This window comes from Jatrophihabitans sp. GAS493, from assembly GCF_900230215.1.
Lineage (GTDB): Bacteria > Actinomycetota > Actinomycetes > Mycobacteriales > Jatrophihabitantaceae > MT45.
Window position 1 is genome coordinate 1,550,363 of the sequence record NZ_LT907982.1, and the last position, 917,927, is coordinate 2,468,289.

891 protein-coding genes, 13 tRNA genes, 6 pseudogenes and 1 riboswitch (1 of these 911 cut by a window edge) are annotated in these 917,927 nt (G+C 66.6%); of the genes and pseudogenes, 517 read left to right on the top strand and 393 right to left on the bottom strand.

Going from position 1 to position 917,927, the window contains the following annotated elements:
* Positions 1-39: 39 nt before the first annotated feature.
* Positions 40-1,716 (bottom strand): acyl-CoA dehydrogenase family protein, encoded by a 1,677-nt coding sequence (locus CPH63_RS07045; RefSeq protein WP_096302249.1) that lies wholly within the window; start codon positions 1,714-1,716, stop codon positions 40-42.
* A gap of 48 nt (positions 1,717-1,764) precedes the next feature.
* On the opposite strand from CPH63_RS07045, the gene trpS reads away from it, so the two are divergent.
* From trpS to CPH63_RS07060, 3 genes are read left to right on the top strand one after another with little or no spacing between them, the layout of a single operon-like run.
* On the top strand, positions 1,765-2,784 hold the full coding sequence (trpS, locus tag CPH63_RS07050) for a tryptophan--tRNA ligase (protein ID WP_096302251.1): 1,020 nt from the start codon (positions 1,765-1,767) through the stop codon (positions 2,782-2,784).
* Positions 2,781-3,320 carry a 2'-5' RNA ligase family protein gene (locus tag CPH63_RS07055; RefSeq protein WP_096302252.1) on the top strand — a complete coding sequence of 180 codons (540 nt, stop codon included), beginning with the start codon at positions 2,781-2,783 and terminating at the stop codon, positions 3,318-3,320. The genes trpS and CPH63_RS07055 overlap by 4 nt, the downstream gene beginning before the upstream one ends.
* 3 nt (positions 3,321-3,323) lie before the next feature.
* Positions 3,324-4,328 (top strand): YihY/virulence factor BrkB family protein, encoded by a 1,005-nt coding sequence (locus CPH63_RS07060; protein ID WP_096302253.1) that lies wholly within the window; start codon positions 3,324-3,326, stop codon positions 4,326-4,328.
* Positions 4,329-4,349: 21 nt separating this feature from the next.
* Here CPH63_RS07060 and CPH63_RS07065 read toward each other — a convergent pair whose 3' ends face one another.
* Positions 4,350-5,666 carry a D-alanyl-D-alanine carboxypeptidase family protein gene (locus tag CPH63_RS07065; RefSeq protein WP_096302254.1) on the bottom strand — a complete coding sequence of 439 codons (1,317 nt, stop codon included), beginning with the start codon at positions 5,664-5,666 and terminating at the stop codon, positions 4,350-4,352.
* A 93-nt stretch (positions 5,667-5,759) separates the two neighbouring features.
* Between CPH63_RS07065 and CPH63_RS07070 the strand changes: the two genes are divergently transcribed.
* A complete protein-coding gene (locus tag CPH63_RS07070) occupies positions 5,760-5,993 on the top strand; it encodes an SCO4848 family membrane protein (protein WP_096302255.1) in 234 nt (77 codons plus the stop codon).
* A gap of 32 nt (positions 5,994-6,025) precedes the next feature.
* On the opposite strand, the gene CPH63_RS07075 is transcribed toward CPH63_RS07070, so the two are convergent.
* Positions 6,026-7,441: an ATP-binding protein gene (locus tag CPH63_RS07075; RefSeq protein WP_197704609.1), complete on the bottom strand. Its 1,416-nt coding sequence runs from the start codon at positions 7,439-7,441 to the stop codon at positions 6,026-6,028.
* A gap of 169 nt (positions 7,442-7,610) precedes the next feature.
* Between CPH63_RS07075 and CPH63_RS07080 the strand changes: the two genes are divergently transcribed.
* Positions 7,611-9,305, top strand: coding sequence for a SulP family inorganic anion transporter (locus tag CPH63_RS07080; protein WP_096302256.1), 1,695 nt, complete (start codon positions 7,611-7,613; stop codon positions 9,303-9,305).
* 42 nt (positions 9,306-9,347) lie between these two features.
* Here CPH63_RS07080 and CPH63_RS07085 read toward each other — a convergent pair whose 3' ends face one another.
* The 8 genes from CPH63_RS07085 to CPH63_RS07120 form a co-directional block, all read right to left on the bottom strand.
* Positions 9,348-10,118, bottom strand: coding sequence for a succinate dehydrogenase iron-sulfur subunit (locus CPH63_RS07085; RefSeq protein ID WP_096302257.1), 771 nt, complete (start codon positions 10,116-10,118; stop codon positions 9,348-9,350).
* A 52-nt stretch (positions 10,119-10,170) separates the two neighbouring features.
* Positions 10,171-11,916 (bottom strand): succinate dehydrogenase flavoprotein subunit, encoded by a 1,746-nt coding sequence (sdhA, locus tag CPH63_RS07090; protein WP_096302258.1) that lies wholly within the window; start codon positions 11,914-11,916, stop codon positions 10,171-10,173.
* Between the two features lie 72 nt (positions 11,917-11,988).
* Positions 11,989-12,447 (bottom strand): succinate dehydrogenase hydrophobic membrane anchor subunit, encoded by a 459-nt coding sequence (locus tag CPH63_RS07095; RefSeq protein WP_096302259.1) that lies wholly within the window; start codon positions 12,445-12,447, stop codon positions 11,989-11,991.
* Positions 12,448-12,795 carry a succinate dehydrogenase, cytochrome b556 subunit gene (sdhC, locus tag CPH63_RS07100; protein WP_371364882.1) on the bottom strand — a complete coding sequence of 116 codons (348 nt, stop codon included), beginning with the start codon at positions 12,793-12,795 and terminating at the stop codon, positions 12,448-12,450.
* 488 nt (positions 12,796-13,283) lie between these two features.
* Positions 13,284-14,189: an ABC transporter permease gene (locus CPH63_RS07105; RefSeq protein ID WP_096302260.1), complete on the bottom strand. Its 906-nt coding sequence runs from the start codon at positions 14,187-14,189 to the stop codon at positions 13,284-13,286.
* Positions 14,186-15,052 carry an ABC transporter permease gene (locus tag CPH63_RS07110; RefSeq protein ID WP_096302261.1) on the bottom strand — a complete coding sequence of 289 codons (867 nt, stop codon included), beginning with the start codon at positions 15,050-15,052 and terminating at the stop codon, positions 14,186-14,188. The genes CPH63_RS07105 and CPH63_RS07110 overlap by 4 nt, the downstream gene beginning before the upstream one ends.
* Positions 15,053-15,057: 5 nt before the next feature.
* The gene (locus tag CPH63_RS07115; protein ID WP_096302262.1) at positions 15,058-15,948 is read right to left on the bottom strand and encodes an ABC transporter ATP-binding protein; all 891 of its coding nucleotides are present in this window, start codon (positions 15,946-15,948) and stop codon (positions 15,058-15,060) included.
* 153 nt (positions 15,949-16,101) lie between these two features.
* On the bottom strand, positions 16,102-17,271 hold the full coding sequence (locus CPH63_RS07120) for an ABC transporter substrate-binding protein (RefSeq protein WP_096302263.1): 1,170 nt from the start codon (positions 17,269-17,271) through the stop codon (positions 16,102-16,104).
* Positions 17,272-17,516: 245 nt separating this feature from the next.
* Here CPH63_RS07120 and CPH63_RS07125 point away from each other — a divergent pair, with 245 nt between their 5' ends.
* The gene (locus tag CPH63_RS07125; protein WP_197704610.1) at positions 17,517-18,287 is read left to right on the top strand and encodes a nucleoside phosphorylase; all 771 of its coding nucleotides are present in this window, start codon (positions 17,517-17,519) and stop codon (positions 18,285-18,287) included.
* 25 nt (positions 18,288-18,312) lie between these two features.
* Entirely contained in the window at positions 18,313-19,275 is a 963-nt protein-coding gene (gene add, locus CPH63_RS07130; protein ID WP_096302264.1) for an adenosine deaminase, read from the top strand.
* Between the two features lie 152 nt (positions 19,276-19,427).
* Here the strand turns inward: add and CPH63_RS23630 are convergent, their stop codons facing one another.
* The 4 genes and pseudogenes from CPH63_RS23630 to CPH63_RS07145 form a co-directional block, all read right to left on the bottom strand.
* Positions 19,428-20,012 (bottom strand): isochorismatase family protein, encoded by a 585-nt coding sequence (locus CPH63_RS23630; RefSeq protein ID WP_172892290.1) that lies wholly within the window; start codon positions 20,010-20,012, stop codon positions 19,428-19,430.
* Between the two features lie 54 nt (positions 20,013-20,066).
* Positions 20,067-21,332: pseudogene (locus CPH63_RS07135) on the bottom strand (MFS transporter); the annotation flags it as partial.
* On the bottom strand, positions 21,332-21,778 hold the full coding sequence (locus tag CPH63_RS07140) for a MarR family winged helix-turn-helix transcriptional regulator (RefSeq protein ID WP_096302266.1): 447 nt from the start codon (positions 21,776-21,778) through the stop codon (positions 21,332-21,334). The gene CPH63_RS07140 and the pseudogene CPH63_RS07135, both read right to left, overlap by 1 nt.
* Positions 21,779-21,828: 50 nt before the next feature.
* Positions 21,829-22,776 carry a phytanoyl-CoA dioxygenase family protein gene (locus tag CPH63_RS07145; RefSeq protein ID WP_096302267.1) on the bottom strand — a complete coding sequence of 316 codons (948 nt, stop codon included), beginning with the start codon at positions 22,774-22,776 and terminating at the stop codon, positions 21,829-21,831.
* 214 nt (positions 22,777-22,990) lie between these two features.
* Between CPH63_RS07145 and CPH63_RS07150 the strand changes: the two genes are divergently transcribed.
* From CPH63_RS07150 to CPH63_RS07180, 7 genes are all read left to right on the top strand, one after another.
* Positions 22,991-24,055: a BMP family protein gene (locus tag CPH63_RS07150; RefSeq protein WP_241895835.1), complete on the top strand. Its 1,065-nt coding sequence runs from the start codon at positions 22,991-22,993 to the stop codon at positions 24,053-24,055.
* Between the two features lie 163 nt (positions 24,056-24,218).
* On the top strand, positions 24,219-25,733 hold the full coding sequence (locus tag CPH63_RS07155; protein ID WP_157749350.1) for an ABC transporter ATP-binding protein: 1,515 nt from the start codon (positions 24,219-24,221) through the stop codon (positions 25,731-25,733).
* A complete protein-coding gene (locus CPH63_RS07160; protein ID WP_096302270.1) occupies positions 25,730-26,863 on the top strand; it encodes an ABC transporter permease in 1,134 nt (377 codons plus the stop codon). The genes CPH63_RS07155 and CPH63_RS07160 overlap by 4 nt, the downstream gene beginning before the upstream one ends.
* Positions 26,860-28,128, top strand: a complete 1,269-nt coding sequence (locus tag CPH63_RS07165; RefSeq protein WP_096302271.1) for an ABC transporter permease — start codon at positions 26,860-26,862, stop codon at positions 28,126-28,128. The genes CPH63_RS07160 and CPH63_RS07165 overlap by 4 nt, the downstream gene beginning before the upstream one ends.
* A gap of 19 nt (positions 28,129-28,147) precedes the next feature.
* The gene (locus CPH63_RS07170) at positions 28,148-29,350 is read left to right on the top strand and encodes a cytochrome P450 (RefSeq protein WP_096302272.1); all 1,203 of its coding nucleotides are present in this window, start codon (positions 28,148-28,150) and stop codon (positions 29,348-29,350) included.
* A gap of 26 nt (positions 29,351-29,376) precedes the next feature.
* On the top strand, positions 29,377-29,769 hold the full coding sequence (locus CPH63_RS07175; RefSeq protein ID WP_096302273.1) for a cytidine deaminase: 393 nt from the start codon (positions 29,377-29,379) through the stop codon (positions 29,767-29,769).
* Between the two features lie 4 nt (positions 29,770-29,773).
* The gene (locus tag CPH63_RS07180) at positions 29,774-31,060 is read left to right on the top strand and encodes a thymidine phosphorylase (RefSeq protein ID WP_096302274.1); all 1,287 of its coding nucleotides are present in this window, start codon (positions 29,774-29,776) and stop codon (positions 31,058-31,060) included.
* On the opposite strand, the gene CPH63_RS07185 is transcribed toward CPH63_RS07180, so the two are convergent.
* Positions 31,044-31,343, bottom strand: a complete 300-nt coding sequence (locus CPH63_RS07185) for a hypothetical protein (protein ID WP_157749351.1) — start codon at positions 31,341-31,343, stop codon at positions 31,044-31,046. The two genes, CPH63_RS07180 and CPH63_RS07185, sit on opposite strands and share 17 nt — an antisense overlap.
* A 107-nt stretch (positions 31,344-31,450) precedes the next feature.
* Between CPH63_RS07185 and CPH63_RS07190 the strand changes: the two genes are divergently transcribed.
* Complete coding sequence (locus tag CPH63_RS07190; protein WP_096302276.1) at positions 31,451-32,632, top strand: adenosine deaminase; 1,182 nt, start codon at positions 31,451-31,453, stop codon at positions 32,630-32,632.
* A gap of 3 nt (positions 32,633-32,635) precedes the next feature.
* Here CPH63_RS07190 and CPH63_RS07195 read toward each other — a convergent pair whose 3' ends face one another.
* From CPH63_RS07195 to CPH63_RS07205, 3 genes are all read right to left on the bottom strand, one after another.
* Complete coding sequence (locus CPH63_RS07195) at positions 32,636-33,166, bottom strand: DUF1269 domain-containing protein (protein WP_096302277.1); 531 nt, start codon at positions 33,164-33,166, stop codon at positions 32,636-32,638.
* 89 nt (positions 33,167-33,255) lie between these two features.
* Positions 33,256-35,301, bottom strand: coding sequence for an MDR family MFS transporter (locus CPH63_RS07200; protein WP_096302278.1), 2,046 nt, complete (start codon positions 35,299-35,301; stop codon positions 33,256-33,258).
* Between the two features lie 218 nt (positions 35,302-35,519).
* Positions 35,520-36,116, bottom strand: a complete 597-nt coding sequence (locus CPH63_RS07205; protein WP_157749352.1) for a hypothetical protein — start codon at positions 36,114-36,116, stop codon at positions 35,520-35,522.
* 160 nt (positions 36,117-36,276) lie between these two features.
* Between CPH63_RS07205 and CPH63_RS07210 the strand changes: the two genes are divergently transcribed.
* Positions 36,277-36,984 (top strand): DUF5995 family protein, encoded by a 708-nt coding sequence (locus tag CPH63_RS07210; protein ID WP_096302280.1) that lies wholly within the window; start codon positions 36,277-36,279, stop codon positions 36,982-36,984.
* A 7-nt stretch (positions 36,985-36,991) separates the two neighbouring features.
* Here CPH63_RS07210 and CPH63_RS07215 read toward each other — a convergent pair whose 3' ends face one another.
* From CPH63_RS07215 to CPH63_RS07225, 3 genes are read right to left on the bottom strand one after another with little or no spacing between them, the layout of a single operon-like run.
* On the bottom strand, positions 36,992-37,984 hold the full coding sequence (locus CPH63_RS07215; RefSeq protein WP_096302281.1) for an endonuclease/exonuclease/phosphatase family protein: 993 nt from the start codon (positions 37,982-37,984) through the stop codon (positions 36,992-36,994).
* Positions 37,985-39,217, bottom strand: coding sequence for a glycoside hydrolase family 3 N-terminal domain-containing protein (locus tag CPH63_RS07220; protein ID WP_096302282.1), 1,233 nt, complete (start codon positions 39,215-39,217; stop codon positions 37,985-37,987). It abuts the gene before it with no gap.
* Positions 39,218-39,242: 25 nt separating this feature from the next.
* Positions 39,243-40,271 carry a hypothetical protein gene (locus CPH63_RS07225; protein ID WP_096302283.1) on the bottom strand — a complete coding sequence of 343 codons (1,029 nt, stop codon included), beginning with the start codon at positions 40,269-40,271 and terminating at the stop codon, positions 39,243-39,245.
* A gap of 42 nt (positions 40,272-40,313) precedes the next feature.
* On the opposite strand from CPH63_RS07225, the gene upp reads away from it, so the two are divergent.
* From upp to CPH63_RS07240, 3 genes are all read left to right on the top strand, one after another.
* Positions 40,314-40,937, top strand: coding sequence for a uracil phosphoribosyltransferase (gene upp / locus CPH63_RS07230; RefSeq protein ID WP_096302284.1), 624 nt, complete (start codon positions 40,314-40,316; stop codon positions 40,935-40,937).
* A gap of 137 nt (positions 40,938-41,074) precedes the next feature.
* Positions 41,075-41,806, top strand: a complete 732-nt coding sequence (aqpZ, locus tag CPH63_RS07235) for an aquaporin Z (RefSeq protein WP_096302285.1) — start codon at positions 41,075-41,077, stop codon at positions 41,804-41,806.
* 201 nt (positions 41,807-42,007) lie between these two features.
* A complete protein-coding gene (locus CPH63_RS07240; RefSeq protein ID WP_172892292.1) occupies positions 42,008-43,660 on the top strand; it encodes a glycerol-3-phosphate dehydrogenase/oxidase in 1,653 nt (550 codons plus the stop codon).
* A 9-nt stretch (positions 43,661-43,669) separates the two neighbouring features.
* On the opposite strand, the gene CPH63_RS07245 is transcribed toward CPH63_RS07240, so the two are convergent.
* Positions 43,670-44,146 (bottom strand): MaoC family dehydratase, encoded by a 477-nt coding sequence (locus tag CPH63_RS07245; protein ID WP_096302287.1) that lies wholly within the window; start codon positions 44,144-44,146, stop codon positions 43,670-43,672.
* Between the two features lie 98 nt (positions 44,147-44,244).
* Positions 44,245-45,252, bottom strand: a complete 1,008-nt coding sequence (locus CPH63_RS07250; RefSeq protein ID WP_206745656.1) for a beta-ketoacyl-ACP synthase 3 — start codon at positions 45,250-45,252, stop codon at positions 44,245-44,247.
* Between the two features lie 198 nt (positions 45,253-45,450).
* On the opposite strand from CPH63_RS07250, the gene icmF reads away from it, so the two are divergent.
* From icmF to CPH63_RS07265, 3 genes are all read left to right on the top strand, one after another.
* Positions 45,451-48,648 carry a fused isobutyryl-CoA mutase/GTPase IcmF gene (icmF, locus tag CPH63_RS07255; protein ID WP_096302288.1) on the top strand — a complete coding sequence of 1,066 codons (3,198 nt, stop codon included), beginning with the start codon at positions 45,451-45,453 and terminating at the stop codon, positions 48,646-48,648.
* Between the two features lie 318 nt (positions 48,649-48,966).
* A complete protein-coding gene (locus CPH63_RS07260) occupies positions 48,967-50,352 on the top strand; it encodes an HNH endonuclease signature motif containing protein (RefSeq protein ID WP_157749353.1) in 1,386 nt (461 codons plus the stop codon).
* Positions 50,353-50,408: 56 nt separating this feature from the next.
* Positions 50,409-50,912 (top strand): MarR family winged helix-turn-helix transcriptional regulator, encoded by a 504-nt coding sequence (locus tag CPH63_RS07265; protein WP_206745658.1) that lies wholly within the window; start codon positions 50,409-50,411, stop codon positions 50,910-50,912.
* Here the strand turns inward: CPH63_RS07265 and CPH63_RS07270 are convergent.
* From CPH63_RS07270 to CPH63_RS07285, 4 genes are read right to left on the bottom strand one after another with little or no spacing between them, the layout of a single operon-like run.
* Entirely contained in the window at positions 50,887-51,639 is a 753-nt protein-coding gene (locus tag CPH63_RS07270) for a helical backbone metal receptor (RefSeq protein WP_096302290.1), read from the bottom strand. The two genes, CPH63_RS07265 and CPH63_RS07270, sit on opposite strands and share 26 nt — an antisense overlap.
* A 26-nt stretch (positions 51,640-51,665) precedes the next feature.
* Positions 51,666-53,303 (bottom strand): phospho-sugar mutase, encoded by a 1,638-nt coding sequence (locus tag CPH63_RS07275; protein ID WP_096302291.1) that lies wholly within the window; start codon positions 53,301-53,303, stop codon positions 51,666-51,668.
* A complete protein-coding gene (locus CPH63_RS07280) occupies positions 53,296-54,102 on the bottom strand; it encodes an NAD(P)-dependent oxidoreductase (RefSeq protein WP_197704611.1) in 807 nt (268 codons plus the stop codon). The genes CPH63_RS07275 and CPH63_RS07280 overlap by 8 nt, the downstream gene beginning before the upstream one ends.
* Positions 54,099-54,896, bottom strand: coding sequence for a purine-nucleoside phosphorylase (locus CPH63_RS07285; RefSeq protein WP_241895836.1), 798 nt, complete (start codon positions 54,894-54,896; stop codon positions 54,099-54,101). The genes CPH63_RS07280 and CPH63_RS07285 overlap by 4 nt, the downstream gene beginning before the upstream one ends.
* A 70-nt stretch (positions 54,897-54,966) precedes the next feature.
* On the opposite strand from CPH63_RS07285, the gene CPH63_RS07290 reads away from it, so the two are divergent.
* The 7 genes from CPH63_RS07290 to CPH63_RS07320 all read left to right on the top strand — a co-directional run bounded on the left by CPH63_RS07290 (position 54,967) and on the right by CPH63_RS07320 (position 65,177).
* Complete coding sequence (locus tag CPH63_RS07290) at positions 54,967-56,868, top strand: methylmalonyl-CoA mutase family protein (protein WP_096302293.1); 1,902 nt, start codon at positions 54,967-54,969, stop codon at positions 56,866-56,868.
* Positions 56,865-59,042, top strand: a complete 2,178-nt coding sequence (scpA, locus tag CPH63_RS07295; protein ID WP_096302294.1) for a methylmalonyl-CoA mutase — start codon at positions 56,865-56,867, stop codon at positions 59,040-59,042. The genes CPH63_RS07290 and scpA overlap by 4 nt, the downstream gene beginning before the upstream one ends.
* Before the next feature lie 7 nt (positions 59,043-59,049).
* Positions 59,050-60,015 carry a methylmalonyl Co-A mutase-associated GTPase MeaB gene (gene meaB / locus CPH63_RS07300; RefSeq protein WP_096302295.1) on the top strand — a complete coding sequence of 322 codons (966 nt, stop codon included), beginning with the start codon at positions 59,050-59,052 and terminating at the stop codon, positions 60,013-60,015.
* A gap of 281 nt (positions 60,016-60,296) precedes the next feature.
* Positions 60,297-61,295 (top strand): hypothetical protein, encoded by a 999-nt coding sequence (locus CPH63_RS07305; protein WP_096302296.1) that lies wholly within the window; start codon positions 60,297-60,299, stop codon positions 61,293-61,295.
* Positions 61,296-61,371: 76 nt separating this feature from the next.
* Complete coding sequence (locus CPH63_RS07310; protein WP_096302297.1) at positions 61,372-62,784, top strand: DUF2252 domain-containing protein; 1,413 nt, start codon at positions 61,372-61,374, stop codon at positions 62,782-62,784.
* Positions 62,785-62,847: 63 nt separating this feature from the next.
* Complete coding sequence (locus CPH63_RS07315) at positions 62,848-63,984, top strand: glutamate--cysteine ligase (protein ID WP_096305003.1); 1,137 nt, start codon at positions 62,848-62,850, stop codon at positions 63,982-63,984.
* Positions 63,981-65,177, top strand: a complete 1,197-nt coding sequence (locus CPH63_RS07320; protein ID WP_096302298.1) for an amidohydrolase — start codon at positions 63,981-63,983, stop codon at positions 65,175-65,177. Before CPH63_RS07315 ends, CPH63_RS07320 begins: the two co-directional genes overlap by 4 nt.
* On the opposite strand, the gene CPH63_RS07325 is transcribed toward CPH63_RS07320, so the two are convergent.
* Complete coding sequence (locus CPH63_RS07325; RefSeq protein WP_157749354.1) at positions 65,174-65,671, bottom strand: hypothetical protein; 498 nt, start codon at positions 65,669-65,671, stop codon at positions 65,174-65,176. The genes CPH63_RS07320 and CPH63_RS07325 overlap by 4 nt on opposite strands.
* Positions 65,672-65,915: 244 nt before the next feature.
* Between CPH63_RS07325 and CPH63_RS07330 the strand changes: the two genes are divergently transcribed.
* From CPH63_RS07330 to CPH63_RS07340, 3 genes are all read left to right on the top strand, one after another.
* Positions 65,916-66,587, top strand: coding sequence for a GntR family transcriptional regulator (locus CPH63_RS07330; RefSeq protein ID WP_157749355.1), 672 nt, complete (start codon positions 65,916-65,918; stop codon positions 66,585-66,587).
* Positions 66,588-66,616: 29 nt separating this feature from the next.
* On the top strand, positions 66,617-68,020 hold the full coding sequence (locus CPH63_RS07335; RefSeq protein ID WP_096302301.1) for an NAD(P)H-quinone dehydrogenase: 1,404 nt from the start codon (positions 66,617-66,619) through the stop codon (positions 68,018-68,020).
* An 82-nt stretch (positions 68,021-68,102) separates the two neighbouring features.
* Positions 68,103-68,456, top strand: coding sequence for a hypothetical protein (locus CPH63_RS07340; RefSeq protein WP_096302302.1), 354 nt, complete (start codon positions 68,103-68,105; stop codon positions 68,454-68,456).
* Positions 68,457-68,523: 67 nt separating this feature from the next.
* Here the strand turns inward: CPH63_RS07340 and CPH63_RS07345 are convergent, their stop codons facing one another.
* The 4 genes from CPH63_RS07345 to CPH63_RS07360 form a co-directional block, all read right to left on the bottom strand.
* On the bottom strand, positions 68,524-68,844 hold the full coding sequence (locus CPH63_RS07345) for an Lsr2 family protein (RefSeq protein WP_096302303.1): 321 nt from the start codon (positions 68,842-68,844) through the stop codon (positions 68,524-68,526).
* Between the two features lie 100 nt (positions 68,845-68,944).
* Positions 68,945-70,693, bottom strand: a complete 1,749-nt coding sequence (locus CPH63_RS07350) for a biotin carboxylase N-terminal domain-containing protein (protein ID WP_096302304.1) — start codon at positions 70,691-70,693, stop codon at positions 68,945-68,947.
* A 252-nt stretch (positions 70,694-70,945) separates the two neighbouring features.
* Positions 70,946-71,605, bottom strand: a complete 660-nt coding sequence (locus CPH63_RS07355) for a nucleoside triphosphate pyrophosphatase (protein WP_096302305.1) — start codon at positions 71,603-71,605, stop codon at positions 70,946-70,948.
* Between the two features lie 8 nt (positions 71,606-71,613).
* Entirely contained in the window at positions 71,614-72,759 is a 1,146-nt protein-coding gene (locus CPH63_RS07360; protein WP_096302306.1) for an acyl-CoA dehydrogenase family protein, read from the bottom strand.
* A 261-nt stretch (positions 72,760-73,020) separates the two neighbouring features.
* Here CPH63_RS07360 and CPH63_RS07365 point away from each other — a divergent pair, with 261 nt between their 5' ends.
* Positions 73,021-73,872: an S-methyl-5'-thioadenosine phosphorylase gene (locus CPH63_RS07365; protein ID WP_197704612.1), complete on the top strand. Its 852-nt coding sequence runs from the start codon at positions 73,021-73,023 to the stop codon at positions 73,870-73,872.
* Positions 73,872-74,894 (top strand): NAD(P)-dependent oxidoreductase, encoded by a 1,023-nt coding sequence (locus tag CPH63_RS07370; RefSeq protein WP_096302307.1) that lies wholly within the window; start codon positions 73,872-73,874, stop codon positions 74,892-74,894. Before CPH63_RS07365 ends, CPH63_RS07370 begins: the two co-directional genes overlap by 1 nt.
* A gap of 8 nt (positions 74,895-74,902) precedes the next feature.
* Here the strand turns inward: CPH63_RS07370 and CPH63_RS07375 are convergent, their stop codons facing one another.
* From CPH63_RS07375 to CPH63_RS07385, 3 genes are all read right to left on the bottom strand, one after another.
* Positions 74,903-75,235 (bottom strand): YnfA family protein, encoded by a 333-nt coding sequence (locus CPH63_RS07375; protein ID WP_096302308.1) that lies wholly within the window; start codon positions 75,233-75,235, stop codon positions 74,903-74,905.
* 69 nt (positions 75,236-75,304) lie between these two features.
* On the bottom strand, positions 75,305-76,453 hold the full coding sequence (locus tag CPH63_RS07380) for a cell wall metabolism sensor histidine kinase WalK (protein ID WP_197704613.1): 1,149 nt from the start codon (positions 76,451-76,453) through the stop codon (positions 75,305-75,307).
* Between the two features lie 43 nt (positions 76,454-76,496).
* Positions 76,497-77,219 (bottom strand): response regulator transcription factor, encoded by a 723-nt coding sequence (locus CPH63_RS07385; protein WP_096302310.1) that lies wholly within the window; start codon positions 77,217-77,219, stop codon positions 76,497-76,499.
* A gap of 125 nt (positions 77,220-77,344) precedes the next feature.
* Here CPH63_RS07385 and CPH63_RS07390 point away from each other — a divergent pair, with 125 nt between their 5' ends.
* Genes CPH63_RS07390 through CPH63_RS07400 form a run of 3 tightly spaced genes read left to right on the top strand, consistent with a single transcriptional unit; the run spans position 77,345 to position 79,355 of the window.
* A complete protein-coding gene (locus CPH63_RS07390) occupies positions 77,345-78,031 on the top strand; it encodes a glycosyltransferase family 2 protein (RefSeq protein WP_096302311.1) in 687 nt (228 codons plus the stop codon).
* Between the two features lie 38 nt (positions 78,032-78,069).
* Entirely contained in the window at positions 78,070-78,684 is a 615-nt protein-coding gene (locus CPH63_RS07395; protein ID WP_206745659.1) for a DUF2064 domain-containing protein, read from the top strand.
* Positions 78,684-79,355: a bifunctional 2-polyprenyl-6-hydroxyphenol methylase/3-demethylubiquinol 3-O-methyltransferase UbiG gene (locus CPH63_RS07400; RefSeq protein ID WP_096302313.1), complete on the top strand. Its 672-nt coding sequence runs from the start codon at positions 78,684-78,686 to the stop codon at positions 79,353-79,355. Before CPH63_RS07395 ends, CPH63_RS07400 begins: the two co-directional genes overlap by 1 nt.
* On the opposite strand, the gene CPH63_RS07405 is transcribed toward CPH63_RS07400, so the two are convergent.
* The gene (locus CPH63_RS07405; RefSeq protein WP_096302314.1) at positions 79,265-79,801 is read right to left on the bottom strand and encodes a hypothetical protein; all 537 of its coding nucleotides are present in this window, start codon (positions 79,799-79,801) and stop codon (positions 79,265-79,267) included. The two genes, CPH63_RS07400 and CPH63_RS07405, sit on opposite strands and share 91 nt — an antisense overlap.
* The gene (locus CPH63_RS07410; RefSeq protein WP_096302315.1) at positions 79,798-81,003 is read right to left on the bottom strand and encodes a molybdopterin-dependent oxidoreductase; all 1,206 of its coding nucleotides are present in this window, start codon (positions 81,001-81,003) and stop codon (positions 79,798-79,800) included. Before CPH63_RS07410 ends, CPH63_RS07405 begins: the two co-directional genes overlap by 4 nt.
* Positions 81,004-81,125: 122 nt before the next feature.
* Here CPH63_RS07410 and CPH63_RS07415 point away from each other — a divergent pair, with 122 nt between their 5' ends.
* Positions 81,126-82,556: a glycosyltransferase 87 family protein gene (locus tag CPH63_RS07415; protein ID WP_096302316.1), complete on the top strand. Its 1,431-nt coding sequence runs from the start codon at positions 81,126-81,128 to the stop codon at positions 82,554-82,556.
* Here CPH63_RS07415 and CPH63_RS07420 read toward each other — a convergent pair.
* The gene (locus tag CPH63_RS07420) at positions 82,440-83,465 is read right to left on the bottom strand and encodes a DMT family transporter (RefSeq protein WP_096302317.1); all 1,026 of its coding nucleotides are present in this window, start codon (positions 83,463-83,465) and stop codon (positions 82,440-82,442) included. The two genes, CPH63_RS07415 and CPH63_RS07420, sit on opposite strands and share 117 nt — an antisense overlap.
* 112 nt (positions 83,466-83,577) lie before the next feature.
* Between CPH63_RS07420 and CPH63_RS07425 the strand changes: the two genes are divergently transcribed.
* The gene (locus tag CPH63_RS07425) at positions 83,578-84,117 is read left to right on the top strand and encodes a CGNR zinc finger domain-containing protein (protein WP_096302318.1); all 540 of its coding nucleotides are present in this window, start codon (positions 83,578-83,580) and stop codon (positions 84,115-84,117) included.
* Positions 84,118-84,120: 3 nt separating this feature from the next.
* Here CPH63_RS07425 and CPH63_RS07430 read toward each other — a convergent pair whose 3' ends face one another.
* Positions 84,121-84,576: a MarR family winged helix-turn-helix transcriptional regulator gene (locus CPH63_RS07430; protein ID WP_096302319.1), complete on the bottom strand. Its 456-nt coding sequence runs from the start codon at positions 84,574-84,576 to the stop codon at positions 84,121-84,123.
* A gap of 53 nt (positions 84,577-84,629) precedes the next feature.
* Here CPH63_RS07430 and CPH63_RS07435 point away from each other — a divergent pair, with 53 nt between their 5' ends.
* Positions 84,630-85,085: a DUF5313 family protein gene (locus CPH63_RS07435; RefSeq protein ID WP_157749356.1), complete on the top strand. Its 456-nt coding sequence runs from the start codon at positions 84,630-84,632 to the stop codon at positions 85,083-85,085.
* A 37-nt stretch (positions 85,086-85,122) separates the two neighbouring features.
* Here the strand turns inward: CPH63_RS07435 and CPH63_RS07440 are convergent, their stop codons facing one another.
* The 3 genes from CPH63_RS07440 to CPH63_RS07450 all read right to left on the bottom strand — a co-directional run bounded on the left by CPH63_RS07440 (position 85,123) and on the right by CPH63_RS07450 (position 87,684).
* Positions 85,123-85,392 (bottom strand): acyl-CoA carboxylase subunit epsilon, encoded by a 270-nt coding sequence (locus CPH63_RS07440; protein ID WP_206745660.1) that lies wholly within the window; start codon positions 85,390-85,392, stop codon positions 85,123-85,125.
* Positions 85,393-85,408: 16 nt separating this feature from the next.
* Positions 85,409-87,001 carry an acyl-CoA carboxylase subunit beta gene (locus CPH63_RS07445; protein WP_096302321.1) on the bottom strand — a complete coding sequence of 531 codons (1,593 nt, stop codon included), beginning with the start codon at positions 86,999-87,001 and terminating at the stop codon, positions 85,409-85,411.
* A gap of 101 nt (positions 87,002-87,102) precedes the next feature.
* Complete coding sequence (locus CPH63_RS07450; protein ID WP_096302322.1) at positions 87,103-87,684, bottom strand: DUF3060 domain-containing protein; 582 nt, start codon at positions 87,682-87,684, stop codon at positions 87,103-87,105.
* Between the two features lie 83 nt (positions 87,685-87,767).
* Here CPH63_RS07450 and CPH63_RS07455 point away from each other — a divergent pair, with 83 nt between their 5' ends.
* On the top strand, positions 87,768-89,324 hold the full coding sequence (locus CPH63_RS07455; RefSeq protein WP_096302323.1) for an NAD(P)/FAD-dependent oxidoreductase: 1,557 nt from the start codon (positions 87,768-87,770) through the stop codon (positions 89,322-89,324).
* Here CPH63_RS07455 and CPH63_RS07460 read toward each other — a convergent pair.
* Entirely contained in the window at positions 89,307-91,631 is a 2,325-nt protein-coding gene (locus CPH63_RS07460; RefSeq protein WP_197704614.1) for a DEAD/DEAH box helicase, read from the bottom strand. The genes CPH63_RS07455 and CPH63_RS07460 overlap by 18 nt on opposite strands.
* A gap of 58 nt (positions 91,632-91,689) precedes the next feature.
* On the opposite strand from CPH63_RS07460, the gene CPH63_RS07465 reads away from it, so the two are divergent.
* The 3 genes from CPH63_RS07465 to CPH63_RS07475 all read left to right on the top strand — a co-directional run bounded on the left by CPH63_RS07465 (position 91,690) and on the right by CPH63_RS07475 (position 95,373).
* Positions 91,690-92,037 carry an STAS domain-containing protein gene (locus CPH63_RS07465; protein WP_197704615.1) on the top strand — a complete coding sequence of 116 codons (348 nt, stop codon included), beginning with the start codon at positions 91,690-91,692 and terminating at the stop codon, positions 92,035-92,037.
* Positions 92,038-92,252: 215 nt separating this feature from the next.
* On the top strand, positions 92,253-94,703 hold the full coding sequence (locus CPH63_RS07470; protein ID WP_096302324.1) for a sodium-translocating pyrophosphatase: 2,451 nt from the start codon (positions 92,253-92,255) through the stop codon (positions 94,701-94,703).
* Positions 94,704-94,797: 94 nt separating this feature from the next.
* A complete protein-coding gene (locus CPH63_RS07475; protein ID WP_096302325.1) occupies positions 94,798-95,373 on the top strand; it encodes a hypothetical protein in 576 nt (191 codons plus the stop codon).
* A 73-nt stretch (positions 95,374-95,446) separates the two neighbouring features.
* Here CPH63_RS07475 and CPH63_RS07480 read toward each other — a convergent pair whose 3' ends face one another.
* Positions 95,447-96,991 (bottom strand): MFS transporter, encoded by a 1,545-nt coding sequence (locus CPH63_RS07480; protein WP_096302326.1) that lies wholly within the window; start codon positions 96,989-96,991, stop codon positions 95,447-95,449.
* Between the two features lie 156 nt (positions 96,992-97,147).
* On the opposite strand from CPH63_RS07480, the gene CPH63_RS07485 reads away from it, so the two are divergent.
* Complete coding sequence (locus tag CPH63_RS07485) at positions 97,148-97,900, top strand: TetR/AcrR family transcriptional regulator (RefSeq protein WP_096302327.1); 753 nt, start codon at positions 97,148-97,150, stop codon at positions 97,898-97,900.
* Positions 97,901-98,080: 180 nt separating this feature from the next.
* The gene (gene topA, locus CPH63_RS07490) at positions 98,081-100,954 is read left to right on the top strand and encodes a type I DNA topoisomerase (protein WP_096302328.1); all 2,874 of its coding nucleotides are present in this window, start codon (positions 98,081-98,083) and stop codon (positions 100,952-100,954) included.
* 97 nt (positions 100,955-101,051) lie between these two features.
* Here the strand turns inward: topA and CPH63_RS07495 are convergent, their stop codons facing one another.
* Positions 101,052-101,819 carry a trans-aconitate 2-methyltransferase gene (locus CPH63_RS07495; protein ID WP_096302329.1) on the bottom strand — a complete coding sequence of 256 codons (768 nt, stop codon included), beginning with the start codon at positions 101,817-101,819 and terminating at the stop codon, positions 101,052-101,054.
* A gap of 63 nt (positions 101,820-101,882) precedes the next feature.
* Between CPH63_RS07495 and CPH63_RS07500 the strand changes: the two genes are divergently transcribed.
* From CPH63_RS07500 to CPH63_RS07510, 3 genes are all read left to right on the top strand, one after another.
* Positions 101,883-102,371 (top strand): MarR family winged helix-turn-helix transcriptional regulator, encoded by a 489-nt coding sequence (locus CPH63_RS07500; protein ID WP_096302330.1) that lies wholly within the window; start codon positions 101,883-101,885, stop codon positions 102,369-102,371.
* Between the two features lie 97 nt (positions 102,372-102,468).
* Entirely contained in the window at positions 102,469-104,568 is a 2,100-nt protein-coding gene (tmk, locus tag CPH63_RS07505; RefSeq protein WP_096302331.1) for a dTMP kinase, read from the top strand.
* Positions 104,565-105,770, top strand: a complete 1,206-nt coding sequence (locus CPH63_RS07510) for a DNA polymerase III subunit delta' (RefSeq protein ID WP_096302332.1) — start codon at positions 104,565-104,567, stop codon at positions 105,768-105,770. Before tmk ends, CPH63_RS07510 begins: the two co-directional genes overlap by 4 nt.
* 207 nt (positions 105,771-105,977) lie before the next feature.
* Here CPH63_RS07510 and CPH63_RS22135 read toward each other — a convergent pair whose 3' ends face one another.
* Together CPH63_RS22135 and CPH63_RS07515 are read right to left on the bottom strand one after the other, a co-directional pair.
* Positions 105,978-106,145 (bottom strand): hypothetical protein, encoded by a 168-nt coding sequence (locus CPH63_RS22135; protein ID WP_157749358.1) that lies wholly within the window; start codon positions 106,143-106,145, stop codon positions 105,978-105,980.
* A 184-nt stretch (positions 106,146-106,329) separates the two neighbouring features.
* Positions 106,330-106,704 (bottom strand): VOC family protein, encoded by a 375-nt coding sequence (locus CPH63_RS07515; protein ID WP_096302333.1) that lies wholly within the window; start codon positions 106,702-106,704, stop codon positions 106,330-106,332.
* A gap of 58 nt (positions 106,705-106,762) precedes the next feature.
* Between CPH63_RS07515 and CPH63_RS07520 the strand changes: the two genes are divergently transcribed.
* The 3 genes from CPH63_RS07520 (at position 106,763) to CPH63_RS07530 (ending at position 107,949) form a co-directional block, all read left to right on the top strand.
* Positions 106,763-107,578 carry a stage 0 sporulation family protein gene (locus CPH63_RS07520; RefSeq protein WP_371364886.1) on the top strand — a complete coding sequence of 272 codons (816 nt, stop codon included), beginning with the start codon at positions 106,763-106,765 and terminating at the stop codon, positions 107,576-107,578.
* A gap of 5 nt (positions 107,579-107,583) precedes the next feature.
* The gene (locus CPH63_RS07525) at positions 107,584-107,796 is read left to right on the top strand and encodes a hypothetical protein (RefSeq protein ID WP_096302335.1); all 213 of its coding nucleotides are present in this window, start codon (positions 107,584-107,586) and stop codon (positions 107,794-107,796) included.
* 77 nt (positions 107,797-107,873) lie between these two features.
* A tRNA-Thr gene (locus tag CPH63_RS07530) sits at positions 107,874-107,949 on the top strand.
* A gap of 113 nt (positions 107,950-108,062) precedes the next feature.
* Here the strand turns inward: CPH63_RS07530 and CPH63_RS07535 are convergent.
* Positions 108,063-108,551: a hypothetical protein gene (locus CPH63_RS07535; RefSeq protein WP_096302336.1), complete on the bottom strand. Its 489-nt coding sequence runs from the start codon at positions 108,549-108,551 to the stop codon at positions 108,063-108,065.
* 52 nt (positions 108,552-108,603) lie between these two features.
* Here CPH63_RS07535 and CPH63_RS23635 point away from each other — a divergent pair, with 52 nt between their 5' ends.
* Positions 108,604-108,894, top strand: a complete 291-nt coding sequence (locus CPH63_RS23635) for a transposase (RefSeq protein WP_096302337.1) — start codon at positions 108,604-108,606, stop codon at positions 108,892-108,894.
* Here CPH63_RS23635 and CPH63_RS23380 read toward each other — a convergent pair.
* Both CPH63_RS23380 and CPH63_RS23385 read right to left on the bottom strand, forming a co-directional pair.
* The gene (locus CPH63_RS23380) at positions 108,876-109,199 is read right to left on the bottom strand and encodes an IS30 family transposase (protein ID WP_197704616.1); all 324 of its coding nucleotides are present in this window, start codon (positions 109,197-109,199) and stop codon (positions 108,876-108,878) included. The two genes, CPH63_RS23635 and CPH63_RS23380, sit on opposite strands and share 19 nt — an antisense overlap.
* Positions 109,200-109,215: 16 nt before the next feature.
* Complete coding sequence (locus CPH63_RS23385) at positions 109,216-109,896, bottom strand: IS30 family transposase (RefSeq protein WP_197704617.1); 681 nt, start codon at positions 109,894-109,896, stop codon at positions 109,216-109,218.
* A 316-nt stretch (positions 109,897-110,212) separates the two neighbouring features.
* Between CPH63_RS23385 and CPH63_RS07555 the strand changes: the two are divergent.
* Positions 110,213-110,835, top strand: a pseudogene (locus tag CPH63_RS07555) (IS256 family transposase).
* Between the two features lie 146 nt (positions 110,836-110,981).
* Here the strand turns inward: CPH63_RS07555 and CPH63_RS22145 are convergent.
* Complete coding sequence (locus CPH63_RS22145; RefSeq protein WP_157749362.1) at positions 110,982-111,503, bottom strand: hypothetical protein; 522 nt, start codon at positions 111,501-111,503, stop codon at positions 110,982-110,984.
* Between the two features lie 67 nt (positions 111,504-111,570).
* Complete coding sequence (locus tag CPH63_RS07560; RefSeq protein ID WP_157749363.1) at positions 111,571-112,239, bottom strand: hypothetical protein; 669 nt, start codon at positions 112,237-112,239, stop codon at positions 111,571-111,573.
* A 226-nt stretch (positions 112,240-112,465) separates the two neighbouring features.
* Here CPH63_RS07560 and CPH63_RS22150 point away from each other — a divergent pair, with 226 nt between their 5' ends.
* Positions 112,466-112,831 (top strand): hypothetical protein, encoded by a 366-nt coding sequence (locus CPH63_RS22150; protein WP_157749364.1) that lies wholly within the window; start codon positions 112,466-112,468, stop codon positions 112,829-112,831.
* A gap of 822 nt (positions 112,832-113,653) precedes the next feature.
* Here the strand turns inward: CPH63_RS22150 and CPH63_RS07565 are convergent.
* On the bottom strand, positions 113,654-115,054 hold the full coding sequence (locus CPH63_RS07565; RefSeq protein WP_096302341.1) for a DUF1254 domain-containing protein: 1,401 nt from the start codon (positions 115,052-115,054) through the stop codon (positions 113,654-113,656).
* Positions 115,055-116,396: 1,342 nt separating this feature from the next.
* On the opposite strand from CPH63_RS07565, the gene CPH63_RS07575 reads away from it, so the two are divergent.
* The 11 genes and pseudogenes from CPH63_RS07575 (at position 116,397) to CPH63_RS07620 (ending at position 127,155) form a co-directional block, all read left to right on the top strand.
* Positions 116,397-117,710: an ABC transporter substrate-binding protein gene (locus CPH63_RS07575; protein WP_096302343.1), complete on the top strand. Its 1,314-nt coding sequence runs from the start codon at positions 116,397-116,399 to the stop codon at positions 117,708-117,710.
* A gap of 9 nt (positions 117,711-117,719) precedes the next feature.
* Positions 117,720-118,751 (top strand): carbohydrate ABC transporter permease, encoded by a 1,032-nt coding sequence (locus tag CPH63_RS07580; protein ID WP_096302344.1) that lies wholly within the window; start codon positions 117,720-117,722, stop codon positions 118,749-118,751.
* The gene (locus CPH63_RS07585) at positions 118,748-119,620 is read left to right on the top strand and encodes a carbohydrate ABC transporter permease (RefSeq protein WP_096302345.1); all 873 of its coding nucleotides are present in this window, start codon (positions 118,748-118,750) and stop codon (positions 119,618-119,620) included. Before CPH63_RS07580 ends, CPH63_RS07585 begins: the two co-directional genes overlap by 4 nt.
* Before the next feature lie 83 nt (positions 119,621-119,703).
* On the top strand, positions 119,704-122,106 hold the full coding sequence (locus CPH63_RS07590) for a glycoside hydrolase family 3 N-terminal domain-containing protein (protein ID WP_371364889.1): 2,403 nt from the start codon (positions 119,704-119,706) through the stop codon (positions 122,104-122,106).
* 88 nt (positions 122,107-122,194) lie between these two features.
* Positions 122,195-123,205 carry a LacI family DNA-binding transcriptional regulator gene (locus tag CPH63_RS07595; protein WP_096302346.1) on the top strand — a complete coding sequence of 337 codons (1,011 nt, stop codon included), beginning with the start codon at positions 122,195-122,197 and terminating at the stop codon, positions 123,203-123,205.
* Positions 123,206-123,472: 267 nt separating this feature from the next.
* Entirely contained in the window at positions 123,473-123,868 is a 396-nt protein-coding gene (locus CPH63_RS23640) for a transposase (RefSeq protein WP_371364892.1), read from the top strand.
* Positions 123,771-123,983: pseudogene (locus tag CPH63_RS23645) on the top strand (transposase); the annotation flags it as partial. The gene CPH63_RS23640 and the pseudogene CPH63_RS23645, both read left to right, overlap by 98 nt.
* A gap of 94 nt (positions 123,984-124,077) precedes the next feature.
* Positions 124,078-124,185 (top strand): annotated as a pseudogene (locus CPH63_RS23650) (hypothetical protein); the annotation flags it as partial.
* Between the two features lie 115 nt (positions 124,186-124,300).
* Positions 124,301-124,477 carry a hypothetical protein gene (locus tag CPH63_RS23655; protein ID WP_371364895.1) on the top strand — a complete coding sequence of 59 codons (177 nt, stop codon included), beginning with the start codon at positions 124,301-124,303 and terminating at the stop codon, positions 124,475-124,477.
* Between the two features lie 287 nt (positions 124,478-124,764).
* The gene (locus tag CPH63_RS07615) at positions 124,765-125,580 is read left to right on the top strand and encodes a G1 family glutamic endopeptidase (protein ID WP_371364898.1); all 816 of its coding nucleotides are present in this window, start codon (positions 124,765-124,767) and stop codon (positions 125,578-125,580) included.
* Positions 125,581-126,096: 516 nt separating this feature from the next.
* Positions 126,097-127,155, top strand: a complete 1,059-nt coding sequence (locus CPH63_RS07620) for a TIGR03619 family F420-dependent LLM class oxidoreductase (protein WP_157749366.1) — start codon at positions 126,097-126,099, stop codon at positions 127,153-127,155.
* Between the two features lie 253 nt (positions 127,156-127,408).
* Here the strand turns inward: CPH63_RS07620 and CPH63_RS07625 are convergent, their stop codons facing one another.
* Together CPH63_RS07625 and CPH63_RS07630 are read right to left on the bottom strand one after the other, a co-directional pair.
* Positions 127,409-128,170, bottom strand: a complete 762-nt coding sequence (locus CPH63_RS07625; protein WP_096302351.1) for a crotonase/enoyl-CoA hydratase family protein — start codon at positions 128,168-128,170, stop codon at positions 127,409-127,411.
* A 134-nt stretch (positions 128,171-128,304) separates the two neighbouring features.
* The gene (locus CPH63_RS07630; RefSeq protein WP_157749367.1) at positions 128,305-129,054 is read right to left on the bottom strand and encodes a PaaI family thioesterase; all 750 of its coding nucleotides are present in this window, start codon (positions 129,052-129,054) and stop codon (positions 128,305-128,307) included.
* 87 nt (positions 129,055-129,141) lie between these two features.
* On the opposite strand from CPH63_RS07630, the gene CPH63_RS07635 reads away from it, so the two are divergent.
* The 4 genes from CPH63_RS07635 to CPH63_RS07650 all read left to right on the top strand — a co-directional run bounded on the left by CPH63_RS07635 (position 129,142) and on the right by CPH63_RS07650 (position 133,891).
* Entirely contained in the window at positions 129,142-130,119 is a 978-nt protein-coding gene (locus tag CPH63_RS07635; protein ID WP_096302353.1) for a nitronate monooxygenase family protein, read from the top strand.
* Positions 130,120-130,130: 11 nt separating this feature from the next.
* On the top strand, positions 130,131-131,276 hold the full coding sequence (locus CPH63_RS07640; RefSeq protein WP_096302354.1) for an acyl-CoA dehydrogenase family protein: 1,146 nt from the start codon (positions 130,131-130,133) through the stop codon (positions 131,274-131,276).
* Positions 131,273-132,211: an acyl-CoA dehydrogenase family protein gene (locus CPH63_RS07645; protein ID WP_096302355.1), complete on the top strand. Its 939-nt coding sequence runs from the start codon at positions 131,273-131,275 to the stop codon at positions 132,209-132,211. The genes CPH63_RS07640 and CPH63_RS07645 overlap by 4 nt, the downstream gene beginning before the upstream one ends.
* A gap of 102 nt (positions 132,212-132,313) precedes the next feature.
* Positions 132,314-133,891, top strand: coding sequence for an AMP-binding protein (locus tag CPH63_RS07650; protein ID WP_172892176.1), 1,578 nt, complete (start codon positions 132,314-132,316; stop codon positions 133,889-133,891).
* 23 nt (positions 133,892-133,914) lie between these two features.
* Here CPH63_RS07650 and CPH63_RS07655 read toward each other — a convergent pair whose 3' ends face one another.
* Together CPH63_RS07655 and CPH63_RS07660 are read right to left on the bottom strand one after the other, a co-directional pair.
* Complete coding sequence (locus CPH63_RS07655; protein ID WP_197704619.1) at positions 133,915-135,492, bottom strand: AMP-binding protein; 1,578 nt, start codon at positions 135,490-135,492, stop codon at positions 133,915-133,917.
* A gap of 68 nt (positions 135,493-135,560) precedes the next feature.
* A complete protein-coding gene (locus tag CPH63_RS07660; protein ID WP_096302358.1) occupies positions 135,561-136,310 on the bottom strand; it encodes an enoyl-CoA hydratase-related protein in 750 nt (249 codons plus the stop codon).
* Positions 136,311-136,610: 300 nt separating this feature from the next.
* On the opposite strand from CPH63_RS07660, the gene CPH63_RS07665 reads away from it, so the two are divergent.
* The 3 genes from CPH63_RS07665 to CPH63_RS07675 all read left to right on the top strand — a co-directional run bounded on the left by CPH63_RS07665 (position 136,611) and on the right by CPH63_RS07675 (position 144,811).
* Positions 136,611-139,949, top strand: a complete 3,339-nt coding sequence (locus CPH63_RS07665; RefSeq protein WP_371364402.1) for a carboxyl transferase domain-containing protein — start codon at positions 136,611-136,613, stop codon at positions 139,947-139,949.
* 81 nt (positions 139,950-140,030) lie between these two features.
* Entirely contained in the window at positions 140,031-141,635 is a 1,605-nt protein-coding gene (locus tag CPH63_RS07670; protein ID WP_096305011.1) for an AMP-binding protein, read from the top strand.
* Positions 141,632-144,811, top strand: coding sequence for a carboxyl transferase domain-containing protein (locus CPH63_RS07675; protein ID WP_206745662.1), 3,180 nt, complete (start codon positions 141,632-141,634; stop codon positions 144,809-144,811). Before CPH63_RS07670 ends, CPH63_RS07675 begins: the two co-directional genes overlap by 4 nt.
* A gap of 34 nt (positions 144,812-144,845) precedes the next feature.
* Here the strand turns inward: CPH63_RS07675 and CPH63_RS07680 are convergent, their stop codons facing one another.
* The gene (locus CPH63_RS07680) at positions 144,846-145,334 is read right to left on the bottom strand and encodes a pyridoxamine 5'-phosphate oxidase family protein (RefSeq protein WP_172892178.1); all 489 of its coding nucleotides are present in this window, start codon (positions 145,332-145,334) and stop codon (positions 144,846-144,848) included.
* 100 nt (positions 145,335-145,434) lie between these two features.
* On the opposite strand from CPH63_RS07680, the gene CPH63_RS07685 reads away from it, so the two are divergent.
* Genes CPH63_RS07685 through CPH63_RS07700 form a run of 4 tightly spaced genes read left to right on the top strand, consistent with a single transcriptional unit; the run spans position 145,435 to position 150,095 of the window.
* Entirely contained in the window at positions 145,435-147,027 is a 1,593-nt protein-coding gene (locus CPH63_RS07685) for an AMP-binding protein (RefSeq protein WP_096302360.1), read from the top strand.
* Positions 147,024-147,914 carry an enoyl-CoA hydratase/isomerase family protein gene (locus CPH63_RS07690; RefSeq protein ID WP_096302361.1) on the top strand — a complete coding sequence of 297 codons (891 nt, stop codon included), beginning with the start codon at positions 147,024-147,026 and terminating at the stop codon, positions 147,912-147,914. Before CPH63_RS07685 ends, CPH63_RS07690 begins: the two co-directional genes overlap by 4 nt.
* On the top strand, positions 147,911-148,996 hold the full coding sequence (locus CPH63_RS07695) for an acyl-CoA dehydrogenase (RefSeq protein ID WP_096302362.1): 1,086 nt from the start codon (positions 147,911-147,913) through the stop codon (positions 148,994-148,996). Before CPH63_RS07690 ends, CPH63_RS07695 begins: the two co-directional genes overlap by 4 nt.
* Positions 148,986-150,095, top strand: coding sequence for an acyl-CoA dehydrogenase family protein (locus CPH63_RS07700; protein ID WP_096302363.1), 1,110 nt, complete (start codon positions 148,986-148,988; stop codon positions 150,093-150,095). Before CPH63_RS07695 ends, CPH63_RS07700 begins: the two co-directional genes overlap by 11 nt.
* Before the next feature lie 20 nt (positions 150,096-150,115).
* Here CPH63_RS07700 and CPH63_RS07705 read toward each other — a convergent pair whose 3' ends face one another.
* Positions 150,116-150,700: a TetR/AcrR family transcriptional regulator gene (locus CPH63_RS07705; protein ID WP_096302364.1), complete on the bottom strand. Its 585-nt coding sequence runs from the start codon at positions 150,698-150,700 to the stop codon at positions 150,116-150,118.
* Positions 150,701-150,787: 87 nt separating this feature from the next.
* Between CPH63_RS07705 and CPH63_RS07710 the strand changes: the two genes are divergently transcribed.
* From CPH63_RS07710 to CPH63_RS07725, 4 genes are all read left to right on the top strand, one after another.
* Positions 150,788-151,561, top strand: coding sequence for an enoyl-CoA hydratase/isomerase family protein (locus CPH63_RS07710; protein WP_096302365.1), 774 nt, complete (start codon positions 150,788-150,790; stop codon positions 151,559-151,561).
* 72 nt (positions 151,562-151,633) lie between these two features.
* Complete coding sequence (locus CPH63_RS07715; protein WP_096302366.1) at positions 151,634-152,803, top strand: acyl-CoA dehydrogenase family protein; 1,170 nt, start codon at positions 151,634-151,636, stop codon at positions 152,801-152,803.
* Positions 152,800-153,909: an acyl-CoA dehydrogenase family protein gene (locus CPH63_RS07720; RefSeq protein ID WP_096302367.1), complete on the top strand. Its 1,110-nt coding sequence runs from the start codon at positions 152,800-152,802 to the stop codon at positions 153,907-153,909. Before CPH63_RS07715 ends, CPH63_RS07720 begins: the two co-directional genes overlap by 4 nt.
* Entirely contained in the window at positions 153,906-154,697 is a 792-nt protein-coding gene (locus tag CPH63_RS07725) for an SDR family NAD(P)-dependent oxidoreductase (protein WP_157749368.1), read from the top strand. Before CPH63_RS07720 ends, CPH63_RS07725 begins: the two co-directional genes overlap by 4 nt.
* Positions 154,698-154,714: 17 nt before the next feature.
* On the opposite strand, the gene CPH63_RS07730 is transcribed toward CPH63_RS07725, so the two are convergent.
* Positions 154,715-155,383 (bottom strand): PaaI family thioesterase, encoded by a 669-nt coding sequence (locus CPH63_RS07730; RefSeq protein WP_157749369.1) that lies wholly within the window; start codon positions 155,381-155,383, stop codon positions 154,715-154,717.
* 90 nt (positions 155,384-155,473) lie between these two features.
* Between CPH63_RS07730 and CPH63_RS07735 the strand changes: the two genes are divergently transcribed.
* The 4 genes from CPH63_RS07735 (at position 155,474) to CPH63_RS07750 (ending at position 160,147) form a co-directional block, all read left to right on the top strand.
* On the top strand, positions 155,474-156,493 hold the full coding sequence (locus tag CPH63_RS07735) for an acyl-CoA dehydrogenase family protein (RefSeq protein ID WP_172892179.1): 1,020 nt from the start codon (positions 155,474-155,476) through the stop codon (positions 156,491-156,493).
* The gene (locus CPH63_RS07740) at positions 156,493-157,650 is read left to right on the top strand and encodes an acyl-CoA dehydrogenase family protein (protein WP_096302371.1); all 1,158 of its coding nucleotides are present in this window, start codon (positions 156,493-156,495) and stop codon (positions 157,648-157,650) included. Before CPH63_RS07735 ends, CPH63_RS07740 begins: the two co-directional genes overlap by 1 nt.
* A gap of 92 nt (positions 157,651-157,742) precedes the next feature.
* The gene (locus tag CPH63_RS07745; protein ID WP_157749370.1) at positions 157,743-159,386 is read left to right on the top strand and encodes an AMP-binding protein; all 1,644 of its coding nucleotides are present in this window, start codon (positions 157,743-157,745) and stop codon (positions 159,384-159,386) included.
* The gene (locus tag CPH63_RS07750; protein WP_096302373.1) at positions 159,383-160,147 is read left to right on the top strand and encodes an enoyl-CoA hydratase; all 765 of its coding nucleotides are present in this window, start codon (positions 159,383-159,385) and stop codon (positions 160,145-160,147) included. Before CPH63_RS07745 ends, CPH63_RS07750 begins: the two co-directional genes overlap by 4 nt.
* 7 nt (positions 160,148-160,154) lie before the next feature.
* Here CPH63_RS07750 and CPH63_RS07755 read toward each other — a convergent pair whose 3' ends face one another.
* A complete protein-coding gene (locus tag CPH63_RS07755) occupies positions 160,155-161,039 on the bottom strand; it encodes an SDR family NAD(P)-dependent oxidoreductase (protein WP_096302374.1) in 885 nt (294 codons plus the stop codon).
* 85 nt (positions 161,040-161,124) lie between these two features.
* On the opposite strand from CPH63_RS07755, the gene CPH63_RS07760 reads away from it, so the two are divergent.
* Both CPH63_RS07760 and CPH63_RS07765 read left to right on the top strand, forming a co-directional pair.
* Positions 161,125-162,348 carry an acetyl-CoA C-acyltransferase gene (locus CPH63_RS07760; protein WP_096302375.1) on the top strand — a complete coding sequence of 408 codons (1,224 nt, stop codon included), beginning with the start codon at positions 161,125-161,127 and terminating at the stop codon, positions 162,346-162,348.
* Positions 162,349-162,356: 8 nt separating this feature from the next.
* On the top strand, positions 162,357-164,060 hold the full coding sequence (locus CPH63_RS07765) for a class I adenylate-forming enzyme family protein (RefSeq protein ID WP_096302376.1): 1,704 nt from the start codon (positions 162,357-162,359) through the stop codon (positions 164,058-164,060).
* A 10-nt stretch (positions 164,061-164,070) separates the two neighbouring features.
* Here CPH63_RS07765 and CPH63_RS07770 read toward each other — a convergent pair whose 3' ends face one another.
* Entirely contained in the window at positions 164,071-165,111 is a 1,041-nt protein-coding gene (locus tag CPH63_RS07770; protein ID WP_157749371.1) for a phosphotransferase family protein, read from the bottom strand.
* On the bottom strand, positions 165,108-165,971 hold the full coding sequence (locus CPH63_RS07775) for a MaoC/PaaZ C-terminal domain-containing protein (protein WP_096302378.1): 864 nt from the start codon (positions 165,969-165,971) through the stop codon (positions 165,108-165,110). Before CPH63_RS07775 ends, CPH63_RS07770 begins: the two co-directional genes overlap by 4 nt.
* A 192-nt stretch (positions 165,972-166,163) precedes the next feature.
* Between CPH63_RS07775 and CPH63_RS07780 the strand changes: the two genes are divergently transcribed.
* Complete coding sequence (locus CPH63_RS07780; RefSeq protein WP_206745663.1) at positions 166,164-167,165, top strand: LLM class F420-dependent oxidoreductase; 1,002 nt, start codon at positions 166,164-166,166, stop codon at positions 167,163-167,165.
* Here CPH63_RS07780 and CPH63_RS07785 read toward each other — a convergent pair.
* Positions 167,145-167,852 (bottom strand): enoyl-CoA hydratase-related protein, encoded by a 708-nt coding sequence (locus CPH63_RS07785; protein ID WP_096302380.1) that lies wholly within the window; start codon positions 167,850-167,852, stop codon positions 167,145-167,147. The two genes, CPH63_RS07780 and CPH63_RS07785, sit on opposite strands and share 21 nt — an antisense overlap.
* A 108-nt stretch (positions 167,853-167,960) precedes the next feature.
* Here CPH63_RS07785 and CPH63_RS07790 point away from each other — a divergent pair, with 108 nt between their 5' ends.
* The 3 genes from CPH63_RS07790 (at position 167,961) to CPH63_RS07800 (ending at position 173,167) form a co-directional block, all read left to right on the top strand.
* Entirely contained in the window at positions 167,961-169,538 is a 1,578-nt protein-coding gene (locus tag CPH63_RS07790; RefSeq protein WP_096302381.1) for a class I adenylate-forming enzyme family protein, read from the top strand.
* Positions 169,539-169,609: 71 nt separating this feature from the next.
* Positions 169,610-170,350: an ABC transporter ATP-binding protein gene (locus CPH63_RS07795; protein WP_096302382.1), complete on the top strand. Its 741-nt coding sequence runs from the start codon at positions 169,610-169,612 to the stop codon at positions 170,348-170,350.
* Between the two features lie 9 nt (positions 170,351-170,359).
* Positions 170,360-173,167 (top strand): ATP-binding cassette domain-containing protein, encoded by a 2,808-nt coding sequence (locus CPH63_RS07800; RefSeq protein ID WP_096302383.1) that lies wholly within the window; start codon positions 170,360-170,362, stop codon positions 173,165-173,167.
* Positions 173,168-173,219: 52 nt separating this feature from the next.
* Here the strand turns inward: CPH63_RS07800 and CPH63_RS07805 are convergent, their stop codons facing one another.
* Complete coding sequence (locus tag CPH63_RS07805) at positions 173,220-174,215, bottom strand: MBL fold metallo-hydrolase (RefSeq protein WP_206745664.1); 996 nt, start codon at positions 174,213-174,215, stop codon at positions 173,220-173,222.
* Positions 174,216-174,397: 182 nt separating this feature from the next.
* Here CPH63_RS07805 and CPH63_RS07810 point away from each other — a divergent pair, with 182 nt between their 5' ends.
* Positions 174,398-175,540, top strand: a complete 1,143-nt coding sequence (locus CPH63_RS07810; RefSeq protein WP_096302385.1) for a thiolase family protein — start codon at positions 174,398-174,400, stop codon at positions 175,538-175,540.
* A gap of 13 nt (positions 175,541-175,553) precedes the next feature.
* Positions 175,554-176,336 (top strand): SDR family NAD(P)-dependent oxidoreductase, encoded by a 783-nt coding sequence (locus CPH63_RS07815; RefSeq protein ID WP_096302386.1) that lies wholly within the window; start codon positions 175,554-175,556, stop codon positions 176,334-176,336.
* A gap of 104 nt (positions 176,337-176,440) precedes the next feature.
* Here the strand turns inward: CPH63_RS07815 and CPH63_RS07820 are convergent, their stop codons facing one another.
* The 4 genes from CPH63_RS07820 to CPH63_RS07835 all read right to left on the bottom strand — a co-directional run bounded on the left by CPH63_RS07820 (position 176,441) and on the right by CPH63_RS07835 (position 183,525).
* The gene (locus CPH63_RS07820) at positions 176,441-177,463 is read right to left on the bottom strand and encodes a hypothetical protein (RefSeq protein WP_096302387.1); all 1,023 of its coding nucleotides are present in this window, start codon (positions 177,461-177,463) and stop codon (positions 176,441-176,443) included.
* A gap of 1 nt (position 177,464) precedes the next feature.
* The gene (locus CPH63_RS07825) at positions 177,465-179,615 is read right to left on the bottom strand and encodes a hydantoinase/oxoprolinase family protein (protein WP_172892180.1); all 2,151 of its coding nucleotides are present in this window, start codon (positions 179,613-179,615) and stop codon (positions 177,465-177,467) included.
* Positions 179,612-181,966: a hydantoinase B/oxoprolinase family protein gene (locus CPH63_RS07830; protein ID WP_172892181.1), complete on the bottom strand. Its 2,355-nt coding sequence runs from the start codon at positions 181,964-181,966 to the stop codon at positions 179,612-179,614. The genes CPH63_RS07825 and CPH63_RS07830 overlap by 4 nt, the downstream gene beginning before the upstream one ends.
* A gap of 119 nt (positions 181,967-182,085) precedes the next feature.
* Positions 182,086-183,525, bottom strand: coding sequence for an aldehyde dehydrogenase (locus CPH63_RS07835; protein ID WP_096305013.1), 1,440 nt, complete (start codon positions 183,523-183,525; stop codon positions 182,086-182,088).
* A gap of 231 nt (positions 183,526-183,756) precedes the next feature.
* On the opposite strand from CPH63_RS07835, the gene CPH63_RS07840 reads away from it, so the two are divergent.
* From CPH63_RS07840 to CPH63_RS07865, 6 genes are read left to right on the top strand one after another with little or no spacing between them, the layout of a single operon-like run.
* Complete coding sequence (locus tag CPH63_RS07840) at positions 183,757-184,818, top strand: phosphotransferase family protein (protein WP_157749372.1); 1,062 nt, start codon at positions 183,757-183,759, stop codon at positions 184,816-184,818.
* Positions 184,815-185,876, top strand: coding sequence for a TIGR03857 family LLM class F420-dependent oxidoreductase (locus tag CPH63_RS07845; protein ID WP_096302391.1), 1,062 nt, complete (start codon positions 184,815-184,817; stop codon positions 185,874-185,876). The genes CPH63_RS07840 and CPH63_RS07845 overlap by 4 nt, the downstream gene beginning before the upstream one ends.
* Before the next feature lie 18 nt (positions 185,877-185,894).
* Complete coding sequence (locus CPH63_RS07850) at positions 185,895-187,445, top strand: acyl-CoA synthetase (protein WP_096302392.1); 1,551 nt, start codon at positions 185,895-185,897, stop codon at positions 187,443-187,445.
* On the top strand, positions 187,442-188,572 hold the full coding sequence (locus tag CPH63_RS07855; protein ID WP_096302393.1) for a hypothetical protein: 1,131 nt from the start codon (positions 187,442-187,444) through the stop codon (positions 188,570-188,572). Before CPH63_RS07850 ends, CPH63_RS07855 begins: the two co-directional genes overlap by 4 nt.
* A 13-nt stretch (positions 188,573-188,585) precedes the next feature.
* Positions 188,586-189,923: a cytochrome P450 gene (locus CPH63_RS07860; protein ID WP_096302394.1), complete on the top strand. Its 1,338-nt coding sequence runs from the start codon at positions 188,586-188,588 to the stop codon at positions 189,921-189,923.
* 7 nt (positions 189,924-189,930) lie between these two features.
* Positions 189,931-190,221 carry a ferredoxin gene (locus CPH63_RS07865; protein WP_096302395.1) on the top strand — a complete coding sequence of 97 codons (291 nt, stop codon included), beginning with the start codon at positions 189,931-189,933 and terminating at the stop codon, positions 190,219-190,221.
* On the opposite strand, the gene CPH63_RS07870 is transcribed toward CPH63_RS07865, so the two are convergent.
* A complete protein-coding gene (locus tag CPH63_RS07870; RefSeq protein ID WP_096302396.1) occupies positions 190,218-191,255 on the bottom strand; it encodes an NAD(P)-dependent alcohol dehydrogenase in 1,038 nt (345 codons plus the stop codon). The two genes, CPH63_RS07865 and CPH63_RS07870, sit on opposite strands and share 4 nt — an antisense overlap.
* Before the next feature lies 1 nt (position 191,256).
* Positions 191,257-192,033 (bottom strand): SDR family oxidoreductase, encoded by a 777-nt coding sequence (locus tag CPH63_RS07875; protein ID WP_371364901.1) that lies wholly within the window; start codon positions 192,031-192,033, stop codon positions 191,257-191,259.
* A 279-nt stretch (positions 192,034-192,312) separates the two neighbouring features.
* Between CPH63_RS07875 and CPH63_RS07880 the strand changes: the two genes are divergently transcribed.
* Positions 192,313-193,176, top strand: coding sequence for an LLM class F420-dependent oxidoreductase (locus CPH63_RS07880; RefSeq protein ID WP_096302398.1), 864 nt, complete (start codon positions 192,313-192,315; stop codon positions 193,174-193,176).
* A gap of 29 nt (positions 193,177-193,205) precedes the next feature.
* Here CPH63_RS07880 and CPH63_RS07885 read toward each other — a convergent pair whose 3' ends face one another.
* Entirely contained in the window at positions 193,206-194,009 is an 804-nt protein-coding gene (locus CPH63_RS07885) for a tyrosine-protein phosphatase (RefSeq protein WP_096302399.1), read from the bottom strand.
* Positions 194,010-194,079: 70 nt separating this feature from the next.
* Positions 194,080-195,108 carry a phosphotransferase family protein gene (locus CPH63_RS07890; RefSeq protein WP_096302400.1) on the bottom strand — a complete coding sequence of 343 codons (1,029 nt, stop codon included), beginning with the start codon at positions 195,106-195,108 and terminating at the stop codon, positions 194,080-194,082.
* Between the two features lie 220 nt (positions 195,109-195,328).
* Between CPH63_RS07890 and CPH63_RS07895 the strand changes: the two genes are divergently transcribed.
* The 6 genes from CPH63_RS07895 (at position 195,329) to CPH63_RS07920 (ending at position 201,627) form a co-directional block, all read left to right on the top strand.
* Complete coding sequence (locus CPH63_RS07895; RefSeq protein WP_096302401.1) at positions 195,329-196,447, top strand: CaiB/BaiF CoA-transferase family protein; 1,119 nt, start codon at positions 195,329-195,331, stop codon at positions 196,445-196,447.
* Complete coding sequence (locus CPH63_RS07900; protein WP_096302402.1) at positions 196,444-196,680, top strand: ferredoxin; 237 nt, start codon at positions 196,444-196,446, stop codon at positions 196,678-196,680. The genes CPH63_RS07895 and CPH63_RS07900 overlap by 4 nt, the downstream gene beginning before the upstream one ends.
* Before the next feature lie 84 nt (positions 196,681-196,764).
* A complete protein-coding gene (locus CPH63_RS07905; RefSeq protein ID WP_096302403.1) occupies positions 196,765-197,604 on the top strand; it encodes a glucose 1-dehydrogenase in 840 nt (279 codons plus the stop codon).
* Between the two features lie 12 nt (positions 197,605-197,616).
* Positions 197,617-199,245, top strand: a complete 1,629-nt coding sequence (locus CPH63_RS07910; protein ID WP_096302404.1) for an AMP-binding protein — start codon at positions 197,617-197,619, stop codon at positions 199,243-199,245.
* Entirely contained in the window at positions 199,242-200,375 is a 1,134-nt protein-coding gene (locus tag CPH63_RS07915; RefSeq protein ID WP_096302405.1) for an NDMA-dependent alcohol dehydrogenase, read from the top strand. Before CPH63_RS07910 ends, CPH63_RS07915 begins: the two co-directional genes overlap by 4 nt.
* Positions 200,376-200,391: 16 nt before the next feature.
* Complete coding sequence (locus tag CPH63_RS07920; protein WP_096302406.1) at positions 200,392-201,627, top strand: cytochrome P450; 1,236 nt, start codon at positions 200,392-200,394, stop codon at positions 201,625-201,627.
* 83 nt (positions 201,628-201,710) lie between these two features.
* Here the strand turns inward: CPH63_RS07920 and CPH63_RS07925 are convergent, their stop codons facing one another.
* Positions 201,711-202,799, bottom strand: a complete 1,089-nt coding sequence (locus CPH63_RS07925; RefSeq protein ID WP_096302407.1) for a hypothetical protein — start codon at positions 202,797-202,799, stop codon at positions 201,711-201,713.
* Positions 202,800-203,206: 407 nt separating this feature from the next.
* On the opposite strand from CPH63_RS07925, the gene CPH63_RS07930 reads away from it, so the two are divergent.
* Positions 203,207-204,277 (top strand): ABC transporter substrate-binding protein, encoded by a 1,071-nt coding sequence (locus CPH63_RS07930; protein ID WP_157749373.1) that lies wholly within the window; start codon positions 203,207-203,209, stop codon positions 204,275-204,277.
* A 362-nt stretch (positions 204,278-204,639) separates the two neighbouring features.
* On the opposite strand, the gene CPH63_RS07935 is transcribed toward CPH63_RS07930, so the two are convergent.
* A complete protein-coding gene (locus CPH63_RS07935) occupies positions 204,640-205,605 on the bottom strand; it encodes a hypothetical protein (protein WP_157749374.1) in 966 nt (321 codons plus the stop codon).
* A 116-nt stretch (positions 205,606-205,721) separates the two neighbouring features.
* Here CPH63_RS07935 and CPH63_RS07940 point away from each other — a divergent pair, with 116 nt between their 5' ends.
* Together CPH63_RS07940 and CPH63_RS07945 are read left to right on the top strand one after the other, a co-directional pair.
* Positions 205,722-206,801, top strand: coding sequence for an aromatic ring-hydroxylating dioxygenase subunit alpha (locus CPH63_RS07940; protein WP_157749375.1), 1,080 nt, complete (start codon positions 205,722-205,724; stop codon positions 206,799-206,801).
* 871 nt (positions 206,802-207,672) lie between these two features.
* Positions 207,673-208,392 (top strand): hypothetical protein, encoded by a 720-nt coding sequence (locus CPH63_RS07945; RefSeq protein WP_096302411.1) that lies wholly within the window; start codon positions 207,673-207,675, stop codon positions 208,390-208,392.
* Positions 208,393-209,739: 1,347 nt separating this feature from the next.
* On the opposite strand, the gene CPH63_RS22160 is transcribed toward CPH63_RS07945, so the two are convergent.
* On the bottom strand, positions 209,740-210,147 hold the full coding sequence (locus CPH63_RS22160) for a hypothetical protein (RefSeq protein ID WP_157749376.1): 408 nt from the start codon (positions 210,145-210,147) through the stop codon (positions 209,740-209,742).
* A 202-nt stretch (positions 210,148-210,349) separates the two neighbouring features.
* Entirely contained in the window at positions 210,350-211,003 is a 654-nt protein-coding gene (mftR, locus tag CPH63_RS07955) for a mycofactocin system transcriptional regulator (RefSeq protein ID WP_096302413.1), read from the bottom strand.
* An 86-nt stretch (positions 211,004-211,089) separates the two neighbouring features.
* Here mftR and mftA point away from each other — a divergent pair, with 86 nt between their 5' ends.
* The 9 genes from mftA (at position 211,090) to CPH63_RS08000 (ending at position 219,919) form a co-directional block, all read left to right on the top strand.
* Positions 211,090-211,233 carry a mycofactocin precursor MftA gene (gene mftA, locus CPH63_RS22765; RefSeq protein ID WP_197704621.1) on the top strand — a complete coding sequence of 48 codons (144 nt, stop codon included), beginning with the start codon at positions 211,090-211,092 and terminating at the stop codon, positions 211,231-211,233.
* A complete protein-coding gene (gene mftB / locus CPH63_RS07965) occupies positions 211,223-211,543 on the top strand; it encodes a mycofactocin biosynthesis chaperone MftB (protein WP_241895842.1) in 321 nt (106 codons plus the stop codon). Before mftA ends, mftB begins: the two co-directional genes overlap by 11 nt.
* The gene (mftC, locus tag CPH63_RS07970) at positions 211,540-212,784 is read left to right on the top strand and encodes a mycofactocin radical SAM maturase (RefSeq protein WP_096302415.1); all 1,245 of its coding nucleotides are present in this window, start codon (positions 211,540-211,542) and stop codon (positions 212,782-212,784) included. The genes mftB and mftC overlap by 4 nt, the downstream gene beginning before the upstream one ends.
* Positions 212,780-213,484: a mycofactocin biosynthesis peptidyl-dipeptidase MftE gene (gene mftE / locus CPH63_RS07975; RefSeq protein ID WP_096305015.1), complete on the top strand. Its 705-nt coding sequence runs from the start codon at positions 212,780-212,782 to the stop codon at positions 213,482-213,484. Before mftC ends, mftE begins: the two co-directional genes overlap by 5 nt.
* A 2-nt stretch (positions 213,485-213,486) precedes the next feature.
* The gene (locus CPH63_RS07980) at positions 213,487-214,290 is read left to right on the top strand and encodes a mycofactocin-coupled SDR family oxidoreductase (RefSeq protein WP_096305016.1); all 804 of its coding nucleotides are present in this window, start codon (positions 213,487-213,489) and stop codon (positions 214,288-214,290) included.
* Positions 214,287-215,762: a mycofactocin biosynthesis glycosyltransferase MftF gene (mftF, locus tag CPH63_RS07985; protein WP_096302416.1), complete on the top strand. Its 1,476-nt coding sequence runs from the start codon at positions 214,287-214,289 to the stop codon at positions 215,760-215,762. The genes CPH63_RS07980 and mftF overlap by 4 nt, the downstream gene beginning before the upstream one ends.
* Positions 215,762-216,943: a pre-mycofactocin synthase MftD gene (mftD, locus tag CPH63_RS07990; RefSeq protein ID WP_197704623.1), complete on the top strand. Its 1,182-nt coding sequence runs from the start codon at positions 215,762-215,764 to the stop codon at positions 216,941-216,943. The genes mftF and mftD overlap by 1 nt, the downstream gene beginning before the upstream one ends.
* 124 nt (positions 216,944-217,067) lie before the next feature.
* Positions 217,068-217,724: a TetR/AcrR family transcriptional regulator gene (locus CPH63_RS07995; RefSeq protein WP_206745665.1), complete on the top strand. Its 657-nt coding sequence runs from the start codon at positions 217,068-217,070 to the stop codon at positions 217,722-217,724.
* 8 nt (positions 217,725-217,732) lie between these two features.
* Positions 217,733-219,919, top strand: a complete 2,187-nt coding sequence (locus CPH63_RS08000; RefSeq protein WP_096302419.1) for an MMPL family transporter — start codon at positions 217,733-217,735, stop codon at positions 219,917-219,919.
* Positions 219,920-220,035: 116 nt separating this feature from the next.
* Here the strand turns inward: CPH63_RS08000 and CPH63_RS08005 are convergent, their stop codons facing one another.
* Positions 220,036-220,719: a TetR/AcrR family transcriptional regulator gene (locus tag CPH63_RS08005; protein WP_172892182.1), complete on the bottom strand. Its 684-nt coding sequence runs from the start codon at positions 220,717-220,719 to the stop codon at positions 220,036-220,038.
* 82 nt (positions 220,720-220,801) lie between these two features.
* Between CPH63_RS08005 and CPH63_RS08010 the strand changes: the two genes are divergently transcribed.
* On the top strand, positions 220,802-221,764 hold the full coding sequence (locus CPH63_RS08010) for a zinc-binding dehydrogenase (protein ID WP_096305018.1): 963 nt from the start codon (positions 220,802-220,804) through the stop codon (positions 221,762-221,764).
* Between the two features lie 103 nt (positions 221,765-221,867).
* Here the strand turns inward: CPH63_RS08010 and CPH63_RS08015 are convergent.
* From CPH63_RS08015 to CPH63_RS23155, 5 genes and pseudogenes are all read right to left on the bottom strand, one after another.
* Positions 221,868-222,104: pseudogene (locus tag CPH63_RS08015) on the bottom strand (CsbD family protein).
* Positions 222,105-222,204: 100 nt separating this feature from the next.
* On the bottom strand, positions 222,205-223,791 hold the full coding sequence (locus CPH63_RS08020) for an FMN-binding glutamate synthase family protein (protein ID WP_096302420.1): 1,587 nt from the start codon (positions 223,789-223,791) through the stop codon (positions 222,205-222,207).
* 106 nt (positions 223,792-223,897) lie between these two features.
* Positions 223,898-224,173 (bottom strand): cupredoxin domain-containing protein, encoded by a 276-nt coding sequence (locus tag CPH63_RS08025; RefSeq protein ID WP_197704625.1) that lies wholly within the window; start codon positions 224,171-224,173, stop codon positions 223,898-223,900.
* Positions 224,174-224,355: 182 nt separating this feature from the next.
* On the bottom strand, positions 224,356-224,994 hold the full coding sequence (locus CPH63_RS08030) for a hypothetical protein (protein ID WP_157749377.1): 639 nt from the start codon (positions 224,992-224,994) through the stop codon (positions 224,356-224,358).
* 37 nt (positions 224,995-225,031) lie between these two features.
* Entirely contained in the window at positions 225,032-225,457 is a 426-nt protein-coding gene (locus CPH63_RS23155) for a class F sortase (RefSeq protein WP_241895845.1), read from the bottom strand.
* 25 nt (positions 225,458-225,482) lie between these two features.
* Here CPH63_RS23155 and CPH63_RS23160 point away from each other — a divergent pair, with 25 nt between their 5' ends.
* Positions 225,483-225,650, top strand: coding sequence for a hypothetical protein (locus tag CPH63_RS23160; protein WP_241895846.1), 168 nt, complete (start codon positions 225,483-225,485; stop codon positions 225,648-225,650).
* Between the two features lie 125 nt (positions 225,651-225,775).
* On the opposite strand, the gene CPH63_RS08040 is transcribed toward CPH63_RS23160, so the two are convergent.
* A complete protein-coding gene (locus CPH63_RS08040; RefSeq protein ID WP_096302424.1) occupies positions 225,776-226,552 on the bottom strand; it encodes a hypothetical protein in 777 nt (258 codons plus the stop codon).
* Between the two features lie 101 nt (positions 226,553-226,653).
* A complete protein-coding gene (locus tag CPH63_RS08045) occupies positions 226,654-227,067 on the bottom strand; it encodes a hypothetical protein (RefSeq protein ID WP_096302425.1) in 414 nt (137 codons plus the stop codon).
* A 156-nt stretch (positions 227,068-227,223) separates the two neighbouring features.
* Here CPH63_RS08045 and CPH63_RS08050 point away from each other — a divergent pair, with 156 nt between their 5' ends.
* The 4 genes from CPH63_RS08050 (at position 227,224) to CPH63_RS08065 (ending at position 229,828) form a co-directional block, all read left to right on the top strand.
* Positions 227,224-227,904, top strand: a complete 681-nt coding sequence (locus CPH63_RS08050) for a DUF1345 domain-containing protein (protein WP_096302426.1) — start codon at positions 227,224-227,226, stop codon at positions 227,902-227,904.
* A 105-nt stretch (positions 227,905-228,009) separates the two neighbouring features.
* A complete protein-coding gene (locus CPH63_RS08055) occupies positions 228,010-229,164 on the top strand; it encodes an inorganic phosphate transporter (RefSeq protein ID WP_096302427.1) in 1,155 nt (384 codons plus the stop codon).
* Between the two features lie 11 nt (positions 229,165-229,175).
* Positions 229,176-229,427, top strand: a complete 252-nt coding sequence (locus CPH63_RS08060; RefSeq protein ID WP_096305019.1) for a hypothetical protein — start codon at positions 229,176-229,178, stop codon at positions 229,425-229,427.
* 29 nt (positions 229,428-229,456) lie between these two features.
* Positions 229,457-229,828, top strand: coding sequence for a DUF3349 domain-containing protein (locus CPH63_RS08065; RefSeq protein ID WP_096302428.1), 372 nt, complete (start codon positions 229,457-229,459; stop codon positions 229,826-229,828).
* Positions 229,829-229,870: 42 nt separating this feature from the next.
* On the opposite strand, the gene CPH63_RS08070 is transcribed toward CPH63_RS08065, so the two are convergent.
* Entirely contained in the window at positions 229,871-230,281 is a 411-nt protein-coding gene (locus CPH63_RS08070; RefSeq protein WP_096302429.1) for a nuclear transport factor 2 family protein, read from the bottom strand.
* 320 nt (positions 230,282-230,601) lie between these two features.
* Between CPH63_RS08070 and CPH63_RS08075 the strand changes: the two genes are divergently transcribed.
* From CPH63_RS08075 to CPH63_RS08090, 4 genes are all read left to right on the top strand, one after another.
* Positions 230,602-231,138, top strand: coding sequence for a DUF6328 family protein (locus CPH63_RS08075; RefSeq protein ID WP_241895847.1), 537 nt, complete (start codon positions 230,602-230,604; stop codon positions 231,136-231,138).
* A gap of 121 nt (positions 231,139-231,259) precedes the next feature.
* Positions 231,260-232,180 carry an alpha/beta fold hydrolase gene (locus CPH63_RS08080; RefSeq protein WP_096302430.1) on the top strand — a complete coding sequence of 307 codons (921 nt, stop codon included), beginning with the start codon at positions 231,260-231,262 and terminating at the stop codon, positions 232,178-232,180.
* 84 nt (positions 232,181-232,264) lie between these two features.
* Positions 232,265-233,446, top strand: coding sequence for a zinc-dependent alcohol dehydrogenase (locus CPH63_RS08085; RefSeq protein ID WP_096302431.1), 1,182 nt, complete (start codon positions 232,265-232,267; stop codon positions 233,444-233,446).
* 19 nt (positions 233,447-233,465) lie between these two features.
* Positions 233,466-234,473: a YihY/virulence factor BrkB family protein gene (locus CPH63_RS08090; protein ID WP_197704626.1), complete on the top strand. Its 1,008-nt coding sequence runs from the start codon at positions 233,466-233,468 to the stop codon at positions 234,471-234,473.
* Here CPH63_RS08090 and CPH63_RS08095 read toward each other — a convergent pair.
* The 3 genes from CPH63_RS08095 to bglX all read right to left on the bottom strand — a co-directional run bounded on the left by CPH63_RS08095 (position 234,457) and on the right by bglX (position 239,056).
* Positions 234,457-234,930, bottom strand: coding sequence for an SRPBCC family protein (locus CPH63_RS08095; protein ID WP_157749378.1), 474 nt, complete (start codon positions 234,928-234,930; stop codon positions 234,457-234,459). The genes CPH63_RS08090 and CPH63_RS08095 overlap by 17 nt on opposite strands.
* Positions 234,931-235,082: 152 nt before the next feature.
* Positions 235,083-236,663, bottom strand: a complete 1,581-nt coding sequence (locus tag CPH63_RS08100; RefSeq protein WP_096302434.1) for a PP2C family protein-serine/threonine phosphatase — start codon at positions 236,661-236,663, stop codon at positions 235,083-235,085.
* A gap of 89 nt (positions 236,664-236,752) precedes the next feature.
* Entirely contained in the window at positions 236,753-239,056 is a 2,304-nt protein-coding gene (gene bglX, locus CPH63_RS08105) for a beta-glucosidase BglX (RefSeq protein WP_197704627.1), read from the bottom strand.
* Positions 239,057-239,236: 180 nt separating this feature from the next.
* Here bglX and CPH63_RS08110 point away from each other — a divergent pair, with 180 nt between their 5' ends.
* From CPH63_RS08110 to CPH63_RS08125, 4 genes are all read left to right on the top strand, one after another.
* Entirely contained in the window at positions 239,237-239,713 is a 477-nt protein-coding gene (locus CPH63_RS08110) for an SRPBCC family protein (protein ID WP_157749379.1), read from the top strand.
* A 142-nt stretch (positions 239,714-239,855) separates the two neighbouring features.
* On the top strand, positions 239,856-240,404 hold the full coding sequence (locus tag CPH63_RS08115; protein WP_197704628.1) for a hypothetical protein: 549 nt from the start codon (positions 239,856-239,858) through the stop codon (positions 240,402-240,404).
* 52 nt (positions 240,405-240,456) lie between these two features.
* A complete protein-coding gene (locus tag CPH63_RS08120) occupies positions 240,457-240,723 on the top strand; it encodes a hypothetical protein (protein ID WP_096302436.1) in 267 nt (88 codons plus the stop codon).
* Positions 240,724-240,829: 106 nt separating this feature from the next.
* Positions 240,830-241,294 carry a hypothetical protein gene (locus tag CPH63_RS08125; protein WP_157749380.1) on the top strand — a complete coding sequence of 155 codons (465 nt, stop codon included), beginning with the start codon at positions 240,830-240,832 and terminating at the stop codon, positions 241,292-241,294.
* On the opposite strand, the gene CPH63_RS23660 is transcribed toward CPH63_RS08125, so the two are convergent.
* A complete protein-coding gene (locus tag CPH63_RS23660) occupies positions 241,228-241,710 on the bottom strand; it encodes an ArsR/SmtB family transcription factor (protein ID WP_371364470.1) in 483 nt (160 codons plus the stop codon). The genes CPH63_RS08125 and CPH63_RS23660 overlap by 67 nt on opposite strands.
* A complete protein-coding gene (locus tag CPH63_RS22775; protein ID WP_197704630.1) occupies positions 241,598-242,293 on the bottom strand; it encodes a hypothetical protein in 696 nt (231 codons plus the stop codon). Before CPH63_RS22775 ends, CPH63_RS23660 begins: the two co-directional genes overlap by 113 nt.
* An 80-nt stretch (positions 242,294-242,373) precedes the next feature.
* Between CPH63_RS22775 and CPH63_RS08135 the strand changes: the two genes are divergently transcribed.
* On the top strand, positions 242,374-243,642 hold the full coding sequence (locus CPH63_RS08135) for an MFS transporter (protein ID WP_197704631.1): 1,269 nt from the start codon (positions 242,374-242,376) through the stop codon (positions 243,640-243,642).
* Between the two features lie 24 nt (positions 243,643-243,666).
* Here the strand turns inward: CPH63_RS08135 and CPH63_RS08140 are convergent, their stop codons facing one another.
* Positions 243,667-244,086, bottom strand: a complete 420-nt coding sequence (locus CPH63_RS08140) for a DUF6069 family protein (protein ID WP_096302439.1) — start codon at positions 244,084-244,086, stop codon at positions 243,667-243,669.
* A 267-nt stretch (positions 244,087-244,353) separates the two neighbouring features.
* Between CPH63_RS08140 and CPH63_RS08145 the strand changes: the two genes are divergently transcribed.
* Positions 244,354-245,607, top strand: coding sequence for an EAL and HDOD domain-containing protein (locus CPH63_RS08145; protein ID WP_096302440.1), 1,254 nt, complete (start codon positions 244,354-244,356; stop codon positions 245,605-245,607).
* A 261-nt stretch (positions 245,608-245,868) separates the two neighbouring features.
* The gene (locus CPH63_RS08150; RefSeq protein ID WP_157749381.1) at positions 245,869-246,453 is read left to right on the top strand and encodes a winged helix-turn-helix domain-containing protein; all 585 of its coding nucleotides are present in this window, start codon (positions 245,869-245,871) and stop codon (positions 246,451-246,453) included.
* A 3-nt stretch (positions 246,454-246,456) separates the two neighbouring features.
* Here CPH63_RS08150 and CPH63_RS08155 read toward each other — a convergent pair whose 3' ends face one another.
* Entirely contained in the window at positions 246,457-247,590 is a 1,134-nt protein-coding gene (locus CPH63_RS08155; RefSeq protein ID WP_096302442.1) for a homoserine O-acetyltransferase, read from the bottom strand.
* 24 nt (positions 247,591-247,614) lie between these two features.
* Entirely contained in the window at positions 247,615-248,934 is a 1,320-nt protein-coding gene (locus CPH63_RS08160; RefSeq protein WP_096302443.1) for a bifunctional o-acetylhomoserine/o-acetylserine sulfhydrylase, read from the bottom strand.
* A gap of 402 nt (positions 248,935-249,336) precedes the next feature.
* On the opposite strand from CPH63_RS08160, the gene CPH63_RS08165 reads away from it, so the two are divergent.
* Positions 249,337-250,467 carry an LLM class flavin-dependent oxidoreductase gene (locus tag CPH63_RS08165; RefSeq protein WP_172892183.1) on the top strand — a complete coding sequence of 377 codons (1,131 nt, stop codon included), beginning with the start codon at positions 249,337-249,339 and terminating at the stop codon, positions 250,465-250,467.
* A gap of 11 nt (positions 250,468-250,478) precedes the next feature.
* Positions 250,479-251,780 (top strand): NtaA/DmoA family FMN-dependent monooxygenase, encoded by a 1,302-nt coding sequence (locus CPH63_RS08170; RefSeq protein WP_096302445.1) that lies wholly within the window; start codon positions 250,479-250,481, stop codon positions 251,778-251,780.
* 104 nt (positions 251,781-251,884) lie between these two features.
* Here CPH63_RS08170 and CPH63_RS08175 read toward each other — a convergent pair whose 3' ends face one another.
* Complete coding sequence (locus CPH63_RS08175; protein ID WP_096302446.1) at positions 251,885-252,643, bottom strand: SDR family NAD(P)-dependent oxidoreductase; 759 nt, start codon at positions 252,641-252,643, stop codon at positions 251,885-251,887.
* A 55-nt stretch (positions 252,644-252,698) separates the two neighbouring features.
* On the opposite strand from CPH63_RS08175, the gene CPH63_RS08180 reads away from it, so the two are divergent.
* Positions 252,699-253,301 (top strand): TetR/AcrR family transcriptional regulator, encoded by a 603-nt coding sequence (locus CPH63_RS08180; RefSeq protein ID WP_096302447.1) that lies wholly within the window; start codon positions 252,699-252,701, stop codon positions 253,299-253,301.
* Positions 253,302-253,628: 327 nt separating this feature from the next.
* On the opposite strand, the gene CPH63_RS22170 is transcribed toward CPH63_RS08180, so the two are convergent.
* Positions 253,629-253,910 (bottom strand): hypothetical protein, encoded by a 282-nt coding sequence (locus CPH63_RS22170; RefSeq protein ID WP_157749382.1) that lies wholly within the window; start codon positions 253,908-253,910, stop codon positions 253,629-253,631.
* Between the two features lie 160 nt (positions 253,911-254,070).
* Between CPH63_RS22170 and CPH63_RS08190 the strand changes: the two genes are divergently transcribed.
* Positions 254,071-254,655 (top strand): hypothetical protein, encoded by a 585-nt coding sequence (locus CPH63_RS08190; protein ID WP_096305022.1) that lies wholly within the window; start codon positions 254,071-254,073, stop codon positions 254,653-254,655.
* A 3-nt stretch (positions 254,656-254,658) separates the two neighbouring features.
* Here the strand turns inward: CPH63_RS08190 and CPH63_RS08195 are convergent, their stop codons facing one another.
* Positions 254,659-255,384 carry a hypothetical protein gene (locus CPH63_RS08195; protein ID WP_096302449.1) on the bottom strand — a complete coding sequence of 242 codons (726 nt, stop codon included), beginning with the start codon at positions 255,382-255,384 and terminating at the stop codon, positions 254,659-254,661.
* Between the two features lie 189 nt (positions 255,385-255,573).
* Between CPH63_RS08195 and glsA the strand changes: the two genes are divergently transcribed.
* Positions 255,574-256,818, top strand: coding sequence for a glutaminase A (gene glsA, locus CPH63_RS08200; RefSeq protein WP_197704632.1), 1,245 nt, complete (start codon positions 255,574-255,576; stop codon positions 256,816-256,818).
* On the opposite strand, the gene CPH63_RS08205 is transcribed toward glsA, so the two are convergent.
* Complete coding sequence (locus CPH63_RS08205) at positions 256,808-258,697, bottom strand: glycoside hydrolase family 15 protein (RefSeq protein ID WP_096302451.1); 1,890 nt, start codon at positions 258,695-258,697, stop codon at positions 256,808-256,810. The genes glsA and CPH63_RS08205 overlap by 11 nt on opposite strands.
* Positions 258,698-258,990: 293 nt before the next feature.
* Here CPH63_RS08205 and CPH63_RS08210 point away from each other — a divergent pair, with 293 nt between their 5' ends.
* Positions 258,991-259,380, top strand: coding sequence for a hypothetical protein (locus CPH63_RS08210; protein ID WP_096302452.1), 390 nt, complete (start codon positions 258,991-258,993; stop codon positions 259,378-259,380).
* A 195-nt stretch (positions 259,381-259,575) separates the two neighbouring features.
* Here CPH63_RS08210 and CPH63_RS08215 read toward each other — a convergent pair whose 3' ends face one another.
* The 3 genes from CPH63_RS08215 to CPH63_RS08225 all read right to left on the bottom strand — a co-directional run bounded on the left by CPH63_RS08215 (position 259,576) and on the right by CPH63_RS08225 (position 263,331).
* Positions 259,576-260,964 carry an MFS transporter gene (locus CPH63_RS08215; protein WP_096302453.1) on the bottom strand — a complete coding sequence of 463 codons (1,389 nt, stop codon included), beginning with the start codon at positions 260,962-260,964 and terminating at the stop codon, positions 259,576-259,578.
* 133 nt (positions 260,965-261,097) lie between these two features.
* Positions 261,098-262,549, bottom strand: a complete 1,452-nt coding sequence (locus CPH63_RS08220) for a cell wall metabolism sensor histidine kinase WalK (RefSeq protein WP_197704633.1) — start codon at positions 262,547-262,549, stop codon at positions 261,098-261,100.
* Between the two features lie 14 nt (positions 262,550-262,563).
* On the bottom strand, positions 262,564-263,331 hold the full coding sequence (locus CPH63_RS08225) for a response regulator transcription factor (protein ID WP_096302455.1): 768 nt from the start codon (positions 263,329-263,331) through the stop codon (positions 262,564-262,566).
* A 250-nt stretch (positions 263,332-263,581) separates the two neighbouring features.
* Here CPH63_RS08225 and CPH63_RS08230 point away from each other — a divergent pair, with 250 nt between their 5' ends.
* Both CPH63_RS08230 and CPH63_RS08235 read left to right on the top strand, forming a co-directional pair.
* On the top strand, positions 263,582-264,811 hold the full coding sequence (locus tag CPH63_RS08230; RefSeq protein ID WP_096302456.1) for an acetoin utilization protein AcuC: 1,230 nt from the start codon (positions 263,582-263,584) through the stop codon (positions 264,809-264,811).
* A 28-nt stretch (positions 264,812-264,839) separates the two neighbouring features.
* Positions 264,840-265,493, top strand: coding sequence for a GNAT family N-acetyltransferase (locus CPH63_RS08235; RefSeq protein ID WP_096305023.1), 654 nt, complete (start codon positions 264,840-264,842; stop codon positions 265,491-265,493).
* On the opposite strand, the gene CPH63_RS08240 is transcribed toward CPH63_RS08235, so the two are convergent.
* The 5 genes from CPH63_RS08240 to CPH63_RS08260 form a co-directional block, all read right to left on the bottom strand.
* Positions 265,409-266,164, bottom strand: a complete 756-nt coding sequence (locus CPH63_RS08240) for an SDR family NAD(P)-dependent oxidoreductase (protein WP_096305024.1) — start codon at positions 266,162-266,164, stop codon at positions 265,409-265,411. The genes CPH63_RS08235 and CPH63_RS08240 overlap by 85 nt on opposite strands.
* Before the next feature lie 68 nt (positions 266,165-266,232).
* Positions 266,233-267,246 (bottom strand): zinc-binding dehydrogenase, encoded by a 1,014-nt coding sequence (locus CPH63_RS08245; RefSeq protein ID WP_096302457.1) that lies wholly within the window; start codon positions 267,244-267,246, stop codon positions 266,233-266,235.
* 38 nt (positions 267,247-267,284) lie between these two features.
* Complete coding sequence (locus CPH63_RS08250) at positions 267,285-268,142, bottom strand: fumarylacetoacetate hydrolase family protein (RefSeq protein WP_096302458.1); 858 nt, start codon at positions 268,140-268,142, stop codon at positions 267,285-267,287.
* Positions 268,143-268,186: 44 nt separating this feature from the next.
* Positions 268,187-269,104, bottom strand: coding sequence for an SMP-30/gluconolactonase/LRE family protein (locus CPH63_RS08255; protein WP_096302459.1), 918 nt, complete (start codon positions 269,102-269,104; stop codon positions 268,187-268,189).
* Complete coding sequence (locus CPH63_RS08260) at positions 269,104-269,904, bottom strand: IclR family transcriptional regulator (protein ID WP_096302460.1); 801 nt, start codon at positions 269,902-269,904, stop codon at positions 269,104-269,106. The genes CPH63_RS08255 and CPH63_RS08260 overlap by 1 nt, the downstream gene beginning before the upstream one ends.
* 51 nt (positions 269,905-269,955) lie before the next feature.
* On the opposite strand from CPH63_RS08260, the gene CPH63_RS08265 reads away from it, so the two are divergent.
* From CPH63_RS08265 to CPH63_RS08275, 3 genes are read left to right on the top strand one after another with little or no spacing between them, the layout of a single operon-like run.
* Positions 269,956-271,680, top strand: coding sequence for an IlvD/Edd family dehydratase (locus CPH63_RS08265; protein WP_096302461.1), 1,725 nt, complete (start codon positions 269,956-269,958; stop codon positions 271,678-271,680).
* A 20-nt stretch (positions 271,681-271,700) separates the two neighbouring features.
* Positions 271,701-272,204: a heme-degrading domain-containing protein gene (locus tag CPH63_RS08270; RefSeq protein ID WP_096302462.1), complete on the top strand. Its 504-nt coding sequence runs from the start codon at positions 271,701-271,703 to the stop codon at positions 272,202-272,204.
* 3 nt (positions 272,205-272,207) lie between these two features.
* The gene (locus tag CPH63_RS08275; protein WP_096302463.1) at positions 272,208-273,248 is read left to right on the top strand and encodes a mannonate dehydratase; all 1,041 of its coding nucleotides are present in this window, start codon (positions 272,208-272,210) and stop codon (positions 273,246-273,248) included.
* On the opposite strand, the gene CPH63_RS08280 is transcribed toward CPH63_RS08275, so the two are convergent.
* On the bottom strand, positions 273,242-274,000 hold the full coding sequence (locus tag CPH63_RS08280; RefSeq protein WP_096302464.1) for an SDR family NAD(P)-dependent oxidoreductase: 759 nt from the start codon (positions 273,998-274,000) through the stop codon (positions 273,242-273,244). The two genes, CPH63_RS08275 and CPH63_RS08280, sit on opposite strands and share 7 nt — an antisense overlap.
* A gap of 332 nt (positions 274,001-274,332) precedes the next feature.
* Here CPH63_RS08280 and CPH63_RS08285 point away from each other — a divergent pair, with 332 nt between their 5' ends.
* Positions 274,333-276,231, top strand: a complete 1,899-nt coding sequence (locus tag CPH63_RS08285; RefSeq protein WP_096302465.1) for a hypothetical protein — start codon at positions 274,333-274,335, stop codon at positions 276,229-276,231.
* Between the two features lie 134 nt (positions 276,232-276,365).
* Here CPH63_RS08285 and CPH63_RS08290 read toward each other — a convergent pair whose 3' ends face one another.
* A complete protein-coding gene (locus CPH63_RS08290) occupies positions 276,366-277,256 on the bottom strand; it encodes a type II CAAX prenyl endopeptidase Rce1 family protein (RefSeq protein ID WP_096302466.1) in 891 nt (296 codons plus the stop codon).
* Positions 277,257-277,434: 178 nt separating this feature from the next.
* Here CPH63_RS08290 and CPH63_RS08295 point away from each other — a divergent pair, with 178 nt between their 5' ends.
* Both CPH63_RS08295 and CPH63_RS08300 read left to right on the top strand, forming a co-directional pair.
* The gene (locus CPH63_RS08295) at positions 277,435-277,992 is read left to right on the top strand and encodes a TetR/AcrR family transcriptional regulator (protein ID WP_172892184.1); all 558 of its coding nucleotides are present in this window, start codon (positions 277,435-277,437) and stop codon (positions 277,990-277,992) included.
* A gap of 204 nt (positions 277,993-278,196) precedes the next feature.
* Positions 278,197-279,798, top strand: coding sequence for a GMC oxidoreductase (locus CPH63_RS08300; protein WP_096302468.1), 1,602 nt, complete (start codon positions 278,197-278,199; stop codon positions 279,796-279,798).
* 119 nt (positions 279,799-279,917) lie between these two features.
* Here CPH63_RS08300 and CPH63_RS08305 read toward each other — a convergent pair whose 3' ends face one another.
* On the bottom strand, positions 279,918-281,177 hold the full coding sequence (locus CPH63_RS08305) for a hypothetical protein (protein WP_096302469.1): 1,260 nt from the start codon (positions 281,175-281,177) through the stop codon (positions 279,918-279,920).
* Between the two features lie 129 nt (positions 281,178-281,306).
* On the bottom strand, positions 281,307-283,139 hold the full coding sequence (gene ilvD / locus CPH63_RS08310; protein WP_096302470.1) for a dihydroxy-acid dehydratase: 1,833 nt from the start codon (positions 283,137-283,139) through the stop codon (positions 281,307-281,309).
* Between the two features lie 86 nt (positions 283,140-283,225).
* Here ilvD and CPH63_RS08315 point away from each other — a divergent pair, with 86 nt between their 5' ends.
* The 7 genes from CPH63_RS08315 to pntB all read left to right on the top strand — a co-directional run bounded on the left by CPH63_RS08315 (position 283,226) and on the right by pntB (position 290,469).
* Positions 283,226-284,047 carry a helix-turn-helix transcriptional regulator gene (locus tag CPH63_RS08315; protein ID WP_096302471.1) on the top strand — a complete coding sequence of 274 codons (822 nt, stop codon included), beginning with the start codon at positions 283,226-283,228 and terminating at the stop codon, positions 284,045-284,047.
* 63 nt (positions 284,048-284,110) lie between these two features.
* Positions 284,111-284,341, top strand: coding sequence for a hypothetical protein (locus CPH63_RS08320; RefSeq protein ID WP_197704634.1), 231 nt, complete (start codon positions 284,111-284,113; stop codon positions 284,339-284,341).
* Positions 284,338-284,733 (top strand): type II toxin-antitoxin system VapC family toxin, encoded by a 396-nt coding sequence (locus tag CPH63_RS08325; RefSeq protein ID WP_096302473.1) that lies wholly within the window; start codon positions 284,338-284,340, stop codon positions 284,731-284,733. The genes CPH63_RS08320 and CPH63_RS08325 overlap by 4 nt, the downstream gene beginning before the upstream one ends.
* 218 nt (positions 284,734-284,951) lie before the next feature.
* A complete protein-coding gene (locus tag CPH63_RS08330; protein ID WP_096302474.1) occupies positions 284,952-285,854 on the top strand; it encodes a MoxR family ATPase in 903 nt (300 codons plus the stop codon).
* A complete protein-coding gene (locus CPH63_RS08335) occupies positions 285,851-287,380 on the top strand; it encodes a VWA domain-containing protein (RefSeq protein WP_096302475.1) in 1,530 nt (509 codons plus the stop codon). Before CPH63_RS08330 ends, CPH63_RS08335 begins: the two co-directional genes overlap by 4 nt.
* Before the next feature lie 135 nt (positions 287,381-287,515).
* Entirely contained in the window at positions 287,516-289,057 is a 1,542-nt protein-coding gene (locus CPH63_RS08340; RefSeq protein WP_096302476.1) for a Re/Si-specific NAD(P)(+) transhydrogenase subunit alpha, read from the top strand.
* 5 nt (positions 289,058-289,062) lie between these two features.
* Positions 289,063-290,469 (top strand): Re/Si-specific NAD(P)(+) transhydrogenase subunit beta, encoded by a 1,407-nt coding sequence (gene pntB, locus CPH63_RS08345; RefSeq protein WP_096302477.1) that lies wholly within the window; start codon positions 289,063-289,065, stop codon positions 290,467-290,469.
* Positions 290,470-290,474: 5 nt separating this feature from the next.
* Here the strand turns inward: pntB and CPH63_RS08350 are convergent, their stop codons facing one another.
* On the bottom strand, positions 290,475-291,509 hold the full coding sequence (locus tag CPH63_RS08350) for a PP2C family protein-serine/threonine phosphatase (protein WP_157749383.1): 1,035 nt from the start codon (positions 291,507-291,509) through the stop codon (positions 290,475-290,477).
* 240 nt (positions 291,510-291,749) lie between these two features.
* On the opposite strand from CPH63_RS08350, the gene CPH63_RS08355 reads away from it, so the two are divergent.
* On the top strand, positions 291,750-293,489 hold the full coding sequence (locus tag CPH63_RS08355; RefSeq protein WP_096302479.1) for a GAF domain-containing SpoIIE family protein phosphatase: 1,740 nt from the start codon (positions 291,750-291,752) through the stop codon (positions 293,487-293,489).
* A 53-nt stretch (positions 293,490-293,542) separates the two neighbouring features.
* Here the strand turns inward: CPH63_RS08355 and CPH63_RS08360 are convergent, their stop codons facing one another.
* On the bottom strand, positions 293,543-294,109 hold the full coding sequence (locus CPH63_RS08360) for a TetR/AcrR family transcriptional regulator (RefSeq protein WP_096302480.1): 567 nt from the start codon (positions 294,107-294,109) through the stop codon (positions 293,543-293,545).
* Between the two features lie 177 nt (positions 294,110-294,286).
* On the opposite strand from CPH63_RS08360, the gene CPH63_RS08365 reads away from it, so the two are divergent.
* Positions 294,287-294,730 carry a tautomerase family protein gene (locus tag CPH63_RS08365; protein ID WP_096302481.1) on the top strand — a complete coding sequence of 148 codons (444 nt, stop codon included), beginning with the start codon at positions 294,287-294,289 and terminating at the stop codon, positions 294,728-294,730.
* Positions 294,731-294,941: 211 nt separating this feature from the next.
* Here CPH63_RS08365 and CPH63_RS08370 read toward each other — a convergent pair whose 3' ends face one another.
* Positions 294,942-295,499 carry a GNAT family N-acetyltransferase gene (locus CPH63_RS08370; RefSeq protein ID WP_096305025.1) on the bottom strand — a complete coding sequence of 186 codons (558 nt, stop codon included), beginning with the start codon at positions 295,497-295,499 and terminating at the stop codon, positions 294,942-294,944.
* Positions 295,500-295,624: 125 nt separating this feature from the next.
* Here CPH63_RS08370 and CPH63_RS08380 point away from each other — a divergent pair, with 125 nt between their 5' ends.
* From CPH63_RS08380 to CPH63_RS08390, 3 genes are all read left to right on the top strand, one after another.
* Entirely contained in the window at positions 295,625-297,565 is a 1,941-nt protein-coding gene (locus CPH63_RS08380; RefSeq protein ID WP_197704635.1) for a metallophosphoesterase, read from the top strand.
* A gap of 398 nt (positions 297,566-297,963) precedes the next feature.
* Positions 297,964-299,442 carry an HNH endonuclease signature motif containing protein gene (locus CPH63_RS08385; protein ID WP_096302484.1) on the top strand — a complete coding sequence of 493 codons (1,479 nt, stop codon included), beginning with the start codon at positions 297,964-297,966 and terminating at the stop codon, positions 299,440-299,442.
* Between the two features lie 99 nt (positions 299,443-299,541).
* Positions 299,542-300,705 carry an RtcB family protein gene (locus CPH63_RS08390; RefSeq protein WP_096302485.1) on the top strand — a complete coding sequence of 388 codons (1,164 nt, stop codon included), beginning with the start codon at positions 299,542-299,544 and terminating at the stop codon, positions 300,703-300,705.
* A 137-nt stretch (positions 300,706-300,842) separates the two neighbouring features.
* Here the strand turns inward: CPH63_RS08390 and CPH63_RS08395 are convergent, their stop codons facing one another.
* Complete coding sequence (locus CPH63_RS08395; RefSeq protein WP_096302486.1) at positions 300,843-301,265, bottom strand: VOC family protein; 423 nt, start codon at positions 301,263-301,265, stop codon at positions 300,843-300,845.
* Positions 301,266-301,392: 127 nt separating this feature from the next.
* On the opposite strand from CPH63_RS08395, the gene CPH63_RS08400 reads away from it, so the two are divergent.
* From CPH63_RS08400 to CPH63_RS08415, 4 genes are all read left to right on the top strand, one after another.
* Positions 301,393-302,424, top strand: a complete 1,032-nt coding sequence (locus tag CPH63_RS08400; RefSeq protein ID WP_096302487.1) for a cation diffusion facilitator family transporter — start codon at positions 301,393-301,395, stop codon at positions 302,422-302,424.
* A gap of 139 nt (positions 302,425-302,563) precedes the next feature.
* The gene (locus CPH63_RS08405) at positions 302,564-304,885 is read left to right on the top strand and encodes an Ig-like domain-containing protein (RefSeq protein ID WP_157749384.1); all 2,322 of its coding nucleotides are present in this window, start codon (positions 302,564-302,566) and stop codon (positions 304,883-304,885) included.
* 132 nt (positions 304,886-305,017) lie between these two features.
* Positions 305,018-305,737 (top strand): hypothetical protein, encoded by a 720-nt coding sequence (locus tag CPH63_RS08410; protein WP_172892185.1) that lies wholly within the window; start codon positions 305,018-305,020, stop codon positions 305,735-305,737.
* A gap of 31 nt (positions 305,738-305,768) precedes the next feature.
* Positions 305,769-305,933, top strand: a complete 165-nt coding sequence (locus tag CPH63_RS08415) for a hypothetical protein (RefSeq protein ID WP_157749386.1) — start codon at positions 305,769-305,771, stop codon at positions 305,931-305,933.
* Between the two features lie 37 nt (positions 305,934-305,970).
* Here the strand turns inward: CPH63_RS08415 and CPH63_RS08420 are convergent, their stop codons facing one another.
* Positions 305,971-306,480, bottom strand: a complete 510-nt coding sequence (locus CPH63_RS08420) for a hypothetical protein (protein ID WP_096302491.1) — start codon at positions 306,478-306,480, stop codon at positions 305,971-305,973.
* Between the two features lie 242 nt (positions 306,481-306,722).
* Here CPH63_RS08420 and CPH63_RS08425 point away from each other — a divergent pair, with 242 nt between their 5' ends.
* Positions 306,723-307,100: a hypothetical protein gene (locus CPH63_RS08425; RefSeq protein ID WP_157749387.1), complete on the top strand. Its 378-nt coding sequence runs from the start codon at positions 306,723-306,725 to the stop codon at positions 307,098-307,100.
* Between the two features lie 105 nt (positions 307,101-307,205).
* The gene (locus tag CPH63_RS08430) at positions 307,206-307,697 is read left to right on the top strand and encodes a PaaI family thioesterase (RefSeq protein ID WP_096302493.1); all 492 of its coding nucleotides are present in this window, start codon (positions 307,206-307,208) and stop codon (positions 307,695-307,697) included.
* A gap of 58 nt (positions 307,698-307,755) precedes the next feature.
* Here the strand turns inward: CPH63_RS08430 and CPH63_RS08435 are convergent, their stop codons facing one another.
* Both CPH63_RS08435 and CPH63_RS08440 read right to left on the bottom strand, forming a co-directional pair.
* The gene (locus tag CPH63_RS08435; protein ID WP_172892186.1) at positions 307,756-308,907 is read right to left on the bottom strand and encodes a lytic transglycosylase domain-containing protein; all 1,152 of its coding nucleotides are present in this window, start codon (positions 308,905-308,907) and stop codon (positions 307,756-307,758) included.
* 155 nt (positions 308,908-309,062) lie between these two features.
* Positions 309,063-310,670: a metallophosphoesterase family protein gene (locus CPH63_RS08440; protein ID WP_096305026.1), complete on the bottom strand. Its 1,608-nt coding sequence runs from the start codon at positions 310,668-310,670 to the stop codon at positions 309,063-309,065.
* 258 nt (positions 310,671-310,928) lie between these two features.
* Here CPH63_RS08440 and CPH63_RS08445 point away from each other — a divergent pair, with 258 nt between their 5' ends.
* From CPH63_RS08445 to CPH63_RS22780, 12 genes are all read left to right on the top strand, one after another.
* The gene (locus CPH63_RS08445; RefSeq protein WP_157749388.1) at positions 310,929-311,399 is read left to right on the top strand and encodes a hypothetical protein; all 471 of its coding nucleotides are present in this window, start codon (positions 310,929-310,931) and stop codon (positions 311,397-311,399) included.
* Between the two features lie 258 nt (positions 311,400-311,657).
* Positions 311,658-312,452: a phosphate ABC transporter ATP-binding protein gene (locus tag CPH63_RS08450; protein ID WP_197704710.1), complete on the top strand. Its 795-nt coding sequence runs from the start codon at positions 311,658-311,660 to the stop codon at positions 312,450-312,452.
* Between the two features lie 2 nt (positions 312,453-312,454).
* Positions 312,455-313,510, top strand: a complete 1,056-nt coding sequence (gene pstC / locus CPH63_RS08455) for a phosphate ABC transporter permease subunit PstC (RefSeq protein ID WP_096302496.1) — start codon at positions 312,455-312,457, stop codon at positions 313,508-313,510.
* A complete protein-coding gene (gene pstA, locus CPH63_RS08460; protein WP_096302497.1) occupies positions 313,503-314,657 on the top strand; it encodes a phosphate ABC transporter permease PstA in 1,155 nt (384 codons plus the stop codon). The genes pstC and pstA overlap by 8 nt, the downstream gene beginning before the upstream one ends.
* A gap of 55 nt (positions 314,658-314,712) precedes the next feature.
* Positions 314,713-316,410: a substrate-binding domain-containing protein gene (locus tag CPH63_RS08465; protein WP_096302498.1), complete on the top strand. Its 1,698-nt coding sequence runs from the start codon at positions 314,713-314,715 to the stop codon at positions 316,408-316,410.
* Positions 316,411-316,463: 53 nt separating this feature from the next.
* Positions 316,464-319,328 carry a hypothetical protein gene (locus CPH63_RS08470; protein WP_157749389.1) on the top strand — a complete coding sequence of 955 codons (2,865 nt, stop codon included), beginning with the start codon at positions 316,464-316,466 and terminating at the stop codon, positions 319,326-319,328.
* Positions 319,325-320,305 (top strand): sortase, encoded by a 981-nt coding sequence (locus CPH63_RS08475; protein ID WP_096302500.1) that lies wholly within the window; start codon positions 319,325-319,327, stop codon positions 320,303-320,305. The genes CPH63_RS08470 and CPH63_RS08475 overlap by 4 nt, the downstream gene beginning before the upstream one ends.
* Positions 320,306-320,512: 207 nt before the next feature.
* Positions 320,513-321,703: a PstS family phosphate ABC transporter substrate-binding protein gene (locus CPH63_RS08480; RefSeq protein WP_096302501.1), complete on the top strand. Its 1,191-nt coding sequence runs from the start codon at positions 320,513-320,515 to the stop codon at positions 321,701-321,703.
* Positions 321,704-322,098: 395 nt separating this feature from the next.
* On the top strand, positions 322,099-323,808 hold the full coding sequence (locus CPH63_RS23490; RefSeq protein ID WP_096302502.1) for an Ig-like domain repeat protein: 1,710 nt from the start codon (positions 322,099-322,101) through the stop codon (positions 323,806-323,808).
* Between the two features lie 141 nt (positions 323,809-323,949).
* Positions 323,950-326,067: a hypothetical protein gene (locus CPH63_RS08490; RefSeq protein ID WP_157749390.1), complete on the top strand. Its 2,118-nt coding sequence runs from the start codon at positions 323,950-323,952 to the stop codon at positions 326,065-326,067.
* Between the two features lie 182 nt (positions 326,068-326,249).
* Complete coding sequence (locus tag CPH63_RS08495; protein WP_197704636.1) at positions 326,250-327,890, top strand: IPT/TIG domain-containing protein; 1,641 nt, start codon at positions 326,250-326,252, stop codon at positions 327,888-327,890.
* Positions 327,891-328,251: 361 nt separating this feature from the next.
* A complete protein-coding gene (locus tag CPH63_RS22780) occupies positions 328,252-329,712 on the top strand; it encodes a hypothetical protein (RefSeq protein WP_157749391.1) in 1,461 nt (486 codons plus the stop codon).
* 32 nt (positions 329,713-329,744) lie between these two features.
* Here CPH63_RS22780 and CPH63_RS08510 read toward each other — a convergent pair whose 3' ends face one another.
* From CPH63_RS08510 to CPH63_RS08520, 3 genes are read right to left on the bottom strand one after another with little or no spacing between them, the layout of a single operon-like run.
* Complete coding sequence (locus CPH63_RS08510) at positions 329,745-330,953, bottom strand: low temperature requirement protein A (RefSeq protein WP_096302505.1); 1,209 nt, start codon at positions 330,951-330,953, stop codon at positions 329,745-329,747.
* A gap of 30 nt (positions 330,954-330,983) precedes the next feature.
* Positions 330,984-331,445, bottom strand: coding sequence for a GNAT family N-acetyltransferase (locus CPH63_RS08515; protein WP_096302506.1), 462 nt, complete (start codon positions 331,443-331,445; stop codon positions 330,984-330,986).
* Positions 331,446-331,493: 48 nt separating this feature from the next.
* Entirely contained in the window at positions 331,494-332,114 is a 621-nt protein-coding gene (locus CPH63_RS08520; RefSeq protein ID WP_096302507.1) for an L-threonylcarbamoyladenylate synthase, read from the bottom strand.
* A gap of 85 nt (positions 332,115-332,199) precedes the next feature.
* On the opposite strand from CPH63_RS08520, the gene CPH63_RS08525 reads away from it, so the two are divergent.
* Complete coding sequence (locus tag CPH63_RS08525; RefSeq protein ID WP_096302508.1) at positions 332,200-333,540, top strand: geranylgeranyl reductase family protein; 1,341 nt, start codon at positions 332,200-332,202, stop codon at positions 333,538-333,540.
* Positions 333,541-333,546: 6 nt separating this feature from the next.
* On the opposite strand, the gene CPH63_RS08530 is transcribed toward CPH63_RS08525, so the two are convergent.
* The 6 genes from CPH63_RS08530 to CPH63_RS08555 all read right to left on the bottom strand — a co-directional run bounded on the left by CPH63_RS08530 (position 333,547) and on the right by CPH63_RS08555 (position 337,059).
* Complete coding sequence (locus CPH63_RS08530) at positions 333,547-333,981, bottom strand: TA system VapC family ribonuclease toxin (protein WP_096302509.1); 435 nt, start codon at positions 333,979-333,981, stop codon at positions 333,547-333,549.
* A complete protein-coding gene (locus CPH63_RS08535; protein ID WP_096302510.1) occupies positions 333,982-334,221 on the bottom strand; it encodes a ribbon-helix-helix domain-containing protein in 240 nt (79 codons plus the stop codon).
* Between the two features lie 74 nt (positions 334,222-334,295).
* The gene (locus CPH63_RS08540; protein WP_096302511.1) at positions 334,296-334,949 is read right to left on the bottom strand and encodes a 1,4-alpha-glucan branching protein; all 654 of its coding nucleotides are present in this window, start codon (positions 334,947-334,949) and stop codon (positions 334,296-334,298) included.
* Between the two features lie 49 nt (positions 334,950-334,998).
* Positions 334,999-335,505 carry a DinB family protein gene (locus CPH63_RS08545; RefSeq protein ID WP_096302512.1) on the bottom strand — a complete coding sequence of 169 codons (507 nt, stop codon included), beginning with the start codon at positions 335,503-335,505 and terminating at the stop codon, positions 334,999-335,001.
* A 38-nt stretch (positions 335,506-335,543) separates the two neighbouring features.
* Positions 335,544-336,353 (bottom strand): anti-sigma factor, encoded by an 810-nt coding sequence (locus CPH63_RS08550; RefSeq protein ID WP_096302513.1) that lies wholly within the window; start codon positions 336,351-336,353, stop codon positions 335,544-335,546.
* The gene (locus CPH63_RS08555; protein ID WP_197704637.1) at positions 336,337-337,059 is read right to left on the bottom strand and encodes a sigma-70 family RNA polymerase sigma factor; all 723 of its coding nucleotides are present in this window, start codon (positions 337,057-337,059) and stop codon (positions 336,337-336,339) included. Before CPH63_RS08555 ends, CPH63_RS08550 begins: the two co-directional genes overlap by 17 nt.
* 253 nt (positions 337,060-337,312) lie before the next feature.
* Between CPH63_RS08555 and CPH63_RS08560 the strand changes: the two genes are divergently transcribed.
* Together CPH63_RS08560 and CPH63_RS08565 are read left to right on the top strand one after the other, a co-directional pair.
* Positions 337,313-337,939 (top strand): hypothetical protein, encoded by a 627-nt coding sequence (locus CPH63_RS08560; RefSeq protein WP_157749392.1) that lies wholly within the window; start codon positions 337,313-337,315, stop codon positions 337,937-337,939.
* 34 nt (positions 337,940-337,973) lie between these two features.
* Complete coding sequence (locus CPH63_RS08565; RefSeq protein ID WP_157749393.1) at positions 337,974-338,570, top strand: lipocalin family protein; 597 nt, start codon at positions 337,974-337,976, stop codon at positions 338,568-338,570.
* Positions 338,571-338,648: 78 nt separating this feature from the next.
* On the opposite strand, the gene CPH63_RS08570 is transcribed toward CPH63_RS08565, so the two are convergent.
* Positions 338,649-338,990 carry a putative quinol monooxygenase gene (locus tag CPH63_RS08570; RefSeq protein ID WP_096302516.1) on the bottom strand — a complete coding sequence of 114 codons (342 nt, stop codon included), beginning with the start codon at positions 338,988-338,990 and terminating at the stop codon, positions 338,649-338,651.
* A gap of 134 nt (positions 338,991-339,124) precedes the next feature.
* On the opposite strand from CPH63_RS08570, the gene CPH63_RS08575 reads away from it, so the two are divergent.
* From CPH63_RS08575 to CPH63_RS08650, 16 genes are all read left to right on the top strand, one after another.
* Complete coding sequence (locus CPH63_RS08575) at positions 339,125-339,487, top strand: NADH-quinone oxidoreductase subunit A (RefSeq protein WP_096302517.1); 363 nt, start codon at positions 339,125-339,127, stop codon at positions 339,485-339,487.
* Between the two features lie 58 nt (positions 339,488-339,545).
* Positions 339,546-340,085, top strand: coding sequence for an NADH-quinone oxidoreductase subunit B family protein (locus CPH63_RS08580; RefSeq protein WP_096302518.1), 540 nt, complete (start codon positions 339,546-339,548; stop codon positions 340,083-340,085).
* Positions 340,082-340,816 carry an NADH-quinone oxidoreductase subunit C gene (locus tag CPH63_RS08585; protein WP_096302519.1) on the top strand — a complete coding sequence of 245 codons (735 nt, stop codon included), beginning with the start codon at positions 340,082-340,084 and terminating at the stop codon, positions 340,814-340,816. The genes CPH63_RS08580 and CPH63_RS08585 overlap by 4 nt, the downstream gene beginning before the upstream one ends.
* Complete coding sequence (locus CPH63_RS08590; protein WP_096302520.1) at positions 340,813-342,129, top strand: NADH-quinone oxidoreductase subunit D; 1,317 nt, start codon at positions 340,813-340,815, stop codon at positions 342,127-342,129. Before CPH63_RS08585 ends, CPH63_RS08590 begins: the two co-directional genes overlap by 4 nt.
* Positions 342,126-343,283: an NADH-quinone oxidoreductase subunit NuoE gene (nuoE, locus tag CPH63_RS08595; RefSeq protein WP_241895849.1), complete on the top strand. Its 1,158-nt coding sequence runs from the start codon at positions 342,126-342,128 to the stop codon at positions 343,281-343,283. The genes CPH63_RS08590 and nuoE overlap by 4 nt, the downstream gene beginning before the upstream one ends.
* A 2-nt stretch (positions 343,284-343,285) precedes the next feature.
* Positions 343,286-344,590: an NADH-quinone oxidoreductase subunit NuoF gene (nuoF, locus tag CPH63_RS08600; protein WP_096302521.1), complete on the top strand. Its 1,305-nt coding sequence runs from the start codon at positions 343,286-343,288 to the stop codon at positions 344,588-344,590.
* A gap of 162 nt (positions 344,591-344,752) precedes the next feature.
* Complete coding sequence (locus CPH63_RS08605; protein ID WP_096302522.1) at positions 344,753-347,188, top strand: NADH-quinone oxidoreductase subunit G; 2,436 nt, start codon at positions 344,753-344,755, stop codon at positions 347,186-347,188.
* Entirely contained in the window at positions 347,185-348,552 is a 1,368-nt protein-coding gene (gene nuoH / locus CPH63_RS08610; RefSeq protein ID WP_096302523.1) for an NADH-quinone oxidoreductase subunit NuoH, read from the top strand. Before CPH63_RS08605 ends, nuoH begins: the two co-directional genes overlap by 4 nt.
* A complete protein-coding gene (nuoI, locus tag CPH63_RS08615; protein ID WP_096302524.1) occupies positions 348,545-349,186 on the top strand; it encodes an NADH-quinone oxidoreductase subunit NuoI in 642 nt (213 codons plus the stop codon). Before nuoH ends, nuoI begins: the two co-directional genes overlap by 8 nt.
* A gap of 35 nt (positions 349,187-349,221) precedes the next feature.
* Positions 349,222-349,998 (top strand): NADH-quinone oxidoreductase subunit J, encoded by a 777-nt coding sequence (locus tag CPH63_RS08620; RefSeq protein WP_197704638.1) that lies wholly within the window; start codon positions 349,222-349,224, stop codon positions 349,996-349,998.
* A gap of 331 nt (positions 349,999-350,329) precedes the next feature.
* Positions 350,330-350,629: an NADH-quinone oxidoreductase subunit NuoK gene (gene nuoK, locus CPH63_RS08625; RefSeq protein ID WP_096302526.1), complete on the top strand. Its 300-nt coding sequence runs from the start codon at positions 350,330-350,332 to the stop codon at positions 350,627-350,629.
* Positions 350,630-350,649: 20 nt separating this feature from the next.
* Positions 350,650-352,563, top strand: a complete 1,914-nt coding sequence (gene nuoL, locus CPH63_RS08630) for an NADH-quinone oxidoreductase subunit L (protein WP_241895850.1) — start codon at positions 350,650-350,652, stop codon at positions 352,561-352,563.
* Positions 352,563-354,110 (top strand): NADH-quinone oxidoreductase subunit M, encoded by a 1,548-nt coding sequence (locus tag CPH63_RS08635; RefSeq protein WP_096302527.1) that lies wholly within the window; start codon positions 352,563-352,565, stop codon positions 354,108-354,110. The genes nuoL and CPH63_RS08635 overlap by 1 nt, the downstream gene beginning before the upstream one ends.
* Positions 354,107-355,669, top strand: a complete 1,563-nt coding sequence (gene nuoN / locus CPH63_RS08640; protein WP_197704639.1) for an NADH-quinone oxidoreductase subunit NuoN — start codon at positions 354,107-354,109, stop codon at positions 355,667-355,669. The genes CPH63_RS08635 and nuoN overlap by 4 nt, the downstream gene beginning before the upstream one ends.
* Positions 355,666-356,676 carry a polyprenyl synthetase family protein gene (locus CPH63_RS08645; RefSeq protein WP_241895851.1) on the top strand — a complete coding sequence of 337 codons (1,011 nt, stop codon included), beginning with the start codon at positions 355,666-355,668 and terminating at the stop codon, positions 356,674-356,676. The genes nuoN and CPH63_RS08645 overlap by 4 nt, the downstream gene beginning before the upstream one ends.
* A gap of 41 nt (positions 356,677-356,717) precedes the next feature.
* A complete protein-coding gene (locus CPH63_RS08650) occupies positions 356,718-357,404 on the top strand; it encodes a TetR/AcrR family transcriptional regulator (RefSeq protein WP_096302529.1) in 687 nt (228 codons plus the stop codon).
* On the opposite strand, the gene rarD is transcribed toward CPH63_RS08650, so the two are convergent.
* The 4 genes from rarD to CPH63_RS08670 are packed head-to-tail and all read right to left on the bottom strand — an operon-like array spanning position 357,364 to position 361,754.
* Positions 357,364-358,353 carry an EamA family transporter RarD gene (gene rarD / locus CPH63_RS08655; RefSeq protein ID WP_197704640.1) on the bottom strand — a complete coding sequence of 330 codons (990 nt, stop codon included), beginning with the start codon at positions 358,351-358,353 and terminating at the stop codon, positions 357,364-357,366. The two genes, CPH63_RS08650 and rarD, sit on opposite strands and share 41 nt — an antisense overlap.
* Complete coding sequence (locus CPH63_RS08660; RefSeq protein WP_197704641.1) at positions 358,350-358,868, bottom strand: GNAT family N-acetyltransferase; 519 nt, start codon at positions 358,866-358,868, stop codon at positions 358,350-358,352. Before CPH63_RS08660 ends, rarD begins: the two co-directional genes overlap by 4 nt.
* A complete protein-coding gene (locus tag CPH63_RS08665) occupies positions 358,853-359,899 on the bottom strand; it encodes a 2-oxoacid:ferredoxin oxidoreductase subunit beta (RefSeq protein ID WP_096302530.1) in 1,047 nt (348 codons plus the stop codon). Before CPH63_RS08665 ends, CPH63_RS08660 begins: the two co-directional genes overlap by 16 nt.
* Entirely contained in the window at positions 359,892-361,754 is a 1,863-nt protein-coding gene (locus tag CPH63_RS08670; protein WP_096302531.1) for a 2-oxoacid:acceptor oxidoreductase subunit alpha, read from the bottom strand. Before CPH63_RS08670 ends, CPH63_RS08665 begins: the two co-directional genes overlap by 8 nt.
* A gap of 468 nt (positions 361,755-362,222) precedes the next feature.
* On the opposite strand from CPH63_RS08670, the gene CPH63_RS08675 reads away from it, so the two are divergent.
* Positions 362,223-362,624: a hypothetical protein gene (locus CPH63_RS08675; protein WP_157749394.1), complete on the top strand. Its 402-nt coding sequence runs from the start codon at positions 362,223-362,225 to the stop codon at positions 362,622-362,624.
* 316 nt (positions 362,625-362,940) lie between these two features.
* Positions 362,941-363,477, top strand: a complete 537-nt coding sequence (locus CPH63_RS08680) for a cysteine dioxygenase family protein (protein WP_096302533.1) — start codon at positions 362,941-362,943, stop codon at positions 363,475-363,477.
* 27 nt (positions 363,478-363,504) lie between these two features.
* Here the strand turns inward: CPH63_RS08680 and CPH63_RS08685 are convergent, their stop codons facing one another.
* A complete protein-coding gene (locus CPH63_RS08685) occupies positions 363,505-364,038 on the bottom strand; it encodes a carbonic anhydrase (protein WP_206745667.1) in 534 nt (177 codons plus the stop codon).
* 126 nt (positions 364,039-364,164) lie between these two features.
* On the opposite strand from CPH63_RS08685, the gene htpX reads away from it, so the two are divergent.
* From htpX to CPH63_RS08705, 4 genes are all read left to right on the top strand, one after another.
* The gene (htpX, locus tag CPH63_RS08690; RefSeq protein WP_096302534.1) at positions 364,165-365,031 is read left to right on the top strand and encodes a zinc metalloprotease HtpX; all 867 of its coding nucleotides are present in this window, start codon (positions 364,165-364,167) and stop codon (positions 365,029-365,031) included.
* Between the two features lie 65 nt (positions 365,032-365,096).
* Positions 365,097-365,435: a PadR family transcriptional regulator gene (locus tag CPH63_RS08695; RefSeq protein WP_096302535.1), complete on the top strand. Its 339-nt coding sequence runs from the start codon at positions 365,097-365,099 to the stop codon at positions 365,433-365,435.
* Positions 365,432-366,520, top strand: a complete 1,089-nt coding sequence (locus tag CPH63_RS08700) for a hypothetical protein (RefSeq protein ID WP_096302536.1) — start codon at positions 365,432-365,434, stop codon at positions 366,518-366,520. Before CPH63_RS08695 ends, CPH63_RS08700 begins: the two co-directional genes overlap by 4 nt.
* 31 nt (positions 366,521-366,551) lie before the next feature.
* Positions 366,552-367,772, top strand: a complete 1,221-nt coding sequence (locus CPH63_RS08705; RefSeq protein ID WP_096302537.1) for a hypothetical protein — start codon at positions 366,552-366,554, stop codon at positions 367,770-367,772.
* Here CPH63_RS08705 and rfbA read toward each other — a convergent pair.
* Both rfbA and CPH63_RS08715 read right to left on the bottom strand, forming a co-directional pair.
* Positions 367,741-368,616, bottom strand: a complete 876-nt coding sequence (rfbA, locus tag CPH63_RS08710) for a glucose-1-phosphate thymidylyltransferase RfbA (protein ID WP_096302538.1) — start codon at positions 368,614-368,616, stop codon at positions 367,741-367,743. The two genes, CPH63_RS08705 and rfbA, sit on opposite strands and share 32 nt — an antisense overlap.
* Before the next feature lie 38 nt (positions 368,617-368,654).
* Complete coding sequence (locus CPH63_RS08715; protein ID WP_096302539.1) at positions 368,655-369,146, bottom strand: YajQ family cyclic di-GMP-binding protein; 492 nt, start codon at positions 369,144-369,146, stop codon at positions 368,655-368,657.
* Between the two features lie 114 nt (positions 369,147-369,260).
* Here CPH63_RS08715 and CPH63_RS08720 point away from each other — a divergent pair.
* Positions 369,261-369,342: transfer RNA gene (locus tag CPH63_RS08720), tRNA-Tyr, on the top strand.
* Positions 369,343-369,778: 436 nt separating this feature from the next.
* Positions 369,779-369,851, top strand: a tRNA-Thr gene (locus tag CPH63_RS08725).
* Between the two features lie 22 nt (positions 369,852-369,873).
* Here the strand turns inward: CPH63_RS08725 and CPH63_RS23390 are convergent.
* Positions 369,874-369,996, bottom strand: a complete 123-nt coding sequence (locus CPH63_RS23390; protein WP_256385823.1) for a hypothetical protein — start codon at positions 369,994-369,996, stop codon at positions 369,874-369,876.
* Here CPH63_RS23390 and CPH63_RS08730 point away from each other — a divergent pair.
* The 7 genes from CPH63_RS08730 (at position 369,961) to CPH63_RS08760 (ending at position 372,930) form a co-directional block, all read left to right on the top strand.
* Positions 369,961-370,033: transfer RNA gene (locus CPH63_RS08730), tRNA-Met, on the top strand. The two genes, CPH63_RS23390 and CPH63_RS08730, sit on opposite strands and share 36 nt — an antisense overlap.
* A gap of 98 nt (positions 370,034-370,131) precedes the next feature.
* Entirely contained in the window at positions 370,132-370,296 is a 165-nt protein-coding gene (gene rpmG / locus CPH63_RS08735; protein WP_091360257.1) for a 50S ribosomal protein L33, read from the top strand.
* A gap of 139 nt (positions 370,297-370,435) precedes the next feature.
* On the top strand, positions 370,436-371,206 hold the full coding sequence (locus CPH63_RS08740) for a TetR/AcrR family transcriptional regulator (RefSeq protein WP_157749395.1): 771 nt from the start codon (positions 370,436-370,438) through the stop codon (positions 371,204-371,206).
* Positions 371,203-371,553 (top strand): DUF4873 domain-containing protein, encoded by a 351-nt coding sequence (locus CPH63_RS08745; RefSeq protein WP_096302541.1) that lies wholly within the window; start codon positions 371,203-371,205, stop codon positions 371,551-371,553. Before CPH63_RS08740 ends, CPH63_RS08745 begins: the two co-directional genes overlap by 4 nt.
* Positions 371,554-371,579: 26 nt before the next feature.
* Positions 371,580-372,026 (top strand): MaoC family dehydratase N-terminal domain-containing protein, encoded by a 447-nt coding sequence (locus CPH63_RS08750; RefSeq protein ID WP_096302542.1) that lies wholly within the window; start codon positions 371,580-371,582, stop codon positions 372,024-372,026.
* Complete coding sequence (locus CPH63_RS08755; RefSeq protein ID WP_096302543.1) at positions 372,023-372,439, top strand: MaoC family dehydratase; 417 nt, start codon at positions 372,023-372,025, stop codon at positions 372,437-372,439. The genes CPH63_RS08750 and CPH63_RS08755 overlap by 4 nt, the downstream gene beginning before the upstream one ends.
* Positions 372,436-372,930: a DUF2505 domain-containing protein gene (locus CPH63_RS08760; RefSeq protein WP_096302544.1), complete on the top strand. Its 495-nt coding sequence runs from the start codon at positions 372,436-372,438 to the stop codon at positions 372,928-372,930. The genes CPH63_RS08755 and CPH63_RS08760 overlap by 4 nt, the downstream gene beginning before the upstream one ends.
* A gap of 30 nt (positions 372,931-372,960) precedes the next feature.
* Here the strand turns inward: CPH63_RS08760 and CPH63_RS08765 are convergent, their stop codons facing one another.
* Positions 372,961-374,175 (bottom strand): pyridoxal phosphate-dependent aminotransferase, encoded by a 1,215-nt coding sequence (locus tag CPH63_RS08765; protein WP_096302545.1) that lies wholly within the window; start codon positions 374,173-374,175, stop codon positions 372,961-372,963.
* Between the two features lie 260 nt (positions 374,176-374,435).
* On the opposite strand from CPH63_RS08765, the gene CPH63_RS08770 reads away from it, so the two are divergent.
* The 27 genes from CPH63_RS08770 to CPH63_RS08900 all read left to right on the top strand — a co-directional run bounded on the left by CPH63_RS08770 (position 374,436) and on the right by CPH63_RS08900 (position 408,336).
* Positions 374,436-374,511, top strand: a tRNA-Trp gene (locus CPH63_RS08770).
* Positions 374,512-374,638: 127 nt separating this feature from the next.
* Positions 374,639-374,872: a preprotein translocase subunit SecE gene (gene secE, locus CPH63_RS08775; RefSeq protein ID WP_241895852.1), complete on the top strand. Its 234-nt coding sequence runs from the start codon at positions 374,639-374,641 to the stop codon at positions 374,870-374,872.
* A 178-nt stretch (positions 374,873-375,050) separates the two neighbouring features.
* Positions 375,051-375,896: a transcription termination/antitermination protein NusG gene (gene nusG, locus CPH63_RS23395; protein WP_371364907.1), complete on the top strand. Its 846-nt coding sequence runs from the start codon at positions 375,051-375,053 to the stop codon at positions 375,894-375,896.
* Positions 375,897-375,933: 37 nt separating this feature from the next.
* Positions 375,934-376,365 (top strand): 50S ribosomal protein L11, encoded by a 432-nt coding sequence (rplK, locus tag CPH63_RS08785; protein ID WP_096302547.1) that lies wholly within the window; start codon positions 375,934-375,936, stop codon positions 376,363-376,365.
* Positions 376,366-376,471: 106 nt separating this feature from the next.
* Positions 376,472-377,188, top strand: a complete 717-nt coding sequence (gene rplA / locus CPH63_RS08790; protein WP_096302548.1) for a 50S ribosomal protein L1 — start codon at positions 376,472-376,474, stop codon at positions 377,186-377,188.
* Between the two features lie 525 nt (positions 377,189-377,713).
* Positions 377,714-379,336, top strand: a complete 1,623-nt coding sequence (locus CPH63_RS08795; protein ID WP_096302549.1) for a S8/S53 family peptidase — start codon at positions 377,714-377,716, stop codon at positions 379,334-379,336.
* Positions 379,333-379,923 (top strand): RNA polymerase sigma factor, encoded by a 591-nt coding sequence (locus CPH63_RS08800; protein WP_096302550.1) that lies wholly within the window; start codon positions 379,333-379,335, stop codon positions 379,921-379,923. Before CPH63_RS08795 ends, CPH63_RS08800 begins: the two co-directional genes overlap by 4 nt.
* Positions 379,920-380,426, top strand: a complete 507-nt coding sequence (locus tag CPH63_RS08805) for a carboxypeptidase-like regulatory domain-containing protein (protein WP_096302551.1) — start codon at positions 379,920-379,922, stop codon at positions 380,424-380,426. The genes CPH63_RS08800 and CPH63_RS08805 overlap by 4 nt, the downstream gene beginning before the upstream one ends.
* A gap of 4 nt (positions 380,427-380,430) precedes the next feature.
* Positions 380,431-383,022 carry a CHAT domain-containing protein gene (locus CPH63_RS08810; protein WP_157749396.1) on the top strand — a complete coding sequence of 864 codons (2,592 nt, stop codon included), beginning with the start codon at positions 380,431-380,433 and terminating at the stop codon, positions 383,020-383,022.
* 264 nt (positions 383,023-383,286) lie between these two features.
* Positions 383,287-383,934 carry a 50S ribosomal protein L10 gene (gene rplJ / locus CPH63_RS08815; RefSeq protein WP_096302553.1) on the top strand — a complete coding sequence of 216 codons (648 nt, stop codon included), beginning with the start codon at positions 383,287-383,289 and terminating at the stop codon, positions 383,932-383,934.
* A gap of 91 nt (positions 383,935-384,025) precedes the next feature.
* The gene (gene rplL, locus CPH63_RS08820; protein ID WP_096302554.1) at positions 384,026-384,409 is read left to right on the top strand and encodes a 50S ribosomal protein L7/L12; all 384 of its coding nucleotides are present in this window, start codon (positions 384,026-384,028) and stop codon (positions 384,407-384,409) included.
* A gap of 394 nt (positions 384,410-384,803) precedes the next feature.
* The gene (locus tag CPH63_RS08825; RefSeq protein WP_096302555.1) at positions 384,804-385,877 is read left to right on the top strand and encodes an ABC transporter ATP-binding protein; all 1,074 of its coding nucleotides are present in this window, start codon (positions 384,804-384,806) and stop codon (positions 385,875-385,877) included.
* On the top strand, positions 385,877-386,656 hold the full coding sequence (locus CPH63_RS08830) for an ABC transporter permease (protein ID WP_091360213.1): 780 nt from the start codon (positions 385,877-385,879) through the stop codon (positions 386,654-386,656). The genes CPH63_RS08825 and CPH63_RS08830 overlap by 1 nt, the downstream gene beginning before the upstream one ends.
* Positions 386,656-387,498: an ABC transporter permease gene (locus CPH63_RS08835; RefSeq protein ID WP_241895853.1), complete on the top strand. Its 843-nt coding sequence runs from the start codon at positions 386,656-386,658 to the stop codon at positions 387,496-387,498. The genes CPH63_RS08830 and CPH63_RS08835 overlap by 1 nt, the downstream gene beginning before the upstream one ends.
* 5 nt (positions 387,499-387,503) lie before the next feature.
* Entirely contained in the window at positions 387,504-388,760 is a 1,257-nt protein-coding gene (locus tag CPH63_RS08840; RefSeq protein ID WP_157749397.1) for an MCE family protein, read from the top strand.
* Positions 388,757-389,782 carry an MCE family protein gene (locus CPH63_RS08845; RefSeq protein WP_096302557.1) on the top strand — a complete coding sequence of 342 codons (1,026 nt, stop codon included), beginning with the start codon at positions 388,757-388,759 and terminating at the stop codon, positions 389,780-389,782. Before CPH63_RS08840 ends, CPH63_RS08845 begins: the two co-directional genes overlap by 4 nt.
* On the top strand, positions 389,779-390,804 hold the full coding sequence (locus CPH63_RS08850) for an MCE family protein (protein ID WP_197704642.1): 1,026 nt from the start codon (positions 389,779-389,781) through the stop codon (positions 390,802-390,804). Before CPH63_RS08845 ends, CPH63_RS08850 begins: the two co-directional genes overlap by 4 nt.
* Complete coding sequence (locus CPH63_RS08855) at positions 390,804-391,961, top strand: MCE family protein (protein ID WP_096302559.1); 1,158 nt, start codon at positions 390,804-390,806, stop codon at positions 391,959-391,961. Before CPH63_RS08850 ends, CPH63_RS08855 begins: the two co-directional genes overlap by 1 nt.
* Entirely contained in the window at positions 391,961-393,040 is a 1,080-nt protein-coding gene (locus CPH63_RS08860) for an MCE family protein (protein ID WP_157749398.1), read from the top strand. Before CPH63_RS08855 ends, CPH63_RS08860 begins: the two co-directional genes overlap by 1 nt.
* Positions 393,041-393,043: 3 nt before the next feature.
* Entirely contained in the window at positions 393,044-394,300 is a 1,257-nt protein-coding gene (locus CPH63_RS08865; protein WP_096302561.1) for an MCE family protein, read from the top strand.
* Positions 394,301-394,445: 145 nt separating this feature from the next.
* On the top strand, positions 394,446-394,952 hold the full coding sequence (locus CPH63_RS08870; RefSeq protein WP_157749399.1) for a hypothetical protein: 507 nt from the start codon (positions 394,446-394,448) through the stop codon (positions 394,950-394,952).
* Entirely contained in the window at positions 394,949-395,893 is a 945-nt protein-coding gene (locus CPH63_RS08875; RefSeq protein ID WP_096302563.1) for a hypothetical protein, read from the top strand. Before CPH63_RS08870 ends, CPH63_RS08875 begins: the two co-directional genes overlap by 4 nt.
* Positions 395,894-398,388: 2,495 nt before the next feature.
* Positions 398,389-401,820 carry a DNA-directed RNA polymerase subunit beta gene (gene rpoB, locus CPH63_RS08880; RefSeq protein ID WP_241895854.1) on the top strand — a complete coding sequence of 1,144 codons (3,432 nt, stop codon included), beginning with the start codon at positions 398,389-398,391 and terminating at the stop codon, positions 401,818-401,820.
* Between the two features lie 103 nt (positions 401,821-401,923).
* Positions 401,924-405,826 carry a DNA-directed RNA polymerase subunit beta' gene (locus CPH63_RS08885; RefSeq protein ID WP_096302565.1) on the top strand — a complete coding sequence of 1,301 codons (3,903 nt, stop codon included), beginning with the start codon at positions 401,924-401,926 and terminating at the stop codon, positions 405,824-405,826.
* A 149-nt stretch (positions 405,827-405,975) separates the two neighbouring features.
* On the top strand, positions 405,976-407,202 hold the full coding sequence (locus CPH63_RS08890) for a hypothetical protein (RefSeq protein WP_096302566.1): 1,227 nt from the start codon (positions 405,976-405,978) through the stop codon (positions 407,200-407,202).
* Between the two features lie 8 nt (positions 407,203-407,210).
* Positions 407,211-407,729: a hypothetical protein gene (locus CPH63_RS08895; protein WP_096302567.1), complete on the top strand. Its 519-nt coding sequence runs from the start codon at positions 407,211-407,213 to the stop codon at positions 407,727-407,729.
* Positions 407,719-408,336: a hypothetical protein gene (locus tag CPH63_RS08900; protein WP_096302568.1), complete on the top strand. Its 618-nt coding sequence runs from the start codon at positions 407,719-407,721 to the stop codon at positions 408,334-408,336. Before CPH63_RS08895 ends, CPH63_RS08900 begins: the two co-directional genes overlap by 11 nt.
* A gap of 30 nt (positions 408,337-408,366) precedes the next feature.
* Here CPH63_RS08900 and CPH63_RS08905 read toward each other — a convergent pair whose 3' ends face one another.
* On the bottom strand, positions 408,367-409,050 hold the full coding sequence (locus CPH63_RS08905) for a hypothetical protein (protein WP_096302569.1): 684 nt from the start codon (positions 409,048-409,050) through the stop codon (positions 408,367-408,369).
* Entirely contained in the window at positions 409,047-410,708 is a 1,662-nt protein-coding gene (locus CPH63_RS08910) for a type VII secretion protein EccE (protein WP_096302570.1), read from the bottom strand. Before CPH63_RS08910 ends, CPH63_RS08905 begins: the two co-directional genes overlap by 4 nt.
* Between CPH63_RS08910 and eccB the strand changes: the two genes are divergently transcribed.
* From eccB to CPH63_RS08925, 3 genes are all read left to right on the top strand, one after another.
* A complete protein-coding gene (gene eccB / locus CPH63_RS08915; protein WP_157749400.1) occupies positions 410,689-412,146 on the top strand; it encodes a type VII secretion protein EccB in 1,458 nt (485 codons plus the stop codon). The two genes, CPH63_RS08910 and eccB, sit on opposite strands and share 20 nt — an antisense overlap.
* 26 nt (positions 412,147-412,172) lie before the next feature.
* The gene (locus CPH63_RS08920; RefSeq protein WP_096302571.1) at positions 412,173-412,703 is read left to right on the top strand and encodes a hypothetical protein; all 531 of its coding nucleotides are present in this window, start codon (positions 412,173-412,175) and stop codon (positions 412,701-412,703) included.
* 205 nt (positions 412,704-412,908) lie between these two features.
* Positions 412,909-413,958: a type IV toxin-antitoxin system AbiEi family antitoxin domain-containing protein gene (locus CPH63_RS08925; protein ID WP_096302572.1), complete on the top strand. Its 1,050-nt coding sequence runs from the start codon at positions 412,909-412,911 to the stop codon at positions 413,956-413,958.
* 68 nt (positions 413,959-414,026) lie between these two features.
* Here CPH63_RS08925 and CPH63_RS08930 read toward each other — a convergent pair whose 3' ends face one another.
* Genes CPH63_RS08930 through CPH63_RS08945 form a run of 4 tightly spaced genes read right to left on the bottom strand, consistent with a single transcriptional unit; the run spans position 414,027 to position 425,160 of the window.
* Entirely contained in the window at positions 414,027-416,396 is a 2,370-nt protein-coding gene (locus tag CPH63_RS08930; protein WP_157749401.1) for a transglutaminase-like domain-containing protein, read from the bottom strand.
* 44 nt (positions 416,397-416,440) lie between these two features.
* Positions 416,441-417,850 (bottom strand): DUF58 domain-containing protein, encoded by a 1,410-nt coding sequence (locus CPH63_RS08935; RefSeq protein ID WP_096302574.1) that lies wholly within the window; start codon positions 417,848-417,850, stop codon positions 416,441-416,443.
* Between the two features lie 12 nt (positions 417,851-417,862).
* Positions 417,863-418,873, bottom strand: coding sequence for an AAA family ATPase (locus CPH63_RS08940; protein WP_371364911.1), 1,011 nt, complete (start codon positions 418,871-418,873; stop codon positions 417,863-417,865).
* A 5-nt stretch (positions 418,874-418,878) separates the two neighbouring features.
* Complete coding sequence (locus CPH63_RS08945) at positions 418,879-425,160, bottom strand: Ig-like domain-containing protein (protein WP_157749402.1); 6,282 nt, start codon at positions 425,158-425,160, stop codon at positions 418,879-418,881.
* Positions 425,161-425,368: 208 nt separating this feature from the next.
* On the opposite strand from CPH63_RS08945, the gene CPH63_RS08950 reads away from it, so the two are divergent.
* From CPH63_RS08950 to CPH63_RS08960, 3 genes are read left to right on the top strand one after another with little or no spacing between them, the layout of a single operon-like run.
* Positions 425,369-425,773: a YbaB/EbfC family nucleoid-associated protein gene (locus tag CPH63_RS08950; protein WP_096302576.1), complete on the top strand. Its 405-nt coding sequence runs from the start codon at positions 425,369-425,371 to the stop codon at positions 425,771-425,773.
* The gene (locus tag CPH63_RS08955; RefSeq protein ID WP_096302577.1) at positions 425,773-426,102 is read left to right on the top strand and encodes a hypothetical protein; all 330 of its coding nucleotides are present in this window, start codon (positions 425,773-425,775) and stop codon (positions 426,100-426,102) included. The genes CPH63_RS08950 and CPH63_RS08955 overlap by 1 nt, the downstream gene beginning before the upstream one ends.
* Positions 426,099-427,583, top strand: a complete 1,485-nt coding sequence (locus tag CPH63_RS08960; protein WP_096302578.1) for a hypothetical protein — start codon at positions 426,099-426,101, stop codon at positions 427,581-427,583. Before CPH63_RS08955 ends, CPH63_RS08960 begins: the two co-directional genes overlap by 4 nt.
* Before the next feature lie 33 nt (positions 427,584-427,616).
* On the opposite strand, the gene CPH63_RS08965 is transcribed toward CPH63_RS08960, so the two are convergent.
* From CPH63_RS08965 to eccCa, 13 genes are all read right to left on the bottom strand, one after another.
* The gene (locus CPH63_RS08965) at positions 427,617-429,092 is read right to left on the bottom strand and encodes a S8 family serine peptidase (RefSeq protein ID WP_172892187.1); all 1,476 of its coding nucleotides are present in this window, start codon (positions 429,090-429,092) and stop codon (positions 427,617-427,619) included.
* On the bottom strand, positions 429,089-429,616 hold the full coding sequence (locus CPH63_RS22575; RefSeq protein ID WP_172892188.1) for a hypothetical protein: 528 nt from the start codon (positions 429,614-429,616) through the stop codon (positions 429,089-429,091). The genes CPH63_RS08965 and CPH63_RS22575 overlap by 4 nt, the downstream gene beginning before the upstream one ends.
* Before the next feature lie 32 nt (positions 429,617-429,648).
* Positions 429,649-431,124 carry a hypothetical protein gene (locus CPH63_RS08970; protein ID WP_096302580.1) on the bottom strand — a complete coding sequence of 492 codons (1,476 nt, stop codon included), beginning with the start codon at positions 431,122-431,124 and terminating at the stop codon, positions 429,649-429,651.
* A 61-nt stretch (positions 431,125-431,185) separates the two neighbouring features.
* Positions 431,186-431,953 (bottom strand): ESX secretion-associated protein EspG, encoded by a 768-nt coding sequence (locus CPH63_RS08975; RefSeq protein WP_096302583.1) that lies wholly within the window; start codon positions 431,951-431,953, stop codon positions 431,186-431,188.
* Positions 431,950-432,765, bottom strand: coding sequence for a WXG100 family type VII secretion target (locus tag CPH63_RS08980; protein ID WP_157749403.1), 816 nt, complete (start codon positions 432,763-432,765; stop codon positions 431,950-431,952). The genes CPH63_RS08975 and CPH63_RS08980 overlap by 4 nt, the downstream gene beginning before the upstream one ends.
* Positions 432,762-433,094, bottom strand: a complete 333-nt coding sequence (locus CPH63_RS08985; protein WP_096302587.1) for a type VII secretion target — start codon at positions 433,092-433,094, stop codon at positions 432,762-432,764. The genes CPH63_RS08980 and CPH63_RS08985 overlap by 4 nt, the downstream gene beginning before the upstream one ends.
* Positions 433,094-433,654, bottom strand: a complete 561-nt coding sequence (locus CPH63_RS08990; protein WP_157749404.1) for a YbaB/EbfC family nucleoid-associated protein — start codon at positions 433,652-433,654, stop codon at positions 433,094-433,096. The genes CPH63_RS08985 and CPH63_RS08990 overlap by 1 nt, the downstream gene beginning before the upstream one ends.
* A 58-nt stretch (positions 433,655-433,712) precedes the next feature.
* Positions 433,713-434,027: a hypothetical protein gene (locus tag CPH63_RS08995; RefSeq protein WP_096302590.1), complete on the bottom strand. Its 315-nt coding sequence runs from the start codon at positions 434,025-434,027 to the stop codon at positions 433,713-433,715.
* Complete coding sequence (locus tag CPH63_RS22180; protein WP_157749405.1) at positions 434,024-436,396, bottom strand: WXG100 family type VII secretion target; 2,373 nt, start codon at positions 436,394-436,396, stop codon at positions 434,024-434,026. The genes CPH63_RS08995 and CPH63_RS22180 overlap by 4 nt, the downstream gene beginning before the upstream one ends.
* Before the next feature lies 1 nt (position 436,397).
* Positions 436,398-436,724: a hypothetical protein gene (locus CPH63_RS09010; protein ID WP_096302591.1), complete on the bottom strand. Its 327-nt coding sequence runs from the start codon at positions 436,722-436,724 to the stop codon at positions 436,398-436,400.
* Between the two features lie 193 nt (positions 436,725-436,917).
* Positions 436,918-437,205, bottom strand: a complete 288-nt coding sequence (locus CPH63_RS09015; protein WP_096302592.1) for a WXG100 family type VII secretion target — start codon at positions 437,203-437,205, stop codon at positions 436,918-436,920.
* Positions 437,206-437,246: 41 nt separating this feature from the next.
* A complete protein-coding gene (locus CPH63_RS09020) occupies positions 437,247-437,561 on the bottom strand; it encodes a WXG100 family type VII secretion target (protein ID WP_096302593.1) in 315 nt (104 codons plus the stop codon).
* A gap of 141 nt (positions 437,562-437,702) precedes the next feature.
* The gene (gene eccCa, locus CPH63_RS09025) at positions 437,703-441,683 is read right to left on the bottom strand and encodes a type VII secretion protein EccCa (protein WP_096302594.1); all 3,981 of its coding nucleotides are present in this window, start codon (positions 441,681-441,683) and stop codon (positions 437,703-437,705) included.
* 143 nt (positions 441,684-441,826) lie between these two features.
* Between eccCa and eccD the strand changes: the two genes are divergently transcribed.
* From eccD to map, 31 genes and pseudogenes are all read left to right on the top strand, one after another.
* Entirely contained in the window at positions 441,827-443,188 is a 1,362-nt protein-coding gene (eccD, locus tag CPH63_RS09030) for a type VII secretion integral membrane protein EccD (protein WP_157749406.1), read from the top strand.
* Positions 443,185-444,657 carry a type VII secretion-associated serine protease mycosin gene (gene mycP / locus CPH63_RS09035; protein ID WP_096302597.1) on the top strand — a complete coding sequence of 491 codons (1,473 nt, stop codon included), beginning with the start codon at positions 443,185-443,187 and terminating at the stop codon, positions 444,655-444,657. Before eccD ends, mycP begins: the two co-directional genes overlap by 4 nt.
* Before the next feature lie 44 nt (positions 444,658-444,701).
* Positions 444,702-445,730, top strand: a complete 1,029-nt coding sequence (locus CPH63_RS09040) for a polyprenyl synthetase family protein (RefSeq protein ID WP_206745669.1) — start codon at positions 444,702-444,704, stop codon at positions 445,728-445,730.
* A gap of 461 nt (positions 445,731-446,191) precedes the next feature.
* Entirely contained in the window at positions 446,192-446,566 is a 375-nt protein-coding gene (gene rpsL / locus CPH63_RS09045; protein WP_096302598.1) for a 30S ribosomal protein S12, read from the top strand.
* On the top strand, positions 446,566-447,036 hold the full coding sequence (gene rpsG / locus CPH63_RS09050) for a 30S ribosomal protein S7 (RefSeq protein ID WP_096302599.1): 471 nt from the start codon (positions 446,566-446,568) through the stop codon (positions 447,034-447,036). Before rpsL ends, rpsG begins: the two co-directional genes overlap by 1 nt.
* 86 nt (positions 447,037-447,122) lie before the next feature.
* Positions 447,123-449,219 (top strand): elongation factor G, encoded by a 2,097-nt coding sequence (gene fusA / locus CPH63_RS09055; RefSeq protein ID WP_096302600.1) that lies wholly within the window; start codon positions 447,123-447,125, stop codon positions 449,217-449,219.
* Between the two features lie 80 nt (positions 449,220-449,299).
* Positions 449,300-450,496 (top strand): elongation factor Tu, encoded by a 1,197-nt coding sequence (gene tuf / locus CPH63_RS09060; protein ID WP_096302602.1) that lies wholly within the window; start codon positions 449,300-449,302, stop codon positions 450,494-450,496.
* Between the two features lie 226 nt (positions 450,497-450,722).
* Positions 450,723-451,028 (top strand): 30S ribosomal protein S10, encoded by a 306-nt coding sequence (gene rpsJ, locus CPH63_RS09065; RefSeq protein ID WP_091360102.1) that lies wholly within the window; start codon positions 450,723-450,725, stop codon positions 451,026-451,028.
* Positions 451,029-451,063: 35 nt separating this feature from the next.
* Entirely contained in the window at positions 451,064-451,708 is a 645-nt protein-coding gene (gene rplC, locus CPH63_RS09070; RefSeq protein WP_096302603.1) for a 50S ribosomal protein L3, read from the top strand.
* A 2-nt stretch (positions 451,709-451,710) separates the two neighbouring features.
* Positions 451,711-452,370 (top strand): annotated as a pseudogene (gene rplD / locus CPH63_RS09075) (50S ribosomal protein L4); the annotation flags it as partial.
* A 224-nt stretch (positions 452,371-452,594) separates the two neighbouring features.
* Positions 452,595-452,888, top strand: coding sequence for a 50S ribosomal protein L23 (gene rplW / locus CPH63_RS09080; protein ID WP_091360096.1), 294 nt, complete (start codon positions 452,595-452,597; stop codon positions 452,886-452,888).
* A gap of 19 nt (positions 452,889-452,907) precedes the next feature.
* Positions 452,908-453,744, top strand: coding sequence for a 50S ribosomal protein L2 (gene rplB, locus CPH63_RS09085; protein WP_091360094.1), 837 nt, complete (start codon positions 452,908-452,910; stop codon positions 453,742-453,744).
* Between the two features lie 12 nt (positions 453,745-453,756).
* Positions 453,757-454,038: a 30S ribosomal protein S19 gene (gene rpsS, locus CPH63_RS09090; protein WP_091360092.1), complete on the top strand. Its 282-nt coding sequence runs from the start codon at positions 453,757-453,759 to the stop codon at positions 454,036-454,038.
* A gap of 53 nt (positions 454,039-454,091) precedes the next feature.
* Positions 454,092-454,493: a 50S ribosomal protein L22 gene (rplV, locus tag CPH63_RS09095; RefSeq protein WP_096302606.1), complete on the top strand. Its 402-nt coding sequence runs from the start codon at positions 454,092-454,094 to the stop codon at positions 454,491-454,493.
* Positions 454,493-455,446, top strand: a complete 954-nt coding sequence (gene rpsC / locus CPH63_RS09100; RefSeq protein ID WP_096302607.1) for a 30S ribosomal protein S3 — start codon at positions 454,493-454,495, stop codon at positions 455,444-455,446. The genes rplV and rpsC overlap by 1 nt, the downstream gene beginning before the upstream one ends.
* A 3-nt stretch (positions 455,447-455,449) precedes the next feature.
* The gene (gene rplP, locus CPH63_RS09105) at positions 455,450-455,869 is read left to right on the top strand and encodes a 50S ribosomal protein L16 (RefSeq protein ID WP_091360085.1); all 420 of its coding nucleotides are present in this window, start codon (positions 455,450-455,452) and stop codon (positions 455,867-455,869) included.
* Positions 455,869-456,102 carry a 50S ribosomal protein L29 gene (gene rpmC, locus CPH63_RS09110; RefSeq protein WP_091360082.1) on the top strand — a complete coding sequence of 78 codons (234 nt, stop codon included), beginning with the start codon at positions 455,869-455,871 and terminating at the stop codon, positions 456,100-456,102. Before rplP ends, rpmC begins: the two co-directional genes overlap by 1 nt.
* Before the next feature lie 35 nt (positions 456,103-456,137).
* Positions 456,138-456,422 (top strand): 30S ribosomal protein S17, encoded by a 285-nt coding sequence (rpsQ, locus tag CPH63_RS09115; protein WP_096302608.1) that lies wholly within the window; start codon positions 456,138-456,140, stop codon positions 456,420-456,422.
* Positions 456,423-456,525: 103 nt separating this feature from the next.
* The gene (rplN, locus tag CPH63_RS09120) at positions 456,526-456,894 is read left to right on the top strand and encodes a 50S ribosomal protein L14 (RefSeq protein ID WP_091360077.1); all 369 of its coding nucleotides are present in this window, start codon (positions 456,526-456,528) and stop codon (positions 456,892-456,894) included.
* A 2-nt stretch (positions 456,895-456,896) separates the two neighbouring features.
* On the top strand, positions 456,897-457,214 hold the full coding sequence (gene rplX / locus CPH63_RS09125) for a 50S ribosomal protein L24 (RefSeq protein WP_096302609.1): 318 nt from the start codon (positions 456,897-456,899) through the stop codon (positions 457,212-457,214).
* Positions 457,211-457,783: a 50S ribosomal protein L5 gene (gene rplE / locus CPH63_RS09130; RefSeq protein ID WP_096302611.1), complete on the top strand. Its 573-nt coding sequence runs from the start codon at positions 457,211-457,213 to the stop codon at positions 457,781-457,783. The genes rplX and rplE overlap by 4 nt, the downstream gene beginning before the upstream one ends.
* Positions 457,784-457,788: 5 nt before the next feature.
* On the top strand, positions 457,789-457,974 hold the full coding sequence (locus CPH63_RS09135; protein WP_091360070.1) for a type Z 30S ribosomal protein S14: 186 nt from the start codon (positions 457,789-457,791) through the stop codon (positions 457,972-457,974).
* A gap of 183 nt (positions 457,975-458,157) precedes the next feature.
* The gene (gene rpsH / locus CPH63_RS09140) at positions 458,158-458,565 is read left to right on the top strand and encodes a 30S ribosomal protein S8 (protein ID WP_091360067.1); all 408 of its coding nucleotides are present in this window, start codon (positions 458,158-458,160) and stop codon (positions 458,563-458,565) included.
* Between the two features lie 13 nt (positions 458,566-458,578).
* Entirely contained in the window at positions 458,579-459,118 is a 540-nt protein-coding gene (gene rplF, locus CPH63_RS09145; protein WP_096302613.1) for a 50S ribosomal protein L6, read from the top strand.
* 3 nt (positions 459,119-459,121) lie between these two features.
* Complete coding sequence (gene rplR, locus CPH63_RS09150; RefSeq protein WP_096302614.1) at positions 459,122-459,511, top strand: 50S ribosomal protein L18; 390 nt, start codon at positions 459,122-459,124, stop codon at positions 459,509-459,511.
* 52 nt (positions 459,512-459,563) lie between these two features.
* Positions 459,564-460,226, top strand: a complete 663-nt coding sequence (gene rpsE, locus CPH63_RS09155) for a 30S ribosomal protein S5 (RefSeq protein WP_096302616.1) — start codon at positions 459,564-459,566, stop codon at positions 460,224-460,226.
* A gap of 11 nt (positions 460,227-460,237) precedes the next feature.
* Positions 460,238-460,420, top strand: coding sequence for a 50S ribosomal protein L30 (gene rpmD, locus CPH63_RS09160; RefSeq protein ID WP_096302618.1), 183 nt, complete (start codon positions 460,238-460,240; stop codon positions 460,418-460,420).
* A complete protein-coding gene (rplO, locus tag CPH63_RS09165) occupies positions 460,420-460,872 on the top strand; it encodes a 50S ribosomal protein L15 (protein ID WP_096302619.1) in 453 nt (150 codons plus the stop codon). The genes rpmD and rplO overlap by 1 nt, the downstream gene beginning before the upstream one ends.
* 212 nt (positions 460,873-461,084) lie before the next feature.
* Positions 461,085-462,392, top strand: coding sequence for a preprotein translocase subunit SecY (gene secY, locus CPH63_RS09170; RefSeq protein WP_096302620.1), 1,308 nt, complete (start codon positions 461,085-461,087; stop codon positions 462,390-462,392).
* Positions 462,392-463,045: an adenylate kinase gene (locus tag CPH63_RS09175; protein WP_096302621.1), complete on the top strand. Its 654-nt coding sequence runs from the start codon at positions 462,392-462,394 to the stop codon at positions 463,043-463,045. The genes secY and CPH63_RS09175 overlap by 1 nt, the downstream gene beginning before the upstream one ends.
* 10 nt (positions 463,046-463,055) lie before the next feature.
* Positions 463,056-463,949 carry a type I methionyl aminopeptidase gene (gene map / locus CPH63_RS09180; RefSeq protein WP_096302623.1) on the top strand — a complete coding sequence of 298 codons (894 nt, stop codon included), beginning with the start codon at positions 463,056-463,058 and terminating at the stop codon, positions 463,947-463,949.
* On the opposite strand, the gene CPH63_RS09185 is transcribed toward map, so the two are convergent.
* Positions 463,911-464,522, bottom strand: coding sequence for a DapH/DapD/GlmU-related protein (locus tag CPH63_RS09185; RefSeq protein WP_197704643.1), 612 nt, complete (start codon positions 464,520-464,522; stop codon positions 463,911-463,913). The two genes, map and CPH63_RS09185, sit on opposite strands and share 39 nt — an antisense overlap.
* A gap of 381 nt (positions 464,523-464,903) precedes the next feature.
* Here CPH63_RS09185 and infA point away from each other — a divergent pair, with 381 nt between their 5' ends.
* The 8 genes from infA (at position 464,904) to truA (ending at position 469,742) form a co-directional block, all read left to right on the top strand.
* The gene (infA, locus tag CPH63_RS09190; protein ID WP_091360043.1) at positions 464,904-465,125 is read left to right on the top strand and encodes a translation initiation factor IF-1; all 222 of its coding nucleotides are present in this window, start codon (positions 464,904-464,906) and stop codon (positions 465,123-465,125) included.
* 28 nt (positions 465,126-465,153) lie between these two features.
* Entirely contained in the window at positions 465,154-465,267 is a 114-nt protein-coding gene (rpmJ, locus tag CPH63_RS09195) for a 50S ribosomal protein L36 (protein ID WP_096302627.1), read from the top strand.
* A gap of 173 nt (positions 465,268-465,440) precedes the next feature.
* Positions 465,441-465,821, top strand: a complete 381-nt coding sequence (rpsM, locus tag CPH63_RS09200) for a 30S ribosomal protein S13 (RefSeq protein ID WP_096302629.1) — start codon at positions 465,441-465,443, stop codon at positions 465,819-465,821.
* Positions 465,821-466,225, top strand: a complete 405-nt coding sequence (gene rpsK, locus CPH63_RS09205) for a 30S ribosomal protein S11 (RefSeq protein WP_091360040.1) — start codon at positions 465,821-465,823, stop codon at positions 466,223-466,225. Before rpsM ends, rpsK begins: the two co-directional genes overlap by 1 nt.
* A gap of 29 nt (positions 466,226-466,254) precedes the next feature.
* On the top strand, positions 466,255-466,863 hold the full coding sequence (rpsD, locus tag CPH63_RS09210; RefSeq protein WP_096302630.1) for a 30S ribosomal protein S4: 609 nt from the start codon (positions 466,255-466,257) through the stop codon (positions 466,861-466,863).
* 120 nt (positions 466,864-466,983) lie between these two features.
* On the top strand, positions 466,984-468,024 hold the full coding sequence (locus CPH63_RS09215; RefSeq protein WP_096302632.1) for a DNA-directed RNA polymerase subunit alpha: 1,041 nt from the start codon (positions 466,984-466,986) through the stop codon (positions 468,022-468,024).
* A gap of 59 nt (positions 468,025-468,083) precedes the next feature.
* Positions 468,084-468,773, top strand: coding sequence for a 50S ribosomal protein L17 (rplQ, locus tag CPH63_RS23495; RefSeq protein ID WP_096302634.1), 690 nt, complete (start codon positions 468,084-468,086; stop codon positions 468,771-468,773).
* 51 nt (positions 468,774-468,824) lie between these two features.
* Entirely contained in the window at positions 468,825-469,742 is a 918-nt protein-coding gene (gene truA / locus CPH63_RS09225; protein ID WP_096302636.1) for a tRNA pseudouridine(38-40) synthase TruA, read from the top strand.
* Positions 469,743-469,762: 20 nt separating this feature from the next.
* Here truA and CPH63_RS09230 read toward each other — a convergent pair whose 3' ends face one another.
* The 5 genes from CPH63_RS09230 to CPH63_RS09250 all read right to left on the bottom strand — a co-directional run bounded on the left by CPH63_RS09230 (position 469,763) and on the right by CPH63_RS09250 (position 475,447).
* Positions 469,763-470,659, bottom strand: a complete 897-nt coding sequence (locus CPH63_RS09230) for a triacylglycerol lipase (RefSeq protein WP_241895857.1) — start codon at positions 470,657-470,659, stop codon at positions 469,763-469,765.
* 160 nt (positions 470,660-470,819) lie between these two features.
* Positions 470,820-471,407, bottom strand: a complete 588-nt coding sequence (locus tag CPH63_RS09235) for an alpha/beta hydrolase (protein ID WP_096302640.1) — start codon at positions 471,405-471,407, stop codon at positions 470,820-470,822.
* Between the two features lie 42 nt (positions 471,408-471,449).
* Positions 471,450-472,226, bottom strand: coding sequence for a hypothetical protein (locus CPH63_RS09240; RefSeq protein WP_157749407.1), 777 nt, complete (start codon positions 472,224-472,226; stop codon positions 471,450-471,452).
* A 111-nt stretch (positions 472,227-472,337) separates the two neighbouring features.
* A complete protein-coding gene (locus CPH63_RS09245) occupies positions 472,338-473,207 on the bottom strand; it encodes a siderophore-interacting protein (protein WP_096302644.1) in 870 nt (289 codons plus the stop codon).
* 50 nt (positions 473,208-473,257) lie between these two features.
* On the bottom strand, positions 473,258-475,447 hold the full coding sequence (locus CPH63_RS09250) for a bifunctional diguanylate cyclase/phosphodiesterase (RefSeq protein WP_096302645.1): 2,190 nt from the start codon (positions 475,445-475,447) through the stop codon (positions 473,258-473,260).
* A 259-nt stretch (positions 475,448-475,706) separates the two neighbouring features.
* Between CPH63_RS09250 and CPH63_RS09255 the strand changes: the two genes are divergently transcribed.
* The 3 genes from CPH63_RS09255 (at position 475,707) to CPH63_RS09265 (ending at position 480,344) form a co-directional block, all read left to right on the top strand.
* Positions 475,707-477,242, top strand: coding sequence for a hypothetical protein (locus CPH63_RS09255; RefSeq protein WP_096302646.1), 1,536 nt, complete (start codon positions 475,707-475,709; stop codon positions 477,240-477,242).
* A gap of 59 nt (positions 477,243-477,301) precedes the next feature.
* Positions 477,302-477,520 (top strand): hypothetical protein, encoded by a 219-nt coding sequence (locus CPH63_RS09260; RefSeq protein WP_096302648.1) that lies wholly within the window; start codon positions 477,302-477,304, stop codon positions 477,518-477,520.
* A gap of 199 nt (positions 477,521-477,719) precedes the next feature.
* Positions 477,720-480,344, top strand: a complete 2,625-nt coding sequence (locus CPH63_RS09265) for a LuxR C-terminal-related transcriptional regulator (RefSeq protein WP_157749408.1) — start codon at positions 477,720-477,722, stop codon at positions 480,342-480,344.
* Positions 480,345-480,407: 63 nt separating this feature from the next.
* On the opposite strand, the gene CPH63_RS09270 is transcribed toward CPH63_RS09265, so the two are convergent.
* The 4 genes from CPH63_RS09270 to CPH63_RS09285 all read right to left on the bottom strand — a co-directional run bounded on the left by CPH63_RS09270 (position 480,408) and on the right by CPH63_RS09285 (position 482,830).
* Entirely contained in the window at positions 480,408-481,043 is a 636-nt protein-coding gene (locus CPH63_RS09270) for a potassium channel family protein (RefSeq protein WP_157749409.1), read from the bottom strand.
* 107 nt (positions 481,044-481,150) lie between these two features.
* Positions 481,151-481,561 carry an SHOCT domain-containing protein gene (locus CPH63_RS09275; RefSeq protein WP_096302652.1) on the bottom strand — a complete coding sequence of 137 codons (411 nt, stop codon included), beginning with the start codon at positions 481,559-481,561 and terminating at the stop codon, positions 481,151-481,153.
* Between the two features lie 88 nt (positions 481,562-481,649).
* Positions 481,650-482,321 (bottom strand): GAP family protein, encoded by a 672-nt coding sequence (locus CPH63_RS09280; protein WP_096302654.1) that lies wholly within the window; start codon positions 482,319-482,321, stop codon positions 481,650-481,652.
* Positions 482,322-482,410: 89 nt separating this feature from the next.
* Positions 482,411-482,830 carry an SHOCT domain-containing protein gene (locus tag CPH63_RS09285; RefSeq protein ID WP_096302656.1) on the bottom strand — a complete coding sequence of 140 codons (420 nt, stop codon included), beginning with the start codon at positions 482,828-482,830 and terminating at the stop codon, positions 482,411-482,413.
* A 143-nt stretch (positions 482,831-482,973) separates the two neighbouring features.
* Here CPH63_RS09285 and CPH63_RS09290 point away from each other — a divergent pair, with 143 nt between their 5' ends.
* From CPH63_RS09290 to CPH63_RS09300, 3 genes are all read left to right on the top strand, one after another.
* Positions 482,974-484,707, top strand: a complete 1,734-nt coding sequence (locus CPH63_RS09290) for a SulP family inorganic anion transporter (protein ID WP_096302657.1) — start codon at positions 482,974-482,976, stop codon at positions 484,705-484,707.
* A gap of 1 nt (position 484,708) precedes the next feature.
* Complete coding sequence (locus CPH63_RS09295; RefSeq protein ID WP_157749410.1) at positions 484,709-485,428, top strand: DedA family protein; 720 nt, start codon at positions 484,709-484,711, stop codon at positions 485,426-485,428.
* A 97-nt stretch (positions 485,429-485,525) separates the two neighbouring features.
* Positions 485,526-486,227 (top strand): class I SAM-dependent methyltransferase, encoded by a 702-nt coding sequence (locus CPH63_RS09300; RefSeq protein ID WP_096302661.1) that lies wholly within the window; start codon positions 485,526-485,528, stop codon positions 486,225-486,227.
* 9 nt (positions 486,228-486,236) lie between these two features.
* Here CPH63_RS09300 and CPH63_RS09305 read toward each other — a convergent pair whose 3' ends face one another.
* On the bottom strand, positions 486,237-487,214 hold the full coding sequence (locus tag CPH63_RS09305) for a formylglycine-generating enzyme family protein (RefSeq protein WP_172892299.1): 978 nt from the start codon (positions 487,212-487,214) through the stop codon (positions 486,237-486,239).
* 157 nt (positions 487,215-487,371) lie between these two features.
* Between CPH63_RS09305 and CPH63_RS22185 the strand changes: the two genes are divergently transcribed.
* Positions 487,372-487,572 carry a hypothetical protein gene (locus tag CPH63_RS22185; RefSeq protein WP_157749411.1) on the top strand — a complete coding sequence of 67 codons (201 nt, stop codon included), beginning with the start codon at positions 487,372-487,374 and terminating at the stop codon, positions 487,570-487,572.
* A gap of 22 nt (positions 487,573-487,594) precedes the next feature.
* On the opposite strand, the gene CPH63_RS09310 is transcribed toward CPH63_RS22185, so the two are convergent.
* Complete coding sequence (locus tag CPH63_RS09310; RefSeq protein WP_096302663.1) at positions 487,595-489,922, bottom strand: arylsulfatase; 2,328 nt, start codon at positions 489,920-489,922, stop codon at positions 487,595-487,597.
* A gap of 151 nt (positions 489,923-490,073) precedes the next feature.
* Between CPH63_RS09310 and CPH63_RS09315 the strand changes: the two genes are divergently transcribed.
* On the top strand, positions 490,074-491,102 hold the full coding sequence (locus CPH63_RS09315; RefSeq protein ID WP_157749412.1) for an FUSC family protein: 1,029 nt from the start codon (positions 490,074-490,076) through the stop codon (positions 491,100-491,102).
* Here CPH63_RS09315 and CPH63_RS09320 read toward each other — a convergent pair.
* On the bottom strand, positions 491,086-491,760 hold the full coding sequence (locus tag CPH63_RS09320) for a GAP family protein (protein ID WP_096302666.1): 675 nt from the start codon (positions 491,758-491,760) through the stop codon (positions 491,086-491,088). The genes CPH63_RS09315 and CPH63_RS09320 overlap by 17 nt on opposite strands.
* A gap of 164 nt (positions 491,761-491,924) precedes the next feature.
* On the opposite strand from CPH63_RS09320, the gene CPH63_RS09325 reads away from it, so the two are divergent.
* From CPH63_RS09325 to CPH63_RS09345, 5 genes are all read left to right on the top strand, one after another.
* Complete coding sequence (locus CPH63_RS09325) at positions 491,925-493,607, top strand: SulP family inorganic anion transporter (RefSeq protein ID WP_096302667.1); 1,683 nt, start codon at positions 491,925-491,927, stop codon at positions 493,605-493,607.
* A gap of 133 nt (positions 493,608-493,740) precedes the next feature.
* Complete coding sequence (locus tag CPH63_RS09330; protein WP_096302669.1) at positions 493,741-494,859, top strand: YhjD/YihY/BrkB family envelope integrity protein; 1,119 nt, start codon at positions 493,741-493,743, stop codon at positions 494,857-494,859.
* Between the two features lie 279 nt (positions 494,860-495,138).
* Positions 495,139-497,913 carry an EAL domain-containing protein gene (locus tag CPH63_RS09335; protein ID WP_096302671.1) on the top strand — a complete coding sequence of 925 codons (2,775 nt, stop codon included), beginning with the start codon at positions 495,139-495,141 and terminating at the stop codon, positions 497,911-497,913.
* A 136-nt stretch (positions 497,914-498,049) separates the two neighbouring features.
* Positions 498,050-499,984 (top strand): bifunctional diguanylate cyclase/phosphodiesterase, encoded by a 1,935-nt coding sequence (locus tag CPH63_RS09340; RefSeq protein WP_096302672.1) that lies wholly within the window; start codon positions 498,050-498,052, stop codon positions 499,982-499,984.
* Entirely contained in the window at positions 499,981-500,604 is a 624-nt protein-coding gene (locus tag CPH63_RS09345; RefSeq protein WP_096302673.1) for a hypothetical protein, read from the top strand. Before CPH63_RS09340 ends, CPH63_RS09345 begins: the two co-directional genes overlap by 4 nt.
* Positions 500,605-501,218: 614 nt before the next feature.
* Here CPH63_RS09345 and CPH63_RS09350 read toward each other — a convergent pair.
* Both CPH63_RS09350 and CPH63_RS09355 read right to left on the bottom strand, forming a co-directional pair.
* Positions 501,219-501,566 carry a hypothetical protein gene (locus tag CPH63_RS09350; protein ID WP_096302675.1) on the bottom strand — a complete coding sequence of 116 codons (348 nt, stop codon included), beginning with the start codon at positions 501,564-501,566 and terminating at the stop codon, positions 501,219-501,221.
* 253 nt (positions 501,567-501,819) lie between these two features.
* A tRNA-Arg gene (locus CPH63_RS09355) sits at positions 501,820-501,892 on the bottom strand.
* A 181-nt stretch (positions 501,893-502,073) separates the two neighbouring features.
* Here CPH63_RS09355 and CPH63_RS09360 point away from each other — a divergent pair.
* The 4 genes from CPH63_RS09360 to CPH63_RS09375 all read left to right on the top strand — a co-directional run bounded on the left by CPH63_RS09360 (position 502,074) and on the right by CPH63_RS09375 (position 507,169).
* On the top strand, positions 502,074-503,003 hold the full coding sequence (locus CPH63_RS09360; RefSeq protein WP_096302676.1) for a family 2A encapsulin nanocompartment shell protein: 930 nt from the start codon (positions 502,074-502,076) through the stop codon (positions 503,001-503,003).
* Positions 502,975-505,053 (top strand): family 2A encapsulin nanocompartment cargo protein cysteine desulfurase, encoded by a 2,079-nt coding sequence (locus CPH63_RS09365; protein ID WP_096302677.1) that lies wholly within the window; start codon positions 502,975-502,977, stop codon positions 505,051-505,053. The genes CPH63_RS09360 and CPH63_RS09365 overlap by 29 nt, the downstream gene beginning before the upstream one ends.
* 71 nt (positions 505,054-505,124) lie before the next feature.
* Positions 505,125-505,670, top strand: coding sequence for a GNAT family N-acetyltransferase (locus CPH63_RS09370; protein ID WP_096302678.1), 546 nt, complete (start codon positions 505,125-505,127; stop codon positions 505,668-505,670).
* Positions 505,671-505,834: 164 nt separating this feature from the next.
* Complete coding sequence (locus CPH63_RS09375) at positions 505,835-507,169, top strand: HNH endonuclease signature motif containing protein (protein WP_096302679.1); 1,335 nt, start codon at positions 505,835-505,837, stop codon at positions 507,167-507,169.
* 15 nt (positions 507,170-507,184) lie between these two features.
* Here CPH63_RS09375 and CPH63_RS09380 read toward each other — a convergent pair whose 3' ends face one another.
* Positions 507,185-508,234, bottom strand: coding sequence for a UDP-N-acetylmuramate dehydrogenase (locus tag CPH63_RS09380; protein WP_197704644.1), 1,050 nt, complete (start codon positions 508,232-508,234; stop codon positions 507,185-507,187).
* 123 nt (positions 508,235-508,357) lie between these two features.
* Between CPH63_RS09380 and CPH63_RS09385 the strand changes: the two genes are divergently transcribed.
* The 3 genes from CPH63_RS09385 to CPH63_RS09395 all read left to right on the top strand — a co-directional run bounded on the left by CPH63_RS09385 (position 508,358) and on the right by CPH63_RS09395 (position 510,405).
* Complete coding sequence (locus CPH63_RS09385; RefSeq protein WP_096302682.1) at positions 508,358-508,993, top strand: hemerythrin domain-containing protein; 636 nt, start codon at positions 508,358-508,360, stop codon at positions 508,991-508,993.
* A gap of 77 nt (positions 508,994-509,070) precedes the next feature.
* A complete protein-coding gene (locus CPH63_RS09390) occupies positions 509,071-509,583 on the top strand; it encodes a hypothetical protein (protein WP_157749413.1) in 513 nt (170 codons plus the stop codon).
* 48 nt (positions 509,584-509,631) lie between these two features.
* Entirely contained in the window at positions 509,632-510,405 is a 774-nt protein-coding gene (locus CPH63_RS09395; RefSeq protein WP_157749414.1) for a hypothetical protein, read from the top strand.
* Positions 510,406-510,439: 34 nt separating this feature from the next.
* On the opposite strand, the gene CPH63_RS09400 is transcribed toward CPH63_RS09395, so the two are convergent.
* From CPH63_RS09400 to CPH63_RS09410, 3 genes are all read right to left on the bottom strand, one after another.
* Positions 510,440-511,435 (bottom strand): hypothetical protein, encoded by a 996-nt coding sequence (locus tag CPH63_RS09400; RefSeq protein ID WP_096302686.1) that lies wholly within the window; start codon positions 511,433-511,435, stop codon positions 510,440-510,442.
* Positions 511,436-511,529: 94 nt separating this feature from the next.
* On the bottom strand, positions 511,530-512,990 hold the full coding sequence (locus CPH63_RS09405; RefSeq protein WP_241895859.1) for an SDR family oxidoreductase: 1,461 nt from the start codon (positions 512,988-512,990) through the stop codon (positions 511,530-511,532).
* Between the two features lie 58 nt (positions 512,991-513,048).
* Entirely contained in the window at positions 513,049-513,954 is a 906-nt protein-coding gene (locus CPH63_RS09410; RefSeq protein ID WP_096305043.1) for an oxygenase MpaB family protein, read from the bottom strand.
* A gap of 83 nt (positions 513,955-514,037) precedes the next feature.
* Here CPH63_RS09410 and moaC point away from each other — a divergent pair, with 83 nt between their 5' ends.
* Genes moaC through CPH63_RS09425 form a run of 3 tightly spaced genes read left to right on the top strand, consistent with a single transcriptional unit; the run spans position 514,038 to position 515,469 of the window.
* Positions 514,038-514,502: a cyclic pyranopterin monophosphate synthase MoaC gene (moaC, locus tag CPH63_RS09415; protein ID WP_096302687.1), complete on the top strand. Its 465-nt coding sequence runs from the start codon at positions 514,038-514,040 to the stop codon at positions 514,500-514,502.
* On the top strand, positions 514,490-515,011 hold the full coding sequence (locus CPH63_RS09420) for a molybdenum cofactor biosynthesis protein B (protein WP_371364601.1): 522 nt from the start codon (positions 514,490-514,492) through the stop codon (positions 515,009-515,011). Before moaC ends, CPH63_RS09420 begins: the two co-directional genes overlap by 13 nt.
* Positions 515,008-515,469, top strand: coding sequence for a molybdenum cofactor biosynthesis protein MoaE (locus tag CPH63_RS09425; protein ID WP_096302688.1), 462 nt, complete (start codon positions 515,008-515,010; stop codon positions 515,467-515,469). Before CPH63_RS09420 ends, CPH63_RS09425 begins: the two co-directional genes overlap by 4 nt.
* Before the next feature lie 61 nt (positions 515,470-515,530).
* On the opposite strand, the gene CPH63_RS23665 is transcribed toward CPH63_RS09425, so the two are convergent.
* Together CPH63_RS23665 and CPH63_RS09435 are read right to left on the bottom strand one after the other, a co-directional pair.
* Positions 515,531-515,770 carry a MoaD/ThiS family protein gene (locus CPH63_RS23665; RefSeq protein ID WP_096302689.1) on the bottom strand — a complete coding sequence of 80 codons (240 nt, stop codon included), beginning with the start codon at positions 515,768-515,770 and terminating at the stop codon, positions 515,531-515,533.
* Complete coding sequence (locus CPH63_RS09435) at positions 515,767-516,108, bottom strand: hypothetical protein (protein WP_096302691.1); 342 nt, start codon at positions 516,106-516,108, stop codon at positions 515,767-515,769. The genes CPH63_RS23665 and CPH63_RS09435 overlap by 4 nt, the downstream gene beginning before the upstream one ends.
* A 125-nt stretch (positions 516,109-516,233) precedes the next feature.
* Here CPH63_RS09435 and CPH63_RS09440 point away from each other — a divergent pair, with 125 nt between their 5' ends.
* The gene (locus CPH63_RS09440) at positions 516,234-516,443 is read left to right on the top strand and encodes a hypothetical protein (protein ID WP_096302693.1); all 210 of its coding nucleotides are present in this window, start codon (positions 516,234-516,236) and stop codon (positions 516,441-516,443) included.
* Positions 516,444-516,545: 102 nt separating this feature from the next.
* Here the strand turns inward: CPH63_RS09440 and mscL are convergent, their stop codons facing one another.
* The 4 genes from mscL to CPH63_RS09460 form a co-directional block, all read right to left on the bottom strand.
* Positions 516,546-516,950 carry a large conductance mechanosensitive channel protein MscL gene (gene mscL, locus CPH63_RS09445; RefSeq protein ID WP_206745671.1) on the bottom strand — a complete coding sequence of 135 codons (405 nt, stop codon included), beginning with the start codon at positions 516,948-516,950 and terminating at the stop codon, positions 516,546-516,548.
* 48 nt (positions 516,951-516,998) lie between these two features.
* The gene (locus CPH63_RS09450; RefSeq protein ID WP_096302694.1) at positions 516,999-517,817 is read right to left on the bottom strand and encodes an SAF domain-containing protein; all 819 of its coding nucleotides are present in this window, start codon (positions 517,815-517,817) and stop codon (positions 516,999-517,001) included.
* Between the two features lie 169 nt (positions 517,818-517,986).
* Entirely contained in the window at positions 517,987-518,379 is a 393-nt protein-coding gene (locus tag CPH63_RS09455; RefSeq protein WP_096302696.1) for an FmdB family zinc ribbon protein, read from the bottom strand.
* A 138-nt stretch (positions 518,380-518,517) separates the two neighbouring features.
* Entirely contained in the window at positions 518,518-519,063 is a 546-nt protein-coding gene (locus CPH63_RS09460) for a 5-formyltetrahydrofolate cyclo-ligase (RefSeq protein WP_157749415.1), read from the bottom strand.
* A gap of 32 nt (positions 519,064-519,095) precedes the next feature.
* Between CPH63_RS09460 and CPH63_RS09465 the strand changes: the two genes are divergently transcribed.
* From CPH63_RS09465 to CPH63_RS09485, 5 genes are all read left to right on the top strand, one after another.
* On the top strand, positions 519,096-520,010 hold the full coding sequence (locus CPH63_RS09465; RefSeq protein WP_096302699.1) for a UTP--glucose-1-phosphate uridylyltransferase: 915 nt from the start codon (positions 519,096-519,098) through the stop codon (positions 520,008-520,010).
* A complete protein-coding gene (gene glp / locus CPH63_RS09470; protein WP_096302701.1) occupies positions 520,007-521,248 on the top strand; it encodes a gephyrin-like molybdotransferase Glp in 1,242 nt (413 codons plus the stop codon). The genes CPH63_RS09465 and glp overlap by 4 nt, the downstream gene beginning before the upstream one ends.
* A gap of 65 nt (positions 521,249-521,313) precedes the next feature.
* Positions 521,314-521,886 carry a GNAT family N-acetyltransferase gene (locus CPH63_RS09475; protein WP_241895860.1) on the top strand — a complete coding sequence of 191 codons (573 nt, stop codon included), beginning with the start codon at positions 521,314-521,316 and terminating at the stop codon, positions 521,884-521,886.
* 191 nt (positions 521,887-522,077) lie between these two features.
* Positions 522,078-522,887, top strand: coding sequence for a hypothetical protein (locus CPH63_RS09480; RefSeq protein ID WP_096302705.1), 810 nt, complete (start codon positions 522,078-522,080; stop codon positions 522,885-522,887).
* A 192-nt stretch (positions 522,888-523,079) separates the two neighbouring features.
* Positions 523,080-523,156 (top strand) — tRNA-Ala (locus CPH63_RS09485).
* Between the two features lie 57 nt (positions 523,157-523,213).
* Here the strand turns inward: CPH63_RS09485 and CPH63_RS22190 are convergent.
* Both CPH63_RS22190 and CPH63_RS22195 read right to left on the bottom strand, forming a co-directional pair.
* On the bottom strand, positions 523,214-523,780 hold the full coding sequence (locus tag CPH63_RS22190; RefSeq protein ID WP_157749416.1) for a hypothetical protein: 567 nt from the start codon (positions 523,778-523,780) through the stop codon (positions 523,214-523,216).
* 248 nt (positions 523,781-524,028) lie between these two features.
* Positions 524,029-524,208: a hypothetical protein gene (locus CPH63_RS22195; RefSeq protein ID WP_157749417.1), complete on the bottom strand. Its 180-nt coding sequence runs from the start codon at positions 524,206-524,208 to the stop codon at positions 524,029-524,031.
* 550 nt (positions 524,209-524,758) lie between these two features.
* Between CPH63_RS22195 and CPH63_RS09500 the strand changes: the two genes are divergently transcribed.
* Positions 524,759-525,034, top strand: coding sequence for a hypothetical protein (locus CPH63_RS09500; protein ID WP_096302710.1), 276 nt, complete (start codon positions 524,759-524,761; stop codon positions 525,032-525,034).
* Positions 525,035-525,184: 150 nt separating this feature from the next.
* On the opposite strand, the gene CPH63_RS09505 is transcribed toward CPH63_RS09500, so the two are convergent.
* The 3 genes from CPH63_RS09505 to CPH63_RS22580 all read right to left on the bottom strand — a co-directional run bounded on the left by CPH63_RS09505 (position 525,185) and on the right by CPH63_RS22580 (position 526,339).
* Positions 525,185-525,649 carry a hypothetical protein gene (locus tag CPH63_RS09505; RefSeq protein WP_096302712.1) on the bottom strand — a complete coding sequence of 155 codons (465 nt, stop codon included), beginning with the start codon at positions 525,647-525,649 and terminating at the stop codon, positions 525,185-525,187.
* Positions 525,650-525,768: 119 nt separating this feature from the next.
* Complete coding sequence (locus tag CPH63_RS09510; RefSeq protein WP_157749418.1) at positions 525,769-526,119, bottom strand: STAS domain-containing protein; 351 nt, start codon at positions 526,117-526,119, stop codon at positions 525,769-525,771.
* Between the two features lie 64 nt (positions 526,120-526,183).
* Positions 526,184-526,339, bottom strand: a complete 156-nt coding sequence (locus CPH63_RS22580; protein WP_096302716.1) for a DUF6131 family protein — start codon at positions 526,337-526,339, stop codon at positions 526,184-526,186.
* Between the two features lie 113 nt (positions 526,340-526,452).
* Here CPH63_RS22580 and CPH63_RS09520 point away from each other — a divergent pair, with 113 nt between their 5' ends.
* Entirely contained in the window at positions 526,453-527,121 is a 669-nt protein-coding gene (locus CPH63_RS09520; protein WP_096302718.1) for a response regulator transcription factor, read from the top strand.
* A gap of 62 nt (positions 527,122-527,183) precedes the next feature.
* Here CPH63_RS09520 and CPH63_RS09525 read toward each other — a convergent pair whose 3' ends face one another.
* Together CPH63_RS09525 and CPH63_RS09530 are read right to left on the bottom strand one after the other, a co-directional pair.
* Positions 527,184-527,804 carry a hypothetical protein gene (locus CPH63_RS09525; protein ID WP_096302719.1) on the bottom strand — a complete coding sequence of 207 codons (621 nt, stop codon included), beginning with the start codon at positions 527,802-527,804 and terminating at the stop codon, positions 527,184-527,186.
* Positions 527,801-529,159 carry an MFS transporter gene (locus CPH63_RS09530; RefSeq protein ID WP_096302721.1) on the bottom strand — a complete coding sequence of 453 codons (1,359 nt, stop codon included), beginning with the start codon at positions 529,157-529,159 and terminating at the stop codon, positions 527,801-527,803. The genes CPH63_RS09525 and CPH63_RS09530 overlap by 4 nt, the downstream gene beginning before the upstream one ends.
* A 284-nt stretch (positions 529,160-529,443) precedes the next feature.
* Here CPH63_RS09530 and CPH63_RS23400 point away from each other — a divergent pair, with 284 nt between their 5' ends.
* Positions 529,444-529,566 carry a hypothetical protein gene (locus CPH63_RS23400; protein WP_256385825.1) on the top strand — a complete coding sequence of 41 codons (123 nt, stop codon included), beginning with the start codon at positions 529,444-529,446 and terminating at the stop codon, positions 529,564-529,566.
* Positions 529,566-529,826: a helix-turn-helix transcriptional regulator gene (locus CPH63_RS09535; protein WP_096302722.1), complete on the top strand. Its 261-nt coding sequence runs from the start codon at positions 529,566-529,568 to the stop codon at positions 529,824-529,826. Before CPH63_RS23400 ends, CPH63_RS09535 begins: the two co-directional genes overlap by 1 nt.
* 303 nt (positions 529,827-530,129) lie before the next feature.
* Here CPH63_RS09535 and CPH63_RS09545 read toward each other — a convergent pair whose 3' ends face one another.
* Positions 530,130-531,590: an MFS transporter gene (locus tag CPH63_RS09545; RefSeq protein ID WP_096302726.1), complete on the bottom strand. Its 1,461-nt coding sequence runs from the start codon at positions 531,588-531,590 to the stop codon at positions 530,130-530,132.
* Positions 531,591-531,828: 238 nt separating this feature from the next.
* Here CPH63_RS09545 and CPH63_RS09550 point away from each other — a divergent pair, with 238 nt between their 5' ends.
* On the top strand, positions 531,829-532,092 hold the full coding sequence (locus CPH63_RS09550; RefSeq protein ID WP_157749419.1) for a hypothetical protein: 264 nt from the start codon (positions 531,829-531,831) through the stop codon (positions 532,090-532,092).
* 246 nt (positions 532,093-532,338) lie between these two features.
* On the opposite strand, the gene CPH63_RS09555 is transcribed toward CPH63_RS09550, so the two are convergent.
* Positions 532,339-533,526, bottom strand: coding sequence for a glycosyltransferase (locus tag CPH63_RS09555; protein WP_096305046.1), 1,188 nt, complete (start codon positions 533,524-533,526; stop codon positions 532,339-532,341).
* Between the two features lie 80 nt (positions 533,527-533,606).
* Here CPH63_RS09555 and CPH63_RS09560 point away from each other — a divergent pair, with 80 nt between their 5' ends.
* Together CPH63_RS09560 and CPH63_RS09565 are read left to right on the top strand one after the other, a co-directional pair.
* Positions 533,607-533,804 carry a ribbon-helix-helix protein, CopG family gene (locus CPH63_RS09560; RefSeq protein WP_096305047.1) on the top strand — a complete coding sequence of 66 codons (198 nt, stop codon included), beginning with the start codon at positions 533,607-533,609 and terminating at the stop codon, positions 533,802-533,804.
* On the top strand, positions 533,801-534,214 hold the full coding sequence (locus tag CPH63_RS09565; RefSeq protein WP_096302730.1) for a type II toxin-antitoxin system death-on-curing family toxin: 414 nt from the start codon (positions 533,801-533,803) through the stop codon (positions 534,212-534,214). Before CPH63_RS09560 ends, CPH63_RS09565 begins: the two co-directional genes overlap by 4 nt.
* Before the next feature lie 562 nt (positions 534,215-534,776).
* On the opposite strand, the gene CPH63_RS09570 is transcribed toward CPH63_RS09565, so the two are convergent.
* Positions 534,777-535,373 carry an MBL fold metallo-hydrolase gene (locus CPH63_RS09570; RefSeq protein ID WP_157749420.1) on the bottom strand — a complete coding sequence of 199 codons (597 nt, stop codon included), beginning with the start codon at positions 535,371-535,373 and terminating at the stop codon, positions 534,777-534,779.
* Between the two features lie 574 nt (positions 535,374-535,947).
* Between CPH63_RS09570 and CPH63_RS09575 the strand changes: the two genes are divergently transcribed.
* Both CPH63_RS09575 and CPH63_RS09585 read left to right on the top strand, forming a co-directional pair.
* Complete coding sequence (locus CPH63_RS09575) at positions 535,948-537,807, top strand: hypothetical protein (protein ID WP_157749421.1); 1,860 nt, start codon at positions 535,948-535,950, stop codon at positions 537,805-537,807.
* Positions 537,808-538,298: 491 nt separating this feature from the next.
* A complete protein-coding gene (locus tag CPH63_RS09585; RefSeq protein ID WP_096302738.1) occupies positions 538,299-539,414 on the top strand; it encodes a flotillin family protein in 1,116 nt (371 codons plus the stop codon).
* 114 nt (positions 539,415-539,528) lie between these two features.
* On the opposite strand, the gene CPH63_RS09590 is transcribed toward CPH63_RS09585, so the two are convergent.
* Together CPH63_RS09590 and CPH63_RS09595 are read right to left on the bottom strand one after the other, a co-directional pair.
* Positions 539,529-539,915, bottom strand: coding sequence for a YciI family protein (locus tag CPH63_RS09590; RefSeq protein WP_096305048.1), 387 nt, complete (start codon positions 539,913-539,915; stop codon positions 539,529-539,531).
* 158 nt (positions 539,916-540,073) lie between these two features.
* Positions 540,074-540,358 (bottom strand): ASCH domain-containing protein, encoded by a 285-nt coding sequence (locus tag CPH63_RS09595; RefSeq protein WP_157749422.1) that lies wholly within the window; start codon positions 540,356-540,358, stop codon positions 540,074-540,076.
* A 325-nt stretch (positions 540,359-540,683) separates the two neighbouring features.
* Here CPH63_RS09595 and CPH63_RS09600 point away from each other — a divergent pair, with 325 nt between their 5' ends.
* A complete protein-coding gene (locus CPH63_RS09600; RefSeq protein ID WP_096302742.1) occupies positions 540,684-541,199 on the top strand; it encodes a DUF1990 family protein in 516 nt (171 codons plus the stop codon).
* Between the two features lie 107 nt (positions 541,200-541,306).
* Here CPH63_RS09600 and CPH63_RS09605 read toward each other — a convergent pair whose 3' ends face one another.
* Complete coding sequence (locus CPH63_RS09605; RefSeq protein ID WP_096302744.1) at positions 541,307-541,738, bottom strand: DUF3592 domain-containing protein; 432 nt, start codon at positions 541,736-541,738, stop codon at positions 541,307-541,309.
* Positions 541,739-541,764: 26 nt separating this feature from the next.
* Here CPH63_RS09605 and CPH63_RS22200 point away from each other — a divergent pair, with 26 nt between their 5' ends.
* The 6 genes from CPH63_RS22200 (at position 541,765) to CPH63_RS09630 (ending at position 545,382) form a co-directional block, all read left to right on the top strand.
* Positions 541,765-541,938 carry a hypothetical protein gene (locus CPH63_RS22200; protein ID WP_157749423.1) on the top strand — a complete coding sequence of 58 codons (174 nt, stop codon included), beginning with the start codon at positions 541,765-541,767 and terminating at the stop codon, positions 541,936-541,938.
* A 444-nt stretch (positions 541,939-542,382) separates the two neighbouring features.
* Positions 542,383-543,270, top strand: a complete 888-nt coding sequence (locus tag CPH63_RS09610; protein WP_197704647.1) for a tyrosine-type recombinase/integrase — start codon at positions 542,383-542,385, stop codon at positions 543,268-543,270.
* An 81-nt stretch (positions 543,271-543,351) separates the two neighbouring features.
* The gene (locus CPH63_RS09615; protein ID WP_197704648.1) at positions 543,352-543,870 is read left to right on the top strand and encodes a helix-turn-helix transcriptional regulator; all 519 of its coding nucleotides are present in this window, start codon (positions 543,352-543,354) and stop codon (positions 543,868-543,870) included.
* The gene (locus CPH63_RS09620; RefSeq protein WP_096302746.1) at positions 543,870-544,439 is read left to right on the top strand and encodes a DUF6036 family nucleotidyltransferase; all 570 of its coding nucleotides are present in this window, start codon (positions 543,870-543,872) and stop codon (positions 544,437-544,439) included. The genes CPH63_RS09615 and CPH63_RS09620 overlap by 1 nt, the downstream gene beginning before the upstream one ends.
* Before the next feature lie 310 nt (positions 544,440-544,749).
* Positions 544,750-544,971, top strand: a complete 222-nt coding sequence (locus CPH63_RS09625) for an AbrB/MazE/SpoVT family DNA-binding domain-containing protein (RefSeq protein ID WP_096302748.1) — start codon at positions 544,750-544,752, stop codon at positions 544,969-544,971.
* 3 nt (positions 544,972-544,974) lie between these two features.
* Positions 544,975-545,382, top strand: a complete 408-nt coding sequence (locus CPH63_RS09630; RefSeq protein WP_096302750.1) for a type II toxin-antitoxin system VapC family toxin — start codon at positions 544,975-544,977, stop codon at positions 545,380-545,382.
* Between the two features lie 191 nt (positions 545,383-545,573).
* Here CPH63_RS09630 and CPH63_RS09635 read toward each other — a convergent pair whose 3' ends face one another.
* Genes CPH63_RS09635 through CPH63_RS09650 form a run of 4 tightly spaced genes read right to left on the bottom strand, consistent with a single transcriptional unit; the run spans position 545,574 to position 547,920 of the window.
* Entirely contained in the window at positions 545,574-546,035 is a 462-nt protein-coding gene (locus tag CPH63_RS09635; protein WP_096302752.1) for a nitroreductase/quinone reductase family protein, read from the bottom strand.
* Between the two features lie 42 nt (positions 546,036-546,077).
* Complete coding sequence (locus tag CPH63_RS09640) at positions 546,078-546,413, bottom strand: VOC family protein (protein WP_096302754.1); 336 nt, start codon at positions 546,411-546,413, stop codon at positions 546,078-546,080.
* 26 nt (positions 546,414-546,439) lie between these two features.
* Entirely contained in the window at positions 546,440-547,183 is a 744-nt protein-coding gene (locus CPH63_RS09645; RefSeq protein ID WP_096302756.1) for an SDR family NAD(P)-dependent oxidoreductase, read from the bottom strand.
* A gap of 2 nt (positions 547,184-547,185) precedes the next feature.
* Positions 547,186-547,920 (bottom strand): SDR family NAD(P)-dependent oxidoreductase, encoded by a 735-nt coding sequence (locus CPH63_RS09650; RefSeq protein ID WP_096302758.1) that lies wholly within the window; start codon positions 547,918-547,920, stop codon positions 547,186-547,188.
* 197 nt (positions 547,921-548,117) lie between these two features.
* On the opposite strand from CPH63_RS09650, the gene CPH63_RS09655 reads away from it, so the two are divergent.
* Together CPH63_RS09655 and CPH63_RS09660 are read left to right on the top strand one after the other, a co-directional pair.
* Positions 548,118-548,726: a TetR/AcrR family transcriptional regulator gene (locus tag CPH63_RS09655; RefSeq protein WP_172892190.1), complete on the top strand. Its 609-nt coding sequence runs from the start codon at positions 548,118-548,120 to the stop codon at positions 548,724-548,726.
* Between the two features lie 449 nt (positions 548,727-549,175).
* Complete coding sequence (locus CPH63_RS09660; protein WP_206745673.1) at positions 549,176-549,604, top strand: hypothetical protein; 429 nt, start codon at positions 549,176-549,178, stop codon at positions 549,602-549,604.
* Positions 549,605-549,978: 374 nt separating this feature from the next.
* On the opposite strand, the gene CPH63_RS22205 is transcribed toward CPH63_RS09660, so the two are convergent.
* From CPH63_RS22205 to CPH63_RS09670, 3 genes are all read right to left on the bottom strand, one after another.
* The gene (locus CPH63_RS22205) at positions 549,979-550,311 is read right to left on the bottom strand and encodes a hypothetical protein (protein ID WP_157749424.1); all 333 of its coding nucleotides are present in this window, start codon (positions 550,309-550,311) and stop codon (positions 549,979-549,981) included.
* Between the two features lie 333 nt (positions 550,312-550,644).
* On the bottom strand, positions 550,645-551,688 hold the full coding sequence (locus CPH63_RS09665; protein ID WP_157749425.1) for a DUF4238 domain-containing protein: 1,044 nt from the start codon (positions 551,686-551,688) through the stop codon (positions 550,645-550,647).
* 400 nt (positions 551,689-552,088) lie between these two features.
* Positions 552,089-553,123 (bottom strand): hypothetical protein, encoded by a 1,035-nt coding sequence (locus CPH63_RS09670; protein ID WP_096302762.1) that lies wholly within the window; start codon positions 553,121-553,123, stop codon positions 552,089-552,091.
* Between the two features lie 190 nt (positions 553,124-553,313).
* On the opposite strand from CPH63_RS09670, the gene CPH63_RS09675 reads away from it, so the two are divergent.
* Positions 553,314-553,850 carry a dihydrofolate reductase family protein gene (locus CPH63_RS09675; protein WP_096305052.1) on the top strand — a complete coding sequence of 179 codons (537 nt, stop codon included), beginning with the start codon at positions 553,314-553,316 and terminating at the stop codon, positions 553,848-553,850.
* Positions 553,851-553,856: 6 nt separating this feature from the next.
* Here CPH63_RS09675 and CPH63_RS09680 read toward each other — a convergent pair whose 3' ends face one another.
* Positions 553,857-554,252, bottom strand: coding sequence for a hypothetical protein (locus tag CPH63_RS09680; protein WP_096302764.1), 396 nt, complete (start codon positions 554,250-554,252; stop codon positions 553,857-553,859).
* Positions 554,253-554,335: 83 nt separating this feature from the next.
* Here CPH63_RS09680 and CPH63_RS09685 point away from each other — a divergent pair, with 83 nt between their 5' ends.
* From CPH63_RS09685 to CPH63_RS09695, 3 genes are all read left to right on the top strand, one after another.
* Complete coding sequence (locus tag CPH63_RS09685; protein ID WP_096302766.1) at positions 554,336-554,767, top strand: MarR family winged helix-turn-helix transcriptional regulator; 432 nt, start codon at positions 554,336-554,338, stop codon at positions 554,765-554,767.
* Between the two features lie 61 nt (positions 554,768-554,828).
* The gene (locus CPH63_RS09690) at positions 554,829-555,986 is read left to right on the top strand and encodes a CdaR family transcriptional regulator (protein ID WP_096302768.1); all 1,158 of its coding nucleotides are present in this window, start codon (positions 554,829-554,831) and stop codon (positions 555,984-555,986) included.
* Positions 555,987-556,173: 187 nt separating this feature from the next.
* Positions 556,174-556,839, top strand: a complete 666-nt coding sequence (locus tag CPH63_RS09695) for a cutinase family protein (protein ID WP_096302770.1) — start codon at positions 556,174-556,176, stop codon at positions 556,837-556,839.
* A 53-nt stretch (positions 556,840-556,892) separates the two neighbouring features.
* Here the strand turns inward: CPH63_RS09695 and CPH63_RS09700 are convergent, their stop codons facing one another.
* Positions 556,893-557,429, bottom strand: coding sequence for a cupin domain-containing protein (locus CPH63_RS09700; protein ID WP_096302772.1), 537 nt, complete (start codon positions 557,427-557,429; stop codon positions 556,893-556,895).
* On the bottom strand, positions 557,429-558,376 hold the full coding sequence (locus CPH63_RS09705) for a LysR family transcriptional regulator (RefSeq protein ID WP_096302774.1): 948 nt from the start codon (positions 558,374-558,376) through the stop codon (positions 557,429-557,431). Before CPH63_RS09705 ends, CPH63_RS09700 begins: the two co-directional genes overlap by 1 nt.
* Before the next feature lie 390 nt (positions 558,377-558,766).
* Between CPH63_RS09705 and CPH63_RS09715 the strand changes: the two genes are divergently transcribed.
* The 10 genes from CPH63_RS09715 to CPH63_RS09760 all read left to right on the top strand — a co-directional run bounded on the left by CPH63_RS09715 (position 558,767) and on the right by CPH63_RS09760 (position 570,537).
* A complete protein-coding gene (locus tag CPH63_RS09715; protein ID WP_096302778.1) occupies positions 558,767-560,140 on the top strand; it encodes an LLM class flavin-dependent oxidoreductase in 1,374 nt (457 codons plus the stop codon).
* Between the two features lie 63 nt (positions 560,141-560,203).
* A complete protein-coding gene (locus CPH63_RS09720; RefSeq protein ID WP_096302780.1) occupies positions 560,204-561,748 on the top strand; it encodes an ABC transporter substrate-binding protein in 1,545 nt (514 codons plus the stop codon).
* Positions 561,749-561,784: 36 nt separating this feature from the next.
* Positions 561,785-562,819, top strand: a complete 1,035-nt coding sequence (locus CPH63_RS09725) for an ABC transporter permease (RefSeq protein ID WP_096302782.1) — start codon at positions 561,785-561,787, stop codon at positions 562,817-562,819.
* A 1-nt stretch (position 562,820) separates the two neighbouring features.
* Entirely contained in the window at positions 562,821-563,723 is a 903-nt protein-coding gene (locus CPH63_RS09730) for an ABC transporter permease (protein ID WP_096302783.1), read from the top strand.
* On the top strand, positions 563,723-564,613 hold the full coding sequence (locus tag CPH63_RS09735) for an ABC transporter ATP-binding protein (RefSeq protein ID WP_096302784.1): 891 nt from the start codon (positions 563,723-563,725) through the stop codon (positions 564,611-564,613). Before CPH63_RS09730 ends, CPH63_RS09735 begins: the two co-directional genes overlap by 1 nt.
* Positions 564,610-565,434 (top strand): ABC transporter ATP-binding protein, encoded by an 825-nt coding sequence (locus CPH63_RS09740; RefSeq protein WP_096302785.1) that lies wholly within the window; start codon positions 564,610-564,612, stop codon positions 565,432-565,434. The genes CPH63_RS09735 and CPH63_RS09740 overlap by 4 nt, the downstream gene beginning before the upstream one ends.
* Before the next feature lie 38 nt (positions 565,435-565,472).
* Positions 565,473-566,813 (top strand): LLM class flavin-dependent oxidoreductase, encoded by a 1,341-nt coding sequence (locus tag CPH63_RS09745; RefSeq protein WP_096302786.1) that lies wholly within the window; start codon positions 565,473-565,475, stop codon positions 566,811-566,813.
* Positions 566,814-566,822: 9 nt separating this feature from the next.
* Positions 566,823-568,568, top strand: a complete 1,746-nt coding sequence (locus CPH63_RS09750) for an FAD-dependent monooxygenase (RefSeq protein ID WP_096302787.1) — start codon at positions 566,823-566,825, stop codon at positions 568,566-568,568.
* A gap of 23 nt (positions 568,569-568,591) precedes the next feature.
* Positions 568,592-569,650: an LLM class flavin-dependent oxidoreductase gene (locus CPH63_RS09755; RefSeq protein ID WP_096305053.1), complete on the top strand. Its 1,059-nt coding sequence runs from the start codon at positions 568,592-568,594 to the stop codon at positions 569,648-569,650.
* Between the two features lie 2 nt (positions 569,651-569,652).
* Complete coding sequence (locus CPH63_RS09760) at positions 569,653-570,537, top strand: serine aminopeptidase domain-containing protein (RefSeq protein WP_096302788.1); 885 nt, start codon at positions 569,653-569,655, stop codon at positions 570,535-570,537.
* Between the two features lie 33 nt (positions 570,538-570,570).
* On the opposite strand, the gene CPH63_RS09765 is transcribed toward CPH63_RS09760, so the two are convergent.
* The 4 genes from CPH63_RS09765 to CPH63_RS09780 all read right to left on the bottom strand — a co-directional run bounded on the left by CPH63_RS09765 (position 570,571) and on the right by CPH63_RS09780 (position 574,845).
* Positions 570,571-571,974: an HNH endonuclease signature motif containing protein gene (locus CPH63_RS09765; RefSeq protein WP_096302789.1), complete on the bottom strand. Its 1,404-nt coding sequence runs from the start codon at positions 571,972-571,974 to the stop codon at positions 570,571-570,573.
* Positions 571,975-572,097: 123 nt separating this feature from the next.
* A complete protein-coding gene (locus CPH63_RS09770) occupies positions 572,098-572,964 on the bottom strand; it encodes a PhzF family phenazine biosynthesis protein (protein WP_096302790.1) in 867 nt (288 codons plus the stop codon).
* A 6-nt stretch (positions 572,965-572,970) separates the two neighbouring features.
* Entirely contained in the window at positions 572,971-573,207 is a 237-nt protein-coding gene (locus CPH63_RS09775; protein ID WP_096302791.1) for a DUF1059 domain-containing protein, read from the bottom strand.
* Between the two features lie 129 nt (positions 573,208-573,336).
* Entirely contained in the window at positions 573,337-574,845 is a 1,509-nt protein-coding gene (locus CPH63_RS09780; protein ID WP_096302792.1) for an MFS transporter, read from the bottom strand.
* A 51-nt stretch (positions 574,846-574,896) separates the two neighbouring features.
* On the opposite strand from CPH63_RS09780, the gene CPH63_RS09785 reads away from it, so the two are divergent.
* Positions 574,897-575,508 carry a TetR/AcrR family transcriptional regulator gene (locus tag CPH63_RS09785; RefSeq protein ID WP_096302793.1) on the top strand — a complete coding sequence of 204 codons (612 nt, stop codon included), beginning with the start codon at positions 574,897-574,899 and terminating at the stop codon, positions 575,506-575,508.
* A gap of 170 nt (positions 575,509-575,678) precedes the next feature.
* Entirely contained in the window at positions 575,679-575,876 is a 198-nt protein-coding gene (locus CPH63_RS09790) for a hypothetical protein (protein WP_096302794.1), read from the top strand.
* Here the strand turns inward: CPH63_RS09790 and CPH63_RS09795 are convergent.
* On the bottom strand, positions 575,857-576,285 hold the full coding sequence (locus tag CPH63_RS09795) for a DUF1398 family protein (protein WP_096302795.1): 429 nt from the start codon (positions 576,283-576,285) through the stop codon (positions 575,857-575,859). The two genes, CPH63_RS09790 and CPH63_RS09795, sit on opposite strands and share 20 nt — an antisense overlap.
* Positions 576,286-576,339: 54 nt before the next feature.
* Here CPH63_RS09795 and CPH63_RS09800 point away from each other — a divergent pair, with 54 nt between their 5' ends.
* Positions 576,340-576,807, top strand: coding sequence for a MarR family winged helix-turn-helix transcriptional regulator (locus CPH63_RS09800; protein ID WP_096302796.1), 468 nt, complete (start codon positions 576,340-576,342; stop codon positions 576,805-576,807).
* Between the two features lie 19 nt (positions 576,808-576,826).
* Positions 576,827-577,681 (top strand): DAPG hydrolase family protein, encoded by an 855-nt coding sequence (locus CPH63_RS09805; protein WP_096302797.1) that lies wholly within the window; start codon positions 576,827-576,829, stop codon positions 577,679-577,681.
* A 40-nt stretch (positions 577,682-577,721) separates the two neighbouring features.
* Here CPH63_RS09805 and CPH63_RS09810 read toward each other — a convergent pair whose 3' ends face one another.
* Positions 577,722-579,851 (bottom strand): bifunctional diguanylate cyclase/phosphodiesterase, encoded by a 2,130-nt coding sequence (locus CPH63_RS09810; RefSeq protein WP_172892191.1) that lies wholly within the window; start codon positions 579,849-579,851, stop codon positions 577,722-577,724.
* A gap of 281 nt (positions 579,852-580,132) precedes the next feature.
* On the opposite strand from CPH63_RS09810, the gene CPH63_RS22210 reads away from it, so the two are divergent.
* Positions 580,133-581,821 (top strand): bifunctional diguanylate cyclase/phosphodiesterase, encoded by a 1,689-nt coding sequence (locus tag CPH63_RS22210; protein ID WP_172892192.1) that lies wholly within the window; start codon positions 580,133-580,135, stop codon positions 581,819-581,821.
* A 57-nt stretch (positions 581,822-581,878) separates the two neighbouring features.
* Here the strand turns inward: CPH63_RS22210 and CPH63_RS09825 are convergent, their stop codons facing one another.
* From CPH63_RS09825 to CPH63_RS09855, 7 genes are read right to left on the bottom strand one after another with little or no spacing between them, the layout of a single operon-like run.
* Positions 581,879-583,207, bottom strand: coding sequence for an amidase (locus CPH63_RS09825; protein WP_096302800.1), 1,329 nt, complete (start codon positions 583,205-583,207; stop codon positions 581,879-581,881).
* Positions 583,200-584,273: a sugar phosphate isomerase/epimerase gene (locus CPH63_RS09830; protein ID WP_096302801.1), complete on the bottom strand. Its 1,074-nt coding sequence runs from the start codon at positions 584,271-584,273 to the stop codon at positions 583,200-583,202. The genes CPH63_RS09825 and CPH63_RS09830 overlap by 8 nt, the downstream gene beginning before the upstream one ends.
* Positions 584,274-584,298: 25 nt before the next feature.
* Positions 584,299-585,144, bottom strand: a complete 846-nt coding sequence (locus CPH63_RS09835; protein ID WP_096302802.1) for an ABC transporter ATP-binding protein — start codon at positions 585,142-585,144, stop codon at positions 584,299-584,301.
* Positions 585,141-586,223 carry an ABC transporter ATP-binding protein gene (locus CPH63_RS09840; protein ID WP_197704651.1) on the bottom strand — a complete coding sequence of 361 codons (1,083 nt, stop codon included), beginning with the start codon at positions 586,221-586,223 and terminating at the stop codon, positions 585,141-585,143. Before CPH63_RS09840 ends, CPH63_RS09835 begins: the two co-directional genes overlap by 4 nt.
* A complete protein-coding gene (locus tag CPH63_RS09845; RefSeq protein WP_096302803.1) occupies positions 586,223-587,086 on the bottom strand; it encodes an ABC transporter permease in 864 nt (287 codons plus the stop codon). Before CPH63_RS09845 ends, CPH63_RS09840 begins: the two co-directional genes overlap by 1 nt.
* Positions 587,083-588,114 carry an ABC transporter permease gene (locus tag CPH63_RS09850; protein WP_096302804.1) on the bottom strand — a complete coding sequence of 344 codons (1,032 nt, stop codon included), beginning with the start codon at positions 588,112-588,114 and terminating at the stop codon, positions 587,083-587,085. The genes CPH63_RS09845 and CPH63_RS09850 overlap by 4 nt, the downstream gene beginning before the upstream one ends.
* Before the next feature lie 10 nt (positions 588,115-588,124).
* Positions 588,125-589,696: an ABC transporter substrate-binding protein gene (locus CPH63_RS09855; protein WP_157749427.1), complete on the bottom strand. Its 1,572-nt coding sequence runs from the start codon at positions 589,694-589,696 to the stop codon at positions 588,125-588,127.
* A gap of 224 nt (positions 589,697-589,920) precedes the next feature.
* Between CPH63_RS09855 and CPH63_RS09860 the strand changes: the two genes are divergently transcribed.
* Together CPH63_RS09860 and CPH63_RS09865 are read left to right on the top strand one after the other, a co-directional pair.
* On the top strand, positions 589,921-590,604 hold the full coding sequence (locus CPH63_RS09860) for a GntR family transcriptional regulator (protein ID WP_096302806.1): 684 nt from the start codon (positions 589,921-589,923) through the stop codon (positions 590,602-590,604).
* Between the two features lie 101 nt (positions 590,605-590,705).
* A complete protein-coding gene (locus CPH63_RS09865) occupies positions 590,706-591,146 on the top strand; it encodes a nucleoside deaminase (protein ID WP_157749428.1) in 441 nt (146 codons plus the stop codon).
* Positions 591,147-591,174: 28 nt separating this feature from the next.
* Here CPH63_RS09865 and CPH63_RS09870 read toward each other — a convergent pair whose 3' ends face one another.
* Both CPH63_RS09870 and CPH63_RS09875 read right to left on the bottom strand, forming a co-directional pair.
* Entirely contained in the window at positions 591,175-591,936 is a 762-nt protein-coding gene (locus tag CPH63_RS09870; RefSeq protein ID WP_096302808.1) for an SDR family NAD(P)-dependent oxidoreductase, read from the bottom strand.
* A complete protein-coding gene (locus tag CPH63_RS09875) occupies positions 591,933-592,751 on the bottom strand; it encodes an alpha/beta fold hydrolase (protein ID WP_197704652.1) in 819 nt (272 codons plus the stop codon). The genes CPH63_RS09870 and CPH63_RS09875 overlap by 4 nt, the downstream gene beginning before the upstream one ends.
* 152 nt (positions 592,752-592,903) lie before the next feature.
* Here CPH63_RS09875 and CPH63_RS09880 point away from each other — a divergent pair, with 152 nt between their 5' ends.
* Positions 592,904-594,307, top strand: coding sequence for a DUF4082 domain-containing protein (locus CPH63_RS09880; RefSeq protein WP_096302810.1), 1,404 nt, complete (start codon positions 592,904-592,906; stop codon positions 594,305-594,307).
* Between the two features lie 166 nt (positions 594,308-594,473).
* Positions 594,474-595,331, top strand: coding sequence for a hypothetical protein (locus CPH63_RS09885; RefSeq protein ID WP_096302811.1), 858 nt, complete (start codon positions 594,474-594,476; stop codon positions 595,329-595,331).
* A 32-nt stretch (positions 595,332-595,363) separates the two neighbouring features.
* Here the strand turns inward: CPH63_RS09885 and CPH63_RS09890 are convergent, their stop codons facing one another.
* The 11 genes from CPH63_RS09890 to CPH63_RS09945 all read right to left on the bottom strand — a co-directional run bounded on the left by CPH63_RS09890 (position 595,364) and on the right by CPH63_RS09945 (position 608,776).
* Positions 595,364-596,026, bottom strand: a complete 663-nt coding sequence (locus CPH63_RS09890) for a TetR/AcrR family transcriptional regulator (RefSeq protein WP_096302812.1) — start codon at positions 596,024-596,026, stop codon at positions 595,364-595,366.
* Entirely contained in the window at positions 596,023-596,775 is a 753-nt protein-coding gene (locus CPH63_RS09895; protein WP_096302813.1) for an enoyl-CoA hydratase family protein, read from the bottom strand. Before CPH63_RS09895 ends, CPH63_RS09890 begins: the two co-directional genes overlap by 4 nt.
* A 57-nt stretch (positions 596,776-596,832) precedes the next feature.
* Positions 596,833-597,990, bottom strand: a complete 1,158-nt coding sequence (locus CPH63_RS09900) for an acyl-CoA dehydrogenase family protein (RefSeq protein WP_096302814.1) — start codon at positions 597,988-597,990, stop codon at positions 596,833-596,835.
* Entirely contained in the window at positions 597,987-600,071 is a 2,085-nt protein-coding gene (locus CPH63_RS09905; protein ID WP_096302815.1) for a biotin carboxylase N-terminal domain-containing protein, read from the bottom strand. Before CPH63_RS09905 ends, CPH63_RS09900 begins: the two co-directional genes overlap by 4 nt.
* Positions 600,068-601,666, bottom strand: a complete 1,599-nt coding sequence (locus CPH63_RS09910; protein WP_172892193.1) for an acyl-CoA carboxylase subunit beta — start codon at positions 601,664-601,666, stop codon at positions 600,068-600,070. Before CPH63_RS09910 ends, CPH63_RS09905 begins: the two co-directional genes overlap by 4 nt.
* A 190-nt stretch (positions 601,667-601,856) precedes the next feature.
* Positions 601,857-603,032 carry an acyl-CoA dehydrogenase family protein gene (locus CPH63_RS09920; protein WP_197704653.1) on the bottom strand — a complete coding sequence of 392 codons (1,176 nt, stop codon included), beginning with the start codon at positions 603,030-603,032 and terminating at the stop codon, positions 601,857-601,859.
* On the bottom strand, positions 603,029-604,729 hold the full coding sequence (locus tag CPH63_RS09925) for an acyclic terpene utilization AtuA family protein (protein WP_096302817.1): 1,701 nt from the start codon (positions 604,727-604,729) through the stop codon (positions 603,029-603,031). Before CPH63_RS09925 ends, CPH63_RS09920 begins: the two co-directional genes overlap by 4 nt.
* Entirely contained in the window at positions 604,726-605,535 is an 810-nt protein-coding gene (locus CPH63_RS09930) for a TIGR03084 family metal-binding protein (RefSeq protein ID WP_096302818.1), read from the bottom strand. Before CPH63_RS09930 ends, CPH63_RS09925 begins: the two co-directional genes overlap by 4 nt.
* An 84-nt stretch (positions 605,536-605,619) precedes the next feature.
* Positions 605,620-606,522, bottom strand: coding sequence for a TIM barrel protein (locus tag CPH63_RS09935; RefSeq protein WP_096302819.1), 903 nt, complete (start codon positions 606,520-606,522; stop codon positions 605,620-605,622).
* The gene (locus CPH63_RS09940; RefSeq protein WP_096302820.1) at positions 606,519-607,550 is read right to left on the bottom strand and encodes a Gfo/Idh/MocA family oxidoreductase; all 1,032 of its coding nucleotides are present in this window, start codon (positions 607,548-607,550) and stop codon (positions 606,519-606,521) included. The genes CPH63_RS09935 and CPH63_RS09940 overlap by 4 nt, the downstream gene beginning before the upstream one ends.
* Before the next feature lie 38 nt (positions 607,551-607,588).
* Positions 607,589-608,776, bottom strand: a complete 1,188-nt coding sequence (locus CPH63_RS09945) for a phytanoyl-CoA dioxygenase family protein (RefSeq protein ID WP_096302821.1) — start codon at positions 608,774-608,776, stop codon at positions 607,589-607,591.
* 111 nt (positions 608,777-608,887) lie between these two features.
* On the opposite strand from CPH63_RS09945, the gene CPH63_RS09950 reads away from it, so the two are divergent.
* On the top strand, positions 608,888-609,922 hold the full coding sequence (locus tag CPH63_RS09950; RefSeq protein WP_096302822.1) for a LacI family DNA-binding transcriptional regulator: 1,035 nt from the start codon (positions 608,888-608,890) through the stop codon (positions 609,920-609,922).
* Positions 609,923-609,949: 27 nt separating this feature from the next.
* Here the strand turns inward: CPH63_RS09950 and CPH63_RS09955 are convergent, their stop codons facing one another.
* Positions 609,950-611,254 (bottom strand): HNH endonuclease signature motif containing protein, encoded by a 1,305-nt coding sequence (locus CPH63_RS09955; RefSeq protein WP_157749429.1) that lies wholly within the window; start codon positions 611,252-611,254, stop codon positions 609,950-609,952.
* Positions 611,255-611,519: 265 nt separating this feature from the next.
* Positions 611,520-611,921, bottom strand: a complete 402-nt coding sequence (locus CPH63_RS09960; protein WP_096302824.1) for a MauE/DoxX family redox-associated membrane protein — start codon at positions 611,919-611,921, stop codon at positions 611,520-611,522.
* A gap of 308 nt (positions 611,922-612,229) precedes the next feature.
* On the opposite strand from CPH63_RS09960, the gene ctaD reads away from it, so the two are divergent.
* Positions 612,230-614,038 (top strand): cytochrome c oxidase subunit I, encoded by a 1,809-nt coding sequence (ctaD, locus tag CPH63_RS09965; RefSeq protein ID WP_096305057.1) that lies wholly within the window; start codon positions 612,230-612,232, stop codon positions 614,036-614,038.
* A gap of 176 nt (positions 614,039-614,214) precedes the next feature.
* Positions 614,215-615,408: a phosphoserine phosphatase SerB gene (gene serB / locus CPH63_RS09970; RefSeq protein ID WP_096302825.1), complete on the top strand. Its 1,194-nt coding sequence runs from the start codon at positions 614,215-614,217 to the stop codon at positions 615,406-615,408.
* 44 nt (positions 615,409-615,452) lie between these two features.
* On the opposite strand, the gene CPH63_RS09975 is transcribed toward serB, so the two are convergent.
* Positions 615,453-616,022 carry an isochorismatase family protein gene (locus CPH63_RS09975; protein ID WP_096302826.1) on the bottom strand — a complete coding sequence of 190 codons (570 nt, stop codon included), beginning with the start codon at positions 616,020-616,022 and terminating at the stop codon, positions 615,453-615,455.
* 3 nt (positions 616,023-616,025) lie between these two features.
* Positions 616,026-617,327: a nicotinate phosphoribosyltransferase gene (locus CPH63_RS09980; RefSeq protein ID WP_096302827.1), complete on the bottom strand. Its 1,302-nt coding sequence runs from the start codon at positions 617,325-617,327 to the stop codon at positions 616,026-616,028.
* Between the two features lie 35 nt (positions 617,328-617,362).
* On the opposite strand from CPH63_RS09980, the gene clpS reads away from it, so the two are divergent.
* The 8 genes from clpS (at position 617,363) to CPH63_RS10020 (ending at position 622,448) form a co-directional block, all read left to right on the top strand.
* Positions 617,363-617,686: an ATP-dependent Clp protease adapter ClpS gene (gene clpS / locus CPH63_RS09985; RefSeq protein ID WP_241895863.1), complete on the top strand. Its 324-nt coding sequence runs from the start codon at positions 617,363-617,365 to the stop codon at positions 617,684-617,686.
* Positions 617,683-618,147, top strand: coding sequence for a DUF2017 family protein (locus CPH63_RS09990; protein WP_157749430.1), 465 nt, complete (start codon positions 617,683-617,685; stop codon positions 618,145-618,147). Before clpS ends, CPH63_RS09990 begins: the two co-directional genes overlap by 4 nt.
* Before the next feature lie 41 nt (positions 618,148-618,188).
* A complete protein-coding gene (locus CPH63_RS09995) occupies positions 618,189-618,611 on the top strand; it encodes a Mov34/MPN/PAD-1 family protein (RefSeq protein WP_096302829.1) in 423 nt (140 codons plus the stop codon).
* 152 nt (positions 618,612-618,763) lie between these two features.
* Positions 618,764-619,039 (top strand): MoaD family protein, encoded by a 276-nt coding sequence (locus CPH63_RS10000; RefSeq protein ID WP_096302830.1) that lies wholly within the window; start codon positions 618,764-618,766, stop codon positions 619,037-619,039.
* Between the two features lie 22 nt (positions 619,040-619,061).
* Positions 619,062-620,024, top strand: coding sequence for a PLP-dependent cysteine synthase family protein (locus CPH63_RS10005; RefSeq protein WP_096302831.1), 963 nt, complete (start codon positions 619,062-619,064; stop codon positions 620,022-620,024).
* A gap of 129 nt (positions 620,025-620,153) precedes the next feature.
* The gene (locus CPH63_RS10010; RefSeq protein ID WP_096302832.1) at positions 620,154-620,837 is read left to right on the top strand and encodes a rhomboid family intramembrane serine protease; all 684 of its coding nucleotides are present in this window, start codon (positions 620,154-620,156) and stop codon (positions 620,835-620,837) included.
* Positions 620,834-621,679: a glutamate racemase gene (gene murI, locus CPH63_RS10015; protein ID WP_096302833.1), complete on the top strand. Its 846-nt coding sequence runs from the start codon at positions 620,834-620,836 to the stop codon at positions 621,677-621,679. Before CPH63_RS10010 ends, murI begins: the two co-directional genes overlap by 4 nt.
* A gap of 28 nt (positions 621,680-621,707) precedes the next feature.
* On the top strand, positions 621,708-622,448 hold the full coding sequence (locus tag CPH63_RS10020; protein WP_096302834.1) for an MBL fold metallo-hydrolase: 741 nt from the start codon (positions 621,708-621,710) through the stop codon (positions 622,446-622,448).
* A gap of 10 nt (positions 622,449-622,458) precedes the next feature.
* Here CPH63_RS10020 and CPH63_RS10025 read toward each other — a convergent pair whose 3' ends face one another.
* Positions 622,459-622,860 (bottom strand): secondary thiamine-phosphate synthase enzyme YjbQ, encoded by a 402-nt coding sequence (locus CPH63_RS10025; RefSeq protein ID WP_096305059.1) that lies wholly within the window; start codon positions 622,858-622,860, stop codon positions 622,459-622,461.
* Between the two features lie 75 nt (positions 622,861-622,935).
* Here CPH63_RS10025 and CPH63_RS10030 point away from each other — a divergent pair, with 75 nt between their 5' ends.
* On the top strand, positions 622,936-626,178 hold the full coding sequence (locus CPH63_RS10030; protein WP_172892194.1) for a BTAD domain-containing putative transcriptional regulator: 3,243 nt from the start codon (positions 622,936-622,938) through the stop codon (positions 626,176-626,178).
* 21 nt (positions 626,179-626,199) lie between these two features.
* On the opposite strand, the gene CPH63_RS10035 is transcribed toward CPH63_RS10030, so the two are convergent.
* Both CPH63_RS10035 and CPH63_RS10040 read right to left on the bottom strand, forming a co-directional pair.
* Positions 626,200-627,066, bottom strand: coding sequence for an ABC transporter permease (locus tag CPH63_RS10035; RefSeq protein ID WP_096302836.1), 867 nt, complete (start codon positions 627,064-627,066; stop codon positions 626,200-626,202).
* Positions 627,063-628,103, bottom strand: coding sequence for an ATP-binding cassette domain-containing protein (locus CPH63_RS10040; RefSeq protein WP_096302837.1), 1,041 nt, complete (start codon positions 628,101-628,103; stop codon positions 627,063-627,065). The genes CPH63_RS10035 and CPH63_RS10040 overlap by 4 nt, the downstream gene beginning before the upstream one ends.
* A 211-nt stretch (positions 628,104-628,314) precedes the next feature.
* Here CPH63_RS10040 and rph point away from each other — a divergent pair, with 211 nt between their 5' ends.
* From rph to CPH63_RS10060, 4 genes are read left to right on the top strand one after another with little or no spacing between them, the layout of a single operon-like run.
* Positions 628,315-629,046 (top strand): ribonuclease PH, encoded by a 732-nt coding sequence (gene rph / locus CPH63_RS10045; RefSeq protein WP_096302838.1) that lies wholly within the window; start codon positions 628,315-628,317, stop codon positions 629,044-629,046.
* Positions 629,043-629,681 carry a non-canonical purine NTP pyrophosphatase gene (locus CPH63_RS10050; RefSeq protein WP_096302839.1) on the top strand — a complete coding sequence of 213 codons (639 nt, stop codon included), beginning with the start codon at positions 629,043-629,045 and terminating at the stop codon, positions 629,679-629,681. The genes rph and CPH63_RS10050 overlap by 4 nt, the downstream gene beginning before the upstream one ends.
* A 50-nt stretch (positions 629,682-629,731) precedes the next feature.
* On the top strand, positions 629,732-630,364 hold the full coding sequence (locus CPH63_RS10055) for a GNAT family N-acetyltransferase (protein ID WP_157749432.1): 633 nt from the start codon (positions 629,732-629,734) through the stop codon (positions 630,362-630,364).
* On the top strand, positions 630,361-630,957 hold the full coding sequence (locus tag CPH63_RS10060; protein ID WP_096302841.1) for a GNAT family N-acetyltransferase: 597 nt from the start codon (positions 630,361-630,363) through the stop codon (positions 630,955-630,957). Before CPH63_RS10055 ends, CPH63_RS10060 begins: the two co-directional genes overlap by 4 nt.
* Before the next feature lie 36 nt (positions 630,958-630,993).
* On the opposite strand, the gene CPH63_RS10065 is transcribed toward CPH63_RS10060, so the two are convergent.
* Both CPH63_RS10065 and CPH63_RS10070 read right to left on the bottom strand, forming a co-directional pair.
* Positions 630,994-632,880, bottom strand: a complete 1,887-nt coding sequence (locus CPH63_RS10065; protein WP_096302842.1) for a bifunctional diguanylate cyclase/phosphodiesterase — start codon at positions 632,878-632,880, stop codon at positions 630,994-630,996.
* Positions 632,881-633,054: 174 nt separating this feature from the next.
* Positions 633,055-634,668, bottom strand: a complete 1,614-nt coding sequence (locus CPH63_RS10070; RefSeq protein ID WP_096302843.1) for an amino acid permease — start codon at positions 634,666-634,668, stop codon at positions 633,055-633,057.
* Positions 634,669-634,974: 306 nt separating this feature from the next.
* Here CPH63_RS10070 and CPH63_RS10075 point away from each other — a divergent pair, with 306 nt between their 5' ends.
* Complete coding sequence (locus tag CPH63_RS10075) at positions 634,975-636,555, top strand: Rieske 2Fe-2S domain-containing protein (RefSeq protein WP_096302844.1); 1,581 nt, start codon at positions 634,975-634,977, stop codon at positions 636,553-636,555.
* An 18-nt stretch (positions 636,556-636,573) separates the two neighbouring features.
* On the opposite strand, the gene CPH63_RS10080 is transcribed toward CPH63_RS10075, so the two are convergent.
* Complete coding sequence (locus CPH63_RS10080; protein ID WP_197704654.1) at positions 636,574-637,209, bottom strand: LysE family translocator; 636 nt, start codon at positions 637,207-637,209, stop codon at positions 636,574-636,576.
* Between the two features lie 91 nt (positions 637,210-637,300).
* Between CPH63_RS10080 and CPH63_RS10085 the strand changes: the two genes are divergently transcribed.
* On the top strand, positions 637,301-637,423 hold the full coding sequence (locus CPH63_RS10085; protein WP_096302845.1) for a ribosomal protein bL36: 123 nt from the start codon (positions 637,301-637,303) through the stop codon (positions 637,421-637,423).
* Positions 637,424-637,473: 50 nt separating this feature from the next.
* On the opposite strand, the gene CPH63_RS10090 is transcribed toward CPH63_RS10085, so the two are convergent.
* Together CPH63_RS10090 and bcp are read right to left on the bottom strand one after the other, a co-directional pair.
* Positions 637,474-637,547 (bottom strand) — tRNA-Leu (locus tag CPH63_RS10090).
* Between the two features lie 47 nt (positions 637,548-637,594).
* Positions 637,595-638,059, bottom strand: coding sequence for a thioredoxin-dependent thiol peroxidase (gene bcp, locus CPH63_RS10095; RefSeq protein ID WP_096302846.1), 465 nt, complete (start codon positions 638,057-638,059; stop codon positions 637,595-637,597).
* A gap of 73 nt (positions 638,060-638,132) precedes the next feature.
* On the opposite strand from bcp, the gene CPH63_RS10100 reads away from it, so the two are divergent.
* Positions 638,133-638,375, top strand: a complete 243-nt coding sequence (locus CPH63_RS10100; protein ID WP_096302847.1) for a DUF3618 domain-containing protein — start codon at positions 638,133-638,135, stop codon at positions 638,373-638,375.
* Entirely contained in the window at positions 638,372-639,223 is an 852-nt protein-coding gene (gene purU / locus CPH63_RS10105; RefSeq protein ID WP_096302848.1) for a formyltetrahydrofolate deformylase, read from the top strand. Before CPH63_RS10100 ends, purU begins: the two co-directional genes overlap by 4 nt.
* A gap of 32 nt (positions 639,224-639,255) precedes the next feature.
* Here the strand turns inward: purU and CPH63_RS10110 are convergent, their stop codons facing one another.
* Genes CPH63_RS10110 through CPH63_RS10120 form a run of 3 tightly spaced genes read right to left on the bottom strand, consistent with a single transcriptional unit; the run spans position 639,256 to position 641,455 of the window.
* Positions 639,256-640,080 carry a biotin-dependent carboxyltransferase family protein gene (locus CPH63_RS10110; RefSeq protein WP_096302849.1) on the bottom strand — a complete coding sequence of 275 codons (825 nt, stop codon included), beginning with the start codon at positions 640,078-640,080 and terminating at the stop codon, positions 639,256-639,258.
* Entirely contained in the window at positions 640,077-640,700 is a 624-nt protein-coding gene (locus CPH63_RS10115; protein ID WP_096302850.1) for an allophanate hydrolase subunit 1, read from the bottom strand. Before CPH63_RS10115 ends, CPH63_RS10110 begins: the two co-directional genes overlap by 4 nt.
* Complete coding sequence (locus CPH63_RS10120) at positions 640,697-641,455, bottom strand: LamB/YcsF family protein (protein WP_096302851.1); 759 nt, start codon at positions 641,453-641,455, stop codon at positions 640,697-640,699. The genes CPH63_RS10115 and CPH63_RS10120 overlap by 4 nt, the downstream gene beginning before the upstream one ends.
* A gap of 50 nt (positions 641,456-641,505) precedes the next feature.
* On the opposite strand from CPH63_RS10120, the gene CPH63_RS10125 reads away from it, so the two are divergent.
* From CPH63_RS10125 to CPH63_RS10145, 5 genes are all read left to right on the top strand, one after another.
* The gene (locus tag CPH63_RS10125) at positions 641,506-642,222 is read left to right on the top strand and encodes a gamma-glutamyl-gamma-aminobutyrate hydrolase family protein (protein ID WP_096302852.1); all 717 of its coding nucleotides are present in this window, start codon (positions 641,506-641,508) and stop codon (positions 642,220-642,222) included.
* Complete coding sequence (locus CPH63_RS10130) at positions 642,219-642,941, top strand: FadR/GntR family transcriptional regulator (protein WP_096302853.1); 723 nt, start codon at positions 642,219-642,221, stop codon at positions 642,939-642,941. The genes CPH63_RS10125 and CPH63_RS10130 overlap by 4 nt, the downstream gene beginning before the upstream one ends.
* 93 nt (positions 642,942-643,034) lie before the next feature.
* Positions 643,035-644,393: a glutamine synthetase family protein gene (locus tag CPH63_RS10135; protein WP_241895864.1), complete on the top strand. Its 1,359-nt coding sequence runs from the start codon at positions 643,035-643,037 to the stop codon at positions 644,391-644,393.
* Positions 644,394-644,405: 12 nt separating this feature from the next.
* Complete coding sequence (locus CPH63_RS10140; protein WP_096302854.1) at positions 644,406-645,764, top strand: aldehyde dehydrogenase family protein; 1,359 nt, start codon at positions 644,406-644,408, stop codon at positions 645,762-645,764.
* Positions 645,765-645,830: 66 nt separating this feature from the next.
* Positions 645,831-646,598 (top strand): 3-oxoacyl-ACP reductase, encoded by a 768-nt coding sequence (locus tag CPH63_RS10145; protein ID WP_096302855.1) that lies wholly within the window; start codon positions 645,831-645,833, stop codon positions 646,596-646,598.
* 92 nt (positions 646,599-646,690) lie between these two features.
* On the opposite strand, the gene CPH63_RS10150 is transcribed toward CPH63_RS10145, so the two are convergent.
* The gene (locus tag CPH63_RS10150) at positions 646,691-647,143 is read right to left on the bottom strand and encodes a hypothetical protein (RefSeq protein ID WP_096302856.1); all 453 of its coding nucleotides are present in this window, start codon (positions 647,141-647,143) and stop codon (positions 646,691-646,693) included.
* A gap of 10 nt (positions 647,144-647,153) precedes the next feature.
* Positions 647,154-647,810 (bottom strand): LysE family translocator, encoded by a 657-nt coding sequence (locus tag CPH63_RS10155; protein ID WP_096302857.1) that lies wholly within the window; start codon positions 647,808-647,810, stop codon positions 647,154-647,156.
* 156 nt (positions 647,811-647,966) lie between these two features.
* Between CPH63_RS10155 and CPH63_RS10160 the strand changes: the two genes are divergently transcribed.
* From CPH63_RS10160 to efeB, 5 genes are all read left to right on the top strand, one after another.
* The gene (locus tag CPH63_RS10160; RefSeq protein WP_096302858.1) at positions 647,967-648,401 is read left to right on the top strand and encodes a DUF4440 domain-containing protein; all 435 of its coding nucleotides are present in this window, start codon (positions 647,967-647,969) and stop codon (positions 648,399-648,401) included.
* 23 nt (positions 648,402-648,424) lie between these two features.
* A complete protein-coding gene (locus tag CPH63_RS10165; protein WP_096302859.1) occupies positions 648,425-648,946 on the top strand; it encodes a GNAT family N-acetyltransferase in 522 nt (173 codons plus the stop codon).
* A 137-nt stretch (positions 648,947-649,083) separates the two neighbouring features.
* Entirely contained in the window at positions 649,084-650,679 is a 1,596-nt protein-coding gene (efeU, locus tag CPH63_RS10170; RefSeq protein WP_096302860.1) for an iron uptake transporter permease EfeU, read from the top strand.
* A gap of 49 nt (positions 650,680-650,728) precedes the next feature.
* Positions 650,729-651,889, top strand: coding sequence for an iron uptake system protein EfeO (gene efeO / locus CPH63_RS10175; RefSeq protein WP_096302861.1), 1,161 nt, complete (start codon positions 650,729-650,731; stop codon positions 651,887-651,889).
* A gap of 46 nt (positions 651,890-651,935) precedes the next feature.
* Positions 651,936-653,222, top strand: a complete 1,287-nt coding sequence (gene efeB, locus CPH63_RS10180; protein WP_096302862.1) for an iron uptake transporter deferrochelatase/peroxidase subunit — start codon at positions 651,936-651,938, stop codon at positions 653,220-653,222.
* A 17-nt stretch (positions 653,223-653,239) separates the two neighbouring features.
* On the opposite strand, the gene CPH63_RS10185 is transcribed toward efeB, so the two are convergent.
* Positions 653,240-653,566, bottom strand: a complete 327-nt coding sequence (locus tag CPH63_RS10185) for an antibiotic biosynthesis monooxygenase (protein WP_096305062.1) — start codon at positions 653,564-653,566, stop codon at positions 653,240-653,242.
* A gap of 128 nt (positions 653,567-653,694) precedes the next feature.
* On the opposite strand from CPH63_RS10185, the gene CPH63_RS10190 reads away from it, so the two are divergent.
* A complete protein-coding gene (locus tag CPH63_RS10190; RefSeq protein WP_096302863.1) occupies positions 653,695-654,915 on the top strand; it encodes an acetyl-CoA C-acetyltransferase in 1,221 nt (406 codons plus the stop codon).
* A 345-nt stretch (positions 654,916-655,260) separates the two neighbouring features.
* Here CPH63_RS10190 and CPH63_RS22215 read toward each other — a convergent pair whose 3' ends face one another.
* Positions 655,261-655,398: a hypothetical protein gene (locus tag CPH63_RS22215; RefSeq protein WP_157749434.1), complete on the bottom strand. Its 138-nt coding sequence runs from the start codon at positions 655,396-655,398 to the stop codon at positions 655,261-655,263.
* A gap of 145 nt (positions 655,399-655,543) precedes the next feature.
* Here CPH63_RS22215 and CPH63_RS22220 point away from each other — a divergent pair, with 145 nt between their 5' ends.
* The 3 genes from CPH63_RS22220 to CPH63_RS10205 all read left to right on the top strand — a co-directional run bounded on the left by CPH63_RS22220 (position 655,544) and on the right by CPH63_RS10205 (position 657,173).
* Positions 655,544-656,044 (top strand): CAP domain-containing protein, encoded by a 501-nt coding sequence (locus CPH63_RS22220; RefSeq protein WP_206745674.1) that lies wholly within the window; start codon positions 655,544-655,546, stop codon positions 656,042-656,044.
* Between the two features lie 403 nt (positions 656,045-656,447).
* Complete coding sequence (locus tag CPH63_RS10200; RefSeq protein ID WP_157749436.1) at positions 656,448-656,669, top strand: ribosomal protein L7/L12; 222 nt, start codon at positions 656,448-656,450, stop codon at positions 656,667-656,669.
* Positions 656,670-656,867: 198 nt separating this feature from the next.
* Entirely contained in the window at positions 656,868-657,173 is a 306-nt protein-coding gene (locus CPH63_RS10205) for a hypothetical protein (protein ID WP_096302866.1), read from the top strand.
* Between the two features lie 29 nt (positions 657,174-657,202).
* Here the strand turns inward: CPH63_RS10205 and CPH63_RS10210 are convergent, their stop codons facing one another.
* Together CPH63_RS10210 and CPH63_RS10215 are read right to left on the bottom strand one after the other, a co-directional pair.
* Positions 657,203-657,718, bottom strand: a complete 516-nt coding sequence (locus CPH63_RS10210) for a hypothetical protein (RefSeq protein ID WP_096302867.1) — start codon at positions 657,716-657,718, stop codon at positions 657,203-657,205.
* A gap of 43 nt (positions 657,719-657,761) precedes the next feature.
* Positions 657,762-658,283: a hypothetical protein gene (locus CPH63_RS10215; RefSeq protein WP_096302868.1), complete on the bottom strand. Its 522-nt coding sequence runs from the start codon at positions 658,281-658,283 to the stop codon at positions 657,762-657,764.
* Between the two features lie 348 nt (positions 658,284-658,631).
* Here CPH63_RS10215 and CPH63_RS10220 point away from each other — a divergent pair, with 348 nt between their 5' ends.
* The 6 genes from CPH63_RS10220 (at position 658,632) to CPH63_RS10240 (ending at position 664,499) form a co-directional block, all read left to right on the top strand.
* The gene (locus tag CPH63_RS10220) at positions 658,632-658,898 is read left to right on the top strand and encodes a hypothetical protein (protein WP_096302869.1); all 267 of its coding nucleotides are present in this window, start codon (positions 658,632-658,634) and stop codon (positions 658,896-658,898) included.
* Positions 658,895-659,779, top strand: a complete 885-nt coding sequence (locus tag CPH63_RS23670) for a helix-turn-helix domain-containing protein (RefSeq protein WP_157749437.1) — start codon at positions 658,895-658,897, stop codon at positions 659,777-659,779. The genes CPH63_RS10220 and CPH63_RS23670 overlap by 4 nt, the downstream gene beginning before the upstream one ends.
* 212 nt (positions 659,780-659,991) lie before the next feature.
* Complete coding sequence (locus CPH63_RS10225) at positions 659,992-661,128, top strand: hypothetical protein (RefSeq protein WP_096302870.1); 1,137 nt, start codon at positions 659,992-659,994, stop codon at positions 661,126-661,128.
* 340 nt (positions 661,129-661,468) lie between these two features.
* Positions 661,469-662,887, top strand: a complete 1,419-nt coding sequence (locus tag CPH63_RS10230) for a site-specific integrase (RefSeq protein ID WP_096302871.1) — start codon at positions 661,469-661,471, stop codon at positions 662,885-662,887.
* Between the two features lie 275 nt (positions 662,888-663,162).
* Positions 663,163-663,969: a tyrosine-type recombinase/integrase gene (locus CPH63_RS10235; protein WP_197704655.1), complete on the top strand. Its 807-nt coding sequence runs from the start codon at positions 663,163-663,165 to the stop codon at positions 663,967-663,969.
* Positions 663,970-664,010: 41 nt separating this feature from the next.
* Positions 664,011-664,499, top strand: a complete 489-nt coding sequence (locus CPH63_RS10240; RefSeq protein ID WP_096302872.1) for a hypothetical protein — start codon at positions 664,011-664,013, stop codon at positions 664,497-664,499.
* Positions 664,500-664,564: 65 nt separating this feature from the next.
* Here CPH63_RS10240 and CPH63_RS10245 read toward each other — a convergent pair whose 3' ends face one another.
* From CPH63_RS10245 to CPH63_RS10375, 26 genes are all read right to left on the bottom strand, one after another.
* Positions 664,565-665,548, bottom strand: coding sequence for a hypothetical protein (locus tag CPH63_RS10245; RefSeq protein ID WP_157749438.1), 984 nt, complete (start codon positions 665,546-665,548; stop codon positions 664,565-664,567).
* Positions 665,549-665,556: 8 nt separating this feature from the next.
* On the bottom strand, positions 665,557-666,243 hold the full coding sequence (locus CPH63_RS10255) for a family 16 glycosylhydrolase (protein WP_096302875.1): 687 nt from the start codon (positions 666,241-666,243) through the stop codon (positions 665,557-665,559).
* Positions 666,243-666,467 (bottom strand): hypothetical protein, encoded by a 225-nt coding sequence (locus tag CPH63_RS10260; RefSeq protein ID WP_096302876.1) that lies wholly within the window; start codon positions 666,465-666,467, stop codon positions 666,243-666,245. The genes CPH63_RS10255 and CPH63_RS10260 overlap by 1 nt, the downstream gene beginning before the upstream one ends.
* Before the next feature lies 1 nt (position 666,468).
* Positions 666,469-668,508 (bottom strand): hypothetical protein, encoded by a 2,040-nt coding sequence (locus CPH63_RS10265; protein WP_096302877.1) that lies wholly within the window; start codon positions 668,506-668,508, stop codon positions 666,469-666,471.
* Between the two features lie 39 nt (positions 668,509-668,547).
* Positions 668,548-669,402: a phage tail tube protein gene (locus CPH63_RS10270; RefSeq protein ID WP_096302878.1), complete on the bottom strand. Its 855-nt coding sequence runs from the start codon at positions 669,400-669,402 to the stop codon at positions 668,548-668,550.
* Between the two features lie 62 nt (positions 669,403-669,464).
* A complete protein-coding gene (locus CPH63_RS10275) occupies positions 669,465-669,860 on the bottom strand; it encodes a hypothetical protein (RefSeq protein WP_096302879.1) in 396 nt (131 codons plus the stop codon).
* Entirely contained in the window at positions 669,857-670,942 is a 1,086-nt protein-coding gene (locus CPH63_RS10280) for a glycoside hydrolase domain-containing protein (RefSeq protein WP_096302880.1), read from the bottom strand. Before CPH63_RS10280 ends, CPH63_RS10275 begins: the two co-directional genes overlap by 4 nt.
* The gene (locus CPH63_RS10285; protein ID WP_157749439.1) at positions 670,942-671,178 is read right to left on the bottom strand and encodes a hypothetical protein; all 237 of its coding nucleotides are present in this window, start codon (positions 671,176-671,178) and stop codon (positions 670,942-670,944) included. Before CPH63_RS10285 ends, CPH63_RS10280 begins: the two co-directional genes overlap by 1 nt.
* A 1-nt stretch (position 671,179) precedes the next feature.
* Positions 671,180-671,641 carry a hypothetical protein gene (locus CPH63_RS10290; RefSeq protein WP_157749440.1) on the bottom strand — a complete coding sequence of 154 codons (462 nt, stop codon included), beginning with the start codon at positions 671,639-671,641 and terminating at the stop codon, positions 671,180-671,182.
* A 39-nt stretch (positions 671,642-671,680) separates the two neighbouring features.
* On the bottom strand, positions 671,681-672,226 hold the full coding sequence (locus CPH63_RS10295) for a hypothetical protein (protein WP_096302883.1): 546 nt from the start codon (positions 672,224-672,226) through the stop codon (positions 671,681-671,683).
* A 1-nt stretch (position 672,227) separates the two neighbouring features.
* On the bottom strand, positions 672,228-673,214 hold the full coding sequence (locus CPH63_RS10300) for a hypothetical protein (protein WP_096302884.1): 987 nt from the start codon (positions 673,212-673,214) through the stop codon (positions 672,228-672,230).
* Positions 673,211-674,350, bottom strand: a complete 1,140-nt coding sequence (locus tag CPH63_RS10305; protein ID WP_096302885.1) for a DUF5047 domain-containing protein — start codon at positions 674,348-674,350, stop codon at positions 673,211-673,213. Before CPH63_RS10305 ends, CPH63_RS10300 begins: the two co-directional genes overlap by 4 nt.
* 3 nt (positions 674,351-674,353) lie before the next feature.
* On the bottom strand, positions 674,354-675,178 hold the full coding sequence (locus tag CPH63_RS10310) for a hypothetical protein (RefSeq protein WP_096302886.1): 825 nt from the start codon (positions 675,176-675,178) through the stop codon (positions 674,354-674,356).
* Positions 675,175-678,156 (bottom strand): hypothetical protein, encoded by a 2,982-nt coding sequence (locus CPH63_RS10315; RefSeq protein WP_096302887.1) that lies wholly within the window; start codon positions 678,154-678,156, stop codon positions 675,175-675,177. The genes CPH63_RS10310 and CPH63_RS10315 overlap by 4 nt, the downstream gene beginning before the upstream one ends.
* A 184-nt stretch (positions 678,157-678,340) precedes the next feature.
* Positions 678,341-678,826: a hypothetical protein gene (locus CPH63_RS10320; RefSeq protein ID WP_096302888.1), complete on the bottom strand. Its 486-nt coding sequence runs from the start codon at positions 678,824-678,826 to the stop codon at positions 678,341-678,343.
* A gap of 24 nt (positions 678,827-678,850) precedes the next feature.
* Positions 678,851-679,558, bottom strand: a complete 708-nt coding sequence (locus CPH63_RS10325; protein WP_096302889.1) for a phage tail tube protein — start codon at positions 679,556-679,558, stop codon at positions 678,851-678,853.
* A 77-nt stretch (positions 679,559-679,635) separates the two neighbouring features.
* Positions 679,636-680,076, bottom strand: a complete 441-nt coding sequence (locus tag CPH63_RS10330) for a minor capsid protein (RefSeq protein ID WP_096302890.1) — start codon at positions 680,074-680,076, stop codon at positions 679,636-679,638.
* The gene (locus CPH63_RS10335; RefSeq protein ID WP_096302891.1) at positions 680,073-680,411 is read right to left on the bottom strand and encodes an HK97 gp10 family phage protein; all 339 of its coding nucleotides are present in this window, start codon (positions 680,409-680,411) and stop codon (positions 680,073-680,075) included. The genes CPH63_RS10330 and CPH63_RS10335 overlap by 4 nt, the downstream gene beginning before the upstream one ends.
* A complete protein-coding gene (locus tag CPH63_RS10340) occupies positions 680,408-680,722 on the bottom strand; it encodes a hypothetical protein (protein ID WP_096302892.1) in 315 nt (104 codons plus the stop codon). Before CPH63_RS10340 ends, CPH63_RS10335 begins: the two co-directional genes overlap by 4 nt.
* Positions 680,719-681,156 carry a hypothetical protein gene (locus CPH63_RS10345; protein ID WP_096302893.1) on the bottom strand — a complete coding sequence of 146 codons (438 nt, stop codon included), beginning with the start codon at positions 681,154-681,156 and terminating at the stop codon, positions 680,719-680,721. The genes CPH63_RS10340 and CPH63_RS10345 overlap by 4 nt, the downstream gene beginning before the upstream one ends.
* A gap of 95 nt (positions 681,157-681,251) precedes the next feature.
* Positions 681,252-682,454, bottom strand: a complete 1,203-nt coding sequence (locus CPH63_RS10350) for a DUF5309 family protein (protein WP_096302894.1) — start codon at positions 682,452-682,454, stop codon at positions 681,252-681,254.
* Positions 682,455-682,497: 43 nt separating this feature from the next.
* On the bottom strand, positions 682,498-683,193 hold the full coding sequence (locus tag CPH63_RS10355) for a hypothetical protein (protein ID WP_157749441.1): 696 nt from the start codon (positions 683,191-683,193) through the stop codon (positions 682,498-682,500).
* Positions 683,194-683,269: 76 nt separating this feature from the next.
* A complete protein-coding gene (locus CPH63_RS10360; protein ID WP_096302896.1) occupies positions 683,270-684,361 on the bottom strand; it encodes a phage minor capsid protein in 1,092 nt (363 codons plus the stop codon).
* The gene (locus CPH63_RS10365; RefSeq protein ID WP_096302897.1) at positions 684,312-685,931 is read right to left on the bottom strand and encodes a phage portal protein; all 1,620 of its coding nucleotides are present in this window, start codon (positions 685,929-685,931) and stop codon (positions 684,312-684,314) included. Before CPH63_RS10365 ends, CPH63_RS10360 begins: the two co-directional genes overlap by 50 nt.
* Complete coding sequence (locus CPH63_RS10370; RefSeq protein WP_096302898.1) at positions 685,931-687,208, bottom strand: PBSX family phage terminase large subunit; 1,278 nt, start codon at positions 687,206-687,208, stop codon at positions 685,931-685,933. Before CPH63_RS10370 ends, CPH63_RS10365 begins: the two co-directional genes overlap by 1 nt.
* The gene (locus CPH63_RS10375; protein WP_096302899.1) at positions 687,205-687,693 is read right to left on the bottom strand and encodes a helix-turn-helix domain-containing protein; all 489 of its coding nucleotides are present in this window, start codon (positions 687,691-687,693) and stop codon (positions 687,205-687,207) included. The genes CPH63_RS10370 and CPH63_RS10375 overlap by 4 nt, the downstream gene beginning before the upstream one ends.
* Before the next feature lie 130 nt (positions 687,694-687,823).
* Between CPH63_RS10375 and CPH63_RS22230 the strand changes: the two genes are divergently transcribed.
* Complete coding sequence (locus tag CPH63_RS22230) at positions 687,824-687,991, top strand: hypothetical protein (RefSeq protein ID WP_157749442.1); 168 nt, start codon at positions 687,824-687,826, stop codon at positions 687,989-687,991.
* 347 nt (positions 687,992-688,338) lie between these two features.
* A complete protein-coding gene (locus CPH63_RS10380) occupies positions 688,339-688,605 on the top strand; it encodes a hypothetical protein (RefSeq protein WP_157749443.1) in 267 nt (88 codons plus the stop codon).
* Here the strand turns inward: CPH63_RS10380 and CPH63_RS10385 are convergent.
* The 26 genes from CPH63_RS10385 to CPH63_RS10500 all read right to left on the bottom strand — a co-directional run bounded on the left by CPH63_RS10385 (position 688,602) and on the right by CPH63_RS10500 (position 705,102).
* The gene (locus CPH63_RS10385) at positions 688,602-688,802 is read right to left on the bottom strand and encodes a hypothetical protein (RefSeq protein WP_096302901.1); all 201 of its coding nucleotides are present in this window, start codon (positions 688,800-688,802) and stop codon (positions 688,602-688,604) included. The genes CPH63_RS10380 and CPH63_RS10385 overlap by 4 nt on opposite strands.
* A gap of 9 nt (positions 688,803-688,811) precedes the next feature.
* Positions 688,812-689,021 carry an AlpA family transcriptional regulator gene (locus tag CPH63_RS10390; RefSeq protein WP_157749444.1) on the bottom strand — a complete coding sequence of 70 codons (210 nt, stop codon included), beginning with the start codon at positions 689,019-689,021 and terminating at the stop codon, positions 688,812-688,814.
* Between the two features lie 5 nt (positions 689,022-689,026).
* On the bottom strand, positions 689,027-689,998 hold the full coding sequence (locus CPH63_RS10395) for a hypothetical protein (protein ID WP_096302903.1): 972 nt from the start codon (positions 689,996-689,998) through the stop codon (positions 689,027-689,029).
* Positions 689,995-690,210, bottom strand: coding sequence for a hypothetical protein (locus CPH63_RS10400; protein WP_096302904.1), 216 nt, complete (start codon positions 690,208-690,210; stop codon positions 689,995-689,997). The genes CPH63_RS10395 and CPH63_RS10400 overlap by 4 nt, the downstream gene beginning before the upstream one ends.
* Positions 690,211-690,595: 385 nt before the next feature.
* Positions 690,596-690,775 carry a hypothetical protein gene (locus CPH63_RS10405; RefSeq protein ID WP_096302905.1) on the bottom strand — a complete coding sequence of 60 codons (180 nt, stop codon included), beginning with the start codon at positions 690,773-690,775 and terminating at the stop codon, positions 690,596-690,598.
* Positions 690,772-696,198: a DNA polymerase gene (locus CPH63_RS10410; RefSeq protein ID WP_157749445.1), complete on the bottom strand. Its 5,427-nt coding sequence runs from the start codon at positions 696,196-696,198 to the stop codon at positions 690,772-690,774. Before CPH63_RS10410 ends, CPH63_RS10405 begins: the two co-directional genes overlap by 4 nt.
* Positions 696,195-696,485, bottom strand: coding sequence for an endonuclease (locus tag CPH63_RS10415; protein ID WP_096302907.1), 291 nt, complete (start codon positions 696,483-696,485; stop codon positions 696,195-696,197). The genes CPH63_RS10410 and CPH63_RS10415 overlap by 4 nt, the downstream gene beginning before the upstream one ends.
* Positions 696,485-696,706: a hypothetical protein gene (locus tag CPH63_RS10420; RefSeq protein WP_096302908.1), complete on the bottom strand. Its 222-nt coding sequence runs from the start codon at positions 696,704-696,706 to the stop codon at positions 696,485-696,487. Before CPH63_RS10420 ends, CPH63_RS10415 begins: the two co-directional genes overlap by 1 nt.
* The gene (locus tag CPH63_RS10425; RefSeq protein WP_157749446.1) at positions 696,703-696,900 is read right to left on the bottom strand and encodes a hypothetical protein; all 198 of its coding nucleotides are present in this window, start codon (positions 696,898-696,900) and stop codon (positions 696,703-696,705) included. The genes CPH63_RS10420 and CPH63_RS10425 overlap by 4 nt, the downstream gene beginning before the upstream one ends.
* Positions 696,897-697,088 carry a hypothetical protein gene (locus CPH63_RS10430; RefSeq protein WP_096302910.1) on the bottom strand — a complete coding sequence of 64 codons (192 nt, stop codon included), beginning with the start codon at positions 697,086-697,088 and terminating at the stop codon, positions 696,897-696,899. Before CPH63_RS10430 ends, CPH63_RS10425 begins: the two co-directional genes overlap by 4 nt.
* Positions 697,088-697,552: a hypothetical protein gene (locus CPH63_RS10435; protein ID WP_096302911.1), complete on the bottom strand. Its 465-nt coding sequence runs from the start codon at positions 697,550-697,552 to the stop codon at positions 697,088-697,090. The genes CPH63_RS10430 and CPH63_RS10435 overlap by 1 nt, the downstream gene beginning before the upstream one ends.
* Complete coding sequence (locus CPH63_RS10440; RefSeq protein WP_096302912.1) at positions 697,549-697,764, bottom strand: hypothetical protein; 216 nt, start codon at positions 697,762-697,764, stop codon at positions 697,549-697,551. The genes CPH63_RS10435 and CPH63_RS10440 overlap by 4 nt, the downstream gene beginning before the upstream one ends.
* Before the next feature lie 2 nt (positions 697,765-697,766).
* Positions 697,767-699,554: a DEAD/DEAH box helicase gene (locus CPH63_RS10445; protein WP_096302913.1), complete on the bottom strand. Its 1,788-nt coding sequence runs from the start codon at positions 699,552-699,554 to the stop codon at positions 697,767-697,769.
* Complete coding sequence (locus CPH63_RS10450; RefSeq protein ID WP_096302914.1) at positions 699,551-699,952, bottom strand: hypothetical protein; 402 nt, start codon at positions 699,950-699,952, stop codon at positions 699,551-699,553. The genes CPH63_RS10445 and CPH63_RS10450 overlap by 4 nt, the downstream gene beginning before the upstream one ends.
* Before the next feature lie 67 nt (positions 699,953-700,019).
* Positions 700,020-700,829 carry a hypothetical protein gene (locus tag CPH63_RS10455; protein WP_096302915.1) on the bottom strand — a complete coding sequence of 270 codons (810 nt, stop codon included), beginning with the start codon at positions 700,827-700,829 and terminating at the stop codon, positions 700,020-700,022.
* A gap of 54 nt (positions 700,830-700,883) precedes the next feature.
* On the bottom strand, positions 700,884-701,378 hold the full coding sequence (locus CPH63_RS23675) for an HNH endonuclease signature motif containing protein (protein WP_096302916.1): 495 nt from the start codon (positions 701,376-701,378) through the stop codon (positions 700,884-700,886).
* Positions 701,371-702,186 (bottom strand): hypothetical protein, encoded by an 816-nt coding sequence (locus CPH63_RS10465; RefSeq protein WP_096302917.1) that lies wholly within the window; start codon positions 702,184-702,186, stop codon positions 701,371-701,373. Before CPH63_RS10465 ends, CPH63_RS23675 begins: the two co-directional genes overlap by 8 nt.
* Positions 702,183-702,326 (bottom strand): hypothetical protein, encoded by a 144-nt coding sequence (locus tag CPH63_RS22235; protein ID WP_157749447.1) that lies wholly within the window; start codon positions 702,324-702,326, stop codon positions 702,183-702,185. Before CPH63_RS22235 ends, CPH63_RS10465 begins: the two co-directional genes overlap by 4 nt.
* Complete coding sequence (locus CPH63_RS10470; RefSeq protein ID WP_096302918.1) at positions 702,323-702,994, bottom strand: hypothetical protein; 672 nt, start codon at positions 702,992-702,994, stop codon at positions 702,323-702,325. The genes CPH63_RS22235 and CPH63_RS10470 overlap by 4 nt, the downstream gene beginning before the upstream one ends.
* Positions 702,991-703,116 carry a hypothetical protein gene (locus CPH63_RS23405; RefSeq protein WP_256385826.1) on the bottom strand — a complete coding sequence of 42 codons (126 nt, stop codon included), beginning with the start codon at positions 703,114-703,116 and terminating at the stop codon, positions 702,991-702,993. Before CPH63_RS23405 ends, CPH63_RS10470 begins: the two co-directional genes overlap by 4 nt.
* Positions 703,113-703,502, bottom strand: coding sequence for a LuxR C-terminal-related transcriptional regulator (locus tag CPH63_RS10475; RefSeq protein ID WP_096302919.1), 390 nt, complete (start codon positions 703,500-703,502; stop codon positions 703,113-703,115). Before CPH63_RS10475 ends, CPH63_RS23405 begins: the two co-directional genes overlap by 4 nt.
* On the bottom strand, positions 703,499-703,882 hold the full coding sequence (locus CPH63_RS10480; protein WP_096302920.1) for a hypothetical protein: 384 nt from the start codon (positions 703,880-703,882) through the stop codon (positions 703,499-703,501). The genes CPH63_RS10475 and CPH63_RS10480 overlap by 4 nt, the downstream gene beginning before the upstream one ends.
* Positions 703,879-704,235 (bottom strand): hypothetical protein, encoded by a 357-nt coding sequence (locus CPH63_RS10485; protein WP_096302921.1) that lies wholly within the window; start codon positions 704,233-704,235, stop codon positions 703,879-703,881. The genes CPH63_RS10480 and CPH63_RS10485 overlap by 4 nt, the downstream gene beginning before the upstream one ends.
* Positions 704,232-704,453 carry a hypothetical protein gene (locus CPH63_RS10490; protein WP_096302922.1) on the bottom strand — a complete coding sequence of 74 codons (222 nt, stop codon included), beginning with the start codon at positions 704,451-704,453 and terminating at the stop codon, positions 704,232-704,234. The genes CPH63_RS10485 and CPH63_RS10490 overlap by 4 nt, the downstream gene beginning before the upstream one ends.
* Entirely contained in the window at positions 704,450-704,761 is a 312-nt protein-coding gene (locus CPH63_RS10495) for a hypothetical protein (protein ID WP_096302923.1), read from the bottom strand. The genes CPH63_RS10490 and CPH63_RS10495 overlap by 4 nt, the downstream gene beginning before the upstream one ends.
* A 116-nt stretch (positions 704,762-704,877) precedes the next feature.
* A complete protein-coding gene (locus tag CPH63_RS10500) occupies positions 704,878-705,102 on the bottom strand; it encodes a helix-turn-helix domain-containing protein (protein WP_096302924.1) in 225 nt (74 codons plus the stop codon).
* A 133-nt stretch (positions 705,103-705,235) separates the two neighbouring features.
* Between CPH63_RS10500 and CPH63_RS10505 the strand changes: the two genes are divergently transcribed.
* The gene (locus CPH63_RS10505; protein WP_157749448.1) at positions 705,236-705,556 is read left to right on the top strand and encodes a helix-turn-helix domain-containing protein; all 321 of its coding nucleotides are present in this window, start codon (positions 705,236-705,238) and stop codon (positions 705,554-705,556) included.
* Here the strand turns inward: CPH63_RS10505 and CPH63_RS10510 are convergent.
* Positions 705,522-705,594, bottom strand: a tRNA-Lys gene (locus CPH63_RS10510). The two genes, CPH63_RS10505 and CPH63_RS10510, sit on opposite strands and share 35 nt — an antisense overlap.
* Before the next feature lie 148 nt (positions 705,595-705,742).
* Here CPH63_RS10510 and CPH63_RS10515 point away from each other — a divergent pair.
* The 7 genes from CPH63_RS10515 to CPH63_RS10545 all read left to right on the top strand — a co-directional run bounded on the left by CPH63_RS10515 (position 705,743) and on the right by CPH63_RS10545 (position 711,793).
* Positions 705,743-707,188, top strand: coding sequence for an NAD-dependent malic enzyme (locus CPH63_RS10515; protein ID WP_096302926.1), 1,446 nt, complete (start codon positions 705,743-705,745; stop codon positions 707,186-707,188).
* A 104-nt stretch (positions 707,189-707,292) separates the two neighbouring features.
* Positions 707,293-707,601: a WXG100 family type VII secretion target gene (locus tag CPH63_RS10520; RefSeq protein ID WP_096302927.1), complete on the top strand. Its 309-nt coding sequence runs from the start codon at positions 707,293-707,295 to the stop codon at positions 707,599-707,601.
* Positions 707,598-707,882 carry a WXG100 family type VII secretion target gene (locus CPH63_RS10525; protein ID WP_096305064.1) on the top strand — a complete coding sequence of 95 codons (285 nt, stop codon included), beginning with the start codon at positions 707,598-707,600 and terminating at the stop codon, positions 707,880-707,882. The genes CPH63_RS10520 and CPH63_RS10525 overlap by 4 nt, the downstream gene beginning before the upstream one ends.
* A complete protein-coding gene (locus tag CPH63_RS10530; RefSeq protein WP_157749449.1) occupies positions 707,879-709,273 on the top strand; it encodes a polymorphic toxin type 24 domain-containing protein in 1,395 nt (464 codons plus the stop codon). Before CPH63_RS10525 ends, CPH63_RS10530 begins: the two co-directional genes overlap by 4 nt.
* The gene (locus CPH63_RS10535; protein ID WP_096302929.1) at positions 709,270-709,692 is read left to right on the top strand and encodes a HEAT repeat domain-containing protein; all 423 of its coding nucleotides are present in this window, start codon (positions 709,270-709,272) and stop codon (positions 709,690-709,692) included. The genes CPH63_RS10530 and CPH63_RS10535 overlap by 4 nt, the downstream gene beginning before the upstream one ends.
* Positions 709,693-709,930: 238 nt before the next feature.
* Positions 709,931-710,356, top strand: a complete 426-nt coding sequence (locus CPH63_RS10540) for a hypothetical protein (protein ID WP_157749450.1) — start codon at positions 709,931-709,933, stop codon at positions 710,354-710,356.
* A gap of 183 nt (positions 710,357-710,539) precedes the next feature.
* A complete protein-coding gene (locus CPH63_RS10545) occupies positions 710,540-711,793 on the top strand; it encodes a mannosyltransferase family protein (RefSeq protein ID WP_157749451.1) in 1,254 nt (417 codons plus the stop codon).
* 161 nt (positions 711,794-711,954) lie between these two features.
* On the opposite strand, the gene CPH63_RS10550 is transcribed toward CPH63_RS10545, so the two are convergent.
* The 3 genes from CPH63_RS10550 to CPH63_RS10560 all read right to left on the bottom strand — a co-directional run bounded on the left by CPH63_RS10550 (position 711,955) and on the right by CPH63_RS10560 (position 714,012).
* A tRNA-His gene (locus CPH63_RS10550) sits at positions 711,955-712,030 on the bottom strand.
* A 31-nt stretch (positions 712,031-712,061) separates the two neighbouring features.
* Entirely contained in the window at positions 712,062-712,679 is a 618-nt protein-coding gene (orn, locus tag CPH63_RS10555; protein ID WP_096302932.1) for an oligoribonuclease, read from the bottom strand.
* A gap of 16 nt (positions 712,680-712,695) precedes the next feature.
* Positions 712,696-714,012 (bottom strand): cytochrome P450, encoded by a 1,317-nt coding sequence (locus CPH63_RS10560; protein WP_096302933.1) that lies wholly within the window; start codon positions 714,010-714,012, stop codon positions 712,696-712,698.
* 128 nt (positions 714,013-714,140) lie between these two features.
* On the opposite strand from CPH63_RS10560, the gene CPH63_RS10565 reads away from it, so the two are divergent.
* Positions 714,141-714,743, top strand: a complete 603-nt coding sequence (locus tag CPH63_RS10565) for a TetR/AcrR family transcriptional regulator (RefSeq protein WP_096305065.1) — start codon at positions 714,141-714,143, stop codon at positions 714,741-714,743.
* Between the two features lie 51 nt (positions 714,744-714,794).
* Here CPH63_RS10565 and CPH63_RS10570 read toward each other — a convergent pair whose 3' ends face one another.
* Entirely contained in the window at positions 714,795-715,415 is a 621-nt protein-coding gene (locus tag CPH63_RS10570; RefSeq protein ID WP_096302934.1) for a TetR family transcriptional regulator, read from the bottom strand.
* Between the two features lie 301 nt (positions 715,416-715,716).
* Here CPH63_RS10570 and CPH63_RS10575 point away from each other — a divergent pair, with 301 nt between their 5' ends.
* The 4 genes from CPH63_RS10575 (at position 715,717) to CPH63_RS10590 (ending at position 718,806) form a co-directional block, all read left to right on the top strand.
* A complete protein-coding gene (locus tag CPH63_RS10575; RefSeq protein WP_241895866.1) occupies positions 715,717-716,841 on the top strand; it encodes a ferredoxin reductase in 1,125 nt (374 codons plus the stop codon).
* A gap of 10 nt (positions 716,842-716,851) precedes the next feature.
* Entirely contained in the window at positions 716,852-717,970 is a 1,119-nt protein-coding gene (locus CPH63_RS10580; RefSeq protein WP_096302935.1) for an acyl-CoA desaturase, read from the top strand.
* A complete protein-coding gene (locus tag CPH63_RS10585) occupies positions 717,971-718,162 on the top strand; it encodes a hypothetical protein (RefSeq protein WP_096302936.1) in 192 nt (63 codons plus the stop codon).
* A 353-nt stretch (positions 718,163-718,515) separates the two neighbouring features.
* On the top strand, positions 718,516-718,806 hold the full coding sequence (locus CPH63_RS10590) for a hypothetical protein (RefSeq protein WP_096302937.1): 291 nt from the start codon (positions 718,516-718,518) through the stop codon (positions 718,804-718,806).
* A 34-nt stretch (positions 718,807-718,840) separates the two neighbouring features.
* On the opposite strand, the gene CPH63_RS10595 is transcribed toward CPH63_RS10590, so the two are convergent.
* Positions 718,841-719,368: a VOC family protein gene (locus tag CPH63_RS10595; protein WP_096305067.1), complete on the bottom strand. Its 528-nt coding sequence runs from the start codon at positions 719,366-719,368 to the stop codon at positions 718,841-718,843.
* Between the two features lie 140 nt (positions 719,369-719,508).
* Here CPH63_RS10595 and CPH63_RS10600 point away from each other — a divergent pair, with 140 nt between their 5' ends.
* Both CPH63_RS10600 and CPH63_RS10605 read left to right on the top strand, forming a co-directional pair.
* The gene (locus tag CPH63_RS10600) at positions 719,509-720,246 is read left to right on the top strand and encodes a beta-phosphoglucomutase family hydrolase (protein ID WP_096302938.1); all 738 of its coding nucleotides are present in this window, start codon (positions 719,509-719,511) and stop codon (positions 720,244-720,246) included.
* On the top strand, positions 720,243-722,615 hold the full coding sequence (locus CPH63_RS10605) for a glycoside hydrolase family 65 protein (protein ID WP_096302939.1): 2,373 nt from the start codon (positions 720,243-720,245) through the stop codon (positions 722,613-722,615). The genes CPH63_RS10600 and CPH63_RS10605 overlap by 4 nt, the downstream gene beginning before the upstream one ends.
* 43 nt (positions 722,616-722,658) lie before the next feature.
* Here CPH63_RS10605 and CPH63_RS10610 read toward each other — a convergent pair whose 3' ends face one another.
* A complete protein-coding gene (locus CPH63_RS10610) occupies positions 722,659-724,059 on the bottom strand; it encodes a cell wall metabolism sensor histidine kinase WalK (protein WP_096302940.1) in 1,401 nt (466 codons plus the stop codon).
* The gene (locus tag CPH63_RS10615) at positions 724,059-724,757 is read right to left on the bottom strand and encodes a response regulator transcription factor (protein ID WP_096302941.1); all 699 of its coding nucleotides are present in this window, start codon (positions 724,755-724,757) and stop codon (positions 724,059-724,061) included. Before CPH63_RS10615 ends, CPH63_RS10610 begins: the two co-directional genes overlap by 1 nt.
* 157 nt (positions 724,758-724,914) lie before the next feature.
* Here CPH63_RS10615 and CPH63_RS10620 point away from each other — a divergent pair, with 157 nt between their 5' ends.
* Together CPH63_RS10620 and CPH63_RS10625 are read left to right on the top strand one after the other, a co-directional pair.
* Positions 724,915-725,808 carry an undecaprenyl-diphosphate phosphatase gene (locus tag CPH63_RS10620; protein ID WP_096302942.1) on the top strand — a complete coding sequence of 298 codons (894 nt, stop codon included), beginning with the start codon at positions 724,915-724,917 and terminating at the stop codon, positions 725,806-725,808.
* Positions 725,805-726,428, top strand: a complete 624-nt coding sequence (locus CPH63_RS10625) for a DedA family protein (protein WP_096302943.1) — start codon at positions 725,805-725,807, stop codon at positions 726,426-726,428. The genes CPH63_RS10620 and CPH63_RS10625 overlap by 4 nt, the downstream gene beginning before the upstream one ends.
* A gap of 53 nt (positions 726,429-726,481) precedes the next feature.
* On the opposite strand, the gene CPH63_RS10630 is transcribed toward CPH63_RS10625, so the two are convergent.
* From CPH63_RS10630 to CPH63_RS10650, 5 genes are read right to left on the bottom strand one after another with little or no spacing between them, the layout of a single operon-like run.
* Positions 726,482-728,719 (bottom strand): FtsX-like permease family protein, encoded by a 2,238-nt coding sequence (locus CPH63_RS10630; protein WP_096302944.1) that lies wholly within the window; start codon positions 728,717-728,719, stop codon positions 726,482-726,484.
* On the bottom strand, positions 728,716-729,402 hold the full coding sequence (locus tag CPH63_RS10635) for an ABC transporter ATP-binding protein (protein WP_096302945.1): 687 nt from the start codon (positions 729,400-729,402) through the stop codon (positions 728,716-728,718). Before CPH63_RS10635 ends, CPH63_RS10630 begins: the two co-directional genes overlap by 4 nt.
* Positions 729,399-729,923, bottom strand: coding sequence for a PadR family transcriptional regulator (locus tag CPH63_RS10640; RefSeq protein WP_096302946.1), 525 nt, complete (start codon positions 729,921-729,923; stop codon positions 729,399-729,401). The genes CPH63_RS10635 and CPH63_RS10640 overlap by 4 nt, the downstream gene beginning before the upstream one ends.
* A gap of 47 nt (positions 729,924-729,970) precedes the next feature.
* Positions 729,971-730,561 (bottom strand): TetR/AcrR family transcriptional regulator, encoded by a 591-nt coding sequence (locus CPH63_RS10645; RefSeq protein WP_096305068.1) that lies wholly within the window; start codon positions 730,559-730,561, stop codon positions 729,971-729,973.
* A gap of 11 nt (positions 730,562-730,572) precedes the next feature.
* Complete coding sequence (locus tag CPH63_RS10650) at positions 730,573-731,364, bottom strand: enoyl-CoA hydratase/isomerase family protein (protein ID WP_096302947.1); 792 nt, start codon at positions 731,362-731,364, stop codon at positions 730,573-730,575.
* Positions 731,365-731,422: 58 nt separating this feature from the next.
* Here CPH63_RS10650 and paaA point away from each other — a divergent pair, with 58 nt between their 5' ends.
* From paaA to CPH63_RS10690, 8 genes are all read left to right on the top strand, one after another.
* Positions 731,423-732,409 (top strand): 1,2-phenylacetyl-CoA epoxidase subunit PaaA, encoded by a 987-nt coding sequence (gene paaA / locus CPH63_RS10655; RefSeq protein WP_096302948.1) that lies wholly within the window; start codon positions 731,423-731,425, stop codon positions 732,407-732,409.
* Positions 732,406-732,699 carry a 1,2-phenylacetyl-CoA epoxidase subunit PaaB gene (gene paaB, locus CPH63_RS10660; protein WP_096302949.1) on the top strand — a complete coding sequence of 98 codons (294 nt, stop codon included), beginning with the start codon at positions 732,406-732,408 and terminating at the stop codon, positions 732,697-732,699. The genes paaA and paaB overlap by 4 nt, the downstream gene beginning before the upstream one ends.
* A gap of 13 nt (positions 732,700-732,712) precedes the next feature.
* On the top strand, positions 732,713-733,597 hold the full coding sequence (gene paaC, locus CPH63_RS10665; protein ID WP_096302950.1) for a 1,2-phenylacetyl-CoA epoxidase subunit PaaC: 885 nt from the start codon (positions 732,713-732,715) through the stop codon (positions 733,595-733,597).
* Positions 733,591-734,118, top strand: a complete 528-nt coding sequence (gene paaD / locus CPH63_RS10670) for a 1,2-phenylacetyl-CoA epoxidase subunit PaaD (RefSeq protein ID WP_096302951.1) — start codon at positions 733,591-733,593, stop codon at positions 734,116-734,118. Before paaC ends, paaD begins: the two co-directional genes overlap by 7 nt.
* A gap of 2 nt (positions 734,119-734,120) precedes the next feature.
* Positions 734,121-735,170 (top strand): 2Fe-2S iron-sulfur cluster-binding protein, encoded by a 1,050-nt coding sequence (locus CPH63_RS10675; RefSeq protein WP_096302952.1) that lies wholly within the window; start codon positions 734,121-734,123, stop codon positions 735,168-735,170.
* Between the two features lie 141 nt (positions 735,171-735,311).
* Entirely contained in the window at positions 735,312-737,615 is a 2,304-nt protein-coding gene (locus CPH63_RS10680) for an MMPL family transporter (RefSeq protein WP_096302953.1), read from the top strand.
* Between the two features lie 2 nt (positions 737,616-737,617).
* A complete protein-coding gene (locus CPH63_RS10685) occupies positions 737,618-738,652 on the top strand; it encodes a sensor histidine kinase (RefSeq protein ID WP_096302954.1) in 1,035 nt (344 codons plus the stop codon).
* A complete protein-coding gene (locus CPH63_RS10690; protein WP_096302955.1) occupies positions 738,643-739,296 on the top strand; it encodes a response regulator transcription factor in 654 nt (217 codons plus the stop codon). Before CPH63_RS10685 ends, CPH63_RS10690 begins: the two co-directional genes overlap by 10 nt.
* Here the strand turns inward: CPH63_RS10690 and CPH63_RS10695 are convergent.
* A complete protein-coding gene (locus CPH63_RS10695) occupies positions 739,271-739,834 on the bottom strand; it encodes an Lrp/AsnC family transcriptional regulator (RefSeq protein ID WP_096302956.1) in 564 nt (187 codons plus the stop codon). The two genes, CPH63_RS10690 and CPH63_RS10695, sit on opposite strands and share 26 nt — an antisense overlap.
* Before the next feature lie 158 nt (positions 739,835-739,992).
* Here CPH63_RS10695 and hppD point away from each other — a divergent pair, with 158 nt between their 5' ends.
* From hppD to CPH63_RS10720, 5 genes are read left to right on the top strand one after another with little or no spacing between them, the layout of a single operon-like run.
* The gene (gene hppD, locus CPH63_RS10700) at positions 739,993-741,219 is read left to right on the top strand and encodes a 4-hydroxyphenylpyruvate dioxygenase (RefSeq protein WP_096302957.1); all 1,227 of its coding nucleotides are present in this window, start codon (positions 739,993-739,995) and stop codon (positions 741,217-741,219) included.
* Positions 741,220-741,266: 47 nt separating this feature from the next.
* Positions 741,267-742,469: a homogentisate 1,2-dioxygenase gene (locus CPH63_RS10705; RefSeq protein ID WP_096302958.1), complete on the top strand. Its 1,203-nt coding sequence runs from the start codon at positions 741,267-741,269 to the stop codon at positions 742,467-742,469.
* Positions 742,466-743,647: a fumarylacetoacetate hydrolase family protein gene (locus tag CPH63_RS10710; RefSeq protein ID WP_096302959.1), complete on the top strand. Its 1,182-nt coding sequence runs from the start codon at positions 742,466-742,468 to the stop codon at positions 743,645-743,647. Before CPH63_RS10705 ends, CPH63_RS10710 begins: the two co-directional genes overlap by 4 nt.
* 11 nt (positions 743,648-743,658) lie before the next feature.
* Positions 743,659-744,903: a lanthionine synthetase LanC family protein gene (locus CPH63_RS10715; protein ID WP_157749452.1), complete on the top strand. Its 1,245-nt coding sequence runs from the start codon at positions 743,659-743,661 to the stop codon at positions 744,901-744,903.
* Between the two features lie 34 nt (positions 744,904-744,937).
* Positions 744,938-745,495 carry a dihydrofolate reductase family protein gene (locus tag CPH63_RS10720; protein ID WP_096302961.1) on the top strand — a complete coding sequence of 186 codons (558 nt, stop codon included), beginning with the start codon at positions 744,938-744,940 and terminating at the stop codon, positions 745,493-745,495.
* On the opposite strand, the gene CPH63_RS10725 is transcribed toward CPH63_RS10720, so the two are convergent.
* Positions 745,483-745,701 (bottom strand): hypothetical protein, encoded by a 219-nt coding sequence (locus CPH63_RS10725; protein WP_157749453.1) that lies wholly within the window; start codon positions 745,699-745,701, stop codon positions 745,483-745,485. The two genes, CPH63_RS10720 and CPH63_RS10725, sit on opposite strands and share 13 nt — an antisense overlap.
* A gap of 109 nt (positions 745,702-745,810) precedes the next feature.
* On the opposite strand from CPH63_RS10725, the gene CPH63_RS10730 reads away from it, so the two are divergent.
* Positions 745,811-746,182: a VOC family protein gene (locus CPH63_RS10730; RefSeq protein ID WP_096302963.1), complete on the top strand. Its 372-nt coding sequence runs from the start codon at positions 745,811-745,813 to the stop codon at positions 746,180-746,182.
* 32 nt (positions 746,183-746,214) lie between these two features.
* Here the strand turns inward: CPH63_RS10730 and CPH63_RS10735 are convergent, their stop codons facing one another.
* The gene (locus tag CPH63_RS10735; RefSeq protein WP_096302964.1) at positions 746,215-746,415 is read right to left on the bottom strand and encodes a hypothetical protein; all 201 of its coding nucleotides are present in this window, start codon (positions 746,413-746,415) and stop codon (positions 746,215-746,217) included.
* Positions 746,416-746,466: 51 nt separating this feature from the next.
* Entirely contained in the window at positions 746,467-747,306 is an 840-nt protein-coding gene (locus CPH63_RS10740; RefSeq protein ID WP_157749454.1) for a hypothetical protein, read from the bottom strand.
* A gap of 371 nt (positions 747,307-747,677) precedes the next feature.
* Here CPH63_RS10740 and CPH63_RS10745 point away from each other — a divergent pair, with 371 nt between their 5' ends.
* On the top strand, positions 747,678-749,021 hold the full coding sequence (locus CPH63_RS10745; RefSeq protein ID WP_096302966.1) for a chloride channel protein: 1,344 nt from the start codon (positions 747,678-747,680) through the stop codon (positions 749,019-749,021).
* On the opposite strand, the gene CPH63_RS10750 is transcribed toward CPH63_RS10745, so the two are convergent.
* Positions 749,006-749,689, bottom strand: a complete 684-nt coding sequence (locus CPH63_RS10750) for a hypothetical protein (RefSeq protein ID WP_197704656.1) — start codon at positions 749,687-749,689, stop codon at positions 749,006-749,008. The two genes, CPH63_RS10745 and CPH63_RS10750, sit on opposite strands and share 16 nt — an antisense overlap.
* 98 nt (positions 749,690-749,787) lie before the next feature.
* Between CPH63_RS10750 and CPH63_RS10755 the strand changes: the two genes are divergently transcribed.
* A complete protein-coding gene (locus CPH63_RS10755) occupies positions 749,788-751,188 on the top strand; it encodes a glutamate decarboxylase (protein ID WP_096302967.1) in 1,401 nt (466 codons plus the stop codon).
* Positions 751,189-751,232: 44 nt separating this feature from the next.
* On the opposite strand, the gene CPH63_RS10760 is transcribed toward CPH63_RS10755, so the two are convergent.
* Positions 751,233-751,305: transfer RNA gene (locus CPH63_RS10760), tRNA-Arg, on the bottom strand.
* 75 nt (positions 751,306-751,380) lie between these two features.
* Positions 751,381-751,518 (bottom strand): hypothetical protein, encoded by a 138-nt coding sequence (locus CPH63_RS22240; RefSeq protein ID WP_157749455.1) that lies wholly within the window; start codon positions 751,516-751,518, stop codon positions 751,381-751,383.
* 93 nt (positions 751,519-751,611) lie between these two features.
* Here CPH63_RS22240 and CPH63_RS10765 point away from each other — a divergent pair, with 93 nt between their 5' ends.
* From CPH63_RS10765 to CPH63_RS10785, 5 genes are all read left to right on the top strand, one after another.
* Entirely contained in the window at positions 751,612-752,577 is a 966-nt protein-coding gene (locus CPH63_RS10765) for a helix-turn-helix domain-containing protein (RefSeq protein WP_096302968.1), read from the top strand.
* 40 nt (positions 752,578-752,617) lie between these two features.
* Entirely contained in the window at positions 752,618-753,913 is a 1,296-nt protein-coding gene (locus CPH63_RS10770; protein WP_096302969.1) for a multidrug effflux MFS transporter, read from the top strand.
* 201 nt (positions 753,914-754,114) lie between these two features.
* Positions 754,115-754,621, top strand: coding sequence for a single-stranded DNA-binding protein (ssb, locus tag CPH63_RS10775; protein ID WP_157749456.1), 507 nt, complete (start codon positions 754,115-754,117; stop codon positions 754,619-754,621).
* Positions 754,622-754,768: 147 nt separating this feature from the next.
* Entirely contained in the window at positions 754,769-756,451 is a 1,683-nt protein-coding gene (gene ettA, locus CPH63_RS10780) for an energy-dependent translational throttle protein EttA (protein WP_096302971.1), read from the top strand.
* Positions 756,452-757,201 (top strand): hypothetical protein, encoded by a 750-nt coding sequence (locus CPH63_RS10785; protein WP_096302972.1) that lies wholly within the window; start codon positions 756,452-756,454, stop codon positions 757,199-757,201.
* Here CPH63_RS10785 and CPH63_RS10790 read toward each other — a convergent pair.
* The 3 genes from CPH63_RS10790 to CPH63_RS10800 all read right to left on the bottom strand — a co-directional run bounded on the left by CPH63_RS10790 (position 757,198) and on the right by CPH63_RS10800 (position 760,346).
* Positions 757,198-758,796, bottom strand: coding sequence for a glycoside hydrolase family 13 protein (locus CPH63_RS10790; RefSeq protein ID WP_096305070.1), 1,599 nt, complete (start codon positions 758,794-758,796; stop codon positions 757,198-757,200). The two genes, CPH63_RS10785 and CPH63_RS10790, sit on opposite strands and share 4 nt — an antisense overlap.
* A gap of 124 nt (positions 758,797-758,920) precedes the next feature.
* Entirely contained in the window at positions 758,921-759,304 is a 384-nt protein-coding gene (locus CPH63_RS10795) for a globin (protein ID WP_172892195.1), read from the bottom strand.
* A 19-nt stretch (positions 759,305-759,323) separates the two neighbouring features.
* Complete coding sequence (locus tag CPH63_RS10800; protein WP_096302973.1) at positions 759,324-760,346, bottom strand: mechanosensitive ion channel family protein; 1,023 nt, start codon at positions 760,344-760,346, stop codon at positions 759,324-759,326.
* A gap of 49 nt (positions 760,347-760,395) precedes the next feature.
* Between CPH63_RS10800 and CPH63_RS10805 the strand changes: the two genes are divergently transcribed.
* Positions 760,396-760,911, top strand: coding sequence for an HNH endonuclease (locus CPH63_RS10805; RefSeq protein ID WP_096302974.1), 516 nt, complete (start codon positions 760,396-760,398; stop codon positions 760,909-760,911).
* A 5-nt stretch (positions 760,912-760,916) separates the two neighbouring features.
* Here CPH63_RS10805 and bfr read toward each other — a convergent pair whose 3' ends face one another.
* The 3 genes from bfr to CPH63_RS10820 form a co-directional block, all read right to left on the bottom strand.
* Entirely contained in the window at positions 760,917-761,396 is a 480-nt protein-coding gene (gene bfr / locus CPH63_RS10810; RefSeq protein ID WP_096302975.1) for a bacterioferritin, read from the bottom strand.
* Positions 761,397-761,512: 116 nt separating this feature from the next.
* Positions 761,513-761,761 (bottom strand): (2Fe-2S)-binding protein, encoded by a 249-nt coding sequence (locus CPH63_RS10815; protein ID WP_197704657.1) that lies wholly within the window; start codon positions 761,759-761,761, stop codon positions 761,513-761,515.
* Positions 761,762-761,895: 134 nt separating this feature from the next.
* Positions 761,896-763,005, bottom strand: a complete 1,110-nt coding sequence (locus CPH63_RS10820; RefSeq protein WP_197704658.1) for a lipase family protein — start codon at positions 763,003-763,005, stop codon at positions 761,896-761,898.
* Positions 763,006-763,551: 546 nt separating this feature from the next.
* Here CPH63_RS10820 and CPH63_RS10825 point away from each other — a divergent pair.
* On the top strand, positions 763,552-763,821 hold the full coding sequence (locus tag CPH63_RS10825) for a hypothetical protein (RefSeq protein WP_096302977.1): 270 nt from the start codon (positions 763,552-763,554) through the stop codon (positions 763,819-763,821).
* Entirely contained in the window at positions 763,811-764,224 is a 414-nt protein-coding gene (locus CPH63_RS10830; RefSeq protein ID WP_197704659.1) for a DUF5130 family protein, read from the top strand. The genes CPH63_RS10825 and CPH63_RS10830 overlap by 11 nt, the downstream gene beginning before the upstream one ends.
* Before the next feature lie 70 nt (positions 764,225-764,294).
* Here the strand turns inward: CPH63_RS10830 and pepN are convergent, their stop codons facing one another.
* A complete protein-coding gene (gene pepN, locus CPH63_RS10835; protein ID WP_096302979.1) occupies positions 764,295-766,874 on the bottom strand; it encodes an aminopeptidase N in 2,580 nt (859 codons plus the stop codon).
* A gap of 167 nt (positions 766,875-767,041) precedes the next feature.
* Here pepN and CPH63_RS10840 point away from each other — a divergent pair, with 167 nt between their 5' ends.
* The 3 genes from CPH63_RS10840 (at position 767,042) to CPH63_RS10850 (ending at position 768,969) form a co-directional block, all read left to right on the top strand.
* Complete coding sequence (locus tag CPH63_RS10840) at positions 767,042-767,494, top strand: peroxiredoxin (protein ID WP_096302980.1); 453 nt, start codon at positions 767,042-767,044, stop codon at positions 767,492-767,494.
* Between the two features lie 48 nt (positions 767,495-767,542).
* Entirely contained in the window at positions 767,543-768,160 is a 618-nt protein-coding gene (locus CPH63_RS10845) for a DsbA family protein (RefSeq protein WP_096302981.1), read from the top strand.
* Positions 768,161-768,249: 89 nt separating this feature from the next.
* A complete protein-coding gene (locus CPH63_RS10850; RefSeq protein WP_096302982.1) occupies positions 768,250-768,969 on the top strand; it encodes a TetR/AcrR family transcriptional regulator in 720 nt (239 codons plus the stop codon).
* Here the strand turns inward: CPH63_RS10850 and CPH63_RS10855 are convergent.
* Positions 768,938-769,945: a cytochrome c oxidase assembly protein gene (locus CPH63_RS10855; protein ID WP_096302983.1), complete on the bottom strand. Its 1,008-nt coding sequence runs from the start codon at positions 769,943-769,945 to the stop codon at positions 768,938-768,940. The two genes, CPH63_RS10850 and CPH63_RS10855, sit on opposite strands and share 32 nt — an antisense overlap.
* An 86-nt stretch (positions 769,946-770,031) precedes the next feature.
* Between CPH63_RS10855 and CPH63_RS10860 the strand changes: the two genes are divergently transcribed.
* On the top strand, positions 770,032-770,490 hold the full coding sequence (locus CPH63_RS10860) for a ribose-5-phosphate isomerase (protein WP_096305073.1): 459 nt from the start codon (positions 770,032-770,034) through the stop codon (positions 770,488-770,490).
* 26 nt (positions 770,491-770,516) lie between these two features.
* Here the strand turns inward: CPH63_RS10860 and CPH63_RS10865 are convergent, their stop codons facing one another.
* Complete coding sequence (locus tag CPH63_RS10865) at positions 770,517-770,723, bottom strand: hypothetical protein (RefSeq protein WP_096302984.1); 207 nt, start codon at positions 770,721-770,723, stop codon at positions 770,517-770,519.
* A 138-nt stretch (positions 770,724-770,861) separates the two neighbouring features.
* On the opposite strand from CPH63_RS10865, the gene CPH63_RS10870 reads away from it, so the two are divergent.
* The 4 genes from CPH63_RS10870 to CPH63_RS10885 all read left to right on the top strand — a co-directional run bounded on the left by CPH63_RS10870 (position 770,862) and on the right by CPH63_RS10885 (position 777,046).
* Complete coding sequence (locus CPH63_RS10870; RefSeq protein ID WP_096302985.1) at positions 770,862-772,595, top strand: ABC transporter ATP-binding protein; 1,734 nt, start codon at positions 770,862-770,864, stop codon at positions 772,593-772,595.
* A gap of 125 nt (positions 772,596-772,720) precedes the next feature.
* Positions 772,721-774,646: an ABC transporter ATP-binding protein gene (locus tag CPH63_RS10875; protein ID WP_096305074.1), complete on the top strand. Its 1,926-nt coding sequence runs from the start codon at positions 772,721-772,723 to the stop codon at positions 774,644-774,646.
* 120 nt (positions 774,647-774,766) lie between these two features.
* Positions 774,767-776,392, top strand: coding sequence for an amidohydrolase family protein (locus CPH63_RS10880; protein ID WP_206745678.1), 1,626 nt, complete (start codon positions 774,767-774,769; stop codon positions 776,390-776,392).
* A 9-nt stretch (positions 776,393-776,401) separates the two neighbouring features.
* On the top strand, positions 776,402-777,046 hold the full coding sequence (locus tag CPH63_RS10885) for a GNAT family N-acetyltransferase (RefSeq protein WP_096302986.1): 645 nt from the start codon (positions 776,402-776,404) through the stop codon (positions 777,044-777,046).
* 47 nt (positions 777,047-777,093) lie between these two features.
* On the opposite strand, the gene CPH63_RS10890 is transcribed toward CPH63_RS10885, so the two are convergent.
* Positions 777,094-777,573 carry a cupin domain-containing protein gene (locus tag CPH63_RS10890; protein WP_096302987.1) on the bottom strand — a complete coding sequence of 160 codons (480 nt, stop codon included), beginning with the start codon at positions 777,571-777,573 and terminating at the stop codon, positions 777,094-777,096.
* Positions 777,574-777,747: 174 nt separating this feature from the next.
* Between CPH63_RS10890 and CPH63_RS22245 the strand changes: the two genes are divergently transcribed.
* From CPH63_RS22245 to CPH63_RS23500, 3 genes are all read left to right on the top strand, one after another.
* Positions 777,748-777,918, top strand: coding sequence for a hypothetical protein (locus tag CPH63_RS22245; protein ID WP_157749457.1), 171 nt, complete (start codon positions 777,748-777,750; stop codon positions 777,916-777,918).
* 200 nt (positions 777,919-778,118) lie between these two features.
* Positions 778,119-778,301, top strand: a complete 183-nt coding sequence (locus tag CPH63_RS10895) for a hypothetical protein (protein ID WP_096302988.1) — start codon at positions 778,119-778,121, stop codon at positions 778,299-778,301.
* A gap of 95 nt (positions 778,302-778,396) precedes the next feature.
* Entirely contained in the window at positions 778,397-781,330 is a 2,934-nt protein-coding gene (locus CPH63_RS23500; RefSeq protein ID WP_172892196.1) for a helix-turn-helix transcriptional regulator, read from the top strand.
* 2,058 nt (positions 781,331-783,388) lie between these two features.
* On the opposite strand, the gene CPH63_RS10905 is transcribed toward CPH63_RS23500, so the two are convergent.
* Positions 783,389-784,183: a hypothetical protein gene (locus tag CPH63_RS10905; RefSeq protein WP_157749458.1), complete on the bottom strand. Its 795-nt coding sequence runs from the start codon at positions 784,181-784,183 to the stop codon at positions 783,389-783,391.
* Between the two features lie 845 nt (positions 784,184-785,028).
* On the opposite strand from CPH63_RS10905, the gene CPH63_RS23410 reads away from it, so the two are divergent.
* The 16 genes from CPH63_RS23410 (at position 785,029) to CPH63_RS10975 (ending at position 796,205) form a co-directional block, all read left to right on the top strand.
* Positions 785,029-785,154, top strand: coding sequence for a hypothetical protein (locus CPH63_RS23410; RefSeq protein WP_256385827.1), 126 nt, complete (start codon positions 785,029-785,031; stop codon positions 785,152-785,154).
* Between the two features lie 423 nt (positions 785,155-785,577).
* Entirely contained in the window at positions 785,578-786,108 is a 531-nt protein-coding gene (locus CPH63_RS10910; protein WP_096302991.1) for a hypothetical protein, read from the top strand.
* Between the two features lie 513 nt (positions 786,109-786,621).
* Complete coding sequence (locus tag CPH63_RS10915; protein WP_157749459.1) at positions 786,622-786,903, top strand: hypothetical protein; 282 nt, start codon at positions 786,622-786,624, stop codon at positions 786,901-786,903.
* 4 nt (positions 786,904-786,907) lie between these two features.
* Positions 786,908-787,282 carry a hypothetical protein gene (locus CPH63_RS10920; RefSeq protein ID WP_096302993.1) on the top strand — a complete coding sequence of 125 codons (375 nt, stop codon included), beginning with the start codon at positions 786,908-786,910 and terminating at the stop codon, positions 787,280-787,282.
* Positions 787,283-787,327: 45 nt separating this feature from the next.
* Positions 787,328-788,770 carry a ParB/RepB/Spo0J family partition protein gene (locus tag CPH63_RS10925; protein WP_096302994.1) on the top strand — a complete coding sequence of 481 codons (1,443 nt, stop codon included), beginning with the start codon at positions 787,328-787,330 and terminating at the stop codon, positions 788,768-788,770.
* Positions 788,771-788,846: 76 nt separating this feature from the next.
* A complete protein-coding gene (locus CPH63_RS10930; RefSeq protein ID WP_096302995.1) occupies positions 788,847-789,206 on the top strand; it encodes a hypothetical protein in 360 nt (119 codons plus the stop codon).
* Between the two features lie 443 nt (positions 789,207-789,649).
* Positions 789,650-790,531 carry an ArdC-like ssDNA-binding domain-containing protein gene (locus tag CPH63_RS10935; RefSeq protein ID WP_096302996.1) on the top strand — a complete coding sequence of 294 codons (882 nt, stop codon included), beginning with the start codon at positions 789,650-789,652 and terminating at the stop codon, positions 790,529-790,531.
* A gap of 144 nt (positions 790,532-790,675) precedes the next feature.
* Positions 790,676-791,491 carry a ParA family protein gene (locus CPH63_RS10940; protein WP_096302997.1) on the top strand — a complete coding sequence of 272 codons (816 nt, stop codon included), beginning with the start codon at positions 790,676-790,678 and terminating at the stop codon, positions 791,489-791,491.
* Complete coding sequence (locus tag CPH63_RS10945) at positions 791,488-791,937, top strand: hypothetical protein (protein ID WP_096302998.1); 450 nt, start codon at positions 791,488-791,490, stop codon at positions 791,935-791,937. The genes CPH63_RS10940 and CPH63_RS10945 overlap by 4 nt, the downstream gene beginning before the upstream one ends.
* 8 nt (positions 791,938-791,945) lie before the next feature.
* The gene (locus tag CPH63_RS10950) at positions 791,946-792,443 is read left to right on the top strand and encodes a hypothetical protein (RefSeq protein ID WP_096302999.1); all 498 of its coding nucleotides are present in this window, start codon (positions 791,946-791,948) and stop codon (positions 792,441-792,443) included.
* An 11-nt stretch (positions 792,444-792,454) separates the two neighbouring features.
* On the top strand, positions 792,455-792,634 hold the full coding sequence (locus CPH63_RS10955) for a hypothetical protein (RefSeq protein WP_096303000.1): 180 nt from the start codon (positions 792,455-792,457) through the stop codon (positions 792,632-792,634).
* 336 nt (positions 792,635-792,970) lie between these two features.
* Positions 792,971-793,135, top strand: coding sequence for a hypothetical protein (locus CPH63_RS22250; RefSeq protein WP_157749460.1), 165 nt, complete (start codon positions 792,971-792,973; stop codon positions 793,133-793,135).
* A gap of 576 nt (positions 793,136-793,711) precedes the next feature.
* Positions 793,712-794,095 (top strand): single-stranded DNA-binding protein, encoded by a 384-nt coding sequence (locus CPH63_RS10960; RefSeq protein ID WP_096303001.1) that lies wholly within the window; start codon positions 793,712-793,714, stop codon positions 794,093-794,095.
* A 107-nt stretch (positions 794,096-794,202) separates the two neighbouring features.
* Positions 794,203-794,412, top strand: a complete 210-nt coding sequence (locus CPH63_RS10965) for a hypothetical protein (RefSeq protein ID WP_096303002.1) — start codon at positions 794,203-794,205, stop codon at positions 794,410-794,412.
* A 219-nt stretch (positions 794,413-794,631) separates the two neighbouring features.
* Positions 794,632-795,294 carry an A24 family peptidase gene (locus CPH63_RS10970; protein WP_157749461.1) on the top strand — a complete coding sequence of 221 codons (663 nt, stop codon included), beginning with the start codon at positions 794,632-794,634 and terminating at the stop codon, positions 795,292-795,294.
* 203 nt (positions 795,295-795,497) lie between these two features.
* Positions 795,498-796,205: a hypothetical protein gene (locus tag CPH63_RS10975; RefSeq protein ID WP_096303004.1), complete on the top strand. Its 708-nt coding sequence runs from the start codon at positions 795,498-795,500 to the stop codon at positions 796,203-796,205.
* A 218-nt stretch (positions 796,206-796,423) separates the two neighbouring features.
* On the opposite strand, the gene CPH63_RS10985 is transcribed toward CPH63_RS10975, so the two are convergent.
* A complete protein-coding gene (locus CPH63_RS10985; RefSeq protein WP_096303006.1) occupies positions 796,424-796,771 on the bottom strand; it encodes a hypothetical protein in 348 nt (115 codons plus the stop codon).
* A gap of 375 nt (positions 796,772-797,146) precedes the next feature.
* Between CPH63_RS10985 and CPH63_RS10990 the strand changes: the two genes are divergently transcribed.
* Positions 797,147-797,383 carry a hypothetical protein gene (locus CPH63_RS10990; RefSeq protein WP_096303007.1) on the top strand — a complete coding sequence of 79 codons (237 nt, stop codon included), beginning with the start codon at positions 797,147-797,149 and terminating at the stop codon, positions 797,381-797,383.
* A 118-nt stretch (positions 797,384-797,501) separates the two neighbouring features.
* Positions 797,502-797,990 carry a hypothetical protein gene (locus tag CPH63_RS10995; RefSeq protein WP_096303008.1) on the top strand — a complete coding sequence of 163 codons (489 nt, stop codon included), beginning with the start codon at positions 797,502-797,504 and terminating at the stop codon, positions 797,988-797,990.
* 65 nt (positions 797,991-798,055) lie between these two features.
* Here the strand turns inward: CPH63_RS10995 and CPH63_RS11000 are convergent, their stop codons facing one another.
* Both CPH63_RS11000 and CPH63_RS11005 read right to left on the bottom strand, forming a co-directional pair.
* On the bottom strand, positions 798,056-798,844 hold the full coding sequence (locus tag CPH63_RS11000; RefSeq protein WP_157749462.1) for an alpha/beta hydrolase: 789 nt from the start codon (positions 798,842-798,844) through the stop codon (positions 798,056-798,058).
* A 70-nt stretch (positions 798,845-798,914) separates the two neighbouring features.
* Complete coding sequence (locus CPH63_RS11005) at positions 798,915-799,667, bottom strand: hypothetical protein (protein ID WP_096303010.1); 753 nt, start codon at positions 799,665-799,667, stop codon at positions 798,915-798,917.
* Between the two features lie 102 nt (positions 799,668-799,769).
* On the opposite strand from CPH63_RS11005, the gene CPH63_RS11010 reads away from it, so the two are divergent.
* The 5 genes from CPH63_RS11010 (at position 799,770) to CPH63_RS11025 (ending at position 804,065) form a co-directional block, all read left to right on the top strand.
* Complete coding sequence (locus CPH63_RS11010; protein WP_096303011.1) at positions 799,770-800,243, top strand: hypothetical protein; 474 nt, start codon at positions 799,770-799,772, stop codon at positions 800,241-800,243.
* A gap of 88 nt (positions 800,244-800,331) precedes the next feature.
* A complete protein-coding gene (locus CPH63_RS11015; RefSeq protein WP_096303012.1) occupies positions 800,332-800,868 on the top strand; it encodes a GNAT family N-acetyltransferase in 537 nt (178 codons plus the stop codon).
* 726 nt (positions 800,869-801,594) lie between these two features.
* A complete protein-coding gene (locus tag CPH63_RS23680) occupies positions 801,595-802,221 on the top strand; it encodes an MBL fold metallo-hydrolase (RefSeq protein ID WP_371364921.1) in 627 nt (208 codons plus the stop codon).
* Between the two features lie 76 nt (positions 802,222-802,297).
* Positions 802,298-803,188, top strand: a complete 891-nt coding sequence (locus tag CPH63_RS23685; RefSeq protein ID WP_371364924.1) for an alkyl sulfatase dimerization domain-containing protein — start codon at positions 802,298-802,300, stop codon at positions 803,186-803,188.
* Positions 803,189-803,204: 16 nt separating this feature from the next.
* Positions 803,205-804,065, top strand: coding sequence for a bile acid:sodium symporter family protein (locus tag CPH63_RS11025; RefSeq protein WP_096303013.1), 861 nt, complete (start codon positions 803,205-803,207; stop codon positions 804,063-804,065).
* A 244-nt stretch (positions 804,066-804,309) separates the two neighbouring features.
* On the opposite strand, the gene CPH63_RS11030 is transcribed toward CPH63_RS11025, so the two are convergent.
* Positions 804,310-805,293, bottom strand: coding sequence for a DUF389 domain-containing protein (locus tag CPH63_RS11030; RefSeq protein ID WP_197704660.1), 984 nt, complete (start codon positions 805,291-805,293; stop codon positions 804,310-804,312).
* A 443-nt stretch (positions 805,294-805,736) separates the two neighbouring features.
* Here CPH63_RS11030 and CPH63_RS11035 point away from each other — a divergent pair, with 443 nt between their 5' ends.
* From CPH63_RS11035 to CPH63_RS11060, 7 genes are all read left to right on the top strand, one after another.
* Positions 805,737-811,316, top strand: coding sequence for an RHS repeat-associated core domain-containing protein (locus CPH63_RS11035; protein ID WP_157749464.1), 5,580 nt, complete (start codon positions 805,737-805,739; stop codon positions 811,314-811,316).
* Positions 811,317-811,433: 117 nt separating this feature from the next.
* Positions 811,434-812,177, top strand: a complete 744-nt coding sequence (locus tag CPH63_RS11040) for a lipopolysaccharide assembly protein LapB (RefSeq protein WP_157749465.1) — start codon at positions 811,434-811,436, stop codon at positions 812,175-812,177.
* A gap of 537 nt (positions 812,178-812,714) precedes the next feature.
* On the top strand, positions 812,715-813,341 hold the full coding sequence (locus CPH63_RS11045; protein WP_096303017.1) for a hypothetical protein: 627 nt from the start codon (positions 812,715-812,717) through the stop codon (positions 813,339-813,341).
* Positions 813,338-813,604, top strand: a complete 267-nt coding sequence (locus CPH63_RS11050) for a hypothetical protein (RefSeq protein WP_096303018.1) — start codon at positions 813,338-813,340, stop codon at positions 813,602-813,604. The genes CPH63_RS11045 and CPH63_RS11050 overlap by 4 nt, the downstream gene beginning before the upstream one ends.
* A 2-nt stretch (positions 813,605-813,606) precedes the next feature.
* Positions 813,607-814,173, top strand: coding sequence for a recombinase family protein (locus CPH63_RS11055; protein WP_096303019.1), 567 nt, complete (start codon positions 813,607-813,609; stop codon positions 814,171-814,173).
* Positions 814,174-814,186: 13 nt separating this feature from the next.
* Positions 814,187-814,411: an antitoxin VbhA family protein gene (locus CPH63_RS22255; RefSeq protein ID WP_172892197.1), complete on the top strand. Its 225-nt coding sequence runs from the start codon at positions 814,187-814,189 to the stop codon at positions 814,409-814,411.
* Positions 814,404-815,252 carry a Fic family protein gene (locus tag CPH63_RS11060; protein WP_157749467.1) on the top strand — a complete coding sequence of 283 codons (849 nt, stop codon included), beginning with the start codon at positions 814,404-814,406 and terminating at the stop codon, positions 815,250-815,252. Before CPH63_RS22255 ends, CPH63_RS11060 begins: the two co-directional genes overlap by 8 nt.
* A gap of 139 nt (positions 815,253-815,391) precedes the next feature.
* Here CPH63_RS11060 and CPH63_RS11065 read toward each other — a convergent pair whose 3' ends face one another.
* Positions 815,392-815,670 carry a hypothetical protein gene (locus CPH63_RS11065; RefSeq protein WP_096303021.1) on the bottom strand — a complete coding sequence of 93 codons (279 nt, stop codon included), beginning with the start codon at positions 815,668-815,670 and terminating at the stop codon, positions 815,392-815,394.
* On the bottom strand, positions 815,667-815,981 hold the full coding sequence (locus CPH63_RS11070) for a hypothetical protein (RefSeq protein ID WP_157749469.1): 315 nt from the start codon (positions 815,979-815,981) through the stop codon (positions 815,667-815,669). Before CPH63_RS11070 ends, CPH63_RS11065 begins: the two co-directional genes overlap by 4 nt.
* A gap of 406 nt (positions 815,982-816,387) precedes the next feature.
* Here CPH63_RS11070 and CPH63_RS11075 point away from each other — a divergent pair, with 406 nt between their 5' ends.
* The 4 genes from CPH63_RS11075 to CPH63_RS11090 all read left to right on the top strand — a co-directional run bounded on the left by CPH63_RS11075 (position 816,388) and on the right by CPH63_RS11090 (position 820,705).
* Positions 816,388-816,798 carry a MobC family plasmid mobilization relaxosome protein gene (locus tag CPH63_RS11075; RefSeq protein WP_096303023.1) on the top strand — a complete coding sequence of 137 codons (411 nt, stop codon included), beginning with the start codon at positions 816,388-816,390 and terminating at the stop codon, positions 816,796-816,798.
* Entirely contained in the window at positions 816,795-818,378 is a 1,584-nt protein-coding gene (locus CPH63_RS11080; protein WP_096303024.1) for a relaxase/mobilization nuclease domain-containing protein, read from the top strand. The genes CPH63_RS11075 and CPH63_RS11080 overlap by 4 nt, the downstream gene beginning before the upstream one ends.
* A gap of 351 nt (positions 818,379-818,729) precedes the next feature.
* Complete coding sequence (locus tag CPH63_RS11085; RefSeq protein WP_096303025.1) at positions 818,730-819,569, top strand: hypothetical protein; 840 nt, start codon at positions 818,730-818,732, stop codon at positions 819,567-819,569.
* A complete protein-coding gene (locus tag CPH63_RS11090) occupies positions 819,566-820,705 on the top strand; it encodes an XRE family transcriptional regulator (RefSeq protein ID WP_096303026.1) in 1,140 nt (379 codons plus the stop codon). The genes CPH63_RS11085 and CPH63_RS11090 overlap by 4 nt, the downstream gene beginning before the upstream one ends.
* Before the next feature lie 286 nt (positions 820,706-820,991).
* On the opposite strand, the gene CPH63_RS11095 is transcribed toward CPH63_RS11090, so the two are convergent.
* The 32 genes from CPH63_RS11095 to CPH63_RS11255 all read right to left on the bottom strand — a co-directional run bounded on the left by CPH63_RS11095 (position 820,992) and on the right by CPH63_RS11255 (position 855,968).
* Positions 820,992-821,732 (bottom strand): hypothetical protein, encoded by a 741-nt coding sequence (locus tag CPH63_RS11095; RefSeq protein ID WP_096303027.1) that lies wholly within the window; start codon positions 821,730-821,732, stop codon positions 820,992-820,994.
* Between the two features lies 1 nt (position 821,733).
* Positions 821,734-822,741, bottom strand: a complete 1,008-nt coding sequence (locus CPH63_RS11100; protein ID WP_096303028.1) for a hypothetical protein — start codon at positions 822,739-822,741, stop codon at positions 821,734-821,736.
* Between the two features lie 49 nt (positions 822,742-822,790).
* A complete protein-coding gene (locus CPH63_RS11105) occupies positions 822,791-824,242 on the bottom strand; it encodes a hypothetical protein (protein WP_197704661.1) in 1,452 nt (483 codons plus the stop codon).
* Entirely contained in the window at positions 824,235-824,567 is a 333-nt protein-coding gene (locus tag CPH63_RS11110; RefSeq protein WP_096303029.1) for a helix-turn-helix transcriptional regulator, read from the bottom strand. The genes CPH63_RS11105 and CPH63_RS11110 overlap by 8 nt, the downstream gene beginning before the upstream one ends.
* Entirely contained in the window at positions 824,567-825,670 is a 1,104-nt protein-coding gene (locus tag CPH63_RS11115) for a tyrosine-type recombinase/integrase (protein WP_096303030.1), read from the bottom strand. Before CPH63_RS11115 ends, CPH63_RS11110 begins: the two co-directional genes overlap by 1 nt.
* A 538-nt stretch (positions 825,671-826,208) precedes the next feature.
* Entirely contained in the window at positions 826,209-827,369 is a 1,161-nt protein-coding gene (locus CPH63_RS11120) for a DUF6461 domain-containing protein (RefSeq protein ID WP_371364773.1), read from the bottom strand.
* Positions 827,320-830,268 (bottom strand): hypothetical protein, encoded by a 2,949-nt coding sequence (locus CPH63_RS11125; protein ID WP_096303032.1) that lies wholly within the window; start codon positions 830,266-830,268, stop codon positions 827,320-827,322. Before CPH63_RS11125 ends, CPH63_RS11120 begins: the two co-directional genes overlap by 50 nt.
* Before the next feature lie 991 nt (positions 830,269-831,259).
* Entirely contained in the window at positions 831,260-831,712 is a 453-nt protein-coding gene (locus tag CPH63_RS11130; protein WP_096303033.1) for a DUF4913 domain-containing protein, read from the bottom strand.
* Positions 831,709-832,530 (bottom strand): hypothetical protein, encoded by an 822-nt coding sequence (locus CPH63_RS11135; RefSeq protein ID WP_096303034.1) that lies wholly within the window; start codon positions 832,528-832,530, stop codon positions 831,709-831,711. Before CPH63_RS11135 ends, CPH63_RS11130 begins: the two co-directional genes overlap by 4 nt.
* A complete protein-coding gene (locus CPH63_RS11140) occupies positions 832,527-834,401 on the bottom strand; it encodes a type IV secretory system conjugative DNA transfer family protein (RefSeq protein ID WP_096303035.1) in 1,875 nt (624 codons plus the stop codon). Before CPH63_RS11140 ends, CPH63_RS11135 begins: the two co-directional genes overlap by 4 nt.
* Positions 834,398-835,870 (bottom strand): ATP-binding protein, encoded by a 1,473-nt coding sequence (locus CPH63_RS11145; protein ID WP_157749471.1) that lies wholly within the window; start codon positions 835,868-835,870, stop codon positions 834,398-834,400. Before CPH63_RS11145 ends, CPH63_RS11140 begins: the two co-directional genes overlap by 4 nt.
* The gene (locus CPH63_RS11150) at positions 835,867-836,376 is read right to left on the bottom strand and encodes a hypothetical protein (protein WP_096303037.1); all 510 of its coding nucleotides are present in this window, start codon (positions 836,374-836,376) and stop codon (positions 835,867-835,869) included. The genes CPH63_RS11145 and CPH63_RS11150 overlap by 4 nt, the downstream gene beginning before the upstream one ends.
* 142 nt (positions 836,377-836,518) lie before the next feature.
* Positions 836,519-838,012 (bottom strand): SCO6880 family protein, encoded by a 1,494-nt coding sequence (locus CPH63_RS11155; RefSeq protein WP_096303038.1) that lies wholly within the window; start codon positions 838,010-838,012, stop codon positions 836,519-836,521.
* A gap of 2 nt (positions 838,013-838,014) precedes the next feature.
* Complete coding sequence (locus CPH63_RS22265; protein WP_157749472.1) at positions 838,015-839,208, bottom strand: hypothetical protein; 1,194 nt, start codon at positions 839,206-839,208, stop codon at positions 838,015-838,017.
* A gap of 1 nt (position 839,209) precedes the next feature.
* On the bottom strand, positions 839,210-839,995 hold the full coding sequence (locus CPH63_RS11170) for a hypothetical protein (protein WP_096303041.1): 786 nt from the start codon (positions 839,993-839,995) through the stop codon (positions 839,210-839,212).
* Positions 839,995-840,360: a hypothetical protein gene (locus tag CPH63_RS11175; protein WP_096303042.1), complete on the bottom strand. Its 366-nt coding sequence runs from the start codon at positions 840,358-840,360 to the stop codon at positions 839,995-839,997. Before CPH63_RS11175 ends, CPH63_RS11170 begins: the two co-directional genes overlap by 1 nt.
* 128 nt (positions 840,361-840,488) lie before the next feature.
* Entirely contained in the window at positions 840,489-841,586 is a 1,098-nt protein-coding gene (locus tag CPH63_RS11180) for a C40 family peptidase (protein WP_096303043.1), read from the bottom strand.
* 5 nt (positions 841,587-841,591) lie between these two features.
* Entirely contained in the window at positions 841,592-842,140 is a 549-nt protein-coding gene (locus tag CPH63_RS11185; RefSeq protein WP_096303044.1) for a hypothetical protein, read from the bottom strand.
* Positions 842,137-842,760, bottom strand: coding sequence for a DUF6668 family protein (locus CPH63_RS22270; protein WP_157749473.1), 624 nt, complete (start codon positions 842,758-842,760; stop codon positions 842,137-842,139). Before CPH63_RS22270 ends, CPH63_RS11185 begins: the two co-directional genes overlap by 4 nt.
* Entirely contained in the window at positions 842,757-843,059 is a 303-nt protein-coding gene (locus CPH63_RS11195; protein WP_157749474.1) for a hypothetical protein, read from the bottom strand. The genes CPH63_RS22270 and CPH63_RS11195 overlap by 4 nt, the downstream gene beginning before the upstream one ends.
* Positions 843,060-843,184: 125 nt before the next feature.
* Positions 843,185-843,970 (bottom strand): hypothetical protein, encoded by a 786-nt coding sequence (locus CPH63_RS11200; RefSeq protein ID WP_096303047.1) that lies wholly within the window; start codon positions 843,968-843,970, stop codon positions 843,185-843,187.
* Positions 843,971-844,237: 267 nt separating this feature from the next.
* Positions 844,238-847,486 (bottom strand): LysM domain-containing protein, encoded by a 3,249-nt coding sequence (locus tag CPH63_RS11205; protein WP_157749475.1) that lies wholly within the window; start codon positions 847,484-847,486, stop codon positions 844,238-844,240.
* Positions 847,486-847,962, bottom strand: a complete 477-nt coding sequence (locus tag CPH63_RS11210; RefSeq protein ID WP_371364783.1) for a pilus assembly protein TadG-related protein — start codon at positions 847,960-847,962, stop codon at positions 847,486-847,488. Before CPH63_RS11210 ends, CPH63_RS11205 begins: the two co-directional genes overlap by 1 nt.
* A 2-nt stretch (positions 847,963-847,964) precedes the next feature.
* Positions 847,965-848,408 carry a TadE/TadG family type IV pilus assembly protein gene (locus tag CPH63_RS11215; RefSeq protein ID WP_096303050.1) on the bottom strand — a complete coding sequence of 148 codons (444 nt, stop codon included), beginning with the start codon at positions 848,406-848,408 and terminating at the stop codon, positions 847,965-847,967.
* A complete protein-coding gene (locus CPH63_RS11220) occupies positions 848,405-848,836 on the bottom strand; it encodes a TadE/TadG family type IV pilus assembly protein (RefSeq protein WP_096303051.1) in 432 nt (143 codons plus the stop codon). Before CPH63_RS11220 ends, CPH63_RS11215 begins: the two co-directional genes overlap by 4 nt.
* 16 nt (positions 848,837-848,852) lie before the next feature.
* Complete coding sequence (locus CPH63_RS11225; RefSeq protein WP_157749477.1) at positions 848,853-849,059, bottom strand: hypothetical protein; 207 nt, start codon at positions 849,057-849,059, stop codon at positions 848,853-848,855.
* Positions 849,060-849,129: 70 nt separating this feature from the next.
* On the bottom strand, positions 849,130-850,029 hold the full coding sequence (locus tag CPH63_RS11230) for a type II secretion system protein (protein ID WP_096303053.1): 900 nt from the start codon (positions 850,027-850,029) through the stop codon (positions 849,130-849,132).
* Positions 850,026-851,003, bottom strand: a complete 978-nt coding sequence (locus tag CPH63_RS11235; protein WP_096303054.1) for a type II secretion system F family protein — start codon at positions 851,001-851,003, stop codon at positions 850,026-850,028. Before CPH63_RS11235 ends, CPH63_RS11230 begins: the two co-directional genes overlap by 4 nt.
* On the bottom strand, positions 851,003-852,334 hold the full coding sequence (locus CPH63_RS11240; protein ID WP_157749478.1) for a CpaF family protein: 1,332 nt from the start codon (positions 852,332-852,334) through the stop codon (positions 851,003-851,005). Before CPH63_RS11240 ends, CPH63_RS11235 begins: the two co-directional genes overlap by 1 nt.
* Positions 852,331-853,173: a hypothetical protein gene (locus tag CPH63_RS11245; protein ID WP_157749479.1), complete on the bottom strand. Its 843-nt coding sequence runs from the start codon at positions 853,171-853,173 to the stop codon at positions 852,331-852,333. Before CPH63_RS11245 ends, CPH63_RS11240 begins: the two co-directional genes overlap by 4 nt.
* A 4-nt stretch (positions 853,174-853,177) precedes the next feature.
* On the bottom strand, positions 853,178-853,870 hold the full coding sequence (locus CPH63_RS11250; RefSeq protein ID WP_096303057.1) for an SAF domain-containing protein: 693 nt from the start codon (positions 853,868-853,870) through the stop codon (positions 853,178-853,180).
* Positions 853,871-855,554: 1,684 nt separating this feature from the next.
* Positions 855,555-855,968, bottom strand: a complete 414-nt coding sequence (locus CPH63_RS11255; protein WP_172892199.1) for a helix-turn-helix transcriptional regulator — start codon at positions 855,966-855,968, stop codon at positions 855,555-855,557.
* Positions 855,969-856,179: 211 nt separating this feature from the next.
* On the opposite strand from CPH63_RS11255, the gene CPH63_RS23690 reads away from it, so the two are divergent.
* Entirely contained in the window at positions 856,180-856,383 is a 204-nt protein-coding gene (locus tag CPH63_RS23690) for a helix-turn-helix domain-containing protein (RefSeq protein ID WP_096303059.1), read from the top strand.
* Between the two features lie 14 nt (positions 856,384-856,397).
* Complete coding sequence (locus tag CPH63_RS23695; protein WP_096305076.1) at positions 856,398-857,651, top strand: site-specific integrase; 1,254 nt, start codon at positions 856,398-856,400, stop codon at positions 857,649-857,651.
* Here the strand turns inward: CPH63_RS23695 and CPH63_RS11270 are convergent.
* Positions 857,603-857,676 (bottom strand) — tRNA-Gly (locus CPH63_RS11270). The genes CPH63_RS23695 and CPH63_RS11270 overlap by 49 nt on opposite strands.
* Before the next feature lie 185 nt (positions 857,677-857,861).
* On the opposite strand from CPH63_RS11270, the gene CPH63_RS11275 reads away from it, so the two are divergent.
* The 5 genes from CPH63_RS11275 (at position 857,862) to clpX (ending at position 862,389) form a co-directional block, all read left to right on the top strand.
* A tRNA-Pro gene (locus tag CPH63_RS11275) sits at positions 857,862-857,935 on the top strand.
* A gap of 117 nt (positions 857,936-858,052) precedes the next feature.
* Positions 858,053-859,411 (top strand): trigger factor, encoded by a 1,359-nt coding sequence (gene tig / locus CPH63_RS11280; protein WP_096303060.1) that lies wholly within the window; start codon positions 858,053-858,055, stop codon positions 859,409-859,411.
* A 243-nt stretch (positions 859,412-859,654) separates the two neighbouring features.
* Positions 859,655-860,263: an ATP-dependent Clp protease proteolytic subunit gene (locus CPH63_RS11285; protein ID WP_096305077.1), complete on the top strand. Its 609-nt coding sequence runs from the start codon at positions 859,655-859,657 to the stop codon at positions 860,261-860,263.
* A 1-nt stretch (position 860,264) separates the two neighbouring features.
* Positions 860,265-860,933 (top strand): ATP-dependent Clp protease proteolytic subunit, encoded by a 669-nt coding sequence (locus CPH63_RS11290; protein WP_371364791.1) that lies wholly within the window; start codon positions 860,265-860,267, stop codon positions 860,931-860,933.
* Positions 860,934-861,105: 172 nt separating this feature from the next.
* A complete protein-coding gene (gene clpX, locus CPH63_RS11295; protein ID WP_096303061.1) occupies positions 861,106-862,389 on the top strand; it encodes an ATP-dependent Clp protease ATP-binding subunit ClpX in 1,284 nt (427 codons plus the stop codon).
* Positions 862,390-862,413: 24 nt separating this feature from the next.
* On the opposite strand, the gene CPH63_RS11300 is transcribed toward clpX, so the two are convergent.
* Positions 862,414-863,247, bottom strand: a complete 834-nt coding sequence (locus tag CPH63_RS11300) for a GNAT family N-acetyltransferase (protein ID WP_157749480.1) — start codon at positions 863,245-863,247, stop codon at positions 862,414-862,416.
* Between the two features lie 68 nt (positions 863,248-863,315).
* On the opposite strand from CPH63_RS11300, the gene CPH63_RS11305 reads away from it, so the two are divergent.
* Positions 863,316-865,907, top strand: a complete 2,592-nt coding sequence (locus tag CPH63_RS11305; protein WP_197704662.1) for a valine--tRNA ligase — start codon at positions 863,316-863,318, stop codon at positions 865,905-865,907.
* A 14-nt stretch (positions 865,908-865,921) separates the two neighbouring features.
* Here the strand turns inward: CPH63_RS11305 and CPH63_RS11310 are convergent, their stop codons facing one another.
* The 3 genes from CPH63_RS11310 to xylA are packed head-to-tail and all read right to left on the bottom strand — an operon-like array spanning position 865,922 to position 869,797.
* On the bottom strand, positions 865,922-867,145 hold the full coding sequence (locus CPH63_RS11310; protein WP_197704663.1) for an ROK family transcriptional regulator: 1,224 nt from the start codon (positions 867,143-867,145) through the stop codon (positions 865,922-865,924).
* Between the two features lie 10 nt (positions 867,146-867,155).
* Positions 867,156-868,592 carry a xylulokinase gene (gene xylB / locus CPH63_RS11315; protein WP_096303063.1) on the bottom strand — a complete coding sequence of 479 codons (1,437 nt, stop codon included), beginning with the start codon at positions 868,590-868,592 and terminating at the stop codon, positions 867,156-867,158.
* Between the two features lie 2 nt (positions 868,593-868,594).
* The gene (gene xylA / locus CPH63_RS11320; RefSeq protein ID WP_096303064.1) at positions 868,595-869,797 is read right to left on the bottom strand and encodes a xylose isomerase; all 1,203 of its coding nucleotides are present in this window, start codon (positions 869,795-869,797) and stop codon (positions 868,595-868,597) included.
* A 263-nt stretch (positions 869,798-870,060) separates the two neighbouring features.
* Between xylA and CPH63_RS11325 the strand changes: the two genes are divergently transcribed.
* The 4 genes from CPH63_RS11325 (at position 870,061) to CPH63_RS11340 (ending at position 874,818) form a co-directional block, all read left to right on the top strand.
* Positions 870,061-871,170 carry a sugar ABC transporter substrate-binding protein gene (locus CPH63_RS11325; RefSeq protein ID WP_096303065.1) on the top strand — a complete coding sequence of 370 codons (1,110 nt, stop codon included), beginning with the start codon at positions 870,061-870,063 and terminating at the stop codon, positions 871,168-871,170.
* A gap of 187 nt (positions 871,171-871,357) precedes the next feature.
* Positions 871,358-872,137 carry an ATP-binding cassette domain-containing protein gene (locus CPH63_RS11330; protein ID WP_096303066.1) on the top strand — a complete coding sequence of 260 codons (780 nt, stop codon included), beginning with the start codon at positions 871,358-871,360 and terminating at the stop codon, positions 872,135-872,137.
* A gap of 19 nt (positions 872,138-872,156) precedes the next feature.
* Entirely contained in the window at positions 872,157-873,611 is a 1,455-nt protein-coding gene (locus CPH63_RS11335) for a sugar ABC transporter permease (RefSeq protein WP_096303067.1), read from the top strand.
* A 10-nt stretch (positions 873,612-873,621) separates the two neighbouring features.
* A complete protein-coding gene (locus CPH63_RS11340) occupies positions 873,622-874,818 on the top strand; it encodes an ROK family transcriptional regulator (protein WP_096303068.1) in 1,197 nt (398 codons plus the stop codon).
* Positions 874,819-874,822: 4 nt separating this feature from the next.
* Here CPH63_RS11340 and CPH63_RS11345 read toward each other — a convergent pair whose 3' ends face one another.
* Positions 874,823-875,890 carry an NADH:flavin oxidoreductase/NADH oxidase gene (locus tag CPH63_RS11345; protein WP_096303069.1) on the bottom strand — a complete coding sequence of 356 codons (1,068 nt, stop codon included), beginning with the start codon at positions 875,888-875,890 and terminating at the stop codon, positions 874,823-874,825.
* 57 nt (positions 875,891-875,947) lie between these two features.
* Here CPH63_RS11345 and CPH63_RS11350 point away from each other — a divergent pair, with 57 nt between their 5' ends.
* From CPH63_RS11350 to CPH63_RS11390, 9 genes are all read left to right on the top strand, one after another.
* Positions 875,948-877,315 (top strand): folylpolyglutamate synthase/dihydrofolate synthase family protein, encoded by a 1,368-nt coding sequence (locus CPH63_RS11350; RefSeq protein ID WP_206745681.1) that lies wholly within the window; start codon positions 875,948-875,950, stop codon positions 877,313-877,315.
* Complete coding sequence (locus CPH63_RS11355; RefSeq protein WP_096303070.1) at positions 877,312-877,752, top strand: DUF4233 domain-containing protein; 441 nt, start codon at positions 877,312-877,314, stop codon at positions 877,750-877,752. Before CPH63_RS11350 ends, CPH63_RS11355 begins: the two co-directional genes overlap by 4 nt.
* 60 nt (positions 877,753-877,812) lie before the next feature.
* Positions 877,813-878,238, top strand: a complete 426-nt coding sequence (ndk, locus tag CPH63_RS11360) for a nucleoside-diphosphate kinase (RefSeq protein WP_096303071.1) — start codon at positions 877,813-877,815, stop codon at positions 878,236-878,238.
* A gap of 202 nt (positions 878,239-878,440) precedes the next feature.
* Complete coding sequence (locus CPH63_RS11365; RefSeq protein ID WP_371364801.1) at positions 878,441-879,511, top strand: rod shape-determining protein; 1,071 nt, start codon at positions 878,441-878,443, stop codon at positions 879,509-879,511.
* A gap of 4 nt (positions 879,512-879,515) precedes the next feature.
* Complete coding sequence (gene mreC, locus CPH63_RS11370) at positions 879,516-880,361, top strand: rod shape-determining protein MreC (RefSeq protein WP_096303072.1); 846 nt, start codon at positions 879,516-879,518, stop codon at positions 880,359-880,361.
* The gene (gene mreD / locus CPH63_RS11375; protein WP_096303073.1) at positions 880,358-880,927 is read left to right on the top strand and encodes a rod shape-determining protein MreD; all 570 of its coding nucleotides are present in this window, start codon (positions 880,358-880,360) and stop codon (positions 880,925-880,927) included. The genes mreC and mreD overlap by 4 nt, the downstream gene beginning before the upstream one ends.
* Complete coding sequence (locus CPH63_RS11380) at positions 880,924-883,080, top strand: penicillin-binding transpeptidase domain-containing protein (protein ID WP_157749481.1); 2,157 nt, start codon at positions 880,924-880,926, stop codon at positions 883,078-883,080. The genes mreD and CPH63_RS11380 overlap by 4 nt, the downstream gene beginning before the upstream one ends.
* Positions 883,080-884,276 carry an FtsW/RodA/SpoVE family cell cycle protein gene (locus CPH63_RS11385; RefSeq protein WP_197704664.1) on the top strand — a complete coding sequence of 399 codons (1,197 nt, stop codon included), beginning with the start codon at positions 883,080-883,082 and terminating at the stop codon, positions 884,274-884,276. The genes CPH63_RS11380 and CPH63_RS11385 overlap by 1 nt, the downstream gene beginning before the upstream one ends.
* A gap of 54 nt (positions 884,277-884,330) precedes the next feature.
* Complete coding sequence (locus CPH63_RS11390; protein ID WP_096303075.1) at positions 884,331-886,256, top strand: TIGR03960 family B12-binding radical SAM protein; 1,926 nt, start codon at positions 884,331-884,333, stop codon at positions 886,254-886,256.
* Position 886,257: 1 nt separating this feature from the next.
* Here CPH63_RS11390 and CPH63_RS11395 read toward each other — a convergent pair whose 3' ends face one another.
* Positions 886,258-886,764, bottom strand: a complete 507-nt coding sequence (locus tag CPH63_RS11395; RefSeq protein WP_096303076.1) for a GtrA family protein — start codon at positions 886,762-886,764, stop codon at positions 886,258-886,260.
* A 152-nt stretch (positions 886,765-886,916) separates the two neighbouring features.
* Between CPH63_RS11395 and CPH63_RS11400 the strand changes: the two genes are divergently transcribed.
* The 4 genes from CPH63_RS11400 to CPH63_RS11415 all read left to right on the top strand — a co-directional run bounded on the left by CPH63_RS11400 (position 886,917) and on the right by CPH63_RS11415 (position 892,253).
* The gene (locus tag CPH63_RS11400; RefSeq protein WP_096303077.1) at positions 886,917-888,089 is read left to right on the top strand and encodes a 5-(carboxyamino)imidazole ribonucleotide synthase; all 1,173 of its coding nucleotides are present in this window, start codon (positions 886,917-886,919) and stop codon (positions 888,087-888,089) included.
* Positions 888,086-888,589 (top strand): 5-(carboxyamino)imidazole ribonucleotide mutase, encoded by a 504-nt coding sequence (purE, locus tag CPH63_RS11405; protein ID WP_371364807.1) that lies wholly within the window; start codon positions 888,086-888,088, stop codon positions 888,587-888,589. Before CPH63_RS11400 ends, purE begins: the two co-directional genes overlap by 4 nt.
* Before the next feature lie 71 nt (positions 888,590-888,660).
* Positions 888,661-891,288 carry an alpha/beta fold hydrolase gene (locus CPH63_RS11410; protein WP_197704718.1) on the top strand — a complete coding sequence of 876 codons (2,628 nt, stop codon included), beginning with the start codon at positions 888,661-888,663 and terminating at the stop codon, positions 891,286-891,288.
* Between the two features lie 101 nt (positions 891,289-891,389).
* A complete protein-coding gene (locus tag CPH63_RS11415; RefSeq protein ID WP_096305086.1) occupies positions 891,390-892,253 on the top strand; it encodes an ABC transporter permease subunit in 864 nt (287 codons plus the stop codon).
* 12 nt (positions 892,254-892,265) lie between these two features.
* On the opposite strand, the gene CPH63_RS11420 is transcribed toward CPH63_RS11415, so the two are convergent.
* Positions 892,266-892,724 carry a DUF4440 domain-containing protein gene (locus CPH63_RS11420; RefSeq protein ID WP_096303078.1) on the bottom strand — a complete coding sequence of 153 codons (459 nt, stop codon included), beginning with the start codon at positions 892,722-892,724 and terminating at the stop codon, positions 892,266-892,268.
* Positions 892,725-892,869: 145 nt separating this feature from the next.
* Complete coding sequence (locus CPH63_RS11425; RefSeq protein WP_096303079.1) at positions 892,870-894,192, bottom strand: UDP-glucose/GDP-mannose dehydrogenase family protein; 1,323 nt, start codon at positions 894,190-894,192, stop codon at positions 892,870-892,872.
* A gap of 252 nt (positions 894,193-894,444) precedes the next feature.
* Here CPH63_RS11425 and pgi point away from each other — a divergent pair, with 252 nt between their 5' ends.
* Positions 894,445-896,091, top strand: coding sequence for a glucose-6-phosphate isomerase (gene pgi / locus CPH63_RS11430; RefSeq protein WP_096303080.1), 1,647 nt, complete (start codon positions 894,445-894,447; stop codon positions 896,089-896,091).
* An 80-nt stretch (positions 896,092-896,171) separates the two neighbouring features.
* Complete coding sequence (gene gnd, locus CPH63_RS11435) at positions 896,172-897,188, top strand: phosphogluconate dehydrogenase (NAD(+)-dependent, decarboxylating) (protein WP_096303081.1); 1,017 nt, start codon at positions 896,172-896,174, stop codon at positions 897,186-897,188.
* Between the two features lie 69 nt (positions 897,189-897,257).
* Here gnd and CPH63_RS11440 read toward each other — a convergent pair whose 3' ends face one another.
* Positions 897,258-898,748 carry a glycine hydroxymethyltransferase gene (locus tag CPH63_RS11440; protein ID WP_096303082.1) on the bottom strand — a complete coding sequence of 497 codons (1,491 nt, stop codon included), beginning with the start codon at positions 898,746-898,748 and terminating at the stop codon, positions 897,258-897,260.
* 92 nt (positions 898,749-898,840) lie between these two features.
* Positions 898,841-898,927: riboswitch (ZMP/ZTP riboswitch) on the bottom strand.
* A 165-nt stretch (positions 898,928-899,092) separates the two neighbouring features.
* Between CPH63_RS11440 and CPH63_RS11445 the strand changes: the two genes are divergently transcribed.
* A complete protein-coding gene (locus CPH63_RS11445; protein ID WP_096303083.1) occupies positions 899,093-901,222 on the top strand; it encodes a glycosyltransferase family 39 protein in 2,130 nt (709 codons plus the stop codon).
* On the opposite strand, the gene CPH63_RS11450 is transcribed toward CPH63_RS11445, so the two are convergent.
* The 3 genes from CPH63_RS11450 to CPH63_RS11460 form a co-directional block, all read right to left on the bottom strand.
* Positions 901,215-901,958 carry a TIGR03089 family protein gene (locus CPH63_RS11450; RefSeq protein ID WP_096303084.1) on the bottom strand — a complete coding sequence of 248 codons (744 nt, stop codon included), beginning with the start codon at positions 901,956-901,958 and terminating at the stop codon, positions 901,215-901,217. The genes CPH63_RS11445 and CPH63_RS11450 overlap by 8 nt on opposite strands.
* Positions 901,958-903,634, bottom strand: coding sequence for an LCP family protein (locus CPH63_RS11455; protein WP_096303085.1), 1,677 nt, complete (start codon positions 903,632-903,634; stop codon positions 901,958-901,960). Before CPH63_RS11455 ends, CPH63_RS11450 begins: the two co-directional genes overlap by 1 nt.
* Before the next feature lie 134 nt (positions 903,635-903,768).
* A complete protein-coding gene (locus tag CPH63_RS11460; RefSeq protein ID WP_096303086.1) occupies positions 903,769-905,328 on the bottom strand; it encodes an LCP family protein in 1,560 nt (519 codons plus the stop codon).
* Between the two features lie 79 nt (positions 905,329-905,407).
* Between CPH63_RS11460 and rfbB the strand changes: the two genes are divergently transcribed.
* Together rfbB and rfbD are read left to right on the top strand one after the other, a co-directional pair.
* Entirely contained in the window at positions 905,408-906,391 is a 984-nt protein-coding gene (rfbB, locus tag CPH63_RS11465; RefSeq protein ID WP_096303087.1) for a dTDP-glucose 4,6-dehydratase, read from the top strand.
* A gap of 3 nt (positions 906,392-906,394) precedes the next feature.
* Complete coding sequence (gene rfbD, locus CPH63_RS11470) at positions 906,395-907,294, top strand: dTDP-4-dehydrorhamnose reductase (protein ID WP_096303088.1); 900 nt, start codon at positions 906,395-906,397, stop codon at positions 907,292-907,294.
* A gap of 15 nt (positions 907,295-907,309) precedes the next feature.
* On the opposite strand, the gene CPH63_RS11475 is transcribed toward rfbD, so the two are convergent.
* From CPH63_RS11475 to CPH63_RS11485, 3 genes are all read right to left on the bottom strand, one after another.
* Entirely contained in the window at positions 907,310-908,170 is an 861-nt protein-coding gene (locus CPH63_RS11475; protein ID WP_096303089.1) for a class I SAM-dependent methyltransferase, read from the bottom strand.
* Positions 908,171-908,179: 9 nt separating this feature from the next.
* Positions 908,180-908,797: a hypothetical protein gene (locus CPH63_RS11480; protein ID WP_096303090.1), complete on the bottom strand. Its 618-nt coding sequence runs from the start codon at positions 908,795-908,797 to the stop codon at positions 908,180-908,182.
* Between the two features lie 87 nt (positions 908,798-908,884).
* A complete protein-coding gene (locus CPH63_RS11485; protein ID WP_157749484.1) occupies positions 908,885-909,493 on the bottom strand; it encodes a bifunctional 2-polyprenyl-6-hydroxyphenol methylase/3-demethylubiquinol 3-O-methyltransferase UbiG in 609 nt (202 codons plus the stop codon).
* A gap of 53 nt (positions 909,494-909,546) precedes the next feature.
* Between CPH63_RS11485 and CPH63_RS11490 the strand changes: the two genes are divergently transcribed.
* Positions 909,547-909,957, top strand: a complete 411-nt coding sequence (locus tag CPH63_RS11490; protein ID WP_096303091.1) for a PPOX class F420-dependent oxidoreductase — start codon at positions 909,547-909,549, stop codon at positions 909,955-909,957.
* A 5-nt stretch (positions 909,958-909,962) separates the two neighbouring features.
* On the opposite strand, the gene CPH63_RS11495 is transcribed toward CPH63_RS11490, so the two are convergent.
* The 5 genes from CPH63_RS11495 to CPH63_RS11515 form a co-directional block, all read right to left on the bottom strand.
* Positions 909,963-910,730 carry an HNH endonuclease gene (locus CPH63_RS11495; RefSeq protein ID WP_172892200.1) on the bottom strand — a complete coding sequence of 256 codons (768 nt, stop codon included), beginning with the start codon at positions 910,728-910,730 and terminating at the stop codon, positions 909,963-909,965.
* Between the two features lie 31 nt (positions 910,731-910,761).
* Positions 910,762-911,295 carry a DUF222 domain-containing protein gene (locus CPH63_RS11500; protein WP_157749486.1) on the bottom strand — a complete coding sequence of 178 codons (534 nt, stop codon included), beginning with the start codon at positions 911,293-911,295 and terminating at the stop codon, positions 910,762-910,764.
* A gap of 136 nt (positions 911,296-911,431) precedes the next feature.
* Entirely contained in the window at positions 911,432-912,124 is a 693-nt protein-coding gene (locus tag CPH63_RS11505; protein ID WP_096305088.1) for a glycosyltransferase family 2 protein, read from the bottom strand.
* Between the two features lie 9 nt (positions 912,125-912,133).
* A complete protein-coding gene (locus tag CPH63_RS11510; protein ID WP_096303094.1) occupies positions 912,134-913,900 on the bottom strand; it encodes a hypothetical protein in 1,767 nt (588 codons plus the stop codon).
* Complete coding sequence (locus CPH63_RS11515; protein ID WP_096303095.1) at positions 913,897-914,904, bottom strand: UDP-glucuronic acid decarboxylase family protein; 1,008 nt, start codon at positions 914,902-914,904, stop codon at positions 913,897-913,899. The genes CPH63_RS11510 and CPH63_RS11515 overlap by 4 nt, the downstream gene beginning before the upstream one ends.
* A gap of 179 nt (positions 914,905-915,083) precedes the next feature.
* Between CPH63_RS11515 and CPH63_RS11520 the strand changes: the two genes are divergently transcribed.
* From CPH63_RS11520 to CPH63_RS11530, 3 genes are all read left to right on the top strand, one after another.
* A complete protein-coding gene (locus CPH63_RS11520; protein WP_096303096.1) occupies positions 915,084-916,016 on the top strand; it encodes a glycosyltransferase family 2 protein in 933 nt (310 codons plus the stop codon).
* A gap of 148 nt (positions 916,017-916,164) precedes the next feature.
* Positions 916,165-916,986, top strand: coding sequence for a class I SAM-dependent methyltransferase (locus CPH63_RS11525; protein ID WP_197704312.1), 822 nt, complete (start codon positions 916,165-916,167; stop codon positions 916,984-916,986).
* Between the two features lie 293 nt (positions 916,987-917,279).
* A protein-coding gene (locus tag CPH63_RS11530) for a glycosyltransferase family 4 protein (protein ID WP_157749487.1) crosses the window boundary here: on the top strand, positions 917,280-917,927 show its 5' portion. The gene runs 273 nt beyond the window's last position; the window shows 648 of its 921 coding nt (coding positions 1-648); its start codon is at positions 917,280-917,282; its stop codon lies off the right edge, out of view.

A 917,927-nucleotide genomic window follows, 5' to 3' on the forward strand; every position in this document is an offset into this window, starting at 1 on the left:
GGATAGTCCCTGCAGGTGTGCCAAAAGCGAACGCGGGGGTTAGGGGAGGCGGCCGGGGGTGCGGTCGATGATGACGTCCAGGTCGACCCCGGTCGGCAATGTGCCGAAGGCCAGCCCGTGATTGCCGGCCAGCCGGGACCCGATGAAGGCGTCGGCCACCGCGGCCGGGGCGTGGCGCAGCAGCAGCGAACCCTGCAGCACGAGGGCCAGCTGCTCGACCAGCCGGCGGGCGCGGTACTCCACCTCGGCCGGATCTTCCAGTGAGCGCAGCGCCGAGGCCCAGGCCGCGTCCAGCCGGGAGTCGGCCCCGGACGCCCCGCCGATCTCGGCGGCCAGCGCGTCGAGCGACTGCGGCGAGCTGGCCAGCGCCCGCAGCACGTCGAGGGCGTTGACGTTCCCCGACCCCTCCCAGATGCCGTTCAGCGGCGCCTCCCGGTAGAGGCGGGGCATCCCGGACTCCTCCGCATACCCGTTACCACCCAGGCACTCCAGCGCCTCGGCCACCATCGCCGGCTGCCGCTTGCAGACCCAGTACTTCCCCAGCGCGACCGCGATCCGGGCAAAGGCCTGCTCGTTGACGTCGCCGCGTAGCGAACGGTCCACCGCGCCGGCCAGGCGCAGCGTCAGCGTGGTCGCCGCCTCCGACTCCAGGGCCAGGTCGGCCAGCACGTTGCGCATCAGCGGCTTGTCGATCAGCGCCGAGCCGAAGGCCCAGCGATACCGGGTGTGGTGCACCGCCTGCATGAGCGCGGTGCGCATCCCGGCCGCCGAGCCGAGCGCGCTGTCCAGACGGGTCATCGTCACCATCTCGATGATGGTGCGCACCCCCCGCCCCTCCTCGCCGACCAGCCAGGCGACGGTGCCGTCGAACTCCGGCTCACTGCTGGCGTTGCTGCGGTTGCCGAGCTTCTCCTTCAGCCGCTGGATGCGGAAGACGTTGCGCTCCCCGCCCGGCAGCACCCGCGGCACCAGGAAGCAGCTGAGGCCACCCGGCGCCTGGGCCAGCACCAGGAAGAGGTCGTTCATCGGGGCACTGGTGAACCACTTGTGCCCGCGCAGTGTCCAGGTCCCGTCGGCCTGGGCGGTGGCCACCGTGGAGTTGCTGCGGACGTCCGAACCGCCCTGCTTCTCGGTCATCCCCATCCCGGCCAGCAGGCCCGGCTTGCGCAGCGGATCCGACAGGCCGGGGGAGTAGCTGCGGCTGGTCAGACCGGGCTCGTAGAGCGCCGACAGCTCCGGGGCCGCCCGTAGCGCCGGGACAACGGCGTAGGTCATCGAGATCGGACAGGTGTGCCCCTGCTCCACCGCGCTCCAGACCGAGATCCCGGCCGCCCGGGCGACATGCGCGCCCGGACGTGGGTCGCTCCAGGCGGCACCGGCCAGGCCGGCGCTCACCGCGACATCCATCAGGCGGTGGTAGGAGGGATGGAACTCGACCTCGTCGATGCGGTGGCCGTAGCGGTCATGGGTCTGCAGCACCGGTGGGTGATCATTCGCCTCGAAACCCCAGCGTTGCGCCTCTTCGGAGCCGGCCAGCCGTCCGATGCGGTGCAGTTCCTCGGCGTGCCAGCCGGCGCCCTCGCGCTTCAGCGCCCCGAGAACGACCGGGTCCTGCGCGACATCGTGGCCGACCAGCGGCGGGACCTGGTTGGTCACCTCATGAGTGGCTGAGTCGGTAGCAGGTGACGTGGTTTCACGTGAGAAAACGGTGCTCATGGAAAGTCAGTGAATCATGCTTTGGTGATGCTGGCAGAATGTTGATACATGTCCCACCCCGCGTCTGTTCCACGCGTCTTCTCCGGCGCGCAGCCCACTTCGACCTCCTTCCACCTGGGCAACTATCTCGGTGCGTTCCGCCAGTGGGTGCCGCTGCAGGACAGCCATGATGCGATCTACTGCGTGGTCGATCTGCACGCCATCACCCTGGAGCCGCCGGAGCCGGCGGTGCTGCGCGAGCGCACCCGGATCGCCGCCGCGCAGATGCTGGCCTCAGGCATCGACCCCGACCGATCCACCCTCTTCGTCCAGAGCCATGTGGCCGCCCATACCCAGCTCTCCTGGGTGTTGGAGTGCGTCGCCGGCTACGGCGAGGCGAGTCGGATGACCCAGTTCAAGGACAAGTCGAGCCGCGGGTTACCGGTCTCGGTGGGCCTGCTGACGTACCCGATGCTGATGGCGGCCGACATCCTGCTCTACCAGGCCGACGAGGTGCCCGTCGGTGAGGACCAGCGCCAGCACATCGAGCTCACCCGCGACCTCGCGCAGCGCTTCAACGCCCGCTACGGCGAGACGTTCACCGTGCCGAAGGGTTTCATCCCCAAGCAGTCAGCCAAGATCCTGGATCTGCAGGACCCGACGGCCAAGATGAGCAAGTCACTGGGCGACGCCGGGACGCTGAACCTCCTCGACGACCCGGCCGTGCTCACCAAGAAGATCAAGCGGGCGGTCACCGACACCGACTCCGACATCCGCTACGACCCGGAGCAGAAGCCGGGCGTCTCGAACCTGCTGGCGATCCTCGCCTCGGTGACCGATCAGGACGTGCTCAAGGTGGCCGACGAGTACTCCGGCCAGGGGTACGGCCAGCTGAAGGTGGCAGTGGCCGACGCGGTCGTCGCCTTCTGTGCGCCGCTGGCCGAGCGCAGTGGCAAGCTGCTGGCCGACCCGGCCGAGCTCGACCGCATCCTGGCCAAGGGCGCCGACCGCGCCCGGGAGGTGGCCGATCCGACGCTGACCGACGCCTACGCCAAGGTCGGCTTCCTGCCGCCGGCTGCCCGGGCATGAGCGCCACCCTCGGGGTCGTCATCGACATCCCGGAGCCACACTCGACGGTACTGACCGGCTGGCGGCGAAGTGTCGGCGATCCGCAGGCCGACATGATCTGGCCGCACGTCACGCTGCTGCCCCCGACGGCCATCGCCAAGGTCGACCTGGACGAGATCGAGTCGCACCTGGCCAAGGCGGCCGAGGCCTGCGGTCCGTTCCCGATGCACCTGGCCGGCACCGGCACCTTCCGCCCGCTCTCCCCGGTCGTCTTCATCCAGGTCGCCCGCGGACTGGCCGAATGCGAGCTGCTGGAGAAGGCGATCCGCAGCGGCCCGCTGGCCCGTGACCTGGAGTTTCCGTACCACCCACACGTCACGGTGGCCCACGACGTCGACGAGGACGCCCTGGACACCGCATACAGCGGCCTGTCGGATTACATCGCCCGCTTCGTCGTCGATCGCTTCACCCTCTTCGAGCGGGGGCCGGGCGGCGGCTGGACGCAGCGGCGCCATTACCAACTGGGTACGGCCGGGCCGGAATCGGGTACGAACTAGCGCATGACGGTCCCGGCGGCAAAGCAACGCTGGGCCGCGCTGCGAACGCGCTACCACTGGCTCGACCATGTTCTCGTCGCCTACCAGCAGTACACCGACACCAAGGGCAACTACTACGCCGCCGGAATCACCTACTTCAGCTTCCTGGCCATCTTCCCGTTGATGTTCCTGGCCGTGTCGGTGAGCGGCTTCGTCCTCGGCAACAACAGCGACCTGCACGATGAGCTCTTCGACAACATCACCAAGAACGTCCCGGGCGGGTTCGGCGACACCCTGAAGACCGCCATCGACGCGGCCATCGACCAGCGGGCGGCCGTCGGGTTGATCGGTCTGGTCGGTGTGCTGCTCAGCGGCCTGGGGTGGATCGCCAATCTGCGACAGGCCTCGAACTCGGTCTGCGGGGTCGACCCGATCAAGCGGAACTTCGTGATGGCGAAGCTCATCGACGGCGTCGTGATGATCGGTTTCGGGATCGGGATCACGCTGTCGCTGGTGCTCAGTGTGGGCGGCACCGCCTTCGCGCACCAGGTCGCCGAGGCACTGAACGTCGACCACATCTGGGGCGCGGCGGCGGGGTTCTCCGTGCTGGGGCTGCTGCTGGCCGTCCTCGGCGACATGATCGTGCTCCTGTGGGTATTCGCCCGCTTCCCGAACGCCCGGATCCCGCGCTGGGTGCTGCTGCGGGGTGCCCTGCTGGCCGCGCTCGGGCTGGAGGTGCTGAAGTTCATCGGGACGGCCTACATCGCTCGGATCGCCACCAGCCCGCTCTACGGGGTGCTGGGGAGCATCATCGGTGTCCTGGTCTGGATAAATCTGGTGGCACGGTACCTGCTCTTCACCACGACCTGGACTGCAACGGCCAGCGGAGTGGTGCTCGACCCGGCGGCGGCCGATGCCGCGGCGGCCGCGGAACTGGCTCGGATCGAGGCCGAACAGGCCGTGGAGCCTGAACTCTCCCCGACGCAGGAGTTGGAGCTGGAGCTACGTAGTAGGTGGCGACGACGGTAAGCGGCGGTAAGGGGGCCGCTGCTAGCCGTGTTTGCGATGCAGGCCGAACCGGCGGATCGCGACGACGGAGCCCGCGATGATCAGCAGACCGGCAACGATTATCGGTACGTCCTCGTGCCATTGACGACGGGTGGTGGCAGCGGCGAGTAGTTCGCGTTCCTGAGTCGTGCGGGCCGCGATCGACGCGGCCGCGCTCTGGGTGGCCCGGATGTCGTCCGGCGTCTGGACGGCTGCGTCCAGGTGCCCGACCGGTGCGACGGTGGCCGGCAGCGCGTAGCCCCAGTTGAAGAGCTTCGCCGCCTGCTGCCACTGATCCAGCGGCCAGCGCTCCGCCCGCAGGAAGACCACGCCGAGCCGCCGGCCGTTGCGCTCGGTGGCCGCGACGTAGGTGTGCGAGGCGGCGTCGGTGTACCCGATCTTCGATACCAGCGCCCCGGGGACCGCGTCCATGAAGGGGTTGCCCTGATTGGTGATCTGGAAGGGGGAGGTGGCCAGCGGGCCGACCTTCTCGGCCGGCATCTCGGCGGTGCGAGCCTGGTCGTAGGCCACGAAGCGCGGCATGTTGACCGCGGCTCGCAGGATCAGCGACATGTCGTACGCGCTGGTCAATTGCTGCCAACCGTCCAGGCCGGATGGCGTCTGCACGAACGTGTCGTAGGCACCGAGACTCATCGCGGTCTTGTTCATCAGGTCGACCGTGTGCGCCACCCCGCCGGCCGCTTCGGCCAGTGCCGCCGCGGTGTCGTTGCCGGAGACGAGCAGCAGTCCCTTGAAGAGTTGGTCGATGGTGTACTTCCCGCCGGCCACGATCCCCACCGCCGAGCCTTCGGCGTTGGCTGCCGACTGGCTCACCGTGACGGTTCGGGTGCCGGGCAGCAGGGGCAGCAGCGTGACGCTGGTGAGCGTCTTGAGAATGCTCGCCGGCTGGTAGCGACCGTGCGGGTCCCGGGCGGCCAGCACCGCACCGGTGTCGAGGTCGACCAGCGTCCAGGCCGCCGCGGTGATGCCGGCGGGGAGCGCGGGAGCTCCGGTCGGCTTCACCAGACCGCGGCTGTGCAACGCCGACCCGCCGACGAGTTCGCCGTTCGGGCCGATGCCGCCAGCCGGCGGGTGTGGGTCGGGGCTATCGGGTGAACGACCGCTGGCACTCGGGGTCGGGGCAGGCGGCGGCACGACGTGGCTGGAGCTGGATGGGGATGCCGAGGAGGAGGGCGCCGAGGAGGTCGGCGCGGCCGGTGCTCCGGAGTCGTTCAGGGGTGCGGCGTAGGCGATCCCGCAGTTCAGGAGCACCAGCGTCCCCGCCGTAGCGAGCGCCGCTCGCCGGGCAAGGTTGCGCATTCGATCAGCTTATGGGGAGTTAACGCCGCAGCCGGTGAAGGCGAGTCGGCGTGTACGGAAAATGCCGCCACTAACCTTGGCTAACCTTGATCCATGCAACTCACACGCCGGGTCTCCTGGCTTCTGCTGGCCTTCGGCGTCTGGTCCTGGATCATCTGGCCGACCTTCCTCAAGAACATCTGGAAGGATCCGCGCTCCTGGAACGACGGGATGACTGCCTTCTTCACCGTGCACCTGCTGCTCACCGTGGCGTCGCTGGCCTTCGGCACCGCGATCGGGATCCTCGGCCTGCGTGGAGTTCGAGCGGCTTCGGCGGCAGTGCGCTAACCGGCGGCAGTGCGCTAACCGGCGGCAGTGCGCTAAACCACCGGGACCGAGACGTCCCGGCCGCCCTCCTGGGTTAGCCGAGCCCCCATCCGCACCAGCGCCGGGGCCGGCACGAAGCCGCCGGCGACGAGTGCCTCCCCCTGTACGAAGTTGCGCGACATCTGTAGCAGCTGCGGGGGCACGAACCCGAAGATCTCGCCCAGCTCGGCCAGATCGGCCGTCGAGTTCATTCTCATCAACGCCAGGTTGTCGCACTGCGAGATCACCTGCGGGTGCAGCTTGGACGGGCGCTGGGTCGAGAGGAGAAGCCAGAGGCCGTACTTGCGGCCCTCGGCGGCGATCTGGATCAGCCGCTCGGTGATGGCCGCCTGCACCGAGTTGGACGGCTGGGCCGGGCAGAGGTTGTGCGCCTCGTCGATCACGATCAGCGTCGGGGTGCGACTCTCCCGGTTGGCCCAGAGGCGCTCGACCAGCGCCAGACTCACCGCATGGGGCTCGAGCGGATGCTCAAAGCCGCCGAGGTCCATCACCGTGACCCGGGCCCCGGTGGCCACCACCTCCGATGCCGACGCGTTCTCGGCGGCGAACACCTCCCAGCTCGTCAAACCCAGGTTCTCGATCCGCTGCGCCAGCGCCCGATCGTCGGCGCCCCCGGCCCGCAGCCGCTCGATCATCTCGCCCAGGCTCTGCGCGGTGAGGTTGGCCATCATGTGAATGAAGAGGTTGTACTCACCGCGATCGACCAGCGGATCGAGCTGGAGCACCGCGGCCTGGGCCTGGCGCGGCAGCGTCATGAAGCGCATCCGCAGTGGCTGCCCGCCGCCGGCGTTCGAGCGAAGCACCCGCACCTCGGCCTCGCCCAGCCGTTGGGCGTCGGCGGCGGTGGTCTCGGGCCGGGTGTCACCCAGACGCACGAAGTCGGCGTTCGGGTCGAGAATGACCATCCGCAGATTGGTGTCGAGCAGCAGCTGTTCGAGGATCACGCCCAGCGCGTAGGTCTTGCCGGAGCCGCTCTGACCGCAGAGAAAGGTGTGCCGATTGAATCCGGCCGCCCGTAGCCGGGCCGCGACGTCGAGAGCCCCGTTGCGCCAGGTTCCGATCGTCATCCCGGCGCCGCTGTCGCGCTGCAGGGCCTCGATCACGGCGGCGTCGGCCGGGACAACGGTGGCCGCGGCGAAGGGGCGCCGCCCGGAGCGCCGGGGCACGCCGTCGGCGTCGAGCAGGCCGATGACCGAGCCTGCGCTGATCACCGCGGTGCCGGTGGATTCAGGAGCCTGCTCGAGGACCTGGCCCAGGAAACTCGCCGAATCCGGTGTCTGGAGCAGTATCAGGTCGCCGAGCAGCAGCGCGTCGTCGCCTCCGCGATAGGTGAAGGTACGCCCGTCGGTGGAGACGGCGACAGGGGATGTAGTGAGTGGATCGGCGGGTGCGTCAGCGTTGGCAGTCACGAACCCAGTCTGGCGCGCAGGGCGGGTACCCGAGTCATCCGACGGAGATGAAACCCGATATCACCCGACCCAGCTGAAACCCGAGATCACCCGCGCGGGATGAATACAAGGATCGATGACCGCGGTCAAGCTGAGCGCTAGCCATGCTTCGCTAATGAGGGAATGATCGATGCCGCGCTGGAAATCTGATTTGATCCCGGTCTCGCTGCGCTCGTATCAGCGAAGGTGGCTGCGCGCCGACGTGCTGGCCGGCGTCACGCTGGCCGCGGTCGCCATCCCGGAGACGATGGGCTACACCTCGATCGCGCAGATGCCGATCGTGACCGGCCTCTACACGATCATCTTCCCGACGGTGCTCTTCGCGCTGCTGGGTTCGTCGAAGCTGCTCGTGGTGGGCGCTGACTCCGCAACCGCGGCGATCCTGGCCGCCGGCCTGGCGGGGGTGTCGATCTCCGGGCTGACCCCGGACTCGCCGAAGTGGGTGGCCTTCGCCGGCCTGACGGCGCTGGTCTGCGGTGGTCTGCTGGCTATCGCTCGGTTGCTGCGCCTCGGCTTCCTCGGTGACTTCCTCTCGGCCTCGGTACTGATCGGCTTCCTCACCGGCGTCGGCATACAGGTCCTCTCCGGCCAGATCCCGGACATGTTGGGAATCTCGGGCGGAACCGGGAACTGGTTCAAAAAGCAGTGGCATTGGATCACCTCGCTGTCGCAGATCAGCTGGACCACCTTCGCCTTCGCCGCCGGGGCCATCCTCATCATTCTGGGGTTCGGCCGCTTCGCCCCGAAGATCCCCGGTGCGATCGTCGCCGTGGTGCTGTCGATCGTGCTCTCGGCGACCCTCGACGCATCGGCGCACGGAGTGGCGATCGTGGGGGCGGTGAAGGGGGGATTTCCGCCGGTCGGTCTTCCCTCCGGGATCACCTGGAGCGACGTGCCGAAGGTGATCGCGGTGGCCTTCTCCTGCGCGGTGCTGATCATTGCTCAGAGCGCGGCGACCTCGCGTAGCTTCGCGATGAAGCACGGCGACCCGGTCGACATCAACCGTGACCTGATCGGACTCAGTGGCAGCAACATCGCGGCCGGACTCACCGGCACGTTCGTGGTCAACGGCAGCCCGACCAAGACCCAGATCCTGGACGGGCAGCGCGGCCGCACCCAGCTGGCGAACCTCACGATGTCGGTGGTGACCCTGCTGGTGGTGTTGTTCTTCACGGGGGTGTTGAAGGACATGCCCGAGGCGGTGCTGGGTGCGATCGTCTTCCTGGTCGGCGTCGACCTCATCGACGTCTCCGGGCTGCGGCGGATCTACCGGCGTCGGGTCGTCGAGTTCGCCATTGCCGCCGTCACCGGCTTCGTGGTCTTCGCGATCGGCGTCGAGCAGGGCATCATCCTGGCCATCGTGTTGTCGATCCTGGAGATCGTCCGTCGCCAGTACAACCCGACCTACTTCGTCGTCGGAGTGAACAAGGAGGGCGAGCCGACCTACCAGCCGGCGATCGCGGGGGCCCAGAGCGAGCCGGGTCTCATCGTCTTTCGCTACGACGCCGACCTCTTCTACGCCAACGTCAACCGCTTCGTCGACGACGTGGAGAGGCTCATTTCAACTGCGCCGGATCCGGTGCGCTGCCTGATCCTCGATGCGGCCGCCCTGTCGGATGTCGACTACTCCGCGGGGATCAGTCTGGCCAATCTGCTGGAGTACCTGGGTGTGCACCACATTGAATTCAAGATCGCCCGGGTCGACTCAGAGTTGCATCGGACGCTGGTCAGCTACGACCTGATGGAACTCATCGGTGAGCAGAACGTCTACGGCAACCTCGTCGATGCGGTCGCCGCCTTCCGGAGCGAAGCGCGACCGGTCTGAGCGGTCAGCACCTCAGACCAACCCGACTTCGGGGGGCGACCCTCAGACGCGGCGGAAGAGCAGAGCGCGCTTGACTTCCTGGATCGCCTTGGTGATCTCGATGCCGCGCGGGCAGGCCTCGGTGCAGTTGAAGGTGGTGCGGCAGCGCCAGACACCCTCACGGTCGTTGAGGATCTCCAGCCGCTCCTCGGTGCCCTGGTCGCGGCTGTCGAAGATGAACCGGTGCGCGTTGACGATGGCCGCCGGGCCGAAGTACGAGCCGTCGGTCCAATACACCGGGCAGGAGGTGGTGCAGGCGGCGCAGAGGATGCACTTGGTGGTGTCGTCGAAGCGGTCCCGGTCGGCCTGGGACTGGATGTGCTCCTTGGTCGGCTGGTTGCCGTAGGTGATGAGGAACGGCTTGATCGAGCGGTAGGCCTCGAAGAACGGCTCCATGTCGACGACGAGATCCTTCTCCACCGGAAGGCCCTTGATCGGCTCGATGGTGATCTCATCGGGCATATCCCGGACCAGCACCTTGCAGGCCAGCCGGTTGACGCCGTTGATCCGCATGGCGTCCGAGCCGCAGACCCCGTGCGCGCAGGAGCGGCGGAAGGTGAGCGTCCCGTCCTGCTCCCACTTGATGGTGTGCAGCAGGTTCAGCACCCGGTCGGAGTTGAAGCCATTGACGACGAAGGACTGCCAGTGCGGTTCGGCGTCGACCTCCGGGTTGAAGCGCCGGATCTTCACCGTGATGGTGCGCGGCGTCGGGGCGCCGGCCACGTGGGGCGTCGGTAGCGCCTTGCCGGGGGCTTCGTCAGTAACTGCAGTCATCTGTTGTTCTCTCCAACGTGGTTGCGATGGGCCGGTGTCGCGGTGGAACGGGCTAGTACTTGCGCTCCATCGGCATGTACCGGGTCTGCACGACCGGCTTGTAATCAAGGGCGATGCTGCCGTCGGGCTGGCGGTAGGCCATCGTGTGCCGCATGAAGTTCACGTCGTCGCGGTTCGGGTAGTCCTCGCGGAAGTGCGCCCCGCGCGACTCGTTGCGGGCCTTGGCCGAGACGACCATGATCTCGGCGATCTCGAGCAGGAAGCCGAGTTCGATGGCCTCCAGCAGGTCGGAGTTGAAGCGCTTGCCCTTGTCTCCGATCGAGACGTTGACGTACCGCTCGCGCAGCGCCGCGATGTCGGATTCAGCCTGCTTCAGTGACTCCTCGGTGCGGTACACCTGCGCATTGAGGTCCATGGTGGCCTGCAGTTCGGTGCGGATCGTGGAGACCCGCTCGCTGCCGGTCGAGTTCATCAGGGTGCTGATGAGGCCCTCGACGAAAGCCGATGGCGTCTCGGGCAGTTCGAGGTGCTGGCTGGCCACGGCGTGCTCGGCGGCCGCGATGCCGGCCCGGCGGCCGAAGACGTTGATGTCCAGCAGCGAGTTGGTGCCCAGCCGGTTCGAGCCGTGCACCGAGACACAGGCCACCTCGCCGGCGGCGTAGAGGCCGGGGACGATATCGGTGTTGTTGCGCAGCACCTCGGCCCGGATGTTGGTCGGCACGCCGCCCATCGCGTAGTGCGCGCTGGGGTAGACCGGCACCGGCTCGGTGTAGGGCTCAACACCGAGGTAAGTACGGGCGAACTCGGTGATGTCCGGCAGCTTCGCGTCGATGTGCGCGGGCTCCAGGTGGGTGAGGTCGAGGTAGACGTAGTCGCGGTTCGGGCCGGCACCGCGACCCTCGCGCACCTCGCTGGCCATCGACCGGGCGACGATGTCGCGCGGTGCCAGGTCCTTGATCGTCGGGGCGTAGCGCTCCATGAAGCGCTCACCTTCGGAGTTGCGCAGGATGGCGCCCTCGCCGCGGGCCGCCTCGCTGAGCAGGATGCCCAGCCCGGCCAGACCCGTCGGGTGGAACTGGTAGAACTCCATGTCCTCCAGCGGCAGGTTCTTGCGGTACACCACGCCCATGCCGTCACCGGTGAGGGTGTGTGCGTTCGTCGTGGTCTTGAAGACCTTGCCGACGCCGCCGGTCGCGAAGACCACCGACTTCGCCTTGAAGACGTGGATCTCGCCGCTGGCCAGCTCGTAGGCCACGACGCCGGCCGCCTGCGGGTTGCCCTCGGCGTCGTCGACCAGCAGCAGGTCGAGGACGTAGAACTCGTTGTAGAACTCGACGCCCTGCTTCACGCAGTTCTGGTAGAGCGTCTGCAGGATCATGTGCCCGGTGCGGTCGGCGGCGTAGCAGGAGCGGCGCACCGCGGACTCACCGTGGTTGCGGGTGTGGCCGCCGAATCGGCGCTGGTCGATGCGCCCCTCCGGCGTGCGGTTGAACGGCAGCCCCATCTTCTCCAGGTCGAGGACAGCGTCGATGGCCTCCTTGCACATCACCTCGGCCGCGTCCTGGTCGACGAGGTAGTCGCCGCCTTTGACGGTGTCGAAGGTGTGCCACTCCCAGTTGTCTTCCTCGACATTGGCCAGCGCTGCGCACATGCCGCCCTGAGCGGCACCGGTGTGCGAGCGGGTGGGGTAGAGCTTGGTGAGCACGGCCGTACGCACGCGGCTGGAAGATTCCAGGGCGGCGCGCATACCTGCGCCACCCGCGCCGACGATGACTACGTCGTATGAATGCTCTTGCACTATTTCAACCCTCTCAGGGGAGTTAAGCGGTGACTCGCTTCGGTGAAGCTGGTGTTCAGTTCGGGTGACGAATCAGTGGTTCGGGTCAAACGTGAAGATGACGAGTGTGCCGAGGGTGATGACCAGCGTCGAGGCGGTGTACAGCAGTACCTTGAGCCAGAAGCGGGTCTGATCGCGGCGGGTGTAGTCGTTGATGATGGTGCGCAGGCCATTGCTGCCGTGGATCATCGCCAACCAGAGCATCACCAGGTCCCAGGTCTGCCAGAACGGGGAGGCCCACCGTCCGGCGACGAAGCCGAAGTTGATGCGCTGCACGCCGCCGTCGAGGATGTTCATGATGAACAGGTGCCCGAGCACCAGCACGACCAGGATGATGCCGGAGACGCGCATGAACAACCACGCGTAGAGCTCCATGTTCGTCTTGCCACGGCCACGGCGGGCCGGCGACGAGCGGGGTGCCTCGATGACCGGTGGGATCGGGGAGTACATGGAGAGCGAGTCGCCGGGCACGCGGGCGAGTGAGTCAGTCATCTACTTGCTCCCGGTCAGCGTCTCGACGGTGTGCTTGAGCATGAAGAACGCCCCCGGCACCATGACCACGACCCAGACCCCGACGATGATCCAGAGCATCTGACGCTGCAGGCGCGGGCCCTTGCTCCAGAAGTCGACGGCGATGATGCGCAGGCCGTTGAGCGCGTGGTACAGGACCGCGCCGACCAGCCCGACCTCCATCAGGTTGACGAATGGGTTCTTGTAGGTCTCGATCACCTTGTCGTAGGAGTCCGGTGAGACCCGCACCAGCGCCGTGTCCAGCACGTGGGCGAAGAGGAAGAAGAAGGTGAGGACGCCGGTGATGCGGTGGGCGACCCAGGACCACATACCCTCGCGACCCCGGTAGAGGGTGCCGACGACCTTGGTCTTGGTGACTGGTTTGCCGTTTGCCTGGTTGGCCGGGAGCTTGACGGCCGGTGCTACCGGACCGTCTGCGACGCTCGACACTGTCTGGGTTCCTCCGTAGCTCACACCGGTGCGCGGAATCCGGCTCATCATGCACATAGAACTTCAGGCCGCGAACCACGTCCTCGGCCTGCAGAAACGCTGGCGTCGGGCCCGAAGGATCACCGTGAGCGACATTGGGGAACTCGCTTAGGCGAAACGGAACCAACAGCTGATGTTAACCCTGCCGCTATCTGCTCGTCAGCGCCTAGGCGATGTGACGATCAGGACACCTGTGAACCCTTGGCCTACCGGCGGGAAACCCGCGCTACCGGCGCTCTGTCCCGCGCAGCGTCGATCCGCCGGCTCTGAACCGACGGTTTCCGGGACGGAGCGCCGAGGGTCTCCGGGGCAGCGTGAGGTCAGCTGGGTCAGCGTTTGCCGGCGTTGGGGCCCCACTTGGCCAGCACGGCGGTCTCCACGATGGTGGCGATCGAGTACAGCACGATCGAGGCCACCACCGAGAGCATCACGATCGTCCAGACGCCGGTGTAGTTGGCCACGCCCTTATAACCGCTGAGCAGCCCGCCAAGGCCGACGAACCCCGACAACCACTCGGCCAGCATCGCCCCGACCACCGCGCCGGGGACCGAGATCCGCACGGCGGCGAAGAAGTTCGGCAGCGCCGACGGGACGCGGACCTTGAGCAGGGCGGTCCGCTCCGAGCCGCCGTTGACCCGGATCACATCCAGGGCCTCGGCCGAGGTGGAGCGCAGTCCCAGCACGATATTCACCAGTGCCGGGAAGAGGACGACGATCGCGCCGATCGTCGCGATGGCTCCCGTGCCGCGCCCGACGATGAGGAGCACCACCGGCGCCATCGCGACCAGCGGTACCGAGCGCAGCAGCATCGCGATCGGCATGAAGGCGAACTCGAAGGGCTTGTAGAGGACGAAGAGGGACGCGATCAGCAGCGCCAGGATGATGCCGACCGTGAAGCCGATGCCGGCGTCGAAGAGCGTCTTCCAGAGCGCGGTGAGCGCTTGGGAGCGGGCCATCTCGGGGGTCATCGTGGTCGGCCGGACGCCGGGTGCCGGATGGTCGGTGAAGAGGTAGTTGTAGACGTCGACCGGAGATTTGCCCACGAACTTCGAGACGTTGAAGACGTTCAGGACACTGATCCACAGGATGGTGAGCACCACCAGGGAGAGCACCACGGTGGTGACGGCGCTGCCGACGCGGCGCAGCATCAGGCCGGCGAACGAGGTCGAGCTCTCCTCGGTGGGCGTCCCCGGCGTGACGACGGTCGTCGGGTCGGGGGTGATCACGGCGGTCACTTGGCCCCCCCGACGTTCTCTGCCGTGGTCCACGGGGTGACGACGCGGGCCAGCAGGCCGACGATCAGATAGCCGATGCCGGCGACCGCGCCGCAGCAGAGCGCGAGCCACCACAGGCGGGCCGCATCGCCGCGGGTCTGCGCCGCGATGAGGGCCTGGCCGACCGAGTTGTCACCGCCTCCGCCCAGGAACTCGGCCAGGATGGCGCCGAGGAAGGCGGCCGGGGCGGCGATCTTGAGTGCGGCGAAGACATTCGGCAGGGCCGCGATGACCTGCACCTTTCGCAGTTGGGCCATCCGGGAGCCCCCGTAGGCGGTGACCAGGTCGAGGCTGGCCTGCGGAGCGGCGCGCAGGCCGATGAGGCAGCCGACCACGGTGGTGAAGAACGGGGCCAGTGACGCGAGGACGATCGGTGCCGCCTGCGGGTGGGCCTGGCCGCCGATAATGACCACGATCGGGCCGATGGCGACCGGCGGCAGGCAGTAGGTGACGATGGCCAGCTGGTTGACCAGCTCCTCGATCGGCGGGATGAGCAGTACCGCAACCGCCATGACGATGGCGGCGAAGTCACCGATCAGGAACCCGTAGAAGGCGGCCTGGATCGTCGGGGTGAAGTTGTGGATCAGCGCCGTCCAGTCGTCGCTGTTGAAGAAGTGCGCGAAGACCGCTGACGGGGTCGGGATGGCATGGCTGTCGGTGTAGAGCGTCTGGGAGGCGATCCACCAGATGACGAGGATGATGGCCACACCGATTACGCCACCCACCCAGGCCGGCATGCCGGAGAGTGAGACGGTGAGGCGGCGATGGCGAGGCTGCAGACCGAGTGGTATCGCCGAGGATGGATCCGGATCGAGCATCGTCATGTCGATCAGCCCTCGCTGGAGGGATCGGTGGCGACGCCGCCCCGTCCGAAGAGGATCTCCGACAGTTGATCGTGGTAGGCGTGGAACTCCGGGGTACGCATCAGGTCAGGGGTGCGCGGACGCGGCAGGTCGATGGTGACCACCTCGGCGATTCGCCCCGGGCGCGGGCTCATGACGGCGACGACGTCGGAGAGGAAGACCGCCTCGGCGATCCCGTGCGTCACCATCAGTGTGGTGGCCGGCTTCTCGGTCCAGATGCGCAGCAGCTCGACGTTGAGCCGCTGCCGGGTCATGTCGTCGAGGGCGCCGAACGGCTCGTCCAGCAGCATCACCGTCGGCTGCACGACCAGGCACCGGGCGATGGCCACTCGCTGGCGCATGCCGCCGGAGAGCTGGGCCGGTTTGGCGTTCTCGAAGCCACTGAGGCCGACCAGCTTGATCAGGTCCTCGATGAGCCCGGGGGCCGGTTTGATGCCGGCCACCTCCAGGGGCAGCCGGATGTTCTTGGTGACGGTTCGCCAAGGGAGTAGCGCGTTCTCCTGGAAGGCGATGCCCAGCTCATGATTGCGCTGGATTTCATTGGTGGATTGGCCGTTGATGAGGGCCGACCCCGAGGTGGGCTTCTCCAGTCCGGCCAGGATTCGCAGGATCGTCGACTTCCCGCAGCCCGACGGCCCGAGCAGGGAGAGGAAGGAGTCCTTGCGGGTGCCGAGGCTGGCGTTGTCCAGCGCGGTGACCGTCTTGCGGCCCAGGCTGAAGGTCTTGGTGAGTCCCTGGATGTTGATGCCGGTGGCTGAGTTCGGTTCCGTCTCCGGCGACTGGGTGCCGATCGGAACCTCGCTGCGCGGCGGCGGGCTGGTGGTCTGCGGGCTGGTGCTCTGCGCGAGTTCACTCATCGGCCGGGGCCTTCCTCGTTGCGTGCATCGTTGCGGCTTGAACCTGTCACGTCATTGACTGGCGTATCACCTGTGGTGAGGCGCCGGACGCGGGCCGGTACCGCGCCAGCCGTTGAGCTGCCGTGCGATACCGACCCGCGGGACGTCAGTGGACTAGCCCTTCTTCAGATCCGGGTTCTCCTTGTAGACCTCGTCGAGCAGGGTGAGGTCGAAGAGGTCACTGCCCTTGATGGTGATGCCGATGACGCCCAGGGCCTTGATGATGTTGGCCTGCAGGTCGTCGGTGAGGGTGAAGATCCCGTTCGCCTTGGTGTCGGCCGTCGAGATCAGCTTCACCTGCTCGGTCGCCTCCAGGGTCTGTTCGTCGACCTTGAGCCCCTTGTCCTTGCCGTAGGTGTTGACGGCGAGTTCGGCCGAGGCGGCCGGGCCACCGTCGGCGATGGCGTCGTTCCAACCCTGGATCTCGGCCTTCAGGAACGCCTTCAGCATGTCGCGCTTGTTCTTCAACGTGTCATCGGTGACGGTGAACGTCTCGGCCGTGAGGGGCAGGCCGTTGTCGGCGAAGGAGAGGGTGACCGGGGTGAAGCCCTCGCCCTTGACCAGGATCGGCTCGTTGGTCAGGTAGGCGATGTAGCCGTCGATCTTCTTCGCGGTCAGGTCGGTCGGCTCGTAGCCGGTGGCCACCTGCTTGAGGTCCTTCGGGTCGATGTTGTTGGCCTTCAGGAACCCGGCGAAGATCGTCTGGTTCGTTCCGGTCTGCACACCGATCGTCTTCCCCTTCAGGTCGGCCGGCGTACGGATCGGCTTCCCCTCCTCCAGGGAGAGGACACAGAACGGGTTCTTCTGGTAGGTGCTGCCGATGATCTTCAACGGGGCGCCCTGCTCGGTGATGACCCGGGCCGTGGCGTCCGGGGCCGAGAGGCCGACGGTGACGGTGCCGGCGGCGACGAGCGCGTCGGCGCTGTCGACCGGACCGGTCACCAGGGTCACCTTGTTGAAGCCGGCCTTGGTGTAGTACCCCTTCGAGTCGGCCATGAACTCACCGGAGAACTCGATGTTCTTGATCCAGGAGAGCTGCAGCGAGATGTCTCCGTAGCTGGCCGTCGCCCCAGACGTCGTTGCCCCGCTGGCACTGCTGGAGCTGTCGCTCGAGCAGGCGGCGATCGCGCTGACGCCGGCCAGTCCCGCCGCGCCGAGCCCGGCGTAGGTGAGGAAGGATCGCCGGCTAACCGCCTTCGCTCGCTCCAACGCGGCCGGAGCGGCGGCGCTCGCGCCGAAGGGTGAGCTGGTGGTGTCGGTTGCGCTGCGACGGTCGGTCTTCATGTAGGCAACTCCATGAGGCTGTGAGGAAGGGTGACGCGGTGACGGCTGGGCTGTCGCCACGTCGTTCGGAGTGAACGTCACGAAAATAGGTCGCGGGCTTGCCTGCACTGTTGCCCTCTTGTAACACGCAAGTTAAGACAGGGTGGCGAATGCTGCACACGGTAACTGGTCGAACACTCAGCTTCCGTAACGGCACCGAGCTTCCGTAACGGCACCGAAACCTACCGCTCGTAGCGTCGCCGCCCGTGAGCCAGCTAATCGATAAGAGTCAGGTCGGGCAGAACGAGCGGCAGTACCACATCGCGGTCGCTCCCGGCGAGGTCAGCTCGGTGGCGCTGCTACCGGGTGATCCGTTCCGGGTGCCGTTCGTCGCGGAGTTCCTCACCGACGTCAAGGAGGTGGCGCATAACCGCGAACACCGCACGATGACCGGCAAATACAAGGGGAAGCTCATCACCGCGACCTCGACCGGGATGGGCTGCCCCTCCACCGCGATCGCCGTGGAGGAGCTGGCGCGGGTGGGCGTCACCTCATTCATCCGGGTCGGAAGTTCAGCCGGCCTGCAGCCCGGCGTCGAGCCCGGTGACCTGCTGGTGAGTGAGGGATCGCTGCGCAACGACGGCACCACGGCCGCCTATGCCCACCCTGGGTTCCCGGCCGTCCCGGATCTGGCCATCGCGCTGGAGCTTAAGCGAATAGCCAATGAACTGCAGGTCGGCCGTGGCGGTTTCGCGGTGCACTCCGGGATCAATGCCTCCGACGACGCCTTCTACGCCGAGACGCCGGAGTGGATCTCGCAGTTGAACCAACTCGGCATACTCAATGTCGAGATGGAGAGCTCCGCGCTCTACGTGGTGGCGCGCCTACGGGGGCTGCGGGCCGGGATGATCTGCGCCTGCTCCAGCAACCTGGTCGAGGGTGCCAGTCTCTATGACAAGAAGAACGAGAAGTTGAAGGCGGGTTGGATGAACAGCATCGAGGTGGCGCTGGAGACAGCGGTCGCGTTGGACCTGTGATGGGTGGCTTTGAGGGAATCGGCCGATGAACGTCAACCTGCACTCGCACCTCGAGGGGCGGATTCGCCCGGCGACGGCGGCTGAGCTCTCGGAGGGCTCGGTCGCCGACTGGGCGCAGGCGCTACGCCTTGACGGACCGGCCGACCTCACCGTGTATCTGGAGAAGGTCGCGGCGAGCTACCCGTTCTTCGACACCGGTGAGCACATCTTCCGCATCGCCAAAGAGGCCGTCCTGGATGCGGCCACCGACGGGCAGGCCTACTTGGAGCTGCGCTTCGGGCCGGCCACCCATGTGCGCCCGGGATTTGCGATGGCTGACGTGGTCGCCGCCGCCTGCGCGGGGGTGCGGGAGGGGAGCCGGATGAGCGGAATGCCGGCTGGTCTGGTGGTCGCCGTGCTGCGCAGTCCGCGCCACCGCGAGTCGTTACTGGACGTGGCTCGGGCCGCGGCGGCGCACGCCGGAGCCGGGGTCGTCGGCTTCGACCTGGCCGGCGACGAGCTGCGCTTTCCGGATCTCGAGCCCTATGTCGAGGCGTTTGCGCTGGCTCGTTCGGCCGGACTGGGCCTCACCTGCCATGCGGCCGAGGCGGCGCCGGCCCGCTACGCCCGGCAGGCGGTCGAGCTGCTCGGCGCAACCCGGATCGGGCACGGTGCTCATGTGGCCGGCGATCGCGAGGTGCTGGCCTGGATCCGTGATCAGGGTGTGGTGATCGAGTGCTGCCCGACCTCGAACTGGTACACCGGAGCGATCGCCGAGGTGAGCGAGCACCCGGCACGGATCTTCCGGGAGCGGGGGTTGGCGATCGTGCTAGGCGACGACAACCCGATGCAGACCGGATCGACGCTGCGCGACGAGCGGGAGGTTTTACAGCGCAGCCTCGGCTTCGACAGCACAGATCTGCAATTGCTCGACGAGACGAGCATCGGCGCGGCGTTTCTGGAGAACTCGGTGCGGGCCGGACTCCGAGCAATGTTGCTGAGCGGCTAGCGCGTACCCACCCGGCTCGCTCTGCGCGCGGATTTGCCGGTTTTCGTGGGAGAATCGGCAATTTCGCACGCAAAGCAGCGGCGACGCCTGCCGCGATGGCGTCACGAGCGACAGCGACACAAGCGGCAGCGACGCGTGCCGCGAGTTCGGCGTTAGCCGGGGCTGAACGGCTCCACCATCTCCAGCTGCTCGATCTTCTCCAGCAGCTCGGCCGTACTACCGGTCTCGCCCAACCGCGGGAAGATCCGCTCGACACTGTTGCTGTGCGCATCCGGGTTCATGTCGGTCATGGCGTCCACGGCGAGGGTGACGTGATACCCGTGCTCGTGGGCCTGGCGGGCCGTCGACTCCACGCCGGCGCTGGTCGAAACGCCAACGATGACGACCTGGGTGACGCCCTTCCCGCGCAGGTAGGCGTTCAGGTCGGTGTTGGTGAAGGCGCCCCAGGTGCGCTTGGTGACGAGGTGATCATCCGGCTGCTGGTTCAGCTCGGCGACGAGCTCGGCCCAGTCCGCCGGGCGCTGCGTCGTCCGTGGGGGCGTCTGGGTGCGTCCGGGCGCTCCGCCATCCGCGTTGACGAGCACGACCGGGAGCCGGCGGGCACGGAACTGCTCGATCAGCGCGGTGGCGTTCCTCAGCACACCGTCCATCGGATGGACGGTGGGCAGACCCACGATCCCCTTCTGCAGGTCGATCACGATCAGGGCCGTGTGGTCGTCCAACGTTGTCACGCTCATGAGAGGGCCTCCTTTATTGATTGGTGATTCTGCTGATCCCGCGGCTAGCAGATCAGGCTCGTGAAGCTGAACCCGTAGCCGCCAGCCGTCGAGGTGCAGCCGTAGTTGCTGGTATTTGACCAGGTAGTGGGCCCCGACGATCGCCGCCGCGAAACCGCCGGCCGCGCCGATGCTGACGCCCCAACGCGGACCGTAGACGTCGGTGACCCAGCCGACGATCGGGGCACCGATCGGGGTTGCCCCGAGGGTGACGGCGAGCAGGATCGCGATGACCCGTCCCCGCATGGCCGGTTCGGTGGCCAGTTGGACGGTGCTGATGGCGGTTGTGGTGAGGGTCTGGGAGGCGACGCCGACCACGATCAATGCCAGTGAAAAGAATAGGAAAGTGGGGGCGACCGCCGCCACCGCGAGCCCGACGCCGAAGAGCGCCGAGCCCAGGAAGAGCAGGGCGATCCGCGGTCGGGCGCGACGGGCGGCAAGCAGTGCCCCGGCCACCGACCCGATCGCCATCGTCGAGGTCACCAGCCCGTAGGCACCGGCGCCGGCGTGGAACACGCCGACCGTCATGGTCGATAGAAACAAAGGGAAATTGAGCCCGAAGGTGCCGATCAGGAAGAGCATCAACAGGATCGCCTTGAGGTCCGGGCGCCCGTTGACGTAGCGGAATCCGTCGACGAAGCTGCCGGGGGTCCATCGTTGCCGGGCCGATCGGTGCAGCTCGTTGCGCCGCAGCATCGCCAGGCTGGTCAAGACCGCCGCGAAGGTGACGGCATTGATCAGGAAGACCCACCCCGAGCCGACGGCCGCGATCAGCAGCCCGGCGATCGACGGGCCGATCAGCCGGGCGACATTGAAGGAGGTGGAGTTCAGCCCGACCGCGTTGGAGAGGTTGGGGGCATCGACGAGTTCGGCCACGAAGGTCTGCCGGGCCGGCGCGTCGAAGGCGGTTGCCACGCCCAGTAGAAGGGCGAAGACATAGACCTGCCAGAGCTGGACGGCGCCGCTGACGGTCAGTAGGCCGAGGCCGAGGGCGAGCAGTCCCATCGCGGCTTGGGTGCCCATCACGAGTCGACGGCGGTCGAGGTGATCGGCGGCCAGCCCGGTGAGCGGCAGGAGCAGCAACTGGGGGGCGAACTGCAGGGCCAGCACGATGCCGACCGAGGTCGCGCTGTGCTGGGTCAGCTGGGTGAGGACCAGCCAGTCCTGCGCGGTTCGCTGCATCCAGGTGCCGACGTTGGAGACGATGGCCCCGATCGCCCACAGCCGATAGTTGTAGATCCGCAGCGAGCGGAACGTTCCGTCGTTCAGCGAATCCGGCATCAGAGATTCTGGGCGAGGCGTTCCAGCAGCGGGGCCGCGGCCATCAGCTGGGTGAGCTCAGTTGGGGTGAATCCGTTGGAGAGCGCCTGGGCCAGCTGTTCGACGCGCGCGCTGCGGCGGGTGCGGAGTACCTCCAGCCCGGCGTCGGTCGGGGTCAGCAGTACGCGCCGGCCATCGTCGGGGTCGGCGCTGCGCTGGACCAGACCGCGGGCCTCCAATGCGGCCAGCGTCGCCCCCATCGACTGCGGGCTGATCTGCTCGGTGCGGGCCAGCGCGGCTGAGGTCGTCGGCCCGCCGCGGTCCAGCCGGGTGAGCGCGGAGGTCTCGGGGAGGGTTAGCTCACCGTCGATCGGCGCCTGGCGCAGCCGGCGACGCAGCAGACTAACGCTGACCAGGAGCGCCCCGGCGACCCGCGAGACGTCAGGCTCATTCGGAAAGCTCGGCATTCCATCAGCTTAGACTTATAAGCTGACCTTAGCAAAGAAGCCGTGAGGCGTCAGCGAGCGGCGTTCTTGATGAACTCGTCGGGCAGCGGAGACTGCCGGTCGCCGGCGTAGTAGGCGCCGCGGACGTGGCGGCGGGTGGTGTCGTCGTCGGTGGCCCGGGCCGCGGAGTGCCAGAGGTAGCAGTCGTGCAGGATCACGTCGCCGACCTCGGCGATGACCGGCACCTCGCCCGGGATCGCCTCGAAGGCCAGCGGCATCTCGAAGGGCGGTGGCGTTGCCGTGTAGCCGCCGGCCGGCTGGGCGGTCGGCGGCACGGCCACATTGTTGATGTTGCGGTATGGAGCCGGAGTGGCCCAGTTGTGGCTGCCCGGAACGACCCGCAGGAACCCGTTGGCCGGGCTCGTCGCGTCGAGATGGATGGTGAAGGCGGTGGAGGGCCAGAGGGTCTGGCTCGGCCCGGCCTGCCAGTCCGAGTGCCAGCCGATCCGGCTGTAGCCCGACTCGCGTCCCGGGCGGGCGTCCTGATAGACGACGCCGAACTGCTGGTCGTCGCGCAGCCAGGCGCTGACGCCGAGCACCCGGTGCAGCGCGGCCACCAGGCTCGGGCTGGTGATCGCCGCGCGCACGGCCGGCGACAGCTCATTGATGAACTCGACGTAGTTGGCGAAGGGTTCGGCCTTGGCTGGATCCTCGAGATAGGCGTCTTTCCGTAACGCCGCGGGGAGAAACCCCTCTCTCCGGAACCTCTCTCTCCGGAACCCCTCGTCTAGGAACACGGTGGAGCCGTACCGCTGCGGTAAGTCACCGGCGACGACCTGGCGCTGGGCTGTAGCGCACTCGGCCTGCATCCGCTCAAGTAGCTCCGGGCGGTAGACGTCGCGCAGGATGACGAAGCCGTTCTCCCGGTAACAGAGCTCCAGCGCGTCCAGGGTGGCGTCGCTGAAGATGCCGGCAGAGGCGGTAAATACGGCGGTTTCGGTGGCTGGGCGGATCAGCATGCCGCCGATGCTAGCCAGCCAATTTGACGATGTTGTTTCGGCTGACGGGCACCCGAACGTTCAGCAACGATCCGGTGACGAAGCGGCCGGCAGTTTCCGTGCGCCACCATGATCGGTCTAGCCTCAATACCTATCCTGCGCACAGTCCAGACCGAACCTCATGTGTTTATGAGGGCTGGCTGTGTCGCGTCAGAACAACGAGAGGAGAGCGGTCTTGCGCTCAACGCGTAGCGTCTCAAAGGGAGCACTCAAGCTAGGGGCTTTCGCCCTGGTGGCGGCTCTGACGATAAGCGCATGCAGCAGTAGCAAGTCGAGCAGTTCCAGCAGTGGCACCTCGGCGGCCAAGAAGTCGATCAAGGTCGGCATGGCGTACGACGTCGGCGGCCGGGGTGACAAGTCCTTCAACGACCTCGCGGCAGCGGGCCTGGACAAGGCCAAGACGGACCTCGACGTGCAGACCAAGGAGCTCTCGGCCACCAACGGCGAGAACGACCAGGCCAAGGAAGACCGCCTGACCCTGCTCGCCACCTCGGGCTACAACCCGATCATCGCCGTCGGATTCGCCTACGCGACCGCCGTCGGCAAGGTGATCGCCAAGTACCCGAACATCCACTTCGCCCTCATCGACGACGACAGCGTCAAGGGTCCGAACCTGACCAGCCTCCTCTTCACCGAGGAGCAGAGTTCCTTCCTCGTCGGTGTCGCCGCGGCGCTGGCCACCAAGACCAAGACGGTCGGCTTCATCGGTGGAGTCCAGGAGCCGCTGATCCAGAAGTTCCAGGCGGGCTACCAGGCCGGCGTCAAGGCCGTCGACCCGAGCATCAAGGTGCTCGTCGCCTACCTCACCCAGCCGCCGGACTTCAGCGGCTTCGGTGACGCGGCCAAGGGCAAGACCACGGCCGAAGGCCAGTACGACGGTGGCGCGGATGTCGTTTACCACGCAGCGGGTGGATCCGGTGCCGGTGTCTTCCAGGCTGCGGCTGAGAAGCAGAAGCTGGCCATCGGCGTCGACTCCGACCAGTACCAGAGTGCTCCGGCCGACGAGCAGAAGCTCATCCTGACCTCGGCGCTCAAGGGTGTCGACACGGCCGTGTACGACTTCATCGAGAACGACGCGAACGGCAAGTTCACCGCCGGATCGCAGCGTTTCAGCCTGAAGGACAACGGGGTCGGCTACTCGACCTCGAACCCGATCATCGACCCGTACAAGGCGCAGATCGACGCGTACAAGGCGAAGATCATCAGCGGCGAGATCACGGTTCCGACAACTGTGAGCTAGTCACGCGGCGGTGATAGTGGGCCCGGCCTGCGCGGTATAACGTGCAGGCTGGGCCCACTGTTTTTTTGGACTTCTTGATCCCGCAGTCAGGTTAGGAGCGTGCGCCATCGTTTCCCCCGCAGAGCTTGATGTCGACGGGCGTTCGGACGCTGAACCCCCCGCAGTGCAACTGCGGGGCATCACCAAACGCTTCCCCGGCGTGGTGGCCAACCACGACATCGACATCGTCGTGCAGCGCTCTCACGTGCATGCGATCGTCGGTGAGAACGGCGCCGGCAAGTCGACGCTGATGAAGACGCTCTACGGCATGCACAAGCCGGACGAGGGGACGATCGCCATCGACGGCCGCGAGGTCAGCTTCTCCTCGCCCTCGGACGCGATCGCAGCCGGAATCGGCATGGTGCACCAGCACTTCCTGCTGGCCGACAACCTGACCGTGCTGGAGAACATCGTGCTCGGCAGCGAGCCGACTAAGGCCGGCATGATCGACTTCAAGACCGCCCGCCAGCGCATCCAGGCGATCTCCGACGCGTACTCCCTCGGCCTGAACCCGCAGGATCTGGTCGAGGACCTCGGGGTCGGAGATCGGCAGCGGGTGGAGATCTGCAAGGTGCTCTACCGGGGGGCGAAGATCCTCATCCTCGACGAGCCGACCGCCGTCCTGGTGCCGCAGGAGGTCGACGAACTCTTCGCCAACCTGCGCGAGCTCAAGAGCGAGGGGCTGACGGTGCTATTCATCTCGCACAAGCTCGACGAGGTCCGTGCGGTGGCCGACGAGATCACCGTGATCCGCCGCGGGACCACGGTAAAGACGGTCGATCCGGCGTCGACCACGTCCCGGCAGTTGGCCGAGTTGATGGTGGGCAGTGAGTTGCCGACGCCTGGGCTGCGCGAGGGGACGGTCACCGACGTGGTCGCCCTGCAGGTGCGTGGGCTGACGGTCTTCTCCGACGAGGGGCGCGAGCTGGTCTCGAATGTGAACCTGACCATCCATCGCGGTGAGATCGTCGGGCTGGCCGGCGTCGAGGGGAACGGGCAGGCCGAACTGGTCGAGGCGATCATCGGCATTCGGCCCGGCGAGGGGAGCGTTGAGCTCGCCGGCGAGGACATCTCGCACTGGCCGACCCGGCGGCGACGGGTGGCCGGCATCGGCTACATCCCCGAAGACCGGCACCGGCAGGGCCTGTTGCTGGAGGCGCCGCTGTGGGAGAACCGGATCCTGGGCCACCAGTCAGAACGTCCGAACGCCCGCGGCCCGTTCATCGACCGCGGCGGGGCTCGCCGCGACACCCAGCGAATCGTGGAGCAGTTCGATGTCCGCACCCCCGGAATCGACGTCCCGGCCGCATCGCTGTCAGGTGGCAATCAACAGAAGCTCATCGTCGGCCGAGAGATGAGCGGGGAGCCGAAGTTGCTCATCGCCGCCCACCCGACCCGGGGCGTCGACGTCGGGGCGCAGGCCGCCATCTGGGACCACCTGCGGGCGGCCCGGGCGGCCGGGCTGGCCGTGCTGCTCATCTCGGCCGACCTGGACGAACTCATCGGAATGTCCGACACCCTGCAGGTGATCCTGCGCGGGCGACTGGTGGCCGAGGTCGACCCGGGCACCGTCACCGCCGAGGATCTCGGCGCGGCGATGACCGGAGCCGATAGAGAATCCAACGGAGGAGAAGAGTGAAGGAGAAGCTTCGTTCACTGGGGCTGACGCTCACCGCGGTGGCGGTCGCGATCCTCATCGCCGCAGCGGTCACCTCCCTCGTCCTGCTCGTCACCGGTCACAGTCCGGTCGATGCGATCAAGGCGATGTGGGACTACGGAAACCTGCCTGACAGCAAGGTCAGCATCCTCGACAACGCCACCATCTATTACCTGTCGGCCGTCGCGGTGGCCATCGGTTTCCGGATGAATCTCTTCAATATCGGTGTCGACGGTCAGTATCGGATGGCCGCCATGCTGGCCGCCGCCTTCGGTGGGGCCGTGGTGCTGCCCAAGGGAATCCACCAGATCGCGATCATCATCGTCGCGATGCTCGTCGGTGCGGCCTGGGCCGGCATCGTCGCGATCCTCAAGGTGACCCGCGGAGTCAGCGAGGTGATCTCGAGCATCATGCTCAACGGAATCGCCACCGGCCTCATCGCCTACCTGATCCGGCCCTCCATCCTGGGTAAGCAGGTGTCGGCCAACAACATCACCACCACCCCGATCCCGGCCTCCGGCCACGTGGGTGCGCTCTCGCTGGTGCCGGGGGCCGACACCAAGGTCTACGGGCTGATCGTGCTGGCTGTGGTCGTCGGGGTGGCCTTCCAGGTGACCGTCTCCCGCACCCGCTTCGGCTTCGATCTGCGGGCCACCGGCCGGTCGTCCTCGGCGGCGCAGGCCAGCGGCGTCAACGTCAAGCGGATGATCGTCATCTCGATGCTGCTCTCCGGTGCCGTGGCCGGGCTCATCGGAATGCCGGTGCTGCTGGGGGATTCCTTCGCCTACTCCTCCATCACCTTCCAGTCCGGACTCGGCTTCACCGGTATCGCGGTGGCCCTGCTCGGGCGCAACAACCCGATCGGCATCGCCTTCGCCGCACTGCTCTGGGCCTTCCTGGACCAATCCTCGCTGGCGCTGGACATCATCAGCATTCCTAAGGAGATCGTGCAGATCACCCAGGGCGTGGTTGTCCTCTCCGTCGTCATCGCCTTCGAGCTGGTGCGGCGCATCGCGCTGGCCAACCAGCAGCGAGCCGTCGGCCGGGCGCTGGCGCCGCCGAGCAGTCCCGCCCCGCCCAGTGCGCCGACCCCTGAGGCGGTGACGGTATGAGCGCGCTGGCTGAGGCTCCGCAGAGCACCCCGGGCCAGACCGCCCGGCGTCGTCGCCGCCGCCGGCTGAGCACCTCGCAGCGGCTGCTGCTGGCCGGTGGGATCTTCGTCGTCTTCGTCTTCGTCCGTTCGGCCAGCGGGATAACCGACCTCACCTCGGCCGGAGTCATGGCCGCGACGATCAGTCTCGGCATCCCGATCGCGCTGGCCGGCCTCGGTGGTCTCTGGTCGGAGCGATCCGGCGTGGTGAACATCGGGCTGGAAGGCATGATGATTCTCGGCACGTTCTTCGCGGCGGCCTTCGCCTACTTCGGGCACAGTCCGTGGCTCGGCATCGTGGGTGGCATCGTCGGTGGTCTGCTCGGCGGCATCATCCACGCCGTCGCGACCGTCAGCTTCGGGGTCGACCAGATCGTCTCGGGTGTTGCCATCAATATCCTCGCCCTCGGCGTTTCGCGTTACCTGGCCGGGGTCTTCTTCACCGGCCAGCCGGGTGGCGGCCCGACCCAGTCACCGCAGACGCCGAAGTTCACCACGGTCAGGGTCCCCGGGCTCGACGACGAGCTCGGCAAGATCGAAGCTCATCATTGGTTCCTGATCAGCGACATCGCCGGGCTGCTGCGCGGCCTGCTCACCTCGCTGAACCCGTTCACAATCCTGATGATGCTGCTCTTCCCGCTCACCTGGCTCATCCTGTGGCGAACCGCCTTCGGGCTGCGGCTGCGCTCCTGCGGTGAGAACCCGTCGGAGTCGGAGTCCCAGGGAGTTCCTGTGTACTTGATGAAGTACATCGCAGTGATGATCTCGGGCATCCTGGCCGGCTTGGCCGGCGCCTACCTGGTGAACTTCACCGCCGTCTTTCGCGAGGGGCAGACCGGCGGGCGTGGGTACATCGGTCTGGCCGCGATGATCTTCGGCAACTGGCGCCCCGGAGGCCTGGTGGTCGGTGCCTCGATCTTCGGCTATACCGACGCGCTGCAGTCCCGCTCGGGTGCGGTGGCGGTGCATGCGCTCCTGCTCTTCGTGGCGATCCTGCTCGTCGCCGGTGGCATCTATCTGGTCGTGCAGGCTCGACGGACGACTGGAATCATCTGCATTGTGCTGGGTGTTCTGGTCTACCTCTGGTATCACTTCACCGACACCCTGCCGATCGAACTGACCACCTACACGCCGCAGATCGTCACTCTGCTCGTCCTGGCGCTGGCCTCGCAGCGGCTACGAATGCCCGCGGCCGATGGCTTGCCATGGCGTCGGGGTCAGGCTTGATGAGCTCCGACCGACGGCCATGACGACCAGCACCGACCTCGATTTCACCAGCGTCGATGTCATCGCCGATCCGTACCCCTACTTCGCCGAGGCTCGGAGCGTGGCCCCGGTCCAGTGGCACGAGACGCTCGGGATGTGGGTCACCTTCGACCACGCCGCGGCCAGCGCGGTGCTGCGGGCGCGGACGCTCGGACGGATCTGGTCGCCGCGCTGGCCGGAGGTGCCGATGCCCGACTTCGAGCTCATCCACCGCAATTCATTGCTGGAGAACGAGCCGCCCACTCACACCCGGCTGCGCCGACTCGTCGCCGGAGCCTTCGGACGCGGACACGTCGAGCGACTGCGTCCGCGCATCGACGAGCTGGCCGCCGCCCTCGCCGATGAGGTCGCCGAAGCCGGCGCCGACGGCACCCCGGTGGACCTCATCAGCCGCTACGCCGAGCCGCTGCCGGTGCAGGTGATCGCTGAACTGCTCGGCCTGCCACGGGCCGACTGGGGATTGCTCAGGCCCTGGTCGAACGCGATCGTCAAGATGTACGAGTACGACGTCAGTGTCGAACAGCGCGCCGCGGCCGAGCAGGCATCGGCTGACTTTGTCGGCTACCTGCGGGGCCTGGTGGTCACGCGCCGCCGCGATCCGGGCCCTGACCTCATCTCCTCGCTGATCGCCGAGACCGATGGTGACGGGGCGAGGCTGACCGAGGATGAGCTGATCACCACCTGCACGCTGCTGCTGAACGCCGGTCACGAGGCCACCGTCAACGTGGTCGGCAACGGCGTCACCGCCCTACTGAACCGCCCGGCCACACTACGGCAGGTACGCGCGAACGCCGAGCTGGTCGACTCCTGCGTCGAGGAGATGATCCGCTTCGACTCCCCGCTGCAACTCTTCGAGCGGACGGCGACGGCCGACACCACGATCGGTGAGGTGACGGTGGCGGCCGGGGAGAAGATCGCGGCCCTGCTCGGCGCGGCCAACCGCGACCCAGCGGTCTTCGACGCGCCGGATGAGTTCCAGGCCGGTCGGGAGCGCAACCCCCATCTGGGCTTCGGCGCCGGCATCCACTTCTGCGTCGGCGCCCCACTGGCCCGCCTGGAGCTCCACTCGTCGCTGCAGACGCTGCTGCAGCGATTCCCGGCACTGGCACTGGCGCAGCAGCCACGACAGCGGAGCGAGTTCGTCCTCCGTGGAGTGCAGTCGCTACCGGTTACGCTTCACTGACAGCCCGACAACTACAGGAGATTCTGATGCCCGACAACATCGATTGGCCCCAGTTGCGTCGTGCTGCCCTGGAGGCGATGGGCAACGCCTACGCCCCGTACTCGCAGTTCCCGGTCGGTGCCGCCGCCTTCGTCGACGACGGCCGGATCGTGGTCGGCTGCAACGTCGAGAACGCCTCCTACGGTGTCGGTCTCTGCGCCGAGTGCGGGCTCATCTCCTCGCTGCACGCCACCGGCGGCGGCAGCCTGGTCGCCTTCGCCTGCGTGGATCTGCACGGCGAGGTGCTCATGCCCTGTGGGCGTTGCCGGCAGCTGCTGTGGGAGCACGGCGGCCCAGACATGCTCGTTGACACGGCGCAGGGGGCCCGTCCGATGACCGACCTGCTGCCGCTCGCCTTCGGCCCCGCCGATCTGGGTTGAACCGGTGACCTCAGAACCCTTTGACGCGGTCAGCGTCATCCGCACCAAGCGCGACCGCAGGCGCATTCCCGACCCCGAGATCGACTGGGTGATCGACGCGTACACCCGTGGTGTGGTGGCCGATGAGCAGATGTCCGCGCTGGCGATGGCGATCCTGCTCAATGGCATGGAGCGCGACGAACTGGCCCGCTGGACAGCGGCGATGATCAACTCCGGTCAGCGGCTGGACCTCTCCGCGGTGGCCAGACCGACCACGGACAAGCACTCCACCGGCGGCGTCGGCGACAAGATCACGCTGCCGCTGGCTCCGCTGGTCGCCGCCTGCGGGGCGGCCGTCCCGCAGCTGTCCGGACGCGGCCTCGGGCACACCGGGGGCACCCTGGACAAGCTGGAGGCTATCCCCGGATGGCGAGCCCAGCTGAGCAACGACGAGTTCCTGGCCCAGCTCAACAGCGTCGGTGCGGTGATCTGCGCCGCCGGTGACGAACTGGCCCCCGCCGACCGTAAGCTCTACGCCCTGCGTGACGTCACCGCGACGGTCGAGGCGATCCCGCTCATCGCCAGTTCGATCATGAGCAAGAAGATCGCCGAAGGGGCGCAGTCGCTGGTGCTCGACGTGAAGGTCGGCAGCGGCGCGTTCATGAAGACGATCGAGGACGCCACCGAACTGGCCCAGACGATGGTCGAACTCGGAACCGCCCACGGAACCAAGACGGTCGCGCTGCTCACGGAGATGTCGACACCGCTCGGGCTCACCGCCGGCAACGGGTTGGAGGTGACCGAGTCGATCGAGGTGCTGGCCGGTGGCGGCCCGGCCGACGTCGTCGAGCTGACCGTCGCCCTGGCCCGGGAGATGCTGGCCGGCGTGGGGCTGGACTCCGTGGATCCGGCCGAGGTGCTGGCCGGCGGGCGGGCCATGGACGTCTGGCGAGGCATGATTCGGGCCCAGGGCGGCGACCCGGAGGCCGCCCTTCCGGTGGCCCGGCACAAGCATGTGGTCACCGCGGCCGCCAGCGGCACCCTGACCCGACTGGACGCCTACGCAGTCGGGGTCGCCGCCTGGCGGCTCGGGGCGGGACGGGCCCGAAAAGAGGATCCCGTCTCGGCCGGGGCCGGCGTCGTGCTGCTGGTCAAGCCCGGCGCCACGGTGTCGGCCGGGCAGCCACTACTTGAGCTGCACAGCGACGATGAGGCCCGTTTCGGCCGGGCCGAGGAGGCCCTCGCCGGCGCCATCGACATCGGTGCCGCTGCAGTCGGCGCCGCCCCGCTGATCATCAAACGGGTGGAGTAACTCCCGATTGGGGAGTCAACTGCCCGGATTCCGGGCCGAATACTCCCCACGACGGGGTGAATCGGCGGGCCGACGGGAACGCCGCGCCGACGACCAGGCTGAGGACAGCGCCTAGAAGCAGCGCCGGAACCGCGATCTCGACGGCGGCGAAGACGGCGGTACGCGGGTAGACGAAGAGCCCGACGACGAACCCGACGACGGCTCCGATCAGGCCCACCCCGATAGCGGTGACCACAACGAAGCGCCCCAACAACGGCAGGGGCTCACGTTCGGTCCTCTTCACCTCAGCAGTATCCACCCGGCGGGCGATGTTGTGTCAGATCCCCGCGATGCCGCGGTCGATGCTCCCCAATCCGGGCCTGATCGGGTGCCGCGCGATAGCGTGACGGCATGACTGAGATCGCTGACCGCTCCGAACTGGCTGACCTGACCGGTGACCCCGAGAAGCTGGCCGACATTGTTCGCCGGGCCCCAAAGGTGCTGCTGCACGACCACCTCGACGGCGGCCTGCGTCCGCGCACCATCATCGAACTCGCCGCCGAGGACGGCTACGGCGAACTACCGACCGACGACGCCGACCGGCTGGGCGAGTGGTTCCGCGACGCCGCCGACTCGGGCTCGCTGGAGCGCTATCTGGAGACCTTCGCGCATACCGTCGGCGTGATGCAGACCCGACACGGGCTGATCCGGGTCGCCCGCGAGGCGGCCGAGGACCTGGCCGACGACGGAGTCGTCTACGCCGAGATCCGCTGGGCCCCCGAGCAGCACACCGAGGCCGGCCTCGCCCTGACCGAGGTGGTCGAGGCGGTGCTTGAAGGGTTCCGTCAGGGCGAGGCCAATGCGGCGGCCCGCGGCCATCGCATCCGGGTCGGCGCACTGGTCACCGCGATGCGTCACGCCGCCCGCTCGCGGGAGATCGCCGAGCTGGCGGTGTTGTACCGCGACCGCGGGGTGGTCGGCTTCGACATCGCCGGGGCCGAGGCGGGCTACCCGCCCACCCGGCACCTGGACGCCTTCGAATACCTGCGCCGGGAGAACGCGCACTTCACCATCCACGCGGGCGAGGCCTTCGGGCTCCCATCGATCTGGGAGGCCATCCAGTGGTGCGGCACCGACCGGCTCGGCCACGGAGTGCGGATCGTCGACGACATCCAGACGCCCTCCCGCAACCCCGCCGACGCCGACGACCCGCAGGCGTCGGCGCCGGATCGGCCGGTACTCGGCCTACTGGCGCAGTACGTACGGGACAAGCGCATCCCGTTGGAGATGTGCCCGTCCTCGAACGTGCAGACCGGGGCCGCCGCGTCGATCGCCGAGCACCCGATCGGGCTGCTGCGCGAGCTGAATTTCCGGGTGACCGTGAACACCGACAACCGGCTGATGAGCGCCACCTCGATGTCGCGGGAGATGCTGCAACTGGTCGAGGCCTTCGGCTACGGACTGGACGATCTGCAGTGGTTCACCGTCAACGCGATGAAGTCGGCCTTCGTCTCCTTCGACGAGCGGCTGGCCATCATCAACGACGTCATCAAGCCCGGCTACGCCGCGCTCAAACAAGAGCTCAGCCAATAGCGTTCAGCTGCCGGTCGCAGCGTCGATCTCCTTCTCCAGTTCCTTCTCGTCGGCCCGCAGTTGCTTCTTGGTGATCTTGCCGGCGTGCTTGATCGCGGCGTCCACGTGCGCTTCGACGTCGGTGGCTGCGGCGACGACCAGCCCGCTCTGACCCTCGTCCAGCAGTTCGCCGAGGTCCTTGAGGTCCGAGCGGCTCATACCGGCCACCACGTGTCCGGCCAGCGCGCCCAGGCCCGCACCGGAGGCACCGCCGACGAGCAGTCCGGCGCCCAGCGCGACGGCCGGGAAGATCGCCACCAGCGCGCCGCCGACCAGGCCGATCCCGAGGCCACCCCAGCCGCCCTGGCGGGTCGGCTGCTCGTGCTTCTTGACGATCTTCACCTTGCCGTCCTCGCCCCGAGTCACCACCGCCGCGTCGTAGGTGTCGATGATGCCGGACTTCGTATAGACCTCGTGTACCGCGTCGTAGTCGGCGACAGCGGCGTCCTCGGTGTCGTAGGTGGCGGCGAAGAGGACAAAGGTATCCAGAGCCATGAGGGGTTTCTCCTAGTCAGTTCGTGGTCAACTTCCCCTCCATACAAGCGCCTCGCCGCGCCGGGACGTCATCCGGGAAGCATGAAAAGCTAGTGACTTGCCTCCAACTCCAGCGGCCGGGTCGAGGCGGGCAGGATCGGGTCGTCGTCGACCATCCGCCGGGCCAGCGCGCCGAGCGCGGTCTTCAGCTGCTCGTCGTCGCCGGCGCCCCAATCGTTGAGCTCGCTGGCCAGCCACTGCCGCATCGCGGCCAGCAACTTCTCGAGCTCGACCTGCCCGGACTCGGTGACGCTCAAATCGTCGAAGCCACCGCTGAGGTAGCCCGCAGTCTCGGCATTCTGGAAGGCCGGCTCCAGGACCGGTGCGGGAACCCGGATCCGATCGGCGATGGACTCCAGCCCGGTGTCGGCGCCCAACCGCTCGCGGACGTGCACCTGCCCGACGCACCAGGCGTTGGCGATATCCAGGTCGGTGCCAGAGGTCCGGTGCAGAGCGGGCAGCTTCCGCTTCCCCTGACTGCGCAGCAGTCGCGCGATCGCGACCTGGAGCTGGTGGTCGTTGTCGGAGGACTCCGGCATCCCGAAGCCACTGCCGACGTCGGCGGCGCCGGCCTTGGCCGAATCGCGCAGCGGCACCTCCTTCAGGAATAGCGCCAGCACGAACGCGGCCAGCGCCACCGGGACGGCCCAGAGGAAGACCACATGAATGGCGTGGGCGTAGGCGTCCACGATCGGCGCGACCTGTGCGCTGGGGTGGGCATGCAACTGCTCGGGCGTCGAGACCGTCCTCGGATCGATCCTCGCTTCGGTATAGGCCTTCGGCAGCGACGTCTTCAGCACGTTGGCGTAGACCGTGCCGAAGATCGCGGCGCCGAAGGAACTGCCCAGTGTCCGGAAGAAGGTGACGGCTGAGGTGGCGACCCCGAGATCACGGTAATGTGCCGTGTTCTGCACGATGATCGTCAGCACCTGCATGCAGAGGCCGATGCCGGCGCCCAGCACCAGCATGTACAGCGACATCTCCAGCCAGCCGGTGCTCGCGTTCATCGTCGACAGCAGATACAGACCGACCCCCATCACCAGGGTGCCGCTGATCGGGAAGATCCGATACCGGCCGGTCTTGCCGACGAGGGTGCCCGAGATCAGCGACGTCACCAGCAGACCGACCACCAGCGGCAGCGTCCGTACCCCGGACCCGGTGGCCGAGACCCCCTGCACGTACTGCAGATAGGTCGGGAGGAAGGTCATCGCTCCGAGCATCGCGAAGCCGACGATGAAGGCCAGGATGACGCTCACCGTGAAGACCTCGCCGCGGAACAATCGCAGCGGCATGATCGGATCGGCCGCCCGCGACTCGACCAAGACGAATACGGCCAACGAGATCGCCGACGCCACGAAGAGGCCGATGATCATTGGTGATCCCCACGGGTACTGGGTGCCACCGAAGCTCAGGGCCAGGACCAGTCCGGAGGTACCGAGGGAGACGAAGACGATGCCGAGGTAGTCGATGTTGGGTCGGCCGGCGGCCCGCACATTGGGCAGGGTCGCACTGGCCAGGATGATGACCAGGATGCCGATCGGCAGGTTGATGTAGAAGACCCAGCGCCAGCTCAGGTGATCGGTGAAGAAGCCGCCGAGCAGTGGGCCGAGCACCGTCGCGACACCGAAGACGGCGCCGAGGGCACCCTGGTACTTGCCCCGCTCACGCAGCGGAATCACGTCGGCGATGAGCGCGGTCGCCGTCACCGCCAGGCCACCGGCGCCGATCCCCTGCACCGCCCGCCAGGCGATGAGCCAACCCATGTCACCGGCAAAGCCGCAGGCGGCGGAGGCGATGACGAAGATGGCGGCGGAGAGCTGGAAGATGAGCTTGCGTCCGAAGAGGTCGCCGAACTTTCCGGCCAGCACCGTGGCGATCGTGTCGGCGAGCAGGTAGGACGAGACGACCCAGGAGATGTGCTCGGCGCCGCCGAGGTCACCGGTGATCGTCGGCAACGCGGTCGAGACGATGGTCTGGTCTAGCGCCGACATAAGCATCCCCAGCAGCACGGTGCCGAAGATGATGTTCATCTGCCGTCGGCTGACCACCGGCTGGGGTGGCGCTGGTGATGGTTCAGTGCTGACCGCAACCGACATGCCCGCTCCTCTGCTGGACCATCCCAATATTCAGCGCTCGCCTTCAAGCTAGCGACAGCGGCGACGTTTTGTACAGAAGTCGGGATCGAGCAAGGCGTTGCGAAGACATTGGGTGGTGCGTCCCCGCTGGCCAAATCACGAGTCGAAGGCCAGCGGTGACACACCCAGCGTCTGAACTGGTCGGCTACAGGCGTTGCCGGTTCAATTGCAGTGCCCCACTAGGAGCAGATCGCGCTGCCATTGCCGGCGAACTGTGGGTTCGCCGACATCACAGTGCCGTCATCGAATCGCATCGACACGTGGGCGTTGGCGAGGTACACGGCTCCTGTCTGGGTGTGGCACGGGTTGACGGGGGGGGTCTCCGCGAAGAGCGTTCCACTCTGGACATTGAGGCTGCTCTGGGTCAGCACGCCGTTGTTTGTGCCGAGGTTCAGTGGGTCAACCTGCAGGTGTATGTTGGCGCTGTTGGTGGCTGCTGGTGTCATATAGACGAAAGCGCGCAAGTTGCCCGTGGTGTGGTAACCGTAGTCAAAGCCCCAGTACACCCTCACCGACTGCGGCTGGGAGTCGTAATCCGACTTGTAGTGGATGACGTAGGTGCAGTAGTAGCTGTCCGTGGTGCCCGGTGGCGTCCCGCCGTACCCGCCGCCAATAGTCGGGTAGTCCTGCAGAAAACTGCCGGTGTAGAGCGGGGAGTAAGCAACTGTTACGCCGGCGTCGGCCGGGCAGACTCCCGGCGTGGCGGCTTCGGCTGCTGTCGGTAGGGCGAGTAACCCGACCAACAACACCGTTGCGGCTAGTACAACTTTCAGCATTCGTTTGCGTCCCATTCTGGCGCGCCTCCCTTGATGGTGAAAACCTACTGGTCAGTAAGTCGTCTCTACTACAGCACAGGGGAACGTCCTGGGGAATAGCTCAGCAGTGGGTGCACATTGTTGGCTGGGTCACGGCCGACAGAGCACGTAGGGTCACCCCATGGTCCCTGCGCTTCCCGCGCCCGCGCCGTCGGCCGCCAGCATCAGCGATGTGATCGCCCGACTGCAGGCGATTGACGCGGCGCTGCCGGCCGCCGACGGAGTCGCCTGCTTCAACCGGATGTATCTGGGCGTCACGCAGGGCGTCGGCCAGCAGGTCGCCCAGGCTTTCTATGCCGATCCGGCCTTCGTCGAGCACTTGGACGTCGTCTTCGCCAACCTCTACTTCGAAGCGATCGACGCGATGGGGCAGCCCCGCGACAAGTGGCCGGTGGCTTGGCGCCCCCTCCTGGAGTCCCGCTCGACGCCCGGCATCGAGCCGATCCAGTACGCACTGGCCGGAATGAACGCACATATCAACCACGACCTGGCGCTGGCCGTCGTGCAGGCCTGCGGCGAACTGGGCACCGCCCCCGGTGACGGCAGCCACCACGCCGACTACCAGAAGGTGGACCAGTTGCTGGATGCCTCAGAGCAGGCGGTGCGCCAATCCTTCGAGCCGAAGGACGTCGCGGCCGCGGATCGACACGTCCAGGCCGTCCTCAACCTGGTCTGCAACTGGAACATCAACGCCGCCCGCGAGGGGGCCTGGAACACCGCGCTCGGCCTCTGGGAGGTGCGCAACTTCAAGATCGCCTCGCACCTGCTCACCGATGCGCTGGCCCACACCGTGGCCATGGCCAGTCGTGGACTGCTGCTTGCCGTCTGAGCGGTGGCTACCCGTCGAGGCGGAGATTGACCAGCAGGCCACGGTGATCGGAGCCTGGTAGGTCGACGGTCCGCACCGACGTCGGGTCGGCGCCGTGCAGCAGCACATGGTCGAGGGTGAGCAGCGGCGGGAAGAACCGGTCGGTCGGATAGGTGGTGCGCCAGCCGTCGCCGGTTCGCTCGGCCGCGTCGGAGTAGCTCGGCTCCATGAGCTGGCGGAATTGCCGGTTGGTCCAGGTCGCGTTGAAGTCCCCGGCGACGATCACGGTGCGGTGGCTGCGCGCCTGCTCAGCGATCAGCCCGTGCAGCCGGCGGGTCTCGGCGGCCCAGACCTTCGCGTCGTAGGGCCACGGCGGCAGCAGATGGACTGCCCAGATCATCACGTCATCGGCCCCCGGCGGCGTGATCCGGGCCGAGAGAAGTTCGAAGGAGAAGTCGTCATGGCGGGTCTGCTCGGTCAGCGGGTAGCGGCTCCAGATGCCGGTGCCGCCGCCGCCCGGAAAGGGCACGGCCAGCCGGTAGGGGAGCAGCGCCTCCAGCCCGGCTGCGGTGAGGGCGCTCAGCGCCGCCGGCGTCAGCTCCTCGACGGTGAGCACATCGACGCCGTTGCTGCGCACGAGCGCGGTGATGGCCGCTGGATCCGCAGCGCCGATCTTGAGATTCGCCTGTAGAACAACGAGCTTCGGGGCCTTCGGCTTCGTCGCTACCGAGGACCCCACCAGCAGCGGCAGCTGCCAGCCGATCGAGGCGAGGACGACGAGACCCGCCACCCCGACCCCGATCCAGTTGCGCTGCAGCGCCAGCAGGGCACCACCGATCACCCCGGCCAGGCCGAGATAGCCGGCGAATGCCGCCAAAACGATGAGCGGCTGCCAAGTCAGGCTCACCGCGGGCAGCAGCACTCCGAGCAGCCCGATGGCCACTCCGAGCCAGCCGGCTACCAGGCCGGCGATCGTCCACCAGCCGGTTGCCCGCCCATCCGCCGGAGGCGTCTCGCTCACCTAGATGAGCCCGTAGCGCTGCTTCGCCCGCAGCACTCGCAGGGCCGCCGCGTCGACCTGAGCCTTGAAGGCCGGGCTGTGGGCGGCCTGCGCCAGGACGGCGGCGGTCATCTCGGTAGCGATCCCCGGGTCGACACTCAGCACCATGTCGCCGCCGGCCGCGATGAACCGCACGGCTCGCTGCCCGGCCGGCACCGCGGCGACCTGCTCAGCCGCGCCGAGGTCGTCACTGATGACAACTCCCGTGAAACCAAGCTGATTGCGCAGCAGGCCGGAGATTATGGTGCGCGAGAAGGCGGCCGGGTTGGCTGGATCGATGCGACTGTAGATGGCCGTCGACATCATCACGAAGGCGGTCCCGGCGGCGATGCCGGCCTTGAACGGAGCCAGGTAGGGGTCGCTGCTGGTGGTGACCGAGTCGGTCACGCCGGCGGTGGTGTCGGTGTTGCCGGTGACTCGCCCGAGCCCGGGGAAGTGCTTGATGCTGGTGGCGACGACGGCCGACTGGTAGCCCTTGATCACGGCCGCCCCGTGGGCGGCGACGGTGGCCGGGGTGAACCCGAACTGCCGATCCAGCTGCCCGATCGGTGGGTTGTTCTCCGCCGCCGCCGCACTGGGGACGGTGTCCAGCACCGGGGCCAGATTGAAGTTGACGCCGGCCGCCTTCAGCGGATGGCCCCAGTCGGTGGCGTCGTTCATCAGGGTGGCCGGGGCGATCTGCCCCTGCTCCAGACCACTGGGCATGGTGACGAAGCCGGGGCCGGTGAGGCGCTGCACCTCACCGCCCTCCTGGTCGGTGGAGACGAAGAGGCGCACCGGTCCCGCGGCCTGCTGCAGGTGGTTCACGACGGCCAGTGTCTGCGCGACGCTCAGCGTGCTGGTCCCGTCCAGGATCACCGAACCGACGTGGTTGGTCGCGATCGCGTCCAGCGTCTGCGCATCGGCGTGGGTCGACGCGGTGCCGATCATGAACAGCTGCCCGACCCGCTGTGCCTCGGACATGCCGGCCAAGACGTGCGCCGCCGTCGAGACCGCCGCGGGCGTCGGGGCGACCGTCGGCAGCGGGGTGGCCGATGTGGTCGGGGTGGCCGACGAGGCCGCCGCTGTGGTAGCCAGCGCCGTGGTAGCCGCGGCGGTGGTGGCCGGTGCGGGCTTGGCGCCCCCGGAACCGCAGCCGACGGCGGCACCGGCGAGCAGCACGGAGGTCCCGAGCGCGACCAGTGCCCGCCTCATCGCCCGTGCCGCCGGTCGAGCGCCGTCAGTCCTGCGACTGCAGGCAGGCCTGCACCAGCGCCACAATGCGCTGCCAGTTCTCGTCCTCGATCGGCTCCTCGGCGTCGCTGGTGTCGATCTCGCAGTAGTCGGCCAGCTCGAGCAGCAGCTGCTCACCACGCGGCGAGGGGTTGGTCAGGTCGAAGGTGGCGCTCTCCTGCGGCAGGAAGAGCTGGGCGTCCTCGGCCGGATCGGTGTCGGCGAGATCCTCCCAACGCTCCAGGTGCTCTAGGCCGTGCTCGGTGGCCCGGCGGGTGTAGCGGCCGAGGTCGATCGGGCCGGAGCAGACGGCGATGTCGTCGCCGTTGACCAGGAAGACCACCTCGTCGCCGGGGAGCTCACCGCGGATCGTCAGGTAACTCGCTTCGCCGATGACGATCTCGATCGGCTCGGCCCCGACCCGCTCCCAGAACGTCTCGGACTCCAGGTTGCTGTTCTCCTCGGAGAAGTCGCCGACCCACTTCAACCAGGAGTCGACGCGCTTGATCGCCCGCTCCCAGCTGTCGGTGATCGTCTTGCCGAGCGCGGTCCATTCCTTCTTCCCGTCGCGCCCCTGATAGCTCACCTCTTCGCTGACCAGGTACTCGTACTCCGGCGTGTTGTCGACCAGAGCGCGCAGGCTGCCGTCGTCGCAGCAGTCGGCGATCCGGCTGACCATGTCGACGACGTTGGCCAGCGCCGAGACGCTCACCGGGTCGGGTTCGGCCGCCGCCCACTCGTAGACTGCATCCAGGTCGTAGGCGTCGTCGCCACCGGGGCGCAGCTGGTCGGGAGTGAGCTGCTGGACTCGACCCCAGGCCGGGTGGTCGGAGAGGTCGTTCTCCTCGCCGCCGGCGATGAAGTCCGCCAGCTCGCGGGCGTTCGGATATAGCAGGATTTTCTGCCCGTCGCCGAGGAAACCCTGCCACTCCTCCTCGTCCTCGTCCTCCCAGGGCGGTGCCCAGAGGGTGAGCCCGGTCTTGCCGTTGATCGTGAGAGTGATGGGGATGATCGATGCATCCAGCGCACTTGCCATGGCCCGAACTTACCGTGCACCCGTGAGAACTAGAGTGCGAGGATGCAGACTCTCGTCGTTGAGCACCCGATCGTCGCCACCCGGCTGGCCGTCATGCGCGATGAACGCAGCAGCAACTCGGAGTTTCGCAACGCCCTGCGGGAGCTTTCCACCCTGCTCGTCTACGAGGCAACTCGTGATCTGGCGATCACCGAGGTCGAGATCCAGACCCCGGTCGCCGCCACCTCGGGCGCCGCCCTGGCTACCCCGCCGCTGCTGGTTCCGGTGCTACGGGCCGGCCTCGGAATGGCCGAGGCGGCCTTCAACCTGCTGCCGGAGTCACAGATGGGGTTCGTCGGCCTCGCCCGCAATGAGCAGACGCATGACCCCGAGGCGTACATGGCCTCGCTGCCGGAGTCGCTGGCCGGGCGGCCGGTGATCGTGCTGGACCCGATGGTCGCCACCGGCGGCTCGCTGCTGCACTGCATCAACCTGCTCGTCTCCCGTGGTGCGGCCGACATCACGATCGTGGCCGCGCTGGCCGCCCCCGAAGGGGTGCAGCGCCTGGCCGACAGCGGCCTGCCGATCCGGCTCGTGGTGGCCAGCATCGACGAGCGTCTCAACGACGACGCCTACATCGTCCCTGGCCTCGGCGACGCCGGAGACCGGCAGTTCGGCCCCCGCTGAAGCCGGCCTGAGGGGCGAGACGCTCCGTTAGTTGGCAGGCACAGTTAGCGATTCATTCACATAATTTGTGCACCCGGTCAGGCAGACTGAACACGGCGAAACACGCCGAATGGACTGTCCTGGAGGACGTCGAAGTCATGAACAGAGAGATCAAGAGTTATCTTGCCGAGTTCATCGGCACCGCGATTCTCGTCATCGGCGGCGTCGGTACCGCCGTCATCTCCGGCAGCGTGGTGGGCAATCTCGGGGTGGCCTTCGCCTTCGGGCTGACCCTGCTGTTCCTCGTCTATGCCATCGGCCCGATCTCCGGCTGCCACGTCAACCCAGCCGTGACCATCGGCCTGCTGGTGACCGGCAAGATCAACGTCCGGGACTCAATCGCATACATCATCGCCCAGGTCGCCGGCGGTATCGTCGGGGCGCTCGTCGTCCTCGGGATCGCCGAGGGGCGTCCGGGCTACGTCCGCAGCATCAAGGGGCTCGGCCAGAATGGCTACGGCGTCCACAGCCCGGCCGGTTACAACCTGGGCTCCGGCTTCCTCGTCGAGGTCGTGATGACCTTTCTGCTGGTCTTCGTCGTGCTGGCCGCGACCGACCGCATCGGCACCTCGGCGCTGGCCGGCCTGGCCATCGGACTCACCCTGACCGTGATCCATCTGGTGAGCATCCCGGTCACCAACACCTCGGTGAACCCGGCCCGCAGTATCGGACCGGCCCTCTTTGCCGGCAACGGAGCCATCGGGCAGCTCTGGCTGTTCATCGTCGCGCCGATCATCGGCGGCGTCCTGGGCGCCGGCGTCTACCGCGGCATCTGGGGCCCCGGGGTGGCAATCGATGAACCGGTTCTGGACGTCCCGAAGGAGCGATGAACGCGTTCATCTGCATCTTCTGACCACGCCGCCGGCCCACGAGTGTGCGCCTCGTGGGCCGGTGTCGGTCACCACTTCTGCTGGACGTCGGTACCGGGGAGTCAAGCGGCGTGAGAGGCTTGAAGTAGCCCATCGCTAAGGAGAATCTTCGTGGTTTCCGCAGCCCTCTCGCCGCAGGCCCGCTCCAATGCCCTTGTCGCGATGAGCGCCACCGAACTCGACGTGCTGGTGATCGGCGGCGGCGTGGTCGGGTGCGGGGCGGCGCTGGACGCGGTGACCCGCGGGTTGACGACGGCGGTGGTGGAGCAACGAGATTGGGCCAGCGGTACCTCGAGTCGCTCCAGCAAGCTGATCCACGGCGGCCTGCGGTACCTGGAGATGCTCGACTTCGGCCTGGTGCGCGAAGCGCTGCGGGAACGCGGTCTGCTGCTGCAGCGGATCGCGCCCCATCTGGTTCGCCCGGTGCCCTTCCTGTACCCGCTGGCCCATCGGGTCTGGGAGCGTCCCTACGTCGGCGCCGGCGTGCTGCTCTACGACGCGATGAGCACCGCCGGTGGAACGTCTCGGGGTCTGCCCCACCACCGGCACCTGAGCAAGCGGCGCGCACTACGCGAAGCGCCCTGCCTGCGCTCGGACGCACTGGTCGGTGCCGTGCAGTACTACGACGCTCAAGTTGACGACGCCCGGCACACCATGATGCTGGCTCGCACCGCCGCCTCCTTCGGAGCCTTCGTCGCCAATAGAACACGGGTGATCGGGTTGCTGCGCGAGGGTGAACGGGTCACCGGGGCCCGGGTCGTCGACACCGAGACCGGCACCGAACTGGAGGTTCGGGCCCGTCAGGTGATCAACGCGACTGGTGTCTGGACCGACGAGACGCAGGCGCTGGCCGACAGCCGCGGACAGTTCCACGTGCGGGCCTCCAAGGGCATTCACCTGGTGGTGCCGCGGGATCGGCTGCAGTCCTCGACCGGCCTCATCCTGCGCACCGAGAAGAGCGTTCTCTTCGTCATTCCCTGGGGACGGCACTGGATCATCGGCACGACCGACACGGACTGGTCGCTGGACAAGTCGCATCCGGCGGCCACCGCCCGCGACATCGACTACCTGCTGGAGCACGTCAACTCGGTGCTGAATTCGCCGCTGTCACGCGAGGACGTCGAGGGCGTCTACGCCGGGCTGCGGCCGCTGCTGTCGGGGGAGTCGGACTCCACCTCCAAGCTCTCGCGCGAACACGTGGTGGGGCACCCGGTGCCGGGGTTGGTCGTGGTGGCCGGCGGCAAGTACACCACCTACCGGGTGATGGCGGCCGACGCGGTGGACGAGGCGGCTCGAGGCATGGACCGCCAGGTCGCCGACTCGGTCACGGCGGCGACCCCGCTCGTAGGGGCTGACGGCTTCGCCGCCCTGACCAATCAGCGTCGCGCCCTGGCCAAATCCTCGGGGCTGCACGTGGCCCGAATCGATCACCTGCTGAACCGCTACGGTTCGCTGATCTTTGAGCTTCTCGCGTTGATCGCTGATGATTCGTCGCTGGCCGAGCCGCTGCCCGGGGCTGATGACTATCTGCGGGCCGAGGTCGTCTACGCGGTTACCCACGAAGGGGCGCGGCACCTGGAGGACGTGCTGTCCCGACGCACCCGGATCTCCATCGAGGCCTGGGATCGGGGATTGCGTTCGGCGCAGACGGCCGCCGATCTGATGGCCGGGCCGCTGGGCTGGTCGGCCCAGCAGACGGCCAGCGAGGTGGCTCACTACCAAGCACGGGTGCAGGCTGAGCGCGATTCCCAGGAGCAGCCGGATGACAAGGCAGCCGAGGCCGCTCGGCTCGAGGTCCCGGACATCGTGGCCTGAGCCACGCCGTTACTTGACGGAGGACTCTGCGCGCGGGCCGTAGAAGCGCACCAGGAACTCCGCCACGCAGACCGGCTTCTCGCTGGCGTCGGATTCGACCGTGGTGGTGAACATGACCTGCGCGCCACCGGGGATCTCGTCGATCTTCGACAGCACCACCCGGGCCCGGATCGAACTGCCGACCGGAGTCGGGGCCGGGAAGCGCACCCGGTCCAGCCCATAGTTCAGGCCGTGGGTGATCCCCTCCACCGTGAAGATCGAGGCGTGCAGCGTCGGGATCATCGACAGCGTGTAGAAGCCGTGGGCGATGGTGCCGCCGAAGGGGCTCGCCTTGGCCTGGTCGACGTCGACGTGAATCCACTGGTGGTCATCGGTGACGTCGGCGAAGGTGTTGATGTCGGCCTGCTCGACCTTGCGCCAGTCGCTTACTCCGAGTTCCTGCCCGGCCCGGGAGAAGGCGTCGTCGACCCCATTGATGATCAGCACTGATCCAACCTTTCGTTCGGCTTGCCTAGGTCATTTCGTGGTCTTTTCGCGGTACGGGGCCGGCCGTCACGGCAGCGGCCCCGGCCATCGAGCCGAGCCTAGGGCATGCGTACAACCTGCCCGGCGTAGGCCAGACCGGCCCCGAATCCGATCAGCAGTGCGAGCTGCCCGCTGCGCACCCGACCGTCGGCGACCAGCCGGGTCAGCGCGATCGGAATCGAAGCCGCCGAGGTGTTGCCGGAGTTGACTATGTCATCGGCGATCACCACATCGCGGAATCCGAGTTTGGTGGCTATTGCATCGACGATGCGCAGATTGGCCTGATGTGGGACGAAGATGTCGATCTCGGAGGGTTCGACGCCGGCCCGCTGGCAGGCCTGCAGGGCAACCCGGTGGATGTTCTCCACGGCCCAGCGAAAGACCTGCCGCCCCTGCATGCGCATGTAGCTGCGAGACTCGTCGGCCGGTTCGTCGAAGGCGATCAGCTCCCGCTGGGTCCCGTCGCTGCCCCAGACAACCGGCCCGATCTCGGTCTGGGCACCGGTCACCGGCCCGATGACGGCGGCCCCGGCTCCGTCACCGAAGATGATTCCGGTGCCCAGGTCGGCCGGGTCGATGAGGTCGCTCATCTGCTCGGCGCCGACGATCAGGACGTAGCGGGCCGATCCGGCCCGGATCATCCCCTCAGCCGCGCTGAGTGCGTAGCAGAACCCACTGCAGGCGGCGTTGAGGTCGTAGGTCGCGGCGGACGGAGCCAGCATTGCGCTGATCTGCGGGGCCAGCGGCTCCTCGCCGCCGCGGACGCTGCAGGTGGCGGCGATGACGAAGTCGATCTCGTCGGCCGCCAGCCCGGCGGCCGCCAGCGCATCGGCCGCCGCCGCGACGGCGAGGTCGAGGAGTCGTTCGTCACCGTCGATGCGGCGCAGCTGCTTGATCCCGGTACGGGTCTCGACCCAGTCGGCATCCCGCTCGAAGGGTGCCCCGAGTTCGGTCGCCGAGACGGCCCGCCGCGGTTGAGCGGCACCGAACCCCAGCAATCTGGCGCCGAACTCAGGCATCGGGTATCGGGTCGAGTTGGCCAGGCGCGCCGGCTGAAGTGTCGTCACCTATCCACTATGACGGGCTACTACCCAGTACGACGCCGTATGGACTGTGAATCGGGTCGCCACCAGGAAAATAAGGCCATCGGTGCCGCTGAAAACTAGGACGTCAAACTATCTAGCCACTGGCACGCTCAGCTGGTAATAGTAGGACGTCCTAGTAGTTTGACGAGCGCCCGGTTGCGGGCTGACAGGTGGGTTGTCGTGACCGGCATTCACGTACCGAAGCACCCGGTGCGGGTGCTCACCGCCGCTGCGCTCTTCGACGGTCATGACGCGGCGATCAACATCATGCGGCGGATCCTGCAGACGCAGGGGGCCGAGGTGATCCACCTCGGACACAATCGCTCGGTCGACGAGGTGGTTACCGCGGCGATCCAGGAGGACGTCCAGGCGATCGCCATCAGCTCGTATCAGGGCGGGCACGTCGAGTACTTCGAGTACTTGGTAAAACTGCTGGCCGAGCGAGGCGCCGGTCAGATCGCCGTCTACGGCGGCGGCGGTGGCACCATCGTGGCCGAGGAGATCGCCCGTCTGCATGCGTCGGGCGTCCGGCGCATCTTCTCCCCGCAGGACGGGCAGCAGCTGGGTCTGGCGGCGATGGTCAACACCATCATCGCCGACAACGACCACCCGCTTGCGCCGCCGCCCGGCGATCTGATCGCGCGCCTCGTCGCCGGCGAGACGGGTGCCCTGGCGCGCAGCATCTCGCTGCTGGAGGCCGGGCAGCTCGGGCGCGAAGACGTTCCTTCCCCGGGCGAGAGCCACTCGGTCGTCCTCGGCATCACCGGCACCGGCGGTTCGGGGAAGTCCTCGCTCACCGACGAGTTGATTCGCCGCGTCCGGATGGACCAGCGGGACGCGATTCGTATCGCGGTGCTGGCCGTCGACCCGACCCGCCGCCGCGGCGGGGGAGCGCTGCTCGGTGACCGCATCCGGATGAACAGCCTCGGTGAGGACCAGGTCTACTTCCGCTCGTTGGCCACCCGCGCCAGTGGCAGTGAAGTGCCGGCCTGCCTTCCGGAGGCGATCGCCGCCTGCCGGGCCGCCGGCTACGGGTTGATCATCGTCGAGACGCCGGGCATCGGTCAGGGTGATGACGCGATCGTCTCCCTCGTTGACGCCTCGCTCTACGTGATGACCGCGGAGTTCGGTGCCGCGTCGCAGCTGGAGAAGATCGGCATGCTCGACTACGCCGATGTCGTCGCCATCAACAAGTTCGAACGGCGCGGCTCGGAGGATGCGCGCCGCGATGTGGCCCGGCAGTTGGTTCGCAACCGGGAAGCCTTCGGCCAGTCGTGGGAGCAGATGCCGGTCTTCGGCACGAGTGCGGCCAGCTTCAACGACGACGGTGTGACGGCTCTGTACCAGCAGTTGCGTGAATTGCTGGCCGAGAAGGGGTTGCCGGTCGTTGACGGCACGCTGGCGCCGGTGGCGGTGAAGAGCTCGTCCGGGCTGACGACCCCGGTGCCGGCCGAACGGGTGCGCTACCTGGCTGAGATCGCCGCGACCGTGCGGTCATATCACGACGACACAGCCGAGCAGTCCGAGCGAGTCCGGGAACTCCAGGCGCTGGAGACCGTCCGGAAGCTGATTCCCGCCAGCTCGGACTTGGAGACGGCGGTGGAGCGCGCGCAGTCGCAGGTCTCGGGGACCACCCGCAAGACGCTGGTCGAATGGGAGCAGCGGGTCATCGACTACTCCGGCGACGAATTGCTGCTGGGTGGTCGCGCCGTTGCGCTCACCCGCACGACGCTCTCGGGATCGCGAGTCCGCCGGGTATCGCTGCCCAAGTTTGCCGACCGAGGTGAGCTGCTGCGATTCCTGCGCGATGAGAACCTGCCCGGATACTTCCCCTACACGGCCGGGGTCTTCCCGCTCAAGCGGGACGGCGAGGACCCGGCCCGGATGTTCGCCGGCGAGGGCGATGCCTTCCGCACCAACCGCCGCTTCCACCTGCTGTCGGAGGGGCAGCCCGCGACGCGGCTGTCGACCGCCTTCGACTCGGTGACCCTCTACGGGCGCGATCCGCAGGAACGTCCTGATATCTACGGCAAGGTTGGTACATCGGGGGTCTCGATCGCGACCCTGGAGGACATGAAGGTTCTCTACGGCGGCTTCGATCTGCTGTCGCCCTCCACCTCGGTCTCGATGACCATCAATGGTCCGGCGCCGACGCTGCTCGCCTTCTTCCTCAACACCGCGATTGACCAGCAACTTGAGGCGTTCCGGGCCGCGCAGGGACGCGAGCCGTCGCCGGATGAGGCGGCCGAGGTGCGCGCGAACGCCCTGAGAAACGTGCGGGGAACTGTGCAGGCCGACATCCTGAAAGAGGATCAGGGACAGAACACCTGCATCTTCTCCACCGACTTCTCGCTGCGAATGATGGGCGATATCGCCGAGTGGTTCGTGCAGAACGAGGTACGCAACTTCTACTCCGTGTCGATCTCCGGGTATCACATCGCCGAGGCCGGGGCTAACCCGATCAGCCAGTTGGCCTTCACACTGGCGAATGGGTTTACCTACGTCGAGTCGTATCTGGCCCGGGGCATGAAGATCGACGACTTCGCGCCGAATCTCTCCTTCTTCTTCTCCAACGGGATGGACGCCGAGTACACCGTGTTGGGGCGGGTGGCCCGGCGCATCTGGGCCGTCGCGATGCGCGACCGCTACGGGGCGAATGACCGCTCGCAGAAGTTGAAGTATCACGTGCAGACCTCTGGTCGCTCGCTGCATGCGCAGGAGATGGCCTTCAACGACATCCGCACCACGCTGCAGGCGCTGAATGCCCTCTATGACAACGCCAATAGCCTCCACACGAACGCCTATGACGAGGCGGTGACGACGCCCTCGGCGGAGTCGGTACGCCGGGCCCTGGCGATTCAGCTGGTGATCACGAAGGAGTGGGGCCTGTCGGCGAATGAGAACCCGCTGCAGGGCTCCTTCGTTGTCGAGGAGCTGACCCAGTTGGTCGAGGAGGCGGTGCTCGCCGAGTTCGATCGCCTCACTGACCGCGGCGGTGTGCTGGGCGCGATGGAGAGCGGCTACCAGCGCGGACGCATTCAGGACGAGTCGATGCTCTATGAACAGCGCAAGCACGACGGCAGCCTGCCGCTGGTCGGGGTCAACACCTTCCTCGCCCCGGTCTCAGAGGCCGAGCCGCAGACCCTGGAACTGGCTCGCGGGACGGAGACGGAGAAGCAGTCGCAGCTCTCGCGACTGGCCGACTTCAAGGCCACCCACTCCGCCGAGGCGCCGGCGGCGCTGCAGCGGCTGCAGGAGGCGGCGGTGAAGGGCGAGAATGTCTTTGCGGTACTGATGGATGCAGCTCGCGTCTGCAGTCTCAACGAGATCACCGACGCCTTCTTCGAGGTCGGCGGCCAGTATCGCAGGAACGTGTAGCTGCTCTTTGTTCGCCCGATGGGCGTCGCCGATACCACCGTTGTGATGATCGCTCGAGTTTCTCGTTGCTTTTAGGCAGATCGTCCATTGATTTGATGAATCGAACAGATGTACGGTTGACAGATGGAAGACGACTCTCTCGACCCTTCGGGCCCGCAGCCCGGCTCTGGCTCGGGTCGTTGGCCAGACGCCATAGACTTGGGTGAGCCGTTCTGCGCCGAAAGCGTCGCGGATCTGCTGGACGATTCGATCACTGATCTCTCTGCAAACACAGCGTCTCTCTCGGCGAACACAGCGTCTCATCTCCCTCTGACAGTCTTGGATGTTCTTGCCTTCCCGAATGAGTTCGCCCAGCACTTCGCCCAATCCGATCCGGATCCAGCGGATCTGCCGTTACTCAGCTTGCTCGAGTCGCGAGCGCTGACGGCGGCCGGCCGGGTTGATCTGCTGATCGCGCTGCGACGCCATACCGCGGCCTTGAACGCCGCGACGACGGTCGGGTTGGCGGTGATGGTGGAGCGCGTCACCGACGACGGGTTGAGCCTGGAGATGGGTCATGCCTGCGCCAACGCCGAGATCTCAACAGCGTTGATGATCTCCCCGCGGGTGGCGGCGTTCGAACTGTCACACGCCGCACAGTTGGTCACCAGGCTCCCGGCCGCGATGGGCCTCCTCAAACGCGGTGTGATCACCGATGCTCATGCCACGGTGCTGGCCCGGGAGACGGTCGGTGTCGATGACCAGGCTGTCGTCGATCGGGTCGAGGCGAGCGTGTTGGGTCGGGCGCCAGATCAGACCCCACAGCTCTTCGCGAAATCTGTGAAACGCGCGGTGATCAAGCACAATCACGTGACGGTGGAGAAGCAGCACAAGGATGCCGTTGCTAAACGTACGGTCGAGCACACACCCCGACCGGATGGGATGGGTGAGATCTGGGCCCTCTTGCCGGCGGAGGACGCAGCCGCGGTGATGACCACGGTCCGGGCGTTGACCGCGCGGAAGCGCGCTGGCGATCCGCGGACCGCGGACCAACGCCGCGCCGATGCGTTTACCCAAGTTTTCATCGACAGTCTGAACACCCCGGGAAGGCTGGCGACGCAGCACGGGCTGCGCCCTACCGTTCAGGTAACCGTCGCGATGACCACACTGATGGGCGCCAACGAACTCCCCGGTGACCTCGAGGGTCATGGACCGATCCCGGCGTCGGTGGCGCGGCGGATCGCCGCCGACCCAACCGGCACCTGGCGGCGGTTGATCACTGACCCCGCCACCGGAGAACTCCTCGAATACGGCCGCACTCGCTATACCCCGCCGCGGGATTTAGCCGATTTCGTCATCGCGAGGGATCAGCTCTGCTCCTTCCCGACCTGCAGCGTCTCCGCGAGACAGTCGGACCTCGACCACCGCGTCAGGTTCCCCGACGGGCCTACGAACAAGCACAATATGGACCCCAAGTGCCGATGCCACCATCGCCTCAAACACGAAACCGGATGGAAGGCGACAGCGACCCGGGATGAGACCGGCAATCGCTACGAGTGGCGATCTCCGACGGGTCATACCTACCGGAATGTCACCCCGCAGCTCCACGACCCCGACGCCAATCACTGGCAACCCGACGATGTAGGCGGCCCCGAGCGCGACGACGGCGACCGGTCGGCATCTGGCAACCCGAGTCCCGCCGACGATGATCCGCCACCCTTCTAAGCCCGTTCGGTCGCGCCGAACGGACTGCCCGAGCTGCGGTAGCTAGGATCACTTCCGTGACCGAGGATGTTCCGCCCATCGATCCGATCTATGAGGCCCGGCGGCAGTGGGCCGCGCACGGTTGGGATGACGCCGCGGACGGTATGGCCATCGTCACCGGAATCACCCGGGTGCATCAGATCTTCATGGGTCGTGTCGACGCGGTGTTGCGGCCGATGGGGCTCACCTTCGCCCGCTACGAGTTGCTCGTCCTGCTCTCCTTCAGCCGCAAGGGTGCGATGACGATGAAGCGGATCGGTTCACTGCTGCAGGTCCATCCGACCAGCGTCACCAGCGTGGTGGATCGGTTGGAGAGCCAGGGTTTCGTGCAGCGCCGCGCCGATACCGACGATGGTCGATCGGTTCGCGTCCACCTGCTCAAGCCCGGCCGTCGCATCGCGGCCGAAGCGACCGAGGTGCTCAACGCCGAGGTCTTCGAAAAGCTTGGTCTGAAATCCCGAGACCTGCAGTCACTCGCCCGAATCCTCACCGGAATCAGGAGTTCGGCAGGAGATTTCTGAGTTCGTCGCGCGCCGTGGCCAGCGACGGGCCGTACCAGGTCAGCAGCCGCCCGGGAACCAGGGCGGTCTCGACCTGGGGGAAGCACTCGGGGCCGTCGACGGCCGAGAAGGCATAGGGTTCATCGGGAAGAACCACCAGCCGGGGTCCGGCCGCCAGAATCTCCTCCACCGACACGTGCGGGTAGCGCGAGGAGCTCGCGCCGAAGACGTTCTCCAGGCCCAGGCGCTCGGCCAGATCCCCGGTGAACGTCGAATGCCCGACCACCATCCACGGTTCTCGCCACACGGCGATGGCCGTGGGCCGGCGTCGCTCCGGCACCGGCGCGCCCCAGGCGGCGTCGGCATCGGTGAGCCACTGCGGCGCCGACCAGCCCAGCGCCTCGGTGAAGAGGCGGCGCAGTGAGATCAGCGCCTGGGCCACCGTCTCGATCTCGGTAACCCAGACCGGCACGCCCGCCGATCGCAGCCGGTTGACGTCGATGAGGCGGTTCTCCTCCTTGTTGGCCAGCACAATCTCCGGCCGCAGGGCGATGATCGCGGCGGTATCCGGATTCTTGGTGCCGCGAATGCGCGTGCTGCTCAGGTCGGCGGGGTGCGTGCACCACTCGGTGACCGCGACCAGCGCCGACGGGTCGACACTGGCCACCGACTCGGTGAGCGACGGCACCAGCGAGACGATCCGGCTCACGTGGTTGGGCAGCTCCACCCTGGTGCCGAGGTCGTCCACCGCACTCCGAAGACCCGAGTGGGACGTCACTCCAGACCCAGCGCAGCGCTCATCTCGCCGCGGAGCCGGGTCAGCAGGCCCCGTGCCGTCGCGGCGGACTCCTCGGCCGACGCGGCGGTAACCACAACTTCGAGGTAGGCCTTCAGCTTCGGCTCCGTGCCGGACGGGCGAACCACTACCCGTCCCGACGCCCATCGCAGCCGCACGCCGTCGGTCGCCGGCAGCAACTCCTCGACGCTGACCGCCGACCCGAGCAGCGAGGTCGGCGGGTGCGCCCGCAGCCGGGCCATCGCGTCGGTGATCATCGACAGGTCCTCGACCCGGTAGGAGAGCTGGTCAGTGGCGAAGAGCCCGTATTTCTCGGCCAATTCGTCCAGGCGCCCGGCCAACGACGAGCCGGCGGCGGCCAGCGAGGCGGCCAACTCGGCCACCAGCAATCCGGCGCTCACACCGTCCTTGTCCCGCACCAGCCCGGGAGCGACTGCGTACCCCAATGCCTCTTCGTAGGCGAAGGCCAGATCCGGTGCGGCGCGGGAGAGCCACTTGAACCCGGTCAGCGTCTCGGCATAGCCCACGCCGGCATCGGCGGCCAGCACCGACAGCAGGGAAGAGGAGACGATCGTGGTGGCATACGTTCCGACAACTCCCTTGCGGATAAGGGCATCGGCCAGCAGTACCCCGACCTCGTCGCCGCGCAGCATCCGCCAGCCATCGGCGAATACCGCGGCCACCCCGCAGCGGTCGGCATCCGGGTCATTGGCGATCACGACATCGGCACCGGTTGACTTAGCCGTAGCCAGGGCCAGATCCAACGCGCCCGGCTCCTCGGGGTTGGGGAAGGCGACCGTCGGGAAGTCCGGGTCAGGTCGGGTCTGCTCCTCGACCTCGATGACGTCGCCGAAACCGGCGGCGGCCAGCACCCGCGTCATCACCTCGGTGCCCACCCCGTGCATCGCGGTATGCACGATCCGCACGTCCCGCGGTCCGTCGGCGATGAGCCCGACCACTGCGGCGACGTAGCGGTCGACCACGTCTGACTCGACCACGCGGTACGTCTGGCTCAGCGGCAGCGCTCGGACGGAGCCGACGCCCCGGATCGCCGCCTCGATCTCGGCGTCCACCGGCGGCACGATCTGTGCCCCGTCGCCGACATACACCTTGTAGCCATTGTCCTGCGGCGGGTTGTGCGAGGCGGTCACCATGATCCCGACGGCGGCCCCGAAGTGCAGCACGCTGAAGGCCAGCACCGGGGTGGGCAGCGGCCGCGGAAGCACGAGAACTTCGTAGCCGGCGGCGGCGAGAATTCCCGCAGAATCATGGGCGAAGTCATACGAACCGTGGCGCGCGTCGTAGCCGATCACGACGGTTGCGCCAGCTGAACCGTGCCCGGCCAGCCAGCTGGCGATGCCGGCCGCGGTGCGGCGCACCACCGCCCGGTTCATGCCGTTCGGGCCGGACCGGATCGGGCCCCGCAGTCCGGCCGTGCCGAAGGCGAGTGGCCCACTGAAGCGATCGGCCAGCTCTGCCCAGTCGCCCGCGTCGATCAGCCCCTGCAGCGACGCGGCGGCCGCCGGATCGATCTCGTCGGCGATCCAGGCTGAGACGGTAGCGGCGAGCGCCGCGGTGTCGACACCCGCACGCCCGGCGCCGGTCTGATCAGCCACGGGCCCGCACTTCGTCGATGCCGAAGCCGGTAGTGGTGAAGCCGCCGCCCACCAGGTCGTCGGAGGCGAACGCCGGGCTCTCGGTGAGCTGTGAGGCGAAGGCCTCGGCGTCGTCCACCGGCCGATAACCTATGGCGAATCCCTCCTCCAGAGACCACCAGCGCCGGGTGTTGGCCGAGACCCCCCAGACGACCGAGTAATCGACCTCGGTGCGTAGCGCCGCGTCGACCAGGCGGGTGAAGTCGTCGGGGGAGAGCCAGGTAGAGAGTGCGCGGTGATCGGGCGGCGTCCAGTCACAGGTGCCGATCCGCAGGCAGCTCACGGTCATGCCGTAGCGCTCGACGTAGTAGCGACCGAGAGCCTCGCCGAAGATCTTGCTCACCCCGTAGAGGGTGTCCGGACGGCCGGCGCCGGCCACGGCGAGCGCAGCTGCCGGGGACGCGTCGCCGCGCGGAGTGAAGCCGACGGCGTGGTTGCTGGAGGCGTAGACGACCCGGGAGACACCGGCTCGCCGGGCCGCCTCGAAGAGCTGATAGACGCCCTCGAAGTTGGCTGAACGGATGCGTTCCCAGACGGCCTCGGTCGGCTGGCCGCCCAGGTGCACGATCGCCTCCACCGCGCCGTCGGCCAGCGCCGCGTCCAGAGCCGTCGGGTCGGCCACGTCGGCGATGATCGTCTCCGAATCGTCGGGCGAGTGCGGCACCAGATCCAGCAGGCGCAGGTCCCAGCCGCTCGCCCCGAGGCGCTGGCGCAGCATGGTGCCCAACCGCCCGGACGAGCCGGTGAGCAGAACGGTCACAGCTTCTCGATGAACTCGGCCAGCAGCCCGCCCATCCGGGTCGCCGCGGCCAGCCCGGCCGCCAGCACCTCCTGATGGTCCAGCGGCTCTCCGGTGATCCCGGCGGCGAGGTTGGTCACCAGCGAGAGCCCGAGCACCGAGCACCCCTCAGCGTGCGCCGCGATCGCCTCCAGGACGGTCGACATGCCGACCAGATCCGCGCCCAGGATGCCGGCCATCCGCACCTCGGCCGGGGTCTCGTACTGCGGACCGTGGAACATCGCGTAGACGCCTGAAGTGAGCGAGGGATCGATCGAGAGCATCAGCTCGCGCAACCGCTTCGAGTAGACGTCGGTGAGGTCGACGAAGCGTGGACCGAGCAGCGGGGTCTGCCAGGTGAGATTGAGGTGATCGCTGATAAGCACCGGATCGCCGACGGCCATCCCCGGTCGCAGCCCGCCGCAGGCGTTGGTCAGCACAACCGTCTTGCATCCGGCGGCCGCCGCCACCCGCACCCCGTGCACCACCGGCGCGACGCCGCGCCCCTCGTAGAGGTGCGTGCGTCCGAGGAAGGCCAGTACCCGCTTGCCGGCGACGTTCAGGGAACGGATCCGTCCGGCATGCCCGGCCACCGCGGGCGGCAGGAAGCCGGGCAGGTCGGTCACCGGAAACTCGTGAGTAGCTACGCCCAGGGCCTCGACGGCCGGTACCCACCCCGAGCCGAGCACGATCGCCACGTCGTGCTGGTCGACGCCGGTGAGGCGGGCGAGCTGGTCAGCGGCGGCGCGCGCGTCGGGCGCGGGATCTGTTGTCACAGAGCATGAGCCTACGAGATATCGGCCACTACCGGCTGAAATGGCTGCGGATTGACCTAATATCTCGCTCATGACGGCGCCGTCGGAACACCTCGACCATCATGACCATCTTGACCATCTTGATCTGGCCGCCGATTTTCCACCCGCATCGCGCGACCAGTGGCGTGACCTGGTCGCTGGGGTATTGAGAAAATCTGGCACCCCCGAAGCTGAGCTCGACGCTGCTCTCGGCGGCCCCGAGCAGGTGCTGGCCTCGCGCACCTACGACGGCATCAGCATCGCGCCGCTCTACACCCGCGAGGATGCCCCGGCCGTCGGCACCGGCCTGCCCGGTCAGTCGCCGTTCGTCCGTGGCGCCACCGACGACGACAACGTCCTCGGCTGGGACGTCCGGCAGCGGCACGCCACCCACGACCCGCAGCGGACGAATCGGGCCATCCTCACCGACCTCGAGAACGGCGTGACCTCGGTCTGGCTGAGCATCGGCGACGGTGCGATCGCCGTCGCCGATCTCCCGATCGTGCTCAACGACGTCTACCTCGATCTGGCCCCGATCGCGCTGGACGCCGGCCCGGAGACGGAGCCGGCAGCCCAGGCCCTGCTAAGCCTCTTCGCTCAGCGCCAGGTACCGGCGGAGGACGTGCTCGGCACGCTCGGCGCCGACCCGATCGGATACGCCGCCCGCTCCGGCACTGCGGCCGACCTCGACCTGGTCGCCCGGGTCACCGCACTGGCGGCCGCCTACCCGCAGCTGCGTAGCGCCACCGTCGACGCGAGCGTCTATCACGACTCCGGAGCCAGCGACTCCGACGAGATCGCGATCGCGGCCTCGGTCGGGGTGAGCTACCTGCGGGTCCTCACCGCCGCCGGGCTCAGCGTCGACGATGCCCTGGACCGGCTGGAATTCCGCTACGCCGTCACCGACGACCAGTTCAACTCGATCGCCAAGCTGCGCGCGGCCCGCCGGATCTGGGACCGCGTCGGCGAGCTCAGCGGGGCGACGCCGTCGCACCGCGGCCAGCTGCAGCACGCCGTGACCTCGGCCGCGATGCTGACCCAGCGCGACCCGGCGGTGAACATGCTGCGGGCCACCATCGGCTGCTTCGCGGCCGCCGTCGGTGGCGCCCGTTCGATCACGGTGGCTCCCTACGACGCCGCAATCGGGCTCCCGGATGACCTGGCCCGTCGCATCGCCCGCAACACCCAGTCGGTGCTGCACGACGAGTCGAGCCTCGGACGGGTTACCGATCCGGCCGGCGGCTCCTGGTACGTCGAATCGCTCACCGACGCGCTGGCCGAGACGGCCTGGCAGAAGTTCACCGCCCTTGAACGGGATGGTGGGGCGGCCAATCTGGCCGCCGTCGATGCGCTGATCGCTCCGACCCGGGCCGAGCGGGCGCTCAACATCGCCCACCGCCGGGACCCGATCACCGGGGTCAGCGAGTTCCCGGCCCTGCAGGAGGAGCTGCTGGCCCGCGAACCAGCCGCTCCGGCGCCGGCCGGGGGGCTGCCCGTGCTGCGTTACGCTGCCGAATTCGAGGCCCTGCGTGACCGGGCCGATGCTGCGTTGGCTGCCTCCGGGGTACGTCCGAAGGTCTTCCTGGCCGCACTCGGGCCGGTGGCCGCGCACAGCGGACGCGCCGGCTTCGCCGGCAACCTCTTCGCCGCCGGCGGCCTGGAGTCCGTGGTGGGGACGGGGGAGGTCGACGACCTGGTCGCGGCATTCCGCGACAGCGGCGCCACCGTGGCCTGCCTCTGCTCCTCCGACCGGCTCTACGCCGACGGGGCCGCCCCGGTGGCCAGCGCGCTCAAGGCGGCCGGCGCGACCCGCCTGTGGCTCGCCGGCCAGCCCGGAGAGCGGGCCGAGAGTGATGCCGCCGCCGGGGTCGATGGGTACCTCTTCGCCGGCTGCAACGCGCTGGACGTGCTGACGACTAGCCTCGAACTGACCCTGCACGAGGGAGCGTCATGACATCGATTCCTGACTTCGGCGACGCCGCCCTGGGCACGCCTGCGCCGAGCGCCGGACACATTCCCACCCACCGCCCGGTCTGGCACACCCCCGAAGGCATCGACGTGCCGTCGCTCTACACCGCGACCGACCTGGAAGACGTCGATTTCTTAGGGACGTTCCCGGGGGTCAAGCCCTTCCTGCGCGGCCCCTACCCGACCATGTACGTCAACCAGCCGTGGACGATCCGTCAGTACGCCGGTTTCTCGACGGCCAGTGAATCCAACGCCTTCTACCGGCGCAACCTCGCCGCCGGGCAGAAGGGCCTCTCGGTCGCCTTCGACCTGCCGACCCATCGCGGCTACGACAGCGACAACCCGCGCGTGATCGGCGACGTCGGGATGGCCGGTGTCGCGATCGACTCCATCTACGACATGCGCGAACTCTTCAGCGGAATCCCGCTGGACAAGATGAGCGTCTCGATGACGATGAACGGCGCGGTGCTTCCGGTGCTGGCCCTCTTCGTGGTGGCGGCCGAGGAGCAGGGCGTCGCCCCCGAGCAGCTCACAGGCACCATTCAGAACGACATCCTCAAAGAGTTCATGGTGCGCAACACCTATATTTATCCGCCTACTCCGTCGATGCGGATCATCTCCGACATCTTCAGTTACACCTCGGAGCGGATGCCGAAGTTCAACTCCATCTCCATCTCCGGCTACCACATCCAGGAGGCCGGAGCTACGGCCGATCTGGAGCTGGCCTACACGCTGGCCGACGGCGTGGAGTACCTGCAGGCCGGCCAGGGGGCGGGCCTGGACATCGACAAGTTCGCACCGCGCCTGTCGTTCTTCTGGGCCATCGGGATGAACTTCTTCATGGAGGTCGCCAAGATGCGGGCCGGGCGACTGCTCTGGGCCAAGCTGGTCAAGGAGTTCGAGCCGAAGAGCGACAAGTCTCTGTCGCTGCGCACGCACTGCCAGACCTCCGGCTGGTCGCTCACCGCGCAGGACGTCTACAACAACGTGATCCGCACCTGTATCGAGGCGATGGCCGCGACCCAGGGGCACACCCAGTCACTGCACACCAACGCCCTCGACGAGGCGCTGGCCCTGCCGACCGACTACTCAGCGCGAATCGCCCGCAATACCCAGCTGTTGCTGCAGCAGGAGTCGGGCACCACCCGGGTCATCGACCCGTGGGGCGGCAGCGCCTACGTCGAGAAGCTGACCTACGACCTGGCCCGCAAGGCCTGGGGGCACATCCAGGAGGTCCGGGCCGCCGGTGGCATGGCGCAGGCCATCGACGCCGGGCTGCCGAAGCTGCGCATCGAGGAGGCGGCGGCCCGCACCCAGGCCCGCATCGACTCCGGGCGGCAGCCGGTCATCGGCGTGAACAAGTACCGCCCCGAGAACGAAGAGATGATGGACGTTCTCAAGATCGACAACGCGTCGGTGCGCCAGCAGCAGGTGGAGAAGCTGCGCCGGCTGCGCGAGGAGCGCGACAACGACGAGACCCTCGCCGCCCTCGACCGCCTCACCAACGCCGCCGGTGCGGCGCTGGAGGGGACGCGCCCGGCCGGATTGGAGCAGAATCTGCTGCATCTGGCGATCGACGCCGCGCGGGCCAAGGCGACCGTCGGTGAGATCAGTGACGCGCTGGAGAAGGTCTATGGTCGGCATGCGGGCCAGATCCGCACGATCTCCGGGGTTTACCGGGAGGAGGCAGGGAACGTGAGTGTCATCTCCGAGGCCCGGGCGGCCACCGACGAGTTCGAGGCCGAGCACGGCCGCCGTCCCCGCATCCTGGTCGCCAAGATGGGTCAGGACGGCCACGACCGCGGCCAGAAGGTGATCGCCACCGCCTTCGCCGACCTCGGCTTCGACGTGGACGTGGGCCCGCTCTTCCAGACCCCGGCTGAGGTGGCCCGGCAGGCCATCGAAGCCGACGTGCACGTGGTGGGCGTGAACTCGCTGGCCGCCGGGCACCTCACCCTGGTTCCGGCGCTTCGCGACGAGCTCGCCGCGTTGGGTCGCCCGGATGTACTCATCGTGGTCGGCGGTGTCATCCCGCCGCAGGACTTCGACGAGCTGCGGGCCGCCGGGGCTGCCGCGATCTTCCCGCCCGGCACCGTCATCGCACCGGCCGCCCTGGAACTGCTGGACATCCTGGCGAAGCAGCTCTCCTCCGCGGGCTGAGCGGGAGATGGATCTCTCCACTCGGGTCGAACAGATAATCAAAGGTGATCGGGCCGCCATCGGCCGGGCCATCACCCTGGTCGAGTCGCGCCGGGCCGATCACCGCGAGGCGGCTCAGGAGCTGCTGGCGGCGCTGCTCCCGCACACCGGCAACGCGCAGCGGGTGGGCATCACCGGGGTGCCGGGCGTCGGCAAGTCGACCTTCATCGACGCCCTGGGCAGCAACCTGACGGCCGCCGGGCACCGGGTCGCCGTGCTCGCCGTCGACCCGTCCTCCAGCCGTACCGGCGGCAGCATCCTCGGTGACAAGACCCGGATGAGCCGGCTGGCCACCGACGAGAACGCCTTCGTCCGGCCGTCTCCCAGTTCCGGGACGCTCGGTGGGGTTGCCGCCGCCACCCGCGAGTCGATGATCGTGATGGAGGCCGCCGGCTACGACGTGGTGCTGGTCGAGACCGTCGGCGTCGGCCAGTCGGAGTTCGTGGTGGCCGACATGGTGGACACCTTCCTCTTCCTCACCCTGGCCCGCACCGGGGATTCACTGCAGGGGATGAAGCGCGGCATCCTGGAGATCGCCGACGTCATCGCGGTGAACAAGGCCGACGGTCCGGCTGAGCAGGAGAGCCAGCGGGCCGCGCGGGAACTGTCGGCCGCACTGCGGTTGCTGCGCGGTGAGGATGGCGACTGGCAGACGCCGGTGCTCACCTGCAGCGGCCTCAACAACCTGGACCTGGACAAGGTCTGGCAGAAGATCAGCAGGCACCGGGTCCACCTGGTCGACAGCGGCGAACTGGAGCGCAAACGCCGCCGGCAGTTGGTGGACTGGACCCGCGGTATGGTCCGCGACCGGCTGCTGGCCCGGCTGGCCGCGGAGGGAGTGCGGCAGGTGGTGAGCGCGCAGGAGGAGGCGGTCCTGGAAGGCAGCGTCACGCCCGTTCAGGCCGCCGATGAGATTCTGCGCGCTCTGGAATAGCGCCTGAACAGCGCCGGAACAGCGACTGCACGTGGGAATCACCTAAGAACGGCGCAAGTTGTCTGTGACAGACCTTCCCGTTGTCATACCCCGGCTCTAGGCTCGGGACTTCGGCGGAGCGTTCCGCCGAATGGGAGGCCCGGCTCGTCGGGCTGCGGGAGGGACACATCGTGGGACAAGTACGTGCAAAATCGGCCAGCCGAGCGTTCGGCCCGAGTCGAGCCATCGTGGCCGGATTGCTATTCGGCCTGACATTGACGGTGCTAAGTGCAACTCTGGACGTGACTGCGGCGAACGCCGCTGAGCCCGCCGGTGCCGTCACGGTTGCTCCGGTGGGCACGGCCACCAAGCCGCTGGCCCAGCGCAGCGTTCACTCGGGGCTGGCCCGCTCTCGTGTTTCGGTAGCCGTACCGAGCCATCTGGTCGAAGTGGCAGTCGCCTGGGTCTCAGCCGATGGCCGGGCTGGCGGCCAGAGCGCAACGGTGACCGGCGGTGGACTCACCTGGCGGCTGGCCGGCCGGGCCAACGCCTCAGCCGGTGATGCCGAGGCGTGGTACGCCACGACGGTCGGTGTGCCATTCACCGTCACGGCGGTCGCCGCGCAGCCCGGGCTGGGAATCCAGCTTGCGGTGAGCACCTACACCGGCGCCAGCGGTATCGGTGCCGTCACCTCGGTCAGCGGCGAGAGCGGCGCACCGTCGGCCGGTCTGACACCGCAGGCGAACGGGTCGATCGTCGCCGCCGTCGGGATGGATTGGGACTGGGCGATTCTGCGGACCCCAGCTCCGGGGAACACCATCGACCGCCAGGACACTGACTCAGACCAGGACACCTACTGGGAGCAGCACCTAGACGCCCGATCGCAGAGCGGCACCGCGGTCACCATCGCAGACACGGCCCCGACGGCGGACGAATGGAATCTGGTTGCCATCGAGGTGCTCTCGGCCAATCCTCCGCCGACCTGCAAGACGGCAGCGGACACCGTCGAAGGCAAGAAGGCCGCCGTGTTCCTCACACTCAATGTCAGCTGGTGCTACACGCCGGCTGGCGTTGTCTCCAGCAATGCCACCTACAGCTACACGCCGGCTCGGAACGCCAGCTATTACTACGCTCAGCTGAACAAGAACGTCTACGCCACCGGCGAGGTCGGGTTCGGGTCCAGTGTGAGCTACTCCTACTTCAATCTGGATCTGGGGACCACCGACGGGGAGATCCTGGTCCTGAACGCGCTCATCGATACGCGCGGGCAATTATCCTTCAACCAGAACACCGGCGGCTAGCGCGCTCAGCTGTCTCGGACGCGCTATCACCCGTCTCGGATGATGAGAAGGCGGGTTACCGGGTGCAGGGTGAGTTGTGGCCACCATAATCTCTGACGTCCCGCACCTCACGCCCAAGGAGCACCAGCAGTTGGGCAAGGACGCTCGCAAGGCGCTGCCTCGAGAGGAGATCGGCGTCTGGGCGCCGACCGCGTCACGGGTGAATCCGACGCAGATGCTCCTTGACCAGGCTGTGACCCGGGTACCCGAGCTCATTCCGATTCGGCACGCCCGAATGCTGGTCTCGCCGTTCACGTTCTTCCGCGGCGCCGCCGGCATCATGGCGGCCGACCTTGGCAACCGGGTAAACACCGGCCTCATCGCGCAGTTGGCCGGTGACGCCCACCTCTCCAACTTCGGCGGCTTCGCCACCGCCGAACGTGAGCTGATCTTCGACCTCAACGACTTCGACGAGACGCTGCCCGGGCCGTTCGAGTGGGATCTCAAGCGTCTGGCGGCGAGCCTGGCGGTGGCCGGACGGGAGATCGGGCTGAGCGAACAGCAGCGCCGCCGGGTCACCACCGGCTCGGTCGCGGCCTACCGCAATGCGATGCGCGACTTCGCTCAGATGCGCCACACCGAGGTCTGGAATCAGCGACTGGATGCCGATGACGTGCTGCGGCGGCTGGCCAGCGACGGCGGCGCCAAGCGCGTGACCAACTTCAGCCGCGTGATGGCGAAGGCCCGCAGTCGGGACAACCTGCGGGCGCAGGCCAAGCTCGCCACCCAGGTCGACGGACGGGCGCAGCTGATCAGCGCCCCGCCGCTGATGGTCCGCATCGACGAGCTGGCCAGTGCCGAGGTGCTGCTGGAGACGCATGACCGGGTGGCCGAGATGCTCGTGCAGTACCGGCGCAGCCTGGCCGTGGAGCGAGGCCGCCTGGTCGGGCTGTACCGCTACGTGGACGCCGCGCGCAAGGTCGTCGGCGTGGGTAGCGTCGGGACCCGCTGCTGGGTGGTGCTGCTGGAGGGTCGCGACGAGCACGACCCGCTACTGCTGCAGGTGAAGCAGGCGGAGGCTTCGGTACTCGAGGGGCACCTGCCGCCGAGTGAATATCGCGAGCACGGTCGCCGAGTGGTCGAGGGGCAGCGGCTGATGCAGGCCGCCGGTGACCCGCTGCTCGGCTGGTTCCGCACCGCCGGCTTCGACGGGGTCGAGCGGGACTTCTACGTCCGGCAGCTGTGGGACTGGAAGATCTCGCCCGATATCGCGTCGATGGACGCTCCCGGGCTTGGCATCTATGCGCAGATGTGTGGCTGGACGCTGGCCCGGGCCCACGCCCGATCCGGTGATCGGGGGGCGATCGCCGGCTATCTGGGCAAGAGCGAGGTCGTCGACCAGGCGCTGGCCGACTTCGCCGAGGTCTACGCCGATCAGAACGAAGAGGACTACCAGCAGGTACTGCTGGCCGCCGAGAACGGGCTGATCCCGATCGCGCTGGAGTTCTGAGAAGCGCGAGAACTCCTTCGCCGACTCGGCCGGATGAGACCGGTCGGGGGATACGCTCGGCTGATGCGCATCGATTTCAATCCGTCGTCGCACACCAGTCTCGGTGTCGAGTGGGAGCTTGAGCTGGTCGATCGCGATTCCCGCGAGCTAGTCAGCGCCTCCGACGACATCCTGGCGACGCTCTCTCCCGACGGTGACGGTGAGCATCCCAAGGCCAAGCACGAATTGCTGCAGTCCTGCGTCGAGGTGATCACCGGCATCTGCGAGACGGTCGCGCAGGCGCGGGCCGATCTGGCCGAGACGGTGGCCGATGTGGCGGCGGTGGCGGAGAAGCAGAACGTCGGGTTGATCTGCTCCGGCACGCACCCGACCAGCGACTGGGCCGACCAGCAGGTTACCGACACCGATCGCTATATCGGGCTGATGACCCGCAACCAGATCGTCGCCCGGCAGATGCAGATCTTCGGCGTGCACGTGCACTGCGGGGTGCGGTCGGAGCGCAAGGCGCTACCCATCGTCAATGCACTGATGACGTATGTGCCGCATTTTCTTGCCCTTTCTGCCTCGAGTCCCTATTGGGTGGGCGTCGACACCGGTCTGGCCTCCTATCGCAGCAAGATCTTCGAATCGCTGCCGACGGCCGGACTGCCCTATCAACTCGCAGGCTGGGGCGACTTCGAGGGGTACGTGGAGGCGCTCATCTCCAGCGGCGCCATCGAGACGATGCGGGAGGTGTGGTGGGACATCCGCCCGCACGCCGGCTTCGGCACCGTCGAGCTGCGCATCTGCGACGGGCTGCCTTCGCTGGACGAGATCGCCTGTGTGGCCGCCCTGGCCCAGTGTCTGGTCGAGCGCTTCGACAAGCAACTCGATGAGGGTTACACGCTGCCGGCGCCACTACCCTGGCTGGCCCGGGAGAACAAGTGGCGAGCCGCCCGCTACGGGCTGGATGCCGAGATAATCGTGGACAATTCCGGTGTCGTGATGCCGGTCGTACAGGCGCTGACCAACCTCGTGGAGGACCTGCTCCCCACCGCCCAGCGGCTGGACTGCGCCGACGAGCTGACTTCGATCGTCGCCCTCATGCAGCGCGGGGCGAGCTACCAGCGGCAGCGGGACGCGGCGAAGGCCAGCGGTGGTGACCTGACAGCGGTGGTCGACCTTTTGCTGGCTGAGATGAGCGGAGGGCTTGACCTGTGAGTTCGGAGAATGCCCCGGTTGAGACTGACGAGACGGCTCCCACTGACCTGATAGCGCTTCGCCGCGATCTGCATCGCCATCCTGAGCTGGGCTTCGCCGAGGTGCGGACCACCGGCGTCATCGTGGACTGGCTGCAGGCGCTCGGGCTCAGCCCGAAGGTGCTGCCGGGCGGCACCGGCGTGCTCTGTGAGATCGGATCGGTGGGGCCGCTCATCGGGTTGCGGGCGGACATCGACGCGCTGCCGCTGCCGGATCTGAAGGAGGTCGACTACCGCTCCGAGAACGACGGAGTCGCCCACGCCTGCGGGCACGACGCGCACACTACGATCCTGCTCGGTGCGGCCGTCGAGCTGGCGCGGCTGCAGCGCCAGGGTGTTCTCCCCGGCCGGATCCGGCTCATCTTCCAGCCGGCCGAGGAGACGGTGCCCGGTGGAGCGTTGGCCGTCAAGGATGCCGACGCCCTCACCGATGTCCAGCAGATCTATGCGCTGCACTGCGACCCCCGGCTGGACGCCGGACGCATCGGCGTACGGGTCGGGGCGATCACCGCGGCCTGCGACCGGTTGGATGTGACCCTCTCCGGCGCCGGCGGCCACACCAGCCGCCCGCAGCTCACCGCCGACATCGTCTATGCGCTGGGGCGGCTGATCACCGATCTCCCGGGCTTGCTGGGGCGACGCGTCGATCCCCGGGCTGCCCTCTCGCTGGTCTGGGGCTCGGTTCGCGCCGGCAGCGCGGCCAATGCGATCCCGCCGATCGGCAGCGCATCGGCGACGGTGCGGATGCTGGGGCGGGTCGAGTGGGAGCAGGCCGAGACGCTGGTCTGTCAGCTGATCGACGAGATCGTGGCCCCCACCGGTGCCACCGTCGCGACCGTCTACGAGCGGGGCGTCCCGCCGGTGGTGAACGATGCCGGCTGTGTCGCCGTGCAGCGCCGGGCCATCGTCGACGCGCTCGGACCGTTCGCCCTGGCCACCACCGAGCAGAGCATGGGCGGTGAGGACTTCGCCTGGTATCTGGACAACGTGCCCGGTGCGCTGGCCCGTCTTGGCGTGCGTTCGCCGGGCGCGTCGCAGACGGTGGACCTGCACCGCTCTAACTTCGACATCGACGAGTCGGCGCTGGAGATCGGCGTGAAGTACACGGTGGCCCTGGCCGTCACTGCGCTGGGAGATCTGGCGTCGGAGGGTTAGTCCTCGCGCCGGCGGTCGGTCTCGCCGAAGGCCCGGGTCACCGACTTGAGCATCGACAGGCAGACCACCATCAGGGTGATCAGCAGTGGTGTCATGAGCAGGATCCGTCCGGCCGAGAGGCCGGCGGCGGCGAAGACGGCGAGTCCGGAGATTGCCAGGGTGGCTAGGGCCAGCGCCCAGGTCAGCCGGAGCAGCGAGCGGGCGGTTCCGGTGCCGGCGCGTTGCTGCTGACGCTCTCGGCGCTGCAGAGCGGAGCGGATGCCGTCCAGTTCGCGCAACCCGCCCGCGGCGGCGACGGGTTGCCGGCCGGCGAGCAGCAGCAGCCGGATGTGGTCGATGCGGTCGCGTTCGACGACGCTCAGCAGCGGGTGTGTCTCGAGCGAATCGGCCAGCCGGAGCGCGTCGCCGCGCTGGCCGCCATCGCCGCCAGCCGGCCTCTCGGCGGGACTACCCGCTGGGGTCAGGCCCGGGTTGACCGTCGGGTTCTGAGTCATGTCGGTACCTCCATCCACGTTGCGAACTGTCTTGCCAACTGGCGTTCACTGGAGCGGTTAAACGTGGTGGTCGCGGCGCTGCGGCCGAAAGCGGTGGCGCATCCTCAGTATGGCAGTTAACAACAGCCATATGTCAATAGTCGTTGGTCAACTGTTGTAGGACAAAGTAACAATCGCGTGTCCATTCGTCGTGTTGTTTGTGTCGCCGGTACCTGGCGCCTCAAATTGGTGCAACCATGGGCGGGTGACGCTGTCTCAGCTGCAGAATATCGCCCCGGTCGACCGGATTTCGGTGGTCGAGGAGGTCACCACGCGGCTGCTTCACATCATCCTGGACGGCCGGCTGAAGGCTGGCGACGCGGTCTCCGAGGACGAGGTTAAGAACGCGCTGCAGGTGTCCCGGGTCACGGCGCGCAGCGCGATCGCCGAATTGACCGCTCGCGGCATCCTCGACAAGGACGCCAATCGCCCGGCCCGGGTCAAGACGATCAACCACCACGAGGTGCGCAATCTCTATCGGGCCCGGATGCCGGTTGAGCTGGAGGCGGTGCGCTTCTTCACCCATCGCGGCGGTGCGCTGGACCCCGGCATGGAGGCCTCCATCGACGCGCTGGCCGAGGCCGAGCACTCCCTCGGCCACCTCAGGATCCAGTACAACCTCGACTTCCACCGGTTGCTGGTGGCCGGCACCGGGAATCCCTGGCTGCTGCGCTGCTACACCTCGATCGAGGGTGGCCTGCAGCTCGCCCTCGCCCAATCGGTGGACCACCCGACCTGCCTGGAGACGGCCGAGGTGCACCGGGCCCTTCTCAAGGAGCTGACGGTCGGCAACTGGACGCACGCACGCGACGCGATGATCGAACATCTCAAGGAGTCCAAGCGCGGTGTGGCCGACTCGATGAACCGCAGCGGGTGACGGGCTAAACAGCTGAGAGAATAGACCGCGTGACTCGTATTGCGATTCTTGGTGGCGGTCCGGCAGGTTATGAATCCGCACTCGTGGCGGCCCAGCTCGGGGCCCAGGTCACCGTGGTGGACTCCGATGGCATCGGCGGCGCCTGCGTGCTCACCGACTGCGTTCCGAGCAAGACCCTGATCGCCACCAGCGACCGGGTCACCGCCATCCGCGACGCCCCCGAGCTCGGTGTCGGCCTCGGTGGCGGCGAGGTCAGGATAGACCTGGCGATGGTCAACGAGCGGGTGAAGCGGCTGGCCACCCAGCAGTCCGACGACATCTTCGCCCGGCTGCTACGCGAGGGCGTCACCGTGCTGGCCGGCACCGGACGCTTCGCCGCGACCCAGACGGGCCGGGTGCATCAGATTGAGGCTCTGGACAGCGCCGGTCGAGTCACCGCCACCGTCGAGGCCGACGTCGTCCTCATCGCCTCCGGGAGCACCCCGCGGGTGCTGGCCGGCGCTGAGCCCGACGGTGAGCGCATCCTCTCCTGGCGGGACGTCTACGAGCTCACGCAGATGCCCGAGCACCTCATCGTCATCGGCTCCGGTGTCACCGGCGCCGAATTCGCCAGCGGATACAGCGAACTCGGCGTGCCGGTCACCCTGGTCTCCAGTCGCGACCGGGTGCTGCCGAGCGAGGACCCCGACGCCGCCGACGTCATCGAGCGGGTCTTCACCAGCCGGGGTGGCCGACTGGAGAAGCAGGCCCGGGCGAAGGCGGTCCGGCGTACCCCCGACGGGGTGGTCGTAGAACTGGTCGACGGACGCACGGTGAGCGGCTCGCATGCGCTGATGTGCGTGGGTTCGGTCCCCAACACCGCCGGTCTGGGGTTGGAGCACGTCGGGGTCGAGGTGGACACGTCCGGGTACCTGAGCGTCGATCGGGTTTCCCGCACCAATGTGGCCTCGATCTACGCCGCCGGCGACTGCACCGGCGTGCTGCCGCTGGCCTCGGTGGCCGGGATGCAGGGTCGGATCGCCATGTGGCACGCGTTGGGGGAGGCGGTCACGCCGCTTCGGCTGCGCACCGTGGCGGCCAACGTCTTCACCCATCCCGAGATCGCGTCGGTGGGCATCCCGTACCGGATGATCTCCTCCGGCGAGGTCCCGGCGCGCACCGTAACGCTGCCATTGGCCACCAATGCGCGGGCCAAGATGCTTGGACTTCCCGACGGATTCATCAAGGTCTATTGCCGTCAGGCCACCGGCGTGGTGATCGGCGGCATCGTCGTCGCGCCGTCGGCATCGGAGTTGATCTTCCCGCTGACGCTCGCCGTTCAGCGTGGATTGCGAGTAAGCGATATCGCCGGAACAATCGGTGTCTACCCGTCGTTGTCAGGTTCGTTGGCCGAGGCGTCGCGTCGATTGATGCATCACGACGATCTCGACTAGTCGTTCTCGGCCATCCGTTCTCGACTAACGGTAAACACACAAGAACTAAAAGATACCGGTACCAGCAGTTAGGGGTTTCGTCATGCAGCACCTATCGCCCGAGGCACTCGAACGCGCTCGCCGCACCATTCTCGTCTCCGACGTTTTTGCCGAGCTGGCGGACGAGATAGTGGCCGCGGTATACGAGGTTCCGGACGCCCATGTGCTGGTCGTGGTTGTCGATGGCAACCATAAGTTCGCGGGAATGCACCACGTGAAGACTGAGGAATTGGCGGTAAAGGTGCCACCGCTGGAGGGCGACGGTGGCTGGACAATGGTCTTCTCCACCGGGGCGACGCCGCTGTCGGTGCGGCAGCGTACCGACAAGATGGCCGACCTGGCTCAGCAGCGAATCAATGCCATTGAACGCATAAACGCCCGCCGATCCGGAGGCTGACCTCCGTACCGACGGGCGTTGTGAAGCGGCTGTCGACGATCCTGACGAGCAGACCTGACGAACCGACTTAACGAGACTTGTAGGCCTCGACGACGTTGGCCGGAACGCGGCCCCGGTCCGAGACCGAGAAGCCATTCTCGCGAGCCCAGGCGCGGACGGCCGACAGATCCTCAGATGTGGATCGGCGACCGGCTTTGCGGCCGCGAGTGCCGGCACCGGCTTTGCGACCGGCCGATACATACGGACGTATCGACTTCTCGAAGGCGGTTGCGTTCTTCTTGCTCAAATCAATTTCATATGACTGACCGCCCCAACCGAACGTGATTGTGCTGGCCGCATCGGACCCATCCAAATCATCGGTTAGACGAACGATGGTGGTTTTCGCCATGGTTGTGTTCCTCTCAAATTCCGACTCCCTGTAAACACCATAGCTCAGGATTTCTAGCCGGGATGCTTTTAGGGTGTATAACGCGCTGAGAGGTACTTACTTACTCCTTGATTTCACAGATCGCGGAGCCGGAGGTAACCACCGAACCCACCTGGGCGTTAAGCGACGAGATGGTTCCGGCCTTGTGCGCGTTAATCGGCTGCTCCATCTTCATGGCTTCCAGAACGACGATCAGATCACCGGCGGCGACCACATCACCATCGGATACCGCGACTTTCACGATGGTTCCCTGCATCGGCGCGGTGAGGGAGTCACCCGACGCCGCGGCGCCGGCCTTCTTGCCGCCTGAGCGCTTGGGGGCCGCCTTCTTGCTCGGTGCCGCCGCGCCGCCGCCGAAGCCCGACGGGAGGGAGACCTCCAGGCGCTTGCCGCCGACCTCGACCACGACCGTCTCGCGGGGTTCGGCCTCGGCCGCCGCGTCGGCCCCACCGGTGAACGGTGGGATCTGGTTGTCGAACTCGGTCTCGATCCAGCGGGTGAAGACGGTGAAGGGGTCGGCGGTGAAGGCCGGGTCGCGGACGACGGCGCGGTGGAAGGGCAGCGCAGTGGCCATCCCCTCGACCACGAACTCGTCGAGGGCGCGGCGAGCGCGGGCCAGCGCCTCGTCCCGCGTCTCGCCGGTGACGATGAGCTTGGCCAGCAGCGAGTCGAAGGCGCCGCCGATCACCGAGTTGGGCTCGATGCCGGAGTCGACGCGAACCCCCGGGCCGGCGGGCTCGACGTAGGTGGTGACGGTGCCCGGGGCGGGCAGGAAGTTGCGTCCCGGGTCCTCACCGTTGATGCGGAACTCGAAGGAGTGGCCGCGCGGAGTCGGGTCCTCGGTGAAGCGGAGCACCTCGTTCTCGGCGATCCGGAACTGCTCGCGGACGAGGTCGATGCCGCTGGTCTCCTCGCTCACCGGGTGCTCCACCTGCAGGCGGGTGTTCACCTCGAGGAAGCTGATCACCCCGTCACTACCGACCAGGTACTCAACGGTGCCGGCCCCGGAGTACTGGGCCTCCAGGCAGATGGCCTTGGCGCTGCTGTGGATGCGACCGCGCTGCTCGTCGCTGAGGAATGGCGCCGGGGCCTCCTCGACCAGCTTCTGGTTGCGGCGCTGCAGCGAGCAGTCTCGGGTTCCGACGACGACGACGTTGCCGTGGTTGTCGGCCAGCACCTGGGCCTCGACGTGGCGGGAGCGGTCCAGGTAGCGCTCGACGAAGCACTCGCCCCGGCCGAAGGCGGAGACGGCCTCCCGGACGGCGCTGGCGTAGAGCTCGGGGATCTCCTCGATGGTGCGGGCGATCTTCAGACCGCGGCCACCACCGCCGAAGGCGGCCTTGATGGCGACCGGCAGGCCGAACTCCTGGGCGAAGGCGACGACCTCGTCCGGGCCGGAGACCGGGTCCTTGGTGCCGGGGACGAGTGGTGCGCCGGCCCGCAGCGCGATGTGCCGCGCGGTGACCTTGTCGCCCAGGTCGCGGATCGCCTGCGGCGAGGGGCCGATCCAGGTGAGTCCGGCGTCGAGGACGGCCTGGGCGAAGTCGGCGTTCTCGGAGAGGAAGCCGTAGCCGGGGTGCACCGCGTCGGCACCGGACTGCTTGGCGACGTCGATCAGCTTGTCGATCACCAGGTAGGACTCACCGGGGGTGTTACCGCCGAGTGCGAATGCCTCATCGGCCATGCGGACGTGCAGGCTGTCCCGGTCGGGCTCGGCGTAGACGGCAACCGACTGGTAACCGGCGTCGCGAGTGGCGCGAATGACACGGACCGCGATCTCGCCGCGATTGGCAATGAGAACTTTCTGCACTGTAGGAGCCTCCGAGGCGTACAAGCTGAGCTGCGAGTTCTGAGCTGCTCGGGTCCGAGCTGCCGTTTGGGGCGGTAGCGCGTCGAGCGGTTGAGCGTTCTGGTGGAGCTTCGTCGAACGGTAAAGCTTCGTGGCAAAGCCACAGGATACGTGGCTATTCAACCCTGGATCGAGCTGCATCGAAGAAGTTGAGAGAATGCCGACACAGCCTGGACTTGGTCAGCCGGGAATCAACTGCAAATCAACCGCGAATCAGCCGGGTCGAGGCAGGTCGGCGATGCCGAAGCCGATCTCGGCCAGCATCCGGCGCAATACTGGCAGCGACAACCCGACGACGTTGTGGTGATCGCCGGAGATCCGCTCGATGAACCAGCCACCCCGGCCGTCGATGGTGAAGGCGCCGGCCACCTCCAGCGGCTCGCCGGTCGCGACGTAGTCGGCGATCTCGGCGTCGGTGACGTCGGCGAAGTGGACCTCGGTCGAGCCGACCTCGACCCGGCGCGCGGTGACCTCGCCGTCGTCAACCCGCAGTAACGCGTGGCCGGTGTGCAGCTTGGCGCTGCGCCCACGCAGTTGACGCCAGCGGTTGGTGGCGGTCGCGGCGTCGCCGGGCTTGCCGAGCGGCTGACCGTCCAGTTCCAGCAAGGAGTCGCAGCCCAGCACAAGCGCATTGGCCAGCACCAGCGCATCGGTCAGCACCAGCGCGTCGGCGGGTGTCGTCGCGGTCGGGCGGTGAAGTTCGGCGGCGACGGCGCGAGCCTTCACCTCGGCCAGCGCGGCCACCAGCTTCGGCACCGAGGTGGCCCGAATGGACTCCTCGTCCACCCCGCTGACGACCACCTCCGGCTCCACGCCGGCCGCGCGCAGGGTCGCCAGTCGAGCCGGCGACCCTGACGCGAGGATGAATCTCAACGTCCGGCTCAGATACCCAGAGACCGGCTGATGACCTCTTTCATGATCTCGCTCGAGCCGCCGTAGATCCGGGTTACCCGCGCGTCGGCGTAAGCCCGGGCGATCGGGTACTCCAGCATGTAGCCGTAGCCGCCGTGCAGCTGCAGGCACTTGTCGATGGTGCGACCCTGCAGTTCGGTGCAGTAGAACTTCGCCTTCGAGGCGTCGACCGCGTCGAGGTCGCCGGCGTTCAGGGCCACTACCGACTGGTCGACGAAGGCCTGGGCGACATCCAGTTCGGTGGCGATCTCGGCCAGCACGAACTTGCTGTTCTGGAAGCTGCCGATCGACTTTCCGAAGGCCTTCCGCTCATTGACGTAGGCCAGCGTGTTGTTGAAGGCGGCCCGGGCCTCGGCCAGCGCGGAGACGGCGATCGAGAGGCGCTCCTGCGGCAGCTTCTTCACCAACTGCAGGAAGCCCTTCCCCTCCTCGCCGAGCAGGTTGGCCACCGGAACCCGGACGTCGGTGAAGGAGAGTTCCGCGGTGTCCTGGGAGTGCAGGCCGATCTTGTTCAGGTTGCGGCCGCGCTCGAAGCCCTCCTGACCGCGCTCGACGATGAGCAGGCTGAGTCCGGTGTGCCGGTCGGGTGAGGTGCGTACGACGGTAATGACGAGGTCGGCGTTGATGCCGTTGGTGATGAACGTCTTCGCGCCGTTGACGATGTAGTGGTCGCCGTCGCGTACCGCCGACGTGCGGATGCCGGCGAGGTCGGAGCCCGCGCCGGGCTCGGTCATGCCGACGGCGGTGATCAGGTCGCCGGAGACGATGCCCGGCAGCCAGCGCTCGCGCTGCTCCTCGTTGGCGTAGGTGAGGAAGTAGGGCAGGCAGGTGTCGTTGTGCAGGGTGATGCCGAGCCCGGTGCCGGTGACTCCGGCGTTGGCCACCTCTTCGGCCAGGATCTGGTTGAAGCGGAAGTCGTTGCTGCCACCGCCGCCGTACTGCTCGTCGACAGCCATGCCGAGGAAGCCGTTCTTGCCGGCCGCCGTGAAGACCTCACGGGGGCTGATCTCGGCCTCTTCCCACGCCAGGTAGTGCGGGACGACCTCCTTCTGCAGGAAGGTGCGGACGGAGTCCCCGAACGCCAGGTGGTCTTCGTCGTAGTGGTTGCGCTTCATTGCGGGTCTCCTGCGGCGGATCGTGGTGGCACCGCCCAGCGTCTACCGGGGCGGCATTTGGTCCAGGGTAAGTGCTGCACGCTAAGCCGGTACCCACGCATTGACGACCATCACACCCGTACTGGCAACGTATCGGAGCAAACGGGTACAGGTCGAGCAATTCGCGGGACTTGCAGTATCGCGTACTTGGCGTCCGGACCGGTTTGGCCGACCGGCCGCCCGTAGCGCCGGCCTCGACCGGCTGCGCGCTAGCGTGTCTGCGTGACCAACTCTCCCGCTGCTGCCGCCGATCTGGCCGATGTCGGAGTGATCGGTGGCTCTGGCTTCTACTCGCTGCTGGCCGATGCGCACAGCGTCGCCGTCTCAACGCCGTTCGGCGAGCCGAGCGCCGAACTCACGATCGGTACCTTCGCCGGGCGGCGGGTCGCCTTTCTCCCGCGCCACGGCGTCGATCATCGCTTCGCCCCGCACCTCGTTCCGTACCGGGCCAATCTCTGGGCACTTCGCTCGGTCGGTGTTCGTCAGGTCGTGAGCCTCTCGGCCGTCGGATCATTGAAGGCTGAGCTCGGCACCGGGACGCTGGTGGTCCCCGATCAGCTGGCCGATCGGACCTACGGCCGGCCGGCGACCTTCGTGCGTGACGGCGCCGGAGTGGCGCACATCTCGTTGGCTGATCCGTACTGTGCCCGAGGCCGGGCGGCGGCGTTGAACCCTGGTGCCGCCGATGGTGGAGCTGGGGCTGGGGCGGCGAGGGTCGTCGACGGTGGCGTGCTGGTGGTGATCAACGGCCCGCGCTTCTCGACCCGGGCCGAGTCGCTGGAGTACCAGTCCCACGGCTGGTCGATCATCGGAATGACCGGGATGCCGGAGGCGATCCTGGCTCGCGAGCTCGCCCTCTGCTACACCACGCTGGCGCTGGTCACCGACCTCGATGCCGGCGTGGAGGCCGGCGCCGGAGTCACCCACGGCGAGGTGCTGGCCGCCTTCGCCCGCAACCTGCCTTCGCTGCGTGACCTGCTCGCCACCACCCTGACGAATCTCCCTATTTCACAAGGAGATTGTGCCTGCGGCGCGGTCTACGCCGACGTGCCGGCGCCCTATGAGCTGCCCTGATGCGAGTGCTCGTCACCGGTGGAGCCGGTTTCATCGGGCGACATCTGGTTCGTGAGCTGCTGACCCGCGGGCACGAGGTGCTGGTCTTCGATTCGCTGCGCCCGGACGTCCACCACGGAGTGCGTCCGCAGCTCGAAACGCGGCTGCTGGTCGGCGATGTGCGGGACCCGGCGGCGGTGGAGGGGGCGCTGGCCGGAGTTGACGGGGTTTGCCACCTGGCGGCCAAGGTCGGTCTCGGGGTCGACGTGCAGGATCTGCCCGACTACGCCGACTCCAACGATCACGGCACCGCGGTGCTGCTGGCCGCGATGGCCCGCACCGGGGTGAGCCGGCTGGTGTTGGCCAGCTCGATGGTCGTCTACGGCGAGGGGTTCGGCCGCTGCCTGACGCACGGTCTCGTCTCGCCGGCGCCCCGACTGGAGGCGGCGCTGGAGCGTGGGCAATTCGAACCGCCCTGCCCGATCTGTGGCCGGCCGCTGGCCCCGGCACTGGTTGCCGAGGACGCGCCGCTGGACCCGCGCAACGCCTACGCCGCCACCAAGCTGGCTCAGGAGCACCTCGCCTCATCGTGGGCCCGCTCGACCGGCGCCACCGTGGCCGCCATGCGGTATCACAACGTCTACGGTCCGGGCATGCCGCGCGACACCCCCTACGCCGGAGTGGCCGCGATCTTCCTGTCGACGCTGCGCCGCGGGGAGGCACCGCAGGTCTACGAGGACGGTGGGCAGCGACGAGACTTCGTGCACGTCCGTGACGTGGCCGCCGCCACCGCTCAGGCGTTGGATGCCGAGGTCACCGGCGTGCGGGCCTTCAACGTCGGATCCGGCGTGGTGCGCACCGTCGGTGAGATGGCTCGGGCGCTGGCCGTGAGCACCGGCGGCCCGGAGCCGATCGTCACCGGCGCCTACCGGCTGGGCGACGTTCGTCATATAACTGCGGACTCTTCCCGGCTACGGGCCGAGTTCGGCCTCGGCGCCGGGGTCGACTTCAACGACGGCATGCGAGAACTCGCCCAGCAGTAGCCGGCCGCTCAGTGCCGGGGGATGTACATGATCACGCCGACCCCGATCAGGCAGATCCCCGCGCCGATAAGGTCGTAGCGATCGGGCCGGTAGCCGTCGACCACGGTGCCCCAGGCCAGCGATCCGGCGACGAAGACCCCGCCGTAGGCGGCCAGAATGCGTCCGAAGTGCGGGTCGGGCTGCAGCGTCGCGACGAAGCCATAAGCACCGAGCGCCACCACTCCGGCACCGGCCCAGAGCAGGCCACGATGCTCCCGCACGCCCTGCCAGATGAGCCAGGCCCCGCCGATCTCAGCAATTGCGGCCAGCAGGAAGAGCAGCAACGAGCGAGCGATGGTCACCGCCCAACGGTAGCTGCAGCCGGCGGTGGGAGCGGGCGGTGGGAGCGGGCGGTGGGAGCGGCGGTGCGGTCAGGCCGCGGTGGGGAGGCGAACGGTGAAGCGGCAGCCACCGTCGACGTTGCAGACCTCGATTGTGCCCCGATGCGCTTCGACGATCCCGCGGGTGATGGCCAAGCCGAATCCGGCACTCACGTCCTGCTCGTGCTGCGGGGTACGGGCCGCCTCGCCACGGAAGCCGATCTCGAAGACGCGCTCGAGGTCTTCGCGGGGAATGCCCCCGCACTCATCACGCACGATCACCTCGGCCAGCGGCGGGTTCGTGCTCACCTTCACCGTCACCTCGATGGCACCGTCGGTGCGAGTGTGCCGAATGGCGTTGGCGACCAGGTTCGTCATGGCCCGATTCAGTTCATGGCCGTCGCCGCTCACCGTCGCCGCTCCGCTGCTCTGCCCGCTCAGCCGAACCGACCGAGCGCGGGCCAGCGGGGCCAGTGCGGCCAGGCAGTCGGAGACGACGTCGTCGAGTGCGACCGTCTCGGTGCTGAGGGCGAAGGACCCGGCCTGGATGCGGGAGAGGTCGAAGAGGTCGTTCACCATGTTGGTCAGCCGCTCGACCTCGACCCGAATCTGCTTGTAATACAGGTCGGGTGAGTCGGCGACACCATCCTCCAGCGCTTCGGACATGGCCCGCAGTCCGGCCAGCGGCGTCCGCAGATCATGGCTGAGAAACGCCACCAACTCACGACGAGACGTCTCGACGGCCCGCTCCCGCTCGCGGGACTCGGTGAGTCGGCGACCGGTCTCCTCGAGCTGCCCGCGCAGGGTCTCCAGCTCGGCGCTGAGCCGGCGACCGTCGGTGCTCGGAACGCGTCCCTCCTCGATGTCGTGTACCGCGTCGTGCAGCACCTCACGGTCCTTCACCAGCCGGCGGATGCTCATCCAGGCCGTGAGCGAGGCGACGATGCCCGCGGCCAGTGCGACCGTCACCGTGAGGGCCAACTCGTTCGTGGAGATGAACATGGCCCGGAAGCTGCCGACCATGGCCGCAACCGATGCGGTGGTGCCGACGAAGACGACGCTGGCCAGTACGTAGGCCAGCGAGCGACGCCGCAACGGGACCGTGATCAGCCACGCGGCCACTCCGCCGGCGACGGCCCACTCCGCCGCGACCAGGATGTCGTGCGGGCTCGGTGTCATCGCCACTGCAAGACCAGCCACGTCAGACCCCGCCGCTGCTGTGCCAGCCGATGAGCGCGGCGGTTCACGGGAGCTCCAACCGGTAACCGATGCCCCAGACGGTCTGGATCAGGGTCGGATGCATCGGGTCCGTCTCGACCTTCTCCCGCAGCCGCCGCACATGCACCGTCACGGTCGAGTGATCACCGAAGGTCCAGCCCCAGACATCCCGCATCAGTTCCTCGCGGTTGAAGGCCCGCCCCGGGTTTCGCAGCAGAAAGACGAGCAGATCCAGTTCACGGACGGTGAGGGTGAGTTCGGTGTCGCCGCGGGTGACCCGGCGGCTGAGCGGATTCACCGTCAGATCCCCGGCCCGCAGCAGCTCCTCCACCGCAGCGCGCGGCGTTTCGACAGCATCGCCGGAGGGAATCGACGCGAGCGGCGGCTGGATGCGACGCAGCACCGACTCGACCCGCAGCACCAGTTCGCGCGGGGAGAAGGGTTTGGTCAGGTAGTCGTCGGCCCCCATCTCCAGACCGGCGATGCGGTCCTCAGCGTCGGCCAGTGCGGTGAGCATGATGATCGGCAGGTCCGGGTGATTCTCCCGCAGGATGGCGCACACTTTCAGCCCGTCGACGCTCGGGAGCATCACGTCGAGGATGAGCAGGTCCGGGGTGGCGTCGGCCAGTGCGTCCAGCGCGAGCTGACCGTCGCCGAGGACGGACGAGGTATGTCCGGCGCGGCGCAGATAGCTCACCACGACCTCGGCCACGGTGGTGTCATCGTCGACTACCAGGATGTTGGCCATATGGAAGGAGTCTAGGTCGCCCGACGGGTCGAGCGGTGCTCTCCGCCCTGGCTGACCGAAGCGTTACGTAGTTCGTAATCCTCTGCGCCGGGTGCCGGTCGCCGCGCGCCCTTAACGTGAAATGCATGAGCATCGACAACCCCGCTCCGGGCGCGGATGGAGTTCATATCGATCTGGTGCTGCCCTGTCTCAACGAGGCACGGGCCCTGCCCTGGGTGCTCGATCGGGTCCCCGAGGGGGTTCGAGCGATCGTCGTGGACAACGGCTCAACCGACGGATCGCCGGAGATCGCCCGCCGGCTGGGAGCGGCGGTCGTGCACTGCGAAACCCGCGGCTATGGGGCGGCCTGCCATGTCGGTCTGCAGGCGGCGACGGCCGAGTTCGTCGCCTTCTGCGACTGTGACGCCTCGATCGACCCGTTCGAGGTGATCCGGTTTGCCCGACCGGTGCAGCACGGGTGGGCCGAGATGTCGGTGGCCCGGCGCCGCCCGACATCGCTCGGTGCCTGGCCGCTGCACGCTCGTCTGGCCAACAAGGAGGTGGCCCGGCGCTTTCGGCGAGCCAGCGGCGTGCCGCTGTCGGACGTCGGCCCACTGCGGTTGGCGCGCCGTGAGGCACTGCTGGAGCTGCCGATCCGGGACCGGCGCAGCGGCTACCCGTTGGAGACCGTGTTGCGGGCCGTGCAGGCGGGCTGGCGGCTGGAGCAGATCGACGTCGACTACCGGCCGAGGTCGGGGCGCTCCAAGGTCACCGGCACCGCCCGGGGCACGCTGCAGGCGATTCGGGACATGAGCGGGGTTCTCAGCTCGTGAACCCGGATCAGCGGGCAGCGAAGTATCGATCTTTACTGGTGATTGCTAAGGAGCCGGTGGCCGGGCGGGTTAAGACCCGGCTCGCGGCCGGCGTCGGATTCGCCTCGGCGGCGGCACTGGCGCAGGCCGCCCTTCAGGACACCTTCGTCGCGGGTGAACTGGTCGTCGGGGTGCGACACGTCATCGCCCTGGACGGGCGGCCGGGGAGCTGGGTGCCGGCGCAGTGGGGCGTCGTCGGGCAGTGTGGCGGTGGCTTGGACCGACGGCTGAGCGATGCCTTCGCCCGCGTCGCGACCGCTGGCCCCGCACTACTGGTCGGCATGGATACCCCGCAGATTACCGCGGATCTGCTGACCGAATTCGATCCATCCCGCTACGACGCCTGCCTCGGCCCGGCTGTCGACGGTGGCTACTGGGCGATCGGATTCGCCCGGCCGGAACTGGCCGCGGGGGTCATCCACGGCGTGCCGATGTCGACCCCGCATACCGGTTCGGCTCAGCTTCGACGGATGGTGGAGGCCGGAATGAGTGTGCAGTTGCTACCAGTGCTCACCGACGTGGACACCCTCGCCGACGCCACCGAAGTAGCCCGAGCCGCGCCCGGGACCCGCTTCGCCCAATCACTGAGCCAGCTCCGCCCTGCGGTGGCCTGATGCGCGCCGACGCACTGCGCCCGTACGAAGCGTCGCTGCTGGCCCCCGCCCCCAGCTCGCTCGCGCTCGTCTGCGAGGACGAGACGCTGCTGCACCTGGACGTGGCCCGCTGGATGGCGCCGGTGGATGAGACCGATACCCCGGTGCTGGACCGCTGTGTCGGCCCGGTACTCGATGTCGGGTGCGGTCCGGGGCGATTCGTTCGTGCGCTCGGCGAGCGCGGAATCGCCGCCCTGGGCGTGGACATCTCCGACGCGGCCGTAGAGCTCACCCGTCGGCTCGGCGTGCCCGCGTTGGGTCGCAGCATCTTCGACCAGGTGCCCGGCGAGGGGCGCTGGGCCACCGTGCTGCTGATGGACGGCAACCTGGGAATCGGTGGCGACGTGCCCCGACTGCTGAGTCGCACGGCCCAGGTCATGCGGTACAGCGGCCGGGTGATCGTCGAATCGAGTGCTGACGGCGACGTCGATGAGGTGCTCTCAGTGCGCTTCAGTGCTGAGGGGAGTGCCGTCGGCCCGTCCTTCGAATGGGCGCGGATGGGGATCGATGCATTGCAGCGCCGGGCCGTCGCCGCCGGGTACTACGTCGAAGAGGTGTTCACCGTCGGTGGCCGGTCATTCGCCTGCCTGCGGCGGTCGGCCCGGGCGTCGCGGATCACGGTGGCCAGGTAGCCGAGCAGGGTCACCGCCCCCACAATGCTCAACAAAATATAGAGGTTGGCCGTGTAGTTCTGCTGCAGCCAGGCTTTCGCTGCCGGCTGCGTACCCTCGCGGTAGATCTCCGGCCATGCGATAAGAGCCAGTGATCCACCGACGACCAGGGCGAATTGAACGAAGCGCCGGGCCCGCGGGCGCACCGTCCGGCTCAGTCCGAAGCCGATGAGCGAGACCAGTGGGACAAAGATCCCGTCATGGATCACCGCCGCCGCGATGAGCCACTTGGCGAGGCCGGCCGGATTGGTCTGCTGCGAGTTGGCCAGGATGCGGATGCCGCCGTAGGCGATCAACGCGACGCCGGCTCCGCCCAGCAGCAGGCGCGCCTTCGACGGGCGGCTCTTCGACGGGCGGCTCTTCGACGGGCCGGGCACCGGCCGGTCGCCGTTCGGTTCGGCGATCATCCGAGCACCACCACATTCGCCAGCCATTTCGTGTTGAGCACACCGGCTCGGTTCGGGGCGATGAGGCGTACCGGATAGCCGTGATCGTGCACGATTCGCTCGCCGTTCAGATGGGTCGCCAGCAGTGCCTGCTTCAGCTGCGGTCCGAATACCGTGGAGGTCCGGTACGAGCCGCCCTGCTGCAGCGACTCGACGCGCACGTGCGAATCGGCACTGCCGCCAGCCCGCTCCACCAGGCTCAGCAGGGTGGGGCCACTCCAATGCGCGGCAACGCTCCACCCCTCCACGCAGGCCAGCGGGAAGTGTTTGCCGCTGCGCTCCAGCGTCTCCAACTCGGCCAGGGTGAGCTCGAACGGCTTTGGCCCGAGGACGTGCAGCCGGTAATCCGGGTCGCCGAGCAGCGCCGTCACCTTGGCCTCGGCGGCGGTGGTGTTGATCGGTACCCGCTGCGGCCCCCGGCTCGGCTGCCGGTCGGCCAGCAGCCCGATTGGCTCCAGCGGGCTCACCGTCCGGCCGACGGTCACCAGGGTCACGGCGGCGGCGCTTACCCCGGTCGTGATGAGCAGTCCGCGCCGGGTGATGCCAGCGCCGGCTTCGGGGGGGTTCTCACCCGGCCCCGGCTCCGCCGCCGGCGGATAGACCGACGCGAGCGGGGTGGCGAGCCCGCGTTTGATCGTCTCCAGCTTCACCGCAATGTGCAGCATGATCGAGCCGGCGACCACGAAGGCCAATAAAAAGTGGACGATCACGAAGTGCCAGGGCCACGGGTACCAGCCTAGGATGTTGATGAAGCCGGTGAAGAGTTCGAGGATCGCGCTGCCGACGAGCAGGCCGACACTGAGGCGCTCGATTCCCTCCAGCGGATTGCGCGCCGGTGGCCAGCTGAACAGGCGCGGGTAGACCGTCCAGAGCTTCACCAGCAGCAGGGGGATGGCGGCGATTCCGGTGGTGACGTGGAGGCCCTGGGTGAGCCGGTAGCCCCAGGCCGGTGCGCCGGGAATCGGCAGCCAGTTCCAGGGGCCGTATTGGTAGTGGCTGAGCAGACCGGTGATGAAGCAGATCGTGAAGGCGATGCCGAGGACCCGCCCGACCCGGGCCGTCACCGCCTCGTGGTGCAGTGAACTGCTGAACTTCGGCCAGATCGGGGGTGGTTCGCGCAGCAGGGTGCGCACCTTCACGCGCACCCGCTCCCTCCGGCTCATGTCCCTAAGTTCGCATAGATTCGGGCGATCGGTTCACGACAAACCCTTACGAGGTTGGGAACGTCGCGGTGACGAGCCCGGTCGAGCCGTTTCGGTCGCGCCGGTCGTGTCAATGTGGAGCGGTGACCTCGACTCTCCCGGGCAGCGCGACGACGCACGAGCGGCGTGTCTCCTACCGTCTCCTGCTCGTCTTGGCGCTGCTCGGCGAGGCCGCGATGATCGCGGCCATCAGCAATCCGTGGCATCCGGCGAAGGCCTCGGGGGTGCTGAGCTACGAAGCGGCCGCAGCGGGATTCTTCCTGATCGGATTGCTGGCTTTCACCCGCTCCCGGCTGAGCAGCCGCGTCGCCGTCTGGCTCATCTTCGCGGTGGCGATCGGGTTGAACCTGCTGGCCCTGCTGTCGGGCCCCACCTCCAGCGACGACGACTTCCGCTACGCCTGGGATGCCAAAGTGCAGCTCTCAGGGACCGATCCGTATCGCTACGTCCCGGCGGATCCCATTCTTCTCCCAGAGCGAGATGCCTTTACTTTTCCGACTGATCGTCCCTGCAGGCACCGTCCGGTGGCCGCCGATGGATGCACCCAGATCAATCGCCCGGACGTGCACACCATCTATCCACCGGTGGCCCAGGCCTCCTTCGTCGGGATGCGGCTGCTCTCCTTCGGTGGACGCGGAGGTCACCTCCCGCTGCAGCTCACCGAGGCGCTGGCCAGCCTCGGTGTGACGCTGCTGCTGGTGCGCAACGCCCGGCGCCGGGGCCGCCCGCTCTGGAGCGCCGCGGTCTGGGCCTGGTGCCCGATCGCGGTGCTGGAACTGGCCAACGACGCCCACATCGAGGGGATCGCGGTGCTGCTGAGCATCGCCGGCGTGCTGGCCAGTGCACGGGGACGAGACCGGGCCGCCGCCCTCTGGGTGGGGGCAGCCATTGCGACCAAGCTCTATCCGGCGCTACTGCTGCCGGCCCTCATGCGCCGCCGGCCCGGGCTGGTGGCCGGCACAGCGGTCGGCTTCGTGGCGCTGAGCTATGTCCCGCACGTCCTGGCCGTCGGTCGCGAGGTGATCGGCTACCTGCCGGGCTACCTGCAGGAGGGGGACTACCTCGACGGCGGGCGGTTCCTGCTCCTGAACGTGGTCTTCCCCGAGGCAGTCTCGCCGTATGTCGCCGTACTGCTGCTGGCGGCGATCGCGGTGGCGGTCTGGCGGCGGGGCGATCCGCAGCGCCCGGAGCTGGGGTCACTGCTGATGGTGGGCGCATTCTTCCTGATCGCGACGCCGGACCTGAGTTGGTATTCGCTGCTGCTGCTGGCCCTCTGCGCGCTCGCGGTACGGCCGGAGTGGCTCGGCGTCGTGGCGGCGCCGACGCTCATCTACCTTGGCGTGAAACTGCACTGGGACCCGACGGTCGTCGGGGTATGGGCCTACGCCGCCGGCGGGCTACTCGTCGCCGCGGTCGCGCTCGGCCGGCACCGCAGCGACCGTCACGGTCGCGGTTACGAGGTCCCGCTGCTGGGGCAGCGCGTCGCCCGGTTCTGGCAGGTCGACGCTCGGTGAGCGGAGCTCGTCGATACGCACGAGTGTCACGCCGGCCAGCATCAGAGCGCCCCCGACGAACTGGATCGGAGCCGGCACCTGGCCGAGCAGGATCCAGGCGAAGATGACCGCGAAGAGCACCTCGGTGAGCCCGGCGAAGGAGGAGACCTTGGCCCCGAGGAGACGGGCGGCGCCGATTCCGGAGACGTAGGCGAAGGCGCCGGCCAGCAGGGATAGGCAGAGTACCGGGACGATCCAGCTGACCTGATGGGAGAAGAGCGTCACGTCGACCAGCGGGGCCCGTACCGGCAGCACGCCGGTCAGATCGAGGGCGAGCAGCCCGAGGGCGCCGACGCACATGCCCGACCAGGCCAGCACGAGGGGCGGAAGGGCGGAGCCGTCGTGGGAGGAGACGACGAAGTAGACGGCGAGCCCGACCGCGGCGGCCAGACCCCAGAGCACGCCCACCGGATCGAGGTGATGCGAGCTGGCCAGGTTGAGGACCAGCACCAGACCGGCGATCGCGGTGACGCCGCCGATGACGGTGAGGCGCTGCGGGCGGTGGCCGTGAGCGATCCAGAGCCAGCCGACGACCAGGATCGTGCCGAGGTACTCCAGAAGCAGCGCGACACCGACCGACAGGTGCTGCAGCGCGTTGAAGTAGAAGAGCTGGCAGCCGGCCACCGCGATGAAGCCGAAGGCGGCGATGGTGCGCCGCGCCCCCCAGAGCAGCCCCCACTGGCCGTGGAGTTGGCGCAGGGCGAAGGGCGTCAGCACCAGGGCGGCGATGATGATTCGGGCCGTCACGGCGGCTCCAGGCGTCCAGCCGGCGCCGATCAGGGCGGAGCCGAAGGAGCCTGAGGTGCCGAAGGTTGCCGCGGATAGTGCCGCCAGCGTCAGTCCGGTGCTGCGACCGAGCAGCTGGGGCATGGTGAAGACCTCGTCACGTCTGGATGGCCACGCAAGCGCGCAGGCCGGTAATTAGCAAAATGGAATACACTCGTTACACCTAGAACTTAGCCCGGCGCCTGAAAGGAGTCAAATGCTTTTTGCCCATGACACAGAGCATGCCCTCGCCGGCGCCGCGGCCCTGGTGAACACCGATCAGCCCGACGGTGATCTGCTGGCCGATGTGGCGGCGCTGGATAGCTTCGTCCAGGAGTGGGGCTGGACCGGCCAGCTGCGTCACGACCAGGCCGAGCTGGATGCCGTGCGCCGGCTACGTCCGCGGCTGCGCCAGCTCTGGTTTCTGGACGAGCCGGCGGCCGCGGAGCTGGTGAATACCTTGCTGCGCCAGACGAACGCGCTGCCGCAACTGGTGCGCCACGATGCCTGGGACTACCACCTGCATGCGACACCGCCCGACGCGCCGTTGGCGGATCGGATGGCGGTGGAGGCGGCGATGGCGATGATCGATGTCATCCGGCAGAAGGAGCTGCCGCGGCTGCAACTCTGTGCGGCGGCCGACTGTGGCGACGTGCTGGTCGACCTCTCCAAGAACCGGTCGCGGCGCTTCTGCAGCACCTCCTGCTCCAATCGCACCAATGTCGCCGCGTTCCGGGCCCGCAAGGCCAATGAGTAACGCTCAGCCGGCGGACTTCACCGCGGCGATGACCCGGGTCAGCGATGCGTGCAGCTGCTCGAGTTCGGGTAGCTCGATCTGCAGCCTCGCCATCACCGCGGCCGGGATCAGCAGCGCCTGTTCGCGCAGGCGTCGACCAGAGTCGGTGAGGGTGATCTCGAGGTTGCGTTCGTCGGTGGCGCTGCGCTCGCGTCGCAGGTAGCCGGAGGCCTCCAGGCGCTTCACCAGCGGCGAGAGCGTCCCCGGGTCGAGCGCGAGGAGCTGGCTAAGGTCCTTAACCGAGAGTGGTTGCTGCTGCCAGAGGGCGAGCATCACCAGGTACTGCGGGTGGGTCAGCCCCATCGGTTCCAGCAGCGGCCGATAGACCGACACCACGCCGCGGGAGGCGACGGAGAGCGCGAAGCAGACCTGTCGCTCCAGGGCCAATGGGTCGATCGTCTCGTCGAGCTCAGTCTTCACATCAGAAGCGTACCAATAGTTTGTACACCAATGATTGGTGTAACGTGGTCAACATGGACGAGAAGCGGGCTCCGGTCGCGGAGCCAAGTGTGGTACCCCAGCGTTCGCGCCCCAACGCGGTCGAGTGGCTGCGCTACGCCTGGGGCGGCGGGTTGCCCCCGTCGCTGCGTGACTGGGTGCTCAAGGATCTCACCGGCCGGACCTGGCTGCTGCGGCAGTCAGCGCGCTCGATCGTGCTGCTGGCGCCGTTCGCGGCCGCCATTCTGATCTTCGTTCCGGGCGCGTTCTGGATCCGCGGGGTCGCCGTGATCGGCGGGACGTTCATGGGCCTGCTCTTCGGCTTCGCCTACGTCGTCGAGACCAGTGAGACCCGACTCCTCAGGGCCGGCTACCCGGCCGGGCTCGGTGAGCGCATTCGTCGCCGGCGCGCAGCTGAGGCACACTCGGCCGGAGTGGCCCGGCGGCGGGAGAAGCGCGCCCGCAAATCTCCTGCATATCGCGGGCTATAGCGCGCAGGATGCAGGAGGTTCGGCAAGTCGGCGCTGACTAACGGGCGTTCCGCCATGCGCCGGCGCCGGCCCGCAGCGGTGGACGGGTCAGTTGAGCCGGGTCGGCCCAGCCGCCGGCGCGACTCTGCTTCGGCTCCGCCGGTTCAGCTGAACCGCGCGCGGAGAAGAGCGCCGTCACCACGGCGAGCTCCTCCGGGGTGGGCTCACCCTTGACGATGCGTAGCACCGGACGGGCCGAGGCAACCTCCGCCTCGGGCGTCGATGACTCCGCCACCTCGTCGGCATCAGGTGCGCGATGCTTGCTCACAGAATCCCCATCCTGCTCATAGTGGGATGTTTCCGTGCTTCTTCGGCGGCAGGCTCTCGCGCTTGTTGCTCAGCATGCGCAGCGACTTGATGATGTACGCGCGGGTGTGCGACGGCGGGATCACCGAGTCGATGTAGCCCCGCTCGGCGGCGACGTAGGGGTTGACCAGGGTGTCCTCGTAGTCGGTGACGACCTGGGCCCGTAGCGCCTCCGGGTCCTCGGCCGCGGCGATCTCCTTGCGGTACAGGATGTTCACCGCACCCTGGGCCCCCATGACCGCGATCTGCGCCGTCGGCCAGGCGACGTTGATGTCCGCCCCCAGGTGCTTGGACCCCATGACGTCGTAGGCCCCACCGAACGCCTTGCGGGTGATGACGGTGATCTTCGGGACGGTGGCCTCGCAGTAGGCGTAGATGAGCTTCGCGCCGCGGCGGATGATGCCGGTGTGCTCCTGGCTGACGCCGGGCAGGAAGCCGGGGACGTCGACGAGGGTGATAACTGGGATGTTGAAGGCGTCGCAGGTGCGTACGAAGCGGGCCGCCTTCTCCGACGCGTCGATGTCCAGGCAGCCGGCGAAGTGCATCGGCTGGTTGGCCACGACGCCGACCGGCGAGCCCTCGATGCGGCCGAAGCCGACGATGATGTTCGGCGCGAAGAGCGCGTGCACCTCGAGGAACTCCTCGTCGTCCACGATGTGGGTGATGAGCTCGTGCATGTCATACGGCTGGTTGGCCGAGTCCGGAATGAACGTGTCCAGGAACGCGTCCTCGTCGGTCACCGTGTCGGTGACGTCGGTGTCGTAGGTCGGCAGCGGGTCGAGGTTGTTGCTCGGCAGGTAGGAGAGCAGGCCCTTGACGTAGTTGATCGCGTCGTCCTCGTCGGTGCCGAGGTAGTGGGCGTTGCCGCTGGTCGTGTTGTGGGTGCGGGCGCCGCCGAGCTCCTCCAGCGTGACGTCCTCGCCGGTGACCGTCTTGACGACGTCCGGGCCGGTGATGAACATCTGCGAGGTCTTGTCGACCATGACGATGAAGTCGGTGAGCGCGGGGGAATAGACGTGCCCGCCGGCCGCCGCGCCCATGATCAGGGAGATCTGCGGGACCACGCCCGAGGCTCGCACGTTGCGCATGAAGATCTCGCCGTAGAGCCCGAGCGATGCCACACCCTCCTGGATGCGCGCGCCGCCACCTTCATTGATGCCGACCACCGGGCAGCCGGTCTTGAGGGCCAGGTCGAGGACCTTCACGATCTTCTCGCCGTAGACCTCACCGAGCGCGCCGCCGAAGACGGTGACGTCCTGGCTGAAGACGCAGACCGGGCGGCCGTCCACGGTGCCGTAGCCGGTCACCACGCCGTCGCCGAAGGGGCGGTTCTTCTCCATGCCGAAGACCGTCGAGCGGTGCCGGGCGAACTCGTCCATCTCGATGAAGGAGCCCTCGTCGAGCAGCGCGTCGATGCGCTCGCGAGCCGTCTTCTTCCCCTTCGCGTGCTGCCGCTCGACCGCGCGGGCCGATCCGGCGTGCACAGCCTCGTCGTAGCGACGGTCGAGGTCGGCCAGCTTTCCGGCGGTGGTGTGCGGATCGGGCGCTTCGGGAAGAGCTTCTGCAGTCACGAGAGCAGAGCTTAGTGCCCCGGTCAGCGCGGCGAGCAGAGAACGTGACGGACTCCGCAGCCGCCCGGCCGGCTACTGCCCAGTCACCCCGTCAGCCGGCACTAGACCTTGGTGACGTGCGTTCCGGCCCCGTAGTTATGCACCGTCGGAGTTCCCCGCTGGTACAGCACCGTGACGTGTTTGCCCGATATGTACGCCAAGTTGAACTGGTCCACGTTGAGAATCACCGAGTCGGCGGTGATCACGACCGCCGCGCAGTGCCCGCTGATCGTCACGTGCGCGTGGGGCGCCGTGATCTGTACCGAAGTACCGGCGCTGCAGCTCCCGGAGACGGTCGTGTTCGGCTGGGTGACCGCCATGACGTAGCCGGTGAGGGTCGGCGCCGGCGGTACCGCGACCGGCGTCGGCATCCTCCAGATGTGCGTCGGCGCGGCCGGAGTGGGTGGCGGCGTCGGTGTCGGGCTCCCGCCGGGGACTGCAGGGTGGGGCGCCGTCGGGTGGGTCTGGGCCGTGGACGCCCGGGCCAGCCCGATGTCGTAGTGGGCGTAGGAACTCAGCGCCGCCAGCGCGAGCACCGCGCCCCCGGCGATGCGGGCCAGCAACCGTGGGTGCAGCGACCGAGGGTGCAGCGACCGCTGCCGGGCAGCGGCACTGCGGCGGTGGCTCTGGCGGGAGGTCATCATCTGGAGACCAATTTTCACATGCCGCGGTGGGTGGCGCGAGAGGAGCGCCATCACCGCCCCGGCCCCGAACTAGGGTGAGGCGCATGGATGTGGTGGTCGCCGGTGGAGGGCACAACGGTCTGGTCGCGGCGATCCTGGCCGCTCAGGCCGGGCGGTCGGTGCTGCTGCTGGAGCGCTCCGACCACGTCGGGGGCGCCGCCGTCTCCGCTCAGGTCTTCGCCGGCCGGCCGGCCCGACTCAGCAAGTACTCCTACCTGGTCAGCCTCTTCCCGGACGAGCTGCAGCGACGCCTCGGCGTGCGGGTCGAACTGCGCTCGCGGGCCGTCTCCTCCTATACCCCGCTGCAGCGTGACGGACGGGCCACCGGCCTGCTGGTCGAGCGCGAGCCGAGCTCGGCCACCGAGGCCTCCTTCCGAGCGCTCACCGGGTCGGAGGCCGAATGGCGGGCCTGGCAGCAGCTCTACTCCGAACTCGCGGTCCTGGCCCGGGTGCTCGCCCCGGGTCTCACCGGCGAGCTGCACAGCCGCTCGCAGGCCCGGGACGCCGTGCTCGCCGCCGGCGGGTCGCGAATCTGGGAGGAGGTCGTCCAGGCGCCGGTCGCCGAGCTGATCACCAGCCGCTTCGCCGACGACTCGGTGCGCGGCATCGTCGCCACCGACGCCCTCATCGGCACCTTCACCTCGCTGGCCGACGAGAGCCTGCTGGCCAACCGCTGCTTCCTCTACCACCTGATCGGGCGCGGCACCGGTGAGTGGCTGGTGCCGGTGGGTGGGATGGGTGCGCTCTCCGACGCGCTGCTGACGCGGGCGCTCGAACTGGGGGTGGAGGTGCGCACCGGGGTCGAGGTGCGGTCCGTCGACGAGGATGCGGTCGGAGTGACGCTGCAGGCCGAGCTCAGCGGTGGCGGGGAGCTTGAGGTGAGGGCGACGAACCTGCTGGCCGCGGTGGCCCCGGTCACCATCGACCGCTGGCGCGGGCGAGTCAGCGCCGCCGCTCCGGAGGGGGCGCAGCTGAAGATCAACATGCTCCTCGATCGATTGCCCCGGCTGAAGTCCGGCATCGACCCCAACGTCGCCTTCGCCGGGACCACCCACTTCGAGGAGGACTACAGCCAGCTGGAGGAGGCCTACCGGGTGGCCGGCGCCGGCGAAGTGCCGGCGCTGCTCCCGGCCGAGATCTACTGCCACTCCCTCACCGACCCGTCGATCCTGCAGGGGTACCCGGGCCACACGCTCACCCTCTTCGGCCTGCATGCGCCGGCTCGCCTCTTCGCCGAGGACCCGGAGCTGGCCAAGCAGCGGGTGACGCAGGCCGCCCTGGCCTCGCTGCAGCGCCACCTCGCCGAGCCGCTGGAGGATTGTCTGGCCCGCGACGAGAACGGCTGGCTCTGCCTCGATGTCGCCACGCCGGTTGACGTCGAGCAGAGCGTCGGGATGCCGGGTGGGCATATTTTCCACGGCGATCTGCAGTGGCCCTGGCTCGATGACGACGCCGACCGGTCAACGCCGGCGCAGCGCTACGGCGTCGCGGTGGCCGACAGCGAGCGCATCCTCATCGCGGGCAGCGGATCGCGAAGGGGTGGCGCCGTCTCCGGTCTGGGTGGGGCGGCCGCCGTCGACGCGCTACTGGCCACCCGCTGAGCTGAGCGCGCCCAACTGCTCCAAGACCACCCCCAGTAACGAGATTGCCCCGGCTTTATCAAGGGGTTCGTTGCCGTTGCCGCACTTCGGCGACTGCACACAGGACGGGCAGCCGTCGCGGCACTCGCAGGCGCTCACCGCGGCGTGGGTGGCGGCCAGCCAGTCCGGCAGCAGCGCGTAGCCCCGTTCGGCGAAGCCGGCCCCGCCCGCGTGACCGTCGTAGACGAAGATCGTCGCCTCACCGGTGTCGGGGTGCAGCGCGGTGGAGACGCCGCCGATATCCCAGCGGTCGCAGGTTGCGAAGAGCGGGAGCAGCCCGATGGCGGCGTGCTCAGCGGCGTGCGCGGCACCGGCCAGATCCAGTGATTCCCCTAAGGTTCGCAGGGCGTTCGCCTCGATCGTGTACCAGACGGCCCGGGTTCGCAGCTGTCGTGGCGGCAGGTCGAGAGGGGTCTCGTCGATGAGTTCGGAGCTGTCCAGCCGGCGGCGTTGGAAGCTCACAACCTGATTGGTGACGTCCACCGTGCCGAAGAAGGTCCCGACCGCACCGGCCCGGGAAGACTGCTCAACCGAGACGATCGCGATGTCGGTGGTGTCGCGGGCGTTGGTCGAGTAGTACGGGTTGTCGGCGTGGACCAGCGCCGCGCTGTGCGCGAGGTCCAGCTCCTCGACCAGATAGGAGCGGCCCAGGTGCAGATAGACCGCACCCGGGTGCACCGAGGAGTGGGCGGCCCCGGCGTCGACGGTTCCCAGCAGCGCTCCGGTACTCGACTCGACGATGCTGACCGGATCCCCGCCCGATCCACGGATGTCGGCCGATGGACGCTCACGCGAGGTCCAGAACCACCCGGCCGGACGGGCCCGCAGCTGCCCGGCCGCCACCAGGTCGGCCAGCACCGCCCGGGCCACCTCGCCCCCGAAGAGTGGCAGGTCGGCCTCGGTGATCGGCTGCTCGGCCGCCGCGCAACACAGCTGTGGACCCAGCACGTAGGGGTTGGCCGGGTCGCAGACGCTCGACTCGATGGGACGCCCGAAGACGGCCGACGGATGGTGGACGAGGTAGGTGTCCAGCGGGTCGTCGCGGGCCACGAAGACCACCAGCGCGTCCCGGCCCGAGCGACCGGCTCGCCCGGCCTGCTGCCAGAACGAGGCCAGCGTGCCCGGGAAACCCGCGATGAGTACGGCGTCCAGGCCGCTGATGTCCAGCCCCAGTTCGAGGGCGTTGGTGGCGGCCACGCCGAGGAGTTCGCCGGCGGTGAGCGCCGCCTCGATGCTGCGCCGCTCCTCGCGCAGGTAGCCGCCGCGGTAGCCGCTGACCCGCTCGGCCAGTTCGCCTGCGCCCGCCTCGGTGAGCGCCCGCTGCGCGCCGAGCGCGGTGAGCTCAGCCCCCCGGCGGGAGCGGACGAAGGCGAGCGTGCGCGCTCCGGAGATCACCAGGCTGGCCAGTAGATCCGACGTCTGGGCACCGGCGCTCCGCCGCAACGGCGCGCCGTTCTCGCCGACCAGCCCGGTGAGCGGCGGCTCCCAGAGCGCGACCAGCCGCTGGCCGTGCGGCGCGGTGTCGCGGGCCACGCAGGTCACCGGCAGCCCGACCAGCCGGCCGGCCGAAGTCGCCGGGTCACGCGAGGTGGCCGAGGCGAGGATGAAGACAGGGGCGGCGCCGTAGCGCTGGCAGAGTCGCCGAAGCCGCCGGATGATGAGGCAGACGTGGGACCCGAAGACGCCCCGATAGCTATGGCACTCGTCGATCACCACGTAGCGCAGCCGGCGCAGGTAGGAGGCCCACCGGTCATGCTGGGCCAGGATGCCGCGGTGCAGCATGTCCGGGTTGGTGAGGATCCAGTTGGCGTGCGAGCGCACCCAGTCCCGCTCGCCCATTGGCGTGTCACCGTCATAGGTGGCGGCCCGCACCCCGCTGATGCCGAGTTCGTGCAGCGAGCGCAGTTGATCCCCGGCCAGCGCCTTGGTCGGGGACAGGTACAGCACCCGGGCGCGGTCGTCGCCCAGCAGCGCGGTGAGCGCCGGCAGCTGATAGGCCAGTGACTTCCCGGACGCCGTGGTGGTGGCGATGACGACATGCTCGCCCCGGTGCGCCGCCTCGGCCGCCTCGACCTGATGCAGCCAGGGCTCGGCGATGCCGTCGGCGATGAAGCGCTCGCGCAGCTCGTCCGGGACCCAACCCGGCCAGCCGACCGTCTCGGCCGCCCGGGCCGGGACCGTCTCGACGTGCGTGAGCGAGTCCTTGGTGGCGGGGCTGACCAAGCGCCGTAGCAGCTCCGGGGCAGTCAGCGTGGGCACGATGGCCACGCTAGCCGTGGGCTGTGACCATATCTGCCGATCGCGGCGTCTGTGGCACGATTGCCTGGTGGAGATCTCGCTGAACACCGCAGTGACCGAGGTTGCGTCCGTGCTGGACGTCCGTGGCGACGTGGACTTCTATTCGGCTCCGGCGCTACGGGAGCGTCTCACCGATCTGCTCGAGGAGGGGGAGCGGCCGGTGATCGTCGACCTCTCCGCCGTCGGCTTCATCGACTCGACCGGACTCGGTGCCCTGGTCGCGGCGTTGAACCTGGCCAACGAGCGGGCCCGCACCCTCTCCATCGTCGCCAACCAGGATCGGGTCACCAAGCTCTTCCGGATCACCGGCTTGGACGGCGTCTTCGCGATCTCCGACAGCGTCGAAGGGGCCCTGGCCGGCGTCGGCGAGGCCTGAAATCCGCTCCGTTTCGGAGTGATGTGTGCCACATAGTGACGCCGGTTAACAACAATTCGGTGACCTGGACCACTTAACGTCGATCTCTCCCGCTAAACTCCGCCGAATCACCAGGCGCACAGTCGTACGGGGATCGAAGACCAGCAAAACCCGCCCTGCAGCTTCTGCGCGCAACGTCGATTTCGGCACAACGCTGTGCCCGCGAAGGAGTCCGCATGGCCATACGAGACCTGACAGCCGTGACCGTAACCCGGGTTGACCCCGGGATATCGAATGGCGACAAGCTCTGGGTAGTCGCGATCGGCGTCATCGCCCTCGCCGCCCTTGCATTCGCCTACTTCCTGTCACGGGAGGTGCTCGCGGCCGATACCGGCACGCCGAAGATGGTGGAGATCGCCAAGGCGGTGCAGGAGGGTGCGGCCGCCTACCTGAACCGTCAGTTCAAGACGCTGGCCGTCTTCGCCGGGATCGTCTTCGTGGTGCTGCTGGTCCTGCCGGTGAACCACGGCGGTTTCAGCGTCCAGTTCGGACGGGCCCTCTTCTTCCTCGTCGGGGCGGTCTTCTCCGCGGCGGTGGGGTACATCGGCATGACGCTGGCCACCCGGGCCAACGTCCGGGTGGCGGCCGCAGCACGCGGTGGCGGCCGCGAGCGGGGCTTCCACGTAGCCTTCCGCACCGGCGGCATCGTCGGCATGCTCACCGTCGGCCTCGGCCTCTTCGGGGCCAGCGTCGTGCTCTTCTGCTACAACAGCAACGCCCCCACCGTGCTGGAGGGCTTCGGCTTCGGTGGCGCGCTGCTGGCGATGTTCATGCGCGTCGGTGGCGGCATCTTCACGAAGGCGGCCGACGTCGGGGCCGACCTGGTCGGCAAGGTCGAGGCCGGCATTCCGGAGGACGACCCGCGGAACGCGGCCACCATCGCCGACAACGTGGGCGACAACGTCGGTGACTGCGCCGGCATGGCGGCCGACCTCTTCGAGTCCTACGCCGTGACCCTCGTCGCCGCGCTCATTCTCGGACAGTCGGCCTTCGGCTCCAAGGGTCTGCTGCTGCCGCTGCTCATCGGCGCGGTCGGCATCATCAGTTCGGTCGTCGGCATCCTCACCACCAAGCTGCGGGCGGCCGACCGCACCGGTCTGGTGCCGATCAACCGTGGCTTCTTCATCACCGCGGCCGTCTCGCTGATCCTGGTCGCGATCGTCGCCTTCGCCTACCTGCCGTCCAGCTTCGAGGAGCTGAACGGATCCGACCCGGGCACCGGCAACCCGCGGGTCATCGCCTTCGTCGCCGTCCTCATCGGCATCGTGCTCGCGGTGATCATCCAGCAGCTCACCGGGTACTTCACCGACACCATCCGCCGCCCGGTCACCGACGTCGCGAAGGCTTCGCTGACCGGTCCCGCGACCGTGATTCTCTCGGGAATCTCGCTCGGTCTGGAGTCGGCCGTCTACTCGGCGCTGGTCATCGGTGCCGCCGTCTACGGGGCGTTCCTGCTCGGCGGCGGGGCGACCTTCGTCGCGCTCTATGCGGTGGCGCTGGCCGGCTGCGGCCTGCTCACCACGGCCGGTGTCATCGTCGCGATGGACACCTTCGGCCCGGTGAGTGACAACGCACAGGGGATCGCGGAGATGAGCGGTGACATCGACGAGCAGGGTGCTCGCGTGCTCACCGATCTCGACGCGGTCGGAAACACCACCAAGGCGATCACCAAGGGAATCGCGATCGCCACCGCCGTGCTCGCCGCGACGGCGCTCTTCGGCTCCTTCAACAAGGCCTTCACCGACGCCCTGAGCCAGGCGCGGGGCGTCACGGTGACGCTGTTCAACAACGTCACCGTGGTGCAGGTTCCCGGTGGGAAGCTGACGTCGCTCTCGTTCAACCTGGACCTCTCACAGCCGAACAACCTGGTCGGTGTGATCATCGGTGCCGCTGTTGTCTTCTTCTTCAGCGGTCTGGCCATTCGGGCCGTCGAGCGGGCGGCCGGGCGGGTCGTCTACGAGGTCCGCGAGCAGTTCCGTACCAAGCCCGGAATCATGGACTTCACCGAGAAGCCCGACTATGGACGCGTCGTCGACATCTGCACCAAGGACTCCCTGCGGGAGCTGGCGACGCCCGGGGTGCTGGCCATCCTGGCCCCGATCGGCGTGGGCTTCCTGCTCGGCATCGGCCCGCTGGCCGGCTACCTCGCCGGGGCCATCGGAGCCGGTGTGCTGATGGCGATCTACCTGGCCAACTCGGGTGGGGCCTGGGACAACGCCAAGAAGATGGTGGAGGACGGGGCCTACGGCGGAAAGGGCACCGACGCCCATGCGGCCACCGTAATCGGCGACACCGTCGGTGATCCGTTCAAGGACACCGCCGGCCCGGCGATCAACCCGCTGATCAAGGTGATGAACCTGGTGGCGGTGCTGGTGGCGCCGGCTGTCGTGAAGCTAACGGTCGGCACGCACGCCTCGATCCCGCTGCGCATTCTGATCGGGCTCGTCGCCTTCGCGATCATCGCGGTGGCCGTCATCGTGGCCAAGCGCCGAGTCGTCTCGATGGGACCGAGCGCCGACAGCTCGGCCTCCTCCGGTGCCGGCTCCAACGATTCAGGCACCCCGGCCGGAACGCACCTCCCAAGCCGCGGCGCCGACGACGACACACCGGCCGCCAGCCACCCGTAGCCGGGCCTGCGCGTCCTGACGCTCCAGCCGCGGCGCCGGTGAGAATCTCATCGGCGTCCCGGCGGGAGCGTCCGCCCAGCACTACGCTGTTGCAATGCAGTTTTCGCTCTTCGGGGCCGCCACCGCCGACCCGATCCTCGCCGATTTCGACGGCGTGCTCATCGGTGGCGGGCACTGGGTTCGCCACGGTGACACCGCCCGCCTCTCGGTCGTTGTCGCCGACCGCTGGCGGGCCGATGAACTGCACCACGCCTTTCACGAGAGAGGCGTTGGGGAGGGCAGCGATCCGATCGTGCGGGCCGAGGAGGGCTTCGCCGTCCGATCGGCATTCACCGCTGACCTGCGGGCCCAAGCCGACCGCTGGACGGTCGGGGCGAACGAGGCACCACCACCCGGATTTCAGCTGGACGTCGGTGGCCTGCGTCTGTGGGCGGTGACGGCCGGCCGGGCTGATGAGGTCGGCTACCTGCTCGGCACCGACGCGCCCGATGACGTCATCCACACCATCTCGGGTGCCCAGCTGTCACGTCTGGGTCTGGCCGCGGTCTCGCTGACCGCCCGCTCCGGCGGGCCGGGCTGGCGAGTTACATCGGCCAAGCGTCTGCGCCGACTGGCCGAACTGCTGGGCGAGGCGCCGGTCGGCTCGGACCGGGACTGGCCGACGTTCTAGTGCGGTAATGCCGATTTGGGGAGTTTCATGCCCGGATTCCGGGCATGAAACTCCCCAAGCTGGGTGAGGCTGGTTAGAACGCTTCCGCTAGGTCGGCCGACTCGACGGCGCGCAGTTCGTCGTCGAGATCGGTCTCGGCCAGGGCGGGCTGCTCCCGCCGCACGGTGACCGCGATGAGCACCACCGTCACGGCCAGGAAGATCGTCGCGGCGAGGAAGCCTCGCTGAGCCCCGACGACGAAGGCGTGCTGAGCGCGAGCCGCCGCGTCCATGCTGAGCGGGGCGTCGGCCGCCGCCCGGCGACTGGCCGAACCGAAGACGGTGACCAGCACCGCCAGTCCGACCGACCCGCCGAGCTGCTGCATCACGTTGACCATGCCCGAGGCAGCACCGGCGTCCTCCTGCTGCACGCCCCGCAGGGCCATCGCGGTCAGCGGCACGAACGCCGTGCCGTTGCCGAGTCCGAAGAGGACGAGCGGGCCGAGCAGAGCCCAGTAGCTACTGGTGGCCGACAGCTGGGTCAGCCAGGCCAGCCCGGTGGTCGAGATGATCAGGCCGCCTAGCATGAGCGTCTTCGCGTCGAAGCGGTCGGTGAGAACCCGGGCGCTGATGTTCGACGAAGTGAAGACGGCGATGGTCAGCGGCAGGAACGCCACCCCGGAGGCGAAGGCACCGTAGCCGAGCACGGTCTGCAGGAACTGCGAGAGGAAGAAGAACATCCCCATCATTCCGGCCACCATCAGCAGTCGGGCCACATACGAAACCGAGCGATTGCGATCGGCGAAGAGGCGCAGCGGCGTGATCGGCGACTTGGCCCGGCTCTCGATCACGACGAACGCGGCCAGCAGCAGCACTCCGGCCACGAAGGCGAGGATGGTTCCGGGGTCCGACCAGCCGTCGCTGGCGGCCCGCACGAGGCCGTAGACGATCGAGGTCATGCCCAGCGTCGAGGTGAAGGCCCCGGCGAGATCGAAGTGGCCCTTGCGGCGCGGCGTCTCGACCATGACGCGCCAAGCGAGCGCCAGCACGACGAGGCCGATCGGCACGTTCACAAAGAGAACCCAGCGCCAGGAGGCCCATTCGGTGAGCAGCCCGCCGGCGATGAGGCCGACGGCCGCGCCGCCGATCGATACGGCGGTGTAGAGACCGACCGCGCGGGTGCGCTCGCGACCGTCCGGGTAGGTGACCATGAGCAGGGCCAGGGCCGCCGGTGAGGCGAAGGCCGCGCCCACACCCTGAGCGGCACGGGCGATGAGCAGCATCTCGGCGTTGCCGGCGAAGCCGCCGACCAGCGAGGCCAGCGTGAACAACGCCAGACCGCCGATGAAGGTGCGGCGGCGCCCGAGAATGTCACCGGCGCGGGCACCGAGCAGCAGTAGTCCGCCGAAGCTCAGCGTGTAGGCGTTGATGACCCAGGAGAGCCCGGTCGGCGTGAAGCCGAGTGAGCTCTTGATCTCGGGCAGCGCGATGTTGACGATCGTCGCGTCCAGCACGACCATCAGCTGGCAGGTGAGGATGACGGCGAGCAGCAGGCCGGGGTGGCCGGGACGAATTGCGCCCAGACGGCCGAGGCGGCTGGCTCGGCTGTTCGCGTTGGGTGGATTGGTGGTGACAGACATTGTGTGTCTCCTTGCGGTAACATCGACACGGAAGCGGATGGACCCTCCGGTACATTCGACGATACGGAGGCTGCCTCCGTTTCGCAAATCTTTTTTGTGCTGCCCGGCGCGTCGGGCAGAATCGGGACCCAGGATGGGCACGCAGGAGGTGTCGGAATGAGCGCAACGGTGCGCACAGCTGATGCGCCTGACGCTGCCGGTGTCTCCGAGTCCGTGTCCCAGCCCGAGTCCGCCAAGTCCGAGTCCCTGGCTTCCCTCCCGCCGTGCGCTCAGGGCCAGAAGCCCATGCGGGCCGACGCCAAGCGCAACTACGACCAGCTGCTGATCGCCGCGTCGGCCGCTTTCCAGGCCTCCGGTGTGGATACCTCGCTGGAGGAGATCGCCCGCCAGGCCGGTGTCGGAATCGGCACCCTGTACCGCCACTTCCCGACCCGCAACGCCCTCATCGAGTCGGTCTACCGGCGCGAGGTCGAGCTGATGTGCGCCCGGGCCGACGAGTTACTGCGCAGCGAACCGGCCGAGCGGGCTCTGTCCGAGTGGATGGGTGGTTTCGTCCGGCATGTGGCGAAGAAGCGAGGCATGGCCACCGCGCTCAAGGCGGCGGCCGCGGAGGCGGCCGAGGCCTCCGGCGGCAGCACTGCTCCGGGTGACTCCGAGCTCTTCACCTACTCCCGGGGGCTGATGTACGGTGCGGCCAACCGGCTGCTGGCCGCGGCCGTGGCCGACGGCGCGATCCGGGCCGACGTGGACTCCCAGGATCTGGTGCGGGCCATGAGCGGCATCTGCCTGGCCAATGACCAGCCCGACTGGCAGGACCAGGCGGCGCGTCTGGTGAACCTGCTGATGGACGGTCTGCGCTTCGGTGCAACCGGCGTCCCAGCGACTGCGACTGACACCGCTAGCCCGTAAAATTCAGGCAAATAGCACCGCCGTACCGGGGTGAGTCACAGCCGCTCCCAGGAGGCCTGTGACACGGTGGATGCACGGTCGTCCACGCAACGTCGCTAAAGTCATGTACCGTCCGGCCTGAAAAGGCATCTCATTTGTCAATACTCGAAGTCAACTTTTCTGTAGACGCAGGGAGTACATGTGGCTAGCGGCACCTCGGCAGCGGGCAAGGCGGGCACCAAACTGGTGATCGTCGAGTCGCCGGCCAAGGCCAAGACGATCGGCGGTTACCTCGGCTCGGGGTATGTCGTCGAGGCGTCGATCGGCCACATCCGCGACCTGCCGCGCAACGCCGCCGACGTCCCGGCCAAGTACAAGGGCGAGGCCTGGGCCCGTCTCGGCGTCGACACCGACAACAACTTCGAGCCGCTGTACGTGATCAGCAACGACCGCAAGCAGCAGGTCAGCAAGCTCAAGTCACTGGTCAAGGACGCCTCCGAGGTTTACCTGGCCACAGATGAGGACCGCGAGGGTGAGGCGATCGCCTGGCATCTGGTGCAGACACTCGCCCCCAAGGTTCCGGTGCGCCGGATGGTCTTCCACGAGATCACCCCGCAGGCCATCGCCGCGGCCATCGAGTCGCCGCGGGACATCGACGTCAACCTGGTCGACGCCCAGGAGACCCGACGCATCCTCGACCGTCTCTATGGCTATGAGGTTTCGCCAGTTCTCTGGAAGAAGGTTCTGCCGAAGCTCTCGGCCGGCCGTGTGCAGTCGGTGGCCACCCGGATCGTCGTTGAGCGCGAGCGGGCCCGGATGCGCTTCCGTACGGCCGAGTATTGGGACATCGAGGGCACCTTCGCCGCTGTCGAGCGCAAGGCCGACGACCCGGAGACCTTCACCGCGAAGCTGGTCAGTTACAACGACGTCCGGGTCGCCACCGGCCGCGACTTCGACCCGGAGACCGGGATCGCCGAGTCGACGGTCGAGCACCTGGACGAGACGGCGGCGCGCGGCCTGGCCGCCCGGCTGGAGGGGCGCCCGTTCGAGGTGCTCCGGGTCGAGGAGAAGCCCTACCGCCGCAAGCCCTACGCACCGTTCATGACGTCGACGCTGCAGCAGGAGGCCGGTCGCAAACTGCGCTGGTCCTCGGCCGTGGTGATGCGGGTGGCCCAGCGGCTGTACGAGAACGGCCACATCACCTATATGCGTACCGACTCGACGAACCTGTCGGAGACTGCGGTCACCGCGGCCCGGGCCCAGGCCCGTGAGCTCTACGGCGATGCGTACGTGCCGGCCGAGCCGCGCCGCTACAGCCGGAAGGTGAAGAACGCGCAGGAGGCTCACGAGGCGATCCGGCCGGCCGGCGACAGCTTCCGCACCCCCGGTCAGCTCGCCTCGCAGCTCTCCTCGGACGAGTTCCGGTTGTACGAGCTGATCTGGCAGCGCACCCTTGCCTCGCAGATGGAGGACGCGGTCGGCACCACCGTCTCGGTGCGGCTGGGCGCCTCCTCGATCACCGACGAGCGGGCCGAGTTCGCGACCTCGGGGCGCACCATCACCTTCCCCGGATTCCTACGGGCCTACGTCGAGGAGACCGACGACTCGGCCGAGGCCGACGACGCCCAGAAGCGGCTGCCGCGCCTGGCTCGGGGCGAGGCCATCGACGCCCGCCACTTCGAGCCGGAGGGGCACACCACCTCGCCGCCGGCCCGCTACACCGAGCCGTCGCTGACCAAGGCCCTGGAGGAGCTCGGCATCGGCCGACCCTCCACCTACGCATCGATCATGCAGACCATCCAGGACCGTGGCTACGTCTGGAAGAAGGGTGCGGCCCTGGTGCCGTCCTGGATCGCCTTCGCGGTGACCGGGCTGCTCGAGTCGTACTTCAGTCGCCTCGTCGACTATGACTTCACCGCCAGCGTCGAGACCGACCTGGACTCGATCGCCGATGGCGAGGCTTCGCGGATCGATTGGCTAAGGGGTTTCTACTTCGGCGACGGATCGAGCGCTCCAAACGGCGCCGGGCCGGATACCTCGCCGGACGCCGGTTCAGGGCGGATTTCGGCTCAGGGCGGGTTGAAGCAACTCATCTCCGATCGTCTGGAGCAGATCGACGCCCGCGGGGTGAACTCCATCCCGCTGGCCGGCACCGACGTAGTGGTGCGGGTCGGACGCTACGGGCCCTACCTGCAGAAGGGTGCGGCCGAAGACGGTGTGCGGGCCTCGGTACCGGAGGACCTGGCCCCGGACGAGCTGACCCCCGAGAAGGTCGAGGAGCTCCTCTCTGCGCCGTCGGGTGACCGGGTGCTCGGGGTGGATCTGGACTCCGGCCTGGAGATCACCGCCAAGAACGGCCGTTACGGCCCGTACGTCACGGACGGCGAGAAGTCGGCGTCGCTCTTCAAGACGATGTCGGTGACTGAGCTGACGCTGGCCGAGGCACAGAAACTGCTGACGCTGCCCCGGGTCCTCGGCGTGCTCGACGGCGAGGAGGTGACCGCGCAGAACGGCCGCTACGGCCCGTACATCAAGCGTGGCACCGACTCTCGCTCTCTGGAGACCGAGGAGCAGCTCTTCACGATCACCCTGGACGAGTCGGCGGCGATCTTCGCCCAGCCGAAGCTGCGCGGTCGGGCCGCGGCCAAGCCGCCGCTGAAGGAGGTCGGCAACGACCCGGTGTCGGGGAAGCCGATGGTGGTCCGCGAGGGTCGCTTCGGGCCCTACGTCACCGACGGTGAGACCAACGCTTCGCTCCGCCGGGGCGACACGCCCGAGGAGCTGACGGTGGACCGGGCGGCGGAGCTGCTGGCCGACCGCCGCTCGCGCGGTCCAGCACCGAAGAAGACGGCCAAGAAGGCCGCAAAGAAGGCTCCGGTGAAGAAGGCCACCGCGACGAAGTCGGCCGCGGCCAAGACGACTGCCGCCAAGAAGGCTCCCGCCAAGAAGACCGCCGCCAAGAAGGCCGCCGCCAAGAAAGCACCGGCCAAGAAGGTCGCGCCTAAGAAGGTGACGGCCACCGTCGTGCCGACCGATCTGACGACGTCAGCGCTCGAGCCCGTCTCGGTCGAGTAGAGCGCCTCAGCGGGTTAGCCGCCGAAACATCCTGCGCGTTGGGCGCCGGGCTGCACGATATGCAGGACCTTTGCGGCGCGGCGGCTCGTCCAGTCGGCTAGGGCTTGTAGCCAACGCAGAAGGTGCGGGTGAACGGGAAGGTCGTCCGACCGTCGGAGTCGCTGGGGTAGGCCGCGCGGAGTTCGGCGGCGTACTCCTGCTCGAACTCGGCCGCGTCGCTGGCGGAGAGGGCCTGTAGCACCGGGCGCAGTCCGGTGCCGCGCACCCACTTCAGTACCGGGTCCGCCCCCTCGAGCAGGTGCAGATAGGTCGTCTGCCAGACGTCGGTGCGAAGGCCGGCCCGGCGCAGCAGTGCGCCATATTCGCCGGGTCGGGCCACCGTGTCGTGATGACGCAACACGCCACCGAGCTGGTCACGCCAGCGCGGTGACTTGGCCCGGGAACGCATCAGCTGATGGGAGGGTGCGCCGAAGTTGTCGGGCACCTGGAAGGCGAGCCAGCCACCGGTCGGCAGCGCCTCGGCCCAGCGGGCGATTACGGCCGGATGATCGGGCACCCACTGCAGCGTGGCGTTGCTGATCAGCACGTCGCAGTCGGTCGGTGGCTGGAATTCGGTGGCGTCACCGAGTCGGGCATCAACTCCCGGGACGGCGGAGGCCTGCGCCACCATCTGCGGTGAGGAGTCGATGCCCTCGATGATCGCGTCTGGCCAGCGGGCAGCCAGTAGGGCGGTGAGATTGCCCGGTCCACAGCCGACATCGACCACCCGACGCGGCTTCTGGGCCCGGACGCGCCCGAGGAGATCCAGAAATGGACGCCCCCGCTCGTCGGCAAACTCAAGGTATTGCTGTGGATTCCAGTCCATGAAAATTCCTCTCGACGTCAAGAGACTATATCTTGACGTCGAGAGAGCGCTACACTTCCAACCATGGGTGACGAGGTCGACGAGATAGTCGATGCGTGGCGCCACGAGCGCCCCGAGCTTGATTTGAGCCCGCTGCAGATTCTCTCGCGAGTCAGCCGCCTGGCCGATGTTCTCGACGAACGCCGCACGGCCGCGTTTGTCGAGCATGGCCTGCAGACGCACGAGTTCGACGTGCTCTCCGCGCTGCGCCGCAGCGGCGGTGAGTTCGAGATGACCGCCGGTGAGCTCTGCGTCGCCACGCACGTCACGTCCGGCACCATGACCAGCCGGCTGGACCGGCTGGTGGCCCGGAAATTGGTGATCCGACGCCCCGACCCGGGCGACGGGAGGCTGGTGCAGGTTCGCCTGACGACGCTCGGCCGTAAACGGGTGGATGCCGCGTTCGAAGCGCTGCTGGAGTCGGAGAAGGGCCTCATCGAGGACATCACCGAGGAGCGCCGCGAAGAGTTGGCCGGCGCGCTGCGCGACCTGCTCGCCGCCACCGATCGGTGAGCTCTGCGGCTGCGCGTGCGGGCAGCTAGTCAGACCCACAGATAAGCTAAGGGCTTACCGGCAAGATACGGAGCAGGCGATCAGCAAGGACAAAGAGATGAGCGCGACCGCAGACGCGGCCGCCAGTCCCGTCTCAGCCGCCGCCGGAATCCGCGGGGTGCTGCGGGTGACGCCGTTCCGGCGGCTCTGGTACTCAACGTTTCTCTCCAGCCTCGGTGATTGGCTCGGCCTGCTGGCCACCACCGCGCTGGCCGCGTCGCTGGCCACCGGCTACTCGCAGCAGTCCTTCGCCCTCGGCGGGGTGCTGCTGGTGCGACTGCTTCCGGCGATGGTGCTCGGTCCGGTCGCCGGTGTCTTCGCCGACCGGTTCAACCGCCGCTACACCATGGTCATCTCCGACCTCATCCGCTTCGCTCTCTTTCTGACGATTCCGCTGGCCCATCTGGTGGTGAGTGCCGACCGCACCCTCTGGTGGCTCTACGTCGTCACCTTCTTCATCGAGTGCGTGAGCCTCTTCTGGCTTCCGGCCAAGGACGCGTCGGTGCCCAACCTGGTACGCCGCGACCAGATCGAAGCGGCCAATCAACTCGGCCTGATCACCACGTACGGCATCACGCCGGTGCTGGGCGCGCTGCTCTTCGCCGCGCTGGCCCGCATCACCGACGCGCTGGCCAAACACCTCTCCTTCTTCAAGGCGAACCCGACCAATCTGGCGCTCTACTTCAATGCGGCCACCTTCCTCGTCGGTGCGCTGGTCGTGTATTTCATCAAGGAAATAAGTGGAAGTCGCGGCCGCGGTGCTCCGGGTACCCAACCGACGCTTCGCTCGCTGGCTCGGGAGGCCGGCCAATTCCTCCGTACTTCCCGGCTACTTCGCGGTCTGATCATCGGAATCTCCGGGGCCTTCGCCGCCGGGGGAGCAGTGATCGGCGCCGGGCGTTTCTTCGTCAGCAGCCTCGGTGGCGGGGACGCGGCCTACGGCGTGCTCTTCGGTGCGGTCTTCGTCGGCCTCGGACTGGGCATGGCATTTGGCCCACGTTTTGCTCGGGAAGTCTCGCGTCGGCGCCTCTTCGGTCTCTCCATCGTGGCCTCCGGCTCCTGCTTGGCCTTGACCGCGGTGATGCCGCTGATCTGGCTCGCGGTGATCTTCGTCGTGCTCCTCGGCTTCGGAGCCGGGAACGGTTACCTGGCCGCGGTGACGCTGCTGGGCACTGAGATCGACGATCAGATCCGCGGTCGGGTCTTCGCCATTCTGCAGACGCTGATTCGGGTCGTGCTCATCCTCAGTCTGGCCGTCGTCCCCTTCCTGGTCGGGGCGATCGGCACCACCGACATCACCATCGGTGCACTGGACATCACGGTCGACGGAACCAGAATCGTGCTCTTCGCGGCCGGTCTGCTGGCGATGGGTACCGGCGTGCTGGCCTATCGGTACATGGACGACAAGCACCATGTTTCGATCTGGGTCGACTTGGTCACCTCGCTGCGGGGTGATTCGACGGCCCGCCGCCGGCTGCACTCCGGTGGTGTCTTCGTGGCGTTCGAGGGTGGCGAGGGTTCGGGGAAGTCAACCCAGATCGGGCTGCTGGCCGCCTCCCTGACCGAAGTTGGTCTGCCGGTGCGGATCACCCGCGAGCCCGGGGCGACGGCGCTCGGGGAGCAGATCCGGGCGCTGGTGCTGCATCGCGAGGAGTCGATCTCGCCCCGCGCCGAGGCGCTTCTCTTCGCCGCCGACCGGGCCCATCATGTGACGACGGTGATCCGCCCGTCGCTGGATGCCGGATGCGTTGTGCTTACCGATCGCTACGTCGACTCATCGCTGGCCTACCAGGGCGCCGGGCGCGACCTGACGATGGACGAGGTGCGGCGGATCTCGCGCTGGGCCACCGACAACCTCCGCCCCGACCTCACCATCCTGCTCGACATCGACGTCGAGATCGGCCTGGCCCGGGCCACCCGGTCGGCTCAGGCCGACAAGCTGGAGGCGGAGTCGGTGGCCTTCCATCAGCGTGTGCGGCAGGCCTTCCGGACACTGGCCGAGTCCTCGCCAGACCGCTATCTGGTGCTGGATGCGTCGCTTCCGCCGGAGGAGCTGGCCCGGCAGATCCTGGTGCAGGTGCAGCGACTGCTGCCGGCGCGCCCGCACTCGGTCGGGTCATCGCCCACCGCCACCGGAGAGGGCACGGTGATGGCATGACGGTCTGGCGTTCTCTGGTCGGGCAGAGCGAGTCGGTGCAGGTGCTTCAGCGGGCGGGCGCCGCCGGACGGGAGATCGCCGAGGGGCGCGCGGTGGCGGCCGGGTCCATGACGCACGCCTGGCTCTTCACCGGCCCACCCGGCTCCGGCCGTTCGGTGGCGGCCCGCGCCTTCGCCGCCGCGCTGGAGTGCGATCGGAGTGACGAGCTGGGCTGCGGGGTCTGTCCGGCCTGCCACATGGTGCTGGCCGGCACCCACCCCGACGTGCACGCCGTGGTGCCGGACGGGCTGTCGATCTCGGTCGCCGAGATGCGGGCCGTCGTGCAGAACGCGGCCCGGATGCCCGCTTTCGGGCGCTGGCAGGTCGTCGTGATCGAGGATGCCGACCGTCTCACCGAGGCGGCTTCCAATGCCTTGCTGAAGGCGGTGGAGGAGCCGGCCGATCGGACCGTCTTCCTGCTCTGCGCCCCGTCGACCCACCCCGATGACGTCTCGGTGACCATCCGCTCCCGATGCCGCACCGTCGCGCTGCGCACCCCTTCGGCTGAGTCGGTGGCCGAGGTTCTGGTCGCCGATGGGGCCGATCCCGCGCAGGCGGCGTGGGCCGCGCAGGCCTCCCAGGGGCACGTCGGCCGGGCTCGGCGGTTGATCCGTGACGAGCAGGCCCGCGGCCGCCGCTCGGCGGTGCTGGCCATTCCCGCTTCGTTGACATCGCTGCAGGCCTGCCTGAACGCGGCCGACCACCTGATCGGTGCGGCCGAGGCCGAATCGGCCGCCTACTCGGCCTCCCGCAACGAAGAGGAGACCGAGGCGCTGAAGGTGGCGCTGGGTGCCGGTGGCACCGGCAAGGGTGCGGTCGCGGCGACGCGGGGCTCGGCCGGCGCGGTTAAGGAGCTGGAGAAGCGGCAGAAGTCGCGGGCCACCCGCAGTCAGCGTGACTCACTGGACCGTGCGCTCACCGATTTGGCGGCCTTCTACCGCGACGTGCTGCTGGTCCAGGGACGGGCCGATCGGGGTCCGGCCGCGGTGGCGTCGGCGCACCCCGATTTTGACGATGAGGTGCGGGCGGTGGCGCTGCGGGTGACGCCGGCCGGTGCCCTGACCCGTCTGGATGCGGTGCTGGCCTGCCGGGAGGCGCTGGAGTTGAACGTCAAACCGCGGTTCGCCGTCGAGGCGATGACGGCAGCACTGCGGCTGCCCTGAGGCTGCCCGCTGCCCGCGCGAGCGGACGCCGGGTCGAGCGAGAACCGGCTCCCGTTCGACCCGGATCGTCCTAGCTTTCAGAGGGTGTTGTCGTAGAGCAGGCCCTGCTGCAGGGTCGAGGCGAGCGAGGAGAGTGAGACCCCTCTGCTGCTGAGCAGGTCGGAGAGGCTGGTGCCGCTCTTGAGCTGGTCGGTGAGCGTTGTCGGGTCAGTCTTGAGCCCTCTTGCCGGACTTGAGTTCAGTGGTGAGGTCGGACTTGGACATACCGAAGAGGTTGGCTGCGACGTCGAGCGGGCTCTTCGGGCGGGAGCTGGTGTTGGCGGTCAGTAGTGAGGTGGAGGAGAGGGCGGTGGTACTTGCGTTGATGGAGGTCATTCGCGCGCTTTCTCGTCACGTCCCGAATTGGCTCGGGGACACCGAATCTCGGCTCGACTGATACGTCGGCCGCCCCATCGCGATTTATGAGCTACCCGGCATCACGCTTACCGTGGCGCTAACCAACGCCTACCCCCGTCCCACATGACCCAGCGAACCCACTCAGCTGATGCGGGGGAACCACTCAGCCGCGGGGTGGCATCTGCTGCAGCGCCCAGGTGTTGCCGTCCGGATCGGCGAAGTGAACGAAGTGGCCCCACGCCTGGACGTCGACTTCGCTGGCGTCGACACCGTTGGCGAGGAGTTGGGCCCGGGCCGCCTGGGCGTCGGCGATGACGACCTGCACTCCGCGCTGGGAGCCGACCTCCATGTCGATGCCGAGACCGGTGCCGAAGGCCACCGAGCAGGCTGAGCCGGGTGGTGTCAGCTGCACGAAACGCAGCTCGGGGCTCACCTGGACGTCATGGTCGGCGTGAAAGCCGACCTGATCGACGTAGAAGGCCTTCGCACGGTCGACGTCGCTGACCGGCAGGAAGATGAGTTCGATTTTCCAGTCCATGCCTGCAACCTAAACCCGAGGTCTGACACTTACCGCTAGTCTCGATTTCGTGGGCATGATGTGTGCGGTGACGTTCGAGCCGAAGGGGCGTCTTTACTACGCCGACCCGGGGTCGCTCCGGCCGGCCGTGGGTGATCACGTGCTCTACCCGACTGAGCTTGGTCCCGAGGTCGCGCGGGTAACCTGGGCCGCCGAATACGTCTCCGAGGATGTCGGCGGGCTGCCGGCGCTGCTCGGGATGGCGACGGCCGCGCAGTTGGATGACGCCGTCCGCAGCCGGAAGAAGAAGGCGTATGCGCGGGTCGCGTCGCGGAAGCTGATTCGCGAGCACCAGCTGCCGATGAAGATCAGCGGTGTCGATTACTCCGCAGCTGAGAACCAGACGACGATCTACTTCACCGCGCCGCACCGTGTCGATTTCCGTGGGCTGGTGCGGGACCTGGCGGCGACGCTCTCCGGGCGGGTCGAGCTGCGACAGCTGTCGGCCCGGGACGAGGCGAAGCTCAGTGGCGGAATCGGCTCCTGCGGGCGGGAACTGTGCTGTTCGACGTTCCTGGTCGATTTCGAGCCGGTGTCGGTGCGCATGGCCAAGGATCAGGACCTGCCGCTGAACCCGATGCGAATCTCCGGCGCCTGCGGCAAGCTGATGTGCTGCCTGAAGTACGAACACCCGCTGTATCAAGACTTCGCCGAGCAGGCCCCCAAGCTCGGTGAGCAGGTGGAGACGCCAGACGGCGCCGGCACGGTGGTCGGGCACAACGTACCGAGCGAGACCGTGGTGATCCGGATGGCGGCCGACGGGAAGCGTTCACCCTGCGCGCTGGCATCGGTCTGCTCGTCGCGGAAGGCCTACGACTCCCGCGACAACAGCTGACTCCGGTGTCGTCGCATGCCGTTGGGCGTTCCGTCCTCTCGCTGCTGCTGGGGGTCGCCATGATCGTGGTGGGGGTGGTGCTCTGCCTCGACTACCGCGAGATGGCCAGCCGCTACGCCGGAGTCGCGATGCCGCTCTGGCTGGTGCGGGGGATCGGTGTGCTCTTCGCGGTGGTCGGCGTCGTCGTCTTCCTGGAAGCGCTGCTGGCCCTCTTCTAGGCGACGGTGGGGCCTGGTTTCACATTGTCCCGATGTGATGGATAGACTGCTCCGGTTGCGTTGGTACGCCAGCGCACGCCGCCTTAGCTCAGTCGGTAGAGCACCTCACTCGTAATGAGGTTGTCCGGAGTTCGATTCTCCGAGGCGGCTCCATCTCCAGGTCCCAGATTTAGGGGCCTCCGTCGCCAATACCCCGTGTGCCGTACTCCCGTTTCGCAGTCCGTGTCCCCATGGTGTCCCCGGAGTTCCGCCGACGGACCGGGACGCTATGGAGCCGTGGGATCCGCGATGATGTCGCTGACTGCGGCCGCCCACTCGGCGAAGGTCATGGAGTCGGTTGCGTCCGTTCGGCAGAGACATACGCCTGCGTCCGGGCCGCCAGTGCTCCAGCGTGCCGGATCAGCCACGAGCGCCCGCGCGTCGGAGCGCTGGAGTACCCAGTAATCCTTGTTGAGGGTTGCCCGGGATTGCCAATCGGCGTCGTAGGTGTACCGATGGATCTCCGCGGGCTTACGGATGGTGTGCGATCGCGCTACTGCGATGCAATGAAGCCATCCGGCGTCGAACCATCGCAATAGAACCGCGCTGCAGCTTTCGATGCTCCACGGCCCCTCAACGAACGTTTGGTCTCCACCGAGGTATTCAGTTACGGGCGAGCCAATCTCCCAGAACGGGGCTTCCTCGTAGACGAGTGTGAGCATCTGACCGACCAGACCGGTTGGGGTCAGTGAGCGTTGTTGTTCAGGTTCGGCCACGAAGCGAACCTACCCGGCCCAAGTGCGGAGATCTACCGATCGGAGCAGCGTCATGCTCCCTCAGCCGTTGGCCCTTCTGTGCCATCGTCTGCATACGCATTCCGTGTCCCGGTGGTGTCCCGGGAGATTCTGGGTTTACCACACCCGGTCGTTGTATGCGAAGAGGATGACGACTGGTGACATCGCCAACCACCTAGCCGATATCTACGGAACTGACGTCTCTCGGGAGTTGGTGTCGAAGGTGACCGACGCCGTGATCGGCGAGATGCAGGAGTGGCAGTCACGCCCATTTGACCGCGGGCGGATTCCAGTGATCGTTGCGAATCAGCTGGCGATGAGATGACTACGCCATCGTGCCATTAGCTGGTGTGGAGTGCGGTCTTGGAGGCATTCTCTCGGGCGGTCGTTGAGTTCGTCGGCGACCTCGCGCAGACGCTCATCGCTGATGATGCTTAGGTCGCTGCCTTTCGGGAAGTACTGACGGAGCAGCCCGTTGGTGTTTTCGTTCGTTCCGCGTTGCCAGGGTGAGTGGGCGTCGGCGAAGTAGATCTTCGTTCCGGTGGCAAGTTCGATCCGTTCGTGGTGGAACAGTTCGTTGCCTTGGTCCCAGGTCAAGGTGCGGCGCAGTCCGTGCGGGAGGTTGTGCAACGCAGCGATAAGAGCGTCACCGACGCGGGGGGGCGGTCCACGGGCCACGGATCGGGACCAGGATGGTGTGTCGAGTCTTCCGCTCGACGAGAGTTGCTATGGCGGAGTGGCGTCCGCATCCGAGGATAAGGTCGCCCTCCCAGTGGCCGATCTGTGTCCGGGTCTCGACAATCGGCGGCCGATGATGGATGGACTTCATGTTCGTCAACTGCTTCAGAGCACCGTCGCGGGTGCGTCCTCGTCCGCGTTTGTGTCGGTAAATACGGCCGGTCCGTAGTGTCTGTCGGTCGATGACTACGACCAAGCCGCGATAGACGGCTTCGTAGATGGTCTCCACGCTCAGATGCCATGACCTGCGGCGCGGCCAGCGGCGCCGCAGCCACCGACTGATCTGGCGCGGTGACCAGTGCCGCCGAAGTTTCACCGCGATCACGGCCCTCAACTGTTCGTCGACTGCAACTCGCCGCGGTTTTGGCCGCTGCCGACGCAGGTATGCCTGGTTGTGAGCAAACCAGGGTTGGTAGCGGCCATCGGCCTTACTGTTACGTGCGATTTCCCGATAGACAGTCTGGTAGCTCTTGCCGATCCGGGCCGCGATGAACTTGACTTTCTCGCCAGCGGCGAGGCCGTCGGCGATCTCGATACGGTCGTCTTGAGTCAGGTAACGGCCGCTGATAGGCCGCTCAAGGAAGTTCACGCTCCCAGCGTCGATGAACCACAGCGACCCACAGCTCGGCGACACTCCGACCGCAAGCGATGCCTGCACCCCGGTGGCCCCGAGCCGGGTCAGGTCGAAGAACCTACGCTTCGACTCAGCCGACGCCTTGTTCCACGCCCAGTGCGGCATGACGAATCCTTCCCTCAGGATTCGCAACGACCGTTAGAAACCGCCGCGTGTATCCGGTGGTGTTGATCGACGCGATCGTGTTGAAAGTGCGCGACGGCCAGGTCGCGAACCGCCCGGTCTCGTGGCGATGGGTATCACCGTCGACGGGCAACGTGACGTGCTCGGGATGTGGGTCGGGCCCTCAGGTGGGGAGGGCGCGAAGCAGTGGATGAACATGCTGACGGAGCTGCGTAATCGTGGGATCCTCGACCTGTGCATCGTGTGCTGCGACGGGTTGAAGGGTCTGCCCGACGCGATCACCGCGACCTGGCCCCTCGCGGTCGTGCAGACGTGTGTGGTGCATTTGGTACGCAACAGCCTGGCTACGCGTCGAAGGCCGACTGGGGCAAGATCACCGCCGAACTGAGGACGATTTACACCGCAACGACGGTGACCGCGGCCGAGGAACGCTTCGCCGAGTTCACCCAGAAATGGCAGCCCAAGTACCCGGCGATGATCGGGATGTGGCAACGGTCGTGGACGGAGTTCACACCGTTCCTCGACTTCCCCGTCGAGATCCGGAAACTGATCTACACGACCAACGGCATAGAGTCCTTGAACGCTCGTTTTCGGCAGGCGACCCGACGGCGTGGGCACTTCCCCAACGAGCAAGCCGCACTGAAGATCCTGTACCTGACCGTCAAAGAACGCCGCCCGAACCGGGCCAATCCGACCGGCCAGATCAACGGCTGGAAATCCATCCTGAACACCCTGGCAATGACCTACGGCGACCGCCTAGGAATCAACTAGCCATGACCCCTTACACAGAAAATCTGACAGACCCCCGAGTGGGAGCCGCCAAACGCGAGCAGTCGGGCTAGGAGTTCGCCTGGATCGGATTGACCCAGAAACAGTTAGGCAGTCCACTGCAAGTTCTTTCAGCTCGACAAACACTTCTATGCCCTTGCGAGGGGTGTTGGCGTCGGAGGCACACCACCGTTGTGGGCGCAGGACGGAACCTGACACGGCGACGTGCCCGCACCGGTGATGGGTGTCGGTGTCGGCACCGGAGGCACACCACCGTTGTGGGCGCAGGACGGAACCTGACACGGCGACGTGCCCGCACCGGTGATGGGTGTCGGTGTCGGCACCGGAGGCACACCACCGTTGTGGGCGCAGGACGGAACCTGACACGGCGACGTGCCCGCACCGGTGATGGGTGTCGGTGTCGGCACCGGAGGCACACCACCGTTGTGGGCGCAGGACGGAACCTGACACGGCGACGTGCCCGCACCGGTGATGGGTGTCGGTGTCGGTGTCGGCGTCGGAGGCACACCACCGTTGTGGGCGCAGGACGGAACCTGACACGGCGACGTGCCCGCACCGCCGACCACCGACGTGCCTTGCTTCGCGACCGGGCGGGCCACCGTCCCATCGCCGTTAGGGGCGGGACAACTCACGAGGGCGGCGGCTGTCACAGCCACCACGATGAGACCGATATATCGGCCGAGTGCAGTTCGACTTCGTTTGCTAGCGGAGAACATGTCAGGTACCTTCAGTTCCGCAGGTCTTAAAAGTATCCGTAAATGCGTCCGTTGTCGCACCGCCGGACACACCAGAATACCAAGTTCCTGCGTCGTTGTACATATCGATTCCGAGGTGCGCCGCCAAACTGCGGATTGGCGAAAGCGCCCCGCCGTTGATGGAAACTTCGGAGTTCGTCCACGCGTCGCTACCATAGTTTCGAAGCGTTGACAGACTACCCGAAACGGTCGCACGCTCCTCGATCATTTCACCAGACAACCCGCTGTAGAAGGTGCTCGTGTAGTAAATGCTGCCGCCGACGTAGAATTCGGCGTACGGGCCGAGGTTAGCAATTGCACCGGTGTCCAAGTCATGCCACTGAAACGTGACGACCGGCCCGCCTGTGGCGGATCCCGTTGCATCTACGTTCGTCGCAATGTTAAACAGGTCTCCGACTCCGTTACTAGGGTCTCCCGAGATCGTGACCGGCACTGTGCCTGTGTCAATTCCGCCATTCAGGGCCTCGTAGAACGGATAGGTACCAATTGTGTGGCCCGTAAAGCATCCATTCTGCAGCAACTTGGTGTCGCCGCCGGCACCACCAATTCCGACCCAATTGGTGTACCTGTCCGGTTGTATCACGCATTGGGCGCCCTTAACATAAGATGTTCGACCGTAGGCCTCAGTCACGCCAGATTGCTGATCTATCATTTCCGCAGTCGATATACTGGACGTGTACCTACAACTCACTGCGAAGCGGGAACGGTGGCACATGCTAGATCGATCGTCCGATCGCCGACCGGGCCGGCGCCGAGCTCGATATGCGTTCGTTGCTGCCGCAGCGATAGGCGCCGGGCTGATCTCGGGGTGTGCGTCCGCGGCGGATCGCCCCGCTTCTTCGGTCGAATCAACCGCAGTGTCCGGACAGCCAATCGATCCAAACTCCTCGAAAATCCTCGGGTTGGTATCGCAGGCCGGCACGCTTAACAGCGATCCGAACCCGACGGATATCACTTGGGTGTACGCCTCCCGAGGTGCCATCGCCAAGACGATGGACTTTGGGATTCCAGACGACGAAGCGCAGCATCAACAGGTCCTAATCGTTGCCCACGGGAACTTTACGAGTACAACAGCACGTGTGCCAGCAGGCGCTACGGCACCAACCGGCAACGTTATGGAGCTGGTGTACGACACGACCACCTGGGAGAGCACCGATTTCGGTCTGGCCACGTCTGCGCCCGACCTGACCCCGCTTGGACAGATTTACAAGTCCAACGGCTAGGGCGGCGAACTTTCACCCATGCTGGCTCGGTCGTGTGGAGCGTGCAGACCTTGACGTCCTACTCGCTGAGTTGCGAGTTCACGGTCCCAGGTCCACGAGCGCAAGTACAGCAGCAAGTACAGCAGTCCAGGACGAGATCATCGAGGGCATCCTCTGGCCGTCGCAACCAACGAACTGGCCGCGAAGCCCCCTGCACCCTAGCCTCCATCCGCTGACAGCCCACAAGCTCGGGGGAGCGGCCGTGTGGGAGTGCCCGTCCGACCGGACCACCGTAGCTAGAATCGGCACGCTGACCGCCGACGGCCTCGACCAACGATCCGAGCAGATTTTTGCGCGTACGTTGCTGTCCGGGAAGGTGGGTTGGGTGCCCGGCGCGATGGGCTGTGACGGCATCCCTCTGTGCATGACGCGACGAGCTGAAGGCGGACTGGGTCCGTGGGGTGAACCGGTTGCGGGCGATGCTGGGCGCGATCTTCCCCACCTTGGAGCGGGCTTTGCCCTACACCAGTCGTGGCCGCTGATTCTGTTGACCGGCTTCCAAACCCGCAGTGCCCTCCGCGACGCCGGACCGGAGATCGTGCGCGCTCACCTGGTCGAGAACGGTACGCACTCTCCGTCGGTCCCGGGGATCGTCACCAAGGCGATGCGGGCAGCGGCCGAGCAGACGATCAGTGTTCCCGGCTCGGTGATCTGCCCCGTCTCGACCGGAGGTTCAAGCTACTCGAGAAGCAGCTCTTTGCCGAAGTCTCGCCGTTGCACACTCATTGAGAGTTCCGGAATCGACCGGTTACTTGGCCACCTCGGTCCTTGCTGGCTGGGGTGTCATCGGCTGGTGATGTCGCCGAGTTTCCAGGTGCGGTCGAAGTAGGTTTCGAGTGGTCCGTAGAGGCGGAAGTAGCTGAACCAGTGTCGACCGGGAATGGTTTGCACCCAGTTGGTGTCGCCGGTGTCCGGCGGGTTCGGGCCGAGGTAGAGGTCGATCGATCCGTCGTCGTTGTAGTGCAGGTCTTCATCCCGTGAGCCGCGGTCGCCGCGTTGTTGGGAGTTGTCGATCAGGCAGCGGGTCCAGACGTCATAGACGGTGAACGACCAGAACAGCTTGGCTGGCGGGTTGGCTGGGATGTGGATCGTGTAGTCCTTCGCGCCGTCGAGCCACTTACCGTCCGCGTCCGTGTAGCCGCCGAGGTAGGCCTGTCCTTGGCCCGGTGTCTGACTCTTCATCGCGGCGGAGAAGCTGACCGCTTCGTAGAACCACGACGCCCGTTCGAGGAGTTGGTCGTGATCGGGGCCACGCTGATCGGAGCTGTCCAGGTCGATGGCCAGGAACCATTGGCGATCAGGCCACCAACGGGCGTCGGGGAAGCGCTTGGCGAAGGTATTGGCCTGGGCCATCAGTTCCCCCGCCTCTGCACCCTGGGTCAAGATCGAGGTGAGGCGCTCGTCGGGGGTGAACGGTTTGCCTTTCTCAATGCCGAGTTGTTTGAGCATAGCCAGGTAGAAGCGGTCGCGTTCGTCGACGATTTCGCGCTGGTAGATGTCGTGCAACCGGACCCAGTAGTCCAGGCCGCGCGGTTGATCACCAGTCCACCGCCGGCCTTCGGGCGAGACGATCCGGGTCGGCGGCGTGTCCCGCTCGGAGTACGGGTAGACCTTCACGCCCCGCACGAGCGCATCCGAACGTTGCGGGTCCGGGTCAAGAGTGCGGAAGCCGAACATGATGTTCATCCCCGTCGCATGCTGGACGTAGTAGTCATCGCCGACGTCAGGCGCCTGTTGGCCCGGTGGGACCACGACGTGCTTGCCACCCTGCCCGTGGTCCGGACCCATCTCTCCCAGGACCGCGCATTCTCGCTGCCAGAAGTCGGAGATGCCGCCCGCCGTCGGTCCGGGCGGTAGCTCAATCACGAGTGGCCCCGTCTCGGCGAGGTCGAAGAAGTTCAGGACATAGGGCGTCGTCGCGTTCGCAGTAATGAGGCCCAGCCGATCTCGGTAGCTGAGATAGCGAACGAGATCCGAACTGGTCGCACCGAACACCTCGTAATGCTGGATTTTCCATTGCGCGTACGACACCAGTGGCAGCGCCCACAAGTAGGCCTGACAGGCCATCTGATAGTCGAGCTCATCGAAGATCAACCCGACGTCGGCAACCCGCGGCAGCTCCGCATCACGTCCCACTGCGCCGAGCCGACCTGGCAATCCCGACTTCGCGTCCCCAACAGACATGCGACCACCAATCCTCGATTGACCCCGCGACGCGTCAGAGCGCGGTCCCTCTCTTCAAACTAAAGGATGGTCCATCGAGGATGACCCCCGCTCGTCGGCGTGTCCGGTAAACAGGCCTCGAACCGTATTTGATCGCTCTGAGCGGCGATCCGGCATCGAGGTGCGAACAGGCGCCACCACCGAGCCGCAGCAAGCACCAGCAGTACCGTCGACTGGTGGCGGCTGGACTCGGTTGGTGTCGAACTACGGCAGCAAGGCTCAGGCGATGTTCGAATCGGTGAGCGGGGGGAGCCCGAGGCCACAAAGAATGTCACCAGATGCCCCGGAACTGCGCAACACGGCGAAGAAGGCGGTGACGGCGAAAGCCGGCGAACATAGCACCTGTGGGCCCTGATCGACACGGCCTGGTACTTGCAATCACAGAAGTTGCGACTCGTAATGAGGTTGTCCGGAGTTCGATTCTCCGAGGCGGCTCCAGGCTTCGGCCTCGTTCAACGAAGCCGCCTCGGCCGGGCTGTACGAGGACGGGATTGTCGCACTGGTGATGAGTTCGATGCGGGATCTCTCTGAGCAACGCAACTGGGCAAGATCCGTGGTGGCGAGCCGGCCCGGCGACGCGGTAAGGCAGGCGCGGGCGTGAACGTCATCGAGACGACGGGTCTGGCCGCCGCTACGATTGAGCGCCGCGATCCTCGCCTTCGTCCTGCTCGTCATGGCCGTAGCACGCCAGCTGTCCGGCTCCTGATGGTCCACTCAACTACCGGAAGCCCTCCGTACGAACCTGTCGATCTGAGCGGACTCGCGCAGCGTCCGTGACCCGCGAGCGTATCCCGAACGATGAATTGAGCACTTCCGCTGGCGGTGGCGGCCATCGTGGTTGGGTCTGTGTTGTGGGGGCGCGCGTTCCGCCCAGCGGGCGTGGAGGGGCAGGATGACGCGGCCGTCTGTTCGGTGAGGACTGAGTGGGTCGTCGCCGATGCTGATCGTAGGCCGAACGATGATCGACTCTCGGCCTGGCGGCGCTGTTTTGCTCGGTATGGATGACGCCGTCATCTCACGTCGATTGCCACGCTCCCCATGGTCGAGAGTGCCCTTCGATGAACCGATTGCCGCCCGCCGAACCCGACTAGCGCAAGCTGCGCCGCGCGCCGTCCCGCCGGCTACTTACAGAGCCGATCGAGTGCATTGGCCTCAACAAGTGTGCCCTCAGGTCATGTTCGATCGGCATAGCGAAAGATTTCGAAATCGTTATCGATAACGATTGACATCGTCATTCTGAGGTGCCAGGCTCGCTCCTGGCAGTTGCCTCCCAGGTCCGCCCGACGAGACAGAGGAGTTACACATGATCAGAAAGACACGGGTTGCGGCATTCGTCGCGCTCGGTGCGAGCGTTGCGCTCCTTACGACCGCGTGCACCAGTAGCAGCGGGGGGAGCGGGAGCGACAGCAGCAGCGGCGCGTCGGCGACGCTCACGCTGTGGACGAACGCGACGACGGGTCCAGGCTCGCAGTTCTTCACCGAGACGGTGAAGTCATTCGAGAGCGCACATCCGAACGTCACGATCAAGATTCAGATCGTTCAAAACGAAGACCTCGACGGCAAGTTGCAGACCGCCCTACAGGGGGGTAAGAGCACAGCACCGGACATCTTCCTCCAGCGTGGTGGTGGCAAGCTTTCGGCGATGGTGCAGGCCAACCAGGTGCTCGACATCTCCGATTCGATTTCGCCGGATACCAAGGAGGCGGTTAGTCAAGGCGCGTTCGCCGCTGAGCAGGTCGATGGGAAAACCTACGCAATGCCGGTATCCGTTCTTCCGGGCGGCTTCTGGTACAGCAAGGACGTCTTCGACCACGCAGGCGTAACCACTCCGCCCACAACGTTGGACTCGCTGAACCAAGCGGTCACCAAGCTGAAGGCCTCTGGCGTCGCCCCGATCGCCCTCGGCGGCAAGGACGCCTGGCCCGCGGCTCACTGGTACTACTGGTTCGCCCTGCGCGAGTGCAGCCAGAGCGTCCTGAACTCGACCGCCAAGAGTTTGAAGTTCGAGGATCCGTGCTGGACGAAAGCCGGCAACGACCTGCAGGCCTTCGCCGCGACGAAGCCCTACAACGATGGGTTCCTCAACACCTCGGCTCAACAGGGTGCTGGAAGCTCGGCCGGCCTGATCGCCAACCACAAGGCCGGCGCCGAAGTTATGGGTGCCTGGGATCCGGGCGTCATCGGCTCCTTGACGCCGGACCAGAAGGCTCTTCCGGACCTCGGGTTCTTCCCGTTCGTTCAGGTGCCGGGCGGCCAGGGCGATCCGAAGGCGATCATGGGTGGCGTTGACGCCTACTCCTGCTCCGCGTGGGCGCCGAAGCAGGCATGCACCGACTTCCTGAACTACCTGGATACCCCGACGGTCCAGGAGGGTTACTACAAGGCCTTCCAGGCGCCGCCGGTGAACAAGACGGCGCAGTCGGTCGTGACTGAGCCTTACCTGCAGGCCGTCATCCAGGCGTTCAACAGTGCACCGTATGTGTCGCTGTGGCTCGACACGCTCTACGGCCAGAACGTCGGCAACGCCCTGAATACCGCCGTCGTCAACCTGCTGGCGGGTAAGGGCTCGGCCGAGGACATCATCAAGTCGGTCGACAAGGCCTCGGCGAAGGGGTAGTTCCAGGCCATGAGCGACACGCACGTCGAGAACTCTTCGACCCTGAAAGATTCGCTCGACGGCGTTGAGGCTGTCGGCGGCGGCCGGGCAACCGTGCCGTCGCCGGCGGTTCGTCGGCGCGGCCGCCGGAGGAGGACCAGCTGGCGAGCACGCTTCGAGATCGCGCTTCTCGCCGGTCCGGCGATCCTCATCTTTGTCGGGTTCGTCATTCTCCCCGTCGGACTTGCCGCCTACTACGGCTTCTATCGGTGGAAAGGCTACGGCCCGCCGACGGACTGGGTTGGTCTCCATAACTACTATGTGATCTTCACCGACAGCGACTTCCAGGCGGCGCTGAGGCACAACATCTACATTGTCCTACTTTCATTGCTCATTCAGGGCCCCCTGGCGATTCTGCTGGCGTTGTTGCTGAACCGGGATATTCGCGGCCGGAACCTGATCAGGGTGTTGATCTTCGTGCCCTGGGTGATTTCGGAGGTCATCGCCGGCACCGGGTGGAGCTTGATCCTCGCCACGAACGGCGCGTTCAACGACCTGCTCCGCAACGTCGGGCTTGGGCGCTTCACCGCCGACTGGTTGTCCGATCCACATTGGGCGTTGTGGTCACTGATGGCGATCCTCACCTGGAAGTACTTGGGATTCGCGGTGCTGCTCTTCATGGCTGGGATGCAGAACATCCCGGAGGAGGTCTACGAAGCCGCCTCGATCGACGGCGCCAGTTACTGGCAGTTGCACCGCAGGATCACGCTGCCGCTGCTCGCCCCGACGATCCGGATATGGGCTTTCCTGTCGATCATCGGGTCGCTGCAGCTGTTCGATCTGGTGTACATCATCTGGGGTCAGTACGTCGCGGGCACCGCCGGCGTCTCCACCATGGCGACCTACATGGTGCAGAACGGACGCAACGCGGGCAACTACGGCTACGGCAACGCGGTCGCGGTTGTCCTCTTTCTGATCTCGCTATTCATCGCGCTGGTCTACCAGCGATTCGTCCTCAGGCGCGACACCGAAGGTGCCATCACGATCGGAGACAAGCGGTGAGCACACAAACCCTTGCCAGGACCGGACGTTCCCGGCGCAAGCCGACCAGGACCCGGCACTGGGACAGCCCGGTCGTGTACTTCGTCGCTCTCGTCGCCGTTGCGCTCACTGTCGCCCCGGTTGCGTACCTCATTCTCGGTGGATTCCGGACGAACTCGCAGATCACCGTCAGCCCGGCGGGGTTGCCGAACCCGTGGAAGATCGAAAACTACATCGATGTCCTGAAGAGTCAGACGTTCTGGCGCGAGGCGGGGAACTCGACCGTCGTCGCGCTGGCGACGACGCTCGGCGTCGTCATCCTCGGCGTGATGGCGAGCTTCACCCTCGCGCGGTACACATTCCGGGGACGGGGCGCGATGTACGCGCTGTTCGCGGCCGGGTTGATGTTTCCGATCACGGTGGCGATCACCCCGCTTTACCTGGTGCTCAAGGACATCCACTTGCTGAACACCCTCGGCGGCGTGATCTTGCCCCAGATCGCCTTCGGCCTGCCGACGACGATCATCATCCTGGTGCCGTTCCTCAGAGCGATTCCGCTGGAGATCGAGGAGGCAGCGACCGTCGACGGGTGCAGCAAGCTGGGGTTCTTCGTCCGCATCGTCCTACCGCTGTCACTGCCAGGTGTGCTCACCACCGCGATCCTCGCCTTCATCGCCAGCTGGAACTCGTACCTTCTGCCACTCTTCATCCTCAACAGCCAGGACACGTTCACGCTTCCGCTCGGTGTTCAGGCCTTCAGCTCGCAGTACTCCACGGACACAGCCAAGGTTCTGGCGTTCACATCGATGTCGATGATCCCGGCGCTGATCTTCTTCGCGTTGTTCCAGCGGCGCATCGTCAGTGGGCTGCAGGGTGCGGTCAAGGGCTGACGCCGTCGCCGTCGTGTCGTCGTCTCACCTACGCACTGCAGTCCCCGTTTTAGGAAAGGAATTCCGTGGTTGAAGTTCGCGCCATGCCCGAGGCATCCGAACAGGTCCGTGCACTGCTGACCCGCATGACGCTCGAGGAGAAGCTCGCCCAACTCACCGGATACTGGTTGGACCAGGGCGGGAACGTCGTAGCGCCCATGCAGGACGAGATGGCAGTGCGGCACGAGTCCGAGAGCCTTGCCGACATCACCCGCCACGGAATGGGTCACTACACCCGCGTGTACGGCACCCGTCCGGTGGAACCAGTTGAACGCGCAGCCTGGCTGTGGAACGAGCAACGGCGACTCAAGCGCGAGACCCGACTCGGGATTCCCGCGCTCGTGCACGAGGAGTGCCTGACCGGGCTTGCGGCGTGGAAGGCGGCCACGTTCCCGACGCCGCTGGCCTGGGGGGCGTCCTTCGACCCAGACTTGCTCTTCGAGGTGGGCCAGGTGATCGGTCGGTCGATGCGCGAACTCGGCATCCACCAGGGCCTGGCGCCAGTCCTCGACGTCGTCCGCGACCCTCGCTGGGGCCGTGTCGACGAGTGCATCGGCGAGGACCCGTACCTGGTCGGGACCATCGGCACCTCATACACTCGCGGCCTGCAAGCGGCCGGGGTGCACGCGACACTCAAACACTTTCTCGGATACTCCGGATCGAAAGCTGGCCGGAATCACGCGCCCGTAGCGGTCGGACCGCGCGAACTGGCAGATATCTTCCTGCCGCCGTTCGAGATGGCCATCCTTGACGGTGGCGCCCGGTCGGTCATGAACTCCTACAGCGACGTCGACGGACTGCCGGTCGCCGCGAACGTGGACTACCTCACCGGCGTGCTTCGGGAGAAGCTGGGCTTTGACGGAGTGGTCGTCGGCGACTATTTCTCGGTCGCATTCCTCGAGGTGTTGCACGCAGTGGCCAGAGACCGCGGCGAAGCTGGCGCCATCGCCCTCGAGGCGGGCATCGATATCGAACTGCCGACCGGCGACGCCTACCTGAGCCCGCTCGCCGAACGGATCCGCGCCGGCGAGTTCGACGAACGATACGTAGACCGTTCGGTGCTGCGAGCGTTGACCCAGAAGGAGGCACTCGGCCTGCTCGACCCCGAGGTCTTCGAGGATTCGCCACCGCAGAACATCGACCTCGACTCGCCGCGGCACCGGGAGCTGGCGCACCGCCTGGCGGCCGAATCGGTGATCCTGCTGTCCAACGACGGCCTGCTGCCCATCTCCGGATGGCCGCGGCCGCCACGCCGAATTGCCGTCATCGGCCCGAATGCGGACCGGGTCGAGTCGTTGCAGGGCTGCTACTCGTTCCAGAACCACGTGCTTACGCAGTTCCCTGACTACGCACCGGGGTTCGCGATCCCGACCGTTCTCCAAGCGCTGGCGCCAGCCTTGGCCTCCGTCGGGTTGGGCACTTCCGAGATTGCGTTCGCCATGGGCTGCACGGTCGACGATCCGGACAGCTCTGGAATCGAGTCGGCGGCTGAGGCGGCCCGCGGCGCCGAACTCGCCATAGTGGTGGTCGGTGACCAGGCGGGTCTGTTCGGCCGGGGGACGGTCGGCGAGGGCAACGATGCGGAGTCACTTGAATTGCCTGGGGTACAGCGACAACTAGTCGAGTCGGTCGTCGCGACGGGGACGCCGGTCGTGCTCGTGCTGGTGACCGGGCGCCCGTACGCGATCGGGTGGGCGCTGGATGGAGACCACCCCAAACCGGCCGCAGTCCTGCAGGCCTACTTCCCGGGCGAGGGTGGCGGTCTGGCTATCGCCGACATCCTCACCGGCCGGATCAATCCCTCCGGACGCCTGCCCGTGTCGATGCCCCGCTCGTCCGGAGCGCAGCCGTACTCGTACCTGCACCCGATCCTGGGCGGCCCGTCCGATGTCACGGCGGCCGACTCGACTCCGTTACGCCCGTTCGGATTCGGACTGTCCTACACCAGCTACCACTACTCGGATCTGGTCGTCGACGACGAGGTCTCGGCCGGTGGGGAGTTCAGCGCGACGGTCACCGTGACGAACAGCGGCGATGTGGCCGGTACGGACGTTGTCCAGCTTTACGGACAGGACATCTACGCGACCATCACCCGCCCGGTTGCGCAACTGCTCGGCTACGCCCGCGTCGAACTCGCTGCCGGCGAGTCCAAGCAGGTGCAGTTCTCTGTACCCACGACTCGGTTCGCGTTCACCGATCGGCGCCTGGTCAAGATCATCGAGCCGGGTGATGCCGAAGTGTGGGTCGGATCGCACGCCCTGGCCTCGTACGCCGGCGCTGACGTCGCTGCGAGCACCGGTGGCTCGATCGTCAATCACAAAGTCACGCAACGTTCGCGGACTCCCGGGACGGCGACGCCGCGGCTCACGATCGCGATCACCGGCGACACCTACAAGGTCACCCCGGCCGACCCGCGTTGGGTAAATGTCAAAGTCACCCCGCCGTAGGTGGCGGCGTGGCGCCGGACGCCGACACCGATGATAGGGGTCTCAAACGTTGTCGATAACGATCTCTAGCCGATAGTGTCACCCAGTGATGTCCAAGAGCTCTCGTGTCACCATTCACGACGTGGCACGGGAAGCAGGAGTCTCCCTATCGACAGTGTCGAAAGTGATCAACAACCGATACGGCGTCGCGGCCGCGACCTCTGCACGCGTGCAGAAGGTTATCGCCGAACTCGGGTACGAGGCCAGTCTGGTTGCGCAGAGTCTGCGCAACCACGAGACCAAGGTCATCGGGATCCTCGTCGCCGATCTGGAACCGTTCAGCACGGAACTTTTGAAGGGTGCTGCCGAAGGTGTCCGAGGCACCGGTTACGAGCTGGTCATCTACTCAGCGGGTGGTCGCACTGAAGCGCGCGACGGTTGGGAGCGGCGGTATCTCTCACGACTGTCGGGCACCCTAATCGACGGCGCGGTGTTGGTCACCCCAACGATCGTCAGCGCTCAGTACGGCGCGCCGTTCGTTGCGGTCGACCCGCACACCGGCACGTCAGAGATACCCACCGTCGACGCCGACAACCTCCGCGGAGCGCAGACCGCTGTGCATCATCTGATCGAGCTCGGACACCGTCGCATCGCCATGCTCACCGGCCGCCCCGACCTGATGTCGGCGCAGTTGCGCGAACAGGGCTTCCGCACCGGTATGGCGCAGGCGGGCGTGCCCGTCGACGAGAGCCTCCTGCTGGTCGGCGACTACCGGGCAGACATCTCCGCGGAGGCAGCGAAAGCTCTGTTGACGATGGACGAACCTCCGACCGCGATCTTCGCCGCCAATGACATCTCCGCGATTGCAACGCTTGAAGTCGCGGTCGATCTCGGCCTTGAAGTACCGCGGGACCTGTCGATCGTCGGATTTGACAACGTCCCTGAATCCGTCCTGTGCACGCCGTCGCTGACCACCGTCGAGCAGCCGATCAGGGAGATGGGGCTGCGTGCCGTCGAGCTACTCCTGCAGCTACTACGAGCCGAATCGATACCAGCAACCCACCTCACTCTCGACACACGTCTCGTTGTGCGGCAGTCCACGTCCGCTCCACGGCGCTAGAAACCTGATTCCGACCTGCTCATTCCGGCCCGTCCCGCCGCAGTGCTGTCATCTCAGCCTAGAACGTCCGTTCGCCGCGGCGGTGCCCATCAACTGAAGCCAGCGTGTTACCCATCAAGCGGGTACTCCGACAGTGTCTGGTGTCCCTGGGTCTGTCAGGAATTTTGTGTAGGCGTCACGGCCTGACGTCCACGGATTCGGGTCGTGAGATGGGGACGATTACGCATGGCAAGTAACGAGCTTGTGCCGGCAACGGTCGGTGAGTTGATGGCCGCGACGGTCGGCGACGATGAGCGATTGGCGGCGTTGGCGGAGAGGTTGGTGTCGGCCGCTAGGACGTTCACCCCGGCGGTGAGCCCGAAGCATCAACGCCGTCTGGCCGGCTTCGATGAAGCGGTGCTGTCGTTATATGCGAAGGGGATGACGACCGGGGACATCGCTAACCACCTCGCCGATATTTACGGCACCGACGTCTCTCGGGAGTTGGTGTCGAAGGTGGCCGACGCGGTTATCTCAGAGATGCAGGAGTGGCAAATCGCGACCGCTCGATGCGGTGTATCCGGTGGTGCTGATCGATGCGATCCTGTTGAAAGTCCGCGACGGCCAAGTCGCCAACCGCCCGGTATATGTGGCGATGGGCATCACTCTGGACGGGCAACGTGACGTGCTCGGTATGTGGGTCGGCCCATCCGGTGGCGAAGATGCGAAGCAGTGGATGAACCTGCTGTCGGAGCTTCGTAATCGTGGGATCCTCGACGTGTGCATCGTGTGCTGCGACGGGTTGAAGGGCCTGCCCGACGCGATCACCGCGACCTGGCCGCATGCGGTCGTGCAAGACATGCGTGTGCACTTGGTCCGCAACAGCCTGCGGTATGCCGCGAAGGCCGACTGGGCCAAGATCACCGGCGAATTTGAAGACGATCTACACCGCAGCGACCGTTACCGCCGCCGAAGAACGCTTCGCCGAGTTCGCTGAACGCTGGCAGACCAAGTACCCGGCGATGATCGGGATGTGGCAACGGTCGTGGACGGAGTTCACCCCGCTTCCTCGACTTCCCCGTCGAGATCCGGAAACTGCTCTACACCACCAACGGCATCGAATCGCTGGACGCGAGGTTCCGGCAGGCGACCCGCCGACGTGGGCACTTCCGCAACGAGGAAGCCGCACTGAAGGTCCTGTACCTCACCGTCAAGGAACGCCGACCCCAACCGGGGCCAACCCCACCGGCCAGACCAACGGCTGGAAATCCATCCTGCACACCCTGGCAATGACCTACGGCGACCGCCTCGGAACCAACTAGCCATGACGCCTTGCACAGAAAATCTGACAGACCAGGTCGCGGCGGTGGCGGGGTCCCGCGCATCGCCACCGCAGCCGAGGTCGTAGGTCTGCCAGGTGGACCCGCGTATCCGCAATCCCTATAAGGGGATCCGGCAGTGCCTTGCGGTGGGATGCGTTCACTAGACGGTTTGAACGCGGCGCGGGCTCTGCGCCGTGAGGGTGAGGACAGATAGATCGCCGGTGACATGGGGCCGCACTATTGAGACAGGACATCGAGATGACGAGGAAACGATCCCATGCCGGGGTGTTGCGGTCGGCCAGACGGGCGGCGGCAGCGGGTTTGGCTGTTGTTGTCGGAGCAGTTGGCTTCGGTACGGGTATCGCCCACGCCGACCCATCATCGTTCAGCCCCGGCGGGTGGAGTGGCTACGTGGCTTGGGGAGGGCCGTACACATCGGCGGCGGCGGATTTCATCGTGCCGGTCGGGGTCTGTTCGCCCGGGCAGAGTGGGGGGATGGCAAATGCCTACTGGGTAGGCATCCAAGGCGACAACGGCGGAGGCGGCGCCGCTGCGATTGTCCAGACCGGCTTTGGCCTTGGCTGCAACGACGGTCAGCCCGAGTATTACGCCCTGCATGCCGACTCAGTAGGCAATTGGATCTTCAGTCCCGAGCCAGTGCGGCCCGGCGACCTCATTCATGCCTCCGTGTCGTGTGATACCAGCGACATCTGCTGGGAGGACCTCGTCAACGAAACCCAGAACTGGTGGAATAACACGACCGTGCAGGTGCCCGGGGGATTCTCCACGTACGTCGCCGCGGTCGCTGCCGAATCGTATAACGGGGGCATCAATGACTTCCCCGTACAGGTGAGCAACGCGAGGATCAACGGCGTGCCGATCGCTTGGTCCGCACCTCAAGCCAATGAAGAGACGCCAAGCCTCTACGGCGGGACCGCTGGCATAGATCCCAGCCCGCTCGACTCGACCGGGATGGGTTTCTACTTCTACTGGAATGGTGTGCCTGGTCTGAGCCCAGGCGTGAGCCCAACCCAGTACCTGGAGCCCCGGAACAACGGGCTGCCTCCGGCTTGACGTGGTCGTCGTTGGACGGCGTCAAGCCGACTCGCGGTCCGTTGAGGTCAACGGGGTGCGTCAGCCGTGGCCACCTGGTTGTCGGTAAGGGTGCTTCGTAAGTTCGACATCAGTGGCTGACAGGTGCGTATAGACCCACAACCCACCGAAGCCCGCGGCGCAGCGGCAGGTACAGCAGGTACAGCCCCCCGTATCTGCTGGGATACGGCGTTCCTTCGGCTAGTTCGGGACGTGTGCTTGGGTGCGCGATGAGCCGCGGCGTTGAGTTTGGCGGTTCTCGGTCGAGCTGAGGCGGTGCGTTGCGTTGGTCGAGGAATACACCGGAATCGGAAGCGTAGACATCGTTGGGTTTGAAGCGATCCACGCCTGCACAGGCAGCCACTTGTTGGGGTTGACAGGTGGTGTGAGTGACGCGATAGTATGCCAACCAACCGGTTGGGTTCCCGTGCGGGCTTGGTGAGAGGGTGTCATGCGTCGTACGTGCCTTGCCGTTGCGGTCGCGATTGGGGTGTGGTTATGACGGCGGTTTCGGCGTGGGCCGGTTCGAAATCAGGGGATGGGTCTGGTTCGTCGTCGTCGGATGCTGAGCAGATTGTCGGGGCCTCTCGCCGCCCATCCAAACCGCAGCTTTCAATTGGGCTGAGGAACTTCGCTTCCACCGCCCCCGCCGATTGGCGGCATATCCTTGATCAAGCGCGCGCGGCGGATCTGGCCGGAGTCGATCGGATCTTTGTCCCTGACCACCTGGCCTTCGGCAGCGATCTCACGGGATATAGCAAGCCTGGTCAAGGTGGCGTTGTCGGAGGAGTCCAACCCACAGAGGCCGACGGTGAATGGCTTGATTCGCTTACGATCCTCGGCGCCATCGCGGCTGTGACGGACCGAGTACGTCTTGCGACGAACATATTGGTTGCGCCCTTGCGCGGTGCCGTCGTTCTGGCGAAGGTCGCTTCGACAATTGACGTGATCTCCCACGGTCGTTTCGATCTTGGCGTCGGGATCGGCTGGCAGAAGGCCGAGTATCGCGCGGTCGGCGTGGAGTTCTCGGAACGTGGACGCGTCTTGGACGAGACTCTCGCGGCTTGCCGCGATCTGTGGACTTCCCGCGAAGCCTCCTACATCGCCAAGGACTTCTCGCTGGACGGCATTCATATGATGCCGAAACCCGTTCGCCCCGATGGGGTTCCAGTGTGGATTGGTGGGCGGCCAATTCCTGCCACGGCACGGCGGCTCGTTCGATATGGGACCGGCTGGATTCCGTGGGGAGTGACGAGTGAGTCATTCGGCGAGGCAGCGCAAGAAATGCGGCGGCTAGTAGAAGACGAGGGCGGCGACTTCGGCACACTGCAGATCGCTCTCGGGCTGCCCACTGTCGTGTCAGCGTCCACCGGTGGTCTGGATCTCCCGGCAATGTTCGAACCGGTCCCTGACCTCGTGCAGCTCGGCGTCTCCGATTTCCGGACCATGGTGCGAATACCTCACGACGCAGAAGCGGCACGATCGTCGTTCGAGGATCTTCTCGCCGAATTCGAGCGGGCACTCCCGAGCGGAGAGAAAGCAGACGAAGCGCTGTAGCGCGCTCCACCGTCTGGAGCGATCGCGTGTCCTGATTGGGCACACGGCCCGGGTAACCGAACGATAGACGATTGTTGGTAGTAGACGCGTCCACGTGGCGGACCTCGCCCCTTGATCGGGGGCCCGTCGTCACCCGAAACCAGATCGGAAACGGGCACCTGCAGTTACCCGACGTGTCTAGGGCACGACCGGCGCCGCGCTCGATCGCGAGCGCGACAGCCGCCAGGCCCGGCCGATGCCGTGGCGCTGCTCTCTAGCGGCCCTGCCAGGACGGCCGGCGCTTCTCTGCGAAGGCCAGTGCTCCTTCGGAAGCGTCCGCGCTACTGAAGATCGGTGCGTAGATTCTCTTCGACTCTTCCCAGCCCTCGTCCATGCTCCAGTCACTCGCCCGCCGCACGATCTCGCGGGACGCGGCAACGGCCAGTGGACCATTGGCGGTAATTCTCTTCGCCAGAGCGAGCGCGCCGTCGAGGGCCCCGCCGGCGGGCGTGACGGAGTTGATAAGCCCGATGCGCAGGGCGTCGGCGGCGGAGATCGGATCACCGGTGAGAGCGAGCTCCATGGCCACCGCCTGGGGAATGCGTCGGGGCAGGCGGAGCAGGCCGCCACCGGCAGCGACGAGACCGCGTTTGACCTCGGGAATGCCGAAGATCGAATCTTCGGCGGCGACGATCAGGTCACAGGCGAGCGCGATCTCGCAGCCACCCGCTAGAGCCGGGCCCTCGACCGCGGCGATGAGCGGCTTCTGGGTGGGGGTTTGCGTGAAACCGAGCATGCCGCGTGTCTCATCCGCGACCTTTTCGCCGGCTAAGAAGGCCTTAAGGTCCATCCCGGCGCTGAAGAAGCCACCGGCGCCGGTGATGATGCCGACGACGAGGTCACTCCGGGCATCGAGTTCATCGATCGCCGCGGTTGCAGCGTCGGAGACGGCACGGTTGACCGCGTTCCGAGACTCGGGACGGTTGATCGTGATGATCGCAATACCGTCGCGATGCTCAACGAGGACATCGCCCATCCGCTCTCCCCTAGTTAACGGCCCTCCACTCGTCATCGATTGACGAACCACCGGCCAGCGAAACGTGAAACGTATAACCAACCGTACAGTTGGCTAGAAACGCAGTCAAGGCGAGTGGCGGCTAACGCTTCCCGCTAGCGCGGCCGTGGTGGACGCTTCGGCCAGAGGTTGCCGGCCTCGATTGCCTTGGGCAGCACGAGCAGGCATTCGCTCTCGGTCGTCACGTTCCCCTCAGGGTCATACACGGTGGCCTTTAGCCGGCGCTTGGCGCCGTCAATGCTCTCCAGCCAGGCTCTCATTCCGACGGTGCCCAGGGGAGTGGGTCGCCGGTAATTCACCACAAGATTCACCGTCATCGCCGGCATTCCCGCAGCCGCAGCCGCTTCGGTGAAGAGCTGGTCGAGAAGCAACGCAAGAACACCGCCATGCACCAATCCCGGGGGACCCTCATACAAGGGACCGAGTTCGAGCTCGGCGTAGGCGTCCTTCTCGCCCCAGAACATTGCGTTTTCACCCAATGCGGCGGCGAACGGGTTGCGCAGTCCCAGGACGGGGTTGCCATGTTCGCGGGCGCCGCCGTCATGACCGAGTTCGAGGCCGAAGCTCGCCGCGCGGGCCCGGACGAGCAGGCGGGCGGTGATGCTTTCGATCTGGGCGGTGACCACACGCACCAGGTCGGGATCGACCTCGGTGCGCAACTGAGCCTCATTCAGCCCGCGGACCGCCTGCGTCAGTGCGCCATAGACCTCGTCCTGCTCCCGCAGGGCATCCGGGGTCAACGTGGTCGGCCGGTACACGGGCACGAGGCCGTCGTTGACCCCGTTCGAGGGCTCGGCGTTCGCGCCGCTCCGGACGTCGAGTTTCTGCGTCATCGGCTCACTCATCGGTGCATCGTAACCGACCAAGCGGTTGAGTAATCGCGTCCTGTTCAGTAATGTCCCGCACATGCCCACGGTTGTTGGAACCCGCGAATGATCCAAACCTCGTTTACGCAGCTTTTCGGCATCGACCATCCGATCACGTGTGGCGGGATGACCGGGGCCGGCACGGCCGAACTCATCTCCGCGGTCGCCAATGCCGGAGCGCTAGGGTTTCTTGCCGCCCTCACGCAACCGTCGCCCGAGGCATTGGTGAAGGAGATCGAGCGAACCCGCGATCTCACCGACCGGCCGTTCGGGGTAAACCTCACGATATTGCCGATGATCGGCAACGTGAACTACGACGAGTATCGGGCTGCGATCGTCGAATCAGGTATCAAGGTCGTCGAGACCGCAGGGGCTAACCCAGAACCACACATGGCGGACTTCAAGGCCGCTGGGATCAAGGTGATCCACAAGGCGACCAGTGTGCGCCATGCCGTGACCGCCGAACGTGTCGGCGTCGATGTGATCAGCATCGACGGCTTCGAGTGCGCCGGTCATCCCGGCGAGGACGATGTTCCCGGCCTCGTCCTCATCCCGGCCGCCACCCAGGCTCTGACGATCCCGGTCATCGCCTCAGGCGGGATAGCCGACGGCCGCGGTCTGGCTGCGGCGCTGGCTTTGGGCGCGGTGGGAGTGAACATGGGCACCCGGTTCCTCGCTACCACCGAGTCGCCGGTGCACGTCAACGTAAAGCAGCAGATCGTACGCAATACCGAGCGCGACACACTGCTTGTGTTTCGCGAGTTCCACAACACTGCCCGTGTGGTGCGCAACGCCATCTCGGAGCAGATCGTAGAGCGGAGCCGGCGGCCAGGTGCCAGCTTCGCCGACGTCGCCGAACTGGCCTCCGGCGAACGCGGCCGCACTGCGGTACTCGCGGGTGGGGACATGGATGGCGGAGTCTGGTGGGCCAGCCAAGCCCAGGGACTCATCCATGACATCGACACCTGCGCCACGGTCGTGGAGACAATCATCGCCGACGCGCAGGCGAGCATCACCCGCCTTCACGATCTGATCAAGCTCTAGGAGGGGCGACCATGGACTACGACCTGGGCGAATCGGCCGCCGCGCTGCGTGCGCGGTTGCGTCACATACTCGCCGACCTGCTGCCGGAAGGATGGGCCGGTCCATTCAAGAGCGATCCTGCCGTGCAGAAAGTGACCCGAAACGTCTGCGAACGTCTGGGTGCTGAGCGGCTTCTCACGATCAGCTGGCCGCAGGAGTATGGCGGTGCTGCCGCCAGCGAATGGGAACAGGCCGTGTTGCGCGAAGAGATGTGGGCGCATTTCGAGCCCCGAGGTGCGCAGTACATGGGGTTGAGCTGGGTGGGACCGACAATCATGCACTTCGGCACCCCGGAGCAGAAAGCGCAGCATCTTCCGCCGATCGCCAGTGGGCAGGTGATCTGGGCCCAGGGCTTCAGTGAACCGGAGTCCGGAAGTGATCTCGGTTCGCTGTCTCTGGCGGCGACGCCCGACGGTGACGGGTGGTGCCTGAACGGCCAGAAGATATGGACGTCGTATGCGAACATCGCGGACTGGTACTTCGTCGCGGCCCGCACCAGCCGAGCTGAAGGCGTCAAGACGGACGGCATTTCGATCTTCATCATCCCCATGTCGCGTACGGGCGTCACCGTGCGGCCGATCGATTCGATGATGGGAGAGCAACACCTCAACGAGGTCTTCTTCGATGACGTTCGGGTCGAGCGTGCCGAACTGCTCGGCAAACTCAATCGAGGCTGGGACGTCATCAAGTACGTGCTCGGACACGAGCGTATCGGCATCCCGCGCTACGCTCGCGACGAGCGCGTGTTGTCTGCGCTAGCTGAGGTAGACGACGTGAGCCAAGGTGCCTGCGGGGTGGCGTTCGCCCGTGCCTTGGTGCACGCGCGGACAGCGCGGTTACTGAACTATCGTGCGGTATCCGAGCGGGAGCGCGGGACACTGACCGACCTGCACGCGTCGACCGCGCGCATCGCGTCGATCCTGCTCGATCAGGAAGTCGCAGAACTCGCCCTCGACACGGTCGGGGCCGCCGCGCTGGCCCCCGATCCACGAGCTGGTGTGCTCGGCCTGATCGAAGACGTATTCCGGTACTCGCGTTCTGCGACGATCGCATCTGGAACCATCGAGGTGCAGCGCATGATCGTCGCCCGGGCCCGCATGGCGCAGGTGAGCTCGTGAACCGGGAATGGCCCGCGGCAGCGCGTGAGCTCGAGCTCGGGCTTCGCGACGCCCTCGACGATCTCGGGGCTGTGAATCTTGCTCGGGCAGCCGAAGCCGACCCGACCATCCGAGAAAAGCAGCTCAAACCGGCACTAGAAGCTCAGGGCGTTCTCGAGCTAGACCCCTTTGGCGACGAAGACGAAGCCGCCGCGGCGGTCCTGGCAGCTCGCGCCCTCGGTGCGGTGATGGCGCCCTGGCCCATCGCTGCCACCCTCGCAGCACAGCGGCTTGATGCCGACGCCCTCTATGTGGTCGATGGGGCGGTCAGGCATTTGGAGCATGCCAACCTGGCCACCTCGGCTATTGCGGTGGGATTTGACGGAGCGGGCGCGAGAATCTGCGTGTCAGGGGACAATGCGTCGGCACGACTCGATCCGTTCGGAACTCCCGTCACGCTCGGCGATCCCGCTCAGGTCGACGCGTCGGCGGTGAAGATGCGTCTCGTGCTCGACGCCTTCTACGCCAGCGGGGCCATGAATACTGCGACGAGTCTCGCGGCGCGGTACGCGCTCGATCGACGGCAGTTCGGCAAGTCGATCGGCCAGTTCGGAGAGATTCGCTGGCGCCTGGCCGACATGACGGTGGCCAATGACGGTCTCGGCGAACTCGCGGCGTTCACCTGGTACTTGCTTCGGTCCGGCACCGCGACGACAGCCGACGTGCTGGCGCTGCGCGTGGGCATGCTCGAGACGATCGATACCGTGCTGAAGAACGGTCATCAGATATTTGGCGCAATCGGCCTCTGCGAGGAACACGACCTCGTTGTGATCGACCGACACATCACCTCGCTGCGGGTCCGCCCCGCTGGCGCCACCCGTACGGCCGAACTGTTGCTCGAAGCGATCAACAAGGTGGGCTTTGACGCCATCTACCCGGTGCCGGCTCGCCGCTGACATGCGTCGCGCAATGAGAACCGGCGAACGCAGACGCCTGTCGATACCGGTGGCCAGGTCCGCGACGCGAACCAGCCAATCGATCGGATGGAGACGCGAGTAATGGTTGATACGGTCATCGCCACTCTCGCCGAGCGCGTGCGGCAGGACGCCGATGTCGACATGGTGTCGTGTGGTCAGGATTGGCGCAGTGTCGGCGACGTCTACCGGCGGGCCAGGCGTATCGCCGCGGGTCTGTTCGAGCTCGGCGTCCGCCCAGGGGAGCGTGTTGCCTCAATGATGAGCAACCGTGACGAGGCCGTCGACCTCTTCTTTGCCTGCAACTTCCTCGGCGCGATCTACGTTCCGCTCAACGTCTTTCTCAAGGGTGAGTTCCTGCGCTACCAGCTGGCCGATGCCGAGCCGCGGGTTGTCATCGCCGATCGAGCCGGACTGCCACTCATTCGGCAAGCAACGGCCGGCGAGCAGTTTCGCAACTGCCTCGTGGTGGCGCTCGATGATGGCGACGTCGGCCGGATCCACTTCGCCGAGCTCGACGTCGATGGCGAGCAGCACTGGCCCGACCCGACGTTGGACGACATCTCATGTCTTCTCTACACGTCCGGAACCACCGGCATGCCGAAAGGGTGCATCATCGGTAACGGCTACCTGGTGAACATGTGCCGGGCCCACCAGCACTTTGGCTGGTTCACCCGCGACGACACGTCTCTGTGTCCCCTGCCGCTGTACCACGGGTTCGCGCTCAGCGCCCTGATGGATGCCCTCGTCGGTGGCTGCCGGGTCGCTTTTGATCCCGAGTTCAGCGCGTCAGGTTTGCTCGACCGCGCCCGCGAGCTCGGAGCGACGCAGCTGTTCGGCGTCGGTGCGATGGCGACCGCGCTACTGGCAACGCCGACGCGGCCTGACGATCACCACCACCAGATCGATAGGGCGATCTTCATTCCACTGTCGCCGCAGATCAGAACCCAACTCGAGCGGCGCTTCGGTGTGCGCGCGATCTGTGAGGGATATGGTCAGACGGAGGTTGTGCCGGCGACAATGGGCGTCGGCGGTGACGTGACCGACACCGGACGAGCCAGTGCCGGGCGTGCCGTGCCGTGGCTTGATGTTCAGGTCCTCGACGAGGTCGGGCACGTATTGCCCGCGGGCCAGACAGGTGAGATCGTCGTCCGCCCCCGCGAACCCTATTCGATGTTCTCCGGATATTGGCGCAAGGAAGTCGAGACGCTCGCAGCCTGGCAAGACCTGTGGCACCACACGGGCGACCTCGGTTTCTTCGATGATGATTCGCGGTTGTTCTTCGTTGACCGAAAGAAGGATGCGCTGCGACGGCGCGGTGAAAACGTCTCCTCGGTCGAGCTGGAGCAGGCCATTCTGAGGCATCCGGCGGTGGTCGCTGCGGCTGCACACGCCGTGCCTGCGGGCAGCAACGAGGACGATATCAAGGTATGCCTTGTGCTCGAGGCCGACGCCGTGATTGCGCCGGCAGATCTGTTCAGGTTCTTCAGCTCAAACTTGCCTTACTACGCAGTCCCACGGTTCGTCGAGATCGTGGACGAACTACCCACCAACGCGGTGGGCCGCGTGCTGAAGCACAAACTGCGTGACCGGTGGGACTCGCCGGCAACGGTGGACCTGAAGAAGCTGGGTCTCGTTGTCGGAAGGGATGCGCGCCGATGAAGTTCACCTAGGTCAGGGCCACCCTAGGGATGCGGTGCTGAACTCAAACGTTCACGTTTGATCACGAGTCCGGTCTTATCGCGGTCCCACGTCTGTCTGGTTACTCCTTCGGCCCGCAACCGATACTTCTCGACCTTGTTCGTTGGCGTGACCGGTAGTTCGTCGACTACCCGCACGTAGCGTGGAATCATGAAGTGCGCGAGCCTCGGCTGTAAGAATCTGATCAGATCGGCCGGGTCGATGGTCGCTCCCGCAGTCGAGGTGACTACCGCCAGCACGTCATCCTCCCCGAACTCGCTGGGAACCGGGACTACGGCGGCATCACGCACATTCGGATGAGCGAGAATCTCTTTCTCCACCTCGAACGATGAGATGTTTTCGCCTCGGCGCCTGATCGCATCCTTGAGCCGGTCGACGAAGAAATAGTTGCCCTCGGCATCGCGACGCATCGCATCCCCGGTGTGGAACCAACCGTTGCGCCAGGCTCGTGCGGAAGCTTCCGGGCTGCCGAGGTACGCCGTGGACAGGGCCCAAGGCACCGCACAGCGAAGTATGACCTCGCCGGCCACACCGTCTGGAAGTTCGATGTCGTTGGAGTCGACGATTCGGGCGTCGAACTCGGGCCGCAGTCGGCCTGCGGTGCCCCTGATACGTGGGTTGACCTCGCTCACCAGCGGGGTCGAGATCTCAGTCATGTTGTAGCAGGTGATGACATCGACGCCGAAACGCCGCGTGAACTCTTCGGAGTCATTGCTCAGGGGCACCATCAATACCTGTTCCAAGGTGTGGTCCCGATCTGCCGGACCGGGTGGCTCCTTCAGCAGAAATGTCGTCATCGCACCGAGCAAGGTGCCCGACGTAATACCGAAGCGACGCACATCGCGCCAGAACGTCTGGGTGCTGAATGCCTCGAGCATCACTATCGAACCGCGGTTGAGTAGTGCGTTGTAGACAATGCCGGTGCCACTCATGTGAAACATCGGGCCGACGAGCATCAATCGATGCCCCGGTCGAGAGGGTATTCCCAGCACGCTCAGATAGTTCAACAGATAGCTAGCGATCGCGCCCTTCGACGGCCCGGTCGTACCCGAGGTGTAAATGATCGCCAGCGGATCCCAGGGCTCGATTGGACGCTCCGGGTCTTTCAACGCCAGCGGGTCACCGGAGTGGAGGACCGCGTCCGACAGCACGGTGACGCCCGAGGGCGTGTGCGTCTGAGGGCCGACAACGATCAGCGTCGTCAGCTTGTCGCGTTCGATCGAATCCAGTCGGTCAACGAGGCGGCTGTCTGCGATGAGCACCCGTGCACCCGAGTTGTTGACGACGTGTTCCAATACGCCTGCCTTGTAACCGGTATTGAACGGCGTGTAGACCGCACCCAGATAGGTGATCGAAAGGTAGGCCAGTAGCGCTGCCGGTCCGTTTGGCAGCCAAACCCCGACGATGTCGCCCTGCCCGACGCCGAGTGACTGCAGCGCGCTCGCCCACGCCCGGGTGCGCTGCAGCGTCTCTGCCCTCGACCACTGTTCGCCGGTCTGCTCCATAATCGCGAAGATCTCATTCGGAGCCTCGGCGGCTCGCTGCTCTAGTAGCCTCCGCACGACACACTCGTCCCGACCTGGTACGTCAACCATGCATTCCTCCGGTGATCATCACGAATGGCGCCGCGTCAGGCGTTGCGCCATGTCGGCGGCCGCCGTTCGAAGAAGGCGCCAATGCCCTCGGCGACGTCCTCGGTAGCGAGCAGGCGCTCGTGAGCGGCGTCCGATCGGGCCCAATCGTCGGCCTCGTCAGCGTTGAGCGTCGCGTTGACGATGGCGAGGGACTCGCGGACCGCGACCGGTGCGTTTTCGCAGACGCGCTCCGCGAGGGCAATCGCGCCTTCGAGTGCTTTCCCAGGTTCGACGAGCATATTGACGAAGCCCAGACGCTCGGCTCGCTCCGCCGTGAGGTTGTCCGTGGTGAGCAGCAATTCCCGGGCCACGTTGGCGGGCAACGCCTTGGCGACTCGGAACGCGCCCCCGAAGTCTGGCATGAGGCCGCGCCGCGCTTCCGGCAGGCCAAACGAGGCGTTGGTCGCAGCGACCACCAAGTCGCAGCACAACACCAACTCCATGCCACCACCGAGCGCAAGACCCTCGACCGCAGCGATGAGCGGTGTGCGCCGCGACCGGGTGATGATCCCAGCGATGCCGCCCCGCTCAGTTGGGGAGCCGGGACCGACAGAGAGATCCGCGCCGGCACAGAACACCTGAGTGCCACCGGTGAGCACGCCGCACCACAACTCCGGCTCGTCGTCGAGCTCATTGAGCGCAAGATCGATGCCGGCGGTGATGGAGCTATCGATGGCGTTGCGTTTCGCCTCCCTGCGTAGGGTGATGACCAAAACCCGGCCCCGGCGTTCGGTGGTTACCGTCATCGCCAGGCTGCCGTCGGTTCGCCCCAGACCTCGACGTCCGAGAGCAGGGGGTGATGACCCTTCGCTCCGGTTGGCCGTCGAATGATGGCCATTCGGCCAAAGCGAACGTTCACGTGAGCATTCTCCGAGGTCATCTGCGATATCGACAGCATGCGGTTGAAGCCAACCAGTTAGCTGGGAACGGTAGCACCGGCATCAGGCGAAGTACAGAGGCGCATGTAAGACAGTTGACACTTCGGCCGTTCGGCGACGAGGATGTCAACCGGACAGTTGGCTATGACGAGGAGGCGCAAATACCGAATGGTGGACCCGTCCACGGCACCCTCGTCAGGTGATCCGCGGCCAGTAACCCTGCGTCGGGTGCTGATCGCGAACCGGGGTGAGATTGCCATCCGGATTGCCCGGGCTTGTGGCGACCTTGGGGTGGTGGCGGTCGCCGTGTACTCACACGACGACGCAGATGCTCTTCATGTTCGGCGGGCCGACGAGGCTATGGCTCTGCCTGGGCGTGGGCCACAGGCCTATCTGGACATCGATGCGCTGATCGCAGTCGCTGGACAGATGGACTGCGATGCCGTCCACCCTGGTTACGGATTTCTGAGCGAAAGTGCGCAGTTCGCTCGGGCCTGTCGAGCGGCGGGTCTAGTCTTCATCGGCCCCGATGCATCGGCGCTGGAGCTATTCGGAGACAAGGCCCGTGCCCGCATGCTGGCGGGGGAGCAGAAGATCCCGGTCGCGGCCGGCAGCCCGGCTGACATCACCTTCGAGGATGCCGGGTTGTTCATCCAGTCTCTGCCCGCCGGCCGCAGCGCGATGTTGAAGGCAGTATCCGGCGGCGGTGGGCGCGGTATCCGTCTGATCTCGAACCTCGGCGAGCTAGCCGAGCAGTGGCCGCGCTGCCGATCGGAGGCCTTGGCCGCGTTTGGCAGCGAAGCGCTCTATATCGAGGAGTTTCTACCCTCCGCGCGCCACGTCGAAGTCCAGGTTCTGGCCGATGCGACGGGCGCGGTGAGCCACCTGTGGGACCGCGACTGCAGTATTCAGCGCCGCCACCAGAAACTGGTCGAGATCGCGCCCAGTCCGTGGCTGGGCTCCGAGTTGCGCAATGAGTTGCTGGAGGCGGCGCTCGCCCTCGCAAGGGCGTCGTCGTACTGCAACATAGGTACCTTCGAGTTTCTCATCGAACTGGGCGAAGACGGCGTGGAGACCGGCCGCTGGGTGTTCTTGGAGGCCAACCCGAGGTTGCAGGTGGAACACACCGTCACCGAGGAGGTTTGTGGCGTCGATCTGGTCCAGACGCAACTGCGGTTGGCGGCCGGTTCGACGCTGGCCCAGTTGGGGTTGACGGATCCGAACCGGCACCGACCCGAGGGCTATGCCATCGAGCTCCGGATCAACGCGGAGACGATCCAGCCCAGTGGTCGGAGCATTGCCGCAGCCGGCCGACTGCGCGCATTCGATCCGCCTTCGGGGCAAGGCATCCGACTCGAGACCCTCGGATTTCAGGGCTACGACGTCAGCCTGGCATTCGACTCTCTGCTGGCGAAGCTGATCGTGCACAGCGCCGGCGGCGGGTTCGACCAGGCGTTGAATCGGGCCTACCGGGCGCTGTGCGAGTTTCGGATCGACGGGGTGTCAACCACCGTGCCGTTGCTTCAGAATCTGCTCAAGCATCCGGCGTTGTCGGTCGGAAGGATCGACACTCGGTTTGTCGAGCGGGAGGTCGCGGCGCTGACAGCCCCAGGTGAGCATCACGCACGCTACCCGGACGTAGCGACCGGAGTCACTGACGAGCTACCCGATATCGCACAATCGGCGCCGCCGGGGACCGTGGCGATCACCAGCGATTACCCGGGAGTGCTCGTCCAGCTTGATCTCACTGAGGGCCAGTCGATTCGTCGCGGCCAATCGCTAGCAGTCGTCGAGGCAATGAAGATGGAGCAGACGCTGACAGCCGATCAGGACGGCGTAGTCGTGTCAGTCGCGGTTGCGATCGGGGACTCGATTCGCAGTGGTCAGGCCCTGGCGTATCTCGACCCGAGTTTCATCGCCGAGGTCGCAATGGACGCCGCGACGACCGAGGTGGCCGGTGCAATGGCTACCGCGCTGGAGCACCTGGCCGTGCGACGGCTCGAGCTCGACGACGTCAGTCGACCGGAGGCAGTCGCAAAAGCCGAGCGGCGTGGGACACATACGGCCCGGGAACGCGTTGAGATGTTCTGCGACCCAGGATCATTCATCGAGTTCGGAGGCCTGGTTCGCGCCGAGGGTATGGGTGACCGGGCACCGGCCGACGGGGTCATCACCGGTACCGCTGCGGTGGACGGTCGGCCCGTGGTTCTGATTGTGCAGGACTTCTCTGTGTTCGGTGGAAGCGTCGGCCATCTCGGTGGTGCCAAGATGAGCCGGGCGATCGATCTCGCTCTGCTGTATGGGCACCCCCTGGTCATGTTGCTGGACGGCGGAGGACACCGGATCCAGGACGGCCAGCGCTCGCGGGCTTACGCACAGGCTGGTAACACGTTCAATCAGATCGCCCGGCTGTCCGGCTTCGCACCGATTGTGGCGGGCCTGCTTGGCCCTGGGTTCGCCGCTAACACCAACTTCAGTGGGATGGCCGACTTCGTCGTCATGCGTCGTAAACACGCGACGATGGGAATCGCCGGACCCGCGCTGGTCGCGGCGGCGACTGGAGAGGTGATCAGCTCCGAGGAACTCGGCGGGGTCGACCGCCAGGTCGATCGCCAGGGTCTGGCCGACCTTGCGGTGGACACTGAAGAGGAGGTGTTTGCCGCCATCCGATCGTTTCTTTCCTACCTGCCGGATAATGCCGGCCTGCCGACACCAAGCCGGCGACCGCTCGATTCCGATGACGACCAGCAGCGCGCCGAAGTTCTGCCCGGGCTGGTTCCGGTCAATACCCGTCACGCCTATGACGTCCGTCCGGTGATCGAGGCAATCGCCGACCTGGACAGCGTCTTCGAAATCAAACCCAAGTACGCACAGAACCTGGTTACTGCCTTCGTACGCATCGGCGGCGAATCGGTTGGCTTACTCGCCAATCAGGCCCTATATGCCGGTGGGCAGCTGGACGCCGCCGCCTGCGAGAAAGCCGCGCATTTTATTGCCCTCTGTGATGCTTTCGGGGTGCCGCTCGTCCTTCTGATGGACGTCCCGGGATTCTTGGTCGGGCCGGAAGCCGAGCGGACCACGCTCGGGCGACGGAGCGCTCGCATGCTATTCGAGCTGGGCCACGCGACCGTCCCCCGCATCTCCGTCGTGCTGCGTAAAGGGTATGGCTTGGGCTACATCGCGATGGCTGGTGGCAACAGTTTCGAAGCCGACGCGTGCCTGGCGTGGCCCACAGCCGAGATTTGCGCGATGTCGGTCGAAGGTTCTGTTGATGTCGCTTACCGCCGCGATTATGAAAGCGCCCCGTACCCGCGCGCCCGTAGGGCGGAGATCATTGCCTCGATCCGCGAGCAGGTCGGTCCTCTGCAGGCCGCGGAGGGGTTCGGCATCGATGATCTGATCGACCCCCGCGAAACCCGATCGCGGATCAAGGACATTCTGCGTCGGGCTCCACGGCGGCGAACGAGTCGGCAACCGCCCAAGTACCGATCGATATCGCCGATCTGATCCAGCTCGAATCACCGGGCGAGGCCGGAGGTTTTTCGATTCCGGATGCCAGGCGTGACCACGACTCTCTTGGAGGAACGAATGACTGGGCTACCCGAGATTTCCGAACGCACGCTACAGGCAGCCTGGGCCCGTGCCCTCGAGGACCGCCCAGAGGCAATCGCCCACGTCGACGGCTCGGATGAGTGGACGTTTGCCCAGAGCTACGCCCGGATCGGCCGTTTGGCCGGTGGCATCGAGAGCCTTGGGGTCGGTCATCAGCACCCTGTCGCCCTGCTTCTGGATAATTCTGTCGACTTCGTTCACCTCTGGATGGCGCTTGGCCTTGGCGGGCAAATCGAGGTCCCGATCAGCACGGCCTACAAGTATCAGTTCCTCACGCACGTGCTCAACGACTCCGGCGCGCAGACCCTGGTGATCGAAGACGCTTACGTGGGCCGGCTTCTGCAGGTTGCGGCAGATCTGAAGTACCTGCAGACGGTCGTCATCCACGGCGATCCGAGCGCCGCCGACCTGCTTCGCGGATCGTACCGAGTCCTGCACTTCAGTGAGCTCGAAGAACATGGAGTTCGCGATCCGGTGCCCGGCAACCCAGCTGCCCTACTGGCCTACATGTACACGTCTGGCACGACCGGCGCGTCGAAGGGTGTCATGTGTTCACACGCGCATGCATACACCTACGCCTCGCGCGAGGACGACACGGATCCGCGACCGCGCCCTGGCGATCGTGTCCTGCTGACCCTTCCGATGTTCCATATCGGCGGCCAATGGTCGTGGGTCTATCAAGCGTTGATCCAGCAGGCCACTTGTGTGATCGAGACTGGCTTCTCGGTCTCGAAGTTCTGGGCGATCGTGAGAGAACAGAAAATCACGGTCACGGGCCTGCTCGGAAGCATGGCCGAACTGCTGTGGCAACGTCCAGCGGCGGCCGACGACGCCGACAACCCGCTTGAGATCGCCGTGATGGCTCCGATGCCGAGCGACCGCGCGGGGTTCTGCAAGAGGTTCCAAGTGCAAGCCTCCACCGCGTATGGCATGAGCGAGATCGGGAGGGTCATGGATGGGCCGGTCGGCAGCGTGGTCGGCACCGAGGCTGGATTCCGGCGGGATTGCTACGAGCTGCGGCTCGTCGATGAACGGGGAACGGACATGCCGATCGGACAGAGCGGAGAGCTATGGGTCCGTCCGGTTGAGCCGCTGACAGTCATGTCGGGCTACCTCAACCGACCCGAGAGCAACGCCGAAATGATGGTCGACGGCTGGTTGCACACCGGCGATGTACTTCGCTGTGACGAGACCGGACGGTACTACTTCGTCGATCGAGTCAAGGATGCCCTGCGTCGCCGTGGCGAAAATGTGTCCAGCTTTGAGGTCGAGAGCGTCATCAACCAACACCCGGCTGTCTTGGAGAGCGCGGTCGTGGCCGTTCGCTCGCAGCTCACCGAGGACGAGATACGCGCCATCATCGTGCTGCGCGAGGGGTATGAGTTCGACCCGGAGCAACTTACGGGATTCCTCATCGAGCGCCTGCCCTACTTCATGGTTCCCCGCTACCTCGAGACGGCATCGTCGCTGCCACGGACCCCTACTCAGAAGGTACGGAAGTTCGAGTTGCGCACTAGTGAGCTCGGTCCCGACGTCTGGGACCGGGAGGCGGCCGGCATCCGGTTGCGGAGCAGAAGTTGAGCGGCGGTCCCATTCGGCGGCTGCTGATCGCCAACCGCGGCGAGATCGCGGTTCGGATCATCGGCACGGCCGCAGCACTTGGCATCGAGACGGTCGCGATCTATTCGACCGACGACGCCGCTAGTGCGCACGTCGCTCGTGCGGACGCTGCGGTCGCTCTCAATCGGGTTGGGCCGGGTGCTTACCTCGACGTCGCCGCCGTCGTTACGGCAGCGAAAGAGACCGGTTGTGATGCCGTGCATCCGGGCTACGGATTCCTGGCTGAGCGGGCGGAGTTTGCGGCCGCGTGCGCGGCCGAGAGAAGTCGCTTCGTCGGTCCGTCGCCCGCCGCGCTTGAGCTGTTCGGGGACAAGGTGCTGGCGCGCGAACGGGCCAACTTGTTGAGCGTCCCAGTGCTACCGGCGACGTCGGGTGAGCTTCGCCTGTCCGACGCGCTCGCGTTCCGTGCCGGTCTCGGAACCGACGCGGAGGTGATGGTGAAGGCGATCGCCGGTGGCGGGGGGCGCGGAATGCGCCGGGTCAGCGCGGCCGACGATCTGGAGCAGGCATTGCGCGAAGCTGAGGCGGAGGCGCAAGCAGGCTTCGGCGACGGCCGGCTGTACCTCGAGCAGGCGTTGACGAGCGCACGGCATATCGAGGTCCAAGTCGCCGGGGACGAGCGCGGGCAGGTCTCAGTGTTGGGTGATCGGGATTGCAGCCTGCAGCGACGGCGGCAGAAGCTCATCGAGATCGCGCCGGCTCCGGCGCTCGCCAACGAGTTGCGGCGCCGACTGCATGAGAGCGCCCGCGCTTTGATCTCTTCGGGTGAGTATGCCGGCCTGGCCACCGTGGAGTTCTTGGTTGACGGATCGGCCTTTTATTTCCTCGAGGTCAACCCCCGGATCCAAGTCGAGCACACAGTGACCGAGGAGGTCACCGGTCTGGATCTCGTCGAGCTGTCACTGCGCATCGCGGCTGGCGAGGGTCTGGATGCCTGCGCATTGGACCTACCGTCGCGCCAACGCGGCGTATCGATCCAAGCTCGGGTGAATGCGGAGACGATGACGGTTGACGGCGCGGTACGGCCGTCGGTAGGAATTCTGCGTGCCTTCCGACCACCGACCGGGCGCGGCGTTCGGGTCGACACCCACGGCTACGTCGGCTGGGAGGTTGGCCCGCGTTTCGATTCGCTGTTGGCCAAGGTGATCGTCCGCGACGCGAGCCCCGAGCGGGCGGCGCGCCTGCTGATCCAGGCGTTGGCTGAATTCGAAGTCGTCGGAGTGGACACCAATCTGCACCTTCTCCGGCAACTGGCAACGAATCTGGACCTGCTCACCGGAGGGGCCGATACGAGATTTGTCGACACTCATCTGCTGAGTCTGCTGCCGGATCCGATCGTGACCGAGGTCAGTGTCGATGACTACGGACCGGCCGAGGCAATCGCTGCGCCAGTCGCCGGCGTCGTGGTCAGCGTGGCTGCGACACCGGGATCGAGTATCTCGGCTGGAACTCCGCTCATAGTGCTCGAGGCCATGAAAATGGAGCACGTCGTCTACGCCGAGCACCCAGGCACGGTCGACGAGGTCTCGGTGACCCAGGGGGCCGTCGTAGACGCCGGTGACGTCCTCATGCGGGTCACGGTTGCGTCGACGGCAGGTTCGGAGGCCGCCGACGATCCCTCGCCGAGCGAGGAGACGGCAACGATTCGCCAAGATCTGGCCGAAGTACGTCGACGGCATGCGCTCACCCAGGACGACGCCCGCCCGGAGGCGATTGGACGGCGACACGCCGCCGGGCGACGTACTGCTCGCGAAAATATCCGGGATCTGTGCGATCCGGGCAGTTTCGTCGAGTATGGGGCTCTAGCGGTGGCCGCGCAGCGGCATCGGCGCACGCTCGACGAGCTAATCCGGCGAACACCGGCCGACGGCCTGATCACTGGAATCGCAAAAGTCGGAGGTCGGTCCACCGTCGTCATGTCTTACGACTACACAGTCATGGCCGGCACGCAGGGCAAGCAGAATCACCGTAAGACTGAACGCATGCTGCAGATCGCTGCCGAGCGTCGGCTGCCAGTCGTGATCTTCGCCGAGGGCGGCGGCGGCCGGCCTGGTGACAACGACGGCGACAACACGGCGTCCTTGGACTCGCCGTCGTTCCGCAAAGCCGCAGAACTGGCCGGAAAGGTGCCCATGGTGGCGGTCGTCTCCGGCTTCTGCTTCGCCGGCAACGCCGCGTTGGCCGGAGTCTGCGATGTGATCATCGCGACCGAGGCGAGCAGCCTTGGCATGGGGGGACCGGCAATGATCGAGGGTGCCGGACTCGGACGGGTCGATCCAGCCGATGTCGGGCCGATGCCGGTGCAATATCGCAACGGAGTCGTCGATGTCCTGGTCGCCGATGATCCGGCCGCGGTTGCGATGGCGCGGCGCTACCTCAGCTACTTTGCCGCGTCGGAGGCGGATGCGTCGTTCGATGATCAACGGTCGCTCCGTTCGATCGTGCCTGAACGCCGAGTGCGGGTCTACGACGTGCGCCGAGTAATTCACGGTCTGGCTGACGCCGGAAGCGTGATGGAGTTGCGCGCCGGCTATGGCCAATCGGTGATCACCGCGCTCGTGCGGTTAGGCGGCCACACTGCGGCCGTGATCGCCAACAATCCCATGCAGCTTGGCGGGGCGATCGACGCAGACGGGGCCGACAAGGCAGTCCGCTTCTGGCAGCTATGCGAAAGCCACCGGGTGCCCGTCCTATCGCTTTGCGATACGCCCGGGTTCATGGTCGGACCGGCCGCCGAGCAGTCCGCGGCGGTACGACGCTTCGGCGCGATGTTCGCTACGGGCGCCCGGTTGACCGTTCCGCTCTGCCTTGTCGTCCTGCGCAAGAGCTACGGCCTGGGCGCGATGGCGATGGCCGGCGGTGACTTCAAGAAGCCGCTGATCTCGTTGGCGTGGCCGACGGGTGAGATGGGGGGGATGGGTTTGGAAGGTGCCGTGCGCCTTGGCTTTCGAGCCGAACTTGACGCCATCAGGGACCCGGCCGTCCGAGAACAGCGATATCAGGAACTCGTGGCCGAGCACTACGAACTAGGCAAGGCGTTGACCGTGGCCACCGCATTCAGTCTCGACGACGTGATCGATCCGGCCGAAACTCGCGATCTACTGATCAGCATCTTCGCGACGGGCGGCGCCGGGTGAACAGTGCGTCGCCGCCGCGATGACCTTCGTGCCGCTAAACGGCGCCGGGCGCGCGGAGTTGCGCAATCTTGCGGAAGTCCCAGCTGGCGATCTTGCGTGGGCGAATCCTCAACCAGGCATGCGCACCGTCGTACTGCATATCGTCGGTTCCGCTGTATTTGCGCGAGAAGCTAGCCTCGGCCGCCGTCAGTCGAGGATCCGGGCGTCCTTCGCGGGGTGCCTCACCGATCTGCTCAGCGGTACCGATGATCTCTACACCGCGCAGTTCCAGGTAGTCGGTTCCGGCGTCGATGACAGCACTCACGCGAGGATCGCGTTGTACATCGGCCCAACGTTGCGAGCGGGTCAGCGAGTAGAGCCACAGGAACTCGGTGTCCCAGGTGAACCACAGCGGCGCGGCGTGCGGACCGTCAAGTCCGATTGTGGCCACCCGGCATGTGCGCTCAAGGGTGAGAAACTCGTCGCGTTCCAAGGGCGACATCGCCAGCGAGCGGTTGCGGCGCTGACTGCGAATCTCGGTCATATGGGCTCCTGAAGAGGGCTCGGGTCTCACCCGAAGGGTTTGCGAAAGGGTTTCGTTCAGCTAGTCTACCCAACTATACGGTTGGGAAAGGAGTAAAGCCATGCTGCAGGGCAATACGGTCGATGCGGTTCTTCGCGAGCGACTGGCCGCCGACCCGGACTCCCCGTTCGTATCGTTCGGGTCCGATTGGTTCTCGCTCCGGGACCTCGATGAGCGCAGCGATCGACTCGCCACCGGACTGGCTCGCTTGGGTGTGCGCCGCGGCGACCACGTCGCGTCAATCCTCCCGAACCGGGTCGAGACGATCGACCTGCTCTTCGCCGTCGCCAAGCTCGGAGCCGTCCAGGTTCCGCTGAACTACTGGATCAAGGGCGACTTCCTCGAGTACCAGCTTGTCGACTCCGGCGCCAAGTTCCTGATCGCGGACGGGCCTGGGTATGAGGCCGCAGCCGGTCTGCTGAATCTCACGGACGTGCAGCAGGTGGTGCACGTCGGACGGGCCGTGCCGAACACGGTGCCGTACGCCGATCTGCTGACCGAGCGAGGGACTTTCACCAGCGAGGCCCGGCCCTCCGACCTGCTGGCGATCATGTACACCTCGGGCACGACTGCAGCGGCCAAAGGCTGCATGCTGAGCACCGGCTACTACGTGACGGTCGGTCGGGCGTACGGCGCGCGCAACTGGGTCGTGCCCGGTGATCGCATGTATACCGCGCACCCGCTGTTCCATTCGAGCGGGCAGATGGTGTCGTTCATGAGTGTGCTCGTCAACGATGCCTCGATCTGCTTCGCGCCCGAGTTCCACGCCTCCACCTACATCGCGGACGCCGTCGCGGCGGAGGCGACGATGCTCGAGGGTGTGGGCGTTATGGGCAACATGATCCTGGCCCAGCCGCCTCAGCCGGTCGACGGGGCACATCCCTTCCGGCTCGCGGTCTGGGTACCGATGTCGGTCGAGAACCAGGCGGAGTTTGAACGCCGCTTCAACACCCCGGTGATCTCGGAGGGTTACGGGCAGACCGAGTGCGTCCCGATAACAAACAGCGATCCCTACGGCGTGCGCGATCGTACGACGTCAGGGCAGGTGTCGCCGATGCTGGATGTCAGCGTCGTCGATGAACACGATGAGCCGGTGCCTCACGGTGTGGCGGGGGAACTCGTGGTACGTCCGCGGGTGCCGCAGGCGATGTTCAGCGGCTACTGGAAGAAGCCCGACGTCACCGCTGACGCCTGGCGAAATCTGTGGCACCACACGGGCGACTTCGGGTTCGTCGACGCCCAGGGCGTCATCACTTTTGTCGACCGCAAGAAGGACATGGTCCGCAGACGCGGTGAGAACGTCTCGGCGCTCGCACTGGAACAGGTGATCCGACAGCATCCGGCGATCGACGACGTCGCTGTGTGTGGAGTACCGGCCGCGGTCGGAGACGACGACATCAAGGCCACGCTCGTTCTGGCGGGCGGCGCGACGTTGACCGCGCCGGAGTTCTTCGCGTTCGTCCGTGACGAGCTTCCCTACTTCGCCATACCCCGCTATGTCGACATCCGTGGTGCCCTGCCCGTCAACGCGCTCGGACGAGTAATGAAGCACGTGCTGCGCGACGAAGGTGTCACCACCGCCACCTGGGATTTGGAGAGTGAGGGACTTGTGCTAACCCGTCAGGAACGACACGCTGCGCAGACGACAACGTGACCGATTACGTGATCGGTGAGCCCATCGCCGTCGGGTCGGAGCAGTCCCGTGACGTCGTTGTCGAGCGGCACGGCGCTGCATTGCTGATCCGGCTCAGCCGCACCGCACGATTCAACGCGATCGGCGGGACGATGCTGCGCGACCTCATCGATGCCTTCGAACAGGCCGCACAGGACGACGACGTGCGCGTCGTGGTGACGACGGGCGCAGGCGGGTCCTTCTGCGTCGGCGCTGACGTCGCGGACTTCCCCCGGGTGGCGCATCTGCCGGCCCGCGAGCTACTGGTCAGCGACCTCATCGGCGGCGAGAAGGGCCTGCCGGCCCTGTCGGCCGGGCAGGTGGACCGCGAGGAGTTGGGAAATGCCGGCCGGGTTGCGCTGCGGTTGTGGTCCCTGGAGAAGCCCACCATCGCCGCGGTGAACGGCCCCGCCGTCGGTGGCGGCTTCGCGCTGGCACTGCTGCACGATCTGCGTCTGTGTTCCTCCTCGGCCCAGTTCGGGACGGGGTTCCTCACTGCTGGCCTGGCGCCTGAGATGGGGACGAGCGTGTTGCTGCCAAACCTCGTCGGGGGCGCGGCGGCGACCGAACTCCTCTACACCGGCCGGATGTTGGATGCCGCGGCGGCGCAGCGGATGGGCATCGTTTCGGAGGTGATCGGCGACGACGAGCTTCTCGATCGAGCACTGGAGCTTGCCACGCGGATAGCCACGTACCCGGCGCTGGCCGCCCAACTCACGAAGCGGCTGCTCCGGCGGGCGATGGGAGACACCCTCGAGGCGCAGCTTCGGGCCGAGTACTCGGCGCAGGTCTCGCTCTTCGACGACCCTGGCACCCGGTCCGCTCTGGACCGGCTCACCCAACGTGTGAAGGGCGGTAAGCGCGGATGAGTCACTCAGCTCCGGCGAGGATCCAGCCTGAGAGCGGCGAGATCCTGGGTCGCTGGCAGGATCTGATGCCATCGCAGGAGCGGGCTGAATTGTCCGCCTCAGCGAGCCGTCACTTCGGCGAGCGGTTCGGTCCGGATGTGCTGAGGGCCGCGTTCGACGTCGCGGCGTCGGACGGCTCCGGTTGGGGCAGCGTCGTTTCCCATGGATACGCCGCGATCGGAATGCCGGAGGAATTCGGCGGTATCGGTTCGTTGGTCGACCTGGTGGCGGTGCTAGAGGAATCCGGGCGGGCACTGCTGTCGGTGCCGCTACTGGCGACCACGTTGGCCTGGCAGACGCGGGTCGCCTTTGGTTCCCGCGTCGACGTCGAGTCGGGGAAAGCTGAGGCGCTGGGCGTCGTCGATGTCTCGGGCACCACGATCGCGGCCCTCGACGGAAACGTGGCCGACCGGGTCGTCGTCGTCCGGCCGTGCGGTACCGGAGCCGAGCTGCATCAGATCGACCCGTCCCAGTCCCCACCGCACACCGTGTACGACCAGACCGATCCGGGCCGCCCCCTCGCCGTCTTCGCAGCCGGGGGGACGGTGATAGCGACCAGCGACCGTAGCGTGGATCAGGTCCTCGCACCGGCCCGAGTGCTGCTGGCGGCCGATCTCATCGGCGTGGCTGTGGGCGCTCTCGACCGGTCGATCAGTCACGCGTTGGTACGCCAACAGTTCGCTCGCCCGATCGGTGAGTTTCAGGCGATCAAGCACAGACTCGCCGACGTGTACGTCGGCATCGAGCGTGCGCGATCGCTGACCCGGGCCGCGGCCGTCGCAATCGGTGCAGCGGAGACGGCCACCGAGGTGGACGACGGCACGGTCTTGTCGTTGCTCGCCAAGGCGGCGGCCGGAGAGGTGGCCCTGGATGCGACAGCGGCATTCGTCCAGGTCCTCGGCGCGATGGGATTGACCTTCGAGGCCGACGCGCACCTGTTCTTCCGGAGGGCGCAGCAGAGCGTCCCGTTCCTCGGTTCCCCGGCGGTCGGGTATGCGCGGGCAGCCACACTGACGGCCGCCGGGAGCAAGCATGAGTACTGACCTGATCGACGAGTTCGTGGCATTCCTCGAGAGTTTTCTGCCGTCGGACTACGAGCTGCGGTATCGCGATTACCGCAAGGATGAGGCGCTGCGCTCGGAGTATCAAGTGGCGGCGTTCGAGGCCGGATGGCTCATGCCGGAGTGGGAGCCCGAGTTGGGCGGTCATGGCCTGGCCCGCTCCGACGCCCTGGCCATCCGCATCGAGGGTGCCCGGCGCCATGCTCCGCGCATCCTCAACATTCAGGGGGCAGGGGTGGTCGCGCCGGCGCTGAGGCAGTTCGGCAGCGACGAGCAGAAGCAACGTCTGCTTCGGCCGCTGTTGCGCGGCGAGGAGTGGTGGGCGCTTGGAATGTCCGAGCCCGGCTCAGGTTCCGACCTTGCCTCGCTGCGCACGAGCGCGCTACTGGACGGCGACCACTTCGTCGTCAACGGTCAGAAGATCTGGACGACCCAGGCTCACGAGTCGCGCTGGTGCACCCTGTATGTGCGTACCGATCCCAGTGCGTCCGTCCACGCCGGCATTTCGTGTTTGATCCTCGACCTGACGTCGCCCGGCGTGGAGATCCGGCCGATCCGCCGGGCGGCTGATTCGGTGGACGCGTTCTGCGAGGTGTTCCTCGACGAGGTGCGCATTCCCGAACAGAACCTGCTCGGCCCCTTGAACGGCGGCTGGGGGGTTGCCACGCAGAGCCTGGAACATGAGCGGGACATGATCTGGATCTACAACTGGATCGACGTCGAACGCGCGCTGGAACCTGTGCTGCCCGGTGCGGTCGCCGATTCGCATCTCGCGGTTCGGGCGGGTCGATTGCTGGCCGACTCAGCGGCGATCCGGTTCACGGGGCTGCGAACGGTCCTCGGGCGTATGCAGGAGCGTCCGACGCCGGAATTCTTCATCCTCAAGTTGCTGGGCTCGGAGACCGTACAACGTGCGACCCAGCTGGCTCTGGACGTGCGCGGACTCGATGCGTTCGCGGATCCCGACCTGTTCGACGACCGGGTCGAATCATTGGGGGCGACGATCTACGGCGGGACCTCGGAGATTCAGCGGAACCTCATCGCCGAGCGGGTGCTCGGCCTGCCCCGACAACGGCGTTGACCGGCGCGGCCGAGCGGGGATCAGCGGCTCAGGACGCCGTGGAGCACGAACTCGGTGATCTCGCGGACCAGAGCCTTACGGGACTGCCGGTTCGCCCCGCGGTACCAGACCGGAACGTAGGAGAGGATGCCGATGATCGAGTACATCACCACGGTGGGGTCCTGCTCGCGGAACTCGCCCGACCGGACCCCCGCGCGAAGCACCTGACGCTCAAAACGTTCGAAGCGATCGATCCGCCCCTGCAACGACTCCACCTGCTCCTTTTCCAGATTGCTCCGGATCCAGGGAAGCTCCTGGAAGAAGACGACGAGGTCATCGGCCTTGGTCGACACCATGTCGACCTGCAGCTCGACCAGGGCACGGATGCGCTCGGTGGGCGTGGCATCGGCCGGAATCCGGTCGAGCAATTCCATGGTCGCGTCGAGCTGGTCGGAGAGGAGCTCGTAGAGAATCGCGCTCTTGGACGGGTAGTAGTGGTACAGCGTGCCCTTGTTGAGCCCGACCTCGTCTGCGATCAAGTCCATGGTCGCCGAGTCGTAGCCATGAATGCGGATCAAGCGGGCGGCGGTGGCGCGGACTTCGTCGCGGCGAGACGGCCTCGGCATGCTCGTCCTTTCCTCAGAGTTGAGCGTAGCCTACCCGCTATTGGGGATCACCATGCAAGTCACACTGAAGAAATGTAGGGGAAATCTATGGGCGAGTCGCCTTTGGTTGCAACGCGCGAGGGATCGATTCTGCTGGTTCGGCTGAATAGGCCGGAGCAGTTGAACGCACTTGACTGGGACCTGTGTGCCCAGCTTCACCGACTCTGGATCGAGACGGCCGCCGATCGCGAAGTTCGGGTCGTCGTGCTGACCGGTGCCGGGCGTGGATTCTGCGCTGGCGCCGACGTCGGCGATCTCGCTGGTGAGCGGCGTGCGCGTGGCGCCGGTGTGGATGACGAGCTCGCATTTCTGCCCGGCGATCACCTGTCCGTCCCGGTGATCGTCGCCGTGAACGGAGTCTGCGCCGGCGGTGGCCTGCACTTCGTCGCCGACGCGGACATCGCGATCGCCGCTGACCAGGCGTCCTTTCTCGATCCACACGTCTCCGTCGGGCAGGTCAGCGCGCTCGAGCCGGTGTCGCTCGCGCTGCGCGTCCCGCTGCCGCAGATCGCACGACTTGCGCTGCTGGGGCGGTCCGAGCGGTGGAGCGCCGAGCACGCTCTCGCTGTGGGGCTGGTCACGGAGGTAGTGCCCCCGGAGCGCCTGGTCGAGCGGGCCATGGAGCTGGCAAACGTGATTGCCGCGAACTCGCCGGCCGCGGTGGCGGCCACGCGGCACGCGCTGCGTTCGGTGCAGCGTCGACTACTGCATGACGAGCTGGAACAGGGATGGATCGCGGTACAGCAGCACTGGACGCACCCGGACTGCGTCGAGGGACCAACCGCATTCGCTGAGCGACGCCCACCGGCGTGGCAGCTGTGAGATGAGCTCCCAGCCAAAACTTAACCGAACAACCGGTTGACTACGACGGGTCCGGGCTCTAGCGTCAGGCACATGATTGCAGCGCTTGGTGCAGAGCAGATGGAGTTCCTGGCCGACCTCCGCCGGTATCTCGACTCTCTTGACCCTGAACTAATATCGGCCACCAGAGCCGAGAACATTGACGACCCGATGCAGCCCCGCGAGAATGGGCGGCGCTTTCTGAAGCAGATCGCCAGTGACGGCTGGCTGGGGATCTCGTGGCCGGTGGAGTACGGCGGCCAGGGGCGCACGGCCATCGAACAGTGGCTGTTCGCCGAGGAACTCTACGATCGTCGCCTGCCCAACGGCCTACTTACCCTCAACTCCATCGGCCCGACGCTGATGCTGCTCGGCAGTGCCGACCAGAAGGCCGAGTTCCTCCCTCGCATCCGTGCTGCCGAGCTCGAGTTCGCGATCGGCTACACCGAACCCGACGCCGGTAGCGACCTGGCGGCGCTACGAACCCGCGCGGTCAGGGACGGCGACGAGTACGTCATAAACGGGCAGAAGATCTTCACCACTGGCGCCTCAGTGGCGACGCACCTGTGGCTGGCGGCGCGCACCGGTACCCAGGAGTCGCGGCACAAAGGCGTCAGTGTGTTCATCGTTGCGATGGACACGCCGGGGATCTCCATTACGCCGATCATCACCCAGGGCGGGGAGCGGACAAATACGGTCTTCCTCGACGACGTGCGTGTGCCGATCAGCGGGCGTGTAGGTGAGGAGAACGCCGGCTGGGGAGCGATCGTCTCGGCACTGAACTTCGAGCGCATGTTCTATCACAACGAACCGCGCTGGGAGCTGCGACAGCTCATCGGGTGGGCCACGGACGAAGGCCTTCTCGAGGGTGACTCGCCGGAGTCGCTCGAATTGCAATCGGTTGCCGGCGAGTTGGCCGTCGACGTGGAGATCTGCCGGCTGTTCGCGCTGCGCGGCGCGAAGATTCTCGCTTCCGGACGAGTCCCGTACGCCGAGGCGTCGGTCAACAAGATCTGGTGGGGAGAACTTCGCCAGCGCATCTGCAATACCGGCCTGGATCTGATCGGCGAGGCAGGCACGATCGCCGACTCCTCGGAGTACGCCCCGGCTCACGGACATCTCGAACATGGGCTGCGCTCGTCGCCGGTGTGGCGATTCGGAGGCGGCACGAACGAGATTCAACTAGACATCATTGCGACTCAAGGATTGGGCATGCCTCGATGAGCGACACCGACCTGACCGAGAACGAGTCCCTGCTCGCGCAGTCGGCCCGTGACTGCTTCTCCGACTTCGTCGACAACACCTACCTCAACGAGCAGCAACAGTCGGAGGATGGCTTCGAAGTCGGCCGTTGGAAGCAGATGGTTGATCTCGGTTGGACCGGGATCAACCTTGCCGAGGGAGTGGGCGGCGCCGGCGGCACGCTGGCCGAGGCTGGCGTCGTGGCTCGTGAGTATGGATACGCCGCGTTCGCCTCGCCACTGTTGCCGACGATGCGTGCCGCGACGGCGTTGGGCACGCTGAACGACGGGCGCTTCGACGAGGTATTGACACGTATCGCCGACGGTTCGGCTGCGTCGATCATCGCCCCGCCGGACCGCACCCTGCGTGCTGAGGCGCTCTCCGGCGGGGGTTACCGGCTCTCCGGAACGCCGACGCTGGTCGAGTGGTTTCACGCGAGTACCGACGTCGTCCTGTGTGTGCCATTGGCGGACTCCGACCGCTGGCTGATGGCCACACTCAACCGCGACCAGCTCGACACCTATGGCGAGGCAGTACCGAGCATCGACAACGAGCGCATAGCCCGTCTCGATCTCGACGGTTTCGAGTTGTCAGCATCAGCACTGACGCGAGAAGAGAGCGCCGAAGCCTGTGGGTATGCATTGGCCCGCGCGAACCTGCTGCGCGCCAGCGCGATGGTCGGGGGGGCCCAGGCTGTGGTGGACAGGAGCGCGCAGTATGCCCTGGTGCGAGAGCAGTTCGGTCAGAAGATCGGTAGTTTCCAGGCGATCCGCCATCATTTGGCCCGGATGGTAATCGCCACCGACGCGGCCCGCCTGGTGACGGATGACGCGCTCACCCGTGCGACGGTCGACGCTGCGGAGACGGCGATCGCTGAAGTGGCGCTCTTCGTCGCGGGACGCTCCTACGTCGAGGTGGTCCTCACCGGCGCCGAGGTGCATGCCGGTGTGGGGACCACGGTGGAGCACATCATGCACCACCACTACACCCGTGCCAAGGCGATGCAGCTACGCGCCGGCAAGCGGGCAAACCGGCTTCGCGAGATCCACGCGGCGCTGACCGTGCGCCACGAGGGAAGCATCTGGTGACGCTCAACGCCGGACGTGTCGCCGTCGTCACCGGCGGTGGCCGCGGGCTCGGGCGAGCAGCCGCGCTGCGGCTAGCCGGTGAGGGCGCTGACGTCGCTGTGTTGGCTCGCTCCGCTGACGAAATAGACAAGGTTGCCTACGAGGTCGAGGCATGTGGTGTGCGCAGTCTGGCTGTAACGGTCGACGTAGCCTCGGCGGACGACGTCGAGGAGGCCTGCAGCCGGATCGAGAAGGAGTTGGGTGGTGTAGACATCCTGGTCAACAACGCCGGCAACATGCTCTACAAGCCACTCGTGCCGCTGCCCGGTCTCGAGACATTCGCGCCCGGGTTTGACCTTCCAACAACCGACGCGGAGTTCGAAGCAGTCCTCGACGTGCATCTATTCGGCGCGGTGCGGATGCTGCGGGCGTTCGGTCCGGGGATGCTCGAGCGCCGGCACGGGCGAGTCGTAAACGTCGTCTCGAACGTCGTTCGGCGTACGGTGCCATTCTGTCTGAGCTACGACACCGCCAAGGGCGCCCTGGTTCAGCTGACGAGGTCGTTGGCGCGCGAATGGGGGCCGTACGGCGTTACCGTCAATGCCATCGCGGCCGGGCACTTCCACACCTCGATGAGCGCCGCACAGTTCGAGAACGACTCAATATATAAGAAGATGGTGAAGCGCATACCCGTGAAGCGGGGCGGCGACCTCGAGGAGTTCGCTGCGCTGGTGGCGTACCTGAGTGGCGAAGAAACCGGGTTCGTCACGGGTGAGACGATTGGCATCGACGGCGGCGAGACGCTCTAGCGCGGTGTTGCGTCCTTTCACTGCTGGTCGGGGCGCAACGCGAGGTAGAGGGCGGTGGCCTCCGCGCACAGCCGCTCGCCGTCGCGCAGTTCACCGCGCAGCCAGCGCTTTCGTCCGTCGATCTCGTCGGCGTGTAGGTGCAGCCTCACCGGCTGGTTGATCGGGGTGATGCTGCGAAAGTCGATGGTCAGCGAGGCGGTTCGTGACCGGGTGGTGTCGTCGAGGTCGGCCAGCATGCCGAACCCGTCGTCGAAGGCGAGGGCAACGGCGCCACCATGGGCTGCGCTGTTGTTGCCGGAGTGGAACGGGCCGAACACAGTCTCAAACAGAATCTCAGTGCGACTCCAGGAGATCAACCGCAACGGTGGGCTGAGTGTTTGGCCGCGACCGGGGACGTTGAGCAACTTTCCCCAGAGTTGATCGTCGTTGGCGACCGCATGCGCCCCGAGCGCATCCAGAGCCTGCGAAATGTGCTCACGCACGGTCTCGACCACCGCAGACGGTGGGGCGGTCGACGCGACGGCGTGCTGCAGTCGGCGCAGATCGCCGACCAGGTCGGGCCACGCCGGCGCTGAGCGCTCGAGCGCCTGTTCGCACCACGCACGCCAGTAATCACCAAACGGGAACGGCTTGGAGGGGTCCGCCACCTCGGTCTGCTTCATCTCGCTCCGCACCCTCTCAGTCATGAAAGTTGTTTCCGATACGCACTTGCGCAGGACGTACTCAACCATATAGTTGAGTAAATGTCGCTGCCCGGTGACCACGGACGGAGTGCAATGGATCTCGCATTGAGCGCGGATCAGGTCGAGATCGCCGAGACGTTCTCGGACCTGTTCGCCAAAGAGTCGACGACGGAACGTACCCGCCTCGCCGAGGAAGCTGGCTTCGATCTCGCGCTGTGGAAGACGGTGGCCGGCGTCGGACTACTGGGTATCGCGGTCCCGGAAGACCGCGGCGGAAGTGGACAGGGGTTTCTCGAGTTCGGGCTGGTGGCTGAGGCCGCCGGACGGCAGCTCGCTTGTATCCCGCTGGTCGAGTCGGCGGTCGCGCTCCACGAGCTCGCCGGTGCTGCCGAAGTGGCGCACCTTCTGGAGCGGGCGCTGACGGGCTCGCCGATCGTGGTGGTCGCGCCACGCCCGGCCGAGGATGGCGTTGCCCGTATGGTGCCGGGCGGCGCGGTCGCGGACGCTGTCCTCGCACTCGATGATGACGAACTCGTCCTGGTCGAGAGCGCTCCGGGCGTCGCGATCAATGAACTCGGCTTCGTCGCCGCTGCTGACCGCCCCGTGCGCGGCGACGAAGCCGTCCGACACGTCCTGGCCAGCGGTAGCCAGGCCAGTGCCCGCTGGTCGAGCGTGCTGGGGCGTTGGCGGCTCGGTGCCGCATCGGCTGCTGCGGGACTGGCGCATCAGGCGCTGGAGAGTGCCGCGGGCTACGCCAAGCACCGCCGTCAGTTCGGTGTGCCGATCGGCTCATTCCAAGCCATCTCGCACTCGCTGGCCGAGGTCGCCATGGCCGCCGACGGGGCGCTCCTGCTGGCCCGGGAGGCGGCCTGGCGACATGACATGGGCCTCGACTCATGGCGGCTGCAGGCGGCGACCGCCTACGCCTTTGCCACCGAGACCGCGGTGACGGCCGCGGCAGCCTGCCTGCACGTGCACGGCGGCTACGGCTTCACCCTGGAGTACAACGCCCAGCTGTACCTGCGGCGGGCCAAAGCAATGATGCTGCTCGGCGGTGACCCGGAACAGGTCTGGGAAGAGGTCGGCATCGCGACAGTTGGGGGAGGATTCTGATGGATTTCGCGCTGGACGTGCGGACCGAGCAGTTGCGCGCCGAGGTGCGGCAAATGATCCGCGAACACCTCACGCCCGCCGTGGCCGAACGAGTCGCCGCCACCGGCGGCAGCCGACACGACCCGCAATTCCATGCCGAAATGGCCCGTCGTGGTTGGATCACCCCGAACTGGCCTGAGCGTGAAGGCGGATTGGGCTGGGACCGAGGCGACTTGGACGTGATGCATGAGGAGTTCGTGGTCGCCGGAGCGCCGGTCATGGGCGTCGCACTGACCCGGATCGTGGCCGAGACGCTGCGCCGGGTCGGTACTGAGGAGCAGAAGCAGCGGATCCTGGGGCCGGTGCGAGCCGGAGAGTTGGTCATGTGTCTCGGTTATACCGAGCCGGAGGCCGGTTCTGACCTGGCGTCGGTGCGCACCGCCGCGACCAAGGTCGAGGGAGGCTGGGTGATCACCGGGCAGAAGATCTTCACGACCCTTGCCGACCAGGCTGACTACGTATGGCTGCTTGCCCGCACCGACCCGCAGGCCCCAAGACATGCCGGGATGACGATCTTCCTAGTCCCGACGAACGCCCCGGGCTTCTCGTTGGCACCGGTGCACACACTGAGCGGCGAACGGACGAACATTACGTACTACTCGGAGGTCTTCGTCGACGACACGGCGCTCGTCGGCCAGCCGGGAGATGGGTGGCGGATCGTCAGTCTTGCGCTGGCCTTTGAACGCGGTGGTGAGTTCACCGGGCTGCTCCGCCGACTCGTCGAGTCGACCACTGAATGGCTGCGTGAAGCCGGCCCGGTCGTGACGGCCAGGGCTGCCCGGCGGTTGGGACGCGCGATCGCCGAGGCCGAGGTGTCGCGTCTGCTCGGTGCTCAGGCCTCAGCGGCGCGCAGTGCCGGAGACGGCGGATACGTCCAAGGAGCCATGGCGAAGGTGTACGCGACGCAATCCCTGCAGCGCACCACCAGTTCGCTACTCGATGCCACTGGGGAAGCCGGGATGCTGAACCCGGGCTCGGCCGCCGCGCCGGGCGCGGGGGATATCCAACTGCTGTACCGCGAGTCGCAGATCGCCACGATCTACGGCGGGTCCAACGAGGTGCTCAAGACCGTGATTGCGCAAGGCCGACTGGGTCTGCCGCGCGCGACGCGCGCCTGACGATGACGGCGTTTACCAACTGATCGGTTGACTTCGTTTCGCGCGCGTCTTAGTCTCCGGTTGCGAACAATCGCACGCGCGTGGAGGTCTTGGTGGTCGCAGAAAACGAGTACGACTGGAACCTGGCGGACGTTTGGGAGGCAGTCGCCGGCGTCCTGCCGGACGCGCCGGCACAGATACACGGTGCCCGCGCGTTCACGTGGTCGCAGTTCGAGCAACGCGCCAATGGCCTGGCCAGCTCACTGCTTGACGGTGGGGCGAGCCGGAACGACCGACTCGCGATCTTCCTGCGTAACAGTCCGGAATATCTTGAAGCCTCGCATGCCGCGTTGAAGATCGGCATACCGGCGGTCAACACGAACTACCGCTATGGCAGTGACGAACTGCGCTATCTCTGGGACGACGCCGATGTCACCACCGTCGTGTTTCATGGTTCATTCACCGACCAGGTCGCTGCGGTGCGTGACAAGACGCCGAAGATACGCACTTGGATCCACGTGGACGACGGCACTGAGGCCTGTCCGGCCTGGGCCGTCCCCTACGAGCAGACCCTGGTGGCCACCAGCGACGTGGTGCGTTCGTCGTGGGGCAGGCATGGCAGTGACTTGTTCCTGCTCTACACGGGCGGGACGACCGGTCTACCCAAGGGCGTCATGTGGCGCAGCCTGGACTTTCTCGAGCAGACGAACGCTGTCTCCAAGATCAACTACTCCCTGGAACGGGGCCCAGCGGGTATCGCAGACGTGCTTGCCGCGCCGGGCCGGGTCCACGTCTCGGCCAGCCCGTACATGCACGGAACCGGCCTGTTCGGTGCGTTCATAACGATGCACGAGGGCGGCACGTGCATCTCGCTCACCAGCCCCGGCTTCGACGCGATCGAATTGCTCGACGTGATCGACCGTTACCGGGTGTCGGCGTTGTCCATGACGGGCGAGGTCTTTGCTCGGCGGATTCTCGACGCGCTGGACGCTGAGCCGGGGCGCTGGGATGTCTCGTCGATGCGTGAGGTGTTGAACTCCGGCGCCATGCTCAGTGAGGCCTCCAAGCGTGACCTTCTCGACAACTGGCCGGAGGTGACCCTGCTAGACGGGTTCTCCTCCTCGGAAAGCTTCGGTCTGGGCTGGTCGGTGGCAACCAAGGGGAACATTCCCGCGACCGGTCGATTCACCCCCGGCGCGACCGTGTCGGTGCTCGATGACGAGGGCAAGCCGGTCCGGCCCGGATCAGACGCGCCCGGTCGGCTGGCCATCGCCGGTCGGGTGCCGCTCGGGTACTACAAGGACACGGCCAAGTCCGAAGGCACCTTCGTCGACATCGACGGTGTCTTGTATGCGCTGCCCGGCGACAGAGCGACGGTGAACCTCGACGGCACGATCCAGTTGGTCGGGCGCGACTCACTGTGCATCAACTCCGGTGGTGAGAAGATATTCACCGAGGAGGTCGAGTCGGTAATCCTCGACCATGAACTCGTGACTGACGTGCTGGTGGTCGGTCTACCCGACCCGGTATGGGGTCAGCTGGTCACCGCCGTGGTGAGCACCCGAGCCGGCAGCACGCTGACGCAAGACGAGGTGGTGGCCCACGTGAAGACGCGCCTGGCTGGATTCAAGGCACCGAAGCACCTCGTGCTGGTGCCCACAGTGCCGCGCGCTCCGAACGGCAAACCCGATTACGACGCGGCCCGCGCGCTCGTGCAGGCGAGTCGCGCCGCTGTCGCAGGGATGGCGGGGCAGTGAGCGTCACACTCGCCCGCGCCGATGGCATCGCACGCATCACCATCGACAACCCCGGCCGTCGCAATGCGCTGACCCCCGCCGATTTCGCGACACTCCGTGACCTGCTCGGCGAGGTCGCGGATACCCCCGGCGACCGCGTGCTGATCGTCGCCGGTGCCGGCGGAACGTTCTGCGCCGGAGCGGATCTGTCGGATGGCCCTCCCGAGTCCTCGGTGATCGCGGCGATGCGCCCCATCCATGAGACGGCCCGCGCGCTACACCGGCTGCCCCAGCCGGTGATCGCGGCGGTCGAGGGGCATGCCGTCGGAGCCGGGATGAGCCTCGCCCTCGGCTGCGACATCGTCCTGGCCTCGACCTCGGCGAAGTTCAGCCAGATCTTCGTCAAGCGCGGTCTGTCACCCGACTTCGGCAGTTCCTGGTTGCTGCCGCGGCTGGTAGGAGTTCACATGGCCAAACGACTGGCGCTGCTCGGTGACATCATCGATGCCCAAGAGGCGTTGCGATTGGGCATCGTCGCTGAAGTAAGTGAACCCGATGACTTCCAGCAGACCGTGGACCGATGGGCCGGTCGGCTGGCGGAGGGCCCGCCGATGGCGATGGCATTCACCAAGCAGTTGATCGATCAGTCGTTCTCGACGAGCTTCGACGACGCCCTCGATGCGGAGGCGGCGGTCGCCGCCGTGAACAGTGTGTCCGAGGACGCCACCGAGGCGTTCAAGGCCTTCGCCGAAAAGCGCACGCCGACCTTCAAGGGACGCTGACGGGCGTTCAACTATTCGGTAGCGCTACCGCGTCGTTCGGGATCGTCCAGTTGCTGGTGTCGAGGACCTCGCCGATGTGGGCAGCGATATCCTCCGGGGTGGCGTCCGGGTTGGTGTAACCGGCGGTCTCTCCGATGAAGTCGCGGGCAAACCGTCCAGCGGTGGCGAAGATGATCTCGCCGCTGAGGCTGCATGATTCGTGCACCAGGTAGGCCACAGCCGGCGCGACCTTGTCAGGCGACATGGCCGCGTGCAGGTTGTCAGGAAGCATCGCGGCGGTCATGGCGGTGGCCGCCCCCGGGGAGAGGATGTTGACCCCGATCCCGTACTTGGCGCCTTCGATGGCCAAGGTGCGTCCCAGGCCCACCATGGCCGCCTTCGCGGACGCGTAGTTGGCCTGTCCGGGGTTGCCGAAGAGGCCGGCGACCGAGGTTGTCACGAGCACCCGGCCATACTGCTGCTCACGTAGATGGCCCCAGGCGGCCCGGGTCAGCTGCAGAGCTCCGTGCAGGTGAACGGCGAAAACATCATTGATCTCTTCGTCCGACATCTTTCCGAATGACCTGTCGCGCAGGATGCCCGCGTTGTTGATCACGATGTCGACCCGGCCATAGGCGTCCAAGGCGGTCTGGACGAGCGCCGCCCCGGCGCCGGGATCGGCGATCGAGGCGTTGTGTGCGACCGCGTCGCCGCCGGCGGCCACGATGTCGGCGACCGTCCGTGCCGCCGGCGTGGTGCTCTGGCCGTCGTCGAGGTCTATCTTGACATCGATGTCGTTGACGACGACCTTGGCGCCCCTCGACGCGAGCAGGCTCGAGTAGGCGCGGCCGAGGCCACCTCCTCCGCCGGTGATGATGGCGACGCGGCCGTCGAAACGAAGTTGCTCGGTCAAGGTTCTACCTCCGGATTCGGTGCCGCGTGGACAGCGGCGATGCAACTATAGCCAACCGTGCAGTTGGTTTGCTAGCGTTTGAACTGTGAAAGATGCAGTCATCATCGACGCCGTCCGTACGCCCCGAGGTAAGGGAAAGCCCGGAGGTGCGCTGAGCGCGATCCACCCGCAGGAGCTGCTGGGTGGAGTATTCCAGGAACTCGGGAAGCGGTCCGGCGTGGATCCCGCCGAAGTCGATGACGTTTTCACCGGCTGCGCGAACGCGATCGGCGATCACGGCGACAACATCGGACGATTGGCCGTGCTCGCCGCGGGCTGGCCGGCTGAGGTGTCGGGGCTGACGCTCAACCGGATGTGCGGTTCCGGCCAGCAGGCGGTGAACCTGGCTGCAGCCCTCATCGAGGCCAGACAGGCAGAGATCGTCGTGGCGTCCGGGGTCGAGATGATGTCGCGCTACCCGGCGGCCGACCGCGCGACCCTGGACGGCGGCAACGAGTTGCTTCGACAGCGGCACCCGATCGTGCCGCAGGGAATCTCCGCCGACCTCATTGCGAGCCTCGAGGGCTTCTCCCGCGAGGACGTCGATGCCTACGCGGTCGAATCGCAGCGCCGCGCCGCTGTCGCGATCGGCGAGGGACGCTTCGATCGGTCGATGGTGCCGGTCGTCGGCCCGGACGGCGCCGTGGTACTCGACCACGAGGAACTGCCGCGGGCGAGCGGGTTGGCCGATCTGGCCAGGCTGAAGGCGTCGTTCACGACACTGGGTACCGTCACCCTTGACGGCTACGATGCTCCGTTCGATGAGATGGCCCGGCGGGTTTACCCGCGGGTAACCGAGGTCGACCACGTACACCATGCCGGCAACTCCTCTGGCCTCGCGGACGGAGCCTCGGCGATCCTGCTCAGCAGCGCGGGCTCGGCCCGGGCGCACGGTTGGAGGCCGCGGGCGCGCGTCGTCGCCACCGCGGTTGCCGGCGCGGAGCCGGTGATCATGCTGACTGCCCCCGGACCCGCCGCCCGCAAGGTGTTGACCCGGGCTGGCATGACCGTCGGCGACATCGATCTCTTCGAGGTGAACGAGGCCTTCGCGTCGGTCGTGCTGAAGTTCCTGGGGGATCTGAACGTCGAACAGGAGAAAGTCAACGTCAACGGCGGCGCGATCGCCCTCGGCCACCCCATTGGTGCGAGCGGCCCGCTGCTGCTCGCAACTGTGCTCGACGAGCTTGAGCGCCGCGACCTGTCGACCGGCCTGGTTACCATGTGCACCGGCGGCGGTATGGCCACCGCCACGATCATCGAGCGAGTGTGAACCGGCCCATGTCCGACGTAACCCGACCCCTTACCGTCGCCGAGGCGGCCGCGGTGCTTACCTCGCCCGGAGCGCGCTACGAACTCGAAGACGTGGTCGTGGATGGCCGCTCGCTGCGGCGGTACAAGAACGCGCCCAGGCATATGCGGGACATCTTCGTCGCGACGGGGGTGTATGCCGACCGTGATGCCATCGTCTACCAGGACGAGCGCCTGACCTACGGTCAGCTCTACGTGTGCGTCGGCGAGCTCGCTTGGGCGATGCGGGAGCGGTTCGGGATCTCCCGTGGCGACCGGGTCGCGCTACTGATGCGCAACTTGCCCGAGTACATCGTGGCATTCTGGGCCGCCCAGGTGCTCGGCGCGATCGCCGTTCCGCTGAACGCCTGGTGGTCGGAGTCGGAGCTGCGCACCGGCCTGGACAACGCCGAACCGCAGCTGCTGATCGTCGACGGCGAGCGATTCGAGCGCCTCGGCGAGGCGCTCGAGGACCTGGGCGTGCCCCAGGTGATAGTGACGCGCCACGAGGGCGAGCTGCCGGCGGGCGTGCTCGACTGGGAGCAGGCCCTCGCCGCCGGCGCGGGTTACGACGGCCTGCCCCCCGCACCCGAGCTGTCCTCGGACGATCCGGCGACCATCATCTACACCTCCGGCACAACGGGACATCCGAAGGGCGCCGTCGCGACGTCGCGCAACCATCTCGCGTTGATCATGACAGCTGGCTACCAGTCCGAATTGGCGGCTCTGACTGCGTCGCGGCCGCCCGCAGCGCGGCCCACGGCACAGCCCACTCTGCTCAACACGTTGCCGATGTTCCACATCGGCGGGATCTCCTCGCTTTACTGTTCCGCGGCGGGCGGAGTGAAGCAGGTCTTGATGTACAAGTGGGACTCGGAGGACGCGCTGCGGCTGTTCGCCGACGAGGAGGTTACCAACATCTCGGCGGTCCCTACGGTGCTGCGCCGGCTGCTTGAAGCGGCCGCCGCCAGTGGCCAGCGGTTGGAGACGCTAAGTGGTGCCGGCGTCGGCGGCGGGCCTGGTGCGGGTGAACTCGCCGATGCCCTGGCCGCGGCAATCGGCCCCGATTCACTCATCAATCACGGGTACGGCCTGACCGAGACGACGTCGTCGGTGACTCAGCACATCGGCTCGTCTTACTTCGCCCGGCCGGCCAGCGCGGGCCCAGCGGTGCCGGGCGCCGAGGTCCGCATCGTCAACGAGAATCGGGAAGCCGGGCTCGGCGAGCCGGGTGAGATCTGGGTACGCGGCCCGCAGGTGATCTCTGAATACTGGCGCAACCCCGAGGCGACGGCCGAGTCCATGGTCCACGGCTGGTTCCGTACCGGCGACGTCGGCGCGCTCGACGCGGATCACTACCTCACCATCCTGGACCGGGAGAAGGATGTGGTCATCCGGGGCGGCGAAAACGTGTACTCCGTCGAGGTGGAGACCGTGATCGCCTCTCACCCGGACGTCGCCGACGTGGCCGTGGTTGGCCTGCCGGATCCCGATCTGGGCGAGATCGTCGCCGCCGTGGTCGTGCCACGGGACGGCCTGACCCTCAACGAAGCCGAATTGCGGGCCAAGGTCGCCAGCAGCGTGGCGACGTTCAAGGTCCCGACTGTGTGGTGGATCCGACCGGAACCGTTGCCCCGCAATGCGACGGCCAAGGTGCTCAAGCATGAGCTGCGCCGTACTTTCCCCAGGGTGTGACGGATTCCCGTCAGTTACCGGCGAGCAGGTCGCCCGCGATCCCGAGCCAGGTCCCGGCCGCGATCCCGAACTTGGTGATATCTGTGTCATCGTTCATCACGCCTGACTGGTAGCGCTTGGCCGCGCGCAACCCCGTGCCGGCCAACCGCCAGCAGGCGAAGGCATGGTAGTAGCCCACCTGGTCCAGATCGGTATCGGTGAGCGACACGTACCGGTCGAGGGCCGCTCCCAGCGAGATTGAGCCGGCCGACCCAGTCGGCATGCGGGCACCCAGGACGGCTTCGGCCGGGGGGTTCCAGAAGGCCGCCAACAGCCCCAGATCGGCCAGCGGGTCGCCGAGGGTGACGAGCTCCCAGTCGAGGAGTGCCCGCACCTCTCCGTCATCGCCGACGATTGCGTTGCCGAGCCGGTAGTCACCGTGCACGATCCGCGGTGCGGTGTCCTCGGGCTGTCGCCTGCGCAGAGTCTCTCCGAGCGAGTTCATCAGCTCGACCTGCTTCTCGGTTTCGGGGATACGCGCCTCGTTGGCCACCGATAGCCAGCGCCGCATTTGCCGACTCAGGTAGTTCGCGCGCGGCCCGAGGTCACCCAGTCCGACCTCGTCCGGGTCGACCCGGTGCAGTGTGGCGAGGGTGTCGACGATGTTCATCGTCGCCGAGTTCAGCGCATCGGGTGACAGCAGGGTTCGAGCCTTCTGCTCGTCGTCGATGACGTACCCCTCGACAAAATCGGTGATGTGGCACGGGAGGCCCAGCGGGCTGTCAGCCGTTCCGGTGTAGCGCACCCGCGGAACGGGTACCGGCGTAGCCGCCAGGGCCGCCATTGCGCGGGCTTCGCGACCGGTGTCGTGTGCGCCGCCAGAGTGGTTGCCGGACGGCGGGTGCCGCAGCACCCACACATGACCGGCGATGTCGGTGACGCGGTAGGTCAGCATGCTGTAGCCGCCGGCGATTCGTGAGAACGTGAACGGTCCGACGGCGTCGGGAAGGATGTCGGCCAGCCAGGCCGTGATCCCCGCGGGCACGGCCTCATCGAGAGTCAGGGAGGTCATCGCCCCGCCACTATGACTTCGGCATTCAGAACCGAGGCGTCGTCGCGTTGCGGCACACTGCTGATCAGCGTGATCTTGTTGCCCTCCCGCCATGCCTTCGTGCGGATCGTCTCGCCGGGCAGCACGATGCCGGTGAAGATGCCCTCATATACCCGGACACCGTCGGCGTTGCCGTCGAGGAGGTGTGTGACCGCCGCTTTCAGCACGATGCCGTACGTGGCCAGGCCGTGCAGAATGGGTCGCTCAAAGCCAACCCTCCTGGCGAACTCAGGATCGCTGTGCAGTGGATTTCGGTCCCCCAGCAGGCGGTACAGCAGTGCCTGCTGGGGGAGGGTCTCCGTGTCGAACACCGCATCGGGGGAACGTTCGGGGGCGGTGATACTCAGTGTGGTCCCGCGATCTCCGCCGAAGCCGCCTTCACCTCTGGCGAAGATCCGCATCGTCGAGGTCCACAGGTGGCCGCCGTCGCCGTCGGTGACATCGGTCGCCAGCTCGATCACGGCAGCTGAGCCCTTGTCCTGGATCGCCGCGATGTGCGTCGAGGCGACGCCCTCGGCCGAGGTCGGTAGTGGGGCGTTGATCTCGATGCGCTGGCTTCCGTGCAGGATCTTCGACAGGTTTATGTCGATCCCCGGCCAGTCCAGGCCCGGAGGCTGCGTCTCGCGCAGCGAAGGCGCGACGACGGCGAACGTCGGAAGGACCTGCAGGTGCGGTTCCGTCGCATAGCTCAGCTGTCGGGCATCCGTCGGCGGGTTGCCGTAGCCGATCGCCAGCTGGTACAGCAGGACGTCGTCGGGCCGCCAGTGCACATCGAGCTGGCGAGGAATCGAGGGCAGCGCCCGGGTGAGATCGATCGGCACGTGATACCTGCTTCGGGAGTCGAGCTGTGGAGGTGCGAACCGCAGCCGGCCCAGACCTCATACGTAGCAATGCTGTCGACGAGACCGTACCCGACTACTCGGTTGGTATCGTGTCAAGGCGGCCGGTGTCCGTCAAGTAGTCGTGATGAATCGGACGGACCGGGACAACCAGATGATGGGATGGAGGCATCGATGGCTCAACTGGTTCGGCGCCTGGGTATGACGCTGCCGTTCGGCGACGACCGACTCGACGTGCTGCCGGCGGTGCTGGCCAAGCTCGCAGCCGCTGGATACTCCGACGCCTGGACGAGCGAATTGGCCGCAACCGACGCCTTCGCGCCACTATTGGTCTCCGCCCTGTCGCAGCCCCAATTGCAGCTGGGCACCTCTATCGCCGGGGTCTTCTCGCGTAGCCCTGCATTGCTGGCCATGAACGCTCTCGCCGTTGCCGAACTGAGCCCGCATCCCGTCCACGTCGGCGTCGGGGCATCGAGTAAGACGATGGTAGAGGGCTGGCACGGCGCGCAGTTCGTCAAACCATTCGAGAGGGTCCGCGACACTGTGCGATTCCTGCGTTTGGCCTTCACCGGCGAACGGGTCAGCTACCGAGGCGATACGTTCTCGATCGACGGATTCCGCCTAGACCGTGCTCCCGAACGGCGCCCACGCGTGCTGGTGGCGGCGTTGCGCGAGCGAATGCTCAGGCTGGCCGGACAGGAGGCCGACGGCGTCATCCTCAACTGGCTCAGCCCAGCCGACGTCGCGCGGGTTGTGCCGTACGTGCTCGATCACAATCCGGGCGGCGACGTCGTGGCCCGGCTGTTCGTCGTCGCCGGCGATGACGTCGCGTTCGCCCGCGACGCGGCCCGGCGGCACGTCACGGCGTACCTGAACACCGGCGTATACGCGGCGTATCAGCAGTGGCTCGGCCGCGGACCGGCGCTGGAGGCGATGTGGCAGGCATGGCGGGCCGGTGACCGCGCGGCCGCGCTCGCCGCCGTTCCCGAATCGGTGGTCGACGAGTTGTTCATCACCGGCGACGCGGATGCGGTGTGGAGCCGTACCCGTGAGTACGTCGCGGCCGGCGTCACCGTGCCGGTGCTGTCGATCGGCGGTCCGCGGGACGTCGCCTGGGAGCTCGCGATCCAGCTCGGTCAGCGGTTCGCGGCCGAGTCAGCCGCGGTCCCGCAATGAGGCGATGAGGCCGGCGGCCAGCGCCTGTTCGCGCCGGTCGGCGGCGTCGCCGAACTGATCGCGGGTCAGGTCGAAGAGCGCCCGCACCTCGCCCGACGGGGCGGCGCTGGTGGCGGCGATAGCTGAGGCCAGCTCGATCGCCCGTGGCAGTAGTTGCTCGTGCGGCAGCAGTTCGTTGAGCAGCCCGATGCGCAGTGCCGTCGGCGCGTCGACGACGGTGCCGGCAAGCGAGATCTGCCGGGCCCAGGCCTGGCCGACCGCCTCCGGAAGCCGAGTACTCATGCCCCAAGCCGGTGTGAAACCGAGCCGGGCGTGGGTGTCGGCGAAGCTCGCACGCTCGCTGCCAATCCGGAAGTCGCAGGCCAAGCAGAGTTCGAGGCCGCCGGTGATCGCAGCCCCGTTCACCGCCCCGATCAGCGGTACCGGAGTGTGCCGGAAGGTGTGAATCGCCTCGGCGGGGAAGTCGTCGCCCGCTGCGATGCCGGCCAAGTCGACACCCGCGCAGAACGCCGGGTCGGCACCGGTCAGGACGATGGCCCGTGTCTCGCCGGCGGCGGCTGCGTCCTTGATCGCATCGCTGAGATCCAGCAGGAGGGCCCGCGAGATCGCGTTCTTCTTCGCGGGCCGGTTCAGCGTCAGTACGACTACGCCGGGCGCAGGGCGCTCCGACAGGACCAGATCGCTCATCGCCGGGTGCTCCTTGGTTGACGGATTCGCAGACCGGAGCGAGTATAACCAACCGACCAGTTAGTAATTGGAGCGGCGCTGACTCAGGCCTGACGATGAAGGACCATCATGGACGAGAGCTCGTTGTTGACCGAATCGGTCGGGCAGATCCTGCTCCGGCAGGCGAAAACCCGTGGTGACGCCACTGCGCTGGCCTGGATGGACCGTGGCCCGGGCGGCGGTGACGGTGACGGCGGCGGTGACGGCATCCTGCGGCGCATGACCTATGGCCGACTGGCGGCCGCGGTGAACGCCGTCGCGCATCAGCTCGACCATCTGCCTCGCGGGGAGCGGGTGGTGGTCTGGGGCGCGAATTCGGTCGAGTGGGTCCTGGTCGAGTACGCCTGCGCCGCGCGCGGGCTTGTGCTGGTGGCGTACAACACCGCCTGGACCGACGCGGAGGCCAGCTCGGCAACCGAGCTGGTCGAACCAGCCCTCGTCTTCGCAGGCTCCGGGGGGCGCGCAGCGCCATTGCTGGAGCGGGCCGAGAGGCTGCCGGGAGCTCCACCGGTCCGCGCTCTGGCCGACTTGAGTCCACTGGTCGACGGCTCGGTCGCAGCGGCCTCGGACGCGTTTCTCGATGTGGCGCCGGGTGAGCCCTTCCTGATCCAGTTCACCTCGGGGACGACTGGCCGGGCCAAGGGCGCCGTCCTGACCCATCGGGCGGCCGTCAACAGTGCTTTCCTGCGGCTGCGGCCGACGACGTCGAGCGCGGATGTGACGCTGAACAGCGTGCCGTTCCACCACGTTGGCGGATCGGTGTTCGTGCTGCTCGGCGCGTTGACGACCGGCAGCGCCCTCGTGGTTACCGACTCGTTCAACGCCGAGGAGTCGGTGCGTCTGCTCACCGCTGCTCAGGTCACGCAGCTCGGTGGGGTGCCGACCATGGTCGAGCGCGTCCTGGACCGCCCGGACGCGGCGGCGGCCGTCAGCGGGCTGCGGATGGTTGCGCTGGGCGGCACCGACATCAGCCCGGCCCTCGTCCGCCGCATACGCGACGAGGTCGGGGCGGTGGTCATGGTTACCTACGGCCAGTCCGAGTGCCCGTTGATCTCGAACACCGCGGCCACCGACGCGCCCGAGCGGGTGGCTACGACCGCCGGACAGTCCGCCGAAGAGACCGAGATCTGCATCGTCGATGCCCGCACCGGAGAGGAGGTGCCGGTCGGCGAAACCGGGGAGATTCTAGTGCGCTCGCCCATGGTCATGGAGGGCTACTTCCGCATGCCTGAGCAGACTGCGCAGACGCTGCGCGCCGATGGTCTGTTGCGTACGGGCGATCTCGGATCGTTCGACGCCGACGGCTATCTGACCATCCGGGGCCGGCTGCGGGAGGTGATCATCCGCGGCGGCGAGAACATCTACCCGGCCGAGGTTGAGGCCGCGCTCGGGGAGCACCCCGATGTCCTCGCCTGTGCGGTGGTCGGGCTCGACGATCCGCACTTGGGCGAGCAGGTGGCCGCGAGCGTCGTCACCGTCGGCGACCGGGATCCCGCTGAGCTCGAAGCGTTCCTGGCCGATCGAGTGGCGCACTTCAAGATCCCCAGAACCTGGCGATTCGTGGCCGAACTGCCGGTGACGGCGTCTGGGAAAGTCCGTCGGACCGCCGTCCGAGATTCGATGCAATCGAGCATTAAACCCGTGTGACGCTTGACATAGTCGACCTGAATGTGAGTGGCTGTACCCAACCAACTGGTCAGGTAAAGGATGAACGACCTATGACTGCGCTATCTGACGTCAGCCGCACCGGCGGCCTCGGCGAACATCGTGCCGACGAGGTGCTCGCTGCACGTGACCTATGCATCGGCTACGGCGATCTCACGGTCGCCCGCGACCTCAATCTGCAGGTGAATCGGGGCGAGCTGGTAGCACTGATGGGGGCCAACGGGGCCGGAAAGACAACGCTCGTCCAGACGCTGGTCGGCTTGTTGAAGCCCGTCTCGGGCCACGTCGCCATGTACGGCGAGCAGACCAGCCAACCGCTGCACAAGCGCAGTCGCCAAGGCCTGTCGTTCGTCGCTGACGACCGCTCGATCATCCCGGGGCTCACGGCCCGCGACAACCTGCGCATCGCGGCGGTGTCAGATACCCAGGCCGCGGCGGACTTCCCCGTCCTGGCGCCGTTGCTCAAGCGCCGAGCAGGCCTGCTCTCCGGCGGTGAACAGCAACTGTTGACCGTCTACCGGGCTCTGTCGCGCGGCGCCCAGATCGTCGTGATCGACGAGCTGTCCCAGGGTTTGGCCCCTCAAGTCGTCGACCGGATCTGCGGGATGCTGCGCCAGGCCACCGAAAACGGCACGGCGGTAGTTGTCGTCGAGCAGACCCTGCGTCGCGCGCTCGCGATCTCCGATCGCTTCGCCGTACTGCACGGTGGGTCGATCGCTCTGACCGGTCAGTCGGCCGAGTACCGCAACCACCAATCCGACATCGAGCACCTGTACCTGCGAACGGCCCAGTGAAAGGCTGACATGAACTTCTTCCTTTATCTGATCCTCGGGCTCGGTGCCGGTGCGGTCTACGGGCTGCTGGCACAGGGGATCATCGTCATCTACCGCACGTCCCGGGTGCTCAACTTTGCCCAGGGCGCGATCGCGATGGCCAGTGCGTACACCTTCGTGAACCTCTCCATCACCCACGGCTGGCCGTCATGGGTGGCCCTGATCGTCACGACGTTGCTTGCGGCCGTGCTCGGTGTGTTGGTCCAGCTGCTGGTGATGGGCCCGATGCATCAGGCCTCGCCGCTGGCTCGGGTCTCGGCCACGCTCGGTCTGCTGATCACGCTGGAGTCGGCGATCTCGCTGCACTACGGGACGGAGGGCACGATCGTTCGGAGCTTCCTGCCCAATGGGGCGGTCCACCTCTGGCATGATGCCAGTGTCGGCGCGGACCGGCTCATTCTGGTCGGCATCGGCGCCGTCGTGACCGCGATCCTCTGGCTGGTCTACCACCTCACCCAGTTGGGCCGTTTGACCACGGGTGTATCGCAGAACCCGGTCGCGGTAGCCAGCCTCGGTCACTCACCGGCGCGGTTGGCCATGGTGAACTGGGCGATCGGCTGCGGCCTCGCCGGATTCTGTGGTTGCCTGGTCGTACCGTTGACCGGCCTGCAGATCTCCACCCTGACGATGCTCGTCGTCCCTGCCCTGGCGGCAGCCATCGCCGGCAACTTCGTGTCGTTCCCCGGTACTTTTGCGGCGGGTCTGGCCATCGGTGCCGCCGAGTCGATTGTGCAGAACTACGTGCACACGCCGGGCTGGCCGGAGGCTGTGCCCTTCATCGCGATCGTCGTGCTCTGTGTCGTACGCGGAGGCAGCCTGCCGACCCGTGACACGATGTTGGAGCGGCTGCCCAAGGTCGGCAGCGCCCGATTCGGGCGCACCGGCATAGTGACCGTGTGCGTCCTTGCCTTCGTGTTCGTCAACGTCGGTCCGCAGTCCTGGATCGCTCCGGTGGAGACTACGGCGCTGATCGCGCTGATCGGACTCTCGATCGTGGTGGTGATGGGCTTTGCGGGTCAACTCAACCTCGCCCCGTACGCGCTCGCCGGGATCTCCTGCCTGCTGGCCGCTCACGTCGCCGAATCGTGGGGTTGGTCCCTGGTGCCATGCCTGCTCGTCGGCGCTGTGGCGGCGGTGCCGGTCGGACTGCTCGTCGCCATGCCCGCCCTACGCACCCGCGGCGCCAATCTCGCCGCGGCCACCCTGGGCCTCGGCGTGGTCGTTCAGGACCTGATCTTCAGCAACTCCGACTACACCGGTGGCTTCACCGGAATGACCACCGGAACGCCGAACTTGTTCGGATGGTCGCTGGACTCGGATCTGCACCCGGCCCGCTATGCCAGCCTGGTGATCGTCGTACTGCTGGTGGCGGGCATCGCCGTCGTCAACATCCGACGCAGCTCCTCAGGGCGCCGGCTTCTGGCCGTACGCGGGAACGAGCGAGCCGCCGCGTCGCTTGGCATAAGTGTGTGGGGTGCCAAGCTCTACGCGTTCTCGGTCTCGGCCTTTCTCGCCGGCGCCTACGGTGTGCTGAGCCAGTTCCAGACCGGCACCGTCACGTTCCTGACGTTCTCTCCGCTGGCGTCGCTGCTGCTGGTGGGCTCCGTTGTCCTCGGCGCGGTCGGCTATGCCAGCGGCGCCTTTGTCGCGGGGATCATCGCCACCGGCGGGATCCTCTCGAACTGGCTCGGTTTCACCCAAATCGACAAGTACCTGCCGCTGATCAGCGGGCTGGCACTCATGCTGACCCTCGTGCTGAACCCGAGCGGACTCGTGCCGGGGACAATCGACAGTGTCCGGATGCTGCTTCGCAAGCTGATCAAAACGGCACCCGCCGAGGTGGGCGAGGCCGCGCACACACCTGAGTCGGTGGAGGTGCCGGAACCGACCGACGCCACTGCTCCGGCGGTCGGCGCAGACGCTGTCGCGGGCCGCCGCACCAGTATCACCAGGCTCCGCCAGACCGATCGGGTAGAGCCCCTGCCGCTGGAGGTAACCGGCTTATCCGTGTCCTTCGGCCGGGTGCAGGCGGTTCGGGACGTGGCGCTGACTGTCCAGCCGGGCGAGGTGCTCGGTCTCATCGGCCCGAATGGCGCCGGCAAGACCACGGCAATCGATGCCATCACCGGGTTCGTGAACGCCAGTGGCTCGATCAAGCTCGGCGGGGTGGAACTGGCCGGCTACTCAGCTTATAAGCGAGCGGCCCGTGGCCTGTCGCGATCCTTCCAAGCGATCGAACTCTTCGACGACCTCAGCCTGGCCGAGAACCTCTCGGTCGGCGCCGAGGGCGCCGCGGGTATCAGCTACCTGCGCGACATCCTCGCGCCCCGCGGTAGCAAGCTATCGCCCACCACTGAGGCTGCGGTCGAGATGTTCGGCCTCGCGCCCTATCTCAACCAGCTGCCGGGCGACCTGCCCTTCGCCGTCCGGCGTCTGGCCGGCATCGCGCGCTGTGTCGCGAAGTCGCCGTCTGTGGTGCTGCTGGACGAGCCGGCCGCGGGGCTCGGCCAGCACGAGCTGGGCGAGCTGGATGACCTGATCCGGCGTCTGGCCAAGGACATGGGCATGGGCGTCGTTCTCGTGGAGCATCACCTCGAGCTGGTGATGTCGGTATGTGATCGCATTCAGGTGCTGACCCTCGGGTCGACGCTGGCCGTAGGCACGCCCGCGGAGGTCTCCGCGAACGCGGAGGTGCGGGTTGCCTACATGGGCGAAGCCACCGAGGCCACCGACGCGCTCGATGCCGATCTGGCAGAGGCACTCTCCGGAACAGAGTGACTGATACCGGCCTTCCCGGACTCCGCTGGCCAGCAGAGTCCGGGAAGGCCGCTTAAATCAGGACCGGCTCATCGTCGCGCACTGCGAACCAGCTGTCGATATCCGTCCCGGTATTGCGCAGGTATCCGCGGCGCTCCAGGTACAGCAGATGCGCATGCGCCTCGCCCATCGCGAACCGCCGCTGTACGCCGCGCATCTGCTCCCATGGCCGGCTCCAGTGCAGCAGTCCGGACACCTCGGCGGTGCTCAGTCCCGGGGTGTCGTGCAACGCCCGCAGCACCTCGGCTAGTCGTTCTTGGTGATGGGTGATGACGTCGTGAACCCGTTGCCGCAGGCCGCGGAACCGGTACTCGTGCGCAGGAAGTACCTCATCGGCTCGCAGTGTCAGCAGCTTCTCCAGCGAGGCCAGGTAGTCGCTGAGACCCTCGGTCGGCAGGAAGGGACTCGTGCTGATATTGGGGGTGATCCGGGGCAGCAAGTGGTCTCCGGTCAGGAGAACCTCGGTCCCGGAGTCGTAGAAGCAGGTGTGGCCGGGCGTGTGCCCCGGGGTCCAGACCGAGATCAGGCTGGTTCCAGGACCGAGCGGCCGGTCGCCGTCGGAGAGCAGGCGGTCGGGCGCGATTTTCATGTCCTCGAAAGTGTCGGCGTCGCCGACCAGCAATTCGAAATCGCCGGTGACGCCGCCGCGCCGACGAAACCACTCCGCCTCCTCGCGGCAGTACTCCTCGGGCGTGCCCACACGTGCCTGCATTTCGAGGTCGGCCGGGTGTAGGGCGACCCAGGCGTCGCTGTGTTGCCTGATGCGGCGCACCAGGCCGTAGTGGTCTCCGTGAGCGTGAGTCACCAGGATCGCCTTGACGTCCCCGATCGACCAGCCGACCGAGCCGAGTCCGCTGACGAGCCCCTCCCAGGATGCTTCGCTTGACCAGCCGGTGTCGACCAGGGCAATACCGCCCGCGTACTGCATGGCGTAGCTGAGGACGTAGCGCAGCGGGTTGTCGGGGAAGACGGTGGGGACCGACCAGAGGCCAGGGCGCACCAGCTCCACCGGCGGCAGTACTCGGTCGGCCCAGGCCTGTTTCTGCAGTGTCCCGGTGACTTCGATGGCAATTGCCCTTCTCGTTGACCTGCGGCTGGGTGGCTGCTACGTTCGGATCTTAGATCAACCAACCGGTTGGTTATAACCCACGGTCGTCTGCCCTGTCAAAGACGACGAACATGAGGTGAAATATGCGGGATGCGGTCATCGTCGGCGCGGTTCGGACGCCGATCGGCAGGCGGAACGGTGCGTATGCCAACGTACATCCGATCGACCTGTCGGCCTACGTGCTTCAGGGTCTGGTGAATAAGACTGGGATCGACCCGGCCGTCATCGACGACGTCATCTGGGGCTGCGTGCAGCAGGTGGGCGGTCAGTCGCTGAATCCGGCTCGGCTGGCGGCGCTGGCTGCCGGCTTCCCCGAGACCGTGCCCGGCACCTCCGTGGACCGGCAGTGCGGCTCGTCGCAGCAATCGGTGCACTTCGCCGCGGCAGCGGTTGTCTCCGGCCAGTGCGACGTCGTGGTCGCCGGTGGCGTCGAGAGCATGACGATGGTCCCCATGGGCGCGTCGATGGCCGACCCGGCCTATGGCGCGCCGTACGGTCCGCTGTTCAGCCAGCGCTACCCCGATGAGCCAAACCAGGGCGTCGGCGCCGAGATGGTAGCGGAAAAGTGGGGTTTTTCGCGCAGTCAGCTCGACGAATACGCTGTACAGTCCCACGAGCGCACGGCCGCTGCGATCGACGCCGGCGCCTTTACCGAGCAGTATGTCGAGATCCCCGGTACCGGCCTGACCGTCGACCAGGGATTGCGTCGCGGGACATCCCTTGACGTCCTCGCCGGTCTAAAACCCGCATTCAAATCTGACGGTGTCATCCACGCCGGCAATTCCTCGCAGATCTCCGACGGCTCCGGCGCGCTCCTGATCACAACCAGCGAGAAGGCGGCCGAACTCGGGCTGAAGCCACTGGTCCGCCTGCACACGTTCGCGGTCGCCGGCAGTGATCCGGTCATCATGCTCACCGGCCCGATTCCGGCGACGGCCAAGGCGCTGGCCCGTTCCGGCCTGTCGATCAACGAGATCGGTGCATTCGAGATCAACGAGGCCTTCGCACCGGTCCCGCTGGCGTGGCAGGTCGAGACCGGCGCCGACCCGAAGAACCTCAACCCGCTGGGCGGTGCCATCGCGGTCGGTCACCCCTTGGGTGGTTCAGGGGCAATCCTGATGACCCGACTGGTACACAACATGGTCGACAACGGCATCCAGTACGGCCTGCAGAGCATGTGCGAGGGTGGCGGCATGGCCAACGCAACCATCCTCGAACTGCTATGAACAGGACGACACCATGAATCTCGAGGGAACGAGCGCCGTCGTCACCGGCGGCGCGTCCGGGCTGGGCGAGGCCACGGTCCGCCGACTGGCCAAGGCGGGCGTGACAGTCGTCATCGCCGATCTGCAGTCCGAACGCGGAACGGCGCTGGCCGATGAGGTCGGCGGCATCTTCTGCCGCGTCGACGTCACCGACACCGACGACATCATCGCCGCTGTCGAGGCCGCCGCCGCCGCCGCGCCGCTTCGTTCCGCCGTGAATTGCGCTGGCATAGGTATCCCGGCCCGCACCATCGGCCGCGATGGCAGGTACGAGTCCGCGCACGACCTGGACAGCTACAGACGGGTCCTGGACATCGACCTGGTCGGCACGTTCGACATGATCCGCATCGCGGCAACCGCGATGAGCCGTCTCGAACCACTGGACTCCGGAGTACGCGGGGCAATCGTCAACACCGCCTCGGTAGCTGCCGAGGACGGCCAGATCGGCCAGGCCGCCTACTCCAGCGCCAAGGCCGGAATCGTTGGCATGACGCTGCCGATCGCGCGTGACCTCGGTGCTGTGGGAATCCGGATCAACACGATCCTGCCGGGCTATTTCCTTACTCCGGCTTACGGAACCGGGCCGAAGTCGGAGGAGATCATTGCCAAGTTCACCGAGGACATCGTCTTCCCCCGTCGCTTCGGGCGCACGGAGGAGTTCGCCTCGCTGGCCTACGAGCTGCTCACCAACGACTACCTCAACGGCGAATCGATCCGGCTCGACGCGGCGGCCCGAATGCCACCGAAGACGATCTGACGTCCGGCTCGGCCGGTCGCTAGTTCGGCCGCGAACGTCGAAGGCCGGCAACCACTAGGTTGCCGGCCTTCACCATTGGTGGCCACAGGCCAACCGTCAGCCGGTCACCGGCCGCTCTGCATCCCGATCGGTAGGCCGTCGACGAGCTGGTCGAGCACTTCGACGATGCCCAGGCCGTGCCGGCCGTCGTTGGTCTCGAAGTCGTACGCGGCGTAGCCGATCCGGGTGACCTGGGTGCTGCCGTCCTCGAGCTCCTTAAGGTGGCGCAGCGGGACGAATCGCTCCGGCTTGCGGGCGACAGCGGTGAGTGCCAGCTCGCCGCCGGGACCGTCGACGTCGCTGATCACCGAACGAATATAACCATCATCGGTCCAGTCGATGGTCAGGCCACGCAGGATCGCCTCGTACACCTGGTCGTCCTTCGTGATGGCGGCTCGCCGGGTCAGGCTGCCGTCACGGCGGCCCACCTCCAGCGTCATGATCTGCGTACCGTCGTCGAGGATCGCGGTGATCCAGCGGTGGAAGAGGGGCCCGGTCCAGTCGCGCGGTCCCCACGAGTGATCGCGGAGCCCACCGCCCTGCACCTCGAACACCTGATCTCCGATCAGGATCCGGCCGTCGAGCCGACCGAACTGCTCGTAATGACCGAGGGCGAGCGTCTCCTCCAGGAAGTTGCCGGGGTCGTCGCCGTTCGTCCCGAACGAGGCGCCGTCGGCGACGTTGGCCAGGTCGATCCGGACCTTCTGCACGGGTGCGTCGGCCAGTGCCTGACGCGGGCTGCTCAGCACCCGCGGGTCGGTGAACACCGACATGGTGCCGTCGAAGGTGAGCTGTTGCCGGCGGTGCGGCTCCAGCACCTCGATGCTGATCGAGCCGACGGCGAGCTGCTCCGACCCGAACGTCCGCGTGCGTTCGAAGGACAGCAGTGTGTCGCCTGACGGCAGGAACACCAGCCCAGTAGCCTGGCCGGACGGTTGGTTGGGTTGCACGGCGACGCGCAGCCAACCGACCACACCGGAGTCCAACGACGCGAAGTTGTAGTACGTACTCTCGTTGTACTGCGGATCGCTGTCCGGGACGTGCCGGCACTCATGCTCCGGCTTGATCGTTTCGATGAACATGGACATGTCAGGCCTCGATCACAATGCTGTTCCAGGCGTCGACGATCGCACTCTGGCCTTGCCGAAGCACCAGGGTCGTGTCCACGAACTCCACGATCGCCGGTCCGGTGACCCTCGCGCCGCTGGTGATGTTCTGTCCTGAGTACACCGGTGTGGCGATAGGCGTGCTCCCCAGCTCGTACCACAGCACGTCGCGGTGCGAGCTCGGCTGGAGGTCGTAGGCCTCGCCGGCGCCGGCGGCGGTGAGTTCGAACGAGGTGATCTGCGCCCGCGCGCTGACCCGCAGAGACGTGATGACAAATCCGGCAGCGGCGTAGCCGCTCCCCTCACCGAAGAGCCGCTCGTACTCCTGCTCGAAACTGGCCGTCAAGGAAGCAACCTCTGCCGGCCCGTACGTCCCCCCGGGCGCGGGCACCCGCAGCTCGTTGACCTGTAGCGAGTAGCGCATCTCGACGAAGCGGTCCAGAGTCACTCCCGCCTCGCGCATTGCCGGCGGGACGGCGGCCCAGACCTGTTCCTCGAGCTGCTTCCATGCCCCGTTGAGCAACTGGGCGTCGAACGGTGATGCGAAGCTGACCGGTGCATCCTGGACGAGCATCGCGTCGGCGGCACCGACACCGAACGCCGACCAGCCGGCCGCCAGGTCGCCCAGCGGCATGACCACGGTACGGATGCCAAGCTGGCGCGCCACCGCCGGGCAGTGCACCGCGCCGGCGCCCCCGTAGGCGTACATGACACACGAACGCGGGTCGTATCCCTGGTGCACGCTCGACAGACGGATCGCGTCGGCCATCTGGTCGTCGACGATGCGAGCCGCCGCGGCGGCGGTCTGGGCTGCGGTAAATCCGAGCGGCCGGCCGGCCCGCTCCAGCGCGTCGTGCGCAGCCTTGCCGCCCAGCGCCAAGTCTCCGCCGAGGAAGTATTCGGGGTTGAGGTAGCCGAGAACCAGGTCGGCGTCGGTCACTGTCGCTTCCGTGCCACCGCGCAGATACGCCGCCGGTCCCGGCACCGCACCGGCACTTCGTGGGCCCACCCGCAGGCTGCGGGTCTGCTCGTCGTAGGCCACGATGCTGCCACCACCGGCGCCGACCGAGCGGACGTCGAGAGTGGGCACGAAGTATTCGAATTGGCCGTATCGCGTCGTGGAGCGCGTCACTGGCAGGCCGCCGCGGATGATTCCGACGTCGAACGTCGTACCACCCATGTCTCCGGTGAGGACGTTGACTGACGCCAGGTCCGTCTCGCCGGCCGAGGCCCGGGCTAGCTTTCCGGCGCCGATCAGGCCGGCGACCGGCCCGGACCCGATGGTGAGCAGCGGCAGCGTGCGGGCGCGGGCGGCTTCGATGAGGCCCCCGGTGCAGCTCATGATCGACAGTGCGCCTCCATAGCCGAGGCCCGCGAGCTGCTCACCGAGTTGGCCGAGGTACGCACTGGTCACTGGTCCGATCATTGCGTTGATGAGCGTGGCGATTGCTCGCTGGTACTCGCCTTGCCGGGGCACGACCTCCGAGCTCACCGAGACGAACGCGTCCGGCGCCTCCTCGCGAACGATGTTGGCCAGCATCCGCTCGTGGATGTCGTTCGCCGTCGACCACAGCAGGGTGATGGCGAAAGCCTCCACGCCGTCGGCGGCCAGTCGCCGGACGGTGGCGCGGGCGGCCTGCTCGTCGAGGCCGACGATGATGCGGCCGTCCGTCGCGATGCGCTCGGTGATCTCCGCGACCAGCGACTTGGGAACCAGTGGCTCCGGTTTGGTCTGTCCGGCCAGATGCGCGATCTCGCGCGGGTCCAGGCCCGCAAGCCGGTTGCCGGCCTGCATGAAGAACACGGTGTCGCGATGCCCGGCGGTGGTCAACAGCGCGACTTTCGCGGTGCGCTTTTCGACCAGGGCGTTGGTGCCGACAGTGCAGCCGTGGACGATCGAGCCGGCCCGGGCGATCAAGTCGGCCGCGGTGAGGTCCAGGCGACGCGCGGCCGCGGCGATTGAGTCGATGAAGCCGCGGTGGAAATCCGGAGGCGTGGAGGACGCCTTGCCGATCGTGATGCGCCCCCGACTGTCGGTGACTACGCAGTCGGTGAAGGTCCCACCGATGTCGACGCCGATGACATATTCGCCACCCTGCTCTTTAACATTCCCAACGTTCTCGTTCGCGGTCACAGGAACCGTACCTCCCCAAGCACCGGCTCGCTCGCGCGCGCTATTTCGGTTGTCAGCAGTGTGTGGCATCCAGGACAGTAGTACCGCCGGAAGACCATATCCTCGTCCAGGAACACCCGCGGATCGCTGACGCCGGGCAGTACATCGACCCCGGTCTGGCAGATCTGCAGGCCGAACTTGTAGTTTGCGCGGTAATCACTGAGCACCGTGTCGCAGCGGGCGCAGGCGAGCACGCGGTGGGCGCCCTCGTCGCGCGCCACGACGTACTCCTGTACCGCCCGCGGATCCTCTCCCGTGGCGGCCGAAGACAGCGGCTCGGCCGGTACACCGAAGAACTCCGGCACCGCCGGCCAGCCCCGCCGCTCGTCGAGCAGGTGAATGCGCCGAGCCGCGGTCGCGGCCGCGTCCAACTCGCCATCGGCCGCCACTACTACGCCGTAGAGCAGGTGCGCGGCTTCGCTCGAGACATATCCACGCTGGACGTCGCTGACCACTCGCTCAGGTTCGCGATCGAGCGGGTCGCCGTAGCCGCCGCCGCCGGATACCACGAGTAGCAGCACATCGTCGGAGGCCAGCGCGGTGCCGTTGGACTTCGGACGAAGCCGCAGCGTCTCGGCAACCGACAGCTCGTCGACCGTACGCGGCGCCTGGCCGCCCGCGAGCAGTTCGGGCAGGTTCGTCGACTTCAACACCTTGTAGTGTGCGGTCGGTGACGGGTGGCCGCCGGAGACGCCCATCGCCTGGTTCGTCGTGACGCCCTGGCCGCCCGCGTTGGTGATGATCTCCACGTAGCCGGCGCGGTAGGTCATGAGGGCGACCTCCATTCCCACCCCGCCGCGCCAGCGCCCGGCGCCTCCGGTGTCCTCGGCCTCCTTGCGATAAAGGATCAGCAGCGGGTCGCGGGCTTCGGTGTCCTCTACGTTCGGCATCCGGATCAACGGGTCGTACGACGCGCCGGCTGTTTCGATCCCATCGGCATACGACCGTGACCCGCCACCGAAACCACATGCGGCCGTTACCGCGGTACCGAAGAAGTTGCCGCGGTCATCCAGCCCGGCCAATACGGTGAGCGGGCAATCCGGACCGGCGACGGCGATGTCGGCTTTGAGTTCCGGATCGGTCGCCAGCAGTCGCGCGAACATGTTTTGCAGGCGTTCGTAGCTGCTGCTGATGTTCAGCACGCCGCCGCTGACCGCGGCCGGGTAGTCGCAACAGCTCAACAGGCCGGGAATCGGGCGGAAATCGATCTGCCGCTGAGCCCCGCCGATGGAGAAGGTGTGCTCGTAGAGGATCGTCTGTGCAGTGACGCCGAGGACGATTCCGGCGAAGTTCATGTAGGTGAAGCCGTTTGGCCCATCGCTTTGGGCCTCGGTACCGATGTTGTCGATAGTCAGCCTGGAGCCGCGCTTGGTGATGTTGAACTGGACCCGGTGGGTGGTCCGGTCGCCGGGCAGCTTCTCGTCGAAGTACAGGACATCGCTCAGCGTGCAGTCAGGCAGACGCTCGAGCTTCTCGGCAAAGGCCGCCTGGGCGTTGTCCAGGATTCGGCGCATCGCCGACTTGACGACCGGTGCGCCGAACTCGGCGCAGGTCTCTTGAAGCCGCCGCGCGGCGAACCGGCAACCGGCCAGCTGGGCCCGCAGGTCGAGTGCCACCATGTCCGGCAGTCGGGAGTGCCGGCGGTACATCTGTTCCAGATCCGTGCGCATCACGCCGCGCTCGACAAGCTTGAACGGCGTGAACAGCACCGGGTCGCTGTGCACGTCCGGAGCATTCTGCGGCCAACCACCGGGGACGATACCGCCGAGGTCGTACTGTTGAGCCGCGTTGGACACCCAGGCGAACAGCTCGCCGTCGACGAAGACCGGCATCGTGATGCAGACGTCCATCTGGTGCGACGCCCCGATCCACGGGTCGTTGCCGACGAAGATGTCGCCCTCGTGGATTCCGGGCGACTCACTGAACCGCTCCATGATGTAGCGCGCAACCAGCGGCGAACCGGTGTTGAGGTACTGGATGAAGGGCGCGCTCATCACGATCTCGGCGTCTTCGGTGAGCACCGACATGTTGAAGTCAAGAGCCTGGAAGATCGGCGAGCCGGACATCCGCGACAGCGTGTCACCGTGCGCGATGTTGATCGTCCACAGCCGGTTGCGCAGCACCTCGAAGGTCACGGGGTCGAGATCGACGTCCGTGTTGGTGCTGAGCTTCAGCGCCGGCGATACGCGGCTGAGCCAGTCGTCGGCGGGGCGGTAGCTGTGCTGGATGCCGTCCCAGACGATGTCTTCATAGCCTGGGTAGGCTTCGTCGGTGCCCCCGTAAGCATTACCGCTGGAAATATCGACAGACACAGTGCCTCCAAGTGCGGCGTCTCGCAAAGAAGGGCGCCGTTTATGTCAACTGATTGGTTGGTATCGTCTCACATGTCGGGGCCATGTCAACAGTGTGAACCCGGCGGCGGGTGGCGCGGTTAGCTGTAGTACACGGACTGCAACTGCTGGAAGCCCGCCAGTCCCTCCGGGCCCAACTCTCGGCCGATGCCGCTCTGCTTGACGCCGCCGAACGGCGCGAACCAGTCGATGTTGTAGTAGTTTACGCCGACCGATCCGGTCCGGATCCGATTGGCTACGGCGCGGGCGCGTTCGGGGTCCGCACTCCATACGCTGCCGCCCAGGCCGTACTCCGAGTCGTTGGCGATCCGGATCGCGTCGTCGTCGCCGTCGTAGGCGATCACTGACAGCACCGGGCCGAAGATCTCTTCACGGGCGATCGTGGCGTCGTTCGACACGTCGGCGAACACGGTCGGCTCGACGTACCAGCCCTTGTCGAGTCCTGCGGGGCGCCCGCCGCCAACGATCAGCCGAGCCTCGGTTCTGCCCGCGGCGATGTAGCCTTCGACGCGTTCCCGCTGGCGCTGGCTCACCAGCGGGCCAAGCGCGGTTGCTGGATCGAACGGGTCGCCCACCGGCATCGCGGACGCCAGCGCAGCGAATGCGCCCACGACCTCGTCGTAGCGGTTGCGCGGTGCGAGGATCCGCGTGCCGAGGATGCAGGTCTGGCCGCTATTGACCAATGTGCACGCGAACAGCTTCTCCATCTCGGTGGACAGGTCGGCGTCATCAAGGACGATCACCGCGGACTTGCCGCCGAGTTCCAGGGTCACCGGGCGGAGCATTCGGCCGCACGTCTCGCCGATGGTGCGCCCGGCTCGGGTGGAGCCTGTGAAGGCCACCTTGTCGACGTCGGGGTGCTCGACGATGCGCCGGCCGGTGTCGGGTCCTCCGGTCACCAGGTTCACCACGCCCGGCGGTAGTCCTGCCTCCGCCGCGGCCTCGGCCATGAGGTAGGCGTCGAGGATCGTCTCCGGCGCCGGCTTCAGCACCACGGTATTGCCGGCCGCTAGCGCCGGTGCGAGCTTGAAGAACGTGAGGGTCTGCGGAAAGTTCCACGGGATGATGGCGCCGATGACGCCGATCGGGACGCGGCGCACCACTGTCTTGCCGCCGGTGTAGGAGACGCGTTCCTCTTCGACGGGGGCCGAGCGTGCGAGCCCAGCGTAGTAGCGCAGCAGTCCCGCCGGTGCGACGGCTTCCGACAGGGATGCGATCATCGTCGGCATCCCCATCTGCAGCGTGACGGCTCGCGCGGTCTGATCCTTGCGCTTGTCGATCGCGTCGGCGAAGCGCTCCAGTGCGTCGGCCCGGCGGGACGGCTCCCAGGTGGACCACCCGCTGGGGTCGTCGAACGCGCGGCGCGCCGCTGCGACCGCGGCATCCACATCGTCGGCTGATCCGTCTGCGGCGGTGGCGACGACCTCCTCGGTCGAGGCCGAGATGACCTGGAAACGACCAGTTCCCTTGGCCGGTGCCCATGCTCCATCGATGAACATGCTGTCTTCGTGCTGAGTCATCGCCATCTCCTCTGACCGGACCGGTGCCCTTTATGGTGAGCCGTCGCCGACTCGCGATCCTACGTAGCCGGAGCGACATTCGTCAACCAACTGGTTGGTTAAGTAGTCCGATCGAGTGACCGGCTTCGGCGGTGGCGGCGATCCTGGGTCACGTTCTTGACCTGCGGGCTTTTGCGCTGCATGCTGCCGTTACCAACTATTCGGTTGGCTGACGATCGCAAGGAGTGCGAGATGCGGAAATCAGGGTTGACCCCCTCCTGGTTGACCGACGTGTTGCGCGGTGCCGGTCACCGCAACGTTCTCGTCACCGACGTGAGTGTGACCGCAGTCGGCACCGGTCAGATGGCCGACAGCTACCGCGTTATCCCCGTCTACGCGGGTGAGCCGGTCGACGTCCCCGACAGTGTGGTCGTGAAGCTGACGTCTGAGGACCAGGCGAGCATCGACACCAGCCGCGAGCAGGGGAACTACCTGCGTGAGGTCCGCTTCTATCAACAACTCGCGCCGACCATCGCAACCCGTGTGCCCGGCTGCCTGTACGCCGACGTGTCCCAGTCCGGCGATGACTTCGTACTCGTGATGGAGGACGTCGGACCGGCTGAACAGGGCGATCAGATCTCCGGCTGCTCGCTGGAACGGTGCGAGGTCGTCGTCGATGAGGCCGCGAGGTTGCACGGTCCACGTTGGGGGGACCCGGCGTTGGCCCAACTGCCCTGGCTGAACATCAACGATCAGATGTACCCACTCGCGACGACACTGCTGACGGCGGCGTTTCCGGTATTCTGCAAGCAGTACGACGGCATCCTCGACTCAGCGGTGGTCGACGTCGGAACGCGGTTGATCGAGCAGCTGCCCAGTTTCTTCGAGCTTCAGCGGGCCATGCCCTGGACACTCCAGCACGGCGACTATCGGCCCGACAACGTGCTGTTCGACATTCACGGCGGTGCGGAGCCGGCCGCGATCGTCGACTGGCAAACGATCGTGTTGGGCCCGGGCGTACTGGACGTCGCCTACTTCGTCGGAGGAGCTCTTACCCCGCCCGACCGGCGCAAGCATGAGGGCGAGCTTTTCGACCGTTATCACCAGCGACTCCTCGAGCAGGGTGTCGACTACCCCAAAGCGCGACTCTGGGACGACTACCGCGCGGCTACGTTCTGGGGCTACCTGGTCGGCATGGGAGCGTCGGTCGCGGTGAAGCGAACCGAGCGCGGCGACGCGATGTTCATGTCGATGATCGATCGGGCGACTCAACAGATTCTGGACCTCGACGCCCTCCGGACGCTGACGCGATGACGGACGCGATTTCACAACTCGGGTTCTATACCCTCGCCGGCCACACGGAGACGCCCCGCGATCTGATCGACGAAGTGCGCACGGCCGAACAGATCGGTCTCGGTGCGGTATTCATCTCCGAGCGTTGGAACACGAAGGAGGCCGGCACGATCTCAGGGGCCGTCGGGGCGGTGTCGGAGCGGATAGCCATCGCGACGGCGGCGACCAACCACACCACCCGACACCCGGTGATCACCGCCTCGTACGCGACGACGATGCATCGACTCACCGGTGGCCGCTTCACGCTGGGCATCGGCCGCGGCATCAAGCCGGTCTTCCAGGCGTACGGTCTGCCGGCGATCACCATCGCCGGTATGGAGGACTTCGCCGGACTGATGCGCCGCATGTGGCACGGCGAGACGGTGCTGGACCACGACGGGCCGGCCGGCAAGTACCCGGTCCTGCGGTTGATCGGATCCTCTATCGACGCGGACATCCCACTCGGCCTCACTGCCTGGGGTCCGGCCACCTGCGCGCTCGGCGGCCGTGCCTTCGACCAGGTGGTCCTGCACACCTTCTTCGCCGATGCGACTGTCGCCCGCTGTGTGCGTGCCGTGCGCGCCGCCGCGGAGCAGGCCGGCCGAGACCCCGATGCCGTCAAAGTCTGGTCCGTTCTGGCCACGATTCCGCCCGGCACCGATGGCGATGCTCGGCTGATGAAGGTGGTTGCCCGCCTGGCGACCTACCTGCAGATCCCCGGTTACTCCGATGGCCTCGTTGCCGCAAACGAGTGGGACCCCGCGATACTCGAACAGTTCCGCGCGAGCGAGGTTGTCCAAGGCTTCGCCGGTAACCCGATCGATCAGCATGCGACGTCCGACCAACTCGAACAGATCGCGCTTCTGATACCGGCAGAGTGGTCCGAGGCTGCGGCCGAGGGGAGTGCCGCGCAGTGCGCAGCGGCCGCCCAGCACCAGCTTGACCTCGGCGTGGATGGTGTGATTCTGCACGGGTCGACGCCCACCGAACTCGCGCCGATCGTCGAGGCCTACCGCTCGGCCAACCGGCAACCGGCGTAGGAACAGGGAGCACGCGGGATGTATCCCGGAACCTTCGCCAAGACGACCCCCGACCACCCGGCGATCATCATGGCGACGTCCGGTCAGACGATTACCTACGCCGAGCTCGACCGGCGCTCGATGCGGCTCGCGCAGCTTCTCTACGACCGGGGTCTGCGTCGCGGCGACCGGGTAGCCGTCCTGGCCGAGAACCATCCCCGCTATTTCGAGGTGTTCTGGGCCGCGGTGCGCAGCGGGCTATACCTCGTCGCCGTGAATCGCCATCTGGCCCTTGAGGAGGCCAACTACATCGTCCGCAACTCGGGTGCGTCGGCGTTCGTCTCGACGGCGGCACTGGCCGAGACCGCAAGTCGCATGCTGCTCGAGCTCGACGCCTGCCCGACGCGGCTGATGATCGATGGTGTCGTCGCCGGCTTCGAGCCGTACGAGCAGGCCATCGCGGCGTACCCGGCGCAGCCGCTGATCGAGCAGTGGCGTGGCGACTTCCTCCTTTACTCCTCGGGCACAACCGGACGGCCCAAGGGTGTGATGCGGGCGCTGCCGGAGACCCGGGTCGACACGACGCCCGGCATCGTTTCGCCGATGGAAAAGCACGTACTCGGCATGGACGCGAGCACCATCTACCTCAGCCCGGCACCGCTCTATCACGCAGCTCCGCTCGGTTGGTGCAGTGGCGTCCATGAACTCGGCGGCACGGCGATCGTGATGGAGCACTTCGACGCCGAGCAGTACCTGGCGACCGTGGAGAAGTACCGCGTCACCCACTCGCAGGTGGTACCGACGATGTTCGTGCGGATGCTCAAGCTGGCAGAGAGCGCTCGCCGTCGCTACGACTTGTCGAGCCTTCAGCAGGTCATCCATGCGGCCGCCCCGTGCCCGCCCGAGCTGAAGCGGCAGATGATCGACTGGCTCGGCCCGATCGTGTCCGAGTACTACTCCTCGACGGAGGGCAACGGGTTCACGTTCATCACCGCGCAGGAGTGGCTGGCTCACCCGGGGTCGGTGGGCCGACCGCTGCTGGGCGAGCCGCACATCTGCGACGACCTCGGCGTGGAGTTGCCGCCTGGACAATTGGGCACCCTGTACTTCAACCGCCCCGACCTGACGTTCGAGTACTTCGGCGACGTCGACAAGACGGCGTCCACCCGACACCCGGTCAACCCGGAGTGGACCACCCTTGGCGACATCGGCTACCTCGACGAGGAAGGTTATCTGTACCTCACCGACCGCAAGGCGTTCATGATCATCTCCGGTGGGGTGAACATCTACCCGGCCGAGATCGAATCGTGCTTGATCACCCACCCCGCGGTCGCTGACGTCGCGGTGTTCGGCCTGCCCAATCCCGAGATGGGCGAGTCCGTCCACGCGGCGGTGCAGCTCGAACCCGGATACGAGCCGTCAGAAGATCTGAGTACGGCGCTGCGCGCATTCGCGCACGAGAACCTCGCCGGCTACAAGGTGCCTCGAACACTCGACTTCCGCGACGAGCTGCCGCGGCTCCCCACCGGCAAGCTGGCCAAGGGACGGCTGCGCGACGAGTATCTGACCGCGAACATCGGGGCCGTATGAGCATCCGCAAGCCGTCCTCCGAGCACTCGCCACTGAGCGGGCTCGACGAACTGCCGATTCATCAGATCGGCCAGCCAATCCGGGTCGTCGCTACCAGCGACGCCCGCGCGTACGAGCGCTACTGGTTCTCCGCGCAGGACGTCGACGGCGATTTCCTTCTCATGACCGGCATGGGCTTCTATCCGAACCTGGGCACGGTCGATGGTTTCGCCGCGATCTCCTACGAGAATCGCCATACCTCGGTTCGAGCGCACCGGTCGCTGGCCGAGGATCGCAGCCTCATCGCGGTTGGCCCGATCAAGTTCGAGGTCGTGGAGCCGTTTCGCCAGTGGCACCTGAGCGTCGGGCCGAACGAGCAGGACCTCGAGTTCGACCTCGTCTGGCGTGATCGCAAGCGCGCCCGCTTCCAGCGATACTGGCCCGACGCCGGCGCAGGCCGGATCCAGCCGGAGACCACCGGTTACGAATCATTCGGCACGATAGAGGGAGAAATTCGGGTCGGCGGCCGTTGCTTCGTGCTCGACCCCAGCCGCACGACCGGCAGCCGGGACCACCACTGGGGAGTCCGCAACGGGGTCGGCGGCCCGGCCCTGCTTGACTGCGATCCGCGCGCGTCCCATGTCGGGCAATGGGTCGAGTTCGCCGACTGGGCGATCTGGGGCGGCCGGGTGCTGTACAACCTCGACAGTGGTTCGCCGCTCGCTACCCAGATCATCGGCCAGGACTATGCCCTCCGGTTCGATCCCGAGACCAAGCAGCTGACCGGGGCGAAGATCGTCAACCGGCTCCTGACTGGCGAGACGAAGACGATCCGCTACGAGCTGATCGGCAACCGTACCGTCTATCTCCGCACCGGCATGTACATGGGCCCGGACGGCAAGGGCGAGCCCGAGAACAACTACTTCCACGGAACGTACGTGGGTGAAGACGTTGTAGGCGGCGCCAGCTACGACACCTCCGATCCAGCGACCCGGATCCGAATCGCCGGTTTCGACGACCATCTGATGCGAGCAACCTGCGACGGTGAAACCACGACGGGATTGATCGAGTGCCTGAACCCGGTGCCGTACGAGTACTGCGAGGCCGGTGTGCCCGGCTACACCTTCTGGACCGACGAACCTAGCTGACCCGGAGACCCTCATGACCGCCATCCAGCCCTTCAAGCCGTTTCGTACCCAGCACGCATTCACCACGGAGGAGGACATTTCCTCGCCGTCATTCTGGGCGCAGACGTTCGACGAGCGAGACGAGACGTTTGCCCGGCTGCGGGGCGACGCACCGGTCAGCTGGCACCCGCCGTTCGTGGACCCGCTGGTGCCACCGGAGGTGCACGGCGAAGTGGGGTTCTGGGCGGTGACCAGGGCCGCCGACATCAAACACGTCAGCATGAACAACGAGCAGTTCAGTTCCCAGACCCTCGTCGAGGCGGCCACCAAGCCGGGCAGCAACGAACCCTCCCTCACCTACTATCACCCGGTCCCGCTCAAGCCGCAGCATCCGGACCTCGACCAGCCGCCTACGTTCCTGGAGATGGATCCGCCCCAGCACACCCAGTACCGGCAGGCGATCAGCAGGGCGTTCACCCCGCGCTACATACGCCTAATGGAGGAGAAGATCCACAAGCGGGCCGCCGAAATCGTCGGCCGGGTCGCCGGCGCGGGCGACTTCGACTTCGTCGCCGAGGTGTCCGGCAGGCTGCCCATGCTCACGATCGCCGACATGCTCGGCGTTCCGGACAGTCTCAGCGAGGACTTTGCACGGGCCGCGAACAACTTCATCGGAGCGAGTGATCCGGACATCCTCCCGCCCGGGGCCGATCCGCTGGCGTTTACTTTCGAGCAGATCACCATCGTGCGCGAGATCGGGATCGACCTGGTGCACTCACGTCGCAAGCACCCCGCCGAGGACGTGCTCAGCTCGCTGGCCACCTACACCGTAGACGGCCAGCCGCTGTCCGACGACGAGATCTCGGCGATGCTGCTGCTGCTCGCGGTGGCGGGGAACGACACGACCAAGCAGACGACCTCCCACACCGCGCTGGCCCTGGATCGCAACCCAGAGCAGCGAGCGTGGCTGGCGGCCGACTTCGATGCCCGCATCGGCCGCTCGCTCGATGAGTTCCTGCGCTACGCCAGCCCGGTGTTGGAGTTCGGGCGGATGGCCACCGAGGACGTCGTCCTGGGCGGGCAGCAGGTCAGCCGCGGCGACAAGGTCGTCATGTTCTACTGCTCCGGTAACCGCGACGAGTCCCTCTTCGCCGACCCGGGGCGCTTCGACCTGCAGCGTGAACAGCATCCGAACGTGGCCTTCGGCGGTGGTGGCGTCCACTACTGTCTTGGCAGCAACCTGGCCAAGATGCAGTTACGGGCGATCTTCGCTGAGCTTCTGACGAAGCTGCCCGGCCTCGGCATCGGTGATCCGGAGTACCTGGCCAGCGAGTTCATTCACGGAATCCGGAAGCTGCCGGCCAGTGCATAGGCCGGACATGCCCGCGGACGTGCCCGCGGACGTGCCCGCGGACGTGCCCGCGGACGTGCCCGCGGACGTGCCCGCGGACGTTGCTGCTGAGTCGACGCCACGGGTCTTCGTCGACCGGAACCGCTGCTCGGGCAACGGGGTATGCGGGCTCAGCGCACCCGAGTACTTCGAGATCAGTGACGACGGCGCAATGTCGCTTCTGCGCGAGGAGATAGACCCCGCTGACCGAAGCAGGCTCGATCAGGCGGTGCTCCACTGTCCGGCGGGCGCGCTCAGTCTGCGCGAGGAACGGCGCTAGGGTACGAGTACCGCGCGGCCGCGCACCTTGCCCGCCTCCAAGTCGTCGAACGCCCGAATACCGTCCGCAAGCGCGTATTGGGTCGTCTCGACCGTTACCCGGCCCGTCTGGGCCAGTTCGAGTACCTGCCGCTGATCGGTGCGCGTCCCACCGTACGAGCGCCGCACATCGACCCCCCATGGCAGCGGCGTCGACTCCGAATCGGCGGCGTAGCTGAAGCCGCCACCACCGAGCCCGACGAAGCGCAGCACTCCGTCGGGGGCGATCACCTGACACGCGAGATCGACGGTCGCCTGGACGCCGCTGAAGTCGAAGACGGCATCCGCGCCGTAGCCCGAGGTCAGGTCCAGAATCGCGCGGCTCGCCTGCTCATCGCTGATCACGACCTCATCGGCGCCGTGTTCGCGGGCGAGGTCGAGCTTGCCCCGGTCCGTGTCCACGGCGATGATGCGAACGCCGGTGGTGGCGCGCAGGATCTGCAATCCCATGTGCCCGAGGCCGCCGACTCCAATCACGACGGCGGTCGCACCCTCGGTCAACCGGTACCGAGCTCCGTTGACCGCGTGCATGGGCGTGAGTCCGGCGTCGGCCAGCGGCGCGGCGGCGATCGGATCGAGATTGCCGAGCGGCTCGAGGAAGCGGGCCGGCACCTTGATGTATTCAGCCATCCCGCCGTCTGGTCCGAGCCCCGGACATGGAGGCAGTCCGACCCGCCCGGCGATCGCCTGGCAGACGTTGTCGCGACCCTCCAGACACGGACGACACGAACCGCAGGCCCAGACCAGGTACACCAGTACCGGATCGCCTTCGTGCACGGTGGTGACGCCTGCGCCGAGCGTGGCCACTCGGCCGGATGTTTCGTGTCCCAGAATCATTCCAGGCAGCGGCCACGCGGGTAGGTGCCGCACGTGCAGGTCGGATTGACACAGTCCGGCACCGGCCACCTTCACCAGCGCCTCTCCCGGACCCGGCTCGGGAACCGGTACATCGTTGATCTCCAGCTGGCCGGGACCCATCAGACGTAGTGCGCGCATCTCAACCCCACAGAGCCTCACTGGCCCCGATGGGAACCGGAGATCCGGCGGACCAGCCGCCATCGATGACGAACTCGGAACCGGTGCAGTAGGCGGCGTCCTCGGATGCGACGAACAGCACCATCTTGGTGACCTCCTCGGACTCGGCCATCCGGACGATCGCCAGCTTGTTGCGGAGCCCGGCCATCTCCGGCGTCAGGCCGGTGAGAGCAGGTGTTGCCACATAGCCTGGATGAATGGAATTGACCCGGATGTTGTCGCAGCCGAGTTCCATGGCGGCCACTCGGGTCAGGCCTCGGAGCGCGAACTTGCTGGTCGTGTACGAGCCTGACAACGGTGTTCCCGCGAGCCCGGCGTAGGACGAGATGTTGATGATGGCGCCGCCCCCGTTGCGGCGGATCGACGGCACCGCGGCCCTGATCCCGTAGAAGGTTCCGTCGATGATCACCGACAGCACGCCGCGCCAGTCTTCGGTCGAGGTATCGGCGAGAAGCGATGCGGTACCGAACCCGGCGTTGTTTATCAGGACAGCGATCGGACCGTATTTGGCTTCTGTTGCCGTGACCGCCGCTGCCCACTGGTCGGGATCGCTCACATCCAGATGTAGGTAGTGACAGCGCGGACCGAGCTCTGCGGCCACCGTGTGGCCTTCATCGTCGAGCACGTCGCCGATGACGACGTTGGCCCCTTCGGCGATGAAGCCGCGCGCATGGCTTGCACCCATTCCGCGCGATCCTCCAGTGATGAGAATGGTCTGCCCATCAAATCGACCTGTCACGGGACTCCTCGTAAACGTCGGCCGCGCGGGCGGCATGGACCTACAACATCGATGATTGACCGAACTGCAAGATCGCCGAACGTGCGAATGCTACGCGCAGCGATCGAGGTTTGTCGACCATCTAGTTGGGTACGGTTGGCGGGTCTTGCGCAGACCAATCGTGCATCGGCGTTCGTCTCTCCTCTTCACAGTCAACCCCTCGGTTGGGTACGCTCGCTCGAAGAGGCACGGCCGGGCCCCGGACGGAACCCGGCCTCCCGAAGTCAACGGAGGATTTCCTTGAAGCTTGCCGGTACGGGCGTATGGAGCTTTCCGCTTCGCTACGGCGATCCGGCGGAGGCCGCGGAGGCGACGACTGAGCTGGAGGAACTCGGGTTCAGTGCGGTGTGGATTCCCGACGTCGGTGGGCCGCTATTCGATGCGCTCGACAGCATGTTGCGGGCCACCGATCGCATTGTCATCGCGAGCGGAATCCTGAATCTCTGGATGCATACCCCGCAAGAGACCGCCGAACAGTTCTCGATCCTGACCTCGAAGTACGGCGATCGCTTCCTCATGGGCATCGGGGTGAGTCATGCGCCGGCGATCGACGCGATCGTTGAACCGGGGCTCTACCGCAACCCGCTGGGTGCGATGGTGACGTTCCTGGACGGCCTCGATGCGGCCGATACGCCAGTTCCGCGGGAGTCCCGGCTGCTCGCTGCGCTCGGGCCGAAGATGCTCGGACTCGCCGCCAGCCGAGCCGGCGGTGCACACCCCTACCTGGTGAGTCCGGAGCACACCGCGCTGGCCCGGGAGGCTCTTGGCCCCGGCGCGCTGCTGGCGCCGGAGCAGACGGTCATCTTCTGCAAGGACCGGCAAGGGGCACGCGACATCGGCGCCCACTGGCTCGGCCAGTACCTGCAGATGCCGAACTACGCGAACAGCGTGCAGCGGCTGGGATTCACTCGAGAGGATGTCGACACCGTCTCGGATCGACTCTTCGACTCCCTCATCGCGTGGGGCGATGAAGACGACATTGTGGCTCGGATTTCCGAGCACACTGACGCCGGTGCGGATCACGTATGTGCGCAAGTTCTGACGGCTGATCTCACCGCACTGCCGCGGGTCGAGTGGCGCCGGTTGGCCGCTGCGGTGGCATAGGCCGTGCTGCCGCCGGTAGAGGAGATTCGCTAGTAGCGGGTTAGCAGACGTCGCCTAAGGGCACTCGCGTCCGCGTCGGTCCAGCCCTGGGATCGTAGCCACTCCGAGACGCCGCCGTGGATCTCATCGGCCCGCTCCAAGAAGCCGCGCATCGTCTCCGGACGGGGGCGCTGTTGCTCGATCAGGTCGTCGTCAATGGTGATTGCCGCCCTGCCCGCGTAGGTCGGCTTCGCCGCGAGTCGGGTGATGATGAGCTCGATCCGCTCCGCGGTCAGGGCGTAGTCCGCAACGACGGCATCCCGGTCGACCCCGACCTCGGTGAGCGCCATGGCGACGACGACACCGGTGCGGTCCTTACCGGCGGCGCAGTGCACCAGAGTCGCACCGTCGGTTCGGGCGATCAGCCGTAGCGCCTGCAGTATGGAGTCCGGCCGCTCGTCAAGGTACTTGAAGTACACGCTGCCCGCACTGCGATCGGCCTCCCTATCACCGGTGGGGGTGCGGCCCTGCCAGGGGAGAACCGCCGGCTCGTCGTCGCCCGCGGTGATCTCCGGTTCGTCGAAGAGGGAGAGGTGATGGACGGTGACCAGTGGTTCCTCGCGTAGCGGTCCGTGACCCTCGCCGTTCACCTCGAAGCTGGTGCGCAGATCGACGATGGTGCGCACGCCGACCTCGTCGACGAGCCGGCGCACGTCCGGATTGCTCAGCTCCTGGACACTGTCCGAGCGCAGCAGCGCCCGTGGCCGCACCACTTGGCCGTCAGTGGCCGGCAGTGAGCCCAGGTCGCGGACGTTCACCGCCCCGTCCAGTTCGATCCATCGAATTGCCGTCATGACCTGAAACTATAGGACAAATGTGAATCCCAGATTAATGCCAACTGTCTAGTTGGCAACTGGCAACGGTTCAGGATGCGCGGTCGATGGTGTCGCGCAGACGCTGTGCACGTTCCACGATCATTGGAATCACCAGCGGCCAGAACGACAGTCGCTCATCAGAGATCTCGCCGGCCTCATGGGCGACGACCCCGCGAAGCACGATGGAGCCGATCTTCGCCGCCTCGGCTACTTCATACCACTGCACGTCGTCCGCGGCGCGGCCGGTGATCCGCTGCCAGATGTCGATCGCTTCGGCGCGCGGGGGGAAACCGGGCAGAGAGTAGAAGTCGAAGCCGGGCAGTCCCATCTCATTCAGGCTCGGGTCCGCGGGCAGCCAATACAGCATGTAGGCCAGATCGGCCAGCGGATCGCCGTTGTAGCACATTTCCCAGTCAAGCAGTGCGCTGAGCTTGCCGTCTCTCCACATGACATTCGCAATCTTGCTGTCACCGTGGACCAAGGTGGCCGGTCCGCTGGCCTTCAGGCCGCGAGCGAAGATCTCGTCCAGCAGTTCGATGAGAATCCGGCCGTACTTGGCTGACGCGGTGCCTTTTGCGGTGTCCGCGACGGTGAGGTCATACCAACGGCGGTATGCCTCGGTAGCCGACAGCGGGCTGCCGAGCGTGGCCGCCGGAGGCGCCTTCGAGACATTCGAGAATGCACTTATCCACTGCTCGCCGACCGAGTGCCGAAGTTCAGGCGTGCCATCGGTCAGCCACGCGGGCGCCTCCAGTTCGAAGGACGCTCCGGGAAGGAGTTCCAGCAGGTAGAACGGTCGTCCGATGTAGGACGGGTCCTCCGACCAGCCGAACACTTTCGGGACCGGCAGTCCTGGCAGCGCTGCCCCCACCGCGGCCAGCACGTCGTGCTGCGCGTGCATGTCGTACGGCGGCAACAGTCCGGTACCGGACGGCGGCATGCGAACGACCACGTCCGTGCCGCGCAGTAGGTAAGTCTCGTTCGAGAATCCGGCGGAGACCGTGACCACCTCGGTGACCGATCCGGGACGGCCCAGAAACCGTTCGATACCTGTGATCAGGTTGTTGTCAAGCGACATAGCCCATACCTCTCAGAAGACTGCGACCGTCACAGACGCCCCGTTCCCAACCAACCGAGCGTCTGGAATCACGATGAGAATGCACCACATTTCCAGTGGGGTCAACGTATCGCCTCCGACGCCCGTGAGCGGGCAGCATTTCGGGGGCCAGCCACTTCGATGAGGTCGCCTCGGCGCTCCGGCGTTGCCAACCGGCTGTTTGGTCATTAATGTGCGCGTCATGGGACCTCTAAGTGGCATACGTATTGTCGAACTCGCCGGTATCGGGCCCGGCCCACACGCAGCGATGATCCTGGCCGACCTCGGCGCGGACGTGGTGCGGATCGACCGGCCGTCCGGTGGCCTCAAGCTCGGGTCCGAGATCGTCGACCCGATGTTGCGCGGCCGGCGTCGGGTAACCGCGGATCTGAAGACACCCGAGGGGCGCGAGACAGTGCTGAGCCTGGTCGAGCGCGCGGACGTGCTCATCGAGGGTTACCGGCCCGGCGTGACGGAGCGGCTCGGTGTCGGACCGGAGGACTGCGCCGCCCGCAACCCGCGCCTGGTGTACGCGCGGATGACCGGCTGGGGTCAGGATGGTCCGCTGGCCAACGCGGTAGGCCATGACATCAACTACATCTCACTCACCGGGGCGCTGCACGCGATCGGGCGCCCCGGCGAGAAGCCGGTCGTACCCCTGAACCTGATCGGCGACTTTGGTGGCGGCTCGATGTTGCTGGTCATCGGGGTGCTGGCCGGTGTCCTGGAGGCGCGGCTGTCAGGGCAGGGGCAGGTCGTCGACGCTGCGATGATCGATGGCGCCTCGATCCTCACGCAGATGGTGTGGGCGCTGCTGCCGACCGGCGATTGGGTCGATGAGCCCGGCAGTAACCTCCTCGACGGGGCCGCGCCGTTCTATGACACCTATACCTGCTCCGACGGACGACACATCGCGGTCGGCGCTATCGAGCCGCAGTTCTATAGCGCGCTGCTGGACGGACTTGGACTGGATGCGGCCGAACTGGCACCACAGATGGAGCGAGAACACTGGCCCGCGACCAAGGCAAGGTTCGCCGAGATCTTCGCGACCAAGACCCGCGACGAATGGTCCGCCCAGTTCGCGGACGTGGACGCGTGCGTGACGCCGGTTCTCGGCTTCACCGAGGTTGCGGCGAATGAGCAGGTCGCGGCTCGCAAGATCCTGGTGGAGCAGGACGGCCTGTTGCAGGTCGCTCCGGCACCACGGTTCTCTCGCACTGTGCCCCGGATGCCGGAGATCGATGACACGATCTTTGATGTCCGCGACGTCCTGGACGGCTGGTCCACCGCGCCGCATATGGCAGCGGCGGTGACGTCATGAGCGGCCAGTCGGCCGGTACCGAATTGCGGCTGGATGGGATCTGCGAGGGCAATGAACTCTGCGTTCACGCCGCGCCGGATCTGGTCGTCTTCGATGAGGACGCGGGACGCATCGAAGTGCTCGTCGCGCACCCGGACGCCGAGCAGTTGCCCCGCGCGCAGCGCGCCGTCGATTCCTGCCCGTTGCGTGCGCTGAGCTTGTCGGCGCCCCTAGCTCAGGGGTCGACTCCGTAACTCATTGACCGGGTCGTCCGGCCGCGAGTACTGTGCGAAGTCCAACCAACCGGTTGGGTAAAACGATATTTTTTGGAGTGGTAGATGACAGAGTCGGCAGCGATTCCGCAGCGGTTTGACGGTCGGGCGGCGTTGGTCACCGGCGGCGGCTCCGGAATCGGGTTCGGCTGCGCCCAGCGGTTGCTCGCGGAGGGTGCCCACGTAACGATCGCCGGTCGCAACGAGGTCAAGCTCAAGGCAGCCGTCGACGCCCTCGGCGAGCGAGCGCAGTACGTCGTTGCCGACATCTCTGACGAGGACGCGGTTCTGCGTGCCGTGGAGATCGCCGGGCAGCCGCTCGGCGCGCTGCACCATGCGGTCGCCAATGCTGGCTTCGGCACCGGCGCCCCGGTTCTGGTCCACCCATTGGACTCCTGGAAGTCCGTTCTGGACACCAATCTCAACGGCACCATGTTGACGCTCAAACACGCCGGGCGTGCGATCGCCGAGTCGGGCGGCGGGTCGATCGTGGCGATGTCGTCGATCGCCGGGATCCTGACCCACCGCTTCATGGCGGCCTACAACGTCTCCAAGGCTGGCATCGAGATGCTGGTGCGAACCGCTGCTGACGAACTCGGCGTGCTCAACGTGCGGGTCAACGCGCTACGCCCGGGCCTGGTTCCCACCGACGCCTCGGTCGACCTGACCGACAGCCCAGACGTTCGGCAGGACTACCTGAACAAGATGCCGATCCCGCGGATCGGTACGACTGCGGACATCGGCGCAGCCGCGGCCTTCCTGCTCTCCGATGAGGCCTCCTGGATCACGGGTGTCGCCCTTAGCGTCGATGGCGGGCACCACCTGCGTGGTGGCCCGAATATCGACTCGATCATCGAGAGCGCGACGAGCCACGACTTCGTGGCCACCGTCGGATTGCGGATGTAGGGAAGCGCGAACGTGGCAAACTTCAATTTCGCGCGGCTGATCGAGGCGGTCGCCGATCAGGCGCCTGACCGGATCGCCGTCTCGGCCTCCGATGGTACGAGTTACAGCTACGGCGAACTCGACGTCCGCGGCAATCGATTCGGACACACGCTGATGAGTCTGGGCGCCGGCTACGGCGATCGGGTGGCCATCCTGGCGCACAACCGGGCCGAGTGGCTCGACGTCATGATCGGCTGCTTCAAGCTCGGTGCTCTGATCGTCAACGTCAACTATCGCTATACCGCCGGTGAGATAGCCCATGTACTGCGCGACAGTGGTGCGGCGGTGGTCGTCGCGGAGGCTGAGTTCGCCGGTGTGCTGCACGATGCGCTACAGCAGGCGGGTACAAGTCCGCGCATTCTCTTCCTGGATCAGGATGCCCCGGAGGAGTCGGCCTACTCGGCCCGGGTGGCGTCGGCTGATGCCGGACGGGACTTTCCCCCGCACGAGGGTGTCGATGAGTACCTGCTGTACACCGGGGGCACGACCGGGTTGCCAAAGGGCGTCGTGTGGACGCAGGAGGATCTGGTCAACGGCGCTGTCGCCTACGGCTGGGCCGTCGGCGGGACCGGGTTCACCGACCCATCCGCGATCGCGCAGCGGCTCACCGAAGAGGTGCCGGTGGTGATGGCGGTGGCACCGCTGATGCATGGCAACGGCCAGTGGGCGATGCTGCGCGCCTGGACGCTGGCCGGCACCGCAGCTATCTGGGCCGGTCGCCGATTCGAGGCGGACAAGTTGCTGGATTCGCTGGAGCGGATGCAGGTCAACATCGTGTCCTTGGTGGGTGACTCGATGGCCAAGCCCCTGTTGGCCGAGATCGAACGCGACCCGAACCGGTGGGATCTCTCCGCGCTGAGTGCGATCGGCTCCGGCGGCGCCGTGATGTCGCCGCAGACGAAGGCCGCGATCCGGCGAATGCTTCCGCACGTGACCGTCATCGACGGCTACGGGGGCTCCGAGTTCGGCACCGCCGGCACGTTGACCGGTGAGGACGACGCGACATTCCCCAGATTTGACGCCGCGGCCGACCGCGTTCAAGTGGTGCGCGACGATCTGTCTCCGGTGACGGCCGGCGAACAGGGTCTGGTCGCGGTCGGCGGCGCGGTCGCCAGCCGATACTGGAACGACCCGGTCAAGTCAGCGCAGGTGTTCCGCGTCGACGGCACCGGCAAGCGCTGGGCGACACCCGGCGATTCGGCGATCCGCAATAGTGACGGCACTTTCTCCCTGTTGGGCCGCGGATCTCTCGCGATCAACACCGGCGGCGAGAAGGTCTACCCGGACGAGGTCGAAACCGCGCTAAAGACCTACCCGGCCATCCGCGACGCGCTCGTGGTCGGCGTGCCCGATCCGCTGTACGGGCAGCGGATCGCCGCTGTCGTCAGCCGTAACGAGAGCGCGGAGGGCGTGTACGGTGCCGACCTCTCAGTGGCGCAGCTGCAGGACCACCTGCGCTCGCGGCTGGCCGGCTTCAAGATCCCGCGCCTGGTCGCAGTGGTCAGCGAGATCCGACGTTCGCCGGCCGGCAAGGCCGACTACCTCTGGGCCCGCCAACAGGTGACCCAGGACGCAATCACGACGAGTGGGAGTACGAAATGAAGACACGCGCTGCGATCCTTGCCGGAGTGGGCGAGAAGTGGATAGTCGACGAAGTGGAGCTCGGGACCCCCGGGGCGAACGACGTGATCGTGGAGATCAAGGCCGCCGGGCTCTGCCACTCCGAGGAACACATGGCCAGTGGCGACATGGTGTTCACGCAGGACATCCTCGACGCCATGGGGATGCCCGAGCAGTTCCCGTTGATCGGCGGCCACGAAGGTTCCGGCGTGGTGGTCGAGGTCGGCGCGGACGTCCGAAAGGTCAAGGTCGGCGATCACGTCTCGACGAGTTTCATCCCGTCCTGTGGGATCTGTCGGGCCTGCGTGGGCGGTCGTCAGTATCTGTGTGACCAGGGCTTTGACCTGATGACCACACAGGCTGAGCCCAAGCACTTCTGGCAAGGCAAGCCGGCGAACACCTACTCCAACCTCGGTACCTTCGCCGAGCACGCCCTCGTGCACGAGAACTCGCTGGTGAAGATCGAGGACCACTTCCCGTTCGACATCGCGGCGCTGGTCTCCTGCGGTGTGCCGACGGGCTGGGGCTCCGCGGTTGACCGGGCCGGCACTCAGCCGGGCGACGTCGTGGCCGTCATCGGCATCGGTGGCATCGGGATCAACGCTGTGCAGGGCGCGAAATCTGTCGGCGCACAGGTAATCATGGCGATCGACCCAGTCGAGTTCAAGAGGCAGAAGGCCATGGAGTTCGGTGCCACCCACACCGCGGCCACGGTCGAGGAGGCGATGCCGCTTATCCAGGAGCTTTCCCGCGGACGGCTCTGCGACCGGGTCATCGTCACTCCGAGCGTGCTGTACGGCGATATTCTCGCGGCCGCCATGTCGATCACCGGCAAGGGCTCCACCTGTGTCGCGACCGCAGTCGCGCCCTATGCACAGGCGGAGGTGCCGCTGTCGCTGGTCGACCTCACACTGTGGAACAAGGAGCTCAAGGGCTCGCTCTACGGTTCGACCAACCCGCGCGCGCAGATCCCCAAGCTGCTGTCGCTCTACGAGTCGGGGCAGCTCAAGTTGGACGAGCTCATCACGCACCGGTACCCGCTCGACGACATCAATTCCGGCTACGACGATCTGCGCGAGGGCCTGATCCTCCGCGGCGTCATCACCTTCTAAGAATCGGAAGTCAGCCATGACAGCTACAGCCACCGAAACGCGAGTCCCGATCGACCTATGGAGTTCCAGCTCCTTCGCTCACGGTCATCCGGTTGAGCAGTACCACTGGTTGCAGGAGAACGCACCGGTGTACTGGCACGAGGAACCGGACGGCGGTCGTGGGTTCTGGGCGGTCACCTCGGCCCAGTTGCTCAAAGACGCCAGCGTTCGCCCCAAGACGTTCTCCAGCGCGTCCGGCATGACTATGTACGACCTGCCGCCCGAGGTGCTGGAGGGCTTGAGGAACTTCCTGATGTTCATGGATCCGCCGCGCCACACCGGTCTTCGCAAGCTCGTCAACTCCGAGTTCACCCCGCGCGGAGCCCAGCGATGGGCTGAGCCGATCGACAAGGTGGCCGACTCGATCATCGACAGTGTCTGCGAGAAGGGCGAATGCGAGCTGATGTCCGAGGTCGCGGCACTGCTGCCCACCTCGGTGGTCACTACTCTGCTCGGGGTCGATCGCGAGCAGGGCATCAAGCTCTACGAGCTGGTCGAGATCATGCACTCGGCGCAGGACACCGTAACCGAGGAGCAGCGCACTGTGGCCCGGGAGGAGATGGTCGCCTTCGGCATGGCGCTACATGCCGCCAAGCTCGCGACGCCGGACGACTCGATGGCCAGTAACCTCGTGCACGCCGAGCTCGAGGGCCAGGAGCTCAGCGCACTCGACTTTGCCTTGTTCATCCTGCTTCTAGTCAACGCCGGCGAGGACACGGTGCGCAACCTGACCGGCGGAGCCGTGATCACCCTGCTGGAGCACCCCGAAGTCCTCGCGCGGCTGCGCGATGACACCGAGGCGCTCATGCCTAAGGCTGTCGAGGAGTTCATCCGCTATCAGAGCCCGGTGACCTACCAGCGCCGGACCGCGACGGAGGACACGCACCTCGGCGACGCCGAGATCAAGCGAGGTGACAAGGTCCTGCTGTATTACGGCGCGGCCAATCGCGACCCGGCGCTGATCTCTGACCCGGACGCGTTCATCATCGACCGTGACCCGAACCCGCACATGGGATTCGGTGGCGGCGGCCCGCACTTCTGCCTCGGCGCGCACATAGCTCGCCTGCAGATCAGGGCGATCATGTCACGCATCGTCACCCGCCTGCCGGACCTGCAGCTCGCGGGCGAGCCGACCTGGTTGGCTTCGAACTTCATCTCGGGTCCGACCTACGTGCCGTTGCGGTTCACGCCGACGCCCAAACGTGGTCTCTAGCCACAACGACGAAAATCCGCTCGGGGAGTGCCTGCCAGGCACTCCCCGAGCGGATTCTTCGTTTGCCAGCCACGCTGGCATGGCTACTCGCGCTCGTACTTGCCGGCCTCTACGGACGCTGAGAACTTGAACGGCGTGGTCCAGCCATAGGGCTGGTAGTCGAGAGCGATGAGCTCCCATACGCCGTATCCGACCTCGTCGCCGATGCGGAACTCGCACAACGCGTCGTGAAGATAGCCATAGGTTCGTGCGTCCTCGGCGTATTCGGCGTTCGACCAGCGTTCCCAACCGTTCTCCGGACGCCCGAGCGCGGAAGCATACGGATGCGCCAGGTCGACCGGCTTGGGCGCGAAGTAGTTGACGATCGGACCGATCGGCTTGAAGTCCATTGTGAGCTTTTCGCCGGATTCGGTCTCCAGCACCACCGATCCGCTACGTGGTACCCGCTCGCCGGGGACCAATTCGAAGTCGTGGGAGAGGATGCGCAGGCTCGGCCCCGTACTGTCGGCGTCGGCGAAACCTCCATTGGAGTACAGGGTTTTCCCGTCCGGGCTCTCAAAGTGGTAGAGGCTCAGCGTCCGGCTCGGGAAGTGGACGCAAGACCAGATCCAGAACTCCAATGCCTCCCGGATACCCCAAGTGCGATCGCGCACGCCGTACCAGTCGTCAACTTCGTACTTCTTACCGTCGATCTTGAACCAGCCCCGGTGGGTGCCGGACTGGTGCAGGTGCGCGAAGTCCAGGGAAACATCGCCGTTGTCGTCCTGTACGAAGACCTTCTCGAACTCGAATGGCTGGTGGCGTGCGGTCCAAAGTAGGTCGATCTCGATGCCCGAGGGGTTCGGAGCCAGCGTGATGCGCCATTGCTTCATCGGTTCGACGATCTCGAAGGCGAATTCGCCGACATCCATCCGGGTTCGCTCGCCGGCAATCGGTCGAACGCCGCGCCAGTCGGTCTGGCCGCCGTCGGGGCCGGTGGTGTGCGCTATGACGTAGACGCTTGCGAGGTCGGTATTGGGCGTCGTGCCCATTCCGCACACAAGAAGCGCCTCTCCATCTGCGCTGTGGACATTGAAGTAGTTGCGTTCCTGCCATTTTGTCGAGCCACCCCCCGGGACGGCGATGCTATCGCTGCTCTGGTGGATGAAGTAGTCGTCGAGTGGAACCAGCACGTGGCTCGTCTCCTCACTGTGGATGCACGGTGGTGAAGGGGCATATGGGATTTCCCAACTGGGTGGTTGGTAACGCTACTGACGGTCAGGGGTTGAGTCAAGTGAAAAGGCGGGATTCCTGCCCTCCTGACGGTCGGGTGAGACACGACGGTGTAACGGGATCGGTGAAGTGCTTGACAAGGCGACCAGGTCTCGCGATAGTTCGTACCCAACCAGTTAGTTGGGAGGCGTGCGTCACAGCGACGCCGCCGTGAGAGAGGAATCCAATGATCCGCAGACAGTTCAAATTGGCTACGTTGGCTGTGGGTGGCGTCGCGCTCGCCGCCTCGCTGGCAGCGTGCAGTTCCTCGGGGGCTTCGAGCGCAGGTTCGGGAAGCAGTGGGGCGACTGCGACGCCGGTGAAGATTATGGTCACGGGGACCCTGTCGAGCCCGAACCTGTCCTACCCTCAGCAGCAGTCGGGCGCTGAGGCGGCGGCCAAGGCGATCAACGCCAACGGAGGCATCGACGGCCATCCGATTCAAATCGTCGTGTGCAATGACGGGCTGGACCCCAACAAGGCCATCGCCTGTGCACAGAAGGCCAAGGATGAGGGCGTCGTCGCGCTCGACGGCGGGATCGAGGAGTTCAGCGCCCAGATGTGGCCGAAACTCGAGGCTTCAAACATCCCTTGGGTGGCGCCGGTCGTTATCGCCGCTGACCAGGGCACCAACAAGATGTCCTTCCCGCTCTCGGGCGGAATCACTGCGGCGTTCATGCAGACAGGCCGTCTGGCCGTCGAGAAGGGCGGCAAGAACGTCGTCATTTTCGAGCACGAGAACTCGCAGGCCAAGTTCACCGGCGACATCATTGCGCAGGGCGTGAAGTTGGCGGGGGGGACGGTCGTCAAGACCGTCATCTCGAAGCTCGGTAGCACCGACACGTCGGCCGCCGCAGCGCAGGCAATTGCGGCGCACCCGGACGCGATCGGCTGTGCTTGCAACCAGGGTGACGCGGCCCGGCTCCTGCAGAGCGTTGTCCAGGCCGGCTTCAAGGGCCCGTTTGCCGGGTCGATCTCCAGCTTCACCAACTCGGATCTGTCGTCGTTGGGCTCGGCCGCGAACCAGATCGTCGCCGGTGCGGACATGCTTGGCCCGGATGCGCCAGCTGCGGCCCAGTGGGTCTCGGAGATGAACGCCAATGATTCCAAGGCTGAGCAGGACAACATCTCCGGTGGCGCCTGGCTGGCTGTGCATGTCGTCGCGGATCTGCTCAAGGGGCAGTCCGACCTGTCGTCCAAGAATCTGACGAGCATCCTCAACACCTCGCCGTCGATCAACATCTACGGCATGGCCGGTGACAGCGTTACCTTCACCAAGCCCGGCCCGATTCCCGCGACGCCGCGCGTCGTGAACATGAACGCCATGTCCTATGGCGTCAAGGACGGGAAGTTCGCCGCGACTGCGACGACGTTCACCAACCCGCTGACCGGCCAGTAGCCTCAACAGCCCGGCACGGCCGGATCGGCGTCTTCACTGCCGATCCGGCCATGCTGCGTGTGACGACCGTTGGTGCGGGGATGAGTATCGCTCGACGTGGGCGGTCCAGGACCGTACCGATGCCGGGCATCGGTACGGTCCGAATAGTGACGAGTCGGCCGAGATCAACGGCTTAAGCGGGAGAACGCGGAGCCGCGGGAAGCGCGCCGAAATGCGTGGGGCCGGGACGATCTGCGCAGTCCGGGGTTGAGTCGAAGCGTGATTGTCGATGGCATTGTGGCGTCGCGCTCGGACTGGTTCGGGGATCGGCCGACGCACGAATGGCGGAGCCCAGCCGGGTTAGGTTGCAGGGACCCGCTGGCTCAGTACGGATCCGGCAGTCCGGCGTCCCGTACTGCGACGGGCTCGCGAGTGGACACCTGAGTGACCTGCTCGAGTATTCCGAACCCGGTCACCCCGGATCGCACGAAGTCGAACGGGGTGAAGGCGCGCCGCACCCAACCGTCGCCGTCTTCGCTGGGCCGTACCAGGGCGAGGTGCTGATCCGGGCTGCGCAACCCGCCGAGCACGGTGACGTCTGTCCGTCCGCGCAGCTGGCAGATCATGCGTTGCGGAGCACTGCGCTCAGCTCCTGCGGTACGTAGGGCCGACACCGCCAACAAGGCAATATCGGTCTGCGCCTGCAGTGCCGCTGCCCCGGTGTGTCCGCCGGCTCCGTTGGATCCAGCGGAGCCATCGGCTGTGTCGGGACAGGCTACGAGCATTGCCGACCCGTCCTGAAACGCGGCTTGCAGCCGGACACCGGCCTGGTTGGTTGAAGCGCCGAAGTCCCCGGGTTCTATCCATGCCTGCCCGCTGATCGCATAGACGACACTGCCAGGCGCGAACGATCCGGTGACGCGGTAGTTCCGGGAACCCTGCAACACGTTCTCTGAGGAATCGCCCATTCGTGGGACGGGCTGGGAGTTGGGCTCCAGTGTCAGGTCCGCCGTGAGCGGAACACGGAATTGCACCTCTGCGTCGCCATCACGCCGATGCTCCGCGCAGGAAAGGTCCTCCGCGGTGTGGGCCATCAGCTTGATGTGCTGGGTGGCTCCTTCGACGGACCAGCTGATATCGGGGCGGTGTCTTGCAGGCGCGATATCCGCGTCGTACCACAAGGTCACCCCGTCCGCGATGAACACCACGATCCGCGCGAGCGACGCGCGGGGGCCCCCTGAAAATGTCAGGGCGATGATCGCTCCGGACTGGTCATCCATCAGGACCAGATCAAGCGCGCCGCTCCCGGGCTCTATGTCTGTCGAGCTACTGATTTCAGCGGCACTCAATGCGACTCCTCGGTAAATTTAACGGGTGTGGGCGTGCGGCATGTTGACGCGCGCCCCGATCTAGCTCATGATAGCCAACTATACAGTTGGTAAAAAGCTAGAGTATGGAGATTGAGATGAAAGATTGGCCCTACGAGGTCTTCCCGACCGGGTGGTACCAGATCGGGTTCTCGGCCGAGCTTGCGCCTGGAGACGTGCGCGCGGTCAAATACTTCGATCAAGACCTGGTGCTGTTCCGGACTGAGGATGGCGAGGTCTCGCTGCTTGATGCGTACTGCCAGCATCTGGGGGCCCATCTCGGCCACGGCGGGAAGGTCAAGGGTGACTGCATCGAGTGCCCGTTCCACGCATGGCAGTGGAAGGCCGATGGCTCGCTCCACGACATTCCCTATGCACCGAAAGCCAAGCGCAAAGTTGGCCTAGAGCGGCTGCACACCCGTGAGGTGCAGGGCCTGCTCCTCGCCTGGTACGACGGCTACGGCCGCGCACCGTTCTGGGAGTGGCCCGGTATCCCGGAGTTCGGGGACCAGGTCAACAACTACCCGATCTACCCCTACGGTGCCGACCACGTCGGCATCCGCAAGATCGTTGTACAGTCGCCGATCGAGAACACCCCGGACTACTTCCACTTCCCCGTGGTCCACGGAGCCGGGCAGCCCGGCCGCCCGCTGCTCTGGGCGGAAGACGAGCACTACTTGCGTACCCGGATGGGCTACTGGTTCGGCTATGGCAAGGAGGCGACCTGGCTGACGCCCAACGGCCCAGTAGATGGTGAGACCGAGACCGAAGCCTGGGGCTTGGGCCTTTCGCTGGCTCGGTTCCACATCGATGACTTCATTACCAATCAGCTCACCGCAACCACCCCGGTGGATCAGGAACATTCCCAGATCTTCTGCACCATGACCGTGTCGCGTGAGCCCGGTGCGAGTCTCGACGACCCGCCAACCGGGCGAGCCGAGAACATGCTCCGTTTCCAGGACGCGCAGATCCGACGGGACTTCGCGATCTGGGAGAACCAGCGCTATATCGAGCACCCCCCGTTCGCGGGCGGCGAGGAGCTCTACTATTCGCGATTCCGCAGATGGTCCAAGCAGTTCTACTTCGACCGGCCATACAGTGCCGGCGAGACCATCGAGGGTGACCTGCGTAAAGCTGACGAATGGGTGACGCCGACGTACGACCACAATCCAGTGTAATTAGTGGAGGAACTCGCCCCACGAGATTGGTGCGGGTTGCAGCAGATCGGCGTTGGTGAGGCGGTGAACGGCGTGGCGGCGCCGGAACCGGCAATTACTCCCTCTGGGTGATTTCAGCGGGCCGCTACCGACACCGACACGGGTTGGCGGCGCTCCTGGCTACCCTGAGGGGAAGAGGTTGACGACGGTGCCATCGCCGCCATGGCGCTCGATTTCTGCAGACAGCGGACAGGGTAATCGAATTGTGGCGGCAGTGGTGGGGCACCGCTAAGACTGTGAAGGTTCCGGCAGCAGTCGAACTCATCTTTCGGATGATCTTCCCGTTGGCGTTGCATGCGCTCAACAGTGTCACCGTTGCGATGGATCTCTCGGATCGAACGCCCTGGGTCGCCACAGATTTATCCGGATCACGTTCGAACATGCTCTCACTGCACACTGGGACTTGCTCACCCACGATGGCGAGCAGCAGGTGCGTCTTGAACTTCAAAGCGAAGCGCACAGGCGTACGGCAGTGTTCCACAGAGGCCTCGGCTCGCTCCAGGATTACGCCGCGATGGTCGGTGACAAGCGCACGACGAGCAGTTCGAGCGTCTTAACGCCTGCGCTCGGTTTACCGACTGTCCTCAGCTGTCTTTCGCCGTCTACCGCAATTTAAACGGAGCCGCGCACCCCTCCTGCGGGACGGTCATGGCTCATCTCCCCGGTTCCTTGACCGCACTTGGTGAGGGAGGTGGCCCGTTCGAGGCGGGCCAGAGTGGGCTTTCACAGTCGAAGCGGAGACTTCGGCGTGTGACTGGTAACGATCGGGTGCGACACTGCGATGGTGTCAGAACGTGTTTTGCTTCAGGGCTCACCGGTTCCGCGGATTGTGATGGCGGCCTACTTCGGCGCGATCGGCATCATCGGCGGCATCGCCGGCGCGCTCCACTCCGACAATGCCTTGAAGTGGATCGCCAGCATCGCGCTACTGATAGCGGGCGTTGCGGCCTCGATCAGGATCTTGGCCGCGGGATTCATCGTCTCCGATTCGGGTGTGCGGGTACGTGCAGTGTGGCGCACATGGACTGTGCCCTGGGCCGAGGTCTATCACATCTCGATTGAGCCGATGTCGTCCCATTCGTTGACCGGTCCGATTGGCAGCCTCCAACTCACCACTACTGCTGGCCAGCGCTTGCGCAGCCAAGCGATCACCGCGCCGAAGCCGACCTCGCCACAACTTGTCGCGGCGTTGGCGAGCCTTGAAGACGCGCGGCAGAGCTGGGAGATAGCTCACCCCGGTGCGGTCGCGCCAACTCTTGTGCATGGTCGCTCGCCACGCGTGCAGTTCACGGTGTTGTGGTATCCGGGAACAGCCGAACCTCCATCGGATGAACTGTGGGTGGCGATCTCGATGCGGGTTCTGCCGGGCGAGGCTACCCTCCACCTAGCAGTCGGCTATACCGAACGCCTCCAGCAAGGCAGCCTCCGCGACGCCACCGCGAACCCCAATGCCGGTGACGTGACGTTTCACGTTCACACCGACAGCGGAGTCGACGGGCGCGTGCGCACGACACGCGCCGACGCACGCCTGATCGCACACGAACTTGACTGACCCTGGCAGCCTTCGATGGATATTCGTTGAACCGTACTGGGCAAGGAGAGGTGCGCGAGAAGCGACCGCGAGTGATCGACGATGCCCCCGAGATGTCCCCGCACCGCTCAGAACAGGTCGGACTGCCCACTCTCAACCAATACCCATTCGCAATGAAACACTGGGGAGGGCGGCGAACCGGGCCGCCGGATGGGACTCGTAATAGGGTTGTCTGGAGTCCCATTCTCCGAGGCGGCTCCACAGAGGCCCCGTATTTGGTGGCCTAGAAGCACCTGGCATCTATTCGCCCGGCTCGCACTATTCGGGGAGTGTCACAAGCTGTCACACTTGCCCGGTCGCTGGGTCGTGCGCACCACCACTGGCGCGCGCGGCTCACGAGCGAACGGAGGGAGCGAGCGGGGCACCACTCGCTCCAGCAGATACGGAATGGGCAGCTCATGAATGAAATTCCAACAAGGGACCATCCTGGCGATTCCTGGCGTGAGTTTTTCCGCCGGGGGGCGCTCAATCGGGTGGCACTTTCGTTAGGTCTATTGGTCGTTGTCGAAATTTCAGTGCTGACACCCACGGCTCGCGCGCAATCTGATCTAGCGGGCGCTGGGCTATCGGCCTACTTGGTTCCTGTAGTCATTGGTGAAGGCTTCTACGTTCTACGCAACTCCGAGCGATTCAGACTACTAGCAAACGTGCTCATTTCGATTGTGGCCATTCAGCAGGGGGCCGCATCGGCGTACGAGGTCTTACGGAATGGGATGAATTCGACGGACGTGCACTCCTCGGTACAGGCTGCAATTATCATTTTTACCGCACTGACCATGGACCTTGCCCAGATTCTGCTTCACCGGGTTAGGCGCACGTAGGTACGACGCCAGACCAAGCTAGCCCTGACGTGGCGCTTCACAGTTGACGGCGTAGTCGGGTTTCGAGCGGCTGGTCACGGAAGTGGTCGGGCGAGGGTCTCGACCGTCTCGTCTAAATCGCTTCGAAGGGTGGGATGCCAGGTGACTGATATGTCCCGCCTCATGGAGGATCAGTCGATCGCCAAAGGTCACGGCCACCCGGCGACCGTTGATGCGGCGCCGGTGCCACCAATCTGCGGATAGTCGTGCGCGACGAATGCTGCAAGCAGATTCGGCTGGGCATAGACGCAGTGAAGTCCCTCGACGCGGACCTTCTGGCCGGACCCCGTGAATTGATCAGCATCGCCGGGAAACCTGGTGGTGTCGCATCTTTTCAATCGCCCGCTTCGCGATCTCAACGTTCCCGCCAACCGTCTCACCTTGGAATGACGATCATCGTGGGACAGGCGATGGTGTTGGGATCATTGCCGGGGTGCGGTGCTCCGGACTATTTGGTCACACGAAGACGCCGGAACTCACCGCCGTGCAATTCCACGGCGGTGAGCGCAACCGCCGAAACGGCGATCAGGATCCGGGTAACTACAACGCCTCCCGGCGAAAGCGCTGCCCAGACTAAGCCAACCGCCCGACTGCCGACCGGAACGGAAACTACGGTTATCAGCACCATCAGCACTCGACCAACCAAGGTGCCCCAGGTGGTGCTACACAACACCTGATGCGCGATCGCAGCTGAACAGACGGTCGCGAACGTAAGTATCGCCAAGAAGAGGGCGAGCCATCCAGGCGCGGAGAAGCTCCAGACCACAACGTCACGATTCAGCACCGCGAAGAAGACGAACGGGATGCACCCCAGCACGCACGCGGCCGTCGTCCGTGCAATCCTCAAGCCCAGCATGACGGCAGCGTCTCACGAGGTTGGACGCGGTGCACGACGAACACTGCGAGGAAGCCGACATCGGATATCCATATCCGAGTCCTGCCTCGCCACTGTCCGACGGGAGTATCGCGAATCAGCACAGCGATCCCACTCTCGATTGCGCTCGGCGCTACCTACGACCGTAGCGACGACGAAGTTCGTGCCGACGGCGGTGGGCAGCTCAGGTCTGCGGGGCCGGTGGGCGGGCGAAGCCGTCGGCGAGGGCTTGCAGGGCCTCGTCGAGGTAGAGCGTCAGGTCGTTGTCGGCTCGGGTGACCCAGAGATCGTAGGCCGCCCGGCAGGCGGCGAGGGTGGTGCGTCCGATGGCCAGCGGGTAGAGCGAGTCGGCCGGCAGCCCGGTGCGCGCGGCGGCGTAGTCGCTGACGGCTCGCTCCCAGGCGTCGTAGTGCGGGGCGGCGCTGGCCTGGAGGGCGGGTATGGAACCGATCAGGTTCATTCGGGCTCGCAGTTCGGGGACGTCTTCGGCCCGGTACTGGTTGACGCCGACCACAACCTGGCGGATTCCGTCCATCACCGACACCTCCCCGCCGAGCGCGGCGAAGGCGGCGCGCAGGGACTCGACCTCGGTGTCGAAATCGCTCCAAAGCACCGCGCTCTTGGAGTCGAAGTAGCGGAAGAAGGTGCGACGGTTGACGTGGGCGGCGTCGGCGATGTCGTCGACGGTGGTGTTGTCGAAGCCGCGTTCAGTGAACAGTTGCAGGGCGATGAGTTCCAGTTCGCGGCGACTGGTGGCCGGTGGGCGACCGCGTCGGGCCGCGCGATCGCCCGGCGGTCGGTCGCTGGATTCGCCGCTCGGAACCCTTGTATTCGTCACGCGGTGACGATAACGTATCCGCTATTCCGTCATCGAGTGACGAATACTGAGTTCGCACCGATCCGATGTTGAGAAGGAGAACCGAGATGAACGCCACCCCCGCTGCCACCGTCACCCCCGTTGTCGAACAGGCCGAGTCCGCCACCCCGATCGAGCCGGCGCCGGAGGTGTTGGTCGAGGAGCTGTTGGTGGAGGAGGTCTCGATCGACGGCATGTGCGGTGTCTACTAGCACCCTGCGTCCTGAGCGCGCTGATGCCGTTCAGAACGCCTTTGACTTCGACGGTGCCTGGCAATTGAACGAGCAGGTCTCGATCCGCCCGGAGCGGTTCGGGGCGCTGCTGTACCACTTTGGCACCCGGCGCCTGTCGTTCCTGAAGGACGTGACGCTGGTGGAGATCACCCGATCGCTGGTTTCGCAGCCGAGCGCGCGAGCGGCTTGCCTGGCCGCCGGCGTCGCGCCGGGTGACCTGGGCCAGTACGAGCGTGCCCTGGCCACCCTGGCCGCGTCCTCGACCATCTCCGAAAGAAGCCCATCATGACCACTGTTGCCCCGAAGCCGGTAGGTTCGCTGGTCGATCAGTTCCAGTTCGGGCTCGATGCCCCGATCTGTCTGACCTGGGAACTGACGTACGCCTGCAATCTGTCGTGCGTGCACTGCCTCTCCAGTTCGGGACGGCGGGACCCGCGTGAGTTGTCGACGGCGGAGTGCAAGGCAGTGATCGACGAGCTGCAACGGATGCAGGTCTTCTATGTGAACATCGGCGGCGGCGAACCGACCGTCCGCGCCGACTTCTGGGAGCTGGTGGACTATGCCACCGCGCACCAGGTTGGGGTGAAGTTCTCGACCAACGGTGTGAAGATCACTCCGGACGTCGCCCGACGGTTGGCGGCCAGTGACTACGTCGACGTGCAGATCTCCCTCGACGGCGCGACGGCTGAGGTCAACGACGCCGTCCGCGGCGATGGTTCGTACGCCACCGCCCTGAAAGCTATGGAGAATCTCCAGGCCGCCGGGTTCACCGGGTTCAAGATCTCGGTCGTCGTGACCCGGCAGAACGCCGGACAGTTGGACGAGTTCAAGGCGATCGCCGACCGCTTCGATGCCCAGCTTCGGTTGACCCGATTGCGTCCCTCCGGCCGTGGCGCCGACGTGTGGGACGAGCTGCATCCGACCGCCCAGCAGCAGCGGCAGCTGTATGACTGGTTGCTGGCCAACGGGGAGCAGGTGCTGACCGGGGACTCCTTCTTCCACCTGGCCGGTTTCGGTGAGTCGCTGCCCGGGCTGAACCTCTGTGGGGCCGGACGGGTGGTCTGCCTCATCGATCCGGTCGGTGACGTCTATGCATGCCCGTTCGCCATTCATGACAACTTTCTGGCCGGCAACGTCCGTAGCCCCGGTGGTTTTCAGCAGGTCTGGCAGCACTCGGATCTCTTCGCCGAGTTGCGTAGTCCGCAGACCGGCGGGGCCTGCACCAGTTGTTCGGCGTTCGACGCCTGCCGCGGTGGCTGCATGGCGGCGAAGTTCTTCACCGGTCTGCCGTTGGACGGTCCGGACCCCGAGTGTGTCAAGGGAAACGCCGACTCCGCGCTGCTCAGCGTCGGTGCCGGGTCAACGCCGAAGCCATCGCTGGACCACTCACACCGCACCCGTCCGGCGGCAAAGCTGGTGCCGTTGACGATCGGTCCGCGACCAGTGCAGCGCCTCGCTCCGGAGAAGGCCTGCGACGAGAACCCGCTCGCCGGCCTGGTCCTTTCCGAAGTTCGTGCGCGGCGTGATTGACCGAAATCAACTCGCCGATCTGACCTCGCCTGAAGCAGGAGGACGGGCTCGGGAAGGAGTGGTGCTAGTCGTGCCGGTGGGCTCGACCGAGCAGCACGGACCGCATCTTCCGCTCTCCACCGATACCGATATCGCGGTTGCGCTCTGTGCCCACCTGGCCCGTGCCCGCACCGACGTCGTGGTCGCGCCCCCGGTGCCGTATGGGTCGAGTGGGGAACATGCCGGTTTTCCCGGGTCGTTGTCCATCGGTCAGGCGGCACTCGAGTTCCTGATCACTGAAGTCTGCCGGTCAGCGTTCGACACGTTCGACCATGTTCTGCTGGTCAATGGGCACGGCGGCAACGTGGAGCCACTAACACGGGCGGTGACGACGCTGCGCAACGAGTCCCGAGACGTCTGCCTCTTCCTGCCCCGCTGGGAAGGCGATCCGCACGCCGGGCATGAGGAGACTTCGATGCAGTTGGCGTTGCGCCCGGAACGCGTGCAGATGCAGCATGCCGTGCCCGGTGACACCCGCCCGCTGTCGGTGACCCTGCCACTGATGCGGCGCGGCGGGGTGCGGGCGGCCAGCCGAAACGGCATCCTTGGCGACCCGACCCACAGCACGGCCCAAGCCGGGGCTCGGCTGCTGGCGCAGCTGGGCGCCGACCTGTTTCGTGCCGTTGATGAGTGGCGACGGTCGATGGTGGCAATCCGATGACGATGCAAGGTCGGACCGCGATCGTGACCGGGGCGGCGAGAGGCATTGGCGCGGCGACGGTGCTGCTGCTGGCCGCCGAAGGCTGGTCGGTGCTGGCCGTCGACCGGGCCACGGACGACCCGGCACTGCCCTATCCGCTGGGTACTTCGGTCGACCTCGAGGGTGTCGTCGCCGACGCGACACGGCTGTCGGCCGGGCGTGGGCGAATCGGGCTGCTGCTGGCCGATGTTCGCGATCTGGCTGCGTTGGAACGCGCCGTGGTCGACGTGGAGACGCGCTGGGGCGGACTGGACGCGGCTATCGGCTGCGCCGCGGTGATCGCCGGGGGAGTGCCGTTTTGGGAGGTGCCGGTCGCGCAGGAGCAGGCGATACTGGATATCGACCTCGGCGGAGTGCTAAACCTGGCCCGCGCCGCGATCCCGGCGCTGCTTCGGCGCCCGGAGCCGAGGCAGGGCCGGTTCATCGCCGTCGCCTCCACCGCGGCGACACGAGGGCTGCCGATGCTCGCTGCCTACTGTGCCGCGAAGGCCGGAGTCGCCGGTCTCATCCGGGCGTTGGGTGCCGAGCTGGGTGGCACCGGCGTAACGGCGAATGCGGTCAGCCCGGGCTCGACGAACACCGATCTCCTGGTGGAGAGTGCGCGACTCTACGACCTGCCCTCATCCGATGCCTTCGCGGCGCAGCAGCCGATGGGTCGGCTGCTCGAGCCTTCCGAGATTGCTGCCACTATCTCCTTCCTGGCCGGACCGGGCAGCAGCGCCATGACCGGTGCCGTGATTCCGGTCGACGGTGGACTGGCGCTATGACGGCGAAGGCCGATGCGGCCGTCGGGCTACCGATTGGCTTCGGCGTGGAGATCGACGCCGACACCAAACAGGTCGACGAGGTCACTCTGTTTGGAGGTTCACCGGCGCGGCTCATGCGCCTATCGGCGGCGGGCGGGGTGGCCTGGCGGGAGCTCACCGCCGGGCCGATCGTCACGTCGGCCGCCGCCGTGCTGAGCCGGAGCCTGTCGGACGCGGGAGTGATCCACCCGGTACCGCCGCCGATGGCGACGCGGCCCGACATCACGGCGGTGATTCCGGTCCGCGACCGGGTGACGATGCTTGGCCGCTGTCTGGATGCGATCGAGCCGGGACTGCGGGTCGTCGTCGTCGATGACGGCTCGCGCGATCCTTCGGCAATCGCTGCCGTCTGCCGCCGTCGCGGTGTCGAGCTGATTCGACGGCCGCAGAGCGGCGGCGCCGGCGCAGCCCGCAATTCGGGTCTGGTCGGTCTCGACACCGACTTCGTCGCGTTCCTGGACAGCGACTGCATCCCTACCCCGGGTTGGTTGACCGCACTGGCGGCGCACCTCGTGGATCCGATGGTCGGCGCGGTCGCCCCCCGCATCGTCGCGACCCCGACAACGGCCGCTCGCTCCGCGGTGGCGAGGTACACGGCGGTCGCGGGCAGTCTGGATCTGGGGGAGCGTCCGGCCCGGGTGCAGCCAGGAACCCGGGTGGCCTACGTGCCGACCGCGGCCCTGCTGGTCCGGACCACCGCGCTACAGGACGTCCTCACCGACGGGCAGGTCTTCGATCCGGCGCTGCGCTACGGCGAGGACGTGGATCTGATCTGGCGGTTGCACAAGGCGGGGTGGCGGATCCGCTACGACCCGACAGTGCTGGTCGAGCACCACGAACCGCAGACCTGGACCCAGCTCCTGAGTCGCCGCTACCGCTACGGCACCTCGGCCGGCCCGCTGGCCGTGCGGCATCCGAGCGCCATGGTGCCGCTGGTGCTCCAACCCTGGCCAGCGCTGGCCGTCGGTGCCGCGCTGACCGGCCGGCGGCGGACCGCTCTCCTCGGCGCTGCCGGCGCGGTGGTGTCACTGGCGATCAACCTGAAAAAGGCGGGACTTCCGCCGGCATCGGCCGTCCAGCCAACCGGCATCGCAGTGCAGCAGACCTGGCTCGGGATCGGCCGCTACCTCACCCAGTTCGCCGCGCCGACCCTGCTGGCCTCGCTCGTCGCCCCATCGCGGGGCGGCCGTGCGAGGTGGCGACGGCTGGCATTGGTCTCGCTTCTGGTGGGCGGACCACTGACCCGATGGTGGACGACCCGGCCGGAGGTCGACCCGTTCCGCTTCGTCGCCGCGAGCATCGCCGACGACGTCTGCTACGGCGCCGGTGTCTACGCCGGTTGCCGAGACGCCCACACCCTGATCCCGCTGCGCCCGCGAATCTCGTGGCGCCCCTACCGGTTTCCCGCACGTTCTAAGAGAGGTTCTGACTGATGACCAACGAATGGTTCGAGACGGTCGCCGAGGCGCAGCGTCGCGCGCAGAAGCGCCTGCCGAAGTCGGTGTACGGCGCGCTGATCGCCGGGTCGGAGAAGGGGATCACCCTGGCCGACAACCTCGCGGCCTTCGGCGAACTGGGATTCGCGCCGCATGTGGCCGGACTCAGCGCCCAGCGCGACCTGAGTACCTCGGTGATGGGTCAGTCGATCTCGATGCCGGTGCTCATCTCACCCACCGGAGTCCAGGCCGTCCACCCGGATGGTGAGGTCGCGGTGGCCCGGGCCGCCGCGGCCCGCGGGACCGCGATGGGGCTGAGCTCCTTTGCCAGCAAGCCGGTCGAGGAGGTTGTGGCCGCCAACCCGCAGACCTTCTTCCAGCTCTACTGGGCCGGAACCCGCGACCAGATGCTGCAGCGGATGCAGCGGGCCAAGGACGCCGGCGCCGTCGGCCTGATCGTCACACTGGATTGGTCTTTCTCCCACGGCCGGGACTGGGGCAGCCCGGCCATCCCGGAGAAGATCGATCTCAAGGCGATGATCAAGTACGCGCCGGAGGCGCTCACCCACCCGAAGTGGTTCGCCGCCTTCGCCCGGACGAAGAAGATCCCCGATCTCACCGTCCCGAACATGGGCCTCCCCGGGGCGCCCGGGCCGACGTTCTTCGGCGTCTACGGCGAGTGGATGCAGACCCCGCCGCCGAGCTGGGAGGACGTCGCGTGGCTGCGGGAGCAGTGGGGCGGCCCGTTCATGCTCAAGGGCATCGGTCGCATCGACGACGCGTACAAGGCGGTCGAGGCCGGGGTCACCGCGATCTCCGTCTCCAACCACGGCGGCAACAACCTCGACTCCACCCCGGCCAGCATCCGCCTTCTGCCCGGCATCGCCGCCGCGGTCGGTGATCAGATCGAAGTCGTGCTGGACGGTGGAGTCCGTCGCGGCAGCGACGTCATCAAGGCCGTCGCCCTCGGTGCCCGGGCGGTGATGATCGGCCGGGCCTACCTCTGGGGGCTGGCCGCCAACGGTCAGGCCGGTGTCGAGAACGTCCTGGACATCCTGCGCAGCGGCATCGACTCGGCCCTGCTCGGTCTCGGCCACTCCTCGATCAAGGAACTAAGCCCGGACGACCTCGTCATCCCCACCGGATTCACTCGCACCGCCGGAGAACTCCGCCCCTAACGCACCGAATCAGGCACGGGACGGCCGATATCGACTGGTCGCCTCGAAGGTGTTCCGCATTGAGGGCTGTGCGTTCAGAAAATATGCAGAATCTGCAATATTGCAGAGGTGGTAGCATTTTGAGGTGGTCAACTCTTCCGTCGTAGGGGCATCTCTGCGCGAGCGTTCAAAGGCGAAGCGTCGCGAGATGATCCGGCGAACCGGAATCCGGCTATTCGCCGAGCGGGGATACGAGGCGACGACCATCGCTGAGATCGCTGAGGCCGTCGAGCTGTCGCCGCGAACCATCTCGCTCTACTTCCCAACCAAGGCCGATATCGCGCTGTCGGTTTCAGATGATTTGGCCGCCCGTCTCATCGCGACGTTTCGAGACCACCCCGACGCGGACTTCGTAACCGCGATCGATCTGTGGTTGGCGGGTATGGAGCGCGACATTGACCCCGAGCTGATCACGCTGAACGCCGCTCTGTTCGAGGCAAACCCCGCCCTGCAGTCACTGAGCAGTCGGCATCTTGCGGCCGCAGCCCAACATGGCCACGGGCTGCTGTTAAGACAGCTTGGGCTGCCCGCCAACCATCCGATGGTTGCCTACGCAGGAGGTGCCATCGGCGGAGCGATCATGGAGTACAGCAACAACCTCGTCGCCCTACGAACGAACCCCGACCTTCATCAATCGTTCATTGGCTATCTGCGAGCAATCATCGACGCGGCGCGCCCGAAGTGCGTTCCACCGATGTCGCCTCTACGGCGGCGGCCCAGCCCCACCGACAGCACAATCTGAGGAGCAATGTGACCAGCCTGCTTTACAAACTCGGTGCGTGGAGTGCCCGCCGTCGGCTGTTGATGATCGGCGGCTGGGTGATGCTCTTGGCGGTCCTGGGAGTTCTGGCCGGTACGGTCGCCGGGTCGACGGACAGTTCCTTCTCAATTCCGGGGACTCAGTCGCAGAAGGCGCTTGACCTCCTTTCTCAGAAATTCCCTGGAACTGGTGGCGCGAGCGCGCGGATTGTGGTGGCTGCACCCGAGGGCCACACTTTGAACGAACCCGCCTACACGGCTGCGGCGAAGGAGTCGCTCGCCCTAGCCGCGAAGGTTCCCGACGTCATCGCAGTGACGCCATACGAAAACGCGACTGTTAGCAAGGACAAGCGCATCGCATTTGTCGATGTTGCCTATGGCGTCCCGGTAGACCAGATCAGCCAGGAATCGAAGGACGCCTTGCAAGCGGCCGCCCAGCCGGCCAAGGACGCCGGCCTGCAGATCGAGTACTCCGGCGGAGTGATCGCCACGGCGACCAAAGCGGGAAACACCGAGCTATACGGTGTGATCATCGCCTTCTTCGTGCTGACGATCACTTTCGGGTCACTCGTCGCCGCCGGGATGCCGCTGCTCATGGCGTTGGTCGGTGTCGGCGTCGGGCTGCTCGGAATCTCCGCGCTCTCGGGCGTCATATCCCTCAACTCGACTGCTCCGACGCTCGCCCTGATGCTCGGGTTGGCAGTAGGTATCGACTACACGCTGTTCATTCTCTCGCGGCATCGACAGCATTTGCGTGATGGCATGGACGTTGGGGAGTCGATTCCGCTGGCTGTCGCAACCGCTGGCGGGGCCGTCGTCTTCGCCGGCTTGACGGTGGTCATCGCCCTCTGTGCGCTGACCGTCGTCGGAGTCCCGTTTCTGACTGTCATGGGCCTGGCCGCGGCCGGAACCGTTGCCGTGACCGTGCTCCTGTCGCTGACGCTGCTTCCGGCTGTGCTCTCGTTGCTTGGCCCGCGGATCAACAAGGGCTCGATTGGATTCCTCGCCCGACGTCATGAGCGCAACGCGACAAAGCCGAATGGCGGTGAGCGATGGTCGAAGCTCGTCACTGCGAAGCCGTGGCTGACGCTCGTCGTCGGTGTGGTCGGGATCGGGATCATCGCTCTCCCCGTGCTGGATCTGAATCTTGGCCTGCCCGACGACAGCAGCAAGCCGGCGTCAACCACCGAGCGTCGGGCCTACGATCTGCTGACCGAAGGCTTCGGAGCCGGGTTCAACGGTCCGCTCACGCTGGTGATCTACGCCCCCGGCCGAACCGATGTCGCCACACTCGCCGCGCAAGCAGCGACGGATTTACAGAAGGCACCGGATGTGGCATCTGTAGGCACCCCGATTCCGAACAAGGCCGGCGATGTGGCGATCCTTTCGGTGACTCCGGCGTCGAGCCCGTCGTCTGATGCCACCAAAGCGCTCGTCGGTGACATCCGCACGGCAGCCGATCAGGCGGAGAAAGAGTCAGGCGTAAGCGCCTATGTCACCGGTACGACGGCCGTCAATATCGACGTCTCGAACAAGCTCAGCTCGGCCCTTCCGGTGTTCATCATCGTTATCGTCGGCTTGGCGTTGATCCTGCTCATGCTCGTCTTCCGGTCGATTCTCGTACCGATCAAGGCGGTGGTCGGATTCCTGCTGTCGATCGCGGCATCGTTTGGCAGCATCGTCTGGATCTTCCAGCAGGGCCACTTCGGCAGTCTCTTCGACGTACAGTCGCAGGCGCCGATCGTGAGCTTCCTGCCCATCCTGGTTGTTGGCATTCTCTTCGGACTGGCGATGGACTATGAGGTCTTCCTCGTCTCGCGAATCCACGAGGACTACACCCATCATCGAGACCCGAGTCAAGCCATTCGCAGGGGCATGTCCAATAGCGCCCGCGTGGTTACCGCAGCCGCGTTGATCATGACGGGCGTGTTTGGTGGCTTCATCTTCGGTGACGACACTGTCATTAAGTCCCTCGGATTCGCCTTGGCGTTCGGTGTGCTGATCGACGCCTTCGTCGTGCGTATGACGCTCGTTCCAGCGGTGCTCAAACTGCTCGGGCACTCCGCGTGGGCGTTGCCTCGTTGGCTCGATCGCATCCTGCCCGATCTGGATCTCGAAGGCTCCAAACTCACCCACCGCCAGCCGGCGGTTCCAACAGACGCCGAAGCTCAGGTCTAGGCGCCCGTATCCGCCCGGCTGGCTGGCGGGGCTATGTGTGCTCAGTCGTGCCTGCGTAGCTGACTGCTTGAGGCCCAGCGGCCAATAGGGGCGGGTACGTTCTTGCTGATCTGTGCTTAATTCAGGTAGCGCGCGGGCCTCTCGTTCGGCCCGCGCTCGGTGCTTGCTCTCCTTCGCGCAAAGACGTCATCCCTAACGCTGGCTGGTCGCGGTAGAGCGGTGTTCGTGTCAGAGGCGCGGAATGCGTCTATGGCGAGGGCTGCGAAGCGGCGGGCCGCCGCGGCCCGTCGAGGAAGTGGCGTCGCCGAGAGTCCCCGGCCGGCGAGTAGGACGAGTACGAGGTCGTCGATGACGAAGTCGCTGCGCAGGTCTCCGGCCTTTTGAGCACGTCCGGCCAGTCGTCTGAGGAGCCCGAGCAGGTGGATGCGGTGTGCGGTGAAGGCGTCGACGCCGGGGTTCGCGGACATGAACGCGTCGACGAAGCCTTGGTTACGCACGTTCAGTGCGGTGATTCGCTCGATGATCGAACAGAACCCTCGCCATGGGTCGGGATCCGCGCAGCCGTCTTCCACGATTGACTGACAGGTGCGGAGTTCCCCGGCGAGTGCTTCTTCGACCAGGGATTGCTTGGTCGGGAATCGTCGGTATAGCGTCGCCGGCCCGACCTCGGCGCGGCGGGCAACGGCCCGCATCGTGACGTCGATCCCCTCTGCGGAGAACAGTTCTCGGGCCGCCGCGAGGATCCGGTCGCGATTGTCCTGTGCGTCGGTGCGCAGTATGTGGGGCAAGAGGTCGGTCATGGTTCTCACTTCGCGGAAGTGGACGGTGGCGTCCTTTACCGTCTTCACGGTAGCGGTCCTGACGGTAAAGGTGGAGGCAGTTGTGCGCGCAGTAACGATTCAGCGATTCGGCGATCCGAGTGGCATGGTGGTCATCGACACCTCCGCTGCGGCTGCGGGGCCCGGGCAGGTGGTTATTGACGTCGAGGCGATCGGGGTCGGCGGGGTCGATGCCGTCATTCGACGTGGGACTCTGAGCGGTTACGGCTTCAGCGAAGGCCTCATCCCCGGAAGCGAGGTTGCGGGGACGGTGACTGCGGTCGGTGCGGACGTCGACGAGTCATGGGTGGGCCGACGTGTGTGGGCCTTTACGGGGACGAGCGGTGGCTACGCCGATCGGGCCGTAGCCAAGGTTGGTGACGTGGTCGTACTACCTGGTGAGCTGACCTCGATTGACGCAGTGACGCTCGGCAGCGCGGCGCCGGTCGCGCACTTCGCATTGGCCCATGCCCACCACGCGCCTGGCGAATCGGTGCTCGTGCGTGGCGCGGCGGGCAGTATCGGCATCGCGACCGTCGAGCTCGCGGCGCGCGCCGGCGCGAGCACGATCGCCGTTACGACGTCGTCGCCCGAGCGTGGGAACCGGCTACGGGGATTCGGGGCGACGCATGTGCTGGACCGTGACGGCGGGGGTGACTCGGCCGGACCCTTGTTCTATGACGTCATCATCGACATCGTCGGCGGAGCTGGGCTGCCGGCGTTCATCGACAGCCTCGCGCCGAATGGGCGGATGGTCGTCGTCGGCGTCGTCGCCGGCTTGCCGCCGGCGGACTTCGGGATGCGCTTGCTGGCCGGGTTCCAACAGTCACGGTCAATCGCAACGTTCAGCCTTGACACCATCGCCGTGCCGACCCGGGACGCCGCCCGGGCCGAGCTCTTCGCCGCAGCAACACGAGGCGAGTTGCATGCTGTCGTCCATGACATCCTGCCGCTGGAACAGGCGGCCGAGGCCCACCGTCAGATGGACGCCGGCACAGTGTTTGGACGTATCGTCCTCGTCCCTTAGGGGCTTGAAGGCTCGACGGCCTGAGAGCTCGAAGGCTGACGTGGATGTGGAGAACCGCCCCACTTCCGCGAGGCGGTTCTCCACGTCCTGCGCCAAGGTTCACTCAGTTTTGGTGGGACCGTTCGTTGGCTTCGGCGGCCGCGGCTTCGGCGCGGGCCTTCTCGGCCTGAGCTTCGTGTCCGGCGACCTCGCGCTCGGCTGCAGCCTTCTCCTGCTGCGCCTGGCCCTCGTGCTTAAGTGACTCATTGCCGACGACGGCGCCGACACCTTCCTTCAACTTTCCCTTGGCGTCTTAGACGACGCCGCTGATGCCCGCTTCGGGCCCAGATTCACCTGGCATGATTCCTCCACTCTGTCTCGAAAGGGCTGGCCTGCCCCCTCGAAGAAGCGATACCCAGAACGACGCCGACCTACACCGCCAGTGACAGGTTCGACTCGGGTCAAGTGCGCAGGAATGTGTCTGCGCTCGCCGCGGCCCAGTCTGGTGCCCAGTCCTCAGACGGTTGCTCCAGTAGCTGCTTGGGAGCGAGCCAGTCATACAGTTGCGCGTAGCTGTCGGTGCGGACGTGGTCGATCCGGCGCATCAGCATGGCCGGGTGCAGCTCCTGCGGACCGGAGAGTCCGAGCGAGGCGATCATCTGCTGGGCCTGGGCGACGGTCGCTTGCTGGTAGCGCACCACCCGCTCGGTCTTATCGGCGACATCCAACGCGCGCGCCCGTCGGGGATCCTGGGTCGCGACTCCGACCGGGCACTCGTTGGTGTGGCACTTCTGGGCCTGAATGCATCCGACCGCCATCATCATCGCGCGTGCCGCGTTCGTGTAGTCGGCGCCTTGCATCAGCCGCTTGACGATGTCGGTGCCGGTGGCGACCTTGCCGCTGGCGCCGAGCTTGATCCGATCCCGCAGTCCGGTTCCGACCAGCGCGTTGTGCATCATGATCAGGCCATCGGTGAGCGGCGTACCGACGTGGTCCTCGTATTCGAGCGGAGCGGCGCCGGTGCCACCTTCGGAACCGTCGATGACGATGAAGTCAGGGGTGATCTGCTCGGCGAGCATCGCCTTGCAGATGGCCAACAATTCGTGTCGGTAACCTACGCAGAGTTTGAAGCCCACTGGCTTGCCGTCGGCCAGCTCGCGCATGCGGGCAACGAACTGAACCAACTCCCGCGGTGTGGCGAAGACCCTGTGCGCGGCCGGGCTCACGCACTTCTCGCCCTGCGGCACCCCACGGGCCTGCGCAATCTCCTTCGTCACCTTCGCTGCCGGCAGCACACCGCCGATGCCCGGCTTCGCGCCCTGGCTCAGCTTCAATGACACACATTTGACCTGATCGTGGGCCGCCTTGTCGCGAAACATTTCCGGGTCGAAGTCGCCGCTTTTGGTGCGAGCACCGAAGTAGCCGCTGCCCAACTCCCAGATCTGGTCGCCGCCATTCTCCAGGTGGTACTTCGTCAGCCCACCCTCGCCGGTGTCGTGGGCGAAGCCTCCGCGCGCGGCGCCGGCGTTCAGGGCGCGCAGCGCGTTCGCCGACAACGCTCCGAAGCTCATTGCGGAAACGTTGAGAAGTGCCATCTCATACGGTCTTCGGCACTCAGGCCCGCCGATGTGCACCCGCGGCTGCTCCTTCGGCGGTTCCTTGGGCGCGGAGGAGTGCAGCACCCATTCGTAGCCGACCTCATTGACCTCACGTTCGGTACCGAATGCCTGCTCGCCGTGAATGCCCTTCGCGCGTTCGTAGATGACGGTGCGGGTGTCCCGGTCATACGGCCGTCCGTCGTAATTGCGTTCGATGAAGTACTGCTGGAGCTCTGGACGAGCCTTCTCCAGCAGGTAGCGCAGATGTCCGACGACGGGATAGTTGCGCAGCACCGAATGCCGGCGCTGGGTCACGTCGTAGACGGCGACCGCGGCTGCCGCGATGAGGAGGACGGCTAAGGTCCAGCACCAGGCTGACCAGGCCAGAGCGGCCAGCACCGAGGCAATGGCGAGTAGCAGAAGTACCGCTGCCACCCCCACGGTTAGCATTCCTGGTCTCCGCAAGCGCCGATTCTGTGATGAGAGTGGTTCACGCTGGTGGGTCTACCCATTTGAGCCGGATTTCAGTCGCCTCGGCGGCGCGGCGGCTGCACGATCAGCCTACGGTGAGAGTGCCATGCATGTTGGCGTGGAAGTTGCAGTGAAATTTGTAGGTGCCGGCCTTGGCCGGGGCGGTCAGGGTGGCCGTCGAGGAGGCCGGCACATTGACGTCGAAGGCGTTACCGCTGTCAGCGGTGACGGTGTGCGCTTCACTGTCCTCGTTGTGGATCATCACTTTCTGACCCGGCGTGATCGGCCCGACCACGGTGAAGCCGAAGTTCTTGATCGTGATCATTGCGGTGTTAGCGGGCATGGCGGTGTTCGCCGGCATGGACGACGACCCAGCCGAGACCGAGGCCGACGTTGCCACGCTACTCGCGGGCGCCGCGTTCGAATGCGTCGCGCTCGAGCTGCACGCGGTTAAGATGCCGGCCAGAACTAGGGTCGAAGCGATGGTTGACGTACGTTTCATTGTCGTTCCTCTGGGTGTCGGCGATCGATGGGTTCGAGCGGTCAGGATGAGTCGCCGGTCCAGCAGCCGAGTACGTCGGAGGCAACTTCGTAGGCGAAGTCGGTGCGCTTCTCGTCTTGCGATCCGAATTGAGCCGGGAGTCTCGTCGCGTCTATCTGGAGGGTGTCGTTGTCCTTGACGAGGGCCAATCTGCCGTTGGGAGTCGCGAATGCAGTTGTGGTGAGCCCGGCGACGTTGTGCGCATCGGCTAGGTGGGTTCGCAGCGTGGCGGCGAAGGTTTGGGCCGCGGCATCGTCGGCCGCTTCGGTGACTGAGAGGACGAGCATCCCCATCGGCAGCTGATACGTGCAGGTGTAGACGTGCTCGGCCCACGTCGCAGACGGTGCCGGGATCGACTTCAGCGCCAGAACCTGGGCTATGTCGTTGCGGATCTCCGTCGAACAGATCTCTCGCGCGGCCTCGGACGGACCGACCGCAGCAGCAGACGGTAGCGGTGTGGGCACCCCCATGGTGGAGCCATCCGGCATCACCATGCCGGGGGTCATCGCCATTCCGCTCGTTGATCGGCCCGCGCCGGCCGACGCCAGCGTCTGGACCGGGTCGGCGTGTGAGGACGCGCAGCCGGCCAGCAGTATCGCGCCACCGAGTAGCAACGCACTTGCGCGCAGGCGAGGTGTCATGTCAGAACTCCAGGTTGAGCGTCGATGGCGACGCGGGTCATGATCGTGCGGCCGCGGGATGCGACGAGATCAGCGAGGCATACACGACGATGTTGTCCTCGTAACTCTTGGCCTTCGGATCGAACCGGCCGCCGCAGGTGATCAGCCGTAGGCCGGCGTGATCAAGATTTCCGTAGACCTCATAGGTCGGGAAGTGCGCCTTCGGATACTCCACGACCCGTTCGATCGCGAAGACCGCGACGGTGTTGTCGGCCCGGGTGATCGACACCTGTTCGCGTTGGCGCAGGTTACCGAGCTTGAAGAACACGCCTGGTCCGTACTTGGCCGAGTCGACGTGGCCGAGCAGGATCGCCGGTCCTACCTGGCCCGGCGTCGGCGAGTACTTGTACCAGCCGGCATGGGAGTCACGCCCCAGTGGTGGCACCTGCACCGAGCCGTCGGAGGCGAGCCCCAGCTGTTGCACGGTCGTCGACACTCCGATCGCCGGGATGTCGAGTCGAACGGGATCCGATCGAGTCATCACTGGACCACTGGTCACGGTGGTCGGAGTCGACCCGGTACGTGCAGCGTTGCTGGGGGTCGGTGAAGTCGGCGGCCCGGTCGACGGGATGACGGCAACGGGACTGGCCGCGGAGACCGGCGGGCTGGGTGCGTGATTCTGCGCCCGCCAGCCGACGAACAGCGCGACGAGAGCTGCTATGAGCAGCGCCCCGCCCGTCGCACTCAAGATTCTCGCGCGTCGGACCGGGCTGCCGCTGCTCATAGCTGTGACTACCTTCGATCAGCTCTGGCGAGCTACGCGACGGCGTAGAGCGAAAGCGGTACCGGCTGAGGCCAGCAGGCCACCGCCAATGAAGAGAACGCCCTGATCCTCTATGCCTGATGTGCTCCCGCCACCAGTCTGCGGGGCACCCCCGGGCATGCTCGACATCTGTGACGCGGTCAGCACGCCGCACAGCGCCGGCGAGGTCGCCGCCAGCGGCAGCGACGGAACCAGGTCGCTCTTCTCGGCCTGGGCTGTCGGGCTCAGCGTCGCCGGATCAAGTCCGTGGACGACGATGACTGCGGTCCCGGCCTTGATCGAGGACAACGTGGCGCTGTCGAGAGTGAAACTGCGACTGTAGGTGAAGCTACCGCCGCTCGGCGCGACGGTCAGCGTCGTGCCCGCCTTCGGACTGGTGTCGCCCGAGGTCGAGAGCGTGGTGCCGATCGCGCCGTAGGCCGGGCCGCCTTCAGTGGTGCTGATGACGCCGTCCTTGTTGGTGTCAGCCGCCGTGGTCGGGCACTGGCCCTTCGCGCCGATGTGGATGTGCTGCACGTGCGGGTAGGCCGCACTGCTGAACGTGGCCGCCAAACCAGTTACATGTTCGGTAATCGTCGCTGTGCTGCCGTCGAGCATCAGCATGAAGTCGCCCGAACCCGTGGCGTGGTTCAACGCTTTCAGATTCGCCTGATAGCTGGTCGAGGTGGCAGCTGACGCCGATCCTGGTAAGGCAAAGGCGAGCGCGGCAACCCCGAGAGCGGCAGCTGGCACCGCCCAACGCAATGAGTTCTTCATATGATCTCCTTCTCCGCTCGGCCAGGACGATCCCGGCCAACTACCACGTCATGAGTTCGACGAGTAGCGCCCGATCGGTTTCTTTTTCTAGCGATTCGTTCTCACCCGGCGCGGCGACGGTTGCGCAACGCACCGGCGAGCAAGCCGATGGCAGCCGCCAACGCGACGGCTTCACCGACCGCGCTCCATGACTTCTCCGTGAACCACAACGGCTCGTACATGTTCGGTAGTGGGCCCAGCTGACCGACATCGACGTAGCGGTAGAGCAGCAGCAGCGCCAAGCCGCCGCCGGCAACCGCGATCGCCAACAGAGCCGTCCAGACGTTGGCCCGCACGATGACCGCCAGAGCCGCGAGAACAGCGAGCAGACCCTCGATCCGAAACAGGGTCTCCTGACTCACCGTCGACGTCCGGTTGAACTGGTACTGGCCAGCCAGGTCGAAGTGGGTATACGCGTCAACCACCAACCCGACAACGACAAGACTGGTCAGGATCCACCGCGCGGTCGCATTCACAACCGCTATTCGGTCCGAGCCGCCTCTTCGGTTCACGGCGAGGATCTCTGACTCGCGGTCGGTGAGTCCTTCTCCTCGTCCCGACCGATCCAAACTCGGCTACCGCGACGGCAGACCGCAGCGGCCGCCAACCGGTCGTGATGTTTGACTGAGCACATGCGATCCGCTCAGCGTCCTGGTGCCCGACCCGTCGGCGGGTGGAAGTCAGCCTCCACCCGGCTGCGCCTCGCGGTGATGTTCGTCTTCGGTGTGCTGGCCGCGGTGGGTACTGGCCTGCTCGGCGCGTGGCCGTACTCCCCGCTGGTTGGGTGGGATACGGCCGCGGTCATCTTCTCTGCCTGGGTATGGGCGTTGATAGTGTCGATGACCGCTTCAGAGACGAATACCCATGCGACGCGGGAAGACCCGGGTCGCGCCCAGGCCGACCTGATAGTCATCGTCGCGGCGGTGGCGAGTCTGGTGGCCGTGGGTTTCGTTCTGGTGCAGGCGAGTTCGGCGAGCGGTGCCAGCCAGGACCTGCTGGCCGGCTTGGGCGTAGTGAGCGTCGTGGTGTCCTGGCTGGCGGTGCATTCGTTGTACGCCCTGCGCTACGCGAGTCTGTATTACTCGGGGAATCCGGGCGGCATTGACTTCAATCAGACCATTCCCCCGAGATATCTGGACTTCGCGTACTTGGCCTTCACGATCGGCATGACGTTTCAGGTCTCCGACACCGATCTGCAGACGCCCACCATCCGGGCGACCGCACTTCGGCAGGGTCTGCTGGCATACCTGTTCGGGGCCATCGTGCTGGGCACGACCATCAATCTCATCGCCGGGCTGGCCAGCGGCGGCTAACCGCCCGACTGCGCTGCGTGAACGTCAGGTGGCATGAGTCTGTCCATCGGGTGAATTGATCTCGGAAGCGGCATCGGCACGGCCTGAGCTGGGTATCGCCTGGTCATGGCGAATGATTTCCTTCTGATCATCGTGGTGATCACAGCGTTGGCGTTCGATTTCACCAACGGGTTCCACGACACCGCGAACGCGATGGCGACCTCGATCGCGACCGGTGCGCTCCGACCTAAGGTGGCGGTCGCAGTCTCGGGCGCGCTGAATCTGGTTGGCGCATTTCTCTCCTTGAGTGTGGCGGCGACCATCGCCAGTGGCCTGGTCAATACGCATCTGGTGACCCTGACGGTGGTCTTCGGCGGCTTGGTCGGCGGGATCACGTGGAACCTGGCCACCTGGTTTCTGGGGATTCCGTCGAGCTCGTCACATTCACTGATCGGAGGGGTCGTCGGCGCGACGATCGCGGCGGCCGGCGGCAGCGCGGTGAAGTGGCAAGGCTTGGTTTCAAAGGTGATCATCCCGGCCGGTCTATCACCGATCATCGCCGGGTTGATCGCGACCACCGGCACCTACTTGATCTACCGGATCAGTCGCGGCGTGCCACCGAAGGCCCGGTCGCACGGCTTCCGCCTCGGTCAGATCGGATCCGCGTCGATGGTGTCGCTGGCTCATGGAACCAATGACGCGCAGAAGACGATGGGGATCATCACGCTGGCCTTGATCGTCAACGGCAACCTTCCTTCAGACGCCCAGGCCCCCTTCTGGGTTGTCCTGTCTTGCGCCTTGGCGATCAGCCTGGGGACCTATATCGGTGGATGGCGGGTCATCCGCACGATGGGGAAAGGCCTGGTGGAGATCGACTCACCACAGGGGATGGCGGCGGAGTCGGCTTCGGCGGTGACGATCCTGCTCTCCAGCAGCTTCGGCTATTCGTTGTCGACCACCCATGTGGCGACCGGCTCAATTCTTGGCACCGGACTCGGGCGGCGGGGGGCCCAGGTCAGATGGGGAGTGGCCGGTCGGATGGCGATGGCCTGGCTGGTAACGCTGCCGGCTTCGGGTCTGGTCGGCGCGGCGTCCTACTTCGTCGCCGACCGCCTTGGCACCCCGGCCGGAGTGCTGGTGATGTCGGCGGTGTTGGTGGCCTTCGCCGCTGTGTTGTACGCGCGGTCGCGCCGAACGTCGGTGCATCCGGGCAACGTCAACGACGAGTGGGCGGGCTCAGGCGGTTCGGCCCGACCTGTTCCCGTTGCGGCCACGAGCTAGGAGGAATCATCATGAATCAGTGGATAAACCTGCACGCGCTGTGGCAGATTCTCATCCTCGGGATGATCTGCGGCGCCGGGCTGCCGGCCCTCTTCGCGCTCGGGTTGCGGGCGCTGAGCGCGACTGGGGGACATGCGGACGATTCGCGAACCGACCGCATAGTCGGCGGCAGCGCCGTCGGCATCGCAACGGCCGTGGTGTGTTTCGCGGTCGTCATCGTCGCGATCGGGTGGGGCCTGTACCTCATTGTGTCCAGTAGTTGACCGACCAGACCGATAGGAGGAGACCAGGCATGGCTGTGCCGACGTTCGTGGAGTCGATCGTGATGTTTCTTCGCGCCGGATACCCGGACGGGGTTCCCGAGCACGACTACATTCCACTCTTTGCGTTGCTGGCCCGACAACTCACGAATGACGAGGTGAGCGAGGTCGCCGGTGTCCTCTCCGATGACCTGCTGCGTACTGGGCAGCCAACCTCCGTCGGCGCGATCGGCCGGGCAATCGCTGACCTGACCCGGGAGAAGCCGCTGGAGGCCGACATCGCAAGGGTGAGTGCCCACCTCGCCGCGGGTGGATGGCCGCTGGCGCCCGCGCACAGCCCTCATACCGGCCTCGACTCCGGTGCCTCAACCGACGGAACCGACGGAACGGGCGGAACGAGCTGAACGGGCTGAATGGGCTGAATGGGCTGAACGGACGCCCACGGGCTAAGGCAGGTCGCTGATGCGGGGGCCTGCGTGTCCGGCTAGGCATCGCCACTTGCCGGACTCTCGAACCCATGTCTGAGTCACCGGCATCCGGTAGACCTCATCGGCCGGCGGAGCAGCCGCTTCCTGGGCGACGACGTCGCGGACGATGCACCGCAGGACGGCCGTGTCGGCGACTACCTGTACCGATGGATGCTCCAGTTCCTGGCGGTGCCAGCGCAGATCCCCGCCGATATTTGCCGCCAGGTACTCGTCCCGGTTGAACCGGTCGCCGCGGTGCGAGGTCCAGACGAAGCGTTCGTGCGTTAGCCGGCGGAGAGCGGTCGCGTCGCCGGCCACCAGCGCGTCGGCCCGCGCCCGGGCCGCCGAGACAACATCCGTCTCAGCGCTTGGTAGGCCCGGTGCCGACATGGACACCACCCTGCCAGGAAGCTGGCAACGTGAGAAGCCGACCGCGCAACCGAGCAAACCCACGGCGTGTCGAGGGTTGCCTAAATTAGTTGCCCAAGAAACAATCGCTCTGCAGTGTCCTGGGGCATTGTCATAGGGCCACCTGCCCGTCACTTCATTCTCGTCCTACGGGGGAGGCAGCTGCCGGCGATCGGGGGATCGTCGCGGCTAGCAGTGATGGCCAGGGGCACTGGTTGCGGCGGCGCGGTTCCGACCTTCACCGGTCGGGGCCGCGTTCTGCTCTGGCCCGCGGTGTCGTTGATCGGTGAGATGCTGGGCTTGTGTCAGATGAAGACAACGCAGCCGACAATCCAGCAGGCCCTGGGGTCGGCGCAGCCGACGCGGCATGGAACGAACAGGCGCGGGGCGAGACGCCGCTGGAGCGTCTGGATCGAAACTGGACTGATCTGTTGCAAGAACTACGGGTCGTGCAGACCGGCGTCCAGTTCTTGACCGGATTCCTGCTGACCCTGCCCTTCCAAGCGCGTTTCGCGTCCCTCACCACCGCCCAGCAGAATCTCTACCTCGCGACGGTCGCGGTGTCGGTCGCCGCCACCGGCTTTCTCATCGCCCCGGTGAGCCTGCACCGGGTGCTGTTTCGCCGCCACGAGAGACGAGTGACGGTCGCGGTAGCGCATCGGCTGGCTCTGATCGGCGTCACCCTGCTCGGGCTGGCGATCGTCGGTGTCGTGTGGCTCATCTTCGATGTCGTGCGGGGGAGGGCCTATGGTCTCGCCTTCGGCGCCGGGACGGCCGTAGTGCTGCTTCTGCTCTGGGTCGCGCTGCCCTGGTCACTACGGACCCGCGCCGAGCGCTGACCGACCGAACGCTCTCGAAGTTCGTCGCCCGCCGGCCAATGGATGCATCGTTTGCATCTGAGCGCTAACGGGTACGAGAAGAGACGTCCGCAGTGCTTCTGGGAGGTCCGGTGCCGCCGAAATGACTGATGGGTCCGTCGGTGGCTCCGTCGGTGGCTTGTTCGGTGGCTTCTTCGATGGGTTCGACGTGCGCTGGGTTGACGTCGCCGACGGGGTTCGGTTGCGGGTCCGGGTTGGCGGTCAGGGGCCGGCAGTCGTTCTGCTCCATGGTCATCCCCGCACGCACACCACCTGGCACCGGGTGGCCGGTAAGCTGGTCGCCGCCGGGTTCAGCGTTGTCTGTCCGGATCTGCGCGGCTACGGTCGCTCGTCGGCGCCCCCTCCCCAGGAGGATCATGCCCAGGCGTCGAAGCGGGCGATGGCGGCGGATGTCGTTCGTTTGATGGACATTCTGGGGCATGAACGCTTCGCCGTCGTCGGCCATGACCGCGGCAGCTACGTCGCGCAGCGAACTGCGATGGACTACCCGCAGCGGGCCACGCATCTCGCCGCTCTCGACTCCGTACCGCTCGGTGAGGCGTTGGCCCGGGCCGACGCCCGCTTCGCCTCGCTGTGGTGGCACTGGTTCTTCTTCGCTCAACCCGAGAAGCCGGAGCGAGCGATCGGCGCTGACCCCGAATCGTGGTACGGCTGCGGCCCGGCCAAGCAGGCGCTGATGGGGCCGGAGAACTACGCGGACTTTCTGGCCGCGATTCACACTCCGGCCGTCGTGCGGGCGATGCTCGAGGACTACCGCGCCGGCCTCGGCGTTGATCGAGCGGCCGATGACGACGACCGAGCCGCCGGGCGACGCGTCCAGTGTCCGACGCTGGTCCTCTGGTCGACCCGCGATGACATGGAGCTGCTCTACGGCGACGTGCTGGAGGTTTGGCGACCCTGGACCACCGAACTCTTCGGCGCGCCGGTGGAGAGCGGTCATCACATGGCGGAGGAGGCACCGGACGCACTGGCCGCGCTCATCGTCACGCACCTGCGGCGATGAGACGCCTGCGGCGAGTTTCGGCGACGGTTACGCAATGCCGCCGATGGGCACCCTGAGCTCACCCCCCGATCGAAGGAGCTCCACATGAAGGCTGTGACTTGGCAGGGTAAGCGTGATGTCCGCGTGGAAGAGGTAGCTGATCCGACGATCCAGGAACCGACTGATGCGATCATCCGGATCACGAGCACCAATATCTGTGGCTCGGACCTGCATCTGTATGAGACGCTCGGCGCGTTCATGGATGCCGGTGACGTGATGGGTCACGAGCCGATGGGCGTCGTCGAGGAGGTCGGCTCGCAGGTGGGTGACCTGTCGATCGGTGATCGAGTGGTGATTCCGTTTCAGATTTCGTGTGGTCACTGCTTCATGTGCGATCAGACGCTGTACACGCAGTGCGAGACGACGCAGGTGCGTGATCAGGGGATGGGGGCCGCGCTGTTCGGGTTCTCCAAGTTATACGGCCAGATACCGGGCGGGCAGGCGGAGTTTCTGCGCGTTCCGCAGGCCCAGTTCACGCACATCAAGGTCCCGGAGGGCCCGGCCGATGAGCGGTTCGTCTACCTCTCGGACGTGCTGCCGACGGCATTCCAGTCGGTTCGTTACGCCGACATTCCGGACGGGGGCTCGGTGACGGTTTTCGGCTTGGGTCCGATTGGTGACATGGCGACCCGGATCGCACAGCAGGAAGGCAAGCGGGTACTAGCGGTTGACCTGGTCCCGGAGCGGCTCGAGCGGGCCCGAGCTCGTGGCATTGAGGTCTTCGACGTCACCGAACACGGGAAGGATCTGGGTGATGCCGTCCGCGAGGTGACTGACGGGCGGGGCACCGACTCGGTGATCGACGCGGTCGGTATGGAGGCCCACGGCTCGCCGGTTGCCCGGGCCATGCTGCAGGCGACGTCGATGCTTCCCGATGCGATCGCCGCGCCGCTGGCGAAGGTGGCCGGGGTGGATCAGCTCACTGCGTTGCACTCGGCGATTGATGTCGTGCGCCGCGGCGGCACGGTGTCGCTGATCGGCGTCTACGCCGGCAACGCCGACCCGATGCCGATAGCCACCATGTTCGACAAGCAGATTCAGTTCCGGATGGGCCAGGCCAACGTCAAGAAGTGGGTTCCGGACATCCTGCCGCTGCTCACCGATGACGACCCACTCGGCGTGGAGGAGTTCGCGACCCACCGCCTCCCACTGGCCGACGCCGCCCATGCCTACGAGATCTTCCAGAAGAAGCAGGACGGCGCCATCAAGATCGTCCTGCAGCCATAGCCGACTCGAGAAAGCTGATATGGCCACCACTCACCGCGCCGTCGAAGAACCGCGCACGCCGACCGACATCCCCCGGGCCGGCTGGCGCGCGATCCTGAAACGCTCGCTTCAACAATTCACCCACGACGACATCACCGATCGAGCCGCCGCGCTCACCTACTACGGCGTGCTCGCGCTCTTCCCCGCCGTGCTGGTCCTGGTCTCGCTGCTGGGACTGGTTGGCAGCAGCACGACCGACAAGGTCCTCGCCAACGTCGACCAGTTGGCTCCGGGCGAGGTGCGGTCGTTCGTCAACGGCGTCGTCGAACAGACGCAGGGCCGGGCCGCAAGTGCCGGTGTAGCCGCCATCATCGGGATTCTGCTCGCCATCTGGTCAGCCTCCAGCTACGTGGCTGCGTTCATGCGGGCCATCAACACCATCTATGGAGTCGACGAAGGTCGTCCCATTTGGAAGACCACACCGGTGCGTCTCGGCGTCACCCTCGCGATCATGTTCCTGCTGGTGGCCAGTGCCCTCATTGTCGTGCTCACCGGGCCGATCGCGACCCAGGTCGGGCACAGTCTCGGGATCGGCGACACGGCCGTGCTGCTCTGGGACGTGCTGAAGTGGCCGGTGCTGCTGCTGTTCGTCAGCGGGATGTTCTCACTTCTGTACTGGGCCTGCCCCAATGTCAAGCAGCCCGGCGTCCGATGGATCACGCCCGGCGGCGTCCTTGCCGTTGTCATCTGGCTCATCGCATCGGCCGGATTCGCGGTGTACGTCTCGCTCGCCGGTTCCTACAACAAGACCTACGGGTCGCTGGCCACCGTCATCATCTTTCTGGTCTGGCTCTGGATCACGAACATTGCCATCCTCCTCGGCGCCGAGTTCAACGCCGAGACCGAACACCAACGCGCGATTCAGGACGGTCTGCCCGAAGACGTCGAGCCATTCGTTGCCGTTCGCGACACTCGCAAGCTGGATGCCGACGAGCTGCAGCGGGTTGCTGAGGCGGAGCGGGTGCAGTCGCTCACTGACCGGTCGTGAGGTGGCGGTGCTCGACCCGATCCTTCAGCCTGCGCAGCGACTCGACGTTGCGAGCGCGAAGTCCCCAGCGAAATCCAGGGTTGTCCAACCACTTGCCCGGGCCGCCGGTCGGCGCCTCACCTAGCGTGACCCGGGTCCGGTCGGGACTCTCGGCCTCGACGACGATATCGACCGTGGCCTCGCCCAGGGGCCAGCCACGGGCGCGCAGCACCAGCCGCATGTTCGGGACGCACTCGAGGGACTCGGTGTCGTCGGTGAGCACGACCGGCCACGATCCGATCTTGTGGTGAATCTTGTTTCCTCGCGCGGGCCAACCGGGGTCGACGTCGCGAATGTGAGTTGCTCCGACGACCCAACCGGCGTAGGCCCAACCGTCGCTGAGTTCAGCGAAGACTCGCTCTGCGGTTGCATTGACCGTCACGCTCACTTCGGTCATACCAGGCCCGGTTCTGCTCATCTCTGCCTTCCTAGGCGACGGTCGGGCAGTTCGCCGGCTGGCGGCGAGCCGATTTCCGCGGTCGGCCCGGTTGTACCCGGCGGATGCGCGATCGAAACCCGCCCGCGCCGACCGGTCAACTTCGACGGCGGCAACTAGCAACTTGCCGAGCGTCACGACCTCCGAGGCTCCCACCCCTGGGCGACGACGGCGGTCGGGGGCGCCATCGGGGCGGGCTGCTGGAGTTCGGGACTGCGATACGCGCTGACGACCGTGATGTCGTCGCGGTGCCGGTGGCTCCCGGTATGTGACTCCAACAGCGCCAGCACGACGTCGACGACCTGCGGGGCTGACGTCGTTCCACGAACTGCCTGCACCAACGCGGCCTCACTGAGCGTGACGTCGTGCTGGTCGGGGGATTCGATGAGGCCGTCGCTATAAGCGAGCAGCGAATCTCCCGGGCCGAAAGCGATGGTGCGTCGGGTAGTGCCGGAGGTGACCGGGTTGATCAGCGGCCCGGTCGGGTCGAGTTGATGAACCTGGCCGTCTGCCGTGAGCAGCAGCGGTGGGGGGTGCCCCGCGTTGGCCCAGTGCAGCTGATTGGCGGTGGGGTCGAACTCGATGATGACGGCAGTGGCGAACATGGCCGGCTGCGCGGTGAAGACGTCGCGGGCCGGGCGGTCGAGGAGTTCGGCCGAGTTCTGCCCGGTGCGGACACCCGCGCGCAGCACCGCCTTGAGAGCGACGGCCAGGAGGGCCGCGGCGGGGCCGTGACCGGACACGTCGGCGAGCAGCAGGGTGACGCGCCCGTCGGGATGGCGAATGGTGTCCCACCAGTCGCCGGCGATCTCGCCCTCAGCGGGCACCATCTCTCCGGCGATCTGAAGCCCCCGCTCGCTGGTCGGCACCGGGGAGGGTTGCAGAGCCTGGCGCAGTTCCACCACCACCGGCGCTTGCTGGACCAGCCCTTCGGTGGCCCGTTGGGCGTTGTCAATCTGCGCGACGAGGTGGGCGCGCATGGCCTCCGCGTCACGTCCCAGTTCACGGATCTCGGTCGGGCCGCTGGCCGTGATCACGCTGTGCACGGCACCATCGCTGACCAGGTGGAGCCGGGCCCCCAGCGCGGCCAGTGGGGTGATGATGCCGCGAAAAGCGCCGACACTGAGCACCAGGACGGCGAGTACCGCCAACGCCCCGGCCGCGAAGAGGGTCATGGCCAGGGCCGCCGTCGCGTTGGCCTCGGTGCGCTGCTCGCTGCTGCGGGCCGCGTCCACGCTCGCCTGCAGATGTTCAAGCCGCATTCGCAGCGCGTCGAAGGCCGCCTTTCCGGCGCCGGCGGCGACCAGGCGATCTGCTCGTGCGTCATCGCCGTCGCGGCGGGCGTCCAACTCGGGTGCGCTGGCCGCCGCCCAGTCCCCGCCGGCCGCCCGGACCGCATCGAGTTCCGCGATGGCTGAGCCGACCAGTAGCTTGGCCAGCTTGGCCGTATCGGTGCGGGCCGCGGCCAAACCGTCGGTGTAGGGCTGCAGGAACGTCGGGTCGCCGGTGATGAGGTAGCCCCGCTCGCCGGTCTCTTGGTTGACGTAATCGCCGAGCAATTGCCGGCTCACCAGCGCCGCCGGGTCCCAGACTGTCTGCAACCGCTGCTGCGAGCGATGCACAGCGACGGCCTGAACCGCGACCAGGACGCCCGCGAGGGCGAAGAGGGCCACAACGGCGGTCAGCACCGACACGACCAGCCGTTTCACAGACATCAGGTGACTTTATTCGACTCAGCCCGCGCGTGCCGCGTTCAAACGGTGCGGCCACCCGGCCTGCCTCAATTCGTGGTCGCCCGACCGGCTCAGGTGACGGTGAAGGTGGCGGTGAGCGTGGCCTCGGAGCTGCTGCCGACGTACACCTCGATCTGACCCGGCTCGACCAGGAAGCGGGCGTTGTTGTCATAGAAGCCGACGTCATCGGTGCCGAGCGTGAACTTGACCGTCTTGGTCTGCCCAGGGGCGAGGGTGACCCGGCTGAAGCCCCGCAGCCGGCGCACCGGCTGGGCCAGACTCGCCACCGGGTCGTGAATGTAGAGCTGCACGACCTCGTCACCGCTTCTCGAACCGGTGTTACGGACATCAGCCGAGACGGTGATCTTGCCGCCGCGGCGACTGAGCCGCCCTGAACTCAACCGCAGATTGTTGATCGCGAAGGTGGTGTAGCTGAGGCCGAACCCGAACGGATACAGCGGACCGCTGGGGAGGTCGAGGTACTTCGACGTGTACTTGTTGTTCGGGTCGGCCGGACGGCCGGTGTTCAGGTGGTTGTAGTAGATCGGCACCTGCCCGACGGCCCGCGGAAAGGAGACCGGCAGCTTGGCGCCCGGATTCACCTTTCCGTACAGCACATCGGCCACCGCATTGCCGCCCTCGACGCCGGGGGCCCACGCCTCCACTATCGCCGTCGCGGTGTCATGTGTGGACTGCAGCGTCAGCGGACGGCCGTTGAAGAGCACCACGACGACCGGCTTCTTCGTAGCCACGATCGCCGCCAGCAGGTCCGCCTGGACGCCGGGGAGGTCGATGTTGCTACGCGCAGACGCCTCGCCACTCATCGCCGCGCTCTCGCCGAGGGCCAGCACCACCACGTCGGCGCCCCGGGCGGTCGCCACCGCCGCGGCGAACTGGGAGGTGTCGGAGGACTCGATATCGCAGCCGGGCGCGTAGCTGACGTTCGAGGCGTTGGCGCTGATGCCGTCGAAGACGGTCACCGGTGCTGTGGTGCCGGCTCCGGTTCCCAGGCCCGACCAGGTGCCGTTGAGGTCGAAGGTGGCTTTGGCCAGCGGGCCGATCAGCGCGACCCGTGCGCTCTTCTTCAGTGGCAGCAGGGAGTTGTCGTTCTTGAGCAGGACGATGCTCCGGCCGGCGGTGCTGCGCGCCTGCGCACGGGCCGCGGGGGAGACCGCGGTCACCTCGCCGGTCTCGTCGACGTAGGGGTTGTCGAATAGGCCGAGTGCGAACTTCACCCGCAGAATCCGGCGCACCGCGTCGTCGATCTGCTGCTCGGTGATGCGGTGCTGAGCGAGCAGCTGTACCGCGTTGTCGAAGTAATCGGTCGAGACCATCTCCATGTCGACGCCGGCGGTGATGCCGGCGGCCGCAGCGTCGGCTCCGTTACCGGCGACGCCGTGATTGATGAGCTCGTGAATTCCGGTGTAGTCACTCACCACGAAGCCGTCAAAGTGGTAACTGCCTTTCAAAACCTGGCGAATCGTGTAGGAGTTGGCGTGCGCGGGCACTCCGGCCACCGCGTTGAAGGAGGCCATCAGGGTGGCCACGCCGGCCTGCACCGCGGCCTTGAACGGCGGCAGATAGTGGTTGTGCAGCTCGGAGATCGAGACGTCGACGGTGTTGTAGTCGCGGCCGCCCTCCGTACCGCCGTAGGCGACGAAATGCTTCGCGCAGGCGGCCAGTTTGTCGCCGGCCGAGTAGTCGCTGCCCTGGTAGGCCTGCACCTTCGCCACCGCCATCTGGCTGGCCAGGTACGGATCCTCTCCATCTCCTTCGGCGATGCGACCCCATCGCGGCTCATGGGTCACATCCATCATCGGCGCGTAGGTCCAGGTGATCCCACTCCGGCGCGCCTCGGCGGCTGAGACAGTGGCATCGGTGGTCGCCACTGCGGGGTCGAAGCTCGACGCCTGGCCGAGCGGGATCGGGAAGTTGGTGGTGTAACCGTGGATCACGTCGAGCCCGAAGATCAGCGGAATGCCGAGGCGCGTCTGCTCCACTGCTTGATGCTGCAGGGAGTTCAGCGTCGCCGCGCCGACGACGGAGAAGACGCCGCCGCACGGCGTCGTGCTCAACGCCTGCCGGGCGAGATCGGGAGTGTTCACCAGCTGTAACTGCCCGAGTTTCTCGGCCAATGTCATCCGGCGAAGCAGGCTGCTTATCTTCCGTTCGTCCGCGCCCGGTCTTGGCTTGGGCAGCGGTGGGGACCCGTTCGCGGATGGTTCGGCGACGATCGGCTCGGCGGCCGCAGGGGCGGCGCCCAGGAGCCCGGTCGAGAGAGCGGTGCCCATGACAGCGAGTCCGCCCATGCCCGCCAGCGCCGCGCGCCGGGAGATCTCGAGCTGCCTGGATTCGGTGATCTGTTCAGTCATCATTGACTCCAACTGTGCACTTGTGTTGCCAGGTTTCCCGCAAACCGACTCTGTCACTCTCCAGGTCAAGTCCTCGTGATGCGGCGAATCCCGATCGTGGCGTGGCAAGACGCGCCCCCGGTCACGTTCGGTGCTATGGGCTGCGCTGTTCAGATGGCTCGTGTTTTGGGGAGGTTGGACTACGTGAACACGTTCTCTGCGACGAATGAATCCACCGCGGTGGTCCCGGCCGAACGGGAGGCCATCTGGGGTCTCCTGACCGATCCGGCGGCGCTTACCCGGCTGACTCCGCTACTGAGCCGCATCGATGCCGACGGCGACCACTGGACTTGGCACCTGCAGAGAATCGCCGCCTTGGGGGTGAACATCAGCCCGACCTTCACCGAGCGGATGTCCTTCGAGCCGCTCAGTCAGATCGTCTACGCCCACGACCCGCCGGCAGGGGTCCGTGAGCGCACCGGCGTTGCGGGGCGATACGACCTTCACGCGGTGGAGGGCGGCACTTCGCTCGCCATTCGCATAACGATCAGTATCGAACTTCCCTTGCCGAAGGCCGCCGGACCCGCGGTCACCCGGGTGATCTCCTCGACGATGCAGCGCACCGGAGAGAAGTTCGCGGCGAACCTGCTGCGCGAACTCGCCGGCAACCGGGCGCGTTAGCCGGGACGGCGGGCAGCGAATGGGCGATGCCGGTAGCGCACGCAGCTACGGTGTTTGCCGTTCGGTGAGGCTGGGTAACACGTTCCTGGCGCCGCGCGCCCCACCGTGGGGTGCCTCCGGGCCAGATGTCGAGGTGCACACCGTGAAATCGTTGTTGATCGTAGTTCTGGTGATTGTCGTTCTCTTCGTGCTGATAGCTGCGCTCGTGCTGCCCCGCCAGCGCCGACGCTCGGCCGAACGTAGCCGGCTGGAGACGGAACGCAAGCAGGCTGAGGCACGTGAACATCTCTCCAACGCTCGTGAGAGCGCCACCCGGGCCGACATGGAGCGCGCTACGGCGCAGGAGCAGGTGGCGCGAGCCGAGCGCGAGCGCGCGGAGGCGGAGTTGCAGGCCCGCGAGCGGGAACGTGAAGCGCGGGAACGCCTCGCGGTCGCCGACGAGCACACCGCCGAGTCGGAGAAGCTGCGTGCCCGGGCCGTTGAGCTCGACCCGACACTGAGCGATGACGGACAGCCGCAGGAGACGTACAACGGGGTAAACAACGGGGTAAACAACGCAGCGACCGACGGGGTGACTCAGTCGGGTCAGCCGCAGGAGACCTACAACGCTGCGCCGGCGGCCGACGCTGCGCCAACGACCCAGCCGACCTACGACGCTGAGGCGCGCCCCGAGGCAACGCACCGCGCATAGTCGTCGCGTGTCGTGAAGCTGCCCGACCGGGCATCGGAGATTAGGGAGAAATATGAACGCGGCCAAGCGAAATTCCTTGCAGAAGTCCGACTTCGTGTACCCACCTGGCTCACCGATCGGCGGCAGCCAGGGGAAGTACCCGATTGACACCAAGAAGCGCGCGCGGGCGGCGCTGCGGTACTCGGCCCGGTCGGATACTGCTGGAACGTATCGGACGGTGTCGCGTCGGGTGGCCAAGCGCTATCCCAGCTTGGCTACCAAAGGCGCGACTAAATCCGCCGCCAAAGCCGCCGCCAAAGCCGCCACCAAAGCCGCCTGAATGTGAACCAGATCCGGCCGGACTACGTATGAAGGGGTAGGGCTCCACGTCGGTGGCTGGGCCGGCAACCGACTTGACCACGAGTCCGGGTGGAGGTGCTGGTCCGGTGAACGGTCAACGCAGTCATACGACGCAGTTGTTCCTGATCGGCATAGCCGTCGTCGGCTTAGCCATCGACGCCTATGTCCATCTGGACCTCGCTTCGGCTTTCGAGCACGTGAAGACGAGCACGCTGAGTCAGGCGGATCTGTTCCGAGTTGAGGCGGTGGCGGCGATCGTCGCCGCAGTCGCGCTGCTGCTACGCCCGCGGCGCTACACGGCAGCATTCGCCGCCCTGGTTGCCGCCGCCGGAACGGTCGCGGTGGTCCTGTACCGGTACGTCGACGTCGGTGCGATCGGGCCGATTCCCAACATGTATGACCCCTACTGGCAGCCGACCGGCAAGTGGGTGAGCGCGCTCGCCGAAGCCGTGGCGGCCATCGCGGCGGTGGCACTCTTCGTGATCTATGACCGGCGGGCGCGCGGTGCCCGGACGCGCCCGGTCGAAGCCGCGGAACCGTCCCGACGCTGATTTTCGCGCGCGGCGCCGCCGGCGCTAAGTCTTGTCTCGGGGCCACCGGCGGGCAATCCGGCCCTTCCGGCAACGAGTTGATCGCCAAGGGCTGAGCGTAGATAGAGCATCGAGCGTCCGTGGCGGGCGGAGATGAGCAGCCCGGCATCCCGTAGCGGCCGCAGATGTTGGTTCACGGCCGACGGGCTGACACCTAGCCGCAGCGCCAGTTCGGTCGAGGAGGCCGGCGATGCCAGTAGGTTCAGCAGGCCGGCCCGCACCCCGCCGAGCACCGCCTCCAATGCTGCTGGTGCCGTAGTCCGCTCACTCTCCCAGAGCGTCCCGATGCCGCGCGCCGCGTACATCAGCAGCGGTGGCTCCTGGGGCGTGATCGGAGTCGATGCGTACCTGACGAAGAGCGATGGAAGAAGGGTCATGCCGTCGCCGGCGGTAGACCGTCGAAAGCTGATGCGGCTCACCTGCGGGCTGAAATTGCACCACGTTCTCGATCAGCCTCACCCGGGGGCTGACGTCGCCGAGCATCTCCGCCATTCCAAGACGGGCGATCATGCGGCCGCGATAGACGATATCGGCCTCGAGTACAGCTCTCATGCGCGGCCACCACGGTTCGAAGCAGGTCGCCCAGTACTCTGCTAGAGCTGCGCTGATCCGACGAAGTACCTTGCCCGTCGGTCCGCTCAGCACGGGTGGCAGCCCGGTGGGGTGGATCGCCGCCAGGTGTTCGCGGACGACAGCTGTCGGGGTATCGCGGATCCGCGCCAGTTCGCCGGCGAAGGCGGTGAGCGGTGAGACCGGCCTAGGGCTGAGAAAGTCAGGGGTCCAGAGATCGGCGTTGGTGAGCGCTTCGAGCATCTCCCCGTCCAAGGTGGCGCGTGCCGGGCCGGTGGCCCGGAGCCAAGGCAGGTGCAGCGGGTAGCGACCGGGGTCGCGCCAGGTCCGCAGGGAGAGCGTCAATTCGTTCAACGGCGACACCGCGAAACGGATCTCGCCGAGATCCATTCCTGTGAGCTCGTACTCGATCATGAAGCACTACGCTACATCTATGGCCCGGCGGCCGGCGTCCTGGAATAACTGGTCAGGTGATCCGCCGCCTGCTCCCCGCCGAACCGGTCGAGCGTGCTCTATCGCTCGCGACCGTCACCTCATCCCTGTCGAAGGGCGTGTTCTTCACTGTCAGCGCGCTCTATTTCACCCGGGTAGTCGGGCTGCCGGCCACCACGGTCGGTATCGGGCTGACGATCGCCGGCGCCTGCGGGGTGGCAACCTCCTTTGTCGGTGGTCGATTGAGTGACGTGCTGGGAGCCGACCGGGTGCAGGCCGCCGCGTTGGCGGCCCAGGGCGTCGCGCTCTTCGCCTACCTGCTCGCCGGCGGCCCAGTCTCGTTCACGCTTATCGCCTGCTGTGCGGTGGGGTTCTCCGGCCTGCAGGGCACGTCGCGTGCGGTACTGCTGGCCCGGTGGTTCGTCGGACCGCAGCGGGTCGCCGTGCGGGCGCGAATGCGAGTACTGACCAACGTCTCGATCGGCGTCGGCACCTGCGCCGCCGGCCTCGCCCTGGTCGCCGGCACCGCCGACAGCTACCGGTTGTCGATGGCGATCGTCGGGGCGTTGACGATCTCGGCCGCCCTGCCGCTGCTCCGGCTGCGCCGGGACGTGCCGCTGCTGGGGAGGACGCTGCAACCCGACCCAGTCGGGCCGGATGATGACAACGAGGTCTCCCGCACTCACCGGAGGTCGCCCTTCACCGACCGGACCTATCTGATCTCCGTCGGGTTCAACTCCGTCATCGCGATGCAGTTCGGTGTGCAGACGGTCGGAGTGCCACTCTGGGTCGCGACCCGTACCAGCGCGCCCACCGCGATGATCTCCGTCCTGCTGCTGGTCAACACCGTCTTCGTAGCCCTCTTCCAGGTTCGGGCATCGAGGGGCACCCATGACGTCGCCATCGCCGGCCGCACGGTGCGTCGAGCCGGTTTCACACTGGCCGTCTCCTGCCTGCTCTACGCCGCCTCGGCCTCGGGCGGCACCGTCGTTGCGATCGTCATCCTGCTGCTCGCGGCGCTGGCCGGTGCCCTGGCCGAGGTCTGGGCCGAGGCGGGAGGCTGGGGTCTGGCGTTCGAACTGGCCGATCCGGGCAACGTGGGCGCGTACCAGGGCCTGTCGCAGACCGGTTACTCCCTGGCCGCGATGCTCGCGCCGGCGGTCGTCGCGGCGACGGCGATCCGGCACGGAACGGCCGGGTGGGCCATCCTCGGCGCCACCTTTGTGCTCGCCGGCTGCGTGGTGGCGACCGTCGCCGGGTACGCCGCTGCGCGTCGCCCGGAACCAGAGCTCGCTCTCACCGGGTGAACGGCCGCGGTAGGACAGCTGCAGCTAGCGAAGCCGGGCCGCCACCCGCGGGATCACGATGGCTGCAGCCACGATGTGGGTGCTTAGCAGGGTCACCCGGGTGGCCGCGTCGATATGCGGCGTCAGCAGGTCGGGCAGGAATGACAACCCGGTTAGCACTAGCGTGAGGCGCACGAACGCGGTGGCCGGTCGGCCTACCCTCCGGCGCAGAAGTGCGGCCAGCGCGACTCCGATCATGGAGAAGATGAAGGTGAGTTGTGCGAATGCCAGGAGCGGGATCACCTCCCCGTCGACCTCGAGCGAAGCGCCGAGAGCGTGAGCTAGGGCGGCAACGACGATGGTGGCGGCCGCGGCCACGACGGCGTAGCTGACACCGGGCCACCACAGCGACGCGCGAGTGGATGAGCTGGCGTTGGCGTTCTCGGCAGTGATGGTGTTCGGCATGGGAACCTCCTGTGATGGCGGACGGCCCTTTCGCCGCCTGCTCATCAATAAGTCGAACGGCCCCAGCCGGATTCGACAGCCCCGTACAGCCCTGTGCAGTTTCGCCAGACGTGCTAGAGCCAGAGTTCTAGAACCGGGGGGACTAAGCATTGGCCGGCGCTGGGCGATAGGAGAAGGACACATCACACCCCGGAGACCGCGCGACTGGCGTCGACGACCGGCGCGGAGGGACACTGAGCAGCATGTCGGGGAGCACGGACGGCACGCATGGGTGACGTCATCGTCGGGCGTCAGCCCGTCTTCGACCGCGACCTGGACGTGATCGGCTACGAGCTGCTCTTCCGGTCCGTTCCGGAGGCGATGGCCGCCACCACTTCGCTGGACGGCGAGGCGATGACCGCGGCGGTCCTGTTCAGCGCGGTGAACATCGGCATCGAGCGCCTGGCCGGTGACAAGCTGATGTTCTGCAACGCCGATCGCAGTGTGCTCATCGGCGACGTGATGATCAACCTCCCCCCCGATCAGACGATCATCGAGGTGCTGGAGACCGTCCACCCGGACGAGGAGGTGCTGGCGGGTTGCCGCACCCTCATCGCCCGCGGCTATCGGCTCGCTCTCGACGACTTCCTCTGGTTCGAGGGCGCCGAACTGCTCCTCGAGCTCGCTTCCGTCGTCAAGATTGACGTCCAGGCGCTGCCGTGGTCGGACCTCCCCGAACTCGTCACCCGGCTGCGGCAGTACGACGTGCAACTTCTCGCCGAGAAGGTCGAGACCGACGAGGAGGTGGCGACCTGTCGCGAGCTGGGTTTCGACCTCTTTCAGGGCTTCGCGCTGGCCCGTCCCCGAACCGTCTCCGGCCGCACACTGGACTCCTCCGAGTTGGGCCGGGTGCGACTGGCCGCCACCCTGCTGGGTGACACGCTCGACACCCGGATGGTCGAGGAGATCATCCGTTCTGAACCCGGCCTCGCCCTACAACTGATGAAGCTGGCCTCGGTCGGACGCAGCGGACAGACTGGCCGCGAGGTCCGTAGCATTCGCGAGGCCCTCGTGCTGCTGGGTGATGAGCGGATCCGCAGCTGGCTGACGATCCTGGTGCTGCGCTCCTCCTCCCGCTCCACCGACGATCTGGTCGCGGTGCTGGCCCGTGCCCGTACCTGCGAACTGACGGCGGTCCACTTCGGGCCGGCCATCGCCTCGTTTGCCTTCACCGCCGGCATGCTGTCGGCCCTGCACTCAATGCTGCACATCGAGACCGGGGAGCTGCGGGAGATGCTTACCCTCGATCCGGAACTTGAAGAGGCCGCGTTCGGTGCCGATACGCCGATGGGACGGTTGGTGCGCTGCGTCGCCGCCCACCAGGACGGTGAAGCGATAGCGGTTGACGCGAACGAGTTGACCGAGGCTGGAGTGACCATGCCGGAGCTCCGGTTGGCCGCTGCAATGGGGCTGGCTTGGGCGGTGCAGACGACGAACTCAATCGAGCCGGCCGGCGTCACGCAGGCCACCGAGGAGCAGTAACTCGCGGAGGCTGACCCCGCCGAGTGACGTGATCGCCCTGCGAATCGACTGTGACATTGCCTATTGAACCGATAGAGATACTTGACTCCTAAGGTCGCGATCGGTGAGGCTTGGTGTCGTGAAGTCGGCTTCGCTTGTCTCGCGTCACCACCTGGACCTGATGCGCACCTGCAGCTCGGCCTGTCGGGCATGACCGCAGTTTCCCCTGCTCGTCAGTGCAAATCCACCGGTCAAACGCCGTCACCATCCAGGAGTGAACCTATGAGTACCGCCACCGAACTCGTCACCGATCTCGCCGATCACCGCACCCGGCGCAACGAGTTGCGCCCGGCCCATCCGCCAGCTACCACCGATGCCGATTCGAGCGTAGTCACCGTACTGGTCATTGCCGTTCCCGGCGCGGTCGACCAGCGTTGGTTGCGTGAGGTCGTCGAGCCCCATCTGCTCTCGCATCGCCAACTTCCGGCCGCCGAGTTGTCGGCCGACCAGCTACTGGCCCAGGTTGCTCCAACGCTGGTGCCGCCGCCGGCAGCGCAGATCGTCCCCAGAGCGGCCGGGGCGCTCAGTGTCGGCCCGCTCAGCATGGACCTCGACGAGCTGCGGGTCAGCGTCTCGGGACGCCGTATCGAGCTCACCTATCAGGAGTTCATGCTGCTGAAGACGTTCATGCTCAACCCGAGTCGGGTCTTCAGTCGGCAGCAGTTGCTGGAGCTGGCCTGGGACCACTACGACTGGGGGCCCATGCGCACCGTCGACGTCCACGTGCGCCGGGTGCGCGTGAAGCTGGGGCCGGACGCGCCGCGGATCGTCACCGTCCGTGGCTTCGGCTACCGATTCGAGCCGTAGCGGCTATCGCCCGGGCTGGGCCATCGCCTCACTGATGACGGCGCCTACCGCTTCGGTCTCGATGAGGAATCCATCGTGTCCATATGGGCTTTCGATGCGATGCAGCGCGGCACCGGCGATCCCGTCGGCGAGCTCGTCCTGCTGGGTGGGCAGGTAGAGGCGATCAGAGGAGATCGATACGACGGTGGTGGCGGCGGAGATCCGGCCGAGGGCTGAGGCGACCGTCCCGCGATCGCGGCCGACGTCATGGGTGTTCATGGCCCTAGTCAGATTCACATAACTACCCGGGTCGAATCGACGGCCCAGCTTGCCGGCGTGATAATCGAGGTAGGACTCGACGGCGTAGCGTCCGGTGCCGAGAGGGTCCTCCGAGGGCTGGGCGGAGCGTCCAAAGCGGACTCCGAGCTCGAGCTCCGAGCGGTAACTGATGTGCGCGATCCGTCGCGCGATCCCCATACCGACCAGTGGAGGCCGGCCGGAGCGGCCCGTCAGGGTGGGCGGGCTGTCGGCGTAGTAGTCACCGCCCTGCCACTGCGGGTCCGCTTCGATCGCATGGACCTGGGTCGAGCAGAGCGCGATCTGCTCAGCCGTAGCCGCCGCTGCGCAGGCTACTAGGATCAGCCGCTCGACCCGCTCCGGCACCGAGACACCCCACTCCACCGCGCGCATCCCGCCCATTGAGCCGCCGAGGACCGCACGCCAGCGCGCGATACCGAGCTGGTCGGCCAGGGCGATCTCGGCGGCCACCTGATCGCGTACGGTCAGGCGCGGGAACCGAGAGCCGAACGCGGTGCCGTCGGCAGCGAGTGAACTCGGCCCCGTGGTTCCCTGACACCCGCCGAGTACGTTCGTGGCCAGTACGAACCAGTGACGGGTATCGAGCGGACGCCCCGGGCCGATGAGACCATCCCACCAACCCGGGGTCGGGTGGCCCGGCTGCGCCGGGCCGGTTACGTGCGAGTCGCCGGTCAGTGCGTGTTCGACGAGTACCGCGTTGTCTCCGGTGAATTCGCCCCAACTCTCGTAGGCGACTTCGGCATCCGGGAGCTTCTCCCCGGACTCGAGATCCAGCGGTCCCGTCGACACGAACTGCCGGCGGCCGATCGGGTCGCCGGCACGCCAATATGAGGTGGGCACGGCTAGGCGTTCACGGTCGATGGGTCACAGTTTGGCCGCCGCGAAGCCCTGCTCGAGGTCGGCCAGGATGTCGTCGATTCCCTCGATGCCCACGGCCAGGCGCACCAGGCCAGGCGTGACGCCGGAGGCGAGCTGCTCCTCAGGAGTGAGTTGTGAGTGCGTCGTGGAGGCCGGGTGGATCACCAGGCTGCGCACATCGCCGATGTTCGCGACATGGCTGTGCAGCGTCAGTGCTTCGACGAACTTCACGCCGGCGTCCAGCCCACCGGCGATCTCGAAGGCGAGCACCGCGCCCGCACCCTTCGGCGCGTACTTCTGGGCCAGTTCGTAGTAGGGCGATGATGGCAGGCTGGCGTACAGTACCTTCTCCACCTGACCGTGCCCCTCCAGGTACTGAGCGACCGCGAGGGCGTTGGCGATGTGCCGCTCCACCCGCAGGCTCAGCGTCTCCAGGCCCTGGATGAACTGGAACGCGTTGAACGGGGAGACGGCGGGACCGAGGTCGCGTAGTAGCTGGACTCGAGCCTTGAGGATGAAAGCCAGGTTCGCACCGAGCGGGGATCCGACGCCGAGCGCCTCGGCGTAGACCAGGCCGTGGTAACTCGGGTCGGGCGTGTTGTAGTTCGGGAAGCGCTCCGGGTCCTGGGCGAAGTCGAAGCGGCCGCCGTCGACGATGACACCGCCGATCGAGGTGCCGTGGCCGCCGATGTACTTCGTCGCCGAGTGGACGACGATGTCAGCACCGTGCTCGAACGGGCGGATCAGGTATGGGGTGGCGATGGTGTTGTCGACTATGAGCGGGACACCGATCTCGTGGGCCAGATCGGCGACGGCCCGGATGTCGAGCAGGTCGGACTTGGGGTTGGGGATCGTCTCGCCGAAGAAGAGCTTGGTGTTCGGGCGGACGGCGGCTCGCCAGCTGTCCAGCGAAGCCGGGTCGTCGACGAAGCTGACCTGGATGCCCAGCTTGGGCAGCGTGTAGTGGAAGAGGTTGTAGGTCCCGCCGTACAGGGAGGACGAGGAGACGATGTGGTCGCCGGCCTCGGCGATGTTGAGGATGGCCAGCGTCTCGGCGGCCTGGCCCGAGGCCACCAGCAGCGCCCCGACACCGCCCTCGAGGGCGGCGATGCGCTCCTCGACCACGGCCTGCGTGGGGTTCTGGATGCGCGTGTAGATGTTGCCGAATTCGCTGAGGGCGAAGAGGTTGCGGGCGTGATCGGATGAGTCGAAGACGTAGGAGGTGGTCTGGTAGATCGGGACGGCACGCGCGTTCGTGTTGCTGTCCGGTGCGGCACCGGCGTGTACCTGCTTGGTCTCAAACGACCAGTTGGCGGGATCGGTCATGAGTGTCTCCTGACGGGAAGTACGGATGGGTTCGACGCCACGGCACAGCTAGGCCGAGCGGATAACGCAGCTCTCCAACACAGAGGGACAAGAGGCTGAGCTGATACGGCCGGACGCGAGTAACAGCCGGCGGCGCATGAGGGTGACACGCTCAGCGACGACAACTGCGGCGACAGCCCATGCGGCCATGGAGGACGAGGAATCCGCTCTGGGCGCAGTACGTACTTGTCACCGGTTGCACCGGTTCAGCGTAGGTCGGCCGATCGGCAATGTCCACTAAAACGATATGGCTACAGCAGGTGCTCAGGCGAACTCGCAGAGGTTGGATGGATTGCCCTCCCTGGGTCGGAATACTCTTGTCTACTAGTTCGCTAGAACTACTATGACCCTGAGGAATCTATTGTGACGAAGCCAGTCTTTCATTGGTTTTTGCCGACCGGCGGCGATGGGCGCCAGATTGGGGGGTCGGTTCACGGACTGGGAATCGGAGCTACCCAGGTCGACCGTCAGCCTCGAACGGCCGGTGAGCGGCCGGCCGCCCTGGAGTACCTGAGTCAGGTGGCCCGAGCCGCCGACCAGCTCGGCTACGAAGGCGTGCTCACCCCGACCGGGGCGCACTGCGAGGACGCCTGGGTGGTCACGGCCGCGCTGATCGCGCAGACGACCCGGCTGAAGTTCCTGGTCGCCTTCCGGCCGGGCCTGATCGAACCGGCGCTGGCCGCTCATATGGCGGCGACCTTTCAGCGGCTCTCCGCGGGGCGCCTGCTCCTCAACGTGGTGGCCGGGAGCAGCGACGCCGAGCAGCGAAGCTTCGGAGATCCGCTCTCCCATGACGCCCGCTACGACCGGGCCGAGGAGTTCCTCGCTGTCGTACGGCAGTCGTGGGCCGGCCTCCCCTTCGATCATCATGGGCAGCACTACGACCTGGAGAGTTCGCTGCTGCGCGAGCCGCCTGATCCCCAGCCGTTGGTCTATCTCGGAGGCTCCTCCGAACCTGCGCTGGAGCTCGCCGGCCGTCAGGCCGACACCTACCTCACCTGGGGCGAACCGCCGGTGATGGTCGCGGAGAAGGTGCAGAGGGTTCGGGATCAGGCCGCCCGGCACGGGCGAACGCTGCGATTCGGCCTGCGGATTCACGTCATCAGCCGTGACACGGCGGCCCAGGCATGGCGTGCCGCCGACGACCTGATCGCCGGCCTCAGCGACGAGGCCATCGCCGAAGGCCAGCGTCGGCTGCGAACTCTGGAGTCGGTCGGGCAGGGGCGCATGCTGCAGTTACACGGCGGGTCAAGGGATCGTCTGGTCGTGGCGCGGAACCTGTGGGCGGGGATCGGCCTGGTGCGTGGGGGAGCCGGCACCGCGCTCGTCGGCAGCCATGACGAGGTTGCCGAGCGGATCGCCGAATATCAGGACGCCGGTATAGACGAGTTCATCCTCTCCGGCTACCCCCATCTCGAGGAGGCCTACAGCTTTGCTGAAGGTGTAGTTCCGCTGTTCGCATCCGGTCCGGCCACCGTTGGCCCCCAGCTCTGAGGAGTAGATCCGTGACAACCGCACCACCCAGAACTCTGAAGACGGTGACCGGCGCGGGGGGCTACCCAGGCCCCTACGAGCTGGCCGTCGACCCGCAGCGCTCGACGCTGGAGACCGCGGTCACCGTCGCTCGACTGGCCGAAGCGGCCCGGATCGACGCGCTCTTCACCGCCGATCTGCTCACCTTCGATGCCCAGGGCAGCATCGGCGCCCAGGAACCGCTGGTTTTTGTGGCCGCGCTGAGCCAGGTGACCTCTCGGATCGGCCTCATCGCCACCGTCTCGACGACATTTCATCATCCGTTCAACCTGGCCCGGCTCTTCGGCACCCTGGACCACGTCAGCAATGGGCGGGCGGCCTGGAACCTCGTGACGTCGGCGATCGGGGAGGAGAACTTCGGCGCCGCGGAGCTGCCGTCCCCGGAGGAGCGCTACGCGCGGGCCGCTGAGTCGCTCGACGTTGTGAACGCGCTCTGGGACAGCTGGCTGCCAGGCGCATTGCGCGCCGGCCCAGACGGTCGGGCGGTATTGGATCGTAGCCGCGTTCGGCCTATCAATCATTCGGGAAAATACTTCGATGTGGCCGGCCCGCTGAACATCCCACCACTTCCCCAGGGGCGACCGGTACAGATTCAGGCTGGACAGTCCGAGGCCGGCCGGGCGCTCGGGGCTCGCTATGCCGAGATCGTCTTCACGTCGCTGCCGACCATCGACGTCGCCCGCGACTTCACCACCCGAATCAGGGCCGAAGCGGCGGCGCATCGCCGCGCCCCGGGACTGCCGTTGATCTTCAGCTCCTTCCATGCCACCTTCGGCGCGACCGAAGCTGAGGCGCAGCGAATCGCCCGCGAGAAGCAGGACTCCATCGACTTCGAACGCGGACGCCTTCAGGTCAGCGACATGCTCGGCGGTGGGGTCGACCTGAGCGACCTTCCGCTGGATCGCAGTATTCCGGCGAGTCTGCTGCCCGACGTCCGCTCGGTGAACCGCCGACGCGGACGGGTCGATATTTTCAGTGGATATGCACGGGCCGGCTACACGCTGCGGCAACTCATCATCGCCGCCCAGGACACCGGCCACTGGGCCATCACTGGCACGCCCGAGCAGTTGGCCGACGCCATCGAGGAGCGGTTCCGACTCGGCGTGCTGGACGTCATCTCGCTCAACGGCCTGGCCGACCCCACGCAGCACGACTTCATCGTCAATGGTCTGCTGCACGAACTGCGCAAGCGCGGCATCGTCGGGACGGACTACGTCGGCGACACGCTACGGGAGAACCTTGGCCTGACGCTGCCCGATCGCTTCGACGACTGACTCGTTGCAGCACCGAAATCGATGCGCGAAACGTCCTGCATATTGAGCGCTATGGCGCGCGATATGCAGGACCTTTGCGTTGCGGCGCTCTTGGCAAGCCGGGGTCAGATGGTGGCGAAGCCGCCGTCGACGACCAGTGTGGCGCCGTGCATATTCGGCGCCGCGTCCGATGCCAGGAAGACCACGGCGGACGCGATCTCATCCGGAGTGCTCATGCGCCCGGATGGGGTTCGGGCCAGTAGCGGAGCCAGGTGCTCGGCGACGGCCGTATTGCGTTCGGTGGCGGTTGGGCCGGGGGCGATAGTGTTGACCCGGACTCCGCGGGCGGCGTACTCCGCGGCCCAGCTCTTGGTGAGGGAGTGAACGGCGGTCTTAGTCGCCCCGTAGAGGGCGGAGTTGGCCATTCCGATCAGCCCATTGATTGAGCCGACGTTTACTACGGCGCCGTAGCCCCGGGCGGCCATCGCTGGAGCGAGTATGCCGGTGAGCAGGAACGGTGCCGTCACGTTCACGGCCAGAGCCCGGGTGATCAGCTCGGCCGGTACCTCAGCGGTTGGGGTTGGGGCGATCAGCTGCGCGGCATTATTCACAAGAATGTCCACTCTGGCGTCGCTGGTCGCCGTCTGGGCTCGCTCGGCCAGGTGCCGGATGGCCACCTCCCCGTCAGCCAGATCCGCCTGCACGAACGTGCCGTGACCGCCGGAGTCGGTGATGCTCTGCACGACCGCGCGGCCACGTGCGGGGTCGCGGCCACTGACCACTACGAAGGCTCCGGCGGCGGCTAGTGCCTGCGCGATGGCGGCGCCGATTCCCCCGGTCGATCCGGTGACGAGTGCGTTGCGATGCAGAAGTGAATGCGTCATGGAACCAGTGTGGCGAGCTAGGATTGGACCAGCAAGTCCAGAAAATGGAGGTGCGATGACGACGACGCTGACGCCCAAGGGCGTCGCCACCAGAGCGCGAATTGTGGCCGGAGCCGCAGCTGAGATTCGCGAACGGGGGCTGGACGCTACCACCCTGGATGATATCCGAGCCCGTACGAACACCAGCAAAAGTCAGCTGTTTCACTACTTTCCGGGCGGCCGGGAGCAGTTACTGTTGGCGGTCGCGGACCACGAGGCAGCCCGGGTACTGGACGACCAGCGGCCTCATCTGGCCAGGTTGACGAGTTGGGCGAGCTGGTATGCCTGGCGCGACGCGGTGGTCGCTCGCTATCGTGCCCAGGGCACCAGTTGTCCGCTCTCCGTTCTCATGACCGAGTTAGGCCGCTCCACCCCGGCGGCTCGAAGGGTCACGACCCAACTCATCCGGCAGTGGGAGGCCGAGATCCTGGCCGGCATCCTCGCCTTGCAGGAAGACGGCGAGGTGGCGGCAACGCTGGATGGACCGCAGGCCGCCCGGGCGCTGATCGCGGGGATTCAGGGCGGCGTCTCGATCATGCTGTCCACTGGTGAGCTCACCCATCTCGAGGCGGCCCTTGACCTGGGCATCGAGCAGCTACGGGGACGTTCTGAGCGTTGACGCCGAAGCGACCAAGTCGAGGTGGTCAATCGATCACGGACATAGCGCACCGGCAGACGCAGCGTTTTCGTAGCAACAGCGAGCGTGATCTGGTGCCTCTGCTCGTCGAGCGTTCCTGGACGACCTTCAGCGAGGCACTCTGATCTCACCGGGAAGAGACGTGACCCCTGAACGCGTGCGGTGTCGACTGGTGCAGTGAGGCATGACTGGAATCTCGACCCCGCTGCGTCCCCTCAGGTGGGTGGCTCTGCTCGCCCTGATCACTGCCGGCTGCTCGTCGCCAGTGCCGATGAGCCGTGCACCGATGATGGGGACCACTGGCTATGCCTATTCGCGACTGACGTGCACGGCACCGACGTCGCTACCCGGAGCGGTCATGCAGGTGATGCTTGCGGATATGGCGATGACGCGGGTGATGGGCGGTACGGCGACCCGGGAAACGCACATGACGCTGGCCGCCTCGCCGATCTCGGCGCCACCCAGTGTGCCGAGGGCGCCGGGACGGGGATCGGCTCCGGCACCGTCTCCTGGGTCACCGTGACGCTGCCGCCCGGCCGCTACGAATTGATCTGCAACCTGCCCAACCGCTATGCCGACGGGATGCGGCAAGCAGTGACGGTTCGCTGAGCGGTGTCGTCGGTGCCCACCGACGTCGGGACATATCCGGGTGGTAGCGGGACCTTCGACCCATCCGCCGGCCCGATCCGCTGACGACCATTGGGTGCACACCGGTCTATCGACCGACCCCCGCGAACCGCAGGAGATGGCAATGCAGCGAAAAGCACTGGACAAGATCGTCAGCTGGATCGGGCTAGCGCTGACCGCCGTGCTGATCGTGGCCGGATGCCTGCTGACCTGGGCCCATTTCTTCGTCGCCGACCAGGTGCGGACCCAGCTCTCCCAGCAGCAGATCTACTTCCCGGCCGCCGGCAGCCCGGCGATCGCGGACCCCGAGTTCGCAGCGATGAAACAGTACGCCGGCCGGCAACTCACTACCGGGGCCCAGGCTCAGGTCTACGCCGACCACTTCATCGCCAATCACCTCAAGGCGATCGGCGGCGGGAAGACCTACTCGCAGCTGAGTGCTGAGGCGCAGGCCAACCCGACGGATGCCAAGCTGGCGGCCACGGTGGACACGATGTTTCGCGGAGAGACGCTTCGGGGTCTGCTGCTCAATGCCTATGCGTTCGCGACGATGGGCGTGATCGCCGGTATAGCGGCCATCGCCGCCTTCCTGGCCGCTGCCGTGATGCTGATTCTCGGAGTGCTGGGACTGGTCCACAGCCGTCGCACCCCGCCCACCGAGAAGATCTTCACGGCGGCGGTCGAACCCGCGCCAGCGCTGGCCGGCTGACCGCTAGCGCGCCTCCGCGGCGATACCGGGCAGATCGGCCACCAAACCCTGGATGTGCTTCTGCCAGACGCTGCGCAGGTCCGCGATCAGCGGTGAATCCTCCGGGATCCGAAGCTCGTCGATGTGAAACGAGCCCGGCCGGTAGATGCCCAGATCGTAGGGCGGCCCGACGGAGAGGTTCGCCGTGGCGGTGCTGATCATCGATCCGATGGCGATCTTCGACGCCGTGTCGAGGTCCACGTGCGAACGAACCGCAAGCTCAAGCATGAACTTTCCATACTTGAGTTCGCCGATCTGAAGGAAGGGACGCTCGTCGGAGGCGCTCGTGTAGTTGCCCTCCGGATATACGAGCAGGATGTCGGGCTCTCCTCCGGCGATCTGACCGCCCAGGATGAAGGTGGCGGTTGCATCGATGCCGGAGGAGAAGGCTCCCTGGTGCTCGCGCAGGACCTGCTGGCTGAGTCGCCCCACGTAGAGCGCCGCTTCGAACATGTGTGAGACGGTGGCCAGACTCTCGGCGCCGCCGTTGAGGTCGCGGTGGATGTAGTCCAGCACCTGCTGGGTCGTCGCGAGATTTCCCGCCGATTCGAGGGCAAAGGCGCGATCAGGGCCGGCGTCGATGACATGGAGCTTTCGGTAGCTTCCGATATTGTCCACGCCGGCATTCGTGCGGGTATCGGCGAGGAACACCAGACCGTCGTCGAGTCGCAGGGCCAAGCAGTACGTCACAGCAGCTCCCAGTGTTGGGTTTTAAGGGGTCGACAGGCAGTAGAGTTCGGGCCCCGAGCAGATGGTAACCGGCTGCGGTAAATGTCTGCGGTAGACGCCAGGATGAACTCTCGGCAAACACTGCGGCGGCGCTGAGAGACGTCCGTCGCCTCGCGGTGTCCAATGACCGTAGACAATGGGAGGTCCGACGTGCCGATTGACCCGGCCGGTGGTGCTGGAAATCCGGTGACCGACGCGCTGGAGGAGGTACTGCGGCGAGCGGCGGAGGTGCAGTCGGGTGCGGTCGCCGACTACATTCCCGAACTTGCGCTGATCGATCCAGAACTGCTCGCGATCTCGGCCACCAGCGTCCTCGGGCATCAATACAGTGCGGGTTCCTCCGAGGCCGAGTTCACGATCCAGTCGATCTCAAAACCGTTTGTGTACGCCCTCGCCCTCGCCGATCTCGGAGTCGAGGAGGTCCACAGCCACGTGGGGTTCGAGCCCAGCGGCGAGCCGTTCAACGCGATCAGTCTCGACCCTGCCGGCCGCCCGGCGAATCCGTTGATCAATGCCGGCGCCATCGTCACCTCTGCCCTCATCGACGCCCCGACGCCACAGGCTCGCTTCGAGCGGATCCGGTCCGTCCTCTCCGCCTTCGCCGGACGCGAACTGCAGCTAGACGAACGGGTCTACGCGTCGGAGTCCGAAACCGGCCACCGCAATCGCGCCCTGGGACACCTCACGCTGGCCGCCGGTGCGCTGCCGCGTGGGGTGGCCGATGCCACCGAGGTCTACTTCCAACAGTGTGCGCTGCTGGTGACGGCGGCCGACCTGGCCATGATGGGAGCAACCCTCGCCAATGCCGGTGTCAATCCAGTGACGAACGTCGAGGTGGTCACCTCCGAGGTGGCCCGCCAGACCCTCTCCCTGATGACCAGTTGCGGGATGTACGACCGGGCCGGCGAGTGGGCGTTCCGGGTGGGGATGCCGGCCAAGTCCGGGGTCGGTGGCGGCATCGTCGCCGTGAAACCTGGACAGTTCGGCGTCGGCGTCTTCAGCCCGCGGTTGGATGAGGCGGGCAACAGCGCGCGCGGGACACGAGCGCTGACCCTGCTCTCGCAGGAGTTCGAACTGAATCTGCTGGAGCATCACCACGCGCCGGCCTCGCCGATCCAGGAACTGGCCGTCACCGCGTCCGGCGGTATGACCGTCTCGCTCCGCGGGGAGATCGACTTCATCGCGGTCGAGCAGCTGGTGCATGACGTCCGGGAGGCGGCCGGTGGCGACCCGGCCGACGCCTCCTCGATCACCATCGACCTCACCGCCGTAACCCGCGTCGGCCTGGCGGCGGCTCGCCTGCTGACCGCGGCGGCCGCCGGACGCTCGGCCTGGGGATCGACCGTTCAGGTCGTTGATCCGTCGCACTTACTGGCGGTCGCACTTACTGGCTGAGGAAGAACGACGCACGGGCGGTGCCGGCGCCGGATGAACGGGGGCGACCGGCGGCCCGGTCGAGTTGGGCGTCCAGCGTCAGGCCGGCATCGATGAGCGCGAGATGGGTGAAGGCCTGCGGGAAGTTGCCGATCTGCTCGCCGGTCGGCGCGATCTCCTCGGAGAAGAGGCCGAGGGGGTTGGCGTAGGTGAGCATCTTCTCGAAGGTGAGCCGGGCGTCATCCAGACGGCCGGAGCGGGCCAGGGCCTCGACGTAGGCAAAGCTGCAGAGCGAGAAGGTGCCCTCAGAGCCGCGGAGCCCGTCCGGTGAGGCCTCCGGGTCGTAGCGGTAGACGAGGCTGTCGGAGACCAGTTCCTCGTCGATCGCGCGCAGCGTCGACAGCCACATCGGGTCCTGCGGCGCGATGAAGCCGACGCGGGCCATCCGAAGTAGCGACGCATCGAGCACCGGCTCGCCGTATTGCTGCACGAACGCTTGACGTTGCGGGTCCCAGCCATGCGTCATGATCTGTTCGTAGATGGCGTCGCGGGCAGTGACCCAGCGCTCGGTCGATGCCGGTCGGCCGTGGTCGGCGGCGAGCCGGATCGCCCGGTCGAAGGCGACCCAGGCCATCAACCGACCGTAGGTGAATCGCTTCCGGCCGCCGCGGGTCTCCCAGATACCCTCCTCGGGCTGGTCCCAGTTGTCGGCCAGCCAATCGACCAGATTGCAGATCGCGACCCAGCCGAGGTGCCCGATCTGCAGTCCGGCCCGGTCCAGCTGATAGACGCTGTCCAGCGCCTCACCGTAGATGTCCAGCTGTAGCTGACTGGCCGCGCCGTTGCCGATCCGGACCGGGGCCGAGCCGCGGTAGCCCTCCCAGTGTTCAAGCGTCTCCTCGCTCAGGTCCGACGAGCCGTCGACGCGGTACATGATGTCCAGTGGCCCGTCGCCGGTGCCGGCCCGCTCCTCGACCCGCCGGCGCAGCCAGAGCCCGAAGCGGGCCGCCTCGTCGATGAAGCCCATGCCGAGCAGGGCCTGGACGGAGAATGACGCGTCGCGAACCCACGTGTAGCGGTAATCCCAGTTGCGCTCGCCGCCGATCTGCTCGGGTAGCGCCGCCGTTGGCGCGGCGACCAGCCCCCCAGTCGGGGCGTAGGTCATCAACTTCAGCGTGATGGCGGAACGGAGCATCTGCTCGCGCCACCGGCCCCGGTAGGTCGACTGTCCGGACCAGTCGCGCCAGAACTGGACCGTGTCGTGGAAATACTCCTCGATCTCGGCCGTCGAGATTGCCCGCGGGGGAGTCGACGTGTTCGTCTCCAGCAGCAACCCCCGGACCTCGCCGGCCCGCAGCGTCAGCGAGAACGCGAGGTCGGAGGCGTCAACGGTCGGCTGCGGCTGCACCCGGGCGTCGCCTGGTTCGCGCACCGCGCTGAGCGTGATGCTGTTGGCCCCGGCCCGAAAGACTGCGCCGTCGTCATTGGTGGTGACGATGTGGCTCTGCCGCCCGTAGTCGAAGCGGGGGGCTATCTCGATCTCGAACGTCATCGTGCCCCGCACGCACCTGAGCATCCGCACGATACGGCGCTGCTCGTTGGCCTCCTCGCCCGTGATGAGCATGAAGTCGACCAGTTCGCCAACGCCGGCATCAGTCAGGAAACGGGTGATCAGCACGGCCGTCTCGGGCAGGTACAGCTGCTTGGTGTCGAACGCGCCACCGACCGGCCGGGTGCGCAGGTGGCCACCGCGTTCGGAATCCAACAGCGCCCCGAAGAGACTGGGTGAGTCGAAGCGGGGGCCGCAGAACCAGTCGATGGTGCCATCGCGGGCGACCAGAGCCGCCGTCTGCAGATCGCCGATCAGGCCGTGACCGGCGATTGGGGGGTAGTCAGTCATCCGAGATCATCCAGTTCTGTTGAGTGCCGCGTGGAGTCGTCGTTGGAGTCACGTCGCTGCCATAACTGCAGGCTAAACCGCGGACCGAAATATCGCGACTGTGATCGTCGCGTCGGGCTCAGCTGATTGGCGGAAACGACAACGCAATCAAATTCCGGCGATTCTATGGTGAGATATCGGCCAAGCGCGTAGCGTGAGCTATGCGTGTCATACGCGGGAGTCCGGTCCGGCCAAGGCCAGACCTTCCTGCGGTTTATGCATATCGGTTTCGGGCGTGTGAAAAGGGGAAATTCATGAACGAAAAGGGCTCCGGCTGGCGAGTCTTTGCCTGCATCATGTTGGGAATTGGCGGCATCATGCGATTCTTCGACGCGATATGGGCGTTCGCCGCACACAATGACCAGACGACGAGTCTGGAGGATGCCCTCTTCGGTCACAGTTTGACGACCTACGGATGGATCTACCTCCTCATCGCCTTCCTGATGATTGTGGCATCTATCGGTGTCGTAGTGGGATCGCAGATCGGTCGTTGGATCGGCATCGTGGCTGGAGCCGTGCTTGCCATCACTGCGGTTTGGTGGATGCCGTACTACCCGGTCTGGTCGCTGACCTATATCGGCATCGGTGTCCTGGTGATTTATGGCCTCGTCGTATATGGCAAGAGTGATGAGGCACTGCTGTAGTCCAACTCCAGCTGCGCATCCCTATCGGTGCGCAATTCTCCGTCGCTCAGCGCTGTGATCTCTGCTTCGCCAAGGACTTCTGCCGGTACCAGTACAGGCAGAAGTCCTTGGCTATTTCATGCCCTTTACGCGCGGGCCCGGACGCTTCTTCGTCTGTGATCTCAGGTTGGCAAGTATGCTCCTTCGAGCGTGTCCTCAGGCCGGTGCCGCCGCCTTTGCTAGCGCGACTTTGGGCAGCATTGTGGCGGCGGCCAGTCCGATGACTCCGGCGGCGGCCAGCGCGACCATCGCCGCCGCATAGCCGCCGTGGCTGAGGTCGGAGACCAGGATGGTGCCGGCTATCGCGGTGCCGAACGAGGACCCGAGATTGGAGATGCAGCGCGAGAGTCCGGAGATCTCACCCTGGAGATCCTCGGCAAAGCTCCCCTGCACCACGTTCACGGATGGGGTGAGCATCGCGCCCAGACCGAATCCGATCAGCAGCAACCCCGGGGCGAACCCCCATGGACCGGTCGAGCCGCTCACCATCACGATGAGGACCGCGATTCCGGCGATCGTCACCACGAAGCCGAGCAGGATGAGCGTCCGTTGGGCCAGCCGCTTGGCAAACCATTCAGCGCCGAGCGAGGACGCGAGAAGACCCAACGTCGCGGCGGTGAAGATGACGCCGGTCTGGATGGCGTCGTAGCCGCGTACCACCTGCAGGTAGGTGGCGACGGTGAAGGACGTGCCGAGCAGGATGAGCCACTGCGCGTTCTGGGTGACGAGCGCGAGATTGGAGGTGCGGTTGGCGAAGAGTGCGGTAGACAGCAGCGGCTCCTGGCCGGCCCGCTCCTTGCTGCGGATCCACCAGAAGAACGAGGCCAGCACCGCGGCGCCGGCCACCATCAGCCCCAGCATCAACAGTCCGTTGTTGTCGGCGGCCAGAATCCCCATGACGAACAGCACCAGACCGAGCCCGGACAGGACCGCGCCAGTCACGTCGAACGGACGTGTCGGATCGGCTGGCACCGGGTCTTCGATCCCACGGCTGAGCACGATGATTGCGACGATGACGAGGGCCTGGAAGATGAAGGCGCCCCGCCAGCTGATCGCCGAAGTGATGAGACCACCGATGAGCGGGCCGGCGGCGGCGCCGACGCCACCGAGCGCACTGATCACGCCGAAGGCGCGCGCCCTGGAGGTGACTTCAGTGAAGAAGAGCGTCGTCAGGATGTAGACCGGAGGGATCAGCAGCGCGGTGCCGATCCCCTCCAAGATCGAGTTGCCCAGGATGAGCACGCCGAGACCGGGTGCGAGTGCACTGAGCACCGCACCGACCCCGTAAACCACCAGACCTACCGTGAAGCAGCGGGTACGCCCGTAACGGTCGGTGAGCTTGCCGCCCGGGATCATCAGTGCGGCCATCACCAGCAGGAAGAGCGTGATCGCCGTCTGGATGCCCTGCACCGTGGTGTCCAGATCCCGGCTCATGTCGTTGATCATCACGTTCATGTTCGAGCCGGCGAAGCTGCAGATGAATTGAGCCAGCGCCAGGGGTAACAGAATCCGGCGCGCCGGACTCGCGTTCGGCTGCCCGGTCATCTCAAATCCAGCAAGGGTGCGACCGCCTCTGAGTCAGGCCGGCGGGATCTCCGCACTGGTCGCCCACGCGGGTGCGGGGCACGGCTTGCCGGCTGCTAGCTCGGATACTCCCGGTCGGCGGTGGCACTCGGCATCATCCGTATGGGATGACGGCCCCCCGCAAGGCGATCGTGAGGGCGAAGAGCGTCGCCCCCGGCCGGCTCGTCACGGTCACCGTGGCGTCATGGGCGCGGGCAATCGCCGCGACGATCGCCAGGCCCAACCCGCCCTCGCCGCCCCGGTGCGCGCGTGAGGTGTCGCCCCGGGCGAAACGCTCGAAGATGTGGGGCAGGAACTCCGGCGCGATGCCCGGCCCGTCGTCGCAGACGGTGGCGATTGCGCACCCGTCCTCCTGGGTCAGCCGCACCGTGATCCTGGTTCCGGCCGGCGTGTGCTCCACGGCGTTGGCGATCAGGTTGACCACCAGTTGACGTAGCGAGGATTCGTCGCCGGTGACGACCGTCTCCTCCTCCGGGAGGTCCAGATTCCACTCGTGGTCGGGGCTCAGTGCTCGACCGTCGATCACCGCATCGAGCAGGATGCGGGTGAGGTCGACGGACGCGTGGCGTAGCGGCCGACCGGAGTCGAGGCGAGCCAGCAGCAGCAGATCCTGCACCAGATCGCCCATCCGGGCCGACTCGGCGCGGATTCTGCTCAGCGCCTCCGCGGCGCTATCGGAGAGCGTGGACTCCGTCATCTCGATGTACTCGGCGTGGCTGCCGATGACGGCGACCGGGGTGCGCAGTTCGTGACTGGCGTCGGCGACGAAGTGCCGCAGCAGGTCTTCGCTGGCCTGCCGCTCGGCGAAGGCACCTTGGAGGTGCTGCAGCATCCGGTTGACGGCGTCGGTGAGCTGTCCGATCTCGGTGCCGGGCGCCTCGTTCACCAGTGGCTCGGGTAGCTGCACCTCGCCCCGCCCCAGCGGCAGATCGGTGACCCGTCGAGCGGTGCGGGAGATGCGCTCCATCGGTCGCAGGGTGAGGCGGATGGAGAACGCAGCGACGATGCCGGTCAGCAGCAGCGCGACGGCAAAGACGATGACCTCGATCAGCATGAACCGCGCGATCGTCTCCTCGACCGGGTGCTTCGGAAGGCCGGCCACCTGCAGGTCGCCATCCTGCCCGGCGGTGACGACGACCCGGTACTCGCCTAGATCAGGTAGGTGGACGTCACGCGCCCCGCCGACGGGCAGGGTGGCGATCACCGCCTGGTCGCGGGCCGAGACCGACTGGGTGCTGGAGTCGTCGGCGATGATCCCGGCCGCCGTGACCTGGCCGTTGAGAATGCGGGCGCCGAGTGTCCCGACCGGCTGGCCGACCACCGAGGAGAAGCCGCCGTTGTCGGCGTCATGATCGTTTGAGTGCTCGAGCGACACCGAGTAACGGTTGCCGGCCGCCACCAGCTGCTGATCGAGCTTCCCCACCAGATACGTGTGCAGCGCGATCGACGTGGCGAAGATGAGTGCGAGCGAGCTCGCCAGCAGCAGGCCGAGCACCACCAGCAGCAGCTGGCGACGCAGGCTGAGTCCGCGAAACCAGCCTCGCAATCGGGTCATCATGTTCACGTCGCCGGGCCGGCGTCGCTCGCCGAGGCAGCGATGTCATTGCTGGCGGGTTTCAGGACGTAGCCGATGCCCCGGACCGTGTGGATCATCGGGGCCCGGCCGGAATCGATCTTGCGTCGCAGGTAGCTGATGTAAAGCTCAACGACGTGACCGCCTCCGCCGAAGTCGTAGCTCCACACCCGGTCGAGGATCTGAGCCTTCGAGAGCACTACCCGGGGATTTCGCATCAACAGCCGAAGCAGCTCGAACTCGGTGGCGGTGAGATCGATGAGGGTGTCGTGGCGGCGGACCTCACGGGCCTCCTCGTCCATCGTCAGGTCGCCGACGCGCAGGCCGTCCATGCCGTCGGCACGGGTCAGCCCGGCCCGGCGAACCAGGCCGCGCAGCCGCGCCGACACCTCCTGAAAGCTGAACGGCTTGGTTACGTAGTCGTCGCCGCCGGCGGTGATTCCGGCGATCCGGTCCTCCAGCGAGTCCTTGGCGGTCAGAAACAGCACACTCACCGACGGGTTCTCCTCCCGGAGTCGCTTCAGCACGTCGAGGCCACTGATGTCGGGCAGCGTCACGTCGAGGACAACCACGTCGGGCCTGAACTCCCGCGCCAGCCGGATGGCCGTCGTCCCGTCGGCGGCCTTCTCGGCCTGCCAGCCGTCGAAGGTCAGCATTCGCACCAGCACATCGGCCAGGTTGGGTTCGTCCTCTACGACCAGGGCCCGCAGGGCCGCCCCGTGGAGTCCCTGCAGTGGGGGCGATTTGAGCGTCACGCAGCCAGCATGACCGACCGCTCGCGCTCCACGCCGGTTTTCTACCTCTGAATTTCCTCTCAACTTCGACTACATCACCTCTGGAGCTGCTCTGGATATCGGCCGCATGTCTGGAGCTCTGTGCCGAAGACAGCCCTAAAGGCTCCCGCCGACGGTCCTTTCGGCCCTGTGCCATGGAAGGGCCGCCAGCTGATAATGGGGGCGAATCTTCGGACATTCCCAGGAAGAAGAGGGGCAGGAGGAGTTCGACATGGCAGAGGGGAGAGTGACGAACGAGCGGCGCGATCGGATCCGACCGCGCGGATGTCGGGCCAGCGTCGTCTGGGATGACGGTTACCTCGACTACGACTTCGGCGACCATCCGTTGAACCCGGTCCGTCTGGAGTTCACGATCGCCCTGGCCCGTGAACTCGGGGTGCTCGACCAGCTCGAGATGATCGGGCCGACGACCGCGACCGACAGTGAGCTGCTGACCGTGCACAGCGCGGCTTACCTTCAGGCCGTCCGTGATGCCAGCGATAACCCGCAGTATCGCGGCTATGGTCTCGGCACCGACGATGACCCGATATTTTCGGGGATGTTCGCTGCGTCGGCGCTGATCGCCGGCGGCTCGCGGCGCGCCGCGCTGGAGGTGTGGAGCGGCCGGGTGCAGCATTCGGTGAATATCGCCGGCGGCCTGCACCACGCGATGCGCTCCAACGCCGCAGGCTTCTGCGTCTTCAACGACGTGGTGCTGGCGATCCGAACGCTGCTCGCCGCCGGCGCGCAGCGGGTGGCCTACGTTGACGTCGACGTTCATCACGGCGACGGGGTTCAGGTCGCGTTCTACGACGATCCGCGCGTGCTGACGATCAGCCTCCACCAGGATCCGCGGACGCTGTTTCCCGGGACGGGCTTTCCCGGTGAAACGGGAACCGGGGCCGCGGACGGTACGGCGATCAACGTCGCGCTGCCGCCGGGGACCGCAGACCGCGGATGGCTACGGGCCTTCGACGCGATCGTCCCGGCTGCGGTTCGCGCGTTCGGTCCGGACGTCCTGGTGACCCAGTGCGGCTGCGACACTCATCACGAGGACCCGCTGGCCAACCTCAAGCTCTCCGTCGACGGGCAGCGTGAGGCCATCGCCCGCCTGCACGCGCTGGCCCATCAGTCAGCAGAGGGTCGCTGGGTCGCGCTCGGTGGCGGGGGCTACGGACTGGTTCGCTGCGTGCCCCGGACCTGGACGAATCTGATCGCCGAGGCGGCTGGCGCGCCGATCGATCCGGCCACTCCCATACCGGCCGCGTGGCAGGATTTCCTGCGCCGCCGCGGCGTCAGTTCCGAACTCCCCGCGCACCTCGGCGAAGCGCCGGCGCCGAGCGAGGAGCCGGTCGGGGAGTGGCAGCCGGGAGGCGAGTCGCGACTGGATCGCTCGATCGCCGCGACCAGGCTGGCCACCTTCCCGCTCCTCGGGCTCGATCCGCACGATCCGCGGGATTGAGCTGAGGGCGGCGGGCGCGGTGGCCACGATGACGTATCCATCCCATTGGGAAGCCGATGTGCTCACCGCGGACGGGGCCCGGGTGCACCTGCGCCCGATCACCGCCGCCGATGCCGATCGGCTGACCCGTTTTCACGCGACGCTATCGCTGCGGACCCGTTACCGGCGGTACTTCAACGCGATGCCGTATCTCTCCGAGCAGGCTCTCTTCAGATTCACCAACGTCGACTACCACTATCGGGTCGCGCTCATCGTGCTGGTCGATGATGAGATCGTCGCCGTCGGTCGCTATGAGGGCGCGGCGGGGTCGGCCGAGGCGGAGGTGGCGTTCGTTGTCGCCGACGCCTATCAGGGCCACGGCCTCGGATCGGTCCTGCTGGACCATCTCGCGGCGGCGGCGCTGGAGTGCGGAATCACCCGTTTCACCGCCACCGTTCTGGCCGATAATCACGGAATGCTCCGGGTCTTCACCGACGCCGGATATCAGGTCAGCAGCCGTTTCCGGGGCGGGGAGGTCGATCTCTGGTTCGAGATCGCCGACACTCAGCGGATCGTGGCGGTCCGGGCCGATAGAGCGGCCCGATCGGCTGGGCGCAGTCAGCTCACGCGCAGGCCGGACATGCCCCCGTCGACGGCGAGAATTGAGCCGGTGGTCGAGCCGGACAACGGGCTGGCCAGGTAGGCGATGGCGAAGGCGACCTCGTCCGCGGTGACCAGACGCCCCATCGGCTGGCGGGCGCGTAGCGCCGCCGCGGCGGCGGCCGCATCCTGCGCCTGCTCCAGGAGTCGTCCGACCCACGGGGTGTCGGCTGTGCCGGGGGCGACCGCGTTGACCCGGACTCCCTGCTTCACATGGTCGGCCGCCATGGCCAGCGTCAGCGACTGCACCGCTCCCTTGCTGGCCGAGTAGAGGGCCCGCTGCCCAACCCCGACGTTGGCCACCACCGAAGCGGTGTTGACGATCGACGCGTGGGCTGACTGCACGAGAAGTGGCAGTGCCGTCCGGGTGATCCGGGCGATGCCGACGACGTTCACGTTCAGTACCCGCAGCCACTCGTCGTCGTCGTTCGCGGCGACGTCCCCGGTGGCCCCGATACCGGCGTTGTTGATGAGGACGTCGAGCCGGCCGAGGTGTTCGGCGGCCAGGGCGACCGCCGCGGCCGACGATCCGGCGTTGGCCACGTCGCAGGGCACCTGGAAGATCGCTGCGGTCGAGTCGAATGCCGCCGTCGGGTAGGAGCGATCGAGCGAGGCCACTCGTGCGCCACGGTCACGCAGCAGTGCCGCGGTGGCCGCGCCGATGCCGCTGGCGCCGCCGGTGACGATTGCGGTCAGGCCGTCGAAGTCGTTCATCTCAACTGCACTCCATTCGTGGGTACTGCCCATGCCGGCGGGTCGGGCCGGCCTGATTCAGTTGCCGGTTACAAGCGGGGATCGATGTGAAGCTTGGGGCCATCGCCGGCCGAGTCCGGACGCCATCCGGAGAGGACGTCGCCGACCCGCTCCAGCCCGACGGTGGCGGCGATCAGCGGTCGTGGATCCACATCCGCGTTCGCGTAACGCTCGATGGTCTGGGCCAGACCCTGCGAAGCGGCCAGGATGCCGACCGCGGTGACATCCTTCAACGCCAGCGTCCGCGTGTCGATGAGACTCGGTGTGCCGGAGAGCCCGACGTAGACGATCCGCTTTCCGGGCTCCACCAGCTCTAGGGCGAGCGCCGGCAGCGCGGTTGCGTTGGAGGCGTCGACCACAGCGTCCCAAGGGGCTTCCGGTAGTTCGTGCTGGCCCCATACACCGGTAAAACCGAGCGATCGGCTGAACAGCTGGGCCTGCTCTGACCGACCCATGAGATGGACCTCCGCGCCGTCGGCCCGGGCGAAGGCGGCGACCAGCAGGCCGATCGTCCCGTTGCCGAGCACGAGGAGTCGATCACCTCGGCCGAGTCCGGCGCCCCACACCGAACGCAGCGCGTTGCCGCCCGGTTCGACCAATGCCCCAGCCGCGTCGTCGACGCTCTCCGGCAGGGCCAGCAGGGCACGGGCCGGCACCGCAAGCTGCTCGGCCAGCGCACCGGGGAAGCCGCCCCGGATACCGATCTCGAATCGCTCGGCACAGACGTTGTGCCGCCCAACTTGGCAGCGTGCGCAGTGCCCGCAGCCGATCATCGTGTCGCCGGTGACGCGTCGCCCGAGCCAGGACTCCTCGACGCCATCACCGACCGCGCTGACCACGCCACACCACTCATGCCCCAGACGCATCGGATACTGCGCGTGCCCCTGCTGCAGGTAGGCCATCTCGCCGGTCCAGAATTCGACGTCGGTGCCACAGACACCGACCCGGTGCACATCGACGACCACTTCACCGGCCCCGGCGACCGGGTCGTCGACCTGCGCGACGCCGCCCTCCCGCGGGCCGGTGACGACGAACGCTCTCATCCGCCGTCTCTCATCCGACGTCTCTCATCTGAATGCTCTCATCGGGGGGCTACGACTGACTGCCGCTGGGTTCCGAGGGCGTCCATGCTCAGTTCCATCACGTCCCCGGTCTGCAGCCAGACCGGTGGGTTCATCCCGAGCCCCACGCCCGGAGGGGTGCCGGTGTTGATGAGGTCGCCCGGTTCCAACACCATGAACTGGCTCAGATAGTGGACGATGAAGGTCGGGCTGAAGATCATCTGCTCGGTCGTGCCGGTCTGGCGGCGCTGCCCGTTGATGTCGAGGGTCATCCCGAGGTCGAGCACGTCGGCGATCTCATCCGGGGTGGCCAGCCATGGCCCGGCCGGGTTGAACGTCTCGCAGGACTTCCCCTTCGTCCACTGGCCACCCCGCTCGATCTGGAAGGCTCGCTCACTCACGTCGTTGACCAGCACGTAACCGGCGATCGCGTCGGCCGCCTCGGCTTCGTCGGCGAGGTAGCCGGCCCGTCTGCCGATGACGATGCCCAGTTCGATCTCCCAGTCCGGCTTGGTCGAGCCGCGCGGGATGCGGACGTCGTCATTCGGGCCGACCAGGGTGTTCGGTGACTTGGTGAAGAGGATCGGCTCGTCAGGAATTGCCTGCCCGGTCTCCAGGGCGTGATCGCGATAGTTGAGGCCGATACAGAGGATCTGGTGCGGTCGGGCAATCGGAGCGCCGATGCGCTCGCCGGCGAAACGAGTCACCTGACCGGCCGCCGTGCGCGCCGCGACGGCCGCGCGGAGATCGGCCATCCCGGCGGCGAAGAACGCCTCGTTGAAGTCACCAACGAGGTCGGAGACGTCGACATACTGCTCGTCGTTCAGCCGGACGATCGGCTTCTCGGCGCCGGGCTGGCCGATTCGCATTAAATACATGGGGGATTCTCCGTGACTCGTGGGCGGGTTGTGAGGATTCGACGTTACTGGCCGGACCACTCGTGCACCGGCAATCCGGTGACACCGGGGCGTGCGCTGAAGATCCGACCGGAGTCGGGGTGGCGGTTCAGCTTGTCCTCGCTGAGTTGGTCGGACGCGGTGGTGATGAGCAGGGTGTCGAGCTCCGCCCCGACGAAGGCGACGCTTGAGGTGTTGGGCGCGTCGACCGCGATGGTGGCGATGTGATCGCCGGCGGCGGTGAACCCGCGGACCTCTCCGGCCCCCCAGATAGCGATCCACAGGTTCCCTTCGGTGTCCAGGCACAGGCCGTCGGGGAGACCGTCATCGAACTGTAGAAAGGGCGCCCGGGGGCCGAACTCGCCGGTGGCCGCGTCGAATCCTCGCTTCCAGACCACCCCGGTGAGACTGTCGGCGCTGTAGAGCCACCCGTCGTCGGGCGTGAAGGCGAGGCCGTTGGCCAGCGCGAGATCGTCGTCGAGGTGGGTCAGGGTGCCGTCGGCTTCGACCACGACCAGCGACTCGTCCCGGGGACGGTCATCGCTGCCGACCGTGCCGACCGTGCCGACCGTGCCGACCGTGCCGACCGTGCCGACCAGGAAGCGCCCGGTCGGGTCGCAGCCGCCGTCGTTGAGACGACTCTGCTTGCCCATCGGGATGATCTCGGTCGAGGCGGTGACGGCCCCGTCGGTCGAGATCGTGTGCAGCCGGCGGTGGCCGGCGACCAGTAGCCGGCCGTCGGCGGCTGAGACCACCGCCCCGACCGTCTCGTCGACGGCGATCCGGTGCTCTTCGGTGAGAACGCCGCGGTCGAAGCGGCCGATGTGCACGGTGCCGGCGTTGATGTCGACCCAGAGCACGCGCTGACGCGCCGCGTCCCAGTACGGCCCCTCAGCCAGGCCGAAGACTTCGCAAGAGACGGGGGTCGAGGCGATATCGATCATCAGGCGCTTGTCTGGTCGCGCGCACCCCGGCGCCCGACGATGGCGAGGATCGCTTCGAGGTCGCCCTCCAACTTGGCCAGCGGGGTCCGGTAGGTGAGGGCGCTGATGCTGATCGCTCCACTCGGTACGGTCGGCGAGCTGAGGAAGAGCGGCACGGCCAGGCAGTTCACTCCGGGCTCGTTCTCCTGATCGTCGGTGCTGTAGCCGCGGGCGCGGATCAACTCGAAGTCGGCCTGCAGTTCGGCGGTGGTGACCTTGGCCCGTGGGGTGCTGGCCGGCAGCGGTGCGGCGGCGACCCACTGGGCCACCGCTGACTCGTCGACCAGCAGGTAGGAGAGCAGCAGCTTGCCGACCGCCGTGCAGTGGGCGGGGTTTCGGCCGCCGATGATCGAGGTCAGCTTCACCGCGCCCGCGTTCGGCTCCACCTTGGAGCGATAGACCACCGATCGCCCGTCCAGCACGGCATAGTGCGCGGTCTCGCCGTAGCGCTCGGCCAACTCCTCCAGGGTCGGTTGGACCCGCAGATGATCCGGCCGTGCCTCGTGATTGGCGAAGGCCAGGCGGATGAACTCGTCGCCCAGCTGGTAGTTCCCGCGTCCGTTCTGGGCCGCGAACCCGGCGCGACGCAGCGACCCGAGGGCGCGGTGCACGGTGGGTTTGGAGGAGTCGAGAGCGCGGGCGAGCTGGTCGAGCCCGACGCCGGCCGGGTGCCGGGCGAGCTCGGTCAGCACGGCGAGCACGCGATCGGAGCCGACCAGGGATGGTTCCCCTGACTGGCCTTTCGCCGTAGGCTCGGACATAGTTCCAGAATATAGACCACCGTTCCGATAAGTGGAAAGCGGTTCCCACCAGTGACTGACGAACGCGAGCAGCGAAGCTCGCAGTGGTACGCCGGTACCGATCGCAACGCCTACATCCACCGGGCGTGGATGCGCCGCGGCCTCCCCGCGCACGCCTTCGACGGCCGGCCGCACATCGCGATCGCCAACACCGCGTCCGACCTGACGCCCTGCAACTCCCACTTCGACGAGGTGGCCGAGAGCGTGAAGCAGGGCGTCTACGAGGCGGGTGGGATCCCGCTGAACCTCCCGGTCGTCTCGTTGGGGGAGACGCTGGTCCGTCCGACGGCGATGCTGTGGCGGAACATGGCGGCGATGGCGACGGAGGAGATGCTGCGGGCGAATCCGATCGACGGTGTGGTGCTCCTCGGTGGCTGTGACAAGACGATCCCGGCGCTGCTGATGGCCGCAGCGTCGGTCGATCTGCCCGCGGTGGTCATCCCGGGCGGGCCGATGCTCACGGGCACCTTCCGCGGGCAACCACTGGGCTGCGGGACCGACGTCTGGCGGCTGTCGGAGGAGGTGCGCGCCGGAACCCTCTCGCCGGAGCAGTTCAGCAAGTCCGAGTCCTCGATGATCCGCAGCCGCGGCCACTGCAACACGATGGGCACCGCCTCCACGATGGGGCTGCTGGCCGAGGCTCTGGGGATGGTGCTGCCGGGGCTGGCCGGGACGCCGGCGGCCGACAGCCGGCTGCTGGAAGGCGCACACGAGACGGGGCGGCTGGCCGTCGAGATGGTCGCCGCCGGGCGCACCCCGTCCAGTGTGCTGTCGCGCGGTTCGTTTCTGAACGCCATCGTGGCACTGGCCGCCATCGGTGGTTCGACCAACGCGGTGGTGCACCTGCTGGCGATCGCGGGGCGGCTGGGGATCGAGCTGAGTCAGGACGACTTCGACCGCACCGGCGCCGACGTTCCGCTGCTGGTCGATCTGCAGCCGGCCGGACGCTTTCTGATGGAGGACTTCTTCCGCGCCGGTGGGCTGCACGCGGTACTGCGAGAGGTACAGGATCTCCTCGATCCCGCTGCCCTGAGCGTCACTGGCCAGCCCCTGGTCGACTACCTCGGGGCGGCCCAGATCTGGGACGCCGAGGTGATCCGCCCCCGCGACCGCCCGTTGCAGCCCCGGGCCGGAATTGCCGTGCTCTACGGCAATCTGGCCCCGGACGGGGCGGTCATCAAGCCGGCCGCGGCCACGCCCGAGCTGTTGCAGCACCGAGGACGAGCAATGGTCTTCGACTCGATCGAGGACCTGCACGCTCGCATCGACGACCCCGAGCTGGACGTGGACGCCGACTCGGTGTTGATCCTGCGCGGCTGCGGCCCCAGGGGCTACCCGGGAATGCCCGAGGTGGCGAACCTGCCGCTGCCGACCAGACTGCTGCAGCAGGGAGTGCGCGACATGGTCCGCATCTGCGACGGACGGATGAGCGGCACCGCCTACGGCACAGTGGTGTTGCACGTGGCTCCGGAGGCCGCGGCCGGCGGTCCGCTCGCGCTGGTGCGGACGGGCGACATCGTCACCCTCGACGTTGCGGGGCGCCGCCTGGACATCGAGGTCGGAGCCGAAGAACTCGCCGCCCGCCAGGTCGATGCGCAGACCGCAGCCGCCTTCGCCCAGCCAAAGCGGGGCTGGGAGCGTCTCTATGTCCAGACCGTCCAGCAGGTCAACACCGGGGCCGACCTCGACTTCCTGATCGGCTCCAGTGGCCCCGACGTGTCCCGCGAATCCCACTAGAAAGACTGAGGAAGAGTCCCATGGCGACCCCATCCAAAGCCAAGCCAGCCGATGAGGCGCTCGAGGTGCTGCTCGCTCAGGAGCAGCGACTGGTCTTCACGCATTTCGATCTGCAGACCGCTTGGGAACTCGGGTCGCTGCTGCGGGCCACCGCGGTCGAGGCCGGCCACCCGGTCGCGATCTCGATTCGCCGCAACGGGCAGACCCTCTTCCATTCGGGACTGCCCGGGTCGGCGGCCGACAACGACGGGTGGCTGCTGCGCAAGGCGGCCGTCGTCGAACGTTACGGGCACTCGTCCTACTACGTCGGCTGCAAGTTCCGGGCCTCCGGTGGGAACTTCGACACCGACTCGCGGCTGGACACCGCGCTCTTCGCCGCCCACGGTGGGGCGTTCCCGTTGATCCTGGCCGGGAGTGGCGTCATCGGAACGGTCGGCGTCTCCGGCCTGCCGCAGGTCGAGGATCATCGCTTCGTCATCACCAATCTCGAGCGCTATCTGCTCGACTCCGGGCAGCTGGTGTAGCGCGTGGCTATCCGGCTCTCCCTTGGGCACATCGACGAATACGACGCGTCGGTGTCCGACTTCGCCCATCAGCTCGGACTCTCAGGAGTGCAGCTGCACACCCCCACCGCGCTACCCGGAGCTGATGGCTACTGGAGTGTCAAGGAATTACAGGCTCTTCGTGATCGCTGCGACCGGGACGGGCTGCGCATCGACGGGCTGGAGAATGTCCCGGCTGCGCACTTCTGGAAGATCCAGCGCGGAGTCGCCGGGCGTGATGAGCAGATCGAGAACTACCAGCGCACCATCCGCAACCTCGCCGCGGTGGGCATCGACCTGCTCGGTTACAACTTCATGGTGAGTTACGTCTGGCGGACCGACATGGGCGGCTCCGGGCGTGGGAGAGCGAAGGTCTCTGCCTTCGACCTGGCCGACGTCGATCGCGGCAACGCGCTCGCCTCCTACAAACTCGTCTCCGGAATGCCGCCGGCCGAGCCGATCAGCGCTGCGGCGATGTGGGAGAACTACCAGTATTTCCTTGATGCTGTGCTGCCGGTAGCCGAGGAGGCCGGAGTGCGGCTGGCCCTGCACCCCGACGATCCGCCGGTGGACGCCGCACTGGGTGGAGTGGCCCGCATCTTCACCTCACCGGCGGCGATCGCCGAGGCCCACCGCCGCGCGAACGGAAGCCCGGCCTGGGGCCTGAACTTCTGCGTCGGCACCGTCTCGGAGATGGCCGGCGAGGCGTCGGTGAACGAGGTGATCGATCTGCTCGCCCCGTCCGGGCGGATCTTCTACGTGCACTTCCGGGACGTCCTCGGCACGGTTCCGGCGTTTCGCGAGTGCTTCCTCGGTGAGGGAAACCTCAACCCGGCCCGGGTGATCCGTCGCCTGAGCGACGCCGGTTTCGACGGCTTCCTCATCGACGATCATGTGCCGGCGATGGTCGGCGACCTCGACACCTGGGGCGACACCTCCCCGGCGGCGTACATCAGCCGGGGACGGGCCCACGCGATCGGGTACCTGCAGGGAGTGCTGAACGGGTTGGCGCTGGACGCTCAGTAGGCGGCCAGCAGGCCACCGTCGACGACCCAGCTCGCGCCGGTGACGAAGGAGGCCTCGGCCGAGAGCAGGAAGGCGATCACTGCGGCCACTTCACGTGGCTGCCCGATTCGCTTGAGCGCGGTCTTGTCGGCCCAGTCGCTAAGCGGTTGCTGCGGATCGTCGGGTGACATGGCGGCGGCGTTCTGGCGAACCAGAGGTGTGTCAATCGTGCCGGGTGCGACGGCGTTCACGCGGATGCCCTGCTCACCGTGATCGAGGGCCATCGCCCGCACCAGACCCAATGCACCGGCCTTCGCCGCGGCGTAGGCCGCCACCGACTTCTGGGTGGCGATGCCCTGGATCGAGGAGACTATGACGATCGCGCCACCTCCGTGGCCGGCCATCAGCGGGACCGCCGCCTGCGCCGCGAGGTAGGCGCCCTTGAGGTTCACCGCCTGGGTGGCGTCCCAGGTCCGGTCATCGGTGCTGACGACGCTGCCGTGCCGTTCGATACCGGCCGAGTAGACGAGTGCGGTCAGCGGCGCCCGCTCGTCGGCTGCCCGCATCAACGAAGCCAGATCGTCGGCTGAGGTGGCATCGGCGTGACGCTGCCGGATACGACCGCTCAGGCCGTCGGGGTCACGGCTGTCCGTCTGGTCGGTGAAGGCTATGTCGCCGACGCTGACCAACCAGCCCTGCTCGGCGAGTAGATCGGCGCTGGCCCGGCCGATGCCCGAACCCCCGCCGACGACAACCACCGAACGGTCACTCATCGGTCTCCAATCGCTCGGGGTCTCGCTGCGTCGACATTACTTGCCGCTGCGCGTTGGCGTTGGGCGTTGGGGGTTGGGCGTTGGGCGGTTCTGGTATCAGGAGCGCAGGTTGGGGTTCTTGCATGGTGGGGACTCCGGATCGCCCGGAGTCGGCGACCGGATGGGATGCCACCATGAGAAGGCACAATCTCTTTGGAAAGACCGATCAACAACCACGGCCGCGCGGCCGTCGATTTATATGTCTACTGGCCGCGGTAACCGTCGCGGCGACTCTGCAGCTAGTCAGTTCCGGCACGGCCTCAGCGACTCCGCCCACCAGCGGGGTCGCTTCGTTGTCTCTGATCAACGGTTGGACGAACGCGCCGTTCGCGACGCATGAAGCGACGGCCACCATCAATCGGGGCATTGTCACCCTGCAGGGCGCCGTCGCCACCTCTGGCACCAACGCGTCGCCGTTCGTGTTGCCGACCGGGTACCGCCCGGCGACCGACGCCTACGTGGCAGTGGATCTCTGTGGCGCCACCAACGGGCGGCTGCACATCACACCCGCGGGCACAGTCACCGTGCAGGCGGAGACCTCGTTCTCCAACGCGCAGTGCTTCACCTCCCTCGACGGGGCATCATTCGCGACCTCGGCCACCGGGTTCACCCCGCTGACCCTGCTCAACGGCTGGACGAATGCTCCGTACAGCACGTCGAACGCGGCCATTGAGAACATCGCCGGCGTGCTGCACTTCAAGGGAGCGATCGCCACCTCGGGCACCAACGTGTCGCCGTTCACGCTGCCGGTCGGGTTCCGCCCGTTCACCAATACCTATGTTCCGGTGGACATGTGCAACGCCGCGAAGGGCCGGCTGTACATCACGACCGCCGGTGCCGTCACCGTGCAGGCTCAGAACGCCTTCTCCGACGCCCAGTGCTTCACGTCGCTGGACGGGGTTTCTTTCGTCCCGTCCGGAACGGGTACCACCGCGCTGACCCTGACCAACGGCTGGGTCGGTGGTCCGTTCAGCACCGGCATCCCGCGGGTCGCCATCGTCAGCGGGGTCGTGCACCTGAAGGGGTCGATGGGTAGCGGCACCAGTGCGGCGGCCTTCACGCTGCCGGTTGGGTTCCGTCCGGCGACGACGGTCTACGCGGCGGCGGACATGTGCAACGCCACCAACGGCCGGCTGATCATCCAGCCAACGGGTGCGGTGAGCGTGCAGGCGGAGACCTCGTTCTCCAACGCGCAGTGCTTCACCTCGCTCGACGGAGTCACCTTCGCCACCTCGGGGGCGAGTTTCACCCCATTGAGCCTGGTGAATGGTTGGACCAACGCGCCGTACGCAACGTCCAACGCGGCGGTTCAGGTGCTCTCCGGGGTCGTCCACTTCAAGGGAGCGATCGCGACTTCGGGCACGAACGCGCAGCCGTTCACGCTGCCGGTCGGGTTCCGTCCGTTCTCGAATCTCTATGTTCCGGTGGATCTCTGCAACTCCACGAAGGGGCGGCTCTACATCACCACGACCGGGGTCGTGACCGTGCAGGCATCGACCGCCTTCTCCAACGCGCAGTGCTTCACCTCCTTGGATGGGGCCTCGTTCGTGATCTCCGGTACCGGGACGACGACGCTGGCGCTGACCAACGGCTGGGTCGGGGCGCCGTTCAGCACCGGCATTCCGCGGGCGGTCAACCTCAATGGGGTTGTGCACCTGAAGGGCGCGATGGGTAGTGGCACCAGCACTTCGGCCTTCACGCTGCCGGTCGGGTTCCGGCCGGCGACGACGGTCTACGCGCCGGTGGACATGTGTGGGGCCACCAATGGCCGGCTGATTATCCAGCCAACGGGTGCGGTGAGCGTGCAGGCGGAGACGTCGTTCTCCAACGCGCAGTGCTTCACCTCGCTGGACGGGGCCACGTTCGCGACCTCGACCGTCGGCTTCACCCCGGTGACCCTGGTCAACGGGTGGACCAACGCGCCGTTCAGCACCTCGAACGCGGCAATCGAGAATCTCTCGGGGATCGTGTACTTCAAGGGTGCGATCGCCAGTGGCACGACCGCGACGGCGTTCACGCTGCCGGTCGGGTCGCGGCCGAGCACGAACGTCTACGTTTCGGTGGATACCTGCAACGCCACCAACGGACGGCTGCTGATCACGACCGCGGGCACCGTGTCGGTGCAGACCGAGGCAGCCTTCTCCAACGCCCAGTGCTTCACCTCGCTGGACGGGGCGTCGTTCGCCCTCTAGGAAGTTGCCGGTAGTGGAGCCGGGTTGGTGCGAGTTGCCGGCCCGGCTCCGCTCTGCCCGGCCCCTCCCTCCCGGTTTTGGCACACCGGCAGGGATAATCCCTGCAGGTGTGCCAAAAGTGATGGCGTGGCGTGTCAGCCCGCCTGTGCGATGACGACTGCGAGAGCCAGTGCGTTGAAGACGGCGTGGACGATGATCCCCGGCGTCAGTCGGTTGGTGAGCCGGTTCAGGTAGCAGTTCACCAGGCCCAGGCATCCGACGCCCGCGGCGAGCGTGACGGCGCCGACGAGGGTGCGGACCTCGTAGGTGTGCATCAGGGCGAAGATCGCAGTGGAGAGCAGCGCGGCGGGCCAGAATGTCATCCGCCGCATGAAGCTACGAAGGAGCAGGCCTCGGAAGACGACCTCTTCGATCAGCGGCGCGGCCACGACGAGTACGCCAAATAGCAGAAGGGCCGCCGCGGGAGTCACATGATGGAGGGTGAGATTCTGCGATTGGCTCACCGCTTCGCCGTTGGTCAGGCCGTTGGCCGTCAGACCGACGACCATGCGGAGGATGAAGGCGACGAACCCGCCGACGGCCGCGTAGCCCAGGTCGATCCAGCGGGGCAAGCGGAGCCCGAAGGTCGGACCCCATCCCCCGTATCGGGCCGCGATCGGGCGCGCGGCCCACCAGACTGATAGTGCGAGCAGCCCTTCGACCAGGAGATTCGCCGTGGTGGCGTAGACAACCCGACCCGAGTAGGTCGAGGGTTGGTAGCGACCGGCGAAGGAGCCGAGGACTATCAGCGCGACGAACGCGATCAGCGGCACGCCGACCGGACGCCAGCCCCACGGCTGGGGTGCGGAGAGCCGCATCTGTGCCACCGCGGCGTCCAACGGCGGAGTGGTGCGGGTGCCGGCCGGGATCACATAGCCGCCGGCCGGGAGGTGCTTAGGGGCGCTGGCCGGGGTCCAGGCGTATCCGTCCCACCAGCGCCAGATCCGCTGATCAACGGGATCGGTGTACCAACCCGGCGGCACCATCGTCCCCTGTTCGTCTGTTGCTGGTCGCAGCTGAGCCTAGGGCAGAGTCGGTGCCTTCGCTCGTCGGGGCCGACCTCGCGGTTTTGGCACAATGACCGGGATAATCCCTGCAGATGTGCCAAAAGCGAGGCCGCCTTGCCAAGAGCGCGGCGGGGATCCGGGCGAAGTATCGTTAGCCGTGCGCTCCCGCCAGAAGATCATGGATGCGACCCTCACGCTCATCGAGCAGGAGGGGTACGCCGGGGTGAACATCGCCGCGGTGGCGGCCGCGGCCGGCGTCACCCGGCAGACGGTCTACTCGAACTTCGGCTCCTACGATGAGCTGGTCTCGCAGGCGGTCACCGGTGTGGCGATCGAGGTGCTCACCAGAATCCAGGCCAGCATCGCCGAGCTGCCGGATGCGTGCTCCTACCTCGTCGAATTCCTCGTCCAGGCCCGGTCCGAGATTCGGGCTCACCGGGTGCTGGCCGACGTGATCTGGTCGAACGAGAACAATTTGATGTTCGCCGACGACGTGATGAGCAAGGCCACCGCGATCGCCGTGCCGCTGCTCGCCCCGGTCATCGAGCGCGATCCTCGGCTGGCCGCGGTCATCGACGAACTCATCGAACTGTGGGCCCGGATCGGTATCTCGGCCCTCCTCTTCGACAGCGATGCGACCCGCGCCGACGACGGCCTCCGCCGCCTGCTCACCAGCTGGTTGCAGCCGATCCTCACGGCGCTAACTGGCGGGTAACTTATCTCGCCAAAAACCTTGACACTCAATGCCCGTGTGTCTAGGTTTGGCCTCAGTTCATCGACTACAAGCCCCGCAGCGGCCGGCCACAAGCCGGGCCCGGGCGGTGATCGATTCGACGTTCGCGGCGTCGGCAGCCATCTGAAACGCAGCGATCTCGCGCTGTGTCACCCCGCCCGATCGCCTATCTCTTGGAGCTCCCGCATGTCTGCAATCAATCGCCGCTCCTTCCTGCTCGGGGCCGCCGGGGTCACCGGTGCCGCCGTCGCCGGGTCGGCCAGCGCCGCCGGTGCTCTCGGCGGGACGTCCAGCCCGAAAACCGCGACCATTCCGGTGACCCGGGAGAGCCACCGGGTGGTGGTCATCGGCTCCGGCTTCGGCGGCGGTGTCACCTCGCTGCGGCTGGCCCAGGCCGGCGTCCCGGTGACGGTCCTTGAGCGCGGCATCCGCTGGCCCACCGGGCCAAACTCCTCGACGTTCCCCAACGCGGCGCACCTGGACAAGCGGGCCCTCTGGTACCGATCCGCGCCGCTGTTGTTCGGCAAGCCGCTCCTGGTCGACCCCTACGTCGGCCTGCTCGAGACCGTTCCAGCGCCGAACATGAACGTGGTCTGCGCGGCCGGCGTCGGTGGCGGGTCCCTGGTGTACCAGGGGATGACGCTGCAGCCATCGGAGGCGGTCTTCAATACGGTGCTTCCAGCGGCGCTCGACTACGCCACCATGAACCGGGTGCACTACCCGAGGGTGGCCCAGATGCTGCAGGTCGCGGAGGCGCCCGACTCACTCATTGCCAGCAAGACCTACCTTCCGTCGCGAGTCTTCGCCCGCAACGTGAACAACGCTGGGTACGCACTGTCGAAGATCCCAATGCCGATCGACTGGTCCTATGCGCAGCGGGAGCTCACCGGCGAGTTTCTCCCCTCCTACACCAACGGCGACTGCGCGATCGGGGTGAACAACGGCGGAAAGCACTCGGTCGACGTCACGTACCTGAAGCAGGCCGAGGCCACCGGGCTGGTCACGGTGATGACGCAGCATGAGGTGACGGACATTGCGCGGGCCAACGACGATCAGTGGACGGTCTACGTGAACCGCATCGACACAGCCGGCGCGGTGCTCGAGACGAAGATCATCACCACGAAGGCCCTGGTGCTGGCTGCCGGAACTATGAACACCACGAAGCTGCTCGTGCGGGCCAAGGCCAAGGGGAGCATCTCGAACCTGCCCGACGGCGTGGGCACCGGGTGGGGCAACAACGGCGACCGGATCTACGTCTGGACCAGCCTCACCGATGACTTCACCGCCGTGCAGGGCGGTCCGGTGATCTACGGAAGCAAGGACTGGGGCGACCCGGCGACGGCCAACACCGTGATCCAGGCCTCGCTGCCCCCGTTCGGGGCGGATATCCGCTCGACGATGATGGTCGGATTCGGTGTCTCGTCAGCGCGCGGCAAGTTCGTCTACAACTCCAGCACCGACGACACCACTCTCAACTGGGCCAAGGACGCGGACTCGGTGCTGCAGAAGAAGATCAGTGCCCGGGTCAAGAAGATCGCGGGTCCGTTTGGGCTCCTCACCGACACCAACGCGATCCTGCCGAGCACCTGGCACCCCCTCGGTGGCGCACCGATGGGGTCAGTCTGCGATCTCGAGGGAAGGGTGCTCGAGCAGAAGGGTCTCTACGTGCTCGACGGCGCGCTCATCCCGGGAAACACGGGAGCTTGTAACCCCTCGATGACGATCGCCGCGGTCGCCGAACGGGCGCTGGATCACCTGGTGGCCACAGACGTCGGCAGCGTTATCTAGTACGCCGGGCGTTGTGCTGAAGCGTTCGCCGCGCCCGCAGTGTGCCTGCCGATTCGCGCCCGGCCAGTCCAGGCCGTCACGGTGAGCAGAGTCGCGCACCGTGACGGCCCGTCGATGGGTCAGGTGATCGGGAACTGGCCCAGAATCACTCGCGGCGATGGCGTGGCGCAGGTCGCCGCGCTGGCCGTGCCGCCATCTAGGCTGAGCTGAGCGGCGATGCTTCCCAGCCACACCGTCATCGAGGTGGCGCTGGTCAGCCATCCCGGCGACATCGCCGGCGTCTTCAGGGTTCCGGTGGCCGGAAGCGGAAGAACAACCGGATGGTCGCGGACCAACGGGGTGCGCGGCAACGCGATGGCACCGCCGGAGAGAGCATTCACCGACTTGGGTGAGGCGTTGTCAGTCAGCAGGTTGAGCGCCGTGGCCGATCCGCTGATGCTGCTGTGCCCCTGGTCGAGCAGCTTGTTGACCTGCTCGGTCGGCACAACGAGAGCACCGGAAGCATTGCTGATGGCGAACTGATCGAACCTCGAGATGCTTAACGGCATCAGTCCGTTCACGGCGACACCGACGTCGAGATTGCCGCCATTGAACTGGCAACGGTACGGCGAGGTGATCGTGCCGACGAGCTGCCCGATCGCAACGTCCGGGAAATTCATCGACGAACCCAGGTACTTCTGGACGTTCGGACTGCTGGCGCCGACCTCCATGGTGAGCAGCGCGTTGGCACCCTTCGGCTTGCAGTCGGCGGATAGCGGCAGGTCGATCCCCAGGCCGGCGTGCAACACGATCGAGACCTTCGCGCCGGCGAACTGAAGCGTGTCTGTGCCGGACTTCGGTGCGGTGTATGGGCCGACCTCGAAGGTCCCCGTCTTGGGCAGGCCGACGGTCAGTGCCTGGCCGGATTTGATCTGGATCCCCGGGATATATATGGGTGTCTGGGCCACATTGATGATCTGGTTGCCAGCCGTCGACCCGATGTTGAGCTCGGTCAGCGTCGCGTCCGCGGTTCCGCCGCCGATGAGGCCGGCCAGCGTCGGGATCCAATCCGGGAACGTCATGCTGCCGGATCCCTGGGTCAGGTAGAACTGCTGCCCGGGGGCAAGGGTGGCCGGAGCGACACCCTGGACCTGGACGCTCAGGTCAATCCCGATGAGATTGACACCGCCGAGCGCGATCTGGCAGGTGATCGGAAGGTTGAACCGGCCGGCGTCCGCTCCGATCGGAGGAACGTCGGCAGCTGCGACGGCACCGGCCGGCAGTGCGGATAGTCCGAGTACAGCCACCAGTGTCGCGGCTATCGCGGCGACGCTCGCAGACAGGCTGATAAGGCGCTTTTTCACATTGTTCCCCTCGACGGTGACGCGTGCGTGAAGCACCTTGTGCGCCTCAACCGGAAGCGTCGAGCAGAGCTTAGGAATGCTCCCGTAATTTGACAAGCCTTGTTTTCAGATGCGGATGGTGGTACCTCTCTTACTGAGAGTGCAGGCGGTCGAATCGGCTTCGAGTCAGTCGAGAATGCGGACGGCGCCCTTGTCGGCGCTGGACGTGAGCGCGGCGTAAGCCCGCAGTGCGGTCGACACCGAACGCGTCCGGTCGGCCGGTTGGTACTGCCCGGCCAGCGCCTGGCGACGCTCCTGCAGCACCGCATCGTCAACCATGAGGTCGAGGCTGCGGGTTGAGATGTCGATGCGGATCGGGTCGCCGTCGGCCACCAGCGCGATGACGCCGCCGGCCGCCGCCTCCGGAGAGACGTGCCCGATCGACAGCCCCGACGTCCCGCCGGAGAACCGTCCGTCGGTGATCAGCGCACACACCTTGCCCAACCCGCGGCCCTTCAGGTACGAGGTCGGGTAGAGCATCTCCTGCATTCCCGGGCCCCCGCGCGGTCCCTCGTAGCGGATCACCACCACGTCACCGGCCTGCACCGCGCCGGCGAGGATCTTCTCGACCGCCTCCTCCTGCGACTCGCAGACCACCGCCGGACCCTCGAACGTCCAGATCGACTCGTCCACCCCAGCTGTCTTCACGACACAGCCATCCGGGGCCAGGTTGCCGCGAAGCACGGCCAACCCGCCGTCGACGCTGTAGGCATGGGCGACGTCGTGGATGCAGCCGTTCGTAGCGTCGGTGTCCAGGCTCTCCCAGCGTTCGGACTGGGAGAAAGCGGTTGCCGAACGCACGCACCCCGGCGCCGCGTGCCAGAGCTCCAGGGCCTGCGCCGAGGCCGTGCCGCTACGTGAATCCCAGGTCGCCAGCCAGTCCTTGAGACTGGCCGAATGCACCGAGCGAACCTCATCGTTGAGCAGTCCGGCCCGGTACAATTCGCCGAGAATTGCTGGCACCCCGCCCGCCCGGTGCACATCCTCCATCAAGTACGAGCCGTTGGGGGCGACCTTGGACAGACAAGGCACCCGGTGCGAGAGCTCGTCGATGTCGCTGAGCCCGAAGTCGAGCTCAGCCTCGTGCGCGGCGGCCAGCAGATGCAGGATCGTGTTGGTCGATCCGCCCATCGCGATGTCCAGTGCCATCGCGTTCTCGAACGCGGCCCGCGATGCGATGGCCCGCGGCAGCACCGATTCGTCGCCGTCGGTGTAGTACTGCCCGACCAGATCGACGACGGTCTGGCCGGCTCGCTCGTAGAGGCTGCGGCGAGCGGTGTGAGTGGCCAGCACCGAACCGTTCCCCGGCAGGGCCAACCCGATCGCCTCGGTCAGGCAGTTCATCGAGTTCGCGGTGAACATGCCGGAGCAGGAGCCGCAGGTCGGGCAAGCGTTCTCCTCGATGCGGGCGATGTCCTCATCGGAGACGTCGTCGGCCACTGCTTCGGCGATCGCCGTGATCAGGTTGAGCCGGCTGCGGACCGTGCCGTCGACCAGGGTTGCGGTGCCGCCCTCCATCGGGCCGCCGGAGACGAAGACGGTCGGGATGTTCAGACGCAGCGCAGCCATCAGCATGCCGGGGGTGATCTTGTCGCAGTTAGAGATGCAGACCAGAGCGTCGGCGCAGTGGGCCTGCACCATGTACTCCACCGAATCCGCGATGAGCTCCCGCGACGGGAGGCTGTAGAGCATCCCGCCGTGACCCATTGCGATGCCGTCATCGACCGCGATCGTGTTGAATTCGCGGGGGATTGCCCCGGCGGCGCTGATCGCGTCGGAGACGATTCGGCCGACCGGCGCCAGGTGGGTGTGCCCGGGGACGAACTCGGTGAAGGAGTTGGCGACGGCGATGATCGGCTTACCGATGTCGGCCGCGGCGACGCCGGAGGCTCGCATCAGGGCGCGCGCTCCAGCCATGTTGCGTCCGTGGGTGACTGTCCGTGATCTCAACTCAGGCATGCCGCAAGCATGACTGGACACCCCGCCGGGCGGGAGGCTGCGCTGATACTAGTAGTGGCACTACTACCCAGGGCTAGGCTGAGGCCGTGAGTGGTGAGACACGGCGGAGCGAGCTGGCGGCGTTTCTGCGGGCGCGACGGGCCCAGGTCAATCGAGTGGCGGTCGGGCTCCCGCGCGGCGATGCGCGGCGCGGCGGTGGACTGCGCCGGGAGGAGGTCGCCGCCCTCTCCGGGGTGAGCATCACCTGGTACACCTGGCTGGAGCAGGCCCGCGAGATGAACCCGTCGCGGCAGGTGCTGGACGCGATTGCCCGCACGCTGCTGCTGTCGGAGACCGAACACAGCTATCTCCTGTCGCTGGCCGGTTACGCCAGCCCGGTCGTCGCCGGCTCGTCGGACCCGCAGCACCTCGTCTTGCTCCTGGACGCGCTGGTCGGCTCGCCGGCCTTCGCGCTCTCCTCGAACTGGACGATCACCGCGTGGAACTCAGCGTATGAGGCGCTTTACCCGCATGTGGCGACCATCGCGCCGAAGGATCGCAACCTGCTCTGGGTGGTCTACATGGATCCGTTCGTGCGTGGACTCCTGCCGGACTGGGAGATCACCAGCAGCCTCTTCCTGGCCGAGTTCCGGGCCGAGGCCGGCCCCCGCCTGGGTGACCCGGAGTTCCGCGATCTCATCGAACGGCTGCTGGCCCGTAGCGGCGCGTTCCGACGCAACTGGGAGCAGCACGGCATCGAGGGCTTCAGCTCGCGGCGCCGCAGCTTCCATACCGAGGCCGGGCAGTTGGAGTTCGAGCAGCACCGGCTCGCGCCGGCCGACCAGCGCGACGTTCACGTCGTCATCTACACCGCCGCCGACGCCCCGACCGTCAAGCGCATGAAGGCGCTCCAGCGAGGCGCCCGCTAACCCGATATCCACAGGCCAAACGTTGCGCTGGTAAGCGTGTTGTGATGCTTGCATAATGTAAGCATGGCCAACATGCTGGTACGCGACGTCTCGCCGGGTGTTCACGCGCAATTGCAGGCCCGAGCCCAGCAGCGCGGACAGTCGTTGCAGCAGTTCCTGCTCACCGAGCTTCAGCGCATCGCCGAACAGCCGTCGATGAACGAGGTGCTGGAGAGAATCGCCGCTCGGCGGGGTGGCCGGGTCGGGTTCGCCCAGGCGGTCGATGACGTTGCGGCCGAACGCCGGCGATCGTGATCGTCGTTGACGCGTCCGTCCTGGCGAATGCCATTGGAGACGACGGCCCCGCCGGCGCAAGAGCCAGAGCAGTGTTGGTCGGGCAGAGTCTGAGCATCCCGGATCTTGCCGATGTAGAGGTGGCGTCGGTGCTGCGGCGACGCTGGCTGCGAAAGGACCTCACTGCCCGTCGATTCAGGGAAGCGATTCATGATCTCGCGGCAGTGCCAGCCGATCGCTATCCCGCGTCGCCGTTCATGCCGCGGGCGTATGAGCTTCGGGCGAACGTCACTGCATACGACGCCACCTATGTGGCTTTGGCCGAGGAGTTGCGTTGCTCGCTGTACACCGCAGACGGTCGCCTCGCCACTGTCCCCGGCATCCGGTGCGCCGTATCCCTCTTGGGGAAGTAGTCACAGCTAGCGCGTCCCATGTGCGTCGCCGAATATGTCACCAATCAACCGGATTCCCGCAGTAATCGTAAGGCGCTTCCCCTGAATCTGCGGCGTCTCGCAGACTCCAACAGGTACACGCGGTGACCGGGGTGCCCCGCAGACGTATCCCTTCTTGAATTGGCCCGGCGGATGAACGCGATGCGCGGGCGGAAATATCGGCGGTGATACTGAACGGTATGGAACCTCAGCCGGAGCAGTTCAGCTTCACGCCGGGCAGCACCGGCGCCGACGTCGCCCAGCGACTGCGCGCCAGTGGTTACCTGGCCGACGCCACCACCGCTGAGGTGGTGAACCTCGCGGCACAGCTGGGCAAACCCGTCCTGGTCGAGGGGCCGGCCGGCACTGGCAAGACGCAGCTGGCGAAGTCGGTTGCGCAGATCACCGGCCGCCGCCTGGTGCGTCTGCAGTGCTACGAAGGAATCGATGAGTCCAAGGCTCTCTACGAGTGGGACTACCGCAAACAACTGCTCTGGATTCAAGCCGCCCGCGGTGCCGAGGGGTTCGACGCCGACGCGATCGTGGCCGACGGCAAGGGCATCTTCGACTCGCGATTCCTGCTGGCCCGTCCGCTGCTGGAGGCGATCAGTGCCGACGAACCGGTAGTACTGCTCGTCGACGAGGTCGATCGGGTCGACACCGAAACCGAGGCACTCTTCTTGGAGGTGCTGGCCGAGCATCAGGTCACCGTCCCGGAGCTTGGGTCGGTGGAGGCTAAGCACATTCCCCTCGTCTTCCTGACCTCCAACGGCACCCGCGACCTGTCTGAGGCGTTGAAGCGTCGCTGCCTCTTCCTCTACCTCGACTACCCGACCGCCGAGCGGGAACGTGAGATCGTGCACCAGCACGTCCCGGCCCTGTCGGCGGCGCTCGGTGAGCAGCTGGTGGCGCTGGTCGAGTCGCTTCGACGGATGAAGCTGAAGAAGGCGCCGTCGGTGTCGGAGACGATCGACTTCGCGCAGATGCTCACCCTCCTCGGCAGCGCCGAGCTGGACGAGAGGGCGGCCACCCTCGGTCTCAACGTGCTCCTGAAATACCAGGAGGACATCCGCACGGCGACGGCGGCGCTGGCTCGTAGATGACTGGCGATCCGGAGTTCGACGGCGGCGAGGACGGATCGCATGTGCGCCCGGCATTGGGGGAGCGGCTACATCGCTTCGCCGACGAGCTGCAGGCGCGCGGCCTGCCCGTCTCGATGACCGAACGCATCGACGCGATGCGGGCCGTCCAGCGCGTCGATCTCGCGAGCTCGCAGGGACTCCACACCGCGCTGGCCTCGACGATGATCAAGTCGGCCGACCACCTGGCTGTCTTCGACGAGGTCTACCAGCTCTACTTCCGGGGACGCTCGGTCAACCAGCAGCTCCCTGAATCACCCGAGCGAGAAGCGCGGTCGGATCCGGCCGACGAGCATCCGGAGCCGCTGGACCTGGATCACGCTCTGCGGGTCGCGCTCAGCGACGGTTCCGAGTCACTGGCCCGTCTGGTTGCCGAGCAGGCGGTGAAGGAGTTCGCCCAGTTCGAACCGGGGCGCCGCGTCGCCGGGCTGCAGTACGCCACTCGGACGGTCACCGGGCTGCGGCTCAACCAGACCACCGACGAGTTGATGGCGGCGGCCGGTTCGGCCCTGGTCGCGTCCCCCGGCGGTCAGGGCGGCCGCGCACCGGCCGGTGGTGGCGGCGGCGGAGCGACGGGGGCGCCGAACTCCCTGCAGTTCGGCACCGAGCTCATCTCGCGCATCGAGCAGGAGCAGATCGCTGATCGGGCCGAGCGGATGCGTGAGCTGATTGGCGAAGTGATCCGCGAGATGCTGGTCGCCGACCGAGGCGAGGACGCGGTGGCCAAGACGCTGCGGACTCCGCTGGCCGCCGACGCGGCGATCGCTTCGGCCAGTCCGGCGCAGCTGGCTGAGATCGAGCGGATGCTGCAACCGCTGCAGCGCAAGCTCGCCACCACGATGATGCGCAAGCGTCGCCGCCGGGCCGGCCCGCTGGACGTCCGAGGGACGGTACGAGCTTCGATGGCCACCGGCGGGGTGCCGATAAAGGTCGTCCATCGCCGCCCGACCCCGACCAAGCCGAAGCTCTATGTGCTGGCCGACGTCTCGGGCTCGGTGGCGACCTATGCCGCTTTCACGATCACCCTGGTCTCGGCGATGGCCAGCCTCTACTCCCGGCTACGCACCTTCGCCTTCGTCGAGAACGCGGTGGAGGTGACGCACCTGTTCAACCCGGCTCAGGGTGGCCGGAGCGACCCGCGTCAGGCTCTGGCTGAGATCAACCGGGTGCAGGGTCTGAACTTCTACGACGCACGGACGGACTACGGGCGGACGCTGCGCCACTTCTATGCCGAGGTCGGCGAGGAGCTGGATCGGCGCAGCACCGTGCTCATCTTCGGCGACGCGCGCGGGAACTACCGCCCGGCCCACGAGGAGACGCTGGCCCACATCAAGCGGCGGGCCGGCGCGGTCTACTGGCTCAACCCGGAGTGGGTGCCGGCCTGGGGCAGCGGTGACTCCCTGATGCCGGTCTACGCCCCGCATTGCACTGCGGCCGTCAGTTGTCGCAGCCTCAATGACCTGCGCCGCTTCATCGAGGGCCTCGACTGAACGATCCTCCAAAGCGGTGTGAGCTTCGCGCTAGTCGAAACTCTGTGAATCGGGTAGGCATAGCCGGGTTAGGGCAGATCCGAGCGGCCATCTACGCTCCTGCTCTGACGTCTAACTCAGCGAAGGGGGCTCCGCATGGCGTTGCATATCGGGGTGGTCAAGGAGTCGGCATCGGGGGAGACCCGGGTCGCCTCCACGCCGACGACTGTCAAGCAGTTGTTGGCACTTGGCTACACGGTTTCGGTTGAGACCGGCGCCGGAGAACGCTCGAGCTTCCCCGATAGCGCTTACACCGAGGCGGGCGCTCAGATCGCGCCGACGGCTGCGACGTGGCGCGCGGATGTGGTGCTGAAGGTGAACGCACCGTCGGAGGCTGAATTGCCGCTCTTGGCCGAGGGAGCGACGCTGGTGAGCCTGATCAGCCCGGCGCTGAACCCGGAGCTGGTGGAGCGTCTCAGCGGGCGTCCAATCACCGTGCTGGCGATGGACGCGGTGCCGCGCATCTCGCGGGCGCAGTCGCTGGATGTCCTGAGTTCAATGGCCAACATCGCCGGCTACCGGGCGGTAATCGAGGCGGCGCACGTCTTCGGGCGTTTCTTCACCGGGCAGGTCACCGCGGCCGGCAAGGTACCGCCGGCGAAGGTGCTGGTCGCCGGGGCCGGGGTGGCCGGCCTGGCCGCGATCGGAGCCGCCAGCAGTCTCGGCGCGATCGTGCGGGCCACCGACCCACGTCCTGAGGTCGCCGATCAGGTGAAGTCACTGGGCGGGGAGTTCCTGGCCGTCGAGGTCGCCGAACAGCAGGTGAGCACGGACGGGTACGCCAAGGCGACCTCGGAGGACTACGACCGGCGCGCCGCCGAGATCTACAGCGAGCAGGCGCTGGACGTCGACATCATCATCACCACGGCGCTCATCCCGGGGCGCCCGGCGCCGAAGCTGCTCACCGCGGCTGATGTCGCGAGCATGAAGTCGGGCAGCGTCATCGTCGATATGGCGGCAATTCAAGGCGGAAACGTCGCCGGGTCGCTCGCCGGTGAGGTTGTGGTGACCGACAACGGGGTCACCATCATCGGCTATACCGACTTGGCCGGCCGGCTGCCGGCGCAGGCTTCGCAGCTTTACGGCACGAACCTGGTGAACCTGATGAAGCTGCTGACGCCGAGCAAGGACGGCGAATTGGTGCTCGACTTCGACGACGTCGTGCAGCGCAACATCACGGTGGTTCGCAACGGAGAGAAGACCTGGCCACCACCGCCGGTCGCAGTCTCCGCCGCACCGGCGGCCACTGCCAAGCCGGTTGCCGCGGTAACGCATGAGCCGAAGGCGCCGATCTCGACCAGCCGCCGCTACACAATCGTCGGTATCGGCGCGGCCATCCTCTTCCTGCTGACGGCGTTCTCACCGCCCCAACTGATCGGTAACTTCACCGTCTTCGTGCTGGCGATCGTGATCGGCTACTACGTCATCGGGCACGTGCATCACGCTCTGCATACTCCGTTGATGTCGGTCACCAACGCCATCTCCGGGATCATCGTCGTCGGCGCGCTGCTGCAGATCGGGCACGCCGACGTCGCGATAACGATCCTGTCGTTCGTCGCGATCCTGCTGGCGAGCATCAACATCTTCGGCGGATTCGCCGTGACCCGACGCATGCTCAGCATGTTCTCGAAAGGCTGACACCTGTGCATGCTGAAACTGCGGCGCAGGCCGCTTATATCGTTGCCGCGCTGCTGTTCATTCTGAGCCTGGCCGGCCTCTCCAAGCACGAGACGTCGCGTACGGGTGTCGTCTACGGCATCTCCGGTATGACCATCGCGCTGGTCGCGACGATCGGGCTCGCCTCACGCAGCATCACCGCGGCCAGCGTGGCGCTGATCGCGGTGGCCATGATCATCGGGGCCGTCATCGGCATCCTGCGCGCGCGCAGTGTCGAGATGACCGGCATGCCCGAACTCATCGCGCTACTGCACAGTTTCGTCGGTCTGGCCGCCGTGCTGGTCGGCTGGAACGGGTATCTCGGGGTCGAGGCGAAGGGCTCCGACCAGACCGAAATCGCCCACGATCTACTGCGGATTCATCACGCCGAGGTGTTCATCGGCGTATTCATCGGCGCGGTGACCTTCACCGGTTCGATCGTCGCCTTCGGCAAGCTGTCGGGGCGGATGAAGTCGAGTCCGCTGATGCTGCCCGGCAAGAATCTCCTCAACGTCGGTGCCCTCGTCCTCTTCCTCGCGCTGACCATCGCCTTCGTCGCGCACCCGAACATCGGGCTGCTCATCGCGGTGACCGTGGTCGCGCTCGCGCTGGGCTGGCACCTGGTCGCCTCGATCGGCGGCGGGGACATGCCGGTCGTCGTGTCGATGCTGAACAGCTACTCCGGGTGGGCCGCCGCCGCGTCCGGGTTCTTGCTGAACAACAACCTGCTCATCGTGACCGGCGCTCTCGTCGGGTCCTCCGGTGCCTACCTCTCCTACATCATGTGCACGGCGATGAACCGCTCGTTCATCTCGGTGATCGCCGGTGGTTTCGGGGTCGAGGCGCCGAGCGGCGCGGAGACCGACTACGGCGAGCACCGTGAGATCAACGCGATGGACACCGCTGATCTACTCAAGGGCGCGTCGTCGGTGGTCATCACGCCGGGTTATGGGATGGCCGTCGCCCAGGCCCAGTTCCCGGTCGCCGAGCTGACCCGCAAGCTCCGCGAACACGGCGTCGACGTCCGCTTCGGCATCCACCCGGTCGCCGGCCGCCTGCCCGGGCACATGAACGTGCTACTGGCCGAGGCGAAGGTGCCCTACGACATCGTCCTGGAGATGGACGAGATCAACGACGACCTCGCCGCAACCAGCGTCGTCCTCGTCATCGGTGCCAACGACACCGTCAACCCGGCGGCGATGGATGACCCGACCAGCCCGATCGCCGGCATGCCGGTGCTGCGGGTCTGGGAAGCGGAGAACGTCATCGTCTTCAAACGCTCCATGAGCACCGGGTACGCCGGCGTGCAGAACCCCTTGTTCTTCCGGGAGAACAGCCAGATGCTCTTTGGCGACGCCCGCGAGCGCGTCGAGGACATCCTGCACAACCTGTAGAAGGCTCAGCCGGCCGGAGTGCGCCCGGCGTTGAGCTGGCCGGCGCCGCTGCCCGTGCCGGTGGCGGTGCCGGTGCCGGAGGCGGTGTCGGTGGTCTTGCTCGCGAGCGGGTCGAACTGCAGGGCCAGGACGGCCACGTCGTCGATCAGCTGGCCGCCGGTCCAGGCCTGCAGGCCTTCGAGCACGCGGTCGACCGCCTGGGCCGGCGTGCGGGCCGTCGCCACGTCGTGGAGGAGGGGCTCCTCGTCCCGGAAAGCGTTGTCACTCGGGCGTCGAGCCTCGGTCGCGCCATCGGTGTAGAGCACCAGCTGGTCGCCTGGCGTGAGCCGCAGAGTCGTGGTCGTCGCGGCGCCGTCGATTCCCAGAGGCGGCCGAATCGAGGTGAGTTCGAGTAGCGCCGCTTCCCCGGCGCGGGTCAGGATCGGCGCGGGATGGCCGGCGACGGCGAGCTTCACGGTGCCGTCGCCGCTGATGTCGACCAGGATCGCGGTGACGAAGTCGCCCGACTTCGAGTGCCGAGTAACGGAGGTGCTGAGGCGCTCCAGCAACGCCATCACGTCACTCTCCTCGTCCACTCGCTCGCGGAAGGCGCCGAGGGCCACGGCGGCCAGCCGCACCGCATCCAAGCCCTTCCCGCGCACGTCGCCGACCAGCACCCGAACCCCGTGCTCGGTCGCCGCTGCGGCATAGAAGTCACCGCCGACCGTCGCGTCCTGGGCCGAGCTGACGTAGCGAGCGGCCAGGCGGATCGGTCCGAGGCGCTCGGGGACCTCGGCCAGGATCGCGTGTTGAGCGACCTCGGCGACCTGCTCGACGCGTCGCAGCTGGGCCTCCCTGCGTTGGCGCCCGGCCGCGGCGGCGATTGCGATGCCGGTGCCGACCAGGATCCCGCCCAGACGGAAGTAGGCGGCGGAGGTGCTTGCCGAGTCGGCAAATTGGTCGTGGTCGATCGCCAGGCCGCCCCAGGCCAGGACGGCGACGCCACCGTAGGCGGCGGTGAGCAGCGGTCCGAGCAGGCTGGAAGCCAGCAACGGCGCCACGACCGCGAGGCTTGAAACCGAGTGGGAGGACCCCAATCGCAGGTCGGTGATGACGACGGCGGCGATGACTGCGGCTGGGAGCAGCCGTGTGATGGTGGAGCGACTCTCCGGACTCAGGTGGACCTCCCTGGAAGCCAGGTGAGCCTACCGCGACCGGCGCTTTGTTGAGGCTGTGAACCGGTACGATGGGTCGCCACCTGTCTGGTCTCCACTGTTCATGCCTTTCTCGGGAGGGTTGCCGTGTCATCGACGCCTGAGAACCCGTCCGCGTTGCCCCCGGCGTCGGTCAAGCTGCCCGTGGAGACTCCGCTGCCGGCCCAGGCTGACGAGGCGTTCGACCGTTTCGCCGAACTGGTCCGCACCGTGCTGGGCGTGCCGGTAGCGCTGGTCTCGTTGGTCGATCAGAACCGGCAGGTCTTTCCCGGGGCCAGCGGGCTGCCGGAGCCGTGGGCCTCTGAACGCACTACGCCACTTTCCCACTCGTTCTGCCAGCACGTGGTCATATCGGCCAGCCCGCTGGTGGTGGCCGATGCCCGCCTCGATGACCGCGTCCGCGACAACCTGGCGATCACCGACCTTGGGGTGATCGCCTACGCGGGCATACCGCTGGTCGACGACACCGGCGCGGTGACCGGCTCGCTCTGCGCGATCGACACCGAGCCGAGAGCCTGGTCCACCAGCGAGCTGAGGCTGCTCAACGATCTGGCCGCCGCCTGCTCGGCCGAGCTGCAGTTGCGTGTCGCCGTAGGACGAGTCGCTGCTGCCCACAACCGGGCCAGGCTGCTGATGGAGCTCTCCCAGGCCCTCTCGATGACCACCACAGTCGGGGACATCTCTCGTGCAGTGCGTTCGGCGGCAGATCGCCTCGGTGCCCAGTTCGGTGGGATCAACCTGCTCGACAGCACCGGGCAGACTTTCAGCTATGTCGACTCCGAACAGACCGAGCTGTTCGGGTTGGGCAACGATGAGGCGTTCAGTATCGACGGAGATATGCCTTCAGCCATCGCTGTGCGCGCTGGTAAGCCGATCTTCGTCGACTCGATCGCCGATCTGATCGCGATCGCGCCCGGGGCGACAAGGGGAGCGTTGTCCAGTGGCGGTGCCTCCTTCGCCTACCTGCCGCTGGAGGCCGTTGGGACTCCCCTCGGGTGCGTCTCGATGTTCTGGTCGGCTGGGCATCACCTGGACGAACGTGAGCAGGACATCCTCACCAGCCTCGGCGGATACGTCGCGCAGGCACTCTTCCGCGCCCAGTTGCTGGCCGAGCGACGTGATGTCGCCCGGGTCCTGCAGGACGCACTGGTGCCGCCGCTGCCAGTGTTGCCCGGGTTCGAACTGGCTGCTCGCTACGTGCCGGCCAATGTCTCCGACCAGGTCGGTGGGGACTGGTTCGACGCGTTCAGCCTGGACGGGACGACGGCCATCCTCTCGGTCGGGGACGTCAGCGGGCACGACACGGAGGCGGCCGCGGCGATGGGGCAGCTGCGGGCGTCGCTGCGGACGTTGATCATCGACCGGCCGGATGCGCCGGCCAGCGTGCTGAGCCGGTTGGATCGTCTGATGGCACCCGCCGGTCACAGTCGGCTGGCCACTGCGGTGCTGGCGACGCTCACGCCGGCGGCGGATGGCGCAACGCTGACCTGGTCCAATGCCGGGCATCTGCCGCCGCTGCTGCTGATTCCCGGTCACCCTTCGCAGCTACTCACCGCGGCGGTGGATCCGCTGCTCGGGCTGCGGCGGCTGGGCAACCGCCATGATCATCAACACTGGATCCCGCGCGGGGCCACCGTGCTGCTGTTCACCGACGGCCTGGTTGAGCGGCGGGATCAGGATATTGACGCCGGACTCGATGCCTTGCTCGCCTCGGTGGACGAGTTGGCCGACCGGCCCCTGGACGAGATGCTGCAGAGCATCGTCTCGACCTCGCTCGCGCATGGTCATGACGACGACACCGTGCTCTTTGCACTGCGGGTGCGTTGACTCTGCGCTCCTCGCGCTTGCGGGGTGGACCCCATAGTGGGAGTTCGCGCCGCTCAGGTAAGCAGGCGCAGTAGTTCGGCGGCCACCGTGTCCAACGGCCCCACCCCACCCTCGGCGCGGCAGAGGATGAGCGCACCCTCCATGGCGGCCAAGGTCGTCGTGGCGATGGCGGCGGCTCGGGCGTGAGGCAGGTCGCAGGCCCTTAGCTGCTCGGCCAGCAGGTCCATCCACTCTTGAAAGGTCGCCCGGACGGCATCCAGTAGCCCAGCCGCCCCAGACTCGGTATCGGCTCCATCTGTATTCGCGTCCAATCGGCTGGTGTCGATAGCGACCCCGGCGACGACGCAACCGGCCGTACCGTGCGAGTTCTGCACGACCGCCCGCCACATACCGATGAAGCGTTCCAGGACCTCCTCGGCGGTCGCCGGCTCAACTGCCGACTGATAGGCCAGGACGCGCGCGGACGTTGTGCGGATCGCCTCGGCGGCCAACTGCTGCTTCCCCAGGGGGAAATGGTGGTAGATCGATCCTCTGGGCGCCCCGCTGTGGGCCAGGACCTCGGAGAAGGAGGTGGCGCTGACGCCGTGCGAACTTATGAGCGTGGCGGCGCTGCTCACCATGCTGCCGCGGCTGTCCCTGCTGATGGCGGTCTCCTTCGCTGAAGCGTTCGGCGCCGAGTGTTCTGGCTCAAGTTAGCCGATCGCTTGCTATGACGACCGACATAGACCATGCTGATGGACGAGTAATATGCCAATCATCATATTCCGCCCGAGCTTAAGACCGAGGAGCGTTTCGCTATGCCCATGATCGACGTGTACGCCACCGCCGGAACCTTCAGCGACAAGCACAAGCTGGCCCAGGATGTCGCCGCCGCGGTGATGCGTTGGGAGCAGGTGCCGCCGATCGCGCTGTTTCTCAACAACACGGCGGCCTTCGTCCATGACCTGCCGGCCGACTCCATCTCGAACGCCGCCGGCGACAACAACTATGTCCGCGTGCAAGTCCTCACGCCGGTGAATGTGCTCGACCGCGACAAGCAGCTCGGCGTGGTCAGGGAGCTGACCGAGATCGTCGCGGCGGCGGCCGGGGATCCGAGCCTGCCGCAGCGAACCTGGGTGCTCATCAGCGAGTCGCCCGAAGGTGGCTGGGGGATCGGCGGCCACGCAAATACCGGCGACGACATCACAGCCGCTGCGCGTGCCGAGCTGGCTGCGATCGCCGCGGCGAAGACTGATTCGTAGGTCAGCCTGTCGCGGCTACCTTGGATGATCTCAAGCTGAGCGCGGTCTTCGGCACTGCGAGGCCTATTCTCCGCGCGGTCTTTGCGCCGGGTGGTCCTTGGCTCCGGGCGGTCCGTAGCTCCGGGTGGTCCGTAGCTCCGGGCGGTCGTTAGCTCGGGGCCGTCGCTAGCTCTGCGCAGAATCCCTGGGCGGCGTCTCGGCGTAGGTCTGGCTATACGGTGTCTTCAGTGACGCTCGATAGGTCTCGACGGAGCACCACGAAATGCAGGTCGTCGCGCCTCGGCGCACCGAATCGGAGCTCGCCATAGGGAAACGGCCGTGTCTCGCCGGTGCGGCGAAAGCCTAGCCGCTCGTACCAGCTGATGAGTTCATCACGCTGAGCGATCACGGTCATCTCCATGGCAGTCGCGCCCAGCGTCTTCCGGGCCAAGCGCTGCGCCTCAGCGATCATCAATCGGCCCACCCCGCCGCCTTGAGCCCCGGGGCGTACGGCGAACATGCCGAAGTAGACGACGCTGTCGGCCCGACTCTCGAGTTGGCAGCAAGCAAGGATGCCGTCGGCGTCCGGGAGTACGAGGAGCAGTGACTGCGGGTCGGTGATCACCTCGAGCACCTGCGCCTCGTCGACGCGTTGACCGTCCAGCAGATCCGCCTCAGTCGTCCAGCCCTGTCGGCTGCTGTCGCCACGGTAAGCCGACTGGATCAGGCGGGTCAGCTCGGAGGCATCCTGGATCTCCGCAAGTCGAAAGGGTGCAGTCTCGGGTCTCATCACCGCTCCATCCTGCCGCAGTGCTGCTTGCCGCTGCGACCCCGGCTTCACCCCGCAAGGCGAGGTCACTTCTGCAAGACTGGTCGCAGTTGGGATGTCCGTGAGACAACTGGTTGGAGGCAGAGTTGGCAGACGACAGCGATGCTGCCCGTGAAGCCGATCCTGCCCGCGAAGCCGATCCTGCCCGCGAAGCCGATCCTGCCCGCGAAGCCGATCCTGCCCGCGAAGCCGATCCTGCCCGCGAAGCCGATCCTGCCCGTGAAGCCGATCCTGCCCGTGAAGGTGCCTCGGCTTCCGAAGGCGACTGGGTCCCCAAAGCCGATGCGGCCGCCGAAGCTGATCCGGTGGCCAGCGACAATTCGGCCCCCAATGCCGATCCGGTAGCCGGGCCGGCGCGACGCTCTTTCTCGCTGCATGAGTTCCTGACCCGGCAACGACATCTTCCATCGCACTGGCCGACCCGCAGTGGACGCTTCCTCGTGATGTGGGTACTGCGCCTGTCCGTGGCATTGGGAGTGGCCTCGCTTTTCGCGCGCGCACTTCCTTTCCGCGCCACCGTCGACGGCGTGCCGTTCCGGGTCGAGGCGACGCTCTTTACCCGACGCGGACTCAGCGCGGACACCACGCTCGGAAGCTGGCAGTTCCCGCGCTTTACCGGTCTTCCAATCGGAGTGCATGTCTCGCCGGTCGACGTTGACCTGCTGCGGCTAACCAGGGCGGCGAACCAGGACACGCCAGCCTATGTAGCCAAACTCAGCAAGGACTTCAGCGCGCAACTGCCGCAGATCGCCGCCTGGCTCATCGGCGAGATCGTTCTCGGCATGATCATCGGCCTCGTGTTCGTGGCGCTGCTGGAGATGGCCGTTCGTTATCTGCGAGGAATCGCGCCCCGTGCAGGTGAGCTCGTGCGTCGGCTTCGCCAGCTCGGAGGAGGGCTTTCGGTTTTGCTGCTCGTCGGTGCGTTTGGGGCGCTCACCTACGACCCTGACTGGGCCAAGGAGTCGAAGCTGACTGGCACGTTGGCGTCCTTCCAGCTCTTTCCCGATCAGTTGAAGCAGTACTACCTCCAGCAATCCAAGGCCTATGACGCGTTGGGCTCGGTGATCGGGATTCAGGCCGCGCTGCAGCAGACCATTGAGCAACGAGATGTGCCGACGACGTCTTTCAATGTCATGTTCATATCCGACATGCACCTGGCGGCGGTCTACCCACTGGTGCTTCAGTACGCGCAGAACTTCGACGTAAAGCTCATCGTCAACACCGGAGACGAGAGCGAGTTCGGCTCGTCGGCGGAGATGACGCCGACCTACGTGGCCTCGATCGCCAATCTGACCAAGACGATCCCGATGATCTGGGTCGCCGGAAACCACGATTCCGCTGACGTCGCATCGGTGATGGCCGGCATCCGCGGTGTCACGGTGCTCGGTGGAAAGACCAAGCCGTCGGCGGGTGAGATTGCCGTGGCGCCGGGATACGTAAATGCCTTTGGCCTGACTATCGCCGGCATTCCCGATCCGCGCGTCTACGGAGCGGCGGGTGTCTATGGCTCTAACGATGACTCGGGCACCGACAAGCTGGAGCGCCGAACGATCGACGATGCCGTAAAGGGAGCGAGCAAATCGACCCTCTTCGACATGTTCATGACTCATGAACCGAATGCCGCCGCGCAGCTGACTCATGACCTTCCTGGGCAGATTAGGCAGACGAACTCGGGGCACCTGCACGCGCAGAACGAAACCTCGCAAATTCAGAGCGGCTCGAACATCAACCTGGTCGAGGGTTCAACCGGAGCCGGAGGCCTGGACAACATCGAGCGGAAGTCCACTCAGCGTCCACCGGTCGAATTCAGCATCGAGTCGGTCGCCGATAACTGCGAGTTCACGAAGTTGCTGCGGTTTCAGCTGAACAACGCGGCCGTCGCGGAGGCTGCGAATGCCGCCACTTTTGGTCAGGATGTGACCGTCTCGACGCTGTACTTCAAGACGCAGAAAGTTGATGTGGATCGGGTCTGTACTACGACTTCGGGGATCGGAAAGGCGGTGGCCGGGCTGCCGATAGAGCAGTGAAGGTCCGCGGCTTGCATGGTGGTGGTGCGCCGGCCTGGCCGGCACCTTCCCGCGTCGGCGTCCTTCGTCTCGACCGCCCGGCGCTTCGCAGAACCTGAACATCCTTCACTCCCTTGTTAGTAAACGCTATTGCGGAAGTCAGAGGGCGGGTCGCACCCCCGACGAACTGAACGTAGAGCGATGGTCTGACAAGAACGGGGTTGGCGAGTCGTGTCAGCCCGCCGCTGTGGATAACGCTGGTCGAAACTCCTTCGCTGTGGACAACCATCGCCAATTGTCGGTGGGGTGTTGTAGGTTCGCGGCGGGACCTCTCCAGCCTTCTTTGATTGTGCGAATCACCTTATTTTTGTTGATGATTCGGGTTGTCATCGCTCACGTGTTCGAGTAGTGTCGGGGGCATGGTTGGAGGGTCTGAAGTCGACGCATCACCGAAAGTGGCTGCCCTGTTGGCGGCGGTCACGGCGGCGGTCGACACCCTGCTCGACGCCCCGTTGCCGTCGCTGACGTCCACGGAGCTGCTGGAACTGCTGCAGGGCTGGGAGACGCACCGCCGCCGTGAGGTTGCGGTGGAGCATCTGCTGCTGTCCGCGGTGATGGGACGAGGGGTGGCCGGTGAATATGGGTTCGCGTCCCCGCAGGCGTTGTTGGTGGGGGTGTTGCGGGTCGATCCAGGGGAGGCGAAGGCCCGGGTCAGAGCGGCGCAGGACCTCGGTCCGCGGACCGGTCTGACCGGGGAACAACTGGAACCGGTGTTCGGTGAGACCGCGGCCGCGCAGAAGACGGGGGTGATCTCGGCCGGGCATGCGAAGGTCATCACCACCACGCTGGACGGGTTGAGCGAGGACCTGGACTTCGCCCACGGGGCCCGGGTCCAGAGCGAATTGGTGGCCCAGGCCCGCTGGTTCACCCCCCGAGACCTCGCAAAGTTGGCGGCGCGGGTGGTGGCCCATCTCGACCCTGACGGCACCGAACCGTCTGATGCCCGGCAGCAGCGAAACCGGGGGTTCACGTTGGCCCGGCGCCCGGATGGGATGGTCATCCCGACCGGAGCGCTGACCCCGGCCTGCGGCGCTGCGTTGGAAGCTGTCCTCGACTGTCTCAGCGCACCCACCCCCGCGACCCCCGCCCCGGCCAGCGACACCGATGCCGGTGCCGGCCAGACCGGCACGACGGGTGGCGCGGCCGGCGACAGCGGCGGTGTCGGTGGCGGGGTGGTGGAACGTGACTCCCGGACCCCGGCGCAACGCCGTCATGACGCGTTGCTGGACTCCTCCCTCCGACTCCTGGCCGACGGTGGACTACCACCCAGCGGTGGGGTACCGACGACGCTGCTGATCACTATGAGCGACGAACAACTCCGCACCCGCGAGGGTTACGCGTGCACCCCGCACGGGGACCTGATCTCGGTGGACGAGGCGCTGGGCTTAGCTGATCAGACCGAAATCATCACCACGACCCTGAGCCGCACCGGTGGGGTGCTGGACGTCGGACGAACGAAACGCTGCGCCACCCCGACGATGCGGCTGGCGTTGTTCGCCCGCGACCGTGGCTGCTGTTTCCCCGGCTGCACCATGCCCGCGACCTGGACGCAGGCCCACCACGTCACACCCTGGCAAGACGGCGGCATCACCGCAGTGACCAACACCTGCCTGCTCTGCGGATTCCACCACCGGACGTTCCAGAAGATGGGCTGGCAGGTCTACATCAACGACGGCGTCCCCTGGTGGATCCCACCACCCTGGATCGACCCACACCAACAACCCACCCGCAACACCCAACACCACCCACCCCCCATACCGATCCTGGTGGGAACGCCGGACGGCGAAGGACTTCTGTCACCACATCCGTCGTCCGTCACCGGAGGTGGAGATGACTGAGCGACTGGTTCGGTCCGCCGTACAACGCTGCGGGTTCGGCCCGGTGGTGCGTTGATCTGTGGGCAGAATCCGTTTGCGTGATGCCGCAGAATCGACCACATGCCTGAGCACATTTCCAAGAAGCTGATCAACTGGGCCTCCATTCTCGAGGAGACCACCCGCAACCAGGCCGTCGCTACCAGCAAGATGCCCTTTATTTTTCCGCATGTTGCTCTCATGCCCGATGCGCACCTCGGGAAGGGCGCGACGGTCGGTTCGGTCATCCCGACGCTCGGTGCGATCATCCCGGCCGCAGTCGGCGTCGACATCGGTTGCGGCATGATGGCCCTCCGTACCCAGTTCACGAAGACGGATCTGCCGGCGGATCTGAGCGACCTGCATACCGCGATTAGTTCGGCTATCCCGCTGAGTGCCGGCAAGTACAACGCGCGCGTCAGCGAGACCGCGACCCCCTGGGTCAGCGAACTCAAGCAGACGGACGGAGTAACACAGGCCGACGCCGTCGCGCCGAACTGGCGTCTCCAACTCGGGTCGCTGGGCTCGGGGAACCACTTCATCGAGGTCAGCCTCGACGAGCAGGATCGTGTCTGGCTATTTCTCCACTCGGGTTCTCGTGGCGTGGGCAACAAGCTGGCCCAGAAGCACATCAAGGTCGCGCAGGCCCAGTGCGTTCGCCGTTGGATCTCGCTCCCGGACCCCGATCTGGCCTACCTGGTGCAGGGCGAGCCCGAGTTCAGCTCCTACCTGCAGGCGTTGAACTGGGCGCAGAAATTCGCCTACCTCAACCGTGAGGAGATGATGGATCGCGTCGTCAGCTGTGTCGGCGAGTTCCTCGGTCAGCCGGTCCAGACTGAGGAGGAGATCAACTGCCATCACAACTACACCAAGCGTGAGCACCATTTCGGCAAGGACGTCTGGCTCTCCCGGAAGGGAGCGATCGACGCCGGTGTCGGAGTGCCGGGCCTTATCCCGGGCAGCATGGGAGCGGCCTCGTATGTCGTAGTGGGTAAGGGGAATCCGGTCTCGCTGAACAGTTCGCCGCACGGTGCCGGCCGTAACTTCTCCCGTGCGGCAGCGCGGAAGCGATTCACTCGCGATGACCTCGACGAGCGGATGGTCGGCATCGCCTGGGGGCGCAGCAACGCGTTTCTGGACGAACACCCCGATGCCTACAAGGACATCGACGTGGTCATGCACGACGCGGCCGACCTGGTCACGGTTCAGCACACGCTGCGCCAGATCGTCAACGTCAAGGGCGACTAGCCGGTGACTGACGCCGCGACTGACCCGCGATGGCCTGACAGCCCAAGCGGGTCGTGCCGCCGCCGGTCCTGCGTCTCTGCGCACCATCGCAACGAGATACAGGGCCGTGCGGCGATCGCGAAAATCTCGCCGACGGGTCAGTCGCCGAGGGAGATCGACCCGTCGGCGGCGATCGTCCAGAACGGGTTGTGCGCAACCTCCCACGGGTGACCGTCGGGATCGAGGAATAGCCCGGAGTAGCCACCCCAGAACGTCTCGGCGCCGGCCCGGCCGATTCGACCCCCGGCCGCTTCCGCTTCGATCAGCAGTGCGTCTACCTCGGCCGGTGAGCGCAGATTCTGGGCGACGGTGACGCCGCCCCAGCCGCCGTTGTCCTCGACGGCGCTGTCGGCGGCCAACTCGGCCCGCGACCAGAGTCCGAGGACCATCCCACCGGCCTGGAAGAAGACCACACCATCCTCCGGTTTGGACGTGCTTCGCCAACCGAGGGTTTCGTAGAATGCCCTCGCCCGGGCCAGGTCACTCACCCCGAGGGTCACCAGACTGATTCGTTGTTCCATGCCTTCGACCCTAACCCGCAGCTAGAATCGGCCGCGAGGGTAAATCAGCCGACGCTCGATTCGACGAGATGGGCTCACGATCAGAGGATTGCAGTCATGACCGAAGCGCGGCAGGACGCTGGTCGGGATGGCTGACGAACGTCTTCCGGCGCCTCACTGCGGGTCCGGCCCTGAATTGAGCCACCCGCACCTTGGCGATCAGCCAGCAAGTCACGCTGATCCGCATTCCCAACACACGGAGTCGGGCTCCGGTCACAGTCATCAGCACGGGGTCAGCGCTGATGCCGACATCCGCTATCTCACCATCGCGCTCGGACTGATCCTGGCCTTCACGGCCGCCGAAGTGATAACCGCCCTGATCTCTGGGTCACTCGCTCTGCTGTCGGACGCCGGGCACATGCTGACCGACGCCGCCGCCATCGCCGTCTCGCTCTGGGCCATCCGCCTCGCCGCCCGCCCGGCCCGAGGCGCATGGACCTTCGGCTGGAAGCGGGCTGAGATCCTTTCGGCGGCCGTCAACGGTGTCACCCTGCTGGTAGTCAGCGCGCTGGTCGCGGTCGAGTCCGTCCGCCGTCTCATCGACCCCCCGCACGTCGCCGGCGGCCTCGTCCTGGTCGTCGCGCTGGTCGGTATCGCGGTCAATATCGGCGCCGCCTGGTCGCTGACCAGAGCTAACCGCACTAGCCTGAACGTTCAGGGCTCGCTCAAGCACGTACTCACCGACCTTTACGGATTCATCGCCACCGCCATCGCGGCTGCGGTCATCATGGCCACCGGGTTTCAGCGCGCCGACCCGATCGCCTCGCTGGTCGTCGTTGCACTGATGCTCTACGCAGCCTGGGGCCTGCTACGTGACTCCGGGCGAATCTTGCTCGAGGTCGCCCCGGAGGGCATGGATCTGCGTGAGATTCGTGGGCATCTGATGGACACCCCGCACGTCTTGGATGTCCATGACCTGCACGTCTGGACCGTGACCTCCGATCTACCTGCCCTTTCTGCCCACGTGGTCATCGACGACGCCTGCTTTCACGACGGCCACGTCCCACGGCTGCTCGACGAGATGCAGAGCTGCCTGGTCGGTCACTTCGACGTCGAGCACTCGACGTTCCAGTTCGAAGAGGCGGCGCACGTCGACCACGAACACGCCGCGCATACCTGAGCGTCCGCATACCTGAGCCGGGCCGGTTGCGCCGTTGGTCAATTGTCCGCTTTGGGTTCATCTTCGCGTTGAATTCGGCGTCAACACTCATGCGCAGGTCATTGGCGACGATATGAGTGGACGAGATCACCGAGACGGTATGGCTAATCAGAAGACATGCGTGATGGGCATGTTCCGACACGACGGGCGCACGACTTTGTTGAAGCGACACGGCTGGGTTTCGCCGTTCAGCTACCTGCTGGCGATTCTCGCCACCGGGCTTGCGGTCGTCGCCACTTCGCTGTTCGGCATCAGCTCCGCCGCCGCGGCGGCCGGCACTTGGGGAGCGGCGCACTACCGCTACCTCGACGGCACGATCTGCAGCAGTGGCTCGGCCAGCACTCCGTTCGCGTCGTGGGACTTCGGCTCGCACACCCCCGCGTTCTTACTGACGCCGGTGATCTCCAACGGCAGCATCGACACCGCCGCCCTCCCGTTCGCCGCCACCGGTCGACAGAGCTCAGCCGCGGTGAGCTCCGGTCAGGACGGCTTCACCTCCGACAGCGACATCGCCACCTACGCCTCGCTGCTCACCCACTACGGCGCAGCCGTCCAGGACGTCGGCAAGGTGGCCGGCGCCGTCTACGCGAAGTCCGCCTCGCCCGCCACCTCATGTGTCGGTGACAGCAGCGCGCTCCTCACCTCCGCGGCGGCCCTCTCCGGCCCGTACACAACGACGCTCACCACCGAACCCTCGCCGCCGGTGATCGGCGCGACGAGCACGCTCACCGCCACCGTCACCGGTGCCACCGGCGTGCCGGTCCCGGGGGTAACGGTCGCCTTCAACGGCGGGGCGACGAAGCTCAGCACGCCGACCGCCGTCACCAACGGCTCCGGTGTCGCGTCCGTCCGCTTCACGGTGCCGACCGGCATCAACGCCCAGTCACTGGCCGTCACCGCAAGCACCTCGGTGTCGATCGGCCTCACCCGAGTCAGTGCGACGGCGACCGCCACCGCGACCAATCCCTCCGGCAGTGCCGTCGACGCGATCTACGCCGGACCTCCGGTGACGACGCAGACCTCACTCGACATCGTCGTCGATCCGACCGCACACCCGAAGATCTCGGCCGGCACGGCGAACCGAGCCGTCACCGTTGGCGGGCAGCTGACTCCGACCGCCACGGTCACCGGCATGAACGGGCATCAGGGCACCGCGACCTTCACGATCTTGGGTCCGCTTCCGCTGGTCGCCGGCTCGCTCTGCGCGTCCGAGCGGGGCTGGAGCGCGAGCACCCCGATCGCGGCCACCAGCGGAGCGCTCGTACTGGGCAACGGCTCGATCTCCGGCAATCCGTGGAAGGTCACAGCTGCGGGCTGCTATCTCGTGCGGGCCAGCGTCGCCACCACTGACGCCACCCCGCCGGCGTCGGCCGACTCCGGCTTCGACTCCGGCAGCACGACGGTCACCGCATTGGCCTCCGCCGCCACGCTCACCCTTGACCGTGCGATCGTCGGCCGCGGACCGGTGAAGGCCGCCGTCACGGTTACCGCAACAACCGGAATCGCCGGCGAGGTCGTCGCTCGTCTCATCGGCCCGGCCCCGGGAACGCCAGGATCCTGCGCCTCTGTCGACTGGGGAAGGGCGCCCCAGTCGGCCGCCTTCTCCGCGCCGACGAATGGGGACGGGACGGTGAACCTCGACACCACCGCGATCAGCGCGCCCGGGTGCTATCAGGTGCAGGGATCGGTGAAGCTGCCGATCGACGGCGTCGGAGTGGCGACCGTTCCCATCAGCCCGCCGGCCAGCGGCGGCGTCATCATCGCGGTTGCTCCAGTGGTGAGCCAACGTTCAGACCAGCTGTGGAGTACGACCCCCGGCAAGATCGGCACGCACGTGCAGGTGGGCGGCCTCTACGGGCAGGCGGCGCACGTCGCGGTGCAGATGCTTTATATGCCGGCCGATCCGCTGGGATGTGCCCACGTCGCGTGGGGCCAGGCCCCGGTCGCCTCGGTAGGGACGCCGGTCTCCGTCACCGGTGACTCCTCGGACATCGCCGTCGGCTCCGGGCTCACCGACAAGACCGGGTGCTATCTGCCGGTGGCCAAGGTGACGATGGACGCCGACGCCTCGATCACCGCGGTCGGCCCTCGGGACGGCCACTACAACGCGTTGATCGCTGCGCCGGCGGCACTGAACCAACTACTGACGACCACCTCGCGAAGTGGCGGCAGTGACGATCTCTCTGGCTTCTACCGCGCGCTCGTCGGGTTCGCGCTGCTACTCAGCTTCACCGTGCTGGCGGCTGTGTACATCGGTTGGCGGGGCCGTGCACGAGGCCGCCCCGGCCAACTGCCGAGTGCGTTCCTATCGGATCCCGATTGGCCGGACGACGATCTGCTGCGCGTCGGGCAGACGGTGCTGCCCGGGCGGCCACGCCCGGTCGGGCGCCCCGGCGTGAGCGCCGGCAGCCTGCGCCGCTGAATCAACCCGGCTAAACCGCTTCGCTCAAGAGCAAGGTAAGAACCTTGATGTTTACGTTGAGGTCAACTGTTGGACGGCGCGACGCTATCTGCCCGACGTGCCGCAGCGATAGAAATCACAACAGCGGCGCGCATGGCGTCTCGCGACGATCTCTTCCCGAGGAGGGCGATGTTCCCCGATGTTCCCGACGCCCCCCAACCGTCTGGCCCGTCGAGGCGGCGGCACGCTGTGCTGCGTCACCGGGTGCGCCCGACCCCGCGCGGAAGCGGTACCACCACCACCACCAGCCCGGACGCCGCCGTTGACGGCCCACCGGCCGGCGCGCCGAACGTGCGGCCGGTCGATCCGGACGGAGCGCGCGCTGACCGGGCGAACCGGGAGTGGCCGTCACCGCTGAGTCTGGAGACGGCGCTCACCGACGCTGACGCAGCATTGCGACAGACGCTCATCGACTGCCTGAGCGACCCGGCGGTCGACAGCGACGAGCCGAACATGCTGAGCAGCCTCACCGGTGTCCTCTACACCGCGATGAACCCGCCGGACTTCCTGGCCGTCCGCACTGGCAGTTCAGTGAGCGGGAAGCTCTGGGGTGGTTTCGTCACCGCCGGCTGGGTCGACCATGACGGTACGAATTTCAGCTGGTTCTGTGCCGGAACCCAACCGCACGCCTACGTCGGGGTCGCGGTGCGGTACGGGGCGCAGACCTGCAGTGAGCAGCAGTTCAGGGCGCGCGAGATCGCGATGACCTACCTGGTCAAGAGCATCGGGCAGGCCGGCATAGGCGGAGGCAGTCAAGCCGGCGCTCCGCCCTTTCATCTGCCGGTTCACATCAGGCGTGATCACCGATCATGAGTTGTTCACCTTGGCGTCCTACGATGGCGGCATGACCGAAGCAGAGAACCCGGTGATCGAGGCGGTGACCGCCGTGCGCCGAGCCTCACGCGCCGAGCGAGACGAGCAGATCGCCAAGGAATTGCGCAACGACGAGCGGGTCAGTGGCGCTCTCGACGCGGAGGAGACGTCCGCGCCCGATGACGCGGCCGAGTAGCACCCAACCCGATAGGTCGATCTCTCGGGCTAGCTGGTCAGCTTGAGACGGTCGGCTTCTTGGCGCAGGCCGGTGCCGGTCGGCTGCGGTTGACCGAGAAGCGGAAGAAGCCAGTGTTGGGCACGACGACGGAGATAGCGATCGCGCCACTCCCGGGCGCGGCGGCACCGTGCGGGGACGCGATGGGCGGCAGCCCGGAGAGAGTCAGCAGGTGCGATCCGGCTGCGGTATTGGCCGGCACCCGGTAGACAACCTGCACGATTCCCTGCTTGTCCGCGATGGGAGTCGGCTGGGACTGTGGTCGGCCGACGAGGCGAACCGCGACCGCGACCTGCGGGGCGAACCCGTGCACCGCGACGGTGATCGTCTCGCCCGGGCTGAGCACCGGAGTTCCCCCCAGCGACGCCCCGGAGCAGTTGAAGGCACTGAGGTTCGGCACCGGCGTGGGGGCGGCCGGTGGATGCGGCGTCGTGGCCGCGGCGGTACCGCAGGCGACCACCGCGAGCAGTGGTGCGAGCGGTAGGAGACGGGACGGAAGCCGGCGCATGTTCCTCTAATCGGCCGCGGTCCGCGTGAGTCAAGTCACGGGCCCGACCTGGTTGCTTCACGTCCCTGACGCGTTCTCGTAACGCATCGCGACGTCCGTTCAAATGCACTTAATTTTTATGGCTGAAGTCACGCACGGTGAGGCCTACCTCACGGCGAAATCGGCATTTCCGGTCGGCTGGGAGGGGGATAGTCGAAGACGAACGACAGAGCGCAATGTACGTGTGCGGGAGGCCCTTGATCATGCAACTTCTTGAACTTGACGACAGTCTGGACGAGCCCCGGCTCGGTAAGATGTCGACCGCCGGATCTACCGGCATCGACCCTCGCCCAGCACCCGCGGCGCGCGAGATCGTGCTGACCACCGCGATGATCGCCGACGTTCTGCTCGTCGCGACTGCACTCGCCGTCGTCCTGGGCAGTGCACTCCTGGGCTACCTGACGATGACCTGGCACGTCGGTGACTTCGACGCCGGTGCCCCGCTCTTCATCGTCATCGGCGACAAGCTGCTTCTACTCGGCGGAGCCCTGGTCGGCGCGGCGGTGGGCGGTCTGGTCGCCTTCCTGCTCAGTCGTGCGGTGCGGGTAGCGATGGGTCGCCAGGCACCGGGCGACCGATAGTCGGCGACGGTTTAGCGCGCATGGGAAACGGTCCGGCGATCTCGTTCGCGAGCCTGACATCCGAAGTACATCTGAATGTCGACTTGACCCAGTAAAACTAACGGTGTGGATGCGACCCGGCTCGCCCGTGACCTTCTCGAATCGATTCCGGCCAACCATCTCTTCGGGCTACGCGTGCTGCGCGCGGCCGACGGAGTCGGCGAGGTCGGGGTCAACGTCTCACCCCGCTCGCTGAACGTCATCGGCGCCCTGCACTCCAGCGGTCTGGTTGCCCTCATCGATGCGGCCGGCCTGGCCGCCGTCATCTCGGTGTCTCCGGATGACCAGCAGTTCGACAACATCGTCCCGCTGGGCTCGGTGGCCCGACTGGAGTTCCTGGCCCCGGCCTGTGGACGGCTGCTGGCGCGCTGCACCCTCTCCCACAACGACCGGGCGTCGCTGTCGGCCCTTTACCGGCGCGACGCGTCGCGGGTGCGCCTGACCACGACGGCCGAGGTGACCGACGCCAACGGGGTGACGGTCTGCCGCGGGAGCTTCACCTGGCACATCCGGCGTGTCGCCGAACCGCCGCGACGCCAGCTCTCCCAGCTCGTCTGAGCGCTTCCGTCGCGAGGTCGCGACTGAGCGGCCGCCTCGCTCCCGTCGGCCCGGGCGTTCAGCCAGCCGCCGGCGACGTGGCCGGTGCAGCGACGGCCGACTGCTCCGCCGGGGGCCCGTCCGATGAGACCGGCGACGGGTTAGGCGAGACAGCCGGCGTGGGCGTCGCTGAGGCTGATGGCGAGGGTGATGGCGAGGCTGATGGCGAGGCTGATGGCGAGGCTGATGGCGAGGCTGATGGCGAGGGCGAGAGCGAGGGCGAGAGCGAGGGCCCTGGAGACGGCGACGGCGACGCGACCGGAAGGGGTGTCGGTCGCGGGGACGCTGATGGCGTGCTGATCGCCGGCGGGGGACCGGGGTTGGCCGGGGGCAGCCGCGGCGGTGTGGTCGGTACCGGAACCGGCGACGCGATCACCGCCGGCTTGCCGGTGGCGTAGGCGGCCTCCAGCCCGAGCACTGTAGCCAGGTAGGTGGCCGAATGGTTGTAGGCCAGCACCCCGCGGGCCATGCCGGCTGGCGAGGCGACCTCTCCGGCGGCGGCGCAGAGGTAGTGTGCGGCCGAGAGGGCGGCATCGAAGATGTTCGACGGGTCGGCCACACCGTCGCCGGTCGCGTCCACCCCCCACGTCTTCCACGTCGACGGGATGAACTGCATCGGCCCCACCGCGCGGTCATAGACCGGGTCTCCATCGAGGCGGCCGTGGTCAGTGTCGCGGATGAGCGCTGTCGAGACCCCATCCAGCGCCGGCCCGAGGATCCGCGGCGCGGTCAGCCCGTCCGGGTAGATGGATGCGCCCCCGAAGCGGCCGTGGTTGGACTCCACCCGTCCGATCGCGGCCAGCAGCGGCCAGCTGAGCCCGCATGCCGGATCGCTCTTGGCCGAGCTCGCGGCGGCTCGCCGGTAGGCGTTCAGCGCGATGACCGGGATCCCGCCCTGGGCCAATGCCAAGACAGCCAAGGGGGGCGGCGCGGTCACCGCCAGCGGCGCCGGCGGTGCGGGAGTCGGGGTGAGCCGAGGCGCCGGTGTGGAGCTGGGGCGGGGGAGCGGGGCCCGCGGAACGGATTGATCCTGCCGGCCGACCTCCGGGCTCGCCGGCGACGTGGCGGAGAGGGTCGGGGTGACGGCGCCAACTTGGTGCTCATTCACCGCCGCTCCGGTCAGCGAAGCCAGCAGCAACGCCAGCAGTGCGGCCGTCGCCGGCCGCTTCACGCGCGCCGCCATCGACGAGGCCGAGCGCTGCGCCGGTCCGTCCTCACTTTGCGTGCGACTGCTGTCGCGCCGAGACAATGTCAAACCCTCCGACCTCACCGTAACCCTGGGTGGCCCACCGATCCAGAGGAGCCCGGAGCGGTTAGTGATACCCGTTAGCCGTCGCTGCGGCGCCGCTGCAGCGTGAAGCTCTCGAACTCGGCCAGTTCGCCCTGCACGCCCACCACGTCGTAGTAGGTGACGGTGATCCGGGTGTAGCCCCCGGGACGGGAGCCGGGGTCGACCGAGAAGGCGGCGAAGCCGTAGGAGTTGGCGGCGTCGCGCACGGCTGACCACGGTGCCGGCTCAGCGACGTAGATCGGTGGGCGCTTGCCGGTGGTCGGGTCGACCGGCCCGACCGCGGTGATCACCCGGCAGGCCGGCGGGTTGAAGAAGAGCTGGTTGGACGGGGCCGACGTGCCGCCGCCGCCCAGCACCATGTGGACGGTTCCCAGGCTGGTGTCAATGACGTCGGTGCGGGTCGCCGCCGGCACCGGGGTGAGCGTCGCATTGCTCTGCTGTCCGCGGATCGGGTGCGAGCGCTCGTAGTGATGCTCGTGGCCGCAGACCACCAGGTCGACTCCGTAGCGGTCGAAGAGCGGCACCCACTCCTGCCGGATCCCGAGGTCGGCGCCGTTGAACTGGTCGGCCGTGCTGATCACCACCTGGTGCATGCAGACGACGATCCAGTCGATCGCCCGGTTACGTCGGGCCGCTTTCAGCTCCTTCTCCAGCCAGGCCTTCTGGGCCCCGTTGGAGTACCCGCGGACGTAGCTGTTGCCGCCGTCCTGATACGCGACATCATCGTTGGCCAGGCTGATGATGTGCACCGAACCGACGGTGAAGGAGTACCAGAGCCCTCGGGTGACATCAGTCTGCCCAGGCTGGGTGGGTAGCGAGAAGTACGTCTGATAGGCCTGGTAGCCGATCGGGCCGTTGCCGAGCTCGTTCTCGTGGTTGCCGGCAGCCGGCATCCACGGACGGTTGCGGGCGCTGCGGGAGTTGTTCTCCCAGAAGTCATTCCAGGTTCGCACCCGGTCGTCGGCCAGATTGGCGTAACAGAGGTCGCCGTTGAAGAGGTGGAAGAGCGGCTGCACCCGCTCGATGCCGGCTGTGGTGTCGCCGGCCGCCGGCGATCCGAGGTTGTCGTTGACGTACGGCGGGTTGGCGATGGTGACCCCGGCCGGGGGAACGTACTTGCGTCCCGTGGTCGGGGTGCCCTGGTCGCCGAAGCTGGTGAAGGTGAAGGGTTGGCGCCCGCGAGGGGCGGTCTGGAACGTCCCGAAGAGCGGCTCGGCACCGTCGTGCACGGCGGCATAGCCGTAGCCGTGCAGGGGAATGAGGCCGTTGATCGCGGCGTGGTAGGCGTAGACGACCTGCCCGGACTTGGCATCGGTGTAGGTGGTCGCAGTCGCCGGAATCGAGCGGTTGTAGCGCCCATCCTGTTCGCCGAGCAGCACCCGCGGCCGCGTCACCGGCTGCAGCGCGTACCAGGAGACCGTCACCTCGGTCGCGGCGTCGGCTCCGAACTGCAGGTGCAGCCCGTTCACCCGGGGAGTGGTCACCGGGTTGGCCGCGCCGCTCTTGGATGCGGTGATCGGGGCGGCCGCGGCTTCGCTGCCGAGTAGCGGCGCGGCGAGAGTGCCCGCCCCGACAACGCCGGCGGCGGCGAGGAACGAACGGCGGGAGAATCCGGAACGGAAGAGTTCTGCGTCATCGGTCATGGCGACCACGCTGCCCAAGGCGGAGAGCGCTGACCACAACGAGTCGGTGAACATTGCACGAACGGCAATCGGCAAGCAGCGATCGGGTGATTACGCAGCGCCGATCGGCCGGGTTCGAGTGCCGGATTACGACCAATAAGCCGCCTGCTGTGTGTCCGTTGTTCACTTTGACGCAAACAGAACACCGGATAGAACACGCATTCTCAGTCTGCCCCAGATGTGACCTCGAGGTCGCGGTCATCGAGATAGGGAAGTTCTGTGGATCCTGCTGACGATCTACCCCAGCGCGCCAGCGCGCCGGCGGCTCGTGTGCATTTTCAACTCTTCGCCGACGCTGCTCCCGGCCACATCCGGTGGCGCCTGCTCAGCGGCAACCGACGCGAGATCGGCCGCTCGGTCGCCAGCTATGCCGACGCCGATGAATGCCGGGTCCACATCAACTTGATGCTGGCCCAGCTGCCCTTGATGACGACCCGCGTGGTGCGGGCCAGTTCAAGCAGTTGGAGCTGGGAGATGCTGCTCGGTACTCAGCTCACTGTCATCAGCGGCCGCCGCTTCGATCGTCAAATTCGCTGCGCCCAGGCGCTGGCCCTCTTCCGCGAACTGGCGCCGGAGGCGGTCATCCATCCTGCCGTGATGCCGGCTCTCGCCCGGCGTGGGGGCGGTGAGCGTGTCGCGCTGCTGCCGGCTCGCGCTGGTGCGGTCCGACTCGGTCGGGCACTTCGCTGAGCCAGATGTGCGCGTCCGTTAATCCCCTGTTCAGGTCCGCTCTGCCTCTTGGTAGCACGTCTGAAGTCAACTCATTTCGCGCGCAATTATGCGTGCCGATCAACCGTGAATGGGTCTGCAATGACTGGTAGCCCACCGGCCGAAGAAGGAGGCGGAATGCCCGCGAACGACGTGCTGGGCGCATCGCCGTCTGAGACGACCGACGTACTCATGCAGCAGGCGCTCGGGCAGGCGCCACTGTCGTCTCCCGGCGTCCCGATGTCGCCCCGGCACCGGGACGCGGCGAGTCTGGACGCCCGTGCCATCTCAGCCTGGTTCGGCTCGCGGAAGGTGCTGGACCGGGTCTCGCTGCACATGCCGGCCAAGACGGTGACCGCCCTCATCGGGCCGTCCGGCTGCGGAAAGTCCACGTTTCTAAGGATCCTGAACCGAATGCACGAGTCGGTGCCGTCGGCCAAGCTGGCCGGCGAGGTGCTGCTGAACGGCGAGGACATCTATGACGCCGGGCACCGCATCACCGAGACCCGCAAACGGATCGGGATGGTCTTCCAGAAGCCGAACCCCTTCCCGGCGATGTCGATCGCCGACAACGTCACCGCCGGTCTGAAGCTCACCGGAACCCGGGTCTCGCGGTCGGAGAAGGCAGAGCTCATTGAGCGCTGCCTGACCCGGGGCGGACTCTGGAACGAGGTGAAGGACCGCCTCAACACTCCCGGCGCCGCCCTCTCCGGTGGGCAGCAGCAGCGCCTGTGCATCGCCCGCTCGCTGGCCGTCGAGCCGGAGATTCTCCTTATGGACGAACCCTGTTCCGCTCTCGACCCGACCTCCACGCACCGCATCGAACAGACGATCGCCGAGCTGGCCCCGGACGTCACCATCGTGATCGTCACCCACAACATGCAGCAGGCGGCCCGGGTATCTCAGCAGTGCGCCTTCTTCCTGGCCTCGCAGGGCACCCCCGGCGTGATCGTCGAGTCCGGCGACACGTCGCAGATCTTCGGTGAGCCGAAGGACCAGCGCACCTTCGACTACGTCAACGGACGGTTCGGCTAGCCATGACGCTCACGGTCGAAGAGGAGCTGGAGGAGCCAGAAGACTCACGGGCTGGGGTCGACGCGGCTCCTCTGGCGCAGGACGACGACGTTCCACGGTCGATCGATCCTGGTTTGACGAGGTCGGATCACATCTTCCGCGGCACCGCCCGTGGCGTGGGGGCGCTCGTCCTGGTACTGACCGGGTCCATTGGCATCTTCCTCGGTTATCAGCTGATTCCGACTATTCGTCACTACGGGTTCAGCTTCTTCACCGAGACCCAGTGGCTGCCGGCGCGGGACAAGGTCGGTATCGCCGCGGTCCTGGTCGGCTCGATCCAGATCGCCTTCATCGCGCTGCTGATCGCGTTCCCGATCGCCTTAACGACCGCGGTCTTCATCAGTGAATACGCACCGCGGTGGGCGAAAGCTACCCTCGTCGCACTCATCGACCTGATGGCCGCGATCCCGAGTGTCGTCTTTGGCTTCTGGGGCGTGAAGGTGCTGCAGCCGCACGCCATCTACGTGTCCCGGTGGATCAGCCAGCATTTCAGCTGGATTCCGTTCTTCAAGGTGCACACCGATCCGAACGCCGCCACCTGGGCCTCGGGCCTGTTCGTCGGGTCGGCGTTCACCGCAGGCTTGATTGTCGGCATCATGATCATTCCGCTCGCCTGCGCGGTGATGCGCGGGGTCTTCGCACAGGCACCCATTGGCGAGCGGGAGGCCGCCATTGCACTCGGATCGACCCGCTGGGGAATGATCCGGGCCGTGGTACTCCCGTTCGGACGGGGCGGGATCATCGGCGGCACCATGCTCGCGCTCGGCCGCGCACTGGGCGAGACGGTCGCGGTGCTGCTCATCATCAACCCACAGAACGAGATCAAGCTCAGTGTCCTTACGCAGGGCACCAACACGATCTCGGCCCTGATCGCCGATCTCTTCGGCGACGCCACGAAAGTTCAACTCTCCGCTCTGCTGGCGGCGGGTTTCGTCCTCTTCGCGATGACGCTCTGCGTCAACACCGTGGCCGCCATCTTCGTCAACCGCAGCAGGAGTGGAGCGGGTACCGATGCCTAGCGAACCGGCCGTCAGCACGCCGACGCAGAACCCGTACGAAGTGCAGAACCCGTACGAAGTGCGCCCAGCGATCGCGCGCTCGGCGCCTGCGCCGGCTGCTCCGGCTGATGTCCCGCGAGTCATCGGTGGCGCATCGGTGGACGATCGAGCCTCGCTCCTCGGAGCGGCGATCGGTTCGCTGGCGGTGACCTGGCTGCTCTACGAGGAGATTTTGGCCTGGAGTGGTCTCATCGGCTTCCTCGCTTGCTGGTGGGTGGCCTTTCTACTGCTGTATCTAGTCGTTAGTTCGATCGCCAACCCTGCACCGGTAGTGGTTGATCGGCTGGCGGCGGCGGTCATGACCAGCGGTGGGGCGCTCGTGCTTGCCTCGCTGGCCAGCGTCATCTTCCATATCTTTCAGAAGGGCTGGGCCGCCCTACACCATGTGAACTTCTACACCCAGGACATGGCCGGCGTTCGACCGACGGCTCCGCTGACGCAGGGGGGCATCTCCCACGCGATTGTCGGATCGATCATCATGGTGACGATCGCGGTCGTGATCTCGCTCCCGCTCGGCATCGGAACCGCGGTCTACATGACCGAGGTCGGCGGGCGCTTGTCACGTATCGTCCGCACCGTCGTCGAGGCGATGACTGCGCTGCCAGACATCCTGGCCGGCCTGTTTGTGTACACGGTCCTGATCCTGCTGCTCGGCGGGCAGCGCAACGGTCTCGCCGCAGCCGTGGCGCTCTCCGTCACCGCGACACCGATCATCGCCCGCTCGGCCGAAGTCGTGCTGCGAGTGGTACCGGGCGGTCTGCGCGAGGCCGGGATGGCCCTCGGCGCCTCGCAGTGGCAGACCGTGCGCCGTGTCGTGCTCCCCACAGCCCGATCCGGGCTTGCCACCTCACTGATCCTCGGCGTTGCCCGCATCTCCGGTGAGACGGCACCACTGCTCATTGTCTCGGCCCCGTCTACCTACTTCAACGCGAACCCTACGGACCTTCCGATGAATTCGCTGCCGCTCTTCATCATCACCGGAATTCGCAGCGGCCAGCCGTTGGCGATCCAGCGGGCCTACGGCGCCAGTGCGCTGCTGCTCACGATCGTGCTCGTGCTCTTTGTCGTCGCGCGACTGCTGGCCCGCGGCAAGGCCGGTCGTAGCTAGTCACGCAATTCTCTGCTCGTCCCGTCCGTCGATTCGTCCTAGTCAGGAAGTTGCAATGTCCAGACCTTCGCGGTTCAACCGCCGCCCGCAGCGGGCTGACGCCCGCTTCGCCACGGCGCAGCGAGTGGGTGCCGTCCTGCTCGCCGTAGCTGCGACTCTGCTGCCGATCCACTCGGCCTCAGCGGCCAGCACCGCGCAGATTCTAGGCACCGGTTCGTCCTGGTCGGCCAATGCGATCAACCAGTGGATCGCCGACGTCCACGCGCAGGGCCTCCAGGTGGTGTACACCCCGGTGGGTTCAGCCCAGGGCCGGACCGACTACGCCGCCTACCAGAACGATTTCGCCGGCAGCGACATCGGCTACCAGGGCACCGACTCGCAGTCCGGTGCGCAGGACGTCTCCAATCGACCGTATGCCTACCTTCCGGTGGCGGCTGGCGGTACGGCGTTCCCTTACCAGATCGTGGTAGGCGGAAAGCGAATCACGAACCTCCGCCTCTCTGGCCCGACACTGGCTGGCATCTTCACCGGGCAGATCACCAACTGGAACGACCCCACGATCACCAAGGACAACAACGGTGTGAAACTCCCGTCTAAGACCATCATCCCGGTGGTGCACTCCGAAGGTGCCGGTTCCACAGCGCAGTTCACCCGCTACCTCGCCACCGAGTTTCCAGCCCTGTGGAACAGTTTCAACGGCTCCCCGGGAATGACCGAGTACTACCCGGTGAAGGGGCACATGGTTGCGGCCAGCGGCTCCGACGGCGTTATGAACTATGTGACGTCCAAAGCCGGTGACGGCACGATCAGCTACGACGAGTACTCCTACGCGCTCGGGGCGGGCTACCCGGTCGCCAAGATCGAGAACAAGGCGGGGGTCTTTACTCTGCCGACGCAGTTCAACGACGCGGTGGCCCTGACCCAGGCCCAGATCAATATGAACCCGGCGTCACCGGACTACCTGCTGCAGAACCTCGACAAGGTCTATACATACTCCGACCCGCGAACATATCCGCTCTCGTCGTACTCCTATGCGATCATCCCGACAGACCCTAACGATTCGCGGATGACGGTCAGCAAGCGTCAGACGCTGGTGGACTTTCTCTCTTACTCCATCTGTACCGGGCAATCCGAACTCGGGCCGATCGGCTACTCGTCCCTTCCGCTGAACCTTGTCCAGGCCGGCTTTACCCAGATCGCCAAGTTGCAGACGTCGGACAAAAAGGTGACGCTGAGCGCCAAGCCAATCGCAACTTGCCACAACCCGACCTTTGATCCGGCCAAGCCCACCAGCAACAAGCTGGCGCTGATCGCGCCGATGCCTCCGGCGTGTGATCACGCCGGCCGCGGTCCCTGCGGCGATGACACCAGCACGGGCGCGGCGAACAACTCGCCCACGGCGACCACGGGCAAGACCGCCAGCACCTCGAACTCCGGCAAGGTCGCCGAGGCAGGCTCCCTCACGAACACAGCGGGCGCGGCGACCGGCGGAGGTGCCGGTGCCGGTGCCGCGAAGGCGACGAAGGCAGCGGCAATCGATCCGGAGACAGGACAGCCGGTCTCTGATTCGAGTGGCGACGGGTCAGGCGCCGATTCGACCGTGGCCCCGACCGGTGCGGAGCTTGCGGCATATAAGAGCCCGAGCAGCAACACTCCATACGCCTATCTGGCCGGCGTGATGCTCCTGCTGGTTCTCGTGGTGCCCCCGCTGGTAATGCGGCGACTGCGGCGTCCGAACGGCGACACGCGATGACCCGTCGCCGCAGACCACGCCCGGCAGTGGGTGCCGCTTCTTCGCGGTTGGGAGTGCTCGCCATCGTTGCCGCCTTCGTTGCCACCACTGGTCTCGTCGGAGCATCTGGATCGCTGTCCACGGCGGCCGCGGCTACCCCGACGGGGTTCACGACACCTGCGCCGATCGAGATGACCCGAACCCATCTCGTCGACGGGAAGGAAGATCCAGTAGACACCCGCAACGTCACGCTGAAGGTCGACGTGACGAAGGATCTCTACGACCAGCAGCGCATCGCGGTCAGCTGGGCGGGTGCCCACCCGAGCGGGCATGTGAGCTTGAACCCAAATGCTTCGCAGGCCTACACGGCGGAGTACCCGATGGTGCTGCTGCAGTGCCGTGACGTGCCGGGCAGCAATGGTGTGATCAACACGGCGAACCCGGAGGTCGATCCCACGACGTGTTGGTCACCCTCAACCGGCAGCCGAACTCAGCTGAACGTGGCAACCTTCGACGACACGGTGAAGCCGCCAGCTTTCGTGGACACGCTGCCGGCCTGGCGGCTCGATCGCTACGCCGACCCCGCTGATCGGGTTCAGTACGCACACGAACCCGCATCCACATCTCCGCTGTGCCCCGACTCGGCGGATAACCCCGCGGAGTACCGGCTTCCCTTTGTCGCCGCTGACGGCACCAAGTACTACGGCTCAGGCATCGGCGCGACGAACACGGCCTGTGGGCCGCAGCCGCCGGAGGCTGCGGCGCAGGCCGATGGGTCGGTCTCCAACCTTCCCGACAACTCCACCTTCGCCACCACCAATGCCGACGGGACGGGGTCTGCCCTCTTCAGCGTGCGGAACTCGCACAGCAATGCGTCCCTGGGTTGCTCGGTGACCGTGGCCTGCTCGATGGTCGCGATTCCGATCATGGGTATCAGCTGCGATGGTGGCGCAGGGTTGCCGGCGGCTGATTTGCCGAAGCCGACCGACGACGATCCCTGGTACGGCGACGTTGATCCGACCCGCCTGCAGGATGCCGAGCGAATCTGCGAGAACACGGGCATCTACGCGCCGGGTAGCCAGTTCGGTAACTCGTCGGTGGCCAGCTATGCCGTCGAAGGGGCGCTGTGGTGGAGTGCCTCCAACTGGCGCAATCGCATCGTGGTGCCGCTGACCTTCGCACCCGCTGCCGACGTCTGCCAGAACACCAAACAGAGTCTGGCGGTCTACGGCTCCGAACTGCTCGCCGCCGCCACGGCGTCCTGGTCGGCGCACTTCTGCGCGGACAGCGCAACCCGTCCCTTCACACACGTTCAGCAGCCGGAGCCGCAGGCCCGCCGAACGCTGGCGGCGAACGATCCTAAGCAGGTCGGCAGTGTGGAGGCGGCATTTACCAGCTACGCGCCCGATACGCCCTACTCCAGAGCGACCGTGCAAGCTCCGGTGGCGGCGACCGGGTTCGCGATCAGTTACACCATCGACGACAGTTCGAAGAGTCCATATACATCGCTTCGTCTTACGCCGCGACTGCTCGCCAAGTTGATGACTGAGTCCTATCCGTCACTCGTCGAGGCCACCGACACCAGCAGCAACGGATGGTCCTACCAGTTCCCCGGAACGAAGCAGGTCTCCACCGCCCTGCGGCGCAATCCACTGAACATCACCAAGGATCCGGAGTTCATCGCACTCAACCCAGGCATCCCGGACTCTGTGGATTCGGCCGCCGCGTCGACGCTCATCTCGCTCGGCACCAATTCGGATGTAGTTCGTGCACTCACCGCCTACATCAATGCCGATCCCGAGGCCCGCGCTTGGCTGGATGGCCGCCCCGACCCGTGGGGCATGGTGGTCAACCCAGCGTATGAAGGAATCTCGCTGCCGGTTGACGCCTGGCCACTGGACGACACCTGGACGCCCTCGGTTCGCGCCGGCGGTGCCTGCCGAGCGCTCGATCCGCAGCCGGCCTACCTTCCGCTGGTCAGCTCACCGCTGCAGCATCTCACTGATGTCGCGCAAGCGCTGGTTTACTCGTGGCCATCGAGCCAGGTCGGCTGTGGTGAGGTCGACGGCACCTCCGGCCAGCAGGTGTTCCGCTACACCCGCGAGCCGATCCAAATTCCCGGCCGCCGTTTCCTCATCGGGCTGACGTCGCTGTCGGAGGCCGAGCACGATCAACTGCATCTGGCCGCCCTGCAGTCGCAGTCCACCCAGAACCCCGAGGCCATCTTCTCGAACTCGACCGGACGGACCTTCGTTGAGCCGTCCTCGACCTCGCTGGCGGCTGCGGCGCACCTGCTCACCTATGACTCCGCAACCATGACCTGGCCGACGAACTACAGTGCGATGCGCACCAGCAAGGCCGGCGCGACTGCATACCCGGGCTTCATGCTCGTGTACGCGGACATCCCCACCACCGATCTTCCGTCCGGCGACGGGGCGGCCTATGCGACCTTGCTGGACTATCTGGTCGGCGCCGGCCAGATAGTGGGGGTGAGCTTCGGTGACCTGCCAGCCGGGTTCCTGCCCATGACGGCAGCGAATGGCCTTGGTGCCGAGGCCGTGTACACCCTCCGTGCGGCAGCAGCCGTGCGACAGCAGACGGGTCAGGTTCCGCCGCTCGTGCAGGGAGCCGCCGCGCAGCAGCCGCGGTCGGTTGCGCAGGAGATCACGCCACCGCCGTCGCTTCCGCAGACCGTGGTCGCCGCACAGGCACCGGTCGGAAACACCGTGGTTGGCCCGAGCGTACCGAGCAGTTCGCCGTCAACGCCGGCTCCGCAGCTTTCGGTCAAGCCGGCCGCGCTTGAATCCAAGGGGAAGACGTCGAGCAGCGCGACCGCCATGGTGATGGTGCTGCTGATCGTCCTGCTCGGTCTGCTGCTACTCGGCCCGCTCGGTGTACCGCTGATGATCGGGATCCAGCGGTCGAGGTCGGGCCGATGACGACGCTTGCACCACCACCGGGTCCGCCGCCGCCGCCGGGTCAGCTACCTCCGCCACCGCCGAATCCGCCACCGCCGAATCTGCCACCCCCTGGGGCGGCCCCGACGCAGCCGGCGAAGGCCGGACGTCGGCCGAGAACGTCCGCTGCGCCGCTGCCAGGTGGCATCCTGGTCGCGGCCTGGATCATGTTCGCCATAAGCGCGCTGGCGCTGTGGTTGATTGCGTTCACCTTCGGGCTGAGCAGCCTTCAGGCATCCAGGAGCAACGCGGTGTTGTACTCCGAGTTGCGAGAGAACCTCTCCGGCTCTACCACGCCCATCGGCGGGCTGATCGCGCCTGGCACTCCGATCGCACTCTTGAAGGCGCCGGCCGCGGGGCTTTCGGGCATCGTGGTGGTTGAGGGGACATCCTCGGGGCAGCTGACCTCCGGCCCGGGGCATCGGCGGGATACCCCGTTGCCAGGACAGGCGGGGACCTCACTGATCTATGGTCGTTCGCTCACCTACGGGGCGCCGTTCGCCCATATCGATCACCTCCACCATGGTGACCAGATCACCGTCACCACCGACCAGGGCACCTTCACCTACGTGGTGGAGGGTGTCCGGCACCCTGGTGACCCGCTGCCGACACTTCTTGCCACTGGCGCGGGCCGACTCACCCTTGAGACGTCGAGCGGCGTCTTCGGGTCGGCCAATACCGTCTACGTGGACGCGACCTTGAAGGGCGCGCCGGCCGGGACGCCGTCAGGACGGATGACCGTGGTTCCGCCCGCCGAGAAGGCCATGGGCACTGATAGCTCCGGCCTAGTGAACATGATCTTCTGGATGCAAGCACTGCTCGTCGTCTCCGTGGCAATGGTGTGGGCGTGGGTGCGCTGGGGTCACTGGCAGGCCTGGGTGCTCGGCGTCCCGGCGATCATCTGCCTACTCTGGCTGGTCACTGCGGACGCATCGCTGATGCTCCCTAATCTCATCTGACCGGCTACCTCATGAACCGGCGTTCTGTCGCGGACAGAACCGCCCGCTATTCGAGTTAAATCGGTATTCAGTAAGTCATCCTTAGTCATGACATGAGATAGCCGCAATTGGTTCATCCGTGGTTCACATAGTTCCGCCTTTACGTACGCTTCGCATCGAGAGTCTGACGCTGTTCCACTTCACCTACTCACGTAGAAAAGGACTCTGATGCAGAAAGCAACTCTCGCCAAGGCGGGTGTGGGGGGCGCCGTGGCGCTGGCACTCGGCCTGGGGGCATTCAGCCCGGCGGCCTACGCTGACGTTCAGCCTCGCAGCACGGACGCCGTGGCTATTGGCTCGGACACCGTTCAGTTCATCGGCGACTTCGGCGCCGACGGTGACACCGGAGGCGACCTCGGCTACAACGCGGTCAACACCAGCCACCGTCTCTTCTCCTTCGACGCCACCTCGGACGCCAGCGGCCGTACCGGCTACGTGAACGGCACCTCGACCGCGCTCGCCAGCTCGGTCGTGCTTCGCGCGGGCACCAAGCCGATCGTGCGTCCCAACGGATCTGGCGCCGGAATCACGGCGCTGCTGGCCGACACGACGCACCAGATCGACTTCGTCCGTTCGTCGCGTCTGCCCAAGCAGTCTGAGCAGACTAGCGCGGCCGCCGTTGCCTTCGGCGGCATCCACGTCTTCCAGATCGCGACCGATGGCCTCGCTATCGCCGCCGCCACCACGACCAACTCGCCGGCCGGGCTCTCTGCCGCTGAGCTGGCCAACATCTACAACGGCACCTACAAGAAGTGGAGCGAGGTTCCGGGCTACTCCGGTTCGCACGGCTCCGACGGCATCGTGCCGGTCATCCCGCAGACCGGTTCCGGTACCCGTAACGACTTCATCGCCGACATCAAGACGCAGACCGGAATCGACCTGACCAACACCCTGGCCAGCAACGTGAAGGTGGCCGAGGAGCACGACCCGACGGGAATCACGGGCGTTGCAACCGGCACGGACGTCAACGGCAACCCGGTCTCGGCCGCTGACGCGATCTCGCCGTTCTCGGTTGGTCGCTTCAACCTGATCAACTCCGCCTACTTCGGCACCACGCCGGCGCCGAACACGATCCAGCTCGAGACCGGCACCGCGCCGGACGCGTCAGCTGCCTACTTCCTGCAGCGTCACCTCTACCTGCTCGCCCGCCAGAGCGACGTCACCTCCACGACGCCGTTCCAGACCGGCGGTTCGGCCAACCTGGTGAACACGCTGTTCGGCAAGGCCAGCAGCTGGTTCGGCAAGGCGGCCAACGCTCCGCTGTTCAACGCAGCGGGCGGCAACCCTGCGGCCACCAACCCGAACCTGGTCGGTGTGTCGCAGGCGTGGCAGGATCTCTCCTTCGCATTCTCGGGCTGATCCAGCTCCCCGGTGATCTGGCCTACTTGGCCTGATCCAGCATCTCCGATGTAGTCGATTGCCGGTGCCCGAGGGCTCATAGAGCCTGACGGCACCGGCGGCCGATCGAACAACAGCTGGGCACCAGCTCCAAATACCGCAACTTCTGCACGGCAATTGTGTCTCTCATTCGACGGCGATTGCCGGCCTCATGCTGCGCAAATAACACACAGGCAGTGAACCCGTTGAACATCCACGGTGACCGCGCAGAGCGAAATCTCACCGGATGGTTGAACTGCCAATATACCGGCGATCGTCGCCTGACGCGCGCTCGGCTTGTAAAAACCGCCACTTGTGGCGTTGCTGGGAATGCATTTCAACAACCAATGTCTTATTCAGACGAAAATGGAGACACTGTGAAGATCAAGATGAAGACTGCGATCGGTGGGGTTGGAACCTTCGCCGTCGCCGCAGGCATGCTGGTCGTCGGGGCGGCGAACGCGAGCGCAGCTGCGCCGTCGTTCCAGCCGGACCCGAACGCGGCCGGCACCGTCAGCTTCTACAACGCTGCGGGTGTGCAGATCACCTCCGGCACGCTGAGCGCCAGCCCGTTCGCTGCGTACTACGTCGCTTCGACGCCGGCGCTGTCCAACTCGGGTCCGAAGGACGCGGCCGTGTTCTACACGCCCGTGCTGGGTCAGGCTCCGGCCGTGTGGCAGACCGGTGACATCGAGACGACCAGCCAGACGCCCGGAGCGCACCCGAGCTACCCGGGGGCCCTGGCCACCATAACCAACCCGGTGGTCAAGGATGACAGCGGTTTCGCTGACATGCCCGACCACATCTCGAACTTCACCAGCACCGACTCCGCAGACCCGAACGTCTACGAAGTTCGTATCTTCGACGGTGTGAACTACTGGAGCTCCGACGTCAAGGTCGACACCGCGGCTGACACCTGGACCCAGGTGTACCCGACGGTCAAGACTGCGACGACGCTCTCGACCATCACCGCCAACCCGGCCAGCCCGGCCGACAGCGGCTCGACCGTCACGCTCAGCTCCACGCTGACCGCTGGCGACGCCACCCACCCGGCCGGCACGGTCTCGCTGCTGGACGGCGCAACGACCGTTCCGGGCGCGACGTTCAACGCCGCCACCGGTGCTGTCTCCGCCACCGTCAACCCGGCCGATGGAGCGCACAGCTACTCCTTCGTCTTCACCCCGACCGACACCGCTACCTACAACGGCACCACGTCGGCCACGCTGGCCTACGCGGTCAACGCTCCGGCTCCGGCCGCCGCGACGACCACCGCCGTCAGTGGCCCGACCACCGGCACCGTCGGTAGCCCGGTCACCGAGCACGCCAACGTGACGTCCGGTTCGCCGGCCGCCGAGCTGGCTGCGGGCAAGGGCTCGGTTCAGTTCAAGGTTGATGGCGCGAACGCCGGTGCTCCGGTTGCTCTCACCGCGACTGGTGCCGACTTCGCGTACACCCCGGCCGACACCTCGGCGCACGTCATCACCGCGGCGTTCGTCCCGGCTGACGTCACCAAGTACCTCGCGTCGTCCGACGCCGCTGGTGTCACGGTCACCGCGACCGCGGCTCTCTACGCTCCGGACCCGCAGACGATCGACGTCAACGTTCCGCAGGGAACGCTCGTCATCAGCACGCCGTACACCCCGGCCAACCCGTTCCACCTCGGCAACATGACCCTGTCGGCCGATGGCACCTCGTTGACCAGCACCCCGGCCAACTTCGGTGACCCGGCCGTTGCCGCCTCGGCCACCCCGGGCGTCAACAACGGTGTCACCATCACCGACACCCGCACCGGAAGCACCGGCTGGACCGCTTCCGCCTCGGTCAGCGACTTCACCAACGGAGCCAACACCATCAACGGTGACGGCCTCAGCTTCACGAACGTCGCCCCGAAGTACATCGTCGGCAACCACATCCAGTCGGGTGTTACGCCGCACGACATCACCGCGTTCAAGACGGCCGCCAAGGCATTCGCCGTCTCCAACGTGGGCCCGGGCACCGTCGATGTCACCGGAAAGCTCGCGCTGACCGCTCCGACCTCGACCCTGGCCGGTCTGTACGTCGCCACGATGACCTTCACCATCGTCTAACGAACGGTTGGTCATCGACTGACTCTGGTCAGTGATATCGAACAGGGCGGGCAGAAAGTTTGCCCGCCCTGTTCATTTACGTTCACCTACGTTCATCTGCGGTCTGCGTAATAGACGCCGACGTGAAGTCCACTTCATCTCATGCCTCGCATCATCCGTCCAACCCATGTCGCATGCCACCGGCGAGCTACGGTCGCCGATGTCCGTCACCCGTTTGCGGTGGTACCCGTCGCGCTGCTGCTGATCCTCATCTCGTTCATCTGGCCGGTGACCGCGAACGCCGTGACACCGACTCCGGAGCCGACAGGTTCCAAGTCGGCAGCAAAGTCGGCGCCGGCGAAGGCGACGTTTGGGATCGGACCGGCCACCGGCGGCCGCATCGACAACCGAATCCAGTTCTCGTACCAGATGGCCACCAGCGGCACCTACAGCGACCACGTGGCGATTCAGAACTACGCCGCCGCACCGGTCGACCTGAGTGTCTACGCGGCGGACCTGGAGAACTCTCTCGATGGTGATCTCGCTGTACCTGCCGCCTCGGTACGGCCGAAGGAGACCGGCACCTGGATCAAACTCGCCGCACCAAAGCAGACGGTGCACTTGGCGGCAGCCACGACCGGAGGCCCGGGGCGTGCCGTGCTGCCCTTTACCGTGCAAGTGCCCTACAACGCCTCGCCGGGCGACCACAGCGCGGTGATCGTAGCCTCGCTAACCACCCTCGGTAAGAACCCGAAGGGGCAGAACATCGCGCTGGACCAGCGCATCGCCACCCGGATCTTCATACGGGTCGATGGCGCCGTGCACGGCCGTCTTGCCATCGACGACCTCAAAGTCAGCTACGACGGTTCGGCGAACCCCTTGGGCCATGGCAAGGCGCACGTCACCTACACACTGCGCAACAGCGGCAACGTGAAGCTCGGCGCGAAGCAGGCGGTGAACGTGACCGGCATGTTCGGCACGAAGGCGATTGGACCGGTAATCCCTGACCAGGTTCTGCTGTTGCCGGGTGCCACCCTGCCGATGAGTGTGGAAATCCTCGACATCACGCCTGCCTTCATGGAGAAGGTTCACGTCGTGACCACGCCGCTAGTGGTGAAGGGCGATCCGGACCCGCACGCACGCGGGGCCACCAAGACCGTTTCGTTCTGGGCTATTCCGTGGGCGCTGATCACCACCGTCATCGCCGCGATCCTGCTCATCGTTGCGGCGTACCTGATCCGCCGCTGGCGAAAGAATCGCCCGACACCGCCGGCCGGACCGCGGGGAGGCGGAATCCGTCCGCAGCCGCCCACCTCCGATCCGGAACCGGAGCCCGCGGCGGCGGAAGACGACCACGTCGCTCCAGTGCTGATCGCCGACGCCGTCATTTCGACTCCGCAGCGGCGCCGCTTGGCGTTAGTGAGCGCTGGGGTTGTTCTCGCCGCCGCGCTGGCTTGGGGCACTTCGGGGGATGCGTCGGCCGCCGCGCTGCCCTACAACGACCCGTCAGTCTCGGGCGGCATCGGTCTGTGCAGTAAGACCGGCACCGAGATCACCTCGGGAAACATCAACGATCGCCCGTTCGTGTGGCGTGCCGTGAGCAGCGTCAAGGCGCCGGCGGGGTACGACATCTCCGGGCGGAAGGCGACCCTGGTCGCCTATCAGCCGCGGCCCAACGTCCAGGCCTACGCATGGAACGGTGACACCCTCACTGCCGCCTCCACTTACACGAATCCCGCGGCGCCAATGGCCGCGGCAACGAGCCTGGACTTCAGCCTCAATGACTTTATCGGCGAGTTCAAGCCGATGGTCGACGGCCTACTGCAGCTTCGCCTGTACCTCGCCGCTCCCGGCAGAGACGCGCTCAACACTTCTTACCCGGCCATCAACATCAAGGTGACGGGAAATACCTGGGCGGTTGTGAATCCGGTATCGGTCTCCTGTACGAGCGGGGACGCCGTCTCGAGCGAGGAGTCGGCGATCGCTCGGACCTCGGCATCGCCAACTGCGGCGCTGCCGAGCCAGGCGAATCCGGCCGCCGGGAAGACCTCGGGCGCCGCGCACGCTTCGGCGGCGGCCAAGGCAAGTGCCTCGCGCACCGCCGAGGCGTCCGCCGCCCGGGCCACCTCGATTGCCGTGGCGGCGGGGCACACCGACGCCTCGTCGTCCGGCTCGAGTTGGCTGGTCTGGCTGATCGGTGGCGTTGTCGTGATCGGGTTGATCGCTGGTGGCGGGTTCGGCTGGAGGCGCTACACGGCTGCGCGCACATCGCGTAGTTAACCAGTCACAGTTTGATTCATCCCCTGTTAACGCCTGAGTCCTCGCGATGACGGCTTCCGGCTCAGTCTCGTCTGTCTGACGTTGTGACGCTCGACGTGTCACCTCGCCAGCGGCCATCGACGTCAGTGGTTGACCGCTCGGTGACGCGACCAACTACTGACGAGCCATCAGGGAGAACTGTGATGATCAGGGTCAAGTCCACCGTCGCCGCGATGGGAGCCCTGGCTCTCACCGCCGGCCTCTTCGTGGTGTCGGCAAACGCCGCATCGGCCGCGCCACCGTCCTTCCAGCCGGATGCGCAGGCTGCGGGCACCGTTGCCTTCTATAACGCCTCAGGTGTGCAGATCACCTCGGGTTCGCTCAATTCCTCGCCTTTTGCGGCCTATTACATGGCGTCCACGCCGGTGCCGACGTGGACCGGTGTTCCGGGTGATCCGGACGCTCCCGGTCCCAAGGCCGCGGCGGTTTTCTACACGCCGGTGCAGGGTCAGCTGCCGGCGGCCTGGCAGACGGGCGATATCGAGACCTCCAGCCAGACCATCGGTACCCACCCGGGGTACCCCGGCGTGCTGGCGACCACCACCAATCCGGTGGTGAAGGATGACTCCGGCTTCGCCGACATGACCGACCACATCGCCAACTTCACCAGCACTGACGCGGCGGACCCGAACATCTACGAGGTCCGACTGCTGAACAGCAATGGCCAGCTCTACTGGTCTTCTGACATCAAGGTCGACACGGTCAATAACACGTGGACGCAGGTCTACCCGACCGTGGCGGCTGCTCCGGCGGTGACGGCGATCTCGCCGACGTCGGGTCCGATCGCTGGTGGCACGACGGTGACGATTACGGGTACTGGGTTCACTGGTGCGACGAAGGTGACGTTCGGTACGAAGGCGGCGACGAGTTTCACTGTCGTGTCTTCGACGAAGATCACGGCGGTGACTCCGGCGCAGACGGCGGGGACGCACAGCATCACGGTGACGACGCCGGGTGGTACGAGTGCGTTGGTGGCGGCTGATGTGTTCACCGCGACGGCGGCTGCTCCGGCGGTGACGGCGATCTCGCCGACGTCGGGTCCGATCGCTGGTGGCACGACGGTGACGATTACGGGTACTGGGTTCACTGGTGCGACGAAGGTGACGTTCGGTACGAAGGCGGCGACGAGTTTCACTGTCGTGTCTTCGACGAAGATCACGGCGGTGACTCCGGCGCAGACGGCGGGGACGCACAGCATCACGGTGACGACGCCGGGTGGTACGAGTGCGTTGGTGGCGGCTGATGTGTTCACCGCGACGGCGGCTGCTCCGGCGGTGACGGCGATCTCGCCGACGTCGGGTCCGATCGCTGGTGGCACGACGGTGACGATTACGGGTACTGGGTTCACTGGTGCGACGAAGGTGACGTTCGGTACGAAGGCGGCGACGAGTTTCACTGTCGTGTCTTCGACGAAGATCACGGCGGTGACTCCGGCGCAGACGGCGGGGACGCACAGCATCACGGTGACGACGCCGGGTGGTACGAGTGCGTTGGTGGCGGCTGATGTGTTCACCGCGACGGCGGCTGCTCCGGCGGTGACGGCGATCTCGCCGACGTCGGGTCCGATCGCTGGTGGCACGACGGTGACGATTACGGGTACTGGGTTCACTGGTGCGACGAAGGTGACGTTCGGTACGAAGGCGGCGACGAGTTTCACTGTCGTGTCTTCGACGAAGATCACGGCCGTCACTCCGGCCCAGACCGCGGGCGCGCACAGCATTCAGGTGACGACACCGAGCGGGTCCAGCCCGTTGGTTGACGCGGACAAGTTCACTGCCGTCTAACTGAAGCAGCTGGTTACAGGTAAAGGCGATCGGCCCGGATGTCAATCCGGGCCGATCGTCGTCTGTTTGCGCAATCCCTCGTGCCGCAGACGAGAGCGTTACTGAATGCTGTCGAGGAATCGCAGTATTCGCACCGGAGCCATCGCGTTCATCCCTAGTTAACGAGACGACACCCGTGAAGTCACCCGGGGGCGAGATTCCGTACGTCTGTCAAGGACAACCTGTGGCAGTCAGAGGAGTTCAACTCTCACTAGGAGTCCGGTCAGTGAAGCTTTTCCACCGCATTAAGCAGGCGCAGAGACGGAGTCTCTCAATTGGGCTCGCGACGGCCTTGACCGTTGTCGTGGGGTCGGCGCTGATCGTGTCAAGTGACGCCACCGCGGCCGTCGCGGCGCCGCCGTCGTTCCAGCCCGACTCGCACGCTGCGGGCACGATCTCCTTCTACGACGCCTCGGGTGCGCAGATCACGTCAGGTTCGCTTGATGCGTCGCCGCTCGCCGCTTACTACATGGCGTCCACTCCCGTCCCGGTCTGGACCGGGATTCCCGGCGATCCGGACGCCCCGGGACCCAAGGTTGCCGCTGTCTTTTACACGCCGGTGCAGGGCCAGACACCGGCAGCCTGGCAGACCGGCGACATCGAGACGACGAGCCAGGTCATCGGTACGCACCCGGGCTATCCCGGCGCGCTCGCGACCACTACGAACCCGGTGGTGAAGGATGACTCCGGCTTCGCGGACATGACAGACCACATCTCGAACTTCACCAGCACCGACACCACCGACCCGAACATTTATGAGGTCCGGCTGCTGAACAGCAACGGTCAGCTCTACTGGTCGTCTGATATCCAGGTCGACACGGTCGCCAACACCTGGACCCAGGTCTACCCGGTCGTCACTGGCGGCGCTACGCCGACGCCGACCCCGGCCGTCACCCCGTCGCCCACGCCGGTGGTCACTCCGGCTCCGACCCCGGTCCCCACTGCGGCTCCGACGCCAGTGGTCACGCCCACGCCGACCCCGGTTGTCACTCCGGTGCCGACGCCAGTGGTGACTCCGGCTCCGACCCCGGTGGCGACGGCGGCTCCGACCCCGGTCGTCACACCGACGCCAGCGCCTACTGCGGCTCCGACTCCGGTCGCTACTGCAGCGCCGACCCCGGTGGTCACTCCGGCTCCGACTCCGGTGGTCACTCCGTCTCCGGCTCCGGTCGTTACGCCGACGCCGGTGGTGACGCCCGTGCCGACCCCGGTCGTGACGCCCACGCCGACGGTAGCGGCGACCCCGTCACCGACGCCGGTCGCCACGGTGGCCCCGACGCCGGCAGCGTCGCCGGCTCCGTCGCCCACTCCGGTTCCCGTTGTCACGGCCACGCCGACACCGGGCGCCACGGTTGGCTCGATCACCGACCCGAACGGCGACCCGATCGCCCAGGGGAGCACGCTGACTCCGGGCCAGTCGCTGAGCATCAGCACATCGGGCTTCGCCCCGGGTGAGAAGGTCACTCCGGTCGTGCACTCCACGCCGATCACGCTGGCCGCGGTCACCGCGGACGCTGAGGGCAACCTCATCTACGCGTTCACCGTGCCGGCGGGGCTGGAGGGGGGAGCCCACACGCTGGTCCTCAGCGGTGCCCACACCAGCACGACCTTCAGCTTCCGGATCGACTCGACGGTGACCGGTGCCACCATCACCCCGACCGACCCGAATGCGGCGCTGGCCAACACCGGCTTTGACGCCACCGGCATCGGTGGCCTGGGTGCGGTACTGGCGCTGCTCGGCGCCGGACTGGTTGCTCTCGCGATTCGCCGCCGGGCCAGCTAGTCAGGTTTAGCCAGTCAGTGGCGGGGTCGATCTCAATCGGCCCCGCCGCTGCTATCTACGCTCGCGAGTGCAGCGACCGGGTACAGACGGTCGTAGACGCAGAGCGCCAGCACGATCAGGGCCGTCAGAAGCCCCAGCAGTAGCGGGGCCAGCTGCGGGCCGGCAACCGCCAACCCGACCAGAGCCACCACCGCGGCGAGGCGGCTCCAGGGCGTCCGCCGCCAGACGACGGCCTTGAAGCAGGCGTGACCGGCGAGGAAGAGCGCGGTGCCACCGCAGACCAGCAGCACGGTCGAGACTTCCACGTGCTCGTGCGGGTGCAGGTGGGCGGCGTGCAGCAGTTCCTCGTCGCCGGCCGCCGCGACGATGATCCCGCCGATCAGGATCGGATGTACGAAGTGATAGGCCGAGCGTCCGAGTCGTCCGGGGTTGGCTGCCTGGGCGATCACGTCGGCGGCGTCCTCGGCGCTGCGATCGAAGTAGACCCACCAGAGCAGCGCGGCACCGACGAGCGCGGTGACGAAGGTGGCAATCTCGGTCGGGTGGTGCAGCTGCGAGAGCGTCTCGCCGAGCACCACGATCGACTCGCCGAGCGCGATGATGACGAAGAGCTGGCAGCGCTCGGCGAAGTGGCCGCCGTCGATCGACCACTGCGCCGCCTGCGAGCGTCCGAGGACCGGTGTGTAAAATCCGACCGCACCGCCCAGCAGATCGACGACCACCACGCCCAACCAGAGCGCCTCCCGAGCGTGCCCGTCGACCAGCCCACCGGCGATGGCCAGAGTGCCACTGACGCAGCACCAGGCGAGGATGCGCTCGAAGTTTCTCCTGAGAAACGTGTCATGTTCGAGCACGATGACGACGTACAGCGTGCGCCCGATGTGGATCGCGGCGTAGCTGACGCCGACGACCAGGCCGCCGGTGGTGAAGGCGACGGGCAGCCGCGACGCCATCACCAGGGCACCGAACATGATCGCCAGCAGCATGATCCGGGTGGAGACCACGTCCGGGTCCAGCCAGTTCGTCACCCAGGTCGTATAGACCCAGGTGAGCCAGACCAGGCCGAGCAGCAGGGCTGTCTGAAGCGCACCCTCGACAGTGAGATTCTCCAGCAGATGTTTGGAGAGCTGGGTGATCATGAAGACGAAGACGAGGTCGAAGAAGAGCTCGATGTTCGTCACCGAAGCCGGTTTCGCCTGATCGCGTAGGAACGTTCGTGGCACGGGTGCGTCCAGGTTCACGGCATCTCCAGGTTTGGGCGTCTTCGCGGACTAGTGCGGTGCTACTTCCAGCCGCATGGGGACGTGCGGGATCCCGTCCTCGTCGTAGGTGTCGCCGTAGCGGCGGAAGCCGAAGTTCTCATACCAACCTTCGAGGTGAGCCTGGCCATTGAGAACGACATCCGGCGGAGTGCCGGCGGCGCGCGTGTAGTCGACGGCGGCGCGCATCAACTGCGCGGCGAGCCCCCTCGAGCGGGCCGCGGTTGCGGTGGCGACTCGCCCGATCCGCCAGGCATCAGGGTCGTGCAGCACCCGCAGCGTGGCCAGCACCTCGCCGTCGGGCGAGCTGATCCAGAGCTGACGGGTGCCTGGTTCCAGATCATGCCCGTCCGGGTCGAGATAGACGCACTCCTGCTCGACCACGAAGATCTCTGAGCGCAGCCGCAGGATGCGGTAGAGCGTGGTGGCGGAGAGGTCCTCAGTCGCGCTGAGGTGGAGCTGGAGTTCGGGCATCGCCCCATCCCATCACGCCCGATGAGGGGCCAGACGGCAGCGGTGGCCTCAGACGAAGCGACTTGGGTCCCCAGCGCCGACCCGCACCACCTCGGGGGCCTCGCCGGAGAGGTCCACCACCGTGGTCGGCTCGGTGCCGCAGTCGCCGGAGTCGACGACGGCGTCGACCTGGTTGTCCAGCAGTTCCTTGATCTCCCAGGCCTGAGTCATCGGCTCCTCCTCGTCCGGGAGCAGCAGCGTGCTCGACAGCAGTGGTTCGCCGAGTTCGGTGAGCAGGGCCTGGACGAAGGTGTGCTTCGGGATGCGAACCCCGACCGTCTTCTTCTTGGGGTGCATCAGCCGCTTCGGCACCTCGCGGGTGGCCGGCAGGATAAAGGTGTAGCTGCCCGGGGTGCTGGCCTTCACCATCCGAAAGACCGAGTTGGGCACGTGGACGAACTGGGCCAGCTGGGCGAAGTCCCGGCACATGAGGGTGAAGTGGTGATGCTCGTCGAGGTGACGGATCTCGCGGATACGCTCCAGCCCGCTGCGGTTGCCCAGCTGGCAGCCGAGGGCGAAGCAGGAGTCGGTCGGGTAGGCGATAAGTCCCTCGTCGCGGATCAGAGCCGCCAGCTGGGTGATCGCTCGCGGTTGCGGGTTTTCCGGGTGGATGTCGAGGTACCGAGCCATCTGGCCAGCCTAGGCGTATTGGAGGGTAGGCAGCCGCCGGCTACCCGTCCGACGGCAACCCCGGGAACTGCCTAAACTGTCCACCATGACCGCTACCGCTTCCGCTGGGCCGGACGAGCTCTCCCGCCCGCAGTCCGAGGTGCCCGACGAGAAGCGCTACGACGCAGACGTGATCGTGGTCGGGGCCGGGCCGTCGGGGAGCGCAGCCGCTTACTGGATGGCCAGTGCCGGCCTGGACGTGCTGCTGCTGGAGAAGACCACGTTCCCGCGGGACAAGGTCTGCGGTGACGGGCTCACCCCGCGTGGCACCCGGGCTTTGGTTGAGATGGGCATCGACGTCAGCGAGGAGGCGGGCTGGCTGCACAACCGTGGCCTGCGCGTCATCGGCGGCGGCCAGCGCCTGCACCTGGACTGGCCGGACCTGACCAACTTCCCGCCGTACGGGCTGGTCCGCCCGCGGGCCGACCTCGACGCCCTGCTGGCCAACCAGGCGGTGAAGGCCGGTGCCCGTTTGCACGAGCAGACCACCGTGAGCGAGCCGCTGCTGGATGCGGCCGGCCAGGTCATCGGTGTGACGGCCAAGGTCGGACCGGATAAGTCACCGGTCACCTACCGGGCGCCGGTGGTGCTCTCCTGCGATGGAGTCTCCAGCCGGATGGCGCTGGCCCTCGGCGTCCAGCGCAACGACAAACGCCCGATGGGCGTCGCGGTGCGTCGCTACTACACCAGCCCGCGCACTCACGACGACTACCTGGAGTCCTGGCTCGAGCTGTGGGACGGCCCGCCCGGTGCCGACGACGCGAAGCTGCTGCCGGGCTACGGCTGGATCTTCGGAATGGGCGACGGCACGGTGAACGTCGGTCTCGGCGTCCTCAACTCCAGCGCCGGCTTCCAGAAGACCGACTACCGCCAGTTGCTCACCCGCTGGCTGGACAACACGCCCGAGGAGTGGGGCCTGCGCGAGCAGAACGCCACCTGCCCGACCCGCGGCGCCGGCCTGCCGATGGGCTTCAACCGCACCCCGCACTACTCCCGCGGCATGCTGCTGGTCGGTGACTCCGGCGGCTCGGTAAACCCGTTCAACGGCGAGGGCATCCCGTACGCCATGGAGTCCGGCAAGTTCGCGGCCCAGGCCGTCGTCCAGGCGATGTCGCGGCCGGAGGGCCCGAGCCGGGAACGGGCGCTGCAGGCGTATCCGGAGATGATGGCGCAGGAGTGGGGCGCCTACTACCGCCTCGGTGGCACGTTCGTGAAGCTGATCGGGAACCCGGCGGTGATGCGGGCCTGTACCCGGCACGGCCTGCCGCACCCGGGCCTGATGCGTTTCGTCCTCAAATTGCTGGCGAATCTCAATGAGCCGCATGGTGGCGACCTCTCGGACCGGGTCATTCAGGTCCTCACCAAGATCACCCCGGCGATCAGATAGCGCACCTCAGCCAGAGAGCAGACTCCGAGTTCGAAGGGCTGGAAATCGGCTGAAGTCGCGGTCCAGTGTGAGTAGTTCCCGAACGCCATGACTCAGGCAGGTGGCGGCTATCCGGGCGTCGTGCACAGACGGACCAGTGAGGTGGGCCTGGCGTATCAGGTCGCCGAGGATTTCGAGATGATTTACCGACTCGGTCAGCAGGGCCACTGACGGCGATGCGCACCACGCGTCGATCTGGTCCAGGGCTTGTTCGCGCGTGCTTGGCGGGGCGAAGATCCTTCGGTTGGTGACTACCGCATAGAACTCGTGAAGGCACGTCCAGGGAATCGCCCACGTTGACGCCGACTCAGCCAGGTCGCGCATCGCGGCGGCCGCAGGCTCATGGAACGGCGAGTCCTGGCGATGGGCATATACCAGCACGTTGGTATCAACCGCGATCACCTAACTCGGCACCCCGTAGGCCGCGTCGCGAATAACGTCCCAGGGAGCGTCGCGAAATTCAGGCTGCAGACCCTCCCCGCCGACTGAGAGGTCGGGGAGTACAAACGGCTTTCGTGCCTGGTCTTCGATCAACCGGCGCAACGCCTGCTCTACCAATGACTTACTGGTCGTTCCGCGTTGTTTCGCCAACTCCTGCACCTCGCGCAACAACGGCTCAGGCAGGTCGAACGTGGTCTTCATACTGCTGACATTACCATCCTATATTGCTGGCAATATCGCGTGAGGCCGACTGATCGAGCGGGAGGCAACCGGTCTTAGCCGGCTGGGTGGACGGCGACGAACTCACCGCGCGCCTCGGTACCGTCGCTCGTCTGCCATTCCCCGACGACCTCGCCGACGCGTTCCGGATCAGCCGTCGGTGTGGCGGCCAACCGCCGATTGATGCGCAGCGTCAGCTTCGGCCCATCAGCGGTCTCAACGAGGATGTCGGTGGAGGTCGTGGTGTCGGTGGCCCGGCTGCTGACGACGACGAGATCTTGAGTGGCAGTGAGCTTGGCCCTGATGGACGGGTCGAGAGTGTTGCTCTGACTCTGGGCCTGTGCATCGACCTTTCCCTGCAGGAACGCGATCAGCTGGTTGATGAGAACCGGGTCCCGAGTGCCGTCGTAGATGTAGCGCAGGCCGAGGACGCCGTGTTCGCTGGTGCCGATCAGGTCGCCGGCAGCGCCATCGACCGGTGCGTCCCGGTAGGTCTGCGGCACGAGGTAACTCACGGGTTCGTCGCCGGCCTCATCCACGGCGATCAGGAATTCGATGCCGACCTCACCCGCTGGATCGTCGAGCCGGAAGCCGCCGCCTCGGCGCAGCGACGGTGACCCGTTCCCGACGTACCAGGGGCGGGTCGGCAGCCAGTCGGTCAGCAGTTCCAGCTTCCCCGGCTTCATCGTCGTGTTGTGAACCTCGGCCATCGTCCGCTTCCTCTCGTCTGGGGCGAACGCTACTCGCGGGCACTGCTACTCATCTCGGCCCGAGCCCGGTCCGTCCGTCGAGCAGTTCCCGAGCTACGTCGAGGTGGCCGGCATGGCGGGCCGTCTCTTCGATCATGTGCAGTACGAGCGTTCGCAGGTTGACGACATCCTCGGTGCCGGCGAGATCGTGTGTACCGCGTAGCGCGGAATCCAACGCCGCCGAATTGAGCACTTCGTTGGAGCGCTCGATCTGGTCGCGGTAGAAGGCGAAGACCGCTTCGGTCGGACGAGCAGAGACTAACGGCGCGTCCTCGTCGTAGTCGCCAACGTCGCCATCGCCAGAGGGCCAGGGGAGTGGATCAGCGCAGCCCAAGGCGACCTCTTGGAACCAGTGCCGCTCGGCGTAGCCCAGGTGCTCGACGAGCCCGAGCGGCGTCCACCCGGACGGCACGATCGGCGTGCGCAACAATTTCTCATCCAGCTCTTCGAGGATCTGCAGCACCGTCCAGCGCTGAGCATCCAGAAATATCCGCAGGGCTTCGGCTTCACTGGTCATGCTGTGATTCTGTCGTAGGCCTACGACAGAATCACCGTTCAGCTGGTGAGCGGCCCGCGCAGTACGCTCTGTGCGTGGGCCGGGTTGCCGTTGTAAAGCTGGGCCGAGACGTCAACGACATGGAACTCGCGCAGATCCACTCCGGCCGGCAGGGTAAAAGCGCCGCTGCCATTCGTGCCGAGGGTGCCGACCGCGACCATCTTTCCCGAGGTCGGCGCGTAGAGCCACACCTCGTAAAACCCTTCACGCAGCGGCAACTTCGACGTCGTCACCCGTAGCGACGGACCGCTGGTCGAGCAGGCGACGGCCGCCTGTCCGGAGGCGCCGGCCGGAGCGTCCGGCATCTGGGCCAGCGCGGCCTCGTTGGTGGCGCAGACGGCCACCGCCTTCGTCGGCGTCCGCGAATGCCCCAAGAGATAGCCGCCGCAGGCGGCGCCAATCAGGGCGACAGCTGCCACCGAAGCGAGTAGCCATCGGTGGGAACGCTTAAGTGGAACGCGATGGGCTGACCGCGGGATCGGAGTCGGGGAGTCGGGGGTAGCCACCGGGACGGCTTCGGCCGCCGACTCCACTGGCACAGCCGCCGACTGCGCAGGGTTGAGGTCCAGGCCGAGCTCGGCCGCGATGCCGGCCCAGACGCTGGCCGGTGGACGGACGTCGGGCGTACCCAACGGCTCGATCGGGTTGCGGGCCAAGGTCACGATGCCGGCCAGGCTCACCCGCTCCTGCATGCACTCGAGGCAGCCGCTCTGGTGATCGGCGTCGGCGGGGGAGAGGCGCTCGCCGAAGGCAGCGAGGACGATCGCATCAAGGCGCTCCGGCTCGCCGGGATCAGATTGCTGGTGCACCGTCCGCCTCCCATCGACGTCGCAGTTGGAGCAGCCCGCGTCGGAGCTGGCTCTTGACCGTGCCGAGCGGGAGCCCGGTCACGCTGACGATCTGGGTGTGGGTTAGGTCGTCGAAGAAGGCGAGTTCGAGCACCCGGCGCTGCGGTTCCGGCAGCTGGGCCAGCTCGTCGGCCACCACAAGCCGGTCGAGCAGCTTCGCCGGGTCGGCCCCGTAGTCAACCGGGTTGTGCGCGGCGGCATCCGCGGCGGCCGCGCCGGCGATGAGCTGCTCTCTGGCTAAGATCCGTAGCCGATCGATCGCTCGCCGTCGGGCGATGGCCACCAGCCAGGCGCCGAGGGGCGCGATCTGTGGTTGGTAGGTCGCCCGCGCCTGCCAGGCCGAGAGGAACGTCGTCTGCGTGACCTCCTCAGCATCGGCCGGCGACGGGAGGCAGCGTAGGGCGGTGCGGTAGACGACGCCACCGTAGCGGTCGTAGCTCTGCCTCAACACCTGGGCGTCCCCGGTGGGGAAGGCGGCGTCGAGGCGAACGTCGTCCTCCGGCCGGCCGAGGGGGGCCGGCCGGCCGGAGGCATTCGGTCGGTCGAGGGGGAGGGGCCGACCGAATGGGCCCGAACCGGTAGAAGTCGCAGCATCCGTGGGTGCGTCTCGACGATCCGCCTCTTCGGGAATCTGCGAGGAACCGGTCGGGGGCGGCATGTCGGGCATACTGCTCCTCTCCGGCGGGTCCTCGCCGCGGCGTTCGTGCCAGTTCTGCAGGGCCGCCGAAGCTGGTTCTTCGCTGGTATTACGTCCGCCGAGACCCGAACGGATGCATCCCCGGCGAACTATCTTCTGCCCAACTTCTCGGCATCCAAACTGGTGCGAAGCGACGTACTCCCTCCCGTCCGGTGATCCCACCGGATGCCGGGTGCCCTCTTCAAGCTCGGCCAAGCACGTTCGCTCTCTGGAGGATCGCACGATGCGCTCATTAACCCGCCGTCTACGGCTGTCTCTGCTCGCCGTCATCAGTCTCTGCGCTCTGCTCGGCGCCACTCTCATGCCCACCGCCGCCAACGCCGCGGTACCCGCCCGATCGGCAACGCTCTCCGGCACCACGTCGGTCACCACGGCGCCGGGGATCGCGCTCACCCTGCTCAAGGCCGGAATCCTTCCGCTTCCGGTGCTCCCGCAGACCCGCTTCACGCTCGGCTTCCAGCACGGCCTCAACGTCACGTACGGATTCCCGATCACCGGCGGCGACCCATCCCTGGCCAACGTCAGCGGGGACATCCTGCACAGCGGCGGCATCTACTTCGCGAGCCTCAAGGGCAAGCATCTGGCCGTCACCAACTTCGACATCGACCTCGCAGCCGGAAAGGTCTATGCGACCAAGGTGAACGGGGCTGCAGCCAAGGTCGCTCTGCTCGACCTGGACCTCTCCGGGCTTAAGGTCTCCACCCCTAGAGGGGCGACCGTTCTGCGCGGTATCACGCTGCGACTTGACCCGGCTGGCGCTGGTGCCTTGAACGCGACATTCGGAGTTGCTCTGCCGACCGATGGTTCGCTCGTATTCGGCAGCGCCGTCGTCCAGCTCCGTGCCAGCTGATCCGGCGGGCCCGCGGATGAGGAGGCGATGGCTGTTGAACGTATCCGCCCTGGCCTTGCTGGCCCTGTTGCCGATCTGCTCAGCACAGGCGGCGAGCGCTCAGACGACTCAGGTCGCAGCTTCGACCGGAGCGGTCCAGCCGGTGGCTTCGGTCGATCTCACCCGATACGTCGGTTCCTGGTACCAGGTCGCGGCCATCCCGCAGATCTTCGAGGTGCAATGCGCTGCCAACAGCACTGCGGTCTACACGGCTCGCAGCGACGGCACGGTGGGCGTGGACAACACCTGCACCACCTGGTGGGGATCCGTCAGCCAGGTCCTCGGTGTGGCGCGTATCGAGAACAAGCCAGCCAACTCGGTGCTGACCGTGTCGTTCCTGAATCTCTTCGGACAGCAGCTCTTCTTCGGCGGCCCGAACTACGAGATCGTCGGTCTGGACTCGGGTTACCGCTGGGCGGTCGTCGTGTCGCCAGACCGTGGGAGCGCATTCGTCCTCTCCCGCACACCGGCGCTCAGCAGCGCGGCCACGGCAGCCGTCCGTGCGGTGCTGACGCGAAATGGCATCAGCCCGTGCGCACTCATGACGACGCCGCAGGCCGGCGGGATCGGGGTGAGTAAGAAGTTCTGCTGAGCCAGCACGTCCGCGTCGTGGGGAGTTAAATGCCCGGAATCCGGGCATTTAGCTCCCCACGCGGCTGAGAACGGTGGTCTAGTCACCTGACTCGGCGACGACCTCCTGCACGCGGCGCACCACCGGGGCCAGTGGCCGCACCGACGCCGGTTCGGCGAGCAACTCGGCCAGCTCCAACTGCAGGGCGCGGAAGAAGTCGTGTTGGAAGTGAGCCTGTACGGCTGCCCCGTTGACGAACTCCTCCCAGATCCAGACCAGGTTCTCGTCGTTCGGGTCGAGCGACACGGCGAAGAGGGTGGTGCCGGGCTCGCCCTCCAGCGTGCGGGCGTAGTGGGTCAGGATCTGGAGTACCTCGTCCCGCTTACCCGGAAGGGCCGTCATCTGCAGAATGGCGCCGAACGGCGCGTCGGCTGTGCTCACCTTGGGGCAACAGCGGCTGGGACGAATCAATTCCTGTGAATCGCGAGGCTAGTTAGGTATGCCTCACTTCTGCCCCCAGTGCCCCAACGTCTAGCCTGAGAGCGCTAGCAAACACCAGTTCAGAGGGGAGTTCCGTGCTCGCGCCGTACCTGCCGATTGTGCTGTTGTTCGCGCTCGCGTTCGGCTTCGCGTTCTTCTCGGTCGCGATCGCGCCGTTCACCGGCCCGCGCCGTTACAACAAGGCGAAGCTGGACTTCTACGAATGCGGCATCGAGCCGACTCCGCAGCCCGAAGGGCCGAACCGGTTCCCCATCAAGTACTTCCTGACGGCGATGCTCTTCATCGTCTTCGACATTGAAATCATCTTCCTGTATCCATATGCGGTCTCGAACCAGGCGCTGGGCCTCTTCGGCCTCATCGAGATGATTCTCTTCATCCTCACCGTCTTCATCGCCTACGCCTACGTCTGGCGTCGCGGTGGCCTGGATTGGGACTAGCCATGAATCTGCACGCGCGGTGACGAACGTGACGAACTGCAAGATGGGAATGGCGTAAATGGGACTTGAAGAGAAACTGCCAGACGGTGTACTGCTGGCCAGCGTCGAGACGCTGGTCAACTGGACCCGCAAATCCTCCCTCTGGCCGGCTACCTTCGGCCTGGCCTGCTGTGCCATCGAGATGATGACCTTCGGGGCGCCGCGCTTCGACTCGGCTCGCTTCGGTATGGAGGTCTTTCGACCGTCGCCCCGACAGGCCGACCTGATGATCGTGGCTGGACGGGTTAGCCAGAAGATGGCCCCCGTGCTGCGCCAGATCTACGACCAGATGCCGGAGCCCAAGTGGGTCCTCGCGATGGGGGTCTGTGCCAGCTCAGGCGGAATGTTCAACAACTACGCGATCGTGCAGGGCGTGGACCACGTCGTGCCGGTCGACATGTACCTGCCCGGTTGTCCCCCGCGCCCGGAGATGCTCATCGACGCCATCCTGAAGTTGCACCACAAGATCATGAACGAGCCGCTCGGACCGAAGCGCGCGGCCAAGCTCGAGGGGCAGAAGGTGGAGCTCATCCCCAGCAGCCAGCGGTTCGCCCGATGAGCGAGCCGACTCCTCCTGGCAACCTTCCGGTCGGGCCGCCGGATGAGCCCGCGCCCGTCGCCCAGCCGGTTACCCCCGACGCCGATTCCACGATCGGTGTCGCACACAGCGGTCTCTTCGGAGTCAGCGGCTCCGGCGACACAACCGGCTTCGGTGGCCTGGTCCGCGCGCCGTGGGTGGCTCCGGGCGCCGAGCGTCCCTACGGCAGCTACTTCGACGATCTGGTCGACGCGATTCAGGATGCCTACCAGGCCTTCGATCAGGCCGTCGTGAAGGTAGTCGTGGACCGGGGCGAGTTGACGCTGCACATCAACCCGTCGCACACCCGCACCCTGGCCCAGACCCTTCGGGACGACCCGGCGCTACGTTTCGAGCTGCTCTCCAGCGTCTCCGGAGTTGACTACCTCGGCACCGAGAACCGGCTCCACTCGGTCTACCACCTGACCTCGCTGACCTACCGCTGGCGAATCCGGCTGGAGACCGCGGTCTCGGTCGACAACCCGCACGTCCCATCGGTCACGCCGATCTACCCGACGGCTGACTGGCAGGAGCGCGAGACCTACGACATGTTCGGGATCATCTACGACGGCCACCCGTCGCTGACCCGCATCCTGATGCCCGACGACTGGGAGGGCCACCCGCAGCGGAAGGACTACCCCCTCGGCGGCATCGCAGTCCAGTACAAGGGCGCGACCATCCCGCCACCGGACGAGCGGAGGACTTACCGATGAGCGATATCTACTCCCCATCGCGCAATACCACCGAGGGACGCGTCTACAACGTCACCGGCGGCGACTGGGACGCGGTCTTCGGCGGCGGTGACCCGATCAGTGACGAGCGCATCGTCCTGAACATGGGGCCGCAGCACCCGTCTACCCACGGCGTGCTCCGCCTGGTGCTGGAACTGGAAGGCGAGACCGTCACCGACGCCCGCGTCGTCGTCGGCTATCTGCACACCGGCATCGAAAAGAACACCGAGTTCCGCACCTGGACCCAGGGCGTCACCTTCCTGACCCGCGCCGACTACCTCTCGCCCTTCTTCAACGAGACGGTCTACTGCATGGGTGTCGAGCGGCTGCTCGGCATCGAGGCACCGGCCCGGGCCAACCTGATTCGCGTCATGACGATGGAGATCAACCGGCTCAGCTCGCACTGGGTGTGGCTGGCCACCGGCGGTATGGAACTGGGCGCGCTCACCGCAATGACCAACGGCTTCCGGGCCCGCGAGCGCTGCCTGGACATCTTCGAGCTCATCACCGGTCTGCGGATGAACAACGCCTACATCCGCCCGGGCGGCCTGGCTCAGGACCTTCCCGAGAATGCCGACGAGAAGATCCGAGCCTGGATCCTGGAGATGAAGAAGGAACTGGCCGGCGTCGACAAGCTGCTGCGCAACCAGACGATCTGGGTGCAGCGCCTCAAGGACGTCGGCTGGATCGGCGTCGAGGGCTGCCTGTCGCTCGGCATCACCGGCCCGATCCTGCGGGCCGCCGGCCTGCCCTGGGATCTCCGCAAGACCGAGCCCTACCTCGGCTACGAGACGTTCGACTTCGAGGTTCCGACGGACGACCGCGGTGACTGCTGGTCGCGCTTCGTGGTGCGGGTCGCCGAGATGTGGGAGTCGTTGAAGATCATCGAGCAGGTGCTGGATCGCCTCGAGCCCGGACCGACGATGGTCGAGGATCCGAAGATCGCCTGGCCGGCCAAGCTCGCGCTCGGCCCGGACGGTATGGGCAACTCGCTGGCCCACGTGCAGAAGATCATGAACGGTTCGATGGAGTCCCTCATCCACCATTTCAAGCTGGTGACAGAGGGTTTCCGGGTTCCGGCCGGTCAGGTCTACCAGGCGGTGGAGTCCCCGCGCGGTGAGCTCGGCGCGCACATCGTCAGTGACGGTGGCACGCGCCCGTATCGCGTGCACTTCCGTGAGCCGTCCTTCATCAACCTGCAGGGAACGGCGACGATGTCGATCGGCGGCCTAGTGGCCGACGTGATCGCTTCGGTCGCCTCGATCGACCCAGTGATGGGCGGATGTGACAGATGAGTAGCTTCGAAGGTCAGCCGACCAACTTCCGCACCTCGGTGATGAGCATCGACCGTCCGGGTGATGCGTCGGTCTTCTCCGACCAGGTCCGCGCGGACGCCCAGGAGATTATTGCCCGTTACCCGGCGGGGCAGTCCCGCTCGGCGCTCCTGCCGATGCTGCACCTAGTGCAGTCGGAGCAGGGGTACATCACGCCGGACGGCATCGCCTTCTGCGCCGACACGCTCGACATCACCAAGGCCCAGGTGGCGGCCGTCGCCACGTTCTACACGATGTACAAGCGCAAGCCGACCGGTGAGTACCTGGTCAGTGTCTGTACCAACACGCTCTGCGGTCTACTGGGCGGCGATGATATCTACGCCGCACTCTCGGAGTACCTCGGCGTCGGCATGAACGGCACCACCGACGACGGCAAGATCACCCTGGAGCACGCCGAGTGCCTGGCCGGCTGCGACTACGCACCGGTTGTCACGGTGAACTACGAGTTCTTCGACAATCAGACGGTCGACTCGGCCGATGCCCTGGTGAAGAAGCTGCAGAACGGCGACCGGCCGCTACCGACCCGGGGTGCCCCGCTCTGCTCGTTCCGCGAGATCGAGCGGCAGATCGCCGGTTTCCTCGATCCGCGTCCAGAGGCGATCGAGGCTGAGGGGACGGGTCTGCCGACCGAGGCCGGCGTCAAGCTCGCCATTGCCCGGGGCGAGACTGCTCCCTCGTATGCGGCGGCGACGTCCAAGCCGGCCGAAGCGCCGAAGGCTGAAGCACCCAAGACTGAAGAGCCCAAGACTGAAGAGCCCAAGGTCGAAGAGCCGACGCCTGAACCGGCGGCGGCCGAGGTGACCGACGTGACCAGCGCGAACGATGCCCCTTTGGAGACGGTCGAGTCCGATCCGGAGGCTGACGATTCGCAGCCGGCCGCCGTGCCGGAGACAGCCGAGGTCTCGACCGACAGTGCCTCAACCGACACCGCACCCACCGACAGCGCACCCAGCGACGATGAGCAGGCCAAACTGCTCTCCCAGATGCCTGGTCTGGAGTCGGCACCGGAGACTCCGGCCGCACCGCGACGCACGGCCCGAGCGCGGGTTCGCAAACCGGCCAGCGAACCGCAGAGTGACCAACTGAGCTTCGGCGATGAGAAGGACGGAGCCTGATCATGTCTCTCACCCCCGTACTGACCAAGCGGTTCGGCACGAACCAGCCGTGGAAGATCGACAACTACGAAGCCCTCGACGGCTACGCTGGCCTGCGCAAGGCACTCACCATGCAGCCGGACGAGATCATCACGACGGTCAAGGACTCGAACCTGCGCGGACGGGGCGGCGCCGGCTTCCCAACCGGCATGAAGTGGCAGTTCATCCCGCAGAACGACGGCAAGCCGCACTATGTCGTCATCAACGCCGATGAGGGTGAGCCGGGCACCTGCCGCGACCTGCCGCTCATGATGAATGACCCGCACTCGATGATCGAGGGCATCATCATCGCCTGCTACGCCGTGCGGTCCGAGCACGCGTTCGTCTACATCCGGGGCGAAGCGGTGCACGCGATCCGCCGGGTCACCGCCGCCGTCGAGGAGGCCAAGGCCAAGGGATACCTCGGCACCAACATCCTCGGCTCCGGACTGAACTGCGACATCACTGTGCACGGCGGCGCCGGCGCTTACATCTGCGGCGAGGAGACGGCACTACTGGACTCGCTGGAGGGTAAGCGCGGTCAGCCTCGGCTCAAGCCGCCGTTCCCGGCGACCAATGGTCTCTACGACTCGCCGACGGTCGTCAACAACGTTGGCAGCCTGGCCAGCGTGCCTTACATCATTCTGGGTGGCTCCGACTGGTTCAAGGCGCTTGGCCCAGCCGGATCACCGGGCACCAGCATCTACTCGCTCTCGGGACGGGTGAAGAACCCCGGCCAGTACGAGGCGCCGATGGGCACCACCCTGCGTGAACTGATCGAGATGGCCGGTGGGATGAGCCGGGGCAAGGAGCTCAAGTTCTGGACTCCGGGTGGCGCGTCCTGCCCGCTGCTGACCAGCGAGCACCTCGACCTGCCCCTCGACTTCGACTCAGTGGTTCAGGCCGGCTCGATGAACGGCACGTCGGCCGTGATGATCTTCGATCAGGACGACAGCGTCGTGCAGGCGGTGATGAAGTGGACCCAGTTCTACGAGCACGAGTCCTGCGGAAAATGCACGCCATGCCGCGAGGGCAACTACTGGACCGCGCAGATCCTCGAGCGCATCTGGCACGGCCAGGGCATCGCGTCGGATATCGACACCCTGCTCGACATCAGCTCGAACATCCTCGGCCGATCCTTCTGCGCACTGGGCGATGGCGCCACGAGCTGCATCTCCTCCTCGATCAAGTATTTCCGGGCCGACTACGAGGCGCTGATCAGCGACCACAGTGCACCCCAGCCCCCGGACGTTCAGACCAAAGAATTGCTAGGAGCGTCTGCCTCATGACTGTGTTTCCCGGCGTCCTCCTGCGCTCCGCTCCTCAGTCGCTAGCGCTCCCTACGATGCTCACTGCGGAGGCCACCTCATGACTGTGTTTCCCGGCGTCCTCCTGCGCTCCGCTCCTCAGTCGCTAGCGCTCCCTACGATGCTCACTGCGGAGGCCACCTCATGACTGTTGCCCCAGAGAAGCCGGCCGCCCCTCCGGCTGCGGATCTCGTCACCGTCACGATCGACGGCATCGAGATCTCGGTGCCCAAGGGAACGCTGCTGATTCGTGCCGCCGAGCAGCTCGGCATCCAGATCCCCCGCTTCTGTGACCACCCGCTGCTCGACCCGGCCGGCGCCTGCCGCCAGTGCCTGGTCGAGGTCCCCGACATGGGAAACGGTCGGGGCATGCCGAAGCCGGCCGCCTCCTGCACCACTACGGTCATGCCGGGCATGGTCATCAACACGCAGCTCACCTCGCCGGTCGCCGACAAGGCCCAGCAGGGCGTGATGGAACTGCTGCTTATCAACCACCCTCTGGACTGCCCGATCTGCGACAAGGGCGGCGAGTGCCCGTTGCAGAACCAGGCGATGAGCAACGGCCGGGCCGACTCCCGCTTCGTCGACGTGAAGCGCACCTTCCCGAAGCCGATCGCCATCTCCTCCAACGTGCTGTTGGACCGGGAACGCTGCGTGCTCTGCCAGCGCTGCACCCGCTTCAGCGAGCAGATCGCCGGCGACCCGTTCATTGATCTGCTCGAGCGCGGCGCGCACCAGCAGATCGGTACCTCGACCGACGTCCCGTTCCAGTCCTACTTCTCCGGCAACACCGTGCAGATCTGTCCGGTCGGTGCCCTCACCGGAGCCTCGTACCGCTTCCGGGCCCGCCCCTTCGACCTGATGAGCACTCCGAGCGTCTGCGAGGGCTGCTCGTCAGGCTGCGCGACCCGCACCGACTGGCGACGCAGCAAGATCACCCGCCGCCTGGCCGGCGACGACCCAGAGGTGAACGAGGAGTGGATCTGCGACAAGGGTCGCTGGGCCTTCCACTACACCGAGCAGACCGACCGGGTGCTGCGGCCGATGGTCCGCGACAATGCCGGCAAGCTGGTCGAGACGAGCTGGACCGAGGCGTTCGAGCGGGCCGCCGCCGGGCTGCGTGAGGCCCGTGACCGTGGCGGAGTGGCGGTGCTTCCCGGTGGACGCCTCACCGAGGAGGACGCCTACGCCTACGCGAAGTTCGCCCGGGTTGCCCTCGGCACCAACGACATCGACTTCCGGGCCCGCCCGCAGAGCGACGAGGAACTGGCCTTCGTGGCCTCCAGCGTCGCGACCGTGACTCCGGCCCACGTCTCCTTCACCTCACTGGAGCAGGCGCCGGTCATTCTCATCGCCGGGTTGGAGCTCGAGGAGGAGGCCGCGGCCGTCTTCCTGCGGGTCCGTAAGTCGACCCGCATTGGCAAGACGAAGGTCTTCTCGATCGCGCCCTACCGCTCCAATGGCCTGCGCAAGCTGAACGGGAAGCTCATTCAGACCGTTCCCGGCGGCGAGGCTGCGGCCATCGCCGCCTTCGAGGCATCCACGCTGGTGGACGGCAGCGTCATCCTGGTCGGTGAGCGCCTGGCCACCGTGCCCGGGGCGCTGAGCGCCGCCGCCGCACTGGCCGCGACGTCCGGGGCCAAGCTGGCCTGGATTCCACGCCGGGCCGGCGAGGTCGGGGCCATCCGCTCCGGCGCCCTCCCGTCCCTGCTGCCGGGCGGACGTCCGGTGAGTGACGATGCCGCGCGAGCCGAGGTCGAGCGAGTCTGGGACGCCGCAATCCCAGCGGTGGCCGGGCGGAGTGCCGACCAGATCATCGAAGCGGTCAACGACGGAGCTGTCACAGCGCTGGTCGTCGGCGGCGTCGATCTCAACGATCTCCCCGACCCGCAGAAGGCCATCGACGCCGTCGCCAACGCCGGCTTCGTGGTCAGCCTCGAGCTGCGCCAGAGCCTGGTCACCGACTACGCCGACGTGGTCCTGCCGGTCGCTCCGGCCGCTGAGAAGGCGGGAACCTTCGTCAACTGGGAGGGTCGCCGCCGTCCCTTCGACCTCACCATCTCCGGTACCGGTGCGCTGAGCGACCAGCGCGTGCTGCACGCCCTCGCCGAGGAGCTCGACGTCGATCTGGCCCTGCCGAGCGTGGAGACGGCGCGGGCTGAGCTGCAGCGCCTCGGCGTGGCCAACACGCGGGCGTCGGCTCCGACCGTCGCCGCCTCGAGCGCGCCGGCTGCTTCGGCGGCCAGCCCGGTTCTCGCGACCTGGCACGAGCTGATCGACGCCGGCCGCGCCCAGGACGGCGACCTCAACCTGGCCGGCACCGCCAAGCCGGTGGTCGCCCGCCTCTCGCCGGCCACCGCCGCGGCCGGCGGTATCACCGACGGCGCGCTGGTCAGCGTATCGACCGGGCGCGGGACGATCACCGTTACGGCGCTGGTCGAGAATCTCCCCGACGGTGTGGTCTGGCTGCCGACCAACGCCCACGGCAGCGCAGTCCGGGCCGAGTTGGCCGCCGTCGCCGGTGATCCGGTGACCATCGCCGCATCCGATCCAGCCGCAACGGCAGGAGCAGTCCAATGAGTCTTCCGATAGCAGACGCCGTCACACCGATCTCGGTCGATGTGCCTGGTTTCACCAGCGAACCGGTCTGGCTGGTGATCATCAAGGTGCTGATGGTCTTCGCCTTCCTGGTCGTCATGACCCTCTTCTCGATCGTCTTCGAGCGCAAGGTCGTCGGGCGCATGCAGAACCGCATCGGCCCCAACCGGGTCGGCCCGTGGGGCATCCTGCAGTCACTGGCCGACGGTGTGAAGCTCGCCTTCAAGGAAGAGATCATCCCGATCCTGGCTGACAAGCCGGTCTACTTCATCGCGCCGATCCTCTCCGCGGTCCCGGCCTTCGTGGCGTTCTGCGTCATCCCGTTCGGCCCGACCGTCTCGATGTTCGGACACGAGACCCAGCTGCAGCTGACCGATCTGCCGGTCGGTGTCCTGGTGGTCTTCGCCTGCTCCTCCCTCGGCGTCTACGGCATCGTGCTCTCGGGCTGGGCCTCCGGCTCCACCTACCCGCTGCTGGGCGGGCTGCGGTCCGCGGCCCAGATGATCTCCTACGAGGTCGGTATGGGGCTGTCGCTGGTGGCCGTCTTCGTCATCTCCGGCAGCATGTCCACGTCGGAGATCGTGGCCCAGCAGAGTCACGTCTGGAACGTGATCCCGCTCTTCGTCTCCTTCGCCATCTACGCCGTCTGCGTCGTCGGCGAGACGAACCGAGCCCCGTTCGACCTGGCCGAGGCCGAGTCCGAGCTCGTCGGCGGCTTCCACACGGAGTACTCGTCCTTCAAGTTCGCCATGTTCTTCCTGGCCGAGTACATCAACATGGTGACCGTCTCGGCGCTGGCGACGACCCTCTTCCTCGGCGGCTGGCACGCCCCGTGGGGCGTGCACTACTTCTGGAGCGGCTGCAACTCCGGCTGGTTCCCGGTGATCTGGTTCGTCCTCAAGGTCGTCGCCTGCATCTTCGTCTTCGTCTGGCTGCGCGGCACACTGCCCCGCATGCGTTACGACCAGTTCATGCACCTGGGTTGGAAGGTGCTCATTCCGATCAACCTGATCTGGATCATGGCCTTCACCTCGTTCCACGTCCTCACCCAGCGTGGCTGGAACCGCTTCGAAGCCTCGGGCGTCGTCTTCATTCCGGTCGTCGCGGTCATCCTGATCGTGCTGTACTCGCGGGAGATGTCCGCGGCCCGGGCGGCCGCCGAACGCGAGTACGAGGACGACTACGAAGCCTCGCTGCCACCACCCTTCCCGACACCGCCGATGGATCTCGTCGTCCCCCCGATTCGACGTTCGGTCCGTACGGCCACCACGCCAGCAGGTGCGGTGACGGCCGGTTCCGGTGCAGCCGGTGTGCCCGCCAGAAATGGAGACCCCAGCAATGGCTGACCAGACCGCGCCGCGACCCATCACCGACCCCGAGCCGCGAGGCACCCTCGGTGGATTCGCCAAGGGATTCGGACTCACCTTCGCGACGATGTTCAAGCACGTCTACACCGAGCAGTACCCCTTCGACGTGTATCCGACAGCTCCGCGCTACCACGGCCGGCACGTGCTCAACCGCCACCCGGACGGGCTGGAGAAGTGCGTCGGCTGCGAGCTCTGCGCGTGGGCCTGCCCGGCCGACGCAATCTACGTCGAGGGCGGCGACAACACCGAAGAGGCCCGGTTCTCTCCGGGTGAGCGGTACGGCAAGGTGTACCAGATCAACTATCTGCGGTGCATTTTCTGCGGATTGTGCATCGAAGCCTGCCCGACGCGATCGCTGACGATGAGCAACGAGTACGAACTGGCCCTCGATAATCGCGAGGAGCTGATCTACACCAAGGAGCAGCTGATGGCACCGCTGCTGCCCGGTATGGAGGCGCCGCCGCACGCGATGCGACTGGGCGACGACGAGAAGGCGTACTACACGATCGAGTCGCAGGATCCGCTGCAGCAGGGTGAACCGCAGAGTTCGGCCAATATCGCAGGTCGGCCGATCACCGGCAACGCCATCGAGGTCGGAAGGCACCACGGGTAATGATGAGCTCCGTTATTGCTGCTAGCCAGCCGTTGATGCACGGTGATGTTCCACTCGGTGAGGCGATCGCCTTCTGGGTGCTCGCTCCGGTCTCGCTGGCCGGTGCCATCGGTATGGTGCTGCTGCGAAACGCCGTGCACTCGGCGCTGTCGCTGGCTGCCACCATGATGGCGCTGGGCATGATCTACCTGATCGAGCAGGGCCCCTTCATCGGCCTGGTGCAGATCATCGTCTACACCGGCGCGATCATGATTCTCTTCCTGTTCGTGCTGATGCTCGTCGGACGCGACTCGTCGGACTCGATCGTGGAGACCCTGCGTGGTCAGCGCGTCGCCGCCACCTTCATCGGTCTCGGATTCGCCGTCATCGTCGCGCTCGGAGTCGGCCGCGCCTTCACCGGCGTGAAGCCGGTGGATCTGACCCAGACCAACGCCGACGGGCACAACGTCGACTCGCTAGCGGCACTGATCTTCACCAAGTACCTCTTCGCTTTCGAACTCACCTCCGCGTTGCTCATCGTCGCTGCGGTCGCCGCGATGGTGCTCGCTCACATCGAGCGGGACGAGCCGAAGCCGACTCAGAAGGCCGTCGCGCGGGACCGGATCCGCTCGGGACGCCCGCAGCCGCTGCCCGGCCCGGGCGTGCTCTCCAGTGGAAACTCGATCGGCACGCCGGCGCTCCTGCCGGACGGCTCTATCTCCACCGAATCGGTGATGGTCTCCACGCCGGGTGGAATGGACGTCTCACTCGACTCGCCTCAGCAGTACTACCCCCACCAATCCGGCCTCCCGAACCCCGGAGCAAAACCATGACCGTCCTCCTCCCCGCCGCCCTCCTGCGCTCCGCTCCTCGGTCGCTGGCGCTCCCTGCGATGCTCACTTCGGAGGCCGGCTCGTGACTGTGCTTCCCGCCGCCCTCCTGCGCTCCGCTCCTCGGTCGCTGGCGCTCCCTGCGATGTTCACTTCGGAGGCCGGCTCGTGACTGTGCTTCCCGCCGCCCGCCTGCGCTCCGCTCCTCGGTCGCTGGCGCTCCCTGCGATGCTCACTTCGGAGGCCGGCTCATGACTGTGCTTCCCGCCGCCTGCCTGCGCTCCGCTCCTCGGTCGCTGGCGCTCCCTGCGATGCTCACTTCGGAGGCCGGCTCATGACGCCTACCTATTACTTGGTGCTCTCCGCCGCTCTCTTCACCATCGGCGCCGTCGGCGTTCTGGTGCGACGTAACGCGATCGTCGTCTTCATGTGCGTGGAACTGATGCTCAACGCGGTGAATCTGACCCTGGTCACCTTCTCGCGGATCAACGGCTCGCTCGACGGCCAGATCATCGCCTTCTACGTCATGGTTGTCGCCGCGGCTGAGGTTGTGGTCGGCCTGGCGATCATCATGTCCATCTTCCGAACCCGCAGATCCGCGTCGGTCGACGACGCGAACCTGCTGAAGTACTAGGAATCAAAGGGAATTACGACGTGATTCAAGCTACTGGAATCCAGTCTGCCGCATGGCTGCTCGTCGCGCTGCCCGCGATCACAGCAGCGATACTGCTGCTGGCGGGCAAGCGCGCGGACAAGTGGGGGCACCTGCTCGGCACCGCTGTTCCCATCGTGCTCTTCGTGATCACGCTTGCGCTCTTCTTCTCCGTGAAGTCACAGACTTCGCGTGAGGTGAATCTGCATCTCTTCAGCTGGATCTCCGTCGGTTCCTTCAACGTCGACGTCGGCTTCCTCATCGACCCGTTGTCGCTCACGTTCGCGCTGCTCATCACCGGCGTCGGTTCGCTGATCCACATCTACGCGGTCGGCTACATGGATCACGACCCGGGACGCCGGCGCTTCTTCGGCTACTTCAACCTCTTCATCGCGGCGATGCTGCTGCTGGTGCTGGCCAACGGGTACCTGGTTCTCTACGTGGGCTGGGAGGGCGTCGGCGTCGCGTCGTACCTGCTAATCGGGTACTACTACAACCGCTCGTCCGCGGCGACCGCGGCCAAGAAGGCCTTCATCGCCAACCGGGTCGGTGATGTCGGACTCTCCATCGCCATCATGCTGATGTTCGCCTACCTCGGCAGCACCTCGTTCGCGGGCGTCTTCGGCGCCCTGGCCGGTGGCCACCCCGGAGTGAGCGGCACGGCGATCACCGCGATCGGGCTGATGCTGCTTCTCGGCGCCTGTGGAAAATCCGGTCAATTCCCGCTGCAGACCTGGCTCCCGGACGCCATGGAGGGCCCGACCCCGGTCTCGGCCCTCATCCACGCGGCGACGATGGTCACCGCCGGCGTCTACCTGATCTGCCGGTCGGCCCCGATCTTCGATCTCTCCGAGACGGCGCGCACCGTCGTCACCATCGTCGGTGCGATCACCCTCCTTTACGGCTGCATCTGCGCGTTCGGACAGGACGACCTCAAGAAGGTTCTCGCGTACTCCACCGTCAGCCAGATCGGCTACATGTTCCTCGCCGCTGGGCTGGGCAACGGGGTCTACGCGATCGCGATCATGCACCTGCTCGGCCACGGTTTCTTCAAGGCGGCACTCTTCCTCTCCGCCGGTGCGGTCATGCACGCGATGAACGACCGCATCGACATGCGCCGCTTCGGCGGACTGCGCACAGTCATGCCGGTAACCTTCGTCGTCTTCGTCTGCGGCTATCTGGCGATCATCGGATTCCCCTTCGCCACCGGGTACTTCACCAAGGACAAGATCATCGAGGCCGCCTTCGACAAGGGCGGCACCTCGGGCTGGATTCTGGGCATCGTGGCGCTACTCGGCGCCGGCCTCACCGCCTTCTACATGACCCGTGCGCTGATCATGACCTTCTTCGGAGAGAAGCGCTGGGAGGATGACGTCCACCCGCACGAGGCGCCGAAGTCGATGACGGTGCCGATGCTGATCCTGGCCTTCTTCTCCCTGGTCGCCGGTGGCTTGATGGTCTACGGTGGCGCCGTCCAGAACTGGCTCACCCCATCGGTCGGCCCGTCGGTCGAGGAGGGCGTGCACACCATCTCACCGATCGTGCTCACCATCATCACGCTGCTCGTGGTCGCCGGCGGCGCCGCCGGTGCCTATGTGGTCTTCGGTCAGCGTGAAGTTCCGGCCACGGCCCCGGTCGGGGTCACGCCGATCACTACCGCGGCCCGTAACAACCTCTACGCCGACGCCTTCAACGAGGCGGTTCTCATGCGCCCCGGTCAGTGGTTGACCCGAGCGCTCGTCTTCGTCGACAACAAGGGCATCGACGGTGGGGTCAACGGTCTCGCCGCCGCGCTCGGCGGCGGATCGGCCAGGCTGCGCCGAACACAGAACGGATTCGTCCGAAGTTATGCACTATCCATGTTGCTGGGCACCCTCATCGTCGTCGCCGTCCTGCTCGGCGTGAGGTTCCTCTGATGCATAACGTTGCACTCGTCGTACTGATCCTGATCCCGCTCCTCGGGTCGATCGCTGTCTTCTCCCTGCCGGCTGGCCAGAATCAGGCCGCCAAGGTCACTGCCCTGGGCGTCTCGCTGCTCACCGTCGTCTACACCGGTGCCCTGGCGATCGCCTACGACACCAGCGCAACCGCGCCGCGCTTCCAGTTCCAAGGGAGTTGGAACTGGATCAAGTCCCTCGGCGTCCATTTCGCCTTCGGGGTCGACGGCATCGCCTTCGTCCTGGTCGGCATGTCGGTCATCCTGGTGCCCTGCGTCGTGCTCGCCTCCTGGAACTCCTTCGACAGCGCCGAGGGCTCCGAGGAGGCGGACGAGAAGCCGCGCAGCGTGAAGACGTTCTTCGGGCTGCTGCTCCTCCTGGAATTCTTCATGGTCGGTGTCTTCGTCGTCACCGACGTCTTCCTCTTCTACGTCTTCTTCGAGGCGATGCTGGTTCCGATGTACTTCATCATCGGGTTCTTCGGCGGCCCGCGCCGTCAGTACGCGGCGATGAAGTTCTTCCTGTACTCCCTGGTCGGCGGCCTGCTCATGCTGGCCTCTGTCATCGGCCTCTACATCACCAGCGGCCAGAGCACCTTCGCCTTCACCGACCTCATCGGGACGATCCCCGACAACGCGACCCAGAAGTGGCTCTTCCTCGGCTTCTTCATCGCCTTCGCGATCAAGGCTCCGCTGGTGCCCTTCCACACCTGGCTGCCGGACGCCGGTTCCGAGGCTCCGGCCGGGGGTGCGGCGATCCTGGTCGGTGTCCTCGACAAGGTCGGCACTTTCGGATTCCTGCGCTACTGCCTGCCGCTCTTCCCGGCCGCCTCCAAGTGGTTCGCTCCGACCGTGCTCGTGCTGTCGGTGGTCGGCATCCTCTACGCCGCCTTCGTGGCGATCGGCCAGCGAGACATGAAGCGACTTGTCTCATACACCTCGATCGCCCACTTCGGCTACATCGGGATCGGTATCTTCGCCTTCACCACCCAGGGCGGAACCGGTGCCGTCTTCTACATGGTCAACCACGGCCTCTCGACGGGCGTGCTCTTCATCGTCATCGGCATGTTGATCACACGCGGCAAGAGTCGCCAGATCGCCGACTACGCCGGCACCGCGAAGATCACCCCCCGGTTGGGCGGCGCGTTCCTGCTGGCCGGCCTGTCGGCCATCGCGCTGCCCGGCATGAGCACCTTCATCAGTGAATTCCTGGTGCTCGTCGGTACCTTCACCCGGCACAAGACCATCGCCGTGCTAGCCACGCTCGGCATCGTGCTGGCCGCCATCTACATCCTGTACCTGTATCAGCGGACCATGCAGGGTCCGGTCATCGACAAGGTGAAGAAGTTCAAGGACCTCAACAAGCGCGAGCTCTGCGCGGTGGCCCCGCTGCTGGCGCTGATCATCTTCCTCGGCGTCTATCCGAAGCCCGTCCTCGACGTGATCAACCCTGCAGTGCAAGCGACGTTGCATGACGTCGGCGTCACTGATCCACTTCCCGCGTCTGTCCACGGAGGAGTCAAGTGACCTCGCACTACGTACTGGCCGCGAGTGACACGGCGACGCTGCACGCGCCGTCGATCGCCTACCACGCGTTGGCCCCGATTCTCATCGTGCTGATCACCGCCTGCCTGGGCGTGCTCGTCGAAGCGTTCATCCCGCGCAAGGAACGCTTCAACCTGCAGCTCGTGGTGAGCCTGGTCGGCCTGCTGGGTGCCCTCGTTGCCGTCGGTCTGCTGCACAACGTGGAACTCTCGACGGTCTCCGGTGCCATCTCCGTCGACGGAGCCGGGCTCTTCATCCAGGGTTCGGTCCTCGTCCTGGCCTTCCTCTCCTTCCTGCTCATGGCTGAGCGGGGCGTGGACACCGGCAGCGCCATCGTGGCTCAGGCGGCACTGGTCGTCGGCTCGCACCGCGACCGCGAGCTCAACCGCACCAGCCGGGTGCAGACGGAGATCTTCCCGCTCGGCCTCTTCGCGGTGGCCGGGATGCTCATCTTCCCGCTGGCCAACAACCTGCTGCTGATGTTCATCGCCCTCGAGGTGCTCTCGCTGCCGCTGTATCTGATGGCGGGCATGGCCCGTCGCCGTCGCCTCCTCTCCCAGGAAGCGGCGCTCAAGTACTTCCTGCTCGGCGCCTTCGCCTCGGCGTTCTTCCTCTACGGTCTGGCCCTGCTCTACGGCTACGCCAACTCCGTCGACCTGCCGGCCATCCTCACCGCCTCCCAGGGCTCCGGCAAGCCGGATGTGCTGCTGTACATGGGCATGGGCCTGCTCCTCGTCGGCCTGCTCTTCAAGGCCGGCGTGGCGCCCTTCCACAACTGGACCCCGGACGTCTACCAGGGGTCGCCGACGCCGGTGACCGCCTTCATGGCCTCCTGCACCAAGATCGCCGCCTTCGGCGCCATCCTGCGAGTCCTCTACGTCGGTTTCATCTCCACGGACTGGGAGTGGCGCCCGGTTATCTGGGCGGTTGCGATCACGTCGATGCTGGTCGGCGCCGTCTTCGGTCTCACTCAGACCGACATCAAACGCATCCTGGCCTACTCCTCGATCGCACACGCGGGTTTCCTGCTGGTCGGACTCACCGCGACCTCCACCGACGCGATCTCCGGGACGCTCTTCTACCTGATCACCTACGGCCTGGCGACCGTGGCCGCCTTCGGCATCACGACGCTGGTCCGCGACGCCGACGGCGAGGCGGCCCACCTGTCGCAGTGGTCCGGCCTGGCCCGCAAGAGCCCGCTGGTCGCGATCACCATGACCGTCCTGCTGATGTCGATGGCCGGTATCCCGCTCACCGCCGGGTTCATCGGGAAGTTCGTCATCTTCAAGGCGGCCTGGCATGAGGCCGGTCCGCTGGTCGTCATCGCGCTGATCTGCTCGGCCATCGCGGCGTTCTACTACCTGCGTATCGTGGTCATGATGTTCTTCGCCGAGCCCCCGGAGAATGCTCCGACCGTGGCCATCCCCTCGTCGGCGACCACGATCGCCATCTCGTTCAGCGCAGCCGCGACGGTGGTGCTCGGGATCGTCCCGCAGCCGCTGCTCGACCTCGCCGCCAGATCCGCGTTCCTGCACAAGTGAGCGCCGGCCAGGTGAATATCGCTCTCCTCGGGGTCAACTTCCCGGATACGGAGTTGGCGGATTCGGTCCGCAACCGGGTAGCCGACGTGGAGAAGGCGCTGCGGTCGAGTGTCAGCTCGGACTACGAGTTCCTCGATGTCGCCGCCCGCTACCTGGTCGACGCCGGCGGCAAGCGGTTCCGACCGTTGGTGACGGTGCTGGCGGCGCACTTCGGTGACGTCCAGGCGCCGGCCATCGTCGATGCCGCAGTGGTGGTTGAGCTGACCCATCTGGCCACGCTCTACCACGACGACGTGATGGACGAGGCCGGCGTCCGCCGGGGGGCCGAGTCGGCCAACGCCCGCTGGACCAACACGGTAGCCATCCTCACCGGTGACTTCCTCTTCGCGCGGGCATCCGACCTGCTGGCCGATCTCGGCCCGGATGCGGTCCGGATCCAAGCCCGTACCTTCGAACGTCTGGTAACCGGGCAGATCCGCGAGACCATCGGCCCCGGACCGAATGACGACCACATCGAGCACTACCTGGCCGTGCTGGCCGACAAGACCGGCTCACTCATCGCCACCGCAGCCGAGTTCGGTGCCGGCTTCGCGGGTGCCTCGCCCGACGTGGTCGAGAGCCTGCGGCGGATCGGCGAGATCATCGGTGTCGCCTTCCAGATCTCCGACGACATCCTCGATGTCGCCTCCGAGTCCAGCCAGTCCGGGAAGACGCCCGGGACAGATCTACGCGAGGGGATTCCGACGCTGCCCGTCCTCTACGCCCTGCGCGACTCCGATCCGGCGAACGACCGGCTACGCGAGCTGGTCAAGGGGCCGATCTTCGACGACGGCGAGCATGCCGAGGCGCTCGCCCTGCTGCGCTCGTCAGAGGCACTGCGGCAGGCCCGCGAGACGCTCGACGGCTACGCGGCGGCGGCTCGCGAGATGCTGGCTGAACTTCCGGATCTGCCGGCCCGGGCCGGATTCGCGGCGGTCGTCGATCTGGTTGTCGCCCGAACTGGTTGAGCTTGCAAGGAAGGGTTTGATCCATCGGCTAAGTTAGTGCGGTGGCTCACATCATTGACGCAGAACTGCGTCATGAGCGGCGCCGGGACGACTTGATCTACGCGGCGATCTCGGCGATCGAGGCCGAGGGCGTCGGCGTCGGGATGGGGCGCATGGCCGAACTGGCCGGTGTCAGCCGTCCGATCTTCTACCGCCACTTCAAAGACCGCGAGGAACTGGACGAGCTGGTTCGCCGCCGGGCGCTGGCCCTGCTGATGCGCGAGGTGCTGCCGCAGTTCGGGTTCAGCCGGCCGCCGATGAAGACCCTGCGGGGCGTCACCACCGCCTACGTGACTTGGATTGTCGGTCATCCGCGGCTGCACCAGTTCCTGGAGTCCGGCAGCTCCGGCAGCGGCAACGTCGATCACTACGCGGTGATGGCCAAGAACGAATACATCACCGTGATCAGCAACTACTTCGCCGCCATCGTCGAACTCAGCGATGACGACGACCGCTTCCGGGTGCCGCTGGCGTCGGGGATGGTGGGTTTCGCCGACGCGGTCATGCGGCGCTGGTTGATGGACGCTGAACCTAAGATGCCGGCCAAGGAACTGGCCGAGTTCCTCACCGTGTCACTCTGGATGCTCTTGGATGGCCATCTCCGCTCGGCCGGCATCATCATCGACCCGGACCGCCCGCTGGAAGAGGTTATATGGCCGGTTCAACCGCAGCATCAGGCTCCGGCGTGACCGGCGTGACCGCCATGGCGCGGCGCTGACGCAGCGCATCCATACTCAGCAGCACCAGGGCCATCCAGACCAGCCCGAAGCCGATCCAACGCGCCGCCGGCATCGACTCGTGTTTCAGCCCGACCCCGACCGCGAACTGCAGCACCGGTGCGAGGTACTGCAGCATGCCGATCGCCGAGAGCGGAAGCCGGCGAGCCGCGGCGCCGAAGAAGAGGAGTGGGATCGCGGTGACGAGTCCGGTGCTCATGAGCAGCAGTGCATTCCCGCCGCCGTCGTGGCCGTAGACCAGCGTCCCCTGCAGTTGGAGCACGAAGAGCGTCACCACCGCCGGGATGAACAGAACGGCCGTCTCGACGGCCAGCGACTCCACCGCACCGACCCCGGCGCTCTTCTTGCAGAAGCCGTAGGTGGCGAAGGAGAAGGCGAGGATCAGCGCGATCCAGGGCAGTCGCCCGTAGTCAACCGTGAGAACGACGATCGCCAGGGAGGCGATGCCGACTGCGACCCACTGCATCTGGCGCAGCCGCTCCTTGAAGATCAGTACTCCGGCCACGATGCTGAGCAGCGGATTGATGAAGTAGCCGAGGCTGGTCTCGATGATGTGGCCGCTGTTCACTCCCCAGATGTAGACGCCCCAGTTGACGGCGACCACGATCGCGGCCAGCACCAGTAGCCAACGGGTGCGGGGCACGGCTATCGCGTGCCGCACAGCCGGCCAGGATCTTCCGCGCCAGACCAGCAGCGCGACGAAGGCCAGCGACCAGACCACCCGGTGGGCCAGAATCTCCAGAGCACTGGCCGGCTCCAAGAGCGGCCAGTACAGCGGGAAGAGGCCCCAGAGCAGATAGGCGAGGACCCCGAAGAGGTATCCGCGACGTAGATGGTGCCGCTCGGCCTCGGTCTGGGTCTGGATCTCGGCCTCGGTCGGGGACTCGGCGGCTCCCGTCACAGCTGCACGTCAGCCGGGCTGGGCCGATTCGCCCGCGTGTCGATCTCCATCCAGGTCTCCGGCACCCGCAGCGCGGTGAAGCCGACATCGGCGTAGACGCGATGCGCGTCCCGAGTGGCCAGGACGAAGCGGGGCACCCCGAGTCGGCCCAGCTCGGCCACGACCGTCTCCACCAGCCAATGCCCGATCCGCCGGCCTCGCCACCGCTCGTCGACGAAGACATCACCGATCCAGGCGAAGGAGACCAGATCGGAGGTGACGCGGGCCAGCGCCACCTGTGCGCCCTCTGCGTAGACCCCGAACGGGTAGCTGTTACCCAGCGAGCGCTCAACGTCGTCGGGCGAACGCTCACTGGCCCAGTAGGAGGAGGCCAACCAGTCGCAGATCCGGTCGAGGTCCAGCCGAGCCGGGTCGGTGCTGATCTGCACTCCGTCGTCGCGGGTGGCCGAGAAGTTCAGCCGGTCAACGCTCGGCTGGTCGGCGCTGGCACGGTCGTGGCTCAGGCGACAGTCCAAGCGTCGTTCCCCTGCAGCAGCTTGTCGAGTGAGGCGGTGTCGGCCGGCGCCTGGGTGAGGGCGTGGTCGAGCTGCGCACTCATGAGGGAGTCGTAGGTGGGTCGTTCGACGGAGCGGAAGACCCCCATCGGGGCATAGCGACGATCCAGTGAGCTCAAGCGGGAGAGGGCGAAGGCGTAGGACGGGTCGTCGTGGTGGGCGTTGTGCACGACCACCCGGGGGTCGCCCTCCGGAACGTCGTTGGCCACGCTGAACGAGCCGTACTGGTCGCGTACGACGGCCTTCGAGCGGTCGGCGCCCAGGCGAAGCTCCTGCCCGTGCTCCATCCGGATCATCCAGTCGTCGCGGGTGTCGGCGTCCTTGATCAGGTCGAAGGCGCCGTCGTTGAAGATATTGCAGTTCTGGTAGATCTCGACCAGCGCGGTGCCCTGGTGGTCGGCCGCGGCGCGCAGCACCGAGGTGAGGTGCTTGCGGTCGGAGTCCAGGGTGCGGGCGACGAACGTCGCCTCCGCCCCCAGGGCAAGCGACACCGGGTTGAACGGGTGGTCCAGCGACCCCATCGGCGAGGACTTGGTGATCTTGCCCAGCTCCGATGTGGGGGAGTACTGGCCCTTGGTCAGGCCGTAGATCTGGTTGTTGAAGAGCAGGATCTTCAGGTTCACGTTGCGGCGCAGCGCGTGAATGAGGTGGTTACCGCCGATGGAGAGGGCGTCACCGTCGCCGGTGACGACCCAGACCGAGAGGTCCGGGCGGGAGGAGGAGAGCCCGGTCGCGATCGACGGGGCGCGGCCGTGGATCGAGTGCATCCCGTAGGTGTTCATGTAGTACGGGAAGCGTGAGGAGCAGCCGATGCCGGAGATGAACACGATGTCTTCCCGCTTGACGCCGAGGTCGGGCATGAAGCCCTGCACGGCGGCCAGGATGGCGTAGTCACCACAACCGGGGCACCAGCGCACCTCCTGGTCGGTCTTGAAGTCCTTGGCCTTCAACCCCAGAGCTGAGGCACCGTTGGGGACCACTGATTCAGTCATTGTGCAGAACTCCTTGCAGCATTTCGGCGAGGTCGGCGGCGCGGAACGGCATCCCGCGGACCTGGGTGACGCTGATGACGTCGACGAGGTACTTGGCCCGGATAAGCGTGGCCAGCTGGCCGAGGTTCATCTCCGGCAGCACCACCTTGTCGTAGGCAGCCAGAATCTCGCCGAGGTTGGCCGGGAACGGATTGACATGACGCACGTGCGCCTGGGCGATGGAGTATCCGGCCCGGCGGACGCGGCGCACCGCGGCCCCGATCGGTCCATAGGTCGAGCCCCAGCCCAGCACCAGCACCTTCGCCGGGTCGCCGAGCTCAGCGCCCGGGTCGTCGACGGTCATCGGCGCGATGGTGCGGGCGATGCCGTCGACCTTGGCCTGCCGGGTGCGGACCATCAGGTCGTGGTTGTCCGGGTCGTAGGAGATGTTCCCGGTCTTGTCGGCCTTCTCGATGCCGCCGACCCGGTGCTCCAGCCCCGGGGTGCCGGGAATCGCCCACGGGCGGGCCAGCGTCTCCGGATCACGCAGGTACGGCCAGAACTCGCCGTCCGGGCCGTTCGGTTCGGTCGCGAACTCCACCCGCAGGTCGGGCAGGTCGGCCGCGGTCGGGACCTTCCAGGGCTCCGAGCCGTTCGCGATGTAACCGTCGGAGAGCAGGAAGACCGGGGTGCGATAAGTCAGTGCGATCCGGGCCGCCTCGACGGCTGCGGCGAAGCAGTCGCCCGGGGACTGGGCCGCGATGATCGGCACCGGAGCCTCGCCGTTGCGCCCATACATGGCCTGCAGCAGGTCCGACTGCTCGGTCTTGGTCGGCAGACCGGTTGACGGGCCACCGCGCTGGATGTCGCAGATGATGAGCGGGATCTCCAGCGACACGGCCAAGCCGATCGCCTCGCCCTTCAGCGCGATGCCGGGACCGGAGGAGGTGGTGACGGCCAGCGCCCCGCCGAAGGAGGCGCCGATCGCGGCGCCGATACCGGCGATCTCGTCTTCGGCCTGGAAGGTGCGGATCCCGAAACGCTTGTGCTTGGAGAGTTCGTGCAGGATGTCCGACGCCGGAGTGATCGGGTAGGCGCCCAGGTAGAGAGGCAGGTCGGCCCGCTGGGCGGCGGCGATCAGGCCGTAGGAGAGGGCCAGGTTGCCGGTGATGTTGCGGTAGGTGCCCGCCGGAAGCGGCGCCGGCTTCACCTCGTAGTTCACTGCGAAGGCCTCGGTCGTCTCGCCGTAGTTCCAGCCGGCCTTGAACGCTTTGACGTTCGCCGCCGCGATCTCCGGCTTCTTGGCGAACTTGTCTTGAAGGAACTTCAGCGTCCCCTCCGTGGGTCGCGAGTACATCCAGGAGAGCAGCCCGAGCGCGAACATGTTCTTGCTGCGGCCGGCGTCCTTGCGCGACAACCCGCTGTCGGCCAGTGCGTCCAGGGTCAGCTGGGTGAGCTCGATCGCGTGCAGGTTGAACTGCTCGAGCGTCCCGTCCTCGAGCGGGTTGGTGTCCCAACCGATGCGGGCCAGTGCCCGGGTGGTGAAGTCATGGGTGTCGATGATCAGCGTTGCGCCCTTGGCCATGTCACCCAGATTCGCCTTCAGCGCCGCCGGGTTCATCGCGACCAGTACGTCCGGGCGGTCACCTGGGGTGAGGATGTCGTGGTCGGCGAAGTGCATCTGGAACGATGACACTCCCGCCAGAGTGCCCTGGGGGGCCCGGATTTCGGCCGGGAAGTTGGGCAACGTGCTGAGGTCGTTGCCGAAGTTTGCCGTCTCTTGGGTGAAGCGATCGCCGGTGAGTTGCATCCCGTCACCGGAGTCACCCGCGATTCGGATGACAACACGATCAAGCTGCTGGACTTCCTTGGACATGCTTAGGGTGCCTGTCTTGTCGGGTGCAGATGGGGTTCTGCCGGAGGAAATGCCGCCTGAAGCACCTCGTGCGACGCCGAGGAAGGCGAATCTGTGTTCATCGATCCACCAACCTGTCCATGGTACGGAGCTAAACGCTCATCGGCGCGTGGTATCGCTCACGTCTCGGCCGTTCAGCTCGGCTTCGCCCCCTGTTCGCCCAGTGATCACGGGACCTTCGCTCAACGTGACACCGGAACTACTTTTCCATTTTGCTAGCTTCCGGCCGCAAAGTATTGGACGATTGCTGAGCAAGGATTGTGCGACACCCTGATTCACACTGATTCACACAATGCCGCCTGGGAACGGTCGTGGGGGTCAGTAGTAGCGACGGTGCAGGGGTGCACCATCGTCTCACCACCTGCTTCCGCCGCTCGTGCCTGTGCATCAGCGGGGGTGGCGGCTCGCAGCGATCACTGGGGGATCAACGTGCAGAGTGACATCGTAGTGCCGGCGTTTGAGATGGATTGCCGCGATTGGCTGGTAGTCACGTCCGAAGATTTGGGACACACCGAAGACCTTGACGGCGCGCCGGTGCTGGCCACCCTCAGCACTGCGGTCGCAGCCGAGGATGAACTGCACTCGATCAGCGGCGTCCTGATGGTCGGGCTGCTCGACGACGACGTGCCGCCGGCGATCGAGGTGCGCGAAGGCGCCGTCGCCGCTGAGATGCTCGACGTGGACAGTGACGCCGGCACCAGCCGATTCCTTCTCCCCTGCCCGGACGGCAAACTGGCGCTGGTCGCCGAGTTCGACCTGCGCGCCGACGCCGGTGGCCGGGTCCGGCACCGCATCGAAGAGTTGATGGCCTCCTTCCGCTGGAGCGCCTGACCGCGTCAATTCCGGTTCGTCCCGCCCGCCGCGATGCGATGCGGATCACCCGGCATTCTCTACTTGTCGAGTAGACAAAACGGTCGCCGGCCAGGCATACTGGCGCAATGGTGCCGAGCGAACACGGGCGACCCGCTGAGGGCGGGCTTCTCGACGTGTTCTGGGCCGGTCGCCGGGCAGATGAGTTCGACGAGGGATGTAGGTGCGGGTAACCCCGCCATTCAACCTTCCCCGTCCCCTCCGGCTCGTGCCCGCGCATAGATCTCCTTGAATCAGCGCGCTGCGGGTCGATCTGTCCAACTATGGAGTTAGTTAGATGACCGCCATCGGGCGCCTCCCCGCGCCGCATCACCCCTCAGTCCTGCCCTCCGAGCCGTTGAACCCCATCCAGCTCGTCGAGTTCACCCGTTTCCTGGCCGACGAGGTCCGCTCCGGGATGTACCCATTCCAGTACGACGCCGAGACACGCTGGCATCAACGGCTCTACCGCGACCAGCGCGTCGATGTCTGGCTGATCAGCTGGATGCCAACCCAGGGCACCCAGCTTCACGATCACGGAGGCTCGTCCGGATCCTTCACCGTTATCAGCGGGCAGCTGTCGGAGGCCGTCTACACGCGCACCGGCCGCGGAGCCGGAGGCCTGCGGGAGCGCACCCACCAGGCCGGGCGCAGCGTCGGCTTCGACGGCAACTACGTCCACGACGTCCGCAACACCTCCGACAAGCCAGCCGTGAGTATTCATGCCTACTCCTCGCCGCTGACGACCATGAACTTCTATGACGTCGAAGACGGGGCCATGGTGCGGTTGGCCACCCTGGACACCGAAGACCCGGAGCCCGACTTCACGGCCTGACGGCCAACAGTTTGGCTGCCGGTCGCGTCAGTGCCCGGCGGTCTGCGAATTCGCGTCGGAGGTCGCGTCGGAGGTCGTCACCTCGGTGATGCGAGCGGTGGCGACGTCGAAGACGAAGCCCCGGACCGAGTCACGGTAGGGCAGCCAGGGGCATTCGCGGACCCGGGTGAGGGAGAGTCGCACATCCTCGACCAGGTCGGTGAACCCGGGCACCCGCCAGGGCGGGGCCTCTCCGGTCTCGCTGGCCAGCGTCGCGCGGAACTCGTCGTCGTTGAAGTTGAACATGCCACAGTCGGTGTGGTGGATGAGGACGATCTCGCGAGTGCCGATGGCCCGCTGGCTGATGGCCAGGGAGCGGAGCACGTCATCGGTGATCACCCCACCGGCATTGCGGAGTAGGTGTGCGTCGCCGATGTCCAGGCCGAGCGCACCGAAGAGGTCCAGGCGGGAGTCCATGCAGGTGACGACGGTCAGCCGCAGCTTGGGCCGGACCGGTCGGGCCCCGGGGAAGGAGCTGACGTAGTGGTCGTTGTCATGTATGAGGTGATCGATTGCGGACACGCAGTAAGTCAATCAGTTGAGCGGCGGCTGTAGCTACTGACTGCGCCCGAGTTCACTGTCGAGCGTGGTCGGTCGCCCAGATCGGGACCCGGGAACGTCTGAGGTGCCCCCGTTCGTTGCATCGGTGTGCATTCAACCAACAACGCCCTCAAGACGGCGGTGCTCTTCGGAGCCCTCTCCGGTCTGCTGCTACTCCTCGGCGGCCTCTTCTTCGGCCGCAGCGGGCTGATCATCGCCTTCTTCCTGGCTCTGGCGATCAACGCATTCAGCTACTTCAACTCCGACAAGATCGCGCTGCGTTCCATGCAATCCCGCCCGGTGAGTGAGGCTGAGCAGCCGGCGATGTATTCAATTGTTCGCGAACTCGCCACAGCCGCGCACCAGCCGATGCCGCGGCTCTACGTATCGCCGACGGCGTCGCCGAACGCCTTCGCGACCGGACGCAGCCCGCGCCACGCCGCCGTCTGCTGCACCGAGGGCATCCTGCAGATCCTCGATCGGCGCGAGCTGCGGGCCGTTCTCGGTCACGAGCTGAGCCACGTCTACAACCGTGACATCCTGATCTCCTCGGTGGCCGCCACCTTCGCGACCGCGGTTACCTTCGTGGCGAACTTCGCGCTCTTCTTCGGCGGCGGCGACGACCGTGATCGCAACCCGATCGCCGGCCTGCTGATGGTCTTCCTGGCTCCGGTCGCGGCCAGCATCATCCAGCTCGGGATCAGCCGCTCGCGCGAGTTCCAGGCCGACGAGTCGGGCGCGATCCTCTCCAACGACCCGCTGGCCCTGGCCAGCGCGCTGGCCAAGCTGCAGTCCGGCACCAACGCCGCACCGCTTCCCCAGGACCCGACACTGGTCACCACCAGCCATCTGATGATCGCCAACCCATTCGGCGCGAAGGGGATGAGCAAGCTCTTCGCCACCCACCCGCCGATGCCGGAGCGCATCGCCCGGCTGCAGCGGATGGCTCAGGAGAACCCGGGTTTCCTGCGCTGATCCCCGGCGGTAGGTAGCGACGGGCAAGTATTGCCAGCTGTTCGCTACCTATATAGAGTTCTTCCATGGCTCGCCGACCGTCGCCCCAGACCATCGCGGTGCTCCGCGCCTTCGCCGCCGACGCCCAGACCTGGCGCTACGGCTACGAGCTGGGTCAGCAGGTCGGACTGAAGGCCGGATCGCTCTACCCGATCCTGATCCGGCTCTGTGACCGCGACCTGCTGGAGGCCTCCTGGGAGAGCGAGGCGCCCCAGGGGCGGCCACCGCGGCACCTGTACCGTCTCACGACCCGAGGGGTGGCGCTCGCCGCCGAGCTCTCGCCGCAGCTCGCGGCGGCTGATCGCTCCGCAGCCCCGACAGCGAGTCGACGGGCGCGTGTCAGCCCGGCCGCCGGTGTCGCATGAACGCCCAGCCCAAGCCGGCCGGCGGCCGCGCGGATGCCGCAAGCTGGCTTCTCGCCGCAGTCGGGGCGGCCGTCGCGCCGACGCGTCGCGAGTGGGGCGAGGCGATGCGGGCCGAACTCGACTCCATCGACGAGCCGGGCGAGCGGCGGCGTTTCGCCCGCAGTTGCGTCAAGGTGATCGTCAGCGACTGGACAACCCTGCGCAGCGTCCTCGGCTCACTGCTCGTGCTGGCCGCCGTGGTCGTCGGGCTGGTGCTCGCCGGCACGGTTCGCTACCTGCCGCTTCGCCTGGAGGGGGTGGTGCTGGTGCTCCTGCTGGCGAGCGTGTCGGTCGTGGCTCGGCGCACCCGCAGTCGAGCCTGGCTGCCGCCCTTCGGGCCGGTCGCGGATGCGCCGGCGGGGCGAGTGCTGCGGGCCGGCGGGTACGCCACCATCGGTGTGCTGATGCTCTTCATGCTGGCCGACCTCCGCTTCGCGCAACGTCAGCAGCACCCCACACCACCCGACGCGATCTCCGCCCTCGCGTTTGGGATCGCCGCCCTGCTGCTCGTCGGCGTCGCCGTCACCGTTGCGCTGGCTACCTCGCAACGCTCGCCGTTCGACGCGACCGGGCTGGCCGTCGTCGGGCTGCTCAGCGCGGGCGCGGGCCTGGTCTGGTACGTCGTGATCCTGCTGCAGTCCTACGTCGACACCGGCCTACTCGCCGTCGCGGCGCTGCTGGTGGCGGCCCTGGTCGGGGTAGCCGCGATGACTCTGACGGCCTGGTCGGGTGCTCCCAGCGCAACCAGCCTGCTCGCCGGGCTCTGTGCGGCCGTCTTCGCGTCGCTGCTCATCTTCACCGCCCCGCAGGCGACGTACGCGCTCTTCCCGGGTAGCGTCCCCGACCCGTCGCCCGGGTCCTACTGGCCGCAGCTCGATCCAGCCGGCCACCAGGAGCAGGATCGGGTCGAAGCCAGCGACCCGTACGTCGGGCTGGTCCTCGTCGGAGGCGTGCTGACGCTCGTCGCCTGCGGCCTGCTCGGGGCGATGACGCGCCGCCCAGTCGGTGGACCGGACCGACCTGAACTGGAGCCCGCCTCTCAGTAGACGCTCCGGGTGGCTCCCCTATGGTGGTCCCGTGCAAAGACGCCGGCCCGCGCCGCCCGCCACCCATCGCCTGGTCGCTGCACTGGGCCTTCTCGCCGGTATCGCCAGTCTGGTCAGCCTCAACCCCAGCGGCTCCCCGGCCGCCGCCGCACCGATTGACTCGCCCGCCCCGGTCGCGCTCATGGCGCCGCGCTCCGACGTGACGCTCACGGCGTCCTCGCGGCGGCTCTTCGACCTGCGTGACCCGGCCATCGACGAGGCCAGCGGCCTGGTGGTCGGGTCGAAGTCACCCGGCGTCCTCTACGCCCAGAATGACAGCGGAGACTCGGCCCGGTTCTTCGCGATGAACGCCGAGACGGGCGCGACGGTGGCCGTCTGCACCGTCCATTCGGCGACGAACGTCGACTGGGAGGATATGGCCGGCGGTCACGACGTCGACGGCAAGGCCTACATCTGGATCGGCGACATCGGAGACAACGACAGCTCGCGGGACTCGATCACCGTCTACCAGGTTCCGGAGCCAACGCTCGCCGCATCCGATCGGGGGGTGCCCTGCTCGGTGACGCCGACCAAGACCTGGAAGCTGCGCTACCCCGACGGCGCCCAGAACGCCGAGTCGCTGATGTTCGACCCGCTGCGTCATCGCCTCTACATCGCGACCAAGACCTTCAGCGGATCGAGCAACGTGTACCTGGTGCCGCAGCAGCCGACCACCGGCGTCCAGCAACTCCAGCGAATCGCCTCGATCTCCGTCGGGCCGACCGACGATGCGAGCGCCACCAACGGACCGGTGGGGGTGGCCGGCGGCTTCATGGTCACCGGTGGCGCGTTCAGTCCGGACGGGTCACTGCTGGTGCTGCGCACCTACTCCAGTGCGCACCTTTGGCGGGTGAACGGCGGCGACGTGGCGGCGGCCCTGCAGCAACCCCAGCTCTCCTTCGATCTCCCGGCCCAACCCCAGGGCGAGGGAATCGCCTTCACGAGCGTGACGGGCACGGTGCACACCCCGCGTCAGGTCGGTCTTCTCATCGACAGCGAGAAATCAGGCTCCGGTGTCTATGCGGTGACCTTGACCCTGCCGCCGGTGGCGACCCCCACCCCGGTCGCGCCGATCGCCCGATCGAGCGCGATCGCGACGCCCGACTCGACCGAAGCCTCCTCCGGTCAGCTGCTGTGGGTGCTGCTGGCCGCGTCTGCCGGCATCGCGGTCGTCGTCGGGGTCATCGTATTGCTCCGCGCGCGACGTCCATGACGTACCGCCCGTAGCCCGACTTCTGCAGCTTCTCGCCGAGCGCGTACGTCTCTTCGGCCGTGATGAAGCCGTTGTGGAAGGCGATCTCCTCGATACAGGCGATCCGCACGCCCTGCCGGTGCTCCAGCACCTGCACGAACTGCCCGGCCTCCAGCAGCGAATCATGGGTACCGGTGTCCAGCCACGCCGTGCCGCGGCCGAGGTCGACCAGCTTCGCCGCGCCGTTGTCCACGTAGATGTTGTTCAGGTCGGTGATCTCGTACTCGCCCCGAGCCGACGGCTGCAGCGTCCGCGCGATCTCCAGCACGTCGTTGTCGTAGAAGTACAGGCCGGTGACGGCCATGTTCGACTTCGGGACCGCCGGCTTCTCCTCGATCGAGATGAGCGTGCCGTCAGCGCCTGCTTCTGCGACGCCGTAGCGCTCGGGGTCGCTCACGCGGTAGCCGAAGAGCATGCAGCCCTCGGTCAACTCGGCCGCTGTGTGAAGCTGGGTGCCCAGGCCCTGGCCGTAGAAGATGTTGTCCCCGAGCACGAGGGCCGCGGTGTCGGACCCGACGTGGTCGCGGCCGATGACGAACGCCTGGGCCAGGCCGTTCGGCTCCGGCTGGGCGGCGTAGCTGAGGTTCAGCCCGAGTTCGCTACCGTCGCCGAGCAGGCGAACGAACTGATCCTGGTCGTGGGGTGTGGTGATGATCAGGATGTCGCGGATTCCGGCCAGCATCAGCGTCGAGAGCGGGTAGTAGATCATCGGCTTGTCGTAGACCGGCAGCAGCTGCTTGCTGACGGCGCGGGTGATCGGATGCAGGCGCGTGCCTGACCCACCGGCGAGGATGATGCCCTTCATCGTTGAACTGCCTTCTCTCAGGTCTACGGGTACGCGCGTCAGCGGTAGTTGACGTATTGCAGGGCGACACCGGTATCGGCGTCCTTGAGCAGGGCGATTACCGCCTGCAGGTCGTCACGCTTCTTTCCGCTGACCCGCAGCTGGTCACCCTGGATCTGCGCCTGGACGCCCTTCGGGCCGTTGTCGCGGATGATCTTGGCGATCTTCTTCGCCTGGTCGGAGTCGATGCCCTGCTGCATGGTCGCATGGATCAGGTACTGCTTGCCCGAGGATGCCGGCTCGCCGGCGTCGAGGGCCTTGAGTGAGATCGATCGCTTGATCAGCTTCTCCTTGAAGACCTCCAGTGCGGCGACGACGCGCTCCTCGGTGTCGGCCTTCAGCGTGATGCCAAGCTCGCCCGACCAGTCGATCGAGCTGTTGGTGCCGCGAAAGTCGAAGCGCTGCGCGAGTTCCTTGGAGGCCTGGTTGAGGGCGTTGTCGACCTCTTGGCGATCGATCTTGCTAACGACGTCGAACGACGGATCAGCCATGTTCTGGGACCTTTCTTTCGGGATTGAGGTGGGCGGGCGATGACGGATGTCAGCGACGGTGATCTTCTGTTGTAAACTTCGACACCGTTGCCGATTTGTCGGCAGCACATCCCTGGCGGGTTGCCCGAGTGGTCAAAGGGAGCGGTCTGTAAAACCGCCGGCTCAGCCTACGTTGGTTCAAACCCAACACCCGCCACCGCCTTGGCCCTCGGGAGTTCGCTCCCGGGGGCCGCTGCGTTTCCGGGGGAGGGTTTTCTGGGAAAGGCTCTCTGGCGGGGGTTCTGGAATGGCGGGCCACGACTCGAGCCACCGTGTCCGATGCGCGTGAAGCGGCGATTACTTTAGTTTCACAAATGGTTGCACGTTGACTACCTTCTGTTCATACTTGAGCCTAAGGCCCAGGTGATCTTCTCCCCGTGCGACCACCTGGGCCCCACTATGTCCGCAGCAAGGTGCGTCGCCGGACTGGTCGGGTTCAGCCACGCTGGGCTGTGTGTGTCGTGACACAGCGTGATCTGGCGCTGGTGAGCCGATCTCGTTTTCATCCCACGCCAGGGATCGTGTATCGTCTTTCGACGGCGCAGTTGTCCGTGATCGCCGTCATTTTTTGGCGCGTTCACGTCGGTGTGCGTGCCCCCTTAGCTCAGTCGGCAGAGCGTCTCCATGGTAAGGAGAAGGTCTACGGTTCGATTCCGTAAGGGGGCTCTGGCAGTGCAAGACCCCAGCGTTACCAGCTGTAAGGCAATTTCAGCAGTGTCATCAGTACCAGCATCAAGCGCAGTAGCACGACCAGTAGCACGACCAGTAGCACAGGGGCGGGGTAGCTCAGTTGGTAGAGCAAGCGGCTCATAATCGCTGTGTCGCCGGTTCAAGTCCGGCCCTCGCTACGTGGCCAGAGACGGACAGCGCGATCTCTAGCTAGAATTACTTGCAGCACCGTGATCAGTGCATCATCTGGTCATTTACGAATCCGAGAGGCAACACCGTGGCAGCCACCGAAGTCCGTCCCAAGATCACCTTGGCGTGCCAGGAGTGCAAGCACCGCAACTACATCACCAAGAAGAACCGGCGCAACGACCCGGACCGTCTTGACCTGAAGAAGTTCTGCCCGAACTGCGGCAAGCACACTGAGCACCGCGAGACCCGCTAGTCAGCTAGCGATTTCGACGCGAAACCCCCGTCAGGCCTGAGCCTGCCGGGGGTTTTCTGCATCTGGACACCGGGGATTCGGGTGTGGGAAGAATTTCACAGTGCTTGGCGTCGCGGATACTTCCGCCTACGGTTGTCGAGTGTCCCGCACACTGCCAACTGATCGACTTCCCAGCTCCAACCCGGCGCCCGTTTCGACTCTGACCGCTGACCCGGCATCGGCACCGGATGCTGCGGGCGCCGAGCGGCTTCCCGACGGTCGCAGCCACCGTTGGAATGAGCACCGGGAGCAGCGGCGGGCGGCGATTGTCGCGGCGGGAGTCCGCGCCGTCGACGAGTACGGCATCGAGGTCGGCGTCCACCAGATCGCCCGCTCAGCCCACGTCAGCCGCACCGTGCTCTATCGCTACTTCCGTGACAAGGACGATCTGACTCAGGCGATGGCCGCGAGCCTTTCGAACGAGATCGTCGAACTGATCGTCACCGCCCTTGAGGCCGAGGACACCCCGGGCCAGATGATTCTGGCCACCGTCACGGCGATCGCCGAATGGGTCGAAGCGCACCCTCGCCTCTACCACTTCCTGCGCGTCCGCTCCTCGAGCGGGTCGCAGCCGCTGGAGAACATCGAAGCCTCCGTCGCGGCCAAGCTGGCCGGCCTGCTCAATGCCATTCTGAGCTGGCTCGGCGCCGAGCCGGTCATCTCGCAGATCGCCGCCCACGCGATCGTCGGCCTGGTCGAGAACACCCTCACCTGGTGGGTGATCGACCAGACGGTTCCACGCGACGAACTCTGCACCACCCTTTACGAGTTCATCTGGGACGCAATCTCGGGCTACCTCGCCCGTGCCGGGTTGAGCCTCGATCTGGCGATGCCGCTTCCTGACGAAGTACGAAACTCGGAGACAACATGACCGACGAGACGGAATTCAGCGCCAACAGCGCGGAGGATGGCGAGCCGGTCGAGGAGGGCTACACCGGCCCGGTGGAGCTCGTCGGTAACGGCGTCGCCGGCGTGACCGTGGGGGCGACCCTGACCGGCCACTTCGATCCCCTGAGCGGGAAGTACAGCTGGTACGGACGCCTGGAGGCCGACCCGGCGGTCGCTGCGCTGGTGCACGGGGGGACGCGCCGCGTGACGCTGCGCTCGCCGTACGCGGAGGTGAGTACGTCACTGAGCGATGTCGACCCGTGGGGTCGATACCGGGTCGAGGGATTCGGCGCCCCGCCGTTCGAGATCGCCGTCGACCTAACCTCCTGAGCGCTCCCATGGGCTAACGTCAGCTCATGAGCTTGGACCAGTCGTTCGTCGGTCGGACGTACCCGCCCACTGACAGCTACGAGATAGGGCGCGAGAAGATCCGCGAGTTCGCCGAAGCGATCGGAGACTGGAACCCGGTCTACCGGGACTCGGCGGCGGCGAAGGCGCTCGGCTACCAGGACGTGATCGCACCGCCCACGATGGCCATCGTCGTCTCGATGCGAGCCAGTGCCCAGGTGATCGGCGACCCTGAGCTAGGTCTGGATTACTCCCGCGTGGTCCACGGTGAGCAGCGCTTCGTGCACACCCGTCCGATCCGAGCCGGTGATCAGCTCAGTGTCGTGGTCTCGGTCGAGTCGATTCGCCAGGCCGCCGGCAATGACCTGATCAGTACCAAGAGCGACGCTGTCGATCAGAACGGATCCCTGGTTTTTACCGCCTATTCGACGATCGTGGCCCGAGGAACAGCATGATCAACTACGCAGATGTCGAGGTCGGTACGGCGCTTCCGGCGCAGCAGTTTCCGATCCAGCGCTTCAACCTGGTGCAGTACGCCGGCGCGTCGGGTGACTTCAACCCGATCCACTGGAACGAGCGCTTCGCTCAAGGGGTCGGCCTGCCCGACGTCATCGCGCACGGCATGTACACGATGGCGCTCAGCGTCCGAGTGGTCTCCGACTGGGTTGGCGATCCTGGCGCGGTGCTGGATTACGGGGTGCGCTTCGTCCGCCCGGTGGTCGTCTCCGACGCCGACGGGGCGACGCTCGATGTCTCGGCCGCCGTCGCCCAGAAGCTCGGCGAGAACACCGTCCGGGTGGACCTGACCGCCACGGTCAATGGGCAGACCGTGCTGGGTCGGGCGCGTGCGGTGGTGCGTCTCGGATGATGATCGAACTGGACCTGACCCACCCCGCTCCACCTCAGGCGGTCTTCGAGATGCTGACCGACCCAGAGTTCATCGAGAAGCGCTGCGCGGCCAGCGACGCCCTCAGCTTCACCCAGGCCGTCACCACCGATGGGCCGAATACGGTCGTCAGCGTGGAGCGCACCCTGTCAACCGCGGAGCTGCCGGAGCTGCTGCGAAACTTCGCCCGCCACGGCATCAAGGTGCACGAGATCCTCACCTGGGGTCCGCCGGCGGACGACGGAGGCCGCGACGTTCAGGTCGCGCTGGACTTCGTCGGCCAACCGATGAAGATGCGTGGCAATATGCGCCTCGTCCCCACCCCGAACGGCTCCGCCCTCGCGGTGCGAGCCGAGCTGAAGGCGGCGATCCCGCTGCTCGGCGGCAAGGTCGAGAAGGTGACCGCGCCCTTCATCATCAAGGCCATCAAGACGGAGGAGAAGGTCGGCCACGAGTGGCTGACCAACCGCTAGCCGCTTTAGCTAGCGGTGGGCATCAGTCCACTAGTCGGCGTCGTTCACGAGCTTGGCGATCCGGCTGATCCCCTCGGCCAGGTCGTCGTCGCCGAGGGCGTAGGAGAGACGCAGGTACCCCGGCGTGCCGAAGGCCTCTCCCGGCACGACCGCCACCTCGGCCTCTTCGAGGATGGTGGTGGCGAGCTCGGCCGAGGTGGTCGAGACGCGTCCGTGCAGTGACTTGCCGAGCAGCCCCTTCACCGACGGGTAGACGTAGAACGCCCCCTCCGGGGTCGGGCAGACGATGCCGGGGATGTCGCTGAGCATGGAGACGATGGTGAGGCGGCGCCGGTCGAAGGCGGTCCGCATGTCAGCGACCGCGCTGAGATCGCCGGAGACTGCGGCCAGCGCCGCCATCTGAGCCACGTTGGAGACGTTCGAGGTGGCGTGCGACTGGAGGTTCGAAGCGCCCTTGATGACGTCGGCCGGTCCGATCATCCAGCCGACCCGCCAGCCGGTCATCGCGTAGGTCTTGGCGACCCCGTTCAGGATGATCACCTTGTCGCCGAGCTCGGGGGCGGCGGTGGCGATCGAGACGTTCTGCGCGTCGCCGTAGATCAGGTGCTCGTAGATCTCGTCGGTGACGACCCAGAGGTCATGCCCGGCGGCCCAGGCCCCGATGGCCGCGACCTGATCCGGCGGGTAGACCGCGCCGGTCGGGTTGGAGGGCGAGACGAAGAGGAGCACCTTGGTGCGCGGCGTTACGGCGGCTTCCAACTGCTCCACCGAGGCCAGGTAGCCGGTGGTCTCATCGGTGTCGACGACCACGGACTTGCCGCCGGCCAGGGCGATCGCCTCGGGGTAGGTGGTCCAGTAGGGGGCGATGACGATGACCTCGTCGCCCGGGTTGAGCAGGGTGGCGAAGGTGTTGTAGACGGCCTGCTTGCCACCGTTGGTGATGAGCACCTGGGCGGCCTCCACCTGGTAGCCGGAGTCGCGCAGTGTCTTGTCGGCCACCGCGGAGCGGAGTTCGGGCAGTCCGGGGACGGGGGAGTAGCGGTGATTGCGGGGTTCGTGGGCGGCCCGGACGGCGGCGTCGACGATGTAGCCCGGCGTCGGGAAGTCGGGCTCACCGGCACCGAAGCCGATGACCGGCCGTCCGGCGGCCTTGAGGGCCTTGGCCTTCGCGTCCACCGCGAGGGTGGCGGATTCGGCGATGGCGGCGATACGGTCAGAGATGCGGTGGCCTGAGGTGTTTCCCATGCCTGCCATGGTCCCAGATCGGGGTGGGTGCTCGCGACCCGGTTATCCCGGCCGGGCGTGCGGGCCCGCACGCTTGCCCTTGATTCCGGTCAGCTCCGGACGGCTTGGACCGCGGTTGGCCGCGCTTGGACCGCGCTTGGACCTTGGCGGATTGCCACGTACACTCGACAACTGGACCCGAGTTGGGTGTGCGTCAGCATGCGCAAACTCAGGTCTGTAGTTGTGTAAGCGTAGATGTGCAAGCAGCAGTAGCAGGTCTTAGGGGCGTGGCTCAATTGGTAGAGCACCGGTCTCCAAAACCGGTGGTTGCAGGTTCAAGTCCTGTCGCCCCTGCCATGGCTGAACGAGTCATAGAGATTTCGATCAGTCAGCTGTAGTTCAGTCAGGTTGTCTGCCGGCCGGCAGGCATATGTCAGCAATACCGGGGTCCGAGCCGAATCGGACACCTTCGAAAGGAGCGATCGTGACCGCGACCAGCACCGAGAAGTCTTCGTCGCGTCCGTCCAGCGGGCGTGGCTGGTTCGTCATTCGCTTCCTGCGCGAAATGGTCTCCGAGCTGCGCAAGGTCATCTGGCCTTCCCGCAAGGAGCTCATCACGTACACCATCGTCGTCATCGTCTTTGTGGTGATCATGGTGTCGCTGGTGGCCGGGCTCGACATCGCCTTCACCAAGCTCGTCGTCTGGTTGTTCGGTTAGCGGCTGATTGCTCCCGCATCTGCCGTATCCCCCGCCGTACCAGTCGCCGAACCTGGCGAGTCCGAGTAACTCAAAGCTAGAAAGAGAGATTGTGTCCGACTTCGACAGCGCTGCCGATGACCGCAGCGACCTGCGCAACCCCTTCGCCGTGGCCGGTTCGGGTACCCCGACCGCCGATGTGGCCGACGAGGCGCAGTCCCTGGCCGCCGAAGACGTCGCCAACGGCGGCGCCGGTGACGACGAGCACCTCGACATCGCCGAGGCCGCACACCTACTCGGAGCTGACGACGACGAGGCCGACTCGCTCATCGCCGAGGCCGGCACCGACAGCGACGACGATTCGGTCGCCATCCTCACCGGCGCCGATGACAGCACTGAGGCGGTGGAGCCGGCTCCGGCTGACTCCGACGAGCCGGAGGAGGACCCGATCGAGGTGCTCCGTCGCGAGCTGCGCACCGCCTTCGGTGACTGGTACGTCGTGCACTCCTACGCCGGCTACGAGAACAAGGTGAAGACCAACCTGGAGAGCCGGATCACCTCGCTGGACATGGAGGACTACATCTTCCAGGTCGAGGTGCCGACCGAAGAGGTCCTGGAGATCAAGAACGGCAAGCGGCAGACGGTCAACCGCAAGGTCTTCCCGGGCTACATCCTGGTTCGGATGGACCTCAACGACGAGTCCTGGGGTGCGGTTCGCAACACCCCGGGCGTCACCGGTTTCGTCGGCGCCACCTCGCGCCCGTCGCCGCTGACGATCGACGAGGTCGTCAAGATCCTGGCTCCGGCCACCGAGAAGGCCGCAGTCATGGCCGGTGGCAAGCCGACGTCGACGGAGAAGCAGATTGTCGAGACCGTCGACTACAGCATCGGTGAGTCGGTCACGGTGATGGACGGTCCGTTCGCCACCCTGCCGGCCACGATCTCCGAGATCGACCCGCTGCACCAGAAGCTGCAGGTGCTGGTCTCGATCTTCGGGCGCGAGACTCCGGTCGAGCTGTCCTTCAGCCAAGTTTCAAAGATCTAAGTTTTCAATCAAGTAACCACCAGAAGAAGAGAAGACAATGCCTCCCAAGAAGAAGCTAGCCGCGATCATCAAGCTGCAGATCAAGGCTGGTGCCGCCAACCCGGCGCCGCCGGTCGGCCCTGCGCTCGGTCAGCACGGCGTGAACATCATGGAGTTCTGCAAGGCCTACAACGCCGCGACCGAGTCGCAGCGCGGCCAGATCGTCCCGGTCGAGATCTCCGTGTACGAAGACCGTTCATTCACCTTCATCACCAAGACCCCGCCGGCAGCGCGTCTGCTGCTCGCGGCGGCTGGTGTGGAGAAGGGTAGCGGCGAGCCGCACAAGACCAAGGTCGCCAAGGTCACCCAGGCCCAGGTCCGCGAGATCGCCCAGACCAAGATGGAAGACCTCAACGCCAACGACATCGACCAGGCCGCGAAGATCATCGCCGGCACTGCTCGTTCGATGGGCATCACCGTAGAGGGCTAAGTCCCCTACCAGCCGCCGCAGGGCGGTTGAGCAGTACCGCACGAGTGGGAGGACGGCCGATGGTCGGCGTCCGCTAACACCACAAGCACCACGAAGGAGCACCACCATGGCACAGCGCAGCAAGGCCTACCGCAAGGCAGCGGAACTCATCGAGGCCGACAAGATCTACTCCCCGCTCGAGGCGGCGACTCTGGCCACCAAGGCCACCCCGACCAAGTTCGACGCCACCGTCGAGGCCGCTCTCGGCCTCGGTGTCGACCCGCGCAAGGCCGACCAGATGGTCCGCGGCACGGTCAGCCTGCCGCACGGCACCGGCAAGACCGCCCGCGTCATCGTCTTCGCCACCGGCGACAAGGCCGAAGAGGCTCGCGCCGCGGGTGCCGACAAGGTTGGCAGTGACGACCTGATCCAGGAGATCACCGACGGCTTCCTCGACTTCGACGCCGCGATCGCCACCCCGGACCAGATGGCCAAGGTCGGCCGTATCGCGCGTGTCCTCGGCCCGCGTGGCCTCATGCCCAACCCGAAGACCGGAACGGTTACTCCGGACGTCGCGAAGGCAGTGGCCGACATCAAGGGCGGCAAGATCAGCTTCCGCGTCGACAAGCAGTCGAACCTGCACCTCGTGCTCGGCAAGGCCTCGTTCACCCCGGCTCAGCTGGTCGAGAACTACGCCGCCGCGCTCGATGAGGTGCTGCGGGCGAAGCCGTCGTCATCCAAGGGCAAGTACGTCAAGAAGGTCACCTTCTCGACCACGATGGGCCCGGGTATCCCGGTTGACGCCAACCGCACCCGCAACCTGCTGGAAGACACCACTTCCTGATCGCTTTTGGCACACCTGCAGGGATTATCCCGGTCGGTGTGCCAAAACCGCAGGGCCGGACATACGAAAACAGCCGGACCGCCAATCGCTGGCGGTCCGGCTGTCTTCATATCTGGGCTTGCTGACCGGATGGTCGCGCCACCATGGTCGCCGGCGAGTCGTTGGTTCCCCCGAACCACTCCTCGCCGAAGGCCCTGATCCCCCCACGCGTACCCGGCTACAGCGATGAGGAGCCGAGCGGTAACCCTCGTACCGTCCGGTTCCTCACCTTGCCCGACGGTTTTCAGTGCGCACCGTCATGGGGGTAGAGATGCGCAATAGGAATCTGATACATCGAAGTCGAAATTTTCTTTCGAAGCGTCGTGGCGCACATTTCCGCCGCCGATGTATCAGGCGCACTCCGGGCGGCTCTGACAGTGAGTAATGCCCATCGGCGCGTCCACGTCGGTCCCTAGTCAGCCAGAGCGGGCTGGCCTAGGATTTCGACGTGGCTTAGCGGCCCGCTCACATTAAAGGTGGCCCTTGATGACCTCGTCCAAACCGCCCGCCAGCAACGAGCCGACCGGCGGCGGATCGGTTCCGCTCCGTCGCCGCGAACCCCATCTGAGCCCGCCGGCGTACGTGCTGAACAAGCACGATTCGCGGGTGCTCGATCCCGACACCGCAGTCCGATTTCCCGGGCAGATCATCCGTCCGACGATCTACGTCGCGGCTCAGTTGCTCGTTCGCTATGGGATCTTCGAGGCCGTCCGCGAGGATCTGGACAAGGCGGCGGGGGAGAGCTTCACGGTTGAGGCCGACCTGCCGGACGAGCGGATGCTCGAATTCGCACGCGAAAACGAGCTGCTCGAACTCGCCGGAAATGTACTGCGAGTTCGGGTACGACTTGTGCCGGTCGCCAAGGGTCCGAGTGTCCCAGCGGACGCGTGGACCGTGCTGCAGAACTTCCGCCAGATTGTCGGCCGTGACTCCGAACGCGGACGAGCTGTCACGCTCAATCACCTGCTCACGGCGAGCGCTGAGATCGACGGTTCGCCCAAGACGTGGGGCTCGGGACTCGTCGGCGCTCCCAAGACATGGGGATCAGGCGTCACCCCGAGCGACGAATACGCAGTGATCGGCTATGGCGGTCGGCAGCCGGTGAACTGGATCGGCCCGAAGCCGGCCAGGCACTCTGATGCGAAGGTGATTGCGCAGGCCGGCCGCCGACCGGTGGTGGCAATTCTCGACACCGGGGTCGGCGAACACGACTGGCTGACCGACGACGTCGTCGACCGTGAACCAAAGGCGGGCATTCATCGAATCGGTCTCACAGACCCGGACACCAGCCCCGAGACGACCGGTGTCCTGAGCGACCCCCTGGAGGGCACGCTGGATTCGGACGCCGGTCATGGGACGTTCATCGCGGGGCTCATCCGGCAGAAGTGCCCGGATGCCAAGATCCTTTCGGTGCGGGTTATGTACGGCGACGGCGCCGTCAATGAACAGGACCTTCTCGACGCGCTTAACTGGCTCCTTTTCCGTCATGCCGCGGCTGTGCGATCAGGGGACACGACGCAGCTCATTGACGTCATCTCGTTGTCGTTCGGCTACTACCACGAGGAGCCGGCTGACTTCGCGTTCGACCAGCAATTGATGGACCCCCTCCGAGAGTTCAGTGTGCGTGGTGTCGTCGTCGTGGCGGCGGCCGGCAACGACGCCACGGCCCGTCATATGTACCCGGCGGGCTTCGCGCCGCACGCGGGCGGACCTATCACCGGCGGCCACGACCTAGTGCCTCTGATCAGCGTTGGCGCGACGAACCCGAATGGCAAGTCCACTGCGCTCTTCTCCAATGACGGATCGTGGGTGCTGTGCAAGCGTCCGGGGGCGGCCGTGATCAGCTCGCTCCCCAAGACCTTCAATGCCTCGCAGCAGTCCGGGGTGAGATTGAAGATCAAAGGCGTGGTACGAGCTACGATCGATCCAGATGACTTCCGCGGTGGGTTCGCAGTCTGGAGCGGGACCTCGTTCGCCGCGCCGATTCTGGCCGGTCAGCTTGCGCGCAAGCTGCAATCCATCGGTTCTCTCAATCAAACGGATACCGTGTCCGCGGTCAACCGCGGCTGGGAAGCCGTCACCGCAGTTGCGAAGCTGGTGCGACCATGATCGGCGCGGACCCCGTCCCTGAGACTCTCTCGGCGAAGGCCGGACACCTCTTCGAGGCTTATCGAAGTCAGGAACCGGAGGCGATGGCAGATCTCGTCGCGCTGGTCTCGCCGATCCTTTGGCATACTGCGCGCGCGGCACGTCTCGATCAGGCGACTGCCGAGGACGTCGTGCAGACGACATGGCTCGCGCTGCTGCGGCACGCTCCGTCGATCAGCTCCCCAGCTGCAGTGCTGCAGTGGCTCGTGGTCACAGCGCGACGCGAGGCATGGCGAGTCAGCCGGGTGCAGAGCCGGGTCAAGCCGGAGGAGTTCACCGGCGAGGAGATCGCCACGCCGGAGAAGGACGGCCCCGAGATGATCGTCGTTCGCAATGCCGGCGACGACGTGCTGTGGCGGCATCTCTCGGCGCTGCCGGAGCGCTGCCAGCAACTGCTTCGGGTCATCGCCTTCTCTGATCGTCCTGACTACAACCAACTAGCGACGGCGTTGGGCATGCCCGTCGGAAGCATCGGCCCGACCAGGGGTCGCTGCCTAGCCAAACTTCGCGCGCAGCTAGCTGCCGACTCGGACTGGGAGTACGCATGACCGACAACGTTTCCCCCACAGAACTCCAGCTTGCTGCGGGCGAGCTCGACGAGACGGACAAGAGCCTCATGGTGTCGATCGCTAACATTTTCGACTCCAACGATCCGATGCCCGACGGCCTGGTTGCTCGAGTCCAATTTGCCATGACCCTGGATGCTCTGCATACCGAGGTCGCTGAGCTGCAGCGTCTGAGCGCAGGCTCGTTGTCTTACCGAGGCGAGGGCGCGGACGAGGTGCAGACGGTGACCTTCACCAGCGCCAGTCTGACCACCATGGTCACCATCAGCCCAGTGAGCGCCGGCCAGGTACGAGTGGACGGATGGATCGCGCCGGGCGCGGAGGTGGATGTCGAGCTGAGGCAAGAGCACGCATCCCGCAATACCGTGTCGGATGCAGACGGGCGTTTCGTATTCGATTCCGTGCCTCGTGGAATGGCGCAGTTCATTCTTCGCGCACTTTCGGAAGGTCGGGCGCTCGTGGTTACGCCGTCTATGGAGCTCTAAGCTGGTGCCCGCCAAGGACGTCGCCTGGCATATAGAAGAGTCAGCGCGATTGCACAGCCGCGGAATCGACCGGTTCAATCTTGGCAGACCAGCCGAGGCGAGTCGGCTTCATCGGCGCGCCCTGCGAACCCTTGAGCGGATCAGCGAATCCTTGGTCGAGGAGCATCGACGGCTGGTCGCCATCCAACTGGCCCGCGTCTGGCTGAGTCTCGCCGTAAGTGACTCGGAGCTGCACGGCGTCGATCGAGGAGCAGTGGCCCTGCAGCAGGCGACCGAGATCGCCGAATACATCGACCACAACGAACTGCGGGCATTGGTGCACGGCAACCGTGGCCTGCTCAACGTCAGGGCGGGGCGCCTGGTCGCGGCGCGGGACGAACTCGACAGCGCGGTCAACCTACTGGAACACGTGTCCGCACTGGACCGGTGCTACTTCCTGAGCAATCGTGGAATCGTCAATCTTTATCTGGGTGATCTGAGACAGTCCGAAGGAGATCTCACGAAGGCGGCGGAACTCGCGGCCGCGGCCGGACTGAAGGAGTTCGAAGCCGGCGCCCTGCACAATCTCGGATATCTGAGTTTCTTACAAGGGAATCTTCCCAGTGCCCTCAGCGCGATGGAGAAGGCGGTTGCGGTAGATGTCGGGGGATCGCTGCACGGCGTCTCCCCGTTGGATCGGGCACGAGTTCTCATTGAGGCTGGCCTCGTGCGCGAGGCAGACGAGGCACTGGCCGAAGCCGCCGAGTTCTTTGCCCGGAATAGATTGGCCCAGGATCTTGGGGAGACCGAACTGGCTCGGGCCGAGTGCGCACTATTGACCGGCGACATTCCACGCGCGCGAGCGCTCGCATCGCGGGCCCGCATTCGCTTCAAGCGCCGCGGGAGCGAGCGATGGCGTCGTAGCGCGGAACTTGTCCTGTTACAGGGTGATCTAGGCGCTGGGCGCCCCGGCTCGCGTCTCGCTCCGCCGGCGCTTCGGCTTGCCTCCGAGCTTGAGGCCGAGGGCCTGCAGGGTCAGGCAAGGACCGCGCACCTGCTCGCCGCCGAAGCGCTGTTGCGGGCGGGCGATATCGACTCGGCTCGCGACGCGGCCGCGGCGGCTGGACCGGTACGAAAGGACGATCCGATCTCGGCCCGGCTCCACACCTATCTGATCCGGGCAAGACTGGACGTCGCCGGCGGCGCTGTCAGGTCCGGACGGCGGGAGATCCGGACGGGGCTGCAGGAGCTGGCCAGCCACCAGGCCAAGTTCGGTTCGATCGATCTCCAGACGGCAAGCGCGGTGCACGGTCGGAGGCTGGCCGACTTCGACCTCTCGCTTGCGCTCAAGAGCGGCCGATCGGCCGGTGTCGTGGCGGCCGGCGAGCGAGCCCGGGCCACCTCGCGTCGTCTGAGGGCCGTCCGGCCACCGGCCGATGAAATCACTGCCGGCCTGCTGACTCAGCTGCGCAAGACGGTGGAGAGCATGCGTGACCGGGAGTCAGATAGCAGTGCCGGACCGGAGGTTGCCTCTGGTCGCCATCGGATCAGCGAGCTGCAACGTCAGATCCGAGAACGGGCCTGGACGACGGACGGCGGTGGTGAATCCGATCGACCGGTGTCGATCCCCGAGATCGAAGGCGCGCTCTACGAGGATGACGCGGTGATGCTGATGTTCGTGAGCTCAGACGACGCGCTGCACGCGGTGATTCTGCAGGCGTCGGGGGCATCGATTCGGGCTGTACAGCAACCGTTGTCAGATGTGGTAGATCGGATCAGCCGGATCAGAGCAGACCTGGACGGCCTGGCCAACGACTTGCTGCCGGTACAGCTGAGAACTGTGGTCGGGGCGTCGCTTCGATCGTCGCTCAATTGGCTTGACCAGACACTACTCGGCGCGTTCGACTTGGACGGGCGGGAGTTGGTCATCGTGCCAACCGGTGCGCTGAGCGCGATTCCGTGGAATTCCCTTCCCTCGCTACGTGGCACCCCGGTCGTCGTTACCCCGTCGGCGACTGCCTGGCTGAGTGCTCGAGGAGTAAGCGCGGTCGCCGGGGTGGTGACAGCCGTGGCCGGGCCTGGACTCGCTATGGCTGAGGACGAGGCGTCTTCGGTGGCGGGGGTCTGGGGCCGCCAGGGTCGCTCGGTGGTAGGTGCAGTGGCCAACCAAAAGACGTTCGCCGCCAATATGGTCGAGAGTTCCGTGTTGCATGTCGCCGCGCATGGTCGTCATCAGATGGACAGCCCGCTTTTCTCCTCGATACGACTGGCCGACGGACCGCTCTTCGCCTACGAGTTGGATCAGATCAGCCGCGTCCCCGAGCACGTCATCCTGGCCGCCTGCGAGCTCGGACTGGCAACCGTCGGCCCGGGTGATGAGGCGCTCGGACTGACTAGCGTCCTGCTGCACTGGGGCAGCCAGTGCGTTGTATCCGGGGTGGCCCGAGTGGCCGACGACGCGGCAGCGAGCGTCATGGTGGACTATCACCGACGGCTGGCCAAGGGTGTGCGGTCGTCGCAGGCCTTGGCCGACTCGATCGCCGACTTCGATGGGGCGGCTCCGATTCCGTTCGTCTGTTTCGGCGCGGCGTATTCAGCTGCTCCTACCTCTGCCTAGCGAGCCCGTCCGAGCGGGATTTGGTGTCTGATGGCTGCTCGACGTACTGTAGGTAACTGATCCACCAAAGACCGCTGGTTGCTGCATGCGCACATGCAGCTGAACAACTCTGGAGCGCCAGAGCGGCCCGCGCAGGATGGACGGTTCGGTTCTGCCGCGTGCCCTCGGGTGCGTGAGGCAAATCCCGCCCCGTGCGCCCTGCGCCGGGGCGTTTCTTCGTTTCGTGATGAGTTCGCCCAGCCAGACATCACGAGAGGAGGACGAATGCCGAACACCGAGAAGGTCTCCGCCGTAGCCGAGATCGCTGAGCAGTTCACCAACTCATCGGCCGCTGTGATCACCGAATACCGTGGTCTCACGGTCAAGCAGGTCGGTGCCCTGCGCCGGACGCTCGGAAGCGAAACCACTTACGCCGTCGTCAAGAACACGCTCACCAAGCGTGCCGCGGCCGACGCTGGGATCGCGATCGACGACAGCCTGCTGGTCGGACCGACCGCCATCGCGTTCGTCAAGGGTGACACCGTCGAGGCAGCTAAGAGCCTCCGCGATTTCGCCAAGGCGAACCCGCTGCTGGTCATCAAGGGCGGTGTGCTCGACGGTAAGTCGCTCACAGCGGCCGAGATCACCAAGATGGCCGACCTCGAGTCGCGCGAAGTCCTGCTGGCCAAGGTCGCTGGCGGCCTGAAGGCGCTGCCGACCCGTGCAGCCGGCCTGTTCCAGGCTCCGCTGTCGCAGATGGCCCGCCTGGCCAAGGCGCTGGAGGAGAAGAAGCCCGCCGAGGCTGCCGCTCCTGCCGCGTCCGAATCAGCACCGCTGGTGAAGGATTTCACCGCAGAAGAGGCTCCGGCCGACGCTGTTGAGATCGACACCGCCGTTGCCGAGTCCGAAGCATCCGCCGAGCCGGCGGAGTAGTAACCCCATCCCATCGCGTCCCGGGATCAACCCGACGATGCGATATCAACGCCGGCTCACCGGCAAGAAGTAGAAAACGAAAGGAACCATCATGGCGAAACTCAGCACTGACGACCTGCTTGACGCGTTCAAGGAGATGACCCTGCTCGAGCTCTCGGACTTCGTGAAGCAGTTCGAGGAGACCTTCGACGTAACCGCCGCCGCTCCGGTCGCCGTTGCCGGCCCGGCCGGTCCGGCTGCGACCGCTGAGGCCGCTGAGGAGCAGGACGAGTTCGACGTCATCCTCGAAGCCGCTGGCGGCACCAAGATCCAGGTCATCAAGGAGGTGCGCACGCTCACGAACCTGGGCCTCAAGGAGGCCAAGGACCTCGTCGACGGCGCCCCGAAGGCTGTTCTGGAGAAGGTCAACAAGGAAGCTGCCGAGAAGGCCAAGGCCGCTCTCGAAGGCGCCGGCGCGACGGTCACCGTCAAGTAACTCGCCTCACCCACGCTGGGCCGGACGGCGCAGCTAGCGAGGTATTTCTTAAGAAGGAGCGGCACCTGTCACGGGTGCCGCTCCTTCTTGCTTTTCCCCTGAATTAATCTGTGGTTCATCCCGTTGTGTGCGTATCGTCACATCAAGATTTGGATAGTTTTTTCCGCTCGATGGTGACTCGTACGGTTACCGAGCAGTAGGTTGCTCTAGGTGGGTTGCCTGCGTCACACCTCTGCGTGTGCACACAACTACTGGCCTGCCGATTGTCTGGCTGGCTAGTCCGTCTTGCGCAGGCGTCACGGCGAAAGACGTGGCACCATCGAGCAGCACCGGACAGCGAAGCTGTGTGAGAAGTACCTGTGGAATGCAGTAAATCGGATCGTTAGGAGACAGCGTGGGAGTCGAGGTCGCGGTCGAAGGGCTGTCCAAGTCCTTCGGTAAGCAGCTCATCTGGGGCGACGTCTCTCTCACCCTCCCGCCCGGCGAGATCTCCGTCCTGCTCGGCCCTTCGGGCACCGGCAAATCGGTGTTTCTGAAGTCCCTGATCGGCCTGTTGAAGCCCGAACGCGGCTCCATCGTCATCAAGGACACCAACCTCGTGCGCTGCAGCGAGCAGCAGATGTACGAGACCCGCAAGCTCTTCGGTGTTCTCTTCCAGGACGGCGCCCTCTTCGGCTCCATGAATCTCTTCGACAACATCGCCTTCCCGCTGCGCGAGCACACGCGCAAGAAGGAGAAGGAGATCGCGGCGATCGTCAACGAGAAGATGGCGATGGTCGGCCTGGAGGGCACCGAGTCCAAGCTTCCCGGGGAGATCTCCGGCGGTATGCGCAAGCGGGCCGGCATCGCCCGGGCTCTGGTGCTCGACCCCGAGATCATCCTCTTCGACGAGCCTGACTCCGGTCTCGACCCGGTGCGCGTGGCCTACATCAGCCAGCTGATCGTCGACCTCAACGCCCAGACCGACGCCACGTTCCTGATCGTCACCCACGACATCGGCATCGCCCGTACCGTGCCGGACAACGTTGGAATGCTCTTCCGCCGCGAGCTCGTCATGTTCGGTCCCCGCGAGGTGCTGCTCACCAGCGACGAGCCGGTGGTCAAGCAGTTCCTCAACGGCCGGCGCGAGGGCCCGATCGGTATGAGTGAGGAGAAGGACGTCGCGCTCATGGCCGCCGAGATCGAGCGGGCCAGGAACGCGCCGGAACCGCACCCGCTGGCCGGTGCCAAGGGATCGGGCGGCCCCGGTCTGCCGCCTCAGCTGCAGCCCTCCCACGGCCTGCCGCAGCGAGCTGCCGTCGCCCGTCGCCAGCAGCGCGTCCTGGAGATGCTGCACACCCTCCCCGAGGCGGCACAGGCCGCGGTGAAGGCTGCGCTCGCTCAGGAACACGAAGAGGACCGCCTTCGCCGTCTCGCCGAGATGTCCGATGACTACCAGACCCAGACAATTCCGGTCGGCACTATCTGATGGCTGCCACGTTCGCACCCCTGGCCGGGGTGAAACAGGCTGGACGCCTGTTCGCACTCTTCCTGGAAGTGGGACGGCTTACCTTCAAGCGCCCATTCCAGTTCCGGGAATTCGTCCAACAGTCCTGGTTCGTCGCCAGCGTCACCGTCGTCCCGACGGCTCTGGTCGCCATTCCGTTCGGAGCGGTCATCGCCCTGCAGATCGGAAGCCTCACCCGCCAGATCGGGGCTCAGTCCTTCACCGGTGCGGCCAGTGTGGTGGCGGTTGTCCAGCAGGCCGGACCGATCGTGGTCGCGCTGCTGATCGCCGGCGCTGGTGGCTCGGCGATCTGTGCCGACCTCGGCAGCCGCAAGATCCGCGACGAACTGGACGCAATGGAGGTGCTCGGCATCTCGCCGGTGCAGCGGCTGGTCGTGCCTCGCGTGCTGGCGACGATGCTGGTCGCGGTAGCGCTCAACGGTCTCGTCGACGTCGTCGGGGTCGCCGGTGGCTACTTCTTCAACGTCATCCTGCAGGGCGGGACGCCAGGCGCCTACCTCTCCAGCTTCTCGGCCCTGGCCCAGATCTCCGACCTCTGGTCGGGTGAGCTGAAGGCGCTGCTCTTCGGAGCCATCGCCGGTGTGGTCGCCGCGTTCAAGGGCCTGAACGTCGGTGGTGGCCCGAAGGGCGTCGGTGACGCGGTGAACGAGTCCGTCGTCATCACCTTCCTGCTCCTCTTCTTCGTCAACTTCAGTGTCACCGCGGTGCTGCTGCAGATCATCCCGGCGAAGGGGTCATAGTGGCCAACACCTTCACCGACGGCGCCCGCAAGGCCTTCCGCTGGCCCGGCGCCCAGCTCGAGCAGTGGGGCGAGCAGCTCTCCTTCTATGTGCGCGCCCTTATCTGGATTCCGCGCACCCTCAAGCGGTACCTCCGCGAAGTCATGCGGCTGCTGGCCGAGGTCACCTTCGGCACCGGAGCGCTTGCGGTCATCGGCGGCACCATCGGCGTCATCACCTTCATGTGTTTCTTCGTGGGCACGCAGGTCGGTCTGCAGGGCTACCAGGCTCTGAACCAGATCGGTACCAGCGCCTTCACCGGCTTCATCTCGGCGTACCTCAATACTCGTGAGATCGCCCCGCTGGTCGCCGGCTTGGCGTTGTCGGCCACCGTCGGCTGCGGCTTCACCGCTCAGCTCGGCGCCATGCGGATCAGCGAGGAGATCGACGCGCTCGAGGTCATGGCGATCCCGAGCATCCCGTTCCTGGTCACCACCCGGATCATCGCCGGCTTCATCGCGGTCATCCCGCTCTACGTGATCGGCCTGCTCGCCTCATACTTCTCGACGCGGTTCGTGACGACGGTGTATTTCGGGCAGTCGGCCGGTACCTATGACCATTACTTCAATCTCTTCCTGCCTCCCGAAGACGTGCTCTGGTCGTTCTTCAAGGTGCTCGTCTTCTCGGTCGTACTGGTGCTCAGCCACTGCTACTACGGCTACACGGCCAAGGGTGGTCCGGCTGGCGTGGGTGTGGCCGTCGGTAAGGCGGTCCGGACCGCGATCGTTGCCGTCACCATTACCGACTTCTTCCTCTCGCTCGCGATCTGGGGCGCCTCGACCACGGTTCGGATTGCGGGGTAGTGGCGATGAATGCAACCCGTATCAAGATGCGTATCTACGGCGTCATCTTCCTGGTCGTGCTGCTGGGCCTGGTCGGTCTGTCGATCGCCGCGTACCAGAAGCGATTCACCAAGGTCACCGATGTCGTGCTCAAGACCGACTTCACCGGAAATCAGCTGCAACCGCAGTCGGACGTGAAGGTGCGCGGTATCGAGGTCGGCGAGGTCCGTGCGATCCACGCCACGACCACTGGGGCGAACGTCGAACTGGCGCTGGACCCGTCGAAGCTCGACCTGGTGCCGAGCAACGTGCTGGCGCAGTTGTTGCCGAAGACTCTCTTCGGTGAGCAGTACGTGGCCCTGATCCTGCCCGAGAACCCTGAGGGGAACATCGAGGCCGGTGACACGATCCACCAGGACACGAGCTACCAAGCTGCCCAGATCTCGGACCTGCTGCGGCACACACAGCCGGTCCTGGACGCCCTGAGCCCGGCCGAGCTGAACGCGACGCTGACCGCGCTGGCTACCGCGCTGCGCGGCCGAGGCGATCAGATCGGGCAGAGCCTGGTCAAACTGGATATCTACCTGAAGAAGTTGAACCCGAGTGTTCCGCAGTTGGCCACTGACCTGGTGAACATCGGCAAAGTCGCAGCCACCTATGACGCCGCGCTGCCGGACATCCTGTCGACGCTGGACCACCTGCGTACCACCTCGGCCACGATCACTACCAAGAGCGCCGCGCTGGCGAACTTCCTGACACTGGGCACCAGCACCTCGGATGCGCTGACCGCGTTCTTCAAGGCCAATGGCAACCAGATCATCAATCTGGCGTCTACGTCCGTGCCGGTACTTCAGCTCTTCGCCAAGTACGCGCCGGAGTACACCTGCATTCTGTCCGCGACAACCAAGCTCGACAAGAATGCTCAGGCGGCCTTTGCCGGTGGAGTCGTGAAGGTGACCGTTCGCTCGACCCAGCCGATGGGGCGCTACCTGGCCGGCGACGAACCGAAGGTTGTCAGCGCTCCGCCGAGCTGCAGTGCTCCGCTTGGCAAGAAGTTCGACGACGGTGCAGCACCCTACGGCGGTACTGGTTCGGGGGCATACACAAAGCCAAGCACAACGATCCCCGGAACCTTCGGACCGAATAGCCTGGCTGAGCGGCAGCTCATCGGCGCGGTGGTGGCGGCGCAGACCGGCACCGAGCCGTCCGATGTAACTGACATATCCACGATTGTCGCCGGGCCGATCCTGCGCGGAAGCAGTGTGGAGGTGAGTGCGAAATGAGAGGTTGGGTCGCGCCCTTCATCAAGCTGATCGCTTTTCTGATCGTTACCACGCTCGCCACCTACGTCTTGGCGGCGACGATCAGCAATGCGTCCTACGGTTCGGTCAACAAGTATTCCGCTGACTTCACCGACGTCACCGGGCTGAACCTCAACGATGATGTCCGCATCGCCGGCGTTCGGGTTGGCTCGATCGTGGGCATCAAGGTGGTGAAGCGGAACCTAGCCGAGGTGAAGTTCACGGTTGCCGCCGATCACCGCATCCCCAAGTCGGTGCTGGCGCGGCTGCGCTACCGAAACCTGGTCGGGCAGCGGTACCTCGAACTCGCCCAGGGTGCAGGTGACGCCAACGACCTGCTTCCGCCGAACGGCAACATCCCCGAGAAGCAGACCGAGAACGCCCTCGACCTGACCCAACTCTTCGGCGGGTTCCAGCCGCTCTTCCAGGTGCTGAACGGTACCGAGCTCAACCAGCTCTCGGCGTCGATCATCGGCGCCTTCCAGGGTGAGGGTCCGTCGATCGAGTTGTTGGTGCAGCAGGTCGGGAGCCTGACCACCGCGCTGGCCAGCAAGGATCAGGCGATCGGCAGTCTCATCGACAATCTCAACTCGGTGCTCACCGCAGTCAATGACCGGGATGCCGAGCTGACCGATCTCATCAACTCGCTGCAGACTTGGGTCTCCGGACTAGCGGAGGATCGCCAGTCGATCGGCAACGCCATCGACGGCGTGAACGGCCTGGCCACGACGGCGACCCAGTTGCTCACCAGCATTCGCCCGCCGCTGGCCGCTGATGTAACCCAGCTCAAGGGACTTGCAACCACGTTGAACAAGAACTCCAGCACGATCACGACAACGATCCAGCAGGTTCCGGCCCGAGCCGCAGCGTTGATTCGCACCATGAGTTACGGCGCTTGGGCGAACTTCTACGTTTGCAGCCTCGCCGGCGCGACCACGGGCAGTGGTGGCACGCTCAACGAGCCCAACGACTGGACCTCATCACAGCCGAGGTGCAGCCCATGACCTCGACGACGCCTATGAAGACGCGTAAGGCTCCTGGAGGTCGCAGCTTCAGCAGCCGGAATCCGACGACCATCGGTGCAATCGGACTCGTCCTGATCGCGGTGCTGCTCTGGTCGGCGTTCAATGCGCAGAAGCTGCCGATCATCGGCGGCGGAACGATCTACTACGCCGCGTTCAGCGAGGCGGCCGGCATAAAGCCGAATGACGAGGTCCGCATCGCGGGCGTGAAAGTCGGACTCGTGACCGGCGTGGCCCTCGACGGCGACCATGTCAAGATCACCTTCCGGGTCAAGCAGGCCTACGTTGGCAACGAGAGCACGGCGGCGATCAAGATCAAGACACTGCTCGGCGCCAAGTTCCTGGCCATCAACCCGGTGGGTGGGTCGCGGCTCAAGGCGGGTTCCCAGATTCCGCTCACCCGTACGGTCGCGCCCTACGACATCTATCCGACCTTCCAGCAACTGACGAATACTGTCGAAGCGATCGACAAGGAGCAGCTGGCCAAGTCCTTCCAGGTGCTCTCGCAGTCCTTCGACAACACGCCAGCTGATGTAAAGATCGCTATCACCGGTCTCTCCAAGCTCTCCAGCACCTTCGCCAGCCGCGACGCAGCACTCCGCTCACTGCTGGCCAAGACGAAGAGCGTCTCGGGTGTACTCGCCGATCGGGACACTCAGATCACGCAACTCATCACCGACGGCGGCCTGCTCCTCGACGAGCTGAACAGCCGAAAAGACGCGATCCAGACTCTGCTGGAGAACACCGCGGTGGTCTCGGCCCAGCTCTCCGGATTGGTCGCGGACAACAATGCCGACCTGAAGCCGGCCTTAGATCAGCTCAATGCAGTGCTGGCCATTCTCAATCAGAACAAGGACAGTCTGGCTCGAGGACTTCAATTGATTGCTCCGTACTACAGGCTTTTCACGAACGTTACCGGTAATGGTCGATGGTTCAGCGGGTACGTGCGTAACGCAACCATCGGAGATCTCACAATCTCCGGCTTCACCCCAGGGGCTGACTGATGACCGCCGAGCTTCCTAGCGCCGCACCACTCACACCGAGGCGTGCTCGTTCCGAGCGGGGACGCAGCATCCGGCTAGTTGCGCTTGGTGTGATCCTCGTGTTCGTGATCGCCGGTGCCTTCTATTTCGTAACGCGAAAGCCGACTCGGACCGTCACTGCGCACTTTGACGAAGCTGTTGGTGTCTACGTGGGATCAGATGTGCGGATTCTGGGCGTTCGCGTTGGGCAGATCACCAAGATCACCCCTCACGTCGACAACATCGAGGTCGAGATGACCTACGACGCCTCCTACAAGGTGCCGGCCAACGCGATCGCCGTCGTCGTTCCGCCATCCATCGTCAGCGACCGCTACCTGCAGCTGGCACCGGTGTACACCGGCGGCGCCCAGTTGCCGAACGACGCCGACATCCCTAAGAGCCGCACCGCTTCGCCGGTAGAACTAGACGACATCTACAAGTCCTTGAGCGATCTCTCGGTCGCCCTCGGCCCGAGCGGCGACGGCAAGTCCAGCCCGCTCAACGACCTGATCGAGACGACAGAAAAGAACCTCGACGGCAACGGCGCACTTCTCGGGCAGACATTCACCGACCTCTCCAAAGCGGCCAAGACATTCGCCGACAGCAGCGGTGATCTCTTCGGGACGGTGAAGAACCTGCAGGCATTCACGACCGCGTTGGCCAACAGCGACTCTCAGGTCCGGCACCTGAACGAGCAACTGGCAACCGTGGCCAGCAGCCTGGCGGACGAGCGAGGTTCCCTGGCTTTGGCACTGAAGAACCTCTCCGGCGCATTGACGGATATCTCGTCGTTCATTTCGAAGAACCAGATGAGTATTCATACAAGTGTCTCCAGCCTGAAGGACGTAACCGCAACTCTGGTGCAGCAGAAGGCTGCGCTAAACGAGTTCCTGCAGGTTGTACCGACTGCGGTATCCAACATCACGCACGCGTTCAATCCGGTCACGGGTGTTTTCGACGCTCAGGGTGTGACGATGGACCATGACGACACCACGGGCGGTCTTAAACCCACGTTGATCACAAAGGTTCCTGCACACGCTGATGGGTCGTCGAGCGGCTTTGTAGACGTGCCCGGAGCTCACGGCGTGTCGTCATGGATCGACCAGGCAACTGGCGACCTTGTGAAGGCGGGTTCGTGATGAGATTTCGTACGGCCTTCCGCGCGGCCGTAGCTCCGCTCGTAGGTGCCGTCCTCCTGAGTGGATGCAGCTTCCACGGCCTCTACTCGACACCACTTCCGGGCGGCGCCGATCTGGGTAGCCACCCGATCACCATTGATGTCAACTTTCTGGACGTCCTCGACTTGGTGCCCCAGTCCTCAGTCAAGGTCAATGACGTGGCAGTTGGCAAGGTCGATTCGATCAGCCTCGACGGCTGGACAGCCAAAGTGAAGCTCTCGATCAACGGCGATGTGGATCTGCCGAAGAATGCACGTGCCGAGTTGCTGCAGACATCTCTCCTAGGAGAGAAATACGTGGCCCTTGAGGCGCCGCCGACCGATCCCGCCCCGGAGCGCCTCACGAGTGGCGACGAGATTCCGCTCGCCAACACCGGGCGTAACCCCGAAGTCGAGGAGATCCTCGGTTCGATCTCGCTGGTTCTGAGCGGCGGCGGGCTCTCCCAGGTGCAGACGATCATCCACGAACTGAACAATGTCTTCGGCGGCCGGACCAGTCAGATCCGCGATCTGCTGACCCAGCTCAACACGTTCGTGGGGGCGCTTGACGCGCAGAAGGATGCGATCACCAAATCGATCGATAGCGTCGATTCGTTGGTGACCCACCTGAATGCGCAGAAGCAGATTCTCACGAACACACTTGACACGCTGCCAGCTGCGCTCAAGGTACTGAGTTCACAGCGAACTCAGTTCGTCACGCTGCTCGACAGTCTCTCCAACTTCGGCACCGTTGCGACCGGCGTCATCAATAGCAGCAATGCGAATCTGACGACCGATCTGAAGAACCTTCAGCCGATCCTGACACAGCTCAACAAGGCTGGCTCGAACCTGCCGAACTCGCTGGCCCTCCTCGCTACTGCACCGTTCCCGAGAAACGTCACGAACGATATCAAGGGTGACTATCTAAATGTGGGTTTCACCTTCAAGGACCTGTGCGTTTCCGACGTCACCCAATCGAAGTACGGGACCTGCAAGCCAAGGACCGCGACGAGTTCGCTGGATGCATCGCAGATCCCCGATGTCCCCGGTGCGGAGGGCTGACAGATGCTCAAGCGATCGGTCAAAATCCAGCTCACCGCCTTCTTCATCATTGCGTTGCTCGGCGTCAGCTACGTCGGCGCCCGCTATGCCGGCATCGAAACCTTGATCTTCGGCCGGGGTGGCTGCACCATCTCGGCTGACTTTCCTGACTCGGGCGGCATCTTCACGAACGCTGAGGTGACCTACCGGGGCGTCGGAATCGGCAAGGTCGGTGAACTGCACCTCCTGAAGGACGGTGTTCGAGCGGACCTGGATCTGAAGAGCTGCTCGGATCCGAACCTGCCGCAGAGCACCTCGGCTATCGTCGCCGACCGCTCGGCCGTCGGTGAGCAGTACGTCAACCTGGTGGCGGCAAAGGACGTTGGGCCATATCTCCAGGCTGGCGGCAATCTGCCCATGTCGCAGAACGAGATCCCGATCGCGACTCAGGTTTTCATCACCAACCTGGATAACCTGACCAAGTCGGTAAACCCCGTTGACCTGAAGAAGAGCCTCCATGAGCTTGACCTGGCGTTCAATAACAAGGGCCCGGACCTGGCTGTGCTCGCCGACTCGATCACGACCCTGATTAATCGCGCTCTGATCGCGCTCCCCGACACGATCTCGCTCATTCAAACCAGCGACACGGTTTTGAAAACCCAGGTCGCCGAAGGTTCGGCCATCGGCAGCTGGGCCAGCGATCTGAACAAGCTGACCGCGACGCTGAAGTCGAGCGACGGAGACATCCGCACACTGCTCGACAATGGCCCGAGCGCGTTCGCTGCGATAAAGACCTTCGTGCAGAGCAACCAAGACGATATCGGTGTCCTGTTCGCCAACCTCACCACCCTCGGCCAGGTAGTAACCCGTAATACCGGTGGCGTCGAGCAGGTGCTTTCCCTCTTCCCAGTTGCCATCGCGGATGGTCTGACCGCACTTCCGGGCGACGGGACGTTGCACTTCGGTTTTGTGCCACCTGGTGTGAGGTCGTCCACCCAGCCTCCGTTCTGCACGGTCGGATATGGCGGCACGAAGAAGCGAACGTCCCTGGATACTTCGCCCGCCGCGCCTAACACGTCGGCTCAATGCACGGATCGAAGCAGCGTCCGAGGCGCGGCGAACACGCCAGGTGGCGACACGATGAGCACCGCTGGTGGTGGCACCGTCTATCCCCGGGCGAACACCGCAAACGTGGTTCGCGTGGGAGATATCTCCAACCCGTCGGCGCAGATCCTCGGGGACTCCTCCTGGGTCACCATCCTCTCCTCGAGCATGCACTGAGGTGCGCGACTGAACTCGAGGCTCACACCCTGGCAGCGCAAATCGGTTACTCAGCTGCCTCCAAGCTCAATGCTCTACCCTTGCCAATTACACCTGAGGAAGGCGCCCGGGTAGGCGTGTTGATTCACCTAGAAGAGAATTGAGTATGTCGAGAGAACACCGCGGATATGCCGCGTGGATTGTGTTGGTGGTGGCGGGGACGCTCAGCATCGTGCTGGCCGCGCTGCTTGTCTTCCAGCTCACACGTCCCACCAAGTATCACATCGCCGCCAACGAACAGGCCGCGATGGACGCCGCTTCGCAGGCCACGGTGAACCTCGGCAGCCTTAGTCGCAAGAACTTCGACGCCGACTGGGCTCGCGCAGTCAAGGGCGTGAGCGGCCCGACCCTAGATGCCCTCCAGCCGCTGAAGGCCAACACCCAGCAGACCATGGTCGCGGCCCAGTCAGACCTGGTGGCCACTGTCTCCTCGACCTCAGTTGAGTCGAGTAACAAGGACACCGTGATGGTGTTGATCGCCTTCAACGGCTACAAGGTCGATGACAAAGGCACTAAGACCCAGAGCAGTGCGAACCGTCTGGAGCTGACGATGAAGCAGACCGGCGGCAAGTGGCTGATCAATGACACCAAGTCGCTCGGGCTGACCTCATGAGCCCGAAGCGCATCATCTCCAGCCCCGAGTCCCTACCGAGCCTCGATCGTGAGACGCCAGCAGATTCGGTTAGCAATGAGCCAGTCGACGCCTCGATCGCTACGGCTGGGCCCCAGGGATCCATCCCCGACGTCGTCGCGGTCCCAGGTGAGTCCCCGAGTGGGACGGCCGAGGTTGTCGACCCGCCGGAGGATGAAGTTCGCAAGCCGGTGCGGAGCACTCCGGCCGCTCAGGTGGCGAACCGGGCCCGGCGCATCGGCGGTGCGGGCCTGGCGGCCACAGCCACCCTCGACGACGCCGACACCGATCGGGCCGACAAGGTCACGCTTACCAAAACCGACTTGGTCGATGATTCCGCTCGTCGTGGTCGTGGCATGGCCGGACGTCCAGCCACCAAGTCGCGGATCGCGCGGGAAGACAGCCTGACGGCCGATGCGAGCGAAGGGCGAAAGTTCGGGCGCGAAGCTATTCTCGCCACCGTCGCCGTGGTCGCGATGTTGGTCCTTGCTGGCGTGAATGTGCTCGTCTGGCACCCCTGGCACAAATCGGACGCGACTGCCGCGCTTCGCGGTGAGATCCTGTCGTCGGTCAACCAGGCGACTGCGCTCGCCATCAGCTATGACTACCGCACCTGGGACAAGTCAGCCGCCGCCGCGGAAACCAACCTCACCGGCCAATTCAAGACTGACTACGCCAACGCGATGAAGGCCCAACAGGCGAACGCGACTAGCACCAAGACCGTCGCCGTCGGCAAGGTCGACAACTCAGGCCTGGCCGCGATCAACAGCGCGGGCACCGAGGCAACCGTCGCCGTCTACGCCGAGCGGACTCGCACGAACACGACGAACACCGATCCGGTGACCGATCTGCTCGCTCTGCAGATCATCACCGACAAGGTCGATGGCAAGTGGAAAATCAGCAAGCTCAGCTACATCAACTGAGCTACTGAATTGGCGTGATCAGCATGCCATTAACGGTCCAAACTATGTATGCCGGTCGAATTTAGTGCCGGTTATCCACAGGTGGTTACTTTTCGACCGTCAGGATGTTAACCTCGGTCTACCGGCCTGTTGCATCTAATGCCGAGGTTACTTTCTTGGGAGGGAAGTTGCCGGATACAAAGCCTTTTCGTATGACATTCAACCTTCGCGCGGCGAGCTCAGGCGGCCCGTAGCTGTAAGGAACTCACGACTCACGCGCACACCTCCGCCCGCTATTATTGCGGTCGCGTAATCGGTGTTGGCGGATTATCGCCAAGTCCCATTTCTGGTATCTCCAATTTGCTTTTGCGTTGCTCAAGATGAGGCCGATATGTTCTCTGTTAAATCAGCTCGCGGCGTGTGCCGAACTGGTTGCCGTGGATCTCGACGACCACTGCGCCTTCTTAGTTTGCTTGTGCTCTCTCTTCTGCTACTCACTCTTGGCACTCCGCTGGCCTCGGCCGGCGGGGCTGGGTTCGTGTCCGTTAGCGCATCTGTCTCATCGGGGGCTGAGAAGATCTCCGGCGTCGTCAACCTGGCCGACGCCGGAGCGTCAGGGTCAGTGAAGGTCTTGTACGGAACATCTGCATCGTTGGGTAGCGCGTCGTCCGCGATCGTGGTCACCGGCGACAGTGCGGGGAGCGCCAAGTTCGCCATCTCCCTGTCTGGGTTGATCAAGTCCCCGTATTTCTACAAGGTGCAGCTCACGAGTTCGGGCGGTAACGCGTCGACGGGACTCCTTACCTTCGTAGTTCCAGGTTTGATGAGTGTCGACGGCTACGCATTGCCTGGCGGCGGCAAGGAACTTGTCTCGGTAGTGGTCTCCTCGACCGGGAACGCCACTTCAACCCTTGCATACGGGTTAACGAGTACCTACGGTTCGACGGCGCCAGCCGCTACCGCTGTGCCATCGACGGGTATCGCGACAGTCAATACCACCCTGTCGGGGCTTCAGCCCAATACGGTGTACCACCTGCAGGCGACGGTTGTGACGAACGCCGGAACCTTCGTCAGTAAGGACCACACCTTCACGACTGGGAAGGCCCCGTATTGGCATTCGGCTCAGACGATTGATCCAGGGGCGCTGCTTCGCTCGGTATCGTGTGCTGTCGCCGACGGTTTCTGTGGGGCAATTGATGGCGAGGGGCGATATCTGACGTCCTCGTCAATGGGCAGCACTTGGACTTCACCCGTCACCTACACAACGCGCCCCGACTTGGCTCCTGCGTTATCAGTCAGTTGTGTATCGGCATCCTTCTGTGCAGCCACCGATAGTAGTCTGCACGTCGTCAGGTTCAACAGTGCTGGAATTATCGCTACTGACACCGTTACGGACACCTATAACGAGACCGTGTCATGTGCCTCTGCGACGTACTGCATGACGGTGGACTACAACTCCGGGGCCCACGTATTCAACGGGAGCACTTGGACAACACTGCCTGGGACGCGACCCGAAAGCCTGTACCAGGTTTACACATCCTGCGTGTCGTCAGCGTTCTGTGTCGCCGTCTCGCCGACGGAGAATCCGTCGTATGGCGAACGTGACGCGTATATATACAATGGTGTCACTTGGGCGAACAAGTTGGTCGCAACCGATGGTTGGGGCCTCAGTTCGATTTCCTGCGTCTCGTCGAAATTCTGTGTCGCGGTTGGTGACGGCGGCCCGTACATATACGACGGCACAACTTGGACCCGGTCGAATGTCAGATGGCCCGCTACCTATGCTTCTGAATCTTATCTGCCACCTATGGGCGTCGTCTCGTGCGTGTCCACTTCATTCTGCATGGCTGTATCTCCAGCCGGTGCGGCGCTTGTCTACGACGGCACGACTTGGAAGTCAGTTCCGTTTCCCCTCCCGTCCGGAGCGACCGTGTCCAGCGTGTCGTGCGCCTCGCGGTCCTTCTGCGTCGCCTTGGACGGCACGAGCCATGCGTTCTTGTTCGGAGCGTGACATGCGGAGCGGATACGCTGCTCGTCCGATCAGAATGGTCGGATTTCCTGGGTCGGGTCCGTTTCGTCCTTGCTGCGCTGGCGTGTCGGGGAGCACAGCGCTTGACGCAAGCCCGATTCGGGTGCAGTCTTTCCAACGCAGTAGTTGTAAGAGCACCACGCAGTACAGAGCAGTGTCCAGCTTGGATGGAACATCTGCCGGGTAAGCCATATAGAGGGCCCCGGAGTGTGACCCCGCTGACACCGCTTGCGCAGACGTTTCGCGCCGTTGGACCACGGTGGACAGGTGCGTCCTCGTGAGGTAAAGTAGCTCTTTGCGCTGCCCTCATTCACTTCCGGCCCGTCAAGGGTCTATTTGCTGTGCCCATCGCTGGTTCTCGGTCGACTCCGGTCGCCCACCCAGCGCGAGCCCAGCAAATCCGGGTGCTCCGGGGCTCTGATGAGAGCGGCGTCACGAGTTCGAGTACATGGGTTCCAGTACAGGTAAGTCCTCGGAAGGACGCATCTTGGCAGCATCTCGCACGACCAAAACCATCGCCGGCATCCCCGGCTCTCCGCCCCGCACCTCCTTCGCCAAGATTCGTGAGCCTCTCGAGGTTCCGAACTTGCTTGCGTTGCAGACCGCCTCATTCGACTGGCTGGTCGGAAACGCGGCATGGCAGGCCCGTCTGGAAGAAGACGGCGGCAAGACCATGTCTCCCCAGTCCGGCATCGCGAAGATCCTCAATGAGATCTCCCCGATCGAGGACTTCTCCGGCTCGATGAGTCTCTCCTTCTCCAACCCGCGCTTCGAGGACGTCAAGGCGTCCATCGAAGAGTGCAAGGACAAGGACATGACGTATGCGGCCCCGCTCTTCGTCACGGCGGAGTTCACCAACACCACGACTGGCGAGATCAAGAGCCAGACCGTGTTCATGGGTGACTTCCCGGTGATGACCCGCAAGGGCACCTTCGTCATCAACGGCACCGAGCGCGTCGTCGTCTCTCAGCTGGTCCGCTCCCCGGGCGTCTACTTCGACCGCACCCTGGACAAGACGTCTGACGTCGATGTCTACGGCGTCAAGGTCATCCCCGGTCGCGGCGCCTGGCTCGAGTTCGACGTCGACAAGCGTTCGACCGTCGGTGTCCGCATCGACCGTCGTCGCCGCCAGCCGGCCACCGTGCTGCTGAAGGCCCTGGGCTGGAGCACCGAGCGCATCCGCGAGCACTTCGGCTGGTCCGAGACGCTGCTGGCCACCCTCGAGAAGGACCACATCGGTACCCCCGACGAGGCCCTCCTCGACATCTACCGCAAGCTGCGCCCGGGCGAGCCGCCGACGCGTGAGTCCGCGCAGGCGCTGTTGGAGAACCTCTTCTTCAACCCCAAGCGCTACGACCTCGCCGACGTTGGCCGTTACAAGGTCAACAAGAAGCTGGGTGTCGACGCGCCGCTCACCACCGGCACGCTCACCGAAGACGACATCGTCCGCACCATCGAGTACCTGATCCGTCTCCACGACGGCCAGGAGGGCTACGAGACGGACGACATCGACCACTTCGGTAACCGTCGCCTGCGCACCGTCGGCGAGCTGATCCAGAACCAGATTCGGGTCGGCCTCTCCCGCATGGAGCGCGTTGTCCGCGAGCGGATGACGACTCAGGACGTCGAGGCGATCACGCCGCAGACCCTGATCAACATCCGGCCGGTCGTCGCCTCCATCAAGGAGTTCTTCGGCACCTCGCAGCTGAGCCAGTTCATGGACCAGACCAACCCGCTCGCGGGTCTGACCCACAAGCGTCGCCTGTCGGCGCTTGGCCCGGGTGGTCTCTCCCGTGACCGTGCCGGCATGGACGTGCGTGACGTTCACCCGTCGCACTACGGCCGGATGTGCCCGATCGAGACCCCGGAAGGCCCGAACATCGGCCTCATCGGTTCGCTCGCCTCGTTCGGACGCGTCAACGCGTTCGGTTTCATCGAGACGCCGTACCGCAAGGTCACCGACGGCCGGGTCACCGACCAGATCGACTACCTCTCCGCCGACGAGGAGGACAAGCACACGATCGCCCAGGCCAACGCCACGATCGATGCGCAGGGCAACTTCACCGAAGCCAAGGTTCTCGTCCGTAAGAAGGGTGGCGAGGTCGACCTGCTCGACCCGTCCGAGGTCGACTACATGGACGTTTCGCCGCGCCAGATGGTGTCGGTCGCGACCGCGATGATCCCGTTCCTCGAGCACGACGACGCCAACCGTGCCCTGATGGGCGCCAACATGCAGCGTCAGGCTGTCCCGCTGCTGCGCAGCGAGTCGCCGCTCGTCGGAACCGGCATGGAACTGCGTGCCGCCGTCGACGCCGCTGACGTCGTCACCGCCGACAAGGCGGGTGTGGTCGAGGAGCTCTCCGCCGACTACATCACCGTGATGGCTGACGACGGCACGCGCAACACCTACCGGTTGGCCAAGTTCGCGCGCTCCAACCAGGGCACGAGCTTCAACCAGAAGCCGATCGTGGTCGAGGGCATGCGGGTCGAGGTCGGCCAGGTGCTGGCCGACGGTCCGTCCACCGACAACGGTGAGATGGCGCTGGGCAAGAACCTGCTCGTCGCCTTCATGCCGTGGCAGGGTCACAACTACGAAGACGCGATCATCCTCAACCAGCGACTCGTGCAGGACGACGTGCTCACCTCGATCCACATCGAGGAGCACGAAGTCGACGCCCGTGACACCAAGCTGGGGGCCGAGGAGATCACTCGCGACATCCCGAACGTCTCCGAAGAGGTCCTCGCCGACCTCGACGACCGCGGCATCGTGCGTATCGGCGCCGACGTCGTCCCCGGTGACGTGCTGGTCGGAAAGGTCACGCCGAAGGGCGAGACCGAGCTGACCCCGGAGGAGCGCCTGCTGCGCGCCATCTTCGGTGAGAAGGCCCGCGAGGTCCGCGACACGTCGCTGAAGGTTCCGCACGGCGAGGCCGGCAAGGTCATCGGCGTCCGGGTCTTCAGCCGTGAGGACGGCGACGAGCTGGCGCCCGGCGTCAACGAGTTGGTCCGCGTCTACATCGCCCAGAAGCGCAAGATCCAGGACGGTGACAAGCTCGCCGGACGCCACGGAAACAAGGGCGTCATCTCCAAGATCCTGCCGCCGGAGGACATGCCGTTCCTCGAGGACGGAACTCCGGTCGACATCGTGCTGAACCCGCTCGGTGTGCCGTCGCGAATGAACGTCGGCCAGGTTCTGGAGACCCACCTCGGGTGGGTCGCCAAGACCGGCTGGAAGGTAGAGGGGGAGCCCGATTGGGCCGCCCGCCTGCCCGAGGCCGCCCGCGAGGGTCAGGGCAACGTCGCGACTCCGGTCTTCGACGGTGCCCGCGAGGAGGAGATCACCGGTCTCCTCTCCTCGACCAACGTCACCCGTGACGGCAAGCAGCTCATCGGCCACTCGGGCAAGGCACGCCTGCTCGATGGTCGCTCGGGCGAGCCGTTCCCGGAGCCGGTCAGCGTCGGTTACATCTACATCCTGAAGCTGCTCCACCTCGTCGACGACAAGATCCACGCACGCTCCACGGGTCCGTACTCGATGATCACCCAGCAGCCGCTCGGTGGTAAGGCTCAGTTCGGTGGCCAGCGCTTCGGTGAGATGGAGTGCTGGGCGATGCAGGCCTACGGTGCGGCCTACGCACTGCAGGAACTGCTCACCATCAAGTCCGACGACATCCTCGGCCGCGTCAAGGTGTACGAGGCGATCGTCAAGGGCGAGAACATCCCCGAGCCCGGTATCCCGGAGTCGTTCAAGGTGCTCCTCAAGGAGCTCCAGTCGCTCTGCCTCAACGTCGAGGTGCTGTCTTCGGACGGCCAGACGGTCGAGATGCGCGACACCGACGACGACGTCTACCGCGCCGCGGAAGAGCTGGGCATCGACCTGTCGCGTCGCTTCGAGCCGAGCTCCGTCGAAGAGGTCTAAAGCGTCACGTCCCGGTCGCCGTCGCATCCGCGCCGATGCGGCGGCGGCCGGGAAACAGCAACGAACTTAAGAGAAAAAAGCTCCACTAAGAGAGTAGGCAATTTTGCTCGACGTCAACGTTTTCGACGAGCTGCGCATCGGTCTGGCAACAGCCGATCACATTCGCGAGTGGTCCCACGGCGAGGTCAAGAAGCCGGAGACCATCAACTACCGCACGCTCAAGCCTGAGAAGGACGGCTTGTTCTGCGAGAAGATCTTCGGCCCGACCCGTGACTGGGAGTGCTACTGCGGCAAGTACAAGCGCGTGCGCTTCAAGGGCATCATCTGTGAGCGCTGTGGCGTCGAGGTCACCCGCGCCAAGGTTCGTCGTGAGCGCATGGGCCACATCGAGCTTGCCGCTCCGGTCACCCACATCTGGTACTTCAAGGGTGTTCCGTCGCGTCTGGGTTACCTGCTCGACCTGGCGCCGAAGGATCTCGAGAAGATCATCTACTTCGCGGCCTACATGATCACCAGCGTCAACACCGAAGAGCGTCACCGCGACCTGCCGACCCTCGAGGCCGAGATCAGCGCGGAGAAGTCGACGCTTGAGAAGAAGCGCGACTCCGACATCGACACCCGCGCCAAGAAGCTCGAGACCGATCTGGCCGAGCTCGAGGCCGAGGGTGCCAAGAGCGACGTTCGTCGCAAGGTGCGCGAGGGTGGCGAGCGCGAGATGCGCCAGCTGCGTGACCGCGCTCAGCGTGAGCTGGACCGTCTCGAAGAGGTCATGGACACCTTCCGCAAGCTCGACGTGAAGCAGCTCATCGGTGACGAGGGGCTTTACCGCGAACTGCGTGACCGTTTCGGTGAGTACTTCGAGGGCGGCATGGGCGCCGAGTCGCTGCAGACGCTGCTTCGCGGGTTCGACCTCAACGCCGAGTCCGAGTCGCTGCGCGAGACCATCCGCAGTGGCAAGGGCCAGAAGAAGCTGCGTGCCCTCAAGCGTCTGAAGGTGGTGGCCTCGTTCCTGGCCACCAGCAACAGCCCGCTCGGCATGGTGCTCGACTGCGTGCCGGTCATCCCGCCGGACCTGCGTCCGATGGTTCAGCTCGACGGTGGCCGTTTCGCGACGTCTGACCTCAACGATCTGTACCGCCGCGTCATCAACCGCAACAACCGCCTCAAGCGCCTCATCGACCTCGGTGCGCCCGAGATCATCGTCAACAACGAGAAGCGCATGCTGCAGGAGTCGGTTGACGCCCTCTTCGACAACGGTCGTCGTGGCCGTCCGGTCACCGGCCCGGGTAACCGCCCGCTGAAGTCGCTGTCGGACCTCCTCAAGGGCAAGCAGGGTCGTTTCCGCCAGAACCTGCTCGGCAAGCGCGTCGACTACTCAGGCCGTTCGGTCATCGTCGTCGGCCCTCAGCTGAAGCTGCACCAGTGTGGTCTGCCCAAGCAGATGGCCCTGGAGCTCTTCAAGCCGTTCGTGATGAAGCGACTGGTCGACCTCAGTCACGCGCAGAACATCAAGTCGGCCAAGCGGATGGTCGAGCGCGCCCGCCCGGTCGTGTGGGATGTCCTCGAAGAGGTCATCCGCGAGCACCCGGTGCTGCTCAACCGCGCGCCGACGCTGCACCGTCTCGGCATCCAGGCCTTCGAGCCCCAGCTGGTCGAAGGCAAGGCCATCCAGATTCACCCGCTCGTCTGCACGGCGTTCAACGCCGACTTCGACGGTGACCAGATGGCGGTCCACCTGCCGCTGTCGGCCGAGGCCCAGGCCGAGGCACGCATCCTGATGCTCTCGACGAACAACATCCTCAAGCCGGCTGACGGCCGTCCGGTGACCATGCCGACCCAGGACATGATCCTCGGTCTGTACCACCTCACGACCACCCGCGACGAGCAGCTGGGTGCCGGCAACGTCTACTCCAGCGACTCCGAGGCCCTGATGGCTCGCGACGCCAAGGCTCTGGACATGCGGGCGCCGGTGCGCATCCGTCTCGACGGCGTCTACTCGGTCGACAACGGCTCCAAGGCGGATGCCTGGGTTGCTCCGGAGGGCTTCACCCCGGGCGACACGCTGATCGTCGACACTACGCTGGGCCGGGTTCTCTTCAACGAGGCCCTGCCGATCGACTACCGCTTCGTCAACTACGAGGTCACCAAGAAGGAGCTCGGCCAGATCGTCAACGATCTAGCGGAGCGCTACCCGAAGGTGGTCGTAGCGGCGGCACTGGACGCTCTCAAGGCGGCCGGCTTCCACTGGGCGACGCGCTCGGGTATCACCATCGCCATCGACGACGTGGTGACCCCGCCGCGCAAGGTGGAGATCCTCGACCGCTACGAGAAGGACGCGGAGAAGATCGAGAAGGAATACCAGCGTGGTGTGATCACCATCGACGAGCGCCGTCAGGAGCTCGTCGAGGTCTGGACGAAGGCGACCAGCGAAGTCTCCAAGGAGATGGAAGCCAACTTCCCGAAGACCAACCCGGTGTACATCATGATCAGCTCGGGTGCTCGCGGAAACATGATGCAGATGCGTCAGATCGCGGGTATGCGTGGCCTGGTGGCCAACCCGAAGGGCGAGATCATCTCCCGCCCGATCAAGGCCAACTTCCGTGAAGGCCTCTCGGTGCTCGAGTACTTCATCTCCACCCACGGTGCCCGCAAGGGTCTGGCCGACACCGCGCTGCGTACCGCTGACTCGGGTTACCTGACCCGTCGTCTGGTGGACGTGTCGCAGGACGTCATCATCCGCGAGGAGGACTGTGGCACCGAGCGTGGTGTCTCGATCCCGATCGCGGAGGCATCCGCCGACGGCACGCTCATCAAGGACGCGCATGCGGAGACCAACGTCTACGCCCGCGTACTGGCCGAGGACGTCACGCTGGGCCGCAAGGTCATCGCGACGGCCGGGGCCGACCTGGGTGACGTTCTCATCGACGAGCTCATCGTCGCCGGCATCACCGACGTTCGGGTGCGCTCCGTGCTCACCTGCGAGTCGGCGCTCGGCACCTGTGCCACTTGCTACGGGCGTTCGCTGGCCACCGGCAAGCTGGTCGACGTCGGCGAGGCGGTCGGCATCATCGCCGCCCAGTCGATCGGTGAGCCCGGTACCCAGCTGACCATGCGTACCTTCCACACCGGCGGTATCGCCGGTGACGACATCACGCACGGTCTGCCCCGTGTCGGTGAGCTCTTCGAGGCCCGCGTGCCCAAGGGTGTTGCACCGATCAGCGAGGCGGCCGGACGGATTCGTCTGGAGGAGTCCGACGGAACCAAGGGCAGCACCCGCCGCCTCGTGGTCACGCCGGATGACGGCAGCGAGGAGATTGAATACCCGATCTCACGCCGGGCCCGTCTGCTCATCAACCCGGGCAACAACGTCGAGGTCGGCGAGCAGCTCATCGCCGGTGCCGTCAACCCGCACGACGTGCTGCGCATCATGGGCCCGCGTGAGGTGCAGCTGCACCTTGTTCGTGAGGTCCAGGAGGTGTACCGCTCGCAGGGTGTGGCCATCCACGACAAGCACATCGAGGTCATCGTCCGTCAGATGCTCAAGCGCGTCACCGTCATCGATTCGGGTGCGACCGAGTTCCTGCCCGGCTCACTGGTCGAGCGTGCGGTCTTCGAGTCGGAGAACCGCCGGGTCGTCGCCGAGGGCGGCGAGCCGGCCGCTGGACGTCCGGTGCTGATGGGTATCACGAAGGCGTCGCTGGCGACCGACTCGTGGCTGTCGGCGGCCTCCTTCCAGGAGACCACCCGGGTCCTCACGGACGCTGCCATCTCGGCCCGTTCGGACTCGCTGGTCGGCCTTAAGGAGAACGTGATCATCGGAAAGCTGATCCCGGCCGGTACGGGTATTGCCCGCTACCGCAACGTCGAGGTCAACCCGACCGAGGAGGCGCGGGCGGCCGCGTTCACCATGGCCGGCTACGACGAGAGCGACTTCTTCGGCTACGACAGCAACAACATCGGCCAGGCTGTGCCCCTCGAGGAGTACGGCTTCACCGAGTACCGCTAAATATCACCACCCAGAACGGGCCCGACACCAGCACGGTGTCGGGCCCGTTCTGTATCTGCCCCACCTTTTGGAGCGGCCCGTGGTTGAGAACGCGTCTGAGAGTGACCTGTCATCGACCTGAGAGGCCCACTCGCGTCGTCCTTGCCGCAGTGCGGGATCGGTCGATACGTTCGCTGCTGAAGCAGCGAAACGACGCGCCGGCGACCACGGCCGCGTCACTGGAGGAGGGGCGGCAGATGGCGGACTACACCGTAGATGCTGGAGCATTGGCAGTCTTCGGCAAGGAATGGGGCGAGTACGGAAGCGGCGAGATCCGCCAGATTGCGCCGTACTGCCGCACCTACGCCGGGCAGTCGAGCGGCATGACCGGCCTGCTGGCCATCCTGCAACCAGCCACCACCGAACTGGCGACGCTCTTCTCCGAGCACTACGGGAACCTGGCCCGCGTCTACACGCAGACCGGCCGGGCGCTGACGGAGACGGCCGAACTCTACGTCGACAGCGACGCTGCCGCCGCGCGCAAGCTGCACTCGGCATTGGCCGACCGCAACCTTCCGGCCCGGGTGCGGGCCGAGCGGCACGAGCATTCCGCCCCCTTCGTCGAAACGTCGGTGCGGCTGGCCCCGACGCACGCCGCCGCCGACCCGACGAAGTCGGCCCGGTCGAAGATGGATATCGACGTCAAGGCGATCGACTGGCTCTTCAACAAGGTCACCGGTCACCACATCACCGAGCCGATTGACGCGCTGGTGGGCAACTGGACGGTGCTCACCGCGCAGGGCCAGGCCTGGGCCAACGTTGGCGATGCCTGGAAGCAGCACGGTAGCGACACCCTGCAGAACACCAATAGCGTGCACAGCGTCTGGACCGGATCGGCCCAGGCCCGCTTCGCCGGCTATGGCCACCATCTCGGCGGCGGGATGAGCGGGGAGAGGGAGATCTGCCTGGCTATCAAGGTCGTGCTGGATCGGGTGGCCCAGCAGTTCGAGGCTGTCTTCAAGGCGGCGCTCGGCTACATCCAGAGCGTCATCCACCAGGTGGAGGTCGCCGCGGGCTGGCTGGCCGCCGGCTGGTGGTGCGGCGTCGGGGAGGCGGTCGCGGCCAAGAAGGTCGAAGAGGCGCTGGTCGACTTCTACAACGCCTGGAAGCTGGTGCACCGCGTGGAACTGCTGGTGAAGCTGGCCAACGCAGCCCTCAAGTCGTTCCAGAGATTGAAGGACATCTACCACCTGGTCGCCAATGCTCCGGCCGAGCTGTCCCACGAAGTGGAGAAGGTGCGCGCGGTGATCCGCGGTGTCGGCGCCATTCCGGGCGAGCTCTCAGACCTCAGTAAGCTGCCGGCAGAGCCGACCACGCCCTACGTAGCCAGAAGGTGAGTGATTCTGTGACCAGTGGCCCGCCGTTCGAGCCCGTCGGCGCTGCCTTCTCCGGCTCGGACCTCTCAGGCGCCTCGGAAATCTCAGGTGCCTCAGAAATCTCAGAGGCTGACGTGCGCCGCCAGCTCGACGCCATCGTCGGTCCGGTCAACGAGGCGGCCGACGACCTGCAGGCAGAGGTGACACGGATGCAGCAGGAGCAGTCGGAGCGGGCCGAGCCGAATGATGAGGAGCTAGCCGGCCTTCTCGCGCAGGCCAGCCGCCGGCCCGGCGCCCCGGAGTCGCTGCGGAGACTGGCCGGTCGGGTGAGCGCCGGCGAGTTGACCTGGAGCGAGGTGAGCAGCGGCCTCAGCAATGGTGGATTGCTGAACGGGGTCGCCGACGCGGAGTTGCAGAGCCTGCGCGAGGAGGCCTTCGCGGTGGCCCGACAGCACTTCGAGCTGAGCGATCTGAGCACCGCCGCGGTTGCCGATAGTCAGCCCAAACCGAACTTCGATGACGAGACCGGGATCCCGCGTGGCTGGTGACCGGCACCACCCCGAGGATCGCCCCGAGTCGGAGACGTCCAGCCCGGATCCGGCCGGTCGGGCCCTGGCCGTCCGTGAGAAGTGGCGCGCCGAAGTGGCAGCCTTCCTGCAGCCAGGCGAGGAGTTGCAGTCGGTGATCCTGGCCAGCTCCCGCCCCGGCACGGCACTTCGAGTCGTGGCAACCGAGCTCTGGCCGTTCTTCGCCGACAAGAACAAGTTCCTGCTGATCGCCACTGATCGCGCCTGGCTGGTCCTGGAGAGCCGCTCCGAGCGGTGGCGGGGAGCGCTGACCCTGCGCTACCGCGGTCCGCGTGAGGTGCGTATCGACTCCTCCTGGTTCGGTCGCTTCGACGCCTTCGACCAGCCCTACGCGATTGACCCGGCCTACGGACCGTCGGTCAATGCGGCCAATGACGCGCTGGCCGCGCTGCTCGGCGGTCGCCGGTGGGATCTGGCCGAGGCGGCAGACCGGCTGGCCGCGCAGCCCGTTGATCCGGCGATGACCCTCTTCGAACGCGGCGTGATGCCCGCGTTGCGGCTCATTCCAGCCCGCCCGAAGTGGGTCCGGCGGCTGCGTGAGGGCGATGACCGGCCGCCACCCGGGTGATGCCAGGCCGGCTGAACCGGGAGATGCGATCTAGCGCAGGATGTTCTGCTCGGACGCGGTCGGGTCGATCCGCACGAACTGCGCGCGGTTGCGGGTGATTGCCAGGTACTCGTTCTCGCCCATCCGGTCGAGGCCGGCCGCCAGCTCCGGCGGCAGCCGCAGCAGCTCAAGGGTGGCTTCGACCTCCTCCTCAGCTGGACGGGGGAGCAGCGTCAGGTCGCTCGACTCGAGCAGCGAGGAGAGTTGGGGGTTGAGCCGGAAGACCAGGTGCAGCGACGTCTGCCAGGCCGAGCGGGCCAGCACCGACTCCGAGGCGACCGCGCTGCTGTCGTGCAGAACCAGTAGCGGTGCGGCGATGGTCGGCGCGGGCAGCGTCAGCGAATCGGGGCGGGAGACGGTGGCGAACGGGCGCTGGCCGGCGATGGACTGCACGAGCAGATTCCACGGCGCCGGGCGTTCGGTGGCGATCACGATCGTCGCCCCGAGCACGGCGGCCCGAATGGCGAGTATCGACGCCAGCCGAGCCTCGCCGACCACCACGATGCGATTGGGGACCGGGCGCAGCAGCTGAACCCGCACGGCCCGTCCGGTGCGACTCTGGCCGAGCAGCATCCCCTGGCCGACGCTGCTGTTGAGGACCTGGAACTGCTCCGCCTCGCCGGTGAACTGGCAGTAGACCTCGTTGTCCAGGCGGGCCTGGTCGGTGCGGGTCATCGGCTCTGACCGCCGGGGATCGTCATCCGGAAGGCGCTCGCCTGCTGCCCGCGCAGCAGCCGGACGCCCACGCCGATGCGGCGGCACTCGCTGCGCAGTTGGTCGCTGGCCGCGTCGAGCTCGGTCGCGCTGAGCGCGGAGACCCGGATGGTGCTGACGGTGAGGAAACCGCCGGTGTCCTGCCGCCGGACTTCGTGCGCGATCGTGAGGCCGAAGCTGGGGGTGTAGGTGAGGTCATCGAGAGCAGCCAGGCTCCACGAGCTGACGACGAAACTACGGTGCAGAACCTGAGCCGACGCGATCGCCTTCCACGACTCGATCCAGCGCAGCACCGACTCGTCGGCGACCGGCGGCTGCAGCAGCGCGACGGCCATCGCCCGGGTGACGCCGGCGGCGTCCAGTGGGCGCCCGAGCAAGCCCGCGGCGAAGGCCTCGGCCCGGACCGTGCCGATCGCAGCCGACGCCAATCGCTGCAGGCCCAGCATCCCACCGCCTCGCGCGTCGATGGCCTCGCGGGCGCTGATCGGATTGAGCTGCAGCGTCACGACGAGGGTGCGATCGCGCAGCAGCGGCGCGCGCTGCTCCAGTTCGGCCGCGATCGCGCTCAGTGCTCCACCGCCGAACCGGTTCCGGTCACCGCCGAGGGTCTGCGTCCAGACCTGGACCGCGTCCAGGGACAGCTCCTGCTTGGCCAGCGAGGCCACGATCTTCTCGACGTTCAACCGCAGCGGGTCGGCGGCGGTGAGGACGTCGCTGTCTTCGGCGGTGACGGTGACGCTCACCGACCACGTCCCCTCCGCGCGAAGTAAACCGACCTGCTCCCCGCTACGCAGCGCGAACTGCCGTACCGCGAGGTCGGGGAAGAATGCGATGACCTCGGCCGGAACCGGATAGGCGCCCTCAACCCCGTCGGTCTCGGTGGCGGTCGGGTTGGTGGGTTCCACGGTGGTGACGTGCCGCCGCCCGGAGTAGCTGATCACCGAACTGGCCCAGGTGCCGAGCCGGACTCCGCGCAACCCGATCAGCCCGGCGGCCGCGACCACCACTGCCAGTGCCACCACGACCGCGGCCCAGATACGAGTCAGATCAGGCGTCAGCAGGATGGCGGCGGCGACGAGTTCGATGACCACGATGGCGGCGATCCGCACACCGCCGAAGAAGAGCCCCTGGCGGACGCGCTGCGGTGGTTTGGCCGCCCGGCGGCGCCCCCCGCGGTTCTCCGAATTGCCCCGGTCTCGACTGCCCAGGCCGCGATTGGCCAGGTCTCGATTGCCCAGGTCGCGGCTGCCCAGATCTCGGCTGCCCGGACGTCCCGGCGCCGATGCGCTGGCCCGCTGGGCGGCGAGCCCGGATGAGGGTGGGGCGGAGGTACCGGCCTGGCTGCTGCCGCCGTTTCGGCCGCCGCCGCTGCGGCTGCCGGTGCCGTCGGCGGGGCCGCCGGGGCGGATATCCAGGCCCGGGGATGAGTCGCTGCGGCGCCGCCGGCCGGGGGCCGACTTGACGGCGTGCTGCCGCCGATCGCCGCCGGAACCCTTCGGGCGCGGCGGGATGGAGACCAGCTCGCCACCTCCCGGAATAGACTGCAGCCGTCTGAGCCCGGCTAGTATAACGCCAGGAACAGGGAGGATCGAAGCTCGCGTGCCAACCGAGAACACCACGAAATCGCAGGTTGAGGCCTACCGATTCGGCATGCGGCGTCTGGAGTTGGCCGTCTCCTCCGGGCAGTCCTACCGGCGCTCCCTGGGCGGCCCCCGGCATGGGCTCTCGTACCTGGTCGGGTTCGCGATCGCCGTGCTGGCGCTGGCCGGGTTCGCGGTCTACGGCTTCATCAAGCCAGCTCCCTCGATCGGCTCGGCCACCGTCCTCATCGATAGCGACAACGGTGCCACCTACGTGCTGCGCGACGGCCGCCTCTACTCGTCGATGAACCTCTCCTCGGCGCTGCTCGCGGCCGGGCAGGCCTCCTCGGGGAGCAACAGCTCGAACAACGGCAAACCCGAGACGAAGTCGGTCAACGCGGCGACGCTGGCCGGGATGGCCAAGGGGCAGTTGCTCGGTATCACCGGGGCTCCGGATGATCTGCCGTCGGAGTCGAAACTGCTGCCGGCCACCTGGGCCGTCTGCGATGTCTCCACCGTCGATCCATCGCTCGCCCCGTCCAGCCCGCCGACGGTGAAGACCACCGCGATCGTCGGGGAGCCCGTCGTCACCTCATCCGAGGTCGGTAACGTCGCCACGCTGGTCACCGCCGACGGCGGCAAGACGACCTATGTCTTGTGGGACGGTCGGCGCTCGCGGATCCAGCAGTCCGATCGAGCGGCCACCCTCGCGCTCGGCACCGACGCGCAGACGCCCCGACCGGTGAGCCTCGGCCTGCTGAACGCCATCCCGGAGGGGGCGCCCCTCACCGAGCCCCAGATCGCCGGTGCGGGGAACGCGGTGAGCTGGTCGAGTTCGCTCACCGCGGGAGCTGTCTTCACCGCGCAACTCTCGTCGGGCCCGGCCGAGTACGTGGTTCTCGAAGACGGAGTCCAGCGGATAACCCCGCTGTTCCTCGATCTCATTCGCGCCTCCACGCCGAGCACCGGCCCGGTCCCGACGGTGCCCCTGTCGACGCTCAGCAGCGCACCGGTGACCAAGCATCCGCTGCCGGTCGACGACTTCCCGGCCACTCAGCCGTCCTTCTACTCCTCGACCCAGGCGCCAGTGGTCTGTCTGACCTGGACCGGCGGGAGCGATCCGGCAAGCTACGCCGTCTACCCGACTACGGCCCTGCCCCTGCCGGCTAAGGCCACGGCCGTCCCCGCGCCCCCGGGCTCGCCCGCTGGCAGCGCGGACGCGGTGTATGTGGCCCCCGGGCACGGCGCGGTGATGGGACAGGTCACCGGAGCGCAGGACCCGAGCTCGGGGGCGCTGTTTCTGCTCACCAGCCAGGGCGTGAAGTATCCGGTGGTGAGCAGGCAGGCGCTCGCCTACCTCGGTCTGGGGAAGACGATTCGGGGCGCGTCGCCCGGGTTGCTGAACGTGCTGCCGACCGGACCAACCCTCGACCCGGCGGTCGCCGCCGCCTACTTCGGCATCAGCACCTCGGGTTGAGGGCGCTATGGTGCATCGGCCAATGAATGTATGAGGATCTGACCGTCGCCGAGCTGGACGCGCTGATCGCGGCCGGCCGCATCTCGCTCGACGACTACTGGCAGGCTCGGATCGCGCTCGATCTGCGTCTGGAGCAGCAGGAGCACGAGAACCGCTTCGACCTGGCGGCGGGTTCCGGGGCGGGGTCGGTGGGTCAGGATGACGGTGATGCTGCCGGCTCGTTCGGAACGGCAACGGCTTCGGACGAGGACATCGTGCAGAGCCTGCGCGGAGATCTCAGCGACACCCGACGCGACGCCTCGACCGGCTACCGCTACCGCGAGCCTGCGGAGGGGAGAGCGGCCTGGGTCGACCCGCCGCCGATGCCGCGTTATGGGGCGCCGCCGACGCCCGATCCCGGCCCGATGGTGAGCCCGCCTCCCGGGCGTTCGCCGTTCAGCGAGCCGGGAACGTCCTGGGTACGGTTGCCGATCCCCGGGCCGTCGGCCGATGCGGCCCCGACCCGGGCCAACGACGGACGGGATCAGCGTCGCTGGTGGCGCCGCCGTCGTCGCTGAGCACTGATCGCGTGCTGCGACATCGCCTTCGTCTCCTATTCGGCGCGTTGCCCCGCTGGGCGTCGGTGGCGGCCGCGAATTCGACGGTTACCGGGACAGGGTTGCGATCGGTCGGGCGTCACGTCGGTTGTTCACAAGCTGAGACGTCATCCACAGCGTGATTGATCCGGCCGATCGGGTCACGGTTGGCTGAGAGGCTCAACGCGTGCGAAGTGTTCCCGAGATCAGCCGGCAGCAGCACGGTGCATTCACGCTCGCGCAGGCCGCCGTGGCCGGGTGGCATCCGAGCGCGATCGATCGGGCGGTTCGGGCCGGGAGATTGACTCGGGTGCGGCGCGGCGTCTACTGCCTTCCGGACGTACTCGACGTGTCGTCGCCCGAAGCAGCGCGCCAGGCGCTGCGGACCCGCGTGTGCGCGGTTCTGCTGGCCAAGCCGGATTGCGTTGCTAGCCACGCGAGCGCCGCGTTGCTCTCTGATCTTGCGACGCTGAACCTTCCGATTCGCCCCTGTGTCACCGTTCGCCCGCGTTCGACGGGTGACACGGCGTCTGTTCATCTGCACCGCGCCACCCTGTGCGCGGACGACCTGGATCGCCGTTCGTCGCGCCAGCTTCTGCGCCGGACAAGCGAGACCCGAACTGTGTACGACATTGCCCGCGAATCGGGGCACGTTGCGGCGGTCGTCACCGCCGACGCAGGCCTGCGCCGGGGAAGTATCACTCGAGCCGGACTGTGCGCCTATCGCGAGCGCAGCAAGGGGTGGCCCGGCATTCGACGAGCCGCCAATCTGGCGGACCTGGTCGACGGCAGGTCGGAGTCCGCGTTGGAGTCGGTAAGCCGGCTCCGGATGCTTGAACACTCCCTCCCGCCCGCTGAACTGCAGGCCGAACTTCGGGATCTGGACGGCAGGTTTCTCGGTCGGGTCGACTTCTACTGGCCGGAGTACGGCGTTGTCGGCGAGGCTGACGGATTGGACAAGTACGGCGGGGAATCCGTTCTCACCTTGCGCGAGGAGAAGCTCCGGCAGGAACGGCTGGAGCGAGCCGGGCTGGTGGTGGTCCGCTGGGGCTGGGCCGACCTACGCCAGACGTCGGAGCTGCGACACCGTTTGGAGCGGGCGTTCGCCCGTGGGCTGAGCCGACCCGCTGACGACCACCGCTGGATCACCACGCTGCGAGCCCGGCCGCCTGACCAACCAACCCGGCGCAGCTGCCCGGAACCCGCTCTGATTGTCCCCGTGGGCGTCGGTTGGTGAACCGAATTCGACGTCTGGCGGGGCAGGGTGGAGCGCGACCGGTGCGGCGGGTGGAGCGCGACCGGTTGCTAGTCGGGTTTCGGGAGCCGGGTCATCGGGCGCAGTGAACGCAGGCTGACCCGGGCCCGTAGCCGATGCCAGCGGCTCACGCCAAGCACCATGTCCTGCCGGGCCCGGAGCACGTCGCTCCAGTACTCGGCCGATTCAGCCGACGACGCCGGCTGCGGACCGAAGAGAATGCCGTCCGCCCGTTCGGCCAGCGGCCGTACCCCGAACGCCGACAGTCTCTCGGCCTGTTCCCGACGGGTGTAACCGGCATAGACCGCGACGCCGAGATCGCGAGCCTGGTCGAGAATCTCCCGCCACCCCTGGGCGTAGCGCAGCGCCGGAGTGCCGGCCCGCCGCCGTCGTCGTCGGCGTAGCGCCTTCACCGCGATGATCAGCCCGGCGATGCCGAGCACCACGGTGACCGGTGGGAGCACCCACTTGAGGGTGGTCACCACGAACGCCGGCAGATGCCACCGCTTGGCCAGTGTCGTGTCGTGCTGACTGCGCCGGAAGGAGTTCGAGCCGGCCTGGCCGAACTCGTCCAGACTGCTCGGCGGCCGCGACGTGTTCGGCGGGGGCACCACGGAGGCGTTGTTGTTCTCGAACTGCTGCTGGTTCTGCTTGTTCGGCTTCTTGGACACCGGTGGCATGAAGGTCGTCTGCGGCACCATTGCCCACGCGCCGCTGGCCAGATGAACCTCGACCCAGGCGTGAACATCCTTACCCCGGACCACGGTCACGCCGCCGGCCCCGGAATTGGCGTCGGGCTCGCCGGTCGCGCCGAGGACGACCCGGGCCGGGATGCCCAGTTCGTTGGCCATCAGGGCGAAGGTGGCGGCGTACTGCTCGTCATCGCCGACCAGGCTGACGGCGCCACCCGGCGAGAGGAACCGGGTCAGCCGGCCGGTCGAATGACCGGGCAGGTACTGAGTCTCGCCGGGTCCGCCCTCGCTGTAGAAGCCGTTGGTTCGCAGATAGTTGGCTATGGCGGTTAGTCGATCCCAGGCGCTGCCCGCGCTGGGTACCCAACGGTTCATCGCCGCCACCACGAACGCGCCGACACCCGGATCAAGGGTGCTGCCGCCGAAGGGCGTTGCCTGCGACGGGAGAGTGTTCTGGGGCAGCACGGCGTCCAGCGTGTAGGTGTCGCCGGCCTTCACCCGGTCGACCACGATCGCTGAATCGGTCGCCAGGTTGTATCGAAGCTCCTCGGCGTGGCTGTCGGCGTCCGGCCCGGAGAAGGAGACCTGTTCGGTGGCGCCGGCGCTCGGCAGCCAACTGTTGGTGTCGGTCGCGGCGGCGTAGGCGGCCCCGATCGTCACCTCCAGTTTCGCTCGTGGACCGCTCTCGGTCGTGGCGATACTGCTGCCGACGCGTTGGAAGGTTGCCGATTCATCGCCCAGCGCCGGTGTTGGCGGCGCGTTGTGAGCGGCCCAGACAACCCCGTTGTAGTCATCGAGGGTCGCGATTCGAATCGGGTAGCCGGCAGGCAGACCCTTGATGGTGAAGAGCGTCTGGTCGGCCAGTTGCTGGGCGCTCGGACGGTACTTGCGGAAACCGACCAGCGGGCTCGGGAAGGCGCTTAGATCCACTGGGGGTGTCACATGAGCCCGCAGCGTCTCGCGCTGGTCGTAGCGGTGCCCGGGTAGCAGTGAACCCCCGACGAGCACCACCGCCGACGCCACGACCAGGAGTCCGATCGCGGTTGCCAGCCGCGAAGACCAGCCGCCGTGCGTCTGCACGATGCGACGCTGGCCGCGCAGCGCAACCCAGCCGACGGCCAGAGCGCCGAAGACGAGACTGACGAACTCGATGGTGCTGGGCTGAGTGGTTCCGAGCAGGATGGCCGTGAAGAGCGCCGCGACCGGACCCACCAACGGTGCCCCGACTCGTAGCGTCCGCCCGGCGATCGTCATGCCCACGCCGGCGCTGAAGAGGCAGACGGCGAACGGAAGCACGATCAGCGGCCCATTCGCAGTGACCGGCGCCAGCGTCGTGAGCAGCTGCGTCCAGCCGTGGATGAGCAGGCGCCAGAGCTCCTGCACCGTCGCCGGAGTGGGCAGTGGGCCGCCGGCCGGGTCGCCGCCCAGGGCCACCACGCCACCGAAGAGGAAGTACCCGACGGCCAGCAGCGCCGGAGTCAGCACCCACGGGACGCGCAGCGCGTTTCCCAGGTGTGCGATCGCGACACCGATCAGTGCCCCGACGAAACCGGCGACCAGAAAGCTCCAACCGGAGAAGGTGAGGCGTAGCGTGACGGTCGCGACGGTGGTGAGGGCGAGCACGAAGGCCGCGTCGACATAGTCGCGGGAGCGGGGAACCAGCGAACGACGGGACGACGCCGCCCGCTCGCCGCGCGCTAACGCCCCACCCTCTGACCGCCGGCTCATTCGCCCGCTCATTCGCCCGCTCATTCGCTCGCTCATTCGCTCGCTCATTCGCCCGGTCCTGCGCGCAGCAGGCGGGGCAGGTCAGCCAGGTCGTTGATGCTGAGCACGGTGATGTCCCAGACGCTCGAGATCCCGGACGGGCGCTGCGGATCTACCCGCAGCACCACCGTGTTCACCTCGATCGGGAAGTGTGCGGCGGCGCGCCGGATGTCACTGAACTCGGAGAACGCACCGGTGATTATCAGTGCGACGCTGGTGGCCGGAGCGATTCGAGAGGCCTCCAGGGCAAGGGTGGCCAGCGGCCTCCGAGACGGCAGGGCCCGGGCGAAGCCGTCCAGGGTCCGCTGCGGAGTTCCGACGTGCACCACCTCCTCGCTGGCCACCACGGTCGTCTGAATCTCGTCACGGATCGCCCGGACCGCGACCGACGCGGCGGCCGAGATCGCCGTCTCGAAATCCTCCGCGCTCCGGTAGGCGTACTCATCGCCGTCCACCACCAGCGTCAGGTGTGAGCGGCGGGTGTCCAGAAACTGCCGGACCAGAAACTTGCTGTTGGGTATCCCGGCGCTCGCCTTGGCCGAGGATCGCCAATGAATGTAACGACGATCGTCGCCCGGTGCGTATTCGCGCAGGGCATGGAACGCGAGGTCGCTCACTGAGATGTCGTTGGTGGTGCGCCCCTCCAGATCACGGAGCAGACCGGAGTCCAGCGGCTCGACGGCGACCATCCGAGGGTGGACGAAGAGCTCCAGCAACTCGGTCCAACGCACCGAACGCCGCAGAAACCCGAACGGATCACCGCGCACCGTGGTCGCCGGCCCGATCGGGATCACCCCGCGTCGATCGGTCGGTACCGAGAAGACCTCGGTGAAGAAGTGGCCGCTTCCGATACTGGGCATGTTGAAGCGACCGCCCGACTCGCCGACCGGCAGCTCCAGCGCAATCGGCGGAAGCCGCCCGCGACGCCGGTTCAGCACGTCGACGCGCCCCGACGAGGTCTCGCCGACGCGGACCCGGGACGGTTCGATGCGGATCGTCACCTGCAGATCGGTGCGCCCGATCGTCAGCAAAACGCAGAGGATGAAGAGGACGAGGAGCAGCCACCCGATCATCGCGGGTTCGGCCCACCCGAAGAGTCCCCCGATCAGCCACCCGGCGATGGCGCAGCCCAGCAGCAGCCACCCCAGCGGCGTGACCAGTGAGGTGACGGGACGCAGGACCGGAGCCGCGGTCGCCCAGGCCCGCTGAACCGGGGCGGTCACCGAGTTCAGCTGGCGGCGCAGTGACTCGGCGTAGCGGTCGCGCCGCCCCGCTCGGCGGCGTCGCCCGGCCGTTCGGCGACCGGCGCCGCGCCCGCCCGGAGCGCGGCGCTGCGGCGGGCGGGCGGCCGAGGTCGCCGACGGGCTACGACGGGAGCGAGTGCCACCTCCGCGGTGGCCGTGGGCGTTGGACATGGACGGCGGCGTTTAGTTGGTGAATCCGGCCGGCGGGGTCACCGCGGTGAAGATCTGGTCGATGACGCCCCGCACTGTGGCGCCGCTGAATTGAGCGTCGGCGTCGAGCAGCAGACGGTGCTCAAGGATCGGTAGCGCGAGGTCCTTCACGTCGTCCGGGATCACGTAGTTGCGTCCACTGGCCGCGGCCCAGGTCTTGGCGCAGCGGACGTAGGCCAAGCACCCGCGCACCGAGAGCCCGAGGCGCACCTGCGGGTGGACCCGGGACTGCTCGGCCAACGAGCTGATGTAGCGCAGGATGGCGTCATCGACGAAGACCTGATCGGCCAGCTCGCTCATCTGGGTGACCACCTCGGCGGTGATGACCGGCTGGATCGTCTTGGTGCGATCGCGAATCGAGGACTCACGCAGCAGTTCGACCGTCGCATCCGCATCCGGATACCCCAGGCTCGTCTTCATCAGGAAGCGGTCGAGCTGGGCCTCGGGCAGCCGGTACGTGCCGGCCTGTTCGATCGGGTTCTGGGTGGCGATCACCATGAACGGTGCGCCGACGTCATGGGGGATGCCGTCGACGGTCACCCGGCTCTCCTCCATCACCTCCAGCAACGCCGACTGGGTCTTGGGGGAGGCCCGGTTGATCTCATCGGCCAGCACGATGGTGGCGAAGATGGGGCCGCGGTGGAACTCGAAGGCTTGCTTGAGCTGGTCGAAGATGGTCACCCCCGTCACGTCTGACGGAAGCAGGTCGGGCGTGAACTGGATGCGGCTGTTGCTGCCCTGCACGGTGTTGGCCAGCGCCTTGGCCAGGCTCGTCTTCCCGGTGCCGGGGTAGTCCTCCAGCAGCAGGTGTCCCTCCGACAGCATGCAGGTCAGCGAAAGCCGCACTACGTGCTTCTTGCCCAGCACGGCGAGCCCGATGTTGTCGGCCAGACGTTCGAAGGTCTGCGCGAACCAGCTGACCTGTTCGGCGGTGAGTGATGTCATCGATTGCTTCCCAGCGGTGGAGGTGGTGTTCGTGGTCATGTTCATCAGGTCCATTTGAAGGTGTTCGATCTGACGCCCTCGCAGACGGCGACCAGGTTGGTGTTCTTCGTGTCGTAGGTGCGTGGCGTGTCGTCGTCGTAGTCGCCCGAGTTGTCGGTTGAGATGTTCACGTCGTCCGGCGGTGTCCGGTCGCCACCGAGGATGTTGCTGGCGCTGGCCTCGAAGGTGCACTTCACCGTGTCGGACTTCTCGAAGCCGGTCAGCTTCAGGTGGATGATTCCGCAGTGGGGATCCGGCGTCGGCGACGGCCCGGGTGTGGCCGGCGGCTCCGGCGTGGGAGTGGCATCGGGCGTGCAGTCGGTGTTGGAGCGGCTCAGCTGGACGCCCGCCTGATCGGCGTAGCCCACCTTCTGAGTCACCATCGGCTGGCGGTTGTCGCCCGGATTAGCCGGCGATGCGGTGACAGTGATCGTCTCACTCTGGTTGAAGCCGACCTTGTCGTTCGAGTCGTCCTCGAAGTCCCGCTGCCAGGTGGACGTCGCGGTGCTGGTGAAGCTCTGCGATGCGGTGCTGCCGTTGCTGTGCCGACGGGTGACGGTGATGGTGACCGGGCGACCGTTCGGGTCGACGCTGACCGAGAAGTTGACGTACTGCCCGTCGCCGGAGACCGGGTTGATCACCGGCGTGCCGATCGGGCCGTAAGGGGTCACCGACGCGAAAGCGGTGAACGGGCTGCACGGATTGGCGAGATGCGTGCTGCTATTGCACTCCTGGATGTGCAGGGTGGTGGTGGTTCCGTTGTCTAGACCGGTGATGGTCTGGCGCTGGATTCCACCGCTGGCCGCCCAGTTGCCGCAGGACGTGTGATTGTCGTCGAGGACGCAGACGATCGTGCCGCCGGCGCCGTGCACGTCCGCCGGGGTGAAGGTGATGGTGGCCTGACCGTACTGTTCGGAGGGCGCGAGCCCGTTGAGGATCGGGGTGTCCGGTGTATCGGCGGCCTCCACGGTGTCGGAGTTGCCCTGCGGTGAGTAATGCCCCTCGGTCGCGTTCGCTGCGACCACTCCGTACCGGTAGGTCGTGCCGTCATTGGTTACCTGGTCTGGGCAGGAGAGGGCGTGGGTGCCACTGCAGACGGTCGTCTGGGCACCGTTGGTGGCGACGACATAACGGAACACGGTGTAGGTCGTCGGGCCGGGACCGTTCGGGTCCACCGGCGCCCAGCTGACGGTGACCGCCTTTCCGCTGCGTCCGGCCAATGAGACCGGAGTCGCGTTGACGTTCTTGGGCGCCGCCGGCAGCCCTGAGGACTCGCCGGTGACGGTGGCCGCCGGTCCGGGCCCCTGCTGGTTCACCGCGACGACGCGGATGGTGGTGACCGCGTCGTTGTTGAGTCCGGTGACCGTGGCGCTGGTGCCGGTCACGTTCGCCGCGCCCCCGGGCCAGCTGACCACGTAGCTGAGGACGGGGGTGCCCTTGCTCTGTGCGGCCTTCCAGGCGATGTCGAGCTGGCCGTCCTTGGGGTTGGAGGTCTGTAATCCGGTGGCGGCGTCGGGCACGGTGTTGGGCTGCGCCGGCGCGGAGGCGGCGCTCGGCTGGCTGAAGCCAACTCCGTTGTGAGCTCTGACCGTGAACTGGTACTGGGTGCCGTTGGTGAGCCCGGTGATCATGCAGGGGGAGGCCGGGCACTTCTGCGTTCCGCCGTCCCAGTCGACCTCGTAGAAGTCGATCGGTTCACCGTTGTTGGCCGGGGCCGACCAGGAGAGGGCGACCACCCGGCTCAGCACGGTACGTCCGGGGTCCGGTGTCCCGGGTTTGTCCGGAACCCCCAGCACGTGCAGCGTGATCACACCGTTGGCCTGCCGCTCGGTGCGGGTCCGGTCGGCGACGTCGGTGATCGTGACCGCGAACGTTATCGTGCCGTGCGCGTCCGCGGCCGGGGTCATCGAGACCTGTGAACCGTTGGAGGTCACCGACGCGCCCATCCCCGAACTGCGCGAGACGCTGACCACCGAGACGAGCCGATCGCGCAACTGCGTGCTGACGTAGTTCGCGAGGTCGACCGTGGCCGAGGTTCCGGCCACCACCCCGTCGACGGTCACCGCCGATACCGACGGCGGCGGCGAGGAGACCACCGCGAGGTGGATCTTCGACGGGGTCGGATTGGAGCCGCTGACCCCGACTACGAGCGCCCCCGTCGTGCCGGGGATGGCCGAGCCGGCCGCCGTCACGTGCAGGGTTTTGGTGCCGAATCCGCTCACGCTCACGTTGCTCGGCTGGGGCTGCCAGGAGGCGGTGTAGCTGATCGATCTCAGTTGGGCCGGGTCGGCGACCCAGACGTGACAGAGCGACGTGACGTCGAGGTCTAGCGGTGCGCCACCCTCGACGACGGCGAGGTTGTTGGTCGGGCAGCGCAGCACCGGCGTCTCGGGGCCGACCTGGACCGGCACCGAGATGATGCCGAACTGCCCGGCCGGGTCGGTGAGGCTGACGCCGTCGGTGACCTGGAAGGTGATCGCGGCCGGTCCGACGTAGTTTCCGCTCGAGGTGAGGGTGAGTTGCGTGCTGCCGCTAGCCGTCACCTGCAGCCCGTTGCTCGGCGAGGCCGACAGCTGGTTGGTGGTGGTCAGACTGACGGCCTTGTGTGACGGATCAGTAACAAAATTCGCGATATTGATCGTCTTCGTACTGTTCTTATCCATCTTGATGGACTGATCGGCCTTGCCGGAAGGCGCGCCGGCGCCCTCGGCCGGGACGTAGATGATCGCCATCGCGGTCGCGCCATGATCGTCGCTGATCTCGTACGGCACGACCTGCGGCGTCTTCAGTACCGGCACGGTGATTTTCCCGCCCGCGAAGGTGGCGTCCGGGTCGAAGACCTTGCTCACCTGCAGCCGGCTCGCGTCACCGTCGGGGTCGGATGCCTTGGAGAGCACATCGACCGTCACGACGTTGTCGCCGACCGCGGGGTTGGCGTAGTCGTCGACCGCGACCGGCGGGATGTCGAAGCCGGCCTGAGAGCGAACGGTGAGGGTGGCTGGCGACGGCTCGCCGATGCCGTCGGTGACCGCGAACCGAACGACCACCGGCACCAGGTTCTTGCTGGCCGTGACCTGGATGCTGCCGGTCGGCGAGGTGAGCGAGGCGCCGCCCGGGATCGCCCCCACATTCGTTCGGTTCAGTGGCAGGATGCTCACGCTGTCGTCCGGGCTGTGGAAGGCCCGCGCCAGAACGTCAACGCCCAGGGCGGCGTTGGGCGCGGCGGTGATCGAGACGTCGGAGGCGACCGGGGGCTGCGGGTCGCTGGATGGCACCACGGCGACCCGGATCGTCGCCGTTCCCGTCTTGCCGAAGCGGTCGGTGACCTGATAGCTGAAGGTGTCGGTGCCGGAGCTGGTCGGGTAGGCCTGGTAGACCATCGAGGAGGCGGTGCTCGACATGATTCGGCCGAGCGCCGGGGCCGAGGCGATGCCGATGAGCGTCACCGAATCGCCGTCCGGGTCGACCTCGCTGGTTCGGATCGGGATGGTGATGGTGTCACCGGCGGTCGCCCGTGACTCGACGTTGGGCGGGCTGGGCACCTGGTCTGGACGCGCTGCGGTGGGGGGCGGCTCGATGGTGACGTGCAGCTGCCCGACTGACTGCTGACCGGCATCGTTCTGGACGACGTAGCCGACGACCTGCGTCTCCTCCTCGGCGACGCCGGCCGGCGCCACGAAACGAATCACGTCCCCGGAGACGTAAGCCTGGCCGAGGAGGGCATCGCTCTGGTTGGAGGTGACGGTGAGCTGCCCGGGGTGCGGGGCGCCATTCACGTCAGACAGCAGGCTGAGCGGGTCTCCGTCGGCGTCGGTGTCGTTGTCCAGCACCGGTGCGGTGACGATGTCGCCGGCCCGTACCGTGGCGTAGTCGTCCTGCGGAACCGGGGTGTTGTCGGCCGACAGCGGCAGCTGACTCACCGATACCTGCCCGGTCACGGAGGCGCCGACACCATCGCTTACGACGTAGTCGACGGTCTGCGGGTTGGGCGCGATCGACGGGACCAGCGAGTTGATCCGCAACCAGCGGCCCTGGATGATCGCGACCTGCAGCTCGTTGCCGACCGTCGCCGACGCCGACTGGACGACCAGCAGCCGTCCGGAGGGATCGAAGTCATTGGCCAGCACATCCACCACGACGGGCCGCTGCCCGTGCAGAGTGGCTGAATCCAGCATTGCGATGGGGCGCTGGGGTGTGGCGGGTGGCGCGATGACGTCGACGCGAACCGCGCCTTTGGCGTAGGCCGCGTTTCCGTAGGCGACGGTGTATTCGAAGAGGAACGTTCCGGCATGGCTGGCGGTGAGGGTCACCGTCCCGGCCTTGAGGTCGGTGACCACGACGGTCGCGTCCGGGCTGGCCACGTCGGTGGCCAGTTGCAGTCGGGCGTCAGGGTCGGTCGGGTCGGTGCCCGGGAGGTCGTTGCTCAACGGGTTGACGACGATCGGCTGCCCCACCTCGCCGCGGGCCACGTCCGGCTCGGCGGTGGCCGGAGCGGTCTGGGACGAGGTGATCGCCAGGACGTTGATCTGCAGAGTCTGGTCGGTGGTGTCCCGGCCGTCGGAGACGGTGTATTGCAGCGTCTGCGGCCCCGGCGTCACCGGAGCGATGTAGTTGACCCGGCCGTCCGGGGAGGTGCTGACCCGTCCGGCAGCGGCGGTGGCGCCGGCCAGAATCACCGGGTCGCCGTCGAAGTCGCGCCAATCCCCGAGCACCGGCAGCGAGATCGATCCGCCGGAGGCGACTCCCCAGACCTTCGCCTCGTAGCCCCGACGCAGGTTCGGCGGCCGGTTGTCGCCGGGGCCGCGTGCGGTGACGGCGACGTTCGCGCTCGCCGAGAGACCCTTGCCGTCGTCGACGCTGTAGCTGAAGTGGACGTCCCCCGAACCACCCGGCATCGTCAGCTGGATGCTCTGCCCGTCGGGGGCGATCGAGAGGCTCGCCTGCGGGTTGTCCAGGCCGGTGACCGAGGCGATCGACAGGACGTTCCCGCCCGGGTCGGAGTCGTTGTCGAGCACGTAGAGGATGGTGCTGTGTCCGGGGCGGGCACCGAGCTCGTCGTCGACCGCACGGGGCGGAGCGAGAACCGCACCGAGATTCGGGTCGTGATGCTCCTGATCGTTCTTGGGTTTGATCGGCGTCGGTGGCTTCACCGCCGTCCAGTTGTCCAGCCGCCGGCCATCATCGAGGTCCCAGATGGCTCCGCTGACCAGGTCGTTGAGTACCGCGGCGCCCCGGTTGATCCGCAGCTGCGGCTGCACGAGTGCCTGCTCGTTGCTGAGCGCAACGGGCGTGGCCTTCGTCCCGTTGCAACCGCGGACAGCCACCCCCGGGGTGCCGCTCCAAGCCGCGTAGACGCACCCGCTCAGCCACACCGGCGCGGCCGGCTGCCCGGTGCCGGCGGTGGAGATCGTGGCCGCCTTGGCATCGCCGAGGTCCACCGAATAGAGCGTGGTCTGGGTCGCGATGAGGACACCCCCCGCGTCGGGGCCAGGCTGCTGCAGCACGGCGCCGCTCTGCCGGTCGGTGATCGTGGTGGTGTGATGACCGGGCAGCAGCACCGCTCCGGTCTTGGCGTCGAAGACCACCATCTTCGTGCCGACCGCAGTGACCTGCGGCGCCTGAAGCGCGGCGTCGAGCTTGCTGTACGTGACGTGCCCGAGGCCGGCTCCGGATTGACGGACGGTGGCGACCTTGCCCGAGGCCGAGACGGCGTAGACGGTGCCGTCGATGCCGACGGCCAGCGTCGAGCCGATCCCGGTGCCGCTGGAGGATCCGAGTTCGGCGACCACAGCGGCTTTGCTGCCCAGTGCGGCCAAGCCGTGGTTACCGGTGACACCTTGACCGGTGTCTATTCGGGTGGCCCACAGCTTTCCGCTGCTCGGGTCGAGAACGGCCGCGGTGCCACCCCCGATCTGAACCTGGGCCGACGCTGAGAGGGCGATCCCCTTTTCGGACTCGACCGCGCCGACGGCGACGTCAACCGGGTAGAGCTTGCCGCTGGCGCGGTCGCGCGCCAGCACGGCGGCGTGATCCTGCAGGATGTCGAGCTGATAGTTCTGCTGGCCGCCTCCCGGGGGGTAGAAGGCGGTGTCCAGGCTGCCGGCGGGCTTGTTCACCCGGCCGAAGAGACCGTCGTGGTCGCTGGAGGCCCAGATCCCGCCGTCGTTGAGGTCTAGGTGACGGGTGCTGTAGCCGGGTGAGTGAATGGCGTAGGCAGCCATCAACCCGGCAGCGACGCAGACCGCTAGGCCAGCGGCCACCAGCCACCGGCGCCCCCCCAAACTCAAGCCACCCTCCTCAACACCATTGCTCGTCCGTGACTGACAATCTAGCTGGTTTGCCGGACATTTATGTTCCTGAGCGTTTCTGAGCACATTCCTGAAGATCGACTTGTGAGGCCCCTGAGGGCCTACCCCGCGGTGACCTTGCCGCCGGCAAACGGTGCCGGTTAGCTTCAGCGGATAGGCAGCGCAGACGCAGGAGGAGGGCCCGGAAATGCGGTCAGAGGATCCGGTAGCGACGTATCAACTGCGGGTCGGCGAGATCGCCGAACGGGCTGAGGCGGCACGCTCGCAGGTGGCGGCCATTCGCCCGTCGGTGACCAGCGATGACGGTGCGGTTACGGTGAGTGTCACTGCCACCGGTTCGTTGGCCGGCATCGAGTTCGGTGCATCGGCCCGTGACCTCGACCTGCCGGAGCTGGCGGCCAAGATCATGCGGACCGCGCAGCAGGCCCGGGTCCAGGCCGCCGAGGAGGCTCAGCAAGTGCTGGGCGCACTGGTCGGTGAGTCGGGGGCTGCGATGGACTTTGTCCGCAGCCAGCTTCCGGCGCTGAGCGAGCCGGTGCCCGAGCCGCCGAATCGGGACTTCGAAGACGGCTTCCAGGGGCGGGGTCTGTGATGGGCGATGTCGTCGAGGTGTCGCCGGAGGCATTGCACGCGCACGCCGCTGAGGTCGCGGGGTTGATGAGCCAGTTGCAGGGCGCTACTGCGAATGCCGCCGACACCTGGGACATCAAGTCCTTCGGGGTCGCCTGCATCTTTGTGGCCCAGATTCTGCAGGTCTGGACCGACAGCGCGGCGGAGTTCGTCGAGGCCTCGATCGGTGCCGGGGAGTTTATCGCCGAAGCGACCGACGCGATGGCCGACGCCTACACCGGCGCCGAGCAGAGTTCGCAGCGAGGCTTCACCTCGATCAGCCTCTCCAGCGACGGGGGAGCGGGCCAGTGAGCAATCCACTCATCGACGCGGGCCCGGATTCCGCCGCCGATCAGGGGCTGACGAACCTCGACAGCTGGACGGCGGGCACCGCGGGAGCCGGGATCTTCTATGACGCTGCATCTACCGTCAAGGACTTTCAGAACGGCAACTGGGTCGCCCAAGGTGTCGACCTCGCCGGCGACGGTCTCGACCTCCTGGGGATCATCGCCGATCCGCTCGGGGCGCTCGGCGCCGCCGGAATCGGCTGGCTCATCGAGCACATCGGCTTCCTCATGGATGCGCTGGACCTGGTCGGTGGCAACCCGGATGAGGTGAGCGCCAAGTCTCAGACCTGGCAGCGCATCGCGGCGGCCCTGGAGAAGAGCTCGAGCGACTACACCCGTTCGGCCGAGGCGCTGGGGTCCCAGTACACGGGCCCAGCGGCGGCGGCGTATCAGCGCGCAGCGGCCAACTACGCCAGCACGATTAGCGGCGCGGCCGATCACGCCCGAAACGCGGCCCAGGCGATGACCGTGGCCGGAGTCGCCGTCGGCACGGTGCGCGGGATCATCCGGGACAGCATCGCCCAGTTCGTCTCCGATGCGATCTGGAAGTTCGTCGCGGCGCAGGCGTTGGCGATCGAGACCCTCGGCGGCAGTGAGGCCGCCTTCGTCATCGACGAGGTCGCTGAGGGTAGCTCGCTGGCTATGCGCAATGCGTCCCGAATCATGAAACTGGTGAACGCGCTCAAGCAACTGGAGACGGGCGGCCGGGCTTCGGGGAAGGCGCTCAGCGGCGCGGCCCAGGATCTCAAGTCGGCCGCCGGTGCGAGCCGAGGGGCAACCAGAGCGGCCGACACCGCCGCCCGAGACGCCCACCGCACCACGATCGCCTCGACCTCCCGGCACGGGGCCGGCGACGTCGACAAGTACAAGGACGCGGTAGCCGGGCAGGCCGCGGCTAAGTCGGCTAACCGGGGTGCGGCCGACGCCGCGCAGACCCAGCTCGACCTGGCGCTGAGCGAACAGGCGAGCGCCCGGCACGCCCTTGCCACAGCGACGACCGACGCCGACCGCGAGGTGGCGAGCACCCGGCTGGCCGATGCCGACTCGGAGGTCAACAAGTCCCGTAACAACCTCGATCATCTGGCCAAACAGTCCCGCAACATCGACACGGACACCGGCCGGGTAGCCGCCGGAAGCCAGGCGGCGGTGGATCGGGCCCTCGAAGATCGCCGAGACGCCGCCCGCGACGCGGTGGGGCAGCTGCCTAGCCTCGGCACCGGAGACCACGACTACCTGGGAAACGCGGCCGACAGACTGCAGGACCTGCGGGAAGTGAGGGTCGGACGGGCCGGCGGCACCGACCTGAAGATCGACCCGGTGAACGCGCTACGCGACGCGGGCATGGAGGGGACCCGGGCGCCGTCGGAGTACACCGAGCAGGATGAAGCGGCGCGGGAGACGGCCGAAGGTGTGCCCGATGGGGGCCTCATCGAGGGCGCTGAGTAGCGGCTCCACGGAGTAGTGGCTTCACGCTGAGACTCAGCGAGCCGGTGGATAGCCCAACGGCGGCTGGGGTGGATTCGGCGGAGGTGGACTCTGCGGTGGGGGGTTGTATTGGGGTGGGTAGGGCGGAGGTTGCGGGTACCCCCGCGGTCCAGATCCGCCTGATCCTGGGCCGCTGGGTCCGTCCGGTGGGCCGCCCGGGCCGCCGCCCCGGCGCATCACCACGATGATCGTGACCAGAACGGCGAGCGCGCCGAGCGTTCCGATGCCGATCAGCAGTGCGTTGGATGAGGAGCTCTTGGCGGGCGAGGCCGACGTCCCGGTCGACGTCGCGCCGGCGGTGGTGGGCGCCGTGGGGGCGTTAGTCGGCGTGCAGGCCGGTTTATAGGTCGTCCCGTCGACGATCGACTGCCAGACACCGGTGCTCTGGGTGGCCTCGGAGCCGAGCGGGTTCTCGCAGACCGACGGTACGTCGGCGGTGAGCGCCTTGTAGGCGTTGGGTACTCCGAAACCGATCTCGTTGCTGTATCCGCCGCCGCTGGCCGGAGTGGCCGTCCTTATCAGGCGGTTGATGACGTTCGCGGCGTCCATGGTGGGGAACTTGGCCCGGATCAGCGCCACAATGCCGGAGACGATCGCGGAGGCGTTCGATGTGCCGAGCGTTGTCGTGTACGTGCCCTGAGCGACTGTGGTCGCCGACGGAAGATCGCCGTCCTCTCCGGCGACGTGGGATGTGGAATCCGGCCCCACGACGGCGAGCCCGGGAGTTTCAAGGTCGCCGGCCAGGGTCGACGGGCCGCCGTAGTCGGCGGTGGCGTCCCGGCGTAGATCGGCATCGACACCGCCCACCACGACCACTCCGAAATGGCTGGCCGGTCCGCTCATAGCGCCCTCGGCGCCGTCGTTGCCGCTGCCGGCTACCAGCACGACGTCATGGGCCTGGGCGTAGCCGATGTCGGCGGCCGACGGGCCACCGCCGCCGAAGGACATGTTGATGACCTTTGCGCCGTTGTCGACGGCCCAATGGATAGCCTGCGTCGCCTGCGCAGCGGAGTCGTTGCCGCCAAAGGTGGAGAGGGCGAGCAACTTGGAGGCCGGAGCCGAACCGATCAGTCCGCTGGCATTGTCCGGACCGTGTCCGCGCCCGCCGATGAAGACTGCCATCGCGGTTCCGTGCTGGGCCTTGGAAGCGGGATTGGTCGGATCGGTGGAGCCTTCCGCGATGCCGGCGACGGGTGTGAGCCCATCCGGCGTGCCCTTGCCGGTTGTGTCGGTCCCGCCGGCGATGGCCCCGTGCAGATCGGGATGGGTGCCGTCGACCCCGGTGTCATAGACGGCGACCTTCACCCCGTCACCCTTGGTCAGCGCCCAGGCCGGGGTGATGGCCAGTTTGGACAGCCACCACTGACCGTCCCGAATCGCGTCCGCCGACGCTGTCCCGGGGGTCGCGGCGAGTATCGCGGCACTGAGTCCGATAGCCAGGCTGGTCCGGAGGAGTCGGCGGTGGCTCACTGGGCGGCGGTCGCTGCGGCGCCGGAGGCCATGGAAGCTTTCCCGAGTTCGGCGATTGCGAGGTTCTCCTGGCTGGCATAGGAGACGACGTTCTGATAGGCGGCGCTCATGAATCCCTGGATGAGATGGTCTACCGCTTGCACGTTTCCCAGCATTGTCGCCTGGCTGTCGCCGACGCCACCGGTGGACTTGGCGATCGCCACCCAGGCGGCCTTGATTCCCGGTGCACTGCCGCCGGGTGCCTTCGCGGCCAGTGCGCGCGTCTTCGCATGCAGCGTGGTGTACCGCTGCCGGAGGTCGGTGTGCAGGTCGGAGAGATGGTTATACATGTTGACGAGGTAGCCGAGTTCAACGTGCACGTCGGCGCCGGCGGCGGTCGCGGTCGCGGTGTCGACCTTCACCTGGGCCATCGCGTCGCCGATGGCGTCGCCGAGTCGGCCGAACGCCACGCCGTCGCCGACGACCGCGCCCTCGACGAGGAAGCCGATCTCTTCAAATGACCCGGAGCTGGATTTCGCGGACATGTTTCGCCTTTCGCCAGGGATTCGTCGACGGTCTAGCCGAGAACCGGGGGAGCGGCCAGCCGGCCGTCGCCCCAGATGTCATCGGTCTCGACAAGGTAGTCAGGCCGTTTGTTGAGTTCCTCCTCCTCGCCCCGGCGAGCTCCAGCTCCGCCGGCACCCGGGAGGATGGCGCGACTCTCGCCGGCGGCAAGGTCCGCAGCCGGCGCACCGAGCGATCCGGCGCGCAGCGGCGCCGAACCGGGTTCACCGGCGCCGTAGCCACCCGAGGAGAGGCCGTCGCCGACTCCAGCTCCGCCCCGCAGCCCACCGCCCCGCAGCCCGGAGGTCTCGGCCGCCTCGCCGGCCCCGAATCCGCGGCCGGTCGCCGAACCGGACGCGCCGGACCGGAGCCGAGCCACCGACCCGTCCTCGCCGAGAGCATCGCCGCCGACACCAGCGCCCCGCGCTGCGCTGCCACCGGACCGCACACCGCTTTCATCACCCAGCGCTGCGCCGCTACCGAAACCGCCGGTACCGACACCGCCCCGCCCAATCCCGGAGAGGCCGCCCGCTGCCAACAGGGCGCCGCCGCCGGCCAGCGCACCGGCGCCGACACCGACCGAGGAGGGGAGTCCAGGTGCTGCCGTTCCGGGAGCCGATGGTTCGCCGCCGCCCGGAGTCGCTCCGGCCGGCGGGGTCGAACCCGGCGGCGCGCTAGCCACCGGCACATTTCCGGCCGGCACCGTGCTTCCCGGAGTGGTGCCGTTCGGCAGGGGGGTCGACGGGCCAGTGGGCGTCGCGGGGATCGGGTGGACGCTGCCGCCAGGGCCGCTGGATGCCGGAGGGACGTAGCCCGGTCCGCCCGAGCCGGGGGGCGAGTAGGTCGGCCCGGCCCCGGGGCCGGCCGAAGCCGGAGTCACGGCCGGAATGCTCATCCGCAGCGGGAGTGAATCGCCGACGTACGGATCGGTGGGGATTTTGACGAACGCGGTGCTCTGCGCGGCGGCCGTGTCGTGGCCGGCGTCATTCATGGTCGTCAGGTATTTCGCGGCGGTGGCTTTGTGCTGGTTGGCCTGAGCCTGGGTGGCCGCCATCTGGGTGACCACGGCGCCCGGGTTGAACGCCGCCGCCACCGGTCCGCCGACGGAATGCACCGCGGCCCCGAACGACGTGTCGACTTTCGGGACGGACTGGATCTTGGCCTGCTCGGTCTTGATGGTGGCGATCAGCTGCCGCACGTTCTCCGACGAGGACTGCGCCGAGTAGCTGGATTCGCGGCTGGTGGTCGCGGTGTTCAGCACCCGGGTCGAGGCGGCGTCAGCGGCCTGCCCCTTCCAACCGGCGACGACGTTGGTCGCGGCGGACTGGAGTTCACTGTGCTGCTGAAGCAGAACGACCTGTCCCTGGTCGAAGGCATCGGCCATCTGCTCCAGCGGGCCTGTCTTCACTGAATGCGCTACGGTCCGGATCTGATCCAGGGACATCCCGCCGAAGTCCAGCGCACCCTTGATGTCGTCGAGCAGACTCATCGGTTACTTCCCCTCCTGCACACCGAATGGCCGATTGGCCAGCGTGATCTCGTGAGTCGATTCATCGTGAACCCAGACTCGCTATCGCGTCAGCCACCACTCGCATCATAACGGTGGGTGACATCGGCTCCCAGATAACTTCGCCCCCGCGCCCCTGGCTGGCGAGCATGGCCCCGTCGGCCATCTCGCTCCAACTGGCCGAGCGCGGGGCGAGCCGGGGTGGCTCGCTCTCGTAGCTCATCGCCCCGATCGTCCCAGTGGCCAGCACCGCTGATTCCGGCGCCAGCAGTCGGGCCGCGATCACGTCGGGGATACCGGCGGAGGACATTGCCGAGCGGAGCGTGCGCTCGGGCGCGTTGCGCTCGAAGCCGCCGGCCAGCAGCGCTGCGGTCTGTGGTGCGACCTCCATCCGGATGGTCGGCGCGGCCAGCACCTTCGGCAGGTGAGCCACCAGGGATTCGGCGATCTCTGTCGGCTGAACCCGGCTGATGCGCACCTCCTCGGTGCTCACGATGAGCAGGATCGTGTCCTCTGCTCCGGCGAGGGCCACCCAGTACGTCGCCTCCTCGCCGGCCGGGCCGCGGATGGCGAAGGCCGAGTAGGCGGGATACCAGAGGGTCCGGGCCACCGACTCCAGCAGCCGCGCTTCGGCTGGGCTGCGCTGCGGGGTCGCCGACGCAGTCTCGCCGAGCATCTCCTCCAGCGGGAGTTCGTAGCGGCCGACCGGCGAGCTACCCAGCGGGTCCGGCCAGCCGATGCGCTGCTGCCAGCCCCAACGGGCGAACTCCTCGACGCCCAAGCTGAGCCAATTGAGCAGTGAGCCGGTCATGGGCTCACCGGCCGATCGAGACCGGGCCTGGCCTCGCTCGGGGGCACGGCGGACGGGCCGCCCGACTGCTTGGCCAACCGCGCCAGCAGTTCAGTGACCTTCGCGAAGACCCCACCCAACTCGGTGAGAGCCTGGGCTATCCGCTGCAGCAACTCGGCCACTCGGTCGACGATGCCGATCGCCTTCTCGACTCCCTCGGCCGTCTCGCCGAGAATCGCGGCCTGCGCGGCCGCCTGACTGGCCCCGAAGGTAGCCAGCGAGGAGGCGGCGGCTGAGGCCTCGACGACGATCATGTATTCGACGACCTGGGCCAGGATGTCGGTGACCAGGCCCTCCGCGCCAGTCATGAGCTCGGCGCTCGTCTGCAGCAGCATCACCACGCCGTCGCAGGCGCCGGCGGCCCCGGCAACGGTGCCGGTGAACTCGTGCATCGTCGCGTCGAAGGCCCGGGACGCCTCACCCGTCCAGGTGCCGCGGGTCGCCGCAGCGGTCTGGTCGATGCGCGGGCCGGCCGCGCACAGCCCGGCGGCCAGACCCTTCCACTGCTCGGCGCGGGCGTTCAGCGAGGCGGCGTCCCCGGTGACGAGCTCAAGGCACTGCCGCAGCGGCTCGATCAGTCCGCTGAGGAAGGTGAGGCCCGCATCCACCAATTCGTGTTCCACAGCATTCGCATCCTCGGCGACACCGCGAGAGGGACCGACCAGCGTCGCGACGTCGCTACCGAGACGGGCGAACTCATCGGCCTTCAGGTTCTCCATGACGGCGAGGAGCGACTCCTTGGTCGAGATGGTCGCGGCCGGGTTCGACATCATCGCCGGCCTGACCCGGAGTCGTCGCCGATGGCGCGGAAATGCCGAGCTGTGGCCTGCTCCCGATCGTCGTACTCAACGGCGGTCTGATTGAGGGTATCGGCGGACCAGAGCAGGAAGTCATGGATTCGAGCCAGAGTGCGGTCAGCCTGGTCGTGAACATCGGTGTAGAGCTGGTTCAGGCCGAGCGAGTCTCCCAGGGCGCCCCAGGACCCGCTGGGAACCCCCGTCGCAGTGCCATCCATGAGCGTGGGCGCCGCCGAAGCCTGGCCACCGAGGTCGCTGGCGACGTGGCGAAGCACCTCAGTGTCGACCGTGTAGGAGTCAGCCATCAGACGTCCTCCTCGTTGAGCGGACCAGGCCCCGGCCGGCTCGGTACCGGTTGATTCGGTGCCGGTTGACTCGGTGGGGGCTGGTTGCGTGGCTGATCACGTGGCTGCGGATTACGTGGCTGCTGATTGCGGGCATAGTCGCCCATCGGGCGCTTCGGGATGGCGCTGGCGCGTTCTATCTCCTCGGCGAAGGGGTTCTGGGGACGCTGCTGCGGGGCGGTGCTGATCCGGCCGCTGGTTATCGCCTGCAGATCCAGGCCGGCGTTGCTGACGAAGGGTGAGACGACTTCATTGGTCTTCTCGGCAACCTGCTGGGTGGCGGCGTTGATCGTCTCCAGCAGCAACCGGGACAGGGCCTCGGGGGTTTTCTGCATGGCCTGTTGGGTCAAGGTGACTGCGCGGACCGCTCCGCCTGCCCCCATCTCCACCGTTACCGTCCCATCCTCGGATGCCGCCTTCACCTGCAGTTTTGCCAGTGCGCTGCGAATCTCCACATAGCGCATGCGCATCGATGCCGCGCGCGCCCGCTCGGCATCGAAACGGGGAACCAACGAACTCACAGCGCCTCCTCGCTCGCTGTGATCAAGTTGCTTTCCCGGTGCGGTTCAGTGCGGACATTCACGTCAGCCAGTGGCTCGGTTGCTCGTCATCGTCGTCAAGATCGTCGTCAAGCTCCTCGGGTGCAGGTCTGGAGTGCGAGCGGTTCGGGGTCTGATCCGACTCCGGGCGCCCGCCGTCCCCGGCGTCGCAGCGCTCCGATCCGGCTGCCTGCTCGCTCTGCTTCAGCCTGGCCCCGCTGGCGACGATGGCTTCGACCGCGCGCTCCGCCTCTCGGGCCAGCGCGTGCTGCCGGTTGAACTCGACCTCAGCGGATCGTTCGGCCTGGCTCGTCAGCTGCCGGGCGAGCTGCGTGGTGAGATGCATCGTCGTCATCCGATCGTCGGACCCAGTCGGTTCCAGTATTCGAGCTCTTCGGCATCGACGACGCCCTCATCCTTTCCGCCACCGTACTTGCGGCGCAGTTCCTGCTCACCCCCGCCAGCGCCTCGACCCATGCCGCCCATCATCGGCATCCCCATCGGCATTGCGCCGGAGTGCCCGGCTGCGGCCTGAGCCGAGCCGGACCCGCTGGCGTCCGGGAGCGAAGTGGCGGCGACGGACTGCCCAGCATCCTGGGCGCCGAACTGGGTGCTCATTCCCAGCTGCGTACTGGCGCCGAGCGCCGTGCTGCCGGCCGTGCCGCTTGCCGCACCAGCACCAGCACCAGCACCAGCACCAGCACCAGCAGCACCAGCACCGTCGACACCGGCAGTATCGACGGCAGTGCTCGCGTCGGCAGCTGCGACCTGTGGGTGCCCGCCACCGTCGAAGCTGACTTGGTAGGCCTGTGGCGTCCCGCTGGAACTGTCGGTCAGGGTGAAGTGGCTGCCGTCGGCGATTGAGCCCACGCTCAGGTTTGCGTCCGGACCGAATGTGGCTGCGCTGTTCAGATCCGAGACCGACCCGCCGGCCGCGGTCGTCGCGGCGCTGAGCGGTGTCACGATCGGGTGCCCATCGGCGTCGAAGGTGATGCGGTACTGCTGGGTGCCGGACGCGTCCGTGTCGGTGAGGATGAAGCTGCCATCCTGGTTTCGGTTGCCGAGGGTGAGGCTGCCGTCCGGACCGAAGCTGACCGAGCCGTCAGCGTTGGTGATGATCGGATCGCCACCCCCCATCGATCCGCCGATGGATCCGACACCCGTTCCGATACCGGTCCCGATGCCGACTGAACCCGACGACCCGGCTCCGCTCGGCATCGAGGGGGTGGTCTCACCGGATCCGACGTTGGGGATCGGTGTGTATCCGGCCGCAGCGGTGGTGCCGCCAGCGCCGCCCGGGCTAGCACCGCCACCAATACCGCCACTGCCACTTCCAGCACCCGCATTGCCAGCACCCGCATTGCCACTGCCAGCGGGTGCGGTGGTACCACCGCCGTCACTGGGTTGGGTGGTGGGCATTGCGGCGAAGGGATCGATAACGGACTTCGTCTCCGTCGCCAGTTCGGCGAAGAGACGCTTGATGTCGGCGGTCGTCGAGTCACAGATCCGGAAGAAGGTGTCCAGCCGCTGCTCGGTCTGGGCGACCAGCACCTTGTTGCACCACTGCGCGGCGACCGTCGCCGCCAGCTGTCGGGAGCGATCGTCGAGATCGTCGAGGCTGTACATGGCGTCGGAGTCCCAGGCGTGGCGTCCATGGATGGGCTGGCCGAGCGTCCCGAGTACCCAGCGCCGCAGGGGATCGTGGCCGTGACCCTGGGCCACCGCGACCAGGGCCTGTAGTGACTGGACGCCGTCGATACCGGGCGGCAACCGATCGAGGTACAGCCCAGAGACGGCGCTTGCCTTTGAATAGACGAGATTCTGCATCGCAACCACGATCGCGGCGATGGCCTCGCTGGTGGCGGTGAGGCTGCGTGTGACCTTCTGGTCGGCGGTGAAGAAGGTGCTCATGGTGGCCTCGAACTGGGAGGCGGCGCTGCCCTGCCAGGTGGGTACCAGAGAGTTGTAGGCGTTCTGGAGCACCTCGGTGATGCTCTGGGTCTGGGTCGCGGCGGTCGCCAGCAACCGCGAGTCAGCGGTGAAGGCTGCGAAGTTCAGGCCCCGTTCGCGGTCGTAAGCCTGCCGGATCGCGGTGATCGTGATCTGCTGGCCGGTCCATTTGTTGTACGCCGGTAGGAAGTAGTCGAAGTAGTGCATTCCGGCCGAGCCCGGGTCGAGGATCTCATCTGCCGTGCCGAAGGCCGATGGGTCGTTGCCGGCCAGGCGGGCTTTGAACTGCTGCAGCTTGGCCTTCCCCGCCTTCTCCTCAGCACGATTCGCGTTCAGCGAGGCTGGGCTCTCCTGCCCGGCGAGGTGTTTCTCGATCGTCTTCTCGAGTTTGCTGCTGCCACCGAAACCGAGGCCGTGCAGCACATCCGAGCCGACGTCGCTGACGAGCTTGGTGCCTCCCCGCACACCGTCGGCCGCGGCATGTAATCCACCGCTGAGGACGTCGCCAGTACCTTTGGCGACCCCTTCAACCAGATGTCCGGTCGCGCTCAACTGGCCACCGAGAACGTCCAGTGGTGCTTTGACGCTCCCCAGTGGATCGCCGTCGGTGAGATCGGTGAAGGCCCGGGACCAGCCGTGCCCGTAGTCATGTGCGGCGCTGGCGGCGGCCGAGCCGACGTCACCGGCCGCGTCGGCGTAACCGGTCGCAACGTCCTTGATTTCGTTGACGTCGGTGCTGATGACATCTTCGAGCGGGTTCCACCAGTCGGACATCTCAGGCCGCTCCCGAAATGGGCTTGCCGGCCGAATTCAATCCGTTGTCCGCGGAACGGTCGCCGGCCTGGTAGCTCGCAGCGGTGCCCGACAGCGTGTCCGCGACCCAAGTCGTCTTGTTACCCATCGGGACGAGCAGGGTCTGCAGCATCGTCGTCAATGCGGCGCGGTAGGCGGCGCCATCGGCGCCGTAGTCACGGCCGGCGTTGGTCGAGGAGCCGTGAAGGGCCTCAGCCTGGGCCGCCACGGTACCGATGGGGTTTACCTGACCGGTAAACGCCTGGGCGGCGCTGGTGAGAGCCTGCGGATCTGCTTTGAACGACGTCACGTGAGCCTCCCTCCTGCCAATGCGACGGGCGCGGAATCGCTTCCGCGAATTGCGGCCTTAATAGTTGAGAATTGAAGTGCCGAATCGGCGAGAAATGCGAAACCGATCCGACCGGCGGGCCGGCCGGATCGGTTCCCGCACCAGATTCGGTGTCGACACAATTACCGTGCCGAACAATTCGGTGCCGACGCAATTACCAGCGGCTGGCGTTGGACTTCTCGGTCGCCTGGTAGCCCTCGTTCGCCGAACCCAGCGCGTTACCGATCGCGCTCAGGACCGCGTTGAGGTCCTCGGCTGCGCGGTCCCACTGGGCCTGGGCGGCGTTGTAGTTCTCAGCCGCGGCACCGGACCAGGTCTGGACCAACGGGTTTAGGTAGCTCTTCAGATCGGCGAGCTGGGTGTTGATGTTGCTGACGGTGCTGCGCACCTGGTCCTGGGTCGCGGCGAGCTGCGAGAAGGTGACCTTGATTGGCGAAGACATGCTGATTGACCTCCCGGTCCTAGAAGTGTTCTGACGAAACGTCAGAGGTTAAGACCACTGCCTGCGCTGCGGATGGCGGACTGGTTGCTCTCGTCGGAGGCGTGGTAGGCCTTCCCCGACTGGGCGATCTGCTCGGAGATGCCGGCGAGCGCCTGGTTGAGTTTGAGAGAGTCCTCGTTCCATCGAGCCATCAGCTGCTGGAAGGAGGCCGCCGCCTGGCCGGACCAGTGGGCCTGCACCGCTTCGACGCTGCTGAAAAGGGTGCGGAGTTCGGTCGAGATCGTGTGATTGACGTCGGTGACCCGGGTGGCGGCCTGGGCCATCGTCGCGGCTTCGGTATTAAAGGCACCAGTCATTCTGGCGTCCCCTTTCGTTGGTCGGTAGGTGTTTACCTCTCGTCTCACTGTTTACCAGCAGCCCAGAGGGCGAGCAATGCTGGCGCTGAAGGCCTCCATACTGTCCTCTAAGAATTCTCTTATCTGCACGGGACGCCCTTCTCAGCGTTTGGCGAGCTGTATCAATTGCGCCCCGAAACGGCGCCCGACCAGCACCCCGCGCCCGGGTGGCAGGGCCGACGGCTTGACGGTTCCCAGCAGCGCGCCCTCGTCCCGGCTGCCGGCGCCGACGATGCCCGGTGCGCCGAGGTCGCGCAGTCGCTGCACCACCGGTTCGAAGAGCGCCCGCGACGCGCCCCCGGTACGCCGGCAGATGATCAGGTGCAGCCCGACATCCTTGGCCTGCGGCAGGAACTCCAGCAGCGCCGCGATCGGATTTCCGGTTGGGGCCGCGACCAGGTCGTAGTCGTCCACCAGGACGAAGAGCTCAGGGCCGCTCCACCAATTTCTAGCCTGCAATTGCTCGGCAGTGATGTCCGGTCCCGGCAGCCGCTGCTGCAGGATCGGACGCAGATCGGTCAGCAGCGCCTCCAGCGCCGGAGCGGCCGCGGCGTACCCGGCCAGGTACTCCCGATCCACGTAGCCGAGCATGGTGCGCCGGTAGTCGGCCAGCAGGATGCGGACCTCGGATGAGGAATGCTGCTCCATGAGCCGCGAGGCCACGACCTTCAGGAAGTTGGTCTTCCCCGACTCGCCGTCGGCAAAATAGAGGAAGTGCGGCTCGGCGTCGAAGTCGAGGGAGACCGGCGCCAGTGCCTCCTCGTTGATGCCGATCGGGATGAGCCGGGAACCTGAGGGCACACTCAGCTGGTCGTAAGGCAGTACCGCCGGCAGCATCCGAACCGGCGGTGCCCCGACCCCGGTGCCGGCCAACGTCCACGCGCTCGCCACCTGCGCGACGAGGTCGGAGAAGCCGGCCGACAGTGTCGCCGGCAGGGCAGCGCCGTCGATCCGCGGCAATGCGGCGAGAAAGTGGCGCTTGAAGGAAGTGAGCCCCCGTCCCGGAGTGCCCCGGGGGACGCCCTGGGCCATCCGCCGGTCGACCTCGGACTCGCCCGGATCACCGAGGCGCAGCTCCAGCCGGGTGCCGATCATGTCCTTCAGCGCCGCGCGGATCTCGGCCCAGCGGGCGGCGCTGATGACGATGTGCACGCCGAAGGAGAGGCCCTGAGAAGCCAGTGAGGTGATCCGCTGCTCCAGGTCCTCGAACTCCGTCCGGAAGCTGGCCCAGCCGTCGATGAAGATGAAGACATCACCGAACTGCCCGGCTGTACCGGGTGCGCCACGACCCTCCCGGCGTAGCTGCCGGTACGCACTCATTGATTCGATGCCGCTGCGGCGGAAGTACTCCTCCCGCTCGTTCAGGATCCCGCCGACCTCCGCGATCATCCGGCGCACCAGATCCGGGTTGCTACGCGAGGCGACCGCGCCGACGTGCGGGAGCCCTTCGGTGGCGGCCAGCGATCCGCCGCCCAGGTCGATGCAGTAGATCTGGACTTCGTGCGGGGTGTGGGCGAGGGCCAGCGAGGTCACGACGTCGCGGAGCAGGGTGCTCTTGCCGCTCTGCGGGCCACCAACCACCACCCCGTGCCCGGCGGCACCGGAGAAGTCGAGCGCGAGCAGGTCGCGTCGCTGTTCGAAGGGCAGGTCGACGATGCCGACCGGCACGCGTAGCCCACCCAACCCCGTCCAACCCTCCGGGCAGAGGCCACGACCGGCGACGACCGACAGCGGCGGCAGCAGCTGGTCGAAGGTCGGTGCCTCCCGCAGCGGGGGGAGCCAGACTTCGTGTGCCGCCATCCCCTGGCCGCGCAGCCGGGAGACCACAACGTCGAGCACCGCCGGCTGCCGGTTGTCGAAGTCCTCCTCGTCCGCCGTCGGACTCGCCTGAGCGGATGGCGGGGCGATGGCGGGCGGCAGCTCCTCGAGCTCGACCCGGGTGGAGACGAAGCTGCAGGGCCGGGCGTTGGAGGACGCGCCGCCGGCGTCGGGAGCCTGCTCCTCGCCCTGGTACGGGCCGGAGACGTAGGCCGCCTTGAAGCGGATCAGCGTCGACGTGTCGAACTTCAGGTACCCCGAACCGGGGATCGACGGGAGTTCGTAGGCGTCGGTGACTCCGAGGACGGTGCGGGACTCGGCTGCCGAGAAGGTCTTGAGTCCGATCCGATAGGAGAGGTGGCTGTCCAGGCCTCGCAGCTTCCCCTCCTCCAACCGCTGTGAGGCGAGCAGCAGGTGCATGGACAGCGAGCGGCCCAGGCGCCCGATCGCCACGAAGAGTTCAGCGAACTCCGGCTTCTGGCTCAGCATTTCGCTGAACTCATCACAGACGATCAGCAGTGACGGGAGCGGGTCCAGGGGCGCACCCTGCTCCCGGGCCCGTTCGTAGTCCTTCACGTTCGCGAAGTTGCCCGCCGCCTTGAGCAGTTCCTGCCGCCGGTTCATCTCGCCCGAGAGCGCGTCATACATCCGGTCGACCATGGTGAGGTCGTCCTGGAGGTTTGTGATCACCGCGGCGGTGTGCGGCAGGTCCTGCAGCCCGAGGAACGTCGCGCCACCCTTGAAGTCGACCAGGATGAGGTTCAGCGCACTCGCCGGGTGGGTCACCGCCAGCCCCAGCACAAGGGTGCGCAGCAGCTCTGATTTTCCTGAGCCGGTCGCGCCGATCACCAGACCGTGCGGCCCCATTCCGCCCTGGGCCGCCTCCTTGATGTCCAGATCCACCGGCTCGCCGTGCTCGCCGATGCCGATCGGGATGCGCAGCCGCTCGTGCGAGGAGCGGGGGCGCCAGACCCGGCTGATCTCGATGTTCGCGGGATTGCCGATGCCGAGCATGTCCACCAGTTCGGCCGATCCGGTGAGGGGCGCGTCGTCAGCCGCCTGCGAGGTGCTCAGCCGGTGGGGCGCCAGCCAGCGGGCCAGGGCGTCGGCCTCGCCGACGGTCAGCAGGTCAACGCCGCCGAGCCACTCGGTCTGATCGCGCCCGATGGCGCCGACCCGGCCGCCCTCGACCAGTAGGCGCAGCCCACGGCGGGCGGGCAACCGGCCGAGCGAGTTGGAGAGGTCGATCAGGGTGACCCCGACGAGCCCCTCCTCCAGCATGATGCGTTCCTCGAGGGTGACCTGGCCACCGTCGACGATGATCACGATGTGGGGCTCGTCGCCGTTCGGCGTGCTCGCCCGGTTGAAGCGTGGCCGATCGGCCAGCTCCGGGCCGAGGCCCATTTCGACGTCGGCCAATGATGAGGTGACCATCCGGGCGCTACCGAGACTGTCGGTGAGGGTGGGGTGCTGGTTCTGAGGCAGCCACTTCAGCCAGTCCCACTGGCTACGGGCCATGCCGTCAACGGCGGCGGCGACGAGCAGGTGGTCCGGGCCGTGGAAGGAGGCCAGTTGCGCCACCATCGAGCGGGCCAGGCTGCGGGCCTGATCGGGATCGCCACCGATGGAGACGGCCGGGAACGAGCGCAGCTTCACCGCCAGGGGCAGGTCGTCGACCAGCGAATGGGCCCGCACCAGCCGTCGCAGCGCCAGCACGCCGATGGGATCCACCTCCTCGACCGGGCCGGTCTGCGGCGGAATGAGCCGTCGCGCCAATCGCTGTGTGCCGGTGCCGATTCGCACCGCGCTGAAGTCCGCATCACCCGGGCGGCGTTCCCACATGCGGCGGCCACCGGCGATGGACCACAGCGAGGTCGGGTCGGGGTGGGTCCAGACGAGGGCGGCCCGCTGCTGGCTGCGGGTGCGACTGATTTCGTCGCGGATCTGATCGAGATAAGCGAGGTAGTCATTGCGGTCGGCCGTCAGCTGCGCTTTTCGGGCGCCCCGCCGATTTCCCTGACCGGCGCCCATCATGCCGACGGTCGACATGACCATCATCCCGCCCATCATCAGCGACGCCGGATTGAGACCGCCGATAGCGACGAAGCCGACCGAGGTCAGGATCATCACGCCGGGGAGCAGGTTGGTCAGCATGTTGACGGGCAGGACGCGCGGCAGGTCTGGAGGCGCCTGCAGATGGGTCTCGCCGGCGGGCATCACCGGTGCGGCAAGCCGCGGCCTACGTCTGAAGATCTTCGTTGCCAAGGCGCTCCTCCCGCGTCCCTCGCACAATATAGTAGCCACCGGTACCTGACTTCGGCCCGCAGTTCTCGACTCATCTGCGTTCGGGGTCACGTTCGGCCGTCCGGTTCGCCCCGACCCTGCTCCACTCGATTGGATTTGTATTCGTGACGCTTGCTGAATCGAGATCGTTCGCCCGAGTGGTCGTCATCGCCCCCCGAACCCGGGTGGATCTTGCGCTGCCGATCGACGTGCCGATCGTGGATCTGCTCCCGTTGCTGCTCGACCTGGTCGGCGAACGCAGCGACGACGGCGGTGGCCAGCACGGTGGCTGGCAGTTGGCGCTGGTCGGGGCCGATGAGTTGCCGAGTGATCGCACCCTGCGCTCGCTGGAGATTCTCGACGGAACCGCGCTGCACCTGACGCCCCGCGAGTCGGCGATTGTGCCGCCAATCTATGACGATGTGGTCGATGCGATCGCCTCCACGGTGCGCACGCGGATGAACCGGCGCAGCACCAACCCGGCGATGGGCGCGGCCGCGGCGATCGCCGGCCTCGCCATCGCCGCCACGACGCTGCTCTACCGTGGCCACGACACGGTGAACATCTACCTGGCGCTGGCGTCCGCGCTGGCGGCGGTTGGGGTCGCGGCCGCGATCGCCCGCGGCCCCGGCGATCGGATCATCGCGACCGCGGTCGCCGTCGGTGGCCTTCCCCTTATCTTCATTGCCGGAATCGACATCGTGCCGGGGGCGATCGGTCGATCCGGAGTGCTGCTCGGCTTCGTCTTCGCGTTCGCCTACGCCGTGCTGGCGGTCGCGGCCATCGCCACCGGCACGGTGGTGTTCGTCGCGGCCGCGATCGCTGCCGCCTTCGGAGCCGGCACGGCTGCGGTCTGCACTGTCTTCGACGTCGAGACCGTGAGTTCGCTGGCCGGTTGCTGCGCCCTGGGCGTCGCCGCCATCGCGACGCTGCCCTGGCTCGTGGTGCGGCTGTCCCGGTTGCCGCTGCCAATCGTTCCGACGAATGCCAATGAAATGCGCTCCATTCGCGACGACATCGACGTGGAGGATGTCGCCGCCAAGGCGCGCCTGGCCGATGAGTATCTCAACGGTGCGTTTATCGGCTGCGCGCTCGCCGTCGCCTTCGCATCGGCGGCCGTCGCCCTGCACGCGACGCCGATGTCGGTCGCACTGGGCGGCGTATGCCTGGCCGCTTTGGCGCTGCGCAGTCGCAGCGTGGCCGGTCTGGTCCCCCGGGTGGCCCTGCAGGGCATCCCGCTGGCCGCCCTGGCCGCGGCCGGAGCGCTGGCGGTGCTCACCGATCCGGGCAATGCGACCCCGTGGCTGTTCGCCGCCGGCCTCGGATTGACGGTTGTGGCCATCTTCATCAGTGTCGTGGTGCCGCGAGTGCGATTGGCTCCCAGCACCATGCGGAGCGTGGACTTCCTCGAATCACTGGTGCTCATCTCGATCCTTCCGCTCGCGATCGGAGTCATGGGGCTGTACTCGACGATGCGCCACCTATGAGTAGATCCGGGTCAGCGGGGAGGGGACTCCCCGATCCGGCTAGCCGCATTAGCCGCGGCCGCGGGGCCGGCCTCGCCGTCCTGCTCTTCACCGCGTTCGTCGTTGTCGGCGACGTCGGCGCGGCTGCGGCCTCCGCGGCGACTGCGCCCAGCCCGCCGGCGGCGTACGTGCAGAAGGCGGCCTGCGTCTCGCAAGGCGTTCCGCCGACGACGGTCCAGAACGGGGTTAGCTGGGCCCAGCGACTACTGCTCTATACCGAAGCCTGGAGATTCACCCGGGGCGGCGGGGTGAAGGTCGCGGTCATCGACACCGGGGTGAATCCCGGGCCGGCCTTCGGCGACCGGCTCAGCGGTCTGGCCGATCTGGTCGCCACCGGGGGCACGGCGGGCACCGCGGGCACCGCGGGCACCGGGGGCACCGGGGGCACCGCGAGCGCCCCGGGCCTCGACGACTGCGACGGCCACGGGACGCTGGTCGCCGGTCTCATCGCAGGATCGCCGGATCCAAAGTCGGGCTTCTCCGGGGTCGCTCCGGATGCCACCCTGCTCTCCATCCGCCAGAGCAGCGAGCGGTACGCCCTGCGGGATGACACGAACAGCTCGGACGCACCCGGAGCCGGCACCCCCGCCAGTCTCGGTTCGGCGATCCGCTACGCAGTCGCCCACGGCGCGCAGGTCATCAACATCTCCGAGGCCGACTGTGGGCCGGCTGGAACCGTCGACAGCCCGGAGCTCTCCAGCGCGGTGCAGGCCGCGGTCGCCGCCAACGTAGTCATCGTCGTCTCAGCGGGCAACCTCGACTCCAGCGCCGACTGCTCGCACCAGAACACCCCTGGTAAACCGGCCGTCACCGCGGCCACCCCGGCCGACCTGCCTGGGGTGCTGGCGGTCGGCGCGATCGCCCAGGACGGCTCGGCCGCCGCCTTCTCGATTGCCGGGCCGTGGGTCGGGATCGCCGGACCCGGCACCGAGATCACCTCCACCAACCCGTTCCGCGGCGGTGCCGGCCAGGTTGACCAGATCACCACTCAGGCGGGCACCGGGTCCATCCAAGGCACCAGCTTCTCCGCCCCCTACGTCGCCGGAGTGGCCGCATTGGTGCGGGCGCGCTTCCCCGATCTCACCGCCGCCCAGGTGATCCACCGCTTGGAGGCGACCGCCTCGCATCCGGCGGCACCGAGGGGCCGCAACGATGCGGTGGGGTACGGCATGGTGAACCCGGTGGCGGCGGTGACGGCAGTGCTGCCCGAGGAGGCCGGGGTGGTGGCTCCCCCCAGTCGCGCCACCAGCCTGCCCGCCCGCGCCACCCCGGAACAGTCCGATCACGCGCGTCAGACCGCGCTCTGGGGGTCGCTGATCACCCTGACCGCCCTCGTCGCGTTGGCCGTAGTGGCACAGACCCGACGCAGCCGGTTGCGTCGAGCCGCCACCCACGACCGGGCGGCGAACCCCAGCCCGGCTCGGTCATGAGACGATTGTCCCTGTGAATCAAGGGCAGAGATGTTCGGAGAATCGTGACCTCGCGCGCTGACACTCATCCGGCGCTGCTGGTCATCGAACGGGCCCGAGAGTTGGTCGAGCCGGCCATGCGGGCCGCCATCGCCACGCTGCGCGATGACCAGATGCGGCTCATCTCCAGCTATCAGATGGGGTGGCAGGAGGCCGACGGCTCAGCGGCGTGCGGCGGCGGCAAGGCGCTGCGACCGACATTGGCGGTCATCTCGGCCGTGGCCGGGGGAGGCTCGGCCCGTGATGGCGTGCCGGGTGGCATCGCGGTCGAGTTGGTACACAACTTCTCCCTCATCCATGACGACGTGATGGATCGAGACGTCGAGCGTCGCCATCGCCCGACCGCCTGGACGGTCTTCGGTGACGGACAGGCGATTCTGGCCGGCAACGCGATGCTGACCGTGGCCTTCGACGTCCTCATCGCCGACGCGGCGGCCGGCATGCGCGCCCTGCCGTGCCTCACCCACTCGATTCACGAGCTGATCAGTGGGCAGTCCCGTGATCTCGCCTACGAGGGTGCCGAACACATCGATCTCGATGCGTGCCTGCAGATGGAGGCGGGTAAGACGGCGGCCCTGATCAGTGCCTCGGCCTCTATCGGCGCGCTGGCCGCCGGGGCGAGCGAGGAAGTGGTCAGCGGGCTGGCTGGCTACGGATTCGAGCTGGGGATGGCCTTTCAGCTCGTCGATGACATCCTCGGGATCGTCGGCGACCCGAAGATCACCGGCAAGTCGTCGTCCTCTGACGTCCGGGCCGGCAAACGCAGCGCGCCCGTGGTCGCCGCGCTGGGCGCCGACGGCGACGCCGCCCGTCAGCTGGGAGCACTGCTGCAGTACGGTCCGCCGAGCGAGGAGGCCGACGTCGAGCGGGCGACGGCGTTGATCGCGGCCGCCGGCGGCCTGAGCTGGGCCTCCGATGAAGCCGACGCGCGGTTGCGCAAGGCACTGGCCCACCTGGACGGCCTGCCGCTGGAGGCGACCGCGGCCGAGGACCTTCGCACCCTCGCCCGCTACGTGGTCGACCGCGACCACTAGCGCGACCGGCCTGAGTTCGCAGATCCAGTCCGTCGCCAGATCCGGTCGGTCGCCCCGGTCTCGCAATTTCGGGGGATTTTGCTTCTCCGCACGCGTCCGGGTATCGTAGACAGCTGTGCCCGAAGCGATTCGGGCGCCACTCCGTGCCCTTCAGTCGTAGCCGTCTGCAGGCCCCAGAAAATAAGGGGTCTACTGAGTTTGTTCGCGGCCGGCGGCGGGCGCACAACCATCGTCCAGACTGGCGATCTTCGCCGGGCTGGCTCGTGAGCGGGCTGCGACACGCCCGACCGCGTGGGTCGATGGAGACAACAAAAGAGCAGGCACCACCGGGTGCAGCGTGTCCGCAGAGCGGCCTCGTATCCACCCGACAGTGATTCTCTCGGCGGCAACGCCGGGAACAGAAATGTCAGAAATACACAGACCGCACCCGCACCAAACGATCTAAGGAGATTGCAGGCCGAATGCCTACGATCCAGCAGCTGGTCCGCAAAGGCCGGCAGGACAAGACGTCGAAGACCAAGACGCCCGCACTGAAGAGCTCCCCGCAGCGTCGTGGTGTCTGCACTCGCGTCTACACGACGACCCCGAAGAAGCCGAACTCTGCCCTGCGCAAGGTTGCCCGCGTGCGCCTCACCAGCGGCATCGAGGTCACGGCCTACATCCCGGGTGTCGGCCACAACCTGCAGGAGCACTCCATCGTGCTCGTCCGCGGAGGCCGCGTTAAGGATCTCCCGGGTGTTCGTTACAAGATCATTCGCGGTTCGCTGGACACCCAGGGTGTTCGCAACCGCAAGCAGGGCCGTAGCAAGTACGGCGCCAAGAAGGAGAAGAGCTAATGCCACGCAAGGGTCCGGCGCCTAAGCGCCCGCTCGTCATCGACCCGGTCTACGCATCGCCGTTGGTGACGCAGCTGGTCAACAAGATCCTCGTCGACGGCAAGCGCTCGGTCGCTGAGACGATCGTCTACGGCGCTCTTGAAGGAGCACGCGAGAAGAGCGGCACCGACCCGGTCGTCACGCTCAAGCGTGCGCTCGACAACGTCAAGCCGACCCTCGAGGTTCGCAGCCGTCGCGTCGGTGGCGCCACGTACCAGGTGCCGGTCGAGGTCAAAGCCGGCCGTAGCACCACGCTGGCCCTGCGTTGGCTGGTCGGTTACTCCCGCGCCCGCCGCGAGAAGACCATGACCGAGCGCCTGATGAACGAGCTGCTCGACGCCAGTAACGGCCTCGGCGCCAGCGTCAAGCGCCGGGAAGACACCCACAAGATGGCCGAGTCCAACAAGGCCTTCGCGCACTACCGCTGGTAATTCGCGGGCGAAGCGCCGGCCACCCCGGCGCCACCTCGCAAGTATCTGCTCACAGCTTCATCCCGCTTAACGACTGAGAAGGAATCATGGCTAACAACGCCGAGCTCGCCAAGACCCGAAACATCGGGATCATGGCGCATATCGACGCGGGTAAGACCACGACGACCGAACGCATCCTCTTCTACACCGGTATCAACTACAAGATCGGTGAAGTTCACGATGGCGCTGCCACGATGGACTGGATGGAGCAGGAGCAGGAACGCGGCATCACCATCACCTCCGCTGCAACGAAGTGTGAGTGGAAGGGCCACGCGATCAACATCATCGACACGCCCGGCCACGTCGACTTCACCGTTGAGGTGGAGCGCTCGCTGCGTGTCCTCGACGGCGCCGTCGCCGTCTACGACGGTGTGGCCGGTGTCGAGCCGCAGACCGAGACCGTCTGGCGCCAGGCCGACAAGTACAACGTGCCGCGTATGTGCTTCGTCAACAAGCTGGACCGCACCGGCGCCGACTTCTTCCGCTGCGTGCAGATGATGAAGGATCGCCTCAACGCCAACGTCGCCGTGCTGCAGATTCCGATTGGCAACGAGGGTGACTTCCTCGGGGTCATCGACCTGGTCGAGATGCGCGCCCTCACCTGGCGTGGCGAGACCAAGCTCGGTGAAGACTTCGCCGTCGAGGAGATCCCGGCCGAGCTGGCCGACGAGGCCGCTCAGTGGCGCGAGACACTCCTCGAGACGATGTCCGACGTCGACGACGAGATCGCCGAAGCCTTCCTCAGCGATGAGGAGATCAGCGTCGAGACGCTGAAGGCCGCGATCCGCCGCGCGACGCTGGCCGACAAGATCAACCCGGTGCTCACCGGCTCGGCCTTCAAGAACAAGGGCGTTCAGCCCATGCTCGACGCGGTCATCGACTACCTGCCCTCGCCGCTGGACGTCGACCACGTCACCGGAACGCTGCAGGACGGCGAGACGGTGGCCGAGCGCAAGACCGACGAGTCCGAGCCGCTGGCCGCGTTGGCGTTCAAGATCGCCACCGACCCCCACCTCGGCAAGCTGACCTTCGTCCGCATCTACTCCGGTGTGCTGGACAACGGCAGCCAGGTCCTGAACTCCACCAAGGACCGCAAGGAGCGCATCGGCAAGATCTACCAGATGCATGCCAACAAGCGTGAAGAACTGCCCCGCGCCGGCGCCGGTGACATCATCGCCGTGGCCGGTCTCAAGCAGACCACCACCGGTGACACGCTTAGCGACCTGAACAAGCCGATCGTTCTCGAGTCGATGACGTTCCCGGCCCCGGTCATCTCGGTGGCCATCGAGCCGAAGACGAAGAGCGACCAGGAGAAGCTGGGTACGGCCATCCAGAAGCTGGCCGAGGAAGACCCGACCTTCCAGGTCAAGAACGACGAAGAGACCGGCCAGACGATCATCGCGGGCATGGGGGAGCTCCACCTGGAGATCCTCGTTGACCGGATGCGTCGCGAGTTCAAGGTCGAGGCGAACGTCGGTAAGCCGCAGGTTGCCTACCGCGAGACGATTCGCAAGGTCGTCGAGCGCGAAGATCTCACCTACAAGAAGCAGACCGGTGGTTCGGGTCAGTTCGCGAAGGTGCAGATCAAGCTCGAGCCGCTGGAGATGACCAGCGACGGCCCGACGTATGAATTCGTCAACGCCGTCACCGGTGGTCGTATCCCGAAGGAGTACATCCCTTCGGTGGACCAGGGCGCGCAGGAGGCCATGCAGTACGGCATCCTCGCCGGCTACCCGCTAGTCGGAGTCAAGATGACGCTGACCGACGGTGGCTACCACGACGTCGACTCCTCGGAGATGGCGTTCAAGATCGCTGGCTCGATGATCTTCAAGGCAGCGGCACGCAAGGCCAGCCCGGTTCTTCTCGAACCGATGATGGCGGTCGAGGTGACGACGCCCGAAGAGAACATGGGCGACGTGATCGGCGACCTGAACTCCCGCCGCGGCCAGATCCAGGCCATGGAGGAGCGCAGTGGGGTCCGCGTCGTCAAGGCGTTGGTTCCGCTGTCAGAGATGTTTGGCTACGTCGGCGACCTGCGTTCCAAGACGCAGGGACGGGCGAGCTACTCGATGCAGTTCGACTCGTACGCGGAGGTTCCGTCCAACGTGTCGAAGGAAATCATCGCCAAGGTTAACGGCGAATAGGTTAACGGCGAATAACTCGCAGCACCGGCTAGACCAACTCACAAACCAACTAGCAATACAGACAAGAAAGAGGCAGAGCAGTGGCGAAGGCCAAGTTCGAGCGCACCAAGCCCCACGTCAACATCGGCACCATTGGTCACATCGACCATGGCAAGACGACCCTGACGGCGGCTATCTCGCGCACCCTGCACGACAAGTACCCGGCCCTCAACCCGAACACCGAGGCGTTCGACCAGATCGACAAGGCGCCGGAAGAGCGCCAGCGTGGTATCACGATCTCGATCGCTCACATCGAGTACCAGACCGAGAAGCGCCACTATGCGCACGTCGACTGCCCGGGTCACGCCGACTACATCAAGAACATGATCACCGGTGCCGCTCAGATGGACGGTGCGATCCTCGTCGTCGCCGCCACCGACGGCCCGATGCCGCAGACCAAGGAGCACGTGCTCCTGGCCCGCCAGGTCGGTGTTCCTTACATCGTCGTCGCGCTGAACAAGGCCGACATGGTCGATGACGAGGAGATCCTGGAGCTCGTCGAGCTCGAGGTTCGTGAGCTGCTCAACGCCAATGACTTCGGTGGCGACGACGCCCCGATCGTTCGCGTCTCGGCGCTGAAGGCCCTTGAGGGCGACCCGACCTGGGCCGAGGCCGTTCTCAGCCTGATGGACGCCGTCGACGAGTACATCCCGCAGCCGGTTCGCGAGACCGAGAAGCCGTTCCTCATGCCCGTCGAGGACGTCTTCACGATCACCGGTCGCGGCACGGTCGTCACCGGCCGCATCGAGCGTGGAGTCCTGAAGGTCAACGAGACGGTCGACATCGTCGGTATCCGTCCGGACAAGCAGACCACCACGGTCACCGGCATCGAGATGTTCCGCAAGCTGCTCGACGAGGGCCAGGCCGGCGAGAACGTCGGACTGCTCCTTCGTGGCATCAAGCGCGAGGACGTCGAGCGTGGCCAGGTTGTCATCAAGCCGGGCACGACCACCCCGCACACCGACTTCGAGGGCACTGTCTACATCCTCTCGAAGGATGAGGGTGGCCGTCACACGCCGTTCTTCAACAACTACCGTCCCCAGTTCTACTTCCGCACCACGGACGTGACCGGTGTCGTTACCCTCCCCGAGGGCACCGAGATGGTCATGCCGGGTGACACGGTTGACATGACGGTCGTGCTGATTCAGCCGATCGCCATGGAGGACGGTCTGCGCTTCGCGATCCGTGAGGGTGGCCGCACCGTCGGCGCCGGTCGAGTCACGAAGATCATCAAGTAACTGAAATTGAACGCGCGGTAAGCCCCATTTTGTTCGGGCCGCTCCGCAACGTTTAGTAGGTAACAACTTCAAAGGATTCACCCAGGGTGCTGGTCGATGAGATCAGCACCCTGGTGAGTCCGAAGAAATTTGCGTTGCCGCTCCTTGCCGCACCCGTGGCTTGCGAGCTTGATCCTGAAGTATCGAACACTGATACACCGAAAACAGTGAAGGTGAGTTAGCCACCATGGCGGGACAGAAGATCCGCATTCGGCTCAAGGCCTACGACCACGAGGCAATCGACGCCAGCGCGCGTCGCATTGTCGAGACGGTCACCCGCACGGGTGCCCGGGTTGTCGGACCGGTGCCGTTGCCGACCGAGAAGAACATTTACTGCGTCATCCGGTCGCCGCATAAGTACAAGGACAGCCGCGAGCACTTCGAGATGCGCACCCACAAGCGGCTCATCGACATTCTGGACCCGACGCCGAAGACGGTGGACGCGCTTATGCGCATCGATCTGCCGGCCAGCGTCGACGTCAACATTCAGTAAGAGATTCAGTAGCGAACAGCGAGAGATCACACACCATGGCTAAGCAATTGCAGGGGATCCTGGGCGAAAAGCTCGGCATGACCCAAGTCTTCGACGAGAACAACCGGGTCGTTCCGGTCACCGTCGTGAAGGCGGGTCCGTGCGTCGTCACCCAGATCCGCACCGAGGAGAAGGACGGCTACAGCGCCGTTCAGCTCGCCTACGGCGCCATCGACCCGCGCAAGGTAACCAAGCCGGTCGCCGGGCACTACAAGGCCGCCAACGTGACGCCCCGTCGTCACCTGGTCGAGCTGCGCACCGAGACCCTTGACGGGTACGAGGTCGGACAGGAGATCGGCGCGGATGTCTTCGCCGACGGCGCTTCGGTCGACGTCACCGGCACCACCAAGGGCAAGGGAACCGCGGGCGTCATGAAGCGCCACGGCTTCCACGGTCTGGGCGCCGGTCACGGCACGCACCGCAAGCACCGCGCACCCGGCTCCATCGGTGCCTGCGCCACGCCTGGTCGTGTCTTCAAGGGCCTGCGCATGGCCGGCCGGATGGGTCACGAGCAGCAGACCACCCAGAGCCTGACCGTCTACAAGGTCGACGCTGAGCGCGGTCTCCTCCTCATCAAGGGTGCCGTTCCGGGCCCCAAGGGCGGTCTCGTCCTGGTCCGTACCGCAGTGAAGGGAGCCTGAACATGACTGCGACTCTCACTGTTCGCAACCCGGCTGACGCCAAGGCCAAGACCGGCACCGTCGAGCTGCCGGCCGAGATCTTCGATGTTCCGACGAACATCCCGCTGGTCCACCAGGTCGTCGTTGCTCAGCTGGCCGCCGCCCGCCAGGGCACGCACGCCACCAAGACGCGCGCCGAGGTGCGCGGTGGTGGCAAGAAGCCGTACCGCCAGAAGGGCACCGGCCGAGCCCGCCAGGGTTCGACCCGGGCGCCGCAGTTCGTCGGCGGTGGAGTCGTGCACGGCCCGCAGCCGCGTTCGTACGCGCAGCGGACCCCGAAGAAGATGATCGCCGGCGCCCTACGCTGCGCGCTGTCGGACCGGGCCCGCAACGACCGCATTCACGTGGTTACCTCGCTGGTCGGCGACACGCCGTCCACCAAGGCCGCCACGACGGCGCTCGCGTCGGTTTCGAGTGCTCGCAACATCCTCGTCGTCGCTGAGCGCAACGACGATGCGACGTGGCTGAGCCTGCGTAACCATCACGCGGTGCACATCCTCGAGCCGGGTCAGCTCAACACTTACGACGTGCTGATCAGCGACGACATCGTCTTCACCGAGGAGGCGCTGGCCAGCTTTATCGCCGGCCCCGCCAAGGGGAAGTCGGCCAAGGGTGCGGCCAGCAGCCTCGAGGCTGACGCCGTGATCGACGAGAAGGTCGACGTCGCGACCAAGGCCCCGAAAGCCCCTGCGAAGAAGGCCGCCAAGGCCGACACCGCGGATGCCACCGAGGCTGTTGAGGCGAAGGCCAAGCCGGCCAAGAAGGCGGCCGCCAAGAAGGCAGCGGCGAAGACGGACGACGAGTCCGCGACTGCCGGGGCCGACGCCGCTACGGAAGAGGAAGCCTGATGTTTGACAGCCCGCACGATGTTCTGCTCGCTCCGGTGATCTCGGAGAAGAGCTACGGCCTCCTGGACGACAACAAGTACACATTCGAAGTCCACCCGGATGCCAACAAGACTCAGATCAAGATCGCCATCGAGAAGGTCTTCAACGTCAAGGTCACCGACGTGAACACCCTCAATCGCCAGGGCAAGCGCAAGCGCACCCGGGCCGGCTACGGACAGCGTAAGAGCGTCAAGCGCGCCATCGTCACCCTGCGTGACGGCGACCGCATCGACGTCTTCGGCGCTCCGGCGTAACGGGAAACGGATATAGGTCATGGGAATTCGCAAATACAAGCCGACTACGCCGGGCCGGCGTGGCTCGTCGGTCGCCGACTTCGTCGAGCTCACCCGCACGACGCCGGAGAAGTCGCTGGTTCGCCCGCTGCACAACAAGGGTGGCCGTAACAACACCGGTCGCATCACCACCCGTCACCAGGGTGGTGGCCACAAGCGGGCCTACCGCGTCATCGACTTCCGTCGCCACGACAAGGACGGTGTCCCCGCGGTCGTAGCCGAGATCGAGTACGACCCGAACCGCACCGCGCGCATCGCGCTGCTGCACTACGCGGACGGCGAGAAGCGCTACATCATCGCTCCGCGCCTGCTCAAGCAGGGTGACCGCATCGAGAACGGCCCGGGCGCTGACATCAAGCCCGGAAACGCTCTCCCGCTGCGCAACATCCCCACGGGTACGGTCGTGCACAACGTCGAGCTGCGCCCGGGTGGCGGGGCCAAGATCGCCCGCTCCGCCGGTTCGAGCATCCAGCTCGTGGCCAAGGACGGACCGTACGCCCAGCTGCGTCTGCCCTCCGGCGAGATCCGCAACGTCGACCTGCGCTGCCGCGCGACGGTCGGCGAGGTCGGTAACGCCGAGCAGAGCAACATCAACTGGGGCAAGGCCGGCCGCATGCGCTGGAAGGGCAAGCGCCCGACCGTCCGCGGTGTCGCCATGAACCCGGTTGACCACCCGCACGGTGGTGGCGAGGGCAAGACGTCCGGTGGACGTCACCCGGTGAACCCGGCCGGTAAGCCCGAGGGCCGCACCCGCCGCGCCAACAAGGCCAGCGACAAGATGATCGTCCGCCGTCGCAAGACGAACAAGAAGCGTTAAGAGGACTAGAAGATGCCACGCAGTTTGAAGAAGGGTCCGTTCGTCGACGACCACCTCCTGAAGAAGGTCGACGCTCAGAACGACAAGGGCACCAAGATCGTCATCAAGACGTGGTCGCGGCGCTCGACGATCATCCCCGACATGCTCGGACACACGATCGCCGTTCACGACGGTCGCAAGCACGTTCCGGTCTTCGTCACCGAAGGCATGGTCGGCCACAAGCTGGGCGAGTTCGCGCTCACCCGCACCTTCCGTGGCCACATCAAAGACGACCGTCGCTCCCGGCGCGGCTGAGTCAAGACAAAGTCAGCCAGCTAGAAGCCGACGAGACTAAGAAGAGGAAAGTAATGGTTGCCAACCCTGAAACGGACGAAGTTCGCACCGCCATCGCGCGTGCGGCGAATGTCCGGGTCACGCCGATGAAGGCGCGCCGCGTCATCGACCTCATCCGCAACATGCCTGCCGACCAGGCGCTGTCGGTGCTGAAGTTCGCACCGCAGGCTGCGAGCGAGCCGGTGGCGAAGGTGCTCGCCAGCGCCGTCGCCAACGCCGAGCACAACTTCCAGCTCGACCCGGACACGCTCTTCGTTTCGCGTGCCTTCGTCGACGAGGGACCGACGCTCAAGCGTTTCCGTCCGCGTGCCCAGGGTCGGGCCTTCCGTATCCGCAAGCGCACGAGCCACATCACCATCGAGGTTGAGTCGATCGCGACCGCTTCGAAGGCTGTACAGAAGGGACGGACCCGCTAATGGGTCAGAAAGTAAACCCGAACGGGTTCCGCCTCGGTATCAGCACCGACTTCAAGTCGCGCTGGTTCGCCGACAAGCAGTACGCGGCGTACGTCAAAGAAGACGTCCAGATCCGCAAGCTGATGGCGACCGGTATGGACCGCGCCGGCATCTCCAAGGTCGAGATCGAGCGCACCCGTGACCGGGTCCGCGTGGACATCCACACGGCCCGCCCCGGCATCGTCATCGGTCGCCGTGGCGCCGAGGCCGACCGCATCCGTGGCCAGCTGGAGAAGTTGACCGGTAAGCAGGTCCAGCTCAACATCCTCGAGGTGAAGAACCCCGAGGGTGACGCGCAGCTGGTAGCTCAGGGCGTGGCGGAGCAGCTCTCCAACCGAGTCAGCTTCCGTCGGGCGATGCGTAAGAGCATGCAGTCCGCGCAGAAGAGCCCGGGCGTGCAGGGCATCCGTGTGCAGTGCTCGGGCCGCCTCGGTGGCGCCGAGATGAGCCGCTCGGAGTTCTACCGCGAGGGCCGCGTTCCGCTGCACACGCTGCGCGCGAACATCGACTATGGCTTCTTCGAGGCCAAGACGACCTTCGGGCGCATCGGCGTCAAGGTCTGGATCTACAAGGGCGAGGTGCCGACCGGTTCGCGCACCGAGCGCGAGGCTGCGGTCGCGGCTGAGGCGCTGCGTCAGCGTCGTGACCGTCCGGCCAGCAGCAGCCGCCCGCGTCGCTCCGGCTCGCAGGGCACGACCGGCGTCTCCACCGAAGCCGGCCGCGCCGCATCCGAGGGCCCGACCACCGCGGCTCCCGTCGAGGACGCGGTCGTCGAGACCCCGGCCATCGACACCGGTGTGGCCGAGACTCCCGGAGCCTCCACCGCCGTCGTCGAGACGGTTGCGGGCAGCGACGTGTCGGCGGCCGAGATCGCCACCGCTATGGCAACAGACAGCACAGAGACGGAGAGCTGAGTCATGCTCATCCCACGGCGCGTCAAGCACCGCAAGCAGCACCACCCGACCCGGCGCGGCCAGGCCTCGGGCGGTACCCGAGTGACGTTCGGTGAGTACGGCATCCAGGCTCTCGAGCCGGCCTACGTCACCAACCGCCAGATCGAGTCCGCGCGTATCGCCATCAACCGGCACATCCGCCGTGGCGGCAAGGTCTGGATCAACATTTACCCCGACCGCCCGCTGACCAAGAAGCCGGCCGAGACCCGCATGGGTTCCGGTAAGGGTTCGCCGGAGTGGTGGATCGCCAACGTCAAGCCCGGACGCGTGCTGTTCGAGCTGACCTACCCCAACGAGGCCACCGCCCGCGAGGCGCTGACCCGTGCCATCCACAAGCTGCCGATGAAGTGCCGCATTGTGAAGCGTGAAGCAGGTGACATCTAATGACCAGCCCCAGTGAGTTGCGGGAACTGCACGACGACGAACTGAAGACCCGTCTGCACGAAGCGAAGGAAGACCTCTTCAAGCTTCGCTTCCAGATGGCGACGGGACAGCTCGATGACAACCGTCGCCTGCGCACCGTCCGTCACGACATCGGCCGGATCTACACGATCCTGCGCGAGCGTGAGCTCGGCCTCTCGGTCGCCCCGGCCGAGGCTGAGTCGGCGGCCAAGTAGTACATGAACGCAATGAAGATGATGGAGAAGATGGCATGACCGACAAAGCAACGGAAGCCGCGCCCGCGCGCGACACCTTCCGCAAGACCCGCGAGGGCCTGGTCGTCAGCGACAAGATGGACAAGACCGTCGTGGTCGCTGTCGAGGACCGCGTCAAGCACCCCCTCTACGGCAAGGTCATCCGCCGCACGAACAAGCTCAAGGCGCACGACGAGAGCAACGCAGTCGGCGTCGGCGACCGCGTGCTGCTGATGGAGACCCGACCGCTGTCGGCCACCAAGCGCTGGCGCGTCGTCGAGGTCATCGAGAAGGCCAAGTAAGCATCTCGTCCAGCAAGTCTCAATAACTCGAAATACCAACGGGTGTCATCGTCGGGTTCGCAGGAGTGCGGGCAGCGGGTGACACAGAGCAGGGAGTACAGAAGTGATTCAGCAGGAGTCGCGACTTCGAGTCGCCGACAACACCGGTGCAAAGGAGATCCTCTGCATCCGCGTGATGGGTGGCTCGGGTCGGCGCTACGCCGGAATCGGGGACATCATCGTCGCCACCGTCAAGGACGCGCTGCCCGGTGCAGGTGTCAAGAAGGGCGACGTCGTCAAGGCGGTCATCGTCCGTACCGTTAAGGAACGGCGCCGTCCCGACGGCAGCTACATCCGTTTCGACGAGAACGCCGCCGTTCTCATCAAGGCTGATGGCGAGCCGCGTGGTACCCGAATCTTCGGTCCCGTCGGTCGCGAACTGCGTGACAAGAAGTTCATGAAGATCATTTCTCTCGCTCCTGAGGTGCTGTAAAGATGAAGATCAAGAAGGGCGACACCGTAGTGGTGATCGCTGGAAAAGACCGCGGCGTGAAGGGCAAGGTCCTGGCGGCCAACCCCGAGACGGGCAAGGTCATCGTCGAGGGCGTCAACCGCATCAAGAAGCACGTCGCGATGTCGACGACTGCCCGCGGCGCCAAGACCGGTGGCATCGAGACGATCGAAGCCGCGATCGCTGCAAGCAAGGTGATGGTCGTCGATGGTGACGGCAACGCGACCCGTGTGGGATACCGCCGTGACGAAGAAGGACGTAACGTCCGCGTCTCGCGTCGGTCTGGAAAGGACCTGAAGTGACTGCCGCATCAACGTCGGAGCAGGCTGCTCCGCGTCTCAAGACCCGCTATCGCGAGGAGATCGTGCCGGCGCTGAAGGATCAGTTCTCCTTCGGCAACCCGATGCAGATCCCCGGTCTGACCAAGATCGTCGTCAACATGGGTGTCGGCGCCGCAGCGCGGGATGCCAAGCTCATCGAGCCGGCTGTCCGCGACCTGACCCTCATCACCGGCCAGAAGCCGTTGGTGCAGAAGGCCCGCAAGTCGATTGCGCAGTTCAAGCTGCGCGAGGGCATGCCGATCGGCGCGAAGGTCACTCTCCGCGGCGACCGCATGTGGGAGTTCCTGGACCGCCTGCTCTCGCTGGCGCTGCCTCGTATCCGTGACTTCCGGGGCCTCTCGCCGCAGCAGTTCGACGGTAACGGCAACTACACCTTCGGTCTGAACGAGCAGTCGATGTTCGTCGAGATCGATCCGGACTCGATCGACCGTCCCCGCGGTATGGACATCACCATCGTCACCACCGCCGCTAACGACGACGAAGGACGCGCGCTGCTCAAGGCGCTCGGCTTCCCGTTCAAGGAGAACTGAGCCAGATGGCTAAGAAGGCACTAGTTAACAAGGCTGCGGCCAAGCCGAAGTTTGCGGTTCGCGGTTACACCCGCTGCCAGCGCTGCGGTCGTTCGCACTCGGTGTACCAGAAGTTCGGCCTGTGCCGGATCTGCCTGCGCGAGATGGCGCACGCCGGCGAGCTGCCAGGCGTCACCAAGTCGTCCTGGTAAGTCCAGTACGACTGCGTTAGCAGCACCGTTGTGGCGCCGTCCCCGGCGCTACACCCAAGACTCCCGGCGGCCAGCGATTTGGTTACCGGTCGGCGATCAGGCAGACTTGTCTGGTTGAACAACATTACTTCGCGATAGGCCCGCTCGACTGAGCGGGAACCGCGCGAGAAAGCAGAGCAATACATGACTATGACTGACCCGATTGCGGACATGCTGACGCGTCTTCGCAACGCGAACTCAGCCTTCCACGACACGGTGGTGATGCCTCACTCGAAGTTGAAGGGGCACATCGCGGAGATCTTGAAGGAGCAGGGCTACATCGGTGGGTTCCACATCACCGACACCCCCGAAGGCCAGCCCGGCAAGCTCCTCGTCCTCGACCTGAAGTACGGACCGAACCGCGAGCGCAGCATTGCTGGCGTGCGCCGGGTCTCCAAGCCAGGTCTGCGTGTCTATGCCAAGTCGACCGGACTGCCCCGTGTGCTGGGTGGGCTCGGCGTCGCCATCATCTCAACGTCCACCGGACTGTTGACCGACAAGCAAGCCGCCAAGCGCGGTGTGGGCGGGGAAGTCCTCGCCTACGTCTGGTAAAGGAAGAAGCAGCATGAGTCGCATTGGAAGGCTGCCGATTCCCGTCCCAGGCGGGGTCGACGTCACGATTGACGGGCAGCAAGTCACAGTCAAGGGCCCGAAGGGGTCCCTCAGCCACACGGTCGCCGAGCCGATCAGCGTGGACAAGGCCGAAGACGGCTCCCTCGAAGTCGCTCGTCCGAACGACGAGCGTCAGTCGAAGGCACTTCACGGCCTGTCCCGCACGCTGATCGCCAACATGGTCACCGGTGTCACCACCGGCTACGTGAAGACCATGGAGATCGTCGGCACCGGTTACCGTGTCGCGGCCAAGGGCTCGGACCTCGAGTTCGCCCTCGGCTTCTCGCACCCGGTACTGGTCACGGCGCCGGACGGCATCACGTTCAAGGTCGAGGCCCCGACCCGCTTCACCGTCGAGGGCATCGACAAGCAGAAGGTCGGCGAGGTCTCGGCGAACATCCGCAAGCTGCGCAAGCCCGACCCGTACAAGGGCAAGGGCGTGCGGTACCAGGGCGAAGTTGTCCGCCGCAAAGCCGGAAAGACAGGTAAGTAAGCCATGGCCGCATCCTCGATTCTCAAGAAGGCCCGCCGCTCCGCCGGCATTTCGGCCACCCGTCGGGTCTCGAAATCCCGTCGTCACTTCCGGCTGCGCAAGAAGGTCGTCGGCAGTGCCGAGCGTCCGCGTCTGGTCGTCACCCGCTCGTCGCGTCACCTGTTCGCGCAGGTTGTCGACGACAGCCTGGGCAAGACACTGGCTTCGGTCTCGACCTACAAGCTGACCGACGGCAACAAGACCGCGCAGGCCACCCTCGTCGGCGGCAAGCTCGCCGAGGCGGCCAAGGCGGCCGGCATCACCAAGGTCGTCTTCGACCGGGGTGGCGCCACTTACACCGGGCGTATCGCGGCTTTCGCCGACGCTGCCCGTGAAGGCGGTCTCGAGTTCTGATGAGCAACCGCCACACTGCAATGAACGTAAAGATGATTGGAAGGAACGGCTGATGCCCGGACCACAGCGCACAGGTCGCACCGGTGCCGCCGGCGGCGGCAACGACCGCGGCGGCAATGAGCGCGGCGGCAACGACCGCGGCGGTCGTGGCGGACGCGAAGGCGGACGTGACGGTGGACGCGGCAATGACCGTGCCGAGAAGAGTGCCTACCTCGAGCGGGTAGTCACGATCAACCGAGTCGCCAAGGTCGTCAAGGGTGGTCGTCGCTTCAGCTTCACCGCCCTGGTCGTCGTCGGCGACGGTGACGGCACGGTCGGCGTCGGCTACGGCAAGGCCAAGGAAGTTCCGGCCGCGATCGCCAAGGGCGTCGAGGCTGCTCGCAAGAACTTCTTCAAGGTCCCGCGCATCCAGCAGACCATCCCGCACCCGGTTCAGGGTGAGAAGGCCGCTGGCGTCGTGCTCCTCAAGCCGGCCAGCCCCGGTACCGGTGTTATCGCCGGTGGCCCGGTGCGTGCCGTTCTCGAGTGCGCCGGCATCCACGACGTGCTGAGCAAGTCCCTCGGCTCAGACAACCCGATCAACATCGTGCACGCCACGGTGGCTGCCCTGCAGCAGCTCGTCCGTCCGGAAGAGGTTGCGGCTCGCCGTGGCCTGCCGCTGGAAGACGTCGCTCCTGCCGGTCTGCTCCGTGCCCGCGCCGGCCAGACGAGTTAGGAGGCTGAACCATGAGCCGCCTGAAGATCACCCAGACGAAGTCCGGGATCGGCTACAAGCAGAACCAGCGTGAGACGCTGCGTTCCCTCGGCTTGAAGCGGATGCGCGACACCGTAATCAAAGAAGACCGTCCCGAGATCCGCGGCATGATCAACACTGTGCCGCACCTGGTAACGGTCGAGGAGGTTGACTAATGACTAACGGACCACTGAAGGTTCACCACCTTCGCCCGGCCGAGGGCGCGCACACCAAGAAGACCCGCGTGGGTCGCGGTGAGGCGAGCAAGGGTAAGACCGCCGGTCGCGGTACCAAGGGTACGAAGGCCCGCTACCAGGTTCCCGCCCGCTTCGAGGGTGGCCAGATGCCGATTCACATGCGTCTGCCCAAGCTCAAGGGCTTCACGAACCGCTTCCGCGTCGAGTACCAGGTCGTGAACCTGGATCGCCTCGCGGAGCTCTTCCCGAACGGCGGAACGATCGGTGTCGACGAGCTCGTCGCCGCCGGCGCGGTCCGCAAGGGCCAGCTGGTCAAGGTTCTCGGCGACGGGGACCTGGGCAGCGTCAAGCTCGACATCACCGCGAACAAGTTCTCGGGTTCCGCCCGTGAGAAGATCGCGGCCGCTGGCGGAAGCGTCACCGATCTGTAGCATCAGACTTCGTGTTTCTGTACCACCGTGGGCACGGCGGACGAGGACCAATTCACCCCGAATCGGACTCGCCGCTGTGCCTTCGGTGCAGATGCGCTAGCCTGACCCGGTGCTGCGTTCTCGCGTAGCCCTTAAACTTTCCGTATCTGAAGCTATTCAACCGGTAGCCAAGTAGCGCGATCCCAGCGATCGCCTCGTCCGCAGGAGGATCCGTGCTCAGTGCCTTTGCCTCGGCATTCCGCACGCCAGATCTGCGAAAGAAGTTGCTCTTCACCTTCGCGATGATCGCGGTGTACCGACTCGGAGCATCCGTTCCGACTCCGAACACCAGTAGCAAGGGCATCAGCGACTGCATTACGCAGGGCGCGAATGGCGCCAACAAGGACATCTACTCGCTGATCAACCTGTTCTCAGGTGGCGCGCTACTGAAGCTCTCGGTCTTCGCGCTCGGCATCATGCCGTACATCACCGCCAGCATCATCATCCAGTTGCTCGTCGTGGTGATCCCGCGATTCGATGCGTTGAAGAAGGAGGGGCAGTCCGGACAGCAGAAGCTGACTCAGTACAGCCGCTACCTGACCATCGGTCTGGCCATCCTGCAGTCCACCGGCTTCATCGCCCTGGCCCGCACCCAGCAGCTGTTCCCCGGCTGTACCTCTCAGATCCTCTACCGCGAAGACATCTTCACCCTCGGCACGATGGTCATCTGTATGACCGCGGGCACCTCCATCATCATGTGGATGGGCGAGATGGTCACCGACCGTGGCGTCGGCAACGGTATGAGCGTCCTGATGTTCACCTCGATCGCCGCTCGCATCCCGAGTGAGGGCAACGCGATCCTGAAGAACAGCGGTGGCTTCGCCTTCTTCCTGATCATCTGCCTCGGCCTGGCGATCATCGCGGCCGTGGTCTTCGTGGAGCAGGCCCAGCGGCGGATCCCGGTTCAGTACGCGAAGCGAATGGTGGGGCGGCGCCAGTTCGGCGGTACTTCGACCTACCTGCCGTTGAAGGTCAACCAGGCCGGCGTCATTCCGGTGATCTTCGCGTCCTCGCTGCTCTACATTCCGCAGCTCATCTCACAGTTGGTCGGTTCGACGTCGGGCACGTTCTACCGCTACGTGAACAACTACATCATCAACCAGCAGTCGGCCGTGCACATCGCGATCTACTTCGCGTTGATCATCTTCTTCGCCTACTTCTACGTCAGCATCACGTTCAACCCTGAAGAGCGCGCGGACGATATGAAGAAGTACGGCGGCTTCATCCCGGGTATCCGCCCCGGCCGCCCGACCGCTGAGTACCTCGCGTTCGTGCTGTCGCGGATCACACTCCCCGGCGCGATCTACCTCGGTATCATCGCGGTACTGCCGAACCTGTTCTTCTCCGTGTCCGGCGGCAACAACCAGAACTTCCCGTTCGGTGGCACCGCGGTGCTGATCATGGTCGGCGTGGGGCTGGATACCGTGAAGCAGATCGAGAGCCAGCTGCTTCAGCGCAACTACGAAGGGTTCTTGCGATAGTGAGGCTAGTGCTCGTAGGCCCCCCTGGAGCGGGCAAAGGAACCCAGGCCGAGTTCATCGCTGAGAATTTCACGATTCCGAAGATCTCGACCGGCGATATCTTCCGCGCCAACGTCTCGGGTGGTACCGATCTGGGCAAGCTGGCCAAGAAGTTCATGGACGCCGGAGATCTCGTTCCGGACGAGGTCACCAACGCCATGGTCCGCGACCGGCTTGGTGAGCCGGATGCATCCGACGGCTTCCTGCTGGACGGCTTCCCGCGCAACGTCGCACAGGCCTACGAGCTCGACAGCATGCTCAATGATCTCGGCTCCTCGCTCGACGTAGTTCTCGAACTCGAGGTCGAACACGAAGAGGTCGTGAAGCGGCTATCCGGCCGGCGCACCTGTCGCAACTGTGGCCACGTCTGGCATCTGGAGTACGACCCGCCGACGGTCGTGGGTGTCTGTGACCGCTGCAGCGGCGAGCTCTACCAGCGTGACGACGACTTCCCGGAGACCGTTCGTCATCGTCTCGAGGTCTACTCCGCTCAGACCTCACCGCTGATCGAGTTCTACATCTCGCGTAAGCAGCTGGTACGTATCGACGCCCTCGGCGCCGTCGAGGACGTCACCGACCGCGCGATCGCGGCGCTCTCGGCCGCCCGCTCCTAGGAGGGGCTCTATGCGCCGTATCCGCAATCAGATCGAGCTGAAGTCGGCCGAGCAGTTCGCCCTGATGCGCGAGGCCGGTCTAGTCGTGGCTCAGGGGCTCGCGGCGATGCGGGCGGCGGCCGCCCCTGGCGTCTCGACCGCCGACCTGGACGAGGTCGGCCGCGAAGTTCTGGCCAAGGCCGGCGCGGCCTCCTCCTTCCTGCACTACGACATCGGCACCGGGCCGTACCCAGGGGTCATCTGCGCGTCGGTGAACGATGAGATCGTGCACGGCATCCCGTCCCCGGCGACTGTGCTGCGCGACGGTGACATCATCTCCATCGACTACGGCGCCATCGTGCACGGCTGGCATGGCGATTCGGCGCTCACCGTGCTCGTGGGTGACGTCAGCGATTCGGCCCGAGCGCTCTCGGCAGCCTGTGAGAAGTCGATGTGGGACGGGCTGGCCGCGGCGGTGGTCGGCGGACGTCTCTCGGACATCTCGCACGCGGTCGAGACGTCGGTGCTGGCCTCTGGCGACGAGTCGGAGTTCGGTCCCTTCGGCATCGTCCAGGGCTACGGCGGCCACGGTATTGGGTCGGCTATGCACATGGATCCGCACGTGCTCAACTACGGTCGGCCGGGCCAGGGGCCGAAGCTCACCGCCGGCATGGCACTGGCCATCGAGCCGATGATCACCCTCGGATCTCCAGAGACATCCGAGCTCGAGGATGGTTGGACCGTAGTGACGGCCGACGGGTCACTCGCGGCGCACTGGGAGCACACCATCGCCCTCTTCGACGACGGCCCGTGGGTGCTCACCGCCGAGGACGGCGGCCGGGCCGAGTTCGCCGCCCGCGGCCTGACGCTAACCGCCGCCGCCGGCTCACGGTTCGCGCAGCGAGCGGATGACCCGGGCCGGTGACCCGGCGGCGACACTGAAGTCCGGGATATCCCGCGTGACGACCGAATTCGCGCCGATCGCACAGCGCCGACCCACGGTTACCCCGCTGGTGATCACGCTATTGACTCCGATCCAGGTGTTGTCGCCGATCCGGGTCGGCCCCTTGCTGGCGTACCCCTGCCAAGGCATCGGTTCGTCGGTGTCGTCATTGCGGTGCGCGGAGTCGGTGATCAGACAGCCGTTGCCGATGAGCGTGTGATCACCGATCTGCACCAGATCGCTGGCCGCCACCATCACATTGCGGTTGAGTATGCAGTTCGCGCCGATCTCGATCCGCCCGGCGTAGGAGGTGAGCCAGACTCCGTCCTCGAAGAGCGTCTGCTCGCCCAGCCGGAGGCGGTTCTCGCGCAGCAGTTGCAGCGGCTCGCCGTAGAGGCGCCCCCGGGCGAAGCACTGGCGGCGGGCCAGTTCGACGTGCAGCGCCGCCAGCTGCCACGGCGTCTGCGCGCGGCGATACCAGCGCCATTTCTGGGCGAAGAGCACCGCCAAATCGACGCTGCGGTCGACGTCGCGACGCACACGCTTCAGATCCACGACGGAGAGCCTACTTCGGTCGCCCAGGGCCGCAGACCACGCGGTTTGGAGTACGCGGCTACACCGCGTACAGTTGTCAGAGGTCCACGTCGCCTTTCTCGACGTCTGCATTGGCCGCAGGCACGAGGAATGGAAACCTTCGGCAGACCTGCGTCGCCTCTCTACCTAGCTCAGCGGTTTGCTGCGGTAGTGGGTTGGTGGGCAGGGTCGGACCACGGTAGCTAAGCCCTAGTTGCTGAGACTTCACGGTCTCGCGCGACCCGGGCCATGCTGCGCTGGGTTCGTAAGTCTTCCCGGTACAGGCAACATCCGTAAGACGAAAGCAAATACGCTGCCGCTCACCACCGCCAAGTGGGAGCAGCAGCCAGAAATGTGGGGGAAATGCCCAAGAAAGACGGGGCCATCGAGGTCGAAGGCCGTGTGGTCGAGCCGTTGCCGAACGCAATGTTCCGAGTGGAACTGAGCAACGGTCACAAGGTGCTCGCACACATCAGCGGCAAGATGCGCCAGCACTACATCCGCATCCTCCCGGAGGATCGCGTGGTCGTCGAGCTGTCGCCCTACGACCTCACCCGCGGGCGCATCGTCTACCGCTACAAATAAACCAACACCGAGAATCAGAGGATGGGCCGTGAAGGTCAACCCGAGCGTCAAGCCAATGTGCGACAAGTGCAAAGTCATTCGTCGTCACGGTCGAGTCATGGTGATCTGCGAGAACCTGCGTCACAAGCAGCGCCAGGGCTAGTCAGCGGAACTCCGCCGACAACTGAATAAGCGCACGCCACCTCGGCGGGTCGGATCCAGTGGGTCCGCACTGTCGAGTCCACCCCCGGACGAAGGCCGGGGCCCGCGAAGCAATCTTCACGGGAACGGGTGCGCACCACACCTTCGACCAGCAACATAGGAGAACCATCCCGCATGGCACGTCTTGCCGGCGTTGATCTACCCCGCGACAAGCGGATGGTAATCGCGCTCACCTACATCTACGGCGTAGGCCGTACCCGCTCGGAGCAGGCCCTCGCGGCCACCGGGATCAGCGAAGATCTGCGCACCAAGGATCTGACCGACGATGACCTGGTCAAGTTGCGCGAATACATCGACGCGCACTTCCAGGTCGAAGGTGACCTCCGTCGTGAGGTCGCAGCCGACATCCGGCGCAAGATCGAGATCGGATGCTACGAAGGCATCCGGCACCGTCGTGGCCTGCCCGTCCACGGCCAGCGCACCAAGACCAACGCTCGCACGCGCAAGGGTCCGAAGAAGACCATCGCTGGCAAGAAGAAGGCAGGTAAGAAGTAATGCCTCCCAAGTCCCGTACCGCCGGACCGAAGAAGATCCGGCGCAAGGAAAAGAAGAACGTCGCCCACGGCCACGCTCACATCAAGAGCACGTTCAACAACACGATCGTGTCGATCACCGACCCGCAGGGCAACGTCATCAGCTGGGCATCCGCTGGTCACGTCGGCTTCAAGGGTTCGCGTAAGTCGACTCCGTTCGCCGCGCAGATGGCCGCCGAGAGCGCCGCCCGCAAGGCCCAGGAGCACGGCATGCGCAAGGTTGACGTCTTCGTCAAGGGCCCCGGCTCAGGACGTGAGACCGCGATTCGTTCACTGCAGGCAACCGGCCTCGAGGTCGGCACCATCTCCGACGTGACCCCCCAGCCGCACAACGGCTGCCGCCCGCCCAAGCGGCGCCGGGTCTGACGGCCGCGATCAAGAGGATTTGAGAGAACATGGCACGTTATAGAGGACCAGCGACGCGCATCTCGCGTCGACTCAATGTTGACCTCGTCGGTGGAGACGCCGCGTTCGAGCGTCGTCCGTACCCTCCGGGCCAGCACGGTCGCGCTCGCATCAAGCAGAGCGAATACCTGCTGCAGCTCCAGGAGAAGCAGAAGGCCAAGTACAGCTACGGCGTTCTGGAGAAGCAGTTCCGCAAGTACTACGAAGAGGCGGTGCGTCGCCAGGGCAAGACCGGTGACAACCTGCTGCAGATCCTCGAGTCGCGGCTGGACAACGTCGTCTACCGGGCCGGCCTGGCCCGTACCCGTCGGGCGGCCCGCCAGCTGGTGAGCCACGGTCACTTCGTGGTCAACGGCCACAAGGTCGACGTCCCGAGCTACCGGGTGACGCCGTACGACATCATCGACGTCAAGCCGAAGTCGCTGGAGACCACCCCGTTCATCATTGCGCGGGAGACCCTCGGCGATCGTCCGGTTCCGGGTTGGCTGCAGATCGTGCCGTCCCGTCTTCGCGTCCTCGTGCACCAGCTGCCCGAGCGCGCGCAGATCGAGATCCCGGTTCAGGAACAGCTCATCGTCGAGCTCTACTCCAAGAACTAAGTCTCCGCTCCTGGTGGCGGCCCGTACTCGGGCTGCCACCAGGATTGGAGCGCCCACAACTGAATACAAAATCTACGGACGTCATATAGCGGTCGTCCCTGTGTAAGAAGGAGCTCCACCTTGCTGATTTCCCAGCGCCCGTCCCTGACGGAAGAGACCATCGCCGAAAACCGCTCGCGGTTCATCATCGAGCCGCTCGAGCCCGGTTTCGGCTACACCCTCGGTAATTCGCTTCGCCGTACCCTGCTCAGCTCGATCCCGGGCGCGGCCGTCACCAGCATCCGCATCGACGGTGTGCTGCACGAGTTCACCACCGTCGAAGGCGTCAAAGAGGACGTCACCGACATCATCCTGAACCTGAAGGAACTGGTCGTCTCCAGCGACTCCGACGAGCCGGTCGTCATGTACCTGCGCAAGCAGGGTCCGGGCGAGGTCACCGCCGCCGACATCGCTCCGCCGACCGGGGTCGTCGTGCACAACCCCGACCTGAAGATCGCCACGATCAACAAGAAGGGTCGCCTGGAGATCGAGCTCGTCGTCGAGCGTGGCCGCGGCTACGTCACCGCAGTGCAGAACAAGCAGCCCGGCCAGGAGATCGGCCGCATTCCGGTCGACTCGATCTACTCCCCGGTCCTCAAGGTCACCTACGGCGTCGAGGCCACCCGCGTTGAGCAGCGCACCGACTTCGACCGCCTGGTCGTCGACGTCGAGACGAAGTTCTCGCTCACCCCGCGCGACGCCGTCGCCTCGGCCGGGCACACCCTGGTCGAGCTCTTCGGTCTCTTCCGCGAGCTGAACGACGAGGCCGAGGGCATCGACGTCGGACCGTCGCCGTCCGAGGTCGCCGACATCGCGGCCTTCTCGATGCCGATCGAGGAGCTCGACCTCACGGTCCGCTCCTACAACTGCCTCAAGCGCGAGGGCATCCACAACGTGGGTGAGCTCGTCGGGCGCAGTGAGGCCGATCTGCTCGACATCCGTAACTTCGGACAGAAGTCGATCGACGAGGTCAAGGTCAAGCTCGCAGGTCTGGGCTTGGCGCTCAAGGACAGCCCGCCCGGATTCGAGCTCAGCCACGCTGTCTCCTCCTACGGGGACGAGAGCACTGACGAAACCACCGCTGACGACGACGTCGACTTCGCGGAAACCGAACAGCTTTAACCCAACACCTGGTTTGCTCCGGCGGTAGATCCGCCGGATTTCATTGAGGAGCACGACAAATGCCTACGCCCACCAAGGGTCCCCGCCTCGGCGGCGGCCCCGCCCACGAGCGGCTGCTGCTCGCGAACCTCGCGACTGCACTCTTCGAGCACGACCGCATCGTGACCACGCAGGCCAAGGCCAAGCGCCTGCAGCCGCTGGCCGAGAAGCTCATCACCTTCGCGAAGCGGGGTGATCTGCACGCTCGTCGCCAGGTGCTGAAGGTGATCAACGGCAACGAGACGAACAAGGCCGTCGTTCACAAGCTCTTCGCTGAGATCGGCCCGAACATGGCCGAGCGTCCGGGTGGCTACACGCGGATCATCAAGACCAACCCGCGCAAGGGCGACAACGCCCCGATGGCGATCATCGAGCTGGTGCAGGAGTCGGCCGGCAAGAAGGTCGTCCGTGAGGCCGAAAAGGCTCGCGGCACCAAGGTCGCCGAGTCGAAGGCTCCGACCGGTCGCACCAAGGAGATCGCCGAGGACGCGAAGAACGAGTCGGCCACGGCCGCCAGCGTTCTCGCCGCTGACGAAGCGTCCACCGAGGCATCGGCCGAAGCTGCCGAGAATGAAGGCGTCATCGAGTCGGCCGGCGTGACCGAGGCTGAGGTCGAGGCGGCCGCCGAGGTCATCGGCGAGCCCGAGGCCGGCGCGGAGCTGGCTGCGGCCGACGAGTCGGCTGAAGCCGAAGCCGAGACCGACAAGTAAATACCGGATACTCTCCGGTTGATCTTCCCGTCGAGCGACGGACCACCATCGATGACTGACGCAGAAGCTGAGGTCGCCGGCGGAGGTCCGTCGCTCGACGTTTCTGTCTCCGGCGCTCGCTCAGGGCCGGGCGCGGTTCCCGATCCCACTGTGCGGGTGCGGCTGGACCTCGGCTATGACGGTGCCCAGTTCTCCGGCTGGGCCGTCCAGCGCGACCGGCGAACCGTGCAGGGAGAACTGCAGGCGGCGCTGGCCAGGATCCTGCGCCTGGACGCGGTCACCCTGACGGTGGCCGGCCGCACCGACGCCGGCGTGCACGCCACCGGCCAGGTCTGTCACTTCGACGTGGCGGCCCTGCTCTGGTCGGAGCAGGAGCCGATGCTGCTGCGCCGACTTGGCGGGGTGCTCGCACCGGACGTGCGGGTGCACTCGGCCCGGGTCGTCCCGGCCGACTTCGACGCCCGCTTCTCAGCGCTGTGGCGGCACTACCGGTATCGGATCAGCGACCTCCCCGGTGGGGGCGATCCGCTGCGCCGCGGCTTCGTGCTGAACTGGCGGCGCCCGCTGGACACCGATCTCATGCAGCTCGCCGCGACGCAGATCCTCGGTCTGCGCGACTTCGCCGCCTTCTGCAAGTTCCGCCCGGAGGCGACATCGATTCGCACCATGCAGCACTTCACCGTGCAGCGATCGGCCGGCGGCGAGATCGTCTGCGAACTGCGGGCCGACGCCTTCTGCCACTCCATGGTGCGGTCACTGGTCGGTGCGCTCATCACAGTGGGGGAGGGGCGGCGTGACCCCGACTGGCCGGCTTCGCTGCTGACCCGGAGCACCCGGGCCGACGACGTTCCGGTGGTCGCCCCCCATGGCCTGGTGCTCTGCGAGGTCGGCTACCCGGCCGACGATGAGCTGGCCGCCCGCAGCGCCGTCACCCGCAACCGTCGCGATGATGCGACGGCCGCGGGTTAGCGGCGATCCCGACTGGGTTCCTAGAGGCCGAAGCCGTTCGAGCAGGCCACCGTGGCGGCGCTGCTCGGGTCGAGGGCGTTGAGCACCAGCTGCAGCGCGTACTGGTCGTCGGCGATACCGAGGTGGCCGACGCCGTCGTTCGGGCAGGCCTTCTGGATGACGATGTTGGTGACGTCGCCCCCCGTCAGCAGCGCCGAGGTGTACGGCGTGACGACCTCGTCGTGAGTCGTGGTGATCACCGTGTACTTGACGCCGGGGACCGTGTCGCCGCCGGCGTTGAGGTTGGTCAGGAATGGTGACCCGGTGATCTGCTGGGTGCCCGCCGTTCCGAGCAGACCGCCGATGCCAGGCCCGAAGACGCCGGCGAGGCCGCCGACGTCGGTGCCGTGGTTGGACGGCACCAGGCCGACCAGCTGGGTGACCTTGGCCGCTCCGCCGAGAAACTTCAGGTAGTAACGGGGCATCATCCCGCCCTGCGAGTGCCCGACGATGTCGACCTTGGCGGTGCCGGTCGAGGCGAGCACGCGATCGATGAAGCTCGATAGCTCGCCGGCTGAGGTCGGGATGTCGCCGGTGCCCTTGAGTGAGCCGGTACCCCCGTAGTTCAGCGCGAAGACGCAGTAGCCATGGTTCACCAGCAACGGCGAAAGGGCCGTCCAGTTGAGGTTCTCGTTCTCCGATGTCCCGTGCACCAGCACCACGGCCCGTGGGTGCGCCGCGCTCGGCTTACAGGACCAGTTGTTCGCCCCCGGCGGAGAGGTGTCCGGGTGAAAGAAGCCGTTGACGATGTTGGAGCCCGCGTCGTAGCTGACCGGTAGCGCGCTGGCCGCGCCGGCGCCGGACGATCCAACCACCAGCGCAACCGCAGCCGCACCGACCAGTAAGGCGGCGAACGACAGGAGACGTTTCTTGGACACGTGAAATCCCCGTTGTGATCCAGGTCGCACCCCGTTGCGCGACCGTCCGACCATGGCAGCGCGGCACTTGCGTGTCAATAAGTATTGAAAAGTCGCCTGACCAAACGTGGGTATTTGCTAGCTTTGCGGGGAAAGCGCCGCATGTGAAATATGCGAGACGTTAGAAGAATGCGAGGTTGTCGCGGCCGCACCAGCTCAAGACGGCGGGCCAGGGTCCGAAGCCGGAGTCCACGTTCAAGTGGCCACCCCCCTCGACGAGCGTGGCCGCCATCTTCAACGGTCGTGCGTAGGCGGCGGCGATCCCCTCCGGGCAGTGCGGATCCACGTCGCCGCCGACCAGCACGGTCCCGTCGGCTCCGGCCCGAACGGCGTCGATCTCCATCGGCACGGGGAAGAAGGACGCCACCGCCGCTTCGTCCAGCTCCGGCGTCGGCGGCGCGACCAGGGCGACCCGGGCCGGCCGGGGGGAGGTGTTCGGCCGATGCACGTGGTGCAGCCAGAGCACCGCCCCGAGGGAGTGGCCGAGCACGTCGTAGCCGTCCTCCGGCAGGCCGTCGAGCGTCTCTGCGAGGGTGCTCAGCCAGGGCTCCAACTCGGGCTCGTCGGGGTTCGGAAACTCCGGGAAACGCACCTCGCGACCGGCCGCCAGAAGGTCGTCGGCCAGCAGCCGCTGCCAGTGCCCGGGGCCGGACCCGCCCCAGCCGTAGAGCAGGACCGTGGGGACAGTACGGGTGGGGCGACGAGGCATGAACCGAGCCTACAGAGGCCGTGAGCCCGAGTGATTGGACGGTTAGGAGGCATCCTCGTCGGCTCGTTGCAGGTTCTCTTCGCCGACCCAGGCTGCGCCGTCCGCGGCCGGTACGGGATCGTAGTGCGGGATGAAGAACGCTCGCCAGGCCTGCGACGGCTCGCCCTCGACGCTCAAGACGCAGCTCGATCCGTCTTCGGCGACGATCAGCTGGGCCGGGCGATCGGGGTAGCGGCAGTCATAGACCTGGATGAGACTGGCGTGGACTCCGGGGGTGAAGTCGTAGGCCACCACCTGGTGAGAGGCGGTGAGGGCTTCGTCGGAGACGAGCCCCAACGGCATCGGGTAGCCCTCCTCGAGCCAGCCCTGCAGGCTTCTCAGACTCGTGCGAGTCTCGTGCCGCCGCACCCGCTCCGGCGCCGCCCGCAGGAAGGGGTAGCGCAGCAGGTTCTCCGGATGGATCGGCAGCACTCGGGCCCGCCCGCCCGGCATCGGAACGCCGATGGCGGCCGGGCTCAGCCCGACCGAGGCCAGGTGACGACGGTAGATGAGTTCATGCAGCCCGCTGCCCACGGCCGGCACCCCCGCGCCCGGAAAGTCCTCGCCCCGCTGCGGCGGTGCGGGCCGGTCTGCGTGGAAATTGTCCAGGGCGGCAAAGCCCATTCCTCCGCAGAGGCCGCCGAAGGTGACCCGGGGAATCCGAATCGGCCCGACGGCGATGGCGTCCCAGAGGATCGAGTCGAACGAGTTGTCGAAGTGGAAGCCGTGCCGATGCAGGTCGAAGGTGGTCTTCCCGGCTGGGCTGCCCATGGTGGGCATCGGCGACCTCCTAGCGTGGGGTTCAGCTCGTGGGGTTCAGCTCGTGGGTTCGGCTTGCAAGTCTCAACCATGATTATGGCCCGGATGCTGTAAATCGCCGGCGTGGCGCCGTCAGTCGCGGGCCCACTCGGCCTTGGCCGCCCGCCAGGCCTCGTCGTCCGATCCGAGTCGCCAGTAGCCAGAGATGGACAGCTGCTCGCGCGCAACCCCCCGCTCGTTGAGGAGCAGCCGACGTAGCTGCTTGACGAAGCCGGCCTCGCCGTGGACGAAGGCATCGACACGACCAGTAGGAAAAGTAAGGGCATTCACCTCATCCACGACCCGCGAACCGACCGGGGCGTCGCCGCGGTGCAGCCAGGTGACGTCGGCCGTGGTGTTGATGGCCACCTCGTCGGCAGCGTCGTGGACCTCGATGAGGATCTGCGCCCGGGCGCCGTCGGGTAGCCGCTCGGCCGCCACCGCGATCGCCGGGATTGCGCTCTCGTCGCCGACGAAGAGATACCAGTCCGCGTCGGCGTCGGGGCGGTAGCCGCCGCCTGGGCCGAGCAGCAGCAACTCGTCGCCGACGGCCGCCTGCGCCGCCCACGGACCGGCGAGTCCCGAGTCGCCATGCACGACGAAGTCCAGCGTGAGTTCCAGGGCGACTCGATCGAAGGCGCGCACAGTGTAGGTGCGTAGCCGGGGCTGATGCTCTCGCGGAAGCGCGGTACGCACCGTGGCCAGATCCAGCGGCTGCGGGTAGGTGACGCCCGGGGTCAGGAAGACCACCTTGACGTAGGCATCGGTGGCCTCGGACCCGTCGTACTTCTCGGCGAATCGGGCCAGGTCTGCGCCGCCGACCACCACCCGCACCATCGACGGCGTCAACTCCTGGACCCGCTGCACGGTCGCCCGGTACGGAATCCTGGGTTGGCTGCTCTGGTCGTTCGGCCGCCGTGGGGTGGTCGCTGCCGGTTCAGTGGTGATCGCCTCGCTGCTCATGCAACTAAGGCTAGCCTAACTTCGACCCCGTTCCTCGGGTTGCGTCGGATTCAGGCGACTCGCTTAGCCTGACGCTGAGCATTGAGCAGGTTGCGAGCGTCGTCGAGCGGCACTGGGCGCGACCAGAGATACCCCTGGCCGTACGCGCAGTTGAGTTCACGCAGCCAGTCGGCCTGGTCGCTGTGCTCGATGCCTTCGGCTACGGTGGTGAACTTCATGTTGTGGCTGAGCGCGATGATCGCCTCCGCCAGTGATGCCGCCTGCTCATTCGTGGTCACGTGATCGACGAAGGACTTGTCGACCTTCAGCAGGTCGATCGGCAGCTGGGATAGATAGGCCAACGAGCTGTAACCGGTGCCGAAATCGTCGATGGCGATTCGCACCCCGAGCTCGCGCAGCGCGGTCAGTCGCGGGGTCACGGCCTCCAGGTCGCCGAGTACGACCGTCTCGGTGATCTCCAGAACGAGCCGGTCCGAGGGTAGCTGCGTCTCGGCCAGAAGCGCGGTGACCTGCTGGACGAAACCCGGGTCGCTCAGTTGCTGCGATGCGACATTCACCGACATCTTCGGTTGCAGTTCCGGACGCTGCATGTCGGCTGCGGCGAAGCAGGCCTCGCGCAGCACCCAGGCTCCCAGGGGGAGGATGAGTCCGGTTTCTTCGGCCATCGGGATGAACTTGTCCGGCCCGAGCAGCCCGAGTGTGGGGTGCTGCCAGCGCACCAGCGCCTCGAAGCCGATGATCTCGGTCGTGACCAGATCGATGGTCGGCTGGTAGTGCAGTACGAGCTCCGAGCGGGTCAGGGCCCGCTGCAGATCGGCGCGCAGTTCCAGGCGCCGCATCGCTTCGCTGTGCAGCTTGGCTTCGTAGACCGCGATGGCAGATTTGCCGCGATCTTTCGCCGTGTACATCGCGACGTCGGCGTTGCGCAGTGCCACCTCTGCGGTCACCTCGCCGGTTACGGCGTGAGCGAGGCCGATACTCGCCCGCACGGTCACCTCACGGCCGGCTACCTCGAACGGTGACTCGAGGGCGGCCTGCATGCGTTCGGCAACGATCTGAGCCGCGGCCAGATCGGTCGACTCCATCAGCACCGCGAACTCGTCACCACCCAACCGGGCCGCCGTATCGCCGGCCCGCACCACACTGCGCAACCGTTCGCCGGCCTCGACGAGTACCTGATCTCCCGCGCCGTGGCCGAAGGTGTCGTTGACGCTCTTGAAGTCGTCCAGGTCGCAGAAGAGGACGACAAGCTCGGCTGGGCCGCCGGGTCGCAGCACGAGCGCATGCTCAAGCCGATCGCCGAAGAGCTGCCGGTTGGCCATCCCGGTGAGGGAGTCGTGGAATGCCTGGAACTTGAGGCGCTCCTCCATATCGCGACGCGCGGTGACATCCCGCAGTGTGAGGACCAGCCCGCCTACCGCCGGGTCGGCCAGGCGATTGCTCAGGGTCCCCTCGACATGCAGGGTGCGCCCGTCGGCGTGCTTCACCCGCAGCATCACTTCGGTCTCGGCGCCGGCGCCGGGGCTGGCCAGCAGGTGCAGGCAGACGTCGAGATCGTGCGGATGCACGATCGAGGTGAAACGGGTTCCGATGAAGTCCCCGACGCTGATGCCAAGGATGCGTCTCACCGACGGCGTCACGAAGGAGACAGTTGAGTCGGCGTCGCAGACGGCCACCACGTCGCCCGAGTTTCGGATTAGGGCGGCCAACCGCTGCTCGCCGACGAGGGAAGTCTGCTGCTCGGTGAGCTTGGCCTGCAGCTCGCGGTGACGGGCGACCAGGCGGCGGAACCAGATCATCCAGCCGAAGGAGGCGATGACCAGCAGCGCGACGTAGGCGAATTTGGCCTCAACGTCGAGCGTGCGGTGGCGGGCGGCCAGATCCTCGCCCAGGCGATCGATGTCGTGCTGTAACTCGGTCGACGCGGCCGGATCCGTTGCGTTGTACGTTGCCGCCGCCTGTCGCGCGGCCGTCAGGTGGGACGCCGAAACTCCGGATCCGTTGAGCCGGTTCACAGCGGCCCCGACCTCATCGCCCGTCACGTTCGGGGTGGCCGCGTGCAGGCGCCCGGCAAGGGAGGCGATGACGACCTGATCCCGGCTGACCGGTGCCACCCGGTCATAGACGTAGGCGAGGAGCATGAACTCCGCGAAGACCACAAGCACCGTCCCGAGGACCGTGGCGGCGGCGCGGAGGCGTGAGGCCGCGACTGTCTCAGATGACGCAGGCACATCAGTCACGGGCACATCGATCACGTGGGTCCTCACGGAGGCGGGGCGCCGGTGGCAGGAAGCGCTACTGGTCCGATCGGCCGGTCGGGCGCTTTCCTGAGCCGGACGCCGGTGCCGGGCCAGTCGCGCTGCGCCGAGTCAGTTCGCCCTCCCAGCCGGCGACCTCCGGGACGTTTCATCCCGCTCGGATGAGCACGGGCCGGGCGCGGTGGGAGATGCTGACGCGATCCGGGGCATTTCATCACTGAGCGTTCTAAGAGGGGGCGGCGTGGCTACGTCAGATCCGAGCCAATCGGCGGAGGGCAGCGAGCCCGCATCCGACACCGAACCCCTCCCGACCGAGGAGACGGAACCGGTCCAATCGATTGAGCCGGCCACCGCGACTGAGCCGCTCGAAACAGTCGCGTCGGAACCAACGGTCGAGCCGGCCACCGCGACTGAGCCGCTCGAAGCGAGTGCCCCAGTCGAGACGCTCGACGCGAGTGCCCCAGTCGAGACGCTCGACGAAGCTGAGCTGCTGCGTCGGCAGAACGCAGAGTTGCTTCGGCGTAACAGCGAACTGGAGAAGCGAGTTCAGCGACCGCCGCGAAATTGGGCCAATATCGCCCGGGCCGCCGGTGTCTTCGTCCTCGTTCTCCTCGGGGCTGTCTGCGCCACCCTCTCGGTGCCGGCGATCTGGAGCCGCAACCTGGTGCTGAACACCGATCGTTACGTTCAGACGATGACCCCGCTGGCCAGCAATCCCGGCATCCAGGCAGCGGTCATCAAAGCGGTTGATCAGCAGTTCGCCGAGAACGTGGATGTCAAGGCGCTGCTGGCCGACGTCCTCCCGCCGCGGGCCGCCGTGCTGGCCGGGCCGCTGCAGAGCGCAGCGAATTCCCTGGTGAACACCGTCGCGACGAAGTTCGTCGAGAGTGACGCGTTCGTGACGATCTGGGTGCAGGTGAACAAGATCGCGCATACCCAGATCGTTGCCCTCCTCACCGGCAAGGGCAGTGCCAGTGACGTGCTCTCGATCCAGAACGGCAATGTGCTGCTCAATCTCGCCCCCATCGTCGAACAGGTGAAGACCCAGTTGGTGCAGGCCGGCCTTGGTGTCGCGGCGAGGGTGCCGGCCGTTGGCGTAACCATCCAGATTGCGGAAGTGAAGGGCATCGAAGCGGCCCGAACCTACGTTCATCTGCTTGATCGAATAGCGCATTGGCTGCCGCTACTGGCGATAATCTTCTTTGTTTTGGCGGCATTTCTCTCCCGTCGACACCGGCGTACGGTGGTGATCTCGGCCCTCTCGACCGCCTTCGGGATGCTGTTGTTGGGGATTGGGCTGGCCATCGGCAAGAGCGTGTACCTCAATGACCTGCCGTTGCAGTACCTCACGGAGTCCTCGGCCGGCGAGCTCTTCGACACGGTGGTGCGGTACCTGCGGGACGGCCTGCGCCTGGTGTTCGTCGGCGCCCTGCTGGTCACGCTGATTGTCTGGCTCACCGGTCCGACGACCTCGGCCACCAAGTTGCGCCGGGTCGTCGTCGCCGCGCCCAAGGTGGTCACCGAGCAGTGGGTGGGAAGTCCGGCCGGGCAGGTCATCGCTGAGAATCGCGTGGTTTTCTCGGTCGGTGTCGCCGCTCTCGCAGCGCTCGTGCTCCTGCTCTGGAGCGATCCTTCGGTACTGGTGGTGGTGGTGATCGCCGTCATCACCGGGGCGATCCTGCTCGTGTTGAACTCGTTTCGAGTCACTTCGAACGGGGCTGACCCCGACTCATCCCCGGCGGGTGATTCCCTGGGCACAGTGGTGGGCGCACGATAGTCATAACGTCGAAGAAGCCACGGAATAGCGCAGTCGGCGCAAGGTGCAGTGGAGGAGTCGTGACCGGAGTCGCATATGAGATTCGGATATCCGGCACGCTTGGACCTGCGGCGCGCGAGGCCTTCGACGGGCTCTCCGTCGACACCGAGCCGACGTCGACGGTGCTCTCCGGAGAACTAGATCAGGCCGCCTTGCACGGGCTGATCGACCGCGTTCGGGCATTGGGATTGGAGTTGGTGGATATCCGACGGGTGCGTCCCACTAACTCCGGGCAATGAACTCGTGAGTAACAACGAATTCGGCCCCAGCCTGCTTAATAGTTGTGCATGCAAATTAACGTTTGATGTTTTGTTTAGGCGTCTGTACCAAATGTTTGGACAAGGGTATAAGGTTACGCTCACTCCCGGTGCTTCAATGTGCTCAGCTGGTTGTGGACAGTCGTAAGCGAATCACGCTCCTCAGAGATGAGACTCGTCAGTGTCTTCGTACTCGCCCTTGGCCCGCAAAGTCACGCCTACGGCGCTGCCGGCTCGCCTGATTTCGAGGCCGCGGCTGACCGGCAAGCTGGATGACGGGGTACAGGGCCCGCTGACCTTGGTCGCGGCTGGTCCCGGCTCGGGCAAGACGGTGCTTCTCGGTGACTGGGCGAATTCCCAGCAGCGTCCGATCGCCTGGGTCTCCCTGGATGCGCCAGACAACGATCCTGATCGATTCTGGCCGCTGGTCGGGTTGGCGCTGCAGACCGCTGGGCTCATCGCCGAGAACGAGGGCCTCAACGGCCTGCCCCACGACCAGACCGACACCGGCCAGTTCATGGCCGCGCTCGTCGAAGCGCTTCCGGGATCGCAGCCGGTCACCCTTGTCCTCGATGACGCGCATGTGCTGTCCAACCCGTCGCTGCTGGCCGAGATCGATGCGGTAATTCGCTACGGTTTCCCGCGGTGGCGCATAGTGCTCAGCACTCGCAGCGATCCGCTGTTGCCCCTGCATCGCTACCGTCTGGCCGGTCAGATGACCGAGTTGCGGGCCGACGATCTGGCTATGACCCGGGCCGAGGCGAGGGCGCTGCTGACCGCGCACGACGTGACGCTGCGCCAGTCTGAGCTGGCGATGCTGACCCATCGGACCGAGGGGTGGGCCGCTGGTCTGCGCCTGTCGGCGATGAGCATGGCCGGCAGCCGCGACCCGGGGCGATTCGTCACGCAACTGGCCCTGGATCAGGGCAGCGTCGGTGAATATCTAATGGAGGAGGTTCTCGACCGCCAATCCGCGCCGGCGCGTCGACTACTCATCCAGACCAGCTTTCTCGACGAGGTAACCGGACCTCTCGCGGCTGCGGTGACCGGGATCGAGAACAGCTCCGAGCTGCTGGCGGACATGGCCCGCACGAACTCCTTCGTCATCCCGCAGGGCAACGAGCCCGGGCGCTATCGCTATCACCAGCTCCTGGCCGAGATTCTGAACTACCTCAGTCGCCGTGAATACGGCAAGGAGACGCTGGAACTGCGTAAGCGAGCCGCGGCCTGGTTCGAGGCGAACGGCGATCCGTCGTCGGCGATGCGGTTCGCCGTCGAGGCGCACGACTGGCCGCGGGCCTCGTCGGTGCTGATCCGCGGCGGCTTCGCCAAGGCATTCATCGAACGCAAGGACATCCTCGATCTCGGCCTGGGCAACTTGCTGGCGGTTGACAATGACCCTGAGCCCACTAGCGACGAGGGTTCCGACGCGAAGGTGGCGCAGGCCGTCGTCGCCGCCGTTCTCGGGCGTTTGGATGTCGCCCGGGAGCATCTGCAGCAGGCCCGCACCCGAACCCTCACCGCGGACGCCGACGCGACCGCCGCTCTGGTCGAGGTGATCGCGGCCCAGCAGGACGGGTCACTCTCCGGACTGGATGCCGCCGCCTCGACGCTGCTCGCCGAACGCCACCCAGTTGACGCAGTGCGCACGACGACCGGCCTGCGCAGCGCCGTGCAGCTCACCCGCGCCGCCCATCAGTATTGGGAGTTCGGGCCGCGGCCCCAGTTCGACCAGATCCTCTTCGAGGCGCTCGACGAGGCGCATGGCGGGGGCATGCCGGGGCTGGAGCTTGAATGCCTGGGTTACCTTCAGCTCGCCTATACCGTCTCCGGTCGCGGTGAGCATGCCAACGACTGCGAGCTTAAATCGCAGACCCTGGTGCGCCGGAACCCGCAGCTGCAGCGCACCACGGTTCATCATCTCGCGAACGCGACGGCGGCCTACCTGCAGACGGATCTGAATAACGCGGCGCGTTTCGTGAGCCGGGCCGAGCAGACCAAGATCGTGGACGCCGATCCGCCGCTGCGGGCCGCGGTGGCCCTGATGCACGGCTGGATCCTGATCGCCTCCGGCCGTGTCGCCGACGCCCACCACCACCTGATGTCAGCGCCGGAGCTCGGACGCTCGCTCCCGGGGCACCTTGCCCGCAGTCGGGCGCGCGCGCTGGCCGAGATCGAGACCAGAATGGGGCGTCCGCATGCGGCGCTCAAGGCGATCGGGGACTCCGCCGCCGACCTGCGGGACCCGATGCTGGCGATGGCCGGGGCCCGAGCCTTCATCGCCCTCGGCGACGCGGACGCCGCCCGGGATGCGCTGCGTCCAGCGCTGATCTCCTCGGACAACACCGCACCGTTGCCGGTCCTGATCGAGGTCTTCCTCACCTCGGCCAAGGTCGCGGAGCTGGGTGGTAACGACGCGCGCGCCGTCGAAGAAGTGATGCGGGCGACCGGTCTGGCCACGGAGTCCATCACTCAGCCGTTCGCCGATGCCCGTCCGATGCTGGATGAACTGCTCAGACGCCACCCGGAGGCTGTGGCGGCGTGGCCGAACACCGGCTCGAGCGGCGAACTCGATGCCGAGCAGGTAGCCAGCCCGCGGGTGCGGTCGCTGGCCGAGCCGCTGACCGACCGCGAGACGGCGGTGCTGCGCCGGCTCGCCACGACCATGACCACGGCCGAGATCGGCAACGAACTCTGCGTCTCGATCAACACGGTGAAGACGCACATCGCGGCCATCTATCGCAAGCTCCCCGCCGCCGGTCGTCGCGATGCGGTGGCCCGAGCCCGTCAGCTCGAACTGCTCTAAGGCCGCAGGCTCGAACTGCTCTGAGCCACGGGCTCGAACTGCTCTGAGTCGAAGGGCGGGTCGTTACTGGCGCCGGCGGTTGCTCACCACGACCGCGACCACCGTGACCAGGTAGAGCTGGCCGAAGAGCGCTTCGATGGCCACCAGCATCCGGCCGGCATCGTTGGCCGGGGTGAGGTCGCCGAAGCCGACGGTGGTGAGGGCGATGAAGCTGAAATACAGGTACGAGACGGCGTCCTGGGGGCCGCTCTGAGCGAAGAACCCATCGTTTCGCACGATGCCGATCAGCGCGTAGATCGATGCGAAGAGCAGCCCGAAGAGGATGTAGATCGCCAGCGATCCGGCCAGCGTACGAGTCGTCACCTGCCGCTTGGCGATCAAGTGGAAGGCGATGGCCCCGATGGTGGTGGCGCAGAGCACCGCGCTGACCGTTGCGATGACCGCGCGCGGTGCGTCGCCGTTGTCGAACTGTGCGGCGATGCTGGTGATCAGCGAGACGATGGAGAACGTCACCGCAACTACGAAGTACCGACGGGGAACGTTGGCCGTCCAGAGGGCGAAGACGAAGATGAGGGCGAGCGCCACGACGACGGCAACGCCGAGTGTCCGGTCGTTGAACGGGGAGAGCACCAAGGCTCCGACCACCAACATCAGCACGATGTCGTAGCGGCCGGAGCCTCGGTGTAACAGCCTGTTCAAGTTTCCCGATCTGGGCTCGGACGGCGGTTGCGTGCTCATTCCGTCGCTCGGGTCGGTCACTTCTGCCCGCGTCAGTTCTGGTCGCGTCAGTTCTGGTCGCGTCAGAGCTACGCGAGCAGCTTGGCCTTCTGGGTATCGAACTCAGCGGCAGTGAGGACACCCCGGTCGCGCAGCTCGGCCAGCTTGTGCAGCTCGTCGGCGGTGTTGGTCGGGGTGCCGGCCGCGGACTTGATGTAAGCCTGAGCCGCCGCTTCAGCCTGTTCGGCGTGCTTGCGCTCATGCGCGTACATCTTGTCGCCGCGGGCGATCAGGTAGATCAATGCGCCGAGGAACGGTAGGAAGATCATGACGATCACCCAGATCGCCTTGACCCAGCCGTTCATGTCCTCGCTGCGGAAGATGTCGCTGATGATGCGGATCAGCAGGAAGATCCAGAGAATCCAGAGGAACAGCCAGAGCATGGTCCAGAAGATGTTCAGCAGGGGGTAGTTGTAATCGGAGGCGAGAGGCGCAGCCATGGTCTTCCCTTCAGTTCCGCGTCAGGTGACGATCGAAACATACGTTAATGCTCAACCGGATGTGGGGACCTCATCACGTTTGGGTGAGTCACTGTCCGGAGTGAATGATCGAAATTCCCTTGGCAATGAAATAGAGGCCGATCCCCACCACGATGACCAGGGAGATCGTCTTGCCGTTGCGGGCGATGAAGTCGCCGGCTGAGCGCAGCACCGGGCCGGAGCGGTCGGGGGAGACCGCGGTGGCCAGGATCGGCAGCTCTGCCATCCAGAGCATGATCAGGGTGCAGAGGAAGACTCCGACCACGGTCAGGGCGACGGAGAAGTCCTGGTCGTGAAGCACCTTGACCGCGCCGATGAGGCCCAGCCCGGGCGAGTAGATGAGCATCCCGGTGGCCAGAGAACGCCCCGGTCCCGGAGCGCCCTTCCCAACCTTGATCTCCGGATCGGCGCCGACCTCGGCTATCTCGATAGTGCCGGGACCCTTGCGGGGTCGGGCGATGACGGCGGTCACGAGCAGGACCACCACGCCCATCACGATGTAGACAGTGCCGTTCGGGGTCGAGTTCTCCTCTCCACGCAGCGGCAACGCGCTGAGCAGGGCCAGCTCCAGGAAAGCGACGACCAGGCAGCCGATCGCCCCGCCGATCAGGAACATGGTGGCGATGAAGAGCCCGCGCGGCGCGGCCAGGTAACGCAGCACGAAAAGCAGACCGACCGGATAGAAGGACCCGGCTATCGCGATCGAGATCGCCTGAAGCATCTACACCTCCGCAGAGACGAAACTGGACTGGACCTGCAGTGATCTGAAGGCCCAGTCCAGTGAGAGTTGGCTAGCCGATGCGGCGGAGGTCAGGCGAGGAGCTTCGCCTTCTGCGCATCGAACTCGGCTGCGGTGAGGACGCCCCGGTCCCGCAGATCGGCCAGCTTGTGCAGCTCTTCGGCGGTGCTGCTGGTCGAGGTTGCGGCGGTGGCCTGGATGTAGGAGCGCATCGCCTGGTCGGCCGACTTGGCCGCCTCGATGTCGCGGGTGTGCATCGAACTCCCCCGCGCGATCAGGTAGATCAATGAACCGAGGAAGGGCAGCAGGAGGATGACGATCGCCCAACCGGCCTTCCCCCAGCTGCCGAGGTCCTGGCTGCGGAAGATATCGGTGAAGATCTTGATCAGCAGGAAGAGCCAGAGCACCCAGATAAAGATCTCCAGCATCGTCCAGAAGAGATTGAGCAGGGGATAGTCGGGGCTGGCGGCGAGCGACGTTGCGGCGAACATAGAGCGGTCCCTTTCTGGACGAATCGTCAATCGAGCTGAGAATACGATGCGGGACGGCTCATTTGCCTCATCAACACCGGGTGAGGACCGGTCACGCTTGTCGGGTGATATCCGGCGGACTCGGTCGTCGATAACCTGCAGGGGTGACCCGTCCGGCGAAGCAGGCCCCGAGCGTGCTGTCGCGCTACGTCCCGATCTTCTCCTGGATTCGCAGTTACCAGGGCAGTTTCCTGCGGGGCGACCTGATCGGGGCGCTCACCGCCTGGGCCATCGTCGTACCGGAGTCGGTGGCCTACGCCCAGATCGCCGGGGTGCCACCGCAGAACGCCTTCTACGCGGCACCGATCGCGCTGCTGGCCTACGCCCTCTTCGGCTCGTCGCGGAATCTGGTCGTCGGCGCGACCTCGGCCGCGGCCATCCTCTCGGCCTCGACGGTGGCGGCGGTCTCCAGTGACGCGAAGGTGCAGATCCAACTCTCGGCGGCGCTGGCCATCGTCGCGGGGGTCATCCTGCTCGTCGCCGGGTTGCTGAAGATGGGTTTCATCACCAACTTCCTGGCCGAATCAGCGCTGCAGGGGTTTCTCTTCGGAATGGCGATGATCATCGTGATCCGCCAGCTCGGCAAGGTCGTCGGGATCTCGACCGGAGACGGCGACTTCTTCGAACGGCTCTGGCACCTACTCAGCCATATCGACGAGTGGAGCGTCGCGACCATCGTGGTCGGTGTCGCGGCGATCGTCGCGCTGCTGCTGCTGGAGCGTTTCCTGCCTAAGATTCCGGCGTCTCTCGCCGTTCTCGCCGCCGGGATCGCCTGCTCCTACATCTTCAGCCTGGCGAAGCACGGAGTCGAAGTGGTGGGAAAGATTCCCTCCTCGGTGCCGACGCTGACCGTTCCCGATGTGAGTGCCACGCAGTACGGAGAACTTCTCGGCGGGAGTTTCGGTCTCGCCCTGATCGTCTTCGCCGAGTCCTATTCCATCTCCAGCCGCTTCGCCCAGGCCCACAACACCGAGGTCAACGCCGATCAGGAGATGATCGCGATGGGTGCTTCGAACGCCGCCGCCGGGATCTTCGGCGGGTTCGCGGTCTCAGGCAGCGCGTCGCGCACCGCGGCCGCGGAGGGGGCGGGCGGCCTCACCCAGATGCTGTCGATCATGGCCGCGATCATGGTGCTGATCACCGGGGCATTCCTCACGCCGCTCTTCACCCAGCTCCCGGAGCCCATTCTCGGCGCGATCGTGATCGTGGCCGTACGCGGCTTCCTGCGGGTCGACCTGCTGCGCCGGTACTGGCAGCGCGACCGGGTCTCCTTCGCCGTTGCCCTGAGCGCGCTGCTCGGGGTTCTCTTCTTCGACCTGCTGCCGGGTCTGATAATCGCCGTCGGACTCTCCCTCATCCTCTTCATCGGACGGGCCAGTGACCCGGAGCTGGCGATACTGCAGCGGGACGGCCGGGGTGACTTCCTGGACTCGGCCGACAACCCCGACACCACCGGCATCGCCGGGACGCTCATCGTGCGTCCCAATGGTGGGCTCTTCTTCGGAAACGTCGACCGAGTGCGCAAGGAGATCCTGGCCCTCGTCGACGGCTCCCTCGACCCGGGTGCTCGACCGGTCACTCAGCTCTATCTGGTGCTGACCGCCAGCTTCCGTCTCAGCCTGCCGGTGCTGGACTCGCTCGGCGCGTTGCACTCCCAACTCCAGCGCAGCGGTTGCCAACTCTGGCTGGTCGGGGTGCCGAGCAGTGCGAGAGCTGAACTGCAGGCCGACGACCTCTATGCCGCCGTCGGACCCGACCACGTTGTGCACCTCATCGGCGACGCGGTCGCCGCTGGTGCGGCTGGGGGAGACGGTGCCCCGCCCGCCGCAGAATCCTGAGGTGGTCGGAGAGGCCGGCCCGGTTTCCCGGCCCGGTCGCAGCCTGACCGGTCGCATTCTCCGCTGGTCACTGAGCGCCCTTCTCGTGATCGCGATAGTCGTGGTGCTCTGGAACCAGGGGCAGCGGCTGATCGCCGGGGAGTCAGACGGCTGGGCCTCCTACCTGCTCATCGTGCTGCTCGTCTTCGGCGATGCGATCTGCCCGGTGCTGCCGGGGGAGACCACCCTCAACGCCGGTGCGGTGCTCGCCGCCAATGGGCACCTGAGCATCTGGCTGGTGATTCTCAGCGGTGCGATCGGCGCCGTGGCCGGCGACTCGACGGTCTACTGGGTGGCCCGCTGCGCCCGCGGCCGGGTCCGTGACTGGATGGACCGGGCCGCCGGGGCCAAGACCGGGGTCAAGGTGGTGCAGACGCTGCGCACCAGCGGACCGGTGTTCCTCCTCTTCGGCCGCTACATCCCGGGAGTCCGCTTCGCGCTGAACGTGGCGCTGGGTGGTGTGGTGAAGATGCCCTACCGCAGATTCATCTTCTGGTCGGCGATCAGCGGGACGCTCTGGTCGGTCATAACCTGTAGCGCCGCTTACTACGTGGGTACCGCCTTGGCCGGTTACCCGGTGATCTCGATGGTCATCACCGGAGTGGGCACGACCCTGCTCATCGGTCTGATCGTCTGGGCCCAGCAGCGCTGGAGTCAGCGGGATGCACCGGCCGGCGGCTAGATGTGCAGCCTACGGCTGGGGTGCGCAGCCCGCGGCGCTTTTGCCGAACCGGCAACTGAAATTGCGTTCCAGGCGGGCGAGGGCGCAGCATCGGGACATGAGCAACGAAGCCACCTCCGAATCGTCCGTGTCCGATCTCGCCGCCACCGGTGTCCCGCCGGTTGGGGTGCCCGGTGGCCCTGGCGTCGACCCGACCGTCCAGGCGGAGTGGGATGGGCGTTACGCCGAGCAGGAGCAGCTGTGGAGCGGGCGCCCGAACGGCGCGCTGGTCACCGAGATCGCTGGGCTCACACCCGGGCGGGTTCTCGACGTCGGCTGCGGTGAAGGGGCGGACGCGGTCTGGCTGGCCCGGGGCGGCTGGGCGGTGACCGCCCTCGAGGTGTCGGACGTGGCCCTGCAGCGAGCTATCAGGCACGCCCGCGACGCCGGTGTGGAGATCCGCTGGGTGCACGCCGAGCTGGAGAAGGCCGAGCTCGCACCCGGCTCCTTCGACCTCGTCTCCGCGCAGTATCCAGCCCTGCCGCGCACCCCGGACGCGGCGGCCGAGCGGGCCCTGCTCGCCGCGGTCGCCCCGGGCGGCGTGCTGCTGCTGGTTCACCACGCCGGAATGGAGACCAAGCACGACCATGACAGCCGCTTCGACCCAGCGGACTACATCTGGCCGGCCATGGTCACCGCACTGCTGGACGACGACTGGGAGATCGAGGTGGATGAGCAGCGACCGCGGATCGCCCCCGAGGGCGGGGCCGGGGCCCACCACGTCGATGACCTGGTGGTGCGGGCCCGCCGGCTGCGCTGAATCGCCGAGTCAGTCCCGCTTGATGCAGCGGAAGCCGAGGTGTGAGGTGCTGCTGCGCACCGTCTGGCCCTGTCGGGCCGGTGGGCGGTAGCGCAGGCAGTAGTCGGGGGAGCAGAGGTGTGAGCCGCCCTTCATCACCCGGCGGTCGGTCTCCGAAAGCGCGGTTTCCGTGGTCATGCCTTCGGCACCCATTCTCTCGGTGGATACCGCGCAGCAGGCGTGTGCCGGCGGCTTCGCGACGACCGGAGCCGAAGCGTGGTCCTCCGCGCCCGTATGGTCCTCCGCGCCCGTATGGTCCTCCGCGCCCGTATGGTCCTCCGTCCATGACGAGGAGGTCCACTCCCAGACGTTGCCGATCATGTCGACCAACCCCCAGTCATTGGCCCGGAACTTCCCGACCGGCGTGGTACGAGGCGTCGCCTTCGGGCTGAGGTTCTCCCAAGGGAAGCGGCCGACCCAGGTATTGGCCATCACCCGGCCGTGCGGCGCGGCCTCTTCGCCCCAGGCATACATCGTCGGTGGTCGTCCGGCCCGGGCCGCGTACTCCCACTCGACCTCGGTCGGCAGCTCCTTCCCGACCCAATCGGCGTAGGCCAGCGCGTCCTCGTAGGCGACGTGGGTGACCGGGTGGCGCTCGCGTCCCTCCAACGAACTGAAGATGCCCTCGGGCTTGCGCCAAGAGGCGGATGGGACCCACTGCCACCAGCGGCGCCAGTCATCCAGCGGCACCGGCCCGGGGGTTCCGAGGAAGACCAGCGAACCCGGGACGAGCTCGGCGGCGGTGGCCTCGGTGAAGGTCTGCGGGTCTGGCGTCTGCTCGGCCACCGTCAGGTACCCGGTCTCGCGGACGAAGCGTCCGAACTCCTGGGTGGTGACTGGGTGGACGTCCATCAGGAAGCCGCTCACACTGCGCTCGTGCGCCGGGCGTTCCTCGACGTAGTGATTGTCGCTGCCCATGAGAAAGGTGCCGGCGGGCACCGTCACCATGTCTTTGACCTGCAGCGTTCGTTGGGTCACCTAGTTACTCTCCATGCTCTCTTCGGTGGTCGCACCCGGCGGTTGGTGGTCTCACCCCGACAGTATGACGACGTGCAGACAGATCCCCGGCAGAGTCGCATACTGGACCCGTAGAAGGAGCTGCCTGATGTCTGATGCCTCAAGCTACTGGAGCGATCGCGGACCGTGCCCCATGCGCCGGGAGCGGGCCGAACACCGCGCCGCCGCCACCGAGGTGCGAATCGACCGCCCCGGTTCAGTCGTGGGGTCGCGGTTCGTGATCGCGGCCGGCTTGCTGCTGGCCCTCGCGGCGGCGCTCAATCTCATCGTTTTCCTGAGTATGGTCTGACGCCGCCGCGATCGCCGGCCGCTCAGTCTCGGGACCCGGCGGCCCAGAGGTGCTTCTCCACGTCGATGTAGGCGTCGTCGGCCACGTCGAAGACGACCTTGTTGATGGTGCCGCCGGTGAAGTTGAATCCGTGGCCATAGGCCTTGCTCACCGGGTCGGCTGAGTCGTAGCCGATGCACAGCCCCTCACCGCAGAGCGCGTAGTGACCGGTCATCGTCCGGATCTCCTGCTCGGCCACGACCTGGTCGTCCACGTAGAGCTTGGCTGTGCCATACCACTCGCCGTACTCGCCGCGCCGCTCCTTGGCGAAGTCGAGGCCGAAGATGTGATGGCCCGGTGCGGGCATCGCAGCGGTGAGGATCTGCTCGGGCGGAACCCCCAAGAAATTCAGCACATAGTTGATGGTGCCGTCCTTGACGAACATCGACTGCCCACCGAAGCGGGAGCCCTGCCCCATGATCACCCCCTCCGTGTCACCGGTCGTCTCGACGTCGGCCAGGATCTTGAAGGAGACGGCGTGCGTATTCGCCGCCGAGCGCTCCGGGATCTCGCTGGTGCCGGGGTAGTAGACGTACTGGCCGCTCGGCGGGACTGGCACGCTGAACTCGTAGCCGCCGGATAGGAACTCCATGAAACCGAGGTCGATGAGCGGCAACACGTTGTATTTCTCGGCCTCTTCCAGCCATACGGCCTTGAGAGCCGCCAGCTTCTCCGGGTGCTCCTCGGCCAGATCGTGAGCCTCGGAGCGATCTGACTCCAGATGGAAAAGCTGCCACCGATCCTGGTCGAAGTGCCCGATCGCCGAAGGCATCGGACCGTGCTCGGCGACCGCCTTCCACCCGTCCTGCCAGATCGCCCGGGTGCCGAGCATCTCGAAGTACTGAACTTTCTTGGTGGTCGGTGCATCGGCGGCGTCGAAGGTGTAGCGCATCGAGACGCCAGGGAGCGGGACCTGCTTGGCGCCGTTCACCACCTCCGGCATCTCGACCCCGCAGCAGTCGAGGATGGTCGGGACGATGTCGGTGACGTGGTGATACTGATCGCGCACCTGACCGCGGTTCGCCATTCCCTTCGGCCATGAGATGACCAGAGGATCGGCGACCCCGCCCTGGTAGCTGTAGCGCTTGAACATCCGCAGCGGGGCCGAGAAGCCCATCGCCCAGCCGGTCGGGTAGTGACCATAGGTGTTCTGCCCACCGAGCTCGTCGATCATCCGCAGGTTCTCGTCGATGGTATCCGGGTAGGAGTTGAAGAACTTCCCCTCATTCACCGACCCGTACGGGCTCCCCTCGCCCGAGGCCCCGTTGTCGGCGGCATAGATCACGATGGTGTTCTCGAGCTGGCCGGACTCCTCCAGGTAGTCGATGATCCGCCCCACCTGGGCGTCGGTGTACTCGGAGAATCCCGCATAAACTTCGGCCATTCGGCTGAAGAGCCTCTTCTCGTCGTCCGTGAGTTCGGCCCACGGGATCACCTTGTCGCCCTCGGAGAACGTCCCCGGGGTCATCGGGTTGATCGGGGTGATCTCCGTCCCCTCGGGCAGGATGCCCTTCTCGATCATCCGCGGCACCACCCACTCCCGATAGGCCTCGTAGCCGTCGTCGAAGACGCCCTTGTACTTGTCGATGTACTCCTGCGGCGCGTGGTGTGGCGCGTGGTTGGCGCCCGGACAGAACCACAGGTACCAGGGCTTGTTCGGCGCCGACTGCTTGGTGTCCCGGATCATCCCCATCGCCTGGTCGGCCAGGTCCTTCGAGAGGTGATAACCGGCGTCGGGGAGGTAGGGCTGATCGACGTAGCGGTTGTCCTCGGCCAGGTCGGGGAACCACTGGTTGGTCTCGCCGCCGATGAAACCGTAGAAGCGATCGAATCCTTGACCCAGTGGCCAGCGCTCGCGGGAGGCCCCGGAGTGCCACTCGTCGATCGGGACATTGTGGTTCTTACCGACCCAGAAGGTGGACCACCCCTCCTTGCGCAGCACGGTCGCCATCGAGGCGCATTCCGGTGGGATGTGCGAGTTGTAGCCGGGAAAGCCGGTCGAGCTCTCCGAGATCGAGGCGAACCCGTTCTGGTGGTGATTACGACCGGTCAGAAAGCAGGAGCGCGTCGGCGAGCAGAGCGCGGTGGTGTGCCACTGCGCGTAGGTCAGACCGTTGTCGGCCAACTTCTGCATGGTCGGCATCTGGATGCGACCGCCGTAGGGCGACCAGGCCGCGATACCGGTGTCGTCATAGAGCACCACCAGGACGTTCGGAGCACCCTCGGGTGCTTGTTTGGCGATGTAGGGCGACCAATCAGCCTTGGAATCCCGAATATCGAGGTTGATCACGCCACCGAACGGCTTCGTCACAGCATCTCCAATTCGCGTCGCTTCGGCGGGCCAGTGCTGAGGTGCAATGGCGCCGTTTCTCCATCGTCCGTCGACCGGTAAGGGGTGGTCCTCATTCAGTGAGGATGAGTCGGTCGAGCCTGCGGTGCGTCAACGTTGGTTGAATACCGAAATGACGCAACACCCGACCAGGAGGGCACCCCACGGGCGGATGAGGCACGGTGCGATTGTCTGGAGCTGGCGCAATGCCGTCTTCGGTTTGTTGATCAGTCTTGGTGGCGCGGTGACGATCGCGCTCGGCTCCACGGCGACCGGCCTGGCGCTGCTACTCGGCTCGCTGCCCGCGGCGAGCATCGGGCTGCTTGCGACCCGCCACGCCCGCCGCGCGCTGGTGGTGGTCGGCGTGCTCTTCGGGGCGTTCATGATGCTGGGCGGCCTGCTCGCCCAGTCCTGGCTCACCGCTGTGCTGGGAATGTTCGGGCTGGCCTTCGGAGCCTGTTGGCTGGGGGCTCGCCGCCCGCTCGGTCAGTTGGGAATCGCGCTCTGTGTTCCGATCGCCGGCGTCGGATTGAGCTACTCCGACCTCGCCTCGGCGGTGCGGACGGGCCTGCTACTGGCCGGTGGGTCGGTGATCGCCTACCTCTGGTCCCTCGCTCTCCCCGAGTACCCGCGGCCCCTCCGATCGCCTCGTGCACTGATGAGCGCGGACCAGGCCCGCGACTACGGTGTCCGCCTTGGTCTGGCCGGGGCGGTGGCGGCCGGCGTGGGCTTCGCGCTGGGGACCGAGCACGTCGGCTGGATCGCCGGCGCCACGCTCTTCGTCATGCGCCCGTCGCGAGAGATGCAGCGGCTGCGCAGCGTCGGCCGGGCCGCATCGGTGCTCGTCGGCGCGTCGGTCGCTGCTTGGACGCTCTCATTGCATCCGGGGCATCTGGCGATTGCGGTGGTGGCCGCGTCCGCCCTGGTCGCCGCCGCCGCGCTGCACGGCAGTCGCTGGTACGTCATACCGGCCTTCTCGACTTTCCTGGTCCTCTGGGTGCTGCTCTATGACAACGACACAACCGCCGGGATCGAGCACCGTTTCGCCGAGCGCACCCTCGACACGCTCTGTGGACTGGCAATCGCCTTCGTCTTCGGGGTCGCGCTACCGACGCTGTCAGAGCGTTCGGCGCGGCGGCGTCGGGTTAGCTCAGCACCGTGATGCCGTCGCCCACGAGCTTGAGGCCGATGACGAAGAAGAGCACCGCCATGATCGCCGAATTGTTCTGAATGAACCAGTGACGCCAGCTCTCCAGCGTCGCGACGGCCTTCTCACCGGTGAAGAGGTAGACGGCAAGTGGCGCGAGCACCCCGAGCGAACCGATGATGACGAAGAGTGCGATGGCGACGATCTGTTCGCCGGTGGCGGCGCCGGTCGCGGCGATGGAGGCGGCCGCGGCGATCGTCAGGGTTCCGTTCTTGGGGTTGACGGTAGCCAGCAGCGCGCCGAGGCCGAAGGACTTGGCCGGTTGCAGGGTGTCGAGGCTGGCCATCCACTTCGGGGCCGGTGGCTCGGTGCCGGCCTTGGGGCGGCTGCGCCACTGCTTCACCGCGAAGGCGAGCAGCAGCAGGCCGAGCAGCAGCTTCAGCCAGCCCGTCCACTTGGCCGGCCCAGTGTCGGAGGAGGCGTTGGCCGGCCCGGCCAGAGCGAGGACAACCCCACCCAGCGCAGCGAGACCGACGACCCAGCCCGCGGCGAAGAGCGATCCGGTGGCCCGCCCTTTGGGCGTGGCCAGCAGCAGGATGATGGCCACGATCGGGAAGGGGCTGACCGCTACACCCGCCGCGAATCCGAGCATCGATCCGATAGCCGCGCCCATGTGCACTCCCTCGCTGCAGGTGGTCGGGTGTCGCAGCCTGCGCCTCGATCATGCCCACCGGGTGCGAATAGTGTCGTCACCCTGACCGCATGGGGTCAACGCTGCGGGCAGCCAGCATTCTGGAGCAACATCGCTGATCAAGGAGTCGTTATGAGTCGCTGTCCATGGCTGTGACGAACCTGCGCACGCTCGCACCGGCCTGGATGCGGCATTATCGGCGCGACTGGCTGCGGGCCGATGTGGTGGCCGGGCTCACCGCCGGCGCCGTGGTCATCCCACAGGCAATGGCCTACGCCACCATCGCCGGGGAGCCGGTGCAGGTCGGGCTCTACACCTGCCTCGTCCCGATGGTCGTCTACGCCCTCACCGGTGGTTCCCGGGCGATGAGCTTCAGCACCACATCGACGATCGCCACCCTCACCGCGGCCACCCTGGTGGCGGCCGGCGTCGCCGCCAGTTCCACGAATCCCGAAGGCGCCCTCAGCACGCTGACGCTGCTCGTCGGCGTGCTGCTGATCGTGTGCCGGGTGCTGCACATCGGGAATTTGATCAACAGCATCTCCGACGCGCTCCTACTCGGGTTGAAGGTCGGCGTCGGGCTCACCGTCGCCCTCGGACAACTGCCGAAGCTGCTCGGCATCGCGCCCCCGCCTGAGGGCGACGGATTCTTCCGCAACCTCTGGTATTCGCTGCAGCATCTCTCCGATGCCAACCTGGCCACGGTGCTGCTGGGCTTCGGATCGGTGGCGGTGCTGCTCATTCTCAAGCAGATCAATCCGAGAATCCCCGGGCCGCTGGTCGCAGTGGTCGGCGGAATCCTCCTCTCCTCCGCGCTGCACCTCGACGAGCATGGGGTCGCGAAGATCAGCAAGGTCCCCAGCGGGCTGCCGCTTCCGCAGTGGCCGTCGCTGCATCATCTCGGTGACCTGCTTCCCGGTGCCATCGCCATCACGCTGATGGCGGCGCTGGAGACGATCTCGGTGGCCCGCAGCATCCGCCACGAGGGGGAGCCGCCGATCGACAATGATCAGGAGCTCTTCGCCAACGCGGCCGGGACCTTCGCCGGCGCCTTCTTCCAGGCGCTGCCGGCGGCCGGCGGCTTCTCCCAGAGCGCGGTCAACAGCGGCGCCGGAGCCAAGACGCAGGTCAGCCAGCTCGTCACCGTGGTGCTCGCCATTCTCACCGCGCTCTTCCTCGGACCGGTGCTCTCCGAGCTTCCGCAGGCGACTCTGGGCGCCGTCGTGGTGGTCGCCACCCTCGGCCTGATCTCCGTCCGGGAGATCGTCGCGCTGGCCCGCTTCGATCCGCTGGAGTTGGCGATCACCTTGATCACGGCGGCGGTGGCCTTGGTCTCCGGCCTGCTGGTGGCGGTCGCGGTCGGCGTCGCACTGACCTTCCTGCTGGTGCTCGTCGAGTTGAACAAGCCCCCGGTGATCGAGCTCGGCGCCCGGCCGGGCGGTGGCGTGGCCCCGCTCAGCGCCGGTGGCGAGATCGTAGAGGGGCTGCTGATCCTCCGGGTCGGAGCGCCGCTCTATACCGCGAACGTGCGGGCGGTCGCGGCTGCGATCAGCGAGCGCGTAGCCGCCGCCGGGCGGCCGCTGAGTGTGGTGCTGCTGGATGCGACGGCCGCCGGAACGCTGTCGATGACGATTCTGTCGACCATGCTGGAGACACAGCGGGAGTTGAACGAGGAGGGGATCGGGCTCTGGGCCTCGTCCCTTTCAGAACACGCACTGGCCATCGCTCGCCGCGCTCCCAACTGGAAATTGTGGGCCGCCGAAGGGCGCGTCTGGCCCACGGCTGAGGACGGCGTGGCGGCCTTCCGGGCGAGGCCCGCGGCCAAGTAATCTTCTGGGCACCTCCTACGTCGGCGACGCTATCGCGCCGCACTTCACGCGCGGCGAGTGAGGCGCGATGTCGCCGCGGGCGGCAGGCTGAGCCAAGAGACGATTGGGTGGCGCTGAGTTGGCGAACGAGGGCATGGACGGGAACTCCGTGGAGGGGCCGATCTCGGACGTTGACACCGACGCGCCGGCGGTCGCCGACGGACTTCCGGCCGTACCCCCGGGCCGGATCGAGAAGTGGCGAGGTCGAGCCGAGCGGGCCCGGGCCCGGGGTGAGGATGCCGCCGACCGCTATCAGCAGCGGGCGGTGGAGCAGCCACTGCTGTCACTCCCGATCGTCTTCGTCGGCCGCTACACCGCGCGACAGGGGATGCTGCTGGCCTCCGCGGTCGCCTTCCGGCTCTTTCTCTGGTTGCTGCCGCTCTCGCTGCTCGCCGCCGGAATCCTGGCCGGTATCGCCTCGAACCGGCACGCCAATGTCGAGTCGGCCGCCCGCAAGGCCGGCTTGACCGGGGCGGCCAGCCAGCAGGTCACGACGGCGCTCGAGGGCGGCGGCCGATCCTGGTGGGTCGCCGTGGTGGTCGGTCTGGTGCTGCTGCTGTGGACGACCCGCACCCTGGTGCGCAACCTCGTCGTCGTGAACGCTCACCTCTGGGGGGCGCCGCTGCGCAAGCGGAAGCAGAAGGAGCAACTCACCACCGTCGCCTACTTCCTCCTCGGATGGACGGTCGTGCTTGTTGCTGTCACCGGAGTGGCCAAAGCCCGGCAGTACATCCCCGGCGGCTTCGTGATCGTCGGAATCTGCCAGGCCGTGGTGCTGGGCGGTGCCTGGCTGCTGGTCACATCACGACTGCCCGACCGCCGGACCGGTTGGCAGGCGCTGCTTCCCGGGGCCGTCCTCTTCGGGGTCGTCTTCGCCGCCTTGCACGCTGTCAGCCGGGTCTACCTACCGAACAAGCTTCATAGCGCGTCCGAGCTGTACGGTTCGCTCGGCATCGCGGCGACGATGCTGGCTTGGCTACTGATCATCGGGCAGGTGATCATCTTCTCTTCGCTGGCGAACGTGGTCTGGGCCGACTTCCTCGCCGAGCGGCACGGGCTGCCGGTACTGGCCCGGGGCACCGACGACGGGATACCGGCGGCCGAGGGGGAGTCAGACGATCACGATGAATTGGGCGACGGGCCACCGGCCTCGCCACTGCCGTCGCTGCTGCATTCGCAGGTCCCGGGCAATGAGGTCGAGCCCCGGCTCTGAGCCGTCGTGGTTAGGGCTCGGCAGCTAGTCGGGGGCTGGGTTAGTGGGCTACCCAGACCACCAGCGCTATCGCCACGATCGCTGCGGCGCCCCACTTGAGACTCAGACCGGCCGCGAAGTTTCGGACTCGCGACGCTGGCCGATCCTGGTCACCTCGCTGGTTGAGCGGCTGGAATAGGGCTCGGCGCAGCCTCGCCGGTCACACCCCGCTGGCGGTACTTCGTGAGATTCCTCAGCGCCGGAGCTAAACACTTGCCCTGCGCGGACGATGACACGTCTGTGACCGGACTCTCCTTCGCCCGTACCAAGGACGGCGGCAGCCTGCGCGTTTGGTTGTTGTCCCTGGTGATGGTGCCCATTGTCGGAATCGGTGCCGCAGCCGCCTTGGAGATCACGTCGCACATCTCCACGGTGCGCTCAGATCAGAAGGTGGAGCGGATCGTCCAGGCCACGGTCGACATCAACCGGGTCCGGGCTGACCTTCAACTGGAGATGCTGCCGGCGCTGACCGGTTCGCTGGTCGCCAACCCGCAGTTGCGGACCGCGCTCGGGCTGACCCCGACGCAGACGCAGCAACTGGCGGCGACTATCGCCCAGGTCCCGAAGCTGCGTAAATCCACCGACGCCGCGCTCAGCACGCTGGCCGCGCGCACCGATCTCGATTCCCTCGGCACGCGCACGCAGGCCCAGGTCAAGCAACTGCGAGCCACGATCGACAGTGGGACCTACCCGCACACCGCCTTCGAGGCTGGCATCGAAGTCCTCGACACGCTCTCTGCCGCGCAGAACGATCAGACGGCCGCCGCCATCCGCATCGGGCTGGACCCGGCGTCGAACCGGGCGTTGATCGACCTGGCCATGGTCACCCGAGCCGTCCAGTTCGCCGGTGAGCAGACCCCGTTCTTCGTCGGCGCCCAGTTCCCGGGTGTGGTCTCTCCGGAGGCCACCGCGCAGACCCTCTGGGTGCAGGCCTGGGGCAGCTACCAGGCCTGGTCGTCGGCAATTCTGGAGCAGACCTCGGCCTCGACGCGCGCCGTGTGGAGCAAGGCGATCAACAGCCTGGTGGTGAAGTCGGTCGATGACATCTGGGACCAGACGACTGGGAAACCCACCTTCGTCGGGACGCTGCCCACGCTGAAGGTCGTGCTGAGCGATGCGCAGCGCAACTCCGCGCTCTCCGGTGCGCAGGACTACAGCGTCGCGCTGGTGCTGGATTCAGCCCGGGCCCAACAGACGGCGGCGACCAGGGCTCTGGCCATCATCGTCGGTCTCTGCCTGCTCGTCATCGCGGCCAGCCTCGCGGCCGCGCGCTGGGCGCAGCGGGCCCTTACCAAGCCGCTGGAGCGACTCGCCCGTCAGGCTACTGAAGTTAGCCAGGGCGAGCTCATCGACGTAGCCATCAGCGGCCCGCACGAGGTGCGGACGGTGGCCCGCGGCCTCTCGGAGTCGGTGAACAGCCTGCGCACCATTCAGGCCCAGGCCGCCGCGGTGGCCGCCGGCGACCTCGACAGCCGGGTGGTGGCGACGCCGGTGCCGGGTGCGCTCGGGGCTGTGGTGCATGCATCGGTGTCACGCATCGTCGGTGCGATCCGAGATCGCGAGAGCGCCCAGAACGCGCTGGCGCACCGGGCCGCGCATGATCCGCTGACCGAACTACCGAACCGTGGTGAGGCGCTGGCCCTGATCGAGGGTGCGCTGCACCGGGCCCAGCGCTCGGGCACCCAGACCGCGCTGATGTTCGTCGACCTGGACCACTTCAAGGCGGTGAACGACAAGCTCGGCCACGCCGCCGGCGATGCAGTGCTGCAGACGATGTCGCGCCGGATGAAGGCGCTCATGCGGGCCGGTGACACGGTGGCCCGTCTGGGTGGCGATGAGTTCGTCATCCTGCTCGAATCGGTCACCGATGAGGGCGGCTGCTATCGGCTGGCCGAGCGGATCGTCGCCGCGGCGGCCGAGCCCATCCCCGTCGGGCAGCGGGAGGCCCGCATCGGGGCCAGCGTCGGGGTCGCGATCTGCCGTGACGGAAACGTCGATGCCAGCCGTCTACTGCTGGAGGCCGACGCCGCCGTCTACCGCGCGAAGAGCAGCGGTCGGGGGCAGATCGCCGTCTTCGACGAGGATCTGCGCTCGGAACTGGCCGATCGAATCGGGCTGGAGCAGGCGCTGGTGAATGCCCTGCAGCGCGACGAGTTCGTGCTGCACTATCAGCCGCTGGTCGACTTGAACAACGCCTCGATCATCGGTGTCGAGGCACTCATCCGCTGGAACCGTCCGGGTGTTGGCCTGGTCGGACCGGACACCTTCATTCCCACCGCCGAGGGTTCGGCGCTCATCGACGACATCGGTCAGTGGGTGCTGGAGGCGGCGACGGCCCAGTTGGCTGAGTGGAGCTCGGCCAACCCGGCCTTGAACGAGCTGACGATGTCGGTGAACATCTCCGGGCGGCACCTGTGCAGTGCGCAGTTGCCCGAGGAGGTCGCGCACGTGCTGGCGACGTCGGGCGTTGCGGCCCGCCGGCTCATCATCGAGATCACCGAGACCGTCCTGGTTGACAGCCCGATCGCCAAACACAACATGAAACGCCTGCAGGAGTTGGGTGTTCTCATCGCTCTGGACGATTTCGGGACGGGGCACACCTCGATCGGACAGCTCCCGTCGCTTCCGGTGGACATCCTGAAGATCGACCGCAGCTTCGTCGCCTCCGACGAGCCGGGGAACCAGGACTTGCTGCACCTCATGGTGGCGGCCGCGCACGCCTTCGACCTGACGGTGGTGGCCGAGGGCATCGAGTACGAACACCAGGCCCACTCGCTGCGAGGCGCGCAGGTCGAGACCGGGCAGGGGTTCCTCTTCGCTCGGCCGTGCTCGCCGTCCGAGGTGATGGAGTACCTCTCCAGCAACCCCCCGCGCCCGGGGATCGGCGCTCGTACCCACTCGCCCCGTCATGCCGCTCGCCCGCTGCAGACGTTCCCGGCGACGGTGGTCGGTGACGTCTCGTCACTGGACTCGGCCGGCTCCGGACGGCATGGTCACTCGGCCAAGACCAGCTGACTTGGTTCTGCGACATGGAGCACCGATCGTTGAACGCTCAAGTTAACCGCCATCCGGCCGACTGGGTTTATATGCGTCGTTTCGTGATCGCCGGTATAGCCCCTGCTGTGGTTCGACCCGATGGATACGCCCGCTGATGACGCTGAAGGTCGTCGAGCCAACTGAGGTCAGCCCGGCTGTCGTACTGGAGCGTAAACGTCCTCTCGTGACGGCACTGAAGAACCGGCTCCGCTGGGTGATCGACTGGCTGCCCGAGGGGCGCACACTGCCCGACGACGTCTGGGCCCGTCGCAATCGCTGGATCAGCTGGTTCGCCCTGGCCCAGGCCTTCGGACTTGGTGTCTACGGCCTCATCCGTGGCATCAGCCCGACCACCTGCGGCATCGAGGTTCTGATCGTGGCCGTGCCGGCCGTGCTCGGGATGGGCTCGATGTTCAGCCGCCGGATGCGGACGAACACGGTGACCGTCAGTCTCATGTTCGCCTCCGCGACTCTGGTGGACCTCTCCGACGGTGTCACCGAGGCGCACTTTCACTTCTTCGTGATGCTCGGGGTGGTGTCTCTCTATCAGGACTGGGTGGCCTTCGGGATCTGCGTGCTTATCACCGTCTTCCACCATGCGGTGATGGGTGAGGTTGCACCGGCGTCGGTCTACGGCCGCTCGTCCGAGGCACAGGACCCCATCAAATGGGCCCTGATTCACGGCAGCTTCGTTCTTGCCGCGAGTGTCACGCACCTTATCGCCTGGAAGTCCAACGAGCAGCAGGAGCTGTCGGACCCGCTGACCCGACTCCCCAATCGCACCGCGTTTATCGAGGAATTGAGCCGCCGGCTGGCTGCTCCGGACCGAGTGGTGAGCGTGCTCTTCGTCGACCTGGACAACTTCAAGAGCCTCAATGACTCCGCCGGGCATCACGTGGGCGACCTTGCGCTGCGCCACGCCGCGTCCCGGATGTCGTCGGTCGTCTATGCGCCGGACATGGTGGCCCGGCTGGGTGGCGACGAGTTCGCCGTCCTCGTCCATGGCGATGCCGCAGTGGCGGCGCAGATCGGCGAGCGCATCGTCGCGCAGCTGCAGCCGGGCGTCCCGATCGAGGGGCGCGACATCTTCGTGAAGGCCAGCGTCGGGGTGGCCGACAGCGGTCTGGCCGGTTCGCGGGACTCGGCCGATCTGATGCGGGACGCCGACCTGGCCATGTATCTGGCCAAATCCTCGGGCAAGAATCAGGTCTTCACCTACACCGCCGGTCTGGACACGGTGGTGCGCGATCGAGCCTCCCTGGCGAGCGACATTCGTTCTGCCCTGGCCGACGGGCAGTTCGAGGTCTACTACCAACCGGTGATGCGCCGCGGGGCACCGCCGCAGTCGGGTCTCTACCTGGACGGGGTCGAGGCCCTGCTGCGCTGGCATCACCCCGAACGGGGCATGGTGCCACCGACCGACTTCGTCCCGCTGGCCGAAGAGACCGGCGAGATCGAGGCGATCGGTGCCTGGGTGCTGACCACCGCGGTGATGCAGATCATGCAGTGGCGCCGCGAGCTGCCCGGCTGCGAGGAGCTCACCGTCGCCGTCAACCTCTCACCGGTCCAGATGCGTAACCCGGAGCTGGTTTCGCTCGTCTCGGCGGCGCTGGCCGCATCAGGGCTGCCGGCCTGCTCGCTCACTCTCGAGGTGACCGAGGGAGTGCTGCTGCACGATCTGGACGCGGCCCGTCGCCAGCTCGACGGGGTTCGGGCGCTCGGCGTGCTCGTCGCCATCGACGACTTCGGGACGGGTTACTCATCGCTGGCCTACCTGGGTTCGCTGCCGGCCGATCAGCTGAAGATCGACCGCTCCTTCACCGCGAACCTGGCCGACGGGAGCGGGTCGGCGCTGGTGCGCGGGATCATCGACCTGGCCCGGGGAATGGAGTTGGACATCCTGGCCGAGGGGGTCGAGGTGCGCGAGCAGCAGGAGATCCTCCGTGAACTGGGATGCCCGGCCTCGCAGGGGTATCTCTACTCCCGACCGCTCTGCGGATCCGACTTCGCCGAGTTCGCCGACACCCGCCGCTGGGAGCGTGCCTCGTGAGTGAAGCGCAGTCACAGCTGCAGGTCCACAGCGGGCATCTGGCCATGCTGGCCGGGTGGCTGGTGATCTTTGCCGCCGTCTATGTGCGGGACAAGGTCCGGTCGCGCAACCGAGGTGCTGCACCGGCACCGTCGGTTCGGCTGCGCGTGAAGCTCCTCGGATACCCCGGAGCCGTCGCCGCCACGTCGGTGGTGGCCGGCGTGATCCACCTGCTGGTGATACGGGAGCACTTCGAGGAGGCCGCGCTCTACGGCTGGTTCTTCCTGGTGCTGACGCTGCTGCAGTTCGGCTACGCGGGCTGGGTGATCTGGCGCCCGACACGGGCGCTGCTGACGGCCGGTGGGCTGGCGTCGCTCGGCGTCGTGGTGCTCTGGCTGGCCACTCGCACGATCGCCATCCCGCTCGGTCCCGCCGCCGGTGAGAAGGAAGCTTTCGGGACGTTGGACGTTCTCTGCTCGGTGACCGAGCTGCTGACCGTGATCCTCTGCGCCCTGGCCGTGCGGGCGTTGGATGGCCGAACTTCGGTGCGCTCAGCCTTAATGCCCTCAGCCTCGGTGCCCTCAGCAGGATTCGAACCTGCGACGCCCGCCTTAGGAGACGGTCGCTCGAAGTGCCTCTAGCCCATAGATGTAGGTGTTCAAGCACTCGGGAGGACCCGCATGTCAATCCTGTTTGTATCCCACCTTCGTCCGGGACGCAGCGACAATCCTGGCATCAAGCTTGCTACCGACTCATCCAGCCGGGACGGAAGAAACAGTCGTCCGTAGGTCGGGGGTGAGGGTCGCGGAGTGGTGGCCGAGCATCTCTTGCACTACCTTCACATCTGCCCGGCAGCGATGCCGGCCTGTGGCGTAGGTCGGGTGGTGTGAGCCCATCGTCGCCGAACTTTCTGCCGGCATTCTGGAGCCAGACGGAAGTGGCCGTATGGCACCGCGGGCCCTGTCCAAACGCGACCGGTGGGACCGCCGGATCATGTACTGCTCGGTCGCCGGCGTGATCACGCTCGTCGGCATTCGGGTATCAGCAGGTCGCGACCGCTGGACGCGCCGCGTGCACCGACGCGACCAGTGCGGAACGGGACACATCGAACCGGGCGGATCGGGTCCCTCACGAGAAGATGCTTCGCCGCGCCGATCGGTGTGATTACCACGCAGATGCACGCGGCGAAGGTTTCGGAGCGCGAGCAGCTGAAGACTGACGATGATGCCCGGGCGAAGCACCCGATCGGGCGCTGCTAAAGCTCCGCGATGATCGCTGCCCGCTGAGCGGTGTGCTCTTCCGCGGTGATGATGCCTTGGGCGTGGAGCCGGTCGATGTTGTTGAGCCGGTCCCGGATCTGCCACGACGCGTTGCCGGGCGCGGGCTGGGTGGGTGCGGCCGGTGGAGCGGCATAGGTCGGCCGGACGACGGACGCGTCGGCGGCGCGCTCCTGCATGAGTCGGGTTTGCGCCTCGAGCTCCTTGCGCGACTTCTTCGCTTCGTTCTTCGCCGTGCGGGTGTAGGCCGCGGTGCGCTCTTTGTCGGATCGGAAGTCGACCATGCCGGCCGTCATCATGCTGCTGATCTTGCGGGTCAGACCCATGTTTCCCCCTCGTGTGGTCGACGGAAAATTAGCATCCGGCGCGGGTGCGCGGAACGCTCTGAGACTCGGCGCTCATCCCGTGGATATCCGGTGGCTCAAAACGACACGCGGCATAGTGGGACATTCCGGGCGCTCATCCCGTCGAATCCCGTTGTGTGACTGTGACAGTTCAGCATGATTCGACGTAGTTCGACTATGCCGATTCGGCAATGATTTACAGGCGAAACAGTCTGCAGGCCAGGGAATTCGGCCGTGCCCTCAGCAGGATTCGAACCTGCGACGCCCGCCTTAGGAGTGCGGCGCTCTATCCCCTGAGCTATGAGGGCGGGGGCACGACCGGACGCGGTTGGCGGCGTTGCCGTGCTGCCCGATCGTAGTCGATGCGATGGCGATCTTGGATGCCGAGCGCGGCGCGCATGGTGATGGGTGGAGGTCTCTTATGCCCGTCAGGGGTAGGCAGTAGGCTGCTCGAAAGTCGTCTCACGCCTCGTCAGGGAGTTCCGACATATGACTCAGCCCCCACCGCCCAGCGCACTGGGTGATGCCGCCGCCAGGCAGCTTGCGAACGCCACCAAGAGCGTGCCGCAGATGTCCACCATCACGCCGCGCTGGCTCGTGCATCTGCTCAGCTGGCTCCCGGTCGAGGCCGGCATCTACCGGCTGAACCAGGTGAAGCGGCCGGAGGACGTCGACGTGGCCTGCCTGCCCCGCGACGAGTCCGAAGTTCCGCAGACCTACGTCGACTACGACGAGAACGCCAAGGAGTACTTCCTCAACGCGGTCTCCACGATTCTGGACGTGCACACCCGGGTGTCGGACCTCTACTCCAGCCCGTACGACCAGATCAAGGAGCAGCTGCGCCTCACCATCGAGACGGTGAAGGAGCGGCAGGAGGGCGAGCTGATCAACAACCCGGGATACGGGCTGCTGGCCAGTGTCGCGCCGTCCCAGCGGATAACCACGCTGACCGGCCCGCCCACCCCGGACGACCTGGACGTTCTCATCTCGAAGGTCTGGAAGGAGCCCGCATTCTTCCTGGCCCACCCGGAGGCGGTAGCCGCCTTCGGCCGAGAGTGCACCCGGCGGGGCGTGCCGCCACCGACGATCAGCATGTTCGGCTCGCAGTTCCTCACCTGGCGCGGGTTGCCCATCGTCCCGTCGGACAAGGTTCCCGTGGAGAACGGCAAGACGAAGATCCTGCTACTGCGCGTGGGGGAGAAGCGTCAGGGCGTCGTCGGGCTCTTCCAGCCCGGCCTGGCCGGCGAGCAGAGCCCCGGCCTGTCGGTCCGATTCATGGGCATCAACCGAAACGCCATCGCCTCGTACCTCATCTCGCTGTACTGCTCGCTCGCGGTGCTGACCGACGATGCGCTGGCCGTGCTCGATGACGTCGACGTGACGAAGTTCCATGACTACGCCCCCAAGTACCGCAAGTAGTCCGGTGCCTGACGGTCGGCCGGAGGGTGCGCCGGATGGTCTGCCCACCGGCCCGTCCGACCCGTCCGGCCCGTCAGGCCCGTCAGGGCTGCCCGATCTAGCGACGCTGGCGCGAATGGCCAATGAGCTCTTCGCGACCCCGCCCGGCGGTGGGGCACCGAGCCCATCCACCCTGCCGGCGGTGTCGGGCCAACCCTCCGGTCACTCATCGGCGTCATCCTCTGGTGTCGCGGGCGTCATTCCCGGCGATCTTCGCGGTTTGGGACCACAGGTCGGCCCCGGCGATTTCGGCTCGGCGCCCCAGTTCTCGCCGCCGCAGGGCACCTACCCGGGTGGCGGTTCGTCCGCCGGCTCAACCCCGTCGCCGGCGGCCAGTCCATCGATCGCGGACCTGCCCTCGTCGCTGGACGATTCACCGATGGGTCCGGCGGCGGTCGCCCCGACCTCCGGTCTCTCGGTCCCGCCGTTGACCGGTGTGCTGCCGGTCGTCGGTTCGATTCCACCGGTTGCGCGCCCGGTGCTAAACCAGGGCAGCGACTACTACTTCCTGGCCGAGGCACCTCCTCGGCCCTCCTTCGGCGTGCCGAACGAGAGTGAGCTGCGCAGCCTGCTCGCCGCCAGTGAGGCACCCCCCGCTGTCACGCCGTCGGGGGGATTGCCGCGTGACGCATCGCTGTCAGCCACCCGACCGCCGGCCGGGGGCGCGGCGACGCCAGCCGGAACCGGCATCGATGCCGCTCCTTCATCGGACCTGGCGCACTACTTCCTGCCGACGCCCGGACTCAAGCCCGCGCCCGGCCTCGCCCCGGATCCGCACCCGGCGTTTGACCTGCACGCGGTGCGGCGCGACTTCCCGATCCTCTCCGAGCGCGTCAACGGCAAGCAATTGGTCTGGTTCGACAACGCGGCCACCACGCACAAGCCGAGAGCCGTGATCGATCGCCTCGCCTACTTCTACGAGCACGAGAACTCGAACATCCATCGGGCGGCGCACGAGCTGGCGGCCCGGGCCACCGACGCCTACGAGTCGGCCCGCTCGACCGTAGCTCGCTTCATCGGCGCTGGCTCCGCCGAGGAGATCGTCTTCGTCCGGGGAACCACCGAGGCGATCAACCTGGTCGCCCAAACCTGGGGCCGGAAGAACCTCGGTGAGGGCGACGAGATCATCATCTCGCACCTTGAGCATCACGCGAACATCGTCCCCTGGCAGCTGCTGGCCGCGGAAAAAGGCTTTAAAATCAAGGTAATTCCGGTTGACGATGATGGTCAGCTGCTGCTCGGCGATTACCAGCGGCTACTCAACGAGCGGACCAAACTGGTCTCGGTCACTCAGGTGTCCAATGCCCTTGGCACGGTCACTCCCACCAAGGAGATCGTCGACCTCGCCCACCGCGCTGGTGCGCTGGTACTCGTCGACGGCGCCCAGTCCATCTCCCACATGCGCACCGACGTACAGCGATTAGACGCTGATTTCTTCGTATTCTCCGGGCACAAGATCTATGGACCGACCGGAATCGGCGTGCTTTACGGCAAGTCCGAGGTCCTCGAAGATATGCCGCCGTATCAGGGGGGCGGGAACATGATCGCCGACGTCACCCTGGAGCGCTCGGTATTTCAGCCGCCGCCTGGACGGTTCGAAGCGGGCACCGGCAACATCGCCGACGCCGTCGGACTCGGCGCCGCGCTGGACTATCTGAGCCGCCTCGGCATCGAAAATGTCGCGGCCTACGAACACGATCTGCTGACCTACGCCACCGGGCGGATGAAGGAGGTCGCCGGTCTGCACCTGATCGGCACGGCCAAGGAGAAGGCCAGCGTGCTCTCCTTCGTCCTCGACGGGTACAGCACGGTCGAGGTCGGAGACGCGCTGAGCAAGGAGGGGATTGCCGTGCGGTCCGGGCACCACTGCGCGCAGCCGATCCTGCGCCGCTTCGGCTTGGAGGCGACCGTGCGACCGTCGCTGGCGCTGTACAACACCTGCGCTGAGGTGGATCTGATGATCGATGTGCTGCATCGACTCGCCGGTGATCAGGGACGCGGACGCCGCTAGATCGCCGCGCCGCCGACCGCTGAACCGGTGCCGGCTCTGTCGAGCTGGCCGGCGTGCGAAATGATGTTGTGATGCAGATTCGCCGGGCGGTCGTCGCGGATGCCCTGGGCATCGCCGAACTGCACGTGAAGTCCTGGCAGGTCGGCTATTTGGGACTGATTCCGCAAACCTATCTGGACGGGTTGGAGCCGCAGCAGCGATTGCTGCGCTGGCAGACCTCGACCGAAGAGGCCTCCTGGCCGGACCGCGGCGTCCTGGTCGCCGAGGATGATGGCGGCGTCATCGTCGGGTTCGCCAACCTCTGCCCGACGCGCGACCCCGATGCGCGTGCGGATACCGGTGTCGGTGTCGGTGCCGGTTCGATCGGTGAGATCACCTCCTTCTACGTGCTCCCCAGTACCTGGCGCCAGGGGATCGGACGGCGGCTGATGACGGCCAGCGTCGAGATGCTCGCCTACGCCGGGTACGCCGAGGCGACTCTATGGGTGACCGAGGGGAATGACCGGGCCATCGATTTCTACTCGGCCCTCGGATGGGTACCCGATGGCGCGGTGAAGGACGACGTGGTGGCTGGGGCGGCGATACGGGATCTGCGATACCGGCATGCACTGCGCTGACTGTGGATAGTCGACACTGACTGTGGATAGTCAACCAAAACTGTCGTAGCCATCCTGTAGGTTCGCGACGAGGCAAGCTGTCGCGCTCGAGATGTTGGTGAATTGCCTTAGTTTTATTGACGATTCTATTTGCTATCGCCTGTCTGTTCGAGTAGTCTGAGGGAATGGTTGAGGGGCCAGGAGCAGACGCGTCGGCACGGGTTGCCGGTCTCCTGCGTGCACTGGCGGTGGCCATGGACGAGGTGTTCCAGGCGCACTTGGAGTCGTTCGCTTCGGCTGAGTTGCTGGAGTTGGTACAGGGCTGGGAGGCACATTCCCGCCGGGCGGTCACGGTGGATCAGCTGCTCCTATCGACCCTGATGTCGCGTGGGGTGGCCGGAGAATACGGCTTCTCATCCCCTCAAGCTTTGCTGGCTGATCTGCTGCGGATCGACCCGCGGGAGGCCAAGGACCGGGTCCGGGCGGCCGAGGATCTTGGTCCACGGAGAGGACTGACCGGAGAAGAGTTGGAGCCGGTCTTCCCGCTGGTCGCCGCGGAGCAGAAGGCGGGCGTGATATCGGCGGCCCATGCGAAAGTGATCGTCTCCACGCTAGACCGCTTGCGCCCGGACTTGGACTTCGAGCACGGAGCACGCGTCCAGGGCGAGCTGGTCGAGCAGGCTCGGTGGTTCAATCCGCGGGACTTGGCAAAGGTCGCGATGCGGATAGTTGCGCATCTGGACCCCGATGGAGCTGAACCCAGAGACGCCCAGCATCAGCGAGAGCGGTCGTTCACGCTCGGCAAGCGCTGCGATGGGATGTTCATCCCGACTGGGGCCTTGACGCCGGCCTGCGGAGCGTTGCTGGAGGCGGTCCTCGACTCGTTGTCCGCCCCAGCGCCTGCCGCCGACGGCCCCGGCGGTGTCCTGGAGCCGGATCGTCGTACCCCGGGGCAGCGTCGTCACGACGCGATCGAGGACGCCTCGCGGCGGTTATTGGCTGATGGAGGCTTACCGAGCAGTGGCGGGGTGGCGACGACGTTGCTGATCACGATGACTGAAGAGCAGTTCCGCACCCAGCAGGGTTATGCCACCACCACCCACAACGACCTGATCTCGATTCCGGAGGCCATGCGGCTGGCCGGGGAAGCCGAGGTCGTGTCGGTGGTGCTGAACGCTGAGGGTGGCGTTATCAGCCATGGACGGGAGCGCCGTCTAGCTTCACCCGGCCAACGGCTGGCGTTGTACGCGCGGGACCGCGGCTGCTGTTTCCCCGGATGCGAAATGCCAGTGCAGTGGACTCAGGTTCACCACCAGAAACCGTGGCAGTACGGCGGAGAGACCTCAATCCAGACAATGGCATTGCTCTGTGGGCACCACCATCGCACCTTCGAAGAACGGGGCTGGACGCTGCACATCGTCGACGGAGTGCCTTGGTGGACTCCGCCGAAGCATGTCGATCCGACCCAGAAACCAAGGCGAAACCGACAGCACCACCCTGCGACCATGGCACCGGTCTGAGATGAGAGGGGCGGATCAGCTGTGAATTACGGGCGATTCCGGAGCGCTCACGCCGAGCGCGCAGTTCACCAGGCGGCACTCCGGGGTGAGCCGGATGCCGAAGCGCTCCTCGACTCCGTCGCGGATATGTCCGGCGAATCCCATCACCTCGGAGGTGGTGGCGTCCCCACGATTGGTGATGACGAGCGCGTGCTTGGTCGAGAGCCGGACGCTGCCCCGACCCCACTCGGCGCCGTAGCCGGGGGCGAAACCGGCCCGCTCGATGAGCCAGCCGGCGGGCACCTTCGTCCCCTTCGGGTCCGGGAAACGCGGACTGCCGTCGGCCTGTGGGGGCACCTCCTGCAGTACCGGATTGAGGAAGAACGATCCGACGCCCCAGGTGTCGCTGTCGGCCGGGTCATAGATGGACCCGCGACGGCGCCGCTGCGACAGCACCACCTCGCGGACGTCGACCGGATCGGCGGTGCCGCCGACCTCGATGTCGAGCCGGCGCGCCACCTCGGCGAAGGTCATCGGTGCCGACTGCCGACTTCGGCGCAGTTCATAGGTGACACGCAGCAGCACAAAGCGATCGGTGTTCTTGAACGTCGACTGCCGGTGGCTGCCGAAGCCGCAGCGTTCGCTACCCCACTGGCTGATTTCGCCGCTGTCCCGATCGAGCAGCGTGACCGAGGTCAGCACGTCCGAAGTATGGGCTCCGAACGCTCCGACGTTCTGCACCGGCGTGCCCCCGACCGAGCCGGGGATGCCCGAGAGCGCTTCCAGTCCGGAGAGTCCATCGGCGACCGTCAATGCCACCAGTTCGTCCCAGTTGACTCCGGCATCCGCGCTCACCGTTGTCCCCGAAATGTCGATACCGCTGGTCGCGATCTTCACGGTGAGGCCGTCCCAGCCGGCGTCGCCGACAACCAGATTCGAGCCGCCGCCCATCACCAGCAGGGGCACTGCGTCAGTATCGGCCCGGCGCACCAACTCGACCAGCTGCGCGGTCTCCGTGGCCATTGCGAAGTCGCGGCTCGCGCCACCTACCCGCATCGTCGTGAGTTCAGCAAAGGTCGGCGCCACAGGGAACCACGGTACCTGGGTGGCCGTCGCCCTCGGCTCGCTGCCCGGTTGCCCGGCCGGTTCGGCGGGCCGCCGACTGGCTCGGTCGCCGACTCGGTGGGGCGCCTCTGGCAGGATGGAGACATGACGCATTCGGATGGTCAGACGATCCTCGACGTGCTCGCCGGTGACTCACGCAGCATCACCGCGCTGGCCAGCAAACTAGCCGCTACGACCGACCCGTTCGACGAGAACGTGGAGACGGTCCAGCTGGTGCGCGAGATCGTGCAGACCCACGTGGCGGCCGAGCAGTACCTCCACCCGCTCATCCGCAAGGCGCTGCCTGACGGCGAGTCGCTGGCCCATCAGCAGTTCGCCGAGCACCGCTCCATGGAAGAGGTGCTGCGCAACCTCGAGGACGTCGACCCCAACACCGACCGGTTCAAGACGCTGCTGGCCGAGGTCCGCGACAAATGGAGCGCGAACGCTGACTATCTCGAGCGGGAGATCTTCCCGGTGCTGCACGAGAAGGCCGACTGGGCCGAGCTCATCGAACTGGCCGACTCCGCCGTCGGGGCGGAGAATCTGGGCCCGACGCGGCCGCGCTCGGTGGCCGTCGAGCAGCACGCGACCAGCGTTCTGCTCAGCCTCTCCCAGGGCTACATCGATCGCACCATCGACGCCTACACCCACCGTGGTCACGCCGGCACCGACGAGATCGAGGCCCGGCTGAGGGCCGGTCGCTACGACGACACTGAGCCGGCCGGCACCGAAGGCTGAGACGCCAGTCGGGGGAGCGCAGCGCCACACCGGAGGGACGTTCCGCTGGGGTCTTACTTGCCAGTAGGCTCTGGCGAATGGGTGTGTACCGAATTCGCTGGTCCTATGCGATAGGCACCTCTCTGACCGCCCCGGTGATCGTGGGGCTCGTCATCGTGCTCGTACTCCGCCCGTTCGTGCTCGGCTTCACCGTCGCGGTGATTCTGGGCGCGGTTAACGCCGGCATCACCGTGCGGCGGATGCGTCGCCGCTGGATGTCGGTCGACGAGGTGGGAATCCAGGTACAGCGTGACAAATACGGACTGAAGGTCCCGTGGGACGCGATCCAGAGTGTGCGTCGCCGGCGCCTGCAGGGCTTCCTTCAAGTGGACGAGTTCGTCCTCTCGCACAGTGAGATCGTGCCCCGCGACAGCCACGGTCACGACGTGGCGCCGCCGAAGAACCTCGGAGAGAACCCCGAGTCAACCGAGCGGATTCAGGTCAGCGTCTATGACAAGAACTGGCGCCACGGGGTCATCGGGGAGACGCTGCGCTCGCGCGGTGTGCCGCTCGGAGCCGCAGCCGCCGCACCTCATCACGAGAGTCACTGAACCAGCGATAGAGTCGCCGCTGGAACGCCGCTGGAACAGGAGGATCGCATGCCGTCATCGCGTCACGCCACCCGCAGCGGCCCACTGACCACGTCTGTGGCGCTACTAGTGGCACTGATGATCACGCTGACGGGCTGCTCGAGTAAGGGCACGGCTACCGCGGTGGCCACCACTAGCAACCCCGGCCTCGCGGCAACTCCTACCGCGAGCACGGCGGCAACCAGCCCGGCCAACTCCGCTACCACCTCCGCCGCCACCACCTCCGCGGCCAGCGGTTCGGCCGCGACGAGTTCCCCCGCATCGACCCACCCGGTCAAGGCCGTCCGCACGCTGACCGTCGCCGGAGCATCGGGGCGGAAGTATCCGATCACGATCTGGGGCGAGGACAAGATCTCGACCTGTCACGATCACGCCTACGGTGCGCCGATGATCGCGTTCCTGATCAGTCACCCCTGCGGCGGTGCGAACCGGCTGCTCTTCACCACGAAGGTAAATGGAGCGGGGCGCACCATCGCCGTCTCGCTCATTGAGACGTCGTTCGCCGGCTCGTCTCCCGATAAGCCGTACGACAACGCAAACGCCTTCCAGACCCTGGTCAGCAAGGACGGAACCGGGAACATCAACGACTTGCTGCGGGAGGGCTACCGGCTGCCGGACGGGACGTCCCGGATACCCACCCCCGACGCCTTCACGGCGCTGGGTCAGGACGCCGGCGTCTGGGTCTACGACCTCTGGTACACGACCGGGCGGACGCCGAACAACGCGCCGGAACTGATCCTGCTCGCCCAGGATCTCTTCCTGCAGCCCATCAGCACCGGCTGATCGGCCGAGCGCCCTCGGCGGCCACGGAGCTGGATCAGGTATGCGTACAGGCGATCTGCAGCGTGCCGCCGTTGATCCCGAGATAGGTCAGCGCCAGGTTCTCCGAGCCGTCCGCATTGGTCAGGGTCCGGAGAATCTTTGTGTTTATCAGCGAGTCGCTCCACCCCGCCGCCTCTAGTTGAGCCACGTAGCCGTCGACCTGGTCCTGCGTGACGCCGGTGTAGGTCGCGGTGGTGAGTGAGGCGCCGCCGAGGGTACGGGTCTGGACGCCGGAAGAATGGCCGAAGGTCGGTAACGGTAGGTCGGCCGGGGCGCCGCCGTTGGTCGCCGGGGGGAGCGACGGCACGAGGCCGGACGGGAGCGAGCCCGACGGGAGCGAGCCCGACGGGAGTGAACCTGATGGCAGGCTGCCTGAGGGGAGTGATCCGGACGGGAACGAGCCGTTCAGTCCGGGGATGTTGAGTGGGCTGGAGTTGCCGGCGTCCGTGGAGTGCGACTTGTGGCGCAGCGCGGCGGTGAGGCCGACCCCGCCGATAACCAACAGGAGCGCCGCGACCAGGCCAAGAACCAGACCCGTCCGCCGACGGCCGCTACCCGTTGGGCCGCTACCGCCTGCTGGCGGCTGCCCCGGAATGCCATATCCGGGCTGAGGATTGGCGTCGGGCTGCTGGTAACCGCCGCCGCCACCCGCCGGCCCCTGGTACTGCGGCAGCGTCTCGGTGGGGGCGTAGACCGGCGGCAGGTACTGGGTGTCGGAGTGCCGTCCGCCCGGATTCGGGTTGGCATAGGGATCGGCATGGGGATCGCCGTACGGATCGCTGTAAGGGTCCTGCTGGTAGCCGTTGGGCGGATACAGCGGCTGGGTGTACTGGCCGGATTCCCCAAATTGGGCTGGCTGGCCGTACGGCGTCGGCTGAACGACCTGGGGTGGCTGGCCGTACGGCGCCGGCTGGCCGTATGGCTGATACGGCAGCTGCGTCGTCACGTCGTTCGGGTCGTGCGGCTGCCAGTCACCCTGCTCGTCTGTCATCCTGCCTCGTTCGCTCTGGTGGCTCGCACCGTACACGGCCTAGCTGGGTACGGCGGTTGGGAACAGCTGCTGGGAACACCGGCTGGGTGCGCCGTCACCATGGTGACGGTTGGTAGTCCTTCAGGAAACAACCGTGGACGTCCTCGCCGGATTCGCCCCTGATGATCGGGTCGTAGACCCGGGCCGCCCCGTCGACCAGGTCGAGCGGCGCATGAAAACCCTCCTCGGCCAGACGCATCTTGGTCGGGTGCGGACGCTCGTCGGTGATCCAGCCGGTGTCGACGGCGGTCATCAGGATTCCGTCGGTGCTGAGCATCTCGGCGGCACTGGTTCGGGTCAGCATGTTCAGCGCGGCCTTGGCCATGTTGGTGTGCGGGTGCCCCGGCCCCTTGTAACGACGGCTGAATTGACCCTCCATGGCCGACACGTTCACCACGTACTTGCGACGGGCGGAGGCGGCGGCCATCGCCGGGCGCAGCCGGCTGACCAGGATGAACGGCGCCGTCATGTTGCAGAGCTGAACCTCCAGCAATTCAAGGGCATCCACCTCGTCCACCCGCTGGGTCCAGCTGTTCACGTCATGCAGGTCCGGCACCAGGCCGCCGGCGTCGATGGCGGTCTGGTCGGCGATCCGCTGGGGTGACGCCGAGCCGGCGGTGAGCGCGAGCGTGGTCAGCGCGTGCGCCGTCGGATGCTCGTTCAGCGAACCGGTGAGGGCCGCCGGATGGGCGTCACTGATGTGGTCGAAGGTGACGATCTCCGGTAGCGGCCCGTCGGCCAGCGGCTCGGATTCAGCGGCGGCCAGTGGCGCGTACGAGCCGGGGGAGCGGCGGACCGTCTGGGCGGCGTTGTTGATCAGGATGTCCAAGGGCCCGTCCGCGGCGACCGTGTCGGCCAGTGAGACGACCTGAGCCGGATCGCGCAGATCGATTCCGACGATCTTCAGCCGGTGTAGCCACTCGTGACTATCCGGCATGGCCCGGAAGCGGCGCACCGCGTCGTTGGGGAAACGGGTGGTGATGGTGGTGTGCGCGCCGTCGCGCAGCAGCCGAAGGGCGATGTACATGCCGATCTTCGCCCGCCCGCCGGTGAGCAGCGCGCGGCGGCCGGTGAGGTCGGTTCGGGCGTCCCGTCGGGCGCGGTTGAAGGCCGCGCACTCCGGGCAGAGCTGGTGATAGAAGGCGTCCACCTGGGTGTAGTGGTTCTTGCAGATGTAGCAGGCCCGCGAGCGCAGGTAGCTGCCCGCGGTCTGCGTGCCGGAGGTGATGGCGAGCTGGTTGCCCTGGGTCTCGTCGTCGATGCGGTTGGGCGCTCCGGTGGCGGTGGCCGCGACCACCGCCCGGTCGGCGGCCGAGATGCGATCGCGGGCCTCGCTGCGGCGGCGCATCTTGACCGACTTGAAGATGCGGGCGGTGGCTCGACGCAGGGCCACCGCATCCGGGTGCTCGGTCGGGAGCTGGTCTATCTCGGCGATGACCTGGAGGGCGTCGGCCAGCCGTTGCGGGTCGATGCGCTCGTCGTGGGAGTCGTTGGGAGCCGACAAATCGGTGGTCACTGCACAATCACTGGGTCGAGATTACCCGGAAGCGGGGTCCAGCTGTAATCGGCGAGCGCTACTCCGCACGCGCGCCCGACCCACCGGCCACGTCGTGCGGCACCGGGCAGCCGGTCGGAAAGGTGCCGAGTTCGCCGACGGAGAAACCGTTCGGGTAGCTGCGGATGTCGCGCAGATCCTTGACCAGCAGCGGGGTCATCCGCGGCGGGAAGAACCGCAGCAGCCGTCCACGGGTGCGCAGGGCGAAGCGCGTGATGGCCACCGATCGAGGGCTGGGCGCTGGATAGCGCAGGGCCCGGCGAAGTGGCTCGTCCATGAGGCTTCGACTGAAGACGTCCAGAACCGGGCGAACTGGCTTCGGGTAGAAGCTGCTGAGCAGTTTCATCGTGGAGTCGCCGACGGCCCGGCCCCCGACGGAGTAGCCGAAGTTCGCGTCTTCGTACTCCTGCATGAGCGTCTCGAAGGCTTCGTAGGTCTCGGGGATCTCCTTGATCGCCATGTGCCGTCCGAGCGCGCGGTAGTAGTTCGTGCTGGCCCGGACCTCGGCCGCGGTGAGCGGGCGCCAGGCGTACTCCTTCATCCACCGCACCGGCGTCACCACGAAGGTCGAGAGCACGTAGCGCATGTCGTCGTTGGAGATGTCGTAGGCACCGTGCATCTGGTTCATCCGCCGGATGGCGGTGCGGGCCGGGACGCTGGCGAAGCCGTTCTCGCCGATGGTGCCGAGGATGAGCGCGGTGTCGTCATAGCGCTTCTGCGGCCGGTCGGCGAACTCGCGGGTGTTGCCCAGCAGTTCGCCGATGCTCGCAACGGCGTAGGTACGGAAGAGCGCGTAGCCCAGGGCCCGGTTCAGGTCCCACGGGAACTCGTGCGAACCGAGGATGCGGGTGATCTCTTCGTACTCGGTCTCCGGGTCCAGCCGGGCGATGCGTCTGCTCCAATACGATCGCTTGGGGTGCGCCATGGCGAGATCATCTCCCAAAGCCGCAGCAAACAACAGGGGCTGGGCGATCTTCGACAACTTCCTGCCGCCGTAGGCTGGCGGGCATGCAGCTCACTCATCTCGACGCCACCGGCGCGGCCCATATGGTCGACGTATCGGGCAAGGAGCCGACCGTCCGGGAGGCCGTCGCCGCCGGACGGTTCAGCACCACGGCGGAGGTCATCGCGCTGCTTCGCGGCGACGCTCTGGCCAAGGGGGACGCGCTCGCGGTGGCCCGAATCGCCGGCATCGCAGGGGCCAAACGCACTCCCGATCTGATCCCGCTCTGTCACCCGGTTGCCCTGCACAGCGTCGCCGTCGAACTGGAGGTCGGTGAGAGCTTCATCGACATCACGGCCACGACTCGCACCGCCGACCGAACCGGAGTCGAGATGGAGGCGCTGACGAGTGTGGTCACCGCGGGCCTCGCCCTTTACGACATGGTGAAGGCGGTCGATCGTTCGGCGACGCTGGGCGATGTGCGCCTGCTGCACAAGTCGGGTGGCCGTAGTGGCGAGTGGAACCGTTGAGCGCGCCGGGTGAGGTGCTGATTCGGACGGCGGTGATCACCTGCTCCAACCGTTCGGCGCGCGGTGAGCGCGCTGACGCCTCGGGCGAGGTGCTGGCCGAGGCGCTGAGCACGGCTGGGCGGACGGTCGTGTTCCGCAGCGTCGTCGCCGACGATGTCGAGGAGATCCGCGGCGCGCTGCGGGCGGCGCTGGCCGCCGGGGCGGACGTTGTCGTCACCACGGGCGGAACGGGGCTCACCCCCACCGACGTGACACCGGAGGCGGTTGCGCCGCTGCTGGAGCGCGAGATTCCAGGTATCGCCGAGACGATCCGAGCGGTGTCGCGGGAGAAGGTGCCGACCTCGGTGCTCTCCCGCGGGGTCTGCGGAGTCATCGGCCGGTCCCTGGTGCTGACGCTCCCCGGGTCCCCAGGTGGGGTACGGGACGGGCTGGCGGTGTTGCTGCCGGTGCTGGATCACCTCATTGATCAGCTGCACGGCGGCGATCATCGCGCGGGAGGCGGGGTATGACCGACAACGGTTCACCGGGCCAGGAGAGCCTCGCGGCGGGGCGCGTCGAGATCGCGGTCGTGACGGACGCGGTACTCGACGTCGGGGCGCACGAGAAGGCGGTGCTGCGCTCGGGCGCAGGCGCCCACGTTGTCTTCAGCGGGGTGGTGCGCGATCGAGACCACAACCGTGCTGTGGTGGCCCTGGAGTACGAGGTCCACCCGACGGCGGAGGCGGTGCTGCGCGGCGTTGCCGAGCAGTTCGCCGCCGAACCGGCGGTCCACGCCATCGCGGTGAGCCACCGGTACGGCCCGCTGAAGGTGGGCGACGTGGCGTTGGTGGCCGCGGTCAGCTGTGCGCACCGGCGTGAAGCCTTCGAGGTCTGCGCCCGGCTGGTCGACGAAGTGAAGCGTCAGCTGCCCATCTGGAAGCGGCAGGTCTTCGCCGACGGCACCGACGAATGGGTCAACTGCGCCTGAGGGTCCACCGTGCCCGAGCCGTGCTGGCTGGCCGCCGGTGAACGGCGGGTAGCGCCGGTGGCTAGCCGCCGGCGAACGGTGGGAGGACGTCGACGACGGCTCCCGGCTCCAGCGCGGTGTTGTCGTCAGACTTCTCGTTGTTCACCAGGAAGGCGACAACGGCGGCCAGCGACGCGAGCTCCGGGCGACGGGCGAACTCGTCGCGTAGCTCCTTGATCGACGTGGCCTGGGTGACTTCTTCGGCTGTGCCGGCGGCTCGCCGGGCTCCGGCCCAGTATCGAACGGTGACGTCAGCGGTCAGGACGGCGTCCCGCCAGGACCTGGCTGCGCGCTGCCGCCGTCCGGCTTGTCGCTGCGGTCAAGGGTGGTCTCCAGCTTCGTGCTGACCGTGTCGATGTGCTTGTCGAAGCGGCCGCCGGTGAGCTTCTTCAACCGCCCGGCCAGCGGAGCTACCTGATGGGACGCCGACGTGGAGGCGGCGTTCACCTTCGGAGCAGCGGCGGCGGCCAGTTCGGTCGCCTTACCCTTGGCCTGCTCGGCAGCCGGTGCCGCTGCCGCTGCCAGTTCTTCGGCCTTTGCCTTCAGCTGCTGCGCCACGTCGGATGCCTTGGCCGCGAAGTCGTTCTTCTCGTCAGTCATATGCCCTACCTCTCAGATCAGTCTTTCCACTATCCAATCACTCTTCTTGGCCGCACAGGGGGCCTCGAGCACGACACTCGCCGCCGGCCCGGCCACGCGGTGTCGAGCTGAGGCAGACTTGAAGCATGAGCGACACGCCCGATGACTCCAGCCAGACTGCCGCCGAGGGATCGACGGAGCAGACTGCCCGGCCGGCGCCGTCGAAGCCGAGGGACGAGAAGCCGGTGCTGCCGACCGTGACCCGAGACGAGAGTGACGACGGCTGGGGCGAGCGCTCCAGCGGCGGCTTCAGCGACGACTGGTACAAGCGCGAGCGGCCGCCCCACCACGGCTGAACCGCCCCCACCACGGCTGAACCGCCCCCACCACCGCTGAACCCGGCGCCGGTCACGGAAGCCTCTCGCCGACGGCCAGCCGCGCTCAGGCCGGTGGGTTACTCAGGCCCGTGGGGTGCTCAGAAGATCGCGGATCTCGGTGAGCAGCGCGACCTCGTCGCTCACCTCGGCGGCGCTCTCCTCGACGGGCTGACCCAAGGCCCGGCGGCGGGCCTTTCGCTCGGCGATCGCGTTCAGCGGGGCGACGATGAAGAAGTAGACGGCGGCCGCGACCGACACGAACGTGATGAGGGCGTTGATGAAATCGCCGTACTTGAAGACGCTGCCGTTGATCGTGAAGTACAGGTTGCTGAAGTCGGGCTTGCCGAAGATCGCCGCGACTATTGGCGTGATGATGTCCTCGACGAATGCCTTAACCACCGCTCCGAAGGCGGCACCGATGACGACCGCAACCGCCAGATCGACGACATTGCCCCGCATGATGAACTCTTTGAAACCCTTGAGCACGCGATTCTCCCTGGCTAGATGTGGCTGAAACCATTCTCAGGATCGATGCTATTGGTGATTGCGTACGGTGGCGAACACCCCACTTCCGGTCGACGAGGCCAGCCGCAACGCGGTGGTCCGGTCGACGGCCACGATGATCTGGGTGTTGTCACTGGACGAACTGCCGGTGTATCCGCTCTGCGCACCGGCGCCGCCGCCAAACGTGACCGCCGTCGATCCGGCGAGCGCGCCGCCGGCCACGCTTGCCGGATCGGGCAACACGGCCAACACCAGCACGTCATCGCCGATCACCTGGGCCCCGACTGATCGGCTACCCGGCGAATCAGAGGCACGATCGTCGGTGGCGGTGAGCCCGTCGATGGCCGATGCGGCGTCTGCCCGCAGAAGGTCCACGTGGTCGCCCGCGTGCAGCAGCGCGGTGGCACCCCCTGCGCCGAGCGACACCACCGCAGCGCTCAGACCGTCCGCAAGTCCGCGGATGAGATCTCGCCCGACCAGTCGGGAGCGGGTGATCAGTTCACCGGGGGCGAGGTCGGTAGCCAGCCGCTGCCCGACCGCCTGACCCGGAGCCGTCAGGGCATTGGCCGGACGGTCGTCGGCCGGCCAGGAGGCCCGCTTCAGGTCGGCCGCGGCGAGGTAGGACCCGGCCGAGAGCGGGTGGGAGGCGAGCAGGACCGTCGTCTGTGGGGCGGCAGCGGGCCGTGGGTGGGAATTCACCGTGGCCAGGACCGCGAGCAGCAGGCAGCCGAGGGCCAGGCTGCGCCGAATCCAGGGCGCGCACCGGCGCAGAAACGGCGCGAGGCGGGAGCGGGAGGAGCGGATCCCGGTAATCGGAGCGCCCGATGGCGGTCGAGAGGAGTACGTCATGCCCCCAGCATCGTCGCGAGCACGATGTCGGGGAGGGCCGAACCGGGCGGCTGTGGACGAGCCGGAACGCTGTGGATAAACCCCGGTCAGCCGGCTCGGTGCAGGTTGACGGGACCGGGCGAGGCCGGCCTAGGCCGGCTAGGCCGGGCGAGGCCGGGCTAGGGAGGCGCTACTTCGCCGCGGTGGCCGAGGACTTGGCCGAGCTGGAGGATCCGCTGGCCGAACCGCTGGAAGATGAGCTGCTGGGAGTGCTGGCGCTACTGCTCGATGCGGCCGAGCTGGAGTCGGTCTTCTTGCTGCTGGCGTCGGACTTCGCCTCAGACTTGGATTCGGACTTCGAGTCCGTCTTGGCGACCGTCGAGTCGCTGGTCTTACCCTCCGAGCGGCTGTCGTTGCGGTAGAAGCCAGAGCCCTTGAAGACGACGCCGACCGACCCGTACACCTTGCGCACGTTCTGCTCACAGATCGGGCACTCGGTTACCGAGGCGTCGGTGAAGCTCTGCACCAGCTCGAAGCGGTGCTCACACTCAGGGTTGGTACAGGCGTACTGGTACGTGGGCATTGCGACGGATCCTCTTCAGACAGGCCAACGGCGGACAGGCCAACGGTGGTAGACGGCCGACCCCGCGCTGGCACTCGACCCTCTAGATTGCTAACGATAGTGCGTGGTCGCCGAATTCCCGGCATCAAGCCAGGCGTCTCACAGCTCACTCCACCCGCTGGGGCGCACCACCGAACGCACCGGAACGTCCCAACTGGCGGCCGGCAGCTCCAGGACCAGTTCGTCATCGAAGATGAGGGCGGCGACGGTTACGGTCGCGGGTACCCGCAGCAACGCCCGGTCGTAGGAGCCGCCCCCGCGCCCGAGTCGGATCCCGGATCGGGTCACCGCCAACGCCGGAACCAGCACTGCGTCGACCTCGCTGATGGCCTCGATCCCGAGCAGCTCGGCCTCCGCCTCAGGCCCGGCGCCGGGCCAGCGATACCAGGAGAGATCCCGATCCGGCAGGGTCTGTGGCACCAAGACCTCGATGCCGAGCCCGTCCAGCGCGGCGAGCAGTTCCACCGAGCCGGGCTCGGTTCGCAGCGGCACGTAGCCGGCGATCCGGCGCCACCCGGCCTCAGCTGCTCGGGCGACGACGTGCCGGCGCACCTCGCCGCGGGCTGACTCCAGCTCGGCCGGGGTGCGCGTCATCCGGGCCTGCAGCAGCGCGGCACGAAGTTCCTTCTTTGACCGGTCAACCATCTCTTCGCCATCCACCCCGTTAGTCTTTCCCAATGGCACACGATTCGGTTACCCGGGCGCTCATCCCAGCTGCCGGGCGCGGCACTCGTTTTCTTCCCTTCACCAAGGCGATGCCGAAGGAACTGCTCCCCATCGTCAGCACTCCGACGTTGGAGATAGTGATCGGCGAGGCCGCTCGCAACGAGATCACCGATGTGGTTGTCGTGCTGAGCCCCGGCAAAGGGATGATCGCCGACTATTTCTCCCCCAATCCCGATCTTGAGCAGGCGCTGAAGGCGAAGGGGGACCAGAAGGGCATCGCCGCGATCAACCGCGCCGCTGAGCTCGTCTCGATCTCCTACGCCGAGCAGGTGGTGCCGCGCGGGCTCGGTGACGCGGTGGCCCACGGCGAGGAGTTCGCAAACGGTGGCCCGCTCGCGGTGCTGCTGCCCGACGATCTGGTCGACGACCGCGACGACGTCGTCGGTGCGATGCGTCGGGTCTACGCCGAACACGGTGGGATCGTGCTGGGCTTGATGGAGGTGCCGCGCTCGGAGATCAGTAAGTACGGCTGCGTGGCGCCGATCGGCGAGGCGCAGGGCGACGTCATCGCGATCTCCGACCTGGTCGAGAAGCCGGCGCCGGAGGCGGCGCCGAGCCTGCTGGCGATCATCGGCCGGTATGTGCTGCCGCCGGAGATCTTCGACGCCATCCGTCGTACCGAGCCCGGGGCCGGCGGAGAGATCCAGCTGACCGACGCCATGCGGCTGCTGGCCGGCGAGGGTGTGCCGGTCCATGGGGTCGTATTCCGGGGTCGTCGTTACGACACCGGCGACAAGCTCGACTACGTCCGCGCGGTCGTGCAGCTGGCCCGCCGTCACCCCGACATCGGCGAGCAGTTCAACCAGTGGCTCGTCGAGTACGTCTCCGAGATCGCGGCTGAGACGAATCCTGGTGTTGCCCAGTGATCGACGACGCCCGAGTCCACTCGGTCGAGGAGCACCTCGAGCGGGTTCTCGACGGCATCGGATCGCTGGATCCGATCGAACTCACCCTCCTGGACGCCCAGGGTCTGCTGCTGGCCGAGACGATCGTGAGCCCAGTGGCCCTGCCCGGTTTCGACAACGCCGCCGAGGACGGTTACGCCGTGCGCTCCGTCGACACCCGGGACGCGACCGCGGACGCTCCGGCCGAGCTGCCGGTGGTCGGTGACGTGGTGGCCGGGGCGAAATCCCGTTCCGGGATGGGACCCGGGCTGGCGATGCGGATCATGACCGGTGCGCCGATCCCGGCCGGGGCCGACGCCGTCATCCCGCTCGATGAGACCGACGGAGGGGTGGCTCGGGTCGCGGTGAGGCGTCCGACCCGCTCCGGTGAGAACATCCGACGGGCCGGTGAGGATCTCGCCGCCGGTGAGCCCGCAATCGGGGCCGGCGCCGCTCTCGGCCCGCAGCAGATTGCCCTGCTCGCCTCGATCGGACGCGACCGGGTCACGGTGCGTCCCCGTCCGCGGGTGGTCGTCGTCTCGACTGGAAGCGAGCTCGTCGAAGTCGGTCAGCGACCGGCATTCGGCGAGGTCACCGACGCCAACTCCTACCTCATCTCCGCCGCCGCCCGCGATTCTGGGGCCGACGCCTATCGGGTCGGCATCGTGCCCGACGATCACAGCCGCCTGCTTGACGTGCTCGAGAGCCAGTTGCTGCGGGCGGACATCCTGATCACGACCGGCGGCGTGAGCATGGGTGCCTTCGACGTGGTGAAGCAGACGCTCAGCGAGGTCGGCACAGTCGACTTCGTGAAGGTGGCCATGCAGCCGGGCGCCCCGCAGGGTTTCGGGCACCTCGGCAACCACGTCCCGATCTTCTGCCTGCCCGGAAATCCGATGAGCGCGCTCGTCGCGTTCGAGGTCTTCGTCCGTCCGGCGATTCGCAAACTTCTCGGCAAGCGCAACATCCAGCGGGCCACCGTGCAGGCGGCTGCGCTGGAGCGGATCGACAGCCCGGCCGGGGTGCGGCAGTACCGTCGCGGGGTGCTCCACCGGGAGGCCAATGGCGACTACAGCGTTACTTTTGTTGGTGGTTCTGGCTCGCATCTGATCGCGTCGATGGCATCATCGAACTGTCTGGTGGTGGTCGACGAGGCCGTCACCGAGGTGGTCGTCGGATCTCGGGTAACCGTGATCCCGTTGCTGCTGTCGCATCGTTGAGTCACCGTCACGCCGCGGCGAGCGGCGACCGAGGCTGGCCGGCTACGTTGTCGGCGGGCTCGGTCGTGCTGCGCCCACCCCGAATGCGAGATGCTCGGGTGTGGAGCGAGATCCGCATCCGGAACCAGCAGTGGCTGGAGCAGTGGGAGCCGACCTCGAGCGCGCCCTGGCCCGCCCGCAACTCACCGGCGGCGTGGCGGCCGATGGTCGGCGCCTTCCGCAAGGCCGGCCGGTCGGGGCAGATGGCGCCGTTCATGATCGTCTTCGGCGGCCGTCTGGTTGGGCAGATCAGCGTCTCCAACATCGTGCACGGAGCCCTGCGCTCCTGCACCGTCGGTTACTGGGTGGACTCGGCGGCGGCCGGGCGCTCGGTGGTTCCGACGGCGCTGGCGATGGTGATCGACCATTGCTTCTCGGTGATCGGGCTGCATCGGGTGGAGGTCGACATCCGTCCGGAGAATGCGGCTAGCCTGCGAGTTGTGGCGAAGCTGGGTCTGCGTCGCGAGGGGTACTACGAGCGGTTCCTGGACATCGGTGGGGCGTGGCGTGACCACGTCGCCTTCGCGGTGACCGCCGAGGAGCTGAAGGGCGCCACGATGCTCTCCCGGCTACCGTCGCTGCCGATCGCCCCCGGCTAAACCGCTTCGTCGGCGTATCCGGCCATCCGCATGAGTTTGGTTACCGGCTCGCGGGTGGCACATATCGGTAAAGTCTCAATCTTCCGTTGACCTTCCGACACGCCGCTCGATGTGCCGAAATTGCGGGCCTCTCGTGGCTACGGTGACACAAACGTGTTACTGGTGTGACTGGAGGTACGACTGTGTCGCCAATGATGACTGTCGTCGTCCTGGCCGTTCTGTGGCTGATCGTCGTAGTTCCGATGGTGCTCAGGCGTAAGGACGAGCGGGCGCGGGAGCGGTCGGTCGCGAGCTTCGGGCAGGCGATGCGTGCGCTGACTCGGGCGCCCGTCACCGCGCGGGCGGCCCTGGCTGCTCGCAAGCCCGCGGCCGGTGCCTCCGATGACGCCGAGGCCGCCAGTTACGTGCTGCCCCGCACCGGTCGAGCGCGTTCTGAAGTCTTTGTCGCCGGCGCCCGCCGTACGATGCGCCGCTCGGTCACCGCGGACGGCGCCAGCGAAGAGGGTCTGGCCACGCGTCGACCCGTGCCAGCCGCCGAGGAGGCGTTGATGTACCCCGTTGACCGTAGCGAGATGTCCGCTGCCCGAACCCAGATGATGTCCCGCCGTCGTCGCTCGCTGACGATCCTCGGAGTGGGGACTGCGGTCTCACTGCTACTTGGATTCTTCCTCGGCGGGCTCACCTGGATACTCACCGTCGCCTTCGTCGGCGGGTTGAGCGGCTACCTCTGGTTCCTTCGGTCGCAGGCCTTGAACGACCGCGATCGCCGCGCGGCACGTCAGCAGCGGGCACTGCTGCGTCAGGAGCACGGCTACGAGGCGCACGACGCGGTGCACGAGTCCCGGGACTCGGCCGGGCCGGAGTTCGCTCCGATCCCCGATTCGGTCGTGCGTATTGACGACGACGATCTGGCGCTGCACAACATGGACACGGTGGACCTGACGGGGCTGTACAGCGCTGATGGCTACAGCGACCCGCAGTTGCACCGCCGAGCTGGCTGACCCCGGCCCCGCCGATCCTCCTGCGCCACGGGTGCTGGGGCGCCTAGGGCGCAGGAGGATCGCACCCTCTCGTTGGTGGTGGTCGTCGGGCCCGAGTGCCCGGGCTGCCCCCGGTGGTCAAGCGGGACCGTCTGCATCTGATAACTTTGTCGTCGGCCCTTTGGGTCGCCCAGTATCAATCAGCACGAAACTGGGGCTGTGGCGCAGTCTGGTAGCGCACCTCGTTCGCATCGAGGGGGTCTGGGGTTCGAATCCCCACAGCTCCACCAAAGTATTCGTATGAGAACCCTGCCCCTCGTCTATGCCAGTGGCATCTGGGGTAGAGATTATGCCGCCTGCTGGGGTTTCCCGGTGGGCGATTTGTGTTTGTTGGAGTTCCTGGTGGACGTGGGCGGGTACCAGCCGGGCGAGCAGCGTGTCGAACGGCTGGTTGTAGTCGACCCGGATGCTGGGCTGGTGGGTGTCATGGTCTTCGTCGATGTAGATCTTGGAGAAAGCTTGGTTGAACAGGCATCTGGTGCCGTCGTCGGCTTCGAGGTAGGCAGCGCGTGGCAGTCGCGGGTGAGGTCAAGGGTGTCGGCCAAGAGTTCGCGGGCGTGGTTGAAGCTGCTGCTGGTGGCATCGAGCTCATGTTCAATTCCGGCTAGTCGGCTGGCGATGCGGTCTTGTTCGGCTTCGAGGAGGTCGATAGGGATGGCGCCGGCGTAGTGGGCGTCGAGTAATTTCTGCCGTTGCGCGACGAGTTGGATCCGCTGCTGCTCAAGTTGGTCGTGTTCGGTTTCAGAAGAGGCGTGGAGGCGGTCGAAGTCGTCGAGAACGAGTTCCTCGATGGTGTCGCGGAGTGCGGGGCTGAGGGCGATTGTGCGGTACTCGTCTTCGATGAGCTCGCCCACGGTCTCGACGTTCATGGCTTGGCGGGTGCAGTCGGTCGCTGCCTAGAGGCTCCGGCACTGGCCAAGACGGGAACGTGCGGCCAGGCGCTCGGCGCTGAGGCCGATTTCGTGTTGAAGTGACCTCGGGACTTTTTTTTTGAGAACGCTTCGCCGCGATAGGGCGGGTGAGTCGCGGCGAAGCGTTGAGCTATAGGGTACGTCGCCGCTCGGCGATCGAAGGAAGTGCGTATCCCCGACGCCTGACTGCCTCACAACGCACGCTCCCGTCCATGGGGATCCCGCATCTGTACTCCATAGGCCCGCAGGTGGTTATGAACAGTGCCGCCATCAACCTTGAGGATGTGTCCGATCTTGGCGAGTGAATACCCTGCTTGGTAGAGGGCCACCATCTGATCGATCATCGCCGCTGTTGGCGACTGTCTACGCATGCCGACACCGTGCCGTCGGAGGTGATTCGCGACTGTGCGCCGGTCAATCTTGAATTCTGCTGCCAGCTGGTAGACCGTGAGGCCGGCTTCATATCGTTGCGCGAGCCGTGTCAGCTGTGCGGTGTTGAGTCGGATGGCTCGATGAGGGACCGGTCGCCTCGGTCGTTCTCGCCGTGGGCCAGTCAGTTCCAGCTTGCGATATGCCCGGATTGCCCGAGTCGGCGCTGTGGAGGACGAGTTCGAGAACGACCGCGCCAGGACCACCAAAGTATTCGTAAGAGAACCCTGCCCCTCGGCGTTGCCGGGGGTGGGTTCTGTGCCGCCCGTCGGGTTGTCCTGGCGGGCGGTTTTTCGTGTCGCAGATCGTGGTGGACGTGGGCTGGGACGAGGTCGGCGAGTAGCTCGTCGAAGGGTTGGTTGTAGTCCACTCGGACGCTGCGGTCGTGGGTTTCGTCGTCTTCGGCGATGTAGATCTTGAAGGATGGACGCAGGAGGGGGCGTCTGTAGTCCCGGTGAGTGCGCGACTTCCCGGGCGGTAAAGTCCGCCGGTATGCAGAATGACGACGTCATCAAGGCAGACGCGCAACGGCATGAATTGTTGAAGGCGTTCGCGACCGCTGGTGCGCAACGGCGGGCCGTGTTCGATGTCGTCGACCGCGCCGCCGACCATCAAGCGGCGGTCGCTGCCCTGGTCGAGCTCCTCGGCGTGACCCCGACGCTCGCATCATCCGTCCTGGATATGCAGCTGTTTCGCTTCACCCAAGCCCAGCAGCAGAGCATCCTCGACGAACTGGGAAACCTCGACGCTCGCGTCATCGAACCGTAGTGGTGAAATCCTTAAGCGGATCAGTGAGTTGATGATGTCCTGATATAAGCACGCTTTGATGCCGCTGATGGTGTTTGCCGCAGGTACTGGAGAGCACATCGGCTGTTCGGCTGCCTCCCGTCTGACATTCGGCAGGTCAGTGGGTTTTGGCTAGCGAACTATCCAGGGCCCGTCAGCACTTCGAACGCCGACCTCGCGGGACTTCTTGACACTCGATGCGGAGCCGGCCGTCGACTCGATCGATGCTTCACAGTCGAATATCAGTACGCGGCGCGAATCCTGGACCCTCGCTCGGATCTGCCACCAACGACGCCGTCCCAATGCCGACGTTTCATCGAAGTCGAAACGGACGCGCATGAATGCTCGTGAGATGTTGCTCCACCCCAGGCCGTCGGCGTCGGCGCGTTCCCGAAGCCAGCCGCTCAGTTCCTGGCCGAACTGGAACGTGACCGGCTCACGATCCAGAGTCGTGCTGCCGTCCAGAAGGTCCATCTCGAGGTTTCCCACGCCGACCGACATCATCATCGGCATGTCGTCCCCCGATGCGTGCAGTCGCCACCCAACGAAGATGTCGCACAACGTGTCGGTGTAGTTCTTCAGCAGACCGCGCCTCATGGGCAATGTTCTATCAGTTGCAGCCAATTTCAGATCGACGGCACCCCATGGTTGTTCCCCGGCTGACCGACTCGGTCAGTTGGACGCCACTCAGCCCGACGCGCGAGCCCGAGCACGGATCAGTGTCGTTCCTCACGGAGGGCGTCGGCGACATTGGGATACAGGTCGAAGACACCGCTCAACCCGGTTATCTTTATGAGCTTCTCGACCCGATCGTTGTCGTCGAGGACCACGGCCAACGGGATGGAGTCCGCCGTCGCGCGGTTACGGGCTTGGATGAGCATGGTGAGCGCGGAGGAATCGAGGAACGAAACGTCGCTCAGGTCAATGACGATCGTTCCGGCCGACCGCTCATCGAGCAGCCGTTGCACCTGCTCCCCGATGGCTGGCGACGCGGCGGCGTCCAGCTCGCCGGCGATGCTGAGGACGCGATGTTCGTCAACGACCGTGGTCTGGACAGTGGCTGTCATGGTGCTCTCCCTTCGCTTGCGGCGCCGCATCAGTGGCTGGTCGGTAGCTCGTGTCGACGCTGGCTCAGTACCAGTGCTTGCGGCCACCGATCTCGCGGCCGCCGAATCCCGCGATGGCGAGGACGGCTCCGACGACTACGGCGATGATTCCGAGAATCCAGATGATGTGGACAGCGGCTACGAAGCCGATGATGAGTAACACGATGCCGAGGATGATCACTTCTTGCTCCTTGTGTCGATGGTGTCTGCTGCGTAGGCGCGCGGCGGACCAGAACTACTCAACTACCCCTAGGGCGGGTGCGGCACACCCCTAGGTAGGTTTACCGTCGACTGATGACCCCGTCGCCGCGCACTCCGATCACCGTGGCGTTGGTGGACGACTACGACGTGGTACTGCGGGGCGTCGCCAACATGTTCGACCAATATCGTGACCGGATCCTGGTCGTCGAGCTCGATGCCAACGAATCCGTCGACGATGTCGTGGACATTGTTCTGTACGACTCATTTGCCCAACCCGAGTCTGATCACGAGGAGATCCGCGTCCTCATCGCGAATCCCCGCGCCCGCCGGGTTGTCGTCTACACCTGGAACTTCCGACCCGATCTCATCGACAGCGCGCGCCGCCAGGGCGTGCGAGGGTACCTGTCGAAGACCATGCCGGCCGCGGAGTTGGTCGCCGCTCTGGAGGCGGTCCATGCCGGCGAGGTGATCATCAGCGATCCTCCGCCGCGGGCTCGTAGCGCGGTCGGCTTGCAGTGGCCCGGGCTCGGTGAGGGGCTCACCGATCGCGAGTCGGAGATCCTGGCCTTGATCACGCAAGGTCGCAGCAACGCCGAGGTGGCGGCGTTGACCTACCTCAGTCCCAACACGGTCAAGTCCTATATCCGCATCATCTACCGCAAGATCAACGTAGCCAGCCGCACCCAGGCGGTTCTCTGGGGCGTCGATCATGGATTCACCCCGGACCATCACCGGATCGACCACTGGCGCGGCGGACCCTGACACGCCCACCCCCGACGTTGCCTGGTACCCAGATATCGCCACCACCCAGACAACGCGACTGCCTAGATGAGGCCGCGCAGACGAGCCAGGAGCGATTCGCGGACGGCGACGGTGAGGGCGGCGTTGATCTGCTTTGTCAGATCGTCGGGATCGTCGAGGTTAGAGAGCAGCTTTGCCATGTCGAGTTCGTTGATGGCCCGTTTCAGGACGTCGTCGGTCTTGAGGGCGCTGTTGACCACTGAGTCAGGCAGGAGGCGTATCGCGCCCTTGACCAGGGGGTTCAAGTTCGAGTCGGCTAGGGCCTCGTCGACCAGTGCTGACGCGGGCGGCAAGGTGTTGTCGGCCTTCATCCGATCAACGGCTTCGAGCAGACCCGCCCGAACCGCATTCACCTCGGCGTCGGTCGGCGGTGTCTTCGACTGAGCCAACTGCAGTGTCAACGCTTCGCGGGTCACGCCCAGGCGACACGCGGCGCCGTCGAGCCCGAGCAGCACGAGGTGTTCGCCGAGCCCCTCGATACCAGTCGACACCGGTGTGACGTTGCGCGGTGCACAGGGATTGGCGGGGCGGGCCGGAGCAAAATGGCCACCACCGTTGGCGAGCTGGACACCCAGGACGACGCTGATCAGAACAATGACGACGAGCGACAGCACCGTCACGCGCAGCTTCGTTCGGAGCGTCATGCCCGCGCCCGTCCACGCTTTGACATCGCCGACCAGGGCAGCAACGGAACGAGCGCTAGGAGCGCCAGCGCGGCGGCAATGAGGAACGAGTCTCGGAATGCCCAGGTGGCGGCGCGTTCGATCTGGTTGTTGAGGTGACGCTCGAGTTGGTTGGCCGCCGGACGCTCCTGCGGCGTCAGCGTGAGGTTGGCGAAGGCCGGATGCACGTTGGGTACGCGTCCGCGTTGTGAGGTCAACTGATCACCGAGCGCCCGGGCGAGCGAGATCTTGTCCTGGGTCTGCAGCGGTGCATCCAGCACCAGCGCGGTGATGGCCTCCTGCGCCGGTACCTGGGCATCACGCAGATCCGCGGTGAACACCGGCGTCAAGATCGCCAACCCGAGTACGACACCCACATGCCGAGCACTGATCGTCCATCCGCCGTGCAACGCCCGCGGCACTCGGTCGCGCAGCGCCGCATCGGTGAGGCGGTCCACGGTCAGCCCCAGCCCGAAACCGATGAGGGCCTGCGGCGCGATCGTCCAGGCCAGATTTGCCGAGGGGAGCAGGGCCAGAGCGGTCAACCCGCCGGCGACGAGCAGGCAGCCGGCCGCAGCCTCCGCCTGCGGTGTGGCCCGCAGCCGCCGAGCCAGCGGCGTCGCGATGACGGCCGCGATTGGAACGGTGGAGACGGCCAGGGCGGCGACCGCCGGCGAACGTCCCCACCCGTCGACCAGCAGCAGGATGAGGAGGAACAGCGCCGCGGTCAAGGCGGCAGATAGCAGAGCGAGGGCGATATTCGGCGCCACGGCTGGACGATCCGCCGCGACGCGCTGGGCCGCCTTGCCACGCGCAGCCAGGGCCGCCGGCACCGCGAGCACGGCGACCGGCACCTGCACGACGAAGATCGCCTGCCACGCGATGGCTTCGGTGAGCACGCCGCCGAGGACCGGGCCGACCGCGGTACCGATCACTCCGGCGGCGATCCAGGCGGCAACCCCGCGCCGCTCGTCGGTCATGGCGACCAGCAACTCCAGGCAGCCGACCACGGCAAACGCCCCGCCGAGCGCCTGCACGCAGCGGGCCGCGATCAGGACCTCCATCGAGCCCGCCAGCGCGCAGAGTGCGGAGGCTCCGGCGAAGACGGCGATGCCGCCCGCGCACAGCGGCGCGGGGTCCCACCGCGAACAAGCCAATGCGGCCGGAACGACGACCAGGGCGAGCACCAGATTGAAGGCGATCAACACCCAGGCAACCTGTCCGACCGTTCCACCGAGATGCTGCAGGATCTCCGGTAGCGCGAGGGTGACGATCGCCGAGTCGGCGAGGACGAAGCCCACGGTTATCGCGAGTAACGCAACCGCCGCACGACGCATATCAACACCTCCTACGGCTACCCGTCAGTCGCAGTCACTGCTGCGGATCGATCTCCGTCGACCACAGCTGGATCTGCGGGCCCGACAGTTGAATAGTGATCTTGCCTTGAGCCACCGCCACGACAAACTGCTCAGCGCCTCAACATCGAATGCCCGAAGGTAAATGCCATTTAAGAGCAGAGACAACTTGGTCGCTGCAGTTCTCGTTGGTATCGTTTGTCGATAGTTTGCTGTTGAGAAGCGATAGGACAGGTCATGGGAAGCGTCGTTGTGAGGGTGCTGCGGTGGGTGATCGTGATTGCCGTCGCCGGTGCAGTGGTGGTCCAGGCCGCCCGTTGCTGGCGACGGCGGCTGCGCGCGACCTGGAGGCCGCGCAGTTGCAGGACGAGCTGAGCGCGGTCATCTGATGGCGATCGTTGTGGATATTGACGTGATGTTGGCCCGGCGCAAGCTGTCGGTCGGTGCGCTGGCCGAACTTATTGGCATCACCCCAGCGAACCTCGCGGTACTCAAGAACGGTCGAGCGAAGGCGGTGCGCTTCAAGACGCTCGAGGCATTGTGTATCGCCCTCGACTGCCAGCCCGGAGACCTGCTGCGCTGGGAGGATGACCGCTCGACACCCGGCCGCCCGGCCGCCACATCTGCGTCGGCTTCCGTCCACGCTTGACCGCCGGCCAAGCAGTTCCCGTCGACGAGTTGATGAGAGAGGATCGAGTCATGTCATCAGATTGCACCTCGCGCTGGTCGATCCGATCGCAGGACTCCATCCTCTGCATCGGTTCGAAGGGCTCGGTATTGTCCATCGGCTCTATCGGGTCGTGCCTATCGATTGGCTCGGTCGGCTCGACATTCTCGGTGCTTTCGGTCGGGTCGTTCGCGAGCCTGCTGTCGGTGCTCTCCTACGGTTCCTACCGATCGTTGATGTCGTCGCGGTCCCGGCGGAGTGCATCCCACCGTTGAGATGTAGCACTCACGCTGTCGGATGCTCCTCGGTGGAGCGCGAGTCGGTCAGGGTCAGCGCGCCCCAGCTCGCGATGAGACCGACGATCACCGCGAGGGTTGCGTAGATGACCCGTTCACCGTGGAAGAAGGAAGCGACGAGCTCGCTGCTCCAGGTCCCATCCGGCAGGGTCACCGTCACGAGGGCGGCGAGGAGCGTGCCGACGACGGCGGTGCCGACGCTCGTACCGATCTCCTGCGCAGTGTCGTTCAGCGCCGTCCCAATCGAGGTTCGATTGCTGGGCATTGCGCCGACGAGCGCCACTGCGCAGATCGTCATCACCGTCCGCAGTCCGATGGTCAGGAACACCATGAAGACGGCGATCGCCGCGTAGCCGTGGTCGACGCCCCAGGCGAGGCCCAGGAGCGAACCAGCCAGCAGGATGGCACCGATCAGGCAGGCGATGCGATGTCCGAAGCGCCTCACGAAGAACTCCGGGATCGGAGTCGCGGCGATCATCGTCAGGATGAGAGGCAGATTCCCCAACCCGGCTCGCACCGGGCTCCAGCCGTAGGCGTACTGGAAGTGCAGGATCAGACTGAACATGACACCGGCCATTGCGATCGAGGTGCCTACCTGGGCGATGGCCGCGCCGCGGACGGTGGAGTTCGAGAACAGCTTGAGATCCAACATCGGCTCGGCCGTGCTGCGCTCGTGCCGTACGAAGGCGGCGCCGGCGAGCAGCGCGCCGAGCGCCGAGCCGCAGGTGGCGACCGAGAGCCAACCATGCTGCACTCCGCTGGTCGCCGTGTAGCAGGCCAGACCGATCGAGATGATGCTCAGGGCCGCACCCGGCAGGTCGAGCGCGTCGCTGGTCAAGCCATCGGCCCGGTCGGCCGCGACACCAAGGCGCACACCGACCCACGCGATGAGCGCGATGGGCGCGTTGGCGATGAGTAGCCACTCCCAACTCACGTGGGCCAAGGCGGTACCCCCGATGAGCGGACCGAGGATGAAGCCGCTCATGCCGACGACAATCATGAGGGTCATCGCACGCATTCGCAGCGCATCTTGATCGAAGAGCCGGAAGACCAGCGAGTTGGTGATCGGGGCCATCATCGCGGCGGCGATGCCGAGCGCCGCGCGCAGCGCGATGAGCTGGCCGGTTGTCTGGACGGCGAGGACAGTGAGACTGATCAGACCGAAGGCGGCCAACCCGACCAGCAGAACACGTCGACGACCCAGCCGATCGGCAAGGGAGCCGGCGGTGAGCAGCAGGCCACCGAAGGTGAGTGAGTACGCCCCGCTGACCCACTGCAGAGACGTCGTACTGCCACCGATATCGCGGCCGATCGTCGGCAACGCGATCGTCAGCAGGGTGTTGTCGACCATCTCGACAAAGAAGGCCAGACACAGGGCGGCCAGTGGAATCCAGGCCGCCTTCAGGGAGAGATAGGTGCCACGGGACGTGGTCTCAGCTGGGGAACTCATTGCGCCTCCTGGGTCGAATACAGGGCCGCAACCGTCCGGTAGCTACCACCTCGGAACTTCTCATAACCAAATCATGGATGAACGCGATGGCATATGGCGCACACGCCGCTGTCATGGCTGTGCCGCCGCAGTATCCAGGGCCGGTACGTCGGACAAGCACGTGGACGGCCGGACGGCGTAGTTGTTCCCACCGACCGGTGAATTCGCGCCGGCGCGGTAGGTCGTCAGGATCACGTCCGTGGCCGCCTGGGGCTGGCAGATCATGATCACGTGCGAGCCCTTGGCTCTCGGTGATGTCGGCGCCGGCGCGCTGAGCCATCTGCAGAACCACGTCCGCGCCGGCTGCCTTGTCCTGCATGCCGACGGCCGCCCAGACCGGGTGGTCTCGCCAGCCGGGGTGGCCACACTCGTCGCCGATGGCGCTTTTGGTGATCGGCCGCTGCGAAAGCCCGTAGACGTCCGAGTCGATCTGGGAAAGGTGCTCGGGGTTCACGAACGCTGAGGTCGAGTCGGACACTTGAGGGCCACTCCAGCACCTTCCTGCCAATTGGTTCTCAGGGTCGGTGTGCGCTCGTTGCCAGAAGCGACGCTGTGTCGACGCCGACTGGGCGACCCCATTGGGACGGTATTCCCAGGCGGTCCCCGTGTCTTGACTGTGGGCGCACACTTGCTTGGCCGGTCGCCTATCTCGATTCGGCGGCAAACATTCGTAGCGCCGTCGCAGCATCGCGATGTTGAAACGCGAGGGCTAGCTCAGTATCGGATCGACTAGGTTCGCGATCCACTGCGCCGCCTCATCGGCCGTTGGTAAGGCCGCAGCCTCATCGCGCAATTGTTTGGCGGCGTTCCGGTATATGGGGTTGGTCAGCACGGTGGATACTGCGGAGCTCACGGCGGCGTCGTCAGCGGTGATCGGGTCCAGAATCTCAGCGACCTGAAGCGAGTGGCACCGGGCGGCGTTGCGCGGTTGGTCGGCCCCTATCGGCAGCAGGACCAGAGGGACGCCGAAGGCGAGCGCGCCGAGGACACTCCCGGAACCGGCGTGGGAGATGACGAGGTCACAGTGCGGAAGCAGAGCTTCTTGCGGGATGAACCGTTCGATGCGGACGGTCTCGGGCTGGGGGCCGAGTTCGGCGGGGTCGATCTCTGATCCGACGGTGGCGACAACGTTGCCGTCGAGATCGCAGACTGCTGCGAGAATGCGGGGGAGGAGGTCGCCGGATTCCTGATGGAAGATCGTGCCCAAGGTGATGTAGACCGTCGCCCGACCAGGGCGTTGTCCGAGCCAGTCAAGCGTCCGAGCGGTCGCCGGGCTGGAGCGCCCGACGAAGGCTCTGCGATCGAGCGCCGCGGGTTGGATGTGGCGAGCGGTGGCGGGCAGCGGGTCATCGGTGCTGCGGTAGGTGGGTGGGAGCGGGGCCAGCGTCAGGTAGCGGTGCAGCATGGCCAGGTGAGGGTCTGCGGGCAGGCCATAGTCGCTGCGCAGCGCGTTCATCGGCTCGGATATGAGGTCGGGGGTAATCATGGCTCCGGCGGCGAGGACGATCACGCAGACATGCGGTAGGCCGAGGCTCTCTGCTGCCACGGCGGCGCCAAAATCGACCTCGTCGCGAACCAGGACATCTGCCTGCCAGTCACTGGCGATCTTTCTCAGCCTGGCGGCGCGCTCGCTGGCAACTCGGCCGGCGAAGGTTTCGCGGATGACGGTGGCTTCACGGGTTCGGTCGGTCGGCTGCAGCGCGCCGCGAAAGTCGGGCGACGCGATTGTCTTCCCGCCGCTATCCACCGCAGCGAAGCCCGCCGCGGTTACGAAACCCATCATCGCCTGCTGACAGCTGAACATCACCGCATCCCCCCGAGCCGCTGCGGCACGAGCGAGGGGGAGCAGCGGACGGAAATGACCGACACCGCCGGTGAAGGTGAACAAGATCCGCACCGTCACCATCATGCCGCGCGCCCCTACTTCCTGCTGCGAACAGCAGCAGATACCACAGTGATACCATCGACCGTATGGCGATGACCCTGCGACTGTCCGAGGACGAGACTGAGGCGCTGCGCGCCCGCGCCGAAGCTGAGGGACGCTCGATGCAGGATGTCGCGCGCGCCGCGGTTCGCGAATACGTCGCCCGACGCACATTGCGCACCGACGTCGACACCGCGCTCGACGTCCTCACTCCGCGGTATGCAGATCTGCTCGACCGACTCGGACAGTGACGCGCTACCTCGACCTCGATACCGCCATAGCGATCGCCGAGCGTGCCATCGGATCTGCTGCTCTGGTCGCCGACTACGGGCTTCTGGATTCCGCCCTAGCTCGACCGCGCGCGACTATCTTCGGACGCGACGCCTACCCCACGCTGCACCTCAAGGCAGCGGCCCTTCTGCACTCACTCGTGAACAACCATTGCCTCGTCGATGGAAACAAACGACTCGGCTGGCTGTCGGTGGTCGTCTTCTGCTACATCAATGACGTCTTCATCGACGCCGACGACAATGACGCCTACGACCTGGTCATCGCGATCGCCGATGGAAGCGTCGACGACCTCGCTACTATCGCCTCACACCTTGTCGGCTGGAGCCGGTCGCTCACTCCGCCCAATCCGCGCAAGGGTTTCCGGACCTAGGCTCAGTGGTGTCACCGTCGACGGACGACCAACAGCGGGTCTGCTCTTCGTTGATGACCTGGACGCGCTCGAGGAAACCATCGCCGTCTTGTCCAACTTCGACCCAGTGGGAGCACTGCATGCCGCCGATGATGAGCTAGCGCGCTGCGACGGCGAGAGCACCGACGAGGTTCTGGCCGCGATGAAGGCACGCCGAGCCCGCACATGATCGACCACCGGTGGGAACTCACTTCTGCCCCCACCGTCCACCGTCCACCGGCCGCCGGCAACTGGCCGAACGACTGCCCGAGGCGGTGGCCAACGCCGCATTCGAGTCATCTCTACCGGATCAACGACCAACATCGTCGCGTCCAAATACTCGGCGTCTTCCCCCGATCCGGCGCCTCCCGCGCACCCTGACCGCAGGCCACCCTCTCGCCCGACCATCCGATCCAGAAGTCGAGTACGGCCCCCTGCGTCGAACAGCGCGGCGCGCGCCAGCCCGTTTACCCGCGCGAGCGGCAGGGATGAGCGTCGCGGCCAGATCGGTCGGTACGCCCCGTCCGCTCTCCGCTGGGACCGACTAAACGTCGAGGAGTTCCTGCAGCGCGGTCTGAGGCTGATCGATCTCGGCGCCGTGGCCGAACAGCATGTGTAGGGCGTTGATGCGGGCGATCTTCCGAATGGACTCTTCGGCTTGAGAAGGGTCGGCGGTGAACGGCGCCGGAGCACGCTGCAACTGACCGTTGTGACTGCCGACGAGGTCACCGACCAGCAGCGTCCCCTCGCCGTGCAGGAGGCTGACATGCCCGGCAGTGTGTCCGGGTGTAGAGAGCACGCGCAGGTTGCGTAGCGAGTCTCCATCCGCCAGCGACTGCGTCGACAGTGGGGAGTTGCCCCATACGGCGGCGTGGGGAGCGAGTGCGATCACTTCGTCGAGGCTGCCCACGTGATCGGGGTGGTCATGGCTGAGCACGATGTCGCTGACGTCGTCCCAGGTGGCTCCGAGGCGAGTCAACGCGGTGCCGATGGCGGCGGCCGACCCCGCGACACCGGTATCCAGAAGTGACAGCCCGTCCGCATGCGGTATCAGGAAACATCGAACGTCGAAGTTCATCGCTGCGGGTCCAGCAACGCCAGCGGGAAGGTGAACGTCGAATGCCACGGAGACGATTTCCACCCCACCAGGCTACGACCAAGCCTGGTGACTGCGCAGGCGGAAGCGATGGGCCAAAGGCAGGCGAGTGTCGCAGCGCCTGCGGTACCGCTTGAGCCGTCCTCCGACGTGTCCAAGTCGCGTCGCCGTGTCGCGAGCACACGCGGCACAGACGGACCTTGTTACGCCGGCCCAGGTGCAGCACGATCGGCGGCAACGCCAACATCGCGGCGTCCCGGACCTGCGCCTCGAACGGCGTGAACGACGTCGACCGCCTGACGCTCACACTTCGGCGGCGCATCCGAGGCCACCGCCTTCACCACCGTGGTCCGCGACACCCCCAACCGCACCACGATCCGGACGTTCGGAACCCCTCCGCAACCTACGGAGCAACGCCCAATCGTCGACAAGGAGCTATGAATCGATGAAGAGTCCGTATCTACCATCGGTTCTCCGACTCCACTGCTACGTCCAAGGAGCAAGCGCAAGGTGCCATCCCTGACCCGCAAATGTAAGGGCATTTCGCGGCGGCAGGTCGGGCCGCGAGTTCCGGAGTCGCACAAAGCTAGTGAATTCCCGTATCCAGACAGGAGCAGTCGTGCCATACCAGTCCATCAAGGGGACACCGCCGATAGTGCTGCCCTGGTACGTCCCCGTCGACTCGCCGTGCCCACCCCGACCGGCGCCGTATCTCACGCTGTTCGACGAGTTGTTATTCGGGCACCTAACCACGCAGCAGCAGGCCGCCGCTCGAAAGCTCCTCACGACCCCACTGGACCAGTACGTCGACGCGTTGTGGACCGGTCAGCAGGATCTGATGACGGCTAAGGTGCGGTCGGCGATCGTGGCGAACGCTCCGAAGGATCTCGGCCCTGTCTCAGACATCACCGTCGAGTTGCCCGAGAAGGGCACGCTGCAAGCCGAGGCCGCTCCCCTCTCCCCGCAGGCTCCACAATTGCAACTGATCCAGGAGGCCGGCGTGCCCTGGCCGAGTGGCTCCAGCGCCGACGCGGCCACCGTGATGACCCTGCAGTACGTCGTCCCAGCCTGCAACGGCTACTGGACCCAGCAACTGAGGGGCGGAGGGTTCTCCCTTCCGGCGACCGACTGGGCCGTGAACTTCAATTTCACGCTCTCACTCGTGCTGATTGTCTCGGATTCCACCCGCTACCCCATGTTCCTGGTCGCGGCGGACGCGGTGACCGACATGAGCGTGAGCGCGGAGAACTGGGCCGCCGCGACGGTAGTTGCCGGGCTCGGCATCGCGGCCTTCTTCACCGGCCAGCCCCTGTCGAACCTGCTTCACCCGCCGGACCAGCTCGGGACTTTTCCGGCGGAACAGCTATCACCGGATCTAGTCTCGCTCGCCGACGCGTTCACCGCACTGCCGCCGTGGGGGTTCACGGAAATATCGCTGCGGGTCAACCCCACACCGCCGGCTGCGGCATTCTTCGGCGCTCCCCCCGTCGCCCTCGGTTCGTCAGCCGCCGTCGAGATCGACCTCACCCATCCGTGCGACGGCCCGCCGACGATCACGAATGCCAGCGCCATTGCCGGCAAGTCGTTCTCCGTCGCGACACTCACTCCGAGCGCGACCAACGTCTCGGCCGGCGCTCAGATCTGCGTCTCAGGTCGCGGCTTCCCCGCTGGGCAGGCGACGAAGCTCCAAGTCGTCTGGAGCGACACCTGCTCCGGGACCCTGGTGGAGTCCGAGCTGCAGTGGGGCCTCGCCGCAGCGCCGCCGACGCCAACCTCACCGGGAATGGCGCCGTTCCCGACGAATCTCGCCGACGTCATCGTCGCACCGACTTCCGGACCGGAAGGACACAACGCCTACGCGACGCCGCCCGACCAACCACTGACGCCTAACACCTGGTACGCGTTCCGTGTGCGCGACTTCGACTGCCGTGCGATGGTCGCCACGCAATGGAGTTCCTGGCTGTTCCTGCAGACCCAGGCCAGCGAACAGGTCGAGCTGGTGCTCGACTTCCAGGATCTTCAGCTCGCCACCGTGTCGCTCGCCCTCAGCGGGGAGTTCACCGAGTTGGTCACCGTCCCCGCCGACGTAGCCGCTGGAACATACGTGCTGTCCGCGATGTCGGGATCCCGACGGCTGGCTCAAACTTCGCTGACCATCTTCGCGGCGGGGTCGCGCCCGCCGGCGACGCTCGAAATGCTCTCACCTGGCACCAACGCCCCCATCCAGGGCCTGGTCACCCTCTTCGGAGCAACCACCGTGACCGTGCACGGCGAGCACTTCGACCCCGGCACCGTCGAGCTCTGGCTCGACGGTGCCGGAGCGACCAGCCTTGGCCCAGCGACCGTAGACGGCGCCGGATCCTTCACCGCCTCCCTCGCGTGGCCCGCTCCAGACCCCGGCTGGCACAAGATCGTGGCCGCGCAGCCGGCGCCGCGGCAGGCCGAAATCCCAATCTGGGAGGGCGGTATCGCCCAATAGGCAACCGCTCTTCGTGTGAAAGGTTCGCGCCACCGAGTTCGCTGTTTCCGCCCGGTCTATTGTGGCTGCGTGGAGACGACCCGCCCTTCGCCCCCCTTCCAGACGGCGGCGCCGGGGGCACTGGACGGCAATCATCAACGTGAACGCGGGGCGACAATGCATCGAGATCGTCGATCAGGGTCCCCGGCAAGTCCGGCCGGTGGGGAGCGAGTCCGATGATGCCGGGCGGCAGTGGCGCCGAGGAGTCTCCGATCGGCCTCGCGGGCCGAATTGTCACGGCCACACGGGGCGAAAACGGTCCAGGCGAAGTGGAGCTTCGCATTCGCGGTGGTACGGAGACCTTCATTGCTCGTTCTGCCGAGCCTCTAGCGCGGGGTCAGGCTGTAATCGTCGTGTCCACGCTCGGCCCCAGAACACTCGTCGTCCTACCCTGGAGCGACCCCATCGACAGCCTGCTCAACCTGGAGTAGGCACCACCCGAGGAGCACCACATGTTCGGCTACCGCGTCCCCGCCCCTGATCAGGCGATGCTCGTCTCCGGAGGCAAGACTGAAGGAACACCGTTTCGGGTGGTCACCGGCCACGGCGCGTTCGTCCTGCCGTTCATCCGCAAGACCGAGTTCCTGAGCCTGGCGATGTTCGAGGCCGAGGTCTCCGAACCCTGCGTGACCAAGCAAGGCATCGCACTCAACGTCACCGCCGTCATCGCAGCGAAGGTAGGCAACGACATCGAATCGATCGTCAACGCGGGGCAACGCTTCCTCTCCGACCAAAACCAAATGTCCACATTGACCGGACGCATCTTCGCCGGCCACCTTCGCTCGATCATCGGCTCGATGACGGTTGAGGAGATCATCACCGAACGGCAAAAGCTGGCCACCGAAGTTCTTGATGGCTCGAAGGAAGAGATGGCGAAGATGGGCCTCATCGTTGATGCCCTGCAGATCCAATCCATCGACGACATGAAACTCGGTTACATCGCCGCTATGGCGGCCCCCCACAACGCTCGCATCAAGCAAGCGGCACAGATCGCCCAGGCCGCAGCAGATCAGGCCGCCGCCGAAGCCGAGCAGCAATCGCTTCGCAAGCAGGCCGAGTTCGAACGCGAGACCGCCGTGACCAAGGCCGGGTACGCGGCCGAAACGCAGACCGCACAGGCCAAGGCGGCCCAGGCGGGTCCGCTGGCCCAAGCCCAGGCCCAACGCGAAGTTATCGACGCCCAGACCGACCTCGCCCAGCGGCAGGCGGAACTGCGTCAGCAACAACTCGCCGCCGAGGTCGTCAAGCCGGCCGAGGCCGAAGCGCAACGTATCCGCATCCTCGCCAAGGCAGACGCCGAACGTACCGAGATCCAGGCGGCCGCCGCGGCATCGAACAACCGCGTAGCCCTTGACCAACTGCTCATCCAGCAACTGCCGCTTATCGTCGAGAAGGCCGCCGCCGGGCTCTCCACCGCGAACGTCACAGTCCTCAACGGCGCAGACGGACTCTCAGAAATTGTGTCCGGCCTGGTCGGTCAGGGCCTCGCCATCTTCGACAGCCTTCGTGCCGGCGTGGGCTCTTCGAGCGAACCAACCGCGGAGCTCGAACCAGCCCGCAACGATTAGCAGTCTCCCGCGGATCGCGCACACTCCTTTTGCGCGCAGTAGACAGAACACCGCGCCCGACCATTCCGACCGCTGCAACCGCCTCGGCGAACCGTACGCGTCAGGCGCGGGCAGTCAAGCTACGGTTTCAGACTGCGAGTCAGGGCTCAGCGCCATGCGATGTGGGAAGCGGTGCACTTCCTGAGGCCAACCAACCGCAACCGCGATCCGGCCGGCCCAATACCGTGCCTGGGCATCGTCGGGCACGTCGACGACCGCGAAGCCGCCGAGGTGCTCCTTGGACTCGACGAACGGCCCGTCGGTGAACACGGGCGACCCACCGCTCGGGCTGACGCTGCACACGACGGTCGACGCGTCCAGACCTCCGTCGCTGAAGACGAAGACACCGGCGTCGGTCATCTCCTGGATGACGGCCCGTGCGGACGTGGCCTTCTCGTGCAGCTCGTCCAACGTGTGGTCGGGAACCCACTCGTCGTTGAAGGCGATCAGGTACAGCGCCATCTCCAGCTCCTCTGTATTCGCGGGCAGCTCCGACAGCTGCCACTCACCTTCTCCACGAACGGGCTCGCGTAGATACGACATCCAGCCAAGACTATTTCCGAGCCTTCGCATCGAAGTCGGCGCGCTGAATCCATGAGCGTTCGGCACTGGGCTTTCGGCTACGCGAGGCGGAACCCGATCCGGTAAACCATGGTGTCGTCGTTGACCGGACCTGCATGGGCGGCGCGGGCCCGCAGCGCTTCGCGATTCACTTCTCCGCATCGCTGAACGTCCGTCTTCGTGATTGACGAGAACGGCAGGAACTCGACCGAGGTGACCTCGATGGCTTTGCCCATCACAGAATATCGTCCGCCGACCCGAACCTGCGGTCGCTGCCACAGTCGGACCGACACCGTAATCTCACCGGCGGCTACCGCTTCACGTAGGTCCGCGGCAAACTGCATGCCGTCCACGTTACGTGTTGGCCGTGGAGTCGTTCTGGCGATCCACGCATATGGATGATTGGGTCGAACGCTGTCTCACGATCGTGCGCCGAGCTATCGAGCCGGTCGCCGACGTTCGCTAAGACGAGTCGTAAGGCGTACGTCCAGTCACCTGCAATCTCGATTAGGGATCGAATAGCCGCCGCCGACGCGGATTTCAGAACTCGATCGTCGAGGACATGCAGGTCTACCGTGTCGGCCGCACGGCCGCGTGGTGGTAGCTGAGGAGGCCGCCGCTGCACAAGCGGGTGAAGTGCGCGATCATCTGATTGTGGAACCAGAGCCGATGCACGAGGCGCGCATTGCAGAGCTCCGTTCAGCTTCCCTGACGTACCCCGAAGTTGGCCGAACACGGCACGGGGAATTGCCGCACGGGTATAGAGCATTTCGGAGATCAGTGCCTGTGCCCAGCTCTACCGGATTCGATTTGGCGACCCATGAACTGTTCGGCTGGCTAGTGCACAGACGCGCCGGACTGAACGTCACTGCCTCGGGCCGGGTCGCGCTGGACGCCGTCGCTGACCTGCGCATCGGATTCCGGCGCCTGAGCATCGTTGCCCCGTGCCGCGTCGTCTACGTCATCGACGAACCTGGACGACGCGGTTTCGCTTATGGCACGTTGCCAGGACATCCCGAGTCAGGTGAGGAATCGTTCGTGCTTGAACAAACGCCCGAGCACGCGCTGCGCTTCACCGTCACTGCGTTCTCACGCCCAGCCACCACGCTGACCAAAATCGCCGGCCCCTTCGGACACCGCGTCCAAGACCTCGTGACGTCACGATATCTCCGCGCGTTCAACTGAACGAGCACCCAACTTCGCAGCGGATCCACAGCGCGCGAATGAAACAGACGCTCAGCGAATCGCCCCGGGTTTGATGGAGGCGGGCTTGGTCGACTCACGGGTTTGGTTCATGGCTGCTTGGTCGTTGTGATCTTCAGCGTAGATAAGAGCAAGATGGCGGCGGCCACAGCGGACAGCGTCACGAACCCTAGGCCGATCCCGACACCACCTGTCGACACTGGGTCTTGATGGTCGGCGACGCTCATCACCGTTTCCGGCTCGTTCGGGTCGTAGATGACCGGCAAGTGGCCACTTGTACGTTCGGGGGTGTCGTCGTAGTGGTGTCCGACGCTGCCCGTCATCGTTTGGCCGGCGGCGGTCCTGAATGAGATCTGATCGCTCGTCCACCCACCAGGATCCCCGCCACCCTCGTCATAGCTAGATGACAAGACGATGGCCAACGTTGTGACACCGCGAGCGGTCAAGGTATCCACTGTGTGTTGCTCCGCGGCGTCCTTGCGCACCCCGAACACAAATATCGCGGCGAGGATAGCCAGCACCGCACCAGCGATCAGCTTGCCGCGCGGTGCCCGCCACCCGGTCCACTGCGCGGGCGGCTCCGGCCACGTCGAGCACGGTGACCAATATGGAGGCGGCGACCAACCTGGGGGCGGCGGGGGCCAACCCGGTGCAGGGCGCCAGCGACGCCGCACCTGCACCCGCATACCGGCAATCATGGAACGAAGTATTCCAGCCATAAGCACGGGCAACGTTCCTGGACCATGTCCCAGCGCCGGGATCAGACAAACCGCCGCGTCGCGCGCTCGAAGCACCAGCGGGCACGAACACACCCGTGCCCGACCCGACCGGCATCAAGGGCCCAGCGGGGCGTGCAGGCCAGCACAACACTGGCGCGGACGGCACTGGCGCATCGACACGCGCGACACGTCTGCCCAACTTCGAACGGCCGCGGTAGCCGTCGTTCGGCGCGGCGCTGACGACGGCTCGTACGCCTCGCTGGCAGTGCAGATGAGTGTTTATGTGGTTGTGGTGGATTGGCCGGACGGACGGTCATACGCTGGGTTCTTCATCCGATTGTTGGAGCTGCGACGCTCCGATGATGTCTTGTGTGGGCGCCGGGCTTTGGCCTGAACCCTTTTGGAGGTCCGTTATTGACACCCTCAGCCCCGCGACCGAAGTCGGCGTGAAAGTCGAGCCGTTGTTCACCGACGCCGAGCGTTTGGCGTTGGCTGGTTTCCTGGCCGGGTATAGCGGTCTGGCCCGCGATGCCTACGCGTTAGATCTGCGGCAGTACGTGTCGTGGTGTCAGCAGCACGGGCTGCACCTATTCGCAGCCCGCCGCTCGGACATTGAATGCTTCGGACGCGACATGGAATCCCGCGGACGGGCGCGGGCGACGATCTCGCGCCGGTTGTGCACGGTATCGGGGTTCTACCGCTACGCCGTCGAAGAAGACCTCCTCGACCACTCACCCGCAGTCCACGTCCGCCGACCCCGTTTGGACTATGAGTCGCATGCGATCGGGTTGGACCGCAACGAAGTCGGCGCGCTACTCGTCGCTGCCGGCCTCGGCCCCGCACAGGAGCACGCGTTGATGTCGCTGCTCGCGATCAACGGACTGCGGATCTCTGAAGCCCTCGGCGCCGACATCGACAGCTTGGGTATCGAGCGGGGGCATCGGACACTGACGATCCTGCGTAAAGGCGGGAAGATCGTCACCATCCCTCTCGCACCCCGCACCGCCCGCGCGGTCGACCTCGCCGTCGGGGAACGCCCAGACGGCCCGATCTTCCTGCGCCCCGACGGGCAACGGATGGACCGCAACTGCGCCAGCCGGATCGTGCGCCGAGTCGCCCGCCGCTCCGGGGTGAACAAACCGATCGGACCCCACACCCTCAGGCACGCGTTCATCACCGCAGCCCTAGACGCCGGAGTCCCATTACGCGACGTGCAAGAAGCCGCCTCCCACGCCGACCCCAGAACCACCATGCGCTATGACCGTGCCCGCGTCTCACTAGACCGACACGCCACCTATATCGTCGCCGCCTACCTCGCCGGAGCCGCCAGGTAGCAATCTCCTGCCGGGCGGTGCCGTCACGTACTGCACCGCTCGGCTCCCAGTGGGCATAGCATCCAATGCTATATTGGCGTGGTGTCGGACCGCAGCCGTGTTTTGAGTGAGGTGATGCTGGAGACCAGCACCACCCAGTCTGAGTTGTCGCGCCTGAGCGGGGTCCATCAGCCGAGCATCAGCCAGTTCCTCTCGGGTCGGGTAGAGATGAGTGACGACATGCTCCAGCGTCTGCTGTCGTGTCTGGGGTACCGACTCGAGGTCATCCGTCGACCGGTAAGGCGGGAGTTGAACCGCTCCGCGGAGCGCTCCTGGCAGCTGCACCGGCGCCTGTCCTCCCAGTTGAGCCCACAGACGCTGCAACAGTGGCTGCCGAGGATTCAGCAGAACCTGAACCGGTTGCGCGACGGCGTGCAGGGGCAGCCTCATCTGCGTAACCTCGACCGCTGGCAGCAACTCATCGACGACCATGACGTCCCAGGCCTGCGTCACGTATTGACCGGTGTCGAGACCGACTCTGTGCAGATGCGGGAAGTCTCACCGATGAGCGGCCTCATGTCGCAGGAGGAACGCTCCGAAGTGTTAGGACTGGCCGGCTGATGCGCCGCGACCAACTCGAACACGCGATCCGAGCCGCCTGCCAGATCATCGACAGGTCCGAGGTGATCGTCGTCGGCTCGCAGTCGATCCTCGGCACCTACACCGAGGAGCAGCTACCCGCCGAAGCGACGATGTCGATCGAGGTCGACATCCTGCCGATCGCCGACACCAACGCCGAAACGGGGCGACTTGCCGACCTCATCGAAGGAGTAGCCGGTGAATTCTCCACGTTCGAGCAACTTCACGGATTCAGCATCGACGGCGTCGACCTCGACACTGCAGTCCTGCCCGAAGGGTGGCGCGAGCGGTTGGTGCGAGTGCAGAACGCCAACACCGCCGCACCCGCAGGCCAGCCGCGCTTCACCGGGTGGTGCCTGGACAAAGAAGACTGCTGCACAGCCAAGCTCTGCGCCTTCCGCGAGAAAGACCAAAACTTCGTCGCCGCACTACTAGATGCGGGACTCGTGAACGCCGACGTCATCACCGCACGCCTGCACACTGTGCCCACCAAGCACCTACCGGCAACCCAACGCGCACTCGCCTGGTTAGCGGCCAAATCAACACCCTGACCCACGAAAATCGCCCGGTCGACACCATCGAAACCAGCCCACCGCCCCTCGCTAGACCCCTACAAGCGCACCCGCGAGCCGTCGTTACGTGCGGCAGGGGCAGGCACGGCGACCGGCGCATATCGATACGTGTAGTGCAGGGACTTGCTGGAGATGTCGATGACGACCCGTGCACTTTGGAAGGCAAGCTTGCCGGGGGGGGGCCGTGACCACAAGCGCGTTCACGTCGAGGAGTTGCGGCTGCACCCAGTCAGGATGGTTCCGCTACAGAAGTAATACCGTTGAGTATTACTTCTGGTAAGGTGTACTCATGCGAGTGACCAGTAAGGGACAGGTAACCATCCCCCTCGACATCCGGCGACGTCTGGGCGTCGAACCCGGTAGCGAGGTCGACTTCGTCGTTGACGACGAAGTCGTCCGAGTGGTCCGCCGCGCCGAGGGCGGCGGGGCGGCTCTGGTCAACCGGATGCGTGGGCGCCGCCTGTCGATGACGACCGACGAGATCATGGCTCTGACGCGAGGAGAAGACTGAGCCATGGCGTTCGGGACCCTGGTGGACTCCAACGTCCTGCTCGATGTGTTCACCGACGACCCGCAATGGGGCGACTGGTCAGCTGCGCACCTCGCGCAAGCGTTCGACGCCGGCCCTGTCGCAATCAACCCGTTGATTTTCGCTGAACTCTCCGTGGGCTTCGACCGTATCGAGGACCTGGATATGGCCCTGCCCGACACCATCGAGCGCGAAGACTTGCCCTGGGAAGCCGCGTTCCTCGCCGGGCGCTGCTTCCTCCAGTACCGCCGTGGCGGCGGCGCGCGTCGCTCACCGCTGCCCGACTTCTACATCGCCGCGCATGCCGCGACACGCGGACGAACATTGTTGACCCGTGACCGACCCAGATACCTGCACCTGCTGCCAGCGCTCAAGGTCATCTCACCCGACTGACACCCCTGTCGCCAGCCCCACATGCCCGCCGACGCACCAGCAGCCTTCGCCTCTTGAGGCACATGCCTAGCCGTCGTTAGGTTCGATGGCTTAGGCGTCGGCATCGCACTCTTATGGATCGTTCGGTCGTCGCCGGACGCACAGATCTACCGTGGATGGGCGCTGCCGATGCGCTTCAGATGCGTGATCCGCTAAGCGATGCGACCGGCCGGGGGCTTCGGTTCGAGGAGCAGTACGGGGATCTCGCGCCCGGCGGCGGCACGGTAGCGGGCATAGGCCGGGTTGCCGGCGTCGGCGATCGTCCATAGTCGAACCTTCTCGTCACCGGAAACCTCGCGAGCGTGCACCGGTATCCGGCGAGCGCCGTCGCGGATTTCAGCGTCGGGGTAGGTGATGAGGTTGTGGTACCAGGCCGGGTTGCTGGGGTTCCCCGCGTACGAGGCGACGGCGATGTAACTGTCGCCGTCGACGACGCGCATGATCGGGGTCTTGCGCAGGGCGGCGCTGGTGGCGCCACGGGTCGTCAGGATGATGACGGGCCGCCCGTCCAAGTCGCCGCCGTCGGTGCCATCGCTGGCCTCGTATCGGGCCACCTGATCACGGGCTCGTTCACTGGCACTGGGGCGGTACTCGGAATGCTCGGTGCTGCTCATCGGGTACTCCTCGTACGCGGGCTGGTCGTGGTCTCGCGCGGGTCAGCCGCGGATCAGGTCGAACTCGTTCCCCTCGGGGTCGGCGAGGGTGGTCCAGGCCGGGAAGCTGGCCAATTTTGTGGCGCCCAGGCTCAACAGGCGCGCCAGGTCGATGTCGAAGTCTTTGGTGATCAGGTCGAGATGAAGCCGGTTCTTCACCGTCTTGGCCTCGGGCACGCCGTGGAACAGGATCGGCTGGTCGACGTCCGTTGCGGGGAGCGAGGCCGACTCCGGAGTCGCTCCAGGATTCATGTCACGTCCGAGCGCCGCGGCCCAGAATGCCGCCAACGTCGCCGCGTCGGCGGCGTCGAAACTCGTCGCGTAGATGCTGATCGTCATTATGGTTCGGGTCCTCTCGATTGTGGTCAGATCGCGGTGCGGCCGCCGTCGACGGCGATCGTCGCGCCGGTGATGTAGCTGGCGGCCGGCGAGGCCAGGAACCCGATGACCCGCGCGATCTCTTCCGGCTGGGCCGCTCGGCCGAGGATCGTGGTCTGCCCGAGCGCCGTGATGCGTTCGGTTCCGGCGCGGCTACCGGTGTACACCGGTCCGGGTGACACCGCGTTGACCCGCACGCCCCGCGGGCCGTATTCAGTCGCCCACGACCGCGTCAACCCGGCGACGGCCGCCTTGGTGGCGCTGTAGGCCGCGCCGCGTGGCAGGCCGACGATCGCCGCCATGCTCGACACGTTGACGACCGCGCCGCTGCCGCGCTCGGCCATCCCGACAGCGAGGGCCGCGGTGAGCAGATACGGCGCCCGGACGTTGGCCGCGAACAGATCATCGACACCCTGGGCGGCGAGTTCGTCGCTCGGGCCCCACCACGAGAATCCGGCGTTGTTGACCAGGATGTCGACGTCACCGACCTGCTCGAGTAGCACGCTCACCCCGTCGGGTTCGGTCAGGTCGGCGGCGACGAACTCGGCGGCGCCGCCCGCCGCGACGAGTTCGGCAACGACGGCGTTACCTCGGTCGGCGTCGCGACCATGAATGATGACCGCGGCACCCAGGCGGGAGAGTTCGACCGCGGTGGCGTGACCGATTCCGCTGGTCGCGCCGGTAACCAACGCGCGCTGCCCGGCCAGCGAGAACGGATCAGTCGAGGACATCGTCAGATCGCCGTCCGCCCACCGTCGACCGCGTAAATAGCGCCGGTGACGTAACTCGACCTGGACGAGGCCAGGAACGCAATGACCTCCGCGATCTCATCCGCCTGCGCCGCCCGTCCGAAAATGGTCGTCGCACCGATCGCCGCGGTCTGCTCCGCCGGCTGCACCGCGGTATAGACCGGGCCTGGCGACACCGTGTTGACCCGGACTCCTGACGGGCTGTACTCAGCGGACCACGACCGCGTGAATGATGCCAACGCCGCCTTGGTCGCGCTGTAGGCGGCGCCGCCGGCCATGCCGATCTGACCGGCCATGCTGCCGAGGTTGATGATGCTGCCGCTGCCCCGGGTGACCATCTTCGGGGCGAGAGCGGCGACGACGAAGTACGCCGAGCGGACGTTCGCATCGAAAAGCCCGTCATAGGTCGCCACGTCGAGATCCGAGGTCGGGCCGAACCACGCGATGCCCGCGTTGTTCACCAGCACATCAACATCACCGAGCTGCTCGACGAATCCGGCGATCTCGCTCGCGTCAGTCAGGTCGGCGGCGACGAACCGCGCCTGCCCGCCACCGTCCGCGATCGCCGCGACCACCTCGGCCCCCCGCCTGGCGTCACGGCCATGCACTACCACCGCGAAACCGTCTGCGGCCAACCGCAGCGCTGCCGCCTTGCCTATCCCTGAGGTCGCGCCTGTCACCACCGCAACTGTCAGTGGTGCGTCTTGTCGATCCGTCATCCCTGCTCCTCTCGAGCTGTCGCGACTGTACCGCTCGTTCTACCGGTGAACAACGGTCTAACCGCGTCGCGACCCACGACGCAGACGCAGAGAATCTCCTAACTGCCCGGCATTCCGCGTAGCGTTGTCTAGAAAAGTGGTCTACCGACCTGACACATCACCTTGAGGTTCGCTAGACCGATCGTTATGGTGAACCCATGACGAAGACCTCCACTACGACGGCGAATGATGTCGATCACCCTAGCGACGTTTCCGGCGTGTCCGCCCGCGAACGTCTGCTCGCTGCGGCCGACGAGCTTTTCTACGCCGAAGGCGTCCAATCGGTCGGCGTTGAACGGGTCCTCGAACGGGCGGGTGTCGCTAAGGCTTCCCTGTACAACCTGTTCGGCAATAAGCAAGGACTTGTGCTCGCCTACCTCCAGGCACGCCACGACGGCACCACCGAACGCCTCATGGCCGAAGTAAACCGACACAAGGACCCGCGACGACGCATCCTCGCCCTATTCGACGTCCAAGCCCAAGTTTTCGCCCAGCCCGGCTTCCGCGGTTGCGCCTTCATCTCCGCCCTCGCCGAAGCCCCCCTCGGTGGACGGGTAGCCACTGCGGCCAACAACTTCCGTGCCTGGGTCCGCAACCTTCTCAGCACACTGTGCGTCGAGGCCGGCGCCGCCGACCCACTCGAACTGGCCCGGCAACTCCACGTCATCTACGACGGCGGAATCACCGCCGCTTGGGTGGACCACGACGCTTCCATCGCCAGTTCCTCGCGCGCCGCCGCCGAAGTCATACTCGACGCTGCCCTCTAAGACCGCCGACCCGCGTGGTCTGACGGTCAGAATCGCCCGGCAAACCCTATGCAATTCGACATTCGGATTGCCGAAGTTTCACGCACCACAGCCGTCGTTAGCGAGCACGCGGGCAGGTGTGTGACCTTGCGCAGATCGATCGCTCGGGTGCCGGCGTGAACTGCCGGCGGCGGCCCAGCTCGAGGTCCGTCTGGTTCACAGCTCAAGTCGTCACCTATTCATGCAGCAGACCCATTGGTACGAGGAAGGAGCATCGGCGTGGGTCAACAGCGGGGACCCCTACGAAGTCGTGGTGACGACGGAATCGGGCCACGTTGTGACTTGCGGATACCAGCGACCACCCGGGGCAGTTGAGGGACCGAAGAGGCCGTAGCTGGCGCACGAATCTGCGGCTCGGCACGCGGTCATGTCGATGAGCGCGAGTCGGCAGTAGTGGACCTGGCAAGCTGATGGCCATGAGTGACGTATCGCCAGAGCAGGTCGTTCTCGATGACCGCGAGCGACGGTTCCTCCGGGCCGCGCTACTGGATTGGGGCGGTCCGGCCCGGCCCACGGATGAACTAGCGACCACGATGGGCTTCACAAGCGCGGAGAGCCTGTCGCGCGAAGCATGGGCTCTGTGGGGACGGATCGAGGCTGGCGACGCGCTCACGATCCAGGAATGGCGACAGGTTCTGCTCGCAGTCGAAATTGTGTTCGCCAGCGATGTCGTGGGCTCGGGCCTCGACTTCCGAATCACATCGGGCATCCCTGATGAGGAAGCGATCAAGATTCTCCGCGGCCTCCAGCGACGGCTGCCGAGGTGGCGAGGCAGCGTCCAATTCTCCACCGCGAGCGGCCGTGTTGAGATCCTCGACGATAATCGTCCTGAGGTCTGAACATCCGGAATTGCCGCCACCAGAGTGCATTCTTGCACCACATCGGCGACTACCGTGCCTAGAGCGGCGGCCGGCCCTCGGCCTCCCAGCTGATCCGGTAGGTCTCGAACGAGTCGCCGACCATGTCGCCGCCGGGGTCAGTCATCGAAACCGAACTCGAACCCGCAAGTCGTGCACACGGCGTAGGACGGCTTGCCCAAGTAGTCCTGGTACGGCGGGCTGATGTTGAGCCCTGGTGGCGGAGGCCAGATTTAATACGGAGGACAGTCGAGACTGCTCGCGCCGCAGACGGGGCACTCAATCATGAAGCCGTTCTACACCAAGACTCGCACACGCGCCGAGCAACTGCAGCGGAATGCACGGAGATGCCGCTACTAATGCGTGGCGTCGACGTTCTGGACGTGGAAATAGGCAACCGGCCGGGCGCCCTCAGTTACGACGACGACGCTGCCCGGCTGAACCCATTGCTCGCCTTCGCTGGGGACAACTAGCCAGTCCCCTTCAGCGGCGGATCGCCAGGCGGAGCGGTCGACGACGCGAAGCACGAACGAGGCGAGCCCCTCCTCAACTGTTGCAGGAGGGACGTAGGCCGTAGCCGCGTAGTCCTGGTCTGCCGGAGTAGGCGGCGGACCTGACTTTCGTCCGCCCTGCTCCGGCGTCAGCCATACGACCTCGCCGCGAAACCGGAGCGGTCGGTGCAGGCGCATGACGCCAGTCTCCCAAACGAGGTCACACGGCGCTTGCTGAGGACAGCGAACCAACCCGCGATCATGCCGCACGGCGGGCGAGTGTGCATTTGCGTAGGAGCAACTGCCGTACGAGGGGCTAACACAGGGCCTCTGCGCGGTGCGACTAGGCCCGACGGTCGTTGGGTCGACAGCCGGCATGGTTTCGCGACGTGCGAGTCCAATAGCGGTGTGTCAAAATTCGTCCGGCTCTCGACGGTGGCCAAGCGCACCCAGGCCGCGATGCTTGCGCGTCTTGGTGATCTGTCCGGAACGGCAGAGGTGGACAGGCAGCTCTTGGCACAGCGTCGCAGCTCACGGGAGGGGCGTGTCGAGTGGTGTCCCGACCTGGGGCGGGATGAGACCCGCATCGATCAGTATTTGCCGATCGGCCGGTGGCATGAATCGCCACGGGTCTCCGTCGACGTCGCCGACTTCGCGGGTCCGCGGGGCGTGCAACTCAAGGCCCTTGAGTGGATCGTCGTCGGGGTGATGGAAGATCACGCTCCTCGCGTTGTTGACCGTGCATGAGTTACTGAACAGGGCAACCTTAGCGACGCCTGGTTGACGAATGTCGTCGGTCTGCCCGGCGAGTTCGGCGGGCAGCGCGTCGCGCCAGGCCATCCCCAGAGACAACCTTCGAGTCAGAGGGACGTGGATCTGATCGGCAGTTTCGATCCCGGTGCCGATTCCGAGGGCAAGGTCCCGCTGGTTCGGCACTACGTGCACCGGGTGATCACAGGTCGCAAGTCCCTTGCGCTCGAACGTCGTCAGCACCCACCAACGGTCCAGCAGGGACTCGGTCACCCTGGGCAGCATCTCAACCATCTGAGTCAGGTGATGGTTCGCGTTGACCTCAACGGCCAGGGGCTCCTCGAACAGGGATATCCATTCCCGAGCGACTGACTCGTCGTCATGGGGCTCGCCCATGTCCCGCAACGTCTCGCGTAGCCGGGCCGTGCCACCGACAATAATGTTGAGGTTGAGCAGATCGGTGCCGATCTCGTTCATCATCGCTCGAGTGCCGGAACCCCGGATCAGGTGCAGGGCGATCCAACTGGCCACGACGCCGCGCTCGGTTGACATAAGCGGCCACACTCCGCCAGCGATCTCTCGCCACACCTGCGACGCCGGCCCCTCGATCTCGTTGAAAGCGCGCTCGGCGGCGTCAGTCTCCAGCCCGTCCTGTCCGACAGCGGTATAGAAGTCATTCTCGACCGACGCCCGGCTCACGCTCTGCGTGAAGACCCGATCGCCGGGAAGCATGACAGTGGTGATCCGCTCCTTGTCATCAGCGAAGTAACGCAGATAGAACCTCGAAACGAGGTGATGCCTCCTCGCCAGTCGCTGCCGAGCCACCGGAGCATCCTCCCACGGTCTACCCCGGTCACGGGGCCATATACCCAGGAGAGGAACGCTTCAGCCGACGTGGAAGGCGGCGGCGTTGACAAGCTGCGACCGCGCGCCGGTCGCTGCGCATGGATATCTGGAGGTCGTCGGGGTGAGAGACGCCAGGACGTCCCTCCGCACATATCTCCTGAGGCGACGGGACGAGCGATCGCACATATTCGGCGATATGCGGTTGGCAGCTGCGACCTAGCTGCTGACGCCGTTTGCCTGGAGTCACCCTGCGATGGCTGCCTGACCGGACCGCCGCGCACGGACAACAGGAACTGCAGTTCGGCCTGCAAAATCAGAAACGAACGAGCCGCCGACGGATGGGATCCGTCGGCGGCTCTACTCGTTAAGGCGTTGGCACTCAGTGAGCCCCGGGGTCCAACGGCTGGGGGACGTTGCCGCTGGCGAACGTGTTGCTGTACATCAGCACGCCCTTCGGGACCGCGTTGTCGAAGGTGACGCCGGGCAGCACCCAGTTGTCGTTGCCGAGGTGCACGGTGAATGTCCCGGTGTCTTCGAACTGCGGGATCTCCGCCCAGATGTAGCCCGTCTCCCCGGGCGGAACCGGAACGCTCCAACTGGTGCTGAAGTCCGTGCTCTTCTCGACTGAGTGGCTGTACGTCGCCTGCACTTGGACGTCCACCATGCCGAGCACGCTGGCCTCGGCGCTCACCGAACCGCCCCACTCGTCCGTCGTCGTGTCGGTGTAGCCGTTGTCGGCGGTCAACGTCGAGTCGCCCCCGCCGGAGGGCGCTCCGTTGTACCCCTCGGCCAGCAACCGGGCCGCGGAGCGAGTGATCGTCTCACCGGTGGCCTTGAACGTGCAGGCGCTCGAATCGTTCTCGCAGAGCTGCTGCAGAACGGTCTGCTCGTCCGACGAGCCAGGCGTGAATGTCTGCTGCGCGGCGGTGCTCCAGGGTGCGTCCTCCAGGTGCATCGTCGTACCCATCGGGTTGTCGGGCACCGTGAGTGCGGTGTTCTGGCTGCCGTCCATGTTGTAGAACTCCACGTCCCACGCGTCATCGCTGTTCAGGCTGATCGTCATCGTGCCGGTCTGCGGTCCGTTGTCGGGGCCGTAGACGGTGTAGTACGCCTCGCCCGTGGTGTGCTTGAACGCCTCCACCGGCATCTCGAAGTTTCGCTTCTGCCCGGGCATGAAATCGTGCGTGTCCGGCGCCGGGAGCGACCCGGTGACCTTGTCGAACTTGTAGGTCTCGGCGCTGTAGTTGTAGACGTTGAAGCCCTGGGTCGACTGCACCGCGTGCACCCCGCCGCCGGAGGTCGTCCCGGCCGGGGTGGCCGCCTCGCTGACCCCGCAGCCGACCATCAGCAGCGTTCCCGCGATCGCGGTCAATGCTCCGCTCCGCACGGCCAGTCTCTTCACGTTGACGTTCATCTCGTAATCCTCGTTCTCTAGTCGCTGCGGGCTTTCCCGCCTTCGAGAACCACTCTCCCGCCGGGGTCGCCTCTCACCTGTCGACCCATCGGGCCATCTGGCGGTTGACGTTGCTGTCCACCGATCGGGGGACAAGAGCCCCGCGCTCTGATCTCATCCGTGCGTTAGGTTCAGGGTGGAGGTGTTGGAGATGCGCAAGGTTGTCGCCTACGAACTGCTATCCCTCGACGGGGTCGCCGAGACCCCGGACCGGTTCTTCACGTCATGGGACGAGACGATGGACGCCAACCTGGCCGCCGTCATCGGGGCGCAGGATGCGGTCATCCTCGGCCGGCGCAGCTACGACGAGTGGGCCGACTTCTGGCCGGGAAGCGACGTCGAGCCCTTTGCGACCTTCATCAACGGGGTCGTGAAATACGTCGCGACCTCGACCCCGCTCACCCGGCACTGGAACAACAGCGTGGTGGTTGACGGCGACCTGATTGACTTCGTCCGGGCGCTACGGGATCAGCCCGGCCGCGACATCGGCATCCACGCCAGCATCTCAGTCACCCAAGCCCTGCTCGCCGCCGGCGTAGTGGACGAACTCAGGCTCGTCATCGCACCGGCGCTCGCCGGCAATCGGCGACGGCTCTTCGACGGAGTGCCACCCGTCAACCTGGAATCGATCGGCAGCGAGACTTCACCCAGCGGCTACCTGCTCGTCGACTACCGGGTCATCCGATAGCGGTCCCTACTCGCTGAGCACCGCGTCGGCCCGGGCCAGAACGGTGTTGAGTACGCGGGTTGTGGTCGCCACGTCGGCGTCCGGGAGACCGCTCCAGATCGCCGCCGACTGGCCGGCCGCTCTGGAGAGAATTCGATCGAGCAGGGCCGACCCGGTGGGGGAGAGGCGTCCGTGGCTCAGCAATCCCCGTTCGGTGAGAGTCGCGACGAGCTCAGCGGCCTCGGTGAAGTGAGCGCGGGCGAATACGGCGTCGCTGAGATCCTCGGTCGAGGTAAGGGTGCTCGCGACTCTGAGCGTCACGTACTCCCGCTCGTCCAGGCCGGTGTCGACGAGGTTGCGGTGTAGAAGCGCGCCCAAGGTCTTCTCGGTGCGCCCCACCAGTTCGGGTCCGAAGCTGATCATCGTTCCTCCAATATTGTTGGTGGGGCCAACGATATACCTCATCCGTTGGACACGCCAACGAATTATCGACGTATGCTTCGACCATGCCTAACCGTCTGGAGCAGAAGCCGACCTGGTTGATCAGCCAGCTCTACCTGCGCGCTCACCGATTGCTGGCCGACGGCTTCGCGGACGCCGGATCGCGGGGTTACCACTATCGCCTCCTGGCCGCGCTGGAAGAGCAGGGGCCGACCAGCCAGGCGGAACTCGGTCGGGCGACCGGGATGGACCGCAGCGACGTCGTGGCGGCGCTGAACGAGCTGGCCGATGGTGGCTACGTCCGACGCAGCCCGGATGCCGAGGATCGTCGCCGCAATGTCATCACGATGACCCGTCGCGGCATCCGCCGCCTGGCTGATCTCGAACCGGTCGTCGCCGCGGCGCAGGTGAGTCTGCTGGCCGCGTTGAGCCGCACCGAGCAGGCGCAGCTTCTCGCCCTGATGCGCAAGGTCGTCGACGCCGCGCCCGAGGCCTGATCCGCTCGGGCCGGCTGCTGGTCATGTGCGCACTTCACGAGCAGGAGTTCATACTCTGCTGATGGTAGAGCCGAGGAGCGAGAGCAACGTCTTCCGTCGTGTGCTCGAACAGACCAACCTCGACGAGATGGTCGACGGTGTCTTCGCGAGTTTCGCCGATCAGTCCGAGTTCGCGTCCATGCGCCCGCCCGACGAAGTACTCAAGGGGTGGGTTCGCTGGAACATCAGTCTGGTCGTCCGCTGGTCGGTAGAGGGGGTGCCGCCCACCGAAGCCGAGCTTGACGCCTTCCGCGAACTGGCTCGGATCACCGCCTCCAACGGAACCCCGATCGACACCGTTCCCGCGAACTACCGGCGCGGTGCTCGCTTCGCCTGGAATTCGCTGCTGAACTCCACCCAGGACGCCGATCGGGAGGCGCTCCTGGCCGGGGCGGATCTGCTTTTCGAGTTCGTCGATCAGGTCTCGCGGGCGTTCACCGCGGCCTACGACGAGGCAACCCGCGCCGGTGGATATTCGGCCCAGGAGCGGGCTGCGCAGGCCCTCTTCGATCGTGTCGTCGCCAGCCAGGAGCTGGACCTCGATGACGAGCGGCTAGCCAAGCGAATCGGTATCGAGGTGAGCGCTCCGACGCGGCCCTTCGTGCTCGCGTCGCCCGGCCTTCCGGTGAGCTACTACACCGGCCTTGCGCAGCGTCTACGAGATCTCGGTGTACTGGCCGTCGCCCGCGGTCGCATGATCAGCGGCGTGGCCCAGTGCCGGGTGCCCTGGTCTGATTTGGCCACCGACGCTTCGACCGTCTTCGCCGAGGGCGATCTGGTCACGGCGGCTCAGCTCGCCCGATCGCTGGAGGACCTGCGGCTGCTCGTCGAGGTCGCTGCTCGGCGTGGTGACCGGGGCGAGGTCGACGCAGACGACTACCTGCTCGACATCCTGTTGCACCGCTCGCCCGAGGTCGCCGCCCGCCTGCACGCGCGCGTGTACGGACGTCTGGACTCGGAGATGGCCCGCACGCTGGACGCCCTGATCAGCAACGACTTCGACCGGACGCGCACCGCGCTGGCCCTACCGGTGCACCGAAACACCTTGACCAATCGACTGAGCCGTATCGCCACGGTCACCGGGATCGATCTCGAATCGCCGCAGGGATCGACGCTGCTGTGGCTCGCCTGGCGTCAGCACAGCGCCGTCGCGAACACCCTCAGCCGGCTGACCGAATAGCGGGGCGCAGCGTCGGTCGCCACTGTGCAGGCGCACAGTCAGCGACCGTAAGTCGGTGCGGTACGCCGATTCCTTTGTTGGCTATCACGCATAGCGTGGCTGCGTCAGGCACCGTCCAGAGTTTTGCCAGCGGTGCCCAATCAACGAGCGTGCCGACCAACCAGCGTGCCAACCAAAAGGAGAGCTCATGCCCAGAACCACCCCTCGTCGGGCCATCGCCGCCGTCGCCGGCGCGGCTGCGCTGATCGTGAGCACCCTGGTAGTCGGCTCCCAGGCTGTCGGTGCCGCTCCGGCGGCGGCGACCTGCACGAAGGCGAGATTCATCGTGGCCAAGGGCACCAGCGAGTTCGGCACGCTCGGGTTCATCGTCGGCGACCGAATCAACGACCAGTTGACCAGCAAGGCGCCGGGTGTCTTCACTTCGGAGGCAGTGAACTACCCAGGTACGACTGACGCCGACTCGCCGGTGAAGGGAGACGTGGCGGTGGTGGCTGCCGTGACCGCGGCGATCGCCGCCTGCCCGAACCAGAAGATCGTCATCTCCGGCTACTCCCAGGGCGCGCAGATCGTCGATGAGGCGTTTGGGATCGACATGACCGGCACGATCAATGGCGGACCGCCGACCGCAGTACTCCCGGCATCGGCTCGGTCCCACGTTGCCGCGGTCGTGCTGTTCGGCAATCCGTTGGGTTCCATCGGGAAGAAGGTCACCGGGCCGTACGCCAGCGTAACCAAGGAGTGGTGCGCCAGCGGGGATCCGGTCTGCAACCCGAACCAGATCAATATCCTGGCTCACCTGTCGTACTTCCTGAACGCATCCGATGCGGCAACCTACATACTCGCCAAGATCTAGCCCGCCGCGCTCTCGTCGCCGCTGACCGGCACTCTCCGGTTTAAGGTCGCCGACTAAAGGGACGCGCCCTCGGCATCGGTACGGACCTCGGCCCAGTCGAGGGCGTCCAGGTTCACCACGATGGCGTCCTGCGTGGTGCGGGCGATCACCACGATCGCTTCCACCTCGGGGTCCGGGTTCTCCTCGCGATGGGGGATGTACGGCGGCACGAAGATGTAGTCACCGGGGCCTGTCTGGATGCGGGTCTCGACCGGTTCGTCGCCCTCGAGATCGACGAAGACGAACGCCGGAGTGCCGGAGACGATGTAGATCGCGGTCTCCGATGCGCCGTGGTGGTGGTTGCCGGAGTTGGTGGAGGCGGGGACATGTGTCTGTCCCATCCAGAGGTTCTGGGCACCCACCGTCTTTCCGCTGATCGCCTCCAGCCGCTTCATGCCGGTGGTCTGGGTCGTCTGGCCGATGAGCCCGGACGGGGCGATGCGGTGCAACCGCCGGTGAAACGGATCGATGTCAGCGGGGAGCAGCACTCCGCTGGGCGTGCGAACGAACTCCGCAGAGGTCGATCCGGCGGGGACGTGAAGAGCGGGCATCAGGCACCTCTGGCTAGTTCGACGGTTGGCTCGATGCCAACGACTTGGGTGATTTCGTGGTTGATTTCGGTAGCCGGGGGCCGGGCCAGCGGCGGTGTCGTAGCTCCACCCAGCAGTTGCCGGATCGCGTCGGTGGTGGCAAGGACGACGTCGGCGGCCAGCCCCGGCCGCGACCAGACAGCCAGTGGTAGTGGCAGTGGCTTCGGCAGGTCGTCGTGCTCGGCCAACCCGGCCGGCGGCTGCCCGAGAGTCGCCATCAGGGCGACCCCCTGCCGGGCTCCGACCGCGGCCTGGACGCCGGCCAGCTGTGGCGCCTCGGCGCTGATCTCGGCCGCGATCGCATGCTCGGCCAGGGTCTCGAGAGCGCGGGTGCGCAGCGCGCACGGGTCGTCGAAGGCGACGAGCGGAATCGGTCCGGTGATCGGCGCCCGCCAGTCGGGGGCGGCATACCAGGTCAGCTCCAACTCTCCGACCGGCACGGCCCGGGGATCGTCGGTACTTCCGAGAAGGAGTGCCATGTCGATCCGCCCGGCGGCGAGACCGTCCCGCAGTTGTGTGCCCCGATCGATACGGAAGCGCGCCCGATACTCCGGCAGGCTCTGCTCCAGGGTGGCAGCCAGGTGTGGAAGTAACTGGGCCGCGGCGTGCTCGGTCGAGCCGATCACGATCGTCTGCTCCGTCTCCACGCCGAACGCGAGCAGGCTCTCGTCGTGCAGGGTGAGGATGCGTCGGGCCCGCACCAGCAGCTGTTCGCCGTCGGCGGTGAAGCGGGATCCGCGCCCCTGTCGCGCCACCAATGGACGGCCGACGGCGGCCTCGAGGCGGCGCACGTGCTGGCTGATCGCCGCCTGGCTGAGATGCAGTGAGCGGGCCGCATGCTGGAACCCGCCGCAGTCGGCCACGGCGACGAAGCTGCGCAGCGGCGCGATGTCCAGGGTCCGGGGCATGTCTACCAGGCTACTAGAGAATTGATCAGGGAATGTGATCGGTCACGATCAGAAACGTCATTGGACTTTCTAGACCTTGTCTAGCAGACTGCTAGACATGACCCGGCCCACCGACGTGATGCTCACGTGTTGTCGCTGGCTCGACTACGCCCGCCAGGGCGCCTCGCTGTGTCGCTGAACCCGTCACCGCTCGGCGCGCTCAGCGCGCCGATGCCAGCTACGTCCCTGTCGCGGTAGCGCAGCACCTGCCGCTGAATCCGGGCTGAACCAGCCCGCTGGCGCACCGGCGCGCCAAACCATCCGAGTACGTCCCGATATCGCCGCTGCCCGCTTCGCCGGTCGGCGGTCTCTCTCTGCTCACTCACAATGTCGATCTGGAAGGCAAGTCCCATGTCTGCCCGCACCCTCAAACTCGGCGCCATCCTCCTCGGAGTCGGTGGCCCCGGCCAGCACAACGCCTGGCTGCACCCCGACATCGCGCCCGATGCCAGCGTCGACGTCAACTGGTATATCAACCGGGCCAAGGAGGCCGAGGCGGCGAAGTTCGACCTGGTCTTCATCGTGGACAGCCAGTTCATTACCCCGGATTCACCGAATCACTACCTGAGCCGCCTGGAGCCGCTGACGCTGCTGTCGGCGATCGCCGTGCACACCACGAACATCGGTCTGGTCGGGACGCTCACCACCTCCTACAACGAACCCTTCAACGTTGCCCGTCGCCTCTACTCCCTCGACCACATCAGTGGTGGGCGCGCCGGCTGGAACGTGGTGACCAGCGGCGACGCCGGCACCTCGGGCAACTACAGCCGCGACGAGCACTACGACTACCCCACCCGCTACGGCCGGGCCAAGGAGCACGTGCAGATCGCACAGGGTCTCTGGGACTCCTACGAGGCCGACGCCTTCCCGCGGGACAAGGAGCGCGGGGTCTTCTTCGACCGGAGCAAGCAGCACGCGCTCAACCACGAGGGTGAGTACTTCTCGGTCGTCGGCCCGCTCAATCTCGAGCGCTCGGCCCAGGGGCAGCCGGTGATCTTCCAGGCCGGTGACTCGGAGGAGGGGCGCGACCTCGGTGCGAGTATCGCCGACGCCATCTTCACCCACGCCCCCACGCTGGAGCAGGCGGCCGCCTTCCGCACCGAGCTGCGCGCGCGGGCCGCCGCCAAGGGGCGTGACCCGGAGAATGTCCTTATCGTTCCGGGCATCTTCCCGATCATCGCCGACACCGACGAGGAGGCGCTGGCCAAGGAGGCGGCGATCGCCGGGGCGAAGAGTTTCGACCGGGCGCTGGCCGAACTCGGCCGCCCCTTCGGTTGGCACGACTTCAGCCAGTACGACCTGGACGCACCGTTCCCCGACGTCGCCGCGCTGGGCGCACGCAGCTTCCGCACCCAGGCCGAGTCAATCACCCACAATGCCCGGGAGAAGAACCTGACGCTGCGCCAGGTCGTCGCGGAGCAACTGACGGCGTGGCGCTCGCCCTTCGTCGGATCACCGCTCACCGTGGCCAACGAGATTCAGCGCTGGTTCGACGGCGGTGGCTTCGACGGCATCAGCATCAGCGTCAACGCCCCGAGCGAGTTCGCCCGTTTCACCGACCAGGTGCTGCCGATCCTGCGCGAACGCGGGGTGGTGCGCAGCGAATACGAGTCGAGCACGCTGCGCGGCAATCTCGGTCTGCCGATCCCGCCGAACCGCCACACCGTCGCCCGCCTCGAGGCCGATCTGAACGCCGCTACCGAACCGGCGGAGCTCGTCTCCTAGTCGAGCCCCACCGCTCAACTGTCACATCAATCCGAAACACCATCCGAAAGAGAGACCACGAAAATGTCCGCAATTCCCTCGCTACCCGCTCGCCGCTTGCGGCGCAGTGTCGTACTCGCGGCCGCCCTGGCCGTGCCGGCGCTCGCCCTCAGCGCCTGCACCGGTAGCGGGTCCGCCGCCACCACCGCCGGTGGCACGCCCACACTGAAGTGGGCGTCTTCCTACTTTCCGACACACTGGGATCCGGTGGTCTCCGGCAGCGGTGCGCAGTTCCGGGAACTGGCACTGGTCTACTCCGCGCTGACCAAGACGGACGAGAAGGGCGATGCCGTCCCCGAGCTGGCCGAGAGCTGGAAGTACAACACGGCCGGCGACGAGATCACCTTTCACCTCCGATCGGGGCTGACCTTCAGCGACGGCACGCCAGTCAATTCGGCGGCGGTCAAGGACGCCATCGAGCGGGCCAAGACCCAGAAGAACTCGGCGATCTTCGGCGACCTGACCTCGATCAAGTCGGTGACGACCAGTGGTGACCTCGACGTCGTTGTTCACCTGACGCAGACGGACTATCAGATTCCGCTGCTCTTCGGGCAGCGCGTCCTCCAGATCGCCAGCCCCAAGGCAGCGGCCGACCCGACGACGCTGGACCAGAAGCCGGTCGGTGCTGGTCCCTTCATCGTCACCGATCTCGTCCCCGGCACGAAGGCGGTCCTGAAGAAGAACCCGAACTACTGGGACGCCAAGGACATCCACATCGACGCCGTCCAGCTGATCTCCGCCCCGGACCCGGCGACGGTGGTCTCCGGGCTGCAGACGGGCGTCTACAACTTCGCTGACATCCCGCCGACCCAGGCCGCCGCCGCCAAGTCGGCCGGACAGGACGTCTTCGTACAGCCAGGTTTCAACGCCAGCAACATCAGCATCAATGTGAACAAGGCGCCGTTCAACAACCCGAAGGTCGTCGACGCGGTGCGCTACGCGATCAACCGCCAGGAGTTCGTCGACAAGCTGACCTTCGGCTACGGCGCGGCGACCACCCAGCCCTTCCCACCGGGGTATGTCGCCTACGACCCGCAGTCGGCGGACCTGTACGCCTATGACCCGGCCAAGTCCAAGCAGTTGCTGACCGACGCCGGATTCAAGTCGGGACAGATCAAGGTGACGCTGGTGATCCCCAAGGAGCAGGCCGACGCCGAGATCGTCCAGTCGCAGCTGGCGGCGGTCGGTATCACCGTCGACATCAAGATCGACAAGAACTGGGCCACTCCGTTCTTCGCCAAGGACCTGGCCTTCTCCCTCTACGGCACCACCGGCCGTGACTCGGCGGTGCAGACGCTGACCGCCCACTTCGGCCCGAACGGCCCGCTCAACCTGAGCACGCCGTACGAGCCGGCCGGGTTCGAGGCGGCGGTGTCGAAGGTGCGTCAGACTCCGCTCGAGTCGCCGGACTACGCGACGACGCTGCAGGCGGCCACCCGGGCCGGGCTGCAGAGCCAGGCATTGGTCTTCACCTACTCCGCTCCGAATCTCTTCGCGAAGAACAAGGCGATCTCGAAGCTGCCGGCCATTCCCGGGCACGTCGACTGGACCGGCGTCACCATCAGCTAGCCGCCACATCTCTACCCACGACAGGAGCAATCGCGCATGGCCAGCACAGCTGCATACGCACCCACTCTGGTATCCAGCCGTCGCGCGAGCACATTGATCAGGGTGCGGCGGGCAAGTAGCCGCACCCTGATCACCCTCCTCCGCTCCGTCGCGATCTTCGTGCCGGTCTTCCTGGTGGCCACCTTCATAACCTTCGGGCTGCGATCGTTGAGCGGCCTGAGCCCGGCCCGCATCCAGCTGGGGGAGGACGCGACCCCAGAGGCGGTGCACCGTATCGAGCAGCAGTGGGGACTGGACAAGCCATTCCTGGTGCAGTACTGGACGTGGTTCGACCACGTCCTGCACGGCGACCTCGGCCGCAGCTGGTCCAACGGGGTGAGCGTCTCGCAGCTCATCGGCGACGGCCTCACCATCAGCCTCTCGGTCGCCAGCATCGCGCTGCTCATCGGGATCGTCTTCGGCTTCGCCCTGGGTACGATCGCGGCGCTGCGTCGCACCACCTGGATCGACCGGGGTATCACTGGCGTGTTGACCGTCTTCTCGGTGATGCCGCCATTCGTTGTCGGCATCGTGCTGGTCGAGGTCTTCGCCGTCGCTCTGCGGTGGTTCCCATCCGGCGGGTACGTTCCGTTCGCCGCCGGCGCCTCGCCCTGGTTCGCCCACCTCCTGTTGCCGGCGCTGGCACTGAGCTTCGACGCGGTGGCCGATGTCGCCCGGCAGCTGCGGGCCGGGCTGATCGGCGCCTACCAGGAGAACTACGTCACCGGGGCGATCGTCCGCGGCCTCAGTCCAAGACCGATCTTCTATCGGCACGTCCTGCGCAACGGCGCCGGCCCGGCGCTGACGGTGCTCGGTCTGCGCTTCCCGGCCCTGATCGGCGGTGCTGTGGTCACCGAGTGGATCTTCGGACTGCAGGGCTTCGGACGCTTCGCCAGTGACTCCGCCCAGGCCGGTGATGTGCCGTCGGTACAAGGGGTTCTGGTCGTCTCGATCGTGCTGGTCGTCACCTTCAACCTGATCATCAACATCGTGCTCGGCAAGGTCACGCCGGCATCGCAGCGAGGAGTCTGACATGGTTCGCCGCATCCTCTCCCTGCGGGCCGGCCGGCTGGCCTTCGGCATCCTCTTCTTCATCGGCTTGCTGGCCATCCTCGGCCCGCTCCTGGCTCCGCACGATCCGCTAGCCACCACCTCGAAGACGCTCGCCCCGCCGTCGGCGCAGTACTGGCTGGGGACCGACTACCTCGGCCGCGACACCTTCAGCCGCCTGCTCGCGGGGTCGCGAATCAGCGTGCTCGGCTCGGTCGAGGTGGCCCTGGTGGCGCTGGCCGTCGGGGTGATCCCGGGGCTGCTCTCGGTCTACCTCGGACGCGTCTTCGAATGGACCAGCCTGCGCCTGGCCGACACGCTGATCGCGCTGCCGTTCCTGGTCTTCGCCGTCGCGGTGACCGCACTGCTCGGCAACGGCATCACCCAGGCCATGCTCGTCGTCGGAGTCCTCGTCTCGCCGGTCTTCTACCGCGTTTCGCGGGCCGCGACGCTGGCCGTCGCCCGCTCGCAGTACGTCGAGGCGGCGCTGATCTCGGGCGCGTCGGTCGGCTGGATCGTGCGTCGACACGTCTGGGTCAAGGTGCTGCCGGCCATCGCCGTCGCGCTGGCCCAGACGATCGGCGTCGGCTTCATCGTCGTCTCGAGCCTGAGTTTCCTGGGCATCGGCGTGCAGCCGCCGGCCCCGACCTGGGGCGGCATGCTCGCCTCCGACCTGAACTATCTGCACTATCAGCCGTGGGCGCCGGTCGCGCCGGCCGCGCTGATCGTGTTGACGGTCTGGGGCTGCAACCTGCTGGCTGACGCCATCCGTGACGTCTCCGGCGAGTCCGGCCGCGCGCTGGTCAACGCCGGCAAGGCGAGGGCTAACCAAGACATCAACCGAGACCGTGGAAAACAACCGCTTCCCGTGGAAAGTAGGGCTTGATGACCATCCTCTCCGAGCGCACCGTTTCAGCGCCGGTCACCCCTACCGAGCCTGCGCCCACCTCGCCCGATCAGACTGTGCTGGCGGTTCGGGACGTGCGTGTGCATGACAACGTCAACGACCGCGAGATCGTGCACGGCGTCTCCTTCGAACTGACACGGGGACGGGTCATCGGCATCGTCGGCGAGTCCGGAAGCGGGAAGACGCTGACCTGCCGGGCCGCGCTCGGGATTCTCCCCGAGCACTTCAGCATCTCCGGCGGGACCATCGAGATCACCGGGCAGGACATCGCCGGCCTCACTCCGAAGCAGTGGACGAACCTGCGGGGCTCCACGATCAGCGCGGTCTTCCAGGACCCAGCCTCCTACCTCAACCCCTCGATTCGAGTGGGGGCCCAGGTCGCGGAGGTGATCCGGGTGAAGCTGGGACTCTCCCGGCGGCAAGCCCGTCAGCGAGCGATGGAGCTGCTCGCGGCGGTTCAGTTGCGCAACACCGCGCTGGTCTACGAGCAGTACCCCTACGAGCTCTCCGGCGGGATGCTGCAGCGAGTTCTCATCGCGACGGCGATCGCGGCGGATCCCACGGTGCTGATCGCCGACGAGGCGACCACAGCGCTGGACGTCACGGTTCAGGCTGAGATTCTGGACCTGTTGGCCGACCTGAGGGAACGGACCGGGCTCGCTCTGCTCGTCGTCTCCCACGATCTGGCCGTCGTCGCGCAACTCTGCGACGAGGTACTGGTGATGCGTCAGGGCGAAGTGGTGGAGCAGGGGCCGACGGCCGAGGTGCTGCACCGTCCCCAGCACGAGTACACGAAGCTGCTCATCGCCGAGCACGAACTCTACGGCCTGGACCGCTACCTCTCCGCCGAAGCAGGCGAGGCGCAATGAGCCGCCCGGTCCTGGAGGTCACCGGCCTCGACGTCCATTACGGCAAGCGGCGGCGTCGCCAGCAGGCTCTGAGCTGTGTTTCATTGGAGGTCCGGGCCGGCGAGACGATCGGGCTCATCGGTGAGACGGGGTCGGGCAAGTCGACCTTCGCCCGCTCCGTCCTCGGTCTGGTGCCGTCGTCGGCCGGCCGGATCCTCATCGACGGGGAGGACGTCAGCGGCTACTCGCGGCGCAACTGGCGCTCGCTGCGGCGCCGGGGCGTCATCCAGTACGTCTTCCAGGATCCGCTGCGCAGCCTGGACCCGGACGTCAGTGTCGGCGATTCGCTGCTGGAACCGTTGCTGATCCAGGGCGTTGCCCGGGCTGAGGCAACCAGCCGGGTTCAGCTGATGCTGGACCGGGTACACCTGGAGGCCGAACTGGTGACGCGACTGCCGGGGGAGCTCTCCGGTGGCCAGCGGCAGCGCGTCGCCGTCGCCCGAGCGCTGGTCACCGAGCCCGAGTTGATCATCCTCGACGAGCCGGTGAGCGCGCTGGACTCGGCCAACCGCGTCGAGGTGCTGGAGATCCTCAAGGAGCTGCGAGCCGCCGGGGTTGCCCTCGTCTTCATCTCCCACGACCTGGGCTCGGTCGCCGGGGTGGCCGACCGGATCGCGGTGATGTACCGGGGCCAACTCGTCGAGACCGGACCGACCCGCCGCATCATCACCGCCCCCGAGCACGTCTACACCCGACTGCTGGTCGGCTCCGCACCGACACTGCGGGCCGGCGCGGCCAGCCGGGCCGAACGCGACGCTCTCCGGGCCCTCCTGAACGCCTGATTTTCCCGACCATCTAGATCAATCCGAAGGAAGAAACCATGACTCGCAAACTTCATCTCGCTCTGCATCCCTACGGCGTGGGCGGCCCCGGCCAGCACGGACTCTGGAAGGACCCGCGGGTGGCCAAGAACGCCAGCATCGACATTCGTTACTACATCCAGCAGGCCCAGGCCGCCGAGCACGCACTGTTCGACGCCCTCTTCATCGTCGACAGCCAGTTCATCAACAGCACCTACCCATCGCACTACCTCAACCGGTTGGAGCCGTTGACGCTGCTCTCGGCCGTCGCCGTGCACACCAACCGCATCGGGCTGGTCGGCACCGCCAGCTCGACCTACAACTCGCCGTTCAACCTGGCCCGGCGCTTCGCCTCGCTCGATCACATCAGCGGGGGCCGGGCCGGGTGGAACGTCGTCACCAGCTTCGACACCGGAACGTCGCGCAACTATGGCCTCGACGAGCACCTCGACTACGCCAGCCGGTACGGCCGGGCGCTGGAGTCCGTGCAGGTCATCCGCGGGCTCTGGGACTCTTACGAGGACGACGCCTTCCCGGCCGATGTCGAGCGCGGAGTCTTCCTCGACCCGTCGAAGCTTCACGCGCTCGAGCACGTCGGGGAGCACTTCAGCGTGGCCGGGCCGCTGAACCTCTCCCGCTCGCCGCAGGGGCAGCCGGTGATCTTCCAGGCCGGCGTCTCCGAAGAAGGGCGTAACCTCGCGGCCCAGGTCGCCGAGGGGATCTACGCCCCGGGCGGATCGCTGGAGCAGGCCCGCGAGTACTACTCGGACATCAAGCGGCGCACGGCCGAGGCCGGACGGGACCCGGAGCACATCAAGATCTTCATCCACGGCGGCCCGATCGTCGCCGCCACCGACGACGCGGCCCGTAGCCGGGAGCGGGAGATCTTCGAGGAGGACAACGACTTCGCGAGCAACCTGGCGCTGCTCGGCCGCGGCTTCGGCGCGCACGACTTCAGCCAGTACGACCCGGACGGGCCGTTCCCGGATGTGGCCCACCTGGCTGAGCGGGGCGGGCGGACGGGGGCGGCGAAGATCATCGAGCGGGCGCGGCGGGAGAACCTGACGCTGCGCCAGGTGGTGGAGACCGCCTCCGATTTCAAGCGCTCGCCCTTCGTCGGGTCGCCGCAGACGGTGGCCGACACGATCGAGACCTGGTTCAACGCCGGCACCTTTGACGGAATCAACCTCGCCTTCCGCACCAACGACGAGCTCAACCTCTTCGTGGACGGGGTGGTGCCGATCCTGCAGCAGCGGGGGCTCTTCCGCACCGAGTACGAGGCGGAGACCCTGCGCGGGCACCTCGGCCTGCCCATCCCGGCCAACCGCTACAGCCGTGAACTCGTCGGATCCCAGGGCTGAGGCGGGCAGATGAGCGACTACTCCGCCACCAGCGGCCGGGACGTGCACACCGTGTATTTCCCGCATGCCACACCACCGGCCGAAGTCGATGTCCTGATCGTCGGCGCCGGCCCGGTCGGCCTGGCCGCCGCCATCGAGTTGACCGCCCGGGGAGTGCTGGTGGCCGTCGTCGACCAGGCCCGGACCGCCACCCTGATCCGGGCCGGGGCGATGGGGCACACCCCGCGGGTCGTGGAGCATTTCCGGCGCTGGGGGGTGCTGCAGCAGATTCGCGACGAGTGGACCTTCCCGCCGGAGTGGAACCGCGGTATTCGCCTCGTCACCTCGCTGGTCGGGCATGAGCTGTTGCCGACCGAAACCCCGTCCTTCAGCGGCCGGGGGAGCGGGCGGCACTCCTCGGAGGAGGCGCTGCGCCGTCCGCAGTCCGCGCTGCAGCAGGTGTTCCTGGAGCACTTGGAGCGGCACAGTGTCAGCGTCTCCGGCGGCTGGCGGCTGACCGCGCTGCGCCAGGATGGCGGGGCCGATGGTGGCGGGATCGATGGTGGCGGGATCGATGGTGGCGGGATCGAGGCCGAATTGGATGAGGGCGATCATGCGGCGACGCGCACCGTGCGGGCCCGCTACGTCATCGGAGCCGACGGTGGCAGCAGCAGCGTACGGCGGCTGGCCGGCATCGAGCGCGACGGCGAATATGCGACCGAGAAGCGACTGCGACTCATCGTGCGCACCGGGGACATCTCCGACCGGGTCGGGCCCGCGCCGAGTGGCACCAACATCGTCTTCAACAACCGGGCCTCCGGCTTCCTCGCCGCTGTGAGTACCCGTGAATGGCGCGTCTACGCGGGGCCGTACCCGCTGGATTACGAACCGACCGACGCCGAACTGGTCGAAGTGGCCCAGGCCGCCTTCGGCTTCGACGTCGACCTCGAGATCGCCTCGGCTACGACGTTCTATCAGGCAACCCGGATAGCCCGGACCTTCCGATCCGATCGGGTGTTGTTGGCGGGCGACGCGGCGCACGTCCGCACCCCGGGCGGGAACCTCGGTGAGGGATTCGGGGACGTGGTGAACCTCGGCTGGAAACTTGCCGCGGTACTCGCCGGCCGCGCGCCGGAGGCACTGCTGGACTCCTACGATCAGGAGCGGCGGCCGCACAACTGGCGGGTCGGCGACTTCGCTCTGGCCCGGGCCCAGCGATCGCAGCTGGCGCTGGCTGACATCCGCCGGATCGGTGTGCCGGACGACGACGACCTCACCGCCGATGCCGTCCGCCGACGGGCCCAGATAGCCGACCGGCTGGCGGCCGACCGGGTTAACGCGAGCGGTGTGACCTTCGACGAGCGCTACGACGCATCGACCGTGCTCTGGTACGAGGAGGGTCAGCTGGAGTCGGAGCCCGGCTGGCGGCCCGACCGGTACGACGACGATCCACGTCCGGGGCATCGGGCTCCGGACGGCGTGATCGATCCCTACGGTGGGACGCTCTATGACCGGATCGGCAGCAACTTCGCCCTGCTGGTGCTCTCGGCCGACCGCAGCGTCGAGGCCGAGTTCATCCGCGCGGCCGCCGAGCGCGGTGTGCCGTTCACCGTTGTGCACTTGGACGATCCGCAGGTACGTGAGCTCTACGGAGCGGAGAACGTCCTGGTCCGGCCGGATCAGCACGTCGCCTGGCGTGGTGCGGAGCTGCCGAACGGCGGAGCCGCGGCTGTTCTCGATCTCATCCTCGGTGCTGCACTCATCACCGTCGCCTAATGGGCGACAGGAAGACGGACATCATGACTGATTCACTTGCCCAGCCGCGATTTCGACTCGGCTTTCTCACCCACGTCCAGGGTCGGGGGAGCGGACCGGCGGAACTGGCTCAGACCTACCGCAATGCCCAGGAACTCTTCGTCGCTGCCGACGAGCTCGGCTTCGACGTCGGCTGGGTCGCCCAGCATCACGTCAGCCTCGGTGGCGGTGGGCTCTCCTCGCCGTGGACGTTTCTCGCCCATGCCGCTGCCCGGACGACGCGGATCCGGCTCGGCACCGCCATCACCATCCTCCCGCTGGAGCACCCGGTCCGGCTGGCCGAGGACGTAGCAGTGGTGGACACCCTCAGTGGCGGCCGGGTGGAGATCGGCGTCGGCAGTGGGGCCAGCGAACTGGAGTACGCCGCCTTCGGACGCGACGCCGCGCGGAAGCGGGAGCTGACCAGCGAAGGGTTGGCCATTCTGCGAACTGCCTTGTCCAATAAGGAGGTTGGGGCCGCCGGGTTCACCATCCAGCCGCCGGTGGCCGACTTCACCGAGCGGATCTGGCAGGGCGTCTTCAGCCAGCCGGGGGCGGAGTACGCCGCCGCGGGCGGGTCGAACCTGCTGCTCAACCGTGCGGCCTACGGTTACGACGCGCCGACCGACGAGGTGCAGCGGCCGTGGGCCGACTCCTTCCTGGGAGCCTGGGACCAGCCCCGGGCGCCGCGGATCGGACTCTCCCGGTTCATCTTCCCGGCGGCCGACAAGCGCAGCGCGCTCGAGCAGATCGGCGCCGACGTGCATCGCGCGGCGCAGAAATTCGGCGCGAAGGGCGCCTTCCCGGTTGGGCTGAGCGTGGAGGAGGCGCTGCGGCGATTCCACTCGTTCTACGGGCATCCCGATGAGATCGTCGCCGAGTTGCAGCAGGAGAAGGTGTTACCGGTGGCGACCGACCTGATTGCCCAATTCAATCCGGCCATCCCCGATCACGACGCGGCGATCCGGGCTCTCGAGCTCATCGCCACCGAGGTCGCACCCGCGCTCGGGTGGCGGCCCGAGGTTCATTCGTCCGCGCGCAGCGCCGAACTGGCTGGAGTCTGAGGATGCCGAGTAACGAGCAGAACGACTACTTCGGGCCGCCCGCACTGCGCGTGCGGGGAACGATCCTGGTTATTCCGGGGCGTGGTGAAACCCCGCAATCCTATGGACGTTTCGCCTCGCGCCTCGCGGCGGACGCCTACCGGGTGCGCGTCCTGCGGCGACCCGAGATCGACCCGGGCGATGTCGACGGGTCACTTCGTCAGCTCGCCGATCAGTTGGGTGCCGCGGTCGCCGATCTGGCCTCAGCGGGACCGATCGCGCAGCCGTTGGTGCTGGTCGGTTCGGACAGCGGTGCGGCGGCAGTCGGCGCGCTCGTTGCTGGCGCAGCGGAAACTGCGGCAGCGGCAACTGGTGTGGCTGTGACTGGTGCGGCTGTGACTGGTGCGGCGGTGGCCGGGGCGGCTTTGCGCGGCGCGGTTGCGGCCGGCGCGCAGCGCGAAGTGGCGTGGTGGCCGCAGGCGGTCGTGCTGGCCGGCTTGCCGGGCTACGGTGCGCACGTGGTTGCCGGCTGGGACGAGGAGCTCGCCGCCCGCACCAGTTGCCCGGCGCATCGGGCCGTGCTGAGTGACGACAGCCAGGTGCAGCGCGGCACGCTGGACGACCCTCTGCCGACGGCGCTGCTCGATGCGGTCTATGGCAGCACCGTCGAGCTCCCGCACCTGCTGCTGGTCGGCGACAGCGACGAATACGCCGATCGCGATGCTCTGGCCCGCGCGGCTAAGGCACTGCCGCAGGCTCGTCTGAGCGTGGTGCGTGGCGCTCACCATGATGTCCTCAACGACCTGCAGCACCGCTCGGTGGCGGCCGAGGCCGTCACGTTCCTCGAGGCGCTGCGGGACGAGTCGAGCCTGGTGCCGATCGTCAACGTTGAGTCGAGCACCTGGTAGCCCCTAGCCGGTGCTGGCCGGCCGGTACTCCGGTCAGGCTGCCTCGATATCCGGTGGTTTCTCACGTGGTGGGTCGTCTGCCGTGCCTTCCGGTGGTGGGTCGGGGTCGCTGAGGGGTGGGGTGATGGATTGGTAGTGGTGGCCGGTTGGGGTGCTCCAGTGGTAGTTGCCGTGGGTGTCGCGGTGGGTGATGGTCCAGCCGAGTTGGTGTTTGAGGCGGTGGTGTCGGCGGCAGAGGGCGTTGAGGTTGCAGGCGCTTGTGCAGCCGGTGGGATACGGGATGCGGTGGTCGAGATCGCAGCGGCGAGCCGGTCGGGTGCAGGTCGGGAAGGCGCAGGTCCGGTCTCGGGTGATGACGTGTTCGGCGAGGTCGCGGGGTGGTGTGTAGGTGCTGCGGCCGCGGTCGAGCAGGGTGCCGGACAGGGGGTCGGTGATCAGGCGGCGCCAGGTGCCGGTGGGGTCGGCGGCGATGCGGCGGGCCAGGGCGGCGGGGATCGGGCCGTACCCGTCGAGGTCACCCGGCAACTCATCCAAGCCCAACAGGGTGGTTGCGGCGACGGTGACGTGAACGCTGGGGCGCAGGCCGTGGGCTTTCGGCAACCCCGGATCGTTCAACGCCCGCAGGGCGATGTTCAGGAACGCATCAGCCCGCCGCTGGTCGGCGGTCCGCCCATCCCCGGGGGCCTGAGCTTTCGACTGGTCGGCGACGGCGTTCACGGCGACCATCACCGCGTCCGCGGCATCGGCGGGGAGGTAGGCCCAGACCGCGGCCATCCCGTCGTCATGAGCGAACCGGGCGACCCGACGCTCCTTCACCGCATCTTCGTGGGCCTGGGCATCGGTTTTCGGGTTGAACTTGGCGACGGCGCGGCGGACGGTGCCGGTGAACTGGGTCGGAGTCTGATGCCCCACCTTGCCCAGCACCGCGTCCTCGACCCGTCGGACGGTGTCGGGGTCGCTGATGTTGGTGATGGCACCGACGAGGGTCATCGCGTGCCGCTGCGTCGTCCGACCCTCCAACAGCAACCGATGCGTGGTCGGGATCCGGTTGACCAGGGTCACGGCGTGGTCCAACGCGAACCCGGCTGTCCGCGGCGGGATCTGCAGCGCACACGACACGTCCGCCTCCGCGGCTTCGAACGCCAACTCCGGCACCGGGGACAGCTCCGCCGCATGAGCACTGATCGACGCCAACAACCCCGCTTCGGTCGCGGCGAACCAGGCCTGCTGACGACGGACCGCGACCAACAGATCCACCCGCCCAGCATGGGTCAACCGCTCCGGGTCCAGCACCCCCAACAACGCCCCCGTCTCAGGACCCGGCTCATGCGCCGCCAACCACGAAGCCACACCATCGGGAAACATCACCGCATCGGCAAACGACGGAACCCGCACAGCAGCCCCATCATCCGTCTCGTCGTACGGTGTTCCTCCCATACCCAGAACCGTAGCGGTGAGGTACGACAAAAGTTCGGTCAGCCGCTGGTTCCGAACACAAGGCACAGGAAAAGTAAGGAGATTCAACTCAAACAAGACCACACAAGGGTGCACCGGTCGGCGCTACAGTCCTCTGCTGTCGCGGCTCTGGACGTGGGCACCCCCGCCGACCCGGGTTGCGATCACCGCCCCGGAAACGTCTCGCTCGGCCTCGGCGCGGAGGATGGACGGCCGCCCCATCCGCCGACCCTGTGCAATGCGCCAGGTGTGCCACCCCGGGGCGTGAAGACCGGCCGCCAGGTGCGCGGCCAATGCCGCAGCCGCGACTCCGGTGGCCGGATCCTCCACATAGCCGGCGCGGCGCGGAAATTGCCGGGCCGTGATGTCGACGTTCTCCGTCCCGGGCGCAAAGGCATAGAAGCCGGTGACGTCGAGCTCGTCACAGACCTGCCAGAGCAGCTCATAGTCCGGCTCCAGCGCATCCAGCGCGGACTCCGCCGGCAACGGAATCATCAGCTTCGCTCGGGCCGTCGACACCGATCGGACCGGTCCCGCGACGTCGTCCACCTTTGTCCGTAGCGCCTCAGCCACCCTCGTCAAGGCGGCCAAGTCGCTGATTTCGGCGCCGACCACGGGCGCGAACTGGTCGACGACGGCTGAGTCGCGGTCCCAGGTAACGCCCAACGGCCCAAGCGGGGACTCGACAACGACGCGATGAGCCGGAAGCCGTCCGGCTCGCCCGAGTAGTACGGTCGCGGCGATCGTGGCATGGACGCACATCTGCATCTCGTGATTGGGCACGAAGTACCGCAGCCGGATATCGCCACCGGCGCGAGGCTGGAGGACGAATGCCGTCTCCGCTCCGAACTCGGCGGTGCTGGCCTGCATGTCTTCCCCCGTGAGGACGTCTGCACCCAGCACCACCGGGCAGGGGTTCCCCCCGCCCAGACCGTCGGCGAAGACCGACATCCATACCGCGTCCGGCGCCATCGTCGGCTAGTCGCTAGGCAGGGCGGCGAAAGCCTTCTTGGTCGAGCGGTACCAGCCCATCCCGGAGATGGGGTGCTTCCAGCGGCCCTTCATGTCACTCAGGGCCGGCTCGTGCGCGGTATCGCCCTGGGCGACCGATTCCTTGAGGTGGGCGTCCTGCGCTTTGATGACCTCGTCGGCGGTCTCGCCGTGGAGCGCGAGATCGCATGGTCCGCCCAGCTGCTTACAGGTCATGGTCTTCATATTTCTGCGGTTCCTCTCGTTGCGGTGGCTGTTATCTGGTCAGCCTAGAAGAGCCGCCGGAGGAGACGCTTCTTTGATCCTGATCAATCTGAACCGGGCGTCAGCACCCCAGTCAGAAGAGGAGGCGCGTCAGGCAGAGATCGGCTCGCTCAGCGCGGCCGGCACCTCGTCACCGGAGTGCTCGTCGATGAGCTGCTCCGGCGCGCCGCGGCGCGAACGGAGGATGCCCCAGCCGACCAGCGCCGCTGAGACAATCGTGAGCGTGATGCCGGCGATGGTTACGGCGCTGGTGAACTGCGCAGCCTGCCCGGTGCTCCAGTTGGCACTGGCGATGTCGCCGCTGAAGCGCGCGGCGAGGATCGTACCGGCGATGGCGATACCGACGGCGGAGGCGACCTCGGTCGAGGTGTCGGTGAGCGCGGCCCCGATGGTCGTCCGGCTCTTCGGAAGACCACGCAGCACGTTGGTCGCAGCGACGACGCCGACCACTCGCAGCCCGGCCGCGACCAGCGCGAGAGCGATGGCGACCCAGACGTACCCGAAACGGCTCAGCAGACCGAAGACAGCGAGGCCGACGACGACGGCCGTGGCACTCATCCAGGCGGCCCGCTCCAGCCCGACGCGCTGCACGAACGGATTCACCAACGCCCCACCCGCGATCAGGACGATCACCTGCGGCAGCATGCCGATGGAGGCCAACGCCGGCGACCAGCCCCAGTCCAGCTGCAACTGCAGCGTCACCAGATAGCCGAGCCCGGCAGTGGCCAGGCCGGCTGCGGCTTTGAAGGCCAGACCACTCGACACCAGCGGGCGGGCCACCAGTTTCAGATCCAGGAGCGGGTGGCGAGCTGAGCGGAGGCGAGCGATGAAGAGAGTCGCGCTCACGGCGACGGCGGCGGTCGCCGTCCAGGGCAGCCACCCGCGGAGACCCTCATTGACGAAGAGCGTCGGGGCGAGGAGGGCGAGCACGATGGTCGCGGTGCCCAGCACAGCGCCGAGCACATCAACCGGATCGCGGTGCAGATCGGCCGGGGCGTCGGCCGCGATTCCGGTTCGCACGCCGACGATCGCGAGCAGTGCGATCGGCACGTTCACCAGCAGCAGCACCTGCCACGGGGCGATCGAGAGCACCAGCCCGCCGACCGTCGGCCCGATCGCCAGTCCGACGAGTCCGACCGTCGAGATCAGGGTGATCGCCCGGACCCGAAGGGTGTCGGAGTCGAAGAGCCTGAAGGCCAGCGCCATCGATCCGGGAGTCGTCATCGCCGCCGCTACGCCCATCGCCACCCGCACCGCGATGAGCTGCTCGGCCGTGGTGACGAAGGCGGTCGCCAGACTCGCGAGACCGAGCAGAACCAGCCCGATGAGCATGACCCGGCGGCGGCCGAAACGGTCGGCAATCGCACCGAAGGCGAGCATCAGCCCGCCGAAGACGACCGCATAGGCGCCGGTCACCCACTGCAGCGTGGTTGTCGAGGCCCGCAGTTCGCGACCGATGGTCGGCAAGGCAACGTTCAGGATCGAGTTGTCCAGCATCTCGAAGAGAAAGACGGCGGAGAGCCCGGCCAGCGCGACCCACGCCTCCCGCAGCGATCGGGGGGAGTGCGGGGACTTAAGGTCAGTCTGATCGGTGGTCATGCCACTATGTTAAGTCACTAAGTTTAGTTACACAAGAAAGTGAGAGATTCAGTGCCCAGGACCGGAGAGCGCGGCGGCCCCCAGACCCGAGCCCGGATTCGGGAGGTTGCCAACCGCCTCTTCCTCGAGCGCGGCTACGACGCGGTGACGGTTGCCGAGGTGGCCCGCGAGGCCGGTGTCTCCAGCGTGACGGTCTTCAACCATTTCCCGCGTAAAGAGGACCTCTTCCTGGATCGCACCGAGGACGCGATCGAGCTGCTCCGTTCAGCCGTGCGTGAGCGAGGTGCGGGTGTTGACGTGCTGGCCTCACTGCGCGAAACCAGCATGCGTCTCTTCGATGACCGCCAGCCGCTCTCCGGGGTCGATGAACGATCCGCGCCTTTCTTTCGCACGGTGGCCGAGTCGTCCGCGCTGGTCGCCCGAGCCCGTGAGATCGCCTCCGAACTCCAGCGCACGCTCGCCGGCGAACTGGACGCAGATCCGACCTACACCGGTGATGGGACGCTGTTCGCCGCGCTATTCATAGCCGGCTACACAGCGGTGATGCTGCAGACCGCACGTCACCTGCTGGCCGGCGCGGCTCCGGGTTCGGTGGTCGACGAGCATCGGGTCCGCCTGGAGCAGCTCTTCGACGCGCTACGCAATGGTGTCGCCTCCAGCTGAGCTGAGATTCCGCCCCGGTCCGGCGGTCTCGGCCGGGGTTCGTTTGGAGTTTGAGCGATCGCGACCCCGACATATGCTCGTCGGCGAGTGGCCGGGTTTGCGGACGGATTCGCGGACGGATTCGCGGCCGGCGAGAGGAGACCGGTGGTCTCAGGGCAGGAGGCACCGGCTTGAAGTCGTTCTTCAGCAAGCGAGGTGCGGTCGGGCTCACGTCGCTGCTCGGCCTGCTCGTGATGCTGTCGCTGCCGGGAGCCGAGTCCAGCGGCCGCAGCACCGTTCTTCAGATCGATGGTGGCGGCAGCTCGGACGGAGCGGTCTACATCGGCACGTATATCCCGGTCCCCGACCTCACCGTGCCGCGCCCGTAGGTAGGTCGACTGCCGGGTAGGCCTCAACGTAGTGCTCCCCGCTCGGGGCGTAGTACGTGCAGGTGCGGGCCTGGAGGTCGACCTCGTACCAGACGACGCCGGCCTCCCAACTCGACTGAACGAACTCGCCGAAGGTGCTTTCGCCGGCTTGGTCGGTGCGGATCGCCGTGATCAACCGAGCCTCGTCATTGCCGGGAACCTGAGTCACTCCGCTGATGAGCGCGGGCCCGGGCTGCAGGACGCTCCCGGCGTCGGTGATGAAGAGCGCAGTCATCGAGGCGACGGTGAACTGGAAACGGATTACGCCGGCCTGCCGCAGAACCTCGGCCAGATAAGGGAATCCGCCGATCTTCGGCCGCAGCTGCTGCGCTCGCTGCTGGGCCGCTTCAATGGTCTGGGTGAGGTTCATGAGTGCTCCGAACGCTGAATTGACAACAGGTTGTCACTCTAGAAAACTGACAACATGATGTCAAACAAACGAGGGGTGAACGACGACTTCGCCCTGCTGGTGGCTGACCTCTACGAGGCCGCTGGGGCGTTTCGACGCAGCGGTGAGCTGATCGCCGCCGCCCAGGGGCAGACCCAATCTCGCTGGCAGACGCTCTCGGTTGTCTCGGCCGAACCCACCACGGTTGCCCAGGCCGCGCGCCGACTCGGGGTGAGCCGGCAGAACGTGCAGCGCGTCGCCAATGACCTGCAACGAGAGGGCCTGGTGATCTTCTCTGACAATCCCGCCCACAAGGGATCGCCGATCGTGACATTGCTCCCGTCCGGGCGTACGGTCCTCAAGCGTCTAACCCATGCGGCGTCGCTCGCCCACCGTGCGCAGCTGCGACAACTGGAGAAGCTCGACCCGAATCTCGACCTTGCTGCTGTGCGGTCAGTGCTGCAACGACTCACTCAAGCTGTGCGTTCGACCGAAGAGCTCTAGCAATGAGGAAGGAACTTGCATGATCCCGGTCAGCTACTTTCCGGTGCCGACCCAGCGCGCTTACCAGGACAATCTCGAACGGATTCGGGCCAAGCCGTACGCGCATTACTTCGACGGCGCGATGTATCTGCGCGAAGAGGTGCTGGCGGCGCTACGAGGGCCAATGGACGCGCGGCACGCGATCTCAACGTCACCGGCTGACCTCAATTCACTACTCGATCCCGGTTACCACGAGGTCGAGAGCGGCTACTGCGAACTCCCCGACGGGAGTGCCTACGTCACCAGTCTGACGAAATTTCCGGGCTGCACCGCGCAGATGCTCCGTTGGTGGATGTGGTGGCACTCCTTCGAGCCGGAGCGCTACTCACTCTGGTATCCGTGGAACCACGTCAGCGTCCGGCGTGACGATCCGGCGACCGAACACCGCCCCGGGCTCACTGACGAGCAGCGTTACATCGGCTCGACCCACATCATCACCGAGTACATCGGCCCCGATCGTATGGATATCGAGATCCACTTCATCGACCCGGCTGACTGGGGCTTCGACACCGGTCGCTTCGCCGGCGCCGGGGTGCAGGCGCACGCCTGCGGGGACGTGTACCTGCGACGGCCGCGGTTGCGGGCCGGCACGATGGTGCACCTGGCCCGCGACACCGATGACGGTTTCGAGCTGCGGTCCCGCTACTGGCTGGCCGACCGGAGCACGATCTCGGTCCTTGGGCGGGAGATCGTCCTCGACCGGCCGGGGAAGGCGCTCGGGATCAAGCGCCGGATGGCCGGGGCCCGGGTTGGCTACGAGCAGTTGCTGCACGACCAGATCGAGTTCACACACCTGGCCGGCTTCCTTCCGCGCATCTACGCCGAGTTCGGCTGACCGGTAAGAAGCGGGCCTACGGTTCGAGCGGCCCGAGCTATTAACGGCTGGCCGACTCGGCCAATGCGTAGACGGTCGTGTTGATCGCTGCCAGCTGGGCGACGATCTCGCCGGCCGGCACCGGACGGGAAATGTAGAAGCCCTGGATCGTGTCGCAGCCCAGGCGTTGCAGCCGCTGCAGGTGCTCCAGCGTCTCGACGCCCTCCGCGGTGACCGACAGCCCGAGGCTGTGCCCGAGCTCGATGACGGAACTGACGATGGAGGCGTTCCCGGCGTTGGTGGACATCGAGAAGACGAAGGCCTGGTCGATCTTCAACTCGGCGATCGGCATCGAGGAGAGGTAGGCCAGGCTGGTCTGCCCGACGCCGAAATCGTCGATGGAGATGCGCAGGCCGGCCTCCGCCAGGCGTCCGAGCGTGCTGACGGCCCGCGGCGGATCGGCGAGGACGGCGGTCTCGGTGATCTCCAGGATGATGCGGCGCGGATCGGCGCCGGCCGTGTGCAGGATCTGCAGCACCTCGTCGGCGAAGTCCGCCCGGAGAAGGTTGCGCGCCGAGATATTCACCGCCACCGAAAGGTGCCCCGCCGGGTCGAGATCGGGGAGCGCGGCGCCGACCGTGCGCAGCAGCCAACGAGTCAGGTCGTCGATGAGGTCGGTCTGCTCGACTGCGAGCAGGAAGGCCTGCGGTGTGAGCAGTCCGAGCGTGGGGTGACGCCAGCGAACGAGCGCTTCGACCGCATCCACCGTCCGGGCGCGCAGGTCGTACTTCGGCTGGTAGTGCAGCTCGAGCTGGCCGGTGGTGATCGCTGCCGGTAACTCGGCGAGCAGGGTGAGGGCAACCGAGTCGAACGTGTCCTGGGTGCGGGTGTAGCGCACCACGCGGCGGTGCTCCCGCTTCGCGACGGAGAGGGCGATGTCCGCCTCCCGCAGCAGCGACTCCGGCTCCGGACGGCCGGCTGGGGCGAATTGGCCGACATTATCGGCGGTGTCGACGGTGAAGCCGATGCTCGCCTCGATGCTGAGCGGTAGGCCGTCGATCTCGATGTGCTGTCCGAAGGTAGCGGTCCGCAGCTCTTCGAGGGCCGCCGCGACGGCGAGGGGATCGGCGATGCCGCGCAGGACGATGCCGAACTCGTCGCCGGCCAGTCGCGCCACCGTGTCACCGGGCTGGACCCGGGAACTCAGTCGCTGGGCGACTATCCGGATCAGCTCGTCGCCGTTGGTGTGACCGAGGGCGTCGTTGACGTTGCGGAACCGATCGAGATTGACCAGCGCGACCGCCAACGGCGTCGACGACTCCTCGCTGTCCCGCGCGATGGCCCGGGTGAAACGGGTCCGATTCGGCAGCCCGGTCAGGGTGTCGTGAGAGGCCAGATAGGCGGTGGCTCTGAACTGGCTGCGCAGTCGCCGGATGACCGAAGCCGAGACGCCGAGCAGGCAGAACCACAGCAGTAGCAGGCCCAGGCTCAACACCAACGCGATGCTGCGTTGGCCGCCGGCGATATCCGATTCGATCGGGGCGTACGGGACGTACATCTCCAGCACCCCGATGCGGTTGCCCGACTGGGCCGCGAGCAGCGGCTGGTACACCTCGACTACGCGGGGACCGAGCGGGCCACCGTCGTTGTCGTCGGCATTGAGCCAGCTCAACTCGGAGATGGTGCGCCCGTCCGCCGCTTCCTTGGCCTCGTCGTCGGCGCCCAGATCCGATGGCTCCCCGGTCTGGTCGTCGGCGAAGACAACCTTCCCATCCAGGTCCCGCAGTCGAACCCGCAGCACCGATTGGTCGGCGACGGCTGATCGCACGCTTCGGGCCAGGTCGTCGCGTTCGGCGGAGGTCAGGCCGCGCCGCAGGTCGCGGGCATCGAGCACAGGAGCGATGCCGGTACGGGCGATGAGATCGGCCTTGGCGCGGCCCTCGGCCAGACCTCGCGAGTTGCCCTCGGACCGTAGCTGCACCATCAGCACCACTCCGAGCAGCAGTACGGGAACCAGCGAGACGGCGGCATAGATCGCGAAGAGTCGGCGCACCGAACCCGCTCGGGGCGCGGTGCGCGGGGTGGCCCGCGTCGCGTACTTCACCGAAGTCCAATCGACCGAGTCACCGTCAACTTGAGCCAGCGATCTTCGGCAGATCACGTTCACCGCCAGGACCCGGGCGAGGGGCAATCCGACGCTCGCCGCATATGTGCAATCCAGATTGTCTTTATTTTCTCTTAACATGCGACGAGTCGGGAACGATGCAACACTTCGATGCCCTGCGTTGTACGCGACGTACGACACAAACGACTACTCGGAGTACCAGGTTGACCGTCAGACCGCTGGAGGACTATCGGCCCCGCGCTCGCCGCGCCGGGTCTGGTCGTCTACCCACAAAAGCGGAGCTGCGGAGGATTTGGCGACTCGCCCGCATCCGTCCGGTAGTTGCGACTCGACTAGTCCTGGTCTTCATGACCGGTACCGCGTACTTCGCCGGCGGGACGCTTGCCCTGGTCGGGGTGACGCTGGTCCGCAACGACCTGCCGCACCCGATTCTGATGGCGCTCATCTCGCTGGGCTGCATGATCATCGGCGCGTTCCTCTATCTGCGAGTACGCCTGCTGACGATTCGGGCGTACTCGATCCTGGTCGCGGCCGGAACCGTGATCATCGCCTCCTCGGTCTATCTCGTCGGCCCCAGCAACCAGGCCGTCAATGTGGCCACGTTGCTGATGTTTCCGATGGTCGGAGCGTTCTTCTCCTTCTCCTGGGCGACTGCCCTCTGCCATATGGTCTTCATCGAGTTCTGTGCGGCGACCGCCTTCATCGCCCAGGGGCGCCCGGACAGCGACGTGCTGATCCTGCAGGGCGCGATGCTCGGGGTCGGTCTCGCGGTGGGGTGGCTCACCCGAGCCGCGGCGGCCAGCAAGAAGGACTCGCTGACCGGCCTGGCCAACCGCCGCTGGTTCGACGAGCGACTGCGCGACCTCATCGGCGACGCCAAAGCCGGCGACCCGCCGATGTCCATCGTTTTCATGGACTTTGACCGCTTCAAGCAGATCAATGACACCATCGGCCACGCCGAGGGCGATCGGGTGCTCATGGCGGCTGCGGATGCCTGGACCAAGATCGTCCCGCCCGGCTGCCTGCTGGCCCGTCCGGGCGGCGATGAGTTTGCCATGATCCTGCCGGGGTATTCAGCGAATCGGGCGGCCGAGATCGCCGACGTGATGCGCGAGTCGATCCTGCACGAGACGACCTGCTCGGCCGGAGTGGCCGAACTGCGACTGGACGACTCCAAGGCGATGCTGATGGCCCGGGCCGACGTCGCGCTCTACGAGGCGAAGAGCCGCGGCGGCAACCTGACCTGCCAGCACGGTGTGGTGAACACGGAGGGGGCCGAGGCCATTCACGCCGGCCTGGCCGCGGGCGAGTTCGAGGTCTACTACCAGCCGATCATCGACCTGCGATTCGGCCTGGTCACCGGCGACGAGGCGCTGATCCGGTGGAACGACCCGACCCGGGGTCTGGTGCCGCCCAACGACTTCATCCCGCTGGCCGAGGCGAACGGGGCGATTCACGCACTCGGTGCCTGGATTCTGCGGGAGGCCTGCCGCGGGACGGCCGAATACATCAAGGCGACCGGGGTCCCGCGTCGGATCTCGGTGAACGCGTCCGGGCACGAGCTGAAGCGGCTGGACTACGCGCAGCGGGTAGCTGACGTTCTCGCCGAGACCGGCCTCGACCCCTCCTCACTCGTCATCGAGGTGACCGAATCCACCTTCGACGCCGACCACCCGAACGTCATCGCGATGCTCGCCGAGCTGCGCGAACAGGGCATCGACATCGCCATCGACGACTTCGGTACGGGGTATTCGTCGCTGAGCCGGCTGCACAACATCCCGGCGAATGTGCTGAAGATTGACCGGTCTTTCGTCTCCGCGATCCCCGAGGACGGGGCCGAAGTACCGGTGCTGCGCTCGATCGTCGCGCTGGCCGAGGCGCTCGGGCTGCGGATCATCGCCGAGGGTGTGGAGACCGTGCATCAGGCGCAGGTACTGGCCGACCTCGGCTGCTCGCACGCGCAGGGCTACCACTTCGGCCGTCCGAACCCGGTGCAGCAGGCCAACACCAAGTCCTGGCACGTCCACGCCGCCTAACCACTCCGGTTTTGGCACACGGACCGGGATAATCCCTGCAGGTGTGCCAAAAGCGCTCTAGATCTGGGCCGTCAGTTCGGTGGCGATGTCGCAGCACTGCTGATCGCCACCGGGCGGTCCGACCAGCTGCACCGCTACGCTTCGCCCGCCCGACGTGGGCATCGTCGGGACGGTGAGCGAGGGGAGCCCGGTGAGCGAGATCGCCCGGCACTGCGCCATCAGGTCCGGCCCCTCGATCCAGCGGCCGTCGATCTCCACTCCACCGTCGTGCGCCACCGCCGATACCCCGGCCACCGGCACCAGCAGGGCGTCCACGTCGCCGAAGATGCCCCGAATCCGGGCCACGATCTCCCGCGAATACGCCCAGTTCGCACGAACCTCGGCGCTGCCCCAACCGCGCCCCGGCCGGGAGGCCAGCACGTTGCGGGTCCCCGGGCAGAGCAGGTCGGTCTCCGTACCGACCAGTGCTCGAAGGTCGTCGAGCACGTCGAGGTCGTCGCGCAGAGCGTTGTAGATCTCAAAGGCGTCGGAAAGTAGCCCCTCGACCTCGATGATCTCGTACCCGGCCGCGACGGCCGCGGCCCGAGCCGCGCTCAGCGCGTCGAGGGACTCCTCGCTCACTGGCCCGCACTCCCGCCCGGACGTGATCGCGATCCGCCGATGCCGCTGCGCCGGCGGCCGGGGCGCGTCCAGGCCGAACCAGTCGTCGCCGTCGGACCCGGAGATCACCTTGAGAACACGGGAGATCATCGCTGGAGTGGTGGCGTAGACCCCCGGCACCTCAACCCGGCTCAGCAGGCCGCGTGGTGCCGGGGCGCCGATCACCGGAGTGGCCCGGGTGCCACCGCCGCTCGGCATCCGGCCGGTGCGCGGAACCAGGCCGGCGCTGGTGCGCAGACCATAGACCCCGACGCACTGGGCCGGCCAGCGCACCGACCCGCCGTAGTCGCCGCCGATCGAGAAGTCGACGATTCCGGTGGCCACGGCGACCGCGTCGCCCCCGCTGGAGCCCCCCGGGGAGACCTCCGGGTCGGTCGGGTGCAGCACCCGACCGCCGACCCTGGTCTCGGTGTGGATTCCGTTGCCGAACTCGGCGCAGTTTCCCTTCCCGAAGAGGGTCGCCCCGGCCGCCCGCAAGCGGCTGACAAAGACGGTGTCCCGGGTCGGGAGGTGATCCTTCAGCAGCAGCGAACCGCCGGTGGAGACGAGGCCGGTGGTGGCGAAGGTGTCCTTCACGGTGAAGGCCAGCCCACCCAGCTCGCCGTCACCACCGAGCAGGGAGGCCTCCTCCGACACTGTGGCCAGCAGTGCGTTCGTCCAACGGACCTCCTGCCAGCGCCGGTGGGCGGTGGCGATCCGATCCGGCGCCGGGCTCGTCTCAGTCACTGAGCGGGAGCCCCTTCTCGATGCAGACCGAGCGCAGGTGCGCCGCCCCCTTCTTGATCAGCGCGATCGCCGCCTCGAAGTCGTAGGGGCGAGCACCGTAGGTGAGGCGGTCGGGGATCTCCCCGGCGGCCAGCCGCTCGGCGTAGTCGTGAGCCAGTTGGATGAAGGCGGCGTACTCGCCGACGGTGAGATCCGGATGGCCGGCCAGGAACTCGGGGTCGAAGAGCTCGATGAAGATCACCGAGGCCGGGCGCAGCGCATCCTCCCGGGCCTGCGGATTCTCGATGGTGAGGTTCAGTGTCGGGTTCACGTCGGCCAGGATCGGCAGGATCTCGCCGAAGTCGATTACCCCGTCCCCGCACGGACGGTGCTGATAGTCCAAACCGCCGTCGCCGAAGGAGAGGAGCCCGTCCTTCAGATGGGTCTGGCGCACATAGGGGGCGACCCGGCGAGCGGCCCAGACCGGATGCTCGATGCGCTGAAGGACGTTGCTGGTGTCGAAGACGATGCCGGTGACGTCCGGGCCGACCTCTTCGACCATCCGCACCAGCTCGAAGGAGGTGACCTCCTCATGCGTCTCCAGGTTCAGGTGAATCCCGAGATCGCGGGCGATCGGCGCCAGCCGCTTCAGGAACTTCGTCGAGGCTGCGAGCTGATCACTCCAGTCGACGTCGGTGCGGAACCGGTCGTAGGCCAGCCGGCCGCGGAACATCCATTTGTAACTGGCCAATGCGACCCACAGCTCGCGGCAGTCGATCGCGGCGCAGGCCTCCATCATCCGTCGGAAACCGAGCACGATGTCGCCGTCGCCGATGGCCCGCAACTCCGGAACCTCCGGGTTTGCATAGGGGTTCACCTTGCCGAGGCCGGCCTCCATGTACATTCCCAGCTCGTCGGCCCGCTGCCGGATCGCCCGCAGTTCGCCGGCGTCAAGGGTCGGGCTGAGGTCCAGCACGGTGCGGAAGAACAGGCCGGAGAGGCCGAGCTCCTGGCCGTGTTCGAGGCTGCCGATCGGGCCCCGCTTCACCGCCTCGGGAATCTTCGAGCCGTCTACTCCGATACGCATAACTTCTCCTATGACTGAGGGTGAATTAACTGGAAACTTCGAGGGAGAGCGGTTGGGCCAGTGCGAGCAGACGCTCACGTGCGCGGGCCCGCGCCACCGGTGGATCGGGAATCGGTACGGCCGCCAGCAGCTGGCGGGTGTATTCGGCCCGCGGATCGGCGAAGACCTCGCCGCTGAGCCCCTCCTCGACGATGTGGCCGTCACTGAGGATGGCGACGCGGGAGCAGAGTTGGCGCACCACGGCCAGGTCGTGGGCGACGAAGAGAACGGTCAACCCCAGATCGTCGCGCATGTCCTGGAGAAGGTTGAGGATCTGAGCCTGCACCGAGACGTCCAGGGCCGACACCGCCTCGTCACAGATGAGCAACCGAGGCTCGACGGCCAACGCCCGGGCAATGGCGATGCGCTGCCGCTGACCGCCGGAGAAGGAGCGTGGGTAGCGGTCGATGTCGCGCTCGTCCAGGCCGACCAGCCGCAGCAGCTCCAGCACCCGGACGCGCTCGGCGGCCCGGTTCGGGCGCAGCCGGTGCACCCTGATCCCCTCGCCGATCAGCTCGCCCGCGGTCATTCGCGGGTTGAGGCTGCCGGTCGGGTCCTGGAAGACGACCTGGATCTCGCGTTGCAGTCGGCGTCGCTGCTCCTTGCCGGCGCCGTCGATGCGTATTCCGTCGAATTCGATCCACCCGTCGTCGGGCTTCTCGAGGCCGAGGATGCAGCGAATCGTGGTTGATTTGCCGGAGCCCGACTCGCCGACCAGGCCGGTGATCTCGCCGGCCGGCACCCGCAGATAGACGTCGTTGAGGGCATTCACCGGCGCCTGTCCGAAGCTGCGGTAGCTCTTACGGACGCCGCGCACATCGAGCAGGATCATGACCGAGCCTCCACTTCAGCAACTGCGTCAGGTTCGGGATCGAAGAGGTGGCAGGCCACGCTGCCGCCCGACGGTGTGGGTATGAAGCGCGGCACCTCGCTCTCGCAGCGCGCCATCCGCTGCGGGCAGCGGGGGTGGAAGACGCAGCCCGTCGGGCGATCGGCCGGGTGTGGCGCCGAGCCTTCGATGCCGGGCAGACGCGCGGCTGGCTGGTCGATACGGGGAAGGGCCCGCAGCAGCCCGCGGGTGTAGGGGTGCGCCGGCTCGGCGAAGATCGCGTCCACCGGGTCGGCGTGCACTACCCGGCCGGCGTACATGACGACCACCCGGTCGGCGAAGCCGGCCACTGTGGCCAGGTCGTGGGTGATCAGCAGCACGGCCAGCCGCCGCTCCTGGGCCACCTGGTCGATGACCGTGAGCACCTGCTCCTGGGCCCGGACATCCAGGGCGGTGGTCGGTTCGTCGGCCAGCAGCACCGACGGGTTGCCGGCCAACGCCATGGCTAGCACGACCCGCTGTCGCATGCCGCCGGAGAACTCGTGCGGATAGGCCCGCATCCGCCGGGACGCATCGGGAACGCCGAGCTCGGAGAGAAGCTCCTGGGCCTGTCGGCGGGCCTCGACCCGACCGGCGCCGGCCAGCCGCAGCGGCTCGGCGACCTGGGCGCCGATCGTCATCAACGGGTCCAGCGCCCCCATCGGGTTCTGGAATACCATCGCCACTTCGCGACCGCGTACCTTGGTCATGGCCCGGTCGGAGAGACCGGTGAGATCCCGTCCGCGGAGCAGGATCTGCCCGGAGACCGAAAGCTCGGGGTCCAGCCGGAGGATGGCCCGGGCCGTCGCCGACTTTCCCGACCCGGACTCACCGACCATCGCGACCCGTTCGCCCTGGAAGAGGTTCAGGTCGACCTGCTCGACGATGCGCACGGACGTGCCGTCCGGGCGCCGGGCGGAGATGGCGAGGTTCTGTAGCGCCAGTACCGGATCAGCCTTTCCGGGCCGCGCCGTCTCTGAGGTCACCGTGATCGGAGCCTGCTCCGGCTCGCGGTAATCACTGGGGGAGAGGTCGGTCATCATCACTTCCTGCCTTCACTCAGACGGGCCTGGACGACATCGCCGAAGAGTGCGAAGGCCATCGTGGAGAGCGCGATCGCCATGCCCGGCCAGAAGGTGGCCCACCAGGCGGTGGCGATGTAACCCTGACCTTCGCTGACCATCGCCCCCCACTCCGGGCTCGGTGGCTGGGGCCCGACTCCGACGAAGGACAGCGAGCTGATCACCAGGATGGTGCTGCCGATGTCAGCCGCCCACTTCACGATGAGCACGTCGAGGGAGTTCGGGAGAATGTGCCGGCGCAGCAGGCGAATTCGGGAGACCCCAAGGACCTGCGCACCCTCCACATAGGGCATCGCGGCCGTCTCCCGGATGATCGAACGGAGCAGTCGGGCGGTCACCGGCCAGGCGGTGACGCTGAGGGCGATGACGGCCGACTTCAGGCTCGGTCCCAGGGCCGCCGCGAAGCCCAGGCCGAAGATCACAGTCGGGATGGCCATCGCCGCGTCGGTGAAGCGCATCAGCGTCTCGTCGACGACGCGGCCTCCGACCGCTGCGAGCGCTGCGATGAGGGTGCCGATCATCGAGTAGACCGCGACCACGATCACCGCCGAGAGCACCGATTCCCGGGCTCCGGCAACGACGCGCCAGAAGACGTCTCGCCCCTGGTCGTCGGTGCCGAACCAGTGCTGAGCGCTCGGCGGGAGGAGTGCGTCGCGGATGTTGGAGGTGGTGATCGAGTCGGGTGCGATGAGCGGGCCGAAGATCGCCATGAGCAGCAGCAGGAGCACCGCGGAGATCACCAGCCGGTTGAAGAGCCGGTGCCCGGCCATCCCGCCGCGCAGCGCCCGCAGGCGCGCCGGCTGGCGCAGGGAGAGGGAGGTCATGTCACACTCGCTAGCTGTCCGGCGCGGATGCGCGGGTCACGGATGAGTTGGATGACGTCGATCGCGAAGCTGCTGGCCACGACGAGGACACCGATCACCAGCACCGCGCCGACGACGGCCAGCCGGTCGGAGTTGGCGACCGCGTTGGTGAGGTAGGCGCCGATGCCGTTGAGACCGAAGACCGATTCGACCAGCACCGCGGCCCCGACCATCATCGAGAAGGTCGCGCCGATGACCGTCAGTGCGGCGCCGGCCGAGTTCGGCAGCAGATGTCGACGAACCAGGGCCGCCGCCGGAACCCCCTTGGCCCGAGCCGCGTCGATGTACTCGCTGTCCAGCACCCCGATCATGTCGGTGCGCAGTGTGCGATACAGCTGGCCGGTGAAGGGGAGCGCCAGCACGATGGCCGGCAGCAGCAGGTGATGCAGGCCGTCGATGAAGGCATTCGGGTTGCTGTTCAGGAGGGTGTCGATCAGGGTGAACCCGGTGACCCGCGGTATCCGGACATGAGGGGCGAGAGCCCCGGAGATGGGGAACCAACCCAGTTTTGTTGACAGAACGTACTGGGCGACCAGCGCCAGCCAGAACGTCGGCAGGCCGGCGCTCATGATCACCGCCGCCCGCACCGCCGTGTCGGAGCCACGATCACTGCGCAGCGCCGAGAAGACGGCCGCGGGGACGGCGACCAGGATCATGATCAGCATCGCCATCAGAACCAGTTCGATCGTCTGCGGGAGAACCTCCCAGATGCCGGCGGCGATTGAGCTGTGCGAGCTGATCGAAGTGCCGAGGTCGCCGTGAATCAGGCGGTCGAGGAACTCGAAGTACTGCACCGGAAGTGACCGGTCCAGCCCGAGATGGGTGCGCATAGCGGCCACCTGCTCGGGTGTGGCCGAGACTCCGGCCGCCACGTGGGCCTCATCCCCGGGGATGACCTTGACCATCGTGAAGATGATCAAGGTCAACACCAGGAGCGTGATGACCGACGTGACCAGCCGCCGGGCGAGATACCCCAGTACCTGATTCACGGCGCCAGACCTAACTAATGCGGAGGGTGGAGAGGGTGATCGGGTTGGCGTTCGGGCTGGCCACCACTCCAGTGATGTCGGCCCGGTGACTTACCGGCTGCTGGTAGGTGTACATGTTCACCGCAACCGCCTGGTCGTAGATGATCTTCTGCGCCTGCTCGTACAGCGGGCACCGCGCGGCCGGATCGGAGGTGACCTTCGCCTTGTCCAGCAGGGCGTCGACCTGCGGGTTGCTGAAGCCGGAGTAGTTGGTGCCGACCGACTTCGAGTTGTAGACGTAGTTCAGGTAGATACCGGTGTCCGGGAAGCGGGGCACGTCGCCGAGCAGCATTACCTGCGGGATCTTGCTGGTGTCGCTGAGGCTGGCCAGGTAATCGGAGAAGGTGATCGGGACGAGGTCGAGAGTGACCCCGATCTGCTTCAGGTTCGACTGGAAGAGCGTCGCCTCCTGGGTGAATTCGGCCAACGCGGGCTGGTAGCGCATGGTCAGGTGCAGGTTGCTGACCCCGGCTCCGGCCAGCAGGGCCTTCGCCTTATCCAGGTCCTGCTTGTAGCCGCCCAGCTTCGGCTCGCAGGAGAGCGTCGGTGGAAGCGGCCCGTCCAGTAGTGCGCCCTTGCCGTTCCACACCTTCTCCAGGCCACCCTCGTAGTCGTAGGCGTACTGCAGCGCCTGGCGGACGATCGGGTTGGCGGTGGGGCCGGTGTTGGTGTTGAAGAAGATGTACTCGGAGAGGCCGGAGTTGATCCAGGCCGTCTTCAGATTGCCGGTGTCACCGATCGCCAGGGCGTCGGCGGAGGAGAGCTTCAGCGCTACGTCCGCCGTGCCGGCCCGCAGGTCGGCCGCCTGGGTGGCGCTCTGGTCGACCCGCAGGATGCGCATGCTGGTCGGGCGCGTCTTGTCGTAATTCCAGTACTTGTCGTAGCGGTTCACGGTGATGTCGTTGAGCGACTTCTGCTCGCCGACGGTGAACGGGCCGCTGCCGGCGTCGTGGGACTGCAGCCACGCCTGGCCGTGGTCGGTGCCGGCGTGCGCCTGCACCACCTTGGAGTTGAGGATGTAGATCTTGCTCAGCATTCCGAGGAAGAAGGCGTTGGCGTCCTTCAGGGTGATGGTGAGGGTGGTCGGGCTGTCAACGGTGGAGGAGGCGTAGTCGGAGAGGTAGCTGGCTACGCCGGTGCCGACGGCGACGTCGCGGTCAAGGGTGTACTTGACATCGGTCGCGGTAACCGAGGTTCCGTCGTGGAAGGTCGGACCCGACTTCATGGTGATGCTCACCGACTTGGCGTCTGGGGCGACGGTGAACTTGTCGGCCAGCACGCCGACGATGTTGTTGTTCGAGTCGTAGGTGACGGCCGGGTCGTAGACCACGTTGGCCACCGTGTCCGTCTCCGCCTGCTCGGCCTGGATCGGGTCGATCGTGTCGATCGAGTTGGCGTGCACGACAGTGATGTCGGTTGAACCGCCTCCCGAGGAGTTCGAGCTGTCCGAGGAGGAGCAGGCGGCCGCCGTCAGGGTGACTGCGAGGGCCGCGGATACCAACGGCAAGGCCCGTCGGGCCGGCCGGTATCGGGAAGACTTCATAGTTCGTTCCTTCATATGTAGTGCGGCCTGGGCTGGCACGGGCGATGTGCGAGCTGCTGCGGTCTGTGGGCCGCAGCCGTTGCCGTCTTGGTATACCAAGAGTAGGGAGCAGGTCATGACGTGGCAATGATTCTTGTGTAAACAGCTTGTAACATAAGGCTCACAACCGAAAAGGCTGGGAGCTTTGGTATCCAAGATCAGCGTTGGTATGCCAAGATGGCTTTATGAGCAATTCCCTGAGTGAGGCCGAGCAGCACGACGAGTCGCTGTCGGACCGCATCGTTCAGCAACTGCGCAACAAGATCATCACCGGCGAGCTGGCTCCCGGAGCGCGCCTGCGGGAGCGGGAACTGGCCGATGAACTAGGGGTCTCCCGCATCCCGTTGCGTGAAGCGATGCAGCAGTTGGAGTCCGACGGCTTCATCCAATCGGCGATTCGGCGCGGAGCCATCGTCACCGAACTGACGCTGCGCGACGTCGAGGAACTCTTCAACGTCCGCCTCTGTGTGGAGGTCTACGCGACTCGGCTGGCCGCCCAGCGGGTAGCGGACGGGGCCTCGGTCAGTGAACTGCAGGCGGCCATGCGCCAGTCGGAGCGGGCCGTGGCCACCGGCAACGTGAACAGCATCGCCGAGTCGAATGCCGAACTACACGAGGAGATCGTCCATCTGGCCGACAACTCGCTGTTGACCACGATGATGCGCTCGGTCTCCGGACGTGATCGCTGGATCTTCCGGATGACCAATTCGGTATCCCGACCGGCCGCCGCCTGCCAGGAGCATGTCGAACTCTGCGACGCGATCTACGCTGGGAACCCGGACTTCGCCGCCGCCATCTCCTACTCCCACATCGAGCGTGGGCGGAAGCCGACCATCGACGTACTCCGCTCAGTGCTGCCGCTCAAGTAGCGCGCCCAACTACCTCATCCCGAAGAAGCCCGAACGAAGCCAGAACGAAGCCAGAAGAAGCCCAGAGACGCAGAAGGAAAGGCAGTACGAGAATGCAGGTTGTGAATGAGACCGAGTTGATGGGTCAGGCCCTGGAGCAGGCTCGTGAGGCGCTGGCCGCCGGCGATCATCCCTACGGTGCCGTCATCGTCAGCGCCGCCGGGACGCTGGCCGAGCGGAATCGGGTGGTCACCACCACCGACCCGACCGCCCACAGTGAGACGATGGCGATCCGTACCGCCGCCGCGCAGTGGGGGCTGACCAGCACACACGGTGCCACCATGTTCACCAGCTTTGAGCCCTGCCCGATGTGCCTGGGGGCAATCGCGGAGTCAGGCATCACCCGGTTGGTCATTGGCGGCCGGCGCGTGCTCGGCGAGCCGCCGTTGGGTGACTACCGGGTCGAGGCGTTGCTGGAGCTGATGGGGCGCACCGGTGACATCGCCATCGAAGCCGGCCCGTTGGCGTCCGAGATCGCCGAGTTCTACGCCGCGAACAGCTAAGCGACCACCTTGGCCATCACCTGATTGCTCAGGTAATGGTGAGCCCACCGTCGACGACAATGGTCTGGCCGGTGACGTAACCACCGGCGGCCGACGCCAGCCAGACCAGCGTCGCAGCGAGTTCGGCCGGGTCGCCGGTGCGACCGAGTACGACCCGCTTCCCCTCACTCTCCAGATACCCGTCCGGGTACTGGTGAGTCATCTCGGAGGCGAAGAAGCCAGGTGCGATGGCATTAACCCGGATTCCCTTGCGGGCGCCCCACTGCTGAGCCAGGTCACGGGTCAGGCCGATGATTGCGGCCTTGCTGGAGGCGTAGGCCGCCTGCGGAAGGCCGCCGGTGGTGATGCCCAGGACGCTCGAGATGTTGATGATCGAGCTGCCCGGCCGCATGATGCGCCCGCAGGCCTGGGCCGCCCAGTAGGAGCCGTTGAGGTTGATGTCGATGACCGCACGGAACTGCTCCGGGGTCTCGCGGGTCGCCGGCACCGCGGTACCGACGCCGGCGTTGTTCACCAGCAGGTCGACCTTCCCGAACTCGGCCATCGCCGCGTCGACCATGGCCTGGCACTGCGCCGGGTCGGCGACGTCGGTCGAGACGGTGATCGTCTTGCTTCCGAGTGCCCGCACCATCTCGGCCGTCTCCTCGAGCCGATCGGCCCGCCGCGCGGCCAGCACGAGGTTCGCCCCGGCTTCGGCCAGCGCCTGCGCGAAGGCAACCCCCAACCCGGATGAGGCGCCGGTGACGATGGCGACTTGGCCATCGAGACGGAAGCTGTCGAGAACGCTCATGGGGAATCTCCCTTTGTCGGGTCGGGGCAGAGCAGGACGGCGGCACGGATCGTGTCGGCGACCAGGGTCGGGTTGTCGAACATAGGGACGTGGCCGCAGTCATCGAGGCGGCGGAACTGCGCCGCCGGCAGCATCAGACGGGCCCGCGGCTCGAAGTGTTTCACCGGGAAGATCCGGTCCCGAGCCGACCAGGCGACCAGCACCGGGCAGGGGAGTGGATCGAGCAAGGGGAAGCTCTCGTCGGTGGCCAGCAGATCCTCGGCGACGGTGCAGGCCAGCATGTCGTCGACCACCTGGACTATCGCTTTGGCGGCCACCCGATCGCCATGAACCGACTGGTCGGCCAGCGCGAAGCGGCGGATCTTGGCGATCTTGAGCGCCACCGGCAGGGCCGGACGGAACAGCCGGCCGCGGCGCCGCGCTGAGCGCAGCTTGCGGCGGGTCTCGCTGTCGGTGGAGGTACTGCTGATCGCGTCGCCGTCCCACATGCCGGCCGGCGAGAGGGCGCAGACGCTGAGGGCCCGACCCCGGCGGGCCAGCTCCAGGGCGGCCCAGCCACCCATCGAATTTCCGACCAGGTGAGCCTTCTCCACGCCCGATTCATCGAGGCTGCGCTCGAAGTCGTCGACGATGTCGAGGATCGTCGTGCTGCTCGACCCCGAGCGAGGGCGCCCGCCGGCGTGGCCCAGCGCGTTCGGGATCAACAGGTCGAAGTCATCGCTCAGCAGCGGCGTCACCTCCCGCCACATCGCAGCGGACCCCATCACACCGTGCAGCAGCACCATCGGCTCTCGCGGGCCAGTCGTTGACGTCACCGGCGGATGTTAGCAAGCAGCGACAGGCCCGACTGCAGTTGAGGATCTTGTGATCTACGGAGCGCGTCGATACGGTGTCTGCGGGTGCGCGAACGCTCTGTGTCGATGCGACTTCGTGACGTGCCTATAACGCATAGCAGGGGGACTGACCGATGAAGGCAGCGAGAGCACTCCGTCCGTGGTTGATGCTGAGCAGCATCCTGAGCGCTTCAGCCCTCGTGCTGACCGGGCTCGCCGTTCCGGCGGTCGCCGATGCGAACAATTGCCCCTGCACCCTCTTCACCCCGGCCGACGGTCCGCTGGGCGGCGACGTCGACAGCGGAGACGATTCGTCGGTCGAACTGGGTGTCCAGTTCACGGTCACCGCGCCGGAGCCGATCACCGCGGTCCGCTTCTTCAAGGCCGCCGGAAACACGGGTACCCACGTCGGTAGCCTCTGGACCGCCACCGGGACGCTGCTGGCCCAGGTCACCTTCAGTAACGAATCCTCCGACGGCTGGCAGCAGGCGAACTTCTCGACGCCGGTGCTCGCAACACCCGGCAACGTCTACGTCGCCTCCTACTTCGCGCCCGACGGGCACTACTCCTTCACCCACAGCTACTTCGGCAGCGCCAGCCACGACAGTGGCATCCTGCACGCCCCCGGAGGCGATCCGACCACTCCGAACGGGGTCTTCGTCTACACCCCACAACCAGCCTTTCCGACCGGCTCCTACAACAGCACCAACTATTGGGTCGACGTCGTCGCCGACGGTGCAGCACCGGCGCCGACCCTGAGTTCACTGAGCATCTCGCCGCAGTCACTCAACGGGACGAAGGGCGAGTCGGCCCAGTTGACCGCGACCGGCACCTACTCCGACGCGAGCACGGCCGACCTCACCGGCCAGGTCACCTGGAGCTCGGCCGACCCGTCAGTGGCGACGGTGAGCAGCGGCGGTCTGGTCTCCGCGGTTGGCACCGGCACCACAACCGTTACCGCAACGCTCGACGGGGTCACCAGCAGCGTCCCGACGACGGTGCGGGGGCCGACAGTGACCGGCGTGACCGTCACCGGTGTGCCGGCGTCGCTGGCCAAGGGCGCCACCCGGCAGCTCACCGCAACCGCGCGCTACTCCGACGGCACGACCGCCAACGTCACCGCGCAGGCCAGTTGGTCGTCGTCCGAGCCGGCCGTCGCCGGGGTGAGCGCCGGTGGCCTGCTGACCGCGACGGGGATCGGGACGAGCAGCGTCTCGGCCTCCTTCGGGGGCGCCACCGGCTCCGGCTCGGTTTCGGTGACGGCCGCCGTACTGACATCGCTGTCCATCACTCCAGCGAACGCCCACGTGCGCGTGCTGCAGGTCGTGCCGTTGCATGCGTCGGCGACCTACAGCGACGGAACCAGCGTGAACATCACCACGAAGGCACTCTGGTGGTCCTCCAGCCCGTTTATCGCCATCGTCGGTAGCGGGCCGCTGGTCGGGGGTCTGCTGGCCAGCCTGATCTGCCACGGCACCAGCAGCATCTCGGTGAGCTACGGCGGCCTCAACGCGGCCACCAACATCACCGTCGGCTGAGGCCACGCACGTCCGGTCGGTGCCGCCCGACTTCGACATGACGGCGGGACAGTATTGACTTACGCTTCACCCGGTCGTTCACACGCACTGGTACCACGGATGGGGATCCGAGTGGGCTCGGCCGGTTCCCTGACGGACCTGGGGTCGTATCAGATCGGCTGAGTGAATGGCGCTTACCGTTGACGCCCCGCCGCGTTCGCTCCATGCCCCGACCGGCGATGTGCGGCTGGCCTATGTGGAGCGGGAAGCCCGTCACTTCGCGGACGGACGGCGCTACGCGATCAGCCTGCACGGTCTGCGCATTCCCCGTCGAGTCATCTACCGCTTCGTGCTTCCGTCCGCGCTAACTCTCAGCTATTCATTGCTCATGCTCGGCCTGACGCTCTTCTCGGTGCAGCAGGCCGCGGCCTACCACAGCAGTAACAACGCGCTCCGCGCCAGCTATGACGCCCAGATGGCGACCTGGTTCACCCAGGTTTCGGCGGGCCAGCACTCCTACTCCGGCAGCGTCGTCTCCCAGGTCGTCGAGGCTGACGGGCGGGACCTGGTTGACGTGATGCTGTCGGACGGTTCCCGGGTCAACGTGCTGGCGGCGGCGTCATGCCTGCCTGCGTCAGGGGCGAGCGTGGGCAGCGCGGTATCCGTGCTGCGCGTTCCGAGTGATCACTCGGTGCCAGCCGTCTTCCGCCCGGAGGCACGCTGCCTGCAGCCGGTTCCGTCGGCCGCGGCCGAGACCTCCGACTACGCCCTGCCCACGTATCCGCGTCTGGCGCCGATCAACGCCTATCTGATCGACGAGGCCGCCGCGATGTTCGGCCTCACCCTGATCGCCCTCGGGCTGCGCCGGGCGATGTTGATGCGCCGCTACGGCATCGGGGCGGCGGTCAACCAGAAGCGCAGGACACGTCGGCGCAACTTCGTCCCCTACGTCGGCACGACGGTGCTGGTGATCGCGGTCGTGGCCTACCCGGTCATCGACGCGGTGGCGCCGGTGCTCCGGCAGTTCCTACGCAGCCACGCCTAGTCAACCGGCTCCGCCTAGTCGGCCAACTCCGCCTAGTCCGCCACCTGAGCCGGTTGAGTAAGGGCCGCTTCGAGCAGCCTTGACCACTGACGCACCACCCGCGCTCGGCGGCGGGAGTCGTCGGTGAGCAGGTTGGCCAGTGCCAGCCCGCGCGCCATGTCGAGGATTCCCTGGACGGTCTCCCGCACCCCGGGGACGCTTTCATCGACCCCGAGCAACTCGATCGTCGCCTGGTGAGCCGCCGCGCCCATCCGGGCCTCCAGCGGGACGATCTGCGCGCGGAGCACCTCATCGGAGGCCGCCGCGACCCAGATCTGCAGGGCGGCCCGGAACGTCCGACCGGTGTAGCTTCGCACCAGCATCTCGACCACCGCCTCGGTCCGCTCAGCCCCGGGTGGCAGCTGCGTGACCTCTTCGGCCATCTCAGCGGTGCGCTGTTCGGCGAGGTACTCGACCACCGCGGTGAAGAGCTCCTCCCGGGTCGGGAAGTGATGCTGTGCTGCGCCTCGGGAGACGCCGGCGCGCTCGGCGACCAGACTCACCGTGGTGCGCGTCCAGCCGATTTCACTGAGGCAGTCTCCGGCCGCCTCCAGCAGGTTCTGACGGGTCAACCGGCTCCGGTCCTGGCTGGGTGAGCGTGCACTGAGCCCGGACGCGCCTGCGGCGGGGCTGCCGGGCGCCGAGGTGGCGGTCACAGGACCCAGCTCGGTGATCGTTTCTGCAGGAACGCCATGATGCCCTCGCGAGCGTCGTCGGAGTCGAAGAGCCGAGCCGAAAGCGCCGCCAGCTCCTGCGCATCCTGGTCGAAACGGGCGAGAAGTTCCTTGTTGAGCAGGCGTTTCGTCTCAGCCAGCCCCTGGGGTGACGCCAGCCGAAGGGCCGTGGTGAGCTCGTCGACTTCAGTCGCGAGGTTCTGGGCGGCCAAGGTGATCAGGCCGATCTCAGCCGCCACCGGGGCACCGAACTTCTCACCGGTGAGCAAATAACGCGCCGCCGCGCGCGGCTGCATCACCGGCCGGGTGGTGAGCGAGATGATGGCCGCCGCGACGCCGATCCGCGCTTCGGTGAACGCGAAACTCGAACCGAACCCGGCCACTGCGAGGTCACAGGCGCCGACCAGCCCGAGCCCACCCGCTCGCACGTTCCCGTCGATGACCGCGATCACCGGCTTGGGCGCCTCGAGGATACGGCGCAGCAGCTCGACCATCCGCTGGGTGCCCTTGGCCGGCCCGCCCTCGGCGGCGCTCTCGGCCAGGTCAGCCCCGGCGCAGAAGGTCGAGCCGGTGTGGGTGAGCAGGATCGCCCGTACCGCCGGGTCGGCCGCCGCGGTCTCGAGGTGGCCCGTCAGCTCCGCGACCAGGGAGGAGCTCAGGGCGTTGCGATTCTCCGGCGAATTAAGGGTGATCGTTGCGATACCCCGGGCCAGGGCGTAGTCGACGCTCACGTCATGTCCGTCCGTCGATAGTGGTTTGGTGTGGGTACGGGCCGGTTCGGGTCTGGGTCAGTACGACTTCGGCAGGTTCAGGCTGAATTGGGCCACGAAGTTGAGGATCATCTCGCGGCTCACCGGCGCGATCCGGCTCACCCGCGAGGTGGCTAGCAGCGTGCCCAGGCCGTATTCGCTGGCCAGGCCGTTTCCGCCGAGCGTCTGCACGGCCTGATCCACCACGTGCGCGGTGGCTTCGGCGGCGGCGTACTTGGCCATGTTGGCCGATTCCCCGGCCCCCATGTCGTCGCCGCTGTCATACAGCGAGGCCGCCTTCTGCATCATCAGCCGGGCCAGTTCGAGCTCGATCTTGGCCTGGGCCAGCGGATGGGCGATGCCCTGGTGCGAGCCGATCGGCTTCCCCCACACCGAACGCTCATTGGCGTACTTGGTCGCCTTGTTCATCGCATAGCGCCCAGTCCCGACGCTGAGCGCGGCGGCCATGATTCGCTCCGGGTTGAGGCCCGCGAAGAGCTGGGCCAGCGCCGCGTCCTCCTCGCCGATAAGGGCGTCCGACGGCACCCGAACGTCGTCCAGGAAGACCATGAACTGCCGGTCCGGCATCACCAGATCCATCTCGATCGGGTTGAACTCAAAGCCCGGCGCGTCGGTCGGGACCGCGAAGAGGACGGGCTTGAGCCGGCCGCTCTTGGCATCCTCGGTGCGGCTGACCACCAGCACGTGATCGGCCTGGTCGACTCCGGAGATGTAGATCTTGCGACCAGTGAGCAACCAGTCGTCACCGTCGCGGCGCGCCGTCGTCGTGATCCGGTGGGAGTTGGAGCCGGCGTCCGGTTCGGTGATCCCGAAGGCCATGATCTGCGATCCGTCGCTGAGTCCGGGCAGGAAGCGCTGCTTCTGCTCGGCGGTTCCGAAGCGGCTGATCACCGTCCCACAGATCGCCGGAGAGACGACCATCATCAGCAGGCCGTTGCCGGCGGCGCCGAGCTCCTCCTGGACCAGCGCCAGCTCGAACATTCCGGCCCCACCGCCGCCGTACTCCTCGGGGAGGTTCACCCCGAGAAAGCCGAGCTTTCCGGCCTCGTTCCAGAGTTCGGTGAGCGGCTCGTGGGCGCGGGCCTTGGTCAGCGTGTAGTCGTGGCCGTACTTCGCTGCGAGCTCGGCGACGGCGGCGCGGAGGGCTGACTGCTCCTGGGTCTCGGTGAAGTTCACGCGGACTCTCCTTCGGTGGATGGGCTGCTAGCGGGGTCAGGGGTGATGGGGGTGTCGGGGCTTGTGCGGGTGTCAGGGCTTATAGGGCTGTTGGGGCTCACTACGGCCAGGACGGCGCCGACCTCGACCTGATCGCCGACGGCCACCGGCAGTTCGCTGATCACGCCGTCGATCGGCGCACTGATCTGATGCTGCATCTTCATCGCCTCCAGCGTCAGCAGCGGCTCTCCGGCGCTGACCACAGCGCCGACCACCGCCTCGACCCGGATCACCGATCCGGGCATCGGGGCGAGTAGCGACCCGGCCGCGAGCTGTGTGCTCGGGTCGGCGAATCGTTCGACTCGCTGCAGCGCCACCGATCCAGCCGCTGATTCCACGTAGATCGACTGATCCTCCGCATAGCGGGCGACCGTGAAGTGCCGCCGCACGTCCTCGACCTCGAGCACCACCTCGGTCGGGGTGAGGCTGAGCAGTCGAGCGTCGGGGTGCTGCTCGCAGACCAGCCCCGTTCGGTCGAGCCGGTACTCGACCGACAACTGCCGATCGCCGTGCTGGAAGGTGCTTCGCTGACTCTGGGAGACGACGTTGCGCCAGCCGCTGGGCAGTCGGGGCTGGGTCGTGGCCGCCGCCCGGCGGTCGGCGGCATCGGCCAGGGCCGCGGCCAGCGCGCTGAGCTCCACCGTCGGTTGATCAGCCAGCGGTGTCGACAGGGTTCCCGCCGTTGCGTCGCTCGCCCCGCCGTGGGTGGCGAAGAACGCGGTGTCGGTATCGCCGGCCAGGAAGGCCGGATGCCGCAGCACATTAACCAGCAGGTCCCGGTTGGTGACGAGCCCGTGCAGCCTGGTACGCGCGAGGGCGGCGGCGAGCATCGTCGCCGCCTCGATGCGGTTCGGGGCCCAGCTGATCACCTTGGCCAGCATCGGGTCGTAGTGAATCCCGACCTGCCGGCGGACGCCTCCGGTGCCGATGCCCGAGTCCAGCCGAACCCCGTGGCGGGGCGGGACCTCGAAGTGAGCGGCGACGTCGGGTACCTCGAAGTGCTGCACCGATCCACTCTGCGGCTGCCAGCCGGCGGCCGGATCCTCGGCGTAGAGGCGAGCCTCGATGCTGTGGCCGGAGACGGCGGGAGGCCCGGCCGGCAGCTGTTCGCCGTTGGCGACGCGGATCTGCCAGGCGACCAGATCCAGCCCGGTGGTGCACTCGGTGACCGGGTGCTCGACCTGCAGGCGAGTGTTCATCTCCAGGAAGTAGAAGCGGCCCTCCTCGTCGGCCAGGAACTCGACCGTCCCCGCCCCGACGTAGCCGATCGCCTCCGCCGCCAGCCGGGCAGCCTCGAAGAGGCGTTCGCGCATCCCCGGGGTGCGCTCGACCAGGGGCGAGGGGGCCTCCTCGATCACCTTCTGGTGGCGCCGCTGGATGGAGCACTCCCGCTCGCCGACCGTCCAGACCCGGCCGTGCGAATCAGCCAGAATCTGCACCTCGATGTGATGGCCGGTAGCGAGGTAGGGCTCGCAGAAGACGGTGTCGTCACCGAAGGCCGAGCGGGCCTCAGCCTGGGCCGCCGCCAGTTCCGCCGGCAGGGCGGCGACGTCCCGGACGATCCGCATCCCCCGGCCGCCACCCCCGGCCGATGCCTTGATAAGCACGGGCAGATCGGCGCTGGTGATGCTCTCCGGCTCGAGTTGGCTCAGCGTCGGAACGCCGGCCTTGGCCATCAGAAGCTTGGCCTCGATCTTGCTCCCCATCGACTCGATAGCCGCAACCGGTGGTCCGATCCAGGTGAGGCCGGCATCGATCACGGCGGCCGCGAAGCCGGCGTTCTCGGAGAGGAAACCGTACCCGGGGTGGATGGCGTCGGCGCCCATCCGCCGCGCGGCGGCCACGATGAGCTCACCCCGCAGGTAAGTATCAGCCGGGGCGGAGCCGGGGAGACGGGCCGCGACATCGGCCTGCTGCAGGTACCCCGCGTCGGCATCAGCGTCGGAGTAGACGGCGGCGGTGGAGATGCCGAGGGTGCGGCAGGTGCGGAAGACTCGGGCCGCGATCTCGCTGCGGTTCGCGACCAGAACTCGCGTGATCATGTGCGGAACACCCCGTAGTGACGGGCACCTTCAACCGGCGCCGTGTGGATGGCGGAGAGGCAGAGTCCGAGCACGGTGCGGGTGTCACGGGGGTCGATGATCCCGTCGTCCAGTAGCCGCCCGGACATGAATTTGGCCAGTGATTCGTTCTCGATCTGCGCCTCGACGTAGGCCTTCATCTGCGCGTCGCCGGCCTCGTCATAGACCTGCCCGCGGCCCTCAGCCGCCTGCCTCGCCACGATGGAGATCACCCCGGCCAGCTGGGCCGGACCCATCACCGCCGACTTTGCGCTGGGCCAGGTGAAGAGGAAGCGGGGGTCGTAAGCCCGTCCGCACATGCCGTAGTTGCCGGCGCCGTAGGAGGCGCCCATGACCACGGTCAGGTGTGGGACGGTGGAGTTGGAGACCGCGTTGAGCATCATCGCGCCATGCTTGATGATGCCACCCTGCTCGTACTCCTTGCCGACCATGTAACCAGTGGTGTTCTGCAGGAAAAGTAGGGGTGTGTTGCTCTGATTGGCCAGCTGGATGAACTGCGTCGCCTTCTGTGCCTCCTCGCTGAAGAGGACTCCGCGAGCGTTGGCCAGGATGCCGATCGGGTAGCCGTGCAGGCGGGCCCAGCCGGTGACCAGGCTCGTCCCGTAGAGCGGCTTGAACTCGTCGAAGTCGCTGGCGTCGACGATCCGGGCGATCACCTCGCGCGGGTCGAAGGGAACCTTCAGGTCGGCTCCGACGATGCCGAGGAGATCCTCCTCGTCATACTTCGGGGCGATCACCTCCGGGTAGGGCGCCGGTCCCTGCTTCTGCCAGTTCAACCGGGCGACGATCTGCCGTCCGAGGCGGATGGCGTCACTCTCGTCGACGGCCAGGTAGTCGGCCAGCCCGGAGGCGCGGGCATGCATCTCCGCCCCGCCCAGCGACTCGTCGTCGGAGTCCTCGCCGGTGGCCATCTTCACCAGCGGTGGCCCGGCCAGGAAGACCTTGGCCCGCTCCTTGACCATCACGACGTGATCGCTCATGCCCGGGATGTAGGCACCGCCGGCGGTCGAGTTGCCGAAGACCAGGGCGACGGTGGGGACGCCGGCCGCCGAGGCTCGGGTCAGGTCGCGGAAAGTGCGGCCGCCGGGGACGAAGATCTCCTTCTGCGTAGGCAGATCGGCGCCGCCGGACTCGACCAGGCTGATCGTGGGCAGCCGGTTCTCGCGGGCGATCTGGGCCGCCCGGAATGCCTTCTGCAGGGTCCACGGATTGCTGGCCCCACCGCGGACGGTCGGGTCATTGGCGTTGATCAGGCATTCGACCCCGCTGACGACGCCGATGCCGGTGACGACGCTGGCACCGACGGCGAAATCACTGCCCCAGGCGGCTAGCGGGGAGAGCTCCAGGAAGGGCGAATCCTGGTCCAGGAGCAACTCGATGCGCTCGCGGGCCAGTAACTTTCCACGGGCGTGGTGGCGTTCGCTGTACTTCGGCCCGCCCCCGGCGACCGCCTTCGCCTGCTCGGCCTGCAGGTCGGCGAGCTTCTCCAGCATCGACTCGCGGTTCGCGCTGAACTCAGCCGACCGATTGTCCAGCCGCGACGGTAGAACTGTCATGCTGCATTAACCTGGTCTTCGCTGGCGCTCATCCCGTGATTCGCTCCGGTCCTCGCTCGTACCTCGCTGCGATCCTCACTCATGGCATCCCTCTGGTCTTCGCTGGCGCTCATCCCGTGATTCGCTCCGGTCCTCGCTCGTACCTCGCTGCGATCCTCACTCATGGCATCCGTCTGGTCTTCGCTGGCGCTCATTCGGTGAATCCCAATCTCTTCGCGGCCAATCCCATGAGAATCTCGGTGGTTCCGCCGCCGATGCCGAGGATGCGCATATCGCGATACTGCCGCTCGACCTCGCATTCGCGCATATAGCCCAGGCCGCCGTGCAGCTGAACCGCCTTGTTCACGACCCACTCTCCAGCCTCGACCGCGCTGTTCTTGGCGAAGCAGACCTCGGCGATGAGATCGGTCTCGCCGGCGGCCGAACGCCGGGCCAGTTCGCGGGTGTAGACGCGGACCAGGTCGATGCGCTGCGCCATCTCGGTCAGTGTGTTCTGCACGCTCTGCCGGGAGATGAGCGGGCGGTCGAAGGTGCGGCGCGTCCGGCACCACTGCAGCGTCAGATCGAGTGAACGCTGCGCACTGGAGTAGGCCTGCACGGCGAGGCCGATACGTTCGGCCACGAAGTTCTGGGCGATCTGGATGAAGCCGGAGTTCTCCGGGCCGATCAGGTTGGCCGCCGGCACCGATGTGTCGACGAAGCTCAACTCGGCGGTGTCCGAGCAGAGCCACCCCATCTTCTCCAGCTTGCGGCTCACGGTGAACCCGGCGGTGCCCTTCTCGATCACCAGCAACGAGATCCCGTGAGCGCCGGGGCCGCCGGTGCGCACGGCCGTGGTGACAAAGTCGGCCCGGCACCCCGACGTTATATAGGTCTTCGCCCCGTTGACGACGAAGTGATCGCCGTCGCGACGGGCGGTGGTGCGGATGTTCGCCACGTCCGAGCCGCCCTCGGGTTCGGTGATCGCCAGTGCTCCGATCAGCTCGCCGGCCAGAGTCGGGGCGACCCAGCGGGCGATCTGACCCCGGTCACCGGCGGCGGTGATGTGCGGCACCGCGATCCCGCTGGTGAAGAGTGAGGCGAAGAGACCACCGGCGGCCCCGTCGTAATGCAGTTGCTCGCAGAGTGTCAGTGCGTCGAGGCCGTCACCGCCACTGCCGCCGACCGACTCGTCGAAACCGATGCCGAGCAGACCCAGCTCGGCGGCCCGTCGGTGCAGTGATCGGGGCAGCTCACCAGCCCGCTCCCATTCGTCCTGGAACGGCAGCACATCGCGGCGCATGAAGCCCGAGACGCTCTGCCGAAGCAGTCGCGTCCGCTCCTCCCGTGACTCCGTCCGGTTCAGCGGGGACGCAGCGGCGGTCACAGCAGTACCTCCGGAATCTCAACGACGCGCGCCCGCAGCCACTCACCGATCGCCTTGGCCTGCGGATCGAAGCGGTACTGCGAGGCCACGCCGTCGCCGAGGATCCCGTCGATCACGAAGTTCAGCGCCCGAAGGGAACCGAAGACGTGCCGGGTGACCTCCAGATCACGGGCCTCGGGGAGCAGTTCCTTGAACTTCTCGACGGTGAGCGCATGGGCCAGCCAGCGCCACTCGGGGTCGCTACGGACCCACACGCCGACGTTGGCGCTGCCGCCCTTGTCGCCGCTGCGGGCCCCGACCACGGTCCCGAGCGGCTCCCGGCGGGTTGCTCCACTGGGCAGCGGGGCCGGAAGCGGCGGCTCGTCGACGCCGGCCAGCGGCAGCGTCTCACCCGCCGGGGCGATGGGGTACGGAGTCGGTTCGCCGCCGTCTCCGAGGTCCAGCTGGGCGACCTGCGAGACGACGTGGGCGTCCACGTACGCCGGGTCGAAGACGCCGTAGATCGAGGCATCGGCCGGCGGAGCGGTGACGTGGAAGCCGGGGTAGCTGGCCAGCGCCAGCTCGATACCGGCGTTGGCGAAACGGCGGCCGATCGCCTTCGGATCGGAGGATCGGACCACGCAGCGCAGCTGGGCGCTGGCCGTCTCCTCGGTGTCGGCGTCGGCCTGATCGGTGCGGGCCAGGGTCCAGCTGGCGTCGGCCGGTATGACCTTCTCCAGTTGCTCGCGGAGCAGACGGGCCTTCTCCTCGATCTGCAATCCGGTGAGGACGAAGGTGACCTCATTGCGGAACCCGCCGATGACGTTGCGCCCGACCTTCAGCGTCGGTGGCGGTGGTTCTCCCTTGGCGCCGCTGATCCGCACCCGATCCTCGCCGAGCTGGCGAAGGTCAAGGGTGTCGAATCGGGCGGTGACGTCCGGCCCGGCGTAGCGGGCGCCGGCGATCTCATACAGCAACTGCGCGGTGACGGTTCCGACGCTGACGGCGCCGCCCGTACCAGGATGCTTGGTGATGATGCTGCTGCCGTCCGCGAAGACCTCAGCGATCGGGAAGCCCGGATGCTGCAGGTCGGCGATCTCGGTGAAGAAGGAGTAGTTGCCGCCGGTGGCCTGGGTTCCGCACTCGATGACGTGCCCGGCCACGACCGCGCCGGCCAGGGCGTCGTAGTCAGTGCGACCCCAGCCGTAGTGCGCGGCGGCCGGCCCGACGACGAGCGAGGCGTCGGTGACCCGACCGGTGACGACGATGTCAGCCTTGTTCTTCAGACACTCCGCGATGCCCCAGGCGCCGAGATAGGCGTTGGCGGTGAGGGGTGTGCCGAGTTGGAGCTCCTCGGCCCGGGGGAGTAGATCGTCGCCCGTCACATAGCCGATGCGCGGGTGCAGGCCGAGCTCGTCGCTCAGCGCGCGCAGCGCCTGCGCCAGCCCGCTGGGGTTGAGGCCGCCGGCGTTGGCGACGATGGTCACGTTGCGCTCCAACGCGAGGCTCAGGCAGTCGCGGACCTGGCGCAGGAACGTCTTGGCGTATCCGAGCTGAGGGGCCTTCAGCCGGTCTCTCCCGAGAATGAGCATGGTCAACTCGGCCAGGTAGTCCCCGGTGATGACATCAACATCGCCGCCTTCGAGCATCTCCTGCATCGCGGAGTACCGATCCCCATAGAAACCCGACACATTCCCGATGCGCAGTGGTTCTCTCACGATCCGCCGCCAGTTGCTGCGGGTGTCTGGTCAGCGCCCGCGGCCCGCCCCAGGCCGGGCTGGCCGGCGAAGGCCTGGGCGATCGGCAGCCAGTTCGCCGCCTCTCCGGTGGCGACGATGCCCAGGTCGTCGCGGTGGCGACGCTGGGTCACCAGGAGGCAGAAGTCCAGCGCCGATCCGCTGATCCGATCGCTGGAATCGTCCGGACCCCAACTCCAGAGGTGGCCGTCCGGTGCGATGAGTTCGACCCGGAAGGGGGCCGTCGGTGGAGTGCGGTCGTTGACGAGGTAGGCGAAGTCGCGCGTGCGAACGCCCAGATGGGCGATGTTGCGCAGTCGGGCGGTGGGAGTTCGGCTGATCCCCAACGCATCGGCAATGTCCTGGCCGTGGGCCCAGGTCTCCATGATGCGGGCGGTGGCCATCGACGTCGGGCTCATCGGCGGCCCGTACCAGGGCAGCTTCACCGTCGGGTCGCAGCTCAGTAGGCGGTCGGCCAGCGCGGCCCGTCCGGTCCGCCACTGGGTGAGCAGTTCGCCGCGGGGCCGTTGCGCACCGGCGGCGGCCGCATCGTCGACGTAGGTCGCGGCGTGCGGGATCGCCGCCTGCAGATCTCGGGCGAAGGCGTCCCGGTCGGTTGTGGCGAGTAGCGATTTCTGGTCGGTCCAGGCCAAGTGGGCGATCTGGTGGGAGATCGTCCATCCCTCGGCCGGGGTGAAGACGCTCCAGTCCGGTGCGGCGTCGACTATTGCGTCGAGTTCGGTGCCCTCATTGATGAGGTCGCCGACGATGCCGGGGAGGTCGCTCATGCAGCCATGCTGACACCTTGAGCCGAAACAAGCAAGCGCGCCTGATTGTTTTTCCGTAGGGCTCCTGCATTGACTGCAGGTCGGCTAGCCGGTCAGTGAACCCTTCCCGAGGAGATTGCGCAGGTGCTCGGCGCTGCTCCAGACATCCGCCACCGGACCCTCGCCGGCTGGCTCCTCGGTGAGGATGGTGTCCTGCTCGAGCACGTACCAGCCGTCGTACCCGCTGCCGGTGAGGTCGCCCACGATGGATTCGAAGTTGACGTCCCCGGTCCCGAGTGGGCGGTACATGCCGTGCCGTACCCCCTCGGTGTAGCTCAACCGCCCGGAACGCACCTTGGCTGCGATCGTGTCGTCGACGTCCTTGAAGTGGGTGTGGGCAATTCGCTCCGGAGCCTGGCGGGTCAGCTCGGCCGGGTCCGTGCCGCCGATGAGCAGGTGCCCGGTATCCAGGCAGAGCGATATCGACGTGCCGTCGAGTACTCGCTGCACCTCGACGCCGTTCTCCACCATCGTGCCGACGTGCGGGTGCAGCACCGCGCGCACTCCACGTTCGGCGGCCAGGTCGGAGATGCGTCCGAGGTTTGCCAGGAGCCGGTTCCAGCCGTCCTCGTCCAGGGTCGGGCGAGTGTCGTAGCCGTCCAGACCGCTCACCGCCGACAGCACCAGCACCTTCGCGCCGGTGGCTGCGTAGCTGGCCAACAGGCGCTCGATCTCGCTCAGTGGGTCGTGCTCCGCGGAGTGCAGCAGCACCGGGGTAAACCCACCGATCGCCTGTAATTCATGGGCCTTCAGCAACCCCGCCATGGCTTCTGGGTCCTCCGGCAGGAAGCCGTCCGGGCCGAATTCAGTGGCGGAGAGTCCAACCTCGCGCATCTCACCGAGGACCCGGTCAGTGCCGAGCTGATAGCCCCACCCGGGCACTTCGCAGACTCCCCAGGAGATCGGTGCGCCGGCGATCTTGCGGCTCGACTGCGTCTGGTCATTCATGCCGATGCTCCCTGCAATGCGGTCGCGTCGGCGGCCACTTCATCGATACGGATGGGTCGGTGCTCGCGGTAGGAACGTGTCGCCGCCTCCGCGATCTGCTCCGCATACAGTGCGTCCTCAAGCGTGCAGGGTGACGGGCGCTGGCCGGCGACGACTTCGGTGAAGGCCTCGAGTTCGGCGCGGTAGGCCGGCAGGAAGCGCTCCATGAACGCCGGATACGGGGTCCCTGCGGGGAAGGCGACTCCCGGCTCGACCGAGCGCAGCGGAAGGCGGTCGTCCATCCCCGCGCTGATGCTGTCGGCTGAGCCATGGACCTCCAGACGGACGTCGTAGCCGCGTGCGTTGTACCGGGTGTTCGAGACCAGAGCCAGCGTGCCGTCGTCCAGGGTCAGCAGCGCGGACGCGGTGTCGACGTCATCGGCCTCGGCGAAGAAGTCGGCCCCCTTGTTGCTCCCGGCGGCGTATACCTCGACGACCTCCCGGCCGGTGACCCAGCGGATGATGTCGAAGTCGTGCACCGCGCAGTCGCGGAAGAGTCCACCGCTGCCGGCGATGTATTCGGCCGGCGGCGGGGAGGGGTCCAGAGTGGTTGAGCGGAGCGTGTGCAACCACCCCAGCTCGCCGGTCAATACCGCATCTCGGGCCGCCCGGAAACCGGCGTCGAAGCGACGCTGGTAGCCGATGTGCACCGGCGTAGATGATCCGGCAACGCGACTGAGCAGGCCGGTACTCTCGGCCAGGCTGCCGCTGATCGGCTTCTCGCAGAAGACGGGAATCTCGGCCTCGACGGCCGCGGTCAGCAACTCGGCGTGGGCGCCGGTGCCGGCCGCGATCACCAGCCCGTCGATGCCCGAGCGGAGGAGCGTCGCGACCGAGTCGACGGCCTCCGCTCCGATGCGCGCGGCTACCGACTGGGCGAGCGCGGGCTGGAAGTCGGTGATGACGAGGGAGTCGACGCTGGACAGTGCACTGAGTGTGTCGGCGTGAAATCCGCCGATTCTGCCGAGACCGACGAGTCCGAGACGCATGAGAGACCTTTCGCTTTGCTGTGACTGGGGGAGTTGGGTCAGACGCCGGATTCGCGGTGGCGTCCGTGAGTGGCCAGCGCATCGCTGAAGCGGCCGGAACCCCAGCTATCGCGGACGGCCTGGCTCAGAAGTTCGGCCTGGGTGAGCGGCGCGAGTCCATTGATCGGGCGATCCCGGTCCAGGTTCGTCGGGAAGGCGTATCCCTCAGCGGTGGCGGCGACGATGTTGTCGATCGCCCGCTGTTCCACGCCGGCGCTCTGCATTCGCTGCAGAATTGGCAGCAGGGCCCGGCACATCGCGGGACGGTTCACCGTCTCCATCGCCCGTCCGAAGGCTGAGGAGATCTGTAGCAGGTTCGCCATTCGCTTCACGTTGGTCGAGTGGTTACTGCCCGCACCGTGAAAGAGGGCCGGATTGAAGAAGACCGCGTCGCCCGCCTGCAGCGGCAGCTGGACGTAGTTCTCGTTGAAATACTGGGTAACTTCCGGGCGGTGAAAAGCCAGGTAGCCATCGGCCAGCTTCTGGGAATGCGGCAGGTACATCGTCGGCCCGGAGACGACAGGCATGTCGCAGTGGGCGATCGCGCCCTGCAGCGTGAGCGCAGGCGTGAGCTGATGAGTGTGCGCCGGATAGGCCCGACTCTGCTCACTGGACATGAATCCCAGGTGGTAGTCACGGTGGGCCACCTGCGCCGCTCCACCCGGATTGACCACGTTTACCTGGGAGACCACCTGGTAGTTGGGACCCAGCCAGGCCTCGGCGGCCAGCGCGACGACGTCGTTGGCGTAGTACTCGGCGAAGAGTTCGGGGTCGCGCAGGGCGAACTTGTCGAGAGCGCCCCAGATGCGGTCGTTGGCTCCCGGCTTGGCGAAGTGATCGCCGGTCGCGAGGCCGGCCGCGTGCTGCTCACGAATCATCGACTCGAAGAGCGCGCTGGTCCGATCCAGGATCGCGCGGTCGGCGATGGCCGCCCGGAAGACGACTATGCCGGGCCCTTCCAGCAGGGCTTGCGCCAGTTCCAGCTGCAAGGCGCGGCGGCCCTCAGCCGAGGTGGCCGCCAATTGAGCCGTGGCGGCGTAGATGAGGACGTTCTGCTCGACGCTCTCCGCGAGCGGATAGTCCGCCAGTTCGGTCGTCGTGGTCGCCAGAATCCGCAGCTCCGCCAAGGAATCCGTCGTCTCGAAGAGCCCGGCGACGGGCTCCGGGCGCACATTGGTCGCCGTCATCGGCAAACCTTCTCTCGCGTCGGGGTGGCTTCGGGTCAGTTGCTAGCCTAGGGCGGGAAATACATCAGTCAACGCCTGAAAGCCATCAAAAACCCATCATTTGGAGCAGTCTTGAAGCATCCGTTCCGATTGCGTGAGATCGCGGTGCAGGCCGGCTTGAGCGAGGCCACCGTGGATCGGGTCCTGAATCAGCGCGGCGGAGTTCGCGGTAGCACCGTGGCGCAGGTGCAGCAGGCGATCGAGGAACTGGACCGGCAGCGCGCGCAGTTGCGCTTAGGCGGTCGTACATTCCTGGTCGACGTAGTAGCCGAGACTCCGCAGCGCTTCTCCACTGCTGTGCGGGACGCGTTCGAGGCCGAGATGCCGTCGCTTCGGCCGGCCGTGATGCGCGGACGATTCCACTTTCGCGAGACATGGTCGGTCGAGGATCTGGTGGCGACTTTGGAGTCGATAGCCGGCCGCGGTTCGCATGGTGTGATCCTCAAGGCGCCTGATGTCGCTGCGGTGAACGACGCCGTGCAGCGTCTGAGCGCCCGCGGAATCCCGGTTGTGACGCTGACTACCGACCTTCCCCATAGCTCCCGGATCGCCTACATCGGTATCGACAATCGAGCGGCGGGAGCCACTGCGGCGTACCTGATCGACCAATGGCTAGGTGATCGTCCCGGCGATGTGTTGCTCACTCTCAGCAGCAGCGCCTTCCGCGGGGAGGAGGAGCGCGAGATGGGGTTTCGGGCTGCGATGAGAGCGAGCCCGTCGAGTCGAACCCTCATTGACATCACAGAGAGTCACGGCCTGGACGAGGTGCTGCGTGACATGGTGGTCGACGCGCTCAGGCGCAACCCAGACATCAAGGGTGTCTATTCGATCGGAGGCGGCAACAACGCGACGATCGAAGCCTTCGCCAGCAGCGGGCGCAAATGTCTGGCCTTCGTAGCCCACGACCTCGATCGGGACAACGTTCGTCTGCTGCAGCAGCGGCGGATCTCGGCCGTGCTGCATCACGACCTGGGCCAGGACATGAGGAACGCCGGACTGGCCATCATTCGGGCGCAGCACGCGCTGCCCGCTGCCCCGGCGGTTCTGCCATCGACGATCCAGGTCATCACGCCGCTGAACATGCCGTCGGTTTTCTCAGGTGCCTGACGCCGATAACCGCGGACTATTGAGTTCTTATACCGGTGGGCCGGTGGGTGGTGGTTCCCCTCGTCCTTTGGATCTGCCGCGGATGATCGGATCGTGCTGGTCGGTGTGGTGACGGGTGTTGCGGATCGCGCGGCGTTCTGGGTCGACCCACGTTGGCGGCCGCCACCACGGAACCCCGTCCTCCATGACCACCTCCCAACCCATCTTCTGGAAGGAGCGGTGATGGAAGCCGCAGAGCAGGCACATGTGGCCGACCGCGGTGATCCCACCATCCTGCCAGGGGCGTACGTGATGGGCCTCCGTCCACAATGCGGGCATCGAGCAGCCAGGAAAGGAACAACCGCGATCGCGGGCGAATAGAGCCAGTCGCATCGTCGGGGTTGCGCAGCGTTTCGTTCGCCCCACGTCCAGTACACCGCCGGATCGGCTCAGCGTGGTGGCGACGATCTCGGATTGATCCGCCAACTCCAACGCCTCGACAACCGAGATCAGATCGCCCCGCCCAGTGGTGGCATAGCCCCGACGCGTGGCGAGTTGTTCGTCGGTCATTGTCACCAGCACGGTGACCGGGACCCCGCCGGCTGAGGGGAGTCCGCCATCGGCCACTAAACGAGTGCACGCGTCTTGGAGCGCGTCGTGTCGGCGCTGTGGCGCGCTCCGGTCGTCAGGTGCGCCATCGACGGTGGCCGCTGGGGCGGAAAGGCTGTCCAGAACGGCGTCAACCATCGCCAAGCAGGCGGGCGTGAGGAATCCGCTAATCGTGGCGCCCCCGTGGCGGTGCCGGATCAGCTCGATGCCGCGTCTGCGTTGCACCTCTTCGTCTCGCGGCGGAACTCCATCGGGATTCAGATGAGCCAGAATTCGGGTCCCCAGCTGTGTCAGTTGACGTGGCGGCAGTTGTACGGCGGCCGATAGCAGCGCTGTGTAGGCAGCCTCGTGGTCAGTGACCGGAAGGTGACTGGGGACGGCCTCTACTGTCTCGCGGATCACCTTCGCGTGGCTGGCGCCGATGTGGCCATCACGCTGTAGCGCGGTCACTTCAGCGAATAGCGGGTCCAGCCTCTCGCCGGCCAGCCCGACGCGCGGGCCGAGGTCCTCTGCGGCCCGGACACGCGCTCTTGCCTCGCCGGCGTCGAGGCGCAGGACATGAGCGAGCAGGGCTGGCACCGAACCGAAGTTCAACTCCGAAGCGACCCCGCGCGTCGCCAGCTCGGTGATGAGCAGGTGATCGACCGCGACCAGTCGCCGCCGCTGCGCCTCCACGGATCGAACGACATCCAACAAGTCCTCCGACGGAAGCGTGGCTAGCTCAGCGTTGAGCAAGGCATCCACACCTGCCGTCAATATCGACGTCGTGCGTGCCATCGCTAGAGCAGTCACAGCTCTCACCCCCCGTGTTCGATATTAGTCGAACAACGAGGACTGAGCAATAAGAATCATCAATAAAAACAAGCACATTCTGCCGAGCAGGCGTTGGCGGGGGGGTCCCGCCGCGAACCTACATCAACCCGCCGACAGTTCGGAGTCGGTCATCCACAAGAGGTACGGCTGTCCACATATCAACCGCGAGTTCACCAATTCATCCGCGGATGGGATATCAGGAGCGCCGAGCGACCCGTAGCGCCCACACCACCAGGGGAGCCTGCAGTGGAAGCCGGGCCACCAGCGCCGCCTTCGCCGGCGCCGGCCGGTCGCGTCGATGAGCGTCGGCGGCCATCTTCACGTTCGCCGGGAAGACCGCTACGAAGAGCGCGGCCGCCGCGAGCGCGCCGAGACGACGCGATCGGGGCGCCGCCACCAGTGCGCCGACCCCCAGTTCGATCACGCCGGATCCGTAGGTCCACTGCCGGGGGGCTCCGGGAAGTTGAGTCGGAACCATCTGGTCGTAGAACTTCGGAGCCGCGAAGTGGGTGATTGCGGCACCGACCAGCAGTCCGGCCAAGCCCAAGGCCGAGCGCGACCGAGAAGGCGATAGCTCCGGCCTGAGGTACCCGGACATCGGAAGCGAGGATGGAAGCGACGATGGAAGCGAGGATGGAAGATCGGAGAGGGCGGAGCATCGCGAAAGGGAGCGCGAAGAGGGGCGCAAAGAGGGGCGCAAAGAGAGGAATGACATGGATGCACGATGCCACGCCGACTTTTCTATGAAGTAGCAGTGTGACTGCTGAGTCAATCGGCGGGAACGGACGCTCCGAGGCGCGGCGATCTTCCCCCGGTGGGCCTCATGTCGGAACCAGTGACTATTCTTCGTGGAAGGAGCGCCGAACAGCGTCCCGTCTACTGCTAGCGCTCTTGCCAGAGCCGATCATGCACGCTGGAGGCACGTTGACCACGACCGCAGAGCCGAGTACGTCGACGGACGCCGTCGAGGTACTTCCGACCACGATCGTCGCGCGTCCGTTCCCGACGCACGAGTCGGCCAAGGGCTCGGTCTTCGGCATGCTGCTGCGCACCACCGATCACAAGGTGATCGGTCGGATGTACTTCGTGACGTCCTTCGTCTTCTTCGCCATCGGCGGCGTCATGGCCCTGATGATGCGGGCCGAGCTGGCCCGTCCCGGCATGCAGTTCCTCTCTCCCGAGCAGTACAACCAGCTCTTCACGATGCACGGCACGATCATGCTGCTCTTCTTTGCCACGCCGCTGGTCTTCGCCTTCGCCAACCTGGTGCTCCCACTGCAGATCGGCTCGCCGGACGTCGCCTTCCCGCGTCTGAATGCCTTCTCGTACTGGCTGTACCTCTTCGGTGCAATCACCGCCTGCTCCGGCTTTTTCACTCCCGGCGGCGCGGCTGATGCCGGTTGGACGCTCTACTCGCCGCTCAACAACGAACTCAACTCTCCTGGCGCCGGCACCGACCTGTGGATCATCGGCCTCGCCATCTCGGGCCTCGGCACGATCCTGGGTGCGGTCAACATGATCACCACCGTGATCACGCTGCGCGCGCCGGGCATGACGATGTTCCGGATGCCGATCTTCACCTGGAACATCCTGGTGACCTCGATGTTGGTCCTTCTCGCGTTCCCGATCCTCACCGCCGCGCTGTTGGTGCTCTGGGTAGACCGCCACATGGGCGCACTCGTCTATGACCCGTCCAACGGTGGGGCCGTTCTGTACCAGCACTTGTTCTGGTTCTTCGGGCACCCCGAGGTGTACATCATCGCCCTGCCGTTCTTCGGCATCGTCACCGAAGTCTTCCCCGTCTTCAGCCGCAAGCCGCTCTTCGGCTACAAGGGTCTGGTGCTCGCGACCCTGAGCATCGCGGCGCTCTCGCTAACGGTGTGGGCTCACCACATGTTCACCACCGGCGCCGTCCTGCTGCCCTTCTTCTCGCTCATGACGTTCCTGATCGCCGTGCCGACGGGGCTGAAGTTCTTCGCATGGATCGGCACGATGTGGCGGGGCTCGATCACATACGAGACCCCGATGCTCTTCGCCATCGGATTCATGGTGACGTTCCTCTTCGGTGGTCTCACCGGAGTGCTGCTGGCCAGCCCGCCGGTCGACTTCCACGTCGCTGACACCTACTTTGTGGTGGCCCATTTCCACTACGTCCTCTTCGGCACCATCGTCTTCGCGGCATACAGCGGCGCATACTTCTGGTTCCCGAAGTTCACCGGCCGCTACCTCGACGAGCGTCTGGGCAAGGTCCACTTCTGGTTGACGTTCTTCGGCTTCCACGGCACGTTCCTGGTCCAGCACTGGCTGGGTGCGGAGGGCATGCCGCGCCGCTACGCCGACTACCTGGCCAGCGACGGTTTCACCACGCTTAACACCATCTCGACGGTGAGTTCCTTCGTTCTCGGCCTGTCGCTGCTGCCGTTCATCTACAACATGTACAAGTCCTATCGCTACGGCGAGGTTGTCACGGCCGAAGACCCGTGGGGCCACGGCAACTCCCTCGAGTGGGCCACTTCCTGCCCGCCGCCGCGGCACAACTTCGTCTCTATCCCGCGGATTCGCTCCGAGCGTCCGGCGTTTGAGTACCACTATCCGCACCTGCTCGACCGGCTCGAATCCGAAGCGCATGCCGGCCACAAGAGCCACAAGGTGCCCGTGGGCGCTGGGACGAGCACCGGTACCGACAGCCATACCGATCCTTCGAACGGCATCTGAGCCTCGCGGGTTCCGTTGGCACGATTGAGAGTGAGTCGGTCGGAATTGGTCGGCATCCGAGCCAGCGGTGAGCGCAGCCGCCGGCGGCAGAGCGGTCAGCAGAGCGAGCGTCGGCAGACAGACCGTCGGCAGACCTTGCCGATCGTCGGCGACCAGCGGAAGGGGGACTGAACGAAATGCAGCCAACCTCATTCCTGTGCACGATCACTGGTCGCGACCGCCCCGGCGTCACGGCCGCGTTCTTCGGCGCACTGGCCGGCCATGACGTCGACGTTCGGGACGTGGAGCAGGTCGTGATCCGCGACCGGCTCATCCTGGCCATCCTTTTCGACCTCCACGGTGAGACGAGCGCGCTACGCCGGTCCTGCTCGCAGACGGCCTCCGCGCTGGGCATGGAGTGCGAGCTCGAGGTGGCCGATGAGCGGGCCATGGTGGCGCTGCGCAGCCCGCGGCTGAGTCGCAGCCACGTCATGGTGCTCGGCAAACCGCTCCGCGCCGGGGCGATCAGCGACGTGGCATCCCGGATCGCCGAGATCGGCGGGAACATCGAGTCGATCACCCAGCTCTCCAATGACCCCGCGCCGAGCATCGAGCTCGTCGTGGGAGCGCCCGACCAGCACCAATTGCGGGCCACGCTCGTTCAGGCGGCCGATGACACCGGCCTCGACATCGCGGTGGAGCCCGCGGGCCTGCGCCGACGCGCGAAGCGACTCGTCGTGCTCGACGTGGACTCGACGCTCATCCGTGACGAGGGGATCGACGTGCTGGCCGCCCACGCCGGGGTGGCCGACCAGGTTGCCGATCTGACCGAAAGGGCGATGGCTGGTGAGCTGGACTTCGAGCAGTCGCTGCGGGCCCGAGTCGGCCTGCTGGCCGGGCTGCCGGCCAGTGCCGTGGCCGAGGCGCGGGATTCACTTCGCCTCACCCCTGGTGCCCGCACCTTCGTCCGCACCCTGAAGCGATTGGGCTATCACGTCGGAGTGGTCAGCGGTGGCTTCACGCAGTTCACCGACCGCTTCGTAGCAGAGCTCGGACTCGACTTCGCGGCCGCGAATGAGCTGGAGATTGTTGACGGACGGGTCACCGGACGCCTCGTCGGAGCGATCGTGGACCGGGCGGGGAAGGCCAGTGCACTGCGGGACTTCGCGGAGAGGTTCGATGTCCCGCTGTCTCAGACGGTGGCCGTGGGCGACGGGGCGAACGACATCGACATGCTCGAAGCGGCTGGCCTCGGGATCGCCTTCAACGCGAAGGCGGCGCTGCGGGCGGCGGCGGATACCTCGGTTAACCAGCCCTTCCTCGACTCGGTGCTCTTCGTCCTCGGCATTTCGCGCGAGGAGATCGAGGAAGCGGCGGCCGAGGCCCGCTAAACCCGCCGAGGCTAAGACCCCCGGTCAAGCCGGCTGACCTCGCCTCAGGCTTGGTAGGGCGTCCCGACCAAGTGCACCCCGGCCGATTCGAGCTGCTCCAACGCTGACTCGACCGTCGCCGGTGCGACTCCGGCGGTGAGGTCGAGGCGGACCGTCGTCGTGAAGCCGTTGGCCACAGCATCCAGCGCGGTGGCCCGTACGCAGTGGTCGGTCGCGATACCGACCACCTCGACCTCGGTGATGTCTCGCTCCCTCAGCCACTCCGCAAGGCCAACTCCGTCGTGTCTGGCCTCAAAACCGGAGTAGGCGGCGGCAAACTCACCCTTGTCGAAGACGGCCGCGATCGCCGCCGTCTCCAGGTTCGGGTGCAGTTGCACGCCACCAGTCCCGACCACGCAGTGAGCGGGCCATGAGTCGACAAAATCAGGGTGTTCGCTGAAGTGCGCCCCCGGATCAATGTGATGGTCGCGGGTCGCGACGGCGAGTGCAAAGTCGGCCGACCGCAGGCGGGCACTGATCGCAGTGGCGACCGCACTCCCGCCGGCCACCGCTAGCGAGCCGCCCTCGCAGAAGTCGTTCTGTACGTCGATCACCAGTATCGCCAAGGACGTCATGGGTCACCGCACCTCCACCCGGGTCGCGATCGCCGGCTCGCCCCGGGAGAGTTTCAGCCCGTCCCACGGCAGGGTAACCATCGCCGACAGCAGGTGGGCTCGCGACTCGTCCAACGTCGCCAGCCCGTCCACCACCTGGCCCGTCCGCATGAGCGGCACCTGGAGCGGGCGTACCTGCAGTTCGGATGTCTCCGCCGCCGGGGAGGGATCAACCCCCGACGATGCGGCCACGACGATCTCCTCGACCGCGGTTCCGGTGGGTTTGTAGCTCCGGTACGCCGTCTTTCGACCGCCTTGGCTGGCCTTGTGCTCCGAGCGCTTCGCCACCGGCCGCCCGTCGACGCTCACCAGCTTGTAGACGAGACCGGCGGTGGGTGCGCCTGACCCAGTTACCACGGCCGTCCCGGCGCCGTAGGCATCCACCGGCAGCGCCGCCAGCGAGGCGATCGCGAACTCATCCAGGTCGCCGCTGACCACGATGCGGGTGTCAGTGTTTCCGAGCTCGTCCAGCTGTGCGCGGGCCTGCCGGGCGATCGGTCCGAGGTCGCCGGAGTCGATTCGCACCGCGCCGAGTGCCGTTCCGGCGGCGGCCACGGCGTTGGTGATGCCCTGGGTGATGTCGTAGGTGTCGACCAGCAGCGTCGTCCCCGGGCCGAGCGCGGCCACCTGGGAGCGGAAGGCCGCCAGTTCGTCGTCGTGCAGCAAGGTGAAGGCGTGCGCCGCGGTGCCGGCCGTGGGGACGCCGAACTCAGCTCCCGCGGCCAGGTTCGAGGTCGAGGCGAAGCCGCCGAGGTAAGCCGCTCGGGCTGAGGCGACGGCCGCGATCTCGTGGGCCCGGCGCGACCCCATCTCGATCACCGGACGTCCCTGGGCCGCACTCACCATGCGGGCGGCGGCCGCGGCGATCGCACTGTCATGGTTGAGGATCGACAGCACCACGGTCTCCAGCACGACCGCCTCGGCGAAGGTGCCGCTGACCGTCAACAGCGGGGAGTAAGGGAAGTAGAGCTCGCCCTCGGGGTAACCGTCGACGTCGCCGCTGAAGCGGTACTGGCTCAGGAACTCGGCGGTCCGCGGATCGATCACCGACGACTCCTGGAGGCCGGCGATCATCGCCGCGTCGAAGGTGAAGTCGGTGATCGCCTGCAGCACCCGCTGGGTACCGGCCACCACGCCGAAGCGCCGCCCGTCGGGGAGCCTTCGGGTGAAGACCTCGAAGACGCAGCGCCGCTGGGCCGAGCCGTCGGCCAGTGCCGCGGCCAACATGGTGAGTTCGTATCGGTCAGTTAAGAGCGCACTCGACATTCCTTGATGGTGCCAGCCCCACCTACGATGTAGGCATGGCGGGGACGATGATCAGCGGTTCGGCGACCGAGACGGGCACGGCGCTGCCGGATCTTGACCTCGATGCCCAGGCGGTGTCCAGCCCTGATCGGCCCTGGATCACGATCGTCTGGAACGACCCGATCAACTTGATGTCGTATGTGACGCACGTCTTCATGGAGGTCTTCGGCTACCCGAAGTCCAAGGCCGAGAGGCTCATGATGGACGTCCACCAGAAGGGGCGGGCCGTGGTCTCCAACGGAACCCGGGAGCGGATGGAGCTCGACGTGAACACCCTGCACGGCTACGGACTGTGGGCCACCCTGCAGCAGGACACGTGAAGGTCAGTCGGCGCCGCGGGGTCGTACGTCTGAAGCTGGAACCGGTGGAGAGCGCGCTGCTCGTCGGACTCCTGGACGACCTGGCCGAGGCACTCGAGGAACTGAGCCCGGACGACCCGGTGCGCCGTCGCCTCTACCCGGACGGCCACCGCGACGACGCCACCATCGCCGGCGAGTTCCGTGACCTCACCGAGTCGAGCCTGCACGAGGAGCGGACCCTGCGCCTAGGCCAGTGCCGGGCCGAGGTGGAGCTGGGTGTGGCCCCGCTGGAGCTCGGGGAGGACGAGGTGCGGCGGTGGCTGCAGGTCACCAACGACCTGCGCCTGGCCATCGGCACCCGGCTCGGAGTCACCGAGGAGAGCATTGTCATCGACCCCGACTCACCGGACGCGCAGGCCTGGGCGATCTACCACTGGCTCTCCGCTCTGCAGGATGCCCTCGTCGACTCGGTGATGGGCTGAGCGACTAACCTTGGCTACGTGTCACAGAACGGAGCGTCGTCATGCTGACGATTGACGTCGCCACCCGCGACGCCATCGTCGCGCATGCCCGTCGCGATCACCCCGACGAAGCCTGCGGCGTGGTAGCCGGCCGCGAAGACTCCGACCGCCCCACCCGCTACATCCCGATGCTGAACGCAGCCCGTTCGCCCACGTTCTACGAGTTCGACTCGGTGGACCTGCTGCACCTCTACCAGGAGATGGCGAAGCTCGATGAGGAGCCGGTGATCATCTATCACTCGCACACCTCCACCGAGGCGTACCCGTCGCGCACCGACATCTCCTACGCCTCCGAGCCCAACGCCCACTACGTGCTCGTCTCCACCCGCGAGGAGCTCGGCGAGGAGGTCGAGTTCCGCTCCTACCGGATCGTCGACGGGGTGGTCACCGAGGAGCCGATCACGGTGGTCGAGTCCTATGGATGAGGTGACTTCGCCCACCCCAACGCGCTCCTAGGCCGGGATGGGACGATATGAGCAGCCACACGCGTTACAAGGACGTCACCACACTGCCCGTCAGCCTCCGGCTGTCCCACCAACAGCCAGTCCGGCTGTGCAAACAAGGAGTTACCCAAGACATGGCCATTGAGGTCAAGATCCCGACCATCCTGCGCACCTACACCGGAGGCGCCAAGAACGTCGAGGCGAAGGGGGAGACGCTCTCCGCGCTCTTCGACGACCTGGACAGCAACTACGCCGGGCTCAAGGGACGGCTGATCACCGACGACGGATCGCTGCACCGTTTCGTGAACGTCTACGTCAACGACGAGGACGTCCGCTTCACCGGCTCGCTGGAGACCGTGCTGAAGGACGGCGACGCCGTCACCATTCTCCCGGCCGTCGCCGGCGGCTGACCAGCCGAAGACCGCTGACGCTGTGACCCGTTACGACTCGCTTCTCGACTCGCTGGGCAACACCCCGCTGGTTGGTCTGCCACACCTCTCGCCACGCTGGGAGGGGGAGCATCCAGTGCGCCTCTGGGCCAAGCTGGAGGATCGCAACCCGACCGGATCGATCAAGGATCGGGCTGCCCTGGCGATGATCCGCGCCGCCGAGGCTGACGGCCGTTTGACGCCGGGCTGCACGATTCTGGAGCCGACGTCCGGAAATACCGGCATCTCGCTGGCGATGGCGGCGAAGCTGCGCGGATACGGGCTGGTCTGCGTGATGCCGGAGAACACCTCGGTCGAGCGTCGGCAGTTGCTGGAGATGTTCGGCGCCCGCATCGTCTCCTCGCCGGCCGCCGGTGGGTCGAACGAGGCGGTGGCCACCGCGAAGCGGATCGCCGCCGAGAATCCCGACTGGGTGATGCTCTACCAGTACGGCAACCCGGCCAATGCGCAGGCGCACTACGACACCACCGGTCCCGAGGTGCTGCGCGACCTGCCGACGATCACGCATTTCGTGGCCGGTCTCGGGACCACCGGCACCCTGATGGGCACCGGCCGCTTCCTGCGCGAGAACGTGCCGGGCGTCCAGATCGTCGCCGCCGAGCCGCGGTACGGCGAGCTCGTCTACGGGCTGCGGAACATCGATGAGGGCTTCGTGCCGGAGCTCTACGACGACTCGGTGCTCACCACCCGATTCTCGGTCACCTCCTACGACGCCCTGCGCCGCACCCGCGACCTCATCGAGCACGAGGGAATCTTCGCCGGAATCTCAACCGGTGCGATCCTGCACGCCGCGCTCTCCATCGCCGACCGGGTCGCCGGTACCGAGAAGGCGGCCGACATCGCCTTCGTCGTGGCCGACGGCGGCTGGAAGTACCTCTCCACCGGCGCCTACGACGGCTCATTGCAGCAGGCGGCTGAGAAGCTCGAGGGGCAGCTCTGGGCCTAGCGCCCCTAGGCCCCCGACCGTGGCCTCAGCGGTGAGCGGATCGGGCACGGGCTGATCACGGCTGAGGCGTCCGCCGCAGATCTGGGATCTCGGCTCTGACGGCGCCGGGAGTTGGCTACCCTAATTGACGTGACCTTCGTTCCGCACCGCCGGCGTCTGCTGGAGAGCACCGAGGACGCGGAGCCGATGAACTGGGCCCGCGCTCTGCTGCTGATGGGCATCGCCGCCGGCGTGCTCTGGGTCATCGAGATCGTGAACTGGACGCTCGATCAGCGACTGGATCGCTTCGGCCTTCGCCCTCGCGAACTCGCGGGGCTCGAGGGTGTCGTCACGATGCCGTTCCTGCACTCCGGCCTGTGGCCGCTGCTGTCGAACACCCCGGCCTTCATCGTCCTCGGCTGGGCCGTACTCATCTCCGGCCTGCGCGTCTGGGCGGTATCCACGAGCCTCATCGTCGTGCTCGGTGGGCTGCTGACCTGGTTCGTCGCCCCGAGCGGCCTGATCATCGGGGTCAGCTCGCTCGTCTTCGGGTGGCTGGGCTACCTGCTGGCCCGCGCCTTCTTCTCCCGCAGGCTCCTCTGGATCATCGGGGCCGTCGTCGCGGCCTTCATGTTCAGCGGCCTCTTCGCCGGCCTCATCCCGTCGGTGAACAGCAACAGTTCCTGGCAGGCCCACCTCTGCGGGTTCGTCGCCGGTCTCTTCGTCGGCTGGCTGCTTCACCCGCGCAAGCAGAAGCGACTGCCGCTGCCCGCCAAGGGCAAGCTGCGCAGCTCCGGGCCGGCCGAAGGCACTGCCCCGGCGCCGACCTCATGAGCGCCCCCATCACGGCCGAATCACCGATCGGGATCTTCGACTCCGGCGTCGGTGGCCTCACCGTCGCCCGCTCGATCCTCGATCAGCTGCCGAACGAGACGCTCCTCTACGTCGGCGACACCGCACACTCGCCGTACGGGCCGAAGCCGCTGGCCGACGTTCGGCGCTACTCCCTCGAGGTGATGGACGAGCTGGTCGCGACCGGTGTGAAGGCGCTCGTGATCGCCTGCAACAGCGCCAGTGCCGCCTGCCTGCGCGACGCCCGGGAGCGTTACGACGTGCCCGTGGTCGAGGTAATTCTCCCCGCCGTCCGCCGGGCCGTGGCCGCCACCCGCAACGGCAAGATCGGGGTCATCGGAACCGTCGCGACGATCACCAGCGGGGCGTATCAGGACCTCTTCGCGGCCGCCCCCGGCGTCGAGGTCTCGGCCGCCGCCTGCCCGCGCTTCGCCGAGTTCGTCGAGCGGGGGGTGACCAGTGGCCGGCAGCTACTCGGACTGGCCGAGGCTTATCTGGCGCCGCTCAACCATGCGGGCGTCGACACCGTGGTGCTCGGCTGCACGCACTACCCGCTGCTCACCGGGCTCCTCTCGGTGGTTCTCGGCGATCAGGTCACGCTCGTCTCCAGCGCCGAGGAGACGGCGAAGGACATTTACCGCGTGCTGCTGAGCGACGACCTCCTGCGCCCAGACGATGCGCCGCCACCGCAACACATCTTCCGGGCCACCGGCTCGGGCGAGATGTTCACCAAGCTCAGTCACCGATTCCTCGGCCCGGACATCATCGATGTCGACGCGGCGGCCGCGACCGCCGGCCTGCCGTTGCCGTCGGTGCGCGCGTAGCGCTGGTACCGGGGAGCGACGGTTCGCGATGAAGCTGACCATCCTCGGCTGCTCGGGCACCGTACCCGGCCCCGACTCACCGGCCTCGGGGTACCTCGTCGAGCACGAGGGCTTCCGGCTGCTCCTCGATCTCGGGCAGGGGGCGTTGGGCGCGCTGCAGCGCTTCGCCCGGCCCGAGCAGATCGACGCGTTGTTGGTGTCGCACCTGCACCCCGATCACTTCATCGATATGACCGGACTGGCCACCTATCTGCGGTGGGGTCCCGCCCGGCTGTACCGGCGCCTGCCGGTGATCGGCCCGGTTGATACCGAGGCCCGCCTCTCTGCGGCCTGCGGCGACCCGGGTCACCCCAACGATCTCAGCGAGATCTTCGATTTCCGAACGCCGACGGATGGGGAACTCGGCCCGTTCCAGCTTGATTTCGCACGAATGCGTCATCCGATCGCCTGCGACGGCGTCCGTATCTCGGCCGGCGGACGCAGCCTGGTCTACAGCGGCGATACCGGCCCGACCAAGGCCCTGGTGACGTTGGCCCGGGACGCCGACCTGCTGCTCTGCGAAGCGGCCCTGGAGCCCGGTCAGGTGCTGCCGGAGCTGCACCTGACCGGTCGCGAGGCGGGCGAGCATGCGGCCGCCGCCGGAGTCGGGCGGTTGATCGTGACGCATGTGCCGCCGTGGGTCTCCCGCACCCAGGCGGCCGACGAAGCGCAGCAGACGTTCGATGGTCCGGTAACCGCCGCTCAGCCCGACGCCGGCTACGAACTCTGACCCGCCGGGCTCAGCTGAGCAGCGAGAGGCGCACTTGGCGCACGGCGTTGTCGACGTTCGTGTCCACCAGGCAGATCGATTGCCAGGTGCCGAGCTGCAGCCGCCCGCCGACGACCGGCACCACAGTTGACGGGCTGATGAACGCGGGCAGGACGTGATCACGCCCGTGTCCGGGTGAACCGTGCCGATGTGACCAGCGATCATCGGTCGGCAGTAGCTCACGCAGGATCGAGAGCAGATCCTCGTCCGACCCGGCCCCCGTCTCCAGAATCGCCACGCCGGCGGTCGCGTGCGGGACGAAGACATTGAGCAGCCCGTCGCCGTGGCCGGCGACGAAATGGCTGCATTCGCCGGTGAGATCGTGGACCTGCGCCCGGGACCCGGTACGAACCTGAATGGTTTCACTCAACATCCCTCCATCCTGCCGTGGTCGGTGTTTCGTCCGTCGCCGGCCAACCACCAGATGGCGGTGAGGCAGACTTGTCCCATGCAGGTCGCCGTGTTGGGAACGCTCGAAGTGCGCGTCGCCGGGCAGACCCACGGGATCTCCGGTGCCCGACTACGGGTGCTGCTCGTCGCACTCGCCCTGCGCGCTGGGCGCAGTGTCTCGGCGGCCGCCCTGGCCGATGCTCTCTGGGGCGATGAACAGCCCACCGACGTCACCAATGCTCTGCAATCCCTGGTCTCGCGGCTGCGCCGCACGCTCGGCGATGGTTCCCTGATCCAGCAGCAGCCCGGTGGCTATCGGCTGATCGCCGAATACGTGGACGCGGCCCAGTTCGCCGAGCTGACCAGCCGCGGGCGCGAAGCGCTGCGACGCGGCGACCCGACGGCGGCCGATGAACTGCTGCGCGAAGCGCTCGATCTATGGCGGGGTGAGAACCTGGCCGAGGCCGACTCCTTCGCTCAGGAGGCGCACCGGCTGCGCGAACTGCGGGCCGAGGCGTTGAGTTTGCGAATCGACGCCGACCTCGCCCTCGGACGGCACGCCGAGGTGGTCAGCGAGCTGGACGGGTTGGTTGCCCACTATCCGTTGCGAGAACAGTTCGCCGCTCAGCTGATGACCGCCCTGGCCCGCTCCGGACGCCCGGCCGAGGCGCTGGCCGTCTTCGACCGAGTGCGCACCACCCTGGCCGACGAGCTCGGGATCGACCCGTCTCCGGCCTTGACCGCGGTGCACCTGCGGATCCTGCGGGCCGACGAGGCGCCGCTGCCGACGCCGACACCTCCAACTCCCACTCCGACGCCGGCTCCAGAACAGGCATCCGACCCGCGGCACACCAACCTGCGCTCCCAGGTGAGCAGCTTCTTCGGCCGTGACGTCGAAGTGGCCCGGATCGGCGAACTGCTGGGGGAGTCCCGGCTGGTGAGTGTGGTCGGGCCGGGCGGGGCCGGAAAGACCCGGTTGGCCACGGAGGCCGCGGCCGGGCTCATCGACGAGGTGCCGGACGGAATCTGGCTGGCCGAACTGGCGTCGGTCAGCGACGGAGCCGACGTGCCGCAGACGGTCCTGGATTCTCTGGGGATTCGCGAATCGATCCTGGTCGAGCGGGGCGGCAAGCCGATCACTCGTCGTGATGCGATGAGCCGGCTGCTGGAAGACCTGCGCACCAAGGAGCTGATCATCGTGCTCGACAACTGCGAGCACGTCGTCGAGGCGGCGGCCGAGGTCGCCGACCAGCTGCTGGCCCACTGCCCGGGGCTGCGGATTCTCGCGACCAGCCGGGAACCGCTCGGCATCGTCGGTGAGTCGCTGGTTGCGGTACCGCCGCTCGGGCAGCCGGCCCCGGACGCGACGCCGGAGCAGGCGTTGCAGTTCCACGCCGTCCAGTTGCTGGTCGACCGGGCGACCGCCGTCCAGCCCGACTTCCGGGTCGACGAATCCACCGTGGCTGATGTCATCGAGATCGTGCGTCGCCTCGACGGCCTGCCGCTCGCGATCGAGCTGGCCGCGGCCCGACTGCGCACCCTCTCCGTACGCGAGGTGGCCGCCCGTCTCTCTGACCGCTTCCGGCTTCTCACCGGCGGCAGCCGGACCGCGCTTCCCCGCCATCGCACGCTGCGAGCGGTGGTCGAGTGGAGTTGGGACCTGCTGAGCGACCCGGAGCGGCTGCTCTGCGAACGCCTGGCGATTTTCCCGGCCGGCGCGACTCTGGACAGCGCCGAGGCGGTCTGCAGCGGGGATGGGGTTGAGCGGGCCGACATGCTCGACCTCCTCTCGTCGCTGGTCGACAAGTCACTGCTGCAGCGCAGCGGAGCCGACGGCACCCGCTACCGAATGCTGGAGACGATCCGCGAGTTCGGAGTCGAGCGGCTGGCCAATCGTGGCGAGACGCCGGCGATGTTCGCCCGGCACGCCCGCTACTTCGCCGCCCTGGTGCACCGGGCGCAGCCTCACCTGCATGAGGCGGGCCAGTTGCGTTGGATCGCGCTGCTCGAGGCCGAGCGCGACAACATCCTCACCGCTCTGCGCAGTTTCGGCGCCCAGGAACAGGCGCAAGAGGCGGTGCGGTTGGCCATCGACATCGGCTGGTACTGGATGCTCGTCGGCAAGAACCGGGAGGTCGCCACCTGGATCGGTTACGCGCTTTCAATACCGGGGGAGGTGGACGACGCCGCGCGAGCGCTCGCCGACGCACTCAACGCCATCGGCACCCTCTCGATCGACGCCGAGCTCGATTTCAACGGGGTTGAGCAGGGTCTGGCCCGGTTGGCTGACGTGGGCCACCGGCTTGGTGAGATCGACCTCTCCGAGGAGCCGATGGCCATCATGCTGCGGCCGGTGCTGGCGATGTTCGGAGGCGACGACGACAAGTTGGAGGGTCTGCTCGAGGAGGCGCTGCAGAACCCGGACCCCTGGGTACGGGCCGCGGTCCGGGTTTTCCGTACCAATCTGGCCGAGAACCAGGGTGATCTGGAGACGATGCGTAGCGACGCCGGTATCGCGCTTGCCGAGTTCCGTCGACTCGGTGAGCGCTGGGGTCTGGCCAACTGCCTGCAGGTGATGGGGCTGGTGCACACCCTCGACGGTGATCTCCTCCTCGCCGCGGAAGCGTATGAGGAGGCCCTCGCCCTGGCCGCTGAACTGGGTTCGAGTGAGGACCGGGCCATGCTTTGGATCCGGCTGGCCGACGTCCGAATGCGGCTGGGAGAGCCGGAGGCTGCGCGCGCAGCGGTGATGCAGGCCCAGGAGACGAGCGACAAATCCGGTTTCGGGATGGAGCAGATCCTCGTCGACTCCGTACTGGCTGACGTGGCCCGCATCAACGGCGACCTGGTCGAGGCGAGCGAGCGGCAGGCCGAGGCGCTGCGCCGGATGGAGCTGGTGCCGCATTCGCACCCGATCCAGGGGCACGGGGAGGCGATGATCGTCGCGATGGGGGCCAAGGCCGAACTCGGACTCGGCAATATCGAGCTGGCCCGGGAAATGCTGGCCCGGGCCTTCCGCGCCGGCGTCGGCACGACCGACATGCCGATTGTGGCGATCGTCGGCGTCGGGACCGCTGAGCTGGCCTACCAGCTGGAGAAGTACGGCGACGCGGCTGAGATCCTCGGCGCAGCGGCCCGGCTGCGCGGATCGCCCGACAGCACACAGCTCGACATCCGACGACTCACCGAAGGACTGGTGGGCGCCCTCGGCCAGCAGCAGTTTGACGAGACCTACCAGAAAGGCCGGGCAACCGACCGCGATGCGGCGATTGCCCGGCTCGATCCGGGGCTGCTTGACTAGTCCTCGGTGTAGCTAACTGCTTTAGGCGCGACGCTTGTAGGCCCGCAACGCGAGCGGGACGAAGACCACCAGCAGGATCGCCATCCACAGAAACGTCCAGGCCAGATCGACGGCGACCGGACCACCGATCAGCAACCCGCGGTCGGCGTTCACCAGGTGGGTGATCGGGTTGGCCTTGACGAAGGCCTGCAGCCAGCCCGGCATCGTGGCGGTGTCGACGAAGGTGCTGCTGCCGAAGGAGAGCGGCAACACCAGCAGGAACATGAAACCCTGCACCGCTCCCGGCGTGCGTGCCTTCATGCCGACGAAGACGGAGATCCAGCAGAAGCAGAGCGCGAAGGCCATCGACAGGCCGAGAGCGGAGGCCAGTGCGTACGGATTGGTCTCGATGCGGAATCCGATGATGTACCCGAAGCCGAGAAATATGGCGAAGAGCAGCAGGTAGCGCACCACGTCGGCCAGCACGGCGCCGACCAGGGGAGCCGAACGGGCAATCGGGAGTGACCGGAACCGGTCGAAGACGCCCTTCTCGATGTCGGCATTGAGGTTCTGGCCGAGGGCCACACCGGCCATGGCGATCGACTGGCCGAGCAGACCCGGCAGCAGGAACTGCAGGTACTGGTGCTGCGACCCCTGGCCGATGGCCCCGCCGAAGATGTAGGTGAAGAGCAGCAGGAAGATCACCGGCTGCAGCGTCACATCGACCAGGGCCTCCGGCGTGCGTAGCGTCTTGATCAGGCTGCGCTTGGCCAGCGCCATCGAATGGCGAAGCACCGCGAAGCGGCGGGGGGCGGCTGCGGTGGCGGCCGCCGGCATCGGAGCGTTCGGACGCTCCGGCGTGGAGAGGCGCCCCGGCTGGGGTGCTGGGTCGGAGATGGTGACGGTCATGCGACGGCCCCTTCACTCAGTTGGGCGGAGTTGGTCGCGGAGTCGGGCGCGGTGTCGGTCGCGGTGTGGTGCGCCGGACCGGCCGACTGGGTGGAGTTTCGGGTGCCGGTGAGGGAGAAGAAGACCTCGTCCAGACTCGGCAGGTGCAGGGAGAGTTCGGTGACGGCGATCCCGGCGCTGCTCAGCCGGCTGACCGTCGCAGCCAGCGCGCCGTCGTCGGGGACCGAGACGCTGACGATGCCACGGGCCGGCGACTCGGGGCGGGCCTGGGCCACCTCGGCCAGGATGCTCGAAACCTCGTCGACGCGCGTCACATCCACCGGCCGCACGGTCAGCGTCTGCCCGCCGACGACCCGCTTCAGGCCGTCCGGGGTGTCGTGGGCGATGACGTGACCGTGGTCGATGACCGTGATCTCATCGGCCAGGGCGTCGGCCTCCTCGAGATACTGCGTGGTCAGCAGCACCGTCGAGCCGTCGGTGACCAGGTTGCGTACCACGTCCCACATGTCCTCCCGCTTGGCCGGGTCGAGGCCGGTGGTGGGTTCGTCCAGGAAGATGACGGACGGTCGTCCGACCAGCGAGGCGGCCAGGTCCAGGCGGCGGCGCATTCCGCCGCTATAGGTCTTAGCCATCCGGTTCGCGGAGTCCCGCAGATCGAACCACTCCAGCAGCTCGGCCGCCCGGGCCCGCGCGGCGCGGGCCGGCAGGTCGAGCAGTTGCCCGATGAGCACCAGGTTCTGGGTGCCGGTGAGATCCTCGTCGACCGACGCGTACTGGCCGGTGAGGCCGATGCTCTGCCGGACCTCGAACGGATTCTTGGCGACGTCGAAGCCGGCCACCTGCGCGCGGCCGGCGTCGGCGCGCAGCAGGGTGGCGAGAATCCGGACGGCAGTCGTCTTGCCGGCACCGTTCGGGCCGAGCACGCCGAGCACCGTGCCCGGACGGGCAGCGAGGCTGACCCCGTCCAGGGCCAGCGTGCTGCCGGCACCCTTGCCGAATCGTTTGGTGAGGCCCACGGCCTCGATTGCATAAGTCATGACACTGATACTGCGGCACGCCCCTGACACTCCGCGCACAGTTCGCTGACAGCATGAGCCGGCCCATGATCGGCGGCTGACAGCATCATCCGGCCATCATCGGCGGCCGACAGCTACGAAACAGCTACGGTGAACGCGCGCAGAGCGGCGGCGGCGGCGACCCCGCCGCGTCCTCGAATCAGTGTCGGAGCTTCCCCGTACAGTGCAAATCATGTCTAGCACTCAGCGCCCGGACGGTCGCGCGGTCGACCAGCTCCGCCCGATCACCATCACCCGCAACTGGCAGGCCTACGCCGAGGGCTCCGCGCTCATCGAATTCGGCGAGACCAAGGTGCTCTGCGCGGCCTCGGTCGTGCAGGGCGTGCCGCGCTGGCGCAAGGGCAGCGGCCTGGGCTGGGTCACCGCGGAGTACTCGATGCTGCCGCGAGCCACCCTGACCCGCAACGACCGGGAGTCGGTACGGGGCAAGCTCGGCGGCCGCACCCACGAGATCTCCCGCCTCATCGGCCGAAGCCTGCGCGCGGCGATCGACCTCAAGGCCCTCGGGGAGAACTCGATCTCGCTCGACTGTGACGTCATCCAGGCTGACGGCGGCACCCGCACCGCCGCGATCACCGGGGCCTACGTGGCACTGGCTGACGCGGTGAGCTGGCTCGATGCGAAGGGGGCGCTGGCCAGCGCCAACCCGATCATCAACCCGGTCTCGGCGGTCTCGGTCGGAGTCATCGACGGGCAGCCCCGCCTGGACCTGATGTACGAGGAGGACGTCCGGGCCGAGACCGACATGAACGTCGTCGTCACCGGTTCCGGTGAGTTCATCGAGGTGCAGGGCACCGCCGAAGGTGCGCCGTTCCGTCGTGACGAGCTCGACGCGCTACTGGATCTGGCCGTCTCCGGCTGCGCACAGCTCGACGCGCTGCAGAGGCAGGCACTGGCCCGGTGAGCGACCCGGCGAAGGTGCTACTGGCCACTCGCAACGCCAAGAAGCTCGGTGAGCTCCGGCGGATTCTCGAGCCGCTGGTGAGTGTTACCGTGCTCGGCCTCGATGACGTCGCGGAGTACGAAGAAGTCCCGGAGACCGGGGCGACCTTCGCCGAGAATGCGCTGCTCAAGGCTCGGGAAGGGGCCAAGCACACCGGCCTCGTCACCGTCGCCGACGACTCCGGCCTGGAGGTGGATGCCCTCAACGGCATGCCGGGGGTGCTCTCGGCTCGCTGGGCCGGGCGGCACGGCGACGACGAAGCGAACCTGAAGCTGGTGCTGGCCCAACTGGGTGACACGCCCGACGATCGCCGCGGCGGACGCTTCGTCTGCGCCGCTGCGCTGGCCTCCCCGTCCGGGGTCGAACACGTCGAGCTGGGAACGATGCCCGGCCGGCTGATCCGTGAACCGGTGGGCGCCAACGGCTTCGGCTATGACCCGATCTTCGTGCCTGAGGGGCAGCCGACAGCCTCGGGAGTGCCCGCAGATCGCACCAGTGCTGAGCTCGACCCCGCCGAGAAGGACGCGATCAGCCACCGGTCGGCGGCGCTTCGGGCGCTCCTGCCCTTTCTGCTCGAACAGTTCCCGAGCCGCTGAGGCCGGGCGAGTAATCAGGCGAGTGAGGGGCAAGAGCGACGGTGGGTCCAGTGCTGATAGGCGGAAACAAGGACGCGGCGAACTACGGCCAGGCGGTGCTCACCGGCGAGCTCGTACGGCTTCGAGCCACCCGCTCCGAAGATCTCGACCTGCTCGCCCGATGGCAGCAGGACCCGAGCGTGCTCGTCACCCTGCAGGGGTGGCTCAGGCCGCCGTCGGAGGCGGCGGCCAAGGCGTCCACGGCCGAGCGAACCGCCAACGACGGGGACGGCAAGGTTGGGTTCGCGATCGAGACACGATGGAGCGCCGCCGTGGAGCCGACGCTCATCGGCCAGATCAACGCCTTCGACATCCGCCCCCAGGGTCGCTCGGCGAGCGTCGGCGTCTTTCTCGGGCCAGAGTTCAGCGGCCATGGTTACGGCACGGACGCGTTACGCACGATGGTGGGTTACCTCTTCCGCGAGGTGGGGCTGCATCGGGTCCAGCTCGCGGTGGCCGACTTCAACACGGCCGGCCGACAGGCCTATCGCAAGGCCGGCTTCGTCGAGGAGGGGTGCCGCCGGAAGGCCATCTTCCATGACGGCGGCTGGCATGACGAGATCCAGCTGGCGATCCTCAGCCCTGAGTGGGCGCCGGGTGCGAGTCAGGGCGGCACCGGTCCCGTTGGAGGCGCGTCGTCATGAGCGAGCTGACCAACTCCGACTCCGCCCGCGAGTACGCCGAATCGGTGCTGGTGGGCGAGCGGGTCCGGTTCCGAGGCACGCGCGAGGATGACCTGGCCACGCTGGTCGTCTGGCAGACCAACCCCCGCGTGCTGGCGACGCTGACTGACTGGGTGATACCGGTGTCCGAGGCCGCCGCCCGGGAGAGGTTCGCCGAGTGGAGTGCCAATCAGGGCAACGACATCGGCTTCTCGGTCGAGACGCGGCCCACCCCCGACGCCGAGCCGGAGCTGATCGGCCACGTCGGCGCCTTTGGGATCCGCCCACAGGGGCGCTGCGCGACGCTCGGTCTCCTCATCGGCCCTGAGCACGCCCGGCACGGTTACGGCACCGATGCCATCCGCCTCATCATCAGCTACCTCTTCCGGGAGGTCGGGCTGCATCGCGTGCAGGCGACCGTGGCCGCCTTCAATGTCGCCAGTCTGTACGCCTGCGCACGAGCCGGGTTGATCGAGGAGGGTCGGCGGCGAGAGGCCGTCTTCCATGACGGCGCGTGGTACGACGAGGTGCTGGTGTCGATCCTGGACGAGGAGTGGCTAGCCCCGCCACAGTGAGAAGCGTCCGCCGAGCGGGGGCGCGTCCGAGCGGGATCAGGCGACGATCTGGCTGATGAGCCAGGCCTCGCTGCTGACCTGCTTCATCGACGTGCTCGGCACCGGATTGAGCGGAGCGTCCTGATGCTGTGGTGCCGGGCGTCCGAAGAAGTAGCCCTGCGCATGCGAGCAGCCGAGCTCGGTCAGCACCCGCGCCTGGCGTGCGGTCTCCACACCCTCGGCCACGATCTTCAGGTCCAGCGCCATCGCCATCGCAACGATCGCCCGCAGCACTGGCATCTCACCGCCCTGCTCCGGTATCGCCGCGACGAAGGACTGGTCGACCTTCAGCACGTTCGCCGGCAGGTTCTCCAGGCGGTTCAACGACGAGTAGCCGGTGCCGAAGTCGTCGATGGCGATCCGTACGCCGAGTTCGCGCAGGTCACGCAGCACGGCGAGAACCCGCAGGTGGTCGGCGTCGAAGGTCGACTCGGTGACCTCGATGATCAGCGCGGACGGGTCCAGGTCGGCTTCGGCGAGGGCCTGGGCGACGTAGTCCCCGTATTCGGGGTTGGTCAGTTCGTGGCCGGAGGCGTTCACCGAGATCGATCGCGGCACACCGGTCTCGCGGATGTGCGCCGCGGTGCGGGCGCACGCCTCACGCAGCATCCAACGCCCGAGGACATGAATCGCCCCGCTGGTCTCGGCCAGCTGGATGAACTCGCCCGGGGCGACCATCCCGCGTTCCGGGTGGTTCCACCGGATCAGCGCCTCGTCGCCGGTGACCGCCCCGCGCTTGAGGTCGACGATCGGCTGGAAGTAGACCTCGAACTGCCCGTCCTGCAGGGCGCGGTACAGCTGCGCCGCGGCCGAGGCGTCGTCGACGACGCCGAACTGGGAGGTCTGGCCACCGCCGCCACTCTTGGCGTTGTACAGCGCCACGTCGGCGCGGCCGAGCAGCTTCGACTGGGAGTCGTCCGGGCGAAGTTCCGCCACGCCGGCCGAGAACGACGCCTCATGTAGCACCGCGGCGCGAAGCGAATCGGCCAGACCCGCCGCCCGATTGGCTGTGTAGCCGGGGAGGATGAGCGCGAACTCGTCGCCGCCCTGCCGGCAGAGCACCTTCGAGCGGGAGACCATCGGCTTCCAGATCGCGGCGAGCGCGCTCAGTAAGCGGTCACCCTCGCTGTGCCCGGCGAGGTCGTTCACCGACTTGAAGTCGTCGAGATCCATCACCACTACGGCCAGCGGGCTCTCGTTGCGCTGCGCGTCGGCGATCGCCTGGGTCAGGCGCAGTTCGAAGCCGAGACGGCTGTAGAGCCCGGTGAGTGGATCACGTTCGGCTGCCGCCGCGGCCCGGGTCAGCCAGACCACGGCGAAGGCCAGGATGACGAGGCAGCCCTGCAGGTAGAGCACCTGGGCCTCGATCAGGCCGCTGTAGTGGAAGGCGAAAGCCGAGCAGGCCTCGACCAACGCGATGTGCGCCAGCGCCGCCCCCCACGGGAAGTAGAAGGAGGCCCCCAGCACCACGAGCATGAACATGATCGCGTCGTCGAGGGCGGAGACCTGGTCGTCCGGCCCAACCATGCAGACGGCGACCGTGATGATGACCGTCGCTGAGACGAGCAGGGGATGAAAGGCGATGTGCGGTATGCGGTGGCCGACGGCGATCGTGACAATCCCGGAGATGATCGTGACAACCGCCACCGCGGTGAGGAGAGTCGTGTTCGGCAGCGGGACCGGTTGCAGGTAAAGCCCGCAGATCCCGAAGACGCCCGCGATGATGAAGGCCAGGCCGGTGGTGGAGGCGATGATGCGGACCCCGCCGACGGCCGGCTTTCGCTGGGCGGCGGCCCAGATGACGCGTAGGCGGTACCGCAGCACGGCACGCAGCGTGACCGCATGGGTCGCGGCGACCGGCGCGGAGCCACTTACTTCGTGCATTCTCACCGAGACATTCCATGTCGGAGCTACGCCGTGTCTCCCACGGCTCGAAGCAAGCAGTCTCTCCTAGCTGGCCGCTCTTCGCACTTCGAAAAATGCGGCCCTCAGAAAATGCGCAGCCGGCTCCGCGGGTCTGTCCGCTGGTCGGTCCGAGCCGGCGCGCGGCGGATCCGGCTAGTGTCCGCCGTGCTCCTCGAGGGCGATCTCGTCGGAGGCGGAGACGCCGGCCGGCAGGTCAACCGTGGTCTTCGGTCCGGTGAACCAGTGCTTCACCGACAGGTGCCAGTAGATCCAGAGCAGAATCAGCGCTCCGATCACGATGATCGGGGTGTAGTTGACGTACTTCCAGGCGAACCCGGGGCTCCAGGGGACACCGAGGGCGGAGGTCGGGAAGAGGGCCACCAGAGACGTCACGAGAATCTCGGCGACCGCGATCAGGCACATCCACTTGTACTTCGCGCCCAGCGTCCAGGCGCCGGCGACGAACTTGGAGCCGGCCTTCCAGCGCAGGAAGATGGGGATGGCAAAGGCCAGATAAAGCCCGACCACCCCGATCGAGACCACGGCGTAGAAGGCGATCGGCACGATGATCGGCGCGTCGGCCGTGCCGACGTTGACCTTCACCAGCGCCGGCAGGGTGATGATGACGGCGATGATGGCCGAGGCGATGACCCCGTGCACCGGAACCTTGTTCTTGTTCAGCTTCGACCAGTAGCGCGAGCCCGGCACCGCCCGGTCACGACTGAAGGCGTAGAGCATCCGGGTGGTGCTGGTCATGCAGGCGCAGGTGCAGAAGAACTGCCCGGCGGCCGAGATGAAGAGCACGGTGCCGGCCCAGCCCGAGGTGAGCGCCTGGTTGAAGATCGTGGCCACCGCGCCACCTCCGGCGGTGACACCGTCCTTGTCCTGCACCGCGAAGAGGAAGGCGAGCAGCAGGATCCAGCCTCCGATGGCCGAGTAGAAGATCGACTGCCAGATGCCGCGGGCCGCGGAGCCAGCGGCACTCTTCGTCTCCTCGGAGAGGTGGGCCGAGGCGTCATAGCCGGTGATCGTGTACTGGGTCAGGATCATCGAGATCGGCAGGACGCAGAGGATGAAGCCGATGCTCCCGGTCTCACCGCCGAAGAATCCGCTGTTGTTGACGGTGCCGGTGAAGACGGATTTGACGCTGGCGTGGTGCGCCCCCGGCTTCAGGGCGAAGATCAGGATCGCGACGACGGCCGCGGCGCCGAAGACGTGCCACCAGACGGAGATGTTGTTCAGCACGGCCAGCAGATGACTGGAGAAGATGTTCACCATCGCGGCCAGGGCCAGAACGATGATGAAGTAGACGAAGATCCGGTGCAGGTCACCCGCGGTGTAGCCACTGTCGAAGGTGCCGAGCGTGAGGTCGGTGAAGGTGGCGCAGCCGTAAGCCACCGAGGCGTCGATGGCCAGCAGACCGATCAGGTTGAGCCAGCCGGTGTAGAAGCCGGCCTTGGGGCCGCCGAGCTTCGAGGCCCACCAGTAGATACCGCCCGAGGTCGGGAAGGCCGAGACGAGTTCGGACATGCAGAGCCCGATGATCAGGATGAGGGTCGCGACGATCGGCCAGCCCCAGGCAATCGCCGCCGGGCCACCGTTGTTCCAACCCAGGCCGAAGCTGGTGAAACATCCGGCCAGGATCGAGATGATCGAGAAGGAGATGGCAAAGTTGGAGAAGCCGGACCAGGAACGGTTGAGCTCCTGCTTGTAGCCGAGTTCTGCGAGTCGACGCTCGTCCTCGCTAAGCTCGGTGACCTCGGTCATGAGATTTCCCCCGTCGTGTTCGGAAAGTGGCGGACCCGAATGAGTCAGCCCGGACCAGCCATGTGGCGCTGCGCAGCGGAGTGAAGGGTTAGGAGAGCGAACGATCGTGAGGCGATGTTAGACACCTCACCCATAAACGGTCTAGTACCCAAACCTTTAATCGGCGCGTCGTGCCGGTTCCGGCATGAACGCGACGTGGCTGTGCGCCCTTCGGACGCGGTGCCGCTACCGTTGGGTGGGGGTCGGACAGGCCCCGGCGGGGCGCACAGCCGTGCCGGCAGTTGAGTGAAGCGGAGCCAGTTTTCTATGCGAATCACCGGATTAGGTCATGCCAGCGCGTTGATCGAGACGCGTTTCGGCAGCATCCTCACCGATCCCTGGGTGAATCCGGCCTACTTCGGCTCCTGGTTTCCGTTCCCGGACAACTCCCAGCTGGATTGGGAGACGCTGGGCCAGGCGGACTACCTCTTCGTCTCGCATCTGCACCACGACCACTTCGACCCCGAGCACCTGCGTCGCTTCATCAGCAAGGACGCGACCGTGCTGCTGCCGGCCTTCCCGACGTCGGAGCTGGAGGATGCCCTGCGCGATCTGGGCTTCCACTCCTTCGTCAAGACGGTCTCGGAGGAGGTCGTCGAAGTCGACGGCCTGCAGATCATGATCCAGTCGCTCACCTCGCCGACCGACGGCCCGATCGGCGACTCGTCGCTCTGGGTCAGTGATGGCACCACCCGGCTGCTCAACCAGAACGACGCTCGACCCTCCAACCTCGACCGCTTTCTGGAGCTCGGCCCGGTCGACGCGTACTTGATCCAGTTCTCCGGCGCGATCTGGTTCCCGATGGTCTACGAGCTGCCGAAGCGAGCCAAAGAGGCGCTCGGCGCGACGAAGCGGGCCCGTCAGTTCGACCGGTCACTGCGCTACATCGAAGAGCTCGGAGCGAAGTACGTCTACCCGACGGCTGGACCACCCTGCTTCCTGGACGAGGAACTCTGGGGCTTCAACGACATCTTCGACGACGAGTCGAACATCTTCCCCGACCAGAGCGTCTACCTGCGATTCCTGCAGGAGAAGGGGCACGACGAGGGGCGGCTGCTGCTGCCCGGAAGCGTCACCAACGTCACCGAGGCGGGCGCGCCGGTGCACCACCCGATCAGCGACTCCGAGGTCGAGGCGCTCTTTGCCGACAAGACGAGCTACCTGCGCGCCATGCAGGCCCGGCGGATGCCTGAGGTCGAGGCGCTGAAGAAGACCTGGGCCCACCCGGAGATCGACGTTCTCACCGCGTTGCAGGAGTGGTTCACCCCGCTGCTGGTCGAGGCCGACCAGATGGCCGCGGGCATCAACGGCGGAGTCCGGATCACCGCCGAGGACGCCGAGCGCGGTGACGTCGACCTGATCCTCGATTTCGAAACCCGCGAGGTGCGGGCCTACAACGAGGAGAAGGTGCGCTACCGCTTCCGCACCCGCCGGGCCTACCTGGAGCACCTGATCTTCGAGCACGAGATCGACTGGGTGAACAGCCTCTTCCTCTCCTGCCGCTTCTCGGCGCTGCGCATCGGGCCGTACAACGAATTCATCTACACGTTCTTCAAGTGCTTGTCGGAGGAGCGGCTCAACTACGCCGAGGGTTGGTTCGCCGAGAAGAACAACGACGACGAGACGATCGTGATGGACGGCTGGGAGATCCAGCGGCGCTGCCCACATCTCAAGGCCGATCTCACCCGCTTCGGGGAGATTGAGGACGGCGTGCTGACCTGCCAGATGCACGGCTGGAAGTGGCGCCTGGCCGACGGGAAGTGCCTGAGCTCAGTCGGCACCGAGCTGCGCAGTGCGCCGGTCGGCGAGGCGGCCACCGAGTCAGCCGGCGCGGCCGCCAGCAGTTAGGTCGCTGTCGCCGACCGGTCAGTGGTGGCGCTGCCCGGTGGCGGCGGCGAAGGCCCCGAGGCCAAGGTAGGCGAGGCCGCTCACGTAGCGCTGCCGCCGAAGGATGGCCGGCCGGCGCTGCAGCAGCCGTCCGATCGAGCCGGAGCTGAAGGCGAAGACCAGGTCGAAGCTGAGCCCGACGACGACGAAGATCGCGCCCAGTAGGAAGGTTTGGGCCGCCACCGGACCACGAGCCGGGTCGAGGAACTGCGGGAAGAACGCGACGAAGAAGAGGGCGACCTTCGGATTGGTGATCCCGACCAGGAAGGCCTCACGGGCCGAGCGGCGGGCGCTGGCCGGGGTCGAATCGAGCTGCCGCTCGATCTCGCCGCCACCGAGAATCGTCCGTAATCCTAGGTAGATTAAGTAAGCGGCGCCGGCGTAGCGGATCACCGAGAAGGCTATGGCCGATGATGCGAGGACCGCGCTGAACCCGAACGCGGTGGCCACCACGAAGACCGTGGTCGCGGCCTCGATGCCGAAGGCCGAGACGACGGCGGCCTGGCGACCGCTGCCGATACCGCGGGCCAGCAGGAAGAACATGTTCGGCCCCGGCAGCAGGATCAGCAGCACGGTGGCGCCGAGGAAGGAGAGCAGCACGGACGTGGTGGGCACGTCCGAGACGTTACTGCCTGCCCGCCGCGGCTGCTCGGAATAGCGGGATGGTGAAAATCGTTCTCAATAACGTCTAGAGAGGACGGTCATCGTGAAGGCACGTAACTCGTTGAAGGCATTGAAGGCCAAGGACGGATCGATCGTGGTTCGTCGCCGTGGTCGCTCGTTCGTGATCAACAAGCGCAACCCGCGCTGGAACGCCCGGCAGGGCTAACCAGAGCGAACTGCCCGGCAGGCGGGTCAGCCTCGCCGGGCAGAATTCTGTGGGGCCGGAGGGACTCGAACCCTCACTGGTACGGACCTAAACCGTATGCCTCTGCCAATTGGGCTACGGCCCCAAACCGTGCAACAGCCTAGCGTGACTCAGCCCGGGGCGGGTCAGAACTCAGACCGACAGGTCGCGCCGCAGTTTCGCGACGTGACCGGTTGCCTTGACGTTGTACTGAGCCGTCTCGATCTTGCCCGCCTCGTCGACGACGAAGGTGGAGCGGATCACGCCGACGACGGTCTTGCCGTACATGGTCTTCTCGCCGAACGCCCCGTACGCCTTCAGCACCTCGCGGTCGGGGTCGCTCAGCAGCGGGAAGGTGAGCGCCTCGGCGTCGCGGAACTTGGCCAGCTTGGCTGGCTTGTCGGGCGAGATGCCGAGCACCGCGAACCCGGCGTCATTGAGTTCAGCGAGGTTGTCGCGGAAGTCGCAGGCCTGTTTGGTGCAGCCGGGGGTCGAGGCCGCCGGGTAGAAGTAGACGACGACCTTGCGGCCGCGGTAGTCGTCGAGCGAGACGTTCTGGCCGTCGGCGTCGGGCAGGGTGAAGTCCGGGGCTGAGTCCCCAGGGGCTAGGCGGGTCATGGCTCTCACGCTATCCGGTGGGCACCGACTAGGCTTGAGCGACCCGAACCAGTGAGACGAAGGGAAGTTAGACGTGCCTCGTACGGCCGAACAGATCCAGCAGGAGATCGAGCAGGCTCGGGTATCGCTCGCGACCACCGTCGACGAGCTAGCTGAGCGGGCCAACCCGAAGCACATCGCCGATGATGCCAAGAACGCACTGCTGGCCCGGGCCCAGAGCCCACAGGGCAAGGCGGTCATCGGCGGGGTGAGCGTGTTGATCGTGGTCTATTTCGCGCGAAACCTGCGCAAGGCCAAGCGCAACCGGAATCGGTGACCAGCGCAGTTCTGCTGCTCTCCTGTCCTGATCAGCGTGGACTGGTGGCTGCGGTCGCCGACTTCGTGCTCCGCCACGGCGGCAACGTCGTACACGCCGAACAGCACGTCGACCGGGAGGCCGGCGTCTTCTTCCAGCGGGTCGAGTTCGATCTTGATGGCGGTGATCTGGCCCGCGACGAGGTCGCCCCGGCCTTCGCCGAGGTGGCTCGGCGTTTCCAGATGAACGTCGCGGTGCGCTTCACCGACGAGCGCCCGCGGATCGCGCTGCTGGCCTCCAAACAGCCGCACTGCCTGGCCGACCTGCTGGCCCGCTGGCGTGCCGACGAGCTTCCGGCCGAGGTCGTCGCGGTCATCAGCAACCACGAGGACCATGCGGCCCTCGCTCACTTCAGCGGAGCGCCGTTCCACTATCTTCCGGTGACGCCACCGACCAAAGCGCAGCAGGAGCGTCAGATCCTGCAGGTGCTGGCCGAGGCTGATGTCGAGCTGGTCGTGCTGGCCCGCTACATGCAGGTGCTCGGCCCGCCGCTGCTCGACGCCTACCCGGCGAGAATCATCAATATTCACCACTCATTCCTACCGGCCTTCGTCGGCGCCCGCCCGTATCACCAGGCCCAGACCCGCGGTGTGAAGATCATCGGTGCGACCGCCCACTACGCGAGTGCCGATCTCGACGAGGGGCCGATCATCGCCCAGGACGTGGAGGCGGTCTCGCACCGCGACTCGGTGAGTGACCTGGTGCGCAAGGGGCGTGATCTGGAGACGGTGGTACTGGCCCGGGCCGTTCGCGCTCATCTGGAGCACCGCACGCTGGTCTTCGGCAACAAGACGATCGTCTTCGGCTGAGGCGGCGTCTCCGCTCCAGCCGGGCGGACGGCTCAGAATCGGAAGCGGAGAGTGTCACCCGGACGCAGCTGCCCACAGTGCGGCAGGTCGGCGGAGTGCACCACGGCGATCACCGGATAGCCGCCGGTCACGGGTGCGTCAGCTCCGAGCAGGATCGGATTGCCGCTGGGGGGAACCTGCAGCGCTCCGGGCAGGGTCGCCTCACTCGGCAGTTCGCCGGGCACCGAGCGGTCCAGCGGCGGCCCGTCGAGGCGGACGCCGACCCGACTGGAGTCGCTACGAACTCGCCAGTCGGTCGCGGTGAGCAACCTCAGCGCGTCGGCGCTGAACCAGTCGTCCCGGGGGCCGGGGACCACGCGCAGCCGGGGCGGGGCCACCGCGGCCAGGGCCAGGGCACCGTCGATCCCGCCCTGCACCTGCGTGCCGACCGGCAGCAGGTCACCCGGTTGCAGCACCGGCGGTCCGATCCCGCTGAGGGTGTCGGTGCTGCGGGAACCGAGAACCGGCGGCACGTCGAGGCCACCGCGAACCGCGAGATACGTGCGCAGTCCGGAGGTTGGCCGGCCCAGCCGCAGTTCAGTCCCGGCCGGAAGCGAGAGCGCGACGTGATGGTCGACGCCGCCGCAGTCGGCACCGGCCAGCGCGATGCTCACCGCCGATTCGCAGCGCACTACCAGTCCGCCGAGAGTCACCTCGATCGCCGCCGCTGACGGCACGTTCCCGACCAGCCGATTGGCTAGTTGCAGGGATGCGCTGTCGGCGGCCCCACTCGTGCTGACGCCGAGGTGGGCGTAGCCGAAGCGGCCGAGGTCTTGAATCGTCGCCAGCGGACCGGGGTGCAGCACCCGTAGCGTCATATCGCCTCGAACCGAACGGTGTCGCCAGGACTCAGCAACGCCGGCGAGTTCGCGGCGAGATCCCAGAGCGTCTCGGTCGTGGAGCCGAGCAGCAACCAGCCGCCGGGCGAGGAGCGCGGGTACACCGCGCTGTACTCGGCGGCGATGGCCACCGACCCGGCCGGCACGGAGGTGCGCGGCGTGGCCAGTCGGGGCAGCTGCAGCTGCCTCGGTAGGCCGCTGAGGTAGGCGAAGCCCGGGGCGAAGCCGCAGAACGCGACGCGGTACACCGCGCCGCTATGGCGCTTCACCACCTCGGCCGGGCTCAGCGCGGTCTGCCGGCCGATGCTCTGCAGGTCGGCGCCGTCGTAGCGCACCGCGATGCGATGGCTCCGGCCGCGGGCGGCCGGAGGGGGAGTGGTCTCATCGAAGTCACCCAGCGCCGCGCGTACCGCGGCCGGCGTACCCGCCTCGCCGGCTACGTCGGCGGCCAACCGGAGCAGGACGCTGCGGGCCGCCGGGACCACCTCGATCACGCCGGGAAGCCGGCCGACGAACTCGGCCAGGGGCAGCACCGCCTCTGGGTTCGTCACCTCGATCAGCAGCGCTCGGTCGCCGTAGCGCAGCAGCCGTAGCGTCATCGGGCGAAGCTCGCCACCTCGACACCGGCCGCCTCGAGCCCGGCCCGCAGTGCTCGGGCCAGTGAGACCGCGCCTGGGGTGTCGCCGTGCAGGCAGAGAGACGCCGCGTTGACCTCGATCTGCGTTCCATCGACGGCGGTGACGCGCTGCTCGGTGGCGATCCGCACCCCGCGGGCCACCACCTCGGCCTCGTCGTCGATCACCGCGCCGGGTTCGCCTCGCGGCACCAGCTGTCCTGACGGTAGGTAGGCCCGATCGGCGAAGGCCTCGGCGACGAAACGAACGCCACGCAGCAGCGCGGCCCGCGCCAGTTCCGAATCGGGGAGGCCGAGCAGCGGCAGTTGGCCGCCGAGCTGGACGGCCGCATCCACGATTGCCGCGGCCTGCGCCGGGTCGACGGCAGCGGTGTTGTAGAGCGCGCCATGCGGCTTCAAGTAGCGCACCCGAGTGCCGGCGGCGGACGCGAAGGCCTGCAGTGCCCCGGCCTGGTAGACGATCTCAGCGGTCAGGTCGGCCGGGGCGATATCGATGTGCCGGCGCCCGAACCCGATGAGGTCGCGGTAGCCCACCTGTGCCCCGATCGTGACCCCGGCCTGGGCCGCGGCCAGGCAGACGCGTTGCATGGTCGGCGGGTCACCGGCGTGGAATCCGCAGGCGACGTTGGCGCTGCTCAACTGCGGAAGCAGGCCCAGGTCATCGCCCAGCGCCCAGACCCCGAAGCCCTCGCCGAGGTCGGCATTCAGATCGATGGCCATACCGGCAACGGTAAATGATCAGACGATCACGCAGCCGTAGACTCCGAAAAATGAGCGCCCCTCGCATCGCCGTCAGCACCTATGGCGAGGTGGCGAACTGGGGTGTCTGGCGCGAGGAGGCCGCGGTGCTGCACGCCAGCTACGTCTGCGCGGTACGGGCGGCGGGCGCGGTGCCGCTGCTGCTACCGCCCGGCGGCGACGAGGGTGAAGCGGCGTCGGTGTTGGAGATCGTCGACGGGCTGCTGCTCACCGGTGGGGCCGACATCGACCCGCAGTGCTACGACGCGCCCCGGCATCCGAAGACCGGACCGCCCCGCCCGGATCGGGATGTCTTCGAGCTGGCCCTGGCCCGCCGCGCCCTCGTGCTGGGGCGTCCCATCCTCGCCATCTGCCGAGGATTGCAGGTGCTCAACGTGGCCCTCGGTGGAACGCTGACCCAACACCTGCCCGAGGTGGTCGGGCACGACGAGCACTGCGCGGTCGCCGGGGTTGTCGGAAATCATCCTGTGCATTTCCGGTCCGGGAGCCGGGTTGCTGAGATGATGGGCGGGCACACCGAGGTGTCGGCGTATCACCATCAAGCAGTGGACCGGCTCGGGGACGGTCTCATGGCGGTTGGCTGGGCCGACGACGGCGTTGTCGAAGCAGTCGAGCTGGAGGGGGGTGGCTGGGTGATCGGTGTTCAATGGCACCCCGAGGTTGATCGGCGGGGCACGCTCTTCTCCAGCTTCGTAAAGGCTTGTAGTGACGTCCGGAGCGTCGCATGACCAGCCTCGAATCGCTCTGGGCCGACTCGGTCTACTCGCCCGTGCCGATCCGCAATGCCTTTGAGGTGACCGTCGAACGGCTGGCTCGGGCCATCAAACTGGGCGTCCTCAGTGAGGGCGACCGGCTGCCTCCGGAGCGCGAGCTGGCCCTCACCCTCGGCGTGAGCCGGGTGACCCTGCGCGAGGCGATCAAGGCGCTACGCGACGCCGGCATGGTCGAGTCCACCCGGGGTCGGGGTGGCGGCACGTTCGTGGTCGCGCACAAGTCGGTGACGCCCCGTGGTGTCGAGCAGCTCGACGAGTCGATGCGTACCGCGATCGACGATGCCCTGGACATGCGCCGGGTCATCGAACCGGGGGCGGCCGCTCTGGCCGCCACCCGCAAACTCATCGACGTCGACGTGGCCACCCTGCAGCGGTGCCTGGCCGCCGCGGCCGATCACGAACCGGGCAGCCGGCGGCTGGCCGACTCGCGGCTGCACATGGCCATCGCCGCGGCCGCCGGCAGTCAGACGCTGGTGGCCGCGGTGGCCGACGTACAACTTCGCCTGGACCGATTGCTGCGGGCGATCCCGGTGCTGGACGTGAACATCGCCCACTCCGACGAGCAGCATGCCGCGATCGTCTCCGCCATCGTCAACGGGGAACCGGACTGTGCCCGGACGTATATGGAGGAGCACGTCGACGCCACCGCCGCGCTGCTTCGCGGCTTGCTCTAGCCCGCCCATCGGCCGTCGGCTCCTTCCGCAGTACCGCTCGAAAAGGTATGTTGGTAACACCTTCGCGTACGCAAGCGACAGAGAGGATTTGCCGTGTCGCCTGCACCGCTGTCACTCGAGGAACTCCGCGTCAATGTCGCCAACGGCAGCATCGACACGGTGGTGGTCGCGATTGTCGACATGCAGGGGCGGCTGCAGGGTAAGCGCTTCGACGCCAACTACTTCCTCAACATCGTCGTCGAACATGGCACCGAGGGGTGCAATTACCTGCTCGCCGTGGACATCGACATGAACACCGTCGACGGCTACGAGATGTCGAGCTGGTCGGCGGGCTACAGCGACTTCGCGATGACCCCCGACCTGCAGACGCTGCGGCACATCAGCTGGCAGCCGGGCACCGCGCTGGTGCTGGCCGACGTCGCCTGGCACGACGCGTCACCGGTCACGCCGTCGCCGCGTCAGATCCTGCGCCGGCAGCTCGACCGGCTGGCCGAGCGCGGGTGGCTGGCCTACGTCGGCACCGAGCTCGAGTTCATCCTCTTCGACGAGACGTACGAGACGGCCTTCGAGAAGCGTTACCAGGGACTGCGGCCGGCCAACCAGTACAACGTCGACTACTCGGTGCTGGGGACGTCGCGGGTGGAGCCGCTGCTGCGCGCGATCCGGCTCGGCATGCGTGACGCCGGGATGACGGTGGAGTCGGCCAAGGGGGAGTGCAACCTCGGCCAGCACGAGATCGCGTTCATGTTCACCGATGCGCTGACCACCTGCGACAACCATGTGATCTACAAGAACGGCGCCAAGGAGATCGCGGCGCAGCACGGCAAATCCCTTACTTTCATGGCGAAGTACGACGAGCGCGAGGGGAACTCCTGCCACATTCACCTGTCGCTGCGCGCGCCCGACGGGCAGCCGCTCTTCGCCGGCGAGCGGGACGGTGGAGTGTCGCCGCTCTTCGAGCAGTTCCTGGCCGGTCAGCTGGCGGCACTTCGTGAACTCACCCTCTTCTTCGCCCCGAACGTCAACTCCTACAAGCGATACGCCCCCGGTTCATTCGCGCCGACCGCCGTGAAGTGGGGCCAGGACAACCGCACCTGCGCGCTGCGCGTCGTCGGCCACGGGGCGGCGCTGCGCTTCGAGAACCGAGTTCCGGGCGGGGACGCCAATCCATATCTGGCGGTCGCCGCGATGATCGCCGCCGGCCTGCACGGCATCGACAACGGGCTGGAGCTAGAGCCCGCCTTCGTCGGAAACGCCTACGAATCAGACGCCGAGCAGGTGCCGGCCACGCTCGCTGAGGCGGCGACCCTCTTCGGTGGCAGCGCGGTCGCCCGGGCCGCCTTCGGTGACGACGTGGTCGAGCACTACCTCAACAACGCCCGGATCGAGGTCGCGGCCTTCAACTCAGCGATCACCGATTGGGAACGCGTGCGCGGTTTCGAGCGGATGTAGGAGGAGAACGCCATCAACTACGACGTCATCAACCCGGCCAACGAAGAGATCGTCACCTCAGTCGAACTGCTGGAGGTGGAGGCGGTCGACGAGGCGATCTCCCGCTCTCGTAAGGCCTTTCTCAGCTGGCGCGAGGTGAGCCCGGGCGACCGCGCCCGGCTGCTGCGCCGCTTCGCCGACGCGGTCGACGCCGACCTGGAGAACCTGGCGCAGTTGGAGGTGCGCAACGCCGGGCACACCATCGGTAACGCCCGCTGGGAGGCGGGCAATGCCCGCGACGTCATCGCCTACTACTCCGGTGCCCCGGAGCGGCTCATCGGCCAGCAGATCCCGGTGGCCGACGGGCTGAATATCACCATCCACGAGCCGCTCGGGGTCGTCGGCATCATCGTCCCGTGGAATTTCCCGATGCCGATCGCCGCCTGGGGTTTCGCGCCCGCGCTGGCCGCCGGCAATACGGTCGTCCTCAAACCGGCCGAGTACACCCCGCTGACTGCATTGCGGCTGGCCGAGTTGGCACTGCAGGCCGGCATTCCCGAGGACGTGTTCCAGGTGCTCCCCGGGAAGGGGAGCGTGGTCGGGCAGCGTTTCGTCGATCATCCAGGGGTGGCCAAGATCGTCTTCACCGGCTCGACTGAGGTCGGTCGCGGGGTGCTGGCCGGTGCCGCCGCCCAGCTGAAACCGGTGACTCTGGAGCTCGGCGGGAAGAGCGCAAACATCATCTTCGCCGACGCCGATCTGGAGGCGGCCGCCGCCGGCGCGCCCTACGCGGTATTCGACAACGCCGGGCAGGACTGCTGCGCCCGCTCCCGCATCCTCGTCGAGCGCAGTGCCTTCGACCGCTTCATGACGCTCTTCGAGTCGGCGGTGCGGGGGGTCGTGGTCGGCGCGCCCGAGGATGAGAAGACCGAGATGGGGCCGCTCATCAGCGCCGTGCAGCGAGATCGGGTTGCCGGTTTCGTCCCGGAGGACGCCCCGATCGCCTTCCGGGGCGACGCGCCGCAGGGGGCCGGGTTCTGGTTTCCACCCACTGTGCTGACGCCGTCCGATCCGGCCGACCGGCTGCTGCATGAGGAGATCTTCGGCCCGGTCGTGACCGTCGTACCCTTCGCCGACGAGGCGGACGCGGTGCGGATCGCCAACGACAGCCAGTTCGGGCTGAGCGGGTCGATCTGGACCTCGAACACCGGAAAGGCCATCCGGGTCAGCCGGGGTGTCGAGGCCGGGAATCTCAGCGTCAACTCCAACTCCTCGGTGCGGTACTGGACTCCCTTCGGCGGCTACAAGTCCTCCGGCCTCGGACGCGAACTCGGCCCGGACGCGCCGCTGGCCTTCACCGAGACCAAGAACATCTTCATCTCCAACCGGTAGCTCACCCCACTACTCGCCGTCCAGCCCCGTCGGACCGTCTGTTGCACGAATATAAGGAGAATCCGCATGACTGATCGTCTCGCCGGCAAGGTCGCCGTGATCACCGGGGCCGGGAGCGGCATCGGCCTGGCCACCGCCGTTCGCTTCGCCGCGGAGGGCGCGAAGGTCGTCTGTGCGGATATCGACGCCGTCGCCGGTAAGGCTGCGGCCGAGCAGGTCGGCGGCACGTTCGTCCTGGTTGATGTGACCGATGAGGAGCAGGTGAAGGCACTCTTCCAGAGCGCGGTCGACACCTACGGCGGGTTGCACATCGCCTTCAACAACGCGGGGATCTCTCCGCCCGAGGACGACTCGATCCTGACCACCGGGTTGGAGGCCTGGCGGCGCGTCCAGGAAGTGAACCTGACCAGCGTCTACCTCTGCAGCAAGTACGCGATCGAGCACATGCGCGCCGGTGGCGGTGGGTCGATCATCAACACCGCGTCTTTTGTTGCCGTTATGGGTTCGGCGACCTCTCAGATCTCCTATACCGCCAGCAAGGGCGGGGTGCTGGCGATGAGCCGTGAGCTGGCCGTCGAGTTCGCCCGCGAGGGCATCCGGGTGAACGCCCTCTGTCCGGGACCGGTCAACACACCGCTGCTGCAGGAACTCTTCGCCAAGGACCCGGAGCGAGCCGCGCGGCGCCTGGTGCACATCCCGATGGGCCGCTTCGGCGAGGCCTCGGAGATCGCGGCGGCGGTGGCCTTCCTGGCCAGTGACGACGCCTCCTTCGTCACCGCGACCACCTTCATGGTGGACGGCGGAATCAGCAGCGCGTACACCACGCCGCTCTAGCCCGAACCCGGGCGATCGGCTGCGCGTGGGGAGTCGAATTCCCGGAATCCGGGCGGGAAACTCCCCAATTTGATGGTCGGTGGCCGGCCCGCTCAGGAGTGAGGTAGCTGGCAGAGGTCGCGACCGTTGGGGCAGAGGTAGTAGTCGACGTTCGGCTGTAGCTGCTGACGGGCGTCGATTCGGTAGGTGATGCCGGCGCTGCCCGGCTTCAAGGTGACGATGTAGGGCACTCCGAGCGCCCAGCCGCCGTCGTAGCCGGTGAAGGCGTCGTTCTCGCCGGCGGTGTATCCGCGGTTGAATGAGTCGGCGACCGGCTGCCGCGACGATGCCGGCACCTCGCTGCCGACCTGGCTGGCGCGACCTTCCTGGATGCCCTCTTGGATGCCCTGCAGCTGCCCGGCCTTCACCCCGGCCGTGTAGCCGTTCTGGTACCCCGCCTTGTCGCTCGTCGCCGGGTGGTCGCCGGCAGAGACCCGTCCTACAAGCAGCAGCCCTAACGCGGCCACCAGCAGGATCCCGATCCGGAGTGCACTTCTGGTGGACATCTGCGCCTCCTCAGCGTGTTGCGGCTGCCGTCCGTAGTCCCAGTGCGACCAGTACGGCCCCCGAGATCCGATCCATGCTCCGGCGGAATCCGGCCGAGCTGAACGTGCGCCGCGACAGCTGCACCACCAGTGTCCACGTCAGCAGCCAGCTCGTGGCGACGGCGATGTGGGCCAGGCCGAGCAGGAGCGTCTGGGGGAGCAGCGGGGAGCCGGCATGCAGGAACTGCGGGGCGATGGTCAAGTAGACAGCAGCGGCCTTCGGGTTCAGCACATTGCCCAGGAAACCCTGCAGAAAGTCGCCGCGACCCTGCCAGGGCAGCCGAGTGGCCGCCCCGGGGCCGTCTTCGTCGCCCGGCTGGGAGGTCTCGACGCGGCGACGCGGACGGGCTCGCCAGAGCGACCGCAGCCCGAGCGCGACCAGGTAACCGGCCCCGGCCAGCTTCACCACGGTGAAAGCCTCCGAGGACTGCATGACCAGCGCCGAGAGGCCGAGACCGGCCAGCGTCGCGTGACAGATCAACCCGCAGCTGGTCCCGAGAATGACCGAGATACCGGCCCCGGCGCCGCGAGTGAGCACCCGCTGCGTGACCAGCGTGAAACTGACCCCTGGGGTGAGGCAGATCGGCAGGACGGCGAGGCCGAAGGCGAGCATCCGCCAGAGCGTCATATCCGGTTCACCTGCCCAATCAGTGCCCCGACCTTAGCCGGATGGTGGCGGCGGCTCAATCTACTGTTCGCCGATCCTCTGGTCGTCGATCCGTAGGCCACCGCCGAGGATCGTCGAGACTGGAAATCCGGCCGCGATCGGAGCAGGCTGCCAGCTATGAGCTCGGTTGACGTGCAGGCCGTCGTCGAATGCGAATTGGCGCTGCTCTCGCTCTCGGTCCGGCGAACCCAGCGGCTGGTCGACGAGCTCCTCGACCCGGATTTTCAGGAGATCGGCGCCTCCGGCCGGCTCTGGAACCGGGCCGATATCAGCGCCGCGCTGGCCGCGGAGGGCAGCGACCAAACTCCGCACAGCGGTCACGGCGGCGTGATCGAGGCGAGCGAGATGACCAGCCGGGTGCTGGCCGCTGACCTGGTGCTGCTGACCTACGTCTCGCTGCGGCACGGCCGCCCGCCACGCCGAGCCCGGCGAACCTCGCTCTGGCGGCTCAGCCCCGAGGGCTCCTGGCGGTTGCTGCACCATCAGGGCACGCTGCTGGCCGATGAGCTGGCCGAACCGGGCCTGCCCTTCGGTGGTAGCTCACCGCTCTAGGCCTGGCTAATACACTCAGCCGAATGGCAACCGTTCGTCTCCGCCCGATCGAATTCGACGACCTCGACGGCCTCTCCGCTGAGGGGCCGGAGGAGGACCCGTTCGGGTTCTTCGGATTCCGGGCCGCCAACACGATGCAGCGCCGTTTCAACGCCGACGGGTTCATCACCGACAACCTCGGATCCCTGGCCGTCATCACCCCGGACGGGGAATTGGCCGGAACCGTCGGGTGGTTCGCCCTGCAGCACGGCCCGGCCGTCTCCGCCCGGGCGTTCAATGTCGGAATCCACATCCTCGCCGGCCAGCGCGGCCGGGGTTACGGCACCGCGGCCCAGGACGAGATCGCCAAGTACCTCTTCGCCAACACGCTGGTGGAGCGACTCGAGGCATCGACGGACGTCGAGAACATCGCCGAGCAGCGAGCCCTGGCGAAGGCCGGCTACCAGCGGGAGGGGCTGCTGCGGCACGCCCAGTTCCGGGCCGGCGGGTGGCACGACCTGGTGATCTACAGCCGGCTGCGCGGCGATCCGCAGGTCAGGGCGTAGACGTGTCCCACGGGACGGAATTCACAGGATGAGATACGCCGCCATTAGGGTAGCCTTACCGTCGTAAGGACACCCTAACGCGACTCTCATCGACGGCCTGTGGCTTTCTGCGGCCGTCCAGGAAAGGCTCCGACGGCATGCTGCCCACCTTCGTGATCGGCTTACGCGAGGGGCTCGAGGCGGCGCTCATCGTCGGCATCGTCGCCGCATTCCTGCGGCAGCGTGAACGCCGCGATCTGCTGCGCTGGGTCTGGATCGGAGTCCTCGCGGCCACCCTCCTCTGCATTGCCGGGGGCGTCGCGCTGCGGGTCTTCTCGCAGAACCTGCCGCAGCGTCAGCAGGAGGGGCTGGAGACGGTCATCGGACTGGTCGCCGTCGCGATGGTCACCTACATGGTCGTCTGGATGCGTCGGAACTCGCGGTCGCTGAAGGGGCAGCTCGAGGGGGCGGCCGCCGAGGCGCTGGCTGAGGGATCGGGCTGGGCGCTGGTCGTGATGGCGTTCCTGGCCGTGCTGCGCGAAGGCTTCGAGACCTCGGTCTTCCTGCTCGCGGCGTACAACGAAAGCGACAACGGGGCCACCGCCACCACCGGGGCCGTTCTCGGCATCGCGGTCGCGGTGGCCATCGGCTACGGCATCTACCGCGGCGGCGTGAAGCTCAACCTCTCCCGGTTCTTCCGGATCACCGGTGTGATGCTGGTGCTGGTCAGCGCCGGCCTGGTGGTCAGTGCCCTGCACACCGCGCACGAGGCGGGCTGGCTCAATTTCGGCCAGCATCAGGTGCTTGATCTCAGTGCGCTCGTCACGCCGGGGACTGTGCAGGAGTCGCTGCTCACCGGGATGCTCGGCATTCAGGCCCGACCCGTCTTCATCGAGCTGACCGGCTGGCTGCTGTACGTCATCCCGGTCGGCATCTACGTGGGGTGGCCGCCCGGCCGGGCATTGAGCAACCGGATCGTCGTGCGCATCAGCGCCGGTATCGCAGCTGTCGCCGCAGTCGCCGCGCTACTGCTGGTCGTACTCGCCCCCGCGAAGCCGGCCTTCGCGCAGCGGTCAGCCGGCGCGCAGCAGTCGGCCCCGGGCGCGGCTGGTGGTCAGAATTCGGCGTCGTTGGGCAGTCCGGGTCAGCCGCAGAGCCCATACACCGCGGTGGTCGGCAGCGGCGCCGATGCTCATCGACTCAGCGGCAACGTGCAGCTGGTTGGCCCGGACAGTCATGAAAGCATGCCGGTCGAGGTCTACCAGGGCCGGGTTGCCGTGTTGCCCGCCGCCGGGCGGCCGAGCAGCCTCAGTTACGCCGAGATCGCCAAGCTCAACGGCGGTTCACTGCCCTTCGGGGTGCGGGCCAAGGCGGGCGAAGTCGCGGTGAACTACGCGGACACGGCCGAGTTGACGCTCTGGGTCGAGCCGCACACCGGGCAGGTGATCGATGCGCAGGTACAGCAGAAGACTGTGATCACGCCGTCCTTCTCCGTCGGTGTGGCGCAGTTGGCTCCGCAGACCACCACGACGCGCTGGCCCTCGGTCGTCACGGTCGCGCAGGCCGATCAGGCCCGACAGGCGGTGAGTGATCTCAATACCCGCCGGCTGCTGCTGCAGGTCGCGGCCAGCCTGGCCGTGGTGGCGGTGGTGGGGACGCTGGTTGCACTCTGGTTCGCCTTTGTCCGTCGCCGGCCCACGTCGGCCGCCCCGTCGAGTGTGACCAATCCCAAACCGGAGCTGGTTCGAAGTTAGGTTAGGCTCTCCTAATTAACCTCGACCGCTTCTCTAGGAGTTCTGCACGATGACGCACCGCTTCACGCGCCCGGCCCTCGCCCTGCTGGCCCTCAGTACGCTCGCCGGCCTCAGCGCCTGCTCCAGCGACACCAAGACGGCGGCCAGTACCGCGTCCGCCGGTGACCCGCATGTCGCCAACGTGACGATCACCAGCGCGAAGTGCGTCGCCGATCGCGACAGCTACGCCGCAGGCCCGATCACCTTCAACGTCTCCAACAAGGACGCCACCGGCATCACCGAGTTCGAGGTGCTCAAGGACGAGCTCATCGTCGGTGAGAAGGAGAACCTGCCGCCCGGTTTCAACGGCAGCATCTCAGTGAAGCTCGACGCCGGTGACTACGAGATGTACTGCCCCGGCGCGACCACCCCTAAGGTCCCGCTGAAGGTGACCGGCACCGCCGCCGCAGCCGCGACCGGCACAACCCACGACCTGTTGATCCAGGGCACCAAGGACTACGCCGACTACGTGGACGCGCAGACCACTCTGCTGGTCGACAACACCACGCCATTCGTGGCCTCGCTCTCAGGTACCGACCTGGCTGCCGCGCAACTGGCCTACATCAAGGCTCGGCCGTACTACGAGAAGATCGAGCCGGTCGCCGAGAAGTTCCCCGACCTGGACGCGGCAATCGACGCCCGCCCCGACACCGGGCAGACGATCACCGACCTCACCGGCTTCCACCGCATCGAGTACGGCCTCTTCGCGAAGAAGTCGCTGGCCGGTCTGGCCCCGATCGGCGCCCAGCTCATCACGGACGTGAAGAAACTGCAGACGACGGCCAAGACCCTCACCTACCAGCCGGCTGATCTGGCCAACGGAGCGTCCGCGCTGCTGGAGGAGGTCTCGAGCACCAAGCTCACCGGCGAGGAGGAGAACTACTCGCACATCGATCTGCTCGACATGCAGGCGAACATAGAGGGATCCGAGCAGCTCTTCGCCACTCTCAAGCCCGGTCTGAACAAGATCGACCCGGAGCTGGCCAGCACGATCAGCACGCAGTTCGCGGCACTCGACAAGTTGGTGGACACCTTCCGCAGCACCACCGACCCATCGGGATTCCGTCCGTGGAACACTCTCACCGACGCTGAGATCAAGCAGCTGCAGGCCGCCGTACTCGCGGTGCACGACCCGCTGTCGACCGTGGCGGCTAAGGTCGTCAACGCCTAACCGGCTACAAGCCGGCCAGCAGGCACATCCATAGAAACAAGGACGAATGACAGACGAGCAGCAGCAGCCGGGAAATCCTCACCACGCAAGTCGGCGAGGATTTCTCGGCGCCGCTGCCGCCGGCGCCGGAGTGCTGGTCGCCGGCGGCGCAGTCGGTTACGGCGTCGGGCGCGCGTCAGCCGACACGCCAAATGAGTCGGGTCCGGCCTCGGCAAATGTCAGCATTCCGTTCTACGGTCCGCGGCAGGCCGGAATCTCCACTCCGGCCCAGGATCGGCTCGCCTTCGCGGCCTTCGACGTCACCACCACAGACGTGCTGAAACTGCAGGCGATGCTCGGCACCTGGGCCGCCGCCGCCTCCCGGATGGTGCTGGGTGAGTTGATCGGCCCGACCGAGACCGCGCCGCAGGCTCCGCCGGTCGACACCGGGGAGGCGCTCGGCCTGGGACCGGCCAAGCTCACGATCACCGTCGGCTTCGGACCCTCGCTCTTCGACGGCCGTTTCGGGCTGGCCGGCAAGCGCCCGGCGGCCCTGGCCGACATCCCCGGCTTCCGTGGCGACCAGATCAACCCCGACATCAGCAACGGCGACATCTGTGTTCAGGCCTGCTCGGACGATCCGCAGGTGGCGTTCCACGTGATCCGCAACTTCGCCCGCCTGGCCCGCGGAGCGGCGGTGATTCGCTGGTCGCAGTTGGGCTTCGGCCGCACCTCTTCGACGTCGACCTCGCAGCAGACGCCCCGCAATCTCATGGGTTTCAAGGATGGTACGAACAACATCAAGGCTGAGGACGAGGCTGAGATGAACAGCTTCGTCTGGGTCGGTGACGAGACTGATCAGTCCTGGATGAAGGGCGGAAGTTACGTCGTTTCCCGTCGCATCCGGATGCTGATCGAGACCTGGGACAGCGACTACATCGCCGATCAGGAGAGCATCTTCGGCCGTACGAAAGACTCCGGAGCGCCGCTCACCGGCAAGGACGAGTTCGACAAGGTCGACCTGGCGGCCAAGGACTCCAAGGGTGACCCGGTCATTGCGGCCGATTCGCACATCCGCCTGGCCGCGCCCGCGACCAACGGCGGGCTGAAGATCCTGCGCCGCGGGTACTCCTATACCGACGGCATCGACCAGCAGTCGGGCCTGCTCGATGCGGGCCTGTTCTTCCTGGCCTATCAGAGAGATCCACGCAAGCAGTTCGTCCCGATTCAGCGTCGGCTGGGTCAGTCCGACGGGCTCAACGAATACATCCGGCACACCAGCAGCGGCGTCTTCGCCGTGCCGCCGGGCCTCAGTGGGCCCGGCGACTGGTTCGGTAAAGCGCTGTTCCAGTAGCTGGCTCCGCGGTCGAGCTACTTGGCTGAGCCGCCGGAGATCACGTAGGACCAGAGTTCGCTGCTGACTCCGACGTGCGGCGGGGCCTCGCCGCCGGCCCGCTCGCTGGCCGAACGGTGGCCGTGCCCGAATGAGGCCGAATTCAGCCAGGCCTGGAACGACTCCTCGTCCCGCCAACGGGTTACCACCAGCCAGGTGGTCCGCTCATCGGTGGGCTGCAGGAGCTCAAAACCCTCGAATCCGTCCTGATCGTCGACGGCGCCGGCGCGGGCGGCGAAGCGCTTGGCCAACTCGTCGCCGCTGTCGGCCGGAACGGTGATCGCGTTTATCTTTATGATGGTCACGCCTCCATCCTGCCAGCCGTCGATGAGTTGCCACACACGGCCTGACCCGGCTCGGGCAGGGTGTCCTAACATCAGATTGCGGGCTACATCCGTGCCGCTATCCGCCGGACCAGGAATGAGCAGACCCAATGACAGAAGCCGTAATCGTTTCCACCGCGCGATCGCCGATCGGTCGTGCCGTCAAGGGGTCGCTCGCCTCGATGCGCCCCGACGATCTCGCCGTCCAGATGGTGCGCGCGGCGCTGGACAAGGTCCCCTCCCTCGATCCTCGCGAGATCGACGACCTGATGGTCGGCTGCGGCCAGCCGGCCGGAGAGGGCGGCTTTAACATCGGCCGCACGATCGCCGTCGGCCTCGGTTATGACTTCCTGCCCGGCACCGTCGTCAATCGGTACTGCTCCTCGTCGCTGCAGACGTCGCGAATGGCCTTTCACGCGATCAAGGCGGGGGAGGGCGAGGTCTTCATCTCAGCCGGCGTCGAGACCGTCTCGCGGTTCGCGATCGGCAGCGCTGACGGCTGGCCGGGCAGCCAGAACCCCATCTACGCCGAAGCCGGCGAGCGCACCGAGAAGGTCGCGGCGAATGGGGCGTCGGAGTGGCATGATCCGCGCGAGGACGGCCTGCTCCCGGACGTCTACATCAGCATGGGGCAGACCGCTGAGAACGTGGCGCTGCTGAAGAACGTGAGCCGGGAAGACATGGACCACTTCGGTGTCCGGTCGCAGAACCTGGCCGAGAAGGCCAACGAGAGCGGCTTCTGGGCTCGCGACATCACGCCGGTGACGCTGCCGGACGGCACCGTGGTGAGCAAGGACGACGGCCCGCGCGCGGGCGTCACCTACGAGGCGGTGGCCGGGCTCAAGCCCGTCTTCCGCCCGGATGGCCGCATCACAGCCGGTAACTGCTGTCCGCTCAACGACGGGGCCGCTGCGCTGGTCATCATGAGCGACACCAAAGCCGCACAACTCGGGCTGACGCCACTGGCCCGTATCGTCGCCACCGGGGTCTCGGGTCTCTCCCCGGAGATCATGGGGCTCGGCCCGGTTGAGGCGTCCAAGCGGGCGCTGGCCCGGGCGGGTATGTCGGTGGCCGACATCGACCTCGTGGAGATCAACGAGGCGTTCGCCGCCCAGGTGCTGCCGTCGCAGCGCGAGCTCGGCATCGACATGGACCGACTGAACGTCAACGGTGGCGCGATCGCCGTAGGACACCCGTTCGGCATGACTGGAGCTCGCATCACGGCGACCCTGATCAACTCCCTGCAGACGCATGACAAGCAGTTCGGCCTGGAGACCATGTGCGTCGGCGGCGGTCAGGGTATGGCCATGATCATCGAGCGCCTGAGCTGATCCTGGCGACTAATTGAATTAGCAATTCCAACGAGCAGAGGATTGACCGGTAATGGTCACTCCTCTGCTCGTTGCATTACCACACACAAACTTTACGTGATTACCAGGATGCACTGTGTTGCTAAGGCTGTTATCGTATTAATACATCTGTCGGGGATGCCAACGCTGGGGATTACCAGAAGGTCTCCTCATGCGGTCTTTGGCCCAATACTGCAGAGCACATATCCTCATCGTCTCAATAGTCGCTCTCGCCGCTGGAACGGTCGGCATGGTCAGCGCGGCGAATGCGTTCGGCGACGCCTCTGACGATCGAGCGCCGGTCACCCTGCCGGTTCCCCCCACTCCTCACTTCGTCGGTACTCCGGCCTCGCTGCGGCTTATGCGACTAGCCATGCCGACTCCGGTCGCCCCGTTGCCCTCATCCTCGCCGTCGGCGCGTCCGACGACGCAGGCCCCGAGGCTTACGTCGGGCCCGAGTGCCAAGCCAGCTCCGACTGCCAAGCCGGATGCGGCGCCGAGTTGGCCGTCTTCCAGCTCTGAGCGCTCCGCAACTCACCGCGCGTCACAGCCATCGACTCGTGTCCCGTCGAAGTCGAAGGTCACGCCCAAAGCCGCGCCTAAGGCGACGGTGAAGCCAAAGGCCAAGGCGGCTCCTCGGCCCGCGGTGAAGCCCGCGGTGAAGCCTGTGGTGAAGGCCAGTTCCCTCCCGGTCAGCTCGTCGATCGCCTACTCGGTGCTCTCGCGGCTCAACGCGGATCGGGCGAAGTACGGTGCCCCGGCGCTGCACATGAGCGGCTCGCTGGTCGCTGCGGCCCACAACCACAATCTGGCCATGGCGTCGGCCAACGTCATGGCCCACCAGGTGTCGGGCGAGGCGGGTCTATCCAGCCGGCTGGCGCGAGTCGGCTACGGGTGGAGTGCCTGCGCCGAGAACATCGGTTGGAGCACCAACCTGTCGACTTCGGGCGCGCTGGGCCTGGATGGGCAGATGATGGCCGAGGTGGCGCCAAATGACGGTCACCGGGTGAACATTCTCAGCACGAAGTACACCCAGGTCGGCATCGATGTCGTCCTCGATTCGGCTACTGGCAAATTGTGGCTCACAGAAGATTTCGGCCAGCCGGGCTAGCGCTGGGGCAAGCTCAGAGCGCGACTGAAATCAACAACGCCGACCCCAGGCGAGTTGCCCGGGGTCGGCGTTGTTGTCTTGGTGCCCCGTGAGGGACTTGACTGGTGTGTTCTGTTAAGTCGCTGTTTGTGAGAAGATCCGCCGGTGCAACTGCGATCAGCCCTCAACCCTCGAAACTGGGATTGGTTCGGACTGCTCATTGGCTTTTTGATCGTGCAGTGCGGGCAGTGGCTGACCGGCTCCCCAGACTCCGGTCACGGATGGTGGTGGGTTGGTTTCCTGGTGGCTTGGTACAACTTGAGGAGTGACTACCGCAAAGGCAAGGCCGCCAAGGCCGCCAAGGCCGCCAAGGCCGCCGAGCCGATCGAGGCGCCGCAGTGGCCGTCAGGGGGGGCACCTGGTCTTGCTCCTCGACGTCGGCGCTCGCTCCCAGAACATCCCGCTGATCAAGGAAGTGCGGTCGGTCACCGGATTGGCCCTGAAACCCGCTTACCACTTGGTTAGGGACGTGCCGAGCACGGTCATAGCCGAGATCGACGAGGCAAGCGCGACTCAGATTGCCGCGCAGCTGGCACAGCATGGCGCGCGAGTCGAGATCAAGATCGCAAGCGCGATCGAGGAGTGAAGCTGGTGCGCCGTCAGGGACTTGAACCCCGAACCCGCTGAGTAGGGGCAGGAGCATAAGCCAGGATCACGCTGAGCCAGATTGACCAGCAAAAACAAGGAACAGTGCCAGCAGAGATAATTCGCAAACATCGCCGTTCATGCTCAATTTTCGGTATTCTTTCGGTACCGAGCTGACCCCAACGAAGGGGAGTTTCACGTGATCGCTGAGTACCAATACGGGACCGCAACTGTCCGACTCGACGCCGATGCAGAGGATGGCGTGCTCTTGATGCCGGACCCTGGCGCTGATGTGGCCGACCCGATGCCGCTCATGGAGACCTTGGCAGACGGCACCGTTGCGAGGGTCGGCGCTGGGAGCATCCAAGAGCAGGACTGGAACGAAGCCGTCGGAGCGCTCTACGCTGCTGGCTACGGGCTGGCGTTCGACGGTGAGTCAATCGGCACGGTGGACGGCATGGCTGCCTACGCGATTGCGCCGCTCGACACGTGCGAGCTGTACTAGACGACTCTGGCCTGGCCGCCGCTGCTCACTCAATGGGCGGCAACTGGGTGAAGCTGCGCCAGACGACCCATCAGAGCGCCCAGTTGCTCGACGGACGCTCTGATATCCGTCCTGAGTTGCGCCAGCTGATCAGGTGACCACTTGCTCATGCGGGGAGGACCAGAGCGCTTCTGGAGAGCCGTCTGCGGCAAGCCGTCAGGGTTCTCGCCAGCGGGAAACCAGAAGCCATGAACGACTTCGTTGCGTTGATCCATGAGCTTGTTGGCGCGTTCAAACGTGGTCCGCATCGCTGGATACGGCGTCACGTCGCCTCCAGTCGCTCGGACGAGCCGTTCCCGTGTCTCGATCAGCTTCAGCGAAGACTGATAGACGAACGACCACGACTGGCCGGTAGTCACGGCTGACCCGACCTGGCTCGCAAGTAGTGCGTACATCGCGCCAGCAGCGACGAATTCGAGTCGCGAGGCTTCAATGACGACGCGCCCGACGAGTAGCGCGACGCCGTCCCAGAGTTCGTCACTCGTGCCGTGCGGTCCCTGTGTCACCGCGTAATGGTGTCACCGACCGCACGCTGACACGCTGCGACACTCACGGTTGGCGCGCTGCTCGCTGGCGAGCTGTTCGAAGGCGTGTCTTTACCGTGTCCTTCGATATGTCGCCGCCGATGGCCCGCACAAGTTCGTTGATCGGCTCGGTGCTGACCGCGTCAAGTATCTCGAAGATCCGCAGAAGTCCTGCGTAGTACACGTCAGGGGCCTCGCGTGGCGTCCTTGGCAACTCGCTCGCAAGGGTCTTGATGGTTGCTCGAAACTTCGCCTCCGACTCGGTCTCGCCTACCTGGCCGATTAGCGCACCGGCAATCGGAACCAAGTTGCGCATTACTCCAGCAGTGATGCCGCGCTTCAGCGCCTCTGGTGTCAGCTCGGATGTTGGTCGAATGATGACTTCCTTCGGTCCCTGCGCGGGGGCGTCGTCGCTGGCCGAGCCCCACCATCGGACGCAGACCTCCCAACCCTCCTCGGACACGTCCGAGTTTTCGATTGCCCAGTCGGGCTGCGGTTTGAGTCCCTGAGTCCATGCCGGACTGTTCTTCGAATGCGAGATCGCCATGTCTCGATCATTGCATGAGACTCTATGGTGTGCAAGAGGTGGGTGTTAATGCAACCTAGGGCTATCATGTGATAGGGTTGTTTCATCGAGATACCACAGGGGTCACGAGGAAAAACAGGAGGCATCATCAGTGGGCAACAACAGGGACGGCTCGAAGATTGGGCCAGTAGGGGACAGTGATCGGCTTCTGGAGCCGGTCGAAGTAGCAGACCTCGTCAAGTGCTCGGTAGGGCACCTGGCGAACCTGCGGTGCGCAGGAGCTGGACCGCGATGGGTTCGGTTTGGGAGCTTGCCGAGGTACTGGAAGTCAGACGTAGTCGCATACCTGACCGAAGGCGAGGTCGCCGCGTGAGCTGGGAGAAGGTGAACGGTGGCGCGCCACGTTGGCGAACCGTGCCCAGTGCGCCGCAGGTAACGCTTGACCTGGAAGAGCTTGGCCTGCTCCCCAACGGCACGGTGCTCGAAGTCGATACTGGTCCATTCCGCGTCAGCGTCGCCAAGGTGGCGAGCGCGTCGGGGCAGCGCTTTCAGGTCCACTCTCGGAACCTGTCGGCCGAGGCGCTGGCTGGACTGCCGGTGCGCAAGCGTGAGCGCGTGCCCGTGGTGGAGGTATGACAGGCACTAGCGCGCTGGCCGTACCGGCAACGGACGAAGACTGGGGCAGCCCAGCGTCCGTGGGGTCTGGGTCCAGCGGTGGCGCGAAGTCGAGCGTCGGGGGTAAGTCGCCACCGTTCAAGCTGAAATGGATACAGGACGCAGCGAAGGCCGACCTTGGACAGCGCCTGTTTGCCGTCGCGGTGGCGATGGCTAGCTATGCGGACGGCGACGGTACGGGCATCCGTCCTAGTCAGCAGACCATCGCGGACGGCATCGGCGTAAGTGAGCGACAGGTGAGAGGCGCGCTTCGTGACCTCGAAGCCAGAGGCGTGCTCGTGATGGTTTGCGAAGCGCCTCGGAGCTCGCGGCGGTGCAACGAGTACCGGCTGGGGGTACTGCCAGCGTCGGTGATCGAAGCGAAGCGCAAGGAGCGGGAGCGGAAGCGGAAGGTAGCTGTACCGGCAAATGCCGACACTTCCATACCGGCAGAAAACGACGCGCTCGTACCGGCAAATGCCGACGCTTCCGTACCGGCAGATCGTGACATTTCCATACCGGCAGAAAGCGACACGCTCGTACCGGCAGATCGTGACACGTCGAATGGTCGAAATCTGCCGACTACTACATCAGGGACTACATCAGGTTCTACTACATCAACTTTGACTACATCCCTTCCTACTACACCAGAGGGGACTACGTCCCCCATGACTACATCACCTACTACTACGGCTAGTTCGAGCGACGGCTACCGAAGCGCCAAGGAGCGTGAACTCCTGGCCGAGGCAGAGACGCTCGAAGCGATGGGCTGGAAGACGCAAGCGAGCGACCTTCGAGCGCAAGCTGCGGTCCTGAAAGTCGAACGCCTGGAGCGACGCGCCAGAGTTCCAGGCTTCGACTGACCATCGCCATAGGAACCAGGCGTTCTTCGCTGTGCGTACAACGTAGAGCGCTTGGTGGGGGGCGAAGCCCCCACAGCCATAGGAACCAGGCGTTCTTCGCCGCTGCGGGCTCGGCTTCGCCTTCGCCCTACGCGGCGGCAACGCTGAGCGCAATCCCAAGACGTCATCGGCACTTCCGCCGCTGATCACCCAACAGAAGGGCAATCCCCCAAGTGACAACCAAGAACACCACCGCCGCTGCAACACCACCGCCACCGTCGTGGCAGGCCGAGGCCGAGGCATCTCAGGTACGACTGGGCGACGCTGACCACGCCGTACGGACGTGGACCGTGGCTAAGACAGGCGCTCAGTCCGCGCTGGAGGTAATCAAGGCTGGCTGGCAGCGAGGCGACAGCGAGAGTCATTCAGCGCTCGACTACGTGCTTGCCGAGGTCGAGGCCGGGGAGCGCCTGCCTCGGCTGCTCAGTGCGGCAGAGCAGGAGCTGGAGCGGGCCAAGCGGGCATACGTCGCCAGTGACGTGACGTTGGCCGATGCCGCTGCTCGCATCCTGGGGCAGAAGCTCAACGTCGATGCCGAGGCCACAGCCATCAATCCCACAGGCCTGGCCTACGTCGCCGGGGCTGAGCCGCGTCTCATCGTGTGGCAGAAGGGGGCCTACAAGCGCAACGCCAACGGCATGCTCAGCGGCGAGCTGGAGCTGATCTACGTCCGAGGTCGTCGTCACCGCTCCCTTGACGGCGAGCAGGTACTCACGGCGCTGGAAGACGCGGACCGCTGGCGCTTCGAGGAGTATTCAACTTCTGAGCACACAGCCTCTGAGCCGATCGACGGTGGCGAAGCGGACCGGCAGGAGGTCGGTCCAATTGTCGCCTGGCCGCCGGTCGTCATCGTTGCGACAGGGCAGTCGGTCGATGTCAAGAGCTTCGCCAGCAGCATCGCCAGCAGCATCGGAGGTGAGGTTGCCGCCAGCATGCAGGAGACCAGACCGCATGCACCAACGGTCGGTGTCCAGCTCGTCAATGGCGAGTCGGGAAGCGGCAATGTCGGGGCTCTTGCTCGCACGGCCAACGGTGGCGGCAAGGCGACGCTGGTATCGGACAGCGAGGGGTCAGACGGCCTGCGCCGTGTCGTAGTCCGTGCCGAGCTGTACTGCACGCCAGGTCGTGGCCGTCAGCACGAGGTATCGACCTACATCCGCAAACTCATCTCCGGCTCGGAGGCTCAGATCGGTCGGGCCTATGCCGGGCTCGGCCGAGTCGAAGCGGTGGTCATCGGCGCGACTCGTCCGACCGACACCGGAGGGGGAGCAATCGAGGCCACCTTCACGCTGGTGTCAAAGGCCGGCTGACCCGTCTGCGCCGGAGTGCAGGGCCAGCTCGGTCTGCACTCCGGCGCGGTGGTCACCGCAGGGCGTGCCGCACGCGGCTGCGAAATCAACGCAGAGCAACGCTCACCCCTCCACCTTGGTACCAGGTCCACAGCGTCGTCCGAGCGCTTAGGTTCTCGCGCTCAGACGAGGCGAGCTCCCTCAAGATCTCCGGTTCCGACGACCCCAGAACTGTGGCAAGTTCCTTGCTGCTAACACTGGCGGTGCCTGCCAGGGACGCTCTGCGGGTCATACCCCCACGCATCGAAAGGCAGCCGCTCCCGATCGCCAGCTCTGCACGCGATGCACGAGAGCAATCAAGATGCAGCTGCGCGGCTGCGAGGTCATCCGAGAGCCGCGTTCCAACCTCGTCCTAGTCATAGTCGGTCCAGCGCAAACCAAGCCGCGCACGGTCAAGCCTCTCGTCAATCTGGCGCTCAAACATTCGCCACGAACCCCGATATTAATACCGAAAAATGGTGTACGCTCTCGACAGGAACGCTTCGATACACAAAGGGGAAAGTCAGTGGCGCGAGCGAAGACAACACCAGGCACGCACGGTGCGATCACGGTCATTCGACAGACCAGGCTTGAGCCGGTTGAGGTCGAGCTGACCAAGCGCACCTGGCGTAAGGCGTCCACCGACTCGCAGCCGTTGAGAGGCAAGGCAGCCGAAGGCGTGCAGCGCTACCGTGCCATCGCCACCTATCGCGACAAGGACGGCAAGTCGGTCGCTGTCGAGCGGTTCGCCACCACCGCGCCCAAGGCCGAGCACGCGCTCAAGTTGACCCTGTCGAGCTGGGAGACGAAGCGTACGGGCTCGACGGTGCGCACGGACAGCACGGTAGAGGCGGCTGGGCTTCTGTGGCTAGCCGAGGTCAAGCGCTCGGCCCTCTCGCCCAACACGCTGGGTCAGTACCAATCGACCTTTGACCGCGTGATCGCGGATACCAGTCTCGCCGCGCTGACCCTGCGCGAAGCGAACCGAGTGCCCGTGCTACGTCAGTTCCTGCAAGGCGTGGCCGACGAGCGCGGTGCTGGCACCGCCAAGACCACTCGTAGCGTGCTGTCTTCGATCCTGCGCTTCGCCGTAGAGGATGGCGTGCTCGACTACAACGCAATGCGCGACATTCGCCCCGTGAAGGCGGCTGCGAAGAAGAAGTCATCAGCGCGAGACACCAGCCGAGCGCTGACCCGCGAAGAGCGGGACCACCTTCTGCGTGTTGCCGACGAGCACGAGATGGCAGCGCGTCTCGACGCTGCGGACATTGTGTGGTGGATGGCTGCGACCGGCTGCCGTATTACCGAGGCGCTGACTCAGCAGTGGGAAGATATCGACCTCACCGCCGACGTTCCTACCGCACTCATCCGTGGCACCAAGTCTGCAAGCGCTGAACGTCGCCTTAGCCTGTCGCCGCGACTTGTGGAGCGATTGCGCCAGCGTGCAGCCGTCAAGGGCACCGATGGCTTCGTCTTCAAGTCGCCAAGGGCTGGTGAGGCCAGCCGACCGAGAGACCGGCGTAACGTCGCCCGATGCCTGCGCCAGGTGCTCGACGCTGCCGGTCTGCCCTGGGCAACGCCACACACTCTGCGCAGGACGGCGGTAACCTTGCTGAGCGAGCAAGGCGTGCCCATCGCTGCGATTGCCGACCTCGCAGGGCACGCCAACCCAGCGATGACTCAGAACGTCTATCTTGGGCGCAACCGGGCCAATGTCGTGGCGGGAATGGCGGTCCTGTGATGGGCTTTCACGCGGTCAATTCTCGGGATTATTTCGGTATCGACCTTGGACATGCAGAGATGAACCCTCTACAGCCCAGCAATTGCGGGGATTATGTGCGCCGTCAGGGACTTGAACCCCGAACCCGCTGGTTCGATGGTTCGGGGTCCGAGTCCGTCGGCGCGGTCGCACTTGCGGACGTGCTTCAACTGCCGCGCACCGCGTGAGTTTTGCGTGAGGAGATCATGCACACACCAATTTCCCAGCGCAACTTTTAGCGAGTAAAACCGTTGAGCATGAGCACATGGGGCACTGAAGTGGAGAACTGGCTCCACTACCTGAGATCGGCGTCCAAGCCAGAATCAACGGTCGGCCAACGCGAGTACCAGATGCGCCGATTCGCCCGTGATCACTGGGCCGTAGCGCCTTACGCGGTCGACGTCGACACGCTGGCTAAATGGCTTAGCTCGCACGTCTGGAAGCCGAACACCCGCCGCTCCTACCAGGGCGCGCTGCGCAGCTTCTATCACTGGGCGCACATCACCGGCCGGATCAGCCGCGACCCGGCCGCGCTGCTGCCGCCGGTCAAGGTGCCGCCGGCATACTCGCGGCCATGCCCAGAGTCGATTTTCCGAATGGCCATCCTCACGCCGGACCGCCGCCTGGGCCTCATGCTGGAGCTCGCGGGCTTCGGCGGTCTGCGCCGCGGCGAGATCGCGGTGGTGCATTCTCGCGATCTGACCGTGGCCGAGAGCGGGGCGTGGATTCTGCAGGTGCACGGCAAAGGCCGCCGCGAGCGCCGGGTGGTGCTGGTGCCCTCGCTGGCGTGGCGGCTGCGCGATGCTGGGAACGGCTACATCTTCCCCGGGAAACACCAGGGCCACCTGTCCCCGGCGCACGTAGGGGTGACCGTCTCCAGGGCGCTGCCGCCCGGCTGGACGTGCCACACCCTGCGCCACCGGTTCGCGAAAAAGTTCTACAACACTGAGAAGAACCTGCGTGCCACCCAGGAGGTACTGGGCCACGCGGACCTCCGCACCACTCAGATCTACACCGAGGTCGAGCTGGACGACATCCAGCGCTCGATGGCCGGGGTGGCCTAGCCCTCTTCCGTGAAGCGGATGTGAGGCCGTATTGTCCGTGCATGACGGAATCCATCTCCACGGCACCCGCGATAGCCGAGCAGCCACTGGAGCGCAGGCGGCCGCGCTGGGTGGTGCCGGTGGCCATCGTCGCAACCATTGCGCTGATCGGCGCGACCGTGGGAGCCACGCTGGCCGTCACACACCACGACTCCGCTCCCTCAGCGTCGATGCCAGTGCACGGGCAGCTCATCCTGACGCCCTACTCCAGCGGCGTCGATCTCCAGACGTTCGGCGACGAATGCTCCGGTCCGGGCGGTTACACCGACGTCGTCAACGGTGCTGAGGTGACGATCGCCGACGACACCGGCAAGACGCTCGCCATCACCCAGCTGGGCCAGGGTGAAGCCGTCGGCTCGACCTGCGTCTTCACCTTCGCGGCAGTAGTTCCCGAGGTGCCGTTCTACGGCGTCACCGTCACGCACCGGGGCACGGTGAAGTTCACCAAGGATCAGATGCAGCGCTCGCCGACGCTCACGCTCGGCTCCTGAACGACGAAAAGCGCCCCCCAACCTCCGAAGAGGCTGAGGGGCGCTGAGCGCGGTGCTGGGGGCTGTCAGATCGGCTTGCCGGCGGTATTCACATTGCCGGAGACCGTCGAGCCGGACGGGACGCTGTAGGGCGTGACCTCCCAGCCGGAGCCGAAGACGTTGCCGGTGAGGGTGACATGCCCGGCGGTGTAGGCGGCGAAGCCGTACGAGGTCTGGTTGCCGCCGGTGTCGTCGGCGGTGAAGAGGTTCCCCGTCGCCGAGATGGTCTGAGAGCCGATGTCCTGCACGAACACCGCGTCGTTGGTGCCGCCCTGGAACGAATTGTGGGTCAGCACGACGGGGGCGGTCGCCTGGGTCATCTGGATGCCGTCCGAGTGCACACCGGGAATCTGGTTGATCACCAGGTCATGGATGTAGGAGTCCTGCAGCGTGGTCCCGCCGTCGAGACGGATGCCGTCGGAGGTGTGGTGGATGTTGACCTTGCTCAGCACGTTGTTCGGGCCGCCGGTATAGATCCCGATCGCCCCGTTGTAGGTCGACCCGTCGACGCCGCCACCGACCTCGACATTCGTCACGGTGTCATTGGCGCCCAGACTCAGGCACCAGTTGCTCTCACCGATGCAGCGGACCTTCGAGTTGATCAGCTTCGCCCCGGCTTTGAGCGTCACCGCGCCGGAGATGTCCACGTTGGACAGGGTCGCACCGGCCGCGACGGTAACGTCGCCGGACTTCGCCGTCAGGGCCCCGGTGGGGCCGGTGTTGGAGGCGTCGGGGAACCCGGACGGGCTGACCACCGGAGTCGGAGCCGGGGTGCTGGACGGCGGCGCCGGCGGGGTGGCCGAGCCCGACGCCGGAGCAGGTGCGGGCGTCGGTGCGGGGGTGACCTTCACGCAGCTGATCTTCGTGGTGGTCCAGGTCGTGCAGCCCGCGACGATCGACGCCGACGTGGTGGCCGAGCTGGTCGCGCCGGCCGCGGCAGTGATGCCGCCACCGATCAGAGCGCCGACGATCGCGGGGGCGATCATCGCCTTGCTGAGTTTCAGATTCATCGAGTCTCCTATTGGGTGACGGTGATGGGGCCGACGAGCATCTGCTGCTGGCTGACCAGGTTCTTCGTGGCCGCCAGGTTGGCTATCAGGTAGTACGGCTCGGCCGGGATCTTCCCGGGGAAGTCCACGTCGGTGAAGGTGGCGCGGGTGACGCCGTTGAGGCGGAACTTCAGGGTGTTCAGCGACCAGGCCACGCCGAAGGTGTTGTAGCCCCTGAGGTCGATGCCGTTGCCGTAGTCGGTCGAGCCGAGCTGCCAGCCGCCGTTGGCCAGCGTGTTGTGGTGCCAGTTGAACGTGGCCCGGATGTACTCGACAATGTCGATCTCACCGGTGTTGATGTTGCTGACCGGCCGCATCCAGATCGCCGGCCAGGCCCCGGCGCCCTGGGGCAGCTTCACCGGCACATCGACGGTGATGACCGGGTGCGCTGTGGTGGGGAAGAACGTGTATTTCCCCTTGGTGTGCACCGCGCCGCTGACGACGGAGCGGGTCTGGCCGTCGCCGCAGAGATGGGCCTTGCACTTCTGAGCGGTCAGCACGGCCGCCCCGGCGGCGTTGAGCTTCGCCTGCCCGCCGTCGTAGTACTGGATCTCCGACGGGTTGCCCTCGTTCGGGGAATCCGGGCGGCTGTCGTCGATGCCGAGGCCGTAGGAGAACGTGGTGGCATCGAACGCCAGCTGCGTCTGCGTCGTCATCAGTGGTTCACCGTCTCGGCGGTGTGCTTCGTCGGGTTGGCCGGCACGGTGCGGAACTTCGCCTTGGCCCAGGCGTTGTCCGGGCCGATGTCTCCGTCACCGTCGGGCGTCTTGCAGCGCTCGATGAAGGCCTGCGCCTCGCTGCGGGTGGCGAACCAGCCGTAGAGCTGCGCCACGTCGACGTCCGGCACCTTGATCTCGACGATCAGCATTTTGTTGGCCATCTCAGCCCACCAGCTTTCGGTCCATGTTGTACTGCGTGTAGTCGGTGCCGTAGAAGGTGGCGTTGGCGTAGGTGACGATGTACGGGGCGGGCCCGGTCGGGCAGTCCGGGAAGTACGGGCGGATCACCCGCCCCGAGCCGGTCGGCTGGGTGAGCAGCACCGTGGCTGTGTCGGTGACGCCATCGACCTGACGGGTGAAGAGGGTCAGCGTTTCGGTGGTGCCGTCGGTCTTCGCGAACACCACCTGCCGCTTGTAGCTGGGGCTTTGGAACGCCCCGCCGGCCAGGTAGTTGGCGTCGGTGCTGTAGCCGACCCGCGTGCCCGCCGGGCCGTAGCTGCGAACCGTCCACGTGTAGGGGATCGCCGCCTCAGTGGTGCGCTCCACGATCGCGCCACCGGTCAGGGTCCAGGCGTTGCCGGTGGTGTCGGTGTAGGTCGCCTGGTGACCGGGCCAGCCGCTCTCGAAGTTCGTCAGCAACGTGTTGGTGCCGTCGACCTTCGCCATACGGAGCAGGTGAATCGCTGCGACGCCGAGCGAGGCACCGGAGGTCGTGGGGGTGGCGACCGGGTCGGTTGCTGATGCGGGGAGTGCCGTGGAACCGGTGAAGACCTTTGTGCCTGGTCCCCACGTGCTGTAGGTCGTGCCGCCGTCGGTGGTGACGTCGTACTTCACCGTGTGCGCCGCGACGGTGCCGATCGACGTGCCGGTGAAGGCAACGCCCGCGCTGGTCGGGTTGATCGCCAACCGCAGCCGTAGCCGCGTCCCCCACAAACCGGCGAGCGGGGTGCTCGTCGTCGTGATCGTGATGTTGGTGCCGCCCGTGTCCCTGAATAGGACGGTGAGGTTGTTGTCGACGCCGCCCTTGGCGTAGAACAGGCCCGGGTACTGCCGGTAGATGAAGAAGTCCTGAGCAGTCGCCGGCAGCGTGAAGTCGAACTCGAGGATCATGCCGGTCGTGCTCATCGCAGTGCCCGGCGCGGCGCAGCTGGCGTAGCCGCCGTTGTTGACCAGGCCGTTGAACAGCCCGGCGACGCGCGGCCCGGCTTCCTTGACGAAGTAGTTCCAGGCGTCCGGGGTGGCGATCGCACCTTCGGCGTAGGCGATCGCCGGGGAGTCCGGGCCCGCGCAAGTCTGGAAGACGCGCCGGGAGTTGACCCCAGGCGAGCCGGTCTCCGTGATCAGCGGGGTGATCCCCGGCAGGTCGAGCGGCAGGTTGGCCGAAGTGTTGGAGTTCTGGATGGTGGGGACGGTGGTGGCCGTCATCGAGGGCATCGACGGGCACGTCATGGTGCCGGTGACGCAGTCGACCTCGAAGTACCAGGTGGCGCTGTCGAGACCGTCGCTCACCCGGTCACCGGGGTTGTTGAAGGCCGACACCCGGATCTTCTGGTTCGCCCCGGGAACGCGCTTGTCGGCGTAGTCGTGGGCCATCCCGATGTACAGCTGGTGCGCGGAGCTGCGCCACACGGTCGTCTCCGCGCCGTACACGGCGGTGCCGGTCGCGATGTTGACCGCGACCGGGATGATCTCCCAGGCGATGTTGGAGCGGCGCGTGAGGATCCAGTACTGGTCGGTCGTCGTGGTCGAAGCGGCGACCAGGCGCACGATCTGGGTGTAGGAGATCGCCGTCCCGCCCGAAGTGAGCGTGACGCTCTGAACGTTGGCCAGTGAGTCAATGGAGCCGTCGAGGGCACCGACCCGCAACCGCATGACGTTGTCGAAATTGTGCTTCGTCCAGGCCATCAGCGTGCGGTGACCAGGCTCGGAGTGCACCGCAGCGGTGCAGTGGTCATCCTGGATGGCCTGCTCGATATAGATGCTCTTCTGCTTGCCGCTGGTGTGGTCCAGCTCGTTGACCCAGATGCCGCCGACGTTGTCGACCGACCCGAACCGCGTCAGCGGGTAGGGCGTCGACTGGAAGGTGGTGTTGGGGCGGTTGTGCCACTCCGTGGCCGCATTGACGACCGGCTGCCGGTCGTTCTTGAAATGCGGATCGAGTGCGGTCGCCGTCGACAGCAGCATTGTGCTGAGCTTGGTCATATGCGGATTCCTTCGCTTCAGGGCTATCGAGCGGGAGGGTCAGATGAGGCTGAGGACGACGTCGCCGGGGACCGTGATCAGGTCGACACCGGCCAGAAAGTGGTAGTCGCCAGACGGGTCCGGACCGATGAGCGCGGTGCCGTTGACGTCGTAATCGCCGTTGGCGTCGGGGCCGGTGAGGATCAGCTGGCCGAGGTTGATCGCGCCGTAGTAGTTCGTGGCCGACCCGACGGCGTTGGTTACGGTGACCGTGGTGGCGTCAGTGCCACCGGCGGGCATCGGCACGACGATCACCGTGCCGTTGAGCAGGACGGTGAAGCCCGGGGCGTTGACGGCGCCGAACGCGACTGCGGTGGTGCCGGTGAAGTTCTGGCCGGTGATCGTCACCAGCGCCCCGGTCGGTGCCGTACCGGGCAGCGCGGAGACGATCGCGGGCAGCCGCGGTGTTCCGTTGGGGTTGGAGATCTGGCCGCACGCACCGTCCCCGTCGAACATGACCGTGATCTCGGAGAGATCAGGCTCGGAGGTCTTCGACCTGGTCAGCGACGCGACTGCCCGGCCCTGGACCGCGTAGCTACCGCCGTCGGTCTCGTAGATCCGGATGTAGAGCTCCCCAGCGCCACCTGACTGACCTTCGGTGGACTCGATGAGCATCTGCACCGGATCCGGCAGCCCGGACAGCGAGAGCCGGTTGTACTTCGTCCCGATCGACCAGGCCTGATCCGTCACCGTGATGCTCTTGAAGCCGCCGGAGTCGACGTCGGTGCTGTCGGCCTTCGTCGGGGTGAAGGCGGGGCCGCCGAAGTCGACGACGCCGGTGCAGCGCAGCCAGTTGGCCGCGCCGTCCCGGGACACGTCGAGCCCGAAGTTGCGGGCCAGTCTGCGAGTAACCACGGCAGCCTCCCAAGGGGTCGCCTAAGAGCCCGGAGAGCGTCCGGGCTGCTGGGTGGGGAGGGTCAGGCGGTGGGTGGCGGCGCGGCGACGCTGGCGGGGTCCGCGATCGCGGCCACGTCAGCGGCGAGCGTGGACGGGGGGACCGCGGGGGGCTCGGCCATCGGTAATGCCAGCAGCACAGCGGGCGCTGTCGGGGTGGATTGCGCGACCGTCGCTGACGCGGATGCGGTGCCCGTCTTCAGCCCGGAGAGGATCGACGTGAACACCGACGCCCCCGCGTATGCCCCGGCGAGGACCGCTGCACCAAGGGTTTTCTGGAGAACCGAGTAATCCCCGGCGTGCGCAGCGTCGAGAGCGGCGAGGAGGTTCGCGGAGCCGACGCTGACGAGGAGCGCCTGCAGGAACGACTTACCGGCCCGCTCCAGCAGGTCGAGCAGGAAAACACGTGTGAAAGTCACGAGATGGTCACCTCAGCTTTGTAGGACTTGGACGTGAGCGCGTTCAAGGCGGCGGTTGCGTTGGCGAGTTCCGCGACGATCGGGGCGGTGTCCACCGACCCACCCGAGGTGGTGATCGCCGCGATCTGCCCGGAGATGGTCTTCAACGCGGCACCGACCTGATCGACCTCGGCGAGCAGACGCATCGTCTCGGTCGCGTCACCCTCGTCGCGCAGCAGCGCCGCGTACTGGGCGGCGTTCACACCGAGCGGCCCACCGCCGCAGTACATCTGGTAGGTGACATAGACGGCATGCGTGGTGGGGGTGATCCGCGACCACCCGAGAGCACCACGAGTCGCAACAGCGGACTTGTTGTCACCGTCGAGGCACTGCACCGCGAGGATGCACTGCCGACCAGTCGCCGCCGCGAGTACCTGCTGCTGCTGAGCATCACTGAGAGCCATGAGGAAACCTCCTGTCGTGTTGGGCTTCAACGGGTGCCCATCCGGCCACCACACACCGAGAGATTCGGCGTCGGTGACGATGTTCTTGTCAGTGCCAGGAATGTCGGTGCCGACCAGCTGGTACATCCCGACATTCGGGGACGCCCGGTTGTAACCGGGGAACGACTTCGACCCCGACAGCCAGCCCTTGACCTGGATCCGTTTCGTCGCCGCCAGGTAGTCGATGAGCGCACCCTCGCCGTACGCGCCAGCGAGAAACTTCCCCGCATAGATCGACTTGATCGAGTCGAACGCCGACCCAACGGACTTGAACTGGGGGGTCACTCCCTGCGCGGCCGGGACGGAGACATCCACGCTGTTGTGGATCGCGACCGTGCCGTCAGTCGGCGCACCGAGCGCGACCGCCGCGGCCATGCCATCCTTCGCGGCCTGCACACCCGCGGCAGCACCTCCGAGCAGCTGACCCGGTAGCCGCTCATGGTTCAGCAGCACACCCTTACCCTCGGCGTGGATCTTTGCGACCTTCGCTTTGGTGTAGGCGTGCGGCCCGTCGAGGTAAGCACACACGAACAGGGCATCCGAGGCGAGCTCGGCGTCGAGCGGCGGATACGCCGCGTCGTAGGCGGTCCCGGTGGTCATCAGCTGCCCCCTTTCAGTCGTCTGTTCTCTTCAAGCAGGTGTGCGATCTGCTCCGACTTGCGGGCTTCCTCAGCGCGGCGGCGGTCCTCGCTCACGGCCTCGTCGATCAGGGCCTGGATGTGGGCCTCAGCCTTGGCGCGGCGCGTCCCCCACTGGACGAACGCGAATCGCGCGGCACCAGCTGCCAGACCGGCGAGGGTGCCCCACGCAGCCAACGTTCCGACGTCGAATGTCACGTCAGCCACCTTCGATCGTTCGGGCCACGGAGGGGATGCCGAAGTGCTTATCTGTCACCGCCTTGAGGCAGATCAGGTTGATTACCGCCAGCGCACCCCAGTCTGTGATCGCCGTGATGCCCGCCGTCTTGCCGTCAAGGGTGGCGACCAGCGCCGACACAGCGAAAGCCGAGCGGAGGGTGAACCCGAGGCCGTAGCCGAGGATGCGAGTCCGGAAATTGGGAAACGCCACCAACAATCCAGCGCTGATGAACAGCACCCCGAACATCCAATTGGGGATGTGGGATTGGTGGATGAAGTCATAGATCGGGGACTCGAAGAACCGGGGCGGTCCGAAGATGTAGGACAAACCGATCGCGATTTCACCGATGTAGATGACATAGCGGACCAGGGCCGCGCTGATGACGTCGCCAGCGGCTCTGACCTTTTCACGTGTTTTATTGATCATCGTCGCTCCGCTCACTGCTCATAACGTGTGCCCATTGGGTTGCCTGCCTTCCCTCTACCAGCCGAGCGCGGAAATATTTATCCGGTAATTCCCGTTCGGCGGGACTGACCCGTCCTTCACCCACGCCTGACCGACCAGCCGGCCGAGGGTGCAGCTGGACACGACGAGATCCAGGTTGGTGACCGTCCCAGCGGGTGACGCAGCGTCGCCGAGGGTCAGCTGCACACTGAGCAGCCCATTGGGGAACGCAGTCGGCAGGTTCACCTGCCAGTTCGCTGCACTGACCGTCACCACCGCTGTGGCGTCGAATTGGATCAGCTGCGAAACACCGTCCCACGCGGCTCCGACTATGAACCCACCGCCGACGAGCCGCTTCACCCCACCCCAAACGGTGACCCACGACGTGCCGTCGCTGACCTGAATCGAACCCGTGGTGGCGTTCACCCAGATCAGGCCCTGCTTGCCGGACGCACCAGGATCAGTCGCGGTGTAGACCGGCAGCAAGACGTCAACGTCGTCGAAGCCGAGCATCGCGTTGGCGATCGTCGGAGCGTCGCCACCAGCAGCCTTACGGATTCCGTGAACGGCAGTCGTCGACATGTCAGCGGCTCCAAGTCAGTTTGAGTGCACCGGCCTGGCCGGATTTCGTGAGACCGAACAGCCGCATGTACGGGCTTCCGGTGATGCCGAGCGACCCGCCCGAGGTGACCAGCGCCTGCGCCAGCGCCGCGGGGATGGTGAACCACCCCTTCTGCCCAACGGCAAGCCCGATCGTCGACACCGACCCGGCGAAGGTCAGCGCCCCAGCGGGCCGGGAGTTGTTGGTGACCCGCTGCAAGTTGAGGTTCTGAGACGCCGACGTCCCGCCCGATGTGCGACCGAGGTAGATCTGCGCGCTGCGTACCGTCGCGCCGGCCAAGGTCGCTTTCGGTCGGCCACCGTAGAACCACGCACCGGAGTTCGCCCCGGAGACGCCCGGAGCGGTGCCTTGGATGACGTCGCCGTTCGCGTCGTCACGCCACCCGTCACCGACCCGGTAGGAGGCAGCTGATGCCGCGACAAATGTGGTGGTCCCCGTATGGGTGGCCGGCTTAGGGGGTGGCTTCGGGACCGGCACTGGCGTGGGCGTAGGCGTCGAAGGGGTGCCGGTGACCCCTTGAGGGACGGCGACGGGCTGCGACCCGGTCCAGATCAGGATCACCGGGTCACCCGCCAGTGGCGTGTAGCCGTCGATGAACCGCGCCTCGATGTTCCCCGCGATCGTGTCGATGATGATCGTCACCGAATCGGTGGGGACGGTGAGCACCGTTCCGCCGACCGCGGGCGGCAGCGGCGAGGCGTTGAACACCGGGCCGACGGCGTAGCACTGACCGGCCTGCAGCAACACCAGGATCCGGTCCCCGGTGTTGACCGGGGACGCGCATAACCACTTCACCCCGGCCTGCGTCACCCCACCCACAGACAGCTGCGGGTTGCCCGACGAGTCGAGGATGACGAGCCCGACGGTGACATCGGTGGGCTGCACGTACTTCTGGCCGGCGACGACCTGGCCGAGGCTGGACGGGTCAACTACCCGCGGGCTGCTCACGTGATGCCCCACACCTGCGACCGCGGCACCGCTAGGTTGACCGTCATCGTCGACAGCGGCAGCGGGATCGTCATCGACTGCACCGACCCGCTGAGCGTGCCGTTCGGCAAAGTCACCGTCACCACGTCGTACGGGCGGAGCGCGGTGTTCGGCGGGACCTGCAACGGCAGCACGACCGTCTGTGCCGCGAGCAGGTTCGTCAGCGTCGTCAGCGCGTCCGTATCCGCCGCAGGCTCGCTGGTGATCAGCGGCGAGGAATGCCCGAACGGGACGTGCCCGAACGGGCCCCCGTAGCGCAGCGGTCCGGTCGTTTGGTTGGCGACGCCTTGCACCGGGGTGCCGTCAGATGCCGTGCCGGTGGAGACGACCGCGTTGTAGAGACCGGTCCGAGCGCCCTTCCGTGCCCATGCCGCGATCCGCGATGCGCCTGTGTCGTTGACAGTGACGTCCCACACCGACGCGCCCAGCGCAGTCGGGGTGAGTTGCAGAGCGCCATTCGGTGACATCGCCACCGTGCAGCCCATCAACGCCGCCAGATCACTGATGGCCTGCACCCGCGACTGCTGATACGACAACGACGCCGGGATCGCCACATCGGTGATGCCGGTCATCGGCTCCAGCGCCACAATGCCCTGGCACAGCAACGTGATCTCGTCCTGAGCGGACGCCAGAGACGCGGGCTGCTGCGGTGCGAGGAACTGCGCATCATCGACCGCGGCCATCCGGTCAGAACACGTGTTGGTGACCTGGACTCCGGACTCCACCCACTGGCTAGACGGCCCAGACCCGACGCGACGGAAGTACGGAGGGGCGTCGTAGTCGTCGATGCGGAACCAGCCGAGACTGACCGCCTCTGGACCCGACGCCGGGATCTGAATTCCGGCTCGGATGTGCAACTCCGAGCCGTAGCAGGCCAACGGTGAATCCCACGACGTCGGTGCCAGTGACCCGTCTGTGCTGACGGTAACCACCGTCGCTGAGCCCATGATGGCGCGGGTCGAATCAAGCGTCACCGACCCCGAAACCACCTGCAAGTTCTCCGCGACCAGATCACCGTCGTACCAGGCGTCTACCTGCACCGTGGGGACGAACGATCCTTTGAGAGACGCCAGAAAGTTGCTGGAGACGTCCTGCATTGGTCAGCCTCTCTGAACGTCGATCCACGTGGAGTACAAGGCAGCGATGTCGTTCCAGGTCGCACCCTCGGTCGCCACGTCGTCCCATGTGCGCACCGGAACCACCACGTCCAGGCCGGGGCCTTGTATCGCTTGGACCGTCATGGTGAAAGTGCTGCTCGGCGGCGTGATCACCGGCGCTTCGGTGATCACCGGGATGTCGAGATAGGTCAGCCCGTCGAGCACCGGCAGCTTCACGGGGGTGCGCAGGCACAGCGGGTAGGCCTGCGCCAGCAGATCCCGGAATTGATCGGCAAGGCCCGGCGTCCGGGTCTTCACCTGCAGCGGCACAGCGGACGCCTGCTGCCGGGTACCCGCGATGCCCAACGGAAGCCCAGAACCGATAACCTCGCTGACCGACGACGACAATCCGTAGCTCAACTGGGAAAACGAGTCGACCTGAAACCAGATCCCCGCTTGCTGCTTGTTCATCCCGATCGGCATGGCCGACGACGGATCCAGCGGGTCCTGCACCCAGGCCTGCACCACGCTCAACGTCGAGGGTGTGGACAGCGCAGACTCGGAGGACGGAATGCCGGACACATCGGTAGTGACGCAGGAGTACGACACCGGCACGCCCAGCGGCGCCTCGTAGTCGATGACCAGGAAGTCCCCGGACACCGGCGCTCCGTTGGCGTCGCGCACCGCAGCTTTCCGCCCCGACCACGACCGGTAGACCGTGATCGTCACCGCGTCGCCCGGCATCGTGGCGATAAGCACCTCGATGCGCGGGCACGGCGCGGCGTTGGTGTGCGGGGTGAGCGCGGGTGTCGGGGGTGTGGTGGTCACGTCGCCTTCCCATTGATGTAACCGATCTGGCGGGCGACGTGGCCGAGGGACTGGTCCACGGCCACCTGCATCCGTCCCATCAGCACCCCGTCGGCATCGACGATGACCAACGTCGAGGGCATCGACTGCGCCGGCGGAACAGCTGCGGGAGCGGTCTGGGCGTAGGACGCCCGCACAGCAGCCGCCGCGGGACTCGACACCGACGGGCCGACCACGGCCAGCTTCGCGCCACGGTTGGCGGCGGCCAACGCAGCGCTATTGATGGCGGCGCTCGCCGCGGTCTCGATGTACTCCCCGTCAGACAGCGCTACCTGGCCGCCCGTGGCGGTGTTGATCGCCCGGACGCTGTCCGAGACGTGGCTGCCCGGCCCGTGTACCTCCCCGATCGGCCCACCAGCTGCACGTGCGGCCTTCGGGATCTGGGAGTTGCGTTGCGACTGCTGCCCACCAGCGATGATCGCGTCACCGTTCACACCCACCGACAGCTGCACACTCACCGGGATGGACCGAACCTTGGCGGCGTATGCGGCGATGTACTTCGTCGCGGCGTCGGCGTCGAAGTCGGCCTGCGTCTTCGCCACCGTCGGGATCTTCAGGATCTGCTGCGCGTACTTGTAGGCCGCCGACTTGGTGCCGTCGAGCCGCCCGATCTGCGCGAGCAGAGCCGCCGAGCTGTCGTTGTACTTCTTCGTAGCCTGCGCCGAGGAGTCCCCGGCGGCTGCGTCAGCCGACAGCTTCGCCCGCAGCGCAGACGCGGCCCCCTCGATCGCCTGCCGATCCTCCAGGCCCGCTTTGGTGTGCTCATTGACGACGCCCTTGTTCTTGCGGAGGGAATCAGTCGCCGACATGACCGCCTGGTCGGCGGCGGTCTGAGCCTGAGCCACCGACAGGTTCTGCCCGGCCATCGTCTGCAGCGCGGCGTTGACGAGCCCCGCGGCGTTGTTCTCCAACTGAAACGCGAGTGTCTGCTGGGCGGTCTGAGCGGTCGTCTGGGCCATCGCCGTCGTAGCGGCGGCGTAGTCGTCGGCGGTCGCTCCGAGGATCGCGGCGTGGCCCTGCAGGGTCGCCGCCTGCGTGGCCAGCGCGGCGTTGACCGTGCCGCCGGCCGCGGCGTAGTCCGCCTGGCGCTGCGTGGCGTCAGCGAAAACCCCGGCCTGATCCGTCATCGTCTTGGTCAGATCGCCAGCGGTTTTCGCCTTCTTCTTGTCTTCGTCCTGCTGGGTACGCAGGCTCTGAGACAGCGCGTCGTTGCCGATGACCGCGTTGCCCAGACCGGTGGTCTGCACGTTGCCGGCCACCGTCGCCGCCTGCGTGGCCTTGGCGACTTCCTGCTGCGCGGCGACGTTGCCGAGCGCGGCGTCGGTGAGGGTCTTCTGCGAGATCCCCAGCTGCGTCGCCTGGGCGTAGGCGTTCTTGTCGGCGAGGGTCTTGATGACCTGGTCTCGGACGTTCTGATCCAGCGCGCCACTGGACGCCTCCAGGGCGCTGGTGAGCGACTGGACGGCCTGGACGTTCTGCAGGGTGTCGTTGGCGGAGTGGGCGTTGGCCAGCCCGAACACCGCGAGAGCAGCGGCAGCGACACCGACGATGATTCCGACCGGGCCGAATGCAGCGGAGACCCCGACTCCCGCGGCCGCGCCCGACTCGGCGACAGCGTCTTCACTGACCGCGAGCGCAGCATTGGCCTCTGACAACCCCGCGGCCGCGGTCGCAGCTGCGGCCGCGGCGTCAGCCTGCGCGGCCAGGGCGACCTCGTAGGCGTACGCGGCCTCAGCGTTGGCCTCGAACCCCGCGCCGAGGGTGTAAGTGACCTCGGTCAGCGCGGCGGCCTGCGTCTCCGCCAGTTCGTTCGCGGCGGCGAGGTCGGCCTCAGCAGCCGCGAGAGCGTCAGCAGCGGCGTAAGCGGTGCCCTGAGCAGCGGAGAGGCTGGCCTGCGCCGTGGCGTTCGCCTCCGCCGTCGCGGTGTTCGCGGCATTGGCGGCGGTGTTGGCCGCCATCTTGGCGGTGACCTTGTCGTAGAAGTTGCTGACGAACGTGAGGCCCTGGTACAGCTTCCAGCTGACGACACCGGTCTCCACCGCGACGGCGAGAGCCTGCAGCACCGGCAGCGGGATCGCGTTGATCAGCTGCGCCATGTCGTCGAGCACGGACAGAACCGTCACTCCGGTGCTGGAGAACGCGGTGCCGAGCTTGATGACCATCTGCACGACGTCGGAGAGGGTGGCCACCACCTGGGGCAGCACCGACTCGGCGTACGCGCCGAACTTCGCCAGGCCCCCGCTGGCTGCCGACCATGACTGGAACTTCTGAGCGCCGTGGTCGAGACCTTCGGCTACGAACTGGAACAGCGGCTCCAGGGTATGCAGGCCGTCGATGAGGCCGGGCAGCACGTGGGAGACGATGTCGCCGAGCTTCACCCCGAAGTAGGCCACTTCGCCGTTCAGATCGGGGAACAGGTCCCGGGCCTGCGCGACGGCGGAGTTGAACCCACCGAGCACACCGCCGGCCGCGGTGGCCTCCAGTTGCTGCAGCATCGTGTTGAGCTCGGTGACGCCTTCGCGGTAGTCAGCGCCGGCCACCGTCGACTCGTTGAGCTGGTTCTGGATGCCCTTCAACGCCAGGATGCCAGTGATGCCCATGAACCCGAGCGCACCGGCGGCGCCAACCGCTGCCCCGGCGATCGGACCAATAGCGGGGCCGATGAGCAGCGCCGCCTGGACGATTGCGCCGAGGCCGTCCGAACCGGACGCGTCCTTGGCCGTGGACTTGACCTTGACGTTGGCGTCGGCGACCTTCTTCTCTTCGACCTGCACGGCCTTCAGAGCGGCCAGGGCAGCCGCAACATCGACGTGGATGTCGATGCGCGGGGAGTGCGCCTTCAGGCTGTCAGCGCGAGCCTCGGCCTCATCGAAGCCACGGTTCCAGTCGGAGCGGTCGAGCTTGAGGTAGCCGACGATCGAGCCGATGTCATCCGCCATCAGTCCACCGCCTCACCGGGTTGCTCCGTCTTGGGCGCGAAGAACCGCGCCACCCGCGAATTGCTCGACATGAGCCCGGCCACCAGGTCCCGGAACTCGAACCAGGTCATCGACTGGTCCGACTCCCGGGCCAGGCGGATGGTGTACTCCCCGGCGAAGTCAGCGGCGATCAGCGGCCACTGCTCTAGGAGCTCCGTCCACGGGACGCCGTTGCTTTCTGACGCGTCCGACTGGAGGTCGTACCACTCGTATTCGCCCGTGGTTTCGTCGATGATCCGGCCTTGGCCCCACTTGGCGAGGTGGTCGAATCGCCGGGGTTCTGCTGATGTTGGGCCGCCATCCAGGCGGCCAGTGCTTCCGGGGAGATGCCGGACTCCCACACGCCTTCAGCTGCCAGCAGTGCGGCCTCGTTGGTGCCGTTCGCGGCCAGCGTCTGGAAGTGGATGACCGACGCCAGCCCGGCGCGCCACATCGCATGATGCGGCACGTTGTCGGCCAGCATCTGATCCCACAGCGCGTCACTCAGCCCGAGCTTGTACAAGCCTTGGCTGGTGATCTTCGCGTCTTCGAGTTGCGCGGGGCTCATCGAGAGCACCTTCAGGATCTCGTTGCCCGCCTCGAACCCCACCGGTGGGACGACGTAGTCCTTGTCACCGATGGGGAACGACAACGGCGGGGCTTCGTAGCGTCGCATTTACGCGCGGGTGTAGGGCAGTGCGTTGCTGGCCCCGGTGGCGTTGGTGACGGTGACCGGCGCGGAGCCGGCCGACCCTGCGGGCATTACCGCGACGATCGTGCCGTCGCTGACGACACTGGTGACGGTGGCGGTGACCGCGCCGAACTTGACGCCGCTCGCGGGGACGACACCCGTGAAGAACTGACCGAGGATGGTGACCTGGGCACCGGCCGCAGCACCGGACAGGGTGGCCGACAGGACGACGGGGGCCTTCGCCGGGGCGTACGGATTGCTGATCGTCGACGCGGCTCCGTCGCCGTCGAAGGTCGCGGTGATCTCGGACAGGTCCGGCTCACCGGTCTTGGAGCGCACGATGGTGACCACGGCGCGGCCGGACTTGGCGTAGGTCCCGCCGTCGGTCTCATACCAGCGGACGTACAGTTCGCCGGAGTCGCCGAACTGCCCTTCGGTCGCTTCGATCATCTGCTGCACCGCGTTGGGGGTGCCGCCGACGGAGAGCCGGTTGTACTTGATGACGACCGTCCACGCCATGTCGGTGACGGTGATCGACTTGAAGCCACCGGAGTCGACGTCGGTCGAGTCGGCCTTGGTCGGGGTGAAGGCGGGTGCGTTGTCGACGCGGCCCGGCACCGTCAGCCAGTTGGTGTTGTCCGAGCTGATATCGACGCCGAGGTTACGTGCAAGCCTGCGAACGGTACCGGGCATTGTGGGTGCCTCCTAAAGGCATGGGGACGTGACCCGGGCCAGGCGGCGAACGGGCAGAGGGGTGATGCGGGTTGGGGTTAGTACGGGCGGTTCAAGCTGGGCGGCGTGACGACGTCGCAGTAGAAATTCAGGCTGTGCGACCAGCGGCCGTCCGAGTCCTGGCCGAGCGGGACCGATGACCGGTTCGTCATCTGGGTGACGATGATCGAGCCGTAGACGACGTTGGTGAGGCCTTGGAATAGCTGGTAGATCTCGTCGACCAACGCGACCAGGTAGAACGGGTCGGTGTTGCCACGGACTTTGATCTGCACCGCGATGATTCCTGTCGCCTGGGCCAGTGAGTCACCGCCCGGTGTGTAGGGCGTGAAGACGATCGCCGCACCAAGGGGCGGCATCCGGTGGAAGTGGCAGCCGATTTCCCCGTCGAGGTAGTCCGCCTGGTCAGCGCGGTAGGTGCCGATCCCGGCGTCGTGGATGGCCTGAGCCATCCCGGAGACCAGGTCGAGGGTGTGGCTCACAGCGCGTCCCGGACCGTGCCTGCGATGTCGTCGAGGGCGGCGGGGCCTTCGTCGTTGATCGCGGATTCCAGGAACTTCGCCTGCCCGGTCTCGTGGTGCAGGTCGAGCCGTTCGTGCTGGTACCGGGCGTACGGGCCCGGGTAGGTGATCGCCACTTCGTCGGTGCTGACGGTGACCTCAGCGGAGCCGACGAGGTGCCCGGTGTCCACCGGTGTGCGTTCCGCGGCGACGGCCCGTATGCGTTCGCCGGCGCGGTCCAAAGCTTCGGGTAGCGCGGCGTCCACCCGGCCTTTGAGGGCGGCGAAGTTGAGGTGGCTTTCGAAGCGGATGCTCATGTGAGAGCCACCTCCAGGTGGTCGACGTCGTCGTCACCGACCAGGTGGCGCTTCGCGATGATGACGGTGGCCACGCGGCCGTTGACCGCGACCAGCGACCCCGCTACACAGGCTGCGGCGTTGGCCGGCTCGGTGTAGAGAGTGGTCTCGGAGATGACGTTGTCCCCGTTCGCAGAGCGCACCATCCGCCGGCCGTCCTCCACCACGAACGAGATGGCCATCGGGTCGGCGTAGTTGGGGCCGCGGGCGCCGTCGCCGGTCTTTGTCTGGACCTGCAGCGCTTGGCGGAGAAAGTCGTCGAGGACGCTCATCCGCACAGCCAAGGCTGCCTGCCGGTGAGCCCAGCTTGCTGCAGAATCAGGTACGCGTCGTCGACGAGCTCCGCGGTGGCCTGCTGGAGACTGGCGGTGGCGGCAGCCGCGTCGGCGTAAGTGATCCGACCGGAGCCGATGCCAACGGACTGCTTCACGCGGCTGACCACCGCGCCGCCAGCGTTCGGCTTGATTGCCAGGGTGATCGCGGCGAGTGCCTGCGCGCAGGTGGCGTCCCGCAGAGCGGTCAGCACCTTCGCGTCAGTGGGGGTGACCCCGTCGGCGGGGTCGACCGCGTAGTAGGCGGTCATTGTGGCGCGGTCGACGCGCATTGACGCTGACCGCAGATATCCGTCGACGTCGACACCGTCGAAGGTGACGGTGGTGTCGGTGTTCCACTGCTCGAGGTCCGACTGCGTGGCGTGCACGATCATCACAGGCCTCCAACAGCAGCAGGGAAACACACTTCGGGTTGAGCGCGGGTGTGGGGCAACGTTGCAGCCGCCCCACACCCGTGACCTTGGGTAGGTCAGACCTTCAGGCCGCGGATCACGCCGTGGGCGCGCTCGTTGCCGTACTCCAGCCCGATCTCGCCGTAGATCTGCACGTCGTCGGACGCGCCGGTCTTCGCCAGCGGCTCCTCGAAGAAGCAGCCCTTGTCGGGGACGTTCAGGAACACCGGGCGCAGCTGGTTGAGCGAGCAGGCGATGATGGCGTCCTGCGGGACGTGCCGGTCAAGCAGGATGTTGAAGGTGCCGAAGTCCGTCTCAACCTGGTCGATCGCGACACCACCCACGTTGTTGCCGTGGATCAGCGGGTCGGCCTGCTTGTACGCCGCGGCGTAGGTGTTCGTGATGGCCCGCTTCTGCGAGGAGTTCACCAGGAACGTCGGCTCACCGCCGGTGAGGCCGCCGTTGTCGAAGACACCCTGCACGAAAGCCCCGATGGTGGGGACGTCCAGTGCGGAGGTCTGCGGCGCGAGGACGCTGACCGTGGCGGTGCCGAGGGTGAGCCCAGTGCCGCCCGGGCTGGTCGCGACCTTGAACGAGTTCGTGGCCTTCGCGACGACGTAGTAGGTGCGGCCGGCGACGACGTTGGTCGCAGCACCGGTGTCGGTGAAGATCACCGAGTCACCATTGGAGCGGGCCGTCGAGGTCTCCGTGATCGTGTCCGTGGCCGAGGAGAGCCCGGTGACGACGACGCCCTTCTGGGCGACGTTGGTGGTGATCGCGGCGAGCAGCCCCCGAGTCTTGCGAGGCGTCGTGTTGTCGGTGGGCAGCTGGTACACGCCGTTGATGAACGTCCAGTTCACGTCCAACGCCATCGCGGCGAGCTCCTGCTCGATCTGCCAGTCGAGTTCGTTGGTGACCGGGTTGGTGCCGGGCACGCCGTGGTACGGGGCAGAGCTGGGCGTGGTGAGCTGCCCGGGGCTGGACTGCTTGGTGTACGACAGCGACACCTTGGACTGGTGCACCTCGCAAACGTTGCGGACGTTGTCCCGAACGCGGGCGACGCCGGTCGGGGCGGTTGCGCCTTCCAGTGCGACGTTCTGCCCCGGGCTGCGAAGGTCCGCTCTCTGCCATTCGAACTCGGGGGCGGTGGTCATGCCGCCGCCGGTGAGACCGCCGATGGCGGACAGCAGCGGAGTGTCTTTCGGGGTCAGCGAGAACAGCTCGCCTACGTAGTTGGGCAGGTTGAACGTGGTGCCCATTCCGGAGATAGCGCCGGCCATGTTGTCCTCCAAGGACGTTGGGATTGGTCAGTTCGGGTTGGCCCTACGCCTGCGAGGCGTAGGCCTGTTGCCGTTTCAGCGCGATGGCGAGGCGGTGATTGCCTGCCTTCGTCGCTTCCGCGATCTGCACTTCGATGTCGGCCGGTACTCCGGGTCCACCGGAGGATGGGATGCCACTCGCGGACGCCGCCTGGGTGTCTTTGAGTTTCGGGTTGTCCGCGACCGCCTTGAGCACCAGGGCGTCAAGCTCTGTCGCGAAGGTGGCGGATGCGGGGTCTAGCTTGGTGAGCTCGCCGTTGTGGGCGAGGACAGCTGTGAGGAGCGCGGCGTCGGCCTTGTGGGTCCGGGCTGCGGCGTCCAGTGCCCGCTCGACCCGGAGCGTCTTCGCTTCGGCGGCGAGCTGGTCGCGTTCGGCGCGGGCGGTTTCGAGTGCCTTCACCGGGTCTTCGTCGCCGGTGTCGATGCCAGCTGCGGCGAGGATGGCCTTGACCCGTTCCGCTTCGGCGTTCTTCGCTGTGCGAGAGTCGCCCGCTTCCTTCCGGGCGTCGCGGATGATCCGCTGCGCCGCTTCGGGGAGGGTTTCGACTTTGCCGTCCCAGTTGGCGAAGACGTCGGCCGGAGTCGGGGCCGGCGGCACGGTCGCTGGGGGTGTGACCGGTGCAGCTGGCGGCGTTGTGGGCGCGGTCGGTGGGGTCTGCGGGTCGGTCGGTGCGGCGGGTGGCGTTACTGGTGCGGTCATTGCGTTGTCTCGCTTCTCCCGGCGCCAGGCCGAGGATTGGTTGCCGGCCGCGCCAGGCGACCGTTTGAGGTTGCTGCTAGTTGCCGAGAGACAGCTGCTCGCGGCGTGTCTTGCGGACCAAGTCGTGCTGTGCGACGTGGTCACGGATGCGGGCCTGCGCCACCCGTAGGCGAGCGCGGGCTCGGTGATCGTCCAGCGGGGTCAGGGCGCCGAGTTGGGCGTACTTCGCCGCCCGGACCTGCCGCTCGAGGTAGCGCAGTTTCTGCGTGGCTCGATACCGGGCTTCGTCGGCGTCGGTCCACTCGGATTGGCGGCCAAGGTTGGTGACCCCGGGGAAGTAGGGCAGCAGCACGTGGCGGCAGTTCGGGTGGAACAACCCAGCGGCTTCGGCTTCGTCCAGGCGCAGCGCGTCGTGCTCGGTCCCGGTGCGGGTGAGTACTTTCCCCTCGAACGGCAGGCACTGAGGGCACGGGTGGCCGTCGTGGTTGACCGTGAAGTACTCGATGCCGGCGGCGGTCATCCGTGCCTCGTGCGCGGTGTTGAACGCCCGCTGCGACGCGGTGCGGACCGCTACCTCGGTATAGGAGGCGAGGTTCCAGTCATGGCCGGCGCGGTCAACGTAGCCGGTGATGCCGTGATCGACCAGTGCGTGCCAGGCTTTGGCCTGCGCTTGCGCCGGTGTCGCCCGGGACAGCACCAGATCGGTTGCGGCGTCGGCGGTGATCGCACGGTAGGCGTCGTCGGGGAACCGCAGAATCCGGTTGTCGACCCCTGCGAGCTTCGATGCGAGTTCCACACCGATGGCGTTGGCGGCGGCGGTGCTCGTCCTCGTGAGACCGACACCAGGCGCAGCGGCGACCATCCGCCGCATCCGGGTGAAAGCGGCAGCCTCCCCCTCAACAGCTGCCAGCCTGGTCAGCTGCATCGCCAATGGCTGAGCACGCAACCGCAATTGCGTCGCGATCTGGCCAGCGGCCCGCCGCATCGCCGTGAACAGCAATGCGCGGGCCGCGGCCTGCGGATCCAAACCAGCCCGGGCCAGCCGGGTGGTCTGCTCGATCAGCGCCTGCTCGGCACGGGTGTAGGTGGCAATCAGCTCCGACGCCAGCGAGTCGGCGCTAGGCCGGGGCTGCGGGGTCGGTGCTGGCCGGATCGTTGGTCGGGTCATCGGGAACTCCGAACGTCGACGGGTCCGGCAACTGTGGCGCAGCTGCAGCGGCCTCAGCGGTTATCCGCTTGGCCTCATCACCGATTTCCTTCTCGTCCCAGTCCGGGTGGATCAGGGCGACCAGGGTCTCGGTTGATGCGGCTTCGGCCTGTCGTAGCGCCAACGCTGTCTGTGCGAGCGTGATCTGTGATTCCTGCACCGAGTCGGCGAATGCGACGTTCGGCAGCTGGGCTTTCACCCCTGGCGTGCCGAACACCGCGATGTCGACGGCGAGCATCTTCTCGACGAGGGCGGCGAGCTGAGGCCGCCACAACCGGGTCTTCCGGTCGCGTGTGAGGTAGGAGCGGCGTTCCTTCGCCTGAACCTCGGTGGCTGTCATGTTCGACGTCTTCCCACCGTCGTCCATCCCGAACGTCTGCGACGAGTACCCGGAGGTGCGGAGGATGTCGGTGACGAGCTGGTTGGCGGTGGCCTGGTGCTCCTGCCAGCGGATGGTGAACTGCTCCGCCTGGATCGGCAACCCCGACCCTGTCGAGTTCGCTGACTGCAGCAGGTTCAGCGGGGTGAAGATCTCACGGTCCATGTCGAAACTCGCACCGTTACCAGGGCCGTTCGAGTCGAGCAAAGATTCACCTATGAACACACGGGATTTACCGAGACGAATGTCGCGCATCCACGATGAGTACGTCTCATCGAGGGCGTCCATCAACGGTTCGACACCGTCGAGGTCCGACCGGCCGAGGTTGCAGCCGACCGGGTCATTGCGCCACTTCCGCTGCGGTCGCTGGTTGGCGACGTACACGACGTCGAGGCCCGGTGAGAGCGTCGATATGACGTTACCGTCGGTCACCATCTCAGCGAGCGGTGCCGTGTCCGGGTGCTCGGTCAGCGGGACCGCTGTGCCAATGTCCCCCTCGCCGCCTTGATAGAGGGCGTGCTGAATGATCCCGACGCCGTTCTTGTCGAGCTCGTGCCGCTCGAGGTGCCGGTACGCCAGGTTGTCGCTGGTCGTCGCGAGCCGGGTCCAGAACGTCACGGCCGACAGCCGGCCCCACCGGAACTCCGGCAAAGCACCGTCAGCAGCGATGGACGTGACGAACGGCTGGTCCAGCAGCGTCTTATCCCACGTCACCCGCAGGTACACCCCGCCGAGCGCCCCGCCGAGCTCCGCGGCTTCCGCGATCGCGGCGTGCAGCGTGTCGTCGGCGAGGTCATCAAGGCGCTTCTGCGTGACCTCGTCATCGACCGTGAACGACGGCGGCTCAGCGAAGAGCAGATCCGCGCCGGCCTGGCAGATGTCAGCGGCGATCGGGACATGCAGCTTCGTGATCTGCTGCCCGTTCGTCGTCGGCTGCCCCCAGAACCAGCGTGCGATCGAACCGAACACACCGGTGCGACGTGCGGCGCCGCGCGGGACAGGGTAGCCGGGGACGCCCTGGCCGTTGAAGCCGTACTCAGTCGACAGGCGCAGCACGTCGCCGGAGTACCACGCGTCCCAGAGGTTCAGCTGCGGCGTGACCTTGGCCAGCTGCTTCGGGGGCCACGGTGTGCCGTTCAGAGGCAGCGGCATCAGGCAGCCTCCCTAGGCGTCGTAGTGAGCCGGCCGCGCCACAATGACTCCGTGGTCGCTACGGCGTAGCGGGCAGCGTCGATGCTGTGATCCGCGGTCTTCAGCGGCTTGTCTTCGCCTTTTTCGGTGGCCTTGTCGTCCCACGAGTAGCCCGGCAGTTCGGTGATCAGCCCGGCGCACCGGTCGGTGATGAGCAGTTGCTCAGCACCGAGAAGGCTGCTCATCGTCTGGATGCCGTAGGCGACGTCGTTCTCTGCGTCGGTCAGCCCACGCACTTTGTCGTTGAACAGCTGCACTTTGAACGACGCGGCAGCCGGGTCGATCGCGACCCACTGCGGGACCAGGTCGGTGACGTCCGGTGTGTGCGCTGCGCTGAGCCACGCACGGAAACTGGTCGACAGTTCGGCGTCGGTCAACCGGATCTGTGACACCGCGGGGTCGTGCCGCCATTCGTCGACGGCGTACAGCCGCTGATCCACACCGAGGCCGAGCAGCACCCCCGACGATGGGTTGGTGGTGCCGTAGTCGACGCCGACGCCGAGTAGCCGCTGCATGACCGGCAGCGTCGCCCACGGGATGGTGTGCCGGGCCGGGTCCCACTGCGGGAACACAGCGCCTTCAGCAGCGACCCATTCGCCGAGCACGTTGCGGCGGTAGTAGAGGCCGATGTTCTCGCGGCGGATCGCGTCTTTGCGTTCTTCGGACAGCAGCGGGTTGTCGTCGAGGAGGAAGTGCCAGGACCGCCAGTCCGGGAGGTCGGTGATGCGGTCGAGGAACTTCCGCTTCAGCCAGTGCGCGGGGTTGCCGGGGTTGGTGGTGCCGAAGAACTTGGCGCCTTCCCACAACCGGTTGAGCAGCTGGACGAAGAAGTCTTCCTGCAGCAGCGTGATCTCGTCGACGTACGCGCCGGCGCAAGTGAGACCCCGGAGGACTTGCTCGGAGCGGATGTCGCTGGAGCCGAGGACCCACACTTTCCGGCCGAGGACGGTGGCTGTGTCAGCGCCGGGTGTGTAGGAGACGTGCTTGGCGACGTCGCCGAACAGGTCGGGGCTCATCAGCGGGGCGAAGATGTTGCGGGCCGCTGAGCCCCGGGTGCGGGACACAGCTACGAGTTCGCCGCGGACTTTGCTGGTCGCGACGTAGACGAGCCAACGGAGCAGGCTGGCGACGGTCTTACCCGATCGGACGGAGCCTTCCCACACGTTGACGCGGGCGTCGGCGTCCTGCACGGAGCGCAACTGCTTCGGTGAAAGCGGCAGCTCCAGCTTGACGGTCACGCTCCGATGCCGAGCGCTCGGCCGAGGTCGGCGAGCATGCTCTTGACATCTTCGGTGCCCTGCGAGGCGTCGACCTTCTCCAGGTCGATGGCCTTGGTCAGCGCGGTGCCGGCCGAGCTCATCAGGTTGCGGATGTCCGATGTCGGCGGGCGCTCCAGCAGATGCTCGGCGTACACGTTGTCCTTGCCGCCGAACGCGAACGCCAGGTGCGGCATCGTCATCTGCTCGAGGAACTCTTCAGCGCGGGTGTAGAGCGTGGCGATGATCGCGGCGCGGCGGGCGGCGTTGTCGACCTTGCGGGCGTGGGTCGCGGCGGCGGTGGCGTCACGGTTGAAGCTGACGTTCGCGGCTGCGGCGACTTTACTGACGGTGCCGGTGGAGACGCCGAGCTGGCGGGCGATGTCGTTGCGGGTCGTCCCGGCCTTGGCCAGGTCAACAATGCGCTTCTTCTCGGCCGGGGTGAGTGGCGGGCGGTGTCGAGGCATTGGGTCACCTCGCGGCGGATGGGGCGGTGCGCGGGGACGCCAGGTCAGGTCGCGCGATCGGGCGCCAGGCCCAAGTGGGTGTTGCGGTTTTCTCGGCGCTTTCTGGGCGCGTTGGGCTTACGATTGCCCGATGATCAGGCTTGCGGTTCTGTGTGTCGCGGCGTTCTTCGCGGTGGCCGCTGCGTTGCTGTGGCTGCTCTACGCCGCCGTGATCGGTGTCGCTTTGGTGGTGCGCTTCGGTTACGGGGCGTTCTTGGCCTCGGCCAACCGGCGACGCTCGCAGGTCATGCACCAGTGACAGTTCGCTGAGGCGCAGTGCTGCTGGCCCTGCTGCGGTGTCCGAGGGATCTCCACCAGGGTCTTCTTGCAGACGTGGCAGGTGCGTTTGGCCATGGTCACCTCACGGGGGTTCGTGGGTTCGGCGCAGGAACGTTCATGGCAGCCCGAGCAGATGGCGGACCCAGGCCGAACGAACCTTGCGCTAGGTAGGAGTCTGGTGCCGGCGGTTTGACGCCTCACCCCGAACGTGCCCCAGTGACGACAAAGCACCAGCTGCGTGGGGCAGACTGGTGCCCGGAAAGCGTGTCACACGAATTTACTGGAGCGCAAGCGACACGCCCGGCTTCGATGATGTTCAATTGGCGCATGACTGAACCTGCAGTAGGCGAACTCGTGGCAACTATCGACACCGGAGCGGACCCAAAGCACAGCTTTCGGGCGGCTGACCTAGCCATCTCAGGCGACATCGAGGACGTGGACACAGTTGGCCGTGGCATCGCCAATCTGCTGACCTCGCTGGGCTACCTGTACGCCATCGAGGGTGACAAGCGCACCATCATCCCGGCGTCTGCAGTGGTCTCCGTGACGGTCGAACCATACGAGGGGCCGGGCGTCTACTTCGCCTCAGCCTAGAGGTCGATGTTCTTAGGCTCTGGAACGACGAACTCAGCCACCGGGATCGGGCCGTCCGTGGTCTGTAACGTCTCGCCGTTAAGGCGATAGCGCGCAGGTGGTTTGAGCGCGTCCCACAAGGTGTCGCCATCGTGGCTGCCCAGCTCGACTCTGCCGTCCATCGGCCCGCCCTTGAACGCCACCCACGTATTCGCCATGGGCGGAGTCTACGGGCGGTCCCTCATCGCGATGCCCGCACGGGCGAACAGGGCGTCCGGGTCTCGGGTGTCGATCCAGTGCAGCAGCTCGTGCACGTCGTACCGGCCGCCGGGTAGCCGACGGATGTGCTGACGCTGCACCCACTTGCGGATGGTGGCCTTGGAGACGCCGCAGATGGCGGCGGCCTGGTCGAGGTCGACCGTGGGGGATTCGGTCATGGTGGTCACACAACCTCCAACGTCATCCGGGCGATCGCCTGCGAACCAGGCCACACCCGCCCACACCCATCACAGAACGCCGGCGCGGTACCGACCGGGTCGAACACCTGGCCCCAGCAATAGCCGCCGACGGCGCCGGGTGGGTAGTTCTTCTCGTCGCGGTGGTTGCCGAGCAGCTTCGGTTTCGGCAGCGGTGGGTGCGCACGGCGCAGCCCGGTCGAGGCTTGCTCGATCCGCCCGTACGCGTCGGCGACCCACTCGGCGCGGACCAGGTGGTGCAGGGCGGTGAGCAGGTAGTTGACCTCGCCGACGACAGTGGTCAGCTCCAGCGGCACCGTGGTGCGTGGTGTGGTCGAGCCGGTGTTGGTCTCGATGATCGTGGTGACCCACGGTGCGGACTCGTAGCCACCGGAGTGGAAGCCGCTGCGGCAGTCGACGCACGCAGTCACCGGCAGGTCCGACTGGTCGCAGCGGATGACGGCGACCGTCTGCTCGCGACGCGACTGCGCGATGCCCGTCGCGACCATCCGCGCTGGTCGCGCCGGTTCGACCCCAGCGGGCTCTGTGAGCCGTGACGGGTCCAGCTCCTCACGCAGCGCTTCGGCGACGCTGTGCAGCGTGCTCAGCACCGGCGGCACGTAGCTGCCGTCGTCTTCGGGCACCACGAACGGGACACCTCCGGCGCTTGCTCGGCCCCGGCGGTCAGCGGTTGCGTTGCCGATCCAGCTGGTGAGCTGGATGGCGTTCAGGTCCGGTTCCGTCATCACCGCCTGATGCGCGGTGCCGTCGCCATGCTCGATGCGCTGCAGCAACGGTGGTTCCAGCAGCAGCGTCAGCGCGAGGTAGTCGGCCGGGATGTCCCGCAACCAGCCGTAGAGCCGCCTAGTGCACGGGTCGCACAACAGGGTCTGATCCACGGCCAACGGCGGCTCGTGGTCGAAATGCCGCGGCGAGACGCAATACGGGAGCGCGATCACTCGATCATCCCCGCCAGACCTTCGAGCTTGTCCAGCACCGGGGCCAAGTCGTCGAGCAACTGGCCGAGCTCGATGAATGGCCGGCTGCTGATCGCTGACGACCCGCGTAGCTGACTGGCGATGTGTCGCGCCTGATCGCCGTACGTCATCGGCCCCGGTGTCTCAAAGACCACCTCGCCAAGGGGCAGCAGCGGAGCCTTTCGCCGCGCCATCACTGGCCACCGCCGACTGGCCAGACGCAGCCACAGGCGTAGTCACACTCCGCAGGTGTGCTGTGCCGCCGCACAGGACGCTTGAGTTTGATCTCAGCCGACCACGACATCGCGCCCACCGTAGGCATCGACGGGCCGTCATCAACCACCGGCGACGGCGCAAAACCCACACTCGCCCCGACCTCATGCCACGTCCCTCCGCGATCGCCGGAGATCCACATCTGCGTCCTAGGCAGCCGAGACGCCGCCGGAGGCCGCGCTGCCCGCTCAGCAGCCCGACGCCGAGCCGGAGGCCACACGCGCGACCACCACCATGACCGGTCGTAGCGCGCGGTCATGCGCTCAGCCCAGAACAGCGTCCGTTGGAGACGCCAGAGCAGCCGGTTCATCGCTTCGCCGGCAGGCGCTTGGCGCTGGTCGGACGCGAACGCAGATCGTGCGGACTGACCCACACCGTCGGGCGTTCATCCGACCCTGCGCGGTCGCTGACCACACGCACCAGCCGGTTGCCGTTGCCGTCGACCTGGTCCAGCTCTTCGACGATCAGGCACTTGATCTTGCTCATGACGCATCACTCCAGGCGGTTGAGGGGGAAGAGGCTTCGGCCTTGATGGCCACGCCCATGAGGGTTGTTTCCATCGCAGCGACTAGCGCGGCGGTGGCTTCTTCGGCGTCGGATTCAGGGACGAACACCAGCAGTTCGTCGTGCACGGGCATCAGCACGCAGTCGGCCCAGCGGGTGTCCTGCCAACGGATGAGGGTGTCGACCAGCAGCTCACGCGCGGTGCCCTGCACGCAGTAGTTGAGCGCCTTGTGCGGCAGCCGCTGGTCGAGGTGGACCACCCGACCGGAGTACGTCTCGTAGGTGGTCATGCCGCGCTGCACGGCCTGCTTGAGGCCCTGGGTCCAGGCCGCGAGTTGCGGGGTGTAGGAGTCCAGGACGTCGACGGTGCTGGCGGCCAGTGTCTCGCTGATGCCCAGCGTGCGGGCGATGCCGGGGATGCCCGATCCGTAGAGCCGGCCGAAGACGCCGCGCTTGGTGTTGTAGCGGTCTTCCTTGGTGGCGTCGGGGCCGTAGACCTCGCGGGCAATCAGGCCGTGCAGATCGACGCCCTGGGCGAGCATCTGCTGCAGGCCGAGGTCGCCGCTGAGCGCGGCCGCCACCCGGACCTCGACGCTGGCGAAGTCGGCAGAGGCGATCACGTAGCCGGGATCGGCGGTGATGCAGCGGCGGATGCCGCCCTGGCGCGGGACCTGCTGGAGGTTGGGGCGCACGCAATTGTGCACGCAGATCCCGTTGGCGATGAAGTTGTGGACCTCGTCCACCTCCATATCCCAGACCGGCTCCACGATGCCGGGCGTCACCGAGATAACGCGGTAGTCGTTCGGCCCAGTGGACAGATTCAGCTCGGCCTGTTCGACCCCCCAGGCCAGATCACGGTTGCCGCGGTGCTCGTGCATCGGTAGCTCTTCGAGATTCGAGGGGTGGTTGTTGGCCCGGTTGCCGTCGATGTGGTTGACGTCCACCTTGGTGCTGATCTTGCGGCCGGCGATCTGCTCCAATACCCAGCGGTGCTCCCGGTTCTTGCCCCCGCCCATGGTGCCGGCGCCTTTGCGGGCGATGGAGTGCGGGAAGAACTTCACGTAGCCGTCGTCCACGATGCGCTTGACCATCGTCATGAGCCTTGGACCGTCGTCGCGGTGCGGCCGTCCGGGTGCGTGCATGAGGTTTCCGGCGGCGCGCCAGTCGCCGTTACGCAGGCGCACAAGGTGGTCCGGTGTTGCTCGAAGCGTGATCTGATGACCGTCGGAATTCTCAGCGGTGATGATCACGGTCTCGCGTACTGCGGTCTGCTCACACCACTTGACGCGGCGCAGAACCAGCTCACGATTGTGGTCAAAGGCGTAGACCCAATCTCCCGCCTTAACCTCGGTGATCGGCACGCCGCCGGGATACTTGATCAGATCGCGGGGCATGTCCACGAGAGCGTCGCTTTGAATGCAGCTCATGCGGCCCGTGTCTGCGCCGAGGGTGTAGACCGTCGGGCGGGCCCGGCCGTCACCGCGGTGCACCAGCTGCGCGTACGGCTCCAGGAACAGGCCCAGCACCGTCTCGTGGTGTTGGTAGTCCAGGCGGGCCCGGACCAGATCACCGATCGGGCCTGAGAGCGTCTTGTAGCCCTCGATTGCGCTTCTGGCCACCGAGGGACGGCCGGTCTTCGTTCGGGGCAGAGGCGCGCCCAGGGCCACCAGGGCGGCCGCGATCTGCTGGTCGCTGCCCGCGTTGTCGATACCGAACGCGGCGAGGCGGCCGGCGGCTTCAGCGAGGGCGGCCTGGTGCTCGGGCAGCTTGGCGTCGATGTGCTCGCCGTCCAAGCGCACGCCCTGGTGCGCCACGCGGGCGGTCATCCGCTGCGCGGTGCGCTCACGCTCGCGGACCACCGACGGCATCTGCGGCAGTGCCTTGGCCAGCGCCGCGGTGTCCAGCACGTCGCTGGCCGCGTAACGGATCATCGTCGTGCTGCGCGGGTTCACCTGCGCCCAGCCCGAACGCGTCACCGGCGTGGTCGCCTTGGTGTTGGTCAGCCACTTGCCGGCTTTGAACAGCGCGGCCCGGGCGGCGTCGGCCGGGGTGGACGCGGCCTGGTCGCCGAGCACGTCGTGAGCCAGCTGCTTAAGCCCGTCGGCGTCGGAGCCGGTGGACTGCGGATCCGCGATTAGCGCCTGGATCGCGGTGTCGTGCATCCGGGTCCAGGCGGAGTCGATGTCGATGGCGTCGGCGATCGCCAACGGCACCAGGTCGGCGGTGGCCGAATGTGCGTGCAGCACCTCGGCGCGGTTCACCAGGTCGCCGGCCACCTCGAGCTGTGCGGGGTCGGTTGCGTCGAAGACCAGGACGCCGTGGTCGTTGCCCACCTGGACCGTCCGCAGCTGGTAGTCGGCGTGCCCGATCGGGTAGCCCGTGTGTTCGACGTCCACCGTGAGCTCCTGGCCGAGGCCGAACACCTCGACCACCTGGGCGACGTCGGCCAGCTCGAGCGCGGCCAGCTGCTGGTGCGAGACGAGCGTCGGCAGCGTGAGCACCGGCCCGCTGGCTTCGGCGATCTGCTCAGCGAGCGCCTGGGCTTTGGCCGCAGCCTTCTCCGCGGCTCGCACCGCGGGGTCGACCTTGGTCCGCGTCGGCTTGGCCGGGGCGGGCTGCGCGATCGGCGCAACCTGCAGCGCAGCCTCACGTGCGGCCAGCAGACCCGCGGTGATCTTCGCCGACTCGGCGGGGTTCGCCGGCACTGGTGTGCAGGGTTCGCCAGGCTGTGCAGGGTTGCAGGGGTGCAGGGTCGTTTCACCCTGGCCTTGTATGCGCGTGTGTGTATGCGCGTGTGTGTAGGGGGGATAAATACCCTGCACACCCTGCACACCCTGCACAACGGGGTTAGAAACGTCGGTAATTACTGGGGTATCCGGGGGTGCAGGGTTGGCGTCAAACCCTGCACCCAACCCTGCACCGCTGGCCCAATTTCCGGTGATTCGGATTCGGAGTGCGCGTACGTGGCCGTGCCTGCGCTTCATCGCCGGGTAACCGAGACGGTTCAGCTCGGTGCCCCACTTCGTCATGCTGGGCCGATTCGTGTCTCTGATGCCCTGGTCTTTGCACCAGCCCACGAACGCTGCGTGCAATTCGTGGGACGCCGTCCCGGTCTCGAAGGGCTCGCACATCGCCTCCATCCAGCTGTGCGTGAGGTTCTGCTCGGCCGCGATCTCCTCAGCGCGGTAGCGGTATTTCTCCGGCGCTGCGTCGGTGCGCCCGGTCGTCTCGTCGGCCAGCCACCTCGAGGCCTCGGCCATGAGCTTGGCCAGTACCCCGGGCGCTTCGTTGCGCCAGGCCGCGCCGTGGGTGTTGCCGATCGCTTTGCGGGCCGCGATCACCTCGGCCGGGTCGCCTTCACACGGGATGAGCCGCACCCGCCGGCGCACAGCCGGGTCGGTGAGTTTGGGCGCTTCGTTGGCTGTCAGTACCAGCGTGTGGGTGGGGGTGAAGGTGATCGGGTTGCGCCCCATGTCGTTGCCGGTCAGCTCACCGCCGCCGGTCAGTTGCTTCAGCCGCTCCTGGCTGCTGGCTGCGTCCTTGGGGGCTTCGTCGATGAACGACAGCCGCCGGCCTTTCAGCGCGGTGACGATCGAGGCGTGCGCCTTGTCGGTGCCGCCGAGCAACCGCGGGTCAGCGGCGTGGGCGTAGCTGCCCAGCACCGACATGATCAGCACGACGATCTGGGTTTTGCCCCGGTCGCCTTCGCCGACGAGCAGCGGCAGCGCCTTGGCCGCATCACCGGTGACCGCGATCGACAGCACCCGCAGCGCCCAGGCCCGCAGCTCGGGGTCCGGCCAGACGGCCGCGGTGAAGGCGTCCCAGAGCGGTGTGGGGCGCACGTGGGGGGCGACCGCGGCCGCGCGCAGGTGCGGGGTGGCGGGGTCGACGTGCCCGGCGATCGTGGGGACATCGGCTGAGGCGGTGAGATCCCACGGGATGCCGCCGGCCCACAGCACCCAGGGGTCGCGGTCCAGCGAGGCCATGGCCACCGAGCAGGGGTGCGTGCCGCCGGCGAGCAGCGCTTTCATCCGCTCGCCGATCGCCTTGGCGGAGCTGGAGGTCATGAACCGCTTGCGGCGGTCGGCCTGGTCGCGGGCGTCGCTGCCCTTCTCGGCGTCGGGATCACCGTGCGGCATGATCTTGGCGACCTCGGTCATCGCCCAGCCCGACAGGTCCTTGAGGTCTTCCCAGCATTCGGGGCCGCGGCGCAGCCAGCCGTTGGAGTCGTAGGCGTAGCGCATCACCGGCGACATCCGCTCGAGCACGGTCTGGGCCAGCGGCTGGTCGAGGCCGAAGTGCGGGTCGAACAGGTGCACCCCGATGTGCTCGCCGACGCTCCACGGTTGTGCCGGGGCGATCGGCTCGGCCGGCTCTTCGCCAGGCGCGGCGCCCGGTGTCGGTGCGGGTACCAGCGTCAGGCCCATCGCCTCGAAGCAGGGGTCACGGTCGACGGGGGTCGGGCGGCCCACGCGGGTGACGGCTTTGCGCGCGGCGGTGATGAACAGCCGCAGCCATTCCTCGCCACGGTCCTCCCCGGCGGTGACCTGCTCCCACAGCGCGGTGAGCTCGTCGAACGCCACGCCCAGGCCCGGGTGTCCGTCAGCGGCGATCTGCACCAGGTTCCAGGCGCGGTCGTCGGCGGCGTCGTGGCGAGTACCGCTGGTGGAGGCCTCGATCAGGCGGTAGGCGTCGAGCAGGGCGCTGGCCATGTGCGCGCAGGCCGGGCGTTCGTCGCTGGTGATGGCCGACCACATCTGCTCGCCTTCGTCGCGCGAGGCCGAGCTGGCGCTGGCCGGTGCCGCACCTTCGGCCAGCCCTGCGACCCAGGCCTGGGGCAGCTCCGGCAGCTCGATGGTTTTAGGCGGCTCGCACGGCTGACCCTGAGGGTCGTACCAGGTATAAGTGCCGACGAGCGGGTTACCCCCCAGGTCTTTCGGAACTCCGACGTGCACCGACGGCCAGACCACGGCGTAACGGTGGTGGCGCTGGATGATCTCGACGTCGGGGCCGAGCACCGTGGCGTAGCGCTGTGCGGGGACGCGATAGAAGTAGATCCGGCTCAGCCCTGGTCCCCGCGCCGTGCTCGACCAGGTGGGCGGGAGGTCGCCCCAGAGCGTGATGTGCTCGCCGAGGGTGCCCGCACCGTGCTTGACGACGTCGCCCTTGATGTAGTCGTCGACGTCGATGCCGATGACCCCTTCGGGCATCCTGATCGCCACCGAGCTGGTGGCGTGCGAGGTGGCCCAGCGCACCAGCTGCTCGGGCTCGGCGTCGACGCCGTCGGCGCCGGTGAAGCCGCGAGGCGGGGGTGTCTTGGTTTCCGGGGGAACGGGCACGATCGGCCAGCCGGCCTGGTGGTAGGCCAGGACGGAGTCGGCGAAAGGTCGAACTGGCTGGGTCACGCGGTGTTCTCCTGGGGGTTTCGGGGGATGACGCCGCACATGGGGCAGACGCGTGACGCGCCGCCCTGCAGCTTGATCTGGCGTTCGCGGTTCCGGCTGCCGTTCCAGGTCCGGGCGAGGGTCCAGCCGATGCCCTCGCGTCTGAGCACCGCGAGCAGGTTGGCGCCGCTACCGGCGCGGTGGTGGGCCAGGCGGGCGTCGAGGTTGCTGGCCCAGCCGATGTAGTGCTTGGCATGTTTGTAGGGCCGGTCGAAGTGCAGCAGGTAGACGGTGCCGTCGATGCTCATCAGAAGCACTCTCCGGCGTGGATTAGGTGGCAGCTGGGGCAGGCCTGATCGCGGGTTTCGGCCACGATTTCCGGGCACTTAGGGGCGTGAGCGGGCAGGCCGGGCGCGGTGGGGCCTGCCTGGGCGTTGTGGGGGTCGGGCTTGTAGGTGAGCTCGGTGCCGGGGCCGAATCGCTCCAGGCACTCGCAGCAGTAACTGCCCCACTGGGCAACGAAGCTCACCGCTTCACCGGCGGTCGGTTGGCGTCGCGGAAGCCGCGCAGCCACGCGTAGATGATGCGGCTGATCAGGCGTTCGCGGACACTGCGCTGGTGGTTCTCGCTGGCGGCGTAGCAGGCCGAGATGATGCGGCTGAGCAGCACGCCGTCCTCCGCGCTGAGGCCGACCACCGGGAATTCGTAGGGCTTACGCATCACTCGATCTCCGCTTCGAGCTGATCCGCGACGCGACGCAAGAACACGAGCGCGGCGTGATACGGGTTGTCTGTCGGCAGCTCGATTTCGAGCGACAGCTTGGGTGGTCCTGCTGCCGTAGGCGCGTCCACGTCGCCCGTCACCTCAGCGTTGACGACGATCGTGATGCGGCCGACCTCCTGCTGCGCCATCAGACGGCCGCCTTGGAGAGCGGGTTGCGCACCAGGCCGCCGGCCACCGCAGCGAACAGGGCGTGCCGGGCGGCGTCTTTGGCGTGGCGCATCTGGTCGCACGGCTTGAGCAGCCCCGCGGCTTCGAGCATCCGGTCGGTGGCCCAGGGCTTGACGTGCCCGGCGGGGTGCACCACGGCGTCGGTGTCGAGGTCGAGCAGCGCGCCGATCAGGTCGCGGGTGATCTTCCCGGCGCCGGGGGTGGAGCTGCGGTGCGCCCGCCCGCCGACGATGAACTGCTCGACGGCCAGGAGCAGACCGTCGCCGGGTTCGCGGCGGCTGATGAGGCAGCGCACCAGCGGCACCACACCTTCGTGGCCGTGGATCTGGATGGCCACCGGGTGGGTGATCGTGCCGTCTTCGACGGTGAAGTGGAAGAGGCCGGTGGTCATGCCGGGGTCCGCCCCGACAACCAGGGTGCTCATGGCGTCACCGCGTCTCGGTGGGCCGCGCTGCAGCGCGACAGCGTGGCACGGACGGCTGCGGTGCAGGTGCGGCACAGCACGAAGTTGCGGACGGCCGAGCCGCGTTCGGCGATGGTGGTCGTCGACCAGCCGGTGGGCAGGGCCGGGATGAGGCCGTTGACGGGTGTGACCTCTCCGCCCGTTATGCAGATAGTGCAGCTGATGGTGTGCATGGCTAGCTGGCCTTCTTTCGTAGGGGGTGGACTGACGCGCCACCGAGCAGCTCGGCGACGATGCGAGGGTCTTGCACTAGGGCGGAGAGTTGGCCGGCGCGCTCGCGGAGCACGGCCCGCACCCGGGTGTCGAGGGTGTCGAGCGCGACGATGTCGACGATCTCGATGGATTCGTGCCGCTCGGAGCCGATGCGGTGGGCTCGGTCTTCGGCCTGGATCGACTCGACCAGCGACCAGGGGCGCTGCAGGAACACCACGGTGCTGGCGGCGGTGAGGGTGATGCCGACGCCGCCAGCACCGGTGGTCGCGCAGATCAGGTCCAGGTGGCCACCCTGGAACTTCTCCACCGTCTCGGTGCGGTCTTTCATGGACTGGCCGCCGATGACGTACCCGACGCGCAGCCCGGCTTTCGCGGCGGATTCCCCGGCTAGGCGCATCAGCTGCGCGGACGGCGCGAAGGCCACCACCTGCTGGTCGGGGCGCTCGGCGCAGATCTCCAGCATCGCGTCCACCTTCCAGCTGGGGTTGGTGAGCGTCACGCTGACGTGCTCGACCTGCTCGCCGGAGTCGTTGATCTCGGTCGTGGTGGTGACTTCGGCCGCGGCGCTGGCCAGCTGCGACAGCCGCGTCATCTGGGCGAGCACGCTCATCACCGACAGTTCACCGCCGTCGGGCATCTGGGCGAGCATGTCGTTTTCCATCGCGTCGTAGGCCTTGCGGTAGGCCGGGGGCAGCTCGACGGCGCGCACCGAGTAGACCTTCGGCGGCAGCTGGTCCAGCACGTCGGCTTTGGCGACGCGGCGCTGCTGGCCGAGCAGGGTGGTGCGGAACTCGGGTTCGTTGCCGGGGTGAAGGCCCAGGATCGTCTCGCCGTAGTCGGCGGGGACCGAGAGGCAGTAGCGGTTGACCCAGCGCTCACGTGAGGGCCAGGCGCCCGGCGCGAGGCACGTGAGGGTGGGCCAGAGGTCGGCGGGGTGGTGGGTGATGGGGGTGCCCGACAGCGCGACGAATGCTTTGGCGTTGCGGGCGATCCGGCGCACCGCGGCCGAGCGGGCGGCATGGTGGTTTTTGATCAGGTGGCACTCGTCGGCGACCAGGGCGCGGGGGTCGAGCTCGATGAGCGGAGAGTGTGCGGGGTTGGTGTCTTTGGCGTCCATCCGCGCGGTGTCGTAGCTGGTGACGTAGACATCGGCCTCACCGATCAGGCCGCGTCGGCGCTTCGGGGAGCCGCGCCAGGCCGCGGTGCGCCAGAACGGAATCCAGTCGCGGAAGGCCTGCACCCAGGGGTCGACGACGCTGGCCGGGCAGATCACCAGGATCGGCATCGGGCTGGGGTTCTCCTTGTTCATGGAGCGTCCCCACAGCTCGATTAGGCCGAGAATGGTGGTGATCGTCTTGCCGGTGCCGGGCTCGTCGGTGATGAGGGTGTGGCCGGTGGCGGCGATCATGTTGGCGCCTTCCACCTGGTACGGGCGCGGGGTGTAGCCGTCTGGGATCGGCGCGCGCAGCGGCGTGGTGAGGTCTGCCGTGCGCGCGCTGATCTGTTCGGTTATCCAGGTCTGGAGGTTCGGGCCTGGTCGCCACGCCGGGCCGTAGACCGCGGCCAGCTGCACGACGGCCGCCCAAGTGAGCGGGCATAGCAGGGCACCTTTGGGGTTGCTGGTCTTGAATAGCGGGGTGGTCTGCTGCAGCTGCTTGGCGGTGAACGCAATGTCCTCGATCGCGCCGGCGGCGATCAGCACAATGCGCTGGCCGTCGGCGGCGATCTCGGCGTGGACTGCGGCGGTCATCGGTAGCTCTTGCAGACCGCTTCGAAGAGGGCCCGGACCTTCTCCTCGTGACCGTGACCTTTGCAGTGGTCGAGGGTGTTGTGGCAGCTGTTGTTGTGGCCAGGCTCTTTCGGGCACAACGTCCGGGAGCCCGTGTTGGCCGCGACGCGGTACTTCAACTCAGAGTCCGCGTGTCTACTCCGCTTGGCAATGATCGGATGACGCATCTCGGACGCCGGGTTATCCCGACAATCGCACCGCTTCACGGTGTAGCGGTAGACCTGCCCCTGGCCGAACTGGCGGTACTTAGCCGAGACGCCGACGATCTCCCATCCGGTCGGCATCGCGGTGAGCGTGATGGTGCCGGTGCGCTTCTCGACGATCTCCACCTGGATGTCGTCGACGCTGACAGCGGGCATTCTGGATTCCTTAGAAAGTTGGGGGTGCGGGCCAGCGCCACCCCAGTAGCGCTGGCCCGCGGGCGGGTTACTGCTGGCCGGTCAGCCGGGCCATGAGGGCTTGCTGCTCCGCGTTGAAGTCCTGCGGGGGCTGCACCGCTGGCTGGGCAGGCACCTGCTGAACCGGCTGCTGCGCGTAGGAGGCCTGGACCTGCGGCTGCTGGATGACCGGCGGCACGTACTGCTGAACCGGCTGCTGAACCACCGGGGCGGCCTGCGGCTGCGCGGGTGCCGGGGTGATGACCCCAGGGCGCTGGTAGGCGACCGAGAAGATCTTGGCCGGGTTCATGCCCGGGCCGCTCTGCCGCGTGCTGGTGAATGTGATCTGGATGGCGGCGCCGGCCTCCGGCGGTCCGACCGGAGCGCCGGCCTCTGCCATCGCCCGCACCAGCTCGTCGCGGGTGGCGCCCTTGACGTACCAGGTGCCCAGACCGTCGGGGTGCGTCGGGCTCGGCTCCATCTGCAGCGGCACCTTCATCACGAACTTCGGGCTGCCGTCCCGGAAAAACAACGGCTTGCCCTGGGTGTCGGTCTGCTGCTGGATGTCACCGGAGCTCAGCGGCCGCGCGACGATTCCGACGTAGCTCTGGCCCGGCTGCTCGAACGCGAGTGACTTCCCTCCCCCGGTGCTCTGCTGGTTGTAGAAGTCGTCGAGGGAGCCCTGGGCCAGCGGCTGGGCGGGAGCGGCCATCTGCGGCTGCGGGTACCCCTGCTGCACCGGGAACTGGGCCGGGGGCTGCTGGTAGACCGGCTGCTGGAACTGCGGCGGCGGTGCGTACTGCGGCTGAGCGGGCGGTGCGTAGGTGGGCGGGTAGCCCGGCTGTGCGAACTGCGTCATGAGAATTGCCTTTCGATTGTTGGGTGACGCTGGGTGAGTGGGTGGCGGCGTTGGCTACGAGCTGGCGGTGCCAGGGCAACCAACGCCGCCGTCTTTGGCCGACTGCAATTGCTTGCGACGTGCGCGTCGGGTGCGTTGACAGTTGGTTTTGCATGTTCGGCACACCCTGCGATTTCGGTTATCGACAACGGTGTTTTCGGATGAGTACGCGTGACCAGATGGGCAGTGGGTTTTGGTCGCGTGATGTGCCGCAGGCCCCTCGCCGCGAAGTACGTTCTCGCGGTGAGTGACCGGTTCTAGATGCGCCGGGTTGACGCAAGGTGGGTTCCGGCAAAGGTGATCGAGTGACAACCCGTCCGGGATGGGACCGACCAACAGCTCGTAGGCGTAGCGGTGGGCCAGTGTTTTGCGCCCCTCGACGCGGAAACGCCCGTAGCCGAGCGGCTGGCGGTAGCCCCGCCATTCCCAGCAGTCACCGTCGGTGGAGCCCTTCTCTACGAACGCAAAGAAGCGCTCAGCGGCGGTGACGCCGAGTCGAGGCCTAGCCATTGGACCCCGCCGTTCCGGGGCACCCGACGCCGCCGTCTTTGGCGCTCTGAGGCCTATAAAAGGGACAGAAGTAACAAAGGTCAGAGTCAGGAGTGGAAGGGACTTGAGACAGCTGCAGCCGGCCTGCGTGGATCTCGCGGGCGTAGTGCTGGCGAGTAGCGGTTTGTTCGAAGACCACTTGCAGGAGGTCGTCGATGTCGCTGGTGCGGTGTGCCTGCTCCCAGACGTAGAGCCCGTCAAGGCTCCCGGCAGTCGCGGGGTAGGCGAGCAGGACAACCCGGTCAACCGGGAGCCCCATGTTGCGGTAGCCGAGCCCGTAGAGATGGAGCTGGACTCGGTACTGCCTGGACGGACCCTTGGCCGATCGAACTTTGGCCAGGCTGGATTCGCCCAAGAATTTGTGGTCGTCGACCGAGCGCTCCTGCGCGTCGTAGAGGTCGGCGGTTCCGGGGTGGTCGGGGTGCGGCGTGACGCGCTGCTCGGCCACCCAGCGCATGACGTTCTTTCGCACGTTGTCGGCGGTGAAGGCGTCCGCGGCCCAGGCGTGCAGCGCGGTGCCGCGGATGGACGGCCAGGGGTCGAAGACGTGGTTGGTGGTGGGGCAGCCGGCCATCTTGCCGGCCACCTGCCGGTCGCACTCCACACCGAGCTCCGACGGGCCCAGGTGCAGCTGCAGCGATCGCGGGGCTTGGGCGGCGTGCTCGTGGAACACGCGCCGGATCTCGTTGGCGTAGCGGGCTGCCCAGGCGGTGTTGCCGTTGAGCGGCTTGGGGGCTGAGGCCATGAACGCGGCCGGGGACAACGTCATGACTGGACGTCCTTGAGCGAGTCCAGCCACGCGCAGTGCTCAGCCCACTGACGAGCCTCACGGCTGCGGCGGGTGACTCGGCGTTCGTCGCGGACGAGCAGCGCGACCACGAGAAGCTGAACCACGATTAGGGTGATCACGACTCAGCGCCCGACCTTGCGGCGGCTACGGCCTTCGGGTCGAAGCCCTCGTGCACAAAGCGCTGATGGCCGGCCCGGCCCTGGGCGGTGTCGAATACCCGGTCGCAACCTTCGTACTGGCACGGGTGTTCGCCGGCGGCCTTGATCGGTGTGGGCTGCTGCGGAGCAGCGCTCGGCGTGGCCGGCGTCGCGGACCCCCCCCGCAGCTTGGCCTTGGCTATCTTGAGCGCCGCCTCGAGTTCGGCGATCTCGGCCCGGGCCGCACGTCGCGCCTGTGCGCCCTCGCGGTCTTCGCGCAGCCGGTTGTTCAGCACGTCCAGGTCGTGGCGGATCCGCTCGCCTAGGTTGACGATGCGCTTGGAGTCCGACGTGGCGGCCTCTTCGAGGATCGCGTCAGCGGACGGCCCAGCCGCGGGGGCAGCGACGGTCGCCGGGCCGAACTCCTGTGGGAACGGGTTGACGGGCTTGGGCGCCACCGGCGAAGCGACCGCCTTGAGAGCGGGCGGCGCGGTGGTCGGTTTCGGAGCGGGCACGTCGGGGTCGTACTCGTTGCAGTCGCAGTTCGCACGGTCTTGGGCGTCGGTGTGCAGGCAGATCCGCAGGCCACCGTGGGCGTGCTCGATGCTGGGGTGGCCGCAGGTGCAATCGACCCGGCGAGGCGCGGTCATCGGTCGAGCCACATCTGGGGACGCCCGCAGCGCAGGCACCAGGCGGTGACGAACACCCCGTCGAGCTGCAGGGTGTCGTCGTGGCCGACGAAGCGGCACTTGAGCTTGCGCAGCCAGATCATGCCGCCACCTGCTCGGCGTCGCGGGCCTTCGCGCGGTGACGGGTGACGGTGCGCATCGAGATGTGCAGCTGCGTTGCGATCGTCTTGGAGGAGAGGCCACGGGCGTTCAGCGCCAAGACGGCCTCGTGCAACTCCGCGGAGGTGACGTGCACGTTCAGGTCGCCAGCGAGGAGCCGCTGAACGGCCACCGGATCGGGGGCGTACTTGCTGCGCGCGACGCGGATGCGGGAGCCCCTCGGGTGGGTGAGCCAACGTTTCGCAACCCGGTGGCCGCAGCTGACGCAACGCCCGTGGCTGTAGTGGCGTAGAGCGCCGATCGCCCTGCGTTCCTCGAGTCGCCGGCTGGAGCTGATCAGCCGGCCGCAGTCGACACAGTTCCCGGTCATGACGACTGGCCGCCGACCGGCGCGAGCTTCCAGCTGGTGCTCTTCTTGGCGTACGTGACGTAGAGCGCCGGGTTCTCGGCCTTGAGGCGGGTGGAGTCGATACGCCAGCTCTCGATGGCCTGCATCTTGAGCGGGCGCGCCAAGTGCGGGCTGGTGACCACGATCTCGGCTTCACCGGGGCGGGCCTGCGCGAGCTCGAACTTGATGCCGTTGGTGATCTCCTCGACGCGCTTTTTCGCTTCGTCGGCGTCGCGTTTGGCCTCGTCGTAGCTAAGCAGCAGCTGGTCCAGCCGGCTGTTGATGTCGGGGGTGACGGAGGGGACGGCCGGTGCGGGCGCGGGTGCACCGGGGATGGGCGGGAGCGAGTTGGCGATCGTCATGACAGTTGGTCCTTCGTGGGCAGGTTCCAGACGGGGAGGTGGACGCCCGCGGCCTTGAGGCCCTGAGCGAGTTGGAGGGCCGCGAGGGAGCCGCGGTCGTTGGCGTTGATCCGTTCGGCCAGCACCTTCGCGGCCACGCGGTTCGGGTTGGTCTCGGTCGAGCCGTTGCGCAGCTCGACGAACACGCAGTGAGGCGGGCGGGTGCAGTCGGCGCGCAGCAGCTCGGCCTGGGCGAACACGTCGACGTGTCCGGCCAGCGCGTTGAACTGGGCGTGCACCTTCGGGTCGGTGTGAGAGCGGATCGAGTGCTTGACCAGCGCGAGCAGCTGGGCGTCGGTGATGTGTGCGCTCATTCGCCGGACTCCAGCGTCAGGAACCGGCTGCACATCTGCTGGATCTCCCAGCCGCTGTGCCGCGTCTTTCGCTCGTTGGCCCACTCGACGGTGTAGACGGTCACGCGCTCGTGCCTGACCGGTTTGCGGGCATCGACAATCACGCCGCGCAGGTCGGCGTTCGTGCGGAGATTGGCGCCCACCTTGAAGCGGGGCGCGATCTTCCAGCTGGTGCTCATGCGGCTGCCCGCCCAGCTGCCACGTTGGCGGCGATGGCGTCGGCGATCAGGGCGTCGTACTCGTCGGCGAGGGTGTCCAGCCGGGACTGAACGGCGCCGAGGCCGCACATGTAGGTGGCCATGAAGTCCCCCGGGTTGTAGGTGAGTTCGTCGAACTGGGCGCGGTTGGCCACCAGGTCTTCGGTGAGGTCGGCCAGCCGCTGCTCGCTGAGGTGGGGGAGAAGCGCCTTGAGTGAGGCGTCTTCGTGGTATTCGGCCAGCTCGTCGCTGATGGCCTGGGCCGGGTATGCGCTGTAATCTGTGTCCATCGGAGGTTCCTTCCGGTCGTGCCCGGGCCTGTTGACGCAGGTGCCGGGTTTTTACTTGGGCTTTTCAGGTGGTGGGGGAGCTCCGGCTGGTTACGGGAGGGGGCCAGCCGGAGCGTTCAGGCGGCGACGGGATCGCCGAGAAGGGATTCGAGGGAGACGTCGAGTAGAGACGCGAGGGTTTCGAGCTCGACGACGCTGAAGGGGATGTGTCCGCGGAAGCGGCGGGAGAACGCGGAGCGGGTGAGGCCGAGCTGGCCGGCGACGTGCACTTGCTGCAAGCCCCGGCGGGCCATCTCCGCTCGAACGTTGGCCGCTGCGCGGTCAGCGACTGTTTGGGTCATAGGAGCTACTTTGCGCGCTGAGCGGGAAAAAGTCAACATGAGACACGCCGCACTGAGAAAAACTTTTCCCGTTGTGACGTTGGTTATCGCATTGGGTGTAGCCAATGCGCGCTGAGCGCGCTAGATTCCCACTATGACTTCCTCATTGACGCTGGTGGATAGCCGCGAAGACGAGCCATTTCATATGGCCGTCGCTCGGCGACTGCGGGGGCAGCTCGCCGAGCGACGGATCACCGCCATGTACCTGGAGCAGCAGACCGGCATGGGACGCTCGCTCATCTCCCGCCGGCTACTCGGTAAGACGGTGATGAACCTGCAGGAGGTCGCGGACTTCGCCGACGCGGCCGGGCTCGACCTGGGCTACCTGCTCACCGGGGAGACAGAAAAAGCCCCCCCGGAACCTCCGGAGGGGCTTGCTGTGCGCCGTCAGGGACTTGAACCCCGAACCCGCTGATTAAGAGTCAGCTGCTCTGCCAATTGAGCTAACGGCGCGTGGCGATCTATCTCGGCTCGCAATCCGAGCCGAAGATGGACTCTACCATCGACCGTGCCGTGGTTCTGCATCGGCCGTCGTGGGCCAGCTTTCCCCGATGTAGCGCGCACGGTACCGGTCATATAGGGCGACTGGAATGATCTAGTCATGTCCCTCCCAGATTCGGCCCACCCCCGGCCGACCCCCACCTCTGCCTCGTACTCGATCACGGTCCGCATCTACGCCCTACCGGACGCCTCGGTCGTCGGTCGCCTGGCGACCACCGTCACCGAAGCCGGAGGCATGGTTACCGCCATCGACGTCTCCGAATCCCGTCACGACCGGATCACCATCGACGTCACGTGCTCAGCGGTGAATGGCGAACACGCTGACGAGATCGTCTCCGCACTACGGGCGCTCGAAGGCGTTGAGGTGCACCGGGTCTCCGACCGGACGTTCCTACTCCACCTCGGCGGGAAGATCTCGGTCGAGTCGAAGGTGGCGCTGCGGACCCGAGACGACCTCTCCATGGCCTACACGCCGGGCGTGGGGCGTGTCTCCCTCGCATTGGCCGCCAACCCGGAGGACGTCTACAAGCTAACCATCAAAGGCAATGCGGTCGCGGTGGTCACCGATGGTTCTGCGGTGCTCGGACTGGGCAACATCGGCCCCGGTGCCGCGCTGCCGGTGATGGAGGGGAAGGCGGCGCTCTTCAAGCAGTTCGCCGGCATCGACGCGTGGCCGATCTGCCTGGACACCCAGGATGTTGACCTGATCGTGCAGACCGTGAAGATGATCGCGCCGGGCTTCGGCGGGATCAACCTCGAGGACATTTCGGCGCCGCGCTGCTTCGAGGTTGAGGCCCGTCTGCGCGCCGAGCTGGATATCCCGGTATTTCACGATGATCAGCACGGCACCGCGATCGTGGTGCTGGCCGCGCTGACCAATGCGCTGCGCTGCGTGCGCAAGGGCCTGTCGGAGGTACGCATCGTCGTATCGGGGGGAGGGGCGGCGGGTACGGCGATCGTGGAGTTGCTGCTCGCGGCCGGGGTTCGGCACGTCCTCGTCTGGGATCGTGAAGGGATCCTGGCGCCGGAGGACCCGGCACTCTCTGAGGCCAAGCGGGCGCTGGCTCGCAAGACGAACCCGGACGGGATCTCGGGTGACCTGCACGATGCGCTGCGCGGGGCCGACGTCTTCATCGGCGTCTCCGCGCCGGGGGTGCTACCGGCCGCCTGGATAGGTGACATGAACGACGACCCGGTGGTCTTTGCGCTGGCCAACCCGGACCCTGAGACTGACGTCGACCAGGCACGCAAGTACGCCACGGTGCTGGCCACCGGGCGGTCGGACTACCCGAATCAGATCAACAACGTCCTTGCGTTTCCGGGTGTATTCCGCGGATTGCTGGACGCGCGGGCCGGCCAGGTGACCACCGAGATGCTGCTGCGGGCGGCGGCCGCGCTGGCTCAGTGCGTCTCCGATGAGCAGTTGAACACGGCCTACGTCATCCCTTCCGTCTTTGATCCGTCCGTGCCGATAGCGGTCGCCGCCGCGGTCCGGAACGCCGCCACGCGTGGTGACGTGGTCGCCGGTGACCGCGGGATGGAGTGATCGTGCCCGCGAAGTTATCCACAGCAATCGATTGGTGCGACCTGTTGCCCATTTAATCCCGCTATCTTTTCTCCGAAGGTGTTGCAGGTATTCGGGGAGGGCACATGGGAGAGGGCTTCGCCGCCAAGACGGCCGAGGTGAGTCAGGTTGCCGAGTTGTGTGCGGCGATCGCCGAGGAGCTCACGGCCGGATTGGCTAGTTGTTCAGCAGATGTCAACATTTTGTTGATGAATTGGCGTGGGAGTGCCGCCTCGTCCTTCGAGTCGGCCTTCGACGAGTTCACGCGGGCAACCGGGTTGATCCTCGCTGCGCTGAAAGACGAGTCCGGCGATCTTCAGCGGGCGGCGGTGGCCTATGTCGATTCCGACGAGAGCAGTGCGTCGGCCCTGATCACGGCCGGGCGCGCGGGATGACGCACCGCGTCGACACCGAGGAACTTGCCGACGTCGTGGCCCGGCTGCGGGGTTTCGCGGGATTCGTGGACGAACGGCTGGAGACACTCGAGCATCGGGTCAACGCGCTCGGTGAAGCGTGGCGGGGAGACGCCGCCACCCGGCACGCGGATGCGCACGCACGATGGCTGGCCGCAGCGTGCGAACTGCACTGTGCGCTAATCGCACTACAGGGGGCCGCCCGCACAGCGCAGGCGAACTACTCCACGGCGATCGAGGTCAATGTGGGGATGTGGCGATGACCGCACCTTCGCTAGCGGTTGATCCGCTCGCATTCGAGGGGGCCGCCCGATCGCTGCGGAGCCTGGAGCGAACCACGTCCGACGGCGCACTGCGTCTCTCCTCCGCTCTGGCCGCAACCGGCGGCATATCCGGCAGCGATCACGGCGGTACCGCCTGGGCCGTCGCCTACGACGGCGGGGTACGGGAGGCACTGGACGGCATCGAGAATTATGTTTCGGGACTGGCGCACTTCTCCACGCTGATGGCCGCCACCGGGGCTAACCACTCGCAGTCGGAGCTGAATTCGGTGATCCCTGACCAGTGCGCACCGCCATCCAGCGACTACCCGTTCAGCCCGTCCTACGTCGGCTCCGGCTCGGAAGTGCTGGAATTGCCGACACCGGACTCGGCGCACGGGGGCTCAGGAGCGACACCAGCGGGGTGGCACTTCATATCGGGGCTGGTCGGGTACCTCTGGCCCAATGGTCATCAGGGGAAGCTGCGTTCGACGGCCGAGGCCTGGACTTCGATGGCCGCAGCACTTCGAGAGCCGAGTGTGTCGGCGTTGGCCGACAATCACCTGGCCGGGCAGCAATCGCCCGAGGTGCCGCTGATCGCGGATTACCTCTCGGAGTTCGGTGGGCACTCCGAAGTGCTGGCGCAGGCCTGCGAGAGCCTGGGCGGTGCCTGTAGGAGCTATGCCGACAACCTGGATGACGTGCACTCTCAGGTGATCGCGGAACTGCGGGACCTGGTGGAGCAGAGCGCGGCGTTTGCCGTCATCGGGGTTGGGCTGACGATCTTCACAGCAGGGATCTCCGACGCCGCGGCAACCGGAGCAGTGGCCGCTCGGGCCGCGCTCGTAGCCACGCGAGTCGGCGGCATCCTGGGACGGCTGATCGAGACGGCCGGCCGGATCGCCCAGGGTGTGGTCGATGCCCTCGACACGGTGATCACAACGACCCGGGCCCTGAAGCAGTTCTTGGAGCTGAAGGTCAGCCTGGCCGCGATGAAGTCGGCCAACGCGATCCCAGTCATCAGCAAAGTGACCAAAGCAGCCGCAGACGTCGCGCTGACTGAAGCGAGAGGTTCATCGTCGCAATTGAGGGCGGTAAGGTCCTTAGCTGAGCGGCTCGATGCGGCGGCTCGGTGGCCGAAGCAGAGGTTGCCCTTTAGTGATGGGCCGCCAAACGGCCTGCTCGTGAAACGCTCTCCATCCGGAGAGGTGGCAAACTATGCGGAGTACGACGCCAACGGATACATTACGAAGCGAGTCGACCTCTCAGGTCGCTCGCACAACGGAGTTCCGACACCGCATACAGTTGACTTTGTTCATGATAAGAATCCTACAGGTGGCACTTATCCACGTGGACTTTCTGTTCGTCCTGCAACCCAAAGTGAGATCCCATGACTTCTGATACGAGTGATGACCTGCCGGATGCAACTCTTGAAGAGCATTTTGCCGCGATCGATTCACCGGATTTTTCGATCCGTGTCGAGGCCGTTCGCGCGCTAGAGCGCGACGGTATTAGCGAGCGAGTATTTGAGCGGCTTGTTCAATGCTTCGACGACCCTGACACGGCGGTTGGCGAGGAAGCGGCCGCCGTGTTGGCCCGCAGTGGTGGACTAAACGGACTGCGAGCGGTCATGGTGGAGTTGGCAAACGACGACGACAATCTGGGCTACTTCATCCGTGATCGGCTGATAGAGATGTGGGTAGGCGGCTACCCGCTGGATCATCGGCTCGGGGAAGTGCTGAGCGCTGAACCTTCCGACGCTGTGAGAGAAGGCGTTCTGGAGATGTACAGCGTAATGGGTAAGCGATTGTGAGTTGTCTGCGGCGCTGGAGCGTATTTCATTAGCTATCCTGGCGCGTAACCGGAACTGCGCGACGGCACCCAAGTCGGACCTCGGTGGGAAGCGAGTCCGTTGGCAGACGGCCGACATTTACACAGCCGACGATATTCGCCCCAAGGTGGAGCACTGCTCGCAAGCCGGAATTTCGATACCGCAGGGGAGGGCAGGCTGTGCTTCCAAACGTGAACGAAGTTGTTGAGATCGGAACAGAATGAGGGCTCAAATCCTGGCTGCGCTCAGCGACGTGCTACTGGGTGAGGTTAGCGGAATAAAGGTTATTGAATCCGCCAAGCCTGAGGAATTGGCGTCATGCGTCGCATCAATGCCGCTGGTGTTGAAGCCTGAGGCGGTTGTGAGCGTTCTGCAGAAGTTCGGATCGGGACAGATCTCCGCCGACGACGCACAGCGCTGGGCGTCGCTTGTTCGCTGGGGTTTCATTCCGGGACGGCCTGGCTCGGAGTCGACGGGTCCGGTCGATATCGACTGGGAACTCAGGTACGAAGACGAAATCGGCGAGGCTGTGGGACGACTCGATGAGTTGGGCGACCTGATCGACGGCACCATTGATCAGGACGAAGTCCGGTATCTGATCAACAGCTTGACCCGAAGTGACCGAGACTCAGCCGACCGACTGTAGCTGGCCGCCGAGAGTCTCAGGTTGCCTAGCCACGGGCGCTCTGTCCGTGGAACGACCGGTTTGCCGCGTGAAATCGGATCTTCGAAGGACAAGGTGGGCGATGATTCTGCGGCCGCGTGACGGAAGGTCGGACGGGGCAGTCAAAGTTGCGCTGCTATATTTTCGGCGACGTTCGGGGGGACGATGCGAAGGCGACGGTGGGGTGACGCGGGCGACGGCTCGGTGAGCGTGGCGACTCTCCGCCGCGACGTCAACGCCGGAGGCGTCCTTGCTGACGGCGAAGTCGACACGTCGTGGAGCCAGGCGATCCGAGTCGGCATCGGCCTGTGGTTCGTCAGCTGGTGCGCCTACCTCCTCTTCGCGACCGTCGTCACCGCGATCGCGCCATCGCCCCGGCTCGATCGAGGCCCTACCTATGGCTGGATATTTCGTGTCTTCGCGCACTGGGACTCGGGCCACTTCTGGCGGGTCGCGGCGCATGGCTACCTCAGCCGCGGTCGGCACGACGTCAACGTTGCGTTCTTCCCGGGGTATCCCCTCGCGGGCCGCTACCTTGCGACTCTGCTCGGCCTCGGCCACACGACGCTCGGCGACTACCAGATAGCTCTCGCACTGATCGCTTGGAGCGGGGCGGCTGTGGCGTCGGTGCTCCTCTACAAACTCGCCGCCGAGAGTCTCGGGGCGCGAGTGGCCACGGTGAGTGTGATCGTGCTGCTGGCCGGGCCGTATTCGCATTTCCTGATGGCCTCGTACTCCGAGGCACCATTCCTCGCGTTCGCGCTCGCCGCGTGGTTGGCTGCACGTCACCAAGCCTGGATCTGGGCCGGCATCTGGTGCGCGCTTGCTACGTTCATGCGAGTGAACGGGATTTTCCTGCTCGCCGGAATCGTCGTCATGTACGTGCTTGCCGCACGGGCCAGTCAAGAACCGTTGGTGCAGCGCAGAGCAGCCGGACTTCTGCTGCCCCTCGGTGCGCTACTCATCTACTTCGGTTGGATCCGAGCCGCCACCGGCAGCTGGGGCGGCTGGTTCATTGCGCAGCGCAAGGGCTGGGATCGTTACACGACCTGGCCCTGGAGGACCCTTCACAAGACGCTTGAGAACCTGCAGCTCGCCACCAGTCGGGTCGGCGATTACCAGACGACCATGGAGCTGCTCTTCGCCGGCCTCCTGATCGCCGCGCTGGTGTTGTTTGCCCGCCGGGGACGCTGGCCGGAGTTCACCTACGTCGGATTGACCGCGCTCTCGCTGATGACGAGCTCGTTCTACCAGTCCGTGCCGCGCTCGACGGTGTTGGCCTTTCCGATCGTCATCATGATCGCCCGTTGGCTCGTCACCAGCCGGCACAGGGTGCTCGTCTGGGGAGTCTGCGCGACCTCCACGCTGCTGCTCGTGATCAACACGGCAACCTTCGTCCGCGGCTACTGGGCAGGCTGACCCCTCGACGGTCAGGACAAGGCGACGGCCGGGACAAGGCGACGGCCGGGACAAAGCGACGGTCAGGACAAAGCGACGGTCAGGACAAGGCGACGGTCAGGACAAACGGCCCGGCAACGCAGAAGGCCGGCGCCCGCGAGGGCACCGGCCTACCTACACAGTGGGGTGAGTGACGGGACTCGAACCCGCGACATCCGCGACCACAACGCGGCGCTCTACCAGCTGAGCTACACCCACCATGGCGCAGCGACTGCTCGCTGCGCGCAGGTTAGTCTACCTGCCCGCCGGCACTGGTCAGAACCGCATTGGCTGCGGCCTGGGCCTCGTCGCTGCTCGGCCCCGGCTGGGGCACGAAGACGGTCGATCGGTAGTACTGGAGCTCCTGGATGCTCTCCAGGATGTCAGCCAGGGCCCGGTGGGCCAGGCCCTTCGCCGGCTGAGCGAAGTAGACCCGCGGATACCAGCGCTTCGCCAGCTCCTTCACCGAGGAGACATCGATCATCCGATAGTGCAGGTGCTCGTCTAGCTCCGGCATGTCCCGGGCCAGGAAGCCTCGGTCGGTGGCGATCGAGTTCCCGCAGAGCGGCGCGCTCTTGGCCTCCGGAATGTGCTGCTTGATGTAGGCCAGCACCTGCTGCTCGGCGTCGGCCATCGTCACCGTGCTGGCTCGCACCTCATCGGTGAGGCCGGAGCTGGCGTGCATGTCGTGGACGAACGGCACCATGTTGTCCAGCACCGCGTCGGGGGCGTTGATGATGATGTCCAGCCCCTCGTCGAGCACGTTCAACTCGGCGTCGGTGACGACGACGGCGATTTCAATAAGAGCATCGTGGCTCAACTCGAGACCGGTCATCTCGCAGTCGATCCACACCAAGCGATCATTCATCCTGGTGACATTACGGCTACCGACGCTTGAGCACGATTCGTGAGCCCCTCGACGGGGCGAGTGTGATGTTTCGGCTGGCCGCCGGCTCCGGCCGCTGCCGCTCGGCGACGACGTCGAAGCGCCCCAGTACCTCCTGCAACACCGCCGCCGCCTCGACCAGCGAGAAGCCGGCTCCGATGCAGCGACGCACGCCACCACCGAACGGAATCCACGTGTTGGCGGCCGGCTGCGAATCGATGAAGCGGGTCGGATCGAACTCTTCGGGGTGAGGGAAGTTCGCCGGGTCGGACTGCACGACCCCCACGCCCGGCATCACCGACACCCCGGCCGCAAGCAGGTGACCTCCGATCTCGACCGGCTGCTTCAGCTTCCGCACCACCTCGTAGATCACCGGATGCAGCCGCATCGCCTCCTTGGCCACCGCCTCCAGATAATGTGTGTCGCCCTCATCCGCGGCCTGCTGAGCGCGTCGTTGAACCGCGTCGTTACGGGCCAGATCGTGTAACGCCCAGGCCAGCGCCGTCGCGGTCGTCTCATGCCCGGCCAGCAGCAGCGTGATCAGGTTGTCTCGTAGCTCGGCATCGGTGAGCGACTCCTGCGGCGAGACCGACAGCAGAGTGGAGAGCACATCCGTTCGCCGGCCGAGATCGGTCGCGAGCCGGCGCTCGGCGATCTCGGCGTAGATCAGCTCGTCCAGGCGTGAACGCAGCTGCGCGAACCGGCGCCACGGCCACACCCTCCGCAGTGGCTTGTAGTACCAACCGATCATGGTGACGATGTTGAGATCGACGACGCCGGCAACCACCGGACGCAACTCGGCCAGACGCTGCTCGTCGGTCACCCCGAAGACGACTTGGAGGATGATCTCCAGAGTCAGGCGCTGCGTGTACTTCTGTACCGCGAACGCGCTCCCGACCGGCCAGGTCGCCACCTGCGCCCGGGTGATCTCGGCGATCATGTTGCCGTAGCCGCGTAGCGCGGCGCCGTTGAAGGCCGGCATCAGCAACTGCCGTACTCGCATGTGCTCGCCACCGTCCAGCAGCAGCACCGAGCGGTTTCCCATGATCGGCTCCAGCACGGCGTTCCCCTCGCCGGCGTGGAAGACATCCGGCGAGCCGGTGAAGACGCGCTTGATGTCCTCCGGGCGGGTCAGCTGCACGATGGTGCGATTGTGGGGCGCCATCCGGATCGTGAAGATGTCGCCATATCGGCGCCGAAGCAGGGGTATGTACCGGTGTCGGTACTTGCCGAAGAGGAACGACTGAAGCAGCACCGGCAGCGGCGGACCGTTCGGTAGCGATGGTTCGCCGACCGTGACCTCGCCTGCCGTCATCTTCTCTCCTCCATCGACGCCCGGGTGGGGCCTGACTACATATACACGCACGTATAACTGTGGGGTCAAGTTGGCCGACGCTGAAGCAGCGAGAACACCGGCGCCCTCGCTCACGTAATGTGCACGACGTGGGTCATCGAGAACAGTTGCTGGCCGCAGCCCGCCAACTGCTGCAGGACAAAGGCTATGCGCACATCACGGCTCGGGACCTCGTTGCTGCCTCCGACACCAACCTCGCCTCGATCGGGTATCACTTCGGATCGAAGGCCGAGCTGCTCAATGAAGCGATCAGCGGAATTCTCACCGCGTGGATCGACGACCTGGCCTCAACCGTCCTGGCTGATCCGGATGTCCCGCCCCTGCAGCGCATTGTGCTCACCTGGCAGGCGCAACTCGATCACCTGCCGGAGAAGCGGGCTCTCTTCCTCTCCTTCGTGGAGGCGTTGGCCCAGGCCGGACGCTCCTCCCAGCTGCGGGCCCAGTTTGCCGAGCACTACCGTCGCTGCCGAATCCGAGTCGCTGAACTGATCGTGCAGTCGGTGGCCGGTGAGGCGGCGGAGGAGATGCCGGCCGACGATCCGCGGCAGCTGGCGGTCGCTAGTTTCGTGCTGGCCGTCTGCAACGGTCTCGCACTGCAGTGGCTGCTCGACCCGGACGGTGTGCCGACGCCGGAGGATCTGATGCAAGGCCTGCTGCCGCTGCTGACCGCCTCGCTGGGCGTGACGAACTAGCGCTCGATCGACAGGACGCAGAACGAGCCCGCAGAAGCTGAGCTGCAGGGGCTAGCTCGGCTGGGCTCGCCAGCCGATCATGCCGATCACGATGAGGCGCAGCTGCTTCTCGGCCCGGCGGATCACCGGGGCCTCGCGGGCCACGTCAATCTCCAGCAATTCTTGGACGATGGTGAGCATCGCGCTCACCATCAAGTCGGCGGCGATATCCAATTCAGCAACGATCGGAGCGTTCTTCCACACCGGCATGCTGGCCAGGTCGGTGCTCAGTTCACTGGTGAAGAGGCGGAGTTCGGCTGAGATGGCACGACGCACGTCGGTGACCCCGCCGTTGCGCTCGCGCAGCAGGAACCGAAAGTGGTCTTCGTTGGCCCGCACCTGACGCTGCAGGATCGCCACCGACCCGACCACCGGGTCGCGGGTGGGGTTACGTCGGGCATCGCGCAGCATCTGACGCAGGCTGCGCATGGCCTGATCGACCAGCGTGACGCCGAGGTCCTCCATCGAGTCGAAGTGCCGGTAGAAGGCGGTGGGAACCACGCCCGCGCTCCGGCTGACCTCGCGGAGGCTGAGGCTGGAGAGGCTGCGATCGTGCAGTTGCTCGAGTGCCGCGTCAAGGAGTGCCTGGTGGGTGCGCTGTTTGCGCTCAGCGCGGGTTACTGCCTCGGTCACGTCCCGAGAGTACGCGTGTTCACTTATTTGGTCGAGTTCTAATTGCGCTATACCTGCCCGATTCAATGCATTTTATGGGCATTTTCTGCCCGGAACTCCATGCTTCGATGAATTAATGCGGTACCGACGGTTGACAATACTTATCGCAAGGTGTGAACTCTTGAGTGTACAGACGTACACCGAACGGCCGGCCTCTCTGGGACGGCCGATCGGCTGGGGGTTTGAAACGATGACCGAGGGCCAGATGACCGAGGGCCACAGGCCGCAGAAGCTGCGCCGCACTCACAGGGGGAACGACGACGTGACCACCACCGCGCCCCGCGTTGGATCTTCGCGAGCGACGCCGAAGACAACGGTGTTCTCACGGGGGCTCGCCCTGCTCGACGCCCTGGCGACACCGCACGGCATCGACCGCTACCTCGAACTGGTCAATCCGATGCTCGCGGTGCGCGAACTGCGCGCCGAGATCACCAAGGTCGAGCGCACGACCAGCGACACGGTAACCCTGCAGTTGCGCCCGACTCGGGTGTGGAAGGGGTTCGTCGCCGGACAGTTCGTCGCATTGACCGTGCTCATCGACGGCGTGCGTCGCACCCGCTGCTACTCGCCGGCCAACTCCCAGCACCACACCGACGGGCGCATCGAACTGACGATCAAGGCCGATCCGAGCGGCATCGTCTCGCCGTGGCTGGTGGAGAATGCCCGACCGGGCATGATCGTCGGACTCTCGCAGGCCGACGGATCGTTCGTCCTTCCCGACGAGCGGCCGCAGAAGTTGCTCTTCATCAGTGGCGGTAGCGGCATCACGCCGGTGCTGTCGATGCTGCGCACGCTCATCGACGAGGGCTACACCGGCGACGTCACCTTCGTGCACTACGCCTACACGCGCGAAGATGTTCCCGGCCTGCAGTACCTGCAGCATCTGGTCGACGGCTGGGACAACGTTCACCTCGTCCTCGGCTTCACCGATGTCGAGGGGGGTGATCTCTCCGGATTCTTCGGGTCGCATCACCTCGAGGCGGTGGCTCCGTGGCATGCCGAGGCGGCCACCTACCTCTGCGGACCGGCCGGACTGATGAAGTCGGTCCGCGAGCATTACGCCTCAGTGGGGCTGCTGGAGAACCTGCACGTCGAGGAGTTCACCCCGGCGATCACGGTCATTCCCGGCGAGGCGGTCGGCGAGATCACCTTCGAAAAGAGCAATATCAGCGCCGCCAACACCGGCGAGACGCTGCTCGAACAAGCCGAGAAGGCAGGGCTGCACCCGGAGTACGGGTGCCGGATGGGGATCTGCTTCTCCTGCACCCAGATCAAGAAGTCGGGCTGCGTTCGGAACGTGATCTCGGGTGACACATCCGATGATCCGGACGAACAGATCCAACTCTGCATCTCCGTGCCACTCGGCGACATTTCGCTAGAGATTTAAAGGAGGAATCATGAGTGTTGCAGCTGGAATACTGACGCGGGAACAGACCGATGAGCTGGGGCGGGAGCTCGACGCGATTCGGGCCGAGCTGGTCGCGAAGCTCGGTCAGGAGGACCGCGACTACATCTACAAGATCATCAAGGCTCAGCGGGCGCTTGAGGTCGCCGGCCGCGGGTCGATGTTCCTCGGCTTCCTGCCGCCGTTCTGGTTGGCCGGGGTGGCCGCGTTGTCGATGTCGAAGATTCTCGACAACATGGAGATCGGTCATAACGTCATGCACGGGCAGTACGACTGGATGCGTGACCCGGCGGTGAACTCGAAGATGTTCGAGTGGGACAACGTCTGCCCGTCGGAGCAGTGGCGCCACTCGCACAACTACATGCACCACACCTTCACCAACATCCGCGGCAAGGACCGCGACATCGGCTACGGCGTGCTGCGCATGGACGAGAACCAGAAGTGGCGCCCCTACTACCTCGGCAACCCGATCTACGCCTTCCTGCTGATGATGGCCTTCGAGTGGGGCGTGATGGCTCACGATCTGGAGGTCGAGAAGCTCTGGACCGGCCGGAAGAAGTGGTCGGACACCGTGGGCCTGCGGCGCCAGATGTGGGAGAAGGGTGTCAAGCAGGTCCTGAAGGACTACGTGCTCTTCCCGGCGCTGAGTGGCCCGCTCTTCCTGCCTACGTTGGCCGGCAATGCGGTGGCCAACGTCGTTCGCAACGTCTGGTCGTTCGGAATCATCTTCTGCGGTCACTTCCCGACCGGAGTGCCAACCTTTCCGCAGGAGCTGACCGAGGACGAGACCCGCGGTGAGTGGTACGTCCGGCAGATGACCGGTTCGGCCAACATCACCGGTGGGTCGCTCTTCCATATCCTCACCGGAAATCTCTCCTTCCAGATCGAGCATCACCTCTTCCCGGACATCCCGGCCCGCCGCTACGCCGAGGTGGCGCCGCAGATCCAAGAGATCTGCGAGCGCTACGGCCTCTCGTACACCAGTGGGCGGCTGTCCAAGCAGCTCGGTCAGGTGGCGATGAAGATCTGCAAGCTGGCCCTTCCGGGTCGCGGGTCGGCCACGAGCCCGACGATCACCGCGAAGCGGCCTGAGCTCACCGTGGCGGCCTAGATGGTCAGCGGGGTCGAGGCGGGGAAGGACACCGTTCAGGAGTTGGCTGAGTCGGCGGCGACGCACATCGGCACGATCGCGACCATCGTCACCGGCGCTGTGCGGGATGTGACTCGCGAGATCGGGACCTGGCTGACCGACCTGTTCGAGATGCGTGAGGCGGCCAAGCGGGCCACTCGCGACTACTCGTAGTACCGCTGCAAAAACGGGGCCGAGTAGTCGGCCCCCACAGATCGTCGCCGCTCGTCTCACTAGCGCACGGGGCCCAGTGAGGTGAGCGACGTCAACAGGGTGCGTTGGCGGTCCACTGGATTCGGGCCGCCAACGCACTTCTTTCTGTCCGTAGGCGCATCGTCGTATCTTTTCGACGCCCGGCCCGCTCTACGTAGCTAGAGCCGCGATCGGCGCTTTTACCTTGGACATTCGAATGGTTGTTGAGTGGCTCTTTCGAATTGCGAAGCACCCAGGAGTGACGTAGCTTACGTCTACTTCACACTCCGCGGAGGCTGGATTCACCGACGAAACGCAAGGGACAGGGAAGTCCAATGATCGATCTCAGTGGTTTTACTGCACCGTTTCATCGCTCGTCACTGCTGCAGCGGGCCGCCGCGGCAACCAGGGTCATCATCCTCACCGAGATCAATCTGGTGAATGCGTTTCGCGTCGCGCAGTTACCGCCGGCCAGAGTCGACGCCACCGTCTACCGGGATCTGGCTGACCTGTTCGAAGCGATCGAAGACGACGAGGACGCAAGCGTCGACCGCGACTGCGACGGTCTGCGCCGACTGGCCGACTCGCTGGATCAGCGACCGCGCCGCCTGCGAAACTCGCACTGAGCAGAGCTGACCTTGACCCACCCTGGAACGGTCGTCAGACGCTGACGGCCGGTCTCGAGACGCCGATTCCGCCCTGGGCGTCCCGGCCGAAACGTTCTATCTCACGGGTCAGGTCCAAGGCGCCGATACGCGAGGAGCGGCTGCGATCCTCCTCGGTGATCAGCGCGGCCGGAATGAGCCAGACGACCTCGAACTCCAACCCGTTCGGATCCTTCGCGTAGAGCGACTTCGTGGTTCCGTGATCGGATGCGCCGACGAGCGCGCCGGCATCGGCCAACCGCCCGGTCAGCGCCTCCAGATCGCCGAGGGTGTCGACCTCCCAGGCCAGGTGATAAAGCCCGACGGTCGAGCGGCCGGCCCCCGACGGTGCAGCCTGCGAACCGATCTCGAAGAGCCCGAGATCATGATCATTGGTCGAACCGGGGGCTCGCAGAAAGGCCGCTCCCCGCATTGAAGCCCCGCCCGGGATGTAGTCGAAGCCGAGGACGTCGCGGTAGAAGGCCACGCTGCGGGCCACATCGTTGACGTAGAGCACCGCGTGATTGAGACGGAAAATCGGCATCGAAGTCTCCTCGCGCTCGATTGCCTTCACCATAGCAATCACGGTGAGCGTTCAACCTTCTTTCGCTGCGCGCTGGGTGACGTCCTCAGCTGGAACGGGTACTAAGGAGAGGCAAGCAGACCCCAATCAAGGAGTGCAGCATGCTCGGACTTCCCGACCAGGTGACCGCCTGTCTCTTCGACCTCGACGGCGTCCTGACTCAGACGGCGAAGGTCCACGCTGCCGCCTGGAAGGCCACCTTCGATGCCTTCCTGCGCGAGCGCGACGGCGACTCCTACCGTCCATTCGACCAGGTCGCCGACTATGACGAGTACGTCGACGGGAAGCCACGTGAGGATGGTGTGCGCGACTTTCTCGCCTCGCGGGGGATCACCCTTCCCGACGGCACCCCGGACGATCGGCCGACGGACCAGACCGTCTACGGTCTCGGCAATCGTAAGAACGACGATCTGCAGCAACGAATCGAGCGGGACGGCGTCGAGGTGTATGACGGGTCGGTGCGCTATCTGAAGGCGGCTCGGGAGGCCGGGCTCCGCTGCGTCGTCGTCTCCTCCAGCGCCAACACCGCGCAGGTGCTGAAGGTGACCGGTCTACAGCAGTATGTCGAGGGGAGGGTCGATGGGGTGACGCTGCAACGCGAGCACCTCAAGGGCAAACCGGCGCCGGATTCGTTCCTGGCCGGTGCCCGGCTGGTGGCTACGCCGGCCGCACAGGCGGTCGTCTTCGAGGATGCCCTGGCCGGAGTGGCGGCCGGGCGAGCCGGGGGATTCGGCTTCGTCGTCGGAGTGGATCGGGTCGGGCAGGCAGCGGCGCTGAAGGAGCACGGCGCCGATGTCGTCGTCGCTGACCTGGCCGACCTGCTGACGGAACAGCGATGATCATCCAGCCGCAGTTTCCGGTCGAGCCCTGGGTGGTGCGCGAGACGAGCGTGAACCTCGACCACCTGGCCCAGGCCGAGTCGATCTTCGCGCTGGCCAACGGGCACATCGGAGTGCGGGGCAACTTCGACGAGGGGGAGCCGTACGGCCTTCCGGGGAGCTACCTGAGCTCCTTCTACGAGCAGCAGCCGCTGCCCTACGCCGAAGCCGGCTATGGATACCCCGAATCCGGGCAGAGCATCGTCAATATAACCAACGGGAAACTCATCCGACTGGTGGTCGACGACGAAGCCTTCGACCTGCGTTACGGCACCATCCTGTCTCATGAGCGCCTCCTCGACCTGCGCACCGGACTGCTGCAGCGTGACGTCCACTGGCGATCACCGGCCGGGAAGGAGGTCCGCGTCCGCTCGACCCGGCTGGTCTCCTTCACTCGTCGGTCGATCATGGCTATCAACTACCAGGTCGAGGCGCTGGACTCAGCGGTGCGCATCGTGCTGCAGTCGGAATTGGTGGCCAATGAGGAGATGCCGACGCGGTCGGCCGACCCCCGCGTCGCGGCGGTGCTTGAGAATCCGCTCGAGGCCCAGGAGCACAGCAGTGACGGCAGCCGGTTCCGGTTGCTGCACAACACCAGGCGCAGCCAACTGCGGATCGCGGCCGGAATGGATCACCTGGTCGGTGAGGTGCAGGATCCGGTGCTGCGGATGAACGTCGAACCGGATTGGGCCCGGATGACGATCGGCGCGCACCTCGAACCGGGCCAGCGCCTGCAGTTGACCAAGTTCGTGGCCTACAGCTGGTCAAGTCAACGGTCGGTGCCGGCCCTTCGCGATCAGGTCGATGCGGCGCTGGCCTCGGCGATGGCGACCGGCTGGAGAGCGCTGGCCGATGAGCAGCGGGCCTACCTCGATGACTTCTGGGCCGGCGCCGATGTGGAGGTCGAGGGTGCGCCGGAGCTTCAGCAGGCGGTCCGCTTCGGGCTCTGGCATGTCCTGCAGGCGGCGGCCCGCTCGGAGCTGCGGGCGGTGGCGGCCAAGGGGCTCACCGGCACCGGATACGACGGGCATGCCTTCTGGGACACCGAGATGTTCGTCCTCCCCGTCCTGACCGCCACCGCTCCACAGGCCTCAGCCGACGCGCTGCGCTGGCGGCACTCCACCCTCGACCTGGCCCGCGACCGAGCCAAGACCCTGAGTTTCCAGGGGGCGGCCTTCCCATGGCGCACGATCGCCGGACAGGAGTGCTCGGCCTACTGGCCGGCCGGTACGGCGGCCTTCCACATCAATGCGGCGGTCGCGGTGGCCGCCGCCCGGCATCTGCGGTGGAGTGGTGATCTGGATTTCGGTCGCGGCTGCGCGTTGGAGGTCGCCGTCGAGACGGCGCGCCTCTGGATGTCGCTCGGCTTCTACGGGATGGACGGTCGCTTCCACCTGGACGGCGTCACCGGCCCGGACGAGTACAGTGCCGTGGCCGACGACAACGTCTATACGAATCTCATGGCGGCCCGCAACCTCCGCTTCGCCGCCGACGTCGCGCGGCGCTGGCCGACCGAGGCCGAGGCGCTCGGCGTGACGGTCGACGAGGTGCAGAGCTGGCGCAGTGCCGACGAGGCGATGGCGGTGCCCTACAACGAGCAACTGCAGGTGCATGAGCAGTCCCGGGACTTCACGGCGCACGCAGTGCTTGACTTCCAGCGGGCCGCCGCGACCGGAAGCTACCCGCTCCTCCTGCACTGGCCGTACTTCGACCTCTACCGCAAGCAAGTGGTGAAGCAGGCCGACTTGGTGCTCGCTCTGCACTGGTGTGGTGACTCCTTCACCGCCGAGGAGAAGGCTCGCGACTTCGCCTACTACGAGGCCTTAACAGTGCGGGATTCGTCGCTCTCGGCCTGCACCCAGTCGATCGTTGCGGCTGAGGTCGGACAGTTGGAGCTGGCCTACGACTACTTGATGGAGGCGGCGCTGACCGACCTCGACGACCTGGAGCACAACACGTCCGACGGGATGCACATCGCCTCGCTGGCCGGCACCTGGCTGGGGATCGTCTGCGGGTTCGGCGGGCTACGAGACCACTCCGATCAGCTTGCCTTCGCGCCGCGGCTGCCCGACGGGCTGACCAGACTGGCGTTTCGACTGCGCTGGCGCGGCAGCGTCCTGCGCGTCACCGTCACCCCTGATGCGGCCACCTACGAGGCCGACCAGAAGCCGGATGAGGAGATCGCGCTGCGCCACCACGGACAATCCTTCACCCTCACCTCAACGAGCAGCGTGACGCTACCCATCGACGCGATGCCGCGGCCCGGCCCGCGGCCGACCCAGCCCGCCGGTCGGGCACCGGTGCGGCGCGAGGCAGGGGAGTCTGAGTAGCGCGTTCGGCGCACGGGCTGCTGGGCCGCCCGGGCCGTGCTGCTCACGCGTCGGTCACCGGCCAGTGCAGCGTCACCTGCGCGCCTGGTCCGGGATTGCGATTCGCCGCCTCGGCGTCGCCGCCGTGACTGCGCATGATGTTGCGCACGATGGCCAGGCCGAGCCCCGATCCGCCTTGCTCGGAGTCGTCGACGCCGCCGCGGGTGCGGGCGACGTCGCCCCGGCGGAACCGTTCGAAGACCACCGGAATCAGCTCCGGTGGGAAGCCCGGTCCCTCGTCGAGAACCGCGATCCGGACCTCGTCGCCGGCCCGAGCGGCGCGCACGATGACCCGGCTTCCAGCCGGTGCGTAGCGCAACGCGTTGCTGATCAGATTCTCGACCGCCCGGCGGATGCGATCGGGGTCGGCGGTCACCGCCAGGGCGGCCGGTGCATCGAGTTCGATCTCGACACTGCGCTTGAGGGCCAAGGCATCGAAGAGCGCCGTCGCGTCGGCGAGGGTCTCCACCAGATCGAAGCGGGTCAACCGTAGGTTTGCGGAGTCCTCGTCGCGGGCCAGCACCAGCAGATCCTCGGCCAACCGGATCAGTCGCTCGGTCTCCTCGGCCGCCACCTCGACCGTCGCCAGCAGCTCCTCGTTGCTGCGCCCGGGCCGCTGAGCCAGTTCGAGTTCGCCGCGTAGCACCGTCAGCGGGGTCCGTAACTCATGCCCCGCGTCGGCGACGAAGGCCCGCTCCCGCTCCAGTGCGTCGTGCAGCCGGGCCAGCAGCGCGTTCATGGTCGTGGCCAGTCGCCCGATCTCGTCGCGGGTCTCAGGGACGGTAAGGCCACCGCCGGCATCGTTGGCCTGCAATTCTGCGGCCTGCCGCCGCATCCGTTCGACGGGAGCGAGGGCGCTACCAGCCAGGAACCAGGACCCCGGGGCGGCGATGAGCAGGACGATGAACCCGAGCAGGAGCAACTGTTTGCCGGCCCGTTCGACGGCCTCATCGACGATGTCGCGACTGAGCCCGACCGCGACCACTGTGCCGCCGCTCCCCACCGGCGCGGCGAGGACACGAACCTCCTGATGGTGACCCCCGTGCGTGGAGTTCACCAGCACGTCGAAGAAGCGGGCCCCACTCTTGGCCTCGGCCAGTTGTTGCGCCGAGAGTAGGGAGTGCTGGAGCTCGTCGACACTCTGCAGCACCGCCCCATCGCTGCCGAGCACCTGTCCGTAGGTGTTGTCGCCCAGCGTTATCCGACCCGAAGTGAGGTCGGAGCGGACCGTTCCGTCGCTGTTCACTTCGGCCGCGAGTTCGTCCGAACGGCTGCGCAACGAGTTGTCCAGGCTGTTCTGCAGCCCCGAATGCAGCGTGGTGAGAAAGATCAGCCCGGCTCCGCCGAGGAGTATCACTGTGGCCAGGGTCGAGGCGAGGGCGATCTTGAGCCGGATCGGCAGCATCAGCCCGCGGCCGGCTTGCTGGGGCGGGGTTCGGCGCTGAGCCGGTAACCTGCCCCGCGGACGGTCTCCAGTTGCTCGACGTTGAAGGGGCGGTCGATCTTGCGCCGCAAGTAGGCGACGTACTGGTCGACGACGTTGCTGCCACCGTCGTAGGCGAAGTCCCAGACATGGTCGAGGATGCGGGTACGTGAGAGCACCTGACCGGGGTGGCGGAGGAAGAGTTCCAGCAACGAGAACTCACGGGGCGAGAGTTCCAGGAGGACATCTCCGCGCCACGCCTCCCGGGCGGCTGGATCGAGGGCGAGATTGCCCGCCGTGAGCACCGTCGGCCGGGGGGTGGTGCCGCGGCGCATCAGTGCCCGCAGCCGGGCCGACAATTCACTGAAGCTAAACGGTTTTGCCAGATAGTCGTCAGCCCCGCTGTCGAGGCCGCGCACCCGGTCGGCGACCTCGGTGCGCGCGGTCAGCAGCAGCACCGGCGCCCAGCGGTTGGCCGAGCGCAGCGCCCGGCAGACCTCGAAGCCGTCGGCACCCGGGAGCATCAGATCGAGTACGACGGCGTCGTACTCGTGCTCGGTCGCCCGCCAGATCGCTTCGCTGCCGTCGCCGACCACGTCAACGGTGTAGCCGTCCTCGGTGAGTCCGCGCCGCAGCATGCTCGCCATCCGCACATCGTCTTCGGCCACCAGAATCCTCACAGCCCGGACAGTACAAACTCAATGATGTGAGCAACATGTGACCGCGATTTGGCTCTCACTCACCCCGTTTGTACATCGTGCTCACATCGTCGACCGCCCAGGATCGTCCACGACGGCGCCGACGCGACGTCTCCCGGTCGGAAGGACGTCCCCTGCTGTGCACGCGCAATTGAGTTGGCTCGAGGCCAGCGTCATCGGTCTGGTCCAGGGAGTCACCGAACTCTTTCCGGTGAGCAGCCTCGGCCACAGTGTCTTGATCCCGGCGATCATCGGCGGGTCGTGGGCCAAGGACCTGGACGTCAGCAGCCCGGAGTCGCCCTATCTGGCGTTCATCGTCGGCCTGCATGTGGCCACCGCGATCGCGCTGGTCATCTACTTCTGGCGGGACTGGCTGAGCATCGTGCGCGGCCTCGGCTCCTCGATCCGGCATCGGCGCATCGAGCACGACAACGAGCGGTTGGGCTGGCTGCTCGTCATCTCGACGATCCCGGTCGGCCTCGTCGGACTGCTGCTGGAGCACACCCTGCGCACCGTGTTGGCCAAGCCCTCGCCGACCGCCGTCTTCCTCATGATCAATGGGCTGATCCTCTTCGCCGCCGAGCGCTGGAAGCGGCGCGCGGCCAACCGCGATCTCGCGGTCGAGAATCTCCCGGACAGTGAGGATGAGGTGATCAGCCGCCTCCCGATTCGGGACGCCCTCCTGGTCGGTACCTCGCAGTGTCTGGCCCTCGCGCCAGGCATCAGTCGCTCGGGTGTGGCGATGGCGACCGGACTGCGCCGCGGTCTCTCCCACGAGTCGGCGGCCCGCTTCTCGTTCCTGCTGGCCACGCCGGTCATCCTGGCCGCCGGCGTGCTGAAGATCCCGGATCTGCTGGGCCCGCTGGGCGACGGCATCCGACCGCAGGTATTGGTCGGCAGCCTCATGTCCGGTATCGGCGCCTACCTCAGCGTGCGCTACCTGAGCCGTTACTTCGAAGATCGCTCGCTGCGCCCCTTCGCCTGGTACTGCCTCATCGCCGGCGCCGTCTCGTTGGTGCTGGTGAACCGGTGAACATCCTCAACCCGACGCACCTGATCTCCTCCTACGGCACGCTGGGGCTGGCCTTCATCATCTTCGCCGAGACCGGACTGCTGATCGGTTTCTTCCTGCCCGGTGACTCGCTCCTCTTTCTGGCCGGTGCCTACAGCGCAGCCTCGGTGACGGCCCCGATCCACCTGAACCTGGGGCTCACCCTGGTGGCGGTCATCGTCGCCGCTATCGCCGGCGGAGAGGTCGGCTACTTCATCGGCCGCCGACTTGGCCCCGAGCTCTTCAAGCGCCGCGATTCCCGCTTCTTCAAGCAGCAGAATGTCACCCGCTCCCGCGAGTTTCTGGACGAGTACGGCCCGGGGAAGGCGCTGCTCATCGCGCGTTTCGTGCCTATCGTGCGGACACTGATGAACCCGGTGGCGGGCGTGCTGCGGGTGCCGCTGCGCAGCTTCACCGTCTTCAACGTCGTCGGCGGGGTGCTCTGGGCCGGCGGGGTGACGCTGCTCGGATACTTCCTGGGATCGGCGATAAACATTGACAAATACATCCTCCCGGTGACGGCCGGGGTCATCCTGATCAGCCTGATCCCACTCGGGCTGGAGTACCGCAGGCAGCGCAGCCGAGCCGACGGACCAGCCTGACGTTCGCGCCGTTCGCCGCATCCTGAGGACCCGCAATCGTTCGCTATCCGTGGCTATTCGTTGCGGGACGCTTCCGGGCCGGTGATCCGCTCCAGGAGAGGGAAGGTGCAGGCGACGATCACCAGCGAGGCGACCAATCCGCTGAGCACGATCAGGTAGTAGCCCATTCCCGGGGCTCGCAGTGATTCGGTCAGTTGGGCTTTCAGGAAGAGCCCCGACGCCAGAAAGCCGACACCGATCGACACAGTCGCGAGCGCGATCATCGGCACCGCGCTCTCCAGGGCGACGACCCGGCGCAGCATGCCGAGCGGGGCCCCGGTCAGCCGCAGGAGGCTGAACGGACGCCTGCGATCACTTAGGCCGGTCGCGACGCTCACGGCGAGGGCGCAGCCGGCGATCGGGAGGCTGGTCAGGATGACCACATCGGCCAGTTGCTGGTACTGCTTGTTCAGCTTGGTATTGGGATTCTGCGCATTCAATTCACCGATCGTCGCGGCCACCGCGAGCGAAGGGTGCGCCTGCTCCAGCAGGGTTCGGGCGCCCTCGATCGCGTCGGTTGACCCGTCGGTCACCACAGCGGTCAGCTCGACCGGCAGTCGCTCCAGTTGGGCCGCAGGCACCGACGATGCCGGCCAGACGGTGCTGGCCTGGGTCGAGTCGCGGCCTCCGAAGTAGGCCTCGACGGTGGCCACCGACGCCCCGTCCGCGCAGTGCCCCAGTGCCGGGGCCTCGGCCAGCGCCGCGCAGGAGGCTACGCCGGGTGGGAACGCGCGCGGGTCATCGCTGGGCATCTGATGCACCACACTCACCGCTTGCACCCCGGGGATCGCCTTCAGGCGCTGGATCAGCGTGGCCGGAATGGCCGGGATCGCCGTCGAACGCGAGCCGTCCTGCGAGTGATACTGCTCGACCAGCGTTGCGCTCTGCTGCACCGTGGTGTGGCCGCCGGCGCCGTAGGCGTTGATGGTCGTGATCATCGTGACGGCGACGCTGGTGACGAAGAGGGCGAGCACCAGCCCGGCTACTGCACGGAAGCCGGCCTGCGGATTGTCGGCCAGCCGGCGAGCGGCGATCAGGGCAGCCGGTCGGCCGGTGCGGTCGGCGACCAGGCGTGCCCCGAGCATCGTGAACCAGGGCCCCGCGATCACTAGCCCGACCATGATCAGCAGGAAGCCGGTAAGGAAGGCCTGGATCTGGCCGGGCGTGGTCGCCGGACGCCCGACCGCCACGAAGTAGCTGAGCTCGGCCACGCCGAGCAGCAGCGGAATGATCCGGTAGGCGCTGGGTGGGCGTGGGGTGGCCCGACGGGTGACTCCGAGCGGGGAGATGCTGACCCGGCGCAGGGCCAACCGCGCGGCGACGGCCGCGGCGATCGGTACACCCACCGCGACGGCCAGCACGTCCAGACGATTCAGCGAGATATCGCTGAGATAGAAGCGGGTCCCGGTGAACGGGACAGCGGCCAGCGGATGACGCAGTCCGGCGAAGAGGAGGAAGCCCCCCGCGACGCCGAACACCGCGGCGGCGGTCGATTCGACGGCGGCGATGACCGATATCTGACGGGGGGTAGCGCCTACGAGTCGCATCGCGGCGAAGCGCTGTTCCCGGCGTGCGGCCGAGAGGCGGGTCGCGGTGGCGATGAAGACCAGGACCGGGCAGAGGATCGCGGCCGCCGTGATCGAGAGAATGAGGTCGATGCCGCGCGCGTCGATGCCGATGAAGTAGCAGTCACCGTTGCAACTGCTCGGAACGGTGGTGCCGATGGCGGTGACTTCAGTGGCGCCGGGCAGCTGGGAGAGCTCCTCGGGTGTGTGCCCGACGATAGCGATCAGTGAACTCGGGGCCGGGAGCGCGGCGGGCCCGATGATGCCGATCTGGCGCCCCGGGTAGCGAGTGGCCAGCGGACCGTGCGGGTCATCGTGCAGCAGCTTCGCCAGTGCCGGTGAGGCATAGAACTCGCCGGGACCTGGGAGCGCGTCAACGCCGGGCGGCACCGGCGACGTCGCCCCGGTGGTCGCCACGTCCACCCGACCGAGGATCTCGCCCTGGTAGAGGTCGCCGGTGAGGTACCACCAGGCCGGGTCGACGTGCGGGCTGGTCGGTGTTTCGGCCGCGGCGGTCCCGGTCTCGAGCCAGCTGAAGCGGGCGTTCTGTGAGTTGACGGCATTGATACCGGCCAGCGTGATGAGCAGCATGCCCACCCCGAGTGCAACCGCCGCAGCCGAGATCACCAGACGTACGACCGCCTCCCGGCCGCCGTTGAGGGTCAGCCGTAGGCCCAGTCTGATCATGACCGAGCCGAGGAGATGGCGGTGACCTTGCCGTCGCGCACAATGACCTCCCGGTCGGCGTAGGCGGCGACGCGGGGCTCATGCGTGACCAGTACGACGGAGGTGCCGTTCGCCCGGGCCGACGTGGTCAGTAGTTCCATCACGTTCTCGCCGGTGAGCGAATCGAGCGACCCGGTGGGCTCGTCGGCGAAGAGGAGCACCGGGCGCGCGACCAGTCCGCGGGCCAGAGCGACCCGCTGTGCCTGCCCGCCGGAGAGTTCGCCCGAGCGGCGCCCCTGCAACCCATCGAGGTCGAGGAGGCCGAACCAGGACTGAGCCTCCCGCAATGCTGAGCTGCGCGGCTCGCCTCGCAGTAGCAGCGGGAGGGCCACGTTCTCCTCGGCCGTCAGCTCCGGCACGAGTTGCCCGAACTGGAAGACGAAGCCGAATTGATCGCGCCGCAGCGCACTGCGCTCGTTCTCCCGGAGCGAGTCGATGCGCCGGCCGCCGAAGCGCACCTCGCCCGAATCGGGCACCAGGATCCCGGCCAGGCAGTGCAGCAGGGTCGACTTCCCGGAGCCGCTCGGCCCCATCACGGCGAGGATCTCGCCGGCTGAGACGCAGATGCTGGCCGATCGCAGCGCCGGGGTGGCGCCGAAGGAGAGGCAGACGTCGACCGCTTCGACCAGCGGATCGTCACTCATGAGCGGACGTGTTCGGCCAGGGCGTCCAGGCGCGCCGCGGTGAGGTCGATCCAGCGCAGATCGGCCTCGAGATGGAAGAGCCCGTGATCGGCCAGCAGGGCGTCGACCATGCTTCCGGAGCGCTTCACCTCGGTCAGCTCCCGCATTCTCTGCAGGTGCGCGCCCCGCTGGGTGTCCAGGTACTCGTCGGCTGAGCGTCCGAGCATCAGTGCAAGGACCACCTTCGCGAAGAGGATCGTCTGCAGATGCGGCTCGGCCGCGACGGGTTCCCGAAGCCAGGCTTCGACCTCGGTCGCCCCCTCCTCAGTGATGACGTAGCGCTTGCGGTCAGGCCCTGAGCCGGCCTCGGCTTCGCCGACCACCACCTTGCCGTCGCGAGCCAGGCGGGCCAGGGTGGCGTACACCTGGCCGAAGGGCACCGGTCGGTCGCGACCGAAGTAGCGGTCGTAGTCGCGTTTGAGGTCGTACCCGTGGCTGGGTTCACGTTCGAGGAGGCCGAGAAGAGTGAGTGGGACGGTCATGACCGGTGACTATACTCTCGGCGTATACCCTGCGATAGTAATTCGACTCAGGTGCGGAGTCCTCGGAAGATCGCGGTTCCGACCGCCTCGCTCAACGCGGCCGCGTCCTGACCGCGGGAGGGTTTCAGCCATTCGGTGAGCGAGTTGACCGTGCCGAAGATCAGGCGCGCGGTGAGCGCCGGGTCGAGATCGCCCCGAAGGTCGCCCTCCTCGATGGCCTGCGCGACGAGTGCGGCGGCCAGATTGTCCAGTCGTCGGCGCCGGGCCAGGGCGCGACGTTCGACATCGCTGTTACCCCGCACTCGAAGCAGCAGCGTCACGTAGGGCAGTTGCTCGACCAGCATCCGCACGCTGGAGCGAACCAGTGCCTCCAGGCGCTGCACCGCCGCTCCGTCGAGTAGTGCGACCTCGGCGGCCACCTGTTCCAGGCCAGTGAGGGCCCGGTCCAGGGCCAGTCCCAGCAGGGCGTCCTTGCTCTGGATGTGGTGATAGATGGCGGACTTGGTGATCCTCAGGCGTTTGGCGAGATCGTCGATGCTGGTGCCGTCAAAGCCGCGCTCGTTGAAGACCTCGACCGAGGCGGCCAGGACGGTCTCCAGATCATGGCCAGGACGTCCTCGACGGGGCGCCGTGCCCACCTGCGGGCCGGTCACCGGCCGGTGAAGGTCGGGCGTTGCTTGGCCAGGAAGGATTCGACCGCGCCCCGATGGTCTTCGGTGCTACCAAGGCGGATCTGGTCGGTGCGCTCGCGGTGCAGCACCTCGGGCAGTGGCGCGCCCCAGCCCGAGGCGAGGGCGGCCTTGGCCGCTGCGTAGGCCTGGGTCGGCCCGTGGGCCAGTCGCGTGGCGAGGGCGTCCACTGCGGTGTCCCACTCTTCGGCTGCCACCACTTCGCCGACGAGCCCCCAGGCCAGGGCCTGCTCGGCGGTGAAGGAGTCGCCCCGGATGATGAGTTCGCTGGCCCGGGCGTACCCGACGGCGCGGGCCAGGGTGGCCGAGAGTCCGGAGTCGAAACTCAGCCCGATTCCGGTGAAGGCGGTGGCGAAGACGGCCCCGGCCCGGGCTATGCGCAGATCGCAGGCCAGGGCAAACGAGAGGCCGGCTCCGACGCAGGTTCCGTTGATCGCGGCCAGCACCGGCTTTGGCATCGAGGTGATCGCGGAGACGATCGGCTCGTAGTGTGCGGCCAGCGTGTCGAAGGTCGTCCTGGGATCGCCGGCCAACGCCGCGGCGTGCTCCTTCAGATCCTGTCCGACGCAGAATGCCCTGCCTTCGCCGGTGAGAACGACGACCCGGATGTTCGGATCGGCGCCCACCGTGGTGAGCCTCTCCAGCAGCCAGGACTTGCCCGCAGTGTCCAGCGAAGCGCGCGGCAGCACGACCCTGGCGATGTGATCCCCGGCTTGCCGGACCGCCTGTGACTTTGACGTCTGATCGACCATGAGTGCATACTAACTTACCGAACGATCGGTCAGTAATAGCCACTCTGGAGGTGTTCCGATGGGCAGCGCCGACACCGCGACCGGCACCAGCACCGGGCTGGAGCAGGACTTCGAGCAGACCATCGCGCGACAGCATCGCATCGAGCCCCGGGACTGGATGCCCGACGGGTATCGCCGCACCATGATTCGCCAGATCGCCCAGCACGCCCACTCGGAGATCATCGGGATGCAGCCGGAGGGGCAGTGGATCACGCGCGCACCTTCGCTGCGGCGAAAGGCGATTCTGCTGGCCAAGGTGCAGGACGAGGCCGGCCACGGGATGTACCTGTATTCGGCGGCCGAGACCCTCGGGGTCGATCGCGCCGAACTCACCCAGAAGCTCATCGATCAGCGGCAGCGGTACTCCTCCATCTTCAACTACCCGGCGCTGAGTTTCGCCGACGTCGGGGTCATCGGCTGGCTGGTCGACGGGGCGGCCATCTGCAACCAGGTGCCGCTCTGCCGCTCCTCCTACGGTCCGTACGCGCGGGCGATGATCCGTATCTGCAAGGAGGAGTCGTTTCATCAGCGGCAGGGCTACGAGCTGCTGCTGACGATGATGCGGGGTAGCGACGCGCAGCGGGCGATGGTGCAGGAAGCCGTGGATCGCTACTGGTGGCCGGCGCTGATGATGTTCGGCCCCCCCGATCATGCCTCGCCCAACAGCGCGCAGTCGATGAGCTGGGGCATCAAACGGCACAGCAACGACGAACTGCGGCAGCGCTTCGTCGACATGTCCGTGCCGCAGGCGGCGATGCTCGGGGTCAGCCTCCCGGACCCGACGCTGCGCTGGAACGACGATAGCCAGCACCACGACTTCGCCAGCCCCGACTGGGAAGAGTTCGCCGCCGTTCTCAACGGGGACGGTCCATGCAACGCCCACCGCCTGGCCCGCCGGCGGGCCGCCCATGAGGAGGGGGCCTGGGTGCGGGAGGCCGCCCTGGCCTACACCGCGAAGCAGAACGCCGCGAAACGCAGCCCCGCCGAGAGCGAGGCCGGACCATGACGCCGGTGCAGGCCGAGTGGCCGCTCTACGAGGTGTTTCTGCGTGGAAAACGCGGGCTGAACCACGTGCACGTCGGGTCGCTGCACGCGGCCGACGCGACGATGGCGCTGCACAGTGCCCGCGACCTCTACACCCGCCGCAACGAGGGCGTCAGCATCTGGGTGGTCCCGGCAGCGGCGATCACCGCCTCCAGCCCGGAGGAGAAGGACCCATTCTTCGCACCCTCCGGGGACAAGGTCTACCGGCATCCGACCTTCTACGAGATCCCGGACGAAGTCCCGCACATATGAGGAGGCGAACCCGATGAGTGGTGACGAGTTCGACGCCTACCTGGCGCTGGAGGAGGTGACCGATGACCAACGATGGGCCTTCGGAACCGGATTCAGTGATCCACTGCAGGGCGTCGACACCACGCTGCCCGCCGGCATCGATGGGTCGGCCCTCGGCGCGTACTGCGTGATGCTGGGCGACGACGCGCTCATCTACTCCCATCGCCTGCAGCAGTGGCTGACTCGGGCACCGGAACTTGAAGAGGAGACGGCGCTGGCCAACATCGCGCTGGACCTGCTGGGTGAGGCCCGAATGCTCTTCGCCCGGGCCGGCAGCGTCGATGGCAGCGCGCGCGACGAGGACGATTTCGCCTACCTCCGGGAGGAGCGGGACTTCCGCAACGTGCGGCTGGTCGAGCGGGCCGATGACGACTTCGCCGAGCTGGTGGCCCGACTGCTCATCTTCTCGACCTGGCGCCTGGCGCTGCTCGATGCGCTGCGCGGCTCGGCTGATCCGGTGCTGGCGGCGATCGCCGGCATGGCCGTGAAGGAGGTGACCTACCACCGCGACTACGCGGCTCGCTGGGTGGTACGCCTCGGCGACGGAACAGCCCTGTCGAAGCGGCGGATGCAGCAGGGGCTGGCGATCGTCTGGCCACTGGTCGAGGAACTCTTCACCACTCATCCGGTCGAAGCGGCGCTGGCCGGGGTGGCGGTGGCGTCGGCCGACGCGCGCGAAGAGTTCGACACCGTGATCGACACCGTGCTCGCCACCGCCGGGCTGACCCGACCGGAGGCCGCGCCGCTGGCGACGGTGGGTGGTCGGGGGGGACGGGACGGCCTGCACAGCGAGGCGCTCGCCCCGGTGCTGGCTGAGCTGCAGAGCGTCGCCCGGGCCCACCCGGGGGCGACATGGTGATCCGCACGTTGGACCGCGAATCGGCCTGGGAGGTCGCCGCCGGGGTGCCCGACCCGGAGCTGCCGATGGTCACCCTGGCTGACCTCGGCATCCTGCGCAGCGTCGAGTGCACCACCCTGGCGGAGGGTGGGTATCGCGCCACCGTGACGATCACCCCTACTTATTCAGGTTGTCCGGCGATGCGTGAGATCAGCGTCGACCTGCACCGGCGCCTCAGCGAGGCGGGATTCGCCGCGGTCGTCGTGCGCACCAGCCTCGCGCCGCCCTGGAGCAGCGACTGGATCTCCCCGGCCGGACGGGAGAAACTCGCGGCGGTGGGGGTAGCGCCGCCGAATCCGTCCGTGCCGAGAGGGGGCGCGGCCGTCCCGCTCACGCTGACGACACGACCCCGCAGTGTCGGGTGTCCGCACTGCGGTTCGACCCAGACGCGCGAGACGGCGCCCTTCGGGGCCACGGCCTGCCGAGCGCTCTATCGCTGCCTGAGCTGCGACGAGCCGTTCGAGTACGTCAAGGAGATCTAGGCATGTCGCGCACCGAGTTCCACCGGCTACGGGTCGCGGCGGTCGTCCCACTCACCGACGATTCCACCGCCGTCACGCTGGAGGTTCCGCCCGAGCTGGAGCAGACCTTCGCCTTCGCCGCCGGCCAGACGGTGACGGTTCGGGTGGGGGAGCAGCGGCGTTCCTACTCGATCTGCGCGCCCCGCGGTGCGCCTCTGCGGATCGGTGTGCGCGAAGTGCCCGGGGGCGCGGTCTCGACGTTGCTGGTGCGCGGCACCGATATCGGCGACTACCTCGAGATGCAGGCCCCAGCCGGCTCGTTCACGCCGGATCTGGCCGCCGGGGGCCACCACGTGCTCATCGCGGCCGGGTCCGGGATCACCCCGATGATCTCGATCGCCCAGTCGATCCTCGAGTCAGCTGCCGATTCGTCGGTGACGCTGCTCTACGGCAACCGAAGCAGCCAGAGCGTGATGTTCGCCGACGAGCTGGCCGACATCAAGGACAGCTATCCATCGCGTGTGTGCCTGGTGCATGTGCTCTCCCGCGAGCCCCAGGAGGTCGAACTCTTCAACGGTCGATTGGATGCCGCGAAGCTGCGGGTGTTGCTGCCGGTGACCGTCGATCCGACGAGCGTCGACCATTGGTGGCTCTGCGGGCCGCTCGGGATGACCATGGATGCCATCGCGGTGCTGGCCGAGCTGAACGTGCCCGCGGAGCGAATCCATCGTGAATTGTTCTACGTTGAGGCTGATCCGCCGCCCCTCCTGCGGCACGTGGACGGGCCGGTCGGCCCGGGCGCGGCGGTGACGCTGCTGCTGGACGGGCGCAGCACGACGGTGACCGTGCCACCTGACACTGCCATCCTTGACGCCGCCCAGCGCGTTCGTCCGGACCTGCCCTTCGCCTGTCGCGGCGGGGTATGTGGCACCTGCCGCGCGCTGGTGACCGAAGGGGAGGTACGGATGCGCCGGAACTTCGCGCTGGAGCAGGGTGAACTCGACGCCGGCTATGTGCTGACCTGTCAATCATTGCCGACCACCGAAACGGTTTCGATAACGTTCGACAGCTGATTCAGCAGCTACCCCACCGCCGCCGGGCGGACCTCCGAGCCGAGGGTGGGGCTAACCCCACCCCCGACTCGGGGGTCGGCCCCGGCTCAGAGGCCGGGAAGCTCCAGTGACGGCACATCCCCGTACTTCGAGGATGGATCCATGACCACTTCTGTCTCCCGTTCGACTGCCGACGTCTCCAGCCCGACGAAGCCGCCGACCGCGCCACCCGGCGCCCTGGTGCGGTTGGTGAGGGGCGCTGCGCATGTCGCGCAGCGTCGTCCCAAGACGATCATCGCGCTCTGGCTGCTGCTCGTGGTCGCCTGCACGGTCTTGGGCGCCACAGCCGGAACCAAATCCCTCACCGACGTGCAGTCGGAGGTGGGACAGTCCGCCAAGGCCGACGCGCTGCTCCAGCGCGCGGGGCTGCGCACCCCGGCGTCGGAGAGCATCCTCATCACCGCCTCGACACCGGCCCTAACCAGCGCCGCCGCGGCCGACCTGGCCGGGCGGGCCGGTGCGCTGCCACAGGTTGCGTCGGTGACCGGGCCTGAACAGTCGGCCGATCTGATCGCCGACGGTGGGCGGATCGCGCTGGTGCAGGTGCAACTGCGCGGAGACCCGGACAGCGCGCAGGATCAGGTGGGCGCGCTACTCGCACTCGATGCCCAGGTCGAACGCGTTCATCCGGGCACCGTGGTCCAGGAGGCCGGCGCCGGCACCGAAAGCAAAGCCATCAACGACCTCATCGACAGCGACCTGCGCCGGGCCGAACTGATCTCGCTGCCGATCACCCTCCTGATACTGGTGTTGGCCTTCGGAGCTGTCGTGGCCGCGTGCGTGCCGCTCATCCTCGGCATCACCGCGGTGGCGGCCGCGCTCGGGGCGCTCGGGCTGGTCTCACACCTGGCCCCCAACAGTCAGTCGACCTCCGCCGTCGTCGTGCTCATCGGCCTAGCGGTCGGGGTCGACTACTCGCTCTTCTACGTGCGCCGCGAGCGGGAGGAGAGGCGGCGCGGGCACGGGCCGGCCCGTCTGGGCGGTAGGTCGGTCCCCGACTCCGCGCTTGAAGCGGCCGCCTCCTCGGTCGGGCGGGCGATCCTCATCTCCGGACTGACGGTGATGGCGGCCCTGGCCGGACTGCTGCTCACCGGCGCGGGAGATTTCGTCTCGATGGGCCTCGGCACGATCCTGGTCGTCGCCATCGCCGTCCTCGGATCGCTGACCGTTCTACCGGCCGTGCTCGCTCTGCTCGGTGACCGGGTCGACCGCGGGCGCGTCCCCGGCGCCGCTGCGATCACGGCTGCGCGAGCCCGCCGCCAGCTCCGCCGGCCCGACGGTGCCGGCCGACCAACCGGTGTCTGGGGCCGTCTGGCCCGAAACGTCACCAGCCACCCGCGAGCGGCCCTGGTTGCCTCCGTATGCGTGCTCGCCACCCTCGCCGTCCCGATGTTCGGCATGCGCACCGGCGACCTGCAGGCCGGCGACCTGCCGCAGAACCTGCCGGTCGTGTCGGCGATGAAGGCCATCGAGGCGACCTTCCCCGGCGCTCCGCAGGACGCCGAGCTCGTCGTCAGCGGTCACGCTCTTGCCAGTCCCGCCGCGCACGGTGGTCTGACTGCGCTCGGACGGCGCGCTCTGGCCGTCACCGGCGGACGGGGCGAGGTGACGGTGGCCGTCTCCTCCGATGCCAGCGTGGCCCGGGTCGACGTGCCGATGCCGGACCTCGGAGTTGGGGCGGGCAAGGCCACGGTCGAACGGCTGCGCGCTCAGGTCGCGCCCACGGCCGCAACGATCGACGGCGTGGCGGCTCCGGCCCTGGTCACCGGCGACGTCGCCTCGAGCGCTGACTACTCGCACCGAATGAGTGAGGTGACCCCTGAGGTGATCGGCTTCGTGCTGCTGCTCGGGTTCGTGTTGCTGCTGGTGACGTTCCGGGCTCCGCTGCTGGCGGCGACGGTGATGGCGCTGAACCTGCTGTCGGTCGGGGCGGCGTACGGCATCCTCACCGCCGTCTTCCAGCACACCTGGGCTGAGCACCTGCTTGGCTTCCACTCCACCGGGCACATCATCAATTGGATGCCGTTGTTCATGTTCGTGGTGCTCTTCGGGCTGTCGATGGACTACACCGTCCTTGTGCTCGAACGCATTCGTGAGGCGCGCCTGCGGGGGCTGCCTCCGCGCGAGGCCGCCGCCGATGGTGTCAGTGCGACCGCGGGCACCGTCACCAGTGCCGCAATCGTCATGGTGGCCGTCTTCTCGATCTTCGCCACGCTCGGCGTGATCACCTTCAAGCAGCTCGGGGTCGGTCTCGGGGCCGCGGTGCTGCTCGACGCCACGCTCGTGCGCGGAGTGGCACTGCCGGCAGCGGTGGCCCTCCTCGGCGAACGCGGCTGGCCACTGCGTGGGTGGAAGGATGCCACTGTGGACCGTGTGGCAGCTGGCACCGCCAAGGACAGAACGTGAGCATGCGCGCCGAGCCGAGTGCTGCCGAGCCTGCGGCCGGCACCTCGCCGCTGGCCTTCACGATCGCGCTCGGCGCGTTCATCGTGCTGGCCACCACGGTTGTCTGGGCCGCGGTCGGCGGTGGCTACTTCTGGCCGTGTTGGGTGATTCTGGGCTGCGGTGCGGCGCTGGCCCCGCTGATCTGGTGGAATCACCTGCACGGCCGACCCAACACCGCGCACACCCGGGTGTGGTGGCACCTGGACGTCAGTGCCACCGCGGCGGCGGTACTGATGCTGGTCTGGCTCTTCACCGGCGCGCACGGGCTGTGGGCGTTCTGGTCGATCCTCGGACTTGCCCTGGCGCTCGGGCTGCACGCGCTCATCGACCTGCGGGCCGAGGTGCCCCAGCTGCAGACCCGGGCGTTGCAGGAGCGAGTCGATACCCTGAGCCGAACTCGCCGTCAGGCCGTGGACGCCCAGGCCGCCGAACTGCGCCGCATCGAGCGCGATCTGCACGACGGTGCCCAGGCCCGTCTCGTAGCGTTGACCATGCAGCTCGGCCGCGCCGAGGCCGAGCTCGCCCATGAGCCCGCGGCCGCGGCGCTCGTCCGGGCCGCCCGAGAGGAGGCCACGGTGGCCATCCAGGAGTTGCGTGACCTTGCCCGGGGCATCGCCCCGCCGGTCCTCGCCGATCGGGGCCTGGTCGCCGCGGTTCAGTCGCTGGCCGACCGTGGGCACGCCGCGCTGACGGTGACGACCGCCAACGACGGGCGACGACTGCCGCCGGCGGTCGAGAACGCGGCCTACTTCCTGATCGCCGAGGCGTTGACCAACGCCGCCAAGCACGCGCCCGGCGTCACCGCACGAGTCGATCTCGCCCTGCGCCCGAAGCAGCTCGTCGTCGATGTGACCGATGACGGACCGGGTGGCGCCGACGTGACGGGCAACGGGCTGCAGGGACTGCGGGCCCGGGTCGAAGCACTGGACGGGACGCTGGCCGTCACCTCACCGGAGGGTGGACCCACCCACCTGCACGCGGAACTGCCATGCGAGTAGTCATCGCCGAGGACCACGCGCTGCTGCGGGAGGGGCTCGTCGCGCTGCTGAACGGCGCCGGTATCGAGGTGGTGGCGACCACCGACACCGGCCCGGGCCTACTCGACATCGTCACCGAACACGAACCCGACCTCGCGATCATCGACGTGCGACTGCCCCCCGGCTTCGCCGACGAAGGCATCCGGGCGGCGATCGCAGCCCGCGCCGCGCACCCCACACTCGCCACGTTGATCCTCTCGCAGTACGTCGAACCCGTGTACACCGCCGAGCTGCTCGACTCGCCGGGCGGAGGGGTCGGCTACCTACTCAAGGAGCGGGTCAGTGACATCGCGGAATTCGTCGAGGCATTACACCGGGTCGCGGGCGGCGGCACGGCGCTTGACCGAGAGGTCGTCACCGAACTGGTCCGCACCCATTCCGCCACCAGCGACCACCTCAACGCCCTCACACCCCGCGAGCGCGAGACGCTCGCCTTGATGGCCGAGGGGCGCACCAACGCCGGCATCGCCAGGACGATGGTGATCACTCTGGGCGCGGTCGAGAAGCACATCTCCAACATCTTCACCAAGCTCGACCTCCCCGACACTGACGACGACCACCGTCGGGTGCTGGCCGTGCTCAGTTATCTCCGCACGACCGGCTGAGCGCGGCGGTGGCCGATCGCTCGCGGAAGGCCGGTGCTCGAGGCGGCCGGGGGCGCTGCTGCTGCAGCAGCAACGGTAGGGTCCGCGGGGCGACGACCACCGACAGGATGACGACGCTGGTCGAGCGGCGAATCGCATCCGATTCGTTCAGCTTCAACAGCAACTCCTGCAGCGCCTCGTTCGACTCGGCGGCCAGCCGGCAGAGCACGTCGCCGCTGCCGGTGGTCGCGTAGGCCTCCAGAACCCCCGGGAGTGCAGTGAGGAACTGGCGGATGTCGGCCAGCCGCCCCTGGGCGATCTCCAGCGTCACCATCGCCTGCACTGGGTAGCCGGCGGCGGCCACATCGATATCGGGCCCGTAGCCGGTGACTATGCCGGCCTGCTGGATCCGGTCCAGCCGGGCCGACACCGTCGCCCGCGCCACGCCCGACAGTCGGGAGAGCTCCAGGATGCCGATGCGCGGGTTGTCGGTGAGGAGCTGGAGCAGGGTGACGTCGAGGGCGTCCAGTCGTGATGACACATCGCGCTCCTCACTCATCGGATGACGACCAACTTAGCAAAATGCTAATCAGTAGGCCAATTGAACTGGCCTGATGTTCCACTCGGGCTAGCTAGTGCTGTTCCGATTGCGGCTTGATGTCAACGTGGATTCACTGGGAGTGCTGACACCCTGAGCCCGCTGACCCGGAGGCCGAGATGACCGTCGCCCACCCCCTGACCGCCCTCACCGACTCCGAACGACTGGCCCACCTGAGCCTGGAGCAGCTCAAGGAACTCGTCGGGCTCGTCGAGTACGACGCCTCGGCCGACCCGTTCCCGATCGACGGCTGGGATGCCCTGGAGTGGGTGGTCGGCAACGCCGCTCAGGCCGCGCTCTGGTACCAGCTCGTCTACGGCATGGAACTGGTCGCCTACGCCGGACCGGAGACCGGCGTGCGCGATCGCCACTCCTACGTCCTCGACAGCGGCGCCGCCCGCTTCGTCGTCTCCGGCGCCGTCGAGCCCGGCAGCCCATTGGTGGCCGTGCACAGCAAGCACGGTGACGGCATCAGCGACATCGCGCTGCAGGTTCCCGATGTCGATCGCTGTGTGGAGCACGCCCGATCCCAGGGTGCGGTGATCCTGGAGGAGCCCCACGACGTCAGCGACGAACACGGGACGGTACGTATCGCCGCGATCGGGGCCTACGGCGATCTGCGCCACTCGCTGGTCGACCGGTCGCGTTACACCGGCCCCTACCGGCCGGGATACGTCGCTCGGACGTCGTCGCTGGGCAAGTCGCCGACCACATCCAGCGAGGAGCCCAAGCGGTTCTTCCAGGCGATCGACCACGTCGTCGGCAACGTCGAGCTGGGACAGATGGACCGGTGGGTCGACTTCTACAACCGGGTGATGGGCTTTACCAATATGGCGGAGTTCATCGGCGACGACATCGCCACCGACTACTCGGCGCTGATGAGCAAGGTGGTGGCCAGCGGAAATCATCGCGTCAAGTTCCCGCTCAACGAGCCCGCGGTCGGGAAGAAGCGCAGCCAGATCGACGAGTACCTCGAGTTCTTCGACGGTCCCGGCGCGCAGCACGTCGCGCTGGCCACCGACGACCTGCTGGCGACCGTGGACGCCCTGGCCGCGCGCGGAGTCGAGTTCCTGGTAACCCCGGCGAGCTACTACGAAGATCCCGAATTGCGCGCGAGAATCGGAGAAGTGCGCGTCCCGATCAGCGAACTGCAGCGTCGCGACATCCTGGTCGATCGGGACGAGGATGGGTACCTGCTGCAGATCTTCACCAAGCCGATCGGAGACCGTCCAACCGTCTTCTTCGAGTTCATCGAACGGCACGGCTCGCTCGGCTTCGGCAAGGGCAACTTCAAGGCGCTCTTCGAGGCCATCGAGCGGGAGCAGGAACTACGCGGCAACTTCTAGGTTCTTAGGCGGCAACCGCCGCCGGACGAGCAGATGGGACGACGCAGATGGCCCACTACCAGGCCCGAGGCTCGATACCACCCAAACGGCATACGCAGCATCGCAGCGATAGCGGCGACCTGTACTACGAGGAGCTGATGGGGGAGGAGGGCTTCTCCTCGGACTCCTCGCTCCTGTATCACCGAGGCCTTCCTTCAGCGCTGGTCGATGCGCGTCCGTGGAGTCTGCCCGACCAGACGACGCTGCCCAACGAGCCGCTGCTACCCAGGCACCTGCGGCTGCCGGACCTCTTCGATGCGGCCGGCGCAGACTCCGTGGATGTGGTGACGGGGCGCCGCCTGGTGCTGGCCAACGACGATGTGCGCATCAGCTATGTCGTGGCCGGCGGCGAGTCCCCGCTGTATCGCAATGGCATCGGTGACGAGTGCGTCTATGTCGAGTCCGGGACCGGTGTGGTGGAGACCGTCTTCGGTCCGCTGCCATTCCGCGCCGGGGACTACGTGCTGATTCCACGTTCGACCACGCATCGCTGGATGCCGGATGGTGAACCGATTCGGGCCTACTGCATCGAAGCGAACTCGCACATCGCGCCCGCGCACAAATACCTCTCCCGCTACGGGCAACTGCTCGAACACTCACCCTTCTGCGAGCGTGACCTGCACGGCCCGGGCGAGTTGGCGCCGCGCGAGGAGACCGAGGTCGAGGTGTATCTGAAGCATCGCGGCACCGGCCCGGGCGCGGTGACCGGGACGGTGCACGTCCTACCGCACCACCCGTTCGACGTGGTCGGCTGGGACGGCTGCCTCTACCCGTACACGTTCAACGTCTCCGACTTCGAGCCGATCACCGGACGGGTGCATCAGCCGCCGCCGGTGCATCAGGTCTTCGAGGGTCACAACTTCGTGATCTGCAACTTTGTGCCGCGAAAGGTGGACTATCACCCACTCTCGATTCCGGTTCCCTACTACCACTCCAACGTCGACTCCGACGAGGTGATGTTCTACTGCGGGGGCGACTACGAGGCGCGGAAGGGATCGGGGATCGGCCAGGGGTCGGTGAGCCTCCACCCCGGCGGGCACTCGCACGGGCCGCAGCCCGGCGCCTACGAGCGTTCGATCGGCGTCGACTACTTCGACGAGTTGGCGGTGATGGTCGATACCTTCCGACCGCTGCGCCTCGGGGAGGGGGCGCAGGCCTGCGACGACGGCGTCTACGCCTGGTCCTGGCATCGTCAGGGTCGCAATCAGTGACGTCTTCGGTCGATCCGCTCGCCGTCGATCATCTCCCGTATGGCTCGCTGCTGGACGCCGACGGACTCCGCTTCGCCGCCGTGCGCTGGGGCGAAGCCGCCTTCGACCTGACCCGCTGGTCTCGACAGACCCCATTCGCTGAACTCTTCGGGGACGGATCGCTGGACGGGCTATTGGCCGCCGGGCACCGGACCTGGGACGAGCTACGGGCCGCGGTGGTCGCCGCGTTGGGCGTTCCGGCGACCCTCGCCGCGTTCTGCCGGCCGCTGGCCTGGACGACACCCACGCTGCCGTTTGCCCCCGGCGACTACGTCGACTTCTACGCATCCCGGGATCACGCAACGAATGTCGGACGAATCTTGCGGCCCGATGGTGAACCGCTCACCCCGAACTGGCGGCATCTCCCGATCGGCTACCACGGGCGGGCGGGCACCATCGTGGTCTCGGGTACTGAGATCCGGCGTCCATGGGGGCAGTTTCGAACGGCAGACGGTGACATCGAATTCGCAGCCTCCGACCGCCTCGACCTGGAGGCCGAGGTCGCCTTCGTGCTCGGTGGTAGCACCACGTTGGGTGAATCGATCCCGCTGGTCGACGCGCGCGACTATATCTTCGGCGTCTGCCTGCTCAACGATTGGTCGGCGCGTGACATCCAATCCTGGGAGTACGTGCCGCTCGGCCCCTTCCTGGGCAAGTCGTTCGCGACCAGCATGTCACCCTGGATCACCCCGCTCTCCGCTCTGGAGGACGCCTGGTTGGCCCCGCCGGCCCGTGATACCCAGCTGCTTGCGTATCTGGATGACGCCGGCCGGCGCGACGCCCTCGACCTGGCCCTTGAAGTGCGTATCAACGGGCAGCTGATGTCGCGGCCACCGTTTCCTGGCATGTACTGGACTCCGGCGCAGATGCTGGCCCACCTCACGGTCAACGGCGCCTCGATTCGTCCAGGCGACCTCTTCGCGTCGGGCACCGTCAGCGGCCCCACCCCGGACCAGGTCGGAAGCCTGCTTGAGCTCACCTGGAACGGGACGCGACCGAAGCCGCTGGGCGATGGGAGAATGCTCCGGTTCCTCGAAGACGGTGACGAAGTGGCCATCAGCGCGACCGCGCCGGGGCGGCACGGACGGATCACCCTCGGCGAATGCCGTGGACGGGTGGTGGAGGCGGTACAGCGGTGAGGAGTTTGACGGTGGGCAGCCGGCTGGAGTTGCTGGACGGTGCTTTCGACTGGATCCGTTCGGTCGCGGTGCCGGCGCCCGGCGGCCTCACCTGGTGTGAGGAGGGTGAACCCTTCGACGATCTCTACTCCGGTACCGCCGGTGTCCTCCTTGGCTGTGCCCAGGCAAGGTCGAGCGGCCTCAACCTCGCTGACATCGCCGACATTGCCGCTGCGGCGGTGGCCCGGTTGTCTCACCTGGCCACGAATCCAGGAACGGCGACGCTGCCCGACGACGGGCTCTTCTCGGGTTGGGCCGGCGTCCCGGTCGCGCTGCGGGCCTGGTCGTCGGCTGCGGATGATCCCCACGCGTTGTCGGCCGCCGAGCAGGTGACCCGGCAGATCGCTCAGCGGCTGCTCGGCGACGTGCTCAGCGGCCAGCCCCCGCACCCCTGCCCGGACATCATCTCCGGGGATGCCGGGTTGCTGCTCATGCTGCTGGCCGACCCGCACGCGACGACGAGCGAAGCGGCCCAGCTGCTGGCCGATCGACTCGTCGCCTCGGCCGAGCCCGCGACGGTCGGACTGCAGTGGCGGATGGGGCCGAAGTGGGAGCACCTGATGCCGGGCTTCTCACACGGCACAGCCGGCGTGGCCTACGCGCTGGTCGCCGCCAGCCAGCAGCTGAAGCGACCCGACCTGCTGGAGACGGCCGTGCTGGGCGCCGAGGAGCTGCTGCTGCTCGGACACACCCCGGATGGGTGGGCGCTGCCGCTGAGCATCCCGCGGCAACTGCACCGTCCGGCGGTCTTCTACGGCTGGTGTCACGGACCAACCGGAACCATCCGACTTTTCCTGGCCTTGAACGAGATCGATCCGCAGCCGCGCTGGGAGCAGGCGATCGCGGCCTGCCTGCAGGCGCTGCGCGAAAGCGAGCTGCCCAAGCGCGTCTACCCCGGCTACTGGGACAACCTCGGGCGTTGCTGCGGGACGGCGGGCGTCGGGCAGTTGCTGGTCGAGCGCTACCAGGCCACCGGCGACCCGGCGTTGCTGGAGTGGGCCGAGGTGCTGGCGAGCGACGTGCTCGCGCGCGCGGTCGTCAGTGACACCGGGGTCAGCTGGTCGAACACCGAGCACGCCCGCGATCCGTCGCAGTTGCCGGCCGAGCCGGGATTCATGCAGGGGGCGAGTGGAATCGCCGGCTGGCTGGCTCAACTCGAGGCGGTCAAATCGGCTGGCCATGCCACGCCGGCCGGACTTCGCCTAGGCTGGATCTGACGGGCTGGAACTGGCGGATGCCGGAGGCGCAACGATGGGCAAGATCTTCGCGGTCGAATATCTGACTCTGGACGGGGGCTTCGAGGATCCGGGGTGGAGCGGCCCTTACTTCAACGAGGAACTCCAGCAATTTCAGTTCGACAACCTGCTCGAATGCGACGCGCTGCTGCTCGGGCGGGTGACGTATCAGGGATTCGCCCAGGCCTGGCCGTCGATGGAGGCCGAGACCGGCGACTTCGGTCGGCGGATGAACAGCATCGGCAAGTACGTCGCATCGACGACTCTGGGCGCGCCGGAGTGGAACGCGACGCTGATCGAGGGGCACGTCATCGATGCCGTGAAGCGACTCAGGGCGTCGGAGGAGACGCTGATGATCGCCGGCAGCGCAACGCTGGTCGAGTCGCTGCGAAGCTACGGGCTCATCGACGAGTACCGGCTGATGATCTACCCGGTCGTCGTCGGCCACGGCCGGCGCTTCTTCGGTGAGGCACCCTCGTCGATGACGCTGGTCAACTCACTCGTCACCAAGTCGGGGGTCGCTGTCCTGACCTACCACCCCGACGAGTCGCGCGAACCGAGCTACTCCGGCTGAACGGCGTCGACGCTGTGGTTTCTGCGGCCCAGGAGCCAGTACAGCATCGAGTTGCCGGGGTTGACGGTGATGATCACCCGCCAGACCTTCCGGTTCCCGCGGATCTGCTCGTCGGATCGCCGGCTGAGATCACGCCAGGCGAAGACGGCGAGCACTATCTCGGCCACGACCAGCACGGACAACTGAGGTCTGCTGAGCTTCTTCACTACTCAGGTCTACTGCCTGGGACGCGGGGAGAACAAGTGTGCGGCGAAGAACGGCCACGGTGGGAGTCGGTGCGAGTTGGTGCGCGTCGGTGCGTGCTAGAACCGATCCATGAACGGTGTCGTGCACTTCGAGATTCAGGCGAGTCAGCCGGAGCGGGCTATCGAGTTCTACGGTGCGGTCTTCGGGTGGACGTTCGAGAAGCAGCCGATGCCGATCGACTACTGGTTCATCGGCGGCGCGGGGATCACCGGTGGCCTCCTCGAACGGCCGGTGCCGGTCGCCGAGTCCCCGGGCGGAACGAACGCCTTCACCTGCTCGATGGAGATCGCCGATTTCGGCGCCACGGAGGCCGCGGTCCTCACCCACGGCGGCCAGATTGCGATGGAGAGGTTCGAGATGTCCGGGCGCACCTATGGCTACTTCCTCGACCCCGAGGGGAACGTCTTCGGGGTCTTCCAACAGCACCCTGAGGCGATTTAGAGCTCAGCGGCTGACCGTGGTGTAACTGGACCTCAGACGAGCGAGTTCTCGAACTGCAGCGCGATCTGGCTCTGCTCCTCCAGTGCCGCGACGATCTGCGCCTGCATGCTCCGGATGACTTCGATGCCGTCGGTGATCGTGCCGACGTCCGCGGCTACGGCCGAGGCCGCCAGTTGAATCGTGGAAATCTGCGCCTCGACTTCGCTGGTCGCCTTCGCCGTGCCCTGAGCCAAGTCTCATCGCTTCAAACCAGGGTGACATCTCACACTGGGCCATTCCCCGCGCTAGGCGGAGACCGCCGGTTCCGCAGCCGTGACCGCGGGCGAAGTCAGCTTCATGCTGAGCTTGATCGCCTTGACCGACGACATGCCGGCCGCGTAGAGCGCGGTGCCGACGGAGAGCATGACGAAGCCGAGGACGTGGAAATGATGTAGCCCGAGCAGGATCAGCCCGATCCGGCCGAGCAGAAATCCCGGTCCCATCACCACCGCGCTCAGCGCGCCGCCGGCGACGAGTCGCCCGAGATTCTCGGTGACCGGGAGGCGCTGCTGACGCACACCGATGATGCGGGCCGGCACAGCGACGAAACTGACGAGCATCACGGCGAGCACGATGGCCATGACGAGTCCGAAGGTCCAGATACCGGCAATTCTCGGCAGCACCACCACGGTGAGGGCCAGCGCGGCGCCGACCACGAGCCCGGAGCTGACATACATCCGGCCGCTGCCCTTCGCCTGCCGCACCGCCCAGGCAATCCGCGGCGGTGGGGGCCCGTCGACGGCGTAGGCGAAGACGGTATTGCACCACATGGCGATGATGGTGAAGAGCACGATCACCACAGCGAGCACGACCAACGCAGGCGTCGACATCTGCCGAAACGACGCGTCCTGGAAGATATGCCGCTTCACATTCCACATGGCAAGCCACACCCAAGCGGCGGGAACCAGTTGAATCAACGACAATCGCCAGTTCACGATCAAGAGCTTCACGCCGGCGACGAGGAGGACCACGGTGCCCGCCGCCCATGCCACTGGCCTCAGGATTCGTCTGCTCTCACCAAGCTGGCGGGCCGTCGACTCGATCAGCGCCGGGTCGGCGTCGGCCACCGCCCGGGTCAGTTTCACGCAACTAGCCCACCAGGACAGCCTCGGTTGCTCGGACTGAGCTGCGTCGGGCTCGTACCCGCCGGACGGATCGGTCAACTGCTTGGGGTTCGGCAAGGTTGTACCTTCTCGTCAAGATCAGTCGCACGTTGCTCAACACTGCCGCCTCTTGCCGCGGTGCCTACCAGTACGGCCGGATCAGCGCTGATGGGCAAGCCTAGCAACCTTGGGGCGGACGCGGATGTCGATGTCAGCGCCGGTTCGGGTATTCGCCCGCCGGTGCGGCACAGGCCCACCACCGACCATCCGTTGAGGATGAGGACAACGCACCCATCCGCTGACCAGACTGTCGGAAAGCCGATGGTTGGGGGCTGCATGATGGTTCTGACGAGATGACACAGCCGGCCTTCAGCGGGAACCCGCTGGCGATCATCCGCAGCCGCCCGTACGCCGGGTTGCTGATCCTGGGCGCGCTCCTCGGCGTGCCGTTGTCCGCCGGGGCCTACTTCTTTCTCTGGCTGGTCGGGAAGCTCCAGACCTGGATATTCGTCAATCTGCCGTCGAAATTCGGTCTCGGAACGAACCCGACGTGGTGGCCGATCGTGCCGCTGGCCATCGCGGGTCTGCTCGTCGGCGCGATCATCCGATACCTACCGGGCCGGGGCGGTCACTCGCCGGCCGACGGCTTCAAGACCGGACCACTGGCGACCCCGCCGATGCTGCCCGGAGTCTTCCTCGCGGCACTCGTATCACTGAGCCTGGGCGCGGTGGTCGGGCCGGAGGCCCCGCTGATCGCGTTGGGCGGGGGACTGGCCCTGTTCGCCGTCGGGCTGCTCAAACGAGACCTGCCCCGGCCGGCGATGATGGTGATCGGCGCGACGGGTAGCTTCGCCGCGGTCAGCGCACTGCTCGGGTCGCCGCTGCTGGGCGCGTTCCTGCTCATGGAGGCGATAGGCGTCTCGGGGGGAGTCGGCACCCTGGTCCTGATGCCGGGGCTGCTCGCGTCCGGCATCGGTGCCCTTGTCTTTCTCGGACTGAACTCGCTCACCGGCTTGGGGAGCGTGTCGCTGGCGCTGCCGGCGTTACCGCGCGTTCCGGATCCGACGGTCGGCGAGTTCGTGTGGGCGATCGTCATCGGGGTGATCGCGGCGGTGCTGGGCACGGCAATCCGATGGGCGGCACTCGCCGTCCGTCCAACCGTGGAGAGACGTCTGGTTCTGCTCACTCCGGTGGCCGGGGTGGCGGTGGCGCTGCTCGCGGTCGGATACCGCCTGAGCACCGGCAAACCCACCACTGACGTTCTCTTCTCGGGTCAGTCGCAGCTTCCGGACCTCGTCTCCGGGCGGGCCGGCTATGCCTGGGGCGCCCTGGCCGTGCTGCTGATCTGCAAGTCGGTCGCGTACAGCATCTCCCTCGCCGCCTTCCGGGGTGGGCCGGTCTTCCCGGCGATGTTCATCGGCACGGTGCTCGGTCTGCTGGCGACCCATATCGGTGGAGTGGCGCCGGCCGCCGCCATCGGAATCGGTGTCGGTGCGATGAGTGCCTCGATGCTCAGGCTGCCGTTGACGTCCGTGCTGCTGGCCACCTTGCTACTGGGCTCCAACGGCCTCACCGTTATGCCACTGGTGATCGTGGTGGTCGTCGTGTCGTACATGGTGTCGATCTGGTTGGGGCCGGCACCGGCGCCGGTGGGAGAACCGGCAACTCGGACTGAGGAGCCTCAACCTTCGACGTGAGCCGGTCTCGGCAGCAGCAGGATGGCGCCGGCGAGGAAGCAGAGCGCCCCGACCAGCGTCCCGAGGTTTGACAGCTCCGCTCGCCACACATCGTCGGCGGAGTGGATCACGTAAGCGGCGGCGGCCGAGACGCCGAAGGCCACCGAACCGAGGAGGTTCAATGCCGCGATCCACCAGTCGCGGGTGCGGCGACCGTCGGTCGAGCGGTCGCGCATGGCGACCCGCCAGGCAATCCCGCTGGCCACCAGGAACGCGGCCGACCCGAGCGTGTCCGGGCGCCACACCCGCTGGTCGGCGACCTCGGCGCTCAGGTTGTGCCGCAGCGCGTTCCCGGTGCTCCAGTTGAACCACAGCGTGCCGGCGAGCTGGACCGCAGTGGCCAGCCAATCCATATCCTTCGGGGCCCACACCCAGAACTTCCGGCCGCCGCTGCTACCGGCGCTGAGCCCGTCGACGGCCTCGCGGTACTGCAGAAATCCGGCACCGGTGAAGAAGAGGGAACCGACGAAGAAGGTGAGTGAGGTCGCGCGCAGCCCCGCTGCTTCGGAGTACGGCGGCAGCGCGCCGAGAGCGAAGAGCGCTGAACCGACGATGAAGAGGGTCGCCATCCAGAACCGGCGGCGGCTACCGGCAGCCGGCACCGTGGATTGGGCTCGTCCGTCGTTCACCGACGCTCACCCGGCCCGGGGGATGCCGACCGACGTCCTCCGGTCGTAGCGTGCAGACGGGCCGGCGGATCTGCCGGCGAGCTGAGGAGCTGTGACCAATGCCGTTGCACGATCGTGAGTCCATCCGTTCATCTTTCGATGATTCCGTCTACGCCGGCGCGAACTTGGCCAAGGCGGCCCCAAAGTATCACTTCCCATCAGCCGAATGGCGCTCCGAGGACGCCTTCGCCGTCATTGCCGACGAGCTGCTACTGGACGGGAATTCCCGGCAGAATTTGGCCACCTTCTGCCAAACCTGGGAGGAGCCGGCCGTCCACCGGCTGATGGATCTGGCCATCGACAAGAACATGATCGACAAGGACGAGTACCCGCAGACGGCTGAACTCGAGAAGCGCTGCGTACACATGCTCGCCGACCTGTGGAATGCCCCCGAGGCCGGCAACCCGGTCGGCGCCTCGACCATCGGCTCCTCTGAGGCGTGCATGCTCGGCGGCCTGGCTGCGAAGTGGCGGTGGCGGGCCAAGCGAGAGGCGGCCGGAAAGCCGACCGACCGACCGAACATGGTCTGCGGACCCGTCCAGGTCGTCTGGCACAAGTTCGCAAAATACTGGGACATCGAGATGCGTGAAGTGCCGATGTCCACGGGGCATTACGCGATGGATGCCGCCGACATGCTGGCCCGCGTCGACGAGAACACGATCTTCGTGGTGCCGACGTTCGGGGTGACTTACACCGGCGCCTACGAGATGATCCGGCCACTCGCCGACGCGCTGGACACGCTGCAGGCCGAGACCGGTCTTGACATCGACATCCACGTCGACGGAGCTAGCGGGGCCTTTCTCGCGCCCTTCTGCGCCCCGGCTCTGGAGTGGGACTTCCGGGTTCCACGGGTCAAATCGATCAGCACGTCCGGGCACAAATTCGGATTGGCGCCGCTGGGTGTTGGTTGGGTGGTCTGGCGCGATGCGGCGGAATTGCCGGACGATCTGGTGTTCCATGTCTCCTACCTCGGTGGAGACATGCAGGTCTTTCAGATCAACTTCTCCCGGCCCGCCGGGCAGATCGCCGCCCAGTACTACGACTTCATCCGGTTGGGTCGGGAGGGTTATCGCCGCGTGCACATGGCCTCCTACGACACCGGCCAGTTCCTGGCCGAGCAGATCGTCAAGCTCGGCCCGTTCGAGTTGATCTGCGACAGTGACCCGCTCACCGGGATCCCGTCGGTGGCCTGGAAACTCAAGGACGGCGAGGATCCGGGCTACACGCTTTACGATTTGGCCGATCGGCTCCGAATCTCCGGGTGGCAGGTGCCGGCCTACCCACTTACCGGTGAGGTCTCGGACGTTCCCGTACAGCGCATTCTCGTCCGACAGGGCGTGAGCCGTGATCTGGCTTCAATCCTGCTCGACGACATGCGCAAGGCGATCGCGCACTTCACCCGCCATCCGGTGACGGTCTCCATGGACGCGAAGGAAGCGTCAGGATTCAGCCACCTCTGATCGGAGGGAAGCGGGGGGCAAACGCCGAAGAAAGTTGACGAAAGTGCCCCCGGCAGGAATCGAACCTGCGACCAAGTGCTTAGAAGGCACCTGCTCTATCCTCTGAGCTACGGGGGCGTGAGTAACGCCGTGCGTCGACGCCCGGAGCCGGTCGGACAGGCTCGGGAGACTGTCAGAGGGTACAGCGCGCCATCAGGCAGGGTATCCGCCATGGTGGTCGCGGTCACGTCGAGGTTGCATCGAGTAGTCCGTGTCTCGCGAATCCGGCAACCGGCCGGTCGCGGCGAGGGCGCCGAGAATGAGCAGGCCGAAGAAGAGAAAGATCAACATGGCGCTAAGTTTGCGCTCGTGTCGATACTGCCAACAGTGGCAGAAATGACGAGGTAAGTTGATATTCTGCCATCTTGCGTGGACCATGGTGAGATGCCGATCCGAAACGTCGCAGTCATCGCGATTCCGGGCGTCCATCCCTTCGAATTAGGCGTCGTCTCCGAGGGATTCGGTATCGACCGGGCCGATGACGGCGGCCCGTACTACGACTTCGCGGTCATCGCCGCTGACGACAGGCCGGTCCCGACCTCAAACGGTTGGACGATCTCAACGCCGCACCGCCTCGACCGGGCCGACGAGGCCGACCTGGTGATCGTCCCGGCCTGCAGCATCTCGCCGGCCTACGACGAAGCGGTGATCGACACGCTGCACCGGGCTGTCGACCGCGGCGCAAAGGTGATGAGCGTCTGCGCCGGCGCCTACGTGCTCGGGGCGGCCGGTCTACTCGATGGCCGTGAATGCACCACGCACTGGCGCCACACAGACGAATTCTCGCGTCGCTTCCCGAAGGCGATCGTCAACCCGGACGTTCTCTACGTCTGTGACGGGCCGATCCTCACCTCAGCTGGATCGGCCGCCGGACTAGATCTCTGCCTCCACCTCATTCGAGCCGACTACGGCGAGCGGGTGGCCAATCGCGTCGCCCGGCGGATGGTCGTCCAGCCGCACCGCGACGGTGGCCAGGCCCAGTTCATCAATGCTCCGCTGCGAGCCTGCTCGGCCGAGACACTGGCTCCTCTACTGGACGATCTCGCCGGTGAGCTGCACCTGGAGCACTCCATCGAATCGCTGGCCAGTCGGGTCTCGATGAGCGGCCGGACCTTCGCGCGCCGCTTCCGCAACGAGACCGGCACGACTCCGCATGCGTGGCTCACCCACCAGCGAGTGCTGCTGGCGCAGCAGCTCCTCGAGTCCGGCGACGACCCGATCGAGACGGTGGCCGCCCGCTCCGGGTTTGGCACGGCGGCGCTGCTGCGTCACCACTTCACGCGGGTCGTCGGCACTTCGCCCGCCGCGTACCGGCGCACCTTCGGCTGCCGCAACCTGGTGTCACAATGACCGCGAATACCGGTCGGCCGCGCACGCCAGCGGCGAATGAATGACGGCCACCCACCACGCGCTGCGCTCGTCTGAGCCTTCCCGGCTGCACCGGCTACCGGCCCGGCAACTGGTCGTGCTCGGGCTGCTCTGCGGCGTCTCCCCCTTTGCGACCGACATGTATCTGCCGGCTTTCACCTCCATGCAGGCCGATCTCAGCACGTCGGCGTCACTGGTGCAGCTCACCCTCACGACGTTCCTGGTCGGGTTTGCCTTCGGCCAGCTGATCATCGGGCCGGTCTCTGATCGCTTCGGGCGGCGGCGGCCGCTGCTCATGGCGACCGCGGTCTTCGCGATTGCCAATGCGGTGTGCGCATTGGCCCCAGGGGTCTGGGTATTCGTCGGCGCCCGCTTCCTGGCCGGCTTCGCCGGTTCGGCCGGTCTGGTGATCGGCCGAGCCATCGTCTCCGACCGGGTCAGTGGGCCACGGGCAGCGCGATCGCTCAGCGTGCTGCTGATGATCAGCAGCGTCGCCCCGGTCGTCGCCCCGCTGGTCGGCGGCGCGCTGGTCGATCCGATCGGCTGGCGAGGCATCTTCTGGGTGCTCACCGGGCTCGCAGTGGTCATGTTTTTCGGGGCATTGTTGCTGTTGCCGGAGAGCCTGCAGGCCCGCCATCGCAGCACCGAGGGCGTCGGTGCGGCGATCGCGACCGGCAGGGGTCTGCTTCGGGACCGGCAATTCTCGGCCAACGTGGCCGTTTACGCGCTCGGCTTCGGGGCCATGATGGCCTATGTCTCCGCCTCGCCCTTCGTCGTGCAGAACGTCTACGGGCTGAGCGCGCGTGAGTATTCCTATGACTTCGCCGCCAACGCATCGATGCTGACCGTCAGCTTCGCGGCCAATGCCTACTTCGTGCCGCGAGTCGGCGCGCACCGGATGCGCGCCATCGGCGTCGGCGGACTCTTCCTCTCCACGCTGATCTTCGCGGTCCTCACCTTCAGTGGACACACCCCGCTCGCCGCGATGCTCGTGCTTCTGGCGATCAATGTCGGGAGTCTGGGGTTGACCTCAAGCAACTCAACGGCGCTCGCCATGGCCCGGGCTCCGCATGCCGCCGGCACCGGATCGGCGCTGATCGGCGCGATTCAATTCGGCTTCGGCTCGGTGATGTCGCCGCTCGTCGGCCTGGGCGGCTCGGGCACTGCGGTGCCGATGGCGATCGTCATGCTGGGCTGCTCCAGCGGCGCGCTGGGTGCCTCGCGCTTTGCGCGGTTGCCGACTGGTGAATCAGATCTGAAGGCACTACACGATCCGGAGTACGTGGACGAGGCGTCGGTTCCTTCCCCGATGCTGTAGCGGTTCGGCCCCCACTACCCGGGGGCACTGACATTTTCGAGGCGGCCATACACAGCATCTGCGGCCATGCACAGCCGCGCCGGATCCGGCGTCCCGGTCGCATCATTCGGGGTTTCCTTGGTTCATGCCCAACGCGGGCACACCGGCGAATCGACACGAACGATCAACTCGAAGACCGGCCCACGAACGAAGGAGAACACCATGCGCGACCCACACCTGACCCTCATCGGCAACGTCGTCGACGCTCCCAAGCGATGGAGCACCAAGACCGGTAACGACATGACGAGCTTCCGGCTCGCTTCGACATCCAGCCGCTACGACCAGCAGACCGGAGCCTGGGTGGACAACACCACCCTCTTCGTCAATGTGGTGTGCTGGCGGGCCCTCGCGGTGAACGTCGACGAGGCACTCCAGAAGGGCGATCCGGTGGTCGTCACCGGTCGGTACCAGGCTCGGACGTACGTCAAGGAGGAGGTCACCCGCACGACCTACGAGATCATCGCCGACTCTGTCGGGCATGACCTCACGCGCGGCGTATCGAAGTTCCAGAAGGTCCGCCGCTCGGCCGCGGCGACGTTCATGGAACTGGGCGCCGACGGACTGCCGGCCGACGCGATGGAGCAGCACGACGACGTGCTCTCCGCGGACTTCGCCGCTGAGCGAGAGCTCGCCCATGCGACCGACCGCGAACTCGCGCACGCAAGCTGAGTCGCCCTCCGGGCGCCGCGAGAGCTCCGATTTCGGGGGCTTGGCGGCGCCCGGCCGCGCGGGCTGGAAGAATGGGCGGCTGGGCGCTCCGCGCCTGCGGTGGAGTAAGTGTCCACCCCCAGACGATCGCATCGACAGGAAGACATCGTGGCTCAGTTCATCTACACCATGCACAAGGTCCGCAAGGCGATCGGCGACAAGGTCATCCTCGACGACGTCACGCTTTCGTTCCTGCCCGGTGCGAAGATCGGCGTCGTCGGGCCGAATGGCGCGGGTAAGTCCACGGTCCTGAAGATCATGGCCGGACTCGACACCGCGTCCAACGGTGACGCGTCACTGGCCGCCGACGCCAGCGTCGGCATCCTGCTGCAGGAGCCCCCGCTGGATGAGACCAAGACGGTTCGCGAGAACGTCGAGGCCGCGGTCGGTGAGCTGCGCGGCTGGATGACCCGCTTCGACGAGGTCTCGGCGGCGATGGGGGAGCCCGACGCGGACTTCGACTCGCTGCTCACCGAGCAGGGCGACCTGATGGAGAAGATCGAGCACGCGAACGGCTGGGAGCTGGACAGCCGCATCGAGCAGGCGATGGACGCCCTGCGCTGCCCTCCGGGCGATGAGCCGGTGACCCACCTCTCCGGTGGAGAGCGGCGCCGCGTCGCCCTCTGCAAGCTGCTGCTGGAGGAGCCGGATCTGCTGCTGCTCGACGAACCGACCAACCACCTCGACGCGGAGAGCGTCAACTGGCTGGAGCAGCATCTGGCCCGCTACCCGGGTGCTGTGCTCGCCGTGACCCACGATCGTTACTTCCTGGACAACGTCGCCGAGTGGATCCTCGAACTCGACCGGGGCCGGGCCTACCCCTACGAGGGCAACTACTCGACCTACCTGGAGAAGAAGGCCGAGCGTCTCGAAGTTCAGGGCAAGAAGGACCAGAAGCTGCAGAAGCGGCTGCGCGAAGAGCTGGACTGGGTGCGTCAGAACGCCAAGGGCCGGCAGGCCAAGAGCAAGGCTCGCCTGCAGCGCTACGAGGAGATGGCGACGGAGGCCGAGAAGACTCGAAAGCTCGACTTCGAAGAGATCCAGATCCCACCGGGCCCGCGTCTGGGCACGGTCGTGGTTGAGGCCAGCCACCTCGACAAGGGCTTCGACGATCGCCTGCTTATCAAGGACCTCTCCTTCGACCTGCCGCGCGGTGGCATCGTCGGAATCATCGGACCGAACGGCGTCGGCAAGACCACGCTCTTCAAGACCATCACCGGTATCGAGCAGCCTGACTCGGGTGAGGTACGGGTCGGCGACACGGTGAAGCTCAGCTACGTCGATCAGAACCGCGGCGGCATCGACCCGGCGAAGAACGTCTGGCAGGTCGTCTCCGACGGTCTCGACTACATCAAGGTCGGGCAGGTGGAGATGCCCTCCCGGGCCTACGTCTCAGCGTTCGGGTTCAAGGGACACGACCAGCAGAAGCTGTCCGGCGTGCTCTCCGGTGGTGAGCGCAACCGGCTCAACCTGGCGCTGACCTTGAAGGAGGGCGGCAACGTCCTGCTGCTGGATGAGCCGACCAATGACCTGGATGTCGAGACTCTCGGTTCGCTGGAGAACGCGCTCCTCGAGTTCCCGGGGTGCGCGGTGGTCATCAGTCACGATCGCTGGTTCCTCGACCGGGTGGCGACGCACATCCTGGCCTGGGAAGGCTCGGATGACAACCCGGCCGCCTGGTTCTGGTTCGAAGGTAACTTCGAGTCCTACGAGAAGAACAAAGTCGAGCGTCTGGGTGCCGAGGCGGCTCGTCCGCACGCCGTGACCCATCGCAAGCTCACCCGCGACTGAGTGGTGGTACACGCCGGCACCGCCGCCACCCAGGGCACGTCCGTGCCCGCGGCGGGGGCGGCCTTCGCGGAACTGGCGCCCATGCTGCGGCGGGCGGTGTCACTGAACGCCGGCGTAAACGTCCGCCTGCAGGGGCGGGGTAACCAGCTAAGGGCCTTGATCTGGCTACCGTTCGACATTCTCGTCGGCCGGACGGTCTCGGTCGGTGCCAGCAATGCCGGCGCCGCGCCGGAGTTTGACCTGACCGTGGGAGCCTCGGAGTTGCTCGACCGTCTCGATGCCGCCACCGACTCGGTGCCGGGATTCTCCGCCGATGAGGCGATTTCGCTGCTGCCCAATCGGGATGCCCAGTGGCGGGCGGCCGCACCGCCGCGAGAGGGGTGGCGACGAGTCGAGTCCGTGCCGGGGGCGGTCGTCCGATCGCTGGTAGCGGCCGGCGCCCGTGCTCTGGCGGACGCCGCTGACCGGGAGGGCATCCCCGGAGGTCAGCCGCGGGCCGAGGTCACTGAGGCGCTCCTCGATTCGGTCGTCCTGACCCTCGAAGAGAATCCGACCACCGGGCAGGGGGCGACCACAGCGCTGACGGCGGAGGTGACGCTGCGGATGATCACCGCGGTCACCCGCATGGGATTCCTCCCCGACGACGCCCAGGTCGCTGTGGACATCTGCGGTCGGTGGACCCGGGTGACCGCTCCCTTCGGCAACTCCTACCGCGAACGCTCGCCCCTCGGCATCTCACTACTGACCTAGGCCAGCGGGCTCTCGGCCTTGAGCCAGACAGCGGTGTTCGCCGGCAGCACACCTTCAGACTCCAGCGGGGAGGAGGCCAGCAGCACCTCACCCGGCGGCAGGACGGCGTCGAGGTCGGAGAAGTTGACCGCGACCACGAAATCGTCGCCTCGGGTGTAGGCCAGGCAGCCTTCCGGCGCCCCGATCCAGTTGAAGTCGCCGCCATGAATCGCCGGCGTCTCAGCGCGCCGCAGCAGGGCCCGCCGATAGAGGGACAGGGTCGATTCTTCGTTGTCGAGCTGGCGCTCAACGGTGACCGACTCCCAGGAGGCCGGCATCGGAAGCCAACTCGTCTCGTTGGTGGTGAAGCTGAAGGGCGGCTGGTGACCCTCCCACGGGAGGGGGACCCGCTCGCCGTCGCGGCCCCGTTCGGTGTACCCGCTGCGCTTCCAGGTGGGGTCCTGCAGCACCTCGTCCGGCAGATCGACATTCTCAAGGCCGAGCTCGTCACCGTTGTACAGGTAGACCGCACCGGGCAGCGAGAGCTGAATCAGTGCCGCCGCCCGTCCCCGAGCCGAGCCGATCGCACCGCCGCCGTAGCGCGTGGTGTGCCGCACCACGTCATGGTTGGAGAGCACCCAACTGCAGGGCGCTCCGACCGCCGCCAGCGACTTGAGGGAGTCGGTGATGGCCTGGGTGAAGGACTCCAACCCCCACTTGGCTTCAATGAGTTCAAAGTTGAAGGTGAGGTTCAGCTCATCTTCGCGCACATAGAGCGCCAGTCGCTCCGGATTCGGAACCCACGCCTCTCCGACCGCCATCCGGTCGCCGGAGTAGGAGTCGAGGGTGCGGCGGAACCGGCGGTGAATGTCGTGCACCGCGTCGTCGTCCCAGCGTGGATCGTCCAGCGCCGGCATCGCCTCGTTGAGCGCCCCGAGGGTCGCTAGGTTCATGTCGGGGAGGCCATCGGGTTTGGCCATGCTGTGCGCCACGTCAACCCGGAACCCGTCAACTCCGCGATCGAGCCAGAAGCGCATGACGCGCTCGAATTCATCCGGGATCTCCGGGTTGAGCCAGTTGAGGTCGGGTTGCTCGGGCGCGAAGATATGCAGGTACCACTGCCCAGGCTCGCCGTTCGCCTCCGTGACGCGGTGCCAGGCCGGGCCGCCGAAGACCGACGGCCAGTTGTTGGGTGGCAGTTCACCGTTGGCCCCGTGCCCGTCGCGAAAGATGAAGCGCTCCCGCTCGGGACTGCCGGGGGCGGCCTTCAAGGCGGCCTGGAACCAGGGGTGCTGATCGGAGAAGTGGTTCGGGACGATGTCGACGGTGATCCGGATGCCCCGCTCGTGGGCGGCGGCCAGCATCGTGTCGAAGTCGGCCAGGGTGCCGAAGATGGGGTCCACGTCGCACGGATCGGCGACGTCATACCCCCCGTCGGCCATCGGTGACGTGTAGAACGGGCTCAGCCAGATCGCATCGATCCCGAGCAGTTTCAGGTAGTCCAGGCGGTCGGTGACACCGGGGATATCGCCGATGCCATCACCGTTGCCGTCGGCGAAGCTCTTCGGATAGATCTGGTAGAAGACGGCACTGCGCCACCACTCCGGTCCGGCCATTGCTTCGGTGATCTCGTCCACGGGAGCTCCTGTATCTGTCTTCTTCGCAAGAATGTAAACGCTTACCGATCTTGCCGCACCGATGGGGTTTTGCGAAACGGGGGTGGCCCCGCCGCCCGATTGTTCAGCCCGGAGTGTTGCGTAGCGCGTCGGCCGCGCCGCTCAGGTACTGCCATAGCGTGTCGTGATAGGTCGGGGGCAGTTCGAGCGAATCGAGCGCGGCTTTCATATGCCGCAGCCAAGCATCGCGCTGGGCGACGCCGATGGCGAACGGCGCGTGCCGCATCCGCAGCCGCGGATGACCCCGCTCCTGCTGATAGGTGTCCGGGCCTCCCCAGTACTGGATGAGGAAGAGGCGAAGACGTTCGGCCGCCGGCTCGAGGTCCTGCTCGGGGTAGAGAGCGCGCAGCGGGGGATCGGTCGCGACGCCGGCGTAGAAGGTGTCCACCAGACGGCGAAACGTCTCCTCGCCCCCGACGGCCTCATAGAGGTTGGAGTTGCGGCTCATCGCGAGTTCACCGGTCCCGTCACTCGGTCGCCCCATCGCCACCGTCGACGCCGCCGCCGACACCCCGGCCGGTACCCGGAGGCGGTGTCAGCGTGTCGCCGCCCGGGGTAACCCGCTCCTCGACGCTCTCGGCCACCAGGGCTAGGTCCAGCTCGTCGAAGTTAGCCTTGATGCGCCGCCGAAGCTCACGCGCGGTCCGCCACTGCTGCAGCGGACGGACGCGGGCGACCAGCCGGATCACGGTCTCGTCCCGGGTGAAGGATTCCACTCCCTGAAGCTGGGGCTCGCCCAGGAAGACACCAGCCCATTCCTGCTCGCCGTGCAGCTGCTCCGCCGCTCGCATGATTGCCTGCGACGCCGGCTCGATCTGGGCCGACGCGGCGATCGGGATGTCCAGCACCACCTCGGCGTACCCCTGGCTCTGGTTACCCACCCGCACCACCTCGCCGTTGCGGACGTACCAGACGGTGCCATACACATCGCGCAGCTGGGTGGTGCGCAGCCCTACCGCCTCGACGACGCCGGTCGCCTTCTCGAAGTCGATCACGTCACCGACGCCGTACTGGTCCTCCAGGATCATGAAGATCCCGGCCAGAAAATCCTTGACGACGTTCTGTGCGCCGAAGCCGATGGCCACGCCGACGATAGACGTCCCGGCGATGAACGGCGCCATGTTGATGCCGAGCTCGTCCAGGATCAGCAGCACGCTCACCGTCAGGATGACGAACGAGGTGATGCTGTTCAGCACCGATCCGATGGCCGCCGATCGCTGCCGTCGACGCTCTGACACCAGCCCGGCCGACTCGAGGAATCCGTTCTGGCTGACGCGCTCCTTCAGGGGGTTCAGGATTCGCGGAACCGACCCCTGGCTCACCGAATTCGTGATGCGATCGACGAAGCGGTGCGCCAATTTGCGCAGCACGACGGCGATCAAAACGATCGCCAGGATCTTCAGCGGGCGCGCGATTAGGACGTCGGTGTGGTCTTCGAGTAAACGTGACTCTGCTAGCACCTGCGGATACACAGTTGCCCACTTTGCCATGTCCAGAGTTCACTAGTAGCGGATAGACACCGGACGGAGGTCTGCGCACGTGTCAGGAACCCTGGTTCTGAACGCTACGTACGAGCCATTGTGTGTTGTGACACTGCGCCGTGCCGTCGTACTGGTCATCGCCGAGAAGGCGGTGATGGTGGAGGAGTCCGGGCAGTCGATGCACGCCGAACGGGTGACCGTGCCGGTCCCGTCCGTGGTCCGGCTCGCACACTTCGTACGCGTGCCGTATCGGCGCGAGATCCCGCTGACCAGACGAGCGGTGCTTGATCGCGACGAGCACACCTGTGTCTACTGCAGCGCCAAGGCCGACACCATCGATCACGTCCGGCCGCGTTCCCGCGGCGGTGCCCATAGCTGGACGAACGTGGTCGCCGCCTGCGAGAAGTGCAACCACCGCAAGGGCGACCGACTGCTGCACGAACTCGGCTGGAGCCTCGTCGGCGCCCCGGTCCAACCGCCGGCGACGGTCGCGGTGGTGCTGGGATGGGGCAAGCGCGATCCGCTGTGGCAGCCCTACCTGACCTTCGACCGGGTCACCGCAGCAACGGCCTAGTCAGCTCAGCTGCTCGGCTGCTCGATCAGTTGCGCGATGTAGAGCTGCTCGCCGAGCTTCTCCAGCAGGGCCACCTGCGTTTCGAGGTAATCGATGTGGTGCTCCTCGTCGGCCAGGATGGTCTCGAAGAGCTTCGCGCTGGTGATGTCGGAGACGCTGCGCATGTACTCGGCGCCGCTGCGAAGCCGGTCGATGGCCTCGGCCTCGACCGCCATGTCCGACTCGAACATCTCCTTGAGCGTGTGCCCGATGCGGATCGGGAAGAGCCGCTGATAGTTCGGCAGGCCGTCCAGGAAGAGGATCCGGTCGGTCAGGATCTCAGCGTGTCGCATCTCGTCGATCGACTCGGACTTGGTGTACTTCGCGAGCTTCGTCCAGCCGAAGTTCTCCTGCATCTTGGCGTGCAGGAAGTATTGGTTGATCGCGGTCAGCTCCGCGGTCAGTTGCTCGTTCAGGTACTCGATTACTCGCTCGTCTCCACGCATAGCTGGATCCTACGCGGGACACCACCCGGCGAAGCGGAGTGATCGCGGAAAGTCGCGAAGGGACGCACACTCGCGGTGGGGCGCGAGGTTCGGGGTAGTCGCGGTGGGCGCGAGCTTCAGGCGACTTGCAGTGCGGCGAGTGGGCAGGCGCCGCAGCGGAGCTCGATCAGCTCCTCGATTCGGTCGTGGCAGGTCCCGCACCCAGTGCCGGCGCCGGTCAGGCAGCCCACCTCGTCGATGGTGTCCGCTCCCGAATCGACCGCGCTGCCGATCTGGTCCTCGGTGACGGCGTGGCAGATGCAGGCGAACACTGGTCGGACCTCCTCGGCGCCGATGGGAAGGATCGGTGAAGTTAGGCTAACCATACCTAGCTTAGGCTTCCCTGAATAGTCGAAAATGACATTCCCCGCCGGAATGCAGCGAGACGGTGGTGCGACCCGTCCGGGCCGCACCACCGTCTCGTTTGGTGCCAGTTACTAACTGGTGCCGCTAGATCAGATCAGAGCGACGGAACCCAGCAGTTGTTGGTGAAGGACTTGCCATTGAACCGGTCGGTGAAGAACTTGGTGACGTCCGGGATGGCGTTGTTGTCCGTGGTGAGGTGCTCGGCCGCGTAACCCTGGTTCCACTGGGTCTGGATACCGGCCTTGCAGTAGGCATCGCGCGTCGCGTTCTCGGTCTTGGTGTTGATGACCTCTTCGGCCGCACCACGGTACTGGAAGACCGGGAAGTTGATCGTGTACTGCGCGCCCGAACCCGGCTTGCCGATGTTGACGCCGAGCTTCTGGCTGTCCAGGTACTGGCCCACCGTGTAGCCGCTCGGGTCAGCGAGGGCGTAGAGCTGGTCCAGCGTGAGTCCCTTGGTGGTGAAGTTCTCCACCTTGCCGCCGAGTTGGGTGCCGAGGGTTCCGAGGAGGCAGAGCGTCTTGACCTGAGCGAAGGCCGACGTGCCGGCGCTGTTGATGTACTGGTTCACCGGGAACGACGGGTGCGAGGTGATGATGCCGACGACCGCGTCAGCCAGGAAGCCGAAGAACGCGCCGCCCTCGAGCTGGGAGGCGGTCAGCTTCAGGTCACCCGGGACGCCACCCGCCGCGTCGCCGACCACGTTCAGGTCAGGGGCGTAGCTGGCCGCGAGCTGGGCGGCCCAGAGGGAGGCCTGGCCACCTTCGGAGTAGCCGGAGAGTCCAACTGCGAGACCGGCGGAGAGGCCGTCGCCGGGGACCTGGGTGGCGGTACGGGCGATGTCCAGCATCGCGTGTGCGGCGTTGGCGCCGACGACGTAGGGGTGAACCTGGCCGTTGAGGTAGCCGATGCCATCAGTGGCGGCGACCGCGAAGCCGGCCTTCAGGAAGGAGGCGATGTTGTCGCCCTCGTACTCGTCCTGGTAAGCGCCGGCAAGCTGCTTGGAGAAGGCGCACTGCGAGCCGAGGCCAAGCGTGCCGGGGTTGAAGGCGATGACCGGGCGGGTGCCCTTGCCGGTCCAGGCCGCGGTCGGAACCGCCACGGTGCCGGAGACGGCCACCTTGTTTCCGTTGGAGTCGATGGAGGCGTACTGGACCTGCCAGGCCTTCATCGAGACGCTGCCCGGTACCTGGCTCAGCGTCACCGATCGGCAGGCCAGCAAGGTGCCCGGCGCGCTGGTGACGCTGCTAGGCGAGTTGTAAATGCCGTTGGCATCTGCGTTGCATGAGTTGAGAGCTGATGCGGCCGTCCCAGTTGCCGCGATCGCTACTACCGCACCCGCACCACAAGCGAGCGCTGCAACGGCTGAAATAAACCGTTTCTTCACTTTTGTTCCCCATTCCCCGTGGGTTCCCGTTCCAGACGGCGATTTGTCGCCATTGGGCGATAAGTAGGTCACATTTTTTCGGACCTTCTGCTCGCAAACGGAAGTATTAACGTGAAGTTACTCACGAGTCAACAAGTTGCCGAAACTTTTCCGGTCAGAGCGGTACCGGGTAGATTGGTTTGTCGCTTTTGCGATGGAATAGGGGCTTGCCGTTCGATGATTTCGGGGCGACTGGGCTCGGAACGGGGAGCCGCGGCGAACTCGCGCGGGCCGGTTCGATAACGTAGCCCTGTCAGTGCGCCGGAGTCCGTCTCTACTGACGCCGGTCTGCCGATATCCACTCTTCAGTCAGGAGAGCCAGTCTTGAACATTGTTCAGACCGTGCTGGTCTTCGTGGTCATCCCGGCGGCGTTCATCGCCGCCGTCTTCGCCATCGTCTACGGCCCCGCCGAGCTCAAGCACGCGTCGCGGTACCGCCCTGGTCGCGCCTGGTCGTATCCACCGATCTGGTACCTGCCGCATCCCGTCGAGGGAACGGCGCACGGTGACGAGGTCCTCGCCATCGAGGCCGGTCACACGAGCACGACAGCGGAGCTGGTCGAAGCAGTAGGAGGAGCAAGCGGTGAGTGGTAACTCGGCAGCGATGGCCCCGATCGCCCACGGACCGGCTGATCCGCTCGACCACGACGGCCCGTTCAACGCCCGTCAGCTGACCCGCATCGACGAGGCGATCACGCTCTCCAGTCGTGAGACCGGCCTGATCTTCTCGCTCTACCTCGGGGAGTTGGCCGACCCTTCGCGGGCAAGTGCGGAGGACCTCTTCGGGAAGCTCTCGCCGGACGCAGTGCTGGTCGCGGTCTCACCCGGCCAGCGAGTGTTGCAGATCGTCACCGGCGAAATCTCCGGCGCACGGCTACCCAACCGGGCCTGCGCCCTGGCCGCGCTCGGCATGCGAGCCGCCTTCACCAACGGTGATCTGGTCGGTGGAATCGTCACCGGCCTGCGCATGCTCTCCGACGCCGCTGGGCGTCCATAACCGACCACCAGACAATGCAGAGAGGGGCCCCGCCGATGACGGCAGGGCCCCTCCTGCGTTGTGAGTTGGGTTAGGCCGTGCCGGCTTCGGTATCCGTCTTGCGGGCGGCCAATGCGCGGACGATATCGGCCTGCCCTTCGCTCACCAGACGGCGCAGGGCCGCTGGAAGGTCGGTCCGGGCCAGGAAGGCGTCGGCCGTAGCCAGCGTCGCTTCGGTGGCGGTCGAGGACCAGAGCGGGAAGAGGCCGACGACCGCGGTCTGGGCCAGCTCGCCGCTGCGACTACTCCAGACATCCGCGATGACGTCGAAATACTTCTCCACATACCCGGTGAGTAGCTCCGAATGTATGGACGTGCCAAAGCCGGCGACGGCGGCCTTCTGGACGAAGTTGGAGATCCCGGCATCCTCCACCGCGATCTTCCAGGCCGCCGCCTTCGCCTCAGCGGTCGGAATCAGCGCCCGAGCGGTATCGGCGTGCCGGTGGCCGGCGTCGGAGGGATCGCGCTCAAGCTCGGCGGAGATCCCGTCGGCATCGATCAGACCCCGCGAAGCCAGCGCCTGCACGATCGACCAACGCAGTTCGTTGTCGATGGCCAGGCCTTCGACGACGTACGCCCCGGTGCTCAACTGCTTGATAATTTCGGCATGTTCGGCACTTCGGGCCGAGCCGAGGAAGGCATGCACCCAGGCCAACTGGTGGTCTGATCCCGGCTCGCTTGCGTTCAGCGCCCGCAGTGACTCCTCGGCCAGCGCCTGGTAGCCGGCGGGGGCCCAACTCGGGTCGGCGTAGATCTCCAGGGCCCGAAGGGCCTGGCGGGTGATCGACTGGAGCAGCCCGATATTCGTCTCGGCGGCGGCGCCGGCCACCACCAGGGCGATGTAGTCGCGCGCCGGAACCTCGGCGTCGCGGGTCATGTCCCACACCGACGACCAGGCCAGCGCGCGCGGCAGCGACTCGGCCAGCTCGGCGATGCCGCCGGTGCGCAGCGTCTTCACACTCCGCTCGTCCAGACGGGCCTTGCAGTAGGTGAGGTCGTCGTCGTTGACCATCAACAGATCGGGCTGGCTTACCCCGACGAGCTCCTCGACGGTGGTTCGGGCCGCGTCGAGGTCCAGCTCCACCCGGCCGGTGCGCACCAGGGTGGAGGTGGCCGGATCGTGGTTGTAGAGCCCGATGGCCAGCCGGTGCGGACGGACCACATTGGTCGTGGCAACCTCGGTCGGCGCCTGCTGCACGAGCTCGAAACTTGCATAGTGCCCCGCTGAATCCAGCGTGAATTCCGGGCGAATCGTGTTGATGCCGGTGGTCTCCAGCCAGCTCGTCGACCAGGTGCCGAGGTCACGCCCGGAGGTCTTCTCCAGTGCGCGCAGCAGATCGGCCAGCGTCGTGTTGGCGTAGGCGTGCTCGGTGAAGTATTCGCGCAGCGCGGCCAGGAAGTCCTCCACGCCGACGTAGGCCGCCAGCTGCTTCAGCACGCTCGCGCCCTTGGCGTAGGTGATGCCGTCGAAGTTCGTCTCGGCGGTCTGCACGTCCGGCGCGTCGGCGGCGATCGGGTGGGTTGAGGGGAGCTGATCCTGTCGGTAGGCCCAGGTCTTCTCGACATTGGCGAAGGTCGTCCAGGCATCGGTCCAGCGCGTTCCGTTGGCCTGCGAGAGGGCACTGGCGTAGGTCGCGAACGACTCGTTCAGCCAGAGGTCGTCAAACCAGCGCATCGTCACCAGATCGCCGAACCACATGTGCGCCATCTCGTGCAGGATCGTGCTGCCCCGGCGTTCGCGACGGGCCTCGGTGACCTTGCCCCGGAAGAGGTAGATCTCGTTGAAGGTCACGCAGCCGGCATTCTCCATCGCGCCCGCGTTGAACTCCGGCACGAAGAGCTGGTCGTACTTGCCGAAGGGGTAGCGCACGCCGAAATTCGCGTGGTACCAGTCGAAGCCCTGCTTGGTGGTCGCGAAGTTCTCCTCCGGCTCGAGATATTCGGCGAACCCCTTGCGGCAGTAGAGGCCGAGCTCGATCCCGTCGTGAGTGTCATGCACGTGGTAGTACGGGCCGGCCACGATCGCCGTAATGTACGGGCTGATCCGCACGGTAGTACCGAAATGCACCGTCTTCTGCGAGCCGTCATCGGTGGTGGCGGTCACCGGGGAGTTCGAGATGACCTCCCATGACTGCGGGGCGGTGACGTGGAAGGTGAAGGTCGCCTTCAGGTCAGGCTGGTCGAAGCAGGCGTAGACCCGCTTGGCGTCGGAGGCCTCGAACTGGGTGTATAGGTACACCTCACTGTCGACCGGATCGACGAAGCGATGCATCCCCTCCCCGGTGTTGGTGTACAACATCGTGGACTCGATCACGACGGTGTTCTCCAGAGCCAGATTCTCCAGCACGATTCCGTTCTCCGGGTCGTAGCCGGAGACGTCGACCGGTTCGCCGTTCAGCGTCGCCGATTCGATGCTCTGGGCCACGACGTCCAGAAACGTCGAACGGCCGGAGGTCTGGGCGCTGAACCGCAGTGTGGTGCGCGCGCGGAAGGTGATCTCGCTGGGGTTGCCTTGACCGTCGGTCAGGTCCAGGTCGATGTCGTAGGACTCGACCTCGAGCAGGGCGGCTCGAACTCGGGCGTCGTCTCGGGTCAGATTCGGTACAGCCACTGGTTTCTTCACTCCTGGAGGTCGTTCGCGCTTCGGTTAGGGGATCTCCTGCCGAACCGGCGATTCGCCCACTGGCCAACCGCCGGTCAATGGGTATCAGTCTTTCACGCGGCTATGCCGGATGCCCCCGATGACGCTGATAGCGAAGTTCCTCTACTGTTGCCGATGTGAAGACAGGCGACGTTATTGCGGATTTCGAGCTCCCCGACCAGGACGGCCACCTCCGCAAGCTCAGCGAGTTGACTGCAACCGGTCCGGTGGTTCTCTTCTTCTACCCGGCCGCGATGACGACCGGCTGCACCAAAGAGAGCTGCCACTTCCGGGACCTGGCCGCGGAGTTCGCGGAGCTCGGAGCGCAGCGCGTCGGGATCAGCGCCGACACGGTCGCCAAGCAGAAGCAGTTCTCCGACAAGCACTCCTTCGACTACCCGCTGCTCAGCGATCCGGACCGCGCGGTTGCGGAGACCTTCGGGGTGAAGCGGCGAATCGGCGCGCTGCCGAACAAGCGCACCACCTTCGTGATCGGGCAGGATCTCCGGATCATCGAGGTGATCAGCAGCGAGCTGAACATGGACGTGCATGCGGACAAGGCGCTGGCCACTCTGCGGTCGCTTCCGTAGCCGGCGGGCGGCTGCACGCGAAGTAGCTCGCGCGCTACTGTCGATGACATGACAACCTCTACCGCGCCCGCCAAAGTAGACCTCTGGTTCGATCCGCTCTGCCCCTTCGCCTGGGTCACCTCGCGGTGGATCCTCGAGGTCGAGAAGCACCGTCCGATCGACCTCAACTTTCACGTCATGTCGCTGGCCATCCTGAACACCGGACGGGATCTTCCCGAGGAGTACCGGGCCATGATGGACAAGGCCTGGGGTCCGGTGCGGGTCTGCATCGCCGCCGAGCAGAAGTCCGGAACCGGTGTGCTGCGCGATCTCTACACCGCACTCGGTACCCGCCGGCACAACGATGAGCGGCCGCTGGAGCGTGATGTCATCGTCGAGTCACTGCTTGAGGTGGGCCTGCCGGAGTCGCTGGCCGACGCCGCCGACTCGACCGAATTCGACGAACTGCTCGACACCTCCCACCACGCCGGAATGGACGCGGTCGGGATGGATGTCGGCACGCCGGTGATCCACGTCGATGGCGTCGCCTTCTTCGGTCCGGTGCTGACCCGGATCCCGCGGGGCGAGGATGCCCTGAACATCTGGGACGGCACTCGTCTGGTCGCCGGCTACCCGTACTTCTTCGAGCTCAAGCGCACCCGCACCGAGTCGCCCCGCTTCGACTGACCCTGCTGCGGCTGACCCGGCTCAGGGGATTGGCGAGAGCAGCGCTCTGAAAAGGCGTTAACTGCTCTCTGGTGTGGCAAGCTGGGGTGATGGCAACCGGCAAGTCGGTGCGGACGCGCGTGCGCGCGGAGATGACCGAAGAGATCAAGGCGATCGCCCGCGAGCATCTGGCCCGCGACGGCGCAAACCTCTCACTGCGCGCGGTCGCCCGGGACCTGGGGATGGTCTCCTCGGCCGTCTACCGCTACTTCGCCAGTCGCGACGAACTGCTCACCGCGCTCATAGTCGACGCGTACAACGCAGTCGGTGCTGCGGCGGAGGAGACCGAGTCGGCGCTGCCGCGCAGTGACCTGCGTGGACGGGTACTGGCCCTCGGGCGAGGGGCACGATCCTGGGCCCGGCAGCACCCGGCCGAATACGCGCTGGTCTTCGGCAGCCCGGTTCCCGGATATGTCGCCCCGCGCGAGACCGTCGATCCGGCGGCCCGGATACCGCTGCGAATCGGGCGGATACTGCAGGACGCGGCCGCCGCTGGAGCCACCATTCCGCCCGGCCCGGTGCGCCTCCCGGCGGCGGTGCGGGCCGACATGAAGCTTCTCGGCGCGTACCCCGACTTCGCCGGAATTCCGGAGGCGGCGATGGCCCGTGGGGTCGGGCTCTGGAGCCAGATCGTCGGGTTGATCAGCTTCGAGCTCTTCGGGCACCTGGTGGGCGGGGTTGCCGACTACGACGCCTTCTTCGACTACCAGCTCCGGCTGGCCGCGGTGCAGCTTGGGCTCAGTTCTGGCGCCGAATCCGTTCGCGCATGATCGGGTCCTGCAGCCACCAGGGCTGATCGGCCTCGCCGATCGGGACGGCCGCCGCGGTCTCGGTCGGGGCGCCGGCCGCCGGAGCCGGCATCGTCAGTGCTCCGCGGCTGATCCGTTCGGCGTCCAGCACGGTGTCGATCTCGGCGGCGTCGCGGGCATCGGCGATCACCCAGCGATGGAAGATGAGCAGTAGGAAGGGGAGGTCCAGCAGTTCGGCCGCTCCCCAGAGGATGGCCCCGGCCCCCTGCTGATCGGTGAGCGCGGGGACCGTCCACGGGTGGATGGGGCGGTAGTCGAAGAAGGTCGACGAGATCGTCGTCTGCAGGCGCATCACGATCCCGGGAACCGCGTCGACCATCAGCTCGAAGAGCCCGACCCCGAGGGCGACGGCGACGACCAGCGAGCCCTGCGAGCTGGCCTCCGAACTGAGCAGCGGCAGCACGATCATCGCGCCGGCCAGGCTCAAGGCCAGGGCGAGCGTCCAGTCCAACAGGTCGTAGCGAACCACCCAGCCTGGCACCGCGCCGAAGAAGATCAGGGTGCAGAGCACGGGCACGATCGCCGGTCCGACGAACGGGCTCGACATGAAGCGGCCGACCCGGGAGCCGACGAAGCGAACCAGCAGACCCCGCTCGCCGACCGACTGACGCGCGAGCTCCACCGGCTGGGCGGCGACGAGCACGGCCGGCACCACCAGCAGCAGGAGCAGGCTCTGCGAGACCCAGACCGAGAAGACCGAGCTCGCGTAGGCCTGCGCGAAGCCGTTGGTTACCCAGCCGAAGAGGATCAGCCCGAGGGCGAAGACGACGCTGCGGCCGATCGGCCAGCTGAGGCCGCGGCGGCGTAGCCGTAGCACCGAGCGCACCCACCAGAGGGCGGCCAGTGCGATGACCAGCAGTGCGAGCGGCTGCAGCGACCACTGCGAGAAGAGCACGCCGGCGGTCGGCGGCGGCAGGCTCTCGCTCAGGTTGGGCACCCCTCCATGGTGGCACCTGGGTGGTTGCCGGGGCCGGTCACGGGTCGGATCCGGCTCGGCCCGGGCGGGCTGGAATGATGATCGGCATGCGTATCTTCCTGGGCAGTGACCACGCGGGCTTCGAGCTCAAGGCAGCGCTCATCAGCCACCTCACCGGCCTCGGTCACGACGCCGTGGACTGCGGAGCGCTCAGCTACGACGCACAGGATGACTACCCGTCGTTCTGCATCGACGCCGCCCAGCGGACGGTGGCGGAGCCGGGAACGCTCGGCGTGGTGATCGGCGGTTCGGGCAACGGCGAGCAGATCGCGGCCAACAAGGTGAAGGGCATCCGGGCCGCACTTGTCTGGAGCGACGAGACGGCGATCCTGGCCCGGCAGCACAACAACGCCAACATCATCAGCATCGGCGCCCGCAATCACCCGACCGAGGACGCTCTGCGCTTTGTCGAGCTCTTCGTGGATACCAGCTTCTCCGAAGACCCGCGCCACATCCGGCGCATCGACCAGGTCGCGGCCTACGAGGCGGATGGCACCGTCAACTGAATCGCGCCCTGATTGCGATTGAGCGGCTAGTCGGGTCGCCAGTTCCGGCGCACGATCGACATCTCCCGTTCGGCGTCGGCGAGATCCTGCTCGCTCGGGCGGTTCACGTCCCGGGCCCGCAGTGCCTTGCTCACTGAAATCTGTGAACGTCCGCCGCCGACCAGTTCGTGCAGAGCGCGATCGGCCCGCGACGCCGGGTCGGCCCGGCGCGGTTGCTGTTTCGAGTTGGCCACCCGGCCATGGTCGCCGATTCCGGGCCGAGAAGCCAGCCTGGGGCTCGGAGACCGGTGTGGAGCAGTGAATCCGCCACGTACGGGGCGCCGGCTGCCGCTGGTGGAATCAATTTGCGGGGGACTGGCAATATTGGTGGAGTGCTTCTGACTCTGCTGCGCCGGTATCTGTACCCGTACCGTAAGCCGTTGCTTCTGGTCGTCGGCCTGCAACTGGTGTCCACCATGGCGTCGCTCTACCTGCCGAGCCTCAACGCCGACATCATCGACAAGGGCATCGCCCGCGGCGACACCGCCTACATCATGCGCACCGGCCTGTGGATGCTCTTGGTGAGCGCGATTCAGATCGTGAGCTCGATCATCGCCGTCTACTTCGGAGCGCGCGCCGCGATGGCCTTCGGGCGGGATCTGCGGGGAACCGTCTTCCACCGGGTCGCGGCATTCTCCTCGCGAGAGGTGGCCAAATTCGGAGCGCCATCACTGATCACCCGCACCACCAATGACGTGCAGCAGGTGCAGATGCTGGTCGTGATGGCCTGCACCATCTTCGTGGCCGCGCCGATCATGTGCGTCGGCGGCATCATCATGGCGATGCGCGAAGATCTCGGTCTCTCTTGGCTCCTGCTGGTCAGTGTGCCGGTGCTGATCATCGCGATCGGCACGATCATCCGGAACATGGTGCCGCAGTTCCGGCTGATGCAGACGCGTATCGACACGGTGAACCGGATCCTCCGCGAGCAGATCTCCGGCATCCGGGTGGTGCGGGCCTTCGTCCGCGAGCCCTACGAGGAGAAGCGCTTCGGCGTCGCCAACAACGACCTCACGCTCACGTCGCTGCGGGCCGGGCGGCTGATGGCCACCATCTTCCCGGTGGTCATGCTGGTGCTGAACGTCTCCTGTGTGGCGGTGCTGTGGTTCGGCGCCGCCCGGGTGGACTCCGGGGCAATCCAGATCGGCGCGCTGACGGCCTTCCTCAGCTACCTGATGCAGATCCTGATGTCGGTCATGATGGCCACCTTCATGCTCATGATGGTGCCGCGTGCCGCCGTCTGCGCCGAGCGCATCAGCGAGGTGCTCGACACCGAGTCGTCGGTCCGGCCCCCGCTGACGCCGATCACGGCCACCGCGAAGCACGGTCACCTGGAGTTCTCCGACGTCGAGTTCGAGTACCCGGGCGCGGCGGCCCCGGTATTGCGCGGGCTCAACTTCGTCGCCGAGGCTGGGACGACCACCGCGATCATCGGCAGCACCGGAGCCGGGAAGACCACGCTCATCTCGTTGATCCCGAGGCTCTTCGACGCCACCGGCGGCTCGGTGCTGGTCGACGGGGTGGATGTCCGCGACCTGGATCCGGACATCTTGTGGAGCCGGATCGGGCTGGTGCCGCAGAAGCCGTACCTCTTCTCCGGCAGCATCGCCAGTAACCTGCGCTACGGCAATCCCGACGCCGACGACGAAGAGCTGTGGCGATGGCTGCGGGTGGCCCAGGCCGAGGATTTCGTGCGGGCGTTGCCCGACGGGCTCGATTCATCGATCAGCCAGGGTGGGACCAACGTCTCCGGCGGCCAGCGGCAGCGCCTGGCCATCGCCCGGGCGCTGGTGCGGCGACCGGAGATCTACCTCTTCGACGACTCCTTCTCAGCGCTGGACCTCGGCACGGACGCGCGACTGCGAGCTGAGTTGAAGAAGGTGACCAGGCAGGCGGCCGTCCTCATCGTGGCGCAGCGGGTGTCGACGATCGTCGATGCCGATCAGATCATCGTTCTGGAGGATGGAGCGATCGTCGGCATCGGACGTCACGACGAGCTCGTCGAGACCTGCGAAACCTACGCCGAGATCGTCGGCTCCCAGCTGGCGGCGGAGGTGACGGCGTGACCGAGAACTCGCCGGCCGAGAAGCGCGGTCCGTCCGGGGACGGTGTGAACCTGCAGAAGCCGGCGGCCCTGCCGCAGCGCCTGCCCGCGGCCGGCCGCCGCCCTCCGGGTGGTGGGCCGCCCTGGATGAGCGTCGGGATGCCGACGGAGAAGTCGATGGACTTCTGGCCATCGGCCAAGCGACTGATGCGCCGGATGAGCCCACATCGGCTGCAGCTGCTGCTCGTGTTCGCTCTGGCCGTCACCAGCGTGTTCTTCAGTGTGCTCGGGCCGCGCCTGCTCGGTAAGGCGACGGACGTCATCTTCGCCGGGGTCGTCGGCCGGCAACTTCCGGCGGGGCTGAGCCAGCAGCAGGTGATCGACCATGCCCGGGCCACCGGTAACAATCACCTGGCCGACCTGCTGAGCGGTATGACGGTGACTCCGGGCAGCGGTATCGATTTCACCAAGCTCGAACAGATTCTGATGCTCGCGGTGACGCTCTATGTGGCGGCCAGCGTGCTCTCCTGGGTGCAGGGATTCCTTCTCAACGGCCTGGTTCAGAGCACGATTCGCCAGCTACGAGCCGACGTCGAGGCCAAGCTCAACCGGCTGCCGTTGCCGTACTTCGACAACCAGCCGCGCGGCGAGCTGCTCAGCCGGGTTACCAACGACATCGACAACATCGCTCAGACTCTGCAGCAGACGCTCAGCCAGCTCCTCACCTCGCTGCTGACGGTGGTGGGTGTGCTCGGGATGATGTTCTTCATCTCTCCGCTGCTGGCTCTGATCGCGTTGGTCGCCGTCCCGCTGTCGATGGTGGTCACCAAGCGGATCGCCAAGCGTTCGCAGAAGCAGTTCATCGCGCAGTGGACCAACACGGGGATCCTCAACGCCGAGATCGAGGAGGCCTTCACCGGGCACGAATTGGTCAAGGTTTTCGGACGGCAGCGGGAGGTTCAAGCCGTCTTCGACGAGAAGAACGACAGCCTCTACAACGCCAGTTTCGGGGCCCAATTCATCTCGGGGATCATCATGCCGTCGATGATGTTCATCGGAAACCTGAGCTATGTCGTCATCGCCGTTGTCGGCGGGCTGCGGGTGGCCTCGGGTTCGATGAGCCTGGGTGACGTACAGGCGTTCATCCAGTACTCCCGCCAATTCACCCAACCGCTGACCCAGGTCGCCTCGATGGCCAACCTGCTCCAGTCCGGGGTGGCGTCGGCCGAGCGCGTCTTCGACCTGCTCGACGCCCCTGAGCAGACCCGCGAAGTCAGCGACGCCGCTCGGGGCCACGAGGCGCACGGCCGGGTGGAGTTCGAGGCCGTCTCCTTCCGCTACCTCCCCGACCGCCCGCTGATTCATGAACTGTCGCTGGTGGCGGAGCCGGGGCACACCGTGGCGATCGTCGGCCCGACCGGAGCCGGCAAGACCACCCTGGTGAACCTGGTGATGCGCTTCTACGAGCTCGACTCGGGGCGGATCACCCTGGATGGCGTCGACATCACTCAGCTGCGCCGGGCTGACCTGCGCTCGCAGGTCGGCATGGTGCTGCAGGACACCTGGCTCTTCGGTGGGACGATCCGCGAGAACATCGCCTACGGCAACCCTGAGGCCTCTGAGGCCGAGATCCTCGCTGCGGCCCAGGCGACCTTCGTCGATCGCTTCGTGCGCACCCTCCCGGACGGCTACGACACCGTCATCGATTCGGAGGGGAGCAATGTCAGCGCGGGGGAGAAGCAGCTCATCACCATTGCCCGGGCTTTCCTGGCCGATCCGGCGCTGCTGATCCTGGACGAGGCGACGAGTTCGGTTGACACCCGCACCGAGGTTCTGCTGCAGCGGGCGATGGCGGCCCTGCGCGAGGATCGCACCAGCTTCGTCATCGCGCACCGCCTCTCGACGATCCGCGATGCCCACCTCATCCTGGTGATGGAGAACGGGTGCATCGTCGAACAGGGCACGCACGAGCAACTGCTCGAAGCCCGAGGTGCCTACTACTCGCTCTACAACTCGCAGTTCACCCAGGGCATCGACGAGGACTCCGAAGCGCCGACACCCGTCCGTACCTGAACGACTCTTCCCAGCGGGTCGAGGTACTAAATCGCTCGGGGCGCGCTCTTCATTGACGGCGGTCTGGGTTGCGCGTCAGACTGGCCGAACTTCCCATGAGCGCGTTCGGGTGGAGGAACTATGGCTTCGACGGTGATCGACCCCGCGGTGAGCACACCGATGGCGCTGGGCGGACGAGTCGTGACGATGGACGCGGACGGCACGGTGCTGCCGGAGGGGGTGGTTTATCTGCGCGACGGCGCTATCTCGGCGATACTGGCGAACGACGCTCCGCCACCGGTCGGATTCGAAGAGGTCACACCGGTGGCGACCGGCGGAACCATCTTCCCGGGCCTCATCGAACTGCACAATCATCTGCCCTACGGCGTCCTCGGCCTCTGGGACGTGCCGAAACTATATGGCAATCGGGACCAGTGGAGCGGATCATCGACGCCGGACTACCACCAGCTCATCAGCGGGCCGATGGGCGTCCTGGGACGTGACGAATCAGTGGTGCCGGCCGTCGTGCGCTACGTCGAGCTGCGCTGCCTACTGGCCGGCACGACGACCAGCCAGGGTGTGGCGCTGGCCTCCGACAGCGGAATCGTCAAGCACTTCCGCGGCCTGGTCCGCAACGTGGAGGCGACCGGCGACCCCGACCTGCCTCCGGCGACCACGCACATCGCCGATGTGGATGCCGCCGACGCCGAACACTTCCTGGCCCGGATCTCGGGGAAGCAGAAGCTCATCCTGCATCTGAGCGAGGGCACCGATGATGCCGCTCGCAAGCACTTCCTGGCTCTGGAGTACGCCAAGGACAAGTGGGCCATCTCCGCGAACCTGATCGGCATTCACTGTGTCGGCCTCACTGATGCGGATTTCGCCATCTTCGCCGCCCACGGGGGCAGCATGGTCTGGTCGCCGCTATCCAATCTGCTCCTCTACGGCAAGACAGCCAACGTCGGTGCTGCCATCGCCCACGGCGTGCCGATCGCACTGGGCTCCGATTGGGCCCCGTCGGGGAGTAAGAACCTGTTGGGCGAACTGAAGGTCGCCCGGCTGGCGGCGACCGGTGCCGGGGCGACGCTCACCGGGGCCGATCTGGTGGCCATGGTTACCCGCACCCCGGCGCAGATGCTGGGCTGGGGTGAACACCTCGGCAGCCTGGAGAGCGGCAAGCGGGGCGACCTGATCGTCGTACACGGCACTGCCGGCGATCCCTATGACGCTCTGATCGAAGCCAGCGAGGCCGACCTCAGTCTCGTGGTCATAAATGGCATTCCCCGCTGCGGCACGGCGCCCTTGATGAAGAAGCTCGGGCTCACCGGTGACGACGAGACGACCGTGGGCGGGCAGCGGCGGGTGCTGAACTTCGCCCAGACCACCGCCGATCCGAGCGTCGAAGCGGTCTCGGTGGAGGAGATGTTCGCGACTCTGAAGCAGGCGCTCGGTGCACTTGGCTCTCAGGTGGCGAAGGCCGGTGCACCGACAGTCGAGGCACTCCCGCGACCCGGGCGCAGCTTCCTCGCGGTCGACGGCGTCATCGACAATCACATGTCCTCTCGCCCGCACCTGCCGTACAAGGGAGTTCCGACCGGGCCGAGCAGCCGTCCAACCCTGGCCGCAGCCAAGCCACGACCCCTCATTCCGCTCACCCTCGACCCGCTCACCGCAGTGGATAATCCGGCGTACTTCGACCTGCTCACACACGAGCGAAACCTCCCCGAACTGATCCGCACCGGGAAACTCGCGTTGGCCGCACCTTAAGCTGGGCCAATGGCGTCGACGGCTGACTTCCGCGCGCGTGTCTCTACCCCGTCGGACATCGATGCGATCGTCGACACGATCACCACCGCCTTCTTCGACGACCCGACCTGGGGCCCGCCCTTCCCCGACCGGTCATTGCGGGCCGCGCAGGCCTCCGCTCTCTGGCGGGTGGTGGTGACCTCCGCGCAGCGCTACCCGTGGCTGCTGGTGGCCGACAACGTCGAGGCGGCCGCGCTCTGGATTCCACCGGGCGGCAGTGAACTGGCCAAGGATGAGGCGGAGCGATTCGAGTCGTTCCTGGTTGAGTCCAGCTCGCGCTCAATTGCCAGTGAAATACTGGAGATTCTCGAGCGATTCGAGGCAGTCCACCCGGTCGAGCCGCATTTCTATCTCAGCCTCTTCGCCACCCACGAGCGACGCCGCGGCCAGGGGTTGGGCATGAATCTGCTGCGGGAGAATTTGGCCCGTATCGACGAGCTGGGTGCGCCGGCGTATTTGGAGTCGAGCAATCCGGTCAACGACGAGCGCTATCGAAGTGTCGGCTTCCGCGAGCACACGAAGGTCACCATTCCCTCCGGTCATGTGGTGACCGGGATGTGGCGCCCGGCCCGGGTCACTGGGGATCGCGTCGAGGCGATTGGAGCACCGCGGTGAGCCAGTCATCTTTGTCGAGATTGAGCTGAAGAACTAAGTAGATTCAGTCAGACCCAATAGTTGTCATGCTCGCGGAAGAAGGCATCTCGCTCGGCCTCGGACTTGCCGGCGATCTCAGGGAGTCCCTCGAAGTACGCCTCCCGTCCCGCCCCGGGCGCGAAGTGCAGCAGCATCGACGCGGGCTGCTCAGACACGTTACGGAACCCGTGAAGGCCACCGATCGGAACGTGCACCCAGTCGCCGGGTTCGGTGTCGATCCAGCGGGTTCCGTCGAAGATCGCGACAGAACCGGCCAGGATGTAGAACGACTCGGAGATCGAGCGATGGAAGTGCGGGTCGGGCCCGCTGCGACCGGGGCCCATCTCCCACCGATAGAGGCCGAAGAGACCGCCAGTGCTCTCCCCGGTGGCCAGGTAGTGAACGGTATTCCCCGAGGCATAGGTCAGGTCAGCCGGGCGAGCCGCCGGCCGGTAGGTCGCGCTCACCTCGCCCCCGTCGCCCCGGTAGGTCGGTTCCGGATAGCTCATGTCGTCAATATATGCGCGGCGGAAGGCACGCCAGATGACCCGTGACCAAGCGTCGGTGTGGCCGCGGCTCTTATCAAGTTCATCGCTCCATTTACCTCCGTGAAATCAAATACTCGAAGGTAAGCGTTTACGGTCGGCGGAAGTCAGGTTTGTTCTCGATGAACGGGGTGGACGATGCCGGAGTCACGCGCAGATCAACGACGCCGCACCAACGAAGAGGTCTCCAACTATGTCGAGTGCGGCGACGCTCGCGGGCCCGGTTGGCTGCAGACCCATCCGCATGCTCAGGCCCGCGCGGCGGAGGAGCTGGAGAAGACGCACGCCGCTCAGTTGCCCAGGCATTAAGGCGTCTAGGTGCCGTGTTCTAGGTACCCCGATCGACCGGTCTAGGTACCGCAACCGGCACTGGGTTCGCCTGAGGGCATGTGCGGCCAGGACTTAGGTCGAGCCGTGCTTACAACTAGGTAGTTCTCCTGATGTAGGTACCCCCCTTAGACGCGCAGAGTGGATTCATCAAAGGAATCCAGGAGCCGAAGGGGCACGAGATGAACGTCTACCAGACCGAGATCGCACAGGCAGAGATGAACTACCGGCAGGAGCGGATCGGTGAGGATCTGCACCACTCCCGCAGCGCCCGGCGCCGGGAGCACCGCATGGAGACCCGCGGCGGCAGCCAGCCGCGCTCCTGGCAGCACCTCCTGACGATGCGGACCGCTCGCCACCGCTAATGGGGTCGGTCACGGCGCTTCCCCGACCCGATGCGGCACGCGCGACGCTTGAAAAGCAGTACACATTGTCAGAGGTAGACGGCACGATTGCAGACATGGCCCGCCCGCTGACCCCGCTCGTTGGACGCAATGACGAACTCGCCACCATGCAATCGCTGCTCCAGGAGTCGGTCAGCGACAGCGCCCGGGCGATGCTCGTCGTGGGGGACGCCGGTGTAGGTAAGACCCGGCTGCTCATCGAGGCATCCGCGCAGGCCGCTGATCGGGGTTGGCTGCGAATGGTCGGGCACTGTATCGACTTCGGTGACGCCGGCCTTCCCTACCTGCCTATCAGTGAGGCCTTCGGCGCGCTGGTGCGTGACCATCCGGAACTCGTCGAGTCTCTGGTCGCCGAGTTCCCGCCGCTGGCCCGGCTACTGCCGGCGCACCGACGCCTGGTCCAGCAGACGGCGGCCTTCGACGACCGGGTCGAGCGCGGAGCGCTCTTCGACGCAGTGCTCGGCGCGCTCGAGTCGATCTCCGCCCAGCAACCAGTCCTGCTGATCGTCGAGGACGTGCACTGGGCCGATCAGGCCACCCGTGATCTCCTCGGATTCCTCTTCGCCCGGCTCCGGGGCGAGCGTGGCATCGCGATCATCGCCAGCTACCGCAGCGAGGATCTGCATCGCCGTCACCCGCTGCGGGCCGTCGCCGCCGAATGGGCTCGCCTGCCGGGCGTAACTCGGCTCCCACTCCCTCCACTCACCGCCGAAGAGATCCGGACCCTCATCGGCGACGTGCGTCCGGTGCCCCTGCCGGAGCAGGTGATCGAGCGCATCATTCAGCGCTCCGGTGGTAACGCCTTCTTCGCCGAGCAACTCCTGGCCGCGGCCACAGACGACGATCGCTCCTCATCGGTGCCCGCTGAGTTGGCGGACTTGTTGCTGGTCCGCCTGGATCGCCTCTCGGCCGACGCGCGGCTCGCGGTTCGGGCCGCAGCGGTGGCCGGACGTCGCGTCCCGCACGAACTGCTGGCCGCCGTCGTGGAGCTGCCGCCGGACGCCCTCGAGGCGGCCCTGCGGGAGGCCGTCGATGCGCATCTGCTCGAACCCCGGGGCAGTGAGGCATACGGATTCCGGCATGCGCTGCTGGCCGAGGCGGTCTACGCCGACCTGCTACCGGGGGAGCGTGTGCGCCTGCATGCGAGCTACGCCCTGGCACTGACCCGAACCGCAACCGGCAGCGCGGCCGAACTCTCCCGACACGCGCACGAGTCGCATGATCTGCCGATGGCCTTCTCGGCCAGCGTGCGTGCCGGTGACGAGGCGATGACCGTCGCGGCCGCCGAAGATGCCATGCGTTATTACGAGAATGCCCTGGAACTTGCGGCCCATGCGCCACCCGAAACCGAGTTTCCGGCCAGCACCGTGGCGGCCAAGGCGGCCAATGCGGCATCGGTCGCCGGACATGTTTTCCGCGCGGTGGCCCTAGGAAAGCAGGCCGTGGCCGACTTGCCGGCCGATGCTCCGCCGCAGCTGCGGGCCGAGTTGCTACTGGGCAAGGCGCGCTACGCCATGCCGGTCGACTCCGAGACCGACGCGCTGGAGTCGACCGACGAGGCCCTGCGTCTGGTGCCGGATGATCCGCCAACCGCGCTACGGGCTCGAATCGCGGTAGTCCACGCGCGCTGCCTGATGATGCTCGGTCGCTACGCCGATGCCAGTCGTTGGGGGCAGGAGGCGCTGATGCTCGGGACCCGGGTCGCCGACCCGGAGGCGGTGGCCGAGGCGAGCACCACCCTCGCGGTCCTCGACCAGCGCACCGGTGACCCGGTGAGTGCAGCCGAGGGGCTGCTGGCCGTGCGGGCCGAGGCGCGGGAGCGGGGCAACCTCATCGCGGAGTTGCGCAGCACGTACAGCCTCGGGGGGCTCTACTTCGAACTCGGAGAGCTGGAGAAGGCCGTGGAGGCCTACGAGGCCAACGCGGCACGAGCACAGCAGGCTGGTCGTCCGTGGTCCTCCTACGCCATCGAAAGTCGCGTCCTGTCGGTCCTGACCCGCTATCAAATGGGCGACTGGGACCGCAGCGCCGCCCACGCATCGGTGGTGGGGGAGTCGCCGTCGCCGCTGGCCGAGGCGATGATCAAGGCGGCCGGGCTCGCCGTGGCGGCCGGGCGGGGCGAGGTGGCGGCGCTGGAACTGCTTCCGGCCCTGCGCTCGTGGAGCCTGCGCGAGACGATGGTGGCCGTACAGACGGTCCCGGCGGCCGACCTCTTCGTCTGCGCCGGCGAGCCGGAGCGGGCCCTGGAGCATCTCGATTGGCTGGTCCTGGAGTTGACCGGCCTCTGGCAGACCGCGCTCATCCCGTCCCAGGTCAGAATCTCAGCCATCGCGCTGGCTACGCTCTCCGCGATGGTCTCCGACCGTCCGCAGTCCGGGCGCCCAGCCCTCGTCGAGCGGGGTGAGGCATACCTGAGCGCTGCCTGGGCGGTACTGGCCGATCAGCAGAAGCCCGAGCGGAAGCTGGGGGCCGAGAGCCGGGCCTGGGGGTTGCGGGTGGAGGCCGAGTGGCTGCGCCTGCGCTGGCTGGCCGGCGTGCAGGCCCCGACGCTGGACGAGCAGATCGAGGGCTGGCAGAGATCGATCGAGGGATTCAGCTACGGCGACCGCTACGAAGTGGCCCGGTCCCAGGCGCGACTGGCCACCGTGTTTCGGGCCGCGGGGCGAAGCGCGGAGGCCGCCGAGTTGGCGACCTCAGCTCGGGAGACGGCTCGAGAACTCGGCGCCGCACCGCTGCTGGCTGAACTGCGCGCCCTCGGCACCAGTCGGCGGGTCGAGGCGCCCACCACCGGGAGACCGCAGAACCTCACCGGCCGGGAGAAGGAGGTCCTGGCGCTGCTGGAGCAGGGGCGGACCAACCGGCAGGCCGCCAAGGAGCTTTACATCTCGGAGAAGACAGTGAGTGTGCACGTCTCGAACATCCTGGCCAAGCTCGGCGCCAGCAGTCGGGCTGAGGCCGCGTCGATCGCTCGGCGGGACGGTCTGACCTGACCCGGCGGCTTGAAACGGCCTGAAACGGCGGCTCGAAACGGCTGAACGGCTTTGAACGGCCCTGATACTGGAGCGGGCGACGGGAATCGAACCCGCACAATCAGTTTGGAAGTTCCAGGCACAGATTCTCCTGAAGCTGCTGAAAACCGTCCTGACGAGCCCCTAGAGAGTCCTCGTCAGGACGGTGATTGGCCTTGATTCACCGCCAAATACCGCCCGCTGTTGCACGCGAGTTGCACGAAACTCGCCACCGTTACTTGCCGCCAGCGCACAGCGCGGCGCGGCCACCCGCTGCTTCTGCCGGGGGCGCCCAGGGGTAGCCGAGCTCAATAAGTGCCGTAGCTGAGAGGCCGTCCCGGCCCTGCTACGCACCGGCAGACCTTTCGGCTGGATGGGGAACACCCCCAGGAAAGCCGAAAGCCGCCCCTCAACTTTGGCGAGTGCAGGGCGGCCGGTGGCGCGAATCAACTGGTGATGAGGCTACCCGAAATGCCTCCCGTCCACCACACATTCGAGCCCGTGGGCTCTGTTTGGCGTGTCGTGGGCGTGCCTCCGCGGGACTCCGGCGCGCGGTGCGTATAAGTCCGGGCCCGGAGTCGGGCCACTCGCGTGAGCGGTGGTTGCGTCCGTCGGAATAGTCAGCCTGGCGCTGTGAGCCGACACCATCCCCTGGGCGACAGCCGTGACAGGGTGGCGGTGTCGGGTATGGGCCTCCGAAGGTGACTCGCAGTTCTGTGCCCCGAAGACAACAGGAGTAGCAGGACGGCGAGGGGTTGCCCCGATGCGTGAGCGCGGGAGCAGAACACGGTAGGCCCACCCTCGGTGCCGTTGTCGCACCCCGATCACGCTGGACAGCCAGAGACCACCTCAGGCCCGTCATCATGGGCCGCAGCGTCGGGTAGAGCCTGCTACGTATGCCGCCCTAGCGCCGAGTAATGACCGGTGCCCTCGTGAGCTGAGATGCCCGCGTTGCCAAAGCCGACATGGGCCACGTGCGCCTGCTCGCCCCCGACCCGAAATCGCCGCCGACCCGTGAAAGTGCGCAGACGAAACGCAACCACTCCTCCGATGTGGCTGCCAGCCGCGCGCGTCGGTCGGTAGCCGGCCATCGACTCGGCCACGCTGGTAGGCGGCTACGCGTGCAGTGTCGAGCCGGACGGACCCGCGTAGTTTGCGGGTTCGGCCGGGGCTGGGGTGTGGGGCGAGAGCCCCGCCGGAACCGAAGGTTCCGTAACGCGCGCGCGAACTGGCTGCATGCCATGCCATGGGCTCAGCACCTGCCACGCGAGCGCATGCGTTCGAGAGAACGCGCGGGTACCTGTCCGCTGGCGCCGATTTGGTGGCTGACGTCGGAGCCCCCCAATGTGACGATGAGGCCTTGGCTTCGTGCGACGAACTGGCTGGACCTGCCGACGCCACATCTCTGCAGCGCGACGATCTTCGGGAGCACTGGGACGAGGTCGTGTAGTTGGAGGCCGCCTGCGCGTGAGGAAAAGGCTCTCGGCGGGACGGACTGGGCGCTACTGGCCCACCAAACGCGGTACATGGCCGCCTGCCGGCTCTATCGTGCCCAGCAGCGCGCCTCCCTCGTCATCAACTGCAACGACCCGAGCCGTCCGCGATTGATCCGGGACTGACCACCCGAGCACATCGGCTCAGGGAAGCTCGAGGACGACACCACAACCGCCCGCGCCGAGTCAACCTCACTCGGGCGCGGGATCCGTCTCGTTCGGGGCGCTCGTCAGCACGGATCGGCGTCGCGCATTTGAGTCCGTCGTGGGCGCAATGTTGACTCCCGCTGTGCCGCAGGGAGTGCCGCTTGCCGCTTCATGTGAGCCGCATGCGGAGCGGTGATCTCCGATCACCCACAGAATGCCGCAGATAGCGCGCGGAGCCGTCGTTATCGGCGCGCTCCCGTCGCTGTCCCCGCTGACCTCGAGCGGACCAGATGAATGGTTCTGGTACAGCGGTGCGCCAGTAGTCAGTGGCGCGTTCGTACCTAAGTCGATTGAGAGGTGTGCAAGAGCGGAAACAAGTCGCGGTTGGGGCGTCGGAGGCCTACCTGTAGATGGCAAGCACATCAAGCATCACGGCCGGACCCTCGACGTAGTTGGCTTCTTCGCCGGCCTTCGGTGCCGTCTGCTGCATGCGACGTCGCTGCTCGCGCGGCATGAGGCTCATGCCTGGCAAGGCAAGAACGGGTTTCCATTCGCCCTCCTTCCAGGTGCGCGACACCTTGCCAACCACACGCGCGATTCCATCGATCTCGCCGGTGACGTGGTCGCGCTTCAGCGGCCCGACGACCCGCCAGCGATCGTTCGATTCAAACTCGCCAACGACCACTTGGTCGGACTTGGCGACCGATGCAAACGATCGCACAGCCTCCACCTGTTGGGGATCGGGTAGGTCAGTCCCCTCATTGCCAAACATTTTGGCAAGTGGTCCGAGCGTGTTGATCATGTCGAGTAACGGTAGAACATCACCTGCGTTTGCGAGAATCCTGACTGCATCAGGGACATAGATTTCGACTTCAACCTCGATGAGCGCGCCGATGCCAATACCGTCCAAGTCCTCTGCGTCGAGGATCTCCTGCCAGCCGGCGCGCTCAGGGTCTTGCTGCGCGAGAGCCAACAAGCGCTCGAAGCGCGCAGAGGGCACGTCGCTGTAGTCAGCCGACGCTTCGTCCTGCATCGAACGGTCGTGCGAAAGCTTGAGCATCCGCGCATCGGCGCCAGCTTCGGTACTGCGACCTTTCACGTTTCGTCGCTGGCTCGTACTTCTCAGACCATCCTCCAACGTGGCGATGAAGGCATCGAGCGTCGGTTGGTCTAGATAGAGGAAGTTGCGCAACATGGACGGATGATAGCGCTAGCCCCTGACGCGCCGAGCCGGGTCTTCCTGGTCCCAGTCGACGCGCGCATAACGACGCCCGGCGGCCCGGCTGCGGTAGCCAGGGTGAGCGCATAGTCGGCGTTGTGCCGACGTCGGCACAACGCCGATTGTGCCGACCTCAGGATTGTGCCGACCTTGTGGCAGATTGCCCTGTGGGACGGGGGCTTCGGGCGCGCGAGGTCGGCACAATCCACGGGTCTCGCACGCTCGCGCCGGGCGTGTGGTCCGCACTGATCGCCGAGTAGGCGATCAAGGTGCGGGCGGAACCCATCGACGTGAATATCAAGCACGGGTGGACGTCCAGATGCCGAGGCACACGGATGATCTGCAAGGCAATACGCGTGAGGCCGTCGCCCCATCTCAGTCGCGGCCGATCTCGCGGCTCGAGGACGACCGCGGATTGTGCCGACGTCCAAGACGGCGAATCCCTTGCCGGCCAGGCGATCCAGTCGTCAAGTCGGCACAATCCTGAGGTCGGCACAATCGGCGTTCGGATCGAATCAGTGCAGATCGCACGTTGGACGCGACGCGGGTGTGCACAACGACGGCCCGACTGCCGGACGAAGGACTGGGGGAGTGCCCAGCTAACGCTGGGTTCACTCCGCGGTATCTTTCGATGGCCGCCCTTCCGAGGGCCTTTGGCTGCGTCAGTACCTTGGCTGGTGCAGCGCCGTGACAGCGGTAGCGCTGCAAATCAGCAACCGCGGAACAAGATCGGGGATCAGCTTTGCTGATCGCCGGTGACCAACGCCCGTCACGTGGCCTGGCCAGCATCTGGCCGACCAAGGCTGCACCTGGCTCACCACGTGGGCACTGACCAAGCAGCCGAGCAGGCCCACTACCTCATAGGCATGATCACGCGTGACCAGCCGGCCGGCTACCTGCGGCTACCCCACCCCGACGACCCACTCGACGCAGACAACCTGTCGTGAAGGTATCGGCGCTCACTGCGACGTGCAACGAGAGACTCGGCCAGTCGCTAGGCAAGAGAACCGGGTGGTGTGCCGTTCATGCCAGGTCACCGTTGACCGGGCCTACCCATCGTCCGTGAGCCCACGCGGAGGTCGAATCCTGCTCGACGTCGGTGGTTGCGGGCGGCATACTGGATCGGGCCGAAATGAGAATCTCGGAAGTGAGGCTGGGAGCCCGCCCGTAGCAGTTGGCGGGTCGCCCGGCCTTCGCGCTTCCCGGAACGCGACCGGCATCGGAAAGTCAAGGCCCCGGCGACATCACCTTGCGGCGAGGGGTCATCCGGGGCAATCGACCACATCTGACAAGGACCTGTGGCCGATGGCAGGGCGCTCGGCCCGCCACGCTGCTTAGGCTGTCACGACCGTGATGTTGAATCTCCAGGCATGACCAGCCACGTCTTCGTCGACGAGACCAAGCACGGTGGTTACCTGCTTGCCGCCGGCGTCGTCGTGCCCCCGGATCTCGATCGGGTACGGCAGCAGCTGCGAGGCCTTGTGTTGCCCGGCCAACGGCGGATTCACATGAAGGCCGAGAGCGACAGCCGACGCCGCGCGATCGTCAGTGCGATCGTGCAGGCAGGCGTCACGGCCACCATCTACGATGCCGGCCGCCGGCACAGCACCGAGAAGGCTGCCCGCGCAGCCTGCTTGCAGGCGTTAGTCATCGATGCCGCCCGTGACGGCTACGCGATGCTGATCATCGAGGAAGATGAAACGCTGACCAGTTGGGACAACCAACGTCTCATTGAACTGACCCGCGCAGCCGGGTGCAAGGACTCCCTGCGGTACGAGCACCGCCGAGCCGCCCAAGAGATCCTGCTTGCCCTACCCGACGCGGTCGCTTGGTGCTGGGCGAAGGGCGGCGACTGGCGCCGCCGCATCGAGCCAGTAGTCACAACGGTGCGTACCGTCTGACCCAAGAAAGCGCGAAGCCCGAGCGCCACGGTCGTCCGGCCGGGTCTCGGGCTCACTTCCTGAAGCTCAACGCAACAGGCTGAAGGAAGCATAGCGGCCGCCGGCCTAGAAACGCCACCCATTGCAGACCTGACCGCCAGAACAATGCGGCGCTACGCGCTGTGCTCAGCTCGGGCGGCTCCGCAGGCTCCGCCGCCCGAGCCGTCTCCTCCCCCACCTGGCTTCTCAGTGTGGGCCGGGACGACCTGCGCGCAAGGGCGCTCCGCAAGCTCCGCGTCACACGCGACCGGGCTTCGCCCGGCCCTTGCGCTCCGGCCGCCTAATCCGGCCCTTGAAAAGCGCGCCAGGTGGGGGAGGAACAACGGGGTCATCCTTCATCACTCATATCGGTTCCGATACGACCCGAAAGTTTCGCTTTACGGAGAGTCCAATGACGAAGTTCAACCCCGCGCCCGCCGCCCTCTAACCCATATCAGCACCGATACAGACCGCTACATACCGAAGGTGTACACCATGACCGCACATGCCCACCAGCCCATCGAGCCTGCCCGTCAGCCGCCGTACCTCGCCGGGGATCGCGTGCAGATCCTCTACATGAGCGAGCGCGGCACCATCCTGGCCGACGCCTACGTCACCGCCGTGTTCCGGCGACCGGACGGCAGCTTCGGCGTCAACGCCGTCATGTCCGACGCCCGGGCCAGCTTCCACCTCTTCCCCGCCACCGGGGACGCAACGACGATCGCCCACCAACCCCCAGTGCGCGTTGGCGTGGACCACGCCGAGGCGAGCGGGTAACTCCGTGACCACCTGGGACGAGATCGCCAACGCCGAGAAGGCCTTCATTCGTGCGACCTTGCGCCGCACCGCCGCCCAGCAAGAGCGGCTGTTCTACGACGCCACGGACGCCAGCGCGAAAGGCCAGGCCGGAAGACGGGCCACGGCGCTGCTCGCCGCCATCGACCAGCTCACCGCAGCACCGCCGCCAGCTCCCCTCTGGCGCGAGATCGCGCCCAACGGCCGCATCGCCAGCGACAGCGCCGCCATCGACCGCATCGCGCACTGGCTGTGCGACCCGGAATGGGGTCTCGGCATGTTGGAAGACATCGCAGACGTCATCACCTCGACCGGCCGTGACCTCACCGGCGCCCACGAGCCCACCTGGGCACGCCACTAGACCTATCGGACCCGATACGGCCCGATATAACCGAAGGAGAACGCAGTGACAACCACCAAGAACGGCACGACGACGGACACCACCGGCATGGTCTACCTCGACCTACCGATCGCTGAACTGGCCGACCATCCGGCCAACCTCCGATTCGACCTGGGCGACGTCTCCGACCTCGCGGCCTCAATCGCGGAGAACGGCCTGATCGAGCCCATCATCGTCGCCCCGCTGGCCGCCGAAAACGACACGAGCGGCGGCTACCTCATCATCGCCGGTCACCGACGGACCGCCGCGTGCCGCCAGATCGGCTGGGTGACGGTCCCGGCGATCTCGCGGCCTGACCTGGCCAGCACCGATGGGACGGTGAAGGCCGATCACCTGTTCCTCATGCTCGACGAGAACACCCAACGCGAAGGCCTTACCACGCAGGAAGTCAGCGCCGGGCTCGCGCAGCTGGCCGCGTTCCCCGGCCTAACTCCAGCCAAGGTGGCCAAGCGCACCGGGCGGGATGTCGAGGCCGTCAAGCACGCGGTGGCGGCCGCGAAGCTGCCCGAGGACGTGCGGCCCCTCGTTGTCGCGGATGCGCTCACCCTCGACCAGGCCGCCGAGCTGGCCGAGTTCGAGAATGACCCCAAGGTCTACGCCCGGCTGATCAAGAAGCTCGCAGCCGGTGGCTGGGGAGCCTCGCACATGATCAGCGAGGAACGGCGCAAGCGCGACACCAACGCCGAGAAGTCCGACATCATGGCCGACCTACGCAGGCAGTCCGTGCGGGTCGTGGGCGCACCGAATCAGTGGGACTTTCCCCGCCGGACTCGGATGCAGCCGCTCAGCAACCTGCGCACGACGGCCGGGAAGAAAGTCACCGCCGCCGCGCACGCCAAGTGCGACGGACACGCGGCGTTCCTACGCATCGACCAGTACAAAGCCGTTGGGAAGCGAATCACCGTCAATCACGTCTGCACCAGTCCCGAAGACCATGGCCACACCCTGGACGAGCAGCACACCGGCCGCGACAGCGGCCCAACGCTGACCGAGGAACAACAGGCGGCCGAAGCCGAGCAGAACGAAGCCATCCAGCTTGGCTGGGCCGCAGCGGCCGAAGTTCGCTGGCAGTGGCTCGTCACCCTGTTCCGGGCCAAACAGCTACCCGACGCCCTCACCCAGGCCGCGCTCGGCGCGGACCGGCCCCGTGACGAGGCCAGGCTGCTGCACCTGCTCACCGGACGCGAGGCAGCCGATCCCGAGGACGATGAGGCCAACCAAGCCGCCTACGACGAGCTGATCGTCAAAGACACCGCGACCAGGCTGCACCGGCACACCGTCGCCTACATGGTGCTGTCCATTGAGGATGACGCCCAGCGCCTAGACCCCACCCGGTGCGACAGCTGGGGCGGCCCCGGCACCGCGCAGTGGCTGCGACGCCTGGCTGAAGTCGGCTACGAGCTCGGAGACGCCGAGCAGATCGTCACGACCACCTGGCCCGCCAAGTAGCCAGCGCGGACCGGCCGGGGCAGCTACCGCCCCGGCCGGTCCTATCGGCACCGATACAACCCGAAAGGACACGATCATGAGCCGGCCCGCCGACCGCTACTGCTGCTCCGCCGAGCACCCGCCGACCTACGAGCGCCGCGGAGCACTGCTCAGGCAGCACGACAGCCAAGTCTGCGACTGTGGCCACCGCTGCATCAGCCACGGCAGCTATGACCACCGACGCGCCTTCATCGGCGTCGGACTCGGCCCCTGCGGCTGGCCCCGCTGCGACTGCGACCAGTTCCTCAGTAGCGGCACCAGCTCCGACACCGGCAACACCCCCGTGCCCGACTACGACCGTGAAACCAGCGACGAACAGATCAACACCATCTGCGACGACTGCCAGGCACCCCCGGGCGAGCCCTGCCACTGGGCCTGCTCGTCGTGGTGGGCCTAACGGCGGGCTGTATCGGCACCGATACAGCCCGAACCACCCGCGACCACCGCCGAGGCAGCCTGACCCCGTGGCGGCCGGGCCGGCGAAGAGCAACCGCCCCGGCCGCCACAACAGATAGCCCCGAAGGGGCGTACGGCGCTACGCACCGACTCATGCGCCGACCCGGCTTCGCAAGCTGCGCCGCGTCGGCGTTGACCTCCCCCACCTGGCGTCCCAGTGTCGGCCGGCAGGCCTTCCGCTGCAAGGGCGCTCCGCAAGCTCCGCGTCACACGTGATCAGGGCTTCGCCCCGACCCTTGCAGCTCCGGCCGGACCTAGGCCGATGCGCCACTGCGCCAGGTGGGGCGAGGGAAATGCGGGGCACCCCTCAGATCCGCACCACGCCAGTCCCGCTCACCGTCTCAGCACCGAATCAGTACCGATACAACCCGAAAGGACACGATCATGAGCCAAAACACCAAGCAGGGCAAGACACCGGAACAGCGCAAGGCCGAACGCGAGGCGTTGCTAACAACACTGGGGGAGAAGGTCGCCACGCTCGCCAGCTCGGCCGAGTGGGTCAACTATCTGCGGTTCATGACCGCGCTTCGCCGCTACAGCTTCAACAACCTCATGCTCATCGCCGTGCAGTGCCCGCACGCGACCCAGGTCGCCGGGTTCCGCAAGTGGCAGCAGCTCGGACGTCAGGTCCGCAAAGGCGAGAAGGCCATCAAGATTCTCGGCTACTCCACCAAGAAGGTCACCAAAACCGACCCGGCCACGGGGGAGGAGATCGAGGACCGGGTTACTCGTTTCCCAGTGCTATCGGTATTCGACCTCAGCCAAACCGACGGCGACCCGAATCCCACAACCACGTACACACTGCCGACCGGTGACGGCCCGGCCGGGACGCTTGACCGTCTGATCGGCTGGCTCACCAGTGAAGGCTGGACCGTGAAGGAAGAAGCCCTGGCCGGGGGACTGGAGGGCTACACCGACCACACCCGGCACCTCATCGTCACCAAAACCGACCTCGAGCCCGCAGCGCGCCTCGTCGTCCTTCTGCACGAGACGGCCCACGCCCTGCTACACGTCAACGATGCCGAGTACGTGGCGCACCGCGGCCTGTGCGAGACCGAGGCCGAATCAACCGCCTACGTGCTGGCCAACCTGCTCGGCATCGACGTCGACGCCAGCTCGATCAGCTACATCGCCGGATGGTCCAATGCCAAACCCGACGTACTCACCGCTGCCGCGACCAACGTGCTGCGCGCCGTCAACACGATCGCCGCCGCACTCGGCCTCGACGAGGACGAGCGGGCGGGGGAGGAGGCGAATGCAGCCTGACCCCCGGCCCGGGCGCGGCAACAGAACGCCGCGCCCGGGCCGCAAACCCGACACCCAGCCCCGACGACACGCCGACGGGCTATCCGACCCATTCGGAACCGATACAGACCTATTATCTCCGATAAGAGCGAAAGGACTCAGCGCATGCGCGTCACCGCAGTGGTCAACCAGAAGGGCGGCGTCGGCAAAACGACGACCACCATCAACCTGGGCCGTGCCCTGGCCAGGCTCGGCCGCCGCGTCCTGCTCATCGACATCGACGAGCAAGCCGCACTTACCTTCCACTTCCTAGGCGACGCAGCCGAGGAAATGGCGAGCCTGTATGAGGTCATCGGCTCTCGCCCCAGCGCCACGATGGCCGAGACGATCGTCATGAGCGACGTCCCTGGCATCTGGGTCATGCCCGCCAACGACGACCTCGCCCTGCTCAGCAATGAGCTCGTCGTGGCCGGCGTCGGCCGGGAATCCCGCTTGGCCAAAGAACTCGCCAAGCAGACAGCCGACTACGACGACGTACTCATCGATTGCCCGCCGTCGCTGAACCAGCTCACCGTCAACGCCCTCGTCGCCGCGCACCAGGTCCTCATCATCACCGAGCCCGAGCTCTACAGCGGCCGGGGTGTAGTGAAGCTCCTGGACACCATCGACGGTGTCCGCGAGCAGCTCAACCCGCTGCTGGCCGTCGCCGGCGTTTTGATCAACAAGTACGACTCAAGCATCGACATCCACGTCCGGCGATCGGTCGAGATCCGCGAACAGCTCACCGCCGGCGACCCGCCGATCACCGTCATGCCGACGATCGTGCCGCGCTGGACCACCGTTATGCGCACCACCGACGCCGGCGCCGACGTAGCCGACTTCAACCACCCGGCCGCCCGAAAACTGCTCGGCTTCTACGCCGATATCGCCCGCACGCTCCTGGACCCGAGCGTGCCCGTCCTCGAGGAGACCGTCCGATGACCAGCACGCCACAGCCACTGAACATGCGGCGTGGCGGTGCCAAGCGCGGCAACAACGGCTCCTACGTCACCCCGGCCCCTGTCGCACCCGCCGCCGAAGTATCGGAACCATCGGACCGTATCGGAACCGATACAGCCCGGACGACATCTGCGCCGGCCCGCGGCCGCCGCACCGTCACACCCAGACCCAGTGACGCCGCCGCCCGCGCCAAGGCCGCCTACGACGCCAAGCCCAAGGTCATCTTCCGCGCGGTCGACGAAGACACCGCCTACAAACTCAAGGCGATGTACCAAGACCAGCTGCACAAGCCCGGAGGCATCGAAGGCTACAGCGAGTGGGGTCGGGTCATGCTCAAGCAGCTCGTCGACCAGTATGAACAGGCCAACGGCCCACTACCGACCGGCCACGACATCCAGCTGCGACCCGGCCGCGTCGCCGGAACCTGACCGCGTCGATGACTAGACCAGGACCACCTGGCCAAAGGACGCCACTACCAGCCATCAACGCCAACCAGGTCCCGTCGCTGAGCATCGTCGAACATGCCCTCAGCGATGAGGACACGTCCTACCGTGAACGTGCAAACGGCATTGACACGAAGGCAGGCGTCATCCTCAGCGCGGCCGGCGTCATAGTGACACTCGTCGGCATCCACTCCAGCGTCGCCGGGCTCGTGGGGCAGTTCATCGCTATCGCCGCCGGCGCCGCCGCGGTGTGGACACTCAAGCCCCGCGTCGACAAGGCAATAGGCATTCGCCAGCTGCGTGACCGCTACCTCCAGGAGAACGAACTCAGCACGCGGATGATCCTGCTCAACACCCGCCTCGACATCCAGGAGAAGAACGAAAAATACCTGTTCCGCAAAGCCCGCTGGCTCAAGATCTCCTCCAGCCTCCTGCTTTGCTCCGCTACCGCCATCGCCATCGGCGGTAGCCTCAACGTGATCTCGCACTGAATGGAGCCGCTATGACTGCGAGCCCGCTACCGGCACCGGTGGAGGACGTCGAACACGAACCTCTCGATGTCGACGCCCTGTTCCCTGCCGATCCTGCGCTAATGATCAGCCCCGAGGGTGACACCAAGGGCCTCAAAGAACTCAAGCGCACAGCCCAGGATCGGATCGACGCCCAGGACGATGCGTCATGAGCAGTGTCGAACAGCCGACCCCGCCTACGCCAGCACCTGCCCCCAGTCCGTCGGAACCGGCGCCGCTGCCGGCAGAACTCCTCCAGGCCGATCCCGGCCTTACCGTCACCGCGACGTGGGCAGCGGCGCCCCCGCTCAACAGCACTTCTCGGTGACTATCCCGGCACAACCAGACAACGACTGAGCGAGACGAGCGATGACAGATCCTGCACCTGCTTCAGAACCTGCACCGGAACCTGCACCCGCTCCGGCACCCCTGCCAGCCGAACTGATCCAAGCGGACCCGGCGCTGCTGATCGATGCCGTCCGCGAGGGAAACCACCCCAGCGAGACGCGGTGACCGAACCCCAAGAGACCGGCGGTGCTGACACCTCGATCGTGGACCAGGCTTCGACGCAGCCCGCGACAGAGCTTCCCGAGATCTACCTGCAGGCTGACCCGGCGCTGACCCAGGACGCGATCGTGCTCACCGAACCCGGCCAAGACACGATCGACCTGTAGCCGCAAGGAGACATTCACCAGAGTTTCGCTTCACTTGCAGCACGATTCACCACCTCAGCCCCGTCGACCACCCGGCCGACGGGGCTGACACGTATCCAACGACTGCACTTTTCACCCGCCCTTCGAGGCCTCTCCCAATGAGAGGACCAACACCGAAGGGGGTGAACCCACCAGCCGGCCAACCTGGCTGGAAACCGGAGTGACGCGCCGGCAGAGGGCGCGCCGCGTAGATCCCACGACCTCAGCCGCAGGCGGCACGGTCAAGAGATTTCCTCCCCGCCGGGCATCCGAGTATGGGCCGCGCGACCTACACGCAAGGCACGGCGCCCGATGGGCGACCGCAGTCGCAAAAATCATCACGGCGGGCTTCGCCCTTATTTCCTTTGATGATTTTTGCTTGGTGCGGCACACCGACCTTGCGCTCCGGCGCTCAATGCGGCCCCTATCTCTTCTTTGCCCGGCGGGGGAGGGAATGCAGGGGTTAAGCCGACAGGCCAGACCACCAAACCTCTCTCTCGCTGGGAACCAGGATCTCTCGGAACAGCCGAGGGTCAATCGTCCGAAAGGAACACTGTCATGAGCTTCATCATCATCGAGGGCAACATCACCGACGAGGCCACGCTGCGCGAGTTCCCAAGCAAGCGCACCGGCGAGCTGGTCCCGATCAGCAACGCCACCGTCGCCGTCAACGATCGTCGCTACAACGCCGAGACCGAGCAGTGGGTCGACACCGGCAAGACCTTCTACGAAGTCACCGTCACCGGAACCGAAGCGATCCACTTCGCCGCTACCGCAGCCAAAGGCGCGCGAGTCATCGTGGCCGGCAACGTCTACGTCGAGGAGTACCGCGACAACGAGGGCAACCAGCGCAGCCGACGCCGGATCTCGGCCGACCACCACGGACTCTCCAGCAAGTTCGCGGCCGCGACCACCCGCCAGCCCGCCAACACCAGTAACTGACAAACCACCGTGGGGGAGAGGCCGCGGCGTCGCGTGAGCGGCCTCTCCAGCACAGGAGCGACAACACTCCCACACCGAACCCATCCCAGCCAAGGGAGCGCACAACCATGACCACCACACCGCACGCAGACACCCAGACCAGCACCGACGAGCGAGTTGCCCAGGCCGCGCACCGGCTCTACGAAGCCGAGCTCGCCGTGCACACCGCGCACCAGACCGGCAACGACGACTGGATCACCGCCGCCAACAACCGTCTCCACCAAGCCATCGTCGACCACACCGTCGCCGTAAACGCGGCACGATCGCGCATTCAATAACTCCCCGGAAAACGGCGGGACTAGTGGGCCCTGCGCTCCCGGATGACCCGGCACACGAAGAACGAAAGAGTCTCCGACATCGGCACGGGAGGGATGTGCGGATGTCGGAGACAATCTGACAGTACCGCCAACGTTGGACCAGGACTAGATGCAGAAGGTGAGGACCAGGATGTACAACAAGATGCGACTCATCCCTCGCCTTTTGGGAGTGACAGTCCGATGAGCTCCACCGTCACCGCAAGCATCGCCGCGGCCGCCGCGGCCGCGATCACCGCGCCCTACCTCGCTGGCCTCACGATCACCGCCCCTGACCGGCGCAACGCCACCTGGTGGCACCCCACCCGAGCGAGCCGGCCACGCACCACGGCCACCGCAGCCGGTGCGATCGCCCTGGCCGCCATCGGAGCGATCGCCACCAGGTGGACCGCCGCCTGGCCCGCCTACCTCGTCCTCGCCCTGACCGGCGCGGTCCTGATCGTCGTCGACCTCGAGCACCATCGCCTTCCGGACCGGATCATGCGTATCGCAGCCGCCGCCGGCTTTGCCGGCTTCTTCGTAGCAGCCGCCGTCACCGGGAACTGGGCGAGGCTCGGCCGAGTAGCACTGGCGGCAGGCTTCGTCGCCGCGGTGTTCTACGGACTCGCTCTACTGTCCCCCCGAAGCATCGGCCTAGGAGACGTCAAGCTCGCTGGCCTCCTAGCCGGCTACCTTGCCTGGTTCGGCTGGCTGACCGTCATCGGAGGCCTGGCAACCGGATTCGTTGCCGCCGGCATCACCGGCATCGTCTTGCTGATCACCCGACACGCGAACCGAAACACCCACATCCCGCTAGGCCCGTTCCTGATTACCGCCGCAGTCGTGATCGCCACCCTGCACCCGTAACGCGGGTAAAGCGAGACACACCATTTTCGTAAGGAGAAACCTGCCGTCAAGCGGGTAACCCGCCATACGCTGTTGCGCTGGCCTCAGTGTCACGCCAGGCTCAAGCCAACCAACAGGGAACATCAACGTACGGAACGACGGACCCCGCTGTTAGCGAGTGCGCCACTCGACCAGTGTCGGCACCCCCTGGAAAGATCGCCGGTATGAACGCACCGACACCGACCCTCACGACGATCACCCGCTGGCCACAGGCCGCAGGTGTCGCCTGGCGGTGGGCGCGCACTTACAGTCGGCTCCGCGATGTCTGGCGCCCCCTCGGTCTGATCGGCTGCCCCGGTCTCTGGGTCGTCAACATGATCATGATCGGCCGGAGCGCAGCCGACACTGTGGTGCGAGGTGCGGCGGCCGCGAAGGTGCCCAATCCGATCACTCGGCCACCGAGGCAACTGTGGTCTGCGCTGCTCGCCCCGCCGATCGGCCTTATCGTCATCATCGGTGTTCTTGTCGTAGCGCCGACGACCACACCGACCGCCATCATTGCCGCCACCGCTGCTGCCCTCGTGCTGCTCGGTCTCGCCCTTGGGATGCTGGTCGAGGCTATCTGGTCAGCCGCCACCCAGGTCCGCGCCGGGCGGGGCCTACGCGAGAGCCGAGCCGACCTGGAGCGTGAGACCGGTCGGCCGGTCGTCGTCGGCTGCATGCTCGGCGCATGGCCGCAACGCTCCGGTGCTGGCGGTGCCCTCCTCGACGACGTCCGTGCCGAGCTAGCCGCGAGCGGTGTCAGCATGATCGGCGTTGCACGGGACAACGAGCTGGCCGCGAAGTACATCAGCAAGTACCACGCTCGCCGGCTCGACCCGGCGCACCCGAGGATCGTCGCCTGGGTCGTCGAAGGGCAAGCAGTGCGCTAACGCTTGCTCTGATACCCCGCTGACCGATGTGAATAGGTGCTACGCCGCCCAGGGAAGGAACTCGGAGCAGCTCGTTGCGCAGGCGATGCATTCGACCTCGTTCGTGGCGATCAGAAGCAGCCCCCATTCGGCGATGTCGATGCTCCGACCGCATTCGCTGCATCTCTCGGGCAGTCGAGCGCGGAACAGGTGCTCGCTGGACTCGTCATACCAGGCCATCATGGTGAGGCACTGGCGTCAGGCTCTCGGACGATCTGTAACCGCCCGGCCGGCGGCTGCTCGGGCTCGGGGGAGACGTCACTGATGGTCTCGACTGCGGCCACTGCTGCTCGCCGCTGCTCATCGGTGACGACGTGGTCGGGGTTGTTCACGAGGACGCGGGCGTCCGGGAGCTGGCGAATGGATAGGCGCACCTGATCTTGCGTGGCCGCCTGCCGAAGCTGCAGCCGCCATGTCGCGAAGTCGAGCGCCTCGACCGGTCCGCGACAGACCACGATCGCGCCGAGCTTGTGAACTCGTTGCAGCAGTTCGGCGTCGGTGATCGTCTTGCCGGAGTCGTCCTTCATCTCCGGCACACTATGCCTCCAGCAGTGAACCGTCGACGCGGGAAGCCGGGCTGTACTAGGTGGGCCGGTGTGGGGGGTCGTATTGGAACTCAGCGCAGGTCAGACAGTGGTAGTAGCGATGTCCCATCCCGCCGGCGCATCCGCAGGGTAGCCAGCCGATCCGAACGTTCGGGGCGGTCAGAGAGTGCTCGTTCGGGCAGTGACTGAAGGCCTGGACCTCGACCCACCGGCCGTCGACGTATCTGGTTTGCACCACGGATGATTAGAACATGCGTTCTAAGCTGCAAGAGTCCGGCATCACTCGGTTTGGTTCCAGCGGTATCAAGATCGCGCCACGGCTCGACTGAGACCAGCAACCCTCGGCATACTTGCCGCATGGTTGAAGAGGACGAATTGGCGCAAGCTTTGTCGCAATGGCGGGAAGCGCGTAAGGCCGAGTCTGCGTATTGGCCAACCTACGAGGCCACTCTCGTCGTCGAACCGCTCAACCCCGGCGACGCCATCCCTGAAGTGAGCACGGACGACCTAAGCATCATCTCGCGCTGGGTCGAGCTAACTAGCGCGACCAAAGCAGCTCGTGACCGTTACCTCGAAGTCAAGGCTTCGCTCTAGCCTGCTCCGTTCAAATTGAACCCGGCATCAATGACTGGCTTGGTGCGGTTATATCAGTCGCGACCGGAGTGGGTTGCGAAACCGCTATCCAGTTGCGCGAGCGCGAGAGAATGCCACCGTGACGATCTTTGAAGCACAGTCCATCGAGCCGCGGCGCGAACAGGCCGATCGGACTTACCTTCGGATCGGCAAGGTCGTCTCGCACGCTGCCCTCATGGAGCAATGGCTGTTCTACCTCGCAACGACGCTCGATCGAACCCAGGCACAGCAGGACGTGGCTGGGGCGTTCGGCCGCGACCTGGTCAAGCATTGCCGGCGACATGTCAACGCGGTCCCCGAGCCGGTACGCGGAGAAGTAAAGCGGTTACTTGAGGACATCGAACAAGCGCAAGAGCGCCGAAACGTGGTCGTGCACAGCGTCCTGGCCAGTCCGGGAGACCCGCGGGCCTACGCCCATCGACCGCTACCGAAGAAGCAGCGGGTCGCCTCGCACGAGTGGATCGGCGAGGCCTACCTAACCGAGGAGCACCTCGATGAGCTCGATGCGGAGATCAGCGAAATCCTGGAGCGGCTAATCCGCGTCCGGCCTCTAGCTGAGCGGCCGTGACTCGGGCACCCCGCGACCACCGACGGCCACAGTCTCGGAAACTACCCCTTTCGGGACTTTGAAAATTAACTCTGGGTTGGCTGTGGGACGCCATGAGTGTGGAGGAGATGTTCGGCGATGAACGTCTGCCAAGTGGAGGGTGCGCTGGCGGTTGTCTGATTGTGCTGACCGGTGAAGGCGATGAGCCGCTTGTCCGGTGAGCTGAGCCGGTCGAACAGTTCGAGTTGCCCTTTTCGGGTGAACAGTTCGTCGTTCCATTGCATGTGAAATAGCGTGGGCGCGGATATTTTAGGGGCGTCGGCCGCGATCCGTGCGGTGGTGTCCAGGGCGGGGGCAAGGTGTTTGGTCCGTTCTAGGCCGAACTTGCCGAACACCGCGCAGCGAACGCGGGTGCCTAGGGCAGCAGCGGTTGGCAGACCGTAGCGGGTACCCATAGATAAGCCGAGGTAGCCGATCCTGGTTGCATCAATAGGGAAGTTGGTAGTGACAGCCTCGAGGGTCGCGAGCCACTCGGCGACCATTCGATCCAGCACGTGGTTGGCACCTTCCGCGGCGATGCGCATCTGGTAGCTCTCCTTGCGCGTCCCGCCCGCGCGATCCCCGTGGAAGGGGCCGTCGATGGCCAGCGACGCGATCCCGGCGCGGGTAAACCAGTCGGCTAGAGACAGGATGCGGTTACTACGCTTGTGGCTGCTACCTCCATGACCGAGCAGCACCACCGGTGCCAGGGCGGCGACGTGCCGAGGCGTCCAGAGCACGCCTGGAACCGGCCCGGACGGGCAGTGCAGGACGAACTCCTGTTCGGCGACTTCGGTGCGCGAGGTGTGGGGCATCCAGTCAACCGAAGATCCCACCTACCGATCATCGCACGCGTTTTCGAACAGCGCACTAATCGTCAGTAGCTCGGCTGTCTTTGGCTAAAGTTCACGGAGCGAGCGGGGCGGATAGTGCCCACTGATACAACGGATCTTCTTGGCCCCACTGTGCAAACACCTGTTGTGTCGCGAGTAGCTTGCCCGCAGTTCGGCCATCCAGCTCGGTGCGTTCCGCCCAGGAAAGAACATTGTCTGTGATTCGCCAGCAATGGAGCATTAAATCCAGCATAAGCATCTGAGCTACCGACGAATCGGATTGCCCCAGGAGCGGGATTGCCCGTGGGACGGGGTGCCCGCCTTGTTCGCAGTGATGTTGGTAGTCCTCAGATCGGAAACGCCCATCGCTTACGCCGCGCAGCCGCTTAGGCGAAAATAGCCTCATTCGCTCGTCGTGGGTGCTATTGAGCCATGCCGCAGCGTCCCGTTCTTCGTTTGCGAACGCCCAAGTCAGGTACTCGACCTCGACCACCTGGCGTAGCAGCGCGGCGCCGGCATAGTGACGGGTTCCGCACAGAAGTTCCGATGAGGTGTCAAGTAGCTCGGCGGCGATTTGGAGCAAGACGGCTACGCCTACGAGGGCGTCGTCGCCGTTGCCGCGCGTGGAGGTGCCAGACACCCGGCCATCGCCGATGAGATGCCCAATGACGTGCATCGTCTGGCCCGCAGACTTGAGGTGAGTAGCGGCGTTGCTGGCGGCAGCGAGCCGGACGCTTATCAGTTCACGTTCGCCAAGTCGGCGCCTGATTGCCGCAACCTCATCGGCAAACTGGGGGTCCAATTGCTGCTCTCTGTGGAGCTCCACGAACCAAGATTAGAAGGTATGCGTGGGCGCGCGCCAACCGGGAGTAGCCGCCGACGGCGAACCGTTACGGGGTTGTCGGCGTGATGATCTAGCTTCTGCCTCATGAAGGATCAAGAGAGTGGTGTCGAGCCGGATGCAGTGATGGTGCGTGTGGGCGAGGGGATCGGGCTTCGGCAGCAGGGTGAGCGTGGGGCTGCGCGTGAGGTGTTCGCCGAGCTGTGGGATGCGATCGGTGGCGAGGATGGCGATGCGTTTCATCGCTGCGCGATCGCGCATTCGATGGCCGACGTCCGAGATGACGTGAACGACGAATTGCATTGGGATCTGTTGGCGTTAGACGCAGCTGACTCGCTGACCGATGGTCGCGCGGCGGAGGGTGGTGTCGCCGTACCGGTAGCCGCGTTCTACCCGTCGCTGCATCTCAATCTCGGCGAGTGTTATCGCGAGCTTGGTGACGCAGATCGGGCCCGGGACCACCTGCGACGGGGCTTGGACTCAATGACGGCCCTGCCTGAGGGCGGCTACTCGACAATGATCCGTGACGGCCTCGACCGGCTCGCTCGATTGCTAGCTTGAGGAGTTGCCAGGCTGGTGTTAGTGCTGGGGCCCTGCGCCACCCAGACGCGTACCAGGCGGCCCGGGTCTGACGGAGAGGTTGTTGATCATGTGGAACGGCTGGAGTTTCGAGCAAGCACGGGAGCGGCACTTTCGTTACGCGCAGAAGCTCGTCGATGCCGGTGTCACCTGGGCGCGCGCCGCAGCCGATGATCAGCCGCGAGTGACCGCTCTCGTTCGAGAGCACATTCTCGGTAGCGACAACTACGAGCCTGAGCCGTCCGAGGCTGCTGTCGTCGCCCACGACAACGAGGGAGCCATGATCGGGGCGTTGGTCTTGGCCGGCGCGACGTTCGAACAGGGGATGGCGCTCACCGTGCGGCACCTGGTCGTCGAGCCGGCATGGCGCGGCCGCGGCGTCGGCGCGGTCACGCTCGGCCTGTTCGCCCAACTGCTCGGCCCTGACGCCGACGCCGTGGCGATGACGTTCGGAGCATGCGGCCCCGGCAAGGCCGCGCGCTTCTACCAGCACGCCGGCTTCACTGTGCTGGATCCTGGTGAGCCGTTCAAATTCCCGCTCGGCAAGCGCGGGCTGCTGGTGAACGAGAACGAGCACTATCCCTGCTGGTTCTTCCGGCTTTGGTGAAACCAGTTCATCGCCGGTCCACTGACGATAGTTACCTGATCGACGGTGACCGGGTACCCACCCAGGTCCCGGGGCAAAGCCAGATCGGGTGAGGAATCCGGTTTTGCCGGGTCCTCATCGAGGTGCGTGATAGGCCGTCTCAGAAACGACTGGTTGCGAGAGCCCGGTCGCGGATGGCGAGGGGTGTCGAAAACCTCGTGACGACTCTGGTGGGTTGACTGGGGTTTACAGAGCGGGTGACACGAGGTTCTTGACCGCGGGGCCGTTGCAGCACCACGCCAGCCGTCCGAAGGTCACGTTGACGGCAACGTTCCTAAGCTGCGGGTGGTTCAGTTCGAGCCTGGCCGGCCCGCTGAGATGTCTTTCGAGGGTTCTCACCCCGGGTGGATGATGCCTTGCGGGTGGTGGCGGTAGGAGGGTTGAGTCATGACTACTTCTGCGCATGACGCGAGTGACGCGGTCGCCGGGCAGCAGCGGGCGATCTTGGACAGCCTGCCGTTTTCTGATACGCGTGACTTCGACGATGCGACGCGCGGTCGTCTCGGGCGTCGTCAGCCGAACGCTGTGACCGCTGATGACGGGTCCGTGGTGTGGGACAACGACAGCTATGGCTTCATTGAGGGTGATGCCCCGCAGACGGTGAACCCGAGTCTGTGGCGGCAGTCGATGCTGGTCGCCACCGATGGCCTGTTCGAGGTCGTTCCGGGGCTGTATCAGGTGCGGGGGATGGATCTGTCGAACGTCAGCTTCGTGGAGGGCGATACCGGAGTTATCGTCATTGATCCGCTGATATCGACTGAGACTGCTGCGGCCGCTCTCGCTCTGTATCGCGAGCATCGTGGGGACCGGCCCGTGACCGGGGTGATCTACACCCATTGTCATGTCGACCACTTCGGGGGAGTCAAAGGCGTGACCACCCAGGAGGATGTCGACGCCGGGCGGGTGCCGGTGCTGGCGCCTGAGGGTTTCGTTGAGCACGCGGTCTCGGAGAACGTCTACGCCGGGACCGCGATGGGCCGACGCGCTGGTTACATGTACGGCGCGGCGCTGCCTCGCACCCCGCGGGGGGGCGCTCGGGGCTGGTCTCGGGCAGACCACCTCGACCGGGACCGTGACCCTGATCGCGCCGACTCTGCAGATCACGACCACCGGTCAGGAGGAGACGGTCGATGGGGTCCGGATGATTTTCCAGATGGCACCGGACACCGAGGCACCAGCGGAGATGCTTTTCTACTTCCCGGATCTGAAGGTGCTGTGCGCGGCGGAGGACGCCACCCACAATCTGCACAATTTGCTGACTCTGCGCGGTGCGCTGGTGCGAGACCCGCATGTCTGGTCGAGGTACCTGACTGAGACGATCGATCTGTTCGGCGCCGAGGTCGAGGTCGTCTTCGCCTCCCACCACTGGCCCACGTGGGGCAACGAGCGGGTGCTGGAGTTCCTGACGATCCAGCGTGACCTCTACGCCTACCTCCACGACCAGACGCTGCGGCTGCTCAACAAGGGGCTGGTCGGGACGGAGATCGCCGAGCAGCTCACGTTGCCTCCAGCGCTGGAGAACGCCTGGTCCACGCGTGGCTACTACGGGTCGGTGAGTCACAACGTGAAGGCGATCTACCAGCGTTACCTTGGCTGGTTCGACGGGAACCCCGCGCACCTGTGGGAACACACCCCGGTGGAGAAGGCCCGGCGGTACGTCAAACTCGGCGGCGGCGCCGACGCGGTGGTCGAGAACGGGCAAGCCGCGTATGACGACGGCGACTACCGGTGGGCGGCAGAGGTACTCAGCCACGTGGTATTCGCCCAGCCCGAGCACGCCGAAGCCCGGGAGCTGCTCGCGAACACCCTCGAACAACTCGGCTACGGATCCGAGAACGGCACCTGGCGCAACTTCTACCTCTGCGGCGCCTACGAGCTGCGCAACGGACAGTTCGGCACCCCCACCGTGACCGCGTCGCCGGACATGGTCGCCCAGCTCAGTCCCGAGATGCTCTTCGATGCCATCGCCGTCCAGATCAACGGACCCACAGCATGGGAGGAAAAACTCACCATCGACGTCGTGCTCACCGACGCCGAGAAACGCTACCGGCTCCGCCTCGCCAACGGCACCCTCACCTACAGCTCCGCCCAACAGACCAGCGCCGCCGATCTGACCCTGACAACCACGCTGCGCAGCCTGCCAGCTCTGGCGCTCGGCGCCCCGTCGTCTGAGCGGCTTACCTCCGCTGGTATCCAGATCCATGGCGACGACACCGTGCTGGCCCGGCTCACCGCTGTCCTCGACCCGGGCGACCCCGACTTCGCGATCGTCACACCCTGAGATCGACGACGAGCTCATGAGCGACGTCATCGTCGGTATCGCGCGCGTCTCGATCCTCACCTTCGTGGTGAGTTCGATGGTCGGGCTGGGCCTGTCGTTGACCGTCCGGCAGATCCTTACCCCGCTCAAGGACGTCAAGCTGGTGGTGCTGGGACTTCTCACCAGCTTCGTCGTTGCGCCCCTGAGCGCCTGGGCGATCGCCGAGTTGTTCGGGTTGGACGACAATCAGACTCTCGGGTTGATGTTGCTCGGCGTCGCGGCTGGCGCCCCGTTCCTTCCGAAGCTGGCCCAGCTGGCGGGGGGAGCTGTGGCCTACTCGGTCGGGCTGATGGTGCTGCTTATGGTGGTCACGGTCGGGTATGTGCCACTCGTGCTTCCCGTGCTCGTCGACGGCGTCACGGTTAGCACTTGGGACATCGCTCGCCCGCTGCTGGTCCTCATGCTGTTACCTCTGGCGATCGCGTTGGCGGTACGCGCCCGGTACCGGCAATCCGCGTCGCTCGCGCCGGCCCTGAGCCAGGTCTCGACGGTGGCCCTCGCTCTGGGCATCGGCGCCGCGGTGCTCGTTGGGCTTCCTGAGATCTGGGACCAGATCGGCACCGGGGTGCTGTTCGCAACCCTGGTGCTCGTCATCGTCTGCCTCGCGGCTGGCTACCTGCTCGGCGGATCGGGTCGCGACCAGCGAGTGGTGACCGGGCTCGGCACCGCGCAACGCAACCTGTCCGCGGCTTTGCTTATCGCTGGAACCAGCTTCCAGGACACTCCCGAGGTGCTGGTCACCGTGATGGTGGCCAGCCTCGTCCTGACCGGCACACTGCTCCTGATCGCCGGTGAGCTCGGCCGACGCGCACCCGCGCCGACCGTCTCGAAAGCCTGACCCGCCACTGGTCGCGCCGCGCTCCGTCAGCGGCTCCGAGGACGGCGACGGATCCGAAGACGCCCGCCCTCGGCCACGCCGAGCCGAACGTTTCGGGCGCCCCACGAGAAGGGACGCGGTCTCGGGCCTCGTGACTGGACTTATGGCTAGGTTGATTCCTTGGCCCTCGCCCTGGGTCCAGGGGGTTGAGGATGGATTCCGGCGACAGGGCTGACCGGTGGGGTTTAGGCCGGGTCGGGCGGGTTCAGTGTCCGTTCAGCGTGACCCGGTCCTCGACTACGAGGTCGACTTCCACGGTGGTGTCCTGGAGTCCGGCGGTGTCGAGGTCATGTCGTAGCTGGTTCGGGTCGGGTTCGGGCAGCGGGCCGAGTACCCGGACGATGTAGTTGTCTGCGCCTTGATCGACGGTGTCCACGCTCCAGTTGGACTCGCCGGCCCACATCGTGGCAATGTCGGTGATGCTGTCTTGGACGCTACGAGTGTGGGCGATGCGGATCGAGGACAGGGTCAACGGGGCCGCGACGATGAGGACCATGGCGGCGACGACGATCACCCCAGGCTGCGCACAGCGGCGTCGTCGACGGGCCACCGTCCCGGGGCTTGCACGGCCGAGCAGCCCGTAGATAGCCATGATCACGACGCCGCTGGCCAGGATCGCCGAGACGTTGGTGACGAACAGCAGCAACGCGCCCCGAGCTTCGTCGCCGGCGCCCGATTCGAGGGTGAGACCAACCACGGACAGGGGTGGAACGAGCGAGATGGCGATCGCGACCCCGGGGAGGGTGTCGCTGATGTCCTTACGGACCAACGCGATCGAGCCCACCGCTCCGGTGGCGAGCGCCGCCAGCAGATCGATCAGTCGAGGACTCACGCGGGCAGCTACTTGGGTGTTGGTGGCCGCCACAATGTCCGCGTTGTTGGTCAGACCGATCAGGAACCCGATCGCGACCACCGCTGCCGCTCCGGTAACGGTCACGACGATCGATCGAATCAGGTTGGCGCGGTCGTTGAGGACCATCGCCAGGACGATCCCAAGGATCGGCGTCATCAAAGGCGCGACGATCATCGCGCCGATGACCGTCGCCGTGGAGTCACCGGCTACTCCAGCTGACGCGATCACCGACGCCAGGCACAGCAGAAGCCAGAATCGGCTCAGTTTGGCCTGCACGTCGACACCCTCGAAGAACAGCTGTTCCCGCATCCGGTCGATATCGGATGAACTGATCAACGTGTGGCCTACCTACTCCGCTTGACTCGGTGCCGCTGCGCCAATGATTACCCGGCCGATGAGCTGGCCGCACCGTCCTGCGGGCGTCGATTCCCGTGCGGCACCAGCCAGGGCGGCTGGTGGGAGTCTGCTGTGTGTCGGCGTTGGACGATGTTCGAACGGTTTCCCTTGTAAATACTGGACTGTTTGGAAATGTTCCTGTTTTTGCGGGCCTCGGGGTGGTGGTTAGAATCCGCGCGATGTAGGTGCTTGTGCGGGGGTTCCGGCCGCTGCTACATTCCCGTCCACACTTAACCGTTTCCTAATCCCCAGCTAGCTTCTCCTTACCCCCGAAGGAACCCCCAGTGGCTGCTCCTCGCTTGTTTTCAACGCGCCCTCGTTCAGTTTTTAAGCTTCGTCATCGGACCGCGAAGCAGGTTCGGCGTTGGGTTTCGGCTCTGCTGGTGCCGGTAGTTGTGATGTCGCTGGCGGTCGGGGTGGAGGCTGCGGTGCAGCTGCACAACGCAGCTCCAGCGGCAGCGGATGCGTCAACCGGCACAGCGGGGACGTTCGTTCCGTTGCCGCCCGGTCGCATTCTGAATACGTTGGCGCCGGTAAATAAGCTGGTGGCATCGACGTGGCGCAACGTCCAGATTACGGGTGTTGTGAATGTGCCGTCGACTGGGGTGTCGGCGGTGGCGGTGACGCTCACGGTCTCCAACTACGCCACGACGGGTCTGCTGTATGCCGTTCCGCAAGCAGCGGCACCGGTTACTCCGCCGGTGGTCCTGGTGAACTACAACTACACCACCACAGGCCCGCCGACGATGAACTCCGCGATCGTTGCGTTGAACCAGTCGAACGGCCAGATATCGGTCGAGGCGACAACGGCGGCCGATCTGATCATTGATGTGCAGGGGTATTACACGGCGTCCTCCGGCGGGAGCGGGACCGCACCGGGCGGGTACGTGCCGGTCGCTCAGACCCGAATCGGAAGCACGACGACGGGCAGCGTGAACTTCAGCCCGTCCACGGTCGGCAAGATTGCCAATGGTTCTGACCTCATCGTGACCGTCCCGACGAGCGTCGTCCCGACCGGAGCGTCCTCGGTGTTCGCGAACATCACGGCCACGAGCTACGCGACGACCGATTCGCATTACCTCACGCCGTACCTGCCGACCGGCACCCCCGGTGTTGGGTCGCTGAATATCATGCCGAACGTCACCACGTCGATCGGCGCCGCGATCGACATTAGCGACACAACACGGCAGTTCGTGTTGCGGGTGAACGGTGCAGGAGCAGCAATCGATATCTCCGTTGACATCGAGGGTTACTTCGCTGCGGCGGCGCCGTCTGGGTCGTTCACCCCGGGCGTAGCGCGAGTGTTCGACAGCCGGGCAGGAGCTGCGGTACTCGCCGGCGCAACTACCACGGTGCAGGTAGCTGGTGTGGCTGGAGTCCCGGTGGCCGGGTCCGGTATCGAGGCGGTAGCGGCAAACCTCACCGTCATCAGCCCCACCGCAGCGGGATCACTGGTCGCCTACGCCGATGACCAGTCCGCCCCGGCCGGCCTCGCGTCGTTGACGTTCAGCACTGCAGGTGGTGCGCACGGCAACCTGATGAACGTGCAACTCGGCGCCGACGGCGGTATCAAGGTGACGAATAACAGCACCGGTACGCTTCATTTCCTCATCGACCTGGAGGGTTGGTATCAGGGCGGCCAGGTCATCGCCAACGGCCAGATCCGCACCGAACGAGCAGTGACTCTGCACCCGACGCAGGTCAGCAGCAACGTCACGGGCGTGCAGTACCGCTACCGCATCGGAGCTCTGCCGGCGACGGCGTTTACCGATGTGCCGAACACCAGCCTGTCACTCGTCGGCGGCGCCGGCGGTGCGACACCGGCACCGGGCCCGGTGTCAGCCACTGCGTCCTACCTCTGGGATCTATCGACAACGTCAGCACTTGGCACACCGCTCAGCGACACGCTGGTGCAGGTCGAAGGGTGCTTCACCGTCACCGGGTCCTCGACGGTGGTCTGCTCCCCACCGCAGGACCTGATGTACACGGCCGCGTTCGACGACTCCCACGCCACCACCGACGCCGGGCCGGGGACGGTGTCGCTGCAGAACGGTGACTACCGTGTCTCCGCCACCGACGTCGACGTCACCGCCTACCTCGGTGACCTGACCGTCAACCGCAGCCTCACCACGTTGTACCCGGCGGCGGAGAACGCGGACACCACCGGTCAGCTCAACCAGGCCGGTGTCTTCGGTCCGGGCTGGACCGCGGGGCTTCCGCAGCCTGACGCTGGTGCAGCGGACGTCACCATCAGCGCGCCGGCCAACTCCGGGTATGTGAACCTGCAGTACTCCGACGGGTCGGTCGACACCTACCAGCAGACCTCAGCATCAGCGACCTACCCGATCACGTTCGTGCCGATCAATGACGCCACCCAAACCGGGGCCCTGCTGACCCGCACCAACGCCAACACCCTCGTCCTCAACGACGCCGACGGCACGATCACCACCTGGAAACAAGCCTCCCCGACCTCGCCGTGGCTGGTGGACACCGTGGTACAGCCAGGCACCGGCGGCACCACGACCAGCTACGCCCGGTCCGCTATCTCCGGAATCGGCATCGCGGCCGGAACCTTGGTCACGCGGATCATCGCGGCCGCGTTGAACCCGGCCACAGCCTGCACCGACACGAACGCGGACACCAACACCGCATGCCGCAGCCTCATCCTGAAGTACAGCACCGCACCGGGCACGACGAATCTGATCCGCCTGACCGAGGTCGACCTCTCCGCCTACGACCCGGGCAAGTCCGGCGGTGCGGGGATGAACATCATCGCGATCGCGAAGTATGACTACCAGTCCGGCACCGGGTTGTTGTTGGACGAGTACGACCCGCGGCTGAGCAACCCGCTGAAAACCGCGTACACCTACCAAAGCGGCGCACCGTTGCGATTGACGACGGTCAGCCCGCCGGGAATGACGGCCACGCCGTGGACGATCTCCTATGACGCCACTGGGCGGGTGTCGACGGTGTCACGCCCCGACCCGACGATCTCCGGCACCCCGACGGCGACGACCACCATGGTCTACAGCGTTCCAGTCACCGGCAGCGGCGCACCGATCGATCTCGGCGGCACTGCCACCGCGGCCTGGGGACAGCTCTCGGACTTGCCCTACACGGCAACCGCTGTGTTCGGGCCGACGAAGGTCCCGTCCTCCACGACCGCGTCCTCGATCGGATCCACGGAATGGCCCTGGTCCACCATCACCTACATCGACCCGAACGGGCAGGTCACCAACTCCGCCTCCTACGGTGCTGGTGCGTGGCAATACGGCGCCGACCAGTACGACACCAACGGCAACCTCGTCGCCTCCCTCACCCCCGCGAACCGGCGCAACACCGTCAGCAACCCCTACCCGGTAGGCAGTCTCCTGCAGGCCGCGTCGGTCGCGGACCGGGCGGCGCTTCTGTCGACGGTGAACATCTATTCACCGACCCACCCGTCAGAGCTGACCGATACCTTCAGCCCGACACATCCGATGCGTAACGGCGGCGGATCATTGACCTACAACGGTCGTGATCACACCGCGACGACCTTCGACACCGGAGCACCGGCGATCACCACGGTCGGTCAGCCGGACTATCAGCTGCCGACCAGCACCGCGACGTCACCGTTCAACGCCGACAGCGGCACCGACGTAGCCGCGGAACAGCGGATCACCGTCCTGGGCTACGCCGACGTGCTGCCCGACACCACCACCGCCGGTGCGGTGCCGCTCGGGTGGCTGCTGCACAAAGCCACCACTAGCACCGTGCAGATGGGCAGCTCCCCATCAACGGCGGATCTGGTGACGAAGACCCGGTACAACGCGGCCGGGCAGGTCATCGAAACCCGCCTACCCGCCGACACCACCACCACCGGCACCACCGCAGCCACCACCCAGACGTCCTACTACACACCGGGAACAACCAACCCCGCCTCATGCCTCTCCAACGCCTGGGCTGGAATGGTGTGCAAAACGAAACCGGCCGACAGCACCGGAAACCCCTTGCCGACCAAATCGGTCACCGCGTACGACATGTACTTCAACACCACAACCTCGACCGAGGTCGGAACCAATACCGGTGGGACGTTGACTCGCACGACCGCCACGACGTTTGACGCGGTGGAACGGGAGACCACTCAGCAGGTCAGCATCAACGGCGACACCACCACCGCACCGTTGATCACCTACAACTACGACACCGGGGCCACCGCCAAGGGCCTGCTGCTGTCCACCACCATGACAGTCGGCGGCACCGTCACCCAGACCCTGAGCAACACCTACGACGCCCTGGGACGCCGCTACCGCTACGCTGATGCGAACTTCAACGTCTCGGTCACCGCCTACGACATCGCCGGGCGGGTGCGGTACTTCTCCAACGGCGATCTCGGCACCACCTACGTCTACGACGACACCGCCGGCACCGAACACCGCGGGCTGGTCACCAGCCAGGGCGTCACCGGAGATGCCACGACCAGCTTCTCCGCCACCTACGACGCTGACGGGACAATGGCCACCCAGACCTACCCCAACGGCATCGTCGCCACCACCACCTACGACGAAGCCGGCAACGAAACATCGCTGAGCTACGACAAAGCCGGTTCCAACTGGTTAGCGTTCACCCAGACCAGCGGCGCCGACGGTCGCGTAGTAAACCAGACCAGCAGCGGCGGCGGCACCGGCATCACGTCCCAGATATTCAACTACGACCTCGCCGGGCGCCTAACCAGGGTTCGCGACACTACCACCGGCGCCGAATGCACCACCCGCGCGTACGGATTCAACGCCAACTCCGACCGCACCGGCTACTCCACCATCACCGGCGCGTCCGGAGCCGCCTGCCCCACCGCCGCAACCCTCGGAACGACCACCTTCGACACATCCGACCGCATTACCACCACCGGGTACGCCTACGACGGGCTCGGCCGCACCCTCACCGTCCCCGCCGCCGACACCAACGGCACCGGCACCCACACGGGCACCACCGGTACCGCGACCATCGCCTACTACGACAACGACATGGTCAAAACCGAAACCCAAACCACCCCGACGAGCACCACCCTCGCCTACGGCCTGGACCCCGACCAGAACCGCATCACCACCATCAGTGACGGCACCACCAACTACTACAGCGACGACAGCGACAGCCCAGCCTGGGCCGAAACCAGCCCCACCACCTACGACAGCTACCTCCGCGGCATCGACGGCTCCATGGCCGGCACCATCACCCACGACACCACCGCCGGAACCACCACCGCCGTCGTCGACCTCGTCAACATGCAAGGCAGCATCGTCGCCAATGCGCCCGACACCGCGGCGGCTACCGGCCTCACGCCGGGTTCGTACAAGGAGACCACCGAATACGGGCTACCGCGTACTGACCTCAACACCAGCCTCGCCCAGGCCGACCTCAACGCCGTCACGCCCTACGGCTGGCTCGGCAGCAAACAACGCTCCAACGACTCCCTCGCAGGCCTCACCCTCATGGGTGTTCGGCTGTACAACCCCATGACCGGACGATTCCTCTCCACCGACCCCGTCCCCGGCGGAAACGCGAACGCGTACACCTACCCCGTCGACCCCATCAACCAAATGGACCTCACAGGCCAGTGTTTCTGGGACCTTTGTATCGGTGAGTCGATCGGTGTCGCCGAAGTGGGTATCCTACTCCTCGGAGCATTAGGGGTTGGCAAGGCCGCTCAGAACGCTGCGAAGCATCCAATCAGCATCGGCTCTACTACCTACGTGGGTAGAAGCAAGGTGTCTGCAAACGCCTGCGGAAATGGCAATGGGAACGTTGCCTGTGCGAACAGGAAAAAGACGCCTGCGCGAAATGCCAACGCAACAGGACACAAACCTCAGAAGCAATCGAAAGGAAAAACCAGGGGCGACGACCACGAGAATCGACAAGGGCACGGTGGTCGACAGAAGCCGAACTTTACGCCGAACCCGAATAAGCCACGACCCGAGAGATACTGACTCTCGTTAGAACTTCTGGAGGATCGTATGGGTCGAACAGATCCGCGACCATCGACGCGCAGATTCAACGACGCGTGTCGACTAAGCGAACGAGGGCTTCACGGTGACGCGGAGCGAGTGTTTAGATCAATCGCCGAGAACGGCGAACCAAAGGTTTGGTTCAACGTTGGCAACGAGCTCCGCGATCTGGGCGAGACCGACGGTGCGATTCGAGCTTACTACCTGGCCATTGCGGCCGGCGCTATGGAGGCTGCGCTCAATCTTGGCGGAACGCTCGAGTCTGTCGGTGATTTTGCTGAGGCTCTAAGAGTCTACCGGATCGGAGCCACGGATGGTGACAGGCAAGCAGCCCATCAGTTGGCATTCTTGCTGAGAGAGATCGGACGTCAAGAGGAAGCAGAAGAAGTCATGCGTGACTCGCGTCTAACCGGTGACGATTTTGCTGACGCCGTGCTGGCTGTTTGGGAGTCCATGGACGAGCATGATCCAAGTCTGGAATTCCGACTTCGAGCGGGAATTGATGTCTACCCTGCTGCTCGTACAGCACTCGTTGCGATCTTGGTGGATAGTGGTAGGGAAGTCGAGGCAATCGAGTTATTGCGCGACGGAGTGCTGCGCCAAGAACTGGATTCCTTTATAGTTCTTGGCAACTTGTATCGAGATTTCGCGGGTGATTCCAATGCTGCGGAGTTGGCGTACCGTTCTGGTGCTGAACTCGGTGATTCACATTGTGAATTTAATCTAGCGAAGCTGCTCTACGACGTTGGTAGAGCAGATGAGGTCCGGCCACACTTGGAGCGTGCGGCAGCGGCAGGTGACGATCTCGCTCGGAATGCACTTAGAACGTGGCGACTAAACTAGGGCGCAAGGGTCGCGACATATACACCGATCAGCAAACCGACCAACCGCGCACAGGTACCTCGATCGGCCGTGCAGATGTCGGTCGAGGTCGCACTCCAGCCGGCGCAACCACGCCTTTTTTTAAACCCGCGCCGCCGCCTGGACCGCAGGCCTGGGTCGTCGCTGACGCGCGGGTCGGTGCGTGTCCTCCCTTCGCTGCGGGCCGCCCGACCAGCGCCCGCTCCTCAGTCGGGTCCTTCTTTTGAGCGAGGTCAATGCTGACCCAACGTTTGAACGCATACCGGTGATTGCGGGAGCCGAAAGCACGCTGAGGTCCGGCAGCCGTCAGGGGGTCGACGAGGAGGGCGGTCACCGCATTTGGGCAGCACGCCCCCGCCGGGCTCATACCAAGAAACGACCGTTTTCTTGTCAGACCCCAGCGCGACACTCATTGGGGCGATACGACTGCAAGAAACCCGTGTAGATAATCTACGTAAACTATTGCCTCAGTAGGACGTTTTATTTACACTGGAGGTCTGACGACGCAAGGAGACCGCGATGACTGCTCATGAGGTGGGCCGCACACCGTATGTCGGGGTGGGGGAGAGCGGCGCCCGCCGCTCGGCGCAAGTCGACCGCGAGGAAGCCGACACGCTCAGTTGGACGGATGAGCGAAGAGACGCGCTACTGGACTCGGCCCAGCGGTGGGAGGACCAGGCGTATCGGCTGATGCTGGACCGGCTCGGGCCGCGGCCGACCCTCGCGCAGCTGCGCGAGGCGGTGGGCAGTGAGGAGTGGCTGGCCGCGGTGGTCCTGCTGGAGCTGTCCCCGGCGGTCCGCGCAGACGCGGCCCAGTTCACGCAGTGGGCGCGCGATGGTGGCCGCTACGTCGATGGCATCGAGGGTGACGAGCAGGTCCGGTTGTTCAATGGCAACGCGCAGATGGACTGGGAGGCGTGGGTCGCGGACGTCGACGAGAGCGGGCGAGGATGGTCCTCGAGCGAATGGCGGCTATTTCAGCTCGTCGCAGCCCTGACTGTCCCGGACCGCAAGGTCGCGCTGCGCGGGGTGCTCGACGGACTCGGTTCGTGGGAGCACGCCGCCCTGGACGTGTTGGTGCAGTGGGCCAGCGGCGGTAACAACCGCGAGTACCCCGGCCGCTACCGAGTCGTGCCAGGGCCATGAGGAGCTACTACGGCCCTCGCGGCCCGTACGGGACCGAGAGCGAGGTCATCGCCGCCACCGGGCAGCGGGACTGGCCAATCACCGATAGCCATGCCGAGCACAACGCTGCCCGCCTGCAGGAAGCGGTCACCGCCGCTGGCGTCGAGGTCGGTTCCTACGACCAGCGGATCTTGTCCTGGTTGGCCGGTTATGAACCGCAGACCGTCGAGGTCATCGCGGCCCTTATCGCGCGAGCCGGTCAGCGCGGAATAGGCAGTGCCTGATCGTGGGACACGTCTATGGGTATGGCCGGGTCTCGACTCTGGATCAGAGCCCGGATCTGCAGCTGGATGCGTTGCGGGCGGCCGGGTCGGAGCGAGACTTCATCGACAAGGCGAGCGGGAAGGTCGCGCGGCGACCGGAGCTGGACAGGCTGCTCGAGGCTTTACTACCTGGTGACACCGTGGTGGTGTGGAAGCTCGATCGTCTCGGGCGCAGCATCAAGGATCTGATCGAGGTAGTGACCGGGCTGGGGGAGCGGGGCGTCGGGTTCCGATCGCTGACGGAGGCGATTGACACCACGACCGCCGGCGGCCGGTTGGTGTTCCATATCTTCGCCGCGCTAGCCGAGTTTGAGCACGCCCTCATCGTCGAGCGCACTCACGCCGGCTTGGCGGCAGCCCGCGCCCGCGGCCGTAAAGGTGGCCGGCCACCGAAGATGACACCCGAACGCATCCAACTAGCACGGCAGATGTACGAGTCCGAGCAATACGATGTGTCGGCGATCGCCAAGAACCTCGGTGTGAGCCGGCCGACGATCTACAAGCACTTGAATCACGAGACGAGACTGTAGGGAAGGTGGCACCATGACCGTCATGAGCGCAACGACCCAGCCCGCGACCGAGAGCGAGTGTGTCGACATCGCCCGGGCCGCCGGGCTCACCGCTGAGCAGGCCCAGGCGATGCGGAACGTGGCGGCGTCGTGGGCGATGGAGAACATGGCCCCGACCGTCGAGGAACTGCGCGTCGGCGCCGAGCTCGTGGCGGGGCGCATCGACTTCGCCGAGGCCCGACGTCAGCTCGGTGTCTGAACCACCACGCCGGTACTCCTGGGAGGACTACCTCTACCCGGCGAACGAGTTCGGTGTGCAGGTGCTACGCAACAAGCTGGGGCTGCGCGAGTTCGCTGCCTGGCATGACGCGGAACGGCAGCTCACCGTGCTTCGAGCGCAGGAGCTGATCGGCCGGCCCGAGCTGGTCCCGCGCACGTTCGACGTCGGGCATTGGAAGGCGATCCATCGCCAGATCTTCCAGGACGTCTACGAGTGGGCCGGAGAGTTCCGCACCGTCAACATCAGCAAGGCTGAGCTGGTCGACGGCGAGGATGGGAAGCTCAAGCAGCAGTTCAACCCGTTCGCACCCAGCGACGAGCTGGAGGGCTACGCGGACGCGGTGCTGGGCCACGTCCGGGCGGCCGACATGTTCGCCGGCCGGGACCGGGCCGGCGTCGTCGACGGGCTGGCGGAGTCGCTGACGTGGATGAATCGGCTGCATCCCTTCCGTGAGGGCAACGGCCGGACCCAGCGGATCTTGGCTGAGCACATCGCCGATCACGCCGGTTACCTACTGGACTGGTATCGGATCAGCCCCGAGGATCAGAACCGGGTCATGGCCCAGTCGTATCACGACGACATCGAGCCACTTCGGGATGCGCTCGAGGGTGCGGTGATCGCGATCCCGCGCGGCGGCTCGCTCGACGATTCGCCGTGGCCCACCGCGCCCACAGGACCGGCCCGGGCTCCGAACTTCTGGCAGTTCAGCAAGACCGGGCAGCAGGTTCTCGCGGACGCAGCAAAGGCCGCGGTGGATACCTCGCGCGCGGCCCAGCAACAGACGTCGAGCCGGAGCCCGGAGCCTGGTTACGACCGCTGACTGGTCGTGTCGTTCGCCGCGCTGCGCGCGGCCGCGGCCCGATCCTGGGCGTCGTGGAAGTGGTCCCGGCACCACGGCTTGCGGCCCAGATAATCCAGGACTTGGCCGCGCACTCGCAGCAGGTCGGCACCACGAGTGCCTACCCCCAGGTCCAACTGATACTCGTCCCGCGCTGGACTGTTTCGGCTTGCTGCTCGGGCGTCAGGTGGGCCAACCCATTACACACCCAGCCGGAGGTCCGTTCGTAGAAGTGATCCAGCGGAACCGGTGCCGTGCCACTGAGCCAGACTCGCATCTGCGGTTCGCCGGCATCGTCGAGGACGGTCTCGAAGGCGATCACCCGCGCGTACTCGGCTTTGAGCGGAGAGCCTTCAGGTTCCAGCGCCGCGAACCAGTTCTCGGCCGCGATGAGAGTCACGCAGGCTCCCGGTTACCCGCTTCGTCGCCGCTCCCGCTGCCGCGGGGTGCTCGGGGAGCAGCGGGCGGTTTGAGGCCAGCGCTGTTGAGCTCCTTCGCGGTCCAGCCACCGGCTAGGCACTCGTCCCAGATGTCGCGTGCTGCAGCGGCTTCGGTGGCGATCTGTTCGTCGAGCTTGGCGCGCTCAGCCTTCGTGTTCTCCCAGGCACCGAGCTGGTTAGCCAGCTTCTCGGCCAAGCCAACGCGGGCCTGCATCAGGCTCTTGATTGCCGCCGTGTGGGACGACGCAGCTGCCGTCTTGGTCTTAGCCATCAGTTCCCTCCCGTCCTTCCCATAAGTGCCGATCATAGCGGAACCCGGGCTGGGTCAAGGGTGCGCCGCAGGCGCATCGCGCAGCGACGCTCTGCGCCCTTGACGCGGTCCGCGTGGAGTGAATCATTCAGGCATCGGAAGGCCGGGAGAGTCGCCAGTTCCTGGCAAAGCCGTCCCTCGATAAAGTTGAGGCCCGGGTTGCCTGCGCCGTAGGCGCAGGCGGAGCCGTTCCTGCCCCGCGCCCCACCCTGCCGTGCCCGGTAATGCGTAGGCCACAGAGCAAGAGGGTAGCTAAGCTATGTTTATCTAGGCGACCGGTGGCGTAGCGCCGCCGTCAAGGAGCGGTCCGGACGGTGTCCGGGCGCTGCGCTGGGCATAGTTCGCGACGCGATGAAGGGCTGGGGAGATGACCAGGACAACGGCTGCATCTGAGCACCGTGCGTCGCGTCGTCGTCGTGTTGCCGGCGGCCGGCCGATGCAGGTGCAGGTGAAGTTCACCGAGGCTGAGTACCAGGGTGTCGCGGTGCGGGCGGTCGCGGCGGGGTTGACGGTGCCGGGGTATCTGGCGTTGGCGGGCCTGCGTCCGGAGGGTGTGGAGGCTAGCGATATCAAGGCGGCTTTGATCAATATGCGTGGTGTGCGGCGCGTGTTGGCGGGGGCGGCGAACAACCTGAATCAGTTGACGCATAAGGCTCATGGCACAGGGGAGTTCGATGCTGCGCTTCCGGTGTTGATGGATGCGTTGGAGCGGATCACTGCCCGGGTTGATGGTGTGGTGGAGGACATCGCGGGTTTGATGGGCGGGGGCCGGCGGTGATTTCGAAGGGGCTGCGCGGCGGTCGGCTCGGTGGTCTGATGCGGTACCTATTCGGCCCGGGCCGGCATGAGGAGCACACTCATCAGCGGGTGGTGGCGTGCTCGGACCCAACATGGGTCGGCACGGTCACGCCCGACAGCGAGACGTTGGCGAGCTTGGTCAACGAGCTCGACGAGCCGTATGTGGCGTTCGGCGATCCCACGAAAGACGGCTACGTCTATCACGTGGTGGTGTCAATCCCAGAGGTTGATGGGCCACTCAGTGATGAGCAGTGGAACGACACTGCGCGGACGTTCGCGACCCGGCTGGGTCTGGACGATGGTGTGCAGTGGGTCGCGGTGCATCACGGTGCGTCGGTCAACGGCAACGACCACATTCATATGGTCGTCAACCTCATCCGAGACGACGGCCGGACCGTGAACCTCTGGCAAGAAGGCATGAAACGACGCGGTGCGTGCCTCGAGCTGGAGGAGAAATATCAGCTGACGGCGACGGCTCAAGCTGGTTTGGGGGAGGGGAGCTTGTCCCGGCGGGAGGTCGAACAGGTCCGCGGCGGGCAGGTCTCCGCGGTGGCGGATCTGACCCGGCACCGGGTCGCCACCGTGGTGCGTGCTGTGGCGTTGGGCGCTCGGTCGGAACCGGAGTTCGTGGAACGCCTGCGGGGGGAGGGGCTGATTGTGCGAGGGCGTTTGGACAAGACGAACCCGAAGCATGTGACGGGGTATTCGATAGCGGCGCGTGGGGGAGACGCCGACGGCAAACTCGTCTGGTACGGCGGAGGCACCCTCGGCAAGGACCTTCGGCTACCCGCACTACGAGCTCGCTGGCGGCAAACACCGGATCAGCGAGCGGCGGCCGCGACGACCTGGACCTCGGACGCGCAACGGGCCCGCAAAGCCGAACCGCAGAACCTCACTGGCGCAGCGACTGCATTGCGGACGGCGTCGAGTTTGCTGAGCCGAGTCCCGGCCAGCGACCACTTCGCTTGGTACCAAGCAGCCACCGACTCCGCCGGCGTCCTGGCCGCAGCCGCCGCAGCGACCACCGATGATCGGCTGCGCCGGGAACTGATCAGCGCATGGAAGTCCGTACACAAGGCAATACCGCTTTCTGCCGACTCAAGAGCTGAGCCCCGGACAATGAGCGGTGAGCAGGTCGAGGTTCCCACTTCGCGGAACTGGCCGCGTCCTGCGGTAGCGGCAGCAGCGGGTATCGACCGCGAAGCGTCGACGCTGCTGGCAGGTGCATCGCGGGTTCTCATGGCGGCACGGCTCGCGGACGCGCCGCACGATGCCCAGATCCGGACCCTACTCTTACAGGCGATCCAACTCGCCGCGCAAATCAACCGGACGATCGCTGCGAGGAGCGAAGCGTCCGCCGCACAGCAGCGGGCTGCCCGCGCGACGTCCCGTGTCGCTGAGCTCGCGGCCGCACCGACGACGGTAGGGGGCTGGCAGTTCACGCGGACCGGCGCGGAGGTTCTCGAATCAGCTCGTGCTGCACGCGCAGCCGGCCATGACGTCGCCGTCAGTCGCGACCCAGGAACAGGGCCGGCGCCCGGCCCGGACCTAGCCAGATAGTTTTTGCAACTCCATTTCCCGTGTGGATGAGTGCGACCGGGGTGAAGCCGCGGTCGCGTAGGTTGGCGAGCACGAAAAGATCCTCTGCCCGATGTGCCACTCGAGCACCTGGGCATTGGCGAGCTACGCGCAGGCGGCCGCGCTTCCCCACTTCTGCGGTGAGCGCGCTGCGCAGCCGTCTCAATGCTTCCCGGCCGCGGCCATGGGATGGGCTACCACACGCTTCCGCACGCGTCGGCAGTAGGCGAGACACGCCGGGCACCTATTTCTCATGTGATCGTTTCTGGTGTAGAAATGAAGCTGTAAGGCCATCCCAATTGGTGGTCCTGAAGGACGGGAGGAATTCGGATCATGAGTCAATGGGCTGAGCGCCGGTTCGGCGCGATCGCGGATGACCTGAAGGCGGCCGTAACCGCGGCGCTGGTAGATGCTCACGCCGATGCGGTGGCCGCTCAGGCAGCAAGCGGTACCCGCAAGCGCGACCCGTACGGACACACGCTGAAGAATCGGCAGCACGAACAGCTCGTTGCCCGGGTCAAGGCCGGAGAATTTCCCGGCACCACGATCGTCCGACCGATTGGTGCCTCCTTCGATCTTGTCGTGATCCCGGAGACGAAGACGGTGCTGTTCCCGATCCGCGTCCCCGCCCGCTATATGACCGACTCCCTCTCCGGGCTTGACCGCACCAAGATTGATCTCTCCGAGCTCCGTCGCAACCTGCTCAGCGCGCCTAAACCTGGCGACCGCCAGCTGACGCTCGGCGACGCCGAACTCACCGACGACGAGCTGACCGCGCGTGAGGCTGAACAGGACCAACTCGTTGAGGCGCTGCGCGGCTACGCCCACGTGGTCTGCATCGTATTTGCCAGCGACGTAAACGCCATCTACAAGGCCCGGTGGGGCGACGCAGAATTGCCCGAAGGTGAAGATCATCTCGTATGGCAGGACTGGGAACCGCTGTCAGTGGCCACGGAGACCGTCGAGCGGACGGCGACGGAGCGGCGCCGCCTTCAAGTCGCCGGCGGCCAAGGCGAAGAGCCGGCCCACGCCGACTGGGTCGGCAACGTTCCCGTAGCCGACTTCGGGCTGCGGTCGCGGACCTCCTCTGCAGCGAGCCCTGCCGCAACTGAAATCAGCGAGGAAGCCAAGGTGCCAGACGAGGGCGCCGCTGCCGGTTCCGACGAATCGTGACTGACCGCAGAGGCCTACCTGACGCGGCGCTACGTGGCACGTTCAACCCGGATCGGCTGCGTCAAGCCCGCTATCTGGCCGAGAAGACCAAGCGCGAGTTAGCCCAGGGCACGGGGGTATCGCCGGCGGCGGTGGGACAGTGGGAAGCGGGCATTGCAGCTCCTCGGCCGGACTATATGCAACGGTTGGCCGATCTTCTCGACGTCCCGGTCGACTTCTTCCTCGCCGGGCGCCGCTATGTGCGTCTCGATGTCGGTGACGCGCATTTCCGCAGCCTGCGGTCGACACCGGCAGCGCTTCGCGCAAAAGCGATCGCCTGCACCGAGCAGGTCTGGGAACTAACCCACTATCTGGAGCAGCGTGTGCAGCTCCCGCTGGTTGATCTACCGGGGTTCTCCGGGGGAGAGGTGCATCCCGGTGATTACGCCGGCGATCCCAGCGGCGCGGCACGCGCTCTGCGCCGACATTGGCAGCTCGACGGGCCGATCCCGCATCTGGTCAATGTGATGGAACGTCACGGCCTGATCGTTACGTACCTACCCTTTAGCCAGGCCGAGACCAAGAAGATCGACGCGTTCTCGACCTCGCACCTGCCCAGGCCGATTGTCGTGCTCACGCCGGATCGGTCGATGGACGTCTACCGACATCGATTCACCGCCGCCCACGAACTTGGTCATCTGCTTCTGCACAACAACATCGCGCCCGGCGATCCGCTACAGGAAAAGGAAGCCGACCGTTTCGCGGCTGAACTTCTCACGCCGTCGCGCCTCATCGTCCCCGAGCTCCCGAAGCGTCTGGACCTGCATCAGCTCGAGCGGCTCGGTCGGTCGTGGGGGGTGTCGGTCGAATCTCTGATTTACAGGTCCCACGAAGTCGGTACCATCTCAGAGCCCACCTACCGGCGGGCGTTTCAACGCCTAAACCAGCTCAGAAACCTCGGCCTTTTTCCTGCCGAAAGCGTCAACGCATACCCAGGCGAGATCCCGTCACTACTCAGCAAGGCCTTCGACGTCGCCGCGCGAGAGGGGCTCACACTCACCGATCTCGCCGCAGCGCTGAAGATCAGAAAGACTCGGTTGCAGACATTGCTCGGTCGCAACGACGACCGCCCTCAGCTGCGATTGGTGGTCGACTGACTCGTCGCTGGGAGCCGCCCGTCGAACGACGAGGTCAGGGATGCCGGCTAACTTAGGGCATGACCGAATGACCTGAGATTGTCCGGATCGTCGATGCAGTAGCTGCGCTCAATCCGAAGCCACGTGCAGGAAGGTGGGCGAGCGTGTCTAGCTGCGTGGTCGACGCGGTCTGGTCAATCGGCTCCCAATACGACAACGTGACCGTGCCGATCACTCGAAGCGTCTTCGTAGCTTGCGTCGGTGCCGCGGTCAACCCGCTCATCGCCCCGGATGACCTCACGACGATTCAGAGGGCCGTGCGCCACGAGTCTTCGGCGAGTGGCTCGGCGAGGAGCGTCAGGCTATGCGACTGCATCGTGCCGCCGTAGGTTGGGCCGGCAGCGAGTGAACCGTCCGTGATCGGCCTGTTGCCCTTGAAGAAAACGGTTCCGTCGGCCTCACGGACGAATCGCACGAACGCGTCAGGTCCGTCTTCCTCGAGCCGATGGCCGAGCGGTTCGACGGTTCCGTAACGGCGGGGGAGCGCCTCTGGTAGGTGCCTACGTCCAAGCTTCAACCAAGCATCGGCGGCTGTGCCGTCGTCGTCTCCTGTTCGGACATACCAGCGCACCTCAACTGTGGACACGAGTCCGCTGTCAACGCGGGGCGCCTGACGCAGGCTCCCTCGGCTCCATATCTTGTTGGTCTGCTGGTCCAGCAGAACCCCGTTCGCCGCTTCGGCGAGACGGCGAGCGAATCTGATCGCGTGGGGGATCTCGGTTGCCGACGAGCCTTCAACCAACAGCTCGTAGAAGTACGACACGTCAAGGGCTGCCGCTGTCACCTCGCCGTGGACGTCCTCTGGCTCAGCGCGCACCGGAAGTGCCAGCGTGAACGAATATTTGCGTGTCGCGCCGCGCACCACCGTCCACGCCTCCCCGGATGGCAGTGACGCGTCTTCGACCGCCAAGCCGGCGTCAGCAAGCAGAGGGCGAATGTTCTCGGCGGTCAGCCCCCTCTCTGCATAGACCTGCAGGTCGTAGGACATCTCAGTCGTCCCCCTCACCCTGCAAGGACCTTGGCTTCCCCCAGCCCTCGCCTGCCGGCAGTCGGACGAGTTGAGCCACCGCCTCGTTCTTTCGCTTGCTGCCCAGACCGGCCCTGAGCTGTTGCAGGCTCGGATGGTCGGCTAATACACCGACCGCGGGCGGTTGCAGATGCCCCATATCGACCGCTGCAACGCGTCGCAGCGACGGGGCTGTCAGCAGGGGGGTGAGATCCGTGAGCCCCTTCATGGTCTCCATCCAGACCGTTTCTAGACGCGTGAGGCGCGAGAAGTCGGGCAGCGTTGTGACCTGCTTGAGCGACTGCAGGAACAAATACTGAAGATGATCAAGAAAAGCGATCGACGAAATGTCGTCAAGTCCGCGCACCATCCAGAGCTCGAGGTATTCGAGACAGCCGATCTCCGGCAGCAGGCCGAGGTCACGTGTGCCGCCGAGTTTGAGCGCGAGTGCGCGTAAATCGTGGAGCGGCCGGAGGATCGATAGATCGGGCAGCGTGATCGACCGGAGGGTCAGACTGCGCAAGCTGGCGAGCGAGGAAATGACATCGATGTCCTTGGTCTGACCCTCCACGAACAGCCGTCGCAGATTCGTGAAACGGGCCAGCGGCGCGAGCGAGACTCTTCGCTTCGTCTGGCCAATGCCGATCATGGTCGCTGTCGGAGGCAGATATCCAAGGCCGCTGAGGGAGTCGAAGTCTTTGTAGCGAAGGGCATCCGCAGAGAATTTCGTCAAAGTCGGGAAGTAGCGGAGGAACTCGAGGTCCTTGATCGAGCCGTCGTAGGAGCCATAGGCGCGTAACGTCACCGACGGGTACTGGCTGAGCCATTCAGCCAGCGTCTTGTAGTCGGATTCTGTGAGCGCACTCTTGAACTGGACCGTGTGGCATCGAGAGTCGAGGGGCCGAAGCATGTCGGCCGTGAGCGGCGACCCCACGTTACGAATAAACGGGTAGTCATGACTTTCCGGGATCTGTGCGGTAGGCGCCGTCATCTTGCTTCTCCCGATGGTTGTTGCTGGCTTCTGATCGCCGTGTAGCGACTCATGGGTGTGGCGGCGAGTTCAGCGTGCCGTTGGGTGACCTGGTTGCTGTAGCCGAGTTGGGTGGCGACGATCGGCGCGGGGACCTGGCGGACGAGATCGCGCAGGGCGGCGTTGCGGGCACCGAGCAGGTCGATGCCGATCGCGCGCAGTCGGTCCATGATCGAAATTGGATATGCAGGTGGCGACCGGCGCGGTAGCCGGGGAACAGCCAGGGGTTGCCGGAGGTGTTAGCGGTGCGCAGATTGGGCCGCGCCGTGAGGTGCTCGCGTAGGAGTTGCGCGAACGGCTCGGGGACCACGGCCGGCTCCTTGCCCAGCAGGACAAGGAGCCCATCAGGTGCGACCTGGATCTGCTCGGTGCGCATCGCGGCGACCCGCACCAGCGGCTGGGCGTAGAGAAGCAGCAGGACAGCGGCGACCCGGTAGGCAAGGGTGTCCGGTTCGCCGATGAGGCATCGGTGTAGCAGGTCGAGGCGGTCGTCCTGTGTGATGAGCCGACCGGAGCGAGCCTGGCGGAACCCGATACCCAGTTCGGAGCTGAGGTTCTGCTCGCCGCTCCAGACGATGAAGGTGCGGATGGCGTGCCGGGTGGTCAGGCCGCCGGCGAGCCATTCGTCAACGTCGCCCTGGCTGCAGGTGGAGATGGTCTTGTCCCGCTCAGCGAGCCAGGTGAGGAACCGGCTGACCTCGGTGATCTCCTGCTTGGACGTGTGCACGGCCCCGCGCAGTTCCTGGCCGACGCGTCGGCGGATCCGTCGCAGGTGGTGCCATCTCGCGAACTGCTCGACCGGCCGTCGAACAGTCGGGTCGTCGATGGAGTCGAGTCGTTCCTGCAGCCATCGCTCGAACCGGGCGAGGTCGGGATCGCGGCGGGGGAGTAGCCCGTGATGGACAAGCAGTTCACGGATGTGTTCGCGCGCGATACTTGCCGGCGCTTCCTCGAATCCGTCGTGTGTCAGTGGAATCGTGCCGTCGCCGAGCCCGCGTAGGAGGTGGTCGACCTTCGGGTTGCGTTTCCAGGTGTAAATGCTCTCGGGCCGATCCACGGTGGCGAGCACGTCGACGATGCGGGCGGCTTCGGTTGTTGCTGGGCCGTCGGCCGGGAGCAGGAGGGCGTTCAGGTCGTCGCGCAGCGTGCAGCGGGTGCAGAGTCCGCGGCGGTGGTGTTCGCCCTCGCTTCCGCAGCGGTGGCAGTCAAGGTCGGTGGTGATGCCTGCGCATGGTCGGCAGAGCTGACGGTTGCCGTCGCGGCCGGGTAGTAGCCGGTGTTGGCCGCACTGGTGGCAGCTGCCGTGGGCGCGGGTGGCGTCGTGGAAGCAGATGCCGCAGATGTCGCCGTCGGGCCAGCGGATGCGGATCTTGCCGGTGCTTCGTCCGCAGCGATCGCAGGTGCGAGCGCCGGTCGTTCTCGGCCGGCCGCGTGGGCGGCGTCCGGTGGTCGTGTCAGTCATCGCGCGTGATGCGGGCGCGGACGGGCTTGATCGCGTCGGTCAGGTTGACGACGTTGCCAGCGGCTGTGGCCTTGCGTGGTTTCTTCGCGTCGGCCGCGGTGAAGGTCATGAGGTCTTGCGGCCCGCATTGGAAGATGTCGGTGAGCGCGGCCACCAGCATCATTGAGACGCGTTCGGGACGCTGGGTCACGATGCGATAGATCTGCGACGGGGACAGGTCGATGCCGCGCTCGCGGAGCAGGGGAGCGAGGTCGGTGCTGTTGTGCATGCCGTGGCGGGCCATCATCTCGGCCAGCCGCCATTCGTAGTTGACATCGCGTTTCATCAGCTGCTCCGGGGTCGGGTCAGGGCATCGCGGATCGTGCCGTCGAGCACGTCACGCAGCATCGTGCGTCGGTAGTCGTCGGCCACAAACTCGTAGATCGCGGTCGTGGAGGCGTGCTCGTGGCCGAGCTGCTTCTGCACGAACAGGGCGTCGAAGCCGGCCTCGACGAGGTGGGTGGCGTAGGAGCGGCGGAACGAGTGCATGTCCAGCGCGCTGTCGAGGCCGAGCTGGTCACGGTAGCGGCGGAACCGGCCGCCGAGCGCACCTTCCGAGACCAGTCCGCCACGCTCGTTGGGGAACAGGTCGAGCCCTTCTCCAGCGAACCGGGGCAGACCGTGTTCGGACCAGTGGGCGAGCACGTCGGCCGACCAGTCGAAGACGGTCAGCACCGTGCGTCGCTTGGGTGCTGAGCCCTTGTGCGCCTTGCCGTAGCGGATCTCGACGGCACCGTAGCGACCGAACTCGCGGGCGTGCGGGTTGCGCTCGAAGTCGATCGTGCGCAGGTGCCGGACCTCGTTGCGGCGCAACCCGAACGCGTACACGGTCTTGAACAGGGTCGCGTCCCGAAGCGCCGGCAGCCAGCCCTTGCGACCGAGTTCGCGAACGCGGGCGACCTCGGCGTCGGCGTGGTCGAAGAACGCCTGCAGCTCGTCATGGGTGAAAGCCCGCTTGCCCGGGTCGTGCTCGTTCTCTTGGGAGTGGGTCGCCGTGTTCCACTCGAAGCAGACCTGGACGGGGTGGGTGCCGAACAGGTCCTGGCAGCGGTCGCCCCAGCCGTAGACGGGGTCGACCAGATAAGCGCAGAACAACTGCACCGCGCTCTGGTAGCCGCGGACAGTGTTCTGGCGTCGCTGCTTCTCGCTGCGCATGTCGCCGAAGTACTCATCGACATGCGCGTGCGTCCAGTGCCAAGGCATCTCGTTGGTGAAGTCGAGGAATCGGCGGATCACACGCTCACGATTGTTGATCGTGTCCAGGCTGAGGTTGCGCGACAGCTGCTGCCGCCGCCAACCCGTGAGCATCTCCTCGAGGACCTGATCGGCAGGGTTGAGGTACCGGACACCGCCGAGGCCAATGACGCGACCGAGGTCGTCAACCGCCACTAGTCACCTCCAGGACTGCCGCCGTAAGCTGACCGTATCATTCATCCGATGCAATGTAGACGACATGGCCCAGCAAACTCGGGACCTCTACGCGCAGCTGACAGCGTCACCGCCGCGCGTTCCGCCCAGTCGTCTGTGGACTGTCGTCGCCCTCTCAGCACCTCGGAGTCCAGCAATCACGGTCGGTCTAGCTACTTCGACCAGGCGCGTCTTGGGCGCGTGCGGCGGGAAGGGGTCATCGTGCATCGGTTGCAATGATGCCTGGTTTTATTGACATAATCTAGATTATCGGCATGACATTTCTCTTACAAAGTAAGGGGAATCGCTGCCGACGAACGATGGTCATACTGAGATCCTCAGTATGACCATGCGGATAATCGTCATTTCACGCAGTGTCGGACGAGCAGATTGGCGCGATATCTTCGGCGGGGAGCCACGGAGGGCTTATGCCGAATCGGCTACTTCGGTGCCCCAATAAGCGGGCCGGCGCCGGTACGAACGGCAGGGTCTTGGCGACCTGCCACCCATCGCCAGCGACTCACGGGGATTGGCGATGATCCGGCGTCGGGGGGTGCCCGTGGTCGAGGATGTATTCGATGTCTTTGAGCAGCGCGTGACTCGCTCCGGGTTCGTATACGAGGGCGCGCACCGCGCAGGCGATGGCGCCCAGGTAGCAGGTGGGATCGTCGGGGAGAGTCAGGTAGCGGAACGCGCGTAGTGCGTTCGTCAGCGAAACAGCGACGCGCTTGGCGTCACGCGTCTCGGGATGGTTGAGGGCGTCGCGGTCGCCGAAGACGACCGCCTTCAGCTCGTTGGCTTCTTTGCGTAGCTCAAGGAAGCCGTCAGTGGGCATCAGCGGCCGGCCGTGGCCGAGCTGGTCGAGCATGCCCTGCATCCGGTCGCTCTCGGCGAGCTCACTGACCTGGGCCGCGCGGAGTGCTGCGTACTCGGCCATGTCCCGGTTCAACTCAATTGGGTACGGCGGACCGATCAGGCGCGGGCCGAGGTCGATGACATTAGGCTCTCCGGGATTGCGTGCAAAGATGGCGAATGCTCCTGGAAAGCTCGCCGGCAGGAGCGGTTCTTCGGCAGGGGTGACGGCGAATCCGGAACTCATCACGTCGTCGAACGGGCCGTACAGGTCGATGCCTGTGTACTGCTCGACCATACGTAACGCGGTCTCGACGCGGTCCGCGCCAGCGGCCAGCTCAGCGGCGAGCCCCGCCAGCTCGGCAGGTAGTTCGGGTGGAGGTGTGTCCCATTCTCTGACGTCCACGACGCACTTGATCTCACCGTGCTCGGCGCAGCCGAACCGGACACTGAGGTTGACGTTCCAGAACGCGACCGCTGCCCGCCCGTGGCGCGAAGCCTGCGCCAGCACGAGGTCGGTGGTGCCTTGATAGCCGTTTACCTCAAGCGCGATGACACCGCCGACGGCCGGGTCGGTGAGCAGACTGGCCGAGACACCCGTCATCCGGCCCCGTAGTACCTGGTCCGCACGCATCCGGCGACGCCGGTTGGCCCCGAACGCTGTTAGTACAGCGTCGGTATCGGTACTGGTCGCTACCGTGACACACCCGGCCTCTGCCAACGCCGACATCCGTGTCAACCAGATATGAGGCTCCTCAGTCATTGAAGGGCACCGAACATCACGCGGAAACGGGAAGGTCGAGGACGGTGACGAAGAACGCGTCCCCATCTAGGACCCGGTCGACGACGTACTGACCCGCAAGCAGACCGCCCGCTGCACCGTTCTCAGCGCCAGAGACCATGCAGATGCTCCATCCACCCGGTCCCGTGCTCGGCGTAATTCCCGCTGGAAAGGTCACCCCGCAGCCGGGAACTGTGCGCGGCCCGAGGTTTGCTTCTGCTTGGGCCGCCGCTCCGTATTGGGTGGACTCGAATGGGTACTCGTCACAGGTTCTCCCTCCGCTGCGATCAAGCCAAGCCGGGCATGCGGCTCTGTTGTTCGCCGCTTTTAGAGCCGGGTCCATCGTGCGGACAAGTGGCCCATTGGCGAGCGTGCCAGGCAACCCCGATTGCTGCGCGAGAAAGATGTGCCGCCCGACGTTCGGGGCGACGGCTCCGTCGATGCCCAGGGTGGGGGTGTAGTCGGGGTAGACGCACCCGGGGATATATCGATTGATCGGGAGAACGTCGTCCTGGTTCAGCGCGTCGTCGCATCGGACTGTCGGCGAGTCGTACACCAGGGGCGTGCTTTCGCCGCCGACCCATGATGGGTTCAGAAATGACACCTGGATCCAACTGTTTACCTCGACGAATTTTCCAATGTGAGGGGATGTTGCGGCCTGCACGTTTCCGGTCAGGTCTTGGCCGCCGGTGGAGATCAGTTGTGTCGAGAAGTTCTGGACTGTCTCGGTGCATCCTCCTCCAGCGCAGCTACCGTTGGCAGTGAAGGAGCTGCCCACCGCGGTGCCCCATGGTGCGCTCACGGTTGTGAAGGTGATGTAGTGAGTGAAGTCGACCGACGACGTGTCTAGCGACTGCGAATCACTGACGAGGAAGTGGATGCCGCCGCTCGGAACACCGTCGGTAGTCACATCAAGGTCCACTTCCTTATCGAGGCAGGCCCAAGTTCTGGAAACGGCCTTCGGTTGGTTCGCCGCCGAGCAGGCGGAGGCGTCCGCGCCCCCGCCGGGGTCGGTCGGGTAGCTGGCGAGCTCGGCCGCCGAAGGTGTTGATTCGGTCACGCAAACCTGCTGCGTATGGCCGTCCGACCCCCGGGTCGTTGGCGTGCACTGGGCAACGCCGATTGGCGTCGAAGTTGGCGAATTCGTCCACTCCACCGCCGTTGGGGCGGTGACGTTGGTTTGCAAGTTCGCCGGCGGTATCGACGCTGCTGACCCGACCCACGCGACGTAGTTGTGGGTGACGGCGCTGCTTTGGCTGACGGTGACCGAGCAGGTGGTGCCGTTGCTGCACCAGGTCAGCTCTTGGCCGGTGGTGGTGTCTTCAATGTTGATGTAGGTGTAGGTGTAGGTGACATTAAATGGGCTGACCGCGGTCAGGGTAGTCGCGGTGGTAGCCGCCAGCACACCCGGGCTCGCTGACAACCTCATCCCCGCCCAGGGTGACCAGGTCACTGCCGTTGGGGCGGTGACGTTGGTTTGCAAGTTCGCCGGCGGTATCGACGCTGCTGACCCGACCCACGCGACGTAGTTGTGGGTGACGGCGCTGCTCTGGGTGACGGTGACCGAGCAGGTGGTGCCGTTGCTGCACCAGGTCAGCTCTTGGCCGGTGGTGGTGTCTTCAATGTTGATATAGAAGGAGGTGTAGGTGACATTGAACGGGCTCGTCGCGGTCAGCGTTGCGCCGACTAGTTGGTTCGGATTGGCGTTGTCGACCGTGAGGGTCATTCCACCCCAGGGTGACCAGGTCACTGCCGTTGGGGCGGTGACGTTGGTTTGCAAGTTCGCCGGCGGTATCGACGCTGCTGACCCGACCCACGCGACGTAGTTGTGGGTGACAGCGCTGCTCTGGGTGACGGTGACCGAGCAGGTGGTGCCGTTGCTGCAGTAAGTCACCGCTTGGCCGGTGGTGGTGTCTTCAATGTTGATATAGAAGGAGGTGTAGGTGACATTGAACGGGCTCGTCGCGGTCAGCGTTGCGCCGACTAGTTGGTTCGGATTGGCGTTGTCGACCGTGAGGGTCATTCCACCCCAGGGTGACCAGGTCACTGCCGTTGGGGCGGTGACGTTGGTTTGCAAGTTCGCCGGCGGTATCGACGCTGCTGACCCGACCCACGCGACGTAGTTGTGGGTGACAGCGCTGCTCTGGGTGACGGTGACCGAGCAGGTGGTGCCGTTGCTGCAGTAGGTCACCGCTTGGCCGGTGGTGGTGTCTTCAATGTTGATATAGAAGGAGGTGTAGGTGACATTGAACGGGCTCGTCGCGGTCAGCGTTGCGCCGACTAGTTGGTTCGGATTGGCGTTGTCGACCGTGAGGGTCATTCCACCCCAGGGTGACCAGGTCACTGCCGTTGGGGCGGTGACGTTGGTTTGCAAGTTCGCCGGCGGTATCGACGCTGCTGACCCGACCCACGCGACGTAGTTGTGGGTGACGGCGCTGCTTTGGGTGACGGTGACCGAGCAGGTGGTGCCGTTGCTGCAGTAGGTCACCGCTTGGCCGGTGGTGGTGTCTTCAATGTCGATGTAAAACCCGGTCGATGTGACATTGAACGGGCTCGTCGCGGTCAGCGTTGCGCCGACTAGTTGGTTCGGATTGGCGTTGTCGACCGTGAGGGTCATTCCACCCCACGGCGACCAGGTCACCACCACCTCGGAGGTGGGACCGGCCTGCACCTGAGTCGGGGTAGTACCAGACACGGTTCCGACCCAGCTGACGTAGGTGTGCGTGACCGCTGAACTTTGGGTCACTGATGCCGAACACGTCACGCCGCTGGCACACCAGGCAACAACATTTCCTGACGTCGTGTCTTTGATGTAGATCAGGTAGCTCGTGTAGGTGACGTTCACGGCGCTGGTGGCCGTCAGCGTCGCAGATCTGAGCTGATACGGGTTCGCGTTATCGACCGACAGCGAGATACCGCCACCGTCGCCGGCATCAAACGCTTTCACGGTCGAAGCACGCGACGTGACCGCAGCCCGGACCGTTGCTGCTGCTGGGCATGCGGCGTTGAGCGATGACTTTCCGTTCGCCGATGGGCAGATCTGCTCTCCCGCCGGCAGGCTTGTTCCGGCGGGTAGTCCTGTCTTTGCGCCAGCAGCAGTGGAGCATGCGGCGGCGGCCGGTGGGGTTTTGCCGTCGGTGACCGGGCAGGCCGTGCGGCCGGTGGGCAGGCTTGTTCCGGCGGGTAGTCCTGTCTTTGCGCCAGCAGCAGTGGAGCATGCGGCGGCGGCCGGTGGGGTTTTGCCGTCGGTGACCGGGCAGGCCGTGCGGCCGGTGGGCAGGCTTGTTCCGGCGGGTAGTCCTGTCTTTGCGCCAGCAGCAGTGGAGCATGCGGCGGCGGCCGGTGGGGTTTTGCCGTCGGTGACCGGGCAGGCCGTGCGGCCGGTGGGCAGGCTTGTTCCGGCGGGTAGTCCTGTCTTTGCGCCAGCAGCAGTGGAGCATGCGGCGGCGGCCGGTGGGGTTTTGCCGTCGGCGACCGGGCAGGCCGTGCGGCCGGTGGGCAGGCTTGTTCCGGCGGGTAGTCCTGTCTTTGCGCCAGCAGCAGTGGAGCATGCGGCGGCGGCCGGTGGAGTTTTGCCGCCGACAGTGGAGCATGCCTTCGCACCGTCTGGCAAACCGAGACGACCGACTGTCGCCGCTCCATGTGATGGAGTGGCCGCTGCAGGTGCCGAGGTTGAATCCGCCGAGGCCGACGACATAACGCTGACGACAACCAAAAGCCCTACAACAAAAGCAAACATCTGCTTACACGAACCGCGAAAAGCTCGTTTCAACTGAAGGCCCTCCCAAAGGTCACACAACACCGGGCGGCGAGTCCGCCGGACAACCGGTGAAGCCAGAAAGGAGTATTGCGGCCACCCACAGATACGTCCACTCAAACCAAAATATTCGCGACGACCGCCACGATGGACGTGTGGCCGCCGCCGAACCGCCGGGCTCTCACGTACGCCAACCCGATATCGGCTCAGCCCCGATCCGTCGAAATTCTGCCGGCGGTTGCGCGGTGGTGGCTGCAACAGTGGTGCCCCAGTAGCCGCGCGGAGCGGCCGTTATCGGCAGGTGGAGCGCGTTGGTGTACTTGCGGTGCTCGGTCGGCTTGCAGTCGCTCATCGGGCCGACCTTGGCGTCCATCAAGACGGAAAGCATCGGGTCGCAGTGTTGCCAGAACCAGCGAGCCGGTGACTCACCGTCGGTGTCGCGGCATACCTCCCACGCCCGCCAGAGAGCCTCGAGGCGCGCGATCGCTTCGGCGTGTTCCCACCAGTTCGGACACCAGGTGAGGGTGCCTGTACCGGCCGCATCGAGCCGGCGCTCAATGGTCGGTGCCAGCAGGTTGACGAACCAGTCCTCGACATTGCGGTACAGGAACTCCGGTAGGTCTTCGCTGCTCATCGTTCGAGGCCGGTCCGGGTGACGAGTTCGGTGGCCCAGCTCCTCGACGCCGCCGTGGTCGACGCGAGATCCGGTGCCTCGCGCGCGGCCGACAGGACCTGAGTGGGTGGGGTGGACACGCCTCGGCCACCTAGTGCCGCGGTCGGAGCACCATCGGCGTACGCGGTCCACTGAGCGCCGTCGGTGGCCATTGCGTGCTCGTGTTCTAAGGCGTGTGCGACGTCGACCGCGCCGGACAGCACCGCCGAGCCGGCGACCTCGGCCACGATCAGCTCGCCGGCGACATCCCCGGCATCGACACCGGGCTGAGCCGATGCCGGCGTTTGCTCGGCCGCGGCTACCGCGGCCGGCGCGTTGGATCGCACGTCCTCGACGTCGATGTTCTCCTTCTTGAAGATCGCCTCCCACTGCTCGGCGTGACGCGCGGCCACCGGATCGTCACCGCGGTGCACGTCGGCTGACGCCCACGCCGCGGCCGCGCTGAGCGGGTTGTCATGCAGCCACTGCGACGTCGGCTTCAACCCCCACTGGCGGTGTCGGACCGACTGCTCGGCGCGGGCCTGCCGCTCGGCCTCGCGCTGGGCCGCGGCTGCACGCTGCTGCTCCTGCTGTACTTGAAGGCGCTGCTCACGTGACAGCTGTTCCACCTGACGCTCGGAGTCCCGGGCCTCCTGCGTGGCGGCCTGCGCCTGCTTGCGGGCACGGTCCGCCGCCACCTGCGCCGCGGACTGGGCGGCAGCGAGAGCCGCCGATAACAACGCCGACAACTGACGGCCCGCGTGACCGTGCTGGTCCATCTCGACTTCCTGACCGGTCATAACAACACCCCTTCTTTTTCGATGGATTGCGCCAGCTCCCTATCGGTGAGCACGACGTCGTTCAGTTCGGTATCGATCGCTTCCTGCTCGGCCGCGGCCGTCTCGGCCAGACGGTCGTTGCGTCGTTCGTCCGTCTCCCACTTGTCTAGTGAGGCCCGGATGGCCGGCGCGTTCGGGCCAGCCATCCACGGGACGGGTCGGCCCAGTGCTGGCCGGTTACCGGAGCTGAACAGCACAGCCCGCCCACGCGGCAACGCCGACAGCTCCGCGACTGACTGGATCGGTAGCCGTCGCACCTGCTCGGACCGCGACGTCGACGAGCCATGACCGGCGTTCGTGCTGCTGGTCGTCCAGTACCGCTCGTCACGCTCACCGAGCAGATCCGACATCGACTTCAAGAACTCCGTCTCGGACACCCCGCCGAGATAGAGCTTGTTGTTCGCGGCCGACCACAGCTTGCGCATCCCACGCTCACCCCAGCGGTCCACACCTTGTGACCACGACTGCAGAACGATGACCTTCGGAAGTCCTCGAGATCCGTGGTGGCTGACTTTGTCCGGCAGCGTGGAGTCGACGATGGTATTCGCTGCCTCGTCGAGCACTGACAGCACCGGGTTGCTGAGCCGGCGACCTGGCATGGTCCGGGTGTAGGCCAGGCCGGCTCTGTCGATCGAGGCGGCGATCGCGGTAGTGACGAACGCCGCCGACGCCGGACCTTCCTGACTGAGCAGGTAGATCGTGTCCGCGGCCGAACGCACGAACTTTTCCGGCTCGAACCGTGGGGCACGGGCATGGCCTGTGCCGATCGGCGGCGTGATCCATGCCGAGTAGCGCGGGTCGGTGATCACCGACAGCCAGCTCTGCGCGGTGCCAAGCACGCCGTCACGTTGGCGATCGGGCTTGGCCAACACCGCCTTGATCTGGCGGGCCGCGGCGTCGTAGCCCCGATCGGCGAGGATGGTCGTGGCCGTGTTGTCGTCGACGTCGCCCAGCCACGCGTCAACGTCCAGGATCGTCCTGCCCGCGAGGGCGGCCGCGAACACGTAGTTCACTAACGTCGCTTGCCCCGTCGGGGTGAAATAGGCATCCGGCTTGGCATCGGGGTCCACGGTGGTGTCGATAAGGATCTGCACCAGCTCACGCGCGATCGACAGGCTACTGATGTCCGCGAACGGGTCCCACCAGAAGTGCGGGCCGGCCATGGCGTCCGGTGTACCGACGATCTCTTGCGGATCGCAGAGCCACACACCGCCGATCGCCTCGCGGATCTCGCGGGTCGCGTCGTGAACGTCCGGCTTGTTGGAGCTGATCACCTCCGGCCCGTTGTAATCAACGATCGCGGGCACGACGTTGGCGGTCGTCTTACCGACCCGTGGACCGGCGATGACGACGGTGATGTCTTCCCAGGACATCCGCAGATCGGTGCATGTCACGACCGTCTGCATCACCATCACGCCGTGCTGCGCCGGCACGGTCAGATCCGCTGTTGGACGGAGCCGCTGTGCACTCTGACGAACCTGCGCCGGCGTCAGCCCGACCATGTCGTTGGCCCGGGACAAATGCCGGTTCGCGGCGTCAGCGCGGGTGCGGCCCTTGGACCGCTTGCCCCGTCGACGCAACAGAACCGCAGCGGCCAGGACCACGACACTCAGCTGCAGCCCGTACAGCACGTACACCGCCGGGCCGGGCCACACGACAGTGTGCTGGGCCAGGCCGAAGATGATCCGCCACGGATTCATCGGAACCGGGCGGCCGCCGAGGTGCCCGACCGCGACGATCGGCCACCAGGCCAGCAGCATCAGACCGCAGCCGCTCAGCAGCAGGATCAGAGGCAGCAAGCCGTCGTTGGGTTGTTTGGTCTGCACACTCATGCGGCTCTCCCGCGGTGGTGCCAGCGCTTGTTGGTGTCATGCACCCCGGCGTTGAGCTCGGCGGCGGTCAGCTTCACGTTCACCGGCATACCCGGCCGGTTGCCCATCTTGAGCAGCACCTTGCCGCGACCGGGCGGCGCGGACATCCGACCGGTGGCCGTGTCCAGCGAGGGCGGCGCGGCCCACGACACGATCTCGGAACGCTCGACTGCGGAGAACTCGACGACATCGGCCAGCCGACCGAACTCCACCGCAGGCAGCCCAAAGGTGCCGATCATGCCGACGCGCTCGACGAAGCCACGGGCCTTGTTTCGTGCTTCCTGCGTGGCGAGCTGGTCAAGGTCGCCCATCGAGTGGCTGATGAACAGTTCGCCCATGCCTTTCTGTCGATCGGTGCGCAGCAGATCGTTGATGATGTCGACGATCTCGCCGTCACCGCGCATCGCGCGCCACAACTCGTCCATCGTGAGGTAGAAGTTCAGCCGCGGCCCGAGGCCGGCGTCGGCCAAGACGTGCGCCGCTTCGGCGGCCGAGAACCCTTCGTTCCACGTCGCCGTCAGGACCGCCGCCTCGAGTTCGATGTCGCTGCCGTCGATCGAGGAGATATCGACGTCGACGGCGCTGGCCGTGACGTCGAAGCTGACCGTGGTGTCCTTGGCGAAGACGTCCCCGAGCTGGCCCTCGAGCAGGCCGGCCAGGGCACGGCGTAGACCGTCGGAGATCTCGCGGAAGTACGGCTCGTCGTCGCCGGCCAGGATCACCATCCGCAGCTCACGTGGTGCGTTGGTCAGCAGCTCGATCAGGTGCCCGACGCGGGGCGTCGTGCCGGCAGCCCAATGCTGCTCATCGAGCATCCGGATCGCGGCCGACAACAGCGTGGACTCGTCACCGTTCACTGATCGGTGACGTGACAGCGCGATCAACAGCCGCATCATGGCCAGCTGCCGACCGTGGACCTTCTGCCGGATCTTGCGGTGCAGATCCGGCAGGTGCGCGATCTTGGGCAGGATCGCCGCCAGGTCCCCTCCGGACAGCGGGTTGATCCCGGCTAGCCCGCGGCCCACTGTGATGATCTGGCCGCCCATCGCTTTGATCAAGTCGACGTAGTCCGGCTTCAAATCGCCCAACACCCAGGGCTTGTAACCGGACCACTCTGCGCCGATGAGCCACCGCCGGCCGAGCGTCGATTTGCCGAGCGACGGCTGACCGAACAGGAACGCTGACGGTGATCGGATCAGGTTCGCGCGGGTGAAGTAGCTCAGCGGGTCTCCGCACACCCAGGCGCCGGTGCGCATATGTGTCCCCAGGGGGACACCAGTAGTCGGCGCCCCTGTACCGGCGGCGAACGGCCACAACCCGCACACCTGGCGGGACGTGCCGAAGTACTCGGTGGGCGATTCCACGAAGCCCACCCGGCCGCCGCCGGCGCCGGCGTAACCGCGGGCGGTCAGGGAGCGCAACGTCTTCATGCGTTGTTCTCGCAGACCTGGCCGGCGTGGCTGGCGGCCGCGGCGTCCAGCAGCTCGACGAGATCAGCGGCGGCGGTGATCAGGCTCTTCTGATCGAGCCACCAGCGGGCCTCGTCGACACCGCGAGCCGTCTCCTCGACGCGTTCGTAGTCGGCGGGTGCATTGCCATCCTCGACTGCCCACTGATACAGGTCGCGCATCAGCTCGAACCGGACCCGGGTCGCGTAGTCGATCTGCCGGGCGCTGCCGGCCAGCTGCGGGTAGCCCTCATCGCGGGCCCACGCAGCGGCTTCGGCCGTTTCCTCCTTGCGCTTGGCGGTCACCCATTTCGTACGGTCCAGTTCCCGGCGCTTTTCGCGGGTGGTCTCGAAGCAGTCGGCGCACAGGCCCTTGTCTTTGAGGTACTCCAGTCGACCGCCGCGGTGGTCGGGCGCCAGTGTGGATAGGTCGATCGTGCCGACGTGACCGCAGCCGAACGTCAGCTCGAACTCGGTAGGGATCGCCATTGTGTGCTCCTTCGTCTGCGTGCGGATATCTCACTGGGAGAGGCCTCGACGAGCAGGCGAAAAGTGCAATGGCCGACCAGGATGTCCCCTGGCCGGCCATAGCCGCCGCTCTATCAGTTCCGATACGCCCCGATACGGCGGCTCATTCAGTAAGGACCTTGGGCAACGTCACGTGATCGGGAAGCAGCACACCGAGGCCGAGGCCGGCCGAGAACGCGGCCGCTTGCTGCCCGTAAGCCCGTGACATCACCAGCCGAGCGCCGGCGTGCAAGTTGCGGACCGCCTTCACCGCCCGGCGCAGCTGGTCCTCGTCGGTGACGGTGATCGTCGTGACTACCGCGAACCGGAGAACCGACGCGCCACGAGCCTCGTCGCGAGCGTTGGCCGCCGCTGCCGACGATGAGGTTTCCTTCACTGCTGCCCGCCCGCCGGAGGAGGTCGCGATGACGTTGCGCTGCCGATCGGCCCAGCCCGCCGCGGCGGCTGGGTCCAGCGGCCGATAGTAGATCGTCACCCGTTTGCGGGGCAGGTGCGGGTGCGGCTCGAGCAGCCGCTTGAGCACGGTCTCCTTCACCGCTCCACGCGGTGCGCCTTCCATGACCCACGACACCGAGATTCCGGAGTCGTGCCGGTACCGGTCCCACAGCTCTTGAGCCGAGGACGGCCCAGCTGACTCCCAGTCGAGCTCGAGCTCGCCCGGCGCGTCGTCGAGGTCGCCGGCTTCGGCCGGGTGGAACGCGGCCCACGCTGTCTCGGCCACTTGGCTGGGCGTCATCGCTGACGCTGCCCCAGCGCCAGTGCCGGCCAGCGCACCGATGATGTCCGGCAACTGGGTGCCGATCTCGGTGGCCATGTCCTCAACTCCACGCTTGTCCTTACCCTTGCCGCCGTCGAACACGAGCGACATCCACGTGTGCTGGGCAGCCGACCCGACACCGGAGGCGTCGCGCAACTCCTTGAAGACCTGCTCGGTGAACTGCGAGACCTGCGCCTCGGTGCGAGTCCGGTCGATCTCGGCCGAGATCTTGTTGCCCGGATCTGGCACCGACTCGATGGTGACCGAGAACGCCTTGAGGTCTGGCCACTGCGGAGTCGTCTGGAGAAACCCCGACCAGGTGCCGATCATCGTGTCGATGGTGGCCGGGTCGACCAGCGCATCACCGTCGGCGTTGGCCCGCACGATCACGGGATACGAGTTGGTCAATGGCACCCGCAGGAACGCGAACCGCTCGCCGTAGGCGTCTTGCGCTGAGTACATGCGGGTCGCGGCCAACAGCCCCGGGAGGCGGAACCGGCCGTGGGGCTGCGGCGACAGCGGGCCACCGAGGTAGGCAGTCTCCCGGCGTCGGCGTGCCCGGCGGTAACTGAGCCTGCGCACCATCCGAGCGAACACTGACTTGCCCTCGATCTTGATCGCCAGTGGCGCATAGAACACTGCGACGAGAAGCAGGTAGATCAGCAGGTCGAAGAAGTTGTGCGTGAACATCATGATTCCGCCGGCACCGAGCACGAGGATCAGGCCGCCGAAGCTGATCACGGGATTCATCCCGAACAAGCCGATCACGGCGGGGCGCTGCCAGTTGCCGAAGTCCGACGATCCGGGCGTTGGCTGGTTACGGCTGTCGAGCATGGTCATGGCTAGGCTTCTCCTGTTCCCGATGCGGCGGCTTTCTCGGCCGCGCCCTTCATGGCTCCTGCGGCCTGCACGCCGGCGGCCACGGCGACCCCGACCGGGCCGCCAGCCGCTGCACCTCCGCCCGCGGCACCACCCCCGGTGGCCGCTCCACCAGCGGCGCCGCCGCCGGCGCCGGACGCGGCTGCTGGTGACGCGCCACCGCTGACGCCGGATGCGCCCGAGGGACCGGACGAGCCGCCCCCGGAGCTCCCGCCGCTGCTGCTCCCGCCGCCACGCGAGGACATCACCTGCGAAATTCCCGAGGCTGCGATGGCTCCCCCGGCCAGTGCGCCGCCTCCGCCGCCGGTGCTGAGCTTGGCCGAGACCGGCATCATCAGCCGCAGCAGTGCCGGCATGGCCAGCACGGACATGATCATCAACGCGATGCCCGAGAGCGCGTCGGTCGCGGACTTGCCGTCCCCGATCGTGACAAACGCGGCTGCGTACACGAACGCGGCCGTCGGCTTGTAGAGCACGAACGCCAACTGCCACATCCACAACTTGCGCCAGAAGTCCTCGTTGCCTTTGTAGATCGCGACCGCGCCCGCGACTGGACTGGCCGCGGCGGTCAAGATCAGCACGCCGTTTCTGGCGACCATCGCGAACACCTGGGCGAGCGCGGCCAGGATGGCCAGCAGCGACGCAATGAACACCAGAGCGCTGCCGAGCGACCCGGACACGAGCGCGGCGCCGAACACCTCCGTGACGCGGCTGTTGAAGTTGCCACCCGCAGCAGTGTTGATGATCCAGTTGCTGAACTCGTCCCCGGCCGCGGCGAGCAACGCGATCGCCGGCACCTGGGCCGAGGTCACCAAGATGAACCGGGCGATGCCGGTACCAGCGTCAGCCAGCGCGTCGCCACGTTGCGTGATAGCCATATGGCCGGCCACCAACAGGATGCTGACCAGCCCGACCACAAGCATGATCCAGTCGAGCATCGCGGTGAGCATGCCGACCGGTGATCCCTGATCGGTCGACAGCGACGTCGTTGGGACGCTGGTCCAGAACGTGGCCAAGGTCTTCACGATGTTGCCGACGCCTTTGGCGAACTCGCTGGCCACCGCGTCGAAGCCGGCCGACGCGAGGCCGCCAGCGGCACCGCTCAGCGCATCGCCGGCGCAGTCGCCCCAGGACAGCGGACTGATGCTGCAGCTCACCTCAGTCACCGACCTTCGTGGGCTGCCCGGAGAACAGCACATAGCCCGTGAGGTCGCTGGTCTCGGCCCAGCTCGTCTGGCTCAGCGGCCCCGGCGCGCCGGCGAGCTGCCAGTCGTCGCCGGACCACTGCATTGTGGCCGGCACGACCCGCAGCGTGCCGTTGAATCGCAACGCTATGTCGACCACGGACTGGTCGGCGCTGTAGGTGATCACCTGAAACGCGGCGACCGATGGGACAACGCCCGGGTCGGTCGGCGGACCATAGTTGAGGCTCACCGCCGCCTGCGCCGCCGGCGTCGTTGAGTCAGTGGCCACCGCGTGCATCGACGCGGCCGTCTGCGCAGACCAGGACAGCCGGCCGAGGATCTGGATCGCGGCCAGTACCGCACCAGACTGGGTGTGGCTGAACCCGGAAGGCACTCCAGCGCGGATCGTGGCAGGGCCATCGCTCGAGGAGAACGGAAGTCCGCCGAGGCCGACCTGCAGCCAGGTGACGTTCACCGGAGCGGCCGAGCTCCCCGCTCCGGCCGACGAACCGCCGGTGTCGCTCGGGCCGGCAGGAACGGAGCCGACGGCGGGCACTGACGTTGCGGCCGGCGCGGCGGCGCCCGTGCGGCTGCGGTTAGTAGCCGCGCCCCACGCGATGATGCCGCCGCAGACGATCAGCAACGCGACCAAGCCGATCGCACAGACGGTCCCTGACTTCGCCCACCGGGACTGTTCGTCCCACCAGCCGTCACCGTCGTTGTCGCGGTCGTCCGCGACGCCGTACCTGCCGCGCAACATCAGGCCACCGCACCCAGAATCGCGCCTGCGCCGGAGCCGATGATGCAGCCCAGCAGCGGCCAGAACAGCTTGCCGGCTTCCTCGCCGCCGCCGTCTCCTCCGCCGCGATTCTTGTGGGCGTTGATGCCCATCTTGATGCAGATGATGAACACGCCGACTACGCAGGCCAGGAACACGGCCCAGCCGACCCAGCCGGCGATGGTGAGCAGTTTCGCGCCGCCCGGCGGCTCGCCCGGGGTGACGGTGGGGATGTTGCCCGCCAGGATGATGCGGTTGGTGACGTTCTCGCTGAACGCGGTTGCCTGCTGGCTTAGCGCGACAATGCGCTCGACCATGGCTTCGGCCAGTTCCAGTCGTGCTGGCATTGCGGTCTCCTTCGTGAGTAGCGGGTGCTTTCACTGGGAGAGGCCTCGACGAGCAGACGAAAAGTGCAACAGCCGGGCAGCAGACTTCCTCCTGCCCAGCTGCGTCGGCCCCGTGGGCGCTGCGAAGCTCAATTGGTGACCTTCATCCGCAGGGCGTAGGGCATCACTTCCCGTTCATGGGCACCGGCCCAGGCGCGGATGTGTACGGGCACGTCGAAGTCCTGCGCCTCGATGATCTGGCCAGAGCCGTCGCTCTTCCCGCTGACGGACCAGATAATCGCCGTGTGGTGGATGCCGCCGATCATCCCGTCGCTAGACAGGAACACCAGGTCCCCAGGCTGCACCTGCGTGATAGGCACCAGGACCCCGTTCGGTGAGGTGTATTGCGAGGCCGACGAGTGGTCCAGGTAGACGCCAGCGGCCGCCCACATGTAGAGCGCGAGACCGGAGCAGTCGAAGCCGACCGCCTGCCCCTCACAGCCCCGGCCACCGACGCCGTGGCTCGGCCCGGTCGCGGTCCCACCGTCGAAGCAGTACGGCAGACCCAGTGCGCTCTGCCCACGGGCCAACGCTCGACCCACCGCCGCGTTAGGGGCTTGCCCAGGCGCAGCACCACCCCCACCGCCCACGGAACAGCTCAGCGCTACGGACGGATCTCCGAGCAGCGACGCGGCCACCGCGGTGGCCATCGGCACCCACTGGGCGTACAGGCTGCCGTCGGAGGAGATCTGCACGTCCTGGATCACCTGCGCCGGCGGCAGCTCCTGCCAGTGCGCGACCAGCACCAGGTGATCGAGGAACTTCCCGGCGGCATAGACGGGGTCCACGATCTGCGCGACGGTCCCCCAGCCTTGTGAGGGCCGCTGCTGCAACCAGCCCACTGAGTCACGGTCACCGCCTGCCAGGTTCGTCAGGTGCGATTCCTGCATGCCGGCGGCCAGGATGTCGATCGAGGCCTGCACCGGCAGGTTGCGCTGCTTGGCCACCGCGACACCGGCGCCGGCGATCTGCAATTGGCTGGCCGTCAGCGTGATACCTGCGGCCACCGCACCGCCGGCGGCCGCTGGCGTGTAGGTGCAGCTGCCGCCAGCGGCGGCCTGCTGGGCGGCGCCGGCCGCCGCCTGGCTCACGCCACCGCCCAGCAGGACGGTCGGCACGACGATGATCAGGCTGAACACTGCGGCCACAGCGCCGGCGGCCGCCGTGATCGTTCCTCGAGCTCCCACGACGTTCAGCCACCCTCGAACGGCCCGGTCACACGCCAGTGCCCACCAGCGAGCTGCACAACCCACGATGCCGTGGCCAGACCGGAGTCGAAGCTGCCCAACGTCGAGGTGATATGCGAGTTGGCCGTCATCCGCACGTACACCTGGGTCGCCGTCGACGGAGCGTTCTGGACGCGGGCCGGGCCGGTGACGGTGCACGTCACAACCTCCCGCTCCTGGATGACCTCCTGCTGCCAGGACGCCGGGTCGGCCTCTGCGGCGATCTGCTGGCCGTACTCAGGGCTGGCGAAGACCTGTTGCGCACCGATGTAGGTGGCCATCGGTATCTGCCAGTTCCACGCGCAGTGCTCGAGTTCGAACTCGACGGCCGCCCACACGGCCGGATCGGTGTGGGCCAGCTCCGTTAGTGCAGGCTGGGGCAACGCCGAGGTCGACGTCGACAAGGCCGACCTAGGCTCCGGGGCCGCCGGCGCCCGGTGGCCGCAGCCGGCGACACCGGTGGCCATCAGCACGAGCATCAGCAGCAGCGCGGAGCGAGTCAGCCCGGCGGTCACTGTGCGGCCGCCACAGCCGCGGTCAACTTGCTGACCCACTCCGGGGCCAGCGCCGCCGGATCGGGCGGCCCGAGGCGCCACTCAGGCATCCACGGCACATGGCCGACGACCGGTAGAGCACCCGACACCAACCGCTCGAGTCGACGCAGCGGCGCCGGCATCCGGCCAGGGCAGTCCGCGACGACCACGACACCGGCAAGCTCCACGCAAGCGCGCAATGCCTCGTCATCGCGGTACGCGCGGGCGAACTCCTGCGCAGCGGCATAGCCGCGGTAGTTGCTTCGGCACACCAGCAGGACTGGCCTGGGCCAGTCGGTCGGCCAGCCGCCGCCGATGTAGTGGGTACCGGGCAGCACCGCGGCCAGCGTGCGGGCACCGGCGCCGCCGTGGACGGACATCAACCCGACTGTGCTTTGACCTGCGGTGCCCGATAGCGGCGCAGCCGGCACCGCTGCCCGGCGGTGTAGTACCGGCGCCTGTGCTTCCGTGGCCGCCGGCAGCCGGTCCCCGCTAGGCGCGCCGGCCGCAGCGAATAGACCCTCACGGGCGGCCTGCAATGCGGCCTGGATCTCACTTACCGATGGCGTGCGGCGCGGAGCGGTCACCGCCCCGTCGCTCATCGGAGACCACCGGGGAGGACGCGCAAGTCACGCCGCTCCCGGCGGAGCCGGATCGCGGCGGCCAGCACGCCGGGGTCGACACCGGCAAGGCGAGACCGGACCTCTGCGGCTGGGCGCAGAGTCGTCAGCAGCCGCTCCAGTGCTGCCACCGTGACGGTGCTGACCGGTGACCGCGACGAGGCGATCCGATCAAGCTCACCGGCCAGCTCGCGGTCGGCGGCGGCCAGCGTATCGAGCATGCCTGCGACGGCGGCTGGCCTCAGATGGACCGGAGTGCTGGCTGGGATGGGTGTGCTCATCGGCGGTGCTCCTCGCTGTGGATGTCGACCTGCTCTCACTGGGAGAGGCCTCGGCGCGGCGCGGAAAAGTGCAAGGGCCGACCCGGGAACTTCCCGGGTCGGCCGTGTCGAGAACGACAGTGCTGCTACGCCGCCAGGTACTGCGGTGCCGCCTCGCGCAGTGCGCGCAACGTTGCCGAGCACCGTCCCTTGGAGGTGCGCACGCTGACGCCGTAGACACGGGCCACGTGTTCATGTCCGCCGCCGGCTCCTTGCCGAGTCGTCTCGTGGGCGTAGTAGTACTCGACGAGCATGGCCAGGTCCCGCTCGTTCACCACGCCGGTCCGCTCAGCCCACAGCAGCAGGTCCACCAGGTCGAGCGAGTCCGAGTCCGGGCCGTCGATCGGCTGATCGAGCGCACTCAGCCCGGTGCCCTCGTCGCGGGCGGTCGGGTCGACCAGTCGGTCCTCATCCCGGCGGACGCTGGACGCCCCTCGGGAGCTGCGCGTGCCGCGCGGACGGGCCTCGGTGCACAATGCCTTCTCGGTGTCGAACAGCAGGTTCGACGCATACGCCCGGGTCCGGGTCCGCCACGGAAAGGCCCGGATCTGAATCGTCAACGACCCCAGGATCAGTCCCGCATCGAAGCGTCGACGAAGCCGGTCGGCAGCTACGTCGACCAGGTGCAGGATCACCAGCACGGCGTCCGTATCGTCGCCGCTGTCCTGCGCTGCCAGCCGCAGCAGGGACCCGAATACCGCGTCTCTACCGGCCGGGTCCTTTCCTGCTCCGACGACCTCGGGCAACCCCGCGACCGAGCCCACCACGAGCAGCGCACGCTCTCGCTCAGCCCACCTCGTGAGGGTGTCACGGGCGTCGAGTCGGGCGGCTAGCTCGGGCCAGGTCTCGCCAAGTTGGGCAGCAATGAACATCGGAATCTCCGGGGGCAGTCGGGGCCTTGACAGGCCCGACGCTCCGCACCGACATCCACAGAACGGTCACCTTCCGGTCTCCTACCGACGTAGGAGACCGCAAGCAAACGGGCGGTCTCCGACGCCTCAGCCCGGTCATCTCAGCCAGCCCCACTGCGCGCTGCCGACCGCCCCCGCCGGCACTAGGTGACCGCACCGAGGGCAACAAAATGGGGGGTGACCGCCGACTGATCGGCGGTCACCCCCCATTCAGGGACGCGCCCAGCGTTAGCTGGCGATCCCGATGTAACCGCGGCGCAGCAACTCCTCGTAGGTGTGTGCCGGGATGTCTTCCTCGACCTCGGCGTCATGATGCGCGCGGATCTGACGCACTGTGGCCACCAGCTCCGCTTGACGACCCTCGGCCTCACACACCCGCGCCAAGTCGATGAGCGGCCGATCCGATGCGGTGCCGGTGTCCTTGGCTGTCTGGGCCGCCATCCGGGCGTTGGCCAGGTCGCCTGCGGCCAGCGCGTAGTCGACTACCTCGGCGGCGAGATCGACGATTGCCGCGGTCAGGATGTCGGCGTTCGCGACCTCGTCCAGGATCAGCCAGCTCCCGCCCTGCGGACGTAAACCGTCCAGCGGTTTACCGCCCACGAGCGCCATCGCGGCCAGGTAGTCGGCGTGGCCCGCTTCGCCGCCACGGGCACGGCCCCTCGTGCGTAACCGGCGGAACAGATCCGCGTCGACGAGCACACCCTGAAGGCAATACCGGGCCGTGCCCGATGCGCGGCCAGCCGACTTCGCGTACGGCAGATACCGCTCACCGGTAACCGGGTCGGTGCCCAGCCAGGTACCGGCCAGTGACATCGTGTTCTTCGGGTTGCTGTCCTTGATGGTGTAGTTCTGCTCGGGCCAGAAGTCGGCCGCGAACCGGTCACCGGTCGCCCCGCGCGGATGCAACGCGAGGTAGGTGATCGCCTCCAGGACGAGCGCCGTCTTGTACTTGTCCGGACGGGCACCGCGGGCGACGAGTTCCACCTGCTGACCCAGTAGCCGCAGCTTCGGGCGTCGAGAGTGTGGGTCGTGCCAGGCGGCCAAGTCCTCGTCCAGACTCGGGTCGGCCGCTTCCACGGCCGTGCACACGCCCGGCGCCGGCACCGCGGTCGCGGCTGGGTCGGTCGCCGGCGTCAGGACCGGGATCGAGGCGGCGCTGATGTCGATCGAGGTCGTGATCAGCGCGGCCGTGGTGACCGTGTGCTCGGGGAGCAGCGCGCCCGCCAGATCGGCGTACGCCGCGATCGGGCTGTCATAGGCGGCTGCCGGCATCGCGACGTCGGCTGTGCTGTCACGGGCCAGCTCGAGGTAGGTGGCCAGCTCCTCGGCCTGGTCGGCCGGCAGCCGCTGCGCGGCCGCGATCACGTCCAGCGCCGGGATCAGGAGTGTGCCGTCGGCGTGCACAGTCAGCTGCAGCCCGCCGCGGCTGCCGGCCGACCGGTCACCGACCAACACCACCGCCACTGCTGCCCGGCCCGGGCGCTCGCCGAGCGACTCGAGTAGCACCTCGACCGCGGCCGCGTCGCTTTCGGTGTCGGTCCAGGTCGGGGCGACCACGAGCACCTGCGGCATCCAGGTATCGCCGCTGACCCCGTGCAGCCGGCCGTGCAGCACATCGGTCGCTTCCGCGTCCTCGACCGATCGTGTGGCCGACACATCGTTAGCCGCCACGGCCGCGGCGGCCACGACGTCGTCAGTGTGCGTGAGCCGGCCGGGATTCAACGCGACCAGCTCCTCACCGAAACCGGCCAGCGTCACCGTCAGGTGATCTGACCAGAGGTTGTGGGCTAGTTCGGCCACCGTGAACCGGGCCAGATCCAAGCATCGCTCCGGATCGCCGTCGAACGCCAATGCGCCGGCCTGCTCAAGGTCGATCAGCCATTCCTCGCCGGCCGGTGTGTACCCGACGCTCACCAAGGTCGGGTACGGCGCGGCCGGGATGTGGTCGTATTCATCGACGAGCGGTAACTCAGCGGACTTCTCGATCACCCAGCTCGTGGGTGACACCGCAACCCACGGTGCCGGCGGCACGTCGGACTGGGCATCAGCGAGGACCAGGTCCAGGTGCTGACTGGTGAGCCGAGCTGCGATGACGCCCGGAAGCTGACCGTCGGCCTGCGCGAGCGTCGAGGCGAGCGCACGCAACGCCCTGTCGATGAAGTCCACATCTCGGACCGCGGACGCACCAGTCGTGACGAGCACCTTCTCCAAAGGCACATGCTGCGGGGCCGGGCCAGCGATCATGCGGCCGACCCGCCGGTGACGGAACTGCCGACGCCGGTAGCGGCGCAGCGCGAGGTACGTCCCGGCCGCCAGCACTCCCGCACCCGCACCCAGGCTGGCCACCCACTCGGCCATCGACACGATCTCGGCTTGCGCGTGAAGGCCCGTCCCCGTCGTCGATGATGTGGCGCGCTGCGTCGGTCGCTCAGGTGAACTGAGGCCTTGCTCGCCGTTGCCAACAGGTGCTGGAACTGGAGCGGCCTGAGTCGATGCGGGGGTTGGCACCGGTGCCGGATGATTCGGTTCTACCGACGGCTGTTGGGACGCTGACGGCTGGGTGCCGGACCCCGTGCTGGGCAGGGTGATCGTCCATCCGGGCTTGATGAGATTGGGGTCACTGAGACGCTCACCGCCCGGCTCGGCCCGGTCGGTGTTGGCCGGCCACACTGTGGTCCAGTCCGTCACCCCATCATCAGCGGCCAACCCTGACAAGGTGTCGCCGGGGTGCACGACCACATCGTGGGTACCCGTCGACGCGCTAGCCAGCGTCCCAACAGCCGCCGGCTCAACTGGGATCAACACCGTCCAACCATGGTGAAGCTGCCGCGGCGAGTCCAGCACAGATCCGTCAGCCTGCCGGCGACCCTCGTTCAGATGCCAGATCTCCTGCCAGCGCTGACCATCGCCAAGATAGTGGGTAGCGAGATCCCAATATGTGCTCATCCCGCCCGTGGCGGGAATCGTGTAGCTGGCCGCCGCTTGCGTTATCCCGGCAGCGGCCATCGCCTGATCACCGGAGGCAGAGATGGACGCCGACGCAACGTGCTGCACAGACGCGACGTGCTGCACAGCGGTAGCAGCAGGTGGAGGTGTCTCTGCAAACGCGGACACCGTCGGACCGATCGAGCTGGCCACCGCCGGAGCAATCAGCAGCACCGCAGCCAGCAACGTACGAGCCAGACCTTGCTGCACTCCCAGGAGTGGTATCCGGAATTCCCGCCGGGGCCGTCTCGCCGCTTTCGCTGCTAACGATTCGACCAGCTCAGCCAGCAGCGCCACCGCGAACGTCGCCCAGGCCAGGTACGCGACGCTGGCCATAATCGCGATCACGTCGCGGTCGGACATGTCTCCTGACCTGATCGAGACCCACTGATCCAGAGGGTTGCCGATCGTCGCTATCAGCGCCCACGGCAATCCCACCGTCAGCGCGACGAGCGTGAGCAGGGCCAGCAGGCCGTGGATACGCCTCATCATCAACTACCTCCTGCAGTGACGGCGCCGAACACCGCGGTGGCGTTCGCAGACGCTGACTGGCGAATGTCTGTCACTCCGAACGCGGACAGAACATCGGTTTTCTTCTGAATGGTTGCTCGCACGGTGACCGTGGCACCCGATACGGTCACCGTTCCGGTAGCGCCGCCGGCGGCGAGGACTTGATCTGCGGCGTTCTGCGCATCGGTGGGATCGGTCGCTAGCGCGCTACCGTCGCTGAAGCTCCGCAACGAGATCGGTGTCAAAGCATCGACGCCGGCCCGGGCCGCCTGGGCGGCGACGTCGGCCGCCCGCTCACGGGCGGCCAAAGCGTTGCCACCATCGACCACCATGCCCAGCATGGCGACCATCGCGACGGCTACGACTGCCATCCATAGGGCCAGCGACCCGCAGTCTTCCCTAGGTACCCGATCCCTGAGTCGCTGAGCTAACCGGGAGGTTGTTTGGTGCGACCACACGGCTATCCGCTCCCGAACTGTCGGTACCGCTCCAGAACAGATGTCGACGAGGACGTCAGGCTGACTGTGCCCGGCACACCCGCCAATGCCAATCCGCTCAGGTTGGACGTGCAGGTCACCTTGGCTACGACCTCGCCACCGGCATACCAATGCGATGTATCGAGCAGCACTGTCACTGCCTGACAGCTCATCCCCGCCGACGCCAGCGTCGAGTCGGCGGCGATCTGAGCTGACGTCTGCGCCGCCCCCGGCGTGCTCGCTAGTGAACCCGCCCGGGCCGCGGCCTGCGACGCCTGATCGACCAGCTGGCGACCGCGGTTGACTCGGCCGAAGGCCACCACGACCAGCAAGCACACGATTACGAACGGCATGAGAATCGCCAGCTCTAGCACGGCGAAAGCGCCACGATCACCCTCGAGGCGGCGACCAGCGCGGCGACCGCTCACGGCGCGGTGAACGTTTCGACTGGGGCCGTCGCTGACTCATCCACGGTGAAGCTGACGAACGGCACGACAGTCATCACCGAAGAGTGGATCGTCACAGTCGCCGACGTCGCGGTGCGAGTCGCAGTCACCGTCGGGTCAGGCAACGCGCGCGGTGCAACTCGAGTAAGAAAGTTCCGGGCGTCCGTCTGCCCGGCCGCCGCCGTTGCCTGGTAGCCCGATGCTGTGCGCACGCCTTCACTTGCTGCTGCTTGAGCAACCGAGCGAGCGTGCCACATGATCGCCCATTGCACGACGGACATGAGGAGCAGAAACGCCGCCGGCAGCGTGATCACAGCCTCCAGGATCGAGTAGCCGCGATCGTTTTCGGCGCAGACACGGCCGTGTCGGCGCCGCAGTGCGGCACCGGCACGAACCAGCCTGTCCTTCATCCGTGGAACCTGCGTCCTACTGCGTTTGTACACCGTTAGCCGTGTCGGTCGCTTTCGTCACCAGAATGCCGACGATCAAGATCGCGGCGGCAACAAACAGAGAAATGACCACGACGGTCTGCAAGATCTCACCGCGGTCGCGGTTGTCCTCGTCGTGCAGCAGCCCTACACGGGCCTGGAACCATGCTGCGAGAAGCTGGAACTGCGCTGGCATTGTTGGCATTACGTTTACCTTCCCATCTGACTAAACATGGATTGTTGGACTTGCGCCGACCCTCCGAGAAACCCCTTCCCTATAGGCGCGTGAAGTTGACGATGGCGGGGTAGGCGAGAAATACGCCGAACCCCATCACGAGCAGTACCTGGGCCAGCAGCATCGACTGGTCGCGTTTGCCGGCCGACCCCTGCGCCTCGGCCAGTTCCTCCGCGCGCAGACTCGCAGCCCGGGCAGCGAGAGTGTCACGGACCTGCGCGCCATCGTGAGCGACGAGCTGCACGAGGGTGCCGAGCTCGCGTAGCTGCGGCACGCCGATCCGCTCCCCCAGGTCAGTGAAGGCGGTCCACACGTCCTGGCCAGAGCGCGTCGCGTTCGTCACCGTGTGTCGGATCAAAGCCAACGGCCACCCGGCGCCGATCTTGGCGGCATCGGGAAGCGCCTGCTCGGCGGCAGCGCGACCCGACATTTGCAGCGAGACCCAGTCGAGGTAAGCCCCCAACGCTCGGCGGAACTCCCTACGGCGAGCTTGCGCCGCGCTGCGGGCGTCGTAATCAGGGATGAAGAAGAAGCCGCCGGCAACCAGCAGTGCGATCACTGCCGGTACGCCTGCCGGCAGCCCCAGGCCAGCCATCGACATGCCGACGCACACCGCCAGCCCGATGAGCAGCCCAGCGACAGCAGCGACGACCTTGCGGCCCATCGCCGCCTCGAAGGTCTGCCCTGTCAACGCGAGATCCTGACGCAAACTGGTGTACCGGAAGCCGCGGCGGGTCAGCTCACGCGCCACCAACTCCCCGAGGCGCCCCTGAACACCACCCGGTCTCGTCGAAGATTCGCGGATCACGGTCGATCGATTGCGCGCCTCGTCGAATCGGGCGAGCATCACCAACGGTGGCGCAGCGGGCGGCCGCAGTACCAGTACGAGATAGAACACTGTCGCGCCGAGCGCGCAACCGACGAGTGTTAGTCCGATCATGATCGGCTACCCGACGGGACTGGCCGGTTCGCTGTGAGAGCCTCGGCCTCAGCTTCGCTCAGACCGGTCAGATGGCCGATGACGCGTAAGTCCTCGTCAGCGATGCGGACATCCGGTCGGACCAAGAACGGCGCCGGCGCGTCAGCACCCGCGAGCTTACGCATCCAGTAGAAGCTGGCAGCGAATAATCCGATCACGATCAGCAGAGTGATCTGACCGCCGACGCTACGATATGGCTGCACGTACGCACGGGAGAACACGACGAGAAACACGGCGAATCCGATGGTGACAGCCACCACGATCTGCACTGCGCGACGCATACTTGACCGCCCAGCCGTCACCTGCCGGCGCTGATCCAACTCAGCGCGTGAGGCAGTGGCCAACGACGTCAGAACCGCCGCCAGGCCCGTGCCTCGTTGCCGCACGTTCAGGATCAGCGACCCAATCACCTTGTCCGCGCTGGCGTCGTCGAGCTCGGCCGACAACGCCAGTAGGGCTCTATCCAACGGAATACGTGACCTCAGCAAACCCGCCATCCTGATCAAGGCAGGGCGGATCGCCAGCGGCGCCGAATAGGCCGTCGTCGGTATCGCCTGTTCCAGGCTCGCCCGTGCCGTAATCGTGTCCCGCAAGGACTCGGTCCACATCACCAACGCCTCGAGCTGGACGATCTGCTGCTGCTCGGCCCTGGCACCGCCGAACAGCTGAGGCCAGAACACCACCAACGCACCAAGCCCTGCCGCAGCGACTGGCCACCGCGTCATGACCAGCGTCAGCACCGCAACCACGACACCGCCGGCGATGCGGCTCGTCAGTGCGCGCGAGCCCAGCACCTTCTTGATCCGGTACCCCCACCCAGGCCCCCTCGCCGGGTTAGGGGTCACGCCGTGGATGTACACACCGAGCAGGACGAGCCCACCGCCGAAGCCGGCGGCGATGAACGCCGCGATCAGACCGTTCAGCTCGGGCAGCATCAGCTCAACCCGCCGAACCAGGGAGCATCGTCGAAGCCCTCGGCCTGCAACCGCTTCTTACGCTCAGATGTGAGGCTCTTGTCCGTCCGTTCCGCACGGCCATGTATTGGCGATGGTGTGAAAAGTTCGGTGAACGTGACACGTTCGCCATCGAAGCCGGCAACCTCAATCACCTCAGTTACCGTCCGGTTGCCGCCCATGAGGGGGTTCTTGCGGATGAAGACGATGAAATCGACTGCGCCAGCAATCATCGAATGCGTCACCTCAAAGCTCAAGCCGTCGGCCTGCGCGGCGTAGCTGGCGATACGGTCCAACGCCGACACTGCATTGCGTGCGTGAATCGTCGACAACGAGCCATCGTTACCTTGGCTCATCGCGTTGAGCATCGTGACGATTTCCTCGCCCAACACCTCGCCCACGATGACCCGATCCGGATCCTGCCGCAAACTACGCTGCACCAATTTCGCCATCGACACCCCGCCGCGGCCCTCCGCATCCGGCAGCACCATTTCCCACTCGACGACGTTCGGGTGGATCTCTGGATGACGACGTAGGCCCAGCTCGGCCGCCTTCTCGACAGTGATCAGCCGTTCGTGCGAGGGAATAACGTTGATCAGCGCCCGCAGCAACGTCGTCTTGCCAGCGTCAGTGGAGCCACAGACCATGATGTTGCAGCGAGACAACACCGCCGCCTGCAAAAAAGTGGCGGTGTACTCATCGACCGTCCCCAGCTCAACCAGCTTCGGCAGGAACATCTGAGGGAACCGGTTCTTGCGGATCGAGATTGACGGTCTTTCCCCGGCGCCCATGATGGCCGACAACCGTGACCCATCGGCCAACCGCAGATCAAGCTCAGGCGTCGCTGGCGTCCACGGCCTGGCGTTGATGCCCGCATGCGCGGCCTGAGCTTGAATGATGCCGATCAGGTCATCATCGTTAGCTGCGACCGGGCGATGCCGGACCGCCTCTCGGTGGCCGGCGTAACGGACCCAGACTTCATCGGCGCCGTTGATGTCGATGTTCTCTACCTCGGGATCATCGAGCAGCTCCTGCAGCTCCCCTGCGCCATACATCGCCGCGAACACGCCGTTGGCCAGCCGCTCGTCGTAGCTGCGATCGACCGGCACATCTATCCCGGCAGCCAGCTGCAACTGCAAGTGGCCTGCTACCGCGGTTGCGATCAACGACCACGCCATCTGCTGCTCGTCCGAGCGGGCCAGCTCGCGCTCACCGGCAGCCTCGCGGCGCTGCGACTCCACATTCAGCGCAGCCGCCACTTGCGCCTGCAACTGCTGGATCAGCCGATAATCCAAGGGCTCTAGATCACTCACGACGCCCACCCCTCAGCGGCCTGAGGTAACACCAGTCCAGCGGACTCCGGATACCAGGTGGTCGTCACAGATACCGCCAGAGGCGGCCACAGCCGAAAGATCTCCGCCGAGATGGACCGAGCGGACCGTACCAATGCGCTGCTGGAAAGTTTCTTGGTCACACCGCCCGCCCACAGCCCGGCAGCCGCCGGCGGGTCAAAAGCGAAAGACCCGAGTACCGGCGCCGGCGAGCCGATCGAGGCCAGCAACAGTCTGGTCTGCTCCACAGCAGCCGACGCGTCGCGGGCCGGGCACACCACCACCACCCCGACCGGCAAACCAGCACGTGACTCGTTTGCAACGAGGTCCGTCACTTCCTCGATCCGGTCGCGTAAGTGACCCAAACCCTCCATCGTCGGGCGCGTCACCAACACGACCGCTTCGGCCGAACGACCTACCGTCATCGCCGGATTACCAGCATGCAAGCAGCCCAGGTCAGCGATAACCGTCCCCGACCAGCTGGCGGTCACCGCCGCGATCGCCGGCAGATGCGCCGAGATCCGGGCCGACGCCCGACCCGACAACTCACCAGGGATCACCGGTACACCCAACGCTGTCGGCTGCGCGTACCGATCCAGCGAAGCCGGCGACGAACCCGGCCGCGAATCCACCGCCAAACCCACGATCGACGGCGCAGTCGCCATCGGAGCACCGCTGGGCGTCATCAACCGGAACGGCAGATCTGCACCGCGCGGATCAAGCTCAAGTACGACCCGATCCGCGGGCCACACCAACCCCAACGCAGTAGCCAGCGTCGTAGCCCCAGGCGCGCCCTTGTCACTGCCAATCGCAAGGATCATCAGATCATCCGCTCACTGTGACGACAGCGACCAAACCCGAATTGCTCGCAGCCTCAATGCCATACGACGCCGACTTCGGCACCAGTAGCGTCAACAGCGCACCGCCGGCCACCGAAGGATTCGACCGGACGTCGTAGACGACCGCCGCCGGGGCCAGCACCGATGCCGGCGGCGACGACGCATCCGGGACTGAGGTGCCCTTTGAGGGCAGCTGCAGCACGTCAACACTCTGGCCCGGACTCAAACCAATCGACGGCATCTGACCCGGAGCGACCGCAACCCCGACCATCGCCTGTGACGACGCCAGCGGCGACACTGAGGTCACCATGGCACGTTGTACTAGCGTGTTCGGCAGGATCTCCACCGCGGCAGTTTGACCCACCAAACTAGGCAGATTCGCTCCAGCGACCGCAGTCACATCTCCGGCCACCTCGACCGTCGTGAGATCAGAACGCGCGATGCTGTGACCAGCCGGGATCTCATGCACCGCCACCACCACCGGCACCTTCGTCCCCGCCGTCGTATAGAAGTAGTAACCCAGCGCACCCAAGCCCACGATCAAAGCCACCGCCAATGCCGCATAACCCTTCGGGCGGTGCCGGGTCGACAACGGTGAGCCCAGCTGCGAAGGAGCCGGGCGATGCCCATTCACCCCGGGCGTCGGCATCGTCATAGTGCGGGGACCAGGTGAGCTCATCGGACAACCGCCTGAATCTGCAGGACATTCAGCTGCCCTGACGTCGAAGTTGACAGGCCAGGGATTTCCCCGCCCGTGTTACCCGTACCAGTCCACGTGATCTGCCAAACGATCGTCTCCGTCGCAGTTACCGGAGACGTCGTCACATGCGTGTACTGATATCCGCACGCCCTATCAGACGGCGGGGCATTGCCGTCCGAGTCCCTCCACGCCCGACCAGGACCCGCACACGACGCGACCGTGTCACCGTCACCCGGATCAAAGTTCAGCGCCACAGGCGTAGCCGTCACCGTCGCCGTCAAACCCGCCGCCGAGGCCGACGCTGACAACGTCCGCCACGTCGACGGATCAGTCCAAAAGAACGTCCACAGATTCACCCACGTCGTTGGATAACCCTGAAAAGTACGAGACTCCGACGGAGACCGATGCCCAGATGGCCGGGGAAAGACAATCGTCGAGAACGCCTCCTGCGCCAACGACGCAGCAGTCACAATCGCCGGGCACCCCTCCGCGGTGAACTGCTGATTCAACAGCGTCATCGTCGCCGGCGGCACCGCCGCCCACGAAGTCAACCCCAGACCACCGAGAGCGTCAGCGTCAGCAGCCCTGCAGTACCGTCCCTGCAACTCATCCGCACACGCCTGCGACACCACCGGCGGCTCATCACCATAAGCAGCATCTGGATACGCCGCACAAGGATCACTCGGCGTCACACTCCCCGAACCACCGCCTCCCGGCCCACTTCCTCCACCGCCACCGGTCCCAACAGTGCAGGTTGGGTTACGGAGGACATCGCACCCACCGGACCCGCCATCTGCGTGTGCTGCTTCTGGCGCAAATGCCACTACGGCAATCGTCACGGACAGCATCAACAGATAGCGCTTTGCGAGACGTTGGGTCTTCGTCAGCCACTGCATGTCTTGCCTACGTTTTGAAGCACGTCCGTCAACTGCCACTGACCGTTTGTCAACTTCATCGGCAGGGTCAACAGATACGGCGGCGGCGGCGTCCGGGGGGATGGGGTAGGCACCGGTTGACCTGACGCCACGTAGTACTCGATCGAAGGGTCTGTCGGACTCTCAAGCGGACAACTGGTCAGATAGACGAACGTAGGCGAGACTGTAGATTGAACTTTTACTCGCGGATCTGGCGGTGAACCGCGGTACGCCTGCCCAGCCGCTTTCATGCTTGCGTAAGATTCGTCAAAGATTTTCAGGGCGTTGCCGCTCAGGTAGCGGTTCAACTCGGCCAGGTTTGCCGTCGAGGGGTCCAGCGATGCTGACGCATCGGCATTTACTAACGCGATATACGCAGCCACGGCGTCTTGCGCAGCAGGGCTCACGGTAGGCACTGGGATCGGCGATAACGACCTTGATCCTGAACCCGGTGCTACCGAAGTTTCTGGTGCCCAGGTGGCGCTGGTGGTCGCAGGCGTGTGAGACGTCGGTGCAGGTGAGTAGGCCTGGGTATGCGTCCCGCTACTTCCGCATGCCGTCAAGGTGGTCGCCGCGAGTACCGCGATGATTGCCCTAAGTGTGGTCCGCACCCTCTGCCGCCTCCCTGCAAACACGTCGGAGTGTTGAAAGTCTAGATCGTGACCGTTTCGATCCGGTGCGTGACTACATCCCGCAATAACCGTATACCATACGAGCATGATTTGGTCACGCACCCAACCTTGCAGGTGCTACAGGCGGTGCATGGCGAGCGCACGCCGGATCGTCACGACCGGCACGGCGAGCGAAATCGCTAGCGCGGCCATCGTGGTGTCATCAGGTTCACGACGAGTCGCGCCCGTCTCCAGCCACCGGTACCGGTCTCGAGAAACGTTGATCGCCTCGGCCAACTGGTGCTGTGTAAAGCCAGCGGCCAGCCGCAGATCCTCCAAGACGGGTGCAGCGGGATCTGACCCGAGAAAATCGAGGGAATCGAGTCCCACTGCAGCAGCAAGCACCGGGATCATCGAAGGCTTCGGAATGTATGCGCCCCGCTCCCAATCGCTGACGCGCGTTTGCCTCGTCCCCACGCTCTTCGCCAACTGCGTCTGCGACAGTCCAGCGGCGGTACGGCATGCAGCAAGACGAGACCCGCTGAACGGCACACGTCCTCCTCGCATAGTCATGGGCCAATTCCTCCACCGCTGGGTCTACCAGCCTAGAGCCGTATAAGGCGAGACCCAGAATGCGGCACGCTGGCAGCTTTGACGGCGCGGCAACGGCGGTACTTGAAGTTTTCGTCGACGGTTGCACTTTTCGGCTGCTCGTCGAGGCCTCTCCCAGTGACAGGTAAGTCACGGACCACGGGAGACACGAATGGCTGCCCATAGTGAAGATCAGCTACTGACCGTCGAACAGGCGGCCGACCGACTCGGAACAGGAGTCCGGTTCCCTCGTCGGCTAATCGCTGAACGTCGGATACGGTTTGTACGGGTGGGACGCCACGTGCGGATACCGGTGAGCGCGCTCGACGAGTTCGTCGCGGCCGGCACCGTCCAGCCCATGCACACCGAGGCGTGAGAGGCAGCTCAGCGATGGCACCACGGAGGCGGTTCGGAGCACTCCGCCAACTGCCGTCCGGCCGCTGGCAGGCCTCCTACCTTGGCCCAGACGGGCTGCGGCGCAAAGCCCCGCACACCTTCCCGACCAAGACCGACGCCGACCGCTGGCTCGTCCTGATCCAAGCCCAGCTGATCGACCGGAGCTGGCGCGACCCATCGGAAGGCCAACAGCTCTTCGACTCCTACGCAACGACCTGGATCGACGAGCGTCCCGGCCTGCGCCCGCGAACCGTCGATCTCTACCGCTGGCTGCACGCCAAGTACCTCCGACCCCGCCTCGGCCAGATGCCACTCACCACGATCACGGCTGCACGGGTCCGGACGTGGCGCTCCGACCTGCTCGAATCCGGCGTCTCGGCATCTATGTGCGCGAAGGCCTACAGCCTGCTGCGCGCGATCCTCCACACCGCCGTCGACGATGGCATCCTCGACCGGAACCCGTGCCGGATTCGGGGTGCGGGGGAGTCGCACCCGGCCGAACGGCCTGTCTTGACCATTGAGCAAGTCATCGAGCTCAGCGAACGGATGCCCGACCGATTCCGAGCACTCATCCTCACGACCACTTTCGCCAGCCTGCGCTGGGGCGAGGTCAGCGCGCTTCGGCGCAGTGACCTAGATCTGGCCACCCGCGCCGTCCGCGTCCGCGCAGCCTTCGTGGAGCGCTCCAACGGCGCCCTGGAACTCGGGCCGCCCAAGTCCCGCGCCAGCGTGCGCACGGTCGTCATTCCTGAGTTCGTCGCCGGCACCCTGACCGACCACCTGGCGGCGTACTCCGACCCGGAGTCCGAGGCTCTGGTCTTCACCAGGGTGAGCGGACGACCGATCCGGCGCTCAGGACTCAACAAGGTTCTGGGCTGGGAGGCCGCCGTTGCCGCGGTCGGTGTGCCCCATCTTCATTTCCACGATCTACGGCATACTGGCAACACGCTGGCGGCTGGTACGCCGGGGACGTCCACGCGGGACCTGATGGAGAGGATGGGCCACGACAGCATGCGCGCAGCCCTCATCTATCAGCACGCGACACGAGACGCCGACCGGCGGATTGCGGATGGTCTCGACGGCCAAATCCGAGCCGTCTCTCAAATCGATATTGCACATTCGTTGCACGAGGAGAACGTGAGCAACCTCGACGATCACCGTCGGGACGGTTCAACACCCGGAGAATCGGGGCTTCTAGCTGGAGCGGGCGACGGGAATCGAACCCGCACAATCAGTTTGGAAGACTGAGACTCTACCATTGAGCTACGCCCGCGCACGGGCCGAAATTCGCCCGCGTGCGTCGAACAGATTACCTTGTCGACGGCGACTCTCGCGCCACCCGGGAGACCCCGGCGGGTGTTCCGTAGCTGCGTCCCCCGTAACCACGGGCCGCGGAGGCGTCAGCGGATGGTCGAAACGCCCTCCGGAGTGGAAGTACACTCAACATTTGTCCACGCCCGGGGTGTGGCGCAGCTTGGTAGCGCGTTCGCTTTGGGAGCGAGAAGTCGCAGGTTCAAATCCTGTCACCCCGACGCAGTCTCGGTAGTACAGCAGTCTCGGTAGTACGGCAGTCTTCAGACCGCAGCCACATCAGCACGACGATTCAGTCCCATCGACACGTCATTGAACGCCAAGGAGCGATCCCCATAGTGAAGAGCACCGTCGAAACCCTGGACCCCACTCGCGTCCGGCTAGCAGTCGAGGTTCCATTCGACGAACTCAAGCCAAGCTTCGACGCCGCGTACAAGAAGATCGGCGCGCAGGTCAAGGTCCCCGGATTCCGTCCGGGGAAGATCCCGGCCCGCGTCATCGACCAGCGAGTCGGCCGCTCGGCCGTGCTCGAAGAGGTCGTCAACGACGCCCTGGGCAAGGCCTACGTCGAGGCCGTCCGGGAGAACAGCGTGCAGGCCGTCGGCCAGCCCGAGGTCGAGGTCACCAAGCTCGAGGACGGCGTCACGCTGAACTTCACCGCCGAGGTCGACATCCGCCCGGAGATCGTCCTCCCGACGCTCGACGGCCTGGAGGTCAGCGTCGACGATGTCGCGGTCAGCGACGCCGACATCGACGAGCAGATCGACTCACTTCGCGACCGCTTCGGCACGCTCAAGGACGTCGAGCGCGCCGCAGCTGAGGGCGACTACCTCACCATCGACCTGAACGCGACGGTCGAGGGCGTCGAGATCGACGGTGGCACCGCCAGCAACATCTCCTACCAGGTCGGTTCCAACGACCTGGTGGACGGACTCGACGAGGCCGTCACCGGCAAGTCGGCCGGCGACACCGTCACCTTCACCACCAAGCTGCAGGCCGGCGAGGAGGCGGGCAAGGACGCTGAGGTGGTGGCCACCGTCAACTCGGTCAAGGAGAAGGAACTCCCCGCCCTGGATGACGAGTTCGCCCAGCTGGCCAGCGAGTTCGACACCGTCGAGGAGCTGCGTGAGGACGTGCGCACCCGGGTCGAGCGCGTCAAGGCGCTGCAGCAGGGCAGCCAGGCCCGTGACCTGGTGCTCGAGAAGCTCATCGACTCAGTCGACGTGGCCCTGCCGAAGTCGGTCGTAGACAGCGAAGTCGGCTACCGCGAGCACGACATCGTCCACTCGCTCAACCACGACGACACCCTCTTCGAGCAGTACCTGGCCGACGCGGGGAAGACCAAGGACGAGTTCACCGACGAGCTGCGGGCCAACGCCGAGCGGTCGGTACGGGCCCAGTTCGTGCTGGACGCGATCGCGGACGCCGAGCAGCTCAGCGTCGGCGACGCCGAGCTCACCGAGTACCTGGTCCGCCAGGCCGCTCGTTACGAGATGGCTCCTCAGGAGTTCGCGAACCAGGTCATCGAGGGTGGAAACCTTCCGGCCCTGGTCGCCGATGTGCGGCGCAACAAGGCGCTGGCCAGCGTGCTGGAGAAGGCCGTCATCACCGACGCCTCCGGCAACACCGTTGATCTCGCCCAGCTCAGCCCGGGCCACCTGATCCAGGACGTCGACGCGGAGCTCGACGAAGCCTGATCCGCCTCTGCAGATGACGGGCGGGCGCCACGGGGAGATGATTCCTCGTGCCGCCCGCCCGTTCTGCGCGTAGAGGTAGTCCGGTTCAGCTACCAGCCTGATCCGCCAACAGCGAAACACGTGGCGTCGGGCGGTGCTGCCGAACGGTCGACCACTAGGGTCGGTAGCACCAAATTGAAATTCTTGCTCCCTCCTGCGAAAGAAGGTCCGGACGCCGTGAGTAGTTTCCAGTCCATCCCCGAGATGCGCCGCAGCGCCGGTGGCGGTATGAACCTCAACGACTCGGTCTATGACCGGTTGCTCCGCGAGCGCATCATTTTCCTCGGCCAGCCGGTGGACGACACGATCGCGAACCAGATCTGCGCTCAGTTGCTGCTCCTCTCCGCTGAGGACGACACCCGTGACATCAACCTCTACATCAACTCGCCGGGCGGCTCGGTGACGGCCGGTATGGCCATCTTCGACACCATGGAGCTCATCCCGTGTGACGTCGCCACCTGGGCGATGGGTCTGGCCGCATCGATGGGCCAGTTCCTCCTCTCGGCCGGGGCCAAGGGCAAGCGTTACGCCCTGCCGCACGCCCGCATCCTGATGCACCAGGGTTCGGCCGGCCTCGGCGGTACCGCCTCCGACATCCGTATCCAGGCCGAGCAGTGGAACCTCACCAAGGTCGAGATGTCAGAGATCACCGCATTGCACACCGGGCAGACGGTTGAGAAGATCACCGCCGACGGTGACCGTGACCGCTGGTTCACCGCCAAAGAGGCGCTGGAATACGGTTTCGTTGACCACATCGTGACGCGCGCCAGCGAGGTTCCCGGCGGCATCGCCCCTGCGAATGAGAGTGTCTGACATGTCGAACTTCATCAGCCCTTTCGGCCTGACCCCGACGGGGATGAACACCCGCGAGGCGACCTCCCGCTACGTCCTGCCGTCCTTCGTCGAGCGCACCAACTACGGCGTCAAGGAGTCGAACCCGTACAACAAGCTCTTCGAGGAGCGCATCATCTTCCTCGGCGCGCCGATCGACGACGTGGTGGCCAATGACGTCATGGCCCAGCTCATCGTGCTGGAGTCGACCGACCCGGACCGCGACATCCAGATCTACATCAACTCCCCGGGTGGGTCCTTCACCGCGCTGACGGCCATCTACGACACGATGCAGTACATCCGCCCCGAGGTTCAGACGTACTGCATGGGCCAGGCTGCCTCAGCCGCCGCCGTCCTGCTGGCCGCCGGAACCAAGGGAAAGCGTTACGCGCTGCCGCAGTCGCGGATCCTCATCCACCAGCCCTCCGGCGGTACCGAGGGTGCCATGCAGATCTCTGACCTGGACATCCAGGCCAAGGAGATCCTGCGGATGCGTGACCTGATGGAGGAGATCCTGGCCCGCCACACCGGCCAGCCGATCGAGACCGTGCGGGCCGACGTCGAGCGCGACAAGATCTTCACCGCCGCGCAGGCGAAGGATTACGGCATCATCGACCAGGTCATCACCACCCGGAAGCTGGACAATACGTAAATTTGACCCAGGCGGCCGCGCTGAAGAAATGGCATTTCTCCAAGACTTCAGCGCGGTTTGCGGGTAGCGTCCATGTGATGGGTGCGGGAGCCCAATTTTCTCCAGTCCGAAGTACATCGAAGGCGGCCAGGCCGCACCAGGCTTAGTTGCTTATAGAGGGGACGATCCACGCGTGGCACGTGTCGGTGAGACAGGCGATCTGCTCAAGTGCTCTTTCTGCGGAAAGAGCCAGAAACAGGTCAAGAAATTGATTGCCGGTCCCGGCGTATATATCTGTGACGAGTGCATCGACCTCTGCAACGAGATCATCGAGGAGGAGCTTGCCGAGACCAGCGAGTTCAGCTTCGATGAACTGCCGAAGCCGAAGGAGATCTTCGACTTCCTGAACGGCTACATCGTCGGTCAGGACCAGGCCAAGCGGACCCTCGCGGTCGCCGTCTACAACCACTACAAGCGGGTCCAGGTCGGCGAGGGTAAGCCCCGCTCGGCCGACTCCGCGGTCGAGTTGGCCAAGTCGAACATCCTGCTGCTGGGCCCGACCGGCTCCGGCAAGACGCTGCTGGCCCAGACCCTGGCCCGCATGCTGAACGTGCCCTTCGCCATCGCCGACGCCACCGCGCTCACCGAGGCGGGCTACGTCGGTGAGGATGTCGAGAACATCCTGCTGAAGCTCATCCAGGCCGCCGACTACGACGTCAAGCGGGCCGAGACCGGCATCATCTACATCGACGAGGTCGACAAGATCGCCCGCAAGGCCGAGAACCCGTCGATCACCCGCGACGTCTCCGGTGAGGGTGTCCAGCAGGCCCTGCTGAAGATCCTCGAAGGCACGTCGGCCTCGGTGCCCCCGCAGGGTGGTCGCAAGCACCCGCACCAGGAGTTCATCCAGATCGACACCACCAACGTGCTCTTCATCGTTGGCGGAGCCTTCGCCGGTCTGGACACCATCATCGAGTCGCGCGCCGGCAAGAAGGGGCTCGGCTTCGGGGCGGAGCTGAAGACCAAGTTCGAGCGCGACACCCGAGATATCTTCGGCGAGGTCATGCCCGAGGACCTGATCAAGTTCGGGCTCATTCCCGAGTTCATCGGTCGTCTGCCGGTCATCACGTCGGTGCGGCCGCTCGACCGGGACGCCCTGGTCCAGATCCTCACCGAGCCGCGCAATGCACTGGTGAAGCAGTACGCGAAGCTCTTCGAGCTCGACAACGTTGAGCTGGAGTTCGACGAGGACGCCCTCGGCGCGATCGCCGATCAGGCCGTCATGCGGGGCACCGGCGCCCGAGGCCTGCGCGCCATCATGGAAGAGGTCCTCCTCTCCGTGATGTACGAGCTCCCGTCCCGCGAGGATGTGGCCCGGGTCGTCATCAACCGCGACACCGTGCTCGACCACGTCTATCCGACGCTCGTCCCGCGCGACGCCACGCCCAAGCGTGAGCGCCGCGAGAAGTCGGCCTGACCGCTCAGACGGCGGCCTGACCGCTCAGTAGGTCAGATTGAGCCGATCGGCGACCGGTCGGTATCCGAGTCGCTGATAGACGGCGTTCGAGGTCGGATTGGCCAGGTCGGTAAAGAGCACCGGCACGGCACCCAGCTCCAGTATCTCGGCCGTGGCTGCGGCGGTCACCGCGCTGCCGTACCCGTGGCCGCGGCAGTCGTCCGGCGTGTAGACCGGCCCGATCCGGGCGCTTCCGTGGGCCACCGGTCGCCGCCCGGCCATGCTCACCGGTCGACCGGTGGCATCACACCAGAGCCAGACACAGCCCGTCCGTAGCACCAGGTCGGTCGAGGCGGCCGCGTCGAGGCCGGGGAATCCGGCGTCGATCCCGAAGGCGGCGTACCAGCTCAGCAGCAGCTCTCGGTCCTCCCTGGTTGCACGCCGCGGCAGGCCGTCGACGCTGGGGCTCGCCAGGTCGTCGAGCCGGAAGAGTCGCTCGTCGATGCGGGTGCTGGGGCGGCCGATGAGGCGCCCGAGCTGCTCGATCAGCACCGGTTCACCGACGATGCCGTGCAGCTGCGGCAGCTCGCGTAGCACCTCTGCTAGCTGCGGCACTGCGGCCTCGGGCCAATCGTCGGAGACCACGACGTGCGTGCCGGCTCCCGACCGCGCCGCCACCGGCCACCCATCCGATCCGAGGTGGGCGCACCAGGCGGTCGGGTGCGCTACGTCGGGGTCATCGAGAAGTGCCGCGATCAGGGTGCCGAGGGTGGTCCCGCCGACCGGATCGGCCGCCACGACCTCGTCCAGGATGGCGCAGATCTCGGCCGGGTCCCGGGTCACGGTGATCGTCAGGTTCGCAAGTGCATCGTTCGCCACCTGACCGATCATGCCGGGCCGGACAGTAATGCGTCACGTCAATATCAGCTGGTCCGTAGAATGCAGCGGTGACCGAAGCAGCAAGCGCACCCACCCCCGCCACCATCGATCTGCCGACTCACTTCGTGCCGGCGGAGGTAGAGGGGCCGATGTACGAACGGTGGGTTGAGCGCGGCTACTTCACCGCGGACCCGAAGAGCGAGAAGCCGCCGTACTCGATCGTCATCCCGCCGCCGAACGTCACCGGCAGCCTGCACGTCGGGCATGCCCTGGGGCACACGCTGATGGATGCGCTCACCCGCCGCAAGCGGATGCAGGGGTTCGAGGTGCTCTGGCTGCCTGGAATGGATCACGCCAGCATCGCCGTCCAGACGCTGGTCGAGCGGCACCTCAAGGAGACCGAGGGGAAGTCGCGCTTCGAGTACTCCCGGGACGAGTTCATGGGGAAGGCCTGGGAGTGGACCAACACCTACGGTGGCCGGATCCTCGCTCAGATGCGCCGTCTGGGGGATGGAGTCGACTGGTCGCGTCAGCGCTTCACCCTCGATGACGGGCTGTCGGACGCCGTTCAGACGATCTTCAAGCGCCTCTACGACGACGGCCTGATCTACCGCGCCGAGCGGATCATCAATTGGTGCCCGGTCAACCTCACCGCCCTCTCCGACGCCGAGGTGGAGCACTCCGAGGATGCCGGCGAACTGGTCTCGATCCGGTATGGCAGCGGGGAGGCATCGATCGTGGTGGCGACCACGCGGGCCGAGACGATGCTCGGCGACACCGCCATCGCGGTGCACCCCGAGGACGAGCGCTATGCCCACCTGGTCGGGACGATGATCCAGCTGCCGCTGACCGACCGCTCGATCCCGGTGGTCGCTGACGCGCACGTCGACCCGAGCTTCGGGACCGGCGCGGTGAAGGTCACCCCGGCCCATGATCCCAACGACTTCGCGATCGGCCAGCGTCACGGACTTCCGATGCTGACGATCATGGACGAGCAGGCGAACGTCACCGTGCCCGGGCCATTTCTCGGCCTGGACCGTTTCGCCGCTCGCCAGGCCGTGGTCGAAGCGCTTCGGGCCGAGGGGCGGATCGTGGCCGAGAAGCGCCCGTACGCCCACTCGGTGGGGCACTGCTCCCGCTGCAGCGCCGTCATCGAGCCGCGCCTGTCGCTGCAGTGGTGGGTGAAGGTCGAGTCGATGGCCCAGGCGGCCGGCGACGCGGTGCGCGACGGGCGGACCAAGATCGAGCCGGCGTCGCTGGCGCCGCGCTACTTCAGCTGGACTGACAACATGCACGACTGGTGCATCAGCCGTCAGCTGTGGTGGGGCCACCGCATTCCGGTCTGGTATTCACCGACGGGGGAGCAGGCCTGCTTCGGTCCGGGCGAGAGCGCGCCCGAGGGATGGGTGCAGGATCCGGACGTCCTCGACACCTGGTTCTCCTCCGCACTCTGGCCCTTCTCCACCCTCGGGTGGCCGGCGGAGACCGAGGATCTGACGAAGTTCTATCCGACCGACGTGCTCCTCACCGGTTACGACATCATTTTCTTCTGGGTGGTGCGGATGATGATGTTCGGGCTCTACGCGATGGACGAGGTGCCCTTCCACACCATCGTCCTGACCGGCCTGGTGCGCGACCAATTCGGTGCGAAGATGAGCAAGTCAAAGGGGAATGTCGTCGACCCGCTCGAATGGATCGACGCTTACGGGGCCGACGCGGTGCGCTTCACGATGGCCCGCGGCGCGAACCCGGGAACCGATGTGCCGATCGGTGAGGACTGGGTGCAGGCTTCCCGTAACTTCACCACGAAGCTCTGGAACGCGACCCGCTTCGCCCTGATGAACGGCGCCACCGTGGCCGGTGAACTCCCGGCCGAGGTGAACGGGGCCGACGCCTGGATCCTGTCTCGCCTCAACGCCGTGATCACCGAGGTCGACACGCTCTATGACAACTACGAGTTCGCCAAGGTGGCCGACGTCCTCTACCACTTCGCCTGGGACGAGGTCTGCGACTGGTACCTCGAGTTGGCCAAGCTCTCACTGACCGGAGACGGTGCGGCGACGACCCGGCGGGTCCTCGGTGAGGTGCTCAACGCGCTGCTGCGGATGCTGCACCCGCTGACCCCATATGTCACCGAACAGCTGTGGACGTCGCTCACCGGTGGAGAGTCGGTCGTGGTGGCGGCGTGGCCGGTCGCCGACGCGGGACGGGCCGATGCCGCGGCTGAGGCCGAGATCTCGACGGTGCAGAGCGTTGTCACCGAGGTGCGTCGCTTCCGCTCCGACCAGGGGCTGAAGCCGTCCCAGCGGGTGCCCGGACGGATCACCGGCGCCGCAGCGGCCAAGGCTGCCATCGCGTCGCTGCTGCGCCTCACCGAGCCGACGGAGGGGTTCGCGGCCACCGCCTCGCTGACCACCGCGGCCGGCGTGCTGATCGAGCTCGACCTCTCCAGTGCCATCGACGTGCCGGCCGAGCGGGCCCGCCTCACCAAGGACCTCAGCGCGGCCGAGAAGGAACTCGCCACCAACGAGTCGAAACTGGGCAATGAGGCCTTCACCGCCAAGGCGCCACCACCGGTTATCGCCAAGGTGCAGGGCCGCCTGGATGCGGCCAAGGCCGATATCGAGCGGATCAGCGCTGCGCTGAAGGCTCTGGGCTAGCCGGGGTAGCTGGATCAGTGCGGTTTGGCGATGAGTTCGGCCACCACGCTGCCGGCACTTCCCCGCACCGCGGCACTGGAACCCAGTGTGGCCAGGCTCAATTCAACGTTCGTGTTGGAGGCTAGGACCCGTCGGCGTAGTTCGGCATCGATCGTCGGCAGCAGCCAATCGCCGAGATCCGCGTAGATCCCGCCGAGCACGATCGCCGGGATATCCAGCAGATTCACCATGCCGGCCAGCGCCACCCCCAGCGCGACGCCGGCCTCGGTCAGCGCCTGCAGGGTGCGCCCGTCGCCACTGCGGGCTCGCTTGTTCAGCTCCTCGGCGGCACCGTGTGGGTCGGCGACCGAGGTGCCGATGTCGCCGACGATGACTCCGGCTGCGCGCAGTATCGCCTCCTGGCCGGCCAGTTGCTCGAGGCAGCCGTTGGATCCGCAGCCGCAGGGGGGGCCGGTCGGATCGACGACGACATGCCCCAGCTCGCCGGCGCGACCGCGAACACCTCTATAAAGACGGCGATTGAGGACGATCCCGGCACCTATCCCGATCTCGGCCGAGACGAGGACGAAATCGTCGCGCGGCTCGCCGTACCAGAGCTCGGCCAGCGCGGCGAGGTTCGCCTCGTTGTCGACCTGCAGGTCCAGCCCGAGCATCTGGCTGAACTCGGCCGCCACGTCGAGGTCCTGCCAGCGGGGCAGATTCGGGGCGCGGCGCAGCACTCCGTCGGAGTCGACCAGCCCGGGCAGCGCGAGCGCGGCGCCGGCGATCGGAAGCTTGCCGACCTCATCTCGCACGGCGCTGGCCAGCGTGACGGCCTGTCGAATGCCCTGCTCGGGACTGACGGTCCGGTTGTCGAGCAACTCGGTGCGCTGCGCGCGGACCACGCCGGTGAGGTCCACCACGCAGGCGCTGATGTAGTCGACGTTCACCTCGACGCCGAGGCCGGCCGGACCGTTCGGGTTAAGGGTGATCGGGCTCCCGGGGCGCCCCCGAGAACTGCGGTCGGGCTCGAGTTCGATCAGTAAATCACTGGTGATCAGTTCGTCGACCAGGCCGGAGATGGTGGCCCGGGTAAGGCCGGTCGCCTCGGCCAATTGGGCCCGCGAACGTCGTGGTCCGTCGGCGATGCTGCGCATGACCAGCGCCAGATTGTGCTCACGGATCGTGTGTTGTCCGGCGGGTGCGGTCATCACCACAGTCTCCTGGGTGCGGGCCGACATTGCCAGCACATCCGACATAGTTCTCCGCTCAACGATTCGCGGTGAGATCGCGCACCTCGGCGTACCGGTCGCGCACCTGCTTGGTCGCTTCCCCGTCAAAGGTTCGGGATCCGGCCAGTTCCCAGACGGGCGCGGTGGCGCTCTGCCCACCCGTCCGGCTCAGCACCCAGGCTGCCTGTCGGGCGGCGCCGTCGGCCACGTATTCGCCCGGCGCCGGAACGACGACCGGCCGGCCGAAGATCGTCGGGGCGATGCGGCAGACGGCCTCGGACTTCGCACCGCCACCGATGAGAATCGCCCGATCAATCTGGACACCCTGTGAAACCAAGGCATCCATGCCGTCTGCGAGGCCGCAGAGCAGCCCCTCGACGGCGGCCCGGGCCAGGTTGGCCGGTGTCATGTTGGCCATCCGCAGGCCGTGCAGCGCCCCGGTGGCGTCTGGTCGATTCGGGGTGCGCTCGCCCTCCAGATAGGGGATGAGGGTCAGGCCGTCGGCGCCGGGCTCCGCACTGAGGGCCAGCCGGGAGAGCTCGTCGTGATCGACGCCGAGCAGCTCGCAGGTCGCATCGAGCACCCGAGCGGCATTGAGGGTTGCGATGAGGGGGAGGAAGCTACCGGTCGCCGAGGCGAAGCCGGAGACCGTGCCGCTGGCGTCGGCCACCGGGGTCGCACTCACCGCGCAGACCACGCCGGACGTGCCGATGGAGATAATCACATCCCCCTCCACCGCTCCGAGACCGAGGGCGGCGGCGGCGTTGTCCCCACTGCCCGGTCCCAATACCGCCGTCCCGCCCAGCGATGCCCGGAGTCGACCAGCCGGCTGCGCCGGTCCGAGTACCGTGGGCAGCCGTACGTCGTGGCCGAGCGCGAGTTCGACGATGTCGTGGCGGTACTCACCGCTGCGCGGTGACCAGTACCCGGTGCCGCTCGCGTCGCCGCGGTCGGTGGTCAGACTCTCCAGACTCTCAGGACCCTCAATACCCTCAGCGCCGGCCAGTCGCCAGGTGAGCCAATCGTGTGGCAGGCAGACCGCAGCGGTGCGGGCGGCGTTGGCCGGCTCGTGATCCTGCAGCCATCGCAGCTTGGTGACCGTGTAGGACGCGACCGGAACCGAGCCCACCGCATCGGCCCACGCCTGGGCGCCGCCGAGGTCGCTGATCAGGTCGCGGGCGGCCCCCGAAGAGCGGGTGTCGTTCCAGAGCAGCGCATCCCGGACCACCGCGCCGTCGGCATCGAGGCAGACCATGCCGTGCTGCTGGCCGCCGACCGAGATCGCGGCTACATCCTGCAGGCCACCGGCGTCGGTGATCGCCATCTGCAGCGCGACCCACCAGTGCTCGGGATCGATGGCGGTCCCGTCCGGGTGCGAGGCTCTTCCCTCCCGCACCAGCGCACCGGTGGCCGCATCGCGAATGACGACCTTGCACGACTGCGTCGAGGAGTCGACGCCGGCGACCAGCGTCATCGTTAGGAGCGCTCTCCGAGGATGTGCTCCATCGCCAACTGGTGCAGACGCACGAAGCCGAAGCCCCGCTCGGCGGCCTTGGTGGCGTCGAAGTCCTCGTAGGCACTGGTATCGGCGAGCAGGTCGGCGACCGTCTCACCCGGGTTGAGGGTGGGGGTGCCGAGCGTGCTCACGCCGGCCATTTCGCGGGCCTCGATCACCTCGGGGTCGGCCCGGTAGGCTGCCGCCCGCTCCTTGAGCATCAGGTACATGCTCATGTTCGCCGCGGCCGAGTCCCAGACGCCGGTCATGTCCTCGGTGCGGGACGGCTTGTAGTCGAAGTGGCGGGGCCCATCGTAGGTCGGGCCGCCGTCAGCGGCGCCGTTCTCGAGGAGGTCGACCAGGAAGAACGCGTTGATCAGATCACCGTGACCGAAGACGAGGTCCTGGTCGAACTTGATGCCGCGCTGGCCGTTGAGGTCGATGTGGAAGAGCTTCTTCGACCAGAGCGCCTGCGCGATTCCGGCGGCGAAGTTGAGACCGGCCATCTGCTCATGCCCGACCTCCGGGTTCACCCCGACCATGTCGCCGTGCTCGAGTTCGGCGATGAAGGCGAGGGCATGTCCGACGGTCGGCAGCAAGATGTCACCGCGGGGCTCGTTCGGCTTCGGCTCGAGCGCGAACCGCAGGTCGTAGTTGCGGTCCTTCACATACGAGGCGAGCAGGTCGATGCCCTCGCGGTAGCGGTCCAGAGCGGCACTGACATCCTTCGCCCCGTCGTACTCGGCGCCCTCGCGGCCACCCCAGAACACGTAGGTTTTTGCGCCTAGTTCGGCCGCCAGATCGATGTTGCGGATGACCTTGCGCAGCGCGAAGCGGCGAACCGATCGGTCGTTGCTGGTGAAGCCACCGTCCTTGAAGACCGGGTGGGTGAAGAGGTTTGTGGTGAGCATCGGCGTCTGCAGGCCGGTCTCGGTCAGAGCGTCCTTGAAGCGGGCGATGAGCCGGTCGCGCTCGGCCTCGCTGGCGTCGAAGGGGATCAGGTCGTTGTCGTGGAAGGTGATGCCCCAGGCGCCCATCTCGGCGAGGCGGTGCACCGACTCGACGGGGTCGAGTGCCGGGCGGGTGGCGTCTCCGAATGGATCCTGGGCCCGCCACCCGACCGTCCACATTCCGAAACTGAACTTGTCAGCCTTAGTCGGGGCCTTCGTCGGGGTCTTCGTCATGGTGTCGCCTTCTTTTGTTTAGGGACTCAACTAATGTGCCTACAGTAACCCTCGGGGCGGTGTCGAGCAAGGGTGGATTCCTTCGAACATAGCCAAGCCTTGCGTTTCGTGAATGAATCCTTCGTATAACGAATTGGTTGCAGTGTCGTCTGGGTCACCAACTCGTGGGATATGTTGTCGCCCACAACATTCATTCCTGATCGAGACCCAGCACGCCCCGTGGTTGGGGTCGATCACATGCCCCGCGAAAGGCGGTAGTGCCCATGCGCAAGAGCGTCATTGGCCTCGTCACTGGTGGTATGGCCGTAGCACTCGTGCTCACTGGCTGTAGCAGCGACAAGAATTCCAGTTCTTCCGGATCGTCTGCATCCGGTTCGACAGCTTCGGTCAAGGGCAAGGTCGGTGTGATCCTGCCGGACACGCAGTCCTCCGCTCGCTGGGAGAGCTTCGACAAGCCGCTGCTCACGAAGGCCTTCGCCACGGCCGGCGTCAGCGCTGACATCCAGAACGCACTTGGTGACAAGAGCAAGATGATCACCATTGCCCAGTCGATGATCACCGAGGGCGTCTCCGTCCTCGCGATCGTCAACCTGGACAGCACCACCGGTTCGCAGATTCAGGCGACCGCCAAGGCCGCCGGCGTCAAGACGATCGACTACGACCGTCTCACCCTCGGTGGTTCGGCCGACTACTACGTCTCCTTCGACAACGTGAAGGTGGGCGAGCTGCAGGGCCAGGGCCTGGTCGACTGCCTCAAGGCCAAGAACGTCACCAAGGCGAAGGTCATCGAGCTCAACGGCTCGCCGACTGACAACAACGCGACTCTCTTCGCCCAGGGTTACAACTCGGTGCTCGACCCGCTGTACGCCAGCGGCACCCTCGTCAAGGCCGGCAACCAGAGTGTTCCGAACTGGGACAACGCCCAGGCCGGCACCATCTTCGAGCAGCTGCTGACCGCAGCCGGCGGCAAGGTTGACGGCGTTCTCGCCGCCAACGACGGCCTCGGCAACGCTGCGATCACCGTGCTCAAGAAGAACCACCTGCAGGTTCCGGTCACCGGACAGGACGCCACGGTCCAGGGTCTGCAGAACATCCTCGCCGGCGACCAGTGCATGACGGTCTACAAGCCGATCGCGGATGAGGCCAACGCTCTGGCGGCACTGTCGATCTCCCTGCTCAAGGGCGAGACCGGCAAGACCACCGGCACCGTTCACGACGCCACGGGTAACCGCGACGTTCCGTCGGTGCTGCTCACCCCGGTCGCGGTGAACATCGCCAACGTCTCCAAGCCGGTCAGCGACGGGTTCGTCAAGGCCTCTGAGCTGTGCACCGCGGCCTACGCGGCGGCCTGCACCAAGGCTGGAATCTCCTAATCAGCTGCTAGTCAGCTGTTAGCACAGGAGCTGCTTTAAGCCGAGTGGCGGGGATCGGAGTGATTCCGGTCCCCGCCACTCTGCGTCTAGACCAGACTTCGTGACACCGAGGGGTATGCGCACTCGGTAGGAACGACGTGGGTGTACAACGGGAACAAATGCCCATCTTCCAAGGCGAGGAGTTTCGATGCCTGATCCGATTCTGCAGTTGCGCGGAGTAAACAAAAGCTTCGGCCCGGTCCATGTTCTGCACGACGTGGACTTCGCCGTCTACCCAGGCGAGGTGACGGCTCTCATCGGTGACAACGGTGCCGGCAAGTCGACCCTGGTCAAGTGCATCGCGGGTATCTACCCCGTGGACAACGGGGAGTTCCTCTTCGAGGGGAACCCGGTGCACATCCACGGCCCGCGTGACGCCTCAGCGCTCGGCATCGAGATCGTGTACCAGGATCTCGCCCTCTGCGACAACCTGGACATCGTTCAGAACATGTTCCTGGGTCGCGAACTGCGCACGAAATTCGGATCGATCGACGAATCGACGATGGAGCTGCAGGCTCGTGAAACGCTGGCCAGCCTCTCGGTTCGAACCGTCAAGTCGGTTCGCCAGCTTGTAGCCAGCCTCTCCGGTGGACAGCGGCAGACAGTGGCCATCGCCAAGGCCGCGCTCTGGAAGTCGCGGGTCGTCTTCCTCGACGAGCCCACGGCGGCCCTCGGCGTTGCGCAGACCCGGCAGGTCCTCGACCTCGTCCGCCGGCTTGCCGACTCCGGCGTCGGCGTCGTGCTCATCTCGCACAACATGAATGACGTCATGGAGGTCTGTGACCGCGCAGACGCCTTGTTCCTAGGCCGGATCGCGGCGGAGGTGGAGATCAAGAACAGTTCGACGAGTCAGCTGGTCGAACTCATCACCTCCGGGCGCTCCGGAGATCTCGGCCTCTCTGCGGCCACCGCGAACGCGAGCATGTGAGAGGACTGACCACACAGCCATGACTGAATCCGAAAAAGAACTCATCAACGCCGGTTCCAGCAACGCCACCGCCGGTTCGGCTCCCACCGTCGCCGCATCGGACTTCGCCAATGACGTCGGCGCCAAGAACATCGGCGAGGCATTCCGGAACTACCAGCAGAAGGTGCGCGGCGGTGACGTCGGAGCATTGCCGGCCGTCATCGGTGTGCTGGTGCTGGTCGCCATCTTCTACACGGCCAACAACCTCTTCCTCTCCAAGGCGAACTTCGCCAACTTCCTGACCCAGGCCGCGCCGTACGCCATCCTGGCCATGGGCACGATCTTCGTGCTGCTCCTCGGCGAGATCGACCTGTCGATCGGAACCGCCAGCGGTGTCGCCGCGGTGACGATGGCGCTCAGCCTGAACCACAAGGGTGATCTGAACGCCGCGCTCGGCACCACGACCTACGTCGTGTTGCTGGCGTTCTTCGTGCTGTCCGCGGCAATCACGGTGATGTACCGGCTCTGGATTCCACTGGCGATCATCGTGGCCGGAATCATCGTCATCGTCACCAAGCTGGACCAGTACCAGCTGCTGGCGATGTTCGTGGCGATCGCGGTCGGTGTCGCCATCGGTACCTTTATCGGGTTCCTGGTTGCCCATGTCGGTATTCCGTCCTTCATCGTCACGCTGGCCCTCTTCCTGGCCTTCCAGGGTGTGTTGCTGAAGTTCATCGGAGCGAGCAACGCGATTCCGACGAGAAACTTCGACCTGGTCAACAACATCGAGAACGGCAACATGAGCATCGGCCTCTCCTGGACGCTCTGGTTCCTGTCGATGGCGATCTACGCCGCGTTCACGATTGGTCGCTCACTGCAGAAGCGCAAGCGGAATCTCACTGGCGAGCCGCTCGACCTGGTCATCCTGCGGGCCGCGCTGATCGCCGTCACGACCGGTCTGGCCGTCTACGTGCTCAATCAGAACCGCGCTCGAAGCGTCTTCGCCACCCTCGAGGGCGTGCCCTGGGTGATCCCGATCGTCGCCGCCGTCTTCGTGCTGTGGACGCTCGTCACCACCAAGACCCGGTACGGCCGCTACATCTATGCCACCGGTGGCAACACCGAAGCGGCCCGGCGAGCCGGCATCGACGTACGTCGTATCCGGCTGTCGGTCTTCATCATCGCCTCGGGCATGGCCGGCCTGGCCGGCATCATCGGTGCCTCGAAGCAGGGCGGTGTTCCGTCGGACTTCGGCGCGCACACCGATCAGCTCTACGCCGTGGGCGCCGCCGTCATCGGCGGAACCTCGCTCTTCGGCGGGCGAGGCAAGATCCGCGACGGCATCATCGGTGCGCTCGTTATCGCCATGATCCCGAACGGACTCGGGCTGAAGGGCCTCGGCCCGGAGTACGAGTACATGATCACCGGTGGATTCCTGCTCCTCGCGGCCAGCGTCGACGCGTTGTCGCGTAAGCGCGCCACAGCTGCGAAGTAGCTGGACGCACATGCTGCGCTCAGCTGCACGCCCGGACGACATAAGACGTCACAACCTGGGCCTGCTGCTGGAGGAGATCCATCGCCACGGTGAGTTGTCGAGAGCCGAGCTGACCCAGCGGCTCGGCCTCAACCGCTCCACCATCGGCGTTCTGGTTGCTGATCTGACCGAACTCGGACTCGTCTCCGAGTTCGTGCCCAGCCGCGGAGATCGGGCCGGCCGGCCATCGCACATGGTCGGCCCGAGCGATGACGGCCCGTTTGCCGTCGCCGTCGACATCGAGGTGGACCGGGTCGCCAGCGCCGCAGTCGGCCTCACCGGGCAGGTTCTCGACCGGCTCGAATCGGCTCTCGAGCCGAGCGAACGGGGCGCCTCGCACGTGGCGGGGGTGATCGCGACGCATATCGACTCGTTGATCGCCGGCGCGGCGGGGGAGTCCTGGCCCGTCGGCGTCGGAGTGAGCGTCCCCGGAACGGTGACCCGCGATGGACTGTCGATCTCGCTCTCGCCAAACCTGAATTGGCGCGACCTGGCGTTCGCCGCGATGATCACCGACCGCCTGCGCGAGCATCAGCCGGTGCAGTTGCCGATCGAGCTCGGCAACGATGCCGACCTCGGTGTGATGGCCGAGCACCTGCGAGGTGCCGCCCGGGACTGCGAGGACGTCGTCTACCTCACTGGACGTATCGGGGTGGGCGCCGGAATCGTGACCAACGGGGTGGCGCTGCGCGGCCACGACGGGCGGGCCGGCGAGATCGGCCACGTGGTGCTCGACCCGGCCGGGCCGCTGTGTCACTGCGGCAATCGAGGCTGCGCCGAGACCTACATCGGTCAGGCCGCGGTGCTGGCCACCGTCGGGCAGAAGGCCGGCACGGCGGCCAGTGCAGCCTGGCTGCTGTCGATGGTGCGTGGCGGCGACGAGACCGCGATCACCGGGTTGCGTTCCATCGCCAACCCGCTCGGACGCACCCTGGCCAACCTGGTGAACGTGCTCAATCCACAGCGGGTGGTGCTCGGCGGGCTGCTCGCCGCCGTCATCGAAGTGGCCCAGCAGGACGTGGAGGCGGCGCTGAACAAGCATGCCTTCGACACCGCGCACGGATCGCTGCAACTCTGCGGGGCCGGCCTGGGACAGGACTCCTCGCTGATGGGGGCGGCCGAGCTGGCCTTCAAGGGCCTGTTGGCTAACCCGTTCAGCCGCCCCTAGGGCGTCAGCTCGGCCAGCGGCCGCGTTCGTACTGCGGCGGCCAGGCGATGCTGTCGCCTAGCTCATGAGCGGCGCGCTGGGGCCAGGACGGGTCGCGCAGCAACACCCGAGCCAGTTCGATCGCGTCGGCCTGTCCGTCGGCCAGGATCTGCTCGGCCTGCGCCGGCGCGGTGATGAGTCCGACCGCCGCCACCGCGATCCCCGCCTTGCTGCGGATCGCCTCGGCGAACTCCACCTGGTAGCCCGGCCCCGGCGCGATCCGTTGCCGGGGATCGAGGCCGCCGCTGGAGACGTCGATGAGGTCGACTCCGAGATCGGCCAGCCGCGCGGAGACGGCGATGCTCTGCTCCAGGTCCCAGCCACCCTCCACCCAGTCGGTGGCCGAGAGACGCACGAAGAGTGGATTGTCCGCCGGCCAGACTTCCCGCACCGCGGCGGTGATCTCCAGCAGCGCGCGGGTGCGCCCGGCGAAGTCGCCGCCGTAGCGGTCACTGCGCCGGTTCGACAGCGGGGAGAGGAACTGGTGCAGCAGGTACCCGTGGGCGGCGTGCAGCTCGGCCACCTCGAAGCCCGCCTCCAGGCTGCGGCTCGCGGCGGCGGCAAAGATCGACGGCAGCTCGGCCACCTCGTCGGTGCTCAGTTCGCGGGGAGCAGGCCAGTCGCCGAAGCCCAGCGCCGACGCCCCGACCGTCTGCCAGCCACCCTCGGCCACCGGTATCGGACCATGCCCCTGCCACGGGCGGCCGGTCGAGGCCTTCCGCCCGGCGTGAGCCAACTGAATCCCGGCGACCGCGCCCTGGGCCTTGATGAAGTCGGTGATGCGCCGGTAGTCGACGGCCTGCTCGTCGTTCCAGATGCCGGCGTCGAAGGGCGAGATGCGCCCCTGCGCGGTCACGGCCGTCGCCTCTGAGATCACCAGGCCGGCACCGCCACGGGCCAGCGACCCGAGATGCACCAGGTGCCAATCGGTGGGGTGCCCGTCGACCGAGGAGTACTGGCACATCGGGGCGACCCAGGCGCGGTTGCGGAAGGTTGTCGCCCGAAGGGTATAGGGCGTGAAGAGTTCGCTCATGATCTCTGCAACCGCGTGAACACCGGGTTGCTTCCGCTGTCCGTAGAATTGCCCGACGTGGCCAAATCTGAAGCAGAGAAGTACGCCGGTCTCCGGCAGCGGGTCGAGGCCGAGATCAACTCGCGCTGGGGCGAGGGGCGGATGGACCCGACGAAGGAGCGCATCGTCGCCCTGCTGGATCTGCTCGGCGAACCGCAGCGGGCCTACCGCGCGATTCACATCACGGGAACCAACGGCAAGACCAGCACAGCCCGCATGATCGAGGAGTTGCTGCGCGCCTTCGGTCTGCGCACCGGCCGCTTCACCAGCCCGCATCTGTCGCGGATCAATGAGCGGATCGTGCTCGACGGCGAGGAGATCTCCGACCGCACCTTCGTCGACGCCTACGCCGACATCGCGCCCTACATCGACATGGTCGACGCTCAATTCGACATAAAACTAAGCTTCTTCGAGATCATGACCGCCCTGGCCTACGCCGTCTTCGCCGATGCTCCGGTCGACGTCGCGGTGGTCGAGGTGGGTCTCGGCGGCGAATGGGACGCCACCAATGTGATCGACGCCGAGATCGCGGTGATTACCCCGATCGCGCTGGATCACGTCCAGGTGCTCGGGGACTCGGTCGAGAAGATCGCCCGCGAGAAGGCCGGGATCATCAAGGCCGGGGCCACGGCCGTGCTGGCCGCTCAGCCGAACGAGGCGGCGGCCGAGCTGGTGCGCCGCAGCGTTGAGGTGGAGGCCGCTGTGGCTCGCGAGGGCCTGGAGTTCGGGGTCCTCGACCGGCAGATGGCGGTCGGGGGACAGGTCATCGCACTGCAGGGGCTGGGTGGGGAGTACCGCGACGTCTTCCTGCCGCTGCACGGAGCCCATCAGGCGCAGAACGCCGGTCTGGCCCTGGCGGCCGTCGAGATCCTCTTCGGCGCAGGCGCGCAGCAGGGACCGATCGACATCGACATCGTCCGCGAGGCGTTCGCCGCGGTGGCCTCGCCCGGCCGGTTGGAGACGGTACGAACCGCGCCGACGGTGATCCTGGACGCCGCGCACAACGTCGCCGGGATGACGGCCAGCGTCGAGGCGATCAGCGAGGAGTACGACTTCCGCCGCCTCATCGGGGTCGTCGCCGTCCTGGCCGACAAGGACGCCACCGGGCTGCTCGAACTTCTCGAACCGGTCCTGGACGAGATCGTGGTGACCCAGAACAGCTCGAGCCGGGCGCTGGACGCCGACGACCTGGCGGCCGACGCGGTGCCGATCTTCGGCTCGGACCGGGTCACCGTCGAGCCGCGCCTGGACGACGCCATTGAGACGGCCGTCCGGCTGGCCGAGGAGAACGCCGACGGCATCCTGGCCGGCGCCGGCGTGCTGATCACCGGGTCGGTGGTGACGGCCGGGGAGGCGCGGACGCTGCTCGTCCGCGACGAGTCATGACCGAGGACCCGATCGAGGCGACCGGAGCGACGCCCCCGACGCCCCCGACGCCCCCGACGCCCGAGCAGATCGAGGCCCGGGCCAGACGTGCCGACAAGTCCACCCGCGGTGCGCTGGCCGCGGTGCTCTGCCTGGAGGCCTTCTGCGTGCTGCTCGTTCCGCGGGCGATCGCCCAGACGGATGTCGGCCTCGGGGCGGGCAAGACCTGGACGCTGGTCGGGTTTGCCCTCGTGCTCATCCTGGCCGGATTCATGCAGCGGCGCCCCTGGGGCATCGGACTCGGGTCATTTCTGCAGCTGCCGCTGATCGCAACCGGAGTCTGGACGAACGCGTTCTTCGTCATCGCCGCCCTCTTCATCGGGATCTGGCTCTATGTGCTGAACATCCGGCGCGAGCTCGTCGGAACCCCAGGGGATTGGCGCATTCTGATCAGCTGACCTGACTAGTCCCGCCCCGGCAGCTTTGTCCCGGACGCGGGCGCAGATAGCCTTCCTAGCGTGACCGAACTCGAACGCACTCTCATCCTCGTGAAGCCCGACGGCGTCGCCCGTGGCCTGGTCGGGCAGATTCTGGCCCGGATCGAGGCCAAGGGCTATACGCTCGCCGCCCTCGAACTACGGGTGGCGACCCAGGGTGAGCTGGCCGCGCACTATGCCGAGCACCAGGGCAAGCCGTTCTATCAGCCGCTGGTCGACTTCATGTCCTCCGGTCCGGTGGTGGCCATCGTGGCCGAGGGGAACCGGGTCATCGAGGGTTTCCGGTCGCTGGCCGGAACCACCGAACCGACGGCTGCTGCGCCGGGAACGATCCGCGGTGACCTCGGTCGCGACTGGGGCGTTGCGGTCCAGCAGAACCTGGTGCACGGCTCCGATTCGTCGGAGTCGGCCGCCCGCGAGATCGGGATCTGGTTTCCGGCGCTCTAGCGTCTCTGCGTCACACTAGTCACACCAGTAACACCAGTCCCAAAAACCTCAAATGTCACCTGAAACCCGCGCGTCGCAACCGTCTCGTTGGTCACCTAGACCATACGATCGCTTGACGACCAGTGGGGTGCCAGCCGGGCAGCGCTCTGGGTCGCCGGCACGTCAGTGCACCAGCTGATGACTGAGGTTAAGGACCAATTCCGTGGCGTTCACCCCGCTCGCACGACTGTCGTTGGTGACCCAACGCAGCGGTGAGATTCTCGGTGGAGACCTCGCCGTCGACCTCGGCACCGCGAACACGCTGGTCTACGTGCGCGGGCGCGGAATCCTGCTCAACGAGCCCTCCGTGGTGGCGGTGGATACGACAACCAATGCCGTCGTCGCGGTGGGGGTCGAGGCGAAGCGGATGATCGGGCGCACCCCCGGACACATCCGCGCGGTCCGTCCGTTGCAGGCCGGGGTCATCGCGGACTACGACATCACCGCCGAGATGCTGCGCTACTTCATCCGCAAGGTGCTGCGCCGCCCCAGCATGTTCACCGGGCCGCGCGTCGTCATCTGTGTGCCGTCCGGGATCACCAACGTCGAGCAGCGAGCAGTCAGCGAGACCGCCTACGCCGCCGGAGCGCGGCGGGTGCACATCATCAGCGAGCCGATGGCCGCCGCCATCGGGGCCGGCCTGCCGGTGAACCAGCCAGCTGGGTCGATGGTGATCGACATCGGCGGCGGCACGACCGAAGTGGCGGTGATCGCGCTCGGCGGCATCGTCGCCAGCACCAGCCTGCGGGTAGCCGGCAATGCCCTGGACGAGGCCATCGTCGAGCACATCCGGGCCGAGTTCTCGCTGCTCATCGGCGAGCGCACGGCGGAGGAACTCAAGATCTCAGTCGGATCGGCCTTCCCGGTCGCCGGCCCCGCCCGCGCCGAGATTCGCGGCCGGGACATCGCCAGTGGGCTGCCCCGTAATGTGACGGTGGCTGGTGACGAGCTGCGTCGCGCCATGGACGTGCCGATCAGCCGGATCATTGGCGCCGTGCGGGCCACCCTGGACCGCTGCCCGCCCGAGCTGGCCGGAGACCTCGTCTCGCGCGGCGTGGTCCTCACCGGCGGCGGCGCCCTGCTCCGCGGTCTGGCCGCCCGGGTTCAGCACGAGATCGGGATCCCGGTGCTGGTCGCCGAACGCCCGCTGGATTCGGTCGTGCTCGGCACCGGGACCGTGGTCGAGCACTTCGACGCACTGCAGAAGGTCGTCATCGACGGCCCCCGACGGTGACTCCGTGCGGCGGCTGAGCGCACGCCAGCGTCTCGCTGCTCTGGTGCTGGCGGCGCTGAGCATCTGCTTCATCACCCTCGACGTCACCGGTGGGTCGCTCGCCGGCGCGCACAGCGGTGCCCAAGGCGCGCTCGGTTCCCTCTACCGCGGGACGGACTCCGTGCTCGGGCCGGCCCGTCGACTCCTGCAGGGACTTCCGCACGCCGGCACGAACGCCGGCAAGGTTCAGCAACTCCAGCGGGAGAACGCGGCGCTGCGCTCGCAGTTGGTCAACGACTCGACCGACGCCGCGATGGCCGCGCAGCTATCCCGGCTGCAGGCCCGCGCCGACACACTCGGCAAGAAGGTGCTGCCGGCCCGGGTCACCGCGTTCGGACCCGGCCAGGGCTTCGAGTGGACCATCACGCTCGGGGTCGGAAGCTCGGACGGGGTCGCGGTCGACCAGACCGTCACCGACGGTGTCGGGCTCGTCGGACGGGTACTGAGAGTCAGCGCGGACTCCTCGGTGGTGCTGCTGGCCGCCGATCCCGGCTCCGGGGTCGGCGTCCGCGACGTCCGCTCCGGGCAGCTCGCGGTGGCCACCGGAGTGGGGGCGGCCGGCTTCACGCTGAGCCCGCTCAATCCGGTCGCCGACCTCAAGGTGGGCGACGAGCTGCGCACCGGGCCGGTCGGCGAGAGCACCTTCGTCGGTGACATCCCGCTGGGCACGATCACCGCGGTCCGGGTCAGTGCCGACGGGGCCACCACCGCCAAGGTCCGCCCGGCCGCCTCACCCACCGCCGTCGATCTGGTCGGCATCATCCTCACCGACGGTGCCGCCACCTCCTCGAACGAGCTGGCCCCGCGATGACCATCCAGCGACTGGCCGCCGCCGCGGCCGCCATCCTGACCGCGCTGCTGCTGCAGGCGACCGTCATCGGCCCGATCTCGCCGTGGGTGCCGATCAGCCTCCCGGCGGTGCTGGTGGCCGCCATCGGGCTGCGCTGCGGCGCCGGAGCCGGGATCTCCGTCGGCTTCTCGGCCGGCCTGCTGGCCGACCTCGGTTCGGCCCATCCGGTGGGCGTCCTCGCGTTGACCTGGATGGGTCTGGGGATCGTCTGCGCCGCGGTCGCCGAGATGCTGCGCGGCCGGCGCGCCCAGATCCTCTTCGTAGCCCTCGCCGCGGCGCTGGCCTCCAGCCTGGCGGCCGGTGTCCTGGTCATCATCGGCACGACTGGTGCCGCCCTCACCTCCATTCTCACCGGATTCCTGCCGCTGCTCGTGGGTGACCTGCTGCTGGCTGCCATCGTCACTCCGCTGGTGAATCGGGCCGCCTCCGCCGAGTCGCTGCGCCGGGTCGGAGCCGCCTCCGGTCAGCCCGCCGCGGGGGCATCGAGGGCATCGACGCCCCGCTACAGCCCCGGGTGGCCGGGATGAGCGGGATGGTGCGCTCGACCGATCCGAGCCTGCGGCGGCTCGGTCTCATCGGCGTTCTGGTGATCACGCTCCTGGCGACGCTGCTGGCCCGGCTCTACTACGTGCAGGTGCTCGACCCCAACAAACCCCAGCAGACGGCCGGCCTGCTGCACGACGGGGCGATCGTCATCCCTGCTCCGCGTGGGGAGATCGTCGACTCGACCGGCGTCGCGCTGGTCACCAACCGCTCGACGCATGTGATCACCGTCGACGGCGAGACGCTTCGCGAGTCCGCCGACAAGGGCGCGGCCGTCCTGCAGCGGCTCGGCACTCTGCTGCAGCAGAGTGTGACCTCGCTCGGGCAGGAGATCACCCCGTGTGGAGTCACCGTGCCAGCCCCGTGCTGGACCGGCGAGCCGTTCCAACCGGTGCCCATCTCGACCGACGCCCCGACGGCCGCGGTCCTGGCGATCAGCGAGCACCGTGAGCTCTACCCGGGCGTCGCCGTGAGCACTCAGACCGTCCGTGACTACCCCGGTGGGTCGCTGGCCGCCCATGTCCTCGGCTATTCGGGCGCGGTCAGCGCCGACGACCAGAAGGCCAATCCGAAGCTGCAGGACGCTGACACGATCGGGCGCAGCGGCCTGGAGGAGGAGTACGACAGCGTGCTGCGCGGGGTGGACGGGGAGCAGCTGGTGAACCTGGACGCCCGCGGTTATTCAGTGGGCACCGACAAGACGATCGCCCCCCAGCAGGGCGACACCCTGGTCACCAGCATCAACGCCAAGCTGCAGACCCTGGTCGAGAAGTCCCTGGCCGACGAGATCGCGGCGGCCCGCAAGAAGGGGAAGCCGGCCACCTCCGGCGCACTGGTCGTGATGGACCCCAACACCGGCCGGATTCTCGCGATCGCCAGCTACCCGACCTATGACCCGCAGGTCTTCGTCGGCGGCATCTCGGTCGCCGACTACAAGGCCCTTACCGCGGCCGGCTCCGGGGACCCGCTGGTCGGACGAGCGATCGCCGGGCAGTACGCCCCGGGCTCCACCTTCAAGCTGATCACCTCCTCCTCGCTGGTCACCAACAAGGAGATCAGCACCGACGGCCGCTACCCGTGCCCCGGCTCGCTGAGCGTCGACGGTCGCGTGAAGACCAACTACGACTCCGAGAGCTTCGCCTACCCGCTGACGCTCAAGCAGGCCCTGCAGGTCTCCTGTGACACGTTCTTCTACGCCCCCGAGGCGAATGAGTACTACGCCGACCAGGACCGCATCGATCAGGGGAAGAAGCCGACCGAGCTGCTGCAGAAGATGGCCGCGGCCTACGGCGTCGGCACCGCCCCCGGCGTCGACCTCCCCACCGACGAGCAGGCCACCGGCAGCTACGCCGACCGCGAGACGCGGCTGGCCAACTGGAACGCCAACAAGGCCGACTACTGCCAGGCGGCCAAGGCCGGCTACCCGGACGAGCCCAACCCGACCCAGCGGGCCTATCTCACCGAACTGGCGAAGGAGAACTGCAGCGACGGCTTCCGCTACCGCGCCGGTGACAACGCCGACATGGCCATCGGTCAGGGCGAGACCACGGTCTCACCGCTGCAGCTGGCCGCGGCCTACTCGGCGATGATCAACGGCGGCACGCTCTGGAACCCGACGCTTGGCTGGGGCATCGTCAACTCGGCCGGGAAGGTCGTCAAGACGATCAACCCGACCGTCAAGAACAAGCTTCCGGTCAGCAAGTCGACGCTCACCTACTTCGCGGACGCCCTGCATTTTCAGGCGAATCACTCGGTCTCCGGAGCCTTGGCCTTCGACGATTCGCCCTATCAGACACAGATCGGCGGCAAGACCGGTACCGCCGAGGTGGAGGGGAAACTCGACACGTCCTGGCTGGCCTCCTGGGGGCCGATCAGCGTCGACTCGAAGGGCACCAACCACGCCAAGTACGTGGTGGTCGGCATGATCGAGCAGGCCGGGACCGGCGCCAGCGCGGCCGCGCCGATGGTGCGCCAGGTGTACGACGGCCTCTTCGGGGTCGACCAGCCGAAGGTACTGCCCGGCGGCAATGCGCCGACCAAACTCCCCAAGATCACGCCGAACGCCCTCGCCACCGCGGCCCAGGCCGCATCGGCCGACGCCGTCCTGCCGAAGTCCCCGCGGGTCGGGGGTAACTGATGGTGCTGCTGCGGGATCCGATGGCGCCGCTGACCCGCGACGTCGCGCCGGCCATGCGCCGCAGCATCCGGGTCCGCCCGGACTGGGTGCTCATCGGCACCGCGCTGACCCTCTCGCTGATAGGGGCGATCCTGGTCTGGTCGGCCACCCGAACTCGTCTCGAAGAGAGCGGGCAGAACCCGCAGAGCTACCTCTACCGGCATCTGTTCAACATCGTCGTCGCCGCCGTCCTGCTCTTCGTGACCTCGCGGCTGGACTCCCGGCTGCTGCGTCTGCTCGGTCCGGTGATCTACGTGCTGAGCCTGCTCGGTCTGATGGCTGTCTTCGTGGTCGGCTCCACCATCAACGGCGCCCATGCCTGGATCCGGCTCGGCGGCGGTTTCGAGATCCAGCCGGCCGAGTTCATGAAGCTGGGCCTCATCATCGGGATGGCGGTCACCTTCGCGCAGCGGGCATCCGGGCGGATCAGCGGCAGCGAGGAGTATCCGGCCAGCTCACCGCGCACGTCCGACATTCTGATCTGCCTCGCGTTGGCCGCGGTGCCGCTCGGGTTGATCATGCTGCAGCCCGACCTCGGTTCGGCGATGGTGCTTTCGGCGGCTGCCTTCGGGCTGCTCATCGCGGCCGGCGTCCGGGCTCGCTGGACGATCGGTCTCATCCTGGTCGGCGTGCTCGGGGCGATCCTGGCCGTCAAGGGCGGTGTACTGGCCGAGTATCAGCTGGCCCGCTTCGGCAGCTTCACCCACCCGAACCTCGACCCGCAGGGCGCCTCCTACAACGTCACCCAGGCCCACATCGCGATCGCCCACGGCGGGCTCTGGGGGGCTGGGCTCTTCCACGGGCCGCAGACGCGCGGCGCCTTCGTCCCCGAGCAGCAGACCGACTTCGTCTACAGCGTGGCCGGTGAGGAGTTCGGGCTGGTCGGGGCCGCCGTCATCATCGGACTATTCGGGTTGCTCTGCTGGCGGGCGCTGCGCATCGCGGCGCGGGCGGACATGATCGGACGCCTGGTGGCGGCCGGCGTGGTCTGCTGGATCGCCTTCCAGGCCTTCCAGAACATCGGGATGAACCTCGGACTGACCCCGGTGACCGGTCTGCCGCTGCCGTTCGTCTCCTACGGCGGATCGTCGATGTTCGCCCAGGGGATCGCCCTCGGGCTGCTCATCGGCATCGACCGGCAGGCCCGTCGAAACTGAAAGACGAAACCGAATGGGGATCGGAAGCCCGCCAGCCCGGTAGCCTTGATACCCGTGAGCGTTGAATCCCTGTTTCCCCGGTTGGAACCCCTGCTGCTGACGGTCAGCAAGCCGATCCAGTATGTCGGCGGCGAGCAGAATGCCCGCAGCAAGGAGTGGGACAGCGTCAGCGTGCACTGGGCCCTGATGTACCCGGACGCCTACGAGGTCGGCCTACCCAACCAGGGTGTCCAGATCCTCTACGAAGTCCTGAACGAGCGCCCGGACGCGCTGGCTGAGCGGACCTACTCGGTCTGGCCCGACCTCGAGGCGCTCATGCGCGAGCACGGCATCGGGCAGTTCACCGTCGACGCGCATCGGCCGGTGGCTGCCTTCGACCTGCTCGGCGTCTCCTTCTCCACCGAACTCGGGTACACGAACCTCCTCAACGCCCTCGATCTGGCCGGCATCCCGCTGCACGCCGCCGATCGAAACGAGACCCACCCGATCGTCATCGCCGGCGGTCACGCCTCCTTCAACCCCGAACCGATCGCCGACTTCGTCGACGCGGCCGTCCTCGGTGACGGCGAGCAGATCGTCGGCGTCATCACCGACGTCGTGCGTGGTTGGAAGGAGCAGGGTTCCCCCGGCGGGCGGGACGAGCTGCTGCTCCGCCTCGCGGCCACCGGCGGCGTCTACATCCCCAAGTTCTATGACGTGACGTTCGATGAGAACGGTTCGGCGCGGCCGATCACCCCGAATCGCGAAGGCGTACCGGAGCGGGTCAGCAAGCACACGGTCATGGATCTCGACGAGTGGCCCTACCCGAAGACCCCGCTGGTCCCGCTGGCCGAATCGGTGCATGAACGGATGAGCGTCGAGATCTTCCGCGGCTGCACCCGGGGCTGCCGCTTCTGCCAGGCCGGCATGATCACCCGTCCCGTCCGCGAGCGCAGCATCACCGGCATCGGTGAGATGGTGGCGGCCGGGCTGGCGGCCACCGGGTTCCAGGAGGTCGGCCTGCTCTCGCTCTCCAGCGCCGACCACTCCGAGATCGGCCCGATCGCGAAGGGCCTGGCTGACCGCTACGAGGCGGAGAAGGTCTCGCTCTCGCTGCCGAGCACCCGGGTAGACGCCTTCAACATCGACCTGGCCAACGAGTTCTCCCGAAGCGGCCGCCGCTCCGGGCTCACCTTCGCCCCGGAGGGCGGTAGCGAGCGACTGCGCCGGGTCATCAACAAGATGGTGAGCAAGGAAGACCTGATCAACACCGTCACCGCGGCCTACAGCCAGGGTTGGCGCCAGGTGAAGCTCTACTTCATGTGCGGTCTGCCGACCGAGACCGACGAGGACGTCCTGGAGATCGCCGAGATGGCGCACGACGTCATCCGGGCCGGGCGAGAGGCCACCGGCAGCAAGGACATTCGCTGCACGGTCTCGATCGGCGGCTTCGTCCCGAAGCCGCATACCCCGTTCCAGTGGGCTGCCCAGGCATCCCCGGAGACGATCGACAACCGGCTGGCCAAGTTGCGGGCCGCGATCAACGCCAACCGGTCACTGGGCAAGAACGTCGGAATGCGCTACCACGACGGCGAGCCCTCTATGGTCGAGGGGCTGCTCTCCCGGGGCGACCGGCGCGTCGGTGCCGTGATCGAGCAGGTGTGGCGAGAGGGCGGGCGCTTCGACGGCTGGAGCGAGCACTTCTCCTTCACCCGCTGGATGGCCGCCGCCGAGGCGGTACTCACCCCGCTCGGCGTGGATGTCGCCTGGTACACCACCCGGGAGCGCGACGCCGACGAGGTGCTGCCCTGGGATCACCTGGACTCGGGCCTGGACAAGCAGTGGCTCTGGGATGACTGGCAGGACGCGCTCACCGAGTTCGAGCAGGACGACTGCCGCTGGACGCCATGCTTCGACTGCGGCGTCTGCTCGACGATGGGTACCGACATCCAGATCGGCCCGACCGGGCGGCAGTTGCTGCCGATGGCCCCGAAGGCCTGAACTATTCGGCGAGTTCCTCGTCGAGGTTGACGTCCGGGGAGTGCACCCGGTCCGGGTGCAGGAAGACGAAACGCTTGTAGGCCCAGAAACGGAAGATCGTGCCCAACCCGATCGTGAAGAGGTTCACGATCTGGATGACCGCACGGTCGTGCGTGGTGTTCTCGTCGAACCCGAGCGGGTAGGAGAAGAACCAGATCACGACGAGGCTGGCCAGCAGCACGACGACGTTGATGGCCAGGAAGAAGCCGGCCTCCCGGCGCAGGCCGGAGCGGGCGCGGTGGGAGAAGGAGAAATACCGATTCCCGACATAGGTGATGATCGTGGCCAGGATCGTCGAGATGATCTTCGCCTTGATGCGGCCGTGCTCGAGCAGGAAGTGAAACGTGCCGAGATCAACGATCAGGCCGATGGCCCCGACCACCCCGAACGAGGTCATCTCCTTCAGCAGAATTCGCCACGAGTCGCGGATGCGTTGACTCAGCGAGTGCTGGTGGGTTGGCGGGGTCACAGTCGATGGACTCTACCTGCTCGCCTTGGGTGCCCGGCTGTGCGCTGAATCGACAGTGCCGACGTGTGCCGACGTGTGCCGACCTGTGCCGAGTTCTGCCCGCCGGTGCCGACCGTGTGGGCCCGCGCTGGGCCCCGACTAGGCTCACAGGCGTGGATGAGCGCACCGGATTGCCCGTGGTCGGAATGGTGGGGGCGGGCCAGTTGGCCCGGATGACCCATCAGGCCGGCATCCCGCTCGGGCAGTCGCTGCGTCTGCTGGCCGATTCGCTGGACGACGGTGCGGCCCTGGTTGCCCGCGACGTCGTCGTCGGGGATTACCACAGCCTGGAGGACCTGCTGCGCTTCGCCGAGGGCTGCGATGTGGTCACCTTCGATCACGAACACGTAGCCAATGATCACGTCCGCGCGCTGGCCGAGGTGACCTCCGTCCAGCCGAGCGCCGACGCCCTCCGTTACGCCCAGGACAAGGCGCAGATGCGCCGGCGCCTCACCGAACTCGGGGTGGCCGCGATGCCCTGGATCGACCTCAGTGCAGAGGCTGACCCGCGCACCTCGCTGCTCTCCTTCGGCGGCCGGGTCGGCTGGCCGCTGGTGCTGAAGGCGACCACCGGCGGTTACGACGGAAAGGGCGTCTGGGTGGTCGATTCGATCGACGAGGCGCAGCCGCTACTCGACTCCGGGACATCCCTGCTGGCCGAGGCGAAGGTCGAGATCAAGCGTGAGTTGGCCGCGGTGGTCGCCCGCTCCCCGTTCGGCCAGGGAGCGGCCTGGCCGGTGGTCGAGACGGTGCAGCGGGACGGAATCTGCGTGGAGGTCATCGCCCCTGCGCCCGGGCTGGACTCCGACCGGGCCGACGAGGCGCAGGCGCTGGCCCTGCGGATAGCGGTCGAACTCGGCGTCACCGGGGTTCTCGCCGTCGAACTCTTCGAGACGTCCAGTGGCGCGTTGCTGGTCAACGAGCTGGCCATGCGCCCACACAACTCCGGGCATTGGAGTATCGAGGGCTCCCGGACGTCGCAGTTCGAGCAGCACCTGAGGGCCGTCCTCGACTACCCGCTCGGCGCGACGACACTCACCGCGCCGGTCGTGGTGATGGCCAACCTGCTGGCCGGGGCAGATGATGTCATCCCGAAGCGCATCGACGAGCGGGTGCACCACTGCATGGCGAGGTGGCCCGACGTGAAGATCCACCTTTACGGCAAGGGGTTTCGTCCCGGACGCAAGGTCGGCCACGTGACCGCGCTGGGCGAGGACCTGGCCGAAGTGCGGGGGCGGGCCGTCGCCGCCGCGGACTACCTGGTGAATGGGGACGTGACCGCGTGAGTGCCAGAGTTGCCGTGATCATGGGAAGTGATTCGGACTGGGAGGTGATGAGCCAAGCGGCCGCCGCCCTGAACGAGTTCGACGTGGAGCACGAGGTGTCAGTGGTCTCCGCGCACCGCACCCCGCAGGTGATGGCCGAGTTCGCCCAGGCCGCCGCCGGACGCGGGATCCGGGTCATCATCGCCGGAGCCGGCGGGGCGGCGCATCTGCCCGGGATGGTCGCCTCGATGACGACGCTGCCCGTGATCGGCGTACCGGTGCCGCTGAAGTACCTGGACGGCATGGACTCGCTGCTGTCGATCGTTCAGATGCCCGCCGGGGTGCCGGTCGCGACCGTCTCGATCGGCGGTGCCCGCAACGCCGGGCTCCTCGCCGTCCGTATCCTGGCCACCAGTGACGAGCTGCTGGCCGGCAAGATGCAGGTTTTCCAGGACGTCCTAGCTGAGAGCGCCCACAGCAAGAACGCCGCCCTGGCCGAGCTTCTCCGTACGCTGCCTTAGTGACCTCCCCGCGCCCGAGACGCTTCAGCGGGGCCGGTCTACGCGTCCGGCTTCGCAGCGGGCGCAACCGGGTGCTCCCCGCCCTGCGCCGTCATCGCGGCTGGAGTATCGCCGGTGCGGTGCTGATCGTCGCGCTACTGGTGGCCGGGATCGTCTCCGCTGTGACCGCTCCGGCCGCCATCCGTACCCGCAGCGCGATGCTCCCCGGTACCCCCGAGGCCACCGGTGTCGCCGCAGGCCTGCCGGTGAAGCTCGACACGACCCTGTACTTCCCCGACTCCTCCTCCCCGGCTCCGGCTGTCCTGCTGGCCCACGGACTGGGTGGCACCAAACGGGACCTCAACTCGCAGGCCGAGGCCCTGGCCAAGGACGGCTACGTGGTGCTGGCCTACACCGCCCGTGGTTTTGGCGCCTCCGGCGGGCTGGTGCATCTGGACGCGCCGGCCTACGAGGTGGCCGACGCGAAGCTGCTGGTCTCCTATCTGGCGACGCTGCCGCAGGTGCGCACCACCGCGCCCGGTGATCCGGTGGTGGGAGTGGCCGGCGCCTCCTACGGGGGTGGCCTGGCCCTGATGCTGGCCGGAAGTGATCCGCGCATTGACGCCGTTGCCGCCGACATCACCTGGAACAGCCTGCAGAACTCGCTCTTCCCCAACGGGGCCGGCACCCAACCCGGGGTCTTCAAGAAGCTCTGGACCGGCTACCTCTTCCAGTCCGCGCGGGGCACCGGCCCGCTGGCTGAGCGCTCCGCGGCCTGTGGGCGGGTGGCGGCCGAGGTCTGTGCCGCGTTCCAGCAGGCCGGCCAGAGCGGCGTCCCGAGCGCTGCCACCAGCGCCCTCCTGAACGCCTCCAGCCCGGCGTCGGTCGACGCTCGGATCACGGCCCCCACGCTGCTCAGCCAGGGGGAGCAGGACTCGCTCTTCCCGCTCACCGAGGCCGACGCCAACGCCCGCGCCATCGCGGCCAACGGCACGACGGTGCGGGTCATCTGGCGGGCCGGCGGCCACGACGGCGGCGGGGCCGGGGAGGGGAGCGCCGCGGCTGTGCAGGACTGGTTCGACGCTCACCTGAAGGGCGTCGGGACGGCCGATACCTCCTTCGAACTGGCCGAGCAGGGCTCGGCGTTGTCGAGTTCCTCCGGGCGCCGGATCAACCAGACGCTGCGGGCTGAGGCCGGGTACCCCGGAGTACACGCACCACCCGCGCCGACCAGCACCTTCACACTCAGCAACAAGACGCAGACGATCAGCGCTCCGGCCGGTGGTAACCCGGCGGCGGTGTCGTCGCTGCCCGGTCTAGGCAGCCTGCTGGAGCAGGCCTCGGCCCTGAGCGGCGCTGCCGGTGTGGGCACCGATCTCGGCCTGGGTGCCGTCGCCGGGCAGAACGCCGTCTTCGAATCGGCGGTGCTCAAGCAGCGGCAGCGAATCGCCGGGGCGTCCAGGGTGCGGCTGAAGGTGACGCCACTGGGCAGCACCGACGCAACCCTCTTTGTCTCCTTGGTTGATCTCTCCGCGGACGGGTCGACGCGGACCCCGGCCGCGCTCACCCAACCGGTGCATCTGACCGGCCTCACGCCAGGCGTCGCCACCAGCGTCGATGTGCAACTGCCGGCCATCGTCACCGATATCGCCTCCGGTCACCGGATGCAGGTGCTGGTCGCCACCACCGATCTGGCCTATCAGCTGCCGACCGACCCCCGCGAATACCGCATCGAGCTGGCCGGCGACTCCGGGCAGCTCACCGTTCCCGGAATCGACGCTGAAGTCGTCCGCTCCGGATCGGCCCTGCCGTGGCTTATCGTCGGGATCGTCGCCATGCTGCTGAGCATCGGCTGGGCTGTCGTGCGAGGGGTTCGCCGCCGCCGGGCCGACACTCCGGTACCCGGACTGCAGGGCACGCCCATCTCGGTCCGCAATCTGGTCAAGGAGTACAGCGACGGGTACCGGGCCGTCGACGGCCCTAGTTTCACCGTGGAACGGGGGCAGGTCGTCGGCCTGCTCGGGCCGAACGGGGCCGGGAAGACGACGACACTACGGGTCCTGGTCGGGTTGATCCGCCCGACCAGCGGCGAGGTGCACGTCTTCGGCCATCTCGTGACGCCGGGCGCCCCGGTGCTGTCGCGGCTCGGGGCCTTCATCGAGGGGCCCGGGTTCCTGCCGCATCTCTCCGGGCGCGAGAACCTGCACCTCTTCTGGGCGGCCTCGGGCCGGGATGAGAAGTACGCCCAGTTCGAGACGGCGCTGGAGATCGCGGGTCTCGGGTCGTCGGTCGACCGAAAGGTCAAGACCTACAGCCAGGGCATGCGGCAGCGGCTGGCCATCGCGCAGGCGATGCTCGGGCTGCCGGAGCTGCTGGTGCTGGATGAGCCGACGAATGGTCTCGACCCGCCACAGATCGCTGAGATGCGCGAGGTGCTGCGCAGTTACGCCGAGACCGGACGCACCGTCGTCGTCTCCAGTCACCTGCTGGCCGAGGTGGAGCAGACCTGCACCCACGTCGTCGTCATGCACAAGGGGCAGCTGGTGGCCGCCGGTTCGGTGGCCGACATCGCCGGGGCCGGGGGTACGCAGCTCGCCGTCGCCGATCCGTCGGAGGCTGAGCGGGTGCTGGCTGCGGCCGGTATCGCCACCCGGCAGGTCCCTGTCCGGCGAGCGCTGGAAGACGTATTCCTGGACCTCGTCGGAGGCGATGACGCATGACCGAATCCAACGGCGTCCTGCCAACGGCCCACGGCGGTACCGGGCACAATGGCACCGAGACCGCGGCCACCCGCCGCGGCGTGCACGACCGGCTGGCCTCCATGCCCGTCTCCACGGAGTTGGAGTCGCTGGCTACCGTCACACCCACGAAGACGCTGCCGCTGCGGGTGGAGGCCGTCCGTCAGCTCAAACGCCGCCGTACCCAGCTCAGCTTCGCCGTCGTGCTGCTGCTGCCGATCATCATGGCGCTGGCCTTCAAGGTCGGTGGGGCCGGCGACAGCACAGACGGCAGCAGCTCCGCTCTGGTCGGGCTGGCGACGGTGGGTGCCGGCAACTTCGCGCTCTTCGCCGAGTTCGCGTCGGTGGGCTTCCTGCTGGTCGTGATCGTCGCCCTCTTCTGCGGCGACACGGTGGCCAGCGAGGCGAGCTGGTCGTCGCTGCGGTATCTGCTGGCGATTCCGGTGCCCCGCTCCCGACTGCTGCGGCAGAAGCTCATCGTCGCGCTCACACTGAGCCTGGGCGCGAACGTGCTGCTACCGATCTGGGCGTTCCTGGTCGGCGGGGTCTTCTTCGGCTGGGCGCCGGCGCGGTCACCGGTGAGTGGCACCTTCACCACCTCCGAGGCGCTGACCCGGCTGGCCATCGTCGTCGGGTACGCCAGCATCCAGGCGCTCATCGTGGCCGCCCTGGCGTTCCTGCTGGGCGTGGTCACCGACGCCCCGCTGGGCGCCGTTGGCGGCGCTGTGATGCTTTTCGTGGTGAGCAACATCCTCGACTCCATCACCGCCCTTGACCCGTATCGGCGCTTCCTGCCGACGCATTTCCAATACGCCTGGCTGGACGCACTCGGGCCGACGGTGAGTTGGGCCGATATGACGCGCGGGACCGGGCTCGCCCTCGTCTACTCAGCGGTCTTCTTCGCGCTGGCCTGGTGGAAGTTCGAGGGCAAAGACATCACGAGCTGAGTCGCGACCCGTTCACGCCGGCATCGGCAGACCATCGCGCTCGTCGTCCCAGGCGACGGCGCTGATCCGCCAGCCAGCTGAGGTGCGAACGAATTGCAGGGTCTTCATGCCTCTCGCGGCGAACGGTGTCCCGTCCTGGATGCCGGATTTTGCATAGCTGCCGAAGTACTGGGCGATGTCGCCAAAGATGTCGATCTGGCCGTTCAGTTCCCACTCGCTGAAGTCGACCAGGGTGCCGCCGGCCAGTAGCGCCTGCCGGGGCGCGATGAAGCTCTCCACGCCGTAGACGGCGGGCTCGCCACCACCGGTTCGGACGATCACCGCCTCGGCGAGGAAGGTCGCACGCAGCGCCTGCAGGCGGGCGACGCTCTCCGGGCCGGAGCGGAAGGCGGCGAAGAACGTCCGCACTATGCCGGCGATCTCGGCCCGGTCGGCGGCGGCGGACCGGCTCGTCTGGTCGTCGCTGGGCACGTCTTCGATCCTAGCGACGGGTGGGCGCGGCCGCTTTTCCGTGAGCGCTCTGCGCGTGGAATTGCCGGTCTCCTCGCGAAAACCGGCAACTCCACGTCAAAAGCCGCTGATACCAACCCGCGACGCTTGACCCACGTGGCCTTACTTACGGGCGGCCGAGCGCCCGGTAGTGGAAGCCGGCGTCGCGCCAGGTAACCGGGTTCAGGATGTTGCGGCCGTCGACCAGTCGCGGCTCGCGCACCATGGTGGCGACGGTGGCCGGGTCGAGGGCCCGGAACTCCTGCCATTCGGTGAGCAGCAGGGTGAGGTCGGCGTCGGTGAGCGCCTCGCGCAGCGAGCTGGCGTAGGTGAGCTCGGGGTGCGCCCGGCGCGCGTTCTCCATCGCCTCCGGGTCATAGACGACGACGTCGGCCCCGAGCTTGTGGATCGACGCGGCCACGTCCAGGGCGGGGGAGTCGCGGATGTCGTCGGAGTTCGGCTTGAAGGCCGCTCCCAGCACCGCGACACGCTTGCCCTGATAGTCGCCGTCGACCAGTTCCAGGCCGAGGTCCACCGTGCGGGCCCGGCGCCGCAGGTTGATCTGATCGACCTCACGCAGGAAGGAGACGGCCTGATCCACCCCGAGCTCGCCGGCGCGGGCCATGAAGGCGCGGATGTCCTTGGGTAGGCAGCCACCTCCGAAACCAAGCCCGGCGTTGAGGAATCGCTTGCCGATGCGCTCGTCATGGCCGATGGCACCGGCCAGCGCAACGACGTCGGCTCCGGTCACCTCACAGATCTCGGCCATGGCGTTGATGAAGGAGATCTTGGTGGCCAGGAACGAGTTGGCGGCGACCTTCACCAGCTCGGCGGTGGCGAAGTCGGTGATGACGACCGGGGTACCCGACTCGATGACCGGCTCGAAGGCCGCCCGCAACTGCTTCTCCGACCACTCCGAGTGGACACCGAAGACCAGGCGATCCGGGCGCAGCGTGTCCTGGACGGCGAAGCCTTCACGAAGGAACTCCGGGTTCCAGGCCAGTTCGACCTCATCGCACGGGGCGAGCCCCTTGATGAGCTTCTCGATGCGAGCCGCAGTGCCGGCCGGAACGGTGGATTTGCCGACGACCAGGGCGCGGCGGGTGAGCAGCGGGGCCAGCGAACTGAAGGCAGCGTTGACGTATGTCATGTCGGCCGCATCCGACCCCTTGGTCTGCGGGGTCCCCACACAGACGAAGTGGACGTCGGCGAAGTCGGCTACTTCCTGGTAGGAAGTGGTGAAGCGCAGCCGCCCGCTGTCCAGGTGCTTGGCCAGCAGCTCCGGCAGACCGGGCTCGAAGAACGGGATGCGGCCGGCCCGCAGGGTCTCGATCTTGCTCTCGTCCACATCCAGGCCGATCACGTCGTACCCGAGTTCGACCATGCAGACCGCGTGGGTTGCGCCTAGATATCCGGTGCCGATTACCGATAGCTTTGGTCGGTCAGTCACGTAAAGTCTTCCTTTGCTCAGCTGGCTCAAACGAACTCATAACGTCTTGACGACGGACCCGGCGGCCTGCCACCGGTCGAAGCCGACCCGGCCGCCCCGTTGGAATTGGTCCAAGCGATAAGGCTAACCCGTGTCGCATGGCCAATTGGCCGCCCCTGGAGTGAAAGCGCTCACGGCCTACTGAAATGCTATGTGCAGGATGCACCGATCCTGCCGCGCGCACCAAGACCGTCGAGAACCGAGGTTGATCGCATGTCGAGTCCGCAGACGTTGCCACTCCGTGACCGCCCGGCTTGGGCCCGGCTGGTCCACCACCACGCCGAGATCGGGTCCAGGCACCTGCGTGACCTCTTCGCCGAGGATGCCGGCCGTGGAGAGCGGTTGGCCGTCGAGGCTGAGGGGATCTACCTCGACTACTCCAAGAACCGCATCACCGACGAGACCGTAGCCCTGCTCATCGATCTGGCCCGTGAATCCGGTCTCGGCGCGCGGATTGAGGCGATGTTCACCGGCGAGAAGATCAACGTCACCGAGGACCGGGCGGTGCTGCATACGGCGCTGCGCGCCCCGGCCGGCGCCCGGATCTACGTCGACGGCATCGATGTGGTTCCGGCGGTGCACGAGGTGCTGGGGCGGATGCGCGAGTTCACCGACCAGATCCGCAGCGGTCGCTGGCTCGGCTACACCGGTAAGCCGATCCGCAGCGTCGTCAACATCGGTATCGGCGGCTCCGACCTGGGGCCGGTGATGGCCTACGAGGCGCTGCGTCACTACAGCGCCCGCGAGCTGACCTTCCGCTTCGTCTCGAATGTGGACGGGACCGACTTCGCCGAAGCCACCGCCGACCTGAACCCGGAGGAGACGCTCTTCATCATCTCCTCCAAGACGTTCACCACGCTGGAGACGATGACCAACGCCCGCACCGCGCGGGAGTGGGCGCTGGCCACGTTGGGCGACGACGCGGCGGTCGCGCGCCACTTCGTCGCCGTCTCGACCAACGCCGAGGCCGTCTCGGAGTTCGGCATCGACGTGATGAACATGTTCGGCTTCTGGGACTGGGTCGGTGGACGCTACTCGATGGACGCCGCCATCGGGCTGTCGACGATGCTCGCGGTCGGTGCCGACGCCTTCGGGGAGCTGCTGGCCGGGTTCCACGCGATGGACGAGCACTTCCGCACCACCCCGCTGGAGACGAACCTGCCGGCGATCCTCGGCCTGCTCACCGTCTGGTACAGCGACTTCTTCGACGCCCAGACCCAGGCCGTGCTGCCGTATGACCAGTATCTGAAGCGCTTTCCGGCCTACTTGCAGCAGCTCACGATGGAGTCGAACGGCAAGTCGGTCACACTCGCCGGCGGCCAGGTCGACTACGAGACCTCGCCGGTCTACTGGGGTGAACCGGGGACCAACGGTCAGCACAGCTTCTATCAGCTGATCCACCAGGGTACGAAGCTCATTCCGGTTGATTTCATCGGCTTCACGCACTCGCTGAACCCGCTCGGCAACCACCACGATCTGCTCAATGCAAACGTCTTCGCCCAGGGCGAGGCACTGGCCTTCGGCAAGACCGCCGAGCAGGTCGCCGCTGAGGGCACCGCGGAATGGCTCGTCCCGCACCGGGTCTTCGCCGGGAACCGCCCCTCCAACACGCTGCTGCTGGAGCGACTCACTCCCTTTGCCCTCGGCACCCTGATCGCCCTCTACGAACACAGTGTCTTCGTCCAGGGCGTCGTGTGGAACGTCAACTCCTTCGACCAGTGGGGCGTCGAGCTCGGCAAGGTGCTGGCCAAGAAGGTGGCCGACGAGCTGAGCGCGCCGGACGAGCCGGAACTCAGTCATGACAGCTCCACCAATGCCCTCATCCGGCGCTATCGAGCCGCAACCGCCGGCCAAGACTGATCCGTGCCGGAGCGAGATCTCTCCGCCCCCGAATTAGCACCGAATCCACGACCGATGCGAGACGAAACTAGGAGTACGACATGCAGTTAGGAATGGTCGGTCTAGGCCGAATGGGAGCCAACATCGTTCGTCGCCTGATGCGCGACGGGCACGAGTGCGTGGTCTTCGACGTCAGCCCGGACGCGGTGGCGAAGCTGGGTGACGAGGGTGCCGTCGGCGCCTCGAGCATGGAGGAGTTCGTAGCCAAGCTCACCGGCCCCAAGGTCGTCTGGGTGATGATCCCGGCCGGTATCACCGGCCGCACGGTCGACCAGCTGGCCGAACTCCTCGGCGAGGGCGACATCATCATCGACGGTGGCAACAGCCGCTACCACGACGACATCCGACGCGCCAAGTCCCTGAAAGAGAAGGGCATTCACTACGTAGACGTCGGAACCAGTGGCGGCGTCTTCGGTCTCGAGCGTGGCTTCTGCCTGATGATCGGCGGCGAGGACGAGGTCGTCAGCCACCTCGACCCGATCTTCAAGACGATCGCTCCGGGCAGCGGAGACGCCGAGCGCACCCCCGGCCTCAGCGGCGAGTTGAGCACCGCGGAGCAGGGTTACCTGCACTGCGGCCCGAACGGAGCCGGGCACTTCGTCAAGATGGTCCACAACGGCATCGAGTACGGCATGATGGCCGCCTACGCCGAGGGCCTGAACATCCTGCACAAGGCCAACATCGGTAAGGATTCGATGGAGGCCTCGGCCGAGACCAGCCCGCTGGAGTTCCCCGAGTTCTACCAGTACGACATCGACACCGCCCAGGTCGCCGAGGTGTGGCGGCGCGGCAGCGTAGTGGCCTCCTGGCTGCTGGATCTGACCGCCACCGCACTGGCGCAGAACCCGACGCTGGAGGGTCTGGGCGGGCGAGTCTCCGACTCGGGGGAAGGGCGCTGGACGATCGACGCCGCCATCGACGAAGGGGTGCCGGTCCCGGTGCTGGCCGCATCGCTCTTCCAGCGGTTCAGTTCGCGGGGCGAGGCCCTCTTCGCCGACCAGTTGCTCTCGGCCATGCGCCAGCAGTTCGGCGGCCACCACGAGCTGCCGACGAAGTAGCGAGCGGCAGGACGTGCGCAGGGCCCGACACCGGCTGGTGTCGGGCCCTTCGGCGTTCGGTGGCCAAGCTCAGCTCAGGTCGAGCCCCGGGTAGAGGGGGTGGGCGTCCAGAAGCTCCGACGCCGCCGCCTGGGTGCGGGCCGCGAGGCCGTCGGTGAGGGTGTACTTCGCCTTCGAGGCACCCCCGTCGGCGGTGGCGGTCGGGGTGGCCGCGGAGAGCACGTCCACGATCAGTTCGGCCACCCGGTCCAGGTCGTCACCGGTGAAGCCGCGGCTGGTCAGCGCCGGGGTGCCGAGGCGTACGCCGGAGGTGTACCAGGCACCGTTCGGGTCGCGCGGGATCGCATTGCGGTTGGTGACGATGCCCGACTCGACCAGCGCCGACTCGGCCTGCCGGCCGGTCAGCCCGAAGGAGGTGACGTCCAGCAACACCAGGTGATTGTCGGTGCCTCCGGTAACCAGCCGGCCGCCTCGCGAGCTCAGACCCTCGGCCAGCGACACGGCGTTGTCGGCCACCGCCTGGGCGTAGTTTGCGAACTCGGGCTGGCGGGCCTCGGCGAGCGCGACGGCCTTGGCGGCCATCACCTGACCGAGCGGACCCCCCAGCACCATCGGGCAGCCACGGTCGACGGCGTCGGCGTATTCAGGCTGGCAGAGCACCATGCCGCCACGGGGGCCACGCAGTGACTTGTGCGTCGTCGTCGTGGTGACGTGGGCGAACGGCACCGGGTTGAAATCGCCGGTGAAGACCTTGCCGGCCACCAGCCCCGCGAAGTGGGCCATGTCCACCATCAGCGTCGCGCCGACCTCATCGGCGATCTCGCGCATGGTTGCGAAGTTGACCCGACGCGGATAGGCCGAATAGCCCGCGATGAGGATCAATGGCTTGAATTCATGGGCCATTCGCCGGACCTCGGCGTAGTCGAGCAGCTCGGTCTTGGGGTCGGTTCCGTAGGAGGACTGGTGGAACATCTTGCCCGAGATGTTGGGGCGGAACCCGTGGGTGAGGTGCCCGCCGGCGTCCAGCGACATGCCGAGCATCCGCTGATCGCCGAGGGCACTGCGCAGGGCGCTCCAGTCGGCGTCGCTGAGGTCGTTGACGTGCTTGGCCCCGGCCGCGGCCAGTGCCGGCGACTCGATCCGCTGAGCGAGGATGGCCCAGAAGGCAACCAGGTTGGCGTCGATGCCCGAGTGGGGCTGAACGTAGGCATGCGGGGCGCCGAAGAGCGCCTTCGCATGCTCGGCGGCCAGCGACTCCACCGTGTCGATGTTCTGGCAGGCGGCGTAGAAACGATGCCCGATGGTGCCTTCGGCGTACTTGTCCGACAGCCAGCTGCCCATCGTCAGCAGCACGGCCGGCGAGGCGTAGTTCTCGCTGGCGATGAGCTTCAGCGAGGAGCGCTGGTCGGCCAGTTCGGCCCGGATCGCGTCGGCGATCTTCGGCTCGACGGCACCGATCACCTGCAGCGCGTTCCGGTAGGCGGCGCTGGCGGCCTCGCCGTCGAAGGGCTGGGCGAAGGCGTTGGCGATCGCGGTGGATGGTGGGGTGGTCTGTGTCATTTGCGCGCCTCTCGTGATTCACCGGCTGGTTCACCGGTGGGATGCGGGCGACTCCGCGGCGGAGCCCCCTCGCGTTGACTGATCGAGTTGGTGGAGGGCACCCAGGCGCGCGGCTCATGCTCAGGTCGCTCCCCGGTGGTCGACCCACCTTAGAAAATGCGCCAGTTACGACCCGACGACGAGCTTACCGGCCCGACCGAAGCGAGTGGAAATCACCTGTGAATACTGTGACTGATCGATTCAAGGCGGACTCCGATCGCCGCGGATCGCGGTGAAGTCGACATATACTTCCGCTTGGCGTCGGCGTCCCCAGAGCGCGCGACCGCAAACGATGACGGGGGTACATGCGCGCGACTGAGCGGCGTGACGGCGCACCGTCGCCCGACCCGACGCCAGACCCAGTGCTCGCCCCGGGAGCGCTGGCGCAGACGGTTCCCGCAGACGCGCAGAGTGACCGTCTCGGTACGCAAGTTCTCGCCCGCTACCTCTTCGCCTCCCCGGATCTGCTGGCCGTGGCGCTGGCCGGGTTCAGCGTGCCGGCAATGGTGCTGCTACTGCTCGGTCACTTCTCAGCCGGACTCGTCATCCCCGCCGGAGCGCTCGGCGCGGCCGGATCGGTAGCCCTGGTGCGGGCGCCGAGCGGGGCCGTGACCGGTCGGGACGTTCGCCTCACGCTGGTCGCGCTGGCGCTGGTCATCGTCTGGGTCGTAGTCAACGCCCGGTTCTCGGCCGAGAACGTCTTCGCGACCCGTGATCCGGCCACCTATAACCTCACCGCGCGCTGGCTGATGGATCATCAATCGCTCTCCATCCCCACCCACTCGCAGATCTTCGGACCGCCCAAGAACTCCGACGCGACCTCGGCCGGCTTCGGCTCGGCCGCCCAGGGTGGCATCCTCTACGCCCAGGGCAACCACCTACTGCCGGCGCTGATGACCGTCGGTGGCTGGCTATTTGGCTTAGCCGGGATGCTCAAGGCCAACGTCGTGCTCGGCGGGGTCGCCCTCTTCGTCTTCTTCGGGTTCGCTCGACGCATCGTGGGGCCGGTCTTCGGGCTGATCGCGATGGCTGCCATGGGTGTCTCGATCCCGATGCTCTTCGTCAGCCGGGACTCCTACACCGAGGTGCTGGCGCTGCTGTTGCTGATGGGCAGCCTCTCACTGCTGCACCGTGCCCTGCTCACTCGGCGCTGGATCGATTTCGCGGCCGCCGGCCTGGTGGCCGGGGTCTCCGGGGCCGTTCGCATCGACAGCACGGCCAGCATGTTGTCGCTGATCGTGGCGGCGATCGTCATCGCCGCCGTCGCCCCGCCCGACCGTCGACGAACCACCGTCGGACAGTTGGCCCTGCTCATCGGCGCCGGTGCCGTGCCGATGTTCATCGGCTGGTTGGACGTGACCCGACTGTCCTACGGCTACTACCGCGACCAGCGTCCGCATATTCTGCTGCTCTTCGCCGCCGCCTTCGCGTTGGTGGTTATTGCCGTTCCGGTCGTGGCGTTGGCCTGGTCCCGATCCGCGCAGGCGTTCATCCGCTCGGCCGACCGGCGGGCACAGCTGGCTACCGTGATGTCCCTCGTGGTGCTGCTGACGGCGGTTGTCCTGTGGAGCCGTCCCCTGTGGATGACGACGACGTCGGTGCGGAACCTGTCGCTGGAGGATGTGCAGCGGCAGCAGGGCGTTCCGGTGGACGGTTCGCGCCTTTATAACGAGTACACACTGGAATGGCTGGCCGTTTACTACGGGTGGCCAGCGCTCGTGTTGGGTCTCGGTGGGTACGTCACGCTGATCAACCGCACGCTGCGCCGGCCCCAGTTGACCCTCGTCCCTCCGGTCTGCATGGGGCTGTCGATGTCCGGGCTGTACCTGTGGAACAGCCAGATCACTCCGGATCAGCCGTGGGCGATCCGGCGATTCGTGCCCGTCGTCCTGCCGCTGATGATCGTCGCGGCCTGCGCGCTGCTTCAGTTGCTGGCGCGGCGCTGGCGGCGGATCCGTCCGGCTGTGCTCGCCGCCGGTGCGCTGCTGTTGATCGGTATTCCGCTGGCCATCTCACTGCCGGTGCGCAGCCTGCGCGAGGAGGCGCCGCAACTGCGCCAGGTTCAGGCAATCTGTGATGCCTTGGGTGACGACGCCGCCGTGCTGATGATCGACGAGACGGCGCGCGTCAGCTATTCGCAGACGCTGCGTTCCTACTGCGGAGTGCCCACCAACTCGGTGAAGGACGTGAGTACCAGCACGCTGAGTGAGGTGAACGCGAACGTGACGGCCTCCGGTCGGCGCCTCTATGTGATGGCCACCGATCCCACCGCCTTCCCCGGTATCGACTCCTCGGCACTGAAGCCGCTCTCCAGCGTCGAGATGACTCGCTGGCCGAGTCTGATCAACAAGGTGCCAACCTCTCCCGCCCGCAGCGAGGTGAGCGTCTACCTCACCACCGTCGACGAGCAGGGGCACCCCGTCGCGCTCAGTTGATGAGCTGCGCGTGCTCCTGTTCAGACCGCCGGGCCAGCGTGGCCGGGTCGGCGTTCGCGACATAGACCACGGAACCGCCCAGCACCAGCGGCAGCACGAGAGTGTCGACCAGTCGCTCGGCACTGTTCTCAGTCGCCTCGTCGGGGACGGCGAAGAGCAGCCGGGCTGCGGGTGAGAGTCCGAGGTCGCCGATGCGAGCCGCCGCCCGATCGAGCACTTCGGCGGCGGTGAGCTCTCCGAGGCACGGTGCGTGGGCAGTGGCGGCCGTCCGGACGCTGCCCCAGGAATCCGGTTGGGGACGGGCGGCGGCAACGAAGTCCTCGGTGCCGGCCGGGGCGTCCGGGCCGAAGCTGCGGGTGAGCGAGCGTGGATTCACCGCGAGGATCTCGGCCGCATCGCGGCATTCGGCGACTGTGTCAGGGACGGCGAAGGCGACGTCGGCGTCCACATCGTCGGGGCCGGATGCCGTCCTCAGACTGAGGCCGGCGCTCCAGCAGCCCAGCATGACCGCCACGCTGAGCCAGTCGGTTCGCAGGGCGACTTGCGCCACCGAACCCGGCCCGAGGCCGAGCGAATCGCCGAGCAGGAAGTGCGTCTTGGCCACCCAGTTGGCCAGAGATTTGGCCGACAGCTCGGCGCGTTCCCCGGTCGCCTCGTCGTAGAAGCTGACGAACGGGAGCGACGGTTGCCTGGCCAGCACCCGGTCGAAGAGCGCCGATGGGGTCGTTGGCGGCATCAGTTGATGCAGGCGCCGGTGGCGGCGGCGTTGGGAGTCGGGCTCGGCTTCGGGGTCGCCGACGCGCTGCTGGAACCGCCCGAGGTGGCGGTGCCGCCCACGGAGGCGCCGTCACTGCCGAGCAGCAGCGTCACCTGCGACACCGACGACGTCTCCTTCAACGCCGCGCCCGGGATGTGCGCAGCCACGGCCTGAGCCTGCGCCTCGTCCCCGGAGGGATACTCCACGGTGGTGGCGCGAGTCGTCGTCGTGGCCGAGCCGACACTGCTGACATTGAAGCCGAGCGCGCTCAGGGCAGCACCGTTACTGGTCGCCGCACCGTTGGCGGCACCGGCATTGAGGACGGTCAGCGTGACGCTGGACGGCGTCACCGTGCTGCTCGGCTTCGGAGTCGGGGTCGGCTTCGCCTTGGCGGCATCGATGCTCTGCGCGAAGGCCCGCACCGTGGCGGGGTCGACCTCCACGACGCTCTGGTTCCCCTCCATCCCGGTGCCGTTGGTCGGGATGGTCTGGGTGTTGATGTTCCCGGCGGCCAGGCCCTGGAACTGACTGGCCAGCTTCGTCAGCTGCAGGCTCTCATCCATCGTGAGCGAGGAGGTGACTGCGGTGATCAACTTGTTCAGGGTGAACGGGTTGAGCAGGGTTCCGGCGCTGCTGATCTTCTGGAACGCGGCCGAGATGAAGTACTGCTGCCGCTTGATGCGGTCGAAGTCGCTGGCCGGCAGCCCGTGCCGCTGCCGGACGAAGGCCAGGGCCTGGGTGCCGGAGATCGTCGACTTGCCGGCTGGCAGGTCGATGCCCGAGTAATGGTCCTTGGCCGCCTTGCAGAGGTTGACGGTGACGCCGCCGATCGCCTTGCTGATGCGGTAGAAACCGATGAGGTCGACCTGGACGTAGTGGTCGATGTGCAGGCCGGTGAGGTTCTCGATCGTCTTCACCATGAGCTGCGCGCCGGTGGCCTTGTCGCCGTGGCCGTCGCTCACCCCGTCCGGGTAGGCCGAGTTGAGCTTGCCCATGCCGTGGCCCGGGATGCTGACCCAGGAGTCACGGGGGAGCGAGATCACCGAGGCCGACTTACCGTCGGCCGGAGCGTGCAGGATCATCATCGTGTCGGTGTTGTAGCTGCCGCCGTCTTTATTGGTTCCGAGCGCCTTCAGCTCGGCCGCGGTGGCCGTGTCGCGGTCGTCGTTGCCGACGATGAGGATGTTCTGGTCCGTCCCGTCGACATCCGGGGCGGCGCTGGCGCCGGCCTTGCCGCCGACACTGGAGGCCGGGATCGCGTCGAGGCGGCGGATGTTGCTGTTCAGGCCCTTCCAGGTGTACCAGGCATAGCCGCTGCCGAGGACGATCGCGACGGAGAGCAGAGCCGAGATGGTCATCGCTCCCAGCGTGGCGCCGCGGCGCAGATCGGCACTGGGATTGCGGTTTGTGCTGCGCTTGGCACTACGGCTGCCGGGACGCCCACTGGGTTGGCTCGCCGACGACCGGGCCGGCTTCGCCGCCGCCGGTTGGGCCGCGGCGGCCGCCGCCCGCTGCTCGGCGCGCCCGGCCCGCCGACCGCGCGGATGCAGCTCTGGCGGGAGCGGCGGAGGTGGGGAGGCCTGCCCGGCGTCCGGGCCCGGAGTCTCCTCGGGGCGCCAACCGTAGAAGGGCGGTTCGCCGCCGTGTGAAGTCACTGTTCCAGATTACCGGGGTGCCTCGCAGAATCCCCGGGGCACTTGGGCTGCGTTCAGGTGGGCCCGATCGAGCCCGCGTCCGCAGCGGTATCCGTAGCTGGGTCTGAGCGGCGCGAAGACCGAGGCCGAGTTGGCTAATTGATGCAGCTAACGGCGGCCGAGGTGGTGGCCTTTTTGGCGGCTGTCGTTGAAGAAACGCTGGCGTGCATGCTGGTGGCAGCGCTAGGTGGGGTGCTCGGTGCGGTACTCGGTGCCGCGGCTACGCCCTTCGCCACCACGCCGTTCTCTCCGAGGACCAGAGTGACCTTCTTCACAGAGTCGGTGAGGACCAGTTTTGCGCCCGGTGTCGCGTTCGCGACCGCCTTCGCCTTCCCCTGCAGGCCCTCGGGGTACTCCACGCTGGTCTGTGGAGTGAGGTCCGTCGAGTCGATCGTCTCGACGTGGAAGCCGAGCCGCTTCAGCGCGGTGCCGTTCTCGGCGGCGAGGCCGGCGATCGAGGTCCCGTTCAGCACGTCGACCGACACGCTGCCGGGTGCGGCGGCCGGGGCGGCCGAGAGCGCCGAGTCCGCAGCCTTGCCCTGCAGGGTCCGGATGAAGCTGGGCAGCGCCGCGGTGTTGATCGCGACGATCGAGGTCTCCACGCCGTCCGGGTAGATCGTCTGTGAGCCATCGTTCGGGATGGTGGCGAAGGTGATGTTGCCGGCGGACATGTTCTGGAACTCGCCGGCCAGCGATACGACGTTCAACGCCGGGTCGATCAGCAGCGACGTGCTCACCGCCTTGAGCAGATCACGCAGCTTGAACGGGTTCAGCAGCACGCCCGCGGTGGCGACCTTCCTGAACGCGGCGGAGAGGAAGTACTGCTGCCGTTTGATCCGGTCGAGATCACCTTGGGGGAGGCCGTGGCGCTGGCGGACGAAGGCCAGAGCCTGGGTTCCCATGATCACCGAGTGACCCGCCGGCAGATTGATCCCGGAGTAGCCGTGGCCGTTGGCATCGGAGTCGGTCGATGGATTCTGGGCCGCTCTGAGACAGACGTCCACACCGCCGATGGCGATGCTTATCCGGTAGAAGCCGAGGAGATTGACCTGCATGTAATGGTCGATGTGCAGACCGGTGAGGCCGTTGAGGGTCTTGATCAGCAGGATGATTCCGGCGCTCTCGCTCGCCGTCTCGTCCGCGCCCTTGCCCTTCGCCGTGCTGTAGCCGTCACCGTAGGCCGAGTTGATCTTGCCCTTCCCGAAGCCCGGGATATCGACCCAGGAGTCGCGGGGGATCGAGACGACCGTCGCCTTCCCGCCCTTGGCCGGCACGTGCAGGATCATCATCGTGTCGGTGTTGACGCTGCCGCCGTCGTCGGTGGTTCCAAGTGCCTTCAGCTCCGCTGCGTTGGCCCCGGCTCGGCTGTCGTCGCCGATCAGCAGGATGTTCTGGTCCGCGCCGTCGGCGTCGGCGCCGGTCAGGGCCGGGACCGCAGCACCGTGGCCGATATCTGAGTTGAACTTCTGATAGCTCGCCCAGGCGATGCCGCTGGCCACCAACGTGACGAGTGAGATGAGGGCCACGACTGCGCGAATACCGGCGCCGAGCGTGCTGTGACTACCGACTCCCGCCGGGCGCGGGCCCAACTGGTCGGGAGTGTCCAGCGGGGCTTCGACACCGGCCTGGGGGAGGTCGTGGTTCCGGTCGGACATGCACCCGAGGCTAGCCCGGTAGCGGCGGCGATCCGGTCAAGCGCGCCGACCGGGGGTGGGCATCTGGAATACTCCTCGCATGCGTATTTTCGTCACCGGGGCCGCGGGCTTCATCGGCTCTCAATATGTCCGTGATCTGCTCGCCGGGGCCTACCCGGCTTACGCCGACGCCGACGTCACGGTCTACGACAAGCTCACCTACGCCGGAAATCTGGCGAACCTGGCGTCCGTGCAGGACAACCCTCACTACACCTTCGTTCAGGGTGACATCTGTGACCCGATCGCGCTGGATGCCGCGCTGCCCGGGCACGACGTGCTGATCAACTTCGCCGCGGAGACCCACGTCGACCGCTCGATCACCGGCGCCGCTGACTTCGCCGTCACCAACTTCCTCGGCGCCCAGCAGATCTTCGACGCCGCCCTCCGCCACCGGGTCGGCCGGGTCGTGCACGTCTCCACCGACGAGGTCTACGGCTCGATCCCCGAGGGCAGTTGGCGCGAGGATCACATCCTGGAACCGAACTCGCCGTACTCGGCGGCCAAGGCCGGCGCCGACCTGCTGGCTCGCGCCTACGCCCGCACGTATGGCCTGAACGTCTCCGTGACGCGCTGCAGCAACAACTACGGACCCTTCCACTTCCCCGAGAAGGTCATCCCGCTCTTCGTCACCAACCTCATCGACGGCAAGTCGGTGCCGCTCTACGGCGACGGACTCAACGTCCGCGATTGGCTCTTCGTCGCCGACCACTGCCGGGGCATCCAGCTTGTCGCCGAGAAGGGCAACGCCGGGGAGTTCTACAACATCGGCGGCGGTCGTGAGCTCTCCAACAAGGAGCTGACTCAGCAGTTGCTGGACGCGACCGGCCGGGACTGGAGCGCCGTCACCTACGTCGAGGACCGTCTCGGTCACGATCGTCGCTACTCGGTCGACTACAGCAAGACGGCCGAACTGGGCTACGCCCCGCAGGTGACGTTCGAGGAGGGCCTGGCCCTCACCGTCGACTGGTATCGCAACAATCGAGCCTGGTGGGAACCGCTGAAGGCTCGCGCGGCGCTGGCGTAGTCGATGCCGACCGACGCGGAAATTGCTGCCAAACGCTGGCTCATCACCGGCTGTCTCGGGCAGCTGGGGCATGACCTGGAACTGATTCTCACGGCCGCCGGGGCCACCGTCCTAGCGACGGACCGCCCGGACCTCGACATCCTGGATTCGGCCGCGGTCTCGGCGGCCGTCGCTGACTTCAAACCAGACGTCGTGCTCAACGCCGCGGCCTACACCGCCGTCGACGCAGCTGAGAACGACGAGGACAACGCTTACCGGATCAACGCGACCGGCCCGGCGATCCTCTCCGCCGCCCTCGCCGCGCACGGCGGCCGACTGATCCACGTCTCGACCGACTACGTCTTTCCCGGAGACGCCACGCGGCCCTACGAGGTGGCCGATCCGACCGGTCCGGCCACCGCGTACGGTCGCACCAAGCTGGCCGGTGAGGTCGCCGTCCGCGAATTACTGCCGGACAACTCTTATGTAGTGCGCACCGCGTGGGTCTACGGAGCCAACGGGGCGAACTTTGTGAAGACGATGGCCCGGTTGGAGAAGACGCGCGACACCGTGACCGTCATCGACGACCAACGCGGTTCACCGACGTGGACCGCCGACCTGGCCGCCGGACTCATCGAACTGGCCCTCTCCGATGCCGCGCCAGGGCTTTATCACTGCACCGGCAGTGGCGAAACGACGTGGTTCGACTTCACCCGGGCGATCTTCGCCGAACTCGGCGCCGACCCGGAACGGGTGCGGCCCACGACATCGGCGGAGTACGGCAGCGCCACGCCACGCCCGAGTTACTCGGTCCTCTCCGACCGAGCATGGGTGGAGGCCGGTCTCACCCCGATGCCGCAGTGGCGCGACGCGCTCTCCAAGGCATTCGAGCAGCACCGCGAAGCTTTCCTGCCGGCTGAGTAGGGGGCTTAGGCGCGACTAGTTCGCGAAGGCGGTGACCAGCCAGGAGGCGGCCGCCAGCCAGACACCGTCCGGTCGCTGCCGGGCCGCGAACGCGGCACGCAGATCGGCCCGCGCTCGCGCCGCGGCGGCGGGGTCCGCCTCGGCCAGTTCGGAGGCGGTGCTCGGATCGGAGAGCTCAAACGCGAGGGCGTCATCCGCATCGCTGCCCACGCGCAGTGGCTCATTCAGCTGGCTGATTTCGATACCGCGCCACCCCGCTCGGCTGAGGAGCGTCCGCACGTACTCAGGATCGGCGAGCGCGAACGGCCCGCTCGGTCGCGCCACCGGCGCCGGCGATCCCAAGTGAGGGGCGAGTGCATCGAAGGCTACCGTCCAATTCTCGTTGCGCGCTCGTTCCGCCCAGCAGACGAAAGCCAGTCGCCCATTGGGTCGCATCGCGGCACGGACGTTGGCGAAGGCGGCGGTGTGATCGGCAAAGAACATCACCCCATACCGACTGATCGCCAGGTCGAACGAGGCGCCACCGAAGTCCATCGTCTGCACATCAGCCACTTCGAAGCGGACGTTTGCCCGGCCCGCGTCGGCGCCCCGGGAACGAGCCTGGCCGATCATCGCGGCCGAGATGTCGACGCCGAGCGCCGTACCGGCTCCGGGCGTGACCGCCTGCGCCGCACGCAACGTGGTGCTGCCGCAACCACAGCCGATATCCAACACTTGCTCCCCCGGGCCGGGCGCGGCAGCCGCTAACAGCGCCTCACCGTGGCGGGCGAGCAGCGCGTCGAACCGGTCGTCGTGATCGGCCCAGAAGCGGGCTACGGGGCCATTCCAGTCAATGCCGTTCGCCGCCTGGGCGGGTGCCTGATCGCTCTCCTCCATTCCCCGACGCTAACCCACTCCGCCCAGCCGATTCGCGAGAACCACGAGCCGTAGAACGCTCCCGTCGCGCGCGATGGCGAGTCTGACGGTGTCACCCCAGCGAGCCTTCCTCGCCTCGAGGGCGGGGACGCGCCGGGCCGGTACGGACGCCGCCCGGCCGTCCTCGACTGCGATGTAGTCGACGTAGTCTTCGGCGTAAGTGAGCGATCCGCCCAGAGAACAGAGGAGGACGACGACGCCCTCACTCTGCGATGCTTCTCTCCGGTTGCGCGCCTTGCGTACCAGGACTGCGACCACCAGGAATGGGCTCGCCAGTGCCCACACGAAGACCGTGGTGCCGAGTAGCAGCCAGAGATAGTCCGAGCGCGACACTCTGAGATCCAGGGCGTGGTTGATCAGGGGCGCAACGGCGGCGGCCAGCATCAACCCGAGCAGCACGCCGACGCCGACCCGGGCCAGCGTCACCGAGGTCGAGGCTGTTGGCGGCCAGACGATTTCGACTCGTCGCTGCGACTCTCCGGGTACCGGGACCGATTGGGGGCGGTCGGCGAAGGTGTGAGTGCCCACAGCGTTCGCAATCAGCGCGTTGCCAACGTCGGGATGCTCACGGTCGTGATTTTGATGCACTCACCCACCCCCGCCCGGTCGGATAATTACCAGGCACCCTAGCGCGCTCCTGCCGTGGGTTCGGCTATCGGAACGTCACAAGTCAGCTCAAGTTGCTCGCGCGGCGATGGCGCCGTAGATCCGGTCCGGTCGTGCCGGGATTCGCTGTTGCAGGCGCTCAACCTCGGCAAAGCCCGCCTGCGCCAGGTGTTGGGCGAGTACGTCGGCCGGCCAACGGTAGGCGGTGAGGACCTTGTGGTCGAACTCGGCCACGTGGTCGTCGCTGTCGAAGAAGCCGACGACCAGCGTTGCGGAGGAAGCGAGGAGCCGTCGGAACTCGGTGAGCATCGCGACCAAGTCCGGCGGCGGAAGGTGAATGGTGGAGTACCAGGCGAGAATGCCGGCCGCGGCGTGTTGCGCACCGACTGACTCCGTCATCGAACCGAGCCGATAGGTCGGACCCGGATGATGTGTTCGCGCATGGGCGATGAACTCCGGCACCAGGTCGACGCCAGTCACGTCGACGCCTAGGGAGTACAGGTAGCCGCTCCAGTAGCCGGGGCCGCAGCCGAGGTCGAGCACCGGGCCGGGTACGCCAGCCAGGTGCCGCCGGATGAAGGCCAGGTCGTCGGCATTCGCCTGCCATTCGCCGTCGAAGAGATCGATATACTGCTCGGCTAGTGACGAGTACGCCTGGCGGACCGGCTCGTGGTACACGGCGACACCTTATGTCGTCGTTTCGAGTTCTGTGCAGTGGCTAAGGTTGCGGAATGTTCAATGACGCAGCACGGGCCCTGCTTGAATCCAACGCGATCGCCCAGTTGATCACCATCAACGGTGACGGCAGCCCGCAAGTCAGCGGTGTGTGGATCGCGCTGGACGGTGACGAGTTGGTGGTCGCATCGCTGCCGAAGCGGATCAAGGTTCGCAACGTCGAGCGTGATCCGCGGGTCGCACTGGTAGTCCAGTCGCCGACCAAGAGCGAACGCGGACTGGACGAGTACTTGGTAGTGCACGGCACTGCGAGCGTGACCGAGGGAGGCGGGCCGGAGCTCCTGCAGCAGTTGGCCCGAACCTACATGGGCCCGGACGTGGTCTTCCCCGGGCCGGGAGCCCCGCCCGGCTACATCTTCCACATAACGCCCAACAAGGTTCTCGGCGAAGGCAACTGGTCGAGCTAGCCCGGTTACGCCGCGAGGGCGTGGATAAGTTGCGCCAGTTGACGTTCTGGCGTGGCTTGGTGTTCCGGGATTGGTGTGCCGGGTGGGTCGGGGGGTTGGCTTCGGTAGTGGTGTCCGGTCGGGGTGGTGGTGATGACCTCTCCCGGGTGGTTCGGGTTGGGGTGTTGGTCCCAGTCGGGGGCTTGTTTGGCGTGGTTGCAGGCTTCGCATAACCCTTGGGCGTTGTTGATGCTGGTCGGCCCACCGTCAGCCGCCGGTTGGATGTGGTCGGCGTGGCGGATCGGGGCGTCGCACCACGGGGTGCGGCAGGTTTGGTCACGCAGCAACAGGAACTGACGCTGATTCGCGGTGAACAACCGGGACTGGGTCTCCAGCGCCGCTAACTGGTGGGTGTCAGGGTGGGTGTAGAGGCGGCGCAGGAACACCCCCGTCTCCCCGCTGGGATCGGTCACCATCCGGCGGGCGAGCCCGGCGGGGATTGTCCCGGCCCCGATCTGGTGCGCCGGCTCGTCGGCACCATCACCACTGATGAGGAGGGCCTGGTCGGTGATGATCAGGTTCACCGCGACCGGAACATCCACGGCACGGGCTTGCCCAGTGAGACGTTCGACGAAGGTGTCAGCCATCACCTGACCCCGGCTACGAGCCTCCGCACCGACCCCGACCACGGTGGAGGCATGGGAGTGAAGCGCGGCGTAAGAGGCGACACCCTGCGATACCGGCAGCAGGGCACTGACCCGGACCATGCAGTCCGGCGCCGGGCGAATCGACACCCGCCGGTCCTGCTCAGCTTGGGCCAACCGGTCAACGTAGCCGTGGGGGGTCGAGGCGGTAGGCGATCTTCTTGACCAGGTCCAGGGCCTGACGGTGGCCCAACGGCTCCAACCGGGGCGCGACCTCCGCGTCGACGGCCGCTCGGTGTTCCGGACGCAGCCAGCTGGTCTGCCCAACGATCTGCAGCACCCTCCACTCCGGCACAGCGCCGGACGCCAGCCGCTCGAAGGTGGCGGGGAGTTCCGTGGTGAGGGTGACCGCTTGGTTGATATAGCGGGTGGCCTGGTGGGGCGATATCCGCCGGGCCAACCCGACCTGCGCCGCCACCCCGCGACCGACCCGCTCCGCCGCCACCCCAGCTGCGACGTGACCGGCTCGCTGCGACACCACGAACGCCGCCGTTGCCCGGGCCTGCGCGGCGGCCGCCGCCGCTTTGATCTCCTCCAACAACCGGATCTGATCGATCAGCTCCGCATCACCCGCCGCCGGGCCGGTCTGGGCCAACACCTGCTTGATCGCAGCGAGACTCTCCGTCGGTGACTGCACCTGAGCAGAGGAGAACATGTGTTCGAGTCTACCCGAAAAACAGGTGAGACAACAAGAGGCTGCAGCCGATTTCCCCATATTTGATAAGGGGAAACTATTCTAAGGACCGGGCTGGCGTGAGTCGTTCAGGGTCCGACGCGGGTCTAGTTTCGCGTCACGCGACGCGGCGCGTCCGTTCGCGGAGCAGGATCCAGATCGCCTCGACCCCGTCGCGCCAGGTGAGCTTCTTCCCCTCCTCGCGGCTGCGGGCGCGGTAGGTGATCGGCACTTCGTACGGTCGTAGGCCGCGACGCAGGATCTTGCCGGTCACCTCGGCCTCCATGCCGAAACCGGCCGAACGGATGTCCAGCGAACGGTACAGATCGCGCGGCATCAGTTTGAAGCACGTCTCCAGGTCACTGATGTAGCAGTTGAAGAGCACGTTCGCCGCGAGCGTCACGCCGCGGTTGCCCAGAACGTAGAGGTACGAGTACGCGTTGTGGCTGCCGAAGGTGCGGGTGCCGTAGACGACGGTGGCCTCGCCGTCGAGGACGGGCTGGAGCAGGCCTGGGATCTCGTTCGGCCGGTACTCCAGGTCGGCGTCGCAGATGATCACGTAGTCACCGGTGGCGATCTCGGCGGCAGCCCGGATCGCGGCGCCCTTGCCGGCGTTGCTCGGCTGCAGCTGAACCCGGACCTGCGGGTCGGTCTCGATGTCGGCGTAGAGCGCACGGGTTCCGTCGGTGCTCCCGTCGTCGACGATCACCAGTTCGATCTCGCACGGGTAGTTCACCGACAGGACGTCCTTGACGGCCGTCTGCAGCGTTGCCAGTTCGTTGTAGACGGGCATCAGAATCGAGAGTTTCACAGCCACAGCCTACGGGAGCGGCACCTGGCACAGGAGCACGTCGGCCACCGGACGGGGAGTGCAACCGGTTATCTCCACCGCCGCCGCCGCGACCAGGTCGCGGTGCTGAAGCTCGGACGTCAGCACGATGTAGCGCACGCCAGTCGTCGCGGCCGAGATGCGGGCCAGTGTCACGTCGCTGCCGGCCGGCAGGCGCCCGGTGTCGTCGGTCTCCTGCAGGACGGTGGCGTACTTGGGCAGACCGACGAGGTAGGCCGGAGTCCCGTCCACCGAGAAGACGCTGTACCCGCCGACCATCTTGAAGCGGAAGTCACTCTGGATCTGCCAATACATGACCTGCGCCGAGGCGTTCGGCTCGGCCCGAAGCGGCAGCACCAGGGTCGCGGAGCCCGCCGGGATCGCCTTGACGCCGGAGCCGGAGAAGAAGCTGGACTGGGCCAGGTTGAGCATGCCGTCGTAGCGTTGGGCCGGAAAGAGCGTCAGCAGAGCGAGCGCCGCTGCGCCGCAGCCGATCAGGTAATTGCGGCGACGTTGGATGGCGGCCAACCCGAACGCGATCACCAAGGCGACCAGGAACGTGGTGGCCAGGGTGATCCGGACCGCGACCAGGCTCTCCAGCAGCGGCAGATGTTCGATCACCAGCTGCCACGGCCCGGCGACGTCGGTCCGGCGGCCGTTGATGTAGATCACCGCACCGAAGCTCAACGCGACGCTGGCCACTGCGGTGATGAGCCACCAGATCGCGAAACGGGTGCGTCGAATGACGAGCAGCCCCAGTAGCGCGGCCATGAACGCCAGCAGCGGCCAGCCCAGGTACCCGGTGTTCTCCACGCCGCCGGCCGGGTAGGTGTAGTTGGCCGCGATGTCGGCTGAGGTGGCGAATCGTTGAAGCGCGCTGGGGGTTACCAAACCGGCCACATCCAGCGACTGGTAGCCGGGGATCCCCTCGTTGAGGGTCAACGGACCGTAGAACTGGTACCCCAGCGGGATCGCGAGCAGCACGACGGCCACCGGTATCGCCCAGGCCAGGCCGATCACGGCGTACCGAAGCCGGTCCCGCAGCACGTCGAGGTTCAGCACAACCGCGATGACGGTCGCGATGACGGCGATGATCGCCACGATCGCCACCACCTCTTCGGAGACGAGCATGGCGACGGCGACGAGGCCGCCGAGCTGACACCCGATCCGACGCGGATTGCCCGGTTGGGTAACGAAGAGCTGATAGCCGAGGTAGAAGATCAGCGGCAGGGCGGGGGCGGCGAAGGTGAGGTGCAGGTGCCCGGCCTGACCGACGAAGAACGGCCCGAAGCCGTAGAGCGTGGCGCCCAGCGCGCTGGCCAGCGGATGCCCGCTGAGCCGCCGGAAGACCAGGTAGGCGCAGGTCGCGGAGAGCACCGGGGCCAGCAGCATCATCAGTCCGGCGGTCGCCACGGCGCCGATCAGCGCGGTGAGCGGCGCCATGAGCGTGGAGACGATGATCAGCGCCGTGTTCCACATGACGTTCAACCCGGTTGGCGTGTTCATGGCGTCGCTGAAGAGCGGATTCTGCAGGTGCCAGAGAGAGTGCTGAACGGACTCGAAGTACCAAGCGAAGAGGACGCCGTCAGCCCCGCCGGGGAGGCTTCGGGTCGGGTGCGCCAGGAACTCGGAGAAGGCGATGCAGGCGAAGAGGAACCAGAGCGCCGGGGGCAGCCAGTAGCTACTCCAGAATCGAGGCCAGCTCCACTCCCGCCGGACCGGCGCATCGCCGAGGTCGTCGCCGACGGCAGTGCTCACGTGGCGGCCTTCGACTTCGGGTCGCCGCGGCCCGGGAGGGCAGCGTCGCCGGCCCCGCTGTCGAGGACACCACTGCTGGTGAACCACTCGACGGTGCGTCGCAGCCCGTCGACCACCTCGGTGGCCGGGCTCCAGTCGAGCAGTTCGCGGGCCAGCGTGATGTCCGGCTGGCGCACGGTCGGATCGTCCTGGGGGCGCGGTATGAACTCGATCGGCGAGTCGGAGCCGCAGAGGTCGCGAATGAGCTGGGCCAGCGCCAGCACGCTCAGTTCATGTGGATTGCCGATATTCACCGGGCCGGAGATGTCGCTCAGGGCAAAGCGCAGGATTCCGTCGATCAGGTCGTCCACGTAGCAGACCGAGCGGGTCTGGGAGCCGTCGCCGGCCACCGTGATCGGCTCCCCGGCCAGCGCCTGCCGGATGAACGTCGGGATCGCCCGTCCGTCGAAGGGGCGCATCCGCGGGCCGAACGTGTTGAAGATCCGGACCAGGCCGGCGTCGACTCCGTGGGTGCGTCGGTAGGCCATGGTCAGGGCCTCCCCGAAGCGCTTCGCCTCGTCGTAGACCCCGCGTGGGCCCACCGGGTTCACGTGCCCCCAGTAGCTCTCCGGCTGGGGGTGAATCTGCGGGTCGCCGTAGGTCTCCGAAGTCGAGGCCAGGACGAAGCGGGCGCCCTTCTCCTTCGCCAGCCCGAGCGCATGCAGAGTGCCGATCGAGCCAACCTTCAGGGTCTCGATCGGCAGCTGCAGATAGTCGATAGGGGAGGCCGGCGAGGCGAAGTGCAGCACCAGGTCGACGGCCGGGCCGACATGGATGAACTCAGTCACATTCGTCCGGATGAGGTGGAAATCCTCGTGCTCGACCAGATGGCTGACGTTGGCCGGCGAGCCGGTCGAGAAGTTGTCCAGGCAGAGCACCTGATATCCCCGCTCGAGCAGCTGCTCGCAGAGATGGCTGCCGAGAAAACCCGCACCCCCAGTAACCACCGCGCGCTTCTGTGTCATCAGCTCTCTCTTGAAACTAGTAGTTCTGGTCGGTCCGTCGTCGCCGGCGGGCAGTGGCTGGTGAGCCGCCTATCAAGCGCGTCCAGCGATTTTGTCACGTGGACCTTGAGGCATTGCCTAGACTGTCCAGGTCGTCACGCCCATCCGGTGGCCGTGCCCGTCTAATCGAGGTTGAAGAGTTGTCTGAGCAAGGACTGGGTGTCGCGCACGCCCGCAGCGTGCCGAACACCCTGGATGTGACCGTCGTTCTGCCGTGTTACAACGAGCAGGATCATGTCGAGGCCGAGCTGGAGCGTATCGATGCCGCCCTTGCCGCCAGCGGATTCTCCTACGAGCTGCTGGTCATCGACGACAAGTCAACGGACAACACGCTAGCGGTACTTCGAGCGGCCGCCAGCCGGTATCCGCACATGCGAATCCTGGCCTTCCGCCGCAACGGCGGTTCGGGGACCGCGCGCCGCATCGGAACCCATGAGGCCGCCGGTCGCATCGTCGTGTGGACCGACGCCGACATGACGTACCCGAACGAGCGCATCCCGGAGTTCGTGCAGTACCTGCTGGACAACGAGGATGTAGACCAGGTCGTCGGTGCCCGCACCAGCGAGCAGGGCACTCACAAGTACCTGCGAGTGCCGGCCAAATGGGCCATCCGTAAGGTCGCCGAGTCGCTCTCTTCGACCAAGATTCCAGACCTCAACTCCGGCCTGCGGGCGTTCCGCCGTGAGGTTTCGCTGCCTTACCTGCGCCTGCTGCCCCCCGGCTTCTCCTGCGTGACGACCATCACGATGTCCTTCCTCTCCAACCAGCACGGTGTCGACTACCTGCCGATCGACTACGCGAAGCGGGCCGGGGTGAGCAAGTTCCACTTCTTCCGCGACGCCTACCGCTACATCCTGCAGGTGCTGCGGATGGTTATGTACTTCAACCCGATCAAGGTCCTGATGCCGCTGGCGCTGTGGATCATCGGGATCGGCGTGATCAAGGGCATCGTCGACATGTTCCACTACCATTTCCGGTTGACCACGAACGCGGTGTTGTTGATCTTGGCCGGATTGATTATCGGCGCTATTGCACTCCTCGCGGATCTGATCGTCCGGTCGCGCGACGAGTGAGCCCGCGTCGGCGCCGGCACGCAGGATCCCGGGGGCGCCCGGCGGTAGGATGACGTCGGGCGCGCACCCAGCTTCCCGAACCGCGCACCGTGCCTGCCCGCGCCGCGGTCGCCGCGGTTCCCGACATCTATTTCGAGGTTAGGTGGAAGTGAGCGATCTGGACAGCGGCTCGGCCCGGCGCCCGCAGTTGGCGTACTCGGAGCTGCAGGAGAAGACCAAGGACGAGGCCAAACGCCGACGCAAGGCCGAGAAGATCGTCGCGGTGCTGCAACACTTCCTGGGACGGACCGACCTAAGTGGGCTCACCTCAGTAGACATCGGGTGCTCGACGGGCTACACCGCCGACGCCTTGCACGAGGCTGGCAGCACTGTGATCGGCCTCGACATCGACGTCCCCGGGCTGGCGCACGCCGACTCCCTGTTCGGTCAGCAGGCCACCTTCCTGTGCGCGGACGGTGCGGCGCTGCCCTTCGCCGACGCCTCAGTGGACATCGTGGTGTTCAATCACATCTACGAACACGTCGTGGACCCGGATCGGGTGCTCTCCGAGATCCGCCGCGTGTTGAGTCCGAACGGTTCGGCCTACTTCGCATTCGGGAACAAGCGCGGCGTCATCGAGCCGCACTATCGCTTGCCATTTCTGTCCTGGCTTCCGAAACGGGCCGCTGACCGATACGTGTCTGCAACTGGCCGCGCTGATGACTACTACGAACAGTTCCGGACCCGGCCGAACTTGATCCGCATGTGCGCCGGCCTGAAGCTGTGGGACTACACCTACACAGTGCTGGCCGACAGTGAGCGCTTTCACGCTCGCGACATGGTTCCGGCCCGGCTGGCGGCGATACCGCCGGCGGCATTTAAGGCGCTCGCGCCCGTGATGCCGACCTTCGTCTGGGTCGGTACCCCCGGCGACTGGGAGCCCGCTGGGTCCCCAACTCGTGAGCGCCCCAGACTCATCTCCACGCCCTGACAGCTCCGGCCGACTCCGATCCGGCCACTCGTGTGACGACTTCCGCGGCGCCAGTCGCGACGACCGGGGTCGCCTGACCCGGCGGCGCCCTACCATAAGCTGTCGTAGTGTCCCGGGTTCCCGTCTTTCTCACACGCAAGTTTCCGCCCTCGGTGGGCGGCATGGAGACCCTAGCCGCCGGCGTGTGGCGATCATTGCAGGCGGCCAGGGCCGACTCCGTGCTCATCGCGCACGGCGGCTCAAACCGTGGTCTGCCTCTCTGGCTGCCGAGGGCCCTGATTCGGTTGGTCCAAATGGCCGCGCACCGGGAAGTCGGCCTCGTGCTGACCGGTGACGCCCTGATGTACGCATTGGCCTCGCCGCTGCTTCGGCTGTTCCGGATCCGGCACGACACGATGATCATGGGTCTGGACGTGACGTACGACAACCGGTTGTACCGCGCCCTGGTGCACCCCCAGTTGCGCCGGGCCGAGCACGTGGTGGCGATCAGTGCGGCAACTGCAGCCCAGGCGCGACGGTTCGGGGTGCGAGCTGACCACATCACGGTGCTTCGACTGGGAATGGTCGTGCCAAGCGTGTCGGCCGCGGACCGCGCGGTGGCCCGGGAGACGCTGCACGTGCGACTCGGTCTCAGCTCATCGGATCAAGTCGTGCTCACCCTAGGCCGCCTGGTTCGTCGAAAAGGAGCGGCCTGGTTCGTGAGCGCGGTGTTGCCGAGTTTGCCGCCGTCCGTGCACTACGTTCTGGCCGGCGACGGCCCCGAGGCGGAACGGATCGCCGACTCCGCAGCGGCGGCGGGCGTGGCCGACCGCGTCCACCTCCTGGGGCGGGTCGACGACGACGAACGCGAACAGCTGATGTGCGGCGCGGACCTGTTCGTGCAGCCCAATGTCGCCGTTCCTGGCGACATGGAGGGCTTTGGGTTGGTGACCATCGAGGCC

Coding starts and splice junctions, on each gene's coding strand:
- CPH63_RS07045 (WP_096302249.1), bottom strand. CDS start 1,716: ATGAGCACCGTTTTCTCACGTGAAACCACGTCACCTGCTACCGACTCA.
- trpS (WP_096302251.1), top strand. CDS start 1,765: ATGTCCCACCCCGCGTCTGTTCCACGCGTCTTCTCCGGCGCGCAGCCC.
- CPH63_RS07055 (WP_096302252.1), top strand. CDS start 2,781: ATGAGCGCCACCCTCGGGGTCGTCATCGACATCCCGGAGCCACACTCG.
- CPH63_RS07060 (WP_096302253.1), top strand. CDS start 3,324: ATGACGGTCCCGGCGGCAAAGCAACGCTGGGCCGCGCTGCGAACGCGC.
- CPH63_RS07065 (WP_096302254.1), bottom strand. CDS start 5,666: ATGCGCAACCTTGCCCGGCGAGCGGCGCTCGCTACGGCGGGGACGCTG.
- CPH63_RS07070 (WP_096302255.1), top strand. CDS start 5,760: ATGCAACTCACACGCCGGGTCTCCTGGCTTCTGCTGGCCTTCGGCGTC.
- CPH63_RS07080 (WP_096302256.1), top strand. CDS start 7,611: ATGCCGCGCTGGAAATCTGATTTGATCCCGGTCTCGCTGCGCTCGTAT.
- CPH63_RS07085 (WP_096302257.1), bottom strand. CDS start 10,118: ATGACTGCAGTTACTGACGAAGCCCCCGGCAAGGCGCTACCGACGCCC.
- CPH63_RS07095 (WP_096302259.1), bottom strand. CDS start 12,447: ATGACTGACTCACTCGCCCGCGTGCCCGGCGACTCGCTCTCCATGTAC.
- sdhC (WP_371364882.1), bottom strand. CDS start 12,795: ATGTGGTCCTGGGTCGCCCACCGCATCACCGGCGTCCTCACCTTCTTC.
- CPH63_RS07110 (WP_096302261.1), bottom strand. CDS start 15,052: ATGACGATGCTCGATCCGGATCCATCCTCGGCGATACCACTCGGTCTG.
- CPH63_RS07115 (WP_096302262.1), bottom strand. CDS start 15,948: ATGAGTGAACTCGCGCAGAGCACCAGCCCGCAGACCACCAGCCCGCCG.
- CPH63_RS07120 (WP_096302263.1), bottom strand. CDS start 17,271: ATGAAGACCGACCGTCGCAGCGCAACCGACACCACCAGCTCACCCTTC.
- add (WP_096302264.1), top strand. CDS start 18,313: ATGAACGTCAACCTGCACTCGCACCTCGAGGGGCGGATTCGCCCGGCG.
- CPH63_RS23630 (WP_172892290.1), bottom strand. CDS start 20,012: ATGAGCGTGACAACGTTGGACGACCACACGGCCCTGATCGTGATCGAC.
- CPH63_RS07140 (WP_096302266.1), bottom strand. CDS start 21,778: ATGCCGAGCTTTCCGAATGAGCCTGACGTCTCGCGGGTCGCCGGGGCG.
- CPH63_RS07145 (WP_096302267.1), bottom strand. CDS start 22,776: ATGCTGATCCGCCCAGCCACCGAAACCGCCGTATTTACCGCCTCTGCC.
- CPH63_RS07165 (WP_096302271.1), top strand. CDS start 26,860: ATGAGCGCGCTGGCTGAGGCTCCGCAGAGCACCCCGGGCCAGACCGCC.
- CPH63_RS07170 (WP_096302272.1), top strand. CDS start 28,148: ATGACGACCAGCACCGACCTCGATTTCACCAGCGTCGATGTCATCGCC.
- CPH63_RS07175 (WP_096302273.1), top strand. CDS start 29,377: ATGCCCGACAACATCGATTGGCCCCAGTTGCGTCGTGCTGCCCTGGAG.
- CPH63_RS07190 (WP_096302276.1), top strand. CDS start 31,451: ATGACTGAGATCGCTGACCGCTCCGAACTGGCTGACCTGACCGGTGAC.
- CPH63_RS07195 (WP_096302277.1), bottom strand. CDS start 33,166: ATGGCTCTGGATACCTTTGTCCTCTTCGCCGCCACCTACGACACCGAG.
- CPH63_RS07200 (WP_096302278.1), bottom strand. CDS start 35,301: ATGTCGGTTGCGGTCAGCACTGAACCATCACCAGCGCCACCCCAGCCG.
- CPH63_RS07205 (WP_157749352.1), bottom strand. CDS start 36,116: ATGCTGAAAGTTGTACTAGCCGCAACGGTGTTGTTGGTCGGGTTACTC.
- CPH63_RS07210 (WP_096302280.1), top strand. CDS start 36,277: ATGGTCCCTGCGCTTCCCGCGCCCGCGCCGTCGGCCGCCAGCATCAGC.
- CPH63_RS07220 (WP_096302282.1), bottom strand. CDS start 39,217: ATGAGGCGGGCACTGGTCGCGCTCGGGACCTCCGTGCTGCTCGCCGGT.
- CPH63_RS07225 (WP_096302283.1), bottom strand. CDS start 40,271: ATGGCAAGTGCGCTGGATGCATCGATCATCCCCATCACTCTCACGATC.
- upp (WP_096302284.1), top strand. CDS start 40,314: ATGCAGACTCTCGTCGTTGAGCACCCGATCGTCGCCACCCGGCTGGCC.
- aqpZ (WP_096302285.1), top strand. CDS start 41,075: ATGAACAGAGAGATCAAGAGTTATCTTGCCGAGTTCATCGGCACCGCG.
- CPH63_RS07240 (WP_172892292.1), top strand. CDS start 42,008: ATGAGCGCCACCGAACTCGACGTGCTGGTGATCGGCGGCGGCGTGGTC.
- CPH63_RS07290 (WP_096302293.1), top strand. CDS start 54,967: ATGACGGCGCCGTCGGAACACCTCGACCATCATGACCATCTTGACCAT.
- scpA (WP_096302294.1), top strand. CDS start 56,865: ATGACATCGATTCCTGACTTCGGCGACGCCGCCCTGGGCACGCCTGCG.
- meaB (WP_096302295.1), top strand. CDS start 59,050: ATGGATCTCTCCACTCGGGTCGAACAGATAATCAAAGGTGATCGGGCC.
- CPH63_RS07315 (WP_096305003.1), top strand. CDS start 62,848: ATGCGCATCGATTTCAATCCGTCGTCGCACACCAGTCTCGGTGTCGAG.
- CPH63_RS07325 (WP_157749354.1), bottom strand. CDS start 65,671: ATGACTCAGAACCCGACGGTCAACCCGGGCCTGACCCCAGCGGGTAGT.
- CPH63_RS07340 (WP_096302302.1), top strand. CDS start 68,103: ATGCAGCACCTATCGCCCGAGGCACTCGAACGCGCTCGCCGCACCATT.
- CPH63_RS07345 (WP_096302303.1), bottom strand. CDS start 68,844: ATGGCGAAAACCACCATCGTTCGTCTAACCGATGATTTGGATGGGTCC.
- CPH63_RS07360 (WP_096302306.1), bottom strand. CDS start 72,759: ATGAAGCGCAACCACTACGACGAAGACCACCTGGCGTTCGGGGACTCC.
- CPH63_RS07370 (WP_096302307.1), top strand. CDS start 73,872: ATGCGAGTGCTCGTCACCGGTGGAGCCGGTTTCATCGGGCGACATCTG.
- CPH63_RS07385 (WP_096302310.1), bottom strand. CDS start 77,219: ATGGCCAACATCCTGGTAGTCGACGATGACACCACCGTGGCCGAGGTC.
- CPH63_RS07390 (WP_096302311.1), top strand. CDS start 77,345: ATGAGCATCGACAACCCCGCTCCGGGCGCGGATGGAGTTCATATCGAT.
- CPH63_RS07400 (WP_096302313.1), top strand. CDS start 78,684: ATGCGCGCCGACGCACTGCGCCCGTACGAAGCGTCGCTGCTGGCCCCC.
- CPH63_RS07405 (WP_096302314.1), bottom strand. CDS start 79,801: ATGATCGCCGAACCGAACGGCGACCGGCCGGTGCCCGGCCCGTCGAAG.
- CPH63_RS07410 (WP_096302315.1), bottom strand. CDS start 81,003: ATGAGCCGGAGGGAGCGGGTGCGCGTGAAGGTGCGCACCCTGCTGCGC.
- CPH63_RS07420 (WP_096302317.1), bottom strand. CDS start 83,465: ATGCCCCAGCTGCTCGGTCGCAGCACCGGACTGACGCTGGCGGCACTA.
- CPH63_RS07425 (WP_096302318.1), top strand. CDS start 83,578: ATGCTTTTTGCCCATGACACAGAGCATGCCCTCGCCGGCGCCGCGGCC.
- CPH63_RS07435 (WP_157749356.1), top strand. CDS start 84,630: ATGGACGAGAAGCGGGCTCCGGTCGCGGAGCCAAGTGTGGTACCCCAG.
- CPH63_RS07450 (WP_096302322.1), bottom strand. CDS start 87,684: ATGATGACCTCCCGCCAGAGCCACCGCCGCAGTGCCGCTGCCCGGCAG.
- CPH63_RS07455 (WP_096302323.1), top strand. CDS start 87,768: ATGGATGTGGTGGTCGCCGGTGGAGGGCACAACGGTCTGGTCGCGGCG.
- CPH63_RS07470 (WP_096302324.1), top strand. CDS start 92,253: ATGGCCATACGAGACCTGACAGCCGTGACCGTAACCCGGGTTGACCCC.
- CPH63_RS07475 (WP_096302325.1), top strand. CDS start 94,798: ATGCAGTTTTCGCTCTTCGGGGCCGCCACCGCCGACCCGATCCTCGCC.
- CPH63_RS07480 (WP_096302326.1), bottom strand. CDS start 96,991: ATGTCTGTCACCACCAATCCACCCAACGCGAACAGCCGAGCCAGCCGC.
- CPH63_RS07485 (WP_096302327.1), top strand. CDS start 97,148: ATGAGCGCAACGGTGCGCACAGCTGATGCGCCTGACGCTGCCGGTGTC.
- CPH63_RS07495 (WP_096302329.1), bottom strand. CDS start 101,819: ATGGACTGGAATCCACAGCAATACCTTGAGTTTGCCGACGAGCGGGGG.
- CPH63_RS07500 (WP_096302330.1), top strand. CDS start 101,883: ATGGGTGACGAGGTCGACGAGATAGTCGATGCGTGGCGCCACGAGCGC.
- tmk (WP_096302331.1), top strand. CDS start 102,469: ATGAGCGCGACCGCAGACGCGGCCGCCAGTCCCGTCTCAGCCGCCGCC.
- CPH63_RS07510 (WP_096302332.1), top strand. CDS start 104,565: ATGACGGTCTGGCGTTCTCTGGTCGGGCAGAGCGAGTCGGTGCAGGTG.
- CPH63_RS22135 (WP_157749358.1), bottom strand. CDS start 106,145: ATGACCTCCATCAACGCAAGTACCACCGCCCTCTCCTCCACCTCACTA.
- CPH63_RS07515 (WP_096302333.1), bottom strand. CDS start 106,704: ATGGACTGGAAAATCGAACTCATCTTCCTGCCGGTCAGCGACGTCGAC.
- CPH63_RS07520 (WP_371364886.1), top strand. CDS start 106,763: ATGTGTGCGGTGACGTTCGAGCCGAAGGGGCGTCTTTACTACGCCGAC.
- CPH63_RS23635 (WP_096302337.1), top strand. CDS start 108,604: ATGCTCCCTCAGCCGTTGGCCCTTCTGTGCCATCGTCTGCATACGCAT.
- CPH63_RS07565 (WP_096302341.1), bottom strand. CDS start 115,054: ATGTCTGTTGGGGACGCGAAGTCGGGATTGCCAGGTCGGCTCGGCGCA.
- CPH63_RS07575 (WP_096302343.1), top strand. CDS start 116,397: ATGATCAGAAAGACACGGGTTGCGGCATTCGTCGCGCTCGGTGCGAGC.
- CPH63_RS07580 (WP_096302344.1), top strand. CDS start 117,720: ATGAGCGACACGCACGTCGAGAACTCTTCGACCCTGAAAGATTCGCTC.
- CPH63_RS07590 (WP_371364889.1), top strand. CDS start 119,704: ATGCCCGAGGCATCCGAACAGGTCCGTGCACTGCTGACCCGCATGACG.
- CPH63_RS07595 (WP_096302346.1), top strand. CDS start 122,195: ATGTCCAAGAGCTCTCGTGTCACCATTCACGACGTGGCACGGGAAGCA.
- CPH63_RS23640 (WP_371364892.1), top strand. CDS start 123,473: ATGGCCGCGACGGTCGGCGACGATGAGCGATTGGCGGCGTTGGCGGAG.
- CPH63_RS07615 (WP_371364898.1), top strand. CDS start 124,765: ATGACGAGGAAACGATCCCATGCCGGGGTGTTGCGGTCGGCCAGACGG.
- CPH63_RS07620 (WP_157749366.1), top strand. CDS start 126,097: ATGACGGCGGTTTCGGCGTGGGCCGGTTCGAAATCAGGGGATGGGTCT.
- CPH63_RS07625 (WP_096302351.1), bottom strand. CDS start 128,170: ATGGGCGATGTCCTCGTTGAGCATCGCGACGGTATTGCGATCATCACG.
- CPH63_RS07630 (WP_157749367.1), bottom strand. CDS start 129,054: ATGAGTGAGCCGATGACGCAGAAACTCGACGTCCGGAGCGGCGCGAAC.
- CPH63_RS07635 (WP_096302353.1), top strand. CDS start 129,142: ATGATCCAAACCTCGTTTACGCAGCTTTTCGGCATCGACCATCCGATC.
- CPH63_RS07640 (WP_096302354.1), top strand. CDS start 130,131: ATGGACTACGACCTGGGCGAATCGGCCGCCGCGCTGCGTGCGCGGTTG.
- CPH63_RS07650 (WP_172892176.1), top strand. CDS start 132,314: ATGGTTGATACGGTCATCGCCACTCTCGCCGAGCGCGTGCGGCAGGAC.
- CPH63_RS07660 (WP_096302358.1), bottom strand. CDS start 136,310: ATGACGGTAACCACCGAACGCCGGGGCCGGGTTTTGGTCATCACCCTA.
- CPH63_RS07665 (WP_371364402.1), top strand. CDS start 136,611: ATGGTGGACCCGTCCACGGCACCCTCGTCAGGTGATCCGCGGCCAGTA.
- CPH63_RS07670 (WP_096305011.1), top strand. CDS start 140,031: ATGACTGGGCTACCCGAGATTTCCGAACGCACGCTACAGGCAGCCTGG.
- CPH63_RS07680 (WP_172892178.1), bottom strand. CDS start 145,334: ATGACCGAGATTCGCAGTCAGCGCCGCAACCGCTCGCTGGCGATGTCG.
- CPH63_RS07685 (WP_096302360.1), top strand. CDS start 145,435: ATGCTGCAGGGCAATACGGTCGATGCGGTTCTTCGCGAGCGACTGGCC.
- CPH63_RS07695 (WP_096302362.1), top strand. CDS start 147,911: ATGAGTCACTCAGCTCCGGCGAGGATCCAGCCTGAGAGCGGCGAGATC.
- CPH63_RS07700 (WP_096302363.1), top strand. CDS start 148,986: ATGAGTACTGACCTGATCGACGAGTTCGTGGCATTCCTCGAGAGTTTT.
- CPH63_RS07705 (WP_096302364.1), bottom strand. CDS start 150,700: ATGCCGAGGCCGTCTCGCCGCGACGAAGTCCGCGCCACCGCCGCCCGC.
- CPH63_RS07710 (WP_096302365.1), top strand. CDS start 150,788: ATGGGCGAGTCGCCTTTGGTTGCAACGCGCGAGGGATCGATTCTGCTG.
- CPH63_RS07715 (WP_096302366.1), top strand. CDS start 151,634: ATGATTGCAGCGCTTGGTGCAGAGCAGATGGAGTTCCTGGCCGACCTC.
- CPH63_RS07720 (WP_096302367.1), top strand. CDS start 152,800: ATGAGCGACACCGACCTGACCGAGAACGAGTCCCTGCTCGCGCAGTCG.
- CPH63_RS07730 (WP_157749369.1), bottom strand. CDS start 155,383: ATGACTGAGAGGGTGCGGAGCGAGATGAAGCAGACCGAGGTGGCGGAC.
- CPH63_RS07735 (WP_172892179.1), top strand. CDS start 155,474: ATGGATCTCGCATTGAGCGCGGATCAGGTCGAGATCGCCGAGACGTTC.
- CPH63_RS07740 (WP_096302371.1), top strand. CDS start 156,493: ATGGATTTCGCGCTGGACGTGCGGACCGAGCAGTTGCGCGCCGAGGTG.
- CPH63_RS07765 (WP_096302376.1), top strand. CDS start 162,357: ATGTCCGACGTAACCCGACCCCTTACCGTCGCCGAGGCGGCCGCGGTG.
- CPH63_RS07770 (WP_157749371.1), bottom strand. CDS start 165,111: ATGACCTCCCTGACTCTCGATGAGGCCGTGCCCGCGGGGATCACGGCC.
- CPH63_RS07780 (WP_206745663.1), top strand. CDS start 166,164: ATGGCTCAACTGGTTCGGCGCCTGGGTATGACGCTGCCGTTCGGCGAC.
- CPH63_RS07785 (WP_096302380.1), bottom strand. CDS start 167,852: ATGAGCGATCTGGTCCTGTCGGAGCGCCCTGCGCCCGGCGTAGTCGTA.
- CPH63_RS07790 (WP_096302381.1), top strand. CDS start 167,961: ATGGACGAGAGCTCGTTGTTGACCGAATCGGTCGGGCAGATCCTGCTC.
- CPH63_RS07795 (WP_096302382.1), top strand. CDS start 169,610: ATGACTGCGCTATCTGACGTCAGCCGCACCGGCGGCCTCGGCGAACAT.
- CPH63_RS07800 (WP_096302383.1), top strand. CDS start 170,360: ATGAACTTCTTCCTTTATCTGATCCTCGGGCTCGGTGCCGGTGCGGTC.
- CPH63_RS07810 (WP_096302385.1), top strand. CDS start 174,398: ATGCGGGATGCGGTCATCGTCGGCGCGGTTCGGACGCCGATCGGCAGG.
- CPH63_RS07815 (WP_096302386.1), top strand. CDS start 175,554: ATGAATCTCGAGGGAACGAGCGCCGTCGTCACCGGCGGCGCGTCCGGG.
- CPH63_RS07820 (WP_096302387.1), bottom strand. CDS start 177,463: ATGTCCATGTTCATCGAAACGATCAAGCCGGAGCATGAGTGCCGGCAC.
- CPH63_RS07835 (WP_096305013.1), bottom strand. CDS start 183,525: ATGACTCAGCACGAAGACAGCATGTTCATCGATGGAGCATGGGCACCG.
- CPH63_RS07840 (WP_157749372.1), top strand. CDS start 183,757: ATGCGGAAATCAGGGTTGACCCCCTCCTGGTTGACCGACGTGTTGCGC.
- CPH63_RS07845 (WP_096302391.1), top strand. CDS start 184,815: ATGACGGACGCGATTTCACAACTCGGGTTCTATACCCTCGCCGGCCAC.
- CPH63_RS07850 (WP_096302392.1), top strand. CDS start 185,895: ATGTATCCCGGAACCTTCGCCAAGACGACCCCCGACCACCCGGCGATC.
- CPH63_RS07855 (WP_096302393.1), top strand. CDS start 187,442: ATGAGCATCCGCAAGCCGTCCTCCGAGCACTCGCCACTGAGCGGGCTC.
- CPH63_RS07860 (WP_096302394.1), top strand. CDS start 188,586: ATGACCGCCATCCAGCCCTTCAAGCCGTTTCGTACCCAGCACGCATTC.
- CPH63_RS07865 (WP_096302395.1), top strand. CDS start 189,931: ATGCCCGCGGACGTGCCCGCGGACGTGCCCGCGGACGTGCCCGCGGAC.
- CPH63_RS07870 (WP_096302396.1), bottom strand. CDS start 191,255: ATGCGCGCACTACGTCTGATGGGTCCCGGCCAGCTGGAGATCAACGAT.
- CPH63_RS07885 (WP_096302399.1), bottom strand. CDS start 194,009: ATGACGGCAATTCGATGGATCGAACTGGACGGGGCGGTGAACGTCCGC.
- CPH63_RS07890 (WP_096302400.1), bottom strand. CDS start 195,108: ATGTCGCTTGACAACAACCTGATCACAGGTATCGAACGGTTTCTGGGC.
- CPH63_RS07895 (WP_096302401.1), top strand. CDS start 195,329: ATGGGACCTCTAAGTGGCATACGTATTGTCGAACTCGCCGGTATCGGG.
- CPH63_RS07900 (WP_096302402.1), top strand. CDS start 196,444: ATGAGCGGCCAGTCGGCCGGTACCGAATTGCGGCTGGATGGGATCTGC.
- CPH63_RS07905 (WP_096302403.1), top strand. CDS start 196,765: ATGACAGAGTCGGCAGCGATTCCGCAGCGGTTTGACGGTCGGGCGGCG.
- CPH63_RS07915 (WP_096302405.1), top strand. CDS start 199,242: ATGAAGACACGCGCTGCGATCCTTGCCGGAGTGGGCGAGAAGTGGATA.
- CPH63_RS07920 (WP_096302406.1), top strand. CDS start 200,392: ATGACAGCTACAGCCACCGAAACGCGAGTCCCGATCGACCTATGGAGT.
- CPH63_RS07930 (WP_157749373.1), top strand. CDS start 203,207: ATGGTCACGGGGACCCTGTCGAGCCCGAACCTGTCCTACCCTCAGCAG.
- CPH63_RS07940 (WP_157749375.1), top strand. CDS start 205,722: ATGAAAGATTGGCCCTACGAGGTCTTCCCGACCGGGTGGTACCAGATC.
- CPH63_RS07945 (WP_096302411.1), top strand. CDS start 207,673: ATGGCGGCCTACTTCGGCGCGATCGGCATCATCGGCGGCATCGCCGGC.
- CPH63_RS22160 (WP_157749376.1), bottom strand. CDS start 210,147: ATGCTGGGCTTGAGGATTGCACGGACGACGGCCGCGTGCGTGCTGGGG.
- mftA (WP_197704621.1), top strand. CDS start 211,090: ATGAACGCCACCCCCGCTGCCACCGTCACCCCCGTTGTCGAACAGGCC.
- mftC (WP_096302415.1), top strand. CDS start 211,540: ATGACCACTGTTGCCCCGAAGCCGGTAGGTTCGCTGGTCGATCAGTTC.
- CPH63_RS07980 (WP_096305016.1), top strand. CDS start 213,487: ATGCAAGGTCGGACCGCGATCGTGACCGGGGCGGCGAGAGGCATTGGC.
- mftF (WP_096302416.1), top strand. CDS start 214,287: ATGACGGCGAAGGCCGATGCGGCCGTCGGGCTACCGATTGGCTTCGGC.
- mftD (WP_197704623.1), top strand. CDS start 215,762: ATGACCAACGAATGGTTCGAGACGGTCGCCGAGGCGCAGCGTCGCGCG.
- CPH63_RS08005 (WP_172892182.1), bottom strand. CDS start 220,719: ATGACCGACCTCTTGCCCCACATACTGCGCACCGACGCACAGGACAAT.
- CPH63_RS08020 (WP_096302420.1), bottom strand. CDS start 223,791: ATGCTAACCGTGGGGGTGGCAGCGGTACTTCTGCTACTCGCCATTGCC.
- CPH63_RS08025 (WP_197704625.1), bottom strand. CDS start 224,173: ATGCCGGCGAACACCGCCATGCCCGCTAACACCGCAATGATCACGATC.
- CPH63_RS08030 (WP_157749377.1), bottom strand. CDS start 224,994: ATGACACCTCGCCTGCGCGCAAGTGCGTTGCTACTCGGTGGCGCGATA.
- CPH63_RS23160 (WP_241895846.1), top strand. CDS start 225,483: ATGTCGAGTCGAACGGGATCCGATCGAGTCATCACTGGACCACTGGTC.
- CPH63_RS08040 (WP_096302424.1), bottom strand. CDS start 226,552: ATGAAGAACTCATTGCGTTGGGCGGTGCCAGCTGCCGCTCTCGGGGTT.
- CPH63_RS08050 (WP_096302426.1), top strand. CDS start 227,224: ATGCGATCCGCTCAGCGTCCTGGTGCCCGACCCGTCGGCGGGTGGAAG.
- CPH63_RS08055 (WP_096302427.1), top strand. CDS start 228,010: ATGGCGAATGATTTCCTTCTGATCATCGTGGTGATCACAGCGTTGGCG.
- CPH63_RS08060 (WP_096305019.1), top strand. CDS start 229,176: ATGAATCAGTGGATAAACCTGCACGCGCTGTGGCAGATTCTCATCCTC.
- CPH63_RS08065 (WP_096302428.1), top strand. CDS start 229,457: ATGGCTGTGCCGACGTTCGTGGAGTCGATCGTGATGTTTCTTCGCGCC.
- CPH63_RS08070 (WP_096302429.1), bottom strand. CDS start 230,281: ATGTCGGCACCGGGCCTACCAAGCGCTGAGACGGATGTTGTCTCGGCG.
- CPH63_RS08080 (WP_096302430.1), top strand. CDS start 231,260: ATGACTGATGGGTCCGTCGGTGGCTCCGTCGGTGGCTTGTTCGGTGGC.
- CPH63_RS08085 (WP_096302431.1), top strand. CDS start 232,265: ATGAAGGCTGTGACTTGGCAGGGTAAGCGTGATGTCCGCGTGGAAGAG.
- CPH63_RS08090 (WP_197704626.1), top strand. CDS start 233,466: ATGGCCACCACTCACCGCGCCGTCGAAGAACCGCGCACGCCGACCGAC.
- CPH63_RS08095 (WP_157749378.1), bottom strand. CDS start 234,930: ATGAGCAGAACCGGGCCTGGTATGACCGAAGTGAGCGTGACGGTCAAT.
- CPH63_RS08100 (WP_096302434.1), bottom strand. CDS start 236,663: ATGTCTGTGAAACGGCTGGTCGTGTCGGTGCTGACCGCCGTTGTGGCC.
- bglX (WP_197704627.1), bottom strand. CDS start 239,056: ATGATGACTGAACAGATCACCGAATCCAGGCAGCTCGAGATCTCCCGG.
- CPH63_RS08120 (WP_096302436.1), top strand. CDS start 240,457: ATGAACGCGGCCAAGCGAAATTCCTTGCAGAAGTCCGACTTCGTGTAC.
- CPH63_RS23660 (WP_371364470.1), bottom strand. CDS start 241,710: ATGACCCTTCTTCCATCGCTCTTCGTCAGGTACGCATCGACTCCGATC.
- CPH63_RS22775 (WP_197704630.1), bottom strand. CDS start 242,293: ATGGATCTCGGCGAGATCCGTTTCGCGGTGTCGCCGTTGAACGAATTG.
- CPH63_RS08140 (WP_096302439.1), bottom strand. CDS start 244,086: ATGCCGAACACCATCACTGCCGAGAACGCCAACGCCAGCTCATCCACT.
- CPH63_RS08145 (WP_096302440.1), top strand. CDS start 244,354: ATGGGTGACGTCATCGTCGGGCGTCAGCCCGTCTTCGACCGCGACCTG.
- CPH63_RS08150 (WP_157749381.1), top strand. CDS start 245,869: ATGAGTACCGCCACCGAACTCGTCACCGATCTCGCCGATCACCGCACC.
- CPH63_RS08160 (WP_096302443.1), bottom strand. CDS start 248,934: ATGACCGATCCCGCCAACTGGTCGTTTGAGACCAAGCAGGTACACGCC.
- CPH63_RS08175 (WP_096302446.1), bottom strand. CDS start 252,643: ATGACGCATTCACTTCTGCATCGCAACGCACTCGTCACCGGATCGACC.
- CPH63_RS08180 (WP_096302447.1), top strand. CDS start 252,699: ATGACGACGACGCTGACGCCCAAGGGCGTCGCCACCAGAGCGCGAATT.
- CPH63_RS08190 (WP_096305022.1), top strand. CDS start 254,071: ATGCAGCGAAAAGCACTGGACAAGATCGTCAGCTGGATCGGGCTAGCG.
- CPH63_RS08205 (WP_096302451.1), bottom strand. CDS start 258,697: ATGACTGACTACCCCCCAATCGCCGGTCACGGCCTGATCGGCGATCTG.
- CPH63_RS08210 (WP_096302452.1), top strand. CDS start 258,991: ATGAACGAAAAGGGCTCCGGCTGGCGAGTCTTTGCCTGCATCATGTTG.
- CPH63_RS08215 (WP_096302453.1), bottom strand. CDS start 260,964: ATGACCGGGCAGCCGAACGCGAGTCCGGCGCGCCGGATTCTGTTACCC.
- CPH63_RS08230 (WP_096302456.1), top strand. CDS start 263,582: ATGGCAGAGGGGAGAGTGACGAACGAGCGGCGCGATCGGATCCGACCG.
- CPH63_RS08235 (WP_096305023.1), top strand. CDS start 264,840: ATGACGTATCCATCCCATTGGGAAGCCGATGTGCTCACCGCGGACGGG.
- CPH63_RS08240 (WP_096305024.1), bottom strand. CDS start 266,164: ATGAACGACTTCGACGGCCTGACCGCAATCGTCACCGGCGGCGCCAGC.
- CPH63_RS08245 (WP_096302457.1), bottom strand. CDS start 267,246: ATGAGAGCGTTCGTCGTCACCGGCCCGCGGGAGGGCGGCGTCGCGCAG.
- CPH63_RS08250 (WP_096302458.1), bottom strand. CDS start 268,142: ATGTATTTAATGCGAATCGGCCAGCCCGGCGCCGAGAAGCCGATCGTC.
- CPH63_RS08255 (WP_096302459.1), bottom strand. CDS start 269,104: ATGATCGATATCGCCTCGACCCCCGTCTCTTGCGAAGTCTTCGGCCTG.
- CPH63_RS08260 (WP_096302460.1), bottom strand. CDS start 269,904: ATGTCCGAGCCTACGGCGAAAGGCCAGTCAGGGGAACCATCCCTGGTC.
- CPH63_RS08270 (WP_096302462.1), top strand. CDS start 271,701: ATGGCGACCCCATCCAAAGCCAAGCCAGCCGATGAGGCGCTCGAGGTG.
- CPH63_RS08280 (WP_096302464.1), bottom strand. CDS start 274,000: ATGAGTGACCGTTCGGTGGTTGTCGTCGGCGGGGGTTCGGGCATCGGC.
- CPH63_RS08290 (WP_096302466.1), bottom strand. CDS start 277,256: ATGGTGCCGCCGGGTTGGTACACCGATCCCGTTGATCAGCGGATCTGG.
- CPH63_RS08300 (WP_096302468.1), top strand. CDS start 278,197: ATGTCTGCAATCAATCGCCGCTCCTTCCTGCTCGGGGCCGCCGGGGTC.
- ilvD (WP_096302470.1), bottom strand. CDS start 283,139: ATGCCTGAGTTGAGATCACGGACAGTCACCCACGGACGCAACATGGCT.
- CPH63_RS08320 (WP_197704634.1), top strand. CDS start 284,111: ATGGCCAACATGCTGGTACGCGACGTCTCGCCGGGTGTTCACGCGCAA.
- CPH63_RS08330 (WP_096302474.1), top strand. CDS start 284,952: ATGGAACCTCAGCCGGAGCAGTTCAGCTTCACGCCGGGCAGCACCGGC.
- CPH63_RS08335 (WP_096302475.1), top strand. CDS start 285,851: ATGACTGGCGATCCGGAGTTCGACGGCGGCGAGGACGGATCGCATGTG.
- CPH63_RS08340 (WP_096302476.1), top strand. CDS start 287,516: ATGGCGTTGCATATCGGGGTGGTCAAGGAGTCGGCATCGGGGGAGACC.
- CPH63_RS08360 (WP_096302480.1), bottom strand. CDS start 294,109: ATGGTGAGCAGCGCCGCCACGCTCATAAGTTCGCACGGCGTCAGCGCC.
- CPH63_RS08365 (WP_096302481.1), top strand. CDS start 294,287: ATGCCCATGATCGACGTGTACGCCACCGCCGGAACCTTCAGCGACAAG.
- CPH63_RS08370 (WP_096305025.1), bottom strand. CDS start 295,499: ATGAGACCCGAGACTGCACCCTTTCGACTTGCGGAGATCCAGGATGCC.
- CPH63_RS08385 (WP_096302484.1), top strand. CDS start 297,964: ATGGTTGGAGGGTCTGAAGTCGACGCATCACCGAAAGTGGCTGCCCTG.
- CPH63_RS08390 (WP_096302485.1), top strand. CDS start 299,542: ATGCCTGAGCACATTTCCAAGAAGCTGATCAACTGGGCCTCCATTCTC.
- CPH63_RS08395 (WP_096302486.1), bottom strand. CDS start 301,265: ATGGAACAACGAATCAGTCTGGTGACCCTCGGGGTGAGTGACCTGGCC.
- CPH63_RS08400 (WP_096302487.1), top strand. CDS start 301,393: ATGGCTGACGAACGTCTTCCGGCGCCTCACTGCGGGTCCGGCCCTGAA.
- CPH63_RS08405 (WP_157749384.1), top strand. CDS start 302,564: ATGGCTAATCAGAAGACATGCGTGATGGGCATGTTCCGACACGACGGG.
- CPH63_RS08410 (WP_172892185.1), top strand. CDS start 305,018: ATGGCGTCTCGCGACGATCTCTTCCCGAGGAGGGCGATGTTCCCCGAT.
- CPH63_RS08415 (WP_157749386.1), top strand. CDS start 305,769: ATGACCGAAGCAGAGAACCCGGTGATCGAGGCGGTGACCGCCGTGCGC.
- CPH63_RS08420 (WP_096302491.1), bottom strand. CDS start 306,480: ATGCGCCGGCTTCCGTCCCGTCTCCTACCGCTCGCACCACTGCTCGCG.
- CPH63_RS08425 (WP_157749387.1), top strand. CDS start 306,723: ATGCAACTTCTTGAACTTGACGACAGTCTGGACGAGCCCCGGCTCGGT.
- CPH63_RS08440 (WP_096305026.1), bottom strand. CDS start 310,670: ATGACCGATGACGCAGAACTCTTCCGTTCCGGATTCTCCCGCCGTTCG.
- CPH63_RS08450 (WP_197704710.1), top strand. CDS start 311,658: ATGTCGCCCCGGCACCGGGACGCGGCGAGTCTGGACGCCCGTGCCATC.
- pstC (WP_096302496.1), top strand. CDS start 312,455: ATGACGCTCACGGTCGAAGAGGAGCTGGAGGAGCCAGAAGACTCACGG.
- pstA (WP_096302497.1), top strand. CDS start 313,503: ATGCCTAGCGAACCGGCCGTCAGCACGCCGACGCAGAACCCGTACGAA.
- CPH63_RS08465 (WP_096302498.1), top strand. CDS start 314,713: ATGTCCAGACCTTCGCGGTTCAACCGCCGCCCGCAGCGGGCTGACGCC.
- CPH63_RS08475 (WP_096302500.1), top strand. CDS start 319,325: ATGACGACGCTTGCACCACCACCGGGTCCGCCGCCGCCGCCGGGTCAG.
- CPH63_RS08480 (WP_096302501.1), top strand. CDS start 320,513: ATGCAGAAAGCAACTCTCGCCAAGGCGGGTGTGGGGGGCGCCGTGGCG.
- CPH63_RS08490 (WP_157749390.1), top strand. CDS start 323,950: ATGCCTCGCATCATCCGTCCAACCCATGTCGCATGCCACCGGCGAGCT.
- CPH63_RS08495 (WP_197704636.1), top strand. CDS start 326,250: ATGATCAGGGTCAAGTCCACCGTCGCCGCGATGGGAGCCCTGGCTCTC.
- CPH63_RS08515 (WP_096302506.1), bottom strand. CDS start 331,445: ATGCCCGAACTCCAGCTCCACCTCAGCGCGACTGAGGACCTCTCCGCC.
- CPH63_RS08520 (WP_096302507.1), bottom strand. CDS start 332,114: ATGGCTCGGTACCTCGACATCCACCCGGAAAACCCGCAACCGCGAGCG.
- CPH63_RS08525 (WP_096302508.1), top strand. CDS start 332,200: ATGACCGCTACCGCTTCCGCTGGGCCGGACGAGCTCTCCCGCCCGCAG.
- CPH63_RS08535 (WP_096302510.1), bottom strand. CDS start 334,221: ATGAAGACCACGTTCGACCTGCCTGAGCCGTTGTTGCGCGAGGTGCAG.
- CPH63_RS08540 (WP_096302511.1), bottom strand. CDS start 334,949: ATGGCCGAGGTTCACAACACGACGATGAAGCCGGGGAAGCTGGAACTG.
- CPH63_RS08545 (WP_096302512.1), bottom strand. CDS start 335,505: ATGACCAGTGAAGCCGAAGCCCTGCGGATATTTCTGGATGCTCAGCGC.
- CPH63_RS08555 (WP_197704637.1), bottom strand. CDS start 337,059: ATGCCCGACATGCCGCCCCCGACCGGTTCCTCGCAGATTCCCGAAGAG.
- CPH63_RS08560 (WP_157749392.1), top strand. CDS start 337,313: ATGCGCTCATTAACCCGCCGTCTACGGCTGTCTCTGCTCGCCGTCATC.
- CPH63_RS08580 (WP_096302518.1), top strand. CDS start 339,546: ATGGGACTTGAAGAGAAACTGCCAGACGGTGTACTGCTGGCCAGCGTC.
- CPH63_RS08585 (WP_096302519.1), top strand. CDS start 340,082: ATGAGCGAGCCGACTCCTCCTGGCAACCTTCCGGTCGGGCCGCCGGAT.
- CPH63_RS08590 (WP_096302520.1), top strand. CDS start 340,813: ATGAGCGATATCTACTCCCCATCGCGCAATACCACCGAGGGACGCGTC.
- nuoE (WP_241895849.1), top strand. CDS start 342,126: ATGAGTAGCTTCGAAGGTCAGCCGACCAACTTCCGCACCTCGGTGATG.
- nuoF (WP_096302521.1), top strand. CDS start 343,286: ATGTCTCTCACCCCCGTACTGACCAAGCGGTTCGGCACGAACCAGCCG.
- CPH63_RS08605 (WP_096302522.1), top strand. CDS start 344,753: ATGACTGTTGCCCCAGAGAAGCCGGCCGCCCCTCCGGCTGCGGATCTC.
- nuoH (WP_096302523.1), top strand. CDS start 347,185: ATGAGTCTTCCGATAGCAGACGCCGTCACACCGATCTCGGTCGATGTG.
- nuoI (WP_096302524.1), top strand. CDS start 348,545: ATGGCTGACCAGACCGCGCCGCGACCCATCACCGACCCCGAGCCGCGA.
- CPH63_RS08620 (WP_197704638.1), top strand. CDS start 349,222: ATGCACGGTGATGTTCCACTCGGTGAGGCGATCGCCTTCTGGGTGCTC.
- nuoK (WP_096302526.1), top strand. CDS start 350,330: ATGACGCCTACCTATTACTTGGTGCTCTCCGCCGCTCTCTTCACCATC.
- CPH63_RS08635 (WP_096302527.1), top strand. CDS start 352,563: ATGCATAACGTTGCACTCGTCGTACTGATCCTGATCCCGCTCCTCGGG.
- CPH63_RS08665 (WP_096302530.1), bottom strand. CDS start 359,899: ATGACTGAATCAGTGGTCCCCAACGGTGCCTCAGCTCTGGGGTTGAAG.
- CPH63_RS08670 (WP_096302531.1), bottom strand. CDS start 361,754: ATGTCCAAGGAAGTCCAGCAGCTTGATCGTGTTGTCATCCGAATCGCG.
- CPH63_RS08680 (WP_096302533.1), top strand. CDS start 362,941: ATGACCGCCATCGGGCGCCTCCCCGCGCCGCATCACCCCTCAGTCCTG.
- CPH63_RS08695 (WP_096302535.1), top strand. CDS start 365,097: ATGGCTCGCCGACCGTCGCCCCAGACCATCGCGGTGCTCCGCGCCTTC.
- CPH63_RS08700 (WP_096302536.1), top strand. CDS start 365,432: ATGAACGCCCAGCCCAAGCCGGCCGGCGGCCGCGCGGATGCCGCAAGC.
- rfbA (WP_096302538.1), bottom strand. CDS start 368,616: ATGAAGGGCATCATCCTCGCCGGTGGGTCAGGCACGCGCCTGCATCCG.
- CPH63_RS08715 (WP_096302539.1), bottom strand. CDS start 369,146: ATGGCTGATCCGTCGTTCGACGTCGTTAGCAAGATCGATCGCCAAGAG.
- CPH63_RS23390 (WP_256385823.1), bottom strand. CDS start 369,996: ATGAGCCGCTTGCTCTACCAACTGAGCTACCCCGCCCCTGTGCTACTG.
- CPH63_RS08745 (WP_096302541.1), top strand. CDS start 371,203: ATGACCGACGAGACGGAATTCAGCGCCAACAGCGCGGAGGATGGCGAG.
- CPH63_RS08750 (WP_096302542.1), top strand. CDS start 371,580: ATGAGCTTGGACCAGTCGTTCGTCGGTCGGACGTACCCGCCCACTGAC.
- CPH63_RS08755 (WP_096302543.1), top strand. CDS start 372,023: ATGATCAACTACGCAGATGTCGAGGTCGGTACGGCGCTTCCGGCGCAG.
- CPH63_RS08760 (WP_096302544.1), top strand. CDS start 372,436: ATGATGATCGAACTGGACCTGACCCACCCCGCTCCACCTCAGGCGGTC.
- CPH63_RS08765 (WP_096302545.1), bottom strand. CDS start 374,175: ATGGGAAACACCTCAGGCCACCGCATCTCTGACCGTATCGCCGCCATC.
- rplK (WP_096302547.1), top strand. CDS start 375,934: ATGCCTCCCAAGAAGAAGCTAGCCGCGATCATCAAGCTGCAGATCAAG.
- rplA (WP_096302548.1), top strand. CDS start 376,472: ATGGCACAGCGCAGCAAGGCCTACCGCAAGGCAGCGGAACTCATCGAG.
- CPH63_RS08795 (WP_096302549.1), top strand. CDS start 377,714: ATGACCTCGTCCAAACCGCCCGCCAGCAACGAGCCGACCGGCGGCGGA.
- CPH63_RS08800 (WP_096302550.1), top strand. CDS start 379,333: ATGATCGGCGCGGACCCCGTCCCTGAGACTCTCTCGGCGAAGGCCGGA.
- CPH63_RS08805 (WP_096302551.1), top strand. CDS start 379,920: ATGACCGACAACGTTTCCCCCACAGAACTCCAGCTTGCTGCGGGCGAG.
- rplJ (WP_096302553.1), top strand. CDS start 383,287: ATGCCGAACACCGAGAAGGTCTCCGCCGTAGCCGAGATCGCTGAGCAG.
- rplL (WP_096302554.1), top strand. CDS start 384,026: ATGGCGAAACTCAGCACTGACGACCTGCTTGACGCGTTCAAGGAGATG.
- CPH63_RS08830 (WP_091360213.1), top strand. CDS start 385,877: ATGGCTGCCACGTTCGCACCCCTGGCCGGGGTGAAACAGGCTGGACGC.
- CPH63_RS08840 (WP_157749397.1), top strand. CDS start 387,504: ATGAATGCAACCCGTATCAAGATGCGTATCTACGGCGTCATCTTCCTG.
- CPH63_RS08845 (WP_096302557.1), top strand. CDS start 388,757: ATGAGAGGTTGGGTCGCGCCCTTCATCAAGCTGATCGCTTTTCTGATC.
- CPH63_RS08850 (WP_197704642.1), top strand. CDS start 389,779: ATGACCTCGACGACGCCTATGAAGACGCGTAAGGCTCCTGGAGGTCGC.
- CPH63_RS08855 (WP_096302559.1), top strand. CDS start 390,804: ATGACCGCCGAGCTTCCTAGCGCCGCACCACTCACACCGAGGCGTGCT.
- CPH63_RS08860 (WP_157749398.1), top strand. CDS start 391,961: ATGAGATTTCGTACGGCCTTCCGCGCGGCCGTAGCTCCGCTCGTAGGT.
- CPH63_RS08865 (WP_096302561.1), top strand. CDS start 393,044: ATGCTCAAGCGATCGGTCAAAATCCAGCTCACCGCCTTCTTCATCATT.
- CPH63_RS08870 (WP_157749399.1), top strand. CDS start 394,446: ATGTCGAGAGAACACCGCGGATATGCCGCGTGGATTGTGTTGGTGGTG.
- CPH63_RS08875 (WP_096302563.1), top strand. CDS start 394,949: ATGAGCCCGAAGCGCATCATCTCCAGCCCCGAGTCCCTACCGAGCCTC.
- CPH63_RS08905 (WP_096302569.1), bottom strand. CDS start 409,050: ATGACCCGCACCGACCAGGCCCGCCTGGACAACGAGGTCTACTGCCAG.
- CPH63_RS08920 (WP_096302571.1), top strand. CDS start 412,173: ATGTATGAGGATCTGACCGTCGCCGAGCTGGACGCGCTGATCGCGGCC.
- CPH63_RS08930 (WP_157749401.1), bottom strand. CDS start 416,396: ATGAGCCGGCGGTCAGAGGGTGGGGCGTTAGCGCGCGGCGAGCGGGCG.
- CPH63_RS08935 (WP_096302574.1), bottom strand. CDS start 417,850: ATGTCCAACGCCCACGGCCACCGCGGAGGTGGCACTCGCTCCCGTCGT.
- CPH63_RS08940 (WP_371364911.1), bottom strand. CDS start 418,873: ATGACCACGAACACCACCTCCACCGCTGGGAAGCAATCGATGACATCA.
- CPH63_RS08950 (WP_096302576.1), top strand. CDS start 425,369: ATGCGGTCAGAGGATCCGGTAGCGACGTATCAACTGCGGGTCGGCGAG.
- CPH63_RS08955 (WP_096302577.1), top strand. CDS start 425,773: ATGGGCGATGTCGTCGAGGTGTCGCCGGAGGCATTGCACGCGCACGCC.
- CPH63_RS22575 (WP_172892188.1), bottom strand. CDS start 429,616: ATGTCCGCGAAATCCAGCTCCGGGTCATTTGAAGAGATCGGCTTCCTC.
- CPH63_RS08970 (WP_096302580.1), bottom strand. CDS start 431,124: ATGAGTCTGCTCGACGACATCAAGGGTGCGCTGGACTTCGGCGGGATG.
- CPH63_RS08975 (WP_096302583.1), bottom strand. CDS start 431,953: ATGACCGGCTCACTGCTCAATTGGCTCAGCTTGGGCGTCGAGGAGTTC.
- CPH63_RS08980 (WP_157749403.1), bottom strand. CDS start 432,765: ATGATGTCGAACCCGGCCGCGACCATCTCGACCAAGGAGTCGCTCCTC.
- CPH63_RS08985 (WP_096302587.1), bottom strand. CDS start 433,094: ATGGCTGACTCCTACACGGTCGACACTGAGGTGCTTCGCCACGTCGCC.
- CPH63_RS08995 (WP_096302590.1), bottom strand. CDS start 434,027: ATGACGACGATGCATCTCACCACGCAGCTCGCCCGGCAGCTGACGAGC.
- CPH63_RS22180 (WP_157749405.1), bottom strand. CDS start 436,396: ATGTCCGACTGGTGGAACCCGCTCGAAGATGTCATCAGCACCGACGTC.
- CPH63_RS09015 (WP_096302592.1), bottom strand. CDS start 437,205: ATGTCTTCGCCAATCAAGGTCACCTTCTCGCAGCTCGCCGCGACCCAG.
- CPH63_RS09020 (WP_096302593.1), bottom strand. CDS start 437,561: ATGACTGGTGCCTTTAATACCGAAGCCGCGACGATGGCCCAGGCCGCC.
- mycP (WP_096302597.1), top strand. CDS start 443,185: ATGAGTAGATCCGGGTCAGCGGGGAGGGGACTCCCCGATCCGGCTAGC.
- rpsL (WP_096302598.1), top strand. CDS start 446,192: ATGCCTACGATCCAGCAGCTGGTCCGCAAAGGCCGGCAGGACAAGACG.
- rpsG (WP_096302599.1), top strand. CDS start 446,566: ATGCCACGCAAGGGTCCGGCGCCTAAGCGCCCGCTCGTCATCGACCCG.
- fusA (WP_096302600.1), top strand. CDS start 447,123: ATGGCTAACAACGCCGAGCTCGCCAAGACCCGAAACATCGGGATCATG.
- rpsJ (WP_091360102.1), top strand. CDS start 450,723: ATGGCGGGACAGAAGATCCGCATTCGGCTCAAGGCCTACGACCACGAG.
- rplC (WP_096302603.1), top strand. CDS start 451,064: ATGGCTAAGCAATTGCAGGGGATCCTGGGCGAAAAGCTCGGCATGACC.
- rplW (WP_091360096.1), top strand. CDS start 452,595: ATGTTTGACAGCCCGCACGATGTTCTGCTCGCTCCGGTGATCTCGGAG.
- rplB (WP_091360094.1), top strand. CDS start 452,908: ATGGGAATTCGCAAATACAAGCCGACTACGCCGGGCCGGCGTGGCTCG.
- rpsS (WP_091360092.1), top strand. CDS start 453,757: ATGCCACGCAGTTTGAAGAAGGGTCCGTTCGTCGACGACCACCTCCTG.
- rplV (WP_096302606.1), top strand. CDS start 454,092: ATGGTTGCCAACCCTGAAACGGACGAAGTTCGCACCGCCATCGCGCGT.
- rpsC (WP_096302607.1), top strand. CDS start 454,493: ATGGGTCAGAAAGTAAACCCGAACGGGTTCCGCCTCGGTATCAGCACC.
- rplP (WP_091360085.1), top strand. CDS start 455,450: ATGCTCATCCCACGGCGCGTCAAGCACCGCAAGCAGCACCACCCGACC.
- rpmC (WP_091360082.1), top strand. CDS start 455,869: ATGACCAGCCCCAGTGAGTTGCGGGAACTGCACGACGACGAACTGAAG.
- rpsQ (WP_096302608.1), top strand. CDS start 456,138: ATGACCGACAAAGCAACGGAAGCCGCGCCCGCGCGCGACACCTTCCGC.
- rplX (WP_096302609.1), top strand. CDS start 456,897: ATGAAGATCAAGAAGGGCGACACCGTAGTGGTGATCGCTGGAAAAGAC.
- CPH63_RS09135 (WP_091360070.1), top strand. CDS start 457,789: ATGGCTAAGAAGGCACTAGTTAACAAGGCTGCGGCCAAGCCGAAGTTT.
- rpsH (WP_091360067.1), top strand. CDS start 458,158: ATGACTATGACTGACCCGATTGCGGACATGCTGACGCGTCTTCGCAAC.
- rplF (WP_096302613.1), top strand. CDS start 458,579: ATGAGTCGCATTGGAAGGCTGCCGATTCCCGTCCCAGGCGGGGTCGAC.
- rplR (WP_096302614.1), top strand. CDS start 459,122: ATGGCCGCATCCTCGATTCTCAAGAAGGCCCGCCGCTCCGCCGGCATT.
- rpsE (WP_096302616.1), top strand. CDS start 459,564: ATGCCCGGACCACAGCGCACAGGTCGCACCGGTGCCGCCGGCGGCGGC.
- rpmD (WP_096302618.1), top strand. CDS start 460,238: ATGAGCCGCCTGAAGATCACCCAGACGAAGTCCGGGATCGGCTACAAG.
- rplO (WP_096302619.1), top strand. CDS start 460,420: ATGACTAACGGACCACTGAAGGTTCACCACCTTCGCCCGGCCGAGGGC.
- map (WP_096302623.1), top strand. CDS start 463,056: ATGCGCCGTATCCGCAATCAGATCGAGCTGAAGTCGGCCGAGCAGTTC.
- infA (WP_091360043.1), top strand. CDS start 464,904: ATGCCCAAGAAAGACGGGGCCATCGAGGTCGAAGGCCGTGTGGTCGAG.
- rpsM (WP_096302629.1), top strand. CDS start 465,441: ATGGCACGTCTTGCCGGCGTTGATCTACCCCGCGACAAGCGGATGGTA.
- rpsK (WP_091360040.1), top strand. CDS start 465,821: ATGCCTCCCAAGTCCCGTACCGCCGGACCGAAGAAGATCCGGCGCAAG.
- rpsD (WP_096302630.1), top strand. CDS start 466,255: ATGGCACGTTATAGAGGACCAGCGACGCGCATCTCGCGTCGACTCAAT.
- rplQ (WP_096302634.1), top strand. CDS start 468,084: ATGCCTACGCCCACCAAGGGTCCCCGCCTCGGCGGCGGCCCCGCCCAC.
- truA (WP_096302636.1), top strand. CDS start 468,825: ATGACTGACGCAGAAGCTGAGGTCGCCGGCGGAGGTCCGTCGCTCGAC.
- CPH63_RS09235 (WP_096302640.1), bottom strand. CDS start 471,407: ATGCCTCGTCGCCCCACCCGTACTGTCCCCACGGTCCTGCTCTACGGC.
- CPH63_RS09240 (WP_157749407.1), bottom strand. CDS start 472,226: ATGCCCACCATGGGCAGCCCAGCCGGGAAGACCACCTTCGACCTGCAT.
- CPH63_RS09245 (WP_096302644.1), bottom strand. CDS start 473,207: ATGAGCAGCGAGGCGATCACCACTGAACCGGCAGCGACCACCCCACGG.
- CPH63_RS09275 (WP_096302652.1), bottom strand. CDS start 481,561: ATGGCTGCGCCTCTCGCCTCCGATTACAACTACCCCCTGCTGAACATC.
- CPH63_RS09280 (WP_096302654.1), bottom strand. CDS start 482,321: ATGCTTCAGGCGATCTCGATCGCGATAGCCGGGTCCTTCTATCCGGTC.
- CPH63_RS09285 (WP_096302656.1), bottom strand. CDS start 482,830: ATGTTCGCCGCAACGTCGCTCGCCGCCAGCCCCGACTATCCCCTGCTC.
- CPH63_RS09300 (WP_096302661.1), top strand. CDS start 485,526: ATGAGCAACGAAGCCACCTCCGAATCGTCCGTGTCCGATCTCGCCGCC.
- CPH63_RS09305 (WP_172892299.1), bottom strand. CDS start 487,214: ATGGTGACGGTGCCCGCCGGCACCTTTCTCATGGGCAGCGACAATCAC.
- CPH63_RS22185 (WP_157749411.1), top strand. CDS start 487,372: ATGTCTGATGCCTCAAGCTACTGGAGCGATCGCGGACCGTGCCCCATG.
- CPH63_RS09315 (WP_157749412.1), top strand. CDS start 490,074: ATGACGCAACACCCGACCAGGAGGGCACCCCACGGGCGGATGAGGCAC.
- CPH63_RS09320 (WP_096302666.1), bottom strand. CDS start 491,760: ATGGGCGCGGCTATCGGATCGATGCTCGGATTCGCGGCGGGTGTAGCG.
- CPH63_RS09325 (WP_096302667.1), top strand. CDS start 491,925: ATGGCTGTGACGAACCTGCGCACGCTCGCACCGGCCTGGATGCGGCAT.
- CPH63_RS09330 (WP_096302669.1), top strand. CDS start 493,741: ATGGACGGGAACTCCGTGGAGGGGCCGATCTCGGACGTTGACACCGAC.
- CPH63_RS09340 (WP_096302672.1), top strand. CDS start 498,050: ATGACGCTGAAGGTCGTCGAGCCAACTGAGGTCAGCCCGGCTGTCGTA.
- CPH63_RS09350 (WP_096302675.1), bottom strand. CDS start 501,566: ATGGGTCTGACCCGCAAGATCAGCAGCATGATGACGGCCGGCATGGTC.
- CPH63_RS09360 (WP_096302676.1), top strand. CDS start 502,074: ATGACTCAGCCCCCACCGCCCAGCGCACTGGGTGATGCCGCCGCCAGG.
- CPH63_RS09365 (WP_096302677.1), top strand. CDS start 502,975: ATGACTACGCCCCCAAGTACCGCAAGTAGTCCGGTGCCTGACGGTCGG.
- CPH63_RS09370 (WP_096302678.1), top strand. CDS start 505,125: ATGCAGATTCGCCGGGCGGTCGTCGCGGATGCCCTGGGCATCGCCGAA.
- CPH63_RS09375 (WP_096302679.1), top strand. CDS start 505,835: ATGGTTGAGGGGCCAGGAGCAGACGCGTCGGCACGGGTTGCCGGTCTC.
- CPH63_RS09385 (WP_096302682.1), top strand. CDS start 508,358: ATGACGCATTCGGATGGTCAGACGATCCTCGACGTGCTCGCCGGTGAC.
- CPH63_RS09390 (WP_157749413.1), top strand. CDS start 509,071: ATGGGTGTGTACCGAATTCGCTGGTCCTATGCGATAGGCACCTCTCTG.
- CPH63_RS09395 (WP_157749414.1), top strand. CDS start 509,632: ATGCCGTCATCGCGTCACGCCACCCGCAGCGGCCCACTGACCACGTCT.
- CPH63_RS09400 (WP_096302686.1), bottom strand. CDS start 511,435: ATGACAGACGAGCAGGGTGACTGGCAGCCGCACGACCCGAACGACGTG.
- CPH63_RS09410 (WP_096305043.1), bottom strand. CDS start 513,954: ATGGCGCACCCCAAGCGATCGTATTGGAGCAGACGCATCGCCCGGCTG.
- moaC (WP_096302687.1), top strand. CDS start 514,038: ATGCAGCTCACTCATCTCGACGCCACCGGCGCGGCCCATATGGTCGAC.
- CPH63_RS09425 (WP_096302688.1), top strand. CDS start 515,008: ATGACCGACAACGGTTCACCGGGCCAGGAGAGCCTCGCGGCGGGGCGC.
- CPH63_RS09435 (WP_096302691.1), bottom strand. CDS start 516,108: ATGACTGACGAGAAGAACGACTTCGCGGCCAAGGCATCCGACGTGGCG.
- CPH63_RS09440 (WP_096302693.1), top strand. CDS start 516,234: ATGAGCGACACGCCCGATGACTCCAGCCAGACTGCCGCCGAGGGATCG.
- CPH63_RS09450 (WP_096302694.1), bottom strand. CDS start 517,817: ATGACGTACTCCTCTCGACCGCCATCGGGCGCTCCGATTACCGGGATC.
- CPH63_RS09455 (WP_096302696.1), bottom strand. CDS start 518,379: ATGCCCACGTACCAGTACGCCTGTACCAACCCTGAGTGTGAGCACCGC.
- CPH63_RS09460 (WP_157749415.1), bottom strand. CDS start 519,063: ATGGTTGACCGGTCAAAGAAGGAACTTCGTGCCGCGCTGCTGCAGGCC.
- CPH63_RS09465 (WP_096302699.1), top strand. CDS start 519,096: ATGGCACACGATTCGGTTACCCGGGCGCTCATCCCAGCTGCCGGGCGC.
- CPH63_RS09480 (WP_096302705.1), top strand. CDS start 522,078: ATGATGACTGTCGTCGTCCTGGCCGTTCTGTGGCTGATCGTCGTAGTT.
- CPH63_RS22195 (WP_157749417.1), bottom strand. CDS start 524,208: ATGCGTAGACAGTCGCCAACAGCGGCGATGATCGATCAGATGGTGGCC.
- CPH63_RS09500 (WP_096302710.1), top strand. CDS start 524,759: ATGCAGAATGACGACGTCATCAAGGCAGACGCGCAACGGCATGAATTG.
- CPH63_RS09505 (WP_096302712.1), bottom strand. CDS start 525,649: ATGAGGCGCGGTCTGCTGAAGAACTACACCGACACGTTGTGCGACATC.
- CPH63_RS09510 (WP_157749418.1), bottom strand. CDS start 526,119: ATGACAGCCACTGTCCAGACCACGGTCGTTGACGAACATCGCGTCCTC.
- CPH63_RS09520 (WP_096302718.1), top strand. CDS start 526,453: ATGACCCCGTCGCCGCGCACTCCGATCACCGTGGCGTTGGTGGACGAC.
- CPH63_RS09525 (WP_096302719.1), bottom strand. CDS start 527,804: ATGACGCTCCGAACGAAGCTGCGCGTGACGGTGCTGTCGCTCGTCGTC.
- CPH63_RS09530 (WP_096302721.1), bottom strand. CDS start 529,159: ATGCGTCGTGCGGCGGTTGCGTTACTCGCGATAACCGTGGGCTTCGTC.
- CPH63_RS09535 (WP_096302722.1), top strand. CDS start 529,566: ATGGCGATCGTTGTGGATATTGACGTGATGTTGGCCCGGCGCAAGCTG.
- CPH63_RS09545 (WP_096302726.1), bottom strand. CDS start 531,590: ATGAGTTCCCCAGCTGAGACCACGTCCCGTGGCACCTATCTCTCCCTG.
- CPH63_RS09560 (WP_096305047.1), top strand. CDS start 533,607: ATGACCCTGCGACTGTCCGAGGACGAGACTGAGGCGCTGCGCGCCCGC.
- CPH63_RS09585 (WP_096302738.1), top strand. CDS start 538,299: ATGTTCGGCTACCGCGTCCCCGCCCCTGATCAGGCGATGCTCGTCTCC.
- CPH63_RS09590 (WP_096305048.1), bottom strand. CDS start 539,915: ATGGCGCTGTACCTGATCGCCTTCAACGACGAGTGGGTTCCCGACCAC.
- CPH63_RS09595 (WP_157749422.1), bottom strand. CDS start 540,358: ATGCAGTTTGCCGCGGACCTACGTGAAGCGGTAGCCGCCGGTGAGATT.
- CPH63_RS09600 (WP_096302742.1), top strand. CDS start 540,684: ATGCACGAGGCGCGCATTGCAGAGCTCCGTTCAGCTTCCCTGACGTAC.
- CPH63_RS09620 (WP_096302746.1), top strand. CDS start 543,870: ATGCGCCGCGACCAACTCGAACACGCGATCCGAGCCGCCTGCCAGATC.
- CPH63_RS09625 (WP_096302748.1), top strand. CDS start 544,750: ATGCGAGTGACCAGTAAGGGACAGGTAACCATCCCCCTCGACATCCGG.
- CPH63_RS09630 (WP_096302750.1), top strand. CDS start 544,975: ATGGCGTTCGGGACCCTGGTGGACTCCAACGTCCTGCTCGATGTGTTC.
- CPH63_RS09635 (WP_096302752.1), bottom strand. CDS start 546,035: ATGAGCAGCACCGAGCATTCCGAGTACCGCCCCAGTGCCAGTGAACGA.
- CPH63_RS09640 (WP_096302754.1), bottom strand. CDS start 546,413: ATGACGATCAGCATCTACGCGACGAGTTTCGACGCCGCCGACGCGGCG.
- CPH63_RS09645 (WP_096302756.1), bottom strand. CDS start 547,183: ATGTCCTCGACTGATCCGTTCTCGCTGGCCGGGCAGCGCGCGTTGGTT.
- CPH63_RS09650 (WP_096302758.1), bottom strand. CDS start 547,920: ATGACGGATCGACAAGACGCACCACTGACAGTTGCGGTGGTGACAGGC.
- CPH63_RS09655 (WP_172892190.1), top strand. CDS start 548,118: ATGACGAAGACCTCCACTACGACGGCGAATGATGTCGATCACCCTAGC.
- CPH63_RS09660 (WP_206745673.1), top strand. CDS start 549,176: ATGGCCATGAGTGACGTATCGCCAGAGCAGGTCGTTCTCGATGACCGC.
- CPH63_RS22205 (WP_157749424.1), bottom strand. CDS start 550,311: ATGCGCCTGCACCGACCGCTCCGGTTTCGCGGCGAGGTCGTATGGCTG.
- CPH63_RS09670 (WP_096302762.1), bottom strand. CDS start 553,123: ATGAACGTCAACGTGAAGAGACTGGCCGTGCGGAGCGGAGCATTGACC.
- CPH63_RS09675 (WP_096305052.1), top strand. CDS start 553,314: ATGCGCAAGGTTGTCGCCTACGAACTGCTATCCCTCGACGGGGTCGCC.
- CPH63_RS09680 (WP_096302764.1), bottom strand. CDS start 554,252: ATGATCAGCTTCGGACCCGAACTGGTGGGGCGCACCGAGAAGACCTTG.
- CPH63_RS09685 (WP_096302766.1), top strand. CDS start 554,336: ATGCCTAACCGTCTGGAGCAGAAGCCGACCTGGTTGATCAGCCAGCTC.
- CPH63_RS09690 (WP_096302768.1), top strand. CDS start 554,829: ATGGTAGAGCCGAGGAGCGAGAGCAACGTCTTCCGTCGTGTGCTCGAA.
- CPH63_RS09695 (WP_096302770.1), top strand. CDS start 556,174: ATGCCCAGAACCACCCCTCGTCGGGCCATCGCCGCCGTCGCCGGCGCG.
- CPH63_RS09700 (WP_096302772.1), bottom strand. CDS start 557,429: ATGCCCGCTCTTCACGTCCCCGCCGGATCGACCTCTGCGGAGTTCGTT.
- CPH63_RS09705 (WP_096302774.1), bottom strand. CDS start 558,376: ATGCCCCGGACCCTGGACATCGCGCCGCTGCGCAGCTTCGTCGCCGTG.
- CPH63_RS09715 (WP_096302778.1), top strand. CDS start 558,767: ATGTCTGCCCGCACCCTCAAACTCGGCGCCATCCTCCTCGGAGTCGGT.
- CPH63_RS09720 (WP_096302780.1), top strand. CDS start 560,204: ATGTCCGCAATTCCCTCGCTACCCGCTCGCCGCTTGCGGCGCAGTGTC.
- CPH63_RS09725 (WP_096302782.1), top strand. CDS start 561,785: ATGGCCAGCACAGCTGCATACGCACCCACTCTGGTATCCAGCCGTCGC.
- CPH63_RS09730 (WP_096302783.1), top strand. CDS start 562,821: ATGGTTCGCCGCATCCTCTCCCTGCGGGCCGGCCGGCTGGCCTTCGGC.
- CPH63_RS09735 (WP_096302784.1), top strand. CDS start 563,723: ATGACCATCCTCTCCGAGCGCACCGTTTCAGCGCCGGTCACCCCTACC.
- CPH63_RS09740 (WP_096302785.1), top strand. CDS start 564,610: ATGAGCCGCCCGGTCCTGGAGGTCACCGGCCTCGACGTCCATTACGGC.
- CPH63_RS09745 (WP_096302786.1), top strand. CDS start 565,473: ATGACTCGCAAACTTCATCTCGCTCTGCATCCCTACGGCGTGGGCGGC.
- CPH63_RS09750 (WP_096302787.1), top strand. CDS start 566,823: ATGAGCGACTACTCCGCCACCAGCGGCCGGGACGTGCACACCGTGTAT.
- CPH63_RS09755 (WP_096305053.1), top strand. CDS start 568,592: ATGACTGATTCACTTGCCCAGCCGCGATTTCGACTCGGCTTTCTCACC.
- CPH63_RS09760 (WP_096302788.1), top strand. CDS start 569,653: ATGCCGAGTAACGAGCAGAACGACTACTTCGGGCCGCCCGCACTGCGC.
- CPH63_RS09765 (WP_096302789.1), bottom strand. CDS start 571,974: ATGGGAGGAACACCGTACGACGAGACGGATGATGGGGCTGCTGTGCGG.
- CPH63_RS09770 (WP_096302790.1), bottom strand. CDS start 572,964: ATGGCGCCGGACGCGGTATGGATGTCGGTCTTCGCCGACGGTCTGGGC.
- CPH63_RS09775 (WP_096302791.1), bottom strand. CDS start 573,207: ATGAAGACCATGACCTGTAAGCAGCTGGGCGGACCATGCGATCTCGCG.
- CPH63_RS09780 (WP_096302792.1), bottom strand. CDS start 574,845: ATGACCACCGATCAGACTGACCTTAAGTCCCCGCACTCCCCCCGATCG.
- CPH63_RS09795 (WP_096302795.1), bottom strand. CDS start 576,285: ATGAACCTCACCCAGACCATTGAAGCGGCCCAGCAGCGAGCGCAGCAG.
- CPH63_RS09800 (WP_096302796.1), top strand. CDS start 576,340: ATGATGTCAAACAAACGAGGGGTGAACGACGACTTCGCCCTGCTGGTG.
- CPH63_RS09805 (WP_096302797.1), top strand. CDS start 576,827: ATGATCCCGGTCAGCTACTTTCCGGTGCCGACCCAGCGCGCTTACCAG.
- CPH63_RS22210 (WP_172892192.1), top strand. CDS start 580,133: ATGACCGGTACCGCGTACTTCGCCGGCGGGACGCTTGCCCTGGTCGGG.
- CPH63_RS09830 (WP_096302801.1), bottom strand. CDS start 584,273: ATGCGTATCGGAGTAGACGGCTCGAAGATTCCCGAGGCGGTGAAGCGG.
- CPH63_RS09835 (WP_096302802.1), bottom strand. CDS start 585,144: ATGATCCTGCTCGATGTGCGCGGCGTCCGTAAGAGCTACCGCAGCTTC.
- CPH63_RS09840 (WP_197704651.1), bottom strand. CDS start 586,223: ATGATGACCGACCTCTCCCCCAGTGATTACCGCGAGCCGGAGCAGGCT.
- CPH63_RS09845 (WP_096302803.1), bottom strand. CDS start 587,086: ATGACCTCCCTCTCCCTGCGCCAGCCGGCGCGCCTGCGGGCGCTGCGC.
- CPH63_RS09855 (WP_157749427.1), bottom strand. CDS start 589,696: ATGAAGTCTTCCCGATACCGGCCGGCCCGACGGGCCTTGCCGTTGGTA.
- CPH63_RS09860 (WP_096302806.1), top strand. CDS start 589,921: ATGAGCAATTCCCTGAGTGAGGCCGAGCAGCACGACGAGTCGCTGTCG.
- CPH63_RS09870 (WP_096302808.1), bottom strand. CDS start 591,936: ATGAGCGTTCTCGACAGCTTCCGTCTCGATGGCCAAGTCGCCATCGTC.
- CPH63_RS09880 (WP_096302810.1), top strand. CDS start 592,904: ATGAAGGCAGCGAGAGCACTCCGTCCGTGGTTGATGCTGAGCAGCATC.
- CPH63_RS09885 (WP_096302811.1), top strand. CDS start 594,474: ATGGCGCTTACCGTTGACGCCCCGCCGCGTTCGCTCCATGCCCCGACC.
- CPH63_RS09905 (WP_096302815.1), bottom strand. CDS start 600,071: ATGATCACGCGAGTTCTGGTCGCGAACCGCAGCGAGATCGCGGCCCGA.
- CPH63_RS09910 (WP_172892193.1), bottom strand. CDS start 601,666: ATGACAGTTCTACCGTCGCGGCTGGACAATCGGTCGGCTGAGTTCAGC.
- CPH63_RS09930 (WP_096302818.1), bottom strand. CDS start 605,535: ATGAGCGACCTCCCCGGCATCGTCGGCGACCTCATCAATGAGGGCACC.
- CPH63_RS09935 (WP_096302819.1), bottom strand. CDS start 606,522: ATGAATGACCAGACGCAGTCGAGCCGCAAGATCGCCGGCGCACCGATC.
- CPH63_RS09940 (WP_096302820.1), bottom strand. CDS start 607,550: ATGCGTCTCGGACTCGTCGGTCTCGGCAGAATCGGCGGATTTCACGCC.
- CPH63_RS09945 (WP_096302821.1), bottom strand. CDS start 608,776: ATGACGGCGACCAATGTGCGCCCGGAGCCCGTCGCCGGGCTCTTCGAG.
- CPH63_RS09960 (WP_096302824.1), bottom strand. CDS start 611,921: ATGTCCGGGTACCTCAGGCCGGAGCTATCGCCTTCTCGGTCGCGCTCG.
- ctaD (WP_096305057.1), top strand. CDS start 612,230: ATGCACGCTGGAGGCACGTTGACCACGACCGCAGAGCCGAGTACGTCG.
- serB (WP_096302825.1), top strand. CDS start 614,215: ATGCAGCCAACCTCATTCCTGTGCACGATCACTGGTCGCGACCGCCCC.
- CPH63_RS09975 (WP_096302826.1), bottom strand. CDS start 616,022: ATGACGTCCTTGGCGATACTGGTGATCGACGTACAGAACGACTTCTGC.
- CPH63_RS09980 (WP_096302827.1), bottom strand. CDS start 617,327: ATGTCGAGTGCGCTCTTAACTGACCGATACGAACTCACCATGTTGGCC.
- clpS (WP_241895863.1), top strand. CDS start 617,363: ATGGCGGGGACGATGATCAGCGGTTCGGCGACCGAGACGGGCACGGCG.
- CPH63_RS09995 (WP_096302829.1), top strand. CDS start 618,189: ATGCTGACGATTGACGTCGCCACCCGCGACGCCATCGTCGCGCATGCC.
- CPH63_RS10000 (WP_096302830.1), top strand. CDS start 618,764: ATGGCCATTGAGGTCAAGATCCCGACCATCCTGCGCACCTACACCGGA.
- murI (WP_096302833.1), top strand. CDS start 620,834: ATGAGCGCCCCCATCACGGCCGAATCACCGATCGGGATCTTCGACTCC.
- CPH63_RS10020 (WP_096302834.1), top strand. CDS start 621,708: ATGAAGCTGACCATCCTCGGCTGCTCGGGCACCGTACCCGGCCCCGAC.
- CPH63_RS10025 (WP_096305059.1), bottom strand. CDS start 622,860: ATGTTGAGTGAAACCATTCAGGTTCGTACCGGGTCCCGGGCGCAGGTC.
- CPH63_RS10030 (WP_172892194.1), top strand. CDS start 622,936: ATGCAGGTCGCCGTGTTGGGAACGCTCGAAGTGCGCGTCGCCGGGCAG.
- CPH63_RS10035 (WP_096302836.1), bottom strand. CDS start 627,066: ATGACCGTCACCATCTCCGACCCAGCACCCCAGCCGGGGCGCCTCTCC.
- CPH63_RS10040 (WP_096302837.1), bottom strand. CDS start 628,103: ATGACTTATGCAATCGAGGCCGTGGGCCTCACCAAACGATTCGGCAAG.
- rph (WP_096302838.1), top strand. CDS start 628,315: ATGTCTAGCACTCAGCGCCCGGACGGTCGCGCGGTCGACCAGCTCCGC.
- CPH63_RS10060 (WP_096302841.1), top strand. CDS start 630,361: ATGAGCGAGCTGACCAACTCCGACTCCGCCCGCGAGTACGCCGAATCG.
- CPH63_RS10065 (WP_096302842.1), bottom strand. CDS start 632,880: ATGCACGAAGTAAGTGGCTCCGCGCCGGTCGCCGCGACCCATGCGGTC.
- CPH63_RS10070 (WP_096302843.1), bottom strand. CDS start 634,668: ATGACCGAGGTCACCGAGCTTAGCGAGGACGAGCGTCGACTCGCAGAA.
- CPH63_RS10075 (WP_096302844.1), top strand. CDS start 634,975: ATGCGAATCACCGGATTAGGTCATGCCAGCGCGTTGATCGAGACGCGT.
- bcp (WP_096302846.1), bottom strand. CDS start 638,059: ATGACCCGCCTAGCCCCTGGGGACTCAGCCCCGGACTTCACCCTGCCC.
- CPH63_RS10110 (WP_096302849.1), bottom strand. CDS start 640,080: ATGACGCTACGGGTGCTGCACCCCGGTCCGCTGGCGACGATTCAAGAC.
- CPH63_RS10115 (WP_096302850.1), bottom strand. CDS start 640,700: ATGACGCTACGGCTGCTGCGCTACGGCGACCGAGCGCTGCTGATCGAG.
- CPH63_RS10120 (WP_096302851.1), bottom strand. CDS start 641,455: ATGGCCATCGATCTGAATGCCGACCTCGGCGAGGGCTTCGGGGTCTGG.
- CPH63_RS10125 (WP_096302852.1), top strand. CDS start 641,506: ATGAGCGCCCCTCGCATCGCCGTCAGCACCTATGGCGAGGTGGCGAAC.
- CPH63_RS10130 (WP_096302853.1), top strand. CDS start 642,219: ATGACCAGCCTCGAATCGCTCTGGGCCGACTCGGTCTACTCGCCCGTG.
- CPH63_RS10145 (WP_096302855.1), top strand. CDS start 645,831: ATGACTGATCGTCTCGCCGGCAAGGTCGCCGTGATCACCGGGGCCGGG.
- CPH63_RS10150 (WP_096302856.1), bottom strand. CDS start 647,143: ATGTCCACCAGAAGTGCACTCCGGATCGGGATCCTGCTGGTGGCCGCG.
- CPH63_RS10155 (WP_096302857.1), bottom strand. CDS start 647,810: ATGACGCTCTGGCGGATGCTCGCCTTCGGCCTCGCCGTCCTGCCGATC.
- CPH63_RS10160 (WP_096302858.1), top strand. CDS start 647,967: ATGAGCTCGGTTGACGTGCAGGCCGTCGTCGAATGCGAATTGGCGCTG.
- CPH63_RS10165 (WP_096302859.1), top strand. CDS start 648,425: ATGGCAACCGTTCGTCTCCGCCCGATCGAATTCGACGACCTCGACGGC.
- efeU (WP_096302860.1), top strand. CDS start 649,084: ATGCTGCCCACCTTCGTGATCGGCTTACGCGAGGGGCTCGAGGCGGCG.
- efeO (WP_096302861.1), top strand. CDS start 650,729: ATGACGCACCGCTTCACGCGCCCGGCCCTCGCCCTGCTGGCCCTCAGT.
- efeB (WP_096302862.1), top strand. CDS start 651,936: ATGACAGACGAGCAGCAGCAGCCGGGAAATCCTCACCACGCAAGTCGG.
- CPH63_RS10190 (WP_096302863.1), top strand. CDS start 653,695: ATGACAGAAGCCGTAATCGTTTCCACCGCGCGATCGCCGATCGGTCGT.
- CPH63_RS10215 (WP_096302868.1), bottom strand. CDS start 658,283: ATGGCGATCTCGCATTCGAAGAACAGTCCGGCATGGACTCAGGGACTC.
- CPH63_RS23670 (WP_157749437.1), top strand. CDS start 658,895: ATGACAGGCACTAGCGCGCTGGCCGTACCGGCAACGGACGAAGACTGG.
- CPH63_RS10230 (WP_096302871.1), top strand. CDS start 661,469: ATGCAGCTGCGCGGCTGCGAGGTCATCCGAGAGCCGCGTTCCAACCTC.
- CPH63_RS10235 (WP_197704655.1), top strand. CDS start 663,163: ATGAGCACATGGGGCACTGAAGTGGAGAACTGGCTCCACTACCTGAGA.
- CPH63_RS10240 (WP_096302872.1), top strand. CDS start 664,011: ATGACGGAATCCATCTCCACGGCACCCGCGATAGCCGAGCAGCCACTG.
- CPH63_RS10245 (WP_157749438.1), bottom strand. CDS start 665,548: ATGAATCTGAAACTCAGCAAGGCGATGATCGCCCCCGCGATCGTCGGC.
- CPH63_RS10255 (WP_096302875.1), bottom strand. CDS start 666,243: ATGACGACGCAGACGCAGCTGGCGTTCGATGCCACCACGTTCTCCTAC.
- CPH63_RS10260 (WP_096302876.1), bottom strand. CDS start 666,467: ATGGCCAACAAAATGCTGATCGTCGAGATCAAGGTGCCGGACGTCGAC.
- CPH63_RS10265 (WP_096302877.1), bottom strand. CDS start 668,508: ATGACCAAGCTCAGCACAATGCTGCTGTCGACGGCGACCGCACTCGAT.
- CPH63_RS10280 (WP_096302880.1), bottom strand. CDS start 670,942: ATGACCACCGGGACCGCCTACGACGCGGCGTATCCGCCGCTCGACGCC.
- CPH63_RS10295 (WP_096302883.1), bottom strand. CDS start 672,226: ATGTCGACGACTGCCGTTCACGGAATCCGTAAGGCTGCTGGTGGCGAC.
- CPH63_RS10305 (WP_096302885.1), bottom strand. CDS start 674,350: ATGCAGGACGTCTCCAGCAACTTTCTGGCGTCTCTCAAAGGATCGTTC.
- CPH63_RS10315 (WP_096302887.1), bottom strand. CDS start 678,156: ATGGCGGATGACATCGGCTCGATCGTCGGCTACCTCAAGCTCGACCGC.
- CPH63_RS10325 (WP_096302889.1), bottom strand. CDS start 679,558: ATGCCCGGTACCGTTCGCAGGCTTGCACGTAACCTCGGCGTCGATATC.
- CPH63_RS10335 (WP_096302891.1), bottom strand. CDS start 680,411: ATGAGCATCCGCTTCGAAAGCCACCTCAACTTCGCCGCCCTCAAAGGC.
- CPH63_RS10340 (WP_096302892.1), bottom strand. CDS start 680,722: ATGAGCGTCCTCGACGACTTTCTCCGCCAAGCGCTGCAGGTCCAGACA.
- CPH63_RS10345 (WP_096302893.1), bottom strand. CDS start 681,156: ATGATCGTGCACGCCACGCAGTCGGACCTCGAGCAGTGGAACACCGAC.
- CPH63_RS10350 (WP_096302894.1), bottom strand. CDS start 682,454: ATGGCCGGCGCTATCTCCGGAATGGGCACCACGTTCAACCTGCCCAAC.
- CPH63_RS10355 (WP_157749441.1), bottom strand. CDS start 683,193: ATGACCGCACCAGTAACGCCACCCGCCGCACCGACCGACCCGCAGACC.
- CPH63_RS10360 (WP_096302896.1), bottom strand. CDS start 684,361: ATGACCCGACCAACGATCCGGCCAGCACCGACCCCGCAGCCCCGGCCT.
- CPH63_RS10365 (WP_096302897.1), bottom strand. CDS start 685,931: ATGCCGCTGCCTCTGAACGGCACACCGTGGCCCCCGAAGCAGCTGGCC.
- CPH63_RS10375 (WP_096302899.1), bottom strand. CDS start 687,693: ATGCCTCGACACCGCCCGCCACTCACCCCGGCCGAGAAGAAGCGCATT.
- CPH63_RS22230 (WP_157749442.1), top strand. CDS start 687,824: ATGATCAGGCTTGCGGTTCTGTGTGTCGCGGCGTTCTTCGCGGTGGCC.
- CPH63_RS10380 (WP_157749443.1), top strand. CDS start 688,339: ATGACTGAACCTGCAGTAGGCGAACTCGTGGCAACTATCGACACCGGA.
- CPH63_RS10385 (WP_096302901.1), bottom strand. CDS start 688,802: ATGGCGAATACGTGGGTGGCGTTCAAGGGCGGGCCGATGGACGGCAGA.
- CPH63_RS10390 (WP_157749444.1), bottom strand. CDS start 689,021: ATGACCGAATCCCCCACGGTCGACCTCGACCAGGCCGCCGCCATCTGC.
- CPH63_RS10400 (WP_096302904.1), bottom strand. CDS start 690,210: ATGGCGCGGCGAAAGGCTCCGCTGCTGCCCCTTGGCGAGGTGGTCTTT.
- CPH63_RS10405 (WP_096302905.1), bottom strand. CDS start 690,775: ATGAGCAAGATCAAGTGCCTGATCGTCGAAGAGCTGGACCAGGTCGAC.
- CPH63_RS10415 (WP_096302907.1), bottom strand. CDS start 696,485: ATGAGCATCGACGGCACCGTCTACCTGCTGCACTTCGACCGGCCCTAC.
- CPH63_RS10430 (WP_096302910.1), bottom strand. CDS start 697,088: ATGGCGCAGCAGGAGGTCGGCCGCATCACGATCGTCGTCAACGCTGAG.
- CPH63_RS10435 (WP_096302911.1), bottom strand. CDS start 697,552: ATGAGCACCCTGGTTGTCGGGGCGGACCCCGGCATGACCACCGGCCTC.
- CPH63_RS10440 (WP_096302912.1), bottom strand. CDS start 697,764: ATGCACACCATCAGCTGCACTATCTGCATAACGGGCGGAGAGGTCACA.
- CPH63_RS10445 (WP_096302913.1), bottom strand. CDS start 699,554: ATGACCGCCGCAGTCCACGCCGAGATCGCCGCCGACGGCCAGCGCATT.
- CPH63_RS10450 (WP_096302914.1), bottom strand. CDS start 699,952: ATGCCCGCTGTCAGCGTCGACGACATCCAGGTGGAGATCGTCGAGAAG.
- CPH63_RS10455 (WP_096302915.1), bottom strand. CDS start 700,829: ATGACGCAGTTCGCACAGCCGGGCTACCCGCCCACCTACGCACCGCCC.
- CPH63_RS23675 (WP_096302916.1), bottom strand. CDS start 701,378: ATGGCTAGGCCTCGACTCGGCGTCACCGCCGCTGAGCGCTTCTTTGCG.
- CPH63_RS10465 (WP_096302917.1), bottom strand. CDS start 702,186: ATGACGTTGTCCCCGGCCGCGTTCATGGCCTCAGCCCCCAAGCCGCTC.
- CPH63_RS10470 (WP_096302918.1), bottom strand. CDS start 702,994: ATGACCGCGCCTCGCCGGGTCGATTGCACCTGCGGCCACCCCAGCATC.
- CPH63_RS23405 (WP_256385826.1), bottom strand. CDS start 703,116: ATGATCTGGCTGCGCAAGCTCAAGTGCCGCTTCGTCGGCCACGACGAC.
- CPH63_RS10475 (WP_096302919.1), bottom strand. CDS start 703,502: ATGACCGGGAACTGTGTCGACTGCGGCCGGCTGATCAGCTCCAGCCGG.
- CPH63_RS10480 (WP_096302920.1), bottom strand. CDS start 703,882: ATGACGATCGCCAACTCGCTCCCGCCCATCCCCGGTGCACCCGCGCCC.
- CPH63_RS10485 (WP_096302921.1), bottom strand. CDS start 704,235: ATGAGCGCACACATCACCGACGCCCAGCTGCTCGCGCTGGTCAAGCAC.
- CPH63_RS10490 (WP_096302922.1), bottom strand. CDS start 704,453: ATGAGCACCAGCTGGAAGATCGCGCCCCGCTTCAAGGTGGGCGCCAAT.
- CPH63_RS10495 (WP_096302923.1), bottom strand. CDS start 704,761: ATGGACACAGATTACAGCGCATACCCGGCCCAGGCCATCAGCGACGAG.
- CPH63_RS10500 (WP_096302924.1), bottom strand. CDS start 705,102: ATGACCCAAACAGTCGCTGACCGCGCAGCGGCCAACGTTCGAGCGGAG.
- CPH63_RS10505 (WP_157749448.1), top strand. CDS start 705,236: ATGACTTCCTCATTGACGCTGGTGGATAGCCGCGAAGACGAGCCATTT.
- CPH63_RS10515 (WP_096302926.1), top strand. CDS start 705,743: ATGTCCCTCCCAGATTCGGCCCACCCCCGGCCGACCCCCACCTCTGCC.
- CPH63_RS10520 (WP_096302927.1), top strand. CDS start 707,293: ATGGGAGAGGGCTTCGCCGCCAAGACGGCCGAGGTGAGTCAGGTTGCC.
- CPH63_RS10525 (WP_096305064.1), top strand. CDS start 707,598: ATGACGCACCGCGTCGACACCGAGGAACTTGCCGACGTCGTGGCCCGG.
- CPH63_RS10530 (WP_157749449.1), top strand. CDS start 707,879: ATGACCGCACCTTCGCTAGCGGTTGATCCGCTCGCATTCGAGGGGGCC.
- CPH63_RS10535 (WP_096302929.1), top strand. CDS start 709,270: ATGACTTCTGATACGAGTGATGACCTGCCGGATGCAACTCTTGAAGAG.
- CPH63_RS10540 (WP_157749450.1), top strand. CDS start 709,931: ATGAGGGCTCAAATCCTGGCTGCGCTCAGCGACGTGCTACTGGGTGAG.
- CPH63_RS10545 (WP_157749451.1), top strand. CDS start 710,540: ATGCGAAGGCGACGGTGGGGTGACGCGGGCGACGGCTCGGTGAGCGTG.
- orn (WP_096302932.1), bottom strand. CDS start 712,679: ATGAATGATCGCTTGGTGTGGATCGACTGCGAGATGACCGGTCTCGAG.
- CPH63_RS10560 (WP_096302933.1), bottom strand. CDS start 714,012: ATGACGGCAGGCGAGGTCACGGTCGGCGAACCATCGCTACCGAACGGT.
- CPH63_RS10580 (WP_096302935.1), top strand. CDS start 716,852: ATGAGTGTTGCAGCTGGAATACTGACGCGGGAACAGACCGATGAGCTG.
- CPH63_RS10585 (WP_096302936.1), top strand. CDS start 717,971: ATGGTCAGCGGGGTCGAGGCGGGGAAGGACACCGTTCAGGAGTTGGCT.
- CPH63_RS10590 (WP_096302937.1), top strand. CDS start 718,516: ATGATCGATCTCAGTGGTTTTACTGCACCGTTTCATCGCTCGTCACTG.
- CPH63_RS10595 (WP_096305067.1), bottom strand. CDS start 719,368: ATGCCGATTTTCCGTCTCAATCACGCGGTGCTCTACGTCAACGATGTG.
- CPH63_RS10600 (WP_096302938.1), top strand. CDS start 719,509: ATGCTCGGACTTCCCGACCAGGTGACCGCCTGTCTCTTCGACCTCGAC.
- CPH63_RS10605 (WP_096302939.1), top strand. CDS start 720,243: ATGATCATCCAGCCGCAGTTTCCGGTCGAGCCCTGGGTGGTGCGCGAG.
- CPH63_RS10610 (WP_096302940.1), bottom strand. CDS start 724,059: ATGCTGCCGATCCGGCTCAAGATCGCCCTCGCCTCGACCCTGGCCACA.
- CPH63_RS10630 (WP_096302944.1), bottom strand. CDS start 728,719: ATGATCAGACTGGGCCTACGGCTGACCCTCAACGGCGGCCGGGAGGCG.
- CPH63_RS10635 (WP_096302945.1), bottom strand. CDS start 729,402: ATGAGTGACGATCCGCTGGTCGAAGCGGTCGACGTCTGCCTCTCCTTC.
- CPH63_RS10640 (WP_096302946.1), bottom strand. CDS start 729,923: ATGACCGTCCCACTCACTCTTCTCGGCCTCCTCGAACGTGAACCCAGC.
- CPH63_RS10650 (WP_096302947.1), bottom strand. CDS start 731,364: ATGGTCGATCAGACGTCAAAGTCACAGGCGGTCCGGCAAGCCGGGGAT.
- paaA (WP_096302948.1), top strand. CDS start 731,423: ATGGGCAGCGCCGACACCGCGACCGGCACCAGCACCGGGCTGGAGCAG.
- paaB (WP_096302949.1), top strand. CDS start 732,406: ATGACGCCGGTGCAGGCCGAGTGGCCGCTCTACGAGGTGTTTCTGCGT.
- paaC (WP_096302950.1), top strand. CDS start 732,713: ATGAGTGGTGACGAGTTCGACGCCTACCTGGCGCTGGAGGAGGTGACC.
- paaD (WP_096302951.1), top strand. CDS start 733,591: ATGGTGATCCGCACGTTGGACCGCGAATCGGCCTGGGAGGTCGCCGCC.
- CPH63_RS10675 (WP_096302952.1), top strand. CDS start 734,121: ATGTCGCGCACCGAGTTCCACCGGCTACGGGTCGCGGCGGTCGTCCCA.
- CPH63_RS10680 (WP_096302953.1), top strand. CDS start 735,312: ATGACCACTTCTGTCTCCCGTTCGACTGCCGACGTCTCCAGCCCGACG.
- CPH63_RS10685 (WP_096302954.1), top strand. CDS start 737,618: ATGCGCGCCGAGCCGAGTGCTGCCGAGCCTGCGGCCGGCACCTCGCCG.
- CPH63_RS10690 (WP_096302955.1), top strand. CDS start 738,643: ATGCGAGTAGTCATCGCCGAGGACCACGCGCTGCTGCGGGAGGGGCTC.
- CPH63_RS10695 (WP_096302956.1), bottom strand. CDS start 739,834: ATGAGTGAGGAGCGCGATGTGTCATCACGACTGGACGCCCTCGACGTC.
- hppD (WP_096302957.1), top strand. CDS start 739,993: ATGACCGTCGCCCACCCCCTGACCGCCCTCACCGACTCCGAACGACTG.
- CPH63_RS10705 (WP_096302958.1), top strand. CDS start 741,267: ATGGCCCACTACCAGGCCCGAGGCTCGATACCACCCAAACGGCATACG.
- CPH63_RS10720 (WP_096302961.1), top strand. CDS start 744,938: ATGGGCAAGATCTTCGCGGTCGAATATCTGACTCTGGACGGGGGCTTC.
- CPH63_RS10730 (WP_096302963.1), top strand. CDS start 745,811: ATGAACGGTGTCGTGCACTTCGAGATTCAGGCGAGTCAGCCGGAGCGG.
- CPH63_RS10745 (WP_096302966.1), top strand. CDS start 747,678: ATGACACAGCCGGCCTTCAGCGGGAACCCGCTGGCGATCATCCGCAGC.
- CPH63_RS10755 (WP_096302967.1), top strand. CDS start 749,788: ATGCCGTTGCACGATCGTGAGTCCATCCGTTCATCTTTCGATGATTCC.
- CPH63_RS22240 (WP_157749455.1), bottom strand. CDS start 751,518: ATGTTGATCTTTCTCTTCTTCGGCCTGCTCATTCTCGGCGCCCTCGCC.
- CPH63_RS10765 (WP_096302968.1), top strand. CDS start 751,612: ATGCCGATCCGAAACGTCGCAGTCATCGCGATTCCGGGCGTCCATCCC.
- CPH63_RS10770 (WP_096302969.1), top strand. CDS start 752,618: ATGACGGCCACCCACCACGCGCTGCGCTCGTCTGAGCCTTCCCGGCTG.
- ssb (WP_157749456.1), top strand. CDS start 754,115: ATGCGCGACCCACACCTGACCCTCATCGGCAACGTCGTCGACGCTCCC.
- CPH63_RS10790 (WP_096305070.1), bottom strand. CDS start 758,796: ATGGCCGGACCGGAGTGGTGGCGCAGTGCCGTCTTCTACCAGATCTAT.
- CPH63_RS10795 (WP_172892195.1), bottom strand. CDS start 759,304: ATGAGCCGCAACTCCAACCTCTATGAGGCCGTCGGGGGCGAGGAGACG.
- CPH63_RS10800 (WP_096302973.1), bottom strand. CDS start 760,346: ATGGCAAAGTGGGCAACTGTGTATCCGCAGGTGCTAGCAGAGTCACGT.
- bfr (WP_096302975.1), bottom strand. CDS start 761,396: ATGCGTGGAGACGAGCGAGTAATCGAGTACCTGAACGAGCAACTGACC.
- CPH63_RS10815 (WP_197704657.1), bottom strand. CDS start 761,761: ATGGTTAGCCTAACTTCACCGATCCTTCCCATCGGCGCCGAGGAGGTC.
- CPH63_RS10845 (WP_096302981.1), top strand. CDS start 767,543: ATGACAACCTCTACCGCGCCCGCCAAAGTAGACCTCTGGTTCGATCCG.
- CPH63_RS10850 (WP_096302982.1), top strand. CDS start 768,250: ATGGCAACCGGCAAGTCGGTGCGGACGCGCGTGCGCGCGGAGATGACC.
- CPH63_RS10860 (WP_096305073.1), top strand. CDS start 770,032: ATGCGTATCTTCCTGGGCAGTGACCACGCGGGCTTCGAGCTCAAGGCA.
- CPH63_RS10875 (WP_096305074.1), top strand. CDS start 772,721: ATGAGCGTCGGGATGCCGACGGAGAAGTCGATGGACTTCTGGCCATCG.
- CPH63_RS10880 (WP_206745678.1), top strand. CDS start 774,767: ATGGCTTCGACGGTGATCGACCCCGCGGTGAGCACACCGATGGCGCTG.
- CPH63_RS10885 (WP_096302986.1), top strand. CDS start 776,402: ATGGCGTCGACGGCTGACTTCCGCGCGCGTGTCTCTACCCCGTCGGAC.
- CPH63_RS10890 (WP_096302987.1), bottom strand. CDS start 777,573: ATGAGCTATCCGGAACCGACCTACCGGGGCGACGGGGGCGAGGTGAGC.
- CPH63_RS22245 (WP_157749457.1), top strand. CDS start 777,748: ATGCCGGAGTCACGCGCAGATCAACGACGCCGCACCAACGAAGAGGTC.
- CPH63_RS10895 (WP_096302988.1), top strand. CDS start 778,119: ATGAACGTCTACCAGACCGAGATCGCACAGGCAGAGATGAACTACCGG.
- CPH63_RS23500 (WP_172892196.1), top strand. CDS start 778,397: ATGGCCCGCCCGCTGACCCCGCTCGTTGGACGCAATGACGAACTCGCC.
- CPH63_RS10905 (WP_157749458.1), bottom strand. CDS start 784,183: ATGTTGCGCAACTTCCTCTATCTAGACCAACCGACGCTCGATGCCTTC.
- CPH63_RS10910 (WP_096302991.1), top strand. CDS start 785,578: ATGACCAGCCACGTCTTCGTCGACGAGACCAAGCACGGTGGTTACCTG.
- CPH63_RS10915 (WP_157749459.1), top strand. CDS start 786,622: ATGACCGCACATGCCCACCAGCCCATCGAGCCTGCCCGTCAGCCGCCG.
- CPH63_RS10930 (WP_096302995.1), top strand. CDS start 788,847: ATGAGCCGGCCCGCCGACCGCTACTGCTGCTCCGCCGAGCACCCGCCG.
- CPH63_RS10935 (WP_096302996.1), top strand. CDS start 789,650: ATGAGCCAAAACACCAAGCAGGGCAAGACACCGGAACAGCGCAAGGCC.
- CPH63_RS10940 (WP_096302997.1), top strand. CDS start 790,676: ATGCGCGTCACCGCAGTGGTCAACCAGAAGGGCGGCGTCGGCAAAACG.
- CPH63_RS10945 (WP_096302998.1), top strand. CDS start 791,488: ATGACCAGCACGCCACAGCCACTGAACATGCGGCGTGGCGGTGCCAAG.
- CPH63_RS10950 (WP_096302999.1), top strand. CDS start 791,946: ATGACTAGACCAGGACCACCTGGCCAAAGGACGCCACTACCAGCCATC.
- CPH63_RS10955 (WP_096303000.1), top strand. CDS start 792,455: ATGACTGCGAGCCCGCTACCGGCACCGGTGGAGGACGTCGAACACGAA.
- CPH63_RS10960 (WP_096303001.1), top strand. CDS start 793,712: ATGAGCTTCATCATCATCGAGGGCAACATCACCGACGAGGCCACGCTG.
- CPH63_RS10965 (WP_096303002.1), top strand. CDS start 794,203: ATGACCACCACACCGCACGCAGACACCCAGACCAGCACCGACGAGCGA.
- CPH63_RS10970 (WP_157749461.1), top strand. CDS start 794,632: ATGAGCTCCACCGTCACCGCAAGCATCGCCGCGGCCGCCGCGGCCGCG.
- CPH63_RS10975 (WP_096303004.1), top strand. CDS start 795,498: ATGAACGCACCGACACCGACCCTCACGACGATCACCCGCTGGCCACAG.
- CPH63_RS10985 (WP_096303006.1), bottom strand. CDS start 796,771: ATGAAGGACGACTCCGGCAAGACGATCACCGACGCCGAACTGCTGCAA.
- CPH63_RS10990 (WP_096303007.1), top strand. CDS start 797,147: ATGGTTGAAGAGGACGAATTGGCGCAAGCTTTGTCGCAATGGCGGGAA.
- CPH63_RS11010 (WP_096303011.1), top strand. CDS start 799,770: ATGAAGGATCAAGAGAGTGGTGTCGAGCCGGATGCAGTGATGGTGCGT.
- CPH63_RS11015 (WP_096303012.1), top strand. CDS start 800,332: ATGTGGAACGGCTGGAGTTTCGAGCAAGCACGGGAGCGGCACTTTCGT.
- CPH63_RS23680 (WP_371364921.1), top strand. CDS start 801,595: ATGGATCTGTCGAACGTCAGCTTCGTGGAGGGCGATACCGGAGTTATC.
- CPH63_RS11025 (WP_096303013.1), top strand. CDS start 803,205: ATGAGCGACGTCATCGTCGGTATCGCGCGCGTCTCGATCCTCACCTTC.
- CPH63_RS11045 (WP_096303017.1), top strand. CDS start 812,715: ATGACTGCTCATGAGGTGGGCCGCACACCGTATGTCGGGGTGGGGGAG.
- CPH63_RS11050 (WP_096303018.1), top strand. CDS start 813,338: ATGAGGAGCTACTACGGCCCTCGCGGCCCGTACGGGACCGAGAGCGAG.
- CPH63_RS22255 (WP_172892197.1), top strand. CDS start 814,187: ATGACCGTCATGAGCGCAACGACCCAGCCCGCGACCGAGAGCGAGTGT.
- CPH63_RS11070 (WP_157749469.1), bottom strand. CDS start 815,981: ATGGCTAAGACCAAGACGGCAGCTGCGTCGTCCCACACGGCGGCAATC.
- CPH63_RS11075 (WP_096303023.1), top strand. CDS start 816,388: ATGACCAGGACAACGGCTGCATCTGAGCACCGTGCGTCGCGTCGTCGT.
- CPH63_RS11085 (WP_096303025.1), top strand. CDS start 818,730: ATGAGTCAATGGGCTGAGCGCCGGTTCGGCGCGATCGCGGATGACCTG.
- CPH63_RS11095 (WP_096303027.1), bottom strand. CDS start 821,732: ATGTCCTACGACCTGCAGGTCTATGCAGAGAGGGGGCTGACCGCCGAG.
- CPH63_RS11100 (WP_096303028.1), bottom strand. CDS start 822,741: ATGACGGCGCCTACCGCACAGATCCCGGAAAGTCATGACTACCCGTTT.
- CPH63_RS11105 (WP_197704661.1), bottom strand. CDS start 824,242: ATGACTGACACGACCACCGGACGCCGCCCACGCGGCCGGCCGAGAACG.
- CPH63_RS11110 (WP_096303029.1), bottom strand. CDS start 824,567: ATGAAACGCGATGTCAACTACGAATGGCGGCTGGCCGAGATGATGGCC.
- CPH63_RS11120 (WP_371364773.1), bottom strand. CDS start 827,369: ATGGGGACGCGTTCTTCGTCACCGTCCTCGACCTTCCCGTTTCCGCGT.
- CPH63_RS11130 (WP_096303033.1), bottom strand. CDS start 831,712: ATGAGCAGCGAAGACCTACCGGAGTTCCTGTACCGCAATGTCGAGGAC.
- CPH63_RS11135 (WP_096303034.1), bottom strand. CDS start 832,530: ATGACCGGTCAGGAAGTCGAGATGGACCAGCACGGTCACGCGGGCCGT.
- CPH63_RS11140 (WP_096303035.1), bottom strand. CDS start 834,401: ATGAGTGTGCAGACCAAACAACCCAACGACGGCTTGCTGCCTCTGATC.
- CPH63_RS11145 (WP_157749471.1), bottom strand. CDS start 835,870: ATGAAGACGTTGCGCTCCCTGACCGCCCGCGGTTACGCCGGCGCCGGC.
- CPH63_RS11150 (WP_096303037.1), bottom strand. CDS start 836,376: ATGGCGATCCCTACCGAGTTCGAGCTGACGTTCGGCTGCGGTCACGTC.
- CPH63_RS11155 (WP_096303038.1), bottom strand. CDS start 838,012: ATGACCATGCTCGACAGCCGTAACCAGCCAACGCCCGGATCGTCGGAC.
- CPH63_RS11170 (WP_096303041.1), bottom strand. CDS start 839,995: ATGTTGCGCGGCAGGTACGGCGTCGCGGACGACCGCGACAACGACGGT.
- CPH63_RS11175 (WP_096303042.1), bottom strand. CDS start 840,360: ATGCCAGCACGACTGGAACTGGCCGAAGCCATGGTCGAGCGCATTGTC.
- CPH63_RS22270 (WP_157749473.1), bottom strand. CDS start 842,760: ATGAGCGACGGGGCGGTGACCGCTCCGCGCCGCACGCCATCGGTAAGT.
- CPH63_RS11195 (WP_157749474.1), bottom strand. CDS start 843,059: ATGAGCACACCCATCCCAGCCAGCACTCCGGTCCATCTGAGGCCAGCC.
- CPH63_RS11200 (WP_096303047.1), bottom strand. CDS start 843,970: ATGTTCATTGCTGCCCAACTTGGCGAGACCTGGCCCGAGCTAGCCGCC.
- CPH63_RS11205 (WP_157749475.1), bottom strand. CDS start 847,486: ATGATGAGGCGTATCCACGGCCTGCTGGCCCTGCTCACGCTCGTCGCG.
- CPH63_RS11220 (WP_096303051.1), bottom strand. CDS start 848,836: ATGAAGGACAGGCTGGTTCGTGCCGGTGCCGCACTGCGGCGCCGACAC.
- CPH63_RS11225 (WP_157749477.1), bottom strand. CDS start 849,059: ATGCCAACAATGCCAGCGCAGTTCCAGCTTCTCGCAGCATGGTTCCAG.
- CPH63_RS11230 (WP_096303053.1), bottom strand. CDS start 850,029: ATGATCGGACTAACACTCGTCGGTTGCGCGCTCGGCGCGACAGTGTTC.
- CPH63_RS11235 (WP_096303054.1), bottom strand. CDS start 851,003: ATGCTGCCCGAGCTGAACGGTCTGATCGCGGCGTTCATCGCCGCCGGC.
- CPH63_RS11245 (WP_157749479.1), bottom strand. CDS start 853,173: ATGATCCTTGCGATTGGCAGTGACAAGGGCGCGCCTGGGGCTACGACG.
- CPH63_RS11250 (WP_096303057.1), bottom strand. CDS start 853,870: ATGAGCTCACCTGGTCCCCGCACTATGACGATGCCGACGCCCGGGGTG.
- CPH63_RS23690 (WP_096303059.1), top strand. CDS start 856,180: ATGGCTGCCCATAGTGAAGATCAGCTACTGACCGTCGAACAGGCGGCC.
- CPH63_RS23695 (WP_096305076.1), top strand. CDS start 856,398: ATGGCACCACGGAGGCGGTTCGGAGCACTCCGCCAACTGCCGTCCGGC.
- CPH63_RS11285 (WP_096305077.1), top strand. CDS start 859,655: ATGCGCCGCAGCGCCGGTGGCGGTATGAACCTCAACGACTCGGTCTAT.
- CPH63_RS11290 (WP_371364791.1), top strand. CDS start 860,265: ATGTCGAACTTCATCAGCCCTTTCGGCCTGACCCCGACGGGGATGAAC.
- CPH63_RS11310 (WP_197704663.1), bottom strand. CDS start 867,145: ATGTCGGATGTGCTGGCAATGTCGGCCCGCACCCAGGAGACTGTGGTG.
- xylB (WP_096303063.1), bottom strand. CDS start 868,592: ATGACGCTGGTCGCCGGCGTCGACTCCTCGACGCAGTCGTGCAAGGTC.
- xylA (WP_096303064.1), bottom strand. CDS start 869,797: ATGACGAAGACCCCGACGAAGGCCCCGACTAAGGCTGACAAGTTCAGT.
- CPH63_RS11325 (WP_096303065.1), top strand. CDS start 870,061: ATGCGCAAGAGCGTCATTGGCCTCGTCACTGGTGGTATGGCCGTAGCA.
- CPH63_RS11330 (WP_096303066.1), top strand. CDS start 871,358: ATGCCTGATCCGATTCTGCAGTTGCGCGGAGTAAACAAAAGCTTCGGC.
- CPH63_RS11335 (WP_096303067.1), top strand. CDS start 872,157: ATGACTGAATCCGAAAAAGAACTCATCAACGCCGGTTCCAGCAACGCC.
- CPH63_RS11340 (WP_096303068.1), top strand. CDS start 873,622: ATGCTGCGCTCAGCTGCACGCCCGGACGACATAAGACGTCACAACCTG.
- CPH63_RS11345 (WP_096303069.1), bottom strand. CDS start 875,890: ATGAGCGAACTCTTCACGCCCTATACCCTTCGGGCGACAACCTTCCGC.
- CPH63_RS11355 (WP_096303070.1), top strand. CDS start 877,312: ATGACCGAGGACCCGATCGAGGCGACCGGAGCGACGCCCCCGACGCCC.
- mreD (WP_096303073.1), top strand. CDS start 880,358: ATGACCATCCAGCGACTGGCCGCCGCCGCGGCCGCCATCCTGACCGCG.
- CPH63_RS11380 (WP_157749481.1), top strand. CDS start 880,924: ATGAGCGGGATGGTGCGCTCGACCGATCCGAGCCTGCGGCGGCTCGGT.
- CPH63_RS11385 (WP_197704664.1), top strand. CDS start 883,080: ATGGTGCTGCTGCGGGATCCGATGGCGCCGCTGACCCGCGACGTCGCG.
- CPH63_RS11415 (WP_096305086.1), top strand. CDS start 891,390: ATGCCCGTCTCCACGGAGTTGGAGTCGCTGGCTACCGTCACACCCACG.
- pgi (WP_096303080.1), top strand. CDS start 894,445: ATGTCGAGTCCGCAGACGTTGCCACTCCGTGACCGCCCGGCTTGGGCC.
- gnd (WP_096303081.1), top strand. CDS start 896,172: ATGCAGTTAGGAATGGTCGGTCTAGGCCGAATGGGAGCCAACATCGTT.
- CPH63_RS11440 (WP_096303082.1), bottom strand. CDS start 898,748: ATGACACAGACCACCCCACCATCCACCGCGATCGCCAACGCCTTCGCC.
- CPH63_RS11445 (WP_096303083.1), top strand. CDS start 899,093: ATGCGCGCGACTGAGCGGCGTGACGGCGCACCGTCGCCCGACCCGACG.
- CPH63_RS11450 (WP_096303084.1), bottom strand. CDS start 901,958: ATGCCGCCAACGACCCCATCGGCGCTCTTCGACCGGGTGCTGGCCAGG.
- CPH63_RS11460 (WP_096303086.1), bottom strand. CDS start 905,328: ATGTCCGACCGGAACCACGACCTCCCCCAGGCCGGTGTCGAAGCCCCG.
- rfbB (WP_096303087.1), top strand. CDS start 905,408: ATGCGTATTTTCGTCACCGGGGCCGCGGGCTTCATCGGCTCTCAATAT.
- rfbD (WP_096303088.1), top strand. CDS start 906,395: ATGCCGACCGACGCGGAAATTGCTGCCAAACGCTGGCTCATCACCGGC.
- CPH63_RS11475 (WP_096303089.1), bottom strand. CDS start 908,170: ATGGAGGAGAGCGATCAGGCACCCGCCCAGGCGGCGAACGGCATTGAC.
- CPH63_RS11490 (WP_096303091.1), top strand. CDS start 909,547: ATGTTCAATGACGCAGCACGGGCCCTGCTTGAATCCAACGCGATCGCC.
- CPH63_RS11500 (WP_157749486.1), bottom strand. CDS start 911,295: ATGTTCTCCTCTGCTCAGGTGCAGTCACCGACGGAGAGTCTCGCTGCG.
- CPH63_RS11515 (WP_096303095.1), bottom strand. CDS start 914,904: ATGACACAGAAGCGCGCGGTGGTTACTGGGGGTGCGGGTTTTCTCGGC.